Below are 656,310 nucleotides of genomic sequence, written 5' to 3'. Positions count from 1 at the left end.
GGCCGAAACGGATGAAGACACGCCTGTTACGATTGCGGTTCTCGACAATGACGAAGATCCAGACGGTGATCCGCTGACAGTTACGGCGGCCACATCTGAGGATGGCACGGTCGAGATCAACGACGACGGCACCATCACCTTCACGCCGAACCCTGACTTTAACGGTGAGGCTACGATCAACTATACCATCGAAGATGGTCAGGGCGGTTTGGACTCTGCTGTTGTTACAGTTGAAGTTGCGCCGGTGCAGGATGCGCCAGTTGCAACGGACGACTTTGACGAAACAGACGAAGAAACACCTGTAACGATCTCTATCCTGGATAACGATAGCGATCCTGATGGCGATCCGCTGACAGTAACCGAGGCGACTTCGCCAGACGGGACTGTTGTGATCAACGACGATGGCACAATCGAGTTCACGCCGAACCCAGATTTCGCGGGTGAAGCTGTAATTGACTATACAATTACGGACGGTAACGGTGGATTTGATGACAGCCGCGTCTTTGTAACGGTGAACCCACTTCAGGATCCACCAGTTGCGGAAAACGATACTGCGGCAACGGATGAGGACACGCCTGTCACCATCTCTGTGCTGGACAACGACTCTGATCCTGATGGTGATCCGCTGACTGTAACCGAGGCGACGTCGCCAGACGGGACTGTCACGATCAACGACGACGGTACGATCGAGTTCACGCCAAACCCTGACTTTAACGGGGATGCGGTGATTGAGTACACAATTACCGACGGCAACGGCGGCTTTGACACTGCTGAAGTGACTGTTTCTGTTGGTGAGGTCTCCGACCCACCGGTTGCAGAGGACGATACAGCCGAGACAGACGAAGACACACCTGTCACCATCTCTGTATTGGACAACGACAGTGATCCAGACAGCGATCCGCTGACCGTGACCGAGGCAACTTCGCCAGACGGGACTGTCACGATCAACGATGATGGCACGATTGAGTTCACGCCGAACCCAGACTTTAACGGGGATGCGACAATCGAATACACCATTACCGATGGTAACGGCGGGTTCGACACTGCAGAGGTTGTTGTTACAGTTAACCCTGTAAACGATGGTCCGCTGGCCGAGGATGACGCAGCTGAAACAGACGAAAACACGCCTGTTACGGTGTCTGTTCTGGACAACGATAGCGATCCGGAAGGTGACCCAATCGAAGTTGTTGAAGCAACCAGCCCCAATGGCGAAGTTGTCATCAACGACGATGGCACCATCACCTTTACGCCTGACGAAGGCTTCACGGGTGAAGCTGTTGTGAACTACACCATCTCTGATGGCGATCTGACGGACCCGGCGGTTGTCTTTATTACTGTGAACGAAGACGATGAGAACTTCGCGCCAGTTGCTACAGATGACACAGCGACGACAGAGGAAGAAACGCCTGTCACGATTGCTGTCTTGGAGAATGACACGGATCCAGAAGACGATCCGCTGACCATTACCGAGGCAACATCGCCAGACGGCACAGTTGTGATCAACGACGACGGCACGATCGAATTCACGCCGAACCCAGACTTCATTGGTGAAGCGGTGATCGACTACACCATCACCGATGGCGAGGGCGGCTTTGATGACGCGCGTGTCACTGTGACAGTCGAAAACGTCAACGATGCGCCTGTCGCGACCGATGATTGTGTCTCGACCGATCTGGATACGCCTGTGACCATTCCGGTTCTGGCCAATGACAGTGATCCTGACGGCGATCCGCTGACTGTGACCGAGGCGACTTCGCCAGATGGTACAGTTGTGATCAACGACGATGGTACAATCGAATTCACGCCAAACCCTGGTTTCACGGGTGATGCGGAAATCGAATATACGATCTCTGATGGTAACGGCGGTGAAGACACGGCAATCGCGAAAGTCTCTGTTGGTGAGGAAACTGATCCACCAGTTGCGGTTGATGACACAGCTGAAACCGACGAGGACACACCAGTTGTCATCGACGTGCTCGAAAACGATAGCGATCCAGATGGTGATCCACTTGAAATCACCGAGGCGACCTCGCCGGATGGCACGGTTACGATCAACGACGATGGCACCATCGAGTTCACGCCGAACCCAGACTTCAACGGTGAAGCCACAATTGAGTACACAATAACAGATGGCAATGGCGGCGAAGACACCGCAGAAGTCATTGTAACTGTGAACCCAGTTAACGATGGCCCATTGGCCGAGGATGACGCAGCTGAAACAGACGAAAACACGCCTGTTACGGTGTCTGTCCTCGACAATGACAGCGATCCGGAAGGTGACCCAATCGAGGTGGTCGAGGCGTCCAGCCCCGATGGTGAAGTTGTCATCAACGATGACGGCACAATCACCTTCACACCAAACGAAGGGTTCACAGGCGAAGCTCAGGTCAACTATACCATCTCTGATGGTGAGCTGACGGATCCTGCGGTTCTGTTTGTGACTGTGAACGAAGACGATGAGAACTTTGCGCCAGTTGCAACAGATGACACAGCGACGACAGAGGAAGAAACGCCTGTCACGATTGATGTTCTTGAGAATGACACGGATCCAGAAGACGATCCGCTGACCATTACCGAGGCAACATCGCCAGACGGCACAGTTGTGATCAACGACGACGGCACGATCGAATTCACGCCGAACCCAGACTTCATTGGTGAAGCGGTGATCGACTACACTGTAACAGACGGCGAGGGCGGCTTTGATGACGCGCGTGTTACTGTAACAGTCGAAAACGTCAACGATGCGCCTGTCGCGACCGATGATTGTGTCTCGACCGATCTGGATACGCCTGTGACCATTCCGGTTCTGGCCAATGACAGTGATCCAGACGGCGATCCGCTGACTGTGACCGAGGCGACTTCGCCAGATGGTACAGTTGTGATCAACGACGATGGTACAATCGAATTCACGCCAAACCCTGGTTTCACGGGTGATGCGGAAATCGAATATACGATCTCTGATGGTAACGGCGGTGAAGACACTGCAATCGCCAAGGTCTCTGTTGGTGAAGAAACTGATCCACCAGTTGCGGTTGATGACACAGCTGAAACCGACGAGGACACACCAGTTGTCATCGACGTGCTCGAAAACGATAGCGATCCAGATGGTGATCCACTGGAAATCACCGAGGCGACCTCGCCAGACGGCACGGTTACCATCAACGACGATGGCACGATTGAGTTCACGCCGAACCCTGACTTCAACGGTGAAGCCACGATTGAGTACACGGTCACAGATGGCAACGGCGGCGAAGATACGGCCGAGGTTGTTGTTACAGTTAACCCTGTAAACGATGGTCCGCTGGCCGAGGATGACGTTGCTGACACGGATATCGGTGAGCCTGTAACAACGGATGTTCTGGCGAACGATAGTGACCCAGAAGGTGACCCAATCGAGGTGGTCGAGGCGTCCAGCCCCGATGGTGAGGTTGTCATCAACGATGACGGCACAATCACCTTCACACCAAACGAAGGGTTCACAGGCGAAGCTCAGGTCAACTATACCATCTCTGATGGTGAGCTGACGGACCCTGCGGTTCTGTTTGTGACTGTAACTGATCCAGCCGAGAATCCGGTTGCTGTAGATGATGTGGCTGAGACGCCAGAAGACACGTCAATTGTGATCGATGTATTGGAGAACGATACAGATCCAAACGGTGATCCTCTGGAAATCAAAGAGGCAACATCGCCAAACGGCACGGTTACCATCAACGATGACGGGACAATCGAGTTCACGCCAGAGGCAGACTTTAACGGTGATACAACAATCACTTACACAATCTGCGATCCTGACGGCAACGAAGATACCGCCACGGTTGATATCACTGTAACGCCGGTTAACGATGCACCTGTTACTGCGGATGATGTCGCGGAAACACCGATCAACACACCTGTGACGATTGATGTTCTGGCCAACGACAGTGATCCGGATGGTGATCCGCTGATCATCACATCGGCAACCAGTGACAATGGCGACGTTGTGATCAACGACGATGGCACGATCACCTTTACACCGGATGACGGCTATACTGGTCCGGCTGATGTTTCCTATACCGTTTCTGACGGTAACGGCGGCGAAGCCTCTGCCAATGTTGCGGTAACCATTCCTTGCTTCACGCCGGGTACATTGATCGCCACACCGAAAGGTGAGCGCAAAGTCGAAGAGCTGGAAGTGGGCGATCGGATCATCACCCGTGACAACGGCATGCAAGAAATCCGCTGGATTGGCTCGCGTGACATGTCTGGTGACGAATTGGCCGCAAAAGAACACCTGCGTCCGGTTCTGATCCGCGAAGGTGCGCTGGGTAACGGTCTGCCGGAACGTGACATGATGGTATCGCCTCAGCACCGTGTGCTGATCGCCAACGACAAAACGGCCCTCTACTTTGAGGAACGCGAAGTCTTGGTCGCGGCGAAACACCTGACGGATATGGAAGGGATCGACGTGGTTGACGTGTCGCACACCACCTATATCCACATCATGTTCGACCAGCACGAGGTTGTTCTATCTGACGGGACATGGACCGAGAGCTTCCAGCCTGGCGATCTATCGCTGGCAGGTGTGGGCGATGCAGCCCGCGAGGAAATTCTCGAACTCTTCCCAGAGTTGGCGACAGAAACAGGTCTCGAGGCTTATACAGCTGCACGCAAGTCGCTGAAAAAGCACGAAGCCAAACTGGTTACCAAAAAGAACTAACTCCTTAAACAGAATTCCCCAAGGCGGGCCCGCAAGGGCTGCGCCTTGGGGTGCACAGATATGCAGCTTCATTCGGGAGTAGTGACCTTGAGTGAGTGAAAACGGAGCCGTACTCGGCTCCGTTTTTATTTGTGCAAAGGCCTATGTGACAAACGGCCTGTGCCTGTTTGGCTTTAATCCAAAGAAAGGGGGTTGCCCTGTCAAACGAGTGATTTGGTGGATTCAATTTCTGGGTGAAAAACCGTTTCCGAATTTATGTATGATCGCCGTCTTTTACGTTGATTGTTTCTAACTTATTGTAAAACAAGGTTAATATTTGGCATTTTCTTGAAATTTTTGAAAAATTCCGTAAGGTAATCCTTGTGCTGAGGGGGGCCTTGGTTTGGGGCAAGGGAGATCGACATGGCGAATATTCACGGAACGGACCAACCAGACAGTATCACGGGCACAAAGGAAGCTGATCTGATCATCTCGGCAGAAGGCGACGATACGATCTCGGGGGGCGCTGGAAACGATGATTTGCTCGCAGGGGCGGGAAACGATTTTGTTTTTGGCGGCGAGGGAAACGACATCATCCTCGGCGAGGACGGCGTTGATGATCTGTTTGGCGGTGAAGGTGACGACAATATCTCTGGCGGTGCAGGGGGTGACCTAATCAATGGAGGGGCCGGGGCCGACCTGTTGGATGGGGGCGCTGGATCGGACATTATTTACAACGTGAACCCTGGTGATTTTGTAAATGGCGGTGAAGGGGGTGAGGGAGATTTTGATCGGCTGGATCTATCTGGTTCTGCACCCGATGGTGGCAGCTTTGTTGTCGAATATGATGACGAAAACCCTGAAAACGGCACCGTCCGATATTTTGATGCCGAGGGAAACAACGCAGGTACAATCGATTTTAAGAACATCGAAAAGGTTGTGCCTTGTTTTACCCCGGGAACGCGCATCGCGACCCCTCGTGGCGAGGTTGCGATCGAAGACCTAACCGTCGGCGACCGTGTCATCACCCGCGACAATGGCCTTCAGGTGATCCGCTGGGTTGGTACACGCACCCTAAGCGCGGATGAACTTGGGTCCGCGCTTCATCTGTGCCCCGTTAAGATTTCTCAGGGTGCTTTGGGAAATGATCTGCCTGAACGCGATTTGATGGTGTCCCCAAACCACCGGATTTTAGTGGCGAACGATAAATCAGCGCTTTATTTTGAAGAAAGCGAAGTCTTGGTCGCCGCGAAACATCTGACGGGATTACCGGGGGTATCCGTGGTTGAAGGCGCAGAAACCACCTATATCCACCTGATGTTCGACCAACACGAGGTGATCTTATCCGATGGCGCCTGGAGCGAGAGCTTTCAGCCTGGAGTGCAGTCTCTTGCTGGGGTTGGTAACGCGCAACGCCTCGAACTATTAGAGATTTTCCCACATTTGAAGACCCATAGCGGCGTCGAAAGCTATTCTTCGGCGCGTCGAAGCCTAAAGGCGCATGAGGCGGCCCTATTGGTTCGGCAATAGGTTTCGCCAGCGGTCCCAATCTTCGGGTGTGTCTAGGTCTGTCAACGCGTGTTCATCGGGCAGGGGGACAGCTGTGGTTTCCTTCAGGTACCTTTGCGCAACAGCTTTGCCACCCTGATCACCCACTAAGGCGATGAGGTCAGGAAAAAGACTGTGGTGGAACAGGATGGGATGGCCAAATTTTCCGCCTTGGGTAGTGGCGCGGTAAATCTTGGTTTCAGATTTTAAATCAACAGCTTCCAGCATGGTGTTTAGGTCGTTCAAGGTGATGTTGGGCATATCCGCCAGCAGCACCATGACCGCTTTTGTTGTGGGGGGCAAAGCAGCCACCCCAGCACGCAGGCTGGCATTCATCCCTTCATCCGCATCTGCGACAGCGACAAGATGGGCCTCTAATCCGTCGAACAGCTCATAGCGTGGATGGGGGGATGGGGGCAGCGTGACGACCACGTTGCATCCCGTTGCCAAGGCGCGTTTCACCTGACGGCGTAGCAAGGGCTCGCCGTCGATCTGTTCTAGCAATTTATCCCTGCCGCGCATCCTGCTAGAGGCCCCAGCGGCAAGGATCAGAATGCTAATCATAGGCCGCGCATCCGCGCACCATCCGCATCAAACAGCGCGGTGGTGATCAGGGTTGCAGGGCGCATTTTGCCAAGGATTTCAATCTCGACCTCCAAACCATCTTGGGACAGAGCCGTGGGAACAAACCCCTGCGCCACAGATTTTTCCGCATAGTGGGAATAGCCCCCAGAGGTGCAGAACCCGATCACGTTGCCATCCAGCCAGATCGGTTCATACCCTTGAACATCAGCGCCATCCGCATCCACTTCAAAAGCGACCAACTTGCGCGCGGTGCCTTCGCTTTGTTCTTTCTCGGCGGCGGCGCGGCCAATGAAATCAGTATTTTTCTTAAAGCTGATAAAGCGATCCAGCCCCGTTTCGGCGGCTGTATAATCCGGCCCGAACTCTAACAGCCAACCGCCAAAGAACTTGTCCAGCCGCAGCGACATCATTGCGCGCATGCCAAACGGGGTCATGCCCAGCGGTTCGCCCGCGCTCCACAATGTCCACCACAGCTGGCGCTGCGCCATGGGGTCGCAATAGATTTCATAGCCCAGATCACCGGTAAAGCTGACGCGCTGAACCAGACAATTTGTCATGCCGATCGTCATCTCACGCACGTCCAAGAACTTCATCGAGGCAACATCGTCGCGCGTGCATTCCTGCAAAACTTGGCGCGCCAATGGCCCTGCGATCTGGAACCCCGTGCGCCGATCCGAGATGTTTTCCACGCTCACGCCATCCTGCGCGTTCATCTCGAACCAACGGCTGTGATAGGCCTGCGCCCCATAAGATGCAGTAAGCTGGAACAGCTCGGGGCCAAGGCAGGAGATTGTGAAATCGCCAATCAGCTTGCCCTTGGGAGAGAGCATCGGCGTTAACGACAAACGCCCCTGTGCAGGGACACGCCCCGCCATGATCCGATCCAGCCACGCGCGGGCATTTGGGCCTGATATCAGATATTTACCAAAATTCTGCACCTCGTTGATCCCCACGCCTTCACGCACGGCGCGTACCTCGCGTGCGGTGGCGTCAAAGGCGTCGGAGCGGCGGAAGGAGGGGGTTTCATAGGTCGGCTCATCGCCTTGGGCGAAATAATTGGCCACCTCTAGCCCGTATTGCTGGCCCCAGACTGCGCCCATATCGCTAAAGATGTCATACATCGGGGTTGTCTGATGCGGGCGCGCGGCGGGAAGCTCTTCGTTCGGGTAGGCGACCGAGAAACGCTTTTGATAGTTTTCGATGACCTTTGGCAGCGTGTAACCCGGTGAAATCCATTTGCCAAAACGCGCCACATCCATGGCAAAGACATCGCGCTCGGGCTCGCCTTCGATCATCCATTGTGCCAACGTCAGGCCAACGCCGCCGCCTTGGCTAAAGCCAGCCATGACACCGCAAGCGGACCAATAGTTGCGCAAACCCGGCACAGGGCCGACCAGCGGGTTGCCATCGGGGGCAAAGGTGAACGGCCCGTGGATCACGTTTTTCACACCCGCGCGTTCCAGATCGGGAAAGCGGCGATAGGCAAAATTGATGCTCTCTTCGATCTTGTCAAAATCATCGGCCAGCAAGTCTTGGCCAAAGCTCCATGGCGTGCCGTTCACCGCCCAAGGGCGGCAGGTTTGTTCATAAAACCCGATGCAAAGGCCCATGCCTTCTTGGCGCAGATAGCTTTCGCCGGCGGGGTCCATCACATGGGGGTGTTCGCGCCCGTCTGCCATCATCTCTTTGATAAGAGGGACTTCTTCGGTGACGAGGTATTGGTGCTCCATCGGGTGCAGGGGCAGATACACGCCCGCCATAGCCCCCACTTCGCGCGCCCAAAGGCCACCTGCGTTGACGATATGTTCAGCATGAATGGTGCCTTTATCCGTGACAACATCCCAGCTGCCATCGGGGCGTTGGTTTGTCTCGCTCACCATACAATGGGTTTCGATGGTTGCGCCGCCCATACGCGCGGCCTTGGCATAGGCGTGGGTGGTGCCGGATGGGTCAAGGTGCCCATCTAGTGGATCATAAAGCCCGCCCAATACCCCGTCGAGGTTGGTCACAGGCGCAATCTTGGCGATCTCTTCGGGGCTGACGATTTCGGTCTCCAGCCCCATAAAACGGTGCTTGGCCCGTTCGGCCAGCAGCATGTCAAAGCGGTCTTGGTTATCCGCAAGGGTCACGCCGCCCACATGGTGCAATCCGCAGGACATGCCGGTGATTTCTTCCAGCTCTTTATACAGTTTGATCGTATAACCCTGAAGCGCGGCCATATTGGTATCGCCGTTCAGCGTATGAAAACCACCTGCCGCATGCCATGTTGATCCCGAAGTCAGCTCGGAGCGTTCCAGCAGCATGACATCTGACCAGCCGAGTTTGGTCAGGTGGTACAAGACCGATGCCCCAACAACCCCACCTCCGATAATGACAACGCGAGACGATGTTTTCATTTAGCTGCTCCATCTATGACCTTTGCTCAGATTAAGCAGATGTCGGGGGCTGCCAAGGCCGTTCGCGACAAAATCTGTCGCAAACGGGCGAACGAGGGGGCGCGCTTGGCGGCAGGTTGGTGCATGCAGTGCAACCGCGAAGGAGCCTTCATATGCGAACCCATGCTCAGGCCGTTATCATCGGGGGGGGCGTTATCGGCTGCTCTATCCTCTATCACCTGACGAAACTGGGGTGGAGCGATGTGATGCTGCTGGAGCGGGACGAGCTGACGTCAGGGTCGACGTGGCACGCGGCGGCCAATATCCACGGGCTGCACGATAACAACAACATCACGCGCATCCAGAACTACACCATGGATCTGTATAACGCGCTGGAGGAAGAGACAGGCCAAAGCTGTGGCGTCTTCCAACCCGGATCGCTGTATCTGGCCCAGACCGAAGCGCGCGAACACCAGTTGCGCCTGCAAGCGGCCAAGGCAAAATACTATGGCTTGCCGTTTCGCGAGGTGGACCGCGCCGAAGCAGAGGCGCTGCATCCGCTGGTCGATTACGACGGTATTCGCTGCATCATGTTTGAGGAAAACGGTGGCAATGTTGACCCCTCGGGCGTGACCAACGCCTATGCCGCTGGCGCGCGCCAGAACGGGGCCGAGATTGTGCGGTTTTGCCCCGTTACAGGAACCGAACAACAGCCAGACGGATCGTGGATTGTGCGCACCGAAAAGGGCGATATTCACACGCAATGGGTGGTGAATGCCGCTGGCCTCTGGGGGCGCGAGGTTGCCGCGCTGGCAGGGATCACGCTGCCGCTGCAACCGACCGAACACCAGTATTTCGTCACAGAAACCATCGCCGAGATCGACGGGCTGGACCGCCGCCTGCCGTCCGTCGCCGACCGTGATGGCGAATACTACCTGCGCCAAGAGGGCAAAGGCCTGCTGGTTGGGGCCTATGAAAAAGACATGGTGTTCTGGGCCGAAGACGGCACGCCGCAGGGTTTTGGCCATGAGCTGTTTGCCGATGATCTGGAGCGGATCGAGGATAACATGATGCGCGCGATTGACCGTGTGCCGGTGATCGGGACATCAGGCATCAAACGCGTCATCAACGGCCCGATGATCTGGACACCCGATAGCAACGTGCTGTTCGGCCCTGTGCCAGAGCTGCGTAACTATTTCTGTTGTAACGGTATTATTCCAGGGTTTAGCCAATCGGGCGGCATGGGGCTGTTGGCAGCTGATTGGATTGTTACGGGCGAGACGCGCTATGACATGTTCGCGTGGGATGTGGCGCGGTTTGGCGATTGGGCGGATAAGGCCTTTACCAAGGCGCGGGTGGGCGACCAATACGCCAACCGCTTCAAAATCCACTTCCCCAATGAGGAACGCAGCGCAGGGCGCCCCGCACGCGTGCGCCCGATCTATGAAACCCAGCGCGATATGGGCGCGGTGTTTGGCCTGAACTATGGCTGGGAGCATCCGCTGTATTTCGGGGATGAAATCGGCGCCGAGGACCAGACCCACGGGTTCACCCGCCAGCCATGGTGGGATGTCGTTGGCCGCGAATGCACCATGCTGCGCGACACGGCGGGCATCATCGATATCTCGAATTTTGCCAAATACACCTGCAAAGGGGCAGGGGCCGAGGCGTGGCTTAACAGTCTCTTTGCCAATAACATGCCGCGCGCGGTTGGGCGGTCTTGTCTGACGCCGCTGATCGGCAAACGCGGCGGCATCGCGGGGGATTTCACCGTCACGCGTCTGGCCGAGGATGAGTTCTGGATCATCGGCTCCGGCATGGCTGAACGCTATCACCAGCGCTTTTTCAACGAGATCCCATTGCCCGAAGGCACCACATTTGAAAGCCACACCAATGACATGTGCGGGTTCAACGTGGCTGGGCCCAAATCGCGCGAGATGTTGCAGCGCCTGACAAACACGTCGCTGGAGACGTCTGATTTCCCCTTCATGCGGTCAAAATGGATCGAGCTGGGCGGCGTGCGCTGCCTTGCGCTGCGGGTGTCCTTTACGGGCGATCTAGGGTGGGAGCTGCACTGCGCCGAGGCAGATCAACCCGCCTTGTTCGAGGCACTGATTGCGGCAGGCAAAGACGTGGGCGCGGGCCCCGTTGGCAGCCGTGCGTTGATGTCGCTGCGGGTTGAAAAGGGCTATGGATCATGGGGGCGCGAATACAGCCCCGAATACTGGCCGCAGGAAGTTGGCCTTGATCGTCTTTGCAAGGTTGAGAAAGAATTCCTCAACCGTGACGCCGCCCTTGAAAACATGGGCATACCTGCGCGCGAAGAGCTGGTTTTGCTGGAATTGGACGGCGCGCAAACCGATGCGTCAAACGCAGATGCAACAGGGGGCGAGCCGATCTTTAAAGACGGTAAAGGCATCGGTCGTGTGACCTCGGGCGCGTATGGCTATACCGTTGGGAAATCGCTGGCGCTGGGATATGTCAAAGGCGCCTCTGCTGGGGATGTGGTCGACGTGATGGTGCTGGGCGCGCCGCACAAGGCAACCATTCTGGCCGAGCCGCCCTTTGACCCCAAAGGCCAGCGTCTGCGGGCCTAAAGGGGGGGGCTTGGCCGCGATCGGCCAAACCCGAAACTGTTAAAGGGGGCGAATTTTCAGATCGGTGATGCGGTTGCCTTCACGGGCTAGAACCTCAAACCGGAAACCGTGGAACAAGAACACTTGCCCAGCGGTGGGGATCATCTGTGCCTCGTGAATAACCAGCCCCGCAACGGTGTTTGCCTCGTCATCGGGTAGGTTCCAATCGTTGGCGCGATTCAGGTCGCGGATCGTCATTGCGCCGTCCACCAGATACTGGCCGTCACTGTCGGTTTTTACGGCGTGTTCAGCCAGCGGGTCAAATTCATCCGTGATCTCGCCGACGATCTCTTCGAGAATATCCTCAAGCGTGATCAACCCCTGTAGCGTGCCGTATTCATCCACCACCAGCGCAAAATGGGTGCGGCGGTGCAGGAACTGGCGCATCTGTTCGTCCAGTGTCGATGTCTCGGGAACAAAATACGGCTCCATCGCAACCTCGGCGATGTCGAATTGTTTCAAAGCTGCTGCATCGCCTTCAGGGCCGCCGATCAGTTTGTACATGGCGCGCAGCAGGTCTTTGGCGTGGATCACGCCGATGATGTTTTCAGGATCATCGCGAAAGACGGGCAGGCGGGTGTGGTTGGATTGCAGGCATTGCTCTAGGATATCGGCGGGGGTGTTGCTGGCATCAATCATCTCGATGCCAGAACGGTGAAGCATGATCTCTTCTACCGCGCGTTCGCGCAGGTCCAGCGCGCCAAGGATGCGGTCACGGTCCTCTTTTTCGACAACCCCTTCGGAATGGCCCAACTGCAGCGCGCCTGCGATCTCTTCACGCACGGCAAGGATGTTGCTGTCAGGGTCAACCGATACGCCCAAGATGCGCAGCATGCCACGCACCACCAAACGAACAATCCGCACCACAGGGGCAAAGACCAACACAACCACGCTGATCGGACCAGACACCAGCGCCGCGGCGCGTTCGGCATTGGTAATGGCATAGGTTTTCGGCAGAACCTCGGCAAAGACAAGCACCAGCAGCGTCATCACCAACGTCGCCAGCGCGACACCGCTTTCGCCAAACAGCCGCGTAAACAGGGCCGTGGCCAGCGAGGCTGCAAGAATATTCACCAAGTTATTACCCAGCAAAACCGACCCGATCAGCCGCTCGTTATCTTCGGTGATGTTCAACGCGCGCTGAGCCCCCGCAGAGCCCTTGTCTGCTTGGGTGCGCAGCTTGCCGCGCGAGGCGGCCGTCAGCGCGGTTTCCGAACCGGAAAAGAAGCCGGAAAGGATCAAAAGAAACAGAATTATCGCAACTGAAATCCAGAACGCCGTATCGCCCGTTGCCTGTGGCATGTCCATGTGGGAACCTCTCTTGGGTAAGTTGTTCTGTTATGGGCTGAGGCCATGGCGCATTCAAGGAGAAGAGCCCATGAAACATGTTGATTTGGGTGTGTTGGATGGCGATCTGCTGGTGTTTGGTGGCCCTTACAGCAATTTGCAGGCCTCTTTGGCCGTTCTGGAGCAGGCCAAAGCCAAAGGGATCGCGCCAGATCATGTGATTTGCACAGGCGATGTGGTGGCCTATTGCGGATCGCCCATGGAAACTGTGCAGGTGATACGGGAATCGGGCTGTGTGGTTGTGGCGGGAAACTGCGAAATTCAGCTGGCGCAGCAGGCAGATGATTGCGGATGTGGCTTTGAACAAGGCACAACCTGTGACCGTCTGAGCGCGGCGTGGTATGCTTTTGCCAAATCCCAGCTGGGAGAGGCCGAGGCGAAATGGATGGGTGCCTTGCCTGATGTGGCAACCTTTACCCATCACGGACAGCGGTACGCCGTGATCCACGGCGGCGTGCGCGACGTGGCCCAGTTTATTTGGGAGACGGACAAAGACGCGGTCTTTACAACCGAATGGGAGGTGTTGGAGGCGTTGATCGGGCCGATAGATGCCATTTTGTCAGGCCACAGCGGCTTGCCCTTTGTGCGTGAGGCGTCGAAAGGCCGCTGGATTAACGCAGGGGTGGTCGGCATGCCCCCCCATGATGGAAAGCCGCAAACGCGCTACGCGGTCCTTCGTAAGGGGTGTGCACAAATCGAAACGCTTGATTACGACACCGCTGGTGCAATGCAGGATATGCAGGCCGCGGGCCTTCCCGATGACTATCGGCGCGCGCTCAGCAGCGGCTATTGGCCATCCGAGGATGTTTTGCCAGAGGTCTTGCGGGTTGCGATTTCTGACAGGGGGTGATGGTCTAGCACCAGCTCTGACAGACGCTCTTCCAAAACATGTGTGTAAATCTCGGTGGTGGCGACATCTGCATGGCCCAGCATGGTCTGGATCGCGCGCAGATCAGCGCCCCCCGCCAGCAGGTGGGTGGCAAAGGCATGGCGCAACGTGTGCGGCGTGACCTTGGCGGGGGAAACACCCGCCGCAACGGCAATGTCTTTGATCAACATGTAAAACCAATGGCGGGTGAGATGCCCTTCCTTGCCGCGTGAGGGAAAGAGAAACCGCGAGGCGGGTAGCTTTTTGGCGGCGCGCTCGGCCTCGTTTTCATCCCTAAGCTTGATCCAAAGAGCCAATGCATCGCGGGCATCGGGGGACAGCGGCACCATACGCTCTTTGCCGCCTTTGCCCATGATCAGCAGCAGGCGCGGATCGCCGCGGGTGGCGCTGACAGGCAACCCAACCAGTTCGCTCACCCGCATGCCCGTCGCATAAAGCAGCTCCATCAGGCAGGTGTTGCGAATGCGATCGGCTTCAGTACGTCCCAAGGTCCGAGCAGCGGCCAGCAGCCCGTCGACCTCTTCAATCGAAAGAACTTTGGGCAGACGTTTCTCTTGTCCTGGTCCGTTGATCTGGATCGCGGGATTATCGCTGCGCAGACCTTCCTCAAAGGCGAAACGATACAGCTGTTTAACTGCCGAAAGCCGCCGTGCGCGGGTGGATTTGGCCAATCCTTGCGCATCACAATGCACCAGATAGGCCTCAACGTCGGCGCGGCTGGCCTGTTCGAACGTGTTGTTTTTATGGGCCAACCAACCGTCAAAATCTTTTAGGTCACGGCCATAGGCCAGCAGCGTGTTTGTGGCCGCACCTAGTTCTGCGGCCTGAGCCTCTAGGAACATCGAAATCCAAGAAGAGGGCGTACGGGGCGACATTAGCTGCGCTCCAGTAGCAGGATTTGCAACGCGGCGCGGCGCGCTGTGTCTTCCAGCCCCAAAGCACGCAAAGTGCTGAGCGCGCGGCGCAAAGACTGGCTATCGCCCTGCGCGCCATCACGTAAATCGTCTAGGGTGAACAGCAAGGCCTCGCCCAGCCGATGGGATTTTGCCATGGCCATCCACGCCAGATTGGGTGTTGGCGTTTCAAAGGCATCATATATGGCGCGCGGCAGGGCGGCTGTGGGCGCGGTTTCTGGGGCTTCCCCCCGTGCAATGGCGCGCAACAAGGCGTCGTTTGGCCCTAGATCCAGATCTTGGGGCAGGGTCGCCGCGACCGTTTCATAGGACGGAGACAAAAGCCCCATATAGGCTAGAATGCGTGCGGATGAACCGCTCAAGGCCAGCCCGTTACTGCGCTCTTGAAACGAGGTTGAGAAGCTCACCTCCAACTCGGCGCTTTGCATTTCGCGCCACGCGGGGGGGAGTGTTTTTGAAATCGCATCGACGCTACGGGTGTTTAGCGCCGTGTCAAACCGCTGAACGGCGCGAACATGGTCCCAAACCCCGCCCGATGCCGCCGCTTTGCGATCGGTTAACAGGCCAAGCAATCGGTTATCGGGGAGGGCCCCCGTTCGCGTCAGGCGTTCGGCGGCTTCCAGTTGCGCCTTCCATCCCGCAACATCGCGAAGATCGGCAACGGCATAGGCATAGGGCAGCGGCCGTGTCGGGAGCGGCTCTCCGATGGTTTCAAACAGGCGAAACGTCAGCGGGTCCATTTCGCGCGGGGTGGCCAAAGGAGGGGCATCTTCAAACAGATCAGGATTCAGGAAACGATCCAGAACATTCAGCTTTTCCATGGGAATAAGCGATAGCGCCTTGGCAGAGCCAAAAGTCAGCATGGCTGTGTCCCAATCCCCGCCGCGCGCGGCGCAGAAAATTTTGATCGCGGAATCTTGGGTCAGATAGGGTGCTTTGGCCAAAGCATCACATGCGGTATCTTCAGTACCTACCAGCATGTTTAACTGTGCCCAGACATCAAACAAGCGGCGCGAGGTCATCGCGCCTGCCTGCTCGGCCAAAGCCATAGCAGGGTCAACCGCGCCAAGGGCCTCAAGCTTTTTCACCCGCGCAAGGGTGAGCGTGTCTAACGCCTGCGCGCCTTCTTTTGGTGGGGCGGTTTCGGCAAGGAGCAATGAAAACAGCAGGGCGTTCGCGGCGGGCAAGCCCAGCTCTGGCAGTGCATCGATCCTGCGCGTAAGGGCCGCAACAGGGCTGCCAGCCCACAAATCGGGCTTCATACCTGTTACCGAGGCCGGAACCAGACCAACGTTGCGCGGCACGGCAGCGCCCAAGGGGCGGGTTGTCACCTGTGGCGCGCTGCCGCTTTTGGTGACGGCAGGCTCGTCAATCGGTTTGGGCGTTTGGAGCGGTTTTGGCGTTGTGATAATCGGCGCGCGGGGCAGGCGGGCCTGTGGCGCGGGTTTGTCCAGCCAATCAATGACGGATAAAGGTGCTGCGGTTTCTGCGATAGCTAAACTGCAAAAGGGCACCGATAGCCCAAAAATTGCGCCGCGTAATAGGGTCCGTACAGGGACGGTCATCACGTTACTGCCCTTGCAGGGTAACGGGCAAATGTATTTCCTGAGTCGTTGGCGCAAAGTCGATTCCTAATTCGGGACCAACATATGCAAAGCCGACAAGGGCGATGAATCCAATAATCGCTAGGATAAACAGAAGCTTGAAGAGTTTGCCTAACATGGAATTCTGCCTGATTTGCCAATATTTTCCTAAACTATATATGGCCTTTCCGGTAAGATCACGTCATTCAGGTACAAATGAGTGAAATTGATCAATCCATGGCTGACATCCGCCGACCTCCCCGACGCTTTCGTCTGAAAAAGACGGTGGCTTTGGTCGGTATGATGGGGGCTGGCAAGACGGCAGTGGGGCGCGCTGTTGCTGCAAAACTTGATGTGCCGTTTCTGGATAGCGACGCAGAAATCGAAACGGCTGCGAATCTTTCGGTGCCTGAAATTTTCCAGCGCGACGGTGAACCCTTCTTTCGCAAACGCGAAACCGAAGTGATCCGAAGGTTGCTGGAAACCCAAAGCGGCATCCTGTCCACGGGTGGTGGTGCCTATCTGGCCGAAGTGAACCGAAACAATATCGCGGAAAAAGGCGTCGCCTTGTGGTTGGACGCCGATCTGGACCTGTTATGGAACCGTGTGAAACACAAAGACACACGGCCCTTGCTGCGCACCGCTGATCCGCGTGCAACATTGTCCGAGATATTTGCCAAACGCACGCCAATCTATCGCCTGTCCGAGCTTTGTGTAACCTGCGGCGATGACCTGTCTATTGATGATATGGCCGAACGGGTGATTGAAACGCTTTTATCCCGTCCTGACGTTCTGGAGAAAATTGATGAATGAACGTGTGCATGTCGCGCTTCCGGGGCGCGAATATAACGTAGAGATCGGCCCTGGCTTGCTGGCCCAAGCGGGCGCGCATGTTGCGCCGCTGCTGCGCCGCCCTCGGGTGGCTGTGATCAGCGATGAAAACGTGGCCGCATTGCATATGGATACCTTGCGGGCCGGTTTGGCGGCTGATGGCATTCGCATGGAGGCCCTCGTACTGCCCGCAGGTGAGGCGACAAAATGCTGGGCAGAGCTGACGCGCTGCGTTGAATGGCTGCTCGAGCAACAGGTCGAGCGGGGCGATATCGTTGTGGCCTTTGGTGGCGGCGTGATTGGGGATCTGGTGGGGTTTGCGGCTGCTGTGCTGCGCCGTGGTGTACGGTTTGTGCAAATCCCGACGTCTTTGCTGGCTCAGGTTGATAGCTCGGTCGGGGGTAAAACAGGGATCAACACCTCACATGGCAAAAACCTTGTCGGCGCGTTTCACCAGCCCTCATTGGTTTTGGCGGATACGGCTGTGCTGGGCACGCTAACGCCGCGTGATTTTTTGGCAGGATATGGTGAGGTCGTTAAATACGGCCTGCTTGGCGATGCGGCATTCTTTGACTGGCTCGAACAACAAGGGCCAGCCTTGGCCGATGGCGATGGGCCTGCACGGGTCGAAGCCGTCCGCCGCTCGGTCCAGATGAAAGCCGATATCGTCGAGCGGGACGAGACAGAGCAGGGGGATCGCGCCTTGCTGAACCTTGGTCATACTTTCGGGCACGCGCTGGAGGCCGCGACGGGCTATTCTGATCGGCTATTGCATGGCGAGGGCGTCGCGATTGGCTGTGCGCTGGCGTTTGAGCTGTCTTCCCGCATGGGCCTGTGTTCGCAAGAGGCGCCAAGCCGTGTGCGCGCGCATTTGCGGGCGATGGGGATGAAAGTTGATCTGGCTGATATTCCAGGTGATTTACCCGATGCCGAGGCTTTGCTGGGGCTGATGGGGCAGGATAAAAAGGTTGTCGAAGGGCAGCTTCGTTTCATTCTGGCCAGCGATATCGGCACGTCTTTTGTGACGGGTGATGTTGCCAAGGCAGATGTTCTATCGGTCCTGTCGGACGCTTTGGCCCAACGGTGACAGGTTAGTCTGACGGCGGGCTAAGATCGATATCCCATTTTTTGCAAAACCAGATGAAAAACGGGATTTCCACAATTGCCGCGCTGAGCAAGGTGAACACCCACCAAGGCACCGTAAACAGCACCATCGAAAACCGTATGCCGCTGCCATAATACAGCAGGCCCACAATAACGACCAAAACCGCGGATAACCCAAGATCCAGAACCATCATCCGGTTCAGCGTCTTTTCAGTCATGCGCGGGTAAATCGCGACATAGGCGAAAGCGATCACCGCAGCAGCGAAAATGAATACTTTTAGTTCGTGGTCCATCAAAACACCTTTGCGTCTTTGGCATTGAAGGGGGGCGTGTCAATCGCGGCCAAAGGGCCGTTGGGCGGGTTTCAACAATTCAGCGTGCTGAGAAAGAAGAAGGGCTAACAATCTGCTAGCCCTTCTTATGTCCTGTTTTCACGGGGAAAACCGGACCAAAATCTTAGAACGGGATTTCGTCATCCAGATCGCGTGCACCGCCACCACCAGAGGATTGGCCACCGCCGCCACCGCCAAAGCCACCGCCCTGATCGTAACCGCCGCCGCCTTGGTCATAGCCACCGCCGCCCATCGCGCCGCCGCCACCGCCGCCGCCCATAGAACCACCGCCGCCGCCGCCATCGCGACCGTCAAGCATGGTCAGCGTGCCGCCAAAGCCCTGAAGGACAACTTCGGTCGAATAGCGGTCTGCGCCGGATTGGTCCTGCCATTTGCGGGTTTGCAGCTGGCCTTCGATATAAACCTTTGAGCCTTTGCGCAGGTATTGTTCGGCAATACGCACCAACCCGTCGTTAAAAATCGCAACCGAGTGCCATTCCGTCCGTTCACGGCGCTCGCCCGTGTTTTTGTCTTTCCAGGTTTCAGAGGTCGCAATGCGCAGGTTGCAAACTTTGCCGCCATTCTGAAAACTACGGACCTCTGGGTCACGGCCCAGATTGCCGATAAGGATAACTTTGTTCACTGAGCCGGCCATGCTGCTCTCCTTGTTGGTCTCATTATGTCTATTGATCGCTGGTATCGGCCGAATCTCGCCGTACCTGTCCGGCGTCTTTATAACGGTATCGCAAGGCAGGGACACATGCTTTATCGTCTTGACGGAACAACTAGACCAGCAAGGTCTGGTCATGGCGGTAGCGTTTGATATAGTGGCGGCCAAACACGATGTTGAGGGCAAAGAGCAGTATGCGCATAGCACTAGTAGCATTGATAGCTGGATCAATCGGAATGGGCGCGCCCGTTTCCGCCGATATTTTCTCATCAAAAAGCCGCAGCAAGCTGTTTGCGACACAGAAAAAGCTGCTCGATACGCGTGCGACCGCACAATATAACAGCTCGGTCCGGTTGCAGCCGCCAAAGGTGGTTACACCGACGAAATGGGATGATGGCAGCGGTGCCAAGGTCAAGAAATATCGGGGCCGCTATAAGGGGCCGTTTTTGGCCATGGCGCGGGCTGCGGCAGATAAACATGGTATTCCACAGGATCTTTTCCTGCGTCTGGTGCATCAAGAAAGCCGTTGGAACCACAAGGCGGTTTCCCATGCTGGGGCGATCGGGCTTGCGCAGTTGATGCCGGGCACAGCGGCCTTGTTGCGGGTTGACCCAACAGTTCCATCGCAAAACCTAGAGGGTGGCGCACGGTATCTTAAGCAACAGTATGATACGTTTGGATCATGGCGTCTGGCATTGGCCGCCTATAACGCAGGTCCGGGTGCGGTTAAGAAGTACGGCGGAATTCCCCCCTATAGAGAGACGAAAAACTACGTTCGGATCATCGCGGGAAGCTGATTCATTTATTTTTTTACGGTTATTTTCGATTTTTCGGGCGTAACCTCGCCCGTCAAAATGGCCTCAGATAGGGCCAAAACCTCTTTGTTTTATTGGTGTATCTTGGAAACTTCCCTGTGACCAAGGCCTGATCTGTCTTAATGGCATCCAGTTTGCGCCCAATTCTGGCCCAATTCCTCAACGATAGGTTAACGAGTACCGAGTAACGAGTTTTGATGAGAGTTAACCACATGAGCCAAGACATTTTTAACCAGCGTATCGCACGGATCAACAATCATGCGGGCTATGGCAAATCTGAAATGGCAACGGGTGAGGGCACGGCAACGTCGATGTTCAGTTCTCCATCTCTTTCCAGTTCCACTCCCACGGCGCGCCGGAACGTCAAACCGATGTTGCTGGGCGCCGTGTTGGGGATGGTTGTAGGCACCATTGCTGCTGGTTTGGAAAACGCGGCAATGCCTTGGGGGCCTGGATTTGAATATAACGAGATGATCACAATCCCAACGCTATTGGCGCTATGTGCGGGGCCGGTTATGGCGATTGCAGGCAGCGCAATGCGCGGCCGCTTCCCGTCGTTCTTCTTTTTCGCAGCGGCCTATTTCCCCTGCGTGATCGCAATGGCGCTGCTCGAGCTTCCATTGTTCTAATTGATTAGACTAAATGCTAAAAAGGCGGCCCTCATCGGCCGCCTTTTTGCGTTTCAGGGATAAGGCCGCGCCGAATAGATAGCTGCCGCAAAAGATGACCGATCCAGATCAGTTCAATATCGATTTATCGGCAGCTCATTCAAAAAAACCAAGGCGCCTTTCAGCTTTGATAAGCTGTTGTTTTCCAAGGATAGGCAGAGAAAACGGCCCCTTTTATGATGTTGGCGTCAGGATCATTCAGCCGCAACGTCGCCCATTTCAATGACAGGTTCCATGCCGTCGAACTCTTCTTGGCTCAGGTGGCATTTGATCTGGTGATCCCCGTTTAACATCCGCACGGATGGCACTTCGGTTTCACACAGATTGCCAGCAACCTTGGATTTCCAGCGGCAGCGCGTCTGGAACGGGCAACCCGTTGGCGGGTTCATGGCAGAGGGAATATCGCCATCCAGAACGATGTGCTTTTTCTTTACCTTAGTGTCCGCAATCGGCACCGCAGATAGCAAGGCCTCGGTATAGGGGTGATAGGGGGGCGCAAAGACTTGATCGGTGCTGCCCAATTCAACAACATGGCCCAGATACATCACCATCACACGATCGCTAAGATAACGCACAATGCTGAGATCGTGGGAAATGAACAACAGCGTGGTTTTCTGCTCGCGTTGAATTTCCATCAACAGGTCGGTCACCGCCGCCTGAACCGATACATCCAAGGCCGAGACAGGTTCATCCGCGACCACAATCCGCGCATCCCCCGCAAAGGCGCGCGCAATGCCCACACGTTGCTTTTGCCCGCCAGACAGCTGGCGTGGCATACGGGTGGCAAACTCACGCGGTAGTTTCACAAGGTCCAGCAGCTCTAGCATCCGCTGCCAACGGTCGCTTTCGCTGTTGCCGATTTTGAAAATCTCGAGCGCGCGAACGATCTGACGGCCAACCGTCATGGACGGGTTCAGCGTATCAAACGGGTTTTGGAAAACCATCTGAACATCCGCGACATTTTGGGTGCTGCGGTTTTCAATCGGCACGCTGCCGATGCTTTCGTTGTCCAGCAAAATGGTGCCGTCTGTGGCTGTTTCTAGCCCCATCAACACTTTGGCAAAGGTGGATTTACCACAGCCACTTTCCCCCACAATGGCAAGGGTTTCGCTTTCGCGGGCCTCAAAGCTGAGGGTTTCGTTGGCCTTTACCACCTTGGTATTGCCTCCGCCAAACATGGCGTTGGCCGCGACCTGATAGTATTTCTTGAGGTTATCCATTTTCAGGACAACATCGCCCACTTCGCCTTTTTCTTTGACTTCGCCAACTTCCAGCGGCGCCTGCCAGTCGATTTCTTGGAACTTCAGGCAGCGGGTTGCATGGCGGTCGTTGCCTTCAACGTCAGCCATTTGAATTGGGCCCTGATCACAGCGGCCAGCCTCGAAATAATCGCAGCGCGGACCAAAGTTACAGCCGTTCGGGCGTTCGTGCGGCAGGGGAAAGTTTCCAGGGATCGCGACCAGTGGGCGGGCGTTTTTATCCGCACCGGGCAGGGGGATCGAGCGGAACAGCGCCTGCGTATAGGGGTGCTGCATCTCGTCAAAGACATCTTCGATTGATCCGCGCTCAACCGCTTCGCCGGAATACATCACGCAAATGCGGTCACAGGTTTCCAGAACCAGCCCGAGGTTATGTGAGATAAACAGCATCGAGGTGCCGTATTTCTTGCCAAGGTCTTTGACCAGCTCAACCACAGCCGCCTCAACGGTCACGTCTAACGCAGTGGTAGGTTCATCCAAAATCAGCAAGGACGGCTCAGACATCAGCGCCATGGCGATGACGATCCGCTGCTGCTGCCCCCCTGATAGCTGGTGAGGGTATGAGTTGAGAATGCGTTTCGGGTCAGGCAGTTTCACATCCGTGACCACCTGAAGCGCGCGTTCGTTGGCTTCTTTTTCGGACATTCCACCGTGGATCATCGGAACTTCGGCCAATTGTTTGCCGATCTTCATGGCTGGGTTTAGCGAGGCCATCGGCTCTTGGTAGATCATGGCGATTTCACTGCCGCGCACATCGCGCAGCTCGGCATCGCTCATCTCGCCCAGATCGCGGCCTTTGAATTTGATCGAACCACCAACAATGCGGCCGTTTTTGCCCAAATCCTGCATCACGCCCAGCGCCACAGTTGATTTGCCACAGCCGGATTCGCCGACCACGCCAACCGCTTCACCGGGTTTGATAGAGACAGAAAAATCCATCACCGCAGGGATTTCGCGCAACCGTGTAAAGAAGGAAATCGAAAGCTTGTCGATCTCTAGAATGGGACCATCATAATCGGTCTTTGTCATTGTGTGTCTCCTTTGGGGGAGGGCCGCAAAACAGGGTGTTTCTTTGGCCATAAATGTCGTGGGGGACCGTGGGCGCGGCCCCAGTCCCCCGTTCTCAACTTAGTCGCGCAGGCTTTCTTCGCGTAGACCATCCGCCAGCAGGTTCAGCCCCAGCACCAGTGTCAGCAAGGACAAGGCAGGAGCGATAGCCGCATGGGGGTAGATCGACAGTAGGCGACGGCCAGCGTTGATCGTGGTGCCCCAATCAGGGCTTTCCGATGCCAGACCCAAGCCAAAGAAACCCAAGGTTCCCAGCAGGATGGTGGTATAGCCGATGCGCAGGCAGAAATCGACGATCAGCGGGCCACGCGCATTGGGCAGGATCTCCCACAGCATGATGTACCACGGACCTTCACCGCGCGTCTGTGCCGCCGCAACATAGTCGCGGGTTTTGATGTCCAGCGCCAAGCCGCGCACGATACGGAACACCGTGGGCGAGTTCACAAACACAACCGATACAAACACCACAAGGATTTCCTTGGGCATCGCGATCCAGTCTAGGAAGGCAGGAATACCGGGAAGGGTGAATTTGTCATTGTCTACAATCGCGCCATCATTACTGATCAGCGACATATAGGCCCAGAACAACCCGCCCAAGACCACGATCAGCAGCGGTGTGCGGAACGTCGGCTGCGTGTAATAACGTGAGTTCAGCAAAACACAGGCAAAGATGATCGGGAAGAAGAACAGAACAGCCGCCATATAGTTCGGAATACCTGTCTGGACGATCTCTGGCGTAACCAGCAGAAAGAACAGCAAGATAACCGGAAAAGCGAGGATCAGGTTGGCAAGGAAGCTCAGGAACGTATCCAGCTTGCCACCGTAATACCCCGCAGGCAGGCCCAGCGTGATCCCAACCATAAAGGCAAACAATGTCGCCAGCGGCGCAATCAGAACAACAATCCACGCGCCGTCAAACAGGCGGCTGAACACGTCCCGCGCCAGATTATCGCCGCCCAGTAGGAACCACTGAAAATCGCCGTCCTCAGCACCGCGCAACGGTGTTCCCGGTGCTTTGTTTTTCATGCCTGAAAACTGGCTAAGCGTATCATGCGTGATGATCATATCCATCACGCCGCCAAAGAATCCCGCAAACACCCAAAACATGACAAGGCCAAAGCCGATCATGCCCACGGTGCTGTCGAATAGCTTGCCATAAAGGCCCAGCTTGCGTTTGAACGTGATCGACAAGGCGTATGTTACAACAAGCGCAATCCAGACGGGCAGCAGCTGTTTAGCCATACCGCCAAGGATACCCGCGTTCGTCCCCATAAAGACGCCAATGATGATATACAGCAAAAGCACCCCGATCGTTGCGATCAGCGCATAGCGCACAATCATCGCGATAAAGCCAGACAGGCCTTTATCTGCGGCCATTGAGCCATCAGCATAAACAGCGCGGCTGCCCTCGGATGGTACAAGGCTAACCAATATCTGGGCGATGATCGAAACCACCAGCACGCCAACAGCCAGTGAGAGGAAAAGATTAAGCGGCGAAAGCGCTCCGGTCCAAGTGAGTTGTTCCATGACTATGCCCTCCCTTATGAAATGCGGATGCGTGGGTTGAGGAAGACATACCCGATGTCAGAGATCAGCTGCGTCAGCAGGACCACCACAACAGATACAACCGAAACGGCCAGCAAAAGCTCGATGTCGTTGTTACCAGCGGCTTGTACCAGCACCCAACCAAAGCCTTTGTAGTTGAACAGCGTCTCAACAATCACAACGCCGTTCAACAGCCACGGGATTTGCAACATGATCACCGTAAACGGGGCAATCAACGCGTTGCGTAGCGCGTGTTTTAGGACGATGTCGCGAAACTTGACCCCCTTCAGGCGGGCGGTGCGGATATACTGTGCCGTCATGACTTCGGTCATCGAGGCCCGTGTCATCCGCGCGATATATCCCATCCCATAAAGCGAGATGGTGAGGACCGGCAGGAAGAAGTTCTCAAAATTGGCATTCTCCATCGCACTGGTGGCAGAGCCTTTGAACCATTTCAGCCCAAAAGCCGAAGAGGCAAAGACCGCGATAAAGATAACGCCAGACACATATTCAGGTGTTGCCGTGCTCACAATTGAAACAGTGGAAAGAGAGCGGTCAACCTTGGAGCCTTCTTTCATCCCTGCCAGAACGCCAATGGTTAGCGCCATAGGGACCATCAAAACCAGAACCCAGAACATCAGCTTGCCTGTCAGGGCCAGACGCGTGGCAACAATGCTGCCAACGTCATCCTTGAAAACCGTGGAAAACCCCCAATCGCCCTGTAACACGCCACAAAACCTGCGGCGTTCTTCGGCTGGGGTGCTTTCGGTAAAGCAGCGGCCAATCGTTGTGCCATCTTCCTTTTCCGTCACCCAACCAGGTGCGATGCCCATCCATTGGGCAAATTTAACGGGAAGTGGATCAAGATATCCGCGATCCCCTAAATAAGAGCTCACGGCCTCGTCGCTCATCCGGAAGTTACCTTGGGTTTTGGCGAGCTTTTCGAGGTTCGGATAAAGATTCGTCAGCCAGAATACGATGAAGGTCAGGCAAAGCGCCGTTAGTATCATCACACCCAGACGTCTGAGAATGAATAGTCCCATGTATGTTAGCCCCTGTTGTTGGCTGAGAGCAGGTTGATCCTGCCTATGGCGTTGAGCATTTGCCCATTGTTAGGAGAGGGAATGGCGTTCGCCGATGGTCATAACGCGCAGGCTATTCTACGCGGCATATGTTTCCCCTGATCTGTTTGTCAGACCTATTGATTTGATTGGTCCCTTTATGGGCCGACCCTAAGCGACATGAGGCACGACTATGCGCAGCGCGTCAATGTCAGCATGGGGATTTTCCGTGCAGATCAGCGATAAAGGGTGCCATGAAATTGAATTATCATGAAATGACAAAGGGATAGGTTAAAAGATTTCGCCGTGACTTTGTCATGATCTGCTTAACCGCTCAGCTGTTTCACCCTGTTCGAATTTGCCGGAGCGCGCAATTGGCTAGGGGAATGACCTGCATGTTGCTGCATAAAACGGGTGAAATAGGCAGCGCTGCTAAATCCCAGATGTTGGGCGATGTTGCGGGCAGGGTGGTTTGTTGTTTCCAACAGATCGCGGGCGGCGTGAACCACGCGTTCGGTCAATAGCTCGGCTGCGGTTTTGCCCGTTGCCGTCTTTACCGCCCTTGTTAGATGGGTCGGGGTGACCCCCAGTTCGGTTGCATAAAACGCCATTGAGGCGCCAGATGTATAGTGTTTCGGAATCATTTGGGCAAAACGCGCGGACAGGCGTTCGCCTGCTGTGCGGCGCTCGGGTATGTGCTCATCTTCCAGAATCTGGCGCCGCAGCCAGACAGACATAAGCGCCACATGCGCCTCCAACGCATCCTGCGCCAAAGGTCGCGATTGGCTTTGCTCCCGCTGGGCGACCTCGATCAGCGCGGTCAGTTCGGCCTGAATATGGACGTCACGTATCCTGAGGTGGCGCGCCATATCGGGCAGGCGCAGCGGTGTGCCAACAGGAATGGTAACCGCCTGACCCAAACTTTGAGGCCCCAGATCAACCGAAAACAGCGTGTCCGCAGGGATGAAAACGGCGTTATGGGTGCCCAATCCGCGCCTGCGCCCATCAAGAAGAATACGGCCCTGACCGCGGGTGAACCAAAGCAGCGTGTGATGCGGCCGATCATGCGCCAGCCCCAGCCGCCATTGGGTATTCCCCCCCAATTGCAAAAGTGTTTTTATCGCAAGTTCTGTCGCAATCATCAGGAGGTCATCTCTTGCGTCTGGAGGGGAGGTCGTACAACCCTAGCGGGATTAAATTTCAAATTTCACAGAAACGCAATCTGTATCGGAAGCGTTTATTCAGGCAAAATTAACTTTTGCCAAGCACCCATTTTACTTCTGATCCACGTGCGCTGTCTCTTTGCATATTGGCGTGTGGCGATAATTGCAGCGTCTCGCGCTTCTTCCAAAGTGAATGTACCACGCAAATAGGCCAGCAATTCAGGAACGCCAATGGCCTTATGGGCGGGCAATCTGGGGTTGTAATGGGGCGCGATCGCGCGCACCTCGTCCAATGCGCCGCCCGCGATCATCAGATCAAACCGCCTTTCGATCCGTTCGGCCAACCAATCGCGATCTACATCCAATGCGATTGGCGTGCAGTCTGACAGGTTTAACAGGGGGGCTGGGGTTTCGGATTGCCACTGCGACAGCCCCTTGCCTGTCGCCTCTAGGACTTCCCAAGCGCGCTGCACCCTTGCGCGATTGGCCAAATCTATCCCCGCCGCTGTTGCTGCATCCAACCCCTGAATGAGCTCTTGCAGGGGCAGGGTATTGGCATGCTCCCTCAATTCCACAGGAGTCTGTGGAATATCGGCCAGCCCTTCGGTCAACGCCTGAAAATACAAACCAGTGCCCCCCACCAGAATGGGGCGCTGCCCTTGTGCGATGATTTCGGCAACCTCACGCAGCCAATGGCCCGTGGAATAGGGGGCATCCTCGGCGAGGTGACCATAAAGGCGGTGCGGGGCCTGTGCCTCTTCCTCTGCTGAGGGGCGCGCGGAAATAACCCGCCAGCAGCCATAAACCTGACTCGCATCCGCATTTACGATAACGCCACCCTCTTTGGCGATCTCCAAAGCCAGAGCCGACTTGCCCGAGGCCGTTGGCCCCGCAATCAGAACCGGACGGGTCGGGGGAATAGACGCGAGCAGCGCGGCCGTTGCATTTTGCGACATTTCTTTGCTCCGAGTTGCTGCGCTGCATTGAATGTTTGCGCTATTTGCGACATTTTACGCCAAAGCGAAAGCCTCACGTTAAAACACCTTCGAAAGGTTCCCCCTCATGTCAGATTCCTCTCAAACATCCTTTAATCGGGTCATGCTCAAGATTTCGGGGGAGGCGTTGATGGGAGATCAGGGGTTTGGCCTTCATCCGCCCACGGTTGAGCGGATCGCAAAAGAAGTAAAGACCGTTCACGATATGGGCGTCGAGATTTGTATGGTCATCGGTGGCGGCAACATCTTTCGCGGGCTGCAAGGCTCGGCGCAGGGGATGGAGCGGACCACGGCCGACTATATGGGGATGCTGGCCACAGTGATGAACGCATTGGCGATGCAATCCGCGCTAGAGGCCGAAGGCATCCACACCCGCGTTATTTCGGCGATTACGATGAACGAAGTGGCCGAACCCTATATCCGCCGCCGCGCCGTGCGCCACCTAGAGAAAAAGCGCGTCTGCATCTTTGCAGCGGGAACAGGCAACCCGTATTTCACCACAGATACGGCCGCGACCCTGCGCGCAAACGAAATGTCCTGTGAGGCGATCTTTAAGGGCACCAAAGTTGACGGTGTTTATGATAAAGACCCAGCAAAACATGATGATGCTGTGCGCTATGACAATGTCAGCTATGACGATGTGCTGGCCAAACGCCTAGGCGTTATGGATGCCTCGGCTATCGCATTGGCGCGCGACAACAATCTGCCGATCATCGTCTTTTCGCTGGATGAACCGGGCGGGTTCAAAGGTATTCTGGCGGGTGAAGGCACATATACCCGCGTTCAGGGTTAATTTCAGCAGGTAGGGCGGCGCCGGTTACAATCGGCGATACCTGTCCTGCAAAGCCAAAGCCTTCTGGCCTTTTGTATGACGGGGCATTAAACCCTCTCAAAAGGCCGAAAGACGGTTAACTAACAGGAGGACAAAGCATGTCTGAAGATTTTATGCTTGATACGGACGACCTAGAGCGTCGGATGCTGGGCGCAATTGCATCCTTGAGAACCGAGTTTTCATCTCTGCGTACCGGTCGCGGATCTGCTTCCATGCTAGAGCCTGTGATGGTTGATGCCTATGGCTCGATGACGCCGATCAACCAAGTGGGCACCGTTAACGTGCCAGAGCCACGTATGGTCACGATCAACGTCTGGGACAAGGCGCTGGTGGGTAAGGTTGAAAAAGCAATCCGCGAAAGTGGTTTGGGGATTAACCCGCAGCTGAACGGCACCATCATCATGCTGCCTATCCCCGAGCTGAACGAAGAGCGTCGCACCGAGCTGACCAAAGTTGCTGGCGGCTATGCCGAAAACGCGCGGGTGAGCATCCGCAACATCCGTCGTGACGGCATGGACCAGATCAAAAAAGCCAAAGCTGACGGCATGTCAGAAGATGACCAAAAGATCTGGGAAAGCGAAGTTCAGGACCTGACCAACAAGCAGATCAAAGCCATTGATGATCAGCTTGAGGCAAAACAAGCAGAAATTATGCAAGTTTAACAGGCTTTTGCCTTATTATGGGCGGGTCACCGTTCTAACAGGTGATACCCGACCCAAAAACAGGCCTTATAGAATGCGTCAAATTTCATGATTAAACGCGCCACAGCAAAAGTTGAAATTCCGCCGGAACCTCTTGAGGGGGGGCCGCGACATGTGGCGATTATCATGGATGGTAACGGCAGGTGGGCGACCCAGCGCGGGCGCCCTCGTTTGTTCGGCCACCATGCAGGCGCAAAGCGTGTGCGTGAAGTTGTCGAAGCCTGCCCAGATGTTGGCGTTGAATACCTCACCATCTTTGCCTTCTCGACCGAAAACTGGAAGCGGACGCAGGTTGAAGTGGCAGGGCTGATGAGCCTGTTCCGCCGTTACATCACCAAAGAAACCCGTAGTCTCAGCGAGTTTGGCGTGCGGGTTCGCTTTATCGGGGATCGCGTCCGGTTGGACGACAAGCTGATCAAGCTGATGAATGACCTCGAAGAGGCAACCGCCCATAACACCCGTGTGCACCTGACCATCGCCCTGAACTATGGTGGCCGTGATGAGGTGGCGCGCGCCACCAAACGTTTGGCGCAGGATGTGGCTGATGGGCATTTGGACCCTGAATCAGTGGATGAAGAAACACTGCCAAAGTATTTGGATACATATGTTCTTCCTGATCCTGACCTCGTGATCCGCACCAGCGGTGAGGCGCGGATTTCAAACTTTTTGCTGTGGCAATCAGCCTATGCAGAATATGAATTTATCGACACGCTGTGGCCTGACTTTACGCGCGAAGAGTTTGCCAAGCTGTGTGCGTCATATGGCGGACGGGATCGACGTTTTGGCGCGGTCAAAACCTGAGGAACTCCATGAGCAGTAGTGAAAAATGGTCTGATCTGGCAACACGCGTAGGGTCTGGCCTTGCGATGGTTTTTGTTGGCGCCCTGTGTATTTGGATGGGAGGGCTGACCTTTCATCTGTTGGTGGCGGTGATCTGCGGGTTGATGGTCTGGGAACTGGTGGGCATGTTGCGGCCAAACGTGGCAAGCCAGCAGCTGTTGCTGGGCTTGTTAACCGGCGTTGTCCTCCTTTCGTCAGCTTATATTCCGGCCAGCATTGGCATGCTGGTTTTGGCGGTTCCGGTTCTTGTTGGGCTTGGTTTGGTCCCCCAACAGCGGGCCCTTTATGCGGTTTTTGCGGTTCTGATCATCTTATCGGGGATTAGTCTGATGTTGATCCGTGACACGATGGGCGTTGGGTGGATGCTGTGGCTGGCCTTTGTTGTCGTGATTACCGATGTGGTGGGCTATTTTGCAGGGCGGGCCTTTGGCGGCCCGAAATTCTGGCCTGCGATCAGCCCCAAAAAGACATGGTCGGGAACGGCCGCAGGATGGGTTGGCGCGGCGATCGTTGGTTTTGCGTTCTCGCTGAATACAGGTTCTGGCCTGTCGCTCGTCTGGATTTCCATCGCGGTTTCAATGGCTTCCCAGATGGGAGACATTATTGAATCCGCGCTAAAGCGTAAGATGGGGATCAAGGACAGCTCAAACCTCATCCCTGGGCATGGTGGTCTGATGGACCGCTTTGACGGGATGCTGGGGGCGTCTGTGTTCCTGTTGCTGGTTGTCCAAGTCATCGGTTTCCCTGCCGGATTGGGCTGAGCGCATGCGTAGGGTCAGTATTTTCGGGGCGACGGGGTCGATCGGGCAAAACACAATTGACCTGATCAAACGTGCGCCTGACGCATATGATGTGATCGCGCTGACAGGCGCGGGCAACATTGCGCAATTGGTTGAGGATGCCATTGCCCTAAAAGCCGAGATCGCTGTGACGGCGGATGAAACCCGTTTGGGCGATCTACAGGCAGGGCTGGCTGGAACGGGGATCGAGGCGGCTGCTGGTGCTCAGGCGATTGCCGAGGCAGCAGATCGTCCCGCGGATTGGGTGATGTCGGCGATTGTCGGCGCGGCAGGCTTGGCGCCCGGTATGGCGGCGCTAAAGCAGGGGACGACCTTGGCGCTGGCCAATAAGGAATCGCTGGTTTGCGCGGGTAAGCTGCTGTTGGAAACGGGCAGGGCGCATGGCGCAGAAATCCTCCCCGTTGATAGTGAACATTCTGCCGTGTTTCAGGCGCTGGTTGGTGAACCGATGGAGGCTGTCGAGCGCATCATCATCACCGCCTCAGGTGGTGCATTCCGTGATTGGCCAATCGAGGATCTGCCCAAGGCAACGCTGGATCAGGCCTCAAGCCATCCGAATTGGGACATGGGCCAGCGGATCACGATTGACAGTGCGTCAATGTTTAACAAGGCGATGGAAGTCATTGAAACCCGTGAGTTCTTTGGCATCTCGCCCGACCAGATCGAAGTGTTGATCCACCCCCAAAGCATGATCCACGCGCTTGTCGGTTTTAACGATGGCGCGCTGATGGCGCATGTAGGTCCGCCAGATATGCGCCATGCCATTGGATATGCACTCCATCACCCAGCGCGGCGGCATTTGCCGGTTGAGCGGCTGGACCTCGCCAAGATCGGCACATTCGAATTCCGCGCCCCTGATGATCAACGCTGGCCCGCATTGCGGATCGCGCGCGAAGTCATGGCCCGCGGCGGATTGGCGGGGGCTGTTTTCAACGCGGCCAAAGAAACGGCATTAGACGGGTTTATCGCAGGTCATCTGAAATTTACCCAGATGTCTGATGTTGTTGAACAGACATTAGAGCAGATGGATACCCATGGAGGCCATATTGATGCCACCATGACCCTTGATAACGTGCTGAAAACAGATCATCTGGCACGCAAGGTAGCAAAAGCTGCCACAGAACAAAGAGCAAGGTAGAGCATTGGATATTACAACACTCCTCCCGCAATTCGGCGGCTTCATCTGGACGATCGCAGCATTTGTGATCGCGCTGTCGGTGATCGTCGCGATCCATGAATATGGTCACTACATCGTTGGCCGTTGGTGTGGGATCAAGGCGGATGTCTTTTCGTTAGGTTTCGGGCCTGTGCTATATGCGCGAAACGACAAACACGGCACGCGCTGGCAGATCGCGGCCCTGCCGTTCGGCGGCTATGTGAAATTTGCAGGGGATGCGAATGCGGCCTCTGGCAAAGACGAAGAGGCCATGGAAGAAGTGGCCACCGATCCGGTGCGACTGCGTGAAACCATGCATGGTGCGCCGCTTTGGGCGCGCGCGTTGACCGTTGCCGCAGGGCCTGTTTTCAACTTTGCCATGTCCATTATCATTTTCGCAGCCATCGCCATGAGCATCGGCACTGCGCGTGACCCGCTGACTGTTGAAGCGATTAAACCCATGCCTAACCCGATTGTCGGATTGGAAAAAGGGGATGTAATTCAATCGATTGCAGGCCGCGAGATGCCCGCCAGTATCAATACGCCAGAATACCGCGACTATCTGGATGCTTTGCCGCTGGAACCTGTGTTGGAATATACCGTGTTGCGCGATGATGCGCCTGTGACCGTTTCTGGACCATACCCTCTGCCGGCGCTTGTAGGGTCTGTTGGCGCTGAAACAGCGGCCCTAGCGGCGGGATTGAAAAGCGGCGATGTGATTACCGGCATTGACGGGACGCCAACATTTGCCTTCCAGCAGCTGAAAAACGCGGTGGAAAGCTCGGAAGGGCGGCCCTTGGCCTTGGATGTCTGGCGCGATGGTGAGGCGCTTGCCTTTACGCTTGTGCCCAAGTCAACGGATGAACCACAGGCCGATGGCAGCTTTATCAATGTGCTGCGGATTGGCATTTCCAGCGACAGCGCGATCACCCCCGCCACGGACACACCAAGTATCGGCGAAGCGGTAAACCGTGGCTTTGCAGGTACATGGCGCATTATGAAGGGCTCTGTTTCGGGCCTGTGGCATATGGCGACAGGGGCGATTAGCAGCTGTAACATGTCCGGTCCGGTAGGGATCGCAAAAGTGTCGGGCGCGATGGCCAGTCAGGGCGCGATGAGCTTTATCAACTTTATCGCCGTTTTAAGCACAGCAGTTGGTCTGCTGAATCTTTTCCCTATTCCAGCGCTGGATGGTGGGCACCTGACGTTTTACGCCTATGAGGCGGTCACCGGAAAACCGCCCAGCGATGGTGCCTTGCGGGTGCTGATGACCATCGGGATTACATTGGTGCTTAGCTTGATGTTGTTTGCGTTGTTCAACGACCTCTTCTGCCCGTAAAACTGATAAAACAGTTTGAAAACATGCAAAAGCAGGGCGAATGCCTTGCTTTTGCCACATTTGGCGCCTGTCTTTGCCACATTCTGCATGCACAAAGATGCCCTAAGGTTTCAACCGAAAGATAGGCGGCACCCATGCAGACGATTACAAAAGACGACCGTGGACTTAGTGTTCTCATGGATCTGAACTGGGATCTGGCATTGTATTTGTGCACAATCATTTTTGCGCTTTGCGCAGGAGCGTTTGTCGGCACCCTCTAAGAGATTGCTCTGATTTGGCAAAATTCCATAGGTCTGCGCCTTGCGTGGGCCTTTTCCTGCTAAAAAGAGGGGCTCTTGGTTTTGACAACCACGCGCCCTAAGGGTAGTCAGGTCGGAACGGTGTTTATAAAATTGGGTAATAACCATGAGCCTGGGGTCTTTGAAACGCACAACTGTCGCGTTTGAGCAGCACAGATTTTTTCGAGCGGGCCTTAAGGGACTTGCTTTTTCTTTATTGATTTCAACAGCATATATGCTTCCCGCGCCACAAGCGGCCGCGCAGCAGTATACGTTTAATACGGTTCGTATCGACGGGAACCAACGTATCGGCGACAGCGCGATCCTGTCTCAGGCTGGAATCGCCCGAGGGCAGGCTGTAAGCGCAGGTGAGCTGAATGACGCCTTTCAAAAGCTAAATAACTCAGGCTTATTTGAAAGCGTTTCGATCACCCCGCAGGGGAACACCCTAAAGATCACGGTTGTCGAGCTGCCAACGATCAACCGGATTTCCTTTGAGGGTAACCGCCGGATCAAAGACGATGCGCTGGAATCTGTAATCGATTCAACAGCCCGCCGTGTGTTCAACCCCGCCCAAGCGGAAAAGGACGCCAATTCGATTGCTCAGGCCTATTCCAGTGATGGCCGCCTTTCCGCACGTGTGCAGCCAAAAGTTATCAAACGCAGCCAGAACCGTGTTGATCTGGTGTTTGAAGTCTTTGAGGGCGACAACGTCGAGATCGAGCGCCTCAGCTTTGTCGGGAACCGTAAATTTTCAGACCGCCGCTTGCGCCGCGTCTTGGGCACCAAACAGGCAGGCATTTTCCGCCGCTTGGTGCGCCGTGACACATTCGTCGAAGACCGCGTAGAGTTTGACAAACAGGTGCTGCGCGATTTCTATTTCTCGCGCGGTTACGTTGATATGCGCGTGAACTCGGTCAACGCCGAGCTGACAGAAGAACGCGACGGTTATTTTGTTGGCTTTAACGTCCAAGAGGGCCAGCAGTTTAAATTCGGTGAAATCACCGTGACATCGGAACTGAACAATGTGGACGGCGATGTTTATTCTGGTTTCGTAAAGGTTAAGCCAGGCGTGGTTTATTCCCCGACATTGGTTGAGGCCGATATCGCCCGTTTGGAACGTCAGGCGATCCGTGATGGTGTCGACTTTATGCGCGTTGAGCCGCGTGTGACGCGCAATGACCGTGATTTGACACTGGATGTGGAATTTGTCCTGTCTCGCGGGCCGCGTATTTTTGTTGAACGTATCGACATTGAAGGCAACACAACCACGTTGGACCGTGTTGTGCGCCACCAGTTTGACAGCGTTGAGGGCGATCCGTTCAACCCCCGCGAAATCCGCCAATCCGCCGAACGCATTCGCGCCTTGGGCTTTTTTGAAACCGCTGAGGTGAACGCACGCGAAGGGTCCAGCCCCGAGCAGGTTGTGATCGATGTTGACGTCGAAGAGAAGCCAACAGGGTCCTTGAACTTTGGGGGGTCGTTCTCCTCTTCGGATGGTCTTGGGGTTGCGATCAGTTTTGCCGAGGAAAACTTTATCGGTCGTGGTCAAAAGCTGTTTTTGAACCTCTCAACCGCATCCGACGCGCGCCGTTATGGTTTTCGCTTTGTCGAGCCGTCTTTGTTGGGGCGTGACGTGAGCTTTGGCCTAGAGCTGGATTACTCTGAGGAAAACTCGTCTTTCTCAACCTATGACAGCAACCGTTTGCGCTTCCGCCCAACCCTGACGTTCCCTGTTTCCGAAAACGGCCGCTTGCAGCTTCGCTATACGGCCGAGCAGACTGAGGTGACTGCGCGTGAGGATGAAACCGATGACGGGTCCGATTTCCACGGCACAATCATTCAGGGCGATATTGATGCGGGGTCTTTGATCTCCTCGTCGATCGGCTATGAATACAGCTATGATACCCGCCGCACGGGCCTTGACCCAAATGCAGGTGTCTTGTTCCGCTTTAGCCAAGATTTTGCAGGTATCGGTGGCGATCAGGAATATATCCGAACCGTTGCTAAGCTGGTTGGTGAAAAGAAGATCTTCAACGAAGAAGTAACCCTGCGGGCGACGTTGGAAGGTGGTGCATTGGCATGGCGCGGTGGCACAAACCGCTCGGTTGATCGCTTCCTGCTGTCTTCCTCGCAATTGCGTGGTTTTGAACCCGGCGGCATTGGTCCACGGGACGGGAATGCCACCGAAGGGGATTCTCTGGGCGGGAACTTGTATGTTGTTGGCCGCCTCGAAGCGGAATTCCCGCTGGGTCTGCCCGAAGAATACGGCATCCGCGGGGGTGTGTTCTATGATGTGGGCAACCTTTGGGATCTTTCCGACGTTAATTTGAACGGTGGAACGGCCTTGGGCGAAAGCGGTTCTTTCCGCCATGTTATCGGGGTTTCGATCTTTTGGGATACCCCTGTTGGTCCGCTTCAGTTCAACATATCGGACGCAATCCGCAAAGAAGAGTTTGACCGAGAGCAGAAGTTCGAAATCACTCTGCAAACTCAATTCTAAGCTGTGCGGCGCGCGGTACACTGTATCGGGTTCTCACTGGCGTTGTTAACCGCTGCGCCAGTGGTTTCGCAGGATTTGGGAACACCGATTACCTCGATCTTGACGATTGATAGTGAACGTCTGTTTCTGAACAGCAATTTTGGCAAACGTGTTGCGCGTGCCGTAGAGGCACGCGGAAACGAATTGGCTGCTGAAAACCGCCAGATTGAAGCAGAGCTCGCCGCAGTCGAGCAGGAACTCACGGATCGAAGGTCTACCATGACACCGGAAGAGTTCCGCCCGCTGGCCGATGATTTTGATGCGCGCGTCCAAGAGACAAGGGCGGCGCAGGCTGCCAAATCGCGCGAATTAAGTGCGATGTTGGATCAAGAACGCGAAGTGTTCCTGAACGCCGCAGGCCCCGTGTTGCAGGAACTGATGAGCGAAGTCGGGGCAACTGTGATTTTGGAGCGCAGAACCGTTTTTATCAGTTCAAACAGCAGCGACATCACCTCAACGGCGATAGATCGGCTAAACAATAGATTGGGCGAGGGCACGACCCCTTCCCAAGGCGAAAGCCAAGACTAATGCAGCGCGCTTGCTCCTGAGCGGCGCAATTGCTAGCAGTTATCCTCAAGATTTCACAAGGACCTACCATGACCCAAGACCTCAAGCGTGCCGATATTCAAACGATCCAACGCATTCTGCCGCACCGCTATCCGTTTTTGCTGGTTGATAAGGTCGAAGAGATCGACGGCACGCAATCGGCTGTCGGTTACAAAAACGTCACCATGAACGAGCCGCATTTTCAGGGCCACTTTCCTGGAACGCCGATTATGCCAGGTGTGACAATCGTCGAGGCTATGGCCCAGACTGCGGGTGTGATGATTGGTGTGGCGCTGGATCAGTTGGATCGCGACATGCTGATCTATTTCATGTCGATTGATAACTGCAAATTCCGCCGCAAGGTCATTCCAGGTGATGTTCTGCGGATGGACGTTAAAACGGTTCGCGGCAAGCCGGGTGGCAAAATCTGGAAATTCTCTGGTGTTGCTACGGTTGAGGGTGAAATGGCGGCTGAGGCTGAATTCATGGCGATGCTGGACTTGCCCAAAGGGGATGCGTAATGGCCATCCATCCCAGTGCGGTCATCGAAGACGGTGCTACCATTGATCCATCAGCGACTGTCGGGCCGTTTTGCATTGTCGGTGCAGAGGTAACCCTTGGCGCTGATGTTGTTCTGAAATCCCATGTGGTTGTGACAGGGCAGACGACGGTTGGCGAAGGGACTGTTATCTTTTCGTTCGCAGTGATTGGCGAAATCCCTCAAGACCTCAAATTCAAGGGCGAAGCCAGTCGTCTGGAGATCGGTAAACGCAATCGCATCCGCGAACATGTGACCATGAACTGCGGCACCGAAGGGGGCGGTGGGCTGACCAGCGTGGGGGATGACAACCTGTTTATGGCAGGGTGTCACATCGCCCATGATGCCATCGTTGGTAACAATGTGGTTGTGGTGAACAATGCCGCCGTTGCGGGTCATTGCGTTATTGAGGATCACGTGATCATCGGCGGCCTGTCGGGCATTCATCAGTGGGTTCGCATCGGGCGTGGCGCGATCATTGGCGCGGTGACGATGGTGACCAATGATGTGATCCCCTATGGGTTGGTACAGGCCTCTCGTGGGCATCTTGATGGGTTGAACCTTGTGGGGCTCAAACGCAGCGGCGTTGCCCGCAGCGACATTACCGCACTGCGGGCAGCCTTTCAGATGTTGGCGCAGGGTGAGGGAACCTTCCATGATCGCGCGGAGCGCCTAGGGGCCGAAACCGAGAGCGAATATGTCCGCGAGATTGTCGAATTTGTTTTGGCCGATAGCGGTCGCCACTTCCTGACGCCGTCATGACGCTGGCGGTGATAGCGGGGCGCGGTGATTTGCCTGCGCTGGTTGCAGGGTCCTGCGAGGTCCAACCGCTTATCTGCGGCTATGAAGGTGTCGAGCTGTCTGGCCTGAGTGCCGACATCACCTATCGCCTAGAGACTTTGGGCAGCTTGCTGCTTGAGCTTGGCAATCGCGGTGTTACTCAGGTTTGCTTTGCGGGCGGGCTGGATCGGCCTGCCTTGGACCCGACCAAGCTGGATGCGGAAACCGCCCCCTTGGTCCCGATGTTCATGCAAGCCCTTCAACAGGGAGATGACGGCGCGTTACGTGTGGTGGTTGAGCTGTTTGAAAAGACGGGGTTTGAGGTTCTTGCCGCCCATCAGGTTGCGCCAGATCTTTTGGCAAAGGGTGGCGTTTACGGCGAACACTGGCCTGACGCGCAGATGCGCGCGGATGCGGAAGTTGCCGCCGCGCATGTCCTGAAAATCTCTGCACAAGATCTCGGTCAGGCCTGTGTTGTGGGCGATGAACGGGTTTTGGGCATGGAAGATGCCGCAGGGACCGATGCGCTGCTGGCTGGTTTGCCTGCCAACACAAAGAAAAAGCAGGCGATCCTGTTCAAAGGCCCGAAAGAAAACCAATCGCGTTTGATCGATTTGCCCACCGTAGGGCCAGAGACGATGCGTGCTGCTCATAACGCGGGCTTGGCAGGTGTTGTGGTGGATGCGGGTGATGTTCTGGTGCTTTACCCCCAACGATGCGCTGATTTGGCGGATGAGCTGGGTCTGGTGTTCTGGGCGCGCACTGGCGAATGAAACCTCTGCGCGTCTTCATTCTGGCGGGTGAGCCATCTGGCGATAAACTGGGCGGCGCGTTGATGGCGGGGCTCAAATCGCTGCATCCCGATGTGTCCTTTGAGGGGATCGGAGGCGTGCTGATGCAGGCTGAGGGCCTCAACAGCCGCTTTGACATGAGCGAACTCAGCGTGATGGGTTTGGCGGAAATTCTGCCAAAATACTTTCACCTAAAGCGCCGGATTGCCGAAACAGCCCAAGCTGTGATCGACATGCAACCTGATGTGCTGATCACGATAGACAGCCCTGATTTCTCGCTGCGCGTTGCCAAATTGGTCAAGGCGGGCAGTGATATCCGCACTGTTCACTATGTTGCACCTACGGTTTGGGCATGGCGGGCAGGGCGCGCGGCTAAAATGGCGCGCCACATTGATCAGGTGCTTGCGCTCCTCCCGTTTGAGCCACCGTATATGCAAGCCGCTGGCATGCGATGCGATTTCGTTGGCCACCCTGTCGTCGCCGAACCTGTTGCAACGGATCACGAGGCCAACGCCTTTAAAGCCAAGCGAAACCTATCCAAAGGGCCCGTGGTACTTCTCTTGCCCGGATCGCGGCGTTCAGAGGTTGCACGGCTGGGAGAGCGGTTTTCGCAAGTTGCCAAGCAGCTAAAGGCGCAGATACCCGATGCGCAGATTGTGGTGCCTGCCGCCGCACCTGTGGCAGATGCGGTTTGCGAACTCACCAAAGATTGGCCTGATACGCTGGTGCTGGATCCCAGACAGGGGGAATACGCCGCCGCAATGGCCGAGAAACGGGCAGCCTTTCGCGCCGCTGACGTGGCGCTCGCCGCCTCTGGCACTGTTTCGCTAGAACTTGCCGCGGCCAATACGCCCATGGTCATCGCCTATGACATGAGCCCCCTGAGCCGGTTTATCATTAGCCGAATGGTCAAGGTGGATACGGTCACTCTGGTTAATCTGGTCTCCGATACCCGCGCGGTGCCCGAATTCATCGGCAAGGATTGTCAGCCCGATCGGATTGTCGCCAGCATCGCGGATGTCTTGGCCGCGCCGCAGGATCAGCGCGCAGCGATGGCGTTGACGATGCAGCGTTTAGGGCAGGGCGGCGAAGCACCGGGCCTACGTGCCGCCCGCGCTGTTTTGGATGGGCTGGCAGCAGATTAACCGCGGTGAATCCAGCCGCCGCCAAAGATACGGCTGCTATCGGGATCATAAAACACGCAGGCCTGTCCGGGGCTGACCCCTTCTTCGGCGACCATCAGTTCGACTTCGGCCGTAGTCTCCGAGAGGGGGCGCAGGATCGCATCCGTTGGCGGACGTGTTGACCGCACCCGCACCGAAACATGCCATTCGCTGCGCGAATTAAACGGCTCATCACCCAGCCAGTTCACTTCCTTGATCGGCACAGTCCGCGTGGCCAGCATGTGTTTGGGGCCTACGACAACTTCTTTGCGATCGGGATCAAGGCGCACAACATACAAGGGCTCTGCAAGCCCGCCAATGCCAAGGCCACGGCGCTGTCCGATGGTATAGTTAATGACCCCGTCATGTTTGGCCAAAACCGTCCCCTCGTGATCCACGATATTACCCGGATCGGCGGCCTCGGGGCGCAATTTGCGAATGACAGAGGCATAGTCGCCATCGGGAACAAAGCAGATGTCCATGCTATCAGGCTTGTTCGCGACCCGCAGGCCGTATTTCTCGGCCAAGGCGCGCGTGGCGTCTTTGGACGGCAAATGGCCAAGGGGGAAGCGCAGGTAATCCAGCTGCTCAGGCGTGGTCGAAAAGAGGAAATAGCTTTGATCACGATTCGCGTCTGCAGCGGCGTGCAATTCGGCGCCGTTTTCACCCATCATGCGCTGAATGTAGTGGCCCGTGGCCATGCAGTCGGCCTCTAGATCTTTTGCGGTCTCTAAAAGATCTTTGAATTTTACACGTTCATTACAGCGAATGCAGGGCACAGGAGTCGCGCCGCCAAGGTAGCTGTCAGCGAATTCGTCGATGACCGCATCCTTAAAGACGTTCTCGTAATCCAGAACATAATGCGGAAAGCCCATATCTTCGGCCACGCGGCGCGCGTCGTGAATATCAATCCCCGCACAGCAAGCCCCTTTTTTGGCCAGCGCAGCACCATGATCATATAACTGTAGCGTCACACCAACAACGTCATAGCCTTCTTCGGCCAGCATCGCAGCCACGACTGAGCTATCCACACCGCCAGACATTGCGACAACCACGCGCGTATCGGCAGGGGCCTTGGCAAAGCCAAGCGAGTTTAGAGGCGGCGTGTGATCAAGCGGCATGGGGAGGTATCCGTTTTAGGGCGTTGTCATGGAATATAGGAAAATGCGAACTACTCACAAGGGGGCGCTTCATCTGTCTTTAATACCGTTCAGAGCATTCCAGTAAGGGTAATTGAGGCGGTATGGAACTATGTATCTTAAGAAAGTAGACGGCCCGCGCGCGGTAACCCTCGCGGATGGAACGGTAATGACCAGTGCAGATTTACCCCCGACAAAGACAAGGCGATGGGTGGCATCGCGAAAAGCAGCTGTTGTGCGGGGGGTTGTCTATGGTTTGATCACCAAAGATGACGCGCTAAAGCGCTATAGCCTGAGTGATGATGAGTTTATTGAGTGGGTGCGCGCGGTCTCGACCCACGGTGAAGCTGCCTTGAAAACAACAATGGTGCAAAAATATAGACAACTTTAAGTTGTTCTGCCATAAACGTAGCCAACATTTACGAGTGGTTAACTATTTTTGTTCACGTTTGTTTCTATAGATTGACCTAACTCTGGCGGAGAAAAACGAAAATGCGCGTGCTGCTTGTCGAAGATGATCCTACCACGTCCAAAAGCATTGAATTGATGCTTACCCATGCGAACCTGAACGTTTATGCAACGGACCTAGGGGAAGAGGGGATCGATCTGGCAAAGTTATATGACTATGATATCATTTTGTTAGACCTCGGTTTGCCGGACATGACAGGGCACGAGGTGCTGCGGCAACTGCGACTTAGCCGTATTGAAACACCAATTTTGATCCTGTCCGGTGCAGATGATACCGAGAGCAAAATCCGTGGCTTTGGATTTGGCGCCGACGATTATCTGACCAAACCATTCCACCGCGAAGAACTGGTTGCGCGCATTCACGCAATTATCCGCCGCTCAAAAGGGCATTCCCAGTCTATCATCAATACTGGCCTGATCTCGGTTAACTTGGATGCCAAAACGGTGAGCGTTGAAAATAAACCAGTTCATCTGACGGGCAAAGAATACCAGATGCTGGAATTGTTGAGCCTGCGTAAGGGGACAACTCTCACCAAAGAAATGTTCTTGAACCACCTGTATGGCGGCATGGATGAACCAGAGTTAAAGATTATCGACGTGTTTATCTGTAAGTTGCGCAAGAAACTCACAAACGCCACTGGCGGTTCTAGCAATATCGAAACAGTTTGGGGCCGTGGCTATGTCCTGCGTGATCCGGAACCGGCCGATATGGATTTGGCCGTTAGCGCCTGAATGGGCGACTTGATTGTATGAAAGAACCTAGACCTGCCTTTGGTCGCGGCCTATCTAATTGCTAGGTGGCTAACCAAAGGCAGTTTTAGTGAACGAAGAAACCAACATCCCAGAATTGGACGTTGATGTCCTGACCGAAACCCAAGCAGCAAGCGAGCTTGCGCGTTTGAGTGTTCTGTTGGCCGAGGCCAATACAGCCTATCACGCTGAGGATGCTCCGCAGATATCTGATGCGGCATTTGATGCGTTGCGTCGCCGAAATGCAGAAATCGAAGCGCGATTTCCCCATTTAAAGAGGGCTGATAGCCCCAGTGATACAGTCGGGGCTGCACCGGCCTCGGGCTTTGGTAAGATTACGCATAGTGTTTCGATGCTGTCTCTTGCCAACGCGTTTTCCGACGAAGACGTCGGGGAGTTTGACACCTCTATTCGTAAATATCTTGGCTTGGGGGCGGAGGCGCCGCTGAGCTATACGGCTGAACCCAAAATTGACGGGCTGTCATTGTCGTTGCGCTATGAAAAAGGGATTCTTACGCAGGCGGCGACCCGTGGTGATGGCTCTGTCGGTGAGAATGTCACCGCAAATGCAAAGACGGTGTCCGATATCCCCCATCATCTGGAGGGCACGCCGGATGTTCTTGAGGTGCGCGGCGAAGTCTATATGAGCCATGCTGACTTTGAGGCCCTGAATGCGCGTCAGGAAGAGCGCGGCGGCAAAACCTTTGCAAACCCAAGAAATGCGGCCGCAGGGTCGCTGCGTCAACTGGATGCTGAAATCACACGGTCGCGCCCTTTACGGTTTTTTGCCTATGCATGGGGCAGCTTGTCCGAACCTCTGGGGGTGACCCAATGGCAAGCTATTGAAAAATTAAAGGATTTGGGTTTCTCGACCAACCCTTTGACGGCACGTTGTGATGGCCCGTCGCAGTTGGTTAAACATTACCGCCAGATCGAAGAGCAGCGCCCAGACCTTGGGTATGATATCGATGGTGTTGTCTATAAAGTGGACGAGCTGGAATTGCAGGCGCGCCTTGGCTTTCGCTCAACCACGCCCAGATGGGCGATTGCGCATAAATTCCCTGCCGAATTGGCGTGGACCCGTCTAGAGGGCATAGACATTCAGGTTGGCCGAACCGGCGCGCTTAGCCCCGTTGCAAGGTTGGCGCCTGTCACCGTTGGCGGCGTTGTCGTTTCAAACGCAACTTTGCACAATGAGGATTATATCAAAGGCCTCGATAGCAAAGGGCAGGAAATTCGGGGCGGCAAGGATATCCGCGTTGGCGATCTGGTGCAGGTCTATCGCGCGGGGGATGTGATTCCCAAAATCGCCGATGTGGATCTGGGCAAACGGCCAGATGACGCTATTGCTTTTGCATTCCCTACCGCATGCCCCGAATGCGGCAGCGATGCCGTCCGAGAGCCAGGGGATGCGGTGCGCCGCTGTACTGGTGGCTTGATATGCCCTGCGCAAGCTGTTGAAAAGCTAAAGCATTTCGTCTCGCGTGGTGCGTTTGATATTGACGGGCTAGGGGCAAAACAGGTCGAACAATTCTATACGGATGGTTGGATTTCTGAACCCGCTGAGATTTTTACGCTGAAAGAGCGTTTTGGCACGGGAATGCAGCAGCTGAAAAACCGCGAAGGCTGGGGCGATAAATCGGCCTCTGGGCTGTTTGCCGCGATTGATCAAAAGCGCAAGATCCCCCTCGCAAGGTTGTTGTTTGGCCTCGGCATTCGTCATGTCGGCGAGGCTGCATCAAACATGATCGCTTTGCACTATGGAACATGGGATGCGCTGGCCGTTGCGATGGATGAGGCAAGGCCCATGGAGGGTGCTGCATGGGACGATCTGATCAGCATTGATGGCATGGGCGCTGTGATGGCCGGATCGTTGGTCGGGGCGTTTGCCCAAGAGGCCGAGCGCGCATCGATCCAGCGTTTGATCGAACAGCTAGACGTTCAAGAAGCCAAACAGGCAGACACTTCTGGATCCCCCGTGGCAGGAAAAACTGTTGTGTTTACAGGTACATTAGAGAAAATGACGCGCGCCGAAGCAAAGGCCCGTGCCGAGCGGTTAGGCGCCAAGGTTTCAGGCTCGGTGAGTGCCAAAACCGATTTGCTGGTCGCAGGGCCGGGTGCGGGGTCAAAGGCGAAAAAGGCCGCTGAACTGGGCATCGAAACCCTAGATGAGGACGGTTGGCTAGAGTTGATCGACGGCTTATGAACACACGCCCCGAACCCTTATTCCCTCTGTTTGCCAGTCTGGACACGTTAACAGGCGTCGGGCCAAAGACGGCGCAGCATTTTGCAGGCCTTGGGGTGATTGCCCCACGGGATTTGCTGTTTACCCTGCCGCAATCGGGGATTGATCGCCGATTGATCGCTTCGGTGGAAGGGGCCGTGTTGCCCGCAACGCTGACGGTCGCGGTGACAATCGGCAAACACGCTCCCGCCCGCACCAAAGGCGGGGCCTACCGCATTCAGGTCGAAGACGACAAAACCGCATTCCAGCTGGTGTTCTTTCATGCCCGTGGGGATTATTGGCACCGCCAATTGCCAGAAGGCAGCAGGCGCATCGTGTCAGGGCGGGTTGAGCGTTTTGATAACATGCCGCAAATGGTTCACCCCGATTTTCTGGTCCCCGAGGCAGAAGCGGATAGCATCCCTAAATTTGAGCCCGTTTACCCGCTGACAAACGGTGTCACCCAGAAACTGATGTATAAGGCGACCCGTGGCGCGCTGGCCTTGGTGCCGGATATGGGCGAATGGATCGATCCAAACCAGCTTGCGCAATCTGGGTGGCCCGATTTCAAAGCGGCCGTTTTTGCGGCTCATGATCCGGAAACGTTAAATGATGTATCCTCATTGGCTCCGGCGCGTGAACGGCTGGCTTATGACGAACTCTTTGCCCATCAGATTACGCTGGCCTTGGCACGACAGGTCGAGCGGCGCAAAAAGGGGCGTCCAGCCCTCCCCACAGGGGTTTTGCAGGCCAAAGTTTTGGCTGATCTGCCCTATACTCCAACGGGCGCGCAGTCGCGTGCGATAAGCGAAATCATCGCTGATATGCAGACCGACCAGCGGATGAACCGATTGCTGCAGGGCGATGTGGGGGCGGGTAAAACACTGGTGGCGTTTATGTCCCTGTTGGCCGCGGTTGAATCCGGCGGGCAGGGGGTTTTGATGGCCCCAACCGAGATCTTGGCGCGGCAGCATATGCAAGGATTACAACCCCTTGCGCAAAGCGCGGGCGTGGTTTTGGAAATCTTGACTGGCCGTGACAAAGGGGCCGAGCGCGCAGCAAAACTGGCCGCTTTGGAGCGAGGCGATATCCATGTTTTGGTGGGTACTCATGCTGTGTTTCAGGAAACCGTCGTCTTTAACGATTTGCGCCTTGCTGTGGTGGATGAACAGCACCGCTTTGGCGTGCGTCAGCGGCTAGAGCTGGGGCGCAAGGGGCGGCAGGCCGATGTGCTGGTGATGACCGCTACGCCGATCCCACGCAGTCTCGCCTTGGCGCAATATGGCGATATGGATGTGAGTGTTCTGGATGAAAAACCACCCGGGCGAAAACCGATCCAGACAGTTCTGGTCAGCACGGATCGCTACGACGAGGTGACCGAACGTTTGCGCGCTGCCATGGCGGATGGGCGCCAATGCTATTGGGTTTGCCCTTTGGTTGAGGAAAGCGAGGTCAGTGACCTTACCGCCGCTGAGGAACGCTTCAAACGCCTTCGTGCAACATTGGGCGATGGGGTTGTGGGGCTGGTTCATGGCCAGATGCCGCCCCAAGAAAAAGACGCGGCGATGGCGGCGTTCCAGCGGGGCGAGACAAAATTACTGGTGGCGACGACCGTGATCGAAGTGGGCGTAGACGTGCCCAATGCTTCGATCATGGTGATTGAACGGGCCGAGAGCTTTGGTCTGGCGCAGTTACACCAGCTGCGGGGGCGCGTTGGGCGTGGATCGGCGGCGTCTAGTTGTTTGCTGATGTACCAAAACCCGTTGAGCGAAACAGGGCGCCAGCGGCTAGAAGTCTTGCGCGAAACCGAAGATGGTTTTGTGATTGCCGAGACGGATTTGAAAATGCGCGGCACGGGAGATTTGATCGGCACTGCGCAATCTGGTGTGCCTAGGTTCAAGGTTGCAGACCTTGAGAAACAGGCTGCATTGATGGCCGTGGCCCAATCGGATGCCCGAAAGTTACTAAATGATGACCCGAAACTGGAAGGAGACCGCGGGCGTTCTGCGCGGCTGCTTCTATGGCTCATGCGGCAGGATGAGGCAATTCGTTTGATTTCAGTGGGTTAACCTGTTTTGTTCTAAAAAGTTCACAAATGTTCTCAAAAAGTTCTTGCTTGTCCTTGGTTAACGTGAGAACAAAGAGGCAACAAGAACGGAGAGACACATGACCTTCTATCGCACAGTCAAAGCCATTGCCGCCCGATCGCAAGATACATTGGTGCAAGATGCCGTAGGGGCTGCTGCCTTGGTTGTGATGCTGGTGGTCGGTTTGCATCTTCCTGTACTTGTCTGATTTTCTGCCTGCGCTCTTATGCCGGGGTTTGTTTTAACGGTGCCTCTGTCCCAAATTGATGCACCATCCATGTCACGTTCTGCCTGTCCATGACATGTTCGGGGTTGCCTTCCCCAAAACGAACCATCGGGTCCCACATAAGATACGCTTTTCTTGCGCCGCACATCTGTCCCGATGTGCGGCGTCTTTTTTGTCTAGCAGGGGGCGTTAGCCTGCTTGGGCGGTTTCCATCGCCTCGGCTAGGGCTTCGAGGCTCAGCATGATCGAGGCATGGCGGTTTTTGTAATCCACGGCGGGGGTGAGCACCTCAAAACCGTCAAATGGTGCTTCCGGTGTGCCGCCTTTGCCCTTTAGCATTGCCTTTAACTGATCGCGCCCTTGCTGGATGGTTTCCAACGAAGCCCCGAGCGCGGCCGCGCCGGTAACCGCTGCTGCTGCCTGTCCCAAGGCGCAGGCTTTTACATCTTGGCCCATGGCAACCAGCTTTCCGTCCTCCATCTGAACGTCAACTGTCACGCTCGACCCGCACAATGGGGAGCGGCGCGTAACGCTTGCGTCGGGGGAATCCAAACGGCCCAAATGCGGAATATCAGCAGCAAGCGCCAAAATGCGCCCCGAATACAGCTTGATCAGATCACTATCGTTGGACATGGTATTTCCTTTGCTTGACCTCTACATAAGCAGTTACTGAGCGGATGCAAAAACTTTTGAACAAGGTGGACAAACATGCCCTTCGACCCGACGACCCTAAAGTATAACGAAGCAGGTCTGATACCGGCGATTGCGCAGGATCATGCGACGGGAGAAGTCCTTATGATGGCGTGGATGAACGCCGAAAGCCTGATGCGCACGCTTGAGACAGGGCAGGTGACCTATTGGAGCCGCTCGCGTCAGGAATTTTGGGCCAAGGGCGCGACATCGGGTCACGTTCAGACGTTGAAAGAGATTCGTCTGGATTGCGACCGTGATTGCCTGTTGATGCAGGTAGATCAGATTGGCGCAGCCTGCCACACAGGCCGCCGGAGTTGCTTTTTCACGGGGTTTGACGTGGAAGGCGAAACCGATCTGGACCCGCTTGACTAAAGGCCGACCATTTCACGAATATCTTGCGGCGTTGCGCCCTCAGCCCGAAAAAGCGAGATGGCTCTTGCATCGTCGCGCTTGGCCAGACGTTTACCAGCCTCGTCGCGGATCAGGCGATGGTGATGGTACTGCGGCTGTTCCAGCCCCAATAATGATTGCAGTAAGATGTGAATTTTGGTGGCATCAAACAGGTCTTCACCACGGATCACGTGGGTGACCTCTTGGGCGGCGTCATCCAGAACGACGGAAAGGTGATAGGAGGTTCCCATGTCCCGCCGCGCGATAACGATGTCACCGACACCATGGATCAGCTCATCCGCGCTGACGGTCGTTTCCCGCGCCATGCCGCTGTCTGAAAAGGATAAATCCTTTTGCAGCGCGTCGCAGGCTTTGCGCATGTTTAGGCGCAAGGCTACATTTTGGGGCGGGGTTGCGCCCTCTAGCGGAAAATCGCGGCAGGTGCCGGGGTAAATCACCCCGTCAGGCCCAAGCAGCGGCGCGCCTTCTTGGGGGGCGCTGGCGGCTGCGGCGATATCTGCGCGGGTGCAGCTGCAGGGATAAATAAGGCCGCGCGCCCAAAGATCATCCAATGCGGCGGTGTAATCTGGCTGGCGCTCTGATTGGCGCATCACTGGTTCTTGCCATCGAATGCCAAGCCACGCCAGATCATCGTAGATTTGGTTTTCCCAATGCTCCCGCGCGCGCGAGCGGTCGATATCTTCGATCCGTAGTAAAAAGGCCCCATCAGCCTTTTGCGCCATGTCATAGGCCAGCAACGCAGAATAGGCATGGCCAAGGTGCAGCGGACCCGTAGGGGATGGTGCAAATCTGGTGATGAAGCTCAAGCTTTTTCAACCACATATACGGTTGAGTTTATGCCCTGACCCGGTAGATGATCGCCATATTCGCTAAACAATAGCACAGCTGCGCCGCAATCAAGCCATTCGTTCAATCGGCCGATGTTTTCGCTTTCCGCCAGCGCGTGATCGTTAAAGGAAAATACCAACAGACCTTTGCTTGGCAGGGCGTGCAGCAATTTGTCCAAGGTCGAGATCGGGGCCGCGCCTGCGCCGATAACGCCGACCGCGCTCATCAGCATGTGGTTTTCGCCGATGTCTGTGTCAGGTTCAATCTGGGTGAGGGTGCGGTATATGTTTTTGCTTTTCGCTTGGTTGATCATTTCCGAGGAAAGATCCACACCGTCGATGGTTTCAAAACCCGCGTTTCTGAGGGCCAAGCCAGCCAGCCCCGTACCACAGCCGAAATCCAGCAGGGGCAGCGATTTATCGGGGGCAAATTCGGCCAAAGCTTCGGCGCAACGTTTGGGGGTCGCATAGCCGTTTTCGCCGATTTCAACTTCGTAGGAAGCAGACCAATCATCATATAGCTGTCGCGTACTGTCTGTGTCGCGGGCGGTATAGGCTTTGTCCAGAAACGTCTCGGTCATGCTGTTATGATAGGGCCATTAACCTTCTTGTCCAGCGGATAGCCACGCCTGCCAGTCAACTTTGGCGCGGTCGGTATAGGCTTTGTAGCGGTCTTTGCGGCCGCGGCGTCCGCCTTTTTGCCCTTCAACAGGTGGGAAAAGCCCAAAATTCACGTTCATCGGCTGGAAGGTTTTGGCATCAGCGCCACCAGAAATATGGGTGATCAAGGCGCCAGTTGCCGTTGTGGCGGGGGGCGTATCCAATGACCCGCCCATAATTTCCGCCGCAGCCAGACGCCCAGCAAGCAGCCCCATGGCAGCGCTTTCAACATAGCCTTCAACGCCGGTGATCTGGCCAGCAAAGCGTAGGTTAGGACGTGATTTCAGGCGCATCTGACCATCCAGCAAAGTCGGAGAGTTCAGGAAAGTGTTGCGGTGGATGCCCCCCAAACGGGCAAAGCTGGCATTCTCCAGCCCAGGAATCCGTTTGAAAACCTCGGTTTGCGCGCCGTATTTCATTTTGGTTTGAAAGCCGACGATGTTGTATAGCGTGCCGAGTTTGTTATCGCGGCGCAGCTGCACAACAGCATAGGGTTTTACATCGGGTTGGTGGGGGTTGGTCAGGCCCACAGGCTTCATCGGACCAAAGCGCAAGGTCTCTCGGCCACGTTCGGCCATGACCTCGATCGGCAGACAGCCGTCAAAATAGCCTGCGGTTTCATTCTCGTGAAACTCGGTTTTTTCTGCGGCCTCAAGCGCGTCGATGAAATCGTAATATTGGGTCTCATCCATGGGGCAGTTGAGGTAGGCCGTGCGCTCTTCCTCGGTCTCGCCTTTGTCATAGCGCGATTGCATCCACGCTTTGCTCATATCGATGCTCTCGTGATACACGATGGGCGCGATAGCGTCGAAAAAGGCGAGGGCCTCGGCCCCTGTTTCGGCAGCAATTGCAGCCCCCAGATCACCAGAGGTCAACGGACCAGTTGCGATGATCCAATGGCCGTCGTCGGGCAGGGTGGTGATTTCGCCGTATTCGACGCTGATGTTGGGATGTGCCATCAAGGCATCCGTCACGGATTGCGCAAAAGGGTCGCGATCCACGGCCAATGCGCCACCCGCTGGCAGGCGGTGTTTTTCGGCCGTCTGCATGATCAACCCATTTGCTTGGCGCATTTCCCAATGCAGCAAGCCAACGGCGTTTTGCTCGGAATCGTCCGAGCGAAATGAATTGGAACACACCATTTCACCCAAAAGGCCGGTTTGGTGGGCAAAGGTTTCCACTTTGGGGCGCATTTCGTGAATGACGACCTGAATGCCAAGATGTGCAGCCTGCCAAGCAGCCTCTGATCCGGCCATGCCGCCGCCGATGATGTGTAATGTTTTATCCATGCAGCGCAGATAAGCCAGCAGGCGCAGTGGTGCAACAGCTTGCTGTTCGGGGGGCGGGCAAATGCCCGTTTCTCACTCAAATGTCGGGGGATTTTGGGGTCGCCGCTGCGGGAATAGGGGGATCAGATGAGAGTCTGATCTGGAGGGACCTTCCGCCGGCGGCGACCCAAAATTGGGCAGCTCTATGTGCCATGTCCTATTTATGCCTTATTGCTGCCCAATTTGCCAGACGTAGTTTTGCAACAGTGAGGTTCCGAATTCGCAACAGTATCCTCAGCCATAAAAAAACCTCGGCTACCGATGGCGCCGAGGTTTTGTTTCGTTCATATTTTAAAGGTGGTTAGGACGGTGGCGACACAATATCCATGGGCAAACCAGAGGGCACCGAGGCGGGCACGCCAAGGCCATTCTGGCCAACGGTTTCATCCGTTAACGCGCCAAGGAACGCCATAATCTTGTCAATTTCGGCTTGCTCAAGGGCGACGTCACTGATCTCGATCGCTTCGGCGATGCGCATGACCTCTTCAAAGTCGTCCATTGCGTCCCAGTCGTTTACATCCACATTTTCTGTCAGAACCGGTTTGTTGCGATCATATTTCGCCAGACCTTTAACAGCGTCCAAATGGTGGCGCACGATATCTTCTAGATCAGCATAAGCGCCGTTGTGGCCATATGGGCCGGATTGGGTCACATTCCTAAGGGTCGGGGTGCGAAAGCGGTACATGTCATCCGCAATGCCCGTCACCATACCAAGGCCGGTGTCGGCATAGGCGGCATGGGTGTCTTTTCCTGGCCCAAGCTGGGGAAGGCCAATCGCGTGAAAGTCATGATCGGTTTGGAACGCGCCAGAGTGGCAGGTCGAACAACGCGCCTTTCCGTAAAACAGGTCCATCCCTTCTAGTTCGGCTTGCGTTAGGGATTCTTCGCCCTGAAGGTAACGGTCGAACGGGCTGTTCGTTGCGCGAAACTCAGATCCGATAAAGGCAGACAAGGCGGTGCCAATGTCGGTGATGTGGATATCCTTGGTGCCAAGATCCTCAAAACGCTCGGTATATTCGGGAATGCCTTTGACGCGTTTCGCCAAAAGATCCCAAGCGCCGTTGGGCCCTAGGATGCGTTCGGCTTCGACGGCGTCGGCAATAGGGTTTTCGCCGGGGTGGCCGGCCATCTCATCTGGTGAAAGGATGGGCAGAATGTTTTGGGCAGCCAATGCAGAGGGCATCGGACGCTCCAGCGTGCGCCCATCGGGCATGCGGATGCCAAACATCGCCTTGCGGTCCTTGGCGGTGCGGCCATCATGGAACATGACGGAAAACTCACGTGCGCCTAGGTTGAATAGGGCCGGAGCATTTCGCGGAATGCGCCCTTTGGGCATGTTGCTTTTGACAACCTGCCGTTCCTCACCCAGACCAAGGCCCCCTTCGCCAACGGACAATGACATGGCATCAGACGTCCCAAGGGTCGGGTGGTGGCAGGTAGCGCAGGCGATGTTCTTGTTGCCTGACAGGATCGGGTCAAAGAATAGATCGCGACCCAGTTCGATCAGCTCGGTAGGGAACTGATGAAAATCATCATCTTGAACCGGCGAGGGCAGCGGGCCGGCAAAAACAGCCGCACTGCCAAGCAGTCCGGCACAAAGGGTTCCCAGCGACAGTTTCATCATCTCACGACTCCTCACGATTTCGTGAGGTTCGTATCGCATTTTATGAATTCAATCGACTATCCGAATGGAAAAACACCGTTGTGAAAGGCGAAACAGTCATTGTTTCCAATCAGGTGCGCGCTTTTCGATGAATGCCTGCATGCCTTCTTGGGTGTCACCATAGCCGAGGTTTTCAACCATGATCTGGCCTGTGTAATCGTAGGCCTCTTGGGTGGGCATGCCTAGTTGTTCGTAAAAGGCGCGTTTGCCGATTTTGACCGCAGCGCCCAGTTTTCCGGCGATTTGATCCGCGAGGGCGGCGGTTTCTTTGGCGAGGTCTTCTGGTGCGACCACACGGTTGATCAGGCCAAGCTCTTCGGCGCGTTCAGCAGAAATGAAATCACCTGTGGTTAGCATTTCAAACGCTTTTTTGGGCGCAATGTTGCGGCTAAGGGCGACCATCGGGGTCGAGCAGAAAAGGCCAATGTTGACGCCGTTCACCCCAAACCGCGTGCCCTCGGCGGCGACAGCCATGTCGCAGGTCGCAACCAGCTGGCAACCGGCGGCAGTTGCGATGCCGTGGATCTGGGCGATCACTGGCTGGGGCATGGTTTGGATGCGGGTCATCACATTGGTGCAACGGGCAAACAGATCCGCAAATCCGGCGGCACCTGCATCTTCGTTTTGGCGCATGGCCTGCATCTGGCGCAGATCGTGGCCTGCGCAGAATGCCTTGCCTTCACCCGATAGGGTAATGACACGGCACGTCGGGTCATCGGCCAGCTGGTCCAGCGTTTCCTGAAGCGCGGCCAGCATTTCATCGCTGAGCGCGTTCAACCGTTCGGGGCTGTTCATCGTCAGATGTGTGACTGCGTCCCGTTGCGTTACTTCCAAAATTGCCATCTTGCGCGCTCCCCCTGTTCCAGCAACTCTAGTCGCAAGAGGATAGGGAGGACAAGTATGGCTGGATCACGTGAAGTGGTAATGCAGGCGCCAGAGCTGATGGCGTTTATGCGACAAGTGTTTGAACAGGTCGCTGATGATTTCAACGTAGAAGAGGTCAAACCCAATGAGGTGACCATGCGGATGAAAATCAAGGAACAACACCTACGTCCGGGAGGCACCGTATCTGGCCCGTCTATGTTCGCGCTGGCGGATGTTTCGGCCTATATTGTGACCTTGGCCATGATCGGGCCAAAGGCCTTGGCGGTTACAACAAGTTGTTCCATGGACTTTATGCGCAAGCCGGTTTCCGGCGTTGACCTGATCGCAACTGCAAAGCTGCTAAAGCTGGGCCGCCAGTTGTCGGTGTCTCATGTTTTGGTCTATTCCGAAGGGCAGGAAGACCCCGTTGCGCAGGCCACAATGACCTATGCGATCCCGCCTCAAAAGGTGAGCTAGGGGTTCGGCCCTAATTTCCAGATTGTGTCGAAATGTTTCTGAATTATTTCAGAATTGTTTCGGCATTGTATCAAAAAAGGGCAGGGAAAACCCTGCCCAAGTGAAGAGGTCTGGACTGCGTCACGGGGATGTCACGCCCTCCAGAACACCTTGCGTGCCTCGGAACGAGCCGCCGCCGGTGTTATTCCCACGTCTTCCAATTGCCATGCGTCTAGTTGATCTAGCGTCAGGCGTGTGCGACGTCGGGTTGCCCATTTTGTCACGCAGGCTGCAAACTTGACGCTAAGAACTGCGATCAGCGGAAGGCTGCGCGTAGAGTTCAGAACCGCGAGGGCATCGTTTGTCAGGATCGCTGCGTGTGTCATGGGAAAATCTCCTATTTAATTGTATTGACACAATGTGGCGTGTTTGCCATGAGTGTTTGGTACAATAAGAGACCTCAGTAATCTACGGAAATATTGTAATGGATACAATTTGGGCGCCTGCTCTCGATCCTGATATCAAGCCAAAGTACCGCGCGGTCGTTCAAGCGATCCGTGAGGCAATCGCATCCGGTGCTTTATCCGCAGGGGAAAAGCTGCCGCCCGTGCGGGAGCTGGGCTGGACCTTGGGTATGACGCCTGGCACTGTTGCGCGGGCCTATACCGTTTTGACGGATGAGGGGGTCTTGCGGGCCGAAGTCGGGCGTGGAACGTTTGTTGCCGCACCCGCCACCGCCGAGCCGCCGCTGAACCTAATGGAAATGGATGTCATCGAACATCTGACAGGCGGCGATAACTTTGACGTTAATCTTTTCTCGCCCCATTTGCCCAACGGGGGGCAATCCAGATTGATCCGCCAGCTTTTGGCCGAGGTCGCAAAAGAGCCGCCATCGGGCATGATGCATTACCCATCCCGTCGCGGCGCAAAAGCAGCGCGCGAAGGGATGGTCCGTTGGCTGTGGGATACGCCCATCGGCCCCTTTAGTGAGGCAGATATTGTCCTGTCTCACGGTGGGCAGAATGCTATTTCCTTAGTGTTTCAGACCATCCTAAAGGGCAGGCGACCTGTTATTTTTGTAGAAGAGCTAAGCTATCCTGGTTTTCGGCGTGCGGCGGCGGGGCTCAGGGCGGATGTTGTGTCGATCGCTATGGATGGGGACGGTCTGTGCCCTGTCTCCTTGGCGGCAGCGTCCGAAAGATACCCAGAGGCGCAAATTGTATGTACCTCACCCGAAGTGCACAGCCCCACCTGCGGCTATAGCTCTCTAGAGCGGCGGATCGACATTGTCGCAGTGGCCCGCAAGTTTGATCTGCAAATCCTTGAGGATGACTGTTACCGCATCGGAACAGCCCAAGCACCGGGGTATCGACAGTTAGCGCCTGAGCGGGGCTGGTATGTTTCGTCCCTGAGTAAGTCGATCACGCCTGCTTTGCGGGTCGGTTGTGCCATCGCGCCAAAGGATCAAACCGCTGCGCTGCATCGCACAGCCGAGCATGGTTATTTCGGATTGGCGACACCGATAACGGATCTGGTGGCCAGCCTGCTTGTGCACCCCCAGATCGACGGGATTATGGAACGCACGCGCCAAGGGGTTAGCGATTACGTCAAGGCCGCTGTAAATGTTCTAGGTGCCTATGACCTGAGCTGGCGCGAAGATGTGCCTTTTGTCTGGCTGACTTTGCCGGATGGGTGGAGGGCCAGCGCGTTTTGTCGTGCTGCCGAAACGCGCGGCGTGCGCATTCGCGCCGCCGAGGAATTTGCAGCGCGTCATAGCCAAACGCCCCATGCGGTCAGGATGGCGGTAAATGCGGGTGTGAGTTTGAACAGCTTTGAGGCTGCGATGGTGCGCTTGCGGGATTTGCTGGATAACCCGATGGACGAGATATCGGTATAGGGGATTCTGCCTGTTGGGGTGGAAGGGGGCTCAAATCTCTGCTTGGAGTTGGGGTAAAATAATACCTTAATTGTAAAGCCTTGAATTTAAACGATATATTGCGATTTGCGGTTCTTGACCTGACCCGTGGCACGTTTATAACCCAGCCATCACATCGGGGCATTCGCCCCAGTTCACATCTAACGGGATTACCGTACATGAAAACCTTTTCAGCAACACCGGCTGACATTGATAAAAAATGGATCATCATTGATGCTGAAGGCATCGTGCTGGGCCGTTTGGCGTCAATCATTGCTATGCGTCTGCGTGGCAAGCACAAGCCTTCCTACACACCTCACATGGATTGCGGCGACAACGTCATCGTAATCAACGCCGAGAAAATCCAAATGACCGGCAAAAAGCGTGAAGAAATGTTCTACTGGCACACTGGTCACCCGGGCGGCATCAAAGAACGTTCCAAAGCGGACATTCTGGATGGCAAGCACCCAGAGCGTATCGTGACATTGGCCGTTAAGCGCATGTTGCCAGGCAACCGCCTGAGCCGCCAGATCATGACCAACCTGCGCGTATACGCAGGCGGTGAGCATCCTCATGAGGCCCAAGAGCCTACCGTTCTGGATGTTGCGTCCATGAACAAGAAAAACACACGGAGCGCATGAGCATGTCTGACGAAATCAACACACTCGAAGATCTCGCATCTGTTGCCGGCGTTGAAGCCACTCCAGAAGTTGAGCTGACACCACGTGAGCCCGTTCGTGACGAATTTGGCCGCTCCTACGCAACCGGTAAACGTAAAGACGCGGTAGCCCGCGTTTGGATCAAGCCTGGCTCCGGCAAGGTTATCGTGAACGGCAAAGCGCAGAACGACTATTTTGCACGCCCTGTTTTGCAGATGGTTCTGGCACAGCCTTTCAGCGTGACAGGCACAGAAGGTCAGTTCGACGTTTACGCAACCGTTAAAGGTGGCGGTCTTTCCGGTCAGGCCGGTGCGGTTAAGCACGGCGTTTCCAAAGCCCTGCAGCTGTATGATCCCTCCCACCGCGGCGCGCTGAAAGCGGCAGGCTTCCTGACGCGCGACAGCCGTGTTGTTGAGCGTAAGAAATACGGTAAAGCAAAAGCGCGTAAGAGCTTCCAGTTCTCCAAGCGTTAAGCTGTTTTATATCTATTTTGGGAAAGGCCGTACCAATGTGTGCGGCCTTTTTCGTATTATGCTGCCCTTAACGATTGGCGGTATATTAGAAGGTTAAGGTACGGTTTTGTAAGGGTTTCTCATGAAGTATTCGGTTCTGGATTTATGCCCCGTTGGAGAGGGATTTACTTCAGTGGAAGCGATGCAAAACACCGGAGAAATGGCAAAGCTTGCCGAAGACTTGGGATTTTATCGCTATTGGATGGCAGAACATCACAACATGCCTAGCATTGCCTCGGCTGCCACTGCTGTTTTGCTAGCCTATGTCGGTTGTCAAACCACAAAGATGCGGATCGGCGCGGGGGGAATTATGCTTCCCAACCATGCTCCTCTCAGCATTGCAGAGCAATTTGGCACGTTGCAAAACCTGTTCGGGGATCGGGTCGATCTGGGAATTGGCCGCGCGCCAGGGGGGGATCACGCCGTTTGGCAGGCCTTCCGACGGGATCAACACGACGATGATAACTTTCCTGCCGAGGTTCTTGAGCTGATGGGGTATCTTGATGATGCCAAGCCAGGGGCAGTGGTGCAGGCCCATCCTGGGCAGGGCACCCATGTGCCGTTGTGGATATTGGGATCATCGCTTTATGGTGCGCAGCTGGCAGCACAGCTGGGATTGCCCTATGCATTTGCGTCTCACTTTGCGCCAAATGTCGTCGAAGACGCGTCCCATATCTATCGGCAGAATTTCAAACCCTCAGCAGCTTTGGATAAACCCTACCTGATGCTGGGTGTGAATGTTGCGGCGGCGGATACGGACGAAGAGGCGGCCTATCACTACAGTTCGCTTCAACAGGCCATCGCGCGGCTGCGAAGTGGCACGCCAGCCAAGTTGCCAGCGCCGGTAAAAGACATCGACGCAGAGCTGGGCCTTCCGTTGCGGCGCAGCATTGATCAGTCTTTGCGGTTTAATGCCGTGGGAAGCCCCCAAACGGTTCATCGTCGGTTGGAAGAAATTATTCAAAAATATCAACCTGATGAGTTGATGCTAACGGGGCAGATTCACGATCATGATGCCCGCAAGAAAACATTTGAAATAGCGGCTGATGCGCTGGCCAAAATTGCAGGGGCCTAGGCGAGGGGCACCTGCACCAAATCTTTGGAGCAGGTGATTTCTGTGTCACATTGGGTGTGGCTTAGCCGCCAAATTCATAGCCAATGGTGAAGCCAAGCAATGGATCATCGTCGTTGGTGTCCTCATAGAGCACTTCGAGGGCGACTGAATCTGTTAAGGCATAAGAAACGCCGACTTCACCATAGACATTGTCATCGCGGTCGCTGTTACCAGCCAGACCAAACAGGGTCCAACGATCGTTCAGGGCCGTTTCCAATCCGAATTCCTGATCCGATTTGCCAGTGTCGGGATCCACAATGACGGCAAATGACCCTTCAATCGTTTCGCCCAGCGGAAAGCCGAGCGTCGCGGTGATTTCTTCCGACGTTTCATCAGAGTTATCAAGACCGATATACCCATAGGTCAGGTCCCACGTCATACCATTGGCGAACTCAGAGCCATAGCCAAAGGTGATCTCGTATTCGTAGTTATCGGCCGGATCGCCATCCAACGTGGTTAGGGTAATACCCGCATGGAAGCCGCCGCCAAACCCGATCTCATAAAATAGCTCCAATTCATCCTCGACGTGATCCAAACTGTCGGAAGGGTTGAGGCGCGTTGTTGCCAGAACGCCAGCGGAATAGGTGAATTTTGGTGCCCCAAAAGTGCTTGAAGTGAATTCATCCTTCAAAGGGTTGGTGTTTTCTGCATGGGCTGATTGCGCCAATGCAAATGTTGTGACGCATAGAATGCGAAAGGAGGGGATCATCTTAGGTCCTTGAATATCATGAAAATTTTGGGCAAGCATCTGAAATGCCTTAAACCTGATTAAAATTATCAGAAACATGAGGGGGAGTACAAGGCGTAAACACCGCCTGCGAAATCTATCGGCGGAATAGGGCCGTCAATCCGAAAATGCGATGGGTCTGGCAGATAGGCGCAGGGGGCTTGCGACCTTTGGATGATCCGCGATTATTCGTCTGGCGCAATCAGGCCCAAGCCGCGCAGATAAATGCCGATCCCAGTTTCCAGTAGGTCTTCTGGTGGGAAAGGCGAGGCGCGACCGGGGGAGTTACGCGCAAATAATTCGACCACCCCGTGGCTAAGCGCCCAAATATGCGCTGAAAACATAGAGGCGGGGGGGCGTTTGTCTTCGGGGATGTGTTGGCTAAGGTCGGTTGCGGCCTTTTCCAGCACCCCGTTGGCGCGGTTTGCGACGGTTGCCAGCGCGGCTGTACGGTTCACCTGTACGCCGCTTTCAAACATCGCGATGTAGTGGCCGGGGTATTTGCGGGCAAAGGCCAAATAGGCGCGGCCCGTGGCCTCAAACGCCTGAAGCGCCGAGGGCTGGCCGCTTTCATATGCAAATTGCATCAGATCGCCGAAAATCTCATACCCCTGTAGGGCCGCCTCGGCGATCAGGTCTTCGCGACCTTCAAAGTGTCGATAAACAGCGGCAGGCGTCACGCCAGCCTGCTTGGCAGCCTCGGAAAGGGTGAAACCAGTCGGGCCGCGCAGCTCGATCAATTGCAGGGCCGCATCGACCAATGCTTGGCGCAAGTTGCCGTGATGATAGCCGCGTTTAGACATCCCAGATATCAGGCCCGCCACAAATGCTGTCGTCGATTTCGCCAATGGCATCGACGTCTTTGCGTGTGTAATCAAAGTGATGCAGGATTGTGCGAATGGCGTTAAGGCGCGCGCGGCGTTTGTCGTCAGAGCGCACCACGGTCCATGGCGCAATATCGGTGTGGCTGCGCTCTAGCGTGTCTTTGATCGCGGCTGAATATGCGTCCCACAGGCTCAGGCCTTTTACGTCGATGCTGGATAGTTTCCATTGCTTTAGCGGATCTTGCTCGCGCTGCAACATGCGGCGCAGCTGCTCTTCGCGCCCGACGTTCAGCCAGAATTTGAACAGGTGGATGCCGTCTTCTGCCAGCATCTGCTCAAAGGGTTGCACTTGGGTAAAGAACTGGGCGTTCTGCTCGGGGGTGCAAAAGCCGAAAACAGGTTCAACCACACCGCGGTTGTACCATGAGCGGTCGAAAAAGTTGATGTGCCCTGCAGATGGTAGGTGTTTGATATAGCGCTGAAAATACCACTGGCTGCTTTCCTCTTCGGAGGGTTTGCTCAGGGCGATGACATTGGCGTTTCGCGGATTGAGGTTCATCCGAAAACGGCCAATTGTGCCACCCTTGCCAGCGGCGTCGCGGCCCTCAAAAACCATGGCGATACGGGTGCCCGTTTCGCGCACCCATGCTTGTAGCTTTACCAGCTCGATCTGCAACGCAGCCATTTCGCGTTCATAAGATTTGCGGCTTTTGCGGGCCTTGTGAGGGTAGCTTTTGGAGAGGATATCGCCTTTCTCGGCGCTCTCAACGGCCTTGCGCACGGCATCGGGGGCTTGGGTTTTGTAAAAAGTGCTAATTGCACCGTCAAAGGGCAGCTCCATCGGGGACCTCGTGTTTGTTTTCAAGACAATATGCGATGTTAATGCGATTAACGCAAACCCGCACGTTGCGTTGCGCGGTCGATTGCATCTTCGACAGCATCGGGGGCGCTATGGTGGGGCATATGGCCAATACCGCGCAGCGTGGTTAGCTGCGCATTTGTAATCTGCTCGGCCAAGGGTTTGGCATGCACAGTGAGCGGCACAATCGTGTCAGCGTCTCCGTGAAGGATTTCAACGGGTAGGTTAAGTGTTTCATATCGTTTTGACATTTTCACAATATGAGGCCGCAGGGAGTTCACCTGCTGGCAATTTGCGCGCAGGCTTTCACGGCGCAACACCAGATCGGCCCCAATCATTTCCGCATACCCCTGCGGTGCTTTCTGTGGGGCAAATATCGCTTCGACACTCGCGTTAACATATGATTTGGGCACAAAGGCCGAGATCGCAGGAACCAAAAGCGCACCGCCCAAAGCAGTGCCGCCAAGCGTATAGGGCCACCCCAAACTACCGGGCCATGGGTTTGAGACCGCGCCCAATAAAACAAGGGCACCGGTTTCTTCCGGTTGCCCAAGCGCCCAAGCCAAAGCAACAGCGCCGCCAAAGGAATGGCCAACAACAACGGGCTGTTCGATCCCGACAATTGCTGCTGCTTTTTGCAATAATGCGGCTTGTTCAGCGGGGGATTCAGCGCGGGCGTTCCACGCGCCCGATTTACCAGCAAGGCGCCCCGTCCATCCAAGCCCAGGACGATCAAACATGATGACGCGGTAGCGATCCGAGACCCGATCGACAAAATCCATGGTCCAATCGCGGACATTCCCGCTGGCGCCATGCAGCAGCACCAGATCAGGCCCCGTGCCCGCAATTAACACATGAACAGGCGTTCCATCCACATCAACAACCCGCCCTTGGGGCGGATAGGTGGCGTTTGCGGTTGTTTCCCTTGATCTGGCGCACCCATGCAGAGCCAAAACAAAAGCCAAAAGAAATACCGCAAACCAGACCATATCAGCTCCCTATGAGCTGGATGTCATAAGGGGTAGATTGATATATTTCCTGAATCCAATTGCCATAAAGCAAATGCGCATGGCTGCGCCAGCGGTTGACCGGCGGCAGTGAGGGGTCGTTATTGGTATAGTAATTCACGGGCACATTGATCGGCACGCCTGCGTCGACGTCGCGATCATATTCCTGTTTGAGCGAGTCACGGTCATATTCAAAGTGGTTAAAGATATAGACCGCACGGTGGGCTGGATCCTCGATCAAGGCAGGGCCGACCTCTTCGCTGCCCAGAAGGGTTTGAAGCCCCTCTACCGCGTCTACCTCATCCTGTCGGATTTCGGTCCAGCGCGAGACAGGGATGACGCAATCATCTGAAAACCCGTTCAGATAGGGCGAAGCAGGGGCAAGGTTTGTGTGGCGGAAACAGCCAAAGGCCTTTTGCTCTAGAATGTGTTTTTTGATGCCATGGAAATGGTTGATCATGGCCATGCCACCCCAACACACGGCCATGGTGGATTGCACATTTGTTTGCGTCCAATCCATCACCTTTTGCAATTCGTCGTAATAGCCGACCTTGTCGAAATCCAGATGCTCAACCGGCGCGCCGGTAATGATCAGCCCGTCAAATTTCTCATCCCAGAAATCGGATACAGGCTGGTAGAAACTGTCCATATGTTCTGCTGTTGTATTGCGTGTCTGGTGGTCAGACATGCGCATCAACGTCAGTTCGATCTGCAATGGTGTTGCGCCGATCAGGCGCGCAAACTGGTTCTCGGTCTGGATTTTCTTTGGCATCAGGTTCAGCAACGCGATGCGCAGGGGGCGGATATCCTGACGGGCCGCCTGATCTTCATCCATGACGCTGACACCTTCACGGACCAGAACATCATAGGCGGGCAGGGCAGAGGGGAGTTTAATAGGCATGGTTTATTCTTTTCTACAGACGAACATCACAGATAGGACGCAGGCGCGCGCCGCTCAAGTAGATGCACGTGGATGTGTTCACAGCTTTGAGGCAATCAGATCGTCAAAGTCCTGAGCATTTTTGACAGCGTGTATGTCATCAGCGGTAACAGTTATCCCATGCTTTGCCATAGCCGCGTAGCGCGGTTGGCGGTGTGCCAAAGCCTGCGCATAGGTCCATCTAATAAAGCTGTCGGGATCAACATCACCTTCTTCAAGGTTGTTTTCGCTTAGGTATTCGGCCCAGACACGGTCAAGGAATTCTGGCTGGTAGGCCATCGGTTTTGGCGCGCGGTCAAAACGGCGGACCAGCTCGGCCGAGTGCGCCTCGTCGCCTTTGATCCAGACCAGCAGGCATTGCTGGGCCAGTTTTTCCAGCAATGGGTCGTTGTCGTCTTCGGGGTTGATCCATTCGCAGATCGAGCCCCCCGTATCGCAGATGAAATTCGGGTAGCCGTAAAGGGATTGCGCTCGCTCCATAAAGCTGTGCGTTTCCATCAGGGCTGTGATCTCGGCATCGCGGAACTGGCTCTGACGGCGTTTGTATTCGGCCATAGGCAGGCCACCACGGGATGGATCACCGGGTTTTCCCAGATAGGCGGCAACCGCGCTTAGGTCATGGTTATGGACGTTCGGCTCTAGATAGATCGTATCGGCGCGCAGCATCTCGGCCAGAAACGGATCGCGCATGGCATGGGCGATCAGGTTGTCCTTGATATGGCGGTACATGCCCGATGTGCCGATCCGGTAGTCGATTGAATAATGAAACCAGCCACCTTGTTGCACCAACAGGTCGGAAACATGCGTTTTTCCCAAACCCGACATGCCAAAAAACAGAACGGATTTGCGCGGCGCGTTGCGCCAGCTTTTGGCATCGGGGTAAAGCATGGAAAGACTCCGCTGGTTGGTGGAACTTCCCTATCCTGTGCGCCGCATTCGGTCAATCAGGCGTCCGTCAATCACGATTAACCCGAGGGCCAGTAGGGCAAAGCCTTTGTAGGCGTTTGAGGGTAGGGTTTCGCCCAAGATCACTGAACCTAAGATGATCGCGATTGGCGTTATCATCAAGGTGACCAGCATCAGGTTGCCGCTGCCTGAAAGGTCCAGAATGCGGTAATACAGCAGATAGGCCAGCGCGGTCGCCCCCAGCGCAAAATAGGCAATGGCCCATAGTGTACGAGGCTGTAGATCAAGGCTGATCGGACCGTCATAAATCCATGCAACGGGTACCAGCACCAGCGTCGAGGCCGTCAGCATGCCTGCTGCCGCAAGCTGTGGCGCAAGTCCTGACAGCATCTTGCGCGCCCAAACGCCTGCAAAGGCATAAGATATAGTTCCCGCAATCACCGCTAGCTGAGCGATTGATGTGATGTCGAAATTGCGCAGGCTTTCCAAGCCAATAGCCGTCACAACACCTGCAAAACCAATCGCAACGCCCACTGCTTTGCGGCGCGACAGGTGTTCATCACTCAGCAGTAAGGCAGCCACCAAGACCCCAAAAATCGCCGTCGTCGCGTTAAAGATCGACGTAAGGCCAGAGGGGATATACAGCTGCCCCCACGCCATAAGCGTAAAGGGGATCACATTGTTCAGCAGGCCCATCCCCAAGAACCCGATCCAGACCTTGCCTCCGCGAGGCAAAGGGAGGCGGCGGATCAGCACATAGGCCCATAAAACCACGCTGGCCCAGCTTACGCGGTGTGCCATCGCCGTAAGCGGCGGGATTTCGTCCAGCGCAATACGGATTGAAATAAACGACGCCCCCCAAAGAAGGGCGAGAAGGGCCATCAGGCCCCAGCTTTGCGAAGAGATTGTGCGTTCTGTCATTCGAAACTTGTATGGGCAGGGTGCCAAAGGTGCGACCCGAAACCTGCGCTTAGCGGCGGGTCTCGTTCCAGATGTTCAGATAGTTGGCCGCGAAAATGATAACCCCGCCGACAAGCACCCAGATGTCTAAAGGTTCATCGAAAACAATCATCGCAATGATGGCGATAACTGGCAGGCGAACAAAGTCGATAGGCACTACAACCGTCACAGGCGCAATGGCCAGCGCATTGGTGAGGCAGAAATGGGCCAACAATCCTGCACAACCAATCAACACCAGAAAAGGGGCGCTAGACAAGGTCGGCAGGGCGATGTCGCCGTCAAAGCCTGCGGTAAGCAACCCAAACACAAGCTGTGTTCCCGTGAGGAATACAAGGATCGAGGTGATCGAATTATCCTGCGTGAGGCGTTTGGTCAGCATCGCGGTAAGCGCAAAGAAGATAGCGGCAATCGCGGCGGCAATCACTCCGATATCGATCGCCTGAAAATCGGGCCGCGCCACAACTAGGATACCCACAAACCCCAAGGCCGCAGTGGCGGCGCGAACGGCGGTCATCCGTTCGCCCAAAATCAAAGGCGCAAGGATTATGACCCAAAGCGGGGATGTGAACTCTAGCGCGAATACCTGCGCCAGCGGGATCAGCGCGACGGCAAAAAACCACAGGTTCTGGCCGATAAAGTGGCACAGGTTCCTAACGATATGGCGCCCCATCTGGTCCGTGCGAACCTCGTGCCAGCGCCCCAAAGCCGAGGCAACCACGATCATGATCACAGCGCCAACAACGCTGCGGTACATCATAATTTCAAACGTGTCATAGTCAGCGGCTAGGTCGCGCCCCGCAACAGCCATGAATGAAAAGGACGCAATGGCGCCCGTCATCCATAGCGCTGCTTTTAGAATGACATTCATTAAAGGCCGGTGATCTTGTAATCGCGCGCAATGCCTGCTGTTTCTTTTGCCCATTGGGATGTGCTTGCGCGTTGTTGGTGGGCTTCAAAGGCGGCGGCGTCGACAAACCGCTCGGCAACGCTCCAGATCATGGGATCGTCGGTTGGGGTTACCTCGAAAGAGATACATCCAGCTTCGGCGCGGGTAAGCGTGATGTGGTCGGGCAAGGCCGCGCGAACGCGCGCAGCCTCGGCCTCGGTGGTGCAGATAAGCTTACCGTTTAAGCTGACTTCGCCCGTTATTCCCATTCGATCGTTCCTGGAGGTTTGGAGGTGATGTCATAGGTGACGCGGTTGATGCCGGGGACCTCGTTGATGATCCGCGTTGCGGTTTCACCCAAGAATTCATGGCTGAAGGGATAATAATCCGCTGTCATCCCGTCCACAGATGTGACCGCGCGCAATGCGCAAGCAAAATCATAGGTGCGTCCATCGCCCATCACGCCAACCGTACGCACAGGCAGGATCGCCACGAAGGCTTGCCAGATTTCATCATACAGCCCGTGTTTGCGGATCTGGTCGATGTAAACCGCATCCGCTTCGCGCAGGATATCCAGCTTTTCGCGGGTGATCTCACCCGGGCAACGGATCGCAAGACCCGGACCAGGGAAGGGGTGGCGGCCGATAAAGCTGGCGGGAAGGCCAAGCTCGCGGCCAAGGGCGCGCACCTCGTCTTTGAACAGCTCTCGCAGCGGTTCAACCAGCGACAGGCCCATCTTTTCAGGTAGGCCGCCCACGTTATGGTGGCTTTTGATCGTGACGGACGGGCCGCCAGAGAAAGAGACGCTTTCGATCACATCAGGGTAAAGCGTACCTTGAGCGAGGAATTTGGCATCTTCGATTTCATTGGCGTATTTCTGGAACACGTCGATGAACAGACGGCCAATGATTTTGCGCTTGGTCTCGGGGTCGGATTGACCTTCGAGTTCGCCCAAGAACAAATCCGCCTCGTCAGCGTGGATCACTTTGAGGTTCATGTTGTCGCGGAACATGGTGACGACTTCTTGGGCTTCGTCTTTGCGCAGCAGACCGTGATCTACAAAGACACAGGTGAGCTGGTCGCCAATCGCCTCATGCAGCAACGCGGCAGCAACCGAGGAATCAACCCCGCCAGACAGGCCACAGATGACATGGCTATCGCCAACCTGCGCGCGGATTTTGGCAATCGCTTCTTCGCGGTAGGCGCCCATTGTCCAATCGCCCGTAAAGCCAGCAAGCTTTACAAAGTTCTCATAGAACTTCAGCCCGTTCGGGGTGTGGTGGACTTCGGGGTGGAATTGCACGGCGTAGAACTGGCGGCTTTCGTCTGCGGTGATCGCAAAGGGCGCGTTGGGCGAGGTGCCGAATACCTCAAAACCCGGTGCGATGGCGCTGACGTGGTCGCCGTGGCTCATCCAGACTTGTTCGCGCTCTTCTGCAAACCAACCATCCAGCAGTTTGGTGGATGAATCCGCAGGCGTCACATAGGCGCGGCCAAATTCTTTTGTGCCGTGACCGGTTTCAACCTTGCCGCCCAGCATTTCCATCATCACTTGCTGGCCGTAGCAAATACCAAGGATCGGCACATCCAGCTCAAAAACAGTGGCCGGAGGGCGCGGGGAATCGGCATCGATTACCGAAGCAGGCCCCCCAGAGAGGATCACGGCTTTTGGATCGAACTCTGCAAGGAACGCGTCATCTACAGCATTGAAAGGGTGGATTTCGCAGTAGACATTCAGTTCACGCAGGCGGCGGGCAATCAGTTGGGTGACTTGGCTGCCGAAGTCGATGATGAGAAGGCGGTCATGGGTATGTTGTGTCATGTGCCCTGATTAGGGCTGTGACGGCAAAGTGGCAAGGTAGTTTAAGTATAAGGAGGGCGCACAGGGCGCTGGCAAAGCCAAAGTGAACGGTTGCCGAGCCGTTTTTTGTACTTTAGCGACCCTGATGTCGCTTTTTGCTCTGCATCGCCGCAAAATGTAGGGGGAGGGGCAGGGATAGAGGCTATTTCAGCAACAACATTTGCTAAGGGGAAATAACATGGCACAACCAGCACGACGCGCACGCGGTGGTGGCGGGGCAGCACGACGCGCAGCCCGTTCGGCAGTTTCATTCGAAACCGCAAAGTATATCGAGCGCAACATCCCCAATTTCGAGGTTCTGACCGAAGAGGCGCTGTGCATCATCGAAGCCAATGCCGAGACGATATTGGAAGAAGTCGGTGTCAGCTTTCCCGATAACCCCCGCGCGCTAGAGCGTTGGCGCGAGGCAGGTGCCGATGTTCAGGGTGAGCGGGTGCGAATCCCGAAAGGTTTGGCGCGCCAGTTGATTAAAACCGCGCCTGCCTCGTTTACCCAACATGCCCGTAATCCCGAGCGCAATGTGGTTGTTGGCGGCAACAACCTTGTTCTGGCGCCCGTATATGGCCCGCCGTTTGTGCGCGATGCGGCTGGTGGCCGCCGCTATGCGACCATGGCTGATTTTCAGAAGTTTGTGAAACTGGGCTATATGTCCAAATGGCTGCACCACTCAGGCGGTACAGTGTGCGAGCCAACGGATGTGGCGGTGAATAAGCGCCATCTCGACATGCTTTATGCGCATATGACCCTCAGCGATAAACCGTTCATGGGATCGGTGACCGAGCCAAGCCGCGCGCAAGATTCGGTAGACATGTGCAATATCCTGTTTGGTGAGAAATTCGTTCAGGAAAACACTGTGATGACCTCGCTCATCAACATCAATTCTCCGATGACGTTTGATGATGTGATGATGGGCGCGCTGGAAGTTTATGCCCAGAATAATCAGGCCTGCATCATCTCGCCGTTTATTGTTGGCGGCGCGATGGCACCTGTATCCGTTGCAGGGACATTGACCCAAGTTTTGGCCGAAGCTTTGGCGGGTATTGCCTATAGCCAGCTGATCCGCCCAGGCGCGCCAGTCATCATGGGGGCCTTTGTGACTTCTATTGATATGAATTCGGGCGCGCCGACCTTTGGCACGCCGGAGGCGGCCCATATTACATATGGCGCGGGTCAATTGGCGCGGCGTCTTGGCTTGCCATACCGTTCGGCAGGGTCGTTCTGTGGATCAAAACTGCCTGATGCACAGGCGGCCTATGAAACCTCGAATAGCCTGAATATGGGCTTGCTGTCTGGTGTGAACTTTATGTTGCACGCCTGTGGCTGGCTTGAAGGCGGGTTGGTCTCTTCTTTTGAGAAATTCGTCATGGATGCCGATCAGCTGGGAACGTTGCACCACCTTGCCCGCGGTGTTGAGATGGATGAAAACGCCCAAGCGATGGATGCGATCCGCGAAGTTGGACCTGGTGGCCATTATCTAGGGTGTGACCATACGCAGGCGAACTTTAAGGATGCGTTCTGGAAATCCGATCTGCTGGATTATAAGCCCTTTGAAACATGGGAAGACGAGGGCGCGCGCGATACGCAAACCCTAGCCAGCCTTCGGGTTGAGAAGTTGCTGAACGATTATCAGCAACCCGCAATGGCCCCAGAGATCAAAGAGGGGCTGGATGCATTCGTTGCCGAACGCAAAGCCGCCGAACCAGATACATTTATGTAAGATCGCACCAACGAGGTAAGATCACACCAGCTGTGGGCCCGTATGCGTGGCCCGCAGCATCTTTGCCTCGCCAACAATGGCGATCAGGACGTCAACATGGCGCACGAGGCTATATGCCGCATCCAACCCTGTCCTCTGGTCTTCTAGCTCGGCTTCGATCCCGATAAGTTTCATCAGTGCATCGCCGTGGCGTGGCAGAACGCCGTACCCAAGTAACCTTGGCAGGTGGCCCGTGCGGCGATAATCCTCAGCACCAATTCGCGCTGCACGCATCAACAGGCGTGGGCGGTGAAGGCTGGCGAGGATTCTGTGGATGTCTTGCATTTTTTTACACTCCGTTAACTTTAATCGTTGAAAAGGTCCGATAATTCCCTCGTCAATAAACACCACTTTAGCGGGTGTTGCGCAAAGTCACTGAGTAGCGTTCGGGCGTTTTAAAATTGTTTATCATTTATAAACAATGCTGTTTCTGCGGGTAGATTTTAACCAAAGGGTAACCATATCATCCCTAGGTTGCGTTTACCTGTTGTTAATCGAACTGAGGAGGGACACTCAGAAATGGGACAGACAGCGCAGAAAATTGAACAAACACAACATTTGATGGGAAAACTTTCCCCTCAATTGCCGGGGTGGGTACCCCAATCTGTTCAAAATTATATCGATCATACTGAAATGGGCGTGCCCATACGGGCAATTGCACGGCAACAAGGGTGCCATGCGTCAACGATCCTTAGGCAGATCAGACGTGTGGAAACGCTTCGCGATGACCCGTTGGTCGATGGCGTTATTAAAACTTTGGGCGGCAGCGCAGAAGGTGAAGGCGAAACGAAAAACGGCCAACTGGTAAAGATGGCGCCGGATACGACACAGCCGGTCATCGCAGAAGCCGATCAGTTAAAGGCAGATAGCCTGCGGGTTTTGCGCCGCATGTGTGAAACGGGCGCGGTTTTGGCCGTTGCTGCGGATATGGAGAAGGGTGTGATTGTCCGTGATGGCCAAGACGGGCAAAACACCAGAACCGGTGTTGTGGATCGTACCACGGCAGAAGCGATGGCCTTGAAGGGCTGGATTGTTGCCTCATCGAACGGGCGCATCACGCGCTATCAGATCACCGCAAGCGGGCGCGCCGCTTTGGCAGATATGATGGCCCGTGACGAAAATGCAAAAGCAGTAGGTGGTTTCGAGCAGGAAGCAGACACGCAACGCAGTGCCCCCCGCCGCATTCGCTATGGTTTGGCCGAAAGCCCGTTGGCCGCTTTGGCGCGGCGCCGCGATCGTGAGGGAGAGCTTTTCCTGAGTGATGATCTGGTGTCGGCTGGTGAACGTTTGCGCGAAGATTTTGAACTTGCGCAGATGGAAGCCGAAGTGGCCCAAAACTGGGAAGGGTTTCTTGAGGAAATCAGAACGGGATCTGTCTCGGCCTCCTCGGAGCAATCAAATAGAGGCAAGCAAGCCCATGATCGCGTTGTTGCCGCGCTAAAGGATTTGGGGGCAGGTTTGTCTGATGTCACCTTGCGCTGTTGCTGTTTTCTGGAAGGCCTTGAAACTGCTGAGAAAACTTTGGGCTGGTCGGCGCGATCCGGTAAGATTGTGCTGAGGATTGCCTTGATGCGGTTAAAGCAGCACTATTTGGAGGAGGTCGACCCCCAGAGCGCAATGATCGGATAAAAGGGGCCAGTCACGCCGTTTTGCATAGCTGGAATGCGACGCAATAGGGTTTTGTTTAATCTCTCATGTGTTAGGTAAGAGGAACCTGTCACTTGAGGTTAACATGCGTGATCTAAAAATCCCCGAGATGCGTCACCCTGAAAAGGCGCGCCGTCCTGATAATCCGCAACCGAAAAAACCGGATTGGATTCGGGTCCGCGCGCCGGGTGGCGATGGATATAATGAAACCGCAAAGATCATGCGGGAAAACAAACTGGTCACAGTTTGTGAAGAGGCAGGATGCCCAAACGTTGGCGAATGTTGGAGCCAAGGCCACGCAACCATGATGATCATGGGCGAGGTCTGCACGCGGGCTTGTACCTTCTGCAACATCGCAACGGGCAAACCGCCAGAAGCCTTGGATGTGTTTGAACCGGGGCGCGTTGCCGATGCGGTGGCCAAGCTGGGTTTGAACCACGTTGTTATTACTTCTGTTGACCGTGATGATGTCGAAGACGGCGGGGCAGAGCATTTTGCCCAGACGATCCGCGCTGTGCGCCACCGCTCACCGGATACGACCATCGAGATTTTGACGCCCGATTTTATCAAATGTGCGCCTGAGGCCTTGGAAAAGGTGGTCGAGGCACGCCCAGACGTGTTTAACCATAACCTTGAAACGGTGCCGGGCCTTTACCCAGAGGTGCGCCCTGGTGCGCGCTACTTCCACTCGCTGCGCCTTTTGCAGCGGGTTAAAGAGCTGGATCCCTCGATGTTTACCAAATCGGGGATCATGGTTGGATTGGGCGAAAACCGTCAATCGGTGATGCAGGTTATGGAAGACATGCGCGCCGCTGATATCGATTTCCTGACCATCGGCCAATACTTGCAACCAACACCAAAACACCATGCGGTTGATCGCTTTGTGCATCCAGATGAATTTTCAGCCTATGAAAAAGCGGCCTATGGCAAAGGGTTCTTAATGGTTTCTGCCACGCCGTTGACGCGATCCAGCTATCATGCGGGTGATGATTTTGCGCGGTTGCGTGATGCGCGCAACAAGAAATTGGGAAATGGCTAAGCGCCAATTAACCGTTTGTTAATCAAGGTTAGTTTACTGGTTGGAAACACTTTCCAATCAGGACTTTCCTATGCGTAGATTTTCTTTGGCCTTAATCGGAACCTCTTTTTTGGTATCTTGTGCAATTGAGGGGCAGGAACCGATCGTATCGGCCTTTAATGGGGATAGCGTGAATATTATCCAGCCAGCATTTGCCTTGTTCACCGATGAGCAGCTGTTGGGGAAAGCAAACGACATCTGCCGCCGTGGCAACAAGAAATACGCCGAACGCGTCTCGCGCCGTTCCTTGCCAGACTATCAAGGCACCGAATATTTGTTCCTATGTCTGGCAAAGCCGTCGAGCTAACCGCGTTAGAACCGCCGCGGCAGGCGTTCCGCCTTTGCCCATTCAGGCCAAAACCCGAAATGCTCTAACCCGACGATGAGCAACGCCAAAGCGATTGCCGTTAGCACCAGTTTGACCCGTTTTGCCGAGGGCGGGTTTTGCGCCCATCGTTTGGCGCGCAAGAGGTGGCGAATGTCTAACATGAGGGGTTAGCTTTCTTCGGTGAAACGCACCTTGCCGATAAAGGGGAGGTTGCGATTGCGTTGCGCAAAGTCGATGCCATACCCCACAACAAATTCATCGGGGATTTCAAACCCTGTGTAGTCGGCGCGCAAATCCACTTCGCGGCGGGACGGTTTGTCCAGCAGCGCGACTGTTTTCAAGCGGGCGGGTTTGCGGGCTTTGAGCATCGCGGTCACATGAAACAGCGTGTGCCCCGTGTCTACAATGTCTTCCACCACAAGAACATCGCGCCCTTCAATGCCGCCGCGCAAGTCTTTGAGGATGCGAACTTCTCTGGTGCTTTCGGTGCCGTCTCCATAACTGGAGGCCTCTAGGAAATCGACTTCGATCGGGAGGTCCAGCTCACGCACCAAATCGGCGATAAACACAAATGATCCGCGCAGCAGGCCGACAACCACCAGCTTGTCTGTGTCCGCAAACTCCCCCTGAATTTCGAGGCACAACTCCTCAATCCGAGCCGCGATAGATTTGGCCGATATCAACTGATCTATGACATATGGACGCGTTGGCATGTTAACCTCTTGATTGTGGAACCCCGAGGGCTTTGATACAGCGCTACGCAAACAAACGCGGGAAATCAATGCCAACCCATTCTGAAACACGCAAGCTGCCATACAGCGCCAAGCAGATGTATGATCTGGTTGCTGACGTAGGAAGCTACCCGAAATTCCTGCCATGGACCGCTGCTGCCCGTATCAAAAGCGTGGATGACAAGGGCGACCACAGCGTTATGGACGCGGATTTAGTCATTTCATTCAAAGTGTTCCGTGAACGGTTTACGTCTCGTGTCGCTTTGTGGCCCGAACAGATGAAGATCGACACCGAATATCTGGACGGCCCGTTTAAATACATGAAATCCAACTGGGCCTTTGCCGATGTGGAGGGGGGCTGTGAGGTACAGTTTTTTGTCGATTTCGAATTTAAAAACGCGATTTTGCAGACCCTCATTGGCGTTGTTTTCAACGAAGCGATGCTGCGTGTCGTCAAAGCGTTTGAGAAGCGCGCGCAAGAGCTTTATGGCTAACTCCGTTAAGGGAGAACACCATGGGCATTACCGAGCAACTGATTAAATTTTCACAAGCCGAGGTGCCCGAAGAGGCCGCGGCGATGATGCGCTTATCGCTATTTGATTGGGCTGCTTGTGGGGTTGCAGGGGCGAATGAGGCGGAGTTCGCTTCGTTTCGCCGCGCGCAGATGGTCGAAGAGGGGCCAGCGCATATTTTTGGCGGTGACGCCGCAGGTGCTGCCACGGCAGCGCTGGTGAATGGTACGCTCAGCCATGCATTAGATTATGATGACACCCATTTTGCCCATATCGGGCATCCCTCGGTTGCGGTTTTACCTGCTGTCATGGCCTTGGCGGAAACGCTGGATATCTCTCTGACAGAGGCGATTGATGCGGCGACAATCGGCGTTGAGGCTTCGATTTTGACGGGCGTTTGGCTGGGCCGTTCGCATTATCAGATCGGTTATCATCAAACCGCGACAGCGGGCGCTTTTGGGGCGACCTTAGCGGCGGCTCGGGTGTTGGGGCTGGATAAACATCAGCTGCGCCATGCGCTTGGCTTGTGTGCCAGCATGGCGTCGGGGGTGAAAGAACAATTCGGCACAATGGCCAAGCCGTTGAATGCGGGCTTGGCTGCGCGCACGGGTGTTGAGGCCGCTCTTTGGGCGCAAGCAGGGATGAGTGCCGCCCATGACGGGTTGGCTGGGCCTTTGGGCTTTGGCGCGACGCATCATGGCGAGGCGGCCGAGGTGAAGCTCCCCCGTAAGGAATGGCAGATTAACACCATCAGCCACAAATTTCACGCCTGCTGTCATGGGCTTCACGCGATGCTAGAGGCGCTTTCAGGGCTGGATGTGCAGACCGATCAGATCGCGGCGATCAAGGTTCGCACCCACCCGCGCTGGATGAGCGTGTGTAACATCGCAGAGCCAAAGACAGGGCTGGAGGCCAAGTTCAGCTATCGGCAAACCGCTGCGATGGCCTTGTTGGGCCATGCCACAGGTGCGGTTGATAATTTTACCGATGCCTTGGCAAAAAACGCTGAGGTTAAAGCGCTGCGTGAAAAGATCGACGTGGTTGAGGATGACAGCCTCAGCGAAACTCAGGCGCAGGTGACATTGACGTTGACGTCAGGCGGCGTGCGCCGATTGCGTCACGACCTGATGGCGCCGATTTCACTGGAACAACGAAGCGAAAAGCTGCGCAGCAAAGTGAAAGCTTTGATCGGAGAGGACCGAACAGAGGGGCTATGGCAGGCGGTGATTGGCAGCGATCTGGACGCAGTGAGCGCCTGTTTCGCTGGCAACACCCATCCCGAAAGCAGCTGAACAACATAAAAGGGCGGCCCGATTGGACCGCCCTGATCAGAATACTTCAGACCAGCTTAGCTGGTGATGTCATAGGCGCGTTCACCATGCACCGCGAGGTCCAGACCGTTGACTTCGGTTTCTGTATCCACGCGCAGTGGCGTAATTGCACGGCAGATCAACACCAAAACAACCGTTACAACAGTGGTGTAGACGCCAACGATCAGCAATGATCCCAGCTGCGCGGCCCATGATCCAGCCCCAAGTGCGGCGATCATGATTGTCCCGAAAATACCGCCAACACCGTGTACGGCCATAACATCCAGCGTATCGTCGATCTTGGCCTTGTTGCGCACCAGCACAACGGCTTCCTGACATAGGATGCCCGCAACCGCGCCGATCAGCAGAGCCGCCCAAGGGCCGACAAAGCCGGATGCAGGCGTGATCGAAGCAAGGCCCGCAATGGTCCCTGTGACGATACCAACCAGCGAGGATTTACCGAATTTGATCCGCTCCCACAGGGCCCATGTCAGGGATGCCGTTGCAGCCGAGATATGCGTAACCGTGATCGCCATAGCCGCGCCACCATCAGCAGCCAGCTGCGATCCACCGTTAAAGCCAAACCAGCCGACCCACAAAAGGGCTGCGCCAATCATAACCAGACCAGGATTGTGCGGAGGTGTTGATTGGTTTTTGCGCGCACCAAGGAAGATCGCGATGATAATCGCCGCCAAACCCGCCGTTTCATGTACTACGATGCCACCGGCGAAATCTTTCACGCCAACCTCACCAAAGATACCGCCATCGGCCAGCATACCGCCGCCCCATACCCAGTGCACAACCGGCGCATAACAGATCAGCATCCACAGCCCCGAAAACAGCATCACAAAGCCAAAGCCGATGCGTTCAACATAGGCCCCAACAATCAGCGCCGGCGTGATGATCGCGAATGTCATCTGAAAGGCAAAGAACAGAATCTCGGGCAGGGTGCCTGACAGGCTCTCGGCGGTGACGCCGTTTAGCCCCATCTTGCCCATGCCGCCCCAATAGCCTGTGCCACCGTCACCAAAGGCAATTGTGTAGCCAAAAAGAAACCACAAAACGCTCATTAAACAGGCAATGGCATAGCAGTGCATGAACACACTTAGCACATTTCTTGAGCGAACTAGCCCACCGTAAAACAGGGCAAGCCCTGGTAGTGTCATCAACAGCACCAGTGCCGTTGCCGTCATGATCCATGCTGTATCAGCGCCGTTCATTTGGAATCTCCCCTTTGTTGGGGAGCGGGTAAAGCGCAGCTAAAGTGCTGCGAAAAGATGCAGCGCCCATTTTGACGCTTAATTTATGCGCAATTGTATATTTGATTAATTTATGTGCGGCAAATTGCGCGTATCGCCTATTTTGGCGGCATTTGTAAAAGTGCGTTTTGAAGCAGACCTAGCGCGTGATCCCGTGCCGCACAGCGCACAGCCTCTCTTCCCAAGGCGCCAAATTCGACGGTTTCATTAAAACAGCCGTCTGCACTGGCCACGCCGAAACATACCCGACCTTCGGGTTTATGTTCAGATCCGCCCGGACCAGCGATGCCCGTGAGAGAAACGGTCAACTGCGCGCCGCTGTTACGCAGCGCCCCCTGTGCCATTTCCTGCGCGACCTGTTCAGAGACCGCGCCATGCGCCTCTAGAGTTTGCTGCTGAACGCCCAGCATCTCTATTTTTGCGCGGTTTGTGTAGGTGACAAAACCACGTTCAAATACCGCGGAAGACCCTGCCAAATCTGTAAGCGCAGCAGCGACCATGCCCGCGGTGCAGCTTTCTGCCGTGGCAATCATCACACCGCGCTGTTTTGCAAGGTCAAGGATTTCAGAACGCATGATAAAGGCCTGCAATCACCACCACGCCAATGGCTGCAAAAATACCTGCAAAAACATCATCCAGCATCACGCCCAAGGCGTCGCCGCGACGATCGGCCCAGCCCACAATCCACGGCTTCCAGATGTCAAAAAGGCGGAACAGGGCAAAGGCCGCGATCCAGCCCGGCCACATCACCGTGATATCAATCCCCATGCGCCAGCTTGCGATCGAAAGGGGAAGAAGCGCGATCCATTGGCCTACCAATTCGTCGATCACGATTTCTGAGGGGTCGTGATCGTCACTGCCCGATGTCATCTGCGCGGTTGCCCACCAGCCTTTTAGAAAGGCTGCGATGATGCCAATGACCAGCAAAGGCAACCCGCCGATAACATGCAAAAGCCACGCCCAAGGCAGCGCCACAAGCGAACCCCAAGTGCCAGGGGCGGGGCGCAGATACCCGACCCCCAAAACGGTTCCTATCATACGTGCGATCATGTTTTCACCAATGTTGCTGTTGCCATGCAGGCGATGCCCTCGCCGCGACCGGTAAAGCCTAACCTCTCCGAAGTGGTGGCCTTTACCGATGTGCGGTCAACGTCGATCCCGATCATGTCGGCGACCGCCGCGCGCATGGCGGCTGCATGCGGCCCGACTTTTGGGTGTTCACAGATGAGGGTGCAATCCACATGGGTGATCGTAAACCCTTGGTCGCGGGCCAGATCGGCGGCATGGCGCAAAAAGATATGGCTTTGCGCGCCTTTCCATTGTGGGTCCGAGGGAGGGAAGTGTGTTCCGATATCACCAGCTGCCAAAGCGCCGTAAATCGCATCGGTAATAGTATGCAGCCCAACATCCGCATCAGAATGGCCGACAAGGCCGTGATCATGGGGGATTTTCACGCCACATAGCATCACGTGATCACCGGGGCCAAACGCGTGTACGTCAAACCCGTTGCCGGTGCGTATATCCATCTTCTTCTCCAATATCCGCGTTGCGCGGGCAAAATCTGTTGGTGTTGTGATCTTGATGTTCTCAGGATCGCCTGCGGTTATGGTTACGTTCAGGCCCGCAGCCCGCGCCACGGCAACGTCATCCGCAGCTGTGCCAACGTAATCGGCATGTGCTGCGACAATCTGTTTGTACCGAAACCCCTGCGGCGTCTGCGCGGCAAATAGACCGTTTCGGTCTTTGGTGCCTGACACGCAGTTTTTGTCGCCAACCCACAAGGCGTCGCTCACCGCGACACCGGGGGCGGCACCATCGCTGGTTTCCAACGCGGCAATAACATCTGATATCACTTGCGCGCTTACACAGGGGCGGGCTGCGTCGTGGATCAAAACCAAATCACAATCGGGCAGGGCCGCTAATCCGGCACGCACCGAGTCGCTGCGCTCGGCGCCGCCGATGGCGACTTTGACACCCCGCTGTGTAAAATAAGGCGCCTCGTTCATATCGTCAGGATGCAACACGATGGCGATCTGCGCGACCTCTTTATGGCCCTCAAACGTGGCGAGCGTGTGGTCAATGACGCGGGTTTTTCCCAGCGATTGCCATTGTTTAGGCCGTGGCCCTCCGGCCCGTGTGCCACGGCCGGCAGCTACTATTAAGGCACATACGCGCATTGTGGTGACCTTTGACTGGTTTCACACTGTATTAAGAAAAACTTGAGCCCTCCGCAATGAGCGGGCGAATTTTGTCGCTCGGGCGGTGGTGCTTAAATATTGGGCAAATAGGCGCCGACGATGGGGGGGAATGGGGGCGTATTTGTTGTCTATTCAAACAGCTTACGCTATCTGATGTGCATTCGCCTAAGGATTAAGCACTGTCTGCCATGAGTTTACCATTGGATCTTACTCCACCTGTTTTTCTGGCACCAATGGCCGGAATAACCGATTTACCTTACCGCAACTTGGTCGCGCAATTTGGCGCAGGCTTGGTGGTGTCCGAGATGATCGCATCGGGGGAATGGCTGACCGAACGGCCAGGAACACGCGAAAAGGCCGAGCTGGGGATCGGGGTTGAGGGGACATCTGTTCAGATTTCAGGCCGAGAAGCCGCACCCATGGCCGAAGCGGCCAAGATGATCGAAGATCAAGGGGCGCGCATCATTGATATTAATATGGGTTGCCCCGCCAAAAAGGTCACGCAGGGGGCATCAGGATCGGCGTTGATGAAAACGCCAGATCACGCGCTGCGCCTGATCGAAGCGGTTGTGGACGCGGTTGAGGTGCCTGTCACCCTAAAGACGCGGCTTGGCTGGGATGATGCGATGCTGAACGCGCCAGATATTGCGCGCCGTGCAGAGGCCGCAGGCATTCAGATGATCACAATTCACGGGCGCACGCGCTGCCAGTTTTACAAAGGTAGCGCAGATTGGGCTGCCATTCGCGGCGTTGTCGAGGCGGTCGATGTGCCGGTTGTTGCAAATGGCGATATCATTGACGCCACCACCGCCCGTCAGGCGCTTGCCCAATCCGGCGCGCAGGGGGTCATGGTTGGGCGCGGTGTGCAGGGGCAGCCGTGGCTGTTGGCGCAGATTGCCCATGAAATCTACGGAACACCCGCACCTGTTATTCCGCAGGGCCGTGGCTTTGTTGATATGGTGATGGAGCATTACGACGAGATGCTGAGGTTTTATGGAACCAAATTGGGGCTGCGGGTCGCTCGTAAACATTTGGGGTGGTATATGGATCACGCCCAAACCCCTGATGCCGCACGGCGTGCTGTGCTGACAGCCCGCAGTGTGGAGGAAACGATGATCCTGCTGCCCTCTGCTTTGGGCCCCGTTGAAAAGGATGCCGCGGCATGAGCGTGGAATCGCAAACAGCACTGCTGCCCGCAGAAGGGGCGCTTTGGGCCTCTCTTCCCGTGCCTGCCTTATTGGTGGGGAGCGATGATTTGATCTTGGATGCTAACGCTGCTGCTGAGGGGTTTTTGAACGCATCGGCCAAGGCCGTTCGTGGCATTCCTGTCTGGGATTTAGTGGCCGTTGATGCGCCGCTGGAAGAGGCTTTTGCCCGCGCGCGCGAGTCCGAGACAACCCTGTTTGTGAATGATGTCGATGTGGGCAGCGGCCAACGCGCGCCCTTGCAATCGCTGCTTCAGGTTGCCCCTTTATCGGGTGTTCCTGGGGTGATGATCCTGATGATTTCGCCGCGCGAACTCTCTGGGCGGATGACGCAGAACCAATCGGTGAAATCTGCTGCTAAATCGGCCATTGGCATGGCTGAGATGCTGGCCCATGAGATCAAAAACCCGCTTGCTGGTATTACGGGCGCGGCCCAGCTTCTGAGCATGAACCTTGCCAAAGAGGATCTGGAGCTGACCGACCTCATCGTCGCTGAAAGCCGCCGGATCGTTAAGCTGCTGGAACAGGTCGAGCAATTTGGCAACCTGACCCAACCCGAAAGGGGCGAGGTGAACCTGCACGATGTGCTGGATCGCGCCCGCAGATCTGCCTTGCTGGGTTTTGGGTCTCATATGAAAATCATCGAAGATTACGACCCCTCATTGCCGATGGCTTGGGGGGATAAAGACCAGCTTTTGCAGGTGGTTCTGAATCTGGTCAAAAACGCCTCCGAAGCCGCAGCAAAAAGCGGCGGGACCATCCGCCTTCACAGCTATTATGAACATTCCTTCCGTTTGCGCCGCGCCGACGGCCAAGGGATCGCATTGCCTCTACAGATCGAAGTGATCGACGATGGTCCGGGTTTGCCTGACAGCATCGCAGGCGATGTGTTTGAGCCATTTGTATCGGGTCGTGAAAACGGCACGGGGCTGGGGCTTGCTTTGGTGAGCAAGATCATCTCAGAGCACGATGGCTGGATTTCTGTTTCCTCAACACCGGGGCGTACGGTGTTCCGTATCTCTCTGCCACGCGCAGATGCGCCCCAAGATAAAATTAAAGGCTCAGGTAGAAAACCTGAATAAAGGAGTTTTGCAATGGACGGCACGGTTCTAGTCGCTGATGACGATCGCACAATTCGGACAGTCCTCACTCAGGCTTTGACGCGCGCAGGCTGTAAAGTGCATGCGACGTCCAGCTTGACCACGCTGATGCGTTGGGTTGGCGAAGGGAAGGGTGATGTGGTGATCACGGATGTAGTGATGCCAGACGGGAATGGGCTGGAAATGCTGCCCAAGATCGCACAGGACCGACCGGAACTCCCTGTTATTGTGATTTCGGCGCAAAACACGATCATGACGGCGATCAAAGCGGCCGATGCGCAGGCCTATGACTATCTGCCAAAACCCTTTGACCTTCCCGACCTGATGAAGCGCACAGCCCGTGCGCTAGAGCGGTCAGGAACGCCACGGCGCATGGCCGATCCGCGCACAGAAAATGACGAAGATGATTTGCCAATGGTTGGGCGCACCGCTGTTATGCAGGCGCTTTATCGGGTGATTGCGCGGGTGATGAACGCCGACCTTCCTGTTTTGATCTGGGGCGAGAACGGCACAGGGAAATCTCTGATTGCGCGGGCCATTCATGACCTCTCTGATCGCCGCTCTATGCCGTTTGTGACAGTAACCGAAGCAGACCTGCGCGATATCGAAGGGCCGGCAAAGGTTATGGCAAAAGTACGCGGTGGTACTTTGTTAATCGATGAAATCGGCGATATCTCGGGTGAAATTCAGGCCAGAATTGCGCGGATGATGGATGCGGAAACGGAAAACCCTCCGCGTTTTATTGCAACATCGCAAACAGATCTGGGGGCAGAATCTGCTGAAAGCAGCATGCGCCCGGATGTTTACTATCGCCTTTCAGGGGCGACGCTGCATGTGCCTGCGCTTCGGGATCGCGTCGAAGACATCCCCCTTCTTGCGTCGCATTTCCTAGAGAAAGCCGATGCAGGGAATGGTGCGGTTCGCGAATTATCCGAAGGGGCGACAAAAATCCTGTCCAACTACACTTGGCCTGGGAATGTGCGCCAGCTGGAACACGCCATGCGCCAATTGGCCCTCACCAGCCGTGCAGCCGAGATTTCAGCCGCCGAAGCGGGGCAGGTCATTGGTGGTCAACCAGGGCCAGAGCCGACACGGGCTGTTGGCAATGGCGAAAAGCTGGGGGCAAGTGTCGAACGCCACATTCGCCGCTACTTTGAGTTGCATGGAAATATGCTCCCCCCTCCGGGGCTCTATCAAAGGATTCTACGCGAAGTAGAAGCGCCCCTGTTGGAAGTTGCACTGGCGGCGACCTCTGGAAATCAGGCTAAATGTGCGGAACTGTTGGGTATTAACCGAAATACTTTGCGAAAGAAGATCACAGACCTCGAAATAGAGGTTACACGTGGTCGAAAAATGATGTAAAACTGTCACATAAGCGTGGCCATCAAGGGACAACCTTGGTTAGGACCACATAATATGGCGGTACGGTGCGTTTGCACCACATCAGGTGAGGATCCACGCGTGGTTTCCCGAACACGCAGTTCATGGTTGGCTCAGCTGTCGCGTTTGCGGCGGATGAAACGTGTGCGCACGTTAACCACCTTTGGTTTGGTTGTTTTGGGGCCTCTATTGGCTTTGGCGACCTATCTTGCGCTTGGTCCTTTGGATCAGGGCAGCACAGATACGCTGCGCCTGATTCTGCTTCTTGATCTCATCTATATTCTGGCGCTGGCGGCGCTGGTTCTGGCGCAGGTTGCGCGGCTGATCGCGGCGCGGCGTGCCAAATCGGCAGGGTCGCGGCTGCACCTGCGGCTGACGGGTGTGTTTGCGCTGATGGCGCTGATTCCAACGGTTTCTGTGGCTGTATTTGCCGTGCTGACCATCAATGTGGGAATTGAGGGCTGGTTTTCTGAACGCGTCCGTGTGGTGGTGGGGAATTCGCTGTTGGCTGCCGAAGCCTATGCAGGGGAAGAGCGTGAGGGGTTGCGCGATGACGCGCTTGCCTTGGCGCGCAGTATTGATCGCGCGCGCCGTTCGGGTAACCGCCTCAGCGATAGTGAGCTGTTGAGCGAAGGCCAACGCCAAGTGCAACGCGGCCTGCGCGAAGCCTATATGATCGACGGAACCGCCGAAATTCGCGCCCGCGGAGATCGCTCGTATCTATTTGATTTTGATAAACCTTCCGCTGATCAAATCGCAGGTGTGGGCGAAACCGAAGTGCTGATCATCGAGGATTGGGGCAACAATGAATTCCGCGCGCTTGTGCGGCTGAACTCTTTTGTAGATCGGCTGTTATATGTGTCGCGTGATGTGGATGGCGAAATCCTGAGCCTTCTGGATGATACGCAAGAAACAGTGCGCCTTTACCAACAGTTAGAAAGCGAACGCGGCAGGATGCTGTTTGAGTTTGGTCTTTTGTATCTGGCTTTTGCGGTGATCATCATTTTGGCCGCCGTATGGCTGGGCCTGTGGTTTGCCGAACGCCTTTCAGGCCCTGTTGGCCGTTTGACAGGCGCAGCGCAGCGCGTGGGGGCAGGGGATTTGGATGTTCAAGTGCGCGAAGATGATGGCGACGACGAGATCGCCATGTTGGGGCGTTACTTTAACCAGATGACAAAGCAGCTAAAGGGGCAGCGCAATACTTTGCTGGATAACACCCGCCAGATCGAACGCCGCCGCCGCCTGTTTGATTCTGTTCTAAGCTCGGTGACATCTGGTGTTGTTGGGCTTGATCCCGAAGGGCGGGTGACCTTTGTAAACCGTTCGGCCATGCGCCTGTTGGATTGGGAAGAAAACCAACAGTCGCTCGCATTGGCTGTCGCCGTGCCCGAGTTCGGGCCGCTCTTTGAAACCTTGGTGGGGGCGACAACCGAATCTGCTCAACAAGAGATCAAGGTTTCACGCCACGGGCGGTTGGAAAATCTGCTGGTGCGAATGGCCACACGGCGCACGGCAGATGGGCGGCTTGAAGGATATGTTGTGGCCTTTGACGATGTGACCGATCTGGTGAGCGCACAGCGCATGGCCGCATGGGGGGATGTTGCCCGCCGTATCGCCCATGAAATCAAAAACCCGCTCACACCGATCCAGCTGAGTGCCGAGCGGATCAAACGCAAATTTGGCCCGAAACTGGGTGAAGACAGCGATAGTCTGGAACAAATGACAGGTGTGATCATCCGCCAGACAGGCGATTTGCGCCGCATCGTCGATGAATTTTCAAAATTCGCCCGCATGCCAGAACCTGAGCGCAAACCTCAGGATCTAAGCCAGCTTTTGCGCGACGCGGTTCTGCTGCAAAAAACCGGCAGACCGGACATAAAACTCATATCTGATGTGCCAACCGAAGAAATCCCCGCCCTTATCGACGGGACAATGATTACACAGGCGTTAACAAATCTAATCAAAAACGCAGGTGAGGCAATCGATACCCTTCGCGAAAAAGGCGCCCCCGACGGGCTGGTTCCACAGGTACATGTCAAACTCAGCATCGAAGGCGAAACGGCACATATCACAATTGCGGATAACGGCATCGGCTTGCCCGAAGATCGCGCGCGATTGTTTGAACCCTATGTAACAACACGCAGCGAAGGCACGGGCCTTGGGCTGCCGATTGTTAAGAAGATTATTGAGGAACACGGCGGCAGCCTTGTCCTCTCGGATGCTCCCGTTTTTGAGGGGCAGAAACATTTTGGTGCGATGGCGGAAATTACTCTGCTGCTAGGCGCCGATCCAAATGCGGGCAGTGAGGAGCAAAACAATGAGTGACATTCTGATTGTGGATGATGAGCGCGATATTCGCGAGCTGATTTCGGATATTCTGGAGGACGAGGGCTTTGCTACGCGGCTTGCGGGCAACTCGGATGATGCGATGGCTGCGGTTGTTGCCGAACAACCTGCGCTGATGATCCTCGATATCTGGCTAAAAGATAGCAAAATGGACGGGATCGACATCCTCAAGGCGGTAAAACGGGATTACCCAGATGTGCCTGTGGTCATTATTTCGGGCCATGGGAACGTTGAAATTGCCGTCGCGGCGATCAAACAAGGGGCTTATGATTTCATTGAAAAGCCGTTTAACATTGATCAGCTGATGGTTGTTATTCGCCGCGCAATGGAAACCTCACGATTGCGCCGCGAAAACGTCACGCTGAAACGCAAAGACAGTTCAAACACCGAAATGGTGGGCAATTCGGGCGCGTTCCGCACGCTGGTTGGCCAGCTGGATAAAGTCACAAAATCCAATGGCCGCGTTATGCTTTCGGGGCCGGCTGGTTCAGGTAAGGAAGTCGCTGCCCGCTACATCCACGCCAATTCCAACCGCGCCTCAGCGCCTTTCATCACGGTGAACTGCGCAGGTGTCGCGCCTGAGCGGATGGAGGAGGTCCTGTTTGGGCGTGAGTCATCAGAACGGGGTGTCGAACCTGGCTTGCTTGAACAAGGGCACGGTGGCGTTGTCTATTTCGACGAAGTCGCGGATATGCCCCTTGGGACGCAGTCAAAAATCCTGCGCGTGTTGGTCGACCAGCAGTTCACACGTGTCGGCGGGAGCGATAAAATTCGCGTCGATTTGCGGGTGGTTTCCAGCACAAACAAAGACCTAGAAGCTGAAATTCAATCAGGCACCTTCCGTGAAGAGCTATACCATCGCCTGAACGTGGTGCCGATTGCTGTGCCGTCCTTGGCCGAGCGGCGCGAGGATATTCCGCTGCTGGCAGAGTATTTCATTGGTGAGTTTAACAAATCGCAAGGCTTGGCACTGCGCGAAATATCCGACGATGCGCAGGCTTTGATGCAGACGATGGTCTGGCCGGGCAACGTGCGCCAGCTTAAAAATCTGGTTGAACGTGTTTTGATCCTCGGCGAGGGAACAGCCCCCATCGAGGCGCGCGAACTACCCGGCGAAGAGGACAGCAGCGAGGAAGAGGGCCGCGTGGTTCTCTCTGGCGCTATGGCCAGCCTGCCACTGCGCGAAGCCCGCGAGGCCTTTGAACGGGAATATCTGCTGACCCAGATCAACCGATTTGGCGGAAATATCAGCAGGACCGCAAATTTTGTCGGGATGGAGCGTTCCGCCCTGCACCGCAAATTGAAGAGCCTTGGTGTGGTAACATCCGCAAAATCAGGTACCCGCGTTGCGCATGTGGATGAATAGCGGCCTGTAGGCATTTGAATTTGAACAATAAAGATTGATCTAGCTTCAGGTATCCAACCCCGCGGTTTGATTTCAACGCCCATATGTCCGAGCACTTCGGCATGTGGGCGTTTTGACATTTGAATTGACCGCACCTTCGCCTTCTGACATTTCTAACCTGTATTCAGGCACAAGCGTGTCGGCAGCCCAAAACGCAGCCTACGCAGCAGGGGATCTCCACATCATGAAAGTTATCATTTGCGGTGCAGGCCAAGTTGGCTGGCAAATTGCGCGTCACCTTTCGGGCGAACAAAATGATGTAACGGTTGTTGATAACAACGCCGATCTGGTGCGCCGCGCCACTGATACGCTGGATGTGCAAGGGGTTGCAGGCTTTGCCAGCTATCCCGATATTCTGGATCGGGCAGGGGCGCGCGACGCGGATATGATCATCGCGGCAACCCATTCGGATGAGGTGAATATGGTCACCTGTCAGGTGGCGCATTCGGTTTTCGGGATTAACCGCAAAATTGCGCGCCTGCGCTCGCAATCCTATCTCGATGCGATCTACTCTGATTTATACCGTCGGGATCATTTGCCCATCGACGTTGTGATCAGCCCCGAACGCGAAGTGGCGACAGCCGCCCTTCAACGTCTTGCCGCGCCAGAGGCCTTTGACACAGAAATCTTTATGGATGGGCATGCGCAGCTATTGGGCATTACGCTGGATGAAGACAGCCCAGTGCTAAATACCCCTTTGCGTCAGTTAACCGACCTGTTTTCAACGCTGCGTGCTGTTGTTGTCGGGGTGCGCCGCGACGGAACATTGTTTGCGCCAGAGCCAAAAGACCAGCTGTTCGCGGGTGATGATGCCTATATCTTTGTGCATCGAAACGACATTTCCCGAACGATGGAAATCTTTGGGAAAAAGACCTCTAGCCAAGACCGTGTTGTCCTTGTCGGCGGCGGGAATGTCGGGCTGTCGGTCGCTTTAACCTTGGAAAAACGGGCCAAACGTATCCGTGCCAAAGTGATCGAAAAGAACCGCCATTGCGCCGAACGTGCCGCCGAAGCGTTAGAGCGCACCATCGTGTTGAACGGTGACGGGTTGGATGCAGCCCTTTTGTCTGAGGCGGGGATCAACCGCGCTGATGCGATGTTGGCGATTACGGATGACGATAAAACCAACATGCTGGCCTGTGTGCGGGCCAAATCCGAAGGGTGCCCCTATGTGATTGCGCTCATCAACGATCCCACTCTGGTGCCTTTGATGCAGCCTTTGGGGATCGACGCCTATATCAACCCACGCTCCACCACGGTGAGCTCTATTTTACGCCACATCCGCCATGGGCGGGTGCGCTCGGTCTATTCTATCGGGGATGCCGAGGCCGAAGTGATCGAGGCAGAGGTTCTATCAACCTCACCGATTGCCGGTAAAAAGATCAACGAAATCGATTTCCCCGAAGGGGCATTGGTGGGCGCCGTGCGCAAAGGGGATGAAATCATCAGGCCGATGGGGGATACCCGTATCGAAGAGGGCGATGTGATCGCGGTCTTTGTGCTTGCGAAAGATGTTGCACAGCTAGAACAGCTGATGCAGGTTTCCATCGACTTTTTCTAAAGGGGCCGCTGTGCGCCGCCAAAGCAAACTTAGACATGATCTGACGCAGCTACCGCTGTTTTTGCTGATGCTCGGGATGGGCACGGCATCTATGCTGGTGCCCGCTGCATATGCTTTGATCACGGATCAGCATGGGGCCAGTCAGGCGTTTTTCTATGCTGGTTTGCTGGGCTGTGTCGCCTTTTTACTGATTGGCATCGCCCATGCGGGCCGCGCGCCGCAGGAGGGGGCGTTGGGGCCATTGCTCTCGCTGTTTTCGGCCTTTGTGTTTTTGCCAGCGATCTTTGCGATCCCTTTTGTCGAGGCCTTGCCAACCACCCGATATGTAAATGCCTATTTCGAAATGCTGAGCGCGCTGACAACGACAGGCGCAACATTGTTCGAAGACCCAGACCGCCTTGGCACGACCTTGCACCTGTGGCGGGCTCAGGTGGGGTGGATGGGCGGTTTGCTCATGTGGGTGGCTGCCGTGGCCATCCTTGCGCCGCTTAATCTGGGCGGGTTTGAGGTGACGGCCCAAGCCGAACCAGGACGCCGCGAAACAGGTGTGTTTACCGCAGCACCCCTGAGCCCAAGAGAACGGATCGGGCGGGCGCTCAAGACATTGGGGCCGCTTTATGGGGGGCTAACCCTGCTGCTGTGGGTGTTGTTGATGTTTGCAGGGCAGCAGCCGTTAAACGCGATCTGCCATGCGATGTCCGTCATGGCGACATCGGGTATTACAGCCGGTGGTGATCCCGCAGCGGGCGGTGTTATCGCTGAAATGGTGATGGCGATGTTTATGCTTTTCGCCTTGTCGCGTCTCACGTTTTCCTCGGATACGATGACCGCGACCCAAGGTGGCTTGCGCACCGATCCCGAGTTTCGCATCGGCCTGTGTTTTGTCATTCTGGTGCCGTTGATCCTGTTTGGCCGTCATTTCATCGGCGCATATGAGATTGACGCAGGTGAAGGCACAACGGGTCCGATCCGCGCGCTATGGGGCTCTGTCTTTACGGTCATCTCCTTCCTGTCGACCACCGGTTTTGTTTCACAATTCTGGTCCGAAACCCAAAGCTGGTCTGGGCTGGGCACGCCGGGGTTGATCCTGATGGGGCTTGCCTTGATCGGGGGCGGTGTTGCGACAACGGCTGGCGGGGTAAAGTTGCTGCGCGTATTTGCGCTGTATCGGAACGGCGTTCGCGAGATGGAGCGCCTTGTGCATCCGAATTCCGTTTCAGGGGCAGGGGTTGTCGGGCGGCGCCTGCAATCTGGCGGGGCCTATATCGCGTGGATTTTCTTTATGCTGCTTGCCCTGTCCTTTGCTGCGGTGACGCTGGCGCTGACCCTTGTTGGAGTATCATTTGATCAGGCCTTGGTGTTGGCCGTCGCAACCCTGTCAACAACAGGACCCCTTACCGAAGTGGGTGGCGAGACCCCGATTGTGCTGCTGTCGCTCAGCGATACGGCCAAGTTCATTCTCGCAGGTGCCATGGTGCTGGGGCGTTTAGAGACCTTGGCGATTATTGCATTGTTAACGCCTGATCTGTGGCGAAGCTGACACGGCTTGGCGCTGCGGTATGTCTATGCTGGCTTTTTGGGGTGGTAACTTTAGAATCTGCAATCCATAGTTAAAAACTGACGGGTCGATTGCGGCCACCTATAAGAATAATGAAAGATCAAACTATGGCGTCTGATAGACAGAACCTGCAGGATGCGTTCCTGAACCACGTACGTAAGACCAAAGTACCAGTAACCATTTTTCTGATTAATGGCGTTAAACTTCAAGGTGTTATCACCTGGTTTGACAACTTTTGTGTTCTGCTTCGCCGTGATGGTCAGTCTCAGCTGGTCTATAAACATGCGATTTCGACCATAATGCCTAGCCAGCCGATCAGCCTGTATGAGGGCGAAGACGCTTCTTGAGCAAGGCGCAATTCCAGATCGATGAAACCGACGGCCCCGCGCAAACGCGTGCTTGGGTCCTCCATCCCGATATAAAAAGCGATAACAGCCGCCGCGAACCTGTGGCTGCTTTGGGCGAAGCGGTCGCCTTGGCCGAGGCCCTGCCGAACCTAGAGGTTGTCGGCTCTGACGTTGTGCCTTTGCGCGCGGTCAGTGCAGGGTATCTGTTTGGCAGCGGTAAAATTGACGAAATCAGCACCCTTTTGCATGACAATGAGGTTGAGCTGGTTTTAATCGACGGCCCTGTCACGCCTGTTCAGCAACGCAACCTTGAAAAAGCGTGGAACGTAAAGCTGCTGGATCGCACAGGGCTGATCCTCGAAATCTTTAGCGACCGTGCGGCCACCCGCGAAGGTGTTTTGCAGGTCGAAATGGCGGCGCTGAACTATCAGCGCACGCGCCTTGTGCGTGCTTGGACCCACCTAGAACGCCAGCGGGGCGGTTTAGGGTTTGTCGGGGGGCCGGGTGAAACCCAGATCGAGGCTGACCGCCGTGCCATTGACGAACAGCTGGTTCGCCTGCGTCGACAGCTGGAAAAAGTGGTGAAAACCCGCGCGCTTCACCGTGCAGCGCGGGCCAAGGTTCCCTATCCGATTGTGGCGCTTGTCGGATATACAAACGCGGGTAAATCGACGCTGTTCAACCGCCTTACGGGGGCGGATGTGATGGTCAAAGACATGCTCTTTGCCACGCTTGATCCAACCATGCGCAGCCTTGAGCTATTGGATGGGCCAGAGATCATTCTTAGCGACACGGTTGGGTTTATCTCTGATTTGCCAACCGAGCTGGTCGCCGCCTTCCGTGCGACCCTCGAAGAGGTTTTGGCCGCTGATATCATCCTGCATGTGCGCGATGTGTCCCATGCCGAGACCGAAGCGCAGGCGCGCAATGTGCGCGACATCATGACGTCCCTTGGCGTGCCCGAAGAAACCCGCACCTTTGAGGTCTGGAACAAGCTGGACCTGCTCAGCGAGGATGCCGCCGATGCCATGCGCGAACGTGCCGCGCGCGATGAAACCGTTCTGGCGATCTCGGCGATTACGGGCGAGGGGCTGGATGGGTTGCAAACAACCGTTGCCGAAGCCCTGCAAGGGGCGCTGCGCACTGCCGATCTGGTCCTCAGCTTTGCCGAGGGGCGCAAACGCGCATGGCTGTTTTCCCAAGATGTCGTCGTGAACGAAGAGCAAACGGAAGAGGGTTTTGCCCTCACCGTGCGCTGGTCAGCGGATGTAGAAGCGGCCTATCAGCGGCTATAACCCCGTTGCCGAGGCAAACCGCCACGCACCAGGGCGCAACTGGTTGAGCTGCCATTCCCCTACCTGAACACGGATCAACCGCAGGGTCGGCAGGCCCACATGGGCAGTCATGCGGCGGACCTGACGGTTACGCCCTTCGGATATCGTGATGCGCAGCCATTCGTCGGGTACAGATTTGCGAAACCGCACAGGCGGGTCGCGCGGCCACAGGTCATCTGGTGCCTCTGTCTGGTCCACACGGGCAGGGCGGGTTTTGCCGTCTTTCAGCGTCACCCCCTGCCGAAGCGCCTTTAGCGCCGCCTCATCTGGCGTGCCTTCAACCTGCACCAAATAGGTTTTTTCCAGTTTGTACTTGGGGTTGGATATCCGCGCTTGTAGCGGGCCGTGATCGGTGAGCACCATCAGCCCTTCGCTGTCGCGGTCCAGCCGCCCTGCGGGGTAAAACCCTTTTTCGTCGATAAACCCTGACAGGGTCGGGCGGGGCGACCCTTCGGTGCCTTTATCAGTGAACTGAGACAAGACGCCGAAGGGCTTGTTAAAGAGGATGACGCGATTGCTCATTGGTTTTGCGGGATCAGCTGTGTCACGCCCACCGAAGCGGCCCGCGCGAGGTCTTGGTCCAGTGACATGGGGATGTATTCACCGCGCCGCCAAAGCTGGGCCAGATCGTCATAATGGCGCGACAGGAAGTGGCCTGATTGTCCAGTCGAGGTCACAAAAACCGAGCTATCAGGATCGGCAAAGTCATATACTCCGCGGTATCCAGCGCCATGGACGTTATGGAACGGGTTCGGCGCGCTGCCTTTGGTGCGGCCCCGCATCAGCGTGTGATCGCCACCAGAGGTGCTTTGGCGGATGTTCACGAAATAGCGCAGCACCGGAACCTGACCCAAAACAGGGTGATCGTGGGTTGCCTGATGTGCATCACCCCAGCGCAGGGATTCCAGAGCGGTTCCATAGGTTTGTGAAATCTCCAGCAGCGCATCATCCAAGGCGAGCCTTGCCATGTCAGCGCAGGTTTCAACGGGCGCGGATTGAAAGACGTCACACCACGCCGAGGCCCCTTCAACATCGCGGAAGACACGTTCGATAAACAAAGGTTCGACATGTTCGAACTCTGTCGCCAAGGGGCCCAATTCATCGCGGATCAGGCGATCCTGTAGGGCGCGTAGCCATGTGGCATAGATCAGCGGCTCTGGCAGGTGTTCGTTCATCTCTCCTGACCAGCCCGCCAATAGCGTCAGCGCACGCTGGCGGAGGGCTTCGGTTGTGCCCGCAGGGGCGGCTTCGCCCGTGAACCACAGTTCGGCCCCGATAAGCGGCAAAAGCGAGCGCGCGGTAAAGCTGACTGTGTCCAGCTGCGCCTCGATGAAACTATCGCGGGTATGAACCTGACGCCCTTGCATTAAACGCTGCCAGCGCTGGATACGCTGCGTGTCACCCCATAAAAAGGACATGTGGTTCGGAAAGGGGCGATGAACGGTTTTGTTGTTAGTATTGCCCAAGATACCCCCAGCAGGCGCCACAAATCCGGGGTTTGCGGTAAAGGGCAAAGTCCCCTGCCAACGGTTGGCTGCGATCCAGCCGGGGCTGGGCATTCGCCCTTGGCTTTGGTGGTTCGGGTCGCGTTTTGGCGCGGCCCCGATGGTTTTCATTGCGATCGTTTCGCGATCTACCAAAGTCAGGTTTTGAGAGGGTGCGATAAACAGCGAAGCCGCAGCTATCCCTTCACCGACTGTTTTGGCGCTCATCAATTCGATGGCGGCCTGAAGGGTTGTGTCCCGTTGGCTCAGAACAGTCCAGTTCACCGATACCACGTGACCGGGTGGTGTTACGCTGGCAAGGTTATAGTGGCTGCCGGGCAGGACGGGGCCGTTGTCTGTCCAGCGCAAGGTCAGGGTGACGGGATCTTGGTCTTTGACATTGATGATCGACGAGCGGGTGAGGAATTTCTTGAAGCCGTCAGGCGTGCGGTATTCTTCGCGATTGGCGGGGTTTATCTCTTCGATATAAACGTCCTGATCATCAAGGTACGAGGACGTGAGCCCCCAGCCAAGGTCTGCCGAACGGCCTGTCAAAACAACAGGAACACCAGGGATGGTTGCCCCGATCACGCCGCCTGATTGCAGCTCGAGCCGCGCAAGATACCAGATCGCTGGCGCGGTAAAGCCAAGGTGGGGATCGTTGGCCAACAATGTCCCCCCCGAAGCCGAACGCGATGGGGCCGCAGCCCATGCATTTGATGCGCCAGCAAGGGCGGTGCGTTTAAAGGGCGACAGGGGATGGGGTTTAAACGGCACCGTCTGCGAAAATTGCCGCGCGGTGGGGAACAGGCCTGCGTATTTGGGCAAAGCCGCCACACCTGCTCCTGGTGCATCTGGCAGAATGTCACGGATACGGGCCTCGTCTGGAAGAGCCAGTGAGATGCGTGCGCGAACCACTTCGGCGTCGAGGTGGCCAGACAGTTGAAGCCCCATGAGTTTAATGATCGCAACACTATCGGCAGGGCGCCACGGCGCCATCGGCGCGTTAAACAAAAACATCTCGGGCGCGCCTCGGCCCAAGGCATCATCGTTAATCTGGTCCAACCGCGCATTCACACCTGCTGCATAGGCGCGCAATGCGTTTTGGGTTTTCTCGTCCATGGCCTCTAGCGACGCAACAGAAAGCGCGTAAATGTCAAAGCGGCGCAGCAGTTTATCCACATCCAATGTGGTTGCCCCAAACACTTCGGAAAGGCGCCCCTGTGCCGTGCGGCGCAACGTGGTCATCTGCCACAAGCGGTCTTGGGCATGGGCAAAGCCAAGCCCAAAGAACACGTCTGCGTCCTCAGACCCAAAGACGTGCGGCACGTTTGCGTTGTCACGAACAATCTCGACAGGGCGTTCAAGGTTCGGAACTCTGACCTCGGCCGTGTAATCAGGAAGGGATCGCGAGGCGAGCCAGTAGACCATGCTCACCGCTAAAACGCTGAGAACCAGCAAGGCCGCAGCAAGACGAATGAGCCAGCGAAACACCAAAGCCATAGAAAAACCTTTCGAAATCAAGCCTAGCTAAGGTTTGACCCTGAGGGCCAGAGTGCTAGGTAAAGGCAGCAATAGCGCAACATTAAAGCAAGGAAAAGCACATGGCCAAGTTGGCGTTTTTAGGATTGGGCGTAATGGGCGGACCAATGGCGGGTCACCTGCAAAAAGCAGGCCATGAGGTCACCGTATACAACCGAACAGCGGCAAAATCCGAAAGCTGGGTCAAGACCTATGGCGGGGCGATGGCGCTCACTCCGAAGGAGGCCGCCGAAGGGGCGGATTTTGTGATGAGTTGCGTTGGCAATGATGATGATTTGCGATCTGTCACCTTGGGGGATGATGGGGCCTTTGCCGGAATGGCAAAGGGCAGTGTCTTTGTTGACCACACAACCGTTTCAGCGGCGGTTACACGTGAGCTGTTTGGCAAAGCTGCCGCAGCGGGGATCGGGTTTATCGATGCGCCGATCTCGGGCGGTCAGGCTGGCGCGGAAAACGCAGTGTTGTCGATCATGTGCGGCGGAGAGGCCGAAACATTCGACCGCGCCCTTCCGGTGATGGAGGTTTACGCCAAGATTTGCCGCCGGATCGGCGAGTCCGGTGCAGGGCAGATGACCAAAATGTGCAACCAGATTGCCATTGCGGGCGTGGTACAGGGCCTGTCAGAGGCGCTTCATTTCGCGGAAAAGGCTGGGCTGGACGGGCGCGCCGTGGTTGAGGTGATCTCGCAAGGGGCGGCGGGAAGTTGGCAGATGGCCAACCGCTATGAAACCATGCTGGATGATGAATTCGAACATGGTTTCGCCGTAGATTGGATGCGCAAAGATTTGGGGATCTGTCTGGATACATCTGATGAAATCGATGCAAGCCTGCCGCTGACGGCGCTGGTTGATCAGTTTTATAAGGATGTTCAGAAATTGGGCGGCGGACGTTGGGATACATCCAGCCTGATCCAACGCTTGCGCAAGATGGGCTAAGGCTAGCTGAAAACGCATTAAGAAACCCGAGGCGCCGCAGAAACGCGGCGCCTCGGGCTTTTGTCGGTTCTTTTAGGGGATGATGCGCGTGTATTTGCTGCCCTCAAGGGTCGCACCAACGCGCAGACCAGCACGGCCAAAGACAACGGCCAGAACGGGCGAAAGAACGGTGGTTGTATCGGCGTTCACGCTGTCACCCCGATCTGAAATCACATATTCAATGTTCGCCCCCGCAGCCCAACCAGGTGAGCGGCGGAAATCGCTGAGCGCATCGTCCGTCATAAAGAACAGAACATGCGCATATTGCTGCGCACCGATCTGCAAGCCACCCGAAGCTTTGGTCACGGAATAATAATCAACCGAAGTGTTATTGACCCGCAACGCGCCACGCCCATAGGCCGCGCCCAGCCCAAGGCCTGCTTCGGTCACCAAAGGCATGACCAGCATGCCATTGGATTTTTCGGCTAGGGTCGCCGTGTTCGGAAAGGCGCGGTACATTTCAGCAAGGGTTGTGTTCACCCGCGCATCGATTGTGCCAGCACCTGTAGAGCCCACACCGTTGCCGCATGCCGCCAAAGCACCGGTGGAAGCCGCCGCGCCCAACGCAAACGCGCGGCGCGATAAAAGAGTCTGTTTCATTGGTTTGCCTGTAGTTATATCACTGCTCAATTTGCCGGTATTGTCCGGCTTGGCGCTACAATAGTTGTTTTTTTCAGCGGTGTCATTGTATTTGATGGTTTGGGCGGAAAGATGCTTTGGCTTGCGATGTTTCGCGTAGCTATCTGATATTGAACAAGGTTTTTCTGCCGATTAGACTTTTTCTGGCGATCTCTGTCCGAATTCACGCCCGTTTAAACATCACAGTTTCGTTCCCGCCATGTTTCAAAAGCACCATAGGTGATGAAATGCCTTCCGTTTCAGGGCGGCAGCGATGGCGTTTCCTGTGGCGCAGTTTTTACTGTGCGTTCAGTAAACGCGCCGCTGCTGGGGCGAAATAGGTCAGGATCCCGTCACAGCCAGCGCGCTTAAAGGCCATGAGGCTTTCCATCATCACGCGCTCTTCATCGACCATACCCGCAGCGGCTGCTGCCTTGATCATGCTGTATTCACCAGAGACCTGATAGGCAAAGGTCGGCGCGCCAAAGGCGTCTTTCACACGGCGGCAAATATCCAGATAAGGCAGACCCGGTTTGACCATAACCATATCTGCCCCCTCAGATAAGTCGCGCGCCACCAGCCGCAGGGCCTCATCACTGTTGGCGGGGTCCATTTGATAGGTCTTCTTGTCACCCGTCAGCGCTCCAGACGCGCCAACAGCATCACGGAAAGGGCCATAAAAGGCGCTGGCATATTTCGCAGCATAGCTGAGCAGCATGACCTTTTGGTGGCCTTCGGTCTCAAGCGCATTGCGGATGGCGCCGATGCGCCCGTCCATCATGTCGGATGGCCCGATGATATCGGCGCCCGCACGCGCCTGTTCCAGCGACATCTTGACCAACGCCTCAACGGTTCGGTCATTCACGATCTCGCCATCCTCAACAAAGCCGTCGTGGCCGTTGATGTTATAGGTGTCCAGCGCCACATCGGTCATGACAACCATTTCAGGAACTGCAGCCTTGATTGCACGAATGGCGCGGTTGGTGTGGTTTTCAGGGTCCCACGCGCCAGCGCAATCCTCGGTGCGCTCTTCCAACCCAGTATAGGGAAACAGGCAAAGCGCGCCGATCCCCAGATCGCGCGCCTCGATTGCGGCGTCAACGATACGGTCAACCGAACGGCGCATCACCCCTGGCATCGAGGGAATTTCCTCGACGATATCGGTGCCGGAACGCACAAACACCGGCCAGATAAAGTCAGCCGCACTAAGGTAATTTTCCCGAACCAAGCCGCGAATGCCGTCGTTTTGACGGGTCCGGCGCAGACGCGTTGCGGGGTAGGGTGCTTGGATGGGGTGCATGGGGGTTTTCCTTTGGTATGTGGCCCGTTAGAATTGACATGTATCGCCACTGCGCTCAAGTGCTGTGAGGGGCTGGGAATCGCAACTGCCTCGGGCTATGACACGTAGAGCGAGTAGTATGGAAAAATGTTTTGGACTGGTACGATACACTTTTTGAACTGATTGACATGCGATCTTTCTCGAACCTGTGGTTCTGGATTGTTCTGGCCGTTGTTTGGTCGACGACCAGCCACTATGGGCTGGGGGTGCCATTTGATATGGTTCTGCGCGCCAAACGCCACGGCGGACAGGCCGAGATTGATCTGGAAGATCTTGTTCGGATCAACTCCAACAGATTGTTGTTTATCGCGCAGGTTTCTGGGCTTTGGATTGCGGGGTTTGCCTGTTTTTTCCTGACCATGTTGGGGCTGTTGGGGTTCATCTACGGAAATGAATTTGCCCAATCCCTGATGTTACTGGCCTTTCCGCTATCGCTTGTTGGGCTGGTCAGCATTTCAACGGCCCGCCTGATCCAAGAGGAAGAGGCGCGGGGCGAAAGGCTGCAAAAACGGCTGATGCGGCACCGTCTGTATACGCAAATCATCGGGATGGTTTCGATTTTTGTGACCGCCCTGTGGGGGATGTATCAGAATATCAATGTTGGTCCTCTTGGTGGTTGACAGTTTTACGCCGATCACCCCATCACGCTGCTTATGAAAACCGCTACGCATATTACGCTATCTGGCGCACCCGAAGGGTTTGACGCAAAGCTGCTGCTGGCCGAGGCGGAGAAATCCTCAGCGCCCTTGATCCATGTTGCCCGCGACGACAAACGCATGGCCGCGATGCAAGAGGCGCTGCGCTTTTTCGCGCCGGATATGCCCGTGATCGTCTTTCCGGGGTGGGATTGCCTGCCCTATGATCGTGTTTCGCCCAATGCGGATATCTCGGCGCAGCGTATGGCAACGCTTGCGGGGCTGGTGCATGGGATGCCCAGCCGGTTTATCCTGCTCACCACTCTTGGCGCGGCGACACAGCGCGTGCCGGCACGCGATATCCTGCGCGACGCAGCATGGAGCGCCAGCGTTGGCGGGCGCGTAGATGAAAAGGGGCTGCGCGCCTTTTTGGTGCGCATGGGGTTTGTGCAAAGCCCAACGGTGATGGAGCCGGGCGATTACGCCGTGCGCGGTGGCATCATTGATATTTTCCCACCCGGTGATTTGGGCCCTGTGCGATTGGACCTGTTCGGAGATGTGCTGGACGGGGCGCGCCGTTTTGACCCTGCAACGCAACGCACCACCGAAAAGCTGGATCTGGTCGAACTTGCGCCCGTCTCTGAGGTTATTCTGGACGAGGCCGCGATCACCCGTTTCCGGCAGAACTATCGCATCGAATTTGGCGCGGCGGGGTCGGATGACCCGCTGTATGAGGCGATCTCGGCGGGGCGCAAACATCAAGGCGCCGAACATTGGCTGTCGTTGTATTACGACAAGCTGGAAACGCTGTTTGATTATCTGCCCGAGGCCACTGTCACACTGGATGACCAGCTAACGCCGATGCGTTTGGCGCGCTGGGACAGCGTTGCGGACCAATACGAGACGCGCAAAATCGCGATGGCCAACCGCTCAAAAATGGACAGCGTCTATAAACCAGCACCCGCTGAGGGGCTGTACCTAGATGATGCAGCGTGGGAAGCGGCGATTGCGGATCGCCGCGTGCTGCAGCTTGCCTCTTTGCCCCAGCCGACGGGTCCGAATGCATTGGACGCCGACGGGCGCATTGGCCGCAACTTCTCTCCAGAGCGGCAGCAAGAAAGTATCAGTCTTTTCGGTGCCTTGGCATCTCACATTAAAGCAAAGCTAGAGCTGGGTCCGGTTCTGATCGCCAGCTATTCCGAGGGCGCGCGTGAACGTCTGACAGGGTTAATCGAAGAAGAAGGCCTCGCCGAGGCAATTCCGATCCCGAATGCCACACGTATAGGCAGGCGGGGCTTGCATCTGGCGGTTTGGGCGCTGGAACACGGGTTTGAGGCGCCTTTGGGTAAGGCTGGTGATGCCGAGCGCCTGACGGTTATCTCTGAGCAGGATGTACTGGGCGATCGCCTGATCCGCCGCCCAAAACGCAAGAAACGGGCGGAAAACTTCCTCTCTGAGGTTCAAAGCCTTACGCCGAATGATCTGGTGGTGCATGTCGATCACGGGATTGGCCGCTATCTGGGCATGGAGGTGGTCACGGCCGTTGGGGCCGCCCATGAATGTCTGGTGCTGGAATATGCCGAAGCTTCAAAGCTGTATCTGCCTGTCGAAAACATCGAATTGCTCAGCAAATATGGCCACGAAGAGGGGCTGCTGGATAAACTGGGCGGCGGTGCTTGGCAGTCGAAAAAGGCCAAGCTGAAAGAGCGCATTCGCGAAATGGCGGATAAGTTGATCCGGATCGCTGCGGAACGCGCTTTGCGCCGTGCGCCCGTTCTGGAACCGCCAGAGGGCATGTGGGATGCGTTTTCAGCGCGCTTCCCGTATCAGGAAACGGATGATCAGCTGAGCGCGATTGGCGATGTGATTGACGATCTGACCTCGGGCAATCCGATGGATCGCCTTGTTGTCGGGGATGTGGGCTTTGGCAAAACCGAGGTGGCGATGCGCGCGGCCTTTGTGGCGGCGATGTCTGGTGTTCAGGTGGCCGTGATCGCGCCAACGACACTGCTGGCGCGTCAGCATTACAAAAGCTTTGCAGAAAGGTTTCGCGGCTTTCCGATTGAGGTGCGCCAGCTAAGCCGTTTTGTCACTGCGAAAGAGGCCGCATCAACCCGTGACGGCATTGCCAAAGGCACGGTGGATATCGTCATCGGCACCCATGCTTTGTTGGCAAAAACGATCAAATTCAAAGACCTGGGCCTGTTGGTTATCGACGAAGAGCAGCATTTTGGCGTGGGCCACAAAGAGCGGCTAAAGTCGATGCGCACAGATGTTCACGTGCTGACGCTGACGGCCACGCCGATCCCGCGCACGCTGCAGCTATCGCTGACGGGGGTGCGTGACCTTAGCATCATCGGCACGCCTCCGGTGGATCGCCTGAGCATCCGCACCTATGTGAGCGAGTTTGACGCGGTCACCCTGCGCGAAGCCTTGCTGCGTGAACATTACCGTGGCGGCCAGTCCTTTTATGTGGTGCCTCGGATCAGCGATCTGCCCGAGATCGAAGCCTTCCTGAAAGAGCAACTGCCCGAGCTCACCTATGTTGTTGCTCATGGCCAGATGGCCGCGGGCGAGCTGGATGAGCGCATGAACGCCTTTTATGACGGCAGCTTTGACGTGTTGCTGGCCACAACAATTGTGGAAAGCGGTCTGGATATCCCAACCGCAAACACGATGATTGTGCACCGTGCCGATATGTTCGGCCTTGCGCAGCTTTATCAGATCAGAGGGCGCGTTGGCCGATCAAAAACCCGCGCCTACGCCTATCTGACGACCAAGCCACGGGAAAAGCTGACCGCCACAGCAGAAAAGCGTCTGCGTGTGATCGGATCGCTCGACACGTTGGGCGCTGGGTTTACGCTGGCGTCTCAGGATATGGATATTCGCGGGGCAGGGAACCTGCTGGGCGAAGAGCAATCAGGCCAGATGCGTGATGTCGGGTTTGAACTGTACCAATCCATGCTCGAAGAAGCGATTTCCAAAATCCGCTCGGGTGAGTTGGAAGGCGTGGTGGATAGCGATGGCCAATGGGCGCCGCAGATCAATCTGGGCGTGCCTGTGCTGATCCCTGATGACTATGTGCCCGACCTTGATGTGCGCCTAGGCCTATACCGTCGCCTGTCAGAGCTGACCAAAAAGGTCGAGCTGGAAGGTTTCGCGGCCGAGCTGATCGACCGTTTTGGTAAACTGCCACGCGAAGTAAACACGCTGATGTTGGTCGTGCGGATCAAAGCCATGTGTAAACGGGCAGGGATATCAAAGCTCGACGGGGGCCCAAAGGGCGCAACGATCCAGTTCCACAACGATAAATTCGCCTCACCCGAAGGGCTGGTCCAGTTCATTCAGGATCAGCGTGGGCTGGCCAAGGTAAAAGACAACAAGATCGTTGTGCGCCGCGATTGGAAATCGGACACGGATAAGATTAAGGGTGCGTTTTCCATCGCCCGTGATCTGGCAGAACATGTTGTCGCAAAAGAAAAAGCAGCCAAGAAAAAGGCGAAAACGCCTTAAGCGGCTGCTTTACCCTACCGCCTGCTTTTTCAGGGCTCTGCCCATCCACAACATTGTTAGACAGCCCACAAAGGCCAGCACAAACACGCACGCCGCTAACAGCCGTTCGTCACCATGGATCATTGTTCCAAGCGGGCCAGAAATCAGCACTGCACCAACAGTAGAAAGCGCACCAATAACCGAGGCAGCCATGCCCGCGATATGGCCCATCGGCTCCATCGCGAGGGCGTTCAGATTGCCCAATGTCATTCCAGCCTGAAAGAAAATAGTGGTTTGCCAGAAGACGAAGAAGAAAAACCCATAGGGTCCCGCGCCCAGATCAAACAGGACAAAGGCTCCTGAGAAGAGGATTTGGAACGCCAAGGCAAGGGTCACAAGGCGATACATGCCGAACCGAACAACCAGCAAAGCATTCAGCAGGCCCGCGCTTCCCGATAAAATGGCGACTAAGAAGAACCAATAGGGAAACTCATCCGCCCGCGCATAGACAAGGTCATACACCTGTTGAACCAGCATGAGCGTGAGGAACAGGCAGCCCATGATCAATGTCTGCACAAAGATCGACAATCGAACAACTTGGTGTTTTGCCATTTCTTTGACCGCAGAAAACATCAACGTCAGGCGCATTGGGCGGCGGTCTTCAACGGGGAGCGTTTCAGGCAGTCGAAAGGACATCCAGACGCAAATGATGACTGCAAAAAGGATGAAGGACAGGAAGATGCCGCGCCAGCCAGTCAAATGGATGATGAATTCACCCAACAAAGGTGCAACCGCTGGCACCAAGGTAAAGATCATCATGATAATGGAGACAACCTGAGCCATCTGTCGCCCCGCAAAGCGGTCGCGAACGATCGCAATCGAAACAACCCGTGGCCCAGAGGCCCCCAACCCCTGAAGAACACGCGCAAATAGAATGACCTCTAGGCTTTGCGCTGCCCAAGCCACGGCAGCGCCGAGGATATAAAGCCCGCTGGCAAACAGGATTAGCGGCTTGCGGCCATAGGCGTCAGAAAGGGGGCCTGTGAAAAATGTGCCAACCCCCAGCCCCAAAAGGAACATGCTGAGGATAAGCGGCGCTTGCTGAGGCGCGTCGGGGGAGAGTTCGGCGGCAATGGTCGGCAGGGCTGGCAAAATTGAATCGATAGAGAATGCAATCGCCGCCATCATCATGGCCATTAGGGCGACGAACTCGGTCCGGCCCATTTTGAAGGAATCTGAGGAAGGGGGCACGCCGCGCTCCGATAGCTGATCAAAAAATAAAAGGAATTCTTAGTCAGCAGTATCTTCGCGTTTCAAAAGAGGCAATCGGTAACGCGAGGTTAATACCCCGAGGCCACCTTTAGCGAGGGTTGTGGCACCGCATGGAAAGGGCGACGGGCACCGATGATTTCCGCACGCGGCACATAGACCACCTGTGTGACGTCCTCAAAATGGTCAAACTGGCCTCTCCAATCTTCGCCCATGGCAAAGACCGAAACGTTATAATTCACGATATCGGTGTATTTCTGGTTCCAGTCCTGCTCGGCGATGACGCGGCTGACGAAACGGCAGCTTTCCAGCATCAACCGGCGCTGTGCATATGAGGTGACCGATGGCACACCCATTTTTTCGTTATAGGCATCAGTAGAACATCCCACGATCAGTTCGGACCCCAACATAGAAAGGCGTTGAAGCAATCGCGCATGGCCCTGATGAAACAGATCAAACGATCCATAGGTCAGCACAACACGCGAAGACATAGGGGACATCATAATAGCAAAGCCTTTCTCAATTCACCAAACCCCGTGCAAATGCACGACATGAGCGGTAGCGCGACGCATACGTCGCTCTTTGAACGGAAAGGGGGCGTCCCGATGGAACGTAAACCTGATCACTGCCTGCATACCTGCTCATAGGTATTATTATTCATGAGGCTTTTTGCCTCTTAACCAAGATTCTATGGCAGTCAGGCGGGTTATCCTAGCGGATAATGCCAAGGCACATCGCATTGCGGCGATTGTGCAACAGGTCAGGATTCTTGAGTGACTTCGGCGATGACCTTGGCCCATAGCTCGGGTGGTTGTGCGCCAGGCACGGCGTGGCGGCCCCCCACGATAAAGGTCGGGACCGAGTTGATGCCCATCTGCCGGCTATGCGCATCGCGGTCACGGATGGCTTGCATATCTTCGTCAGTCGCCAACAAACGCGCCACAACAGAGGCATCCATTTCGATACTATCTGCAATATCGGTCAGCACTTCGGTATCGCCAATATCGCGGGTATCAACGAAATAGGCTTTGAACAGGGCGGAAACGGCGGCGGTCTGGCGCCCCTCAATGCCCGCCCAGTGGATCAGGCGGTGGGCGTTCAACGTGTTTGGGGTGCGCTGCATCCCTTCAAAGTTGATGTTCAGGCCAGCTTTCTCTGCGTGTTCGACAACGGGCGCATAGGCGCGCACGGCGCCTTCTTTGCCACCGAACTTACCCTCTAGATAGGCGCGGCGGCCCATGCCTTCGGCGGGCATGTCAGGGTTTAGCTGAAAGGGGTGCCATTCGATCAGAAACGGATGATCGGGATGCGCGGCCAAGGCGCGGTCCAGATGCGCCTTGCCGATATAGCACCAAGGGCAGATCGGGTCGGACATGATATCTAGCTTGATCGAATTGGTCATCAGGGGGCCTCGTAGTGCTGGCGCAGCGATCGGCGCAAAATCTTGCCGTTTGCGCCCATGGGCAGCTCTGGCAAATGAATGAACAGGCGCGGCTGTTTATAGCGCGCCAAGTTGGCGCTGGCATAACTGCGCAGCGCGTCTTCGTCTAGGGGGGATGGGGCGGTATAGAAGGCGGCGATCACGCTGACGTCCTCTTTCACCATCACTTCTGCGGCACCAACGGCTGTGATGCCATCAAATCGCGCCAGACAGGCCTCGACCTCAACAGGGGAAACACGAAAGCCGCCCGCATTCATCATATCGTCGTTGCGGCCCAAATAGGTGATTTGGAAATCAGCATCCATGCTGCCCTGATCGCCTGTCAAAAACCAATCGCCTTGCATCTTGGCGGCGGTTTCTTCTGGCGCGTCCAGATAGGCCAACATTAATCCAGGATCACTGCGGTGAACGGCGATTGTACCTTCTTGGCCTAACGCAACGGGGCCGTTGTGATCTAGCAATGCGATATGGCGACCCTGTTGGGGGCGGCCCAAAACGGTGGACGAAACAGGATGGTCGGGCGAGGCCGAGATAAAGGTCGAACATTCCGACATGCCGTAGGCTTCATAAACGGCGGTTCCGGTTGCCTCTTCCCAGCGGGCACAAATCGCGGGCGGCAGTTTTTCACCAGCGCTAAGGCCATGGCGCAGGCTGGGCATTGGGGGGATGTCGGTCTGTTGAAGCAATTGCCGATACACACCAGGCGCTGCGGCGAAAATCGTGGCATTGTTTTCTTGGATGAGCTTGGGTAATTCGGTGGCTGCCGTGTTTGGCGCGGGAATGATCGCCGTTGCGCCAACGGTCCAAGGGTCCATCAGCCCCGTGCCCAGTGTATAGGTCCAGTTGAACGCCCCCGCGTGCAGCATGCGATCATTGCTGTCCAGCCCGTACCAGCCGCTATGCATCATTTTGCGCGCCCAGATGGCGCGGTGGGCGTGTACAACAGCGCGCGGTTTGCCAGAGGTGCCCGACGTATAGATGATATATCCAGCCCGCTCGGGATCACCCATATGATAACGCGCTGGGGGAAGGCTGCGCATTTGGCGCAGAGGATCAAGCTCGATGATCCGCGGATCATCGGGGCAGGCAACAGAAGGGTCGCGCAGGATCAGCTTTGGCGACAAAGTTGCGATCATCGGGGCAACTTCGCGCTCGGTCAGCGCTGATGCCGTCGGGACAGGCACCATCCCAGCAGCAAGCGCGCCAAGATAGGCAAGGGGGAAATCAACCGTATTGCCAAGCCGCATCAAAATGCGATCCCCCGCAACCGCCCCTGCGGATAACAGGCCTGTTGCGGTTCCCAGAACGGCGGCTTCTAATGCGCTGTAAGTCCAGTCTTTTTCACCTAATACGCAAAGGGCAACCTTTTCAGGAACTGCCTGCGCTTTTCCCAGAACATGAGCCGCCATATTGAACGGTGAAGGGCAGGGCGGCGGTGGGCCTTGATCGAAAATTGACAGCATGGCTATCGCTAACCCGCAGCGCTGCGCGTTGCAAGGCGCAGGCCGCGCGGCTATACCAACCGCTATGACAAATGATCCAGCTAAATCCATGATTCAGATCGCCCGCGAAGACGGTGCGGCCCATACCGTACCTCCGGTTGATTTGGGGGCACGTGTTCGCGAATTGCGCAAGGCGCGGGGGTGGACGCTTGAACAAGCCGCAAGCCAAGCTGGGCTGGCCCGCTCGACCCTGTCGAAAATCGAAAACGCGCAGATGTCACCGACCTATGACGCGTTGAAAAAGCTGGCTGTAGGGTTGGAAATATCCGTGCCTCAGCTGTTTACGCCGCCCGCGGCTGAGCAGATCAATGGCCGCATGGCCGTGACAAAATCAGGCGAAGGGGCCGCGCAAGCCACTGCCACCTATGAACACGAGCTGCTGGCGGACAGTCTGCGCAAAAAGAACATGCTGCCTTATCGCGCCCGTATCCGCGCCCGCCAGATGGAGGAATTCGACGGCTGGGTGCGCCATGACGGCGAAGAATTTCTATATGTTCTGACGGGGGTTATTAAGCTCTATACCGAGTTTTACGAACCGATCGAAATGCGGCGGGGCGACAGCGCCTATTACGACGCTGCCATGGGGCATAATGTGATCTCGACTTCGGATGAGGATGCGACGATCCTCTGGGTCACATCACTCGTCTAACAATGGCCCTAGGGTGAAATGCCCGATGAGCACGGCGATCAACTGCATCACGATAAACATTGCGATGTGACCGGGGTAGATGCCCGCAAAGGTATCTGACCAGCCACGTGCAAAAGTTACCGCAGGGTTGGCAAAGCTGGTGGAGGATGTGAACCAATAAGCGCCAGTGATATATAGCGCAACCAGAGTCGGGACCGCCTTTTTCCCCACGTGGATGCCGCCAAAGATGACAAACAGCAGGCCCAAAGTCGCAAGAATTTCCGAGAACCACTGCGCCCCACCAGTGCGGTGCAAGGTTTGGCTCACCTGAAGAACAGGCAGATCAAACATAATATGCGCAGCCCATACCCCCAAAACGCCACCCACAACCTGAGCGATGACAAAGCTCGCAAAAGTCACAAATGTCAGCTCTCCTCGTAGGAAGAAGGCAAAGCTGACAGCGGGGTTAAAGTGGGCGCCTGATCGGTGGCCAAGGACGGTGATGATGACAAACAACATACAGCCGGTGGCGATCGCATTGGCCAGCAGCGCAATCGCGTCATTCCCTTGGGCCAATTCAACGCCCATGATCCCCGATCCAATAACCGAGATAAGCAGCATCGCAGTGCCGACGAGTTCCGCAAATATTTTTTGTGTCATGTGAGTTTGCTACACGCGTTCAAATGCGTCTGCAATGCGGGCCGATCCCGATCAGCAAGTGGGGCGCTTGTGCGGTGCAGGGCGTTATGGCCTTTGCCTCCCCGCTGTGGGCTCGTATTGAAACAGTTTATGACAATTTTTCTGCAGCGGCCCTTTAGCCGATGAGTACTTTATTGATTGTCGTCCCACCACCAAACCTCGGGCATCCATTGGGCGCCATCGCCATAGATTGGTAAGGTTTTTGGGAATTTCATCTGCTTTACATGGGCGACGCGCCCCTCGGTATAGGACCAAAACGGGATGACATAGCGCCCAGCGGTCAGGATCCGATCAAGCGCGCGCGTTGCGGCCACGAAATCCGCGCTGTCACGCGCGTTCAGCATCTCGTCAATCATGGCATCAATCGCAGGGCTGCGCGCGCCCATCAGGTTACGGGACCCTTCCAGATCAGCAGCACCGCTGCCCCAATAAAACTTTTGCTCGTTTCCGGGGCTAAGGGATAGGGCGCGGCGGAAGGGGGTGATATCAAAATCAAACTCGCCCGAACGCGAAAAATACTGTGCATCATCAACGGTTTCGATAGTGGCCGTAATCCCCAGCCGTTCAAGCGCGCGCAGATAAAGTTCGGCAATAGCGATGTCTTCGGTACTGCCTTTGGCAATGAGAATGCTGAACGAAACGGGCGAGCCATCCCCGCGCAACATCTTGCCATTTTCGACGGTGTAGCCAGCGGCCTCAAACTGGGCCATTGCGTTGCGAATGCCTGCGCGGTTGCGGGCCGTGCCGTTGGAAACAGGCAGGTCGTAACCCTCGATCGTGCCGACGGGCAGGGTATCTTGATAAGGCAGCAGCATTTCAGCAACGCGGCCTTGGGCGGGGCCACTCTCTTTTCCCAAAACGGAGTTTGAGAAATACGAAGTGATCCGTGGCTGGGTGTTACCGGTTAAGGTGTCATTGATGTATTCAAAGTTAAACGCATGGATCAGCGCATCACGGATACGCCAATCGTCAAAAGGCGCGCGGCGGGTGTTCATGACAAATCCGGTCATGCCTGACGGCTTTTGATGTGGAATAACCGATTTAACGATGTCGCCATTTGTCACCGCAGGAAAGGTATATTGGCTCTCCCAGCTTTCTGCGTTGAATTCGCGCACTGCGGAAACTTCGCCTACTTTGAACCCCTCGAACAGCACTTTTGAATCGCCGTAAAAGTCCAATTTGATCGTGTCAAAGTTATGCGTACCAGTCCGAAACGGCAGATCAGCGCCCCAATAATCTGGATTACGGGTCAGTTGAACAAAACGACCCGGTTCATAGTCGCCAACAGTATAAGGGCCAGAGCCGATCGGGATGTCCTGAACCGGCGCATTGGCGATCTCGCGTCCTTCCCACTGGGCCTTGGATAGGATGGGGCGCAATCCTGCCAGCAAAGCCAGCTCGCGGTTTTCGGTGTTAAAGGTCAGTCGAACCGAACGTTCACCCGTTTGTTCGATGCTTTCGATCTGACGATACAGGCTATGGTATTTCGGGTGCCCAACGGTTCCCAAGGTTTCAAAGCTGAAAATAACGTCCTCGACCGTCAGCGCAGAGCCGTCAGAAAAACGGGTATTTTCGCGCAGGGTAAATTCAACCCACGTCCGCTCCTCATCTGTTTCAATCGTTTCAGCGAGTAATCCATAAAGCGTAAAGGGTTCATCCCAAGAGCGCCCCATGAGGGTTTCATGGGTAAAGAAGGGCAGCTGCCAAGGTGAGGTGCCTTTGCGCACAAACGGATTGAGGCTGTCAAAGCCGCCGGTATTGCCCAAAACAATGCCGCCCCCTTTGGGCGCGTCCGGATTCGCATAGGGCAGATGGGTGAAATCCTGACCCAATGCAGGGTCGCCATACATGGAAATAGCATGCTGAGGTTCAGCATGAACGGCGATTCCCCAAAGAATCAGTGAAGACAGGGTCGTAAATCCCCGTGCAATCGGGAAAAAATCTAAAGCCATTTTCGAAACAATCCTGCGCTGCCCTTTTTTTTATTACCCAAACCTCTAACGAGGTCTGCTCGAAGGCGCAAACTTTATGCTTGGCGTTTAGACCATAATTCCTTATAAAGACCTTACTGCTCGATAGGTTTCTTGCCTGTATGAAACCTGCCTCAATAACTTGACGCCCGCCTTGTGCGGGCGTTTTTTTTGTTTAGGGGATGCGGCTTTGCGCTATTTTTTGACGAAGGGTATCCGCGCAGTCGTGCGTTATTTTGTTGGAAATTCCCGTATTTTATAGGTTTTCGATCCTTTTAAAGGGCTGTGCTGAAATCATCAGCTGATGTTTACGCCTTAGTCTGCGCAGAAAGGCGGCGCGTCATGCGTGGGCTTTATCTGTTGACCAAAATGGATACCGATTCTCTTGTTTTTGGCAGAGCATTCTGCTGCGGGCAGAAAGATCGCCTATAGAGGTAAAGATGGGGTCAATTTTTTGTGCGGGCTGCGGTTATTGGTGATGTATTTGTGAAAAGACCAAAGTGTTATCGGCCTTTCGCACCTGCGGCATAAACAGTATCAAATAACAAACTTATATGGAGAACGATCATGGCTCTTACCTATGACTTGTCTGGCAAAACCGCCGTTATTACGGGCTCGAATTCTGGTATTGGATTGGGCATCGCCCAAGAACTGGCAAAGGCAGGGGCCGACATTGTTCTAAACTCCTTTTCGGATCGCGAAGAAGATCACGCGCTGGCCGCGCAGATTGCCAAAGAAACAGGGGTAAAGGCGCGCTATATCAAGGCGGATATGTCTAAAGGGGATGAGTGCCGCCAATTGATCGAAGAAGCGGGTGTTTGCGATATTCTGATTAACAACGCGGGCATTCAACACGTTGCGCCTATTCCTGAATTCCCGACATCAAAGTGGGATGCCATCATCGCGATTAACCTTAGCTCGGCTTTTCACACATCAGCCGTGGCCTTGCCAATGATGCGCAAAGCGGGCTGGGGCCGTGTGATCAACGTGGCCTCTGCACATGGGTTGACCGCATCGCCCTATAAATCCGCCTATGTCGCGGCCAAACACGGTATCGTGGGCCTGACCAAAACCACTGCTCTGGAAACCGCCGAAGAGCCGATCACCGCAAACGCGATCTGCCCCGGATATGTTTTGACGCCGCTGGTGGAAAGCCAAATTCCCGACACGATGAAGGAATACGACATGAGCCGCGAAGACGTGATCAAAAACGTTATGCTCAAACGTCAGCCAAGCAAGGATTTTGCAACCGTTGAGCAGTTGGGCGGCACAGCTGCCTTCTTGTGTTCTGCGGCGGCGGATCAGATTACTGGAACACAGATCAGCGTTGATGGCGGCTGGACCGCTCTTTGATCCTTATGTGCGCCCAGAACGCGGGCGCACAACCTCTCTGACCTAAAAGGGCACCCCATGGCCAAGGCGACAAAAAAGATCAATCTGGCGCTTCAGGGCGGCGGCGCCCATGGCGCGTTTACATGGGGGGTACTGGACCGGCTTTTGCAAGAGGATGATCTAGAGATTTGCGGCATGTCTGGCACCTCTGCCGGTGCGCTGAATGGCGCGGCGCTTAAATCAGGGATGATTTCAGGCGGCCGTCAGGGGGCACGGGATAATCTGGAATGGCTCTGGATGCAGGTGGCAGGTGTTTCGGATCTGCGCATGGGCGACTGGATGGCTCCGTTTGGCCTGCAAGTCCTGAGCAAGCAGATCGAATATAGTATGCCCTTTGCCATGGGCGATGCGATGACGCGAATGATGTCGCCTTATTCTTATGGGCCTCTTTATAAAAACCCGCTGCGCGACATTGTGGAAAAGTTTAATTATGAACAGGTCTGTGACGATCATCAGCCGGTGTTTTATGTCGGGGCTACCCGCGTTCGGAACGGTAAAATCCGCGTATTCGAAGGGGATGAGATCGGACCAGATGCCTTGATGGCCTCGGCCTGTTTGCCCACTGTTTTTCAAGCGGTTGAGATTTTTGACAAGAAAACAGATCGCAAGGAAGCGTTTTGGGATGGTGGATTTACGGGCAACCCTGCCTTGTTCCCGCTGTTCAATCCAAAACTTCCCGAAGACATTGTTATCATTAACATTAACCCACTAGAGCGCGACACCATCCCGACGACACCTCAGGAAATCCAGAACCGTGTCAATGAGATCAGCTTTAACTCCAGCCTGCTGCGCGAATTGCGCGCGATTGAATTTGTGCAACGTTTGATCGAGGAAGGCACGGTCGAGTCAGGCAAGATGAGCCGCGTTCGTATCCACATGATTGCGGATGACGTTCTGATGGGGAAACTATCGGCGGCGACCAAGATTGTGCCAAATCCAACGGTGATTGGTCAGCTGAAAACCGCAGGCCATGCCGCAGCCGAGGCATTTCTGCGCGATGACGTGGATAACATTGGCAAGCGCAGCAGCGTAAACCTGCTAGAGATGTTCGCCTAGCGGCGCGCGTTTAGGTCGGCGATGGGTTCGTCGCCGTTTTCCTGCGCTTTGGGGTTGGGGTAAACCAGCCCAGCCGAGATCACCAATTTGGCGGAATCCTCTACAGACATGTCCAACTCGATCACATCGCGTCTGGGGAGAAACAGCAAAAAGCCCGAGGTCGGGTTTGGCGTTGTCGGTAGGAAAACCGATAACATCTCATCCGAAGGGTCTGATTTTTCAGCAATTTCCGCTTTTGCGCCAGTCGAGATAAACCCGATCGCCCAAATACCTTTGCGCGGATATTCGATCAGGCAGGCTGTTTCAAAGCTCCGGTCGTTCTGGGCAAAGATCGTTTCGGAAATTTGTTTGATGCCGGAATAGATCGAGCGCACAACAGGGGTGCGTTCCACCAGCCCTTCGGCAAAGTGGATTGCCGAGCGCCCAATCAACCCCTTGGCGATCCAGCCCACCAAAACCGTGAACAACAAAAAGATAACCACGCCGATGCCGCGCACGTTGATCTGCACCAGCGGATCCAGCCCCAGCAAATCCTGAATAAGGCGATCAGGGTGATATTTGAGCGGCACCAAAGGCAACACAAAGCCATCGATCCAGCCCACAACGCTCCAGATCAGCCAAATCGTCAGGCCCACCGGCGCAATCACGACCAGACCGGTTAGGAAGTTCCCTCGGGCCCGTGAAATTAATCCACGTTTTTGTGGGCTAATTGGATCAGGATCAAATGGGGTATTCATAGTGAGGGTGGTTTCCGGAAAGTAACTGGTCTGATTGTATAGCTATGCGTTGGTTTACGCAGTAACAATGGCAAGAATTGGCGAAATCTAGGGTTTGGTGCCTATTTCTAGGGCAATTTTCGCCGCCAGACGTGCATTGTTGCGCACCAGTGCAATGTTTGCCTCTAAGGAACGGCCATTTGTCAGCTCGAATATGCGTTGCAACAAATAAGGTGTGACGCCTTTCCCGACAATTCCCGCCTTATCCGCATCGGCCTGCGCGGTTGCGATAATCGGGGCGAGTTCGGCAGCAGGGATTTCGGCATCAACAGGAATTGGGTTGGCGATCAGCTGACCACCAGGAAGCCCCATAAGGCCGCGCATTTCATGGGCGCGGGCAATCTGGGCAGGGTCATCCATGCGCAAAGGCGCTTTCAACTTGGAACCGCGCGACCAAAAGGCGGGAAAATCATCTTGGCAATAGGCAATAACAGGCACGCCTTGGGTTTCCAGAACCTCCAGCGTTTTGGCGACATCCAGAATGGCTTTGGCGCCCGCTGCGACAACGGTAACGTCGGTTTGGGCCAGTTCCATCAAATCGGCCGAGATGTCGAAACTGTCTTCGGCCCCTTTGTGAACGCCGCCGATGCCGCCCGTTGCAAAAACCGCGATACCCGCCAGTTTTGCCGCGATCATTGTTGCCGCAACCGTGGTTGCGCCCGTGCCACCAGTCGCAATGCAGGCAGCAATATCGGCACGGCTCAGCTTTGCGACGCCTTTGGTTTGGGCGAGGGTCGTAAGCTCATCATCATCCAAACCGATGTGGAGGGTGCCATTCATCACGGCAATGGTTGCCGGAACCGCACCAGCGGCGCGGATGTCACCTTCGACCAGACGCGCGACCTCGACGTTTTGTGGGTAGGGCATGCCGTGGGTGATGATCGTGCTTTCCAGCGCAACGATGGCCGTGCCGTTTTCGCGTGCTGCGGAAACTTCGGCGGAATAGGTGATCGGGATCATATGGTTGTCTCTCCGGAAACATAAAGGGCTGCGGCGGATAATGCCTCATCCAGTGCATCGCCTGCACAAAGGCCGCGTAATTCAGCAGCGATATGGGCTGCCATAAACGTATCACCCGCACCTGTAACGCGGGTGACGGAAACAGGGGGAGGGGTTTGGCTGACGATGTCATCGGGGGTGGCCACGGTGGCGGGGTTGCCGCCATCGGTGACAACCGCGCGCGCCGCGCCGCGCTCTAGCAGCGTTTTTGCCGCATCTTGCGAGCTGTCAAATTGCATTTGGCACAACAGGCTGGCCTCTTCGAGGTTGACGTATAGCGTGCCGCGACCCGTTTGCACAAAAGGGCTAAGGCGCAGCGCCTTGCCCGGGGATGCGGGGGCAACGCGCAAATCAGCCTGCGCCAAAAGGGGGCTCTGCGCCATCTGGGACAACAGATCAATTGTCAGGTTTCCATCAAGAGCGATAGCACCTGTATAGGGTTCACTTGCAGCTTCCAGCGGGCGCAGGATTTTGTCGCCTGCGGCTTCTAGCGAATGGGCATCGGCAATGGCGGCGATCAAACCGTTTGACCCCTCAACAGCCATATATTGATCGGTCGGCAGATCATCCGAGCGATAGATCAAATCCGTGCCAAGCCCACGTGCGTTACAGGCAGCAATCAGGGCCTCGCCATCCGCATCCCGACCAACCGCGCTGAGCAGGCTGGGGGAAAGGCCAAAACGCCTAAGCGCCATGGCGATGTTCAGCGCCACACCGCCGGGCAGGCGGGTGATGCGGCCCGGCATGTCAGAACCTTGGCGCATCGCGGCGTCAGATCGCCCGATTACATCCCAAAGAACGGAACCAATACATAGGATTTGAGGAGTATCTGTCATATCTGCGGTTTTGACGCCAAGTGGTAAGACGCGCAAGCGCTTTACCTGCTATTTATCGGGAACTGCAAAAGTCATTGAGGCCCATAGCGTTTCCCAGATCGGGCCAGCCTCGGCTGTGGTCGCATTTGCGGCTTTTCGTAGAACAACGGCGTCTAACAAATAGCTGTGGCCGGTTTTGACAGGTATGGCGGCAATGCCTTTGGCATCGGTGCGCTGGATCGACACGCTCACCAGACCTGCGGCATCTTTTGCGTATATCTCGATCTGGGCATCCCTGCGCGGGGTTCCAAGGTACTGTAACGAAACATCAAATACGCCATCAAACCCGTCGCGATATGGGTTGTCCAGCGCGATGAATTCCGTCTCAAGCCCCATTGCGCGGTCATCTCCTTCGCCATGGCCAACCGCTATCAGGGATTTTGAATGACGGGTGTAGGATTCGCGAAAATTCTCTTTGGCCCAACCGCGGTTCTCATGGGTCGCTTGGGCCTGTTGAAAATCCTTATGCTGGATGAAATTCACGAACTTCTCCCATTCGCGGTAGGTCACGATAGAGGGGGCCGCTTCGTGGGTGATGATCATCAACCCGTCTTTCGCAGGGGCAGGAAGCTGGATTGCGGGGCGGTCGCCCATCCTGCCGATGATCTCGGTTGTGTCCTTTCCCAGCGAAACATCCAGCCGCGTGGTGCGGTTTTCAAAATAGGGCTGGCTGACGCCTTCAAATTTTTGACCGTTCTTCAGCTCCGCGACAAAAGGGCTTTCTTTTTGGACTTGAAACTTTGGCGGTTCGATCCAAAACTCATGGGCCAAAGCCGCGGATGACAAAAGCGCCGTGGCACTTACAAAAGAAAAAAGACGGGTGAGAAACATGAAGCGATGGTCCTTGTGGTTGATGACAAAGCTGACAGCCGCGCTGATGATGTCAAGCACACTGGCCCATGCACACGAAGTTGTGCCCACGATTGCCGATCTGACCGTAGAGGATGGCAAGGCGGAACTCACTTTGCAAATCAACCTCGAAGCCTTCTTGGCAGAGGTTAACCTCAATGAATTTGAAAACATAAACGACGCGCCGCAGGCTCAGGGCTATGATACGCTTAGGGCGATGCCTGCGGATGCTTTGGCCGAACAAGCGGGGCAGTTGCTGCCGAAATGGAATGCGCTGCCTGTGTTAAGTATGGGCGGCAAGGCGCTGACTTTAAACAGTATTGATGTTTCCGTTCCCACCGTTTCGGATTTTGAGCTGGCACGCGTCACCTCATGGGTTTTGCAGGCTCAAGGGGTTGAGCCAGGAAAGCTAACCGTCGCTTGGCCCTATGGCAGCGGCGATATGGTTCTGCGCCAGCAGGGGGTGGACGAGCCGTTTACAGGGTTGATCAACGGTGGTGGCCTTGCCGAGATTTCACTGAGCGGGGGGGATGCGCTGAGCGGGTGGCAAACGTTTGTGTCATACATCCCAGTCGGGTTTGATCACATCTTGCCTAAAGGGTTGGATCACATCCTGTTTGTCTTGGGGCTGTTCTTTCTCTCGACGCGGTTGCGTCCGCTGATCTGGCAGGTCAGCGCGTTTACCTTGGCCCATACGGTTACCTTGGCGCTGGGGGCGCTGGGGCTTGTGAATGTACCGGGCAGCATCGTTGAGCCGCTGATCGCGGCCTCGATTGTCTATGTCGCGGTCGAAAACATCTTTGCCTCTGGGCTAAACCCGTGGAGGGCCGTGGTGATCTTTGGTTTTGGCCTGTTGCACGGCCTCGGCTTTGCTTCGGTGCTGGGTGATTTTGGCCTGCCGTCAGGGCAGTTTGTGCCCGCGCTTATCGGGTTCAACATCGGGGTTGAACTGGGCCAGCTGACGGTGATTGCCATTGCCTTTATCGCGGTAGGCTGGGCGATCCGCAAAAGCTGGTATCGCCGCGCCATCGCGATCCCTGCATCCTGCGTAATCGCAGCGATCGGCGCCTATTGGGTGGTCGAGCGGACGTTGCTGTAACGCTGCTTAGCCGATTGCAGACCAAAGCGTGGTCAGGGCGGCCAAAGGATCGTCCTGACCCCAGATTTCATTGCCAATGCCAAAGAAATCCGTTTTCGGCGCAAGTTTCGCGATCATCTCAACATCGAGATGGCCTTCGGCCACGCAGGGAACTTCGATCACTTCGGACCACCACTGAAACAGGTCTTCTTCGGCCACTTCACCGTCACCCAAGGCGGTTTCTTTAACGGGGCCAAAGGAAATGTAATCCGCGCCAGCTTCGCCTGCACTCATCCCGTCATGACGCGATCCTGCGCAGAAACTGCCAACAATAGCGTCTGCGCCCAAAGTTGTGCGCGCATGGCGAACCGAACGTGCTGCATCAGTCAGGTGCACACCGTCCAGACCAAGGCGCTCTGCCAGTAAAACATGCTCGGCGATGACCAGCGCCACGTCACGGGCATCGGTGATCACGCGCAGCGTATCAGCGGCGCGCGACAGCTCGCTTTCGTCTGTGGTGGATAACGCAAGGCGCACGCAAGCCGTTTCATGGGTGTCCAGAATACTTGCCAACACATCGGGAAAGCTCTCCAGCTCAAGCGCGGGAGGTGTGATGAGGTATAGCTGCGGCTGTTCTGGTGCGTCTTGCATGTCGAAATGTCCTTTGGGTGGCTTAGGGCTGATTAGCGTAATCTGGATCAGGATGGAAACGTTAATCCGCTGCTTGCTTCATATTGGCAAGGGCAGGGGCGCGGGGTAAGAGACTGTCTATGAGAGTAGAAACACCACCCACCCCGAGCTTTGTCCTTGTGCGCCCCCAGATGGGCGAAAACATCGGCGCGGCTGCCCGTGCCATGCTGAATTTCGGCTTGGATCATATGCGTATCGTCAACCCGCGTGATGGCTGGCCCAATCAATCGGCTGTTGCGATGGCCTCTGGCGCTGGCCGTGTTTTGGATGCGGCCCAAGTTTCGCCAGACCTGCCGGATGCGCTGGGGGATTGTAATTTTGTCTTTGCCACCACAGCGCGGGATCGTGACCTGACCAAACCCGTCTACACGCCAGAGGCCGCAATGGCGCTGGCGGCGGAAAAGATCGCTGCGGGTGAACGGGTGGCCGTTCTATTTGGCCCCGAACGTGCGGGCCTCGAAAACGACGACATCTCGCGCGCGAATGCGATTGTTTCTGTGCCTGTGAACCCCGAGTTCGCCTCGCTGAATCTTGCGCAGTGCGTTTTGCTGATGGGCTATGAATGGATGCGCCAGCAGGGCAACCATACGCCTGTGGTACAGGAAATGGCGGGCACCGATTGGGCGGACCATTCCGAGATTGAGCATCTGGCGAAACATTATGAGGAACGGATGGAAGACGCGGGCTTCTTTTTCCCCGAACACAAGGCTTCCTCGATGAAGACGAACTTGCGAAACATGTGGAGCAGGCTGCCGCTGACCCGCGCGGATGTGCAGATGCTGCACGGAACCTTGCGGCAGATGGTCCGTTGGAAGGAACGCGACTAGACCCCGTTGGCGCGTGCAACTACCAAAGACATAAGAAGATTACGAAGAGAGGGCGACATGGCCAGCAATCGAAAGCTATTTGAAGACGTCGGTGCCCAAGCGGCAAAGCCGGTGGCGACAAAAGGGGTGATTGACGCAGGGCGCGGTGGCGCGCGTGGCGCGATCCGGATCTGGCTGATGGTGCTGTTTGCGCTGGTCTTTGTGATGATCCTGATCGGCGGCGCAACGCGTTTGACCGACAGCGGCCTCAGCATCACCGAATGGCGCCCGTTCACAGGGGCGATGCCGCCGATGAACACCGCCGATTGGCAGGCCGAATTCGCCAAATACCAAGAGATCGATGAATTCCGCCTCCAAAACAGCTGGATGACGCTGGCTGATTTCAAACTGATCTATTGGTGGGAATGGGGCCATCGGCAGTTGGGCCGAGTGATTGGCCTTGTCTGGGCCATTGGGTTTCTGTGGTTTTTGCTGCGCAAACAAATCCCGACAGGCTGGACGCCAAAGCTGTTGTTGCTGGGGGGGCTTGGTGGCCTGCAGGGCGCGATTGGCTGGTGGATGGTATCCTCGGGCGTTACTTCGGGAACGGACACGACGGATGTGCATAGCGGCCGTTTGGCCGTTCACCTTGGGCTGGCCTTTGTCATTATGGGGTTTATCACGTGGTATGCCCTTAGCCTTGGCCGCACTGAGCGTGATCTGATGCAGGCACGCCGCGCCAAAGAGGGTAAGCTGTTTGGCCTCTCCACCGGTCTGTTGCATTTCGCATTCTTGCAAATCCTGATTGGTGCGCTGGTGGCTGGGATCGACGCGGGACGCACCTATACGGATTGGCCGCTGATGGCTGGGCAGATCTTTCCACCGCAGGCCTTTGCGCTAGAGCCGTTCTGGAAGAACTTTATCGAGAACCCCGGGCTGGTGCAGTTTATTCACCGCGTGACGGGGTATCTGCTGTTTGCCTTTGCTGTTGTTGTCTGGCTGCGCGGACGTGCCTCAACCCACCCAAACACACGGTTTGCCTTTAACGCCACCTTTGCGGCGATTGCGCTGCAAGTTGTTCTGGGCATCACCACAGTCCTGTATGAGGCGCCGTTGACCATCGCGCTGATGCACCAAGGCTTGGCCGTATTATGCTGGGTCTTGATCCTGCGTGCGCGCCATCTATCCCTTTACCCCATCGCCACTTCGCTCAGAGGAGCAACAAAATGACCGCATATGATGATCTGATGGCTTTCACCCGTGATACACAGGCCCTTGGGCAGGTGGCTGGAAGGCTGGGATGGGATCAGGAAACCATGATGCCGCGCGGTGCCGCGCCCCAACGTGCCGAAGAAATGGCCGCGATGGAAAGCATCCTGCATGCGCGCCGCATTGATCCACGTGTGGGCGAATGGCTGGAAGCGATCGACCCCAAGACGCTGGATGAAGTTGGCCAAGCCAACCTGCGCCACATCCGCCGCAGCTTTGATCGCACCAGCAAGATCCCCGCAGCATTGGCGACACGGTTGGCCAAGCTGACTTCGGCGTCACAAGGCATCTGGGCCGAAGCACGCGAAGCGGATGACGTCAGCGCCTTTGCCCCGACATTGGCCGAAGTCATCATGCTGAAACGCGAAGAAGGGCAGGCATTGGCCGCAGGTGGCGATGTTTATGACGCCATGCTGGACGACTATGAACCCGGTACATCGGGCGCCGACCTAGAGGCGATGTTCGGCGCGATGCGCCCTGTCTTGTCTGAACTCCGCGCAGCTGTGCGAGAGGCGAAAGGGCCAGAGGCGATATCGGGTGATTTCGATGAAGGGGCGCAGATGAAGCTGACCCGTCAACTGGCCAAAGCATTCGGCTATGACATGACGCGCGGGCGGGTGGATAAGGCCGTTCACCCGTTCTCTTCCGGTTCCGGTATGGACGTGCGGATCACCACACGCACCAACCCCGCTGATCCGTTCAACTGCCTGTATTCAACCATCCACGAAGTCGGCCATGCAGCCTATGAGCAGAACATCAGCTCGGATTACTTGCTAACGCCGCTCGGCAATGGGGTGAGCATGGGCGTGCATGAAAGCCAAAGCCGGATTTACGAAAACCAGATCGGCCGCAGCCGCGCCTTTACAGGCTGGTTGTTTGGCCAGATGAAAGATGCCTTTGGTGATTTCGGCGTAAAGAACGAGGATGATTTCTATGGCGTGGTGAACCGCGTTGGCGATGGCTATATCCGTACCGAAGCGGATGAATTGCAGTATAACCTACACGTCCTTTTGCGCTTTGACCTAGAGCGCGCGCTGATGTCGGGTGACCTTCAGGTGAGCGAACTAGAGACCGCATGGAATGACCGTTTCGAGGCCGATTTCGGCTATGCGGTCGACAAAGCATCAAATGGCGTGTTGCAAGACGTTCATTGGTCTGTTGGCCTGTTCGGCTATTTCCCGACCTATAGTTTGGGCAATGTTTACGCGGGTTGCCTGAACGAGGCGATGCGCAAGGCGCTGCCAAATCTGGACGCAGAACTGGCCAAAGGCGACACATCCTCAGCGACCAATTGGTTAGGCGCAAATGTTCAAACCCACGGTGGCCTGTATGAGCCACGCGCGGTGATCGAACAGGCATCGGGGCAAGCCCCATCCGAAGCCCCATTGCTGGGATATCTCAAGGAAAAGTTCAGCGGTATTTATAACCTCTGAAGAGAAACTGATGGTTGAAAACGCGCAACGCCTGCACCTTTGGCGCTGCGCGCCCCTAGATCAACGCCATCCGTTCAGACCGCTCAGGGTCTGGGAAGGGGCGGTAAAGGCCAAAACTGCTGTGCTTGATAAGGTCGTGAACAGCGCGGTGCATGCGTTCAACCTCTTCTTCATGAGAGCCGCTTAGGCGGAAGGCCTGATCTAGCTGCGCCATATCTTCGACTTCAATTTCCAGAATGAAATCCGCGTGCTGATCCGAGGCGAGGTTCAGCTTGCGGCGCATCAAACGCCAGCTTTGGATTTTGCCTGCATCTTTTAGATGGTTCATCCACTTTTCGAGAGCCATCGAAAACCCAAGCGCTTTGGAATCTTCTTTGAGGTCGATCATACAATGATAAAGGTTCATCCAAGCTCCTTACGTGGTTGTTGCATCGCAAGATGTAGCAGTTAGGTTACCTATCGGTTAAAGGTGGCCCCCTTATTTCGCAGCAGTTTTCGACGCGCTTGGTTTATTGGCGGGTATGACACCTTGCCGATGGGTTAGAAGGGGCCGTTGGTTCGATTGAACGAGCTTGGAGGCAGTTTATCCAGCTACCAGTTATGCGGCTCATTTCTGAGGGCTCTCCAACTAAAAAGAGCCGCCTCAATTTGAAGCGGCTCTTTTGGGTTTGAATGGTCGAAAGGTTTACTCGGCGGTATCGCCTTCACCTTCAACAACATCTTCGTCGCCTTGGTCTGCAATCCACGCAACTGATACGACAACTTCGTTCTTGCCAGTGTCAAAGACCTTTACACCGCCAGCGCTGCGCGAGCGGAAGGAGATCCCCTCAACAGGCACGCGGATCGACTGGCCCTTGGAGGTGGCCAGCATGATCTGGTCTTCCATCTCAACAGGGAAGGAAGCCACGATCTGGCCGCCGCGCATGGCTTTGTCCATCGCAGTGACACCCATGCCACCACGACCGCGCAGCGGGTAATCAAGGCTTGAGCTCAGCTTGCCTGCGCCGCCTTCGGTGATGGTCAGGATCAGGTTTTCAGCGGCAGACATTTCTGCATAACGCTCCTGCGACAGGGGCATATCGGCGTTGCCTTCTTCCTCGTCAACGGTGTCTGCATCATCCGCGATACCCGCCATGGCGCGGCGCATCTTCAGATAAGCAGCGCGTTCGTCGCTGCCTGCGTCAAAGTGGCGGATGATCGACATGGAGACAACTTTGTCATCACCGTTCAATTTGATTCCGCGCACACCAACCGAATTACGGCTGTTAAACACGCGCACATCAGTGGCACGGAAACGGATCGCACGGCCCGAATTGGTCACCAGCATCACATCGTCATCATTGCTGGCGATACGTGCGTTGATCAGGGTGGTGCCCTCATGCTCGTCCTCGAATTTCATCGCGATCTTGCCGTTACGCATGACGTTGGTGAAATCAGACAGTTTGTTGCGGCGCACGGTCCCTGCGGAGGTGGCAAAGACCACCTGCAGATCGTCCCATTCTTTTTCATCACGGTCTACTGGCATGATCGCGGCAATAGAAACGCCTGTCGGGATCGGCAGAATGTTCACAATAGCCTTGCCTTTGGAGGTCCGGCTACCTTGGGGTAGGCGCCACGTCTTGAGCTTGTAAACCATCCCGTCCGTCGTAAAGAACAGCAGCTGCGTGTGTGTATTGGCCACAAAGAGGGTCGTCACAACATCCTCTTCTTTGGTGGCCATACCAGACACACCTTTGCCGCCACGACGCTGGGCGCGGAAATCAACCAGCGGGGTGCGCTTGATATAGCCGCCCGAGGTCACAGTCACGACCATGTCTTCGCGTTCGATCAGGTCTTCGTCGTCCATATCACCAGACCAATCAACGATCTCGGTGCGGCGTGGGACGGCGAACAGGTCTTTGACCTCTTGCAGCTCGTCACGGATGATCGACATGATGCGATCACGCGAGCCAAGGATTTCGAGGTATTCTTTGATCTTGGCGGCCAGTTCTTCCAGCTCGTCTGTAACTTCTTTGACACCGATCTGTGTCAGACGCTGCAGGCGCAATTCGAGGATGGCGCGGGCCTGTGTTTCGGACAGGTTATAGGTGCCATCGTCGTTGGCCGTATGTGTCGGATCGTCGATCAGCGCGATATAGGGCAGGATGCCTTCGGCGGGCCAGCGGCGTGTCATCAATTTGCTACGCGCCTCGGCGGCATCCGCGGATGAGCGGATGGTTGCAACAACTTCGTCGATGTTGGTAACCGCAACAGCCAAACCGCACAGGATATGGCTGCGCTCGCGCGCTTTGCGCAGCAGATAGGCGGTGCGGCGGGCCACAACGTCTTCGCGGAAATCGATAAAGCTGGTGAGGAAGCGGCGCAGCGTCAGCGTTTCTGGACGGCCACCGTTCAGCGCCAGCATGTTACAGCCGAAATAGGTCTGCATCGGCGTAAAGCGGAAGAGCTGGTTCATCACCACTTCGGCTGTGGCGTCCCGTTTCAGTTCGACAACAACACGCACACCATTGCGGTCGGATTCATCCTGAACATGGGCGATGCCTTCGATCTTTTTATCGCGCGCGGCCTCGGCGATCTTTTCGATCATGGAGGCTTTGTTCACCTGATAGGGGATTTCGTCGATGACAATCGCCCAGCGGTCTTTGCGGATTTCCTCGATACGGGTTTTCGAGCGCACAATAACGCTGCCACGCCCTTCTAGGTAGGCTTTGCGCGCGCCAGAACGGCCCAGCATGATGCCACCAGTGGGGAAGTCAGGGCCGGGGACGTAATCGATCAACTGCTCGGAGGTCAGGTCAGGCTCTTCGATCAGGGCGAGACAGGCGTCGATCACTTCGCCAAGGTTATGGGGCGGAATGTTGGTCGCCATGCCGACAGCAATACCACCAGCACCGTTGACCAGCATGTTCGGGAAACGGGCAGGCAGAACGGTAGGTTCTTTCTGTTTGCCGTCATAGTTGTCTTGGTAATCAACGGTATCTTTGTCGATATCGGACAGCAGGAAGGCAGCAGGTTTATCCATGCGTACTTCGGTATAACGCATCGCGGCGGGGTTATCGCCGTCCATCGAGCCAAAGTTGCCCTGACCATCCAGCAAAGGCAGCGACATGGAAAAGTCCTGCGCCATGCGCACCAGCGCATCATAGATCGCGCTATCGCCATGCGGGTGGTACTGACCCATCACATCCCCAACAGGACGCGCTGATTTGCGATAGGCCTTATCCGAGGTATTCCCCGTTTCATGCATCGCAAACAAAATGCGGCGGTGAACGGGTTTCAACCCGTCCCGCAGATCAGGAATGGCGCGGCTGACGATAACCGACATCGCATAGTCGAGATAGCTGGTGCGCATCTCGTGTTCGATGGTGACCGATGGCCCGTCGTACACAGGGCGTTCGGGGCGGTTTTCGTCTTCGTTTTCAGGTGTTTCCGGCGTGTCGCTCAATGTCTGTCCCAGCTTTGCTGATATCTTCTATATCTTGGGGGTCAGTATAGCGCGAAGCCCAGATAAGGTGCAATCCTATTGCGTAAAATGCGGCCCTTGTCGGGGTGAATTTTACAAAGACCTTAGCCGCTGGCTGGTGCGGCTTTGGCTGAGAGCGGAAAACTGACGCCACGTTTTGCTGCTCAGGGCGGGTCAGATGGGTAAGCTTGCTGAAAACGGAGGAGGAATAAGAATGCAACGGCTGTTAACCGACCATAAAAACATCACGTCAACTCAGATCGAGGACATCCCCGCGCAGGTTTTGGAGGCGGGGCAGGCGCGCTTGAAGCTGGATAGCTTTGCCTTAACCTCAAATAACGTCACCTATGCGGCTTCGGGATTTGCCATTGGGTATTGGCATTTCTTTCCCACAGGGATCGACGGGCAGGGGCTGGTCCCTGTCTGGGGGACGGCAGAAGTGGTTGAAAGCAACAGCGATGCCTTGGCTATTGGTACGCGGCTTTATGGGTTTTATCCCTTCGCGGATGAGTTGGTGATGACGCCAGAGGCTGATGGCCATGGCGGAATTGTTGATGCCGCGCCACACCGTGCTGAATTGCCTGCCGTGTATAACCGATACGCGCCAATTCGATCAGGCGAGGCATCTGAGGATCACATGCGCGCCTTGCTTCAACCACTGCTGGCGACATCATATCTGTTATATGATTGGTTGATGGATAATGATTGTTTCGGGGCGACCCAAATCATCATCGGTAGCGCCTCGTCCAAGACGGGGCTTGGCCTGTGCAAATATCTGGCCGAGCAGGAAAGCCGCGAATACCGCATCGTTGGCCTGACCTCGGCACGCAACAAAGACTTCGTGCTGGGCCTTGGTGCGTGTGATCAGGTTTTAACCTATGAAAAGATTGCACAGCTTGATCCGCAGCCCTCGGTCTATGTTGATATGTCTGGTAATGCGCTGGTAAAGGCGCAGGTGCATTCCGTGCTGGGGGAGCACCTCAAACACTCATCAGCTGTTGGGATTAGCCATTGGGACCAGTTCCAGCCCCAAACCGTGGTCGAGGGCGTAAAGCCGCAGTTCTTTTTTGCGCCAGCCCAGATCGCCAAACGGCGCGAAGAATGGGGGCCGGGGGTGATTGAAAAACAGATCACGCAAGCGTGGAAGCGCCTTGCCACCGATGCATCGGATTGGCTGGATGTGCAGCTGCATGACGGAATCGCAGAAGCCGCCAAGGTTTATGACGCGCTGGCCAAAGGCACGGCCAACCCGCGGGACGGTCATGTCTTCCGGTTAAAGCGCGATTAACCCGAGCAGCTCGCGCCGCCAAGGACGCAGAATTTAGCGCAGTGGGGGTGGTTGAGCGCGACATCGCGCTCGGCCTCTTCCAGGGTTTCACCCAATTCGAAATCAGGGGAGTAAGCCAAAAGGGTGCAGGCCAGAACAGCCGGCTTTTCCGCGCCGCGCCGTTTGACAACCATACGCGAAGACGAACACATCACCGCGTCAGGTGATTTGTCCAAAATACCCCAACAGGCAGTGGTGATTTCAGGCACCTCGACGGTTTCGTCCATTTCAGGGAAAAGAACTGTCATTGCAGGGTTGTAGGCGTCGATCCTAAAGTCATTTTCGGCAAAGAACGTGGCATATCCTGCGCGGCTATCTGCATCGCTGTCCCCAAATACGGAGCGCCCAGCAACGGCCATGGTAAACCCGTTTTCAGACAGCCACTTCATACCTGTTACGGTCTTGTCAAACGCCCCTTTGCCACGCTCTTCGTCGTGCAGTTCTTTGCTGTAGTGATCCACCGAAATCCTCAGGGTGATCTTGTCAGGATAAGCAGCCTGTAGGCGCAGCAGACCTTCGCGGGATTTCTTGCGCATCATGGGCATCATGGCATTGGTCAGGATCAACACTTCATAGCCCCGCTCCAGCGCGGCTTCGGTCATGTCGATCATTTGGGGGTTCATAAAGGGTTCACCGCCAGTAAAGGCGATTTCATTGACGTTCCAGTTTCGCTCTTCCAATTGATCCAGATATTCGCGCACTTCGTCTGCGGTGATGTAAACCAACGCATCGTTTTTGGGGCTGGAGAGGATATAGCAATTGGTGCATTCGATATTGCACAGGGTACCCGTGTTGAACCAAAGCGTTTCAGGGTTTGTCAGCGCAACAGTCGCACGCGGCTCACCTTTGGCGGTGGTGGCGATGTCTGTGAATTTGCCGTCATTTGCGGTTGCGATATCTTTCACGCTTGCGCACTCCTGTACTTAATCCTGTTACCTAGATGGGGTAGGGTAAGCGCAAAGGCAAGAAAAGAGCGACAGCAAATATGCACAGAGTTGTGAAGTTGCGTTATGCATTCATGTTTGCGCTAACAAATTTGAATTGCATGTGCTAAAGGGGCCGCTAACTGCTGGAAAATTCCGGCTATGGCGATAAACTACGGCAAAAGCTCCATCTTTGATGGGTGAAAGACAAAAGGCATTACAATGGTTTCACGCGTTATTCCTGTTGATCTGTTTGATCTGGTGATTTTCGGCGGCACGGGCGATCTGGCCCGACGCAAGATTTTACCAGGGCTTTTTCGTCGCTTCTGTGCGGGGCAAATGCCAGCCGAGGCGCGGATCATTGGCGCCGCGCGCAGCGAGTTGGACACAAAGGGCTACCGCGAAATGGTCCGTGAGGCGATTGCCGAGTTCGGAGGCGAACAAGCCTGCGGTGACGAGCATCTGGAAAAATTTCTGGGGCAATTGGAATACGTCACCATTGATGCGCGCGGCGATCAGGGCTGGAAAGAGTTACAGCAGCTGGTGGTCGGAACAGATCGGGTTGAGGCCTACTACTTTTCTGTTGCGCCTTCCTTGTTTGGCGACATTGCAGAACGTCTGCAAAAATGGGGTATGGCGGATGACGAAGCGCGCATCGTTGTTGAAAAACCCTTTGGCCGCGATCTGGCTACTGCGCGCAGCCTGAACAAGACGCTAGCGACCTATTTCAACGAAGATCAGATTTACCGGATCGATCATTACCTTGGTAAAGAAACCGTACAGAACCTTATGGCTGTGCGCTTTGGTAACATGCTGTTCGAACCTTTGTGGAACAGCCAATATGTTGATCACATTCAGATTACAGTCGCCGAAACGGTCGGTGTTGGCGGGCGCGGTGAATATTACGACAAATCCGGCGCCATGCGCGATATGGTGCAAAACCATTTGATGCAGCTGCTCTGCCTCATTGCGATGGAACCACCTGCGCAATTTGCGCCAGACGCGGTTCGCGATGAAAAGCTGAAAGTCATTCGCGCGCTGGAAGCTGTTGCGCCCTACCATATCGTTCGAGGGCAGTATCAGGCCGAACCCTGCAACGAATCCGAAAACCCCGGGTATCGTACGGCGGTCGAAAACCCGCGCTCGCGAACAGAAAGCTTTATCGCGCTGCGGACAGAAATCAGTAACTGGCGTTGGGCGGGGACGCCGTTTTACCTGAGGACGGGCAAACGAATGGCCGCGCGATCCTCTGAAATCACAGTTGTCTTCAAAGACACGCCGCACAGTATTTTTGGCGATGAAGCAGGGCGCCATCGCAATGTCCTGTCCATCCGGTTGCAGCCGAACGAGGGCATTACCCTTGGGGTGACCATCAAAGAACCGGGACCAGGCGGTATGCGCCTGATCGACGTCCCCCTTGATATGAGCTTTGCGGAAACGCTGGATCCGGATCATGTGGATCATGTGGATGCCTATGAACGGCTGATTATGGATGTTATCCGCGGGAACCAAACCCTGTTTATGCGCGGTGACGAGGTCGAGGCGGCATGGGCGTGGACCGATCCGATTATTGAGGGGTGGGAGGCGCGCAACGACGTGCCAAAACCCTATGACCACGGAAGCGAAGGACCAACGGATGCAACTGAACTACTGCGCCGTGAAGGCCGCGAATGGCGGAAGGTAAAAGAGTGATTTTCCAAGACTACCCAACCCGTGATGCGTTGATGCAAGCTGTTGCATCCAAATTGGCTGCTGATCTGCAATCCGCTTTGGCCAACCGTGACACCGTTACATTTGCAGTGCCCGGCGGCACCACGCCAGGCCCGGTATTTGATGCCCTGTGCCAGATTGATCTGGACTGGTCGCGGGTACATGTTTTGTTGTCTGACGAACGCTGGGTTCCAGAGGATCACGCGCAATCCAATGCCGCGCTGATCCGATCGCGGCTTTTGCAAGGTTATGCCAGCAAAGCGGCGTTTACCCCTTATTATTCGGCCTCTGATGACATCAACACAGCTGCTGATAAACTTTCACAATCGCTGTCTGCCTTGGGCGCAATTGATGTTTTGCTGCTGGGGATGGGCGCGGATATGCATACGGCTTCGCTGTTTCCAAAAGCTGCTGGGCTAGAGGCCGCAATGGCTGAGGATGCGCAGCTTTTGGTGCCCATTTCTATCGCTGGTCAAGAGGTCCAGCGGTTTTCACTTTCAGCGCCTGCTTTGCGGGCTGCGGGGGCGAAACATATCTTGATTACGGGTGACGAAAAACGCGAGGCCCTCAACCAAGCGAAAGATCTATCCGAGGCAGAAGCGCCCATTCAGATCGTTTTGCCAGATGCCACCGTACATTGGAGCGCAGCATGACGATTTGGAAAACCCTAAGCGCGCAACATGAAAAGGTTGCGGATCGCAGGATCGATAGCCTGTTTGACGATGCTGGCCGCGCTGAGGAATTCTCGGCGCAAGCGGGGGATATGTATTTCGACTATTCCAAAACCAACATTGATGCAGAAACCCGTGAAAGCCTGTTGGCCCTTGCCAAAGAAATGGGGCTAGAGGCCAAACGGGATGCCATGTTTGCAGGCGCGCGCATCAATGAAACCGAAGACCGTGCCGTTTTGCATACGGCTTTGCGCAATCTTGATGGTGGTCCCGTCGTTGTAGACGGCGAGGATGTGATGCCTGCGGTTCTGGAAACGCTTGCCGCAATGCGCCGTTTCGCGGATGAGGTTCGTGCGGGCAAATACACAGATGTTGTGAACATCGGCATTGGTGGCTCTGATCTGGGGCCAGCAATGGCGGTACGGGCCTTGGCACCTTACCACGATGGGCCGCGCTGCCATTTTGTTTCCAACGTTGATGGCGCGGATATCGCGGACACTCTGCACGGTTTGGATGCAAAAACAACGCTGATTATCGTTGCCTCCAAAACCTTTACGACCATCGAGACAATGACAAACGCCAGAACGGCGCGGGCATGGATGCTGGATCACGGTGGCGACCCAAAATCCCAATTTGCAGCCCTCAGCACCGCCGAAGATAAAACCGCCGCGTTCGGAATTGACCCTGCGCGCGTCTTTGGTTTCGAAGATTGGGTCGGGGGGCGATATTCGGTCTGGGGGCCAATTGGCCTGTCCTTGATGATCGCAATTGGCCCCAAAGCATTCGATGCGTTTTTGCGCGGTGCACAGGCGATGGATGTGCATTTCTGCGCCGCCGACCTAAATGAAAACCTGCCAGTTCTGTTGGCCTTGGTCGGCATCTGGCACAATCAGATCGGTGGCAATGCCACCCGTGCCGTATTGCCCTATGATGAACGGTTGGGGCTGCTGCCAAACTATCTTCAACAGCTAGAGATGGAATCAAACGGCAAAGGTGTCTTGCGGGATGGGACGGATACGCCCCGTGATACAGGGCCTGTCGTCTGGGGCGCGGCTGGCACCAACGGGCAACATGCGTTTTATCAGCTGATCCACCAAGGTACCCGTGTTATTCCTTGCGAATTTCTCTTGGCAGCTCAAGGGCATGAGTCCGATCTGGCCCATCACCACCAGTTGCTGGTGGCCAATTGCCTTGCCCAATCCAAAGCCTTGATGCAGGGACGTTCATTAGAGGTTGCGCGCAAGATCGCAGCGGACAAAGGGTTTGAAGGGGACGATCTAGAGCGGCAGGCGCGCCACCGCGTGTTTCCTGGGAACCGCCCGTCGACGACATTGCTTTACCCGCAGCTTGATCCCTTCACCTTGGGGCAGATCATCGCCCTTTATGAACACCGCGTCTTCGTTGAAGGGGTGATCTTGGATATTATCTCGTTTGATCAATGGGGTGTTGAGCTGGGCAAGGAACTGGCCACGTCACTGCAGCCTGTTGTCGAGGGGGCAAAGGATCCCTCCCAAGAAGACGGATCAACCGCGGCATTGGTGGATTTCATTCACCGCCACCGCGACTGATCAGCGCCAAACATCGGCGGGCCGCATTCCCCTACATCATATCAGGGGCGCGGCCCACACGGTTGGCCAGACGGGCCACTGTCAGACCCTGTACAATGATCGAGAAAATCACCACAACGTAGGTGCAGGTCAGGATTAGCGGCTTCCATTCGCCATCAGGCAGGGATAGCGCGAGCGCGACCGAGATACCCCCCTTGAGGCCGCCCCACGTCATGATCGGCACCACACCCGCGTTAAAGCTGCGGAAGGGCCGCAGCAGGGTGATCGGAACGTAAACCGCGACAAATCGGGCAAGCAAAGCCAGCGCAATCGCGGCAATAGCGGTTAGTAAAACATCATCGTCAAAGGCGATGGCAAAGACTTCGAAGCCGATCAGCAGGAATAAAACTGCGTTCAGGATTTCGTCAATCAGCTCCCAAAAACCGTCAACATAAGCGCGGGTTTGTTCAGACATCCCTTTTGCCGTGCCCACATCCCCAATCAACAAGCCCGCACAAACCGCCATGATCGGCGCGGAAACGTGCAGCCAAACCGCCAGCTCATACCCCCCAAAGGCAAGGCCAAGGGTAAGAAGCACCTCGAGCGGGTAGTCGTCAATCCGACGCATCACGCGAAAGGTGAGCCAGCCCAGCACAATCCCCAAAACCGCGCCGCCAATGGCTTCTTGGAAAAACAGGATCACCGCACCGGTGACAGGGTCGCCACCGTGCCCATGGGCATCGCCATGTGGGAAGGCAAGACCGACCAGCACCAGAAAGACAACGTAACCAACACCGTCGTTAAACAGGCTTTCTCCAGCAATCTTGGTCTCTAGTGCCTTTGGCAAATCCGCTTCGCGTAACACGCCCAACACAGCCACCGGATCTGTTGGCGAAATCAAGGCGCCAAACACCAAGGCCACCAGCAAAGGCATGCCCGTCAGCCAAGAAAAACCAATTCCGACGATCGCAGTTGATAGCGCAATACCCAGCGTTGCCATCAAAAACACAACCCGCCACTGGGCCCGCAGATCGCTGAGCTTTACATGCAAAGCACCCGCAAACAGCAAAAGCCCCAGCATGCCTTCCAGCAACGCCTCGGAAAAATCGATCCCCGTAACGATGCCACGCACCGTGTCAGCGATCCCCAATGCGGGTAAAAGCAGGTCGAGACCCAGTAAAACAAAAGAGGCGAGCAGCGAAACGATCAGGATGCCGATGGCGGATGGCAATTTCAGGAACAGATAGTTTATCGCGCCAAATCCCCCAGCAAGTACAATCAAAAGGGAAGTGATCTGTAAAAACGTCATGGGGCGGCTCCAGTTTGGCTACACCATAGGTCGCATGCAAAGATACATTTCGCAACGGGGTGACAAGGAGCAGAAGAAAGGGGGCTCTGGAGCGGGTAACGAGAATCGAACTCGTAACTAAAGCTTCCTGAATTTTACGCTCAATTGATTGATTTAAATTACTAAATTAGATTTCTCTCAAAATGGCTTGCATAGTTACATAACACTATCATACTATTTTTAACATATTTTATGTGGGGTAGGATGAGGGTTTATGCCAAAGGTAGCAAAAGAGTTAACACAACTTGAGATTAATCGACTGCAAGCAACACATGAGAGAAACCCAAGTCACTTTGCTGTAGGAGGGGTGGCGGGATTGCACATACAAATCACCCCAAGCAATGCGCGATCATGGCTGATGATCGTAAGCTATGGTGGCAAAAGGCGTGAAATTGGTCTTGGTGCTTACCCAGAAGTTTCGCTTAAAGCCGCAAGAGAAGAAGCTAGAGCGATACGTAAGGATATTCGCGAAGGGATAGACCCAGTACAAAAACGCAAAGACGCGTGGCTGGCATTACAGCACGCCAATTTCTTTGGAAAAACCCTCATCGAGGTTTATGAAGAATTTTTACCGATAAAACGCCAAAGGCTTCAATCTGAGAAGTACCGAAAAAGCTGGGGAGAGGGGCTTAAACAATATGTCTTTCCCTTGCTTGGGTCAAAGACAGTTAACGACATATCAACTGCTGAAGTTGGCAACACCTTGCTGCCCATATGGCATTCAAAAAACTCTACGGCTGAGAAGTTGAAGCAACAACTCAAAGACATTTTTGATTATTCAGCAGCTCAAGGCTACCGTGAAAAAGCAAACCCAGTTTCACGTGACAGCAATCTTGGACACATACTAAAAACCATACCAAAAACTAGCCATTACGGTTCAATTAGGCTTTCAGAAATATCTCAATGGTGGGCCGATCTATGTGGTCGTGACGGCAATGGATCGTTAGCTTTGCAATTCCAAACCCTAACAGCCACCAGAACAGGTGCAGTACGCTGCGCTACTTGGGACGAGTTTGATTTTGAAGGAAAGGTCTGGACGATCCAACCGGACCGCAAGTTTTCCAAAATCAAAGCGGGGGATAACCCCCGAACTGTTCCCTTAACAGATGCTATGATCGAACTTGTCAAAAGGTCGGATTCACATGGCAACAATAACCTAGTGTTTCCAGCACCGAGGGGAGGGTGCCTTAGTGACGCTTCCCTTTCTGCTGTAATGAAACGCATTCATGAGGCTAAGTTAAAAAAGGATGGAGTGGGCTATCTCGACCCACAAAATAAGAAACCCGCTGTCCCTCATGGGTTACGCACTACGTTCAAAACATGGGCGAATGAAGTGAGCGACTATGAAGACAATCTTTCTGAAATGGCGCTTTGGCACAATATCGGAAACCACGTTCATAAAGCTTACTCAAGAACTCAAATGGTAGAAAAGCGGCGGGACATGATGGAAGAATGGCATTCATTTATTGTTAAGTAGCAATACCCCACAAAAATTCATGATAAGAGATTCTTTACCTATAATTTTATGGTACATTTCCAGCCAAATCAAAACACGGGATCAAAGATCGAACTCTTATAATGCTACTGAAGTCGCTCATTTGGCCGCTGTTATACTAGGTGATAAATTGTTCCTAGTCGCGTTAATCTGGGAGCGTGGCTGCCCCTAAATCCATTGCCGTGGACCTAGGGGCGGTAGCATAGATCAAGCATCGTCCTGCCTTCTTTCCTAGCAAACTTTAGTATGAGGGCGCAATTATGCAGTCTGAAAATAAACTACTTACTCAAGCCGAAGTCCGATCCGCAATGGGTGGCGTTACTAGCATGACAATCTGGCGCTGGCTTCAAGACCAAAAACTAGACTTCCCAAAGCCGATCAAAATAAAAACAAGAAATTATTGGCGATCTTCTGACCTATCAAGCTGGATCGAAAGTAAAGGGGAGGCTGCTTAATGGACGATAGCAAAAAAGCCCCCCAGCGCGAACCGGAGGGCAATAATGGTAGCTATGGACATCATGACACTACCACAAACGAACAAACCGAAGCAAATGAGGTAAACACCGAACTTGCGCTGCGTGTGGATGCAACCCGTGCCAAGGTGACAAGCTGGCTCGAACGGATTACAAAATGGCGCGAAAAAGTTGGCCCAGAAGCCGAATTGCAGCCGGAATTTTATCGCTATCACCCGGCATTTGAGGAAATTTCTGTCATTTTGTCGGATGTGTTTGTCGTTGCGGAAGATGATGAAATCGACACATGGGCTACGGAAACCCTGCACAAGATCACAAGGGGCGCTGACGGCAACTTACGGTATGCGGGGAAAGGGAAGAGCGGTCTAGATGGCATGATCGACACCATGCAGCGGGCCGCACTGGTGGCGGTTCAAGCCGGAGACTTGTCTGCGGCGGGATTGGCGTCAATGCAAATCGACATGGCCCAAAAGCTGAAATTGATCCTGTGGTCAGATGATTGGCCGCTTGAATTGCCACTTGTAGTTGGCATTCGGGAGGCTGTTTAATGGATGATGCTGTAGCGGCATTTTTCGGCGGCGATGACTCTGCTTTGGAAAGGCTTCCCAAAAGCAATCCTGTTGCGGCTGCTAATTCCGGAATGCGAGTAATTAACGGGGGGCGGGCGGCAACGCTTGCCCCTCAGCCTGCCATGCGAGAACCTACGCCATTTGTCTGGCTTGACCCAGCGACACAACCAACGCGACCATGGACATATGGCAATCACCTTCAGCGCAAGACGGCATCCGCAACAGTTGCGCCCGGTGCAGTGGGTAAATCTTCTTTGGTGGTGGTCGAGGCTTTGGCAATGGCTACCGGACGCGCTTTGCTAGACGTAACGGTGCCAGCACCACTAAAGGTCTGGTTGATTAACCTTGAAGAGCCAATGGACGAATTGAACCGTCGAATGGCAGCAGCAATGCTTCATCATGAGATCAACCCCAGTGAGATTAAGGGGCGGTTCTTTCTTGACGGTCGCGATTGTGAACTCTGCATGGCAAAACAGGTGCGTGGGGAAATTGCGATCAATACGCCAATGCGGGATGGATTGATTAAGCATATCAAGGAGCATGGGATCGACCATTTAACAATTGATCCATTTGTTAAATCTCACCGCGTAACAGAAAACGACAACAGCGCGATTGATGCTGTCGCGACTGAATGGGCGAGGATTGCTGACGAATGCAACATCTCAATAGAGCTTGTCCATCATACGCGGAAAGGTAATGGGCAAGAACTTTCATCCGAAGATGGGCGTGGCGGTAGCTCTCTGCTAAACGCTGTTAGGGATGGGCGCGTTCTGAATAAGGCTAGCAGCAAGAAAAAGAAGGAAATTGGTGTTGATGTGGTGTCTGACCGCGCAACCTACTTCACAGTGACGCAAGATAAACCGAACTACTCCACTGGTAGCGGGGCGGAATGGCACCGGACTGTTGGCATTGAACTTGGGAATGGTGATTGGGTTGCAACTGTTGAACGCTACACGCCACCTGATGCTTTTGACGGCATATCTGTTGCGGATACCTTAGCAGTTCAAAGGGCCATAGATATGCTAGAAGATCCACGGCAGAGTGCACAGGCGAACAATTGGGTAGGTAAATCCGTTGCCGATGTTCTTAATCTGGATACGGATAATGACAAACGCCGTATCCAGCAGATGCTTAGTGCTTGGCAGGCTAGCGGTGCACTTATAATCGAAAAGCGCAAAGATAGCGGTAAGGGTAGAGAATATCCGTGCCTAATTGTTGGTGAATGGGTGAATGAAACCTAGCACCCCCACCACGCTAAAACCAAGGTGGGGGAAGGTGGGTAGTGGGGAAAACCTCACTTACTCTTACCGACCCCACCACTACCCCCCCCTTTAGGGGGTAGATGGTGGTGGTGGTGATGAGAGCGGCCAAAATTAGTAAACAAGCGAGGTGGGGGCGTTGTTTCCGCTAATTCGCGGTGCTTATGCATAAATGCTAGACTTACAACATGAATTATTATGACCGCATAGAAGCATCGCACCGCCGCTTGCTGGCCCAATACGGGCAGGGCAATGTGGAGATAGGACGCACCACGACAATGCCCGGTGCGACTGAATTTGACCCACCAACAACTAGCACAGTCTTTGAGACAGTGACGGCGGTAGTGCAGGGGGTTGGTCTAGAATATGCAGATGGTTCTAGCGTCCGATCAAGCGACCTGACCGTGCAATGTGGGGTGCCAAGCATCGCGCCTGATCTTGGCAACAAGGTGCGCATAGATGGTGGGCCATTCCTATCTGTTAGGCAGGTTGATCCAGTGCCAGCCGCTGGTGACCCTGTAGGCTATATCCTTATCGTGAGTAGGGGCTGATGCTGGTGATTGAATGGGCGTTGGCAGCTACTACAATCTGGGTTTGGTGCGACATAGCAATCGGCCTAATGGCCTTAGTATGATGGTTCCAATGCCATTGCTTCTAAATAGGGGGCCTTTCGGGGGTCTTACTGTTCCTTTCTCTCTCCCAAAAAATCAACCACGGCACATCTCTGCTATTTCACTGAAACTTGAATTAAATTCCTTCATACCAGCCGTAAGCTCGGCTGCTAAATCCTCGGCTCCTTGTCTGTGTGATTCATCTTTTGAAAAGAGCCGAATAACCGTAGCAAACATGCCAGCGTCTTTGATGAGCTCCGTCATTGGGACTACGGTCTGCCCAAATTTCTTGCAAAGTTCTGCGGAACTTGCGCGCTCTGCACTTGCAGCTATCGGGGCGAATTGGGCAATGCAAACCGCCGCAACAAATATTTTTCGCATAATCATTCTCACTTAATGGGTTTAAAATGTCAGCCTCTGTTCGTTCTCTAGCAGCAATATCATTTCTAGAAAAACTAATTATTCCCGAAGGTAAAATGGCGGGAAAACCCGTTAAACTGGCCTCGTATCAGCGGCAATTTATCTGCGGTGCGCTTGCCCCTAGCGTAATGATTGGCTGTCTTAGCATAGGTAGGGGGAACGGAAAAACAGCATTGTCGGCTGGGCTTGCTCTTGCTGACGTAATGGGGGAACTGACAGACCAGCCAAAGCGGGAAGTTATTCTCGCGGCTCGAAACCGTGACCAAGCAAAAATTGCATTCCAATTTATTGTCGGCTTTGTCGAGGGCTTGCCTGATGCAGAACAGGAACTGTTCACAATTCGGCGTGGCTCCAAGCTGGAAATTGAATACAACGGCAATGGTGGGGGCCTTGCGCGATGTATTGCTGCCGATGGTAAGTCTATTCTAGGCGGTGCGCCTACATTGGCGATACTGGACGAACGGGCCGCATGGGATCGTGACAAGGGCGACAACTTGGAAAACGCCATTTTGTCGGGGCTTGGTAAACGTGACGGGCGAGCGCTGATTATCTCGACCAGTGCGCCTGATGATGCAAACACCTTTTCCCGCTGGTTAGATGAACCGCCCCCCGGAACATATGTGCAGGAACATAGGCCAGCTTTTGGATTGCCTGCGGATGATCTTGAAAGCTTGCTTATAGCAAACCCCGGATCAAAAGAGGGCATTGGATCAACTGCGGAATGGCTGGTGGCGCAAGCGTCCCGTGCCATTGCACGTGGCGGCTCTGCGCTTTCCAGCTTTAAGAACCTAAACCGCAACGAACGTGTCAGCACCGAAGACCGTTCTATGCTGGTCACGATTGATGAATACCTTGCCGCCGAAGTCGCGCCAGATGGTCTGCCGCCCCGCGATGGGCCGTGCGTTCTGGGCGTTGATCTTGGCGGGTCGCGTAGCATGTCAGCAGCGGCCCTATATTGGCCCCAGACAGGGCGACTTGAAGCGATTGGCACTTTCCCTTGCAAGCCTGGACTTGCTGATCGTGGCGCGGCTGATGGGGTGTCAGGGCGTTACTCAGAAATGCAAGAGCGGGGCGAACTGACCACAATGGGCGATACAACGGTTCCAGTGGGGCGTTGGTTGGCTGACGTGGTGGCAATGACTGACGGGCAGGGCATTGCCTGCATTGTTGGCGATAGGTTCCGACATGCAGAATTTACCGAAGCAATGCGGGCGGCTGGATTGGAACGGGTGCCGTTTATCTGGCGGGGCTTTGGCTGGCGTGATGGTGCCGAAGACATAGAGCGGTTCCGTAGAGCATTGTTTGAAGGCATGGTGAAAACGCAACCTAGCTTATTGCTGCGATCTGCTTTTGGCGATGCAATCACGTTGGTTGATCCTGCTGGCAATCATAAACTAGCCAAAGCCCGATCACTGGGCAGGATTGATGCGGCTGCCGCATCTGTCATCGCCGTTGCCGAAGGGGCGCGAATGGTGAACCGACCAAGCCGCAAAAGCCGTGTGGCGCAATGGGTGTGAGGCGCTATGACCGACATAGCGCAAAGGTCACAGGCTCCAAGCGTTGGCAGGTGGTGCGCAAACAAGCAAAAGACCGTGACGGCTGGAAGTGCGTAGAATGTGGGACGCGAGGTGTACGCTTAGAAGTAGATCACATTAAACCTGTTAGGCAAGCACCTGATTTATCGTATGAACTTTCAAATTTGCAGACACTTTGCACCCCATGTCATAGCCGTAAAACACGCATTGAAATTGGGCTTGGGAAACCAGACCCCGAACGGGAAAGATGGAAGACTTTGCTAAAGGACGGTCATTTTAATAAAACCTAGAAATTTGATAGAGTTAAGCATCATAACTTAAACCTAGCTAGGTGAAAAATACATGCTTGATAGTACCAAAATTAGCCGCCGACAGTCTGAAATTCGCCAAGAGTTGGCAGCGCTTGTTGGCAAAGAAAAACCGACCGAAGATGAAACCCGAAGCCTTGGTGATCTTGATGGGGAGTATCGCACGAACGAAACGCGCTACCGTGCTGCTTTAATTGCAGAAGATGAGCAGCGAAGCGAAGCCAAGGGCGAACTAGAAACCCGTTCTGATCGTGAATATGCCGATCTGATTGGCCGTTTTGAACTGCGCCAAGTTGCATTGGCTCTGGATGAAGGCCGCGCACTTGATGGTGCGACTGCCGAGGTGGTTCAAGAAATGCGTGGTGCTGGTGGGTTCCGGGGCGTTCCGGTTCCTTTTGAAGTGCTAGAACAGCGTTCGACAGTTTCGACCGATACACCTAGCCCAATCAATACGCGGCCCATTATTGACCGCCTGTTTCCTGCATCTGTTGCGGCACGTCTTGGCGTTTCGTCTGTCAGCATCGCTCAGGGTTCCGAAGCGTTCCCCGTAGCCACTGCTGGCGCAACTGCGGGCTGGGCTGCTACAGAAGGCGGCAACGTGCCGAATGATACCGCTTTTCAAACGGGTGAGACTACCCTGTCTCCTGATCAAACGCTTGGCGCTCACATGCGGATTAGCCGTAAGGCTTTGAAGCAATCCGGTGCTGGCCTTGAGGCTGCAATTCGTCGGGATATGTCGGCGGCCATTGGCACCGAACTGGACCGCGCAATTCTACTTGGTTCGGGGTCGGCTGGTGAACCGCTAGGCGTTATCTCTGGTGCTGCGACCTATGGCATTGTTGATACCGATATGACTGCCGCTGCTCCGACTTGGACCGCATTCAAGGCCGAAGTGATTGCCTTCATGCAGGCCAATGCAATCACAGACCCTTCCCAAGTTAAACTGGGTATCTCCCCAGCGATCTGGGGCGATCTGGACGATGCAATTTGGGACGCTGGCAGCGGCATTACAGAATGGGACCGATTGGCCAAGCATATCGGCGCGGGTAACATCGTTTTGGGGAACCAACTTACCGCTGGCACGGCGCTGCTGACCACAACCGTCAATGGTGTGGCCCCCGCATTCGTCGGCCTCTGGGGCGGTCTGGACCTTATCCGTGACGTGTATAGCGATGCACAATCAGGAGGGCTGCGCCTAACGGGCCTTATCACTGCTGACGTTACTGTGGCGCGTGGTCTGCAAACGCGCATTATGTCGAACATCGGATAAGTCATGTTTACCAGCTTTTCAGATGATGCTGGGCTTGAACTGCGAGCGGCGGGCGATGGTTCCCGCCGTCTTAGCGGGCGGTTCCCCTATGGCAGACGTGCCGTCCTAAGTGATGGGGGCCGCAACGGTGGGCGTCCGCGCAAAGAAGTAATCAGGCCAAAGGCGTTCGCCTATCGCGTAGACCGCCCAGACGAAGACATTCACATTCTGCTAGGTCATTCTTATGACAAGCCGCTTGCAAGCCGCAAAGCTAAAACGCTGATCCTGACAGACAGTGAAGACGCGCTGACTTTTGAAGCAATCATAACGCAAGAGGTGCAGCAAACATCTTGGGCGCAAGACTTCTTTAACGCCTATGCCGCTGGCCTTGTTCAAGGGATTAGCCCCGGCTTTCGCATTCCACCGCCCCGCGCAGTTAAAAATGCTGAAACGGTAGAGGATGAAGACCCCACCGAAGGCACTGCGATCATTCGCAACATCTGGGCAGCGCTGCTTTACGAACTCTCTTTTGTCACGCGACCTGCCTACCATGAAACCGAAATTGAAGAACGCAATTGGAACCTGACCGATAGTGGGTTGGCGGTTCCTATACAGCCCTTGAATAAGTGGAGGCTGTAAATGTCGCTTTTGCATATTGATGAAGCCGAACCTGCTGCATATCCGGCACCGCCTGATGATCTATCAACCGCTGCTGCGGCTCTTGAACCTGCTTTGGTGTGGCAGCGTATAGAGGCATTCATTCGCTATCGCTGGGCCGAACGGCAAGTGGTTTGGCTGGTGAATGGTAGCGGCTATCGCAACGGGGCTGGTGCCGTTTGGACGCCAACACTTTGCCCTGTATCGAGCATGGCGCGGGAGGTATGGGACTATGAAGCCGAAGATTGGGTGGCATCGCCATACCGTAAAACGCCTACAGGAATGCTGCTTGCCCATAAATGCCAATACAGGATCACGGCAACTGTGGGCAGCACTGACGCGCCACCCGCTGCGGTTCTAGAGGCTTATCGCCGTTTGGCTGAATACATGGCAGCAACCTCGGCTGCGCCTGCTGGTGCGCGTTCCTACTCAATCGACGTTGGGCAAATTTCTGAAAACATCCGGCTTGATCCTAACCACATGGCAAGAGCCATTCACAATTCCGGCGCGGCTGATCTGCTGCGCCCATATCGCCGCTTGGGGGTGAACGATGAAAATTCTTGATTGGTTCAAACGAGCCGACAAAGAAGAGCAACGCAGCTTAACAGGCGCGGGCTATACCGCCGATATTATGGCAGCGCGATCTAGCTGGATCACAGGGCAAACGGGCATTGCCGAATTAACTGCTACAGTGCAAGGCGCGATTAGCCTTTGGGAAGGCGCTATGGCGCTTGCTGACGTTGATGGTGCCGACATGCTAGACCGCCGCACAATGGCATTGCTTGGGCGTTCTCTGGCCTTGCGTGGTGAGTTTGTTGCGCTGATAACCGAAGGCGGGCTGGTGCCTGCATCTGATTGGGTAATCTCGACACGCAACGGCAAACCCCGCGCTTATCAATTGACCTTGCCAGATACAGGGGGCGGGCAGGCGGTAACTGCTCTTGCAGGTGAGGTGTTGCATATCGTGACGGGGGCCGATCTGGGCCAGCCTTACTTTGGCTCTGCACCATTACGCCGAGCAAGCCTAACGGGTGACATGCTGGCAACGCTGGAAACGGCGTTGGGTCAAGCCTATGACGCTATGCCGCTTGGGTCGCAAATTGTGCCATTTCCCGAAGCTGCTGACACTGACATGGATACGCTGGCGCGTGGGTTCCGTGGCAAACGGGGGCGGGTTCTATTGCGTGAATCTGTTCAAGTCACTGCGGCTGGTGGGCCAGCACCGTCACAGGATTGGAAAGCGTCTGACGTATCGCCCGACATGCAAAAAACCATGTCACTGCAAACGCTGGAAAGCGCTAGGGATGCGATCAATCACGCCTTTGGGGTTCTGCCCGGTCTAACCAATGCCGCAACAACTGGGCCAATGGTTAGAGAGGCGCAACGCCACCTTGCACAATGGACCTTGCAGCCAATCTGTGCCTTGTTGGCAGAGGAAGCCGCAACCAAGCTGGGCAGCCCCGTTAAGATCGACGTTATGCGGCCCCTACAAGCGTTTGATGCTGGCGGCAGGGCGAGGGCGCTGACAGGGATCATTCAAGCACTGGCGTTGGCCAAAGAAGCTGGCGTGGACGCTGACAAGGCAATGCAGCTTGTGGATTGGGAAGGTTAGCCTTGTTGTTTTTTTAACTTCTTGCGCAATCTAACCAGTCTCTTGTCGAACTCATTGGCCCAACCTTGCGAGCGGCCTGTTTCACACAGTTCTATCGCCTCTTTAAACTTGCCCTGCTTTTCATAAATTATAGCAAGTTGATCGTAACCATAGTGCCTTGGAATCCAAGCCTCACGGTCTTCTGTTGCTCCCCATCTTTCCGCTGTTGCAAACATCCTAGCGGTTTGAGGGGCAAGGGCTACTTGCTCTTTGCAAGCTTCGATTGCTTTCGATAGCGCACCATCATGCTCGTCTCGCCATCGATAGTAAAACTTTATGCGTTCTTGGCATCCAAAATGAATATCTTCGATGTTTAGGTTGGCCGTTGGATATGTCTCGGCTTTCTCCATAATTTTTAACGCAAGTTTGAAGTCCTCACTATTGTTAAACCACATAGCCATTGAAGACAGCGGGCTTCGTGGGGAGCGTGCATTTGTAGTTAGCTCTGTCAGCGGGGAAGGAGCATCCACGCCAAAAGGTCTGTACTTTTCTAAGATACGCGCTCTTTCGTTTTCAGTGAAGGCGGTTTGCCACCACTCCCAAAGGTCAAATGTCCCTAAAATGCCACCACTTGGTTCGGTCTTTTTTTTGAAGAATGAAAACATGGTGAGGCCCCCTTAGCGGAACAGAATATGGTGGTGTGAAGCGAATTGACACCATAATTTTCAGTCACAGTGCAGCACATCATGTAACAGAATCTATGCGGGGTAGTTTGAGGGGTTGAATGTGGAGGGTGTTAAAAACAACTTAATAACAGTACCTTAAAGGGGGCTCTGGAGCGGGTAACGAGAATCGAACTCGTAACTAAAGCTTGGGAAGCTGCCGTGATACCTTTTCACCATACCCGCGCGCCAGTGCGGATGAGGTAATCTGCGTAGGCCCAAGGGTCAAGAGGGTTTGCGCAGAAGGCGGGCAAAGTTAAAGGAAAGGCCGCGCAGAAGGTATGCGCGCGGCCTTTCAGTTTGATTTATCCGCGGCGTCGACGGCGACCACCGCGCCCCTCACCATCGCCGCCGCCCGTGTTAAAGGTTTGGGTGGGTAGGGTGACAATGGAATTCAGGATCGGGAAGGGCTCTACCGCATTGGGCATGGCCGAGGCGTTCACGAAATGCTCTTGAAAGCGCGGCTCGATCGCGGTTTCGATCTTGTGGATCTGGCGCACGGTTTCTTCGATTTCCGAGCGCGCCTCGCGGTTCAGCAAAGCAATCCGTGCACCTGTGCCCGCAGCGTTACCAGCCGAGGTCACCTTGTCCAGTGGCGCATCGGGGATCATCCCCAAAACCATCGCGTGTTTCGTCGAGATATGCGCCCCAAAGGCACCCGCCAGCACAACGCGGTCCACGCTATCAACGCCGAATTTATCCATAAGCAGACGCGCGCCCGAGTATAGCGCGGCCTTGGCCATCTGGATTTCACGGATATCGCGGTTGGTTACGGTGATTTTCGGCCCGCCATTTTCAGAGCCATCATAGACCAGATAGCTATTGGTCCGACCATCGGCAAAGACAGAGGGCGAGCCTGTTTGCTCTGCGGTTCCAATCAAACCAGGGGCGTCAACGATGCCGTGGATACGCATCTCGGCCACCATTTCGATGATCCCTGATCCGCAGATGCCCGTGACGCCAGTCTGTGCGATTGCCGCATCAAATCCGTCCTCATCAGACCACAGGTCAGACCCAATAACCTTGAAACGAGCGACCTTTGTTGCTGGGTCAATCTCGACCCGTTCAATCGCGCCGGGGGCGGCGCGTTGGCCAGAACTGATTTGCGCGCCTTCAAACGCTGGACCAGTGGGAGAGGAGCAGGCGAGGACTTTTTCCTTATTCCCCAGCAGGATCTCGGCATTTGTGCCCACATCAACAACCAAAACCAGATCATCCGAAGTTTGCGGGCTTTCTGACAAAGCCACCGCAGCGGCATCGGCGCCGACGTGGCCCGCGATACAGGGCAGCATGTAAACACGGGCGGATTCGTGGATGTTCAGGTCCATGTCACGGCCACGCAAGCGCATGGCATTGGAGGTCGCGAGCGCAAAAGGCGCCTGACCCAGCTCAAAAGGATCAATGCCAAGGAACAAGTGGTGCATCACAGGGTTGCACACAAACACAGCGTCAACGATTAGCTGTTTGTCGATTTCCGCCTCGGAGGCCAGCTGCGTGAACAGCCCGCACATGCCTTCACGTACGGCCAGCGTCATTTCTTCGGCGCCTTTGGCGTTCATCATGGAATAGCTGACACGGCTCATCAGGTCTTCGCCAAAACGGATTTGCGGGTTCATCACGCCTGAGGAGGCGACGACTTCGCCAGTTTGCAAGTCACAAAGATGCGCCGCGATCGTGGTTGAACCAAGGTCAACAGCGACGCCGTAGATCGTGCCATCATAAAAGCCAGGCCAGATGTGCATGATGCGCGGTTTGTTTTCGTCATCGCCAAGGTGCACAGCGACAGTGATTTTCCAGCCCCCTTTGCGCAGGATCGGCTGCATGACCTGTAGGATGTGCAGATCGGCGGTGACTTCTTCCAGTTCCCACTGCTCTAGCAGGGCTTGTTGTAGACGTTCCAGATCGCCTGAGGGGTCGTGCATGTCCGGCTCGGCCACCTCAACGTAGAACAGTTTGGTTGAGGGGTTCAGCGTGATGTCGCGGACCTCGGCGCGTTTGCGCACAACCTGTTTGTGGACTTGGCTTTCGGCAGGGACGTCGATGACCACGTCTTTTAGCACAGTGGCCTGACAGCCCAAACGGCGGCCTTCCTTTAGCCCACGTTTTTCGTCATAGCGCGCCTCAACCTTGTTCCAGTCGGACAGGGCATCGGAGTCAACGGTGACGCCGTGTTTGGAAAACTCGCCATAGCTGGGTGTGATCTGACATTTCGAGCAGATGCCGCGCCCCCCACAGACCGAGTCCAGATCAACGCCCAATTGCCGTGCAGCCGTTAGGACAGGTGTGCCAACAGGAAACCGCCCCCGCTTGCCAGAGGGGGTGAAGATTACAAGTGGGTCATCGCTCATGATCGGGTTCCTGCTGTATCGTTTCAGGCAACATAGCCAAGCTGACGCCAAGCGAAAGGCCACCCTGCGTCATAAAAGCGTGCAAGGGCGTCATTTCTGTTGGATGGTTTCAGGTGTTGCGCCGAGCGTGAAAGATGAAGCCTAGGAAATTCAGCAAAATCTGGGCGGCCAAGATCTGTGTTGAACCCGAAGGATCATAGTCTGGGGCAACCTCCACTAGGTCCATGCCGACGACTTCGTGGCGCTCTGCCACCGCTTGCAATAGCTCTAGCACCTCATAATAGAGGAACCCACCATGCGAAGGCGTGCCCGTTCCCGCCGCGATAGAGGGGCAGAAGGCATCGATATCCAAAGTCACATAGACACGCGCGCCCTCAGGGATATGGGCCATGACGCCGCCTGTTCCCATTTTGCGGGCTTGGCGCACGCTGATGATATCAGACCCCATGGCGCGCGCGTCTGCGTATCCTTCTTTGGCGGTTGAACTCACATTGCGAATGCCAACTTGGGTCAGGCCCGTGACATAGTCATGCTCGGCCGCGCGGCGCATAGGGTTGCCGTGGCCATGGCGCACGCCGTGGCGCTCATCGACGAAATCCAGATGCGCATCAATTTGCAGGATGTGAATGTCGCCTTGGCCATCAAAGGCGCGAATGCAGGGGATGTTGACCGAATGATCGCCGCCAATGATGACGGGCAGGGCGGCGGCGTCCAAGGCGGCACGTACGCCTTTTTCGATATTGGCATGGCTGGCTTCGGTATCGGTATGGATGATGTCGGCATCTCCCATATCGACGATATTCACATCACCCGGCAAATAGGTTGCATCGTCTTCGTGATCATAAGCCCCCGCATGGCCAAAGCTGAACAGGGTTGAGGCTTCGCGCACGGCACGCGGACCAAAGCGCGCACCAGAGCGAAACTGGGTCCCAGCATCAAAAGGAGCCCCTAAAATAGCGACATCAGCATCCAGCTTTGCCCAGTCAGCCTCATAGGGGCGTTTGCCAAAGGTTGATATGCCAACAAAGGGAAGGTCCAACCTGCCGCTTTCGTATCCGTGTTTTGTCATTTCGCTCTCCTATTTGGCCCCAGCTTTGGACAGGGGAGAAATGAATGCAAGCGATCATGTGATCAGCCCTTTTCAATTGGCCATATCCGTGAAATAGCAAACCGCCAAATGAAGCCATTACCCTTGGAGGTTGCTATGGAGATTCGTGAGGCCCTGACGTTTGATGATGTGCTGCTGGTTCCGGCCGCGTCATCGGTTCTGCCCAGCACCGCAGATACCCGTACTCATGTCACAAAATCTATTTCTCTGAACATCCCGTTGCTCAGCTCGGCGATGGATACAGTCACCGAAGCCCGCATGGCCATTGCCATGGCACAGGCTGGCGGTATGGGGGTTGTTCACCGCAACCTGACCATCGAAGAGCAAGCGCGCGAAATTCGCCGCGTAAAGCGCTTTGAGAGCGGGATCGTCTATAACCCGATCACGCTGCGCGCAGATCAAACGCTGGCAGACGCCAAGGCCCTGCAAGAGCGCTACCGCGTGACAGGTTTCCCCGTTGTTGATGACACAGGCCGCGTTGTGGGTATTGTGACCAACCGCGATATGCGTTTTGCCCATGCTGACGATACACCTGTTCATCTGATGATGACCAACGACAATCTGGCAATCCTACAAGAGCCCGCAGACCGCGAGGAGGCGATCAGCCTGATGAAGGCGCGCCGGATCGAAAAGCTGCTCGTGACCGATGGTAACGGCGTTTTGACAGGGCTTTTGACGCTCAAAGACACTGAGCAAGCAGTCCTGAACCCAACGGCGTGTAAAGATGAACTGGGTCGTTTGCGTGTCGCTGCGGCGACGACAACAGGTGATGCTGGCTTTGAACGCTCTCAGGCTCTGGTCGATGCGGGTGTGGATATGATCGTGATCGACACCGCGCATGGGCACTCCGAAGGGGTCGCCATCGCGGTTGAACGCGCCAAAAAGCTGAGCAACGAAGTGCAGGTTGTAGCGGGTAACGTGGCCACGGGCGAGGCAACCCGCGCGCTGATCGGCGCAGGCGCTGACGCTGTGAAGGTCGGCATTGGACCAGGCTCTATCTGTACAACGCGTATGGTTGCGGGTGTTGGCGTTCCTCAGCTGACGGCAATTATGGATTGCGCCAAAGCCGCTGATGACACGCCTGTTATTGCGGATGGCGGCATCAAGTTCTCGGGCGACTTTGCCAAGGCGATTGCTGCTGGTGCATCCTGTGCCATGGTTGGCTCGATGATCGCAGGCACTGATGAAAGCCCCGGAGAAGTTATTCTGTATCAAGGCCGTAGCTTTAAAAGCTATCGCGGTATGGGCAGCCTTGGCGCCATGGCCAGCGGATCAGCTGATCGCTATTTCCAAAAAGACGCGGCCAGCGACAAATTGGTGCCTGAAGGGATCGAGGGGCAGGTGGCCTATAAGGGGAGCGCGTCAACTGTTGTGCACCAGATGGTAGGCGGTCTTCGCGCCGCTATGGGCTATACTGGCTGTGCCACTGTGGACGAAATGCGCAAGAACTGTTCCTTTGTGAAAATCACTGGCGCGGGTCTGAAAGAAAGCCATGTGCATGACGTGCAGATCACCCGCGAAAGCCCCAACTACCGGATCGGATAAACCATGACACCAGCCGCACGGGTGGCTGCGGCCATCGAGATTCTCGATATGGTGGGGGACGGTTTGCCCGCTGAACAAGTGTTGACCCGTTGGGGGCGCAACAACCGTTTTGCGGGCTCCAAAGACCGCGCCGCCATCCGCGATTACGTTTTTGACGTCTTGCGGATCCAGCGCACGGCAGCATGGCTAGGGCGCGCCTCTACGGGGCGCGGCCTGATGATTGGTCTGCTGCGCCATGAAGGTGTTGACCCTGCGGGCTTGTTCACGGGCGAAGGTCACGCACCTGCTCCTTTGATGGACTATGAGCTTGAGGCGCCTTCAGGGGACATGCCCGAAAGCGAGGCGTGGAACCTGCCGGATTGGTTGGTGGCGCTCTTTCAAGAGGGCTTGGGGGATGAGGCGGCTGAAACAGCAAAGCGGTTGCAAAGCCGTGCGCCGGTCATTTTGCGGGTGAATACCGCAAAGGCAACCCTTGGCGACGCGATTGAGATGTTGGCGCAAGCTGGCGTTGTGGTTGAGCAGAACCCCCTGAGTCCAAACGCACTTACAGTACTGGAAGGCCCTCGTAAAATTCGAAACGCACCCGCCTATTTGGAAGGCTATGTCGAGCTGCAGGATGCCAGCAGTCAGGCTGTGGTTGACGCTTTGCCAGAGGCAAAACGCGCTTTGGATTACTGCGCAGGCGGGGGCGGTAAATCCCTTGCTCTGGCGGCGCGCGGAGATATTCGGGTCTTTGCCCATGATATCGATCCTTCGCGCATGCGGGACCTTCCTCTTAGGGAGGCGCGCGCAGGCGTTGAGATCACCCAGCTCGGGACAGGTGATTTGGCGGATCAAGGACCATATGATTTGGTTTTGGTCGACGCCCCTTGTACAGGCAGTGGTTCTTGGCGCCGCGCGCCAGAGGCGAAATGGCGTTTGACCTCAGAACAGCTGGCGCAAACGATGGCCGTTCAAGATAGCATTCTGGATGAGGCCTGCCGCCTTGTGTCGGAGGGGGGAACATTGGCCTATGCGACCTGTTCGATCCTACCCGAAGAAAACAAAGCCCGTGTGGATGCCTTTTTGGCGCGCCATGAGGGCTGGGGTTGTGTTTGGGAAAAAACATTTTCGGTGAGCGAGAATGGAGACGGTTTTTACACTGCGCACTTGACCAGACAAAAATAACCTTCAAGATCAACCTAAGCGGGAAGGTTGCTGAGCTTTCCGTTTGGGTTAATCACAGATTAACCCTTACACGCGAAATTGGCGGCAGGATTCGAACGCTTAGTTCGATCGCTGTTGGAAGGGATAAAGAATAAATGAGTATCGGCGTCTCGCTGTCTCAACGCTTGATGAATGTTGCGCTAGGGCGGCTGTTTGCATTGGCTGGTTTGGCTGTACTTATAGGATCGGCGTCGTGGTTTACTTTGGCAGGCGTGTTTAGGGAGGTTGCGATCATCGCCTCTGCCAGCATGATGATTGTTGTTCTGGTGCTTGTTGTGATGCGCTCTGGCTATCGAATTTCCCGGGATCAAAATCAAAAATCCATCGCTCATTTTATCTCGAACGATAGCGCGCCCAGCTTTATTACCGCGGTTGATGGTGAGATTTCATTTTTGAATGAGGCTGCCGAAAAAGAATACGGTCCGAGAATGGTTGGAAACACCATGGCCGCAGCCCTTTCAGAGCGTATTGTGAACCCCGGGGCCATTTTGTTCCGCCTTCAATCCCGTGCCGAAACAGCAGGTTCGGCCAGAGAGGAAATCGTCACCAGCAGTGGTCAATTAACATTGGCTGTACATGCGATTGGCCCCTACGGGTTTGCATGGCGGATTGACACTCTTAATTCCCAAGCGGCTGGCAGCCATCCATCAGATAATCGGATTTTGCCGATGATGATGATCGGTCGGGGTGGGGCAATTCTATCTATGAACCATGCTGCGCGGCAATTTATTGGTGTGCGCTGTAAATCGTTGGATAATGTTTTTGCCGAACAGATCGTGGTTCCGGGAACGGTCATGCAGGTGTCAACAACGTCAGGGAACCAGCCCGCGTTAATTGCCCAAACCGAAGCTGGGGCAGGGCGAACTGCGCTCTATATGCTCCCCCCACCAGATGTAGGAACACCCGCGCAACGCCCTGATTGGCAGGTGTTTCAGGACATGCCCATCCCGATGGTTAAAATTGCACCGGATGGAACCGTTCTGGCGTTTAACAAACGGGCATCATCATTGATTGGTGTCGTCTTGGCCGAGGGCGCTCACCTTTCGGCTTTGATGGAAGGGTTGGGACGTTCAATTTCTGGTTGGCTAGAAGATACGTTGGCGGGCCGGCTGGTTCAGAAATCCGAGTTTTTGCGCCTGACCCGAGCAGATAAAGAGGCTTTTGTTCAGGTGACGCTCAACCGGATCGAAGAGGACGGGGAGGCTGCGTTGATCGCAGTACTTCATGACGCAACCGAACTGAAATCCCTTGAAGCTCAATTTGTCCAAAGCCAAAAAATGCAGGCGATTGGCCAGTTGGCTGGCGGGGTTGCGCATGATTTTAACAACCTGTTAACGGCTATTTCAGGGCATTGCGATCTTCTCCTGCTTCGGCATGACCAAGGAGATAGTGATTACGGCGATCTTGTGCAGATCAACCAAAACGCAAATCGAGCGGCTGCTCTTGTTGGTCAATTGCTCGCGTTTTCGCGCAAACAGACCCTCCAGCCGGAAACGCTGGATATGCGCGATACCCTGTCCGATTTGACACACCTCCTGAACCGCTTGGTTGGAGAAAAGGTCACGCTTTCTCTATGCCATGACCCGGTCCTGAAACCGATCAGAGCGGATAAAAGGCAGCTAGAACAGGTTCTTATGAATCTCGTCGTCAACGCAAGAGACGCAATGCCCGCTGGCGGTGAAATACAGGTTCTAACCGAATGCATCACGCTTTCCAAACCGATGCACCGTGATCAGGTTACCGTTCCAGCAGGAGAATATGTAACGATCAAAGTGTGCGATGAAGGTATAGGAATTCCATCTGATAAGCTTCAAAAAGTTTTTGAACCCTTTTTCACAACAAAACGCACTGGTGAAGGCACAGGCCTTGGCCTCTCCACCGCTTACGGGATCATTAAACAAACGGGCGGCTATATCTTTGTTGATAGTAAAGAAGGAGAAGGGACCTGCTTTATGCTCTTTTTCCCTGTTTTAGAGCAGCCCAAACAACTGTCGAATGATGTTGATGTTCAACTCCCGAAAGAAGCGCGTAAAATCTCTGAGGGTGGTGTCATCTTGCTCGTCGAAGACGAGGCGCCAGTGCGCGCCTTTGCCAGCCGAGCATTGCGACTAAGAGGGTTTACTGTGCTTGAGGCTGAAAATGCTGAGGTGGCTTTGGAAACGCTAGAAGATACAAGCCTGAAGATTGATGTGTTTGTTACGGATGTTGTTATGCCAGGAAAGGACGGGCCTAGTTGGGTGCGTGAGGCATTGGAGAAACGTCCAGACGTTCGTGTGGTATTTGTGTCTGGGTATGCTGAGGACAGTTTGGGGGAAGCACAAAAGAAAATTCCAAATTCGGTCTTCTTACCCAAGCCTTTCTCACTGAATGACCTGACAGATACGGTTAACAGACAACTTCATTAAGCCTTGGGGATTGAATCATAGAGAGCAAAATCCTCGGCAAACTTCTTGCGAAACCGTTGTTCAACGTCGGGTGAGAGGTTTACCGGAATTTGCGGGGAAACGTTTTGTTGAGGTAAATCCAGTTTGACAGACAACCGTTCCTCAAGAAACCGCTGAAGCCGTTCCTGATTTTCGTATGCAAACAGGTGGGTAATGCCTGTCCCATTGGGTTGCCGTTCAAGAAACTTTAACTGACTTCCGACTTCGGCGAAGGGGGGACGTTTGCCTTTCATGTAAGCCAAAACAAACTCATCAAAAGTAACATCAAATGTACTGGAGGGATTGCCCTTCATTGAAGGGCGCTGCCGATACCGATACCAGCTGCTTAGCCAGCTAATTGGTTCCCGCATGACGGCCAAAAGCTCCATTTCCGCGTTGCAAACGTTAAAAAACATGGGCCGAATGAATCTATTATACCGATAAACCGGAGCATGTTTCAGGGACGGCGGATTGGTAATGACTAAATCAGCGCGCGGGGCCAAGACAGTTTGATACGCCGTAGTTCCTGTTTTTGGCATCGATAGAAACGCAAGGCGTTCCTTAAAGAAAACAAGCATTTAGTCTGATCTCCCAATTGATCGTCCTGTTCTCTATATCATAAGTAAAATCTTAACCAATCCCGAACAAAGTTAGGATAGGAAAAAATTGATTGAAATGTTCCGCTTTTGTACCCATAAGAACATTAACGGAACATGCAAACATATAGACGAGGGCGATTGCCGCCACCGCCTCCCTGTGACAGTAAAGGATGAACGCAAATGGCAACGGCAGATCTTTTGAATATGGATAAGAAATCGGCAGACAAACAAAAAGCGCTAGATAGTGCTTTGGCGCAGATTGAACGGCAGTTTGGCAAGGGCTCTATTATGAAGCTCGGCTCGGACGACGCTATTCAGGACATCAAGGCATCTTCGACCGGTTCCTTGGGGTTGGACATCGCTTTGGGTATTGGTGGTTTGCCGATGGGGCGGATCATTGAAATTTACGGCCCAGAATCTTCGGGTAAAACAACCCTGACCTTGCACTGTGTTGCTGAACAGCAAAAAGCAGGCGGTGTTTGTGCATTTGTCGATGCAGAACATGCGCTGGACCCGCAATACGCGCGCAAGTTGGGTGTGGATATTGATGAATTGCTGATCTCCCAGCCTGATACGGGCGAACAAGCCTTGGAAATCACGGATACATTGGTGCGCTCCGGCGCGGTGAACATGGTCATCGTCGACTCGGTTGCCGCGCTGACCCCAAAATCCGAACTTGAAGGTGAGATGGGCGATAGTTCTGTTGGCGTTCAGGCGCGTTTGATGAGTAAAGCCATGCGCAAATTGACGGGCTCGATCTCTCGTTCGAATTGTATGGTGATTTTCATCAACCAAATTCGCATGAAAATCGGCGTCATGTTCGGCTCGCCCGAAACGACAACGGGTGGCAACGCGCTCAAGTTCTATTCATCGGTACGGTTGGACATTCGCCGCATCGGCTCGCTCAAGGATCGCGATGAGGTCGTTGGCAACCAGACGCGCGTCAAAATCGTAAAGAACAAAGTCGCGGCGCCGTTCAAACAGGTTGAGTTTGACATCATGTACGGTGAAGGCATCTCGAAGATGGGTGAGCTGCTGGACATGGGGGTAAAGGCGGGGATTGTTGATAAATCCGGTAGCTGGTTCTCTTATGGGGATGAACGGATTGGTCAGGGACGTGAAAACGCCAAGAATTATTTGCGCGAACACGAAGCCATGGCGATCGATATCGAGGACAAGATCCGTGCCGCGCATGGGTTAGATTTTGATGGCTCTGAAGATATGGATGATCCGGATATTTTGGACGGTTAATTCGCCTCTCATTTGAAGAAAATGATCCTAAAGGGTGTATGCTAATTCGCATGCACCCTTTTTTGCGATCCCCCCTGTGGACAGCACGCCGTGGCGTGGTTATTTCAGGTGGACATTTTCGCGTGCTAAAGGACGGACATCATGCAAACGCTTAACGAAATCCGCTCAACTTTCCTGAATTATTTTGGAGACAACGGCCACGCAATCGTTCCGTCCAGCCCGCTGGTGCCGCGAAACGATCCGACCTTGATGTTTACAGCAGCAGGCATGGTTCAGTTTAAGAACCTGTTTACCGGTGTTGAGACACGCGATTATAGCCGTGCAACGACAGCCCAGAAATGTGTTCGCGCAGGAGGCAAGCATAACGATCTGGACAACGTCGGATATACCGCGCGCCACCATACATTTTTCGAAATGCTGGGGAACTTCAGCTTTGGCGACTATTTCAAAGAAGACGCCATTCCTTTGGCATGGGATCTGCTGACCAAAGGGTTGGGCATCGATGAATCCCGCCTGTTGGTCACGGTTTATCATACCGATGACGAAGCCGTTGAAATCTGGAAGAAACACGCAGGCCTTAGCGATGACCGCATTATTCGCATCGCCACGGATGACAATTTTTGGTCCGCCGGACCAACAGGGCCCTGTGGCCCATGCACCGAGATTTTCTATGACCACGGCGATCACATCTGGGGCGGACCTCCTGGCTCTCCTGAAGAAGACGGCGACCGTTTTGTAGAAATCTGGAACCTCGTATTTATGCAATACGAGCAGTTCGAAGACGGCACCCGCCAAGACCTGCCCAACAAGTCGATCGATACGGGCATGGGGATCGAACGTGTTGCTGCGCTGTTGCAGGGCACAAACGATAACTACTCCACCGATTTGATGCGCAGCCTGATCGAGGCATCCGCCAATGCGACCAGCAGCGATCCTGACGGACCGGGCAAAACGCACCACCGTGTCATCGCAGACCACCTGCGCTCGACCTCGTTCCTGATGGCTGATGGTGTGATGCCCAGCAACGATGGCCGCGGCTATGTTTTGCGCCGCATCATGCGCCGCGCGATGCGCCATGCCCATCTGTTGGGTGTTCAGGATCCGTTGATGCACCGTTTGGTGCCGGCCTTGGTTACCCAGATGGGGCAGGCCTATCCCGAATTGGGGCAGGCGCAATCGATGATTGAACAGACGTTGCTTCAGGAAGAAACCCGTTTCCGCCAAACGCTGGATCGCGGTTTGAAGCTGCTTGATGATGAGCTGATCCAACTACCAGAGGGGGCTGACCTGCCGGGTGCTGCGGCGTTCAAGCTTTATGATACATTTGGTTTCCCGCTGGATCTGACCCAAGACGCCCTGCGCGAAAAGGGCCGTGCCGTTGACACAGACGGTTTTGATGCAGCCATGGCCGAGCAGAAAGCCAAGGCGCGTGCGGCGTGGTCGGGATCGGGTGAAGCGGCGGATGCCGCGATCTGGTTTGACGTGGCTGATAAAAACGGCGTCACAGATTTCCTTGGCTATGATACCGAAAGTGCTGAAGGCAAAATTGTTGCGCTGGTCCAAGGTGGCAAAGCGGTGGACGAGGTCGGTGAAGGCCAAGAGGTTCAGATCGCGCTCAACCAGACACCGTTTTACGCAGAAAGCGGCGGCCAATTGGGGGACACGGGCGTAATCAAAACCGATAGCGCTACGATCCGTGTGACAGACACCAGAAAAGCGGCTGGCGTCTTTATCCACATAGCGACAGTGGAAAAAGGAAGCGTTTCCAATGCTCAAGCCGCTGTTCTTGAGGTGGATCATGCGCGCCGCACGGCCATTCGGGCAAACCACTCGGCGACCCATTTGCTGCACGAGGCGTTGCGCCATGCCTTGGGCGATCATGTTGCCCAGCGTGGATCGCTGAACGCACAGGATCGGTTGCGTTTTGACTTTAGCCATAATGAAGCAGTCAGCGCCGAGGAAATGGCCAAGGTCGAAACCGAGGTGAACCAATATATCCGCCAGAACAGCCCAGTGGAAACACGGATCATGACTCCCGATGATGCACGCGCACTGGGTGCGCAAGCCTTGTTTGGTGAGAAATACGGTGACGAGGTTCGTGTTGTCTCCATGGGTCAACAGGACGGTTCAGGCAAAGGGATCGAAAAGGACACCTATTCACTGGAGCTTTGCGGCGGCACACATGTTGAACGCACAGGCGACATTGGTGCCTTTGTTCTGCTGGGCGATAGCGCCAGCAGTGCGGGCGTGCGCCGGATCGAAGCCTTGACCGGTGAGGCCGCAATGGCGCACCTGCGCGCCCAAGATCAGCTGCTTGCCCAAACCGCGTTGGAGCTGAAAGCACCAGCAGCTGCCGTTCCTGAGCGTGTCCGCGCGTTGATGGATGAACGCCGCAGCCTTGCGAATGAGGTTGCCCAGCTGCGCCGCGAATTGGCGATGTCAGGCGGTACAAACGCGCCAGAGGCCCAAGAGGTCAACGGCATTTCATTCCATGCGCAGGTTTTGTCCGGCGTTACGGGTAAAGATCTGCCAGCACTGGTGGATGAGCATAAAACCCGCCTTGGATCTGGTGCCGTTCTGCTGATCGCGGATACGGGCGGCAAGGCGGCTGTTGCGGCGGGTGTGACCGATGACCTCAAAGGAGATCTATCGGCCGTTGATATTCTACGCGCTGCCGTGGCCGAGCTGGGCGGCAAGGGGGGCGGTGGCCGCCCTGATATGGCGCAAGGGGGCGGTGCCTCTGCTGAAAATGCTGACGCAGCGATTGCGGCGGCCAAAACTGTTTTGGAAGGATAAAGCAATGCCAGCACTTTGGATCGCACATGTAACTGTAACGGATGAAGAGGCGTATAAGAAATACGCCGCTGGCGCGACTGTCGCGATTGCCGAACACGGGGGCGAGTTTATCGCCCGCGGGGGGCGGTTTGTTCAGCTAGAGGGGAAAGAACGTCCGCGTAATGTTGTGGCGCGTTTCCCTGATGTTGAAACAGCTGAACGCTGCTATCACTCTGATACCTATCAGGCAGCATTAGAACACGCCCGAGGCGCATCCGACCGTGAATTGATGATTGTCGAAACCAGCGAATAAACCGCTCTAACAATCTCAGAATTAAAAAAGGCGCCCCGATCCGGAGCGCCTTTTTTCGTATTTATGCAGACTTTGACATGCGCTTGCGCTCATGCGGGTCAAGGTAGCGTTTGCGCAGACGAACCGCGTTTGGCGTAACTTCAACCAGCTCATCGTCATCGATATAGGCAATCGCTTCTTCAAGGCTCAGCGTCATTGGCGTGGTCAAACGAACCGCTTCATCCGTACCAGAGGCGCGAACGTTGGTCAGTTTCTTACCTTTCAGCGGGTTCACTTCCAGATCGTTTTCACGGCTGTGTTCGCCAATAATCATACCTGTGTAAACGTCAGCCTGTGCGCCGATCATCATTTTGCCGCGCTCTTCGAGGTTCCAAAGGGCGAAGGCAACGGATGTCCCGTTTTCCATCGAGATCAGAACACCAGCGCGACGGCCAGGGATCTTGCCTTTGTGCGGTGCCCATTCGTGGAATACGCGGTTGATCACGCCTGTACCGCGTGTGTCGGTCAGGAATTCACCGTGATAGCCGATCAGGCCACGAGAAGGCACATGTGCCACGATGCGGGTTTTGCCTGCACCAGCTGGCTTCATCTCGACCAGTTCACCTTTGCGAACACCGGTTAGCTTTTCGATAACGGCGCCCGAGTATTCGTCATCCACGTCAATGGTGGCTTCTTCGATCGGTTCATGGCGAACGCCGTCGATTTCTTGGAACAGAACCTGCGGGCGGGAGATCGACAGTTCGAACCCTTCGCGGCGCATGTTTTCGATCAGAACACCCATCTGAAGTTCGCCGCGACCGGCAACTTCAAACGCATCACCACCAGGTGTGTCGGTGATTTTGATCGCAACGTTTGATTCCGCTTCTTTCAGCAGACGTTCGCGGATCACGCGGGACTGAACCTTTTTACCATCGCGGCCAGCCAGTGGGCTGTCGTTGATGCCAAAGGTCACGGTGATTGTTGGCGGGTCAATCGGCTGTGCGGGGATCGCTTCGTTAACGGATTGATCCGCCAGCGTATCGGCAACCGTTGCTTTGGTCATGCCTGCGATCGACACAATGTCACCTGCTTCGGCCATGTCGATGGCTGTCTGCTCCAACCCGCGGAAGGCGAGGATTTTGGTGCAGCGGAAGTTTTCGATCAGCTCGCCATCACGCGACATGGCTTTGATGGTTTGGCCCGCTTTCAACGTACCAGATTCAACACGGCCCGTCAGAAGACGGCCAAGGAACGGGTCACCGCCCAATGTTGTTGCCAGCATGGTGAAGGGCTTGTCTGCTTCTTCGATCTGCTTTGGGGCAGGGACGTGGTCAAGGATCAGCTCAAACAATGCGTCTAGGTTTTTGCGATCGCCGTCCAACGTCATGTCGGCCCAGCCCGCGCGGCCAGAGGCGTACATGGACGGGAAGTCCAGCTGCTCGTCCGTTGCATCAAGGCTGGCGAAAAGGTCAAAACATTCATCCAGCGCGCGATCTGGTTCGCCGTCAGGCTTGTCGACCTTGTTAATCACAACAATCGGACGCAGGCCCAGTTTTAGCGCCTTGGAGGTCACAAATTTTGTCTGTGGCATCGGGCCTTCGGCCGCGTCCACCAGCAGAACAACACCGTCAACCATGGACAGGATGCGTTCAACTTCGCCGCCAAAGTCAGCGTGGCCCGGTGTATCAACGATGTTGATCCGTGTGCCTTTCCACTCAACCGAAGTTGGCTTGGCAAAGATGGTGATGCCGCGTTCGCGCTCTAGATCGTTGCTATCCATGGCGCGTTCTGTTGTCGCCTGGTTTTCACGATAAGTGCCGGATTGTTTCAGTAGTTCGTCAACCAGCGTCGTCTTGCCGTGGTCAACGTGTGCAATAATTGCGATGTTGCGCAGATCCATTTGGAATACCTTGTCTCAGGGAGTTGAGCGCGCTCTAACGTGCAATGGCCCTAAAGGCCAGCGAAAAACCCCTAAGAATTGGCTATTGGCGGTTTCTGGTCGATTAATGTGTTGAGGATGCCGAAAATAGATGGATTACGGCAATCCCGCCAATGATCATCGCCAGACCTACAATGGCCGCCAAGTCCAGTTTTTGACCAAAAACAACCCACCCAATGCAAGCAATCAGGATAATGCCCAACCCGCTCCATAATGCATAGACAATGCCGACAGGCATGGCCCGCAGTGTGATCGACAGAAGGTAAAAGGAAACCGCATAGGCCACAACAACAAGGATCGATGGCCCAACCCGCGTGAATTGCTGGCTGGCCTGTAGCGCCGTTGTGCCAATTGTCTCGGCCAGCACGGCAAGGGCGAGTGTTAGATAAACCGGCATGAAGGCACCTTTCACAGGGGGAGTTCGGTGGATTCTTTGATCTCTTCCATTACAAAGCTCGCAGAGACATCTGACAAGGGGACAAGCGCAATAAGGCGTTGATAAAGTTTGTCATATCCCGCCATGTCAGCCACCCTTGCACGGATCAGATAATCCAGATCGCCGCTCATCCGGTAGACGCCTTGAATTTCGGGCATGGCTTTTGTGGCGCTTGAGAACTTGCGCAGCCAGTCAGGTGCATGCGCGTTGGTTTTGATCTGCATGAACACCGTCAGGCCAAGCCCGACCTTGATCGGATCAACAAGGGCAATGCGTTTTGTGATGATGCCTGCGTCTTCCATCACGCGGATACGGCGCCAGCATGCGTTCCGTGAAAGACCAATTTGCGCGCCCAAAGCATCAAGCGACAATGCAGCGTCGCGTTGCAAAGCGTTCAGTATTTTACGGTCTATCGTGTCAATATCACTCATTTGATGAATATCGTGGGAATTTGTCCCAACATCAATCCGCTATTCGTTCAAATTGGGATAATAGTTGCTCATGAGGTGCCTAGGGTGGGGAAAATCAAACCCTACCGGAGCCCATATGATCAATCGCATCTTCCTCGACCATCCCGCAAAAGTGGATGAGACCTTCTTTGAGCATATGTTTTTTGCTGGCAAATTCTCTGGCAAACTGTTTTTGGCAGGAGGTGCCGCGTTGGTTCACGCGTTCATCCCGTGCTTGTTTGAAAAGACCGCCAGCGGGATCATCGCCGATCTTTATGCTAAAACCCACAACCGAGGCCAATAGATGTGCCGTTGGGCCGCGTGGCAGGGGGCGCCGCTTTTTGTATCTGAAATACTGGCGGCGCCAGAACATTCCTTGATCCAGCAATCCCGCGAGGCTGCAAAGTGTAAAACAGCCATTAACGCGGACGGGTTTGGCGTGGCATGGTATGACCAGAGGCCCGAGCCAGGATTGTACCGCGATGTCTATCCCGCGTGGTCCGACCCCAATCTGCGCAGTATTGCCGAGCAGGTGCGATCACCCTTGTTTCTCGCCCATGTGCGCGCCTCAACCGGCACAGCGACCAGCCGAAACAATTGCCACCCGTTTGTGCAAGGGAATTGGTCCTTCATGCACAATGGCCAAATTGGCGGGTTTGAAGGTTTCCGGCGCCAAGCGGAGCACCTCATATCCGACGCGCATTACCTGTGCCGAAAGGGTGCCACCGACAGCGAAGCCTTGTTTCTGATTGCTTGCGGGTTGGGGTTGGATGTCGCCCCCAAAGAGGCGCTGGAACAAGCGATTGCGCAGCTTGAACGCCTGTCAAACCTTCACGGCCACGGCCCCCATATGCGCTGTGCTGCGGCATTCTCGGATGGTGAGGTTCTATATGCCGTTCGCTACGCCTCCGATCACCTTGCCCCATCGCTGTTTTACCAATGGTCTGATGCATGGCAGGGCTGGGCTGTTGTCTCAGAGCCCTATGATTTGGATCACGGGAATTGGATCGAAGTCCCAAAGGGCAGTTTTTGTCGGTTTGAGGGGCGTTCATGCGAGATCACATCGTTTGATCCCCATCGTCATCATCCCAAACTCCAACAGGTGGTCTAACGGAAAAGGGCCGCATCATCAGCGGCCCTTTATCTTATTTCGATTATCCTTTGAGGGCTTTGTTCAGGTTTTCGTCAACCTTCTCCAAAAAGCCCATGGTGGTGAGCCAGCCTTGGTCTGGCCCAACCAACAGCGCAAGGTCTTTGGTCATATGGCCACTTTCAACCGTATCAATGACGACCTTTTCCAAGGTTTCGGCGAATTTCGTCAAGGCCGCGTTTTCATCAAGTTTGCCGCGGTGCTTTAGGGCGCCTGTCCATGCATAGATCGACGCGATCGAGTTGGTCGACGTCTCTTCACCTCTTTGGTGCTGGCGGTAGTGACGGGTTACCGTGCCGTGGGCGGCTTCGGCTTCTACCGTTTTACCATCTGGCGTCATCAGGATCGACGTCATCAGACCGAGCGAGCCAAACCCTTGGGCAACAGTGTCGGACTGAACATCGCCATCATAGTTTTTACAAGCCCAAACATAGCCGCCGTTCCATTTCATGGCGCAAGCAACCATATCGTCGATCAGGCGGTGTTGATAGGTGATGCCCAGCTCTTTGAACTTGTCTTCAAATTCGGTCTCATAGATGTGCTGGAACAGCTCAAGAAAGCGGCCATCATATTGTTTTAGAATGGTGTTTTTGGTGCTGAGGTATACAGGCCAGCCCATGTTCAAACCATAGTTCAGCGAGGCGCGCGCGAAATCGATGATGGATTTGTCGAGGTTATACATCGCCATAACCACACCTGAATCTGGCGCATCAAACACTTCTTCTTCGATCTCGGTGCCGTCTTCACCAACAAATTTGATCGACAGCTTACCAGCGCCCGGGAATTTGAAATCGGTCGCGCGGTATTGGTCACCAAAGGCATGGCGGCCAACGACGATCGGCTTGGTCCATCCCGGAACAAGGCGTGGCACGTTTTTGCAGATAATGGGCTGGCGGAAAATCACGCCGCCCAGAATGTTACGGATGGTCCCATTGGGCGAGCGCCACATCTTCTTGAGGCCGAATTCCTCAACACGGGCCTCATCCGGTGTAATGGTCGCACATTTGACGCCGACACCGTATTTTTTGATCGCCTCGGCAGAATCAATGGTGATCTGGTCGTTGGTTTCATCACGCGCCTCGATCCCGAGGTCGTAATACTTCAGATCGACATCCAGATAGGGCAGGATCAGCTTTTTCTTGATGAAATCCCAAATGATGCGGGTCATTTCATCGCCATCAAGTTCGACAATCGGGTTTTCTACCTTGATCTTGGTCATATGGGTTCCTTTGACATCAGAGGTGTTTGGGCGGTTTTAACCCAGAAAGAGTTAAGTGAAAAGAAAGTATACAATGGTATACAGTTATTTCTTGCTCATGTGCTCTGCAAAGAAGGCAGATATCTTGTTTCGTGCAAATTCCCAAAGGGCAGGGGCACCAATCGAGATTTTGCTGCCAACACGATCCGCGATCATTTGCTCTGTAACATCAAAATCAACCCAGCTACCGCCCCCTGATTGCAGATTTTGCATAGGAGGTTGAAAACGATCAAGGGACTTGGCGAATTGGGCTGTTGGGGTTTGAGCGGCTTCAAACTCCTCCCAGATTTCGCGCAAACTGTGGTTTAGATCGTCTGGCAAAAGCCCAAAGATCCGGTCTGCTGCCAATTGCTCTTGGGCTTCCATGGCCTTTGTGTCGTGATCGCCAAAAATTGGGTTATCTCCGGCGTCGATCTCTACAAGGTCGTGGAGGATCAGCATTTTGATGACGCGGTTCAGGTCCACGTCTGGGCCAGCCTGATCTGCCAGCACAAGGGCATAAAGGGTCAGGTGCCAGCTGTGCTCGGCCGAGTTTTCATAACGGGAGTTGTCGCACAGTTCAGTCGCGCGCATGACTGATTTCAATCGGTCCGCTTCGTTTAGAAATGCGATCTGTTGTTCAAGCCGTTTGGTCATGTTCTCTCGGATCCTATTGTGGCTCTGTAAGAGGCAGGATGGGAGACCTCAGATCGCTAGGTTTGGTCAGCGATCCAGGATATTTAGCTGCTTTGGTCTGCGCGGTGCTTTTTCAGCTTGCTCGCCAAAAACTGGCGGCCTTTTTGCTCCGCCATACGTGTTCGGATCGCGGTAAGAAAAGCTTCTTCCAGCGTTTGCGAAGATGCACCCAGTACCTCCCCAACTTCCATGAACAAGCGGTCCTCGCCGGTCTCTTTTTGAACGGCGAGGCACTCTTCGGCCAGTTTATTGGCCATTTTTGTGACGGCTTCGTCAGCCATTAGCGGGTGTTTTCCGTCAGGCGACGACGCACATATTGGGTTGTTGAATCGATCAACGTGTCCATATGGGGCTCTTCAAAGAAGTGGCCAGCGCCTTCAACTTCTTGGTGGGTGATGGTGATACCCTTTTGCTCGTGCAATTTGTTGACCAAATTCACGGTATCCGCAGGCGGCGCCACGCGGTCACCTGTCCCGTTGATCACCAGACCAGATGCAGGGCAGGGCGCAAGGAAGCTAAAGTCATACATGTTTGCCGGTGGCGCGACCGAGATAAAGCCCGTGATCTCGGGGCGGCGCATCAGCAGCTGCATGCCAATCCATGCCCCAAACGAAAAGCCGGCAACCCAGCAGTGTTTGGAGTTGTTGTTCATGGATTGCAGGTAATCCAGCGCCGAGGCTGCATCAGACAATTCGCCAACGCCTTGATCATACTCGCCTTGGCTGCGACCAACACCGCGAAAGTTAAACCGCAGAACGGTAAAGCCCATGTTGTAGAACGCATAGTGCAGGTTATAGACAACCTTATGGTTCATCGTGCCGCCAAATTGCGGGTGTGGGTGCAATACGATAGCAATCGGTGCGTCGCGTTCTTTTTGGGGGTGGTAACGGCCCTCTAGGCGACCATCGGGTCCAGGAAAAATGACCTCGGGCATGCAAGTACTCTCTTACGGGTTCAAAGGGATGGATGACATTCTTGACGAATTCACTCGGCTACCTTAGAACGGTTCTAATATTGGTTTCCCGTTTTATCGGGTGCATCTCAGGGATGTAGGCATTATGGAGGCCTGCGTCAAACAAAAGCCTGATCTGGTGGAGGAATAGCGATGAAATTATCGACAAAAGGCCGCTATGCGATGGTCGCGTTGGCTGATATCGCCCTGCAACCTGCAGATGCGCTTGTTTCTCTGGGGGATATCGCGGATCGGCAGCAGATTTCTCTGCCCTATCTAGAGCAGCTGTTTGTCAAACTGCGCCGGGCCGAGCTGGTCTCGTCAGTGCGGGGGCCGGGCGGCGGGTATCGCCTTGCGCGTCCTGCATCGGATATTCGGGTTGTTGATATTCTGGGCGCTGTAGATGAAACCGTTGATGCGATGCACAAAGGGGCAGGTGCATCTGGCGGCGCATCGGGTAGCCGCGCGCAATCCCTGACAAATCGCCTTTGGCAGGGGCTTAGTGCGAATGTCTATGTTTTCCTACATCAAACGCGTCTGTCGGATGTGGTGGAAAACCAAATGTCACCTTGTCCTGCTGTGCCACACCTCTTTGACGTTGTTGATGAATAACCTCTGATTGCGGAATTAAAGAAGCCTCCTGATGCGAACCTATTTGGATCATAATGCAACCACACCGCTGCGCGCCGAGGCACGTCGCGCGATGATGGATGCAATGGATGTCATCGGAAACCCGTCTTCGGTCCATGCCGAAGGGCGGGCGGCCAAGATGATTATTGAACGGGGCCGCGCACAGGTGGCCGAGCTGGTTGGTTGCAAGCCGCAGCAGGTGATCTTTACCTCCAGTGCCACAGAGGCGGCAGCGCTGGCTGTTGCACAGAAATCCCGCCATGGCGGTGTTTTTGCGGCGCTCCCCACAGAACATGATTGTCTGGGGGATTGGAGTGAGCTTGCGCTGCCGTGTCTTCATAACCGCGCTGGCGAACCTCAAAGCAGCGAAGCGGGGCTGGTGCAGGCAGGGCTGGTTGCGATTTCAGCGGCCAATAGTGAAACAGGTGTTTTACGGGATAATGCCTGTGTTGCTGGCAGCGGCGAAGGGTACTCGACGATTTGTGACATAACGCAGTTGGCTGGGAAGGCACCGGTGCAATACGAAGACATCACGCCCTCTTATGCGATCCTATCCGCCCATAAGATCGGTGGCCCAAAGGGTGTTGGGGCCTTGATCAACTTCACCGCCGAAGACCCGATCCCCATGTTGCGTGGCGGCGGGCAAGAAATGAACCGCCGTTCAGGCACTGAAAACCTGATCGGAATTGCCGGTTTCGGGGCCGCTGCGGCGGCCGCTGGCGCGGATGTAACTGCGGGGAAGTGGAATGATGTTGCAGAAATTAGAAACATTCTAGAAAAGGCTATTGAAGCTGCTGCTCAACAGACTATTTTTGTCGGGAAAGGTGTTCAGCGCCTGCCGAACACATCCTGTTTCGTAACGCCAGGATGGAAGGGCGAAACGCAAGTGATGCAAATGGATCTGGCTGGATTTGCGGTTTCCGCTGGATCGGCTTGTTCTAGCGGCAAAGTAAAGGCCAGCAAGGTATTGCAGGCCATGGGATATGACGAAACCGAGGCCGCCTGCGCAATTCGCGTGTCGATTGGCCTTGAGACAACAGAAAACGATGTGTTGCGCTTTGCCGAGGCTTGGGCAGCAAAATTCGAGAAACATCAGATGCGAGCGGCGTAATGCCAGACGTGAGAGGAATATGAGCGTGGATAATACAATTGTAAAAGACGGCGTTGATCAGGAAACAGTAGATGCCGTTCGTGAAGTTGGCGGCGCCTATAAATACGGCTGGTCGACAGACATCGAAATGGACTATGCGCCGCTGGGGTTGGACGAGGACATCGTCAAGCTGATCTCGTCCAAAAACGACGAGCCAGAGTGGATGACCGAGTGGCGTTTGGGCGCCTATGACCGCTGGACCAAAATGCGCGAGCCTGACTGGGCGATGGTGGATTATCCTGAAATCAACTTTCAGGAGCAATATTACTATGCCCGCCCCAAAAGCATGGCCGTCAAGCCAAAGTCGCTGGATGAGGTAGACCCAAAGCTGCTGGAAACCTACAAAAAGCTGGGCATCCCGTTGAAAGAACAGGCGATCCTTGCAGGTGTTGAAGGCGCTGAAAACATGTCGGACGAGCCGCGCAAGGTTGCGGTTGATGCGGTGTTTGACAGTGTTTCTGTCGGCACCACCTTTCAGGACGAGCTGAAAAAGGCGGGCGTTATCTTCTGCTCGATCTCCGAGGCGATCAAGGATCACCCTGAGTTGGTCAAGAAATACCTCGGCACTGTTGTGCCTGTTCAGGATAACTTTTACGCCACGCTGAACTCGGCTGTGTTTTCGGATGGCTCGTTTGTTTACGTCCCACCAGGTGTGCGCTGCCCGATGGAGCTGTCCACTTATTTCCGTATCAATGCGGAAAACACAGGCCAGTTCGAACGCACGTTGATCATCGCCGACAAAGGCTCCTACGTGAGCTACCTTGAGGGCTGTACAGCCCCTCAGCGCGACGAAAGCCAGCTGCACGCGGCCGTGGTCGAGATCATCATCGAAGAAGACGCCGAAGTAAAATACTCGACCGTTCAAAACTGGTACCCTGGTGATGAGAACGGCAAGGGCGGCATCTATAACTTTGTGACCAAACGCGCCGATTGCCGTGGTGACCGCGCCAAGATCATGTGGACTCAGGTCGAGACAGGTTCCGCCGTGACGTGGAAATACCCGTCCTGCATCCTGCGTGGCAACGACAGTCAGGGTGAATTCTACTCGATCGCGATTGCAAACAACATGCAGCAGGCGGATACGGGGACCAAAATGGTTCACCTTGGCAAAAACACCAAGTCTCGGATCGTGTCCAAAGGCATCAGCGCAGGTAAGGCGCAAAACACCTACCGTGGCCTTGTGTCCATGCACCCAAAAGCCAAAGACAGCCGCAACTACACCCAGTGTGACAGCCTGCTGATCGGCGATAAATGCGGGGCGCACACCGTGCCTTATATCGAGGTGAAGAATAACTCGTCACGGGTCGAGCATGAAGCGACGACATCCAAGGTAGACGACGATCAGCTGTTCTATTGCCGCTCGCGCGGGATGGACGAAGAAGAGGCGGTCGCCTTGGTCGTTAACGGCTTCTGCAAAGACGTGCTTCAGGCGCTGCCGATGGAGTTCGCTATGGAAGCACAGGCGCTTGTTGCGATCTCGCTGGAAGGGTCTGTGGGCTGATGCAAAAGCTCCTTCGCGAAACAGGCATCGCCATACTGATCTATTTCTCGGTCAGTTGGGGCTTGGGGTTTGGCATTGACGAAGGTCAGGGCTGGCCCGAGGCTGCGATGTCTGCTGCCGTGTTTGGCGTTTTGTATTTTCTCATTGGGCTGGTTATTCGTTGGTTCAAAGGGCGTAGCTCATGATTTCTCGTTGGGTTCATATTGGGGCTGTTTCTTTGGCGGTGTCCTTGGCCGGAGCATCCGTGGCCGGGGCGCAGAATGTGTCCAAGCAGCAGATCAGCAAAGCCTTTGGCTATAGCGATGCGGCACAATTCAAACCTGCTGTGATTGAGGTTGCCCGCAACCTTGGGCGTTTCAATTGCGGTGCGGCCATGACGCCAGCCGCCTGTAAGGCCGTAAACAAACACTTCAATCAAATCGTGCCCAAAAGTTTGGGGCCAATTCGTCGTGGTACATTGACCCACATCGAAAACGCCTATGCTGGTCGCGGCGGGTTGAGGGCTGCGATGGCCGAATTCAACGCTTTGCCTCAGGCTGAGAGGGACAAAAAACTATGCACTGGCGCAATCAACATGCGGTGTAAGTTACTGTTCGACAGCATGTTTAGAAACCTTGCGCCATTGGTTCAAAAGGCACGAAACCGCGCAGCACGCGAAGTGAAACCTTTTTATAAAGACGGGCGGCCTTTTACGGGATGAGTGAGACAACCCTAAATAAATCCCCCCTGCGATTGCACTGGTGGAAGGCCGAGCCAAACTTTGGTGATGCGATCAACCCGTTGATCGTGGGCTATATGGCTGGGCGTCCGGTTGAGCATATCGGGCCGCGCCGTGCGGATTTGTTTGCGATCGGGTCCATGTTGCAGGTCGTGAAACGGACCCAGAAAGAGCCCCGCGAAAAGGGTGAAAAACTGTGCGTTTGGGGGACAGGATTGCTGAACCCGATCTTTGGCCATGATTTTCTCGACAATGTCGAACTGGCTTTGGTGCGCGGGCCTATTACGGCAGCGTTGTTAAAGCGCGAAATGAAAACCTATGGCGATCCGGGGTTGCTGATTAACGAAGTTCTGCCGTTTATGGGTGCGCGCCAAGACAGGATCGGCATCGTTCCGCATTATTCGCTGATGGATGATCCTGATCTGCTTGCCTTGGTCGCATCTGATCCTGCTTTCTTGCTGATTGATCCACGCCATGACGAAAAAGAGGTTTGCCTTCAAATCGCGTCTTGCGCGCATGTTTTTGCGTCTTCGTTGCATGGTTTGATCATCGCAGATGCTTATGGCGTGTCGAACACATGGATCGAGCCAAAAGGCCAGAGTTGGCTGAAATACCACGATTATGCGGCCTCGGTTGGGCGCAACGACATGAAGACCCCGATTACTTTGGCAGAGGTTAAATCCACAAAGCCCACTGCGATCGCCTACAGCGACGACATAACCGCCGCCCAGCAAGCTCTGCACGAGAGCTTTCCTGCGCGGCTGAAATCAACGGCCTGAAGGCCAGACACATCACAGGCGCCAAGCGCTGAAATAGAATATAAAGGAGCATTCACATGCTGAGCATTAAGAACCTACAGGTTAAGTTGGAAGACGAAGATAAACAGATCCTCAAGGGTGTTGATCTGGAAGTAGAAGCGGGCAAAGTGCACGCGATTATGGGGCCTAACGGCTCGGGTAAATCTACCTTGTCATATGTTCTGTCTGGTAAAGACGGCTATGAAGTGACGGGTGGATCCGCCACGTTGGAAGACATTGATCTGCTGGATATGGAACCAGAAGAGCGCGCCGCCGCTGGCCTGTTCCTTGCGTTCCAATACCCTGTTGAAATTCCAGGCGTTGGTAACATGACCTTCCTGCGCACAGCCGTAAACGCGCAGCGCAAGGCACGCGGCGAAGAAGAGATGTCTGCGGCCGAGTTCCTGAAGGTCGTGCGCGCCAAAGCCAAAGAGCTGAAAATCGACGCGGATATGCTAAAGCGGCCTGTAAACATGGGCTTCTCTGGCGGTGAGAAAAAGCGCAACGAAATCCTGCAAATGGCGATGCTGGAGCCAAAGATGTGCATCCTCGATGAAACAGACTCCGGTCTGGACGTTGATGCGATGAAACTGGTAGCTGAGGGCGTTAACGCGCTGCGCACCGAGGGCCGCGGTTTCTTGGTTATCACGCACTATCAGCGCCTGTTGGACCACATCAAACCAGACGTTGTTCACATCATGGCCAATGGCCGTATTGTTAAAACTGGCGGGCCTGAGCTGGCGTTGGAAGTTGAAAACAACGGCTATGCAGATATCCTTGCCGAGGTAGCGTAATGTCGGATGCAGCTGTAAAATCTAACCCGACCGAGGATATGATTGCCTCGCTGACCATGCCCGCAGCGACGTGGGCGGCTGATGCGCGCCATGACGCGCTGGGTCGTTTGCGTGCGATGGGCCTGCCACAACGGCGTGACGAGTATTGGAAATACACCCGTCCTGATACGTTGACCCAAGTAGGGGCACCAAAGGCAACGGTTCTGGAGACTGACGAAGAACCGATGTTCGATGCGGTTGACCGCTTGCGGATTGTCTTTGTTGACGGCGTTTTTGACGCGGCCGCTTCGGATGATCTGAGCCTTGAGGGCCTGACCATTGAGCGCCTTGCAGCCGCTGACAGCGACTTGCACTGGGCCAAAGGCCTTTATGGTGTGCTCGAAACAAATGGCCAAACGCCAGTCGAACGTCCTCTTGCTGCTCTGAACACAGCCTTTGCCACTGATGGCATCCTGATCCATGTGACAGGTAAAGTGAGCAAGCCTGTAAATCTGGTTTACCAATACAAATCAGATAGTTCCGATGTGATCTTGCATCATTGCATCAAGCTGGATGCGGGTGCCGAGATGACATTGCTGGAAAACGGGCCAGCGGCGGCACGGTTCAACAAAGTGATGGAAGTGGAAGTTGCTGATAACGCATCCTTCCACCATATCCGCGCCCAAGGGCGTGACCACGAACGCCGCGCGGCGACGCATATCTTTACCCGTCTGGGAACTGAATCTGCCTTCCGCTCCTTCACCATGACCGTGAATGGCGTGCTGACGCGCAATGACTGTGTGATCGAGCTGACAGGCGATGATGCGATTGCCCATGTGGCAGGCGCCTGTGTCGGGGATGGTGATTTTCATCATGATGACACGGTGTTCATCACCCATGACGCAGTAAACTGCCAAAGCCGTCAGGTTTTCAAAAAAGTTCTGCGCAACGGCGCAACGGGCGTTTTCCAAGGCAAGATCCTTGTGAAAGAAGACGCACAGAAAACGGACGGTTATCAGATCAGCCAATCCTTGCTGTTGGACGGCGACAGCCAATTCTTGGCCAAGCCCGAGCTGGAAATCTATGCCGATGATGTGGCCTGTAGCCATGGTTCGACCTCTGGCGCGATTGATGAGGATGCTTTGTTCTACCTGCGCTCTCGCGGTGTGCCGGAAAACGAAGCAACCGATCTGCTGACGCTCGCCTTTTTGGCTGAAGCGGTTGATGAAATCGACCACGAAGAGCTGCGCGAAGATATGACTGCCCGTCTGGGCGCATGGCTATTGCGGCACCGCAGCTAAGATGGCGCTGACACAAGACATCGTTTCTACCTACAAAGGACCGGGCCGCGTTGTGGCGCGGTTCTTGGGGCAGGGGCGCAACGAGGTGCGCGCGCTATTGTTTTTGCTGATCACAGGGGTGTTGATGTTTGTCGCATCAGCCCCCTTTCAGGCACGCGAAGCCGAGCTGGACCCCGATATCCCTTTGACCGCGAGGTTGTATTGGAGCGCGTTCTTATACATCTTTATCATGCCGATCCTGATCTATGGGTTTTCAATGATCATTTGGCTGCTTGCGCGCATCGCGCAGCGCAAAGTGTCTGGATTTGAAATTCGCTTTACGTTGATCTGGGCCTTGCTGGCCTCCACGCCAGTGATGTTGTTGATGGGGCTGACGGCTGGTTTCATCGGACCTGGCATCCAGTTAGAGGTTGTCGGGTTCATCTGGATCGCCGTTTTTGGCTGGTTCTGGGCTGCGGGGCTATTGCAGGCGGATGGTTCGCGATGATTTTGGATCAAAACGCGATCAAAGGATTGGCCCTAGAGACAATCACAACCCCGCGCAGTGCTGCCAAAAAGATCATTGGCCTATACCTGAGCCGTGATGTTTTATGGTCTGCGCTGGCGTTGGTTGCCTGTGTGAACAGCCTTATCAATGGGGCTTTCCTGTTCTTTGTTGATACCGCTAGCCTGCCAGGCATGGTCAGCAACCCCGTTTTGTTTTTTGTGATTACCGCAGGGCTGCTGGTTCTGAGTGTTCACGCGTTTTACTGGACGGGGCGGGCCCTTGGCGGGCAGGCAGATCTGGGTGATGTCTTGGCGCTGATGGTTTGGTTGCATGCGTTGCAAGCGGCGGCGCAAGTGGTTCTTTTCGTTCTTGCCTTTCTGTCCCCGAATTTTGCGCAGTTCCTTTCCTTTGGGATCAACGTTGTTGCCTTGTGGGTCATTGTGAATTTCATTGCCCAAGCACATCGCTTTCCCAATTTGCTTTACGCAATTGGCACAATCGTTCTGGCGATGGTTGGCATTGCCTTCGGGCTAGTAATACTTGCGGGGCTGATTGGCCTTGGCACATTGGGAGTTCCCACAAATGTATGATGTTGCTGCAATTCGGCGCGATTTTCCGATCCTCTCGCGGGAGGTGAACGGCAAACCTTTGGTCTATCTGGATAACGGCGCGTCCGCCCAAAAGCCGCAGGTTGTTATTGATGCGATCACCACAGCCTACAGCCATGAATACGCTAATGTTCACCGTGGTTTGCACTATTTATCCAACCTCGCGACCGATAAATACGAGGCCGTAAGGGGCAAGGTTGCATGGTTCCTCAATACGGGTTCCGAGGATGAGATCGTCTTTAACTCGGGCACAACCGAAGGCATCAACATGGTGGCTTACGGCTGGGCGATGCCACGTATGGAGGCCGGAGACGAGATTATCCTGAGTGTGATGGAGCATCACGCCAATATCGTCCCATGGCATTTTCTGCGCGAACGGCAGGGTGTTGTTATTAAATGGGTCGATGTGGATGCAACCGGCGCCTTGGACCCCCAAGCCGTGATCGACGCGATCTCACCGCGCACCAAACTGATCGCCGTGACCCATATGTCCAACGTTTTGGGCACTGTGGTCGATGTGAAAACCATCACAAAAGCAGCCCATGAAAAGGGTGTGCCTGTTTTGGTTGATGGTTCCCAAGCAGCCGTTCATATGCCCGTTGATGTTCAGGACATCGGGTGTGATTTTTATTGCCTAACGGGTCACAAGCTTTATGGCCCGTCGGGATCAGGTGCGATCTATGTAAAATCAGATCGCATGGCCGAGATGCGCCCGTTTATCGGTGGCGGCGATATGATCCGCGAAGTCACCAAATCCGGTGTCACCTATAATGACGCCCCCATGAAATTCGAAGCAGGCACCCCCGGGATTGTTCAGATGATCGGCATGGGCGTTGGGCTGGATTATATGACCAGTGTTGGCCTATCCAACATTGCAGCACATGAAGCGTCTTTGCGTGACTACGCCGTTCAAAAGCTGGCTGGGCTAAACTGGATCCAAGTGCAAGGCACGACGCCCGACAAAGGCGCGATATTCAGCTTTACAATGGACGGTGCAGCACATGCGCATGATATCTCGACGATCCTTGATAAAAAGGGCGTCGCCGTTCGTGCAGGGCAGCATTGCACAGGCCCCTTGATGGAGCACCTTGGCCTGAACGCCACCTGCCGTGCTTCCTTTGCGATGTACAACACTACCGAAGAGGTCGACATCTGGATCGACGCGCTTGAACTGGCACATGATCTTTTCGCCTGAAGGCGTAGGTTTTGAATTGCAGGGGCAGGGTGGGCAGACTATACCGCCCTTAGTGGACCATTAGCTCAGCTGGATAGAGCGCTGCCCTCCGAAGGCAGAGGCCAGAGGTTCGAATCCTCTATGGTCCGCCACTTTCCCTCCGCTTTCACCTGTAACGATGGCCCGCGATTTAGCGGCCTTTGATGCGGATGCTGAATTGTCTTTTCGCGCCTCTGGGCGGCTTTGGGAAGGGGGCGGCTTTGCGGATAACACCTTTGGCCGCGTTATCCAGTGCCGCAGAGCCTGAGCTGCGGGCAATTGACACCCGCGACAGTCCACCGCTGGAGGATATGGAAAAGCTGACCACAGCCGTGCCGCGCGAATTCACCCTTGGTTTTCTGACGCGGCTGATCCGGCGCATAACCTGTCCGGGATAGTTACTGGCGGCGGCATTTCCCGCTGACGCGCTGGCCTTCTTCTTGCGCCCCTGTGCCTTGGTGCTGGCGCGTTTGTTTGTGCCTGTGGCAGAACCCTTTTTGTTATTCTGTTTGGCATTTCCACGCGGCGTTTTTTGTTTTGTCGTCTTGTTTTGTTTTGTCGTCTTGGTCCGCGGTTTCGCGGCGGCTTGCTTGGAGGGTTTGGGCTTTGAAACTTGGGGCTTGGGGCGCTCGGCCGCAACTTTTGCGGCCTTTACTGGATCACGGCGTTTGGGGCGTGAAGATAAAGGCGGGGCGGTTGATGCGGGTGCTTGGGAGGTGACGGTTTCCGGAGAAGGGGTTGGAGCGGTAGCGATTGGTACCGATGGCTGGATCGTTGGGGTTAAGGCGGCTGTGACAGTTAGGGCTTCCTGTATAGGCTGGGCCGCTGTTGCCTCGGTTATCGGGATTGATGTGGCCGCCAGTGCGGGCTCTGGCAGCAAGGTGTCTTGAACGGCTTCGGATTGCGCCGCTGTCGGTGTTTCAGCTTGCACAACCTCGGCTGTGTCAAGGGGCGGCGTGATTGGCTGTGGGGGCACAGGTGTTTCGGTGTCAGCAGGCTGGGCAGACAGCGTTCCGATGGCCATATCCTCAAAACGGGTGCCAAAATTGGCAGCGGCTTGTTCTCCACCGCCTTCAATCTCGACCTTCATTTCGGGCGCAGCCATGGTGACCGCGCCGACAAGAAAGGTGGTGGCCACAACAAAAGAGATGACTTTAGCTGTTGGGGAAGATGCAATCATTTCAGCGCCCGTTCGGTAACCAATACAACTTTTTGCGCGCCCGCACCCCTAAGATCACGGGTCAGCGCGATCAGGTCTTTTGCAGGCAGCGCCCGATCCGGCACCAGCCGCACAACGGCCTTTTCATCTTGTGACTTATCTGCCAAAAATGTTGCCGCATCTTGCTGATCAACGCCACGATAGGCGATCCGCCCATCCGCATGTACCACCAACGCATCCGGTGGCGCGCGGCCTTCAAGGTCACTGGTTTTCACCAAGGTCAAAGCAGGGTCCAATGGCTGCGCCAACGTCCCTGCAACCATGAAGAAAACCAGCATCAGAAAGACGATGTTGATCAATGCAATTGTTGGTTCGCGTTGGGGTTTTCCCTTTTCCAGCTTGCGCATCTGTTAGCTTCCCAACACATTCACCTGCAGCTTTGGAAAGCTGCGCAGAGTAACCAAAAGATCTGTGAGCCGCTGCGCATCAACCTGCGCGCCAAGGCTCACCAGCAACACGGTTCCTTCCTCGGCCTCGGCCAAAGAAGAGGCCGAAACGGTTTCCAATGTGACGATATCCCCGTTCAGGCGGATTTCATCTGACCTCAATTGCAAGAACAACGGCGGCCTGTCTGATGGAACAGAGCTGCCAGAGCTGGCCACCGATAAATCGACTTCGGCAAATTTTGAAAAGGTTGAGGTGAGCATGAAAAACAGCAGCAACAGAAAGATGACATCGATCAAGGAAGTCATCGACAGTTTGCGCCGCCTCTTGCGAAGTTTAGGCATGGGCCGGAACCATATCAGGCGCAGCTGCTGTCGCGGTGCCATTGGGCTGTAGGATCGTCATGATCGCCTGATCCGCGATGACACGCTCGGCCTCCATCCGGCTTTCAAACCAGCTGAGGATCAAGGCCGTTGGCATTGCCACAACCAGACCAACGGCAGTGGTCAGCAAGGCAACCCAGATACCGCCAGCAAGGATTGATGGATCAACTTGAGCGCCTGCATCCTGCAGCGATTGGAAGGCTTCGATCATTCCCAGAACAGTGCCGAACAAGCCAAGCAAAGGCGCAAGCTGCGCAACCGAGTCGAGCAGGCGGAAACCCCGCTCTAACTTGGCAAATCTGACTTCAGCATCCGCATGAAAGCGCGCGCCGTCGGATTCTGAGGTAGACATCACCATATCCACAACAGGCGCCAGATAACTGGTCGAGCGATCAATGGCGTGACGGGCCGTTGCGCGGTCACCTTGGTCCCATGCTGTGACCGCGTTGCGCAAAGCAACATGCCGCCCAACGCCAGCCTGCCAGAACTGCCATGTTTTATATAGGGTTACGGCAAGGGTCAGCACGCCGACCCCCATCAGAATAACAACAACGGGTCCGCCGATCTCGGCTATTTGGCGAAGGGGTTCTAATAGGTGAGACAGGAAAATCATCCCAGCACCTCAATCTCGATCCGGCTAGAGGGGACCACTGCGGTGCTGCAAATATCATCGGCCAGCCCTTCGGCAGTGCAGGCATGCGCACCGTTTAGCAAAACGCGGCCCAGCTGATCGCAGGTCACTTGTGGCACCGAAAACTGGCGCACACGGGGCCGCGCTGCTGGCAGCGTCCCAAAATCGAACAGGGTCAGCCTGTTAACTTGGCCGTTTTTGTCAAAAAGCACTGTTTCATAGACCGCGCGTTCCACTTCGGACTTTAACCCGTTGGTGATCATAAAGGTCAAAGTGCATGCGCCTTCGGTTGTTTGCGCAGCGTTTAATTCGACTGAGATTTTGCCAGAAATATCGGTTTCTTGCGCAAAAAGAGGGAAGGCTGTCATAGCCATTACTGTGGCAAAGCAGGAAAATCCAAACCGTTTCATAAGTGCTCCCGTCCAAAGAAAATTGGTGACGTTGCCTGGCTGAACCCAAGTTTTGTTGGCGTTCTGGCTGGGAGTCGTTGATCGGGTGATGCCTGCTATCAAAAGCAGTTTCAAGGTTTTTGGGTCGTGATTTTGTCGTGTTTGTAGACCTGAAGGCCTTGGCGTTTCGATCGCTGTTGTTTTTAATTTTTATAAAACAAATGGTTACATGATCACCTTTGGCGCCTCAATAGTCTGACTTTTTTTATCAGGAAATGAGGTCTGAAGCCCCATTTTTACTCAGAATGACAAATCAGAGCAGGTTTTTTTAGGTGGTTTCCCAAGTCATCACTTTGATTTCTTCACGAAAAGCGAATTTTTCAAGGTGGCTATCAATGACGCCGTGAATCATCTCAACACCTTTTGCGTCAGCAACTTCACAAGTCACCATCAGCCCGTTTTCATCCGCGCTCATCTGGGCTGTTCCCATTGAAAATGCGGCCCAGCCTTTTTCGGCATCGTAGGAAACGTCGATTTTATGGCCAAAGTGTTTGCAGAGCTGTTGCAGGTATTTCGACCCGTATTCTGTTTTCAGATATCCCGTAGTGGTTGGCATTTTTGCTCCTTTAAATTGTGGTGCCTAGGGCACTGGACAAGGCGTATATGGCTTTGTAGGTGTCAGAAAACAACCACATGCACAGCCAACATTCGTGAGCCATGCGTCGAGACAAGGAACTTGGCATGCTCAGAACGTTATCAATTATTTTGGCTTTGGCGACCACACCCACATGGGCGCAAGAGGTGTCAATTCAGACATATTCGGGGATTAAGAACGCCCCGGAAAATCCTGAAAATGTTGCTGTATTTGATTTTTCCGCCTTTGACAGCCTCACCGCATTAGGGGTCGAGGTACAAGGGCTGGTTGCGCCTGTTCCGCTTCCCTATCTTCAAGAGGCGGCCAAAGGGACAGCGCCTGTTGGCTCGCTTTTTGAGCCCGATTTCGAGGCCGTTTTTGCGATGCAGCCTGATCTGATCATTGCGGGGGGACGTTCGTCAAAGCAAGTTCCCGAACTGGCCAAAATTGCACCCGCCATTGATATGACGGTTTGGGCTGACACTGTTGGTGAAGGGTTGCTGAGGCTTGCAGCCTATGGCCAGATTTTTGACCGTGAAGAACAAGCCCAAGCGTTGACAGCCGCCTTTAACGCAAAGGTGGATGAAGCAAAGACACTGGCAGCGGATCAGGGCGGCGCGCTGATCCTGATGACAAATGGCCCCAAGGTGAGCGCCTATGGCGCTGGCGGGCGGTTTGGCTGGCTGCACAATCGGCTTGGGTTGAAAGAGGCCGTGCCAAACCTAGAGAAAACAACCCATGGCGAGGCGATCAGTTTTGAATTTATCCGCGATGCACAACCCCAGATTTTGATTGTGATCGACCGTTTGGCAGCCATCGGACAAGAGGGCGCATCTGCGCAAACCACCCTTGATAACCCGTTGGTCCATGACACCCCAGCATGGCAATCCGGCCGCGTTATCTATCTGAGCTCGGGGCCGATTTATATTGCGGGGGGGGGTATCCAATCCATGAATTTGATCGTGGACGAGATACTGGCTGGTTTGAAAGACAAGTAAGAATGCGGATCACCCTTTCCCTCGGGTTGGTTGCCCTTGCGTTTGCTTCCCTTTTCGTAGGGGTGATCGATATTTCGATTGGTGCGCTTTGGCAGGATCCAACAGCTTGGGAAGTTTTGTGGATCAGCAGGGGGCCACGCACAATTGCCGTTGTGATAACGGGTGGCTCTTTGGCCATCTGTGGTGCGATTTTGCAGATGTTGGTTCGCAACCGCTTTGTCGAGCCGATGACAACAGGCACAGGGCAGGGTGCTGCCTTGGGGATTTTGCTGGTTACTCTTGTCACGCCCACTGCGCCTATGCTGGCCAAGATGGGGATCGCCTCGCTCACGGCCTTGGCGACGAGCCTTGGTTTTCTGGCCATTGTTAACCGGTTGCCGCCAACCCAGCCGCTGATGGTTCCTTTGGTGGGGCTGATCTATGGCGGGATCATCGGGGCGGGTGTTACTTTTGTCGCCTATCAGGCCGACCTGCTGCAATATATCGACATTTGGATGAGCGGCGAGTTTTCGGGGGTTTTGCAAGGGCGCTACGAGCTTTTGTGGATTGCGGCCCTTGTTGCGCTTTTGAGCTATTTCGCCGCTGATCAGTTTGCAATCGTCGGCATGGGGCAGGCCGTTACGACCAACCTTGGTTTGAACTACCGTCAGGTCGTGGTAACGGGTTTGTTGGCGATTTCGATTGTCACGGCGTTGACGGTGGTGACCGTTGGTATGATCCCATTTGTTGGCTTGGTTGTTCCCAATATCATCGCGCGACTTGCGGGGGACAATTTGCGCTTAACGCTTCCCATGACGGCCCTTATGGGGGCGATTTTGGTTTTGGGCTGTGACATTATCGGGCGTCTTGTGCGTTATCCCTATGAAATTCCCGTTGGGTCCGTTTTCGGCGTTTTGGGCGCGGGCGTATTCCTTTGGCTTTTATATGCGCCCAAACGCCATGCTGTTTAGACGTCTAACCATCCTTGGGGCAGTATTACTGTGCTGCGTTACCGCCTATCTGACGCTGGGTTCTCGGGGGAATTGGGCGTTTGTTCTGCCGTTTCGCGGGAACAAGCTGGCAGTGCTATTGTTGGTTTCTGTGGCGGTTTCAACCGCAACAGTTCTGTTCCAGACCATCACCCAAAACCGGATTTTGACCCCTGCAATAATGGGGTTTGATGCCTTATACGTTCTGATCCTGACGGTGCTGATCTTTGTTTTGGGGGCGCCCGAATTTCAACGGCTTTCCGCGATTGGGCAATTTGCCCTGAACACCAGCCTGATGATGGTAGCTTCGCTGGTGCTGTTTGGAACATTGCTGCGCCGCAACGGTTCAGACCTGATCCGCATGCTGCTGACGGGCATTATCTTTTCGGTTTTGTTCCGCTCATTGACGGGGTTTTTACAGCGGATGATTGACCCAAATGAATATGCTGTTGTGCAGGTCAGTTCCTATGCGCGCTTTGCCCGTGTGGAGCTTGTTTTGTTAGGGATTGCGGCGGGCATTACCTTGCTTGCGCTTATCGCCACATGGCGGATGCGCTATCGTTTGGATGTTTTGGCGCTGGGGGCGGCAAGCGCGATCAATCTGGGTGAAAACCCAAAGCGCGCGCAGTTTGAAGTGTTGGTGATTGTGGCTGTTTTGGTCTGCGTCTCAACCGCTCTTGTCGGGCCGATGGCGTTTCTGGGCCTGCTGGTCGTGAGCTTGGCCCATCTGGTTACGCCCACCTCTAACCATAGCATCTTATTACCCAGCGCAGCCTTGATATCTGCGATAACTCTGGTTGGCGGGCAGATGGTTCTTGAGCGCCTGCTAGGCCTTAGCACCCCTTTGGTTGTCGTGATTGATGTTCTTGGCGGGCTTGTCTTTTTGTTCCTTTTGCTGCGAGGCAGATCCAAATGATAAATGTATCGGATGTGAGTTACCGTATCGGTAAAACAACAATTCTGGATCAGGTCGATCTGAACCTTCCCAAAGGCGGGGTCACTGCGTTGATCGGCCCGAATGGCGCAGGCAAATCTACGTTACTGTCCCTCATTGCACGGATTCTGCCGCTTCAGGATGGTACGATTGAGGTCGATGATCTGATGGTTGGGGCTTGCGCGAATGATGTATTGGCGCGCAAGCTGTCGATCCTGCCTCAGGCCAGTGATGCCGCGCCTTTGCTAACGGTGCGCGAGTTGGTCAGTTTTGGCCGCTATCCCTATCACAATGGGCGCCCCAGCGCCAAAGATGCCGCCTTGGTTGAACAAGCCATCGAAACCTTTGGCCTGACAGGGTTGGCATCCAGAAGGCTGGACAGCCTCTCGGGCGGGCAACGGCAACGGGCCCAAGTGGCGATGATTTATGCCCAAGATACCGACTACATTCTGCTGGATGAGCCGCTGAATAATCTGGATATCGCCGCGTCGCGCTCATTGATGAAAACACTGCAAGAGCTTGCCCAAACGCACGGCCGCACGATTGTGATTGTTCTGCATGACATCAACTATGCAGCGGCCTACGCTGACCGGATCATCGCCATGAAACAGGGAACAGTGGTTGCTGTTGGCCACCCGAATGAGGTGATTACAGCGGCGTTGCTAAAAGATGTTTTCGAAACAGACCCCAAATTGCACACCCTGAACGGTAAGGTCATCATCGAAGTCTAGCGCCTTTCGACACGCGTGGCACCGCCCCGAATAGGGGGCGATGCCGTTTGTTTTAGAATTTGATGGATGCGGTAAAGCTGATCGTGCGACCCGGATCAGTCAAAGGAATGACATTGCTGTTGTCGATCCCGTCCGAGCTGCGGCGCGAGAATTGCTCATCAAAGAGGTTATGCACATCAAGGCGAAGGTTCAGGTTTTCCATGTTCTTCGGTTTGAATTCGGCATAAACATCCACAACTTCATAGCTTGGCAAAACCGTTGCTGTATCCTCGTTCTTCAAAGCGATCTGCGCGGTGGCACCGACACGCCATTCAGGGTTCACATCATAGCCCATTTCCAGACCAAAGATGTGGCCCAAGGGGCGGCCAAGGTAATATGAGGTTGTATCGGCAACTTGGTCATCGACCTCTACATCGGCGTAGGTATAGTTCAACGTCGCAAAGCCTTTGACGCCAGTATAGGTTACCGAGCCATCAAACCCGCGCGAGCGAACATCGCTCAACGCGCCGCGGTCGCCACCAGATGGCAGCACCGCATTCAGGTCGCTGATCTTTGTGTCAAACACAGCCGCTTTTGCCGACCATGGGCCACGATCAAAACGCAGCCCCAAACGCAGGGATTCAGCGCGTGAACTGGTAAAGCCAGCATAGGTCCAATCCGTACCAAAGTTGATCAGCGAAGCTTCGCCCAGCTCATATCCACCCCAGCTGCTGGCGGCACCTGCGTTTAACGTCCAGTTGTCGTTCAGGACAACATCAACCGATCCATTCACGCTGGCACCACTGTCAGAGAATTCGCTGCCGTCTGCGGCGGTGAAATTCTGCCAGTCATAACGCGCACCATAAGATAGGGACACACGTTCACCGAGGTCTTGGCGCACCTGAGCGAACAGCCCCACGTTGGTTTGGTCTTCGCGGCCAGAATTGCCAAATGCACCTGGACCACGGCCAAAGCCCTCTGCGCTTTCGTCAAAGAAATCTAGGCCCGCATTCACGGTCCCGTTGCTCAGCTGGAATTCGTTTTTGAAAACACCACTGAAGCTTTTGTTCACACCGTAAACGCCAGATACGTCGATTTCCTGTTCGTTATAGCTGAGTTGAACAGTGGGGGCGAACCAGCCTTCTGGCTGCTCATCGGTATAGGTCAACGTATAGGATTTGCGCTGGGACAAGGCCTCGATCAGCGTGTTTGGACCCGCTGTTGTTCCTGCAAAATCGGGGCGGACAAAGAAAATGCCGCCTGGACCAGGTTGGCCAACACGCAGCCCGTCATCCGTTGTCTGTGACGCAGAAAAGGTCAAACGCTCGCCGCCTTGGCCAGTAAAGCCGAATTTGGCGATGTAATCCGTTAGGTCCGCGCCCGTCCCAAGGTTGGTCACCCCATCGGCGTCTTCATAGTCATCCCCCGTGGCGCGGGTGCCGCTGAGGAGGTATTCAAACCCGTTTTGTTGGCCAAACAGGGTCAAAGTGTTGCGAAACCCCAAACCGTTTGTACCTGCGGTAAAGGAATACATCCCGCCAAACGGATCCCCTTCATCCAAAAGGTCGCGGGCATCTTTGGTGGTATAGGCGATGGACCCTGCAAGGGCATTTGGCCCTTCATCAGCGGGGGCCAGACCTGCGCTGATTTCAACGGATTTCAACAGGGCAGGGTCAAGCAGCACATTGCCCGTGTGGTGGAAGGCAGATTTGTTCTGGCGCGCGCCATCAATGGTCACGGACAGCAGGCTTTCTTCGATACCGTTTACAAATACCTTCTGCCCAATCGGGGCGCCCCCGCTGGCCGTGATTGCAGATTCACCAGAGAACACATCAGCAACCGTAGCCGCATTTCTGTTTTCAATCTCTTCTTGCGAGATTTCATCATTGCCCAGAACGGCCTGTGCATCAGCCGTTTCAATCCGGATTGTTCCCAGATCAAAAGGGGTAGCATCCTGACCATAAGCAAAGGTCGCCGTGCTACACATTAAAAGAGAGAGCGCCAAGCGCCTCGCTGTCGATTGGTTCATTTCATTTTCCTAGCAGGTGTTTGCGGCTGGCTTTGGGCGCATGTGGCCAATAGCTTGCTGTTGATAGATATGCGGCGCGAAAGAAATCCGAGCCGATTTAGAGATAAATGCGACCCCTCTTTGTGAGGGGCCGCGTCCAACACTGAAAATTCAACGTCTTTGGGAGATTAGAATTTCAGCGATGCCGATATTTTAAAGGAACGTCCGGGTTCCAAGAGGGGGTTAACGGTTGCAAATTCCTGACCGTAGGTGGCGCGATTGGCATAAGTCGCATCAAAGAGGTTGTTAACTTCGCCTCTGATGGTCCAGTTCTCGTTCCGCTTTGGCTTCCATTCGACAAAGCCATTCACAACTTCATAAGAAGGCAAAGTGGGGCCTGCGCCACCTGTATCAAAGTCGTATGTGTTTGTTTCTGATAGCACGATCTGTGCATCCGCCCCGAAGGTCAGATTGTGCTGGGGAAGCGTGTGAACAACCTCAAGGGTTACAACTTCGCCCAGAGGGGTTGTGAGGTAGTTGCCCGAATATGAATCCGCTGTACGACCGTCGATTTCGGAGTCGATATTTGCATATCCGATCCGCGCAAAGCCGTTAGCCCATGCATATCCAAGGCCAAGCTCAAAACCGCGCGATTCCAGATCGGCTTGCAGGTCGGGGCCGCCGCTCCAGCTTGGCGTGCGGGCGTTATCGATATTGGTGCGGAACAGTTTCCCCGATAGATCCCATGCGCCAAAGTTTGCGTTTGCTGCGAGAAAGATGTTTTCGGATGTAACCGCCTCGATCCCGTCTTCGGGATAGGCCCAAGCATCATTCAAGATAAAGTTTTCAGCCAGCGGCACACCGCCCCAAACGCTGGAATAGCCTGCACTCAGGACAACATTATCCGTCACATCAAATTCACCGGATAGGTTCCCTGAAAACCCGTTGTCGGACGTTGTTTCACCATGCAGGTCTGTGAACTCTTGGAAGTCCGCGCGCAGGCCATAAGAAACACGGGCCCGTGGAGAAAGGTCCATACGTGCCTGAGCAAACAGACCAATGTTGCGGGATTTTTCAGAGGCCAGAATGTCATAGGTGCTATCCGTCACACCATAATATTCCAGCTCGGCTTCATCAGAGTAGAAATCGACACCAGCGGTAATGCTGCCATTGGGCAAGGCAAAGCGGTTTTGAATAACCCCGTTAAAGCTTCCGGTCGTGCCGCGGCTGAACTGGGTATCCTCATCGATGACCAAATCGGTTTCGCTATAGGCCAGTTTGATTGTTGGGTCCCACCAGCCAGTCGGTGTTTCATCTGTATAGGTGAACACAAAATTCTGGCGGTTGATGTCATAGTTGCGCGTCAGGTCAACTGGGCGGCCCGCTGTGATCAAGGCAATGTTTGCGCGGTAGGGGCGCAGCTCATCATCTGTAACCTGCTCCATAGAGAATTCGAAACGGTCACCAGATTCCGCTTCATAGGCGAGCTTGCCAAGGCCAGAAACGAGGTCTGTGCCAGAGCCGACAATATCTTCCCCCGAACCGTCACTGCGCAGATCACCATTTGCGATTTTGAGGAAGCCAAGGTATTCAAACCCACCTTTGCGGCCGTAAACAGACCCGCTTTTTGTGAAAATATTACCGTTGCTGTCGTATTCGGATTTAACAAATCCGCCAAACGTCAGGTCTTCGCCAAGGAGATCACCAACGTCACGCGTTTCATAGGCGACAGATCCCGCAAGCGCGCCCGCGCCCGCATCCGCAGGCGCAACACCTGGATTGATGCGCACAGCTTTTAGCAGGGCAGGGTCGATATAGGTGGTTGTCGCGTGGTGGAACACTTTGTTGTTCTGACGCGAGCTATCAATTGTCACGTTCAGATTGGTTTCCTCAACACCGTTTACATACAGCTTTTGCGACGCTGGGATCGAGCTGCCGACAGAAATTGTAGGCTCGCTTTTGAACAAGTCCTGAACATCAGCGGGATTTTGACGCGCGATGTCTTCGCTTTCGACATCCACCGCGTTGTCATTTTCGGAAGCGGTTTCGAGAAAAATCGTGTTCAGCTGAAACGAGTCTGTGGCCTGCGCCAAAGATGTCGATGCCCACAAAGAGGCAGTCAGGGTAAGAAGGAGACGTGATTTGTACATGGCAGCAGACCTAGAATTTGATCGTTTTCTTGGTCACTATGATTTTACATCATTGGCTGCCTAATAGGCGATCTAAGATCATGGGTTAGTAAAATACTCAACTATTATAAAGGCAAGCTTTCCCCGACTGTGCTGTATCAACAACACTGACCAAATGGTCACTTAAAATTTTAGCCGAGCTTAGGAATGCGCTTGGGTCTTTTCCTTCACACAACAACATCGCGGTCATTTGGGCCTGCTGTAGTCGCTGGTGGCGAATATGGCGAAAGCTATCTATCAGATAGCGTTCTTCGGGGGTGATGTATTGGCTACACCGACTGCAACGCGGATCGGTAAAGTTAAACGTATGGGGCCGCGCGTACCGCATCGCGTTCAGCATGCTAAGCGTCGCCTGTGAAATGGCCGCGCCGTGGGTTTTTGAATAAACGCTTTCGCAAAACCGATAGGCATGCATCCAAAACTGGGTCTCAGGCTGGTTGAAGGACACGAAAAAGACGCGGCAGGTTTCTAGCGTGTTACGTTCAATGTGGTCATATTCTTGATCCGCAACAAAGGCTTTTCGCTGCCCATTCGCTGTGTCGGAGGTGTGATCGTGATTGTGGTGAGGCTGCATGGTTTAGGCCTTTTCAATACGGGTCTGAAACGGGCCTTCCCGCAGCTAAAGAGCTGCGGGAAGGCATCGATTTAGAATGTGGTTGAGAGGGTCACCTTAAAGTTGCGCCCCGTTGCAGAACGTGTCGAAAGGCGCGGTGTGTATTCTTTGTCGAATAGGTTTTCTACACCGAACCGGATTTCGCTGCCCTCTAGGATACCTTGTTGCGGCTTATAGGTGGCGCGCAGGTTGTGAATAACCGATCCGGCAACTTCTTCGCTGTCGTTCTCAAAGCGCTTGTTGCCAATCATTTCCCAGCTCACATCAAGCTCTTCGCCGAATTTCTTGCCGAGGGTCAGCTGAAGCGTATCCGCAGGGACCCCGCGCCAATCCACCACGGTGCCTGATGGTTGAAATTCGGAACCATCCACAATGTTGGCGTTCAAATCAATGTACAGGCCGGATTCCATTGCATAGGAGGCTTCCAGCTCCAGACCTTCGGTTTCCACGCTGTCCGTACGTGTCGAAGCCGAGCCAGCGACCGTATAAGATGTCACATCCCAAAGCGCGGTTCTATAAAGGTTGCCTTTGATCGCAAAACGATCACCGTCACGGAAGATATTTGTCGTGTCATAAGAAGCACCCAGTTCAAACGTGCGAGATTTTTCGGATTGGGTCATGTAGATTGCGCTGCCCAAATCATCGATAATCGGCAGGTTTTCCGTATAGGCCGCGCTCCCAAACACCGCGAAACCGTTATCAAAAGCATAACGTAGGGATAGACCACCCATCAGGGCTTCGTTTGTATAGGTGGCATCATTTGGCGCGGTTGAGCCAGTCACCTCGGAATGTTCATACCGCAGGGCAGGGGTGAGCGTCCAATTGCTGCCGATCTGCATGGTATCAACGGCATAAACCGCTACGCGGTTATCCACACCACCGGGCGCGGAATCCGCATCAAGGCGCTCTTTGCGGGTCAGTTCCAGACCTGTGCGCAATTCATGGCTGATGATGCCCGTTTCAAATAGGGCTGTGTTCTTGATCGCCAGCTTGGTTGTTTCATAGCGGTGGTCCGCATTAACCGTACCAAAACCCCCTGTAGGGAAACCGCCAGGGAATCTGCAAGGGTTGCTTGGGTCATCGCAGGTAGAGCTGCCTTCAACATATTCTTGGTCAATCTCCTGATCGGCATAAGACAGCACAACATCAAGGTTTACAAAGTCGTTTGAGGGATTGAAGTTATAGGCCAACGCCGCTGTGCGCGAAGAGACTGTCCTGTCTACGTTGCCAAAAACACCCCCACTGGTTGAGAACGTATCATAGGCGACATCTGTCTCGTCTGTGTTGGATTCGTTGTAAGAAAATGTCAGCGATTGGTTGCGGTTTTCGCCGAAGGTATACCGCCCCTTTACCAAATAAGAGGGCAGGTTAAAGGCGCTTCCGCCGATGTCACTCCCATTGCCGCTGGTCTGAATATCCTGATCGCGCCACGTATAGTTTAGCAGCAGTTCCAACTGCTCTGAGGGTTGCCATGCAAGGTTGGTCGAGCTGGTAATGCCATCGCCGTTTGAGGAAAACTCAAGCGTCTGAGTGCCAACAAAACCGATTTCGCCGCCCGTAAAGTCAGACGCGTTTTTCGTTTCCAGCTTTACAACACCGCCAACAATACCCGAACCATATTCAAAGCTGCCGACCGTCCCTCTGATCACCTCAGCGGATTTATATAGATACGGATCAGTGAACAATTGGGTTCCAACGCGATAGATTTCTTCCGCACCAACTGACGCGCCATCCACCACAACCGCTACTTTCTGGTCGGTCCCAAAGGTCGAATTCGCGCCATACCCACGAATGTTAATCCCTGACCCTTGCGGCGTTGAGCCATTCACCAAATTCACACCTGGAACGGAATCGATCAGCTCGGCAATCGTTCCTGGTTGGCGGTCATCAATTTCGTCTTGATCAATTTCGGTCACAGCGGTTGCTGTGTCGGTCTGAACGTCGCGCTTGCTTTCGCCAAGCAGAATTTCACCCAGATCAACACCAGCTTCTTGGGCCGAGGCATTTGTGGCGCTGATGAGCAATACACAAGCGGTTGTAGCGCGCAATGCTGCGCGCGTGGTTGGATAAGACATTAGGTCCCCTAACAAACATGTCTATCGACTGTGCTTGCTGGTACGCTGGCGTGTCGTAAGTTGGAAAAAATTGGGCCAGTTAACTCTGGCGCTCTTGCGATTCCTAAATTAACCAACTAAAACTGTCAACAATGATCGATCAATAGCGGTCATAGCTAGCCACTCCCTCAATGCCAGCCATCTTTTTTGAACAAGATCAACGCTGAACCGAGGTTGTGCAAAATGACAAAACTATCGCCCGAAGATATCCGCGAAATGCGGGAATTCAGCCCCAATTTGCGCGCGCGCGACTTTGCCGAGCAAAACAAAATTTCCGAAGCCGAATTACTAGCAGCCCATGTCGGCCAAGGTGTGACGCAGCTAAAACCCCATCCTGATGACATCATGTGGGCCGCTCAGCAGCTGGGCGAAGTTATGGCGCTGACGCGCACCTTATCTTGTGTGCATGAAAAAGTGGGCGTTTACGACAACTACCACTCTGGCCAGCATGCTTCGATGGTTTTGAATGGCGACATTGATCTGCGGATGTTCCCCCAGCACTGGCAGCACGCCTTTGCCGTCGAAAACGAAACCGAAAAAGGCATCCAGCGGTCGTTGCAGGTATTTGATGCGGCAGGTGATGCCGTCCATAAAATCTTTCTGCGCGACAGCTCCAACAGCGGCGAATGGCAGGGGATCAAGGATAAATTGGCACTCCAAGAGCAGGCCCAACGCCTCGATGTTTCGCCTCGCCAAGCACCAGAAGCCCCCAAAGCGGATCCGGCAAAGCTGGATATCCTGCAAAAAGAGTGGGCGCGTATGACCGACACCCACCAGTTCCTGCGTCTTTGTTCCAAGTTAAAAATGAACCGCCTCGGCGCCTATCGGATCGCGGGCGCGCCCTTTGTGCGGGCCTTGGAAACAAGCGCGGTTGATCAAATGTTGAACCTTGTTCAGGAACGCGGAACCGAAGTGATGGTTTTTGTTGGTAACAAAGGCTGCATTCAAATCCATTCAGGCCCCATCGAAACGCTAAAGCCTATGGGGCCATGGCAAAACGTCATGGACCCCAGCTTTAACCTTCATCTGCGGTTGGATCACATCGCCGAAGTCTGGGCCGTGGAAAAACCCACCCAGCGCGGGATGGCTGTATCTGTCGAAGCCTTTGACAAGGATGGTGCAATCATCCTGCAAGTCTTTGGCGTCGGTCGTGAAGGGCGTGATAGCAGGCCCGCATGGAGAGAGATCGTAAAAACCCTACAGGGTTTGGACGAGGAGGCCATGGCATGATGCGCAAGGCTCTTTCCAAAATGGCCCAAATCCGTCTTGCCGCTAGCGCGGCTGTTCTGGCCGCCGTAACAATGAGCGTTGTGCCATCGCCTTTGAAAAGTCAGGCAAGCGCGCAGGACCGCGTCTTGTCTATTGGGGGCTCGGTAACGGAAATTGTCTATGCGCTAAAACAGGAACACCGGCTCATCGCGCGGGATACGACCTCGTCATTTCCAGCGGAGGTGATGGATTTGCCTGATGTCGGCTATATGCGCGCGCTCTCCCCCGAGGGAGTGTTGTCAGTTGGGCCGAACCTGATCATTTCCGAAGACGGGGCAGGGCCGCAGGAAACGATTGATGCGTTAGAGGCTGTCTCGATCCCGTTTATCACTGTTCCTGATGGCTATAGCGCGGAAGGTGTGATCGAAAAGATCCGTGTGGTTGGGCGTGCATTGGATGTTGATGCCGCAGCGGCGGTATTGGCCGACGAAATTGCAAACGGTTTCGAACAAGCCGCAGAAAACCTGAAAAAAGTCGATGACCCTAAAAGAGTCCTGTTTATCCTCAGCACGCAGGGCGGGCGCATTCTGGCTTCGGGAACCGAAACAGCAGCCCATGGGATTATCGAAATGGCGGGGGGCATAAATGCAATCACCAGCTTTACCGGCTACAAGCCTCTGACTGATGAGGCCGTTGCCCTTGCGGCGCCTGATGTGATTTTGATGATGGACCGGATGGGCGACCATCAAACCGACACGGATGAGCTGTTTGCGATGCCCGCGCTGGTGCCAACGCCTGCGGCGCGCGAAAAGGCGATTGTTCGAATGAACGGGCTGTATCTGCTGGGTTTTGGGCCACGAACGGCCCAAGCCGCGCTTGACCTCAACACCGCACTTTACGGGCAGTGAAATGGTAGCGATGTCCGACACCCCGTCGCGCCCGATAGATCGGATGCAGGCAGCGCGCCTTATGCATCTTTGGCTGGCGGCATTACTGTGCGTGATCAGCGTGGCCAGTTTGGCAACAGGGGCATCGGGCACATCTCTTTGGGGGGCGCTTGCAAAAATCGTCCAAGGTCAGCCCTTAACCCAAACCGAAGCCGTCGTTTTATGGGACATCCGTGCGCCCAGATTGGTTTTGGGAATTTGTGTGGGGGCAGCGCTGGCTGTCTCGGGGGCCGTGATGCAAGGGTTGTTTCGCAATCCGCTGGCTGATCCTGGTTTGGTTGGGGTGAGTGCGGGCGCGGGACTGGGGGCGATCTGTGCCATTGTGTTGGGCGGGGTGCTGCCGGCTTGGGTGGCGGCGCTAACAGGCACCTATCTTGTTCCCGTGGCCGCATTTTTAGGGGGCTGGATTTCGACCATGGTTTTGTACCGTGTTGCAACGCGCGGTGGGAAAACATCTGTTGCCACGATGTTATTGGCAGGCATAGCCCTAGGAGCCTTAGCTGGGGCGGCAACGGGTCTGTTGGTCTATGCTGCCGATGATAACCAGCTGCGCGATCTGACCTTTTGGGGGCTTGGCTCCCTTGCGGGGGCAAGTTGGGCAAAAGTTTTGGTTGGCGGACCTTTGATTGTTATCGCAATTGGCATTGCCTGCACACAGGGGCGGGGCTTGAACGGGCTTGCGATGGGCGAAGCGACAGCCCATCACATCGGCATTCCAGTGCAGCGCATGAAAAACATCGCCATTCTGACCGTAGCCGCAGCGACGGGCGCTGCTGTGGCAGTGTCTGGCGGGATCGGTTTCATCGGGATCGTTGTGCCCCATGTGTTGCGCTTGTGGTCTGGTCCAGATCACAGGACCCTGTTGATCAATGCAGCCCTGTTGGGGGCCAGCATCCTGTTGCTGGCCGACATGATCAGCCGTGTCGTCATCGCCCCCGCCGAATTGCCGATCGGTATTGTGACGGCTGTTTTGGGGGCGCCTGTGTTTTTGTGGATACTCCTGCGCAAACGCGGAATTATGGATATGTAAAATGATCAAAGCACAGCAAATTTCAGTTTCCTTTGGCAAAACCCCTATCCTTGAAAGCGTCTCATTCGAGGCGCATGCAGGCGAAGTGACCGCAATTGTCGGGCCGAATGGATCCGGAAAAACAACCCTCCTGCGGGCTGTCACAGGGGATGTTGATTATGGAGGTGTTGTGTCCTTGCAGGGGGCAGACATCAAATCCATGGCCGCATGGGATTTGGCCTCCCGCCGCGCGGTGCTGCCACAGGCCAGCACATTGGCATTCCCGTTTACGGTGATCGAAGTGGTTCGCATGGGATTGCAGCGCAGCCGTTCCAGCGGGTTTGACCCCATCGCAACAGCGGCCCTAATGCGCGTCGGATTAGAGAGCTACGCCAACAGGCATTATCAAGACCTTTCAGGTGGCGAACAGCAACGCGTTCAGCTGGCGCGGGTTCTCTCACAGGTTTGGCTGCCCTTCGAAGAAGGCATGCCACGTTGGCTATTTCTGGATGAGCCTGTGTCCAGTTTGGATATCGGCCACCAGTTACAGGTTATGCGAATCATGAAGGACTTTGCTCAGGCTGGAGGCGGTGTGATTACCGTTATGCATGATTTGAACTTAACGGCGATGTATGCAGATCGCGTTCTTATGATGTCGGGGGGCGAATTGATCGCCAGCGACACGCCGAAAAATGTGTTTACCGATGAAACCCTGTCGCGTGCCTATAATTGCCGCTTAAAAACCAATGCCCTACCGGAACACGGCGTTCCGTTTTTGCTGCCCCAAATGGCGCAAGAAGGGGCGTTTCAAAAGCAGGGTAATTGAGTATTCAAAGCGCGCCACATTTAGCTGACTAAATTAGTAAGTAATGTTGCATTTGGCGGAAAAATAGTATCTGAGTGTTTTTGTAAACATATCTGACAGGACTAACTATGAAACGTTCCTTTACAAAACTGGCCGCGACGTTGACCACCGCAATGGTCACTCTGGGCTCTACCGCTGCTTTCGCCGAAGGTGAGCTAAACCTTTATTCCTCGCGCCACTACGACACGGATGAGCGCCTGTATTCTGATTTCACAGAAGCAACAGGTATCAAAATCAACCGTATCGAAGGTAAAGCGGACGAATTGATCGCACGTATGGGCGCCGAGGGAGCGAACTCTCCTGCTGATATCTTGCTGACGGTTGATACATCCCGTCTGGAACGCGCAAAGGGCGCGGGCGTTCTTCAGTCTGTCGACAGTGATGTCCTAGAAAAGCGTATTCCAGCGAGCCTGCAAGACTCTGAAAACCAGTGGTTTGGCTTTAGCCAGCGTGCGCGCATCATTTTCTATGACAAAGCCGATGTTGCGAACCCACCACAGGATTACGTTTCGCTTGCAGATCCCGCTTACAAAGGCATGGTTTGCCACCGCTCGTCCTCGAACGTGTATTCCCAAACACTTCTTTCCTCTATCATCGAAAACCACGGTGAAGAGGCTGCCAAAGCTTGGGCGCAGGGTGTTGTAGACAACTTTGCCCGCGATCCAGAAGGGGGTGACACAGACCAGCTGCGCGGGATCGTGTCAGGCCAGTGCGATATCTCGGTTGCAAACACTTACTATTTTGCCCGCTCGATCCGCAAAGACGTTAAGGGCCTGCCTGCGGATGCCCGTGAAAACATCGGCTGGATCTTTCCTGCGCAAAACGCCGAAGGGGCCCACATGAACCTTTCCGGTGCCGGTGTTGCCGCACATGCGCCAAACAAAGAGAACGCGATCAAGTTCTTGGAATACCTCGCCAGCGATCAAGCACAGCAGTATTTCTCGGCTGGGAATGACGAATACCCAGCAGTGCCTGGCGTTTCCCTCAGCGCATCTGTTGCGGCTCTTGGTTTGTTCCGCCCAGACGCGGTGGACCTGAGCAATGTCGCCAAGAATGTACCGACAGCGCAAAAGATTTTTAACGAAGTCGGTTGGAAATAAATTCATAGATCGAAACAACTACGGGCAGTTCGTTGCCCGTGGTTTTTACAAAGCTGATATTACCTAGCCACGCCCACAGGCCAGCCCGGACAATTCCCGAACCTGCGGACGCTAGAATGACAAATCAGATAAATCGCGGCAGAACGGCCTTTCAGCCACCTGAACGCACGGCCTATTCCCACGCGGAAAACCTACGGGTTGTTGATCGCTGCCGCGATGAGGCAATGCAGGCAGGCCTCAGCGGCCACTACCTTTGCGACACAAATTTCGAACCGCTGTTGGACTATTTGCAAGGGAACAGGCCATGACCGCAATTACGAAACCACCAAGCAACCTTGCGCAGCTGCCTGAGAAGGATCTGATGCCAACATATGATGTGCGCGACATCGTCCAAAAGGACGGGCAGGCGCGTTTGGTACTGGATGAGGCTGTTTATACCTTGCGCATCACGCGGGCGGGAAAGCTGATCCTGACCAAATAGAGGAAAGGGGCAGGGGAGATCGAAAATTGCCCTGTGCACTACCCAATCCTTTGATCAAACGGGCGCTTTTGCAAGCCAGCTTTGGGCCAGATTGCGCGCTTCTTCAAAACGCTGCATTTGGGGGCTAAACCCCGCTTCCGGTTCAAACACCGATCGCGCCGCCTTTGAGGGGATTTCCAGCCCAAGCGCGTTACCAGCCATCTTTGCCGCGCCATATGCGGTTATGTCGCTCATTTGTGCGGCCTTGATGCTGCGGCCAGTGACATTGGCCAGAAGCTGGCAAAACCATGGGTTTGCAGACATGCCGCCATCGACCAAAACCGCGCCATTTGGGGGCACAACCTGTTCCATCGCTGCGCAGACCTCGGCTGCGCGATAGGCGATGCCTTCCAGCAGAGCCTGCATCATATCCGCCTTTGTCGTCCCAAGGGACAGGCCCAGCCATGTGCCTTTTGCGTTATTGTCCCAATGGGGGCAGGCCAGCCCCGCCAAAGCGGGAACAAATGCCAAACCGCGTTCCAATGCGTGACCGCAAAAGCCCTCCAATTCGGAAAATTCATGAAACAGCCCTAGGTCGCGGGCCCAGTTCACGGCAGCAGCGGCTGTGTGGATACCACCATCCAGCGCGTAAACCGTTTTTTGCCCCACCTCACGCCAAGCGACAGTCGGGGCAACGCCCTGCGCAAAAGGGGGGCAATCGGGGCCCACAAAAGTTTGGGCAAAGGCACCAGTTCCAAAGGTGAATTTGCTCTCGCCTCTGTGAGATACACCGTGCCCGTAAAGGGCCGCTTGTTGGTCAACAATTGCAGCGGCTAAGGGCAGCCCTTGCGCGGCTCCTAAATCCCCGCTGCAATCTGTGATCTTGGGCAGACACGCGATAGGGACGCCAAAAACCTCACAAAGCTGGGGGTCCCATTGGCAGGTTTCCAGATTCATTAGGGAGGTACGCGAGGCCGTGGCGACATCTGTTTCAAATCGCCCCGTGAGCTGATCGCGAAAAAACGCATCACTGGTCCCCAACGCAAGGCGACCGTTTTTTGCAAGGTCCGACGCTGCGGGGATGTTTTGCAAAACCCAACCCAGCTTGGCGGCGGAAAAATACGGGGATAGCGGCAGGCGGGCGCGCTGCGCTACGGTGTTCCCATGATGTAGTTCAAGCGATTTACAGGCGGCTTCGGTCCGGTTGTCCTGCCAGACGATCATCGGGCTGATGGGATCACCCGTCTTACGATCCCACGCCAAACAGCTTTCCCCTTGGTTTGAGAGGGCAAAGGCCTGCGCGCCTTGTTCTTTTCCAGCGTCAAGGGAGCGCCTGATATGGCCAAGGATTTCTAACGGATCATGTTCGACCCAACCCTGTTTTGGATAGATCTGTTTGTGGTCTGCGCGATGAACGGTTCGAACGCCGCCCGATACATCAAACAGCAAAGCCGTCGTTGAGGTCGTGCTTTGATCTATTGCCAGTAAGGTCATCTTCCCTCGTTCAAATTCCGCGATTAGGGAGCTGTCCCTGCATTCTTTTTGCTCAAAGCGCGCCCGAACGGTCAATGGAAAACGTATTTTTTGACCATATGGTCACAAATGTGTTGACTAATTGTGCAATCCTGCCGTCTGCTGTCGTTAAATATAAGTCTGCTTAAAAATCTAATTGGTCAAGAATTTGCTAGAAATACTAAAAGAGCGCTCATGCGAGTAAAGCCAAGAATACGGCTGATTACGGCAGCATATGATAGGGGCCCTTCTGCGGTCTGGTCATTTTCATATCCAAAAACTTCTCTCGTCGTGAGGCGCGCCTATGCCTAAGGCCATACAAATATATGTGCGGTGGATGGATCGCATTTCAAATCTGGTCGGCATTTTTGCCATGTACCTGATTTTTGCGATGGTCGGGATTTTGCTGCTGGATGCTGTAACAAGCGGGCTAAAAATCTATCTGCATTGGTGTATCGAATTGGCGCAATTTGTGCTGGCCGCCTATTATTTCATGGGCGGGGCCAAGACCATCAAAGACGGCGATCACGTGCGTATGGATTTGCTGTATGATCGGCTATCGGTACGGGGCAAGGCGGGTGTTGATCTGGTCACGATCTTTTGCCTGCTGTTCTACCTTGTCATCATGTTGATCGGGGGGATTTCATCCCTTGAATATGCCATCCAGACCGGCGAGCGGCGTTTTTCGATGTGGAACCCGTCGCTGATCCCGATCAAGGCGTTGATGGTTGCATGCCTTGGCCTGATGATCCTTCAGGTAATTTCAGAAATTTTCAAGCACATCAGTGTGCTGCGTGGCATTCCTCTGACGTTGAATGCGGGTGAGGAAAGCCAATAATATGAGCCATGAATTGATTGCTCTGACGATGTTTGCGTCGATGATGGTGCTGCTGCTGACGGGCCAGCGTGTGTTTGCTGCCATCGGGTTTGTCGCCTCGATTATGGTGCTTTTGCTCTATGGGAACGGCGGGATCGAAATCCCGTTTTCAGCGACTTTCAAGCTGTTCAACTGGATCCCGATGCTTACGCTGCCTTTGTTTATCTACATGGGCTATGTCCTAAGCGAGGCAGGCATTGCCGAAGATCTCTATAAGATGTTGCACGTCTGGATGGGGCGCATGGGCGGTGGTTTGGCGATTGGCACGATCTTTTTGATGGTGATCATCTCGGCCATGAATGGTCTGTCGGTGGCGGGTATGGCGATTGGCGCGACCATCGCTTTGCCCGAAATGCTGCGCCGTGGGTATGACAAAGTTCTGATTACCGGTGTTGTACAGGGCGGGTCTTCGCTGGGCATTCTGGTGCCGCCATCGGTTGTGATGGTGCTATTTGCAATGATCGCGCGCCAACCTGTGAGCCAGCTGTGGCTGGCGGGATTGGTGCCGGGATTATTGATGGCTGGCTTGTTTGTGATTTACGTTCAGTTGCGGGTCAAAATGAACCCGTCCCTTGCGCCAGTCCTAAGCGATGAAGAGCTCAACATCCCGATGTCTGAAAAGCTAAAGCTGCTTTCAGCGGGGATCATCCCTTTTGCGATTTTCTTTTTGATGACAGGCCTGTTTGTCATGGGGATCACATCATTAGTCGAAAGCGCCGCAGTCGGCGCAACCTCTGCCACAGTCGCGGCGATCCTCAAGGGGCGGTTTTCGTTCAAGATGATGCATGAAACGGCCAAGAAAACCCTTGGGATTTCCTGCATGTTCTTATGGCTGATCCTGGCAGCTTTGGCCTTTGGCGCGGTGTTTGATGGTATCGGCGCGGTGCGTGCGATTGAAAACCTGTTTATCAACAACTGGCAGCTGACCCCGTGGCAGGTCATCATCATGATGCAGATCAGCTTTGTTGTGATGGGCATGTTTCTGGATGACACGGCCATGCTGGTGATTGTTGCGCCGCTATATGTGCCCTTGGTCAAAACGTTGGATCTGGGTTTTGAGAACCAGATGATCTGGTTTGGCGTGCTTTACACCATGACCTGCCAGATCGCCTATATTACGCCGCCCTTTGGCTATAACCTGTTTTTAATGCGGGCCATGGCCCCAAAAGAGATTTCCCTTACCGATATTTACCGATCAATCTGGCCGTTCGTCGCGATGATGACCTTCACGATTGCCTTGGTAATGATTTTCCCACAAATCGCGCTCTGGCTGCCAGAGCTTGTGCGGAATTGACCACCTCAGAATATAATTCACCCGACAGGAAGGTTACTCGAATGACTGAAGAAACCAAGAATACCGCGTCAGATAAAGTTCTGGCAACACGTCGTAAATTTCTGACCACAGCATCTGTTGGTGCTGCGGCAACGCTTGCTGCTCCTCCGGTGATCGCCCAGCAGGGCGCGCTAAAATGGCGTTTGCAAACCTATTCTGGTGCGCCTCTGGGGGCCCATGTGATCAAACCGCAGATTGAGGCGTTTAACACCGCCGCCAATGGCGCGATGGAGATCGAGCTGTATTACGCAGATCAGCTTGTCCCCACGGGCGAGCTGTTCCGCGCGCTTCAGAATGGGACGCTGGATGCTGTTCAATCTGACGAGGCGACCATGGCGTCGCCTGTCGATATCTCGGTGTTTGGTGGGTATTTCCCCTTTGCCACACGCTATTCTTTGGATGTGCCTGCATTGTTCAATTACTATGGCCTGAACGAAATCTGGAAAGAAGCCTATGACGAGGTCGATAACGTCACGTGGCTATCTGCCGGTGCGTGGGATCCGCTGCATATCTTTACAAAAGACCCGATCAACTCACTTGCCGATATGCGCGGCAAGCGCGTGTTCGGGGTTCCGACGGCTGGCCGTTTCTTGTCTCAATACGGTTTGATCCCTGTGACCGTGCCATGGGACGATGTCGAAGTCGCGCTGCAAACAGGCGAGCTTGACGGTGTGGCATGGTGTGGCTTTACCGAAGCTTATGAGGTCGGCTGGGCCGATATCTGTAACTATGCGTTGACCAACTCGGTTACCGGTGCGTGGTTTGGCTCATATTTTGCCAATACCGAAAGCTGGAACAAAGTGCCTGCGCATCTGCAAGAGCTGTTCAAGATCACCATCGACCAGTCGCACTATTATCGCGCCCAATGGTATTGGGGTGGCGAGGCCAAACTGCGGGTTGAGGGCGATAAGATGGAGCTGACCTCGATCCCTGCAGAAGAGTGGAGCACAGTTGTCGCGGATTCCGAAAAGTTCTGGGATGACATCGCATCAAAAGGTGGGCGCCCTCAACGGGTTGTCGATGCCTTTAAAACCTATGCTGCGACCATGGAAAAAGCGGGCTACCCTTACCGCTAACCTATTGAAACTGGCGTATAGGGCGTATCTATGCGCCAGTTTTCATTCCCGACAAATCACAAACCAATCCTTGTGGTTTTACAAAACCAACCCCTCGTCTTCATAGGTGGCGCCCATAGCGTTTGCTTATCGTTCCATAGAGATATGGACAAATCCCAAGGCGTTAAATACGCATAAACGAGATACTCTTTAAGGTGGAAATAACATGCCCGGAACACTGAGTTTTGACGACCTGAAAGCCAAGGTCTCGGCAGGCGAAATTGATACGGTTCTTGCCTGTATTGTAGACATGCAGGGCCGCCTGATGGGCAAGCGCCTTGTGGCGCAATTCTTTGTCGATTCTGGCTGGGAAGAAACCCATTGCTGTAACTATCTGCTGGCCACCGACCTCGAGATGGCAACGCCTGAGGGCTACGCCTCAACCTCGTGGGAGAGCGGCTATGGCGACTATATCATGAAGCCTGATTTGGGCACGATCCGCCTTGCCCCATGGCAGGATGGCTGTGCCTTGGTTCTTTGTGACGTTTTGGATCACCACACCCACAAGGAAGTGCCGTTTTCACCCCGCGCCATGCTCAAAGCGCAGATCGCGCGGCTGGAAGAGCAGGGGCTATCGCCCGTCACGGCGACCGAGCTGGAGTTCTTCCTGTTTAAAGGCACCCATGACGAGATTTTTGCAAACGGGTTTCGCGATTTAACGCCGATTTCGAATTACAACGAAGACTACCACATCTTCCAAACCTCTAAGGAAGAATATGTGATGCGCCCCGTGCGCAATGCGCTGTATGCGATGGGCCTGCCGATTGAGGGGTCCAAAGGCGAGGCCGAGGTAGGGCAGGAAGAGATCAACATCAAATACGCCGATGCTCTTTTGACGGCGGATCACCATACATTGGCAAAACACGCGGTAAAGGAAATCGCCCATCAACACGGGGTGGCGGCGACATTCTTGCCGAAATGGCATCAGGACCGTGTTGGCAGCGCCTCCCATGTGCATCAATCCCTTTGGAAAGATGGTCAGAACCTGTTTCATGACCCAAGCCGCGAGATCGGTAAATCCGAACTGATGGATCACTATATCGCGGGGCTGATGAAATACGCCCATGATTACACCTATTTCCTTGCCCCATACGTGAACAGCTACAAACGTTTCGCCAAAGGAACATTTGCCCCCACGCAGGTTGTCTGGTCGGTAGACAATCGCACCGCCGCCTATCGGCTATGCGGCGCGGATAGCAAATCGATCCGCATCGAAATCCGCACACCAGGGGCGGATATGAACCCCTATCTGGCTCAAGCGGCAATCCTAGCGGCGGGTCTGAAGGGGATCGAGGAAAAGCTACCTTTGTCAGAACCGTTCAAGGGCGATGCCTATGCGAACGATGAGGAACGGCACATCCCGCGAAACCTTCGTGATGCCCGCGAAGCATTGCTGGCCTCGGACATGTTGAAAGACGCCTTTGGCGCAGAAGTCATCACCCATTACGCCCGCGCGGCCGAGGTGGAAATTGAAGAACATGAGCGCGTTGTAACTGATTGGGAAATCAGACGCGGCTTTGAAAGGGCATAAACCATGACAATCCGTTGCATTTCACCCGTTGACGGGTCTGTCTACGCTGAACGCGAGGCGCTGTCGCGCGAGGCGGCAGAGGCGGTAACAGCACAGGCCAAACAGGCGCAATCCGCATGGGCTGCGCGCCCGCTGGAGGAACGCATTGCCCTCGTTGAGGCAGGGGTGGCCCGTATCGGCGAGATGAATGATGACATCGTGCCCGAACTGGCATGGCAGATGGGGCGCCCTGTGCGCTATGGCGGCGAATTTGGCGGCTTTAACGAACGTGCCAGCCATATGGCCGCTATCGCGCACGAGGGGCTTGCCCCGATTGAGGTTGAGGATAGCAGCGCCTTTCGAAGGGTGATCAAACGCGTTCCCCATGGTGTGGTGCTGGTCGTGGCGCCGTGGAACTACCCCTATATGACGGCGATCAACACGGTCGCACCTGCGTTGATTGCGGGGAATACTGTTGTGCTGAAACATGCCTCGCAAACCTTGCTTGTGGGGGAACGCATGGCGGCTGCCTTTCACGAGGCGGGCGTGCCCAGGGATGTTTTCCAGAACGTATTTCTGGATCACCAAACAACGTCGGATTTGATCGCGGCCAAAGCGTTTGATTTTGTGAATTTCACAGGCTCGGTCGGGGGCGGACAGGCGATGGAACGTGCCGCGGCAGGTACCTTTACAGGTGTCGGGCTGGAACTGGGCGGCAAAGACCCCGGTTATGTGAGGGAAGACGCGGATCTGGATGCGGCTGTTGATACGTTGATTGACGGCGCGATGTTTAACTCGGGCCAGTGCTGTTGCGGGATTGAACGGATCTATGTTCACGAAAGCCTGTTTGACGCCTTTGTGGAAAAGGCGGTCGCGGTTGTTTCTGACTACAAGCTGGGTAACCCGCTGGACAGTGAAACAACGCTGGGGCCAATGGCGCATGTGCGCTTTGCCGATGAGGTGCGTGCGCAGACGGCAGAAGCTGTCACAGCAGGCGCCAAGGCCCATATCGATCCGGCGCTATTCCCCCAAGATGGCGGCGCCTATTTGATGCCGCAAATCCTGACAAACGTGGATCATTCCATGCGTCTGATGCGCGAGGAAAGCTTTGGCCCTGTTGTGGGGATCATGCCTGTCAAAAACGATGAGGAAGCGATTGCCCTGATGAATGACAGCAACTTTGGACTGACCGCATCGGTCTGGACCAAGGACGCACAGCGCGCCGAAGCGATCGCGGATCAAATCGAAACGGGCACGGTTTTCATGAACCGAGCTGATTACCTTGACCCTGGATTGTGCTGGACAGGGTGCAAAGACACAGGGCGCGGTGGCGGCCTTTCCATCATTGGCTACCACAATCTGACGCGTCCAAAATCCTACCATTTGAAGAAAGCCTGAACACATGAATTTGACGTCTAACTGGTCCTATCCCACGGCCATTCGTTTTGGCGCGGGGCGCATATCGGAAATCGCGGATGCTTGTGCGGCGGCGGGGATCAAGAAACCTCTCTTGGTCACGGATCGTGGCCTTGCTGATATGGAGATCACGCAACGCACGCTCGATTTGCTGGAAGCGGCAGGTCTGGGGCGGGCGATTTTTGCGGATGTTGATCCCAACCCGAATGAAAAGAACGCAGCAGCTGGTGTGGCGGCCTACCAGGCTGGTGGCCATGATGGTGTGGTCGCTTTCGGCGGCGGATCGGGGCTTGATCTGGCAAAGGTCGTGGCATTCCATGCAGGCCAAACCCGCCCGCTGTGGGATTTTGAGGATATTGGCGATTGGTGGACGCGCGCGGATGCGGATGCCATTGCCCCTGTAGTTGCAGTCCCAACAACGGCTGGGACGGGGTCCGAAGTAGGGCGTGCTTCGGTCATCACCAATTCGGAAACCGAGCAGAAAAAGATCATCTTCCATCCCAAAATGCTTCCCGCAGTTGTGATCTGTGACCCCGAACTTACCGTAGGGATGCCATCGTTCATTACAGCCGGTACCGGATTGGATGCCTTTGCCCACTGTGTCGAGGCGTATTGTTCACCCCATTACCATCCGATGTCGCAGGGCATGGCCCTAGAGGGGATGCGTTTGGTCAAAGAATACCTGCCGCGCGCCTATGCCGATGGGACAGACATTGAGGCCCGAGCCCATATGATGAGCGCGGCTGCTATGGGGGCGACCGCCTTTCAAAAGGGCCTTGGCGCGATCCACGCGTTGTCGCATCCCATTGGGGCAATCTATCACACGCACCACGGCACAACCAATGCGGTCTGCATGCCAGCGGTGCTGCAATTCAACAAACCCGCCATCACCGAAGTGATTGGCCATGCCGCCAATTACCTGGGGATTGCGGGCGGGTTTGACGGGTTCTGTACCTTTGTTGATGATCTCAATGCCTCAATGGCGATCCCGAAAACGCTTACTGAATTGGGCGTTCAAGATCCCGATATTGACCGCATCGTCGCAGGCGCGCTGATTGACCCCAGCACCGGCGGTAACCCGATCGAAATGACCAAGGAAAACACAACCAAATTGCTGATGGCCTGCCTATAAGCGGCAAAGGCCAGAACGCGACCAAAGGCGCGAAACTGCCCTAGCGCAAGCTGGGGCAGTGATGCCTGTTTTTTACCAAAGAGTGAAACACGGTTAGACACGTCGAAAATGACGGATAATAAATTTTTGAAAAAGGGTACCCGCAAAATATAGCGCGGGTATTTTGAAAAGTATGAATAAAATTTTAGTGGTCTAAGAGTGTTTCGAGGTTGAAAATGGGTCCAACACATCGAATGCTAGGCCACGCGTTAACCTCTCACATTGGCAGCAATGGTGTTATCGTCTTGCTGTGCTAGAGGGCCTCGTTCAGGTGAACTGGTTCATCTACTATGCCAAGGGGGTAAACTAACCCAATGAAAACTGTTTTGATCATCGAAGACCACGCAGGCGCGCGGCAACAAATCACCCAAGTCGTTGACGAAGCCTTTAGTGATCCTGTTATCGACGGTGTTGCAACCTTGAGCGCGGCGCGGCGCCATCTGGATGCGCGTTTGTATGATCTGGTTGTTCTTGATCTGAATTTGCCAGATGGATCAGGAGACGAGTTTATCGTCGAGATATTGCAGACCCAGCCCAACGCCTATGTGGTTATCTCTACGATACACGACGAAAGCAGCCGTTTGATCAAAGCATTAGAAAACGGCGCCAAAGGGTATTTGCTGAAAGAGCAGCCCAAAGAGTCACTTATCGAAGACTTTAAGGGGATATTAGAAGGTAAGCCGCCGCTTGCGCCTGCGATTACCCGTAGGTTGCTAGAGATGATGCGGGAACGCTCAATCCCGGTTCAGGACCCTCCGATGAAACCCGCCCAAAGCGGGAAGGTCATAGATGAAGAGGGGGCATTGCTCACCGAGCGTGAAAAAGAAGTGCTGGTGCTGCTGGCAAAAGGGTTCAACCGCCCTGAAGTGGGTGGTTTTTTGAACATCTCAAAACATACTGTGGCGACCCATATCAGTAATATCTATAGCAAGCTTGACGTTTCCAGCCGCAGCGAGGCCGCGCTGGTTGCCCAGCAATACGGGCTGCTTTGAGCGTCACAGCGGGATGATGATCGTCACCACAAATTGATCCTCCCCAAGGGGCGTTTTCCGGAACTCGGTGTTTGAACTGCCTCCCAACTCGCCAATTCGGGTTTTGATGTTCAGCAGCCCACGATGGCTCCCTTCTGGGTCTTCGCTTTGGGTTTTGACTGTATTCGAGGCTGTGATCTCTAACGCCCCATCAGCCAGCGAGCGCGCAGCAAAGACGATACTGTCTCGGGCCCCATATTTGATGGCATTGCTGACAATTTCAAACATCACCCGCTTGAGGTTTACATACTCGCGCGCCGAGAGCACGCGCGGCGCAAGCCGGTGTTCGGAAACCGCAAAGGTCTGGCCAGACTGGGCAAACCGATGCGAGGCGCTGGTGCATATCTCGCGCCATGCGATGTCCAGATCAATTGTTTCGGTGTTTTCAACCACAACAAGCGTTTCTTTCAAAGCAGCGAGGGTGCTGCGTGCTTCGCTCGCCAGCGCGCTATCGCCAGCTTGGTAAACCAGACTTAATAGACGCCCGCCAACATCGTCATGAAGGTCTCTGACGATGCGATTGCGCTCGTGCTCTTGTTGGGCGTCCAAGGATTGGTTTGTATCCTTCATACTGCGGATGAGGTTCAGGATCACATCTACGGTTTCCACATCATTGGAGGAAAACAAGCTGCGCCCATGCTCTTTGCCAACCAATTGGATCGAGCGATCACCAGCAACATTGCTAACCCGCATCGCAAGGCCGTTGTTTTCGATCTGGGCGGATGTTGTGACCTCCGAAGTGATAGAGCCGATCCCATCCGCCCCAAAGCAACGCTGGAGAAACGAGATATAGCGGCCTTCGATCTGATCGTTATCGCGCAAGGACGAAAACGAGGAAACCAGATCTGGCACAAGGCTATGAATGGCTGTCTCTTGAGAGGGTAAAAACCGCTGGACGATATACTGGCGGATCGGGAAATAGACCCATCCCGCAAGCAAAAGAGCCAGAAAGAGGGCTTCGTTTTGGTCAATGCTGAATTGCCAGACCAAAAACAGATCGGCGATCACAACGATGAAACCTCCCATCAGCCAAGTCACCGTTTTCCACCAAACGGTGTGCATATCAAACAGGCGATATTTCAAAGCACCCGCCGAAATACCGAGGTAAATAAATGCCAAGGAAAAATTGACCACATGGGGGCTCATGATCGGGAGAATGCCCAGCAAAATAGGAAGCGAGTAAAGCAGCGAAACCGCCGAAACGATGCCGTAAATCGACAGGGAAAACCACATAACAGAGGCCCGTGCGATCGGGTCATTTCTGCTTTGACGCCATTGAAGCATGCTGCCGATCAAAGCAAAGGGGATCGGCGTTAGGTTCACGATCTGAAAGCTGTGAAAAGGGGTCTCTAGCAATTCAAAACTAACCATGGCCTGTAATGCCAACCCTGTTGCGAACAGGATTTCGCTGGCGGGCCATTTGAACAAACGTGCAGGAAAGGAGAAGAAAAGCGCGAGCAAACTATAGGAGAATATGGTAAACCCCCATGCCGCCACATTGATAATACCTCGAAAATACTCTGGTGGGATCGTCAGCAGGCTAGACCCTAGGTAGGCGCCACAGATGACATTTGTCGCAAGGCCAAAACCGCCTGCCGTCAGATAACTTACCGTACGGGAAGGCGTGGCAAAGGCCACGATCCCGATCGTGATAGACAAAACCAACAGGCTTTGAGTTAAAGTAAGATAGGATTTCAGGGGCAGGGACCACAGGCTTCGCCCGATGGTGGGAGGGATTGCAAATGCGGTCCCGTCATCGCTGTAAAACGTCAGCGAAGGATCAAAAAGCAGGGGCCAGATTTTGTATTTTGCATCGACGGTATCTTGAACCATCGCATAGTTTCTCAGCTCATGCCGCCCACCGACGGTTTCCAACCCGTTCAAGGCAAATTTCGGCACAGTATCTGTGGAAAGATGCGTGATACGTGTTCCTATGGTCAAACCCGCATTTTCCGCAGCCCCTCCTTCGTAAACTTCGGTAACGACAATTACCTTTTCGCCCAGATCGGTATCGAATTTGGCTCCGAAATAAGGGCGTTTGGATAAATCCAGACCAATCATCGCAACGATCACAACCCAAATGAGCAACACCGAAAAGATAATGAAATAAGAGCGCTCGGGGCGCGGAGAAATATTGGACCCTGACATAGGATCAGTAAGGCCTACCAAGACCCCAAAACGCAATAGTTCACTGGAGTGAACAATATAGGAGGGGATCTATTCGCAACTCCTCAGCATTTGCAGCCATCCCCCTTGCGTCCCCCCCTTGATCCAAATCAAAGACGGGTGAAACGGCGCAAGCTATCCAAAGCGGACAACACGAATGAATTGTGCCATGGCCGCGCGCTGCTCCTCCCTCAGCGCCGTAGCCATGGCATGATTTTCCAACACAGTGGTTTGCAAATCTGGCCAAAACCACTGACCTAAAGGACAGCTAAATGGACCCTGTTTTGGACCGCTATGCCACCCGCGCGACCCCTCGTTATACCAGTTATCCAACAGCGCCTCATTTTCAGAAAGGGTTTCCCGAAGAAACCTATCGCGGTTGGTTGGCTGACCTTGAAACCGCTGATCCTATTTCCCTTTATCTGCACGTGCCGTTTTGCCGCCAGATGTGCTGGTATTGCGGTTGCAACATGAAGCTTGCTGCAAAATACGACCCTGTCGCGGCCTATGCCAAAACCCTCAGGAAAGAGATCGCGCTCACGGCCGATGCATTGCCCGCACGGATGACGATATCCCATTTGCATTGGGGTGGTGGCACACCCACAGCCCTCAGTCCCGATGATTTAACGCTCTTGATGCAAGATGTCCGCTCGCGGTGGGATTTTGCGCCTGACGCTGAAATTGCAATCGAAAGCGACCCGAGGACGCTCACAGCTGAAATGGCGAAACGGATTGGCGAGCTGGGCTTTACCCGTGCCAGCTTTGGCGTGCAGGAATTTGACCTGAAGGTGCAAAAGGCCATCAACCGCATTCAACCGCCAGAAATGGTGCGAACATCCGTGACCCAGCTGCGCGAGGCTGGTGTGAGCGGGATCAACTTTGATCTGATCTATGGCTTGCCTTTCCAAACCGTCGAAAGCTTGGTCGAGACAGTAAAACTAACCGCCCAGATGCGGCCCGACCGCGTTGCTCTTTTTGGGTATGCGCATGTGCCTTGGATGGCCAAAAACCAACGCATGATAGACGATGCTTCGCTTCCTGATGCCGCTGAACGCGCAGCCCAAGCAAACGCAGCAGCCGAAGCATTGCTGGCCGAAGGCTATGTGGCGATTGGATTAGATCATTTTGCCTTGCCCCAAGATGACCTGACAGTTGCGGCCCAAAACGGACAACTTCGCCGGAACTTTCAAGGATATACTACGGATCTCGCCACAACGATGATTGGTCTGGGCGCGACCTCGATTGGTAAAACGCCGTTTGGATATCAACAAAACATCAGCGAAACAGGCGCATGGTCCCGTTCGGTCGAGGCGGGGATCCTCCCCGTGGCAAAGGGTTTGCCGTTCGAAAAGGACGATGTGTTACGCGCCGAGGTCATAGAACGGCTGATGTGTGACGGATCTGTCGATGCAGCAGCGGTGGGGCGGAAACACAATGCACCAGATAATTGGTGGGTGGCGCCTTGCCACAGTCTGGTCGAGATGGAGCGGGATGGGCTTTTGCAAATGTCCCAAGGCAAGGTGACCATGACCGCGCGCGGGCGCCCTTTGGTTCGTCTGGCAGCAGCCGCGTTTGATGCCTACCTACAGGACAGCACGGCCCGTCATTCCGTTGCCGTGTGACCTTTCGCTGTCTGCCAAAATTGGCAGACAGTAACGTCTTACCCCCATTCACAATATGAACTTCATCACCGGATGCAAAAAAGGCGCCCCAAGGAGCGCCCGTTTTCTTTATCTGTTGAGAAGGTGGAGGCCTTAACGCCCCCAAGTGCGGACTGTCCCGCAATCCATATGCACAAAGTTCGAACCAGAATAGCGGCCAACGCCACCACCGCGACACACGGCTGCGGCTTTTGCCATCTGGGTCACCGAGCGTGAGTTAAGGCGCAGATCAGCAGCCTGACCCCGCATGTGCAAGGAATTCTTTGCAACACCTTTGGAACGGGACCGCAGCATCGCGTTTGTCTTTGGGCTGCGATAGCCGGACAACAGCATGTAGGGTTCGTTCGGGTCGAGCAGGTTGTGCGCCGCTGCCATAATATCAACTGTGCGCAGGTCCATATTGATGGTGTCATTGGTGCGCCAGTCGCGCATGAAGTAGTTTACTTCTTTAACCGCGTCTTTGATGTATTTGCCTTCGATCCAGTAGATCATATCGATCCGTTCGCCCGTACGACCAGAATACATACGAATGCGGCGGATATCGCCAGCGCCGCGCAGGAAACCTGCTGCGTTTGCAAATGTGGGAGCTGCTGTAACTGCTGTCGCTGCGAATGCGCCTAAAACGCCGCGGCGTGTCATGCCGTTTGAACTGTTAGATGTCATACTATCTGTCCCGTTTCTTGCCCAAGTGAGGCGTGCCTGTGGATACTGCCAATGTGTTCGTGATGTTACACGGACTGTATTATCATCTCCCCAGATGCGCCTAATCTATTGCATATAGCTAAAAAGGAACCAAGAGGTGAATCACTGGAACAACTGGTGCACTTAATTTTAGGCAATTTTTTGCGCATTTATCGGCTATCTTTGGACCTCGGGCATCGATTTACGGTGGCTAATTAGCACTATTTGTTATGAAAAAGTGCAAAATCGCCTTTTTGTGAATGGACTCAGGTTGACGGGTCCCAGAATACTGGCCCGAAAGAATCTATGTTTTCAGGGAATTATTCATGCTTTCGCAATTTCGAAGACTCTCAGGGCCCAAATCCATTGCAGCGGCAATCGCGCTTAGTGCTTTTTTCCTGACCACCGCTGAACCTGTTCACGCACAGGTAACCGCGTTTAAACAAGCGGTTGCAGAGACTGGATCGCGCGATGACGACATCGCAAAATTCTACCGCGCTCAAAACTTTGAAGGCATTTGGACAGGGGATGATGAAACCCATCGCGCACGCCGCGCTGCGTTGTTGAATGCCTTGCGCCATGCGGGGGATCATGGATTGCCTGTTGCGCGCTATGATGTTGACGCGCTGGAACGCCAAATGGCCAACGCACGGTCTGCCCGTGATCTGGGCATTATCGAGGTCGAGATGACCCGTATGTTCCTGCAATATGCCCGTGACCTTCAAAGCGGCGCGTTAACCCCGCATAAAGTTGTATCCGCAATCAAACGCGAGGTTGCCTATACCGACCGTGCAGAATTGATTTCGGGTTTTCTGGCGGCACGCCCTGCGGCCTATTTGCGTGGCCTTGCACCGCGTACAATTGAATATAGCGCCCTGATGAAGCAAAAGATGCTGCTCGAAGAGCAGATCACACGCGGCGGATGGGGCCCAACGGTTAAAGCGACCTCCTTGAAACCGGGAGCGTCTGGGCAATCAGTTCTTGCGCTGCGCAACCGCTTGATGGTGATGGGCTACCTTGAACGCTCCAACGCCAAAACCTACGATAAGGCAATGACAGCTGCTGTTACGGCGTTTCAAAAAGCGCACGGCCTGAAAGCAGACGGCGTTGCCGGTAGCGGGACCATCAAACAGATCAACGAAAGCATCAACAGCCGGTTAAAGAACGTATTGGTTGCGATGGAGCGCGAGCGGTGGTTGAACCAATCGCTGGGTGATCGCCATATCCTTGTAAACATCCCTGATTTTACAGCCAAAATCGTAGACCATGGCCGCGTCACCTTTGAAACGCGTTCAGTTGTGGGGGCGAATAAATCCGACCGCCCAACACCAGAATTCTCAGACATTATGAGCCATATGGTGATTAACCCCAGCTGGTATGTTCCGCGCTCGATCATCGTGAACGAATATCTGCCCGCGCTGCGTAACAACCCCAACGCCGTGCGCCACATCGAAATCACCGATAGCCGCGGGCGCAAGGTGAACCGCTCAAAGGCGAATTTTGCGAAATACAACGCGCGTAACTTCCCTTATTCCATGCGCCAACCTCCCAGCCGTTCCAACGCGCTGGGGCTGGTAAAGTTCATGTTCCCGAACAAATACAACATATATCTGCATGATACGCCTGCGAAATCCTTGTTCAGCCGCGAAGTGCGCGCCTATAGCCATGGCTGTGTTCGTCTGAATGACCCCTTTGATTTCGCCGAAGCACTGCTGGCCAAACAAGAAGCAGACCCAAAAGGCTTTTTTCAAGGCAAGCTGAACACGGGCCGTGAAGCGCGGGTTGATCTGGTAAAACAGGTACCTGTGCACATCATTTATCGCACGGCCTTTACAGATGCGCGCGGAAACCTGAACTTCCGCCGCGACGTTTATGGGCGTGATGCGCTCATTTGGAAGGCCTTGCAAAAGGCAGGGGTGGAACTCGATAGCGTTCAGGGTTAAGTCAGCGTCAACCTTTAGGGGAGCGCGACATGACCCATTCCGTAAAAGACATTGCAATGGCGTTGGGGGCTGAGGCCTTCGGCGCCATTGATATTTTGATAGACGCCGCAGCCGAGCCAGCAGCGGCGGGGCCAAGCAACCTTGCCCTAGCGATGAACCCGAAATACGCCGAAAGCCTGTCTGAGGGCAAAGCCCGCGCGGCGTTGCTGTGGGAGGGGGCGGATTGGCAGGCCCTTGGCCTAGAGGCTGCGATCATTGCGCCGCGCCCACGGTATGCCATGGCGAGCCTGACCAAAATGCTGGATGCAGGGCAGGGGTTTGAGGCGGGTATTCACCCCACAGCCTATGTCGATCCCGAGGCCGAATTGGCCGAGGGGGTGAGTGTGGGACCCCTTGCTGTGATTTCAAAAGGCGCCAAGATCGGCGCGAATAGCGTGATTGGCCCGCAGTGTTTCATTGGCTGGAATGTTACCATAGGCGAGGGCGCTTATCTGCGCGAAGCCGTCAGCATCGGCGCGCGTGTGACGATTGGTAACCGCTTTAGGGCGCAACCTGGCGCGCGGATCGGCGGCGATGGGTTTTCATTTGTAACGGCGGAACCCTCCAGCGTTGAATCCGTTCGCGAAACCTTGGGGGATCAAGGGGATGCAAAGGCTCAGGAGTGGACCCGCATCCATTCTTTGGGCGCTGTCACCATCGGCCATGATGTGGAAATCGGCATGGGGGCAACGATTGATTGCGGCACCATCCGCGATACTGTGATTGGTGACGGGAGCAAGCTCGATAACCAAGTCCATCTAGGGCATAACGTTGTGATCGGGCGCAACTGCCTGATCTGCGGTCAGGTCGGGATCGCCGGATCTGCAACGATTGGCGATAACGTGGTTCTGGCCGGACAATGCGGCGTGAGCGACAACATCTTTGTAGGCGATGGCGTGATTGCAGGTGGCAGCACCAAACTGATGTCAAATGTTCCTGCGGGCCGCACCATGCTTGGCTATCCCGCGACCCAGATGGACAAACAGGTTGAGAGCTACAAAGCATTACGCCGATTGCCCCGCCTGATGCGCGACATCAGCGAGCTGAAAAAAGCTGTTTTCAGCACCGACAAGGACACCTAAAAACGCCCCGAATTCTCTAGAGGAACAAAACCCATGAGCGTTAAAGATCAGGTCATTTCCATCATCGCAGAGCAGGCCGTTCTGGAACCCGATGACATTTCCATGGACAGCACTTTGGAAAGTCTCGGCATTGACAGCCTTGGTTTGGTCGAAAGTATCTTTGCAATCGAAGAGACCTTTGACATCACCGTGCCCTTCAATGCGAACGAGCCCTCAGAATCCGACTTTGACATCTCTAGCGTGGCCAGCATCATCGCAGGCATCGAACGCCTCTGCGCCGAGCAATCAAGCGCATGAAACGGGTTGTTATTACCGGTGCGGGAACCATCAACGCATTGGCTCACAACGTCTCTGATACTTACCGCGCGATGCAAGAGGGTGTCTGCGGGATTAAACCCTTGGACATTCGCGACGTAGATCGCCTGCAAATCCAGATTGGCGGGCAGGTGACCGAGTTTGAGGCCGAAGGCCGCTATAACCGCCAACAGATGTCCCTTTATGACCGCTTTACCCAATTCACATTAGCGGCCGCAAAGGAAGCGATTGAGCAATCGGGCCTTGTGTTTACAGGCGATCTAGCTGCCCGTTCAGGCGTGGTTCTGGGCACTGCGGGCGGCGGTGTCAGCACGTGGGATGATAACTATCGCGCGGTTTATGAAGAGGGCAAAAACCGCGTTCACCCCTTTGTCGTGCCAAAGCTGATGAACAATGCAGCCGCCAGCCATGTGAGCATGGAATGGAACCTCAAGGGGCCTTCCTTTACGGTCTCAACCGCTTGCGCATCCTCTAATCACGCTATGGCGCAGGCTTTTGCGATGGTGCGATCGGGGATGGCGCCAGCGATGGTAACGGGGGGATCTGAATCCATGCTGTGCTTTGGCGGTGTCAAAGCATGGGAAGGTTTGCGGGTTATGTCAAAAAACGCCTGCCGCCCGTTTTCGGCCAATCGAAATGGGATGGTTCAGGGGGAAGGCGCGGGGATCTTTGTGTTCGAGGAATACGAACACGCAAAGGCCCGTGGCGCTGAAATCTTATGTGAGGTTTCCGGCTTTGCCATGTCATCGGATGCGACCGATATCGTTATGCCATCAAAGAACGGTGCTGCCCGTGCCATGGCTGGCGCGCTGAAAGATGCACAGATTGATGCCTCAGAGGTGGGCTATATCAACGCCCATGGCACGGGCACGGCTGCGAATGACAAAACCGAATGCGCGGCAGTTGCAGATGTGTTTGGCCCGCATGCGGATAATCTGATGATCAGCTCGACCAAATCCATGCATGGCCATCTGATCGGCGGCACTGGCGCCGTTGAGCTGCTGGCCTGTATCATGGCCCTACGAGAAGGCATTATTGCCCCAACGATTGGCTATGAAGAAGCAGACCCCGAATGCGCATTGGATGTTGTGCCGAATGAAGCACGTGAGGCTAAAGTGAATGTTGTGCTAAGCAACGCTTTTGCCTTTGGCGGCATGAACGCCGTTGTCGCCCTAAGCGCGATTTAAAGCGGAAATTCCGAAACTCTGCCCTTTATCGGGTTTTTCAAAGCTGACCTCTCACAAGATATAAAAAAGGCCGCGCTATTATCTAGCGCGGCCTTTTCTATTACATTTTTCTAAAACCTTATTGGTTCAGAATAGATACTTTATCAAAAGAAGCTGTGAAGCCTTCCAGAGACATTTTCAGCTCAACTTTTTGATCAGGTGCCAGCGCTGGCACGATGGTCATGATCGCTTCGTTGCCGCGTTTGAATGCGTTTACATCCGCATCTGTCAAACCCAAACGCACGTAGCAACCGACTGGGTTGCAGAAGGCATAAGGGTAACGGCGCGCTTTGCCGCCGTCGATCGCGATGGTCAGCTGCTGTGGGATCGCTGTTTCAAGAGGAACAATGATTGTCGCGCCAGCAACAGCTTTGCCACCGGCGGGCAGGCGGAACAGGGAAACTTCGGCGACAGGTGCACCCTGACCATCATCCATCAGCTGGTACATCTGGCAAGGCTCTTCGCCTTCTTCAACCTTGATACAACGCATCTCCCAGGCGCCAATCACTTCACGTGTGAACGGCTTGCCGACTTCGGGGTCTTTGTCTGCGTCTTCACCAAGGCTCAGCTGATCCTCAATATTGGACGCTGGCGCTGCGCCTTCAGCGGTGTCTGCTGTTTCTGTGGTCGCTGTTTGTGCAAAAGAAACAGCCGGAGCAAAGGCCACAAGTGCCGAGCAAAGCGTGAGGGCTAATGAAAATTTAGTCATGAAAAATCCGTCGAATTGTTTTCAGTTAACCCGCTTTAACACTCTGCAATCAGCTTGTCAGGGGGCAACTACATTACAGCTGTGTCGTAAAAGCGTATTTTCGCCTAAAAGCAAATGGGTAAATCGCAGCACCCGGGCCAGCACATTTCAGGCCAAAAAAAAGAGGACACAGAATGTCCTCTTTTTTCAATTTTTGGTAACTCCCTGTCGGACTGAGCCGACTTATTGAGGAGAGACTAGGCAAGCAGGCCAATCTGGTCAACAGGTAAAAGTGAAATTCCTACACAGCAAATCCATTGATTTGCTAAGAAATTTACACCGCTCATAAAAAGAGACCGTACCCGAAGGCACGGTCAGTCTGACAGGGAGGAAGTGTCAGTTCTTCATGGACATATGAAGCGCTGACAAATTCACTATGGCGCATAAAGGTTAAGTAAGTATGCTTTGGCGGAGCGGTGACGCATATACAGCGCAAAGCGCTTTGATATTACAGGAGAGTTTGTTCGTGAGTTCTGATCTTTTTATTGGCGGTGGTGGGCCTGACTATGGCACGCAGCAGTTTTTATCGCTGAAATATGCAAACCGGCATGGCCTTGTTGCGGGGGCGACCGGTACGGGTAAAACGGTAACTCTCCAGATTTTGGCCGAAGGTTTTGCCAATGCAGGTGTGCCGGTATTCTTATCGGATGTGAAAGGTGATCTCAGCGGTTTGGCCGTTGCTGGCGACCCCACGCACAAGCTCCACACCCCCTTTACCGAACGCGCAGAAAAGATCGGTTTTACCGACTTTAAATACGAAGCCTTTCCCGTCACCTTTTGGGATTTGTTCGGAGAGCAAGGGCACCCCGTTCGCACAACCGTTTCTGAAATGGGGCCTCTGTTGTTGGGCCAGCTTTTGGGCCTGACCGAAGCACAAGAGGGCATTCTGAACATTGCCTTTCGCGTTGCAGATGAAGACGGCATGGCCTTGCTGGATTTAAAAGACCTCCAAGCGCTGCTTGTCTGGATCGGTGAAAACGCAAAAGATTTGTCTTTGCGTTATGGCAATGTCTCGACCTCTTCAGTTGGCGCGATTCAGCGCCGCCTGTTGGTTCTGGAAAACCAAGGCGCGACCAAACTGTTTGGCGAACCTGCATTGGCGCTGTCTGATCTTATGCGAACCGATGCCGATGGCCGCGGGATGATCAATATCCTTGCCTCCGATCAACTCATGGGCGCGCCTAAGCTTTATGCGACGTTCCTGTTGTGGCTGCTGTCCGAGTTGTTCGAAGAACTTCCCGAGGTTGGTGACCCTGACAAGCCAAAACTGGTATTCTTCTTTGATGAGGCGCACCTGTTGTTTGACGATGCGCCAAAGGCTTTGGTGGATAAGGTCGAACAGGTTGCCCGCCTGATCCGCTCCAAAGGGGTCGGGGTGTATTTCATCACCCAAAACCCAGCTGACGTTCCCGAAGACATCCTTGGCCAGCTTGGTAACCGCGTTCAGCACGCCTTGCGCGCCTTTACCGCCAAGGACCAAAAGGAACTGCGCATGGCGGCGCAAACCTATCGCGAGAACCCCGCCTTTAGCACCGAAGAAGCCATTCGCGAGGTCGGGGTAGGTGAGGCCGTGACTTCAATGCTTCAACCCAAAGGCGTGCCTGGAATTGTTGAACGGACATTGATCCGCCCGCCGTCCTCCCAACTGGGGCCAATCACCAAAGCCGAACGTGCCACGATGATGGCAGCGTCAGATATGGCTGGAAAATACGACACGCCACTAGACCGCGAAAGCGCGTTTGAAATTCTGCGTGGGCGCGCCGAAAAAGCCGCCGCTGAGGCCGAGGCCGCTGAGGCGGAAATCGAAAAGGCAGAAGCTGCAGCAAAAGCCGCAAAAACAGCGGCCGCACAAACGCCCTCGCTGCGCGAGTTCAAAAAGGCCCGCCGCTATGCGAACAAAGGCACCGAGACAAAGTCTCGCCGGACCAGCAGCAGCCGCACATCCGTTGGTGACGGGATCGGTGGCGCAATTGCGAATGTGGTGATCAAAGAGCTTAAAGGCACAACAGGGCGGCGCATTGTGCGTGGCATCCTTGGTGGGTTGTTCAAAGGCCGCTAAAAGCCTTCACAGTACAAAACGAAAAAGGGCGCCAGAGGTCATCTGGCGCCCTTTTTTGTTTGACTGGTTAGGTCCTATTTTTCAGGGATCAAACCACGTGGGCTAAACCGCAAAACAAGGATCATAATAACGCCCATGGTCATCAGGCGCATCTGTGCGGCACTGTCCAACAGGTGCGCCCGCAGCCAGCTGTCTTCGGCCATGCCAGATGTGATGAGATCCATCAGGAAGATGCCCATCGGCTCAACCTGAACCCAAAGGAACCAGATCAGGAAACCGCCCAAAATCGAGCCAAGGTTGCTACCCGATCCCCCCACAATCACCATCACCCAGATCAGGAAGGTAAAGCGCAGCGGCTGATAGGTGCCCGGTGTAAGCTGGCTGTCCAATGTGGTCATCATCGCGCCTGCAATGCCACAGATCGCCGAGCCAAGGATAAACACCTGAAGGTGGCGGGCTGTTACGTCTTTGCCCATTGCCTCAGCTGCATCTTCATTGTCACGGATCGCGCGCATCATCCGCCCCCAAGGCGAGTTCAGGGCACGCTGCGTCATCCAAAAGATGATCCCCAAAACGACCGCGAACAATACCGCATAAAGCAGCTTTACCCAAAGGGTAGAGGCCTCGACAGGGTCAAACCCCATGGATGCCGCACGTTCGACAAAGGCCGCTGACCCTTGCAGGTCCAGCTCATAGGGAACAGGGCGCGGAATACCGACAACGTTTTTCACACCACGCGTCAGCCAGTCTTCGTTCTTGAGAATGGCGATGATGATCTCGGCAATGCCCAAGGTCGCAATGGCCAGATAATCCGAACGCAGCCCAAGAGCGGCCTTACCAATCAGCCAAGCAGCGCCCGCAGCAAACAGCCCGCCAACAGGCCACGCGATCAGCATGATCCACCCGTTATCGCGATAGGTTTCCTCGGTTCCGGGGTTCAACCCACCAAGGTAACCAGTCGCCGCAGGGTTCACGGCCTCGATCAGATCAACGTTCGGGTCCAGAAAACCACGGAATACGAAAAAGCCAAAGATCAGGATCGCCGTAATGGCAAGGCTTCTGCTGCGCCCCGCTGGCATGCGCTTGTAGGCGAAAACCGATGCAACGATCGTCGCCGCACCAAGAACCAGCGCCACGATGACACCAGCACCCCCAGCCGCAAAGGCACCCGGAGTTGCAGGCATGCCAATCAGCACAGCCGCCAGACCACCCAAAGCAACAAAGCCCATAACGCCAACGTTAAACAAGCCGGCAAAGCCCCATTGCAGGTTTACCCCCAAGGCCATGATCGACGAAATCAGACCCATGTTGAGGATGAACATCGCGTTGTTCCACCCTTGGAAGAACCCAGAGATAATGATCAGGGTAAAGACCAGTGCAAACAGCAGTGTATTTTTCACAGTATCGGTCATGTTGTAGACTGCCCTTTGAAGAGGCCCGTAGGCTTGAACAGAAGCACAATCAGCAAGATCACAAAGCTGACGGCGAATTTATAATCGGTGGACATCAGTTGCACGAGGCTGGATGGCTCCAGACTTTCGGGTAACAGATAAACCAGCACTTTCTTCCACGCATAGGTGATCGTGACCTCGGAAAAGGCGATCACAAAGCCACCGGCAATCGCGCCCAGCGGGCTACCGATGCCACCCACAACTGCCGAGGCAAAGATCGGCAGCAACAGCTGGAAGTATGTGAAAGGTTTGAACGATTTATCCAGCCCATACAGCGTACCCGCAATCGTGGCGAGGGCGGCAACGATGATCCATGTCATCATCACAACGCGCTCGGGGTTGATGCCCGACAACAGCGCGAGGTCTTCGTTATCCGAATAGGCGCGCATGGATTTACCTGAACGGGTTTTGTTCAGGAACCAGAACAACAGCGCCACAACGACAATCGCTGTAATCACCGTGATTAGCTGAGTAGTGCGGATACCCAGACCTTCATCAAGGCCCGTCAACCGTTTGAAATCGCGCGCGGAAATGATAAACCGCGGCCCGTCAGAAAAGCTTTGGTCATCTGGTCCGATGATGAAACGAACGATACCGTTCATCACAAACATCACCCCCATAGACACGATCACAAGGATCACCGGCTTGGCCTTTTGTTCGCGGTAAAAGCGATAGACCAGTCGATCGGTCGATAGAACCAAAAGGATACACCCCAAGATCCCAAAGGGCAGGGCCAGCAGGGCAGTCGGCAACGGCCCAAGGCTGATCCCAGCCGATTGCATGGCCCATGTCACCAGAATGGTGATCATCGTGCCAAAGGCCATGGTGTCACCATGGGCAAAGTTGGAAAAGCGCAGGATACCGTACACCAGCGTAACCCCCAGCGCGCCAATGGCCAGCTGGCTACCGTACGCGATACCCGGGATAAGAACATAATTCGCCAAAGCGACGAGTGCGTTGAGAAAGTCCATTATTCCGCTTCCTTACATGTACCGTAATAGCTGATCATCATTGGAATGGAGGCATCCATAACAACCAACCGCGCATCGCCTTTTCCATCTGTCATCAGACGTCCGAATTGGCGACCATCGTTTTCTGCCCACATGGCAAAAACAACATCCGGCCGGCTGCGCAAGAAAACCGTGTGCGACGCGGCATCATCAGTCCAGCGTGCAGATGCATCCATGCCATCATGGGGGTGTTCAAATTCCTTGTGATTGACCGTCACGTCATATGATGTCGCTTCACAGGTCTCGGTCTCGATACATTCAGAGGTAAACGAGCAGGTGAAGCCTTGCTCTGCAGCAGCAGCGGGCAAAGCCGCCAGCGTCGCCATCGCGCAGACGCCCAAGAAAAGATGTTTCATTCTTCAGCCCCCCAAAAACGATTTGCGAACTTCAGGATCGGCAAGCAGCTCTTTGCCCGTTCCAGTATAGGCGTTCGCGCCTTGCACCAGAACATATCCTTTGTCTGCGATTTCAAGAGCTTGTCGTGCGTTCTGTTCTACCATCAGGATCGGGATGCCTGTGCGGGCAACCTCGATGATCCGGTCAAACAGCTCGTCCATGACAATCGGTGAAACACCGGCTGTCGGCTCGTCCAGCATCAAAACCTTGGGCTGCGTCATCAATGCGCGCCCTACGGCGACCTGCTGGCGTTGGCCACCAGATAGCTCTCCGGCTGCCTGATTGCGTTTGTCCTTGAGGATCGGGAAGAGATCATAGATTTGCGCGATCGTATCACGGTAGTCATCCTTGCGGATAAACGCGCCCATCTCTAGGTTTTCTTCCACCGTCATCGAGGTGAAGATATTCGAGGTTTGCGGCACAAACCCCATCCCCTTGGCCACACGCGCCTGAGGTGTCAGGCTGGTGATGTCTTCGCCGTCCAGCTTGACCGACCCCGAGCGCACATCCAGCATCCCGAACACAGCTTTCATCGCCGTGGATTTGCCAGCGCCGTTCGGGCCAACGATGACAGCGATTTCGCCCTTATCAACGGCAATTGTACAGCCATGTAGAATATCGGGGCCTTTACCATAGCCGCCCGTCATCGTGTCGCCGATCAGGAACGGCTCTTTGCTTGCGTTGGTATCGCTCATGCGCCCACCTGTTCTTTGTTCTTTAGTCCAGTGCCAAGGTAGGCTTCGATGACCTGTTCGTTCGCTTTGATCTCGGGCAGGGTGCCTTGGGCCAAAACGCGCCCTTCGGCCATACAAATCACCGGATCACATAGGCGGCCGATGAAATCCATGTCATGTTCGATCACGACAAAAGTATATCCACGCTCTTTGTTCAGACGGATAATCGCATCGCCAATGGTGTTCAGCAGGGTGCGGTTCACGCCTGCGCCGACCTCGTCGAGGAAAACGATCTTGGCATCCACCATCATGGTGCGGCCAAGTTCCAGCAGCTTTTTCTGACCACCCGAGATTTGGCCCGCCTTTTGGTCGGCCAAGTGGGAAATTGTCAGGAACTCCAGCACTTCATCCGCTTTGGCACGCAGGGCGCGTTCTTCATCGGCGATGCGCTTGCGGCCAAACCACGTGTTCCACAGGGTTTCACCAGATTGCCCACCTGGAACCATCATCAGGTTTTCGCGACACGTCATGGAGTGGAATTCATGCGCGATCTGAAACGTGCGCAGCAGCCCTTTGTGAAACAACGTATGGGGCGGCAGACCTGTGATGTCCTCGCCTGCCATTGTGACCTTACCCGAAGTTGGCTGAAGAACGCCCGCGATCACATTGAAAAGAGTAGTCTTTCCTGCGCCGTTTGGGCCGATCAATCCCGTAATGGAACCTTCTTCGATTGTCAGGCTTGCGCCGTCCACGGCATGAAAACCGCCGAAATGTTTGTGTAAATCGTCAACGACGATCATATGTTTTATCCCCGTATACTTGGCCGATAGCGATACGTGCGGGCCAATGTTTGTGAAAACAGCCCGAGGATTTTTTCCTCGGGCTGTTTCATGATCATGCCCGTTTTGGGGCGGTTGGTTTATTTGAAACCGACGGTAGCGTTTTTGCCATCCTGAACTTCGATCATACGGTAGTTACCCGCAGATTCACCTGGTCCGATCAGCTCAACCGCGGATGCACCAACGAAATCAACGTCTTTGCCCGCTTTGATCAGCTCCAGCGCTTTTGCCAGATCACCAGGATAGATTTTCTCGCCCGGTGCGTTTGCAACATCAAGAACCTTGTCCTTATAGTCAGCTGGGTCCATGGAACCTGCCGCCTGCATCGCCAGCATCAGCAGCGCTGCTGCGTCATAGCTTTCTGGTGTGTAGGGGGAGGAGCCGTCGAAATCTGCGGCTTTTGCCATTTCAACAAATTTCTCGATGCCTTCACCTTCGGAACCAGCAATCTGGCCGTAAGAGCCGTTCAGGTCTGGGCCGATGTTTTCTGGCAATGCGTCACCGATCATGCCGCCTGGCAGGCCGAACTGCTCCCATGCGCCAGCGTCTAGTGCTGCTTTGATGATGCCAGCACCACCTTGGTCAAGGTAGCCAGCAACAACCAGAATGTCGCCGCCAGCAGATGCCAGTGCGCCAACTTCGGCAGAGTAGTCTGCTTTGCCGTCTTCATGCGCCGCTACGATTGTGACTTCGCCGCCAAGACCCTTGAACGATGTCTCGATCGCGTCTGCCAAACCTTTACCGTAGTCGTTGTTGGTATAGGTCAAAGCGATTGATTTCACGCCACGCTCTTGCAGGATTTCCGCCATAACCTGACCTTCGCGTGCGTCAGATGGGGAGGTACGGAAGAACAGGCCGTTGTCTTCCATGGTTGTCAGGCCCGGAGATGTCGCGGAAGGCGAGATCATGACCATACCGTTTGGAATAGCAACGTTTTGCAAAACAGCGCCGGTTACACCGGAACAGTCAGCACCAACAATGCCGCTCACGCCATCGGCGATCAGGCGTTCAGCGTTGGACACAGCCAGACCGTTATCGATACAGCCCGAGTCAACGCGCATTGCGGTTACTTTAGCACCATCCAGCAGCATGCCGCTTTCGGATACTTCGTTGATGGCCACTTCGGCACCAGAGGCCATTGGGCCTGTCAGTGATTCAATTGGGCCTGTGAAACCAAAGATGATCCCCAGTTTAACTTCTTTTGCGTGACCATCGGCGAATGCGCCCGTTGCCACCAGTGCTGCAGCCGTTGTGGCCATAAGCATCTTTTTCATGTGTTTCTCCCTTGTTGGAACATAGTGTTCTGCGAAAAAGCCTAGTCTGGCGAAACAGAAAAGAGAAGGGTAAATTTCCTAGTGAAATCGACCGAATTGCGACTAATTATCAGGCAAAAAGACAAGTCTCGCCATAGCTCTCAGTAAAAATACCTACAGGCGGACCAGCTCGCACGTGGATTTCAACCTCTAGATTGATAACCGCGCTGCATGGCTGCCCCGCTCTCGGTAGGGTGTGGTATCATAATGGGCGCGATAGCACTTTGAGAAATGCGAAGGCGAGGCAAAACCGCAGGCTAACGCGACGTTAATTACGCTCATATCCGTCTGCATGAGCAAATTCCGCGCCTTTTGCAGGCGCAGCTCCATATAATAACGCTTGGGCGATCGGTTGAGATAGCGGCGAAACAGCCGCTCTAGCTGGCGGGTAGACATGCCAACATCTTGCGCCAAAATCGACGGGCTGATCGGTTCTTCGATGTTGCTTTCCATAATCTGGATGACTTGGCTCAGCTTGGGGTGGCGCACCCCAATACGTGTTGGAACACTCAGCCGCTGGGTGTCCTGATCGGTTCGGATAGAGTTATAAATAAGCTGGTCTGCAACAGCATTGGCCAGATCCTCGTCCTGATCCTCGGCAATAATCTTGAGCATCAGATCGATCGACGAAGTCCCACCTGCGGTTGTCATCCTGTTGTTATCCACAACAAAAACCGATTTTGTCAGCGTAACCTCGTCAAACTCTTCGCTAAAGCTGTCTTGGTTCTCCCAGTGGATGGTGGCGCGTTTCCCGTCCAGCAACCCCGCCTTTGCAAGGCAATAGGCACCCGTGCACAGGCCACCAATGACCAACCCTTTGCGGGCCTCACGACGCAGCCATGAAAGAATCTTTTTGGTGGTGGCCTTTTGAACGTCAATGCCAGAGCAAACTAACACCGTGTCATCGCGGCCCATCTCAACCAGATCGCGGTCTAGTTGGAAAACAGTTCCAGCCGAACAGGCGGCCTGTTCGCCACCTTCGCCGATGAGCTCCCATTCATACAACTGACGCCCAGCCATACGATTAGCGATACGCAAACTCTCTACTGCTGTAGAAAAACACAGCAAACTAAAGTTATCGAGCAACACAAACACAAAGCGACGGGGTTTGTCGGGGTTTGTTGGTATCCGTTGCGCGGAGAGAGTTTGAGCCATAGGCGCGAATCCATTTTATACGGTGCGTTCAAACAAACAGTTCGTTAGTAGGCCATGAGGATAAAAGCAACGTCAAGCAGTGAAATCCGATATGGTCTTGCAGATGCTGGTTTAGTATATAGACATTCCTAATCATAGTTTGCGCCAACAATTCGCGCGCAACACCATAGACCGGAGCGAAAGACATGACGACCTGGAGCAAATCAAGCTGGCGCAACATGCCACGGATTCAAATGCCCGATTATCCAGATCAGGCGGCCCTTAAAGCAGTCGAAGAGCAATTGTCACGTTATCCACTTTTGGTGTTTGCAGGCGAAGCACGCCGTTTGCGTGACCATTTGGCTGCGGCTGGCCGTGGTGAGGCGTTTTTATTGCAGGGCGGCGATTGCGCCGAAAGCTTTGAGCAATTCTCATCCGACATGATCCGCGACACCTTTAAGGTGATGTTGCAAATGGCCGTTGTTTTGACCTATGGCGCCAAGGTGCCTGTGATCAAAGTGGGCCGCATGGCGGGTCAATTCGCCAAACCCCGTTCGGCGAATACGGAAACGGTCGATGGGGTCGAACTACCCAGCTATCGTGGTGATATCATCAACGATCTGGCATTCACGCCAGAGGCACGTATCCCGAACCCCGACAATATGATGCGCGCCTATACACAAGCCGCCGCGACATTGAACCTGCTGCGCGCCTTTTCAACAGGTGGCTATGCGGATGTGCGCAAGGTCCATGGTTGGACGCTTGGCTTTACCGATGGTGAAAAGGCCGCGAAATACCGCGATCTGGCGGCCCGTATTTCCGACACGCTAGACTTTATGAATGCGGCGGGCGTTTCCCCTGAAACCTCCCATACGCTGCAATCGGTTGAATTCTACACCAGCCACGAGTCACTTTTGCTGGAGTATGAAGAGGCGCTGTGCCGTCAGGAAGCTGAAACAGGCAAATGGCTGGCAGGTTCTGGCCATATGATCTGGATTGGGGATCGGACACGCCAGCCAGACGGGGCGCATGTCGAATTTGCTTCTGGTGTTCAAAACCCGATTGGCCTGAAATGCGGCCCAACGATGGAAGCAGATGACCTCAAGAAACTGATGGCCAAGCTGAACCCAGAAAACGAAGAAGGTCGCCTGACCCTCATCGCCCGCTTTGGCGCTGGTTCTGTTGGGGATCACCTGCCACGGCTGATCAAGGCGGTACAGGAAGAGGGCGCAAATGTGGTTTGGACCTGTGATGCGATGCACGGCAACACCATCAAATCCTCGTCGGGTTATAAAACACGCCCCTTCGAAAGCGTCCTACGTGAAGTGCGCGAGTTCTTTAGCGTCCATGCCGCCGAAGGCACTGTCCCTGGCGGTGTGCATTTTGAAATGACTGGTCAGGACGTTACTGAATGCACAGGCGGGGTTCGTGCCGTATCTGATGAAGATCTTTCAGATCGCTACCACACAGCCTGTGATCCGCGCTTGAATGCCAGCCAGTCCTTGGAACTGGCCTTCCTCGTCGCCGAGGAATTGACAGCACGTCGCGAAGCGGCAGCAATCAAAGCAGCGGTTTAAGAAAGCAAAGGGGTGAGGCGGAAACGCCTTGCCCCGCTTAATCAGATTTAACCAATCTCAGATAGGGTGGGCGCTTTGGCGATCCTGCTGTATCGGCTTCTTCGGGGTTCATTTCCATTGGTGCGGCCTCAAACGGCGCGCTTGGCTCGGAAAACCCTTCGATTTCTGGCTCTGCGGGTACGGGTGAATCCAGTGGCGTACCGTCGAGCTTTCTCAGGCTGATATCGCTGATTTCAAAACGGTTTGGCGCATCTGTCAGCTCTCCGTGGGAGACAAAACACCCCAAAATGCGGCTCACATCGCCAAGGTCGCTTTTCAGCGGCAAAAGAACCATTCGTGCATTCAATTGCGGGATACCTTGCCGGAATGTGGAAACCATCTGCACCTCGGTAGAGCAGGGGGTTTGAAACACCTCTTCCAGCAGCCCCGCAATCCGGATGCGCGCGTCTTTTTCAAAAAACGCAGTAAGGGGCATGCCGCGCGGTTCCATTCCCATCACATCATGAAGGTGAGACCCCGCAACGCGCATACGGGCAACACCCGGCGCGACCCGTTCCAGAATAAACGCATATTCCAAAGCGGTTTCAATGCCCCGTGGGTCGATCTCGGCGCGTTTGGGCATTTGCCGCCCCGCACGCAGCGCTTCCCAATAGGCTTCGACAACCGAAAGTGGCGCGTATCCGCAATGTGGCTGATAATCAGACATGAGAATAACATTCTGCTGATTTTTACTTTGGTTGTCCATGAAGGCTCTCGTATTTGTTATGCGTTACATTCAAAAAAACGGGGCATATGCGCCCTGTTATTTCAAAATCAGGCCTGCTTCCTAGCCTTTAGCGCCATTCTGACGAAATCTTGCTCTTAATTGTCTCTAACATATTCCAGAACAATTTTGATGGCTTTTTTGAAGAAAGGTTAACATCCGCGCCCCTAGTCGAGATGATTATGGGTTTCTGGGGCTTGCAGGTCAGGGGGAAAAACACCTATGCAAAAACCCAGATGAATGGCCGTAAAGGATGCAGAGATGATAAAGTCGATGACGGGTTTCGCTGCAAAATCTGGTGCGCTCTCCCCACATAGCTGGAGTTGGGAGCTGCGGGCTGTGAACGGCAAGGGGCTGGATCTTAGGATCAGGGTGCCTGATTGGATTCCGGGTCTTGAGGCAGGATTGCGCAAATCAATGAGTGGGGGCATCGCACGGGGCAATGTGACATTGGGCCTGCGGGTTAACCGCGAAGAAGGCGGCGGCGGCCTTGCGGTGAACGAAACCCAACTTTCTACAGTGCTAGAAGCTTTGGGGCAGATTGAAACGGCGGCAATGGACGCTGGTGTGTCACTGGCCCCCTCCAAAGCCACCGACATTGTGACCATGCGCGGGGTTCTGGAACAGGCCGTTGTCGAAGATGACAACGAAGCACTTGCCGCCGCGCTGCTTGCCGAATTCAAAGACGTGCTGGATGATTTCAACGCGATGCGGGCCTCTGAGGGGGCGGCCTTGGAAAAGGTGATGCGCGAACAATTGGCCGACATTCAAAACCTCACCCAAGAGGCCGAAAAGCTGGCCCAAGACCGCGCCGAGCAATCCGCGCAGGCCCTAAAACGCAACTTGTCGCGGGTGATGGACAATGTCGACGGGATCGAACCCGACCGGATCGCCGCCGAACTGGCGCTGATTGCGGTAAAGGCGGATATTACCGAAGAGATTGATCGCCTCGGCGCCCATGTGGCCGCAGCCCATGAATTGCTGAACCAAGACGGGCCAATTGGCCGCAAACTGGATTTCCTGATGCAAGAGTTCAACCGCGAGGCCAACACGCTTTGCGCCAAAGCCCAAAGCAGTGATCTGACGCGGGTTGGATTGGCTCTTAAGGCTGTTATCGACCAACTTCGTGAACAAGTACAAAATGTGGAGTAACCCATGACCAACCGGCGGGGCCTATTGATTATTCTTTCCTCTCCTTCGGGGGCAGGTAAATCGACGTTGGCGAAACGTCTGATGAAATGGGATGACACGCTTAGTTTTTCGGTGTCAGCAACCACGCGCAAACCCCGTGAGGGCGAAGTGGATGGTACCGATTACCGTTTCACCACCGAAGAAACATTCCGCAAATGGGTGGTGGAAAACGAAATGCTGGAACATGCCCATGTTTTTGGCAATTTTTACGGCTCTCCCAAAGGGCCGGTTGAAAAGAGCATCAACGAGGGGCGCGATGTGTTGTTTGACATCGACTGGCAAGGTGCCCAGCAGATCCGCAATTCTCCTTTGGGGCTGTATACCCTGTCGATCTTCATCCTGCCGCCCTCGATCAGCGAATTGCACCGCAGGTTGGTCAGCCGTGGACAGGACGACAGCGAAACCATTTCTAAACGCATGCAAAAAAGCTGGGACGAGATCAGCCATTGGGATGGTTACGACTATGTTCTGGTAAACGATGATCTGGATTCAACCGAAGAAAAGTTGAAAACCATCATCGCCGCCGAGCGGTTGAAGCGCACCCAGCAACCCCAGCTGAGCGAAATCGCCCGCGATCTACAATCTCAATTCGAGGATTTGGTATGACCCTTTATGCCCTAGCAGATATTTCGCCACAGGTTGCCCCTTCGGCATGGGTTGCGCCCGATGCCAATGTGATTGGCAATGTTGAACTGGCCGAGAAATCGTCAGTTTGGTTTGGCTGTACTTTGCGCGGAGATAATGAACGCATCACCGTCGGCGAGGGGTCAAACGTGCAGGAAAACTGCGTTTTCCATACGGATATCGGCTATCCGCTGACCATCGGCACCAATTGTACCATCGGGCATAAGGTGATGCTGCATGGCTGCACGATTGAAGATAATTCATTGATTGGTATGGGCGCGACCATCCTGAACGGCGCCAAGATCGGCAAGAATTGCCTGATCGGGGCAGGGGCTTTGATTACGGAAAACAAGGTCATACCGGACGGCAGCCTTGTCATGGGCAGCCCTGGTAAAGTTGTCAGGACATTGGACGAAGCCGCCATCCAAGGCCTAACCATGAGCGCGCTGCATTATCAGCAAAACGCAGCACGTTTCGCCAAAGATCTGAAAGAGATTTAAAATCATGAGCGCGTCATTGCCCGTCAGTAATTTGATCGCGGCGATGCCGCTCCCCTCTCTTGCGATTTCGCAAAGCGAGCAAATCATCGCGTTAAATGCCGCCGCTCAAAAGCTGTTGGGGGTGCCTGCCAAAGGCGGGCATTTCATCACCGTTCTGCGCCAGCCCTCTGTTGTCGAAGCGGTTGAGCGGTGCCTAAAGGGCACTGGCCCGACAACAGCGACCTACCTGACCCGAGAGGGCAGCAATGATACAACCTATACCGTTTCCGTCAGCTTGGTTGAGAATACCGGTATCGCGCTGGTGACGTTTCAAGACATCACCATGGTCACCGCCGCAGGCCAGATGCGCCGCGACTTTGTCGCCAACGTCAGCCACGAGTTACGCACGCCCCTGACTGCGGTGATGGGCTTTATTGAAACCCTTCAGGGCCCAGCCCGCAACGACGCCCCAGCCCGCGAGAGGTTTTTGGGGATTATGCAGGCAGAAACCGAACGGATGAACCGTCTGGTGGGGGATTTGCTATCGCTCAGCCGCGTAGAAGCAGATGAGAGGGTTCGACCTGTTACTCAGGTTGATATCGTTGGGATTGTCGCCAGTACAATTCGCAGCCTCACCCCGCTAGCGACCGAGGCAAACGTATCTTTTGTCGTAGACCTCCCCGAAGATCCTGTGATGCTGGCTGCGGATATGGATCAATTGCTTCAGGTCTTCACCAATCTCATCGAGAACGCGATCAAATACGGCGGGCGGGATCGGAACGTCTATGTGACCCTTGAAAAGCGTGATCGTGTTAACGCATTCCGCGCATCTGGTGTGGTCGTCAGCGTGCGCGACGAAGGTTTGGGAATAGATCAACAACATCTTCCGCGCCTCACCGAACGATTCTACCGTGTGGACAGCCACCGAAGCCGCGAAATCGGGGGTACGGGGCTGGGCCTTGCGATTGTGAAACATATCCTTAACCGTCATCGCGGGCGGTTGAAGGTGCAATCAAAACTCGGTGAAGGGTCTGAATTCATTGTGTTATTACCGTTAGAACAGGCGCGAAATTCGGTCTGAAAATTTTGCGTCAAATCGGCCATTGTCATGAAACTGTAACACTACTGTCACAAAAGCTCAGCACGGCACTTTTAGAACGCACACAAGTCACCATGGGGTGATCGAAATTATCTGCTGACAGGAGACTTTGATGTCTTTCGTAAAACTCACAACTTCCGCTCTGGCCATTGCCGCAGTATCCGCAACAGCCGCTGCTGCACGCGATCAGGTTCAGGTTGCCGGTTCTTCCACCGTTCTTCCATATGCTTCCATCGTTGCTGAAGCGTTTGGCGAAAACTTTGACTTCCCAACACCTGTTGTTGAATCTGGCGGCTCTTCTGCTGGTCTGAAGCGTTTCTGCGAAGGTGTAGGCGAAAACACCATCGACGTTGCAAACGCATCGCGCAAGATCAAAGAAAAAGAGATCAAAGCCTGTGCCGAGAATGGCGTTACAGACATCATCGAAGTGCGCATCGGTTATGATGGCATCGTGTTTGCCTCTGACATCAATGGCGAAAGCTTCGCCTTCACACCGGTTGACTGGTACAAAGCGGTTTCCGACAACGTCGTTATGGACGGCAAGGTCGTTGCGAACCCATACACCACATGGAACGAAGTAAATCCAGCCTTCCCAGCACAGCCAATCCAAGCGTTTGTTCCTGGCACAAAGCACGGCACACGCGAAGTGTTTGAAGACAAAGTGATCCTTGCGGGTTGTGAAGAAAGCGGCGATTTCGACGTCTTCCTTGCAGCTGCCGAAGGCGACACAGACAAAGCCAAGCATAAAGCAGCTGAGAAAGCCTGTATTTCCCTGCGCACAGATGGCAAATCCGTAGACATCGACGGTGACTACACAGAAACACTGGCCCGCATCGAAAGCAACAAAGACGGCATCGGCGTGTTTGGTCTGGCTTTCTACGAAAACAACACAGACAAGCTGCAAGTTGCAACAATGTCTGACATCGTGCCGTCCACCGAGAGCATCGCAACCGGCGAATACCCTGTATCCCGCCCGCTGTTCTTCTACGTGAAAAAGGCGCACATCGGCGTTGTTCCTGGTCTGAAGGACTATGCTGAATTCTTCGTCGCGGACGAGATCGCTGGCCCAGACGGCCCATTGGCTGAATACGGCCTCGTCTCCGACCCAGAGCTGGAAGCGACACAAACCTCGGTTTCCGAAGAAGCAGTAATGGGCGGCGGCTCCTAAGCCGGTGCTAACGAAATGACCAATAAGGGGCTGCTTTTCCAAGCGGCCCCTTACTTCTGAAGACCAATAGCGGAGCGGTTATGCCCCTTTCCTTTCTAGGTGACCCAACGACACTGGTTCTGATTGTGCTTGCGATTGCAGTCATCGGATATGTCTTGGCACGTAAACGCGCGATGGCGCGGGCAGGAGGGGATGCGCGTGTGCTGCATTCGCTGCCGAACTACTACGGAATGACAGCTGCGATGTTCGCGGGCATTCCTGCGCTGGGTGTCATGGTGATTTGGTTGCTGGCGCAGCCGATGATGATCCAGAACTCTGTCCTGCCGCTGCTTCCTGCCGAAGTTACGCAAAGCGCTGGTACGACCTCATTGGTGATGAGTGACGTTGCCCGCGTTGCGGATGGGTTGGATACTGCGATTTCCCAAGGTGTTTTGGATGCCGCCGCCATTGACGCGTTAAAGGCCGATCCATCCAGCCTGCGCGATACACTTGCCGGTGTTGGCGTTGCTCTTGGATCAGAGGTGGAACCCTATGTCCTAGCCGCAGCCGAACAGGCCCGCAAACTTGATGCGCGCTGGGATGTTATCCGCGCGATAGCGGTGATTGCACTGGCTTTGGTGGGGGCTGGCATTGCGATCCGCTCGGCCGATCCCGATTTTCGCGCGCGCAATATTGTTGAACGCGGTGTCATGGCGCTGCTGGTCACGGCGGCTTCCTTGGCGATCTTGACAACCTTGGGCATCGTTTTGTCCATGTTGTTTGAGACCATCAATTTCTTTTCGCTCCACCCTTGGCAGGACTTTTTCCTTGGTGGGTCTTGGGCGCCGAACTTTCGCGGCGATAGCGATCTTTCCATTTTGCCACTGCTTTGGGGCACGCTGTATATTTCGATTATCGCCCTGTTGGTGGCCGTGCCAATCGGCCTGTTCGCGGCGATCTACCTTAGCGAATATGCAGGGCCAAAACTGCGCACCATCGCCAAACCGCTTTTGGAAATCCTCGCTGGTATTCCAACCATTGTTTACGGTCTGTTTGCGCTGCTAACGGTTGGGCCCTTTTTGGTTGATGTGTTTGGCACTGGCGGGTTGCTCAGCGCGGAAGGCCTGCGCGACGGTGATGCGCTGATGTCGGGGGCCACGGCGGTTATGACGGCTGGTCTGGTGATGGGCATCATGTTGATCCCCTTTGTCTCTTCGCTGAGCGATGACATCATCAACGCGGTCCCGCAATCCCTGCGCGATGGCTCCTATGGCCTTGGCGCCACCCCGTCTGAGACGGTGCGTCAGGTTGTCTTGCCCGCCGCTTTGCCCGGTATCGTAGGGGCGATCCTATTGGCCGCCTCCCGCGCCATTGGTGAAACCATGATTGTTGTTTTGGGGGCAGGGGCCATTGCGCGGATTTCGGGCAACCCGTTTGAAGCCATGACAACCATCACCACCCGCATCGTGAGCCAGCTCACGGGTGATACAGACTTTGCCAGCCCGGAAACGCTGGTTGCCTTTGCTCTGGGGCTTACGCTTTTCGTTCTGACATTGGGGCTTAACATCGTGGCCCTCTACATTGTCCGCAAATATCGGGAACAATACGAATGACCGACAGTACACATATCTCAACGTCATCGCTGTTGACGCAGGACAAACGCACAACAAAACGCAACCGCGCCGAAGCAAGGTTCAAGGCCTATGGCCTGATCGCGATTGGTGTCGGTGTCCTGATGTTGCTGATCCTGTTGACCAATATCATCAGCCGCGGTTCTGGCGCGTTCCAGCAGACTTATCTGACATTGGAAGTCACGCTGGATGAGGCCAAAATCGACAAAAAGGGCAACCGCGACATCGCCGATATCAAAAAGGTATCCACCTTTGGCTATAAACCCCTGCTGTCCAATGCCTTTGAACAGCTGGTCACAAACGGCACAGTCGAGACAGACCTGAAACCAAAGAAGATGGCGGGCATCCTGTCCAAAGGTGCCGAAGCGCAAATGCGCAACGCCGTCATCGCCGACCCCAACCTGATCGGTCAGACGGTTTCGTTTGATTTTCTCGCCTCTGGCCGCGTGGATGGCTATTTAAAGGGTCGTGTAACGCGTGAAAGCATTGGCCGAGATAAAAACATCAACCCCGCGCAGCTGGACCTTGTTGATCAGCTATTGGCCTCTGGCCAGTTGGAGAAAAAGTTCAACCTCGCCTTTATCACAGGTGCTGATGCCTCAGATGCCCGTCCCGAGGCGGCTGGTATCGGGGTGTCGATGGTTGGCTCGCTGTTTATGATGCTGGTTGTATTGGCATTGGCGTTACCCATCGGTGTGGCCGCGTCGATCTACCTAGAAGAATTCGCCCCCAAGAACTGGATCACCGATATCATCGAAGTGAATATCTCAAACCTTGCTGCGGTGCCATCAATTGTGTTTGGTATCCTTGGTCTGGCGGTTTTCATCAACTATATGCACCTGCCGAACTCGGCGCCGCTGGTTGGGGGATTGGTCCTGACGTTGATGACCTTGCCAACGATCATCATTTCCACCCGCGCTTCGCTAAAATCCGTTCCGCCCTCCATTCGGGATGCGGCCTTGGGTGTTGGCGCGTCGAAAATGCAATCTGTCTTTCACCATGTTTTGCCTCTGGCAGCCCCTGGTATTCTGACAGGCACCATCATTGGTCTGGCGCAGGCTTTGGGTGAAACCGCGCCTTTGCTGCTGATCGGTATGGTTGGCTTTATCGCCTCCAACGGCCCCGAGAGCATCTCTGAGGGCTTGATGAGCCCGAACTCGGCCATGCCGGCGCAGATTTATGAATGGGCCAAACGCGCCGACCCTGCCTTTTATGAGCGCGCATGGGGCGGCATCATCATCTTGCTGGTCTTCCTGATCACCATGAACACAATCGCAGTCCTATTACGCCGCCGCTTTGAGCGCCGCTGGTAAGGAGGTATAACATGCTAGATATTTCACAAAACCTGGAGTCACACGTGGTGAACAAGTCCAAAATCTCGGCCCGTAATGTACAGGTCTACTACGGTGAAAACCACGCGATCAAAGACGTCAACGTCGAGATCGAGGATAAGACGGTAACGGCCTTTATCGGCCCTTCAGGCTGTGGCAAATCCACCTTCCTGCGCTGCATCAACCGGATGAACGACACGATCGACATCTGCCGCGTCGAAGGGGACATCCTGATCGACAACGAAGATATCTATGATCCAAAGGTCGATCCGGTTCAGTTGCGCGCAAAGGTGGGCATGGTGTTCCAAAAACCGAACCCTTTCCCGAAATCCATTTATGACAACGTGGCCTACGGTCCGCGCATTCACGGGCTTTCCCGCAACAAGGGTGAGCTGGACGATATCGTGGAACGCGCCTTGCGCCGTGGTGCGATCTGGGATGAGGTCAAGGACCGCCTTCATGCGCCGGGCACTGGCCTGTCTGGGGGGCAGCAGCAGCGCCTGTGTATTGCCCGCGCCGTAGCCACCGAACCCGAAGTCCTGCTGATGGACGAACCCTGTTCGGCGCTGGACCCGATTGCAACAGCGCAAGTTGAAGAGCTGATCGACGAGCTGCGCCAGAACTTTTCCGTCGTCATCGTCACCCACTCGATGCAGCAGGCCGCCCGAGTGAGCCAGCGCACCGCGTTTTTCCACCTCGGCAACCTTGTCGAGTTCGGCGACACCGACAAGATTTTCACCTCTCCCGAAGACCCGCGCACCGAGAGCTATATTACCGGAAGGATCGGATAATATCATGGAAGATTCAAACCACATCGCATCGGCTTTTGACCGCGACCTTGGCACCATTCAGGCCCAGATCATGAAAATGGGCGGCTTGGTCGAAGATCAAATCCGTCAAGCCGCCAAAAGCCTTGAAACACGCGACGAGCCATTGGCCGAAAAGGTACGCAAAGCGGATAAAGCGATTGATGTGCTAGAGGCCGAGATCAACGAACAGGCCGCCCGTGTGATCGCCCTGCGTGCGCCAACGGCAATTGATTTGCGCATGATCCTGAGCGTCATCAAGATTTCCGCAAATCTGGAACGCATTGGTGACTATGCCAAAAACATGGCTAAACGCACCAGCGTTCTATCCCAGATGCCGCCCGTCAGCGACAGCACAGGGGCGATCCGCCGCATGGCCCGTCTGGCCGAAGAAATGCTGGAAGACGCGCTGGATGCCTATATCCGTCGTGATGTTGAACTGGCCGCGGATGTGATCGCACGCGACGAAGATCTGGACCAGATGTACAACGCCTTGTTCCGTGAATTCCTGACCTTCATGATGGAAGACCCGCGCAACATCACCGCCTGTATGCACCTGCATTTCATCGCCAAAAACGTTGAGCGTATGGGCGACCATTGCACCGCCATGGCCGAACAGGTGACCTATCTGGTGACAGGTTCACACCCAGAGGATGCGCGGACTAAAGCGGATGAAACCTCGATCAATTCATAGGATTTGAAATCATGTCTGTCGGCCAATTACAGGTGTTGCTGGTAGAAGACGAACCAGCGCAGCGTGAAGTTTTAGCATATAACCTAGAAGCTGAAGGGTATTCGGTACAGCGCGCAGAGAACGGCGAAGAAGCGATGATGCTCATCGATGAGGCGGCGCCTGACATTATCATTCTGGATTGGATGATGCCTCTTTTGTCAGGCATCGAAGTCTGCCGCCGCGTCAAAAGCCGCCCCGAAACACGTGAAATCCCTGTGATCATGCTCAGCGCGCGATCTGAGGAGGTGGACTCGGTTCGGGGGTTGGATACGGGCGCTGACGACTATGTGGTCAAACCCTATAACCTGCGCGAGCTGATGGCGCGGGTGCGCAACCAGCTGCGCCGCGCACGGCCGTCTTCTTCTGGTGAGGTGCTGACATTTGACGACATCTTGCTCAACTCGGAAACGCACCGTGTTTCGCGCGGCGAAGCGGATGTGAAATTGGGGCCAACAGAATACCGTCTTTTGGTGACATTGATGGAAAAACCCGGACGGGTGTTTAGCCGTGATCAGCTGCTGGATCTGGTCTGGGGGCGCGATATTTATGTGGATACGCGCACGGTGGACGTGCATGTTGCGCGCCTTCGCAAGGCGCTGACAGGGCAGGGTGGTAGCGACCCGATCCGCACGGTTCGGGGAACCGGATACGCCTTGGGCTAAACGACCAAGGCGCGCTGGTCTTCGCGCCCCATGCTGACAATCAACGGGTTTGTAGCCTGACGCGCCATGAACGCTTCTTTGCTGTCGATGCCTTGCCATTTGATCGCGATCAACGCCTGCGCAACCGCACCGCCCAACGTGGTTCCGGGCCCCGTGATAACAAACCGTTCTGGCGCAAAGTTTCTTGCTGCTGATTGGACCGAAGCCGTGAAATCGTAGCTTTCTGTAATCTGATGCCCCAAAGTATAGCGGCGCAACGCCGTCAGATCACATGATCGCGGATTCCAAATGGCGCCTCGGCCATCGATCAGCGGGATTTCGGGGTCTTGGAACAAATCATCGCTTAACGCGTTGCGGCCCATTTGCGCAACATCACCCATCAAAGACGTATGAAACGCTGCATGGTTTGGCAGGCGTAACGCTTTGCGATCGGGGTCTGTGGCGACCGCTTTTTCAAACGCGACCAACCCTGCTTCATTGCCAGCAACAACCAACATGCCACCCAGATGAATAGAAATGGCAAGCGTGTGATCGGCCTTAGCATTGATCTGAAGGACAAGAGCGTTCAGGCGGTCTTCTTCGCCTTCAATTGCTTGCCAGTTTCCATCAACAAAGGGATATAAAACTTGGCCACCTTGTCCGTGATGGTGCATCAACGTGCCCATGGTATTCACCACGGTCAATCCATTGAGCGCAGTCGTTCCCCCACCCGCTGCCAAGGCGATGTACCACCCAAGAGAATTGCCAGCGACGGCGCGTATATCATGGCTTTGCCGCGCGGCCTCGGCATCCAGAAAGCTACAGGCGTAAATCAACGCCGAGGCGTTATCGCCTGTGGTGTGTTTTGCAGCCGAAAACCGCTCCGCTCCATCCAGATCGCTGAGGCTGGCCTGACCCTGATCGCGCCGCAGTGCATCCCATTGCGCGATCAAAGGGTGGTTGCCGTGGGTCTGGTGCAGCGTGCCGAGTTCGCCTTTGTTATATGTCCCGCGACCGGGGCAGATCAGAACGGCAGTTGGTTTAACGCTCATGAGGACACCAGTGTTTTTGCGGCAGCGATGATTTCCTCGGTAGAGGGTAGGGTGGCGGCATAGGCTGGCCCTGTCGGGATAAAGCTATCCTGAGCTGTCACACGCGAAACGCGGGTGTGGCCAGCCTCCATAAACAGGGCCATCAACCCCTCTGATTGGCTGCCGGTGCGACGGCATTCATCCACGATCAGGATGTTTTTACAGCCTTTTGTCGCCTCGATCAAAGCCTCAGCAGGCAGCGGCGCAAGCCAGCGCATGTCGATCACCCGCGTTTTGATCCCGCTTTCCTCGATTGCCGCCTTGGCCTGTGTAGATAGGTAGTATCCGTTTGCATAACTGATGATCGCTAGATCCTGTCCTTCCCCATCCACGCCGATTTCACCAACCGCGATCCGCCGATCTGGCGCAGGGTAGGAGGTGAGCCACTGCCCATCACCAGTATCATGAAGATCGCGCATGGGATAAAGCGCAATAGGTTCGATAAAGACCACCACGCGCTGCTCTTCCCGCGCCAGCCGCACAGCTTCGCGCAGCATCATCGCAGCATCCGCCCCGTTTGAAGGGCAGGCGATAATCACGCCTGGAATATCGCGCAGAACAGCGAGGGAGTTGTCGTTGTGAAAATGCCCGCCAAAGCCCTTTTGATAGCCCAAACCAGCAATCCTAAGGACCATCGGGTTGGTATATTGACCGTCTGAGAAAAAGCTCAAGGTGGCGGCTTCGCCGCGCAGCTGGTCCTCTGCGTTATGCAGATAGGCCAAAAACTGGATTTCGGGGATTGGCACAAACCCGTTATGACCCATCCCAATCGCGAGCCCCAGAATGGACTGCTCATCTAAAAGCGTATCAATCACGCGGTCAGGGCCAAATCGGTTTTGCAGCTTTTGCGTGACGCCATAAACGCCGCCTTTACGGCCTACGTCTTCGCCTGCGACGATGATCTCTTCATGCTCTAACATCAGATCGGCCAAAGCCCAGCCGATAAGGCGGCTCATCGGTTGAGGGTCGGACATCTGTTTGATGTCATTGCCAAACAACGCCATGCGCGCATCTGGGGCAGGGCCGTTGCTAGGGGTGCACTCACGTAAAGGCGGAACAATGCTGGCCATTACCTCTTGGGCTGTAACCAATGTGCCTTGCGCCATGACTTCCTCAGCTACTCTGTTACAGGTAGCTTCTGTTTCATTATATATATCAATGCATTGCACCAACGTGCTGGCATCGCTATCGCGCAGAATTCGGGCCGAATGCAGCAGGGGATCATTTGCTTCGCCTGCTTCAATGGCGGCTTTGTCACGGTATGTCATCTCAACATCCGACCCCGCGTGCCCGTACAGGCGAACAGTGGTAATATGCAAGAACGCGGGCTTGCGCGTGCGGCGCACATAATCTGCTGCGGCCTGTGACACCTGTAAGGTTTGCGCCATATCCAAACCATTGCAACTAAAGTACTTTAACCCCGGTCTGTTCGCGAAATTCGCAGCAACCCAACCCCGTGGCGTCGGCACCGATATCCCGATCCCGTTGTCTTCGCAGACAAAAAGGAGCGGCAAGGGCACCGATTGAAAACTGGTCCAGCAGGCCGTGTTGATCGCACCCTGAGCCGTTGAATGATTGGACGAGGCATCCCCAAAACTGCACATCACAATACTATCTTCGGGCAGCAACTGGTGCTCGGGCGTTTTGCGCCGCGCAAGCCCAAGCGAGTAGGCGGCCCCGACAGCCTTTGGCAAATGGCTGGCGATTGTCGAGGTTTGCGGCGGAATGTTCAGCGCTTTTGAACCCAGCACCTTATGCCGACCACCAGAAATAGGATCGGACGCAGCGGCACGAAAGCTTAACAACATATCCCAAACAGGCGTTTGACCGGCCACTTGATTTGCGCGCTGAATTTGAAACGCCGCGTCCCGATAATGCAAAAACGCCATATCCGTCGGTCTAAGGCTTTCCGCTACGGCGGCCATACCTTCATGTCCGGAAGAGCCGATGGTGTAAAACCCTTTGCCGCTTGCTTGCATCTTGCGGCTGGTCCGATCCAACTGGCGGCTTAGAACCTGACTGCGAAAAATCTCGTTCAGCTTGGTCTTTGAAATTTCAGGGTCGGGCAAACCACCAACGGGAAGATCACCACAGGACAACCTGCGTAAGAAGTTTTCGTGAACAATAGCAGCGCGATCCATCAGCGGCTCCGATCAAAGAAATCCTTGCCCGCAGGTTTCACCGCCACTTGGCCAAGGTCAATCCCAAATCATCCACATCTGCCGTAGGGTACAGCGCGCTTAAACGCTCCGTATATAAATTGCATAATCAGTATTATGTTAATTAAAGATTGATGTAGATCAATCAACCATGGCGCTGATTGGCTATCCTACACCACCAATGCATACCTTTCGGACAACCTACATCGCCACACGCAAACCGCCCAAGGCTATGATGTAACGGTCAGGAGAACCATAACCAATGAACATTCATCCAATCCTGCTGACCAGCCTTTGCGCTGTTTTCCTCGGCGCATGTAGCTTGCCCACCGCTGAGCAACGCCAAGCGATAAAACACGGACAGGTTATTTACGCCAAAGAATGTGCGCAATGTCATGGACCCACAGGCCAAGGTGCTGGAGAAGCCTCTTTGGGGCTTGGTGTTGCGCCGCCTGACCTTACGCTACTAAGTGCAGGAAATGACGGCGAATTCCCACGGGAATTCGTGCGCAGATATGTTCTGGGTCTGGTTGAAAAGGATGATCCAGAGGCCGCGATGCCAGAGTTCAAAACAGTTGGGCTGCGTCACGTTTACCCCAAAGGCGGCGCTGATGGTGAGGTGTTGGAAGCCGATTTTTCAGACCTCTTGGAATATCTGGAAAAAATACAGAAATAGAACAGGTTAAGATGCGAGGTTAATCAAATATTCACTGCGTTTCGAATGGTGATCAAACCCGCCGTGCACGGGTTGGGAAGTTAAAGATTTCAACCAAAAACGCAGTGAACAATCCGAACGTCAATAACCCGTGAGTTGCGGTTAAACCCGCCAGCAAACGCCATTCTTCAGGTAAAACAACGTCACCGTATCCAACCGTCGTAAAAGATACGATCGAGAAATATAACGCCGGTTCCAACGCGTCAAAGAGGCCGATTGTCATATACAAAACGGCCCACCCCCAAACAGAACAGGTTAGTACAAACAAAATCCAAATCGCTGCGATATTTAGATCAAATATCAACGGTAAGCGATTGTATCCAAACATGTTTGTATCGTTCAACCATCTTAGCATCCGCCCCGCCAAGTCAAACAAAATGATCGAAATCGCCAATGACGCGACAATCATCGCGGATCCGACAAGAAGTGCAAACAGCATTCTAACGTCCTTCTATTTGCCTCGGTTTAAACGCGAACCCTATCTGTAGGGTATCGTTGATGAACAGGCAAACTGACGTGATCAATTTATTTGAAAGAACAAGTTGATATGCCAATAATCCGATATAACGGACAAAACCGTATCGTTGCGGTCGCAATCAGAACCAGACCGACAATCATGCTCAGATAGGCGAAAAAGCCAGAAGACCAAATTGGCGGAACGTTTAGAAGTGGCGCAAAAAACGCCACAAGACCAAGACCTGCACGAATGAGCCGATCCATATTTCCCAAATTTGCTGTTAACATCTGCAATCCTCGATTGGTTGGGGTTTCGGGGGCATGCGCCCTACCCTGTTCGTTGTTATAAGGTTTTCGAACTTGGCATTTGATCTAGCTCAACGGTCCTATCCTTTGGTGGTGGATCAGCCCGTGCTGTGGCAGGCTGGCGTAAACCTGGGCTCTCGACCTTGCAAAGCGCGCGGATAATCGTTGCACATCACGCAGCGCTGTTGTTGAACCATATCAAAGCAGACCTGCCCGCAGGGCTTTCCACATCGCCACCCAACAAAAGGCTCTGATCATGGTAAAGGAAACCGAAGACTCCGCAGTTTTGAATGCGATTTTGGATGCGGCAGTCGATGCGATGATCGTGTCAGACCATAAAGGGATCATCGAACGCGCAAATGCAGCCGCCGCCAAGATGTTTCAGTACGAAACATCCGAGATGATCGGAAAAAGCCTGAACATCCTCATGCCTGCTGCTTTGGCTGCGCAACATGACGGGTTCATGTCCCACCACATCAAAACGGGCGAAAAGCGGATCATCGGCATCGGGCGCGATGTTGAGGGGCAGCGCAAAGATGGCACAACCTTTCCGCTACATCTATCGGTCGGGAACAGTGAAATCGCAGGACAGCCTTTGTTTGTCGGCATTCTGCATGACCAGACCGAACAAAAAGCCACCGAAGAAATTCTGGCCCGTTCGCAACGTCTGGACGCGATTGGGCAAATGACGGGCGGCATTGCCCATGATTTCAACAACCTGCTGACGGTGATTATCGGCAATCTGGAATTGCTTGAAATGCAAGGTGCGGGCGCGCGCCAGCTGCCTTTGATCAAAGACGCATTAGAATCCGCAGAAATGGGCGCGGATCTGACATCACGGTTGATGATGTTTGCAGGGCGTAGCAATCTCAAACCCGAAGAGGCAGACCTACAGCAGCTTTGCACCGACACGTTGGAAATGATCAAAATGTCGCTCGGTGCGAATTACCAAATCCGAACCGATTTTGCGGCCAACCTTGACCGTGTCCTCATCGACCCGACCCAATTCAAATCTGCGCTGATGAACCTCGCCTTTAACGCGCGTGATGCGATGGGACATAGCGGCGAGCTGCTGATTTCGACCTCTAATGTGACCATTGATGACAGATACATCGCACAGGAAATCGATATCGAACCGGGCCATTATGTGCGGCTAAGCATCAGCGACACTGGCGACGGGATGAGTGCCGAAGCCCAAAAACGCGCTTTTGAGCCCTTTTTCACCACAAAAACGGAAACAGGTGGCACGGGGCTTGGGCTTGCGATGGTTCACGGGTTTATGCGCCAATCCGCCGGCCATGTGACCCTTTATAGCGAACTGGGCTTGGGCACGAGTTTCGGCCTCTATTTCCCAACCCTTACCGATGATGCCAAAGAAACGCCCGCCTCGGACACAGACCTACAGGTTAACCCCAAACCTGAAAGTTACTCAGAGGGAAAGGTGGTTCTGGTTGTTGAAGATAACGCAAAGGTGCGCAAACTCTCGCTTGAACGTATCCAAAGCCTTGGGTTTGAAACCTTAGAAGCCGATAGCGGTGATGCGGCCTATCAATTGCTGTTGAACGGTGCGCGGGTTGATCTGGTGTTTTCGGATCTTGTCATGCCAGGCAGCTTGAACGGCTATGACTTGGCAGCAAAAGTCGAAGCGGAATTTCCAAACCTGAAAGTTCTTTTAACCTCGGGTTATGCGGGCGATGTTATTTCTAGCCGCCTGCCCCAAAGCCACCCCTTTGAGCTGCTGCACAAACCCTACCGCCAAGCGGAATTGGTGAGCCGCCTCAAACAGATGTTCTCAGCGTGAACAAGGACTTACGTAACGACCTGAACATCCTGAGCAAAAGTATAGCCCACCCCACGGACCGTTTTGATCAGCTTGGGCACTGAGGGGTCCCTTTCGATCTTTTTGCGTAGGCGGGCGATCTGGTTGTCGATGGCGCGATCCAACGGGTGCCATTCAGTACCGCCCGTGAGGTCCATCAACTGATCCCGTGACAAAACGCGTTTGGGCCGCGTGAGGAAAACGCTGAGCAGTTTGAAATCTCCGCTGGTAAGACCACAGGACAAACCAGAACGATCAAGCAGCTCAAGCTGGTCAGGAATAGCGGTCATACCATCAAAGATATAGCGCTGGCTTTCGGCGTTTTTTGGCGCGTCCTTTTGTGGTGCGGTTTCTTCCTTATGGGCCTGCTCTGTCACTTCGGATCGGCGTAAAACGCTGCGAATACGGGCGATGACCTCACGCACATGGAAGGGTTTGGTGATATAGTCATCTGCACCGACTTCCAAACCGACAACACGATCGATCACGTCGTCCTTTCCAGTAAGCATGATAATCGGAACCTGTGAGACATGTCTGATTTCACGGGCCAGTTCGATCCCGTTGTCCGACCCCAGATGAATATCAAGCGTGATAAGGCTCAACTCGCTGGAGGCGACATGCTCCATCAATTGGGCACCTGTTTCTGCTTCGAGAACGCTAAAACCATCCCCTTCCAGAACATTGCGCAAAAGGTTCCTGACCTTTTTATCGTCATCCACAACTAGGACAGTTTGGTCGCTCATTTACCACCTCCTCCTAGTGAGTTTGCCATCAGGGTTTCCAACAACCCTGCCCTTACAGGAACACCGTTACAAAATGATACATAAACCTGCAAACTCAAAGTAATCCCAAATACAATTACAATTCAAGGTAAGGCCAACCTTATTAGAGAGCCTGCCAAATGTATGTCACGAACCCCTCCGAATTCGCTGCCGAAGCTTCTTTTGCTCCGCTACATATTAGCTGCCCCCACTCTGTTGAAACCCAACTGAAACCAGGGGCATATCTATTTTATGAAGGCGACGAGGTTGAGTGGCTTTATCAGGTGACAAGCGGCGTTGTGCGCCTGACCCGCCTTTTGTCTGACGGTCGCAGACAGGTGATCGCCTTTGGCTATCCTGGTGATATCGTTGGATTTCCTGCTGATGGGTTGCATCACACCGATTGTGAAGCCTTAACCGAAACCCGCCTGCAACCCTTCCGTCGCTCTATTCTGGAAACAGGCGATGGCGATCCTAAAATGCACCGCGACCTTCTTCAGGCCGCCTTGCGCGAAATCAGCGCGATGCAGGACCACTTTATGATGCTTGGCCGCAAATCCGCGAATGAAAAGCTTGCCTCGTTTCTTTGTGTCTTGGCGGAACGTGTCGGCAAGGATTTAGGTTCATCCCGCAGTGTAACCCTGCCCATGAGCAGATCCGACATCGCGGATTTCCTAGGTCTCACCACCGAAACCGTTAGCCGGACATTCACCCAATTGCGCAAAAGCAAAATCATCGCAATCGAGAATATCCACACCATCATCATTCAACGCCCAACCGCCCTGCTGGGGCTATCCAAAGGCGAATAAGGCAAAATGTTTGGATTGATCAGTCCGCGCAATTGACCCTGATCAATCCAACCACTGCAAGGAACCGCTAGGCTGGTGCGAAATTAAACACTGCTACAACGGAGCAATCCAATGGGCCTAAAAACGATCCTTGTCTGCCTTACCACACCGGAAAACGCGGAAACGCTGATGAAAGTGGCCGTTCCTTTGGCCCGCAAACACGGCGCGCATTTGATCGGGCTTCATACAATCGAAGCCTTGCTGGTTTACCCCGGCATAGCGATGCACATCCCCGAAACCGCCTTTGCAAAATTCAGCGCAAGCCAGAAACAGGACTCCCAAGAGATCAGAGGCGTCTTTGAAAAACACACAGCTGCTGAGGATTTCATCAGCGAATACCGCCTCATCCACGCAGAGGCCGTTAGCGCGAATGAAAGGATGGTCGAATCCGCCCGCGCCGCCGATCTGGTGATTATGGCGCATGAAGACAAAGACAATGACCGCTTTGATCAACGCAATGCCCAGACCCAAGTCATCCGCGAAAGCGGGCGCCCTGTAATCGTGGTACCTTTGGGGTATAAAGGCCCTGAAATTGGATCAAACCTGCTGCTGGGTTGGAGCGACACCAGAGAATCCGCCCGCGCGGCGCATGATATGTTGGCGATCGCTGATGAGGGCGCTCAGGTAACCGTTCTGCGGGTTGGCAAAGGGTCCAAAGATGCGTTGAAAGACAGTGATGCAATCGACATCACCGAAGGGTTGGCGCGCCACGGGATAAAGCCAACATTGGAAATCCGCGAGGCAAAAGGCGCTAGCGTTGCTGAGGTTCTAAATCGCACCGCTTTTGAAAAAGGCGCCGACCTGATCGTTACAGGTGCTTTTGGACATTCTCGTGCCTATGATTTTGTATTGGGCGCAACCACCTATGCCCTGCTAAAGGAACAGGAGATTCCGGTGCTGTTTAGCAAGTAAGCGGGATTTCGGTGATATCTGCCCAGATCGGCAGATGGTCAGACGCAATCCGCGACACTGCGTTTTGCTGAACACCGGCATCATAGATGGCAATGCCTTTTGACAAGGCAAACCTGTCCAATCCCGCGATAGGTCGGCGCGCATGAAAAGATCGCCCCGGGCTTATCACATCAAACCGCTCCTCTAGGGCTTCAAAACCGCGCGTCGCTGACCATTCGTTGAAATCACCCGCTATGACTGAACGCCGATCTTTTTGGCAAGCGCCCTCAATCAGCGCCAACTGTGCCCGTCTATCGCGCCGCCGCAGCCCCAGATGCGCCGCAACAACATCTATTCCGCCAAAGACATCTAACGTCAAACGCACCGCTCCGCGCGGCTCTAACCCCGGTAAGGTTAACCTCGTAACGGCAGAAGTAATGATCCCTTTTCGCACCAACACAGCGTTCCCGTGCCAGCCCAGACTGATCCCATTGGTAGAGGTTTCAATAACGCGAAAATCCGTCTCACCCTCAATCAATTCAGGCGAAACCGCAGGGGCCCTGACCCCAAGCCGTTTGTCCGCCTCTTGCAGGGCGACAACATCAGCCTCCAACCCGTTCACAACCTCAAGGATCCGATGGGGGTTTCGTTTCTGGTCCAATCCACGGGCTTTGCGGATGTTGTAACTGGCGATCCGTATTCTGTTATCCTGCATCCCCATGATATAGGTTCAAGACGCGCAATTTTAACTGCTAAAAGTAGAAAAACATATGCGAATACTATCAAACAGCACGAGGTTGGTCACCTTGATCTGGGCCCTTCTTGGCCTAACTGCCTTTGTTGCATTGGGGCTGGGGCGCTGGTCTCTTGCCTTTGTCAGCTTTGCGACGTTGGCGTTGTCGCTTGTGCCGCCTTTGCTTGCGGCGCGCTGGAACCTCACGCTTCCCCTCCCCTTTTTGATCTTCACCACATTGTTCTTCATCGCGTCGATTTTCCTTGGCGAAGCGTTTGATTTCTATGAACGGCTTTGGTGGTGGGATCTGGCACTTCATGGCTCTTCGGCTTTGGGGTTTGGGCTGATTGGTTTCCTCTTTATGTTTATGTTGTTTGAGGGCGACCGGTTTGCCGCCCCCCCGTCTGGGGTGGCGTTCATCACCTTTTGTGTCGCCATGACCATGGGCGCGGTCTGGGAGGTTTTCGAATATGCGATGGACCAGAATTTTGGCCTGAACATGCAAAAATCCGGCCTTCCCGATACGATGGGCGATCTGATTGTGAACGCGATCGGGGCGTTGGTTGCCAGCGTGACAGGCTATCTTTATCTGCGCCAAAACGCGGCGGGTTTCTTAGGCAAAGCCATCGGCCAATTCATCAGCGTAAACCAAAGGCTTTATCACAAATACAAACGGGGCCTGAAAAAATAACCCCCTTGTATTAGCCAAAAACCAATTTTTATCCCTGCTTTGATCTGCATCAGTTCAAACATCCCGCTCCATGCGATTGTCCCTTAGGTCATCCAGATTAATTTGGCCAAAGTTTCAGATCGGAGAGCATCATGAACCGTCAAACCATTCTTTTTGTTATGAATGCAGACACACCAGACGATCAAATCAGCGCTGCAGCAGAAAGCGCTGCGCGCGATGATGACCACCTGCTCTGCCTTCTGGCTGACCCGGCGCCGGCCCTGCCTGTTTATGCATATGGCGTTCTCCCCTATGGCGGGATGAATATTCCTGACAACTGGGGGTCCTTGGTGCAGGAGGCCCGTAGCAAACAAGAGGCGAGAGCCAATCAGGTTGAGGCGCTGATCGCCAAAAGCAATACATCCGGCGATGTGCAAACAGTTATGTGCGCAACAGTGGACATCAAACATGCAATTGCCCGCGCAGCCCGTGTGAGCGACGTCGCCTTTTTGGCCAGCAACCTACGCGATACCCCTGATGTCCTGCGCGAGGTCGCCTCGGGAATTTTGTTCCACTCCCCCATCGGTTTGCGCATGAACGGATGTTTACCCCAAGCAGGCAACCGTATCCTTGTTGCATGGGACAGCAGCGAAGCCGCGTCCAGCGCCGTTCATGCGGCCCTTCCTTACCTAAAAGCATCCTCTGAGGTTGCGATCGTTTGCATTGATCCAGACATGAGCGAAGACGGTGACGGCGAAAACCCCGGCTATGATGTTGCCGCTTGGCTCTGTCATCACGGCTGCACTGTCACCATCTCACAATATCCAAGCGGCGGATTGGAGATCGGCGAATGCCTGCAAGATCGCGCATTGGAGTTTGGCGCCGATCTGGTCGTCATGGGCGCTTATGGGCATGCAAGAATGATCCAAACCGTTTTGGGTGGCACCACCCGCAGCATGATGGAACAGACCAAATTGCCAGTCCTGTTAGCGCATTAATTCTAGGGCCCAAATTGCGCTGATTAAACCGCGGATTAGCACCATCTTAATGCGTTGCATTTCCTGTCAGGGCCAGTTCGGGTTAAAATGAGTTGTATCCCCTCAACTCTTGCGAGAAAAATTTACCTATAAAAGAAAAAGTGACCGTTCCATAGGCTAGACAGCAGCGAACAAGGCTGGCAAAGTTTTTTCTATTCTAAATAGGAACTAAACATGCCCTCGGTCCTCATCCTTAACGGTCCCAATCTCAATTTATTGGGTCAACGCCAGCCAGAAGTCTACGGCTCGACGACCCTTGACGATATTGAGACCGCCTGCACCACCCATGCGGATACGCTTGGGCTGGGTGTCAGCTTTTTGCAATCCAACCACGAAGGCGTGCTGATTGACGCCGTGCATGAGGCAAAAGGCACATACCAAGGGCTGATCATCAATGCAGGCGCCTATACGCATACCTCTATCGCTTTGATGGATGCTGTTGCCTCGGTTGAAATTCCTATGGTCGAGGTCCACCTCAGCAATATCCACGCCCGTGAACCTTTTCGTCACGTTTCATACCTGTCAAAAGTGGCAGTCGGCCAGATTTGCGGCTTTGGCGCGCAGGGCTATCTAATGGCGCTCGATGCGCTTAAGGAAAGACTGGTAACATCATGAGTTTACGTGATTATCTCTTAAGTGTTGCAAATAGCCAAAGTATGGAAGAACTATGGGAAGCCCATACTTCCAAAATGGCCGAATACGGTTTTGACCGACTGTTATACGGGTTTACCCGCTATCGCACCTCTACCTCTTTGGGGGATCCCAGTGATTTTATTCTGTTAACCAACCATGACCGCTCCTATACCGATGTGTTCCTCGATGAGGGGCATTATTTCCATGCGCCGATGGTGCATTGGGCATTGGAAAACGAAGGCGCAAAAAGCTGGAAACTCCTTTCCGAAATGGAGCGGACAAAAACCCTAAGCGCGCCTGAACGCCGTGTTCTGGAATTTAACCGCGACATGGGCGTCACAGCGGGCTATTCGATCAGCTTTAAATCGATCTCTGCACGCTCCAAAGGTGCAATCGCACTTACCGCCCAAAAGGGGATAGATCAGCAGGCAATTGATGCCGTCTGGGCAGAACATGGTGCCGATATTACCCTGATGAACAATATCGTTCACCTAAAGATTCTCACGCTGCCCTACTCGGCGCCTAATCGCTCTCTCACCGCGCGCCAGCGCGAAGCACTAGAATGGGTTGGCGATGGGAAAACGACCCAAGATATTGCTTTGCTTATGGGGTTAACCCCCGCCACGGTTGAAAAGCACCTGCGCCTCGCGCGCGAGACCCTATCGGTTGAAACGACGGCACATGCTGTGATGAAAGCGGCGTTTACAAACCAAATGTTCATCATCGACGTCTAAGCTTAATAATTCACTAAATCTGGGTAGGGTATACCTTACTTTTCCAAGGGGAAAAAAAGAGGCACATTCACCTTGTCAGATCATAAGGCTTAGCTGGTTTGGCAGACGGCTTAGATACCTTTGGAATTACAATGCTCTATCAAGCCGCCGGTACCAGCGGGATCAATATTCGATCCCGCTGGCCGGAGCAACTGATGCCCCTGCTCTCCCCAGAGCCTTCAGTATTCAGGGACAACAGTTTGGTGCAGCTTATCGTCCCAGAGGGGCTGCACCATCGCCCTTTTGCTTATAGAAAATCAGCCCTGTGTGATCCCATCGTTCGGTTTTCCAAAGCAACTGTTCCAACAGCCGGTTCTAAAGCAAAATTCAAACACCAAACGAAAAAAGGCGGGGCATAACCCCGCCTTTCGTACCCTAATGTTGGGCTGAATTAGCCCTGAGCAGCTTTTGCAACTTCAGCTGCAAAATCTTCTTTTACAACTTCGATGCCTTCGCCAACTTCCAAACGCACGAAACCTGTGATGGTTGCGCCTGCTTCTTTTGCTGCGTCAGCAACGGTCAGGTCAGGGTTCACAACGAACTGTTGGTTCAGCAATGTGACTTCGGACATGTATTTCTTCATACGGCCAACGATCATCTTTTCGATCACGGCTTCTGGCTTGCCAGATTCACGTGCGATGTCGATCTGAACCTGCTTTTCTTTCTCAACAACAGATGCGTCAAGATCAGCTTCGGACAAGGACGCTGGGTTTACAGCTGCGATGTGCATCGCAACCTGTTTGCCAAACGCGTCATCGCCACCGGACATGGCAACCAATACGCCGATTTTACCCATGCCTGGTGCTGCTGCGTTGTGAACATAAGACACAACAACGTCACCTTCGATGGAAGACATACGGCGCACGGACATGTTTTCACCGATAACGGCAACAGCGTCTGTCACAGTCTGCTCAACGGATTTGCCACCCATGTCAGCCGCTTTCAGCGCGTCAACGTCTGCTGCGGAAACCGCAACATCAGCAATACCTGCAACCATTTTCTGGAAGTCAGCGTTTTTTCCTACGAAATCTGTTTCAGAGTTAACTTCAACCGCAACACCGCGACCGCCTTCAACTTTAACAGCTACAAGACCCTCTGCCGCTGTACGGCCGGATTTCTTCGCAGCTTTAGCCAAGCCTTTGGTGCGCAGCCAGTCAACTGCTGCTTCCATATCGCCTGCTGTTTCTGTCAACGCCTTCTTGGCGTCCATCATGCCCGCGCCGGTCGCGTCGCGGAGTTCTTTGACCATGGATGCTGTAATTGCCATCGCTCTGGTTCCCCTATGAAAGTGTAAAAGTATGGGGCGGCTATACCCGCCCCATGTATCAACAGTGCAACAAAGCGATTAGCTTTCTGCAGGTGCCTCGGCTGCTGCTTCTTCTGCAACAGCTTCTTCAACAGGTGCTTCTTCCATCGCGCCCAGATCAACGCCAGCGGCGCCCAGCTGTGCGGACATACCGTCAAGAGCAGCACGTGCCGCCAGATCGGTGTAAAGAGCGATCGCGCGTGCCGCGTCGTCGTTACCTGGAATGATATAATCGATGCCATCTGGTGAGCAGTTCGTGTCAACAACAGCAACAACTGGAATACCCAGCTTGTTCGCTTCTGCGATTGCCAGCTGCTCTTTGCGCACGTCGATCACAAAGATCAGGTCAGGACGGCCGCCCATTTCGCGGATACCACCAAGAGAAGCCTGAAGCTTGCCTTGGTCACGTTCCATGCCCAGACGCTCTTTCTTTGTCAGGCCGCTAAAGCCCAGCTCGGATTGTTCGTCGATGTGCTTGAGGCGCTGGATGGATTTGGAAACCGTCTGCCAGTTGGTCAGCGTGCCGCCGAGCCAGCGGTGGTTCATGTAGTACTGTGCGCATTTCTCTGCGGCATCTGCGATAGGCTGTGCTGCCTGACGCTTGGTACCAACGAAAAGAATGCTGCCGCCTTTGGCGACTGTGTCACGGATAACTTTCAGCGCTTCGTCCAACATTGGAACGGTCTGTGTCAGATCCATGATGTGAATGCCGTTACGTGAGCCGTAGATGTACGGACCCATACGTGGGTTCCAGCGCTGTGTCTGGTGACCAAAGTGTACGCCTGCTTCTAGCAGCTGACGCATGGAGAACTCAGGAAGAGCCATGTCGTTATACCTTTCCGGTTTAGCCTCATCGGGGGTATGACACGCGGAATGCGCACCAACCGGCGGAACCTTTGGGATTTCTCCCCATTGGTCCCATCCCCGACTGCGGGATTAAGTAGGGCGCGATTACCCCAGGTTTCCCTTTTGCGCAAGGGCAAAAGGGCGTTTTCGCTGAGATAGAACAGTCTCTCGCTTCTATGCGGTGAAAATCGGCCGCAGGGGCGCTCAATCAGCCGTCAAAGCGGCGGAATGGGCTGCACGTACTGCTGCCTCACAAGCGGCTGCCAGTTCTTTGCGATTTGCAAAATCGGCAACTTTCAAAGGGGTCCCGTAAATCACTTCAACCGATCCTGATCGCGCAGGCGCAAGGGTTGCCAGCAGATGGGTGCCAAATTCCATGCTGCCCCACCAGCCATAGAAACGGCGGTCCATCCCCGCTGGCGCGTGATACATCACCGTGACAGGTTGGATTTCGATTTCGTCGCGCAGCTCATCCGCGAAGAACGACTGGAACAATGTTGTTTTAAAGGGCAGCACCTGAAGGCCATCCGTACTGGTCCCTTCGGGGAAAAACAGCAGCTTGTGGCCAGCTAACAACCTTTCTTGAAACAGTTCGGTCTGCGCGCGCGCACGCGCAGGGTTGCGTTCGATAAACACAGTGCCCGTCGCCCGTGCCAGCCAGCCGATACCGGGCCATGATGCGACCTCGGATTTGGAGACAAAATAGATGCGTTTGGCCGCGTTGAGGGAAAAGATGTCTAACCAACTGCTATGATTGGCCACAACCGCACCGCGCCCCAGCATGGGCTGGCCTGTGACCGAAAACCCCATCCCCAAAATCCGAAAACCGTTCCGGCAAACAAATTGGGTAATATAAGGTGTGAACGGACGGTGAAGCCCGTAAAAGGGCCGCTCGATCAGGCGCGCCAAAAGCAGCAGGAGCAATCCGCCGAACACCAAGATAAACAGGGCAAACCCCCGCAAGAAAACCCGCAACCAGCCAAGCCCCCGTATATGGGGCATGTCAGGGTGGCTTCCCTTATCCCATGTCGGGCTCATCCGCGGCTACCCCCGTATATGCGGGCCTGCCGCGCGTTCATCTGCGCCGTATCCAAAATCAAACACACATCCGTTGTGTTAAAATCACGATCCACAAACGCCCCCTCACCCACAGTGCCCCCTAGCCGCAAATACGCCTTGATCAGGCTGGGCACCTGTACCATGGCGGCAGCGCGATCGCATTTGTCCACATCCACCAGATCCATGCGCTGGAACGCGCTGTCTTGTGCCCGTACACGTAATTCTGGTGGCGCCAAATGGCGCTCATGCAGTAACGACAACGGCGCAGCAAGCTTTTCAATATCTGTTCCATGAAAGCTGGCAACGCCAAAAAGGACTTCTATCCTGTGCTGGGCAACATATTCGGCCACCCCCCCCCAAAGGCAATGCATCGCACTGCCCCCGCGGTAATCCGGATGCAAACAGGACCGCCCCAGTTCCAGCAACCGCCGGCCCGAGTTTTTCAAAACCGTAAGGTCATATTCACCCTCGGAATAAAAGCCGCCCGCCTGTTCGGCTTTGGCGCCGCGTAACAAACGGTAAACGCCGATCACCTCATCACTATCTTTAGGGGTCAGGATCATGTGGTCGAAAAAGGGATCAAAGCGATCGCGTTCCAATCGGTTTTCATGGTCCACCAGCTCTCCGCTGCCGCCCAGCTCTTCGATAAACACATCATAGCGAAGCCGTTGCGCTGCGCGCAGCTCAGCATTGGATGTTGCCAGTTTCACTGTAAACTCTGTCCGGCCCTGACGGGTCATGACGATCCTCATTTTCTATTCGCGCCCCAGATAAGCCGCCAGCTGCGACTATACAACACAAAGACCCAGCTAATGGTTGCAATCTAGGGTTGTTCATGTTCAAGTTTAGCTAGGAGATCACCAAACTGGTGATGAAAAAATGGACATCACGTTTCAAACACAGGGAGCAAAGCTATCCGAGCGCTATCGATCACAACTTTACCCGTTTCCCTAAAGTTGACGGTGACCTTTCCACCGATATTGCTTTGCACTTGTCCAACGCCCCAATCTGGCATTTGGGGATGTTTTACCAACATTCCCGGCGTCAATATTGCATTGAAATCATCCATCCTAGTTTCCTTAACCCATTGGAGGCCACCGTTATGGGCCAAGAATTCGACTTTTCTGCACTTATCGGCAGCCGGATTTGTCACGACCTAATATCGCCAATTGGCGCCATCAACAATGGTTTGGAGCTGTTACAGCTAACCTGCCCTGACGGCAGTATGGAAATGGAACTCATCGCGGATAGCGTGAAGAATGCAAGCGCCCGCATTCGTTTTTTCCGCATCGCATTCGGCGCTGCCAGCAACCAACAGGTTGGCCCCCAAGAGGTCATCTCGGTGCTGGACGATATGTATGCGGGGACGCGGGTATCGGTTGTTTGGGGCCCACAGGACGGGCTGCCGCGCGATACTGTGCGCTTGGCGTTTCTGGCGCTGCTATGCCTTGAAACCGGCATGCCATTCGGCGGCAGAATCGAAGTCTCCTTCGCGGAGGGTCAACTGGTCATGAAAGGCCATGCCGACAAGTTCACAATTGATCCCGCGCTCTGGGGCTTGCTCGAAGGGGCTATTTATGAGGAAAAACTGCTGCCAGCCCAGTTGCAGTTTGGCCTTTTGCCACATCTTTCCCAAAAATCAGATCGGAAGTTGTCGATCGTCAAAGATGAAAACCTCATCACAATGACGATTTAACTGCGGATCGCGCCATCTCCAGTCACCAGATACTTAAAGCTGGTGAGCTGGGTCGCCCCGACAGGGCCGCGTGCATGCATCTTGCCCGTGGCGATGCCGATCTCGGCCCCCATGCCAAACTCTCCGCCATCCGCAAACTGGGTCGAGGCATTGTGCATGATGATCGCACTATCCAGCGTATTCATAAATTTCACCGCAGCATCCGCATCTTCGGTGATGATGCAATCTGTGTGGTTTGAGCCGTATTGACGGATGTGATCAATCGCTTGGTCGATCCCGTCCACTTGACGGGCCGCAACGATCATATCCAAAAACTCGCGCCCCCAATCATCGTCTGCGGCAGCGATAACGCCTTGGATTTGCTGCAATTCAGCGTCTCCACGCACTTCGACGCCCGCATCAACCAGCGCACGGATCACCCCCATGCCTATCGTCTGAGCGACGTCTTTGTGGATCAGTAAACATTCCGCCGCGCCACAGATCCCTGTGCGGCGGGTTTTGGCGTTCAACACGACCTTCAAAGCCTTTTCTGCATCGGCCTCTTTGTCGATATAGATGTGAACAATCCCCTCAAGGTGCGCAAACACGGGCACGCGAGCTTCCCGCTGGACCAAACCAACCAGACCCTTGCCGCCACGTGGCACAATCACATCAATTGTATCTGTCATCGTCAGCATTTCCTGCACCGCTGCGCGATCACGGGTGGGCACCAGCAGGATCGCGTCTTCGGGGAGGTTCGCATCGCGTAGCCCTTCCTGAAGGCAGGCATGCAAGGCGCGGCTGCTGTGAAAACTCTCGGAACCGCCGCGCAAAATCACCGCATTCCCTGCCTTGAGGCAAAGCGCACCCGCATCGGCTGTCACATTCGGGCGCGATTCATAGATGACCCCGATCACCCCCAAAGGCGTCCGCACACGGCGGATATTCAAACCATTCGGCTGCTCCCATTCCGAGATCACCTCGCCCACGGGATCAGCCTGTTCGGCAATGGCACGCAAACCGTCGATAATCCCCTGCAAGCGTTCTTCGTCCAGCTTCAAGCGGTCTAACATCGCGGGGCTGAGGCCCTTTTCGGTACCAAACACCATATCTTCAGCATTAGCGGCAAAAATGGCTTCGCGGTTTTTCCAAACGGCTTCTGCGGCTGAAATCAAGGCAGCATGTTTGCGCTCGGCTGTGGCTGTTGCCAATTCAGCGGCCGCCGCTTTTGCGCGTGCGCCGATATCAGCCATCAAGGTGGAAATGTCAGAAGTCTGTGTCATCTTATGTCCTCACAAAGCCATATCATCGCGGTGGATCAATGCCGCACGCCCAGGGTAGCCCAATAGCGCTTCGATCTCTGCGCTTTGGTGCCCTTTAATCTGTTTCGCCTCACCTGCCGTATAACGAGATAGGCCAAAGCCAACCCCTGCCCCATCCGGTCCGACCAAAGCCACGGAATCTCCGCGCTCAAACTGGCCAGAAACGGCGGTTACACCCGCGGGCAGCAGGCTATTGCCGCGTTGCAAAGCGTTGACCGCACCCGCATCAAGGGTCAACTCTCCCATCGGCTTTAACGCAGCAATCCAGCTTTTGCGTGCCGCTTGGGGATCGGTTTGCGCCGTAAACCACGTGGCATTTGCCCCGTTCATCAACGCAGAAAGCGGCCGCATGACCGACCCTTCGGTGATCGCCATCGCACAACCGGCTGAAACGGCCGTCTTGGCCGCCATTACCTTGGTCTTCATCCCGCCTTTGCTCAGGCCTGAGCCCGCATCACCTGCCATTGCTTCGATCTCGGGTGTGATCCGTTCGATCACGTCATAGCGGGTGGCGGTGCTGTCGGTGGATGGGTTTGCCGAATAAAACCCGTCTACATCGGACAGCAGGATCAATTGATCCGCGCCGACTGTCACAGCGATTTGCGCCGCCAAACGATCATTGTCGCCAAATCTGATTTCATCCGTCGCGATGGTGTCATTCTCATTCACAATCGGCACCGCCCCATAGCCCAGCAAACTGCTCAGCGTTGCGCGGCTATTGAGGTATCTGCGCCGATCCGAACTATCCTCAAGCGTCACAAGAACCTGAGCGGTCTTGATACCATGCGGGGCCAAAACTTCCTCGTAGGCGCGGGCCAAACGGATCTGGCCAACTGCCGCCGCCGCCTGAGACTGCTCAAGCGCCAGCGCGCCAAGGCCTAAGCCCAAAACCCCACGCCCCAGCGCAATCGAGCCCGAAGACACCAGAACCACATCGGTTCCGCCCTGCTTTAGCATGGCAACGTCTTGCGCCAGCGAGGCAAGCCAATCCGCCCGCAGATCGCCCGTTTCACGGTCAACCAATAGCGCCGAGCCGATTTTTATAACAATACGTTTGGCGTCAGTTAGGGTTGCCAAGGCGCTTGCTCCTCGGCTGGCTTTTGACGGACACGGTCATCGTCAATCTCTGCGCGCAGGGCACGCAGGACCTCCACTGTATTGGTTTGGGCCACGCCCGACATCGGCATTACCACATTGCCGCCGCAAGCTTTTGTTAACTCTTTCAATGCACTTGCAAGCTCTTCCTCATCCAAAGCATCGACTTTGTTCAGGACAGTAATCCGCGGGCGGTCGGCCAATTCACCGCCATAGGCTTCGAGCTCTCCGATGATGGTTTGGTAATCTTCGGTGATCGTCTCGGAAGTGCCGTCGATCAAGTGCAACAGCACAGCACAGCGTTCGACATGGCCCAAAAAGCGATGCCCCAAGCCGCGCCCGTCATGTGCGCCCTCAATCAGACCCGGAATATCCGCGACAACAAATTCAGTGTTATCAACCCCAACAACCCCAAGGTTCGGGTGCAGCGTTGTAAACGGATAATCCGCAATCTTTGGACGCGCATTCGACGTCGCCGCAAGGAAGGTCGACTTCCCCGCGTTTGGCAGGCCCAATAGACCAACATCCGCAATCAGTTTCAGGCGCAGCCAAAGCGTCCGCTCTACCCCGTCTTGCCCAGGGTTAGAACGACGCGGTGCCTGATTGGTCGCGGATTTAAAGTGCAGGTTGCCCCAGCCCCCGTTACCGCCGCGCGCCAGCTGAACACGCTGGCCCAGTTCGGTCATATCCGCGATGACGGTTTCCTGATCTTCGTCCAGAATTTCAGTCCCCACAGGAACACGCAGGACAATATCGTCCCCGTCTTTACCAGTCCGCTGTTTTCCCATGCCCGGCTGGCCGTTTTTGGCGAAAAAGTGCTGCTGATAGCGGAAATCAATGAGGGTGTTCAGCCCATCCACGGCCTCGGCCCAGACCGTACCGCCGCCGCCGCCATCACCGCCATCAGGGCCACCGTATTCGATGTATTTTTCGCGGCGAAACGAAACACAGCCGCCGCCACCAGCACCGGAGCGAATGTAAACTTTGGCAAGATCGAGGAACTTCATGTTATATCCTAAAGGGTTACCGCAGCTTGATGCTGTAGGTCCATGTTGGCACGGTCGCACCGCGCGCAAGGCAGAATGTTTCGGCGTCACCTAGATAGGCGAACCCCGCGTTGATGAGTACTTTGGCTGAGGCAGGGTTATCGTGAAAGACCGAAGCAAACAATGCGTCATTGCCCAGCGGGTTCTCTTTGACCAGTGCCTGCACCGCCTTTGAGGCCACACCTGTGTTCCAGAAAGGCGGCGCAACCCAATAGGAAACCTCTGATTGGTTGCGATCCAGACGCATCAGGCTGATGACGCCCATGACTTCGCCGCCGTCGTGGTCGCCACTATCAATGACCCACACGTCTTCTTCACGCTCGGGCTGCATGGCGCGTTCGATATAGCCCTCAATCACACCTGGTGGCAGCGGGTGTGGAATGCGCGGCGTGCTGCTAGCGAGGCGAAGATCACTGGCGTAATGTTCGATCCGCGTCAGATCAGACATGCGCACAGGACGCAGGGCAAAGCGGGACGTATTTAAAGTTTCTTGTTGCGTTAAGGTGGCCATAATTCAGGATCCTCCAGCAAATAGAACAAACAAAACCGAAGCAACGGTGAGCGCCGCAAGCGTCCACATCAGGTAAGGTTCGGCTCGGGTGCCTGCAACAGTGCGGGCAATCGCGTCGCCCCCCAATGTCCAAAGCGGGTGCATCACCAGCTGGCAGGCCAACAACACCGCCGCCACCGTAGCAGTTGCGGTAAATGGCGCGATGTCGGGCCCGACAAAGGCGGTGAAACTACCGACGATCATGGCCCATGCTTTGGGGTTCAGCGGATGCACGATCAATCCAGCCGCAAAACCAGGGGCGCGCGCACCAGTCTCGCGCTGACCCAAACGCAGGTTCGCAACCTTCCACGCCAGCCAAATGATATAGGCCGCAGAAACATATTTAAGCGCGGCAAACAGCAGCGGCGCCGAGGCCGCCAGCTCCATCAAGCCAAAGCCGATGGGCCAAATGATGAGCTGTTTGCCCAAAGCAACGCCCGCAACAAACGGCAATGCAGCCCGAAAACCAAAACGCGCGCCCGTCGCAAGCAAAGCCATATTCGCAGGGCCCGGTGTGCCGACTTGGGACAAGGCAAAGATCGCCAAGGGAAGGATTGAAATGCTCATCAATGGCCTCCTCGCTTAGCAACAAAGGAATGATCGTTCTGAAACTGTCTCATACGCTCACTCCTTTCTGGGCTAGAGCAAAAATAAAAAAGGGACCGGCGTTTCCGCCGATCCCTGATTTTGTCACATCTTACGGATACGGCTTATTCAGCAGCTTCCGCCACCGGAACGATGGAGATGAACGTGCGGTTTTTCAGGCCCTTGTGGAACTGAACATTGCCTTCAACAGTTGCAAAGATTGTGTGGTCTTTGCCCATGCCAACGTTTTCACCAGGCCAGAACTTTGTGCCGCGCTGACGCACGACAATGTTGCCAGGGATCACGGCTTCGCCGCCATATTTCTTTACGCCAAGACGACGACCAGCTGAGTCGCGGCCGTTACGGGACGAGCCGCCTGCTTTTTTATGTGCCATTAGGTCTCTCCTTAACCTTTTGCCAGCTCTTTAGCCTGTGCGATCCAGTCTTCACGACCCACACGACCTTTGAACGACAGTTTCTCTTCAATAGCTTCCACGTCTGCATCTGTCCATGCCGCAATCTGTGCGAATGTTGTTATGCCTTCAGCGTGCAGCTTGCCTACGATAACCGGACCAACACCAGAGATCTTGGACAGATCGTCGCCGTCGGACTTGGCTGCTTTCTTCGCCTTAGCTGGCTTTTCAGCTTTTGGCGCGTCAGCTTTTGCTTCTTTAGCAGGCTTTGCCGCTTTCGCTGGCTTGGCTGCTTTTGCTTTCTTCGCAGGAGCTGCATCCGCAGATGCGCCTGTGATCGCTGCAACGGCTGCTGCAGATACGGAACCCGTACCAACGGCGGCTGCAACACCGGATTTACCAGCGCCGGATGCCAAGATGTCTGTGATCTTGACCAAGGTCAGTTTTTGACGGTGACCCTTTGTGCGCTTGGAGGAGTGCTTACGACGGCGTTTTACGAAGTGGATTACTTTTTCGCCTTTGATCTGGTCAACAACTTCGGCTTGAACGCCGGCGTCTTCGATCATTGGGGAACCAACCTGAGGGTTGTCACCGCCCAGCATCAGTACTTCGTTGAATTGAACTGTCTCACCGGCAGATGCCGCAATACGTTCTACGCGCAGCATATCGCCCGCTTGAACTTTATATTGCTTACCGCCTGTCTTCAGGACCGCAAACATAGGTCTTCCTTCACTTTTGCCGCGTTCTTTGGCCCCCCGTATTGGGTGTTTCGGATCAGGTTTTCGCCTTGATCCACCTGGAACAGCGCGCCCTTGGGGCGTCATTAAAAATAGTCCCGAAAACAGAATGGTCTGTCGGGATGGCGGCTTATCGGGCGATTATAGAAATAAGTCAAGCGTGATTACCGCGCTTTCCCCTTATTTTCCAACATATATCGGCAAACCGCCGCTGCAACAAAACCTGCCAACGGCGCGCGCGCGTGCTTCACAGCTCCTCAGCAGCCATGTTGAGCGCCATAGCGCGGCCCAAAGCATAGGAAATATCCTCATACAGTGGGTCAAAACCCGCAAATAATCCAGCGTTCAGCGCCTTGCCCGCTTTGGTTTCTGAAAAGTCGGCATAGGCTGTCAATTCATCCAAGGACAAAGGGCTATAGGCCAGCGTCAGAAACGCGCCAAGCCAGCTTTCGGTATCCGCTTCGATGTCAGCGCGCTCTGACATCACATCCTGTAGGATTTCGTCTTCGCTCATCATATAAATATCGCCATCCACCAAAGCGCGCAGAAAGTGATAGTTTGAATTCAGCGCGGATGTGACGTTTCGGTTGATCAGATCACCTGCCACAATCATCCGGTTGATTTGCTGGATATAGGGGTCGTCCCCGCCTTGCCGCTGGGCAAATTGGGCGCGCGCCTGTTCTTCCACCAGCGGATCGGCCATTGCACGGCGGGCCGAATTTTCCAGCGTGATGATCTGGCTACCAAGGTCAGAGGCGAAAAAGCTGATCGCATCCTCCAGCGCCTCCCCTTCAAGAGCAGGTTCCAGCCCTGCGCGAATGCCTTCGCTTATGCGATCACGGTTGTATATCTGCGTAACTTGCTGGCTCCACGCTGCGCCGCCCTGCCCCTCTAGCCAGTCACGGTTCAAAGTGGCCCCAAATTCCAGCCCTTCCTCATGCAGGATGCCGCTGAGTTCTCTGACCTTAAGAACATCCATCAAAACAGTATGACGCGCTCCCGCCCAAAGAGGCAGCGCAGTAACCAGCACCAAAAGAACAGCAAGAAGACGACGCATTACAGATCCTGACTAGGCTGCATGACCCGCAAGCGATCCGCCACCGCCTCGAACCGATTGGCCATGATTTCATATTGAACCGCGTTCATAAGGTTATACACCTCTATCATTTTCGGGTCTTCCAAGGCTTTTGCATAGGCGACCATCTCATCATCCGAAAAGGCCTGATAAGTATAGGCCGCGCCCTCTAGTGCGCTTTGGCGCAGGTTGGTCCGCAGCTCGGCTTCCTGAGATCGCATCGCTTCGCGCAGATCAGGTTCATCCATCTGCAACTCGATCACGCCAGCACCTGCGGCCGCCATCAAGAACCGGATTTGCACCTCTTGGATCGAACGCAGTGAGGTTTCCTCGCTGCCGCTGGCGCGGTTCAAACGCTCTAAAATCGCAACTCGGGGCGAACCGATGCTTTTGAGACCTTCAATAATCTGCCCGCCGCTTTCCGATTTCAGGCCGTCTTCCTCAACCATATGAGAGCTGTTTTCCACCACAACCAATCGTTTACCCAGATCAGAGGCATAAAACCCCGAAGCATGTTCAAGCTGCGTCTCGGTAAGCGTTTTGCCCAGAATATCCAGCGCCATGTCATGCATCAAATCGGTCTCGAACACTTCTGACACCAGCCGTTTCCACTCTGAGCCGAAATCTTCGGCCTGCAGACCCAACATTTGCGGCGCAGCATCCGCAGACAGGCGAATGCTTTCCAAGGCGACGTCAAAGCCGGTGACCTCTAGAAACGCCTCTAGGTCTTCGGTTTCCAAAGCTTGCGCATGCGCCATCATCGCCGAACAGCCCAACATCAACAGGACAACAGGGGTCATCAGAAATCTGCGGATCAAATGCATGGGTTTTCCTTTGTGGTTACCCTCTCAAACTAGCTGTTCTTCTTGGCTCTGCAATGAAAAACCCAAAAACAGGCAAAGATGCGCAAACCCGCTCTTGCTCACCCTCCCAAACAGGACTAAAGCACGGCCCCAAGACCCCCGCGGAGAGGTGCCGGAGTGGTCGAACGGGACGGTTTCGAAAACCGTTGAGCCTCTAAAGGGTTCCCAGGGTTCGAATCCCTGTCTCTCCGCCATGACTTTTCCTTCCGAAAACTTGAAACCTTATATTTTACGAGTACTTACCCCTCTAAAGGGTGTTTTTCGTATCTTATGGGCCAATAGAACACTCCGAAATTGCTACACAATCTGCTACACGGCAGGTTCGTCACGGGGTATGTTATGTCTGTGATCAAACGAGGAAATCAGTGGTGCCTGCGCCGCCGTGTGCCTGTGGAATTTCAGCAGATCGAATCTCGCTCCGAGGTCTGGATCAGTCTTAAAACGGATTCTCGGCGGCTTGCGTGTGAGAAAGCCCCCGCAGTTTGGAACGAACAGGTTGCGGCGTGGAAAGCGCGGCTGTCCGGTCATGATGACGATGCGGTAAAGCATTTTGAGGCTGTTCAGGATTTGGCATCGGCCAAGGGTGTGCGGTACATGCCGCTGGATCAGGTGGTGCAGCTGCCAATCGACACACTGCTGGATCGGATTGAAACGATTGCCAATCGAGACCAGAGGCCGGATCTTCTCGAGGCAGCAGCCGTTCTGGGGACAAAGCAGCCTCCGGCGTTGACTGTCACGCAGGCGCTGGAAGCCTATTGGACGCTGGCGAAAGACAAGACCTTTGGCAAAAGCGAGGATCAGAAACGGCGTTGGGAGAACCCGCGCAAGAAAGCAGTCCGGAATTTCGTGAGCGTCGTGGGCGACAAGCCGATGAACCATATCACTGCCGATGATATGCTGGAGTTCCGGGGGTACTGGCAGGAGCGGATCGAGATCGGGGGTCTTACCGCCAACAGTGCGAACAAGGACCTCATCCATCTTGGCGAGGTTCTGAAAACCGTCAACAAGATGAAGCGACTGGGACTGGACCTGCCACTTGATGGGCTTGCGTTCAAAGAAGGCGAGAAATCCGAGCGCCCACCGTTCAGCGACGACTGGATCCGCACGAAACTCTTGCGCCCAGACGCGTTGATGACGCTGAACCCAGAGGCGCGGGCGATTTTTCTGGGTATGGTCAACACTGGCTATCGCCCGTCAGAGGCGGCCTGTGCTGCGCCGAGACAGTTCTGTCTTGAGGCCGAGATCCCGCACATGGTCATCGCGCCACGCGAGGGGCGCGCAATCAAGAACAAGAACTCAAAACGTGTCATTCCGCTGGTTGGTGTCAGCCTTGACGCGATGCGTGCTTTCCCGGACGGCTTCCCGACCTACCGCGACAGCGATGCCACGCTGTCCAGTACAGTGAACAAATACCTGCGCGCGCATGGGCTGATGGAGAGCGAGCAACACGTCATGTATTCGCTGCGCCACAGTTTTGAGGATCGTCTGTTGCGGGCGGGTGTGGATGACCGCGTACGCCGCGATCTGATGGGCCACAGTCTGAACCGTGAGCGCTACGGTCAGGGCGGTGGATTGGCATTCAAAGCGGAGATGGTTCAGCGCATCGCGTTTTGATGGTTTGGAGCGAGAAACTCACGGGCGCGCTCAATCGCGTCGTTCCGTGATTTGATGTCCGCCAGTTCCCGTTCCAGCCGTTCGAACACTGGAATGTAGATGGGGTCCTCTACAACAAGCAATGCCACCGTGCCCAACGCCTTGACGATCCGCGCTTCCAACACCTCAGCAGCACAAGGCGCGGAAACGCGTCTTGCGGTCTGTGGGATATGAGGTGAGGCGTGCTGCAAGCAATAAGTCTCCGGTCGCGCAAACGCGGTACAATGGATGATGTTGAGTGAAGCCGAAATGGCCTGTCGGGATGCCTATTTATAGCACAGGCACGCCGTTCCGATCTCGGACAAACTCGGGCACGCATGTCGATAATTGTGGAAAAGTGGTAGGGTCAGATCAGCGAAAACGGCTCCTCGGTGCCCTTGGCTCTAGGGTTTCCAAAGGGAGCGAAGCATCCCTTGGTGGGGTTTTGAAAGGGGCAAAGCTCCTTCACCGGATCGGGATAACGCAAGTTATGCCGAGTAGGTTGCGTGATCAGATTATCCTTCATTAAGTATATGACAAACATAAAGTATATGACAAACATAGCTTATTCAGGAATGGTTTTGAACTTTCATAAAGGGCGCGGATGCTTGCCCGATGACAGATACAAAACAGAACACCCGCCCAGATGCTGCTGCGTCCAACCCCAATGCCGTCTCCGTGCGCATTGAACCGAAGGCCATGGTGAAGGCGAAGTTCCAGCGGCGGCATGATTTCCGGATTGGCAAGCAGCCTGCGTATGTGGATGGGGACCGTACAGAGCTGAACCGGCACCTGATGGAACTGCGACCGCTTCCGGACATCCAGCGCGAGAACGAGGCCTTGCGCAAGCGCGCAGGCCGCACCCGCAAGATGAAATCCAACGCGGCAGTGGTCACCGCAGGCATCGTGACCTTCGGCCACACCGCGCAGGAGGTGTTCAACCGGTTGCCTGAAGAATTGCAGGACCGTGCGTTCCGAGAACTGGCCCAAGAGATCGCAGTTCTGCTGAAGACATCGCTGGAAGCGCTTGTGGTGCATCTCGATGAAACCGCGATCCACGCGCATTTTACCCTGCGCGCGTATAACGACGACGGAGAGCCCATCAGCAACGCCACCCGCCTCGGCGATATGTCGGCGCTGCAAGATCTGGCGGCTGAGGTGATGCAACGCTATGCGCCAGAAATCGAACGGGGGAACAAGAAGCAAGCGCGGCTGAAAGCGGGGGCAAACTACTCGGACACGCTTCACCGGACGGTGAAGCAGCTGCATGAGGACCTACCGCTGGAGAAGGCGATGTTGGAGGCAGAGATCGAGGCCATGTCGCAAGAGATCAATGAACAAAAGGCATCAGTGGCGAAGACACAAAGACATCTGGCGAAGTTAGAAGCGAAGTCGGTGTTGACGGAAAAAGAGATCAAACGAAAAGAGACCTATAGCAAGCGGCTGGAAAAGAAGCAGGTCGCGATGGCTGAAAACATGGAGCGTCTGAAGGCCGGACAAATCGCGTTGGCAACGACCATGGCGCAGGAGGCGGAGGCCATTGAGGTCGAGAAACAGGCCGTAAAGACAGAGCGGCAAGAGGTGCAGGAGCAGATGGCTGCGGCCCGTGCTGCCAAAGAGACCTATGATCGGGGTGTTGATGCAATCGAGGCGGTCCTGACCGAGGCCGAGAACGAAACGCTGGTTTATAATCCGGACACAGGCGAGACGACGATGCAGGACCCTACGCCATTGAAGGGCACACCGCCAAAGCTGCAAACTCAGATCGTGAACCTCGCCAAACGCCTCGCCTTTGTGGAAAGCAATCTGTTCGCGCGGATCTTCCGTTTGGACGAACAGATCAGCCGGATCAGAGCGTTTCTGACGCGCAACGACCTCCCGCCTGAGGTGAAGAACGAGGCGCAGGAGATCATCATCGATGCCGCAGAAGAGGAGCCAGGTTTGGGGTAAGTGCGCCGGTGAAATATAAATGGGCTTGAACCCGACCTCTAGAGCGCTGATAAACGTGCCATGACATTGATACACACACCAAAGATTACCGCAGCGCCCAAGCTGTAAACCAGGCTGATCGGCCTGGCCGATCAACGTGTGTCTCTACCAAACATTCCCAGATCCGCTCTGCCGATGACGCCACAAAAGATGGCCCTCAATAGGCATGGACTGATGACACATTATCTCAAAGACTTTACCGAACTCCTCCCTAAACGACCCGACCTCGATGAGCTGAAAGCAAAGCTTCTGCAGATGGCAGAGGACCAAGGCATGGCCGACTTCCTGTGGTCCAGAGCTGTCTCAAAAGAGATGGTCGAGCAACGCGTCGAAGAAGAACTCACCAGCATTATGACAGCAAACGTGGCTTCAATCATCGAGGAGCGCAGTTTGATCGATCCAGGTCAGATCGAATTTTTGGGCTTTGTCCATGAAGATCCTGATGACGCTTTTATCGCGGCGGTCCGAGATGCCGTGCAGGTCAGCTTTGTCTTTGAGGCGGCCCAATACGCGTTCAAAGACCAAGCGCGCCAATATGAGCGGGCGCAAAAGAAGAACGGCCAGCGTGAAGACGTGCAGCAGCTGGTTGAAAACCTCGCCACGTCGCACCCCGCCTTGGCCGGCCCGCCGACGATGCACGCCCTCGATGAAATGATCGCAGGGCTGCATGCCTCAGCGCCATGGATGTCTGACGTCTCAACATGGGCCTATAAAGCGCTTCGGACACAATACATCTCTGGAAACGCGTGGTTGAACCTGCCGCCCGTGATCCTGATCGGCCCGCCCGGTTGCGGAAAGTCGACCTATGCGCGGAAGCTGGCAGCTCTGTCCGGAGCGCCTGTCAGAACGCTTGACGCAGCCGCGTCAAACGCGAGCTTCACCGTCGCAGGATCTGACCCGACCTGGAACAAATCACAGGCGGGCATCCCGCTGCAGGAAATCGCAAAGACCGGCATCGCCAACCCTGTCATGATCGTCGACGAAATCGAGAAGGCAGGCATCATGACAGCAAGCGGAGGCTCGCGCGTCTCGCTGCCAGAGGCGCTGCTTGGCCTGCTCGAGCCGTCATCATCCACGTCATGGGAATGCCCCTACACGCGCCGCACCTACAACATGAGCCAGATCAGCTGGATCATGACCGCTAATGAGCGCAAAGGCATCCCAGCGCCGCTCCTCGACCGCTGCCGCGTGTTCTATATCGGCTATCCGGGGAAAAAGGACCTCGCCGACCTAATCCGTAAACAATCAGCGGGTCGGCTCTATGCCGAAGTCGTAGACTGCTTGATCGCGCGGGTCGAAGCGGCGGTAGCAAACGGCCAGCGGCCATCGCTGCGGCGGATCCAGCAGTTAATTGATGAAGCCGCAGCGGTGGCGCAAGATCCCGTACTGCATTGAGGCGCTTGGTTAGCGTCTGCTACGACATGTATATTCGGGTCAGGACCCATTAACTGATTGAGGTTATCGCGTTGTCATGATTCACGCTTCCCAGTTTTAGGGGGATATCATGAGCAACTTATACTGGCTGACGGAAGCACAAATGGAGCGTCTCCGACCTTACTTTCCAAAGAGCCGAGGTCGTACTCGCGTGGATGATAGGCGTGTTCTAATCGGAATTATTTTATTTAATCGTAATAGGTTAAGATGGTGCGACGCACCTACCGATTACGGGCCGCCGAAGGCGTTATATAATCGCTGGAAGCGCTGGAGTGATATGGGCATATTTGCCCAGATCCTGATGGGGCTAGCCGAACAGGCCCCCGATAACAAAACCATCTCAATCGACGCCACCTATCTCAAGGCACACCGTACGGCTTCCAGCCTGCGGTTGAAAAAAGGGGGCGAGGACGCCTGATCGGGCTAACCAAAGGCGGTATGAATGCAAAGCTGCATGCTGTCACAGACACCAGAGGACGACCAATTCGCCTCTTTATCACCGCAGGGCAAGTTAGCGACTACACCAGAGCGGCGGCCCTCAAGAATGGCTTTTCGCTGATCGAGGGTATGATGCCGATTGGTTCCCCGAAACGCTTGTGGACAAGGGTACAAAGCCCTGCATTCCTTGCCGCCAATCGCGCAAGAAGACCGTCAAGTATGACAAGCGCCGATGCAAACGTCGTAACCGTATCGAAAGGATGTTTGGCAGGCTTAAGGATTGGCGACGCATCTCAACCCGCTACGACAGATCCCCAACCGTCTTCCTCTCTGCAATTGCTCTAGCAGCAGCCGTTATCCTTTGGTTATGAGTCCTGACCCTAGGAATACACGCTTATCGCCACCCGCTTCGTTCAGATCTTCGGGCACCTTTGCCCAAATGCTTGGATTGATCCCCCCACCTGTTGGTGTTACCAAGAAAACCGATAAAGATATGAAATACGAGCGGAAAAATAATGCAATCCAAAGTACAGATAAAGGCGCTAATACGGTTTTCATATTTGTCAGAGGGAGGATTTGCGATCTCGAACATGGCGCATGGCGACCTAGAAAAGTATTTGTATGATCCTGAACGGCTAGAAAAAAGGTTTCTCTTATTCGAAAAGTTGACACTTCCTTCATTGATACGACAAACAGATTCAAATTTCAAACTGGGCATTTTGATCGCATCATCATTCCCCCCAAAGTCGTTATTGCGACTTAAAGAGCTGGTGGCAGAATATGAAAACTTTAAAGTAATACAATTACCTACGATGATCCATATAAGAGCAATATACCAGGCCTATGACCTCCTTGAAACCGCGCCTGACACTACGCACATCGCATCATTTAGGTTGGATGATGATGACGCTGTGCATAAAGACATCATTGCCTGCACGAGAGACCATGCTGAAACTATAGTCCGGGTTGGCAAAAACAAGACAAACCCATTTATTATATCATTTAACCGTGGATTTTACTTTCGGACAAAGACAGAAAAAACTGACTTTTCTTTAGGTGAGTTCTATGAAAAAACTCCAGTTGCAGCAGGGATGACGCTAGTTTCACCAATCGGAAATCGTTGCAATGTTTTTAGAAGAAACCACCGGAAGGCGAACCAGTTCTTTAATTGTTACTCGGACATGACTAGACCAATGTTTATTCGAACTTTCCACGGAGAGAATGATTCTGGTGTAATACCAACTGGAAGAGAAGGCGACCTTTCGCCTGAAGAAGTAAAGAAAATTCTCTTAGATGGCTTTGGGCAACGTATGGAAAACTTGGAAACTATTTTTGGCGCGTAAGGGTTTTGTTGGACAAATCGGTGAAGCTCCCCTTTTTGAAGTGGTCCGCCCCGGCTTGTTGCACAAGTCGGGGAGCTCACCCTCACGCCGGTTTGTGCAACAAAGCCGGTAAACCAACAAATTCACACGATCTCTAAAGCATTCAAAATCTCAGGTAACGTTGCCGCAAATTCGGTTGAATGTGTGACAAGAGATATGAAAATGTAGTGTTCTGTTTCGGAAACAGTATTTCTATAAGAAATATTGATTCCGCCAGGGGTTAACGCCACACTTCCGGCATCAAATTCAACATTTTCCGTATTGTAGAAGCGCAGCTCGTCGCCCTCCCGAACATCAAAATCGGTTAAAGATGTATCAATTGAGGTGCTCGTGAACTCAAACACATCCGCCCCGGTTCCACCGCTTATCTCATCATTTCCAGCTCCACCAAACAACGTATCATTGCCTTCACCACCAAATATAGTTTCATTCGCCGCCGAGCCCCATACCACGTCGTGACCATAATCTCCATGAATGACTATGCTTTGTCCTTGTAGGTGAAATACGTCGCTGGTAAGGTCTACAAAGTCATTACCAGCTCCGGCACGAAACTCTTCTATTCCAGAAATCATTAGACCTGAAGGAAGATCCGAAACGTACTCGGATACGTTCAAGCTGCTGGGCAGGCTTGAAAAACCGTTATGCAAGAAAATTGCATCATCGGATGCGCTTAATTCAATGGTATCATATCCAGCCCCACCAATTATAACACTGGAATACAAGTTGTAATTGGCAACTGGCAAGAAAACCATTGTACCATCTTGATATTGGTTTGATGCATTTATTCCGCCCCATCCTGCACCATATTTCTGTAAGCCGTCTAATTGAAATAAATCGTCATCGCCTCCACCAATAGCTATGTCGAGACTACTATCTAAGGTAATTGTGTCACGCCCCCACCCCCCATTGAGTATATCGGAACCGCTACCTCCGTCTAGTTTATCATCTCCCCAGCCCCCATCAATATCATCGTTTCCAGAACCTCCTGAAATTATATCATTATTACCTCTTCCTCGAATTATGTCGTTGCCTGCCCCCCCTGAAACAAGATCATCTCCTAATCCAGCGTCGATATAATCATCGCCGTCGCCTGCATAAATGCTATCATCGCCTGAGCCTGCCTGAATATTGTCATTCCCAGCCAGACTAAATACTAAATCATTCTTACTGTCTTCGCTACTAATTATGTCCTTTCCGTTCGTCCCGTCAGTCCTCTCAAAGTTCGGAATTTCATAGGTCAGCTCTATCACTTCGTACGGAAGGAGGGTGAATGTGAAATTCCCACCATTGGTAGATTGGGAGGTGTCGTGCTCTGTAATGGTAGCTCGTACGTCGTGTTCGTTGGTGTAATATAGCTCACCGTCAATTGCGACTGCTTCAGAATCAACAAACTCGCGCTGTACATAGTCATAGTGTCTGCCATCAGAGCTCGTTTTGTCATACCCAATTTGGGTCGCGGAAATAAGGGAGGCGCCTGGAAAGAAATTCCCAAGGTTAAATGATACACTTTCTGTTTCGTCTGACCTAGATGTTACATACACGACAACCTTATCTTCACCAGAATAGACATAATTATGTAGTAAACTACTATCACTGGTCGTTGCGGATGGCCGGTATTGCAAGCCAACTAATGATGAAGACATTAAGTCAAATGTAGCCCCCCCTACACTATTTATTACGATTCCCGTTTCTGGATCCAATAAAACATTACTACTACCTGCTAAGTCAGTCGACGTATTGTGCATGGGCGGCCATACGTATGCTTCATCAACTTCCATGTCCATCATAAAGGAAAATTGAGCGATTAGAGTAGACGCCGCGCGGATACCCAATTGGTCTAGATTAGTTGTTCTAATATTCCACTCAGTGATGTTTAGCGTTAAATTTCGTCCAAAGGCACTTTGCCAAACTTCATGGTCCATAACAATATTCTGATCGTTATAAAAACCAAGATATTGATGATCTTCTCTAAAATAGTAGTGCTCCACAACACCATCGATTGTTGCTCGGGCTTCCGGTGTCAATTGATCTAAAATCAGGTTGTTGGCTCCAATATTTCGCCAAAGCCAGCCGATGCCTTCACTTAGAGGCGCATCCTTTGCAAATTCGCTAGCTTGACCGCCAGCGTCACCCATTTGCACCCAAATGGGTATATCGCCATACTGCCCAGTTAGCTGAGATGATATAGCCAAAACACTATCATTAGCAACTTCACCATATGAGGTTTCTGTTTGATGGTTCCAATATTCGTTCCCAATTTCAAACGCGTGAATTACATCAGAAAATTGCCCCAAAACCAAACTTGTGAATTCTGTTAATATATCAGCACCGTGATAACCTTCATGCGTCGGCGTTACTAGAACTACAGATTGGCCACTTGCACGGGCTGCCATTAAAAAATTTATAAGGTGATCCGGCAAGGCTCCATTGATCACCATTCCATCTTTATACATAAGATCTGGCTCGCCGGCTGGATACCTCGCCACCTCTATATCCAGCTCTTGGTGTGCAAGGCTATTTTGCTCGGTCGGAATACCATCATCTGTGTTTTTTCCAGCAATAACGTTACCACCAAAATGGCCCGAAGTAACATTCTGACCGGACTCGATAGCTTGCAGTAGCTCTACTTCGATCACCTCGATCTCCTAACATCGTCACGTTGAGAGATAATTGCCGGTCGCTATAGTTGGCTGAGCGGCGACATATTGTCGGGAATGTGGACTTCTCCCCCGTTTTGACCGAAGTTCGATTCTAATTTTCCTTGTAAGGGGGGGATTACCTTATGACCTGCTCCCGCCCCACACGGTCACCTGAGAGCGATGTGTCGACCACGGCAGCCAAACATTCGCGACTGAAGTCGTCGATCACGTTCAGAATGCCGAAGCGACGACCGCAAAACAGGCTGTCGGGTGCAAAGTCGAGCGACCACCGTTGGTTTGGCCCCTGCGGGATCGCCATCGGCGCTCGGGTGCCCACAGCGCGCTTGCGACCGCCTCGTTTGCGGACAGTTAGTCCTTCTTCGCGGTAGATCCGATACAGCTTCTTCCAGTTCACCGCCCAGCCTTCACGTTTGAGCAGGATGTGCAGTCGCCGGTATCCAAAACGACGCCGTTCAGATGACAGCTCCTTCAATCGGTCTCGCAGGTCAATATCCGATGAGCGCTACGACGCCCGCCGATAAACACGCGGATCGCCCCCAGCCAAGGCGCAGGCCCGCTTTTGATTGTATTGCTTCTCCGTCATGGCCCAGGTCACTGCCCTTTTGCGTGAACCGGGCCTCAAAAGTTTTTTTCCCAACATCTCCTTGAGCGTCGACACATCCATCATTTGCTCAGCCAGCAGCTTCTTCAGTTTGGCATCCACAACCTCCAGCGCCTTCAGTCGCTTGGCCTCCGATACTTCCATACCGCCATATTTGGACCGCCATTTATAAAACGTCGCATCGCTCACGTCATGCTTGCGGCACAGCTCCTTCGCGCCAAGCCCTGCCTGATGCTCCTTCAGTATCCCGATTATCTGTTCTTCGCTGAAACGCCTTGGTACGGGTCACGCCAGATGGCCCGCTTTATGAAGCGCAACAACCATAGATGCGGTCGACATCGTGTGCGTCGCCTGATTCGTCTCATAAGGCTGGTGCCGATCTACCAAGAGCCCAACACGAGCAAAAAGCACCCGCTGGACCTGTCACGCTTTAGTGCCGCTCCAAGTGCTCGTTTAAGCCACCTTTCGTTCGAATGCGACGGGGCTTTTCCAGCCCAGTGCTGAGTGGCGGCGGCGTGGATTGTAGAAGCCATTGATGTATTCGAAGATTGCGACCCCGGCCTTTCGTCGTGTCTCCCAAGGATGCCGCCAGATCAGTTCTGCTTTGATCGTCTTGAAGAAGGTCTCGATGGCGGCATTATCATAGCAATTGCCCTTCCCAGACATCGACACCTTGAACCCGTGCTGGCGCAGGATCTTCTGATAGTCGTGTGAACAATATTGGCTTCCGCGATCCGAGTGATGGACACAGCCTTTGGGCGGTTGCCGGAACGCGATGGCCATGTTCAACGCCCGGATCGCCAGATCACGTTTCATCCGATTGCTCACGGCCCAGCCGATCACACGCCTTGAGTGCAGATCCAGGATCACTGCCAGATAAAGCCAACCCTCGCGTGTCCAAATATAACTAATGTCGCCAGCCCATTTCTGGTTTGGTGCATCTGCCATGAAGTCACGATCTAACAGATTGGGCGCGATGTTGAACTTGTGCTCGCTATCCGTTGTCACCTTGTGTTTGCGGGTTCTGACCACTGATATGCGGTTCTGCCGCATCAAACGACCAACACGACGATGGCCAACATCCAAGCCGATCTCTTTCAGCTCTTCCGTCATGCGTGGTCGACCATAGCTGCCCAAACTGAGGCGGGATTGTTCTTTGATATGGGCCAACGTGATCAAATCAGACCGCTGTCTGCGGCTGGCTGGACGGCTGCGGAACGCACGCAAACCACGTGAGCTGACGCCAACAACCTCGCACAACCGATTGGCTGGAAAGCTGGACCTGTGTTCTTCGACAAACCTAAATCTCATTGCTTTAGGCCCACAAAGAACTGGGTGGCCTTTTTTAGAATTTCCCTCTCCTCCTTGAGGAGTTTGATCTCGCGTCGAAGTCGGTCATTCTCTTTGGCGAGATCTAAATCTTCTTTCGACACCACATCAGTGTCTCGATGCGCGGTGATCCATTTGTTCAGCGTCGACATGCCGACACCCACCCTTTCGAGACATTGCTGCGCAATACCCTGTCGGGCAATGGATCATCAGCCACCTGCTTGCGCGTAAGCCCACTTGTCAGCTCGATACGCACCGCATCAGCGCGGAATTCGTCCGTCCGTTTCAGTCCCCTCTCGGGATCATGCTTCGCATAACCCTGCCGGGCGGGGCATAGTCAGTCTCCTTTGTTGATGGCGTGGATGCCCCCGACCAACCGGCATCGTAGTGTGCCAATGTGGTGTTTCAGAAAGCATCAACAAAGGGAGAGTATCCATGTCAGAAGTCGCCATAATCGGCATAGACCTTGCAAAGCGTGTGTTTCAACTTCACGGGGCTTGCGCCAATGGAACAGTTGTTTTTCGTAAAAAACTGACACGTATTCAGCGTCTTGCGTTTATGAGCCAACAATCCGCCTGCATCGTTGCGATGGAGGCGTGTGCGACTGCGCATAGCTGGGGCCGCCAGTTCGAGAAGCTTGGACATACCGTGCGATTGATTGCACCAAACTATGTGAAGCCTTTCGTCAAACGGCAAAAAAACGATGTTGCGGACGCCGAAGCCATCGTTGAAGCGGCATCACGACCGACCATGCGGTTTGTAGAACTCAAGTCCGAAGCCCAGCAGGCACGTGCCATGCTGTTTCGCACACGACAAATGTTTGTCGGTCAGCGCACCCAAACAATCAACGCATTGCGTGGCCATCTAGCTGAGCACGGCGTTGTTGCACCACAAGGCGCTATTCAGGTTAAACGTTTGGCCGATGCGGTAACGGATGAGACCGTTGGCTTGCCGGCAGGCGTTCGAGAACTCGCCAAAGTATATATCGTCCAGATTGAAGACCTCAGTGCTCAGATTGCAGCATTGGATCGACAGATGAAGGGTGCCGCCAAAGAAGCTGAAGCGGCACGTCGTGCCCAGACCATGCCGGGCGTGGGGCCAATCACGGCTTTGGCCATAGAAACCTTTGCGCCTGACCTGAACTGCTTTCGCCGAGGTCGGGATTTTGCCGCATGGCTGGGTTTGGTTCCCAAGCAGACCTCGACGGGCGGCAGGCCTCGCCTTGGTAAGACATCAAAAATGGGCCAGCGTGACATTCGACGGCTGCTGATATCTGGAGCAATGGCTGTTCTGCAGGCCGTTGAGCGCTTCGGAAAGCCACATAACGGTTGGTTAATCTCCATGTTGGAACGCAAACCCCGTATGCTGGTCGCCGTTGCATTAGCGAATAAAATGGCTCGCGGCCTGTGGGCCATGGTGACGAAACAAGAGGACTACCAAAACCCGGCGATGATGGCGTGAACGCAATGCGGCAGAAATCAAAATCCGGGACTTGAGCGTGTGAGGAGATCGATGAACAGTAAGGGAAAATGATCGGAAAGATCCGAACCAGACAAAACAGTTTTACTGCAGGAGCCAATGAGCTCGATTTGTTGATCTGTCTTTGGTTCGCGCATCGCCATACCGGCCCACGGCTGTATTATTCGCCGCAACATGAGGCCTGATACATGACCGCATCCGATCACACGCTTAAACCGTTCAGAAATCTCTTGCACCAATGGGGGCATCCATACATGCTGTAAATGCTATCAAAGGAGCGGCATCAAACCGCGACAGGTCCACGCAGCACAAGATATGGCCATGTCTTTTGAAAGATGTCGTGATCGACCATCCAAACCAGGTCTGGTGTGCGGATATTACCTACATCCCGATGTGTCGGGGCTTTCTGTATCTTGTGGCGATCATGGGCTGGTTCAGCCGCAAAGTGCTGGCTTGGCGGCTGTCCAGCAGCATGGACGCGGACTTCAGCGTTGAAGCTCTAAAAGAGGTGCTGGCCGAACACGGTACGCCGGAGATCAAGATCAGCATGGATGGGAAAGGGCGCTGGATCGACAACAGGATGATCGAACGCCTGTGGCGCTCTTTGAAGTATGAATGCGTGTACCTCCATGCCTTCGAGCGCGGCTCGGAGGCCAAGGCTGTTATCGGAAAATGGCTGACTTACAACAACGCCGAACGCCCGCACTCGACCCACGGCATCTTGCCCCCCAACGAGGCCTATGCGAGCCAAACAGAACCAGTAAGATTAGCGGCCTGACATGAAACCCTGATCCACCTTAACAAGGTCGTAAACTGGTTGGAAAACCAGGACCAACTCTCACCCGACACAGCATACTTCACCCAAGCGGACATGCGAAAAGCGGCATGAACACAAACCAGATGCACCTTACCCAAGCCGCAAGCCTGTCCCAAAAAGCAGGACCACTTCAAAAAATAGATGACGTTAATGGTCTGTTAATCGCATTATTCCAAGTTGTAGGTTGGGAATCGAAAGGAAATTGAGAATGAAAAAAAACGAATGGGTGATAGACGTATTGCGGGACATGATTGAATTCTCCGAGCGCAATAAACTCTTCAAAACGACAGAAGCTCTCTTGGATGCTGAATTTGCCGCGTACTCTGAGTTGATGGCAAGTTCAACGTCAAAACAAAATTGCCCCGTTTTCAATGTGGTCAGCTAATCTCCCAGAATATGGAAGTATTTCGAAGTCGATCGAAAGTAGTATGCCGGTTTTTGAGCTACGCGGCGAACATGGGATGAGCAGCGCGAGCTTTTATTAGTGGCATGCAAGAAGGTTTGGTGACATGGAAGCGTTGATGGTTTTGCAAGTGAAAGCGATGGAAGCGGAAAACCGTTGTCAAAATCCCATCTATGTGGGTATGAGCATGAAGTACGACGTACTGAAGAGGCCCATAGAATAAATATTGAAGCCGTCTCAGAAACGCGAGGCGACTGCAAGCTTAGTGAAGACAAAACAGGGCAGCGTCGCGTAAGCGTGCCGTACTTTTGAAATCAGCGAGACGTGCTACCGTTACTAGCGTAGGTTCGACGATGAGAATTCAGAGATAGTGGAACGGTTGGTGGGCCAGATGGCCAATTACAAGGAATCGGGCTTAGGTTTTTGTGCATTTTGTATCTACGCGATGTAAAAGGCTATGAATGGTACGATGGGCGCGTGTACTGAAGCTACTGCGAGTTGGAGCTGAACCTTCGTCTCTAGAAATTTAAGCGGTTGAAACGGCCCAAGCTAGAGGCGCTAGCAGCGTAGGAAGTCCCTAACCATACATGGTCGATGAACCTCATGCAGGTTTAGCTCGCGGGTCGGCGACTTCAATCGAGATGGCTTAGGTATCGAAGTGGACTTCTCATTGCCATAATCGTAGAACCCATAACTGCTACACAAGTCGCTACGCGGGGCGAAAGTCTTATCTTGTAGTATATTGTTGTTAAATATAGATTTTACCTCCTTCTTGAAATCCTGCGAAAGGACTGTCTCTCCGCCACTTTTCCACTGAAATGCTTGAAAGCTCATCTGGAATGGAAAAAGGCCGCGCCAGATGACGCAGCCTTTCCCTAAATCATACGTTCAAAACCGATTTCGGATGAACTAAGCCTTTGAATTACAGGCCCTTGTCCATCAACGCTTTGATGTCGCTTTCGGATGTGCCCGCAACGATGCGGCCCAGCTCTTTGTCACCGCGTAGAACCAACAGGGTCGAACGGCGCGGGATTTGGCGGGAAGTCGATACTTCGTGCGTGCCGTAATCGTCCCAGTCAACTTTTACAAAGGTCATCGCCGCATCGTATTTACCGCTTGCCGCGCGAAGGCCGTCAATAACACGGGCCTGACGTTTGCAGGTGCCACACCATGTTGCCGAGTAGTCGACAAACACTGTCTTGCCCTCGTCCAATGCCGCCTGAATAACACCAGGTTTGTAGGTTATAAATCCGGCAGCAGATGCAGCGGCAGGAAGGATACCCATAGCAGCGGCTGTAGCAACAAAAGTGCGTCGGTTCATCGTCATCTTAGTTCTCCTGAGTTATAGGGCGACAGAAAGATCCTGAAGCCAGATTGGCATGACATCTAGCGCCCATGCCTCGATATAGTGGTTGAGTTTAAAGTAGAGCATCAATCCGACCGCTAGGAATGTGACACCCAAGATCGGTTTGGATCGTGCCGCAAGGCCGCGCAGCATCTGCGCTTTTTTCCGGATTGCTTCGCGCGCCCCCAGACCCAACACGATGATCAGGGTTGAAACGCCAAGGGCAAAGAAGGCCATGATAAAGGTGGTATAGCCAAGGTTGCTGCCTTGGGATGCCAGCGCGATTGCACCGCCCAAGGTTGGGCCGATACAGGGCGACCAAACAGCGCCCAAAAGGATACCGCCCATAAACTGGCCCTTAAGCCCGCCATCATCAACGCGCCCAATCGAGCTGTCGGCGCGCGCGGCCATCCCTGCTGTTGCGGCCTCGAACCGATGCGCCAATTTGGGCACCAATAAAACGATGCCAAACACGATCATAAAGGCCGCGCCTATCTGGGCGAGTTTTTCTTGTGTCAAGCCGATGCTGGCCCCGAAGGCCGTCACTAAAACGCCAAAGACGACGAACGACAGGCTCATCCCCGCAGCAAGGGCTATAGGTCCATACCGGTTCGCGTTTAGCGCGCTCACCAATACAATGGGCAATACCGGCAATACGCAGGGATTGATAAGGGTCAGCAGACCCGCGAGATATGCAAAAACAAATTCCATTCCTGAGATGTGAACGATCGAATGGAATGAGGCAAGTCATTCTGGTTCAACTATAGATCACAAGAACGTCATGGCCTAAAAACAAGGATTTCTTATGCGTCATCCATAGGCACATCTGCCTTAAATCCCCGCGCCACAACAAATTTCTCTGAACTATCTGCGCGGCTTGAAGGGGGTTTAAAGTTGGCCACTTTACGGAATCGTTGCTTTAGCAGCTTTTGCAATTCACCTTCGGCACCACCTGCGAGGGTCTTGGCAATAAACGTGCCGCCCTCTTCTAAAACATCAAAGGCGAAATAGGCTGCGGCCTCACACAGGGCGATGATGCGCAGGTGGTCGGTTTGCTTGTGCCCAGACGACGCGGCCGCCATATCTGACATGACTACATCTGCCTTGCCGCCCAGCCATTCCTTTACTTTCAAATCCGCATCATCTTCCATAAAATCCAGCTGGTGGATTTCACAGCCTGCAATTGGCTCCATTTCCTGCAGATCAACCGCAAGGATCGTTCCCACGGCCTTGCCGCCTTTTTCGCCCAAAATATTCGAGCGCTTGACCGCAACCTGACACCAACCACCCGGCGCCGCGCCGAGGTCCACAATCCGCGCGCCGGGCAACAAAAAGCGGAACTTGTCGTCCAGCTCCATAATCTTGAACGCCGCGCGCCCGCGATAGCCTTCGGCCTTGGCGCGTTTCACGTAGGGGTCGTTCAACTGGCGCTGCAACCAACGGGTCGAGCTAAGCTTGCGACCGCGTGCGGATTTCACCTTTACCTTTAGGTCGCGCTGACCGCGGCCCGAGGTGTTTTTACCTGTTGGCGTCTTGCCCATTAGAACATTCCTTCTCCGAGCACGCCATCCGCGCTCATTTGTGCGTATAGCAGACCTTCGCGCAAACCGCGATCCGCAACACTTAGCCGATCTGTTGGCCAGCACCGCATGAGGGCCTGCAAAATCGCAGCGCCCGACATGATGAGTGCAGCGCGGTCATGGCCAATACAGGGGTCAACCCGCCGCCCCTCTGGCCCCAAAGCCAGATAGTGATGGATCACAGTGTCGATTTGCTGGCTGGTCATATGCAGCCCGTCTACCTTTGTTCGATCATACCGGCGCAGGCCCAAATGACTTGCCGCGACAGTTGTTACAGTGCCTGACGTCCCAACAATCTGGAACCTCTCCTGAGGTTGTGCGGATTGGTAGGGCGTAAAATCGGTGAGGTTTTCCTCAAAGAACCAGCTCATCAGGGCAAAACGGGCGGCATCGTCTTCTACATCGGAAAACTGGTCGCGCAGGGTCGCCACACCGAGCGGCACACTGATCCAGTCAACCACCCGCGCGGCAGGCACATCAGATTGCGCCTGATCAAACCCGTTATGCAGCCGCATGATGGATTGCGCGCGATCCTTTTTGGGAACTTGGCTGATGTCGATCCAGACCAGCTCGGTCGAGCCGCCGCCAATATCTACAACCAAAAGGTTTTCCGTTTTCTGGCTGACCAAAGGCGCACAAGAGATCACGGCAAGCTGCGCCTCTTGTTCTGGCGCGATGATATCCAGCTTTAGCCCCGTTTCACGGGTCACGCGGCGCATGAACTCATCACCGTTCAACGCACGGCGGCAGGCTTCGGTCGCGACAAGGCGCATGCGTTTCACTTTGTTACGGCGCAGTTTCTGCTGGCAAATGCGCAGCGCCTGTATGGTGCGCGCCATTGATCCGCGCGATAAACGCCCGGTCTTCTCTAACCCCGCGCCTAGCTGCACGGACTTTGAGAAACTATCCACCACATGAAACCCCCCGCCTTTCGGCTGGGCGATCAACATGCGACAGCTATTTGTGCCCAGATCAAGGGCCGCATATAGGTCGTTCGATCTGGACGAAACTGGCGCGGGGCTCAGAGCCGTCTTTTGTTTACGTTCGAGCGCGCCCGCACCTTTGGAGCGCTTTGGCGCCATGGTTTGCGCCTTTCATTACGAGTTGCCCTGACAATACGTCCTGTCCCTGCACTTCGCAAGGACCCGCGAACGATCTGCCCTGCCCTTTTTTAGTTAAGCTCAAGATGTTCATGCCGATTATGATCTTTCCCAACTGGTGCGGTCCGGGCGTCGATCGTGTAGGCAAAGGTCGCGGAAGGTGCTGATTTTGTCGTCATTGTCATTCGGGCTGTGACAGGCATCCGATAAAGAGGACAGAGCACCATATACCACAGGAGGAATCGCGAATGGCCGAAGTTGTGATCGTATATTGGCGGGATATTCCTGCGCAGGTTATCGTTGGCAAAGGCCGTCGTGGCCAAAAACGCATTTTGCCAGAACGGTTTGAACAAGCCATTGATCGCGCCGCGATGAAGGTGGGTGCAGAAGATACAGATGCTTATCTGGCAGAGTGGCGCAAAGCGGCCCCCGTCACCGTTGAGGGTGACGACGCAGCCGCCGCGGATGCCGAAGCCGCCCGTATCGACGCAGAATATGATCGCGAACGCCTAAAAGCCCTGATTGCGAACGACGGTTGGGCCTAGGCCCCCTACCTCAAACACCCACAAAGGAGGCGCTAAATGTCCTTGTTGAATTTCCGCAAAAAAGAAGACACCCCAACAGAGGTGAACCCACAGATCGAGAGCTTCCTTCAGGATTTCTCGATTGAGGTCATGCCACGCACCGCTGAAAAAGTTGACGATTTCCGCGCGCTTTTGCCGCAAGGTACCCGCGTCTATATCGCCCACATCGAAGGCACGCCAATCGAAGACATGGTCGCAACGGCAAAACGTCTGGCCGCTGACGGCTTTCAGGTGATGCCGCATTTTCCTGCGCGTATCATCAAAGACAGCGCAACCTTGGGCGACTGGATTGCGCGCTATCAGGGTGAAGCGGATGTGAAACAGGCGCTCTTGCTTGCGGGTGGTGTGGCAACCCCGCATGGCGATTTCCAAGACAGCATGCAACTGATGGAAACGGGCCTGTTTGATCAGGCGGGCTTTACCAACCTGCACGTTGCAGGACACCCCGAAGGCAACCGCGACATCGACGCGACAGGGACTGCAAATGTGGATGCCGCGCTGCGTTGGAAAAACGATTTCCAAACCCGCACAGACGCCAAAATGGCCATCGCCACGCAATTCGCCTTTGAGGCCAAGCCGATCATAGAATGGGCCGACAGCCTTGTTGAGGCTGGCATCACCCTTCCCGTTCACATCGGGATCGCAGGCCCTGCCAAATTGCAGACGCTGATCAAATTCGCCATCGCTTGTGGTGTCGGCCCTTCGCTGAAGGTTCTCCAAAAGCGCGCGATGGATGTGACCAAACTGTTGCTCCCCTATGAGCCAACGGATGTCGTTGCCGAGCTGGCCGCACATAAGGCCGCCAACCCAGACTTTAACATCTCGCACCTGCACTTCTTCCCGCTGGGTGGGATCAAAACCAATGCCACATGGGCACAAAACAACGGCGGAAAATCCGCTATTCCAGCCAACGCCTCCTGAAGGACTGACCAAAAATGACAAGAACCATCGTCGAATCCAAAACAAAAACCGCCATCATCGGCTTTGATCAGCCCTTTAGCGTGATTGGCGAGCGGATCAACCCAACGGGCCGCAAAATTCTGGCCGAAGAGCTGGAGCGCGGAGACTTCTCCCGCGTTGAGGCGGATGCTGTTGCGCAGGTTGCTGCAGGGGCGACCATCCTTGATGTGAACTCGGGCGCTGTTTTCTCGAACAAAATGGCCGAAGACCCACGCTATGCGGATAACAACTTTGTTGAACCGATGCTGATGCCCGAGATGATCAAACGCGTTCAGGCGGTTACCGATTGCCCGATCTGCATCGACAGCTCGGTTCCTGGTGCGCTGGAAAACGGTTTGGAAGCCTGCGAAGGCCGCCCGCTGCTGAACTCGGTCACAGGCGAAGAAGAGCGCCTCGAGCTGGTGCTGCCGCTGGTCAAGAAATACAACGTGCCTGTTGTCGCGATTTCCAACGACGACACAGGTATTTCCGAAGACCCTGACGTGCGGTTTGATGTTGCTAAAAAGATCGTAGAGCGCGCGGCCGATTTCGGCATTCCCGCCCATGACATCGTGGTTGACCCGCTGGTGATGCCAATCGGTGCTATGGCAACCGCTGGCCATCAGGTTTTCACCTTGGTGCGTCGCCTGCGCGACGAGCTGGGCGTGAACACAACCTGTGGCGCGTCCAACATCAGCTTTGGCCTGCCAAATCGCCACGGCATCAACAATGCCTTCCTGCCTATGGCAATGGGTGCTGGCATGACCTCGGCGATTATGAACCCTGTCGCGCTGCCCGTGAACGCCAAAAAGATCGCCGAGAAAAAGGCCGAGCTGGCCGCGCTTGGCGTTGTTCTGCCCGAAGGGATGGACGACGAAGCCTTTGTTCAGCTCTTTGGCATGGGCTCAACCCTGCCCCGCGCAGGCAAAGAGATGGAAGCCATCCGCGCTGCCAACTTCCTGTTTGATCGTGACCCACATGGTGGTGACTGGATCAAATTCAACAAGGTTGCACCAAAAGCGGGCCAAGAAGGCCGTGGCCGCGCAGGCCGTACTGGTGGCCGTCGTCGGGGTTAAACCCTGCCCATCAAAAACACGAAAAAGGCCGCGAACTCTCGCGGCCTTTTTTGTTTTAGCACGTCTATTTTGAACAGTTTTTCAGCGAACCGCGTTTAGTTCCCCATCTTTTCATCAACCAAGGCCTCTTCGGCGATCATCGCCTCTAGCTGGCGGCGAAACCGCAGCTGCCCTGCATCAATTCCCAAATCAATATGGGGCGAGGTTTTCTCTGTCATGCCGATTTGCACCGCATCCAGAACCGCGCGATCCTCTTCAAAGGCCTGACGCACATCTTCGCTCATCATCTTTGACAGCTCTTCGTCATCGGGACGGATATTTCTAAGCTGGAACCAATAATAACGCGTTTCACTTTCGGTGGTGGGAGTCATGAAATTATAGCTATCCATGATGAATGTATCATCATGCAGCGGCCCCTCTGGCCCACCAGTGCCCGCAGGCGTAAACACCGCGCGGATCAAGGCATGGCTGGGATAGCGGACCTCATAATGCTGAAGGCGGTCGCAATTCCCCTCGAATGCGACGACCTTTTTGTAAAACGGAGCGGGCTCGTGATCCATCATCCAGCGGTGAACGATGATGCCTTCGTCAGTTTTTGTCACCCGCAACGGTGCATCTTTTGTCTGAACCGAGCCAAACGAGCTTTGGTGCACCCATGCTACATGCGTTGGATCAAGCAGGTTATCGCACATAAGAAGGTAGTTACATTTTAACTCCATCGCAGCGCCACGGTTAATCCCCCAAGAAGGGTCATCAAAATTCGGAATATCAATGATGTCTTCGACATCGGCGATGGCAGCATTCCCCATCCAGATCCAAACAAGCCCATATTTTTCATGAACGGGATAGGGGCGCACGCGCGCAGCCGAAGGTATCCGCCCCCCTCCCGGCGCCCAGACACATTGCCCCGCGCAATCAAAGGTCAGCCCGTGATAACCACATTCAACATTGTCATCCTTGATCCGCCCCTTGGACAGCGGCAGCTTGCGATGCGGGCAGGCATCCTCCATTGCGATAACTTCCCCGTCGGAACGGCGAAACATGCAAATCTTTTCGCCCAGCACCTTAACCTGCTGTAAATCATTTACGATTTCACTGCTCCAGGCAGCGACATACCAAGCGTTTTTCAAGAACATGCGGTTTCCATTCTGACAGTCGGTTTTCCAAAGGACCTATAGGAGCAAGACTAGTTTGAAAACGAGAAAGCGAAAGCCAAACACCAAAACGGGGCTTGGCTTGTGTTGCGCAAAACGCCCCAATACAACCTTAAGCATATACGTCATCACAATTTCGGTATAAGTTGTGATTTGAATAAGTTGGAGTTTTACCCTGCCCCGAAAAATATATAACCACATTCGTTGGTTTGCTTTAGTTTTGACGCTGCTATTTTTCGGTCTATTTTTGGCCGCCGCTTCCCCTACCGCCGCCCAATCCGAGCGGCCTACATTAACCGTTGGGTGGATTTTATCCCCGCCACTTTGGTATCGGGGAGAGGACGGTGAAAAAACAGGATATTTCATCGATTTAGCCCGCCTAATCGCCGATGAATTAGATCACGATCTGGTTATTAAAGACTACAGAACCGCGCAAGAGATCATCTTTGCTCAAAATAAAGGCGAAACCGACCTTGTTGCAGGTGGAACGGCCCTCACTTTGTTCGAGGCGGAAAACCTGTTTTCCCTCCCCGTTGGCCAAGCCCAAAGTCGCATTTATACACATGCGTCTCGTGCGAATGATTTCGATCGGAACACTGTTTCTGGTAAGGTAATCGCATCCGTTACCAGAGGCTGGGCCCCCGAGGTAGAACAGCTTTGGGAGCGTAATCACGAGGTGACCCCGCCGAACACGGCCGATGCGTTAATGGGTCTGATGTCTGGTGATTTTGAAGCGATCGTCTATCCAGAAGAAACGGTCGTTTACTGGTCACATCGGTCCCATTTAGACCATTTGATCGTGCCCGTTGGTGCCCCCTTTAACGTGCGCGACCGTGTTGTCGTTCTCAACAAAAGCAAGGCAGATCTTCTTGCCCCGATCAACGCTATTATAAATCGGTTGGAGAACGACGGGACCCTAGCGGCGCTGCGAAAGAAACACTGGATCGATGTGTACGAACCAGAGCCGGAAACGCTCACCGTCGCTTTTCCCGACATCGCAGCCTCTGATCGGGGCGCGGCGGGTTTTGCCCCGACCTATATGCTTGATAAAAATGGCAACCCCAGCGGATATGCCATTGAATTTTTTAAGGATATTGCAAATCGGGCCGGTTTAAAGTTCGAGATTAAAGAGGTTTCATCCACCTTAATGTTGCAAGGGCCAACGGCTGCCGGTGTCGATATCATCCCGACCTTGGGTATTTCAGAAAAACGCCGCCAAATCATGGATCAGACCCTGCCGGCCGGAAGTCTGAGCATCTCAGCGACGATCCGGCGCGCAGATATCGGCAAATTCGCCACCTCTTCGGATTTATCCGGCCACCCTGTTGGGGCGCTACGCGGTGGGTTTGCCTATATGAAGGCTCTACGTGATCCCGCATTTAGCGTCCTACCATATGATAGCCCTGATCAACTTCTTAGTGCTTTGATGGCTGGGAAAATCGATGCTGCCCTGATGCTTAAGTCACATTTGCCAACCTTGGCAAAAGACAGAGGGGTGTTGGCAAATATTCATGAGATAGAGACCCCATTCATCATTTCCAGCCGCGCTATTTCGCTTCGTTTCGGCCTTGGTCAAGTGCGCGAAAGGATCAATGCCGAACTGCCGCTCTACCTTCTTTCCGAAGAGTTTACCGAGCTTCGCGAAGAATATTATGGCACGCCAAAATTCTGGACCGAGAGAAGGCAACAGGCGCTATCCGTAGGGATCATCATCCTTATGGTGTTAGTGCTGAGCCTGCTACTGGCCTTTTTCGCAAGCGAACGCGCAAGGCGGCGAGAAAAAAGCGCCCTCATATTAGCAGAAGAATCCGGCAAAAAAGCAAATGATCTAAGCGGCCGCCTACAGGCTGTTATGGATGCGTCTAGAAATGGTGTTGTGGCTTTGTCCCGCGATGGCAACGTCGCAATGACAAACCCGCGTGCCCGCGATCTGCTGGGCATTGAGGAACCCAATACCTCCCCTTTGGAGATGAGCAATCACTATTTTTCCGAAACAGAAGAGACAACACCGCTTGAGGGCAGAAAGGCTCCGTTTTCTCGGGCGATGTTTAACGGGAATATGGATGGCGAACTGTTTCAATTGCATCAGCCGAACGTAAAGAAAGCCAAATACGTTCGCCTCTCCAGCTCGTCACTTCCTTTGGATGCCTCTAGTGAAATCGGCACCGTGGTCATTTTGGATGACGTTTCCGAGTATGAGCGACAACGTAAAGAAACCGAAAGATCCGGCAGGATGAGCGCAGTCGGCCAACTGACCGGTGGCGTTGCCCATGACTTTAACAACCTTTTGGCGATTATCATGGGGAACTTGGAACTCATAAAAGAGGCTGGGCTAACCGAGATACAAGAAGGCATGGCGGATGCCGGTCTGGCCGCGACACGACGCGGTGCTGACCTAACCAAAAGCTTGTTGGCCTTTTCCCGTCAATCAAGGCTAGAGGTTGAGGTTCTTGATCCGAACTCGGTCGTTCTTGAGGCGCAAAACTGGATGAGACGGGCCCTGCCCGAGTCCATCAACGTAGAAACCTCTTTGTTGGCTGGGGTTTGGCCCGTACAGCTTGATCGCTCTTCTCTGGAAAGCGCCTTGCTGAATTTGATCGTCAACGCCCGTGACGCCATGAACGGCAATGGGAACCTAACCATCGAAACGGCGAACGTTCGAATTGACCGAGCCTATGTAGATTCACGTAACGAGGAACTTGGCCCTGGTCGCTATGTCATGCTTGCCGTGAGCGACACAGGCACAGGCATTCACCCAAAAGACCTAGATCATCTTTTTGAACCGTTCTTTACAACCAAAGGCCCCGGTGAGGGATCTGGTGTGGGATTGTCGATGGTTCTGGGCTTTGTGAAGCAATCAGGTGGTACGGTTCAAGTTTATTCCGAGCTAGGGGTCGGGACCACGTTCAAACTGTACTTCCCTTCTTGTGACACCCAATCCCAACCCATTGGAAAGAAACCAGCCGAGGCAGCGCATGGGGTTTCTGGTGATGTCAGGATTCTCCTCGCGGAAGATGACGATGCCATCCGAACTGTTCTGGAAACAGTCCTAAAAGGCGCTGGTTATTTCGTTGTATCAGCTCCGTCTGGCGATGCCGCGCTAGAGCTTTTTCATTCCGAACCGCCATTCGACATCTTGGTCACAGACATCGTGATGCCCGGAAAAATACAAGGGACCGGACTGGCCAAAGCAATTCGCCCGTTGCAGCCTGGCATCCCCATAATTTTCATGTCTGGATACGCCACCGAAGCAACAGTGCACGGCAACGGCCTGATGCCAGAAGATATCAGATTAATGAAGCCGGTCCCCAAACAGGAATTGCTCAGCGCGATCTCCAAGCTTTTGGAGACCAAAGCGAACAAACCCCAATAACCCCACACGGCATTAGGCATTTGGCCATTCCAATTCACCTCGCCGCACCGCAAACGTCGGTTATTAAATACTATAATGCTTTGAAAGATGATGGCGGACAGACAGGGATTCGAACCCTGGAGACGGTCTCCCGCCTACACACTTTCCAGGCGTGCGCCTTCGACCACTCGGCCACCTGTCCGTTGGGGCGTCTTTAGCAAGGGATGGCTTTGGGATGCAAGCACGAAATTGGCGAATTGCGCACCAAATGTTCAACTGTCCAAATGAAGGTAAATCCGACGGTTCATTCTGCCCTTCTTTTCGATCTTTCCAATGCGCAACGCGCCGATCTCTCCGGTGCGCGCAACATGGGTGCCGCCGCAGGGTTGCAGGTCGATCCAATCGTTTTCGCCACCGATACGCACAAGGCGGATATCGCCAGCGCCGCGAGGGGGCTTTACGGCCATGGTCTTCACCAGCGACGGGGCGGCGTCCAGCTCTTCTTCTGTGATCCAGCCATCACTCACCTGTGCGTCGCTTTCGACAAACTGGTTTAGCGCCTCTTCCAGCTCATTCCGGTCATCAAGCCCGTCTGGCATATTGAAATCAAGCCGCCCATGGGTCGCCGAGATCGCGCCGCCAGTAACGGCAAAAGGGACGGCAACCGACAACAAATGGAGCGCCGTATGAATGCGCATATGTTTGTGACGTCGATCCCAATCCAGATGTTGTACCACATGTGCCCCCAAGGGCGGCAGTGCCATCGGCTCGGACGGGACCAAAACGATCTGGTTTGCATCACCATTCACCGCCGTTGCGATGGATAGCCTGTGGGAATCCCATTCGATCCAGCCGCTATCGCCGGGTTGGCCGCCGCCTGTTGGATAGAAGACAGTCGCATCCAATATGATGCCGCCCTCGGCGGTATGTGCGGTAACCACGGCCGGTGCATCGCGCTGGTACGGGTCTTCGCGAAATAGCTTTCTGGTCATCTGTCCCCTTCCCCTTCGCTGTCGTCTGGCGTAGCGCCTTTTGCGGCATCTTGCAGCGCGGCCTCGCTGGCTTTGGTGGTATTGTTTTCTTGGTTGGTTTTCGGCTCGCCGCGCAATGCTTCGGGATTGCGCAACCAAACATCCTGCTGTGCGAACGGAATCTCGATCCCCTCTTCCATAAAGCGTTTTGCGATCTCGTGGTTCACGTCATTTTTCACCACCATGATCCAATTCACATCCCGCAGGAAAATCCGTATCTCGAAATCAAGCGAGCTGGCGCCGAAATTCAGAAATAGGACGCTAGGCGCCGGATTGGCCAAGGCCATCGGATGGGCATTCGCGATCTCTTGCAGGATTTTTTCAACCTTGCGGGTATCACTGCCATAGGCCACGCCAACCTGAACAATCAAACGGCCCAGCGTGTTACCGCGCGTATAGTTCGTAACCGTTCCGCTGACCAAATCGGCATTGGGTACGATGACATCGGTCCGGTCAAAGGTCTCGATACGGGTTGAGCGCACCGAGATGTCACGCACATACCCCATCTGCCCATTGCTCACCTCGATCCAATCGCCTTCGGAAATGGGCCGTTCGATCAATAGAATAATGCCCGACACAAAGTTTGAAACGATGTTTTGCAGGCCAAAACCGATCCCGACAGACAAAGCACCCGCAACAATCGCAAGCGAGCTGAGATCGATCCCTGCCCCTGTGATCGCCGCAAGGGCCGCTAGGAAAATACCAACATAGCCAACGCCGGAAACAACCGCGTTCTGCCCGCCTTTGTCGATGCCTGTTTTTGGCAAGACATTGGTCTTTAGCACCCCCTGCGTGAGGCGCGTGGCCAGATAGCCAACCGTAAAGATAGCGGCAAAGGTGATGAAATCCGTAGGCGAAATCCGCGAGTCGCCAACGGCAAACCCCCGCTTGAAGGCCGCCCAGATTTCAGTGAGGTCCGAAACCCGCGCGCCCCAGACCAGCGCAAGAACAGGCAGCACCATCAAAAGCAAAGCCATGCCGATAAGGATCGGCACCAAGGCTTCGCGCGCTTGGGCGCCCTGCCCTGTAATGGCCCCGTAAACATCCGCGCCAAAGCGTTGAAGCGCCAAGACAAGGCCAAGAACAATCAGCGTCAAAATCGTAGGAAACAGCAAAGCAGAGCTGGCGTTATAATAGCCAGCGGCCTGCAGCAGGGGCGCGGCAATTGCGACGACAATCGATGCCAAACCCAAGCTGCGGACAAGTCGGTTGATGGTGCTGGCCCGCGGTGAGCCTTCCTCGTCTACAGCTGTGTCATTGTTGTACTGGCGCAAAAGACGACCAATACGAAACAACCCATAAGCAATCACCAGATTAAACGGAAAGCTAACGACCGATCTGGTCAGATTATCTCCGCCATCCAGAATAATGATCTGCTGCAAAATCCCGCCAATGACCAAAAACAGTGTGATACCACCGATCAGAAACCGCGCCTCGGCCCGCTCACTTTTTTGGAGTTTGATCAGCGCAACTTCTTCTTCGCGGGCAAAAGCCTGTTCCGAAACCCAGCGAAAGCCCAGCATTACCGCGCCCCAAGTCGGGATCACAACGATCAGCTGTTCACCAAGATCACCCAAATATCCCGTTTGATGCGCAGCATATGTCAAAAGGGAAAGCCCGAAAAACGGCACCACAATACGCATCAGCGAGATGACAAATTGCCAGATGCTCAACCCACGGCTGGTCGAATTTCGCACCTGTTGGATAAAGCGTTTTGACCATCGGCGGCCCCTAAACAGCAATACCAATCCGATGATGACCGACAGCAAAATAACAGGAAGCTTACGCTGAAGGGTCTTGGCTCGTTGTTCTGCTTCATCAGGGGTGACATGAACCCAAAGACCCGAAAACGCATTTTTGAGCGCCTCAAGGCCCGTCGCCCAATGCACCGGATTAAGAGGTGAACCAACAACTTCGAACAAGGCTTCGGTCTGGCGGTCTCGCAGCTCCGCATCGATTTCCTCGATCAGCCCATCCGCGCTGGTATAGGCGCTTTCGGTCACCTGAACAGGCGCCAATAGGGTTGCCAGTTGCTCTTCTAGCTCGCTGCGCTTTTGCGCGACCTCTTCGGCCTCTGGCGCGGCGTCCTCTTCGGTTGGAGGATCCCCCAATTGCGCGATTTGTTCGCGCAGACTGGCGATCCGCGTGGCATTAACATCTTTGGCTTCATCAAACTGTTCGCGATAACTTACCAGCTCAAGCCGAAGAGCATCCAGCGTTTCACTTGTTGTATCTTCATCGTCAACCGCCGCCTCGACACGTTGCGTCAAGGCCTGCCAACGCTCCATCTCTGCGTCAGAAATGCCTTGGGCCGACAGCAAGCCGGCCCAAACCATAAATACGCAAACAAAAACACCTACACAGCGCATGCCGCGAAAGATCTGGGAGATCATACGTCCTCAAACACCGATGGAAGCTGCGCCGCCTCGCGATCAAGCCAATCTGGTACGGGCAGGTTTTTTTCTTTTAGGAATGCAGGATTGAACAGTTTGGATTGATAGCGCGTGCCATAGTCGCACAGCATCGTCACAATCGTATGCCCTGGCCCCATTTCACGGGCCATGCGAATGGCACCCGCAATATTCACCCCAGAAGACGCCCCAAGGCAAAGACCTTCGTTCTTTAGCAAATCAAACACAACAGGCAGCGCTTCGGCGTCTGGAATGTTGTAGGCAAAATCGGGTTTGAACCCTTCAAGGTTGCGGGTGATCCGAACCTGTCCGATCCCTTCCGCGATTGATCCACCCTCAGTGCTCAACTCGCCCTTGGTATAATAGTTATATAGCGCCGCACCATCCGGATCGGCGATGCCGATCTTTACGCCTTTGGGCTGCAACGCCATGCCAGTTCCCGCCAATGTGCCGCCAGAGCCAACAGCGCAGATGAACCCGTCGACCTTGCCGTCTGTTTGCTCCCAAATCTCGGGACCAGTTGTTTCAATGTGGGATTGGCGGTTGGCGGTGTTGTCGAATTGGTTCGCCCAGATCACACCTTCATTGGTGTCGCGTGCCAAAGATTTCGCAAGGCGCTCCGAATAATGGATAAAGTTGTTGGGGTTGCGATAAGGCGCCGCTGGAACCTGAATAAGCTCAGCCCCCGTAAGGCGCAGCATCATCTTTTTCTCTTCTGACTGGGTCTCTGGGATGACGATAACCGTCTTAAACCCCATAGACGCCCCGACCAAAGCAAGGCCAATGCCGGTGTTCCCCGCTGTCCCTTCAACGATTGTGCCACCGGGTTTCAGATCGCCACGGGCAATCGCATCACGGATGATAAACAGTGCCGCACGGTCTTTGACCGATTGACCAGGGTTCAAGAATTCGGCCTTACCGTAAATCTCACAACCGGTTTGCGCGCTGGCTCCGCGCAGTTTGATTAGGGGCGTATTGCCCACAGCTTGTTCCAGATCGCGCGCTACATGCATCAGAGGACCTCAATATTTGTACCCGTTTACATCTAGCGCTCCGGCTTCAAGACCTCAACCTGCTTCGGTGATGCGCCAACCAATAAGCCATCAAAGCTGTCGGCGTATTAGCCAGCGCCTGACGTTCGGCCATCGCCATGAAATCATTAAAGGAAATCAACCTTGAGCGGATGTTTTCATGTTCAGTTTCCAAACCACCAACACCGGCAATTTCATCCGGCAAATCAGTCACCCCTACAAACATGTGAAAATAACAGGTCGACTCCCCCGGTGTTGCGTAACCTTTTGCAACCGTTTCTAACGATGTCAGAGTAAGCGAGGTTTCCTCGCGGGCCTCACGAAAAGCTGCCATTTCTGGCGTTTCACCGGGATCAATGCGGCCTGCGACAGGCTCCAGTTGCCAAATCTCGGTATCGCCGCGCCCCAAGGGGCCCATGCGCATTTGTTCCACCAAAAGAACGCGATCCCGAACAGGATCATAGGGCAAAACCAAAGATGCATCTCCGGCGACAAAATACGACCGTTCCAAAACGGGCGATTTACCACCATCAAAACGTTCGTGGCGCAGGCTGACCTCATCCACGGCGAAGAAACCAGTATAAGCGCGGCGCTTTTCCAATATCTCGACCTGACCGTCAAAAACATCCTGCCCAGCGGCAGTGCGACCACCCAGAACCTTTGACCACGCTCTGGCGCGGATCTGAGGGAACATGGCCGCCACCTCATCGCGCGTGCGATGGCCGAAATGCTCCATCACCTCGGTCGCGGCAAAGCATGACATCTCACCCCAATCCGAACACCAGCCCGTGAAATCCCACTTGGCCCCTGTCGTCCAGCGATCTGGCGCGCAAACATAGACCTGCGCAACCGTTCCATCCTCTAGCGTGACATCAATCAGGTCGTAGTCAAATCCGCCTTCATAATAATCCAGACGGGCGATATCATCGTCGCTCAACCCCGAGACAACCACCCCCTCTGCGCGACCTTGCGCAGAAGCGACCAACGACGGAAACGGCCCCTCTTGAACAGCAAAGCATGTAAACTCGGGCAGAAAGCCCGCCACCAGCTGACCCTCCGAAAAGCGACGACCAAGCACGATTTCAAGCAACGGAACATGCCTTAATGTGCCGTAGAAAAACAGAGGTTTTTTCATAGATTAGCGCCAGTGTTTCGCTGCGAAATCCGCAGCTGGCCCAATGATTAACGCCCCAACCAAGGCCGTGCCAAGCACAGGAGCCGTGGCAATCATGACGCCGAATTCAGATCCGATCAGGAAAATCGCCGTGATCGCCTCCATCGGGCCGTCATATCGGTTGCGCATCGCAAGGCGGAACATCTCCCAACAGGAATGGGCGGCAAGGCACCAAAGAAACAACATGACGACACCGGTAAGGCCATTGTTGATCCCTTGCACAAATCCACGCCCCGCGCGGCGCCCCATAACAACCCACCCAACCCAAAGGCCGATAAAGGCGTTCACATAGTTGAACCAACCAAAGGCCGTGCCCTCAGGCATTAACGGGCGGACAAGATCGGAAAGTATCCACGCCAATATGGCAAGGAGTACACCAGCGACAAGACGGGCTGCTGTGGGCATGAGAGTGTTCCTTTGGTAGTCGATGCAAACCTACATCGGCTTGCGCACCGTAATCTGCGTTACATCACAGTTTCCACTACCAAATGTCGCTGCGCAAGATGTGAGGTAAAAATTCCACATCCGCCTGAAACGATCATCAAAGCCAAGCGATTGAATTTCGGTCCACTTTTCATTGAAGCGCTGGTGCCACCGCCGCAAGGTCAGATCATAGCTTTTGCCAAATTCAATGGATTTCTCAACCGAAAGACCAGCCTGCTCTATTTCGTTGCGCAAGACTGTCGGGCTTGGCAACATTCCCCCTGGGAAAATGTATTTCTGAATGAAATCCACGCCGCGTTTGTATATCTCCCATCGGCGGTCATCCACTGTGATAATCTGAAAGGTCGCGGCCTTTCCCGATTTCAGCCGTTGGCGGACCGTTTGAAAATAAACCGGCCAGTATTTTTCACCCACAGCTTCAAACATTTCGATACTGGCAATGCCATCATAGGTACCAGCCTCGTCACGGTAATCTTGCAGCTTGACCTCAACAAGACCCGAAAGCCCTGCCTTTTCAATGCGATCTACCGCATAGTTAAACTGCTCTTCGCTGATCGTGAGGCAGGTTACCTTTAATCCCCGCTCGGCAGCGGCATATTCGGCAAAGCCCCCCCAGCCACAGCCGATCTCCAGAACATGATCCCCTGCAACCACGCCCATCTGGTCCACCATTGATTTGTATTTGGCGGTCTGGGCGGATTCCATGCTTTGTTGTGGGTCATCGAAAATCGCGCTGGAATAGCTCATCGTGTCATCCAGCCAAAGCCCGTAAAAATCATTCCCCAAGTCATAGTGATAAGAGATATTTTTGCGCGCTTGGGATTTAGAGTTTTGCTGCAGCCAAAATCGAAGCTGTTCAAACATCCTGACGATCCCCATGCCAGGAAAGCCGTCATAAATCACATCGTTGTCGGCATGTACAAAATCCATAAAGGCTTGCAGGTCAGGCGTGCTCCACCATCCATCCAGATATGCATCGCTAAACCCCAGATCCCCCTCGCGGATCAGGCGCACAAACAAATCGTCATGATGCACATGAAGCTGGGCCACGGGGCCGGCGGATGTGCCTTCTACCCTGAAATGGCGCCCGTCAGACAAGATGAAATCAAGCCGCCCATAGTTCAAATTTGACGCGACATTAAACACTTTCGCAAAATATCGCGGCAGATCGCTTTGCCCTTCTGTGGATGTTAAAACCATACATACCTCCGCTTTGGGAAAACCGAATAATTTCGGTTTTCTGGCCTTTCGGGAGGGGGGGGAACATCGGGCCAACCTAGGTTCAATCCGCAAACGCAGCTTTCTCGACCAGCCGGATATGCGCAGCCCTAACGTTCCTTGGCGCGCCCTTGGCTGGTTCCTCCCATGCTACGTTATGCAGCTTCAGCCTAAGCCAAGAGCGGATTTCCACCAAGGTTTTCCTTGATCTCGCGTTAGCACCATTGCGTTACTGCGCTGCCGCGCGGCGCCAGACAATCCGAATGCTGATGGAGTTTTGAGGGATTGCCGCCCTACCCCACATTGCGCTGCGACAGCGGCTGTTGTGGAACAGGGCGTTCTTTAAGGGTTAGGCGTTAACGTCAACCACAACACGGCCTTTGACGTCCCCCTTCAGGATGTCAGCGGTCAGCTTTGGCAAATCTGACAAAGTAGCGGGAACAACCATATCTTCCAATTTGTCCATTGGAAGGTCTTTGGCCACACGCTCCCACGCGCGCAGGCGGTTTTCATAGGGCTGCATAACACTATCAATACCCAACAAATTCACACCGCGCAGCAGGAAGGGAATAACCGTTGCAGGCAGCGCCGCGCCACCAGCCAAACCAACAGCAGCAACCGAAGCGCCATATTCCATCTGGCCCAGCACGCGAGCCAGCATCGCGCCACCGACCGCATCAACACAACCGCCCCATGTCTCGCCCTCTAGCGGACGTTTTACCGTTTCGTTGATCTCCTCACGGGCCACAATCTGAGAGGCGCCAAGGGCGGTCAGATAATCCGCGGTTTCAGGCCGCCCAGTGACACCAGCAACCTTGTAACCAAGGTTCGCCAAAATCGCGACCGCAACCGAGCCAACGCCCCCCGCAGCACCCGTTACCAAAACGGGACCAGACTTGATCCCCTGATCCTCCAGCGCCATCACCGACAGCATCGAGGTAAAGCCAGCCGTGCCAACAGCCATCGCCTGACGGGTATCAAGGCCAGCAGGCAGCGGCACAAGCCAATCTGCCTTTACACGCGCCTTTTGCGCATAACCGCCCCAATGGGCCTCGCCCACGCGCCATCCTGTTAGAACAACCTTATCGCCGACCTTATAACGATCATCCGAGGAGGCCTCGACCGTGCCGGAAAAATCAATGCCAGGTACATGCGGATAGTTGCGCACCAGACCACCGCCGCCCGGGCTCATGCATAGGCCGTCTTTGTAGTTAACGGTGGTATATTCAACCGCAACCAGCACCTCACCTGCGGGAAGCTGGTCTTCGGAAATTTGCGTAATCGCAGCCGAGGTCTGGCCCTCGTCATCCTTATTTACGATCAGTGCATTGAACATTTTCTATTCTCTTTCTGAGGCCTCAGCCCCGCGTTATTTTTCACCCAAAATACCCAAAACCGTTTTTTAAAAGGTCTGGGAACTCTCATTTTTCACATTGCCCCAAGGGGCCGGTGATTTTTGCCGCTACACATCCTCTGGCATAAAAACCAAATCCGAAACCGGAGGTGTAATGCCCGCCGCCGACAACATCTGGCTGATTTGCCCGCGATGATGCGTTTGGTGGTTGAACATATGCGCAACGCAAAGGCCCATCGGCTTTGTGACATCTTGTTGAATTGCCCCCGAGAACCAGCTGATATCCTGACGCAAATCGACATTGGACAGGGTCTGCGCCCAGATCCGGATGCGACCGTCCATGCGAAAACGCTCGGCATCCCATGCTCCGATGGTAGGCGTCATCGAAATGCTTTCCGCAATGCTTGTCTTTGGCGTAGCGATATCGCTGTACCAGCGGCTCATCCAGATCGTATCTCCCCAAAGAAGGTGATTGAGCGTGTTAAAGATCGACCCGAAGAATGCGCAGCGGTCAGCCTTGAGCTCGCCGTCGTCCATAGCTTGAACAATCTTTCGCAACTGGTTGTTTTGCCACGTGTTATAACGCGCCATATGCAAAACAAATTCCTTTTCGACCATGCTGTCTTCCCTCCCGAGGGCCACGAAAATATGGGCCGGTTTATGCATGTCATCCGGCCTAGCGCCAAAAACCAACACCTCTCACTAGGTAGCTGTCATAGCCCGAGTCAGAGATTGCAAAATTAATGTCAGACAATTACAATTTTGCCAAACACTAAATGTAAGACATATGAAAATTGATCCAAAGAACACCACCGACCTTTCAGCCCAGATCGCAACCGCCATCCGCGAAGAGATCATCGCAGGGCGGCTAATCGTCGATCAACGGCTCCCCTCCGAAGCAGAGCTGGCTAATCATTTTGATGTGTCTCGCCCCACGGTGCGCGAAGCCCTGAAAAGGCTTGCAGCACAATCGCTGATCCGCACACAACGCGGCGCATCGGGTGGTGCATTTGTCAATCGGATCAGCTTTGAAGAGGCCTATGCCCAACAGATCACAACCTCAACCCTTTTGCTATCCATGAACTCGGTCAGCTTCGAGGCCGCTTGCGAAGCCCGCTTTGCGCTAGAGCGATCCTGCGCCGCCCTGTCCGCCAAGAGGCGCAGCGCAGATCACCTTGCAGCGATGCGGGCCGAAATTCACCGACAAGCGCAGCCCGGTCTGACGGATGAAACCTTTTGCGCCTCGGACGTGGCTTTTCACCGCGCTTTGGTAGATGGCGCAGGCAACCCTGTCCTGTCCTACCAATTGGCGGGCGCGGTAGAGGCCATGCAGCCGCTGATGAATATGATCACCTTTACCGCACGCGATCGCGAACGGATCATTGCCCTGCATATCCAGATTGCCGATGCCATCGAAGCACAAAATGATATCGAGGTATTACAAGGCCTGAGCGCGTTAGAAGATGAAACCCAATCCCTAGGAGCGGGTGTCTTTGCCGCGCACGCGACACAAGGCGATTGAAACCATCTAGGCGCTTTGCCGATAAATCACGGCAAAGCGATCACTCTAGTGCCCGTGCGAATGGCGGTTCAGTTCTGAACAACAACCTTCATGTTGCGCAACCCAACCTGTTGGGTCATCGCAAACAGCTTTGCAGCGTTTGTTGGGTGCAGACGAATGCAACCAGCAGAAGCCGGACGGCCCAAACGGCTGATCTGGTTTGTGCCGTGAATGGCGTAATTTCCGCGATAAAAGATCGAATACGGCATCGGCGCGTTGTTGTACAAGCTGGATTTATGGTGGCGTGACAGTGTTTTGGCCCGCCAAGATCCGCGTGGCGTCACCTTGCCCTTGCGCGCGGTGGAAACGCGCCATTTGTGAATTTGTTTCCCATCTCGGTAAACACGCATGGTTTGTTCCGAAACATCAACTTTCGCGATCAATTGGCCCGCATCCACAACAGCCGGAGCAGTACAAAGCAGCGAAGCACCTAAAATAGCAGCAGCAAGAATTTTCATTTGGCAAGAGTCTCCCAGGTATTTCAATCTGGTTAATGCATCCGCTTAACGTCATTCTGTCAAAGAAAAATCCCCAATTCGGGCCCAAAATTAAGGTTTTCCTTACCTTTGTGGCGGCGGAACACCGATTTTTGCTATTTTCTTACCCGTTTGCTTGCGAAAATCCTGACGTTCTTCCGCTCAAAAAACATACCCTAGGTAGAATCGCCTATAGGGCGCACCCACTGCCCATCATTCGCCCGCCGCCCCTTGAAAAGCCGCATCCGTCGATCTATGTATTCCTTGTCCTTCGGGACTATGAACATAAACGCGCTTGTAATAAACGGTTCGGACCCGGGGGCGGTACCCGGCGACTCCACCAAACATCCGTCATTTGCGGACCATGGGGTCGAAATAGGATCGACGAACGTCTAAAGAAGTTAGCTTTGTTTCGGCTGTCTGCCACCGATATCGGCGAAAACTGTACAATTGCAAATGACAATCGTGCTCCAATGGCGATGGCCGCGTAAGCGACCGGAACTATTGAAACTTTAAGCCCTAGCGTTTAGCGACCCTAGGCGGGGTTCGCAGGTACCTGGCAACAGAAACCTGCACTTTCCCCTTCCTTTTTGATCTGTGGCGATATTGACCTGAACGGCGTCGCGTGACAGGTTTGGCCTATGGGGATCGATCTGCGAACGCCCCGTGAGGCGTCAGCCAGAGGTTCGCATGTTTCCAGACGTAAAAGGATGCATGCTATGGCTGCCCCAAATGAAATTACTGTATCTCAACTGTTGCGCTTGATCGGGTTGCCCGATGCGCCCGTGATTGTTGATATCTCGATTGACCCCGACTTTGACGCAGATCCGTTTTTAATCCCCAGCGCATTCCGCCACCCGCACAGTGACTTTGACGGGCTAAAGGCGCGCCTTGCAGGGCGCCCCAGCGTGATAGTCTGCCAGAAAGGCATCAAGCTAAGCCAAGGTATGGCCGCCATGCTGCGCGCGGAGGGGTTGAAATCTGAGTATTTGCAGGGTGGCAATTATGGGTGGCGTGATCACGCAGGTGCCCCGCGTCTGCCAGCCGCGGCCATACCGCCTAAAACAGGCGATGCCACCCTTTGGGTCACCCGCCACCGCCCCAAGATTGACCGTATCGCCTGCCCTTGGCTGATCCGGCGGTTTGTGGATGCCAATGCGCGCGTTCTATTTGTTTCCCCTGCCGAAGTTGCAGGTGTTGCAGATCGCTATGGTGCAACACCCTTTGATGTAGAGGATGTGTTTTGGTCGCATCGCGGCGATCAATGTACTTTTGACACGATGTTGGATGAGTTTGGCCTGCACACGCCAGCCCTTGATCGCCTCGCAACCGTGGTTCGGGCGGCAGATACCAATGCCCATGATCTGGCCCCTCAGGCGGCTGGCCTTTTGGCGCTTTCTGTTGGTCTGTCGCGTCAATACCGTGATGACAACCAACAACTCGACGCAGGTATGGCCCTTTATGATGCCTTGTATCGTTGGGCGCGCGATGGCAGCAGCGAAGGCCACGACTGGCCTTCCGAGCGCAAATCATGAGCGCGCCCAGCTGGCCTGAAATGGCAAGGGTGTTCGGCCGCATCGGCCTGCTCTCCTTTGGTGGCCCTGCTGCGCAGATCGCCCTGATGCACCGCGAACTGGTCGAAACCCGTGACTGGCTGAGCGAGCAATCCTATCTGCGCGCCCTGAGCCTGTGCATGCTGCTACCTGGCCCAGAGGCCATGCAACTAGCGACCTATGCAGGCTGGCGTCTGCGTGGCACAGCGGGTGGCCTATTGGCGGGGTTATTCTTTGTAATCCCCGGCGCCATTATCATCGCGCTCCTTGCGGTACTTTATGCCAGCTATGGGCAGCTTCCATTGGTTCAGGCCGCGTTTCTGGGGATCAAGGCCGCCGTTATCATCATCGTCTTCCAAGCCCTGCGCAAAGTCGCTGGCAAAGCGTTGATCGCAACCCAAGGCTGGCTGTTGGCGGCTTTGTCCTTTTTGGCCTTGTTTGTGATCGGGGTTCCCTTCCCGCTGATCATCATCGCTGCTGGCCTTTGGGGCATGCAGAGCGCTTCTGCATCTGCCAGTCCTGTCGCGCCGGAAAAAGGGGGTGCCCGCCCTGTGCGCGTGATCGCCACATGGGCCACATTATGGGCTGCGCCTTTGGTGCTGGTTTGGGCGCTTGATCAAACGTTCCTGCTGCAACTTGGGCTGTTCTTTTCAAATCTCGCGGTTGTCACCTTTGGCGGAGCCTATGCGGTGCTGGGGTATATGACCCAGACAGTAGTGAGCGATCTGGGCTGGATCACCACGCAACAAATGATTGATGCGCTGGGTCTGGCCGAAACGACGCCCGGACCGCTGATTTTGGTCACCGAATTTGTGGCCCTTCTGGCGGGCTTTGCACAATCCGGTGCCAGCGGCGCCTTTGCGGCCGGCCTTTTGGCGCTATGGGTTACCTTTACCCCTTGCTTTTTGTGGATATTCCTTGCGGGCCCCTATCTGGAGCGGATCAGCGCACAACCACGGCTTGCTGCTGCCCTCCAAGCCATCACAGCCGCGGTTGTCGGGGTGATTGCCAATCTGACGATCTGGTTTGCCTTGCATGTGTTATTTGGTCGCGTGTCGCCCTCTGGCCTATTGGCCATGCCCCTGCCCGACTGGAGCAGTTTTGACCCGATCGCGGCCTCCCTCACTGTTTTTGCAGCGCTACTTATGCTTGCAGGTCGAATTGGTATGGTCCCAACAATGGCTATTCTTGCGGCAACGGCCCTCGGGATTGGGATGATATGACTTCTACCTCTTTCATCCCGTCCGGAATCGCCTATGGTGAGCCAGAACTTTACTGCTGAGGGAAAAGACATGGGCACCTCTATCGACTACGGCAATCTTATGCATGATGCGATGCGCGGCCTGATCCGCAACGTTTTGCTGGATGTGGTCGATAACGGGCTACCAGGTGCGCATCATTTCTTTATTACGTTTGACACCTCCCACCCCGATGCCGAACTGGCCGATTGGCTATCTGATCGCTATCCCGATGAGATGACGGTTGTGATGCAGCACTGGTATGACAACCTCGAAGTTACCGATGACGGCTTTTCAGTCACGCTTAGCTTTGGTGACGCGCCAGAACCCTTGTACATTCCCTATGACGCGATCCGCACCTTTGTTGACCCTTCGGTTGAATTCGGCCTGCGGTTTGAACAGCAGGAAGAACCCAGCGCAAGCGAAGAGCCTAGCATTGATGAACTTCCCCTGCCCCAAACCGTAGAATCCGAACTGGAAGTTGAAGAAGAGCCCGCAAAAGCGGCGGAAATCGTATCTCTGGACAGTTTTCGCAAAACATAGGTTTGCGCGGGCGCGCGCCAGCAGTTAAACAGCCCTGAACAACACAACTTCAGGAGCGCCCCCAATGGCCAACACCCGTACCGAGACCGATAGCTTTGGCCCATTGGAGGTCCCTTCCGACAAATACTGGGGCGCACAGACACAGCGTTCGATCATGAACTTTCCCATCGGTTGGGAAAAACAGCCCGTCGCCATTGTGCGTGCATTGGGTGTGATCAAACAGGCCTGTGCCGAGGCGAACATAGCCCAAGGCGGTCTGGACGAAGAACGCGGCAAAGCGATTGTGCAAGCAGCAAGCGAAGTGGTTGCGGGCAAGTTCGACGATAACTTCCCATTGGTGGTTTGGCAGACAGGGTCTGGCACTCAGTCCAACATGAACTCGAACGAAGTCATCGCAAACCGCGCGATTGAAATCATGGGCGGCGTGATCGGATCAAAAGATCCTGTGCACCCGAATGATCACTGCAACATGGGCCAGTCGTCTAACGACACATTCCCAACGGCCATGCACATCGCCACGGCGACCACAGCAAATGACGTTCTGCTGCCCGGTCTGAAAAAGCTGCACGCAGCGCTTCAGGCGAAGGTTGAAGAGTTTGACGGCATCATCAAAATTGGCCGCACCCACACACAGGATGCAACGCCGCTGACACTGTCTCAGGAATTTTCTGGCTATACCCATCAGGTTGCCATGGGCATCCAGCGCGTCGAAGACGGCCTTGGCCGCATTTATGAGCTGGCCCAAGGCGGCACAGCCGTTGGCACCGGCCTGAACACAAAGGTTGGTTGGGCTGAAACCGTTGCCGCCAATATGGCGCGCATCACGGGCCTGCCCTTTGTCACTGCGCCAAACAAATTTGAAGCACTTGCCGCCCATGACGCCATGGTCGAAATCTCTGGCCACCTGAAAACGGTTGCCGCTAGCCTGTTCAAAATCGCCAACGATATCCGCCTTTTGGGCTCTGGCCCGCGCTGTGGCCTTGGCGAATTGATCCTGCCCGAAAACGAGCCAGGTTCATCGATCATGCCGGGCAAAGTGAACCCAACACAATGCGAAGCCCTGACACAGGTCTGCGCCCACGTATTCGGTAATGACGCAGCTGTTGGTTTTGCTGGCTCGCAAGGTCACTTTGAACTGAACGTTTACAAGCCAATGATGGCCTATAACGTGCTGCAATCTATGCAGTTGTTGGGCGATGCGGCATCTGCCTTTACCGACAACCTCGTGGTTGACCTAAAGGCCGACGCGGATCGCATTGAAAAACTGATGCGTGAATCCCTGATGCTGGTAACCGCTTTGGCGCCAGAAATCGGCTATGACAACGCCACCAAAGTTGCCAAGACCGCGCATAAAAACGGCACCACCCTCAAGGAAGAAGCCATCGCCCTAGGGTTTGTTGATGCGGAAACCTTTGACCGTGTTGTGCGCCCCGAAAACATGATCGGGCCCAAGTGAGCACACCGATAAACCTCAATAAAATCCGCAAAGAACGCGGGCGCGCCGCCAGTCGCGCCCGTGCGGATGAAAACGCGGCTAAATTCGGTCAGACAAAAGCACAGAAAGACGCGCAAAAAGCGCGTCTTGATAAGATGGACCGTCACCTAGACGGCCATAAGAAAGAAACATGACTGCGCGGCCCGTCAAACACTCGGTGACATTGCACGGGCACCGCACGTCTATTTCGCTGGAAGCCCCTTTTTGGACAGAACTGCGCGATATTGCGCGCCAACGGGCCCTGCCGATCAACGCGCTTGTCGCCGAGATTGACGCCGCGCGCGGCATGGACAGCGGATTGGCCTCGGCCATCCGTGTTTATGTTTTGGAAACCTTGAAGCAGCGGCTGGATACGCCTGAATAAGAAAAACCGCTGATCGGGAACTCCAATCAGCGGCTTTCAATTTGGCCACTGGCCGATGATTTAGGCGACAGATGCCGCGTAGATCTTTTCGATATTTTGGCCCAGAGCGCTGTTAAACTCGGCCTCGGACATTTTGACGTTCAGCCCTTCAGCCAAGGCGCGGCTAAAGCTGGCGATCATCTTGTGGTTTTGGCTAAGCAGATCACAGGCAACATCCGTGGAATAGCCACCCGACAATGCAACCACACGCAACACGCGCGGGTGATCGGCAGCGGCATCATAAAGGCCTGCTTTGCTGGGGATCGTCAGCTTTAAGATTACATTAACATCTTCTGGCAAGTCATTCAGATGCTTTGTGATTTCAGCCTCTAGAATATCTTCCGCTTCGGCTTTTGTCGCGCTTTCGATGTGAACTTCGGGTTCTACAATCGGCACCAGACCAGCGGCTGCAACCTGCTTGGCCACGTCAAACTGCTGGGCCACAACATCTGCGATACCTTGCGCATTGGCTTCCAAAATCAAGGAACGCTCTTTGGTGCCAAAGATGCCCTTCTCATTCGCTTTGGCCAGCAGCGCATCCAGCTCTGGCATGGGCTTGAGCATCTGAACGCCGTTTGCTTCATCCGCGAGTCCCTTGTCGATCTTAAGGAACGGAACAACACCGCGATCGTCCCACAAAACTTGGGCAGTTGGCTTGCCGTTAATGTCACTATCCATCGTGCGCTCAAACAGGATCGCACCCAGTACTTTTTCAGATGTGAAATCATCCGCCAGAATGATCCGGCTGCGCATGGCGTGAACGGCGGCATACATTTCCGCATCGCCTGAATAATCGGTGGGTTCAACACCGTATTGTGCCAATGCCTTTGGCGTCGAGCCACCAGATTGGTCTAGAGCAGCAATAAAACCATCTGCGGAAGCGATACGGGAACGTTGTGCGTCTTTTGGGGACATGAATTTATGCCTTTATGTTCTGAAAACTATAATTGGGGCCTGTCTAATCGGTTCACGGTCACGGCACCAGCCGTTCTTGGCATGTTAACGCTATCGCCGCGCAATCCTGAGGCGGATGCCATTTTTTGCACGCACTGTCAGATGTGCAACCGGAATTGGCACAGGGCCTGCCGTGACACGGTAGTCTCGCAAAATACGGCTAAGGATCAGCGGCCCTTCGATCATTGCAAACCCCGCGCCCGGACACACACGCGCCCCAGCGCTAAAGGGGATAAACGCCTCGCGCTGACAGGCCTTGCCGTTTTCGCTGTGCCAACGGGTTGGGTCAAACCCGTCAGGATTATCCCACAGGCGTTCGTGACGGTGCAGATGCCACGGGCTAATCACCATCTGCGACCCCTTTGGCACAGCGCGGTCGCGCATCTGTTCGGGGCAGCTGCTTTCGCGCACCATCATCGGCACGGGCGGATAAAGACGCAGCGTTTCGCGAAACACATCTCGGCTCAGGCGCAGCTTGCTCATCACTGCGAAATCGCATGCGTCCAGCGCTTGGGCCTCTTGCGCTAGTTTTTCCTGCCACTCTGGATACAGCGCCATCAAATAAAGTGCCCAAGCCAAGGTCGAGGCGCTGGTCTCATGCCCTGCGAGGAAAAAGATCGCCACCTGATCGACCATTTCCTCGGTCGAGAACCTCTCACCGGTTTCGGGATCAGCGGTGGTCATGATCTTAGTGGCAAGATCATCTGGCGCAGTACCCGCAAGGATCTCTTCCTGCCGCGTCTGGGTCAGCTGGCCAATCAGCCCGCGAATTTTCGCCGCGCTTTGTTTCGTGTCGCGGCTGAATAACCGTGGCATCCAACGTGGCATCGGCAGCAACGCCGCAAGGTTCAGGATCGGCTGACTGCGTTGATAGGTGCGAAACTCTTCAAAAACACCGCGCGCGAGGTGGTGTTCGATGGGTAAAGAAAACAAAGTGCGAAAGATCACATCAGCCGCCGCATGGCTCGCCTCGGCTTCTACTTCGACGACTTCGCCAACCTTTCCATCCAACCGTGCCGCTGCCGCCTCGGAAGCATCCCACATCGCGGAAAACGTCTCGCGCAGGCGCCCGCCTTCAAAGGCAGGATCAATGATGCGGCGCTGGCGCTTCCACGTCTCGCCATTGGTCACAAACACCGAATTCCCCAACAAGGGCCGCAGCCCTTCGTTCACACGGGTGGATTTGGGGAAATCATCGGGGCGCTCTTTGAGAACGCGCTGCACCAGATCAGGCTGGTTCAACAGGTAGCTGCGGAAAAACGGCGTGCGAAACTCGGCCATCCACGCCCGATACAGGCGCGCAGGTTGCGCCGATAGGATGTCAGAGCGAAACAGCTTGGCGTATTGCAAAAGCGAGACTTTATCTGGCCTGCTGGGCGGTTTGGGCGGGTTTATCATCTTGAAACACTTGTGAATTTATTCACGGGCCGCTCGATCCGCGATTTGGAAGGCGGGCGGCCGTGATAACGTTCGGCCAGCGTCATAGGGCCAGCGGTGATGGCAAAATAATCATAGTCCTTTGGGCGGTCAAAGGCGCACATATATTGGAAATGCAGCCGGAAAAACCGCCACCGCAGCGCGTTCCAGCGCTCAGGGCTTAGCGATTGGGTGAAGGCGGCAGAAAAAACCAAGGGCCAGCGTTTTTCAGGTGGTGCGACACCAGAAACAGCAACGGGATCACATAAAGCAAAGGCGCAGCCATCCCCCGGGGCGGTCACATCCACCCAAGTTAACGCTTCTTGGGTGCAAAGATAGGCAAGATCGGCGCGCAACCGATCCGCATCGCGCAAGAAGGACACCATCGGCACCACCTGCCCCAAGGTCAAAAACGCCAAAGCAGGGCCATCCGCTGGCACGCGCCCATCGCGGATCAGATCAGCCAAGACCGAAACGCCCAGATGCGCCCCCGATGAATGCCCAACGACCAGCACCTCATCCACATCCGTTTCCAATGCCTGCGCAACCGCATCTGAAAACGCCGCTAAACGGGCCTCCATTTCAGGGGTATTTGCCCCGCGCGTTGATGCGCCATAGGCATAGTCATGCATGAGATAATAGGCGAAAAATTTGCTGTCCTTGGATTTAAACCAACGTAACAGCCAGAAAAACACGGCAACCGAGGCAATCATGGATGCCACAAAACCACCAAACGCCAGCTCTGGCGGGAGCAAATGAAACGCAAGCAGCTTGCCCCCCCAAGAAGCTAACTTTGCCGCCACAAAAGCAAACAAAAGCTGCCCCAATAACATCGCCACAGGATAAAGCGCTGCAATCACAGGCCCCTTGCGAAGGCGCATCAATCGCCACAAGGCTCCGCTGGCGATATAGACCCACGCGGTGCGCAACAGCTGAAAATAAGTCGCGAGAATAGAGGTATCCATGCTGTCGCGGACGATATCGGACCAAACCAACACATCCACGGAAACATCCACATCCGCCTCGTCGAACAACCCTTTGACATTCCAACCATAACGCTCGCCGCCCTGTCGCTGGCTCAGGGTTATTCCATAGCCGGAAATTTCGGCCTGCGCTGCGGATTCACTGCGATAAAGCTCGCGGTAGCGGCGGGGATGGATCGGGTCATAGCCGGGGATGTAAAATACCCGACGGCGTGACACAGGTTTTGCGGGGGCAGCCATTTGTCTGCACGGGCCTCATGTTGTTTTGCCCATGCTAACCTGCCTTTTCGGCCAAAGTAAGGCCTATCGCTTAGCCAAGGTTGCCCAATGCGGGGAAGGTCTCGAGCAGCCAGAAGCTGAACCATGAAAACGCACCGGTCAGCATTGCAACACCGACAACCAGCAGCAGCAGGCCCATCACACGTTCAATCGTTTTCATGTGGCGTTTCAGGTGGTTCATCACACCAACGGCCCGCGTCATAAACATAGCGGCCAGCAAAAACGGAATACCCAAGCCAAGCGCGTAGATGCCCAGCAACAAGGTCCCACGCGCCACTGACGCCTCGCCCGCAGCCAAGGACAGGATCGCGCCAAGCTGGGGCCCGATACATGGCGTCCAGCCAAAGGCAAACGCCAGCCCCAGTACATAAGCACCAAAGGAAGAACCGCCCTTATCCCCTGCCTCTAGACGCGCCTCGCGATCCAGAAAGGAAATCCGGTAAATGCCAAGGAAATGTATGCCGAAAATAATGACCACAACGCCCGAGATTTGCGAAAACAGTATCTGGTTTTGCAAAAAGAACGCACCAAAGGCCGACGCGGTAAACCCGAGGATCAAAAAGACCGTGCTAAGCCCCATAACAAAGAACACAGCCGCAATAATCGCGCGCCGCCGTGCCGCGGCCTCTGACGTCATGTCATTCAGGCTCACCCCGCTCATATAGGCCAGATAGGGCGGCACAATCGGCAACACACAGGGCGACAGAAAACTAATAACACCTGCCAATAGGGCAACTGTCATGGCGGGCAAAAGACTTGCGTCGATGATATCGATTCCAAACATAAGTCACTGCTATACCCTGCGCTGTACGCCGTCACCTATCATAATCTCACAAGGCTGTGGACAGACTGTAACATGCGCCCTACACCCGATTGCATGATACATGATCTTGATGCCACGGGGCTGTTGTGCCCCCTGCCCGTGCTAAAGGCACGCAAACGTCTAAACGGTATGCAGGCCGGTGATCAGCTGCGCATGCGCGCGGATGATCCAGCCGCGGTGATTGACGTTCCTCATTTCTGCGCTGAGGCGGGGCATCACCTGATTGACACCTCTCAGGATGGCGAAGTCCAAGTCTATCTGATTGAGAAGAAGGCCTAAAATGGCGCACAAATGAAAAAGGCAGGCCCGAAAGCCTGCCTTTTTACGTTTCTGGTCTGGGCCGATGTTAGCGCCCGAGTGACCACCAGCCTTTGCGGCGCGGTTTGGGAGCTTCCTCCACAGCAGCCACGGCGTCAGCGGGTGTTTCCGCAGTTGGCTCAGCGGTTTCGCTTGTGCTCATTGTCGGAGCGGCCGATTTTGACGAGGTCCGCGGTTTCCGTGTCGTTTTGGGTTTTGCTTCTTCGGTTGCCACGGCATCGGCTGGCGAAGCGGCCTCTGCGGCCACAACTTCTGCCTTTTCAGGCGATGGAGCCTCAGCCGCTGGCGTTTCCTTAACAGGAGCGGTTTCAGCTACTGGCGGCGTAGCTTCAGCGGCGGCTGCCTCTTCTGCGGCGGCCGCTTCGGCCTTCTTGGAAGCTGCTGTTGCCTTGGGCTTGCGGGGCGCACGTGTGCGTTTGGGCTTTGGCTTTTCTTCCGCTTCGGCCACAGGTTCTTCTGCTTTTACGGCCTCATCCGCGCCCGCCGCCTCTGCGGTGGCTGTATCCGCAGCTGTTTCATCAGCTACAACAGCAACCGTTTCGGCCTTGGGTTTGCGGCTACGCGAACGGCTGCGCGGCTTGGGCTTGGGCGCGTCTTCTGCTGTGGCCTCTGCTGCTGTGGCCTCTGCTGGGGCTTCAGCTTCCGCAGGCTTGGCCTCATCCGCCTTAACCTCTTCTGCGGCCGTCTCTGACGCCTCGCCAGACACCTCTTCGCCGTTTTCATCCAGCGTCTTTTGCGCATCGCTAGAGGAACGGCCACCACGGCTGCGACGACGCCGACGGCGCTTGCGCTTTGGCTTGTCTTCGCTATCGCCATCATGGCTGGAAACTTGGGCTTGTTCAGCTTTTTCCGCTGCTTCCGCCTCGGCGGCATCGGCTTCGTCGATCTGATCCATCAAAGATGTATCAACAGAGACGACATGCGACGCCTGCTTTACAACACGTGTTGCGGTCTTGAATTTCTCCATCGAGAAATCAGGGCTGATCAAATGCGGGTCACCTTCAACGCGGACACTCATGCCATACCGCGCCTCGATATGGGCGATATGTTCACGTTTTTGGTTCATCAGGAAGTTCGCAATCCCCACAGGAGCCTTAATCAGCACCTCGCGAGAACGGCGGCGAGTGCCTTCTTCCTCGATGGTCCGCAAGATCGACAGCGCAAGATTGTCATCCGACCGGATCAGGCCCGTCCCGTGGCAAACCGAACAAGGCTGTGTTGTTGCCTCGATCATACCAGGGCGCAAACGCTGACGCGACATCTCCATCAGGCCAAAGCCAGAGATACGGCCCACCTGAATACGCGCGCGATCCGTCTTGAGACGGTCTTTCATCATCTTTTCAACGGCGGCGTTGTTCTTGCGTTCGTCCATGTCGATAAAATCGACAACGATCAGACCCGCAAGGTCACGCAAGCGCAGCTGGCGTGCCACTTCGGCGGCGGCCTCTAGGTTGGTTTTCAAAGCGGTCTGTTCGATAGACCCTTCTTTGGTCGCACGACCCGAGTTTACGTCAACCGCAACCAAAGCTTCGGTTGCGTCAATCACGATATAGCCACCTGATGGCAACTGAACCGTCGGGTTGAACATACCAGCAAGGTAGGTTTCCACCTGATAACGCGAGAAGAGCGGCAAAGTTTCCGAGTAACGCTTCACGTTCTTCGCATGGGACGGCATGATCATTTTCATGAAGTCTTTGGCAATGCGATAGCCTGCCTCGCCCTCAACAAACACTTCGTCGATGTCGCGGTTATACAGATCGCGGATCGAGCGTTTGATCAGGTCGCCCTCTTCGTAAATCTTTGCAGGTGCAATAGATTTTAACGTCAGCTCGCGGATCTGTTCCCACATACGTTGCAGGTATTCATAGTCGCGCTTGATCTCGGCTTTGGTGCGCTTGGCACCGGCAGTGCGCACGATCAGGCCCGCGCCTTGTGGTACTTCGATCTCTTGGGCGATTTCTTTTAGTTTTTTGCGGTCAGCTGCATTGGTGATCTTGCGGCTGATACCGCCACCGCGCGCGGTGTTTGGCATCAAGACACAGTAACGGCCCGCAAGGGACAGATATGTGGTAAGAGCAGCACCTTTGTTGCCGCGCTCTTCCTTAACGACCTGAACCAGCAGGATCTGGCGAACCTTAACAACTTCCTGAATCTTGTAACGGCGCGGACGGGGCTTGCGAACGGGGCGAATTTCTTCGCTGTCGTCTTCATCCGCCACAGATTCGATGCTGTCGTCCTTGGACACAGCATCAGCCGCTTTTGCTTCTTGATCGCTGTCGCTTTCAGCGGCCTCGGCCTCTGGCGTTTCTTCGCCTTTGGCGGTTTCAGCCGTTTCTACAACAGCTTCCTCAACCGCGTCTTCAGCAACGGCTTGTGTGACCTCAGCGTCAGCTTCCGCAGCCTCAACCGTTTCCGCGTCCTCATCCGTTACATCCGGCGTTTCAACGGGCGTTTCTTTCACCCGCTCCATCGGCGAAGAGGCTTCATCTTCTGAGACAGTGACTTCGTCTTCGTTCAGATCAACGGTTTCCATACCGTCGATCTCTGTCGAGGTCTTTGCATCCTCTGTTACCGTCTCCGCAGCTTTTGGCTTGCGCGAGCGAGAGCGCGAACGGCGCTTTGGCTTGGGCTCTTCTTCATCCTTGGCGGCTTGCGCTTCGGCATAGGCACGCTCTTCGGCCAGCAGCGCCTCGCGGTCTGCGACAGGAATCTGGTAATAATCCGGATGAATTTCCGAAAACGCGAGGAACCCGTGGCGGTTGCCACCGTAATCCACAAATGCCGCCTGCAAAGACGGCTCTACGCGCGTTACCTTGGCGAGATAGATGTTGCCAGCAAGCTGGCGTCTGTTTTCGGATTCAAAATCAAATTCCTCAACTTTGTTTCCGTCGACCACGACAACGCGGGTTTCTTCCGCGTGGGTGGCATCGATAAGCATTTTCTTTGGCATTTTACTCTTTTGCACGGGCGCGATCGCGCATGCCTCCCTGGGGGGGCAGCACGGTGCGCCAAGTGTCTTGTCAGGGCGATGTATGACGGCGCAGCGGTGCGGCCCTCTAGGCCACTCCCCAAACTTATATCAGTGTTTGCGCGCGTCATCGCGGTTCTTCTCCGACACGGGCGCGTCATCTGCTGTGCAGAGCGCGCCGCGCATCCATTAAATACTGTGTGGTCTCGGGAACTTATCCTTCAACGTCCATCAGCGTGTCTTTGCCGTTTCCGGCACGATCGGTCTGTTGCGCATCGGCGTTCTTGGCCAAAGGCAACAGCGAAACTCTCAAAATGGGCCGTGATGCCGCGATAGGTCGCGGTCGGCCCTTCCCCTAGATAAGTCTACGAAGGCAGCAAACACAATGGCCAATCACACTCAAACCTTTCAATTTTCGAATAAGAGGAGAAATACTGGGCTATTTTGCCCCTGCAAATCGGCCGACAAGTTATTGCTGTACCGAGATTAAGTCAGTAGTGTCCATTTCAACAATAACGGTGTGCACACAAAATTGCGTCACTTTAGGAGACAATATGCGAAGCTTTACGCGCCCCACTCTATTCCGGCCTGCCCTTTTTCTATGTATGGCGACCCTAGCCCTATCCGCCTGTGATCCTGCTGAATTTGACCCTGATCCAGATGTTCGCCGCGACGCGCGCGCAAACCGCAAATGCGTGGCTGCGATCAAAGAACAAACAGGCGATGCAACCGCACAGATCAACACCACGCTGCCGATCGTGGAGGTGAACCAGTACATCATCGACTCTCCTGCCAATCAGGAACGTTGGATGTGCCGCACAGATGACGAAGGCACCCCGACACAGTTGTACAAACTGGGCGGTTAAACTGTCTAACGGATAAAAAACAAAGGGCGCCTATTTTGGGCGCCCTTTGTCATTGGATTATAGATAATCAGATCGTTGAAGCTGGTATTTGGCCATTTTCTCGTTCAGCGTTCGGCGCGGCAGGCATAGCTCTTCCATCACACTCGCGATCGAGCCCTTGTGCCGGCGCATGGTGTTATCAATCAACATCCGCTCAAACGCTTCTACATATTCCTTCAAAGGTTTGCCTTCGGTTGTCATCACCGGCTGCATCTCGTCATGGTCAGACATCAACAAGGAGGCAATGGTGCCAGAGCCACGGCGCGATTGCAGGACGGCGCGCTCGGCCACATTGATCAGTTGGCGCACATTCCCCGGCCAAGGCGCCTGTAACAGCTGTGCGGCCTCTTGCGCGGAAACCTGAGGCGCGTCACAGCCATATTCATCAGCAAACTGCTCACTTAGACGGGTGAACAGCGTCAGGATATCTTCGCCCCGCTGGCGAAGCGGCGGGACAGTGATCCGCAGCGCCGCCAAACGGTAAAACAGATCAGACCGCAAAACATCCTCAGATGTGCGACCTGCTTCTTGCAGGTTGGAAATCGCGACGATCCGCGTTTCCGCTGGCGTGCCTTGTTCGTTAATCACCGAAAGCAGCTTTGCCTGAAGCGTCTCGCTCAGCGCTTCGACATCTTCCAAAACCAAAGTGCCGCCGCGGGCTTCTTCGATTGCTGGCAGTTGCGCATCTTCGGGCTGCATCGGCCCAAACAGGCGCTTGCTCAGCGCGTCTTCTTCAAAGGCCGAGGCGCTGACCAGAACAAATTTCTTGCCCGCACGCGATCCAACCGCATGCAGCGCATGCGCCACCAGCGTTTTACCTGTGCCTGTTTCGCCGTCGATCAGAACGTGGCCGTCGGCCTGCCCCAGATCAAGGATATCTTCGCGCAAGCGTTCCATCACGGGGCTTTGGCCGATCAGCTTTTTCATCAACTGGCCGCCGTCGCTCAGCTCGCGGCGCAGCAGGCGGTTATCCATCACCAGACGGCGTGTGGCTGTGGCCTTTTTGGCAAGCTCGCTCATCCGGTCGGGATTGAACGGCTTTTCAAGAAAATCAAACGCGCCAACACGCATCGCCTCAACGGCCATGGGAACATCGCCATGGCCCGTGATCATAATCACAGGAAGCGCACTATCGCTGCCCATCAGCTTTTTCAGGAACTGCATACCGTCCATGCCCGGCATCTTGATATCAGAAATCACGATCCCCGGATAATCAGGCCCCAAGACTTTCAGCGCGTCTTCGGCGCTGGCGAAGGTTTCCGTGTCATAGCCGGATAAAGCCAACCACTGGCTTATGGACTGACGCATGTCCTTTTCATCATCGACAATCGCAATTTTCATCGCCTGTGCCATATCTTACTCCGCCGCCTGTGTTTCTTTTGTGCCGCCATCAAGGATCGGCAATTGCATTTCAAAAACCGCGCCGCCCCCCTGACCGTTGCGCGCCGTTAGGCGCCCGCCAAGGTCGTTCACGATCCCCGATGAGATCGCAAGGCCGAGGCCAACTCCATCACCGGGTAGTTTCGTTGTATAAAACGGCTCAAACAGCGCGTCCAAGTCCTCAATCCCGGGACCGTTGTCGCGCACCGTCAATGTTGCCGTCTCTCCGGCGGTCAAAATGATCTCAACCTTCGGGTGTCTTTCTGATTTGGTAGCGTCCAACGCATTTCGCAAGAGGTTCACCAAAACCTGTTCGATCCGCATCCGATCTCCGAGGGTCAAAACAGCATCCTCAGGCAGTATCTGCGCAATCTGGACCTGACGCTGGCGCAACTGCGGCTCCATCATGCTGAGGCTCGAGGCCAAAGCATCGGCCATATTCACCGGCGAAAACGCCTCTTGGCCCTTACGGGCATAGGATTTTAGCTGCCGCGTGATCGCGCCCATACGCTCGATCAGATCATCAATCCGCCCGAACGAACTGAGCGCCTCGTCGGGTCGGTTGCGCCCCAACAACAGGCGCGCGCCCGCCAGATAGGTTTTCATCGCCGCCAAAGGTTGGTTCAATTCGTGGCTCACAGCGGCTGACATTTCCCCAAGCGCGGCCAATTTGCTGGATTGTTCAAGGGTTTGTTCGGCAACGGCGAGCGTCTCTTGAACCCGTTTTCTTTCAGCGATTTCCCGCTGCAAGGCCGCGTTCAATGCGCGAAGCTCTGCCGACTCGCGCTGAAAAATCGCAGCACGGCCCGCTGTGCGGCGGCTGAGAAAGTAAAACGCAAGCGCCAGTAGAATCGCAAACCCCATCACTTCCAGCGCCAAAACCCCGTTCACCCGCTCGCGCACACTGGCGTAGGTGGTGTAGCTGACCATTTTCCACCCGCGAAAATTCACCCGCGCATCCAACCGCATCACAGCCTCGCCGCGCAGGTAGGCATCCGCAGGCAATGCGGTCCAATCGGCGGTCACCTGAATGGCGCGCTCAATCGCGCTTTGCGGGTTTTGTTGGGCCAGCGCTTCTTCTTCGGTTTTGCCCCGCCACCGTGGCTCAGTGGCCAAGAGGATTTCTTCGTTGCTGTTGGTCACGATCACAGCATCCGAAATACCAGCCCACGCGCGTTCAAACTTTTTCAGATCGACCTCAACCGCGATCACACCAACGGTCGTGCCCCCGTTTTGCACCCTACGCGAGTAGAAAAAGCGGTAGTCCCCCGCCTCCCCTTTGATCACGCTAAAGATCGTCGCATTCGAACGGATCGCATCAACAAAATACGCATCCGAGCGATGGACAGCCCCAATTCTGTTACGGTTTGTCGCCGCAACTGTGCGCCCGTCGGTATCAAGCAACAGCAAAGAAGCCGCGCCAATTTCTTCGACAAAGGAAATCAAACGTTGTGTCGAAAGGGAGTAATCCCCGCTTTCCAATGCGGCGATCAATGTCGGGTCGCGCCCCAAAAGCTGTGGCACAATCGCATTCTGGCGCAGCTCGGCCAAAAGGTTGCCGCCATAGAGCGCGATCCGCAGTTCTGCGCGGTTGCGGGTCGTTTCGGTAAATCTATCTGTAAGCAGGCGGTTGGTGACCGAAATCACCACAATCGCCATGACCAACAAAACCCCCAGCGCCAGACGAACCCGCCAGCTGATCGCGGCGGGTTGCCAAGGTGTATTTGTCACGCTGAGTTCGTCATCCATGACGCCACAGTATCAGAGTGGCTGCTGGCCTCAAGTCAGGCGGTGGTCAAAGCGCCCGCCAATGCGCGGAACAGCGCCACCCCATCGGTGCCGCCATGCCCAGCATCCGCCGCCCGTTCAGGGTGCGGCATCATCCCCAACACACGACGGTTGGCCGAAAGGATACCAGCGATATCCGCCTGCGCGCCGTTGGGGTTGTCCGTATAGGTAAAGGCGATGCGATCTTCACCCTTTAGTGCTGCAATGGTGTTTTCATCGGCGAAATAATTGCCATCGTGGTGGGCAATTGGAATGTCGATCACGTCGCCTGCGTTATATCCAGCCGTGAAATCCGAGGCGGAGGTTTCCACCTTTAGGCCAACCGTTTTACAGATGTATTTCAAACCAGCGTTGCGCAGCAATGCCCCTGGCAACAGACCTGTTTCGGTCAGCACCTGAAACCCGTTGCAAATGCCCATGACATAGCCACCGCGTTCGGCATGGGCCGCTACGGATTTGCAGATTGGGGAATTCGCAGCGATGGCGCCGCAGCGCAGGTAATCACCATAGGAAAAACCACCCGGAATGCCGACGATATCAACGCCTTGTGGCAGTTCGCTATCTTTGTGCCACACCATGGTGACATCTGCGCCTGCCTGCTCGAACGCGACCGCTAGGTCGCGGTCACAGTTTGAGCCCGGAAATACAACGACTGCTGCGCGCATCAGGTCATCTCCACCGTGTAGCTTTCGATAACCGTATTCGCGAGCAGCTTTTCGCACATCTGCTTCACGTCTGCTTCGCTGGCACCCTCTGCCAGATCCAGTTCGATCACTTTACCTTGGCGTACACCCTGCACACCGTCAAAGCCCATCGCACCAAGCGCGTGGCGCACGGCCTCGCCCTGTGGATCCAGAACACCGTTTTTCAACATTACATGCACCCGAGCTTTCATGGCGCGTCCCCCTGCGTTTCTTTAATTGATCAATGTTGGTTTGGTGATCGGCGTCGAAGACTGGGGAAGAACCCCCAAACGCTTTGCCACCTCGGTATAGGCATCCGTCAGCGACCCCAGATCGCGGCGGAACACATCTTTGTCCAGCTTCTGGCCGGTTTCGATGTCCCACAAACGGCAGCTGTCTGGTGAAATCTCATCTGCAACGATCAGACGCTGGAAGTCACCTTCAAAGACGCGGCCGATTTCGATTTTGAAATCTACCAGTTTGATCCCAACACCGAACATCACACCAGAAAGGAAATCATTCACCCGCAGGGCAAGGCTTAGGATATCATCCATATCTTGCTGGCTGGCCCAACCAAAGGCGGCGATGTGTTCTTCGCTGACCAGCGGATCACCCAAAGAATCGTCTTTGTAGCAATATTCAACGATCGGACGCGGCAATTGGGTGCCCTCGTCGATGCCCAAACGTTTGGACATAGTGCCCGCAGCATAGTTGCGCACGATGACTTCCAGCGGAATAATCTCGGCCTGACGCACCAGTTGTTCGCGCATGTTCAGGCTTTTGATGAAATGCGTTGGAACGCCAATTTGGGCAAGACCGTTCATAAAATACTCGGACAAACGGTTGTTTAGCACCCCTTTGCCATCGATGACGTCTTTCTTTTCCGCGTTAAAGGCGGTTGCGTCATCTTTAAAGTATTGCACGATTGTCCCCGGCTCTGGGCCTTCATAGAGAATCTTTGCTTTGCCTTCGTAGATTTTCTTGCGGCGGGCCATGGGCGTCCCCTGTATCTGCTGGGCGCGGGGGAGTCCCGCTGCCCTGTTGCGCCCCTCTTAGTGTACCCTTCCCGCTGCTGCAAGTATCGGGCGCTTCCTGTAGGTAACTTAACCATTTCTTCACTGCGCCTCATAATCAAGATGAACATTATGAACATTGCTAGAAAATAAAGAGCGTGACAGAAGCCGAGGTGAAACAAACAAAAGCGGTACCTCCTATGTCGAACCTATTTACAGAAATGCTGGCTGAGAAATCAGTGCTTTTGGCGGATGGCGCAACGGGGACCAATTTGTTCAACATGGGCCTCATGTCAGGTGACGCGCCCGAGTTGTGGAACACAGACCAACCCGAAAAAATCCTTACGCTGTACAGAGGTGCGGTGAATGCGGGTTCCGATTTATTCCTCACCAATAGCTTTGGGGCCAATGCATCGCGTCTGAAACTGCACGATGCGCAAAACCGCGCGCATGAGCTAAGCCGCGTGGCCGCTGAGCTGGGGCGCGAGGTTGCCGATACCGCTGGGCGCAAAGTGATTGTTGCAGGATCAGTTGGCCCAACAGGCGAAATTATGGAACCTGTTGGTGCCTTGTCGCATGCCTCTGCCGTTGAAATGTTCCACGAAACCGCGGATGGCCTAAAGGCTGGCGGAGCGGATATTGGTTGGCTTGAAACCATCTCGGCCCCCGAAGAATACCGCGCAGCTGCAGAAGGATTCGCACTGGCGGGTCTGCCGTGGGTCGGCACGATGAGCTTTGACACCGCAGGCCGCACAATGATGGGGCTGACCTCGGCTGGGATGGTCGATATGGTCGAAGACATCGACAATACCCCCCTCGCCTATGGTGCTAACTGTGGCACCGGCGCGTCTGATTTGCTGCGCACGGTTCTTGGCTTTGCGGCAAAGGGGGGCAACCTGCCAATTATTGCAAAAGGCAACGCGGGCATCCCGAAATACCACGATGGCCACATCCACTATGATGGCACGCCTGAATTGATGGGCACATACGCCGTGATGGCCCGCAACTGTGGCGCGCAGATTATTGGCGGTTGCTGTGGCACCATGCCAAGCCATTTGGAAAAAATGCGCGAAGCACTGGATACAACGCCAATGGGATCTGCCCCTTCATTGGAGGAAATCTCGGCGGCGCTGGGGGCGTTTTCATCAGAAAGCGACGGCACCGATGGCGCAGGCCCCACACGCGCGCCACGCCGCGGCCGCCGCCGCGCCTAACGCAGGGTCACAGGCTGGCAATTGGGGCTGAAAAATTGGATCATTTCTGCGGCAGCGCGTCGCAGCTTGTTCGATTGTTGTCGCAAACGCATCAGTATTTTTACCGCAGTCTGACAAATATGAAAAAATACACGGCCAACCAGCCCGCCAAGAAAAGGGAATCCTATGTCTGACGAAGACGATATCATCCTCTCGGAACTCGATGATGAAGAACTTGTACAACAAATGTTCGACGATCTTTACGACGGTCTTAAAGAAGAGATCGAAGAAGGCGTTAACATCCTGATTGAACGCAAATGGGCGCCCTATGATGTTCTGACCAAAGCATTGGTTGGCGGGATGACCATCGTTGGTGCGGACTTCCGCGATGGCATTCTGTTCGTTCCAGAAGTTCTGCTGGCCGCCAACGCGATGAAAGGTGGCATGGCCATCCTCAAGCCGCTGCTGGCCGAAACAGGCGCACCACGTGTCGGCAAGATGGTGATCGGCACCGTCAAAGGCGACATTCACGACATCGGCAAAAACCTTGTGTCCATGATGATGGAAGGTGCTGGTTTCGAAGTGGTTGATCTGGGCATCAACAACCCCGTCGAAAACTATCTGGAAGCACTGGAAAAAGAAGGCCCTGATATTTTGGGCATGTCTGCCCTGCTGACCACCACAATGCCTTATATGAAGGTCGTGATCGACACGATGGTCGAACAAGGCATCCGCGACGATTATATCGTGTTGGTTGGCGGCGCACCGTTGAACGAAGAGTTCGGCAAAGCCATTGGCGCCGACGCCTATTGCCGCGACGCGGCTGTTGCCGTCGAAACAGCAAAAGAATGGGTCGGCCGTAAACACAACAGCCAAAACGCCTGATCGTCCCCTAATCGCGGACGGATAAAGGCCCTGCTGTTTTGCGGGGCCTTTTTTTATGGCTACACACTGCTTAATTTATTCAGGGTATGAAATACGGAAGGGGTTAAAAATGCCTGCTACGACCTTTCTCTTACTCCTGCTCAGTGTGATGGCGGCGGCTGGATTGACCGTTTGGTTGTTGTCTCTTGCCGGTCCATCGGTTTTCGCAGTGGCCGTGCCCGCTGCGTTGATTGCCACCTTTGCATTGCGAAAGTTCGATAGATGAAGCTCGATGACACATCCCTCACCGAAGACGGTCTTGCCCTGAGTGAACAACGCGGCAAGATCCTTGTGATTGCTTGTGGCGCTCTGGCGCGCGAAATCATCGACCTCAAGGCCGCAAACAGCTGGACGCATCTGGATCTCACCTGCTTGCCAGCCAATTACCACCTATACCCCGATAAAATCACCGACGCAGTTCGTGAAAGCGTTGCCAAACACCGCGACGATTATGACGAAATTTTTGTGGCCTATGCGGACTGCGGCACGGGCGGATTGCTACAAGCCGCCTGTAGTGAGCTAGAGGTCCAGATGATCGCAGGGCCCCATTGCTATAGTTTTTTTGAGGGAAACGACCGTTTCGCAGAGATCAGCGAAGACGAGATCACAACCTTTTACCTGACCGATTTTCTGGTCCGCCAATTTGACGCTTTTATCATAAAACCCATGGGGTTAGATAAACATCCTGAACTACGCGACATGTATTTCAGCAATTATGAAAAGCTGGTCTATCAAGCCCAGACAGACAACCCCGCGCTTGTTGAAAAAGCGCGCGATTGCGCCGAGCGTCTAGGCCTCGCCTTTGAGCATCGCTTTACAGGTTACGGCGACTTAGAGACCGCCTTGGGCGACATCTAAACCTCGCGCAAGGCGGTTTCGCGCACCCGTTCGATCATTGCGGTCAAGCCGTTGGATCGTTGGGCAGACAGGTGATCATTCAACCCCAGCCGCCCCATTTCAGCGCGCGCATCTACGGCCAAGACTTCGGCAGGGCTTAGCCCGTTGTACAGGGTACGCAGCACAGCAATCAGGCCAGAAACGATCATCGCATCAGACGCCCCGTCAAAATGCAGCTTTCCATCCTGCATTTCCGCATGCAGCCACACCTGACTGGCGCAACCATCCACTTTGGTCGCTGGCACACATAGCTCTTCGGCCAAGGCATCCATCGCTTTGCCCTGATCAATCACATGGCGATAGCGATCTTCCCAATCGTCCAGAAATTCAAAATCCTCGACGAGCTCTTCAAATTGCTCGGTAGCCATCGGGCGCTCCTTTGATCACTGTTCCCGCATCAGGTAGGCCTTCATTACGCAAACGTCCAGCCCCGCCCCTTCCCAACCACGCAGGGATGGGTTAGATCACTACACATAACAGCAGAATTTACGGCAGGTCACATGCGCATTTCCCTCACTGTTCTCTTGGTAACATCCGTCTCATTAGGGGCATGTGGCTTTGTGCGCGATAGCGCTTTGAACCCTGGCAATTGGTTTGGCCGCAGTACATCCGAACAGATCGAGGTTGCCGATGAAAAGCCGGTAAACCCTTTGATCCCTTCCGAATCCGGCCTTTTTGCCAGAATACGGGCAGACGAAGCCACTTATGAAGGCAGACCTTTCGACGAGATTGTCTCGCTCAAGGTTGAGCGTGTTCCAGGGGGCGCGATCATCAGGGCAACGGGACGTGCAGACCGTCAAGGGATCTATTCGGTACGCCTGACTCCGGCTGATGAGGATGAAAAACCGGTAAAGGGCGTCCTGACATACCGTTTGGAAGGCATAAAGCCTGATGCAAACACACCAGTTGGGGGAACAGCGACACGGGAAGTGACCGCAGCCCGCAAATTAACGGATCAGGATCTGCGCGGTGTGCGCTCAATCCGTGTTGAAGGTGCGCGCAACGCACGGGTTGCTCGCCGCTAACCCCGAAACCTATAGAAACCTCGGATTTTGACTCAAAGGCGAATATCCAGCCTTTGGCCGCGATCAAAAAGCGCCAGTAGGAATGACATCAATACCAGCGCGATGATGGTCGCGCTTAAACAGGTACGACTTTTACGTCATTCCCAACAGCGGTAAGGGCAATCTTGCCTTCACACAGAGAGATGGCATCGTTTCCAAAGACCTCTAAACGCCAGCCAGTCATCGCCTGAACATCCCGCATCCCAGCCGCAATCGCATCAAGGTCCGCCGCTGAGGCGATGAGCTTTGCAGCCACCCCCGAGCTTTCGGTTTTAGCTTTGAGCAAGACGCGCAAAAGATCTGCCAAAGCAGGGTTTACCTGTAGCTTTTCACGTTTGCGATCCGGTTGCGGCAAATCGTTGTTTGCGCAGGCTACACCTGCAGCGACCGCCTTTAGAATCCCCTCGGCGATCTCGCCCTTGCGGGCGTCACGCAACAGTAGGCGCGCGCGCCCTAACTCTTCGTGGTTTTTCGGCTTGTTCGAGGCCAGCTCAACCATCGCGTCGTCTTTGAATACGCGGTTGCGCGGGATATTGCGCTCTTGGGCATAGCCTTCGCGAAAGGCCGCCAATTCGCGCACAATGGCTAGGAAGCGGCCAGAGCTGGTACGCGTTTTCACGCGCTTCCATGCATCGCGAGGGGCTGTGATATAGGTTTCAGGGCTTGTCAGAACTTTCAGCTCTTCCTCAACCCATTTATGGCGCCCGCTTTCCTCTAGCTTGGCGGCGAGGAATTCATATATCTGGCGCAGGTGGGTCACATCGGCCAGCGCATAGGTTTTCTGCGCTTCCGTCAGGGGGCGGCGCGACCAATCGGTGAAACGTGATGTTTTATCAACGCCTTCCTTGGCGATCTTGCGCACCAGCGTTTCATAGCCAACCTGTTCGCCAAACCCGCAAACCATCGCCGCGACCTGCGTATCAAACAGCGGCTCGGGGAAGACTTGGGCATCGACGTAGAAGATTTCCAAATCCTGACGCGCCGCGTGAAATACCTTGACCACCGACGTATCGCGGAACAGATCGTAAAGAGGCTCCATCGAGATGCCGTCAGACAAGGGATCAACCAAAACCGCATTGCTGTCATCCGTGCCAGGCATCGCAAGCTGCACAAGACATAGTTTCGAATAATAGGTCCGCTCCCGCAGGAATTCGGTATCTACAGTCACAAAGGGGTGTTTGGCGGCTTCAGTGCAATATTCGGCCAGTTCGTCAGTGGTGGTAATCGTACGCATACAGCTAAAAATCCTTAGGCTTGCACCAGCGGTACAGAAGACGCACCTGTTTGGCCAGTCAACTTTGCAATAACAATGGGCTACGGTCACCCGTAACAAAACGTCGCAGAACCGCAGGGTATAGGCGATGTTCCTGCACCAGCACCCGTGCGGCAAGGGTTTCAGGCGTGTCACCCTCAAGGACAGGCACCTCGGCTTGACCCAAAATTGGGCCATCATCCAAAGTTGCCGTCACTTCATGCACGCTGCAACCGTGCCGCTTGTCCCCTGCCTCCAGCGCACGCGCATGGGTGTGCAGACCTTTGTATTTGGGCAGGAGTGAGGGGTGGATGTTAATCATCCGCCCTGCCCATTCGTCGTTAAATCCAGCGGTCAGGATGCGCATGAATCCGGCAAGGCAGATCATATCAGGCGCATAGGGTTCCAGCGCGGTGGTAATCGCGGCCTCAAAGGCCACCCGATCCCCAGCAAATGGTCGGTGGTCCACAACAGCCGTCGGCACGCCGCGTTCAGCAGCACGTGCCAGACCGCCTGCATTAGCAGAATTAGCCAGTACCACACAGGGCGTTCCTGCATGGCCTTCACGGGCCATATCATCCAGCAGCGACACCATGTTGGACCCGCCGCCGGAAATGAACACCGCCACCCGCACCATTAGATAAGGCTACCCTCGTAAGAGACGCCCTCTTCCTGAACAACAGTGCCAAGGGTATAGACCGCCTCGCCCATGTCGCTCAGCAATGCTTTGGCCGCGTCAGCCTTTTCCGCAGGCACAACAACGATCATGCCAATGCCCGAGTTGAATGTCTTGAGCAGTTCGGCCTCGGAAATCCCGCCTTGCGCCGCCAACCAGTTGAAGACCGCAGGGAGTTCCCATGCGTTCAAATCAATCTTGGCACCCAGCCCTTCGGGCAGAACGCGCGGCAGGTTTTCGGTCAGGCCGCCACCAGTGATGTGGGCCAATGCGTGCACCATGCCCTCTTTTACAGCGGCAAGCGTCTGTTTGACGTAAAGACGGGTTGGCGCAAGCAGAACCTCACCCAATGTCCCCTCGGCCCATGGGCAGGAATCATCCCATTTCAAACCTGACTGCTCAACAATGGCACGCACAAGGCTATATCCGTTCGAGTGAACGCCATCGCTGGCCAGCCCCAACAGAACGTCACCCGCAGCGACATCACGCGGCAGCGTGCCGCCCCGCTCCATCGCGCCAACGCTAAAGCCGGCAAGGTCAAAATCACCCTCTGGGTACATGCCTGGCATCTCGGCGGTTTCACCACCGATCAAGGCGCAGCCAGATAGCTCACAGCCCTTTGCGATGCCTTCAATGATCCGCGCCGCCACATCAAGCTCTAGCTTGCCCGTTGCGAAATAATCGAGAAAGAACAACGGCTCAGCGCCCTGACAGACCAGATCGTTAACGCACATCGCAACCAGATCGACGCCAACGCCATCAACGTTTCCTGTATCAATCGCGATGCGCAGTTTGGTGCCCACACCATCAGTCGCAGCCACCAATACCGGATCATTATAGCCAGCCGCCTTGAGATCAAATAGCGCGCCAAAGCCACCCAGCCCCGACATAACACCCGGTCTTGTGGTCCGCTTCGCTGCGGGTTTGATCCGCTCTACCAGCGCATTGCCTGCGTCAATATCCACGCCTGCATCGGCATATGTGATCCCGTTTCGCTGCTCACTCATTTTCAAACGCCTCTGGCTGGAAAAACTCTGTTGCTGAGCGAGTTAAATCATTCGGCTCAAAGTCGCAACGCAAACCCTTGACGAAAGCAATTATGCACAATACCAGCATCCGTGGCGGGCCTGTAGCTCAACTGGTTAGAGCAGAGCGCTCATAACGCTTTGGTTGCGGGTTCAAGTCCTGCCGGGCCTACCAAACCGCCAACACCACCCCTCACACCACATGGGCGATGCCAGCATCAGTGCCGCGCCGCGAACGGGAATCGCCAAAGCGATCGTGTGAAGGCATCTGGTTTTGAACCACCTCCAAATGCTCAGATGTGCGCGTTGTTTGGGCGTTAGTTACGCGTCGGGCTGACGTACCAATTCACTTTCATCTCGACGACGGTTTCCTCGTCAGCGTCGCGAATATCAACGGCCACATCAAATGCGACCTTACCGTCGGTTTCGATCTTGGACATAAGCGTTGCACCATCGAGTGAGGTGCGTGCCGTAGCCGTTAACGTACCCTGCGCGAATTTTTTGTAAGTAATCTCGGCCATGGCCGCGACGGGGCGCATTTGCAAAATGACGGGCGCCAAAGCGCCAGCAACAGCGGCCCCCGAAGCGGCCTCGCCCAATGTGAACATCGCGCCCGCATGCTGGCCTTTGATGTGGTTTTCAGTTTCGCGCCGCTGGTCTAGCCGTGCTGTCGCGCTCCCATCCTTGATCTCTAACAGTTCGACACCTGTGTGTGTTGCATAAGGAACAGCCTGCCCGAGGTGGGCTTTGATCATTTCGTAGGGATCCATAAACACTCTCCGCTATCAAACCTGTGAACCAGTTGTGCACAGGAACCGGATTCAACTCAAGCTTGCCTTAAGGTCAGCGGGCAATGACGATATCGGCGCGCAAGCCCCCCAAGCGATCCGACACCCCCAGCCGCAGCACGCCGCCATGGCTGCGCGCGATATCCACCGCAATCGCCAAGCCAAGGCCAACACCGCCGCCTTTGTCTTGGTTACGGGACGGATCAAGACGGGTGAAAGGTCTGGTGGCCTGTTCGCGTTGTTCCTGCGGAATGCCCGGACCATCGTCTTCGACACGAATTCTCAGGGTCTTATCCGTTAACAAAACCGAGACTTCGGCCCGTGCCCCATAGCGGACACCATTTGAGATCAGATTATCAACCGCCCTGCGGATCGCGACTTCGCGCAGTTGAACATGCCCCTGCCCGTCCCCTTCACGCGCCAACAAGGTGACATCGCGCCCAGCACGCTGCGCCCCCTCAACGATATCAGTGACCAGTGCAACAGGATCAACAGGTTCTGGCTCTGCCTCGGCAGCGCCTTTTGCAAAATCCAGAAATTCATCCAGCATTCTTTGCATGTCAGCGACGTCTTGCAACAGAGGCGCGGCTTCGTCTTCGTCTAGCATCGCAAGCCCCAGCCGCAACCGCGTAAGGGGCGTGCGCAAATCATGGCTGACCCCTGATAGCATCAAGGTACGCTGTTCAATGTGGCGTTCAATGCGGTGGCGCATATCCACAAAGGCACTGCCAGCAGCGCGCAGCTCAATCGCTCCCGCTGGCGCATAGGGGATGTGGCGCCCACGGCCAAAAGCTTCGGCCGCGCGGGCAAGCCGTTTGATCGGGCGTAGCTGATTGCGCAGATAGATAATCGCAATGATTGTCATAAAGACCCCCAAGGCAATCGTATAAACAAACATCTGATGCGGGTTTGACGCTGAAATACGCCGACGATCAAAATCCAGCCGAACCAGCCCATGGGTACTGGTGACATATAGAACAACCTCGCCCCCCTCTACGAGGTCTACTGCCGCCAATCCCGCAAGTTGCCCCCCCAAATGCCGCATAAGAACGCTACCGGAATAGTCATACCAAACCCGACGGTTCTGAGGCGCCGCGATTTGAGGCTGGGAAACAGCAATCTCCAGCACCCCCAGTTGCGATTGCACAGCATCAATGCCGCTGGGCAAATCGGCCTCAGCGTCAACGACCTGCATCACCAAAGAGACTTCGCGCAAAACCGTATTGGCCATCTGAACGGTGACGCCTTCAAAATGACGCTGCGCAAAAAGAACGGTTACGACCACCTGCAAAAACACAACGGGCAGCAGCAGGATCAATGCTGCCCTCCCGTAAATCCCACGCGGCATATAGTGTTTGAGCAGGTTCCATGACATGCATAAAACCTAAAGCGTCAACGCCCCAAGCGAAAGGCAAAACAATGCAAGCTCCAGATGACTTTGATCCGCCTATTGGCGTTGCTCAAACCCTCGAACAAGGTTTGCGACGGATTGTTGCGCCAAACCCCTCGCCAATGACCTACCGCGGCACCAACACCTATCTGCTAGGCGACTCCGGATTGGCCGTGATCGATCCAGGCCCCCAGAGCGAGGCACACCTGAAGGCGATCCTTGGCGCCGTTGGGCCTGACCAGCACATCAGCCACATCATCGTCACCCACACCCACCTTGATCACTCCCCTCTGGCGCGGCCGCTTTCTGATCATTGCGGAGCGCCCATTCTGGCGTTTGGCAATGCCCAGGCTGGCAGATCCCCCATTATGCAACAGCTCGCAGCAGCGGGTACTGTCGGAGGCGGCGAAGGGATTGATGAAGCATTTCAGCCCGATCAAATCGTCGCAGATGGCGACATCATTCAAGGTGACAACTGGCAGCTAAACGTAATCCACACCCCCGGCCATATCGGAAACCACATCAGCTTGGGATGGAACGACAGCTGCTTTACGGCCGACCATGTTATGGGTTGGGCTTCTTCATTGGTTTCCCCGCCCGACGGCGACCTGACAGACTTCATGGCCTCTTGCGCCCGCCTTCAGGAAACAGACTGGCGTGTATTCTACCCCGGTCATGGCGGCCAAATAGACGACCCAGCCGCCCGCCTCGCATGGCTGGTGAACCATCGCCGCACGCGCGAGGCCGCCATTCTGGCAGGTTTGGCCGAAAAGCCCAAAAACGCAAAATCCCTTGCACAAGAGATATATACCGAGACCCCACCAGCCCTTTTGGGCGCAGCAATCAGGAACGTTTTGGCGCATTTGATCGACCTGAAAGGCCGAGGTTTCGTCACCCATAATGGGACCTTACAAGAAGGCGTAACCTTCTCCCTTTTAGCCCCTACAGAAAATATTTGAAAAACTACGAAAAGCCTCTGGACGCGCCAAAAAACCGCCGCTATATGATGCGAACCGTTCCGACGTAGCTCAGCGGTAGAGCAGTTGACTGTTAATCAATTGGTCGTAGGTTCGATCCCTACCGTCGGAGCCATAGAATTCAAGGGCTTAGCATTGATTGCTGAGCCCTTTTTCTTTTCTGATCTGCCTATTGGGCCCACATAGGACGCAACGGGTAATCCTGTTTAGACACCCTCTTAAAGTACCAATTAGTAGCTTCGAGCTATGATAGTTTTTTTTCGTGAGCTTCATGAAATCAGGATACTAATCGCAGGAAAGACGAGCTATGAGCTATGTTAATTTTGGGAAGCACTATGGCACGCATGTTTACAAAAATTAAGGTAAAAGCACTTAGGTGGCTATTAAACGACTATGTGAACGCGCATCTGGCAAGCCGAGAATGGCATGAGGAGCAGTTTGATTACATAACAGATACAGGTTTGGCAAAGCGGCTGTCCGAAGAGTTCATGTCAGCGCGGCACATATACAAAATGCTAAGGGCGATTGAGGCAGAAGACTGGTTACAACGTGCCCAAGTTAGGGTGCAGGTTTTAATGTATGCGTCCATATATGAGGCCGCTTTACACCATGTACTATTCGATCAGAACGCAACTGCTCCGGAGGTCATTCAACTCACTCAGCGGAACACGTTGAAGAAAATTTCGATACCTGAAAACTCTCTCAAAGAACTTCACAAGCATCTGGAGCATGATGGTAGAGAGATTATTCCCAGTTATCACGCTGTTGTGCCATCCGATATTACGAAAGTTCGCTTTGATGCAAAGGCCAATTGTGCGTTTAACCTAGGGATTATCGATAATGATTTGCGTGACGATCTGATTGAAATCTACGCCGCTAGAAATGCGATACACATTCATGCTGAAATAAGAAAATCTCAAAAATATGAATTGAACTTAGCAAAAAAATCTTACAGGCGCATGAAACCATTCGCTGAGCAACTTCGCACTTATTGCAATGCTATCAATACATAATAAAAGAGTAAAAACGGCTGGGTTGGTCCATCTCGCTCAAAATATGGGTGCGATGCAATCATTGGATAAACCGCATCTTCATTAAGAAGAGGCTATGCAATGATATCTTTTATAAGCTTATTCATCGGTGAAGAGTTAGCGAAGTACTCAAGTTTATGATTTCTTGAGATTGGAGGCAAATTTCTATGCCCTACAGCGCTCGCCCAAGCCAACCAATCTGAACGGCCAGCGACTAAGTGCTCGTCCCGCAACTCTGTTAGACCAAACCTGTTGTCTGCAATCTCGAGTATTTTAGCCTTCGAAATGGTGGTTGAATTTTTGTGGTTGTACAATGCATCGACGATTTCAGCAGCCTTCGTTGATCCCATTAGACTGTCCTGCAAAATCCAAGCAAACCAGAATAACTGATACTCTTGGAGGCCGTCAAATTTAGCAGCCTTAAGAACAAAGTCAGCGACGAACTCTTTATCTTTGATGTGGTGGGAAAATGACCAAATGCTCTTTGCCAGATGTGGGAAGCTGATCGCAAATTGCCCTATGTAAGGTAAAACCTCCTCGGTATGGTCACGAAAGAGGCTCAAGATAAGTTCTGCATCCTCCTCCTCTAAATGGTCTGCCTTCAGCATTCCCTTTATATACTTAATCTCGTCGGCACTCATCTGTATGGCATCAACGGCGGCATCCAAATCGTCTAAGTAGGCAAGGATTGCGGCTTTCCGCCGTTTCTGAAGCAAGCCAGCTTTTACTCCATCCACCTGATCCTCAACCTCAACACCTGCAACACCTTTAACTGTCGTCTTGCTTGGATTAACGGAAAGCCCTTTTTGTCCAAGGAGTTTTTGAACGAGGTAAAAGTCCTCAGACAAATCTTGCTGATTATCGGAATATAGAACAAAGTCATCCATAAAGCGGACAACGGCCTTCGCCTTCAAGCCATGGTGTTGTTCGACAAAACGAAGAAAATCATTGCCCACCATTTTTGCTGGGTACATTCCCTGAGGCCAACAGTCGATGCTACGCCCAGAGTTGCTCTGCCTCATGTATGTTCCCAGAGCATTTACATCATCGATACTTGCTCCTGCGTTCGCAAACCAAGACACGATGTCATGATGGTATATGCCATTAAAGTAAGATGCTACATCGAAGCTGATCGAATGTTTGAACTTGCTCGAATACGCCACAAGTGCTTTTTTAAAGCCCGAATAGGACGCAGTTGCAGTCAACGGCTCGGATTTTTCAAACCTATACCCAAAGTGCTTTTTGTCAGCGCCAAAGGGTTTTCGAAACTTTAACTTATTGCGAAAGATAACCGTGTAGAGAAAGTACTCAGCGACCGGGTCTAGCTTAACCGTTCGGCGAAGGTGTCCGCGAGGTTTCGATGCGTAAACCCGTGTTTGCGCTAAAAACTGATAGGCCGCATCAGCTGGCTTCTTACTCAAACATCTCTGTACATACGCCTCGAGCAAAGGTTCACCATTCTCAAAAAGCACCTTACATGTTTCCATTGGAAATAGGGTGCTAGAAAAGTCAAAGAGGAAAAATTCTTTTGCAGTCTTCACGATGCTTCCTTAATCTTCAGGCGCTTGACCGGCATTGCCCTGTCGGTTTTAGTTCGCAAGAAAGTGTCCGCTTGCAGCGACTGATGGTGATATGTTCATTGCAGCTCAGTAACTAACTAACGGTATCTGCGCAAACTTATTAGTGCGTCATGATATTCATCCGTGATAACACAAATGCTGCTGCGCGGCTTAACACTCCTTAGTATACCGCGCTCCTTTAACCCTCTAATTGCGCTTTTCATGGGATCGTTCCCGTAAGCGGCCACACGACCAAAACTAACAAGCGCAGCAATAATTGCTTCAGCTACGTAGCGATCTTGAGCGTTCTGTGTGATCAGGTGCATGAGCTGAAGAGCAGTTGCTCGCCCGGGAGGTGGTGGTGCCGCTGTAATCGATTGTATGAGCGGTGCTAGTCGGTCAGCGGCTTCCTGAGCCAGAGAAGGTATCAAGGACACAATCCCTTCCACGCTAGCCTGAGACCGCTGGCCTGCCACCACATTAATCGCGTCATCTTTGATTGTAACCTCAAACCTTACCCGTCTTGTTGTTTTCGCGTAAATCTTAACTTTAATTTTAGAGGTCAGTTGAACGGTAAGGCATGGGCTTTGATTAGTTGTCCTAAGCGATCCAGTGGAAATGTCATAAAAATCCTCCGAAACCACCTGACCATGCTGCATAACCCTTTCCCGTAAAGAGGCAACAAAATCAATCGGGCTCTCAGCGTCGAATTCCCAATAAAACTCAATTGCTCTTAGCGAGAAATACGGTGCTAGATGGGCTGAAGCCCCTTCCCCGTCAAATGCTCCCTGCATGGCATTGTTAAGCATGTCCTGCGCAATGTTTAGGTAACGCTGCATCTGGACGCTCCGACTGTCCTTGAGTGCAAAAGCGTACTTCTTATTGGGACCAATAATAACGTTCGTTGCAGGCAACAGCGGCACTTCATCAGCATACCAACTAGTTTCCGGCGAAATCGCCATGACATAATTAGAAGCCAGCCTTGGCCGGTCAGATCGACTTCTATGGTGTAGGCGCTGGGCTTGCAAAAATCTTGTGAGGTTAAGCTGAGTTTTAAAAGAAATACGTTCTGTCTCGCCCGGTTGGCGGGTAGTCGGTCGATAGCGCCAGTTCGGTCGTTCTACGGTTCCAGAGATTAGTGCGCTCGCTTGATTGAGGCTATCGGTTCTTGGGTTTGTAGAAAACCTTAACCCTCGAATTTCGTAAAATCTCTCGACGATATGGCTGTTGAACAATGGAACGGAACCGCCATCAACGTTAGGTATCTCGGCCAAACGTAACTGAGAGAGAGCGCCGCAAATATCAACTAGTTCCCCAGATAGCAGCCAGTCGCCAATATCTAAGTCGATCCGATCAATGAAGGCATCGTTTGCATCAATTACTGTGTTTGGCGTTAGTTGCCGCACAAAGTCTGATCTTCTGACTATTGGGTTTAACATGGGGGGTTAGTAAATTTCCCGGTGGTAGAAAGGTTCAATTCTGCATAGCGCTGCCAAGACCTTTGAACTGTCGTTGGATGCCACTTACCACCTGAATAGCTTGTGATATTGTCAGAATTTAGCCTATCGACAATTTTTCGAACCGACATGCCTTCCGCCTTTAGCACCTCAATAATAGGGCCAATGGCTCTACTGTGATCGTTTGCTTCATCCACCTTTTTGGCGGCGAGCTGTTTGCAGGATACGCCTAGTCTAACACCGCGACGTTTTGCAGCTTGGAGAGCGTGCTTGGTACGTTCACTTATCCGCCGCCCCTCCTCCTCTGCCATAGCAGCATAAACGTGCAACATGAATTTATCAGCGTTTGGCATGTCCGCAGCTCGAAAAGGTACGCCTGTTTCGATCAGACCAGAGATGAAATGTACGTTTCTGGCAAGACGGTCGAGCTTGGCAATTATAAGGGTAGCTTTTTGCCGCTTGCAGGCATCGATTGCAGCTTTCAGTTGCGAACGTGAATTTCGCTTACCACTCTCTACTTCCACATACTCTTCTATAAGTTCTCCGCCACTTTGAGCGACAAAGGCATCTACAACAGATTTTTGCGCTTCAAGTCCTAGGCCGCTTTTGCCCTGTCGTTCTGTCGAAACCCGAATATATGAAATAAATGCTGTTGGCTGATCCATGCTGTGCTCCTACGGACGTTGGTTCGTGTGTGTACAAATCTGGTCACCACGGCTTCCAATTGATAGGTTTGGTCAGCATGTTTGTGAGCTTTACCGACCTCGTGTCTTTTTGACACCGTTCAAGCAGGGTATTCCCCTGTAATCACTGAGTTTTAGAGCCCCTTAAGGCATATTAAAAATAGCATCGACTGACGTGCATAGCCCTGCGCAACAGGTTTCTTTAATTTTTTTATTAATTTTATATAGTTACACCAAATTTTCACTCAATTCGTTATGTCTAGAGCTCATATAACAAGGATCAGGCTGTATAGGAGTTTTCGTACTTTGCCCTACTCGCAATATGTTATGTCGTTCCCATTTACTGTTCTGGCCTGCCAGCCAATGAGAGATACCCGGGGGGTGATTGATATATTTTGCGAATATTTGGTTCCCAAAGCTACTTATCCTCTTCTGATGGCCAAGTCGTTTTGCCATCTCTTATATAGTCATGCAGATCGGCAACGTCGTAATATATTGAACCGCTTTTTGAGTACGCTTTTGGTCCGCCGCCCGTAGAGCGTAGGTTCCTCAGTGTCTGTTCTCGCTTGTTGACCATCCTTGCCGCGTATTTTGTATCACAGTACTGGCCATCGGGAGAAATCCAACCTCCGCTGATTTGCTCTTTAAGTTCAGCAATTTCAGATTTTAGTTTCATGATCTGCCGCCTGCAAATAGCAAGTTCGTTGCCTCTAAATTGCTTCTTCAATCTCCTTACTGGTTTTTTTTGTTTATCTTCCATAAACCGAGGTCTCCTGCTGGTGGATGCGTATCCCAAATTTTAATCGACCACCTTCTTTCGGTTTTTATCGATCTGTTCCATGGCATTTTCAAGGTCACTCCGGATTGCACCTTCAAATGGGTGTGCATACCGCATTGTTGTTTTGGGGCTTGTATGGCGTAGAATAGCTTGGGCAGAGTAGAGACCGCCGTTTTTTGCTACATACGTTCCAACAGTATGACGAATATCCTTAAGGCATGCGTCGGGAAGTTCCGCGACTTCACACACCCGCTTCCAAGGACGCACTAGTGACTTTAGTCGCTCGCCAGCCACCGCGCCCTGAAAGACCCACCCTTCTCGATGTTCGCTTGCAATCGATTGCAGGAATTCGAGCGCCGTACCCGCAAGCGGTAGCCGAGCCTCTCCCGTTTTTGTGTTGTGTAGCCGCGCTACCGCACCTTCAAAATCGACGTTTTCCCACTTGAGGTTCAGCACCTCGCTAGGCCTACAGCCAGTATAGAATAGTAGAGTGATTGCATCGAATGCAGGTCCACTTTTCAGCATTTCACCTCTGAGTTCGTCAATCGCAGCGAATATTCGGCTTTGCTCATCATCTGAGAAGTAATGTTGTTTAGGGCGCTCTTTATTCATCTTAATTCGCGAAGCGGGGTTGCTACCCCTCGGAATTATCTCCCAATCCTCTGCCTTAAACATCATTGCTTTCAACACACTCAGCATTCGGTTTGCTCGAACAGGTGTATCAGCCATAGCAAAGTGAATTGCCTCAACATCCGAGCGCTTGACCTCAACCATCGCCAGCCTGCCAATGCGCGGTAAAACTCGTGAACGAAGAACCCGGTCATACTCTTTGTAGGTAGATGGGGCCAATCGAGGTTTAGCTTGTTCTTCAAGGTATTTCTCCGCGAACTCAGCAACAGTGACCGCATGACGCTTGCCGAGCCGATCACTTGCGGGATCACCGCCGGAGCTGATATCGGCAGCAAGTGTGAGTGCTTTACGTCTTACCTCTGCTACAGTGAACTCTGAGAACTTCCCTATGTTTACCTTTCGCTGCCGACCAAACTCTGTCCGATACCTATAAACAAATACCTTGCGGCCAGTCGGTGTTACCTTCAAAGACAGCCCGGCAGTTTTAGGGTCGTTAATCGTGTAGTCGGAACCGCGCGGTTCAGCTATTCTAAGGCCTGCCTCAGTAAATGTTGGTTCGCGGGTTAAAGGCGATGAACTACGCTTAACGAGTTTTCGTTTCAGTTTTTTAGGGCGCATATAGGACACAAGCCTCCGGTTAAAATCGGTATGGCATAGTTATAATCTGTAGGTTGCTTCCTTAAAATCCTGAAATAAATTAGATACTTAGGGGATTTAGTAAGTCTAAGTATATATCGGTAAGTCTCATTTTTCGCCTGTTAATCAATTGGTCGTAGGTTCGATCCCTACCGTCGGAGCCATTTCCCTCATAAGTACTTGTTATATAAGCCCTTATGAGGGGAATGGTCTTTAACTGCGGCACCGCAGTGTACCACCATCTCTGCCATTTGCGTTCCATCCGTTTTCAGAGAACGGAACGATGATGAACACACAGCCCCACCTTTCAAAACGCGGCGATGTTTACCAATGGCGACGCAAGACCAGACGCTTTTCCACAGGAAACATCGATATCAAGCTGTCGTTAGGGACGACAGATCGTCAGCACGCGCTTATCTTGGCACGCAAGGTCAGTGCTGAGAGTGATATGATCATGGAACAAATCGTTGGAAGTCGGATCACGCCAGAACATGGTCGTGCGTTTCTGTCTGAGGTGATCCGTAAAGAACGGGCTAAGATTGCCCAGCTCAGCATGTTCAGTCGCGTGGACAGCCTTGATCCAGATGACGACGCCCGCCACGATGCCGCTATGGCCGAGGCATGGCAACGTATCTCGTTGCATGGCATCAATCACCACGTTTCGGAGGAAGCGTCCGATCTGGTGCGCGATAATATCGATTTGATCCGCAGCGACCTGAACAGCCATCCTCGCAAGCAGGCCCTCCAGCGGATCTTCCAAGAACAAACAGGGCAGGATCAGTTGTCAGCGCTGGAATACATGCAGGTTATTGACTTGTTTGTATCCGGAAAAGCAAAAGCGTGGATCGAAGACGATCCCACAGAGGCCCTGAAGGCCAATGTGTTGAGCAGCGCGCCCAGTGGTGACCCTGCCCTGCCCTCTTCTAACCTCCGGGCCATCGTTGAACGTATGAACGCCATCAAGCGCACTGAAGGCATCGAGGAAAAGACGCTACGCCAATACCTGAGCTTTGCGGCGCTCTTTGAGATGCTGATGGGACATGATGACATTACTCAAATTCGCCAACCGGATGTGAAGGCCTTCCGCGCCGACCTCGCCCAGATGCCGAAAAACTGGGGTAAAAGCCCCAAGGATCAGGCTTCAACACGCGACGAGGTAATGGCGAAAGCTGCTTCGCTGCCCCCTGATAAGGTTGGCCTGTCAGTCGGGACCATCAACCGTCACCTTGATCACCTCAATCAGATTGCGGATTGGGCGCGGGATGAAGGCTTGGCCGTTGACCTCAATCTCAAGCCATCGAAGCTGCGCCGCAAAGAAACCGTCCGCGCGCGCGATAAACGCGACGCGTTCTCTGTTGAGCAACTGCATGTGGTCTTTCAAAACCCAGTCTGGACTGGCTCACATTCGGAGCATCACCAGACGAAAGTTGGACAAGAAATTTTCAAGAACGGCATCTACTGGTGTCCCTTGATTGGCGCCTATACTGGCGCTCGCAGAGAAGAAATCGCGGGCCTTGCCCCCTCTGACATTGTAGAAAGTGATGGCGTTGCCTGCTTCTCAATCGAAGATTCAGAGCTGCGCCGAATCAAAAACCTGTCTTCACGCCGTTTGATCCCCATCCATTCCCACCTGATAGATCTTGGCTTTTTGGATTATGTGCAGGAAGCAAGAAGGAACAAACAAACCAGCCTCTTCCCCGAACTATACGAAGCTGGGAATGACGCGTTCGGCCGCAAGGTAGGACGCCGGATGCGACAGATCATTGATCAGCAGCTTGGCGCGGAAGGCAAAAAACTCTCCTTTCACAGTTTTCGGCACTACGTGCAGAACCAGCTTGATCATGCTGGTATTGATGACAAGGTGGTTCGCGATATCACCGGACATGAAGGCAAGGACATCCACGACAAGGTTTATCGAAAGGCGTCGCCGATGCAGTCTCTTGTTGAGGCCCTCGAAATACTCCCCAAAATCATCTGACCTCGCCAACATCACCCATCATTGAGGCGTTACAAAGGGCGGAAACCGGACCTTCGTTGCAGTTGCGTGGTGTGGGTTCACCGTATGAGAAAGCAGAGGTTCTGCAGCACGTTGCACTTTCAAGCGCAGCTAACTGCAGCAAAGAGCCCAGACCTACCAATTGCTGCATGGCGCACGGATGTCTGCTTCCAACGGTTGGCCATTTTGGAGTAAGGTGAGCTGAGATTTCTGGAGCAACACTGTGCACAAACCGCAGGGCCGACTGACTGATGTATTTAACTTGCCAGACGATGAATCTGGTGAGCCTCGAACCGTCCTGATGTTAGATCAGCTCACACACGTTCCAGAGACCGGAGACGTATTGCAGGTCGCCAACCGGAAACTGACGATTGCTCAAGTTGATGGGCGGCGGATAAGGAATTGCCTGACAGGATGGAAGATGGCTGGGCGGGGTAGTGTTGCCGTCCTGGTCAACGAGCCTACAGACGCTCTACGACCATTCGCACAGCGCCCAGACTGGCTTTTAGTCACTTGGACTCCTAAAGACGAATTGCCTTGGCACTTCACAACTGACGATTTGCCAGCTTTTACGCAGCTCAATATAGAATGGAACGCGCATCCAAACGATGTTGGCCTCAAGATTGAGCATAATGGGCAAACGCTATTGGCTCGTATGCGACCAAACCCGTATGTCTATCGTCAGTACGAAAATATACCCGAAATTGTAGTCTGCTTCAAAGGCTGCGCGCAGTATCGTGTGACGCCAGTGAATGACCACGGCTGGTACGGGGGGCAATGCCGTTTCAGCGGGCTCGCACCGTCATGGGCCGAGTTCTACGAAATTTCTGGCGATACACGAGACGACATGGAGTCGACACCTTGGAATTTGATGAAGGGGTCTGGAACACGGCATTTCCACTTCTATCTAAGAGACGAGGCCCTTGAGGTGAAAGCGCAAGACTGGTCGTTCGACGCCGGAAGCGGGCCTTCGATCTAGGCCTTCGAACGGCAGAAAAGTCCGCAGAGCGGACAGTCGCTTCCCGCCTCGACGCTGATTTTGTGTGCAAACGCGGCGAACGGCAGGTGTGAGCCCTTCTTGACCAGAAGCTCTCGACCAACTTGTGGGCTCAGACTATGGTAATAGGGGGGATGAAAAGCTAAATGCAGCAATGGCTAATCTTACTGGAGCTTTTTTTCTTGGAGGTAGTTTGATGACCAATGAAATAGATCTGCACGCGGCAAATCATGTGCCAGCTTCTGGGTTGGGCCGATCGCTGGTATATTACTATTTTGTTTTGATTTTGTCGGTGCCGGTCATCCTGTTTGGCATAACCAATACCACTTTGAAATTCGGTATTCTTGCTTTGATGTTAAGCGCTTTGGTTGCGCCGCCGGTATACGTTTTGCGGAAAAAGCGAAGACTGCGTGCGCTTCGTCAAGCACAGGTTACGGCGCTAAGAAAACGTTCCGACGAATGACTGCTGCAGCGGTGGACAACGGTCACTTTGTCCGCATAGCAGACCTTGATACTGCCGACTTGCTCTCAGAACCGTTGGCACGTGCAGCGAAAGTCGGCAAAGAGCCCATGTTGACCTCGCTGCCTCTGGAATGCAGTATTTAAAACATTGCCGACGGTGCAGAGAACCAGATTTGAGGCGATAGATGCCAGTTACTTGGAAAATAATCGGCACAGCAGTTGCCAGTTTTGCGGTGGCATGGCTTCTATTTGTGTCGTTTTACCGACCAACCGACCATGAATATCTCATCACCACAACATCCTATTACTTCAAGCGTATGTCTGAAATCGGGCACACAGGCAGCGCGTCGTTTTCCGATTGTAGGCTCGAGCAAGCTGACGCCTCCGAGCGAGATTTGGGAATTTCGATGTTTGGGCTCTGTAGAAGCGAAACCGACGTCGAGACATTTCACTTTTCTATCGCCATGAGTGCTACCGCGAAATTCGTTTTCAGTGACATGGAACAGCGAAGCGCAAACGAGTGATGGCAGCTAAGTCCGCGATGCAGCCATCCAATAAGGAAAAATGCTGCGCTAACGGGTCAATGTCTGCTTCGGGGAAGCTGCTATGCAGCAAATAGACATCCGATCAATGGCAGCTAAGGGCCGTTCGCATTGTTGTGAATGCGCTACAAAAGGGCGGGAAGCCGACATTCGCCGCAATTTCAAAGTATAGGTCCACCGTATGAGAAAGCAGACGTTCGGCATTGCGTTGCACTTTCAAGCGCAGCGAACGGCGGCAACGAGCCGATTTTGTTGAAAAAGTCTTCGATTGTGGCGCGTCAGTTTGAGCTACCGCACTGATTTGGTTGAGGTGTCGAAGGCATAGTGGCCGCTTCAGCTTACGGCAGGCTCCATCGGTTTGAGCTTTGCGAGTTTCCGGAGGTTTTGGGCGGTGGCGGCGAGGGTAAATTCGTCTTGAACGCCGCATGGACCTCGTAATCGGAGCCGTCCCAGGCCGAGGATGCGTTTGAGGTGGGCGAAGAGCATTTCGACCTTCTTCCGTCGCGCCTGCGCTTTCGGATTGAACTCGGAAGCGGTGCATTGGCGAGCAAAGTCTCTGACGATCTAATATTTATCGCGATGAACCGAACGCGTTTCAGCGTTGGGGCAGCACTTTGCCTTCAGCTCGCATCTTGTGCAGTCTGATTTCAGTGCCCGATAGTTTCTGGATTTCCAAACTGGCGCATTCCGTTTTGGATCAGAATATGTTCGCCATGTATGCCGCATCTCTTTGCCGCCCGGGCAGATGTAGCGGTCGTTCTCGTCATCCCATGTGAAGTCGGATCGTGAGAAGGTTCCGTCGGTTCGCTCGCCTTTGTCGAAGACGGGAATGAAGGGCAGGATTTGGCGCTTCAGAGCCAGCCAGACCAGAGTGTCAGACGATCCATAGGCCGTGTCTGCAGCGATCCAATCGGGCTTCACGCCAAAGCGCTCTGCGGTCCGGTCGAGCATCTTGCGCATGGCACCGACCTCGGCGGTCTTGTTCGACCTGCTGGCGTCCACATCCATGATGATGGCGTGGTCGGTATCGATCAGGTAATTGTCAGAATAAGCAAAGAACGCAGGCCCCTTGCGGGCCGCCGTCCATTGACTGGCGGGGTCCGCATGGGCGGTGAACTTGGGTTTTGCTGTTGTCGCCGCTCCGAAGGCTTCGTCGTCCAACGTGTCGAGGTACTCGCGCACTGCACGCGGTGCATCAGCGGGATCAATCGCGCGGGCAGCCCAGTCTTCGGGGTTGCTGGAGTTCTGTTTCTGGACGTCGGGGCTGATCAGGCTGGCGTCGACCGCGAAGCCGTGGCCACCAACCAACCCCTCTGCCATGCATCGAGCAACGGTCGTCTCGAATACGTGGCGGAGCAGATCGCTTTCGCGGAAGCGACCGTGACGGTTCTTTGAAAAGCTCGAATGATCCGGGATACGATCCGTCAGATCGAGGCGGCAAAACCAGCGATACGCGAGGTTCAGATGCACCTCTTCGCAAAGCCGCCGTTCCGACCGGATGCCAAAGCAATACCCGATCAGAAGCATCCGGATCAGAAGTTCTGGGTCAATGGAGGGGCGACCCGTATGGCTGTAGAAATCCGCCAGATGAGCGCGGACGCTGGTCAGATCAACAAACCGATCAATCGACCGCACCAGGTGACTATGGGGAACGTGATCTTCAAGCGAGAACTCGTAGAACAAAGCCGCCTGCGCTTCCTGTCTCGGTCCCATCATCGCCAATCCTCCCGGTCGTTGAGAGAATTGAATCAGTAGCTGTACCGACGATCAAGCATGTGTTTTTCAACAAAATCAGCCCAATTTGACCGATGCTGCGCAGCGCACAAAGGTCTGCTATGATGAAAAAAACGACAAACTGCCTTTCTTCGTGGTTGGCAGTTGAAATTTCTAAGGGGCCGAGGATGCACGAACCGAAGGGTCGTCTGACCGACATATTCAACCTTACCACTGATGGTTCTGGGCAACCTCAGTCGGTTCTTATGCTTGATCAACTTACCCACGTTCCCGAGGTTGGGGATGTGCTTCAGGTGTCAGATCGTAACTTGTCGATTGCACAAGTTGATAGACAGCGGATGCGAAGTTGCCTGACGGGTTGGCCGCTGGTTGGCCTTGGCAGTATCGCCGTATTGGTCAACGCGCCAACAGAGGAATTGAAACCCTTAGCAAGGTATCCAAACCGTCTTTGGGTAACTTGGAAACCAAAAGCGGATTTGCCATGGCACTTCAAGACAGTCGACCTTCCCAAGTTCACCCGACTGAATGAAGACTGGAACGCTCATCCGAATGATGTGGGTCTCAGGCTGGAAAAAAGCGGAGATGAGTTGATTGCTCGCATGAAACCAAATCCGTACGCCTATCGCCAATACGACAATGTTCCCGAAATCGCTGTTAGGTTCGTAAATTGCTCCAAATATCGCGTTACGCCAGTCAACGATGAAGGCTGGTATTCGGGCCAGTGCCGTTTCAGCAGGCTTGCACCAGAATGGGGTGAGTTCTACGAAATTTCAGGCAACACTCAAGACAACATGAACTTTACGCATTGGATTAAGATGGAAGGCGTCGGGGCAAAGCATTTTCATTTCTATTTGAAAGATGAAACCCTCGAAATCAAAGCACAAGATTGGGTGTTGATATCCGAGAGCTGACCTTCGGAAGGCGATCTCCCACGGCGGCAAAGTCCGCATTGCAGCCTCTCGCCCCCCCGATTTGGCGGTTATTTTTGTGTGCAACCGCAGCGAACGGCAGCAAGGAGCCCATTTTGCTGGATTGCTGCGATGCCGCGAATGTCTGATATCACGCGCGGCTCAAAAACCTTCAACAACTGCTTGGGTTTTGAATGACGTTTTTGGCAGCCGAAAATGGGACGTTTTCAGCTGTGCCAAAAACGAGGGTTTTAGCGACGGTCATTAAGGTCGGCTGTACGGCCCCAACAGCTACCCGTCAAACCCCTTTTATGAGTTTTATTGTCGATGTTGCAGCAACTTGATTTCACTGCCTGAAATTGCCACGCCTTTGCGCCAAAGGTTATCTTTCATCACCGTCGGATATTGGTTTGCGTAGTCACGAAACCTATCGTTGGTCACGGCAAAGCATATTGGCATGTATTTGAGACACTCCAGAATGTATTTATCTGCTTGAACCCCGCTCGGAACGACATAAATTTCGTCGTTCATAAGCCCAAAAATATCTTCAAGTATTGCCACGGAATGCCGTATATCGCGTCGGAAAGCCCCGTGTTCGCCAAGTGTGTGAAAGATATTTGCGTCAAAGAAACAAACGACACGATATCCCTCTGAGCGAAGTTGGTGCGCGATCTCGCCCAATGGTTGGGCGTCTAGTTTGTTGTCGTGCCCGAGATGGTAAATATTACTTCCATCAATGACGGCCGCTTTCTCATCCAATCGAAGACCATGCATGAAACCTTGTCGATCATTGTCCAACAAGAAGTGTGATTTGAAGAAGTGTGATTTGTTTCCGCGAACTTTGCGATTCACAAACAATTTGCGATTCACAAACAACCAGAAGATGGTCAGTGCCGTTAAAAATATCAAAGCCGGGATCTTGTCCACGTCTGGTTGCCCCAAGAACCACCAGATGACCATCATGGAAATGCAAGCCAGCACGAAGCATTTTATGATTATCATCAAGTACCTACGAAACTGCGCGCCGATATTGAGATCAGATTTTGCGGCAAAATTTTCGGAGAGTTCTTCTCCTAATGTGATTGATTTGGCGGCCAAAATTTTTCTCACGCAATTGCTAGTCACAGGTAACGTAACGAAGCAAAAATAAGAAGGCTATAAAGCTCTGAAAGAGCCGCTTGGAGGAATGTAAAGATATCTTCCAAAAACGACCGTTTGTTGAACGGTTTCCTGAAAACCGACATTCGGGCTTCTTAAGTGGAGGTCGGCTTCGTCCGCATTGCTGTCATCGAACAGATCAAAATGCTGCGCAACTGCTCCAAAGTCCGCTTCGGGGAAGCTGCGACGCGGCGACGCGAGGTTAGGTCAATGTCCGGTTTGGGCCGATATAGCCAATCAGATACAGCATAGCGGAAGTAGAACAGCGGAATGCTGTATCTGGGTTTCCAAAGGGGCGGAGCGCCCTTGGCTTGGGGTTTCAAAAGGGGGCAGCGCGCCCCTTTGCCGGAAAGCGCTAACCTCCCCATCGGGGTGGTTAGCGCTAGTAGGTTATAAATCAAAGAAACTGATTTTGTACTTTCGCGGACTTGGCGGATCATGGGGTAACCCACCCCAAGGAACCCGATTATGTCCGATCAAGAACCATCATATGCTATCTCCGTCCGAGTAAAACACACGCACCGCTCCAAGTACAAGAACCAGCGTCGCCATGATCTGCGCATCGGACTTCCACCGAGTTACGTTCAGGTTGAACGCTCTGAGCTGAACCGTGTTCTGGTTGACCTGCCAATGCCAGCCGCAATCACAGCACGGGCAAAAGAGCTGCGTGAAAAGACAAACCCAAGCCGTGCAATGCGAGCGGATGCAGCCGTGGCCACCATTGGCATCATCACCTTTGGACATGCCGCTCAACCGATCTTCGAAGCTCTGACAACGTCACAGCAAGATGACGCGTATCTTGAGGTCGCTCAGTGCGTCGCAGACGAGTACGGCACAACCATTCGCGGTCTGGTCGTTCATGTAGACGAAACCGCTCATCATGCGCATGTCGTATGGGACTGCCGTAATCATGAAGGCGTGCCAATGTCGCAGGTAATGAAGGGATCAAGGCTGCAAGATATCGCAGCCGAAGTCATTCAAAGACATGCCGCTGGTATCGAGCGAGGGGTTCGTAAATCCGTGCGCATCGCCCGTGGTGACAAACCAAGCCAAATCTACAACCGTTCAGTACAGCAACTGCACCAAGACCTGCCTCTCGAACTGGAAGCCAAGCGCCAAGATCTGAAGCAATTCAGTGATCGGGTCGACGAAATGCGCGCGCGTGTTGAAAAGCTGGAAGCGAAGGAGGAATTGAACGCGAAGGAAGCCAAACGGTTGGCAACTTACCGCAATCGCCTTGCAGCAAGGTTAGAAGAATACACCGAAGCGAAGGCAGTGCTGACCTCTAAGGTTCAGGCCACTGACCAGCGGGAGGAAGCCCTGAACATCAAAGAGCGCGTTCTGGATACGGCAGAAGAACAGATGGATGAGCGCGAAATCATGATTGATCATCGCGACACGGAGTTGTCGGCACGCGAGAAAGAAGTAGTTCGCCGTGAAGGCATCTTGGATCGAATTACGGATGAAATCGGCAAGCTCATCAACGATGTAGCTGACCGCCTTGGTGTCGGTCGATCACTCCGTGCCATTCTTGGTCGCCTGAAGTCCGCCAGCGATGAGCTAAAAGAAGACGGGCCATCACTTGGGTGAGGAAGCGTTGGTTTACCCTGCCCTGCCCCCAGATCATCTTGTCATCAGCGCCGTTTTTTCCTAAAAGTGTCCCACCAGACTGCGGCACCGCCGCCGGATGGACGCTTTGATAAGCCTTGTAATGCAAGGGCTCATGAGAACCCGTGACATGGCTTCGATCCCTACCGTCGGAGCCATTTGCAACATAAGCACTTGTTATATAAGCCCTTATGAGGGGAATGGTCTTTAACTGCGGCACCGCAGTGTAGCACCATTTCAGCCATTTGCGTTCCATCCGTTTTCAAAGAACGGAACGATGATGAACACACAGCCCCACCTGTCGAAACCCGGCGATGTTTATCAATGGCGGTGCAAAACCAGACGTTTTTCCACAGGAAACATCGATATCAAGCTGTCCTTAGGGACGACAGATCGTCAGCACGCTCTTATCTTGGCACGGAAGGTCAGTGCTGAGAGTGATATGATCATGGAACAAATCGTTGGAAGTCGGATCACGCCAGAACATGGTCGTGCGTTTCTGTCTGAGGTGATCCGTAAAGAACGGGCAAAGATTGCCCAGCTGGGCATGTTCAGTCGCGTGGACAGCCTTGATCCAGATGACGACGCCCGCCACGATGCCGCTATGGCCGAGGCATGGCAACGTATCTCGTCGCATGGCATTAATCACAACGTTTCGGAGGAAGCGTCCGATCTGGTGCGCGATAATATCGATTTGATCCGCAGCGACCTGAGCAGCCATGCTCGCAAGCAGGCCCTCAAGAGGGTTTACCAAGAACAAACAGGGCAGGATCAACTGTCAGCGCTGGAATACATGCAGGTTATGGACCTGTTTGTGTCCGGAAAAGCAAAAGCGTGGGCCGGAGAGGCCCCAACAGAGGTCCTGACGGCCAAGGCAAAGCCCAGTAGCACCCCTTCCCTGCCCCCTTCCACCCTGCGGGCCATCGTTGAGCGTATGAACACCATCAAGCGCACTGAAGGCATTGAGGAGAAGACACTGCGCCAATACCTGAGCTTTGCCGCGCTTTTCACGAAGCTGGAAATGACGCGTTCGGCCGCAAGGTAGGACGCCGCAGGCGACAGGTCATTGATCAGCAACTTGGCGCGGAGGGCAGAAAGCGGAGTTTCGCTGAGGGTGCACAATAACGCATAATCTTATAAGAAAGCCTCCAGTCAAACCTCTTAAGCCAGCCTCTAAAAACTTCCCGAGTTTGAGGCTACAATGATGGTTGAACTGCCCTCGTGTACCGCTATCATCGACAGAGGAACATGGCCAAGACGTGACACCGGCGTCATAGGGCTTTTGCACCTCAACACGCGAGCCCACGCGCTTCCAGTGCCTCAACGGTTTGGGGCAATTGATGTTCGCGATCACGTGGCTCGATCAAAAGTCGCGGGGTAGCACTGATTTTGTGGATCGCGTTGAAAATAGCCGGCCAAGGCAAAGTCCCTTCGCCAGGGTGCCAATGACGATCCGCATAGCCGTCGGCGTCTTGCAGATGAACATGGCCCAAGGTGTCCCCTGCCGCAGCGATGAAATCTGGTACAGGCGGCGCTTTGTATTGGCCATTGGCAAGCTGGGCGTGCCCTGTATCGATGGAGGTTTTTAAGAAATCTGACCCAATGTCACGCACCAGATCGACACGCACAAAGGGATCGGCATCGTCGATATTTTCAAGCATCAGAACACAGCCAATCTCGCGTGCGCGGATCAAGACCGGCTCAAGACATTCGATGCTGGCGCTAAAGAGGTCACGGCGCAGCCACTCATAGTTCTGTTCGTTTAATTTGTGCCAGAACGTAAACGGGCTATGCACAACCATATGGGTGCCGCCAAGCGCTTCGGCGACCTCAAGCCCTTGGATCAAACGCTTGGTGATCAGCGTGCGAATTTCGGGATCGGGGTTGGACATATCCAGGCCTAGAAATGGACCATGGATACCGATGTCCCCTTGGTAGCCGTCCAGCAGCGGCGCATAGGCAGAGAGCAAACCGTCACGATCAGAATGCAGAGATGTGTAGGTGACAAAATCTTGGATTTCGAGCGCGCGATTATGATCACGCATCCAATGTTCCAACTGTTTAAACGCATCAAGTTTGAGTGCTGCACCAAGGCGTGGAAGGGTAGACATGGGAAAATCCTATTTGATGCCAGCGCGCATGAAGCTCTGCACGAATTGGCGTTGAAAGAGTAGAAATGCCAGCAACAAAGGCGCCGAAGTGAGCAGCGTAGCAGCGTTGATGCTGGACCATTGGATGCCAGAATCTGTCGAAGCAAAGATGGAAAGACCGACAGTTAGGGGACGTGTTTCAACGGAATTGGTGATGATGAGCGGCCAAAGAAAATTGTTCCAATGGGCCGAGACCGACACCAAGCCGAAAGCCAAATAGGTCGGTTTCGCAAGCGGCACATAGAGCCGCCAAATCCGCCCCATGATGGAGGTGCCCTCGATACGAGCAGCATCGTCAAGCTCTTGCGGGATGGTCATAAAGCTCTGCCGCAGCAAAAATATCCCAAACCCAGAGGCCATATACGGCAGGCCAATGGCCAAGATTGTATCGACAAGCCCAAGGTCGCGCATGGTTTTGTAATTTTCCACCAACAAGATATCGGGCATGATCATCAGCTGCATCAAAACGAGCGAGAACAGAATGCCCCGCCCGCGAAATTCAAGGCGGGCAAAAGCATAGGCCGCGAGCGTACCCAGCAGGATTTGACCAAAGAGGATCATGGTCACGAGGAGTGTGGTGTTGAGGAAATAGCGCGCGAACGGCGCCTGAACCCATGCGTCTGCAAAATTGGTCAGGGTGAGCGGTGCTGTTAGGTCGAAGTGGGTTTCATATTCTGCGGGGTGAAACGCGGTCCATGCCGCATAGAGCAACGGCAGTATCCAGAGCAAAGCCAAGGCCCAAGCCGCAAGCGTCGTCAGGGTGCGATCCCATGAAAAGCTGAAAGGACTCATTTGTAATGCACCTTGCGATCCAGAAAGAAGAACTGTCCGATGGCGAGGGCGCATAGGATCCCCAAGATCACAACGGTCAATGTCGCCGCATAGGCCGTATCCCAAAACTGAAACGCAACTTCGTAGACATAAAAGAGCAACAGCTTGGAGGCGTTGTTCGGCCCGCCTTGGGTCATCACAAAGATATGGTCGATGAGACGCACAGAGTTGATCACCGCATTGATCGACACAAACAATGTCGTGGGCATAATCAGCGGCAGGGTCACGCGGCGAAAGAAATTCCAGCCGCCCGACCCTTCCAAAGCGGCCGCTTCGCGCAGCGATGGCGGAATGGTCTGAAGCGCTGCGAGATAGAAGATCATAAAGAATCCCGCCTCTTTCCAGACCGCAACGGCGATCATGGTGTAGAGAACAGTATCGGTTTGCCCGACCCAATTTTGCGCAGGCAAATCGAATAGGCCGCGGATCTGGTCAATCAAGCCGAAACCCGGCGTGTAAAAGAACATCCAAATATTGGCGACAGCGATGAGCGGCAAAACCGTTGGCGTGAAAAATGCCATGCGTAAAAACGCGCGCCCGCGCAGCTTTTCGTTGACGAAGACCGCCATAAGCAAAGCCAAAATGATCGAGGCTGGGATGGTCACCGCTGCATAGATCAGATTGTTGAGAAGTGCCTTTATGAACACCGGATCGGCCAGCAAGGTCACATAATTATCGCCGCCAACAAACACCGAAGGGCGACGTCCCCGTGCGGTTGAGAAGAAGCTGTTGATGATGGTTTCAAGCGCCGGCAGATGCGTGAACCCGATCAAAATGATCATCGCAGGCAGCAAAAGAAGCCAAGCATATATCCAGTCGCGGCGCATATGTGTTTCCGAATTGAATTGAGTGAGGGGGCAATGGCTCGCCCCCTCTTTGGGTTGAAGATTTAGCGGTAAGCAGAGAGGACGGCCTCGGCTTGGGCCTGAGCTTCTTTGAGCGCTTCTTCTGCTGACTTCTCGCCCGCAATCGCGGCAGACAAGGCATCATTTAGGAAGCTGGTGACGCGAGCATTTTCATAGGTCGAAAGCTCGGCAACCGCGTGCTCAAGGTGATCGCGTGTGATCAAGGCTGCGGGCACTTCTTCAGCGTAAGCCGTCATGGCTTCGGTTTCCCAAGCATCTGCACGCGGCGCAACGTAGCCCGTTGCGATGGACCATTTGGCCGCTTGCTCAGGGGCTGAAATCCACTGAACGAAATCAACAGCCGCTTCTTTTTGCTCTTCGGTTGAGTCCTTGAACAAGTAGAAGTTGCCGCCACCTGTCGGGGCACCAAAGCGCTCATCCGCAGGCAAGAAGCCGACACCAAATTCAAACGGCGCATTGGTGCGGATGTTTGTCAGGTTGCCCGTGGACGTCCAAATGATCGCGGATTCGCCTTCAAAGAACGCCTTGGGTGTTGCGCCCCAATCGATGGATCCTTCTGCCATAACGCCGTGCTCTTTGGAGAGGTCCACGAGGAACTCAAGCGCACGCACAACCTTTGGGTCATCAAAGTTGGTTTCGTTGCCGTCCGCATTCGCCAGAATCGCGCCAGCCGGCGTGGAGAGGCCTTGGAACAACCAGTATGGGAAGCCCGCAGATGGGATGCGCAGACCCCACTGTGTGACGTTGCCCGCGTCGTCTTTTTGGGTCAATGCAGTCGCGGCCGTGAGCAGCTCATCCCAGTTTGCAGGGGCCACATCAGGCTCAAGACCGGCCTCAGCAAAGGCTTCTTTGTTCCAATACATGATCGGTGTTGAGCGCTGGAATGGGATGCCCCAAGTGTGACCGCCAGTTTGGGAGTTCTGCATGAACGCTGGGAAGAACCCATCGATCCACTCGGATTTTTCGGCCTCAGTGAGGTGCAAATCGAACGGCTCGATCAGGTCTTCGTCGATCAAGGTGAACATCTCGGTGGACAGTAAAACAGACAGCTGTGGCGCGTTGCCGCCGCGGGCAGCCGTCACGGCTTTCGTTGAGGCATCAGTGTATGAACCCGCATAAATCGCTTCGATGTTCAGCTCTGGGTGGGCAGCGGCATATTCAGCTGTCAGCGCTTCGATGGTGTCAGCAGCTGCGCCACCCACAGCAACAGGGAAGTAGAACTCTAGATCTACGGCGAATGCAGGTGTTGCAAAGGCCAAGGCGGCACCGGCAACTGATGTCTTTAGGAAATTCACAAGCATGGATTTCAGATCCTTATTAAGTTGAAGAGGCAAGGCCGCAGCCCTGCACAGGAATTTGCGTTTGGGTGTCATCAAGTGAAGCTGACCTCGGAGATGAGGTCTTGGGGAACCCGCTCGCCGCTGTCTGCGGCGAAAACGGATAAATCCGACAAATCGAAACCCAAAGAGATGGGTGAATTCAGCGGAAATTCGGTTCGGCCCGCACAGCGCACACGCAGTGCAGCGGCGCCAATGCGGCAGGTGACCAAGGCATCGGCGCCAAAATATTCAATCGCTTCGACATGCCCGTTCAAGGGGCCACCTCGGATGACCCGCAGGTCTTCTGGGCGTAATCCAAGCAGACATCCTTGCGCGCGATGTGGGGCGAATACATCCGCATCGGGAATATCGGCGGCGCGCAAGATATTCATCGGCGGCGTGCCTATGAATTGGCCTGCAAAGGGGGTTTGTGGGCGGGCGTATAACGCACGCGGGGCGTCGACCTGTTCGATGCGCCCTTTGTTCATGAGGACGACTTGGTCGGCCATGGTCATCGCTTCGGCTTGATCGTGGGTCACATAAACCATCGTGAAACCTAGGCTGCGTTGCAGTTCGCGAAGCTCGGCGCGCATGTCTTGACGCAGTTTCGCATCAAGGTTCGAAAGTGGCTCATCCATCAGGCAAATGCTGCGCTCTGCAATGATCGCACGGCCCAAGGCGGCGCGCTGTTGTTGCCCGCCAGACAATTCGCTTGGCTTGCGCTTCAACAGATGGGACAGCTCCAAAAGCTCGGCGACCTGCTCCAATTTACGGCTGCGTTCGGCCTTTGGGGTACGGCGGGTGCGCAGGCCAAAGATGATGTTTTCCGCCACCGAAAGATGCGGAAACAAGGCATAGGACTGAAACACCATCGCCAAATCGCGCGCGCTCGGAGGCTGCGAAGTCACTGCCTCTTCATCCACATAGACCTCGCCGCTGGTCGGGGTGTCCAAACCGGAAATCATACGCAGCAGTGTCGATTTTCCGCAGCCTGATGGTCCAAGCAAAGCTGTGAAGGAGCCGGCGGGGATCGACAAGTTGATGTCGCTCAAAGCTGTGGCGTCTCCCCAGTTTTTGGTCAAGGCGTGCAAACGGATTGAGCGGCCCTTCAGAGTGAGGTCAGACATGGCTCAAACTTTCTTGAGGGGTAAAGATCGGCGTGTTCGATTTGGCCAAAACGTCCGAGATTGCAGCTGGAGGCAGTGCGTCGCAAAACACCTTGTCTAACGCCGCAATGTCGCCGCCGCGCACATGGGCGCGTCTGCCAAACTTTGAGTGATCCAAGGCGAGGTAAGCGGCGTTGCAATTGGCCTGAATGGCAGCGCGGCATTGCACTTCTTCTTCTGTGAAGTCGAGCAAGCTGCCATCGGGCGCGACACCGCCGACCCCAAAGATCCCGTAATCGACGCAGTAGCGCGCGAAGAAATCCTCGACCTGCGGCCCTAAGATGTCGCAGTCGCTTAGGCGCACAGCACCGCCAGGCAGAGTGACGGACCAATCCGGGTGCTGACAGGCCAGCATTGCCACATTGAGATTGTTGGTGAAGATACTGAGTTCTGATTTGTCTTTTAAAGCCGCGACCACCAGCTCAGGTGTCGTTCCGATCGAGACCGCCAAAGAGACGCCGTCTTCGATATGCTCAGCGACCAATTGGGCAATACGTTGCTTGGCACCCAGATTGAGCGCGCTTCGGTGCGCATAGAGCAGATTTTTGCTTTGCACCGGAATGTCCACGCCGCCACGCACACGCCGTATCTCGCCGGCTTCGGTCAAGAAATTGACGTCCCTGCGGATGGTCTGTGGGGAGACATTATGCTGCTCAGCCAAATGGTCGATGCTCACAAAGCCAGAGCTGTGAACATGTCGCATAATGTGGTTTTGGCGCTCAGAGTATAAAATGGGATCTGTCCAGAGAGGCTTCGTTTACCCAGATTGGACAGGAGGTACGTAACGTTCATATGAACAACATGTAACGTTCAAATGAATATCGCACAGTGAGGCATTCTGGGAAGCATTCAGCGATATTCCTTTATTCCCGCCGCCACCGTCCGATTGCATTGAGGACTGAAACGCTCTGGATGGCGGGTTTGGTGTGGTTGGTTGAAGATACGAACAGTTGGCCATGCCGGCCGGATGTCCATTTTGTCTGTAGGGCAAACCTCTGGACCATCAGATTTTTGCACAAAAGGCGAACGCTGCCTCAGGATGCCTCGCCGCAACCTGCACAGCCAGCGTGAAGGGCAGATTTGGGCGGTAGCAGCGAGCAAGAATTCGTCATTTGCGCCGCATGGGTTTACGACTTGGATCCGAATAATTGCGCCGGAACTGCTTGAGCGGTTCACCTTCGGGGCTGATGTAGCCGGACGGATTGCGCCTTTTCCTACTCACCTCCTTATCGGGATTGGTGAGAGGACATAGCATGCCAAATTGATCAAACACGACAATACTACGCCGTCCGGCTGTCGAACTCATGACCGGACTTTCCCGCAGCACGATCTATCGACAGATATCGGGCGAGGTTTTTCCAAAGCCATTAAAGCTTGGAAAACGTGCGGTTGGTTGGCGCTAATCGGATATTATCCAATGGCTCGACAGCTTCACAGAGGGCGAAGTTCAGCCATGAGCCGCAAAACAAAGTGGCCCGAAACCTGTTAAAGCAGGGACCGGGCCGGGTAGAGAGCCACGCGGTAGCGGCTTACATCCAAACTATACCGCGCAACGCAGACCAGCACAGCACATCAGCAGGACAGCTGACAGTCTCATAACATCGAATGGCAGCGGTTTTGCAATTTCTGTGTCTCGCCACATGCGCTGTACGCTCTCCCTAGCTTGGGGGACTTTGTGATGATGGATGCAAAGAAACTGACACCCCCTTCGTGGAAAGGGGTATGGCCGCTATGGATGCGCACCTTGCCCCGCTTTCCAATGCGAGGGCCACAAGACACAGAATGCCCTGACATTGGCGGTTGGTAACAGTGGCAAGCGCGCAGCGGAACAGCGCGAAGCAGGCTCAACAGGTATGGATCGGAGCGCAGCCTATTGCGGGCACTATCGCAGAAAGCTATTTTAGCATGACCTGCCCCGAAAGTCACAAGCTACGACGCAACCAACGCCCCCCTCTGGTGCTGCAGAATACCCGGAAGCGGGAGGTATCTGAGCGAGCAAGAAAGCCCACACAAACGAAGGCTGAGAAAGCTTCTAAAGGAACGAAAACGCGTCAGGCAGAATGAGGGAGGTTTTTTTGCACCCTTCCCGCCAAAAACCAAAAGCATGCACCCGACTAAATACAATCGGAAACGGAAAACCTCTTTGAAGCAGGAACTCGATCTCTTACTCGACGACATGGCCGATTTTTCAAACATGAGTCGTGATGACCTGACTGAGTTCCTAAGACGTAATAAGTGTTGATGCCCAAATGTACCGAGTACTACTTTTAGGGTCCGATGCAATGCGGGGATTGGCTTTTTACTCTATCAGCAAAATCAGAGAGTGAATGCCATAAAGTGGCGGAGGCTCAGGGATTCGAACCCTGGGGACGCTTTTGACGCCCGTCGGTTTTCAAGACCGGTGCATTCGACCACTCTGCCAAACCTCCGCAGTGCGCGCTTCCTAATCCGCCTGAAATGATTCTGCAATCGTGCAAAATTCACGCGCCTATCGGGGAAATTTGCCGATTGCCTGTGCCGACTCTTGTCGCGTGGGGCCTGAGCGCGTTAGAGTGCCCGAAATACTCCGCAAAAGGAGTGATGCGGTGTGCCATGAGAAAATGGTCCGCGCACAGGCAAGGACGAGAGAACATGGGCAGTCAGATCAAATATTTTTCTTCGGTTTCCGATGGGCGAGCGATGCGCACAATCGTTGGAACCCTTTTGGCAGCGACCTTGCTGGCGGGGTGCGACGAGCAGGGGAAATTCGCTTTCCCCACGGCAAACTCTGCAAACGGCACACAGGCGGCGGCCGCGCCGACAGGCCCGACAGTAGAACGCGACGTCGAAGCGCCAGAAGTGTTTTCTGTTACCGATCAGGGGCTGTGGGACGGACGACCCAGCCTTGGTGGGGTTTGGGTCGCCCACCCTGACGTGCAAGACCCCGAGCGGGTGATCATCCGCAATCAAGACAATGGAAAATTCGTCGTTGGCGCCCTGTTCCGCCGTGAGCGCGACATCCCGGGCCCCAGCTTGCAAATCTCTTCCGATGCTGCTGCCTCTCTTGGTATTTTGGCCGGTGCCCCTGCAAAGCTGAACGTAACTGCCCTGCGTAAGGTCCAAGAGGCTGCTCAGGCTGAAGAAACAGCAACAGAGACCGCTGCCACCGTGCAAGCCGCACCAGAGGTCAGCGCGACGACGCTTGATCCCGTCACAACCGCTGCAAGTGCCGCGATTGATGCCGCAGCGCCTAGCACGCCAAAACCGACACCCGTTGCGCCCACGCAATCCTCAAACTTGGCCAAGCCCTTCATCCAGATTGGTATCTTCAGCATAGAAGCCAACGCCAATCGGGCGGCAAAACAAATGCGCGGTGCGGGCCTTGCCCCGACGGTCAAACAAAGCAAGATTAACGGTAAGACCTTTTGGCGCGTTGTTGTTGGCCCTGCGGCCACCAGCTCTGAGCGCTCCAAAATCCTATCGACCATCAAATCGGAAGGCTTCACCGATGCCTATGCCGTTTCTAGTTAAGACATAAAGGTGCCCCTCATGCGCGGATTAAAATTAACCCTTAGTGCATTCGCCCTACTTGCCTCCTCGGTGACTGCTCAGGCCTTTGATACCCGCGCCAAGGCCGCTTATGTCCTCGACTACAATACTGGTACGGTTTTGATGGCCAAAGACGCCGATAACCCCTTGCCGCCGGCCTCTATGTCCAAACTCATGACATTGTACATGGCGTTTGAAGCAATCGAAAACGGCATCCTTGATCTGGACCAAATGCTGCCGGTTTCCGCAGCGGCCCAAAGCTATGGCGGTTCAACCCTGTTCCTAAAAGCAGGTGAGCGGGTGCGCGTCGAAGACCTGATCCGCGGGATCATCGTTCTTTCTGGTAATGACGCCTGTGTGGTCATCGCCGAGGCGCTGGCAGGAACCGAGGCGAAATTTGCGCGCCAAATGACAATGCGCGCGCAGCAGTTGGGCATGACCAACTCGACCTTTAGCAATTCAAACGGCTGGCCAAAGGCAGGCCACCGCATGTCGATGCGTGATCTGGGGTTGCTTGCGACCAAGCTCATCAACGACTACCCGCAATATTACTCTATGTTCTCGCAAAAAGAGTTCCTTTTTGACCCAGCAGAATCCGCCAACCGCCTAAACCGAAACCCTCTTTTGGGTTTAGGTATCGGCGCAGATGGTTTGAAAACAGGACACACCCAAGAAGCGGGATATGGTCTGGTTGGCTCTGCCCTTCAGGGTAAGCGCCGGATCATTTTTGTGCTGTCTGGGCTGCAATCCTCGCAGGCACGTGCAAACGAAGCCGAAGCCGTGACAAATTGGGCCTTTCGCCAATTTGCACAAACCGAGCTTGGCACCAGCGGCACAAAGATTGCCGATGCCGAGGTATCGATCGGCGCGGAAAAAACCGTAGGGATGGTATTGGGCGAAGATATTTCGCTGCTTTTGCCCGTGAACCCGATTGAGCCTCTGAAAACCGAAGTTGTCTATAACGGCCCCCTAAAGGCACCCATCAAAAAGGGTGACCAGATTGGTGAGCTGATCATCAGCCCCGAAGGGTTGCCAGAACAACGCGTTCCCCTGTTGGCCGATCACGCTGTTGCGCGTCACGGCTTTGTTGGGCGTGTTGTGGCCGCAGCCCTGCATATCGTTGAACGGATCAACAACGGCCCCGCGCCGGAGGCATCGTGACCCCTAAACCAACGCCGCTTGGGTTGTTTATTAGTTTCGAAGGCATCGACGGGTCGGGCAAATCCACTCAGGTGGCGCGGCTGGCGGATCATTTGCGCGCGCGCGGCCATGATGTTGTCCTCACCAGAGAGCCTGGAGGCTCTGAAGGGGCCGAGGAAATCCGCGCCCTTGTTCTGCAAGGCGATCCCGACCGCTGGTCTGCGGAAACTGAAACGCTGTTGTTCACCGCCGCGCGGCGCGACCACCTAGAGCGCCTGATCACCCCTGCCCTTGCCCAAGGTAAAATCGTGATTTGCGACCGCTTTGCCGATAGCACACGCATGTATCAGGGCCTCAGCCGCGGCGATTTGCGTGCAACAGTTGACCAGCTACACGAGCTGATGATCGGGGTTGAGCCTGATCTGACCATCCTCATTGATATGGACCCGACCGAAGGGTTGAAGCGTGCCAAGGGCCGCCAAGGCCATGAAGAGCGGTTTGAAGATTTTGGCACCAGCCTCCAAGAAGCCATGCGCGCAGGTTTTCTGAAGCTATCAGAAGAGTTTAGCGACCGATTTCGCGTCATTGACGGCAGCCAAAGCATTGACCAAGTCGCCCAAGACATCGCGGTTGCCACCGATCTTGCCCTTGAACAGCGGCGTTAATTGCCTCTTTTCAGACCTGCTTCTCGTGACAGAATCCAGCTTTCGCCACAGCACACCATTCCCAACCCTCACAATCCAAGATAAACCGCCTGTATGAGCGATGAAACACCTCCACAGCCAGAACGCCTCGAAGGTGCGCCGCATCCGCGTGACACCCTGAACCTGATCGGCCAAGACGCCGCGCAGGAGGCCTTTTTAGATGCGTTCAACACAGGCCGCTTGCACCATGCGTGGATGCTGACAGGGCCGCGCGGAATTGGCAAAGCCACGCTGGCATGGCGCATCGCAAGGTTTCTTTTGGCCACACCAGAGGCAAATGACGGCGGCATGTTCGGCGATAGCCTGCCGCCCCCGACAAATCTGGACATCCCAGCAGATCACCCCGTAACGCATCGCATCGCAGCGGGGGCCGAACCCAGCGTCCACCTTGTCAGGCTGGGCGGCAAAGGGAGTACCGACTCTGACCGGATCAAGAACTTTGCCGACAAGAAATATTCCAGCGTTATCCGTGTTGATGAAATTCGCGAACTCAGCTCTTTTATCCATATGAGCGCAGCAGATGGCGGTCGGCGGGTTGTCATTGTGGATGATGCCGATCTGATGAACCCCAACGCCTCGAACGCATTGTTGAAAATGCTCGAAGAGCCACCAGCGCGCACGTATTTTCTGCTGATCTCACACCAGCCTTCTGCGTTGCTGCCCACGATCAAATCAAGATGCCGAACCCTAAACCTGCACACATTGAATCCCGAAGACGTCAGCGCGGCCATGGCCCAAGCAGATGTTCAGGCCGCCAATGCCCACGCTTTGGCTGCGCTGTCGGGCGGATCGGTTGGCGGGGCCATGCGCCTATCGCTTCTTGGGGGTGCGGCCCTTTATGCTGAGCTGGTCGGCATTATGGGCACCCTGCCCCATATGGACCGTGGCCGCGCCCTAAAGCTGGCCGAAATGGCCGCAGCCCGTGGCGGCGAGGCAAAGCGCGATCTGTTGTTTTCGCTGATTGATTTGCTGCTCAGCCGCATGGCCCGTGCCGGCGCGACGGGAACCCCTCCGGCCTATGAGGCCTGCGTGGGGGAAACCCAAACCCTGATGCGTTTGGCCCCAAATCCACATCAGGCCCGTGTTTGGGCTGACCTTGCCGCCGAAATCGGCACCCGCGCCCGCCACGGCATCGCCGTCAACCTTGACCCTGCCGCACTGGTTCTAGATACCTTCATCAAGATGGCCAAAGCCGCCCCCAGATAAGCACCTACGGAGCTTTATGACCCAAATACCCCAGATCACCGACAGCCACTGTCACCTTGATTTCCCCGAACTCATCGCGGAACTCCCCGAGGTTATTGCGCGGGCGCATGAAGCAGGTGTGGCGCGGATGGTCACCATCTGCACCAAGCTGAAAAACGAACCCGATGTACGCGCCATCGCCGAGGCCCATCCTTCGGTGTTTTATGCCGCTGGCACCCACCCGATGAGCGTGGCATCCGAGCCGATGGCGACGCTCGACCAGCTGATCGAAATCGCACACCACCCCAAGATGGTCGGTATTGGTGAAACGGGGCTGGATTACCATTATACAGCAGAAAGCGCGCAAATTCAGCGCGATAGCCTGCGCATTCACATCGCTGCGGCGCGGGAAACGGGCCTGCCCCTGATCATCCACAGCCGCGATGCCGATGAAGATATGGCCGAAATCCTGCGCGATGAACACGCAAAGGGCGCCTATAGCTGCGTTATGCATTGCTTTTCCTCCTCTGCCGAATTGGGGCGTGCTGCGCTGGACCTTGGATTTTACCTCAGCATGTCGGGCATCACCGCCTTTCCCAAAAGCCAAGAGCTGCGCGATATCTTTGCCGCCGCTCCGCTGGACCGTGTGCTGGTCGAGACAGACAGCCCCTATCTTGCGCCGCCGCCCCATCGCGGCAAACGCAACGAACCCGCCTTTAGCGCCCATACCGCGCGCCGCGCGGCCGAGACCTTTGGCATCGACTATGCCGAGTTCGCCGCACAATCCGAAGCCAACTTCGAGCGCCTCTTTACCAAAGCAGCCAACTATGGCGGTGCCGCATGAGCGATGTGATGCGGGTCACCATCCTTGGCTGTGGGTCGTCAGGTGGCGTGCCACGCCTTGGCGGTTCATGGGGGGCCTGTGATCCGAATGAACCGCGCAACGCACGGCGGCGCTGCTCGGCTTTGGTTGAGCGGATCAGCGATGCGGGCACCACATCTGTTTTGATCGACACCTCGCCAGATATGCGCAGCCAGTTGCTGGACGCAGGCATCGGGCGGCTGGATGCGGTTTTGTATACCCATGCCCATGCGGATCACATGCATGGCATCGATGATCTGCGGATGATTGTGATCAACATGCGCAAACGCCTTCCCGTTTGGGCCGACCAGCCGACCCATGATGCGCTGATGGACAGGTTTGGCTATGCCTTTATCCAGCCCGAAGGCTCGATGTATCCGCCGATCCTTGAGATGAACCTGATGGAGGGTGACATCGAGATCGAAGGCCCGGGTGGCACATTAAAGTTCACCCCATTTGAAGTTCCGCATGGCGGCATGGATGCCTTAGGGTTTCGCATGAACAACGTCGCCTATCTACCTGATGTTGCAACAATACCTGACCATATTTGGCCGAACCTAGAAGGCCTTGATTGCTGGATCGTAGATACATTGCGCCGCGATCCCCACCCCACCCACAGCCACCTCGAACAGACACTGGGCTGGATCGACAAGATGCGCCCCAAACGCGCTGTCCTGACCAATATGCACACTGATCTCGACTATGCGACCCTTGCCGCAGAGACACCGGATCACATTGATCCTGCCTATGACGGCATGCAGCTGGAGTTCACCCTGAACTAACGTTACCCCGCCTGCCACCTGCCCCTTTCACGGACGAGCCCAGATCATGCAAACCCTTCTTGATGTCATCCTGCCCGTCTTTATCGTGATCGGGTTTGGCTATATCGGTGTCTGGCGCGGCTGGCTGTCTGAATCAGGTGTCGATGGCATTTTGCGCTACGCCCAAAGCTTTGCCGTACCCTGCCTGCTGTTCTATGCCATTGCCAACCTTGATCTAAGCAGCGCCTTTGATGCCAAGCTCTTGTTCAGCTTTTATTCAGGCGCCGCGATTTGCTTTGCCCTTGGGACCATTGGCGCGCGCCTGTTCTTTGGCCGCGATTGGGAAGACTGCGTGGCGATCGGTTTTTGCTGCCTGTTCTCAAACTCGGTCCTTTTAGGCCTGCCCATCTCTGAGCGCGCATATGGTTCAGATAACCTGTCGGGGAACTATATGATCATCGCTATGCACTCGCCCTTTTGCTATGGGTTGGGGATCACGGTGATGGAGTTCGTGCGAAACCGTGGGCAAAGCAGCGCAAAGCTGGCCACCTCAGTTGCACGCGCGATGTTCAACAACCCGCTGGTTATTGGTATTATCGCAGGCTTTACCGTGAACCTCAGCGGGTTGATGATCCCCACTGTTTTGGATGACGCATTATCATTGGTTGTTCGCTCGGCCCTGCCTGCGGCCTTGTTTGCGCTGGGAGGGGTGTTGTTTCAATACCGCCCAGAGGGCGACATGAAAGCCATTGCAATGGTTTGCGTCATCGCCTTGTTGGCCCACCCTGCAATCGTTTGGCTGATGGGATCGGCGCTATCTGTTCCGACCGATCTGTTTCGCTCAGGCGTTTTAACCGCGTCCATGGCACCAGGGTTTAACGCCTATATCTTTGCCAATATGTACGGGCGCAGCAAACGCGTTGCTGCTTCTTCGGTTCTTATCGCCACTGGGTTGTCAATTGTTACGGTCTGGGTTTGGCTGTCTGTGCTGGGCTGAGGCTGACCAATGGCTCAACCCCTCGCCATCAAATTCACCTAAACCCTTGCAATCAGGCGGGCTTGGTTTCATTCAGGACAAAGTGACAGAAAAACCAGATCATATCCCCTTGGCCCTTTCTTCCTTGGGCTGGACATCCTTTTTCGAGGATCAGCTGACCTCGGATGAGGATGCGATGGAGCGCTTGCGCATTGCGACCGTTCACCGATCCCGCATGTCAGCACAATCACCCGATGGCCAAGTTAAACTTGCCCTTCCCGTGGGCATGAAAACCACCGATTTCGCCGTAGGCGACTGGATCATCGCCGAGCCGCAAACACACATGGTTGTACGCCGCCTAGATCGCCACGCCCTGTTGCAGCGCAAAACCGAAGGCGCGCGTTTTCCCCAGCTGATCGCCTCCAATGTGGACACGTTGTTTATCGTCACCTCCTGCAACGATGATTTTAACCCCGCCCGACTGGAACGCTATCTTGCGCTAGCGAATGAAGCGGGCACCGATCCGGTGATCGTCCTTACAAAAGCTGACAAAGTCGCAGAAACATCATCTTATGTTGAAACCGCCAGCGCGCTGCAACGAGGCCTAAAGGTTGTGACCCTGAACGCCAAGATTGCTGATGCGGCCGACACTTTGGCCCCTTGGTGTGGCGCGGGGCAAACTGTTGCGCTGGTCGGGTCCTCAGGCGTGGGGAAATCGACCTTGCTTAACACTTTGGCCGCAAAAACGGGCGACGAGGCACAGCTCACTGGTGGCATCCGCGAAGACGACGCCAAAGGGCGCCATACCACCACCTCGCGATCCCTGCATAAGATCAAAGGTGGCGGCTGGGTGATTGACACACCGGGCATCCGCACCTTGCACCTTGCCGATATGTCCGAGGGGCTGGACATCTTGTTCGCCGAAATCACCGAGCTGGCCCCAAATTGCCGTTTTCGCGACTGCACACATGCCCATGAACCCGGATGTGCAATTCAGGCCGCAGTGAGCGATGGGCGGATAGACCCTGCGCGGCTGGAACGCTGGCGCAAGCTGCAAGAAGAAAACAACGCCAACACCCCCGATAAAACTGGCCCCAAAAGCAATCAAACGCCCAAACGGCGCGGCAAGCGGCGCTAAGCCACCCCTTTGGCGGTTAATCGCCACCACGGCAGGCAGCATCCTTGCAACCACCTGTTATCAATTCACATCAGTGTTATATTCTGGCCAAGCTGAAACAAGGGAGCGGTAGATGCCCTTCGACCCACAACTCGCGGAAATCCGTTTTGGATGCGGCCTATCGCCCAACATCGCTCCTCCCCGCTCGGTGTCAGACATGCTGCAATCTCTTGCGGCAGAGGATGATATCGCCAGACGGTTCCCCATCGAAACCTTTGAAACCTTTCAAGAAAGGATCGCCGCAGGTCAGGTTTTGCAAAAAATCCGCAAGAAAAACCGCGGCTCTCCCGAAGCGTTAACCGCGAAAAAGGGCCGCCGCGTGCTGAACAAAGAAGCCCGCATTGCCCAAATTGGCTGGCTGGGTCAGCATATCAACCGGTGGGTCTGGACCAATGCGCCCCTGCGCGAACGCCTCACCCTGTTTTGGGCCGATCATTTTACAGCGACAGGAAAAGCGGGACAAATCAGGCGCGCAACCTCTCCCTATATCGAAAGCGCAATCCGCCCGAACATTAACGGCACCTTTGAGGATCTTTTGATCGCCGCTGTTCTACACCCGTTGATGATCCATTTTCTGGATCAGCACCGCTCGATCGGTGCAAATTCGGTTCGGGCAAGCAGAGGCGGCAAACTGGTTGGGCTAAACGAAAACCTCGCCCGCGAAGTGTTAGAACTGCACACGCTGGGGGCTGGCGGCCCTTATACACAGACCGATGTCACCCAATTGGCCGAACTTTTGACTGGCGTCACATATGGCCCGACTATGGCGCTGAAGTTTCGAAAGGATCAGGCCGAACCCGGAGCCGAAACCGTTTTAGGTACAACTTACGGCGGCGGGGCGGGTCATATCCGCGATGTCACAGCCGTTTTGCGGGACCTTGCCAAACACCCCGCAACCGCGCGCCACATTGCGTGGAAAATGGCCGTGCATTTTACATCAGACACCCCTGACCCCGCATTGATCACCGCCTTGGAACAGCGGTTTTTGGAAACAAACGGTGATCTGGCCGAAGTGAACAAAGCCTTGCTCACCCACCCCGCTGCATGGGCCTTGCCCAGAAACAATGTAAAACCGCCCTTTCATTTTGTTGGCTCGGCGGCGCGAGCCCTCGCCGTTCCCCCAAAAGCCATCACCGACCTAACAGAAAAGAGAGCCCGTCATTTGTTCGTCAATCCAATGAGCAGGATGGGCCATATCTGGGAAAAACCCGATGGCCCCGATGGCCTCCCCGAGGAAGACAGCCTTTGGATTGCGCCGCAAGGCATCGCAGCGCGTCTGCAATGGGCCATTACGATCCCACAACTTTTGCTAGATCCCCTGCCCGACCCGCGCGATTTTGTCACCACTGCCTTGGGCAACTATGCCTCACCCGCTGTGACCTTCGCTGCGAAAGCCGCGGAAACCCGATCAGACGGCGTGGGCCTGATCCTTGCCTCACCCGCGTTTCAAAGGACATGACCTCATGAGCACATCTCTCAACCGCCGTGCCTTTCTTGCCCGCTCTGCTTTGCTGGGGTGCTCGCTTGCGGCAAGCCCCTTGGTGACGCCTGTCAGCCTTGCCGCAACACCTGGTGAAAACCGTCTGGTGGTCATTTTGCTGCGTGGCGGTATGGATGGTCTGGACGTGGTGCGCCCCTATGGCGACCCTGCCTATGCTGCCCTGCGCGGTGCCCCCCAAATAGGCGGTGATGAGGGGGCGATTGACCTAGACGGGTATTTCGCGCTGCATCCGGCGCTGCGGGCGTTGCACCCTCTTTGGAAACAAGGTCAGCTTGGCTTTGCCCATGCGGTATCTACCCCCTATCGCGATCAGCGCAGTCATTTCGATGGCCAAGACCTTCTTGAGGCTGGTCTGAGCAGTTTAAGCGATGGTTTGTCCCGTGATGGATGGCTTAATCGGGTCTTGCAACAGCTTCCCAATAGTCATGGCGAAACCGCATTTGCCATTGGCCGCGACCAGCTGAGCCTGCTCACAGGGCCTGAAAAAGTGCAACGCTGGACACCGGAATCGGATCTGGTGCTGAGCCCGCAAGCCGTGAAACTGGCGGGCCTCATAATGAAGGAAGACCCGCTGTTTGATGCCGCCTTTCAGCAGGCCATGGCCATCTCTGACAATGACGGTGATGCCGTGGCCACAATGGGTGGACAAAGAGAGATCATAAAAAAGCTCAACAACAACCAAAAGCGCGGCGGAGGAGGCAAAACCGCGCCGCTTGAGAACCGCATCGCCGAGTTTGCAGGCAAACGCCTGCGCGAAGAGACACGCATTGCGGCCTTTTCAATCAACGGCTGGGATACGCACCAGCAACAAGAACGCCCCCTTTCAAAGGCCTTGGGGCGCCTCTCAAACGCGATCCTGACGCTGCAAGAAACCGTGCGTGGCCCTGTCTGGAACAAAACCACCGTCGTCGCCGTGACCGAATTTGGCCGAACCGCGCGGATTAACGGATCTGGCGGGACCGATCATGGAACCGGCGGGCTTATGGTCCTTGCCGGAGGGGCGCTGCGGGGGGGACGTGTGCTGGGCGATTGGCCGGGTCTGGACGAAGCTCAACTTTATGACCGCCGTGACCTGATGCCCACCCGCGATGTACGCAGCGTGCTGGGCTGGTTACTGCACAGCCAATTCGGGCTACCCGCCTCGACGCTAGAAACAACGGTCTTTCCCGGAATGGAGATGGGCAGCGATATGGGGCTGTTGCGTTAGGGGCTGGTGTTATGTGTTTTGGCAGCTGTCAGTCAAAAGCGAACCACAGCCGTGAACACGCATTTGAAGTAACCGATCTTTGCGGCGCAGGAAGAGGCTTGTCGCGGCCAATGCTGTGAGACTGAAATCTAAGAAGCCAAGAAAGAAATTTGTTTCGCAATGCTCTTGCTTGCGTTTGCGTGTTTGAGCTTTCTGTGGACGATATCGGCTAAGTCATATTGACTAAATGGTTTTTTCAAAAAGCTGTGTTTCTCGATCACGCCTTCATCCGTGCCGCCACTAACGTTTGGATTGCCAGACATAATCACAATTTCAGGCCGCCATGGACGGTTTTCGATTGAGGCAACAAGATCAAGGCCGCTTTGACCACCTGGAAGAACGACATCGGTCAAAACCAGATCAATGTCCGAGCGCACATCCAGTAATCGGCGTGCTGCTTGAACGGTTTGAGCCTCCACCACAGTGTAGTTTAACTTCTTCAACATCCGCTTGAGCATATGCAGGATCACGTCATTGTCCTCGACGATCAATATGGTTTCTCCATTCCCGCTTGGAAAATCAACCTTGGGTTCTGGCCCTGATAGGGGCTGTTCAACACCTACGAATTGAGGCAAATACATGCGGACTGTTGTGCCCACGCTGGTCTGGCTATCAATGGTGATCATGCCCCCTGACTGCTGTGCAAGGCCACTGACCATAGACAAGCCCAAGCCCGACCCCTGCCCGACACCTTTGGTTGTAAAGAATGGCTCAACCGCACGTTCGATGGTGGCGGGATCCATTCCAACGCCATTGTCAGAAATTGAAATGACAACGTAACGGCCTTCAATCAGCTCCTGTTCCTGAACAAAATCTTGATTTTCCAGATAAATATTTTCGCATTCGATCCGAAGCTGACCGCCGCTTGGCATTGCGTCGCGCGCATTTAAGGCGAGGTTCAAAATAGCGTCTTCAATTTGCCCAGAGTCCACTTTTACGTGGCGAAGATCACTTGGCAATTCGAGGATCACGTCAATGTTCTCGCCAATGGTGCGGGAAATAATGTGCTCCATCCCCCGAACTAGAAGAGTCAGATCAGTTTGCTTTGCCACCAAAGGCTGCTGCCGTGAATAAGCCAACAGGCGCTGCGTCAACGAAGCACCGCGACGCGTTGCTTTTTGAATTTCATCGAGAAGATCCAGATCGTGGTCTAACTTCTCCTCTAGCAATTCAGAGTTGCCCTGAATAATTGCAAGCAAGTTGTTGAAATCATGGGCAACACCGCCGGTCAGCTTCCCAATGGCTTCCATTTTTTGCGCCCGCCGCAGCTGCTCTTCTTTTCTCGTCTCTTCTGTGATGTCTTGTAACGTGGCGCTCAAAATTTGCCCGTCATCATAGAAATCACCCCGCTCCTGCGCGCGTAGTTTGATGACGGCGTCCGATCCATCGGATTTGGTAATTCGGAAAACAATTTCGGCATCCTTGCTGCTGTTGATTGCTTGTTTCAAAATCTCGTGCACGTGCTCGCGATCTTGAGTGTGAACCAACTGGGCAAATTCCTCCATTTCGAGGTGTTCTATATCGCCCCTCACACCTAGCAATACCCGCGCCTCAACGGATAAACCAATATCCGCTGTATCGGGGCATAATGTCAGGGCGCCAATCTTTGCGACCCTATGGGCTTCGCGCAGGCTATCCTCAGTTCTCCTTAAATCTGCAGTTGCTACCGCAACCGCCTGCCGAAGTTGAGCCGGTTGGCGCAGAAGGAACAGCGAGAAAGCCGTCAGCATCGCCGCAATAGCGATTGAAGCAATTCGGAAATTTAACGCCCCCGGCCAGGCACTGGGCCAACCGGCTGAAGGTATAGTTGCCAATTGCCACGTTCCCGTCGCAAGTTCGATTTCCTCCAGATGTGGATCCATCTGAAATATTTCAGATTCACCCCATAGCACTCGGTGCGGCTTTCCGTCTGATAATTGGCGCAAAGCGTAAAAATTCTGTCCCTTGGTGCGTGTCGTTTCTTCTGCGCCATGCACAGGAAACAAACTCGTTACAGCAGTGAAATCGATAACGATAATTGCAAACCCCCAAAACTGTTTTTGGTTTTGCTCAGAGACGTCAAAAATAGGCTTGCGCGCAATCAGGCCAACGCCACCTTGGACAAGGTCAACAGGGCCAATGATCATGAAATCATTGTTTTTTATCGCATCATAAGCATCCTTAGAACGCTTGGGATCTGCTAAGAGATTGTGGCCAATGGCCGCTGCGTTGCGCTCGGGATCTGTTACATATTTAACAATGCCATCTGGCGCGAATTGAAGCGACAAAATGCTAGCATCGTCATTTTTGATTTGGTTCGCGAATTTCAAAAAGCCTTCGTTACTGAAAGCTGGCTCGGCATTTTTGAAGGCGACAAGAGCTTGTGCTGTTACAAGTCGTTTGCTGATTTCATCCTGTATGGACTTGGCAATCTGAGACCCTATTTCAGCCGTGTTTTCCCGAACTGACAATCCGTGCATCTGCGTTTGCTGGCGGTCGAATTGAGCACAGACAAACAGCGTAATACTAAAGACCAGCGCGCCAATACACATCATCCAAACATAATGCGATATGCGGCGGCCGGCACCCGAGGCGTTTTTTCTCACAGACGTGAACATTTAGGGATTTCCGATATCTTTCTGTGGATTATCTTACCAGAATACTTGTTAGTTTTAGTTAATTTAAGTTTAATCTCAGGTGGGTCTGGGCGCATTAAAACTCCCTTAATGCGCGAAATTCCGCCAAGAACTTCCCAAACGCGGTCCGTTTGGCCCAACATCTGGCACCTAGTTAACGCTATTCCAATATGAAATGCCTCAAATCCATCCGCCGATACATTCCCTGAAACGTCTTTGAAACCGCAAGCTCTGAAAAGCTGCTTTTCATGCAAGGCGCGGCATCGGTTAGATTGGGCACGAGGCTGCCGTTTCCCAACAAAAAAGGGCCGCCCGAAGGCGACCCTTTGATACGTCTCAGTGACTGAAAAACTTAGCCAACCAGCTCGAGGCCGGAGAAGAAGTATGCGATTTCGATCGCTGCTGTTTCTGGCGCGTCGGAACCGTGTACGGAGTTTTCACCAACGGATTCAGCGAACTCGGCGCGGATTGTGCCCGCTTCGGCGTCTGCTGGGTTGGTTGCGCCCATAACTTCGCGGTTTTTCGCGATGGCGTTTTCGCCTTCCAGAACCTGCGCAACGATTGGCGCAGAGGCCATGAATTCGCACAGTTCGTCATAGAAAGGACGCTCGGCGTGTACTTTGTAGAACTCGCCGGCTTGTGCTTTGGACAGGTGAATACGCTTGGATGCGACAACGCGCAGACCTGCGTCTTCGAATTTCTTAACAATCGCACCGGTCAGGTTGCGTTTTGTTGCGTCTGGTTTGATGATTGAGAATGTGCGCTCAAGAGCCATGGGTCGTCTCCAATATGGTGTTAATTTGGGCGCTCCCTAACATGGGTCCTGCCACATGAAAAGCGGCGATTGACGCCAAGGGCGACTTAGGTCACACCCCGCCTATGCTACGTATATCCGAGATCAACTATTCCGTCGAAGGCCGCCCCCTCTTTGAGGAGGCTAGCGCCGTCATTCCTGAGGGTCACAAAGTGGGCGTTGTGGGCCACAACGGGGCGGGTAAAACCACCCTTTTCCGCATTATTCGCGGGGAGTTAGGCCTAGACGGTGGTGAAATCATCCTGCCGTCGCGCGCCAAAATCGGCGGCATCGCTCAGGAGGTCCCCTCAAACGAGACCTCGTTGATCGACACGGTTCTAGAGGCCGATGTTGAACGCCACGCCTTGATGAAAGAATCCGAAACCGCCAAAGATCCCACGCGGATCGCCGAGATTCAGGCGCGGCTGGCCGATATTGATGCATGGTCCGCTGAGGGCCGTGCAGCGAGCATCCTTAAGGGCCTTGGGTTTGACGATCATGACCAGCAACAGCCCTGCTCGGCCTATTCGGGCGGCTGGCGCATGCGTGTGGCACTGGCGGGGGTTTTGTTTGCCCAGCCCGACGTGCTGCTGTTGGATGAACCGACCAACTATCTCGATCTTGAAGGGGCGCTGTGGCTGGAAAACTATCTGGCCAAATACCCCCACACCGTCATCATCATCAGCCACGACCGCGGCCTGTTGAACCGCGCTGTAGGCGGCATACTACATCTCGAGAATAAAAAGCTGACCTATTACCAAGGCAACTACGACCAATTTGCCAAAATGCGCGCCGAAAAACGCGCCCAGCAATCGGCAGCGGCCAAGAAACAACAGGCCCACAAGGCGCATATGCAGGCCTTTGTGGATCGCTTTAAGGCCAAAGCCTCCAAGGCGAAGCAGGCGCAGTCGCGCATGAAAGCCATTGAAAAGATGGTGACAATCACGCCGCCAGAAGAGGCAGCGCGCAAGGTGTTTACCTTCCCGCAACCAGATGAGCTGTCCCCGCCGATCATCAGCATCGAGGGCGGATCGACGGGCTATGATGAGGGCAACCCAGTTCTGTCCCGCTTGAACCTGCGCATCGACCAAGACGACCGTATCGCGCTTTTGGGCAAAAACGGTCAGGGCAAATCGACCCTGTCGAAACTGCTGTCCAACCGTCTGGTGCTGTTCGATGGCAAGGTCACCAATTCCAGCAAGCTGCGCATCGGCTTTTTCGCCCAGCACCAAGTGGATGAGCTGATGGTGGAAGAAACGCCGCTTCAGCACATGATCTCGGCCCGTCCGGGTGTGATGCAATCGAAACTACGCGCGCAGTTGGCGGGTTTTGGCCTTGGGCCTGATCAGGCCGACACCGCCGTTGGGCGCTTGTCTGGGGGGCAAAAGGCGCGGCTGTCGCTGCTGCTGGCCACATTAGACGCGCCGCATCTGTTGATCCTCGATGAACCGACAAACCACCTTGATATTGAAAGCCGCGAGGCGCTGGTTGAGGCGCTGACGCGCTATTCAGGCGCTGTGATCCTTGTCAGCCACGACATGCACTTGCTGTCGATGGTGGCGGATCGTTTGTGGCTGGTATCGAACGGCACGGTGAAACCCTATGAGGATGATCTGGAAGCCTACCGCAAGATGTTGCTGACTGTGGACAAACCCGTCAGCAAAAATGCCCGCCCCAAGGTTGAGGCCCCAAAACCCAAACGTGCTAGCCGCGAAGACGTGATCGCGCTCCGCTCAGAGGTGCGCAGCTCAGAAGCGCGCGTGACCAAGATCAACGAGATGCGCGATAAACTCGCCAAAAAGCTCGCTGATCCTGCTCTTTACGAAAAAGACAAGGTTGGTGAGCTAGAAGTCTGGAACAAGAAATACGCAGAGGTTATGGCCGCTCTTGAACGTGCCGAAGCCATCTGGATGACTGCCGCCGAGAAACTGGAGAAAGCCCAAGCATGACCGTTGATATGGCCTATATGGTTGCAGCTTTTGTAACGATGTTTGTGGTCATTGACCCGATCGCGATTGCGCCCATTTTCCTTGCGCTAACACCAGACATGACCGCACAAGAGCGCAGCAAAATTGCGCTGCGGGCTGTTTTGGTGGGTGGTTTCCTGCTTGTCCTTTTTGCCTTCTTTGGCAAGGCGGTGCTGGAATTTGCGGGTATTTCAATGGCTGCCTTCCGCGTGGCTGGCGGGATATTGTTGTTCTTAACGGCGATGGACATGCTGTTTGAACGCCGCACAAAACGCCGCGAAGACAGCTCGGAAACGCCTGAGGTGATGGAACAGGACGACCCTTCTGTCTTTCCCCTTGCCATTCCTTTGATCGCAGGGCCCGGTGCGATCGCCTCGGTGATCCTGTTGGTGGGGCAAAAACCTGGGGGTGAGGGGCTGATCTCGGTCATCGCCATCACAACTGTGGTTTTGGCAATCATGTATGTCATGCTGCGCCTGTCTTCGTTGTTAGAACGGGTGCTGAGCAAGGTTGCGATCAACGTGATCACACGCGTCCTAGGCATGTTGTTGGCCGCGCTATCTGTGCAGTTCGTTCTGGATGGTCTGGCCGAATTCGGTTTTGTCACCCCGCTTGGATAACACCTCAAAGCCCCTATATGTTAGAAAGAACATTAAGGAGCAGCCATGAGTGCCGACAATACAGCAAACCTGATTTACCTTGTGCTATTGGGCTGCGCAGTCGGCGGCTGGTTTTTGGTTCAAAACCGTGATGGTATCGGAAAAATGATGCAACAGGCGCTGATCTGGGGCTTTATTTTCCTCGGCGTTGTTGCGGGTTATGGCCTGTGGAACGATGTGCAGCGCCAGACCACGCACAATCAGATGCTTACCCATAGCGACGGTCAAATTTCAGTGCCGCGTCAGCCTGACGGGCACTATTACCTCACGCTTGAGCTGAACGGCGCAAACATCCGTTTTGTGGTGGATACAGGAGCAACCGACATGGTGCTCACCCGTGACGATGCCGCGCGCGCGGGGATTGATCCCGATAGCCTTGTCTTCCTTGGCACGGCAAACACCGCAAATGGCCAAGTGCGCACCGCGCCTGTGCGCATCAATACTGTGCGCCTTGGTGACATCACCGACACAGATGTGCGCGCATCGGTGAATGGCGGCCAGATGCAGGGCTCCCTGCTGGGTATGGGATACCTTGAAAAATGGGGCCGGATCGAGATTTCTGGCGGCGAGCTGCGCCTGACGCGCTAACGCATGTTCACGCGCCCTGCCCACATGTGACAGAAAATCAGGGTTTCCCAGCCCCTCCCGAATAGGGAGTGTGCCCCAAACCTAGCTTTCCGCCTTTTTCACCCAACGCCCGCCATCCTCGGCCCAATATTGCGCAGAAACACCCGCCGCTTTCAGGGCTTTCCACTGGCCGCGCGCATGGGTTAGCTCGTCTTCGTCATAGCCATCAAAGATGATGCAAACCCGTTCCATCCCTGTCACATCATCTGCGGAAACATCCGCTGAATGCACCGCCATGATGCAGCTGGCATTATTCAGGTTCTCGCTGGATTGCCCCAACAAAACAGGCTGGGCGGCATCGTGATCGCCGCCCTGCAAACCATGGGGCAAAAAGCCATCCTCAGGCCCCAGCCATAGCGCCTTGTCCAGCGCCTCTAACCCCATCGGGTTTGTGCCGCGCACCGCCACGCGCCAGCCAGCGGACAAAGATTTGTCCACCAGCATGCGCAGCGTATCCACCAGCGTCTTTTCCTGAAGTTGATAGAACATGGCGACGCCCATTTAGGTTCACTCCGCCTCGTAATTATCTGCAACCAAACGGTTAAGTGAGGCAACGCCCCACCCCGTAGCCCCAACAGGCGCCAGCGCGGTTTCAGATTTCACCGAAGCAACCCCCGCAATATCTAGGTGGATCCATGGGCAGTCCTCCTGCACAAAACGCCCAAGGAATTGCGCCGCGGTGATTGACCCCGCCGGACGGCCGCCGACGTTTTTCATATCCGCAATACGGCTTTTGAGCTGCTTGTCATAGCCATCGCCCATCGGCATGCGCCACGCGCCCTCGCCCTCGGCTTCGGCGGCCTTTAGGAAATCATTGCAGAAGGAGGTGTTGTTGGAAAATACGCCAGCGTTTTCATGGCCCAATCCAATGATGATCGCGCCCGTCAATGTCGCCAGATCAATCATCGCGGCTGGTTTGTATTTTTCCTGCGCGTAATGCATCACATCACATAGCACCAAACGACCTTCGGCATCGGTGTTGATATTCTCAACCGTCAGCCCCTTCATCGTGGTCACCACATCCCCCGGACGCGAGGCATTGCCCGATGGCATATTCTCGACAATCCCGACAAGGCCCACAACATTGGCCTTGGCACCGCGCAGCGCCAAGGTGCGCATCACGCCCGCAACCACAGCCGAGCCGCCCATATCCATGGTCATCTCTTCCATGCCAGCACCCGGTTTCAGGGAAATCCCGCCCGTGTCAAACACCACGCCCTTCCCAACCAAGGCCAGCGGCGCGGCGCCCTTTTCACCGCCATTCCACTGCATCGCCACCACATAGGACGGGCTGACCGAGCCTTGGCCAACAGAGAGCAACGTGCGCATGCCCAGCTTTTCCAGCGCTTTTTCATCCAGCACTTCAACCTTCAAGCCAAGGCTTTCCATCTCTTTCAAACGCTCGGCATAATTGGTCGTCGTCAGCACATTGGCTGGCTCATTTGTCAGATCGCGGCACATATGCGCGCCCTCGGCAACTGCCAGCAGCGGCGCACAGGCAGCCTCCAGCTCTGATGGTTTGCTGTGCATGACTTTTGCAGAACCGCCCCGCGTTGTGTCCGCGCTCTTGTGATCTTCAAACGCGTAATCGCGCATGACAAAGCCATAGACGACCTCTTCAGCGCGGCGGATCAACCCGCATAGCATTAAAACATCGCCTTTTCCGCCACGCGCCTTGGCCAATGCGGCCCCTGCTTTGCGCGCTTGTGCCGTTTTGGAGGCCCGCTCCAAGCGGATCACATCCACCGCCTCAGCAGCCATGCCCGCAGGATAGGCAAGGCTCACAATATCGCCCTCGGCCATCTTTTCCCAACGGGACGTTTCCGCCAGACGGGCAATCGCCCCTTTGGTCAGACGGTTCACACGGCGTGCGCATTGATCCAGCTTGCCTGCAGCATCGACAAACACGGCAACGCGGCCTTCATGCGCGGCGATGGCGTCCAGATCGATTTCGGTGAAAGTGACAGGGGTGAGATTGCTCATGATGTGCGCCTTTTTGCTATCTATTGCCCAAGACCTACCGCGCCACCGCCCGCATGACCAGATATGAGTTTTCCCCCCCAGCAGTTTCGGGTAAAGTCAGCCCAATCGCCGCAAGAGCACATGAACAGGAGGGAATCGGGTGGCCAAGTTCGACCGCTATATGCTGTCGCAGCTGCTGGTTCTGTTTGGATTTTTCGCGCTCGTTTTAGTGGCGATATTCTGGATCAACCGCGCAGTTGTTTTGTTCGACCGCCTCATCGGAGACGGCCAAACCGCCCTTGTTTTCCTAGAGTTCACAGCCCTCGGGCTGCCCAAACTCATCGCAACCGTGCTGCCCATCGCAACCTTTGCCGCCGCCGTCTACGTCACCAACCGTATGATGACAGACAGCGAGATCACCGTATTACAAGCCACAGGCACAGGGCCGTGGCGCATGGCACGGCCTGTTTTTGTATTTGGCCTTTGTATTGCTTTGGCCATGGCTGTGCTCAGCAACTTTTTGGTGCCCATGGCGCAAGCCCAACTCAAAGAACGTGAGCAGGAAATCGCGCAAAATGTAACCGCCCGACTGCTCACCGAAGGGACGTTCTTGCACCCTTCACAACAGGTTACTTTTTACACCCGCCAGATTGATAGCGATGGCGTGCTGCGCGATGTCTTTTTGTCCGACCGCCGCGACCCAAACCACGGGATCATCTACACCGCGGCCGAGGCCTATATGGTGCGCAGCGGTGATGCGACGACCCTGATCATGGTCGATGGTCTGGCCCAACGGCTGGAACAAGAAGGGTTGCGTCTGGCGACCGCCAAATTCGCTGACTTTTCTTTCGATATCTCTTCCCTTGTGCGCAGTGAAACTGTGGATGAGTTAGACATCAGCAACACCACGACCCCCTATCTAACCCATGGCTGGGCCCAGATCGCGCAGCAGTCTGGCAGCTCGATCGGATCTGTCGCCGAAGAATTGCATACGCGGTTTGCGCGCCCGCTCTTTTGTATCGTTGCAGCCATGATCGGCTTTACCACCTTGCTGATCGGCGGGTTTTCCCGATTTGGCGTCTGGCGCGAAATCGTCTTTGCCTTTGCTCTGTTGGTGGTATTGGACGGCACGCGGGGGACGTTGACCTCTCAGGTTACGGATAACGCCACCCTTTGGCCTTTGCTGTATCTGCCCTCGCTGATTGGCGCGATGATCGCGGCCTTGATGCTGCTTCACGCGGCACGGCCCAGCTGGCGCGCGCGCCTGAAACGCAGGGGCGCAACCGCATGATCCTCCACCTCTATTTCGCGCGCCGCTTTGGGATGAGCTTTCTTTTGATAACAGCCGTGCTGTTTACCCTGATCGCGTTGACGGGGCTGCTAGAGGAAACACGGCAGGACTATGCCGATAGCGTCAGCTTTGGGGATATTGTCACGCTGACGCTGTTGGACGTGCCGCAAAAGATCAATCTGATCCTGCCGCTGAACATGGTTCTGGCCACTGTCATCCTGTTTTTGAACATGGCCCGCACATCAGAAATGGTTGTGACCCGCGCCTCTGGCCGCTCGGCGTTGAAAACGCTGATGTCACCCGTTGTTGTTGCCTTTCTTATCGGACTGATGGTTGTGGGCATGTTCAACCCCATCGTTGCTGCCACCTCAAAACGCTATGAACAGGTTTCAGAAGGCTACCGCAATGGCGGCGCCTCTACCCTTTCCATCTCGGAAGAAGGTCTGTGGCTGCGCCAAGGCACCGATCAAGGCCAAACCGTGATCCGCGCGTGGCGGTCCAACAATGATGGATCGGTCTTATATGACGTCACCTTTATCTCATACGAGCCAAATGGCGGCCCGATCCGCCGGATCGAAGCAGAAAGCGCGGCCCTTGGCCCCGATGGCTGGCACCTGCGCAACGCAAAATCATGGCCTTTGAGGGTTGGGACAAACGCCGAAGGCAATGCCGAAACCCACGACAGCCTCGCCCTGCCCTCGACCCTGACGCTGGATCGCATTCGCGACAGCTTTGGCAAGGCAGGCGCCATTTCGATTTATGAGCTACCCGCCTTTATCAATCAGCTGGAATTCTCCGGCTTTTCGCCGCGCCGTCACAAGGTCTGGCTACAGGTCGAACTGGCCCGCCCCTTGTTCCTGATTGCCATGGTTCTGGTTGCGAGCGCCTTCACCATGCGCCATACCAGATCAGGAGGCACAGGCATTGCCGTCCTTTCGGCTGTTTTATTGGGGTTTGGTTTGTATTTCATCCGCAGTTTCGCACAAATTCTAGGCGAGAATGGCCAGATTCCTGTGCTTTTGGCTGCATGGGCCCCGCCGATCGCGGCAATTCTGCTGGCACTTGGCCTGATCTTGCAACGTGAGGATGGCTAGATGATCCGCCTCCTTTCCTTGCTTTTGCTCCTCCTTCTTCCCCTGCGTGCAACCGCCCAAGAGCAATCTGCGGCGCTGCTTGTCGCGGATGAGCTTTATATCACGCGCGAGCGCGATTTGGTTGCGTCAGGCAATGTCGAAGCCTTCCAGAACGGCATCCGCCTCAGCGCCAGTTCGATCCGCTATAACCAAAACGGCGGCGGTCTAAAGATCGAAGGGCCCATCACCCTGACCGAAGGCGAAGACACCGTCATTGTCGCCAATTCGGCCGAGTTGGACGCCGATTTGCGCAATGGCATCCTGAAAGGCGCGCGGCTGGTGCTGAAACAGCAGCTTCAACTGGCTGCGGTACAGATTGACCGCGTTGATGGCCGCTATAGCCAGCTGTATAAAACCGCCGTTACCTCCTGCCGTATCTGTGATGATGGCCGCCCGCCACTTTGGCAAATCCGTGCAAAACGTGTGATCCACGATGAGGTCGAACAGCAGCTCTATTTTGACGAGGCGCAATTTCGCATTGGACGTATCCCTGTGCTTTGGCTGCCGCGCCTCAGAATGCCTGGCCCAACGGTTGAACGCGCCAGCGGCTTTCTGGTGCCCTCGATCCGCTCGACGTCCAGTTTGGGCGTCGGGGTCAAGATCCCGTATTTCTTTAAGCTTAGCGAAAAACGTGATCTGACCCTCACCCCTTATCTGTCCTCTTCCACCACCACGCTGGAATTCCGCTATCGCCAATCTTATCGTAATGGCCGCATCCAGTTTGACGGGGCGATCACCCGCGATGATCTGCGCCCCTCAGAGACCCGCGGTTATGTTTTCGGCAATGGCCTGTTTGCCCTGCCCAACGACTTTGTCCTGAATTTCGCGATCGAAACAGTAAGTGACGATGGCTATCTGGATACTTATGGCTACTCCAGCAAAGACCGCCTGCGCACGGAACTAACCATTAGCCGCGCGCGGCGCGACGAATATATCCGCGCCAGCTTCTACAACTTCAAATCCATTAGGGACGACGAAGAAAACGAAACCCTGCCAACGCTGGTTCTGGATGGCGAATATGAACGCCGCTTTTTCCCGACCTCTTTGGGCGGAGAGCTGCGCACCCGCTTTGAAGCCCATAGCCATGGGCGTATTTCCGATCTGGCGGTTGATAGCGACGATGCCGATGACGTGGTCGATGGGCGGGATGTAACCCGCCTTAGCGCTGAAATTGATTGGTTGCGCAGCTTTACTCTGCGCAATGGCCTGCGCACAGATACCACTGTTGGGCTTGCCTTTCACACCTTCAACATCAGCCAAGATGACACAACAGCAGCAGACCCCAGTGAAATCACCCCCCATGCTGCGGTCACCCTGCGCTATCCTCTTGTGAAAACAACAGCCTCGGGCGTTAGCCATGTGCTGGAACCTGTCGTGCAGCTTAGTTGGACGGGCGGTGATCGCCTTGATATCCCGAATGAAGAAAGCACCCGTGTCGAATTTGACCAAGGCAACCTGTTGGCCATGTCGCATTTCCCGCGCGCTGACAGGCGTGAACGCGGCGCGATGGCCGCCGTTGGTCTGGGATGGTCGCGGTTCAACCCTGATGGCTGGGATGCGCAGCTCAGCGTGGGACAGGTTTTCCGCGAAGACCTAGACACATCGTTTTCCACCACCTCTGGGCTGAACACGCTATCCTCCGATCTGCTGGTCGCGGGGCAGGTCAGCTCAAAAGACGGTATCATCCTGACAGGGCGCGGATTGTTCGAAAATGACTTTTCCCTTTCCAAGGCCGAATTCCGCGGAGACTACAACTTTGATCGCGGGCGCATTGGGGGCTCTTATGTCTGGCTACAAGAAGACGCCGACGAAGACCGTGACAGCGAAGTTTCGGAATTCACCTTGGACGGTAGCTATAAGATCAACCAATTCTGGACCGCCTCGGCGGACTGGCGCTATGACCTTGCCTCCGATCGCGCTTCAACCGCTGGTCTGGGATTGCGATACGAAAACGAATGTGTGACCCTCGATCTTACGGTCGATCGCAGCTATTCAACATCAACCAGCGTTGAACCCTCAACGGATTTCGGATTTAACATCGGACTGCGGGGCTTTTCCGCAGATACAGGAACAGAAAGATACGTTCGCTCATGTTCAAACTAAAACCCACCCTCGCCGCCTTTGGCCTGATTGCAACGCTTGCCGCCCCCGTGGGCGCGCAAAACCTGTTTGCTCCGGCAGCGACAGTCAACGACAGCGTTGTCACCGAGTTCGAAGTCCAACAGCGTATCCGTTTCTTGCAAGTGCTCAACGCACGCGGCGCGACCCGCAAGGCCGCCGTTGAAAGCCTGATCAATGAACGCCTCCGCGGCGAAGCCATTCGCGACGCGGGCCTGAACCTCAGCCAAGAAGGCATCAACGCCGCGCTTGAGGAATTTGCTGGCCGTGCAAACATGACACGCGCGGAATTCACCTCGGCCTTGGCGCGCGCAGGTGTGGAAAAAGAAACCTACCGCGATTTCGTGCTTAATGGCATTACGTGGCGCGATCTGATCCGCGCACGCTATGGCTCACGGGTGAGCATCTCCGAGGCCGAGATCGACCGCGCATTAGCCTCGCAAAGCACAGGCGCCTCCAACATTCGCGTGCTTGTATCCGAGATCATCATCCCCGCGCCCCCACCGCGCGCCGCGCAGGTTGCCGCCATTGCCGAAGACATCGCGCAAAGCACATCCGCCAACCAATTTTCGGCCTTTGCCCGTAAATATTCTGCCACAGCCACCCGTGGCGCTGGTGGCCGTTTACCATGGCAAGACCTCAGCAACCTGCCCCCTGCCTTGCAGCCGCTGATCCTTTCGCTTTCTCCAGGGGAAGTGACCCAGCCGCTGAATATCCCGAATGCTGTTGCCCTGTTCCAGCTGCGCGACATCGAAGAAACCAGCCGCCCTGCGCGCACATACTCGGCCATTGAATATGCCGCCTATTACATGGCTGGCGGCCGTTCCGCAGAAACCCTGCAACAGGCGGAAAACCTGAAGGCCGAAGTCGACGTTTGCGACGACCTCTATGCCTTTGCCAAAGGCCAACCAGAAAGCGTTCTGGACCGTGAAACCCTGCCGCCCTCCAAGCTGCCTAAAGATTTCGCAATCGAGCTGAGCAAGATGGACGAAGGCGAAGTGTCGACCGCGCTCACCCGCTCTGATGGGCAAGCTTTGGTGTTCCTGATGATGTGTGGCCGCACCGCCGAGCAAAACGCAGAAGTCAGCCGCGAAGACGTCGCAGGCTCGATCCGCCAGCGCCGCTTGTCTGGCTTTGCCGATAGCCTTCTGTCCGAGCTCCGCTCGGAAGCGCGTATCAGCATTAAATGAAACCCGTTGTAATGACCTGCGGCGAACCCGCAGGCATAGGCCCCGAGATTGCCGCCCAAGCTTGGGCGGCACTGGGCCGCGACATCCCGCTGGTATGGCTGGGCGATCCACGCCACCTGCCAGAGGGCACCCCGCATGAAATCATCACGGACGCGGCCCAAGCCGGCGCCGTCAGCAAACGCGCTCTGCCCGTCTTGGCCCATCCCTTTGCAGGGAACGCCGTTGCAGGCGAACCAGACCCTGCCAATGCCGTTGGGGTGATTGACGTTATCGCGCGCGCCACTGATCTGGTGCAATCGGGCGAGGCTTCGGCCATTTGCACCGCACCCATTCACAAAAAGGCGCTGAAAGACGGCGCTGATTTCGCCTATCCTGGTCATACGGAATATCTGGCCGCACTTGCAGGGCAAGAAGACGTGGTGATGATGCTCGCCTCACAGCAGCTGCGCGTGGTGCCCGCGACGATCCACATCGCCTTGGCCGAAGTGCCCACCGCCCTCACCCCCGCGCTGCTGCGCCGCACCATCGAAATCACGCACCACGGTCTGCAGCAACAATTTGGCATCGTGTCACCGCGCATCGCCATCAGCGGGCTAAACCCCCATGCGGGCGAAGGCGGTGCAATGGGCCACGAAGAGCTGAACTGGATCAACGGTCTGATAGACGACATGCGCAGCGAAGGGTTTACCCTCGCAGGTCCGCTGCCTGCTGACACAATGTTCCACGCCGCCGCCCGCGCCAAATATGACGCCGCCATCGCCATGTATCATGATCAGGCGCTGATCCCGATCAAGACGCTGGATTTTGACAAAGGCGTCAACGTCACCCTTGGCCTGCCCTTTATCCGCACCTCACCCGACCACGGCACTGCCTTTGATATCGCGGGCAAAGGCATCGCCAACCCCTCCAGTATGATCGAGGCCATCCGCATGGCCCACCGCATGGCAACAACATCATCATGAGCACAATCGACAACCTCCCGCCCCTGCGCCAAGTGATCAACACGCATGAGCTGCAAGCACGCAAATCCTTGGGGCAGAACTTTCTTCTGGATCTGAACCTCACGGCCAAAATCGCCCGTCAGGCGGGGGATTTGACGGAATGTGATGTGCTCGAAATTGGCCCTGGTCCCGGTGGCCTGACCCGTGGTCTGCTCGCCGAAGGTGCCCGCCGCGTCTTGGCCATTGAAAAAGACCGCCGCTGCATGCCCGCCTTGGCCGAAATCGCTGCGGCCTATCCAGACCGTCTACAAGTGATCGAAGGAGACGCCCTAGAGGTTGATCCCCTTGCCCACCTCACACCGCCAATCCGCGTGGCGGCTAACCTGCCCTATAACATTGGCACCGAACTGCTGGTGCGCTGGCTCACCCCCACGGATTGGCCCCCGTTTTGGCAAAGCCTGACGCTGATGTTCCAGCGCGAAGTCGCCGAGCGTATCGTCGCGCAACCAGGGTCAAAGGCCTATGGCCGCCTTGCCCTGCTGGCGCAATGGCGCGCGGACGCCAAGATCGTGCTTAACCTCCCGCCCGAGGCCTTTACCCCGCCGCCAAAGATCTCCAGCGCGGTTGTCCACCTCACCGCCCTGCCCGAGCCCCGCTTTCCCGCCGATGCGGCGATCCTGTCGCGCACCGTTGCAGCCGCGTTTAACCAGCGCCGCAAGATGCTGCGCGCGGCCCTCAAAGGCACAGCACCAGATATCGAAGACCGCCTGATCGCCGCAGGCCTGAAACCCACAGACCGCGCCGAACAGGTACCGCTGGAAGGGTTTTGTGCCCTCGCCCGCGAAATCGCCAAGCCCTAAGACCTAAGACCAAAAACTGAAAAGGCCCCGCAAATCGCGAGGCCTTTCTATTATTCTGCCGCTTCGGGCTGATCGCCGCTGCCTTCAGGCTTGGGCGCTGATGCGGCCTCTTCCTTTGGCTTTGGCTTGCGCCGTGGGGCGCGGCGTGTCTTTGGCTTGGTTTCGGCCTTTGCCTCTGGCGTTTCAACCAGATCGCTGGCCTCTTCGGCCGCTGCTGGCTGCTCCTGTTCTGACGGATCAGTGGCCTCTGGCTGCTGGGCGGGCTGTTGCTGGGCTTCACGCTCCTGCCGCTCGGCACGTTCGCGATCGCGTTCGGCCTGACGTTCGCGGTTCTGGCGCTCCTGCTCTTCGCGTTTGGCGTCCTGCTCTTTCTGAGCTTCGGACAACAGGCGCAGGTAGTGTTCTGCGTGCTGCTGGAAGTTTTCCATCGCAACGCGGTCATTGCTGAGCTGGGCGTCACGCGCCAACTGGTTATACTTCTCGATCACCTGACTGGGCGTGCCACGCACTTTGCCCTCGGGCCCCGAGCTGTCAAACACACGGTTGACAACATTGCCACCCTGATTGCCGCCGCCACGGTTACGGTTTTTATTATTACGCGAACGCGATCTTTGAGGTTTCATAGAGGGGGTCAGCCTTTTGGTGCTGTTATTCGTTCTGACCGTAGGCGCGCCAGGCGCACATTGTCGGTACGTGATGAAGTTGGGCATAACGCCGCGCGGGACCGCTAGGAGCTTTCACCGCTGCAACGCCCTTTTCATAGCCTTCTCTGTACCGTTGGGGCAAGAGGCAATCCGATAGAATCCGTCAAAAATCCAGACTAAGCTGGATTTTGTGCCCGCAAAACCCGATCTCGCCCATCCAGATCAGGCAAAATCGCAACATCCGCCCAACCAGCGGCTTCAAAGATCGCTTTTACATCCGCGCCCTGCTGCCAACCGATCTCGGCCAATACGCGGCCATCTGCGGTGAGATAGCTTTGTGCTTGTTCTGCGATCAGGCGATAAACGCTCAGGCCATCGGCCCCATCTGTCAGCGCCATTTCAGGTTCATGCAAGGCCAGCTCTGGCGCGATATCGGCCATTTCGGATTTTGCCAGATAGGGCGGGTTGCTGACGATCAGATCATACCGCCCCTCAACAGCGGCAAACCAATCCGATTGCGCAATCTCGGCGCGATCAGCCACCTTGTGCAAAACCGCATTGGCGCTGGCCTGCAGGCACGCGCCCTCGGATAAATCAACGCCAATTCCCCTCGCCTCGGCCTGCTCGGCCAGCAACGTCACCAGAATACAGCCCGACCCCGTCCCAAGGTCCAGCACACGTTCAAAAGGCTCAGCAAGAGCCGCCTCAATCAGGCTTTCGGTTTCTGGGCGCGGGTCCAACACATCACTGCTGACCTTAAACCCCCGACCGTAAAACGCGCGCTCGCCCACCAGATGGGACACAGGCACGCGCACGGCGCGCAAAGCGATCAACTGTTCGTAGCGTTCCGAAATCTCTGGCGCGATCTCTTCTGGCGCGATCAAGGTAATGCGCGAGGCATCCACACTGGCCGCATGAGCCAGCAACAGCCGCGCATCGCGCGCAGGGTCCGCTACGCCGGCGGCGCGCAAACGCGCCGTTGCCGTTGCCATCGCCATTGCAGCAGTGATCACTGCGCCATCTCCGCCAACATCTGCGCCTGCGCATCTGCCGTTAGCGCATCGACAATCTCGTCCAGATCGCCCTGCATCACCTGATCCAATTTGTACAAGGTCAGGTTAATCCGGTGATCCGTCATCCGCCCCTGCGGAAAATTATAGGTGCGGATGCGTTCAGAGCGATCCCCACTGCCCACCTGCGATGCACGGCTGTCCGAGCGTTCTGAATCGATCCGCTGACGTTCAGCATCATACAGGCGCGTCTTAAGAACCTGCATCGCGATCTCGCGATTGCGGTGCTGGGATTTCTCCGAGCTGGTCACAACGATCCCCGAGGGAATATGCGTAATTCGCACCGCAGAATCCGTGGTGTTCACGTGCTGCCCCCCCGCGCCGGAGGAACGATAGGTATCAATGCGAATATCGTTGGGCGCAATCTGGATATCCACATCCTCGGCCTCAGGCAGCACGGCCACCGTCGCCGCCGAGGTATGGATGCGCCCGCCGCTTTCGGTGCTGGGCACACGCTGTACGCGGTGCACGCCGCTTTCGTATTTCAAACGGGCAAAAACGTTTTCGCCCGTAATATGGGCCACCACCTCTTTGATGCCGCCCAGCTCGGTTGCCTGCTCTTCGATCAGCTCAACCTTCCAGCCGCGCGTATCGGCGTAGCGTTGGTACATGCGCAGCAGATCGGCCGCAAACAGCGCCGCCTCATCGCCCCCTGTCCCGGGCCTGATTTCCAACATCGCAGGGCGCGCATCGGCCTCATCCTTGGGCAAAAGCGCCAGTTGCAACGAGGCCTCGGCCGCAGGCAAAGCCGCTTGAATTTCGGCAATCTCTTCGCTGGCGAGATCCTTCATATCGGGGTCCGACAGCATCTCCTGCGCCCCCTCAAGATTATCTAGCAGCACACGATAAGCAGCGATTTCATCTACAACTGGCTTTAGATCGCTATATTCTTTGGCCAGCTTCGAAATATCGCCACCAGCGGTAGACATCGCCGCTTCGAGGTACTCGAAACGGGCGGTAATCTGGGCAAGGCGGTCCATAGGTATCATCCGTTTGGAAGTGACGGATCAAAGCGCTTTGGTCAAGGGCCGCAATATGCTATGATAGGGGTATGAAACATATCGCTCTGCTTTTCTGCCTGCTCCCGCTGGGCGCGCAGGCAGATGTTTTAACCCCGCAAGGGAAAACAATTGACTGCTATTGCACCGACAAAGCCGGCGCGCGCATCGAGCTGGGAGAAACGATCTGCCTGCAGGTAGACGGACGCATGTTTATGGCGCAATGCCAGATGTCGCTGAACGTGCCCATGTGGCGCGAAACTCGGGAAGGCTGCCTGAGTTCGGAGCTAAAGCTCCCCTTCACCCCGTTTAGCGCGGGTGCGCTTTACCAGCCCGTCTAAACGTTTGCCATTCACGCCGAAATCTTTGCGCCCGAACCGCAGCCGCGCGTACAGCTTGATGGCGTCGCCGTCCTGCTCAATCGTGGTGTAATCGGGAAAGCCGATGATTTTGGAGCGGGTGACATAGGTTAACCGCCCGTCAGTCACGCTCCCCGCCAGCAAATCGGTGCGCGGCAGGGCCAGCATGCCCTGATGCAAATCAGACAACAAACCGGATGACCCCGCCACCACACGGGCCGACCATCCCTCGCCATCAACGTTTTCGGCATCACCAATCGGTTTGTGCCAGCGCGCCACATCACTCGGCGCGAAACGGATAAAGCCAAGCAGCCCGACAACTGCAAGCACCAAGATTAACCAGAACATTTTGTTTTCCCTTTTGGATAAACCAGTTTGAAAGGCTAGCGATACGAGACGCCAGGTAGAACGCACAACAGTTCGTACAACAGGTTCGCGGCCGTTAGCGCTGTGTTTCCTGAGGGATCATAGGGCGGCGAAACCTCGACCAGATCACAGCCGACAATGTTCAGCCCCTTTAGACCACGGATCAGCTCCAACGCTTGCGGCGTGGTCAATCCGCCAATCTCTGGCGTGCCTGTGCCGGGTGCATAGGCGGGATCGAGGCTGTCGATATCATAGGTCACATAGGTCGGTGTATCACCGATATCACGGCGGATTTCTCCGGCCAGTTGCGACAGGCTGCGGTTCCACAGCTCTTCTGCGGGCCACTGCTGGAATCCCCATCCCGTTGCTTCGGAGAAATCCGTGCTGGCATAGCCCGTGCCGCGAATGCCAATCTGATAAGTCTTTTCGGGGCGGATCAGCCCCTCTTCAAAGGCGCGGCGGAACACTGTGCCGTGGGTTTCCTTTTCGCCGAACATCTCGTCATTCACATCAGCATGGGCATCCACATGCACCAAGGCCACAGGCCCGTGGCGTTTCGCCATCGCGCGTAGGATCGGCAAGGTGATCGAATGATCCCCCCCCATGGCCAAAGGCATGGCATCCGACATCAGGATTTGGTCATAGCTTTCTTTGATGATCGACAGGCTATCGCTTAGCGAAAAGGTGTTGATCGCCAGATCGCCAATATCGGCCACCTGCAAACTGTCAAAAGGCGCCGCCCCCGTGGCAAGGTTATAGGGCCGCAACATCGCGCTTTCGGCGCGGATCTGTTTCGGGCCAAACCGCGTCCCCGATCTCCACGAGGTGCCGATATCCATCGGAATACCCAATACCGCAACATCCAGCCCCTTGAGGTCATTCACCGCAGGCAGACGCATAAACGTCCCCGGCCCTGAAAACCGTGCCAGTTCGTTGCCACCAATGGGTTGGTTCTTAGTACTCATTTCTTTCGCATCCTCGCGCCCAATAGGCAGCATATTTCTGTCGCTACATGCGCGCCCGCAATCGCCGTCGCGCCTGTTGTGTCAAAGGCCGGAGACACCTCAACGATGTCACCACCCTGAATATTTATGCCCGCCAGATCGCGCAGCATCGCCGCGGCCTGCCAGCTGGCTAATCCGCCCCAAACAGGCGTGCCCGTCCCCGGCGCAAAGGCAGGGTCCAGCGCATCAATGTCAAAGGTCAGATAGGTCGGGTTATCCCCCAGCACCGATTTGATCTTTTTCACAGCCGCCGCCGTGCCCCCTTCGTGCACTTCGCGGGCATCAATGGTCGTCACGCCCATTGTATCGTCGTTATGGGTGCGAATGCCCACCTGCACCGAGGTCGCAGGATCCACATAGCCCAGTTTGATCGCCTTATAGAACATGGTTCCATGGTCGATCCGCTCCATATCATCATCAGGCCACGTGTCGGAATGGGCATCAAAATGCAGCAGGCTCATTGGGCCGAATTTCTCAGCATAGGCTTTGAGGATCGGAAAGCTGATATAGTGATCCCCCCCCAAACAAACCGAGGCCGCCCCCGCATCCAGAATACCTTTGATATGGTTCGTCAATGTCGCCGGAAAGGCAGACACCTGCGCATAATCAAACGCCAGATCACCATAATCTGCGATGGCAAACTCGCTCATCACGTCAAAATCCCACCCATAGGGCGGATCATAGGGCTGTAGGCTGCTGGCCTCGCGAATGGCACGCGGCCCCAGACGGGTGCCGGTGCGGTTGGTCACCGCCTGATCAAACGGCACACCGGTGATCGCAATATCAACACCGGTGAGGTCTTTGGTATAGCGACGGCGCAAAAAAGACGTCGCCCCGCCAAAGGCATTTTCGAAACTCGGGCCCTTTAAATCATCTCGTGTAATCGCATGATCGACTTGGGTCTTTGCATCTTCTAACGCCATTAAGCTACCTCCGGCTGCATTTGCTCAACCAATCGCACAAAGAACGAGGCCCCAACAGGAGAAATTTCATCGTTAAAGTTATATTTCGGATGGTGCAGCCCTGCGCCCTCACCCGCGCCAAGGAACAAATACGCGCCGGGGCGTTCTTCTAACATATAGGCAAAATCCTCTGCGCCTGCGACCTTGGCAACATTACCGTCAACATTGGCCTCCCCCACAACTTCGCCCGCTACTTTGGCAGCAAATTCGGTCTGCTCGGCGGTGTTGACGGTGGCTGGATAGCCGACCTCATAGTCCAGCTCGGCCTCAACGCCAAAGCTGGCCGCCTGCCCCTCTACAATTTCGCGCATCCGCTTTTGGATCAGCTCTTGGGTGTCTTTATCAAAGGTGCGCACAGTTCCGTTAATCATAGCCGTATCAGGGATGATATTGCTGGCGGATCCCGCGTGAATTTGCGTCACCGAAATCACCCGCTCCTGACCTGAATGGGTGTTGCGGCTGATGATCGTCTGGATCGCCTGAACCATGCTACAAGCCGCCACAATCGGATCTACTGTTTCATGTGGCATAGCGCCATGCCCGCCGCGCCCTTTGATATTAATCATAAAGGTATCCACCGCCGCCATAATCGGCCCTGACGTGGTGTGGAACGTGCCAAATTCGATCCCTGGGAAGTTATGGATGCCGTAAACCTCGGCAATATCAAACCGATCCATTATGCCCTCTTGGCACATGACCTGCGCGCCACCGCCCTCTTCCTCAGCGGGTTGGAAAATCAGCGCAACGCGGCCCGAAAAATTGCGCGTCTCAACCATGTATTTCGCCGCCCCCAGCAACATCGCCGTATGCCCGTCATGGCCACAGGCATGCATTACGCCCGGGTGGGTCGAGGCATAATCAACGCCTGTTTCTTCCTCAATCGGCAGCGCGTCAAAATCGGCACGCAAACCAATCGTGCGCCCCGCGCCCTTACCGTTGATGATCGCCACAATCCCTGTCTGTGCAATCCCGTCATGGATTTCATCAACGCCAAATTCCTCTAACCGCTCCTTGATAAAGGCCGCCGTTTTAGGGCAATCAAAGCACAGTTCGGGGATCGTATGTAAATGGCGGCGCCATGTGGTCATGTCTTCGGCAAAATCGGCGATACGGTTGATAATCGGCATGGATGGACTCCTGTAGTCGGTTCGCCATAGTTGAACACCACAGCGAGAGGACCCGCAATGCCTGACACCCTGATAAATGACGAAAACGCAGGCATTGAGCGCCTCTTGGAAATCATGCGCCGCTTGCGTGATCCAAAAACAGGCTGTCCGTGGGATATTGAACAAGATTTCGACACCATCGCCCCCTACACAATCGAAGAAGCCTATGAAGTCGCCGACGCAATCGAGAGGCGCGATTGGCCCGAGCTAGAGGGCGAGCTGGGCGACCTGTTGCTGCAATCCGTCTACCACACCGCCATGGGCGAAGAGCAGGGATTGTTTTCGTTTCAATCGGTTGTGCGCAATATCTCGAACAAAATGGTCGCCCGCCATCCGCATGTGTTTGGCGACGAAAGCCGCGATAAATCCGCCGACCAGCAAACCGCCGACTGGGAAGCGATCAAAGCCTCCGAGCGCGCAGGCAAAGAACAAAAAGGCGCGCTTGACGGCGTTGCCGTTGGCCTACCCGCCCTGTTGCGCGCCTATAAATTGCAAAAACGCGCGGCTCGTGTGGGGTTTGACTGGCCCGATACCGATGATGTCATCGCCAAAATCGCCGAAGAAGCCGCCGAGCTGGTCGAGGCCCGCGATACCCTGACCGAGGCCGAACAATTTGAGGAATTTGGCGATCTGATGTTTGTCATGGCCAACCTAGGCCGCCACCTCAACATCGAACCCGAAGCCGCCCTGCGCGCTGCCAACGCCAAATTCACCCGCCGCTTTGAAGGGGTAGAAGCCAAGCTGAAAGAGCTGGGTAAAACACCCGATCAAAGCGATCTGGCCGAAATGGACGCCCTATGGGATGCGGTCAAACGGGATGAAAAAGCCGCCAAACAAAAAACATAGCGCCTCTTCACGAAAAGCCCAAAGTCAAAACCCCACAGCCTAAGGCCCAGTCAGCTCGCCGCCTTTTCCTCTGAAATCTCGGTTTTCAAATGATGCACACAGGTCAGATGGCACCCTTTGGAGTAACACGATGTCGCATTCTCTTCAAAACCGGTTTCCTCCAATGGCTTGCCGCTGGTCCCGACAACGCTTTGCAATACCCGCGGGCTGATACGCTCGCGAAACCTGATGCCAGAGTAGTATTTATTCCGCCAAACTACCTTTCCCTGCACTTTGTGACCGCAAAAATACAGATCAATCCACCCCTCCCCGATCTGATCCCCTTTTGCCGCCTCAATCTTCATCCCTCTTCGGCTGATGTCGAGGATATGGGTAAAGGTACAATCCCCACCCCATCGAACAACCATCGAAGTATAACAAAGCTTTCGAGCGCCCCTTGTTCGCTTTCTCATCTTGAAGATCCCATAGGCAGCGGCACTTAGGGCTAGGATCAGCCCCGCCCAAATGCTTGCGGAAACCATCTGGATTTTGCGAAGCAACGCCTGCATCCCGCCAAAACTCTGGCTTTCATACTCTGTTTCTGATGCCTTGAAGATTGTGTTGACTGATTTGAGATCATCGCAACCAAACACATTATAAACCAGTGCCAATTCCCCCAGATTTCTGGACAGAAACCGATGTAAGATTTGATCGAAACCCGTCCCTTTTCCCTGCCCCGAACCCTGCAAAGATTGCAATTCCCTTGCCTCGCGCTCCAGTTTCGCTCCAACACGGACCAAGGCAAGGTTCGCATTTGAATCAGTTGCAGATTTCAGGTTCGTCACCAGCGTATTGAGCAAGTCAATTGCAGCGTGCCGATCGCCCTCAACCTGCGATTTACTGCCTTTGCGGGAAATGCCTTCCAATTGAATAACACTGCTACAGATCTTATCCCCCGCAGCCTGCGCCGAGCTACCGGTGGCGGCCATAAATAGGGAAAACAAATAGGGCAAAGCCCGAAAGGGAATTGTGTATTTCATAGTGTGATCTTGCTTAGAGTGAACTCCTTAGGAATCCCTTAAGCTGTATCAGATCGGCAGCATTTCAACCCCCACGGGAAGCTCCGCCATCGCGGCCCTTTTCCACCTAACGCAGCAACATCACCGCAGGCATCTGGGCGATCTCGTCTAGGTGCTCTTGATAGCGCCCTTCCAGAATTCTGGTCTGGCGTTTGGTGAACTCTGATACGCCGCGCGGCTTTTTGTCCTCGCGGTTATCGGCAATGATCTTTTGCCATTCCTGACGTTGCAAAACCTCACCCTTTTGATAGCGGCTTTGCAATTCAATCAGCGCCGCATCGGTGGCCGAGTGGTTCATCCGTCGTGCAGGTTCACGCAACGGAACACCAGCCAATTCCGGCACCAGCATCCCCAAAATATCCACGCTGCGCCCGCGGCGCGCATAATCAATAACCACCAGCTCCTGCACCTTTAGGTGCTTGAAAACCAGCCGTACCAGTTCGGGCCACCCCCGATCCATATGCAGCATGTTATGACGCCCCTCAGCAAAAGGCGGCGACACGTTGTCTTCGGCGCGCTTGCGATAGGCCGACACATATAGCCCGACGTAATCCCGCACCACCAATACCGCGCGCAAAACCGGCGCCTGTGCCGCAGCGGCCAGCGTTTGCAAACGTACCTCAGCAGCTGGGTAAAACTGCCCCGTAGGAAAATGGATCATTCGACCGGGGATGTTTTCTTCGGACAGGATCATCGCGTGGCTGTCAGGCGTGGCAAAGCGTTGCAGCTCTTTCGTCGCTCCGGGCAAAAAACCACTTTCCCATTTCGCCAGATTGCGTGGATGCGGCAAGCGCAGCCGCAAATCCCCCTGCGGAATGTCGTCACGCCCCGGATAGGCAATGTCATACCCTTCATTGGCCAATAAATCACGGTTCTCCGCCAACATCATCTGAAACGATGAAGTTCCGGTCCGATGTGCGCCCAAATGCACATAAAGAGGTTTGCCCTGCGTCATACCAAAGACTTACCCAATCAGCGCCCCCTTGCGCAATCCCCGCTGAGCGCTGGACAACCGCCACACGCCTTGCCAGTGTGCGCAAAACCATACCCAAGGACTCGCGCATGCCCCCCCGTAAGATAATCATTGATACAGACCCCGGTCAGGACGACGCCGTTGCGATCCTTTTGGCGCTGGCCAGCCCCGAAGAGATCGAGCTGCTGGGCATTACCTGTGTCGCGGGCAACGTGCCGCTGCCCCTGACCACCAGAAACGCCCGTATCGTCTGCGAACTGGCAGGCCGCCCCGATGTCGCGATCTATGAAGGCTGCGACAAGCCCTTGGGCCGCGATCTGGTCACGGCAGAGCATGTACACGGCAAAACCGGCCTTGATGGCCCCAAACTGCCGGAACCAACCATGCCATTGGCCGAAGGCCACGCCGTTGATTTCATCATCGACCAGCTGCGCACCTATGCCCCCGGCACGGTTACCCTTTGCCCGCTTGGGCCGCTGACAAACATCGCAACAGCGCTGCAAAAAGCCCCCGACATCGCCAGCCGCATCGCCAAGATCGTTCTCATGGGCGGCGGCTATTTTGAGGGCGGCAACATCACGCCCACAGCCGAGTTCAACATCTACGTCGACCCCCAAGCCGCTGATATCGTGTTCAAATCAGGCGCACCCATTGTTGTGATGCCTCTTGACGTCACCCATAAGGTTCTGGTCACCAAACCCCGCAACGACGCCTTTCGCGCCATCGGCTCGCCCGTTGGTATTGCCGTTGCCGAAATGACCGATTTCTTTGAGCGCTTCGACAAAGAAAAATACGGCTCGGCCGGTGCGCCCCTGCACGACCCCTGCGTCACCGCCTATATGATCCAGCCCGACCTGTTCACAGGCCGCCACATCAACGTCGAGATCGAAACCACCTCCGAACTCACCATGGGGATGACCGTGGCCGACTGGTGGCGCGTCACCGACCGCAAAGCAAACGCCACCTTTATGGGCGAGGTTAACGCCGACGGCTTCTTTGACCTTCTCACGGAACGGTTGGCCCGCTTATGAGCGCAGCCCTCACTCTTGGTGGCCCCGACCACCTAGAGAAACTCTTGCCTTTGGTTGCGTCTTTTCACGCCGAAGAAGGCATCACCTCGTCCGAGGAAGACCGCCATGCTGGTGTCGCACCGCTGCTTGACGGGAACCCCTACGGCTGCGTCTATCTCATCGGTCCACCGCGCGCGCCCATTGGCTATATCGTCATCGCCTTTGGTTGGTCTGTGGAATTCGGCGGCCTTGATGCCATCATCGACGAGCTTTACATCCGCCCCGGTGTGCGCGGCCGCGGGATCGCCTCTGAGGCGCTCATCGCTTTGCCTCGCGCGCTGGCGGGGGGCGGTTTGCGCGCCATCCACCTAGAGGTCGATAAAACCAATGCCCAAGCGTTGAAATTATACCAGCGCGCTGGCTTTTCGGTCAGAGACAACTACATGTTCATGTCCAAACGCCTCTGACGGAGATTCCCATGCGCATCCCCTTTGCCAACAGCTATGCAGCCCTCCCCAAAGCGTTCTATACCCGCATCAATCCAACATCCGTTAAATCCCCAAAGCTATTGGAATTTAACGAAAAACTCGCCGCAGACCTTGGCCTAACGATCGAAACCACCGACAATCTGGCCGAGGTTTTCTCAGGTAATACCATACCCCAAGGCGCCGAGCCTCTGGCCCAGCTTTATGCGGGCCACCAATTCGGCAACTTCAATCCGCAACTCGGCGATGGCCGCGCCATTCTCTTAGGAGAAGTCATAGATACCAAAGGCATACAGCGCGAAATTCAACTAAAAGGTTCAGGCCGCACGCCCTATTCCCGTGGCGGCGATGGCCGCGCTTGGCTGGGGCCTGTGCTGCGCGAATATGTGATTTCCGAAGCGATGCATGCCCTTGGCGTGCCCACCACCCGCGCCCTCGCGGCGGTGAGCACAGGCGAAGACATCTACCGCGAACAAGGTCTGCTTCCCGGTGCAATCCTAACCCGCGTCGCCTCCAGCCACCTGCGCGTCGGCACGTTTCAGGTCTTTGCCCACCGTGGCCAAACGGAAAACCTGCGCACCCTCACCGATTACGCGATCCAGCGCCACAATCCAGAGGCCGATGGCCCGATGGGCCTGCTGCGCGCCACCTGCGCCAAACAGGCCGAGCTGATCGCAGCATGGATGTCATTCGGGTTTATCCACGGCGTGATGAACACCGACAATTGCACCATCTCGGGCGAAACGATTGATTACGGCCCCTGCGCGTTTATGGATGACTTCCACATGGGCCGCGTGTTTTCCTCGATCGACCAACAGGGCCGCTATGCCTATGGCAACCAGCCCAACATGGTGATGTGGAACATGGCGCAGCTTGCCACTTCGCTTATCCAGCTGTTTGACGACAAAGACGCCGCCACGGCAGAGGCAACCGCCATCATCCACGCCATGCCCGACCAGATCGAGGCCGCGTGGCTGTCGCGCTTTGCCGCCAAGATCGGCATCAGCGCCCCGACCGAGGCCGATACCGACCTGATCCAAGACCTTTTGGACCTGATGCAAAAAGACGGCGCAGATTTCACCAACAGCTTCCGCGCCCTCTCTACGCCTGAGGCACGGGACCAGTTCACCGACCGCGACGCCTTTGATGCTTGGGCCACACGCCACGCGGCACGCATCGCCCCGCTAGAGGACGCCCAACAGGTCATGGATGCCGCAAACCCTGCGATCATCCCGCGCAATCACCGCATCGAACAAATGATCCAAGCCGCCGTGGCAGGCGATATGGCACCGTTTGAGCGTCTGATGCAGGCGCTCTCAACGCCCTTTGCCCTCACCGACCCCGAGCTGGCAAAGCCCCCCACACAATCCGAAATCGTCCCCGCAACCTTCTGCGGCACCTAAAGGGCACCTCAGCGCCAGTTGATCAAGCTGGTTACACGCCAAATCTACGGCAGATGCCGCAAGGGCAACGCCCCAACAGGTGCTAATTTCTGCCCCAAATTTCATAGGCTTGCACAGCGCATACCAACACTGAAACATCAATGCAGCCCGATGCCGTGTTTTCCCCCACGCCCTTCCTGCGGAAATATGCAATAAATGGCACGTAACCGATTCAACTTAGGGGGAGCTCTCACATGAGCCTTATGAAAACACTGGCCAAAGTGGCCGTAGGCGTAGCAGTAGCCAAAGGCGCAGGCGCGATGATGAAGCGCAGCCAACAGGGCGGCACGTCTCAGGCTGGCGGTCTGGGCGGATTGCTGGGCGGCTTGGCTGGCGGCGCAGGTGCTGCGGGTACGGCGGGTGCCGGTGGCCTTCAGGATATGCTCGGCGGTCTATTGGGCGGCGGCACGGCTGGCGGCGCTGTTGGTAACGGCGGCCTTGGCGGCCTGCTCGAAAGCTTGGGCGGCGCCCAAGGCGGCACTGCTGCACAGGGCGGCCTTGGTGGTTTGCTCGGTGGTTTGGCAGGTGCTGCGGGCGCGGGCGGATTGCTCGGCAGCCTTGGTGGTGCCATGGGCGCAGCCCCTGCTGAAACCAACGAAAGCTTTGGCGCGGTCCTGAACTCTCAGTTCGACCAAACACCAGAGCCTGCGATCACCCCCTCCCAAGACCAAGAAGCCGCAGCCGCGCTGATGCTTTCCGCGATGATCCAAGCCGCCAAATCCGACGGCACGTTTGACGAGTCTGAAAAGGAAAAGCTGCTGGGCCAACTGGGTGAGGTAGACGCCGAGGAAGCCGCCTTTGTTCAGGCACAGCTACAGGCGCCTGTCGACATCGACGCGCTGGTTGCCCAAACCCCCGAAGGCATGGGCCAACAGACCTACGCGATGAGCGTCATGGCCATTGATCTGGACAGCCAAGCCGAAGCGCAATACCTGCACAAACTGGCAACCGCCTATGGCCTACAGCCAGCTCAGGTAAACGACATCCACGCGCAACTCGGCGTGCCATCGCTTTACACCTAAAACCAAGGTTACAAGACATGAAAAAGGCGCCTCTCGGGGCGCCTTTTTTATTTTGTTTTATGCAGCATTGCCAGATTTGGCACCACCGCCACCACCGCGCCGTCTGCGGCGCTGGCCTGATGGCTTGCCCCCCGCAGGCGCACCGCCGCCGCCACCCTGAGGACGACCACCGCCCCCTTGCGAACGGCCGCCACCACCGCCGCCACCGCGACCACGGCCACCGCGGCCTTTTTGCTTTGGCTTGTCGGGGATCTCATGGCTTTCCCATGCGCGGCCAGAGGCCACAGGAATGCGAATGCCCATGGTTTTCTGGATGTCGATCAGCTCGCCCATCTCGTCGGGCGCACAAAACGCAACGGCTGCGCCGTCTTTGCCCGCCCGCGCGGTGCGGCCAATACGGTGAACATAGTTATCCGGCACATTGGGCAGCTCATAGTTATAGACATGCTTTACGTCAGGAATATCCAATCCGCGCGCCGCAACATCCGTTGCCACCAGAACCGTGATGTCACCCTTTTTGAACCCGTCAATCGCACGATCGCGCTGACCTTGCGATTTATTCCCGTGGATCGAGGCCGCATCAAATCCGACTTTCACCAGATCCTTCATCAGCTTTTCACAGCCGTGTTTCGTGCGCCCAAACACCAAGGCCCGCTCGCCTTTGTGCTTTTCCAACAGCTCGATCAGCAGGGATTTCTTCTCCGCCTTGGCGATGAAATGCACCTCTTGGGTGACCTTATCCGCCGCCTTACCCGGAGGCGACACTTCGATCCGGATCGGGCTGTTGAGATAGCTATTAGCGATCTCGTTCATCAGCTTTGGCATGGTCGCCGAGAACAGGAATGTCTGGCGGGTTTTCGGGATCACCTGAGAGATTTTGCGCAAGTCATGGATGAACCCCATGTCCAGCATCTGGTCCGCCTCATCAAGAACCAGAAACTTGGCCTCGTCCAGACGCACCGCGCGGCGATCCATCAGGTCCAGCAAACGACCAGGCGTCGCCACCAGAATATCCACGCCCGAGTGCAGACGCTTGATCTGGGTGTTGATGTTTTGACCGCCCACAACCATCGCCACCTTGATCTGCGTGTTTTCGGCAAAACCGCGCAGGTTGACGCTGATCTGGGTGGCCAGTTCACGTGTCGGGGCCAAGACAAGGCCGCGCACGGATTTAGGGTTCGGACGGCCCTCCAGCTCTAGCATCCGCGCAATCAGCGGAATACCAAAAGCAGCCGTTTTACCCGTGCCCGTCTGGGCCAAGCCCATCACGTCACGGCCATTGATCCCATGCGGGATCGCCTGTTTCTGGATCGGCGTGGGTTCGTTCAACCCCATAGCCGCCAGTCGTTTCACCAGAGCTGAGGGCAGCTCCATCATGTCGAAATCGCTCATCTATATCTCATCTTTCGCGCCGCAGATGCCTGCGCGCTTATCATCGTGGTGCGCAACAGCGGATCACAGGAACGGGCCAACTGCCCTGCCCCTGTCCGGATGCGTCTGCCCCACGCGTGATTTTGGGAACAAGGGGCGGCATTACCCTGTGGAATTCCACAGCCTGCTCACGCGACAGAAGGCACGCCCTGCGCCCCACATGGGCCTTATCACGAGATAAGTCAACGGCTGCGGGCGATTGCCCCCCCCCCTATACAACACACCCCCTTGCTCATCCCTCAACAAAAGCGCATCAAACTCCAAACATAACGGAGCCTTCCTCAAATGGATAACTTACGCGGCGCGATATTTATGGTTGTGGCCATGCTGGGCTTTGCGATCGAGGACAGCTTTATCAAATTGATGGGCGGTGCTTTGCCAATCGGGCAGATCATTTTGTTGCTTGGCATCGGCGGGTCAGCTGTTTTTGGCACGATTGTCCTATCCCAAGGGCGCGCCCTGTTTGAACGCGATATGCTATCCGGCCCCGTTGTTATGCGCGGCGTGGGCGAGATCGTCGGCACCATGTGCTTTATCTCTGCCATCGTATTCACGCCGCTTTCAACGGCTTCGGCCATTTTACAGGCGACACCACTGGTGGTGACGCTGGCGGCCGCGCTTTTCTTGGGCGAAACCGTGGGCTGGCGCCGCTGGAGCGCGATTTTTGCGGGGTTCTTTGGTGTCTTGATGATCATCCGCCCCGGACTTGAGGGGTTCTCGCCCTTGTCGCTCTTTGCCTTGGGCGGCGTCTTTGGCCTTGCAGCGCGCGATGTGGCCACACGCAAGGTCACGCCAGCCCTTTCCACAATGCAGCTTAGCTTTTTGGGGTTTCTCGTGCTCATCCCTGCTGGCCTGCTCATGCTCATGATCACCGGCAAAACCTTTGAGCCGATGAATGGCTTTCTCATCACCCTGATGATTGCCGCTGTCGTCATGGGTATCTTCGCCTATTACGCCATCGTCGCCGCCATGCGCATCGGCGAAGTCAGCTTTGTCAGCCCCTTCCGCTATAGCCGCCTGATCTTTGCCCTGATCATCGGGATCGCCTTCTTTAACGAACGCCCCGACCTGTATACCCTGCTGGGTTCCGCGATCATCGTGGCCTCTGGCATCTATACCGTCCTGCGTGAGCGCAAACAGCGCCGCAAAGTCACGACCAAGCCTTCCAATGCGTGACAGCGCCCTATAAGACAGGCCCAACGTAACTGATCTGCCCCAAGGAACGCTGCCATGAGCACAATCATTGATATCCACGCCCGCGAAATTCTCGACAGCCGTGGCAACCCCACTGTCGAAGTTGATGTGGTCCTCGAAGACGGCACAATGGGCCGCGCTGCGGTGCCATCTGGTGCCTCCACTGGGGCCCATGAGGCCGTTGAAAAACGCGATGGCGATAAATCCCGCTATTTCGGCAAAGGCGTTCTAGAGGCCTGCGCATCCGTGAATGGTGAAATCGCCGAATCTTTGGTGGGCATGGACGCCACCGAACAGGTTGATCTGGACGAAGCCATGATCGAACTCGACGGCACCCCAAACAAAGCACGCCTTGGCGCAAACGCGATCCTCGGCGTTTCCCTTGCCGCTGCAAAAGCCGCCGCCGATTTCTGCACCCAGCCGCTGTATCGCTATGTTGGCGGCACCTCTGCGCGCGTCCTGCCCGTGCCGATGATGAACATCATCAACGGGGGCGAACATGCAGATAACCCCATCGACATCCAAGAATTCATGATCATGCCCGTCGCTGCGGAAAACATCCGTGACGCCGTGCGCATGGGCGCCGAAGTTTTCCACACGCTGAAAAAAGAACTCTCCGACGCGGGCCTTGCAACAGGTGTGGGCGATGAAGGCGGCTTTGCCCCAAACATCAACTCCACCCGTGATGCACTTGATTTCATTCTGAAATCCATCGAAAAAGCTGGCTACAAGCCAGGTGATGACATTCACCTCGCGCTTGATTGCGCAGCGTCTGAATACTACAAGGACGGCTCCTATGTCTTTGCGGGTGAAGGAAAAACACTGTCTTCCGAGGAAAACGTAGACTACCTCAAGGCGCTGGTAAACGATTACCCCATCATCAGCATCGAAGACGGCATGCACGAAGACGACTGGGACGGCTGGATCGCCCTGAACGCCGCCATCGGCGACAAGGTTCAGCTGGTTGGCGACGATCTATTTGTGACAAACCCTGCTCGCCTCGCCGAAGGCATCACGCGCAAGGCCGCGAACTCGATGCTGGTAAAAGTCAACCAAATCGGCAGCTTGACAGAAACTCTTAAGGCGGTCGACATGGCCCATCGCGCAGGGTTTACCAATGTAATGTCCCACCGTTCGGGCGAAACCGAGGATGCAACCATTGCAGACCTCGCCGTTGCGACCAACTGTGGCCAGATCAAAACCGGCTCACTGGCGCGCTCCGACAGGCTCGCGAAATACAACCAGCTGATCCGCATCGAAGAAGCACTGGGCGAGTCCGCACAATACGCAGGCCGCAGCATCCTCAAGTAAGCTGGTCAAACCAGCCGCAGGAAACTACCATTCGGGGCGACATCATTCGGTGTCGCCCCTTTTCTTTTCGGAACCGCAAAATGATCGAAATCCGCCCCGCCACGTCCCCTGCCGATCTAGAGGCCGTGCGCAAGCTGTGCTGGGATTACCGCACCCACCTCGCCAGTGTTTCCCCGATCGAGGCCGAACTGACCGAGACATTTTATCCCGTCCCTAAATACACCGCCCTGATGGACGCGTTGGAACACACCCACGCCCGCCCAAACGGCATCATCCTGATTGCAACGCTAGACGGCGCCCCCGTTGGCTGCGCCATGACCCACGCGCTAGACCCCGAGACAAGCGAGATCAAACGCCTCTTTGTTGCGCCACAGGCACGCGGCCACGGCGCGGCGCGCAAACTCATCCACGCGCTGATGGATCAGGCGCGCAGCGACGGGTTCAAACGCATCGTTCTGGACACATCCGTCAATCTCGCGCCCGCGCGCGCGCTTTATGCCAGCTTGGGCTTTTCCGAACGCGGCCCCTATCAAGACGTCCCAGAGATCGCCCTGCCGCATCTGTTTTTCTTTGAGGCCCCCCTTTCCCCAAATAATCAGGAGACCCCATGAGCCGTAAACGTACCATCGCCCTCGCAGGCGTGATCCTCCTCGGCGGTCTCGCCTTGATCGAAAACAGCACCCGCAGCATTCAGGTGCTGCCCGCAACCGTAACCAAGGTCACCCCCGAAGTGCCAGAAGCAGGCCCAGACCTCTGGACCATCTCTTTTACCCTCAACACGGGCGAAGCCCATCAGCTCGGCCCGCTCAATGTGCGCCCAGTCCTACAGGCTGGCGACAGCTTTTGCGTGCGCCAGCACAAACGCAGCTGGGCCGCGCCAAAGTTCCAGATATCGGCTGATAAAACCTGCTAGCCTACCCCTGCGGGACACTCACCGTGCCGCCCCCAACGGCGGCACTCACCCCCGTTGTGCCGCTGCATGATGTGGGCAACCCACGCGCAACCCGCACCGCAAGATAGGCAAAGGCCTGCGCCTCTAACATATCCCCGTCCAACCCCACCTCTTCAATCGGCACAACGGGACAGTCGAGCGACACGGCAAGCATTTGCATCAAAACAGGATTGTTGCGCCCGCCACCTGTCACCAAAACGCGGCTGGGCGGGCTGGGGCAATGCTGCATCGCCTCGGCCACTCCTGCGGCGCACATGGCGGTAAGGGTCGCGGCAGCATCCGCATCCGACAGCTCGCGCACTAGCGCAACCATTTCTGCAAAATCGTTACGGTCCAGTGACTTGGGCGGGATGCGTGCAAAATAGGGCTCCGCCAGAAACAGCTCTAGCGCGCCGGTTTCAACGGCACCGCCCCGCGCCACCGCGCCGTCCTTATCATAGGCCAGCCCAAGGCGCTCTTGCATCAGATCATTCACAGGCGCATTGGCAGGCCCTGTGTCAAACGCCAGCAAAGCGCCCTCGTCCTGCGGCTCGGCCACGGCCGGATCAACCCAAGTCAGGTTGCCAACACCGCCCAAATTCAAAAAGGCAATCGGCCCGTCTGCCTTGATATAGCGCGCGCAAGCGTGGTGGAAAAACGGCGCCAGCGGCGCGCCCTCGCCGCCCAGCTCAACATCGGCCGAGCGGAAATCCCAGACCACTGGCACCTCCAGCGCATCCGCCAACAGCGCTCCATCGCCCACCTGCAAGGTGCCCTGATCCCGTGGCGCATGGGCCAGCGTCTGGCCGTGAAAACCGATCAGATCCACATCTGTAAAATCGCGCAGCACCTCCAGATGCGCCGCCTCGGTGACCTTAGCCGCATCCTGAACCGCCGCGCCCTGCCACAGACCAAAGCCCGCGGCGATGGCTTCACGCTCGTCCGCGCTATAGCCACGATAGCCGCTGCGCCCGAACGCCACGATGTCATGCCCGTCGGTTTCCAGCACCGCCACATCGACCCCGTCCAGCGATGTTCCCGACATCGCGCCCGCCGCTGTCACCACACCCGTTTTGGCAATCGCCTGTCCCTTTGTGCCTGCGCCCATAATCTTGCCTTTTCCTTTGGCCCTGCTCGCCCTATAGATGCCCTGCAATTTACGTTGAGGGCAAGCGCCATGACATACCATCCAAAATCCGAATTCGTCGCCGTTATGATGGAGCGTGGCTTTCTGTCCGACTGCACCGACTATCAAGGCCTCGACGAAGCCCTGATGAAAGGCGCCCAGCCAGGATATATCGGTTTTGACGCAACGGCGAAATCCCTCCACGTGGGATCGCTGATCCAGATCATGATGCTGCGCTGGTTGCAGAAAACAGGCGGCAAGCCGATCACCCTGATGGGCGGCGGCACAACAAAGGTGGGCGATCCCTCCTTCCGTGCCGATGAACGCCCCCTGCTGGGGCCTGAACAAATCGACGCCAACATCGCCGGCATCAAAAAGGTCTTCTCGGCCTACCTCACCTATGGGGACGGGCCGTCGGATGCGCTGATGATCAACAATGCCGAATGGCTGGACGGGTTGAACTACCTCGATTTCCTGCGCGACATTGGCCGCCATTTCAGCATCAACCGCATGTTGTCCTTTGAATCCGTCAAATCCCGTCTGGACCGCGAACAAAGCCTCAGCTTTCTTGAGTTCAACTACATGATCCTACAGGCCTATGACTTTATGGAGCTGCACCGCCGCTATGGCTGCATCCTGCAAATGGGGGGCTCGGACCAATGGGGCAATATCGTTAACGGCATCGACCTGACCCGCCGCGTGATTGATGGCGAAGTCTATGGCCTTACCTCGCCGCTGCTGACCACTTCTGACGGCAAGAAAATGGGCAAATCGCAATCCGGCGCGATCTGGCTCAACCCTGATATGCTGTCGCCCTATGAGTTCTGGCAGTTCTGGCGCAACACCACGGACGCGGATGTGGGCCGCTTCCTCAAGCTGTACACAGAGCTGCCCGTGGATGAATGCGACCGCCTCGGCGCGCTGGCAGGCTCCGAGATCAACGAAGCGAAAATCCGCCTCGCCAATGAGGTCACAACCCTGCTGCACGGCGCAGAGGCCGCCGCCGCCGCCGAAGCAACCGCGCGCGAAGTGTTTGAAAAAGGCGGCGTGGGCGATGACCTGCCCACCCTGACCCTGTCGGCAGACGACCTTGGCGATGGTATCTCGATTGTGCAGCTGATTGTGAAATCAGGCCTCGCAGGATCAGGCAAAGAAGCCAAACGCCTGATCTCTGAAAACGGCGCACGCCTCAACGATGAACCCCTCACCAATGCAGGGCTGATGATCGACGCGGCGGCCCTTGCCTCGCCCCTCAAACTCTCGGCAGGCAAAAAGCGCCACGCGCTGGTCGAATTGGGCTAAAAACCTCGCGTGGTTAAGCCTGCTTTAACCACGCGACTTTCATACTGGGCGCATGTTTGATGCTGCCCCCACGTCCACCGCCCATTCTCTGTTTCAAGATCCCGCATTTGCGATCGCGTTGCGCAGTTGTGGTGAAAAACCCCTGAAACTGCCCGATGGTACCACGCTGCTGAAACGGCGCATTGCGGGGGTGCCCCTGCTGATGTTGCCGCGCATCAACCCTCCGGCGGATCTGGACGCGCAGCTTGCTGAAATTCGGCAGCATCGCCTGCCCTTGATCCTATCGCCTGAAACATCTGTTGACGTTGCGCGCGCCATCCGCATCGCCGCCCCGCGCACAATGTTGCAATTGCCAGTTAGCCCCTGCCATACAACCAACCGCGCCGCCCTGCACCAAAAATGGCGCCACCAGTTAGGCCAAGCTGAAAAAGCACCCCTGCGTGTCGTTCACCGCCGGTTAACGCCCGATCACTCCCTTTTTGAACGCGAGGCGAAGCAGGCGCGCGAACGCGGTTACCGTAACCTACCCGCACCGCTGATCCTCGCCTTTGCGGAAGCTTCACCAGACCAAACACATCTGTTTACCGCATTGCTGCGGGGTCACCCTGTCGCCTACATGCTGTTTTTATCTCATGGAAAACGCGCAACCTATCATATCGGCTTTACCACGGATGACGGGCGCAAGGTGCACGCACACAACCTTGTCCTCTGGCAGGCGATGAAAACCCTAAGCGGCAAAGGCGTCAACACTATTGATCTTGGGCCTTTAACAACCGCAGGCATCGATCGGTTTAAAACCCGCGCTGGCGCGCATCCCATTCAAACCGGCGGCAATTGGCTGCGCTGGTCCCCCCTTGCGCGTAAAGGGCGCACGTGATTATCTGAACAAGCGTTCAAATCAGGGAGGGAAACTGATGCATATTTCGACAACATCCGCCGTCATTACCGGAGGTGCCTCGGGCCTTGGTGAAGCAACCGCCCGCCATTTCGCCGCAAAAGGCGCCAAAGTCACCTTGCTGGACCGCGATGCCGAACGCGGCGCCCAAGTCGCCAAAGACATCGGCGGCCATTTTGTCGAAACAGATGTAACAGACGAGACCTCGGTCGAGGCCGCGATTGCCCAAGCGCAGGACCAAATGGGCGGCCTAAACGCTGCCGTGAATTGCGCGGGCATTGCCTTGGGCATCAAAACCACTGGCCGCGATGGGCCGCACCCTTTGTCTGCTTTCCAAAAAACCATCGACATCAACCTTGTCGGCAGCTTTAACATCGCCCGCCTTGCCGCCGCCGCCATGGCCAAAAACGAACCCGAAGCCGATGGCGCACGCGGCGTGATCGTCAACACCGCCTCAATCGCCGCTTTCGACGGCCAAAAAGGCCAAGTCGCCTATGCAGCCTCCAAAGGTGGCATCGTCGGCATGACCCTGCCCATGGCCCGCGACCTTGCCCAATCCGGCATCCGCGTCATGGCCATCGCCCCCGGTATCTTTGCCACGCCCATGCTCAAAGGGCTGCCCCAAGAGGTTCAAGACAGCCTCGCCGCCGAGGTCACAAACCCCGCCCGCCTAGGCGATCCAAACGAATACGCCCGTATGGTCGAGTTCATCGTTGAAATGGGTTACCTGAACGGCGAAGTCATCCGCCTCGACGGCGCCCTGCGCATGCGCTGATCCCCGACCGAAGGGCCAAAGAATCCGCAAATGTTCAGGCTGACATCTGCGGATTTTTCTGGAGTCGGTTATCTTCACGAAATTGGTTTGTTTTTTCGCAGCCGCCATGCTTGCCAAATCGTATAGGCAAACCCGATCAACAAACCTATGCCGCCCCCCAAATAGCTGAAATTATGCATTGTACCCGCTCGAGCGAAGGCCAACGGATCAGCTACTCCGCGATTTTGCATCCACGGTGGCAATGTATCTGCATCAAGGCTCAGGTAACTAACAACAAGCGCCGTAATCCCTGTCAAAAGCGTAACAGCAACAACAATAAGAGCAGCCTTTAGAAAGACACTCAGAAACTTCCGCGCTCCCCTGACAAACAGAGCCGCAAAATAGATCGGCAGCCCGATAAGGACCCCCATCCACCAACTGGCTAGAAAGCCAACAATGCTGGCTCCGACCCTATTGTGAAAGGCTGGCTCAATGCCGAACTGAATGAATTTAAACTCGTGAAAATAGCCAGAGGAAACACTATAAGATATCTGGTTGTTAACGACCCCGTATAATCCTGCAAGAAGACACGAAAACACGATCAAAACAGGAAGTAGCAGAATTTTAATCATAGAACAGTTTCTCCTAGAGATCCGCACGGCAATAAACAGAAACAATCACCAAAACCCTCCCCTGTGCACGCCCAGTGTACGTTTGGTGCACAGTGTGTGACAGGCTTTAGGCCCCTGCTTTTTCTTCCAGCATCAGCCATTCTTCTTCCGCATCCGCCAGCTTGGCGTGACGCTGAACCAGCGCGTCGCTGGCCTTTTGGAATTTGGCGGGTTGCTCGGTAAACAAGGCAGGATCGCCCAGCAGCTCTTCGAGCTTGGCAATCTCGGCACCCAAGCGTTCAATCTCGGCTGGCAGCGCCTCAAGGCGGTGCTTTTCGGTAAAGCTAAGCCCTGTTTGCGCCTTCGCCTTTGGCTGGTTTTTGGGCGCCGAAGTCTTTGACTTTACAACACTTTCAGAAAAATCCGTCATGCCGCGCTGCGCGATATAGTCGCTCCACCCGCCTGCATAAACAGTGGCCTTCCCGTCACCTTCCATGGCGATGGTAGTGGCGGCGACACGGTCCAAAAAGTCACGGTCGTGGCTCACCAGAATGACCGTCCCGTCATAGCTGCCCAACAGTTCCTGCATCAGGTCCAGCGTTTCCACATCCAGATCGTTTGTCGGTTCATCGAGGACCAGCAAATTGCTTTCCCGCGCCATCAGTTTGGCCAACAAAAGACGCGCCTTTTCACCGCCCGAAAGCGAGCGAACAGGCGCGCGCGCTTGCGCCTCATCAAACAGGAATTCTTTAAGGTAACCAACGACATGCTTGGGGTTGCCGCGCACTAAAATTTGATCCGCCTTACCGCTGACGCGCATCTCTGGGTCGCCCGTCAGGCTGTCCCACAGGGTCATGTCTCCGTCCAGCTGCGCACGGGCCTGATCGAACAGCGCCAACGCCAGATTGGTGCCGATTTTCACCTCACCGCTGTCAGGTTGTTCTTTCCCGATCAACATATTCAGCAGGGTCGTTTTCCCCACTCCGTTAGGGCCGACAAGGGCAATACGATCCCCACGGTTCACCGTCAGAGAGAAATCGTGCAAGATAACTTTATTGCCGAAAACCTTTGTGATTCCAGTCGCTTCCATGACCTTGCGGCCAGACTTGGGGCCTGCCTCCAGCGCCATGGCCGCTGTCCCTTGGCGTTTGATCTGGCCTGCACGTTCGGCCCGCAACTCTTGCAAGGCGCGCACGCGGCCTTGGTTGCGCTTGCGCCGCGCCGAGATGCCTTCAACCGCCCAACGCGCCTCCGCCTTGATCTTGCGGTTCAGCTTGTGGCGCTGCATGTCTTCTTCTTCCCAGACTTGATCGCGCCATGCTTCAAACCCTTGAAAACCAATCTCTTGGCGGCGCACGGCACCGCGATCAATCCAAAGAGTGGCCCGTGTCAGCGCGTTCAGGAACGCGCGGTCGTGGGAGATGATGACATAGGCCGCGCGGGTGGATTTCAGCTCATCCTCAAGCCACGCGATGGCTTCGATGTCTAGGTGGTTGGTCGGCTCGTCCAGCAACATCAGCTCGGGCTCTAGCGCCATCAGGCGGGCCAAGGCCGCGCGGCGCCGCTCTCCGCCAGATGCAGTTGCTACAGGGCGTTCGGGATCAAACTTGAGCCCCTCGCCCGCGCGTTCAACCTTATACAACTCACCTGGTTCCAGACCATGCGATGCAAAATCGCCCAAGGTTTCAAACCCTGTAAGATCAGGGTCTTGCTCCATATAGCCCACACTCACACCGGGTCCGGCGGTGACCATGCCTGTGTCCGCCTCGACCAAACCGGCCATGACTTTCATCAATGTGGATTTGCCAGAGCCATTGCGCCCCACCAAAGCCAGCCGATCGCCAGACTGGACCACCAACGAAAGGTCGTCAAAAACAGGATCCCCACCAAAGGTGAGGCCGATATCGGAGAGTTGTAAAACGGGTGCGCGTGCCATGTATGCCGCCTAATGCGCGCACGCCAAAACGTCAATCATACAAGTGCACGCAGCAGCCGTTTGCGCGCCGGAGGGATCGCGCCAATCTCAAGCCCCGTAAACACGTGCAAGGTATCCATGACATGATCGACAACAGCATGGTCGCTGACCCAGCCGCCCATCATGAGATAGGTGCGCAACAAAGGGGGCATGGTTTCATTTGCGCGTTTCAAATCGGGTTTTACCCCTTTCTGGGCCCCATAGCGGAACACGGATTTGGCCTTTACCCGCGGCAACCAGCGTTTTGGCGGCAGGTGGCGCGCCTTGAGCAAGGCAAAAGCATCCTCATAGGGCGCCGCATTGGTGCCCGCAAAGGAAGAGCAGCCAAACAACATCTCAACACCTGTCTCATCCACATAGGCCGTCAACGCCGCCCAAGTGACCCGCAAGATATCCGGATCGCCATAGTCGGGGTGAATGCAAAACCGTCCGAGCTCGAGCATCAGGCCGTCATATTTCGCCAATGCAGACAGATCGTAAAATTGCGATGCATAACATGTTTCGATTCGCGCGCCCTTTAGCAAAGACATCCGGAACGCCGCGACCAACGTGCCGCTTTGGATTTCTTCGACCAAAACATTTTCGGAACTGTCATCAAAAGTGTCAGCAACACCCCCAGCAGCCCCAAAGCAGAGCGCCCTGAGCGCCAGCGCACGGGCCAGATCACCCTGCCCCTGCGCCCGCCTGACGCTGTATTTCCCTCGGCTAAAGACCTTCATACGAAACCCGCTGACAAATCATCCCGCGTAGTTTCGCACAAATTGCATTGCAATCGTATGAAATTAACCAGCCAACGCAGTAGGATTGAAACGCCCAAGGTTACCCAGCAACTGCCGCAAGAATCCGTTATTCTCTACACCCGAAGTCGTCACACGCCGTGAAAGCGGCACAACTTGTCCGCGCTCTAGGCCAAAGCGTTCTACATTGCTGACCACGCCCGCACTATCAAAGCTGATCGCAAGAACCTGCCGTTCGATTTCCTTGGGAGCAAGGGGGCCCAGTGTCTTTTTACGGCTGCGAACATAGTAAAAGCCGCTGTCATTAACGACGCCCGCTGTGGAAGGAACACCGATGGATTCCTCAATAGATGCGCGCGTATCAACGCCGACAACAATCTGGTCCAGATCTTCCTGTGGCGGAATATAGCCGTGATTTGCAAATTCAGGTGCACAAGCGACAAGACCGCCAGACATCACTGCGCCCAGCAGCATACGCCGCATAACGCCAGTGTAATTCGTGATACCCATGGTACTGCCCCTTGCCCTTAACCTATATGGCTTTTATCCCGCTTACACTAATTACCGCCCATGGTTCAAGAAACGAAAGCACCAAGACATGTCAGCGACCCCTCCTACCGGCACAAGTTTGCGTGTCTCCACTCTTTCTCAAACAGGGCCAACCGAATTTTCCCTGCGCCCCGAAGCAGCTGAACTTAGCGACCTTGCCGCGGCATTAGGGGTGGATGGGCTGCGTAAACTATCGTTTACAGGGCAATTGAAACCCCAAGGCAATGCAGATTGGCAGCTAAAGGCGCGGCTGGGCGCGACAGTGATCCAACCCTGTGTTGTGACGTTAGAGCCAGTGACCACAAGGATCGACACAGAAGTGGTTCGTATTTTTGTGCAGGATTACTCGGAAACCGACGCGCCAGAAATCGAAATGCCCGAAGATGACAGTATAGAACCTTTGGGTATCTGGATTGATCCAGCCATCGTCATGGAAGAATCCCTCGCCCTCGCCGTTCCCGAATATCCGCGAAAAGAAGGGGCCGCCGCCGAAACCGTGCGCGTAACAGAACCTGGCAAGACACCGATGAGCGACGAAGAAGCCCGCCCCTTTGCTGGTCTTGCTGCCCTAAAAGAGCAATTGAGCAATGACGACGGCGAATAACACGGCCGATTTTCTACAATAAGGCGTAAATCCGCCTTGCAAAGAAAGAAATCGACCGTATTTTGCAGGCCTCCTGTGAAATAGGGTTGGACAAGCGAGCGGCACTTGCCTAAACGCACCACACGCCCGTATGGGATAGATCAGAAACACGGCCCGTTGCGCCCGATGCGTAACACTCGGCCCCGAACACAAAGGCACCAGATATGGCTGTCCAGCAGAATAAAGTATCCAAGTCGCGTCGCAACAACCGCCGCTCACACGATTCGCTGTCTGCAGCGAACCCGAACGAGTGCCCGAACTGCGGTGAGCTGAAGCGCCCACACCACATTTGCTCAGCTTGTGGCCACTATGACGATAAAGAAGTTATCGCACAGGTCGACGAGATTGATCTCGAAGACGACGCGGCGTAAGCTGCGCCCGAGCAATAACAACTAAAGGCATTCGCACTAAATGACGGCCCCGACCGATCACCAAACCGCGAACGCCCGCACCCTCATCTCGATTGATGCGATGGGGGGTGATCTGGGACCGGCAGCAGTAGTTGCCGGTTGCCTTAAATCCGCGCGAGCAAATCCCGACATTTCCTTTGTTTTACATGGCCCTGAGGCGGAATTGCACGCTTTGGTCAATAAACATGCGGACCTGAAAGAGCGCACCACCATACGCAATGCGACTGGTGTTGTGACGATGGAAGACAAGCCCAGTCAGGTTGTTCGCAGCGGCAAAGATACCTCTATGTGGTCGGCCATCGAAGCCGTGCGTTCTGGCGAAGCCAGCGTTGCCGTATCCTGTGGCAACACGGGCGCCTTGATGGCTTTGTCGATGATCCGCCTGCGCAAGCTGCCAGGTGTGAATCGCCCTGCCATTGCGGTGCTATACCCCTCCTCCAACGCCAGCGGCTTTAACGTAATGCTGGATGTCGGCGCAGACATTCGTGCTGATGCGGATGATTTGTTACGTTTTGCGCTGATGGGCATGTCCTATGCGCGCAACGGTCTTGACCTCAAATGCCCCCGAGTCGGGCTGCTGAACGTCGGCACCGAAGAGCATAAAGGCCGTTCCGAGCTGAAAGAAGCCTATGATCTGATTCGGGATCACCAATCCGATGCGGCCTATGAGTTTGTCGGATTCGTCGAAGGCGGGGATATTTCCGGCAATATGGCCGACGTTATCGTCACCGATGGTTTCACAGGTAACGTTGCCATCAAAACCGGCGAAGGCACAGCCAGCCTGATTGGCCAGCGCCTGCGCGAAGCGTTCAAATATTCGCCCCTGTCGCGCCTGTCATCTTTGTTGGCCTATACATCCTTGATGCGCCTGCAAAAGAAAATCGATCCGCGCCGCGTGAATGGCGGTGTGTTTTTGGGGCTGAATGGCACTGTCGTAAAATCCCACGGCTCTGCTGATGCCACAGGTATTTCAGCCGCGATCAAACTGGCAGCCCAGTTGTCTGAAAACGGTTTCAACGATAAATTAGCCGCCCGTGTCGCTGCTTCATTACCGACTGAGGAGACGACCACCGAATGACATTGCGTGCCGTAGTAAAAGGGGTTGGCCACTATCTGCCCACCCGTGTCGTTGAAAACGCCGAGTTCGAGGAGACCTTGGACACAAACGACGAATGGATTCGCGCGCGCTCGGGGATCGAACGGCGGCATTTCGCAGGTGAAGGTGAAACAACATCCTCCATGGCGACTGCGGCAGCCAAATCGGCAATCGAGATGGCAGGCCTGACGCCCGATGATGTTGACGCAATTGTTTTAGCCACCTCTACGGCTGATCTGACCTTTCCGTCGTCAGCGACGATGGTCCAAGAACAGCTTGGCATGAAATCGGGCTTTGCCTTTGATATTCAAGCCGTTTGTGCCGGTTTCATCTTTGCCCTTTCAAATGCCAACGCGCTGATCGTCTCGGGGCAGGCACGGCGCGTTCTGGTGATTGGCGCCGAAACCTTTAGCCGGATCATGGATTGGACCGACCGTGGCACATGTGTGCTGTTTGGTGATGGCGCTGGCGCAGTTTTGCTGGAAGCTGAAGAAGGCGAAGGCACATCCGCCGATCGCGGCATCCTGTCCACCGATCTGAACTCTGACGGCTCCTTCCGCGAGCTTCTTTATGTTGACGGTGGCAGCTCAACAGGGACAACCGGCTATCTGCGCATGCAAGGCAATCAGGTATTCCGCCACGCCGTTGAAAAGCTAAGCAAAACAGCAACCACAGCGATGGAAAAAGCCAAGGTAAATCCAGCCGACGTTGACTGGATCGTTCCGCATCAGGCGAACATCCGCATCATTCAGGGCACCGCGAAAAAGCTGGGCCTGCCGATGGAAAATGTCGTGGTGACCGTACAAGATCACGGCAATACCTCTGCGGCCTCGATCCCGCTTGCCCTATCTGTTGGCGTTGAACGCGGACAGATCAAAAAGGGCGACCTTTTGGTCACCGAAGCGATCGGGGGCGGCCTGGCATGGGGCGCCGTCGTTTTGCGCTGGTAGGCCAATAAATAAAAGTCACACATTCAAAAACAGCGAAGATGTTGACTTAGACCGCCAATCTGGCCAATGTTTTGAAAAACAGGGAGAAAAAATATGACCAGCAACACACTGACCCGCATGGATTTAAGTGAAGCCGTTTTCCGCGAGGTTGGCTTGTCTCGGAATGAAAGTGCACAACTGGTTGAAACCGTTTTGGACGAAATGTCAGATGCTCTTGTCCGTGGTGAACAGGTCAAGATTTCTTCTTTTGGCACCTTTTCTGTCAGAGACAAATCCGCCCGCATCGGCCGCAACCCGAAGACCGGCGAAGAAGTGCCAATCAACCCGCGCCGCGTTTTGACCTTCCGCCCTTCACATCTGATGAAGGATCGCGTCGCAGACGGCAACAAGTCCTAAGGCATGTCCAAATCGCCTGACGCATTCCGCACGATCTCAGAAGTCGCTGACTGGCTTGGCATTCAGGCGCATGTCCTCAGGTTTTGGGAAAGCAAATTTACCCAAGTTAAACCGATCAAGCGCGCCGGTGGGCGCCGCTATTACCGTCCGGCAGATATGCTTTTGCTGGGCGGTATTAAAAAACTGCTGCATGATGATGGGCTAACCATCAAAGGCGTTCAAAAGCTGCTGCGCGAAGAAGGCATGAACCACGTTTCAGCGATGTCTTTGCCCTTGGATGATGACGAGCTGGAAGAAGGCCTCGCAGCGAGCCCAGCCCCGATCCCTGCCCCCGCGCCAGAGCCAGAAGAAGCCGTTGTATTGCCCTTTGAGCCGCCCAAAACCTCTGAGGCCCCCAAAACCTCTGAGGCGCCAGCAGCTGCTGAGAAAAAGGTAGAGGAACCCCTCGCGGCCCAGCCCGAAGCCCCAACCAACGAAGAACCCGTCAAAGAAGAACCAGCCGAAGACGCCCCAATCAAAGAAGAAGCCAAAGTTGAAGATGAAATGACCGAGGCGTCGGAAGGTGAAGACATCGCCGTGAAGCAAGAACCCGACACAAGCGAAGCTGCGGCGGCGTCAGAATCTGATGACCTATCGGTTGAACACCCCCCCGAGGAAACGCCCTCTGCCGAAGCGCCGCAAGAGGCCGCGCCAGCGACAGAAACGCCTGCCCCTGTAGAGGCCGCAGAAGCGCAGCAAGAGCCCCAAACCGCCCCTGAGGCGACGGCAGCCCCCGTTGTGACAGAAACAGTTACGACGAAGGAGGAACCAGAAGCTACAGAGGCCGAGGCCACTCCTCAGCCTGAGCAATCCATTGAAGCCCCTGTTGAAACAGCGGCTGCTCCCCCAGAACCAGCAAGCGCAGTACCTGCTGAAGAAAAGCCGATCGCGCCTGCATCCGAACCTGTGGATGATCCGGAAGAACCAGGGCTTCCATTTGATCTGGAGCCAAAGCCAAAAGCCGAACAGGTTAAAACCGAAACGGCAGCGATAGAACAAACGCCATCCGCTGTAGAAGCCCCAGCAAGCGAGGCTGTCGCGGACAAAACCTCTGATGAGCAGCCAGAAGACGTAGCGCCTTTGGCGGCGGTAGAGGAAGCATCAACGCAACCGCCTGCGGCGATGGAACCCGTAGCGGAGGCCGTGCCTGAAGTAGAAGCAGCGCCCGCAGCTGAGCCAGAGCCTGTAGTGGAAGCAGAGCCCGCAGCTGAGCCAGCACCTGTAGTGGAAGCAACACCTGCAGCGGAACCAGCGCCTGTAGCGGAAGCGGAACCCTCAGCAGGGCCAGCACCTGTAGTGGAAGCAACACCCGTAGCGGAACCAGAGCCTGTAGTAGAAGCTGAACCCGTCGCTGGACCAGCGCCTGCAACGGAAGCAGAACCCCCAGCCGAGGCGGCACCTGAACCCGAGGCAAGAGAAGAGGGTCAGGCGCCCCTGCCCTCATTCATGCGCCGACCCAGCATGGATTCCCCATCGGTGGACGAGGCCCCTCAACAGCCACAGCCCGAAGCCCCAGAAGCTGATGTGGCACAAGAGCCAGCCATTGCAGATGCGCCAGCAGAGGAAGAGCCACAAGCCGCCCAAGCACCAGAAGAACCAGAGGCACCGCCAGCCCCGAAACCGCGCGATATCGGGATGCCAGATGTGACACCTGAAAGCGAAATCCACGCGCAGGCCGCTGCTTTGGCGATGGCTTACCGCACCCGCAAGCTGGACAAAGCAACAGCCGAGAAAATCCAGCCTTTGCTTGACCAGCTCGCGGCGGTACGTGACCGGATGGCCGCGCGGCGCACTGGAGCATAGTCAAATTTCGGTGCCGCCCTCTCCTGAGTGCATTTGCCTCTTGCACCGCTGTATTTATGCGGTATGAACAGCCCCATGTCGGGCTATGGCGCAGCCTGGTAGCGCGTCCGTCTGGGGGACGGAAGGTCGCAGGTTCGAGTCCTGCTAGCCCGACCACGACATACATAAAACGCTCGCATCCTTTCAGGTGCGGGCGTTTTGTACATATTCAGACTGCCACCCAAAAGGAGCAGACATGCCCGGTGTGATCCCGAACCAGCAGCTAGAACAGATGATCGCCAAGGGCGAGATCACAGCGACACCAGCAGTAGATGCGGCGCAAATTCAGCCTGCCAGCCTTGATCTGCGCCTTGGCACTGTTGCTTACCGTGTGCGTGCCTCGTTCCTTGCTGGACACGGGGCAAAGGTGGCTGAGCGCCTCGAAGAGTTCGAGATGCACCGCGTGGACCTCACCGATGGTGCGGTTCTAGAGAAAGGCGCGGTTTACGTGGTTCCCTTGATGGAATCGCTGGCGCTGCCCGAAGATATCAGCGCAGTTGCCAACGCCAAAAGCTCGACAGGGCGGCTGGACCTGCTGACGCGCACCATCACCGATGGCGGTACCGAATTTGACCGTATTGGTGCGGGCTACCACGGCCCGCTCTACGCCGAAATCTGCCCCCGCTCCTTTTCCGTTCTGGTCCGCCCCGGAATGCGCCTGAACCAAATCCGTTTTGGCACGGGGGATGCTGGGCTCAGCGATGAGGCCCTGCGCGCGCTGCATGCCGAGGTGCCTTTGGTAGACGGTGAGGCCGTGATCGACGAGGGTTTGGGCTTTTCCGTTGATCTAAAGCTTGCGGGCACCACTTTGGTTGGCTACCGCGCCAAACCCCATACTGGGGTGATCGATCTGGATAAAATCGGCCATTACGATCCGGCAGAATATTGGGAAGAGGTCCACACCTCCAATGGGCAGATCATCCTTGATCCCGGTGCATTTTACATCCTTGTCAGCCGCGAAGCTGTGACCATTCCACCGCAATACGCGGCCGAAATGGCGCCCTATTTGGCGATGGTCGGAGAGTTCCGCGTGCATTACGCTGGCTTCTTTGATCCCGGCTTTGGCCATGACGCTGCGGGCGGTGCGGGATCGCGCGGCGTGCTAGAGGTGCGCTGCCATGAGGCGCCATTTGTGCTGGAACATGGGCAAGTTGTGGGGCGGTTGGTCTATGAGCACATGATCGACGCGCCAACGCAGCTGTATGGTGCTGGGATCGCGTCTAACTATCAAGGCCAAGGCCTGAAGCTGTCCAAACACTTTAAGGCGCCCTAAAGCGCCTTTTCCGACCCACCCCAAGGCCCGTTTTTTAGAATTTGGTGACGCGACGCGCCATTTTCATGGCCTGTTTCGTTTGCTGAGCCGCCTGCCCGTTGCTTTGCCGCTTGGCGCGGCGCGCTGCGCGCACCTCTTGCTGGCTAGGGCCGCGCTGTACCGGATTGCCGTAGTCGTCGATCTCGCCCTGTGGCTGGGGCTGACTGCGCCCGCTGCGCAGTGACGCGGCTTTGTTAAATCCTGCATCGATGCCTTTGTTGAGCAGTTTTCGCATAACTATACGCATGATCATGTTGATGATCTGGTTCATCTCGCTCTCCTCGGTTTTGTCTTTGTCGCCAATATAGCGACAATTGCGGCATTTTTGAGGATCAATCTTCGAACAATTCGCTTTGACCTTCGGTGCTTTCTGGCTCGTCCTCGCCTTCGCCGACCTGAGGCATCATGCCCATCGGCGGGCGGTTTTCGAGCAGACCAGCGGATCGCAGTTCCTTGAGCCCCGGTAGATCGCGGGCATTCTCAAGGCCAAAGTGATCAAGGAACCCTTCGGTCACCACAAAGGTCACTGGACGGCCAGGCGTCATTTTACGGCGGCCAAAGCGGATCCATTCCAGTTCCAACAGCTGATCAACAGTGCCACGAGACACCGAGACGCCGCGGATTTCCTCAATCTCGGCGCGGGTGACAGGCTGGTGATAGGCGATGATCGCCAGCGTTTCGATCGCAGCGCGGCTGAGCTTGCGCACCTCAACCGTTTCTTTTTGCATCAGATACCCCAGATCGGCAGCCGTACGCAGCGCATAGGCATCGCCAATCTTCATCACTTGCACACCGCGCCCCTCATAGCGGCGGCGCACATAGACCATCGCCTCGGCGGCGTCGCACCCATGGGGCATACGCGCCTCCATCTCTTTGAGGGTGACGGGTTCGGCGCTGGCGAAAAGGACGGCTTCGATCATGCGTTCCTGTTCGGCCATTGGCGGGGCTTCGAACAGGCTTTCTTCTTCTACTTCAATATTATCTGACATGATCTTAATCTTTCTTACGCAACTGGATGGGCGCAAATGTTTCGCTTTGGCGGATTTCCATATGGCCCTCTTTCACAAGCTCAAGAGAGGCGGCAAAGGTCGCCGCCGTCGCCGAGCGGCGTTTAACCGGATCGCTTTCCCAGCCTTCGGGCAGATAGCTCATCAGGTCGCCCCACTCTCCCACAAACCCCATCAAGCCGCGCATGCGCTCCAGCGCTTCTTCCATGGTAAAGACCTTTTCGCGGTCCATCACAAAGGGGCGGAATTCATCGCGGGTGCGGATGCGGGCATAGCCCTGCATCAAATCCAACAAGGTCGCCGTATAGGTCACGCTGCGGACGCGTTCGACCATCTGCGTTTGCCCCCGCGCGAAAAAGTCGCGGCCCAACTGGTCACGCGCCATCAGCCGTGCGGCCACATCACGCATCGCGGCAAGGCGTTCCAACTGAAACGCCAAATGCGCGGCCAGTTCTTCGCCTGTCGGCCCTTCCTCGGTGGGATCAGGGGGCAGCAACAGCCGTGATTTCAAAAACGCCAGCCACGCCGCCATCACCAGATAATCCGCCGCCAGTTCCAGCCGCAGCGCCTTGGCCTTTTCCACAAAGGCCAGATATTGCCGCGCCAATTGCAGCACGGAGACTTTTCGCAGATCAACCTTTTGGGTGCGGCTCAGCGTCAGCAACAGGTCGAGCGGCCCTTCAAAGCCGTCAACGTCCACAATCAGCGCCTCGGCTGCTAGCCGCTCTGCTACTGTTGTACTGTCTTCCTCAAAAAGGCTCTCAGCCATGCACACCCTCGCCCACAAGCGCTTTAAGCTGCGCATCGAGGGCGGAAATGTCAATATCATCGGGGGTCTGGCGATAGCTAAGCGCCCGCAATGCGCGCTTTTGCGCTGCATCAGACATCTCGCCCGCGGCTTGGGTGACCTCGGTGCTTTCGGCCAGAACGCCGTTGCAGTGCAAGATCACATCACACCCCGCCGCAAGCGCGCCCTTGCTCAGGTCGCTCAACGATCCCGAAAGCGCCTTCATCGAGATATCATCCGTCATGATCAGGTTATCAAAGCCGATGTCATTGCGGATCACGTCCATCATCGGTTTGGACAGGGTCGCTGCGCAGTTATCAATCGCCTCATAGACCAAATGCGCGGTCATCCCCATTGGGGTGTCGCGCAACGCTTTGAACGGGGCAAAATCCACGCGATCTAGCTCGTCGCGCGCGACATTGACGATGGGCAATTCAAAGTGGCTGTCAGCCGTGGCGCGGCCATGACCCGGAATATGTTTGATGACAGGCAAAACGCCCCCCGCAAGCATCCCGTCATTCGCCGCCTGCCCCATCAGCGCGATCTGCTGCGCGGTGTTGCCATAACAGCGGTTATACAAGAACTCATGCGTTTCAGCGCGTGGCACATCGACCATCGGCGCACAGTTGCTGTCGATGCCAAGGGCGTAAAGCTCATGCGCGATGAGGCGAAAGCGAAGGTACATCGCCTCGGCTGCGTTTTCACCAGCCGCCTGAACAAAGTCCATCGGCGGCAGCCATTCGCGCCAGATCGGGCCGCGCAAGCGCTGAACACGCCCGCCTTCCTGATCAATCGTAATCGGAGCGTTGCGCCCAACGGCCTCGCGCAGATCGTCGCAAAGGGCGCGGATCTGGTCAGGGGTATCGATGTTGCGGGCAAAGAGGATGAAACCAAAAGGGTTCGCATCGCGAAACAGGGCTTTTTCCTCGGCTGTCAGGCGGTGGCCTTCGGCACCAAGGATCGTCGCACCAAATTTTTTCATCTCAGCTTTACCTTGTAACCACTGGAATACAATCAACACTTTCCGCAACGAGTGCAGAGCAGAAACGGCGTGCATCGCCGATATCTTCAAACCCTTGCGCGCGGAGGCGATAGAAGGTTCTGCCGCCTGATTTGGCTTTCATGACAACACGCTTTTTGCCTTCCATAAACGGCGCAAAGCGCGCGTTCAGCTTGCCCCATTGGGCGCGGGCGATCTCGGGGCTGTCAAATGCGCCGAGCTGCACAAGGCGGGTCCCTGCGGGCAGGCTGCTTGCGTCTACCTCCAGACCGCTAGCTGCAACAGGTGTCGCGGCCACAGCCGCAGCTACGGTTTCTGCCACCCGGCGTTTTGGGCGTAACGTTGGCCGCAAGGATACCTGAACACCTTCGCCCGTTAACAATGCGGGCACATCTTCGCTTGCCACCGAGGCCAAAACCGGCACCGCCTCTTCCTCTAAGGCTTCCAATGGCGCGATCCCATCGGTCAACTGCGCCACAAGGCTTTCGACGGAACCCGTTTCAAGGGCGGTTGCAATATCCTCTGCCGCGGGGGCCTCAAGCTGAGCTTGATCTTGCAGCGGTTGAGGTTGCGGCGTTTGAGGTTGTGGCGCAATGATTGCAGCGGTTTCTTCCAGCTGCGGCATGGGCTGGTCTTCGTCGGCCAGATCGGTCGACTGAGGCGCAAGGTGAAGCTCGTCAGCGCGGCCATCTGATGTGCCGATTGCGGCGATCGTGTTTACGGACAGCCCCTGATGCTGGGCCAACTGGCCGCCCGGCTCTTCGGGGCGCACGCGCATTTCACCAGATGCAGCACGCACCACCGGGATACCGCTGACGTCGCGGACCAACAATTTATAGCCCCAAATCCCAACACCGATCACAAGAGCCAGCGAAACAGCCGCCCCTGCGATATTAGTGAATTTGCCCAAACTCCCAGAAGACGCCACGGCGTATTCCGGATGCTGATGCGTCGCAAAGCCCCCCTGAGGGGTTTGTGTGTATTCTGCCATCGTTGCCTCTCTGTCCGCGCGATACATTGCCGCGCAGATCCGAACTTTTTACTGCGACCCGCCTTTTGGACGCTTAGCGCATCTCTTCGGCAGGAGTTACACCAAGGATACCCAAGCCAGCCGCAATTACAATCGCTACGGCGCGGGCAAGCGCGATTTTCGCTTGGGATGTTGCAGGATCGTCCTCTTGGATGAACCGCAGGCCTACTTCGGCGTTACCGAGATTCCAGAAGCCATGCAAATCGCCCGCCAATTCATAGAGATAGAAGGCAACGCGGTGGGGTTCATTGCTGCGCGCAGCCGTTTCAACCAGACGCGGCCATTCTGCCACTTTGCGCAGCAATGCCAGCTCGGCTGCGTGGTCCAACTTGCTCAGATCAGCGGCTTTCAGCGCATCTTCGCTTACGTCGATACCAGCGGCCTCTGCTTTGCGCATGACGGAGGCAACACGCGCGTGGGCGTATTGAACGTAGAACACAGGGTTCTCGCGGCTTTGCTCCATCACCTTGTCAAAATCAAAGTCCAGCGGCGCGTCATTCTTGCGCGTCAACATCACAAAACGGGTTACGTCACTGCCGACTTCGTCGATCAGATCGCGCAGGGTGACAAAGTTCCCCGCCCGTTTGGACATCTTGAATTCATCACCGTTTTTGAACAGCTTAACCAGTTGCGTCAGCTTGATATCCAGCGGCACTTTGCCACCCGACAACGCATGAACGGCAGCTTTCATCCGCTTGACATAGCCGCCGTGATCCGCGCCGAAAACGTTGATCAGCGCGTCATAGCCGCGTTCGACCTTGTCATAGTGATAGGCGATATCGGGCGCAAAATAGGTCCACGCGCCATCATGTTTTTTGATTGCGCGGTCTTGGTCATCGCCAAACTCGGTGGATTTGAACAGGGTTTGCTCGCGCGCCTCATAATCATCAGGCAGCTTGCCTTTTGGCGGCTCAAGCGTGCCGTTATAAATCAGGCCCATATCGTCAAGCTTTTGCAGGCAGGCTTCGATCTTGCCTGTATTGTACAGAGATTTCTCAGAGAAAAAGCGATCCATCTTAACGCCAAGCAGCGCCAGATCATCGCGGATCAGGTCCATCATCTCATCCGTGGCAAAGTTGCGGATCGGGTCCAGCCAAACGCTTTCGGGTTGGTCCAGATACTCGGCCCCTACCTGCGCCTTCAGCTTTTCGCCAACGGGTTTTAGATAATCGCCTGGGTATGTGCCGTCAGGAAAGGCAACCTCTTGGCCGTGGGCCTCTTGATAGCGCAAGAAAACCGAGCGCGCCAAGGCGTCGATCTGTCCGCCGCCATCGTTGATGACGTATTCACGGGTCACGTCCCAGCCCGCAAAGGCCAGCAAAGACGCCAAAGCATCGCCAAACACCGCGCCACGGGTGTGGCCAACATGCAAAGGCCCTGTCGGGTTTGCCGAGACATATTCGACGTTCACGGATTTTCCAGCGCCCAAATCACCCCGACCATAATCGGTGCCGCGCTCCAACACGTCTTTTGCAACGCCCTGCCAAACGGGGGCAGCCAAACGGATGTTCAAAAACCCTGGTCCGGCGACTTCGGCAGAGGTAACGCGCGGATCTTCGGCCAGCAAGGCCGCCAGTTTTTCAGCGATATCGCGGGGCTTCATGCCAGCAGGTTTTGCCAGCACCATCGCAGCATTGGTTGCCATATCGCCATGGCCCGCGTCACGTGGCGGTTCGACTGTGACGTTGTTTGTGCTGAGGCCTGATGGCAAATCACCCGCTGCAACCATCGCGTCAAGCGCGCTTAGAACAAGGGTACGGATATCGGCGAATAGGTTCATAATATGCTCTCAGGGTGTAAGTTGGCCTTCATTTAACACTTGGGCGTGTCGCGTCAATCACAGGCGTAGCTCTGCCCCCGTCAAAGGCCCCAGCGTTTTGGCCAAAAGACCAACAACGGCCGTATGCGCAGGTTTAACTGCACCCTCCCCGACAGTGACCATATTCAGGGACAACCCGTCGCGTTTCAGCGTATCGGCAAATGCCGCCTGAGCAGAGCTAAGTGCAGGCGCCATCGCCCCCGAGGCCACCTCAAGCGCCTGATCGGGGCGCGCAACAACGCTGATGATCTGGCCGTCACGGGCAGATAAGGCTGGCATGAACCCTTGTACGAGGCTTTGAAGAACTGCCAAATTCAGGTCTATCTGTTCGGGATGGCGCAAGGGCATCAGGTTCAAAACCGCGTCCAGCCGCGTTTCACCCCAAGCACGGCCAATACGGCGCAGGGCGTCTTTCGGCTCGCCCTTTAGGGGCAGCGGGACAACGGCTTTTAGCGTATTCAGCCCTTTTGCATTTGTGTCAGAGGCCACAACCTGCGCCCCAGACGCACCCAAAGCGCGCGAGATGCTGCGCCCAAACCCGCAACACGCTCCCAAAACCAGAATACGTTGCCCCTGCAAAACACCGGTTGCGCGTTTGCTTTTAACCGCTTCAGAATCCAACATAATCTATCCTCTATCCTTCAGCGCCACATCTTGCAGCGGCGCTCCGCCACTTAGGCGCTGGTATTCTTGCAGCGCAAAGCGATCCGTCATTCCAGCGATGTAATCCGAAACGATCCGCGCCAACATTGTACGGTCTGTCCCTGCTTGGGCAATAGTTTTCGCCCAATCGGCGGGCATTAGCTGGGGCTGTTCCAGAAACAGCGGGAACAGATATTCGACAACACCCGTTACCTCGGCGCGGATTTTCATCACCTCTGGGGCGCGGTACATCTGGGTAAACAGGAAATGGCGGATTTCTTGCAGGCTGTCCCACATCCCTTGGGAAAACTGGATCACGGGGCGGCCAAGGTGGCGGATATCCTCGACCGACTGCGCGCCAGAGTTTTCCAGCAGCTCACGCGATGTTTCGATCACGTCGGACACCATCACGCCAAACACCCGCCGCAATGCCTCGTGGCGGCGGCGATAGGCATCCAGATCGGGGTGAAGCGCGTCTACCTCGCGATATGCGTCACCCACCAAGGGCAGCTTGGCAATGTCATCTTCGCTGAACAGCCCTGCGCGCAGCCCGTCATGCAGATCGTGGTTATTATAGGCGATATCATCGGACAGGGCCGCAACCTGCGCCTCGGCGCTGGCGTGGGTGTTCAGCTCTAGATCAAAGAGCGCGTTATAATCCGCCAAGGCATGGGGCAGATCGCCTGTCACGGGACCGTTGTGTTTTGCAATCCCCTCCAGTGTCTCCCACGTGAGGTTCAGCCCGTCAAAACCCGCATAGTGGTTTTCCAGCGAGGTCACGATCTTGATCGCTTGTGCGTTGTGGTCAAAACCACCGTAGGGCGCCATCAAGACATGCAATGCGTCCTCGCCCGTGTGGCCAAAGGGCGGATGGCCCAGATCATGGGCCAGCGCGACTGCCTCTGTCAGTTCGCCATTCAACTGCAAGGCCCCAGCGATGGTGCGCGCAACTTGGGCAACTTCGATCGAATGGGTCAGGCGCGTGCGGTAATAATCGCCCTCATGCTCAACAAACACTTGGGTCTTGTGTTTGAGCCGCCGAAAGGCGCTGGCGTGGATGATCCGATCACGATCCCGTTGAAAACACGAACGAAAGCTGCTTTCGTCTTCGGGAACACGCCGTCCTCGTGCAAGGTCGGGATCAGAGGCGTAGGATGCACGCATGGGGCTACTCTCCTGTAACGCGGTGCTTGTACCCCGCTTTAACCGTTCTATATTACGCTTTAACGATGATGAAAACACACCCAGCGGAGCGCCCCTATGAACTTGCCACCAAAAGTGACCGAACGCGCCTTTGCCCGCCTGAATGAAATCGGCGCGGCGACAGATGGAAAAGCCCTGCGCGTCGCCGTTGAAGGCGGCGGGTGTTCTGGTTTTCAGTATGAGATCGCCTTGGACGAGCCAAAAGAAGACGACCTGCTGCTGGAAGGCGGCGGTGAAACCGTGGTCGTGGATAGCGTCTCCCTGCCCTTTCTGGCCAATGCGGTGATTGATTTCACCGAAGAGCTGATCGGCGCGCGGTTTGTCATCGAAAACCCCAACGCCACCTCCTCCTGCGGCTGCGGCACCTCCTTTTCGATGTAGGCGGCCTTCACTGGCGGCTTGCCCCGACGCCCTATATGCGCGATAGCAAAGCGACCCTGCCAGAGGAGCCTTGCACCATGAAGATCGCAACATTCAACATCAACGGCATCAAGGCCCGCATCAACGCTTTGCCTAACTGGCTGGACGAAGCGCAGCCCGATGTTGTGCTGTTGCAAGAAATCAAATCGGTCGATGAGGCCTTCCCCACCGAGATTTTCGAAGAGCGCGGCTATAACGTAGAAGTCTTTGGGCAAAAGTCGTTTAACGGCGTTGGCATTCTCTCGAAACTCCCCCTCGAAGACGTCACACGCGGCCTGCCCGGTGATGAGAGCGACGAACAGGCGCGCTATATCGAGGCGACTGTGATTGGGGATAACCATTCCGTCCGCCTGTGTGGGTTGTATCTGCCCAATGGCAACCCTGTTGAGCTGGAGGAAGACGGCACACCCGTAGAGGGCGGCAAATACGCCTATAAACTCGGCTGGATGGACCGCCTGCACGCCCGCGCCCAAGAATTGTTAGCCGAAGAAACCCCGTTTTTGATGGCAGGGGATTACAACATCATCCCCCAACCCGAAGACGCGGCAAAACCCGAGAGCTGGATCGGCGATGCGGCCTTTCGCCCCGAAAGCCACGCCAAATGGCGCGCCCTGCTGAACCTTGGCCTGACCGAGGCCTTTCGCGCCCGCGTTCAGGCCGCTGGGCATTATAGTTTTTGGGATTATCAAGCTGGCGCGTGGAACAAAAACAATGGCATCCGCATCGACCACTTTCTGCTGTGCCCCTATACGGCGGATCGCCTGCGCGATTGCCAGATCGACAAAGACATCCGCGGCTATGAAAAACCGTCAGATCACGTGCCTGTCTGGGTTGATCTGAAACTGTAACGCTAGATCAGCGGGTCATATGACCATTGCAACAGCGCTTGGCGTTGGCGCGGGCGGCAGAAGATGTCTGCGGGTTCGCAGTTTGCCCTGATCTGCCCTGCGTGGCGGGCAAATCCGCGCCAGCGTTTGATCTGGAGCTGATCAACTTGCGCCAATCGGCGCCCTAGGTAGTAGCGACAATACCATTGAAACCAGCCGCGCGGATCAGGTTCAAACACCCATCCCTTTTGCTGCCAAACTGACAAGGGTTGTCTGCTTTTGATACCGAAATAGTTCAACGATACGTCAGGGGTATCGCTGGTTTTGGCATTGGCAAACCAGCTTTCGGGAAATTCATCCGTGCAATCGTTGCAATACTTGCCTTCAAAGACGCCCATCTCCAACATCTGAGCTGGAGAAAAATGGGGCTTAAACTCATCGGTTTGCACATCACCGGTTTTCGCCGTGAGTTCATAACTGTATCCGCTTTGCATGCGGTCGTTCACGGTGATGATGGTGCCTAAGGTCATACCCACAAGTTCGCACGTCTTCTCCGAAGAGGGAATGCACAAAGGGAACCTCAGGCCGCTAGCTTGGCATCCCAATGCAAAAAATTGACCCAGCTATCGTGCAGGTGGTTTGGCGACAACTTGCGGCTAGTGTTGCGCAAACTGTGCCGCTGCGGGGCGCTTGCCCTACCAAAGTAATTTACCTTCTCCAGTACCCTGAAACCGCCTTGCACGGTCTCAGAACACTTCCTTCGGTAAGCCTGACGAGGTCTTTCCTAACCGGCGTTTTTGCCTTCACAGCTTGTTTTGGGGGGAAGCTCCGCTATTGGCGAACTTAGCGTTCAGCGCTTTTTACAACTTTGCTTGCCCAATCACGGTGTTGCTCTGGCCTGACTTCCAATCGGTAGATTGTTCCATCATCCACGCTGGCAGCAAGGGAATTTTCATCCAGCCAGCCAATGCCGACTATTCTTTTGTTGCCATCAGGATCAATCTGTTTGGGTAACATCCGCAGGACAAACTTTTGATCCAGCCAGCCGGTCGTGGCGTCAAAATCCCAGATATACAGCATCCCATCGGCATCAAGAACAGCCAACTGAGCCCCCAAGGGCGAAAACAAGCTGGCCTTGGAGTTTGGCCGCAATATCCCTACGCTTGCCTCTTTTTCTGGATCACTAAGATTGTACAGTTTTACTTTACTGTCCCCGCGCGTGGCCACAAGCCATTCACCAGATGGTGTCGCACTCATTGAAAAGGCGGAAAAATCGCCTTCTTGCAAAGAGTTACCATTCAAAAGACGCCCTTCTTTTGGCCCATCATTGGACCAGATGTATATGCCGCCACCTGTATGGCTGGTTGCAAAGGCATCAACGCCAAGCGCCGTTATGCCGTCAGCCCGTTGAGGCACAGAAACAACCGTCACCCTATTCGATCGATCCGCAAGCCGTATGGTGCCGACCTCTCCTGCTCGTGTTGTGAAGGCCAGATCGCCATTTGCAAGCCACGCCAGCCTCTGCGCGTCTTGCTCAGGAAGCCAAAGATCAGGTTCCGTCATGGGAAACGCTGCGTGCCAAATTGCCAGCCCCCCGTTCCGATCAGAAACGGCCATGGCATTTGTTTCGCTCAAGGCTAAAAACGCGACCGAGCGGTTGCTTTTCAATTGGAAAAACGGGTGCGCGGTGGTCGCCCCAGTAAAGACAGTTCCAGTTGTATCGCCATAGGCGACTTGCCCGCCCTGCGTGGTAAAGGCGGTCGTCTGCACCTTGCCGCCTGATTGAAGCAACGACATGAATTCTTGGTTCTGGTCGATCGTCCACAGGATCGTTTCGTTGTTATCCCCTTTAGACGCCAGCATGCGCCCGTCTGGCGAAAAGGCTAAATCTAGGATGACTTGGCTGTGACCGCTCAATCTAGCGACCTCGCGACCATGCTCATCGAACAGACAAATCAGCAATGCGTGGCAATTCGTTGCCAACATCTGCCGCGTGGCAGACCAGTCTTGGGCGGATATCGGTAGGTTCCCCAGAGGGATTGTTTCAGTACCCCCTTCAGGTGTGGAGAGCGTCAGCGCACCAGATCTTGCCGCGAGCGCAAATTTTTCCTCGGTGAGCCACTGTATAGAAAGCCAAACATCCCCAACATCGCCATGGGTTTCGGATATGGCAGTGGCCTGATCGGTAAATAGGGTTGAACGTTCAAACACTGCCGCCACCGGCGCGTTGTTTTCATCAACATAGGCCACGGCGAGCTTTGGATTGTCGTTCGACCATGACACCGCCGTTGCTTGCCCGCCCAAAACATTGACCGTTTCACAACGCAGCGCGACAGCAGCGTTGCATCGCACCACCCATGCCCCCGCAAAATCGTCCGCAAAGGCAATCAGATAGGTGCCATCGTCTAGTTGTTTAATATCCGCTTGAGCTGCGCGAACGAGGTCTACTTCGTCCTGCTCAAACGGAAAGCTCTGCCCCTTATCATCCAAGATGGTGCCATCTGTCGCAACCCCAAGCCACCCCGCATCCGAAGTCGGATGTGCGGCAATCAAGGGCTGGTTACTTTCCAACAGAACTTGCGTGCTCACAAGCTGGCTTTGCACATCCACTGTTTTGATTTCCGAAGTACCAAACAGTTGAAGGGCGTTTTCATCTTGCCAAAGAACCAGCTGGTTTGCTGCGGCAAAAGTGGCTTTGTGAAAAGGGGAAAGCTCGCTCAGCGCCTCTGCAAGCGCGTTACGTGTGTCGATTGAATCTTCGATGTTTGTCGCCGCTAAAGCCGCAGAAATCGCAGAAAGTTCATCCCCCATCCGCAAGTCGATCCCCGCTTTTGCAAGCTGGAAACTGATGGCGGCGCGTTTGTCTGCCTCTTGTGCCCTGAGATTGAACATCCACGCCCAAACAGCAGCAGCCAACACGACAGCACAGACCGAAACGCCCGCAACGATCCGAGAAAGTTTCTTCCTTCGGTTTGCTTTTATGGAGGCTTGTAAAAAGGTGGGCAGCGTCGGGTGAGTATCCGATAATTCCTCTGCCCCCCAACGCATCAGCAGCTCGCGGCCTTCGTTCAGATCGAACCCTGTTAGGTACATTTGCTTGGCATCTGCTGTTGGCGCTGTATCAAAAGCGATGGCGCGCTGGCCAAGGCGGTCTCGGAGAGCGGAAAAGCGGCGATTGTGTTCGATGATTTCGGCCGCGCGCGGCCAATCAGCCAACAGGCTTTCATGCGCAATCCGCATGGTTTCGCCGTCATTCACAATTAAACGCCTGTCGCTAAAGCGTTGTACCAGATCGTATTCTAACGTGCCCTTTTCAAAGGTATCCGAGGGCAACCGCCGCGCGAGTGTTTTATTGTTTTCAGGATCCTGAACAGAAAAGGCGCGCAAGATTCGAGGCAATGCCGCTTGGACAGAGGCAGGCATCGCCTCGAATTCGGCCTCGGCGACTTTGGCGACAACGCCACCAAGGCCGCCCAAACCGTCCATCGCAGCAAGCGTTAAAAGTGTATCGTCACGATGTTGGTAAAGCTCTGTCAGCAGCAGTTGCAATGCGGGAAGGCTGTTTCTGGAGGCCTGTTCTTCTATTTCATCCGCAAGCTGTCTGGCTGGATTTTGCTGCGTTTCATAGGTGAGCCCTGCCAGTTTTGCAGGCCCAAGAATGATATCACGTAGGTCACCAGGTTTTGGATGCGCTATTTCTAACAGGCGTTCGGTTTCATTGGGGCCTTTTACATCTGATAGCCCCGCCAAATCCGCTAATTCTGGGTTACCGTTTAACAAATGCCTGAAATCAGAGCGCATGCCAAAAATCAAACCAACCTGCGGCCTCTCGGTATTTGCGTGAGCCAAAAGCCCCGACAAACACTTGGCAAAGGATGTTCGTTCGTCAGCTGGATAGTTAAACACCTCTTCCAGTTGGTCGATGGTGAGCAAGAGGGTCATGCGGTGACCATTACCCTTGCTGGCTGATGCGCGGTCCAAAGCACGACAAATGACCGATGCAACACTGGCGGGGCTATTGCGCAACAATTCAGCCAAGGCTTGGGCCGTGCCAAAATCGCTGTTGGCCAATTCTGCTCCGAGGCTTTGCACCCCCAAAAGCGACGTCGCCAAACCATTTGCCCAGTCCCCTGATCTGATCAAAGATGCAGGTGTTTCAACCGCAATACAGACATCATCTGCGATTGTCGGAATTGAACCCGATTTTCTAAGGTTCGCCAGAACCCCTGCACGAATGAGTGAGGATTTTCCCGACCCCGAAGTGCCTGTCAAAAAGAGCACGGGATGCCCAGAAGCCGCATTTACAATAAAGCGCGCGCGCGCCCGTTGCGTTTCGCGATCACGCCCAAAGAAACAGTCGGCATCCTCTATGGAATAAGATTCCAATCCCCGAAACGGCGAGCCCTTAAACCCGTCAACAGCGGGTTGGCGTGATTTAATCCACGCTCTGAGGTGTTTTTCAAAAAGAGGTTCAAAATCCTCTGTGGTTTCGAACGATTGAAACCCAGCAACAAAATGCCCCTTTTCACTGTGAAACCATCGCTCCCAAAATGAAAGAAAGCTGTCTCTTTGGGCCTTTTCAAACACCAAGTTATCTTCCTGAAACGTAACTGGTGCCGTCTTGCGATAAACCAAAACATCTGGCGTTTTGGGGCTCGACTCGGTTGCGCGATGCAAAGCGTCTTCGAATTCGAATTCAGACCCCGTTGGGATCGAGCCGTCTTCGCGCATGTAAGATTCAGGCAGCTCGGATCCTAAACGTTTCCAAAAAATACAGACGACAACATCGCACTCGGATGGTTTGGCGATTTGATCTTGGAAGGTGCTATCTGCGGTATAGAAATGATCCTCCCAAAGAATGATTTCTATCGAGGCATCGTCCAGATCGGCGTTGAGCCTTTTTACAACGCGATCCGCAATTCCTCTTTCAACGGCAACGTCACTTGGTGATGACAAAAAGAGACGGTACGTCCGTTCCATAGAAAATGCGCGCCCCCTCTCAGCCATTTTTATCGTGACATAGCCAAAGGAATAATTCTACGCTTAAGAGGCGTTTTGCCAAAGGTCTCGGAGAATTTCATGATCAAGACTAAAAACAACTTCATTTTTTGCGCATTTCTTTTGTTACCTTTACAGCCTGTTTTCGCCCAATCCGTCGAACCGATCTCAACTGACACCCGTTTTGTTGATGCGCAGGTCCGCGGCAAAGCCCAAAACCCAGCCGAGGGAAAATGGGCAGTAAAAACGCATCTGGTATGGAATGAAGAAACAGACCAACTGACCCGCCAGACCTATGAGGTCTGGCAAAGCCCGCTGGAGTCCGAGCTAACCTTTCGGTGGACGCCCGATGTGATCTCTGACGCAAAGCAAGGGCGCGTTTCGGGGCAAGGCACAGTCGTTTGGCGGGACATTGGCGCAGCTACCTATGAACATGACGCAACTGTCGCGATCTATATGGGCCACATGCGGGAAGGGAAAAGAGAGGGTGAAGGTGTTTATCGGCACAAATCTGGCTTCAGCTATGATGGTACGTGGCAGGCGGGCAAAATGCATGGCACTGGTTACCTAACCCTCACCAATGGGGATCATTATGTTGGCGGTTTCAAGCAGGGCAAGTTGCATGGCGAAGGGCGTCTGATCGATTCTGACGGGACCATCTTTGAAGGCACATTCGTTGACGGAAAAGCGCAAGGCGAAGGATTGGTGAAACGTTCCGACGACCTTGAATATCTTGCGGTGTGGAAAGACGGTGACGAAGTCGCGGGCAGCCGGAATATTGTGTATGAACCAAAGGTGCTGAATGCACAATTGAGCGATGATTTCCGTGTCGGTGTTGTTTTGGAAAACCGCTCGGGTCAATCGAATTTCTCAAACCTGTCTACCAGCGAAAAAGCGGCGATGTACAAAAGCCGCGCAACCGGTGAAACCCTTAGCATTTTCCCAGCCTCGCAGCGCATTCTAGATGTCTGGCGCGGAAATGCCCCCCTCACCATGGAAGCCCGCGAAGCGGGTGATCGCCATTCTGGCGGTGGCTTTTTGGGGATCAAAAAAGAAGACATAAAGCCCGTCAGTTTGGTTTTTGAATTTGAGAACAAGTCGCGCTCTGATGTGCGCATCACCTCAAGTTCGCTATTGGTGGATTCAAGTAAAACCGACCGCGATCCGATGCTTCATGCCTTTAAACTAATTGATGATTGTTCAGGCCCTGGAGAGGCTTTTGCGCCAGATTTCCTGCTGGAAAACTTTGGGTGGTCAGAGATTGAGAATGGCAAAATGACCCTTCAGTTTGTCGACACTCAAGATGCACCGATCGGTAGCCCAGAGGTTTTGAATATTCCGAATTTTAGTGAGGAGGCTTTTGTAAATCTTGTTCCTGTGCTGGCGAAAAAAGGGGCGAATGTTGCGGCCCTTAAGCGCGGACATCAATGTGCCGCACCAGCAAGCTATACGACCGAAAGCCTGAACGCGGCAAAACGGAATTGCATCAAAACCGTTCAATCCTCTGCGGGCGAATTAGGTCCGGCGATGGCCGTGAACGTGAGCGGTCTTCAGGTCGGCGTGAAGGGCAACATCGACTATCAGTGGCGCGACAATAACGGGACCCCCGTCAATAAATCAGGCAGCTTCAAGCTCCAAATCCCCGTAGGCGCGCATAACATGCCTTTAGCCGAATGTGGCGAAGGTGGCAGCCCAGGTGACGCGACTGTCAAAATCTTTCGCCTGAAACTGGATCAAGAAAACTATCGCCTGCGCGTTCCGATCAAAGATACCGTACCTGCTGGCGTCACGTCTCGCTGGCGCTTGGCCTTTGAGGCCGAGAAGAACTCCAACCACAGGTTCCGGTTACAGTTCAACCTAAGCGATGGTCAAACCATCGTTTCACGGCCGATTGATTTGGCGTACCTGCGCCCGAGGATCCCAAAATGAGACATACCCTTCACCTCGCTGCTGTCGCAGCCTTTAGCTTGATCTGCGATGTTGCACAGCTCGCCGCACAAGAGATTTTGATCCCGCCTCAATACGATCAGGTTGGCCACTTTAACGAAGGGCTTGCCCCAGTGCGAACGGGCAAGCTTTGGGGGTTTATCAACCGAGAAAACAAAACGATTGTACCGTTTGAGTATGACGAAATTCGCCGTGGGCGCGACGGGCGTTTTGGAGTCAAAAAGGGCGGCCAATGGGGGGTTATTAACTCTGCCGGCGAAATCGTTATCCCTTTGCAATATGATGATATTGGTGTCTTTAAAGATGGTGTTGCACCAGCATCGAAAAACGGGAAATGGGGGTTCATTACCGCCTTGGGCGTTGTCGAAACCTCGTTTCAGTTTGATCAAATAGGCCAACGAGAAGGAAATGTTTTTCCGGCACTTGGCGGCTCTGGCAACGCAAAACAAGGGACGTGGCGGGTCATGTTGGCCTCTCCGGGTTTGGAACCAGTGGCCATTCACGACAACGCAGAAGTGCACGTTTATGATGGCGGGTTCAAAAATGCGGACACAGTGACAGGATTTTCCGAAGGGGTTGCTGTCGCCAGTTTTAAAGCTGGAAAAGCGCAGGTTATGAATGTCCCTTGGCAAGGCATCGAAGTGCGCACCAACAGGAACCGGTTTTACCACAGCATCCGACCAAAGCGCGAAGGTTGGGCGGCAGCTACTTTGAACGGGAAATCTTGGGGATACATCGATGAAAATGGCGCGTTCTGGGAACCCGGTTCGTTGCAAGGCGCCCGCGATTTCTCGATGGGGGTTGCGCCCATTAAAATCGATGGGAAATGGGGATATATGACAAAGCAGCGCAAGTATGCGTTTCGCCCCAAATACGATCGCGCCTATTCCTTTCATGAGGGTTACGCCACAATGCGGATCGGCCAAAAGCGCGGATTTCTAAAGCTGGAGAATGGCCGAATTCAGGAATACGTCCCCCCAAAATACGAGGATGTTTTTCGTTTTCAAGAAGGGATCGCACCGATCAAATTAAACGGGAAGTGGGGCTTTTTGAGCAATGGGAAAATCCCGACCTCCGGCACAAAAAGAAGCATTATTGACGTCCTGCCCGAATGAAAATCAATCAACTAAAGAGGTGGGTTTTCACGGCCTTAATGAGCCTTGCTTTGGTCTCTGCCAGCGATGCCCAAGCTGAAAACCCCTACCTACCGACCAAGGATGTATCGCTTTATCTTGATGCGATCGAAAAAGAGCGCCCAAACCGCAAGATTGGATCAGGTGCAACGGGTATTTTGGTCCCGCATCATCTGGTTGCCGCAGACCTGATTGCACGAGGGTTTTGGGCAGCATCAGAAGCAGATTACGACACGGTTATTCTGATGTCGCCAGACCATTTCCGAGCGGTTGAAGGAGAATTTGCAACAACGCGCGCCTCTTTTGAGACCATTTTCGGCCAATCACAGACCAACCAAGACCATGTATCCACGTTAATGGGCCAAGAGGATTTATTTGAATTGCTCAGCGCTGAAGAGCTGGCAATGGAACATGGGTTTCAGGCGGTTGTCCCCTTTGTGAAGCACTTTTTCCCAGAAGCAAAAATAGTTCCCATTCTGGCCTCTATTTCTGCAAAGCCAAAGAACCTGCAAGCACTTGCAGACCTTGTTTTGCCCATGATGGGCCCCCGCACGTTATTCGTTCAATCCACAGATTTTTCCCACTATCTGGACCGGCGTAGTGCTGTGCTGAAGGATCAAGAAAGCATAAGCGTTATTGCCGCGCGAGATGCTGATTTGGTGGTGGGGTTGGAACAGCCAAGGCATCTGGACAGCAAGGCATCCTTGACTGTTCACATGCAAGTTCAAAAGGCGCTTGGCGCACATCCGCTGGTCATCGCAAACCGCAATCAGGCGGAATATGGTGGATCGCCCGATAACACGACAAGCTATGTGACCGCCGTCTGGTCAAAAGATCCCAGTTTTGGATATCAGCGGGAATTTCCAGATCAAAAACGGGTGTATTTCGCAGGCGATGTCTTACTTGGCCGGTATTTACAAGATCCCCTTACCAAGCAGGGAACAACGGCGACCGAGACGGTAAAAAGCCTGTTGCCCAAACCACCAGATGCCCCGTTTGTGATCAATTTGGAAGGCGTGCTTTTGGATGAAATCCCCGTAGGAGCCCCCAATGGATCGCATGTCATGGTAGATGGCATTGCATCGCCCCTTCTTAAGGGCCTTTCTGTGGTCGGGGCCAGTTTAGCCAATAATCACACCGCTGATTTTGGTGACTTTGGCCTGAACGAGACCATCGGCAATCTAAACGCCAATAACATCCATGCCATGCAATCCGGAGAGGTCTATGACCTTGGCCCGCTGCGCATTATTCCTTTGACCCTTTTGCGCAACAATGAACCAGCCATGAGCGCACAAGCCATTTCTGAAAATGTACAGAAGGTCTGCAACTCGGCCGCGCCCCCTCCCCTGATCGTGTTCATCCACTGGGGCGCGGAATGGACCAACACAGCCTCCCAGAAAGAGCATGACCTCGCCTCTCGGTTTGCCGATTGTGGTGTCTCTGCGGTGGTTGGGCACCACTCGCACCAAGCATCAAAGCACGTGAAGGCGATAAATGGCGGTGCTGCACAGATGGTCTATTCGCTTGGGAATTTCATCTTTGATCAGACGGGCCCCAAGGCAACGGGTGCCATGCTTGAGGTGACTGTGTTTAACCAATCGACGATCTTTTCCAGATTGGTTCCGATCCCTAATTTCTTTGAACGTCTCCAAGATTAGGATCATGGGAAGAAGGGGGGCGCGACACATCAGATCCAGCTGAACTATGGTGTTCACCCCGTCAATCAGGTAGTTTTTTTGCCTGCACTGCCTTGAAGAGATATTTGGATGTTAAAGCTACTGAAGAAACGTTCAACCCTTGGAAGAACTCTCGTTTGGGCCGCGTTGGCAGCCCTTACGTTGAGCTTTTTGGGGAATTTGACCCAGAATTTTGCCGAGGCAAAAGGCACTCCCCCCTCCATCGGCCAAAGCGTAAAGATCGTATTGGATACCATTCCCGAAGCGATAAAAGTGTTCCGCGCAAAACCGCGCGCCATCGCCGGTAGCGGAACTTGGGTTCTGACAATAGCTGAAACTCTTGGTGCATTGGTGACGTTCGCCGCAATTTTGGCGCTACTGGGCACCGTTTTGAAAGAGCAGCTGGAAAAGCTCAGGATTTCCTTTGCAAGCGGCCATAGCCTGCTTCTTGGCTTTGACACGCAAGCGCGCCTTTTCCTGAAATCCAAGCAACGCCCCCGAGACAAAACCGTGGTTGTCGTCGACCCTAACGCGTCAGAAAAAATAAGAGACAAGGCACATGCAGAAGGGTGTCTGCATTACGCAACAACCGAGGAAACAGAGCTTCGCAACCAGATGCGAGCGTGCCGAATTGGCAAAGCCGAACGCGTGATTATTTCGACAGGGACTGACGCGGGGAATTTGGAACTGATCAAAGGGCTGGCTGATGCTGATATTACCTACCCAAAAGACGTTGTTGTTCACATCAGTGACGTGAGCCTTCACCAACAGCTCGAACTGAACACCGACTTTATGCAAAGCCTTGGTGAACAAACATCTCTTAGGTTGTTCAACTATCCAAAGGCTGCTGCTGTTGATCTTTTATCGCGAACAAATTTCACCGAACTGGCGGTTTCTCAGGGTCAAGGGCGTGTATCACTGCTGGTCTTTGGGGCAACGCCGGAAGCCGCAGAAATTGTTACGCATTATTTACGAAGCTCGCCGTCTTTGCTGGCAGACAAGCCCCAAATCGTTTGGGTTGTTGAGATGCAATCACAGCTGTCAAAGATGCTATCTTTGAACTACCCGCCCCTTGCCAAGTTGATAGATGATAAGGATGGAAATCCTCCACTGGCTTGGGCGGCTGACATAATCGTCCATGAAACAGGTGAAGCAACCGCACCCTATGATGAGGCCAATCTACAGCGTGCTCTTGCCAAGGCAGAAATTCCAACGGCGGTTATCATCGCCGAAGGCGCCCTCGCCTCACCTATGAGCAACATTCAGATCGGGAACGCCATCCGCCAACGCGCACAGCGCATGCCTGAATTACAGATCCCTATCTTTGTGTTTTCACAAAAGAAAAGCGCCGAAGATCAATTCCTGAAATGCCGCAGGCATGAAGATCAGGCACAACCTATTTCTCAAAAGAAACTCATAAAAACCAATGATCTGGCCGAAACCCTTGAACCTTTTGGCCGCTCTGATGAAGTGTGCAGCTGGGGCGCCTTGGACACAGTGCGAGAAGCCAGCGCAAAACAGCTTCATGAGCAGTACCTTTTAGATCGCGCAAAAGAGCAAGACGCCGAAACCCACAGGGCCGCCTCTCTCAAACCTTGGGGGCAATTGTCCGAGACCTTTAAGAATGCAAATCGACGGGCTGCCGATCAGGCAGCGGCATTAAATTTTAGCGCACAACAACTGATCACAAACAGGGCTGACGCCAATCAAAAGCACATCGAAATCCTCGCTTCTTTGGAACATGATGCATGGTGGATTGACCGCGAATTAGACGGGTGGATCTATGCAGAGCAGCGCGACAATGACAAAAAGATGCACCCTGATTTAAAACCATACGACGAACTCAGCGATGAAATTCAAGAATATGATCGGGCAAAGGTGCGTTCGCTTTTATCATAAAGGATCGAGGTCACTGCCCCCCATCATACTTCCAGAAATCCATTGTTCTTTGCAGGGATTATTGCCTCGCTTGGACTGAAAATTCGAAAGATGATCCAGATGGAACCACAGACTAATCTGCGAAAACGCAATATTTTAGCACTGGACGGTGGCGGCGTGCGCGGCATCATCACCCTCGCCTTTCTTGAGCGGATTGAAGAGTTGCTTGCCAAAGCTGGAATGGGAAATTTAAACCAGCATTTCGATCTTGTTGGAGGGACTTCTACTGGCTCAATCATCGCCTCGGGCCTGAGCCTTGGCCTGTCGCCCAAAGATTTGACGCGCTTTTACATGCGCCTTGGTCCAAAGGTGTTTCGCAAACCCCGCTGGCGCATTCGGGGGGTCCAATCTGTTTTTGACGCGCGGATGCTAAAGGCGCAGCTGGAAGAGATCATCGGCGATGCTACGCTGGACAGTGATCGCATACACAACAGCCTCGCGATCATCGCAAAGAGGATGGATACCGGAAGCCCGTGGATTGTGCACAATAATCCCAATGGGGCGTTCTGGGAGGATGCTGCGGATGGCAGTTACATCGGCAACCGTAACTATCGTCTGGCCGAGATCGTGCGCGCATCTACTGCAGCGCCCTATTATTTTTCCCCCGAACTGATCGAGATCGTAAAAGGCGAAGATCCCGGATTATTCGTAGACGGAGGGGTATCCCCCCACAATATGCCAGGGCTTGCCCTGCTCTTGTTGGTGACCGCTCCTAAATACGGCTATGGCTGGTCTACGGGGTTGGATCAGCTTGATATTGTTTCAATTGGAACAGGCACCTTCCGGCAACGGATGTCAAAAGGCGGCTTTCTTCGCGAACCAGCTGCCAGCATGGCAATCAAAGCCGTCTCAAGCGTCATCGCGGATTGCGAGATACATAATCTTAGCGTGATGCAATCTCTGGGAGCCTGCAAATACGCATGGAACCTCAATAGCGAAATCGGAGATCTGTCTGACTTCCAGCTGGGTTCCACCCCACTGTTTGGCTTTTCACGGTATAATGTGGGGCTAGAACATCGCTGGCTCAAGGCGGAATTGGATGTGACGATAAGTGATAAGGAACTAGCCTTGGTTCGGGATTTCACGAACCCTGACGGGATGCAACTGGCCTATGACATCGGCAAGGTCTGCGCGCAAAAACAAGTAAGCCTTCAACATTTCCAAACATCGCCATGATTGGTTGCGCCAACAATTGATGGAGACTGGCGAAATATTCCAGCCAACAAAATAATAATGCCAACGCGATTGGCACAGGGCAGAGACATCCGCGGTTATGACAAACCGTCAGATCACCTGCGTGTTTGGGTTGATCTGGAACTATAGCCCTAGATCAGCGGGTCATATGGCCAGTGCAACAACGCTTGGCGTTGGAGCGGGCAGCAGAAAATATCTGCGGGTTCGCAAAGCGCCCCAAAAGAAGGAATGAGAAAAAGAGCCTCAGGCCTCTAGCTCGGCGTCCCAATACAAGAAATCTACCCAGCTGTCGTGCAGGTGGTTTGGCGGGAACTTGCGGCCTGTGTTGCGCAGCTGTTCCGCGTCGGGCTGGCGCGGTGGTTTGCGCAGGCGGAACTCGGTCATATGCAGCGGCTTTGACCCTTTGCGCAGGTTGCACGGGCTACAGGCCGCAACCACGTTTTGCCAGCTGGTCACCCCACCCGCAGCACGCGGCACAACGTGGTCAAACGTCAGCTCACCCTTTGCGCCGCAGTATTGGCAGCAAAATTCATCCCTCAAAAATAAATTAAAGCGCGTGAAGGCCACGCGCTTTTGAGGTTTTACATAGTCTTTCAGAACCACCACCGAAGGGATCCGCAGGGTCGTCGTAGGGGAATGAACACTGTCTTCATATTCCGCTACGATATCCACCCTGTCGAGGTATTTGGCCTTTATCGCATCCTGCCAAGACCAAAGTGACAGCGGATAATAACTGAGCGGTCGGTAATCCGCATTCAGAACCAAGGCAGGCCGATGTTTCAGCCCCCCAGGCGTTCTGGTAAATTCGGTTCTAAAATCGCCGTCCATCTGCACGTCACCCTCTAGCCGTTTTCTTGACTATATCTCGTGGTTTGAGACTGGCAAGCCCTTGAATAACACAAGATGTCGCAGGCAACCTAGGCAGGCTATGTTACAGAATTTTGACGGTATGACCCTCTATAGGCTGAGCTTGTCGCGCATAAACGCCAAAGCAACGGACAGGCCATCAGGCGCGATCCCATGCGCGGTGCCCTTCATGATGTGGGCAAACACATCCACCCAACCTGCTTCTTGCAATGCTTCGGCAGCTTCTGGCAGAGATTGCGGCGGCACCACGTCATCCTGATCGCCATGGATCAGCAAGACAGGTGGGCGTGACACGACTTCGTCCGCAAGCGTTTCTGGCGAAAATAGCCGCCCCGAGAAGGCCACAACGCCCCCGACCGCATCTTCGCGGCGCGCAGAGACATGCAGCGCCATCATTGTCCCTTGCGAAAAGCCAAACAGGACAACCTGCTCGGGGAGCACGTCTTCGTCCACCATCAATGCGTCTAAATAGGCGTTCAGATCATCCACCGCCTGCGCCATACCGCGCGCACTTTCCTCTTCTGAGGAACCGTCCAGCCATGGAAGCGGAAACCATTGATAGGCATTCGGCATACCCACAACAGTTTCAGGCGCATCCGGTGCAACAAACAACGTATCCGGCAGATGTTCGCTCAGCGGGTCAGCAAGGCCCAGCAGGTCAGCGCCATTGGCACCATAGCCGTGCAAGAACACAACAACCGATCTGGTTTCCCCCGATGCTGGTTCGCGGCGTTCTGAAGTGAGGACTCGTGTCATGTTATTCCTTCCCGGTCTTTTGCAATACGGTAGTAGGTGAACAGCAGGCGCGCTGCAACCGCCCGCCAAGGGGACCACTGCAGCGCCATGTTTTCAAATTGTTTGGGTGTTGGGCGCTCGGGCAGGTCAAATAACATGCGCGCAGATTCCTGTAGCGCTAAATCGCCAGGGGCAAAGACATCAGGCCGACCGAGGTTGAACATCGCATAAACCTGCGCCGTCCACACCCCAATCCCCGAGACAGCCGTAAGAGTTTTCACCACATCAGCATCCGACGCCTGTCGCAAAGCCGTGTAATCGATGCGCGCCTCGGCTAGGGCGCGGGCATATTTCACCTTTGGGCGGCTCAGCCCAACCGCCTTAAGGTCATCATCGCTTGATTGCAGCACGGCAGCCGCATCATCCAGCCCCGCAGCCTCAACCCTGCTCCAGATCGCGCGCGCAGACGCGACCGAGACCTGCTGGCTGACGATCTTGTTGAACAGCGCCCCAAACCCGTCCGGCGCCAACCGCAACGGCAGCGGCCCTATCTGCTCAAGCGCCTGAGCAAACCGCGGCTCGGCCTTGGCCAACCACGCAGCGCCCGTATCTACATCCTCCTGAGACCTGATCAGCCCTATCATAGAGCGGCAGTCCATGCCAAAGCGTCAGCGATTTCTGCAACGCTTGGCAAACCCTCTGGCGCTAAGGGGCGATCAATGAGGATCACAGGTATCCCCAGCGCCTCAGCTGCATCCAGCTTGGGGCGGCTCGCCCGTCCGCCCAGATTGCGGCAGATCAATAGATCAATGGAAAGGTTTTGGAAAAGGGTCTCTTCATCGCGCGCGCTAAACGGCGGATCACCAAACACCAATTGCACAAAAGGATACGGCGGCGGGCGATCATGGCGGCGCGTCTGACGCAACAACAGCTTTTTTCCACGGAACCCAACGAAATCAGGCAGGCTGTCCCATCCGGTTGCGCAAAACACGGTGGCGCCCTGTGCGATCATGTCATTCGCCGCAGCTACATCTGGCGCGCGGCGCCAGTTTGAGTGGCCATCGACACTCCAGTCAGGGCGTTCAAGGCGCAGATAGGGCAAGCCCAACGCCTTGGCCGCTGCAAACCCCTGCTGGGTCACTGTACGGTCAAACGCATGGCTGGCGTCCAGAACTGCGGTATACCCGCCCTGCTCTACCGCGTCGCGCATTTCTGTTGCGGTTTCAAACCGATGCAGTCTGGGTGTTTGTGGCATGCGCGCATCGCCACGGGGGGCTTCGGAAATCCATGCATCATAAATCGCGCCTTGCTCTGTCAAAGCCTCGGCCATACGCCGCGCCTCAAAGCTGCCAGCCAGCAACAGAATTTTTGCATCATTTCCCATATGAACAGGTTTACCCCCCCCCGCGCAGGATACAAGAGCCCATGTTACCCAAGCCCTTAGCGGGGGTTGCCCCCCCCGCCCCAGAGGAGTAGCCCTGTCGCAGGGAAAAAGGAAACCACCATGATTGACGACAGCCGCGCCAAGCGAAACGTAGCGATTTTGGTCATTGCGCAGGCCTTTTTGGGGTCACAAATGCCGATGATCTTTTTGGTTGGTGGCCTTGCAGGTAAATCGCTGGCCTCAAACGTCTGTCTTGCGACCTTGCCTATTTCGATGATCGTTCTCGGGTCCATGGTTTGGGCCACGCCTATTTCTTCGATCATGCAAAAATACGGGCGCCGTGCGGGGTTCTTTTTGGGCGCCTTTGGGGGCGCTTTGGGTGGCGCGATTGGCGCATATGGGCTGATTGAGCAATCCTTTCCCATCTTTCTGGTCGGATCCTTCATGACGGGTATCTATATGTCCGCACACGGGTTTTACCGCTTTGCCGCGGCTGACACCGCGTCGGATGAGTTTCGTCCAAAGGCGATTTCTTATGTTATGGCGGGGGGATTGCTCTCTGCCATCGTGGGGCCGCAACTGGCCACGGCGACCTCTTTCGCCTTTGTGACGCCCTTTGTGGGTACTTATCTGGCGGTTGTTGCGCTGAATATCGTGGGCAGTTTGCTGTTCCTCTTTATCGACATCCCAAAACCCCAAGCCCCCGCCATTGACGCCCCGCGCGGTCGCACCCGTTGGGAGCTGATTACAACGCCGCGCATCACTGTTGCGGTGATTTGCGCCATGGTTTCTTACGCTTTGATGAACCTTGTCATGACCTCCACACCGCTGGCCGTGGTTGGTTGCGGGTTTGAGCAGAAGGACGCGGGCTTTATCGTTACGGGGCACGTTCTGGCGATGTATGCGCCTTCTTTCTTTACAGGGCATCTGATCAACCGGTTCGGGGTTGAGCGGATTGTCGGCTCGGGCATTGCGATCCTTGGCCTTGCGGGGATCATCGCCCTGCAAGGTGTTGAGCTTGAAAACTTCTATATCGCTTTGATCCTGCTTGGGATCGGCTGGAACTTTGGCTTTATCGGCGCGACCTCGATGCTGGCGGGGGCACATGCCCCACATGAGCGTGGCCGTATGCAAGGGTTGAATGACCTGCTGGTGTTTGGCGGCGTTACCATTGCCTCCCTCGCCTCTGGCGGGTTGATGAACTGCTCGGGCGGATCGGCGGCGGCAGGTTGGGCAGCGGTCAACTATGCAATGATCCCCTTCCTGATCCTTGCAGGGGCGTCGCTGGTCTGGCTGATGATGCACGATCGTCGCGCGCGTGGCTAAGGAGCTGGTTACCAGCGCCCAGTGGCGGCGCGTAGGGTAAAGGCAAGGCCGGTCTCTGGCAGTGCCCCTTCAACAACCGACTGAGGCTGCGCGATTGCGTGCCTCAGCGCGGGTTCCGCCGCAGTGGCCTGTAACAGCGCCGGCGTACAGCTGCGCGAAACAGCCGAGCGGCTTTTGCGCGCCTTGATCAACCCACCCAAACCTTCCTGAGCCAAGGTAGCAACCCCTTGCGGCGTGCCGTCCAGCAGAGGAATGCGCCCCGCCTCCTCTAAGGCGGGAATGGCGCGTAACCACGCACCAATCCCAGCCGCAAATCCTGCATCGCGCAGAGGAACATCATCCGCCTGCCCCAACAAGTTTGCGCTCACCTGCATCAAATTGCCTGCTGTTTGGGTGATGTATCGGGTCAGGTCAGCCGCGTCCTCAAACGGATCGCGGTACACATCCCACCGCCGCGCCGCGACCAGATCATCCAGCTGTTTGGCCTGATCTGGGGATATCGCCTGCGCCAAAGGTGTTGCGACCTCATGGCGGCGCACAGGGCTTCCTTCGGCTATTTCCTCCAGCACATCACGCCACCATTGCAGGCGCATCTCTGCGATCATTGGCTCGCTGGTGACCCATGGTGCGCGACTGACCTCGACGTTGAACGCATAGAGCGCAAACAAGGCGCCGCGCTGTGCCACCGGCGCCATCATGGCCGTGCGAAACCGCAAGGGATCGCCCCGCTCAACGATCTTGGCGCATGCGTTCAGGTCATCATTCCAGTTCATACAGGGCGCACAACGCTTAGGAGGTAGCCATATTCATCGCGGTGGGCCCGCCAACAGGCGGCTTCTTCTTCGGCCTCGTCCAGTACAGCGTTCAAAGCCGCATCCGCCCCATCGCGCAGCTGCGCAATACGGGCATCAAGGGGTCCGAAATAGGCCTCCCACGCGGCATCAGATAGACGGCGCTGGCCGATCACTTTGTAACCTGCGTCTTTGATCTGCGCCGTGATCCCCGCCTCATCCGTCGTATTTGGATATTGCTGGGCCCAGAACCCCTCTGCGCGGGGGGACCGATCATCGCTAAACCAACAGACCTCGGAAAAGGCGATCGCGCCATCGGGTAACAGAGATTTGCGCCATGCTTTTAACGCAGGACCGATGCCCATGAAATAGACGGCCCCTGCGCACCAAATCAGATCATAGGGGTTGCTAATGGCTTTCATATCCGCCTTTAGGACGGTCACACGATCATCCCCGCGCCACTGTTGGCGCGCTGCGGCAACAAAATGTTCCGTCAGGTCTAGGGCCGTTACATGGGGATGCTCGGCCTCAGCCAACAGCGCCTCGATATCTGCCCCCGGACCACAGGCCACATCAGCAATCTGCGCGCGCGCAGGTAGGTCAAGAAATGACGCCGCCCATACAACATCCCCTGCTTCCCCTGGCCCTTCGCGGGGCAAATCACGGTGCAGGGTAAAGAAGGCTTCTTTTGCCAAATCAGTAGTCATCTAAAAACCTCTCAAAAACGGCCAAGGTCCGCGAATCATTTACGATGTCCAGATGGTTTGCGCCTGTCATGATCTCATATTGGCCTTTGTCCGTCACAGCGCCCATCGTTGGCGCATATTCTTGGGCAAAGAACGCTTCATCCGCGCCGCCCGCCAGCAAAACAAAAGGCGGTAGCGCGGCCACGTCCTCTAGATATTTGCTGCGCGGTGCATAGGATTGGTTCAAACGGTAGGAATAGGCAACTGTTGCAGTATCCCCCAACGGTCCCTCCAACACGGCCTTTGGCATGTTGAACTGAATGATCGGCAGGTTGTTAAACGCTTTGATCTGGAAGGTATTCAGGATCGACAGGCCGATAATGCGCCGCATGAGAACCCGCGCCCAACCACCAGAGTCTGTCCGTGTCGTTGGGGCATTATGTTTCAGGAAAGGCGCCAGCAGCACAGCTCCATCCAACATGCCGCCATGTTCGCCCCCCGCAAACCGCACAACCAGTCCACCGCCCGAGCTGTGGCCCGCCATGATGATTTTCTGATCCGGCTTGGCGACCGCTTTGATCATATCCGCCAGATCGTCCTCGAACTGGCCGATATAGTCGATGTCACCACGCCGACCGGGCGCAGCGCCGTGGCCGCGCAGGTCTGGTACAATCACATCCGCTTTGCCCTGCAAGCCCTTGGCAAGCATATCAAATTGCAGACCATGCCATCCCGACCCATGGACCAAAACCAACAGCGGCACGTCATCCGCCCCTCCATAGGTGCGGACCTGCAACGGATAGCCATCCCGCATGGGCAACGCCTGCAACGGTGCGGGTTCTTGAACGTTGCTGTTAAGCTGGTTGGTAAAATCCAGACCACCCTCGCCATCCATGGGCTTTGGCCCCTGCGTGAACACCAGAATAACCGCGACCACCAAAGTAATCGCAACTGAAATCAAAATACGTAGGAGGATGTTCATCGCCATTTTTTCAACCTTTATCTCTAATCAATTTCCAACGAATAGCATCCAGCAGCGCTTCAAAAGACGCATCCACTATGTTCGCTGACACCCCGACAGTTGACCAACGTCGGCCCTGCCCGTCTTCGCTATCAATAATCACGCGCGTGACCGCTTCGGTGCCGCCTTGGGTGATGCGGACCTTGAAATCGACCAGACGCCAATCGGCCAGCGCGGTCGAATATTGCCCAAGGTCCTTGACCAGTGCCTTGGACAGCGCGTTCACGGGGCCACGGTCACTGCCTGTTTCATCAAGGCTTTCGGACACCGACAGACGTTTTTCGCCGTCTACCTTTACCACCACAACCGCCTCAGAGAGGCTGATCATCTGGTTGTATTTGTTTTTGCGCCGCTCAACCGTGACGCGGTAGCGTTTTACCTCGAATAACTCAGGCATACGGCCCAGCGCCTGACGGGCCAGCAGCTCAAAGCTGGCCTGCGCGGTGTCATAGCTATAGCCATCCGCCTCGCGGGCTTTTACCTCGTCCAGAATGGCGGCCAAAGCGGGATCGCCTTTGGCAACCTCCAGCCCAGCGCCCGCCAAACGGCGGCGCAGGTTGGATTGGCCCGCCTGATTGGACATCGGGATGATCCGCGCGTTACCAACGACAGCAGGATCGATATGTTCGTAGGTTGACGGATCTTTCAGGATCGCCGAGGCATGCAGCCCCGCCTTATGGGCAAAAGCCGACGATCCGACAAACCCCGCCTGCTTTTGCGGCACACGGTTCAGGATTTCATCCAGCATCCGTGAGGTTTTGGTCAGCCCCGCTATTGCCTCCATGCTCACGCCGATCTCATATTGGCTGGCGTAGGGTTCCTTCAGCTTGAGGATCGGGATCAGCGTGGTGAGGTTGGCATTGCCACAGCGTTCACCCAAGCCGTTCAACGTGCCCTGTATCTGGCGCGCGCCTGCGTCAATCGCGGCAAGCGAACAGGCCACGGCGTTTTCGGTATCATCATGGGTGTGGATGCCCAAACGATCGCCACTGATCCCCGCCGCGATCACCTCGGCCGTGATGCGACCAACCTCGGAGGGTAACGTCCCCCCGTTGGTGTCACACAGAACAATCCAGCGCGCACCAGCGTCATAGGCTGCGCGGATCGCCTCCAGAGCATAAGCGGGGTTGGATTTATACCCGTCAAAGAAATGTTCTGCGTCAAACAGCGCCTCGCGCCCTTGGGCCACGATATGCGCAATCGAGCGCGCGATGTTTTCGGTGTTTTCCGCCAGCGTGATGCCCAGCGCGGTGGTCACATGGAATTCATGGGTTTTACCAACAAGGCAAACACTAAAGGTATTCGCATTCAGCACAGCCGCCAGCACGTCATCGTTTTCGGCGGACATGCCTGCGCGTTTGGTCATGCCAAAGGCGGTCATGCGGGCCGAGGTCTTTGGTGCTTCGTCAAAGAACGCGCTATCGGTCGGGTTTGCCCCTGGCCAGCCGCCCTCGATATAATCCACGCCCAGCGCATCCAGCGCTTTGGCGATGGTGATCTTTTCCTCGGTCGAGAATTGCACACCTTGGGTTTGCTGCCCGTCCCGCAGGGTGGTGTCATAGATTGAGAGGCGGTGTTTGGTCATTGGCTGGCCTCGAGTTTGGCGAGGTCAACTTCAGGACCAGCAGCCAAAACAATTCCTTCTTTACCCATTTGAACGCTCACACCGGCGTCCGTCAAAAGCGATTTGATCCGATCAACTTCTACGAAATTCTTCGTCGCCATCGCTTCTTCTCGTGCAGCAGAAAGTCTCTCTGTCCAACCATCCAAAAGAACACCGCCACGATCAGTCCAACCTCCTAATTCGTCGGTAAGAAGCCCTAATAATTGCGCACTAGCCTTTAACAACGCGTAATCTCCATTATTGGCATATTCGTGTAACAATGCCAGTACGCCAGCTGTATTCAGATCATCGCCCAGCGTAGCCAATACTGCCTCTGGGATAGAAGGTGCCGCTGCAATACCAATGACAAGGTCCCGCCATTTCTTTAATGATCGTGATGCCTCTTTGGCCTTCTTCTCGGTCCAATCCATTGGTTTACGGTAGTGAGTGCTCAGCATGACAAAGCGGATCACTTCACCAGGAACGCCCTGATCCAACAGATCGCGCACGGTAAAGAAGTTACCAAGGCTTTTGGACATCTTCTTGCCCTCTACCTGCAGCATCTCGTTATGCAGCCAGTAGTTGGCGAATTTATCGCCCGAGCAGCAGCTTTGAGCGATTTCGTTTTCATGGTGCGGGAACATCAGATCATTCCCTCCGCCGTGAATGTCGAAATGCGCACCCAGCAATTCATGCGCCATGGCAGAGCATTCGATATGCCACCCCGGACGGCCACGGCCCCATGGGCTATCCCATCCCGGCGTATCCGCGTCTGAGGGTTTCCACAGGACAAAATCCATCGGGTTCCGCTTGTAGGGGGCGACCTCTACCCGCGCACCAGCGATCATGTCATCGACGCTTCGCCCCGACAAAGCTCCGTATTCCTTATAGCTGTCCACAGCGAACAGCGCATGGCCCTCGGCCTCATAGGCGTGACCTTTGGCAATCAAATCACTGATCAGCGCAATCATCTGCGGGACAAAGGCAGTCGCGCGTGGCATGTGGTCAGGCTCGATCGCGCCAACGGCGGCCATATCGTCAAGGAACCACTGCGTCGTCTCGGCAGTGATGTCGCCAATCGGGCGGCCACTTGCGGCGGAACGGGCGTTAATTTTGTCGTCGATATCGGTAAAGTTGCGCACATAGGTGACGTGGGTGTCTCCATACATGTGGCGCAGCAACCTGTTGAGCACATCAAACACGATCACAGGCCGCGCATTGCCAAGGTGCGCGCGATCATAAACCGTCGGGCCACAGACATACATGCGCACGTTCTTAGGATCGATTGGCACAAACTCTTCGCGTTTGCGGGTCTTTGTGTTGTGGAGTTTGATCGTCGTCATAGCAATAGTCCTATCGGCACAGCGTTGCGCGGGACATGGCACAGTTTCAAAGAAAATAAAACAACGTGATCAGGCCCGCGAGAGAAATCTCAGCAGGTAATCGTGCAACAAATCATGGTTGTTTGCGTTGTCATGCCAAAGCAGTAGCGGAACACCCCCGCCTGCGTCAAGGTTGATTGACAATGCCCCCAACCTCTGCGCCCCTGCGTACAACACAGGAAAGGAGCATATCATGCAGGCATCAAAACGGATCAGTACAATTTTAGGCGGCGGATCAGACGGTTGGGAAGTTTTCATGCGCGCGCGTGAGATGATCACCGAAGGCACCCCCGTCACCGAGCTGACCATTGGCGAACACGACATTCGCACGGCTGCGCCTATCTTGCAGGATATGCACCGCGCTGCCCTTGGCGGGCATACAGGCTATGCCTCTATCCCCGGCATTACCGCATTGCGTGACGCCATCGCCAAACGCGTGACCGAACGCACAGGCGTCCCCACGAAACGTGAGAACGTGATGGTGACCCCTGGTGGCCAGTCGGCGCTGTTTGCCGCCCATACTGCTGTGATCGACCCCGGTGATACCGCGCTATACATCGATCCCTATTATGCCACCTACCCCGGCACGCTGCGCGGCGCATCAGCAGAGCCTTTAGCGATCAAAGCCCATGCCAGCGACGCCTTCCAGCCGCGTGCCGCTGATATTGCGGCTGTGGCCAAGGGGGCAAAATCCCTGCTGGTGAACTCTCCCAACAATCCTACAGGCGTTGTCTATAGCCGTGAAACGCTAGAAGGCATCGCGGATGTCTGCAAAGAGCACGATCTATGGCTCATCTCGGACGAAGTTTATGACACCCAGATCTGGGAGGGAGAGCATATCTCGCCCCGTGCACTGGAAGGTATGGCCGAACGCACGTTGGTTGTTGGCTCGATGTCCAAAAGCCATGCGATGACGGGCTCGCGCATTGGGTGGGTGATCGGACCAGAGGAGATGGTTGAACATCTGATCAACCTTGCCACCCACACAAACTATGGCGTTGCGGGCTTTATTCAGGACGCGGCCCTGTTTGCGCTGGAACTGGGCGAAGATTTTGAGACCGAGATCGCGGAACCATTCCGCAGACGCCGCGATCTGGCGCAAACCGTCTTGGCGGGTCAGAACGTGGTGGGTGTCGTTCCGAATGCAGGTGCGATGTACATGATGCTGGATATCAGCGCGACGGGGATGAGCGGCCAAGAGTTCGCCTTTGCCCTGCTGGACGCCCACCACATCGCCGTGATGCCAGGCGAAAGCTTTGGCAAAGCAGCGGCGGGGCATATCCGTGTGGCCATGACAATCGAAGACACCGCCTTTGTGCAGGCCATGCACCAGCTGTGTGATTTCGCGAAAGAAAAAAGCGGCCGCTAAATAGGCCTTCGGTGCGCCAGATACAGGCGCACCGAGCAGACCAGCACAAATATAGCCCGCAACACAGGCCCAAACGTGGGGCTAAACGGGGGCCCTCTCCCAGTTAAATCCTAAAACATCTCCTGCGTTCTGAAAACGGCACCTCGTCGCAAACAGAACAGATTCAGGTTTTAAAGTCTCCCATCCTCTTTGCCAGAATGGGAGTTCTTCTATGCAGAACAGTATCTGCAGCGCTATTTTGGTGATCCGCACCATCGGTGCGGAACGAGGACGCGCGGCGCGTGGTGCCCCGCATAAGGATGAGAGCCGCCCCCCTTTTCCTTCACCGTTCTTCAAAAGGCCCAGCTATGAATGCTCCAACCTCTTCCCGATCAGGCGGTCGCGCAGCGCGCCGTGCCGCGCGCTCAACTGCGCTCCCCGATAACCTGCGCCCCGTGCGCCCCGGCATGGAAGGCGGCCGCTATCGGCCCCTTTCAGAAGCTGACGTTCTGAAAATCCACCACGCCGCGCTGGATGCGTTGGAAACCATCGGATTGGCCGACGCCCCTGAATCGGGCATTGCGCATCTCACGGGTGCTGGTGCGATCCTAGGCGATGACGGGCGCATCCGCTTTCCCCGCGCTTTGGTGGAAGATACCATCGCCAAGGCAAACCGCTCTGTCACAATGATGAGCCGCGACGGCCTGCACGACCTAGAGCTATCAGGCAACCGTGTACATTATGGCACGGCTGGCGCGGCTGTCCATCTGGTCGATATCGACGGCAAAAATTACCGCGATTGCGGCGTACAAGACCTTCACGACGCGGCAAAAATCGTGAACACGCTGAACAATGTTCATTTCTGCCAGCGCCCTATGGTGTGTCGTGATATTCCCGACAATATGGAGATGGATTACAACTCTCTTTTTGCCTGCGTTACGGGCACAACAAAGCATATCGGCACCTCCTTCACGGAACCGGGGTTTGTCGCTCCGGCCATAGAAATGTTGCACATGATCGCTGGTGGCGAAGACAAATGGCGCGAACGTCCGTTTGTCTCCAACTCTAACTGTTTTGTAGTCCCGCCTATGAAATTCGCCACCGAAAGCTGTGAAGTGATGGAGGAATGCATCAAACATGGCATGCCTGTCCTTTTGCTATCGGCGGGTATGGCGGGGGCCACTGCCCCCTCTACCATCGCAGGGGCAATTGTTCAGGCGGTGGCCGAGTGTTTGGCTGGTCTGGTATATGTGAACGCCGTAAAACCCGGTCACCCTGCAATTTTCGGCACATGGCCCTTTGGGTTGGACCTGCGCACAGGCGCAATGACGGGCGGTTCTGGCGAACAGGCGCTTCTAACGGCCGGTTGCGCGCAGATGCACAGCTTTTACGCCCTTCCGGGTGGCGCGGCGGCGGGTATTGCAGATAGCAAACTCCCCGACATGCAGGCAGGTTGGGAGCAGATGTGCTCAAACGTGATGGCGGGGCTGTCGGGCTGCAACATGGTCTATGAGGCCGCGGGCATGCATGCCTCACTGCTGGGGTTCTGCCACGAAAGCCTGATTTTAGGGGATGACATCATCGGACAGGCGCTGCGCTGTGTGCGCGGGATCGAGGTGAACGACGACACGTTGGCCTTGGACCAGATTGCCGATGTCTGCCTGAATGGGCCGGGTCATTACCTTGGCACGGCCGCAACGCTGAGCCGCATGCAAAGCGACCACTGCTATCCAACCTATGGCAACCGCATGTCGCCTAAAGAGTGGGTTGAAATGGAAAAGCCCGATCTGCTCGACACGGCAACTGCCCGCAAAGAGGCTATTCTAGGCGCCCCTTCTGCCGCAGCCCTTGATCCAATGATGGACCGCGCAATCCGCGATAAATTCAACATCCACCTCAAAGGGTAATCCCTTTTTCGCCGCCTCGCCCAGCACCATAGTTTTGGTGTTGGGCAAAGCCAAAGCTGCCGCGATGTTGTTGTCTTTTGCAAAGCGACAAGCACAAGTTAAAATCCCTTTGCCAAGGGGGGGGAACAGCCCCGCCATTTGCGTTCTTTTCCCTCATTTTCAACGCGCCGCCTTGCCTTGCCGATATTGTTCAATCATATTCCTATATGAGAATTTAAGGGAGGTTAGCGATGTCTGTTTCTAGACGGGATTTTCTGGCAGGAGGTGCCGGATTGACCGCCACAACTGCTCTTGGGCTTGCGGGGGGCGTGGCGCATGCAGAAATCGCCCTTGGCGCCATCAAGTTGGACGTGGTGAGCGATGGATCGCTGAGTTTGCCCGCTGACTTTATCTTTGGCCCAATGCCAAAGGATGAACTGGCCCCTATTATAAAGGAATACGGGCTGGCTCCGGATATTTTGACACCGCCTTGTAATGTCACGCTGATGCGTCATGGAGAACGGACCATCCTGTTTGATGTCGGCTCTGGCCCTGATTTTGCGCCGAATTCGGGCACGCTGTTGTCATCGCTTGAGGCGCTAGGCGTCGCACCCGAAGATGTCACAGACATTGTGTTTACCCACGCCCACCCCGATCACCTCTGGGGGCTGTTGGATGATTTTGACGATCCGCTGTTCACCGAGGCCTCTTATATGATGGGCCAAGCCGAGTGGGACTATTGGATGGATCCGAACACGGTGCACACAATCCAATCCGAACGCACTGCTTTTGCCGTTGGGGCACAGCGCCGTTTGGAAATGATCCAAGATCAGATGAGCTTTTTCAAAGACGGGCAGGAAATCCTACCTGGTGTCGCGGCGCGGGCCAGCACCGGCCACACACCTGGTCACATGTGTTTTGAAATCCGCGACGGGTCTGAATCCGTGATGGTTCTGGGCGATTGCATCGGCAACCACCACGTTGCGTTTGAGCAGCCTGCTTGGATATCAGGCTCGGATCAGGACGGTGACACCGCGGCCAAAACACGTGTGGCCCTACTGGATCAACTCGCGTCAGAAAAGACGCGCATCATCGGCTATCACCTCGAGGGTGACGGCACCGGATATGTGGACAAGACCGCAACCGGCTATAAATTTGTGGCGGAGAGCTGAACATGAAATATCTTACCCCCCTTTTTGCTTTGGCTGCCCTACCCGCGCTGGCAAGCGAAGACATCGCAGACCAATATCCAGCCTCGCCGCTGTATTCCAAACCTGTCGAAGTCATCCCGCATGTGTTCTCCGCCATTGGCGCAACCGCTCCGCCGACCTATGAAAACGGCGGCCATAACAACAACCTGAGCTTTATCATCACAGGCGACGGCGTTGTGGTGGTGAATGGCGGTGCTTCGTACAAGCTGGCCGAGGCATTGCATGGTGAGATCAAAGCCGTGACTGATCAGCCCGTCAAACTGGTGATTAACGAAAACGGCCAAGGCCACGCGATGCTGGGCAACTCATACTGGGCTGATCAAGGGGTCGAGATTGTTGCCCATGTTGATGCCGCTACCGATTTTGAGGATTCCGGCCCGCAAACCATGCGGTCTCATCAGGCCGTTTTGAAAGAAGGTGCCGAAAACACCCGCCTTGTGGCCCCCACCACCACCTTTGAAGAGGCCCATATCGTCGAAATGGGCGACATGACGATCGAAGCCCGCTATCTGGGTCATGCCCACAGCCCCGGTGATATTGTGGTTTGGCTGCCCGAGCAGTCTATGGTCATCGCAGGTGACATGGCCTTCCACGAACGCATGCTGCCGATCTTTGAACACACCTATACCGCTGACTGGATCGAAACATGGGACACCGCGTTTGAGCCATTGGGCGCGACATATGTCATCCCCGGCCATGGCCACCCAACCAATATGGCGCAGGTGCGCCGCTATACGCGCGACTATCTGATTTATCTGCGGGAAAAAATCGGCGCGCATCTGGAGGATGGCGGCGATCTGGCTGATGCCTATTACGTAGATCAAAGCCCCTATACCAACCTAGACACTTTCGAAGAGCTGGCGACCAAAAACGCGGGCCGTGTCTATGAGCAGATGGAATTCGAATAAGCAACTCGTCCGGCGCGTTTAAGGCGCGCCGGTTACGCCCCAGCTGTCCGTGGCGCAGTGGCGCGTGTCATCGCGATATGGGTCACCATCGCCCCCAACCACATAAAGAACAACGCGGTCCATGCCGTCAGCGCAAAGATTGATCCGCCTGACATGCCCGCGCCAACCGCGCAGCCGCCCGCCAGCATGCTGCCAAACCCCATCAGAGCCGCACCGATCAGATAACGCTCCATCGGGGTGTCGGGGCCGAAACGCTCGATCTTGGCCTCGCGGCTGAACAGGGCCATGCCGCCCGCGCCGATAAACACACCTGGAACCAGTCCAACGCCAAAGCCTAGCGGTAGCTCAGCCGTATTCACCAACCCCATCAGCGTATCCGTTGACGGGCCTGTAAAGGTCACCGATGAAATCGGCACGACTTCGAAGGAGGTCTGGGCAATGGCAAAGGTCAACAGCCAGCCAAGCCCCACAGCCACGCCAACACCCGCCGCGGCCAAAGCATGGGTTGTTATCACCCCGCGGCGGATCGCCATGACCAAAGCCGCAACCGTTGCGACCGCTGCCAACACCGCTGCGACTGTGCTGGACATGCCAAGGACGGAAAGGATGTTGCGCCCTGCTCCGCCTTCTAGCAGCCAAAGGCCTGCAAGGTCTTCGCGCAGGGGCGACAGCGCTCCGCGCAAGGAGGCCTGCGCGACCAGCGTCAAAACCAGACCTGTGACCAAGGCCCGCAAGTTTCCCGTTGCGCTCAGCACCAGCAAACGGCTAGCGCACCCACGGGCTAGGATCATACCGCACCCAAACATCGCGCCCCCAATCATCGCGCCAGACATGCTGCCTGTCGCCGCCAAGGGCCGTGCCTCGGATACATCGAGAACGCCGAAAACAATCGCGCCCTGCACCATCAGCACAGCTGCTGAAAAGGCGATCAACCAGATATAGATACGTTGGCCGATTTTCCCCTCAGAAAGCTCAACCGTGGCTGCCCGCAGGCAAAACCGTGAATGTTGGGCCATCGCGCCAAACAAGATACCCGTAACAGCACCTGCCGCTGCCAAAACAGCGCCATCGCCCCAACGATCCAAGAGCATTTCTAACATATGTTTTTCCTGCCGCTACGCCCCCAATGGGGCGCATAGCGGTCTTTGGGGTTACTGGGCCGCCAGAGGCATCCGCGCCAATTGGCATTGGCCCCACAAGTCCTCTAGCGCGCCGATCAATTGATCAATGTCTTCAGCGCTATGCACAGGTGACGGCGTAATCCGCAGCCGCTCTGTGCCTTTTGGAACGGTGGGGTAGTTGATCGGCTGGATGTAGATCCCGTGTTCTTGCAACAGCATGTCCGAGATGAATTTACACTTGTGCGGATCACCAACCATCACTGGAATGATGTGGCTGGGGTTTTCAACGTGGGGAATGCCAATCGCATCCAGACGCGCACGCACCTGAGCAACCTTATCCTGCTGGGCGGTGCGTTCCTCGACACTGTCCTTGAGGTGGCGGATCGAGGCCGCAGCGCCAGCAGCAACAGCTGGCGGAAGTGCCGTGGTAAAGATGAACCCGCTGGCAAAGCTGCGCACGAAATCGCACAGCTCACGCGAGGCAGCGATATAGCCGCCCACCACGCCGTAAGCTTTGCCCAAAGTACCTTCAATCACCGTCAGGCGATCCATCAGGCCTTCGCGTTCGGCGATGCCACCGCCACGGGGACCGTATAGGCCGACGGCGTGAACTTCATCCAGATAGGTCATCGCGTTGTATTTATCGGCCAGATCGCAGATTTCTTTGATCGGAGCGATATCGCCATCCATGGAATAGACGCTTTCAAAAGCGATCAACTTGGGGCGTTCAAGCGGCTGCGCGGCCAGCTTGGCCTCCAGATCCGCAAGGTCATTGTGCTTCCAGATCATCCGCTCGGCCTTGGAGTGGCGGATACCCTCGATCATCGAGGCGTGGTTCAACGCATCCGACAGCACGAGGCAATCAGGAATGCGGCCTGCCAATGTTCCCAGCGCGGCCCAGTTGGACACATAGCCAGAGGTAAACAGCAGCGCGTCTTCTTTGGCGTGCAGATCGGCCAGCTCGGCCTCTAGCAGGACGTGGTCGTGGGTTGTGCCAGAGATGTTACGCGTTCCCCCTGCCCCAGCGCCGCAGCGATCCAACGCTTCGTGCATGGCGGCCAGAACTTTGGGGTGTTGGCCCATGCCAAGGTAGTCATTTGAACACCAGATGGTGACGTCTGACGTTTCGCCAGTGCGCGACGTCGCATGAGGGAAATCGCCGCAGTGCCGCTCAAGATCGGCGAAAACGCGGTAGTTGCCCTGATCGCGCAGATCATCCAGCGCAGATTTGAAAAAGCCTTGGTAGTTCATTATTCCCCCACCGCCTCACGGACGATTTCATCAAGCAATGCTTGGACTTCTTGCATCGGGCCCTCTGGATAGGTCCGGTAGCCGATCATCACCTCGCCCTCGCGATCGGCGACAAAGATGCCGTAAGGACAATGCGCGATGTTCATCGGATCAGCCTCCATCATCTTGCGCGACAGAACCGCAGAACAGAAAACAAAGATGTCGGCTGCTTCAAATAGCTTTACGTCGCTGCCCACGTCGCCTGCTGTACGCTCTAGCATTTCGCCCGTGTGGCTGACGTAATCGATGACCAACCCTTTGCCGACAATCGCGGTTTCCACGCCAAATGTCGCATCATCAAAGCTGCCATCAAAAGGATATACCACCGAAGTATCTTGCGCCTGCGCTGCCCCGACGGACAAAGCAAAAATCAAACCGGTCAAAAAGTTAAAACGCATGGTGGAATCCTCCCTATTTTCAAGGCTTGATACCCTGAAGATGTGACGCCGAGCCTTGACCTAGATCAAAGCTCGGCAATCTTTTTAGGTGCCGAACATGTCGGAGGTGATACCAGTGTACCAGCCCTCGGACTCTTCGTAGGTTGCTTTGCGCAGCTCGGCCGTTTCGCCGGTGGCAGAGATAAACCCGTCAACCTTGGCGATCTTTTCATCGGTCGCCTCATAGGTTGCGCCAACTTTCACACCATCGTTTGTGTCGATCAAAGACCAGCACGTGTTCGAGAACTTGGCAGGGAATACTTTCGACCCCGTCAACGCGCCCCGAACAGCATTTGCACAAACTTTAGCTTGGCTATTCGCCGAGAAGCCGGATTTTGGCATGTCACCCTGTGAGGAAGAATCGCCCAGAACATAAACGTCAGCATCTGCCTTGGTGGACATATCCGCCGCGTTTACAGGGGCCCAGTTGCCTTCGGTCACGCCTGCCAGCTCGGCAATGCGGCCGGCTTTCATCGCTGGGATCACGTTACACACGTCTACTTTGGTGACTTCATCGTCGATTGTGACTGTCATCGCCGCAGGATCGACAGAAACATTACCGCCACCGAAATCTTCGCCGATCCAGTCGACCATACCCTCATAGTGGTTTGCCCAACCTTCTTGGAACAACGCCATCTTCGAGAACTTTGGCTTTGGATCAGCTACGATGATCTTGGCCGTCGGGTTATGCTTTTTGAGGAAGTGCGCCACCATGGAAACCCGCTCGTATGGGCCAGGAGGGCAGCGATATGGGTTTGGCGGAGCGACCATTGCGAATGTGCCGCCTTCTGGCATCGCCATCAGCTGCGCCTTGAGCAATTCAGTCTGTGAGCCGCCTTTATAGGCGTGTGGCATGGCGTTTTGCGCCGATACATCCCAGCCCGCAACAGCGCCTTCAACAAAATCAATACCCGGAGACAGGATCAACTTGTCATATGGAACCGAACCGCCGCCTGCGAGGGCAACAGTTTTGGCATCGCGATCAACGCCAATGGCCCAATCATGTACAACATTCACGCCGCCCGCTGCGATGGCACCGTAAGAATGGCCCAGATCGTCCATCTCTTTGAAACCACCCAGATAGAGGTTTGAGAAGAAGCAGGTGTAATACTGACGGCTAGGCTCGATCAATGTTACGTCGATTTCGCCCTTGCTGTCTTTGGCGATATAACGGGCAGCCGTTGCACCGCCAGCGCCGCCGCCAACAACCACAACGCGTGGTTTGCCATGCCCTGCCGCAAAAACAGAAGGTGCAGACAATGTCGCCGCTGCTGCCGCGCCCGTGCCCAAGAAAATTCGTCTATTCAGTTTCATAGTGTTCTCCTCCCAGAGTGTCGCCTCTTAACGTTATTCGAGGTCTTTAAAATACGCGGCAAGGGCCGCGATCTCGTCGTCAGACAACCGACCTGCCAGCATTTGCATAACAGGGTGGGGTCTGAGTTTGCGTTTGTAACCGTGCATGGCCACAACAAAGTCTTCGGTGGGCCATCCGCTGATCCCCGGAATACCGTCATCCGCACCGCTTGACTGGTGGCAGGTCTGGCATTCACTGGCGAGGTATTCGCCGTATTCGGGGTCGCCCTCCAGCGCTAGGATCGCAGGATCCAGATCATGATCCGTGCCAACAGCGGTTGGTTCAGCTTCGGGAATATCTGCTGGGTTATCCGAATAAATCCGAAGATAGGCCAGCAAATCGCGGCGCTCTTCGGCATCATCCATCCCGCGAAAGCTCATCCGTGTTCTGGAAACCAATGCCTTTGGATTTTCCAGATAAGCATCCAGCGTTTCATCGGTCCAGATGAGCCCTTCATCGCCCATATGCACCATGCTTTTGGAGTATTTCGCCCCGTCCACAGAACCAGCAACGCGCCCGTAGACCCCATTCAGATGCGGGCCGATGCGGTTTTTGGCACCCTCGCCCACCTGATGGCAAGACTTGCACTTTTTAAAAATTTTCGCGCCTTTTTCGTGATCACCGATCTCGCTCGCGGATGATACTCCTGCCACCGAAAGGGCGGCAAGAGTTACACATGTATGAACAAAACCCTTCACGGTCTTATTCGCCAACTGACTTGAGGTATTCGACAACGGCCAACTGGTCGCTCTCTTTCTTCAAACCTGCAAAGGACATCTTTGTGCCTTTCATGTAAGCCTTTGGTTTGGCGAGGAAAGCGATCAACTCTTCGTCCGTCCAAACAAGACCTTCTTCACCAGCTTTTTTCATCACTTTGGAATACTTAAAGCCTTCGACAGCCGCGGCAGGTGCGCCGATGATTGTCGACAGGATCGGGCCAACCTTGTTTTTGGCGCCCTCACCCACTTGGTGGCAGGATTTACATTTGCGGAAAACCTTTTCGCCTTTGGCGGCCAAGTCTGCGTCAAATGCTGCGGCGACGACAACAGGTTCTTCTGCTGCGGGTTCCGCTTCTGCTGTTGCTTCTGGCTCAGCGGCTGGTGTTGCCTCTGGTTCAGCTTCTGCAGCGGCTGGAACAACAGCGGCTTCTTCAGTTGCTGCGGCTGCGTCACCCTCTTCTTCGGGGGTCACATCCAGAACCATTGCACGCATAGTGACTTTTACAGGCTCGCTTTTGCAGTTTTCCATGCAAGGCTCGCCCGACCACTGTGCGTATTCGGTTTCTGCGCGATCATCTAGGATAAAGCCTTCAGCGTTGGGCATTTCCACGTCAAAGAACGTTTCCTTGGACAGAACGAAATCGTCGTCGATCATGTCGTTGGAATACAGGATATAGGCCACAATCGCGTAGGTTTCATCATCCGTCAGCGTACCTGCGTCACCGTAAGGCATAGACCGTTTGATGTAATCAAATGCGGTCGACAGGTAGGGCCAGTAAGAACCAACTGTCTTCAGCGGGTCTTCGTGATCCAGCGTATCTGCACCACCAGCCAGCTTTGGCCAGTTGTCGATGCCTTCGGCGAAATCACCGTGGCAGGCTGCGCATTTGTCAGCAAAGATTTCTTCGCCGTCGATTGCATCACCCGACCCAGCAGGAAGGCCCGTGCCGTCAGGGCTGACGTCACCATCCCACGCGGCAATCTCTTCTGGCAAAGCGGTACGGCCAAGGCCCAGCTTTTCCGCCATTACAGGCGTCGAGACCAAGGATAGCGCGGTCAAAATTGCGGTAGATTTAAGAAACTTCGACATTTTCAGCCTCCCCATTTTCACGGACCAGCCATGTCTGGATACAGTTATTGTGATAGATCGAGTTCAGACCGCGCACGTCGCGCAGCTGAGCTTTGGTGGGTTGAACATAGCCTGTCTCATCCATGGCGCGCGATTGCAGCAACATTTCAGAGCCGTCCCATTCGGTATCCAGATAGAAGCGCGTCAACGCCATCTTTTCACCCGGTTTGGCAAGGCGGGCAGTTTCCCACGTCATGCCGCCATCTTTCGAGACGTCAACACGGGTGATGGAACCACGGCCAGACCACGCAAGACCACTGATGACCAGCGGGCCTTTGCCATGGGCGATCGGGGACTGTGGGCTTGGGCTGGTGACGACAGATTTGGCGTCCATTTCCCATGTCCATTTGCGGCTTGTGCCATCGTCCAATGTGTCTGTGTATTTCGAGGTTTCCTCGCGGCTTTCGACAGCGGCGTTTGTAACCTCGATACGGCGGATCCATTTGACCCACATGTTACCTTCCCAACCGGGAACAACCAAACGAACGGGATAGCCATGCTCTTTGCGCAGCGCTTCGCCGTTGGCTTTGAAGGCCACCAGAACGTCGTCCAGCGCTTTTTCCATCGGGATCGAACGACCGTTCGAAGACGCATCCGCCCCTTCGACAAAGACCCATTTGTCTTTGAGATCGCCAGCCGCGTCCAGACCTGCCTCTTCGAGCAAGGTGCGCAGAGAAACGCCCGTGTATTCCATGTTATGGATCATACCGTGGGTGAACTGCGCACCGTTCAGCTGGGCGCCTGCCCATTCCATACCTGTATTTGCCGCGCATTCGCAGAAATACACGTGGTTTTCGCGTGGGAAACGTTCAAGATCGGCATAGGTAAACACCAGAGGATTGTCGACCAAGCCGTTGATCATCAAACGATAATCTTCTTTCTTGAGGTCAATCGCGCCCGAGTGATGGCGTTCAAACGCACAGCCCTGCGGCGTGATCGTGCCCTCCAACGCGTGGATCGGCGTAAAGTTGATCGAGCTAACGGTATCGGCCGTCAACCATTCAACATTGCGGCGCACAACATCGTTTTCATAGCTGATCGGCAAACCATATGGCGTTTCATCAACACCATCGCCAAAGGCCTGCGCCCATGGCTGTAGCTCGGTGATCAGCGGATCTGCTGTTTGTGCCTTGGCGGCAGTTGCGGTGATCGCCCCTGCCCCTGCAGCCGCCGCACCGCGCAAAAATGCGCGCCGCGAGGTGCCTTTTTGTGTTTCATGATCTGACATGCAGAACACTCCTTCTTATTGGGTCCGCTTACGCGCCAACCACTTTCACACTGTTATTTGGATCAAGGGAGATCGTCCCCTGTTTGGCGATATGCGCCTCGACGACATCCCAGATCGCTGGACCTTCGGTGCCTTCATTCACGGATGCCCAACCTGCGACCTGATAGGTTTTGGAGGGGTCAATTGCTTCGCCGGTTTTGAGCAAGGTCATCTCGGTGATCCGCTCGCCCTGCGGCTTGGTCACGTCGATGCGATAGCCAAGGCCACCAACACGCACCATGTCACCACCCTGCTGATAGTAAGGGTCAGGGTTGAAAAGGTTATCGGCCACATCCTCCAAAACGACATGGATGAATTCACCTGTCATTTCAGTGCGGTAGGCCTCACCATAGGTCATCGAGGTGACGTTCCAGATGTCTTCGCGGGTGATCTCCTGACCAGGCAAAACGGATGGCCCCCAGCGCACGCCCGGGCTCATCGCGATGTCTGCTTCGCGTTCGGAAATCAGCGCGTCGCAGATCAGGTCATCCCATGTGCCGTTAAAGTTACCACGGCGATACAGCATCTGGTCATCTGCCGTGTGGCCGATCACTTCGTTCAGCTGGGCCTCATATGGCGCGCGCTGCTCGTCGATGAGTTTGGTGATTTCAGCGTCTGGCGTGATCACATCCGAGAAGATCGGGATCAGCTTGTGACGGAAGCCCATCATGCGGCCATCACGCACGTCCAGATCAACGCGGCTCACGAATTTACCGTTCGAACCAGAGGCCACAACGATGGTATCGCCAACCAAAACAGGCTCGGGCAGCGCATCATGTGTGTGGCCTGACAGGATCACGTCGATGCCAGTGACCTTACCCGCCATCTGTTTATCAACGTCAAAACCATTGTGGCTAAGGCAAACAACCAGCTCCGCACCTGCGGCGCGGACTTCGTCAACCATCTGCTGCATGTTCTCGTCACGAATACCAAAGGAGTATTCAGGGAACATCCAACCAGGGTTTGCGATTGGCATGTATGGGAATGCCTGACCGATCACAGCAACTTTTACGCCGCCGCGTTCGTAGAATTTATAGGGTGGGAACAGCTCGGCTGGTTCGTCCCACTCGGCGTCGAAAATGTTCTGGCCAAGCGCGTCAAACGGCAGGCCTTCGACGATTTCATTCACGCGCTCGGAACCCAAGGTAAATTCCCAGTGGAACGTCATCGCGTCGGGCTTGAGCGCGTTCATGACATTAACCATGTCCTGCCCCTGCGTGTGATAGCAGGTGTAGCTGCCGTGCCATGTATCACCACCATCCAGCAGCAGCGCATCAGGGCGATCTGCGCGGATCGAGTTGATCACAGTGGAAACGCGGTCCAAGCCACCAACGCGGCCATAGCCTTTGGCGAGGGAGGAAAAATCATCATAGGTTAGCGCGTATGCAGAATGGCTGCCGTCTTCGATGCCATACATCTTGCGGAAATCAGAACCGGTAACATGTGGAACGGCGCCTTTGTTGCCGCCTACCCCGATGTTGATCGACGGTTCGCGGAAATAGATCGGTTTTAGCTGAGCGTGGATATCTGTGACGTGGATCAACGAGACATTCCCGAATGTATCAAACTCAAGCAGTTTATCCTGCGTGAGAGACTGCTGCGCAGCCAGCCGCCCCCAGTTGCCAAAACCCGAGCTGCCATAAAGCGCGGCAGCGGCCATGCTTGTTTGCAAAAAATCACGGCGAGAGATCATTCAGACGCTCCTGTCACGCATACATATGCGTATAATTGAATGGATTGATTGAGAAAAACCCCGCACAAGTTACCTCATGCGGGGTTCAATTTTGCTTAGTTACGAACGGATGGGCCTTCGATGCTCAGGCCGTTGCCGCGTGACGCAACATACAATTCCAAAGCAACGAATTCTTCGCTGCCCGGGTTGTAGGTTTCGGCACGGGTATCGCGCACACAGCCTTTAAAGCGTGAGTGCGAGCCGTTCAGTTTTGTGTTTTTCAGGCGGTAAACCGGAAAACCGTTGATCTGGCCTTGGCTCAGGTGGTCAGCGCGGATCATATTGCCGTAGTTGTCTTCGTGGCAATTAGCGCAGGACAGTTCAAGCTGACCCGTACGGGTGTAATACAGCTCTTTGCCCTTTTCCCACATGGATTGTGCCGGACCGTCGATTGCAACGTTAACAGGCATGCCACGTGCAACGGCGGCCAGTGCGGCCTCCATGTTGATGGCGTCGCCCTTGTCGTATTTCCACGCTTCAGCACCCATGCGGTTTTCACGACAGTCGTTCATCTGCATTTGCAGTGTACGCACTTCACCAGCCGCTTCGTTCCACTTGGGATATGTGCCTTTGACACCTGCCATGCTCTCCATGTCATTGTGACATGAGGAACAGGACTTACCCTCGGTACCCTCTGCTGTGTTCCAAGCGTCCTGCGCCTGTTCCACAAAGATCATCCCGGGGTTGTCAAAGTCATCAGCCTGCATGGCACGGGTTTCTGTACCCCGAAACAGCCAACCAGACATAACTTCGTCCAAAGTATCCGAAAGATGGTCAGGCGCAGCTGTGCGCACAACCAGTTCCAGTTCTTCGTTGACGATCAGTGTATCATCAACCGGATCAGCAATTGCACCCGTCGTGGCAAGTAACGTCGCCAAAAAGGCGCCTGTCAATTTCCGCATTTTAACCCTCCCGAGGTTTTCTGTAGTCAGCCGACAAACCGTTCGACCAATTGTGATGTTCAGCCAATCGCGATTGTTTTTGTTTCTTCGTAGACTGAGCCATCATCGTCGTACCATGTGAATTTGAAATCGCCGGCCTCTGGCACAACTGCTTCAAATTCAAGATACGGGTTTGTCGAAATCGCAGGTTCCAGCGTGACGTCGATCACGTTTTCACCGTTAAATTCACAGGTAAAGCGGTTGATAATCGAACGTGGGATCACGTTGCCTTCTTTATCTTTGCGCTGACCGGATTCCATCTTGTGGCTGATCAGGGTCTTGATGGTGATCGTATCACCAGCAGCCGCTTTTTTAGGTACTTTGACGCGAGGTTTTACACCAGATGCCATTTGAATTCTCCTCGAAGAGTTTAGCCGCCGCAGCCGCCGATTGTTACTTTGACTGTGCTTGATGCCTGGACGAAAGAGCCATCTTCAAGCTTGGCGATCGCAACAACATCCTGTGTACCTGCAAGGCGGATACGTGTGGATGCAGCGCGCGATGCTGCCAATTTGCCGAATTTGAAGGTCGCAACATTTGGCGTTGGGTTACCCATCGCCAGAACCAGAATCTCTGCCGCGGCTTCCGAGGAAACCTCGATTGGCACAGTGTTACCGTTTTCAGCAATTTCCGGAGCTGTCAGGCTGATATCGCCTGAGCCAACTTCGGCACCGCCGGTGAATTCTGCAATCATCTCATCCGCTGTTGCAGCAGATACGCGGATTGGCAGGCCTGCAATCAAAAGGGCACCTGCCCCCATTGCAATGGCATTACGTCTTGTCATTTCCATTGTGTTTTCTCCTTAAACCCGAAAAAGGTTTGGTTACTCTTTGAGTGTCGCGAGGTAAGCCACGACATCTTCAATTTGTTGGGCGCTTAGCAAAGGACCAAAGCTGTCGTCTGGTGCCTTGCCTGTGTAGGCATTGCCCGGACGGGTGAAGCCATCAACCTTGTAAAAGGACGGCATCAAGCTGTCTTCGAACATCATCTTCGCATTGGCGACGATCCCACGCAGCTCGGCTTCGCTCCAGCGCTCTCCGGCGCCGTCTAGCATTGGGCCAATTTCGCCGTGGAATGGTACATCCGCCAGATCAGAGACCTCATGACAGGCAACGCAGTTACCCTGCCCTTTGTCACCAACGATCAATCGACCATTTGCCGGATCACCAGCGACACCAGACAAGGATTGCTCAACCGCACCCTCGTTATAGCTGACCGCTGTTGGTGCGACCTCTTGCGCAAATGCTGTAGATGCAACGAGACCCGCCGTAACGGCGGTAATCACAGAAATCCTCATAAGTCCTCCCAAAGACTGTGTTGGTATACCGTAGCGCACAGGTTTGTGATGACGCAACAACAAATTCAACTAATTGAATTATACAATGTGAAGTTATTTACACAAACCCACAATTTTCCTTACTGGCTTTGCTCTGCGATCTTTCTCGCGTTGTATTTTTGAAAACTTTCGTCCCCCAAATACCCCTCTTCAACCACCCAATTCAGAATATTGAAAGTTGTGTGGCGCCCAAATGCCCCCGGCATTGTCGCGACTGCGGCCTGAGGTGCAGACAAGGAATCGCCAACCTGAGATGGAAAAAACAGAATCGTCGGCGTGAAAAGCGCCCCCCATTTCTTAACCATATCCTTCTCGGGCAGCGCGGTACCGTCAAAGTCTGTTACCTCGACATCGCCAAACATATTCATCTGCACGACAAAGAAATTCTCGTCGATGTAAGTGGCGATTTTTTCGTTCGGGAAAACTTCTTCGTGCATTTTTTTACAATAAATGCAGCCGCGCTGTTCAATGATTACCATCAGGCGCTTGCCCTCTGCCGTGGCTTCCTCAAGATCCTCATTGAGGTCTTTGAACGTGTCCCGCATCCACGGCGCCTTGTGCAGCCCATCATCCCCCAGCTCGGCGGCGAATACCCCTGTTGCACCCATGATCAAGGCGACACATGCAGCAAAAATCCTATTCATCATCTTCTCCCGATTTATCAGCCAAGCGCGCCAAAGTCCGGCAACACGGACAGCATCCACTGGGCAATGTAATTCATTGAGTTTGTTGCAATCAAAAGCCCGAAAACAATGAGCATCACACCCATGATTTTCTCGATCAGGCCCAAATGGCGGCGGAATTTCTGCATCCAGCGCATGAAAGGGCCGATAAACAGAGCCGCCAGAATGAATGGCGCGGTCATGCCGACACCATAGACAAACAGCAGCCCCGCGCCGGTAGATGCCGTATCCGCCCCCGCAGCCGTAAACAGGATCGCCGCCAGAACCGGCCCCACGCAAGGGGTCCAACCAAAGGCAAAGGCCAGCCCGATCACATAGGCGCCAAGCAGGCTCACATTAGATGTCTCGCCCGCATCCGCGCGCAATTGGCGATACAGAATGCCAATCCGCAACACGCCAAGGAAATGCAGCCCCATCACAATGATGATGGCCGCAGCGATCCAGCGCAGAATATCAAAGTATTCGCGCACCGCCTGCCCGAACATTGTCGCGGCCGCCCCCAGCCCCATAAAGATCGTAATCACGCCAGCCGCAAAGAACACCGCAGCCATCACCGCACGCATTCGTGTTTTACTATCTATTGTGGCATCTGCCGAAATCTGGTTCATACCGATGCCAGCCAGATAGCTCAGATAAAACGGAACGATCGGTAAAATACATGGCGATAGAAATGAAAGAAGGCCAGCAAATGCCGCACCTGCAAAGGTAACATCCAACATCGCAACACCCCTCCCTTGTGTTATTCACACATTCATATTAGGTTATTTGTTTAACAAAGGTCAATTTAGCATGTCTCTTAGAAGCTTTATTTTCAGCAGCATTTTCGTCACCCTCAGCGCTGTTTCCGCATTTGCTGAGGCCCAGTTGGTTATGGTCGAAGAAGACGGCTGTATGTGGTGCGCGCGCTGGAACGAAGAAATCTCGCAGATATACCCCAAAACGCCTGAAGGCCGCGCCGCCCCCCTGCGCCGTCTGGATATTCACGACGCCCGCCCTGACGATTTAGAGTTCGAACGCTCTCTCCATTTCACCCCGACGTTTGTTTTGATGGTCGATGGAAAAGAGGCATCACGCCTCGAAGGATACCCTGGCGAAGATTTCTTTTGGGGGCTTTTGCAGCAGATGCTAGGGCGTGCCGAGGTAGACTACGCAACGAACTGAAATTTACTATTTCTTAAAGAATGATTGTGCCAAAGGGCATACCCCCTTATGAACAAGCCTATTCAGCCAGAATGCGACGAAAAAGAAATTGAGACCGAGGAAAAAATGGGCCTACCTGTTTTTGATAAAGACATGTGTTCGGACGATATGGACAAAATGGCGGCCAGTGCCGTTGAGGCGTCCAACTTCCTAAAAGCGATTAGCCACGAGGGTCGTCTGATGATCCTGTGCCATCTCGCCTCGGGTGAGAAATCGGTTACCGAGCTAGAGCAGCTTTTGTCGGCGCGTCAGGCCGCAGTATCACAACAGCTTTCCCGTCTGCGCCTTGAAGGGCTGGTCACACCACGTCGTGATGGGAAGACAATCTACTACAGCTTGACAGACGAACGGCCAAAACAGATCATGGAAGTTGTCTATGAACTGTTTTGTCGAAACGCCTGATCCACAGCGCCTATATTGTGAAACCGACCTGACTGTTCGGTTTCAATAACGATGCTTGATTTCATTTCAGAGCCAATGTTGGTCGCCCTCATCGGGGGATTTGGCGGCGTTCTATTGGGTCTTGCTGCCCGTGTTGGGCGGTTTTGCACCCTTGGCGCAATCGAAGACTTGTATTACGGCGAAAGCCCTTTGCGCCTGCGCATGTGGGGCATCGCGATTGGCATCGCTGTGATGGGAACATTCGGCCTGTCCGCTTTGGGCTGGCTGGACCTTGACCAAACGCTGTTTCTTGCGCGCAAATGGAACCCCGCTGAAAGCATCGCTGGCGGCTTGCTGTTTGGCTATGGCATGGCTCTGGCTGGCAACTGTGGTTACGGGGCCTTGGCGCGGATGGGCGGCGGCGACATTCGCTCGTTCCTCATTGTCCTGGTCATGGGGATCAGCGCCTACGTGACGTTGGGTGGCCCATTGTCTGGGCTCCGCCAGTATTTATTCGGTGTAAGCGAACCTGCCCCTTACTCGGCTGGGTTTGCGCAGGGCATCTCGCAGCTTACGGGCCTGTCCATCGAGGTTTGCGGCTTTGCCATTGGCGCAATCATCTGCGCATTGACCCTGCTTAGCCGCAGCTTGCGCGCCTCCCCCAGCCACATCTTTTGGGGCGCTGTTGCTGGTGTTGCGGTCATATCTGGCTGGGCAGGCACACAATGGGTGGCAAGCAATGGCTTTGACGGCATCCCCGTGGTCACCCATACGTTCTCCGCCCCTATCGGAGAGACGATCCTTTTTGCGATGACATCCTCTGGAAACACAATCAGCTTTGGCACTGGCTCTGTCTTGGGGGTTTTGCTTGGCTCGTTTGTGGGCACACTCATCCGTGGGCATTTCCGCTGGGAATCCTGCGATGATCCCCGCGAACTGCGCCGCCAGATTTTCGGGGGTGCCCTAATGGGGATTGGCGCGATTGTTGCGGTAGGGTGCAGCATTGGCCAAGGTCTGTCCGCGTTTTCCGTTCTGGCCTATAGCGCGCCGTTGACCCTGTTTTGCATCATGATCGGTGCGGCCATTGGCCTACGCCAGCTGATCTGGGGCTTTAGCCCAAAGATCTAAAAAGCGCCCCCAAGAAAAAAGGGAGAGCATAAAGCTCTCCCCTAGTCTCGCCGCTTGGGCTCAATATTGTACCGCTCGAATTTGTTTTTGCCTGCGGCCCAAGCGTCGTCAGGGGGCGAGCGCACCCGCCCCGTGTAAAGGTGGGAAGGAACAAAGTACCGCCCCCACCCTATCTCGTATCAGCTACAGCCAGAGGTGCCGCCGCAGGTGTTGCACTTCATGCAGGTGCCGTTGCGCACCAGCGTATAGTTGCCGCACTCGCCGCAGGCCTCGCCCTCATAGCCTTGCATCTTTGCCTTAGCGCGCGCGTCCATTGACACAGCACCTGAGGTCACTGTTGTTGTTTCTGTGGCGACGGCCGTTGCGACCCCGCCATCCTCCATTGGCATGACTGCCGTCACCGTTTCTGTCGCACTGGTCTGCCCGCCCTGAAGAACGGTCAGGTTTTGCGGCACACGGTTGCGCAGATACCCCGGAGATGTGATTTGCTTCAACACTTCCAAAGACTTGGCCGCCGCGCTTTCGCTTAGCTCGGCCACATTCGCAGCGCTTTCGTCTTCACCACGGCCCAGCGTGTCAAAGGTTGCACCTTCGGGCTGAACATGGGCCAGATCAGTGCGGTCCAGATAGCTTACCGCGAGTTCACGGAAGATATAATCAAGGATCGAGGTTGCCGATTTGATGCTATCGTTACCTTGCACCATGCCTGCTGGCTCGAATTTGGTGAAGGTGAAGGCATCGACGAACTCTTCCAGCGGCACACCGTATTGCAGACCAACCGACACGGCGATGGCAAAGTTGTTCATCATGGCGCGGAAACCAGCGCCCTCTTTGTGCATATCGATAAAGATCTCGCCCAAAGACCCATCAGAATATTCGCCCGTGCGCAGATATACTTTGTGCCCGCCCACATTTGCCTTTTGCGTATAGCCCTTGCGGCGCTGAGGCATTTTTTCGCGGTGCGATTTGACGATCTCTTTAACGATGACCTTCTCAACGATTTTCTCGGCCAGAACTGCAGCTTTCTCTTGCATGGAGCCGCTCTCCAGCGCCTCTGCCGCTTCGTCATCATCCTCGACCAGCGCGGCCGCCAAAGGCTGGCTCAGCTTTGAGCCGTCACGATATAGCGCATTCGCCTTGATCCCCAAGGACCACGATAGCTCATAAGCTTTTTGGCAGTCTTCGATGGTGGCATCATTGGGCATGTTGATCGTTTTTGAGATCGCCCCCGAGATGAAGGACTGCGCCGCCGCCATCATATAGATGTGGCTGTTCACCGAGAGGTAACGCTTGCCCTTTTTACCGCAGGGGTTGGCGCAATCAAAGATGCCATAGTGCTCTTCTTTGAGGTGCGGCGCGCCTTCCAGCGTCATCGTCCCGCAAACGTGGTCATTGGCGGCCTCAACGTCTTTCTTGGAAAAGCCCAATGATTTCAGCAGGTCAAACGCAGGGTCGTTCAATTTTTCCGTCGGGATGCCCAGCACCTGTGTGCAGAACTCTTCGCCCAGCGTCCATTGGTTGAACACAAAACGGATATCAAAGGCCGAGGCCAGCGCCGCATCGATTTTGGCCAGCTCATTGGGGCCAAACCCGTGGCCCATCAACGTGGTGTGGTTGATCCCGGGGGCATTGCCGATGGTGCCATGGCCCACCGCATAGCCGACGATCTCTTCGATCTGGGCCGATCCATAGCCCAGCTTTTCCAAAGCTGCCGGAACAGATTGGTTGATGATCTTAAAGTAGCCACCGCCGGCCAGCTTTTTGAACTTTACCAAGGCAAAATCAGGCTCGATCCCCGTTGTGTCACAATCCATCACCAGACCGATGGTGCCAGTTGGCGCAATCACAGAGGTTTGCGCGTTGCGATAGCCGTTCTTCTGCCCCAGCTTTAGCGCCTCATCCCATGCGGATTTGGCAACGTCGACCAGACCATCCTGTGGGCAGTTCGCGTGATCCAGCGGGATTGGCTTTACGCTTAGCTCTTCATAACCATCGGCATCGCCATAGGCTGCTTTGCGGTGGTTGCGGATAACGCGCAGCATGTGGGCGCTGTTTTTCTGATACCCTGGGAATGGGCCCAGCTCTCCGGCCATCTCGGCGGAGGTTGCATAGGAAACACCCGTCATGATCGCCGTCAAAGCCCCACACAACGCGCGGCCTTCATCGCTGTCATAGGAATATCCCATGTTCATCAGCAGACCGCCGATGTTGGCATAGCCAAGGCCCAGCGTGCGGAAGTCATAGGACCGCTGCGCGATCTCTTTGGACGGGAACTGCGCCATCATCACCGAGATTTCCAGCGTCACAGTCCACAGGCGCGAAGCGTGGATATAGTCTTCGACCTGAAATTCACCGTCCTTAAGGAAGGTCAGCAGGTTCATCGAGGCAAGGTTGCACGCCGTGTCGTCAAGGAACATATATTCCGAGCACGGGTTCGAGCCGCGGATTTCACCATCTGCGGGGCATGTGTGCCATTCGTTTACCGTGTCGTGGTATTGGATACCTGGATCGGCACAGGCCCATGCAGCATGGCCAACCTGATCCCAAAGATCGCGGGCGCGGACCGTTTTGGCGACTTTGCCAGAGGTTCTATCGATCAGCTCCCAGTCGGCATCCTTTTCAATGGCTGTCAAAAAGCCGTTGGTGACGCGGATCGAGTTGTTCGAGTTCTGGCCCGAAACCGAGTTATAGGCCTCGGAATCCCAATCCGTGTCATAGGTCGGGAATTCAATGCCTGTGTGACCCTGCTTTGCATAATCCAACACGCGCTTGACGTATGTCTCTGGGATCGCAACCTTTTTCGCGGCGCGAATGGCTGTTTTCAGCTGTTCGTTCTTGGCAGGATCATAGGCATCCGCCTCCAGACCATCCCAAGCGGCCAGCGCTTTGAAAATCTGGTTCAGCTTCTCTTCGTGCATCTTGGAGCCCGCAACGATCGAGGCGACCTTTTGCTCTTCGAGAACCTTCCAGTTGATGAAATCTTCGATGTCTGGGTGGTCTGCGTCGACGATCACCATTTTCGCAGCGCGGCGCGTTGTGCCACCGGATTTGATCGCACCAGCAGCGCGGTCACCGATCTTGAGGAAGCCCATCAGGCCAGAAGACTTACCGCCCCCTGACAGCTTCTCTCCTGCGCCACGCAGGCTGGAAAAGTTTGTGCCCGTGCCCGAACCGTATTTAAACAGGCGCGCCTCACGCACCCATAGGTCCATAATGCCACCATCGCCCACCAGATCATCCGCTACCGACTGGATGAAACAAGCATGCGGCTGGGGGTGCTCATAGCTGGAGGTCGAGCGTGTCAGCTCGCCCGATTTGTAATCTACGTAGTAGTGGCCCTGTGCAGGGCCATCGATGCCATAGGCCCAGTGCAGGCCCGTGTTAAACCACTGAGGAGAGTTCGGCGCGGCACGTTGCGAAGCCAACATGTGGCGCATTTCATCGAAATAGCTGCGCGCATCTTCCTCGGTGGAAAAATAGCCGCCCTTCCAGCCCCAATAGGCCCATGCGCCGGCCAACCGGTCGAACACCTGCTTGGAAGACGTCTCGCCGCCCATCTCAGCGCCCTCTGCGGGCTCAGAGCGCCACAAGAACTCTGGAACGCCTTTTTCTTTGATGCGCTTCAGCTTGCTGGGCACACCCGCTTTGCGGAAATATTTCTGCGCGATCACATCTGAGGCCACTTGGCTCCAAGATTTCGGAACTTCTACGTTATCAAGTTTGAAAACAACCGACCCATCGGGATTTCGAATTTCCGAGACTGTGCTCACGAAATCCAAATCTGCGTATGCGTCTTTACCTTGAGTCGTGAAATTCCGTTCAATTTTCATCGCGCTGCCCCATTTCCAGCGTTACCATTTCAAGACGCGGCTGAGCGCGCCCAAACTCATTGCTATGCTGCAAAGTCAGACAGAGCGTCGTCCCCTAGGAAAAACCAAGGACCGCACTGATCGAACCGTCACAAAAGGACCGTTTGCCGTTACTTTACTGCTCGACTGCCTTTTAGTGTTTTATCACTACATCTTGTGGCGTCGGTATTAGCCCGCACAACTTGGCGTAGACCGACCTATCAGGTCAACGAAATTTTTATAGCTTCGTGAACATAAATCGGGTTGACGGAACATCTCGCAAAGATGGCTTTTGTCGCCGCGCGTTTCAATTCTCGGCCGTCTTGGGAATGGGCGTTTCACCCCCTCCCCCGTCGTGCCCTTTAAAAGCACGCCTTTTCGTTTGTTTAGCCTAAAAGGTTAATCAATTTGATGAAGACGGTTGAGCGATTCCCTTCTCCCGATCTGTGATTTTTTTTCACCCGTAAAAAAATTTGGCACGATCCGTGGGAACCCTTTGCGATGCTGCTAGGCCACACAATCAGACGGGGAAAACACAAAGTTTAGTAGCAAAACCGCTCATTTTATCCACAGGAGGCACACTATATAGACACCCACACAATCACATATTCGATGTTAAGCATGCGATTCTTAGCACGAGGGGAATCAACCTCGCCTAGATGTAGGAGAAAACTGTTAGGGGAAGGTGAGAAGATCTTCTGGTCCTTCCGCGATTGCGAAAGGACCAGAGAAGATATTGGGATTTTTTAGAATGGTCGGGGCGAGATGATTCGAACATCCGACCCCCTGTACCCAAAACAGGTGCGCTACCAGGCTGCGCCACGCCCCGACTGACGCTTCTTTAGCGAAGCCAATCGGGATTGAAAAGGCATAATAGTTCACTTTTCCAATCTATTTTCATCAGTCGCAATTCCAAGGCTTATCAAGGCTCGTAAAAGAAGGATGACGCAGCACATCCTTGGCCTTGATCCCCAGTCGTTTTGCCAACCCGCCGTTGATCTCCAGCACGCCTGTCAGCTTGATATCCCCTGGAGAGATCACAGTTTCGTCCAAGGGCTGCGCGCGGTGGTGAATGTGCTGAATCACCCCAAAGCGATCCACAAACAACATGTCGAGTTCGATCAGCGTGTTCCGCATCCAAAAACTCATGGCTTGCGGGCGATCATAGATGAACAGCATGCCTGTGCTGATCGGCATGCTGGGCACATTCATAAGCCCCTGCGCGCGCGTTTCTTCTGTATCGGCTACGGTAACGTTGAACGCAGCCTTGCCAAAGGCCCCTGTTATACTGACACGGTTCAGCGGACAGGCCGAAAGCGGCGTTTTTGCAGCCGCAGGAAAAGCGGCCCCTGCTGCGGCCGTCAGTCCGAGGATGAACTGTCGTCGGCTATGATGATTGTTTCCCACGCTTTTACCTCTGCGGCCATGCGGCCTCGTTTACCATCAATTACGCGCATCGCGATGGCTTCGCCGGGGGCCAGATCAGACAGGCCGGATTGACGCAGCACATCCATATGCACAAAGACATCTTCGCTTTTGCCAAAGACATTCGCAAACCCGAACCCTTTTGCCTTGTCGAACCATTTTATGCGGGCAGCCACCATCGGGCTATTTGCGATTTCCTCATGATCCAGCTCGACAATATCAGTCAGCGTTGTCTGCACGCCCTCAGGCGGTGAGATCGTCAGGATTTCGCTGGCTTGCACCCCCCGCTCGGTCTTTTGCGCCACCAACTTAACTTTGGATCCATCCGCGACCGAACTTTGGCCAAAGTTTCGCAGGACATTAACATGTAGCAAAATATCGGCTCCGCCATCCTCTGAGAGGACGAACCCAAATCCCTTTACGGGATCAAACCATTTTACTGTGCCATTCACCCGCATTGGCGCGGGCCCTGTTTCATCTAACTCTGTCATAGCCGTCAAACCGTCTTTCAAATCTTTTTAGGGGCCCACGGCCCCACCGCTCTAAAATAACGGGCGGATTTAATCTCGTCAGGGATTCAATAATGTTACGTCCCATGGTGCATCTATTGACGCGCGGCGCCACCTAAATCTGTTGTGTAGCCGCGCTTCACCGTCGCCCCAGAACTCTAACTCAAGCGGCGCCAGCCGATATCCGCCCCAAAACGGCGGGCGCGGAGGGTTATCGCCATGTTCGGCTGTCGCCTTTGCCAGCGCATTTTCCAACGCGGCGCGGTTTTCAAGCGGTTGCGATTGATCCGAGGCCCAAGCCCCCAAGCGGCTCTTTAAAGAACGAGAGGCATAATACTCATCCGCAATGGGGCCGTCTTCCCTGCTGATGATACCGCGCGCGCGGATTTGGCGGCGCAGCGTTTTCCAATGAATGACAAAGGCCGCCTTGCCTGATTGGTCCAACTCCTGCGCCTTTACGCTTCCGTAATTGGTGAAAAAGACAAATCCGTTATCTTCGATGCTTTTCAACAAAACGATGCGAACATTGGGCATGCCCTCGGCATCGACACTGCTTAGCGCCATTGCATTCGAGTCATTGATCTCCTGCGTTCGCGCCTCGGCCAGCCATGTGCGGGCAAGTGCAAAAGGATCGTCTCCGGCGAAAATACCAGTCCGCTCAGCCATCACGCATTCCTTCCCCTACTATTTTGATGCCAATCCCCTTTTGAAAATCCAAGGGCGCTTGTGGCGCGGTCGTAATTTGCGCTCAAAAAAGCTGGCATACTCTTACAATGCCACACAAATCTATCATCTCGGCACCCTGTGCAACCAAAATCACGATATCCCGTAGCGTCCCTTGATGGTTAGCAGGCAATCGCGTAGACCGAATGAAATCGTTAATGAACGGAGAATATGGCCATGTCGAACAACCTTATGGCGGGCAAACGCGGGTTAATCATGGGATTAGCCAATGACAAATCAATTGCTTGGGGCATTGCAAAACAGCTGAGTGATGCAGGCGCCGAACTGGCCTTCTCCTATCAAGGTGACGCCTTGAAAAAGCGTGTGGACCCTTTGGCAGCTCAACTGGGCTCAGACATTGTATTGCCTTGTGACGTGAGCGATGAGGCATCTATTGATGCGCTTTTTGAAGGCTTGGCCGAACGTTGGGATAACTTGGACTTTGTTGTTCATGCGATTGGTTTTTCGGACAAAAACGAATTGCGCGGTCGGTACGTAGACACCAGCCGCTCTAACTTTGCCATGTCCATGGATATTTCCGTCTATTCCTTCACCGCCGTTGTACAGCGCGCAGAGAAGATGATGAAAGAAGGCGGCTCGTGCCTGACGCTCACCTATTATGGTGCGGAAAAAGTGATGCCACATTATAATGTCATGGGCGTTGCCAAGGCTGCTCTTGAGGCATCTGTTCAGTACCTTGCCGAAGATTTAGGCAAAGATGGTATCCGCGTGAACGCCATTTCTGCGGGCCCGATCAAAACACTGGCCGCCTCTGGCATCGGTGATTTCCGCTATATTATGAAGTGGAACGAATATAACTCACCTTTGCGCCGCAATGTCACAATTGACGAAGTTGGCAAATCTGCTTTGTTCCTATTGTCTGATCTGGGATCAGGCACAACGGGTGAAAACCTGCATGTTGATGCGGGGTACCACGTTGTTGGCATGAAGGCGGTTGATGCGCCGGATATGGCCAAAGGCTAACCAAATGGCAAAAGGCACGGGGCTATGACGTTTGAACATCTGATCGCTTTTAACGCGGTATTGATCGTTTCTATTCTCAGCCCCGGCGCCGCGTTTTTGATGGCGGTGCGCAGCTCTATCTCGAATGGGCGGCGCGCTGGTATTGCGACAGGGTTTGGCCTTGGCACCATGGCCAGCCTTTGGACGCTGGCCGCGCTGTTGGGAATGGACGCTGTGTTTGCGCTGTTTCCGTGGGCCTTTGCCGTTTTGAAAACGGGCGGCGCTGTCTACTTGATTTATCTAGCCTATAAAACGTGGCGCGGCGCCTCGGCCCCCTTAAACGATGCGCCCAAGGCGCAAGGCCGCGCGTTTGTGGATGGTTTTCTGGTGAACCTTGGCAATCCCAAATCGGTTTTGTTCGCTGCGGCGGTTTTGGTTGTGGTCTTTCCGCCTAACCTGACAGCTGGTGAGATTGCCTTTGTCACGCTGAACCACTTCATCCTTGAAATACTCTTCTACACGGGCTGCGCTTTTGTTCTGACTGCGCCCGTTGCACGGGCCCGTTTTTTGCGCGCCAAACCCATCATTGACCGGATCGCCGCACTGCTGCTGGGCGGTTTGGGTCTAAAACTTCTACTACAAAGGTAATCCCCATGTCCGACACGCGCCTGCCACATGAAAAAGGTTTTCACATCAGCTGGGACCAAATCCACCGCGATAGCCGTGCGTTGGCGTGGCGGCTGGATGGCAAAGGCCCCGAAGATGGCGCATGGCGTGCCATTGTTGCGATTACACGGGGCGGTATGGCCCCCGCGATGATCATCGCGCGCGAATTGGATGTGCGCACCGTCGATACGATCTCGGTTGTGTCCTATCATTCCGGCGGCGGCAAAGCCGACCAGCGTCGCGAAGCGCAGGTGCTGAAATCACCCGATGTAGAGATGATGGGCGATGGCGAGGGTATCTTGATCATTGATGATCTCGTCGACAGCGGCAAAACCCTGGAACTGGTGCGCAAGCTGTATCCAAAGGCCCATCTGGCCACTGTTTACGCCAAACCCGAAGGCGAACCGATGGTGGACACCTTTATCACGGGCGTCAGCCAAGACACGTGGATTTTCTTTCCGTGGGATATGGCCCTGCAATACGTCGAGCCTTATCGCGGCAAAGACTAACCCCTCTCATCCCCCATCCGGATACGCACCATGACCCAGTCTCGTACCAATGCCACCTTCCCCCCTCCTGTGATGGAGGCGCGCCGCTGGCTGGAGGGTGTGACCTTTCGCGATGATCGCCCCCTGATGAACGTAAGTCAGGCAGCACCCGTTGAAGCCCCCCACCCTGACATGCGTCAGGCCATGGCCGATGCGGTGCTGCAAAACGATGATGTGCACCTATACGGTCCTGTCCTTGGCCTGCCAGAGCTACGCCAGGAACTGGCCGAGCGCACAACGCGTATCTATGGCGGACAGGTCAGTGGCGATCAGGTCTCGATCACCTCTGGCTGCAATCAGGCCTTTGCCGCTGCCATTGCCTCGCTTTGCGCCGAGGGGGACGAGGTGATTGTGCCAACCCCATGGTACTTCAACCACAAAATGTGGTTGGATATGTCTGGCGCCAAAGCCGTAGCGCTAAAATGCGAAGGCGACATGATGCCCGATCCGTGGGACGCGGCAAAACTGATCACGCCAAAGACCCGCGCAATTGTTCTGGTGACACCCAACAACCCGACTGGCGTTGAATACCCCGATGATCTGATCACAGCTTTTTACGATATCGCCAAATCGCGCGGCATCGCCTTGATCGTCGATGAAACCTACCGCGATTTTCACTCCAGCACCGATGCGGCCCACAGCCTGTTTGCGCGTGACGGGTGGGAGGATACGCTGATCCACCTCTATTCCTTTTCAAAGGCTTATCGCCTGACAGGCCACCGTGTGGGGGCCATGCTCGCCTCGCCGACCCGTTTGGCCGAGGCGGAGAAGTTTCTGGATACGGTTGCCATTTGCCCAAACCAAGTCGGCCAGCACGCGGCCCTATGGGGCATGCAGAACCTTGACCAATGGCTGGCGGGAGAGCGCGACGAGATCCTGAAAAGGCGCGCCGCAATCACCGACAACATGCCGACACTTGCCGCGCAGGGTTGGACATTGCTTGGGCTGGGTGGCTACTTTGCCTATCTGCGCCACCCCTTTGCTATGGGCAGCGCCGATCTGGCCCCAGCATTGGTGCGTGAGGCTGGTGTTTTGACCCTGCCAGGGTCGATGTTTTACCCCAAAGGCGATCCCGCAGGTGCGCGCGAATTGCGCATCGCTTTTGCGAACCTCGACAGCAGCGGAATTGGCGAACTTTTTGATCGTCTCAGCAAGGTTGAGCTGCCCCGATAATTGCCCCCTCTTGCCCCTTTGCGGCCAAGCCCTTAGACAGTCGCAAACACCGGACAAAAGGTAACGACCATGGCCCAGAAATCGAACGTCGGCAAAACCGCAATGTGGGGCCTTATGGGCCTGCTCTTTTTGGGCTTGGGCGGCTTTGGTGCAGTCAACCTCAGCGGCAACATCCGCACGCTAGGCTCCGTTGGGGATAAACCCGTATCCGTTGACACATATGCGCGCCAAATCCAGCAAGAACTGCGCGCCATCAGCCAGCAATCAGGCACGCCGATCAGCTTTCAACAGGCGCAGGGGCTGGGTCTGGACCGTGCGGTGCTAAACCGCATCATGCGCGACCGCGCCTTGGATCACGAAGCCACCGAAATGGGGCTTTCTATCGGAGACGAGCTGCTGCGGGACCGCATCCTTGAAATCCCAGCGTTCCAAGGGGTTGACGGCCAGTTTGACCGCGACGGCTATGCGCAATCCTTGCGCTCTGCTGGTCTGAACGAGGGTGAGTTCGAAACAAGCCTGCGCGAAGAGGCCGCCCGCCAGCTGCTTCAGGGTGCTATCCTAAGCGGCGTTGAAATGCCTGCGGCCTACGCCGAAACACTGGTGAAATACGTCAGCGAAGAGCGCGATTTCACGTGGGTATTGCTGGACGAAGACACGTTGGACACGCCCATCGAAGAGGCTGACGAGGCCACTTTGAAAACCTATTTCGAGGCAAACGCAGACAGCTTTGTTTTGCCCGCCAGCAAGCGGATCACCTTTGCATGGTTGAACCCGACGGACATCATTGATCAGGTTGAGCTACCCGAAGAGGAACTGCGTGCAGAATACGAGGCCCGCGCCGAGCAATATATCCAGCCCGAGCGCCGCCTGACCGAACGTTTGGTCTTTGCCGATCAGGCCAGCGCCGATCAGGCAGCCGCAGCTCTCGAAGTGGGCGGCACGACATTTGAGGCTTTGGTCGAAGACCGCGGTTTGAACCTTGCCGATATTGATCTGGGCGATGTCGCCCAAGATGCGCTAGGCGCTGCGGGTGAGGTCGTCTTTGGCGCCGAGGTCGGCAGCGTTGTCGGCCCCGCTGACAGTGATCTGGGCCCTGCCCTGTTCCGTGTGAACGCGGTGCTGCCTGCCCAGAACGTCACCTTTGAAGAAGCCGAGCCCGAGCTGCGCGATGTGCTGGCCGCTGACCGCGCTGTCCGCCTCGTCGAGGCGCAGGCCGAGGATTTTGATGACCGCCTCGCAGGGGGTGCAACATTGGAACAACTGGCTGAAGAGACCGATATGGTTTTGGGGCAGATCGACTGGACCGCAGAAAGCAGCGAAAGCCTTGCCGCATATGAGGCCTTCCGCAGCGAAGCCGCCATAGTACAAGAAGGCGATTTCCCACAGATCAAACAGCTGGACGATGGGGGCATCTTTGCGATGCGCCTGAACGAAGCCCTGCCCGAACGCCCCGCCACCTATGAGGATGTTGCCCAAGAGGTCGCCACCCGCTGGCGCGAGGATGAAATCGTATCCAAACTGCGTGTTCAGGCGGAAGCGGCCAAGACCGCCGTCGAAGGCGGCGCAACCTTCCCCGAGCAAGGTTTGACCGAACGGGTTGTTGGCGAACAGCCGCGCAGCGCGTTTATTCCCAATACGCCAACCGCCTTTATGAGCAATGTTTTCGAGATGAACGTCGGCGATATCCGCCTGCTTGAAGGTACTGATACCGTTGTTCTGGTCCGCTTGGACGCAATCGCCGCAACCGAAGACAGCCCCGAAGCGCAGGATCTGGTTGCCACCCTACGTGAGCAACAAAACGAAGCTTTGGCCCGTGGCCTGTTCGAAATCTTTTCCGCTGATACCCTGCTGCGCGCGGGGCAAACCATTGATCAACGCGCTGTAAACGCCGTTAACGTGAATTTCCAATAATATGGCTCTTACTCCTGACTTTGACAGTTTCGCCGCCCAATATGATGCTGGGCACCATCAGGTCGTCTATACGCGCCTAGCCGCAGATCTGGACACGCCCGTTTCGCTGATGCTGAAACTTGGGGGTGCCGCGGAAAACGCCTTTATGCTTGAATCCGTGACGGGTGGCGAGGTGCGCGGGCGCTATTCCATTATCGGCATGAAGCCCGATTTGATCTGGCGCTGCCGTGGCACCTCCTCCGAGGTGAACCGCGCGGCCCGTTACGACCCAGACGCCTATACGCAGATTGACGGCAACCCGCTGGACGCTTTGCGCGCTCTGATCGCCGAAAGCAAGATCGACCTGCCAGCCGACCTGCCGCAATCCGCTGCGGGGCTGTTTGGCTATCTTGGCTATGACATGATCCGTCTGGTGGAACGCTTGCCAAACGTCAATCCAGACCCGTTGGGCCTGCCTGATGCCGTCATGCTGCGCCCCTCTGTTGTTGCGGTATTGGATGGCGTTAAAGGTGAAGTGACCGTTGTCTCGCCTGCTTGGGTAACCGAGGGGCAATCTGCCCGTGCCGCCTATGCACAAGCTGCGGAGCGCGTGATGGACGCGGTGCGCGACCTTGAACGCAACCCTGCTGGCACCTCACGCGGGTTGGGCAATGCCACTGTTGCGCCAGACCCCGTCAGCAACTTTACCAAAGACGGGTATAAAGAGGCCGTTCTTAAGGCCAAAGAATATATCAAAGCCGGTGACATCTTTCAGGTTGTGCCTTCCCAACGCTGGGCGCAGGCCTTTCCTCAGCCTCCCTTTGCGCTGTACCGGTCCTTGCGCCGCACGAACCCCTCGCCGTTTATGTTCTATTTCAACTTTGGCGGCTTCCATGTGGTTGGCGCCTCCCCTGAAATTCTGGTGCGTGTGTTTGGTCAAGAGATCACAATCCGCCCCATCGCGGGCACCCGCCCACGTGGCAAAACACCCGAAGAGGATCGCGCCCTAGAGGCCGATTTGATGGCGGATAAGAAAGAGCTAGCCGAGCATCTGATGCTGTTCGATCTGGGCCGCAACGATGTGGGCCGCGTTGCCAAAATCGGCTCTGTCCGCCCAACCGAAGAATTCATCGTCGAACGCTACAGCCACGTTATGCATATCGTTTCAAACGTTGTCGGTGAGCTGCGCGATGATTGCGACGCGCTTGATGCCTTCTTTGCGGGGATGCCTGCGGGCACAGTTTCAGGCGCGCCAAAAGTCCGCGCGATGGAGATCATCGACGAGCTGGAACCAGAAAAGCGCGGTATCTATGGCGGTGGTGTTGGCTATTTCAGTGCGGGGGGCGACATGGACATGTGTATCGCCTTGCGGACCGCAGTGGTGAAAGACGAAACGCTTTATATCCAGGCGGGTGGCGGCGTTGTCTATGACAGTGACCCAGAGGCTGAATTTATGGAAACCGTCCACAAATCAGGTGCCATCCGACGCGCAGCCGAAGACGCCGCCCGTTTTGACCAAGGCAGCGGCAATAGCTAGGCCGCTGTCTGCCCTTTTACGGGATCACCAAGGATCGGTTTATCGTTACGGCGATGACGGCGCACAAGCCTCTTTTGACGTTTGTTTGAAGGGATGATCCGCGCGCTTGCCTGTGGCTGCGCGCTTTCTGCCAATTCTGGAAAAATCTCGAGTATCTCTTGATGGGCTTTGGGTGCTAACGCCCCCATTGCCATGGGCCCGCAATAAAAGCTTTCGGTTGGGGAGCCTTCAGCAAATAATATCTCGTGCTGCGCCATCACCAGATGGAAATATGTCACCTCTTTGGCTTTCTGATCCACACGAATGCCAGGCAAAGACGCCAGTTGGGTGGCGCTCAGCAGTGTTTCTTCCTCGCCAAACATCCGTTTCACCACGGAAGATCGCGCCAGAAAACGATGCTGTGGCGAGACCAGCAAATCCCGTTCAGGCAGCTCTTGGCCCAATGCGCCTGCCCTAATGCGAACAGGCCGCAGCTTTGGCCGTTCTTCCAGTGCTTTTTTGTCAAAGCTCTGGGACAAGACCGCCAAAACCGGCTGATAGCCCCGATCCAAGGTCATCAAAAGGTCGCCTTCCTGCAAGGCCTCTACAGGCTTGGGCCCCTTATCGGTTTCAATCAGCGCCCCCGTCACAAAACAGGCGACATAGTCTTGGTATTCGTTGTTTTGCTGGTGTGACGTCCGTTCGGTATCGAAACTATAACTGGTGCCAGCGATCAAAGGCACGGTCGAGACAAGGCCGTCAACGGCCCCCTGTTGGTATCCATCCCCCCCAAAGTGGAACGACGTCACCTTGTGACCAGAGGCCGAATTGATAAGATCATAGGCCGTATTGATCGACGTTCCCGCCGCAAAGGCATTCCCGTCGATGGTCACCGCATTTGTTAAAACCTGAGAGCCATCAACCTCGTCGAAAACCAGATCATCATCGGTAACTTCAATCAACGTGGGCGTTGCCCCCGCAACAAGGGTCAGCGTGAAAATTGGCACGCCATCGGCAGAGGCCCCCGATTCAATCGGCAAGCCTGAGACAAAGTCGCTAGGGCTGTAAACATATAGAAACATAGGTCTATCCAAGGTTTTGATCCCTTTGGATAGACGATGATTTCAGCAAATTTGAGGCAAATTTCTATCGGATGTGAGGCAAATTATCCGCTATTGGGCCAGCAAAACAGCCGATACAGGTGCCAAAGCAACTGATCCCGCGCGATCAGCCAAGCCCCAAACCAGCAAGGCCTCAATGGTTTCCGCCCGCAAACGGCCCAGCATAATCACGCCCCCCTCTTGGCCAGCCTTAAAGGCCGCCTGATCCAGAAACCGGCGGATGACGCGCGCATTTTGGCCCGCACTGTCAAAGTCCCGAAACACAGGAGCCGCGGGCACACCTTCTTTGACTGCCAGTTTCGGCATCGAGTTTAACCCTTTGCTTTGGGTGACCAAACCATGGCCGCTCGCCTTGAGGATACCTGTCACTTGATCAGCCACTGCGCGAGAGTTTTGCAACCCTTCGCCAGTGCCTTCCAGAACGCCAACGATTTCAGGAAGGCCATTCAAGGCAACGTTCAGGGAAACTTCGGCATCCGTAGGCTGCGCGCCCTGCGGCAGGTCCACCATAGCAAGCACGTCAAACCCTTCTGCACGGTAACGCTCCATCCGTTTTGCAGCGTCAAGCAGACGAACATCTACAGCAAAGCTAACCGGATAAGGAAAGCGCGACAGCGCTGGCAAGCCGATTTCATTTGCCTCCAGATCGACACCATTATCCATCAAGACAATACTCATGAGAGGCTTGCCCTCTGGGTTTTCAAAAGGTTGCGCGTAGTTGCGCAGCGGCGTTTCGTCCTGCGATGTCGCGGCCGAGGAAGAACGCTGCACAAGAACCTGTGTTTCCTCTGCCTGCGCAGATCGGTTGATCAAGGTGCTGGCAGGGGTGCCAATGGTGGGCCGCCCCGAGGCAGAGCCCAACGCCGCCACCTGCGTTCCTGGTGTTTGCACCACGCGGGGTTTCGGGGCCGATGCCACCTCTGTGTCCTCTTGTTGGTCCGGCGCGGGAGCGGGCGGAACGACAACAAGGATTTCTTCCCCCTCTTGCGCTGCCTCTAGCGTCTGTTCTTGTTCCTGCGCTTGCAACACGGGTTGCACAGGGGCCGCTTCACCCGAAATCAACCGATCGGCAAGCACCCCATCGGCGCTGTCGTCGGGAATCATTGGTGCTAACGCCTGAGGGTTTGTCAGGACAGGCGCTTCTTCTTCCAGATGCGCCACAACCCCGCCTGGCAAGGGGCGCGGAACAGTCAGATTATCCACCGCCCCTGTCTGCGGCTGCGGCAAAGGCGATGGCACATTTACAACGTGATCAGTTACATCACTATCTACGCTGCTCAACGCAGAGGGCTGCGGCGTCAACGCAGCTGTTTCAACTGCAGGCGCGGTCACAGGCGCGGAAGCGACAGGCAAATCGGCAACAGCTGTTTCCAGATCGCTGGCCACTTCGGGTGCCAAGGCCGCAGCAACAGGTTCTTTCGGCAGGTCTTCGCCAGCGGGGGTGCGCAAACTGATCTGTGGCTGTTGGACCGCGCTGTCAGATTCGCCCGATACTGTCACAGAAGCCTGCGGTGTGACCTGTTCGGGTTCCGCAACAGTTTCCGCAATGCCCAGTTCTGGCGCGGCTTGCGGCTCGATCGGAACCAATACCGATACCACCCCTGCAACGCCGACGCTAAAGATCGCGCCCAAGCCAATACCGCTCAAAATACCCTGTGCCATAGCAATTGCACCCTTGTCCTGTTATTTCCAACATGCCGCTTCCGGAATATTATGCTCCGGTTATTGCAGCCTGCGGCGGTCCTGCCCCTTGACGATTGCGTCCAAGACTGACCATCTACCCGTGCTAACTATATACCCCGTCTACACGCCTTCTCTAGTCCTAATACGAAGTTTCCCAAAGATGCTCTTGTTGATCGATAACTATGACAGCTTCACCTATAATCTAGTGCACTATCTGGGGGCGCTCGGCGCCGAGATGGACATCCGCCGCAACGACACGCTGAGTGTCGAAGACGCGCTGGCGCTGCGCCCTGCGGGGATCGTGCTATCCCCTGGCCCATGTGATCCTGCGCAGGCTGGGATTTGTCTGGCCCTCACCAAGGCCGCCGCAAAAGAAGGCATTCCGCTGCTGGGCGTCTGTCTGGGGCACCAAACCATCGGCGAGGCCTTTGGCGGCAAGGTTGTGCGCGCGGATGAGATCGTACATGGCAAGATGGGCCAGATGCGCCACACGGGCAAAGGCCTGTTTGCTGGGCTGCCCTCGCCCTTTGCGGCGACACGCTATCATTCTTTGATTGTTGAGCGCGCCTCCCTCCCCGATTGTCTGGAAATCACCGCTGAATTGGAAGATGGCACCATCATGGGCCTGCAACATCGCGAGCTACCAATCCACGGCGTTCAATTTCACCCCGAATCCATCCGCTCCGAGCATGGCCATGCGCTGCTCGAGAATTTCCTCAAGGAGGTGAAACAGCCCGCATGAGTGAACGCCTAAAGCCCCTTATCGACGCATCCGCCAATGGCCCCCTCACGCGCGAGCAAGCCGAACAAGCCTTTGGCATCCTGTTTGAAGGCAAAGCCACGCCCAGCCAGATCGGCGGCCTTTTGATGGCGCTGCGTACACGCGGTGAAACCGTTGATGAATACGCCGCAGCAGCCGCAGTCATGCGCGCCAAATGCAACGCGGTTGTCGCGCCTGCTGGGGCGATGGACATTGTTGGTACAGGTGGCGATGGCAAGGGGACGCTTAACATCTCAACCGCGACAGCCTTTGTTGTTGCGGGGGCTGGTGTTGTTGTTGCCAAACACGGCAATCGCAACCTCAGCTCTAAATCTGGTGCCGCTGATGCGCTGACGCAGATGGGGCTAAATACAATGGTTGGCCCCGCTGTTGTGGAAAAGGCGCTGAAGGAGGCGGGCATCGGTTTTATGATGGCGCCGATGCATCACCCTGCGATTGCCCATGTCATGCCCACACGTTCCGAACTTGGGACGCGGACCATCTTTAACATCCTTGGGCCGCTGACCAACCCTGCGGGGGTCAAGCGCCAGTTGACTGGCACCTATATGCGCGATCTTACGCGCCCCATGGCAGAAACGCTCAGGCTGCTCGGGTCAGAGGCCGCGTGGCTGGTACATGGGTCTGACGGCACGGATGAGCTCACCATCACGGGCGTCAGCTGGGTTAGCGCGCTTGGCAAAGACGGCGTGATCAACGACATCGAAATCCACCCCGAGGATGCAGGCCTGCCAGAACACCCGTTTGAGGATATTGTCGGCGGCACCCCCGAAGAAAACGCGGTGGCCTTTAACGCGCTGCTGGATGGTGCGAAATCGGCCTACCGCGATGCTGTTTTGTTGAACTCGGCCGCTGCGCTGCTGATCGCGGATGCGGCACCGGACCTGAAAACAGGTGTCGAAATGGCCCGCGCCAGCATCGATTCTGGCGCAGCACGCGACAAAATCACCGCCGTTGCCCGCATCACCCAAGAAGCGTGATGTTTGATCTCAGCCGTTTGGGCGCATGGCGGGAGCTGCCGTTTTTCGAACAGACATTACCCGACATCGAAACGGCCCTTGCCGCTGAAACGCGGCTAGTGCTGCCACCGCCCGATTTGGTGTTTAACGCGCTTGAACGTGTACAACCCGACGATGTGCGCGTCGTAATCTTGGGGCAAGATCCCTATCACACCCCGAAAAAGGCACATGGGCTTGCCTTTTCGATCACCGCCGACTTTGGCGGGCGGCTAGATAGTCTTGGCAATATATTCAAAGAGTTGGAAAGCGATCTGGGCCTTCAGCGCAGCCGCACCCAGCTAGATGATTGGGCGGATCAGGGCGTTTTACTGCTCAACACCATCCTTACTGTGCCGCAGGGCACTGCCAAAGGACACGCCAAGCTGGGGTGGCAGACGCTCACCGATCAAATTTTAACCCGCCTTGCGGATCAGCCCCGCGCCTATCTGCTGTGGGGTGGCCCTGCGCAAAAGGCTGCAAAAGCTGTTGAGGGTGAGAACAACTTTAAACTCGAAACGGCCCACCCTTCCCCGCTGTCGGTACATCGCGGCTTCTTTGGCTCGCAGCCGTTTAGCCGCACCAATGCGTGGTTGCGCAGGCAGGGCCATAGGTCCATAAACTGGGGCGATCCGGAGGCACTATGACACAGACTATCCTAGAAAAAATCAAAGCATATAAACTCGAGGAGGTTGCTGCCGACAAGCGGACGACGCCTTTGTCAGAGGTTGAGGCGCTGGCCGCCAATGCCTCGCCTGTGCGCCCCTTTGCCGAAGCGCTGTTTGATGCCTCAAAAGAAAACTATGGCCTGATCGCCGAGATCAAAAAGGCCAGCCCGTCCAAAGGCCTGATCCGCGAAGATTTCCACCCTGCCGAACTGGCCAAAGCCTATGCCGAAGGCGGCGCGACCTGCCTTTCCGTGCTGACCGACACGCCCAGCTTTCAAGGCGCCAAACAATTCCTGATCGATGCACGCGCCGCCTGTGATCTGCCAGTCCTGCGCAAGGACTTTATGTATGACACCTATCAGGTCGCCGAAGCGCGCAGCATGGGCGCCGATTGCATCCTGATCATCATGGCCAGCGTTTCGGATACACAGGCCAGCGAATTGGAAGACGCGGCGATGCATTACGGTATGGATGCGCTCATCGAAACCCATAACGCCGAAGAGCTGGAGCGCGCGCTGGCACTGAAATCGCGGATGATCGGGATCAACAACCGAAACCTGAACACCTTTGAGACAACCCTTGATACCACCCGCACCCTGTCCAAACATGTCCCGGGTGAACGGATGATGGTCTGTGAAAGCGGGCTGAACAGCCCCGAAGACCTTGCCGATATGGCGCGTTATGGCGCGCGCAGCTTCCTGATCGGGGAGAGCCTCATGCGCCAAGAAGACGTTGCATCGGCAACGCGCCATTTGCTGGCAAACCCTTTGCGCGCGGGGGGCATGTAATGGGACTGACGCATTTTGACGGCGACGGCCATGCGCATATGGTTGATGTATCGGACAAGGCAGTGACCTCGCGCATCGCGACTGCCGAAAACCACATCAAGATGCAGCAAGAAACCTTTGATATCATTACAGAAGGCCGCGCCAAAAAAGGTGACGTTTTGGGCGTTGCACGGCTTGCCGGTATCATGGCTGCGAAAAAGACATCCGACCTGATCCCGCTATGCCACCCGCTGCCGATCACCTCGGTTTCGGTTGACCTAACGCCCGATCCCGACCTGCCCGGTATTCGCATTGTTGCCACTGTCAAAACCACAGGCCAGACAGGCGTTGAGATGGAGGCGCTTACCGCGGCATCCGTCACCGCCCTCACCGTCTATGACATGAGCAAGGCCGTTGATAAAACGATGGAAATCGGCGGCCTGCGCGTGACGTTAAAAGACGGCGGGAAATCAGGCCGCCACACGGCGCCATGATCACCGTCGACGAAGCGTTAGGGCATCTCTTTTCCCTGACCCAGCCAACAGAGGTCGAGCTGGTCTCCTTGCGCCAAGCTGGCGGTCGTGTGCTGGCTAAGGATGTTTTTGCAACGCGCACCCAGCCGCCCTTTGCGGCCTCGTCTATGGATGGCTACGCACTGCGCCGCGACGAGGTGGAACCAGATGCCCTGTTTAAGGTGATCGGTGAATCCGCCGCTGGCCACCGCTTTGACGGTGAGCTGCGCGCGGGCCAAGCCGTGCGTATCTTTACCGGCGCGCCCATCCCTGATGGCGCCGATTTTGTTGTGATCCAAGAGGACGTCACCCGCCGCGGTGACCTGATCACTCTGGGCCATTCCATCGGTGAAAAAGACAACATCCGCCCAGCGGGTGGCGATTTTACCGAAGGACAATCCGTCGCCGCGCCGCGCCGCCTTCGCCCTGCTGACATCGCCCTGCTGGCCGCGATGAACATCGCCCAAGTGCCCGTTTTCCGCAAACCTGTGGTTTCCATCCTCGCCACGGGGGACGAGCTGGTCCAACCGGGCGAAGCCCCCGGCCCTGACCAGATCATCGCGTCCAACACCTATGGGCTGGCCGCACAGCTCGAGGCGCTAGGCGCTGATACGCGGATGATGCCCATCGCATCTGATAACGAGGGGTCTTTGCGCCGCAGCTTTGAGCTGGCTCAGGGGTCGGATTTGATCGTCACCATTGGTGGCGCTTCTGTTGGCGATCACGATCTGGTGGCCCCTGTCGCGGCCGCCATGGGCATGCAGCAATCGTTTTACAAAGTCGCCATGCGCCCGGGCAAGCCGCTGATGGCGGGAAGATTGGGCAGCTCTGCTATGGTCGGCCTTCCCGGTAATCCGGTATCAGCGATGGTCTGCGGTACGATTTTTGTCGCCCCAATGATCCGCGCGATGCTTGGCCTTGGCCAGCAAACCGCCCCCCGCCGCAAGGCCGCTTTGGCCAAAGATATCCCCTCTAACGGTCCTCGCGAACACTACATGCGCGCCAGACTAGATGACCAAGGCCGCGTCATCGCAGAGAACCGACAAGACAGCGCCTTGTTAAGCGTTCTGGCCGTTGCAGATGCCCTATTGGTACGCCCTCCGTCAGATCCGGCACAGCCCGCAGGAACAATTGTCGAGATTATCGATATCTAAAATAGTTGACACAAAACGAGAACGTCCCTAGAACAAAAAGAGACAATGGGGACGAGGAATGTACTGTGCTGACGAAAAAACAACTCGATCTACTGGCTTTCATTCACAAACGCGTTCAGCGCGATGGTGTGCCGCCCAGCTTTGATGAAATGAAAGAAGCGCTTGATCTGCGGTCAAAATCTGGCATCCACCGCCTGATCACGGCGCTAGAGGAACGCGGTTTCATCCGCCGCCTTGCCCACCGCGCCCGCGCTATCGAAGTGGTCAAGCTGCCAGACAGCATGTCTGCCGCTGGTTTCTCTCCGCGTGTGATTGAGGGCGATATGCCTGACACGCCTGCCGCTGCCGCACCTGCTGCCAACCAACCCGTCACCACAATCGAAGCGAGCGAGTTGCCCGTGATGGGAAAAATCGCGGCTGGTGTCCCTATTGAGGCGATCAACCAACGTTCGCACGGGGTGACGGTGCCAAATGCGATGCTAGCCGGCGCTGGTGCGCATTATGCGCTAGAGGTCAAAGGGGACTCGATGATCGAGGCGGGCATTAACGATGGTGACGTTGTTGTCATTCGTGAATCTGCCGTGGCAGACGATGGGGACATTGTTGTCGCCCTCGTTGAAGACCATGAAGCCACGCTAAAACGCTTCAAGCGCAAAGGCGCAGCAATCGCATTGGAAGCTGCAAACCCTGCCTATGAGACACGCGTGTTCCCCGCAGATCAGGTAAAGGTTCAAGGGCGCCTTGTCGGGTTAATCCGCTCTTACTAACAGATCATCATCAATGGGAAATCTTCTGCGCGTGCCGTTGGCGCGCGCGCAGTGGCCTAGGATCAGGCCAATGCGTCCACAACCGATCCCCTGAAACCTCGCGTGCGGTTTGGACAATTTTGGGCCCGTCCCTTTCCATTGAAATCGCCAAAGCCCCCGTCGTTTTGAGGCGATCTGGATCATAGACCATACAAGGCAGCCCTAGACGCTCAATCGGTACCGAACTCACCACCAGCTGGCCTTTGGTACATGTATCAAAGGCTGCAACCGCGCGTTTTCCTGATAGGTGAACCACCTGCCCCGCCTTGTCCCACTTTGTCGCGGCGATGTATTGGCCCGCTCCATCGCCATCGTTTTCCAGCCAGTTTCGGGCAACAAATCCCGCGCCCCGCTCTTTGCTGAGCGCGCGGCCCTGATCGGTCCGCACCCCAACCAGCGCCCCAGTATCAGAAACCAGAATATCTGGGCGATTTGTCCCGCCCCAAACCACGAAGGATGCAGCCATTGCGATGATCCCCGACCAACGAAGCACACCGCGCCACAGGATAAGCGTCAAAAACCCCAGCGCCAGCAAGGGGATCACCCAACCGTCTGGCGCCACAACATAAACCCGCGACTGGGGGAGGTTCGCAACAAAATCTGCGACAAACAATATCCAGCGAACACCAAGCCCCATAGCCCAAAGGCCGATCACCTCCAGCCCGAAGGGCGCAAGCACTGCTGCCAATACCGCCGCAGGGATGACCAAAACGCCCATCAAAGGCACGCAAGACAAATTCGCGAGCAGCCCATATTGGGCAATCGCATTGAAATGCGCAGCAGCGATTGGCGCGGTTGCAATGCCCGCAACAGCCGAAGAAATAAAAACCGCGCTAACGGGTTGAAACCACCTTGGGCCAAGGGCGATTTGTTTGTCCCGCATCCAGCCGAACACAGCGACCAGCGCAGTTGTCGCCGCAAATGACATTTGAAACCCCGGCCCCATCAAAGCTTCGGGGCGAAGGGCCAAAACGATGGTCGCTGCAATTGCGACGCCGCGCAAACTGATGGCACGGCGACCAATCATCAAAGCACATAGCGCCACCGCGACCATGATAAACGCCCTTTGCGTGGCGACATTCCCACCAGACAAGGCCAAATACCCCGCAGCAACCACCAGCGCCCCCGCTGCGGCCAAACTGCGCGCGGGTATGCGCAAAACCAACGCAGGGATTAAGGCAAACAAAATCCGCAAGGCGCCAAATACAACGCCCGACATCAACCCCATGTGCAGCCCTGAAATCGCCAGTAAATGCGCCAGATTGCTCGCCCGTAGATCCTCCAGCGCGGATTTGCTTATCGCGGATCTATCTCCTGTTGTGATCGCAGCTGCAAACCCGCCAATATCTCCTGCCAAAACGCTTTGGATTTTATCAGAGGCGGCCATGCGCAGCCGAAAAACCCCCAGCCCCGCCTTTGGTGCATCAACACCCATCAAAGGGGTCCGCGCATAGCCAACAGCCCCAAGCCGGACAAACCACGCATGACGTTGGAAATCAAAACCACCCGGTTCAACAGGGCCCGAAGGCGCAGAGAGATGCCCCGTTATCATCACCCTCAAACCTGGCTCGGCGATGATGTCCGCGGAGCGATCCCCATGCAAGGACAGGCGTACGCGCAGGGGTGTTTGCTGTGGCCTGACCCGATCCAGCACCACTTGATCCAGCGTGAGGCGCAGCGCATCCGACTGGCTGCGATCCATCGCCACAATCCGCCCCTCAACAGCGCCGTAATAGCTGAATTTCAACACTGGCCCAGCGACGTAATGCGACCGCGCCGCCGCCAGCACAAAGCCAATTGCGATTAACATCATAGCAACCGCCAAAGGGCGCAGGGTTTCGGGCAACAGGCGGGCAAATGCTGCAATAGCCACGCCCCCCGCCAACACGGACCAAATAAATCCCCCTGAGGGTTCCCATGTAAGGCTAAAGAAACCGCCGATCCCAACCGCAAGAAACACTGGAACCCAGCCAAACAAAGCGCCACGTTGCGCGCGCATCATCTGGCCCAAGACCGATCCCACGCCCATTGCTTGCCCCCGTTCGCTGCACTGGATAGACAGACCAAAACCTTATGCTGTGGGTGGTTACCAATTCGTAAACGTAAGCGAAACGTTAAGCCCCGCCCCCCAAATACACCCGAAAGGACGCCTCATGTGCTCTGAAATCGTTACCCGCTTTGCTCCGTCTCCGACAGGCTTCCTTCATATTGGTGGGGCGCGAACAGCCTTGTTTAACTGGCTTTATGCCCGTGGCCGTGGTGGGAAATTTCTGCTGCGCATCGAAGACACAGACCGCGCGCGCCACACCCCAGAGGCAACCGAAGCGATCCTTCAGGGTTTGGCATGGCTCGGCTTGGATCATGACGGTGATGTTGTCAGCCAGCATGAAATGGCGCCGCGCCATGTAGAGGTGGCCAATGCTTTGTTGGAAAAAGGCGCTGCATTCAAATGCTTTGCCACCCAAGAGGAAATCGAATCGTTCCGTGAAACCGCGCGCGCCGAAGGCCGCAGCACGCTGTACCGCTCTCCTTGGCGGGACGCTGATCCGTCCAGCCACCCTGATGCGCCCTATGTTATCCGGATCAAAGCCCCTGATGGCGGCCAGACCATCATCCGTGATGTCGTTCAGGGGGATGTGAAAATCGACAATGCGCAATTAGACGACATGATTCTGCTGCGCTCGGATGGGTCACCTGTTTATATGCTGGCAGTTGTTGTGGATGACCACGATATGGGCGTGACACATGTGATCCGCGGCGACGATCACCTGAACAACGCTGCCCGCCAAATGATGATTTACGAAGGCATGGGCTGGGATATTCCTGTGTGGTCGCACATTCCGCTTATCCACGGTTCTGACGGCAAAAAGCTGAGCAAACGCCACGGCGCATTGGGTGCGCAGGAATATCAGGCGATGGGGTACCCAGCAGCAGGCATGCGCAACTACCTTGCCCGTCTGGGATGGAGCCACGGGGACGATGAATTTTTCAGCGACGCACAGGCCAAAGAATGGTTCGACATTACGGGCATTCGCAAAAGCCCAGCCCAGTTTGATCTGAAAAAGCTGGAAAACATCTGTGGCCAGCATATTGCAATCTCGGATGACGCAGCGTTGGTGCAGGAAATCCAAGCCTATTTGGCTGCGGCAAATCAACCAATGTTCACAAATGCGCAATTTGAGGGTTTGGAACGTGCAATGTATTGCCTGAAAGAACGGGCCAAGACACTGCCGGAACTCATTGAAAAAGGTCACTTTATTCTTGCCGAGCGCCCTCTTGCCATGGATGAGAAAGCGGCAAAGAACCTCGATACGGTATCCCGTGGTATACTGAAAGAATTGACGCCGCATCTGCAAGATGTTAGCTGGGATCGAGAAACGCTAGAAGAGGCTCTGAACGGCTTTGCAGCTGCGAAAGAGACCAAGTTCGGCAAGCTGGCAGGCCCCCTTCGTGCGGCTCTGGCCGGACGGGCTGTAACACCTTCTGTTTTCGATATGATGCTGGTGCTTGGCCGAGATGAAACGCTGGCCCGCCTGACAGAAGCTGCATCCTGAGACAGTCGTAAATCTGTCATTAAGGATATGGTAGATAGATAGAAATCGGACGCGCTGGTTTTGACCAGTGCCTTGCCGAGGGCGCATGCCCGATAAACAACCTAGAAGGGGATAATTATGGCCGAAAGTACAAAATCAGCGACTCTGACCGTCGGAGACAAGACAGTAGAGCTTCCGATCTTTACGCCAACTTCCGGTCCTGACGTTCTGGATATTCGCAAGCTGTACAGCCAAGCGGGTGTCTTTACGTATGATCCCGGTTTCACGTCGACTGCGTCTTGTGACAGCACCATCACCTTTATTGACGGTGACGAAGGGATCCTGACCCACCGTGGTTACCCGATTGGCGAATTGGCCGAAAAATCCCACTATCTCGAGGTTTGCTACCTGCTGCTTTATGGTGAGCTGCCCTCCCCCACACAGTTGGAAGATTTCGAAAGCCGCGTCACAAACCACACCATGCTGCACGAGCAGATGATGAACTTTTTCCGTGGGTTCCGTCGTGATGCGCACCCAATGGCCGTTATGGTGGGTGTTGTTGGTGCGATGTCAGCATTCTACCACGACTCGACCGACATCAACGACGAATGGCAGCGTGAGGTGGCTTCGATCCGCCTGATCGCCAAGATGCCGACCATCGCTGCGATGGCCTATAAGTATACGATCGGTCAGCCGTTTGTTTATCCGCGCAACGATCTGGATTATGCATCCAACTTCCTGCGCATGTGTTTTGCAGTGCCTGCCGAAGATTACGTTGTTGATCCGATCCTGAGCCGCGCAATGGACCGTATCTTTACCCTACACGCGGATCACGAGCAGAACGCCTCGACGTCCACTGTACGTCTGGCCTCTTCTTCTGGCGCAAACCCGTTTGCTTGTATTGCTGCTGGTATCGCTTGCCTTTGGGGCCCTGCACACGGCGGCGCAAACCAAGCATGCCTAGAAATGCTCAAGGAAATCGGCACCCCCGATCGCATTCCTGAATTCATTGCCCGCGCCAAGGATAAAAACGATCCCTTCCGCCTGATGGGCTTTGGCCACCGCGTTTACAAAAACTTCGATCCGCGCGCGACTGTGATGAAGCAGTCTGCAGACGAGGTGCTGGAACTGCTGGGTGTTGAAAACAACCCGATCCTTCAGGTTGCTAAAGAACTCGAAAAGCAGGCGTTGGAAGATCCGTATTTCGCAGACAAAAAATTGTTCCCGAACGTGGACTTCTATTCCGGTATCATCCTCGAAGCGATGGGCTTCCCCACGTCGATGTTCACGCCGATCTTTGCCTTGGCGCGTACTGTTGGCTGGATTTCCCAGTGGAAAGAACAGCTCAACGATCCGCAGCTGAAAATCGGTCGCCCACGTCAGCTTTACCAAGGTGCTGATGTGCGTTCTTACGTGGATATCGAGAAACGATAACCGACCCGATTTCGCGATATTTACCGCCGGTAGCTTTCAGCTGCCGGCGGCTTTTTTATGGCCCTTAGAAAGGGACAAAATTGTGGCATGAATAGGGCACCCTAAATCCCGTCGCGCGCACGCCACTGCCCTTCTCTCCCTCTTACGATCCTTATTCCCCCACCCCAGCTTATTGGCGCGTGCCTGTAAACTATGGCCCAAAAACAAGCCGCGAATCATCTTCAGCCTTCGAGAACTTCCACATTCCTGATTCGGGAAAAGCCGCACGCTTCAGTTGATTTGGTCACATTTCGCGCACTGGATTGTGACAGAATTTGGCAAAACATGGCCAAACTTAGGCATTGTTTCGCCTGAATACACAATGGTTAACGCAAGCTTGACCGCTCGGGGGATGGTTGCATAGTCAGTATCAACAGCCACGCAAAGGGGAACTATTGCTATGTTAATGTTACTAGGACTTGCACTACCACTCGCCGCTCTAGGGTTCGCCTTTGACGGGGGTTCTGATGATGAAGATTCAGTTGAACTGGTCGGAACGGAAGCGGATGACCGCTTTGAAGGTGAGCTGGGCGACGACTTTATCGATGGCCAGGCTGGCGATGATGTTATGAATGGTCGCGCTGGCAACGACACGATCTTTGGCCGCGAAGGCGATGACGTTCTGCAGGGCGAAGATGGCGACGACATGCTTTGCTCGGGCGATGGTGATGACGTTATTACGGGCAACACCGGTCAGGATCTTCTTGAAGGCCAAGAGGGCAATGATTTCGTTTCAGGCGATTATGGTTGGGATACCGTTCGTGGTAACGAAGGCGAAGATACGGTTATTGGTGGTCGCGGCGGCGATGTACTTGCCGGCAACCAAGGTGACGACGTGCTGTTCGGTGGTATCATCGAGGGTGTTCCGCTCAACCTCGAAGAGTTGACCGAACTGCGCGACGGCGGTTCTCTTGCTGACATCAACGGTGGCATTGACATGCGTGACGACAGCCTAGGCAACGAGCTTTATGGCGGTAGCGGAAACGACCAGCTGATCATTGGTTCGGGCGACCAAGCCACGGGCGGTACGGGCGAAGATACCTTCAACATCATGTCCGAACAAAACACAGTAATGATGGCAACCATTACCGACTTTGATACGGCTGAAGATGCGATCACCGTCATTGTCGAGGATACTGCAGAAGATGCAGACATCACCGTAAGCGAAGACGGTGGGGACGCCGTGATCCAGATGGGCGACACTGTTCTAGCACGTGTGGAAGGTGCTGGTGGTACGCTTCAGGCTGAAGATGTGACGCTTGTTGCTCAGAATGCCATTGAGGCAATGTTCGACCCGAACGGTGCTGCTGCCTGATCCTGAAGGCCTGACGTAGGGGGTGGGTGTTTGCCACTCCCTACACACATCTCGCGCCAGCCTTACAGGAGTCCCCCCACATGGCACCAACAACACCTCATAACATGTCAGACCGCTATCATTGGTCCCAAGCAAAAAGCCTGATGCCCCTGACAGCAAAATGCGAAAAAGGTCCGATGGGCGCCTTAGTTCCTGACGTCCAAGGAGATGAAGACCACATCGCTGTCGTCTACGACAAAGGTGACACCCCGCCGGAAATAACAATCAAACAAGTCTCTGGCACTGTGCATACGGTTCTTGCAAACGGCATCGCTGTTGCAGTCATCGCCCGCGCAACAGGCAAAGTGCCCACTGCCTCGGATGTCTTGCTGGTTGAACGTAGCGTTCAACCCTGACAAATTTCAAAACGGAAACGAAAAAGGCCGCTGCATTTGATTGCAGCGGCCTTTTGTTCATTATGATCTAGGGCTTAGCGGCCTTCAAACTTTGCAGCGCGTTTTTCGGTAAAAGCCAAAACACCCTCTTTGAAATCACGGGACTTGCCGCATTTCCCTTGCTCTTGCGCCTCAAGCGCTAGCTGCTTTTCGTAATCATTTCCCCAAGTTTCGCGCAGAACCGTTTTAACGGCGGCATAGGCTGCTGTTGGTCCCGCAGCCAAATGTGCGGCCTTGGCACGCCAATGCGCCTCAAACTTATGGTCTTCAACCGCTTCCCAAATCATGCCCCAATCGTCGGCCTGACGGGCGGTGATTTTATCGGCAAACAATGCCGCCCCCATCGCCTTGGCCATCCCCATCTGGCGCGGCAACGCATAGGTTCCCCCCGCGTCAGGGATCAGGCCAATGCGGGTGAACGCCTGTAGGAAATACGCGCTCTCGGTGGCGAAAACCACATCGGCCGCCAGAGCCAGATTTGCCCCCGCCCCGGCCGCAGGGCCATTCACCGCAGCAATTGTTGGCACGGGACATTGCGTAATCGCCCGCAACATCGGCGCATATTCATCGCGCAAAGTACGTTCCAAATCGATCGAAGTGGCATTTGCGCGGTCGCCAAGATCCTGCCCTGAGCAAAACGCCTTGCCCGCGCCCGTGATCACAACCACCCGCGCCTCGCGCCCTGCTCTGGCAAAGGCGTGCTCAATCTCGGCGCGCATCTGCGTGGTTAGCGCGTTGTATTTATCCGCGCGGTTCATCGTTATGACGGCCATACCATCATTCACTTCGTAAGTGATTGTTTGATAGTCCATGGAGTCCTCATCCTAGTATTAAAATTTTACCTAAGGTAACAGACCAACGGTTTTGCACCAGTTAAACGGCGCGTTACTTCTTTAATATCTGCTCAAGCGCGGCAGCTTCTTCGCGGCTTAGACCTTGGTCTTGTGGCGCTGCGGCGCGGCTGCGACCGCGCAAGTAAAAGACACCAGATAAACCCGCCAATAATAACATGAGAGGCCCCGCCCCCCATAAAATCCAATTCGCCCCACCGTGCGTTGGCTTTAGCAAAACAAACTCGCCATAGCGGGCGACGATAAAATCGACAGCCTCGGTATCGCTATCCCCTTCGGTGAGCCTTTCACGCACGAGCAGCCTTAAATCACGTGCCAGAGGCGCATTGCTTTCATCAATACTCTCATTGCGGCAAACGAGACAACGCAGCCCCTTGCTGAGCTCTCGGGCACGTTGCTCAAGCGCTGGATCGGCAAGGACCTCGTCAGGTTCCACCGCAAAAGCCGGAGCAGCCAGCAAAGCCAGCATCAAAATCAGACGTTTCATTCGGCTGGCACCCCTTCACTCATTTTACGGCCACTTGGGGCTACTCTGAAACGTCGGTCAAACAGGCTAAACACACCGCCAAGCGACATGAGCGCACAGCCGATCCAAATCCAGCTGGTCATTACCTTGATATAGGTTCGTACTGCCCAGCCCCCGTTTTCCTGCTGGTCGCCGATCACTAGGTAAAGGTCACGCTTCAGGTTCTGGTGGATCGCCGCCTCGGTCGTTGGCATTTGGGCGACAGGGTAAAACCGTTTTTCGGGTTCCAAGGTCGCGATGAACTTGCCGTTTTGCGCAACATCAATAACCGCCGTTGAGGAGACATAGTTTGGCCCGTTCGCATTCGTCACGCTGCGCAGGGTCATTTCATACCCAAACACTTCGAAAGGTTCGTCGATCTGGGCAACGCGGATGTCTTCGACGGTCCATGCGTAAATACCTGCGATTCCCAACATTGTGACACCCAGACCAGCATGTGCAACGGCCTTGCCCCAGTCAGCACCAGGCAAACGGAACAACCGTTTAAAACGGTCCGGCCCGCGTCCGGTACGCTGGATCAGGTCAACAATGACCCCCATGATGACCCAGCTGCCCAAGAACATGCCGATGGGTCCGGTCAGGCTGCGCCCCGTTTGCATGGCCCACGCAAGACCGCCAATCGCTACCGCAGCCATAAAGGCAAATCGCAATGGGCGCATCGCCCGCAACAGCTTGGCCCGCTTCCACGGCAATGCCGATCCAACAGGTAGGATCAAGCCAAGTAAAACCATAAACGGCGTAAAGGCTGAATCAAAGAACGGCGGGCCGACGCTAAGCTTGCGATCAAAGAACATCTCGGCCAGCAAGGGCCACATCGTTCCCACAAAAACCACGAAACAAGACACCGCCAACAGCAGGTTATTCACAACCAAGGCGCTTTCACGCGAGACAAGGCCAAACACGCCTTTTGCCTCCATCGCGCCCGCCCGCAAGGTAAACAGCACCAGCGCGCCGCCCATGAACACGGCCATGATCCCCAGAACAAAGATACCGCGATCAGGATCGTTGGCAAACGCATGCACCGAGGTCAGCAAACCCGACCGCACGATAAACGTCCCAATCAAAGAAAAGCCAAAGGCAAGGATCGCCAACAGGATTGTCCAGCTTTTCAACGCCTCGCGCTTTTCAACTACGATAGCCGAGTGCAGCAGCGCCGCCGCCAAAAGCCAAGGCATAAAGCTGGCGTTTTCCACAGGATCCCAGAACCAGAAACCACCCCAACCCAGCTCATAATAGGCCCACCATGACCCAAGCGCGATGCCAATGGTCAGGAAAACCCACGCGGCCAAAGTCCATGGGCGCACCCACCTGCCCCATGCCGCATCAACACGCCCCTCAATCAGGGCCGCCACAGCAAAGCTGAAAGCCATGCTAAGGCCAACATAACCAAGGTACAAAAACGGAGGGTGAAACGCCAAACCCGGATCCTGAAGAAGCGGGTTCAGATCCTGTCCGTCAAAGGGCGGAACCGCCATCCGCTCAAACGGGTTAGACGTGAGGAGGATAAACGCCAAAAACGCAACGCCAATGGCGGCCTGAACGCTCAACACACGCGCCCGCAGGCTAACAGGCAATTGCCCGCCAAACCACGCAGCCATCGCGCCGAACAAGGAAACAATCAACACCCACAACAACATCGAGCCTTCGTGATTGCCCCATGTTCCACTGATTTTATAGATCAGCGGTTTCATCGAATGGCTGTTTGCAACAACCACCGAAAGGCTGAAATCAGAGGTCACAAACGCCCATGTCAGCGCCCCAAAAGATGCTGAAATCAAAAGGAATTGCACCGTTGCAGCAGGTTCGGCAATGGCCATCCAGCCCGGCCACCCCTTTGCCGCCCCAATCATGGGAATGATCGTTTGAATTAGCGCAACACCAAAGGCGAGCAAAAGGGCGAAATGTCCGAGTTCTGTAATCATGTGCGCAACATAGACCTAGCGCGCATCCGTTCCAATCACATTCGCTTGGTCAAAGAGCCGCAGGTGATTGATTATTACGCTGCCACGCACGCAGGGCGGCATTCTCATCGGCCTTAACCGCCTGAGCGTTCAGCCGCGCGTCTGATCCCGTATCAGCAGCGCCAATCGAATCTGAACGCATCTTGCCAATCATCTCGATATTCTCGACCACCTTTGGCACATTGTGGATAGAATCCACGATACTGCGTTGGAACTCTTGGGATTTCACCTGATGACGTGCTCCAAAATAAAATGACACGATCACCCCTAAAAGCCACCAAAGCGGATCAGGTACCAAAGCAATTCCTTGCATCCTTTGAGCAAACCACAGGGGCGCGACCATCGCGGATACGAACAGCCCAAGCGTCCCCAGCGCCAATGCAGGGCGTGGCAGACGGTTCACCCCATCCATAAAGCGGTCAAACCCACCTTTGACTGGCGCTTGAAATTCGCTGCCATATTGCTCCATCGCTTGGCCCTGAACAACCGCGCTGCGGCCTGCGCCTGCTTCGGCGTTTTCGCGAAACACCTCAACCGTGTCACGCACCACATTGCGGTCGCCGTCAAAAACAACACCAAGCACCCGTTCAATCAAACCCATCGCGCTGTCCTTTCGTTAAATTCCTGCTGTGTCATGTGATATTGGGGCGCCATGAATTCCTCGGCCCGTTTGATCCAGCCGCCTTTCCCTCCTGCCCGTGTGCGCGCATATTTCCGGCTGGCCCTGCGCCGATCAGCCAGTCGGAAATAATAATTGCGCCGTGCAATCCCATAGGCATCAACCAAATACCCTGACGCTTGGCGATCAGCCTCGCGCACCACACCAAGACTTTGCGGACCCAAAACACCATCAACCGATAGGCTATGGCCCATCTCAACCAGCAATCGTTGGAGAATTTTCACCGCATTCCCCCCCGCATTCACATACATATCAAACACCGAAGGCTGCAGCGATTGCGGCAGCTCCGCAATCAGCGGGCGGGTATAGTAATGCTCTAGGAAAATTTCGACAGCCTGCGCTCGCGTCAATCGACGCACATCCGCTGGTGTGATTTGCCCATCTTTATCCAGATCCAGCCCAAGGCGGCGCATGGTATGAATGGTCACGCCAAAATTCGTCGCCCCGCCTGGATCATCGGGATCATTCACATAGCCGCCCTCACGGGCGACGATTTCTTGTGCAATTTCTCGTACGCTCTGCATGGTTGTTTCCCTCGCAATGTAGGGAAAACAGACCGCAGCTTGGTTAAAACAGCCTCACCTGAGCGTACGCACCTAGCCTTCAGGCTCGCGGTAGACGCCTTGTTCCTTCAGCGCGTCGACAACTTCTTTTGGCATGTATGTTTCATCATGTTTGGCAAGGATTTCAGTGGCTTGAAATACACCATTCACCAAGGAACCTGTGCCAACCATCCCTTCATTCTCGCCAAAAAGATCAGGCAACACCCCCGTGTAAACCACCGGCACGCTTGCCCCGCCATCTGTCACAGAAAAGCGAATTTCTTCGCCCTGACCACGCTGCAACGTGCCCTCCTCGACCAAGCCCCCAATGCGGAACACCTCCGTCGGGGCTGGCGGCTCGGCGACAATCTGCGTCGGAGCGCGAAAGAAGTTAATCCCATCGCGCAGCCCGTAACCGATCAAAGCGGTCGAACCGATCAAGGCCACCACAGCTACGGCGATTAACTGAATACGTCGTTGTTTCTTTAGGCTTTTCATAACAAATACACCCGCCTTATGGGAAAAGAGGCGCCATCATCAGGCCCTCTGTTTCCTCAATACCTAACATCAGATTGGCGTTTTGCAACGCTTGGCCAGACGACCCTTTGGTTAGATTATCCAAAGCCGCGACAACAATTGCCCGCCCCTCAATACGATCACCGGTGACCCCTAAATGGCAAAAATTCGATCCCCGAACATGGCGCGTTGAAGGGGCCTCCCCAAAGGGTAGAACCTCGATAAACGGTTCATCCTGATAAGAAGTTTCCAAAGCGTTATGAATGGCTTGCGGATCGCCTTTAACGTAGCAAGTCGCCAAAATCCCACGATTTGCAGGCATCAGATGGGGCGTAAACTGCACCTTCACAGGGCGCCCTGCCAGCATTGAAAACTCCTGATCGAACTCCCCCAAATGGCGGTGCGTTCCACCTAATGCATAGGCGTGATACCCTTCGGATAGTTCGGCATGAAGCAAGTTTTCTTTCAGCGCACGACCCGCGCCGGACACAGCACATTTAAGGTCGAGGATAATGTCATCCAGATCAATCAATCCCGCCTTGATCAGCGGTGCCAAGGCAAACTGCCCCGTTGCGGCATTGCACCCAGTTCCAGCAACCAAACGCGCCTTGCGAATATCATCACGGTAAAACTCGGTCAGCCCGTAAACGGCCTCGCCCTGCTGCTCTAACGCCGAATGCGGGTTGCCGTACCAGCGTTCATATTCTTCGGGGTCGCGCAGCCTGAAATCCGCTGATAAATCAACGATCTTCAAGGTTTTTGGTAGCTTTGAAATCACTTCCTGTGACGTTTTATGCGGCAGCGCACAAAAGCACAGATCAATGGAAGAAAAATCAATCTCCTCCATCTTGACCAGATCAGGTAAATCCAGATGGCGCAAATGCGGAAACACCGATGCAAGGCTTTGCCCCGCCTTTGAGTTCCCACCCAATGCCTTGATAACCATAGAGGAATGGCCAGAGATCAGCCGGATCAGCTCGGCGCCCGTATAGCCAGACGCCCCCAGAATTGCGATGTTATATGTCATGTCGTTCGTCCCGAAAAAGATAGAATTTGCGTATCAGCCGTGCAGCACTCAAGCTGCGGTAAAGGTGATAGGTCGTCGCAAAAACTGTGTCGCGCGATCGCTCACGCGCTTTGGGTCCCCTGTGGTCAAAAACGCGGCGTCGCCGCTGCCGGTTTTATCCGGATGACGTTGTAGGTAGTCAGCAAGGCTTTCCGCAACCAATTCGGCTTGGCTAAAGACATCAACCCCCTCACCCAATGCGTCCTGAAAGGTGTCTTTCATCAAAGGATAATGCGTGCAGCCCAAAATCGCCGCCTGAGGTTCAGGCATCTTGCGTTTCAAAGCATCCACATGGCTGCGCACCAAAGCTTCGGCAAGGATCATGTCCCCGTCTTCGATGGCGTCCACAACACCACCGCAGGCCTGTGCCTCGACATCTACGCCAATGGCGCGAAAGGCCAGCTCGCGCTGGAATGCGCGGGTTGCAACGGTTGCAGGTGTTGCAAACAGTGCCACATGGTTTACCGCCACTTCGCGCGGCGGAGAGTTATCGCCCCACTGGCGTTCGGTTAGCGCTTCGATCAAGGGCACAAATACCCCCAAAACCCGCTTATCCTCAGGGATCCACCCCTCTTGCATCCGCCGCAGAGCGGCAGCAGAAGCCGTGTTACAGGCCAGCACAACCAGATCACAGCCCGCGTCAAACAGGCGCTGGGTCGCGGCCACAGTCAGGTTATAGATGTCATCCGCATCCCGCACGCCATAGGGGGCGTTTGCACTATCGGCCAGATAAACAAATTCCTGATCCGGCAAACGCGCCTGAACCGCGTCCCAAATCGTCAGACCACCTAAACCGCTATCAAAGATACCTACTGCCATACGCCCTACCGACGTGACCGCCGGTCCTCATCAAAATCAAATCCCGCATCGAAACTTCTCAACGGTTCTGGAGCAAGCTCATACGTGGCTTTTCTAAGGAAATCCATCATCCCTTTTGCATCACTGGCTAATGGGTCCAAAGTGTCGCGGCCCAGCGGTTCTCCGATGACGACACGAACGGGGGTATCCACCCGTTTGCGGAACTCCTTTATCAGCAGCCCCATGCGCAATGTAGCATGCAAATGGCTGGCAATCTGGAACAAGCGGCTGGTGTGACCGTCAAAGTAAATAGGCACAACCGTTGCATTTGATTTGGCAATCATACGCGCAGTAAACCCGCGCCAATTGGGATCCATCGGATGCGAAAACGGTTTGGCTGCGGTGCTGACAGTCCCACCAGGGAAAATGCCAACGGTCCCGCCCGTGCTAAGGTAATCCAACGCCGTGCGCCGCGTTGCAAGGTTCAGGGCCAATGCCTCTTTGCTTTCTTCAAAGCTGATGGCCAACAGGTTTTCCTGCAGCTCCGGCACCTTTGAGAAAACCGAATTCGCCATCACTTTGAAATCAGGGCGCGTGCGGCTCATCACATGGCCCATCATCAATCCATCCAAAATACCATAAGGATGGTTGGCAATGATGATCAGGGGGCCTTCACGCGGTATATTGTCTAGCGATCCGCCAACGACATCCAACGTCAGGCCATAGCGTTCGACCATAACATCAAAGAAATTCGCCCCCGCCGCGAGGTCTTCCTCGTAGCCGCGCGCGCGCTTCAGCAAACGCCCCCGACCCGTTGAGTTTTCCATGAGGCGAATGACAGCTCTTCCGCCGCGTGTTTCAGCAGACCACGCATAGGAAATATCACGCGCTGATTTCGAGCGTTGCATAAGGGGCATAAACAATCCTCCGGCGGGCTTCCTACCGTTACAATGTGACGATTTCGTTACATCATTCCGCCGCTTTGGCGTGGGATGTGCCACCAGAACGGATCACACTCAAGAGTTCTTCACGCCGTTTTGACGCTTTGGTCTCATTTTCCAACTTAACCGGACCAAAACCGCGAATATCCATCGGCAATGCGGCCAAAGCGATAATTGCATCGCGGGTGTTGTCATCCAGCTTGGGCAAGACTTCGCGCATGTCAGCCTCATACTGCTTGATCAAGGCCCGTTCCATTTTGCGCTCATCTGTATAGCCGAACACATCCAACGGCGTGCCGCGCAGACGTTTCAGGCGCGCCATCATCCGCAAGGGGCGCTCTAACCATGGGCCGAACTCACGCTTGAGCGGGCGACCATTTGGCCCCATCTTCGACAGCATGGGCGGGGCAAGGTTAAAGGACATCTTAAAGTCGCCATCAAACTCGGCCTGCGCTTTCTCGCGGCTGCTCAGCAACAAACGCGCAACCTCATATTCATCCTTATAAGACAACACCTTATGATACCCGTCAGCCACAGCCTCGCGCAGCGCTGTATCGCTGATGCTCTCCAGCAATTTGCCATACCGTTTGGCCAGACCTGCCCCTTGATAGGCTGTCAGGTGCTCTTTGCGATAGGCGATCTTTTCATCCAAGGTTTTCGGCAGTGCCACAACATTTGGCGTCAGAACCGCCTCTGCCTCTGCCGGATGCTCAACCGCCCAGCGCCCGATTTCAAAGGCGCGAAGGTTCCGATCAACGGCCGCGCCATTCAGCTTGATCGCCTCGACAACCGCTTCCAGCGTGAGAGGGATCAGCCCCTGCTGCCAAGCCCCGCCAAAGATCATCATATTCGAGAAAATAGAATCCCCCAGCGTCGCCTTTGCCAGATCAGAGGCATCAAACATCGACAGGCGCTCTTTCAACCGTGCCTCCAATGCCAGCTCTAAGCGGTCATAGGGCATCTGGAATTCAGTATCGCGGGTAAAGTCGCCCGTAATGATCTGGTGGCTGTTCACAACAGCGCCAGTTTGCCCTGTCGAGGTCAGCCCCAGCGTTTTATTGCCAGCTGAAACAACCAGATCACCACCGATCAGCGCATGGCATTCACCTGTCGCCACACGGATTGCGCTGATGCCTTCGGGCTTTTCGGCTAAACGACAGTGGATATTCACCGCACCGCCTTTTTGGGCAAGGCCAGCCATCTCCATCATACCAGCCCCTTTGCCGTCAATCTGGGCAGCCTGAGCCAGAACAGCGCCGATGGTGACAACGCCCGTCCCCCCGACACCGGTAATAACCACATTATAGGTGCCCTCAATCGCGGGCAGATCCGGCTGCGGCAGGTCGGGGATATTTATCTCTGTTGTCGCTTCTTTGCGCACGGTGGCGCCTTCAAGCGTGACAAAAGACGGGCAAAAGCCGTTGATACAGGAAAAATCTTTATTGCAGGAGGATTGATCAATCGCCCGCTTGCGCCCCAGCTCGGTCTCGGCCGGAACGATAGAGACACAGTTGGATTGCACGCCGCAATCTCCGCAGCCTTCGCAAACATCCGTATTAATGAACAAACGCTTGTCAGGATCTGGGAACAGCCCGCGTTTACGGCGGCGGCGCTTTTCCGCGGCGCAGGTCTGGATGTAGACGATCGCGCTCACCCCTTCAACCTTGGCCAGCCGTTCCTGAACAGTCTTCAGCTCGGCGCGCTCATGTATTTCGATGCCCTTGAAGGCGGCAAAGTCCACGTCTTCCTTTTCGTCATAAACAACAACAAGGTTCTTGATCCCCATCGCCGACAATTCGGCAACGATACGGGGCGCATCCAGCTCGCCTTCATTCGGCTGACCGCCTGTCATGGCAACTGCGTCGTTATACAGGATTTTATAGGTAATATTGGTTCCCGCAGCGATCGCAGCGCGGATGGCTTGCACGCCCGAGTGGTTATACGTGCCGTCCCCTAGGTTCTGGAAAACATGCGGCGTTTTGGAAAACGGCGCTTCGCCAATCCAATTTGCCCCCTCGCCCCCCATATGGGTAAAGCCCAAGGTCTCTCGGTCCATCCATTGCACCATAAAGTGACAGCCGATACCCGCATAAGCGCGGCTGCCCTCTGGAACCTTTGTGGACGAGTTATGCGGACAGCCCGAACAGAAATACGGCAGACGCCCTGCCAGCTCTTCGGCGTTATCTGCGCGGCGCGCATCCGCCAGATCGGCCAGCCCAGCGCGGATACCATCCGTGCCGCGCCCCTCTTCACATAAAACCTCGCCAAGCTTATCCGCGATATCAATCGGGTCTAGCGCATAGCGGGCGGAAAAGAACTCGGCTCCGTTCTTTGTACCGCCATACACACGTCTACCCCGACGATCATCAAACAGCGCCTCTTTGATCTGCACTTCGATCAGCTTGCGCTTTTCCTCAACCACAACAATCAGGTCCAGATCAGCAGCCCAATCGTTAAACCCGCGCATGTCTAATGGCCACGTCTGACCCACCTTATAGGTGCTAATGCCCAGCCGCGCGGCCTCTTCTGCATCAATATTCAACAGGCTCATGGCATGGATCAGATCGAGATAATTCTTACCCGCCGCAACAAAGCCGATCTTGGCCTTGGCGTTGCCCCACATGCGTTTGTCCATCTTGTTGGCATGTGAAAACGCCTCGGCGGCGTAACGTTTGTAATCAATCAGGCGCGCTTCCTGCTCGATCCGGTCATCCACCAGACGAATGTTCAGCCCGCCGTCAGGCAAATCAATATCCGGCGTGACAAAGGACATCCGGTGCGGATCACCATCCACAACCGATGTGACCTCGACCGTGTCTTTCATGGTCTTCAGACCAACCCAGACCCCCGCATAACGGGACAACGCCCAGCCATATAGGCCGTAATCCAGCACCTCTTGCACCCCTGCCGGAGACAGGACAGGCATATAGGTATCGACCATCGCAAATTCCGACTGGTGCAACACGGTCGAGGATTCACCCGTGTGATCATCCCCCATGGCCATCACAACACCGCCATGCGTCGAGCTACCCGCCATATTCGCATGGCGCATCACATCGCCCGTGCGATCAACCCCTGGCCCTTTGCCGTACCACAGACCAAATACACCATCATATTTACCCTCACCCCGAACCTCGGCCTGCTGCGCCCCCCAAAGAGCCGTCGCCGCCAAATCCTCGTTCAACCCTGCTTGAAACGTGATGTTATGCTCGGTGAGCTGCTTTTCAGCGCGCGACATCTGCAAATCAACCGCCCCCAAAGGCGATCCACGATAGCCGGTTACCAGTCCCGCTGTGTTTAGGCCTGCGGCCTTGTCACGGGCGGCCTGCATCATCATCACACGCACCAAAGCCTGCGTTCCATTCAATAAAACGGGGCTTTTGGTTAGATCCAAACGATCATTTAGCGAAATCTTTGGCGTTGTCATGGCGTCCCTCCCAAGAAACCAGCGCATAAATGCACACAAACATGCTTAATTTCCAACCACGATAGGTCACAAATACTGACCTGTATAGCCCTCTTATCCACAAAACCGTAATTTCCCCGCTCTAAAAGGGGTGTGCCAACCTGCAAACACAGGTAAAAGAACATCCAATCAGAAAGGCGCGCTATGGACTGGGACAAACTAAGGATTTTTCACGCGGTGGCGGATGCCGGCTCGCTCACCCATGCGGGGGACAAGCTGAACCTGTCCCAATCCGCCGTGAGCCGACAGGTCCGCGGCCTTGAGGAACAGCTAAATACCAACTTGTTCCACCGCCATGCCCGCGGCCTGATCCTGACCGAGCAAGGCGAGCTGTTGTTTGATGCAACCTCGGCGATGATCAAACGCCTTGATGCCGCCGCCGCCCGCATTCGCGACAGCGAAGAAGAGGTATTTGGCGAATTGCGGGTTACCACCACAATCGGCTTTGGCACCCTATGGCTCGCGCCGCGCCTGTCAAAACTATACGATAAATACCCAGACCTAAAAGTAGACCTGATGCTCGAAGAGCGGGTGCTGGACCTCCCCATGCGCGAGGCCGATGTTGCCATCCGCCTCAAAGAACCTTCCCAAGCGGATTTGGTGCGCAAACGCCTGATGACGGTTCAGATGTGCCTATACGCCAGCAAGAAATATCTCGATGATAATGGCGTCCCAGCCAGCATCGAAGACATGAGCAATCACCGACTCATCTGCCAGAACACGGATAGTGATCAGGTGGGGGCGGGCCTGAACCTGATCCAAAAGCTGATGATGAACGATGTAAAGTCCCTGCTGACCGTCAATAATTACTTTGGCGTTCTTCAGGGTGTTCTGCATGATGTTGGTATCGGTGTTCTGCCTAACTACCTCACTCAGGACTTCCCCGAACTCGTTCACATCCTTCCAGAGGTGGAATCCGCCGAAGTGCCTGTTTTCCTTGCCTACCCAGAAGAGCTGCGCCAATCCAAACGCGTTGCCGCGTTCAAGGAATTTGTTCAGGATGAGATCATCTCATATCGAAAACAACAGAAGCTAGACCAAGAAAAATAGGGTTTCCAGACAACAGCCATGCGTAAAGCGCATAACAGTTATGCGCTGACTCGAACAGAATCTGCCTTGATTGTGTGCAGGCTGCATCCTAACTGAACAATATAAGGATTGAGGCGCCCCGCGCGCATCGCCTTATACCTCCCTGTTGGACTTGGCCGGGCCTCGCGCCCGGTCTTTTTTTGTCTACTGTTCAGCTAGGCCCGTTCCTTTTCACGTATAAACACCGCCTGACGGGTTTTGAATCCACAAAACGCCCTTCCCCCCTGCACGCTCCTGCCCTATGAGAGGGGCCAAGTTTTATGACCCTCGGGGAGCGCCACCATGTCAGAACCAGCCATCACCCAAGACATCATTTCAGCCCACGGGCTAAGTGACAGCGAATACCAGACGATCCTCGACCTGATGGGCCGCACCCCCACTTTTACCGAGCTGGGCATCTTTTCCGCCATGTGGAACGAACACTGCTCGTATAAGTCTTCCAAGAAATGGCTGCGCACCCTCCCTACCGAAGGCCCTCAGGTGATCTGTGGACCTGGCGAAAACGCTGGTGTTGTGGATATCGGCGATGGTCAGGCCGTGGTCTTTAAAATGGAAAGCCACAACCACCCCTCCTACATCGAACCCTACCAAGGGGCTGCAACAGGTGTGGGCGGCATTTTGCGCGATGTCTTTACCATGGGCGCGCGCCCCATCGCCTCGATGAACTCGCTCAGCTTTGGTGAGCCTTCCCACCATAAAACAAAGCAATTGGTGCACGGTGTTGTTGCGGGTGTGGGCGGCTATGGTAACTGTTTTGGCGTTCCTTGTGTCGGCGGCGAAGTCCGCTTTGACAAAGCCTATAACGGCAACTGCTTGGTCAACGCCTTTGCGGCTGGCCTCGCTGATGCTGACAAGATCTTTTATTCTGCGGCTTCTGGTATCGGTATGCCTGTGGTCTACCTTGGTGCGAAAACAGGCCGTGACGGCGTGGGCGGCGCAACAATGGCCTCGGCCGAGTTTGACGACACCATCGAAGAAAAACGCCCCACCGTGCAGGTGGGTGACCCGTTCACCGAAAAACGCCTGATGGAAGCCACGCTAGAGCTGATGGCGACAGGTGCGGTTATTTCCATTCAGGATATGGGGGCCGCTGGCCTAACCTGTTCAGCGGTTGAAATGGGCGACAAGGGTGATCTGGGCGTGATCCTTGATCTGGAAAAAGTCCCAACCCGCGAAGAGAACATGACCGCCTATGAAATGATGCTCTCGGAATCCCAAGAGCGGATGCTGATGGTTCTGCGCCCCGAGTTGGAAGCCGAAGCAAAAGCCGTCTTTGACAAATGGGACCTCGATTTCGCAATCGTAGGCGAAACAATCGCCGAAGACCGCTTCTTGATCCGCCACAACGGCGAAATCAAAGCAGACCTGCCGCTCAAGGCGCTCTCTGGCACTGCGCCAGAATATGACCGCCCATGGGTGGAAACACCTGCCGCTGCCCCCTTGGCCGACGCGCCGACAATCGATCCTATCGACGGCCTCAAGGCGCTGCTCGCCTCGCCGAACTATGGTGGCAAATCTTGGGTGTACGAACAGTATGACACGATGGTCATGGCCGATAGCGCCCGCACACCGGGCTTTGGTGCGGGTATGGTACGTGTTCACGGCACAGACAAATCGCTGGCCTTCACCTCTGACGTGACACCGCGCTATGTCAAAGCGAACCCTGTCGAGGGCGGCAAACAGGCCGTCGCCGAAGCATACCGCAACCTCACAGCCGTCGGCGCAACGCCACTGGCAACCACCGATAACCTGAACTTTGGCAACCCAGAAAAACCCGAGATCATGGGCCAGTTTGTGGGCGCGATCAAAGGCATCGGCGAAGCAGTCGCCGCCCTTGGCATGCCAATCGTTTCGGGCAACGTGTCCCTTTATAACGAAACAGATGGCTCGGCGATCCTGCCAACGCCAACAATTGGCGCTGTTGGGTTGATCAAACAATCCAGCGACATCATCGGCTTTGATGTCCGCAGCGGCCATGTCGCATTGGTTTTGGGTGAAACCGCTGGTCACCTAGGGCAATCCGCCCTGCTGGCCGAGGCTTTTGGCCGCGCAGATGGGGATGCTCCATCCGTTGATCTGACCGCCGAAGCAGCACATGGCGATTTCATCCGCGCCAACCACACCAACATCGCAGCCTGTACTGACCTGTCAGATGGGGGCCTTGCGCTGGCGGCCTTTGAAATGGCCGATCACGCCAAACTGGGCCTTGCATTGGATACCGCAGACACTGCGCAGCTCTTTGGTGAGGATCAGGCACGCTATTTGATTGCAGCAGCGCCAGATGCCGTGGACGCATTGACCGCCGCCGCAGCCGCCGCTGGCCTGTCCCTAACGGCAGTTGGCTCCTTTGGCGGCGACACATTGGGCTTTGGCTCTAGCAGTGCTCAGCTGTCCGACCTTAGCACACAATACAACGGCTCTTTTGCAGCCACAGTGACCTAAAATCTCATCGGGGGTGCCTTAGGCGCCCCCGACCATCGCCATCAAGCGCGATTTTTCCCCAACATCGTCAGGCTTTGAAATCGCCGCCGCCAGCGCCTCTAGCGAGGCGATGGAATGGCCCGCGCGAAAGCTATCTACATGGGGCAACATGGCGCGGATGCCTGCCGCCTTTGGCGCAAACCCATCCCAGCGCAACAACGGGTTCAGCCAGATCACACGCCGCGCCGACAGGTGCAAACGTTTCATCTGACGGGCCAGCGCGTCTGGATCGTCACGATCCAACCCATCTGTAATTAACAAGACAACGGCACCCTGCCCCAACACGCGGCGCGACCAGTCGCGATTGAAGGCCTCTATACTCTGCCCGATGCGTGTCCCACCCTCCCAATCCTGCGCCTGCGCCCCCGCCGCCTTGAGCGCCGCATCCACGTCACGTGTGCGCAAATGGCGGGTGATGTTGGTCAGCTGGGTGCCAAAGGTAAACGCATGCACCTGCGCCCAGCCCGCGCCGCGTTCGTTCGCGACAGCATGTAAAAAATGCAGGATAATCCTGCTGTATTGGCTCATCGAGCCCGAAATATCGCAAAGAGCCACCAAATTTGGCCAGCGCGGCTTTGGCTGTTTGAGCGCCAGCACATCCATCTCGCCCCCCCGCCGCATCGCGCCGCGCAAACTGCGCGCAGCATCAATGCGCCCTCGCCCAAAACTGGGGGCATTTCGGCGCGAAGGCAGAGGCCTGATCGGCAGGCTCAGCTTGGCCAACATCCGCTTGGCTTCGGCCACTTCGGCCAAGCTCATCAACTCAAAGTCCAACGTCTTGAGCCGTTCGGATTTTGACATCGTCAGCGAGGCATCAACCTCGATCACGGTTTCTTCCTCCTTTGGCGGCGCGTCTTCGTCTTTCTCTGGCGCCTCGGCCCCATCTAGCAGCGCCTCGGCTGCACGTTTCTCTGCGGCTTGTGCTGGCCGCTCTTCCTGAACGCCGCGCACAGCAGGCAGCATCGCCGCCATCATATGCTCCATATACCGCGGGTCGCGCCAATAAAGACGGAAAAGCTGGGCGAAAATGCGGGTATGTTCGGGGCGGTTTACAAAACACGCATGCAACGTCCAGTAAAAGTCACGCTTGTGGGTAAAACCCACCGCCTCAACCGCGCGGATCGCATCCAGCACCCGCCCCGGCCCGATGGGCAAACCTGCCCGCCGCAAAGCCCGTGCAAAATGGGTGATATTTCCCACCAGCTTGGGATCATCGGGCAGCTCTAGGGGCGCGTATTCAACCATCCCTGCGCCGCCTCATGCGTCCAAGCTGGCTCTTGCTTCGTCCAGCAGGCGCTTGGCCTCTGATCCTTGGAGTTTGGCAATGTCGTCCTGATACTTTAGCACTGCGCCCAGCGTGTCGGCGATCACTTCGGGGCTAAGGGTCAGCGCATCCAGCGCCAGCAGGCATTTCGCCCAATCAATGGTTTCAGCCACACCAGGTTTCTTGAACAAATCCTCGGTACGCAAACGCTGCACAAAGGCCACCACCTCTCGGCTCAGCGCCTCGGTCGCCTCGGGGGCGCGCGCCTGTAAAATCTCCATCTCACGCTCGAAATCAGGGTAATCCACCCAGTGATACAGGCAGCGCCGCTTGAGCGCGTCATGCACTTCGCGGGTGCGGTTTGAGGTCAGGATCACGATGGGCGGCTCTGGGGCCTTTATCGTGCCCATTTCAGGGATGGTAACCTGAAAATCGCTGAGTGCTTCCAGCAAAAAGGCCTCAAAAGGCGCATCCGTGCGGTCCAATTCGTCGATCAGCAGGATCGGCGCGCCGTTTTCATCAGGCCGCAGTGCTTGCAACAGAGGGCGCTCGATCAGGAACTCGTCGCTAAACAGCTCTCCGTTCAACGCTGCACGATCCGTGCTGCCTGTGGCCTCTGCCGTGCGAATTGCAACCATTTGCGCTGGGAAATTCCATTCATACACCGCCGAGGAAGCATCCAACCCCTCATAGCATTGCAACCGGATCAAACGCCGCCCCATCGCCGCAGCTAGCGCCTTGGCGATCTCGGTTTTGCCAACACCTGCCTCACCTTCCAAAAACAAAGGCCGCCCTAGCTTCAGGCTCAGGAACACGACGGTCCCTAATGCGCGGCTACAAACATAGCCCTCATCGCCAAGCATTTCTTGAACCGCATCAATAGATGAAACATCCGTCACAATGGCCGCCCTCCCAATGGCATTCTGTTTAAAAGGCCACTCAACCTCCTCTAGGTCAAGGCAACTTTGATAGATATGTCACGCAGTTGACGCCAACATCTGCCAAAGATTGACGTGATTCCTCCAAGGTGGCATCCTCGACGTGAGCAAGAATGAGGTAGCAGGCCCAGAATGCACTGCACCCGTAAATGAGGCGGATATGGTAAACGCGACGCGAGATGCAGCGCCCCGAACACGAGGGCGCCATGGCTGATGATCTAAGAATAACCGCTGTGACCTGCGTGAAAAACGAAGGTCCCTTTTTGCTGGAATGGATCGCCTTCCACCAGAATATTGGCGTGACCGACTTCCTATTTTACTCAAACGATTGCGACGATGGCACCGATACGCTGCTGGATGCGCTGGCCGAACAGGGGCACGTGACGCACCTGCCCAACCCCGCCGAGGGCCGCAATTACCAGATGGAAGCCCTGAAAGACGCCAAAAAGCAGGACATCGTGCTAAACGCCGATTGGGTCTGGATTGCCGATGTTGATGAATTCCCTAATATCCATGTGGGCGATCACAGCTTTGGCGCATTGATCGATGCCTGCGGTGATCCGCAAACGATTAGCCTGAACTTTCAGTTCTTTGCCAATAACGACATTGAGGGCTTTGAAGACCGCCCCGTGATTGAGCAATTCACCCACAGCCACAACCCCGACCTATGGTGCGGCGAAGCGGCGATTGAGGTGAAATCGCTGGTCCGTCAGGATTTCCCCCTGCAGTATTTTGGCGCGCATAGACCGTTCTTTCGACCCAAAGTGAAAAAGAACCAACGCCCCAGCTGGACGGATGGCTCTGGCCGTGCGGTACAGCATCGCTTTCTTGTGGCCGCAAACCCGCGCCGCATTCGCCGCTTTCCTGCGGCGGGATCCCGCAATTTCGCCACGCTGAACCACTATGCCTTGCGCAGCCTTGATAGCTATCTGGTGAAGAATGACCGTGGCGATGTGAACCGCGAAAACCGCGCGTTTGACGACACCTACTGGCGTGAACGCAATGATCCCGCGTGGGAAGATACCTCAATCAGCCGCTATATCCCTGCCCTGAAAAAGCAGATGGATAAATTGAAGAGCCAAGGCAACATCGGCGCCCTCCATGACGCCTGCGTCAAAGCCCATATCGCGCGGCGCGACGCCCTGCTAGAGCAGCAGGAATACCGCGACATGCAAAGCCAGCTGCGCTCGGCATCCAAACTGCCCCCGCAAGAAGAAGCCATGCTGCGTGACCTCGGCCTGTTGGAGGAGGCGCTATGAGCACCCTCAAAGTCGTCAATCTGGGGCTGCCGAAAACAGGGACAACCACCCTAGCCCGCGCCCTGAAAATCGCAGGTTTCAAAGTGGCCGATCACCGTATCCGCGCCCGCCAAACCGAAACAAAATCCCTCAAAAACGCCTTTGTCGCGGATCTTCTCTATCAGGGTTACTTCCAAAGCGGTGATCCTGCCGCCCTTTTTGAGGATTTCACCGCCGTGACCGAGCTGAGCTGCTTGCGCAATGGGAAATCCCTCTGGCCGCAGATGGATTTTGCGATCATCGACGCCATACGCAAACACCACCCCGAGGTGCGTTTCCTCGCGTCGCGGCGCGATAGCTGGGATGTCTCGCAATCCATGCTGGCGTGGTCCGATCTGGGCACCGACCGCCTGCCTGCCTCTGACATTCCCGGTCTGCCCGAAGGCTACGGCGAAACCAGCCGTGAACGCATTCAATGGATCGATGGGCATTACGCCCACCTACAGGCGATCTTTGCTGGTGATCCAGCGTTTATGGAATATGACGTGGCGGATGCAAACGCCCATGCCCTAGTGGCAAAACACGTAAACGCCGAATTGCCATGGTGGGGCCAAGCCAACGCAAATTCGCAAAACAAGGCAAGCTGATGCGCATCTATCTACATATCGGACCAGAAGAGGTCAGCGCCGCACGTATCCAATCCGTACTGGCCGACAAACGCGAACAGCTTAGCCGCAGAGGCGTATTATTCGCCCGCAGCCCTGGGAACAAAAACCACACCCGCCTGTTTATGGCGACAACCGATGCGGGCCACGTAGATCCGCTGCGGTTCAATCGCGGCTATATCACGCCCCAAAAACAGGCCGTTTTACGGGACGCCGTGATCAACGATCTTGAACGCGAAGTTGGCCAGCACAAGCCTGACACATTGATCCTGTCCTGCGCCCAACTCGGAAACGCCCTGCGCACGCGCTCCGAGCTCGCGCGCCTGCATGCGATGTTATCGCCGTTATCCGAAGACATCCGTGTCATCGCCCATGTAGACCTGCCGACACGGATGCTTGCCCGCAGCTATGCATCGCAAATCTTGGAAGGTCGCGGAATATCATTGGATGCCGAGCTTGATCTGGTTGGAACAGATTGGTGGGCCGAAGCACTCAAACGCACGCCGCAGATTGATCCGGCGGCTGGTGTCTTTGCCGAGACACAGGCCCCAAACCATTGGTTAGACCTACCCGCCCTAGTCGGGTTTTGGGAAGACGTGTTTGGCAAGGGTTCGGTTGACCTTTACAGTTACGATGCGGATGAATTTGCAAGCCGCGAAGTCACCGAAACCATCTGTAAAACATTCCAGATCGACGGGAATATCGGCAAGGTCGAAGCCATCGCCATGCCACCTGACGTGCCCGAGGCCACCTTGGCCCGTGGCAGACAGATGAACGCGCTGATCTTGCAAGTTCTGGCCAGCAGGCAACGGATTTTGCCCCGCCAGCTTTGGCGCAGCTTTATACAGGATATCGCCGTGGACGGGCCGCCGATTGATCTGGCTTCCCTTCACCCGATCACCAAACACTTTGCCCCCGCTTTGAAAACCCTACTGAAAGAGCACAAAGGCCTAAACGCCGATACCTTTAAAGCACCCCGCGCAAAAGGAAGCTGGAGCGAGGCAGATCCCATGTTCGGGTTCCGCCCTTCGCAGTATTTGCTGGGCTTTATGTGGCGGATCGACAAAGCCACGCGCGAAGAGCAACAAAAACGCGCCGCCGATCTGGCGCGGCTGGCAGGTACGGTCTCAAGCGCCGCTGAGGCTCCCGCCTTGCAAGAAGCAGCACCGCGCGCAGAAGATGACGCCCCCGATGGTCTCACCGAAACCGCACGCAAAATCATGCCCCCGCTCGCCGTGCAGAATTTTGAAAAACTGCGCAGCTCCTCCTTTGCCCCCCATAACAAAATGGGTTCGGTCAACGAAGAAGAGCTGGCCGCAGCCTATACCCCAATTACCCCTCGCGTTCTGCCCGAAGGGAATTCAGGCAATGTCATTGTGGGCTGCATGAAAAACGAAGCCCCCTATATCACGGAATGGGTCGCCTATCACCGTGCCATGGGGGTGGATAATTTCCTAATTTATACAAACGGTTGCGACGACGGCACTTCTGAAATTCTGGATCGCCTTCAGGAAATGGGCGTTTTGCAACACCGCAACAACGATGACTGGAAAGGCAATTCGCCCCAGCAATATGCGCTAAACCAATCGCTAAAAGAGCCGGTGATTATGAACGCCGAATGGATCATCCACATCGATGTGGATGAGTTCATGAACGTCCGCTGTGGAAACGGAACGGTTCAGGATTTCCTCGATGCGGTTCCAGACGCCACAAACATCGCCATGACATGGCGCCTATTCGGCCATAACGGCGTGACCAAATTGAACGATGAACTGGTCATTGATCAATTTGACACCTGCGCCCCCAAATTCTGCCCGAAACCACACACGGTTTGGGGGTTCAAAACGATGTTCAAAAACATCGGCGCCTATGAGAAAATTTCCTGCCACCGCCCTAACAAGCTAGAAGAAGGGTTTGAAAACAAAGTTAAATGGGTCAACGGATCAGGTAAGGACATGACCAAAGAGGTTGCCACAAACGGGTGGCGCTCCTCTAAAAAGACCATTGGCTATGATCTATTGCAGCTCAACCACTATGCGTTGCGATCCGCCGAAAGCTTTTTGATCAAACGCCAGCGCGGCCGCGCCTTGCACGTCGACCGCTCAATCGGGATCAACTATTGGATCCGCATGGATTGGTCCGATTTCCGCGACATTACCATCAAACGTAACCTTCCCCGCCTTCAGGCCGAATATGACCGCCTGATGCAAGACGATATTCTACGCGGCTGGCATGAGAAGGGTCTGGAATGGCACCGCGCCAAAGCCGAAGAGCTACATAAAAACCCCGAATTCGCAGACCTCTACCGCGATGCCCTAGAGGTCAAACTAACCGAGACCGAGCGCGTGGCCTATTCGCTTGCGCTGGATATGGAGAGTTAAATGGACGGCACCATCCAAACACGTGATCCCTATGTCATGTCAAAAGGCATGAAGTTCCCAAAAGACGGGCATTTCATCACCGGACAGCTCCGCGCAGCCCTGCGCGAAAACCGCTATGAGGCGAAAGAAGCGCAATGCGTGCTCAAACTGGTCCGCGACGAAGACACGGTCATCGAATTGGGCGCTGGCATTGGCTTTATGTCCACTCTGGTCGCCACGCGCCGCAAGATCAAAGCAGTGCATGCGTTTGAGGCAAATCCCGCTCTCATCCCCTATATCCGCTCGGTTCACGAGGCAAACGAGCTGACAAATGCCCATGTGACCAACGCCCTTCTTGGCCCGCGCAAGGGCAGCGCAGATTTCTATGTGCGCAACAACCTGCTGTCCTCCTCGATGGAGCCGCTGGATTCGGACACGCCTGAAAAGGTCGAAAAGGTAAAGGTAGAGGTCCTGAATGCGAAACAGACCTTTAAATCCATTGGCGCAAACATCCTGATCGCAGATATTGAAGGGGCCGAGGCCACCCTCCTGCCCCAGCTAGACCTTACAGGCCTGCGCGGCGCGATGATCGAATTGCACCCCCAATATATCGGCCCCGAAGGCGTGAATGCTGTGTTCAAGGCGATGATGGACGCGGGCCTTGCCTATTACGCGCGCGGCTCCACGCATAAAGTCGTCTGTTTCCGGCGCGCTTGGTAAGATGTCTCACCTTGCAATTCTATGTGTCCGCAATGAGGGCGCATTCCTGCTGGAATGGCTGGCCCATCATCAGGCCGTGGGTTTTGACAAATTCCTGATCTTTTCAAACGATTGTCAGGATGGCACCGATACCATGCTGGACCAATTGGAAAAGATGGGCCTCGTCACCCATGTCCGAAATGAAGGCCCCTATGACAATGGCGGCATCCAATTCACGGCCCTAAAAACCGCCGCCAAACATAAACTCACCCGCAAAGCAGACTGGATTTTACCGCTGGATGTGGATGAATTTGTAAACATCCATTGCGGTGATCACACTTTACCAGCGCTACACGCAGCTATTCCTGATGCCACGGCGATCACCCTTACGTGGCGGTTGTTTGGTGCAAATGGACAGGTCCGTTACTCTCCTGCGCCAGTTCTGGATACTTTTACCAAAGCAGCGCCCGCGATCATGCACTGGCCATGGCGTTCTGCCATGTTCAAAACCCTGTACCGCAACGATGGCACCTATAAAAAACCTGGCGTCCATCGCCCCCGTGACCTTAACGAGAAAAAGAAAGCGGATGCGCGTTGGTTTGACAGCAATGGAGAGCCCCTGCCCGAGCAATTCGTAAACAAACGCATCTTTTCCAACTTCAGCAAAGACAACTACGGGCTTGTTCAGCTCAACCACTACCCTTTGGGTGCATTAGAAAGCTATGTGGTCAAGGCAGATCGCGGGCGCGCGGTTCATAGTGACCACATCCTTGGCTTGGACTATTGGGTCGAGCGAAACTTTAACACCAATGAAGACACCTCAATCCAGAGCCTTGCCGCACCCCGTTCTGAGGCTTTGCAAGCCATGTTATCTGATGAAACCCTGTCAAACTTGCACAATAGCGCGGTCGCATGGCGCAAGAAGCAATTCGAAACCTTGATGCTAAAAGAGCCATTTCGCGCATTGTTCGGGCGCCTGCTCATGACGCCGCCGTCACAGCCCGTTCCCAGAGAAGCAGCCCAATTTATGTTCCATTTTGCCAACCGCGCGCGGCGGGCAAATAAAAAGAAGCCGTAATTCTTCGGGTATTTTCCGCAATTTTGCCCAATTGCAGTGTTAGTGACCTTGCAAAGCCCCGCGCATTCATTGGCGTTGGGGTAATTTTGAGGACGCGCAATGGCCGATAACAGCCTGAACTTTGAAACATCGCTTGCCGGTATGAAAAAAGCCGACTGGCTGGATGCCGTAGAACAGCTCTGCGATGAAGACGGCTATTTTGAAGACCTCGGCAAGCGGCATTACGCTGCTTTTATTGAACGCTCGTCCACCCTGTTGGTGACGTTTGAAACCCTTCAGGGCATTCCAGCCCTATCCCCCCTTGCCCAGCCGCTCGGGTGGGAAATGATGAAAGACCACGATTGGTCCAACCTCTGCATCGCCTCAAACGGCGATACATGGTTTCGCGACCCAGCCGTATTTGGCTATTTTGACCGCTTGATTGATGACGGGTTCTTTGACGAATTCGATGAAATCATTTTCTATGGCGCTGGTCCATGTGCCTATGCTGCCGCGGCCTTCTCGGTTTCGGCACCAGAGGCGCGCGTGTTGGCCATCCAACCCCAAGCCAGCCTTGATCCGCGCATAACAGAATGGGACGACCGCTTTTTAGAAATGCGCCGGACCGATTTTTCCTCGCGCTTTGGGTATGCGCCAGACATGTTGGACGCAGCCTCGATGGCTTATGTGGTTTATGACCCGCGCGAACAGCTGGATGCGATGCATGCCGCCCTGTTTACACGCCCCAATACGACCAAGCTGCGCTTGCGTTTCATGGGAAATGCGATCCAGACCGATCTGTTGGAAATGGGCCAACTGGTACCCCTATTATTGGCGATCGCCGATGATCGTTTGGACGATCTCAGCTTTGCAAAGATGATGCGGGCGCGGCGGTCTCACACGCCCTACCTGCGCAACCTTCTTGCCGCATTAGACGCGGAAGAGCGCGACACATTGGCCGTTGCCCTCGCGCACAATGTAACATCCCGCATGCATGCACCACGTTTTGCACGCCGACTGGCCAGCGAAACCAAAACGACAAGCGGCGAAGACGACTAGCGCCGCGCCCCCTTGCGTGCTAGCACGCAGCCCATGACACAAACCCTTACGATCCGCCGTCCTGATGACTGGCACCTTCACCTGCGCGATGGCGATATGCTTCGCGCGGTGATGCCGCATACTTCCCGCCACTTCGCCCGCGCGATCATCATGCCCAATCTGGTGCCGCCCGTGGTCACCGCCGCAGATGCACGTGCCTACCGCGACCGCATTCAGGCCGCGATCCCAGCGGATCACAGCTTTACCCCGCTGATGACCTTGTATCTGACGGAAAACACCGACCCTGCCGATGTGGCTGCCGCCCATGCCGAGGGCCTGATCAACGCCGTCAAACTATACCCTGCTGGCGCAACAACCAACTCGGCCTCGGGCGTAAGCGACTTTAGCAAAGTCGCTGGTGTCCTTGAAAAAATGGCCGAAATCGGCCTGCCCCTGTGCACCCACGGCGAGGTCACCAATGCCGATGTTGACATCTTTGACCGCGAAGCCGTGTTCATCGACCGTGTTCTAGACCCCATCCGCCGCAACCACCCCGAGCTGCGTGTCGTGATGGAGCATATCACCACCGCCAATGCCGCCGATTACGTCAAAGCCAATGACAAGAACCTCGGCGCGACGATCACCACGCACCATCTGGTGATCAACCGCAACCACATCCTCGCGGGTGGGATCAAGCCGCACTACTATTGCTTGCCCGTCGCCAAACGCGAAGAGCACCGCATTGCCCTGCGTGCTGCCGCCACCTCTGGCGATCCTCGGTTCTTCCTTGGCACCGATTCCGCGCCCCATACAGATGAGAACAAGCTGCTGCCTTGTGGCTGCGCGGGTTGCTTTACCGCGCCAAACACCATGTCCATCCTCGCCGAGGTCTTTGAACAAGACGGCGCGCTGGACAAGCTGGAAGGGTTTGCTTCGCTGAATGGTCCTGCCTTCTATCGCCTGCCCGTGAACGAAGACACGCTGACCTTGGTCCGCGAAACACCTGCCTACCCCGAAAACATCCCCACACCCGAAGGCCCCGTAACGGTCTTTGATCCCGCAATGCCGCTGCACTGGAGCGTTAAATGATCCCGACAACCTACCCCGACGCCTCTGAAATCGCGCGCCTCACTGCGCGCATGCTGCTGGAAATCGGCGCCGTGAATTTCAACACGGACGAACCTTACACGCTGGCCTCGGGCCTGCCATCCCCCAGCTATATTGATTGCCGCAAGCTGATCAGCTATCCGCGCATCCGCTCAACCCTGATGGATTTTCTGACCATCACCGTCATGCGCAACGCAGGGTTTGAGGCGTTTGACAACATCGCAGGCGGCGAAACCGCTGGCATCCCCTTTGCCGCGCTAGTGGCTGAACGGATGGCCCTGCCCATGACCTATGTGCGCAAAAAGCCCAAAGGCTATGGTCGCAACGCCCGCATCGAGGGCGACATGAGCGAAGGTCAGCGCGTTTTGCTGGTAGAAGACCTCACAACCGACGGCGGCTCCAAGCTGAGCTTTGTGGATGCGATCCGCGAAACTGGCGCAAGCTGTGCGCATACGGCCGTTATCTTTTACTATGATATCTTCCCAGAAACGGAAAAAACACTGGGCGATCACGGGGTTTCCCTGCACCACCTCTGCACATGGTGGGATGTATTGGCCGAAGCAAAAGCCCAAGCCAGCTTCCCAACCGAGACGCTGGACGAGGTGGAAAAATTTCTTAAATCTCCCCGCGAATGGCAGGAAGCCCGCAAAGGCTAACCCCATAGGTTGACGTGCACGCGCCATTTATCGCAAGATATAGAGGCGCGTGCCTTTCCCACAGTTATCCACAAAAACATACAATTTGCGCGCCAGCGCCCGCTTCGTTATCACTCCGGCGGGACATCCGGGGGTAAGATATGAATGAGATTTCGTCAGTAAACACGACAGGCATCGCTGTGCAGGCGGCCGAAACCATGCCTCACTCCATTGAGGCCGAACAGCAACTGCTGGGCGCGGTCCTGACGAATAACGATATCTACGACCGCGTTGCCTCGATCATCGGGCCAAAGCATTTCTACGATCCGGTACACGCGCGCATCTATGAAATCGCCGCCGCGCGGATCGCCAAAAACAACCTTGCCAGCCCTGTAACGCTCAAGGCGTTTATGGAAGATGATGAGGGCCTGCGCGAACTGGGCGGCCCTGCCTATCTGGCCCGCCTTGCCGGTGCTGCGATTTCTGCCTTTGCGGTGCGTGACTATGCCCAGATGATTTATGATCTGGCGGTCCGCCGCGACCTGATCGCGCTGGGGCGTGACATCGCCGCCAAAGCGGCAACAGTTGATGTCGCCTCGGAACCCCGCGAGCAAATCGTCGAGGCCGAGCAACAACTATACAAACTGGCTGAACAAGGACAGGTCGAAAGCGGATTTCAAAGCTTTCTCAAGGCGGTAACGGACGCTGTTAACGTAGCCAACACCGCCTATCAGCGTGATGGTGGCCTGTCAGGGGTCTCGACCGGTTTGATCGACATGGACAAAAAGCTGGGGGGGCTGCACCGCTCTGACCTTTTGATCCTCGCTGGTCGCCCTTCGATGGGGAAAACATCGCTGGCAACAAACATCGCCTTTAACGTGGCCAAAGCCTACAAACGCGGCCAGCTGCCCGACGGTTCTGAGGGGGCTGTGGACGGCGGTGTGGTTGGCTTTTACTCCCTCGAGATGAGCGCCGAACAGCTGGCCGCACGTATCCTTTCGGAAGCCTCCGAGATCCCTTCACACCAGATCCGTTCCGGTGACATGACCGAGGGCGAATTCAGACGTTTCGTTGACGCCGCCAAGGCGCTAGAGGCCTGCCCCCTTTATATCGACGACACGCCCGCCCTCCCCATTTCCCAGCTGGCCGCCCGCGCGCGCCGCCTGAAACGGACACACGGGTTGGATGTGCTGATCATCGACTACCTTCAGCTGGTGCGCGGCACAGGTAACAACGAAAGCCGCGTGAACGAGATTTCGGAAATCACCATGGGCCTCAAGGCCATCGCCAAAGAGCTGGACATCCCTGTCATCGCCCTTTCGCAGCTGTCGCGTCAGGTTGAAAACCGCGAAGATAAGCGCCCACAGCTGTCTGACCTGCGTGAATCAGGCTCGATCGAGCAGGATGCGGACGTGGTTATGTTCGTGTTCCGCGAAGAATATTATAAAGAGCGTGAAAAGCCGGGCGATCACGAGCTGGATAAAATGGCGATCTGGCAAGAAGAGATGGAGCGCCTGCATGCGCGCGCCGAAGTTGTCATCGGCAAACAGCGTCACGGCCCTATCGGCACGGTCGAGCTGAGCTTTGAAGGTAAATTCACCCGTTTTGGCAACCTTGTGAAACCATGGCAGCAGGACGGGCAAGAAGAAGAGTTTTAACGCTAGATTGAACTGCGCACCTCAAAAACGGCGCGCAGTTCAAATTTCACAGCGGCGCGCCCAAATCAACATTGAGCCACCCCCGCAGCTCTTCGATCGAGTCCAAGCCCGCACGGCGGGCGAATGCGGTTTCGGCCTCAGAAAGCGCTGCGCGCGCATCGGTCGCCAAAACCATCCCCCTATCTGTCATACCAATCCGTTTTTGGTTGCGCTGCAAAGGGTTAGGTTCCAGCACGAGAAACCCCTGATCTTGTAGATCCGTGGTGGTGCGGTAAACAGCTTGCCGCGTGATGCCCAACCGCTCGGCAACCTTGCTTGCCTGTGTCTGACCACAATCGAGGCTTGCGAGAAATGAGAGCTGAGGCAAGGTCAGCGCCTCATACCCGCGGCGGTGCAAAATATTCAGAACGCTTTGGTATATCCAACGGGTTCCATTTTGCATGAGCAAACTCAGCGCGGGCTGAGGCGCCTCAGGAGTTGTAAGCTTTGTTGACAAGTTGACCCGCCCTCTCTAGTTGTAAACCAAGTTTACATACTGGATACACCCGTGAACAGCCTCAAAATTGTGCTTCGCTTGAATGCTGCCAGCTGCATCGCCTTTGGGCTTGCCGGCCTTTTCATGGCCGTGCCACTTGCTGAATTTCTTGGCGACCCTCCGGTTGGGCTTTTGCAGATGCTTGGCGCTGTTTTGGTCGCTAACGGGATACATCTCGTGCTTTCTTCCCTGCGTCAAAGGCTAAATAAATGGGAGGTTCTCTATTTTTCGTTTGGGGATCTTGCGTGGTGGTTGGGCGCCGTTTTCCTGATTGCGACCCAAATCTGGATCACCGCCCCCCTTGGCGTGATGAGCCTATTTGCGGTTTCCGTTGCAGTCGCAATATTGGGTGTCGCGCAAATGTGGTTTTTGGCCCTCTACAACAACCAACGTTCCAACGCTGAACACTGGCGAGCCATTAAAAACTCTTATTGGGCGATGCCGAAATGGGTCTTTATCTGGCTTTGCTTTCTAAACGTCTATTTCTTGATGTCTCTTTTTTACTGGCCAAATCCCTTGGCTGTTGTTGTTCTATTGGGGTTTGTGGCTACTGGCCCTCTTTTAGCAGCACAGATCGCTTTTGATGGAGGGCTGCGCCGCATTTTGGGCTTGGGGCATCTTATCCCTTGGGTTCCCCTTCTGGTCTGGCTGATCGCTTATGACGGCAAGCACCTTTATCAAATTGGGCTCATCATCCTTTTAGCGATTTGCCTAGCGTTTGACCTATTTGATGTCTGGCGCTTCTGGCGGGGGGATCGTTCTGTTTTTGCCAGCCCCGCCGAAAAAGGCCACAGCTGAGGCTTGGCCTTTTCCCTTCTCCAAAACTTCGCTGCTTAAGGCTTCTTCACCTCATATTTCAAACCCTTTGCCGTGCCTTTGGCAAAGCCCTTCCAATAGCTGTGGTCTTCTTTTTCCGTGCCGTCTTCGTTTACCGACCAAACACCGGCATTCGAATCCTCAACCAGCTCCAGATAGCTGCCTGCCTCGGCATCCGCCTTTAGGCGTTGATCCAGCCATGCGGTCACAAAATGCTGGGCGATGTTATTCATGCGCGCAGTGTCCCACACTGGATCGGTGTAGTGTTCGGAAATATCAAAGCCCTTGTCTTTGTTGAAATAATAGCTCTCGGCAGGCGCAGGCATCGGCGCGCCAGCGTTATGGCCACCGTTTTCATAGGTTAGCAGCGCGGTTTCCACATTGCTCACGTTTTCCCAAATCGCGCGCACACCGTTTTCATATAGCGATACGTCATCCTGTGAGCCCGCAATGAACAGCATAGGGATTTGCACGCCAGCAAGGCCTGCCGCATCCCAGAACCCCGTGTTCATCCCCCAAGGGCCAAAGGCCACAGCCGTTTTGATCCGTGCATCGGGCAGCGCGTTATGAGTGTCTGATCCTGCTTGGTGAATGCCTAATGTGCCGTGCGGCCCGCCCCAGCCATAGGCAACCGATGCTTCGGTCACGCCGCCACCTGCGGTGATTATTGCGCCATAACCGCCCATAGAATAGCCGATCAGCCCTGTGTTATCGGCGTCATACAACCCCGCAAACTCGCCCCCTTCGGCAGCTTTGCCCGCCATTTCCTCTAACACAAACAACTGATCGAGCGAGCGGTTCACCAACGTCGAGCCAAAGGCCGCTTGCGTGCGATAGGTGCTGTCTGTGTGGTCGATTGACGCCACAACATACCCCTTTGAGGCCAGATTTTCGGCCAGATGCGACAGCAAAAATCGGTTACCCGGATAACCATGGCTGATCAAAACCAGCGGATAAGGTGTATCCGTCACCGCAGGGGCCGCATCGCGCATCGCTTTACCGGTGAGTGTGACTTCCGTCGTCCCATCGCGCAGATAGGCCTTTAGCTCGGTTGACCCACTGGCCCCCTCTGCCGCAGGATACCACATTTCAACGGTAAGAGGGCGATCATAACGTGGAAAGGCCTCGGGCTTTTCGGCTGCGGGATCAATGGCCAGAATATCGATCTGATCTGCATGAACCATCTCAAGCTGGCGCACGCCCACTGGCAATGCGCCATAAGCGGCCAGTTCTGGCGCACTTGGCAACTGGGTATCAATCGGATTTGCCATGGCGGCTCCTGCTGTCATTAAGGCTGCTGGTACCAATGTGTTTAAAATTATCTTCATATCTATCTCCTCCACCTGAACACCAGCCTAACCAGTGATTGAAGCCAAACAAGAAATAGTTGTTTTGACGTGGCGCCCTTTCGCAGAGTGAAACGATCAACTGGGTGGCTGGCCCTGCCTTTTCTCCTTGTTTCTTGTTGTTTTCGCGATGGTATCCCGACACGCGATCTTGACCTCACCTGTCAGCCTGTCAAAACCCCGATATGAGCACAGCAACATTGCATATTGACCTAGAAGCCATCGCCACCAACTGGCGCAGCCTTGCTAGCATCGCCCAAGTCGAAACTGCCGCCGTGGTAAAGGCCAATGGCTATGGCCTTGATGCAGGGCGTGTCGCCCAGCATCTTGCGAAAGCTGGTGCGCGGCAGTTCTTTGTGGCTGTCGCCGAAGAAGGTGTGATTTTGCGCCGCGCTTTGGGCGCCGGACCTACGATCTCGGTTTTTTCGGGCCATATGGCGGGGGATGCCGAGGCGATCAAAGGCGCAAACCTGACCCCGATGATCAATTCCGTTGATCAAATGCTACGCCATGTCGAGGCCCTGCCTGGGCATCCTTTTGGACTGCAGCTGGATACAGGGATGAACCGCCTAGGGATGGAGCCTGCTGAATGGTCCGCCCTGCGTGATATCGCCTTGGCGCAGAACCCGACGCTCATCATGTCGCATCTGGCTTGCGCGGATATGCCAGATCACCCCATGAACGAGGCCCAGCGTACCCAGTTTGAAAACATGACACAGGGCTTAGACATCCCCCGCTCGTTGGCCGCCACGGGTGGGACGCTATTGGGGGCAGATTACCATTATGATCTGGTGCGCCCTGGTGTTGGCCTTTACGGCGGCTTGCCCTTTGCGGAGGCACGTCCTGTTGTCACCTTGGACATTCCCGTCATCCAAACGCGCGACGTCGCCGTCGGTGAAACGGTTGGCTATGCGAACGCATGGCGCGCGCAGATCCCCAGCAAAGTCGCGACCATCTCTGCTGGCTATGCAGATGGCCTCATCCGTGCGATGGGGGATAAGGCGCAATTGTTTGCAGATGGCGTCGCGGTGCCAGTGATTGGACGTGTATCTATGGACCTCATCACAGTTGATGTAACTGCCCTGCCCTCCACTCCGGCCAGCATGCAGCTCCTTGGGCCAGAACAAACAGTTGATGATGTTGCCGATTTCGCGGGCACTATCGGGTATGAAATCCTGACAAGCCTCGGTGGCCGGTACAACCGCGTGTACCACATATGACCCTGCTCAGGATCGCAAACCTATCGCTGTTGGTCCTATACCCCATCGCGTGGTTTGCCCCGCTGATGCGCGCAGGCCTATTGCCTCTCTTCGGCCTCAGCGAAATCTCGGTCATGACTGGCCTGCAATCCTTGTGGAGTTCGGATATTTTCCTTGCATTGCTTGTGACGGTTTTTGCCCTGTTTGCACCTTACCTAAAGACGATCGGCCTTGCCCTGATCCACTATGATCTGCTTAGCCCACGTGTGGAAAAGACGCTCGAGGTTATGGGCAAACTTGCTATGGCCGATATCTTTCTGATTGCTCTCTATATCACCCTTACAAAGGGAATCGGTGTTGGGCGGATTGAAACCGCATGGGGGCTGTACCTGTTTACTTTTTGCATCCTTGCCTCCCTGTTTATCAGTTGGAAAACACAACAAAGCCCCCCAAAAACCGCGAATTGAGTGGTTTATGGGAAACAATCGGGCCTGAAGTGGTTATTTTAAGGTTAATTTTCCCTTTGCAGATGACGGACCGCGCTTTACTTTAGGTCCATATCGCAATGAGCGGTTTCTTGCTTGCAAGCCTGCCTGAGGAAATTTGATGCAACAGATAAAAGCCATCGGCTTTTTCATTCAATATATGATGCAGCGCCTCGCGGTGTTCTTTTTTGCGGCAAGTGCGGCAGCGCTGACGACAGCGACAATCATGGCGGCCTTGGGCAATTGGGCATGGATCGATGTTCCCTTTAGCTATGCGGGTGAACCTGTCGAAAACGCAGGTATGTATCTGCAAATCGCGGCGACAGTTTTGGCTGCGGGTATCTGTTTCTTTTTGCCTGCAAATGCGCGCATTATGCAGCTGGAAAATTCCCACCGCCGCTTCAGCGTTTCGATGGATGATGTTGCCCGTGCATATGGCGCTGTTCATGCGGCAGACCGTGGTCGCAACTTTCAGCTCAGCTCAGAATTTGACTCGGTGCGCGAGCGCCTCGCCTACCTGCGCGATCACCCCGACCTCAGCACGTTAGAGCCAGCCCTGCTGGAAGCCGCAGCCCAGATGAGCCATATCAGCCGTGAGTTGGCTGAGGTTTACTCGGACGATAAGATCGAGCGCGCGCGCAACTTCCTCAAGCAACGTCAGGAAGAGATCAACCTGTTCAACGACCGTCTGGACCAAGCCAAAGCAATCTCGACCGAGATGAAACACTGGCTGCATGAAGTCGAACTGGAAGAAAGCGTAGCCGCAGCCCAGCTGGCGCGTCTGTCAGAAGAAATGAGCGAAATCCTTCCGCAATTGGGCCGTGAAACGATCCTGAGCGCGCCAACCCTTGATGAAGACGAAGACGCCCCCCTCGACAGCACCGCCGTCGACAACAGCGTCTACGAACTGCCCAAAGCCGCCGAATAATCAGCCCTTTGGCATGGCGCCCCCTGTCTCTGACGGTTTGCCATTGATCCCGCTGCGCGTAAACGGCATCAAAGCGGCATGGCAAAACAGACCAAAACATTCTCATGTACAAAATGCGCGGCTACCTTTCCAAAATGGTCCGGTCGTTGTGATAACTGCGGCGAATGGAATACCATTCAAGAAGACAAAGGCATCAGCGCAGGCCCCCCCTCTAAATCCTTAGGGGCGCGGCGCGGCTCGTCATTAGAGCTGATGGATCTGGCCACCGAAGAGGCCCCGCCCCCCCGCACCCTATCTGGCCTGAACGAACTAGACCGCGTTTTAGGCGGCGGACTGGTTCCTGCCTCTGCGATCCTAGTTGGGGGTGATCCAGGCATCGGGAAATCAACCTTGCTTTTGCAAGCGGCTGCCGCCTTTGCAAACAACGGTTTAAAAGTCGTCTATATCTCTGGCGAAGAAGCATCGGCACAGGTGCGCATGCGCGCGCAGCGCCTTGGCCTTGCGGATGCATCCGTCAAATTGGGCGCCGAAACCAACCTGCGCGACATCCTGACAACATTAGACAAAGAGCGCCCACAGCTGGCGATCATCGATTCAATCCAGACAATGTGGGCCGACAACGTCGAAAGCGCCCCGGGATCGGTTTCACAGGTGCGCGCCGCCAGTCATGAACTGACATCATTCGCCAAACGCACAGGCACCTCGATCGTATTGGTGGGCCACGTCACCAAAGAGGGCCAAATCGCAGGGCCGCGAGTGGTCGAACATATGGTCGATACGGTTCTCTATTTTGAAGGCGAACGCGGTCATCCTTTCCGCATCCTGCGCTCGGTGAAAAACCGTTTTGGCCCTGCGGATGAAATCGGCGTCTTTGAAATGACTGGTCGCGGCCTGTCCGAAGTGCTCAACCCGTCTGCGTTGTTCCTATCTGAACGCGGCCAGCCTTCTGCCGGATCGGTAGTGTTTGCCGGTATCGAAGGGACCCGCCCCGTGCTGGTGGAAATTCAGGCGCTCGTTGCCCCCTCGCCCCACTCCCAAGCCCGCCGTACGGTTGTGGGCTGGGATGGCGGCCGTTTGGCGATGATCCTTGCGGTGCTCGAAGCGCGCTGCGGGATTCCCTTTGCGGGGCTTGATGTCTATCTGAATGTTGCTGGCGGGATGAAGATTTCGGAACCCGCCGCCGATTTGGCCGTCGCCTCCGCTTTGTTGAGCGCGCGTGAAGACACCGCGTTACCCGCTGAGACCGTGGTTTTTGGGGAACTTAGCCTGTCAGGAGCCCTTCGCCCCGCGACACAGACAGAAAACAGGTTGAAAGAAGCACAAAAACTTGGTTTTACCTCCGCAATAGCACCAAAAGGCGGTAAGGCCGTGGGCGTTGAGGGGATCACCCTGCGTTCGATGACGGATTTGACCGCGTTTGTTGGCGAAATATTCGGCGCTGGATAAGGCGTCCTGAGGAAAGGCGAGAAGAGCATGGAAGGTTTTACCATCATAGACGGCGTTGTCGCGCTGGTTATCGTGATGTCGGCGCTTCTGGCCTATGGGCGCGGATTTGTCCGGGAAATGATGGCGATTGTCGGCTGGATCGCCGCTGCGGTCTTGGCCTATCTGTTTGCCCCCCAAGTTGAACCTTTGGTGCGTGAAATCCCCGTGGTTGGTGATTTCCTTGCGGATAGTTGCGAATTGTCAATTATCGGGGCCTTTACCTTGGTTCTGGCGGTCACTTTGGTTGTAGTTTCACTATTCACACCTTTGTTCTCTTCGCTGGTTCAACGCTCTTTCTTGGGTGGTTTTGATCAGGCGCTCGGTTTCGTCTTTGGTGTTGCGCGCGGTATTTTGCTCGTTGCGATTGCCTTTTTCGTTTATTCCACCGTCATTACAGGCCAGCAATTCACCATCGTAGACGAAAGCCGCTCGGCCTTGGTCTTTGGTCGTTTTTCGGATGATATCCAGAACTCTGATCCTGATCAGGCGCTTGGCTGGATCACGGGAAAATATGAACAACTGGTCTCCAGCTGCACCGAAAACTAAAGAAAACTACTTAATCTGAAAGTAATCATTGGCTGCTACCTGTCCACGAACCACTGTGGAGATAGGTATTGTGCCCGATAATTATTTGGATGATCAGTTCGCCCTATTAGATTGCATACCTACGCCCGTTTTCATTCTGAATGTTGACGGGCAAGGCATCCCGACTTACGCGCATTGTAACCTGCCCTTGCTCAGCTATTTGGCGCGTGAGCTTTCTGATTTTGTCGGCCACACAGCCCCCCAAGTTTTTGGCCCTGAATTTGGTGACATCGCGTTTACCGAACAGCGAAAAGCAATCGCATCCCGATCCCAGCACCAGTTCGAAATCACGCTTCACACAGGGGATCAGCTGCGTACCGTTCGCACAACGCTTTTCCCACAAATGGATCAGGATGGCCGCGTTGTTAGATTGGTTGGTAGCGTTCAGGATATTTCCAGCGAAGAAATCGCACAAACGACGCAAGAAAAGCTAAACGAAATCAGCACTGAGGTAGAGCAATTTATTGCGATGGCCGCGCATGACCTAAGAACACCCATGCGCAACATTATGGATCTGGCCGACATGTTGCATGAAGACTTTGAAGATCAAGGAGATGAAAAGCTCGGCTTGCTCAACCTCTTGAAGGAAACCGCCGAAAAATCGATGGATCTCATTTCTGATGTGTTGTCCTACGCCAGCACCTTAGGCCCCGTATCGCCCAACACCTCATACAATCTAGCCGAGCTTGGCAAAGATTTGATGCTGATTCTGGACCCCAAGGGGGCACATCAGTTGATTTGCAGCGATATTAACCTCAATGGAGAGAAAAGCGTGATGCAGATTGCGCTGCGAAACCTGATCGACAACGCGATCAAACACGGGCAACGCGACCGGCTCACGCTTTGTTGTACGGCCCGTTTAGACGGGGAAAACGCTGTCGAGATTGTTTTGACAGATAATGGTGTGGGATTCGAAAATCCCGGCATCGCATTTCTGGAAACAGGCACGTTTCGGACTGATAGCGGCTATGGTTTGCTTGCAATCCGCAAATTGATCACAGCGCGCGGGGGCAAAATTTCAGCACAAAACAACCCATCAGGTCAGGGAAGCCGCATAAACCTCTCACTTCCCAACCAAATTGACGATCCAAAACAAACAGTTAGCGATAGCAGGATATCCATTCGCCCTGCATCGACTGATCGCCTATTCGACCCCATGAGTTCGAGTGCATAATTCAACGGAATCGTGGCGTGACTCTCTTCGTGGTTTTCCGTAATAACCCTGTAACCTTTGTCGGTAGCAGGAGCGCCCCCTTGTCCCATACCCCGCCCAAGACAATGCCCCCTTCCCATCCCTTTGATTCATCCTATCTGTCAGATTTTGACGATGGCGATAAATTAAAGGAAGAATGCGGAGTTTTCGGGGTTGTTGGTGTAACAGATGCCGCCAATTTTGTGGCGCTTGGCCTTCATGCATTGCAACACCGCGGCCAAGAAGCTGGCGGAATCGTCACCCATGATAAAGTTGCCGGTTTTCAATCCGCACGTCGCTTTGGCTATGTTCGCGACAACTTTACCAGCCAGAAAGTTATGGAAACCCTGCCGGGCTCTTTGGGAATCGGTCATGTCCGCTATTCCACTGCCGGAACAAAGGGCCAGACGGCGATCCGTGATGTTCAGCCCTTTTTTGGCGAATTTGCCATGGGCGGCGCAGCCATTGCGCATAACGGCAACATCACAAATGCGAACGCCCTGCGCCGCGAATTGATCGAACGAGGCTCGATTTTCCAGTCCTCTTCAGACAGCGAATGCATCATTCACCTTATGGCCCGTTCGCTGCAACGCACCATTCCCGAGCGGATGGAAGATGCCCTGCGCCGTGTAGAGGGTGCCTTTTCTGTTGTGGCAATGACCCGCACCAAACTGATTGGCGTCCGTGATCCACTGGGCGTTCGCCCCCTTGTTCTTGGTAAAATTGGTGATGGCTGGGCGCTTAGCTCGGAAACCTGTGCGCTAGATATCATTGGCGCTGAATTCGTGCGCGAAATTGAACCTGGCGAGATGGTAGTGATCACCGAAAAAGGTGTCCAAACCCATTTCCCCTTCCGTCGCCAACCGTCCAAGTTCTGTATCTTTGAGCATGTATATTTCTCTCGTCCCGACAGTATTTTGGGCGGGCGATCGGTTTATGAAACACGCGAAGCCATTGGCCGCGAACTCGCCAAAGAGAACCCGATTGACGCGGATCTGATTTGCCCTGTGCCGGATTCCGGCACCCCTGCGGCAATCGGCTATAGCCTAGAAAGCGGCATTCCTTACGGTATGGGGATCATTCGGAACCAATATATGGGCCGAACCTTTATCGAACCTTCCGAGCAAATCCGCAACATGGGGGTGCGCCTGAAACTCAACGTGAACCGCGCCTTGATCAAGGGCAAGCGGATCATCCTTGTTGATGACTCGGTTGTGCGCGGGACCACCAGCCGCAAGATCAAGGAAATGATCCTTGATGCTGGCGCGGCCGAGGTTCACTTCCGCATTGCCTCCCCGCCGACCGCTTGGCCCTGTTTTTATGGCGTTGATACGCCAGACCGTGAAAAACTGCTGGCCGCAACGATGTCTGAGGATGAAATGTGCGAGCATCTCGGCGTGGACAGCCTCAAGTTCATCTCGCTGAACGGTCTGTACCGCGCGGTTGGCGAAGCAGAGGGGCGCAGCAACTCTTGCCCACAATATTGCGATGCCTGTTTCTCTGGCGAATATCCGGTCATTCCTGCCGATAAGGTAGAAGCTGGATTTGAGATGAAGCCAGCAGCGGAATGAGAAAATACTGGCCTGCTGACACAAAATGTCAGCAGGCTGATATACTGTGAACACATGACACATGTTTTCACACCTACGATTTCCCAATGGCCCGCTTTGCAGCAAAAACAATTCGAAGAAATTCGCAAATTGATTCTGGCCGCTGCCAAAGATGCCAATGTTGGCCCCGTTGAAGAAAGCCTGAAGTGGGGACAACCAGCGTGGCGCCCGAAACGCCCTCGGCAAGGCAGCACACTTCGGCTGAATTGGCAGGGCATTCCGTCGCATCCCCTTGTCCTCTATGTCGATTGCAAAACCACGCTAAGTGCAACGATGCGTGAGATCTATCCAACTGAATTTGAATATGAAAAGAACCGTGGGCTAGGTTTGCCAGACGGCTCGCCCCTGCCCCTTCAAGCAATTGATCACCTTGCCCGCTTAACGTTCTGTTATCACCAAAAGCGCTGATCAGCGGAGTCTAGCGCTGCCTTTGGCAGCAGTTGGCCTATGCCAAAGCATTCCGGTTTTGCCCTCGCACCGAATTGGATAGCTCCAGCGAGCAACTATTCCAGAGGCCAACCATGTCCACCCAAACCAATGGCACCCCAACGCCACCAAAAGTAAAAGAGCTCGCCACCCAAGCAGCAAAGCTCCCCAAAACTGCGCTGCTGGGTGTATTCGGCAATACAAACGCCCCTAAAGCCCTGATTTTATTGCCGCAGGGAGAAACCAAGACCGTGCAAGTTGGCGATAGTATCGGGGCAGATACGGTGCTGGCGATTGGCAAAGATCAACTTGTGCTCGCGCGCGGGGCCTCACAGCGCATTTTGCACCTCCCCCGCGGCTAAGCGCCCCCTTGACGCGGCCCATCCACCCGCGCATATCCCCCTTATGACACAAAAAACCGCATTGATCACAGGCGCCACGCGCGGCCTTGGGGCCGCTCTGGCAGAAGCGCTGGCCCCTGAATATCACATCATCGCCGTAGGCCGCACCGTTGGTGCCCTCGAAGAGCTGGATGACAGGATAAAGGCCAAAGGTGGCAATGCGACGCTGGCACCGATGAACGTCACAGATACAGGTGCAATGCAGACTTTGTGTCGTGGTATTCATGATCGCTGGGGCACTTTGGATATGTGGTTCCACACCGCCATCCACGTGGCGCCCCTAACCCCCAGCCATCAAATCGACACCAAAGACCTAGAGAAATCCATCACGTCGAACATTACCGCCACGGCCATGCTGATCAACTATGTGGCTCCTCTGCTAAAAGAGGACGGTAACGCAGTGTTTTTCGAAGACCCCATTGTGGGTGACAAATTCTATGGCAGCTATGGCTCGACCAAAGCCGCCCAAATCGCCTTGGTGCAAAGCTGGCAAAAAGAGACCTCTCGCATCGGTCCCCATGTGGATATTTTGACGCCCCAGCCAATGCCCACCGCCACCCGCGCGCGCTTTTTCCCGGGCGAAGACCGTGATACATTGACGGATATCCACACCGAAGCCGCGCGTCTGTTGGCAACACTGCAGAAATAACTCAGCCCTCGCTTGCCCGTCTGCTCCGCCTCGCCTATCAAGGCGCAAAGGGGCACAATCATGCGTATTTTGATCACCAATGACGACGGCATTAACGCGCCGGGTTTGAAAGTTCTGGAAGGGATAGCCAAAACGCTGGCTGGCCCTGATGGCGAATGTTGGACAGTGGCCCCCGCCTTTGAACAATCTGGCGTAGCCCATTGTATCAATTACACAAAACCAACCCTCATCACCCAGCTGGCCCCGCGCCGCTATATGATCGAAGGCAGCCCAGCAGATTGCGTTTTATGCGCTCTTTATGATCCGATGAAGGATGCGCGCCCTGATTTGATCCTGTCTGGGGTGAACCGTGGCAACAACGCCTCTGAAAATACGCTTTATTCGGGCACGATTGGCGCCGCCATCGAGGGCGCATTGCAAGGGATCCCTTCAATCGCCCTATCCCAATACTATGGCCCTGCGAACCGCGATCTGGACGATCCATTCGAAGCGGCCGTCGAACATGGCGCGGATGTTTGCCGCCGTATTCTGGCCCAGAAACCTGCCGATGCGAACGGCTATTCCGTGTTCTGGAACGTGAATTTCCCACCTGTTGCTGCCGCTGATGTAAAGGGTTTGCGCCTTGCGCCTCAGGGTCGCCGCCCCGAAGTGAATTTTTCAACCATCCCACATGATGCTCCTAACGGGCGCCGTTTTTTGTGGATTACGGGGGGTAACCAGCAAATTCCGCCTGCTGCTGGATCCGATGCGGCGGTTAACCTTGATGGGTATATCTCGATCACGCCGATGCGCGCCGATCTGACCGCCCATGATGCCTTTGGCGATCTATCGGACCTCAACACATGAATGATGAGCCCGAAATGGTGACCGATGCGGAACGCAAAATGCAGTTCCTCTATGCCCTGCGATCAAAGGGTGTGACGGATAATCAGGTTCTCGGCGCGATGGAAGCCGTCGATCGCGGGCCGTTTATTCGCGGGTTGTTCGCTGAGCGCGCTTATGAGGACATGCCCCTGCCGATCGCATGTGGGCAGACCATCAGTCAGCCTTCGGTTGTTGGCTTGATGACGCAGGCCCTAGAGATTTCGCCCCGCGACAAAGTGTTAGAGATCGGCACCGGATCAGGCTATCAGGCCGCGATCCTGTCAAAGCTGGCGCGGCGTGTTTACACCATCGACCGCCATCGCCGCCTTGTGCATGAGGCACGCGTGATCTTTGACGCGCTTGACCTCAATAACATCACCGCAATCACAGCCGACGGCAGCCATGGCCTGCCAGAACAAGCCCCTTTTGACCGCATTATTGTGACGGCCGCCGCCGAAGACCCCCCTGGTCCGCTGCTTGCCCAGCTAAAAGAAGGGGGCATTATGGTGCTTCCCGTTGGCCAATCTGATGCAGTTCAGCATCTAATCCGTGTGCGAAAAACCGCAGATGGGCTAAAATATGACGAAATGCGCGCCGTTCGCTTTGTTCCCCTCCTCGAAGGGTTGGGCAAGGAAGCTTAAACTGGTATAGTCGCTGAAAATCTCGGAAACACGAGATGGGCAGTGACAAGGACAATTCTGATGATACCTCCGATGATGCGTGGACGTGCGCGATTTTCGCTTCTTGCGGGCGTGGCCTGCGTTGCACTTTCTGGCTGTACAGAACCTCTGGATTTTGACCTGCGCGGATTGGGCGGCGGGTTTACCACAGCGAATGCGGCCAAAGCACCGCTGGCTGAGCGCCCTGCTGCTGATGATCGCGGTGTCATTTCATACCCGAATTATCAGGTAGCCGTGGCGCGCCGTGATGACACGCTGAACGATGTTGCAAAACGGGTTGGCCTCAGCGCGGCGTCATTGGCCAAATTCAATGGCATCGATGCAAACGTCAAACTCCGCAAGGGTGAGATCATCGCCCTGCCGACCCGCGTGGCCGAGCCCTCACCCGCAACGGGTGCGGCAACCACGGGGCCGATCAAACCTGTAGACATTTCAGCCGTCGCGGGAGGCGCAATCGACGCAGCCCCTGCCACCCCTGGTGTTCAGACAACCACCCTCGCCCCAGCGACAACACCAAAAGCGCAAACCGGAAAAGAGCCGGTGCGCCACAAGGTTGAACGGGGCGAGACCGCCTTTACCGTTGCGCGCCTCTATTCTGTTCCAGTCAAAGATCTGGCTGAATGGAATGGCTTGGGCTCAGATTTCGCCATTCGCGAAGGCCAGCATCTGCTGATCCCTGTGCCCTCACAGAACCCGCCTAAAGCTACGCCAGCAAAAACCGCTCAGGCAACGACGCTGCCAGGAGAAGGCTCAACAACGCCAACACCTCCTTCAGCAACAAAGCCCCTGCCAGAAGAAAAGGTTGCCCCAGCAAAGGCGCCCGAAACGGCAGCAGCAGCCACCACAACTGCCGCTGTTGCCAAACCTGACCCAGTACCGGAAAAACCAGCCGTGGACGTGGGCAAAACGACTAAACCAGCAAAAGTCGGGAAGCTTGTCCGCCCTGTGAATGGGACGATTATCCGAGAGTATTCAAAGGGTAAGAACGAAGGCATCAACATCAAAGCCGCTGCAGGCACCGCTGTTAAAGCCGCCGATGGCGGGACCGTTGCCGCCATCACAAAAAGCGCCGATGGCGTGCCGATTGTGGTTGTCCGCCACGCCGACAACCTGCTGACGGTCTATGCCAATGTTACGGATGTTGCGGTCAAAAAGGGCGACTCTGTTTCACGCGGCCAGAGCATTGCGAAACTTCGGGGTGGATCGGATTCGTTTGTGCACTTTGAAGTGCGCAAAGGTTTTGACAGCGTCGATCCCAATCCGTTCCTGAACTGATTTTTGGTCTGCCCCGATTAAACGGGGCAGACGGGAGGCTTAGCGCAGCGCGACACCGCGCCTGCCAGCCAAATCCATAAAATACTGCCATGCAACACGGCCTGAACGGCTGCCTCTGGTGGCCTGCCATTCAATCGCTTCGGCCCGCAGTGTTGCATCGTCGATCTCAACACCATGCGCATCGCAATAGCCGCGGATCATCGCCAGATACTGGTCTTGATCGCAGGCATGAAACCCCAACCAAAGGCCAAAACGATCGGAGAGAGAGACCTTCTCCTCCACCGCCTCGGCAGGGTTAATCGCCGATCCACGTTCGTTTTCAATCATGTCACGGGGCATCAGGTGGCGCCTGTTTGACGTTGCATATAGCACAACGTTTTCGGGGCGCCCCTCAATACCGCCATCCAGAACCGCCTTAAGCGACTTGTAATGCGCGTCATCATGGCCAAAGCTGAGGTCATCACAAAACAGGATAAACCGCCTGTCAGAGCCCCGCAGCAGGTTCAGCAACCGCCCGACCGAGGGCAAGTCTTCGCGCTGTAGCTCAACCATCTTGAGGTCGGGGTGATCCGCTTGAAGAGCGCCATGTATCGCCTTGACAAGGCTGGATTTACCCATCCCGCGCGCGCCCCACAAAAGGGCGTTATTCGCAGGCAAGCCAGCGGCAAATTGCGCCGTGTTTTGCAGCAGCGTATCACGCGACCGCTCAACCCCCAGCAAAAGGCTGATATCGACACGAGACACCTGCGGCACCGGTTCCAACCGATCCGGCCCAGTGTGCCAGACAAAGGCCGAAGCCGCATCAAAGTCCGGAGCGGCAAGCGGCGCCGGAGCTATCCGCTCCAACGCCGCTGCAATCCGGTCCATCGGATCGTCGATCATGTATCGCTGTCCTTGGTTTTGGTTTCTTCTACGATCGGGTCTTCGCGGTCCATTTCATCGGCCATTGCCTCAAAATCCGCCTCGTCTTCACCCTCTTCGTCGTCATAGAACCCGTCTTCGCGCAGCTGGGCTTCGCGTTTTGCATCTACGCGGCTGACAAGGAAGATCGAAACCTCATACAGGCCATAGACTACGATAAACAGGATCAGCTGTGTCACAACGTCTGGTGGGGTCACCAAAGCGGCCAGCATCAGGATGCCAACCAGCGCATATTTACGCACGTTGCGCAGCCCTTCGGCCGACACCAGCCCCGCCTTGCCCATCAGCGTCAGCAGAACAGGCAGCTGAAAGCAAAGGCCAAAGGCCACGATCATTTTCAGCGTGATATCAAGGCTTTCGTTCACCTTACCGTTAAAGACGATATCAATACCCGAAGTCGTCGCATCACCCGTCGCAATCAAAGCAGACAGATAAGACGCCGCATCGGAAAAGCCCAAGAAGAACTGCATCGCCAGCGGAACAACCACATAATGCGCAAAGGCAGCGCCCATCAGGAACAGAACAGGTGACGCAATCAGAAACGGCAAAAACGCGTTCTTTTCGTTCTTGTACAAACCAGGCGCAACAAAGCGCCACAGCTGCGTCGCGATCACAGGAAAGCTAACGGCAAGCCCCCCCACCATCGAGATACGGATCAGGGTAAAGAAATACTCCTGCGGGGCGGTGTATTGCATCACTGGGTTGGGGTTGCCCAGATTGCGCATAGTCTTTTCAATCGGCACCAGCAGGAAATCAAGGATCATGCTGCCAAAAGAAAAACAGATGATCATGCCAACAAGAAACGCCAAAACCGACCGGATCAGCCGCGTGCGCAGCTCGGTCAGATGTTCGATCAGCGGCGCGGCGCTGTCGTCAATGTCATTATCGGTTGCGGTCATGTATCTGCTTTCTTGGCGCTCGCCTTTTGGGCGAGGCTTTCTTGTAGGGATGCTTCCAGCTCTTCGGCCTTCTCCATCGCCTCTTTCGCTTCACGGGCTTTGCGGTCTGCTGCCGCCCGTGCTGTACCTGCCTGAATACGCTTTACATCCTCGGCACGTTGCGCCGACAGCTTTCCGGTTTCACTATCAGGGTCGATGTTCGTCAGCGAGCTAGCCGCGTCTTTCACACCATCCATCGCCGCACCAACAGGGTTTGTTGCCGCCTTGAGGGATTTATTCAGCCCTGTTGTGACTTCGCGCACACCAGATTGATCAGCCGCATCGTTCATGGCGCTGGAAAACTCCCGCGCCATCCCCTTGGCTTTACCGACAAACTGGCCCACGCGGCGAAACATCACCGGCAGATCCTTGGGGCCGACAACAATCAGCGCCACAACCCCAACCACCAGCATTTCAGCCATGCCAAGATCGAACATAGGTCTTAAACCTTGTCTTCAGTCTTGGCTTCGGTCGCATCAGCGATTTCTTCAGCGGCTTCTTCTTTCAGCTGCTCTTCGCCTTCATTGATGCCTTTTTTGAAGCTTGTGATGCCTTTGCCCACTTCGCCCATCAGCGACGAGATTTTGCCGCGGCCAAACAGAACCAAAACAACTACAGCGATCAGCAGCAGGCCCGGCAATCCAATATTATTCAACATGTCAGTTCTCCAAAGATAGAATTTCTGCCCTACCGATCTGGCAGGGGGTCACTAACGGCAATAGCAAGCGAACCTGTTTGTAAAAATGGGAAACCAAAGTTTTTGCCCTAACCACTTTGCAAAACAGCGCGTTTTTCCAGCTTGCCCAGAACTCCTGACAGGTTTATGTCAGTTGCATGGGGAAATCTGACCGCCTTTTTGATATTCTGCAAATCTTGCGCGATGGCGAATTGCACACCGCGCAGGCCTTGGCAGAGCGTTTTCAGGTTTCCGTGCGCACCCTTTATCGCGATATGGACAGGCTCGCGGCCTCTGGTGTGCCGCTGGTTGGCACCCGTGGCACGGGCTATCGGCTGGCCGATCTTATCACCCTGCCCCCGATATCCCTAACCGCCGCTGAGCTGGAGGCGCTGAACCTTGGCATCGCGATCGCAGCCGAGCTTGCCGATCCTGCGCTGAAAGCCGCCGCAAACACATTGGCCGAAAAATTGGATGCCGCGCAGCCAGAGACCTCCCAAGCCGAGGCTTGGCGCTTTGGCGCATCACCGTTTTCAGATGCGGCGCGGGGGTTCGCCCATTTGCCAACGCTACGTGCTGCGATCAAAGCCCGCCAAAAGCTGCGCATCACCTACACGTCTAACGACGGCGGCGTCACCTCGCGCAGCATTCGCCCGCTTCATTTAGAGTATTGGAACAGGATTTGGGCGCTGACAGCGTGGTGTGAGCTGCGCGCGGCGCACCGCATTTTCCGCCTTGATTTAATCAGCAGCGCCGAAGCCTTGCCGGAGCTGTTCACCGATGAGGCCGGTAAAACTCTGGCAGATTTCAGGCCTTAAGATTCCAACCCGTTTGTTTGGGTAGAAACGCCTCAACACTGGCCTGCGCCACTACAATGGTTTCGCCGTTGGACGGCACGTTTAGCCCGCCATGAACGGCGCGCACTTCGGCGCGGCCGCGCGGCAGGGTTGCGCGCAAGGCCTCCAGATCCAGCGCCTCTGGCTCTTGCACCCCAACGGTGACCTGAACGCGCATGGCGTCATGGGGCAGATCGACAACGCCAAATATCGGCAGGGAGGAATGGCGAAACGCATCCTCGATCGCGCGTTTTGCCGCCTTGGTATAATCCATACCGTGCAGGTCGTTGCCCATTCCCATTTCGATGATCAAACGTTGCTCAGTCATTGCGCGTCTCCATGTCAAACCCAACAGACAGGGCAACATTGGCCATGATCGTTGGGTTGCCTGTTCCCTCGGGGCGCGGAATGTCCAAACCGCCTTTGCAGAGGTTCACCGTGACATGCCCATAGGGAAACACCTCGCGCAGGGCGTCTGCATCAACCGCGTCAGGCTTTTGCACGCCGACATCCAAGGTGATGCGCATATCTTCTTTGTCAAAGCCGAACAGCTCGGCCAAGTTAATCGAGTTATGCCACAGCGCGTCCTGCACGGCGCGCTTTGCCGCTTGGGTATAGTCTCCGCGGCGCAGAGATGTTCCCATTCCGAATTCAACCAATAGCTTTTGCATGGCCGCGCTCCTTTAGGTTTTCACATCGAACACGAAACACTTGTCGCGCCGGATTGTCAGCCACATCACTGTACCCTCAGAGGGCATGAATACATTCGGTACAGTAGCCTTCAGGATCGATCCGTCGTGATCCATCTCGAACTCGACCAAGCTTTCGTTGCCCATAAAACGTGCCCGTTTCACGATGGCGCGCGCGGGCGTCCCATCTGCCGCTGTAGGCAATGGCCCCTTACCCGCACGGTCAAAATCAATGCGCACGTGTTGGGGGCGGAAAACGATATCCACGGCAGTACCATCTGGCACCCCTGGTGCAAGGAAGCGGCCAAAGGCAGTATGGGCCAGTGCGCCTGATACTTCGGCACGGATAACGTTCGCATCGGAAAAGAACGATACAGCCGCGCGGTCAATCGGGCGGGTATAGACGTTATAGGGCGCGCCCTGCTGCACAATCTGCCCGTCACGCATCAGGGCAATTTCATCAGCCATGCGCATGGCTTCATCGGGTTCATGGGTGACCAGCAGCACCGCTGTATCTTGCTCTTTGAGGATGCTCAGCGTTTCATCACGGATCCCGTCACGCAGGCGGTTATCCAACCCCGAGAACGGTTCATCCATCAGCATGATCCGTGGTTTGGGGGCCAAGGCACGGGCCAAGGCCACACGCTGTTGCTCGCCCCCCGATAGCTGGTGCGGATAGCCATCGATAAAGCGCAGCAAATCCACGCGCTCTAACAGTTCCTTTACCCGCTCGCGTTTCTCTGCCCTTGTGCCGCGCAGGCCATAGGCCACATTGTCGGCCACCGAAAGGTGGGGAAATAGCGCAAAGTCCTGAAACATCAGACCGATTTCGCGCCGTTCTGGTGGGATACGAAAGATCGTATCGCAGATCAGTTTCCCATCCACATGGATCGAGCCGCTATCCTGCATCTCGACCCCTGCGATCATGCGCAAAGTCGTCGATTTACCGCAGCCCGAAGGCCCCAAAAGGCAGGTCACCTGCCCTGGCATGATCTTCAGGCTCACATCATCCACAACTGCGCGGCCTTCAAAGCTGCGCTTGAGGTTGCGGATTTCTAAACGAGGTGTCTCTGTTTGCACGGCTGGCTTATCCGATGTTTTCTGTCGGATAGCAGCTATCAGTGCCGGCGCGCCCCTGCAAGCACCGCGGCAAAGCCTGCGACAAGAACGCAGATGCAAATCACCAAAAGCTGCTCGTATTTATGCCCCTCAATGAGCCATGCCGCCACGCTATCCCAACCGCGCGCAAAATAGATAAACGCACCGGCAATGGCTGCACCAAAGGCGACAAGGTAGCTCCACAAGGCAATCTGGCGCCCCATCACCAGCCCGACAATCAACACAGGCGTCAGGAACATCGACGCGGTGCCGCTAACTGCGACTGCATCAAACAACGTGGCATTCCCCCAAAGGGTCAGCAACGTTCCCGCCAGCATAAAGACAACCATCACCAGACGCCCCGCTGTCAAAGTGCGCGGCAGGCCGCCCTCTTCGACCACCAAACGCGCCGCAGAGGATAGCGCGGAATCCAGCGTGCTAAGCGCAGAAACCAAAAGCGAGATCATCAACAAGCTAAAGATCCACGACGGGAACATCTCTGCCCAAGTGCCGATCAACTGGCCCTCATAGCTGGCGCCAACCAGCCCCGCCTGAATACCGAAAAAGCCAAATCCGATGATACACAGGGTGCTGATCCAAAAGGCGTGCTGGAAAGAGGCCTGTGTGACACGCTCGCTCGCGATAAACCCGCGATCCATCATTACAGGATCATGGGCGGGATAGCTGAACACCTGCAAGCCAGCCACAGCCAGCAAAACCCAGCCATTATAGCTGCCCGCCGTACCAGAAGAAGTGATAACAGCGCCCAAATCAAACGCGCTGCTGGTCACCAGAGCAACAAAGGCGATGCCAAATACACCAATGAACACAACCATTTGCACAACATCCGTTCGCAAAGCCGCGCTCAACCCGCCCCAAGCGGAATAGGCCAGCCCCAGAATGGCGACAATCCAGATGGCTGTTGTGCCGCTACCTTCCAAAACTGCATTAAAAATCAAACCAACGACGATCAGATTCGCAAATACTTCGGAGAGCAATCGCAGCGCGATCACAAAGTTATAGCACCCATTGCCTACCGCGCCAAAACGCGCGCCCAGCCAATCCTGAACCGAGGTCGCCTTCCCTTCACGCAAGCGCCCAACGATAAAACCGCCTGTCAGGAAAGACCCGTAATAGGCTGCATAGGCCAAGGTACCTGCCATGCCGTAATAATATCCAAGGATCGCGGCGTTCATCAGGCTGCGCGCAAAAATCCAAGTTGTGACCTGGCTTAGCACCAACACCCATAAACCAGGGTTGCGCCCTTGCTCTCCTCGCCCGCCAAAAAAGCCTTCCACACTGGCGCTGCGCGGCGCGGCCAATAAAGAAGCAAGGATGATAAGGCCAAAAGTGGCGATCAGGATTACGGGTTGCATGGCAGACCTCTGTTAGGGAACTTAAGGCGTGGCTACGATACAGCTGCTGCAAAAACCATCCCAAACGCCAGCAACTGTCGGGATCGTGAACACCCCTTATGTCACCAGATCAAAAGATGCCGTTGCCACATCGCGGCCATTCACCTGCACGGTAATCCTATGCAGCCCCTCAAACAAGCGAAACGTCGTTGCGTTCCCTTTGAAACGATGGGATTTTTTGATCTTGAGCGGCTTCCCCGCCTTGACCTCGGCGACCTTCAGTTTGAACACTTTTTCAGCGCGTTTTCCGCCCGCGCGCATGAAATCCACTCTGTAATCTACAAGAACGGGCGCGCTCTCGGTGCTGTTCAGCACAACGTCAAAGGCCAAAGCATCGTCGATCTTGACCGTGTTCTGCCCCAGCAAAATCTGAGCTGTCACTGGCGCATCAGCGCGGTACCCCAATGCCGCCATAGCGCCCTCATGCCCCTGTTTGATCAACGTCCGCAGGGCATGGCGGCGCATCCAAGCCAGCTCATCAGCGCTTTGGCGCCCCTCATCTTGCCAACGCTCAAACCGCGCCAACACCTCATCTGGAACAATCTTGCTCAGGTCATTCAGGTGGTTGGCCACCGACCGTGTGACATAGCGCGTGGGATCAGCATACAGCCGATCAAGCAAAGGCAGCGTTTGATCGTGGGTCAACGTCACATTCTGCGCCCAAGGCAACCTCGGCCGCGTGCCCTCGCTCACCAATCGGCGAACGTGATAGTTTTTATCGCCCGACCAGTCGGCCAATTGGGCCATCGTTTCATCTGGCCACCGGTTGATAAAGGCGCGGATATAAAACTCCATCGAAAAGCGCTGCGTCGCTTCATAGAGCAACGTCATCGCCCGCGCGCGGTCCGTTTCAAGCCCATGGCGCACGGCCAAAATTCCCGGCATGGCATGGATGAAATGGCCAAAATCATCATCCGTTTTGCTCACATCCAACCGCGGTGGCAATGCCGCCTGCAACTGGTCTGCCATCGCAGGGAAGTCGGACGCCAATTGCCCCTCAAGGCAATCAGCCATCCATTCCATACGCGCCATCAATTCCCGCTCGGGGAAGCCTGCCAAGGCCTCGGCCGCAAACCGATCAGCGTCAAACCCCGCGATGCCAGCGGCAAATTCGCCAGCCAAACGCGCAACGGTTTGATCGTTGAACAGGTGATCCTTGAGTGAGAATTTCTCAGCCATTACAACGTGTCAGCCACTACATTGTGATATTCGTAGCGCCACCGTCCAGCAATATAGACTGCCCCACGATGAAACCCGCATGTTGCGAGCATAAGAACGCACAAGCCGCGCCAAATTCATCACGCGTACCATAACGGCCAGCGGGAATGGTTGCCGCGCGTTCCGAACGGGCCTCGTCCAACGAGATCCCCTTGGCCGCGACAACACCACCGTCCAGCGCATCAGCACGGTCAGTTGCGTGAATACCGGGAAGCAGGTTGTTGATGGTCACCCCTTTGCCTGCCACCTGACGGCTGGTGCCTGCGACATACCCTGTCAAACCTGTGCGCGCTGAATTGCTAAGGCCCAGCACACCGATAGGCGCCCGCACGGATTGTGAGGTGATGTTCACCACACGGCCCCAGCCCTGCTCCATCATATCAGGGACCAAAGCTTTGATCAGCGCGATTGGCGCCAGCATATTTGCATCCAGCGCTTTGATGAAATCATCACGGTCCCAATCGGTCCACATACCGGGAGGAGGCCCGCCCGCGTTGTTGACCAGAATATCCACGCCTTTGGACGCTTGGATCACTGCCTCCTGACCTTCTTCAGTCGCGACATCAGCGGCGACGGTCACGATGTTCACACCGTATTGCGAACGCAGGCGCTCTGCCGAGGCCTCCAGCGCCTCTGCGCCGCGTGCATTCATCACCAGATTAACGCCAGCAGCGGCCAAGGCTTCGGCGCACCCCAACCCCAAACCTTTGGATGACGCACATACCAGCGCTTTTTTACCGCGAATTCCCAGATCCATTTTGTGTCTCCCTAAACTTTTTCATAGGGCTATCGCAGTACTGGTGGTTACGCCAGCAAAACACCGCTCCATTGACCCTAACATGTCATAATTCTATGTTATCACTTGCCCAAACAGACCTCACAAAGGCGCAACGCATGTCCACAGGCTCCCTCTCTTCGCAAAGCGTACCCGTTTACGCCGCAAGCCAATTTCGCGCTACAGATGGTGCGAATATGGGGGATGCGATCTCATTCGCGAGCGAGCTGATCCTTGACGATGTCTATGAGTTGGAATTTGCATCAGAACCTCAACGCCTCTCCTTGGTCGCCAAAAGCGATGCCAGTTTTCGGGTTGGCTATGACAGCAATGTCGGCACCCATGAGGCGATCGTCCATCTGGATAGCGCGGTCACGTTTATGTCGCCCGATGGCAGTATTTCGGACGCTCTGATCCTTGTCGAAGTGGATGAGCAAGGCGATGTTGCCGAGATTTACCTGCTCCCCTTCAACGAGCTGAGTTCAAAAACCGAATACCGCCTTGTTGGCGTTGACCGCGAAGCAGCCCTTTCCAAGTTCGCCCAAGTCGCCTGTGTCAGCTTTACCAGAGGTACAAACGTCACGTTAGCATCTGGTGCGCAACGCCCTGTAGAAGACCTAACCGTAGGAGACCGCATCCTAACACGCGATGACGGTGTACAAACCCTGCGCTGGATCGGCACCACCACCACCCGCGCGGTCGGCGAATTCGCCCCGATCCGTATTGCGGCGGGCGCGCTCAATAACACGGCTGACCTGTTGGTCAGCCCCGATCACCGCCTGTTCATCTATCAACGTACCGATGAATTGGGCGCAGGGCGTTCCGAACTGCTGGTCAAAGCGCGCCATTTGGTGAATGGCGATACTGTCACAGTAGCCGAAGGCGGCTTTGTCGACTATTTCCAACTGCTGTTTGATAGCCACCAGATCATCTATGCCGAAGGCATTGCCGCCGAAAGCATGTTGATTGATAGCCGAACGCGCTCTGTCCTGCCCGAAGAACTGTCTGAAAGCCTTGGCAACTATGTGCCCGGCCATTCCGACCTGCCCCATGCAGGGCTGGACGTTCAGGAAGGTCTGCTGGATCGTCCAGATGCCGCTGGCTTGCTCAAAAAAGCATCTAGCCGCTGAGACTTGCCTTAGCTGCCCTGTAGGGTATGTGTACGCCCCAACATAGCCTTACGTTTGAGCGTTCCGCACAACCTAGGCACATCACCATCAGGATCGCACCGCAACATGCTGGACAACAACACAAATCGCCCCGAACTGCCGCCAGAAATTGCGCGCCGCCGTACTTTTGCGATCATCAGCCACCCCGATGCGGGGAAGACGACATTGACTGAAAAGTTCCTGTTGTTTGGCGGCGCGATCCAAATGGCGGGTCAGGTCCGTGCAAAAGGCGAAGCGCGGCGCACCCGTTCCGACTTTATGGCGATGGAAAAGGATCGTGGCATCTCGGTCTCGGCATCGGCCATGTCGTTTGACTATCAGGGCAGCGAAATCAACTATCGCTTTAACCTCGTCGACACGCCTGGTCACTCGGATTTCTCCGAAGATACCTACCGCACCCTGACGGCTGTGGATGCCGCCGTGATGGTGATTGACGGCGCGAAAGGTGTGGAAAGCCAGACGCAAAAGCTGTTCGAAGTTTGCCGCATGCGCGACCTGCCCATCCTGACATTTTGTAACAAGATGGACCGCGAAAGCCGCGATGTGTTTGAGATCATTGACGAGATCCAAGAGAACCTCGCCATTGATGTGACCCCAGCCAGCTGGCCAATCGGCGTAGGCCGCGATTTTATCGGCTGTTACGACATCCTGCGCGATCGTCTGGAGCTAATGGACCGTGCAGACCGCAACAAAGTCGCCGAAAGCATCAGCATCGAAGGGCTGGATGATCCGAAACTGGCCGAACATGTGCCAGCCGAGCTGTTGGAAAAGCTGAAAGAAGACCTAGAGATGGTGCGCGAATTGATGCCGCCCCTAGACGCCGAGCTGATGGCTGAGGGGTCTTTGACGCCGATCTGGTTCGGCTCTGCGATCAACTCATTCGGCGTTAAGGAACTAATGGACGGTATCGCCACCTATGGCCCAGAGCCGCAGGTGCAAAAAGCGCAACCGCGCCAGATCGCGCCCGAGGAAAAGAAAGTCGCCGGATTTGTTTTCAAGGTTCAGGCGAATATGGACCCCAAACACCGCGACCGCGTGGCCTTTGTGCGCCTTGCGTCAGGGCACTTCACCCGCGGTATGAAACTGACCCATGTGCGCACCAAGAAACCGATGAGCGTCACAAACCCCGTCATGTTCCTTGCCTCTGACCGTGAGCTGGCCGAGGAAGCATGGGCAGGCGACATCATCGGCATTCCCAACCACGGGCAGCTGCGCATCGGCGATACGCTGACCGAAGGCGAAGCAATCCGCGTGACCGGAATCCCCTCTTTTGCGCCCGAACTGTTGCAAGGCGTGCGCGCAGGCGACCCGCTGAAATCAAAACACCTTGAAAAAGCCCTGATGCAGTTCGCCGAAGAAGGCGCTGCTAAGGTGTTCAAACCCTCCATCGGCTCTGGCTTTGTCGTGGGTGTGGTTGGCCAATTGCAGTTCGAAGTCCTCGCCAGCCGGATCGAGCTGGAATACGGCCTGCCCGTACGGTTTGAGCAATCGCAGTTCACCTCGGCCCGTTGGGTGAGCGGGGACAAGGCCGCTGTCGATAAATTCACGGACGCCAACAAACAGCACATCGCCTATGACCACGATGGCGACATCGTCTATCTGACCCGCCTACAGTGGGACATTGATCGCGTTGATCGCGACTATCCCGATGTAAAACTAACAGCCACCAAAGAGATGATGGTGTAATATGACTAAATGGGGCATCGTCGCTACGATCAAAGCGGATACCGCCGCGATCCTGCGCTTTGCCGCCTATCACATCGAGCTGGGCGCGCATCGCATCTATATCTATCTCGATGCGCCAAACCCCGAGGCGCAGGAAGCCCTGCGCAACCACCCCAAAACCCGTGTTGTGCGCTGTGATGAGGGCTATTGGAAACGCCTAAACGGCGACCGCCCCGATATGCACCAGCCGCGCCAGACCCTTAACGCCACCCGCGCCTATAAGCGGGCGCGTGACGAGGTTGATTGGCTGATCCACATGGATGTGGATGAGTTTCTGGTTGCAGATACGCCCATTGCTGAAACGCTGGCCGCTCTGCCTGACGGCACCCAATGCGCACGCGCGCGCCCGATGGAGCTGCTTGCGGGGTGTGATCCTCAGGTCGAAGCTGCCTTTAAAACCTTTGTGCCAGCGAACGGCAAACGCGAACAGGTCGTCTCGGCGCTGTACCCAACTTACGGCGAACATCTAAAGGGCGGTTTCCTGAGCCATATTGCTGGCAAATTATTTGTGCGCACGGGGATTGAGGGGCTCAAATTCCGTATCCACAATGCTTTTGTGAAGGGCGAGACAAATCCAAACCATGTCGAGCTGCCCGATCTTCACCTCGCCCATTTCCACGCTTTGGATTGGGACACGTGGTACAGCCATTTTGAATATCGCCTGAATGAAGGCTCTTACCGCGCTGATCTTGGCCCTGCGCGCAGCCGTGAACGCGGCGGAATCACCATGCACGAGCTATTCAACATGCTTTATGACGAGGATGGCAAAGCAGGCCTAAAGGCGTTTTTCCAAGAGGTTTGCGCCGACACGCCCGAGCTGCGCGCGCGCCTGAACGCGCAAAATCACCTGCTTTGCACCAGCTTCCCGTTTGACACAGCTGTCGCGAAAAATTTCCCAGAATTCACAAATATTTGACGCTACCCTCGCAAGTTGCTATGCGCATGCCAGATATGTCGCGGCAAAAGCCGCCCTTTGGGCCATTCGGGCCGACTTAGACGCTGCCGCGGGCCACATGAGTGTCCGCAACTTACGGATACACATGACAAAATTTACCGATCTAAACCTGAACCCCAAGGTCCTCAAAGCAATCGAAGAAGCCGGCTATGACAGCCCGACACCGATTCAGGCAGGCGCCATTCCCCCTGCCCTAACAGGCCGCGATGTTCTGGGGATCGCGCAAACAGGTACCGGCAAAACCGCCAGCTTTACCCTGCCCATGATCACCATGCTTGCACGCGGCCGCGCCCGTGCCCGTATGCCACGCAGTCTGGTTCTGTGCCCGACACGCGAATTGGCCGCACAGGTTGCCGAAAACTTTGACACCTACGCCAAATACACAAAGCTGACCAAAGCGCTGCTGATCGGTGGCGTTTCGTTCAAAGAACAGGACAAGCTGATCGACAAAGGCGTGGACGTTCTGATCGCCACACCAGGTCGCCTGTTGGACCACCACGAACGCGGCAAGCTGATCCTGACCGACGTTAAGGTCATGGTGATCGACGAAGCGGACCGGATGCTCGACATGGGGTTCATCCCAGACATCGAACGCATCTTTGGTCTGACGCCCTTCACCCGCCAGACATTGTTCTTCTCGGCCACGATGGCGCCCGAGATCGAGCGGATTACAAACACCTTCCTCAGCAACCCCGAACGCATCGAGATGGCCCGTCAGGCGACCACCTCGGAAAACATCGAACAGGGTGTGGTGATGTTCAAAGCATCGCGCAAAGACCGCGAAGCAACTGAGAAACGCAAAGTTCTGCGCGCATTGATCGACCTTGAAGCCGACAAATGCACAAACGCAATCATCTTTTGCAACCGCAAGATGGATGTGGATGCGGTCGCCAAGTCTCTGAAAAAATACAAATACGACGCCGCCCCGATCCATGGAGATTTGGACCAGAGCCAACGCACGCGCACGCTTGAGGGTTTTCGGAATGGCGAACTGCGCTTTTTGGTGGCCTCGGATGTTGCCGCACGCGGCTTGGATGTTCCATCCGTGAGCCACGTGTTCAACTTTGACGTTCCCAGCCACGCCGAGGATTATGTGCACCGCATTGGCCGCACAGGCCGCGCTGGCCGTGACGGCAAGGCGATCATGATCTGCTCGCCGCGCGACGAAAAGAACTTCGAAGATGTTGAACGTTTGGTCCAAAAGGAAATCCCCCGCGTCGAGAACCCTTTAGCGACAAAAGCAAAAGCCGAAGCTCCTGCCGCTGAAGCGGCAGCCCCTAGCGAAGAGGCCGCGCCCACAACCGAAAAGCCAAAGCGCACCCGTTCACGCAGCCGTAAAAAGCCCGAGACAGTCGAAGCTGCAGCAACCGAAGCGACAGCCGACGCGCCAGCGGTTGAGGAAACGAAAGCCCCTGAAGCAAAAGCTGCTGAAGCAAAGGTTTCCGAGACCCCTAAACCTGAGCCAAAGTCAGACCGTCGCACACCGCGTTCGCGCAGTGGTGGTCGTAAAAATGACCGCCGCGATGATCGCAACTCAAACACCGTTGTGGGTTTGGGTGATCACACGCCCAGCTTTATCGAATTCAGCTTTGCGGATCGTCCAAAGAACTAAACCGTTCTTAGAACCGAATACAAAAAAGCCCCGCATCCTCTGCGGGGCTTTTCTTTTTGGGTCCGCTCGTCCGTAGACGTTAGCTTAGGCGGCTAACGACAACGGTGACTTCGGGCTTTTTGCCGATTTCGTTCTGGGCAGACTGACGAGCCGCCTTGCGCAGCCCCTCGTCCAATGCCTTGTCATCGCGCAGGGTCTTGGCCCCTGCCCGACCCAGCCACTGGCTAAGGTCATGTTCGATCACATCCACCAAAGGCGCTTTGCTAATACCCGTTTCGGATAGCCCCATGGCATCGACCCAAGGATCGCCCAAAGGCTCGTCTTCCTCGTCCATCAGCACCGTCACAGTCAAATGACCGTTCAGCGCCATGCGAATGCGGTCACGCACAACACCGTCTAGCGCGCCCACCTGAACCGAACCGTCCAGATAGGTCCGCCCCGTTTCGACATACTCGGCAACCTTTGGTTCGTTACCCGACAGGTCGATCATCATGCCGTTCACCGCCAGAACACCCGTCAGGCCTTTGCCCTCGGCAATTTTGACGTGTTCGCGCAGGTGGCGGTGTTCGCCATGCATCGGGATCAACACCTGAGGTTTGATCACATCATGCAGCGTTTCCAGATCAGGGCGGTTCGCGTGGCCCGAAACGTGGTATTTCCCCGAGCTGTCATCAACCACATCAACACCCATTTCCGAGAATTGGTTGATGATGCGGATAACACCTTTTTCGTTGCCGGGGATGGTTTTGGAGGAAAAGAGGAACATATCCCCCTCTTTCATCGTGATCCCCATGTATTTGCCACGCGCCAATTGCGCCGAGGCAGCACGGCGTTCACCCTGCGATCCTGTCACCAGCAACAGCAGGTTTTCACGCGGCACATCACGCGCCTGCTCTGGGCTGATGGTAGAGGGGAAATCGGTCAAAACGCCTGTTTCAATCGAAGCCTCGACCATCCGTTTCATCGCACGCCCCAACAGGACAACCGAACGCCCTGCCTTGGCCCCTGCAACAGCAAGGGTTTTTACCCGCGCAACGTTTGAGGCGAAAGTTGTGGCGACAACCATGCCAGACGCGCCAGCGACAAGCTCAGTGATCGCATCAGGCAAAGTCGCCTCTGAACGGCCCGCCTCTTGGCTAAAGACATTGGTACTATCACAGATCAACGCCTTAACGCCGTCTTTTGCGATCTCTTTGAACGCTTCGGGATCAAAAGGTTCACCAACACCGGGCGTTAGATCCACCTTGAAATCACCCGAGTGCACAATGCGACCCGCAGGCGTATCAATAACCAAAGCCGAGCTTTCAGGGATCGAGTGTGAAATCGGCTGGAAGCCAACCTTGAACGGGCCTGCCTCAACCTGATGTGGGTAGGTGCCAACGATGGTCACTGCATCATCAGGGTGACCATATTCGGACATCTTGCGTTTGGTGATGTTCGCCGTGAACTTGCGCGCATAAATCGGCGCCTGAAGGCGATCATAGGTATGGGCAATACCGCCAACGTGGTCTTCGTGGGCGTGGGTTACAAACACCGCGTCGATGCGATCCTTGCGTTGCTCCAGCCAGTCGATGTCGGCAATAATCAGATCCACACCGGGGGATGTGTCCATATCGGGAAAGGCCACGCCGATGTCTACGACAATCAGGCGTTCCTTATTCGGCTTTCCGTAGCCGTAAACATAGGCATTCATGCCAATTTCACCTGCCCCACCGAGGGGAAGGTAGATTAATCTTTCGCTGCTCATTGTTCAGCTAATTCCTTGTTATATTTATGTATCACGGTCAGGCCGTGCATTGTCAGATCATCATGATATTCGTCAAAGAGGGCTTCGGTCTGTTGAAACAGTGGCGCAAGCCCGCCTGTGGAGACAACACGCATCTCGCGTCCGTGCTCCGCCTTTATCCGCGCACATATCTCACGAACGAGCCCGACATAACCCCAAAAAACACCCGATTGCATACAGGCAACAGTATTTGTGCCGATCACCTGCTGTGGTTTGGAGATGTCAACATGCGGTAGCGCGGCCGCCGCACTGTGCAACGCCTCAAGGCTAAGGTTCACTCCCGGAGCGATGACCCCCCCGATATAGGCCCCATCCGCATCGGCCACATCAAAAGTGGTCGCCGTGCCAAAATCAACAATGATCAGATCGCCACCATATAGATCATAGCCCGCAACTGTATTCACCAGCCGGTCAGGGCCAACAGCGGTCCCCGCATCGACACGCACATCAATGGGCAGCTCACACTCGGGTTTGCCCACAACCAAAGGGCGGGTATCAAAATAGCGGTCCGCCAAAACCCGCAGGTTCCAAACCACACGCGGCACCGTCGAAGAAACGATCACATCCGTAATATCAGCGTCAATCTTATGCAGCTTCAACAGCGCGCTTAGCCAGACGTAATACTGGTCAGCCGTCCGCTGCCATTCGGTTGACGTCCGCCATGTTGCGATGAATTCGGAACCATCCCAGATCGAAAAAACCGTGTTTGTGTTTCCGCAGTCAATTGCCAAGAGCATCTACTGCCCTCCTCGTTCAAAAATAGACGTCAGCCGCTGTGATCGCGACGCGGCCCTTCGCTGTGTTCAGGATCAAATTACCCGCTTCATCCACATCCTCAAAGACCCCAACAGTCTCGTCGCGCATGGTACGTGCCGTCACAACCTCGCCAATGCGGGCGGCGTGGCGCAACCATGCTGTGCGGATCGGCGCAAAACCGTAGGTGATGAACTGTTCTTCGTAGCGGGCATAAGTGGTTGCTAATGTGTCAAAGAAGGTTTCAGGATCAACCATAACGCCCGTCGCCGAAAATAGGCTAACAGGCGCAATTGCACCCTTTTCCACCTGATCCGCGGTAGGAGCGTGGCGCAGATTTACACCAATCCCGATCACCAGATGTGGCCCCAAAGTCTCAAGCAGGATACCCGCGACTTTGCCGCCCTTGAGAAGCACATCGTTTGGCCATTTTAGCGCAAAGGCATCGGTTTGCCCTGTTACCTCAACAAAGGCATCCCGCAAGGCCAAGCTGGCCACAAAGCTACGCAGCGCCGAATGTGCAGGATCGCCTGTTTGGGGCATGATCAACGTGCCCGCAAAGTTCCCCCGTGGCGTCGACCACGAACGCCCTCGCCGCCCCCGCGCTGCGGTTTGTTCAACCGCCAAAATCCACGCAGGGCCAGCAAGGTCAGGCGCCATACGCGCAGCTTCTGACAGGGTGGAATCCAACGTGTCAAAAACATGCCGCGCATAGCCGTGGGGCCAAGCGCCCGTCAAAACAGAGCCCGCTTACTGAACAAGTGTCGCGGCGGCCTGTGCGGCTGCACCTTCAACGCCGAACATGTTGATAATGCCAACAACCATGATCAACGCCGAGGCAACAAGGAAAGCTCCCAAAACGCCACCGTTGTTCTGATCCAATGTCTCGGACTTTTCTTCGCCAAAGTACATGAAATAGACAATGCGCAGGTAGTAAAACGCGCCGATCACACTCGCGATGACACCGGCGATCGCAAGCCACGCCAGCCCCGCATCATAGGCCGCGCGAAGAACGTATAGCTTGCCAAAGAAGCCAAGGAATGGCGGGACACCTGCAAGGCTGAACAGCAGCACCAGCAGCGCCAGCGCACGGCCAGGGTGGCTTTTTGAATACATGTTCAAAGAGGAAATATCGACAACTGGCGCGCCATCTTTTTCCATCAGCAGGATAAAGGCGAAGACGCCGACATTCATGGTCACATAGATCGCCATATAGACCAGCATCGCCTGAACGCCAAAGGCCGTCCCCGCCGCAACACCCATCAGGGCATAGCCCATATGCGCAATCGAGGAAAACGCCATGAGACGTTTGATGTTGGTCTGGCCAATCGCAGCAACAGCGCCAAGGAACATAGAGAGGACGGACAAAAGCGCCACGATCTGGCTCCAATCCCCTACTGCATTCCCAAAGGCATCATGCAGAACGCGGGCGAACAGGCCCATCGCTGCAACCTTTGGTGCCGTTGCAAAGAATGCGGTCACAGGTGTTGGGGAGCCTTCATAAACATCTGGTGTCCACATGTGGAACGGCACGGCAGACACTTTGAACGCCATGCCTGAGATCAGGAACACGATGCCAAAGAGCATACCAACAGATGTCTCCCCCGCTTGCGCGGTTGTGATGATGCCTGAGAACAATGTGGTGCCCGCATAACCGTAAACCAAAGACGCACCATAAAGCAGCAAACCCGAGCTTAGCGCGCCAAGCACGAAATACTTTAGGCCCGCTTCGGTCGATTTCACACTGTCACGGCGCAAAGAGGCAACCACATAAAGCGCCAGCGATTGCAGTTCGAGTCCCATGTAAAGGGCCATCAGATCACCTGCGGAAACCATCATCATCATACCAACAGCGCTGAGTGCCACCAGTACAGGATATTCAAAGCGCAACAGGTCGCGAGACTTCATATAGCCCTCGGACATGATCAGAACACAGGCCGCCGAGATCAGGATCACAACCTTTGCAAAGCGCGCAAAGCCATCGTTGATGAACATCCCGCCAAAGGCTTCGACCGTCGTGCTGGAAGACGTTGCAACCAAGCTGGCGACAAGGACCAGTACAATAGCCGTCGCCCAAAGAAGCGGTCGCGCGATTGCATCTTTGCCGCCGTAGGCCCCTGCCATAAGGCCACCAAGCGCAAACAGCGCCAGAATGATTTCAGGCAGAATCTGAAGAGTGTCGTTATTCATGTCAATCGCCTCAGTTGTGGGCTTCGGCAGTGTCAGACACTACCTCGGTTGCGGCCACTGCCGTATCATATTGTTCAATCAATGCTGTCACTGACGGCCCGATCACATCCAGAATAAGTGCAGGGTAAATACCCAGCAGCAATGTCATCACAACCAGTGGCGCAAAAATCCATTTCTCGCGCGACGTCATATCCGTGATCGCCTTTAGGCTGCCCTTGATCAGGTCGCCCATCACCACGCGGCGATACAGCCATAGCGCATAGGCTGCCGAAAAGATCACGCCTGTTGTGGCAACGGCGGCAACCCAAGTGTTCACTTGGAAGACACCCATCAGCGTCAGGAATTCACCAACAAACCCAGAAGTCCCTGGCAGGCCAACGTTGGCCATGGTGAACAACATGAACAGCAGCGCATAGACCGGCATCCGGTTAACCAGACCACCATATGCGTCGATTTCGCGGGTGTGCATGCGGTCATAAATCACGCCAACGCTCAGGAACAAAGCTCCTGAGATAAAGCCGTGGCTGATCATCTGGAAAATCGCCCCATCCAGCCCCTGCTGGTTCGTAGAAAAGATACCCATGGTCACAAAACCCATGTGGGCAACAGAGGAATAAGCAATCAGCTTCTTCATGTCTTCCTGAACCAGCGCCACAAGCGAGGTATAGACAATCGCGATGGCAGACATCCACAGGATCAGCGGGCCAACCACTTCTGAGCCGACAGGGAACATCGGCAAGGAGAACCGCAAGAAGCCGTAGCCCCCCATTTTCAACAGAATCGCAGCCAGAACAACAGAACCCGCTGTTGGCGCCTGAACGTGCGCATCCGGCAACCACGTGTGAACTGGCCACATCGGCATTTTCACCGCAAAGCTGGCAAAGAAGGCAAGGAACATCAGCGTCTGCATCCCGCCGACGACGTGAATGCCCAACACGCTAAAGCTTTCCGATCCGAAAGTATGGGTCAGCAGGCTAACATCGCAACCACCGATACAGGTTGTCCCTGCATCCGCAAACATCGCAACCATTGCCACCAGCATCAGAACCGAGCCAAAGAAGGTGTAGAGGAAGAACTTGAAGCTTGCGTAGATACGGTTTGCCCCGCCCCAGATGCCAATGATCAGGAACATCGGGATCAGGCTTGCCTCAAAGAAGAGGTAGAACAGGATCAGGTCCAGCGACACGAACACACCGATCATCAACGTTTCAAGCAGCAGAAATGCTACCATATATTCTTTGACGCGGGTGTTCACATCCCATGACGCGGCAATGACAAGCGGCATCATAAAGGTGGTCAGCATAACGAACAGAACCGAAATTCCGTCAACTCCTACGCGGTAGCTTAGACCCAAAAGCCATTCAGCTTCGTCCACCATCTGGAAACCCGTGTTGGACGGATCAAACTGAGAATACATGAACAGCGAGGCCACAAAGGCCGCGACGGTCCCTGCAACGGCCACCCATTTTGCATTGCGCTGCGCCGCTTCGTCTTCGCCACGCAGGAAAACCATTAGAATTACAGCTGCCAGCGCTGGCAGAAACGTAACAATAGAGAGCAAGTTATTTTCCATTATTTCGCTCCTCCGGACATCGTCATCCATGTCATCAGGATTGCAATCCCGATCACCATGGCGAAGGCATAGGTAAAGATATAGCCAGACTGTGCTTTGCCAGCGAGGCGTGTGAAGAACGGGATGATCCCCATGGCGAGGCCATTCAGGCCGCCGTCAATAACGTCGCCGTCGCCGCGCTTCCACAGGAAGCGACCGATCGCCTTTGCGGGTTGTACAAAGAGGAAGTCATAGATTTCGTCAAAGTACCATTTGTTCAGCAAGAACTGATACAGGTGCCGTTGGCTCGTTGCTAGACGCGCGGGCAAGGTCGGGTTCCAGATATAGAACCACATCGCCATCAAGAAACCGCCAAGCATCGCGATGAACGGGCTGACCTTTACCCATTTTGGCGCGGCATGTGCATCATCCAGAACCGTGTTGTCAGGTGCGAAATACAATGCGCCCTCCCCCGGTTTGCCAGCAAAACCCGGGCCGTGGTGGTCACCATGGTCATCACCGTGGCCATCATCGCCATGGTTGTCTTCGGCGCCGTCAACATGTGTGTCACCACCCGCGGCCAGTTCTGCCGTTGGAATACCATAGAATTTCCCGACATATTCAGCCGAACCGAAAAAGCTCTTGTACCAGATCATACCAGAGAAGATCGCACCAAAGGCCAACACGCCCAGCGGTATCAACATGACCATCGGGCTTTCGTGCGCGTGGTCGTGGGTGTGTTTGTCACCCCGTGCTTCGCCATAGAAGGTCAAGAAGATCAGGCGCCATGAGTAGAAAGACGTCATCGCCGCAGCGATCACAAGCAACCAGAAACCATACATAGAGCCACCGCCCCATGCGCTTTCGATGATCGCATCCTTAGACAGGAAACCCGCGAAACCGATGTGCGTCAGCGGAATACCAACACCTGTGATCGCAAATGTGCCAATCATCATCGCCCCAAAGGTGTAGGGGATTTTTTTGCGCAAGCCGCCATAGTTTCGCATGTCTTGTTCGTGGTGCATCGCATGAATAACCGACCCCGCGCCCAAGAATAGCATCGCCTTAAAGAAGGCATGCGTCAGCAGGTGGAACATCGCAGCCGAATACATGCCAACACCAGCGGCAACAAACATATAGCCCAGCTGAGACATGGTGGAATATGCGATAACGCGTTTGATGTCATTCTGAACCAAACCGATTGTCGCCGCCACAAAGGCCGTTGTCGCGCCCAGAACGGTGACAAAGGTCATCGCCTCGGGTGCGAACTCCATCAAGGGAGACATGCGGCAAACAAGGAAGACACCTGCCGTAACCATCGTCGCAGCGTGGATCAGTGCGGAAACGGGCGTTGGCCCTTCCATCGCGTCAGGCAACCACGTGTGCAAGAACAGCTGAGCAGATTTACCCATCGCCCCGACAAACAACAAGAATGCTAGAAGGTTCGCAGCATTCCATTCAGTCCAAAGGAAAGAAATGCTCTGCTCGGCCAGTTCAGGCGCCTGAGCAAAGATATCGTCAAAGTTGATGCTGTCGGTCAGCATGAACAGGCCAAAGATCCCCAAGGCAAAGCCAAAATCACCCACACGGTTCACAACAAAGGCTTTGATCGCGGCCGCATTTGCAGAGGGTTTTTTATAGTAGAAACCGATCAGCAGATAGGAGGCAACGCCAACCCCTTCCCAACCAAAGAACATCTGAACGAGGTTGTTGGAAGTCACGAGCATCAGCATCGCAAAGGTAAAGAACGACAGATAAGCAAAGAAGCGCGGTTTATAGCTCACGCCTTCGCCAAAGTGTTCGTCATGCGCCATGTAGCCGAAGGAATAAAGGTGAACGAGGCTTGAGACCGACGTAATCACGATCAACATAATCGCGGTCAGACGATCAAGGCGGAACGACCAATCGGTGCTAAGGCTGCCGGATTCGATAAAGCGCAGAATCTGGACCGTTTCAGTTGTGCCATCAAAGCTGATAAAGGTGATCCAGCTGAGGAGCGCCGAGAGGAACAAGCCGCCCGTTGCGATCCAGCAGGCTGCTTCCTCGCCAATGATTTTCCAACCGAATCCACAGATCAGCGAGCCAATAAGCGGTGCAAAGAGGAGTGTAATTTCCATGTCCTCAGCCCTTCATCACGTTGACGTCTTCCACGGCGATCGTGCCACGGTTGCGGAAGAAACAGACCAGAATGGCCAGACCAATCGCCGCCTCGGCAGCAGCAACTGTCAGAACGAACAGGGTAAACACCTGCCCGACCATATCGCCGAGAAAACTGGAGAAGGAGACGAGGTTGATGTTCACCGCCAGCAGCATCAATTCGATGCTCATCAAAAGGATGATCACGTTTTTACGGTTCAGGAAAAGGCCAAATATGCCAATCACAAAAAGCGTCGCCGCCACCGTTAAGTAATGTTCCAGTCCGATCATGTCGTCCCTCAGTGTATTGTTTTAGCGGATGAACCCGCAAAAGTCGTCGTCTTCAAAAGCAGATGTCATCGCGATGCGATCACAACCCCTGCCCTGGTTTTACGTCATGTAGTTCCATCGCCTTGGCCGGATCGCGCATCATCTGCGCAACCACGTCCTGACGTTTCACATCTGTGCGGTGACGCAGTGTAAGAACAATCGCCCCGATCATCGCAACCAGCAGGATCAACCCCGCAAGCTGGAACAATAGGAAGTAATCATCATAAAGGATCATGCCCAAAGATGCGGTATTGGTCACGTCGTCAGAAATTACCTGCGTGCGCAGCCCTTCGGCGGCGGCGTTAAAGTCCCATGCGCCAAAGGCCAAAACAAACTGCATCAGGATCACAAGGCCGATCAACAGGGCCAGCGGCATGTATTTCGCCATCTCGGCCTTCAGCTCGGCGAAATCAATATCGAGCATCATCACCACAAACAGGAACAAGACCGCGACCGCGCCGACATAAACAATGATCAGCAACATCGCGACAAATTCGGCGCCCAACAGAACAAACAACCCCGCCGCAGACAGGAAACTAAGGATCAACCACAAAACCGAATGAACAGGGTTGCGGCTGATGACTGTAAACAGGCCACCGGCAATCACGCTGATCGCGAAAAGATAAAATGCAAAAACGCTCATGCGTCACCTTCCGTTTCATCGGCCGACCTGCTGTCGTCCAAAACTTCCTGTGCCAGTTCCATCGCCCGCTGCATCGCAGGGATACCTGCAAAAGCAGACATCTGGCCAATTGTTTCAATGATCTGTTGCTTATGCGCGCCTGCCTCAATGGCGTGGCGGACGGTTTGGCGAACAGCCACATCATTTTGCGCGCCTTGCATGGTCAAACCCGCCAGCGTCAGCAACAAACGTGTTTTGGCATCCAACCCGTCAGGGTTAAGTTTATTGCCAAAAAACGTCTCCATCATATCCTTGGGCATCAGCCCCATCATGGATTCAAAACCTTTGGGCGAAAACGCATCCATCGCCGGAAATGACTTTGCCATTTCCTGCGCCTGCTTCATCATCTCTTCCCAAGGGTTTTTATCGGTCATAACGCGTCTTCCTCAGCCTCGAATACTTCGAGCGCGGCATTCATCGCGTTAATCATTGAAGGCATGCCACCATACAAAGCCATTTGGAAAATGATCTCGCAGACCTCTTCTCTACTAGCGCCGGACTTGCGCGCGCTGGCAATGTTCACCTTCAACTGCGGTCGGGTCTGCCCCCCCATAGCCGTCAAAGCCGCGACAGTCGCCAGAAGCCTCGTTTTATCATCCACCCCGCCACGACCATAAAACTGGCCATAAGCGACATCAACAATGGTGCGCGACAACCCCGGCACCAACGCATCATACCGAGCTGATAGCACGTCTTCCATGCCCGGGTTCAGAGCCTCAGAGAGCTCCTTGCCGCGGGTGTAAGCGTCATCAGAATATGATGCTGTTTTGCTCATCTGTAAGGCGCATCCATTTCTAGGTTTCGGGCGATCTCTGCTTCCCAACGATCTCCGTTCTCCAACAATTTGGACTTATCGTAATACAGCTCTTCGCGTGTCTCGGTCGAGAATTCGAAATTCGGGCCTTCGACAATCGCGTCCACTGGGCAGGCTTCTTGGCAGAAACCGCAGTAGATGCATTTGGTCATGTCGATGTCATAGCGCGTTGTACGGCGGCTGCCGTCTTCGCGCGGTTCGGCATCAATGGTGATCGCCTGCGCGGGGCAAACCGCTTCGCAGAGTTTGCACGCGATGCAGCGTTCCTCGCCATTTGCATAGCGACGCAACGCATGTTCACCACGGAAACGGGGCGACAATGGCCCCTTCTCATGTGGGTAGTTGATCGTGTTGCGCGGCTTGAACATATATTTAATGCCCAGCTTCATGCCTTGGTAAAAATCCTGCAACAGGAAGTATTTGGCGTGACGGGTATAGTCGGTCATATCAGCCTCCTACGGTCCAGCGGGCATAGATACCCCAGAACCATCCAAATTTTGCCGCGAAGGCCACAAACACCACCCAGAACAATGAGAACGGCAGGAACACTTTCCAACCCAGACGCATCAACTGGTCATAGCGATACCGCGGTGTGATCGCTTTGATCAGCGAGAAGAAGAAGAACACGAGGCCCATCTTTGCGACCATCCAGAAGATGCCGTCAGGCAAGCCCGGGATCGGTGACAACCAACCGCCAAAGAACATCAGCGAGATCAGCGCGCACATCAGAACCACAGCAACCAGTTCACCAATCATGAACAAAAGGAAAGGCGTGGACGAATATTCGACCTGATAACCAGCAACCAGTTCTGATTCAGCTTCGGGAAGGTCAAACGGCGGGCGGTTTGTCTCAGCCAAGGCAGAGATAAAGAACAGGATCAGCATCGGGAAGTGCGGCAACCAATACCAGTTCAACAACCCGAATGAGCCATCCTGCGCCGCAACAATACCGCTAAAGTTCATCGACCCCGTGGAAATGATCACGCCGATGATGATCAGGCCAATCGAGACCTCATAAGAAATCATCTGCGCCGCAGAGCGAAGTGAACCAAGAAACGGGTATTTCGAGTTCGACGCCCAACCGCCCATAATCACACCGTACACCTCAAGAGAGGAAACCGCGAAAACAAACAGGATCGCTACGTTGATATCCGACAGCACCCAGCCATCGTTAAACGGGATCACCGCCCATGCGACCAAAGCCATTACAAGGCTGATCATTGGTGCGAGGAAAAATACCGCACGGTCCGCACCGGCAGGCACAACAATTTCTTTGACGATGTATTTGCCGAAATCGGCAAAGGACTGGAGCAGCCCGAAAACACCTACCACGTTCGGCCCGCGCCGCAACTGAACCGCAGCCCAAATCTTGCGGTCAGCGTACATGAGAAATGCCAATGCCAACAGCAAGGGAATCACAACGAGGAAAATCTGACCGATGATCAGCAAGATCATTCCCAGCGTGGTGTTAAAAAAGAAGTCAGCCATAGGTCCTCACACCGTCGGGATGCCTTTTTCGCGGCAATTTTGCGTTACCACTTCAGCATCAATAGTCTTCAAGCCTTTGGGCAGGCTCGGCGAGATCGTGTAAACAGCATCAGCACGCCAAATGCCAGCCTCAATTGCCACATTTGTTCTTACATGGCGTGCAAAACCATAACCACGGATTAACGTATACTGCGCAGCTGCACATTCTGCATAAGCTGCGACATTTTTTGATGCCCGTGCCTTTGTCATAGCAACATTGAACTGCACAAGATCCCCATCCAACAAGGTCGTCTCCACCCCTTTGTATTCGGGGATAAAATCCTCGGCGGTCGGAATCGCAGGCTCACATGCGGCCAGCGCCAATAGCGCTATTAGGCCCGCACGCTTCACTCTGCCGCCATCGCCGCCGCATTGCGTTCCTTGGCATTCGCGGAAAGCTCGGCCATCAGACTGGATGCACGTGCAATCGGGTTGCTGAGGTAAAAATCCGCCATTGCGTAGGTGAACGCAGCCGAGGCAAGCTTGCCCTGTTTTGTTGGCGCCCACTCATTTTCGGCCAATTGGTCAATCTTACCAAGGTGCGGATGCGCGCCAACCAATGCCTGACGCAGCTGAGCAAGCGATGAATAGGGCAATGTCGCATCCAGCTCCGCGCTCAACGCTCTTAGAATCGCCCAGTTTTCTTTCGCCTGCCCCGGTGCAAAGCTGGCCCGTTCAGCCATTTGCGGGCGACCTTCTGTGTTTACAAACAGGCCGCTTTCTTCGGTATAGGCCGCTGCGGGCAGAATGATATCTGCGCGGTGCGCGCCGCGATCGCCATGCGACCCCTGATAAATCACAAATGGGCCAGCGGGAATGTCACCCTCATCAGCGCCAAGGTTATAGATCACCTCAGCCGAGGTCACTTCGGGCACGCCGCCTTCGGCCGTTGCACCAACATCCATCGCGCCAACGCGACCCGCTGCTGTATGCAGGATCATAAAGCCGGACTTGGTGCTTTCAGCAAGGGCCATCGCTGCCGCCAATACTTCGGCGCCATCCGGACGGGCCAAGGCGCCCATACCCACGATGATAATGGAAGGTTTTCCAGCAACTTCAGAGTGATCCCGCTTGAGCAGGTCATTCATCACTTCAGGGCCATCGCCGATGTGCATTGTTTCATAGGTCAAATCGACCTTTGGTCCGACAACACCAACGCCAGCACCGCGCGTCCACGCCTTGCGAATGCGCGCGTTTAACACAGGCGCCTCAACAGCGGGGTTGGTGCCGATCAGCATGATTGCTTCTGCCGTGTCGATGTCCTCGATCGCTGCGGTGCCAACATAACCAGACCGGTTACCAGCAGGAAGCTTGGCCCCATCCGTGCGACATTCAACGGAACCGCCCTGCCCCTCGATCAGCTGCTTCAGCGCAAAGGCCGCTTCGGTTGGAACCAGATCGCCAACAAGGCCGCCAAGCTTTTTACCCTTCATCGCAGCAGCTGCTGCGGCCAAGGCTTCGGGCCACTCTGCTTTGCGCAGCTTGCCGTTTTCACGGATATAGGGCGTATCCAGACGCTGCTTGCGCAGACCATCCCAGACAAAGCGCGTCTTGTCCGAAATCCATTCCTCATTCACACCATCATGGTTCCGCGGCAAGAACCGCATCACTTCGCGGCCCTTTGTATCGACGCGAATGTTAGAGCCCAAAGCATCCATAACATCGATAGATTCGGTTTTGGTCAGTTCCCAAGGGCGCGCAGTAAAGGCATAAGGTTTAGAGACCAGCGCACCAACAGGGCAAAGATCAATGATGTTCCCCTGCATGTTGCTATCAAGGGTTTCGCCCAAATAGGCTGTAATCTCGGCATCCTCACCGCGACCTGTCTGGCCCATCTGGGTGATGCCAGCAACTTCGGTGGTGAAACGCACACAGCGCGTGCAGGAAATGCAGCGGGTCATATGGGTTTCGACCAGCGGACCAAGGTCCAGATCATCTGTTGCGCGCTTTGGTTCGCGGAAACGCGAGAAATCCACACCATAGGCCATCGCCTGATCTTGCAGATCACATTCGCCCCCCTGATCGCAAATCGGGCAATCCAGCGGGTGGTTAATCAGAAGGAATTCCATCACCCCTTCACGGGCTTTCTTAACCATGGGCGAGTTTGTTTTCACAACGGGCGGCTGCCCCTCGGGACCGGGGCGCAGATCACGGACCTGCATCGCACAGCTTGCTGCTGGCTTTGGCGGACCGCCGACAACTTCGACAAGACACATACGGCAGTTACCGGCGATCGTTAGGCGTTCGTGGTAACAAAAACGCGGAATTTCCACGCCAACCTGTTCACAAGCCTGAATAAGCGTCATTGCGCCTTCGGCTTCTACTTCTTTACCGTCGATGATGATCTTGCGAATATCGCTCATGGTGTCACTTTTCTCTCAGCAACGAACCGATGCGGCTCGCCTTTTGAATCTCTTTGCGCCCTACCGCGCAATAACTTTGCGGGTCCGAAGCAACAACCCCGTTGGCCCGTAAATATGCTTCGCCTTTGGCACGCATCCGCGCCTTTTCCTGATCCGAGTCGCCGTAGGCTTCAATCTCTTCATCGCTATACCCCAAAGCGCGCGCTTTGGAACGAACTGAACGATAAAGTGTTAGAGCTTTGACAACACGAGCGGAAATATCCGGACATTCTTTGCGAATTTTGTCAGCCACCGCCACATCAAAGACAGCGTCATCCACTATTTTCACATCACGCAAGGGTTGCTTTGCCGCGACACTCCCGGCGGACAGCGCCAAGATACTCAATGTAAAAAACAGTTTACGCATTCATACTCTCCTCAAGTGCATATCGGGTCTTTGCCCTTTGTGCAGATGGGGCTTTGTCCCTTTGTTATGCAATAACAACGCGATCCCAATGGGGTTTCGCACCTTTGCCCTTCCTATCTTGCGCTGGGGCAGTTGCCCCGCAGCGTCAATGTGTCCTTTTCGATGTTCAACTGGTCATCCGCAGCATCCGGACCTGCGATCCAAATAATATCAGAAGAACCAAAAGCGTTCACACAATAAACTGTCGCCTCATAGCGCCCTGCCTCACGTGCCCCCTCAAGGGACTTGGAAACAGGCCTTACCGTGACGACGAATTGATCCAACTGGCGATCGACCTTACGCAATTTTGAATTATAAAACTGACCGTCAAAAAAGATCCGATCTTCAGGGGATGTACATCCTACGAGAAGCCCCGCACAAAAAACGAATCCCATCCAAACTTTCATCACCGTCTCCTCCACACTCATCGGTGCGGTTTATTGCGCGTATTTGCACCCGTTATTGCGCAAAACAGCTGGCAGGGCCAGCGCTTCTTCGTTTAAGACCTTTTGCGCGTGCGCAAAGGAGATACCCCGTCCAATGCCTTGCGCAAAAACGCAATTGCAAGATTAGCGCCAACATAAAGCATCCCAACCGCCGGCACATAAATCCAAGCTGTGACCAAACCCGCGGTTACCGCCAGATAAGTAGCCCATGCAGGGGCCGCGAAAACAACCAGCGTTAGTAGGAACGCGCAAAAGCTCAGCACGCCGTCCAAAACATTTCGGAAGAAACCCATAACCAACCTTTTCCCAGTGCCCTGTAAGGATCCTATTTGGCCCCCTGTTCAAACCCCTTCAGGCAATTTTCAGAAAAGAGCCGTGGTCACGACCAAAATTGCTTGCGCCAGTATCGTCACCATAGCAACGGCCCAGAAGATCGACCGCAATGGCTGGATCTCGGTTTTGATGTGAACAATCGCCATAGCAACCCGCGCAACGATAAAGATCGAAGCAAAAAGGTTCACCTTAAACGGAGACGCGCCAATTAGAATCGCCCCAACAGTTACCGCAATAAATGGGCCTGAAGCTTCGATTGCATTCATAAAGGCCCGCTCACGGCGATAGGCTGGATCGCTATAGTTGCGCACAGGTTTACCCGATGCGCTGCGGTTTTCTGGTGATCGCCCCATTGTCGACAAAGCAGTCAGAACGATGACCAAGATCGCCCAAAACCCCAATGCCGCAATTGCGTGGCTATATTCAGCAAAGTTTTCCATGGTTTATTCCGCCGCCACTGCTACTTTTTGACCACCACGCTTGTGCGCAATGCGCTCTTCGATGTCGCTGCGGAAGTGGCGGATCAGACCTTGGATCGGCCAAGCAGCCGCATCGCCCAATGCACAGATTGTGTGGCCTTCAACCTGCTTGGTGACGTCCAGCAGCATGTCGATCTCTTCGGGTTCTGCATCGCCTTTTACCAAACGATCCATCACACGCATCATCCAACCCGTCCCCTCACGGCACGGCGTACACTGGCCACAGCTTTCGTGTTTATAGAATTTGGACAAACGCCAGATCGCTTTTACGATATCTGTGTTCTGATCCATCACAATAACAGCGGCCGTTCCCAGACCGGATTGCAATTCGTTGCGCAGATAGTCGAAATCCATCGTCGCATTACGCATTGCTTCACCTGGAACCATCGGCACCGAAGAACCGCCCGGAATTACCGCTTTTAGGTTATCCCAGCCCCCACGAATGCCGCCGCAGTGCTTTTCGATCAGCTCTTCAAAGCTGATGCTCATCTCTTCTTCGACGACACAAGGATTATTCACGTGGCCAGAAATCGCAAACAGCTTGGTGCCCGTATTGTTCGGGCGACCAAAGCCAGCAAACCACGAACCGCCACGACGCAGGATCGTTGGCACGACAGCAATGGATTCAACGTTGTTCACAGTCGTTGGGCAACCATATAGGCCCGCCCCCGCCGGAAACGGTGGCTTCATCCGTGGCATGCCTTTTTTGCCTTCAAGGCTTTCCAACAAGGCGGTTTCTTCACCGCAGATGTAGGCGCCAGCACCATGGTGCAGATAGATATCAAAATCCCAACCGGATTTGCAGGCGTTCTTGCCAACCAAACCAGCCTCGTAAGCCTCGTCAATCGCGGCCTGCAGCGCCTCTTTTTCGCGGATGTATTCGCCGCGAATGTAGATATAGCAGGCATTCGCATTCATCGCGAACGAGGCAATCAAGCACCCCTCGATCAGCGTATGAGGATCATGGCGCATGATTTCACGGTCTTTGCAGGTGCCCGGCTCGGATTCATCGGCGTTCACGACCAGATAGGATGGGCGGCCATCGCTTTCTTTTGGCATAAACGACCACTTAAGACCCGTTGGGAAACCCGCCCCACCACGGCCACGCAGCCCTGATGCTTTCATCTCGTCGATGATCCAATCGCGACCCTTCTTGATGATCGCTGCAGTCCCATCCCAATGCCCACGCGCCTGCGCGCCTTTTAGCGTGCGGTCATGCATACCGTAGATATTGGTGAAGATCCGGTCTTTGTCCTGCAACATACTGCTTATCCGTCTTTCTCAGAGTGGCGACGACGCCACATGCTGAATGCTTGTATAAAGACCCACAAAAACACAGCTGCGATGCCGAGTTCCAATAGGCCCATTGTTTGGTTGGACCACCCCAAAGTGGCCCCTGCAAATTCGATCCCCAAGAAGACGATCGCACCTGCGGCACTTGTCAATGCAAGGCGCCGACCATCGCGCGACAGCTTTTCGTCGTTGTCCGCCACAGTCGGCTCCTATGCTTACTTCTTCTTTTTACGCTTCGAGAACTCGGTCTCGCCGCCTTTTGCCAAAATCTTGGCCTGTGACATCCAGTCGTCCCGTTCAATCCGCCCCTTAAAGCGCAGATTGTCGTCGACCCATGCGATGTCTTTCTTCTTCCATTTGCTAACCTGATCAAAGTGGTAAACACCCAAATCATTAAGGGTTTGTTCCAGTTTAGGTCCAACACCGCTAATCAGCTTCAAGTCGTCTTTGCCCTCTGGGCGCGCAGCACTCAAGAGTGAGGCTGGTTTAGCAGTCGCAGCAGAGGTCTTTGCCGATGACGCTTTTTCTTTTGTCGCGGCCTTTGCTGGTGCCTTGGCTTTAGTGGTCGATGCGGCCTTTGCTGGCGCTTTGGCCTTAGCGGTCGATGCGGCTTTCGCTGGCGCTTTCGCCTTAGCGGTCGATGCGGCCTTTGCTGGCGCTTTCGCCTTGGCAGTCGACGCGGCCTTTGCTGGCGCTTTCGCCTTGGCAGTCGACGCGGCTTTTGCTGGTGCTTTGGCCTTAGCGGTCGATGCGGCCTTTGCTGGTGCTTTGGCCTTAGCAGTCGACGCGGCCTTTGCTGGTGCTTTGGCCTTAGCAGTCGACGCGGCTTTCGCTTTTGGAGCGTCTGTCGCCTTTTCAGTTTTTTTAGATGTTACCTCATCGCTTGATTGGCCTTCATATTTCCAATCACCCTTGCGCTCGGCCAGTTCTTTCTCACCAGCAAGAGGCTTGGAGGGCTGAACGTTCACCGCGGCTTCCGTCGACGCTGTGCTTGCGCTTGAAACGCTCGCGTCCGAAGCAGATGCAGCTACCGCAGCAGGTTTTGCAGATGACGTGCTTTCAGCGTCGGCTGCTGATGCCGAACCTGTGCTGGATGCAAAGGATGAAGCCTGCGTAGAGCCCTTCGCGGCTGCGTCAGAACTTGTGGCCGCTACAGCCGCAGCAGCGCCCGCTGCTGTTGTCGCCGCGCCCGCGGCCCCTGCACTGACAGCCCCTGCCGATCCGGTTTCGTCACGGCAAACAAGCCATTTCAAAACCCACCACGCCACGAGACCGATCAATACTGCAATCAGCAGAGCGGGCAAGAAACGGTAATCAGCCGGAAACTTAAGAATAAGAAAGGCCAGCAGGCCGATCACAACCGCCCCCCAGCCGCAATTCGTTGAGCAGTTTGAGTTATTATCTGTCGATGCCATGCTTAAAATCTATCCCCCAGATGGATTGTGGCAGCCGTTAGTCGTAACGACCATCTTTACTTGCCTTTGCAGAGAACTCGGTTTCTTCGCCTCGCGCCAGCTTTTCCGCCTGTTCAACCCAACCATCTCTTGATGCGCGGCCCTTAAAGCCTTCTAGGTTCTGATCGACCCAAGCAAGCTCATCTTGCCCCCATTTTGCGATTTGGTCAAAATGGAAAAATCCAAGTGAATTCACAGTCTGTTCAAGTTTAGGCCCAATGCCCTTGATCAGCTTCAAATCATCCGCCCCTGCTTTGCGGGGTGCCTTCATTGTGCGCGGCTTTTTCGGCGCAGCTGTAGCGGCAGCTTTTGCTGCGGTGCCCGCCGCCTTTTTGCCCGCCGCCTTTTGTGTCGGAGCCTTTGATGCAGGCTCGGCCTTGGCTGCGGCTTTCGGCTCAGTTTTTGCTTTTGTTGGCGCGGCTGGTTTCTTGGCGGCTGGTTTTGCCTTGGCTGGTTTCTTGGCCGAATTAGCGGCTTTGCCCTGCCATGGCGCCAACAGCGGAACCTCGGTCCCGTCAATACGTTTGACCGTATCTCCGATATCTGTGGCCAGTTGCACCGAGGCGTTATACTGTGTCTTGCCGCTTTCATGGTCGGTCAAAGAGGTCAAACCGCTCAGCGGTTCCGAGGCATATCGACCATTTTGTGGACCAGGTGTCGGCACCTTACCCGCTGCCAAATCATCCAACATCTCGACCAAACGCGCGCCTGTCAGGTCTTCGTAATAGTCTTTGCCGATCTGGGCCATCGGCGCGTTTGAACAGGCGCCCAGACATTCAACTTCTTCCCAAGAGAATTTGCCATCGGCGGAAATCTCATGCGGGTTGGGCGCGATCTTTTCCTTGCAGATGCCGATCAAGTCTTCGGCGCCGCAAATCATGCAGGTTGTCGTGCCGCAAATCTGGATATGCGCAACAGAACCAACAGGTTGCAACTGGAACATAAAGTAGAATGTCGCGACCTCTAGGCCGCGAATATAGGCCATCCCCAACATTTCGCTTACGTATTCGATGGCCGGACGGGTTAACCACCCCTCCTGCTCCTGCGCGCGCCACAACAGCGGAATAATCGCGCTGGCCTGACGGCCCTCAGGGTATTTGGTCATCTGCGCTTCGGCCCATGCTTGGTTGGCTGGGGTAAAGGCAAAGGCATCGGGTTGTTCGGGGTGCAATCTACGCAGCATAATTTTGTCCTTGTCGCCTTAGCTTTTGCACGCAGGGGGCAGCAGCAGCAGCGTTTCTTCATCATCGGCGAATTTGGCAATACCATCCGCCATCATTTCCCGCGACAACGCGATTGCGGTCGCCCGATCGATACCCAACTTGGGCATTTGTTCATTGGCTTGCGCCGTCGTCATCTTGCAGCCATTGGCGTTCATCGCCTCGATCAGCTCAGCCTTCTTATCCGCCGCAAAAGCGGCAGAAGCTGACATCACAAAGATAAACGCCGCAATCCGCATCAGCGATCCACCTCACCAAACACGATGTCCATCGTGCCGATAATGGCGGCCACATCAGCCAGCTGGTGCCCTTTGGCGACATAATCCATCGCCTGCAGGTGCAGATATCCTGGCGCGCGCAATTTGGCGCGGTAGGGTTTGTTGGAACCGTCAGCCACCAGATAAACGCCGAACTCACCTTTAGGAGCCTCAACGGCAGCGTAAACCTCACCCGCAGGCACGTGGAACCCTTCGGTGTAAAGCTTGAAGTGGTGGATCAGGCTTTCCATGTTTTGCTTCATATCGGCGCGTTTGGGCGGCGTGATCTTACCACGGGCAAGGACATCGCCCTTCCCTTCTGGGGCACGCAGCTTTTCAATCGCTTGCAACATGATGCTGGCCGATTGGCGCATTTCTTCCATGCGCACCAGATAGCGGTCATAGCAATCGCCGTTCACTCCTGTCGGGATCTGGAACTCAAACTCGTCATAGCATTCATAGGGCTGCGCGCGGCGCAAATCCCATGCAAGGCCAGAGCCGCGCACCATCACACCAGAGAAACCCCAGTCTTGGATGTCTTGTTCGCTCACCACGCCGATATCGACGTTACGCTGTTTAAAAATACGGTTTTCGGTCAGCAGCGTGTCCACATCGACCATAAAGCCGCTCAGGAACTTATGCGTCCAAGCCTCGATATCATCCAGCAGCGCCTCTGGCAGATCCTGATGCACACCGCCCGGGCGGAAGTACGCCGCGTGCAGACGGGCACCACAGGCGCGTTCATAAAAGATCATCAGGTCTTCACGCTCTTCAAAACCCCACAGCGGTGGGGTCAGCGCGCCAACGTCCATCGCCTGTGTGGTGACGTTCAGCAGGTGAGACAGGATGCGGCCAATTTCTGAATAGAGAACACGGATCAGCGACGCACGGCGCGGCACTTCCACACCTGTCAGCCGCTCAATCGCCAAGCACCAAGCGTGCTCTTGGTTCATCGGGGCCACATAATCCAACCGGTCAAAATACGGCAGGTTTTGTAGGTAGGTACGCGATTCCATCAGTTTTTCGGTGCCACGGTGCAGCAGGCCAATGTGCGGGTCGCAACGCTCAACAATCTCGCCGTCCAGCTCTAGCACCAAACGCAAAACGCCGTGGGCCGCAGGGTGCTGTGGGCCAAAGTTGATGTTAAAGTTGCGGATTTTCTGTTCGCCTGTGAGGGCGTCATCGAAACCTTTGGTGCCGTCCATCATTTCGCGGCCTCCTTCTCATCACCGGGCAGGATGTATTCGGCACCCTCCCATGGGGACATGAAATCAAACTGGCGGTATTCCTGAACGAGTGACACAGGTTCGTAAACAACCCGTTTCTCTGCCTCGTCATAGCGGACTTCGGTATAGCCAGTGGTCGGGAAATCCTTGCGCAGCGGATAGCCGCGGAAACCATAATCGGTCAGCAGGCGGCGCAAATCAGGGTGGCCGCTGAACAGGATGCCGAACATGTCAAACACCTCACGTTCGAACCAGTTGGCCGAGGGATGAATATCAACAATTGAAGGCACCATGTCGTCTTCGCGCACAGCCACACGCAAACGGATACGTTGGTTTTGATACATCGAGAGGAAGTGGTACACGACATCAAAGCGTTTAGCGCGCCCTGTGTAATCAACCGCCGTAATATCCACCAGCGTGGAAAACTGGCAGGTTGCATCGGCTCTGAGAAACTCAATCAGCCCTGCGATATTGGCCAGCGTCACATCAAGGTTCAGCTCACCATGCGAGACATCCCACCCCAGAACGCAATCAGGGCGCTTGGCCTCAATATAACCACCAAGCTCGTTCAGTGCGTCACTCATCGTACAATCGTCCCTGTTCGGCGCATTTTGCGTTGCAGCTGCATGATGCCATACAGCAATGCCTCAGCGGTTGGCGGACAACCCGGCACATAGATATCAACCGGAACAATCCGATCACACCCGCGCACAACGCTATAGCTATAATGGTAATAGCCGCCGCCATTCGCACAGGAGCCCATCGAGATCACATAGCGTGGCTCTGGCATCTGGTCGTAAACCTTGCGCAGGGCGGGTGCCATTTTATTGGTCAGCGTCCCCGCCACGATCATCAGGTCAGACTGGCGTGGGGATGCGCGCGGCGCGGTGCCGAAACGCTCCAGGTCGTAACGCGGCATCGAGGTGTGCATCATCTCAACCGCGCAGCACGCCAAACCGAATGTCATCCAGTGCAGCGACCCTGTGCGCGCCCAGTTGATCAGATCTTCGGTCGAGGTCAGCAAAAAGCCCTTGTCTTGCAACGAAGCATTCAACTGCTGCGTGGCCACATCGCGGTCCATACCAGCGGTTGCTGGCACGTTTGTCTGGGTTACTGCCATTCCAGCGCCCCTTTCTTCCATTCGTAAGCAAACCCTGCGGTCAGAACCGCAAGAAAGATCATCATCGACCAGAACGCCATCATCGAAATTTCACTAAAGGCGACCGCCCAAGGGAAAAGAAATGCAATTTCGAGGTCAAAAATGATGAAAAGGATCGACACCAAATAGAATCGAACATCAAATTTCATCCGTGCATCGTCGAACGCGTTGAACCCGCATTCATAGGCTGACACCTTTTCAGGGTCTGGATTACGCACCGCCAAAACGACCGCTGCAAGAATAAGAGCAAGCCCTAAACCAATAGCAACAAACAGAAAAATGAGGATCGGCAGGTATTCCCGAAGCATATCTTCCAAGGGAGGCTCCTTTCTTGGATGGCAGGGGCTCATCGCCCAGCTCGACGCTTTTATTCGGTTTATCGTTGAGGGCCGCTAGGGTCAACGGGATGAGAGAAGGAAAGCTGACCTACAATCAGACATCAAACCTGTATCATTCGTGCCCCCTAACGTTCCAGTGTGCAGTCTTTAAAATTGAACACGCTATTCGCCGACAAAAGATAACGCCCCCGCCTCACCCAAGCTTTTTTCGGCAAAAGCCCCGCTCCCCCCTTTAGCGGATCGCAGCTGCGCGCCAATAAACGCCCCCAAAGCCCGACGGCTCGCCTTTACACCACCCAAGCCGCCTTGCGCTTTTCGAAAAACGCGCCGATGCCCTCGGCGGCTTCTTCGGTCTCCCAGCGTTCGGCCAACGCGGCAATCGACATCGCAACCGCTTCTTCGGTCGCAGCGCCACCCAAATCCTGCGCCAGCTTTTTCGCAGCGGCCACCGCACCAGGTGCACAGGCAAGATAGGGGAGGACTTCGCGCTCAACCGCGGCATCCAGATCGTCAATCGGAACAGCGCGGGATAATAGGCCCAGCTCAACCGCCTCATCCGCGCCAAACACGCGGCCAGACATAAACACACGGCGCGCGCGCCCTTCGCCCATGCGGGCGATCACATATGGCCCGATGGTGGCAGGAATAATGCCCAGTTTGGTTTCGGTCAGCGCCATTTTGATGCTATCCGCCCCAATCGCCACATCACAGACCGACGCCATGCCAACGCCCCCACCAAAGGCGTTCCCGTGCAAGCGCCCGATGAGGGGTTTTGGCAATCGGTTCAGCGCACCTAGCATCGTCGCCAGCTTACCCGCTTCTTGCGCGCGGGTTGCAGCGTCCATGCCCATCTGCTCTTGCATCCAGCCCAAATCACCGCCCGCGCAGAAGGTCCGCCCAGCCGCGGCCAAGATCACAACCCGCACCGCATCATCCGCCGCCAATTCACCCGCCGCCTGCGTCAGCTCTGCCAGCATTTGCGCAGACATCGCATTGTGCTTTGCTTCGCGTGCCAGCGTTAAGGTGGCCACACCGCGTGCATCGGTCTCAACCGTTATGGTTTCAAACATGTCTGTGATCCTTTGTTTCGATAAGTTCTAGCTGCGCATGGCGCGGGCCATATCCGCCGCTTGTGCAATGATCTCAGGGTCCAACCCTGTGTCATACCCCAGCGTCGCCAGATGGGCCGCGACCGCTTCGGTTGCCACATTGCCCGACGCGCCCGGCGCATAAGGGCAACCGCCCAAGCCCCCAACAGCTGCATCAAACACCCGCACGCCAAGGCTCAGCGAAGCGTCAATGTTTTCCAGCGCGTGCCCGTTTGTATCGTGGTAATGCCCCGCCAAACGGCCCACTGGCACCACATCACGCACCGCCAGCAGCATCCGCGCAATGCTATCGGGCGTCCCTGCCCCGATGGTATCGCCCAGCGAGACCTCATAGCAGCCCATCGAAAACAGCTTGTCTGCGACCTTGGCCACCTGATCGGGGGACACGACACCGTCATAGGGGCATTCTACCACGCAAGAGACATAGCCGCGCACGGGCAGATCAATATGGCGCGCTTCTTCTAGGATCGGCGCAAAGCGTTCGATGCTTTCCTCGATCGAGGCGTTGATATTCTTTTGCGAAAACCCCTCGGACGCGCTGGCGAAAATGGCGATCTCATCCGCTTTGGCGGCCACAGCATCCGTATAACCGCGCATATTGGGGGTCAGCGCCGCATAGCGCACGCCCGCCTTGCGGGTGATCCCCGCCAGCACATCGCCAGAGCCCGCCATTTGCGGCACCCATTTAGGCGAGACAAAGCTGGCGCATTCGATCCGCGAAAACCCTGCCTCGCTCAGCTTGTCTACCAGAGCGATCTTTTCAGACACTGGAATATCGCGGGCTTCGTTTTGCAAACCGTCCCGTGGGCCGACTTCGAAAATTTCACAAGGTCCCAGATCCATCGCTCTCTCTCCCAAAATTGCTATCGTTTCAGAGTGCACTGGAATGTTGTTTCATGCACTCTTTTTCATTATCGCGTGGCCCGCACCTTTAGGCGGGCAGTTCCCAAGGTGCGAAAAACCTCTGGGTGAACAAGATATTGTCCCCCGGAAGAGACGCTTTGAACGCCTCCCTTTCCGAGATCCGATCGTACCAAGAGGCAAGTGCGTCGAAGCCATCCAGATGGGCAAAATAGCGCGCCATATAGACCGCCTGCCCGACAGATACATCCGCCGCGGAAAACCCGCCATCCAGCAGGTAATCCCGCCCAGCAAGGCGCCCTTCCAGCGCAGCATAGCATTTCTTAAGGCGTGCGGCCTCCAGCTTCATCACAATCGGGCTGCGCATGCTGTCATCGCGCAAGGCGACGTGTTGCTGGGTCAGCGCAGCCGAATGCTGGCTGATCGTTTCCGCGAAATGGACCCAGATCAGCCATTGCGCACGCTCAGCATGGCCTGCGGGCCGCCCCATCCCATCGGGAGAGAAACGTTCACACAAAACCTCGGTGATCGCGCCTGTCTCAAAGATCGCCTCACCGTCCAGTTCCAGCGCAGGGACACGGCCTGCTGGGTTTTTCGCCAGAAACTCTTCCGAGCGTAGGGTTTTGTCGAAGGGATATTCCTTCACCTCAAAATCAACGCCTAGCTCATGCAGCAACCAAAGGCTGCGCATCGACCTCGTTTGGGGGCAGTGATGCAGGATAATCATGCCGCTTCAGCCTCTGCTTCTAAGCGCACCAATGCCGCCCCCGCTTCGACCTGATCACCCGCCGCTGCCAGCACTTCGGCCACAACACCATCGCGCGCCGCCAACAGGCTGTGCTCCATCTTCATGGCTTCCAGAATGGCCAGCTTGTCGCCTTTGCTCACCTGCTGCCCAACAGCGGCAAAAACTTCGCGCACCAATCCGGGCATCGGTGCCTCGATCAGGTTCCCGTCACCCTGCGCACCACCGCCTTGCATCAACAGATCAAGACGATCAAAGATCAGCCCATAGCCGTCAAACACGGTGATCCGATCCCCCGCGATAGAGACTTTGGGCGCTGGTTGGCCGCCAATTTGCCACTGGCCCCCTACACGCCGCGCTTGGATTTCTTCATCCTGAATATGCCACAGCTGTTGATCAGGTCCTTGGACCTCAACCTTGATCAAATGCGCCTCACCTGCCCATTCTAGGGTCACCTGACGCAACAAGGGATCCCATAGGGAAAAGCCAACTTCAGCACCGCCTTGTAGGATGTTCAGCGCAGCCATACCTGCCAGTGCAACATGGCGGGGCGCCACAGCGGGCTGGTTTGTAAGCGCATCAATATCACGCGCGATCAGGCCGGTATCCACCTCGCCTGCGCGAAAACCACCATGCGCGGCCAGCGCGCCCAAGAAGGCTAGGTTCGTCACGGTTCCAGCGACCTCGGCCCCAGCTAGCGCTTTGCGTAGCCGTGCAAGAGCCACATCGCGGGTTGGGCCATGTACGATAACTTTGGCGATCATGGGATCATAAAAGGGGCTGATGGTGTCCCCGCTGCGCACGCCGCTATCGGCACGGCAGTCTGGATCAAAGGCCAGATGTGTCAGGGTGCCTGTTGCGGGCAAGAACCCTTTTGGCACATCTTCGGCATAGAGACGCGCCTCAAACGAATGGCCGTTGATCGTCAGCTCGTCTTGGGCTTTGGGCATCGCCTCGCCTGCTGCGACGCGCAATTGCCATTCGACCAGATCAACGCCGGTGATGGCCTCGGTCACAGGATGTTCCACCTGCAAGCGGGTGTTCATCTCCATAAAGAAGAACCCGTCCGCCTTGAGCCCACCAGAACCATCAACGATGAACTCAACCGTCCCTGCCCCTTTGTACCCGATGGCCTTGGCGGCGCGCACGCCTGCCTCGCCCATAGCGGCGCGCATTTCTTCGGTCATACCAGGGGCTGGGGCCTCTTCGATCACCTTTTGGTGGCGGCGCTGAAGCGAACAGTCACGTTCAAACAGATGCACAGCGGTCTTACCGTCACCAAACACCTGCACCTCGATGTGGCGGGGCTGGCTGACGAATTTCTCAACCAGCACATCCGCATTGCCAAAGGCGGTTTGTGCCTCGGAACGCGCACTGGCCAGCGCCTCGGCAAAGCTGCCCGCCTCTTCGACAAGGCGCATGCCCTTGCCGCCGCCGCCTGCAACCGCTTTGATCAATACAGGATAGCCGATCTTGCCCGCCTCTTCGGCCAGTAGAACATTTGATTGATCGCTGCCGTGGTATCCCGGCACAACGGGCACTCCTGCCTCGATCATCAGGGCCTTGGCCGCGTCTTTTAGGCCCATGGCGCGAATGGCATCCGCGCTTGGCCCGATGAAGGTAAGGCCAGCGGCCTCAACCGCGTCAACGAAATCGGGGTTTTCTGACAAAAAGCCATAGCCCGGGTGGATCGCCTGCGCGCCTGTGTCCAGCGCGGTTTGGATGATCACGTCACCGCGCAGATAGCTTTCTGCGGGGGCAGAGCCGCCGATATGCACCGCCACATCCGCCAGCGCCACATGTTTCGCCGCAGCATCCGCATCGGAATAAACCGCAACGCAACGCACGCCCATAGCTTGAGCTGTTTCGATGACACGGCAAGCAATCTCGCCACGGTTAGCAATCAAGATCGTATCAAACATCAGGCAAAATCCTCTATCACTTTGAACCGTTCACACATCAGCTTCATATCCTCAGAGAACCCGCCGTTGCGCTGGAAATAGGCCTTGTACCCGTTTCGCCAGTGCTCAAGGTCGCGGAATTCTCCCTGTTCTTTGACAAACGCGGCATCCATTTCATTGAAGCGGCGGGTGAAGACCGCGACCGTTTCAACCATAACAGCAGGTGTGCCGTCCCAGTTTAGCGCAACGTCACGGCGGCCGACTTCGGGCCATGCATCGCCGCCCTGACCATAGGCCGAGGCCGCATCGCAGGTTGCTGTTTTCACGCCACTGCGCACCAAATTCAGGATCTCGGCGCAGAGTTCGGCGGAATCGCCAAACCGAAAGGTTTCCGCCTCGGGGTTGGCATCAATGATCTCTTGTAAAGTCTTTGTCATGTCCCTCTCCTTACATCCGGAAGATGCCAAATTTGGTTTCTTCAATTGAGGCATTCAGGCTGGCAGACAGGCTGAGGAACAACGTATCGCGGGTTTTGCGTGGATCAATGATCCCGTCATCCCACAGGCGGGATGAAGCATAAAGCGGGTGGGACTGTTCTTCGAACATATCAATCGTGGGCTGTTTAAACGCCGCCTCTTCATCCGCTGACCATTCGCCGCCCTGCCGTTCAATCGCGTCACGTTTCACCGTAGCCAGAACACCCGCCGCCTGCGCACCACCCATAACGGAAATGCGGCTGTTGGGCCATGTCCACAAGAAACGCGGGCTATAGGCGCGCCCCGCCATGCCATAGTTGCCCGCCCCGAACGAGCCACCAACCAGCATGGTGATCTTTGGCACGTTGGTACAAGCAACGGCTGTTACCATCTTGGCGCCGTGGCGCGCGATGCCTTCGTTTTCGTATTTGCGCCCCACCATAAAGCCTGTGATGTTTTGCAAGAAAACCAGCGGAATGCCGCGCTGCGAGCATAGCTCGACGAAATGTGCACCCTTTTGGGCGGCTTCTGAAAACAACACACCGTTATTGGCGACAATCCCGACAGGGCAACCTTTGACATGGGCAAACCCCGTGACCAGTGTTTCGCCAAAGCGCGGTTTGAATTCGTCAAAGCGGCTGCCGTCAACCGTGCGCGCAATGACTTCGCGGATGTCATAGGGCGTGCGCAGGTCTGCAGGCACCACCCCAAGGATTTCATCGGGGTCATAGGCGGGCTCTTCGACGCTTTCCCACTGAACTGTTGTGGGGCGTTTGCGGTTGAGGTAGCCAACCGCGCGCCGCGCAAGCTCTAATGCATGCGCATCATCCTCTGCCAGATAATCCGCCACGCCAGACAGGCGCGTATGAACATCGCCGCCGCCCAGATCTTCGGCGCTCACAACCTCACCTGTCGCCGCCTTAACCAGCGGCGGACCAGCAAGGAAGATCGTCCCCTGCTCTTTTACAATGATCGTCACATCCGACATGGCAGGCACATAGGCGCCCCCAGCGGTACAAGAGCCCATCACAACGGCGATCTGGGGAATGCCCTTGCCGCTCATCCGTGCCTGATTATAGAAAATCCGACCAAAGTGGTCGCGGTCGGGGAATACCTCGTCTTGGTTGGGCAGGTTCGCCCCGCCACTGTCCACAAGGTAGACACAAGGGAGGTTGTTTTCCTCGGCGATCTCTTGGGCGCGCAGGTGCTTTTTCACGGTCATCGGGTAATAGGTGCCGCCCTTAACCGTGGCGTCGTTACAAATCACCATCACCTCTTGGCCCTGCACGGTGCCCACACCTGCAATCACACCCGCACAAGGCGCGGCACCACCATACAGCCCATGGGCTGCAACCGCGCCAACCTCCAGAAACGGGCTGCCTGCATCCAACAGGTTCGCCACCCGCTCGCGCGGTAGCATCTTGCCACGGCTCAGGTGCCGATCGCGCGATTTTTGCCCCCCGCCCAGCGCCGCAGCTTGGGCCGCTTCGCGCACCTGTTCCAGCGCCTCCAGATGGGCTGCTGTGTTGGATTTGAAAGCTTCGGAAGAGGGCAACGCCTGTGATGTGAGTTTCATAGCGGTCCTTTCAGGCTGCGTTTGCAGAAATTGGGGTGAGTATCTGATTTTTCGCACAATTTAGCTGTGGGAATTGATTTATGTCATGCGCCCTAGCCGCGGTGCGGCGCAATAATCCGGTGTTAACACGAATGGAAAAAGAATCATGAAGACAACATTCATCGCACTCGCTGTTGCAGCACTGGCTGCAACCTCTGCCGCCGCCCAATCCCAAGGTGATTTCACCCTTGGTCTGGGTATTGCATCGGTTGTTCCGAAATCCGGCAACGGCACGCTTGCGGGCGGCGCTGCGGATATTGGTAACGACGTTCGCCCGACCATCACCGCAGAATATTTTGTCCGCGACAATCTGGGTATCGAATTGTTGGCCGCGACCCCGTTTGAGCATGACATCAACATTGACGGGCTCGGTTTTGCCGGAACAACCCAGCAACTGCCGCCGACACTCTCGCTTAACTACCACTTCCCGACCAATAGCGCGTTCAAGCCCTATATCGGTGCTGGCATCAACTACACCGCTTTCTTCAAAGAGGAATCTTCGCTTGGCACGCTTGAGCTGGAAGACGGTTTTGGGTTCGCCGTTCAGGTTGGTATGGACTATGAGCTGAAAAACGGCTCTGCCCTGCGTGCAAACCTGCGCTGGATCGACATCGACTCCGAGGCGACCCTTGACGGGGCATCCATCGGCGAAGCCGAGATCGACCCCTATGTGTTGAACTTTGCCTATGTGATGAAGTTCTAAGAACGCATCACGCTTTACCGCTCTCAAAGGCTGCGATCCGTCGCGGCCTTTATGCGTTCCAAGAGTAAAACCGCCCTTCATCGAGCCCCCTCGGAAACAGCCCGCGCCTTTAGCTCCCGACGGATCACTTTTCCCGTGACAGTCATCGGCAGCGCGTCAAGGAATGTAACTTCGCGCGGGTATGAATACCCCGCCAGCCGCTCTTTGACCCAATCTTTCAAGACCTGTTCTGTTGCCTCTTGCCCCTGCTTCAACACGACATAGGCTTTTACGATTTCGGTGCGCAGCGCATCTGGTTTGCCGACGACCCCCACAGTGGACACCGCTGGGTGGGTCAACAGGCAATCCTCGATCTCGGCAGGGCCAATGCGATAGCCGCTGGAGGTAATCACGTCATCCTCACGGCCCACAAAGCGCAGATAGTCGCCCTCCCAGATCCCGCGATCACCGGTGAGCATCCAATCCCCCTCAAACTTTTGCGCCGTTTCCACAGGGCGCTGCCAATACTCGATCATCATAGAGGCCGCGCCGCGTTTCACGGCAACTTCGCCTTCGCCTGTTGTAGGCAGGCCATTATCCAGCACAGCCAATTCAAACCCCTGAACAGCCTTCCCGATGCAACCTGCACGCGCCTCAAAGGCGGCGCCACAGCTGCTGGCCACCATGTTGCATTCCGTTTGGCCATAGAATTCGTTGATCTCGACACCAAAGGCCTTTCGCCCCCATGCCAACATCTGTGCGCCCAGTGGCTCTCCCCCACTTGCGACAGACCTTAACCCGCTAATCTGGGCATCTGCCGCCTTTAGCATGCGCAGTGCCGTTGGTGGAAAGAACACATTGCGCACGTTGCCCTGCTGGATGATCGAACGGCAGGTTTCGACATCGAACTTAGCCATCCGCGCCGCAACCACAGGCACGCCCAGCGCAAGGGCTGGCATGGCCACATCAAACAGCCCACCGATCCACGCCCAATCCGCAGGCGTCCACAGGCAATCATCCTCTTGGCCCAAAAAATCATGGCTGGTGGCAACGCCTGGAAGGTGCCCTGTTAGAACGCGGTGCCCGTGCAGCGCACCTTTGGCCGATCCTGTTGTGCCAGAGGTATAGATCAAAACTGCGGGATCATCCGCCGCCGTATCAGCAAACGCCACAGGCTCTCCCGCAACGCCCACCTGATCCGCCATCCACGCCTCGGCCAAATCGCCCAACAGTTCTGCGCCTTCTTCATCCGTCAGGACCAGCCCAGTTCCAGAATCCGTCAATCGCGCCTCTAATGCGTCATGGCGAAACAGTTTGAACAAAGGCACGGAAATCGCGCCAATCTTCCAGATCGCTAAATGGGCGGCCACACACCACGGGCTTTGGCTCAGCAATACGCCAACGCGATCACCCGCCTGCACCTTGAGCGATAACGCCCGCGCCAAACCATCGACCATCTCGCCCAGCGCGCCAAAGGTTACATCCCGTCGCCCCGTGCCAGTCAGATCAATAACCGCCAAGGCCTCATCAGGCTGCGCCAAACATTGCCGCGCCATATTGAGACGCGCCGGAATGCTCCAGCGCCCCTCTCCATCAAGACCCGGCAACATTGGCTGCATCAGCTCATCGCCGCCATCATTTCACGGCCAACCAACATGCGGCGCACCTCCGACGTGCCCGCACCGATTTCCATCAGCTTGGCATCGCGGAAGATGCGCGCAACAGGGTTGTCCGACAAATAGCCCGCACCGCCCATGGCCTGAACCGCTTGGTGAGCCTGAACCATCGCCTGCTCAGAGGCATAGAGGCAGCACGCCGCTGCGTCAGCGCGGGTCACGTCCCCGCGATCGCAGGCTTTGGCAACCTCGTAAACATAGGCACGGGCCGAGTTCATGGCCGTGTACATATCAGCCATCTTTCCCTGCATCAGCTGGAAGCTACCGATTGGCTGGCCGAATTGTTTGCGCTCAACCATATAGGGCATGATCTCATCCAGACAGGCGGCCATCAGGCCAAGCCCGATCCCCGCAAGCACGACGCGCTCATAATCCAGACCAGACATCAGAACCGCAACACCGCGCCCCTCTTCGCCCAGAACGTTTTCAAACGGCACTTCGCAATCGTCAAAAATCAGCTCGGCCGTGTTTGATCCGCGCATCCCCAGTTTGTCAAAATGCTGGCTGGTGGTGAAACCCTTCATGGATTTCTCGATCAAAAAGGCGGTGATCCCCTTGGACCCTGCATCCTTATCCGTCTTTGCATAGACAACCAATGTGTCGGCGTCGCAGCCATTGGTGATCCAGTATTTATTGCCAGATAGGCGGAAGTGGTCGTTGCGCTTTTCCGCGTGCAACTTCATCGACACAACGTCAGACCCAGCTGTTGTTTCCGACATTGCCAGCGCGCCTACATGCTCTCCTGAACACAGCTTGGGAAGGTATTTGGCCTTTTGCTCTGGCGTGCCATTCAGGCTGATCTGGTTCACACATAGGTTTGAGTGCGCACCGTAAGACAAAGACACCGAAGCACTTGCCCGCGCGACCTCTTCAACAGCTACCGTATGGGCCAAATACCCCATGCCAGTGCCGCCGAATGCCTCATCAACGGTCATGCCCAACATGCCAAGGCCGCCCATCTCCTGCCAAAGATCAGCTGGAAAGAGGTTTTCCGCATCTATGCTGTTAGCCATGGGCCGCACGCGCTCTTGCGCCCAGCGGTGTACCATTTCGCGCATATCCTGCACATCTTCGCCCAAGTCGAACTTCATCACTGCGTTAAACATGGCACCATTCCTCCCCGATCTGGATTTATTGAACACTTGTTCATTACTGGCAGATGAATTCCAATGCGTCAAGCGCGGGCACCCTACAGATAGGCACAGCCTGTTAGATCGTGTTGGCAAACAAAGGAAAAATATGCGCCTGACAGGCGCTCAGGGAAAGAACCCCGATTGCAAACCGCAACCGAACAACAGGTACACCGATAAACATGACCTGCGCGTTAGCGCCCCGTCAGATCACTCAATAGATTGATAGATCCGGCTGACTTCTTCGCGGATGATCCGCGCGATCTGCGCACAGTCTTCTAGGCTAAAGGTCAGTGGCACGCGCATATCAATGATGCCAGCCAGAACCTTATCGCTTTCTGGCATCCGAGGGGCATCAACATAGCGCCAACTGTCATAGCGGCTGGTAAAGCCAACGGGTTCAGCCCCGCCAAACCATTTCAGCTCGACCCCGCGCGCGCCACACCGCGCAAGCAGGTCGGTTACAGCCCCTTCTGGCCAATCAGCCAGAAGAAATTGGATCGAAGAGCCGACAATGTGCTCTTCCTTCGGGCGATCAATCACCGTTAGGCCAGCAGTATCCCGCAGCGCCTCTTCCAGCGCATAATATCTTTCGTTCCAACGCGCACACTGGCGGTCCAGATCCTCTAGCTGGGGGCGCAGGATCGCAGCGCGCAGATTGTCCATCCGGCCCGAAATATTGGGCGTTTCATAGCGGATATCCTCGAACACCTCCGATGGCGGCCCCGCCAAGTGACGTTCATACAGCATATAAGAGCCCGAATACATGATCGCCCGCGCGGCCACCTCGGCATCATCGGTCACAAACAGACCGCCCTCGCCCGCGTTCATATGTTTGTAGGTCTGACAGGAATAACAGCCAACCTTCCCCCATGTCCCCGAGGCCTTGCCGTTCCATGCGGCACCCATCGTATGGGCGCAATCTTCGATCACGGTAACGCCTGCCGCATCACAAATCTGCATCAGACGCTCCATATCACATAGATGCCCGCGCATATGGCTTAGCAAGAGAACGTCAGATTGATCCACCTTCGCCGCCAAATCATCAAGGTCCAACACCAACGAAGGTGTCACCCCCACAAAGACAGGCACGCCCCCAACAGCCGCAATGGCACCAGGCACAGGCGCAAGCGTAAAGGCATTGGTTAAAACCCGATCCCCCGTCTTTACGCCAACAGCCCGCAAGGCCGTGGCCAAAGCATAGCCCCCAGACGCAACCGCAAGACAGTATTTGGCCCCAACTTTTGCTGCAAACTCCTGCTCTAGCAGCACAGTCTGCGCCACTTCACCCTCAATCGTGTTATAGCGGTGCAAGCGGCCATGGCGCATTACGGCAACGGCGGCCTCAATGCCCGCTTCGGGAATGGGCTCTTGCTGGGTAAAGCGTCCCTTAAACACCTCGTTCATGCCTTAGGCCTTTCCCAATAATTTCTCGACCACATCGGGCAGGTCTGCATAGCGTTCTAACAAGGCTTCTGGCTTTAGCGCGGCCATATCCTCTCCTGAAGGTCCGAATGTCACCAAGATAGAGGGGACATTTGCGGCCTTTGAGGTATTTCGATCCGTATCGCTATCGCCAACCAGAACACATTGTTCAGGGTTTCCCCCCGCGCGCCGCACGGTTTCAAGCAGGTGTTCGGGATCAGGTTTGCGCACGGGCAAACTATCAGCCCCCAACATCGCGGCAAAGCTATCCAATATACCAAGGCGGGTCAGCAACTCACGCGCGAGTGCTTCTGGCTTATTCGTGCAGATCGCCACCAGATATCCGCGTGCCTTTAGGGCTTCAACAGCCTCCATCACCCCCTCGTAAAGGCGTGTATGGGTATCAATATCGCGCGCATAATGATCCAGAAGCGCCTGATAATATTCATCAATCAGCGGATCATCGGCCGTACGGCCCATTCGCTGCACGCCCAAACGCAGCATCGCGCGCCCACCGCGCAGCGCCGTGCCTGCATCCTTGATCGGGTCCAGCAGATCACCCGCTCCCATATCGCGGAAACACGCATTGGCCGCAGCGATTAAATCTCCGCTTGTATCGGCCATTGTACCGTCCAGATCGAATACCACTGTCTTCATCGTCATCCCCGTTTTCGTGCTATTTTCCGCCTATCGCGGGCATCTTGGTGTTGCAACCCGCAACCATAAGTGATCCAGACCCACCTTGCGCCAACGCGCCCATGGGTTAAACAGGAAAAAAACAAATCGAGCGGAAACGGAAACAACATGAACACCAGCCTGATTATTCTTGCCGCTGGCAAGGGCACTCGGATGAACTCGGAACTGCCAAAGGTCCTGCATCCGATTGCCGGCGACGCAATGCTGATCCACGCCATGGCAGCAGGCGCGTCACTAGACCCCACGCATACCGTCGTCGTTGCAGGCCACGGCGCCGAGGCCGTAACAAAAGCGGCCCAAGACTATGACGAGACGGCAATCGTCGCCGTTCAGACCGAGCAACTAGGAACAGCCCACGCCGTGGATCAAGCCAAAGAAGCCCTACAGGGCTTTGATGGGACGGCGATTGTCCTTTACGGTGACACGCCTTTTGTCTCGCCCGAAACGCTCGAAGATATGATGAGCGCAGCTGAGGGCGCTGACGTGGTTGTCTTGGGCTTCCAAGCCGCCGATCCAGGCCGTTATGGCCGCCTGATCATGGATGGCATGTCCCTAGAACGTATCGTTGAGTACAAAGACGCATCCGAGGCAGAGCGCGCAGTGACCCTGTGCAATAGCGGTGTCATTGCCTGTAAATCCGATTTGTTGTTCGATCTTATCTCGCAGGTTGGCAACGATAACGCATCGGGCGAATACTATCTGACCGACATCATCGGCCTTGCCCGTGCCCGCGGCCTGAAAGCAACCGCCGTCACCTGCCCCGAGGCTGAAACCCTTGGCGTGAACTCACGCGCGCAGCTGGCCGAAGCTGAAGCCGCCTTTCAGGCGCGCACCCGCGCCAAGCTGATGGAGGACGGTGTCACCTTCCAAGGTCCCGAGACCGTCTATTTTGCGCGCGACACTGTCATTGGCCGCGATACGCTGATCGAACCTCATGTCGTCTTTGGCCCTGGTGTCACGGTTGAAAGCGGTGCGCATATCCGCGCCTTTAGCCACCTAGAGGGCTGCCACGTTTCGCGGGGCGCCACCGTTGGCCCCTACGCGCGCCTGCGCCCCGGAACCGAGCTTCAGGAAAACACCCGCATTGGCAACTTTGTTGAAATCAAAAACGCCACTGTGGCCGAAGGCGCCAAGGTGAACCACCTTAGCTATATCGGCGATGCCTTTGTTGGGACCAAGGCCAACATCGGGGCTGGCACCATCACCTGCAACTATGACGGGGTGATGAAACACCACACCCATATCGGCGCAAATGCCTTTATCGGGTCAAACACCATGTTGGTGGCCCCCGTTCAGGTGGGTGACGGCGCGATGACGGGCTCGGGCTCGGTGATCACTTCTGATGTTGAGCCGGACGCCTTGGCCTTGGCGCGTGCACCGCAGGTTGAAAAACCGGGCATGGCGCGCAAACTGATGGATCTTCTCAAGGCCAAAAAGGCCAAACAACAGCGGAGCAGCTGATATGTGCGGAATTGTAGGAGTATTGGGCAACCACGAAGCGGCGCCCATTTTGGTAGAAGCACTAAAGCGGTTGGAATATCGCGGCTATGACAGTGCAGGCATCGCAACGATCAACGATGGCACGCTGGATCGCCGCCGCGCGGTGGGCAAGCTGGTGAACCTCGGTGACCTTTTGGTGCACGAACCGCTGGCTGGCAAATCAGGGATCGGCCACACCCGTTGGGCCACCCATGGCGAGCCAAACGTCAGCAACGCCCACCCCCATCGTTCGGGCTCTGTTGCGGTTGTTCACAACGGCATCATCGAAAACTTCCGCGAATTGCGCGCCGAGCTGGCCGAATATGGCATCACGCCCGAAACCGACACCGACACGGAAACCGTGGCCATGCTGGCGCAGCATTTCATGTCCCAGGGGCTATCCCCCACGGAGGCCGCGACCAAAACCATTGGTAAGCTGGAAGGCGCCTTTGCGCTGGCCTTTTTGTTTGATGGCAATGACGATTTAATCATCGCCGCGCGCAAGGGCTCGCCCTTGGCGATCGGGTATGGCGATGGCGAGATGTTCGTCGGCTCGGATGCTATTGCGCTCTCTCCTATGACCGACCGCATCAGCTATCTCGAAGAAGGTGACTATGCGATCCTGACGCGCGAAGGCGCCAGCGTGTTCAACGCCGCAGGAGAGCCCGCCAACCGTGAAATCCGCAAGATCCAGATCAGCGCCACACGGATCGACAAAGGCGGGCACAAACACTTTATGGCCAAGGAAATCGCCGAGCAGCCAACGGTCATCGCCGAAGCCTTGGGCCACTACCTGAGCAAATCTGACGAAATCCGCCTGCCCGACCCTGCAATTGATTTCTCGCAGGTTGAACGCATTACGATGGTCGCTTGCGGCACCGCCTTTCTGGCCTGCCTCACGGCGAAATACTGGTTTGAACAAATCGCCCGCCTCCCCGTCGAGGTCGACGTCGCATCCGAGTTCCGCTACCGCGAACCACCCATCCCTGGTAAATCGGTTGCCCTATTCGTCAGCCAATCCGGTGAAACCGCCGATACCCTCGCCGCGCTGCGCTATTGCGACGGAAAAGCGGATAAAATCGTTTCGGTTGTGAACGTGCCTGAAAGTTCGATCGCGCGGGAAAGCGATCTGGCCTTGCCGATCCACGCTGGCGTCGAGATCGGCGTGGCCTCGACCAAAGCCTTCACCTGCCAGCTTACGGTCCTGTTCTTGCTGGCGCTAAAAGCTGCCACAGATCGCGGCGAGCTGAGCGAAGAAGCACGCCAAGACCACCTTGCCCAGCTGCGCCGCCTGCCTGCGCTGATGTCCGAAGCATTGGAGCAAAACGATGCAGTCCGCGAGACCGCGCGCAAGCTGGCCAATGCCCGTGACGTGTTGTTCTTAGGACGCGGGCCGCTCTACCCCCTCGCCCATGAAGGCGCATTAAAACTAAAAGAAATCAGCTATATCCACGCCGAAGCTTATGCATCAGGCGAACTCAAACACGGCCCTATTGCCCTGATCGACGAAGAGGTGCCCGTCGTCGTCATGGCGCCGCGTGACACGCTGTTCGACAAAACCGTTAGCAACATGCAAGAAGTCATGGCGCGCAAAGGCAAGGTCATTCTGATCTCGGATCGCGGAGGGCTGAGCGAGGCCAGCGAAGGCGTGTGGGACACGGTTGTGATGCCCGATGTGTCAGATGCTGTGGCCCCGATCCTCTATGCCCTGCCCGCCCAGTTGCTGGCCTATCACACGGCGGTGGCCAAGGGCACCGATGTGGATCAACCGCGCAATCTCGCGAAATCTGTGACGGTTGAATAAGGCAGGTTCGATTTTGCAGGGCGACCTTACCCAATAGGTCGCCCTGCGTTTCCCCGACATAGATCAGGACCACAACAGCCATGCATGAACCCTATCTCGACGCCCTCAGGGCCCTATCAGACCCAGAGCGCGCCCTCGGCATGCGCGGCTATCACAAAACCGACCGCGAATATCTGGGGCTATCCAACCCGCAGATCAACGACCTGACCAAAGAATGGCGCGGCTTGTTAGATGTCCCTGCCCGCGTGGCGGTTGCAGATGGCCTGTGGCAGACCAACATCTTCGAGGCCCGCCTCGCCGCCAGCAAGCTGCTGACCCAAGCGCGTATTCGCCCCGATGATGAAGCCGCATGGCAGCTCATCGCCTCGTGGTGCGCTGATTTTGACAGCTGGGCGATTGCCGATCACGCCTGTATGGCAGGGCAAAAGCGCCTCATCGCCGACCCGACCCGTTTGGATCAGGTCGAGGCATGGACCATATCCGATCACATGTGGACCCGCCGCGCGGCTTTGGTGGCCACGCTGCCATGGGCAAAACAGAACAACCCAAAGCCAGCCGAATTGGAGGCGCGTGAACGCATTTTGGGCTGGGCTGCGGGCTATGTGCACGACCATCAATGGTTCATCCAAAAAGCCATCGGGTGGTGGCTGCGCGACCTGAGCAAACGCGACAGCGACCGCGTGATCACCTTTATCGATGAACACGGCGAAGATATGAAACCCTTTGCCCGCAAAGAGGCGCTGCGGCTCATCACCTGAACCGCCCCGCCAGTGGCGCTTAACCGCCTAAAGTCACTTCAAGTTCGGTCAAATCGGTCAAAGATGCTTCGATTAGACGCATGGCAGGCAGCGACAGGCGGCTGCCCCCCGAAGCGGGACCATCAATCGGGATCAATGTCACTGCCGAAGATTTACCATTCGCTTTGTTCGTCACTCGCCCTGCTGTCTCGGATTTCACCAGTGGCGTCTTGAGCCAGAACCCTGGCTCTGTCGGGCTGCCCAAACTCGCAATTGTGGTGCCTAACAACTTTGATGTCACCTCTGGCGCGGCTGGGGCTGCGGCCTGTTTGCGCTGCTCGGTGGTGGTTGTGTCCAATGCTTCTTGGGTTTTTGCGGCCTTTGGCGGAGGGGGCGCTGACGTCAGAACCGGATCGGCCTTTACCGCTGCAACATCTGCTGCCGTTGCTTCGGGCAGGTCCGAGGGTGGTGTTACAACCTCTTCTGCCGCCTCTTCCGCTATAGCAGGCGGGACGGAATCTTCGGGTTGCACCCATCCCAATTGCGCACAAGCACTTAGGGATAGAACGGCGGAAAGCGCGCTAAGCGGCAGAAAAATACGTGTCATAACGCCAGAGTAATTCAGCTTGAGCGTTACTCCAACCCCAACAAATGGCGCTTGCTCCTTTATCGTGTGGTCTATACCACTATTCCCATGACAGCGCCCCTTATTGATCCTTTCGCCCGTGCCATAACCTACCTTCGCGTTTCCGTGACGGATCGTTGCGATTTTCGCTGCGTTTATTGCATGTCCGAAAACATGACCTTCCTGCCAAAACGTGAATTGCTCACCTTGGAAGAGCTGGATCGCATGTGCTCGACATTCATCGGCTTGGGTGTCGAAAAACTGCGCATCACGGGCGGAGAGCCGCTGGTGCGCCGTGGGATCATGACGTTCTTTGACGGGATGAAGCGGCATTTGGATGCTGGCACGCTGAAAGAGCTGACATTGACCACCAATGGCAGCCAGCTCGAGAAATACGCAAGCGCGCTATATGATGCGGGTGTGCGACGGGTGAATGTATCACTTGATACATTGGACGAAGGTAAATTCGCCGACGTGACCCGCTGGGGCCGCCTGCCCCAAGTATTGCGCGGTATTGATGCCGCCCAAGCGGCTGGATTGCGGGTCAAGATCAACGCAGTTGCGCTGAAAGGGTTCAACGAACCCGAATTGCCCCAGATTACCGAATGGTGCGCCAGCCGTGACATTGACCTGACGTGGATCGAAGTCATGCCCATGGGCGACATCGGAAACGAAGACCGTATTGACCAATATTGGTCGCTAAAAGATGTCCGCGCCAAATACGCCGAACATTACACTGTGACCGATTTGGCCGAAAACACGGGTGGCCCTGCGCGTTATGTGCGCCTGAAGGAAACTGGCCAAAAGATCGGCTTTATCACCCCTCTTAGCCATAATTTCTGCGAAAGCTGTAACCGCGTGCGCCTGACCTGCACTGGCGAAATCTATCTGTGCCTTGGCCAAGAAGACCGCGCAGACCTGCGTGCGCCCCTGCGCGCCCATCCAAATGACAATGCCCCCCTAGAGGAAGCCATCCGCGCGGCCATCAATCTCAAACCCAAGGGCCATGATTTTGATTACTCCCGCCAGACAGCAAGCGGCCAGATGCCCCGCCACATGAGCCACACAGGCGGTTGAACGCAATGCGCGTGCCAGTGCTCTATCGTGCCTATGTCGCCCTCAGCATGGTGTTGGTGCCCTTTGTTGCGCGTGCGACCGTCAAAAAGCTGCAACGCGCCGATGTTCCCACCTATCGCGCCCACGAACGGTTGGGCAACGCGACCGAAAATCGGGCTAACGGCACGCTGATCTGGTTTCATGCGGCATCTGTCGGCGAAAGCCTATCTGTACTGGCCCTGATGACCCGCATGGGAGAGCAACTGCCTAGCGCGCATTTCCTGATCACATCCGGCACTGCAACCTCGGCCGCCTTGATCGAGGCGCGCATGCCACCGCGATGCGTTCACCAATTTGCGCCCCTCGACGCCCCTGGTCCGCTCAAACGGTTTTTGCGTCACTGGCAACCAGACGCCGCGATCTTTGTCGAAAGTGAGCTATGGCCGCAGATGTTGCGCCGCACCTATGCCAGCGGCGCGACGATGGCACTGGTTAACGCGCGCATGTCGGAACGCTCTATCGCGTCATGGGCCAAACGCCCCCGCCTTGCCGCCTATCTGTTTGACGTGTTTGACCTGATCCTCACTCAGAATGACGCCATGGCCGAAGCAATGGTGCGCCTGCAGGCTCCGGCGCCAAAAGTAGCGCGTGGCCAAAACCTAAAGTCCTTTGCTGGCCCCCTGCCACAAGACCACGATCTGATTTTCGAAGCCCGCGCCACGCTTGGCCATCGCCCTGTCTGGGTTGCCGCCTCGACCCATGCTGGCGAAGAACAGGGCATCCTAGCTGCGCACAAACGCCTTCTTGAGCAGCATCCAGATCTGCTGCTCATCCTTGTGCCCCGCCACCCTGAACGCGGCGATGAGGTTTTGCAGCTAATCAGCGAAGCCGGCATGAGCTATTCTCGACGCAGCAGTGGTGATTTGCCCTCTGGTGAGGTCTTTCTTGCCGATACGCTGGGTGAGTTGGGGAATTGGTATGCGCTGAGCGATATCGTGTTCCTTGGCGGATCGCTGCTGCCGATTGGCGGGCACAACCCGTTTGAGGTCGCCCAATCGGGCGCAACTGTCCTGTCTGGCACTCATGTCTTTAACTTTGCCGAGACATTCTCGGCGATGGAAGCGGCGGGTGCTGCGGGCCTTGTGGCTGGCAAAGAGGATATTCCAGCGCAAGTAAACAGGCTGCTGAACGACACAAATGCCCGCGCAAAAGCCATTGTGGCGGCTAAAACCTTTGCAAACGGTGAAAATTCAAAACTAGACACCATCGCTGCTCGACTGATCAAGGCCCTCAAACTCACATGAAAACATCCCCCCCGATCAGGGTCATTGCACCCAATTTCAAACGCCGCCTATCTGGTGTGACGGCGACCGTTGTGCGCCTTGTCCCCGTTCAGGCGCAAGACATCGCCATCGTGGCAACCGGCCCCGTCATACCCGAGCACGTGCCCCAAATCCCCCTGTCCGCCCTGCTGACCCTGCCCCGCAAACCGCTTCGTGTTTGGCATGCGCGTCGTAATGTGGAAATGATCGGGGGGCTGGCGTTGAAATACCTGCTGGGCAAGCAGCTAAAGCTGATTTTCACCTCGGCATCGCAACGCAAGCAGTCGGGCCTGACGCGCTGGTTGATCCGGCGCATGGATGCGGTTGTTGCTACATCCGATAAAACAGCTGCCTATCTAGAAGCGCCTTCAACGGTGATCATGCATGGGATTGATGTCAAAACATTTGCCCCCGCTGACGACCGCATGGCCCTTCGCGCCAAAATGGGTCTACCCACGCAGGGGCAACTCGTCGGTTGCTATGGCCGTATTCGCGCGCAAAAAGGGACGGATGCCTTTGTGCGCGCCATGATCCAGATCATGCCCCAGCATCCCGATACCTATGCCATCGTTATGGGGCGCGCTGTGGGTGATGACGACGCTTATCTAACCGCCCTAAAAGAAGAAGTCGCCGCAGCGGGCCTGAGCGAGCGCATATTGTTCAAACCCGAAGTGCCGACCGAAGCCATGGCCGATTGGTATGCCGCGCTCGATCTATATGTAGCGCCGCAGCGCTGGGAAGGGTTCGGCCTGACCCCGCTAGAGGCCATGGCAACAGGCTGCCCCGTGATCGCCACACGGGTGGGCGCGTTTGAACAGCTGATCGTTGAGGGCAAGACAGGCCGATTGGTTGCACCAGATGACATCCCTGCCCTTGCCGCTGCAACGGATGAGGCATTGGCCGAAACCACAAAGCTGCAATATTGGCGCGACGACAGCCGCTATCACGTGCTGGCCAATTTCTCGATCGAGAAAGAAGCCCAGAGCCTGATCGACCTCTATCGCAGGCTCTTGGGCGACTAGTTCTTAGGCCACTGGCATACGTTGTTCAACAATGCCTGCCCACCAGCTACAGCCGGCAGGAATGACATCATCGTTAAAGTTATACAGCGGATGGTGAACCATCGCCGTATCGCCATTTCCGACCAGAATATAAGCACCGGGACGCTCTTCGAGCATAAAGGCAAAGTCTTCGCCGCCCATCACCAGAGGTGCCTCTGAACAATCCCCCGAGACAGATCGCGCAACCTCTGCTGCGAATTCGGTCTGCTCTTCATGGTTGATCATAACGGGGTAGTTGCGGTGATAGGTCACGCGGGCCTCTGCCCCCATGGCGCCTGCAATACCGCTACAGATTTCATTCACCCGCTTTTCCGCCAGATCGCGCGATTCCAGCGACATGGTGCGCACGGTGCCCTTCAGGTGAACCTTTTGCGGGATCACATTATAGGCCTTTGAGGATGTCTCGAACGAGGTGATCGATACAACGATATTGCTAACAGGATCGGCATTACGGCTCACGATGGTTTGCAGCGCACCAACGATCTGGGAGGCGATTACAGTTGTATCAATGGTTTCGTTCGGCTTGGCCGCATGTCCGCCCAACCCTTCGATTTCGATGTCCAGCAAATCAGTCGCCGCGAAAAACGGCCCCGTGCGGATGGCAAATTGGCCCTCGGGCATACCGGGCCAGTTGTGCATGCCGTAAACTTCCTGAATGCCCCAACGCGCCATCATCCCGTCATCACACATGACCTTGGCACCGCCGCCGCCTTCTTCGGCGGGCTGAAAAATCACAACGGCTGTGCCGTCAAAATTGCGGGTCTCGGCCAGATATTGCGCGGCCCCCAGCAGCATTGCCGTATGCCCGTCATGGCCACAGGCATGCATCGCCCCATCGGTTTTGGAAGCATAGTCCAAACCCGTTTCCTCGTGGATCGGCAGCGCATCCATATCCGCGCGCAGGCCCACAACCTTGCCCGAAGCCGTCGTCTGACCCTTGATCACCCCGACAACACCCGTGCGCCCGATGCCCTCGACCACTTCGTCACAGCCAAATGCGCGCAGTTTCTCAGCGACGCTAGCCGAGGTGCGGTGGGTTTCGAACAGTATCTCGGGGTGTTCATGCAGATCACGTCGCCAAGCGGTGATATCTGCATGCAATTCAGCAAATCGGTTCTTTACGGGCATCGAGGCAATCCTGAAAAATGAGTGAATAGGTATAGGTATGGGCATTCGTTACCCTGACTGCGCAAGCACCGCCAGAGCAACGGCTTTACGTGAGGGGCATCCGCCGTTCAACAACCTCGGCAAACCACGAACATCCCGCGGGAATGGCCTCATCATTGAAATTATATTCTGGGTGGTGAACGGTTGCCCCCTCACCATTGCCCAACATGATATAGGCACCTGGGCGCTCTTCGAGCATGTAGGAAAAATCCTCGCCCGCCATGATGGGCGGGGTTGCTCGGTCTACGCCGGGGGTCACGGCCTCGGCAGCGTCTGCTGCGTAATTTGTATTCGCGGTATGGTTAAAGGTCACAGGGTAGCCGCGATCGTAGTCGATCTTTGCTGTGCAGCCATGGGCACGCGCCGTCAGCTCGACAATCTCTTCCAGCCGTTTTTGCGCCAGATCCCGCACACCTTTGTCTAACGTGCGAACAGTGCCGCCCATGGTCACCGAACTTGGAATCACATTGTGGGTCTCGCTATCGGCTTGCAACGTACAAACCGAAACAACCACTTGTTTAAGAGGGTCAACATTGCGCGAAGCAATAGATTGCAGCGCAACAATCACGTGGGCTGTGGCGAGGTTGGGATCAATTGCTGTGTGCGGAGAGGCCGCATGCCCGCCCTGCCCCGTGATGGTGATTTCAAACTCATCCGTCGCAGCCAACAACGCGCCATCGCGGATGTGAAAACTGCCCGGTTCAGCGCCGGGCATATTGTGCAGCCCATAGACCTCGTCGATGCTCCAACGCTCCATCATGCCGTCTTTGCACATCTCAAGGCCGCCGCCGCCGCCCTCTTCGGCGGGTTGAAAGATCAGCGCGACACGACCGTCAAAATTGCGGGTCTCGGCCAGATATTGCGCAGCCCCCAGCAGGATTGCCGTATGGCCATCGTGGCCACAAGCATGCATTTTACCTGGATTTTTTGAGGCATACTCAAGCCCTGTCGCCTCTTCGATCGGCAGCGCGTCCATATCAGCCCGCAAGCCCACCGTTCGGCCAGAAGTGTTGCTGCGCCCCTCAATAATGGCGACGACCCCCGTTTGCCCGATCCCCGTTGTGATATCGCTGATGCCAAAGCTGCGCAGCTTTTCCTCAACGAATTTGGCGGTTTCATGGACGTCAAATTGCAGTTCGGGGTATTGATGAAGGTGGCGGCGCCAGCCGGTGATCTCTGCGTGCATCTCGGCAAATCGGTTCTTGATCGGCATTTTGAATGCTCCTTAAACGTTTGGACCTGGCACCATTTTGGTACCATCCGTAAATCTATTGAAACGAAACCGCGCCAGATCATGGCCCGCAGGTAAATCCGCAGCCATATCCGCCAGAATGCGCCCCATAGCAGGGCCAATACCAAAGCCATGGCCGCTCATCCCTGTGCCGACAATCAATCCTTCGACAGGAAGGTGATCAACAACGGGAACGATATCAGGCATGGTGTCAATCATCCCAGCCCAAGCGGTTTTGATCTTTACCTCGCCCAGCTGGGGGAACATGGCCTGAAAGTCGCGCGCCAGATTGGAAATCTTGCGCCGCGTTGGTTTTGGGTTCAGCACGCGCATCTGTTCAAAGGGCGTGACCTCGTCAGCGGCCCATTTGCGTTTGGTCCCCCAAGCATCAGGGAACCCTTTGGGTGCCGCCGGTTTTAACATACAGCCTAGTGGGTCTTCTTTTAACTGGTTGAGATAGTTGGGCAGTGCACGAAACGCATCCGGCCCAACAAACAGCTCTGCCGCCCCAGCAGGCGCAAGCGTATATCCCCCGTCTTGGCGGCGACGAAAGGCCAGTCGTTTAGCCGAACAGGCCGCTTCGCCCACATTAGCCATTGGAACGGTTGCCGCCACCTGAGAGCGCACCGAAAGCTGGGGCATGGAAATCCCGTGATTGCGCAAAAACAGCGCCGACCAAGCCCCTGCCGCCAATACCACACGCGGGGTGCGGATTGCGCCTTGTTCGCTCACCACACCAGTGATCTTACCATCGGTTATATCTAGGCTGCGCACTGCGCATTTTTCTATGATCTCGACCCCTGCGGCGTCAGCCAACCGCGCAAGGGCGGGAACCGCCAACTGCGGTTCAGCGCGGCAATCCGTTGAGGTATGCAGCGCCGCCACTGGTGGCTCTGCAAGACCCGGATACATGGCATTCACCTCAGCCGTGCTCAAAAAGCGGCTGTTCACGCCATTTTCTATCGCATGGGGCAACCAGCGTTCATACCCTTTTAGGGTTTTCTCGGATTTAGCGAAATAGGTCACCCCCGCCTGCGCAAGGCCGATGTCTTCGTCTAGCTCTTTGACCAATTCACGCCAAAGCGCCAAAGCCTCGTCCATGATTGGCATTTCGGACGGGTCGCGCCCTTGTTGGCGAATCCAGCCCCAGTTGCGACAGGATTGTTCTGCGGCAACCAGCCCTTTTTCCAGCACCACCACTTTGGACCCGCGCCGCGCGGCAAATAGCGCCGTGCAAATCCCGATGATCCCACCGCCAATGACAACTAAATCAGCAGCGTCAGGCAGATCCCCGCCGTACCGCACACCCTGCTCCATCGAAATAGGAAAGCTCTGCATAACAGCCCCTCCTTAGAGACAAAGCCGCTCAACCAATGAAATCATAAAGGCATGCCCTGCATTAAACTGGGAGACCTCGATAAATTCATTTGGTTGGTGCGCTTGGGCGATGCTTCCTGGGCCACAGATCACCGCGCTATAGCCCGCGTTCTGGAATTGACCGGCCTCGGTGCCATAGCTGACCTTGTGGCTGGCGTTATCCCCCGTGATCTGGCGCACGAGAAGTTCGGCCTCGCCTTCGGTCTCGGGTTGCAGCGCGGGGACATCAAAGCGCGGCGTGGCATCAATGCGCGTGTCTGGCACAACGGCTTGCATCGCAGCTTCGACTTCACGCACTTTTTCCAAAAACGCGATTTTCCATTTTTCTTTGTCTTCTCCAGGAACAACGCGCATGTCCACGGGGAAATAGCAGTCTTTGGCGGTGATGTTATGGGCGGTACCGCCCTCGATCATGCCGACGTGCAATGTGGTAAAGGGGGGTTCAAACATCGCGGCCAGATCGGTTGGCTTTGCGGCCATGTTTGCGGTGTTTTGATCGTTCGTCCATTCGATCAGCTTGGCCCCTGCCATGATCGCATTGACGCCCGTATGAAGCAGGGATGAATGCACCTCAAACCCAACAACATGGACCGAAAACCCAATCCCCCCTTTGTGACCAGTCACCGCCTGCATGTCTGATGGTTCGCCCACAATCACAGCCGAACCTTTAGGCACAACGCCCTGCATCGCCTCAATCATAGGCGGCGCACCAGTACAGCCGATTTCCTCATCAAAGCTGAACGCGATCTGGAGCGGGCGTTTTACCCCCGCATAATGCGCCTCGACCAATGCCCAAAGGGCAAGGGCATCGAACCCTTTCATGTCACAGGTGCCGCGCCCGTAATATTTGCCGTCTTTTTCAACAACGGTGAACGGGTCGGTATCCCACGGCTGGCCATCGACAGGCACCACATCGGTATGACCTGACAAAACCACCGCCCCTTCAACATCCGGCCCGACATGGGCAAACAACGCATGTTTGGGTTGATCGGGGTCAACATAGCGGTGCGATTTTATGCCGTGGCTTTCCAGATACGCGGCGACCCAATCGATCAGCGGGATATTTGTATCGCGTGATACGGTTGGAAAACTAATGAGCTTAACCATCAGCTCATAAGGGGAAAGTCTATCTGTCATGATCGCTATAGCGCCTCACCAAAAAACACCAATGTACAATCTTCATCGGCTATATGCATTTCACGTTGCCCGTATTCTTGATTAAACGGCGCACGCACCCGCCCGTCGGGCAATTTGTCCAACGCGGGCTTCATCGAGGCATAGAGCGCATCTATCCCCCTGACATCAATATAAAAAGAGACCTCACGTTCGGGATGAGACAAGTCAACATGCGGCGAAACCTCGACCAGACGCACGGCAACTTGGCCACGCCGCATGAAAGCATAGTTATCCGCCTGAAAACCCACCTCGAACCCTAAAACATCACGGTAGAATTCGATCTGTTTCTCTAAAATAGTACAGGGAATAAAGGGGGTGATCTGGGTCAGCTCCATATCAAATCAATAACCGCTGTCAGTGATCAACACCTTATGCCCTTTGCCAACATCGCGGTACACACTTGGCTCTGCCGTATAGCTGACAGGGTGAATTGGCGAGGGGATCGGTTTGAAGTTGAGGTCTTTTTCCTCTTTGCGCTTGCGCGGATCAGCAATGGGAACCGCTTTCATCAGCGCCTGAGTATAAGGGTGCTGCGGGTTTTCAAACACTTCGCGGCGCGGCCCCAATTCGACAATGCGCCCCAGATACATAACCCCAACCTGATGGCTAACCCGTTCAACCACGGCCATATCGTGGGAAATAAACAGGAAGGAAAGTTCCATCTCTGCCTGTAATTCCATCATCAGGTTCAAAACTTGGGCCTGCACCGAAACATCCAAAGCGGATACCGCTTCATCCGCGATGATCAATTTCGGGTTCAGGGCAAGCGCGCGCGCGATGGCGACACGTTGGCGTTGGCCGCCTGATAGTTCGTGCGGAAAACGGCGCATGAAACTGCGCGGCAGCTCAACACGGTCAAACAGCATCTCAACCCGTTCGGTCACTGCCTGCCCTTTGAGCGTGCCAAAGTTATGGATCGGTTCAGCCACCTGATCCGCCAGCCCCATCTGGGGGTTCAGCGATGCAAAGGGATCTTGGAAAATCATCTGCATGTCCAAACGGGCGGTGCGCAAATCAGTTGGGTTCAGCCCCATGATATCTTTACCGCCAAGGTTCACCTCACCTGACATCGGCTCAACCAGCCGCAAAATGGATCGACCCGCCGTGGATTTTCCGCACCCGCTTTCGCCAACTAGGCTCAGGGTTTGGCCCTTGTTGATCGTAAAGGACAGATCCTCGACCGCGTGAACATTTGCAACCGTGCGCCGCAACAGCCCCCCCGTCACGGGAAAACGCGTGGTCAGGTTGTTCACCGTCAACAAGACCTCATCCGTTCCTTTGATCGGCTCGATGACCTTATCTTCGCGCCCCAGCAGCTTCATCGGTTCGGGATAATCCTTGCCTGTCATCTCGCCCAGCTTGGGAACTGCAGCCAACAGGGCTTTGGTATAGGGATGCTGCGGGTTTTCGAAAATCTCCTCAACAGTGCCCTCTTCGACTTTGTTTCCACGGAACATGACCACAACGCGGTCCGCCATCTGCGCAACCACAGCCATATCGTGGGTGATGAACATCACCGCCGTGCCTGTTTCGCGCTTTAAGCGATCCATAAGGGCCAGAATTTCCGCCTGAATGGTCACATCCAAAGCGGTTGTGGGCTCATCAGCGATCAACAGGCGCGGCTCACAAGCCAGCGCCATTGCAATCACAACGCGCTGACGCATCCCGCCAGATAGCTCATGCGGAAATTGCGACAGACGCTTTTCAGCTTCAGGGATGCGGACTTGCTTCATCAGTTCTAGCGCGCGTTCCTCTGCCTCGGCTTTTGTCATGTTTTTGTGCAGGCGCAGACCTTCGGTCAGCTGCTTACCCACGGTAAAAACAGGGTTCAACGCTGTCATCGGCTCTTGAAAGATCATCCCGATTTCATTGCCGCGAATAGCGCGCATTGTGTCTTGGGGGGTATTGGCCAGATCAACCTGCGCATCCTCCCCACGATCAAACATCAACTGCCCACCGGCGATTTCACCACCGCCAAATTCAACCAGCCGCATCAAAGACAAGGAAGACACCGATTTGCCAGAACCCGATTCGCCAACCACACAAACCGTTTCACCTGGATGAATATCAAACGATACATCCTCAACCCCGACAACGGGACCATCTTTGGTTTGAAATTCGACACGAAGGCCTTTTATTTGGGCAATCGGGCTTTTGGCTGCATGATCTAACATCGCGGTCCTTTCAGGCACTTTTTCCACCGTTACGGGTAGGAATCAAATAACGCTAAGCGCAAGCATGGCGTAGGTCAAACAAAGTAAACGATTTACAAAGCTCACCTTGAGGAAACTTTGAACACTCGGTCAATTTTTCAGCTTCAACCTGTACGTACAAGGCTTGCTATTTTTGTGAAACCTGTTTCGATAGGCGACATGCGCTTTGGGGGTGCAAACCAGCTGCCGAGTAAAACCGCTAGTTTACGTGGGGTTACACGAAGTTCTTTAGGCATTCCCACTGGCTAGAAAAGAGGCTGGGCACAGCCCGACCCAACAAATTGCGCTGGAATCAGCGCGCGACAAGGAGTCAAATATGAAGATGAGAACGCTACTTATGGGTGCGATTGCGACAACCGCATTGGCCCCTGCTGCTTTCGCCGAGGGTGAACGCGGCCGAGATGGGGATGTGAAGATCCTGTATTGGCAGGCGCCTTCCATTCTGAACCCATTCCTTTCTGGCGGAACAAAAGATGTTGAGTCCGCCTCTTTGGTGATCGAGCCGCTCGCGCGGTACAACGAAACCGGTGAAATGGTGCCGTTTCTGGCCTCTGAGATCCCAACAGTCGCAAATGGCGGCGTTGCAGAAGATCTCAAATCCATCACGTGGAAAATCGCGCCCGGGCTGAAATGGTCTGATGGCACGCCGTTCACCTCTGCTGATGTGAAATTCACTGCTGAATACTGCATGCACCCTGAAGGTGGCTGTGCGCAGGGCGCAAAATTTGACGGTGTTGAAAGCGTAGAAGCGATTGACGACCTGACTGTAAAAGTCTCCTTCGACGCACCAAAGCCGAACCCGTATGGCCCGTTTGTTGGCGGCGAAAGCCCCATCATCCAAGCGGCCCAGTTCGCTGACTGTCTCGGTGCCAAAGCGCCCGAGTGTACAGAAGCCAACTTTAACCCAATCGGTACTGGCCCGTTCAAAGTTGTTGAATTCCGTCCAAACGACGTAATCACAATGGAAGCGAACGAAAACTACCGTGTTGCAAGCAAACCTGCATTCGCAACGCTGACCTTCAAAGGTGGTGGCGATGCTGCTGCAGCGGGTCGCGCGGTTCTGGAAACGGGCGAGTATGACTATGCTTGGAACCTCCAGCTGGCACCTGATGTGATTGCCAAAATGGAAGAAGGCGGCAAAGGTGTTGCGATCGCTGGCTTTGGCCCGCTGGTTGAGCGTCTGGAAATGAACCTGACGAACCCCTCCCCTGACCTTCCCGCCGAGACACGCTCCACCGTGGCAGAACCTCACCCGTTCTTGTCCGATCTGAAAGTGCGCACCGCGCTGTCCATGGCGATCGACCGCGAATTGCTGACCGAAGTTGGTTACGGCAAAGCGGGTACACCAACCTGTAACCTCGTGCCTGCACCTGCGTTGTACAACTCGGACAACACAGGCTGCCTGACACAAGACATCGAAGGCGCAAAAGCCCTGCTGGACGAAGCAGGCTGGACCGATAGCGATGGTGACGGCACACGTGACAAAGACGGCGTAAAACTGGCGATCCTTTACCAGACCTCCACAAACGCTGTACGTCAGGATTTCCAAGCCTTGATCAAAGACTGGTGGAGCCAGATCGGTGTTGAAACCGAACTGCGCAACCTTGACGGTTCTGTCTTCTTTGGTGGTGACCCAGGTTCGCCTGACACGTTCCAGAAATTCTATGCTGACGTAGAAATGTATGCGAACACCTTCAACGGCACAGACCCACAGGCATATCTGTCGGCTTACCGCTGTGGTAACGAGCCAAAACCATCCAGCCAGTGGCAGGGTGAAAACATCAACCGCTTCTGCGATCCTGCCTATGACGCTCTGCTCGACGAGCTGGCGAAAACAGGTGACCTAGAAAAGCGCGGCGAAATCGGTCGCAAGCTGAACGACATGATCACAAAAGATACCATGACCATCGTTCCGCTGGTAAACCGTGCCCGCGTTTCCGCACACTCCAACTCTCTTGGTGGTATTGTGCTGAACGTATGGGACTCCGAGCTGTGGAACGCCGCAGATTGGCATCGCATCAAGTGATCCTTGCAACGGCGGGGCGACCCGCCGTATGCAGCTCACTGTAAACTTTGGGCGGGGTCACCCCCCGCCCTCTTCTTCCGACAAGACTGATTAACAAAGGCGCCACTTGATGCTGAATTTCACCATCCGACGATTGGTCCTCTCTATTCCGACGCTTTTATTTATCAGCCTCGTGATTTTTCTGCTTCTTCAACTCGCCCCTGGCGATCCGATGGCACAGGTGCCTCTTACGGTTCCGCCAGAGGTGAAACAAAAGATGCGCGAGGCACTGGGGCTGGGTGCTCCGGTCCATGTGCAATACCTCAAATGGCTATACCAGTTTTTCGTGGTCGAGCCGATGGTTCTGATCGATTACCTGACAAGCAAAAGCTTTCTGTTTGGCTGGTTGCCCGACACCCAGCTCAGCATGGAGCTGGACCCTGTCACAGGCGAGTTGGTACAGACCCAGCGTGTGATCAGCTGGCAAACCCGCAGCCCCGTGATGGACATTGTTATCCAGCGCATGCCGCAGACCCTTTGGGTGGTTGGGCTAAGCTATGTTGTCGGCATCCTGATTGCGATCCCGATTGGTATCTATTCGGCCTATCGCCACTATTCAGTCTTTGATCAGGCGGGCACGTTCATCACGATGGTCGGCTTTTCGATCCCGCCGTTTTTCACTGGTCCCCTGCTCATCGTGATCTTCTCGGTCTCGTTGGGTTGGTTGCCCTCGATCTATGACACCACTTTGGTTGTCGACAGCTGGGAGACCTTCAAAATCCAGCTCATGCAGATGATCATGCCGGTGATGGTTCTGGCCCTTCAGACAACGGCGCAGATCAGCCGCTATATGCGCTCGGCCATGCTCGACAACCTGAACCAAGATTATGTGCGCACCGCCCGTGCCAAAGGCCTGAAAGAGAGCGTGGTTGTGATGGTTCACGTCCTGCGCAATTCGATGATCCCTGTGGTCACCGTGATTGCCCTAGGCATGCCTGCCATCTTTGGCGGCGCGATCATTACTGAAAACGTTTTCAAGGTGAACGGCATTGGCCAGCTGCTGCTGACCGCCCTCTTTGCCAATGACCTCCCCATGGTGATGACGCTGACGTTCATCTTTGCCATCCTCATCGTATTGTTTAACCTCATCGCCGATATCTTATACGGCGTCCTAGACCCAAGGATCCGCTATGACTGATCAATCATCCCAGATCGAAGTCTTTGGCGCGCTCCAAGACAAAGAACCCTCACAGCCCCCCCAAAGCCAATGGCGCGACATTTGGGACCAGTTCCGCAAACACAAAGGCGCGGTCTTTGGCGGTGGGTTCCTGCTGTTCATCACGCTGGGCGTTTTGTTTGGCCCTTTCCTGTGGGACATCGAACCAACCAAGCTGGACATCCGCAACAAAAACTGGCGCCCGATCTATAACTTGCTGTGGGATGGTGACGCAAAAGCCGGCTGGGCGCATCCCTTTGGCACCGACCAGTTAGGGCGCGATATTCTGGCCCAGATGATCTATGGCGGCCGCGTTTCCATGGCTGTTGGCTGGTCAGCGATGATCCTTTCGCTGGTGATCGGGACAGCCGTCGGCGTTGCCGCGGGTTATTTCAAACGCATGGATTTCTGGCTGATGCGCCTGACCGATCTGGTGCTGTCCTTGCCGATCCTGCCGCTGGTTCTGCTGGCCGTGACCCTGTTCCGCCAACCGCTGTCTTCGCGGTTTGGCCCCGAGGGAGGGATGTTTGTGCTGATCGTTTCCGTGATCGCGCTGACCTCATGGATGCAGACAGCGCGGATTGTTCGCGGTGATATCCTCGCCCTGAAAGAGCGCGAGTTCATCCTTGCGGCCCGTTCAATCGGGTCAACATCTGGCAAGATCATCCGCAGCCACCTGCTGCCCAATGTGATCTCACCGATCATGGTTTCGGCCACGCTGGGCCTTGCCACGGCGATCATCACAGAAAGCGCGCTCAGCTTCCTTGGCGTGGGCTTCCCGTCGGACTTTCCGACATGGGGTAAACTACTGTCTGATGCGGTAAACCGTATGCAGGAATTCCCCGAGCGTGTCTTGCTGCCTGGTATCCTGATCTCGCTGACCGTTCTGAGCGTGAACTACCTTGGCGATGGCCTGCGTGACGCGCTGGATCCGCGCATTCGCGGACGTTGATTTCATCTGCGCGCCAGCGATGGCGCGCAGACCTTAGATGTTCTTGCGGATGCGCCGTACAGCGGCCCAGACCAACAAGACAACCGGCAGCGTCACCAGCGACGTCAGCAACCCCTTAGACAGCCCTGTGACCTCTGTGAGAGGGTACAAGAGATAGCTGGCAAGCGAGACCGCGTAATAGCTGATAGCCACCACAGACAGCCCCTCAACCGTATGCTGTAGACGAAGTTGAAGATCGGCGCGCCTGTCCATGCTTTCCAAAATCGCTTGGTTCTGGGCCGAGCGTTCCACATCCACCCGTGTGCGCAACAGATCAGAGGCCCTGAGGGCACGGGCCGACATCCGCTCTAGCCGCTCTTGCATCGACAGGACAGTCCGCATCGCAGGTTCATAACGGCGCATCATAAACTCGCCAAATCCCTGCCGCCCCTCAAACCGCTCTTCGCGCAGCGCGCTAATCCGTTCGTCTACAATCGCCTTATAGGCCGCCGTACCCGCAAACCGAAACGAGGTCTGCGCCACGACATTCTCCAACTCGACCGAGACATCAAGCAGCGCGTCCAACGTGGTTTCGGGCTTTAGCTCCTGAGCCGTCATATCCGCCATCAGCTCACTGATCCTGCGGTCCATATCGTTCACCTGCCCGCCGATCTCTCGGGTGAGGGCAAAGCCCAGCATCGACATGGTTTTGTAGGTCTCGATCTCTAACAGACGTTGGATGATCCGCCCAATCCGACGGGTTCCCGTTTGTTCGGGAACAAAGACGGCAAAGCGGGTGTGCCCTGCGGGATCAATCCGAAAATCACTTGCCGCGACAGCGGCCCCATCCAGCACCTGCCCCACGGCGAGGCTTTCTGGGACAAACCAATCGCGCAATTGCGCCAGCATCTTATCCGCCTTCCGAGGGACAGGCATAAGACGCAGTAAACAAGAGGTAAGCCGCTGCCCCGGCGCCGCCTCGAGCCAATCTGCCGGAAACACGTCAAACTCAGCCGGATCAAACGGACGCTCGCTCAGCTCCTCGCTAAAGGCGGTAAAGGTCACAAACTCTGTGTGCTGCTCCCATTTGAGGCTGAATTTCCCCATTGCGCCGTAATAATGCGTGGCGTCCCGATCTGGCAGCGGAGCGCCGTAATGCTGAAGCAGCGAAACCAGATGCTCCATATCCGCATTTCGATCCCGATCTCGCGCCGCGCCCTCTCCCGCCTGTTTAATCGCCAAAAACGCCACAACCTGTGGCGCGCTGACATTCGGGAACGGGCGCGCGTGCAGCTCTCCGGAAAGAGTATAGCGTAGCGGGTGATCGGAAATAGGAGCCATCGCATTTGTCCTGTAGTCATTACGAGCCTTTGTTGTGGCCCATCAGCGATGGCTCCTTCAACGTGGATTTATCTGTGTCGGGCACTTGTTACGGGTACGCAGGTATACATTTCCACTTATCGGAAACCTGCGTTTTTAGGATGCTTGAACTTTGTGCATCCATGCGCGCGCGGGTGCCCTGCTCCAGATCAGCAATGCGCGGCCCAAGAAACTGCCGCTTGCGGTGCCAAGGACAAGGGCAAATGCGATGTGAAACATAGCGTCTGCGTAAACATCTGGCGCGACCGCCTGCAACGCTCCCCCGATGAAATTCGCGCTGAAAATCAGGAGCAAGACGCATAGGGTCAGGCTCTCACCTGCCAGATGGGCCCGCTGGCCGTCATGGGCCAGCAACCACCCCTTTTGCACCTTGAACCCACACCAACCGCCAAAAGCATAGCAGACAAGGAACACACCCCAGATCCAGCTTTCGGCAGGCAGTGACAGAGTTGAACGCACGCCCAACACGCCCAAGGCAGCCAGAATATAGAGGGGAAACACCGGCACCCTGCGTTCATGCCGCGCCCGCAGGCCGATAAAGACCAAAAGCGCCAAAAGCGGCCAAACCCAAACCGGTGCACCTGTGATGAATTGTGTCATGTCGTCGATCCTTTTCTCAGAAATTGAAAGCTGGATACCCCATGCCAAACCTCCACAAACCGATCTAGCGCGGTTACGTGAAACGGCTGTTGCTTGCGCCACTGGCACGGTTTTCCATTCACGAAGCGTGAAATGCACAAGGCCAAACAGCAAAACGCCCCGTCTTTCGACGAGGCGTTTCGGTTTTCAGGCTGTTCTGTTTGGCAGAACGCTTAGTCGATCATGGGCAGCAATTTGTCCAAGGACTCTTTTGCATCGCCATAGAACATGCGTGTGTTGTCCTTAAAGAACAGCGGGTTTTCGATACCGGAGTAACCGGTGCCCTGCCCACGTTTGGAAACAAACACAGTCTTTGCCTTCCAGCATTCCAGAACAGGCATGCCTGCGATGGGGCTGTTTGGATCGTCTTGTGCCGCTGGGTTCACGATGTCGTTGGAGCCGATGACGATGGCAACATCCGTCTCAGGGAAATCATCGTTGATCTCGTCCATCTCCATCACGATGTCATAAGGCACTTTTGCTTCGGCCAGCAAAACGTTCATGTGACCTGGCAAACGACCCGCAACAGGGTGAATGGCGAAACGCACGTTCTTACCCTTGGCGCGCAGCTTGCGCACCAGTTCGGCCACGCCTGTTTGCGCTTGGGCAACTGCCATGCCGTAACCTGGAATGATGATAACGCTGTCTGCTTCATTCAGCGCGGTTGCAACACCGTCTGCATCAATGGCAACCTGCTCACCTTCAACGGCCATCTGTTCACCCGCTGGGCCACCAAAGCCACCCAAGATCACGGAAACAAAGGAACGGTTCATAGCCTTACACATAATGTAGGACAGGATCGCACCCGAAGAACCAACCAGCGCGCCAACAACGATCAACAGGTCGTTCCCAAGGGAGAAACCAATCGCTGCCGCAGCCCAGCCAGAATAGCTGTTCAGCATGGACACAACCACAGGCATATCCGCGCCGCCAATCCCCATGATCAGGTGATAGCCGATAAACAGCGCCGCCAGCATCATGATGAACAATGGGAAGAAGCCACCCGTGTTAAAGTACCAGATCAGCGTGATGACAGAAATAACTGCCGCTGCGATGTTCAGCATGTGACCACCTGGCAGCTTTTCCGCCGCCGAAGACACTTTGCCCGCCAGCTTGCCATAGGCAATCACGGAACCGGTAAAGGTTACCGCACCGATGAACACGCCCAAGAACAGCTCAACGCGCAGGATGTTAATCTCAACCGCTGATTTCTTGGCGATCAGAGCTGCGAAAGTCCCCAGCTCTTTTGTGCTGCCGCCACCTTCAACGATACCCGCCACACGGCCGATTTCGAAATGCGCGATCACGCCGACGAAAACTGCCGCCAGACCCACAAGGCTGTGCATCGCTGCAACCAGCTCTGGCATCTGGGTCATCTGAACTTTTGTCGCCAGCTGATAACCGATGGCACCGCCACCCGCGATCAGGATCAGCGATAGCAGCCAGAAACCAGCGCCTGGGCCAACCAATGTGGCCGCAACCGCCAACGCCATGCCGACAATCCCGTACCATACCGCACGTTTTGCGCTTTCTTGTCCCGAAAGACCGCCCAGCGACAGAATGATGAGAATAGCGGATACGACGTAAGCCGCTGTTGTGAAACCGAAATCCATTATTCAGCCCCCCTTAAGATTTCTGGAACATGGCAAGCATGCGCCGTGTCACGAGGAAGCCGCCAAAGATGTTGATCCCACACATGAAGACCGACAAAGCAGCAAGAATAACAACCAATCCAGAGCCGGACCCGATTTGCATCAGCGCCCCCAGAATGATGATCGAGGAAATCGCATTGGTGATCGCCATCAGCGGTGTGTGCAGGCTGTGCGCCACGCCCCAGATCACTTGGAAACCAATGAATACCGACAAAACAAACACGATAAAGTGCTGCATAAAGCTGGCAGGAGCCACCAGACCAACCAACAGCAGCAATGCGCCGCCAATGCCCAAAAGCATCACTTGGTTCTTGGTCTGCGCCTTAAACGCGGCCAGTTCTTCGGCACGTTTTTCTTCCGCTGTTAGCTCTTTTGGCGCTTCCTTTTTCGGAGCTGCCGCAATTGCTGCCACTTTTGGTGGAGGGGGCGGGAAGGTCACGGCTTCGCCGTAGGCGATGGTCGCACCACGGATCACATCGTCTTCCATGTCGTGATTGATTACACCGTCTTTTTCAGGGGTAAGATCCGACAGCAGGTGACGAATGTTTGTCGCATAGAGGGTCGACGCCTGCGCGCCCATGCGGCTTGGGAAATCGGTATAACCAATGATGGTCACGCCATTTTCCGTAACGATTTTTTCGTCCATAACGGTAAGCTTGCAGTTACCGCCCTTTTCAGCGGCAAGGTCCACAACAACCGAACCCGGCTTCATGGCTGCAACCATATCTTCGGTCCACAGCTCAGGTGCTTCGCGGTTCGGGATCAAGGCTGTGGTGATCACGATATCAACTTCTGGCGCCAGTTCACGGAACTTGGCCAGCTGCGCTTCGCGGAACTCGGGAGAGGAAACAGACGCATAACCGCCCGTTGCCGCGCCGTCTGTCTGCTCTTCTTCAAAGTCGAGATAGACAAATTCGGCGCCCATGGATTCGACCTGTTCGGCCACTTCGGGGCGCACGTCAAAGGCCAATGTAATCGCACCAAGGCTGGTGGATGTCCCGATCGCGGCCAAACCGGCAACGCCAGCACCTACAACCAGTACCTTGGCTGGCGGAACCTTACCCGCCGCCGTGATCTGACCAGTAAAGAAGCGGCCAAAGTTGTTGCCTGCCTCGATTACCGCGCGGTAACCCGCGATGTTTGCCATGGAGGACAAAGCATCCATTTTCTGAGCCCGTGAAATACGCGGGATCATTTCCATCGCGACTACGGTTGCGCCTTTTTTGGCCGCAGACTTCATCTTTGCTTCGTCCGCTACGGGGCTGAAGAAAGAGATCAACGTCTGTTCGGCGCGCAGGCGCTTCATTTCTGACGTGTCTGGAACACGTACTTTGGCGACAACATCGGCTGCCTTCCAAAGAGCGGCGGCTGTTTTCACAACTTCAACGCCTGCTGCCGTATAAGCCGCATCGTCAAAGCCCGAGGCCGCACCGGCGCCTGACTCAATCAGGCATTCATGCCCTAGTTTTTGTAATTGCAAAGCACTCTCGGGCGTCATAGCCACGCGGCGCTCGCCCTCGAATACCTCTTTAGGTGTCCCGATCTTCACTCAAAATCTCCCAAAATGCTTGTTTGGTGCCGAAACTGGCGTGTCGCAGATGATCCAATTGACCTACCCCGCAGATCACCGACAAACAAGCGCACAGCGGGGTTATTACGTAATGTATCGTGGGTTTTTTTGACGCAGCGCACGAATATGTGCCCCCGAGAAGCAGTATTGGGCGCAAAACATTATTTCACCTCGCCGCAATGCAGCGCAACAATGCTACCCACCCAACCAAAGGGAATCACCCCGTTTGGCCAGACAGTTTACCCATAGACTGATGAGAGAGCATTTATGCCCCGCTGCTAATTGGATTTAGCCTGCGCGCGCCACGGCTTCGGGGCGAATGCCAGCCGCCCATTCACGGGCCGCATTTCCGAATGCTTCGAACAAGGGGCGCGAGACCGGATCCTTGGCTGCCTCATATTCAGGATGCCATTGCACCGCGAGGGTAAAGCCAGCTGCACCCTCAACATAAATCGCCTCAGGGGTGCCGTCATCGGCGTAACCGTCGATGACAATTCTAGGGCCTGCTTCTTTGATGCCCTGCCCGTGCAACGTGTTGGTTCGCACAACTTCGGCGCCCATTACACGGTTGAAAACGCCGCCTTTGGTAAAGCGCACATCGTGCCGCAATTCGAATTTCTCTTCCAAGGTGCCATCAGGTGGCATCCGGTGGTTCATCCGCCCGGGCAAATCGCGAATTTCAGGGTAAAGCGTCCCCCCCATGGCGACATTCACCTCTTGAAACCCGCGGCAAATGCCGAATACCGGCTGCCCTGCTTCGACACAGGCTCTGGTCAGCTCCAGCACCAGCGCGTCGCGCAAGCGGTCAAACTCACCATGCGCCGAGGTTGCCTCTTCGCCGTATTCTTCGGGGTGAACATTTGGCCGCCCACCCGTTAACAGAAAGCCGTCACAGCTTGCCATCAGATCAGGAACAGACGCCAAAGAAGGGTCAGACGGGATCAGCAAAGGCAAGCACCCAGACACCTCGGCGATGGCCCGACTGTTCATCATACCGCCTGCATGAACGGGATATTGATCGTTCAAGACGTGGCTATTGCCCATAATTCCGATGACGGGACGACCCATAAATTCTGCTCCTCAGCTCAAAACAGCTCTGCAAAGGATAGCTTTGAACCGCAATGGCCTCAATAGCACAAACGTAACGCGCCTAAACGATAGGCGCGTTACGCCTAAAAATTCACAGCGTTTAGATTTCGCCGATCAGGTTTGCCGCCTCGATACCAGCCAAAGCAGCAACCGCGTCATTGTCCGAGGTGTCACCCGTCAGGCCCACCGCTCCAATAACCGCGCCTTTGGTCGAGCGCAGCAATACGCCACCCGGAACAGGGATCGTCTGCCCCCCGTAAACGCCGTTAACAGCGGCCATGAAATAGGGTTGCTGCTCTGCGCGCGCCATTTGGGCTGTGCCCGCCATGCCCAGCATCACCGCGCCGTATGCCTTGCCATGGGCAATTGCGAAACGCCCTGGCGCCGCACCATCCTGCCGTTCAAAGGCGATCACATGCCCGCCTGCATCCAACACCACGGCGGAAAGCGGTTTCAGCTCCATTTCCGCGCCTTTTTCAAATGCCTTACGGATGATGGTCCGCGCTTTTCTAAGGGATAGGTTCATTGTCTTGCCTCTCAACTATTTCGTATTACTCATTTCAGAACATCGGCCATCCCGTGATGCAACAGCCAAGTTATCGTTATCGCAAAGCGGCCTTTAGCTCTAAGCGGCGCGCGTGAAGGACGGGTTCGGTGTAACCGGATGGTTGGCGCGCGCCCTCTAACACCAGCTCGCAGGCTGCTTTGAAGGCGATACCGTCAAAATCCGGTGCCATATTGATATAGGTCGGATCACCCGCATTTTGGCGATCAACCACAACGGCCATCTTTTGCATCGATGCGATCACCTGTTCCTGCGTGATAACCCCGTGATGCAGCCAATTGGCTAACGCCTGCGCGGAAATTCGGCAGGTTGCGCGGTCTTCCATCAGGCCCACGTCGTGGATATCCGGCACCTTTGAGCACCCCACCCCCGCGTCGATCCAGCGCACGACATAGCCAAGGATCCCTTGGGCGTTATTATCAATCTCTTGGTTGATCTCCGCGTCACTCAGATTTCGGCCAAGCATGGTTGGAATGGTGAGCAAATCTTGCATTGTGCCGCGCGGGCCGCCCGAAGCGATCTCATCCTGACGGGCCAGAACGTCAACTTTGTGATAATGCATCGCGTGCAATGTGGCGGCTGTTGGTGAAGGCACCCAAGCACAGGTTGCGCCTGACTGGGGGTGTCCGATCTTGGCTTCCAGCATCTCTTGCATCCGGTCAGGCATCGCCCACATGCCTTTGCCGATCTGCGCACGCCCTTTTAACCCACAAGCAAGGCCGATATCGACATTGCGATCCTCATAGGAACCAATCCATGGGGCGGATTTCATCTCGCCCTTAGGCACCATTGGTCCCGCCTCCATCGAGGTGTGGATTTCATCGCCAGTACGATCCAAAAACCCTGTATTGATAAACGCCACACGCGATTTTGCTGCGCGGATACATTCGCCCAAGTTAACCGACGTGCGGCGCTCTTCGTCCATGATACCCAGTTTCACCGTGTTTTCGGGCAGGCCCAGCACCTGTTCGACATGCGCAAAGATTTCATTGGTAAAGGCCACTTCGGCAGGGCCATGCATCTTTGGCTTTACGATATAGACCGATCCGCGCAAGGAATTGCCGCCTGTGCGGGCCAGATCATGCAAGGCGATCAATGTGGTGATCATGGCATCCATCAGACCTTCGCCAACCTCCAGACCGTCACGGTCTAACACTGCTGGGTTGGTCATAAGGTGCCCAACATTGCGCACCAACATCAGCGAACGCCCCTTTAGCGAAAACGCACCGCCATCTGGCGCCGTATATTCGCGATCGGGGTTCATTTTGCGGGTGACCATCTGGCCGCCCTTTTCAAAGCTTTCGACCAGATCACCGCGCATCAGGCCCAGCCAATTGGAATAGGCCACAACCTTGTCTTCGGCATCCACCGCCGCGACGCTGTCTTCGCAATCCATAATGGTGCTCAGCGCAGATTCCAGCACCACATCAGAAACATGCGCTGGGTCCGATGTGCCAATCGGATGGCTGGCATCCACTTGAATTTCCACATGTATGCCGTTGTTCTTTAATAGGATCGCCTTGGGCGATGTTGCATCCCCGACAAAACCCACAAACTGCTTTGGGTCCGCCAAAGCAGGCACCAAGGCACCCGCCTGTATCGAATACCCTGACACATCCGTATGGCTTCCTTGCGCCAGTGGTGCGGCCTCATCCAGAAACGCCTTTGCCTTTGCCACAACACGCGCGCCGCGATCGGCGTCATAGCCGCCAGCGGCAGGTAGATCGCCCAGCGCATCGGTACCATAGAATGCATCATACAATGACCCCCACCGCGCATTGGCCGCGTTCAGCGCAAAACGCGCATTGGTAATCGGCACAACCAACTGAGGTCCCGGCGTTGCCGCGATTTCAGCATCCACATTCGCCGTATCAATCTCAAAGGGTGCACCCTCGGGCACCAGATACCCGATTTCTTTGAGGAAGTCGGCATAGGCCTTTGCATCATGGTCCTGCGCTTTACGATCCTTGTGCCACGCATCTATTTTCTGCTGAATTTCCGCCCGCACAGCCAGCAATTCGCGGTTCTTTGGCCCAAAATCATGGATAAGTTCGGAAAACCCGCTCCAAAACTGATCCGCTGAAACGTTCAAACCATCTAGGGCTTGGGTCTCGACAAAATCAGCCAGCTGAACATCAACCTTCAATCCACTGCGATCCACACGTTCCATAAAAAGCTCCTCTTCGCCAATTGCGCAAATTTCCGATAGGAAACATAATTTCCCCCACAACTACTGGCCGAACCGCCAGACCGCAAGGGAATTTGGTAATGTCCCCTTACCAATCCCGCAACGCCCTGCGTTAATGGCCAGAAACCCGCATCTTTTCCACCATAAGCTGTACAGAAACCACCAGCAGCTGTATCCTTTTTCGACACTGATTGTTCACAGCATATCCCGCCTGTGCGCTTGCAGCTTTGGGTTCTCGGCCATAACCTCTGCGCCAAAGAAACAGACCCAACGAAAGCGATAATATGAGCGACGCGGCACCCGAGACGATCTATCTTTCCGACTACACCGCCTTCCCTTGGACAGCCAAAAGCGTCGACCTTCACTTCACACTTGATCCCCATGCAACCCGCGTTCGCAGCTGCATTCGTTTTGAACCAAACCCCGCCTCGCCTAACGGTCCAGAGTCAGAGATGTTTCTGCATGGTGAAAAGCTAAAGCTGATCCATGCCAAGATTGACGGAGCGCCCGTTACCCCGACCCTCACCAATGAGGGCCTGACCATCGCAGTGCCCAGCGGGTCGTTTACGTGGGAAGCCGAAGTCGAGATCGACCCTGCGAATAACACCGCTCTCGAAGGGTTGTATATGTCGGGTGGCATGTATTGCACGCAATGCGAGGCCGAAGGCTTTCGCAAGATCACCTATTACCCCGACCGCCCAGACGTGATGAGCGTGTTTTCCGTAACCATAGACGGCCCCCACCCTGTGCTGTTGTCAAACGGCAACCCCGTTGTCACATCCGACAATCACGCCCAGTGGCATGACCCGTGGCCAAAGCCTGCCTATCTGTTTGCGCTGGTCGCGGGCGATCTTATCGCCCACTCGGGTCAGTTCACCACCCGTTCGGGCCGTGATGTGACATTGAACCTCTATGTTCGCCCCGGTGATGAGGGTAAATGCGCCTTTGGGATGCAGGCGCTAAAGGATTCCATGAAATGGGATGAAGATGTCTATGGGCGGGAATACGATCTGGACCTGTTTAACATTGTCGCTGTTGATGATTTCAACATGGGCGCGATGGAGAACAAAGGCCTGAACATCTTTAACTCTTCGGCCGTGCTGGCCTCGCAAGAAACCTCAACCGATCTGAACTTTGAGCGGATCGAGGCGATCATCGCGCATGAGTATTTCCACAACTGGACGGGCAACCGCATCACCTGCCGCGATTGGTTCCAGCTGTGCCTCAAGGAAGGGCTGACCGTTTTTCGCGACAGCCAGTTTACCGCCGATATGCGCAGCGAACCTGTCAAACGGATCGGGGATGTGATCGACCTGCGCGGCCGCCAATTCGCCGAAGACCAAGGCCCCCTAGCGCACCCCGTGCGCCCCGAGAGCTTTCAAGAGATCAACAACTTTTACACCGCAACGATCTATGAAAAAGGTGCCGAGGTTATTCGGATGCTCAAGACATTGGTCGGCGATCAAGCCTATCGTGAGGCGCTGGACCTCTACTTTGAACGCCACGATGGCGACGCAGCCACAATCGAGGATTGGTTGCAGGTGTTCGAGGATACGACAGGCCGTGATCTCAGCCAGTTCAAGCGCTGGTATTCTCAGGCGGGAACCCCGCGCGTCGCAGTGAACGAGGCATGGGCAGATGGCACGCTCACCTTGACCTTCACGCAGACGCTAGCGCCATCGGCAACCACAGCCGATCCACAGCCGCAGGTGATCCCGCTGGCCGTTGGGTTGATCGGCAAGGACGGTCGCGAGGTTGCCTCGACCCAAGTGCTGGAAATGACCCAAGCATCCCAAAGCTTTGCTTTTGAGGGGCTAACCGAGGCACCGGTTGCCTCGATCTTGCGCGGATTCTCAGCGCCTGTTGTGCTGGACCACCCGCTCAGCGATGCGCAGCGCGCGCATTTGCTGGCCCATGACACCGATCCGTTCAACCGCTGGGAGGCGGGGCGCAATTTGGCTCAGGCCTCCCTGCTGGACATGATCCGAACGGGGGTAAAGCCGAACGCAGCTTACCTTGCAGGCCTCAAAACCGTTGTCACCGACGCCACATTGGACCCAGCCTATCGCGCGTTGATGATGGGCCTGCCCAGCCACAGTGATTTGGCAACAGCCCTGCATGACGCGGGGGATATCCCCGACCCTGAGGCGATCCATACCGCAGTAGAAACCATGCGGACAGCACAAGCCACAGATCTGGCGGAACACCTTGAAGAGCTTTATGCCGCCCATCAAGTGAGCGAAGCCTACCAACCCGATGCGGCGCAATCGGGCGCTCGGGCGCTCGCAAACGCCGCGCTTTCATTGCTGTCGCGCAATGATGGCGGCGCGCTAGCGCAACAGCAATACGCCAGCGCCGACAACATGACCCAGCAGCTGAGCGCATTGGGCGCCGCAATTCGGGCGGGTGTCGGGGCGCCCATGTTAGAGCAATTCCAACAGCAATGGCGCGACGACCGTCTGGTGATGGACAAATGGTTCGCGCTTCAGGTTGTGCAGGCCAAACCCGAAGACGCAGCCGCCACAGCCAAAGCGCTCACCGAGCACGCGGATTTCAACTGGAAAAACCCCAACCGCTTTCGCGCGGTCTTTGGCTCTTTGGCGATGCATCACGCGGGCTTTCACCATGGCTCGGGGGATGGGTACAGGTTGTTGGCGGATTGGTTGATCAAACTGGATCCGGTTAATCCGCAAACAACGGCGCGTATGTGTTCAGCATTCCAGACATGGAAACGCTATGACCCTGCGCGCCAGTCCCTGATCCTTGAACAAGTTAACCAAATATTAACAAAACCTGACCTAAGCCGTGACACCACTGAGATGCTGACCCGTATCGCTGAAGCATAACGGCCAAAACAGGACCCGAAAGAGTAACGAGGACCCCCTATGATTTATATCTTAGTCATCTGTGGCGCGTTGGGCGCGGCCTATTTCCTCTTTCGGCATTTTCAGCGCGGGGCATATGTTATTGGTTCCTACATGGAGGCACCGGCCGAGGTGCGCGCCGCCGCAAAACGTGTTGGCTTCAAGGCTCAGCCAAATGTGCATTCAATCACGAGCCTTCACAGCCCCGAACTCTGCGTCGCTGCGATGGCTTTTGCATTTGCGCAAATGGACGACAATCAAGAACCGTGTGAGGAAACGCTGGCCAAGGCCGTGTCAAAACATCTGCAGGTTGACCCCCTCCAGATTGACGATTTTTGCACCTTGGCGCCTTGGTTGGTGGATCAGGGGGGCGGGCCTACTCCCGCCTTTGATCGCCTGACCAAAAGGTTAAAACAATTGGACCATGGCCCGTATTTTGGCAAAATGATGAATGTTCTTGGCGATATGACAGCCGCAGGAACCAAGGGCATGCCCAGCGCGCGCCAAGCCGATGCCATGGGCGCGCTCGCCCGCATTTTCCGCACTGCATGACCCTCCCCTATACCTACCAGACACAGGGACGCCGCCCTTTGACGGCTGTGATCTTGGTATTGATCTGGGTCGCGCTTTTTGCCGCTTATTTCTTGCTGGATGCGTCAGCCGTTGTATTGGCTATTTTAGGCGCGTTTACCTTGCCCGCCGCGTTTGAGCTGGCTGCAAACCCGACCGCGACATTTTCGTTGGACGATAACACGATCCGTTGGGAAACGGGGCGCCAAGAGGCAAGCATCGCCTTGTCAGAGGTTGATCATCTGCGCTTTGATACCCGCCTAGACATGTCCGTCCGTTTGACGGTAGTGCGTCCCTCGGGTGTGAAAATCCGCGTTCCTGTGCAGGCCACACCGCCCCATGCCATTCTTGAACCCCTTGCAAAAGACGCAGGGGTGCAGACGCAAAGGCATCATTTTTCGCTATTGGGTTAAGGGCGCGATTTGGGGCGCGTGCTATTGCGCAACCTGCAATAGTTCTGGCGTTTGAGCCAGCCAGCCATATCCTGACGTTTCGCGCTGCTGCGCATGGGCCCCCAATCCGCCGATACGCCGCGCCATTTTTTGTCACGCCCATGGATGACGCCGTCACGTTTCACCGTAAAGGCCATGATCCGCACAGCGCAGCTTAGGTTTGCAGCTCCGTTTTTCAACGCCTCTCCAGTGCCCACGTTACACTTATACCCTCGCGCAGTTGCGGGCAGGATCTGAAGCAACCCATACCAGCGCCCGCCGCCGCCAACCGCCCACGGTTTATAAGTGCTTTCATGTTTGGCAAGTGCAGACATATAGCCAACCCAAAAGGCGCGGCGCTGGTCATCATCATTATCGCTATATGCCGGACACCAGTTGGCAATGTCACGCGGCACCATTTCAACCAAAGGGCTCCCGTGTGATTTCAGCGCCGATATAGCCGCCCGCGTCCACAGCGAATGCCCCTGCATATGCTGCCAACGCGTTTTGGGAATATGAGGTGATCTGGCAGGTGGGCGAATATCAAACGAGACCGTGTTCACATGCTGTGTCTCTACCGCTGCAGGGACAGCCTCCTTTTCGGCACCAATGCCCCCTTGCGCGCCAGCGTCACCTTCTGCCGCATTGCCAGTTTCCGCCTGTTCCTGCGGCTGGCTTTCTGGCGGGATCGCAACATCTGAAACAGAGGATCGAACCAACGCCCCCGAAGGTGGCCGTATTTGTGGTTGCTCGTTGGCGAATGCCTCTTGCCCCCCGAAAGCCAACATTAAAGACACCCCAAAGCCCCAGACAGGAGCTATTGGCCACAAACCATCAAACCGGATTTTTTCAAACTTTAAACTCATGGCGCATAGTATGGTCGTTGAAAATCACCGCTGACAAGTATTTTGCCCGCGGCCCAGTGCCAATTGTTCCCCGATAAGCAACATTGCACCAGCGCTGCGCCGAATCCACCAAGCTCGCGAAACAAATGCCCTGTGAATTTCGCCACTTAAACGTTCCAGCGCCACTTTCACGCCCAAATGATCGGCCAAATTCAATAGCACGACGAATTAAAATTTCGACATTGGACGGTACTATGACGCAATTGGCATCCTTTTTCCGCAAGATTTCGGGCCTTGAACAAAGGTCAAAATCGCTGGAATCGCGCTATGCTAAAACGGCTTTGCAAGACCGCCCCGCTGAGAGGGGCGCAAAATCACGCGCGCCCTCGCCCCTGCGCAAACGCCAGCCAACCAAACGCCCCGACCCTCTCCCCATTCCTGAAGAACCCTTGTTTAAAGAGGTTACCCCGAGCGAGAAACCAAACGCTGCAAAGAACGATTTCGTCGCAAACATCGCAGCCAAGCTGAGCATCCCCTGCCCCGATCCGACAGGCGAAGAGCGCATTCGCGATGAACACCAGAACAAAGCTTTGAAATTGGTGCGCCAAGAAGACTGGGCAAAACTATCAAAGTTAATTGCTGCCGCCGATGCAGAAAACGCAATGACACCAGGGGGCATGAATGTGGCCGAGCTGCTTTCCTTTGGGGCGCGCGCTGATGTTGTTCTGGCAGTTGAGCACGCATTGCTCGACCGCACCCCCGAACAAGATGCGCCATTGATGATGGGCATCGAAGCCTTGGAGTTTGTTTTAGCCGAACATGCACATGACTATGTTATCGGATGCATTGTGGCGCAGGCGCATATGGATATGGCTTGGGCGTGGCGCGGTATTGGATGGGATGTGGAAATTGCGCCCCGCAATCGCGAAGCCTTTGAAGCGCATTTCGCTCGGGCGCGCGAGATTGTCCAATCCTTTAAAGGGAAACCTGAAACCTCCGCTCTCTTGGCAAGCACCTCTTGTGCGTTGCAACGGGGTGCCGATTGCACCAGCAAAACCGTTGCAGACCGCTATGAAGCCCTGATTGACCTGAACCCCGAAAACACCAGCCCGTTGCGCGCCCTCGGGACACATATGTTGCCCCGTTGGTATGGTTCATATGACGCGCTAGAGCTGGAAGCCCGCCGCACTGCTGCGCGCACTCAGCAGACGTGGGGCGCTGGCGGGTACACGTGGGTTATGTTTGATGCGATCAGCGTCGATGACGAAGCCTGCGCCCGTCTGGATTTGCCCTTCTTTATCGAAGGCCTGCGCGACATTGTTAATCATCGCCCCGAACCCCACACCGTTAACTTGCTGGCGGCATATTGCGCCAACACAATAGGCCAAGCGTTTTCAGGCAATGATGCAGCAGACGCCAACCGCGCCCTGATTGCGGAATGTGCTGACTGGATCGTGCGTGAACACCTCACCGAACTTCACCCGATGATCTGGGCCCATGCCGCCCAAGGGTTTGCCAATAACCTGCGCGTCGCCTCTGCCTCTCGGTTTGCGGCCGCTGGCCAAGAGGATGCTTTGCGCATCATTGCAGGGCTGTTCAAACGCGAAATCGCCGCAGGCCAGCGCATTGTCTTTACGGACCAAGGCCCGACATCGGTTGCCACCTAACCGTCAAATCACGCCTCAGGAAACAAATACGCGCAAAGAGTAGCCAAACAAAGCGTGCTGGCTCAAACTTGGCTCGACTAATCCGCCCCATTGGCTTTCGCCCTCTTGCTCCCCTCAACGCCCCCCGCTAAACCCGTCACAACAACCAGCGAAAGGCGTTTCCATGCTAGACCTCACCTATGACACCCCAAAAGTCCGCACCATCGCAGGTGCCAAACAGGATTGGGAGCTGGTGATCGGCATGGAAGTCCATGCGCAGGTTTCTTCAAACGCAAAACTGTTTTCTGCCGCCTCGACCAAATTTGGCGCCGAGCCAAACAGCAATGTCGCCTTTGTTGACGCGGCCATGCCCGGCATGCTGCCCACGATCAACGAATATTGTGTAGAACAAGCGGTGCGCACGGGCCTTGGCCTGAAGGCCGAGATCAACCTGTGGTCTGCCTTTGACCGCAAAAACTATTTCTACCCTGACTTGCCGCAGGGCTATCAGATTTCCCAGCTGTACCACCCCATCGTGGGCGAAGGCGAAGTGCTGGTTGAAATGGGTGATGGCACGGCCCGTTTGGTCGGCGTTGAGCGCATCCACCTAGAGCAGGACGCAGGCAAATCGATCCATGATATGGATCCGAACATGTCCTTTGTGGATTTGAACCGCACAGGCGTCGCCCTGATGGAAATCGTGTCACGCCCTGACATTCGCGGCCCAGAAGAGGCAGCCGCCTATCTGGCCAAACTGCGCCAGATCCTGCGCTATTTGGGTACCTGTAACGGTGATATGCAATCAGGCGCGATGCGCGCGGACGTGAACGTGTCGATCTGTGCTCCAGGTCAGTACGAAAAGTACAAGGCCACAGGTGATTTCGGCCACCTTGGCACGCGCTGCGAAATCAAAAACATGAACTCCATGCGCTTTATCCAGCAGGCCATCGACGTAGAGGCCAAGCGCCAGATCGCGATTGTCGAAGCAGGCGGAGAAGTCACCCAAGAGACACGCCTGTTTGACCCAGACAAACAGGAAACCCGCTCGATGCGCTCCAAGGAAGAAGCGCATGATTACCGCTACTTCCCCGACCCCGATCTGCTGCCATTGGAGATCGAACAAGCATGGGTTGACCAGATCGCGGCAACCTTGCCCGAGCTACCAGACGCCAAGAAAGCCCGTTTTATCAACGACTTTGGTCTGTCTGACTATGATGCATCGGTTCTGACTGCCGATCTGGATAGCTCGTCCTACTTTGAGGAAACCGCCAAAGGCCGCGATGGCAAGATGACCGCAAACTGGGTCATCAACGAATTGTTTGGCCGCCTGAAAAAGGACGAAAAAGACATCTCGGAAAGCCCCGTCACCCCTGCTCTGCTGGGTGGGATCATTGACCTGATCGCCTCTGACGCAATTTCGGGCAAGATCGCCAAAGACGTCTTTGAAATCACCTATACAACGGGCCGCGACCCTGCGGAAATCGTTGAGACCGAAGGCCTCAAGCAGGTTACCGACACTGGCGCAATCGAGGCCGCTGTGGATGAAATCATCGCCGCGAACCCCGATCAGGTCGCCAAAGCCCGCGAGAACCCGAAACTCGCCGGTTGGTTTGTGGGTCAGGTGATGAAAGCCACAGGCGGCAAGGCCAATCCAAAGGCCGTGAACCAATTGGTCGCAGCCAAGCTGAAAGGCTAAGCAGCGATAAGGGCTTGGGGGTGATCGCCCCCAAGCCCCACCTTGCGCCCCCGCGTAAGCGAAATACGATCTCGCCTGCTTGAACGGCCTGTGATAAACCCTCTGAATGACAGATGTTTTTCGCACTTCCCCGCTCACCGTTTTGCCCGAATGGATCGATTATAACGGCCACCTGAACATGGCGTATTACTCGGTCTTAATGGATAAAAGCGCGGATCAAACTTATCCTTTGATCGGCTTTGGCCCTGATTACCGCGAGCGGACCGGTTGCACGACCTATGTGGCGGAATTTCATATCTGCTATGTGCGCGAGTTACATGAGGGCGACAAAGTCACCTCAACTGTGCGGCTGATCGATTTTGATGAAAAGCGGTTCCACATCTTTCAAGAGCTTTGGCACGAAGACGGCTGGCTGGCTGCGACGGGCGAGGCACTGACCCTGCATGTTGACCAATCTGGCGATAGACCCCGCGTTGCTCCGATGCCCGACGACATCTTGGCCAATCTTGCGAAAATGAAAGACGCCCAAAAAAGCAGCCCCCTGCCCGACCGCGTGGGCCGTAAAATCGCGATTGCACAAAAATAGATCACCTAGCGCCCTGTCGCGCAGGGGGCGGTTTCACAACGCCGCCCTGCGACAAATCGAATGAGAGAGGAGCAGACCTTCTGTTCCCTTTCACTTTCCCCTAAGTTAGAACAGCGCAAACCACGCGAAAGCCCTGCCCATGATCCGCTATGAATACAAAGTTGTTCCTGCCCCGACAAAGGGCATCAAAGGCAAAGGCGTGCGTGGCGCGGAAGCCAAATTTTCCTTTGCCCTTCAGGAACTTATGAACGGGATGTCTGGTTATGGCTGGGAATACCAGCGATCAGAAACCCTGCCGTCTGTTGAGCGATCAGGCATCGCAGGCACAACAACCGAGTGGCGCAATGTGCTGGTCTTTCGCCGCCCCCGTTCTGGCGATGCCGCTGAATTCCAACCCGAGCTGCTTCCCGCGCCGTCAATGCCCACACAAGAGGCAGACGAAGCCTTTGAAATGGCCAATGAACAACAGGCCGCAGGCGCGCTGCCATTAGCGGACAACGGGGTGGAAGACACTGAATTTGACGCCAATATCGGCGCATCTCTTAGCATTCTGGCCCGCGCCAGAAATGTTTCATCTGAAACCACGGGTGAGGATGACGCGGACGGGCCGATGGACGATGAAGAAGCCCCTAAGGATTGATATCCAAAGCTAAGGCGTGGATACGACTGATTAAATCAGCCCCAAGGGCGCTATGAACAGCGCGATGTTTAGCCAAACGGCTTAGGCCCGCGAAATCTGGCGCGCGAATAGACACATCAAAATGGGTCTCGCCCCCTTCGCGAAAGCCCGCATGCCCACGGTGTGCTTCGCTCACATCTTCCACGGTTAGGCGCTCAATCGCAAAGGCCGTTTCCAATGCTTTTTCGATTTCTTCTTTGATGGCCATAAACCCTCCTATGAAGGCGATTTTTTTCGCTTCGCCCCCTTCCCTCTGACAGCCACACGTTTAGAGTGACGGGCCTGAGTCGGAAAGGTGCACCCATGAAAAAAGACGATCCCTTTGGTTTTGATATGTCTGTTTCATCCGCGAAAAAGAAGAATCCGCGCGGACGCAGAGGCATGTCAGGCGCGTCGGAAACATCCCGACGCATCTGTGATCACGAAGGTTGCGAAGAGGCCGGCAAATACCGCGCACCCAAGGCGCCTGACGTGTTGGACGATTACTATTGGTTCTGCCAGCAACACGTTCGTGAATATAACACAAAATGGAATTTCTTCCACGGCACAACCGAGGCCGAAATGAACGCTCAATTGTCCGAAGACAAAGTCTGGGACCGCCCCACCAAACCGATGGGCGATCCAGAAGCCCGTGCGTGGGCGCGTTTGGGCATTGAAGACCCCCATCAGGTACTGGGCGCAAACGCGACCCAAAACCCAGGCAAAGGCCCACAAGCAGGCCGCCGCCTGCCCCCCACAGAAAAACGGGCGCTGGAGGTTCTGGAAGCCAAGGACAACATGACAAAGCCAGAGATCCGCAAGATCTACAAATCTTTGATCAAAGTCCTACACCCAGATATGAACGGTGGCGATCGCAGCCAAGAGGAGCAGCTTCAGCTGGTTGTCTGGGCTTGGGATCAGTTGAAAACCAGCCGTAATTTCAAAGACTAACAAACCACATCAAAATGTTATTGGGCGGCCCTTCGGGTCGCCCATTTCGCTCTTGGCGTTTGCAGCGAATGCCATGCCGCATACTCATGCGAGAACGGACCAAGAAATTTGAACCCGCAAAATCATGCGCCCAGCTGGTCCTTAGCCATTCATCCCCCAGAACATCCCAGCCTCAAGGCACCATCAATTCCTGCAAAGCTGTCGCCGCTGCAAAACGATCCTGAATTTACGTTGCGGCAGAAACATCGCCTTGGCTTGGGAATGCGAAGTTTCCCCTTCGCTTTCTTTGTTAGAAGAATACAATTTCACATTGAACACCCCAGAAAACACCAAATCCACGATCTGGAGTCATAAACAGGTGCAATTTAGGCCTTTCCCTTGCTCGTCTCAACGATATGTTGCACCTCAAACCACATGGCCCAGTTCTCGGGCTGATATATTTAGGATGAATGAGCATGGCTGACGGCGGACTGGACCTCAACGCAACCCCGACCAAAGATATCTCGGTACGTGAGGTATTCGGCATCGACACAGACATGACTGTGAAAGGCTTTGAGCAGCGCACCGACCGTGTGCCCGAGCTGGACAGCACGTATAAGTTTGATGCGGATACAACGCTGGCGATTCTTGCCGGTTTCTCGCACAACCGTCGCGTGATGGTTCAAGGTTACCACGGCACGGGTAAATCCACCCACATCGAACAGGTGGCAAGCCGCCTGAACTGGCCAACCGTGCGCGTGAACCTTGATAGCCACATCAGCCGGATCGACCTGATCGGGAAAGACGCGATCAAATTGGTGGATGGCAAGCAGGTTACCGATTTTCAGGAAGGCATCCTGCCTTGGGCTTTGCGCACCCCGACTGCAATTGTTTTCGATGAATATGACGCTGGCCGCGCCGACGTTATGTTTGTGATCCAGCGTGTGCTGGAAGTAGACGGCAAGCTAACCTTGCTGGACCAGAACAAAGTAATCACCCCGCACCCGTATTTCCGCATCTTTGCGACAGCCAACACCGTTGGTTTGGGTGACACCACGGGCCTGTACCACGGCACCCAGCAGATCAACCAAGGCCAGATGGACCGCTGGTCGCTTGTCTCGACGCTGAACTACCTCAGCATTGATGCCGAAGCGGCGATTGTTCTGGCCAAGAACCCGCAATTCAACACCGCTGAAGGGCGCAAAACCATCAAGCAGATGGTCACGGTCGCCGACCTGACGCGCACCGCCTTCATGAACGGTGATCTGTCCACGGTGATGTCACCCCGTACGGTCATTGCATGGGCGCAAAACGCGCAAATCTTTGCCAATGTTGGCTATGCCTTCCGCCTGAGCTTTCTCAACAAATGTGACGAGTTAGAGCGCCAGACAGTTGCCGAATTCTACCAGCGCCTGTTTGACGAAGAGCTACCCGAATCCGCTGCAAGCGTGAGCTTGGGTTAAAGCAGGCCCAAGGGGGCAGTATGCACTTAGGTTTAATCGGCGGGATCGGTCCGGCCTCTACCGTGGTTTACTATCAAAAGCTGACCGCAGCGATGCGGGCAGCTGGCAAGCCGCTGGAACTGACCATTGTGAACGCTGATGCCAATGTGCTGGTGAAAAACAACCTTGCGGACGACCGCGCCGCTCAGGCGCAGGTCTATGCGGGGTTGATCGACCGGCTTAAGGCAGCTGGCGCTGATTTCGCGGCCATTACCTCTTTGGGCGGGCATTTTTGCATCCATGAAACGGTGCCACTCTCTGCCCTGCCTTTGGTCAGTGGCGTCACACCTTTGGATGCATATTTTGCGGCAAATCGCATCGCCACTGTGGGGTTATTAGGCACAGCGGTTGTGATGCGCACCCAGCTATACGGCCAGCTCGCGCAGACTTGCGCCATTGCCCCCAAGGACATCGACGCCGTCGGCCAAAACTATTTGGACATGGCGCTCAGCGGTGCATGCACTGACGATCAGCGCACAGCGTTTTTCGCGCAAGGGAAAGAACTGATCCAAGGCGGCGCCGACGCTGTTGTTCTTGCTGGAACCGATCTGAACCTTGCCTTTGACGGACGCGAGGTTGGCTACCCCGTGATTGATGCGCTAGACATACATATCGACCTGCTGGTCAGGCTGTGCACAGGCCAAGCCGACCTGAAAGATCACGCGATGGGGAAAACGACATGAACAAACCAACCGACAACCCCGCAGAGGCCTTTAAAAAAGCGCTCGCCGAAGCCTCCAAGGTGATGGCCAACGATCCCGAGCTGACGGTCAGCTATTCGGTTGATCCCTCAGGGTTGAGCGGTGATGCGATGCGCCTGCCTCAGGTGACCCGCCGCATGACCCGCGAAGAGGTTCTGCTGGCGCGTGGGACGGCCGATGCATTGGCCCTGAACCGTCGCTATCACAACGGCCAGACCCATGCCCGCTATCAGCCACAGGGCGAAATGGCCCGTGATCTGTATGAGGCGATGGAAACCGCCCGCTGCGAAGCCGTAGGCGCGCGTGATATGCCGGGCACCGCAGGAAACATCGACGCAAAAATCAAAAATGAAGCCCTGCGCAAAGGCTATGATCAGGCCAAAACCGCCTCGGATGTGCCATTGGCGGTGGCGGCTGGCTATCTGGTGCGTCACCTTGCGACAGGCCGTGAAATGCCAGCTGGCGCGCAAAACGTGATGGAACTGTGGCGCGGCTATATCGAAGACAGCTGCGGCGGCACGCTCGACGATCTGGAAAACGCTCTGGAAGATCAGGCGGCCTTTGCCAAATTCTCCCGACAGGTCATCACCGACCTTGGCTATGCCGATCAATTGGGCGACGACCCTGACGGCCAAGACGACGATCAGGAAGATGACGCCGAAGAAGGCACCGAAGAGCAGGACGATCCCGATAGCACTGGCAGCGACGACCAAGAGCAAGAAGACGCTGACGCCTCCCCCGAACAAAGCCAAGAAGAGCAGCAGGATTCTTCTCAGGCTCAGGTTTCCATGGATGAAATGGCGGATCAGGAATTGGGCGATGAGGCCGAGATGCCAGAGGGCGAAGCCCCGATGGAGCCCCCCGCCCCTCAGCCGATCTCGGACGCGGATCCGAACTATACCGTCTATATGACCGATCATGACGAAACCGTCGGCGCCGAAGACCTCGCCGAACCTGCCGAGCTGGAGCGCCTGCGCGCCTACCTTGACCAACAGCTAGAGCCGCTGAAAGGCGCAGTGAGCCGTCTGGCGAACAAATTGCAGCGCCGCCTACAGGCCCAGCAGAACCGCTCGTGGGAGTTCGATCTGGAGGAAGGCACGCTGGATGCTGGCCGTCTGGCGCGTATCGTTGCCAACCCGACAACGCCGCTCAGCTTTAAGGTCGAAAAAGATACGGAATTCCGCGACACCGTGGTGACCCTGTTGATCGATAACTCTGGCTCGATGCGGGGGCGCCCGATCTCCATCGCGGCGATCTGCGCCGATGTTCTGGCGCGTACGCTGGAACGCTGCAACGTCAAGGTCGAGATCTTGGGCTTTACCACCCGCGCATGGAAAGGTGGCCAAGCCCGCGAGGCATGGTTGAACGATGGTCGCCCTGCTGGCCCTGGCCGTTTGAACGATCTACGCCACATCATCTATAAATCCGCCGACGCCCCATGGCGCCGGACGCGGCCAAATCTGGGCCTGATGATGAAGGAAGGCTTGCTGAAGGAAAACATCGACGGCGAGGCGCTGGAATGGGCCCACCGCCGGATGATCGCGCGCAATGAATCGCGCAAGATTCTGATGGTGATTTCAGATGGTGCGCCTGTTGATGACAGCACCTTGTCGGTGAACCCTGCTAATTTCTTGGAAAAGCACCTGCGTGACGTGATCGCGATGGTAGAAAAGAAAAAAGCGGTCGAGCTGCTGGCGATTGGTATCGGCCACGATGTGACGCGTTACTATGACCGCGCTGTCACCATCACCGATGTTGAACAACTGGCTGGCGCGATGACCGAACAGCTTGCCTCGTTGTTTGACAGTGATCCGCGTAAACGTGCCCGTGTTCTGGGTATGAAACGCGCAGGCTAAGGGCTGCAAGCCGCTATAAATAAACAGAAAAGGGAATGTGATGTATCAAACTTTTGAGGTCACCGCCCGACCCGAGCAAGGTCCACCACGGTTGGAGGCCTTGCGCGCATTGTTTTCAGCTGAACAGCTCAACGGCTTTATCATTCCTCGCGCGGATGCCCATCAGGGTGAGTATGTCTCGGATCGTGATGCGCGTCTGGCATGGCTGACAGGGTTCACCGGATCAGCGGGTTTTTGTGTTGCCTTGGAAGAGATCGCAGGCGTGTTCATCGACGGGCGCTACCGCACGCAGGTTAAATCGCAAGTCGCCGATGTTTACACCCCCGTTCCATGGCCCGAAACCTCTATGGCCGCGTGGCTGCGCGAACAGCTTCCCAATGGGGGGCGTGTTGGGTTTGATCCTTGGCTGCACACAGTTGACCAGATCAAACAGGCCCAAGAGACCCTAGCCGATAGCGGTATCGAGCTGGTCCAATGCCGCAATCTGGTGGATGCGATCTGGCACGACCAACCTGCCCCGCCGATGGAGCCTGCAAAAATTCACCCCCTAGAATTTGCTGGGGAATCGCATAGCGACAAACGCAGCCGCCTTGCAAAAACCTTGGTCGATGCAGGGGAAGCCGCAGCTATCATCACCCTGCCCGACAGCATCTGCTGGCTGCTTAATATTCGCGGCGCGGATATTGAACGAAACCCCGTTGTGCATGGCTTTGCCGTTTTGCACGCTGATGGTTCGGTTGATCTGTTTTCAGAGCCTTCGAAATACAAAGGCCTACAAGACCACTTGGGCAGCGATGTGCGTCTACACGCGCCAGACAGGTTTCTGGCGACCCTTAGTGAGCTGACAGGCCCCGTACGCCTAGATACGTCAACCGCCCCACAAATCGTAGCCGATGCCTTGGGGGATGCGATGGTTCGTGGTGCGGAACCCTGTGCGCTGCCAAAGGCGTGCAAAAACGAGGCCGAGATCGAAGGCGCTGCTCAGGCGCATTTGCGCGATGGTGCCGCCATGGTCGAGATGCTGTGTTGGTTGGATGAGCAGCCCCCTGCCTCCATCACCGAAACGCAGGTGGTGAGCCAGCTAGAAACCCTGCGCCGCCGTGATAATGGCCTGCAAGATATCAGCTTTGAGACCATCGCAGGTACAGGACCAAACGGCGCGATCATGCATTACCGCGTGACCGAAGAAACCGACACAACCCTAGAGGACGGGCACCTGATCGTTCTGGATAGCGGCGGGCAATATCTGGACGGCACAACCGATATCACCCGCACCATTGCCATTGGCACGCCCCCGCAAGAAGCGCGCGAGGCCTTTACCCGCGTTCTGGCTGGCATGATCGCGATGAGCCGCCTGCGCTGGCCCAAGGGGCTGGCTGGCGCGCATATCGAGGCGATAGGCCGGATGCCTCTGTGGTTGGCGGGGCAAGATTTTGATCATGGGCTTGGACATGGCGTGGGCGCATACCTTAGTGTCCATGAAGGGCCCCAGCGCCTTAGCCGCGTCAGCCAAGTCCCGCTGGAACAGGGAATGATTCTCAGTAATGAGCCCGGATATTACCGCGAAGGCGCTTTTGGCATCCGGATCGAGAACCTCTTGGTGGTGCAAAACGCCGCACCCCTAGCGGGTGGAGATGCCCACCGCGAGATGCTGGATTGGCGCACGTTAGCCTTTGCTCCTATTGATAGACGCTTGATAATTCCCGAAATGCTGGACCCCGCCGCGCGGGAATGGCTCAATGAATATCACGCTCAGGTTGCAAACAAAATCGGCCCACGGGTTTCCGCCAAAGCCAAAGAATGGTTAAGTGCCGCCACGGCCCCGATCTAAGCGATCCGAGGTGCCGTTGTTGCACAATCTCGGGGGGAAGATATGGTTAGTCACATTACAATTCGCAAAGCAGAGGGAACTTGGACAGTACGGGCCGGCGGCGCGGTACTGGGCGAAAGCACCAATGCATTGGAATTGATCGAGGGTGACTACCCGCCTGTAATCTATTTCCCGCGCGAAGATATCGCGATGGCCTTTCTGGATGCCAGCGACAAGACCTCACATTGCCCGCACAAGGGTGATGCAAACTATTTCAGCGTGGTCACCAAAAGCCGGACGTTGGAAAATGTAGTCTGGTCCTATGAGGACCCAAAAGAAGATGTTGCACGGATCAAGAACCATCTCGCCTTTTACAATGTAGGCGAAGTGGCCGTCGAAAAAATCTGACCTCTAGGAATGCTCTTCTGCGGCAGTGGCCGCCAAAGCGCGATTATAGGCGCGCAGAGCATCCACATGAAACAGCGCCCCCAATAGCTCGGGGGGGGCTGCCTCGGTCGAAAGCGTCACGACAGGCAAAAACGGCAAGCCGGATTTTTCAAACATCGGCATCGCGGCCTCTAGGGTTGCGGCACTATCGATATAGTTTCCCTCGCCTATCAGCTCCCAACAGCGGTCATTGTCAGCGGCTCTGGGATCATCAATGGGGCGCATCGTTTTGGCAGCCGTGAACATCGCCAGCAGATAGGCCTGCGGTCCAGCCGCCAGATGCACACCCCGCCTTTCGATTTGAGACAGGAAAAAGCTGCGGTCGACAATGTTTGAGGCAAGAGCCGTAGACAGGCTCACCGCGACCATAACGGCAAGGCCAGTTTGCCAGTCCCCTGTGAGTTCAAACACGATGAGCGTGGTCGAAATTGGCGCCCCAAGAACAGCAGCAGCCACCGCCCCCATCCCCGCCAAAGCATAGAGTGACGAAGAACCCGACACATCGGGAAAAAAGCCCGTTGCGATAAAGCCAAAGGACAGGCCAACCAGCGCGCCGATCATCAGGGAAGGTGAAAACACACCGCCCCCCATCCGTCCCCCCAGCGTGATCGCAACAGCAAGAACCTTTAGCACCGCAAACACGGTGGCTTCGTGCAATGCCAGCTCTCCGGTCAAGGCAAGCGAGGTGGTTTCATAGCCAACACCGATAATATGCGGAAACCAAAGCGCAATAATGCCTAGTGCTGCACCCGCCACCATAGGGCGGATATATCGTGGTAGTTTGGTACGAGATTGAATGTGATTGCCAATATCATCCGCCCAGAAAATGGCCCGCATCAGCACCACGGCGACCAAGCCGCACGTCAGCCCCAGCATCAAAAACGCAGGCAGTTCGACATAGAATTGCAGATCGCCCATTTCAGGTAACTTAAACTCGGTCACACCGCCAAATTCCAGACGGTTGATAACGGTGCCTGCCACGCTGGCGATAACAATCGGCGCAAATGCGTGCACGGCAAAGTGGCGCAGCACGACCTCTAGCGCGAATAAGGCCCCTGCAATCGGCGCATTAAAGCTCGCCGAGACAGCCGCCGCCACAGCGCAGCCCAACAGATCACGGCCCGTGATCCCATCGGCATTGATACGGTGGCTAACCCGTGCTGAAATAACAGCGGCAAGGTGTACAACAGGCCCTTCACGCCCCGATGAACCACCCGTCCCCAACGTCACCAGCGAGGCGAATGCCGAGGCAATCCCCGCCCGTGTTTCGACCCTGCCGTCATGTAACGCCGAACCAACGATAACGTCAGCAACAGAGCGCGCCCGCGCATCATTGGTGAAATGGTGTAAAATCAGCCCTGAAACCAAGCCGCCAAAGGTCGGGATCAGAATAATCCAATACCACTCCAAGCCACTGATAAAAGTATGTAAACGTTCAGTATCTTCGGTGCCGTATAGCGTTTCCTGAAGCAGGTTGATCCCTTTGCGAAACAACAGCGCCGCAAAGCCTGCCGCGATCCCGATCAACAGCGCGATAAACCAGAACGTCACCTTGCCCGGACCTTTGTCGCGCAGCACCATCCAGCCTTCGCGCAGGGCGCTGGTGGCCATTTTCCACTGCTCGGACAAGAAAGAGCTGGTCGGTTCGCTCATAGGAGGCTCTCGGTTGGGGCGGTCGTTACCTTGCGGAAACCATATTGCGCCCCTCGTTTCAAGCGTTAGGCGCTCAACAAGGCGCGAGCAGCCTCGCGGGCGGCTTCGGTGATTGTATCCCCCGACACCATTCGGGCAACCTCATCCACGCGTTCGTCATGGTCCAGCGGAACAACATCCGTGGTGGTCATCCCCTTGGTGACCGATTTGGCAACCCGCCAGTGATGGGCCCCCAATGCTGCCACCTGCGGCGAATGGGTGACAACCAAAACCTGACCCTCTTCGGCAATCGCGGCCAAACGGCGCCCAACCGCATCCGCAGTCGCCCCCCCGACACCGCGATCAATTTCATCAAAGATCAAGGTCAGCCCCGACTGCCCCTGCGTGAGGCAAACCTTCAACGCCAGCAAAAAGCGGCTGAGTTCACCGCCAGAGGCGATCTTGTTCAGCGGGCCCGCTGGCGCACCTGGGTTGGTGGCAACGGTAAAGGAAACCGCATCGCGCCCCTCTGGCCCTTCTGCTTCATCCGTGATCAGCGTGGCAAATACCGCCCGCTCCATCTTGAGCGGGGCGAGCTCGGCGCTTACTGCTTTGTCCAATTTCGCCGCCGCTTTCTTGCGGGCCTCGGTCAGGGCTGTGGCGGCAGCATCATAGGCCGCTTCAGCCGCTTTAACATCGGCCTTTAGCTGGGCCTGTTCGGCCTCTCCTGCATCCAGCGCGTTCAGCTTGCCGCGCAACGTATCGGCAAAACCGGCCAGCTCGTCTGGCTGCACATCATGTTTGCGCGCCAAGCCGCGAATGGCAAACAGCCGCTCTTCGGTTTCTTCTAACTCATAAGGATCAAAGGACATCGCCTCGATCGCGCTGACAACACCTTCCATCGCACTGTCCAGTTCAACCATCGCGCGGTTAAGCGCCGCCATCGGCTCTTCTAATGCGCCCTCAGCGCGGGCTGCTGCACCATCCAGCCAGCGGAAAGCATCCGCCATCTGGGCCTCGGCGCCGCTTTGCCCCATGGCTTCATAGGCGTTAACAACGTCGGCTCGGATCTTTTCTGCGCCTTGCATGGTGCGGCGTTTGATATCCAGCGCCGCCTCTTCGCCCTCTTCGGGGTTCAGCTTGTCCAGTTCGGCAACCGCATAGCGTAGGAATTCTTCTTCGGCGCGGATTTCCTCTTGGGCTTTGGTTGCGGCGTCTAGAGCCTTGCGTGTCCGCGCCATCTCGCTCCATGCTTTGCGCAACTTGGCCCGTTTTGCATCCAAAGAACCAAAGGCATCTAGAATAGTGCGGTGGCCCCGCGGGTTCAGCAGACCGCGATCATCATGCTGGCCATGAAGCTCGACCAATGTCTCGCTTAGCGCGCGCAGCACGTCACCCGAACAGCGCCTGTCATTCACCCAAGCTGTCTTGCGTCCGTCAGCTGTGTTTATGCGCCTCAGGATCAGCTCATCTCCGGATGGCAGACCTGCTTCTTCGAGAACCGCAAAGGCAGGATGCCCCTCGGGCATGTCAAACCATGCGGTCACCTCGCCCTGCGCAGCGCCCTGCCGCACCAGATCAGCGCGCCCCCGCCACCCTAGAACAAAGCCAAGGCTATCGAGCAAAATGGATTTGCCCGCGCCCGTTTCACCCGTCAGCACGTTAAGACCCGATTGGAAATTCAACTCCAACCGCTCAATGATCAGCATATCCGAGATATCAAGACCGCGTAGCATTAGGATGGTTCCGCCACAATCATGCGCGCGCGCATGTTATATCCATTCGCCCTTCAGCGTCTGACGGTAAATCGCCGACAACCAGTTGTTGCCAAAAGATTTCAGCTCTAATCCGCGCCCCGTAAGCAGCTTGTAGCTATCCTCGTACCATTCGGTAGACTGATAGTTATGGCCAAGGATCGCCCCTGCTGTCTGCGCCTCGTCGGTCAATCCGAGGCTTAGATAAGCCTCAACCAGACGGTGTAGCGCTTCGGCTGTGTGCGTCGTGGTTTGGAAGTCTTCGACAACAACGCGGAAACGATTGATCGCGGCGGTGTAATGGTCACGGCGCAAATAATAGCGGCCGATTTCCATTTCCTTGCCCGCAAGGTGGTTAAAGGCCAGATCGAATTTCAGGATGGAAGCACTGGCATATTCGCTATCGGGATAGCGTTCGATAACCTGACGCAGGCTTTGCAGCGCTTGAAAGGTTAAACCCTGATCGCGACCAACATCGTCAATCTGGTCATAATAGCTAAGCGCCAAAAGATAGGCTGCATAAGCCGCATCATCATCTTCTGGATAAAAATCCATAAACCGCTGAGCGGCCGAGCGGCTATTCGGGTAATCCGCATCCTGATGATAGGCAAAGGCCTGCATGATCAACGCGCGCTTTGCCCATTCCGAATAGGGGTAAAGGCGCTCGATCTCGGCGAAATAGAATGCCCCTTCAGCAGGGCGTTTACGGTTTAGTTCAAATTCGCCGCGCTCAAAAATCTGTTCAGGCGTATATGTCTCAAGCGGGATCGACTGCGGGTTAAAGAAGTTATTCGTTACCCGACCCGTATTTTGACTACCCCCGCAAGCGCTCAGCGCCGCTACAGCCACCAGCGTGACGGAAAGACGTCTTGCAGACCTTCCAAAACCCATCCTTGGCTATCCTTATTCTTTTACCGCTTGCATTGTTTTCAAGGGAACTCCCCTGTTTGTCCATGGTGTTAGCATAGTATTTACCGATGCAAAACGCCCATTTCCTACTTTGTCACAATGCACAAAGCTATAGCTAATGAAACACGAGGAAATCTTGGAGGAAATCCGCTTAGGCAACCGCTGGAATTTCGTCCCAAACAAGGCCATGCCCCGGCAAACGGGAGGCCATGGCGCCATTACATTCAACCAAACGCACAGCGCCCGGCGTTGCGAACAGCGCCCGCAGCAAAGTATTGGTAAGGGAGTGACCTGCGCGAATACCTGTATAATGCCCCAGCAAAGGCGCACCAGCCAAGGCCAGATCACCAAGCGCATCCAACATCTTATGGCGAACCGGCTCATCCGTGTGGCGCAAACCACCCGGGCTTAGAACTTCGCTACCGTCAAAAACCACAGCGTTTTCGCCTGCTTTCCCACCCAATGCCAGACCATTGGCCTGCATGTTGTCCACATCGGCCTGACGGCAGAAAGTGCGGCTATCGCATAGCTCACGTGCAAAGGAACCATTATTCATCACAAGTGACTTTTGCTGGTGCCCAATCGCAGCATCCGTGAAATCAATTTCGAAATCGATACGCAGCGTGTCAGAAGGCGCGATTGTCGCAACGGCATCGCCATCGCGAACGGTTACTTCCTTCAACACTTCAAACGCCATAACCGGCGCTGCCTGCATCTGAACCCCCTGCTCCATGATCCCACGCACAAAAGGCGCGGCAGAACCGTCAAGGATCGGCACTTCGGGGCCGTCGATCTCGATCAAAGCATTGTGAACACCGCAGCCAGCCAAAGCGGCCATCAAATGTTCAACAGTAGAAACCTGAAGACCACTGCCATTTTCCAACTTTGTACAAAGAGGCGAGCGGTTAACAGCGTCCCAACGTGCAGGGATCATGCGATCACCCAATTGCACATCTGTCCGTTTGAACCAAATCCCAAAACCGGCCTGAGCCGGCAGAACTGTCGCGGTAGCTGGCTTGCCTGAATGAAGCCCCTTACCCGTGAAGCTGATCGCTGTCTTTACAGTGTTCTGCACGCTGCCATCCTAGTTTTTGATTCAAGTTTTCACCTGATTGCAGCCTAGATACGAATTGGAGAGGCTGCGTTCAAATCAATCATTGCAACGGATTGAAACATGACTGTCACAAACTGGCATGTTGCCGCTAACGGCCCTGTAAACCCATGTTTAGAAACGAAAAAGGGCCACCCGAAGGCGGCCCTCTACATCACAAAGTGATGCTAATTAGTTCGCTTGGCGGCGCAAAAACGCTGGGATTTCGATGCGCTCCTGCTCTGGATCAACTTCCTGACGCGGCTGTGGCGCAGCAGCGGACTGCTGGCTTTGAACCGGAGGTTGCTGGCGCGCTGGCTGGCTTGGGGCAGCGGCACGTGGCTGCGCCTCACCTTCTTGGGTTCCCGTCATGCGGTTGATCAACGAGTTGATGCCAAAACGCGGGCGCTCGCCATGTGCGGCCGGAGCAGCAGCTTCTGGTGCAGGTGCTGGCGCAGGTGCGGCAACTGGTGCTTGCGCACGGGGCTGCTCAGCAGGTGCAGCACGCTGGGCAGCGGCACGCAAGCGCGCCATTGCTTCGGGTGATGGCGTACCTGGTGTCGGCGCACGTGGTGCAACAAAGGCTTCTGGCTCAGCTTCCAGCGGCTCTGGCTGTGGCTCATAGGCGACTGGCTCAGGCGCGTAAGCCGGAGGAGGCAGATCATCTGCAGCATCTTGAATAGGCTCGAAACGGCGGCCCTCAAACATGTCGCGCGTGTCAGCACGTGCAGGCTGCTGCGGCGCTTCGTCAAAGAAGCTAGGCGTTTGTGGCTCTGGCGCAGCTTCCGCCGCGATCGGAGCAGCAACAGCCGCTGCTGCAACAGGTGCAGCCATAGGCGCTGGCGCTGGCTCAACAGCCTCTTCAACAACTTCCTGCGTCAAAGGGCGCGACAAAGAGCGGCGCGGCACAGGCATATCGGATTGGGTTTCCAGTGCGTCGATACCTGTCGCAACAACGCTGACGCGCATCATGCCACCCAAACCTGTGTCCAGTGTAGAGCCCACAATGATGTTTGCTTCTGGGTCAACTTCTTCACGAATGCGGTTGGCCGCTTCATCAAGTTCGAACAATGTCAGGTCGTCGCCACCTGTGATGTTGATCAGAACGCCTTTGGCGCCACGCAGGCTGATTTCGTCCAGCAGCGGGTTCGCAATGGCTTTTTCGGCGGCCTGAATTGCGCGATCTTCGCCATCGGCCTCGCCTGTGCCCATCATCGCTTTACCCATTTCGTCCATGACGGCGCGAACATCAGCAAAGTCGAGGTTGATCAGGCCCGGACGGACCATCAAATCGGTTACACCTTTAACACCTTGGTACAGCACATCATCGGCAAGCGAGAATGCTTCGGTAAAGGTGGTTTTTTCATTCGCCAAACGGAACAGGTTCTGGTTCGGGATGATGATCAGCGTATCAACAACCTTTTGCAGCGCCTCAACACCGTCTTCGGCCTGACGCATGCGCTTGGCACCCTCAAACTGGAACGGCTTGGTCACAACACCAACGGTCAGAACGCCCAGCTCACGTGCGGCTTGCGCGATGATCGGCGCAGCGCCTGTCCCTGTGCCGCCGCCCATACCAGCAGTGATAAAGCACATGTGCGCGCCTGCCAGATGGTCAACGATTTGTTCAATGCTTTCTTCAGCGGCAGAGGCCCCGACAGTTGCGCGGGCACCCGCACCCAGACCTTCGGTAACTTTGATACCCAGCTGAACGCGGTTTTCTGCTTTGGCTTGCTGAAGCGCCTGCGCATCTGTGTTTGCCACTACAAAATCAACACCATCGAGGTTCTTCTCGATCATGTTGTTTACTGCGTTTCCGCCTGCCCCACCTACACCAAATACGGTAATGCGTGGCTTGAGATCTTCCTGTCCCGGCATCGAAAGGTTCAATGTCATCTTGGTTCCGCCTGTCTGTTTGCCCGCACCGCGCGGGTCATATTTTTCCCAAATTTCCCCAACTTTAGACGCCATCACGCCTGTCGTCACGTAAAAAAGGGCTTTTTGGCGCTAAATATAGGCAATTTTTTGCCACTATTCACCGCATCTCGTCTCAGTCACCCGATATTGAGGTCACCAATTATCCTTAAACCATTTAACCGCACGCTTTAGCGACCGCGCCGGATAGCGATCTGCAGGAATATCAAAATCCCACCACTCGTCCTGTGGGTTTGCCGCGAACAGCGCAAGCCCGACAGCCGAAGAGAACCCCGGCCCTGTTGCAGCTTGGGGCAACCCATGTACACGCAGCGGACGGCCAAGGCGCACCTGCTGGCCCAAAATCTTGGTTGCCATCATATCCAGACCCGGAATTTGGCTTCCGCCTCCTGTCAGAACGATTTGCTGGCTGGGAAGGTGGTCAAAGCCTGCGGCATCCAAACGGGCGCGGACTTCTTCCAGAATTTCTTCGACACGGGGGCGCATGATGCCGATCAGCTCGGCGCGGCTGGCTGTGCGGCGGTCATGTTCATAATCGCCCGTCTCGCCGCCGATCTCGATCATTTCGCGGTCATCCATGCCGGTTGCCTGTACGCCACCATAAAAGGTTTTGATCCGCTCGGCATTTGCCGTTGGCACCTGTAGGCCCATCGAAATATCTGCGGTCACATGGTCACCCCCCATGCGAATGCTATCCGCATAGATCATGTGCTTTTTGATAAAGATCGACACGCTGGTCGCCCCACCGCCAAGGTCAATACAGGCTGCGCCCAGCTCTTGTTCATCCTCAACGAGGGATGAAATACCCGAAACATAGGCCGAGGAAGCAATCCCTGCCAGTTCAAGGTCACAGCGTTTGATGCAATAAGCCAAATGCTGAATAGCTGCGGCATCCACCGTCAGCATGTGCATGTCTACGTTCAGCTCGTTGCCCAGCTGGCCACGCGGATCAATCAAACCGCTGCGGTGATCCAGTGCAAAGTTCACGGGCTGGGCGTGCATCACCTCACGGCCTTCGCCGTATTCGGGCACATCACAGCTGCTCAGCACACGAGCGACGTCTTCTTCCGTTACAACCTGATGCTCAAGCGAGACGCTGGCGTCCAAACCATAGCTGCGCGGTTCGCCCCCGCTGAAACAGGCGATCACATGGTCCACACGAATGCCAGCCATCTTTTGCGCTGCTTGCAGGGCGGTGCGAATGGCGCGCTCGGTCTCGCCCATGGCTGAGATCTCGCCAAAGCGCACCCCGCGCGACCGCGTTGTCGCCGCGCCAATGACGCGAAAGCCAGACTGACCCGCCAGCGAGCCAATCTCGCCCTCATCTTCCAGTCGCGCCGATCCGTCAAAACGCAAAACCAGCGCTGCGATTTTGGAACTGCCTACATCCAAAATAGCAACTACGCCGCGTTGCATCGCAAGTTTACGCATCTGCCGCATGCTACGCTGGCTGTCGTATAAATCGTTCATTTGTTCTTTGCCCTAAACGCTGCCTGTTGGGCCATCCGTTCTTCGGCGGCCTCATTTGTCATTTGCACTGTTGGTCGGCGTGCCAGCCGCATGTCTACCCGCGCAACATCACGGGTGAGTATATCTTGTGCGCCTTCCAGCGCGATCACGCGCTCAAGCGCGCGCTGGGGCTGATCGGCCGGCAAAAGGATCCGCTGATCGCGATCCAGCACAACGTCCCACCGCCGTGCGCCCATACGCACCAATCCGCGCAGCCGCCCCCCTAAAGGTGCAGCCGCCTGCATGAGTTCCAGTGCCTCATCCACGTGATCATTGGCGCCCTCGCCTGCGATCAACGGCAGATCAGGCCGCGCATGGCGGCTGGTGGCAGTCGCAACATAGTTACCGCCCTCATCCACCAGAACCAGCCCGTCATCATTGCGCCACAGCGCAACCGCTTTGCGTTGTTCAACATCGATCTGCAAAACGCCGCCCGGACGGATACGTACCGACGCGGTTTTGACAGCAGAGATTTCGGAAACGGTCGTCCGCATTGCGTCCAGATCCAGATCAAAGCTGGAAATGGGGAAATCCAACGGCAGGCTTTCGCGAATATAGGTTGCTAATTCATCCTTGGCCCCATCCACCGCCATCAGGTTCACCATAAACTCTGGACGGGTCTGGATGCTTGCCCGCGCCTCGGCGACTGCCAGCTCGATGGCGCCGCGCCGCGCCTCATCCGATAGGTACCACGTACCAGCGGCCAAAGTGATACAAAACGGAACGCCCGCGCGCAAAGCCAGCCGGATACCGGGCGTCAGCATCAAACGCTGCATGCGCCACGCCCAACGGGATGGCGCGGGATCGGCCTTTCCGCCAACAGAGGCTTTAGGCTTTAGCGGCCACATGATGCGTCCTCCACCATCCACGCGCAGAGCTCAGGGAAGCTGATACCAACGGCCTGTGCCTGTTCGGGAGACAAGGAGGTGCTTGTCATCCCGGGCTGTGTGTTCGTCTCGAGAATGATGATCCCATCGGTGCCGCGATCCATATCCCAGCGGAAATCTGTTCGGCTCACGCCGCGACACCCCAAAGCGTTATGCGCGCGCAGGGCGTATTCAAGGCAAAGGTCAAAGATCTCTTGCGGGACATCCGCAGGCACGACATGGCTGGATCCGCCCTCTTTGTACTTGGCGTCATAATCATACCAGCCAGTGGTAAGGATATCCGTCACAGTCAAAGCACGATCACCGATGACGGTTGTCGTCAATTCGCGACCCGGCGCAAAGGTTTCAACCATGACCATCTCGGGCATGTCACCGTCTAGCTGCGGAGGGCCGTTGTTTTCAGCCTCAACCAGATAAACCCCAACCGAGGAACCTTCGTTGTTTGGCTTCACCACATAAGGGGGCGCCATCACGTGGCGGCTGCGCACCTCATCCGCTGAAACAATGACGCTTTCAACAACAGGCAGACCCGCCGCGCGAAAGATATCTTTGCTGCGCTGTTTGTCCATGGCCACAGCCGAGGCCAAAACACCGGAATGTGTGTAAGGGATTTTTAACCACTCAAGGATACCTTGAACGCAACCATCCTCACCCCAGCGACCATGCAAGCAATTCAGCACTGCGTCTGGCGCAAGATCGCCCAAAACAGCACAAAGGTCGGGGCCAGCATCGACCTCAACCACATTTGTATAACCATATTCCCGCAGTGCAGCCGCGCATGCGCGCCCCGTGTTGAGTGACACCTCGCGCTCGGCTGAAGGTCCACCCATGAGTACCGCCACTGTCGGGTTTGTCCTGCTCGACATAACCCAGTGCCTCAATGTCCCGAGCCTTTTTGGCTCATTTTTGTTAGTTGGTTTGCCGCTTTGTGCGGCATTAGCCCCTACAAATCGACGATCATTTTTCGCCTATTCGCATTATCTCCCATACTAACGTGATACCACTGGAATCGTAAACCTTTTTTCTCACTTCTTCGCCTAAACCTTCCAGATCGGCGGCGGTTGCATCGCCTGTATTGATCAAAAAGTTAGCGTGTTTGAGCGACATTTGCGCCCCACCCCGCTGGGCGCCCTTCATTCCAGCGTCTTGAATGACCTTCCACGCCTTTAGGTCATGCACATCATCTTCGCGCCCTGTTGAGCTGAAACCCGCCGGATTGCGAAAGGTTGACCCAGCACTGCGGTCTTTGGTGGGCTGCGTGGCGTCACGTTTGGCCAGCTGGTCTTCCATACGGGCGTGAAGCGTGGCCGCATCGCCGCTGGGCGGGGCAAAGGTTGCGCTGACGATAACAGCCCCCTCTTCCAACTCGCTTTGACGGTATTTGAAATCAAGCGCCTCTGCCGTCAGGGTCACCAGCTCTCCCGAACGCATCACCACCTGAGCAGAGACAAAGTGATCCGCCGTGTAGGTCCCATAACAGCCAGCATTCATGCGCACTGCGCCGCCAATGCTGCCTGGGATCGTGCGCAAAAATGTGAGGTCAAGGTCAGCATCAGCCGCCTTTCGCGCCACATGCGCATCCAGCGCCGCAGCGCCTGCGGTTACTTGGCCGCCGTCGATCTCTATCCCGTTAAAGCCACGGCCCAATCGGATCACAACCGCGCGCAGACCGCCGTCGCGCACAATCAGGTTTGACCCAACACCCATCGGAAACACCCGAACATCGTCTGGCAGGTCTCGCAGGAACTCCTGCAAATCCTCTAGATCAGCAGGTTGAAACAAATAATCCGCAGGGCCACCAACCCGCAGCCATGTCAGCTCGGACAGGCTACGCTGGGGGGTTAGTTTGCCGCGTGGCGTGGGAAGTTCACTCGTCATCTTCTACTCTGCTTTCTCGAATACCATCAACAATCCGCCCAATGATCCACCCCATGCCAAAAGCGGCGATACCATACATAAGCGCGGCCAAATGGGCCGTCATCGCAGGAGGGGAAAACGGTTTTGCGTCCAAGCCTAAAACCATCCAGATCGTATTCAGGGTCATCCCCGTCAACAGAACGATAAAAAACAGGACAAAGCGCCGATGATAGCCCGAATAGGCGCAACCGAACATCCAAAGCGCAAGGCCCGTTAACAGCACAATCAACATGTCAACTCTACTCCGCCGGTGTCTTGCGGCCACCACGACGTAGCCAGCGACCCAAGTAAATGACAGGCCAACGCAAAACCGAACACCCAGCTGCCAAAACCAATAGCCCGACCCACGGCCCGTGCTGCACCACGATATAGCCCAAAATCGGGATACCGACTGCAACCAGAATATAGGCGTTTCGCCAATGATGGTCCTTGCTGGGGGTCATCGCCAAAACATTTGCGATCAAGGCCCAGATACAGGCAAAAGTAAGAGAAAGGCTCACCTTGGTAGCTCCGGATTTTCACCACGCAACCGCGCCGCGAGGTAGCGCAAAGGATTGCGGAACATGGAAATAAATGCAGCAAGGCCAAGCAACGCAAAGATCCAGCCAAATTGAAGCCCGATCATCACGATCAAAACCGGCGCTGCCAGCAATAGAATGCCCGCAGGCACAAATTGTTTTCTGATGGGCAAACATGCGACACCAACCGACGCAAAGACCCACCCGATGCAAAGCCAGACGACAGATGGCATCATATCACCCCATCCATTTGGGCCTTCACGCCGCAGCCCCTTTCAGCGCGCGCAACGCATCTGGCAAACCATTCGCCCAACCGCTGATCGTCCCTGCCCCAAGGCAAACGACCATATCACCAGGGCGCGCTTGTTCTGCGACCAAACGGGCAAGGTCTTCGGCGCCATCAACGCGGCGGGCGTGGCGGTGACCATGCTGGATCAGGCCAGCAACCAGCGCATCACGATCTGCGCCCTCGATAGGCTCTTCACCGGCGGAATAAACATCAGCAATGCCGACGACGTCACAGTCATTAAAGCAGGAACAGAACTCATCAAAATGATGGCTCAGGCGGGAATAACGGTGTGGCTGGTGAACAGCGATAATCCGCCCTTCGGTCGCTTGGCGTGCGGCCTTTAGAACCGCGGCGATCTCAACAGGGTGGTGGCCATAGTCATCAATGATGGTCACACCGTCCACTTCGCCAACTTTGGTAAAGCGGCGATTAACACCACCAAAGCTCTTGAGTGCGTCGCGGATTTCTTCGCCCTTCATGCCAAGATGACGGGCAACGGCAATCGCCGACAGGGCGTTTGATACGTTATGATCCCCCGGCATCGGCAGTTCGCAATCCTTGATTACGATGTCTTCGTTTTGCAGATGGACATCAAAATGCGCCACGCCTGCCTTATAGTGCAGGCCAACAACACGCACATCGGCCTGCGCATTAAATCCATAGGTAATCACGCGGCGATCGGTAATTTTACCGACAAGGCTTTGCACTTCGGGGTGGTCGGTGCAGCAAACGGCAACGCCGTAAAACGGGATGTTCGAGGTGAAATCCAAAAAGCCCTGACGCAGGTTTTCGATCGTGCCCCAATGCTCCATATGCTCGGGATCGATGTTGGTGACGATCGCGATGGTGGCTGGCAGGCGGTTAAACGTGCCGTCGCTTTCATCGGCCTCGACAACCATCCACTCGCCCTCGCCCTTGCGCGCGTTTGAGCCATAGGCGTGGATGATGCCACCATTCACAACAGTAGGGTCAAAGCCCCCCCCATCCAGCAGCGCGGCAACCATCGTTGTGGTTGTTGTTTTCCCATGTGTACCGGCAATTGCGATATTGGATTTCAGGCGCATCAACTCGGCCAGCATTTCTGCGCGGCGTACAACAGGCAGGCCCATGGCGCGCGCGGCGTCTAGCTCTGGGTTGCCTGGTTTGATCGCGGAGGAAATCACCACCACTTGGGCGTTTTCTACGTTTTCTGCCCTTTGGCCTTCAAAAATCTTGGCACCTAATTCGGCAAGGCGGTTGGTAATCGGCGTAGATTTCAGATCAGAACCCTGAACCTGATAGCCGTGGTTCAGCAACACTTCGGCAATGCCCGACATGCCGATCCCACCGATGCCAACAAAATGGATTGCGCCTACGTCTCCGGGCAGTTTGGTTGCGGCGTTCATTGGGTAGGCTCCTTAGCGGTGAGGTTCTGTACCATATCGGCAAGCGTTTCCGCAGCCTCCGGTTTTCCCAATGACAGGGCACGATTGGCCATTGTCTGGGCGGCGGCGCCGTTGGACAGGATCATTTGAATATGTTCAGTGAGGATTTCTTGGCTCGCCGCGTTTTCGCGGATCAATATCGCGGCCTCGGCATCAACCAGCCCCTGCGCATTGGCGACCTGATGGTCCCCTGCGGCAGCGGCAAACGGGATAAGGATCGACGGGCGCCCAATCACCGTGAGGTCAGCAATAGAGGAAGCCCCAGAGCGGCTGATAACCAGCTGCGCCTCGGACATGCGGCGCGGAACATCGTGGAAAAAGGGCTGCACGTCAGCGTTAATGCCGTTTTCGGCGTAATATTCGGAAACGCGGGGGCCATCTTCTTCGCGGGCCTGATGGCTAATGCGCACATTGCGCAGCATATCCATCGGCAGGGCAGCAATCGCGGGCGGGATGACATCGCTCAGGATACGCGCCCCTTGCGAGCCGCCCATCACCAACAGCTCCATCGGGTAATCACCCGGCGCGATATACCCCGCGCCAGCCCGCTCTAACACAGAGGCACGAACAGGGTTGCCAACGTGAACACCGTCGATCCCGTCAGGCAACGTCGTCGGCCAAGTCCCGCAGGCAACCACATCCACCCGCTTGGCAAACAGCTCATTCACGCGACCAAGGACACCGTTTTGCTCGTGGATCATGCGCGGCAAACGCAACATCCAAGACGCGCCAAGCGCGGGGATCGAAGGGTACCCGCCAAAACCGACAACAACTGATGGCTTGTCGCGCAGCATGCCAAAAGCAGATCCTAGCGTCCCTGCCAAAATCCGAAAGGGCACCATCGCCTTTGCCAAAAGCCCACCGCGCGCAAAAGTGGCGCTGGAAATCTGTTCGATCTCGACAGCCTCAGGAAAACCACCCGTATAGCGGGCGCCACGGGCATCTGTGCTTAGCTTTACCCGCCAGCCCCGTGCCAGCATCACTTCGGCCAGTGCTTGGGCGGGAAACATGTGCCCCCCTGTGCCACCAGCGGCAATAACCAATAGAGGGGGTTTGCTCATGATCGACCTCTCGCTAATAGCGCACTAATTTCACCCTGCGGACGCGTGCGGGTAAATGCCAAAAGCATGCCCAGTGCGATCCCAGATGCAATAACGGAAGAGCCACCGTAGCTGACGAAAGGCAAGGTCATGCCCTTGGCTGGCAGCAGACGCACCGCAACGCCCATGTTGATCATCGCCTGAACACCAAACATGCAAGCAAGCCCCGTTCCCGCCAGACGGATAAAGGGGTCACGCTCGCGCACCAAACGCAGCAGGGAACGCACGACGACAGACGCATACAGCGCGATGATGCAAAGCACCAAAACCAGACCGTATTCCTCGGCAGCAACCGCGATGATAAAATCCGTATGCGCATCGGGAAGCGACCATTTCACCTCGCCCTCACCAACACCGACGCCAAACAACCCACCCTCGCGGATCGCGTTCGTCGCATAGCCCAACTGGGTCGTCGGATCGACGTCCACGCTTAGGAACCCATCAATGCGGCGGGCAAAGTGTTCCGAGCTTGAATAAGCGACTGTGCCAGCCAGCCCGACCATTACCGCCATACCAACCAGCAAAATCATCGGCGCACCCGCGACGAAATACATAACCCCCCAACCGAACAGCACCAGACAGGCCTGCCCAAAGTCAGGCTGAAGCGCCAACATCAAAACAATTGTGATACACAGACCAAAGGACCACGCCTTGCCTGGAGGGCCGTTGATTTCGAGGCTAGCGGCCATCATCCATGCCGCAACAACAACAAAACCTGGCTTTAGAAACTCGGAAGGTTGCACCGATGCAAACCCTAGGCTGTACCAGCGCGTCGCCCCTTTGCCAAAGTCGGTGCCGAAAACAGGCAACATCGCCAGCGCGATAAAAGCCCCAACAAAACCGATAACAGCCAAACGGCGCACCATCGTCGGGGACATCATCGACGTCAGCATCATCACAATCATGCCCAAACCGCCAAAAAACGCCTGACGTTGCACATAATGAAACGGTTCAAACCCGTTCTTTTCCGCCAAAGGAGGGGACGCCGCCAGACCCAGCAACATACCGACGCCAAAGAGCATCAAAATACAGGACAACGCCCATTTATCGAGCGTTCTCCACCACTTGGGTAGGATTGGTTCGCCATCCCGAACGGGAACTGCGCCATAAACCATTTCTGTCATGGGTACGTGCCTTACACTGCCTGTCATGCCCCCTTTTCGGAGGTCTAGATTTAAGCATAACGGGAAAAATCGGTCGCGGCTAGCGTTTTTGCACGGTTTTATGGGGTGTTTGCGCTGTCCTTTCGGTTATTCCCCCTCGCTTGTCGCCGACAATCGGCGATATCGCCAGCGCTTGACCACCGCCCCCGCATAAGGCACCCCTCGCCCATGGAATTTGATACAGCAATTATTGGCGCAGGTGCCGCAGGCATGATGTGTGCCGCCCATTTAGAGGGGCGCACCCTGCTGGTGGATCACGCAAAAGTAGCGGGCGAGAAAATTCGCATCTCTGGCGGCGGGCGCTGTAACTTTACCAATCTTTATACCGATCCAAACGCATTCATCTGCGCCAACCCGCATTTTGTTAAATCGGCCCTCGCCCGTTATACGCAATGGGATTTCATTGATCTGGTTCAGCAACACGGGATCGCGTGGCATGAAAAAACGCTAGGCCAGCTATTCTGCGACAACAGCGCCAAAGATATCATCGCCATGCTGAACCAGCTGATTGATGCGCGCACCGTCGAGCGCCGCCTGAAAAGCAGCATCAGCGATATTAGAAAGCGAGAGGAAGGGTTTTCCTTTACCCTCCACACACCAGAAGCCAAGCTCCAAGTTTCCACGCGCAACCTGATCATCGCGACGGGCGGCAAATCCATCCCAAAGATGGGCGCAACGGGCTTTGCCTATGAGGTGGCAGAGCAATTCGGCCTGCCTGTAACCCAGACACGGCCAGCCTTGGTCCCTTTCACCTTCCCAGACGGGCGGTTCGCCGAGATTTCGGGTGTTGCGGTCCCCTCTCGCATTCACGCTGATGGTCCAACGTTTGAAGAGGCGCTGCTGTTTACCCACCGCGGCCTTTCAGGCCCCGCGATCCTACAGGCTTCGTCCTATTGGCGCGAGGGCGAGACGGTCACCCTCGATATCCTTCCCGCAGATATGTACGAAGCCCTGCGCAACCAGCGCCAACAGGCAGGTCGCAAGAATTTCACCACCGAACTGGCCCGCCACCTGCCCTCGCGCCTAGTTGACCACTTGAGCGGTGTTTTTGACCTAAGCGGCAACCTTGCTGATTGGTCTGACAAACGCCTGAGCGAGCTGATGAACGGGTTAAAACACTGGCAAGTCACCCCAAGCGGGACTGAAGGGTATCGCACCGCCGAAGTCACCCTAGGTGGTGTGGATACCGATGCGCTCGACTCGAAAACCATGGCCAGCAAAAACCACCCGAACCTCTATTTCATTGGCGAAGCTGTGGATGTGACGGGGTGGCTGGGCGGCTATAACTTTCAATGGGCGTGGTCGTCGGCCATGGCCGCGGCCAAGGCCTTGAACGCGGGTTAGGGTTTTAATCCGCGCTCAAATGCTCTTTCACCAAACGCGCAAAATCATCGCCGCGTTTTTCAAAGCTGTCATATTGATCGAAGCTGGCAGCAGCAGGGGCAAGCAGAACCACATCGCCTTCTTCGGCATCTTTGATCGCAGCGGCAACTGCGGCCTGCATTGTGGTGCAGACTTCGGCCTCAACCGATAACTGCATTGCAAATCCTGCGGCTTCGCGACCGATCACATATGCTTTGCGCACTGAGGCGGAGGGTTCTTGCAAGCCGTCTAGGCCGCCTTCCTTCTCTAGCCCGCCACAAATCCAGCGGATATTTTTGAACGCGGCCAGCGCCTTGGCGGCGGAGTCAACATTGGTGGCTTTGCTGTCATTCACAAAACGCACGCCACCCTTTTCGCCAATCGTCTGGCTGCGGTGCGGCAAACCGCCAAAACTGTGAAAGGCTGCTTCGATCACTTTTGGCGCCAACCCAAGCGAGCGGCACGCGCCATAGGCGCTGCAAGCGTTCTGGTGGTTATGCGACCCCGGCAATCCGGCGATATTGCGCAGATCAATTGAGGCGACTTGTTTGCCGTTACGGTATTCGCTCAGGAACCCTTTGCGCGCAAAAACCTGCCATCCTGGCCCTGTGAGCTTGCGCTCGACGCTGACGCGGATCACACGATCATCAACAGCACCTTCGGTGAGCTGCCCAGCAAGAAAAGTGCCTTCCTGCTCGTCCACGCCAATCACAGCGCGATCAGGTCCGCCTTCGGCAAAGAGGCGGCGTTTGGCGGCGAAATAGCCCCCCATCCCCGCATGACGGTCCAGATGATCTGGTGACAGGTTGGTAAATACGGCCACATCGGGCGTTAGGCTACGTGCCAGATCGGTTTGATAGCTCGACAGTTCCAGCACAACCACACCGCCTGAGGGCGCAGGTTCAATATCCAGCACCCCGCGCCCGATGTTACCCGCCAGTTGCGAATTCCGCCCCGCATGTTCCAGAATGTGATGGATCAAGGCCGATGTGGTGGATTTGCCGTTTGATCCCGTCACTGCAACGATGCGCGGCGCGACATCAAATGTGTTCCACTCGGATGTGGCAAAGCTTTGGAAAAACAGACCGATGTCGTTGTCCACGGGCACCCCTGCTGCCAAAGCGGCGGCGACAACGGGATTTGGCGTTGGATATAGATGCGGAATACCCGGGCTAACGATCAGGCGCGCGATGTTATCAAACGCCCCCGCCTTGGTGAGTTCAAGACATTCAAAACCTTCGGCCTCGGCAGCCGCACGCGCCGCTGGATTATCGTCCCAGCACAAGGGCTCTGCACCGCCAGCGGCAAGAGCACGTGCTGCCGAAAGGCCCGAACGCCCCAGCCCTAAAACCGCGACGCGCAGCCCCCCCATGCCCTGAACTGGTATCATCTTGCTGCTCCTATACTCGAGACTTTCAGGCAAGGCCTGTCTTGGTCAATCTGTTCCGTCTTAGCTGTCCGCATTGTTGCGGCTATTGGCAAGCGATAGCAGCAAGGAAACCGCATCATCCGCTTGATTGGCTGGGACAAAGGCGTGGTCGTGATGCGCACCCGCCACCATGTTGCAGGCGATACCCTCTTGCGCCAAAACTGTCGCTACCGCAGCCGTCAGCCCCACTCCATCAAGTGCGGAGTAGACATTCAGGGTGATCCGCTTCAACGGCAAATCACTAAGCATCCCGTGCTGCTCTGCCACGTCCTCTGGAAGGATCAGCGAAAGCCCCTCAGCTTCTTTAAAGCTTGCGATCGCTTTGGGTAGCAAATGGTCAGGACCAACGCAAAAGTGGTAAACGGTAGCGTCCAATATCGGGTCCATCCCCGAGATCATCGCATTGGTTTCCTTTACCGTCCCCGCCATTTAACGAACCTTTAGGGTCGCAAGGCCAATCAGCGCCAAAATCAGCGAGATGATCCAGAAACGGATCACGATCTGCGGCTCGGCCCAGCCTTTTTTCTCATAGTGGTGGTGGATAGGCGCCATCAGGAAGACGCGCTTGCCAGTGCGTTTAAAGTAGAGCACCTGAATGATGACGGACAGCGCCTCGACCACAAACAGGCCGCCAACAACGCCCAGCACCAATTCGTGCTTGGTCGCCACAGCAATCGCGCCCAAGGCGCCGCCCAAGGCCAGCGACCCCGTATCGCCCATAAATACAGCCGCCGGAGGGGCGTTATACCAAAGAAACCCAAGGCCCCCGCCGAAAATACCAGCCGTAAAGACCAAAATCTCACCCGTACCTGGCACATAGTGCACATCCAGATATTCGGTGAAATCCACACGCCCCACCGCATAGGCGATCACGCCCAAAGTACTGGCCGCGATCATCACAGGCATAATCGCAAGGCCGTCCAGACCATCGGTCAGGTTCACCGCATTCGCAGCGCCAACAATAACGATCATGGAAAAGGGCACAAAGAGAAATCCGAGGTTAATCAGCGTGTCCTTGAAGACAGGCAAAGCCAGCTGATTTTGCAACGCTTCTGGGTGATAAGCAGCCGCCCAGAAGCCCGCGATCGCTGCGATCAAAAAGCCAAGCAGCAGACGGACTTTTGAGGAAACACCTGCAACAGTTTGTTTGCTCACTTTTGCATAGTCATCCGCAAAACCAATGGCTGCAAAGCTCATCGTAACAAACAAGATCATCCAAATGAACGCATTATCCAAGCGCGCCCAAAGTAGCGTCGACGTTAGTAGCGCCCCAACAATCAACAACCCGCCCATGGTAGGTGTGCCCGCTTTGGCGAAATGCCCTTCGGGGCCATCGTCGCGAATGGGTTGGCCTTTGCCTTGGGTGCGGCGCAACATGTTGATCAGCGGCTTGCCAAAGAGGAAACCAAAAATCAAAGCCGTAAAAAACGCACCACCTGCACGGAAGGTGATGTAGCGAAAGAGGTTAAAAAAATCACCGCCATCAGACAGTAGGGTTAACCAATACAGCATACATCGTCCTTACTTGTTCTACGGCCACTACCCACATTTGGTAGGCATTTGCCTTTGCTCCCCTTCATAGGGGTGTCACACATCGGTTATCGGATGGCCCATTTTGCGGATGGCGTCAACGACAAGACCCAATTTCATGCTCAAAGAGCCCTTTGCCAGCACAACATCGCCGGCATCAATGCGGTGGCGCAGCCCTTGGCACATTTCCTCAGAGGTTTCGAACCAATCGCCGCGCTGGTGTTCGGGTAGCAAATCGTAGAGCGCGCGCATAAGCGGCCCCACACAATGCACAACATCCAGCGCCTTGGTCGCTTCCAGATGCGCGATTCCAGCATGCAAAGCCACATCATCCGCACCCAGTTCTTTCATATCACCCAGAAAGGCGATCCGCCGCCCCTTGCCGATGCGCCCAACCCCATCAGTGGTCTCAGCACCAGCCAGCACCTCAAGAGAGGCCGCCATCGACGTCGGATTGGCATTATAACTATCGTCAATCAGCGACAGGCGTTCACGGCTTTCTGTCGGGTCCAGCTGGATCACTTCGCGCAACCCGCGCCCCTTGTAGGGCGTCCAGCGGCCCAAGACCGCAATCGCCTGCGCCAGATCAGCGCCAATCGCCTGAACAATCGCCAAGGCCCCCAGCCCGTTCATCGCAAAATGCCGCCCCGGAGTGGCGAGTTTGAACAACAAGGGCTTGTCGTCAAATTCGGCCTGAACAATTGTGGTGTCGCCCTGAATGGTCAGCTCTTTGAGCTTCCAATCAAAGCCGTTTTCGCCAAAGGCAATGCCGTGCAAACGACGATCATGCGTTTTCGAGGCCAAAATGGCCGAGGTTTCCACATCGGCATTATAAACCGCAGGCGCGCCGATCGGCAGGCTGTCAAAGATGCTGGCCTTTTCAAGGGCAATACCAGTGATATCGTCAAACGCCTCAAGGTGCGCTGCCGCAACCGTGGTGATCATGGCCGCGTCAGGCTTTGCCAGCATCGTCAGTGGCAGGATTTCACCGGGGTGGTTCATCCCCATTTCGATAATCGCATATTCGCTGTCCGCTGGCATGCGCGCCAGCGTCAGCGGCACACCCCAATGGTTGTTATAGCTTGCGACAGAGGCATGGGTACGCCCTTGTGCGGATAACATCGCCAACAGCATTTCTTTGGTCGAGGTTTTGCCAACCGATCCCGTGATGCCAATCACCTTGGCTTGCGTGCGCGCACGGGCAGCAGCCCCCAAGGCTTCCAATCCGCTAAGGACATCGTCAACGATTAACAGGGGCGCATCCTCAGCGACCCCTTCAGGCACGCGCGAAACCAATGCGGCCCCTGCCCCTTTTTCCAAGGCGGCGGCAACAAATTCATGACCGTCACGCACATCTTTCAGAGCAACGAATAAATCGCCCTGCTCAATCGTGCGGGTATCAATCGACACGCCATTCACGGCCCAATCACCGCGCAGCTCGCCACCGGTTGCTGCGGCTGCTTCTGCGCCTGTCCACAAGCTCATGTCAGTCTCCCGTCCAAAGCGGCAACAGCAACGCTGGCCTGCTCTACATCATCAAAGGGCAGAACATCATCGCCAATGGTTTGGCCCGTTTCATGCCCTTTGCCCGCGATCAGCAATGCATCCCCCGGCCCCAGCAAATCAACACCGCGCAAAATCGCCTCGGCGCGGTCACCGAATTCGGCAGCACCTGGGCAGCCTTCTAAAACCGCCGCGCGGATTGTTGCTGGATCTTCCGAGCGGGGGTTATCGTCCGTCACCAAAACAACATCCGCGTGTTGTGCAGCGGCTGCGCCCATCAGGGGGCGTTTAGCCGTATCGCGATCACCGCCCGCGCCAACGATCGCCACCAGTCGCCCCATCACATGGGGCCGCATCGCCGCCAGCGCGGTCGCAACGGCATCGGGCGTATGGGCGTAATCAACAAACACCGCAGCCGAGTTATCGCGCGTCGCAGCAAGCTGCATGCGTCCGCGTACCGTTGTAAGGTGGGGGATTGTGTCAAACACTTCTGTAGGCTCTGCACCACAGGCAATAACCAAAGCCGCCGCCAGCAGCACGTTATCCGCCTGAAACCCGCCAATCAGCTCAAGCCGTTTTTGATAGGTCTTACCGCCCCATTCAAACCGCAAATCCTGTCCCGTGGCATCAAAGCGCTGCGCCGTCAGGTGCAAATCGCCCCCGTCACGCCCCACCGTGATCACGCGGCAGCCCCGTGCCTTTGCGATCGCGGCCATATCCACGCCCTTAGGATCGTCAATGTTGATCACCGCCACCCCGTCTTCGGGGAGGACCCGCGCAAACAGACCTGCTTTTGCGTCGAAATAGGCCTCAAAGGTTTCGTGATAATCCAAATGGTCTTGGGTAAAGTTGGTAAACCCAGCCGCTTGCAACACCACACCATCAAGGCGGCGCTGATCCAACCCATGCGAGGAAGCTTCCATCGCGGCGTGGGTAATGCCGTTTTTGGCGGCCTCTGCCAATGTGCGGTGCAGGGTGATCGGCTCGGGCGTGGTGTGGGCCAGCGGCGCAGTCCATGCGCCCTCAACCCCTGTTGTACCCAGATTGACAGCAGCCAAACCCATTTCGATCCAGATTTGACGTACAAAGGTGCTAACGGATGTTTTCCCATTGGTGCCCGTCACCGCAATCATATTTTGCGGCTGCCCCCCAAACCAAAGAGCCGCAGCGCGGGCCAAAGCCTCGCGCGGTTGTTCGGAAATCACCAAAGCAGCGCCCGCAGCGCGAATTTCATCCGCCGCCAGTTCAGCGCCTTCAGCATCTGTCAGAATGGCGGCTGCCCCCTGTTCCAACGCCTTGCCGACAAAACTAGCCCCGTGAACAACCGATCCCGGCATCGCGGCAAACAATGTACCGTCTTTCACGCGGCGGCTGTCTACTTCGAGACTGGAAAGGGTCGGGTTTTCACCCCCTGCGGCCATCAGCCCCAAGGAATTTAAAGTAATGCTCGGAGCGGATGTCATATGGCTGGCCTGTGCGCTTAGTTGCTGCTTGTTAGCGTTATACCAGCGACACCAGAGGGTTCAATGGCCGGACGCATTCCTAGCAAAGGCGCAACGCGGCGGATCATTTCAGCGGCGATTGGCACCGCCGTCCACCCCGCTGTGCGGCGCGGTTTGCCACTGGAGGTTTCAACAGGTTCGTCCAGCGTTACAATCAATACATAGCGGGGGTCATGATAAGGGAACATCGAGGCAAAGGTGGTGATGGTTTTATCTTTGTAATAGCCACCACGCGCCTTTGGTTTATCCGCTGTGCCTGTTTTACCCGCTACAAAATAGCCCGGCACCTCGGCAAAAGAGGCCGTGCCGTTTTTACCGACAACCACATCGCGCAACATGCGTCGTGAGGCAGCAGCCACTTCGGGGCGCATCACACGATCGCCCATCTGCTGGCTGTTTTGCTTTAGCAACGTTGGTTTTACCACGCGCCCACCATTGGCAATCGCCGCATAGCCAGCGGCCAAATGCATCGCCGTGGTCGAAATACCGTGGCCATAAGAAATCGTAACCGCCGATAGGTCTGTATAACGCGACGGTAACAACGGACGCCCACCAGAGGCCTCGACAATCTCGAACGGGGTCCGTTCAAACAGGCCAAGGCTGCGCAGGAATTCCTGCTGGCGCTCTTTCCCGATCATCAAAGCCAAACGGCCTGTGCCACGGTTAGATGATTTTTCAATGATCTGACGCACGCTGATTGTGCCATAGTTATGGTTCGCAAACTCGCCAATCTTGTGGCCACCAACCTTCATCGGCCCTGCGGTATTGATCATCGTGTTCGAATTGACCAGGCCTAGCTCCATCGCCTGCGCGGCGGCGAAGATTTTAAAGGTCGACCCCAGTTCGTAAACACCCTGAACCGAGCGATTGAACAGCGGGCTGTCCGAAGGATCACCCTCAACAGCAGGGCGCGGACGCTTGTTTGGATCAAAGCTGGGCAAGGAGGCAACGCTGACGACTTCGCCCGTATAGGCATCCATCAAGATAGATGTGGCCCCTTTTGCATTCATCAGCTTCATGCCGCCCTCAAGCACGCGCTCAGCTGCGGCTTGCACCGTTAGATCAAGGCTCAGCTCTAGTGGTTTGCCGGCGTTTTCGGGATCACGCAGGTAGTCATCAAAATACTTTTCTACACCCGCGACACCGATGACTTCGGCGGCGCGCACCCCTTCACGGCCAAAGCTGGCGCCGCCCATGATGTGGGCTGCCAACTTACCGTTAGGGTAAAGGCGCATGTCGCGCGGCGCAAACAACAGACCTGGATCACCGATATCATGCACGGCCTGCATCTGCTCGGGGCTGATTTTCTTCTTCACCCACAAGAACTTGCGCTTGCCTGTGAAATCTTTGATCAGGCGCTCTTCTTTTAGATCGGGAAAGATCTTTGCCAGTTTTTCGGCAGCACCTTTTGCATCAATCAGATGTGGCGGCTGCGCATATAGGGCGTGTGTATCAAGGTTTGTTGCCAAGATGCGGCCATTACGGTCAACAATGTCAGCGCGGGTATTTGCAATGATCGATCCGGGCGCATGGGCGCGTGGCTCAACAGGGTCGGATACCGCGAGCAACCCCATCCGCGCACCAACAACAACAAAGGCGCATAAAAAGATCATGCCCAAAACCAGCAAACGCCCTTCGGCGCGGCTGCGATCTTGATCCTGCATCTGTTCGTGACGGATGCGGCGGTTTTGGTGTTCAATCGCGTCAGGGTTTTCGCCCTTGGCACGTGCTTCGAGGATCCGAGCTAGGGGGCGCAGCGGGGTACGGATCATAGCTTGTCCTCCGCGTTCATTGAGGAAACATCAACAGGGTTCGTAATCGGCAGCAGGTCTGGCGCGGGGTATTGCACCTCGTCCACTTGGCCAAATTGATCGGGGTGCAAGGGCAACAGCTGAAGGCGTTCGAAATTCCATTCGGCCAAGTCACGCAAGCGATCAGGGCGGTTCTGAAACGCCCATTCAGCGCGCAACACGGCCAAACGTGCATGTGTTGTGCGGATTTGCACGCGCAGCTTGTCGGTGTCATTCAGAACGGCCTGAGTGGCATAGTTTTCGCGGTATGCCCAAAAGGCCAACCCGATCACACCCAATGCAGTCAAAACGTAAATCACCGATTTCATTGCTTCTTTCCCCTCATCATCGGCATGCCGATGGCTTTTGCCTCAATCGCGCCCGCTGGCGCATCCGTGCGCGTTGCCACGCGCAGTTTTGCGCTGCGGCTGCGCGGATTTTCTTCTAGCTCTTGCGCGTCTGGGCCAATGGCCTTGCGCGATTTGATGACAAACTGCGGCGCTTCCTGCTCAACCTGGGGTGCGAAACGGTTGGCATTGCCCCCCGCCCCTGCACGCGCGGTGAGGAACCGTTTGACCATGCGATCTTCAACCGAGTGGAACGTCACCACAGCCAGCTTACCCCCTGGTTTAAGGGCGCGCTCAGCCGCCATAAGGCCTGCCCACAGCTCTCCGTATTCATCATTTACAGCGATGCGCAGCGCCTGAAAGGTGCGGGTCGCGGGGTGGCTTTGGTTTGGTTTGGCGCGCGGCAGGCAGCTTTCGACCAGCTTTGCCAGCTCAAGCGTGCGGGTAATCGGCGCATCTGAGCGAGCGAGAACAATCTTCTTTGCAATCCTGCGGCTGGCGCGCTCTTCCCCATAGAGGAAGATAATATTGGCCAGCTCTTCTTCTGATGCTTCATTCACCAGATCAGCGGCCGAAGGCCCGTCCTGAGACATCCGCATATCCAGCGGCCCGTCACGCATAAAGGAAAAGCCGCGCTCAGCCAGATCCAACTGCATCGAAGAAACACCCAGATCAAGAACAACACCGTCCAGATCCTGCGCGTATTCGTCCATTTTCGAGAACACGCCGTGCTGCATCACTAGCCGATCACCGTATTCACCCGCCCATGGCTTGGCCATTTCAAAGGCCAGTGGATCACGGTCCACTGCGATTACACGCTCGGCGCCCGCATCCAGAAAGCCGCGCGTATAGCCGCCAGCGCCAAAGGTTCCATCCAGCCAAACGCCCTCAACCGGCGCAACCGCCGACAGAATAGGACGCAAGAGAACTGGAATGTGAGGGGCGTTAGCGTCCGAAGCCATAACCCGTTAAACCTCGACCGGTCCGTCCAAGAACTGCATCGGATCAAAGTCCTCTGGCAACTCGTCCAGCCATGCTTCCTGCTTGGCGCGCTCTTGGGTGTCATAAGTTTCTGGGTGCCAAATCTGGAACGTGTCGCCCATCCCGATAAAGAAGGCTTCCTTTTCCAGATCAATCTTGCCGCGCAATTTTGCGGGAAGAACCAGCCGTCCGGTTTCATCGACAGTCGTTGGAAACGACTGCCCATGAAACAGGGCCTGCAGCATTTTACGTTGCATCGAGCCACGCGGCAGCGCGTCGATCTTGTCGTCCACCTCTTCGATGGCTTTCATTGTGTAGCATTCAAGATAGCTACGGCGGTGATCACCGTAGACGATAACCAACTCGGGGGTTTCGCCGCTTTTCCAGTTCGGGTCAGATGCCTCCAACACACGCCGAAAAGAGGCGGGTATAGATACCCTCCCCTTCGTGTCGACCTTGTTGTGGCTTTCGCCTCTGAACCTTCGGCTCACCTGATGTTCCTTTGCCCGCTCGTTGCGTGACGTCCGTTCTATTTGCGATCAAAGCCCCCTGCCCTGACCCCTGAATGTAAAAAGGGCGGATTGATCTGCTGCCACTGATCAACCCGCCGCTTTATCCCGCTTTGCGGGTATGTCCGACTGCGCGCGCCACCTGGGGGGATGTCTGCTCGCTCGCGCGCCGGATCTCTTGGTCTGATGAAAGCGAGGGCCTGTATGAAACCTGCTAGAGTTTTATTATTATTTGGGGTCGTTAGTTGCCCCGTGTCTCGTTCTCATCCGATGCACTAGGGATGCCATGGGAAATCATGGGCGTCTACATATTTTTTCTAAAATCTGAATAAAATCGGCTCCAAACCCATCATAAATCTATGGGGATGAGCCAAATCCACCAATCCCATAGGAATATGTACTGACAACAAGCAATAGAGCCACTACATATAGACAAATCTTGAATTCGAAATAATTTCCCATAAAATCCCACAAGCGAACGACGAATTCATCAGCAACACACAATGTTCACTCCCTGTTCTCAACAATAGAGCATTAGACACCGCGAATCACCTCACAATCGCAACCATCGCCCCCATTTTCCCATGGGCCAGCTCCCCTCCCGAGCCAGATCGCCCATAATTTCCCATAAGCCTCCCAAAGCGTTCTGTGACCCTTTTTCACAACACATCCCCCCCGTCGTGATTGCGCCGCTTGTTTCAGAGGCCCGTTAGGTTCAAAAAGGACGCCAATCATTTGGATGAAGGTTTCTCGTGAACTCTACCCTTAACCTTTTGCGCCACGCTTTTGGCCTTGTGACCACTCACCCTGCTAAAACGGTGAAGGTAATTGCCCCAGCAATCCTGATGATGGGCGGTGTGGGCCTATTGACAGCGGCGCTCGCGCCCGAGCTTTTGGCCATTAACCCGTCCAAACCGGACCTGACGAGCATTACTTCCGTCAATCTGGCCCTCGTCCTACTCACAACCTTTATTCTGAGCTATGCGTTGATGGCCATTCTCTGGCATCGCCATACGCTTGGCCCCACGCACGCCCCCAGACCGATGTCCGCGCCCCTTATCCTTGGGTACCTGTGGCGCGTCATTGTGCTGGCGATCATTCAACTTGTTGTCGGGCTGGTTCTGGTACTGCCCCTGATTGCCGCAGGGCAAGAAGGAGAGACCGCTGCGAACCCCTCAACATTCTCGATGTTGCTAACGACTTTCCTAACCCAGCTCCTGCTGGTTTGGCTGTCTCTACGGCTGAGCCTCATCCTGCCGGCGGCAGCACTTGGACGTGCGATTACGATGCGCCATAGCTGGCAGCGCACCCAATCTGTTTCGCGGATGCTTTGGGGCGTGGCAGCGGCCCTTGCATTCATCAACACAACATTCGCCGCGCTGATCGCCCTTGTCTCTCCCAGCACGCCTGAACATATGCTGGCGCTGGAATTGCCGATCTACATCATCGAAGGGCTGCTGATCTTTAGCGTTCTGACAACACTATATGCGCGCCAGATCCAACAAGGTGAAACCGGCACGCCATAAAGCGTCGCCTAGGCCATACCGCCCTTTACAAGACCCTCGGCAATGCGTGCATAGGCTTGGGCCATTGGCCCCTCTCCCGCAGCAACAGGCGTGCCCCCATCGCCCGCAATGCGCGTCTCTAGGTCAATCGGCAATGCCCCCAGCAATGGCACCCCCATTTTTTCCGCTTCGGCAGCAACACCGCCTTGGCCGAATATCTGATGCTCACCCCCGCAGTCGGGGCAGACAAACATCGACATGTTTTCGATCAGACCCAAAACAGGCGTCTTAAGTGTTGCGAACATATCCAAGGCTTTGCGCGCATCGATCAGGGCCACATCTTGCGGCGTGCTGACCACAATCGCGCCCGTAAGTTCGGATTTAGTGCAGAGCGTCAATTGCACATCACCTGTTCCCGGCGGCAAATCTACCAGCAGAACATCCAGCTCGCCCCACTCAACCTGCCCCAGCATCTGCTGCAAGGCGCCCATCAACATAGGGCCACGCCAGACAACCGCCTTGCCCTCTTCCATCATCAAACCAATAGACATCATCGTAACGCCATGCGCCTTTAGCGGGATGATGGTTTTACCATCAGGGCTGGCTGGGCGTTTATTCACCCCCATCATACGAGGCTGGCTGGGACCATATATATCAGCATCCAACAGACCAACCTTGCGGCCCTGTTTGGCCAAGGCAACAGCGAGGTTCGAGCTAACCGTGGATTTCCCAACGCCCCCCTTCCCCGACCCGATCGCCAAGATGCGTTTAACACCGGATGGTTTTGTCGGCCCATCCTGTGGCTTTGGGTGCCCTCCAACCTTCAGACTAGGCGGAGCCGAGGTTTTTTGCGCAGGCCCATGTGCCGTTAACGCGACAGTAACCTGTTTTACGCCAGCTAATTCCGACACAACCTTCTCTGCCGCATCCCGCAGCGGACCCATTGATCGCGCGATCTCTGCGTTTGGCGCCTCGATGACAAAACGCACCACATCGCCCTCGACTGACAGGGCCCTCATTAGATCATGCGCAATCAAACTACGCCCGTCAGGCAAATTGATCCGCTCAAGGGCGGCGATGACATCCTGCTTTGTGACCGACATAACGTTTCTCCATTAACCAGCCTCTGACATCGCAGATTCGGCGAAATCCGCAAGAGCACCACCCAAAGACAAGCAACACCATGGGATTTGATTAAATTTTAAGCAAAGCCACCCCCCTATGCACATGCCGCATAGCAGCATTGCGCATTTTTTAATTGTGCTAACGCAGCATTAACTTTTATACCTAAGCCATGGAAACAATCCTCCCGATAGTTTTCTAAAACATCCAAGAGGCCTTCATCCTCCTCCCGAGGGCCCTCTTATTTTTAGGCGGCGATATCATCCTCCCGATATCGTCGCCATTTTTTTGTCTTCACATTGGCCACGCCTCAGAAATTTACGCACGTTAATGTGATGTCCTTTTGCGTTTGATAATCAGAGGGCTAACTTTTTTCTGCACTTGCAAAAAACGCATAGCCGCATTGCAGCATTGGTTATTGTTTTCTGAACTGGCTGCCTTAAGTATTGAACACAGAAAGACGCAACCGATGGATCGAGAGTAACATGACATACTTCACAGACACCAACGTATCAGTTTCCGCGCAGCCTAGCCGCACCGCAGCATTCTTCGACACGATTGCTCTGAAAATGCGTCAGCGCAAAGTATACAAACAGACATTCGACGAGCTGTGCACAATGACAGCCCGTGACTTGGCAGACCTTGGTCTCTGCCGCGCCGACTTCCGCCGCCTGTCCAAAGAAGCGGCAGAAATGGTTAAGTAATACCGCCATTCCCCGCGATCCGATCCTCCCATTTGATCGCGGGTGAATAAACAGCACGGCAGTGTCTCGCCTCCCCGATGACCCCGCGCTGTACAAAAGATGCATCTGTCTCTCCTCCCAGACAGCTAGATGCACCTGTTAGAGCGGTGGCCCCACCTCCCTGTGGCCACCGCTTTATTTTTTGGGAAGCAGCCTTTGGCAATCCGCCCGACGAAGTTCCCTGCGCCCTAGCTATGTGAATGACTTAAAACGGCACATCATCCGCAGCTGTCAAAAAGCGGGCGACGACCTTTTTGTCCCCTGCTTTTTCAAATGCCACTTCCAGCTTGTCGCCTTCGATCCCGATGATCGCGCCATAGCCGAATTTCTGGTGGAACACGCGTTCGCCCATGGTGAAGCTGCTGTTGGCCTTCATATCAAGTGTCACGCCTTTGGCTTCGGACGGTTGTGCCATTCCACGCGCGCCTGATCGTGCCTGCAACCTGCGCCACCCCGGAGAATCATAGCCATTCGCCTCGGCTGCGGCTTCGTGCAGCGTGCTTTTTGGCATTGCTGCTGCGCCAAATCCACCACCGTAAAGGCCGGGCGGCGTAAGAACATCCACATGTTCTTCGGGTAATTCGTCAATAAACCGCGACGGCATGGCGTTTTGCCATTGGCCAAACACACGCCTATTCGCGGCAAACGAGATTGTGCAAATCTGTTCGGCGCGGGTGATCCCCACATAGGCCAGCCTGCGCTCTTCCTCCAACCCTTTCAGCCCGCTTTCATCCATCGAGCGTTGGGACGGGAACAGCCCATCTTCCCAACCGGGCAGGAACACGCAAGGGAACTCAAGCCCCTTAGCCGCGTGCAGCGTCATGATGCTGACCTTTTCGCCCTCGCCTTCCTTTTCATTATCCATAATCAGGCTGACGTGTTCGAGGAACCCTTGAAGATTCTCGAACTGTTCCAAAGCCTTAACAAGCTCTTTGATGTTCTCCAATCGCCCTGGAGCTTCGGGGGTTTTGTCGTTTTGCCAGTGGGCGGTATAACCGCTTTCGTCCAGAATCATCTCTGCCAACTCGATATGGCTCACCTCAGCGGGGCCAAACTCCATCGGCATCGGACCAGCACTATCTAACAAGTCGTCAACAACACTGTCGTCCTGCACCTCAAGGCGCGGGCCGTGAAGCTTTGACGTCCAGCGATCAATCCCCTCGATCAACAGCTTTAGCTGAGCCGCACCTTTGCCGCCGATTCCCTTTTGCGCCAGCAAAAGGCGCGCGCCTTCGATCAGGTTCACGCCATGCGCGCGCGCCATGCCTTGGATTTTCTGCTGCGCAACATCGCCAAGGCCGCGTTTAGGGGTATTCACAATGCGTTCAAACGCCAGATCATCGTCGGGAGAGGTCACAACGCGGAAATAGGCCATGGCATCACGAATTTCCAAACGCTCATAGAATCGCGGCCCGCCAATCACACGGTAAGGCAAGCCGATGGTTAGAAAGCGATCTTCAAACGCGCGCATCTGGTGCGATGCCCGCACCAAAATCGCCATATGATCCAGCGACATAGGGCGCAGACCACGGGTGCCACGCTGCATCGATTCGATTTCGTCCCCGATCCAACGCGCCTCTTCCTCACCATCCCAATGGCCGATCAAGCGCAGCTTTTCGCCATCGGTCGCTTCGGTCCATAGGGTTTTACCCAAACGCCCTTGGTTGCCCGCAATCACACCTGAAGCAGCGGCCAGAATATGCGGGGTCGAGCGATAGTTTTGCTCTAGCCGCACCACATGTGAACCTGGAAAATCCTTTTCAAACCGCAGGATATTGCCCACCTCAGCACCGCGCCAGCCATAGATCGACTGATCATCATCCCCCACACAGCAGATGTTCTTATGCCCCGCTGCCAACAGCCGCAGCCATAGGTATTGGGCGACATTGGTATCTTGGTATTCGTCAACGAGGATGTATTTGAACCAGCGTTGATATTGGTTCAGCACGTCTTCGTGGGTCTGAAAAATCGTGACCATGTGTAATAACAGGTCACCAAAATCGGTGGCATTCAGTTCCAGCAGGCGCTTTTGATAGGCGGCGTAAATTTCAGGACCACGGTGATTATAGGCACCAGCGTCTGCTGCCGGAATTTTATCAGGCGTTAAGGCGCGGTTTTTCCAGTCATCAATGATGCCCGCCAACATCCGCGCAGGCCAGCGTTTTTCGTCAATGCCTTCGGCTGTAATGATTTGTTTTAGCAGCCGTTTCTGATCATCCATATCCAAAATCGAAAAGTTCGATTTTAGCCCGACCAATTCGGCATGACGGCGCAGCAGCTTGACGCAAATCGCGTGGAACGTGCCCAGCCACGGCATCCCCTCAATCGGCTGCCCCAGCATAGACCCCACGCGGTTTTTCATCTCGCGGGCGGCTTTATTGGTAAAAGTCACCGCCAGAATTTCGTTTGGGCGCGCGCGCCCCGTGTTCAGCAAATGAACAATACGCGCCGTCAGCGCGCGGGTTTTACCTGTTCCCGCGCCGGCCAGCATCAAAACAGGGCCGTCCATCTTTTCAACCGCTTCGCGTTGGGCGGGGTTTAACCCGTCCAGATAGGGTTGCGGGCGCGCGGCCATTGCGCGCGCGGATAACGAGGCACCCTCAAAGGCGTCATGTTCATCAAAACTGCTCATCCCTGATAATTAGCGTAATCGGACGCCACAGAAAACCCGTGTTCCCATATTGTTCTGGATTTTTATTCTGGAGCAATAAGCAGTTCTAGACATTTCGTTCTGGCGCGCCTCATATCCGCCTATGGATCTTCATGCAAAATACCCCGCCCTTTCCGATCTGCGTCGCCGTGCACAGCAACGCATCCCGAAATTCGTTTGGGAATACCTAGATAGCGGCACCGGCACCGAGGCCACTCAGGCACGCAACCGCGCCGCCCTTGATCGGGTCGGGATGATGCCCTCTACCTTACATGGGGAATTCACCGCCGACTTATCCACCAGCTTTCTTGGCAAACAGATGCCCCTGCCCTTTGGCATGGCCCCGATTGGTATGTCTGGCCTGATGTGGCCCGATGCCGAAGGCCATCTGGCCCGCGCAGCAGCAAAGGCCACGATCCCCTACTCTCTCTCGACTGTGGCAAGCCAAAGCCCCGAAGATATCGCCCCTCACCTAGGTCAGCACGCGTGGTTTCAGATGTATCCACCGCGCGACACAGATATCCGGCACGACATGTTGGAACGCGCCAAAGCCGCAGGTTTCTCTACATTAGTGCTTACAGTTGATGTTCCAGTGGCCAGCCGCCGCGAACGACAGGTTCGATCGGGTTTAACCAATCCCCCCCGCCTGACGCCGCGCCTATTGGCCCAAGTTGCAATGCGGCCAGCATGGGCCATCGGCATGGCCCAACGCGGCATGCCGCATATGCGGGGGCTGGACAAATACGCAGATGCCGCGCGCGACGGTCTGTCCTCAACCGCGCATGTTGGCTACCTGCTACGCACCTCTCCTGACTGGGACTAT

General features: G+C 55.2%; 614 protein-coding genes, 9 tRNA genes, 1 other RNA gene and 5 pseudogenes (1 of these 629 running past the window's edge). 305 read left to right on the top strand and 324 right to left on the bottom strand.

Annotation, left to right across the window (positions count from 1 at the left end; all coding sequences use genetic code 11):
• Together Z948_RS0117300 and Z948_RS0117295 are read left to right on the top strand one after the other, a co-directional pair.
• A partial coding sequence (locus Z948_RS0117300) for an Ig-like domain-containing protein (RefSeq protein ID WP_025060802.1) occupies positions 1-4,696 on the top strand: 4,696 nt, incomplete at its 5' end.
• 402 nt (positions 4,697-5,098) lie between these two features.
• Positions 5,099-6,205 (top strand): Hint domain-containing protein, encoded by a 1,107-nt coding sequence (locus Z948_RS0117295; protein WP_025060801.1) that lies wholly within the window; start codon positions 5,099-5,101, stop codon positions 6,203-6,205.
• Here the strand turns inward: Z948_RS0117295 and Z948_RS0117290 are convergent.
• Both Z948_RS0117290 and Z948_RS0117285 read right to left on the bottom strand, forming a co-directional pair.
• Positions 6,188-6,787: a nucleotidyltransferase family protein gene (locus Z948_RS0117290; RefSeq protein ID WP_025060800.1), complete on the bottom strand. Its 600-nt coding sequence runs from the start codon at positions 6,785-6,787 to the stop codon at positions 6,188-6,190. The two genes, Z948_RS0117295 and Z948_RS0117290, sit on opposite strands and share 18 nt — an antisense overlap.
• Positions 6,784-9,204: a GcvT family protein gene (locus Z948_RS0117285; RefSeq protein ID WP_025060799.1), complete on the bottom strand. Its 2,421-nt coding sequence runs from the start codon at positions 9,202-9,204 to the stop codon at positions 6,784-6,786. Before Z948_RS0117285 ends, Z948_RS0117290 begins: the two co-directional genes overlap by 4 nt.
• Positions 9,205-9,356: 152 nt before the next feature.
• Between Z948_RS0117285 and Z948_RS0117280 the strand changes: the two genes are divergently transcribed.
• The gene (locus tag Z948_RS0117280) at positions 9,357-11,780 is read left to right on the top strand and encodes a GcvT family protein (protein WP_025060798.1); all 2,424 of its coding nucleotides are present in this window, start codon (positions 9,357-9,359) and stop codon (positions 11,778-11,780) included.
• Between the two features lie 39 nt (positions 11,781-11,819).
• Here the strand turns inward: Z948_RS0117280 and Z948_RS0117275 are convergent, their stop codons facing one another.
• Positions 11,820-13,127 carry an HlyC/CorC family transporter gene (locus Z948_RS0117275; protein ID WP_025060797.1) on the bottom strand — a complete coding sequence of 436 codons (1,308 nt, stop codon included), beginning with the start codon at positions 13,125-13,127 and terminating at the stop codon, positions 11,820-11,822.
• A gap of 70 nt (positions 13,128-13,197) precedes the next feature.
• Between Z948_RS0117275 and Z948_RS0117270 the strand changes: the two genes are divergently transcribed.
• Positions 13,198-14,016 (top strand): metallophosphoesterase family protein, encoded by an 819-nt coding sequence (locus tag Z948_RS0117270; RefSeq protein WP_025060796.1) that lies wholly within the window; start codon positions 13,198-13,200, stop codon positions 14,014-14,016.
• Here Z948_RS0117270 and Z948_RS0117265 read toward each other — a convergent pair.
• The 3 genes from Z948_RS0117265 to Z948_RS19090 are packed head-to-tail and all read right to left on the bottom strand — an operon-like array spanning position 13,953 to position 16,691.
• Positions 13,953-14,930: a site-specific tyrosine recombinase XerD gene (locus Z948_RS0117265; protein WP_025060795.1), complete on the bottom strand. Its 978-nt coding sequence runs from the start codon at positions 14,928-14,930 to the stop codon at positions 13,953-13,955. The two genes, Z948_RS0117270 and Z948_RS0117265, sit on opposite strands and share 64 nt — an antisense overlap.
• Positions 14,930-16,534: a hypothetical protein gene (locus tag Z948_RS0117260; protein WP_025060794.1), complete on the bottom strand. Its 1,605-nt coding sequence runs from the start codon at positions 16,532-16,534 to the stop codon at positions 14,930-14,932. The genes Z948_RS0117265 and Z948_RS0117260 overlap by 1 nt, the downstream gene beginning before the upstream one ends.
• A 4-nt stretch (positions 16,535-16,538) precedes the next feature.
• Positions 16,539-16,691, bottom strand: a complete 153-nt coding sequence (locus tag Z948_RS19090) for a hypothetical protein (RefSeq protein ID WP_169736160.1) — start codon at positions 16,689-16,691, stop codon at positions 16,539-16,541.
• 77 nt (positions 16,692-16,768) lie between these two features.
• Here Z948_RS19090 and Z948_RS0117250 point away from each other — a divergent pair, with 77 nt between their 5' ends.
• Positions 16,769-17,365, top strand: a complete 597-nt coding sequence (locus Z948_RS0117250; protein WP_025060793.1) for a shikimate kinase — start codon at positions 16,769-16,771, stop codon at positions 17,363-17,365.
• Complete coding sequence (aroB, locus tag Z948_RS0117245) at positions 17,358-18,470, top strand: 3-dehydroquinate synthase (protein WP_025060792.1); 1,113 nt, start codon at positions 17,358-17,360, stop codon at positions 18,468-18,470. Before Z948_RS0117250 ends, aroB begins: the two co-directional genes overlap by 8 nt.
• A gap of 4 nt (positions 18,471-18,474) precedes the next feature.
• Here the strand turns inward: aroB and Z948_RS0117240 are convergent, their stop codons facing one another.
• A complete protein-coding gene (locus Z948_RS0117240; RefSeq protein ID WP_025060791.1) occupies positions 18,475-18,780 on the bottom strand; it encodes a hypothetical protein in 306 nt (101 codons plus the stop codon).
• A gap of 163 nt (positions 18,781-18,943) precedes the next feature.
• Complete coding sequence (gene ssb, locus Z948_RS0117235; protein WP_025060790.1) at positions 18,944-19,474, bottom strand: single-stranded DNA-binding protein; 531 nt, start codon at positions 19,472-19,474, stop codon at positions 18,944-18,946.
• Between the two features lie 209 nt (positions 19,475-19,683).
• Here ssb and Z948_RS0117225 point away from each other — a divergent pair, with 209 nt between their 5' ends.
• A complete protein-coding gene (locus tag Z948_RS0117225; protein ID WP_025060789.1) occupies positions 19,684-20,286 on the top strand; it encodes a lytic transglycosylase domain-containing protein in 603 nt (200 codons plus the stop codon).
• 230 nt (positions 20,287-20,516) lie between these two features.
• Entirely contained in the window at positions 20,517-20,933 is a 417-nt protein-coding gene (locus tag Z948_RS0117220; protein WP_025060788.1) for a hypothetical protein, read from the top strand.
• Between the two features lie 233 nt (positions 20,934-21,166).
• On the opposite strand, the gene Z948_RS0117215 is transcribed toward Z948_RS0117220, so the two are convergent.
• From Z948_RS0117215 to miaA, 5 genes are all read right to left on the bottom strand, one after another.
• On the bottom strand, positions 21,167-23,260 hold the full coding sequence (locus Z948_RS0117215) for a dipeptide ABC transporter ATP-binding protein (RefSeq protein ID WP_025060787.1): 2,094 nt from the start codon (positions 23,258-23,260) through the stop codon (positions 21,167-21,169).
• A 99-nt stretch (positions 23,261-23,359) separates the two neighbouring features.
• A complete protein-coding gene (locus Z948_RS0117210; protein WP_025060786.1) occupies positions 23,360-24,826 on the bottom strand; it encodes an ABC transporter permease in 1,467 nt (488 codons plus the stop codon).
• Between the two features lie 14 nt (positions 24,827-24,840).
• Positions 24,841-25,887 carry an ABC transporter permease gene (locus Z948_RS0117205; protein ID WP_025060785.1) on the bottom strand — a complete coding sequence of 349 codons (1,047 nt, stop codon included), beginning with the start codon at positions 25,885-25,887 and terminating at the stop codon, positions 24,841-24,843.
• 344 nt (positions 25,888-26,231) lie between these two features.
• On the bottom strand, positions 26,232-27,047 hold the full coding sequence (locus Z948_RS0117200; RefSeq protein WP_025060784.1) for a helix-turn-helix domain-containing protein: 816 nt from the start codon (positions 27,045-27,047) through the stop codon (positions 26,232-26,234).
• A 95-nt stretch (positions 27,048-27,142) separates the two neighbouring features.
• Positions 27,143-28,024, bottom strand: a complete 882-nt coding sequence (miaA, locus tag Z948_RS0117195; RefSeq protein WP_025060783.1) for a tRNA (adenosine(37)-N6)-dimethylallyltransferase MiaA — start codon at positions 28,022-28,024, stop codon at positions 27,143-27,145.
• A gap of 106 nt (positions 28,025-28,130) precedes the next feature.
• Between miaA and pyrH the strand changes: the two genes are divergently transcribed.
• The 13 genes from pyrH (at position 28,131) to lpxB (ending at position 40,351) form a co-directional block, all read left to right on the top strand.
• Positions 28,131-28,856 carry a UMP kinase gene (gene pyrH / locus Z948_RS0117190; RefSeq protein WP_025060782.1) on the top strand — a complete coding sequence of 242 codons (726 nt, stop codon included), beginning with the start codon at positions 28,131-28,133 and terminating at the stop codon, positions 28,854-28,856.
• A gap of 137 nt (positions 28,857-28,993) precedes the next feature.
• Entirely contained in the window at positions 28,994-29,557 is a 564-nt protein-coding gene (frr, locus tag Z948_RS0117185) for a ribosome recycling factor (RefSeq protein WP_025060781.1), read from the top strand.
• A gap of 87 nt (positions 29,558-29,644) precedes the next feature.
• A complete protein-coding gene (gene uppS, locus Z948_RS0117180) occupies positions 29,645-30,397 on the top strand; it encodes a polyprenyl diphosphate synthase (RefSeq protein ID WP_025060780.1) in 753 nt (250 codons plus the stop codon).
• Between the two features lie 8 nt (positions 30,398-30,405).
• Positions 30,406-31,197, top strand: a complete 792-nt coding sequence (locus Z948_RS0117175; RefSeq protein WP_025060779.1) for a phosphatidate cytidylyltransferase — start codon at positions 30,406-30,408, stop codon at positions 31,195-31,197.
• A gap of 4 nt (positions 31,198-31,201) precedes the next feature.
• Entirely contained in the window at positions 31,202-32,374 is a 1,173-nt protein-coding gene (gene dxr / locus Z948_RS0117170) for a 1-deoxy-D-xylulose-5-phosphate reductoisomerase (protein ID WP_025060778.1), read from the top strand.
• A 4-nt stretch (positions 32,375-32,378) separates the two neighbouring features.
• Positions 32,379-33,731, top strand: a complete 1,353-nt coding sequence (gene rseP / locus Z948_RS0117165; protein WP_025060777.1) for an RIP metalloprotease RseP — start codon at positions 32,379-32,381, stop codon at positions 33,729-33,731.
• A gap of 134 nt (positions 33,732-33,865) precedes the next feature.
• Positions 33,866-33,991 (top strand): hypothetical protein, encoded by a 126-nt coding sequence (locus Z948_RS19290; RefSeq protein WP_255209621.1) that lies wholly within the window; start codon positions 33,866-33,868, stop codon positions 33,989-33,991.
• A 253-nt stretch (positions 33,992-34,244) separates the two neighbouring features.
• Positions 34,245-36,512, top strand: coding sequence for an outer membrane protein assembly factor BamA (bamA, locus tag Z948_RS0117155; RefSeq protein WP_037952360.1), 2,268 nt, complete (start codon positions 34,245-34,247; stop codon positions 36,510-36,512).
• A gap of 3 nt (positions 36,513-36,515) precedes the next feature.
• Positions 36,516-37,079 carry an OmpH/Skp family outer membrane protein gene (locus tag Z948_RS0117150; RefSeq protein ID WP_037952309.1) on the top strand — a complete coding sequence of 188 codons (564 nt, stop codon included), beginning with the start codon at positions 36,516-36,518 and terminating at the stop codon, positions 37,077-37,079.
• 68 nt (positions 37,080-37,147) lie between these two features.
• Entirely contained in the window at positions 37,148-37,618 is a 471-nt protein-coding gene (gene fabZ / locus Z948_RS0117145) for a 3-hydroxyacyl-ACP dehydratase FabZ (RefSeq protein ID WP_025060774.1), read from the top strand.
• The gene (gene lpxA / locus Z948_RS0117140) at positions 37,618-38,397 is read left to right on the top strand and encodes an acyl-ACP--UDP-N-acetylglucosamine O-acyltransferase (protein WP_025060773.1); all 780 of its coding nucleotides are present in this window, start codon (positions 37,618-37,620) and stop codon (positions 38,395-38,397) included. The genes fabZ and lpxA overlap by 1 nt, the downstream gene beginning before the upstream one ends.
• Positions 38,394-39,188 carry an LpxI family protein gene (locus Z948_RS0117135; protein WP_025060772.1) on the top strand — a complete coding sequence of 265 codons (795 nt, stop codon included), beginning with the start codon at positions 38,394-38,396 and terminating at the stop codon, positions 39,186-39,188. The genes lpxA and Z948_RS0117135 overlap by 4 nt, the downstream gene beginning before the upstream one ends.
• On the top strand, positions 39,185-40,351 hold the full coding sequence (lpxB, locus tag Z948_RS0117130) for a lipid-A-disaccharide synthase (protein ID WP_037952312.1): 1,167 nt from the start codon (positions 39,185-39,187) through the stop codon (positions 40,349-40,351). The genes Z948_RS0117135 and lpxB overlap by 4 nt, the downstream gene beginning before the upstream one ends.
• Here the strand turns inward: lpxB and mnmA are convergent.
• Positions 40,348-41,490 (bottom strand): tRNA 2-thiouridine(34) synthase MnmA, encoded by a 1,143-nt coding sequence (gene mnmA, locus Z948_RS0117125; protein WP_025060770.1) that lies wholly within the window; start codon positions 41,488-41,490, stop codon positions 40,348-40,350. The genes lpxB and mnmA overlap by 4 nt on opposite strands.
• Before the next feature lie 130 nt (positions 41,491-41,620).
• Here mnmA and sciP point away from each other — a divergent pair, with 130 nt between their 5' ends.
• From sciP to Z948_RS19285, 5 genes are all read left to right on the top strand, one after another.
• On the top strand, positions 41,621-41,899 hold the full coding sequence (gene sciP / locus Z948_RS0117120; protein WP_025060769.1) for a CtrA inhibitor SciP: 279 nt from the start codon (positions 41,621-41,623) through the stop codon (positions 41,897-41,899).
• Positions 41,900-42,000: 101 nt separating this feature from the next.
• The gene (gene ctrA / locus Z948_RS0117115; RefSeq protein ID WP_025060768.1) at positions 42,001-42,708 is read left to right on the top strand and encodes a response regulator transcription factor CtrA; all 708 of its coding nucleotides are present in this window, start codon (positions 42,001-42,003) and stop codon (positions 42,706-42,708) included.
• 88 nt (positions 42,709-42,796) lie between these two features.
• Positions 42,797-44,932 carry an NAD-dependent DNA ligase LigA gene (gene ligA / locus Z948_RS0117110; RefSeq protein WP_025060767.1) on the top strand — a complete coding sequence of 712 codons (2,136 nt, stop codon included), beginning with the start codon at positions 42,797-42,799 and terminating at the stop codon, positions 44,930-44,932.
• On the top strand, positions 44,929-47,019 hold the full coding sequence (gene recG, locus Z948_RS0117105; RefSeq protein ID WP_025060766.1) for an ATP-dependent DNA helicase RecG: 2,091 nt from the start codon (positions 44,929-44,931) through the stop codon (positions 47,017-47,019). The genes ligA and recG overlap by 4 nt, the downstream gene beginning before the upstream one ends.
• 97 nt (positions 47,020-47,116) lie before the next feature.
• Complete coding sequence (locus Z948_RS19285; protein WP_255209622.1) at positions 47,117-47,245, top strand: hypothetical protein; 129 nt, start codon at positions 47,117-47,119, stop codon at positions 47,243-47,245.
• A gap of 207 nt (positions 47,246-47,452) precedes the next feature.
• On the opposite strand, the gene Z948_RS0117090 is transcribed toward Z948_RS19285, so the two are convergent.
• Positions 47,453-47,896: an iron-sulfur cluster assembly scaffold protein gene (locus tag Z948_RS0117090; protein ID WP_025060765.1), complete on the bottom strand. Its 444-nt coding sequence runs from the start codon at positions 47,894-47,896 to the stop codon at positions 47,453-47,455.
• A gap of 75 nt (positions 47,897-47,971) precedes the next feature.
• On the opposite strand from Z948_RS0117090, the gene hisI reads away from it, so the two are divergent.
• Positions 47,972-48,328 (top strand): phosphoribosyl-AMP cyclohydrolase, encoded by a 357-nt coding sequence (gene hisI / locus Z948_RS0117085; RefSeq protein WP_025060764.1) that lies wholly within the window; start codon positions 47,972-47,974, stop codon positions 48,326-48,328.
• On the opposite strand, the gene gluQRS is transcribed toward hisI, so the two are convergent.
• The 5 genes from gluQRS to Z948_RS0117060 all read right to left on the bottom strand — a co-directional run bounded on the left by gluQRS (position 48,325) and on the right by Z948_RS0117060 (position 53,688).
• Positions 48,325-49,173, bottom strand: a complete 849-nt coding sequence (gene gluQRS, locus Z948_RS0117080; protein WP_025060763.1) for a tRNA glutamyl-Q(34) synthetase GluQRS — start codon at positions 49,171-49,173, stop codon at positions 48,325-48,327. The genes hisI and gluQRS overlap by 4 nt on opposite strands.
• Positions 49,170-49,775, bottom strand: coding sequence for a class I SAM-dependent DNA methyltransferase (locus tag Z948_RS0117075; protein ID WP_025060762.1), 606 nt, complete (start codon positions 49,773-49,775; stop codon positions 49,170-49,172). Before Z948_RS0117075 ends, gluQRS begins: the two co-directional genes overlap by 4 nt.
• Before the next feature lie 18 nt (positions 49,776-49,793).
• A complete protein-coding gene (gene trmFO, locus Z948_RS0117070) occupies positions 49,794-51,143 on the bottom strand; it encodes a methylenetetrahydrofolate--tRNA-(uracil(54)-C(5))-methyltransferase (FADH(2)-oxidizing) TrmFO (protein ID WP_025060761.1) in 1,350 nt (449 codons plus the stop codon).
• Positions 51,144-51,483: 340 nt separating this feature from the next.
• Positions 51,484-52,806 (bottom strand): cytochrome-c peroxidase, encoded by a 1,323-nt coding sequence (locus tag Z948_RS0117065; protein WP_156023526.1) that lies wholly within the window; start codon positions 52,804-52,806, stop codon positions 51,484-51,486.
• Positions 52,807-52,902: 96 nt separating this feature from the next.
• Positions 52,903-53,688 (bottom strand): enoyl-CoA hydratase, encoded by a 786-nt coding sequence (locus Z948_RS0117060; RefSeq protein ID WP_025060759.1) that lies wholly within the window; start codon positions 53,686-53,688, stop codon positions 52,903-52,905.
• 57 nt (positions 53,689-53,745) lie between these two features.
• On the opposite strand from Z948_RS0117060, the gene Z948_RS0117055 reads away from it, so the two are divergent.
• The gene (locus tag Z948_RS0117055; protein WP_037952315.1) at positions 53,746-54,186 is read left to right on the top strand and encodes a PaaI family thioesterase; all 441 of its coding nucleotides are present in this window, start codon (positions 53,746-53,748) and stop codon (positions 54,184-54,186) included.
• A gap of 131 nt (positions 54,187-54,317) precedes the next feature.
• Here the strand turns inward: Z948_RS0117055 and Z948_RS0117050 are convergent, their stop codons facing one another.
• Positions 54,318-54,551 carry a DUF1127 domain-containing protein gene (locus tag Z948_RS0117050; protein ID WP_025060757.1) on the bottom strand — a complete coding sequence of 78 codons (234 nt, stop codon included), beginning with the start codon at positions 54,549-54,551 and terminating at the stop codon, positions 54,318-54,320.
• Positions 54,552-54,649: 98 nt separating this feature from the next.
• On the opposite strand from Z948_RS0117050, the gene Z948_RS0117045 reads away from it, so the two are divergent.
• From Z948_RS0117045 to Z948_RS0117030, 4 genes are all read left to right on the top strand, one after another.
• Positions 54,650-56,062, top strand: a complete 1,413-nt coding sequence (locus tag Z948_RS0117045) for an aminotransferase-like domain-containing protein (protein WP_025060756.1) — start codon at positions 54,650-54,652, stop codon at positions 56,060-56,062.
• Positions 56,063-56,259: 197 nt separating this feature from the next.
• Entirely contained in the window at positions 56,260-56,721 is a 462-nt protein-coding gene (rplM, locus tag Z948_RS0117040; RefSeq protein ID WP_025060755.1) for a 50S ribosomal protein L13, read from the top strand.
• Between the two features lie 2 nt (positions 56,722-56,723).
• Entirely contained in the window at positions 56,724-57,212 is a 489-nt protein-coding gene (gene rpsI, locus Z948_RS0117035; RefSeq protein ID WP_025060754.1) for a 30S ribosomal protein S9, read from the top strand.
• Positions 57,213-57,333: 121 nt separating this feature from the next.
• Complete coding sequence (locus Z948_RS0117030) at positions 57,334-58,326, top strand: LLM class flavin-dependent oxidoreductase (RefSeq protein ID WP_025060753.1); 993 nt, start codon at positions 57,334-57,336, stop codon at positions 58,324-58,326.
• Positions 58,327-58,387: 61 nt separating this feature from the next.
• On the opposite strand, the gene Z948_RS0117025 is transcribed toward Z948_RS0117030, so the two are convergent.
• The 10 genes from Z948_RS0117025 to guaA form a co-directional block, all read right to left on the bottom strand.
• Complete coding sequence (locus tag Z948_RS0117025; protein WP_156023527.1) at positions 58,388-59,074, bottom strand: TorF family putative porin; 687 nt, start codon at positions 59,072-59,074, stop codon at positions 58,388-58,390.
• Positions 59,075-59,277: 203 nt separating this feature from the next.
• Positions 59,278-59,895, bottom strand: coding sequence for a TetR/AcrR family transcriptional regulator (locus tag Z948_RS0117020; protein WP_025060751.1), 618 nt, complete (start codon positions 59,893-59,895; stop codon positions 59,278-59,280).
• Positions 59,888-60,757: a polyphosphate kinase 2 gene (ppk2, locus tag Z948_RS0117015; RefSeq protein WP_025060750.1), complete on the bottom strand. Its 870-nt coding sequence runs from the start codon at positions 60,755-60,757 to the stop codon at positions 59,888-59,890. Before ppk2 ends, Z948_RS0117020 begins: the two co-directional genes overlap by 8 nt.
• A 47-nt stretch (positions 60,758-60,804) precedes the next feature.
• A complete protein-coding gene (locus tag Z948_RS0117010) occupies positions 60,805-61,764 on the bottom strand; it encodes an alpha/beta fold hydrolase (protein ID WP_025060749.1) in 960 nt (319 codons plus the stop codon).
• Between the two features lies 1 nt (position 61,765).
• A complete protein-coding gene (locus Z948_RS0117005; protein WP_025060748.1) occupies positions 61,766-62,683 on the bottom strand; it encodes a homoserine O-succinyltransferase in 918 nt (305 codons plus the stop codon).
• 78 nt (positions 62,684-62,761) lie between these two features.
• Positions 62,762-63,610, bottom strand: a complete 849-nt coding sequence (locus Z948_RS0117000; protein WP_025060747.1) for a hypothetical protein — start codon at positions 63,608-63,610, stop codon at positions 62,762-62,764.
• 30 nt (positions 63,611-63,640) lie between these two features.
• Positions 63,641-64,549: a DMT family transporter gene (locus Z948_RS0116995; RefSeq protein ID WP_025060746.1), complete on the bottom strand. Its 909-nt coding sequence runs from the start codon at positions 64,547-64,549 to the stop codon at positions 63,641-63,643.
• Positions 64,550-64,598: 49 nt separating this feature from the next.
• Positions 64,599-65,456, bottom strand: a complete 858-nt coding sequence (locus Z948_RS18290) for a DMT family transporter (protein WP_037952320.1) — start codon at positions 65,454-65,456, stop codon at positions 64,599-64,601.
• Positions 65,456-65,743, bottom strand: coding sequence for a putative quinol monooxygenase (locus Z948_RS0116985; protein ID WP_037952323.1), 288 nt, complete (start codon positions 65,741-65,743; stop codon positions 65,456-65,458). Before Z948_RS0116985 ends, Z948_RS18290 begins: the two co-directional genes overlap by 1 nt.
• The gene (gene guaA / locus Z948_RS0116980) at positions 65,734-67,296 is read right to left on the bottom strand and encodes a glutamine-hydrolyzing GMP synthase (RefSeq protein WP_025060744.1); all 1,563 of its coding nucleotides are present in this window, start codon (positions 67,294-67,296) and stop codon (positions 65,734-65,736) included. Before guaA ends, Z948_RS0116985 begins: the two co-directional genes overlap by 10 nt.
• A gap of 217 nt (positions 67,297-67,513) precedes the next feature.
• Between guaA and Z948_RS0116975 the strand changes: the two genes are divergently transcribed.
• The gene (locus Z948_RS0116975) at positions 67,514-69,052 is read left to right on the top strand and encodes a trimethylamine methyltransferase family protein (protein ID WP_025060743.1); all 1,539 of its coding nucleotides are present in this window, start codon (positions 67,514-67,516) and stop codon (positions 69,050-69,052) included.
• A gap of 21 nt (positions 69,053-69,073) precedes the next feature.
• Here Z948_RS0116975 and Z948_RS0116970 read toward each other — a convergent pair whose 3' ends face one another.
• Entirely contained in the window at positions 69,074-69,376 is a 303-nt protein-coding gene (locus tag Z948_RS0116970; RefSeq protein WP_025060742.1) for a DUF6477 family protein, read from the bottom strand.
• A 348-nt stretch (positions 69,377-69,724) separates the two neighbouring features.
• Between Z948_RS0116970 and Z948_RS0116965 the strand changes: the two genes are divergently transcribed.
• The 3 genes from Z948_RS0116965 to Z948_RS0116955 all read left to right on the top strand — a co-directional run bounded on the left by Z948_RS0116965 (position 69,725) and on the right by Z948_RS0116955 (position 72,123).
• Positions 69,725-70,720 (top strand): DUF6456 domain-containing protein, encoded by a 996-nt coding sequence (locus Z948_RS0116965; RefSeq protein ID WP_425427157.1) that lies wholly within the window; start codon positions 69,725-69,727, stop codon positions 70,718-70,720.
• A gap of 103 nt (positions 70,721-70,823) precedes the next feature.
• A complete protein-coding gene (gene lipA / locus Z948_RS0116960) occupies positions 70,824-71,777 on the top strand; it encodes a lipoyl synthase (protein ID WP_025060740.1) in 954 nt (317 codons plus the stop codon).
• A 70-nt stretch (positions 71,778-71,847) separates the two neighbouring features.
• The gene (locus Z948_RS0116955; RefSeq protein ID WP_025060739.1) at positions 71,848-72,123 is read left to right on the top strand and encodes a hypothetical protein; all 276 of its coding nucleotides are present in this window, start codon (positions 71,848-71,850) and stop codon (positions 72,121-72,123) included.
• Positions 72,124-72,128: 5 nt separating this feature from the next.
• Here the strand turns inward: Z948_RS0116955 and Z948_RS19085 are convergent, their stop codons facing one another.
• Positions 72,129-72,305 (bottom strand): hypothetical protein, encoded by a 177-nt coding sequence (locus Z948_RS19085; RefSeq protein ID WP_037952326.1) that lies wholly within the window; start codon positions 72,303-72,305, stop codon positions 72,129-72,131.
• Between the two features lie 6 nt (positions 72,306-72,311).
• Positions 72,312-72,857: a hypoxanthine phosphoribosyltransferase gene (gene hpt, locus Z948_RS0116945; protein WP_025060738.1), complete on the bottom strand. Its 546-nt coding sequence runs from the start codon at positions 72,855-72,857 to the stop codon at positions 72,312-72,314.
• A gap of 68 nt (positions 72,858-72,925) precedes the next feature.
• Here hpt and Z948_RS0116940 point away from each other — a divergent pair, with 68 nt between their 5' ends.
• Both Z948_RS0116940 and Z948_RS0116935 read left to right on the top strand, forming a co-directional pair.
• Entirely contained in the window at positions 72,926-73,369 is a 444-nt protein-coding gene (locus tag Z948_RS0116940) for a type II toxin-antitoxin system RatA family toxin (RefSeq protein WP_025060737.1), read from the top strand.
• 20 nt (positions 73,370-73,389) lie between these two features.
• Positions 73,390-74,679, top strand: a complete 1,290-nt coding sequence (locus tag Z948_RS0116935; RefSeq protein WP_025060736.1) for an MmgE/PrpD family protein — start codon at positions 73,390-73,392, stop codon at positions 74,677-74,679.
• A 56-nt stretch (positions 74,680-74,735) separates the two neighbouring features.
• Here the strand turns inward: Z948_RS0116935 and Z948_RS0116930 are convergent, their stop codons facing one another.
• The 4 genes from Z948_RS0116930 to Z948_RS0116915 all read right to left on the bottom strand — a co-directional run bounded on the left by Z948_RS0116930 (position 74,736) and on the right by Z948_RS0116915 (position 78,133).
• A complete protein-coding gene (locus Z948_RS0116930) occupies positions 74,736-75,917 on the bottom strand; it encodes an ammonium transporter (protein ID WP_025060735.1) in 1,182 nt (393 codons plus the stop codon).
• A 137-nt stretch (positions 75,918-76,054) separates the two neighbouring features.
• Complete coding sequence (locus Z948_RS0116925) at positions 76,055-76,531, bottom strand: CinA family protein (protein ID WP_037952329.1); 477 nt, start codon at positions 76,529-76,531, stop codon at positions 76,055-76,057.
• Complete coding sequence (locus Z948_RS0116920; protein WP_025060733.1) at positions 76,521-77,006, bottom strand: phosphatidylglycerophosphatase A family protein; 486 nt, start codon at positions 77,004-77,006, stop codon at positions 76,521-76,523. Before Z948_RS0116920 ends, Z948_RS0116925 begins: the two co-directional genes overlap by 11 nt.
• Positions 77,003-78,133 carry a bifunctional 2-C-methyl-D-erythritol 4-phosphate cytidylyltransferase/2-C-methyl-D-erythritol 2,4-cyclodiphosphate synthase gene (locus Z948_RS0116915; RefSeq protein ID WP_025060732.1) on the bottom strand — a complete coding sequence of 377 codons (1,131 nt, stop codon included), beginning with the start codon at positions 78,131-78,133 and terminating at the stop codon, positions 77,003-77,005. Before Z948_RS0116915 ends, Z948_RS0116920 begins: the two co-directional genes overlap by 4 nt.
• 209 nt (positions 78,134-78,342) lie before the next feature.
• Between Z948_RS0116915 and dusB the strand changes: the two genes are divergently transcribed.
• The 9 genes from dusB (at position 78,343) to hflX (ending at position 90,351) form a co-directional block, all read left to right on the top strand.
• Complete coding sequence (gene dusB, locus Z948_RS0116910) at positions 78,343-79,320, top strand: tRNA dihydrouridine synthase DusB (protein ID WP_037952332.1); 978 nt, start codon at positions 78,343-78,345, stop codon at positions 79,318-79,320.
• A complete protein-coding gene (locus tag Z948_RS0116905) occupies positions 79,317-80,441 on the top strand; it encodes a two-component system sensor histidine kinase NtrB (protein WP_052033203.1) in 1,125 nt (374 codons plus the stop codon). The genes dusB and Z948_RS0116905 overlap by 4 nt, the downstream gene beginning before the upstream one ends.
• A gap of 12 nt (positions 80,442-80,453) precedes the next feature.
• On the top strand, positions 80,454-81,821 hold the full coding sequence (locus Z948_RS0116900) for a response regulator (protein WP_025060729.1): 1,368 nt from the start codon (positions 80,454-80,456) through the stop codon (positions 81,819-81,821).
• A 153-nt stretch (positions 81,822-81,974) separates the two neighbouring features.
• Positions 81,975-84,164, top strand: a complete 2,190-nt coding sequence (locus Z948_RS0116895) for a sensor histidine kinase NtrY-like (RefSeq protein WP_052033211.1) — start codon at positions 81,975-81,977, stop codon at positions 84,162-84,164.
• Positions 84,157-85,551: a nitrogen assimilation response regulator NtrX gene (gene ntrX / locus Z948_RS0116890; RefSeq protein ID WP_025060727.1), complete on the top strand. Its 1,395-nt coding sequence runs from the start codon at positions 84,157-84,159 to the stop codon at positions 85,549-85,551. The genes Z948_RS0116895 and ntrX overlap by 8 nt, the downstream gene beginning before the upstream one ends.
• Positions 85,552-85,774: 223 nt before the next feature.
• Positions 85,775-87,151 carry a Trk system potassium transporter TrkA gene (trkA, locus tag Z948_RS0116885; RefSeq protein ID WP_025060726.1) on the top strand — a complete coding sequence of 459 codons (1,377 nt, stop codon included), beginning with the start codon at positions 85,775-85,777 and terminating at the stop codon, positions 87,149-87,151.
• 10 nt (positions 87,152-87,161) lie between these two features.
• A complete protein-coding gene (locus Z948_RS0116880; RefSeq protein WP_025060725.1) occupies positions 87,162-88,691 on the top strand; it encodes a TrkH family potassium uptake protein in 1,530 nt (509 codons plus the stop codon).
• Positions 88,692-88,816: 125 nt separating this feature from the next.
• Positions 88,817-89,056: an RNA chaperone Hfq gene (hfq, locus tag Z948_RS0116875; RefSeq protein ID WP_007119530.1), complete on the top strand. Its 240-nt coding sequence runs from the start codon at positions 88,817-88,819 to the stop codon at positions 89,054-89,056.
• Entirely contained in the window at positions 89,053-90,351 is a 1,299-nt protein-coding gene (gene hflX, locus Z948_RS0116870; protein ID WP_052033206.1) for a GTPase HflX, read from the top strand. The genes hfq and hflX overlap by 4 nt, the downstream gene beginning before the upstream one ends.
• Here hflX and Z948_RS0116865 read toward each other — a convergent pair.
• The gene (locus tag Z948_RS0116865; RefSeq protein WP_025060723.1) at positions 90,346-90,912 is read right to left on the bottom strand and encodes a pseudouridine synthase; all 567 of its coding nucleotides are present in this window, start codon (positions 90,910-90,912) and stop codon (positions 90,346-90,348) included. The two genes, hflX and Z948_RS0116865, sit on opposite strands and share 6 nt — an antisense overlap.
• Positions 90,909-93,377: a penicillin acylase family protein gene (locus Z948_RS0116860; RefSeq protein ID WP_025060722.1), complete on the bottom strand. Its 2,469-nt coding sequence runs from the start codon at positions 93,375-93,377 to the stop codon at positions 90,909-90,911. Before Z948_RS0116860 ends, Z948_RS0116865 begins: the two co-directional genes overlap by 4 nt.
• A 101-nt stretch (positions 93,378-93,478) precedes the next feature.
• Here Z948_RS0116860 and Z948_RS0116855 point away from each other — a divergent pair, with 101 nt between their 5' ends.
• Positions 93,479-94,351: an NAD(P)-dependent oxidoreductase gene (locus tag Z948_RS0116855; protein ID WP_025060721.1), complete on the top strand. Its 873-nt coding sequence runs from the start codon at positions 93,479-93,481 to the stop codon at positions 94,349-94,351.
• Positions 94,352-94,423: 72 nt separating this feature from the next.
• On the opposite strand, the gene Z948_RS0116850 is transcribed toward Z948_RS0116855, so the two are convergent.
• Together Z948_RS0116850 and hemB are read right to left on the bottom strand one after the other, a co-directional pair.
• Positions 94,424-94,990, bottom strand: a complete 567-nt coding sequence (locus Z948_RS0116850) for a lipid-binding SYLF domain-containing protein (protein WP_025060720.1) — start codon at positions 94,988-94,990, stop codon at positions 94,424-94,426.
• Positions 94,991-95,306: 316 nt separating this feature from the next.
• Positions 95,307-96,308, bottom strand: coding sequence for a porphobilinogen synthase (gene hemB / locus Z948_RS0116845; protein WP_025060719.1), 1,002 nt, complete (start codon positions 96,306-96,308; stop codon positions 95,307-95,309).
• Positions 96,309-96,475: 167 nt separating this feature from the next.
• Here hemB and Z948_RS0116840 point away from each other — a divergent pair, with 167 nt between their 5' ends.
• Positions 96,476-96,967 (top strand): hypothetical protein, encoded by a 492-nt coding sequence (locus tag Z948_RS0116840; RefSeq protein ID WP_052033212.1) that lies wholly within the window; start codon positions 96,476-96,478, stop codon positions 96,965-96,967.
• 33 nt (positions 96,968-97,000) lie between these two features.
• Positions 97,001-100,495 carry a transcription-repair coupling factor gene (mfd, locus tag Z948_RS0116835; protein ID WP_025060717.1) on the top strand — a complete coding sequence of 1,165 codons (3,495 nt, stop codon included), beginning with the start codon at positions 97,001-97,003 and terminating at the stop codon, positions 100,493-100,495.
• Between the two features lie 9 nt (positions 100,496-100,504).
• Here mfd and Z948_RS0116830 read toward each other — a convergent pair whose 3' ends face one another.
• The 4 genes from Z948_RS0116830 to Z948_RS0116815 form a co-directional block, all read right to left on the bottom strand.
• A complete protein-coding gene (locus Z948_RS0116830; RefSeq protein WP_342665876.1) occupies positions 100,505-101,725 on the bottom strand; it encodes a multidrug effflux MFS transporter in 1,221 nt (406 codons plus the stop codon).
• An 89-nt stretch (positions 101,726-101,814) separates the two neighbouring features.
• The gene (locus Z948_RS18280) at positions 101,815-102,246 is read right to left on the bottom strand and encodes an adenylyltransferase/cytidyltransferase family protein (protein ID WP_025060715.1); all 432 of its coding nucleotides are present in this window, start codon (positions 102,244-102,246) and stop codon (positions 101,815-101,817) included.
• Between the two features lie 257 nt (positions 102,247-102,503).
• A complete protein-coding gene (locus Z948_RS0116820) occupies positions 102,504-103,145 on the bottom strand; it encodes a DsbA family oxidoreductase (RefSeq protein ID WP_025060714.1) in 642 nt (213 codons plus the stop codon).
• Positions 103,145-104,647, bottom strand: a complete 1,503-nt coding sequence (locus Z948_RS0116815; RefSeq protein ID WP_025060713.1) for a class I adenylate-forming enzyme family protein — start codon at positions 104,645-104,647, stop codon at positions 103,145-103,147. The genes Z948_RS0116820 and Z948_RS0116815 overlap by 1 nt, the downstream gene beginning before the upstream one ends.
• A gap of 64 nt (positions 104,648-104,711) precedes the next feature.
• Between Z948_RS0116815 and Z948_RS0116810 the strand changes: the two genes are divergently transcribed.
• Positions 104,712-105,335 carry a helix-turn-helix domain-containing protein gene (locus Z948_RS0116810; RefSeq protein WP_025060712.1) on the top strand — a complete coding sequence of 208 codons (624 nt, stop codon included), beginning with the start codon at positions 104,712-104,714 and terminating at the stop codon, positions 105,333-105,335.
• Here Z948_RS0116810 and Z948_RS0116805 read toward each other — a convergent pair.
• Positions 105,324-105,974, bottom strand: a complete 651-nt coding sequence (locus Z948_RS0116805; RefSeq protein ID WP_025060711.1) for an aquaporin — start codon at positions 105,972-105,974, stop codon at positions 105,324-105,326. The two genes, Z948_RS0116810 and Z948_RS0116805, sit on opposite strands and share 12 nt — an antisense overlap.
• Before the next feature lie 170 nt (positions 105,975-106,144).
• On the bottom strand, positions 106,145-107,965 hold the full coding sequence (locus Z948_RS0116800) for an extracellular solute-binding protein (protein ID WP_425427142.1): 1,821 nt from the start codon (positions 107,963-107,965) through the stop codon (positions 106,145-106,147).
• Between the two features lie 585 nt (positions 107,966-108,550).
• Between Z948_RS0116800 and Z948_RS0116790 the strand changes: the two genes are divergently transcribed.
• Positions 108,551-109,336, top strand: coding sequence for a 3-hydroxybutyrate dehydrogenase (locus Z948_RS0116790; RefSeq protein WP_025060709.1), 786 nt, complete (start codon positions 108,551-108,553; stop codon positions 109,334-109,336).
• 57 nt (positions 109,337-109,393) lie between these two features.
• Positions 109,394-110,431 carry a patatin-like phospholipase family protein gene (locus Z948_RS0116785; RefSeq protein ID WP_025060708.1) on the top strand — a complete coding sequence of 346 codons (1,038 nt, stop codon included), beginning with the start codon at positions 109,394-109,396 and terminating at the stop codon, positions 110,429-110,431.
• Here Z948_RS0116785 and Z948_RS0116780 read toward each other — a convergent pair.
• The 4 genes from Z948_RS0116780 to Z948_RS0116765 all read right to left on the bottom strand — a co-directional run bounded on the left by Z948_RS0116780 (position 110,428) and on the right by Z948_RS0116765 (position 113,912).
• Entirely contained in the window at positions 110,428-111,168 is a 741-nt protein-coding gene (locus Z948_RS0116780; RefSeq protein ID WP_025060707.1) for a DUF502 domain-containing protein, read from the bottom strand. The two genes, Z948_RS0116785 and Z948_RS0116780, sit on opposite strands and share 4 nt — an antisense overlap.
• A gap of 87 nt (positions 111,169-111,255) precedes the next feature.
• Positions 111,256-112,167, bottom strand: a complete 912-nt coding sequence (locus Z948_RS0116775) for a pseudouridine-5'-phosphate glycosidase (RefSeq protein ID WP_025060706.1) — start codon at positions 112,165-112,167, stop codon at positions 111,256-111,258.
• Positions 112,164-113,042, bottom strand: coding sequence for a PfkB family carbohydrate kinase (locus tag Z948_RS0116770; RefSeq protein WP_025060705.1), 879 nt, complete (start codon positions 113,040-113,042; stop codon positions 112,164-112,166). The genes Z948_RS0116775 and Z948_RS0116770 overlap by 4 nt, the downstream gene beginning before the upstream one ends.
• A gap of 48 nt (positions 113,043-113,090) precedes the next feature.
• Positions 113,091-113,912 carry a DUF4198 domain-containing protein gene (locus Z948_RS0116765; RefSeq protein WP_025060704.1) on the bottom strand — a complete coding sequence of 274 codons (822 nt, stop codon included), beginning with the start codon at positions 113,910-113,912 and terminating at the stop codon, positions 113,091-113,093.
• Here Z948_RS0116765 and Z948_RS0116760 point away from each other — a divergent pair.
• Positions 113,911-115,029, top strand: coding sequence for a HupE/UreJ family protein (locus tag Z948_RS0116760; RefSeq protein ID WP_025060703.1), 1,119 nt, complete (start codon positions 113,911-113,913; stop codon positions 115,027-115,029). The genes Z948_RS0116765 and Z948_RS0116760 overlap by 2 nt on opposite strands.
• A 6-nt stretch (positions 115,030-115,035) precedes the next feature.
• Here Z948_RS0116760 and Z948_RS0116755 read toward each other — a convergent pair whose 3' ends face one another.
• Entirely contained in the window at positions 115,036-115,659 is a 624-nt protein-coding gene (locus tag Z948_RS0116755) for a thiamine phosphate synthase (protein WP_025060702.1), read from the bottom strand.
• Positions 115,660-115,778: 119 nt separating this feature from the next.
• Here Z948_RS0116755 and Z948_RS0116750 point away from each other — a divergent pair, with 119 nt between their 5' ends.
• The 3 genes from Z948_RS0116750 to Z948_RS0116740 are packed head-to-tail and all read left to right on the top strand — an operon-like array spanning position 115,779 to position 119,206.
• On the top strand, positions 115,779-116,525 hold the full coding sequence (locus tag Z948_RS0116750; protein WP_174416589.1) for an RNA methyltransferase: 747 nt from the start codon (positions 115,779-115,781) through the stop codon (positions 116,523-116,525).
• A gap of 57 nt (positions 116,526-116,582) precedes the next feature.
• A complete protein-coding gene (gene ctaA, locus Z948_RS0116745) occupies positions 116,583-117,734 on the top strand; it encodes a heme A synthase (RefSeq protein ID WP_025060700.1) in 1,152 nt (383 codons plus the stop codon).
• Positions 117,731-119,206, top strand: coding sequence for a carboxypeptidase M32 (locus Z948_RS0116740; protein ID WP_025060699.1), 1,476 nt, complete (start codon positions 117,731-117,733; stop codon positions 119,204-119,206). Before ctaA ends, Z948_RS0116740 begins: the two co-directional genes overlap by 4 nt.
• A 55-nt stretch (positions 119,207-119,261) precedes the next feature.
• Here Z948_RS0116740 and Z948_RS0116735 read toward each other — a convergent pair whose 3' ends face one another.
• Positions 119,262-119,612, bottom strand: coding sequence for a DUF6614 family protein (locus Z948_RS0116735; RefSeq protein ID WP_025060698.1), 351 nt, complete (start codon positions 119,610-119,612; stop codon positions 119,262-119,264).
• 279 nt (positions 119,613-119,891) lie between these two features.
• Positions 119,892-122,651: a DNA gyrase subunit A gene (gene gyrA, locus Z948_RS0116730; RefSeq protein WP_025060697.1), complete on the bottom strand. Its 2,760-nt coding sequence runs from the start codon at positions 122,649-122,651 to the stop codon at positions 119,892-119,894.
• 232 nt (positions 122,652-122,883) lie between these two features.
• On the opposite strand from gyrA, the gene Z948_RS0116725 reads away from it, so the two are divergent.
• Positions 122,884-123,957, top strand: a complete 1,074-nt coding sequence (locus Z948_RS0116725; RefSeq protein ID WP_025060696.1) for a DUF2855 family protein — start codon at positions 122,884-122,886, stop codon at positions 123,955-123,957.
• On the opposite strand, the gene Z948_RS0116720 is transcribed toward Z948_RS0116725, so the two are convergent.
• Positions 123,954-124,901, bottom strand: a complete 948-nt coding sequence (locus Z948_RS0116720) for a radical SAM protein (RefSeq protein ID WP_025060695.1) — start codon at positions 124,899-124,901, stop codon at positions 123,954-123,956. The two genes, Z948_RS0116725 and Z948_RS0116720, sit on opposite strands and share 4 nt — an antisense overlap.
• Before the next feature lie 240 nt (positions 124,902-125,141).
• Between Z948_RS0116720 and zwf the strand changes: the two genes are divergently transcribed.
• From zwf to pgi, 3 genes are read left to right on the top strand one after another with little or no spacing between them, the layout of a single operon-like run.
• A complete protein-coding gene (zwf, locus tag Z948_RS0116715) occupies positions 125,142-126,611 on the top strand; it encodes a glucose-6-phosphate dehydrogenase (protein WP_025060694.1) in 1,470 nt (489 codons plus the stop codon).
• Positions 126,590-127,282 carry a 6-phosphogluconolactonase gene (pgl, locus tag Z948_RS0116710; RefSeq protein WP_081784075.1) on the top strand — a complete coding sequence of 231 codons (693 nt, stop codon included), beginning with the start codon at positions 126,590-126,592 and terminating at the stop codon, positions 127,280-127,282. Before zwf ends, pgl begins: the two co-directional genes overlap by 22 nt.
• Positions 127,279-128,868, top strand: a complete 1,590-nt coding sequence (pgi, locus tag Z948_RS0116705; RefSeq protein WP_025060692.1) for a glucose-6-phosphate isomerase — start codon at positions 127,279-127,281, stop codon at positions 128,866-128,868. The genes pgl and pgi overlap by 4 nt, the downstream gene beginning before the upstream one ends.
• 31 nt (positions 128,869-128,899) lie before the next feature.
• On the opposite strand, the gene Z948_RS0116700 is transcribed toward pgi, so the two are convergent.
• Positions 128,900-130,156: a cation:proton antiporter gene (locus Z948_RS0116700; RefSeq protein ID WP_025060691.1), complete on the bottom strand. Its 1,257-nt coding sequence runs from the start codon at positions 130,154-130,156 to the stop codon at positions 128,900-128,902.
• 253 nt (positions 130,157-130,409) lie between these two features.
• On the opposite strand from Z948_RS0116700, the gene Z948_RS0116690 reads away from it, so the two are divergent.
• From Z948_RS0116690 to Z948_RS18575, 4 genes are all read left to right on the top strand, one after another.
• On the top strand, positions 130,410-131,672 hold the full coding sequence (locus Z948_RS0116690; RefSeq protein WP_025060690.1) for a tyrosine-type recombinase/integrase: 1,263 nt from the start codon (positions 130,410-130,412) through the stop codon (positions 131,670-131,672).
• A 472-nt stretch (positions 131,673-132,144) separates the two neighbouring features.
• Entirely contained in the window at positions 132,145-132,711 is a 567-nt protein-coding gene (locus Z948_RS0116680; protein WP_025060688.1) for a hypothetical protein, read from the top strand.
• Positions 132,711-133,973, top strand: coding sequence for an AAA family ATPase (locus Z948_RS0116675; RefSeq protein ID WP_025060687.1), 1,263 nt, complete (start codon positions 132,711-132,713; stop codon positions 133,971-133,973). Before Z948_RS0116680 ends, Z948_RS0116675 begins: the two co-directional genes overlap by 1 nt.
• A gap of 206 nt (positions 133,974-134,179) precedes the next feature.
• Complete coding sequence (locus Z948_RS18575) at positions 134,180-134,542, top strand: hypothetical protein (protein ID WP_052836234.1); 363 nt, start codon at positions 134,180-134,182, stop codon at positions 134,540-134,542.
• A gap of 156 nt (positions 134,543-134,698) precedes the next feature.
• Here the strand turns inward: Z948_RS18575 and Z948_RS19035 are convergent, their stop codons facing one another.
• Positions 134,699-134,995 carry a hypothetical protein gene (locus tag Z948_RS19035; RefSeq protein ID WP_162171780.1) on the bottom strand — a complete coding sequence of 99 codons (297 nt, stop codon included), beginning with the start codon at positions 134,993-134,995 and terminating at the stop codon, positions 134,699-134,701.
• An 83-nt stretch (positions 134,996-135,078) separates the two neighbouring features.
• Here Z948_RS19035 and Z948_RS0116660 point away from each other — a divergent pair, with 83 nt between their 5' ends.
• From Z948_RS0116660 to Z948_RS0116635, 6 genes are read left to right on the top strand one after another with little or no spacing between them, the layout of a single operon-like run.
• On the top strand, positions 135,079-136,539 hold the full coding sequence (locus tag Z948_RS0116660) for a terminase large subunit domain-containing protein (protein ID WP_245604592.1): 1,461 nt from the start codon (positions 135,079-135,081) through the stop codon (positions 136,537-136,539).
• Positions 136,530-136,847, top strand: coding sequence for an HNH endonuclease (locus tag Z948_RS18820; protein ID WP_025060683.1), 318 nt, complete (start codon positions 136,530-136,532; stop codon positions 136,845-136,847). Before Z948_RS0116660 ends, Z948_RS18820 begins: the two co-directional genes overlap by 10 nt.
• A 52-nt stretch (positions 136,848-136,899) precedes the next feature.
• Positions 136,900-138,135 carry a phage major capsid protein gene (locus Z948_RS0116650; protein WP_025060682.1) on the top strand — a complete coding sequence of 412 codons (1,236 nt, stop codon included), beginning with the start codon at positions 136,900-136,902 and terminating at the stop codon, positions 138,133-138,135.
• A gap of 3 nt (positions 138,136-138,138) precedes the next feature.
• Positions 138,139-138,753: an HK97 family phage prohead protease gene (locus Z948_RS0116645; protein WP_025060681.1), complete on the top strand. Its 615-nt coding sequence runs from the start codon at positions 138,139-138,141 to the stop codon at positions 138,751-138,753.
• Positions 138,754-139,335, top strand: a complete 582-nt coding sequence (locus Z948_RS0116640; protein WP_025060680.1) for a hypothetical protein — start codon at positions 138,754-138,756, stop codon at positions 139,333-139,335. It begins immediately after the preceding gene.
• Entirely contained in the window at positions 139,322-140,383 is a 1,062-nt protein-coding gene (locus tag Z948_RS0116635) for a phage portal family protein (protein ID WP_025060679.1), read from the top strand. Before Z948_RS0116640 ends, Z948_RS0116635 begins: the two co-directional genes overlap by 14 nt.
• On the opposite strand, the gene Z948_RS0116630 is transcribed toward Z948_RS0116635, so the two are convergent.
• The 4 genes from Z948_RS0116630 to speB (Z948_RS0116615) all read right to left on the bottom strand — a co-directional run bounded on the left by Z948_RS0116630 (position 140,380) and on the right by speB (Z948_RS0116615) (position 144,501).
• Positions 140,380-141,027, bottom strand: coding sequence for a hypothetical protein (locus Z948_RS0116630; RefSeq protein WP_025060678.1), 648 nt, complete (start codon positions 141,025-141,027; stop codon positions 140,380-140,382). The genes Z948_RS0116635 and Z948_RS0116630 overlap by 4 nt on opposite strands.
• A gap of 169 nt (positions 141,028-141,196) precedes the next feature.
• Positions 141,197-141,270, bottom strand: a tRNA-Gly gene (locus Z948_RS0116625).
• Positions 141,271-141,389: 119 nt separating this feature from the next.
• A complete protein-coding gene (locus Z948_RS0116620; RefSeq protein WP_025060677.1) occupies positions 141,390-143,432 on the bottom strand; it encodes an ASKHA domain-containing protein in 2,043 nt (680 codons plus the stop codon).
• 109 nt (positions 143,433-143,541) lie between these two features.
• A complete protein-coding gene (gene speB, locus Z948_RS0116615) occupies positions 143,542-144,501 on the bottom strand; it encodes an agmatinase (RefSeq protein ID WP_025060676.1) in 960 nt (319 codons plus the stop codon).
• Positions 144,502-144,636: 135 nt separating this feature from the next.
• Between speB (Z948_RS0116615) and guaB the strand changes: the two genes are divergently transcribed.
• The 3 genes from guaB (at position 144,637) to Z948_RS0116600 (ending at position 149,696) form a co-directional block, all read left to right on the top strand.
• Positions 144,637-146,085, top strand: coding sequence for an IMP dehydrogenase (guaB, locus tag Z948_RS0116610; protein ID WP_025060675.1), 1,449 nt, complete (start codon positions 144,637-144,639; stop codon positions 146,083-146,085).
• 3 nt (positions 146,086-146,088) lie between these two features.
• Positions 146,089-147,252, top strand: coding sequence for an RsmB/NOP family class I SAM-dependent RNA methyltransferase (locus Z948_RS0116605; protein WP_025060674.1), 1,164 nt, complete (start codon positions 146,089-146,091; stop codon positions 147,250-147,252).
• A gap of 134 nt (positions 147,253-147,386) precedes the next feature.
• A complete protein-coding gene (locus Z948_RS0116600; RefSeq protein ID WP_025060673.1) occupies positions 147,387-149,696 on the top strand; it encodes an ATP-binding protein in 2,310 nt (769 codons plus the stop codon).
• Here Z948_RS0116600 and Z948_RS0116595 read toward each other — a convergent pair.
• A complete protein-coding gene (locus tag Z948_RS0116595) occupies positions 149,693-150,292 on the bottom strand; it encodes a hypothetical protein (RefSeq protein ID WP_025060672.1) in 600 nt (199 codons plus the stop codon). The two genes, Z948_RS0116600 and Z948_RS0116595, sit on opposite strands and share 4 nt — an antisense overlap.
• A gap of 201 nt (positions 150,293-150,493) precedes the next feature.
• Between Z948_RS0116595 and recA the strand changes: the two genes are divergently transcribed.
• From recA to Z948_RS0116580, 3 genes are all read left to right on the top strand, one after another.
• The gene (recA, locus tag Z948_RS0116590) at positions 150,494-151,564 is read left to right on the top strand and encodes a recombinase RecA (protein WP_025060671.1); all 1,071 of its coding nucleotides are present in this window, start codon (positions 150,494-150,496) and stop codon (positions 151,562-151,564) included.
• A gap of 141 nt (positions 151,565-151,705) precedes the next feature.
• The gene (alaS, locus tag Z948_RS0116585; RefSeq protein WP_025060670.1) at positions 151,706-154,360 is read left to right on the top strand and encodes an alanine--tRNA ligase; all 2,655 of its coding nucleotides are present in this window, start codon (positions 151,706-151,708) and stop codon (positions 154,358-154,360) included.
• Positions 154,361-154,364: 4 nt separating this feature from the next.
• A complete protein-coding gene (locus tag Z948_RS0116580; RefSeq protein ID WP_025060669.1) occupies positions 154,365-154,652 on the top strand; it encodes a DUF1330 domain-containing protein in 288 nt (95 codons plus the stop codon).
• 61 nt (positions 154,653-154,713) lie between these two features.
• On the opposite strand, the gene typA is transcribed toward Z948_RS0116580, so the two are convergent.
• From typA to Z948_RS0116565, 3 genes are all read right to left on the bottom strand, one after another.
• Entirely contained in the window at positions 154,714-156,531 is a 1,818-nt protein-coding gene (gene typA / locus Z948_RS0116575) for a translational GTPase TypA (protein ID WP_025060668.1), read from the bottom strand.
• 103 nt (positions 156,532-156,634) lie between these two features.
• A complete protein-coding gene (locus tag Z948_RS0116570; RefSeq protein WP_025060667.1) occupies positions 156,635-156,967 on the bottom strand; it encodes a DMT family transporter in 333 nt (110 codons plus the stop codon).
• 11 nt (positions 156,968-156,978) lie between these two features.
• The gene (locus Z948_RS0116565; protein WP_025060666.1) at positions 156,979-157,437 is read right to left on the bottom strand and encodes an Lrp/AsnC family transcriptional regulator; all 459 of its coding nucleotides are present in this window, start codon (positions 157,435-157,437) and stop codon (positions 156,979-156,981) included.
• 115 nt (positions 157,438-157,552) lie between these two features.
• Here Z948_RS0116565 and Z948_RS0116560 point away from each other — a divergent pair, with 115 nt between their 5' ends.
• Together Z948_RS0116560 and Z948_RS0116555 are read left to right on the top strand one after the other, a co-directional pair.
• Positions 157,553-157,759 carry a DUF6356 family protein gene (locus tag Z948_RS0116560; protein WP_025060665.1) on the top strand — a complete coding sequence of 69 codons (207 nt, stop codon included), beginning with the start codon at positions 157,553-157,555 and terminating at the stop codon, positions 157,757-157,759.
• The gene (locus Z948_RS0116555; protein WP_025060664.1) at positions 157,760-158,566 is read left to right on the top strand and encodes a class II glutamine amidotransferase; all 807 of its coding nucleotides are present in this window, start codon (positions 157,760-157,762) and stop codon (positions 158,564-158,566) included.
• Between the two features lie 43 nt (positions 158,567-158,609).
• Here Z948_RS0116555 and Z948_RS0116550 read toward each other — a convergent pair whose 3' ends face one another.
• The 4 genes from Z948_RS0116550 to Z948_RS0116535 form a co-directional block, all read right to left on the bottom strand.
• Positions 158,610-159,824 (bottom strand): NADP-dependent isocitrate dehydrogenase, encoded by a 1,215-nt coding sequence (locus tag Z948_RS0116550; RefSeq protein ID WP_025060663.1) that lies wholly within the window; start codon positions 159,822-159,824, stop codon positions 158,610-158,612.
• 84 nt (positions 159,825-159,908) lie between these two features.
• Positions 159,909-160,499, bottom strand: a complete 591-nt coding sequence (locus Z948_RS0116545) for an HD domain-containing protein (RefSeq protein ID WP_025060662.1) — start codon at positions 160,497-160,499, stop codon at positions 159,909-159,911.
• An 83-nt stretch (positions 160,500-160,582) separates the two neighbouring features.
• On the bottom strand, positions 160,583-160,819 hold the full coding sequence (locus tag Z948_RS0116540) for a hypothetical protein (RefSeq protein WP_025060661.1): 237 nt from the start codon (positions 160,817-160,819) through the stop codon (positions 160,583-160,585).
• On the bottom strand, positions 160,819-161,472 hold the full coding sequence (locus Z948_RS0116535) for an alpha/beta hydrolase (protein ID WP_025060660.1): 654 nt from the start codon (positions 161,470-161,472) through the stop codon (positions 160,819-160,821). The genes Z948_RS0116540 and Z948_RS0116535 overlap by 1 nt, the downstream gene beginning before the upstream one ends.
• Positions 161,473-161,643: 171 nt before the next feature.
• On the opposite strand from Z948_RS0116535, the gene iscR reads away from it, so the two are divergent.
• From iscR to Z948_RS0116475, 12 genes are all read left to right on the top strand, one after another.
• Positions 161,644-162,102 (top strand): Fe-S cluster assembly transcriptional regulator IscR, encoded by a 459-nt coding sequence (gene iscR / locus Z948_RS0116530; RefSeq protein ID WP_025060659.1) that lies wholly within the window; start codon positions 161,644-161,646, stop codon positions 162,100-162,102.
• A gap of 31 nt (positions 162,103-162,133) precedes the next feature.
• Positions 162,134-163,231: a cysteine desulfurase family protein gene (locus Z948_RS0116525; RefSeq protein WP_081784074.1), complete on the top strand. Its 1,098-nt coding sequence runs from the start codon at positions 162,134-162,136 to the stop codon at positions 163,229-163,231.
• A 19-nt stretch (positions 163,232-163,250) separates the two neighbouring features.
• The gene (gene sufB / locus Z948_RS0116520; protein WP_037952340.1) at positions 163,251-164,771 is read left to right on the top strand and encodes a Fe-S cluster assembly protein SufB; all 1,521 of its coding nucleotides are present in this window, start codon (positions 163,251-163,253) and stop codon (positions 164,769-164,771) included.
• Entirely contained in the window at positions 164,771-164,956 is a 186-nt protein-coding gene (locus Z948_RS0116515) for a hypothetical protein (RefSeq protein ID WP_025060656.1), read from the top strand. The genes sufB and Z948_RS0116515 overlap by 1 nt, the downstream gene beginning before the upstream one ends.
• Positions 164,953-165,471, top strand: a complete 519-nt coding sequence (locus Z948_RS0116510; protein WP_025060655.1) for a hypothetical protein — start codon at positions 164,953-164,955, stop codon at positions 165,469-165,471. Before Z948_RS0116515 ends, Z948_RS0116510 begins: the two co-directional genes overlap by 4 nt.
• A complete protein-coding gene (locus Z948_RS0116505) occupies positions 165,468-166,268 on the top strand; it encodes a polysaccharide pyruvyl transferase family protein (protein ID WP_025060654.1) in 801 nt (266 codons plus the stop codon). Before Z948_RS0116510 ends, Z948_RS0116505 begins: the two co-directional genes overlap by 4 nt.
• Positions 166,269-166,324: 56 nt before the next feature.
• Positions 166,325-167,080 (top strand): Fe-S cluster assembly ATPase SufC, encoded by a 756-nt coding sequence (gene sufC / locus Z948_RS0116500; protein ID WP_025060653.1) that lies wholly within the window; start codon positions 166,325-166,327, stop codon positions 167,078-167,080.
• Positions 167,080-168,360 (top strand): Fe-S cluster assembly protein SufD, encoded by a 1,281-nt coding sequence (gene sufD / locus Z948_RS0116495; RefSeq protein WP_025060652.1) that lies wholly within the window; start codon positions 167,080-167,082, stop codon positions 168,358-168,360. Before sufC ends, sufD begins: the two co-directional genes overlap by 1 nt.
• A 1-nt stretch (position 168,361) precedes the next feature.
• The gene (locus Z948_RS0116490; RefSeq protein WP_025060651.1) at positions 168,362-168,847 is read left to right on the top strand and encodes a hypothetical protein; all 486 of its coding nucleotides are present in this window, start codon (positions 168,362-168,364) and stop codon (positions 168,845-168,847) included.
• Positions 168,844-169,437: a YIP1 family protein gene (locus Z948_RS0116485; RefSeq protein WP_025060650.1), complete on the top strand. Its 594-nt coding sequence runs from the start codon at positions 168,844-168,846 to the stop codon at positions 169,435-169,437. Before Z948_RS0116490 ends, Z948_RS0116485 begins: the two co-directional genes overlap by 4 nt.
• Positions 169,430-170,650, top strand: coding sequence for a cysteine desulfurase (locus Z948_RS0116480; RefSeq protein ID WP_025060649.1), 1,221 nt, complete (start codon positions 169,430-169,432; stop codon positions 170,648-170,650). Before Z948_RS0116485 ends, Z948_RS0116480 begins: the two co-directional genes overlap by 8 nt.
• Positions 170,651-170,704: 54 nt before the next feature.
• Positions 170,705-170,781 (top strand) — tRNA-Arg (locus Z948_RS0116475).
• Positions 170,782-170,819: 38 nt separating this feature from the next.
• Here Z948_RS0116475 and tolA read toward each other — a convergent pair.
• From tolA to Z948_RS0116445, 6 genes are all read right to left on the bottom strand, one after another.
• Positions 170,820-171,848 carry a cell envelope integrity protein TolA gene (gene tolA, locus Z948_RS0116470; protein ID WP_025060648.1) on the bottom strand — a complete coding sequence of 343 codons (1,029 nt, stop codon included), beginning with the start codon at positions 171,846-171,848 and terminating at the stop codon, positions 170,820-170,822.
• Positions 171,845-172,234, bottom strand: a complete 390-nt coding sequence (locus tag Z948_RS0116465; RefSeq protein WP_025060647.1) for an ExbD/TolR family protein — start codon at positions 172,232-172,234, stop codon at positions 171,845-171,847. The genes tolA and Z948_RS0116465 overlap by 4 nt, the downstream gene beginning before the upstream one ends.
• 3 nt (positions 172,235-172,237) lie before the next feature.
• Positions 172,238-172,615 carry an ExbD/TolR family protein gene (locus tag Z948_RS0116460; protein WP_245604591.1) on the bottom strand — a complete coding sequence of 126 codons (378 nt, stop codon included), beginning with the start codon at positions 172,613-172,615 and terminating at the stop codon, positions 172,238-172,240.
• Positions 172,608-173,267, bottom strand: a complete 660-nt coding sequence (locus Z948_RS0116455) for a MotA/TolQ/ExbB proton channel family protein (RefSeq protein ID WP_025060645.1) — start codon at positions 173,265-173,267, stop codon at positions 172,608-172,610. The genes Z948_RS0116460 and Z948_RS0116455 overlap by 8 nt, the downstream gene beginning before the upstream one ends.
• Positions 173,264-173,659 carry a hypothetical protein gene (locus Z948_RS0116450; protein ID WP_245604590.1) on the bottom strand — a complete coding sequence of 132 codons (396 nt, stop codon included), beginning with the start codon at positions 173,657-173,659 and terminating at the stop codon, positions 173,264-173,266. The genes Z948_RS0116455 and Z948_RS0116450 overlap by 4 nt, the downstream gene beginning before the upstream one ends.
• A gap of 343 nt (positions 173,660-174,002) precedes the next feature.
• Positions 174,003-174,290, bottom strand: coding sequence for a DUF2218 domain-containing protein (locus Z948_RS0116445; protein ID WP_025060643.1), 288 nt, complete (start codon positions 174,288-174,290; stop codon positions 174,003-174,005).
• Between the two features lie 125 nt (positions 174,291-174,415).
• Between Z948_RS0116445 and Z948_RS0116440 the strand changes: the two genes are divergently transcribed.
• From Z948_RS0116440 to Z948_RS0116425, 4 genes are read left to right on the top strand one after another with little or no spacing between them, the layout of a single operon-like run.
• On the top strand, positions 174,416-175,306 hold the full coding sequence (locus Z948_RS0116440; RefSeq protein WP_025060642.1) for a siderophore ABC transporter substrate-binding protein: 891 nt from the start codon (positions 174,416-174,418) through the stop codon (positions 175,304-175,306).
• Between the two features lie 2 nt (positions 175,307-175,308).
• On the top strand, positions 175,309-176,256 hold the full coding sequence (locus Z948_RS0116435) for an ABC transporter permease (protein ID WP_025060641.1): 948 nt from the start codon (positions 175,309-175,311) through the stop codon (positions 176,254-176,256).
• The gene (locus tag Z948_RS0116430) at positions 176,246-177,190 is read left to right on the top strand and encodes an iron chelate uptake ABC transporter family permease subunit (RefSeq protein ID WP_025060640.1); all 945 of its coding nucleotides are present in this window, start codon (positions 176,246-176,248) and stop codon (positions 177,188-177,190) included. Before Z948_RS0116435 ends, Z948_RS0116430 begins: the two co-directional genes overlap by 11 nt.
• On the top strand, positions 177,187-177,939 hold the full coding sequence (locus Z948_RS0116425) for an iron ABC transporter ATP-binding protein (protein ID WP_025060639.1): 753 nt from the start codon (positions 177,187-177,189) through the stop codon (positions 177,937-177,939). Before Z948_RS0116430 ends, Z948_RS0116425 begins: the two co-directional genes overlap by 4 nt.
• Before the next feature lie 52 nt (positions 177,940-177,991).
• On the opposite strand, the gene Z948_RS0116420 is transcribed toward Z948_RS0116425, so the two are convergent.
• The 4 genes from Z948_RS0116420 to Z948_RS0116405 all read right to left on the bottom strand — a co-directional run bounded on the left by Z948_RS0116420 (position 177,992) and on the right by Z948_RS0116405 (position 184,803).
• A complete protein-coding gene (locus Z948_RS0116420) occupies positions 177,992-179,947 on the bottom strand; it encodes a TonB-dependent receptor domain-containing protein (RefSeq protein WP_025060638.1) in 1,956 nt (651 codons plus the stop codon).
• A gap of 167 nt (positions 179,948-180,114) precedes the next feature.
• Positions 180,115-182,076, bottom strand: a complete 1,962-nt coding sequence (locus Z948_RS0116415; protein ID WP_025060637.1) for a TonB-dependent receptor domain-containing protein — start codon at positions 182,074-182,076, stop codon at positions 180,115-180,117.
• Positions 182,077-182,173: 97 nt separating this feature from the next.
• Positions 182,174-182,689: a hypothetical protein gene (locus Z948_RS0116410; protein WP_025060636.1), complete on the bottom strand. Its 516-nt coding sequence runs from the start codon at positions 182,687-182,689 to the stop codon at positions 182,174-182,176.
• Between the two features lie 71 nt (positions 182,690-182,760).
• Positions 182,761-184,803, bottom strand: coding sequence for a TonB-dependent receptor domain-containing protein (locus tag Z948_RS0116405; RefSeq protein WP_025060635.1), 2,043 nt, complete (start codon positions 184,801-184,803; stop codon positions 182,761-182,763).
• Between the two features lie 222 nt (positions 184,804-185,025).
• Here Z948_RS0116405 and Z948_RS0116400 point away from each other — a divergent pair, with 222 nt between their 5' ends.
• The 7 genes from Z948_RS0116400 (at position 185,026) to hemP (ending at position 190,453) form a co-directional block, all read left to right on the top strand.
• A complete protein-coding gene (locus tag Z948_RS0116400) occupies positions 185,026-186,072 on the top strand; it encodes a hemin-degrading factor (protein WP_037952343.1) in 1,047 nt (348 codons plus the stop codon).
• The gene (locus Z948_RS0116395; RefSeq protein WP_245604589.1) at positions 186,069-186,959 is read left to right on the top strand and encodes a heme/hemin ABC transporter substrate-binding protein; all 891 of its coding nucleotides are present in this window, start codon (positions 186,069-186,071) and stop codon (positions 186,957-186,959) included. Before Z948_RS0116400 ends, Z948_RS0116395 begins: the two co-directional genes overlap by 4 nt.
• Before the next feature lies 1 nt (position 186,960).
• A complete protein-coding gene (locus tag Z948_RS0116390) occupies positions 186,961-188,028 on the top strand; it encodes a FecCD family ABC transporter permease (RefSeq protein WP_025060632.1) in 1,068 nt (355 codons plus the stop codon).
• A 1-nt stretch (position 188,029) separates the two neighbouring features.
• Entirely contained in the window at positions 188,030-188,833 is an 804-nt protein-coding gene (locus Z948_RS0116385; protein ID WP_025060631.1) for a heme ABC transporter ATP-binding protein, read from the top strand.
• Positions 188,834-188,985: 152 nt separating this feature from the next.
• On the top strand, positions 188,986-189,972 hold the full coding sequence (locus tag Z948_RS0116380) for an extracellular solute-binding protein (RefSeq protein ID WP_425427156.1): 987 nt from the start codon (positions 188,986-188,988) through the stop codon (positions 189,970-189,972).
• 116 nt (positions 189,973-190,088) lie between these two features.
• Positions 190,089-190,280: a hypothetical protein gene (locus Z948_RS0116375; RefSeq protein ID WP_025060629.1), complete on the top strand. Its 192-nt coding sequence runs from the start codon at positions 190,089-190,091 to the stop codon at positions 190,278-190,280.
• Positions 190,277-190,453, top strand: coding sequence for a hemin uptake protein HemP (hemP, locus tag Z948_RS18815; protein WP_081784072.1), 177 nt, complete (start codon positions 190,277-190,279; stop codon positions 190,451-190,453). The genes Z948_RS0116375 and hemP overlap by 4 nt, the downstream gene beginning before the upstream one ends.
• 54 nt (positions 190,454-190,507) lie before the next feature.
• Here hemP and Z948_RS0116365 read toward each other — a convergent pair whose 3' ends face one another.
• Positions 190,508-191,926 (bottom strand): FGGY family carbohydrate kinase, encoded by a 1,419-nt coding sequence (locus Z948_RS0116365; protein WP_025060628.1) that lies wholly within the window; start codon positions 191,924-191,926, stop codon positions 190,508-190,510.
• Positions 191,927-192,248: 322 nt separating this feature from the next.
• On the opposite strand from Z948_RS0116365, the gene Z948_RS0116360 reads away from it, so the two are divergent.
• The 7 genes from Z948_RS0116360 to Z948_RS0116330 all read left to right on the top strand — a co-directional run bounded on the left by Z948_RS0116360 (position 192,249) and on the right by Z948_RS0116330 (position 200,358).
• On the top strand, positions 192,249-192,782 hold the full coding sequence (locus tag Z948_RS0116360; RefSeq protein ID WP_025060627.1) for a TRAP transporter small permease subunit: 534 nt from the start codon (positions 192,249-192,251) through the stop codon (positions 192,780-192,782).
• A gap of 1 nt (position 192,783) precedes the next feature.
• Positions 192,784-194,115 carry a TRAP transporter large permease gene (locus Z948_RS0116355; protein WP_025060626.1) on the top strand — a complete coding sequence of 444 codons (1,332 nt, stop codon included), beginning with the start codon at positions 192,784-192,786 and terminating at the stop codon, positions 194,113-194,115.
• Between the two features lie 80 nt (positions 194,116-194,195).
• Positions 194,196-195,230: a type 2 periplasmic-binding domain-containing protein gene (locus tag Z948_RS0116350; protein WP_211250519.1), complete on the top strand. Its 1,035-nt coding sequence runs from the start codon at positions 194,196-194,198 to the stop codon at positions 195,228-195,230.
• Positions 195,231-195,435: 205 nt separating this feature from the next.
• Positions 195,436-196,800 carry a glutamine synthetase family protein gene (locus Z948_RS0116345; protein ID WP_025060624.1) on the top strand — a complete coding sequence of 455 codons (1,365 nt, stop codon included), beginning with the start codon at positions 195,436-195,438 and terminating at the stop codon, positions 196,798-196,800.
• A 3-nt stretch (positions 196,801-196,803) separates the two neighbouring features.
• Positions 196,804-198,177, top strand: a complete 1,374-nt coding sequence (locus Z948_RS0116340; RefSeq protein ID WP_025060623.1) for an aldehyde dehydrogenase family protein — start codon at positions 196,804-196,806, stop codon at positions 198,175-198,177.
• A gap of 4 nt (positions 198,178-198,181) precedes the next feature.
• Entirely contained in the window at positions 198,182-199,327 is a 1,146-nt protein-coding gene (locus tag Z948_RS0116335; protein WP_025060622.1) for an iron-containing alcohol dehydrogenase, read from the top strand.
• A gap of 353 nt (positions 199,328-199,680) precedes the next feature.
• Positions 199,681-200,358 (top strand): response regulator, encoded by a 678-nt coding sequence (locus Z948_RS0116330; protein WP_025060621.1) that lies wholly within the window; start codon positions 199,681-199,683, stop codon positions 200,356-200,358.
• A gap of 3 nt (positions 200,359-200,361) precedes the next feature.
• Here Z948_RS0116330 and Z948_RS0116325 read toward each other — a convergent pair whose 3' ends face one another.
• Positions 200,362-202,545 (bottom strand): sensor histidine kinase, encoded by a 2,184-nt coding sequence (locus tag Z948_RS0116325; RefSeq protein WP_025060620.1) that lies wholly within the window; start codon positions 202,543-202,545, stop codon positions 200,362-200,364.
• A gap of 290 nt (positions 202,546-202,835) precedes the next feature.
• On the opposite strand from Z948_RS0116325, the gene hemN reads away from it, so the two are divergent.
• Positions 202,836-204,185, top strand: a complete 1,350-nt coding sequence (gene hemN, locus Z948_RS0116320; protein ID WP_025060619.1) for an oxygen-independent coproporphyrinogen III oxidase — start codon at positions 202,836-202,838, stop codon at positions 204,183-204,185.
• Positions 204,186-204,317: 132 nt separating this feature from the next.
• Here the strand turns inward: hemN and mepK are convergent, their stop codons facing one another.
• On the bottom strand, positions 204,318-204,887 hold the full coding sequence (mepK, locus tag Z948_RS0116315) for a peptidoglycan L,D-endopeptidase MepK (protein ID WP_025060618.1): 570 nt from the start codon (positions 204,885-204,887) through the stop codon (positions 204,318-204,320).
• A 344-nt stretch (positions 204,888-205,231) separates the two neighbouring features.
• Between mepK and Z948_RS0116310 the strand changes: the two genes are divergently transcribed.
• The 4 genes from Z948_RS0116310 to Z948_RS0116295 are packed head-to-tail and all read left to right on the top strand — an operon-like array spanning position 205,232 to position 209,471.
• Positions 205,232-206,848 (top strand): L,D-transpeptidase family protein, encoded by a 1,617-nt coding sequence (locus tag Z948_RS0116310; protein ID WP_025060617.1) that lies wholly within the window; start codon positions 205,232-205,234, stop codon positions 206,846-206,848.
• A 29-nt stretch (positions 206,849-206,877) separates the two neighbouring features.
• The gene (gene lpxD / locus Z948_RS0116305) at positions 206,878-207,969 is read left to right on the top strand and encodes a UDP-3-O-(3-hydroxymyristoyl)glucosamine N-acyltransferase (protein ID WP_025060616.1); all 1,092 of its coding nucleotides are present in this window, start codon (positions 206,878-206,880) and stop codon (positions 207,967-207,969) included.
• 33 nt (positions 207,970-208,002) lie between these two features.
• Complete coding sequence (locus tag Z948_RS0116300) at positions 208,003-208,266, top strand: acyl carrier protein (protein WP_025060615.1); 264 nt, start codon at positions 208,003-208,005, stop codon at positions 208,264-208,266.
• Positions 208,263-209,471 (top strand): beta-ketoacyl-[acyl-carrier-protein] synthase family protein, encoded by a 1,209-nt coding sequence (locus tag Z948_RS0116295; protein WP_025060614.1) that lies wholly within the window; start codon positions 208,263-208,265, stop codon positions 209,469-209,471. The genes Z948_RS0116300 and Z948_RS0116295 overlap by 4 nt, the downstream gene beginning before the upstream one ends.
• Positions 209,472-209,589: 118 nt before the next feature.
• Here Z948_RS0116295 and Z948_RS0116290 read toward each other — a convergent pair whose 3' ends face one another.
• On the bottom strand, positions 209,590-210,219 hold the full coding sequence (locus Z948_RS0116290) for an invasion associated locus B family protein (protein ID WP_025060613.1): 630 nt from the start codon (positions 210,217-210,219) through the stop codon (positions 209,590-209,592).
• A 505-nt stretch (positions 210,220-210,724) separates the two neighbouring features.
• Between Z948_RS0116290 and Z948_RS0116285 the strand changes: the two genes are divergently transcribed.
• Complete coding sequence (locus tag Z948_RS0116285; protein ID WP_025060612.1) at positions 210,725-212,317, top strand: helicase HerA-like domain-containing protein; 1,593 nt, start codon at positions 210,725-210,727, stop codon at positions 212,315-212,317.
• A 74-nt stretch (positions 212,318-212,391) separates the two neighbouring features.
• On the opposite strand, the gene Z948_RS0116280 is transcribed toward Z948_RS0116285, so the two are convergent.
• From Z948_RS0116280 to Z948_RS0116250, 7 genes are all read right to left on the bottom strand, one after another.
• Positions 212,392-213,729, bottom strand: a complete 1,338-nt coding sequence (locus Z948_RS0116280) for a branched-chain amino acid ABC transporter permease (protein WP_025060611.1) — start codon at positions 213,727-213,729, stop codon at positions 212,392-212,394.
• Positions 213,726-214,739 (bottom strand): branched-chain amino acid ABC transporter permease, encoded by a 1,014-nt coding sequence (locus tag Z948_RS0116275; RefSeq protein WP_025060610.1) that lies wholly within the window; start codon positions 214,737-214,739, stop codon positions 213,726-213,728. The genes Z948_RS0116280 and Z948_RS0116275 overlap by 4 nt, the downstream gene beginning before the upstream one ends.
• A complete protein-coding gene (locus Z948_RS0116270; RefSeq protein ID WP_025060609.1) occupies positions 214,739-215,134 on the bottom strand; it encodes a hypothetical protein in 396 nt (131 codons plus the stop codon). The genes Z948_RS0116275 and Z948_RS0116270 overlap by 1 nt, the downstream gene beginning before the upstream one ends.
• 3 nt (positions 215,135-215,137) lie before the next feature.
• On the bottom strand, positions 215,138-215,869 hold the full coding sequence (locus Z948_RS0116265; protein ID WP_025060608.1) for an ABC transporter ATP-binding protein: 732 nt from the start codon (positions 215,867-215,869) through the stop codon (positions 215,138-215,140).
• Complete coding sequence (locus Z948_RS0116260) at positions 215,866-216,648, bottom strand: ABC transporter ATP-binding protein (protein ID WP_025060607.1); 783 nt, start codon at positions 216,646-216,648, stop codon at positions 215,866-215,868. The genes Z948_RS0116265 and Z948_RS0116260 overlap by 4 nt, the downstream gene beginning before the upstream one ends.
• Positions 216,649-216,767: 119 nt before the next feature.
• Positions 216,768-217,961 (bottom strand): ABC transporter substrate-binding protein, encoded by a 1,194-nt coding sequence (locus Z948_RS0116255; RefSeq protein ID WP_025060606.1) that lies wholly within the window; start codon positions 217,959-217,961, stop codon positions 216,768-216,770.
• 189 nt (positions 217,962-218,150) lie between these two features.
• Positions 218,151-219,155 carry a GlxA family transcriptional regulator gene (locus tag Z948_RS0116250; RefSeq protein ID WP_025060605.1) on the bottom strand — a complete coding sequence of 335 codons (1,005 nt, stop codon included), beginning with the start codon at positions 219,153-219,155 and terminating at the stop codon, positions 218,151-218,153.
• 185 nt (positions 219,156-219,340) lie between these two features.
• Here Z948_RS0116250 and Z948_RS0116245 point away from each other — a divergent pair, with 185 nt between their 5' ends.
• A complete protein-coding gene (locus Z948_RS0116245; RefSeq protein WP_025060604.1) occupies positions 219,341-220,711 on the top strand; it encodes a class II 3-deoxy-7-phosphoheptulonate synthase in 1,371 nt (456 codons plus the stop codon).
• 37 nt (positions 220,712-220,748) lie between these two features.
• On the opposite strand, the gene Z948_RS0116240 is transcribed toward Z948_RS0116245, so the two are convergent.
• Positions 220,749-221,417 (bottom strand): PAS domain-containing protein, encoded by a 669-nt coding sequence (locus Z948_RS0116240; protein WP_245604588.1) that lies wholly within the window; start codon positions 221,415-221,417, stop codon positions 220,749-220,751.
• A 318-nt stretch (positions 221,418-221,735) separates the two neighbouring features.
• Here Z948_RS0116240 and Z948_RS0116235 point away from each other — a divergent pair, with 318 nt between their 5' ends.
• From Z948_RS0116235 to phoB, 10 genes are all read left to right on the top strand, one after another.
• Positions 221,736-222,626 (top strand): YicC/YloC family endoribonuclease, encoded by an 891-nt coding sequence (locus Z948_RS0116235; protein ID WP_025060602.1) that lies wholly within the window; start codon positions 221,736-221,738, stop codon positions 222,624-222,626.
• Between the two features lie 3 nt (positions 222,627-222,629).
• Positions 222,630-223,271 (top strand): guanylate kinase, encoded by a 642-nt coding sequence (gene gmk, locus Z948_RS0116230; protein ID WP_025060601.1) that lies wholly within the window; start codon positions 222,630-222,632, stop codon positions 223,269-223,271.
• Positions 223,268-223,789, top strand: coding sequence for a gamma carbonic anhydrase family protein (locus Z948_RS0116225; protein ID WP_025060600.1), 522 nt, complete (start codon positions 223,268-223,270; stop codon positions 223,787-223,789). The genes gmk and Z948_RS0116225 overlap by 4 nt, the downstream gene beginning before the upstream one ends.
• A 4-nt stretch (positions 223,790-223,793) precedes the next feature.
• Complete coding sequence (locus Z948_RS0116220; protein ID WP_025060599.1) at positions 223,794-224,849, top strand: sensor histidine kinase; 1,056 nt, start codon at positions 223,794-223,796, stop codon at positions 224,847-224,849.
• Between the two features lie 130 nt (positions 224,850-224,979).
• Positions 224,980-226,035: a substrate-binding domain-containing protein gene (locus Z948_RS0116215; protein ID WP_025060598.1), complete on the top strand. Its 1,056-nt coding sequence runs from the start codon at positions 224,980-224,982 to the stop codon at positions 226,033-226,035.
• 80 nt (positions 226,036-226,115) lie between these two features.
• Positions 226,116-227,627 (top strand): phosphate ABC transporter permease subunit PstC, encoded by a 1,512-nt coding sequence (gene pstC / locus Z948_RS0116210; protein ID WP_037952347.1) that lies wholly within the window; start codon positions 226,116-226,118, stop codon positions 227,625-227,627.
• The gene (pstA, locus tag Z948_RS0116205; RefSeq protein ID WP_025060596.1) at positions 227,624-228,958 is read left to right on the top strand and encodes a phosphate ABC transporter permease PstA; all 1,335 of its coding nucleotides are present in this window, start codon (positions 227,624-227,626) and stop codon (positions 228,956-228,958) included. The genes pstC and pstA overlap by 4 nt, the downstream gene beginning before the upstream one ends.
• A gap of 11 nt (positions 228,959-228,969) precedes the next feature.
• Positions 228,970-229,767, top strand: coding sequence for a phosphate ABC transporter ATP-binding protein PstB (pstB, locus tag Z948_RS0116200; RefSeq protein WP_025060595.1), 798 nt, complete (start codon positions 228,970-228,972; stop codon positions 229,765-229,767).
• Positions 229,768-229,771: 4 nt separating this feature from the next.
• Positions 229,772-230,476 carry a phosphate signaling complex protein PhoU gene (gene phoU, locus Z948_RS0116195; protein WP_025060594.1) on the top strand — a complete coding sequence of 235 codons (705 nt, stop codon included), beginning with the start codon at positions 229,772-229,774 and terminating at the stop codon, positions 230,474-230,476.
• Positions 230,477-230,487: 11 nt separating this feature from the next.
• Entirely contained in the window at positions 230,488-231,177 is a 690-nt protein-coding gene (gene phoB, locus Z948_RS0116190) for a phosphate regulon transcriptional regulator PhoB (protein ID WP_025060593.1), read from the top strand.
• Here phoB and Z948_RS0116185 read toward each other — a convergent pair.
• A complete protein-coding gene (locus tag Z948_RS0116185; RefSeq protein ID WP_025060592.1) occupies positions 231,174-232,208 on the bottom strand; it encodes an ACP S-malonyltransferase in 1,035 nt (344 codons plus the stop codon). The genes phoB and Z948_RS0116185 overlap by 4 nt on opposite strands.
• Entirely contained in the window at positions 232,205-234,388 is a 2,184-nt protein-coding gene (locus Z948_RS0116180; protein WP_025060591.1) for a dehydrogenase E1 component subunit alpha/beta, read from the bottom strand. The genes Z948_RS0116185 and Z948_RS0116180 overlap by 4 nt, the downstream gene beginning before the upstream one ends.
• Before the next feature lie 280 nt (positions 234,389-234,668).
• Between Z948_RS0116180 and Z948_RS18570 the strand changes: the two genes are divergently transcribed.
• Positions 234,669-235,082 (top strand): c-type cytochrome, encoded by a 414-nt coding sequence (locus Z948_RS18570; RefSeq protein WP_025060590.1) that lies wholly within the window; start codon positions 234,669-234,671, stop codon positions 235,080-235,082.
• Positions 235,083-235,134: 52 nt separating this feature from the next.
• On the opposite strand, the gene Z948_RS18270 is transcribed toward Z948_RS18570, so the two are convergent.
• Together Z948_RS18270 and Z948_RS0116165 are read right to left on the bottom strand one after the other, a co-directional pair.
• Positions 235,135-235,560 carry an ion channel gene (locus Z948_RS18270; protein WP_037952349.1) on the bottom strand — a complete coding sequence of 142 codons (426 nt, stop codon included), beginning with the start codon at positions 235,558-235,560 and terminating at the stop codon, positions 235,135-235,137.
• A gap of 86 nt (positions 235,561-235,646) precedes the next feature.
• Positions 235,647-235,865 carry a YgaP family membrane protein gene (locus Z948_RS0116165; protein ID WP_025060589.1) on the bottom strand — a complete coding sequence of 73 codons (219 nt, stop codon included), beginning with the start codon at positions 235,863-235,865 and terminating at the stop codon, positions 235,647-235,649.
• A gap of 274 nt (positions 235,866-236,139) precedes the next feature.
• On the opposite strand from Z948_RS0116165, the gene Z948_RS0116160 reads away from it, so the two are divergent.
• Positions 236,140-237,684, top strand: a complete 1,545-nt coding sequence (locus Z948_RS0116160; protein ID WP_025060588.1) for a PAS domain S-box protein — start codon at positions 236,140-236,142, stop codon at positions 237,682-237,684.
• A gap of 8 nt (positions 237,685-237,692) precedes the next feature.
• Here the strand turns inward: Z948_RS0116160 and Z948_RS0116155 are convergent, their stop codons facing one another.
• Positions 237,693-238,445: a response regulator gene (locus Z948_RS0116155; RefSeq protein ID WP_025060587.1), complete on the bottom strand. Its 753-nt coding sequence runs from the start codon at positions 238,443-238,445 to the stop codon at positions 237,693-237,695.
• A gap of 158 nt (positions 238,446-238,603) precedes the next feature.
• On the opposite strand from Z948_RS0116155, the gene Z948_RS0116150 reads away from it, so the two are divergent.
• Positions 238,604-239,272, top strand: a complete 669-nt coding sequence (locus Z948_RS0116150; RefSeq protein ID WP_025060586.1) for a helix-turn-helix domain-containing protein — start codon at positions 238,604-238,606, stop codon at positions 239,270-239,272.
• A gap of 111 nt (positions 239,273-239,383) precedes the next feature.
• Complete coding sequence (locus tag Z948_RS0116145) at positions 239,384-240,223, top strand: universal stress protein (protein ID WP_025060585.1); 840 nt, start codon at positions 239,384-239,386, stop codon at positions 240,221-240,223.
• On the opposite strand, the gene Z948_RS0116140 is transcribed toward Z948_RS0116145, so the two are convergent.
• The gene (locus tag Z948_RS0116140) at positions 240,213-240,917 is read right to left on the bottom strand and encodes an endonuclease/exonuclease/phosphatase family protein (RefSeq protein ID WP_037952387.1); all 705 of its coding nucleotides are present in this window, start codon (positions 240,915-240,917) and stop codon (positions 240,213-240,215) included. The genes Z948_RS0116145 and Z948_RS0116140 overlap by 11 nt on opposite strands.
• A gap of 55 nt (positions 240,918-240,972) precedes the next feature.
• Between Z948_RS0116140 and Z948_RS0116135 the strand changes: the two genes are divergently transcribed.
• From Z948_RS0116135 to Z948_RS0116115, 5 genes are all read left to right on the top strand, one after another.
• Positions 240,973-241,626, top strand: a complete 654-nt coding sequence (locus Z948_RS0116135; protein ID WP_025060583.1) for a DUF2238 domain-containing protein — start codon at positions 240,973-240,975, stop codon at positions 241,624-241,626.
• Between the two features lie 131 nt (positions 241,627-241,757).
• Positions 241,758-242,603 carry a universal stress protein gene (locus Z948_RS0116130; RefSeq protein ID WP_025060582.1) on the top strand — a complete coding sequence of 282 codons (846 nt, stop codon included), beginning with the start codon at positions 241,758-241,760 and terminating at the stop codon, positions 242,601-242,603.
• A gap of 213 nt (positions 242,604-242,816) precedes the next feature.
• Positions 242,817-243,257 carry a type II 3-dehydroquinate dehydratase gene (gene aroQ, locus Z948_RS0116125; protein WP_025060581.1) on the top strand — a complete coding sequence of 147 codons (441 nt, stop codon included), beginning with the start codon at positions 242,817-242,819 and terminating at the stop codon, positions 243,255-243,257.
• Complete coding sequence (locus Z948_RS0116120) at positions 243,254-244,009, top strand: helix-turn-helix transcriptional regulator (RefSeq protein WP_025060580.1); 756 nt, start codon at positions 243,254-243,256, stop codon at positions 244,007-244,009. The genes aroQ and Z948_RS0116120 overlap by 4 nt, the downstream gene beginning before the upstream one ends.
• 98 nt (positions 244,010-244,107) lie before the next feature.
• Entirely contained in the window at positions 244,108-244,407 is a 300-nt protein-coding gene (locus tag Z948_RS0116115; RefSeq protein WP_156023529.1) for a hypothetical protein, read from the top strand.
• Between the two features lie 32 nt (positions 244,408-244,439).
• Here Z948_RS0116115 and tsf read toward each other — a convergent pair whose 3' ends face one another.
• The 5 genes from tsf to Z948_RS0116090 form a co-directional block, all read right to left on the bottom strand.
• Entirely contained in the window at positions 244,440-245,315 is an 876-nt protein-coding gene (gene tsf, locus Z948_RS0116110; protein ID WP_025060578.1) for a translation elongation factor Ts, read from the bottom strand.
• A 78-nt stretch (positions 245,316-245,393) separates the two neighbouring features.
• The gene (gene rpsB / locus Z948_RS0116105) at positions 245,394-246,179 is read right to left on the bottom strand and encodes a 30S ribosomal protein S2 (protein WP_025060577.1); all 786 of its coding nucleotides are present in this window, start codon (positions 246,177-246,179) and stop codon (positions 245,394-245,396) included.
• Positions 246,180-246,404: 225 nt separating this feature from the next.
• On the bottom strand, positions 246,405-247,238 hold the full coding sequence (olsA, locus tag Z948_RS0116100; protein ID WP_025060576.1) for a lyso-ornithine lipid O-acyltransferase: 834 nt from the start codon (positions 247,236-247,238) through the stop codon (positions 246,405-246,407).
• Positions 247,235-247,999 (bottom strand): L-ornithine N(alpha)-acyltransferase, encoded by a 765-nt coding sequence (olsB, locus tag Z948_RS0116095; RefSeq protein ID WP_025060575.1) that lies wholly within the window; start codon positions 247,997-247,999, stop codon positions 247,235-247,237. The genes olsA and olsB overlap by 4 nt, the downstream gene beginning before the upstream one ends.
• A gap of 146 nt (positions 248,000-248,145) precedes the next feature.
• Positions 248,146-248,328, bottom strand: a complete 183-nt coding sequence (locus tag Z948_RS0116090) for a DUF3553 domain-containing protein (RefSeq protein WP_025060574.1) — start codon at positions 248,326-248,328, stop codon at positions 248,146-248,148.
• A gap of 33 nt (positions 248,329-248,361) precedes the next feature.
• On the opposite strand from Z948_RS0116090, the gene Z948_RS0116085 reads away from it, so the two are divergent.
• The gene (locus Z948_RS0116085; protein WP_025060573.1) at positions 248,362-248,955 is read left to right on the top strand and encodes a histidine phosphotransferase family protein; all 594 of its coding nucleotides are present in this window, start codon (positions 248,362-248,364) and stop codon (positions 248,953-248,955) included.
• On the opposite strand, the gene Z948_RS0116080 is transcribed toward Z948_RS0116085, so the two are convergent.
• The 9 genes from Z948_RS0116080 to Z948_RS0116035 all read right to left on the bottom strand — a co-directional run bounded on the left by Z948_RS0116080 (position 248,952) and on the right by Z948_RS0116035 (position 256,557).
• Positions 248,952-250,217, bottom strand: a complete 1,266-nt coding sequence (locus Z948_RS0116080) for a glutamate-5-semialdehyde dehydrogenase (RefSeq protein WP_025060572.1) — start codon at positions 250,215-250,217, stop codon at positions 248,952-248,954. The genes Z948_RS0116085 and Z948_RS0116080 overlap by 4 nt on opposite strands.
• A gap of 9 nt (positions 250,218-250,226) precedes the next feature.
• Positions 250,227-251,333: a glutamate 5-kinase gene (gene proB, locus Z948_RS0116075; protein WP_025060571.1), complete on the bottom strand. Its 1,107-nt coding sequence runs from the start codon at positions 251,331-251,333 to the stop codon at positions 250,227-250,229.
• Entirely contained in the window at positions 251,321-252,358 is a 1,038-nt protein-coding gene (gene obgE / locus Z948_RS0116070) for a GTPase ObgE (RefSeq protein ID WP_025060570.1), read from the bottom strand. Before obgE ends, proB begins: the two co-directional genes overlap by 13 nt.
• A gap of 16 nt (positions 252,359-252,374) precedes the next feature.
• Positions 252,375-252,908 carry a GNAT family N-acetyltransferase gene (locus tag Z948_RS0116065; RefSeq protein WP_025060569.1) on the bottom strand — a complete coding sequence of 178 codons (534 nt, stop codon included), beginning with the start codon at positions 252,906-252,908 and terminating at the stop codon, positions 252,375-252,377.
• 3 nt (positions 252,909-252,911) lie between these two features.
• On the bottom strand, positions 252,912-253,514 hold the full coding sequence (locus Z948_RS0116060) for a LysE family translocator (RefSeq protein ID WP_025060568.1): 603 nt from the start codon (positions 253,512-253,514) through the stop codon (positions 252,912-252,914).
• 143 nt (positions 253,515-253,657) lie between these two features.
• Positions 253,658-253,927 carry a 50S ribosomal protein L27 gene (rpmA, locus tag Z948_RS0116055; protein WP_025060567.1) on the bottom strand — a complete coding sequence of 90 codons (270 nt, stop codon included), beginning with the start codon at positions 253,925-253,927 and terminating at the stop codon, positions 253,658-253,660.
• Positions 253,928-253,938: 11 nt separating this feature from the next.
• Entirely contained in the window at positions 253,939-254,664 is a 726-nt protein-coding gene (locus tag Z948_RS0116050) for a 50S ribosomal protein L21 (RefSeq protein WP_025060566.1), read from the bottom strand.
• Positions 254,665-254,929: 265 nt separating this feature from the next.
• Positions 254,930-255,739: a DUF2059 domain-containing protein gene (locus Z948_RS0116040; RefSeq protein WP_025060565.1), complete on the bottom strand. Its 810-nt coding sequence runs from the start codon at positions 255,737-255,739 to the stop codon at positions 254,930-254,932.
• Positions 255,739-256,557: a DUF2059 domain-containing protein gene (locus Z948_RS0116035; protein ID WP_037952389.1), complete on the bottom strand. Its 819-nt coding sequence runs from the start codon at positions 256,555-256,557 to the stop codon at positions 255,739-255,741. The genes Z948_RS0116040 and Z948_RS0116035 overlap by 1 nt, the downstream gene beginning before the upstream one ends.
• Before the next feature lie 166 nt (positions 256,558-256,723).
• Here Z948_RS0116035 and Z948_RS0116030 point away from each other — a divergent pair.
• Positions 256,724-256,814, top strand: a tRNA-Ser gene (locus Z948_RS0116030).
• 145 nt (positions 256,815-256,959) lie between these two features.
• The gene (locus tag Z948_RS0116025) at positions 256,960-258,234 is read left to right on the top strand and encodes a DUF6538 domain-containing protein (protein ID WP_025060563.1); all 1,275 of its coding nucleotides are present in this window, start codon (positions 256,960-256,962) and stop codon (positions 258,232-258,234) included.
• Here the strand turns inward: Z948_RS0116025 and Z948_RS0116020 are convergent.
• Positions 258,216-258,464, bottom strand: coding sequence for a hypothetical protein (locus Z948_RS0116020; protein ID WP_025060562.1), 249 nt, complete (start codon positions 258,462-258,464; stop codon positions 258,216-258,218). The genes Z948_RS0116025 and Z948_RS0116020 overlap by 19 nt on opposite strands.
• 403 nt (positions 258,465-258,867) lie before the next feature.
• Here Z948_RS0116020 and Z948_RS0116015 point away from each other — a divergent pair, with 403 nt between their 5' ends.
• From Z948_RS0116015 to Z948_RS0116000, 4 genes and pseudogenes are all read left to right on the top strand, one after another.
• Complete coding sequence (locus Z948_RS0116015; protein ID WP_025060561.1) at positions 258,868-260,202, top strand: plasmid recombination protein; 1,335 nt, start codon at positions 258,868-258,870, stop codon at positions 260,200-260,202.
• A gap of 213 nt (positions 260,203-260,415) precedes the next feature.
• Positions 260,416-261,636: an AAA family ATPase gene (locus tag Z948_RS18565; protein WP_025060560.1), complete on the top strand. Its 1,221-nt coding sequence runs from the start codon at positions 260,416-260,418 to the stop codon at positions 261,634-261,636.
• Between the two features lie 109 nt (positions 261,637-261,745).
• Positions 261,746-262,484 (top strand): annotated as a pseudogene (locus Z948_RS18810) (IS5 family transposase).
• Positions 262,485-262,628: 144 nt separating this feature from the next.
• A complete protein-coding gene (locus Z948_RS0116000; protein WP_025060558.1) occupies positions 262,629-263,456 on the top strand; it encodes a glycosyltransferase in 828 nt (275 codons plus the stop codon).
• Between the two features lie 122 nt (positions 263,457-263,578).
• On the opposite strand, the gene Z948_RS0115995 is transcribed toward Z948_RS0116000, so the two are convergent.
• The 3 genes and pseudogenes from Z948_RS0115995 to Z948_RS0115980 form a co-directional block, all read right to left on the bottom strand.
• On the bottom strand, positions 263,579-266,131 hold the full coding sequence (locus tag Z948_RS0115995) for a calcium-binding protein (protein WP_025060557.1): 2,553 nt from the start codon (positions 266,129-266,131) through the stop codon (positions 263,579-263,581).
• Positions 266,132-266,285: 154 nt separating this feature from the next.
• A pseudogene (locus tag Z948_RS18805) lies at positions 266,286-267,029 on the bottom strand (IS3 family transposase); the annotation flags it as partial.
• Between the two features lie 180 nt (positions 267,030-267,209).
• Positions 267,210-268,374: pseudogene (locus Z948_RS0115980) on the bottom strand (IS3 family transposase).
• Positions 268,375-268,520: 146 nt separating this feature from the next.
• Here Z948_RS0115980 and Z948_RS0115970 point away from each other — a divergent pair.
• The 3 genes and pseudogenes from Z948_RS0115970 (at position 268,521) to Z948_RS18995 (ending at position 270,766) form a co-directional block, all read left to right on the top strand.
• Positions 268,521-269,546: an IS110 family RNA-guided transposase gene (locus Z948_RS0115970; protein WP_025060555.1), complete on the top strand. Its 1,026-nt coding sequence runs from the start codon at positions 268,521-268,523 to the stop codon at positions 269,544-269,546.
• A 322-nt stretch (positions 269,547-269,868) separates the two neighbouring features.
• Positions 269,869-270,342, top strand: a pseudogene (locus Z948_RS0115965) (transposase); the annotation flags it as partial.
• Positions 270,343-270,589: 247 nt separating this feature from the next.
• A complete protein-coding gene (locus tag Z948_RS18995) occupies positions 270,590-270,766 on the top strand; it encodes a hypothetical protein (protein WP_156023545.1) in 177 nt (58 codons plus the stop codon).
• Between the two features lie 940 nt (positions 270,767-271,706).
• On the opposite strand, the gene Z948_RS0115945 is transcribed toward Z948_RS18995, so the two are convergent.
• The 4 genes from Z948_RS0115945 to Z948_RS0115930 all read right to left on the bottom strand — a co-directional run bounded on the left by Z948_RS0115945 (position 271,707) and on the right by Z948_RS0115930 (position 274,791).
• On the bottom strand, positions 271,707-272,111 hold the full coding sequence (locus tag Z948_RS0115945; protein ID WP_245604587.1) for a thioredoxin family protein: 405 nt from the start codon (positions 272,109-272,111) through the stop codon (positions 271,707-271,709).
• Positions 272,112-272,126: 15 nt separating this feature from the next.
• Complete coding sequence (locus tag Z948_RS0115940; RefSeq protein ID WP_025060551.1) at positions 272,127-272,840, bottom strand: cytochrome c biogenesis CcdA family protein; 714 nt, start codon at positions 272,838-272,840, stop codon at positions 272,127-272,129.
• 92 nt (positions 272,841-272,932) lie between these two features.
• Entirely contained in the window at positions 272,933-273,670 is a 738-nt protein-coding gene (locus tag Z948_RS0115935; RefSeq protein WP_025060550.1) for an RlmE family RNA methyltransferase, read from the bottom strand.
• Positions 273,670-274,791: a Ppx/GppA phosphatase family protein gene (locus Z948_RS0115930; protein ID WP_025060549.1), complete on the bottom strand. Its 1,122-nt coding sequence runs from the start codon at positions 274,789-274,791 to the stop codon at positions 273,670-273,672. Before Z948_RS0115930 ends, Z948_RS0115935 begins: the two co-directional genes overlap by 1 nt.
• Before the next feature lie 266 nt (positions 274,792-275,057).
• Between Z948_RS0115930 and Z948_RS0115925 the strand changes: the two genes are divergently transcribed.
• Genes Z948_RS0115925 through Z948_RS0115915 form a run of 3 tightly spaced genes read left to right on the top strand, consistent with a single transcriptional unit; the run spans position 275,058 to position 277,408 of the window.
• Positions 275,058-275,354, top strand: coding sequence for a virulence factor (locus Z948_RS0115925; RefSeq protein ID WP_025060548.1), 297 nt, complete (start codon positions 275,058-275,060; stop codon positions 275,352-275,354).
• A 36-nt stretch (positions 275,355-275,390) separates the two neighbouring features.
• Positions 275,391-276,314, top strand: a complete 924-nt coding sequence (locus tag Z948_RS0115920; protein WP_025060547.1) for a methylenetetrahydrofolate reductase — start codon at positions 275,391-275,393, stop codon at positions 276,312-276,314.
• Between the two features lie 14 nt (positions 276,315-276,328).
• Positions 276,329-277,408 carry a methyltetrahydrofolate cobalamin methyltransferase gene (locus Z948_RS0115915; protein ID WP_025060546.1) on the top strand — a complete coding sequence of 360 codons (1,080 nt, stop codon included), beginning with the start codon at positions 276,329-276,331 and terminating at the stop codon, positions 277,406-277,408.
• 95 nt (positions 277,409-277,503) lie between these two features.
• On the opposite strand, the gene Z948_RS0115910 is transcribed toward Z948_RS0115915, so the two are convergent.
• Positions 277,504-278,544 (bottom strand): aromatic ring-hydroxylating dioxygenase subunit alpha, encoded by a 1,041-nt coding sequence (locus Z948_RS0115910; protein ID WP_025060545.1) that lies wholly within the window; start codon positions 278,542-278,544, stop codon positions 277,504-277,506.
• A 238-nt stretch (positions 278,545-278,782) separates the two neighbouring features.
• Between Z948_RS0115910 and Z948_RS18560 the strand changes: the two genes are divergently transcribed.
• A complete protein-coding gene (locus Z948_RS18560; RefSeq protein ID WP_025060543.1) occupies positions 278,783-281,935 on the top strand; it encodes a transporter substrate-binding domain-containing protein in 3,153 nt (1,050 codons plus the stop codon).
• 91 nt (positions 281,936-282,026) lie between these two features.
• On the opposite strand, the gene Z948_RS0115895 is transcribed toward Z948_RS18560, so the two are convergent.
• The 9 genes from Z948_RS0115895 to Z948_RS0115850 form a co-directional block, all read right to left on the bottom strand.
• Positions 282,027-282,116: transfer RNA gene (locus Z948_RS0115895), tRNA-Ser, on the bottom strand.
• A gap of 70 nt (positions 282,117-282,186) precedes the next feature.
• On the bottom strand, positions 282,187-282,906 hold the full coding sequence (locus tag Z948_RS0115890) for an alanyl-tRNA editing protein (RefSeq protein WP_025060542.1): 720 nt from the start codon (positions 282,904-282,906) through the stop codon (positions 282,187-282,189).
• Positions 282,903-285,338, bottom strand: coding sequence for a DUF3772 domain-containing protein (locus Z948_RS0115885; RefSeq protein WP_025060541.1), 2,436 nt, complete (start codon positions 285,336-285,338; stop codon positions 282,903-282,905). Before Z948_RS0115885 ends, Z948_RS0115890 begins: the two co-directional genes overlap by 4 nt.
• Positions 285,335-286,369 carry a cysteine synthase A gene (locus Z948_RS0115880; RefSeq protein ID WP_025060540.1) on the bottom strand — a complete coding sequence of 345 codons (1,035 nt, stop codon included), beginning with the start codon at positions 286,367-286,369 and terminating at the stop codon, positions 285,335-285,337. The genes Z948_RS0115885 and Z948_RS0115880 overlap by 4 nt, the downstream gene beginning before the upstream one ends.
• Positions 286,370-286,415: 46 nt before the next feature.
• Entirely contained in the window at positions 286,416-287,522 is a 1,107-nt protein-coding gene (locus tag Z948_RS0115875; RefSeq protein WP_025060539.1) for a gamma-glutamylcyclotransferase, read from the bottom strand.
• Positions 287,523-287,525: 3 nt separating this feature from the next.
• Entirely contained in the window at positions 287,526-287,966 is a 441-nt protein-coding gene (locus Z948_RS0115870) for a TrgA family protein (protein WP_025060538.1), read from the bottom strand.
• A gap of 30 nt (positions 287,967-287,996) precedes the next feature.
• Complete coding sequence (locus tag Z948_RS0115865; RefSeq protein ID WP_025060537.1) at positions 287,997-289,205, bottom strand: SAM-dependent methyltransferase; 1,209 nt, start codon at positions 289,203-289,205, stop codon at positions 287,997-287,999.
• A gap of 367 nt (positions 289,206-289,572) precedes the next feature.
• Positions 289,573-290,559, bottom strand: a complete 987-nt coding sequence (acuI, locus tag Z948_RS0115855) for an acryloyl-CoA reductase (protein ID WP_025060536.1) — start codon at positions 290,557-290,559, stop codon at positions 289,573-289,575.
• Positions 290,560-290,685: 126 nt separating this feature from the next.
• Positions 290,686-291,243 carry a DinB family protein gene (locus Z948_RS0115850; RefSeq protein ID WP_245604586.1) on the bottom strand — a complete coding sequence of 186 codons (558 nt, stop codon included), beginning with the start codon at positions 291,241-291,243 and terminating at the stop codon, positions 290,686-290,688.
• A gap of 121 nt (positions 291,244-291,364) precedes the next feature.
• On the opposite strand from Z948_RS0115850, the gene Z948_RS0115845 reads away from it, so the two are divergent.
• The gene (locus Z948_RS0115845; protein ID WP_025060534.1) at positions 291,365-292,099 is read left to right on the top strand and encodes a FadR/GntR family transcriptional regulator; all 735 of its coding nucleotides are present in this window, start codon (positions 291,365-291,367) and stop codon (positions 292,097-292,099) included.
• A 68-nt stretch (positions 292,100-292,167) separates the two neighbouring features.
• Here Z948_RS0115845 and Z948_RS0115840 read toward each other — a convergent pair whose 3' ends face one another.
• Positions 292,168-292,596: a L,D-transpeptidase gene (locus Z948_RS0115840; protein ID WP_025060533.1), complete on the bottom strand. Its 429-nt coding sequence runs from the start codon at positions 292,594-292,596 to the stop codon at positions 292,168-292,170.
• 245 nt (positions 292,597-292,841) lie between these two features.
• Here Z948_RS0115840 and ssrA point away from each other — a divergent pair.
• The 7 genes from ssrA (at position 292,842) to Z948_RS0115810 (ending at position 297,807) form a co-directional block, all read left to right on the top strand.
• Positions 292,842-293,191, top strand: a transfer-messenger RNA (tmRNA) gene (gene ssrA / locus Z948_RS18800).
• Positions 293,192-293,333: 142 nt separating this feature from the next.
• Complete coding sequence (locus Z948_RS0115835) at positions 293,334-294,149, top strand: chromate resistance protein ChrB domain-containing protein (RefSeq protein WP_025060532.1); 816 nt, start codon at positions 293,334-293,336, stop codon at positions 294,147-294,149.
• On the top strand, positions 294,146-295,390 hold the full coding sequence (gene chrA / locus Z948_RS0115830) for a chromate efflux transporter (protein ID WP_025060531.1): 1,245 nt from the start codon (positions 294,146-294,148) through the stop codon (positions 295,388-295,390). The genes Z948_RS0115835 and chrA overlap by 4 nt, the downstream gene beginning before the upstream one ends.
• Positions 295,391-295,459: 69 nt before the next feature.
• Positions 295,460-295,948, top strand: coding sequence for an SspB family protein (locus tag Z948_RS0115825; RefSeq protein ID WP_025060530.1), 489 nt, complete (start codon positions 295,460-295,462; stop codon positions 295,946-295,948).
• A 64-nt stretch (positions 295,949-296,012) separates the two neighbouring features.
• A complete protein-coding gene (gene fumC / locus Z948_RS0115820) occupies positions 296,013-297,404 on the top strand; it encodes a class II fumarate hydratase (protein ID WP_025060529.1) in 1,392 nt (463 codons plus the stop codon).
• Positions 297,401-297,577, top strand: a complete 177-nt coding sequence (locus tag Z948_RS0115815; protein ID WP_025060528.1) for a DUF4169 family protein — start codon at positions 297,401-297,403, stop codon at positions 297,575-297,577. Before fumC ends, Z948_RS0115815 begins: the two co-directional genes overlap by 4 nt.
• A complete protein-coding gene (locus Z948_RS0115810; RefSeq protein ID WP_025060527.1) occupies positions 297,574-297,807 on the top strand; it encodes a ribbon-helix-helix domain-containing protein in 234 nt (77 codons plus the stop codon). The genes Z948_RS0115815 and Z948_RS0115810 overlap by 4 nt, the downstream gene beginning before the upstream one ends.
• A 60-nt stretch (positions 297,808-297,867) precedes the next feature.
• Here the strand turns inward: Z948_RS0115810 and Z948_RS0115805 are convergent, their stop codons facing one another.
• From Z948_RS0115805 to Z948_RS0115790, 4 genes are all read right to left on the bottom strand, one after another.
• On the bottom strand, positions 297,868-298,761 hold the full coding sequence (locus tag Z948_RS0115805) for a fructose bisphosphate aldolase (protein WP_025060526.1): 894 nt from the start codon (positions 298,759-298,761) through the stop codon (positions 297,868-297,870).
• A 90-nt stretch (positions 298,762-298,851) separates the two neighbouring features.
• Positions 298,852-300,198: a cytochrome P450 gene (locus Z948_RS0115800; RefSeq protein WP_025060525.1), complete on the bottom strand. Its 1,347-nt coding sequence runs from the start codon at positions 300,196-300,198 to the stop codon at positions 298,852-298,854.
• The gene (locus tag Z948_RS0115795; RefSeq protein ID WP_025060524.1) at positions 300,195-301,439 is read right to left on the bottom strand and encodes a hypothetical protein; all 1,245 of its coding nucleotides are present in this window, start codon (positions 301,437-301,439) and stop codon (positions 300,195-300,197) included. The genes Z948_RS0115800 and Z948_RS0115795 overlap by 4 nt, the downstream gene beginning before the upstream one ends.
• 70 nt (positions 301,440-301,509) lie before the next feature.
• Complete coding sequence (locus Z948_RS0115790) at positions 301,510-302,262, bottom strand: cytochrome c biogenesis CcdA family protein (RefSeq protein ID WP_025060523.1); 753 nt, start codon at positions 302,260-302,262, stop codon at positions 301,510-301,512.
• A 93-nt stretch (positions 302,263-302,355) separates the two neighbouring features.
• On the opposite strand from Z948_RS0115790, the gene Z948_RS0115785 reads away from it, so the two are divergent.
• Positions 302,356-302,580 carry a sulfurtransferase TusA family protein gene (locus Z948_RS0115785; RefSeq protein WP_025060522.1) on the top strand — a complete coding sequence of 75 codons (225 nt, stop codon included), beginning with the start codon at positions 302,356-302,358 and terminating at the stop codon, positions 302,578-302,580.
• A 67-nt stretch (positions 302,581-302,647) separates the two neighbouring features.
• Here Z948_RS0115785 and Z948_RS0115780 read toward each other — a convergent pair whose 3' ends face one another.
• Complete coding sequence (locus Z948_RS0115780; protein ID WP_025060521.1) at positions 302,648-305,569, bottom strand: Rne/Rng family ribonuclease; 2,922 nt, start codon at positions 305,567-305,569, stop codon at positions 302,648-302,650.
• A gap of 572 nt (positions 305,570-306,141) precedes the next feature.
• Between Z948_RS0115780 and Z948_RS0115770 the strand changes: the two genes are divergently transcribed.
• Positions 306,142-306,453 carry a hypothetical protein gene (locus Z948_RS0115770; protein WP_025060520.1) on the top strand — a complete coding sequence of 104 codons (312 nt, stop codon included), beginning with the start codon at positions 306,142-306,144 and terminating at the stop codon, positions 306,451-306,453.
• A gap of 57 nt (positions 306,454-306,510) precedes the next feature.
• On the opposite strand, the gene Z948_RS0115765 is transcribed toward Z948_RS0115770, so the two are convergent.
• Genes Z948_RS0115765 through purC form a run of 5 tightly spaced genes read right to left on the bottom strand, consistent with a single transcriptional unit; the run spans position 306,511 to position 311,338 of the window.
• The gene (locus Z948_RS0115765) at positions 306,511-307,845 is read right to left on the bottom strand and encodes a sigma-54-dependent transcriptional regulator (RefSeq protein ID WP_025060519.1); all 1,335 of its coding nucleotides are present in this window, start codon (positions 307,843-307,845) and stop codon (positions 306,511-306,513) included.
• 3 nt (positions 307,846-307,848) lie between these two features.
• A complete protein-coding gene (locus Z948_RS0115760) occupies positions 307,849-309,621 on the bottom strand; it encodes a sensor histidine kinase (protein WP_025060518.1) in 1,773 nt (590 codons plus the stop codon).
• Positions 309,622-309,656: 35 nt separating this feature from the next.
• Positions 309,657-310,325: a phosphoribosylformylglycinamidine synthase subunit PurQ gene (gene purQ / locus Z948_RS0115755; RefSeq protein ID WP_025060517.1), complete on the bottom strand. Its 669-nt coding sequence runs from the start codon at positions 310,323-310,325 to the stop codon at positions 309,657-309,659.
• The gene (gene purS / locus Z948_RS0115750; RefSeq protein ID WP_025060516.1) at positions 310,325-310,555 is read right to left on the bottom strand and encodes a phosphoribosylformylglycinamidine synthase subunit PurS; all 231 of its coding nucleotides are present in this window, start codon (positions 310,553-310,555) and stop codon (positions 310,325-310,327) included. Before purS ends, purQ begins: the two co-directional genes overlap by 1 nt.
• Positions 310,556-310,576: 21 nt before the next feature.
• Positions 310,577-311,338 carry a phosphoribosylaminoimidazolesuccinocarboxamide synthase gene (gene purC, locus Z948_RS0115745; protein ID WP_025060515.1) on the bottom strand — a complete coding sequence of 254 codons (762 nt, stop codon included), beginning with the start codon at positions 311,336-311,338 and terminating at the stop codon, positions 310,577-310,579.
• Positions 311,339-311,556: 218 nt separating this feature from the next.
• Between purC and bmt the strand changes: the two genes are divergently transcribed.
• The 4 genes from bmt to Z948_RS0115725 all read left to right on the top strand — a co-directional run bounded on the left by bmt (position 311,557) and on the right by Z948_RS0115725 (position 314,331).
• Positions 311,557-312,570, top strand: coding sequence for a betaine--homocysteine S-methyltransferase (bmt, locus tag Z948_RS0115740; protein ID WP_025060514.1), 1,014 nt, complete (start codon positions 311,557-311,559; stop codon positions 312,568-312,570).
• Positions 312,571-312,735: 165 nt separating this feature from the next.
• On the top strand, positions 312,736-313,434 hold the full coding sequence (locus tag Z948_RS0115735) for a corrinoid protein (protein WP_025060513.1): 699 nt from the start codon (positions 312,736-312,738) through the stop codon (positions 313,432-313,434).
• A 109-nt stretch (positions 313,435-313,543) separates the two neighbouring features.
• On the top strand, positions 313,544-313,699 hold the full coding sequence (locus Z948_RS19080) for a hypothetical protein (protein ID WP_169736159.1): 156 nt from the start codon (positions 313,544-313,546) through the stop codon (positions 313,697-313,699).
• On the top strand, positions 313,696-314,331 hold the full coding sequence (locus tag Z948_RS0115725; RefSeq protein WP_025060512.1) for a DUF1638 domain-containing protein: 636 nt from the start codon (positions 313,696-313,698) through the stop codon (positions 314,329-314,331). Before Z948_RS19080 ends, Z948_RS0115725 begins: the two co-directional genes overlap by 4 nt.
• On the opposite strand, the gene Z948_RS0115720 is transcribed toward Z948_RS0115725, so the two are convergent.
• A complete protein-coding gene (locus Z948_RS0115720) occupies positions 314,328-314,738 on the bottom strand; it encodes a SufE family protein (RefSeq protein WP_025060511.1) in 411 nt (136 codons plus the stop codon). The two genes, Z948_RS0115725 and Z948_RS0115720, sit on opposite strands and share 4 nt — an antisense overlap.
• 132 nt (positions 314,739-314,870) lie before the next feature.
• On the opposite strand from Z948_RS0115720, the gene Z948_RS0115715 reads away from it, so the two are divergent.
• On the top strand, positions 314,871-315,395 hold the full coding sequence (locus Z948_RS0115715; protein WP_025060510.1) for a hypothetical protein: 525 nt from the start codon (positions 314,871-314,873) through the stop codon (positions 315,393-315,395).
• A 115-nt stretch (positions 315,396-315,510) separates the two neighbouring features.
• Here the strand turns inward: Z948_RS0115715 and rnd are convergent, their stop codons facing one another.
• Genes rnd through purM form a run of 3 tightly spaced genes read right to left on the bottom strand, consistent with a single transcriptional unit; the run spans position 315,511 to position 318,369 of the window.
• A complete protein-coding gene (gene rnd, locus Z948_RS0115710) occupies positions 315,511-316,668 on the bottom strand; it encodes a ribonuclease D (protein ID WP_025060509.1) in 1,158 nt (385 codons plus the stop codon).
• Between the two features lie 58 nt (positions 316,669-316,726).
• Positions 316,727-317,323: a phosphoribosylglycinamide formyltransferase gene (purN, locus tag Z948_RS0115705; protein WP_025060508.1), complete on the bottom strand. Its 597-nt coding sequence runs from the start codon at positions 317,321-317,323 to the stop codon at positions 316,727-316,729.
• Positions 317,323-318,369 (bottom strand): phosphoribosylformylglycinamidine cyclo-ligase, encoded by a 1,047-nt coding sequence (gene purM / locus Z948_RS0115700; protein ID WP_025060507.1) that lies wholly within the window; start codon positions 318,367-318,369, stop codon positions 317,323-317,325. Before purM ends, purN begins: the two co-directional genes overlap by 1 nt.
• Positions 318,370-318,485: 116 nt before the next feature.
• Between purM and Z948_RS0115690 the strand changes: the two genes are divergently transcribed.
• Positions 318,486-318,562 (top strand) — tRNA-Ile (locus Z948_RS0115690).
• A gap of 142 nt (positions 318,563-318,704) precedes the next feature.
• Here Z948_RS0115690 and Z948_RS0115685 read toward each other — a convergent pair.
• Both Z948_RS0115685 and Z948_RS0115680 read right to left on the bottom strand, forming a co-directional pair.
• Positions 318,705-319,157: a DUF4442 domain-containing protein gene (locus Z948_RS0115685; protein ID WP_025060506.1), complete on the bottom strand. Its 453-nt coding sequence runs from the start codon at positions 319,155-319,157 to the stop codon at positions 318,705-318,707.
• Positions 319,158-319,230: 73 nt separating this feature from the next.
• The gene (locus tag Z948_RS0115680; protein ID WP_025060505.1) at positions 319,231-320,550 is read right to left on the bottom strand and encodes an ATP-binding protein; all 1,320 of its coding nucleotides are present in this window, start codon (positions 320,548-320,550) and stop codon (positions 319,231-319,233) included.
• Between the two features lie 44 nt (positions 320,551-320,594).
• On the opposite strand from Z948_RS0115680, the gene Z948_RS0115675 reads away from it, so the two are divergent.
• The 3 genes from Z948_RS0115675 to Z948_RS0115665 all read left to right on the top strand — a co-directional run bounded on the left by Z948_RS0115675 (position 320,595) and on the right by Z948_RS0115665 (position 322,555).
• Positions 320,595-321,524 carry an MBL fold metallo-hydrolase gene (locus Z948_RS0115675; protein ID WP_025060504.1) on the top strand — a complete coding sequence of 310 codons (930 nt, stop codon included), beginning with the start codon at positions 320,595-320,597 and terminating at the stop codon, positions 321,522-321,524.
• A 58-nt stretch (positions 321,525-321,582) separates the two neighbouring features.
• A tRNA-Asn gene (locus Z948_RS0115670) sits at positions 321,583-321,657 on the top strand.
• A gap of 220 nt (positions 321,658-321,877) precedes the next feature.
• Complete coding sequence (locus Z948_RS0115665; RefSeq protein ID WP_211250494.1) at positions 321,878-322,555, top strand: hypothetical protein; 678 nt, start codon at positions 321,878-321,880, stop codon at positions 322,553-322,555.
• A 92-nt stretch (positions 322,556-322,647) separates the two neighbouring features.
• Here Z948_RS0115665 and drt5 read toward each other — a convergent pair whose 3' ends face one another.
• The 5 genes from drt5 to Z948_RS0115640 all read right to left on the bottom strand — a co-directional run bounded on the left by drt5 (position 322,648) and on the right by Z948_RS0115640 (position 328,298).
• Positions 322,648-324,114, bottom strand: a complete 1,467-nt coding sequence (gene drt5, locus Z948_RS0115660; protein ID WP_025060502.1) for an antiviral reverse transcriptase Drt5 — start codon at positions 324,112-324,114, stop codon at positions 322,648-322,650.
• A gap of 116 nt (positions 324,115-324,230) precedes the next feature.
• Positions 324,231-325,571 carry a hypothetical protein gene (locus Z948_RS18990; RefSeq protein ID WP_156023544.1) on the bottom strand — a complete coding sequence of 447 codons (1,341 nt, stop codon included), beginning with the start codon at positions 325,569-325,571 and terminating at the stop codon, positions 324,231-324,233.
• Positions 325,565-326,254, bottom strand: coding sequence for a recombinase family protein (locus Z948_RS0115650; RefSeq protein ID WP_025060500.1), 690 nt, complete (start codon positions 326,252-326,254; stop codon positions 325,565-325,567). Before Z948_RS0115650 ends, Z948_RS18990 begins: the two co-directional genes overlap by 7 nt.
• Positions 326,255-326,690: 436 nt before the next feature.
• A complete protein-coding gene (locus tag Z948_RS0115645) occupies positions 326,691-327,032 on the bottom strand; it encodes a helix-turn-helix domain-containing protein (protein ID WP_025060499.1) in 342 nt (113 codons plus the stop codon).
• A 39-nt stretch (positions 327,033-327,071) separates the two neighbouring features.
• Positions 327,072-328,298: a site-specific integrase gene (locus Z948_RS0115640; protein WP_025060498.1), complete on the bottom strand. Its 1,227-nt coding sequence runs from the start codon at positions 328,296-328,298 to the stop codon at positions 327,072-327,074.
• A gap of 301 nt (positions 328,299-328,599) precedes the next feature.
• Between Z948_RS0115640 and Z948_RS0115635 the strand changes: the two genes are divergently transcribed.
• From Z948_RS0115635 to Z948_RS18985, 4 genes are all read left to right on the top strand, one after another.
• Positions 328,600-330,294, top strand: coding sequence for a site-specific integrase (locus tag Z948_RS0115635; RefSeq protein ID WP_245604585.1), 1,695 nt, complete (start codon positions 328,600-328,602; stop codon positions 330,292-330,294).
• Between the two features lie 241 nt (positions 330,295-330,535).
• Positions 330,536-331,291: an HlyC/CorC family transporter associated domain-containing protein gene (locus Z948_RS18555; protein ID WP_025060496.1), complete on the top strand. Its 756-nt coding sequence runs from the start codon at positions 330,536-330,538 to the stop codon at positions 331,289-331,291.
• A gap of 172 nt (positions 331,292-331,463) precedes the next feature.
• Positions 331,464-331,772 carry a hypothetical protein gene (locus Z948_RS0115625; RefSeq protein WP_156026504.1) on the top strand — a complete coding sequence of 103 codons (309 nt, stop codon included), beginning with the start codon at positions 331,464-331,466 and terminating at the stop codon, positions 331,770-331,772.
• Positions 331,769-331,915: a hypothetical protein gene (locus tag Z948_RS18985; protein ID WP_156026503.1), complete on the top strand. Its 147-nt coding sequence runs from the start codon at positions 331,769-331,771 to the stop codon at positions 331,913-331,915. The genes Z948_RS0115625 and Z948_RS18985 overlap by 4 nt, the downstream gene beginning before the upstream one ends.
• 731 nt (positions 331,916-332,646) lie before the next feature.
• On the opposite strand, the pseudogene Z948_RS18230 reads toward Z948_RS18985, so the two are convergent.
• A pseudogene (locus Z948_RS18230) lies at positions 332,647-334,029 on the bottom strand (transposase).
• 122 nt (positions 334,030-334,151) lie between these two features.
• Between Z948_RS18230 and Z948_RS18550 the strand changes: the two are divergent.
• Positions 334,152-334,958, top strand: coding sequence for a hypothetical protein (locus Z948_RS18550; protein ID WP_156023512.1), 807 nt, complete (start codon positions 334,152-334,154; stop codon positions 334,956-334,958).
• A gap of 315 nt (positions 334,959-335,273) precedes the next feature.
• On the opposite strand, the gene Z948_RS0115600 is transcribed toward Z948_RS18550, so the two are convergent.
• Complete coding sequence (locus Z948_RS0115600; protein ID WP_025060493.1) at positions 335,274-336,065, bottom strand: NYN domain-containing protein; 792 nt, start codon at positions 336,063-336,065, stop codon at positions 335,274-335,276.
• A 516-nt stretch (positions 336,066-336,581) separates the two neighbouring features.
• Between Z948_RS0115600 and Z948_RS0115595 the strand changes: the two genes are divergently transcribed.
• Together Z948_RS0115595 and Z948_RS0115590 are read left to right on the top strand one after the other, a co-directional pair.
• Entirely contained in the window at positions 336,582-337,703 is a 1,122-nt protein-coding gene (locus tag Z948_RS0115595) for a plasmid recombination protein (protein ID WP_025060492.1), read from the top strand.
• 295 nt (positions 337,704-337,998) lie between these two features.
• Complete coding sequence (locus Z948_RS0115590) at positions 337,999-338,766, top strand: hypothetical protein (protein WP_037951943.1); 768 nt, start codon at positions 337,999-338,001, stop codon at positions 338,764-338,766.
• A 244-nt stretch (positions 338,767-339,010) separates the two neighbouring features.
• Here Z948_RS0115590 and Z948_RS0115585 read toward each other — a convergent pair whose 3' ends face one another.
• The 6 genes from Z948_RS0115585 to Z948_RS0115560 all read right to left on the bottom strand — a co-directional run bounded on the left by Z948_RS0115585 (position 339,011) and on the right by Z948_RS0115560 (position 344,759).
• Positions 339,011-339,832: a sugar phosphate isomerase/epimerase family protein gene (locus tag Z948_RS0115585; protein ID WP_025060490.1), complete on the bottom strand. Its 822-nt coding sequence runs from the start codon at positions 339,830-339,832 to the stop codon at positions 339,011-339,013.
• Between the two features lie 9 nt (positions 339,833-339,841).
• On the bottom strand, positions 339,842-340,663 hold the full coding sequence (locus Z948_RS0115580; RefSeq protein ID WP_025060489.1) for a carbohydrate ABC transporter permease: 822 nt from the start codon (positions 340,661-340,663) through the stop codon (positions 339,842-339,844).
• The gene (locus Z948_RS0115575; RefSeq protein WP_025060488.1) at positions 340,660-341,529 is read right to left on the bottom strand and encodes a carbohydrate ABC transporter permease; all 870 of its coding nucleotides are present in this window, start codon (positions 341,527-341,529) and stop codon (positions 340,660-340,662) included. The genes Z948_RS0115580 and Z948_RS0115575 overlap by 4 nt, the downstream gene beginning before the upstream one ends.
• Positions 341,530-341,591: 62 nt before the next feature.
• Positions 341,592-342,869 (bottom strand): ABC transporter substrate-binding protein, encoded by a 1,278-nt coding sequence (locus Z948_RS0115570; protein ID WP_025060487.1) that lies wholly within the window; start codon positions 342,867-342,869, stop codon positions 341,592-341,594.
• Between the two features lie 71 nt (positions 342,870-342,940).
• A complete protein-coding gene (locus Z948_RS0115565) occupies positions 342,941-344,014 on the bottom strand; it encodes an ABC transporter ATP-binding protein (protein ID WP_025060486.1) in 1,074 nt (357 codons plus the stop codon).
• Entirely contained in the window at positions 344,007-344,759 is a 753-nt protein-coding gene (locus Z948_RS0115560) for a DeoR/GlpR family DNA-binding transcription regulator (RefSeq protein ID WP_255209612.1), read from the bottom strand. Before Z948_RS0115560 ends, Z948_RS0115565 begins: the two co-directional genes overlap by 8 nt.
• Before the next feature lie 571 nt (positions 344,760-345,330).
• On the opposite strand from Z948_RS0115560, the gene Z948_RS18795 reads away from it, so the two are divergent.
• The gene (locus Z948_RS18795) at positions 345,331-345,456 is read left to right on the top strand and encodes an AlpA family phage regulatory protein (RefSeq protein ID WP_255209611.1); all 126 of its coding nucleotides are present in this window, start codon (positions 345,331-345,333) and stop codon (positions 345,454-345,456) included.
• A 935-nt stretch (positions 345,457-346,391) separates the two neighbouring features.
• Here Z948_RS18795 and Z948_RS0115550 read toward each other — a convergent pair.
• A tRNA-Ser gene (locus tag Z948_RS0115550) sits at positions 346,392-346,482 on the bottom strand.
• A 202-nt stretch (positions 346,483-346,684) separates the two neighbouring features.
• Here Z948_RS0115550 and Z948_RS0115545 point away from each other — a divergent pair.
• From Z948_RS0115545 to Z948_RS0115490, 10 genes are all read left to right on the top strand, one after another.
• Positions 346,685-347,563, top strand: a complete 879-nt coding sequence (locus tag Z948_RS0115545; RefSeq protein ID WP_025060483.1) for an SPOR domain-containing protein — start codon at positions 346,685-346,687, stop codon at positions 347,561-347,563.
• An 18-nt stretch (positions 347,564-347,581) separates the two neighbouring features.
• Positions 347,582-348,742 (top strand): D-alanyl-D-alanine carboxypeptidase family protein, encoded by a 1,161-nt coding sequence (locus Z948_RS0115540; RefSeq protein WP_037951936.1) that lies wholly within the window; start codon positions 347,582-347,584, stop codon positions 348,740-348,742.
• Positions 348,739-349,386: a dTMP kinase gene (tmk, locus tag Z948_RS0115535; protein WP_025060481.1), complete on the top strand. Its 648-nt coding sequence runs from the start codon at positions 348,739-348,741 to the stop codon at positions 349,384-349,386. Before Z948_RS0115540 ends, tmk begins: the two co-directional genes overlap by 4 nt.
• A 93-nt stretch (positions 349,387-349,479) precedes the next feature.
• The gene (locus Z948_RS0115530) at positions 349,480-350,631 is read left to right on the top strand and encodes a DNA polymerase III subunit delta' (RefSeq protein ID WP_025060480.1); all 1,152 of its coding nucleotides are present in this window, start codon (positions 349,480-349,482) and stop codon (positions 350,629-350,631) included.
• Between the two features lie 16 nt (positions 350,632-350,647).
• Positions 350,648-351,454: a TatD family hydrolase gene (locus Z948_RS0115525; RefSeq protein ID WP_025060479.1), complete on the top strand. Its 807-nt coding sequence runs from the start codon at positions 350,648-350,650 to the stop codon at positions 351,452-351,454.
• Positions 351,451-352,254 carry an MBL fold metallo-hydrolase gene (locus Z948_RS18215; RefSeq protein WP_037951933.1) on the top strand — a complete coding sequence of 268 codons (804 nt, stop codon included), beginning with the start codon at positions 351,451-351,453 and terminating at the stop codon, positions 352,252-352,254. Before Z948_RS0115525 ends, Z948_RS18215 begins: the two co-directional genes overlap by 4 nt.
• Before the next feature lie 46 nt (positions 352,255-352,300).
• Positions 352,301-353,230: an AEC family transporter gene (locus Z948_RS0115505; protein ID WP_037951930.1), complete on the top strand. Its 930-nt coding sequence runs from the start codon at positions 352,301-352,303 to the stop codon at positions 353,228-353,230.
• Positions 353,231-353,312: 82 nt separating this feature from the next.
• Positions 353,313-354,347 (top strand): ribosome small subunit-dependent GTPase A, encoded by a 1,035-nt coding sequence (rsgA, locus tag Z948_RS0115500; protein WP_037952061.1) that lies wholly within the window; start codon positions 353,313-353,315, stop codon positions 354,345-354,347.
• A 112-nt stretch (positions 354,348-354,459) separates the two neighbouring features.
• On the top strand, positions 354,460-355,845 hold the full coding sequence (locus tag Z948_RS0115495) for a DUF1800 domain-containing protein (RefSeq protein ID WP_025060474.1): 1,386 nt from the start codon (positions 354,460-354,462) through the stop codon (positions 355,843-355,845).
• 4 nt (positions 355,846-355,849) lie between these two features.
• Positions 355,850-357,094 (top strand): DUF1501 domain-containing protein, encoded by a 1,245-nt coding sequence (locus Z948_RS0115490; RefSeq protein ID WP_025060473.1) that lies wholly within the window; start codon positions 355,850-355,852, stop codon positions 357,092-357,094.
• Between the two features lie 128 nt (positions 357,095-357,222).
• On the opposite strand, the gene Z948_RS18545 is transcribed toward Z948_RS0115490, so the two are convergent.
• Positions 357,223-359,730 (bottom strand): ATP-binding protein, encoded by a 2,508-nt coding sequence (locus tag Z948_RS18545; RefSeq protein WP_025060472.1) that lies wholly within the window; start codon positions 359,728-359,730, stop codon positions 357,223-357,225.
• Positions 359,731-360,100: 370 nt separating this feature from the next.
• Positions 360,101-360,523 carry a nucleoside-diphosphate kinase gene (gene ndk / locus Z948_RS0115480; RefSeq protein WP_025060471.1) on the bottom strand — a complete coding sequence of 141 codons (423 nt, stop codon included), beginning with the start codon at positions 360,521-360,523 and terminating at the stop codon, positions 360,101-360,103.
• A 104-nt stretch (positions 360,524-360,627) separates the two neighbouring features.
• On the opposite strand from ndk, the gene Z948_RS0115475 reads away from it, so the two are divergent.
• Genes Z948_RS0115475 through Z948_RS0115465 form a run of 3 tightly spaced genes read left to right on the top strand, consistent with a single transcriptional unit; the run spans position 360,628 to position 363,755 of the window.
• A complete protein-coding gene (locus Z948_RS0115475; RefSeq protein ID WP_025060470.1) occupies positions 360,628-362,490 on the top strand; it encodes an ABC-F family ATP-binding cassette domain-containing protein in 1,863 nt (620 codons plus the stop codon).
• Positions 362,487-363,128: a MarC family protein gene (locus tag Z948_RS0115470; RefSeq protein WP_025060469.1), complete on the top strand. Its 642-nt coding sequence runs from the start codon at positions 362,487-362,489 to the stop codon at positions 363,126-363,128. Before Z948_RS0115475 ends, Z948_RS0115470 begins: the two co-directional genes overlap by 4 nt.
• 45 nt (positions 363,129-363,173) lie before the next feature.
• Entirely contained in the window at positions 363,174-363,755 is a 582-nt protein-coding gene (locus Z948_RS0115465; protein WP_025060468.1) for a retropepsin-like aspartic protease family protein, read from the top strand.
• Between the two features lie 81 nt (positions 363,756-363,836).
• Here Z948_RS0115465 and Z948_RS0115460 read toward each other — a convergent pair whose 3' ends face one another.
• Together Z948_RS0115460 and Z948_RS0115455 are read right to left on the bottom strand one after the other, a co-directional pair.
• On the bottom strand, positions 363,837-364,295 hold the full coding sequence (locus tag Z948_RS0115460; protein ID WP_025060467.1) for a DNA polymerase III subunit chi: 459 nt from the start codon (positions 364,293-364,295) through the stop codon (positions 363,837-363,839).
• Between the two features lie 6 nt (positions 364,296-364,301).
• A complete protein-coding gene (locus Z948_RS0115455; protein WP_025060466.1) occupies positions 364,302-365,777 on the bottom strand; it encodes a leucyl aminopeptidase in 1,476 nt (491 codons plus the stop codon).
• Positions 365,778-365,916: 139 nt separating this feature from the next.
• On the opposite strand from Z948_RS0115455, the gene lptF reads away from it, so the two are divergent.
• The 6 genes from lptF to rsmA are packed head-to-tail and all read left to right on the top strand — an operon-like array spanning position 365,917 to position 373,289.
• Positions 365,917-367,047 (top strand): LPS export ABC transporter permease LptF, encoded by a 1,131-nt coding sequence (lptF, locus tag Z948_RS0115450; protein ID WP_025060465.1) that lies wholly within the window; start codon positions 365,917-365,919, stop codon positions 367,045-367,047.
• Complete coding sequence (gene lptG / locus Z948_RS0115445) at positions 367,044-368,141, top strand: LPS export ABC transporter permease LptG (RefSeq protein WP_025060464.1); 1,098 nt, start codon at positions 367,044-367,046, stop codon at positions 368,139-368,141. Before lptF ends, lptG begins: the two co-directional genes overlap by 4 nt.
• Positions 368,142-370,283, top strand: a complete 2,142-nt coding sequence (locus Z948_RS0115440; protein ID WP_025060463.1) for an LPS-assembly protein LptD — start codon at positions 368,142-368,144, stop codon at positions 370,281-370,283. It begins immediately after the preceding gene.
• The gene (locus Z948_RS0115435) at positions 370,271-371,488 is read left to right on the top strand and encodes a peptidylprolyl isomerase (protein WP_025060462.1); all 1,218 of its coding nucleotides are present in this window, start codon (positions 370,271-370,273) and stop codon (positions 371,486-371,488) included. Before Z948_RS0115440 ends, Z948_RS0115435 begins: the two co-directional genes overlap by 13 nt.
• A gap of 11 nt (positions 371,489-371,499) precedes the next feature.
• Complete coding sequence (gene pdxA, locus Z948_RS0115430; RefSeq protein WP_245604583.1) at positions 371,500-372,450, top strand: 4-hydroxythreonine-4-phosphate dehydrogenase PdxA; 951 nt, start codon at positions 371,500-371,502, stop codon at positions 372,448-372,450.
• Entirely contained in the window at positions 372,447-373,289 is an 843-nt protein-coding gene (gene rsmA, locus Z948_RS0115425; protein ID WP_025060460.1) for a 16S rRNA (adenine(1518)-N(6)/adenine(1519)-N(6))-dimethyltransferase RsmA, read from the top strand. The genes pdxA and rsmA overlap by 4 nt, the downstream gene beginning before the upstream one ends.
• A gap of 50 nt (positions 373,290-373,339) precedes the next feature.
• Here rsmA and Z948_RS0115420 read toward each other — a convergent pair whose 3' ends face one another.
• From Z948_RS0115420 to prfA, 3 genes are all read right to left on the bottom strand, one after another.
• Positions 373,340-373,912, bottom strand: coding sequence for a DUF4167 domain-containing protein (locus tag Z948_RS0115420; protein WP_025060459.1), 573 nt, complete (start codon positions 373,910-373,912; stop codon positions 373,340-373,342).
• A gap of 197 nt (positions 373,913-374,109) precedes the next feature.
• Positions 374,110-374,925: a peptide chain release factor N(5)-glutamine methyltransferase gene (gene prmC, locus Z948_RS0115415; protein ID WP_081784107.1), complete on the bottom strand. Its 816-nt coding sequence runs from the start codon at positions 374,923-374,925 to the stop codon at positions 374,110-374,112.
• 17 nt (positions 374,926-374,942) lie between these two features.
• Positions 374,943-375,992, bottom strand: a complete 1,050-nt coding sequence (gene prfA, locus Z948_RS0115410; RefSeq protein WP_025060457.1) for a peptide chain release factor 1 — start codon at positions 375,990-375,992, stop codon at positions 374,943-374,945.
• 62 nt (positions 375,993-376,054) lie between these two features.
• On the opposite strand from prfA, the gene Z948_RS18790 reads away from it, so the two are divergent.
• Entirely contained in the window at positions 376,055-376,342 is a 288-nt protein-coding gene (locus Z948_RS18790; protein WP_081784069.1) for a hypothetical protein, read from the top strand.
• Here Z948_RS18790 and Z948_RS0115405 read toward each other — a convergent pair.
• From Z948_RS0115405 to Z948_RS0115390, 4 genes are read right to left on the bottom strand one after another with little or no spacing between them, the layout of a single operon-like run.
• Positions 376,289-376,708, bottom strand: coding sequence for a DUF1499 domain-containing protein (locus Z948_RS0115405; RefSeq protein ID WP_025060456.1), 420 nt, complete (start codon positions 376,706-376,708; stop codon positions 376,289-376,291). The genes Z948_RS18790 and Z948_RS0115405 overlap by 54 nt on opposite strands.
• Before the next feature lie 35 nt (positions 376,709-376,743).
• Entirely contained in the window at positions 376,744-377,691 is a 948-nt protein-coding gene (gene speB / locus Z948_RS0115400; protein WP_025060455.1) for an agmatinase, read from the bottom strand.
• Positions 377,688-378,653: an agmatinase gene (speB, locus tag Z948_RS0115395; RefSeq protein WP_025060454.1), complete on the bottom strand. Its 966-nt coding sequence runs from the start codon at positions 378,651-378,653 to the stop codon at positions 377,688-377,690. Before speB (Z948_RS0115395) ends, speB (Z948_RS0115400) begins: the two co-directional genes overlap by 4 nt.
• Entirely contained in the window at positions 378,653-379,819 is a 1,167-nt protein-coding gene (locus Z948_RS0115390; RefSeq protein WP_025060453.1) for a M20 aminoacylase family protein, read from the bottom strand. Before Z948_RS0115390 ends, speB (Z948_RS0115395) begins: the two co-directional genes overlap by 1 nt.
• A 57-nt stretch (positions 379,820-379,876) precedes the next feature.
• Between Z948_RS0115390 and mazG the strand changes: the two genes are divergently transcribed.
• Positions 379,877-380,704 carry a nucleoside triphosphate pyrophosphohydrolase gene (gene mazG / locus Z948_RS0115385; protein ID WP_025060452.1) on the top strand — a complete coding sequence of 276 codons (828 nt, stop codon included), beginning with the start codon at positions 379,877-379,879 and terminating at the stop codon, positions 380,702-380,704.
• Between the two features lie 50 nt (positions 380,705-380,754).
• On the opposite strand, the gene Z948_RS0115380 is transcribed toward mazG, so the two are convergent.
• Both Z948_RS0115380 and Z948_RS0115375 read right to left on the bottom strand, forming a co-directional pair.
• The gene (locus Z948_RS0115380) at positions 380,755-381,723 is read right to left on the bottom strand and encodes a PilZ domain-containing protein (protein WP_025060451.1); all 969 of its coding nucleotides are present in this window, start codon (positions 381,721-381,723) and stop codon (positions 380,755-380,757) included.
• Positions 381,724-381,829: 106 nt separating this feature from the next.
• Positions 381,830-382,717 carry a hypothetical protein gene (locus Z948_RS0115375; protein ID WP_156023511.1) on the bottom strand — a complete coding sequence of 296 codons (888 nt, stop codon included), beginning with the start codon at positions 382,715-382,717 and terminating at the stop codon, positions 381,830-381,832.
• 107 nt (positions 382,718-382,824) lie between these two features.
• Here Z948_RS0115375 and Z948_RS0115365 point away from each other — a divergent pair, with 107 nt between their 5' ends.
• The 4 genes from Z948_RS0115365 (at position 382,825) to Z948_RS0115350 (ending at position 386,694) form a co-directional block, all read left to right on the top strand.
• Positions 382,825-383,766 carry a nucleoside hydrolase gene (locus tag Z948_RS0115365; protein WP_025060448.1) on the top strand — a complete coding sequence of 314 codons (942 nt, stop codon included), beginning with the start codon at positions 382,825-382,827 and terminating at the stop codon, positions 383,764-383,766.
• Complete coding sequence (locus Z948_RS0115360; RefSeq protein ID WP_025060447.1) at positions 383,763-384,212, top strand: GNAT family N-acetyltransferase; 450 nt, start codon at positions 383,763-383,765, stop codon at positions 384,210-384,212. The genes Z948_RS0115365 and Z948_RS0115360 overlap by 4 nt, the downstream gene beginning before the upstream one ends.
• A 5-nt stretch (positions 384,213-384,217) precedes the next feature.
• Positions 384,218-385,633, top strand: a complete 1,416-nt coding sequence (locus tag Z948_RS0115355) for a protein adenylyltransferase SelO (RefSeq protein WP_025060446.1) — start codon at positions 384,218-384,220, stop codon at positions 385,631-385,633.
• A 233-nt stretch (positions 385,634-385,866) separates the two neighbouring features.
• The gene (locus tag Z948_RS0115350; RefSeq protein WP_025060445.1) at positions 385,867-386,694 is read left to right on the top strand and encodes a tellurite resistance TerB family protein; all 828 of its coding nucleotides are present in this window, start codon (positions 385,867-385,869) and stop codon (positions 386,692-386,694) included.
• A gap of 57 nt (positions 386,695-386,751) precedes the next feature.
• On the opposite strand, the gene Z948_RS0115345 is transcribed toward Z948_RS0115350, so the two are convergent.
• Positions 386,752-388,086: a DEAD/DEAH box helicase gene (locus Z948_RS0115345; protein ID WP_025060444.1), complete on the bottom strand. Its 1,335-nt coding sequence runs from the start codon at positions 388,084-388,086 to the stop codon at positions 386,752-386,754.
• A gap of 324 nt (positions 388,087-388,410) precedes the next feature.
• On the opposite strand from Z948_RS0115345, the gene Z948_RS0115340 reads away from it, so the two are divergent.
• The 4 genes from Z948_RS0115340 (at position 388,411) to Z948_RS0115325 (ending at position 391,543) form a co-directional block, all read left to right on the top strand.
• A complete protein-coding gene (locus tag Z948_RS0115340) occupies positions 388,411-389,301 on the top strand; it encodes a DMT family transporter (protein WP_025060443.1) in 891 nt (296 codons plus the stop codon).
• A gap of 54 nt (positions 389,302-389,355) precedes the next feature.
• On the top strand, positions 389,356-390,630 hold the full coding sequence (gene eno / locus Z948_RS0115335; RefSeq protein ID WP_025060442.1) for a phosphopyruvate hydratase: 1,275 nt from the start codon (positions 389,356-389,358) through the stop codon (positions 390,628-390,630).
• 80 nt (positions 390,631-390,710) lie between these two features.
• On the top strand, positions 390,711-391,241 hold the full coding sequence (locus Z948_RS0115330) for a GNAT family N-acetyltransferase (RefSeq protein ID WP_025060441.1): 531 nt from the start codon (positions 390,711-390,713) through the stop codon (positions 391,239-391,241).
• Positions 391,238-391,543 carry a hypothetical protein gene (locus tag Z948_RS0115325; protein ID WP_025060440.1) on the top strand — a complete coding sequence of 102 codons (306 nt, stop codon included), beginning with the start codon at positions 391,238-391,240 and terminating at the stop codon, positions 391,541-391,543. Before Z948_RS0115330 ends, Z948_RS0115325 begins: the two co-directional genes overlap by 4 nt.
• Before the next feature lies 1 nt (position 391,544).
• Here Z948_RS0115325 and Z948_RS0115320 read toward each other — a convergent pair whose 3' ends face one another.
• The gene (locus Z948_RS0115320; protein ID WP_025060439.1) at positions 391,545-392,669 is read right to left on the bottom strand and encodes an anhydro-N-acetylmuramic acid kinase; all 1,125 of its coding nucleotides are present in this window, start codon (positions 392,667-392,669) and stop codon (positions 391,545-391,547) included.
• Between the two features lie 69 nt (positions 392,670-392,738).
• Between Z948_RS0115320 and tyrS the strand changes: the two genes are divergently transcribed.
• From tyrS to Z948_RS0115305, 3 genes are read left to right on the top strand one after another with little or no spacing between them, the layout of a single operon-like run.
• The gene (tyrS, locus tag Z948_RS0115315) at positions 392,739-393,989 is read left to right on the top strand and encodes a tyrosine--tRNA ligase (RefSeq protein WP_025060438.1); all 1,251 of its coding nucleotides are present in this window, start codon (positions 392,739-392,741) and stop codon (positions 393,987-393,989) included.
• Positions 393,990-394,041: 52 nt separating this feature from the next.
• Entirely contained in the window at positions 394,042-394,866 is an 825-nt protein-coding gene (locus Z948_RS0115310; protein ID WP_025060437.1) for a GNAT family N-acetyltransferase, read from the top strand.
• A 37-nt stretch (positions 394,867-394,903) separates the two neighbouring features.
• Positions 394,904-395,659: an SDR family NAD(P)-dependent oxidoreductase gene (locus Z948_RS0115305; protein ID WP_025060436.1), complete on the top strand. Its 756-nt coding sequence runs from the start codon at positions 394,904-394,906 to the stop codon at positions 395,657-395,659.
• A gap of 74 nt (positions 395,660-395,733) precedes the next feature.
• Here Z948_RS0115305 and Z948_RS0115300 read toward each other — a convergent pair whose 3' ends face one another.
• The 4 genes from Z948_RS0115300 to Z948_RS0115285 all read right to left on the bottom strand — a co-directional run bounded on the left by Z948_RS0115300 (position 395,734) and on the right by Z948_RS0115285 (position 399,471).
• Positions 395,734-396,270: a hypothetical protein gene (locus tag Z948_RS0115300; protein ID WP_025060435.1), complete on the bottom strand. Its 537-nt coding sequence runs from the start codon at positions 396,268-396,270 to the stop codon at positions 395,734-395,736.
• 106 nt (positions 396,271-396,376) lie between these two features.
• A complete protein-coding gene (locus Z948_RS0115295; protein ID WP_025060434.1) occupies positions 396,377-398,185 on the bottom strand; it encodes an ABC-F family ATP-binding cassette domain-containing protein in 1,809 nt (602 codons plus the stop codon).
• A 35-nt stretch (positions 398,186-398,220) separates the two neighbouring features.
• Entirely contained in the window at positions 398,221-398,943 is a 723-nt protein-coding gene (locus Z948_RS0115290; protein ID WP_025060433.1) for a GNAT family N-acetyltransferase, read from the bottom strand.
• Between the two features lie 63 nt (positions 398,944-399,006).
• Complete coding sequence (locus Z948_RS0115285; RefSeq protein ID WP_025060432.1) at positions 399,007-399,471, bottom strand: outer membrane protein assembly factor BamE; 465 nt, start codon at positions 399,469-399,471, stop codon at positions 399,007-399,009.
• Positions 399,472-399,559: 88 nt separating this feature from the next.
• On the opposite strand from Z948_RS0115285, the gene Z948_RS0115280 reads away from it, so the two are divergent.
• From Z948_RS0115280 to Z948_RS0115245, 8 genes are all read left to right on the top strand, one after another.
• Entirely contained in the window at positions 399,560-400,114 is a 555-nt protein-coding gene (locus tag Z948_RS0115280; protein ID WP_025060431.1) for a YceD family protein, read from the top strand.
• A gap of 203 nt (positions 400,115-400,317) precedes the next feature.
• Positions 400,318-400,524: a 50S ribosomal protein L32 gene (gene rpmF / locus Z948_RS0115275; protein WP_025060430.1), complete on the top strand. Its 207-nt coding sequence runs from the start codon at positions 400,318-400,320 to the stop codon at positions 400,522-400,524.
• Between the two features lie 40 nt (positions 400,525-400,564).
• A complete protein-coding gene (gene plsX / locus Z948_RS0115270; RefSeq protein WP_025060429.1) occupies positions 400,565-401,641 on the top strand; it encodes a phosphate acyltransferase PlsX in 1,077 nt (358 codons plus the stop codon).
• On the top strand, positions 401,638-402,609 hold the full coding sequence (locus Z948_RS0115265) for a beta-ketoacyl-ACP synthase III (RefSeq protein WP_025060428.1): 972 nt from the start codon (positions 401,638-401,640) through the stop codon (positions 402,607-402,609). The genes plsX and Z948_RS0115265 overlap by 4 nt, the downstream gene beginning before the upstream one ends.
• Before the next feature lie 93 nt (positions 402,610-402,702).
• Positions 402,703-403,005, top strand: coding sequence for an integration host factor subunit alpha (ihfA, locus tag Z948_RS0115260; protein ID WP_025060427.1), 303 nt, complete (start codon positions 402,703-402,705; stop codon positions 403,003-403,005).
• Between the two features lie 3 nt (positions 403,006-403,008).
• On the top strand, positions 403,009-404,847 hold the full coding sequence (locus Z948_RS19235) for a MerR family transcriptional regulator (protein WP_025060426.1): 1,839 nt from the start codon (positions 403,009-403,011) through the stop codon (positions 404,845-404,847).
• Positions 404,848-404,926: 79 nt separating this feature from the next.
• Positions 404,927-405,003 (top strand) — tRNA-Pro (locus tag Z948_RS0115250).
• A 79-nt stretch (positions 405,004-405,082) separates the two neighbouring features.
• On the top strand, positions 405,083-406,159 hold the full coding sequence (locus Z948_RS0115245) for a 2'-deoxycytidine 5'-triphosphate deaminase (RefSeq protein WP_025060425.1): 1,077 nt from the start codon (positions 405,083-405,085) through the stop codon (positions 406,157-406,159).
• Between the two features lie 34 nt (positions 406,160-406,193).
• Here the strand turns inward: Z948_RS0115245 and Z948_RS0115240 are convergent, their stop codons facing one another.
• From Z948_RS0115240 to Z948_RS0115205, 8 genes are all read right to left on the bottom strand, one after another.
• Positions 406,194-406,469, bottom strand: a complete 276-nt coding sequence (locus Z948_RS0115240) for a hypothetical protein (RefSeq protein ID WP_025060424.1) — start codon at positions 406,467-406,469, stop codon at positions 406,194-406,196.
• A gap of 61 nt (positions 406,470-406,530) precedes the next feature.
• Positions 406,531-407,187, bottom strand: coding sequence for an SMC-Scp complex subunit ScpB (gene scpB / locus Z948_RS0115235; RefSeq protein WP_025060423.1), 657 nt, complete (start codon positions 407,185-407,187; stop codon positions 406,531-406,533).
• Between the two features lie 4 nt (positions 407,188-407,191).
• Positions 407,192-407,974, bottom strand: a complete 783-nt coding sequence (locus Z948_RS0115230; RefSeq protein ID WP_025060422.1) for a segregation and condensation protein A — start codon at positions 407,972-407,974, stop codon at positions 407,192-407,194.
• Positions 407,967-408,974 (bottom strand): beta-N-acetylhexosaminidase, encoded by a 1,008-nt coding sequence (gene nagZ, locus Z948_RS0115225; protein ID WP_025060421.1) that lies wholly within the window; start codon positions 408,972-408,974, stop codon positions 407,967-407,969. Before nagZ ends, Z948_RS0115230 begins: the two co-directional genes overlap by 8 nt.
• Positions 408,975-408,981: 7 nt before the next feature.
• A complete protein-coding gene (locus Z948_RS0115220) occupies positions 408,982-409,983 on the bottom strand; it encodes an SPOR domain-containing protein (RefSeq protein ID WP_037952045.1) in 1,002 nt (333 codons plus the stop codon).
• A 73-nt stretch (positions 409,984-410,056) separates the two neighbouring features.
• Complete coding sequence (gene argS / locus Z948_RS0115215) at positions 410,057-411,802, bottom strand: arginine--tRNA ligase (protein WP_025060419.1); 1,746 nt, start codon at positions 411,800-411,802, stop codon at positions 410,057-410,059.
• A 57-nt stretch (positions 411,803-411,859) separates the two neighbouring features.
• Complete coding sequence (locus Z948_RS0115210; protein WP_025060418.1) at positions 411,860-412,465, bottom strand: SDR family oxidoreductase; 606 nt, start codon at positions 412,463-412,465, stop codon at positions 411,860-411,862.
• 3 nt (positions 412,466-412,468) lie between these two features.
• The gene (locus tag Z948_RS0115205) at positions 412,469-413,647 is read right to left on the bottom strand and encodes a deoxyguanosinetriphosphate triphosphohydrolase (RefSeq protein WP_025060417.1); all 1,179 of its coding nucleotides are present in this window, start codon (positions 413,645-413,647) and stop codon (positions 412,469-412,471) included.
• 96 nt (positions 413,648-413,743) lie between these two features.
• Between Z948_RS0115205 and Z948_RS0115200 the strand changes: the two genes are divergently transcribed.
• Together Z948_RS0115200 and xth are read left to right on the top strand one after the other, a co-directional pair.
• Positions 413,744-414,067, top strand: coding sequence for a HesB/IscA family protein (locus tag Z948_RS0115200; RefSeq protein ID WP_025060416.1), 324 nt, complete (start codon positions 413,744-413,746; stop codon positions 414,065-414,067).
• A gap of 77 nt (positions 414,068-414,144) precedes the next feature.
• Positions 414,145-414,954, top strand: a complete 810-nt coding sequence (gene xth / locus Z948_RS0115195; RefSeq protein WP_025060415.1) for an exodeoxyribonuclease III — start codon at positions 414,145-414,147, stop codon at positions 414,952-414,954.
• A gap of 2 nt (positions 414,955-414,956) precedes the next feature.
• Here xth and Z948_RS0115190 read toward each other — a convergent pair whose 3' ends face one another.
• Both Z948_RS0115190 and Z948_RS0115180 read right to left on the bottom strand, forming a co-directional pair.
• On the bottom strand, positions 414,957-415,463 hold the full coding sequence (locus Z948_RS0115190) for a hypothetical protein (protein ID WP_025060414.1): 507 nt from the start codon (positions 415,461-415,463) through the stop codon (positions 414,957-414,959).
• Between the two features lie 313 nt (positions 415,464-415,776).
• Positions 415,777-419,913 carry an NACHT and WD repeat domain-containing protein gene (locus Z948_RS0115180; protein WP_025060412.1) on the bottom strand — a complete coding sequence of 1,379 codons (4,137 nt, stop codon included), beginning with the start codon at positions 419,911-419,913 and terminating at the stop codon, positions 415,777-415,779.
• Between the two features lie 99 nt (positions 419,914-420,012).
• On the opposite strand from Z948_RS0115180, the gene Z948_RS18535 reads away from it, so the two are divergent.
• From Z948_RS18535 to Z948_RS0115155, 5 genes are all read left to right on the top strand, one after another.
• On the top strand, positions 420,013-421,860 hold the full coding sequence (locus Z948_RS18535) for an MORN repeat-containing protein (protein WP_025060411.1): 1,848 nt from the start codon (positions 420,013-420,015) through the stop codon (positions 421,858-421,860).
• Positions 421,857-422,993: a WG repeat-containing protein gene (locus tag Z948_RS0115170; RefSeq protein ID WP_025060410.1), complete on the top strand. Its 1,137-nt coding sequence runs from the start codon at positions 421,857-421,859 to the stop codon at positions 422,991-422,993. Before Z948_RS18535 ends, Z948_RS0115170 begins: the two co-directional genes overlap by 4 nt.
• Positions 422,990-424,669 (top strand): AmmeMemoRadiSam system protein B, encoded by a 1,680-nt coding sequence (gene amrB, locus Z948_RS0115165; protein WP_052033130.1) that lies wholly within the window; start codon positions 422,990-422,992, stop codon positions 424,667-424,669. Before Z948_RS0115170 ends, amrB begins: the two co-directional genes overlap by 4 nt.
• Positions 424,670-424,777: 108 nt before the next feature.
• Complete coding sequence (locus Z948_RS18530; RefSeq protein WP_052033128.1) at positions 424,778-426,586, top strand: RyR domain-containing protein; 1,809 nt, start codon at positions 424,778-424,780, stop codon at positions 426,584-426,586.
• Positions 426,587-426,685: 99 nt separating this feature from the next.
• Positions 426,686-427,801, top strand: a complete 1,116-nt coding sequence (locus tag Z948_RS0115155) for a patatin-like phospholipase family protein (protein WP_052836233.1) — start codon at positions 426,686-426,688, stop codon at positions 427,799-427,801.
• A 261-nt stretch (positions 427,802-428,062) separates the two neighbouring features.
• Here the strand turns inward: Z948_RS0115155 and Z948_RS0115145 are convergent, their stop codons facing one another.
• From Z948_RS0115145 to Z948_RS18185, 4 genes are all read right to left on the bottom strand, one after another.
• Positions 428,063-428,647 carry an HNH endonuclease gene (locus Z948_RS0115145; RefSeq protein WP_025060406.1) on the bottom strand — a complete coding sequence of 195 codons (585 nt, stop codon included), beginning with the start codon at positions 428,645-428,647 and terminating at the stop codon, positions 428,063-428,065.
• 129 nt (positions 428,648-428,776) lie between these two features.
• Positions 428,777-429,442 carry an alpha/beta hydrolase gene (locus Z948_RS0115140; protein WP_025060405.1) on the bottom strand — a complete coding sequence of 222 codons (666 nt, stop codon included), beginning with the start codon at positions 429,440-429,442 and terminating at the stop codon, positions 428,777-428,779.
• Complete coding sequence (locus Z948_RS0115135; protein ID WP_025060404.1) at positions 429,439-430,065, bottom strand: DNA-3-methyladenine glycosylase family protein; 627 nt, start codon at positions 430,063-430,065, stop codon at positions 429,439-429,441. The genes Z948_RS0115140 and Z948_RS0115135 overlap by 4 nt, the downstream gene beginning before the upstream one ends.
• The gene (locus Z948_RS18185) at positions 430,062-430,805 is read right to left on the bottom strand and encodes a precorrin-6A/cobalt-precorrin-6A reductase (protein ID WP_025060403.1); all 744 of its coding nucleotides are present in this window, start codon (positions 430,803-430,805) and stop codon (positions 430,062-430,064) included. Before Z948_RS18185 ends, Z948_RS0115135 begins: the two co-directional genes overlap by 4 nt.
• A gap of 120 nt (positions 430,806-430,925) precedes the next feature.
• Between Z948_RS18185 and Z948_RS0115125 the strand changes: the two genes are divergently transcribed.
• The gene (locus Z948_RS0115125) at positions 430,926-432,131 is read left to right on the top strand and encodes an MFS transporter (protein ID WP_025060402.1); all 1,206 of its coding nucleotides are present in this window, start codon (positions 430,926-430,928) and stop codon (positions 432,129-432,131) included.
• 8 nt (positions 432,132-432,139) lie between these two features.
• Here Z948_RS0115125 and Z948_RS0115120 read toward each other — a convergent pair whose 3' ends face one another.
• Genes Z948_RS0115120 through cysS form a run of 5 tightly spaced genes read right to left on the bottom strand, consistent with a single transcriptional unit; the run spans position 432,140 to position 437,575 of the window.
• On the bottom strand, positions 432,140-432,904 hold the full coding sequence (locus Z948_RS0115120; RefSeq protein WP_025060401.1) for a phytoene/squalene synthase family protein: 765 nt from the start codon (positions 432,902-432,904) through the stop codon (positions 432,140-432,142).
• Positions 432,901-433,629 carry a class I SAM-dependent methyltransferase gene (locus tag Z948_RS0115115; RefSeq protein ID WP_025060400.1) on the bottom strand — a complete coding sequence of 243 codons (729 nt, stop codon included), beginning with the start codon at positions 433,627-433,629 and terminating at the stop codon, positions 432,901-432,903. Before Z948_RS0115115 ends, Z948_RS0115120 begins: the two co-directional genes overlap by 4 nt.
• Positions 433,619-434,590 (bottom strand): alpha/beta hydrolase, encoded by a 972-nt coding sequence (locus tag Z948_RS0115110; RefSeq protein ID WP_211250491.1) that lies wholly within the window; start codon positions 434,588-434,590, stop codon positions 433,619-433,621. Before Z948_RS0115110 ends, Z948_RS0115115 begins: the two co-directional genes overlap by 11 nt.
• Before the next feature lie 10 nt (positions 434,591-434,600).
• On the bottom strand, positions 434,601-436,214 hold the full coding sequence (gene cimA / locus Z948_RS0115105) for a citramalate synthase (protein WP_025060398.1): 1,614 nt from the start codon (positions 436,212-436,214) through the stop codon (positions 434,601-434,603).
• On the bottom strand, positions 436,211-437,575 hold the full coding sequence (gene cysS, locus Z948_RS0115100) for a cysteine--tRNA ligase (RefSeq protein ID WP_025060397.1): 1,365 nt from the start codon (positions 437,573-437,575) through the stop codon (positions 436,211-436,213). Before cysS ends, cimA begins: the two co-directional genes overlap by 4 nt.
• Before the next feature lie 232 nt (positions 437,576-437,807).
• Between cysS and Z948_RS0115095 the strand changes: the two genes are divergently transcribed.
• The 4 genes from Z948_RS0115095 to Z948_RS0115080 all read left to right on the top strand — a co-directional run bounded on the left by Z948_RS0115095 (position 437,808) and on the right by Z948_RS0115080 (position 442,967).
• A complete protein-coding gene (locus tag Z948_RS0115095; protein WP_025060396.1) occupies positions 437,808-438,983 on the top strand; it encodes a pyridoxal phosphate-dependent aminotransferase in 1,176 nt (391 codons plus the stop codon).
• A 347-nt stretch (positions 438,984-439,330) separates the two neighbouring features.
• Complete coding sequence (locus Z948_RS0115090) at positions 439,331-440,869, top strand: trimethylamine methyltransferase family protein (RefSeq protein ID WP_025060395.1); 1,539 nt, start codon at positions 439,331-439,333, stop codon at positions 440,867-440,869.
• A gap of 230 nt (positions 440,870-441,099) precedes the next feature.
• Positions 441,100-442,020, top strand: a complete 921-nt coding sequence (locus tag Z948_RS0115085) for an MBL fold metallo-hydrolase (RefSeq protein ID WP_025060394.1) — start codon at positions 441,100-441,102, stop codon at positions 442,018-442,020.
• Between the two features lie 2 nt (positions 442,021-442,022).
• Positions 442,023-442,967 carry an MBL fold metallo-hydrolase gene (locus Z948_RS0115080; protein WP_025060393.1) on the top strand — a complete coding sequence of 315 codons (945 nt, stop codon included), beginning with the start codon at positions 442,023-442,025 and terminating at the stop codon, positions 442,965-442,967.
• Positions 442,968-442,999: 32 nt separating this feature from the next.
• Here Z948_RS0115080 and Z948_RS0115075 read toward each other — a convergent pair whose 3' ends face one another.
• The 14 genes from Z948_RS0115075 to Z948_RS0115010 all read right to left on the bottom strand — a co-directional run bounded on the left by Z948_RS0115075 (position 443,000) and on the right by Z948_RS0115010 (position 455,695).
• Positions 443,000-444,067 (bottom strand): YeeE/YedE family protein, encoded by a 1,068-nt coding sequence (locus Z948_RS0115075; RefSeq protein WP_025060392.1) that lies wholly within the window; start codon positions 444,065-444,067, stop codon positions 443,000-443,002.
• Positions 444,068-444,118: 51 nt separating this feature from the next.
• On the bottom strand, positions 444,119-445,339 hold the full coding sequence (hemA, locus tag Z948_RS0115070) for a 5-aminolevulinate synthase (protein ID WP_025060391.1): 1,221 nt from the start codon (positions 445,337-445,339) through the stop codon (positions 444,119-444,121).
• A complete protein-coding gene (locus Z948_RS0115065; protein WP_025060390.1) occupies positions 445,339-445,776 on the bottom strand; it encodes a DUF302 domain-containing protein in 438 nt (145 codons plus the stop codon). Before Z948_RS0115065 ends, hemA begins: the two co-directional genes overlap by 1 nt.
• Positions 445,777-445,860: 84 nt before the next feature.
• Positions 445,861-447,129: an NAD(P)/FAD-dependent oxidoreductase gene (locus tag Z948_RS0115060; RefSeq protein ID WP_025060389.1), complete on the bottom strand. Its 1,269-nt coding sequence runs from the start codon at positions 447,127-447,129 to the stop codon at positions 445,861-445,863.
• Positions 447,130-447,162: 33 nt separating this feature from the next.
• On the bottom strand, positions 447,163-447,867 hold the full coding sequence (locus tag Z948_RS0115055; protein WP_025060388.1) for a c-type cytochrome: 705 nt from the start codon (positions 447,865-447,867) through the stop codon (positions 447,163-447,165).
• 4 nt (positions 447,868-447,871) lie between these two features.
• Positions 447,872-448,978, bottom strand: a complete 1,107-nt coding sequence (locus tag Z948_RS0115050) for a c-type cytochrome (protein WP_025060387.1) — start codon at positions 448,976-448,978, stop codon at positions 447,872-447,874.
• On the bottom strand, positions 448,962-450,245 hold the full coding sequence (soxC, locus tag Z948_RS0115045; protein ID WP_025060386.1) for a sulfite dehydrogenase: 1,284 nt from the start codon (positions 450,243-450,245) through the stop codon (positions 448,962-448,964). Before soxC ends, Z948_RS0115050 begins: the two co-directional genes overlap by 17 nt.
• Before the next feature lie 28 nt (positions 450,246-450,273).
• Positions 450,274-451,977: a thiosulfohydrolase SoxB gene (gene soxB, locus Z948_RS0115040; RefSeq protein ID WP_025060385.1), complete on the bottom strand. Its 1,704-nt coding sequence runs from the start codon at positions 451,975-451,977 to the stop codon at positions 450,274-450,276.
• Between the two features lie 95 nt (positions 451,978-452,072).
• Positions 452,073-452,918 (bottom strand): sulfur oxidation c-type cytochrome SoxA, encoded by an 846-nt coding sequence (gene soxA, locus Z948_RS0115035; protein WP_025060384.1) that lies wholly within the window; start codon positions 452,916-452,918, stop codon positions 452,073-452,075.
• Positions 452,919-452,977: 59 nt separating this feature from the next.
• Positions 452,978-453,307, bottom strand: a complete 330-nt coding sequence (gene soxZ / locus Z948_RS0115030) for a thiosulfate oxidation carrier complex protein SoxZ (protein WP_025060383.1) — start codon at positions 453,305-453,307, stop codon at positions 452,978-452,980.
• Positions 453,308-453,327: 20 nt separating this feature from the next.
• On the bottom strand, positions 453,328-453,747 hold the full coding sequence (gene soxY / locus Z948_RS0115025) for a thiosulfate oxidation carrier protein SoxY (RefSeq protein ID WP_025060382.1): 420 nt from the start codon (positions 453,745-453,747) through the stop codon (positions 453,328-453,330).
• Between the two features lie 33 nt (positions 453,748-453,780).
• Complete coding sequence (gene soxX / locus Z948_RS0115020; protein ID WP_025060381.1) at positions 453,781-454,254, bottom strand: sulfur oxidation c-type cytochrome SoxX; 474 nt, start codon at positions 454,252-454,254, stop codon at positions 453,781-453,783.
• A 119-nt stretch (positions 454,255-454,373) separates the two neighbouring features.
• Complete coding sequence (locus tag Z948_RS0115015) at positions 454,374-454,937, bottom strand: thioredoxin family protein (RefSeq protein WP_025060380.1); 564 nt, start codon at positions 454,935-454,937, stop codon at positions 454,374-454,376.
• A 17-nt stretch (positions 454,938-454,954) separates the two neighbouring features.
• Positions 454,955-455,695, bottom strand: coding sequence for a cytochrome c biogenesis CcdA family protein (locus Z948_RS0115010; protein ID WP_025060379.1), 741 nt, complete (start codon positions 455,693-455,695; stop codon positions 454,955-454,957).
• 70 nt (positions 455,696-455,765) lie between these two features.
• Between Z948_RS0115010 and Z948_RS0115005 the strand changes: the two genes are divergently transcribed.
• The 3 genes from Z948_RS0115005 (at position 455,766) to Z948_RS0114995 (ending at position 457,685) form a co-directional block, all read left to right on the top strand.
• The gene (locus tag Z948_RS0115005) at positions 455,766-456,137 is read left to right on the top strand and encodes a hypothetical protein (RefSeq protein ID WP_025060378.1); all 372 of its coding nucleotides are present in this window, start codon (positions 455,766-455,768) and stop codon (positions 456,135-456,137) included.
• A 105-nt stretch (positions 456,138-456,242) separates the two neighbouring features.
• On the top strand, positions 456,243-456,578 hold the full coding sequence (locus Z948_RS0115000; RefSeq protein ID WP_025060377.1) for an ArsR/SmtB family transcription factor: 336 nt from the start codon (positions 456,243-456,245) through the stop codon (positions 456,576-456,578).
• 51 nt (positions 456,579-456,629) lie between these two features.
• Positions 456,630-457,685, top strand: coding sequence for a YeeE/YedE family protein (locus tag Z948_RS0114995; RefSeq protein ID WP_025060376.1), 1,056 nt, complete (start codon positions 456,630-456,632; stop codon positions 457,683-457,685).
• 179 nt (positions 457,686-457,864) lie between these two features.
• Here Z948_RS0114995 and Z948_RS0114990 read toward each other — a convergent pair whose 3' ends face one another.
• The 5 genes from Z948_RS0114990 to pdxH form a co-directional block, all read right to left on the bottom strand.
• Positions 457,865-461,515: a vitamin B12-dependent ribonucleotide reductase gene (locus tag Z948_RS0114990; protein ID WP_025060375.1), complete on the bottom strand. Its 3,651-nt coding sequence runs from the start codon at positions 461,513-461,515 to the stop codon at positions 457,865-457,867.
• Between the two features lie 770 nt (positions 461,516-462,285).
• A tRNA-Pro gene (locus Z948_RS0114985) sits at positions 462,286-462,362 on the bottom strand.
• A 71-nt stretch (positions 462,363-462,433) separates the two neighbouring features.
• The gene (locus Z948_RS0114980; RefSeq protein WP_025060374.1) at positions 462,434-462,940 is read right to left on the bottom strand and encodes a DUF192 domain-containing protein; all 507 of its coding nucleotides are present in this window, start codon (positions 462,938-462,940) and stop codon (positions 462,434-462,436) included.
• Complete coding sequence (locus tag Z948_RS0114975) at positions 462,895-463,449, bottom strand: cold-shock protein (protein WP_245604582.1); 555 nt, start codon at positions 463,447-463,449, stop codon at positions 462,895-462,897. The genes Z948_RS0114980 and Z948_RS0114975 overlap by 46 nt, the downstream gene beginning before the upstream one ends.
• A gap of 78 nt (positions 463,450-463,527) precedes the next feature.
• Positions 463,528-464,133 carry a pyridoxamine 5'-phosphate oxidase gene (pdxH, locus tag Z948_RS0114970; RefSeq protein WP_025060372.1) on the bottom strand — a complete coding sequence of 202 codons (606 nt, stop codon included), beginning with the start codon at positions 464,131-464,133 and terminating at the stop codon, positions 463,528-463,530.
• Between the two features lie 234 nt (positions 464,134-464,367).
• Here pdxH and fabI point away from each other — a divergent pair, with 234 nt between their 5' ends.
• From fabI to trpE, 6 genes are all read left to right on the top strand, one after another.
• Complete coding sequence (fabI, locus tag Z948_RS0114965) at positions 464,368-465,174, top strand: enoyl-ACP reductase FabI (protein ID WP_025060371.1); 807 nt, start codon at positions 464,368-464,370, stop codon at positions 465,172-465,174.
• 24 nt (positions 465,175-465,198) lie between these two features.
• Positions 465,199-465,801 carry a LysE family translocator gene (locus tag Z948_RS0114960; RefSeq protein WP_025060370.1) on the top strand — a complete coding sequence of 201 codons (603 nt, stop codon included), beginning with the start codon at positions 465,199-465,201 and terminating at the stop codon, positions 465,799-465,801.
• Between the two features lie 5 nt (positions 465,802-465,806).
• Positions 465,807-466,328: a xanthine phosphoribosyltransferase gene (gpt, locus tag Z948_RS0114955; protein ID WP_025060369.1), complete on the top strand. Its 522-nt coding sequence runs from the start codon at positions 465,807-465,809 to the stop codon at positions 466,326-466,328.
• 30 nt (positions 466,329-466,358) lie between these two features.
• Positions 466,359-467,540, top strand: a complete 1,182-nt coding sequence (locus Z948_RS0114950; RefSeq protein ID WP_025060368.1) for an aminotransferase — start codon at positions 466,359-466,361, stop codon at positions 467,538-467,540.
• Positions 467,541-467,609: 69 nt separating this feature from the next.
• Entirely contained in the window at positions 467,610-469,451 is a 1,842-nt protein-coding gene (locus Z948_RS0114945) for a peptidylprolyl isomerase (RefSeq protein ID WP_025060367.1), read from the top strand.
• A gap of 1 nt (position 469,452) precedes the next feature.
• Entirely contained in the window at positions 469,453-470,967 is a 1,515-nt protein-coding gene (gene trpE, locus Z948_RS0114940) for an anthranilate synthase component I (protein ID WP_025060366.1), read from the top strand.
• Here the strand turns inward: trpE and Z948_RS0114935 are convergent.
• Entirely contained in the window at positions 470,964-472,028 is a 1,065-nt protein-coding gene (locus Z948_RS0114935) for a Hint domain-containing protein (protein WP_025060365.1), read from the bottom strand. The genes trpE and Z948_RS0114935 overlap by 4 nt on opposite strands.
• Positions 472,029-472,118: 90 nt before the next feature.
• Positions 472,119-473,729: a divergent polysaccharide deacetylase family protein gene (locus tag Z948_RS0114930; protein ID WP_025060364.1), complete on the bottom strand. Its 1,611-nt coding sequence runs from the start codon at positions 473,727-473,729 to the stop codon at positions 472,119-472,121.
• A gap of 181 nt (positions 473,730-473,910) precedes the next feature.
• Here Z948_RS0114930 and Z948_RS0114925 point away from each other — a divergent pair, with 181 nt between their 5' ends.
• The 7 genes from Z948_RS0114925 (at position 473,911) to lexA (ending at position 479,391) form a co-directional block, all read left to right on the top strand.
• The gene (locus tag Z948_RS0114925; protein ID WP_025060363.1) at positions 473,911-474,492 is read left to right on the top strand and encodes an anthranilate synthase component II; all 582 of its coding nucleotides are present in this window, start codon (positions 473,911-473,913) and stop codon (positions 474,490-474,492) included.
• Entirely contained in the window at positions 474,489-475,508 is a 1,020-nt protein-coding gene (gene trpD, locus Z948_RS0114920; RefSeq protein WP_025060362.1) for an anthranilate phosphoribosyltransferase, read from the top strand. Before Z948_RS0114925 ends, trpD begins: the two co-directional genes overlap by 4 nt.
• Complete coding sequence (locus Z948_RS0114915) at positions 475,508-476,170, top strand: uracil-DNA glycosylase (protein WP_025060361.1); 663 nt, start codon at positions 475,508-475,510, stop codon at positions 476,168-476,170. Before trpD ends, Z948_RS0114915 begins: the two co-directional genes overlap by 1 nt.
• Positions 476,167-476,979: an indole-3-glycerol phosphate synthase TrpC gene (trpC, locus tag Z948_RS0114910; protein WP_025060360.1), complete on the top strand. Its 813-nt coding sequence runs from the start codon at positions 476,167-476,169 to the stop codon at positions 476,977-476,979. Before Z948_RS0114915 ends, trpC begins: the two co-directional genes overlap by 4 nt.
• Positions 476,979-477,452 carry a cyclic pyranopterin monophosphate synthase MoaC gene (gene moaC, locus Z948_RS0114905; RefSeq protein ID WP_025060359.1) on the top strand — a complete coding sequence of 158 codons (474 nt, stop codon included), beginning with the start codon at positions 476,979-476,981 and terminating at the stop codon, positions 477,450-477,452. The genes trpC and moaC overlap by 1 nt, the downstream gene beginning before the upstream one ends.
• Positions 477,449-478,624 carry a molybdopterin molybdotransferase MoeA gene (locus Z948_RS0114900; protein ID WP_025060358.1) on the top strand — a complete coding sequence of 392 codons (1,176 nt, stop codon included), beginning with the start codon at positions 477,449-477,451 and terminating at the stop codon, positions 478,622-478,624. Before moaC ends, Z948_RS0114900 begins: the two co-directional genes overlap by 4 nt.
• Before the next feature lie 65 nt (positions 478,625-478,689).
• The gene (gene lexA / locus Z948_RS0114895) at positions 478,690-479,391 is read left to right on the top strand and encodes a transcriptional repressor LexA (RefSeq protein WP_025060357.1); all 702 of its coding nucleotides are present in this window, start codon (positions 478,690-478,692) and stop codon (positions 479,389-479,391) included.
• A gap of 10 nt (positions 479,392-479,401) precedes the next feature.
• Here lexA and Z948_RS0114890 read toward each other — a convergent pair whose 3' ends face one another.
• The gene (locus Z948_RS0114890; RefSeq protein ID WP_025060356.1) at positions 479,402-481,459 is read right to left on the bottom strand and encodes a ComEC/Rec2 family competence protein; all 2,058 of its coding nucleotides are present in this window, start codon (positions 481,457-481,459) and stop codon (positions 479,402-479,404) included.
• A gap of 124 nt (positions 481,460-481,583) precedes the next feature.
• Between Z948_RS0114890 and gltX the strand changes: the two genes are divergently transcribed.
• The 4 genes from gltX (at position 481,584) to Z948_RS0114870 (ending at position 486,146) form a co-directional block, all read left to right on the top strand.
• The gene (gltX, locus tag Z948_RS0114885; protein ID WP_025060355.1) at positions 481,584-482,984 is read left to right on the top strand and encodes a glutamate--tRNA ligase; all 1,401 of its coding nucleotides are present in this window, start codon (positions 481,584-481,586) and stop codon (positions 482,982-482,984) included.
• 117 nt (positions 482,985-483,101) lie between these two features.
• On the top strand, positions 483,102-484,397 hold the full coding sequence (locus Z948_RS0114880; protein ID WP_025060354.1) for a citrate synthase: 1,296 nt from the start codon (positions 483,102-483,104) through the stop codon (positions 484,395-484,397).
• A 445-nt stretch (positions 484,398-484,842) separates the two neighbouring features.
• Positions 484,843-485,751 (top strand): calcium-binding protein, encoded by a 909-nt coding sequence (locus Z948_RS18525; protein WP_162171778.1) that lies wholly within the window; start codon positions 484,843-484,845, stop codon positions 485,749-485,751.
• Positions 485,752-485,831: 80 nt separating this feature from the next.
• The gene (locus Z948_RS0114870; RefSeq protein ID WP_174416581.1) at positions 485,832-486,146 is read left to right on the top strand and encodes a hypothetical protein; all 315 of its coding nucleotides are present in this window, start codon (positions 485,832-485,834) and stop codon (positions 486,144-486,146) included.
• Positions 486,147-486,220: 74 nt separating this feature from the next.
• On the opposite strand, the gene Z948_RS0114865 is transcribed toward Z948_RS0114870, so the two are convergent.
• The 10 genes from Z948_RS0114865 to Z948_RS0114820 form a co-directional block, all read right to left on the bottom strand.
• Positions 486,221-486,997, bottom strand: a complete 777-nt coding sequence (locus Z948_RS0114865) for an enoyl-CoA hydratase-related protein (RefSeq protein ID WP_025060351.1) — start codon at positions 486,995-486,997, stop codon at positions 486,221-486,223.
• Between the two features lie 73 nt (positions 486,998-487,070).
• Positions 487,071-487,523, bottom strand: a complete 453-nt coding sequence (locus Z948_RS0114860) for a cytochrome c-type biogenesis protein (RefSeq protein WP_025060350.1) — start codon at positions 487,521-487,523, stop codon at positions 487,071-487,073.
• Positions 487,520-489,484, bottom strand: coding sequence for a heme lyase CcmF/NrfE family subunit (locus Z948_RS0114855; protein WP_025060349.1), 1,965 nt, complete (start codon positions 489,482-489,484; stop codon positions 487,520-487,522). Before Z948_RS0114855 ends, Z948_RS0114860 begins: the two co-directional genes overlap by 4 nt.
• Positions 489,485-489,533: 49 nt before the next feature.
• Complete coding sequence (locus Z948_RS0114850) at positions 489,534-490,124, bottom strand: holin family protein (protein ID WP_025060348.1); 591 nt, start codon at positions 490,122-490,124, stop codon at positions 489,534-489,536.
• Entirely contained in the window at positions 490,115-490,726 is a 612-nt protein-coding gene (locus tag Z948_RS0114845) for a holin-associated N-acetylmuramidase (RefSeq protein WP_025060347.1), read from the bottom strand. Before Z948_RS0114845 ends, Z948_RS0114850 begins: the two co-directional genes overlap by 10 nt.
• A 72-nt stretch (positions 490,727-490,798) precedes the next feature.
• Positions 490,799-491,242 (bottom strand): cytochrome c maturation protein CcmE, encoded by a 444-nt coding sequence (ccmE, locus tag Z948_RS0114840; RefSeq protein ID WP_025060346.1) that lies wholly within the window; start codon positions 491,240-491,242, stop codon positions 490,799-490,801.
• Between the two features lie 16 nt (positions 491,243-491,258).
• The gene (gene argC / locus Z948_RS0114835) at positions 491,259-492,287 is read right to left on the bottom strand and encodes an N-acetyl-gamma-glutamyl-phosphate reductase (RefSeq protein WP_025060345.1); all 1,029 of its coding nucleotides are present in this window, start codon (positions 492,285-492,287) and stop codon (positions 491,259-491,261) included.
• A 48-nt stretch (positions 492,288-492,335) separates the two neighbouring features.
• Entirely contained in the window at positions 492,336-493,145 is an 810-nt protein-coding gene (locus Z948_RS0114830; protein WP_025060344.1) for a glutamate racemase, read from the bottom strand.
• A gap of 5 nt (positions 493,146-493,150) precedes the next feature.
• Positions 493,151-494,041 (bottom strand): lysophospholipid acyltransferase family protein, encoded by an 891-nt coding sequence (locus Z948_RS0114825; RefSeq protein WP_037951923.1) that lies wholly within the window; start codon positions 494,039-494,041, stop codon positions 493,151-493,153.
• A gap of 52 nt (positions 494,042-494,093) precedes the next feature.
• The gene (locus tag Z948_RS0114820) at positions 494,094-497,492 is read right to left on the bottom strand and encodes an indolepyruvate ferredoxin oxidoreductase family protein (RefSeq protein ID WP_025060342.1); all 3,399 of its coding nucleotides are present in this window, start codon (positions 497,490-497,492) and stop codon (positions 494,094-494,096) included.
• Positions 497,493-497,675: 183 nt separating this feature from the next.
• Between Z948_RS0114820 and Z948_RS0114815 the strand changes: the two genes are divergently transcribed.
• Positions 497,676-498,581, top strand: coding sequence for a LysR family transcriptional regulator (locus Z948_RS0114815; protein WP_025060341.1), 906 nt, complete (start codon positions 497,676-497,678; stop codon positions 498,579-498,581).
• A 321-nt stretch (positions 498,582-498,902) separates the two neighbouring features.
• The gene (gene purL, locus Z948_RS0114810) at positions 498,903-501,062 is read left to right on the top strand and encodes a phosphoribosylformylglycinamidine synthase subunit PurL (protein ID WP_025060340.1); all 2,160 of its coding nucleotides are present in this window, start codon (positions 498,903-498,905) and stop codon (positions 501,060-501,062) included.
• Between the two features lie 18 nt (positions 501,063-501,080).
• Here the strand turns inward: purL and Z948_RS0114805 are convergent, their stop codons facing one another.
• Positions 501,081-502,346: a vWA domain-containing protein gene (locus Z948_RS0114805; RefSeq protein WP_025060339.1), complete on the bottom strand. Its 1,266-nt coding sequence runs from the start codon at positions 502,344-502,346 to the stop codon at positions 501,081-501,083.
• Positions 502,347-502,358: 12 nt separating this feature from the next.
• The gene (locus tag Z948_RS0114800; RefSeq protein ID WP_052033142.1) at positions 502,359-503,228 is read right to left on the bottom strand and encodes an AAA family ATPase; all 870 of its coding nucleotides are present in this window, start codon (positions 503,226-503,228) and stop codon (positions 502,359-502,361) included.
• Positions 503,229-503,482: 254 nt separating this feature from the next.
• Between Z948_RS0114800 and Z948_RS0114795 the strand changes: the two genes are divergently transcribed.
• The 9 genes from Z948_RS0114795 to Z948_RS0114755 all read left to right on the top strand — a co-directional run bounded on the left by Z948_RS0114795 (position 503,483) and on the right by Z948_RS0114755 (position 513,760).
• Entirely contained in the window at positions 503,483-504,562 is a 1,080-nt protein-coding gene (locus tag Z948_RS0114795) for a glycosyltransferase family 2 protein (protein ID WP_025060337.1), read from the top strand.
• On the top strand, positions 504,559-505,188 hold the full coding sequence (locus tag Z948_RS0114790) for a sulfotransferase (RefSeq protein ID WP_025060336.1): 630 nt from the start codon (positions 504,559-504,561) through the stop codon (positions 505,186-505,188). Before Z948_RS0114795 ends, Z948_RS0114790 begins: the two co-directional genes overlap by 4 nt.
• Positions 505,188-507,587, top strand: a complete 2,400-nt coding sequence (locus Z948_RS0114785; protein WP_025060335.1) for a glycosyltransferase family 2 protein — start codon at positions 505,188-505,190, stop codon at positions 507,585-507,587. Before Z948_RS0114790 ends, Z948_RS0114785 begins: the two co-directional genes overlap by 1 nt.
• On the top strand, positions 507,588-508,286 hold the full coding sequence (locus Z948_RS0114780; RefSeq protein ID WP_025060334.1) for an FkbM family methyltransferase: 699 nt from the start codon (positions 507,588-507,590) through the stop codon (positions 508,284-508,286).
• Between the two features lies 1 nt (position 508,287).
• Positions 508,288-509,343: a glycosyltransferase family 2 protein gene (locus tag Z948_RS0114775; RefSeq protein WP_025060333.1), complete on the top strand. Its 1,056-nt coding sequence runs from the start codon at positions 508,288-508,290 to the stop codon at positions 509,341-509,343.
• A 99-nt stretch (positions 509,344-509,442) separates the two neighbouring features.
• On the top strand, positions 509,443-510,381 hold the full coding sequence (locus Z948_RS0114770) for a hypothetical protein (protein ID WP_025060332.1): 939 nt from the start codon (positions 509,443-509,445) through the stop codon (positions 510,379-510,381).
• A gap of 33 nt (positions 510,382-510,414) precedes the next feature.
• Positions 510,415-511,449: a dihydroorotase gene (pyrC, locus tag Z948_RS0114765; RefSeq protein ID WP_025060331.1), complete on the top strand. Its 1,035-nt coding sequence runs from the start codon at positions 510,415-510,417 to the stop codon at positions 511,447-511,449.
• Complete coding sequence (locus tag Z948_RS0114760) at positions 511,446-512,123, top strand: orotate phosphoribosyltransferase (protein WP_025060330.1); 678 nt, start codon at positions 511,446-511,448, stop codon at positions 512,121-512,123. The genes pyrC and Z948_RS0114760 overlap by 4 nt, the downstream gene beginning before the upstream one ends.
• Before the next feature lie 140 nt (positions 512,124-512,263).
• Positions 512,264-513,760, top strand: a complete 1,497-nt coding sequence (locus tag Z948_RS0114755) for a replicative DNA helicase (RefSeq protein WP_025060329.1) — start codon at positions 512,264-512,266, stop codon at positions 513,758-513,760.
• A gap of 46 nt (positions 513,761-513,806) precedes the next feature.
• On the opposite strand, the gene Z948_RS0114750 is transcribed toward Z948_RS0114755, so the two are convergent.
• Entirely contained in the window at positions 513,807-514,202 is a 396-nt protein-coding gene (locus Z948_RS0114750) for a helix-turn-helix domain-containing protein (protein ID WP_025060328.1), read from the bottom strand.
• Positions 514,203-514,307: 105 nt separating this feature from the next.
• Between Z948_RS0114750 and Z948_RS0114745 the strand changes: the two genes are divergently transcribed.
• On the top strand, positions 514,308-515,093 hold the full coding sequence (locus tag Z948_RS0114745; RefSeq protein WP_025060327.1) for a hypothetical protein: 786 nt from the start codon (positions 514,308-514,310) through the stop codon (positions 515,091-515,093).
• A 35-nt stretch (positions 515,094-515,128) separates the two neighbouring features.
• Here Z948_RS0114745 and Z948_RS0114740 read toward each other — a convergent pair whose 3' ends face one another.
• Positions 515,129-516,439 (bottom strand): alpha/beta hydrolase family protein, encoded by a 1,311-nt coding sequence (locus tag Z948_RS0114740; protein WP_037951918.1) that lies wholly within the window; start codon positions 516,437-516,439, stop codon positions 515,129-515,131.
• 203 nt (positions 516,440-516,642) lie between these two features.
• Here Z948_RS0114740 and alr point away from each other — a divergent pair, with 203 nt between their 5' ends.
• From alr to Z948_RS0114675, 13 genes are all read left to right on the top strand, one after another.
• On the top strand, positions 516,643-517,677 hold the full coding sequence (gene alr, locus Z948_RS0114735) for an alanine racemase (protein WP_025060325.1): 1,035 nt from the start codon (positions 516,643-516,645) through the stop codon (positions 517,675-517,677).
• Positions 517,674-518,123, top strand: coding sequence for a paraquat-inducible protein A (locus Z948_RS0114730; RefSeq protein ID WP_025060324.1), 450 nt, complete (start codon positions 517,674-517,676; stop codon positions 518,121-518,123). Before alr ends, Z948_RS0114730 begins: the two co-directional genes overlap by 4 nt.
• Before the next feature lie 148 nt (positions 518,124-518,271).
• Positions 518,272-519,069: a hypothetical protein gene (locus Z948_RS0114725; protein ID WP_025060323.1), complete on the top strand. Its 798-nt coding sequence runs from the start codon at positions 518,272-518,274 to the stop codon at positions 519,067-519,069.
• A 78-nt stretch (positions 519,070-519,147) separates the two neighbouring features.
• Positions 519,148-520,515: a DNA repair protein RadA gene (gene radA, locus Z948_RS0114720; RefSeq protein ID WP_025060322.1), complete on the top strand. Its 1,368-nt coding sequence runs from the start codon at positions 519,148-519,150 to the stop codon at positions 520,513-520,515.
• Between the two features lie 27 nt (positions 520,516-520,542).
• Positions 520,543-521,100 (top strand): CvpA family protein, encoded by a 558-nt coding sequence (locus Z948_RS0114715; protein WP_025060321.1) that lies wholly within the window; start codon positions 520,543-520,545, stop codon positions 521,098-521,100.
• 70 nt (positions 521,101-521,170) lie between these two features.
• Positions 521,171-522,313 carry a sensor histidine kinase gene (locus Z948_RS0114710; RefSeq protein WP_025060320.1) on the top strand — a complete coding sequence of 381 codons (1,143 nt, stop codon included), beginning with the start codon at positions 521,171-521,173 and terminating at the stop codon, positions 522,311-522,313.
• Positions 522,314-522,417: 104 nt separating this feature from the next.
• The gene (purF, locus tag Z948_RS0114705) at positions 522,418-523,902 is read left to right on the top strand and encodes an amidophosphoribosyltransferase (RefSeq protein ID WP_025060319.1); all 1,485 of its coding nucleotides are present in this window, start codon (positions 522,418-522,420) and stop codon (positions 523,900-523,902) included.
• A 54-nt stretch (positions 523,903-523,956) separates the two neighbouring features.
• Complete coding sequence (locus Z948_RS0114700; protein ID WP_025060318.1) at positions 523,957-524,349, top strand: hypothetical protein; 393 nt, start codon at positions 523,957-523,959, stop codon at positions 524,347-524,349.
• Positions 524,350-524,462: 113 nt separating this feature from the next.
• Complete coding sequence (locus tag Z948_RS0114695) at positions 524,463-524,729, top strand: hypothetical protein (protein ID WP_025060317.1); 267 nt, start codon at positions 524,463-524,465, stop codon at positions 524,727-524,729.
• 43 nt (positions 524,730-524,772) lie between these two features.
• Entirely contained in the window at positions 524,773-525,417 is a 645-nt protein-coding gene (locus tag Z948_RS0114690) for an SDR family NAD(P)-dependent oxidoreductase (RefSeq protein WP_025060316.1), read from the top strand.
• Positions 525,418-525,477: 60 nt separating this feature from the next.
• On the top strand, positions 525,478-526,263 hold the full coding sequence (gene surE, locus Z948_RS0114685) for a 5'/3'-nucleotidase SurE (protein ID WP_025060315.1): 786 nt from the start codon (positions 525,478-525,480) through the stop codon (positions 526,261-526,263).
• Positions 526,260-526,922: a protein-L-isoaspartate(D-aspartate) O-methyltransferase gene (locus Z948_RS0114680; RefSeq protein WP_025060314.1), complete on the top strand. Its 663-nt coding sequence runs from the start codon at positions 526,260-526,262 to the stop codon at positions 526,920-526,922. The genes surE and Z948_RS0114680 overlap by 4 nt, the downstream gene beginning before the upstream one ends.
• A 60-nt stretch (positions 526,923-526,982) precedes the next feature.
• Complete coding sequence (locus Z948_RS0114675; RefSeq protein ID WP_025060313.1) at positions 526,983-528,236, top strand: peptidoglycan DD-metalloendopeptidase family protein; 1,254 nt, start codon at positions 526,983-526,985, stop codon at positions 528,234-528,236.
• 39 nt (positions 528,237-528,275) lie between these two features.
• Here the strand turns inward: Z948_RS0114675 and Z948_RS0114670 are convergent, their stop codons facing one another.
• The 4 genes from Z948_RS0114670 to tatA are packed head-to-tail and all read right to left on the bottom strand — an operon-like array spanning position 528,276 to position 530,753.
• Positions 528,276-529,118 carry an ATP-binding protein gene (locus Z948_RS0114670; RefSeq protein WP_025060312.1) on the bottom strand — a complete coding sequence of 281 codons (843 nt, stop codon included), beginning with the start codon at positions 529,116-529,118 and terminating at the stop codon, positions 528,276-528,278.
• Positions 529,115-530,056 (bottom strand): twin-arginine translocase subunit TatC, encoded by a 942-nt coding sequence (tatC, locus tag Z948_RS0114665; protein ID WP_025060311.1) that lies wholly within the window; start codon positions 530,054-530,056, stop codon positions 529,115-529,117. The genes Z948_RS0114670 and tatC overlap by 4 nt, the downstream gene beginning before the upstream one ends.
• Positions 530,053-530,532: a Sec-independent protein translocase protein TatB gene (gene tatB / locus Z948_RS0114660; protein WP_025060310.1), complete on the bottom strand. Its 480-nt coding sequence runs from the start codon at positions 530,530-530,532 to the stop codon at positions 530,053-530,055. The genes tatC and tatB overlap by 4 nt, the downstream gene beginning before the upstream one ends.
• Positions 530,533-530,537: 5 nt before the next feature.
• Positions 530,538-530,753 carry a twin-arginine translocase TatA/TatE family subunit gene (gene tatA, locus Z948_RS0114655; RefSeq protein WP_025060309.1) on the bottom strand — a complete coding sequence of 72 codons (216 nt, stop codon included), beginning with the start codon at positions 530,751-530,753 and terminating at the stop codon, positions 530,538-530,540.
• Between the two features lie 176 nt (positions 530,754-530,929).
• On the opposite strand from tatA, the gene Z948_RS0114650 reads away from it, so the two are divergent.
• Positions 530,930-531,589: a helix-turn-helix transcriptional regulator gene (locus tag Z948_RS0114650; protein ID WP_025060308.1), complete on the top strand. Its 660-nt coding sequence runs from the start codon at positions 530,930-530,932 to the stop codon at positions 531,587-531,589.
• Here Z948_RS0114650 and Z948_RS0114645 read toward each other — a convergent pair.
• The 6 genes from Z948_RS0114645 to Z948_RS0114620 all read right to left on the bottom strand — a co-directional run bounded on the left by Z948_RS0114645 (position 531,579) and on the right by Z948_RS0114620 (position 536,784).
• The gene (locus tag Z948_RS0114645; RefSeq protein WP_025060307.1) at positions 531,579-531,935 is read right to left on the bottom strand and encodes a Lin0512 family protein; all 357 of its coding nucleotides are present in this window, start codon (positions 531,933-531,935) and stop codon (positions 531,579-531,581) included. The two genes, Z948_RS0114650 and Z948_RS0114645, sit on opposite strands and share 11 nt — an antisense overlap.
• Positions 531,928-532,278 carry a Lin0512 family protein gene (locus tag Z948_RS0114640; RefSeq protein WP_025060306.1) on the bottom strand — a complete coding sequence of 117 codons (351 nt, stop codon included), beginning with the start codon at positions 532,276-532,278 and terminating at the stop codon, positions 531,928-531,930. The genes Z948_RS0114645 and Z948_RS0114640 overlap by 8 nt, the downstream gene beginning before the upstream one ends.
• Before the next feature lie 12 nt (positions 532,279-532,290).
• Complete coding sequence (locus tag Z948_RS0114635) at positions 532,291-533,376, bottom strand: ABC transporter ATP-binding protein (protein WP_025060305.1); 1,086 nt, start codon at positions 533,374-533,376, stop codon at positions 532,291-532,293.
• A gap of 38 nt (positions 533,377-533,414) precedes the next feature.
• Positions 533,415-534,770, bottom strand: coding sequence for an SLC5/6 family protein (locus Z948_RS0114630; RefSeq protein ID WP_025060304.1), 1,356 nt, complete (start codon positions 534,768-534,770; stop codon positions 533,415-533,417).
• A 96-nt stretch (positions 534,771-534,866) separates the two neighbouring features.
• A complete protein-coding gene (locus Z948_RS0114625; protein ID WP_025060303.1) occupies positions 534,867-535,988 on the bottom strand; it encodes a hypothetical protein in 1,122 nt (373 codons plus the stop codon).
• 16 nt (positions 535,989-536,004) lie between these two features.
• Positions 536,005-536,784 carry an SDR family oxidoreductase gene (locus tag Z948_RS0114620; protein ID WP_025060302.1) on the bottom strand — a complete coding sequence of 260 codons (780 nt, stop codon included), beginning with the start codon at positions 536,782-536,784 and terminating at the stop codon, positions 536,005-536,007.
• 137 nt (positions 536,785-536,921) lie between these two features.
• Between Z948_RS0114620 and Z948_RS0114615 the strand changes: the two genes are divergently transcribed.
• The 4 genes from Z948_RS0114615 to Z948_RS0114600 all read left to right on the top strand — a co-directional run bounded on the left by Z948_RS0114615 (position 536,922) and on the right by Z948_RS0114600 (position 542,263).
• Complete coding sequence (locus Z948_RS0114615) at positions 536,922-537,932, top strand: Hint domain-containing protein (RefSeq protein ID WP_025060301.1); 1,011 nt, start codon at positions 536,922-536,924, stop codon at positions 537,930-537,932.
• A 105-nt stretch (positions 537,933-538,037) separates the two neighbouring features.
• Positions 538,038-539,657 (top strand): peptide chain release factor 3, encoded by a 1,620-nt coding sequence (locus Z948_RS0114610; protein WP_025060300.1) that lies wholly within the window; start codon positions 538,038-538,040, stop codon positions 539,655-539,657.
• Between the two features lies 1 nt (position 539,658).
• Positions 539,659-540,612 (top strand): glycosyltransferase family 2 protein, encoded by a 954-nt coding sequence (locus Z948_RS0114605; protein ID WP_025060299.1) that lies wholly within the window; start codon positions 539,659-539,661, stop codon positions 540,610-540,612.
• Between the two features lie 124 nt (positions 540,613-540,736).
• The gene (locus Z948_RS0114600; protein ID WP_025060298.1) at positions 540,737-542,263 is read left to right on the top strand and encodes a DEAD/DEAH box helicase; all 1,527 of its coding nucleotides are present in this window, start codon (positions 540,737-540,739) and stop codon (positions 542,261-542,263) included.
• 79 nt (positions 542,264-542,342) lie between these two features.
• Here Z948_RS0114600 and Z948_RS0114595 read toward each other — a convergent pair whose 3' ends face one another.
• The 33 genes from Z948_RS0114595 to Z948_RS0114430 all read right to left on the bottom strand — a co-directional run bounded on the left by Z948_RS0114595 (position 542,343) and on the right by Z948_RS0114430 (position 571,714).
• Positions 542,343-544,010 carry a ribonuclease J gene (locus Z948_RS0114595; protein ID WP_025060297.1) on the bottom strand — a complete coding sequence of 556 codons (1,668 nt, stop codon included), beginning with the start codon at positions 544,008-544,010 and terminating at the stop codon, positions 542,343-542,345.
• Positions 544,007-544,786 (bottom strand): type III pantothenate kinase, encoded by a 780-nt coding sequence (locus Z948_RS0114590; RefSeq protein WP_025060296.1) that lies wholly within the window; start codon positions 544,784-544,786, stop codon positions 544,007-544,009. Before Z948_RS0114590 ends, Z948_RS0114595 begins: the two co-directional genes overlap by 4 nt.
• 16 nt (positions 544,787-544,802) lie before the next feature.
• A complete protein-coding gene (locus Z948_RS0114585) occupies positions 544,803-545,540 on the bottom strand; it encodes a biotin--[acetyl-CoA-carboxylase] ligase (RefSeq protein ID WP_025060295.1) in 738 nt (245 codons plus the stop codon).
• Positions 545,541-545,552: 12 nt separating this feature from the next.
• Complete coding sequence (nuoN, locus tag Z948_RS0114580; RefSeq protein ID WP_025060294.1) at positions 545,553-546,992, bottom strand: NADH-quinone oxidoreductase subunit NuoN; 1,440 nt, start codon at positions 546,990-546,992, stop codon at positions 545,553-545,555.
• A gap of 10 nt (positions 546,993-547,002) precedes the next feature.
• Positions 547,003-548,565: an NADH-quinone oxidoreductase subunit M gene (locus tag Z948_RS0114575; RefSeq protein WP_025060293.1), complete on the bottom strand. Its 1,563-nt coding sequence runs from the start codon at positions 548,563-548,565 to the stop codon at positions 547,003-547,005.
• Positions 548,565-550,661 (bottom strand): NADH-quinone oxidoreductase subunit L, encoded by a 2,097-nt coding sequence (gene nuoL / locus Z948_RS0114570; RefSeq protein WP_025060292.1) that lies wholly within the window; start codon positions 550,659-550,661, stop codon positions 548,565-548,567. The genes Z948_RS0114575 and nuoL overlap by 1 nt, the downstream gene beginning before the upstream one ends.
• Before the next feature lie 4 nt (positions 550,662-550,665).
• Positions 550,666-550,971, bottom strand: coding sequence for an NADH-quinone oxidoreductase subunit NuoK (gene nuoK / locus Z948_RS0114565; protein WP_025060291.1), 306 nt, complete (start codon positions 550,969-550,971; stop codon positions 550,666-550,668).
• Between the two features lie 79 nt (positions 550,972-551,050).
• Positions 551,051-551,653 (bottom strand): NADH-quinone oxidoreductase subunit J, encoded by a 603-nt coding sequence (locus Z948_RS0114560; protein WP_025060290.1) that lies wholly within the window; start codon positions 551,651-551,653, stop codon positions 551,051-551,053.
• Entirely contained in the window at positions 551,650-552,066 is a 417-nt protein-coding gene (locus Z948_RS0114555; RefSeq protein ID WP_025060289.1) for a carboxymuconolactone decarboxylase family protein, read from the bottom strand. Before Z948_RS0114555 ends, Z948_RS0114560 begins: the two co-directional genes overlap by 4 nt.
• On the bottom strand, positions 552,063-552,467 hold the full coding sequence (locus Z948_RS0114550; RefSeq protein WP_025060288.1) for a carboxymuconolactone decarboxylase family protein: 405 nt from the start codon (positions 552,465-552,467) through the stop codon (positions 552,063-552,065). Before Z948_RS0114550 ends, Z948_RS0114555 begins: the two co-directional genes overlap by 4 nt.
• A complete protein-coding gene (nuoI, locus tag Z948_RS0114545; RefSeq protein WP_025060287.1) occupies positions 552,464-552,952 on the bottom strand; it encodes an NADH-quinone oxidoreductase subunit NuoI in 489 nt (162 codons plus the stop codon). The genes Z948_RS0114550 and nuoI overlap by 4 nt, the downstream gene beginning before the upstream one ends.
• A gap of 1 nt (position 552,953) precedes the next feature.
• A complete protein-coding gene (gene nuoH, locus Z948_RS0114540; RefSeq protein ID WP_025060286.1) occupies positions 552,954-553,994 on the bottom strand; it encodes an NADH-quinone oxidoreductase subunit NuoH in 1,041 nt (346 codons plus the stop codon).
• Positions 553,995-554,000: 6 nt separating this feature from the next.
• Positions 554,001-554,384, bottom strand: coding sequence for a hypothetical protein (locus Z948_RS0114535; protein ID WP_025060285.1), 384 nt, complete (start codon positions 554,382-554,384; stop codon positions 554,001-554,003).
• A complete protein-coding gene (nuoG, locus tag Z948_RS0114530; protein ID WP_025060284.1) occupies positions 554,381-556,396 on the bottom strand; it encodes an NADH-quinone oxidoreductase subunit NuoG in 2,016 nt (671 codons plus the stop codon). Before nuoG ends, Z948_RS0114535 begins: the two co-directional genes overlap by 4 nt.
• Positions 556,397-556,400: 4 nt before the next feature.
• Positions 556,401-556,802 (bottom strand): DUF5333 domain-containing protein, encoded by a 402-nt coding sequence (locus tag Z948_RS0114525; protein WP_025060283.1) that lies wholly within the window; start codon positions 556,800-556,802, stop codon positions 556,401-556,403.
• Positions 556,803-556,915: 113 nt separating this feature from the next.
• Entirely contained in the window at positions 556,916-557,248 is a 333-nt protein-coding gene (locus Z948_RS0114520) for a hypothetical protein (RefSeq protein ID WP_025060282.1), read from the bottom strand.
• A gap of 92 nt (positions 557,249-557,340) precedes the next feature.
• On the bottom strand, positions 557,341-557,580 hold the full coding sequence (locus Z948_RS0114515) for a hypothetical protein (protein WP_025060281.1): 240 nt from the start codon (positions 557,578-557,580) through the stop codon (positions 557,341-557,343).
• A 69-nt stretch (positions 557,581-557,649) separates the two neighbouring features.
• Complete coding sequence (locus tag Z948_RS0114510; RefSeq protein WP_025060280.1) at positions 557,650-558,060, bottom strand: MAPEG family protein; 411 nt, start codon at positions 558,058-558,060, stop codon at positions 557,650-557,652.
• Between the two features lie 3 nt (positions 558,061-558,063).
• Positions 558,064-559,362: an NADH-quinone oxidoreductase subunit NuoF gene (gene nuoF / locus Z948_RS0114505; protein ID WP_025060279.1), complete on the bottom strand. Its 1,299-nt coding sequence runs from the start codon at positions 559,360-559,362 to the stop codon at positions 558,064-558,066.
• A gap of 5 nt (positions 559,363-559,367) precedes the next feature.
• Positions 559,368-559,592, bottom strand: coding sequence for a DUF5337 family protein (locus Z948_RS0114500; RefSeq protein WP_025060278.1), 225 nt, complete (start codon positions 559,590-559,592; stop codon positions 559,368-559,370).
• Between the two features lie 15 nt (positions 559,593-559,607).
• Positions 559,608-560,807, bottom strand: coding sequence for an NADH-quinone oxidoreductase subunit E (locus tag Z948_RS18520; RefSeq protein ID WP_025060277.1), 1,200 nt, complete (start codon positions 560,805-560,807; stop codon positions 559,608-559,610).
• Positions 560,808-560,844: 37 nt separating this feature from the next.
• Positions 560,845-562,029: an NADH-quinone oxidoreductase subunit E gene (locus Z948_RS0114490; RefSeq protein ID WP_025060276.1), complete on the bottom strand. Its 1,185-nt coding sequence runs from the start codon at positions 562,027-562,029 to the stop codon at positions 560,845-560,847.
• Between the two features lie 18 nt (positions 562,030-562,047).
• Positions 562,048-562,305, bottom strand: coding sequence for a hypothetical protein (locus Z948_RS0114485; protein WP_025060275.1), 258 nt, complete (start codon positions 562,303-562,305; stop codon positions 562,048-562,050).
• Entirely contained in the window at positions 562,305-563,531 is a 1,227-nt protein-coding gene (locus Z948_RS0114480; protein WP_025060274.1) for an NADH-quinone oxidoreductase subunit D, read from the bottom strand. The genes Z948_RS0114485 and Z948_RS0114480 overlap by 1 nt, the downstream gene beginning before the upstream one ends.
• On the bottom strand, positions 563,528-564,133 hold the full coding sequence (locus Z948_RS0114475; protein WP_025060273.1) for an NADH-quinone oxidoreductase subunit C: 606 nt from the start codon (positions 564,131-564,133) through the stop codon (positions 563,528-563,530). The genes Z948_RS0114480 and Z948_RS0114475 overlap by 4 nt, the downstream gene beginning before the upstream one ends.
• A complete protein-coding gene (locus Z948_RS0114470) occupies positions 564,130-564,669 on the bottom strand; it encodes a NuoB/complex I 20 kDa subunit family protein (protein WP_025060272.1) in 540 nt (179 codons plus the stop codon). Before Z948_RS0114470 ends, Z948_RS0114475 begins: the two co-directional genes overlap by 4 nt.
• Positions 564,660-565,025 carry an NADH-quinone oxidoreductase subunit A gene (locus Z948_RS0114465; RefSeq protein ID WP_025060271.1) on the bottom strand — a complete coding sequence of 122 codons (366 nt, stop codon included), beginning with the start codon at positions 565,023-565,025 and terminating at the stop codon, positions 564,660-564,662. Before Z948_RS0114465 ends, Z948_RS0114470 begins: the two co-directional genes overlap by 10 nt.
• Before the next feature lie 308 nt (positions 565,026-565,333).
• Positions 565,334-566,116: a crotonase/enoyl-CoA hydratase family protein gene (locus tag Z948_RS0114455; protein ID WP_025060270.1), complete on the bottom strand. Its 783-nt coding sequence runs from the start codon at positions 566,114-566,116 to the stop codon at positions 565,334-565,336.
• Positions 566,117-566,143: 27 nt separating this feature from the next.
• Positions 566,144-566,998 (bottom strand): hydroxymethylglutaryl-CoA lyase, encoded by an 855-nt coding sequence (locus Z948_RS0114450; protein ID WP_025060269.1) that lies wholly within the window; start codon positions 566,996-566,998, stop codon positions 566,144-566,146.
• Positions 566,999-567,086: 88 nt separating this feature from the next.
• On the bottom strand, positions 567,087-567,743 hold the full coding sequence (locus Z948_RS0114445) for a glutathione S-transferase family protein (protein ID WP_025060268.1): 657 nt from the start codon (positions 567,741-567,743) through the stop codon (positions 567,087-567,089).
• Positions 567,740-569,683 carry an acetyl/propionyl/methylcrotonyl-CoA carboxylase subunit alpha gene (locus tag Z948_RS0114440; protein WP_025060267.1) on the bottom strand — a complete coding sequence of 648 codons (1,944 nt, stop codon included), beginning with the start codon at positions 569,681-569,683 and terminating at the stop codon, positions 567,740-567,742. The genes Z948_RS0114445 and Z948_RS0114440 overlap by 4 nt, the downstream gene beginning before the upstream one ends.
• Entirely contained in the window at positions 569,683-570,099 is a 417-nt protein-coding gene (locus Z948_RS0114435) for an ASCH domain-containing protein (RefSeq protein WP_025060266.1), read from the bottom strand. Before Z948_RS0114435 ends, Z948_RS0114440 begins: the two co-directional genes overlap by 1 nt.
• Positions 570,100-570,109: 10 nt before the next feature.
• On the bottom strand, positions 570,110-571,714 hold the full coding sequence (locus Z948_RS0114430; protein WP_025060265.1) for a carboxyl transferase domain-containing protein: 1,605 nt from the start codon (positions 571,712-571,714) through the stop codon (positions 570,110-570,112).
• A gap of 145 nt (positions 571,715-571,859) precedes the next feature.
• Here Z948_RS0114430 and Z948_RS0114425 point away from each other — a divergent pair, with 145 nt between their 5' ends.
• Entirely contained in the window at positions 571,860-572,456 is a 597-nt protein-coding gene (locus tag Z948_RS0114425) for an OmpW/AlkL family protein (protein ID WP_025060264.1), read from the top strand.
• Positions 572,457-572,533: 77 nt separating this feature from the next.
• Here Z948_RS0114425 and Z948_RS0114420 read toward each other — a convergent pair whose 3' ends face one another.
• From Z948_RS0114420 to Z948_RS0114400, 4 genes are all read right to left on the bottom strand, one after another.
• Positions 572,534-574,054 carry an AMP-binding protein gene (locus tag Z948_RS0114420; protein ID WP_025060263.1) on the bottom strand — a complete coding sequence of 507 codons (1,521 nt, stop codon included), beginning with the start codon at positions 574,052-574,054 and terminating at the stop codon, positions 572,534-572,536.
• Complete coding sequence (locus tag Z948_RS0114415; protein WP_025060262.1) at positions 574,054-575,217, bottom strand: acyl-CoA dehydrogenase family protein; 1,164 nt, start codon at positions 575,215-575,217, stop codon at positions 574,054-574,056. The genes Z948_RS0114420 and Z948_RS0114415 overlap by 1 nt, the downstream gene beginning before the upstream one ends.
• Before the next feature lie 234 nt (positions 575,218-575,451).
• Positions 575,452-576,648: a DegT/DnrJ/EryC1/StrS family aminotransferase gene (locus Z948_RS0114405; RefSeq protein WP_025060261.1), complete on the bottom strand. Its 1,197-nt coding sequence runs from the start codon at positions 576,646-576,648 to the stop codon at positions 575,452-575,454.
• A gap of 3 nt (positions 576,649-576,651) precedes the next feature.
• Positions 576,652-577,323: an HAD-IA family hydrolase gene (locus Z948_RS0114400; protein ID WP_025060260.1), complete on the bottom strand. Its 672-nt coding sequence runs from the start codon at positions 577,321-577,323 to the stop codon at positions 576,652-576,654.
• A 147-nt stretch (positions 577,324-577,470) separates the two neighbouring features.
• Between Z948_RS0114400 and glmU the strand changes: the two genes are divergently transcribed.
• From glmU to Z948_RS0114385, 3 genes are all read left to right on the top strand, one after another.
• Positions 577,471-578,823 carry a bifunctional UDP-N-acetylglucosamine diphosphorylase/glucosamine-1-phosphate N-acetyltransferase GlmU gene (gene glmU / locus Z948_RS0114395; protein WP_025060259.1) on the top strand — a complete coding sequence of 451 codons (1,353 nt, stop codon included), beginning with the start codon at positions 577,471-577,473 and terminating at the stop codon, positions 578,821-578,823.
• A gap of 1 nt (position 578,824) precedes the next feature.
• The gene (gene glmS / locus Z948_RS0114390) at positions 578,825-580,645 is read left to right on the top strand and encodes a glutamine--fructose-6-phosphate transaminase (isomerizing) (RefSeq protein ID WP_025060258.1); all 1,821 of its coding nucleotides are present in this window, start codon (positions 578,825-578,827) and stop codon (positions 580,643-580,645) included.
• Between the two features lie 80 nt (positions 580,646-580,725).
• Entirely contained in the window at positions 580,726-581,403 is a 678-nt protein-coding gene (locus Z948_RS0114385) for a DNA alkylation repair protein (RefSeq protein WP_025060257.1), read from the top strand.
• Between the two features lie 19 nt (positions 581,404-581,422).
• Here the strand turns inward: Z948_RS0114385 and Z948_RS0114380 are convergent, their stop codons facing one another.
• Positions 581,423-581,989, bottom strand: coding sequence for a hypothetical protein (locus tag Z948_RS0114380; protein ID WP_025060256.1), 567 nt, complete (start codon positions 581,987-581,989; stop codon positions 581,423-581,425).
• 87 nt (positions 581,990-582,076) lie between these two features.
• Here Z948_RS0114380 and moaA point away from each other — a divergent pair, with 87 nt between their 5' ends.
• The 3 genes from moaA to Z948_RS0114365 are packed head-to-tail and all read left to right on the top strand — an operon-like array spanning position 582,077 to position 585,407.
• Positions 582,077-583,084, top strand: coding sequence for a GTP 3',8-cyclase MoaA (gene moaA, locus Z948_RS0114375; RefSeq protein WP_025060255.1), 1,008 nt, complete (start codon positions 582,077-582,079; stop codon positions 583,082-583,084).
• A 5-nt stretch (positions 583,085-583,089) separates the two neighbouring features.
• A complete protein-coding gene (locus Z948_RS0114370; protein ID WP_025060254.1) occupies positions 583,090-584,367 on the top strand; it encodes a 3-deoxy-D-manno-octulosonic acid transferase in 1,278 nt (425 codons plus the stop codon).
• Positions 584,364-585,407 carry a glycosyltransferase family 4 protein gene (locus tag Z948_RS0114365; RefSeq protein WP_025060253.1) on the top strand — a complete coding sequence of 348 codons (1,044 nt, stop codon included), beginning with the start codon at positions 584,364-584,366 and terminating at the stop codon, positions 585,405-585,407. Before Z948_RS0114370 ends, Z948_RS0114365 begins: the two co-directional genes overlap by 4 nt.
• Positions 585,408-585,410: 3 nt before the next feature.
• On the opposite strand, the gene Z948_RS0114360 is transcribed toward Z948_RS0114365, so the two are convergent.
• The 6 genes from Z948_RS0114360 to Z948_RS0114335 all read right to left on the bottom strand — a co-directional run bounded on the left by Z948_RS0114360 (position 585,411) and on the right by Z948_RS0114335 (position 592,571).
• Positions 585,411-586,574, bottom strand: coding sequence for a M20 aminoacylase family protein (locus Z948_RS0114360; RefSeq protein WP_025060252.1), 1,164 nt, complete (start codon positions 586,572-586,574; stop codon positions 585,411-585,413).
• 85 nt (positions 586,575-586,659) lie between these two features.
• Positions 586,660-587,826: a M20 aminoacylase family protein gene (locus tag Z948_RS0114355; protein WP_025060251.1), complete on the bottom strand. Its 1,167-nt coding sequence runs from the start codon at positions 587,824-587,826 to the stop codon at positions 586,660-586,662.
• Between the two features lie 12 nt (positions 587,827-587,838).
• A complete protein-coding gene (locus Z948_RS0114350) occupies positions 587,839-589,182 on the bottom strand; it encodes an NAD(P)/FAD-dependent oxidoreductase (protein WP_025060250.1) in 1,344 nt (447 codons plus the stop codon).
• Between the two features lie 12 nt (positions 589,183-589,194).
• On the bottom strand, positions 589,195-590,358 hold the full coding sequence (argE, locus tag Z948_RS0114345; protein WP_025060249.1) for an acetylornithine deacetylase: 1,164 nt from the start codon (positions 590,356-590,358) through the stop codon (positions 589,195-589,197).
• Positions 590,359-590,363: 5 nt separating this feature from the next.
• Entirely contained in the window at positions 590,364-590,732 is a 369-nt protein-coding gene (locus tag Z948_RS0114340; protein ID WP_025060248.1) for a bleomycin resistance protein, read from the bottom strand.
• A gap of 6 nt (positions 590,733-590,738) precedes the next feature.
• A complete protein-coding gene (locus Z948_RS0114335; protein WP_025060247.1) occupies positions 590,739-592,571 on the bottom strand; it encodes an ABC transporter ATP-binding protein in 1,833 nt (610 codons plus the stop codon).
• Between the two features lie 355 nt (positions 592,572-592,926).
• Here Z948_RS0114335 and Z948_RS0114330 point away from each other — a divergent pair, with 355 nt between their 5' ends.
• From Z948_RS0114330 to Z948_RS0114320, 3 genes are all read left to right on the top strand, one after another.
• Positions 592,927-594,636: a peptide ABC transporter substrate-binding protein gene (locus Z948_RS0114330; protein WP_025060246.1), complete on the top strand. Its 1,710-nt coding sequence runs from the start codon at positions 592,927-592,929 to the stop codon at positions 594,634-594,636.
• Between the two features lie 109 nt (positions 594,637-594,745).
• Positions 594,746-595,813 (top strand): ABC transporter permease, encoded by a 1,068-nt coding sequence (locus Z948_RS0114325; protein WP_025060245.1) that lies wholly within the window; start codon positions 594,746-594,748, stop codon positions 595,811-595,813.
• Positions 595,806-596,783, top strand: a complete 978-nt coding sequence (locus tag Z948_RS0114320) for an ABC transporter permease (RefSeq protein WP_025060244.1) — start codon at positions 595,806-595,808, stop codon at positions 596,781-596,783. Before Z948_RS0114325 ends, Z948_RS0114320 begins: the two co-directional genes overlap by 8 nt.
• 33 nt (positions 596,784-596,816) lie before the next feature.
• Here Z948_RS0114320 and Z948_RS0114315 read toward each other — a convergent pair whose 3' ends face one another.
• The 7 genes from Z948_RS0114315 to Z948_RS0114285 all read right to left on the bottom strand — a co-directional run bounded on the left by Z948_RS0114315 (position 596,817) and on the right by Z948_RS0114285 (position 605,827).
• A complete protein-coding gene (locus tag Z948_RS0114315; RefSeq protein ID WP_025060243.1) occupies positions 596,817-598,103 on the bottom strand; it encodes a DUF3422 family protein in 1,287 nt (428 codons plus the stop codon).
• 135 nt (positions 598,104-598,238) lie between these two features.
• Positions 598,239-598,742 (bottom strand): hypothetical protein, encoded by a 504-nt coding sequence (locus Z948_RS0114310; RefSeq protein WP_025060242.1) that lies wholly within the window; start codon positions 598,740-598,742, stop codon positions 598,239-598,241.
• Between the two features lie 212 nt (positions 598,743-598,954).
• On the bottom strand, positions 598,955-600,394 hold the full coding sequence (locus tag Z948_RS0114305) for an NAD(P)(+) transhydrogenase (Re/Si-specific) subunit beta (RefSeq protein ID WP_025060241.1): 1,440 nt from the start codon (positions 600,392-600,394) through the stop codon (positions 598,955-598,957).
• Positions 600,395-600,407: 13 nt separating this feature from the next.
• Positions 600,408-601,982: a Re/Si-specific NAD(P)(+) transhydrogenase subunit alpha gene (locus tag Z948_RS0114300; RefSeq protein ID WP_025060240.1), complete on the bottom strand. Its 1,575-nt coding sequence runs from the start codon at positions 601,980-601,982 to the stop codon at positions 600,408-600,410.
• Between the two features lie 309 nt (positions 601,983-602,291).
• Positions 602,292-603,071, bottom strand: coding sequence for a gamma-glutamyl-gamma-aminobutyrate hydrolase family protein (locus Z948_RS0114295; RefSeq protein WP_025060239.1), 780 nt, complete (start codon positions 603,069-603,071; stop codon positions 602,292-602,294).
• 121 nt (positions 603,072-603,192) lie between these two features.
• On the bottom strand, positions 603,193-603,618 hold the full coding sequence (locus Z948_RS0114290) for a GlcG/HbpS family heme-binding protein (protein ID WP_025060238.1): 426 nt from the start codon (positions 603,616-603,618) through the stop codon (positions 603,193-603,195).
• A 76-nt stretch (positions 603,619-603,694) separates the two neighbouring features.
• Positions 603,695-605,827, bottom strand: a complete 2,133-nt coding sequence (locus Z948_RS0114285; protein ID WP_025060237.1) for a malate synthase G — start codon at positions 605,825-605,827, stop codon at positions 603,695-603,697.
• Between the two features lie 302 nt (positions 605,828-606,129).
• Between Z948_RS0114285 and pepN the strand changes: the two genes are divergently transcribed.
• The 3 genes from pepN to Z948_RS0114270 are packed head-to-tail and all read left to right on the top strand — an operon-like array spanning position 606,130 to position 609,692.
• Positions 606,130-608,691, top strand: coding sequence for an aminopeptidase N (gene pepN / locus Z948_RS0114280; RefSeq protein WP_025060236.1), 2,562 nt, complete (start codon positions 606,130-606,132; stop codon positions 608,689-608,691).
• 39 nt (positions 608,692-608,730) lie between these two features.
• Complete coding sequence (locus tag Z948_RS0114275) at positions 608,731-609,261, top strand: hypothetical protein (protein WP_025060235.1); 531 nt, start codon at positions 608,731-608,733, stop codon at positions 609,259-609,261.
• Positions 609,258-609,692: a hypothetical protein gene (locus Z948_RS0114270; protein ID WP_025060234.1), complete on the top strand. Its 435-nt coding sequence runs from the start codon at positions 609,258-609,260 to the stop codon at positions 609,690-609,692. Before Z948_RS0114275 ends, Z948_RS0114270 begins: the two co-directional genes overlap by 4 nt.
• Here the strand turns inward: Z948_RS0114270 and Z948_RS18170 are convergent.
• Positions 609,689-610,498: a transglycosylase SLT domain-containing protein gene (locus tag Z948_RS18170; protein WP_025060233.1), complete on the bottom strand. Its 810-nt coding sequence runs from the start codon at positions 610,496-610,498 to the stop codon at positions 609,689-609,691. The genes Z948_RS0114270 and Z948_RS18170 overlap by 4 nt on opposite strands.
• Before the next feature lie 311 nt (positions 610,499-610,809).
• Here Z948_RS18170 and Z948_RS19230 point away from each other — a divergent pair, with 311 nt between their 5' ends.
• The 4 genes from Z948_RS19230 (at position 610,810) to Z948_RS19225 (ending at position 615,123) form a co-directional block, all read left to right on the top strand.
• Positions 610,810-612,222, top strand: a complete 1,413-nt coding sequence (locus tag Z948_RS19230; protein ID WP_025060232.1) for a hypothetical protein — start codon at positions 610,810-610,812, stop codon at positions 612,220-612,222.
• A gap of 163 nt (positions 612,223-612,385) precedes the next feature.
• Positions 612,386-613,897 carry an Asp-tRNA(Asn)/Glu-tRNA(Gln) amidotransferase subunit GatB gene (gene gatB / locus Z948_RS0114255; RefSeq protein WP_025060231.1) on the top strand — a complete coding sequence of 504 codons (1,512 nt, stop codon included), beginning with the start codon at positions 612,386-612,388 and terminating at the stop codon, positions 613,895-613,897.
• Between the two features lie 106 nt (positions 613,898-614,003).
• Complete coding sequence (locus Z948_RS0114250) at positions 614,004-614,483, top strand: thioesterase family protein (RefSeq protein WP_025060230.1); 480 nt, start codon at positions 614,004-614,006, stop codon at positions 614,481-614,483.
• A 139-nt stretch (positions 614,484-614,622) separates the two neighbouring features.
• Positions 614,623-615,123: a hypothetical protein gene (locus Z948_RS19225; RefSeq protein ID WP_025060229.1), complete on the top strand. Its 501-nt coding sequence runs from the start codon at positions 614,623-614,625 to the stop codon at positions 615,121-615,123.
• Here the strand turns inward: Z948_RS19225 and Z948_RS0114240 are convergent.
• Positions 615,113-615,370 carry a BolA family protein gene (locus tag Z948_RS0114240; protein ID WP_025060228.1) on the bottom strand — a complete coding sequence of 86 codons (258 nt, stop codon included), beginning with the start codon at positions 615,368-615,370 and terminating at the stop codon, positions 615,113-615,115. The two genes, Z948_RS19225 and Z948_RS0114240, sit on opposite strands and share 11 nt — an antisense overlap.
• Before the next feature lie 95 nt (positions 615,371-615,465).
• Between Z948_RS0114240 and Z948_RS0114235 the strand changes: the two genes are divergently transcribed.
• The 6 genes from Z948_RS0114235 (at position 615,466) to Z948_RS0114210 (ending at position 622,348) form a co-directional block, all read left to right on the top strand.
• Entirely contained in the window at positions 615,466-616,092 is a 627-nt protein-coding gene (locus Z948_RS0114235; RefSeq protein ID WP_025060227.1) for a J domain-containing protein, read from the top strand.
• Positions 616,093-616,547: 455 nt separating this feature from the next.
• The gene (gene cobS, locus Z948_RS0114230; protein ID WP_025060226.1) at positions 616,548-617,534 is read left to right on the top strand and encodes a cobaltochelatase subunit CobS; all 987 of its coding nucleotides are present in this window, start codon (positions 616,548-616,550) and stop codon (positions 617,532-617,534) included.
• A gap of 20 nt (positions 617,535-617,554) precedes the next feature.
• Positions 617,555-618,256 (top strand): aspartate/glutamate racemase family protein, encoded by a 702-nt coding sequence (locus tag Z948_RS0114225; protein ID WP_025060225.1) that lies wholly within the window; start codon positions 617,555-617,557, stop codon positions 618,254-618,256.
• Positions 618,253-620,130: a cobaltochelatase subunit CobT gene (gene cobT / locus Z948_RS0114220; RefSeq protein WP_025060224.1), complete on the top strand. Its 1,878-nt coding sequence runs from the start codon at positions 618,253-618,255 to the stop codon at positions 620,128-620,130. The genes Z948_RS0114225 and cobT overlap by 4 nt, the downstream gene beginning before the upstream one ends.
• Positions 620,131-620,170: 40 nt before the next feature.
• Positions 620,171-621,961: an aminopeptidase P family protein gene (locus Z948_RS0114215; protein WP_025060223.1), complete on the top strand. Its 1,791-nt coding sequence runs from the start codon at positions 620,171-620,173 to the stop codon at positions 621,959-621,961.
• A gap of 42 nt (positions 621,962-622,003) precedes the next feature.
• Entirely contained in the window at positions 622,004-622,348 is a 345-nt protein-coding gene (locus Z948_RS0114210) for a DUF427 domain-containing protein (RefSeq protein ID WP_025060222.1), read from the top strand.
• A gap of 3 nt (positions 622,349-622,351) precedes the next feature.
• Here the strand turns inward: Z948_RS0114210 and Z948_RS0114205 are convergent, their stop codons facing one another.
• The 15 genes from Z948_RS0114205 to ftsW all read right to left on the bottom strand — a co-directional run bounded on the left by Z948_RS0114205 (position 622,352) and on the right by ftsW (position 638,475).
• Positions 622,352-624,040 (bottom strand): chloride channel protein, encoded by a 1,689-nt coding sequence (locus Z948_RS0114205; RefSeq protein WP_025060221.1) that lies wholly within the window; start codon positions 624,038-624,040, stop codon positions 622,352-622,354.
• Positions 624,041-624,105: 65 nt separating this feature from the next.
• The gene (recN, locus tag Z948_RS0114200) at positions 624,106-625,755 is read right to left on the bottom strand and encodes a DNA repair protein RecN (RefSeq protein WP_025060220.1); all 1,650 of its coding nucleotides are present in this window, start codon (positions 625,753-625,755) and stop codon (positions 624,106-624,108) included.
• A 36-nt stretch (positions 625,756-625,791) separates the two neighbouring features.
• Positions 625,792-626,664: an outer membrane protein assembly factor BamD gene (locus tag Z948_RS0114195; protein WP_025060219.1), complete on the bottom strand. Its 873-nt coding sequence runs from the start codon at positions 626,662-626,664 to the stop codon at positions 625,792-625,794.
• A 169-nt stretch (positions 626,665-626,833) separates the two neighbouring features.
• Positions 626,834-627,757 (bottom strand): UDP-3-O-acyl-N-acetylglucosamine deacetylase, encoded by a 924-nt coding sequence (lpxC, locus tag Z948_RS0114190; protein ID WP_025060218.1) that lies wholly within the window; start codon positions 627,755-627,757, stop codon positions 626,834-626,836.
• 207 nt (positions 627,758-627,964) lie between these two features.
• Entirely contained in the window at positions 627,965-629,668 is a 1,704-nt protein-coding gene (gene ftsZ / locus Z948_RS0114185; protein ID WP_025060217.1) for a cell division protein FtsZ, read from the bottom strand.
• Between the two features lie 174 nt (positions 629,669-629,842).
• Positions 629,843-631,177 carry a cell division protein FtsA gene (gene ftsA, locus Z948_RS0114180; protein WP_025060216.1) on the bottom strand — a complete coding sequence of 445 codons (1,335 nt, stop codon included), beginning with the start codon at positions 631,175-631,177 and terminating at the stop codon, positions 629,843-629,845.
• On the bottom strand, positions 631,174-632,064 hold the full coding sequence (locus Z948_RS0114175) for a cell division protein FtsQ/DivIB (protein WP_025060215.1): 891 nt from the start codon (positions 632,062-632,064) through the stop codon (positions 631,174-631,176). Before Z948_RS0114175 ends, ftsA begins: the two co-directional genes overlap by 4 nt.
• Complete coding sequence (locus Z948_RS0114170) at positions 632,052-632,933, bottom strand: D-alanine--D-alanine ligase (protein ID WP_025060214.1); 882 nt, start codon at positions 632,931-632,933, stop codon at positions 632,052-632,054. Before Z948_RS0114170 ends, Z948_RS0114175 begins: the two co-directional genes overlap by 13 nt.
• Before the next feature lie 127 nt (positions 632,934-633,060).
• Complete coding sequence (gene murB, locus Z948_RS0114165) at positions 633,061-633,981, bottom strand: UDP-N-acetylmuramate dehydrogenase (RefSeq protein ID WP_025060213.1); 921 nt, start codon at positions 633,979-633,981, stop codon at positions 633,061-633,063.
• Complete coding sequence (locus Z948_RS0114160) at positions 633,971-634,252, bottom strand: hypothetical protein (RefSeq protein ID WP_025060212.1); 282 nt, start codon at positions 634,250-634,252, stop codon at positions 633,971-633,973. Before Z948_RS0114160 ends, murB begins: the two co-directional genes overlap by 11 nt.
• 7 nt (positions 634,253-634,259) lie before the next feature.
• Entirely contained in the window at positions 634,260-634,520 is a 261-nt protein-coding gene (locus Z948_RS0114155) for a DUF2484 family protein (protein ID WP_025060211.1), read from the bottom strand.
• The gene (locus Z948_RS0114150; protein ID WP_037951915.1) at positions 634,517-634,774 is read right to left on the bottom strand and encodes a DUF2484 family protein; all 258 of its coding nucleotides are present in this window, start codon (positions 634,772-634,774) and stop codon (positions 634,517-634,519) included. Before Z948_RS0114150 ends, Z948_RS0114155 begins: the two co-directional genes overlap by 4 nt.
• A gap of 22 nt (positions 634,775-634,796) precedes the next feature.
• Positions 634,797-636,212 (bottom strand): UDP-N-acetylmuramate--L-alanine ligase, encoded by a 1,416-nt coding sequence (gene murC, locus Z948_RS0114145; RefSeq protein WP_025060209.1) that lies wholly within the window; start codon positions 636,210-636,212, stop codon positions 634,797-634,799.
• The gene (locus Z948_RS0114140; protein WP_037951913.1) at positions 636,209-637,312 is read right to left on the bottom strand and encodes a UDP-N-acetylglucosamine--N-acetylmuramyl-(pentapeptide) pyrophosphoryl-undecaprenol N-acetylglucosamine transferase; all 1,104 of its coding nucleotides are present in this window, start codon (positions 637,310-637,312) and stop codon (positions 636,209-636,211) included. The genes murC and Z948_RS0114140 overlap by 4 nt, the downstream gene beginning before the upstream one ends.
• Positions 637,309-638,475, bottom strand: coding sequence for a putative lipid II flippase FtsW (gene ftsW, locus Z948_RS0114135; RefSeq protein ID WP_025060207.1), 1,167 nt, complete (start codon positions 638,473-638,475; stop codon positions 637,309-637,311). Before ftsW ends, Z948_RS0114140 begins: the two co-directional genes overlap by 4 nt.
• 207 nt (positions 638,476-638,682) lie before the next feature.
• Between ftsW and Z948_RS0114130 the strand changes: the two genes are divergently transcribed.
• Complete coding sequence (locus Z948_RS0114130; protein ID WP_025060206.1) at positions 638,683-639,858, top strand: BaiN/RdsA family NAD(P)/FAD-dependent oxidoreductase; 1,176 nt, start codon at positions 638,683-638,685, stop codon at positions 639,856-639,858.
• A 4-nt stretch (positions 639,859-639,862) separates the two neighbouring features.
• Here the strand turns inward: Z948_RS0114130 and murD are convergent, their stop codons facing one another.
• The 9 genes from murD to mraZ all read right to left on the bottom strand — a co-directional run bounded on the left by murD (position 639,863) and on the right by mraZ (position 649,449).
• Positions 639,863-641,266: a UDP-N-acetylmuramoyl-L-alanine--D-glutamate ligase gene (gene murD / locus Z948_RS0114125; RefSeq protein ID WP_025060205.1), complete on the bottom strand. Its 1,404-nt coding sequence runs from the start codon at positions 641,264-641,266 to the stop codon at positions 639,863-639,865.
• A gap of 60 nt (positions 641,267-641,326) precedes the next feature.
• Positions 641,327-641,734 (bottom strand): ACT domain-containing protein, encoded by a 408-nt coding sequence (locus Z948_RS0114120; RefSeq protein WP_025060204.1) that lies wholly within the window; start codon positions 641,732-641,734, stop codon positions 641,327-641,329.
• A complete protein-coding gene (gene mraY / locus Z948_RS0114115) occupies positions 641,735-642,817 on the bottom strand; it encodes a phospho-N-acetylmuramoyl-pentapeptide-transferase (RefSeq protein ID WP_025060203.1) in 1,083 nt (360 codons plus the stop codon).
• 75 nt (positions 642,818-642,892) lie between these two features.
• Positions 642,893-644,320 carry a UDP-N-acetylmuramoyl-tripeptide--D-alanyl-D-alanine ligase gene (locus Z948_RS0114110; RefSeq protein ID WP_025060202.1) on the bottom strand — a complete coding sequence of 476 codons (1,428 nt, stop codon included), beginning with the start codon at positions 644,318-644,320 and terminating at the stop codon, positions 642,893-642,895.
• Positions 644,317-645,801, bottom strand: a complete 1,485-nt coding sequence (locus Z948_RS0114105) for a UDP-N-acetylmuramoyl-L-alanyl-D-glutamate--2,6-diaminopimelate ligase (RefSeq protein ID WP_025060201.1) — start codon at positions 645,799-645,801, stop codon at positions 644,317-644,319. Before Z948_RS0114105 ends, Z948_RS0114110 begins: the two co-directional genes overlap by 4 nt.
• Before the next feature lie 17 nt (positions 645,802-645,818).
• Positions 645,819-647,612 (bottom strand): peptidoglycan D,D-transpeptidase FtsI family protein, encoded by a 1,794-nt coding sequence (locus tag Z948_RS0114100; protein ID WP_025060200.1) that lies wholly within the window; start codon positions 647,610-647,612, stop codon positions 645,819-645,821.
• Positions 647,609-647,959, bottom strand: a complete 351-nt coding sequence (gene ftsL, locus Z948_RS0114095; protein ID WP_025060199.1) for a cell division protein FtsL — start codon at positions 647,957-647,959, stop codon at positions 647,609-647,611. The genes Z948_RS0114100 and ftsL overlap by 4 nt, the downstream gene beginning before the upstream one ends.
• Positions 647,956-648,939, bottom strand: coding sequence for a 16S rRNA (cytosine(1402)-N(4))-methyltransferase RsmH (gene rsmH, locus Z948_RS0114090; protein WP_025060198.1), 984 nt, complete (start codon positions 648,937-648,939; stop codon positions 647,956-647,958). The genes ftsL and rsmH overlap by 4 nt, the downstream gene beginning before the upstream one ends.
• Positions 648,940-648,945: 6 nt before the next feature.
• Positions 648,946-649,449, bottom strand: coding sequence for a division/cell wall cluster transcriptional repressor MraZ (gene mraZ, locus Z948_RS0114085; RefSeq protein ID WP_052033123.1), 504 nt, complete (start codon positions 649,447-649,449; stop codon positions 648,946-648,948).
• A gap of 770 nt (positions 649,450-650,219) precedes the next feature.
• Here mraZ and Z948_RS0114080 point away from each other — a divergent pair.
• Positions 650,220-650,993: a hypothetical protein gene (locus Z948_RS0114080; RefSeq protein WP_025060196.1), complete on the top strand. Its 774-nt coding sequence runs from the start codon at positions 650,220-650,222 to the stop codon at positions 650,991-650,993.
• An 8-nt stretch (positions 650,994-651,001) separates the two neighbouring features.
• Here Z948_RS0114080 and Z948_RS0114075 read toward each other — a convergent pair whose 3' ends face one another.
• Entirely contained in the window at positions 651,002-652,075 is a 1,074-nt protein-coding gene (locus Z948_RS0114075; protein WP_025060195.1) for an Mrp/NBP35 family ATP-binding protein, read from the bottom strand.
• A 504-nt stretch (positions 652,076-652,579) separates the two neighbouring features.
• Between Z948_RS0114075 and Z948_RS0114070 the strand changes: the two genes are divergently transcribed.
• On the top strand, positions 652,580-652,798 hold the full coding sequence (locus tag Z948_RS0114070; protein ID WP_025060194.1) for a DUF1127 domain-containing protein: 219 nt from the start codon (positions 652,580-652,582) through the stop codon (positions 652,796-652,798).
• Between the two features lie 244 nt (positions 652,799-653,042).
• On the opposite strand, the gene Z948_RS0114065 is transcribed toward Z948_RS0114070, so the two are convergent.
• Positions 653,043-655,469, bottom strand: a complete 2,427-nt coding sequence (locus Z948_RS0114065) for an ATP-dependent helicase (RefSeq protein WP_025060193.1) — start codon at positions 655,467-655,469, stop codon at positions 653,043-653,045.
• 121 nt (positions 655,470-655,590) lie between these two features.
• Between Z948_RS0114065 and Z948_RS0114060 the strand changes: the two genes are divergently transcribed.
• Positions 655,591-656,310: the 5' portion of an alpha-hydroxy acid oxidase gene (locus tag Z948_RS0114060; RefSeq protein WP_025060192.1), read on the top strand. Its footprint extends 426 nt past the window's final position; only the first 720 of its 1,146 coding nucleotides appear in the window; its start codon is at positions 655,591-655,593; its stop codon lies beyond the right edge, outside the window.

Source organism: Sulfitobacter donghicola DSW-25 = KCTC 12864 = JCM 14565 (assembly GCF_000622405.1).
In the GTDB taxonomy this organism is placed as follows: Bacteria; Pseudomonadota; Alphaproteobacteria; order Rhodobacterales; family Rhodobacteraceae; genus Sulfitobacter; species Sulfitobacter donghicola.
This window is presented reverse-complemented; position numbering and strand designations above follow the sequence as displayed.

Coding starts and splice junctions, on each gene's coding strand:
- tsf (WP_025060578.1), bottom strand. CDS start 245,315: ATGGCAATTACAGCATCCATGGTCAAAGAACTCCGCGACGCGACCGGC.
- Z948_RS0116245 (WP_025060604.1), top strand. CDS start 219,341: ATGACGACCTGGAGCAAATCAAGCTGGCGCAACATGCCACGGATTCAA.
- Z948_RS0116295 (WP_025060614.1), top strand. CDS start 208,263: ATGAAACGGGTTGTTATTACCGGTGCGGGAACCATCAACGCATTGGCT.
- Z948_RS0114695 (WP_025060317.1), top strand. CDS start 524,463: ATGTCCACCCAAACCAATGGCACCCCAACGCCACCAAAAGTAAAAGAG.
- Z948_RS0115110 (WP_211250491.1), bottom strand. CDS start 434,590: ATGAACATCCTCCTACGTATTTTGATTTCAGTTGCGATTACTTTGGTG.
- Z948_RS0114800 (WP_052033142.1), bottom strand. CDS start 503,228: ATGCTTGGCGATGAGGGCTATGTTTGTAGCCGCGCATTAGGGACCGTC.
- ftsA (WP_025060216.1), bottom strand. CDS start 631,177: ATGAACGATTTATACGACAGCCAGCGTAGCATGCGGCAGATGCGTAAA.
- purL (WP_025060340.1), top strand. CDS start 498,903: ATGTCAGAACCAGCCATCACCCAAGACATCATTTCAGCCCACGGGCTA.
- Z948_RS0115780 (WP_025060521.1), bottom strand. CDS start 305,569: ATGCCAAAGAAAATGCTTATCGATGCCACCCACGCGGAAGAAACCCGC.
- Z948_RS0116635 (WP_025060679.1), top strand. CDS start 139,322: ATGAAAATTCTTGATTGGTTCAAACGAGCCGACAAAGAAGAGCAACGC.
- Z948_RS0114430 (WP_025060265.1), bottom strand. CDS start 571,714: ATGAAACTCACATCACAGGCGTTGCCCTCTTCCGAAGCTTTCAAATCC.
- Z948_RS0115865 (WP_025060537.1), bottom strand. CDS start 289,205: ATGGTTTTAACATCCACAGAAGGGCAAAGCGATCTGCCGCGATATTTT.
- ssb (WP_025060790.1), bottom strand. CDS start 19,474: ATGGCCGGCTCAGTGAACAAAGTTATCCTTATCGGCAATCTGGGCCGT.
- Z948_RS0115540 (WP_037951936.1), top strand. CDS start 347,582: ATGCGCGGATTAAAATTAACCCTTAGTGCATTCGCCCTACTTGCCTCC.
- chrA (WP_025060531.1), top strand. CDS start 294,146: ATGAGCGCGCCCAGCTGGCCTGAAATGGCAAGGGTGTTCGGCCGCATC.
- Z948_RS0116145 (WP_025060585.1), top strand. CDS start 239,384: ATGGGCCTAAAAACGATCCTTGTCTGCCTTACCACACCGGAAAACGCG.
- Z948_RS0116595 (WP_025060672.1), bottom strand. CDS start 150,292: ATGCTTGTTTTCTTTAAGGAACGCCTTGCGTTTCTATCGATGCCAAAA.
- Z948_RS0114555 (WP_025060289.1), bottom strand. CDS start 552,066: ATGACCGATAAAAACCCTTGGGAAGAGATGATGAAGCAGGCGCAGGAA.
- moaC (WP_025060359.1), top strand. CDS start 476,979: ATGGGACTGACGCATTTTGACGGCGACGGCCATGCGCATATGGTTGAT.
- Z948_RS18525 (WP_162171778.1), top strand. CDS start 484,843: ATGTTACTAGGACTTGCACTACCACTCGCCGCTCTAGGGTTCGCCTTT.
- Z948_RS0117240 (WP_025060791.1), bottom strand. CDS start 18,780: ATGGACCACGAACTAAAAGTATTCATTTTCGCTGCTGCGGTGATCGCT.
- Z948_RS0116600 (WP_025060673.1), top strand. CDS start 147,387: ATGAGTATCGGCGTCTCGCTGTCTCAACGCTTGATGAATGTTGCGCTA.
- Z948_RS0114595 (WP_025060297.1), bottom strand. CDS start 544,010: ATGAGCAGCGAAAGATTAATCTACCTTCCCCTCGGTGGGGCAGGTGAA.
- soxX (WP_025060381.1), bottom strand. CDS start 454,254: ATGAGGATTTCTGTGATTACCGCCGTTACGGCGGGTCTCGTTGCATCT.
- Z948_RS0114325 (WP_025060245.1), top strand. CDS start 594,746: ATGCTGAATTTCACCATCCGACGATTGGTCCTCTCTATTCCGACGCTT.
- Z948_RS0115330 (WP_025060441.1), top strand. CDS start 390,711: ATGATCGAAATCCGCCCCGCCACGTCCCCTGCCGATCTAGAGGCCGTG.
- Z948_RS0115015 (WP_025060380.1), bottom strand. CDS start 454,937: ATGAATAGGATTTTTGCTGCATGTGTCGCCTTGATCATGGGTGCAACA.
- Z948_RS0114995 (WP_025060376.1), top strand. CDS start 456,630: ATGCTTGATTTCATTTCAGAGCCAATGTTGGTCGCCCTCATCGGGGGA.
- Z948_RS0116165 (WP_025060589.1), bottom strand. CDS start 235,865: ATGTTAACAGCAAATTTGGGAAATATGGATCGGCTCATTCGTGCAGGT.
- hemP (WP_081784072.1), top strand. CDS start 190,277: ATGACCGCAATTACGAAACCACCAAGCAACCTTGCGCAGCTGCCTGAG.
- tolA (WP_025060648.1), bottom strand. CDS start 171,848: ATGATTGCATCTTCCCCAACAGCTAAAGTCATCTCTTTTGTTGTGGCC.
- nuoG (WP_025060284.1), bottom strand. CDS start 556,396: ATGAGCGATATTCGCAAGATCATCATCGACGGTAAAGAAGTAGAAGCC.
- hpt (WP_025060738.1), bottom strand. CDS start 72,857: ATGCCAACGCGTCCATATGTCATAGATCAGTTGATATCGGCCAAATCT.
- Z948_RS0114425 (WP_025060264.1), top strand. CDS start 571,860: ATGAAGACAACATTCATCGCACTCGCTGTTGCAGCACTGGCTGCAACC.
- Z948_RS18170 (WP_025060233.1), bottom strand. CDS start 610,498: ATGTTGGCTTTCGGGGGGCAAGAGGCATTCGCCAACGAGCAACCACAA.
- Z948_RS0114715 (WP_025060321.1), top strand. CDS start 520,543: ATGGAAGGTTTTACCATCATAGACGGCGTTGTCGCGCTGGTTATCGTG.
- Z948_RS0116755 (WP_025060702.1), bottom strand. CDS start 115,659: ATGCAAGACGCACCAGAACAGCCGCAGCTATACCTCATCACACCTCCC.
- Z948_RS0114320 (WP_025060244.1), top strand. CDS start 595,806: ATGACTGATCAATCATCCCAGATCGAAGTCTTTGGCGCGCTCCAAGAC.
- plsX (WP_025060429.1), top strand. CDS start 400,565: ATGACGGCCCCGACCGATCACCAAACCGCGAACGCCCGCACCCTCATC.
- Z948_RS0114775 (WP_025060333.1), top strand. CDS start 508,288: ATGTCTCACCTTGCAATTCTATGTGTCCGCAATGAGGGCGCATTCCTG.
- hisI (WP_025060764.1), top strand. CDS start 47,972: ATGCCCTTCGACCCGACGACCCTAAAGTATAACGAAGCAGGTCTGATA.
- olsA (WP_025060576.1), bottom strand. CDS start 247,238: ATGAGCCCGACATGGGATAAGGGAAGCCACCCTGACATGCCCCATATA.
- Z948_RS0115155 (WP_052836233.1), top strand. CDS start 426,686: ATGGAACCACAGACTAATCTGCGAAAACGCAATATTTTAGCACTGGAC.
- Z948_RS0117270 (WP_025060796.1), top strand. CDS start 13,198: ATGAAACATGTTGATTTGGGTGTGTTGGATGGCGATCTGCTGGTGTTT.
- pstB (WP_025060595.1), top strand. CDS start 228,970: ATGCTAGATATTTCACAAAACCTGGAGTCACACGTGGTGAACAAGTCC.
- Z948_RS0115880 (WP_025060540.1), bottom strand. CDS start 286,369: ATGCATGTAGCGCGCGATCTGGAACAAGCTGTGGGCAATACGCCCCTA.
- hemA (WP_025060391.1), bottom strand. CDS start 445,339: ATGAACTACCAAGGCTTTTTCAAATCTGCGCTGGATGATCTGCGCGAT.
- Z948_RS0114335 (WP_025060247.1), bottom strand. CDS start 592,571: ATGTTAGATCATGCAGCCAAAAGCCCGATTGCCCAAATAAAAGGCCTT.
- glmU (WP_025060259.1), top strand. CDS start 577,471: ATGAACACCAGCCTGATTATTCTTGCCGCTGGCAAGGGCACTCGGATG.
- Z948_RS0117005 (WP_025060748.1), bottom strand. CDS start 62,683: ATGCCTATTAAACTCCCCTCTGCCCTGCCCGCCTATGATGTTCTGGTC.
- Z948_RS0114490 (WP_025060276.1), bottom strand. CDS start 562,029: ATGCTGCGTAGATTGCACCCCGAACAACCCGATGCCTTTGCCTTTACC.
- Z948_RS0114855 (WP_025060349.1), bottom strand. CDS start 489,484: ATGATTACAGAACTCGGACATTTCGCCCTTTTGCTCGCCTTTGGTGTT.
- lipA (WP_025060740.1), top strand. CDS start 70,824: ATGCGTGATCTAAAAATCCCCGAGATGCGTCACCCTGAAAAGGCGCGC.
- Z948_RS0116225 (WP_025060600.1), top strand. CDS start 223,268: ATGACCCTTTATGCCCTAGCAGATATTTCGCCACAGGTTGCCCCTTCG.
- Z948_RS0117260 (WP_025060794.1), bottom strand. CDS start 16,534: ATGACCGTCCCTGTACGGACCCTATTACGCGGCGCAATTTTTGGGCTA.
- Z948_RS0116400 (WP_037952343.1), top strand. CDS start 185,026: ATGACAAAACTATCGCCCGAAGATATCCGCGAAATGCGGGAATTCAGC.
- Z948_RS0116345 (WP_025060624.1), top strand. CDS start 195,436: ATGCCCGGAACACTGAGTTTTGACGACCTGAAAGCCAAGGTCTCGGCA.
- frr (WP_025060781.1), top strand. CDS start 28,994: ATGTCTGAAGATTTTATGCTTGATACGGACGACCTAGAGCGTCGGATG.
- Z948_RS0114250 (WP_025060230.1), top strand. CDS start 614,004: ATGACAGATGTTTTTCGCACTTCCCCGCTCACCGTTTTGCCCGAATGG.
- Z948_RS0116925 (WP_037952329.1), bottom strand. CDS start 76,531: ATGCGTTCTGAAATCCTTGACCTTGCAAAACAGCGCGGTGTGATGATT.
- Z948_RS0115770 (WP_025060520.1), top strand. CDS start 306,142: ATGCGAAGCTTTACGCGCCCCACTCTATTCCGGCCTGCCCTTTTTCTA.
- Z948_RS0115945 (WP_245604587.1), bottom strand. CDS start 272,111: ATGACGATGAACCGACGCACTTTTGTTGCTACAGCCGCTGCTATGGGT.
- Z948_RS0114205 (WP_025060221.1), bottom strand. CDS start 624,040: ATGAGCGAACCGACCAGCTCTTTCTTGTCCGAGCAGTGGAAAATGGCC.
- hfq (WP_007119530.1), top strand. CDS start 88,817: ATGGCGTCTGATAGACAGAACCTGCAGGATGCGTTCCTGAACCACGTA.
- Z948_RS0116770 (WP_025060705.1), bottom strand. CDS start 113,042: ATGACAGATACTCCTCAAATCCTATGTATTGGTTCCGTTCTTTGGGAT.
- fumC (WP_025060529.1), top strand. CDS start 296,013: ATGGCCAACACCCGTACCGAGACCGATAGCTTTGGCCCATTGGAGGTC.
- hemB (WP_025060719.1), bottom strand. CDS start 96,308: ATGCACCCCATCCAAGCACCCTACCCCGCAACGCGTCTGCGCCGGACC.
- Z948_RS18535 (WP_025060411.1), top strand. CDS start 420,013: ATGATCAAGACTAAAAACAACTTCATTTTTTGCGCATTTCTTTTGTTA.
- Z948_RS0114690 (WP_025060316.1), top strand. CDS start 524,773: ATGACACAAAAAACCGCATTGATCACAGGCGCCACGCGCGGCCTTGGG.
- Z948_RS0115650 (WP_025060500.1), bottom strand. CDS start 326,254: ATGGATCAGCCAACAGCATTTATTTCATATATTCGGGTTTCGACAGAA.
- fabZ (WP_025060774.1), top strand. CDS start 37,148: ATGACCCAAGACCTCAAGCGTGCCGATATTCAAACGATCCAACGCATT.
- Z948_RS0114960 (WP_025060370.1), top strand. CDS start 465,199: ATGACGTTTGAACATCTGATCGCTTTTAACGCGGTATTGATCGTTTCT.
- Z948_RS0116905 (WP_052033203.1), top strand. CDS start 79,317: ATGAGCGTGGAATCGCAAACAGCACTGCTGCCCGCAGAAGGGGCGCTT.
- Z948_RS0115380 (WP_025060451.1), bottom strand. CDS start 381,723: ATGAAATACACAATTCCCTTTCGGGCTTTGCCCTATTTGTTTTCCCTA.
- eno (WP_025060442.1), top strand. CDS start 389,356: ATGAGCACAATCATTGATATCCACGCCCGCGAAATTCTCGACAGCCGT.
- Z948_RS0116430 (WP_025060640.1), top strand. CDS start 176,246: ATGCTGTTTAGACGTCTAACCATCCTTGGGGCAGTATTACTGTGCTGC.
- Z948_RS0115915 (WP_025060546.1), top strand. CDS start 276,329: ATGACAAGAACCATCGTCGAATCCAAAACAAAAACCGCCATCATCGGC.
- Z948_RS0116545 (WP_025060662.1), bottom strand. CDS start 160,499: ATGACCAAACGGCTTGAACAACAGATCGCATTTCTAAACGAAGCGGAC.
- Z948_RS0115000 (WP_025060377.1), top strand. CDS start 456,243: ATGGGCCTACCTGTTTTTGATAAAGACATGTGTTCGGACGATATGGAC.
- Z948_RS0114615 (WP_025060301.1), top strand. CDS start 536,922: ATGTCCACAGGCTCCCTCTCTTCGCAAAGCGTACCCGTTTACGCCGCA.
- Z948_RS0114790 (WP_025060336.1), top strand. CDS start 504,559: ATGAGCACCCTCAAAGTCGTCAATCTGGGGCTGCCGAAAACAGGGACA.
- speB (WP_025060454.1), bottom strand. CDS start 378,653: ATGGCGTTAGAAGATGCAAAGACCCAAGTCGATCATGCGATTACACGA.
- ccmE (WP_025060346.1), bottom strand. CDS start 491,242: ATGAAAAGCCTAAAGAAACAACGACGTATTCAGTTAATCGCCGTAGCT.
- Z948_RS0115375 (WP_156023511.1), bottom strand. CDS start 382,717: ATGACGCAGGGCAAACCTCTTTATGTGCATTTGGGCGCACATCGGACC.
- uppS (WP_025060780.1), top strand. CDS start 29,645: ATGATTAAACGCGCCACAGCAAAAGTTGAAATTCCGCCGGAACCTCTT.
- Z948_RS0114415 (WP_025060262.1), bottom strand. CDS start 575,217: ATGTTTAACGCAGTGATGAAGTTCGACTTGGGCGAAGATGTGCAGGAT.
- guaA (WP_025060744.1), bottom strand. CDS start 67,296: ATGACACAACATACCCATGACCGCCTTCTCATCATCGACTTCGGCAGC.
- Z948_RS0114100 (WP_025060200.1), bottom strand. CDS start 647,612: ATGATCCGTACCCCGCTGCGCCCCCTAGCTCGGATCCTCGAAGCACGT.
- Z948_RS0116325 (WP_025060620.1), bottom strand. CDS start 202,545: ATGTCAGGGTCCAATATTTCTCCGCGCCCCGAGCGCTCTTATTTCATT.
- Z948_RS0114355 (WP_025060251.1), bottom strand. CDS start 587,826: ATGCCGATCAAGAACCGATTTGCCGAGATGCACGCAGAGATCACCGGC.
- Z948_RS0114400 (WP_025060260.1), bottom strand. CDS start 577,323: ATGAAGACAGTGGTATTCGATCTGGACGGTACAATGGCCGATACAAGC.
- Z948_RS0116485 (WP_025060650.1), top strand. CDS start 168,844: ATGATTTTGGATCAAAACGCGATCAAAGGATTGGCCCTAGAGACAATC.
- Z948_RS0114160 (WP_025060212.1), bottom strand. CDS start 634,252: ATGTTGATTGTGCTGTTAACGGGCCTTGCGCTTTGGATGTTCGGTTGC.
- Z948_RS0114370 (WP_025060254.1), top strand. CDS start 583,090: ATGCGCGTGCCAGTGCTCTATCGTGCCTATGTCGCCCTCAGCATGGTG.
- Z948_RS0116565 (WP_025060666.1), bottom strand. CDS start 157,437: ATGAGTGATATTGACACGATAGACCGTAAAATACTGAACGCTTTGCAA.
- Z948_RS19085 (WP_037952326.1), bottom strand. CDS start 72,305: ATGTTAGACATTCGCCACCTCTTGCGCGCCAAACGATGGGCGCAAAAC.
- Z948_RS0114285 (WP_025060237.1), bottom strand. CDS start 605,827: ATGGAACGTGTGGATCGCAGTGGATTGAAGGTTGATGTTCAGCTGGCT.
- rnd (WP_025060509.1), bottom strand. CDS start 316,668: ATGCGTACGATTACCACCACTGACGAACTGGCCGAATATTGCACTGAA.
- Z948_RS0116765 (WP_025060704.1), bottom strand. CDS start 113,912: ATGTTTCTCACCCGTCTTTTTTCTTTTGTAAGTGCCACGGCGCTTTTG.
- pdxH (WP_025060372.1), bottom strand. CDS start 464,133: ATGGCTGAGCGGACTGGTATTTTCGCCGGAGACGATCCTTTTGCACTT.
- Z948_RS19285 (WP_255209622.1), top strand. CDS start 47,117: ATGACCTTCTATCGCACAGTCAAAGCCATTGCCGCCCGATCGCAAGAT.
- amrB (WP_052033130.1), top strand. CDS start 422,990: ATGAAAATCAATCAACTAAAGAGGTGGGTTTTCACGGCCTTAATGAGC.
- mepK (WP_025060618.1), bottom strand. CDS start 204,887: ATGACATCTAACAGTTCAAACGGCATGACACGCCGCGGCGTTTTAGGC.
- Z948_RS0116040 (WP_025060565.1), bottom strand. CDS start 255,739: ATGCGTCGTCTTCTTGCTGTTCTTTTGGTGCTGGTTACTGCGCTGCCT.
- Z948_RS0114380 (WP_025060256.1), bottom strand. CDS start 581,989: ATGACACGTATTTTTCTGCCGCTTAGCGCGCTTTCCGCCGTTCTATCC.
- lptG (WP_025060464.1), top strand. CDS start 367,044: ATGATCCTCCACCTCTATTTCGCGCGCCGCTTTGGGATGAGCTTTCTT.
- Z948_RS0116415 (WP_025060637.1), bottom strand. CDS start 182,076: ATGTACAAATCACGTCTCCTTCTTACCCTGACTGCCTCTTTGTGGGCA.
- phoB (WP_025060593.1), top strand. CDS start 230,488: ATGTCTGTCGGCCAATTACAGGTGTTGCTGGTAGAAGACGAACCAGCG.
- Z948_RS0114945 (WP_025060367.1), top strand. CDS start 467,610: ATGGCCCAGAAATCGAACGTCGGCAAAACCGCAATGTGGGGCCTTATG.
- Z948_RS0116620 (WP_025060677.1), bottom strand. CDS start 143,432: ATGAGCGATGACCCACTTGTAATCTTCACCCCCTCTGGCAAGCGGGGG.
- Z948_RS0116365 (WP_025060628.1), bottom strand. CDS start 191,926: ATGACCTTACTGGCAATAGATCAAAGCACGACCTCAACGACGGCTTTG.
- Z948_RS0114645 (WP_025060307.1), bottom strand. CDS start 531,935: ATGACTGAGCAACGTTTGATCATCGAAATGGGAATGGGCAACGACCTG.
- Z948_RS0116975 (WP_025060743.1), top strand. CDS start 67,514: ATGGCACAACCAGCACGACGCGCACGCGGTGGTGGCGGGGCAGCACGA.
- soxY (WP_025060382.1), bottom strand. CDS start 453,747: ATGGAAATGACAAGACGTAATGCCATTGCAATGGGGGCAGGTGCCCTT.
- ntrX (WP_025060727.1), top strand. CDS start 84,157: ATGAGTGACATTCTGATTGTGGATGATGAGCGCGATATTCGCGAGCTG.
- Z948_RS0115145 (WP_025060406.1), bottom strand. CDS start 428,647: ATGGACGGCGATTTTAGAACCGAATTTACCAGAACGCCTGGGGGGCTG.
- Z948_RS0115220 (WP_037952045.1), bottom strand. CDS start 409,983: ATGGCAGAATACACACAAACCCCTCAGGGGGGCTTTGCGACGCATCAG.
- Z948_RS0116250 (WP_025060605.1), bottom strand. CDS start 219,155: ATGGCTCAAACTCTCTCCGCGCAACGGATACCAACAAACCCCGACAAA.
- Z948_RS0116810 (WP_025060712.1), top strand. CDS start 104,712: ATGACAAATGATCCAGCTAAATCCATGATTCAGATCGCCCGCGAAGAC.
- Z948_RS18280 (WP_025060715.1), bottom strand. CDS start 102,246: ATGATGTCCCCTATGTCTTCGCGTGTTGTGCTGACCTATGGATCGTTT.
- Z948_RS0116805 (WP_025060711.1), bottom strand. CDS start 105,974: ATGACACAAAAAATATTTGCGGAACTCGTCGGCACTGCGATGCTGCTT.
- Z948_RS0116675 (WP_025060687.1), top strand. CDS start 132,711: ATGGATGATGCTGTAGCGGCATTTTTCGGCGGCGATGACTCTGCTTTG.
- sufB (WP_037952340.1), top strand. CDS start 163,251: ATGAGCGTGGATAATACAATTGTAAAAGACGGCGTTGATCAGGAAACA.
- Z948_RS18545 (WP_025060472.1), bottom strand. CDS start 359,730: ATGTTCACGTCTGTGAGAAAAAACGCCTCGGGTGCCGGCCGCCGCATA.
- Z948_RS0116725 (WP_025060696.1), top strand. CDS start 122,884: ATGCAACGGCTGTTAACCGACCATAAAAACATCACGTCAACTCAGATC.
- Z948_RS0115125 (WP_025060402.1), top strand. CDS start 430,926: ATGATTGACGACAGCCGCGCCAAGCGAAACGTAGCGATTTTGGTCATT.
- Z948_RS0117280 (WP_025060798.1), top strand. CDS start 9,357: ATGCGAACCCATGCTCAGGCCGTTATCATCGGGGGGGGCGTTATCGGC.
- Z948_RS0114805 (WP_025060339.1), bottom strand. CDS start 502,346: ATGGTTGAATACGCGCCCCTAGAGCTGCCCGATGATCCCAAGCTGGTG.
- Z948_RS0114560 (WP_025060290.1), bottom strand. CDS start 551,653: ATGAGCGTTTTTGCATTTTATCTTTTCGCGATCAGCGTGATTGCCGGT.
- pstC (WP_037952347.1), top strand. CDS start 226,116: ATGCCCCTTTCCTTTCTAGGTGACCCAACGACACTGGTTCTGATTGTG.
- Z948_RS0114780 (WP_025060334.1), top strand. CDS start 507,588: ATGGACGGCACCATCCAAACACGTGATCCCTATGTCATGTCAAAAGGC.
- Z948_RS0115090 (WP_025060395.1), top strand. CDS start 439,331: ATGAATGCTCCAACCTCTTCCCGATCAGGCGGTCGCGCAGCGCGCCGT.
- mfd (WP_025060717.1), top strand. CDS start 97,001: ATGAAAACCGCTACGCATATTACGCTATCTGGCGCACCCGAAGGGTTT.
- pyrH (WP_025060782.1), top strand. CDS start 28,131: ATGTCAGATTCCTCTCAAACATCCTTTAATCGGGTCATGCTCAAGATT.
- Z948_RS0116160 (WP_025060588.1), top strand. CDS start 236,140: ATGGTAAAGGAAACCGAAGACTCCGCAGTTTTGAATGCGATTTTGGAT.
- purS (WP_025060516.1), bottom strand. CDS start 310,555: ATGAAAGCTCGGGTGCATGTAATGTTGAAAAACGGTGTTCTGGATCCA.
- Z948_RS0116915 (WP_025060732.1), bottom strand. CDS start 78,133: ATGCGCGTATGTGCCTTAATAGTAGCTGCCGGCCGTGGCACACGGGCC.
- Z948_RS0114515 (WP_025060281.1), bottom strand. CDS start 557,580: ATGGGTTTCTTCCGAAATGTTTTGGACGGCGTGCTGAGCTTTTGCGCG.
- Z948_RS0115180 (WP_025060412.1), bottom strand. CDS start 419,913: ATGGAACGGACGTACCGTCTCTTTTTGTCATCACCAAGTGACGTTGCC.
- Z948_RS0116265 (WP_025060608.1), bottom strand. CDS start 215,869: ATGAGCGATACCAACGCAAGCAAAGAGCCGTTCCTGATCGGCGACACG.
- Z948_RS0115075 (WP_025060392.1), bottom strand. CDS start 444,067: ATGTTAGAAATGCTCTTGGATCGTTGGGGCGATGGCGCTGTTTTGGCA.
- Z948_RS18990 (WP_156023544.1), bottom strand. CDS start 325,571: ATGTTAAACCCAATAGTCAGAAGATCAGACTTTGTGCGGCAACTAACG.
- Z948_RS0114170 (WP_025060214.1), bottom strand. CDS start 632,933: ATGGGTGGACCTTCAGCCGAGCGCGAGGTGTCACTCAACACGGGGCGC.
- rpmF (WP_025060430.1), top strand. CDS start 400,318: ATGGCTGTCCAGCAGAATAAAGTATCCAAGTCGCGTCGCAACAACCGC.
- Z948_RS0115760 (WP_025060518.1), bottom strand. CDS start 309,621: ATGGATGACGAACTCAGCGTGACAAATACACCTTGGCAACCCGCCGCG.
- typA (WP_025060668.1), bottom strand. CDS start 156,531: ATGGATCTGCGCAACATCGCAATTATTGCACACGTTGACCACGGCAAG.
- nuoK (WP_025060291.1), bottom strand. CDS start 550,971: ATGATCGGACTGGAACATTACTTAACGGTGGCGGCGACGCTTTTTGTG.
- Z948_RS0114510 (WP_025060280.1), bottom strand. CDS start 558,060: ATGGAAAACTTTGCTGAATATAGCCACGCAATTGCGGCATTGGGGTTT.
- ftsL (WP_025060199.1), bottom strand. CDS start 647,959: ATGAAATCGGTGATTTACGTTTTGACTGCATTGGGTGTGATCGGGTTG.
- Z948_RS0114990 (WP_025060375.1), bottom strand. CDS start 461,515: ATGAAAATTGAACGGAATTTCACGACTCAAGGTAAAGACGCATACGCA.
- ctrA (WP_025060768.1), top strand. CDS start 42,001: ATGCGCGTGCTGCTTGTCGAAGATGATCCTACCACGTCCAAAAGCATT.
- Z948_RS0116290 (WP_025060613.1), bottom strand. CDS start 210,219: ATGACTAAATTTTCATTAGCCCTCACGCTTTGCTCGGCACTTGTGGCC.
- Z948_RS18565 (WP_025060560.1), top strand. CDS start 260,416: ATGACACATTATCTCAAAGACTTTACCGAACTCCTCCCTAAACGACCC.
- Z948_RS0116065 (WP_025060569.1), bottom strand. CDS start 252,908: ATGGCCACCTTAACGCAACAAGAAACTTTAAATACGTCCCGCTTTGCC.
- Z948_RS0115295 (WP_025060434.1), bottom strand. CDS start 398,185: ATGGCACGCGCACCCGTTTTACAACTCTCCGATATCGGCCTCACCTTT.
- Z948_RS18215 (WP_037951933.1), top strand. CDS start 351,451: ATGAGCGATGTGATGCGGGTCACCATCCTTGGCTGTGGGTCGTCAGGT.
- Z948_RS0117030 (WP_025060753.1), top strand. CDS start 57,334: ATGAAGTATTCGGTTCTGGATTTATGCCCCGTTGGAGAGGGATTTACT.
- Z948_RS0115595 (WP_025060492.1), top strand. CDS start 336,582: ATGTCCGATCAAGAACCATCATATGCTATCTCCGTCCGAGTAAAACAC.
- Z948_RS0117065 (WP_156023526.1), bottom strand. CDS start 52,806: ATGATGAAACTGTCGCTGGGAACCCTTTGTGCCGGACTGCTTGGCAGT.
- Z948_RS0115565 (WP_025060486.1), bottom strand. CDS start 344,014: ATGTCTGACCTCACTCTGAAGGGCCGCTCAATCCGTTTGCACGCCTTG.
- Z948_RS0116375 (WP_025060629.1), top strand. CDS start 190,089: ATGACAAATCAGATAAATCGCGGCAGAACGGCCTTTCAGCCACCTGAA.
- Z948_RS0116330 (WP_025060621.1), top strand. CDS start 199,681: ATGAAAACTGTTTTGATCATCGAAGACCACGCAGGCGCGCGGCAACAA.
- Z948_RS0115200 (WP_025060416.1), top strand. CDS start 413,744: ATGAACTTGCCACCAAAAGTGACCGAACGCGCCTTTGCCCGCCTGAAT.
- tatA (WP_025060309.1), bottom strand. CDS start 530,753: ATGTTGAATAATATTGGATTGCCGGGCCTGCTGCTGATCGCTGTAGTT.
- Z948_RS0115305 (WP_025060436.1), top strand. CDS start 394,904: ATGCATATTTCGACAACATCCGCCGTCATTACCGGAGGTGCCTCGGGC.
- Z948_RS0114330 (WP_025060246.1), top strand. CDS start 592,927: ATGAAGATGAGAACGCTACTTATGGGTGCGATTGCGACAACCGCATTG.
- Z948_RS0116130 (WP_025060582.1), top strand. CDS start 241,758: ATGAACCGTCAAACCATTCTTTTTGTTATGAATGCAGACACACCAGAC.
- prmC (WP_081784107.1), bottom strand. CDS start 374,925: ATGGCAACGGCAACGGCGCGTTTGCGCGCCGCCGGCGTAGCGGACCCT.
- Z948_RS0117265 (WP_025060795.1), bottom strand. CDS start 14,930: ATGTCGCCCCGTACGCCCTCTTCTTGGATTTCGATGTTCCTAGAGGCT.
- Z948_RS0114070 (WP_025060194.1), top strand. CDS start 652,580: ATGACATACTTCACAGACACCAACGTATCAGTTTCCGCGCAGCCTAGC.
- Z948_RS0114650 (WP_025060308.1), top strand. CDS start 530,930: ATGGGGAAATCTGACCGCCTTTTTGATATTCTGCAAATCTTGCGCGAT.
- Z948_RS0114520 (WP_025060282.1), bottom strand. CDS start 557,248: ATGAAAGTTTGGATGGGATTCGTTTTTTGTGCGGGGCTTCTCGTAGGA.
- Z948_RS0115840 (WP_025060533.1), bottom strand. CDS start 292,596: ATGAAAATTCTTGCTGCTGCTATTTTAGGTGCTTCGCTGCTTTGTACT.
- Z948_RS0115455 (WP_025060466.1), bottom strand. CDS start 365,777: ATGAGCAATCTCACCCCTGTCACTTTCACCGAAATCGATCTGGACGCC.
- Z948_RS0115665 (WP_211250494.1), top strand. CDS start 321,878: ATGGCACGCATGTTTACAAAAATTAAGGTAAAAGCACTTAGGTGGCTA.
- Z948_RS0116900 (WP_025060729.1), top strand. CDS start 80,454: ATGGACGGCACGGTTCTAGTCGCTGATGACGATCGCACAATTCGGACA.
- cobS (WP_025060226.1), top strand. CDS start 616,548: ATGGCTGACGGCGGACTGGACCTCAACGCAACCCCGACCAAAGATATC.
- Z948_RS18520 (WP_025060277.1), bottom strand. CDS start 560,807: ATGGCATCGACAGATAATAACTCAAACTGCTCAACGAATTGCGGCTGG.
- radA (WP_025060322.1), top strand. CDS start 519,148: ATGGCAAAACAGACCAAAACATTCTCATGTACAAAATGCGCGGCTACC.
- Z948_RS0115440 (WP_025060463.1), top strand. CDS start 368,142: ATGATCCGCCTCCTTTCCTTGCTTTTGCTCCTCCTTCTTCCCCTGCGT.
- speB (WP_025060455.1), bottom strand. CDS start 377,691: ATGAGTACTAAGAACCAACCCATTGGTGGCAACGAACTGGCACGGTTT.
- lpxB (WP_037952312.1), top strand. CDS start 39,185: ATGAAACCTCTGCGCGTCTTCATTCTGGCGGGTGAGCCATCTGGCGAT.
- Z948_RS0114215 (WP_025060223.1), top strand. CDS start 620,171: ATGTATCAAACTTTTGAGGTCACCGCCCGACCCGAGCAAGGTCCACCA.
- Z948_RS0117090 (WP_025060765.1), bottom strand. CDS start 47,896: ATGTCCAACGATAGTGATCTGATCAAGCTGTATTCGGGGCGCATTTTG.
- obgE (WP_025060570.1), bottom strand. CDS start 252,358: ATGAAGTTCCTCGATCTTGCCAAAGTTTACATTCGCTCCGGTGCTGGT.
- Z948_RS0116750 (WP_174416589.1), top strand. CDS start 115,779: ATGAGAGTAGAAACACCACCCACCCCGAGCTTTGTCCTTGTGCGCCCC.
- Z948_RS0115930 (WP_025060549.1), bottom strand. CDS start 274,791: ATGGCGCCAAAGCGCTCCAAAGGTGCGGGCGCGCTCGAACGTAAACAA.
- Z948_RS0114625 (WP_025060303.1), bottom strand. CDS start 535,988: ATGGCTGAGAAATTCTCACTCAAGGATCACCTGTTCAACGATCAAACC.
- tyrS (WP_025060438.1), top strand. CDS start 392,739: ATGACATACCATCCAAAATCCGAATTCGTCGCCGTTATGATGGAGCGT.
- Z948_RS0116465 (WP_025060647.1), bottom strand. CDS start 172,234: ATGCGCAAGCTGGAAAAGGGAAAACCCCAACGCGAACCAACAATTGCA.
- Z948_RS0115245 (WP_025060425.1), top strand. CDS start 405,083: ATGCCCGGTGTGATCCCGAACCAGCAGCTAGAACAGATGATCGCCAAG.
- Z948_RS0114525 (WP_025060283.1), bottom strand. CDS start 556,802: ATGCGTAAACTGTTTTTTACATTGAGTATCTTGGCGCTGTCCGCCGGG.
- bmt (WP_025060514.1), top strand. CDS start 311,557: ATGTCGAACCTATTTACAGAAATGCTGGCTGAGAAATCAGTGCTTTTG.
- Z948_RS0114845 (WP_025060347.1), bottom strand. CDS start 490,726: ATGCAGAGCGTACGAGAAATTGCACAAGAAATCGTCGCCCGTGAGGGC.
- sufD (WP_025060652.1), top strand. CDS start 167,080: ATGTCGGATGCAGCTGTAAAATCTAACCCGACCGAGGATATGATTGCC.
- Z948_RS0116280 (WP_025060611.1), bottom strand. CDS start 213,729: ATGACCGATACTGTGAAAAATACACTGCTGTTTGCACTGGTCTTTACC.
- Z948_RS0114110 (WP_025060202.1), bottom strand. CDS start 644,320: ATGAGCTTGTGGACAGGCGCAGAAGCAGCCGCAGCAACCGGTGGCGAG.
- Z948_RS0117050 (WP_025060757.1), bottom strand. CDS start 54,551: ATGACACACGCAGCGATCCTGACAAACGATGCCCTCGCGGTTCTGAAC.
- Z948_RS0117055 (WP_037952315.1), top strand. CDS start 53,746: ATGGCTGGATCACGTGAAGTGGTAATGCAGGCGCCAGAGCTGATGGCG.
- Z948_RS0114795 (WP_025060337.1), top strand. CDS start 503,483: ATGCAGCGCCCCGAACACGAGGGCGCCATGGCTGATGATCTAAGAATA.
- Z948_RS18985 (WP_156026503.1), top strand. CDS start 331,769: ATGACTGCTGCAGCGGTGGACAACGGTCACTTTGTCCGCATAGCAGAC.
- Z948_RS0115910 (WP_025060545.1), bottom strand. CDS start 278,544: ATGTTCTTGAAAAACGCTTGGTATGTCGCTGCCTGGAGCAGTGAAATC.
- Z948_RS0115805 (WP_025060526.1), bottom strand. CDS start 298,761: ATGTCCCCAAAAGACGCACAACGTTCCCGTATCGCTTCCGCAGATGGT.
- purM (WP_025060507.1), bottom strand. CDS start 318,369: ATGAGTGAGCAGCGAAACGGGATCACATATGCCGATGCAGGCGTGGAT.
- Z948_RS0116220 (WP_025060599.1), top strand. CDS start 223,794: ATGAGCGCGTCATTGCCCGTCAGTAATTTGATCGCGGCGATGCCGCTC.
- argC (WP_025060345.1), bottom strand. CDS start 492,287: ATGACATATAACATCGCAATTCTGGGGGCGTCTGGCTATACGGGCGCC.
- Z948_RS0114195 (WP_025060219.1), bottom strand. CDS start 626,664: ATGGGTTTTGGAAGGTCTGCAAGACGTCTTTCCGTCACGCTGGTGGCT.
- Z948_RS0114290 (WP_025060238.1), bottom strand. CDS start 603,618: ATGAACCTATCCCTTAGAAAAGCGCGGACCATCATCCGTAAGGCATTT.
- Z948_RS0114850 (WP_025060348.1), bottom strand. CDS start 490,124: ATGGGTTTGATTGAACGGGTGCTTGGTGTTGTTTTTGACGGCGACCGC.
- Z948_RS0115475 (WP_025060470.1), top strand. CDS start 360,628: ATGCTACGTATATCCGAGATCAACTATTCCGTCGAAGGCCGCCCCCTC.
- Z948_RS0115265 (WP_025060428.1), top strand. CDS start 401,638: ATGACATTGCGTGCCGTAGTAAAAGGGGTTGGCCACTATCTGCCCACC.
- Z948_RS0116425 (WP_025060639.1), top strand. CDS start 177,187: ATGATAAATGTATCGGATGTGAGTTACCGTATCGGTAAAACAACAATT.
- sciP (WP_025060769.1), top strand. CDS start 41,621: ATGTATCTTAAGAAAGTAGACGGCCCGCGCGCGGTAACCCTCGCGGAT.
- xth (WP_025060415.1), top strand. CDS start 414,145: ATGAAGATCGCAACATTCAACATCAACGGCATCAAGGCCCGCATCAAC.
- Z948_RS0116380 (WP_425427156.1), top strand. CDS start 188,986: ATGGTCACTCTGGGCTCTACCGCTGCTTTCGCCGAAGGTGAGCTAAAC.
- Z948_RS0116630 (WP_025060678.1), bottom strand. CDS start 141,027: ATGTTTTCATTCTTCAAAAAAAAGACCGAACCAAGTGGTGGCATTTTA.
- trkA (WP_025060726.1), top strand. CDS start 85,775: ATGAAAGTTATCATTTGCGGTGCAGGCCAAGTTGGCTGGCAAATTGCG.
- aroB (WP_025060792.1), top strand. CDS start 17,358: ATGAATGAACGTGTGCATGTCGCGCTTCCGGGGCGCGAATATAACGTA.
- Z948_RS0116605 (WP_025060674.1), top strand. CDS start 146,089: ATGACACCAGCCGCACGGGTGGCTGCGGCCATCGAGATTCTCGATATG.
- nagZ (WP_025060421.1), bottom strand. CDS start 408,974: ATGAAAAAATTTGGTGCGACGATCCTTGGTGCCGAAGGCCACCGCCTG.
- Z948_RS0114485 (WP_025060275.1), bottom strand. CDS start 562,305: ATGCGGATTGCGGCGTTTATCTTTGTGATGTCAGCTTCTGCCGCTTTT.
- acuI (WP_025060536.1), bottom strand. CDS start 290,559: ATGTTCAATGCACTGATCGTAAATAAGGATGACGAGGGCCAGACCTCG.
- dusB (WP_037952332.1), top strand. CDS start 78,343: ATGAGTTTACCATTGGATCTTACTCCACCTGTTTTTCTGGCACCAATG.
- Z948_RS0116700 (WP_025060691.1), bottom strand. CDS start 130,156: ATGACGTTTTTACAGATCACTTCCCTTTTGATTGTACTTGCTGGGGGA.
- Z948_RS0115875 (WP_025060539.1), bottom strand. CDS start 287,522: ATGAAAAAACCTCTGTTTTTCTACGGCACATTAAGGCATGTTCCGTTG.
- Z948_RS0115800 (WP_025060525.1), bottom strand. CDS start 300,198: ATGATAAACCCGCCCAAACCGCCCAGCAGGCCAGATAAAGTCTCGCTT.
- Z948_RS18790 (WP_081784069.1), top strand. CDS start 376,055: ATGAAACATATCGCTCTGCTTTTCTGCCTGCTCCCGCTGGGCGCGCAG.
- murD (WP_025060205.1), bottom strand. CDS start 641,266: ATGATACCAGTTCAGGGCATGGGGGGGCTGCGCGTCGCGGTTTTAGGG.
- Z948_RS0114480 (WP_025060274.1), bottom strand. CDS start 563,531: ATGATGGACGGCACCAAAGGTTTCGATGACGCCCTCACAGGCGAACAG.
- Z948_RS0117045 (WP_025060756.1), top strand. CDS start 54,650: ATGGATACAATTTGGGCGCCTGCTCTCGATCCTGATATCAAGCCAAAG.
- Z948_RS0116300 (WP_025060615.1), top strand. CDS start 208,003: ATGAGCGTTAAAGATCAGGTCATTTCCATCATCGCAGAGCAGGCCGTT.
- Z948_RS0114270 (WP_025060234.1), top strand. CDS start 609,258: ATGACCCTCCCCTATACCTACCAGACACAGGGACGCCGCCCTTTGACG.
- alr (WP_025060325.1), top strand. CDS start 516,643: ATGAGCACAGCAACATTGCATATTGACCTAGAAGCCATCGCCACCAAC.
- Z948_RS0114550 (WP_025060288.1), bottom strand. CDS start 552,467: ATGAGCAAAACAGCATCATATTCTGATGACGCTTACACCCGCGGCAAG.
- Z948_RS0115570 (WP_025060487.1), bottom strand. CDS start 342,869: ATGCTTGTGAATTTCCTAAAGACATCAGTTGCCGGTGCCGCCTTGGCC.
- Z948_RS0115640 (WP_025060498.1), bottom strand. CDS start 328,298: ATGCGCCCTAAAAAACTGAAACGAAAACTCGTTAAGCGTAGTTCATCG.
- Z948_RS0114760 (WP_025060330.1), top strand. CDS start 511,446: ATGATCCCGACAACCTACCCCGACGCCTCTGAAATCGCGCGCCTCACT.
- argS (WP_025060419.1), bottom strand. CDS start 411,802: ATGAACCTATTCGCCGATATCCGTACCCTTGTTCTAAGCGCGCTTGAC.
- Z948_RS0117200 (WP_025060784.1), bottom strand. CDS start 27,047: ATGATTGCGACAGAACTTGCGATAAAAACACTTTTGCAATTGGGGGGG.
- Z948_RS0114770 (WP_025060332.1), top strand. CDS start 509,443: ATGGCCGATAACAGCCTGAACTTTGAAACATCGCTTGCCGGTATGAAA.
- rpsI (WP_025060754.1), top strand. CDS start 56,724: ATGTCTGACGAAATCAACACACTCGAAGATCTCGCATCTGTTGCCGGC.
- Z948_RS0116820 (WP_025060714.1), bottom strand. CDS start 103,145: ATGACCAATTCGATCAAGCTAGATATCATGTCCGACCCGATCTGCCCT.
- purC (WP_025060515.1), bottom strand. CDS start 311,338: ATGGCCCGCCGCAAGAAAATCTACGAAGGCAAAGCAAAGATTCTCTAT.
- Z948_RS0114275 (WP_025060235.1), top strand. CDS start 608,731: ATGATTTATATCTTAGTCATCTGTGGCGCGTTGGGCGCGGCCTATTTC.
- Z948_RS0115350 (WP_025060445.1), top strand. CDS start 385,867: ATGAGCCTTATGAAAACACTGGCCAAAGTGGCCGTAGGCGTAGCAGTA.
- Z948_RS0114730 (WP_025060324.1), top strand. CDS start 517,674: ATGACCCTGCTCAGGATCGCAAACCTATCGCTGTTGGTCCTATACCCC.
- Z948_RS0114305 (WP_025060241.1), bottom strand. CDS start 600,394: ATGGATTTCGGTTTCACAACAGCGGCTTACGTCGTATCCGCTATTCTC.
- Z948_RS0116790 (WP_025060709.1), top strand. CDS start 108,551: ATGGCTCTTACCTATGACTTGTCTGGCAAAACCGCCGTTATTACGGGC.
- nuoN (WP_025060294.1), bottom strand. CDS start 546,992: ATGAATAACGACACTCTTCAGATTCTGCCTGAAATCATTCTGGCGCTG.
- Z948_RS0116340 (WP_025060623.1), top strand. CDS start 196,804: ATGACAATCCGTTGCATTTCACCCGTTGACGGGTCTGTCTACGCTGAA.
- Z948_RS0115850 (WP_245604586.1), bottom strand. CDS start 291,243: ATGCATAAACCGGCCCATATTTTCGTGGCCCTCGGGAGGGAAGACAGC.
- Z948_RS0115470 (WP_025060469.1), top strand. CDS start 362,487: ATGACCGTTGATATGGCCTATATGGTTGCAGCTTTTGTAACGATGTTT.
- Z948_RS0115835 (WP_025060532.1), top strand. CDS start 293,334: ATGGCTGCCCCAAATGAAATTACTGTATCTCAACTGTTGCGCTTGATC.
- glmS (WP_025060258.1), top strand. CDS start 578,825: ATGTGCGGAATTGTAGGAGTATTGGGCAACCACGAAGCGGCGCCCATT.
- surE (WP_025060315.1), top strand. CDS start 525,478: ATGCGTATTTTGATCACCAATGACGACGGCATTAACGCGCCGGGTTTG.
- Z948_RS0116505 (WP_025060654.1), top strand. CDS start 165,468: ATGAGTGAGACAACCCTAAATAAATCCCCCCTGCGATTGCACTGGTGG.
- Z948_RS0115920 (WP_025060547.1), top strand. CDS start 275,391: ATGTCCTTGTTGAATTTCCGCAAAAAAGAAGACACCCCAACAGAGGTG.
- Z948_RS0115140 (WP_025060405.1), bottom strand. CDS start 429,442: ATGACACGAGTCCTCACTTCAGAACGCCGCGAACCAGCATCGGGGGAA.
- Z948_RS0116360 (WP_025060627.1), top strand. CDS start 192,249: ATGCCTAAGGCCATACAAATATATGTGCGGTGGATGGATCGCATTTCA.
- phoU (WP_025060594.1), top strand. CDS start 229,772: ATGGAAGATTCAAACCACATCGCATCGGCTTTTGACCGCGACCTTGGC.
- Z948_RS0116920 (WP_025060733.1), bottom strand. CDS start 77,006: ATGATCGCACGTATGATAGGAACCGTTTTGGGGGTCGGGTATCTGCGC.
- cimA (WP_025060398.1), bottom strand. CDS start 436,214: ATGACCAAACACCGCCTCTCAATCTATGACACCACCCTGCGGGACGGG.
- rpsB (WP_025060577.1), bottom strand. CDS start 246,179: ATGGCTCTTCCTGAGTTCTCCATGCGTCAGCTGCTAGAAGCAGGCGTA.
- Z948_RS0114860 (WP_025060350.1), bottom strand. CDS start 487,523: ATGAAACGTCTGATTTTGATGCTGGCTTTGCTGGCTGCTCCGGCTTTT.
- Z948_RS0115795 (WP_025060524.1), bottom strand. CDS start 301,439: ATGGCTGCCCCCGCAAAACCTGTGTCACGCCGTCGGGTATTTTACATC.
- Z948_RS0116450 (WP_245604590.1), bottom strand. CDS start 173,659: ATGGCTATGACAGCCTTCCCTCTTTTTGCGCAAGAAACCGATATTTCT.
- lpxD (WP_025060616.1), top strand. CDS start 206,878: ATGACCCATTCCGTAAAAGACATTGCAATGGCGTTGGGGGCTGAGGCC.
- Z948_RS0115285 (WP_025060432.1), bottom strand. CDS start 399,471: ATGGGTATCACGAATTACACTGGCGTTATGCGGCGTATGCTGCTGGGC.
- Z948_RS0116270 (WP_025060609.1), bottom strand. CDS start 215,134: ATGAAACATCTTTTCTTGGGCGTCTGCGCGATGGCGACGCTGGCGGCT.
- soxC (WP_025060386.1), bottom strand. CDS start 450,245: ATGTCAGATCATGAAACACAAAAAGGCACCTCGCGGCGCGCATTTTTG.
- trmFO (WP_025060761.1), bottom strand. CDS start 51,143: ATGGATAAAACATTACACATCATCGGCGGCGGCATGGCCGGATCAGAG.
- Z948_RS0116560 (WP_025060665.1), top strand. CDS start 157,553: ATGATCAATCGCATCTTCCTCGACCATCCCGCAAAAGTGGATGAGACC.
- Z948_RS0115715 (WP_025060510.1), top strand. CDS start 314,871: ATGCGCATTTCCCTCACTGTTCTCTTGGTAACATCCGTCTCATTAGGG.
- pstA (WP_025060596.1), top strand. CDS start 227,624: ATGACCGACAGTACACATATCTCAACGTCATCGCTGTTGACGCAGGAC.
- Z948_RS0116660 (WP_245604592.1), top strand. CDS start 135,079: ATGGCGGGAAAACCCGTTAAACTGGCCTCGTATCAGCGGCAATTTATC.
- Z948_RS0116140 (WP_037952387.1), bottom strand. CDS start 240,917: ATGCAGGATAACAGAATACGGATCGCCAGTTACAACATCCGCAAAGCC.
- ppk2 (WP_025060750.1), bottom strand. CDS start 60,757: ATGGAGCTGCCCTTTGACGGTGCAATTAGCACTTTTTACAAAACCCAA.
- Z948_RS0114445 (WP_025060268.1), bottom strand. CDS start 567,743: ATGATTATCCTGCATCACTGCCCCCAAACGAGGTCGATGCGCAGCCTT.
- guaB (WP_025060675.1), top strand. CDS start 144,637: ATGGAGATTCGTGAGGCCCTGACGTTTGATGATGTGCTGCTGGTTCCG.
- Z948_RS0115885 (WP_025060541.1), bottom strand. CDS start 285,338: ATGATCTCCCAGATCTTTCGCGGCATGCGCTGTGTAGGTGTTTTTGTT.
- pyrC (WP_025060331.1), top strand. CDS start 510,415: ATGACACAAACCCTTACGATCCGCCGTCCTGATGACTGGCACCTTCAC.
- purQ (WP_025060517.1), bottom strand. CDS start 310,325: ATGCGCGCAGCAGTCGTTGTATTTCCGGGCTCAAACTGTGACCGCGAC.
- Z948_RS0115095 (WP_025060396.1), top strand. CDS start 437,808: ATGCAGGCATCAAAACGGATCAGTACAATTTTAGGCGGCGGATCAGAC.
- Z948_RS0114785 (WP_025060335.1), top strand. CDS start 505,188: ATGCGCATCTATCTACATATCGGACCAGAAGAGGTCAGCGCCGCACGT.
- Z948_RS0116390 (WP_025060632.1), top strand. CDS start 186,961: ATGGTAGCGATGTCCGACACCCCGTCGCGCCCGATAGATCGGATGCAG.
- Z948_RS0116255 (WP_025060606.1), bottom strand. CDS start 217,961: ATGAAAAAGATGCTTATGGCCACAACGGCTGCAGCACTGGTGGCAACG.
- Z948_RS0115310 (WP_025060437.1), top strand. CDS start 394,042: ATGTTTGATGCTGCCCCCACGTCCACCGCCCATTCTCTGTTTCAAGAT.
- Z948_RS0117025 (WP_156023527.1), bottom strand. CDS start 59,074: ATGATCCCCTCCTTTCGCATTCTATGCGTCACAACATTTGCATTGGCG.
- Z948_RS0116735 (WP_025060698.1), bottom strand. CDS start 119,612: ATGAACCTTTATCATTGTATGATCGACCTCAAAGAAGATTCCAAAGCG.
- Z948_RS0115010 (WP_025060379.1), bottom strand. CDS start 455,695: ATGTTGGATGTTACCTTTGCAGGTGCGGCATTTGCTGGCCTTCTTTCA.
- Z948_RS0116645 (WP_025060681.1), top strand. CDS start 138,139: ATGTTTACCAGCTTTTCAGATGATGCTGGGCTTGAACTGCGAGCGGCG.
- Z948_RS0116445 (WP_025060643.1), bottom strand. CDS start 174,290: ATGCCAACCACTACGGGATATCTGAAAACAGAATACGGGTCGAAATAC.
- rplM (WP_025060755.1), top strand. CDS start 56,260: ATGAAAACCTTTTCAGCAACACCGGCTGACATTGATAAAAAATGGATC.
- Z948_RS0116235 (WP_025060602.1), top strand. CDS start 221,736: ATGATAAAGTCGATGACGGGTTTCGCTGCAAAATCTGGTGCGCTCTCC.
- Z948_RS18820 (WP_025060683.1), top strand. CDS start 136,530: ATGGGTGTGAGGCGCTATGACCGACATAGCGCAAAGGTCACAGGCTCC.
- purN (WP_025060508.1), bottom strand. CDS start 317,323: ATGGTGCGGGTGGCGGTGTTCATTTCCGGCGGCGGGTCCAACATGGTG.
- Z948_RS0115735 (WP_025060513.1), top strand. CDS start 312,736: ATGTCTGACGAAGACGATATCATCCTCTCGGAACTCGATGATGAAGAA.
- Z948_RS0115720 (WP_025060511.1), bottom strand. CDS start 314,738: ATGGCTACCGAGCAATTTGAAGAGCTCGTCGAGGATTTTGAATTTCTG.
- Z948_RS18575 (WP_052836234.1), top strand. CDS start 134,180: ATGAATTATTATGACCGCATAGAAGCATCGCACCGCCGCTTGCTGGCC.
- Z948_RS0115525 (WP_025060479.1), top strand. CDS start 350,648: ATGACCCAAATACCCCAGATCACCGACAGCCACTGTCACCTTGATTTC.
- Z948_RS0115505 (WP_037951930.1), top strand. CDS start 352,301: ATGCAAACCCTTCTTGATGTCATCCTGCCCGTCTTTATCGTGATCGGG.
- olsB (WP_025060575.1), bottom strand. CDS start 247,999: ATGACCCGTCAGGGCCGGACAGAGTTTACAGTGAAACTGGCAACATCC.
- Z948_RS0116080 (WP_025060572.1), bottom strand. CDS start 250,217: ATGACACAGACTTCTGACATTTCCACCTTGATGGCTGATATCGGCGCA.
- Z948_RS0116085 (WP_025060573.1), top strand. CDS start 248,362: ATGGGCCAAGAATTCGACTTTTCTGCACTTATCGGCAGCCGGATTTGT.
- Z948_RS0115325 (WP_025060440.1), top strand. CDS start 391,238: ATGAGCCGTAAACGTACCATCGCCCTCGCAGGCGTGATCCTCCTCGGC.
- nuoI (WP_025060287.1), bottom strand. CDS start 552,952: ATGACCGACTATACCCGTCACGCCAAATACTTCCTGTTGCAGGATTTT.
- Z948_RS0116215 (WP_025060598.1), top strand. CDS start 224,980: ATGTCTTTCGTAAAACTCACAACTTCCGCTCTGGCCATTGCCGCAGTA.
- Z948_RS0116740 (WP_025060699.1), top strand. CDS start 117,731: ATGACCGCATATGATGATCTGATGGCTTTCACCCGTGATACACAGGCC.
- Z948_RS0115685 (WP_025060506.1), bottom strand. CDS start 319,157: ATGGATCCCTACGAAATGATCAAAGCCCACCTCGGGCAGGCTGTTCCT.
- Z948_RS0116440 (WP_025060642.1), top strand. CDS start 174,416: ATGCTCAGAACGTTATCAATTATTTTGGCTTTGGCGACCACACCCACA.
- Z948_RS0115575 (WP_025060488.1), bottom strand. CDS start 341,529: ATGCGCCGCGACTGGATATATGCTTGGCTTCTTTTGCTGCCTGCGATG.
- cobT (WP_025060224.1), top strand. CDS start 618,253: ATGAACAAACCAACCGACAACCCCGCAGAGGCCTTTAAAAAAGCGCTC.
- purF (WP_025060319.1), top strand. CDS start 522,418: ATGCCCCCTTCCCATCCCTTTGATTCATCCTATCTGTCAGATTTTGAC.
- Z948_RS0114295 (WP_025060239.1), bottom strand. CDS start 603,071: ATGGGTCGTCCCGTCATCGGAATTATGGGCAATAGCCACGTCTTGAAC.
- Z948_RS0116840 (WP_052033212.1), top strand. CDS start 96,476: ATGCGATCTTTCTCGAACCTGTGGTTCTGGATTGTTCTGGCCGTTGTT.
- Z948_RS0114435 (WP_025060266.1), bottom strand. CDS start 570,099: ATGACAAAGACTTTACAAGAGATCATTGATGCCAACCCCGAGGCGGAA.
- Z948_RS0114880 (WP_025060354.1), top strand. CDS start 483,102: ATGGCCGAAAGTACAAAATCAGCGACTCTGACCGTCGGAGACAAGACA.
- Z948_RS0115050 (WP_025060387.1), bottom strand. CDS start 448,978: ATGTCGAAGTTTCTTAAATCTACCGCAATTTTGACCGCGCTATCCTTG.
- Z948_RS0115545 (WP_025060483.1), top strand. CDS start 346,685: ATGGGCAGTCAGATCAAATATTTTTCTTCGGTTTCCGATGGGCGAGCG.
- Z948_RS18995 (WP_156023545.1), top strand. CDS start 270,590: ATGAAAAAAAACGAATGGGTGATAGACGTATTGCGGGACATGATTGAA.
- Z948_RS0115085 (WP_025060394.1), top strand. CDS start 441,100: ATGTCTGTTTCTAGACGGGATTTTCTGGCAGGAGGTGCCGGATTGACC.
- Z948_RS0116135 (WP_025060583.1), top strand. CDS start 240,973: ATGCGAATACTATCAAACAGCACGAGGTTGGTCACCTTGATCTGGGCC.
- Z948_RS0117225 (WP_025060789.1), top strand. CDS start 19,684: ATGCGCATAGCACTAGTAGCATTGATAGCTGGATCAATCGGAATGGGC.
- Z948_RS0114930 (WP_025060364.1), bottom strand. CDS start 473,729: ATGGCACAGGGTATTTTGAGCGGTATTGGCTTGGGCGCGATCTTTAGC.
- rsmH (WP_025060198.1), bottom strand. CDS start 648,939: ATGGCTTCGGACGCTAACGCCCCTCACATTCCAGTTCTCTTGCGTCCT.
- cysS (WP_025060397.1), bottom strand. CDS start 437,575: ATGACGACGATCAAACTCCACAACACAAAGACCCGCAAACGCGAAGAG.
- Z948_RS0114175 (WP_025060215.1), bottom strand. CDS start 632,064: ATGTGGCCGCTAAAGCCTAAAGCCTCTGTTGGCGGAAAGGCCGATCCC.
- Z948_RS0115675 (WP_025060504.1), top strand. CDS start 320,595: ATGCAAGCTCCAGATGACTTTGATCCGCCTATTGGCGTTGCTCAAACC.
- Z948_RS18550 (WP_156023512.1), top strand. CDS start 334,152: ATGAAAAAAACGACAAACTGCCTTTCTTCGTGGTTGGCAGTTGAAATT.
- Z948_RS18290 (WP_037952320.1), bottom strand. CDS start 65,456: ATGAATGTCATTCTAAAAGCAGCGCTATGGATGACGGGCGCCATTGCG.
- Z948_RS0116310 (WP_025060617.1), top strand. CDS start 205,232: ATGCTTTCGCAATTTCGAAGACTCTCAGGGCCCAAATCCATTGCAGCG.
- ctaA (WP_025060700.1), top strand. CDS start 116,583: ATGGCCAGCAATCGAAAGCTATTTGAAGACGTCGGTGCCCAAGCGGCA.
- Z948_RS0116240 (WP_245604588.1), bottom strand. CDS start 221,417: ATGTCTGATTATCAGCCACATTGCGGATACGCGCCACTTTCGGTTGTC.
- alaS (WP_025060670.1), top strand. CDS start 151,706: ATGCAAACGCTTAACGAAATCCGCTCAACTTTCCTGAATTATTTTGGA.
- Z948_RS0115625 (WP_156026504.1), top strand. CDS start 331,464: ATGGCTAATCTTACTGGAGCTTTTTTTCTTGGAGGTAGTTTGATGACC.
- argE (WP_025060249.1), bottom strand. CDS start 590,358: ATGACAGATAGACTTTCCCCTTATGAGCTGATGGTTAAGCTCATTAGT.
- Z948_RS0114915 (WP_025060361.1), top strand. CDS start 475,508: ATGTTTGATCTCAGCCGTTTGGGCGCATGGCGGGAGCTGCCGTTTTTC.
- Z948_RS19230 (WP_025060232.1), top strand. CDS start 610,810: ATGACGCAATTGGCATCCTTTTTCCGCAAGATTTCGGGCCTTGAACAA.
- Z948_RS0115585 (WP_025060490.1), bottom strand. CDS start 339,832: ATGTCTACCCTTCCACGCCTTGGTGCAGCACTCAAACTTGATGCGTTT.
- Z948_RS18185 (WP_025060403.1), bottom strand. CDS start 430,805: ATGGGAAATGATGCAAAAATTCTGTTGCTGGCTGGCAGCTTTGAGGCG.
- Z948_RS0116680 (WP_025060688.1), top strand. CDS start 132,145: ATGGACGATAGCAAAAAAGCCCCCCAGCGCGAACCGGAGGGCAATAAT.
- Z948_RS0117295 (WP_025060801.1), top strand. CDS start 5,099: ATGGCGAATATTCACGGAACGGACCAACCAGACAGTATCACGGGCACA.
- mazG (WP_025060452.1), top strand. CDS start 379,877: ATGCCTGACACCCTGATAAATGACGAAAACGCAGGCATTGAGCGCCTC.
- Z948_RS0114450 (WP_025060269.1), bottom strand. CDS start 566,998: ATGGATCTGGGACCTTGTGAAATTTTCGAAGTCGGCCCACGGGACGGT.
- Z948_RS0117205 (WP_025060785.1), bottom strand. CDS start 25,887: ATGGGACTATTCATTCTCAGACGTCTGGGTGTGATGATACTAACGGCG.
- Z948_RS0116150 (WP_025060586.1), top strand. CDS start 238,604: ATGTATGTCACGAACCCCTCCGAATTCGCTGCCGAAGCTTCTTTTGCT.
- Z948_RS0116035 (WP_037952389.1), bottom strand. CDS start 256,557: ATGACCCCTGTTGTCCTGTTGATGTTGGGCTGTTCGGCGATGATGGCG.
- Z948_RS0116895 (WP_052033211.1), top strand. CDS start 81,975: ATGAAACGTGTGCGCACGTTAACCACCTTTGGTTTGGTTGTTTTGGGG.
- Z948_RS0114440 (WP_025060267.1), bottom strand. CDS start 569,683: ATGTTTGATACGATCTTGATTGCTAACCGTGGCGAGATTGCTTGCCGT.
- Z948_RS0114475 (WP_025060273.1), bottom strand. CDS start 564,133: ATGAGTGACGCACTGAACGAGCTTGGTGGTTATATTGAGGCCAAGCGC.
- Z948_RS0115870 (WP_025060538.1), bottom strand. CDS start 287,966: ATGCCCACAGCAGCCCGTCTTGTCGCTGGTGTACTCCTTGCCATATTG.
- Z948_RS0115210 (WP_025060418.1), bottom strand. CDS start 412,465: ATGTTGGATTCTGAAGCGGTTAAAAGCAAACGCGCAACCGGTGTTTTG.
- hemN (WP_025060619.1), top strand. CDS start 202,836: ATGGACCCTGTTTTGGACCGCTATGCCACCCGCGCGACCCCTCGTTAT.
- dxr (WP_025060778.1), top strand. CDS start 31,202: ATGCGTAGGGTCAGTATTTTCGGGGCGACGGGGTCGATCGGGCAAAAC.
- Z948_RS0117000 (WP_025060747.1), bottom strand. CDS start 63,610: ATGCTTTACCCCGATGCCAAAAGCTGGCGCAACGCGCCGCGCAAATCC.
- Z948_RS0116000 (WP_025060558.1), top strand. CDS start 262,629: ATGCAATCCAAAGTACAGATAAAGGCGCTAATACGGTTTTCATATTTG.
- Z948_RS0115360 (WP_025060447.1), top strand. CDS start 383,763: ATGAGCGCAGCCCTCACTCTTGGTGGCCCCGACCACCTAGAGAAACTC.
- Z948_RS0117210 (WP_025060786.1), bottom strand. CDS start 24,826: ATGGAACAACTCACTTGGACCGGAGCGCTTTCGCCGCTTAATCTTTTC.
- Z948_RS0115935 (WP_025060550.1), bottom strand. CDS start 273,670: ATGGGCAAGACGCCAACAGGTAAAAACACCTCGGGCCGCGGTCAGCGC.
- Z948_RS0114150 (WP_037951915.1), bottom strand. CDS start 634,774: ATGATGCCATCTGTCGTCTGGCTTTGCATCGGGTGGGTCTTTGCGTCG.
- Z948_RS0114600 (WP_025060298.1), top strand. CDS start 540,737: ATGACAAAATTTACCGATCTAAACCTGAACCCCAAGGTCCTCAAAGCA.
- Z948_RS0116385 (WP_025060631.1), top strand. CDS start 188,030: ATGATCAAAGCACAGCAAATTTCAGTTTCCTTTGGCAAAACCCCTATC.
- Z948_RS0115645 (WP_025060499.1), bottom strand. CDS start 327,032: ATGGAAGATAAACAAAAAAAACCAGTAAGGAGATTGAAGAAGCAATTT.
- Z948_RS0114235 (WP_025060227.1), top strand. CDS start 615,466: ATGAAAAAAGACGATCCCTTTGGTTTTGATATGTCTGTTTCATCCGCG.
- Z948_RS0116490 (WP_025060651.1), top strand. CDS start 168,362: ATGGCGCTGACACAAGACATCGTTTCTACCTACAAAGGACCGGGCCGC.
- zwf (WP_025060694.1), top strand. CDS start 125,142: ATGGTTTCACGCGTTATTCCTGTTGATCTGTTTGATCTGGTGATTTTC.
- Z948_RS0115080 (WP_025060393.1), top strand. CDS start 442,023: ATGAAATATCTTACCCCCCTTTTTGCTTTGGCTGCCCTACCCGCGCTG.
- nuoL (WP_025060292.1), bottom strand. CDS start 550,661: ATGGAAATTACACTCCTCTTTGCACCGCTTATTGGCTCGCTGATCTGT.
- Z948_RS0115845 (WP_025060534.1), top strand. CDS start 291,365: ATGAAAATTGATCCAAAGAACACCACCGACCTTTCAGCCCAGATCGCA.
- Z948_RS0116780 (WP_025060707.1), bottom strand. CDS start 111,168: ATGAATACCCCATTTGATCCTGATCCAATTAGCCCACAAAAACGTGGA.
- murC (WP_025060209.1), bottom strand. CDS start 636,212: ATGAACGCCGCAACCAAACTGCCCGGAGACGTAGGCGCAATCCATTTT.
- lpxA (WP_025060773.1), top strand. CDS start 37,618: ATGGCCATCCATCCCAGTGCGGTCATCGAAGACGGTGCTACCATTGAT.
- Z948_RS0114740 (WP_037951918.1), bottom strand. CDS start 516,439: ATGAAGATAATTTTAAACACATTGGTACCAGCAGCCTTAATGACAGCA.
- Z948_RS0115890 (WP_025060542.1), bottom strand. CDS start 282,906: ATGACCAGAAAGCTATTTCGCGAAGACCCGTACCAGCGCGATGCACCG.
- gpt (WP_025060369.1), top strand. CDS start 465,807: ATGTCCGACACGCGCCTGCCACATGAAAAAGGTTTTCACATCAGCTGG.
- pgl (WP_081784075.1), top strand. CDS start 126,590: ATGGCGGAAGGTAAAAGAGTGATTTTCCAAGACTACCCAACCCGTGAT.
- speB (WP_025060676.1), bottom strand. CDS start 144,501: ATGACAAAACACGGATACGAAAGCGGCAGGTTGGACCTTCCCTTTGTT.
- Z948_RS0114130 (WP_025060206.1), top strand. CDS start 638,683: ATGGAATTTGATACAGCAATTATTGGCGCAGGTGCCGCAGGCATGATG.
- recN (WP_025060220.1), bottom strand. CDS start 625,755: ATGCTACGCGGTCTTGATATCTCGGATATGCTGATCATTGAGCGGTTG.
- Z948_RS0116535 (WP_025060660.1), bottom strand. CDS start 161,472: ATGCCCGAGGTCATTTTTCCTGGACCCGATGGTCGCCTAGAGGGCCGT.
- Z948_RS0117075 (WP_025060762.1), bottom strand. CDS start 49,775: ATGACCGAGACGTTTCTGGACAAAGCCTATACCGCCCGCGACACAGAC.
- trpC (WP_025060360.1), top strand. CDS start 476,167: ATGACACAGACTATCCTAGAAAAAATCAAAGCATATAAACTCGAGGAG.
- Z948_RS0114420 (WP_025060263.1), bottom strand. CDS start 574,054: ATGCAGCCAATGTTGCCGGGTCTTGATGGAGAGGGGCGCTGGAGCATT.
- Z948_RS0114140 (WP_037951913.1), bottom strand. CDS start 637,312: ATGAGCAAACCCCCTCTATTGGTTATTGCCGCTGGTGGCACAGGGGGG.
- Z948_RS0114680 (WP_025060314.1), top strand. CDS start 526,260: ATGAATGATGAGCCCGAAATGGTGACCGATGCGGAACGCAAAATGCAG.
- sufC (WP_025060653.1), top strand. CDS start 166,325: ATGCTGAGCATTAAGAACCTACAGGTTAAGTTGGAAGACGAAGATAAA.
- Z948_RS0115825 (WP_025060530.1), top strand. CDS start 295,460: ATGGGCACCTCTATCGACTACGGCAATCTTATGCATGATGCGATGCGC.
- Z948_RS0115005 (WP_025060378.1), top strand. CDS start 455,766: ATGTCTCTTAGAAGCTTTATTTTCAGCAGCATTTTCGTCACCCTCAGC.
- Z948_RS0114310 (WP_025060242.1), bottom strand. CDS start 598,742: ATGACACAATTCATCACAGGTGCACCGGTTTGGGTTTGGCCGCTTTTG.
- Z948_RS0116985 (WP_037952323.1), bottom strand. CDS start 65,743: ATGGGAATAACGGGCGAAGTCAGCTTAAACGGTAAGCTTATCTGCACC.
- Z948_RS0114890 (WP_025060356.1), bottom strand. CDS start 481,459: ATGGGCGTGGGATCGGTCTTGGGCCAGATGATGCGCGCGCAACGTGGC.
- Z948_RS0117215 (WP_025060787.1), bottom strand. CDS start 23,260: ATGACAAAGACCGATTATGATGGTCCCATTCTAGAGATCGACAAGCTT.
- Z948_RS0116435 (WP_025060641.1), top strand. CDS start 175,309: ATGCGGATCACCCTTTCCCTCGGGTTGGTTGCCCTTGCGTTTGCTTCC.
- Z948_RS0115490 (WP_025060473.1), top strand. CDS start 355,850: ATGAGCACATCTCTCAACCGCCGTGCCTTTCTTGCCCGCTCTGCTTTG.
- Z948_RS0115280 (WP_025060431.1), top strand. CDS start 399,560: ATGTCAGCGACCCCTCCTACCGGCACAAGTTTGCGTGTCTCCACTCTT.
- Z948_RS0116965 (WP_425427157.1), top strand. CDS start 69,725: ATGGGCGTGCCCATACGGGCAATTGCACGGCAACAAGGGTGCCATGCG.
- Z948_RS0114755 (WP_025060329.1), top strand. CDS start 512,264: ATGAATGAGATTTCGTCAGTAAACACGACAGGCATCGCTGTGCAGGCG.
- Z948_RS0116335 (WP_025060622.1), top strand. CDS start 198,182: ATGAATTTGACGTCTAACTGGTCCTATCCCACGGCCATTCGTTTTGGC.
- Z948_RS0116930 (WP_025060735.1), bottom strand. CDS start 75,917: ATGAACGGCGCTGATACAGCATGGATCATGACGGCAACGGCACTGGTG.
- iscR (WP_025060659.1), top strand. CDS start 161,644: ATGAAATTATCGACAAAAGGCCGCTATGCGATGGTCGCGTTGGCTGAT.
- Z948_RS19290 (WP_255209621.1), top strand. CDS start 33,866: ATGCAGACGATTACAAAAGACGACCGTGGACTTAGTGTTCTCATGGAT.
- pdxA (WP_245604583.1), top strand. CDS start 371,500: ATGACCTGCGGCGAACCCGCAGGCATAGGCCCCGAGATTGCCGCCCAA.
- Z948_RS0116395 (WP_245604589.1), top strand. CDS start 186,069: ATGATGCGCAAGGCTCTTTCCAAAATGGCCCAAATCCGTCTTGCCGCT.
- Z948_RS0116050 (WP_025060566.1), bottom strand. CDS start 254,664: ATGTTTGCGGTCCTGAAGACAGGCGGTAAGCAATATAAAGTTCAAGCG.
- Z948_RS0115240 (WP_025060424.1), bottom strand. CDS start 406,469: ATGAACCAGATCATCAACATGATCATGCGTATAGTTATGCGAAAACTG.
- miaA (WP_025060783.1), bottom strand. CDS start 28,024: ATGTCGCAAAATGCAACGGCCGCGCTGCTCGCGTCTATTCCCCCGACC.
- Z948_RS0116540 (WP_025060661.1), bottom strand. CDS start 160,819: ATGGCTGACGAAGCCGTCACAAAAATGGCCAATAAACTGGCCGAAGAG.
- Z948_RS0117290 (WP_025060800.1), bottom strand. CDS start 6,787: ATGATTAGCATTCTGATCCTTGCCGCTGGGGCCTCTAGCAGGATGCGC.
- Z948_RS0116480 (WP_025060649.1), top strand. CDS start 169,430: ATGTATGATGTTGCTGCAATTCGGCGCGATTTTCCGATCCTCTCGCGG.
- Z948_RS0116850 (WP_025060720.1), bottom strand. CDS start 94,990: ATGAAACAGACTCTTTTATCGCGCCGCGCGTTTGCGTTGGGCGCGGCG.
- Z948_RS0117135 (WP_025060772.1), top strand. CDS start 38,394: ATGACGCTGGCGGTGATAGCGGGGCGCGGTGATTTGCCTGCGCTGGTT.
- Z948_RS0116185 (WP_025060592.1), bottom strand. CDS start 232,208: ATGAGCGTTAAACCAACTGCCGTTCTGATCTGCCCCGGTCGCGGGACA.
- Z948_RS0116580 (WP_025060669.1), top strand. CDS start 154,365: ATGCCAGCACTTTGGATCGCACATGTAACTGTAACGGATGAAGAGGCG.
- Z948_RS0114120 (WP_025060204.1), bottom strand. CDS start 641,734: ATGGCGGGGACGGTAAAGGAAACCAATGCGATGATCTCGGGGATGGAC.
- Z948_RS0116355 (WP_025060626.1), top strand. CDS start 192,784: ATGAGCCATGAATTGATTGCTCTGACGATGTTTGCGTCGATGATGGTG.
- Z948_RS0115940 (WP_025060551.1), bottom strand. CDS start 272,840: ATGGAATTTGTTTTTGCATATCTCGCGGGTCTGCTGACCCTTATCAAT.
- Z948_RS0116460 (WP_245604591.1), bottom strand. CDS start 172,615: ATGCCTAAACTTCGCAAGAGGCGGCGCAAACTGTCGATGACTTCCTTG.
- Z948_RS0116970 (WP_025060742.1), bottom strand. CDS start 69,376: ATGCAAGACATCCACAGAATCCTCGCCAGCCTTCACCGCCCACGCCTG.
- Z948_RS0115680 (WP_025060505.1), bottom strand. CDS start 320,550: ATGTCATGGAACCTGCTCAAACACTATATGCCGCGTGGGATTTACGGG.
- mnmA (WP_025060770.1), bottom strand. CDS start 41,490: ATGCCGCTTGATCACACGCCGCCTCTAAACTCGCTTGGCTTTGCCAAG.
- Z948_RS0117060 (WP_025060759.1), bottom strand. CDS start 53,688: ATGGCAATTTTGGAAGTAACGCAACGGGACGCAGTCACACATCTGACG.
- Z948_RS18270 (WP_037952349.1), bottom strand. CDS start 235,560: ATGCTGTTTGCACTTCTTGTCGGATCCGCGATGATTGTCGCGTCATTG.
- Z948_RS0116420 (WP_025060638.1), bottom strand. CDS start 179,947: ATGAACCAATCGACAGCGAGGCGCTTGGCGCTCTCTCTTTTAATGTGT.
- nuoH (WP_025060286.1), bottom strand. CDS start 553,994: ATGGCTGACTTCTTTTTTAACACCACGCTGGGAATGATCTTGCTGATC.
- Z948_RS0114610 (WP_025060300.1), top strand. CDS start 538,038: ATGCTGGACAACAACACAAATCGCCCCGAACTGCCGCCAGAAATTGCG.
- Z948_RS0115190 (WP_025060414.1), bottom strand. CDS start 415,463: ATGACCTTAGGCACCATCATCACCGTGAACGACCGCATGCAAAGCGGA.
- Z948_RS0116275 (WP_025060610.1), bottom strand. CDS start 214,739: ATGGACTTTCTCAACGCACTCGTCGCTTTGGCGAATTATGTTCTTATC.
- recG (WP_025060766.1), top strand. CDS start 44,929: ATGAACACACGCCCCGAACCCTTATTCCCTCTGTTTGCCAGTCTGGAC.
- Z948_RS0114350 (WP_025060250.1), bottom strand. CDS start 589,182: ATGCAGAGCTTTCCTATTTCGATGGAGCAGGGTGTGCGGTACGGCGGG.
- Z948_RS0114385 (WP_025060257.1), top strand. CDS start 580,726: ATGCATGAACCCTATCTCGACGCCCTCAGGGCCCTATCAGACCCAGAG.
- Z948_RS0114470 (WP_025060272.1), bottom strand. CDS start 564,669: ATGGCAGTAACCCAGACAAACGTGCCAGCAACCGCTGGTATGGACCGC.
- recA (WP_025060671.1), top strand. CDS start 150,494: ATGGCAACGGCAGATCTTTTGAATATGGATAAGAAATCGGCAGACAAA.
- Z948_RS0114865 (WP_025060351.1), bottom strand. CDS start 486,997: ATGGACTATCAAACAATCACTTACGAAGTGAATGATGGTATGGCCGTC.
- Z948_RS0117285 (WP_025060799.1), bottom strand. CDS start 9,204: ATGAAAACATCGTCTCGCGTTGTCATTATCGGAGGTGGGGTTGTTGGG.
- Z948_RS0114590 (WP_025060296.1), bottom strand. CDS start 544,786: ATGCTCTTGGCAATTGACTGCGGAAACACAAACACGGTTTTTTCGATC.
- Z948_RS0114075 (WP_025060195.1), bottom strand. CDS start 652,075: ATGTCGGTCACAAAGCAGGATGTCATCGCCGCCCTTGAGCGGATCAAT.
- Z948_RS0115580 (WP_025060489.1), bottom strand. CDS start 340,663: ATGAGTCCTTTCAGCTTTTCATGGGATCGCACCCTGACGACGCTTGCG.
- Z948_RS0116865 (WP_025060723.1), bottom strand. CDS start 90,912: ATGAGCAATCGCGTCATCCTCTTTAACAAGCCCTTCGGCGTCTTGTCT.
- Z948_RS0115435 (WP_025060462.1), top strand. CDS start 370,271: ATGTTCAAACTAAAACCCACCCTCGCCGCCTTTGGCCTGATTGCAACG.
- Z948_RS0116760 (WP_025060703.1), top strand. CDS start 113,911: ATGAAGCGATGGTCCTTGTGGTTGATGACAAAGCTGACAGCCGCGCTG.
- Z948_RS0116935 (WP_025060736.1), top strand. CDS start 73,390: ATGGGCATTACCGAGCAACTGATTAAATTTTCACAAGCCGAGGTGCCC.
- Z948_RS0116550 (WP_025060663.1), bottom strand. CDS start 159,824: ATGACCAAGATCAAGGTAGAAAACCCGATTGTCGAACTTGATGGCGAT.
- Z948_RS0115230 (WP_025060422.1), bottom strand. CDS start 407,974: ATGGCTGAGAGCCTTTTTGAGGAAGACAGTACAACAGTAGCAGAGCGG.
- Z948_RS0116650 (WP_025060682.1), top strand. CDS start 136,900: ATGCTTGATAGTACCAAAATTAGCCGCCGACAGTCTGAAATTCGCCAA.
- Z948_RS0116515 (WP_025060656.1), top strand. CDS start 164,771: ATGCAAAAGCTCCTTCGCGAAACAGGCATCGCCATACTGATCTATTTC.
- Z948_RS0116555 (WP_025060664.1), top strand. CDS start 157,760: ATGTGCCGTTGGGCCGCGTGGCAGGGGGCGCCGCTTTTTGTATCTGAA.
- aroQ (WP_025060581.1), top strand. CDS start 242,817: ATGCCCTCGGTCCTCATCCTTAACGGTCCCAATCTCAATTTATTGGGT.
- Z948_RS0116410 (WP_025060636.1), bottom strand. CDS start 182,689: ATGCAGCCTCACCACAATCACGATCACACCTCCGACACAGCGAATGGG.
- Z948_RS0114065 (WP_025060193.1), bottom strand. CDS start 655,469: ATGAGCAGTTTTGATGAACATGACGCCTTTGAGGGTGCCTCGTTATCC.
- Z948_RS0114225 (WP_025060225.1), top strand. CDS start 617,555: ATGCACTTAGGTTTAATCGGCGGGATCGGTCCGGCCTCTACCGTGGTT.
- Z948_RS0115115 (WP_025060400.1), bottom strand. CDS start 433,629: ATGACTACTGATTTGGCAAAAGAAGCCTTCTTTACCCTGCACCGTGAT.
- Z948_RS0114670 (WP_025060312.1), bottom strand. CDS start 529,118: ATGATCGACGATCCGATGGACCGGATTGCAGCGGCGTTGGAGCGGATA.
- Z948_RS0114820 (WP_025060342.1), bottom strand. CDS start 497,492: ATGACAACGCCAAAGATTTCGCTAAATGATCGTTTGGATCTAACCAAA.
- Z948_RS0115725 (WP_025060512.1), top strand. CDS start 313,696: ATGAAGCTCGATGACACATCCCTCACCGAAGACGGTCTTGCCCTGAGT.
- fabI (WP_025060371.1), top strand. CDS start 464,368: ATGTCGAACAACCTTATGGCGGGCAAACGCGGGTTAATCATGGGATTA.
- Z948_RS0115205 (WP_025060417.1), bottom strand. CDS start 413,647: ATGCGTGCATCCTACGCCTCTGATCCCGACCTTGCACGAGGACGGCGT.
- prfA (WP_025060457.1), bottom strand. CDS start 375,992: ATGATACCTATGGACCGCCTTGCCCAGATTACCGCCCGTTTCGAGTAC.
- gltX (WP_025060355.1), top strand. CDS start 481,584: ATGTGCTCTGAAATCGTTACCCGCTTTGCTCCGTCTCCGACAGGCTTC.
- soxZ (WP_025060383.1), bottom strand. CDS start 453,307: ATGGCATCTGGTGTAAAACCTCGCGTCAAAGTACCTAAAAAAGCGGCT.
- Z948_RS0114240 (WP_025060228.1), bottom strand. CDS start 615,370: ATGGCCATCAAAGAAGAAATCGAAAAAGCATTGGAAACGGCCTTTGCG.
- Z948_RS0116815 (WP_025060713.1), bottom strand. CDS start 104,647: ATGCTGTCAATTTTCGATCAAGGCCCACCGCCGCCCTGCCCTTCACCG.
- Z948_RS0116405 (WP_025060635.1), bottom strand. CDS start 184,803: ATGTCTTATCCAACCACGCGCGCAGCATTGCGCGCTACAACCGCTTGT.
- Z948_RS0116455 (WP_025060645.1), bottom strand. CDS start 173,267: ATGATTTTCCTGTCTCACCTATTAGAACCCCTTCGCCAAATAGCCGAG.
- trpE (WP_025060366.1), top strand. CDS start 469,453: ATGGCTCTTACTCCTGACTTTGACAGTTTCGCCGCCCAATATGATGCT.
- Z948_RS19090 (WP_169736160.1), bottom strand. CDS start 16,691: ATGTTAGGCAAACTCTTCAAGCTTCTGTTTATCCTAGCGATTATTGGA.
- Z948_RS0116155 (WP_025060587.1), bottom strand. CDS start 238,445: ATGAGCGACCAAACTGTCCTAGTTGTGGATGACGATAAAAAGGTCAGG.
- Z948_RS0116025 (WP_025060563.1), top strand. CDS start 256,960: ATGTCTGTGATCAAACGAGGAAATCAGTGGTGCCTGCGCCGCCGTGTG.
- Z948_RS0115340 (WP_025060443.1), top strand. CDS start 388,411: ATGGATAACTTACGCGGCGCGATATTTATGGTTGTGGCCATGCTGGGC.
- Z948_RS0114675 (WP_025060313.1), top strand. CDS start 526,983: ATGATACCTCCGATGATGCGTGGACGTGCGCGATTTTCGCTTCTTGCG.
- murB (WP_025060213.1), bottom strand. CDS start 633,981: ATGACGAGTGAACTTCCCACGCCACGCGGCAAACTAACCCCCCAGCGT.
- Z948_RS0115590 (WP_037951943.1), top strand. CDS start 337,999: ATGATGAACACACAGCCCCACCTGTCGAAACCCGGCGATGTTTATCAA.
- tatB (WP_025060310.1), bottom strand. CDS start 530,532: ATGTTCGATCTTGGCATGGCTGAAATGCTGGTGGTTGGGGTTGTGGCG.
- Z948_RS0116995 (WP_025060746.1), bottom strand. CDS start 64,549: ATGACAGAACGCACAATCTCTTCGCAAAGCTGGGGCCTGATGGCCCTT.
- Z948_RS0116510 (WP_025060655.1), top strand. CDS start 164,953: ATGATTTCTCGTTGGGTTCATATTGGGGCTGTTTCTTTGGCGGTGTCC.
- Z948_RS0115120 (WP_025060401.1), bottom strand. CDS start 432,904: ATGAACTGGAATGATGACCTGAACGCATGCGCCAAGATCGTTGAGCGG.
- Z948_RS0115495 (WP_025060474.1), top strand. CDS start 354,460: ATGCCCTTCGACCCACAACTCGCGGAAATCCGTTTTGGATGCGGCCTA.
- moaA (WP_025060255.1), top strand. CDS start 582,077: ATGACAGCGCCCCTTATTGATCCTTTCGCCCGTGCCATAACCTACCTT.
- Z948_RS0115135 (WP_025060404.1), bottom strand. CDS start 430,065: ATGATAGGGCTGATCAGGTCTCAGGAGGATGTAGATACGGGCGCTGCG.
- Z948_RS0115060 (WP_025060389.1), bottom strand. CDS start 447,129: ATGAAACTGAATAGACGAATTTTCTTGGGCACGGGCGCGGCAGCAGCG.
- Z948_RS0115390 (WP_025060453.1), bottom strand. CDS start 379,819: ATGCCGATTATCAACCGTATCGCCGATTTTGCCGAAGACATGACCACA.
- Z948_RS18570 (WP_025060590.1), top strand. CDS start 234,669: ATGAACATTCATCCAATCCTGCTGACCAGCCTTTGCGCTGTTTTCCTC.
- tatC (WP_025060311.1), bottom strand. CDS start 530,056: ATGACCGCAACCGATAATGACATTGACGACAGCGCCGCGCCGCTGATC.
- Z948_RS0115530 (WP_025060480.1), top strand. CDS start 349,480: ATGAGCGATGAAACACCTCCACAGCCAGAACGCCTCGAAGGTGCGCCG.
- Z948_RS0114935 (WP_025060365.1), bottom strand. CDS start 472,028: ATGTTTCTATATGTTTACAGCCCTAGCGACTTTGTCTCAGGCTTGCCG.
- Z948_RS18530 (WP_052033128.1), top strand. CDS start 424,778: ATGTTAAAGCTACTGAAGAAACGTTCAACCCTTGGAAGAACTCTCGTT.
- ihfA (WP_025060427.1), top strand. CDS start 402,703: ATGACCAGCAACACACTGACCCGCATGGATTTAAGTGAAGCCGTTTTC.
- rsmA (WP_025060460.1), top strand. CDS start 372,447: ATGAGCACAATCGACAACCTCCCGCCCCTGCGCCAAGTGATCAACACG.
- Z948_RS0115925 (WP_025060548.1), top strand. CDS start 275,058: ATGGCCGAAGTTGTGATCGTATATTGGCGGGATATTCCTGCGCAGGTT.
- Z948_RS0114315 (WP_025060243.1), bottom strand. CDS start 598,103: ATGGCTCCTATTTCCGATCACCCGCTACGCTATACTCTTTCCGGAGAG.
- Z948_RS19225 (WP_025060229.1), top strand. CDS start 614,623: ATGATCCGCTATGAATACAAAGTTGTTCCTGCCCCGACAAAGGGCATC.
- Z948_RS0115460 (WP_025060467.1), bottom strand. CDS start 364,295: ATGGGCGTCGCCATGTTCTATCAACTTCAGGAAAAGACGCTGGTGGAT.
- Z948_RS0115465 (WP_025060468.1), top strand. CDS start 363,174: ATGAGTGCCGACAATACAGCAAACCTGATTTACCTTGTGCTATTGGGC.
- Z948_RS0114210 (WP_025060222.1), top strand. CDS start 622,004: ATGGTTAGTCACATTACAATTCGCAAAGCAGAGGGAACTTGGACAGTA.
- Z948_RS0114870 (WP_174416581.1), top strand. CDS start 485,832: ATGGCACCAACAACACCTCATAACATGTCAGACCGCTATCATTGGTCC.
- Z948_RS0114830 (WP_025060344.1), bottom strand. CDS start 493,145: ATGGCAGTAGGTATCTTTGATAGCGGTTTAGGTGGTCTGACGATTTGG.
- Z948_RS0115290 (WP_025060433.1), bottom strand. CDS start 398,943: ATGAAGGTCTTTAGCCGAGGGAAATACAGCGTCAGGCGGGCGCAGGGG.
- nuoF (WP_025060279.1), bottom strand. CDS start 559,362: ATGTTGCAGGACAAAGACCGGATCTTCACCAATATCTACGGTATGCAT.
- gatB (WP_025060231.1), top strand. CDS start 612,386: ATGCTAGACCTCACCTATGACACCCCAAAAGTCCGCACCATCGCAGGT.
- trpD (WP_025060362.1), top strand. CDS start 474,489: ATGAGTGAACGCCTAAAGCCCCTTATCGACGCATCCGCCAATGGCCCC.
- Z948_RS0115320 (WP_025060439.1), bottom strand. CDS start 392,669: ATGGGCGCAGGCACAAAGGGACAGGCGATTGCCAAAACGGGTGTGGTG.
- Z948_RS19080 (WP_169736159.1), top strand. CDS start 313,544: ATGCCTGCTACGACCTTTCTCTTACTCCTGCTCAGTGTGATGGCGGCG.
- Z948_RS0115300 (WP_025060435.1), bottom strand. CDS start 396,270: ATGATTAAAATTCTGCTACTTCCTGTTTTGATCGTGTTTTCGTGTCTT.
- Z948_RS0116570 (WP_025060667.1), bottom strand. CDS start 156,967: ATGCCGGTTTATCTAACACTCGCCCTTGCCGTGCTGGCCGAGACAATT.
- Z948_RS0117220 (WP_025060788.1), top strand. CDS start 20,517: ATGAGCCAAGACATTTTTAACCAGCGTATCGCACGGATCAACAATCAT.
- Z948_RS0116090 (WP_025060574.1), bottom strand. CDS start 248,328: ATGGATGATTTCAATGCAATATTGACGCCGGGAATGTTGGTAAAACAT.
- Z948_RS0114575 (WP_025060293.1), bottom strand. CDS start 548,565: ATGGAAAATAACTTGCTCTCTATTGTTACGTTTCTGCCAGCGCTGGCA.
- Z948_RS0116120 (WP_025060580.1), top strand. CDS start 243,254: ATGAGTTTACGTGATTATCTCTTAAGTGTTGCAAATAGCCAAAGTATG.
- Z948_RS0116180 (WP_025060591.1), bottom strand. CDS start 234,388: ATGGATCGCGCTGCTATTGTTCACGAAAACTTCTTACGCAGGTTGTCC.
- ftsZ (WP_025060217.1), bottom strand. CDS start 629,668: ATGACATTGAACCTTTCGATGCCGGGACAGGAAGATCTCAAGCCACGC.
- scpB (WP_025060423.1), bottom strand. CDS start 407,187: ATGTCAGATAATATTGAAGTAGAAGAAGAAAGCCTGTTCGAAGCCCCG.
- rpmA (WP_025060567.1), bottom strand. CDS start 253,927: ATGGCACATAAAAAAGCAGGCGGCTCGTCCCGTAACGGCCGCGACTCA.
- Z948_RS0115405 (WP_025060456.1), bottom strand. CDS start 376,708: ATGTTCTGGTTAATCTTGGTGCTTGCAGTTGTCGGGCTGCTTGGCTTT.
- Z948_RS0114825 (WP_037951923.1), bottom strand. CDS start 494,041: ATGCCCCTTATGCAACGCTCGAAATCAGCGCGTGATATTTCCTATGCG.
- Z948_RS0116640 (WP_025060680.1), top strand. CDS start 138,754: ATGTCGCTTTTGCATATTGATGAAGCCGAACCTGCTGCATATCCGGCA.
- Z948_RS0114620 (WP_025060302.1), bottom strand. CDS start 536,784: ATGGATCTGGGAATTCGCGGTAAAAAAGCGCTGGTATGTGCGTCATCC.
- Z948_RS0115170 (WP_025060410.1), top strand. CDS start 421,857: ATGAGACATACCCTTCACCTCGCTGCTGTCGCAGCCTTTAGCTTGATC.
- pepN (WP_025060236.1), top strand. CDS start 606,130: ATGAGCGACGCGGCACCCGAGACGATCTATCTTTCCGACTACACCGCC.
- Z948_RS0117175 (WP_025060779.1), top strand. CDS start 30,406: ATGAGCAGTAGTGAAAAATGGTCTGATCTGGCAACACGCGTAGGGTCT.
- Z948_RS0115065 (WP_025060390.1), bottom strand. CDS start 445,776: ATGCGTTTTAACTTTTTGACCGGTTTGATTTTTGCTTTGTCCGTCGGG.
- mraY (WP_025060203.1), bottom strand. CDS start 642,817: ATGCTGTATTGGTTAACCCTACTGTCTGATGGCGGTGATTTTTTTAAC.
- Z948_RS0114975 (WP_245604582.1), bottom strand. CDS start 463,449: ATGACAGAGTTAGATGAAACAGGGCCCGCGCCAATGCGGGTGAATGGC.
- Z948_RS0117250 (WP_025060793.1), top strand. CDS start 16,769: ATGAGTGAAATTGATCAATCCATGGCTGACATCCGCCGACCTCCCCGA.
- Z948_RS0114630 (WP_025060304.1), bottom strand. CDS start 534,770: ATGCAACCCGTAATCCTGATCGCCACTTTTGGCCTTATCATCCTTGCT.
- Z948_RS0116940 (WP_025060737.1), top strand. CDS start 72,926: ATGCCAACCCATTCTGAAACACGCAAGCTGCCATACAGCGCCAAGCAG.
- Z948_RS0115810 (WP_025060527.1), top strand. CDS start 297,574: ATGACTGCGCGGCCCGTCAAACACTCGGTGACATTGCACGGGCACCGC.
- Z948_RS0114900 (WP_025060358.1), top strand. CDS start 477,449: ATGATCACCGTCGACGAAGCGTTAGGGCATCTCTTTTCCCTGACCCAG.
- Z948_RS0114640 (WP_025060306.1), bottom strand. CDS start 532,278: ATGCAAAAGCTATTGGTTGAATTCGGAATGGGAACATCTCTGCGCCGC.
- Z948_RS0116775 (WP_025060706.1), bottom strand. CDS start 112,167: ATGATCCCGATCACCTATTCCGCCGAAGTTTCCGCAGCACGCGAAAAC.
- ftsW (WP_025060207.1), bottom strand. CDS start 638,475: ATGACAGAAATGGTTTATGGCGCAGTTCCCGTTCGGGATGGCGAACCA.
- ndk (WP_025060471.1), bottom strand. CDS start 360,523: ATGGCTCTTGAGCGCACATTCTCAATCATCAAACCAGACGCAACAAAA.
- Z948_RS0116015 (WP_025060561.1), top strand. CDS start 258,868: ATGACAGATACAAAACAGAACACCCGCCCAGATGCTGCTGCGTCCAAC.
- pgi (WP_025060692.1), top strand. CDS start 127,279: ATGACGATTTGGAAAACCCTAAGCGCGCAACATGAAAAGGTTGCGGAT.
- Z948_RS0114455 (WP_025060270.1), bottom strand. CDS start 566,116: ATGTTTGAAACCATAACGGTTGAGACCGATGCACGCGGTGTGGCCACC.
- soxA (WP_025060384.1), bottom strand. CDS start 452,918: ATGCGGAAATTGACAGGCGCCTTTTTGGCGACGTTACTTGCCACGACG.
- Z948_RS0115790 (WP_025060523.1), bottom strand. CDS start 302,262: ATGTTTGGAATCGATATCATCGACGCAAGTCTTTTGCCCGCCATGACA.
- Z948_RS0114340 (WP_025060248.1), bottom strand. CDS start 590,732: ATGGAGCTGACCCAGATCACCCCCTTTATTCCCTGTACTATTTTAGAG.
- soxB (WP_025060385.1), bottom strand. CDS start 451,977: ATGATCTCTCGCCGTGATTTTTTGCAAACAAGCATGGCCGCTGCCGCG.
- Z948_RS0114605 (WP_025060299.1), top strand. CDS start 539,659: ATGACTAAATGGGGCATCGTCGCTACGATCAAAGCGGATACCGCCGCG.
- Z948_RS0115365 (WP_025060448.1), top strand. CDS start 382,825: ATGCCCCCCCGTAAGATAATCATTGATACAGACCCCGGTCAGGACGAC.
- Z948_RS0117010 (WP_025060749.1), bottom strand. CDS start 61,764: ATGGTCTGGTTTGCGGTATTTCTTTTGGCTTTTGTTTTGGCTCTGCAT.
- Z948_RS0116260 (WP_025060607.1), bottom strand. CDS start 216,648: ATGATCGTCGTTGACGATTTACACAAACATTTCGGCGGTTTTCATGCC.
- Z948_RS0114105 (WP_025060201.1), bottom strand. CDS start 645,801: ATGACATCCGCTCCGAGCATTACTTTAAATTCCTTGGGGCTGATGGCC.
- gmk (WP_025060601.1), top strand. CDS start 222,630: ATGACCAACCGGCGGGGCCTATTGATTATTCTTTCCTCTCCTTCGGGG.
- Z948_RS0114750 (WP_025060328.1), bottom strand. CDS start 514,202: ATGCAAAATGGAACCCGTTGGATATACCAAAGCGTTCTGAATATTTTG.
- Z948_RS0115765 (WP_025060519.1), bottom strand. CDS start 307,845: ATGGCACAGGCGATGAAAATTGCGATTGTCGATGATGAAAAGGACATG.
- Z948_RS0116060 (WP_025060568.1), bottom strand. CDS start 253,514: ATGAGCATTTCAATCCTTCCCTTGGCGATCTTTGCCTTGTCCCAAGTC.
- Z948_RS0116785 (WP_025060708.1), top strand. CDS start 109,394: ATGGCCAAGGCGACAAAAAAGATCAATCTGGCGCTTCAGGGCGGCGGC.
- Z948_RS0117020 (WP_025060751.1), bottom strand. CDS start 59,895: ATGTCTAAACGCGGCTATCATCACGGCAACTTGCGCCAAGCATTGGTC.
- Z948_RS0114950 (WP_025060368.1), top strand. CDS start 466,359: ATGACCCAGTCTCGTACCAATGCCACCTTCCCCCCTCCTGTGATGGAG.
- Z948_RS0115785 (WP_025060522.1), top strand. CDS start 302,356: ATGATACATGATCTTGATGCCACGGGGCTGTTGTGCCCCCTGCCCGTG.
- Z948_RS0114360 (WP_025060252.1), bottom strand. CDS start 586,574: ATGCCCGTAAAGAACCGATTTGCTGAATTGCATGCAGATATCACCGCT.
- Z948_RS0116860 (WP_025060722.1), bottom strand. CDS start 93,377: ATGGCTTTGGTGTTTCGCTGGCTCATTCGTCTTGCTGCGGCCTTGCTG.
- Z948_RS0115635 (WP_245604585.1), top strand. CDS start 328,600: ATGATGAACACACAGCCCCACCTTTCAAAACGCGGCGATGTTTACCAA.
- Z948_RS0116955 (WP_025060739.1), top strand. CDS start 71,848: ATGCGTAGATTTTCTTTGGCCTTAATCGGAACCTCTTTTTTGGTATCT.
- Z948_RS0115970 (WP_025060555.1), top strand. CDS start 268,521: ATGTCAGAAGTCGCCATAATCGGCATAGACCTTGCAAAGCGTGTGTTT.
- Z948_RS0116525 (WP_081784074.1), top strand. CDS start 162,134: ATGCGAACCTATTTGGATCATAATGCAACCACACCGCTGCGCGCCGAG.
- Z948_RS0114700 (WP_025060318.1), top strand. CDS start 523,957: ATGACACATGTTTTCACACCTACGATTTCCCAATGGCCCGCTTTGCAG.
- Z948_RS0115420 (WP_025060459.1), bottom strand. CDS start 373,912: ATGAAACCTCAAAGATCGCGTTCGCGTAATAATAAAAACCGTAACCGT.
- Z948_RS0116800 (WP_425427142.1), bottom strand. CDS start 107,965: ATGGCTTTAGATTTTTTCCCGATTGCACGGGGATTTACGACCCTGTCT.
- Z948_RS19235 (WP_025060426.1), top strand. CDS start 403,009: ATGTCCAAATCGCCTGACGCATTCCGCACGATCTCAGAAGTCGCTGAC.
- bamA (WP_037952360.1), top strand. CDS start 34,245: ATGCTTCCCGCGCCACAAGCGGCCGCGCAGCAGTATACGTTTAATACG.
- Z948_RS0117275 (WP_025060797.1), bottom strand. CDS start 13,127: ATGGACATGCCACAGGCAACGGGCGATACGGCGTTCTGGATTTCAGTT.
- Z948_RS0114405 (WP_025060261.1), bottom strand. CDS start 576,648: ATGAACGAGGTGTTTAAGGGACGCTTTACCCAGCAAGAGCCCATTCCC.
- Z948_RS0114925 (WP_025060363.1), top strand. CDS start 473,911: ATGCTCTTGTTGATCGATAACTATGACAGCTTCACCTATAATCTAGTG.
- Z948_RS0116690 (WP_025060690.1), top strand. CDS start 130,410: ATGCCAAAGGTAGCAAAAGAGTTAACACAACTTGAGATTAATCGACTG.
- Z948_RS0114815 (WP_025060341.1), top strand. CDS start 497,676: ATGGACTGGGACAAACTAAGGATTTTTCACGCGGTGGCGGATGCCGGC.
- Z948_RS0114365 (WP_025060253.1), top strand. CDS start 584,364: ATGAAAACATCCCCCCCGATCAGGGTCATTGCACCCAATTTCAAACGC.
- Z948_RS0115345 (WP_025060444.1), bottom strand. CDS start 388,086: ATGAGCGATTTCGACATGATGGAGCTGCCCTCAGCTCTGGTGAAACGA.
- Z948_RS0116855 (WP_025060721.1), top strand. CDS start 93,479: ATGGCCAAGTTGGCGTTTTTAGGATTGGGCGTAATGGGCGGACCAATG.